Origin of the sequence: Micromonospora sp. NBC_01740 (assembly GCF_035920365.1) — a bacterium.
GTDB lineage: Bacteria > Actinomycetota > Actinomycetes > Mycobacteriales > Micromonosporaceae > Micromonospora > Micromonospora reichwaldensis.
On sequence record NZ_CP109150.1, the window covers coordinates 3517020 to 4439765 of the forward strand.

Genomic DNA, 922746 nt, shown 5'->3' on the forward strand with positions numbered 1-922746 from the left:
CTGGAGCTCGGTGGCGGGCGGCGGATTGACCGTCCGCACCATCACCGGTGACCACTATTCGGTGGTGAGTCCCGAAGGGATCGCGGAAATTCGCGGCGTCCTTGCCCAACTGTTGGGCCAAGATGGAGGGCTTGTGTCCGCCGCCGTGGCGCGGCACGGCGCAGTCCGTTCGGTCTGAGGAGGCCCTCTCTTGTTCAAACTTCCATCGATGCGCGTGCTGCGGGAGCGCGACTTCCGGCTGCTGCTCGGCGGGCGCATCACCTCGCAGCTCGGCAACCAGATCACCGTCGTGGCCCTGGCCTTCGGGGTGCTCGACCTGACTGGTTCCGCCTCCGACCTGGGACTCGTGCTCGCCGTGGAGGCGTTCTCCCTGGCGCTGTTTCTCGTGATCGGCGGCGCGGTCGCGGACCGGATGTCCCGGCGCCGGCTCATGATCACCGCCGACCTGGTGCGGTTCGCGTCGCAGGGCGTGATGGCGGCGCTGCTGATCTCCGGCCACGCCAGGATCTGGCACCTCCTGCTGTTGCAGGTGGTGTCCGGAATCGCCTCGGCGTTCTTCATCCCGGCCGTCAGCGCCCTGCAACCGGAGACGGTGCCGGCGGAGCACCACCGGGAGGCCAACGCGCTGCGAGGGCTGATGATTGCGGCTGCGGGGGTGGTGGGGCCGGCTCTGGGCGGGCTGCTGGTGGTGGCGGTCGGCGCCGGTTACGCGCTGGCGCTGGACTCGCTCTCCTTCCTGCTCAGCGCCGTGCTCATCAGCGCGATCCGGGTCGGCTCCGCGCCCGTCGCCAACTCGGGCAAGAGCGTGCTGCGTGACGTCCGGGACGGCTGGCAGGACTTCCGGTCGCGCAGGTGGCTCTGGCCGGTGACCCTCCAGAGCGCGCTCGTGCGGATGCTCGGCCTGGCGCCGTTCATGGTGCTCGGCCCGCTGATCGCGAAGGACGAGCTCGGCGGGCCGGCCAGCTGGGGCCTCATCCTGGGCGCGATCAGCCTCGGGGCGTTCGTCGGTGGATTCGTCGCCATGTCGGCCCACCCCCGGCGGCCGTTGATCCCGGCGGTGGCCGGCGCGTTCCTCTTCGTACCCATGCTCCTGCTGCTCTCCGTCGCGGCTTCCCCGGTCGCCATCGCCGCGGTCGCGTTCCTCGGCGGGATCGCCCAGTCCGTCTTCTGGACGTACTGGCAGACGGCCATGCACGAGAACGTCCCGCCGGAGACCCTGTCGCGGATCAGCTCGTACGACTGGCTGGGCGCCTACACCTTCGAACCGATCGGGTACGCCCTGGCCGGTCCGGCGAGCGCCCTGATCGGGGCCAGCGCGACGCTGGTCGCCGGGGCCGGCGCCGTCGCGGTCGGCACGGCAGCGACGCTCGCGGTGCCGGAGGTGCGCCGGCTGCGGGCGCGGTCGGCGAGCACGGAGGAGCAGCCAGCCAGCGCGGCGGGCGGATCCGCCGAACCGGCCGGGGCACCGGGTCCCGACGGCGAGAAGCAGGTCTCCGCCTAGCCGCCCGCGGCTGCCAGCCCGATGACCCCGCGCCGGGTGTGCCCCGAGAAATCCCAGGCCACCATGACCGACAGGGAGCTCGTCACATGGAACTGTCCGACCGTCTCTCGCAACTCTCCCTCGGAGAACGGGACCGTCTGGAGCGCCTCCTGCTCGGCTCGTCGGCCCGCCCGGCGAAATCCGCCATCACGCGCGGCGGCGCGGACACCGGGCCACTGTCCTGGGCGCAGCAGGGCGTCTGGCTGACCCAGCAGCTCGAGCCGAGCAGCCCGGCCTACCACCTCGCGCTGCACACCAGGTGGACGGGGGACGTCGACGGCCCGGCGTTGCGCGCGGCGCTGGGCGTCGTCGTCGAACGGCACGAGACGCTGCGGACCCGGATTCTCAGCGACGCCGGGCTGCCGGTGCAGGAGATCGTGCCCCGGGTCGAGATCCCTCTGCCGGTGACCGATCTGAGCGGCGTCCCGCACGGCGAGCGGGACGCCCTCGTGCACCAGTTGGTGTGCCGGGTGACCGACGAGCCCCTGGAGCTGACGAGCGCGCCGCTGCTCCGCGCCCATCTTGTGCGCCTGACCGACCGGGAGGCACTGCTCCTGCTCACCGTCCACCACCTGCTGGCCGACGGGGCCTCCGCGTGGATCGTCCTCGACGATCTCCTCACGGCGTACCAGGCGATACGACGGCAGCAGCCGCTCGCCGGCCCGCGGGCGGGCGTGCGCTACCTGGACTACGCGGCCTGGCAACGCGACCGGCCCGAGTCGACCTTCACCGACGCCGTCGAACACTGGCGCCGACACCTGGCCGGGCACCGCGGCCAGCTCGCACTCCCCACCGACTGGCCGGTTCCCGAACAGCGGTCGTTCGAGGGCGCCCGCCTCCCGTTGCGGGTGGGCGCCGGCCGGCTGGTGGAGTTACGGGATCTGGTCGCCCGGCGCGAGGCCACCGTGTTCATGGCCGCCCTCGCGACCGTGTACGTCGTGCTGCACCAGCTCAGCGGGGAACCGGACCTGGTGGTCGGCGTGGCGGCCGACCACCGGGACCGGCCGGAGACCCGGGACCTGGTTGGACTGCTGGTCGACATGCTGCCGCTGCGGGTACGGCTCGCCGAGACGTGGACCTTCACGGAACTGCTCGCCGAGGTCCGCGAGGTGGTGCTCGCCGGCCTCGCACACCGCGACGCGCCCTTCGAGAAGGTGGTCGACGCCGTGCTCGACGGGCGTAGCGCCAACAGGTCCTCGCTGTTCCAGGTCGCCTTCACCTACCAGGAGACCGCGGCCCTGAGCCGGAGCGCGGAGACCGTCCAGGTGCGCCTGGTCGACCTCGGGGTGCGGGCCACCCAGTTCGACATGACGTTCTGCCTGGTCGGTGAGGGCGACGAACTCTCCGGCTACCTGGAGTACCGCAGTGACCTGTTCCGTGCCGACACGGTGGCGGCGCTCGGCCGGCACTGGGACGCCGTCCTCGCCGCCGTCATCGCCGCGCCGGACGCGCCGATCGGCGACCTGCCACCGCTGCCGCCCGGCGCGGCGGGCAGCGTCGTACCGAACCAGCCGCCCGCGACTGCGGGGGGACGCGTCGGCACGGCGGGCGACCAGCCGAAACCCGGCGACGGTACGGACGGGCCGGTCGACGACGACCGCGTCGCCCAGCTTCGCGCGATCTGGGCGGAGGTCCTCGGCGCGGAGGACGTCGACGACGACTGCGACTTCTTCGTCGCGGGCGGGAACTCGCTGGCCGCGACCCAACTGATGCTGCGCCTGCGGGCCCGCTTCGACGCGTCGCTGCCCCTGCGCTCGGTCTTCAGCCACCCCACCCCGGCCGCCTTCGCCCGTTACCTGCAACGCAACGTCCGCCAGGACGCGGCGGTCACACCGGCCCTCGTCGAGGAGGCGGACCACCGGGCCGACCAGCCCCTCTCCCTCGCCCAGCGGCGGATGTGGTTCGTCAGCCGACTGGAACCGGACTCCGCCCGTTACAGCGTGCCCATCACGCTGCGGCTCACCGGCGTCCTCGACGTGGCTGCCCTCGAAGCGGCCTTCACCCGGGTCGTCGCCCGCCACAGCGTGCTGCGCAGCGTCTATCCGCAGGTCAAGGGAGAGCCCGTACAGCGGATCCGGCCACCCGGCCCGGTCCGGATCGACGTGCTCGACCTCACCTCCCGGCCGGACCCCGGGCAGTCGGGTCGACAGTGGCTGGACGCCGAACTGGCCAGCCCCTTCGACCTCGCCGAAGGCCCGCTGCTGCGGGTACGGCAGGCCCTGCTCTCGCCGACCGAGAGCCTGTTGTTGATCAACCTGCATCACATCGTCTTCGACCGGTGGTCGGGGGAGAACCTCTTCGCCGAGCTCGCCGAGCTGTACCGGGCGCACACCACCGGCACCGAGGCCCGGCTGCCGGAGCTGTCGGCCCAGTTCGCCGACGTGGCGCTGTGGCAGCAGACGTGGCTGCGGGGCCCCGAGACGGCCCGACAGCTCGACTACTGGAGGCAGGAGCTGCGGGAACCACCCGCGCCGCTGACCCTGCGGATGCAGCAGCCCCGCCCGGCCCGCCGTACGCGCCCCGGCGGCTTCGTCACCTTCGACCTTCCGGGCTCGGTCCGGGCCGGGGTGACGGCGCTGGCCGGCTCGGACGGCACCACCCCGTTCATGGTGCTGGCGGCGGCGTTCCAGGCACTGGTGGCGTCCGCCAGCGGCCAGGACCAGTTCCTGATGGGTGTGCCGATCGCCAACCGCACCCGGGTCGAGTTCGAGCCGTTGATCGGATTCTTCGTCAACACCCTGGTGCTGCGGGCCGACGTGTCGGGGGATCCCACCTTCACGGAGCTGCTGGCCCGGGTACGGCGCACCGCGCTCGGGGCCTACGCCAACCAGGACGTGCCCCTGGACCGGATCGTGGAGGAGCTACGTCCCCCCAGGGAGAGCAACCGCGATCCGTACGTGGACATCATGCTCACCTATCAGAACGTGCCGCGGGGAGGCGGGCTGCGGCTGCCCGGCCTGGACGTCGAACTGCTCCCGATCAGCGAGTGGGCGGCCAAGCGGGACTTCACCATCCGGATCGAGGACAGCGACGACGCGTACCGGGCGGTGCTGGAGTTCGATCGGGAACTCTTCCGCCCCGACGACATGCGCGGATTCGCGGAGACCTTCGTGTCCCTTCTCACCCGGCTGGTCGCCGACCCCTCGGCGCCGCTGAGCCGGGCACTCGCCACCAGTGGACGCAGGAAGCGAGAGGCAATGACCGACGGAGAACGACGTGCCGCGCCCGGCCGGCGCGCATTCGAGCAGGTGATCTCCCGCGCGCCGGCGACCGTCGCGGCCACGGAACAGGAGCAGGTACGGGTCGGCTCGCTGACCGACCACCCGGACGCACTGCCCCTGGTGGTGCAGGCGAGCGGCGCGAGCCTCGACCTGACCTCCTGGGCGGCGGCCCACCCGGACCTCATCGGCCGCGGCCTCGTGGCGCAGGGCGGGGTGCTGTTCCGGGGCTTCGAGGTCGCCTCCGCGATCGACTTCCGCCAGTTCGCCGCGACGCAGATCGCGCACCTGCTCGACTACCAGGAGCGGTCGACGCCACGGCGGGAGGCCGGCCAGAAGAACGTCTACACCTCGACCGAGTACCCCGCCGACCAGTACATCGAGCTGCACAACGAGATGTCGTACTCGCACGAGTGGCCGATGAAGATCGCCTTCTACTGCGAGCACCCGGCGACGACCGGCGGGGCGACTCCGGTGGCGGACTCCCGCCGGGTCTACCGGATGCTCGACCCCGACCTGCGGAAGCCGTTCGAGGAACTCGGCGTGACGTACGTGCGCAACTACGGCGCCGGCGTCGACCTGCCCTGGCAGGAGGCCTTCCAAACGGACGACCGGGAGCAGGTCGAGCGGTACTGCGCCGAGTCGGGGATAGACCTGCGCTGGCGGGGCGCCGACGGTTTGCAGACCCGACAGGTCCGGCCGGCAGTCCACCGGCACCCGGTCTCCGGGGAGACGACCTGGTTCAACTCCGCGCACATGTTCCACGTCGCCGGTCTCGACCCGGAGGTGCGCCGGTCCCTGACCGGGCTGCTGGACGAGGAGCAGTGGCCGCGGCACGCCTACTACGGTGACGGTTCCCCGATCGCCGACGACACCATCGAGGCGATCAGGGCCACCTACCGCGCCGCGACGGTCCGGTTCCAGTGGCGCCGGGGCGACGTCATGCTCCTGGACAACATGCTGAGCTGCCACGGCCGGGAGCCGTACACCGGTCGCCGCAAGGTCCTGGTCGCCTTCGGCGACGCGGCGGGCCTCTCCGGCAGCTCGCCCGGTTGAGCCTCGGCCCCTGCCGCCAGCGCGTCGCGCCCCCGCCGGTCCGCCAGTCCGCCCCGCGTCGATCGCGGTCCGATCCGTAGAAGGAGTGCCAGTCAATGGAAACGGACGCCATCAGAGGATATCCGCTGTCGGCGCAGCAACGGCAGAACTGGCGAGCCGACGGCACCCCGCACGGACGACCGGCCCGGCTCGTGCTTCGCGTCGACGGAGCGCTCGCCCCGGACCGGTTGTGGCTGGCGTTGCAGGCCGTCGTCGCCCGCCACGACGTGCTGCGGACCCGGTTCGTCAGCTCGGCGCACCAGCGGTTCCCGGTCCAGGTCGTGCAGGAGCAGGCCGCGGTGGCAGTCGAGCAGTGGCCCGGACGGCTGGCGGACGCGGTCGGGTCGGGAGACGACCGGATGGTGGTCAGCCTGGTCGACACCGGGCCCGGGACGTGGCTGTTCACGGTGCGACTGCCCGCCGGCCTCGCCGACCGGCTCAGCCTCGAGGTGATCTCCAGGGACCTGGCCGCGGCCTACCGGGGCGACCCCCTGACGCCGCCCGTGCAGTACGTCCAGTTCGACTCGTGGCAGCAGGTCGCGACGGGCGACGCCGACGAGGAGGAACTCGACCGCCTGCTGGACCACCTCGCGGCCGGCGTGCCGACGCTTACGGAGGTGGCGGCCGACGCCGCCCGGCAGACGGCCGACCAGCCGGCGACCGGTGCGTTGGTGCGGGTGCCGCTGGCGGACCCGGACAGGCTGCGGGCGCTGGCGGAGGCGGCCGGGCTGCCCGTGGAGCATCTGGTGGAGGCCACCTGGTCGGTGCTGTTGGCGCGCCGGAGCGGGCAACCGGCCCCGCTCGTCGGCCGGATCGTCGACGGACGATGCTTCGACGAACTCCGCGAGACGGTCGGTCCCGTCGCGGTGACCGTGCCGATCCGGACACCGCTGCGCCCGGAGGACCCGATCAGGCGGGTCGCCACGGAACTCGCGGCCCGGGTGGATCGCGCGCGGGCCTGGCAACAGGACTGGGCATGGCCGGACGGCGCCTGGTCCGACGGCAGGGCCGGTGCGTACCGACTGCCGTACCAGTTCGAGTGGCTCACCGTCCAGCCGTCGTTCCCCGGTGGCGAGGTCGAGTTCACCGTCGTCGAGCGGGACGTGCCCGACCGGCGGGTCACGGCCCGGCTGGTCGGTGTCGACGACGGCGCCCGCCTCAGCCTGCACGTCGAGACCGCCTCGCCGACCGGGACGGCCGCCGACCTGGCCGCCGGACTGGGCGTGCTCCTGGCCGGGCTGGTGGACCTCGAACAGCGGGTGGACGACGTCGAGACGATCGGTCCGCCCGAGCGGGACCGGCTGCTGCACCAGTGGGGCGCCGGCGGCGCCGCGACCGGTGGCGGCACCGTGCACGAGGCGTTCGGGAAACAGGCCCGCGAGACACCGCAGGCCGTCGCGCTGCGGTGCGGATCGCGCCGGCTGACCTTCGCCGAACTCGACGGGGCCACCGACCGGCTCGCCGGTGCGCTCCGCGCGGGCGAGGTAGGAACGCGGGACCTGGTCGGGGTGTGGGGCGAGCGCTCCACCGACACGGTCGTGGCGATGCTGGCCATCCTCAAGGCCGGTGGCGCCTTCGTACCGCTGGACCCGGACTACCCGGACGAGCTGCTGGCCCACATGATCGCCGAGGCCAGCGTCCGGCTGGTCGTGGCGCCGCGCACGGCACATGCCCGGCTGGAACGGCTGGGCGTGCGGCCCTGCGATCCCGAGTCGGCCGGCGCGGCAGGCGCCGGCCCGACGACGCCCGGCCCGAGCGGCCCCACGGACCTTGCCTACGTGGTCTTCACCTCGGGTTCGACCGGATGGCCGAAGGGCGTGGCGGTCAGCCACGGCGCCCTGACCCACTACGTCGCCGCGGTAGCCGAGCGGCTCGGTCTGGAAGCCGGCTGGAGTCACGCCACGGTCGCCAGCCCAGCCGTCGACCTCGGCTACACCGCCCTCTTCGGCGCCCTGTTGACCGGGGGTGCCTTCCACGTCATTCCCCGCGACACGCTGCTGGACCCGAGCGAGTTCGGGGCCTACCAGCGCAGCCACCGGATCGACTGCCTGAAGACCACGCCCTCGCACTTCCGGGCGCTGCTGCGAGGGGGCACAACGGACGTCTACCCCCGCCGGCGACTGGTCCTCGGCGGCGAGTCCCTGGAACGCGGCTGGCTGACCGGCCCGCCCGCCCCGCCCGCCGGTTGCGAGGTCGTCAACCACTACGGCCCCACCGAGACGTGCGTCGGGGTGCTGGTCCAGCGCGACGCGCTGCGCCGGCCCGCCGACTCCGACGACGAGCGAGTGCCGCTGGGCAGGCCGTTGGCCGGCGCGACGGTGCGGGTGCTGGACCACCGCTTGCGCCCGGTGCCCGTCGGCCTGCCGGGCGAACTCCACATCGGCGGCGCCGGCCTGGCCGAGGGCTACCTCGCCCGGCCGGACCTGACGGTGGAGCGCTTCGTCCCGGACCCGTTCGGCACCGACCCGGACGCCCGGCTCTACCGGACCGGTGACCTCGTCTCCTGGTTGCCCGACGGCACCCTGCGGTTCGAGGGCCGGACGGACGAGCAGGTCAAGGTCCGCGGCCACCGGGTGGAGCCGGGCACGGTCCAGCGGCAGCTCGAGGAGCATCCGGCCGTGGGGCACGCGGTGGTTCGGACCGTCCCGGACGCCGGCGGCGACCCCCAGATCGTGGCGTACGTCGTGCCCGGCGAGGCGTACCTGCGGCGGCGGGCGGAGGAACTGAGCCAGGCGCAGGTCGACGGCTGGGAGAACGTCTTCGAGGAGGTGTACGACGTCGACGCCGCCACGGTGGACGGGGCGTTCGACCTGACCGGTTGGCAGAGCAGCTACACCGGGGAGACGTTGACCGCCGAGGAGATGCGGGAGGCCGTCGACGGGATCGTCGACCAGGCACTGGACCTGCCGCACGAGGCGGTGCTGGAGGTGGGCTGCGGCACGGGTCTGCTCCTGTCCCGGATCGCGCCCCGGGCACGTCGATACGTTGCCACCGACATTTCGGCGGCGGTGCTCCGCACCGTGGGCGCGTGGGTGGCGCGGGAGCCGCTGCGGTACCCGTCGGTGGAACTGATGCGGCGCTCCGCCGACGACTTCTCCGGCCTGGCGGACGACAGTTTCGACCTGGTGCTGCTCAACTCGGTGGTGCAGTACTTTCCCTCCGCGGCCTATCTGCGTCGGGTGCTGGCCGAGGCGGTACGGGTCACCCGGCCAGGCGGCCACGTGCTGGTCGGGGACGTCCGTGACCTGCGGCTCGTCGAGGCGTTCCACGCCTCGGTGCGGCTGCACCGAGCCGACCCGCAGGCCGGGATCGCGGCGCTGCGCCGAGAGGTGCGCTTCGCCGTCGAGGACGAGGGTGAGCTCCTCGTCGCGCCCCGCTTCTTCGCCTCGTCCGTCGCGGCGACGCCGGGGGTGGCGGCACTCGACGTCAACCTCAAGCGCGGCAGTATTCACAACGAGCTGACCGGCTTCCGCTACGACGTCCTGCTGCGGGTCGGTGCGCCGCGCGCGGAACAGGGACGGCCGGCGGAGATCGTGTGGTCCGACACCGCGGGCGAGCCGGCAGACCTGCTCGCGCTGACGGCCGAGACCGACGCCGGACTGCTGCTGCGGGATGTCCCGGACGCGCGGACCGGCGAAGCTCTCGCCCGCTGGGCGGCGATGTGTCGGGCACCGGAGGACAGCACCGTCGGCGAGGTGACGGCCGCCGCGCCGGTGGCGCGGACCGCCGTCGACCCGCAGCGGTGGTACGACCTCGGGCGGGAGAAGGGCCTGGCCGTCTCCGTGCAGCCGGCCCGGTCCGGTCGAATCGGCTGCTACGACGTCCGGGTACGGCGACGCGGCTGCCCGGCGTCCTGGTCGTCGCCCGACGTGACCGGGCCGGGCACCGACCACAACCTGCCCTTCCTGCCCGGACTGGGCCGCGAGCTGGCCGGCCAGCTGCGTGCCTTCCTCGAACAGCGGTTGCCCCAGCACATGGTCCCGGCGCACCTGCTCGTGGTGCCCGAGCTGCCCATCGGTCCGAGCGGAAAGCTGGACGTCGGCCGGCTTCCGGATCCCAGACCGGCGCGCGACGACGCCGACCGGGTGTTGCCGAGGTCGCCGGTGGAGGAGGCCGTCGCGGGCATCTGGCGCGACGTGCTGGGGCTGCCCGAGGTGGGGGTGTTCGAGAGCTTCTTCCAGCTCGGCGGCCACTCGCTGCTCGCGGTGCAGGTGGCCTACCGGATCCGTGAGGAGCTCGGGGTCGAGCTGTCGCTGCGGGACTTCTTCGCGGATCCGACCGTCGCGGGACTGGCGCAGTGCCTCTTCCAGCTGCTGCTCGACCAGGACGCCGCCGCGTAGCCGTCGGCCAGCCCAACCAGAAAGTAGCCCTGTGGCGCCGGGTACGGCGTGGAAGGACGGGATCAGATGGGGTCAGCGGTTCGGGAATATCCCGCGTCGTACGCGCAGCGCGGCATGTGGCACGCCTTCGAGCTCGCCCCGGAGAGCTCGGTGTACCACGTGACCGTACGGGCCGACGTCTCCGGCCACCTCGACATGGCGGCCCTCCGGGCCGCGGCCGGGCGGCTGGCGCAACGGCACGACGTCCTCCGGACCACCTTCCGGTCGACGGGCGACGAGTTGTCCGCCCGGGTCCACGACGACCTGCCGGTGCCGGTCACCGAGGTGCACGTCGCGGATCGCGACCCGGACGGCTTCGAGGACCGGGTCCGGCACGAGGCCCGGATCCCGTTCCGGCTGACCGAGGAGGGACCGCTGCGGATCGTGCTGCTCGACGGGGCGCCCGACCGGCAGGTCCTGCTCTTCGTCTTCCACCACATGTCCTGGGACTTCGAGTCGATCGTGCTGGCATTGCGCGAACTCGGGGAGCTGTACCAGGACGGGCTCACCCGGGCCGGCCGGGACCCGGGCGGGACTCACCGGGAGGGGGCGGCGGGCTACGCCGCCTTCGCCGAGTGGGAACACACCTGGGTCGCCGGGCCGGAAGGCGAGGAGTCGCAGGCGTACTGGGCGCAGCAGTGGGCGGACCTGCCCGAGGCACTGGACCTGCCGTCGCGGCGCCCCCGCCAGGCGGCGCGCAGCTACACGGGCGCCATGCACTGGACCGAGCTGGAACCGACCCACGTCACCGGGCTCGACCAGCTCGCCCGGGACGCCGGGGTCACCCGCTACGCGGTGCTGCTGACCGCCTTCACCGTGCTGCTCAGCCGCTTCGCCGACCAGCACGAGGTCACCGTCGGGCTCGCCGGCAGCCAACGGACCCTGCCGGAGCACCGGTGGACGCTCGGCAACTTCGTCAACCCGCTGGTGCTGCGGAGCGACGTACGGCCGGAGCGGACCTTCCGCGACCTGGTCACCGCGGGCAGCCGGACGGTCTTCGCGGCCCTGCGCCACCGGATCGTGCCCTTCCCGCTGCTCGTGCAGCGGCAACGACCCGACTACGACACCAGTAGGGCGCCGGTGTTCGACGTCCTGTTCGCCTACGACAAGCCGCACAACCGCGACCAGGACCTCCTGGCCCGGTTCGTGGCGGGCCGGGGCGAGACGCGCTGGGGCGACCTGCTGCTGCGCAGCCGGCCACTGGACTGCGCCGAGACGTTCTACGACCTGACCACCTACGTCTTCGACAGCAGCAGCGCGGTCGCCGTGCGGTGGGAGTACAACACCGACGTCCTCACCGACGAGGCCGTCGCGGGACTGGGCCGACACTTCGGCGCGCTGCTCAGCGCACTCCTGGCCGCGCCCGACACACCGGTGGGGGAACTGGTCGTCGACGAGCCGGCCGAATCCGTGGCCACCCAGGAGACCGGGATCAGCACGGCCAGCCTCGTGGCGGCCCACGCCGCCGCGGCACCCGACCGACCGGCACTGCACTGTGCCGGCCGGGTGCTCAGCTACGGCGAGCTGCACAGGTCGGTGGAGCGACTGGCCGACCAGCTCCGTGCCGTCGGCGCCGGCCCCGGGACCGAGGTCGCGATCCGGTTGCCCCGGTCGGTCGGACTCGTGGTCGCGCTGCTCGCCGTCGACCGGGTGGGCGGCAGCTGCCGGCTCGTGGACCCGCACCTCGACCCGCCGCCGGGATCGGTGCACCTGGTGGTGACGGAGGCCGGGATCACCCGGAACTCCGGTGCCGCCGACGCGGGCCCGCCGGCGACGACGGACGGCGACGGCGGCCACCTGGAACTCCTGCTGGCGCGGTATCCGCTCGACGGGCGCGACCGGGTGCTCCAGCACGAACCGGTCACGTCGCGGACCCCGTTGGCGGAGTTCCGGTGGCCGCTGGCGGCCGGCGCCCAACTGGTCCTGGCCCCGCCGGACGCGGACGGGGAACCGGCGGGCCTGGCGGCCCTGCTGGCCCGGGAGCGGCCGACCGTGGTGCAGTTGCGCACCGAGACGTTGCCGGCGGCGGTGATCGAGCCGCTGCCGCCGCTGCCCGGCCTGCGGCGGGCGTTGTGCCGGGGAGACGTGCCGAGCCTGGCCCAGGTGCGGCAACTGCGCCGCTGGACGGGTGTCGAACCCGACCATCTCTATCTCGTCGACGGGACACCGGTCGGCGCACTGTCGGAGGTCGACACCGCCGACGGCTTTCCGCTCCTGGACCGCCTTCCGCCCGGCGTACGGCCGCAGCTGCTGGACGCCGACGGACATCCGGTGCCGCCGCACGCCGTCGGGGTGCTGACGCTGTCCGCCCCGGCACCCGCTGGCTCCCCGGCGCAGACGTCCGGGCCCGGCATCCTGACCTGCACCGGTCGTCTCGCGCGGCGGGAGGCCGACGGGCGGATCCGCCTGCACGGCAGGGCCTCGCGCCGGGTGCGGGTCGGCGGCTACCGGGTCGACCTCGACGAGGTGGAGCGGCTGCTCGAGGCGCAGCCGGCGGTGCGGGAGGCGGTCGTGGTGACCAGCGAGGACCAGGGGCGGGCCCGGATGGCCGCCTTCCTGGTGCCCCACCGCGCCGACGGGTCCGGGCTGCGGGAACTGCGCGAGGCGCTGTCCCGGCAGCGGGCGCGCTACCTCGTGCCGGCGGAGTTCCACCGGATCGCCCAGGTGCCCCGGGACCGGCACGGCCGGATCGATCTGGCGGCGCTGACCGCGCCGGCCGCCGACCCGGATTCCGAGTACACGCCTCCGGCCACCCCGCTGGAACGGGAACTGGCGCTGATGTGGGGCGACCTGCTCGGCGTCGAGAAGATCGGCCGGCACGACGACTTCTTCCACAGCGGCGGGCACTCGCTGCTCGCCACCCGGGTCTCCGCCGAGGTCAAGGACCGGTTCGGCGTCGCCTTGCCGGTGCGGACCATCTTCGTCTCCTCCACGCTCGAGCGTTACGCGGTCGCTGTCCTACAGGCACTGGTCGAGGTCGCCGGGGCGGAGCTGGTCCACCACGACAAGGCGGACGCCGGCACGGCGACCGGGCGCCGGCGACCCATCGAGAGCGGAGGACGAGATGACCCGAACGCGTGACTGGTGGGGTTCCGCCCTGCTCCAGCGCGGCGGCGACGACGAGGTGTGGGCGTGGGGCAGCCACGCGGTGACGCACGCCGGACTTCGGGAGGCCGTGGCGCGCCTGGCCGCCCGGTTCGAGGCGGCGGGCGTCGGGCCGGGAGCCAGTGTCGTGCTGCGGCTGCCGCCGTCCCTGACCCTGATCCAGTCGATGCTCGCCCTCTGGTCGCTCGGCAGCCAGGTCATCCTGGCGGACGTCCGGCTGAAGCCCTCGGAGGTGGCCCGCACCCTGGATCTGCTCCGCCCGACCCACCAGGTCCACTCCACCGACGCCCACCAGCCGTTCACTCCGTTCCGCGACCGGTGCGAGGTCCTCGTCGAGAGGCTGCCGGAGGGTTCCGCGGCCGTCGCGGACGTGGTGCTGGTGCAGCTCAGCTCGGGGTCGACCGGGCTGCCGAAGGTGATCGGCCGCAGCGCCGAATCGCTCCTGTCGGAGCTGCGCCGGCACGCCGACATCGCGGGCATGCCCGGACCGGGGGAGCGGGTGCTGGTGCTCAGCTCGATCATCCACGCGTTCGGACTGATGGCCGGTGTGCTCCACGCGCTGCGCGTCGGCGCCCAGGTGGTGTTCGCCGACCGTCTCCAGCCGGACGACCTGCTGCACCGGGCCCGTACCGCCGAGGTGGCGGTGATCCTCGGGGTGCCGGCCCACTTCGACCTCCTCGCCCGCGCCTCCGGCGAGGAGCGGATGCCGCGACTGCGGGTGGCCGCGTCGGCGGGGGAGGCCCTCACCGCCGCGGTCCGGCAGCGCTTCCTCGACCGGTACGGGGTCCGGCTCGGCCAGGAGTACGGCATGACCGAGGTCGGCGTCATCGCCGCCGACCTTCGCGGGGAGCATCCCACGCCCTCGGTCGGCACGTTGGCGCCCGGGATCGAGGCCCACAGCGTCGGCGGTGAACTGCGGGTCCGGCTGGAGCGCTCGCCCTACCTGTACGCCGAAGGCAGCGACCGCCACGCGGACGGCTGGTTGCGTACCTGCGACCGGGGTGAGCTGGACCCGGTCACCGGAGCCCTGCGGCTCGCCGGACGGACGGACAGCCTCGTCGCGGTCGGCGGTCTCAAGGTCGATCTCGGCGAGGTGGAGGCGGCGCTGCGGGAGCACGCCGGGGTTCGTGACCTGGTGGTGGTCTTCGGCGATGGCATCGAGGCCCACGTCGAGGCGGAGCCCAGCGTGGACGCGACGGCACTGATGGCGTGGTGCCGGGAGCGGCTCAGCGACTACAAGCTTCCCCGCCGGATCTACCTCGTGCCGGCCATCCCGCGCAACGCGACCGGCAAGTTGCTCCGCAATCGGGACCTGCTGCACGCCGCGTACGACGGGTCGGGGCCGGCGTGACGGAGCCCGTTCCCACCAGCCAACGTCCCCGGTGGCGGGACGCCACCGTCCGAAATGGAGTAATGATGCAGGCAGCGGTCCGGTCGTACGTCAGGGAGTCGATCGAGAAGATGACGGGGAACCGGGTTCCGGAGGAGTGCGACGACGACACACCGCTCGGCTACGGCGGCCTGGAGCTCGAATCGCTGTACCTGATGGAACTCACGGTCCAGGTGGAACGGGAGTACGGCGTGAACCTCGGCCTGGACCTCGCCGAGCTGCCCGGTTACACGATCGGTGACCTCGTCCGCCGGGTGTCCGGCGTGGCCGAGGGGCGGCCCGGATCGGAGAGCCGGCCGTGACGGACCTCGACGAACTCCGTACCCTGCTCGCCGAACAGCCGACGATCTTCGGCGGCGCCGACCTGGACGTCGACACGGAACTGGCGTTGGACTCGCTGGCGACGGTCTGGCTGGTGCACCTCCTCAGCCGGCGCTACGGCATCGACGAGCGGGCGCTGGAGCCGCTGACGGCGGAGTTCACCTCGATCCGGCGCATCCACGCCCACGTCAGCAGGCTGGCCGGGCCGGCCCCGGACCCCCTGCCCGGCAGCCGGTCATGACCAGGAACGTGGTGATCACCGGGTTCGGCATCTTCACCGCCTTCGGATTCGGCGCCGAGCCGCTGCGTACGGGGGTCTTCGGCGGTAACCCGGCCTTCGCGCCCGTCACCCGGTTCGACACCGCGTGCTTCCGGGCGCGGCACGCCGCCACCCACCGGTGGGCGTCGGGCGATCCGGACGCGACCCCGAGGCAGATCTCGGTCTTCCTGGAGTGCGCGCGGGCGGCGCTGGCGATGGCCGGTCCGCCCGACCCGGCCGCGATTCCGGTTCTGATCGGCACCCAGGGCGACTACACCGCCGTCACCGACTTCTGGTCGACGCCGGAGGCCGCGCGGGGGACCGACCCGGACGCCGGGGCCGCCGGGCTGGCCGCCTGGCTACCGCGGCGGCTGGGTACGGAACTCGGGCTGGGGGAGCCCCGCACGGCCTTCATCAACGCCTGCGTCGCGTCCACCAACGCGATCATCCACGGCGCCCGGCTCGTCGCCGCGGGGCGGGCCGACGCCGTGCTCTGCGGCGGCGCCTACCTGGTGGAGCGGGAACTGTTCGCCAAGTTCGACTCGGGGGCGGCGTTCGCGGTGGACGGACGGATCCGCCCGTTCAGCCGGGACCGGTCCGGGCTCCTGCTCGGCGACGGGGTGGCGGCTCTGGTGATCGAGTCGGAGCAGAGCGCGGTGGCCCGGGGCGCCGAGCCATTGGTCCGGCTGGCGGGTTGGGGCATGGCGGCGGACGCCTACCACGTCGTGCGCCCCGATCCGGCCGGGTCGGGGATGGCCCTCGCCATGAACCGGGCCCTGCGCCGGGCCGGCGTCCGGCCGGAACGGATCGGCTACGTCAACGCCCACGGCACCGGTACCGCGGCCAACGACAGCGCCGAGGCCACCGCGCTGTCCCGGGTCTTCGGGCCGGGCGCCGGCGGCGTCCCGGTCAGCTCGACGAAGAGCACGACCGGGCACCTGCTCGAGGCGGCGGGAGCGGTGGAGGCCGTCATCACCATGGTGGCGCTGCGGACCGGCCTGGTGCCGCCCACCGCCGGCTTCACCGAACCCGACCCGAACTGCGAACTCGACCCGGTGGCCAACCAGGCACGGCACACCTCGCCACGCCTGGCGGTGAGCCTCAACGCCTCGTTCGGAGGAGTGAACGCGGCCCTCGTGATGGAGCGACTGTGACGAAGGTCTTCGACGACGCGACCCGTGCAGGCTGTGCCGCCGAGCAGGTCGGGCCGGGGCCCGGCACCGAGATCGTGGCCACCGCCGCGGTCACGCGGGGACCGGCCGACGACCCCCGCGGGCCGGTCCGCTCCCGGGACTACGACCTGCCCGGTTTCGTGGAGTCCCGGTTCAGTCCGCTCGTGCACGAGGCGGCGCAGCTGTGCCTCGGAAAGCCCGGGGCCAGCCACGCCGACGACTGGCGGGAGAGCACGGCGATGCTCCTGGTCGGCACGTTCGGGGACGCCGTCACCGCCGACACGGCGAGCACCCGCCTGCTGGCCGGACTGGTGCACAACCCGCTGCTCTTCTACCAGTCGGTGCCCACCTCCGTGCTGGGCCATCTCGCCCGCGAGTACGGCATCACCGGCGAGATCTCCTGCCTCTCGGTGGACCGCGACGTCTGCGCGCCGGCACTGGCCGCGGCGGAACTGATCCTCCACGACGGCGACATGCGCCAGGTCCTGGTCATCGGCGTCGAACTGGCGGCGACGCCCCGTACCGCGCCGGCCTACCGCAGCGCACAGTTGCCCTACCTGACGGCACCCCGCCACGACGTGGCCGCGGCTGTCCTGCTGCGGAGCACCGACCCGACCGTCCCGACCGTCGACCGGACGCCGGCGGGCCTGCCGGCTCCGGTGGAGTTCGGCAGCCTCAACGAACTCGTACGGCTCTGTACCGGCGCCAGCCGGCGGGTACCGGCCGCGACGCCACCAGCAACGAAGGAGAACTGAGACATGACCGGCATCCCCCTGCTCTGCCTGCCGTTCGCCGGAGCGGGTGCGAGCTACTACTCGCCATGGCGCGACCGCGACGAGCGGGTCCAGGTGCGTCCGTTGCAGCTCCCAGGCCGGGAGAACCGGCTCGAGGAGGAGCCGTGCACCGAGGTGCGGGCCGCGGTCGACGACCTGGTGCGCAACCTCCCGCCAGCGGTGACCGGTGGAACGGCGGTGGCGGTGTTCGGGCACAGCCTGGGCGCGGTACTCGCCTTCGAACTGGTCCGCCGCCTGGAGACGGCCACCGGTGTCGTGGTCCGGCACCTGTTCGTCTCCGGTTCCCCCGGGCCGTGGTCGGTGCGGGAGAACGGGGCCAGCGGCCTCACCGACGAGGCGTTCCTGCGCCGGGTCCGGGAGTTCGCCGGGTACGAGCACCCGGCGCTGGCCGACGAGGAACTGCGCGACCTGATCCTGCCCGCGATGCGTGCCGACGTGCAGATGCACGAGAGCTATCGGGCGGCGCCCGACGCGCGGGTGGCGGCGCCGGTGACGGTGCTGCGGGGTGCCGAGGACGCGCTCGTCGCCGAGGACGAGGCCGCGCAGTGGCGGGCGGCCACCCTCGGCGACTTCCGGCTGATGAACCTCCCCGGTGGGCACATGTACCTGACCGACCAGGTCGACGCGATCCTGGGCCTGGCGGGGGAGACGCTGGCCGAGGCGGCCCCGGTATCCGGCGGAGCGCGATGAGGCTCGACGGGAAGGTCGCCGTCGTCACCGGCGCCGCCCGGGGTCTCGGCCGGGCCTGCGCCGTCGCGTACGCCGACGAGGGAGCCGCCCTGGTCCTGACCGACGTCGCAGCGGACATCGACGGCGTGCCGTACCCGCTGGGCTCACTGAGCCAGCTGGAACACACCGCGGAACTCTGCCGGGACCGAGGTGCCCCGGTGCTGGTACGCACGGCGGACCTGCGGTCCACGGCGCAGGTGCAGCAGGTGGTAAGCGACACAATGGACCGGTTCGGTCGGGCCGACGTGCTGGTCAACTGCGCGGGTATCGCCGCACCGTCGGGGCAGTCGACCCAGGAGATCACCGAGGCCCAGTGGCTGCTCATGATCGATGTCGACCTCAACGGCGCGTGGCGCATGATCAGGGCGACGGCCCCGGGGATGCTCGCGCAACGCGCGGGCAGCATCATCAACGTCTCCTCCACCGCCGGACTGGTCGGCTACCGCAACTTCGCGGCCTACGTCGCGGCCAAGCACGGCCTGATCGGCCTGACGCGGGCGGCCGCCCTGGACTTCGCGCCGCTGAAGGTACGCGTCAACGCGTTGTGCCCGGGTTCGGTGCGGGACAGCGAGCCCTTCGAGGGGCGGATGCTCTCGGAGATCGCCCGATCCCTGGACGTCGCGGTGGCCGACCACGAAGAGACCTTCCTGCAGGGGCAGCCGATGAACTCGCTGGTCGAACCGGAGGACGTCGCCTCCGCGGCGCTCTGGTTGGCGTCCGACGAGTCCCAGCGGGTCACCGGGAGCGTCGTCACGGTGGACGGTGGGTTCACCAGCCGATGACCGCGCCGCCACGTCGCTTGTCGCGGGGCCGGAGCGGTGGAGTTGGAGGTACGGATGAGCAACGAACTGCCGACCCGGCCGGTCGACCCGGCCGTGGACCCGACGCCGACGCGCCGCACCGGCGCTGACCTGCCGGCGCGTGGCTGGTCGCCGACGGACACGCACGCTGTTGCGGTGCCCCTGCCGGCCGAGGTGACGGTGACCGATGTCGAGGAGCGGATCCGCGCCCTGCCCGCCGCCCTCCCCCCGGCGCAGGGGCAGCCGGCCGGTTCCGGTCGACGGCCCGGGCCGGATTCGTACCGCCTCTGGCGGGAACACCTGCGCTCGCCGCGGGACGGAGCAGCGGCGCGGGCCTGGCGGAGCCGGGAGCTGGCCCGCCCCGTCGACCGGCGACGAGGCCCGCTGCTGCGGGCGGTGCTCGTCGAGTACGCCGACGGGCGGGACCTCGTCCTGGCCGTACACCGTTCGTTGCTGGACGGTCCAGCGCTGCGCGCCGCCGCGCTGTCGATCTGCGCGGGCGGCATCCCCGCCGAGCCGGCCGGTGCGGCCCACGAGGAGCCCGACGCCGCGCTCGAGGCCGAGGTGTGCCGCTCCTACCAGCCGTTGGGCCTCGACTCCGGGCCGGAGCGTTCGGCCGCGACGTACCGCTTGGTGCTGGACACCGCCCCGCCGGCCGACGCGGCCCGGACGCGGCTCGCCGTCGTCACGGCCGTGGCGTTGACCCTGTCCCGGCACAGCGGCGCCGAGTCGTTCGTGCTCGGCGTGGCCGTGCCGGCGGAGCGGGATCCGGCCGGCGCCGTGGCGGGGATGTCACTGGTCCCGTTGCGGATCGACGGCACCGCCACGGTCACGGAGCTGACCGCCGCCGTCGCCTCGGCCCTGACCCGCTTCCGTCCCTGCCTGCACCGGCCGGAGCTGCACCGGCAGCTGATGTCCTCAGCCGACCGGCTGGACACCGCCGCGCTGGTCTTCGACCTGTCGCCCCACGCCCCGTCGGTACGGTATGAGGCCGGCGAACTGGCGGCCTTCCCACTGACCTTCCTGGTCACCCTGGGTGACGGCGGAGACCTGCGGCTCACGGTCCGCTCGGCCGACGGCCGCGTCGACGGCACCGGGCTGGCGGAGTTCTGCCGTCGCCTCGATCACGTGTACCGGCAGCTGCGCCACGGGCCGGACAGCACGGTGGTCGCCGGGGTGGCCCTGCTCCCGGCGGACGAGCAGCGCGCGGTGCTGTCCCTCGGCGCGGGCGGGCCGTGCCCGCCGGCGCCCTGGCCCACCATCGTCGCGGCCGTGGCGGCGCAGGCCGCCCGCAGGCCGGACGCGCCGGCACTCGTCGAGCCGGGGACGACGACCGTGACCTACGGGGAACTCGATCGGCGCAGCGCCACCCTCGGTCGGGCACTGGCCGCGATGGGCGTGGGACCGGGCACCCGGGTGGGCGTCTGTCTGCCTCGGTCCGCGGAGCTGGTGGTGGCGTTGCTCGCCGTGCTGCGCACCGGCGCTGCCTACGTGCCGATGGATCCGGCCTATCCGCAGGAGCGGTTGCGGTTCACGGCCGCCGATGCGGACCTCACCCTGGTGATCGGGGACCAGTCGTTCCCGGCGGACTCCTCGCTGCCGGTCCGCTCCCTGGCGGACCTGACCGCGTCCGCCGTGTCGGCCGCACCCGCCGGTCCGGCACCGGGACCCGACGACCCGGCGTACGTCATCTACACCTCCGGTTCGACCGGACGGCCCAAGGGCGTGGTCGTCCCGCACCGCAACGTGGTGAACCTGCTCGCCGCCACCCGCGACGAATACGGGTTCGGTCCGGCGGACACCTGGACGTTCTTCCACTCGGTCGCCTTCGACTTCTCGGTCTGGGAGATCTGGGGCGCGCTGATGACCGGGGGACGCCTGGTGGTGGTCTCCTACCCGCTCGCCCGGTCGCCGGAGGACTTCCACGAACTGCTCAGGGCCGAGTCGGTGACCGTGCTCAACCAGACCCCGTCGGCGTTCGCCCAGCTGGCTGCCGTGCCGGCCGGTCCGGCCCGGCTGGCGCTGCGGCTGGTCGTCTTCGGCGGCGAACCGTTGGACGCGGGCATGCTCGCCCGCTGGTTCGACCGACGTCCGGAAGGCTCGTGCCGGATGGTGAACATGTACGGGATCACCGAGACGACGGTCCACGTGACCGCCGAGACGATGCGTCGTCGCCACGCTCTGGAGGGCTCCCGCGTGGTCGGCCGGGCGTTGCCCGGTTGGTCGGTCTCCGTCCGTGACCCGCGGGGAGCGGTGCTGCCTCCCGGCGTACCCGGGGAGATCTGGGTCGGCGGGGCCGGGCTGGCACTGGGCTACCTCAACCGCCCCGAGCTGACCGCGGAGCGTTTCGTCACCGACCCGCTCACCGGCGAGCGCGCGTACCGCAGCGGTGACCTCGGGCGGCTGCTGCCCGACGGGCGGCTGGAGCACCTGGGAAGGATCGACCGGCAGGTCAAGATTCGCGGGCACCGCATCGAGCTCGACGAGATTCGCGAGGTCCTGCTGGAGGATGCCTGCGTGCGGGCCGCCGCCGTGGTGGTCCGCGCCCATCAGGGCGACCAGGCGGACCTGCGGCTGCGGGCGTACGTGGTCGCGGCTTCCGGCGCGTCACCGCTCGGCGTGCGTCGCCGGGCGGCCCGCCTGCTGCCCGACTACATGGTCCCGGCGACGGTCACCTTCGTGGACAGCCTGCCGTTGACCGTCAACGGCAAGCTCGACGTCGACGCGTTGCCCGAACCGGGCCCGGCACGGACCGCGACGACCGACGCCGCGGAACTCTCTTCCGACACACCCGTCGGGATCTGCAGGGTCTGGGAGCGGCTCTTCGGGGCGCCCGTCAACCCGGAGGACGACTTCTTCGAACTGGGCGGGAACTCCCTGCTGGCCCTCAGGATGTCGGCGCAGTTGCAGGAGGCGGGACTACCACCGGTGCCGGTCCGCCAGTTGTACCGGCAGCCCACGCCCCGAGGGATCGCGGCCTACTACGACAGTTTGTCGAGTGCCTCATGACCGGTCAGGATGCCGGCTACGGTCACCCGACCGGCGGACAGTCATGACCGGTGGCGAAGATCTCTCCCCCGTCGGGGCCGGTCGATTGGTGTGGACCGGCGCACGGACCTTCGTGCCGCTGCCGTCCAGGGCGTGCGACATCGACGTCGCCGATTCCTGGTTGGTGGACGGCGGCCGCTGCCGAGGGCTCGAGCTGCACCGCCAACGCTTCGCCGGCTCGTGTCGGCGGCACGACGTGGCACCGGGCATCGTCGACGCGTTCCTCGAGGACGTCATCGACGTCCTGCCCCGCGGCGGGCGATGGTTCCCCAGGGTCGAGTACCACGCCGGCGAGTTCCGGTTCTGGTTACGCCCGGCGCCCAGGCTCTCCGCCAGCGTCGTGCTCTGGGTGCCGGGCGTGGGCGATTCGCGGACCGAACCGTCGGTCAAGGGGCCGGACCTGGCGGCACTGGAGGCGTTGCGCGACGAGGCGGGCAGGGCGGGAGCGGGCGAGGCGTTGCTGCTCTCCCCGCAGGGCGAGGTGCGGGAGGGGGCGCTCAGCGGCCTGATGTGGTGGCGCGGCGACGGCCTGTGCGCTCCGCCCGACGGCCGTACGTACTGCCGAGCGTCACCCGGAGGCTGATACTCCGCCTGGCGGCAGAGCGTGGCCAGGCGGTCCGGTTCGAGTCCTGCCGCCTGGCCGACCTCGACGGGCTGGAGGTCTGGTCGATCAGCGCCCTGCACGGCATCCGGTCGGTTTCGGGCTGGCAGGGCGCCGCCCTGGTGCCCGGAGAGGGTCGGCACGCCGCCGACTGGCAACGGCAGCTGCTCTCGCTGGCCGTTCCGCTGCCGGAGCCGCGAGTCGCTCCGACTGCGTCGTGAAGCTCCCGTCAGGGCTGCACTGCGCGTACGGGTCGAACCCGTCTGCGCTGGCGAGGGCGCGCGCACTCTCCTGGGCGTGGAACAGCGCCGCTCCCTCGTAGGCTGAGCCGCACAGTTCGGGGAGGAGGCTGAGGTGACGGAGACGACCGTGGCCGAGGTGATGGCCGAGTTGGCCGCGCTCGAGGACCCGAAGGCGCGCGAGGTGAACAGGAGACACGGTGACGACCACGGTGTGCACCTCGGCAAGCTGCGCGCGCTCGCGAAGCGGCTCAGGACGCAACAGGAACTCGCGTGCCAGCTCTGGGCGACGGACGACACCGCGGCGCGGCTGCTGGCGATCCTGATCTGCCGCCCGAAGGCGTTCGGGCGTGACGAGCTGGACGTCATGTTGCGCGGGGCGCGCACACCCAAGGTGCACGACTGGCTCGTGAACTACGTGGTGAAGAAGAACCCGCACTCCGAAGAGCTGCGCCTGGCGTGGTCCGCCGATCCCGATCCAGTGGTGGCGAGTGCCGGCTGGGCCCTGACCGCCGAACGCGTGACGAAGAGGCCCGAAGGCCTCGACCTCGAAGGACTGCTCGACGTCATCGAGGCGGAGATGAGAGACGCGCCGGATCGCCTGCAGTGGGCGATGAACGAGTGCCTGGCTCGGATCGGGATCGAGCACGCCGGGCACCGCGCCCGTGCGATCGAGATCGGTGAGCGCCTGGGGGTGCTCAAGGACTACCCGACCTCCCCGGGCTGCACGTCTCCGTTCGCGCCCGTCTGGATCACCGAGATGGTGCGCCGGCAGCAGGGCAGCTCGTGAGGAACCGGTGACGAGCGCAGCGTACTGACGGGCAGATCCCGTCGGCCTGGGAACGACAAAGGCCGCGCGTGCGGGGCCGGAGAACAACAAAGGCAAGGAGGAGAACTCCTTGCCACCATTAACATATACCGCACCCCAGGGCTTGCGGCAAGACCCCGGTCGTGGCGCAGAATCGTCGGCCGAGCGCGGGAATCGGCACACCATGGGGGATTCATGTTCGATGTGATCATTGTTGGCGGCGGCCCGACCGGCATGATGCTGGCGAGTGAACTGCGTCTTCGGGGCGTCCACGTGCTCGTGCTCGAGAAGGACGCCGAGCCGCCGCCGTTCGTGCGGTCGCTCGGGCTGCACGTGCGCAGTATCGAGGTGATGGATCAGCGAGGGCTGTTGGAGCGGTTCCTCGAAAACGGCAGGCAGTATCCGCTCAGGGGATTCTTCGCGGGCATCGAAAAGCCCGCCCCGACCGGGCTGGACACCGCCCACGGATACGTGCTCGGCATTCCGCAGACGCTCACCGACCGGCTGCTCGCCGAGCACGCGGTCGAAGTCGGGGCCGAGATCCGGCGCGGTTGTGCGGTGGTCGGGTTGGCGCAGGACGACGACGGCGTGACCGTACACCTTGGAAGTGGAACCGCGACCGCGTTGCGGGCGCGGTTCGTCGTCGGCTGCGACGGTGGGCGCAGCACCGTTCGGAAACTGCTCGGGGTCGGATTCCCCGGCGAGCCGTCGAAGATCGACACCCTGCTGGGCGAGATGGAGGTGACGGCGTCCCCGGAACACCTCACCGAGGTGATGACCGAGGTGCGCAGGACCGAGAAGCGGTTCGGGATCGGGCCGTCGGGCACGCCGGGCGTGTTCCGGGCGGTCGTACCGGCGGAGGGCGTGGTCGAGGACCGTTCGGTGCCGCCGACGTTCGAGGAGTTCAAGCGACAGCTACGCAGGTACGCCGGCACCGACTTCGGCGCGCACTCCCCGCGCTGGCTGTCGCGCTTCGGCGACGCGACCCGCCAGGCCGAGCGCTACCGGGTCGGCCGGGTGTTCCTGGCCGGGGACGCCGCGCACGTCCACCCGCCCATGGGCGGGCAGGGACTCAACCTCGGCATCCAGGACTCGTTCAACCTGGGGTGGAAGCTGGCGGCGGCCGTCAACGGCTGGGCGCCGGACGACCTGCTGGACAGCTACGGGTCCGAGCGGCATCCGGTGGCCGCCGACGTGCTGGACAACACCCGCGCACAGATGCAGCTGACGACCAACGAACCCGGACCGCAGGCGGTCCGGCGGTTGTTGGCGCAGCTCATGGACTTCAACGACGTCAACCGGTTCCTGATCGAGAAGATCACGGCGATCGACATCCGGTACGACTTCGGTGCGGGCCACGACCTGCTCGGGCGGCGGCTGCGCGACGTCGGGCTGAAGCACGGACGCCTGTTCGAGCTGTTGCGCACCGGCAACGGGCTGCTGCTCGACCAGACGGGGCGGCTTTCGGTGGACGGCTGGGCCGACCGGGTCGACCACGTCGCCGACGGCAGCGACGAGTGGGACGTGCCGGCCGTACTGCTCCGGCCGGACGGGCACGTCGCGTGGGTCGGCGAGGAGCAGCAGGCGCTCGACGTCGCGCTCGCCAGGTGGTTCGGCGCCGCGGGAACTCCCACGGCCGGGTGAGGGCGGCAGGCACGTCGAAGGTGGACAACGGCGATCGCCGTACGGGGATAGGGTTCTCGCGACCGGCCCTCACGATCGGACACTCGGATGACGTTCTCCAGGACGACGGCCACGCCGCGGTGCGACCGCCGATGATCGACCCGCGACAGGCCCACGACGTGGCCCACGCGATCGCCACGGCGGCCCTGGGCCGGGACCCCGGCCCCATGATCGTCGGCGACAGCCTCTCGCACCACGTCTACCTGGGGGCGGACGTCGTCGTGAAGGTCATCGAGGCCGACCGCCACTCGCGGCTGGACCGGGAGATCGCCCTCGCGCCCCACCTGCCCGCCGGCATCACGGCGCCGCTGCTCGACAGCGGGCGCTACGAGCTGGAGACCCGCGAGGTCCGCTACGCCTGCTACGCCCGCGCGCCCGGGGCGACGCCCGGCATGGACATGCCCGGCGTGGACGAGGTGACCGCGCGCCTGCTGGCGGCGGAGGCGGTGCAGCGGCTGCACGCACTGCACCGCTGGACGCCTGCGGCCCCCGCCCGGCAGACGCTGGCAGAGACGCTCGACCACGGCGGGTTCGTCAGCAAGGCCGCGCTCTTCGCCGAGGTGGAGAGCCTCGGCGCCCTGAACCGGGACGGGATCATCCCTCGCCGGGTGCTCGACGGTCTGGCGGCGATAGCGGAGGGCGCGCCGGCGCAGGCGAGCGTGGCCGTCCCGGTCCACGCGGACTGCCACTGGGGAAACTGGCTCGCTCGCGACCGCAGTGTGACGGCGCTGCTGGACTTCGAGTGGGCGCGCTTCGGCGAACCGATGGATGACTGGTTCTTCCTGGTCCGGTTCAGCGGCCCGCACATGGAGGCCGTCCTCGACGTCGTCGCCGACGAGACGGGGACGTCCCCGGCCACCCTGCGCCGGGAGTGCGAGGTGCGCGAGGCGAGCTACCTCGCCGCGGACCTCCGCGTCTCGCTCCAACGCCCGGACATCCCCGCGCAGACGGTTGCCGAGAACGTCCGTGACCTCGAGGAACTTGTTCTCGAAAACCCCTGGTGGCGCCACGCCCCGTGACGCCGGCTGCGGCGTGAGCGGGTGTCGGCGCGCCCTGCGGTAGACGGCGCGTGCGCGTTCCGCGCCGCCGGGCGGGCCGCGTCCCCGTGCCAACCGCCGGGGTCGGCCTCGCGCGAGGTTTGCGGCGTCGACGGCCGGGGCACGTGGCGCATGCGCGGCCGTCGATCGATGGCCGGGATGCGAACGGGGGACGGAATGGACAGACTGGTCAGGGTCGGTATGGCGGCGACGCTCGCCGTGGCGGCCGGGGTGGCGGCGCCGGCGCGCGCTGGGGCGGCGGGCGCAGGGGCCTTCGCGCCCGCGCGGTACCTCCCGACGGGGTCGACCGGGACCAACGCGGTCGCGGTCGCCGACGTCACCGGCGACGGGCGGCGTGACATCGTCGTCGGGGTGGACGCCGCCACCGGCACGCAGACGAGTTCGGTGCTGGTCTTCGCCCAGCAGGCCGACCACGGGTACGGCGCTCCCACGAGGATCCCCGCGCACGGCGGCTACAACAGCGACGTACGGCTGGCGGTCGCCGACATCGACGGCGACGGGCGTACGGACGTGGCGATGTCCTCGTCCGCCGGCGTCGACGTGTTGTTCCAGCGGGGCGGGCGGCTCGCCGCGCCGGTGCTGGTGGCCGGTGGCGCCGAGGACGTCGCGATCGCGGACGTGACCGGTGACGGGCGCCCGGACCTGGTCGTCGGTGCGAAGCAGGGCGAGGTGAGGATTCACGCGCAGAGCGCGACGCACACGTTCCCGACGCACACGACGGTCACCGGGCCGTTCACGGCCGGTGCGCCGGCGAACCAGGTCTTCGTGGCCGACCTCGACGGGGATGCCCGGGTCGACCTCGCGCAGTTCTACGGCCACGGCACGTGGGTGCGGCTGCGCCGCGCGGACGGTTCCTACGGGCCGGCGACGACCTACCGGACGCCGGCGGACGGTAACGGCCACCGCCGGGTCAGCCTCGGCGCGGCGGTCGGTGACGTGACCGGCGACGGCCGGGCCGACCTGGTGACCAGCGTCCAGGGCAACACCCCGGACGCCGCCGTCCAGGTGTTCGCGCAGGGCGTCGGTGGGCTCGCCGCGACGCCGACCAGGTATCCCGCCTACGACTGCGCCGCCGGTCTCGTGATCGGCGACCTGACCGGCGACAACCGGAACGACCTGGTCGTCGCACACGCCAACTGGTTGGCGGTGAGCGTCCATCTGCAGGTACCGACCGGAACCCTCGGCGGGTACGCGACGAACAGCGTCGACGGGGTCGGGTCCCAGGAGGACGCCCTGGCCGTCGGCGACGTCACCGGGGACGGGAAGCCGGACGTGGTCGCCGTCGCGTACGACAAGGTGGCCATCCTGCGGCAGCTCTGACGCCCCGGCGGCGTGTCGCCCACGGGGCGGTGTTCGGGCGGCCGTGTGCGATCATGATCCACAACGGAAGACAGTCGACTGTGGATTGGGCCTTGGTGACCATGAAGAGAGTGTTCTCGACCCTGATGGCACTGGTGACCGTCGCGTCGGTCATGACGGTCGGCGCACCCGCCGCCCAGGCGGCCGGCTCCTGCTCGGGCACGATCATCTACAGCCAGGTGCAGTCCTCGGGCTACGGCGAACTGGTGATCTACTACAACAGCAGCAACGGGGGCACCAACAGCGCGTGCTTCTACCACCGGGGCGCGGCCTACGGGAAGTCGGCACCCACCTTCGTGCAGATCTACCGCTGCGCCGAGCGTTCCGGTGAGGGCGCGCACTGCACCCGCTCGGGTAGCGCGGACACCGACTCCGGTGACTTCAGCTACCACGCCGGCCCGGTCGGCGTCACCGGCACGGCATCCTACTGCGTAGAGGCGGTCGGCTACATCGGCTGGGCGGGCGCGCGCCACCAGATCTACAGCCGCCGGCAGGGCTGCTGACGCATCGCCCCGGCCCGGCTGGCCCGCGGACCGCGTGCCGGCTACGGCCCAGGGGGCACTCCCGAGACCGGGGTGCCCCCTTTCGCCGTTCCCGGCAGCCTCGCGTGGCTAGCCGCGCCTGTCCCACCGGTCGGCGTCGGGGAGGGCCAGCAGTTGTACGAGGTCGCGCAGCTCGGCGGACGCGTCGTGTTCCCGCAGCGCGGCCGGCGCGTGCCGCAGCACCCACATCGACAGCGCGAGGCACGCCGTGTCCTCCTCGTCCCGCCAGCTCGACCAGGGCAGGCGGTCGACGACCAGGTCGTACGACCACTCGTCCGCCGCCGCGACCAGTCGTCGCCGAGCCGTCGGGTCGGCCAGTAGCCGCGCCCAGCTGTACAGCCACGGGGCGAGCTGTCCGCTGACCTCAGCGACGAAGGCCAGGGCCTCGTGGGCGGGGACCTTCGCCCCGGGATCCACCAGCGTGTGCTGCCACCAGGCCGCCAGGAACTCCCGTACCGCGTCGCGTTGCGCGGCGGGCCAGTCCTGCCAGCGGCCCTTGACGAACAGGCGGGCCAGGGGGTCCATTCCGGAGACGGACTCCACCTCACCCGCCGCGAGGCGTCGGGTCACCGGGGGCAGGATCCGGCGCAGCAGCGGCCCGGGGTAGTGCCAGTCCGTGGTCCAGTACGTGCGGCGGAGCAGCTCCTCGTCGAGCGGCGCGTCCGGGGTCTTGAGCAGTGCCAGCTCCTCGGCGCTGCCCCAGTGACACTCGCAGTTGGACTCCCGCCGGTGGGCGGTCATGCCTCGGAAGGCGGCGGCCACGCCCGCCAGCGCCGCGTCCAGGCGGCGGTTCACGTCGGTCAGGTCAGGGGTCACGGCGGGACCGCCTTCGAGGACTCCGGGGGCGTACGCCTGCCGAAGAGGGGGAGCCTAGACCGCGTCGCGGGCGGGTCGTACGCCAGCCTGGCAGGCCCCTTGCCGGCAAGGATTGAATGGTGGTTCAATCCTTGCGTGGTCTACCGGAGCACCGAACGCGTGAAGGCCCGGCTCAGCGCGTCCCGGGAGCGGATCATCGTCGCCGCGCTGGAGATCATGGCCGAGCACGGGTACGCCGGCTGCTCGGTCGCCGCCGTCGCCGAGCGGGCCGGGATGGCGACCGGCAGCGTCTACCGGCACTTCCCGACCAAGGCCGACCTGGTCGCCGAGGTGTTCCGCACCGCCTCGCAGCGCGAGGTGGACGCGGTGGCGCGCGCGGCGGCGCTGGAGGGCACCGTCGCCGAGCGGGTCACCGCCGTCATCGAGACGTTCTCCGGCCGGGCGCTGCGGTCGCCACGGTTGGCGTACGCGCTGCTCGCCGAGCCGGCCGACCCGGCGGTCGACGCCGAGCGGCTCGTCTTCCGCCGCGCGTACGCCGAGCTGATCGCCGGTCACGTCGCCCAGGGGGTGGCGAGCGGCGAACTTCCCCCGCAGGATCCCGAGCTGACCGCCACCGCGCTGGTCGGCGCCCTGGCCGAGGCGATGGTCGGCCCCCTGGCCGCCGGGGTCGCCGGGCCGCGCACCATCGAGCACCTGACCGCCTTCCTCCACCGCGCGCTGGGAGTGTCGCCGTGACGACGCACGAGGTCCTCAACCAGGTTCCACCGCTGGTCGGTCACGACACGGCCGACGACGCGGCGCTGCTCGACGGGCTCGAACGCGAGGGCGCCGGCTGGGCCGCCGCCGAGCTGCACGAGCTGGGCCGCCTCGGCGGTGGCGAGCAGGCGATCGAGCACGGGCGGCTGGCGAACGAGCACCCGCCGGTCCTGCGCACCCACGACCGGCACGGCCACCGCGTCGACGAGGTGGAGTTCCACCCGGCCTGGCACGAGTTGATGCGTACCGCGGTCACGCACGGCCTGCACGCCGCGCCGTGGGCGGACGACCGGCCGGGCGCGCACGTGGCCCGCGCGGCCAAGTTCTACACCTGGCGTCCCGACGCCGGCCACGGCTGCCCGATCTCGATGACCTACGCCGCCGTGCCGGCGCTGCGGCACGCCCCGGAGCTGGCCGCGCGCTACGAGCCGCTGCTCACCACCACGTCGTACGACTTCGGGCTGCGCCCGCCGCTGGCCAAGCGGGGACTGCTGGCCGGCATGTCGATGACGGAGAAGCAGGGCGGCTCGGACGTACGCGCCAACACCACCACCGCCCACCCCGAGCCGGACGGCACCTACCGCCTGCTCGGGCACAAGTGGTTCACGTCGGCGCCGATGTGCGACGTCTTCCTCACCCTCGCCCGGGCGCCGGGCGGGCTCACCTGCTTCCTCGTGCCGCGCGTCCTGCCCGACGGCACGCGCAACCCGATGCGGCTGATGCGCCTCAAGGACAAGCTCGGCAACCGCTCCAACGCCTCCGCAGAGGTCGAGTACGAGCACGCGGTCGCCTGGCGGGTCGGCGACGAGGGCCGTGGCGTGCGCACCATCATCGACATGGTCAACCTGACCCGCCTCGACTGCGTCATCGGCGCGGCGGCCGGCATGCGCCAGGGCGTGACCACGGCCGCCCACCACGCCACCCACCGGCAGGCCTTCGGCCGGTACCTCGTCGAGGCGCCCCTGATGCGCAACGTGCTCGCCGACCTCGCGGTCGAGTCCGAGGCCGCCACCGTCCTGATGATGCGCCTCGCCGGGGCCACCGACCGGTCCGCGCGCGGCGACGCCGGCGAGACCGCGTTCAAGCGGCTCGCCCTCGCCGTCGGCAAGTACTGGGTCTGCAAGCGCTGGCCGGCGCACGCGGCCGAGGCCCTCGAATGCCTGGGCGGCAACGGCTACGTCGAGGAGTCGGGCATGCCGAGGCTCTTCCGCGAGTCCCCGCTGAACTCGATCTGGGAGGGCTCCGGCAACGTCGCCGCGCTGGACGTGCTGCGCGCCCTCACCAGGGAACCCGAGGTCATGGCGGCGTTCGAGGCCGAGGTCACCGCCGCGGCCGGCGCCGACGCCCGGCTCGACGCCGCCGTACGCCGCGTGCAGGCCGAGCTGTCCGACCACGACGACGTCGAGCTGCGGGCCCGCCGGGTCGTCGAGCGGCTCGCCCTGGTCCTGCAGGGCTCGCTGCTGGTGCGGCACGGCCACCCCGCCGTCGCCGACGCCTTCTGCGCCTCCCGGCTCGGCGGCGACCACGGCCAGGCGTACGGCACGCTGCCCCGCGGCGTCGACTTCGCCGCGATCATCTCCCGCGCCGTACCCAAGGTGGGCTGACCGCCGGCGGCGGGGCCGACCGGGCCCCGACTTCGCGCGCGAGCGCCCCTTGCGGCGGTCGACCCGCCCGCCGACGTGGCGTCGCCCACTCTCCGGCGGTCGGAAATCGTACGCCGATCGTCGGTGCCGCTCGTTAGTCTGCCTGCGGACAGTGTCAGTACGTGACAGGTCGAGGCACGGCTCGCGCCGGCCACCACGGGGACCCAGGAGATTTAGTGACACAGCAATCCATCGCGACCTCGGACAAACTCGACGCCTCGGTGCTCAAGGTCGCCGGGGTCGTCGTCCTCGGCGCGATCATGTCGATCCTCGACGTGACGGTAGTGACCGTCGCCCTGCCGACCTTCCAGCGCGAGTTCAACGCGTCGTACGCCGAGGTCGCCTGGACCATGACGGCCTACACGCTCGCGCTGGCCACGGTGATCCCGCTCAGCGGCTGGGCCGCCGACCGGTTCGGCACCAAGCGGCTCTACATGATCGCCATCGCGCTGTTCACGATCGGGTCCGGGCTGTGCGCCAACGCCGACACGATCGGGCAGCTCATCGGCTACCGCGTGCTCCAGGGCCTCGGCGGCGGCATGCTCCTGCCGCTGGGCATGACGATCATGACCAGGGCGGCCGGGCCGCACCGGATCGGCCGGCTGATGGCCGTCCTGGGCATCCCGATGCTGCTCGGTCCCATCGGAGGCCCGATCCTCGGCGGCTGGCTGATCGACGTCGCGAGCTGGCACTGGATCTTCCTGATCAACCTGCCGATCGGCGCCCTGGCACTCGTCTACGCCGCACTGGCGCTGCCGAAGGACAACCCCGAGCCGTCCGAGTCGTTCGACTTCCTCGGCATGCTGATGCTCTCGCCGGGGCTCGCCCTCTTCCTCTACGGCGTCTCCTCGCTGCCCGAGACCGGCACGTTCGCCGACACCGGGGTGTGGGCGCCCATGGTGGTCGGCGGCGCGCTCCTCGTCGCCTTCGTCCTCTACTCCTTCAGGACCCGGCACCCCCTGCTCGACCTGCGGCTGTTCGCCAACCGCAACCTCACCGTCGCGGCGGTGACCATGTTCGTGTTCATCATCGCGTTCATGGGCGCCGGCCTGCTGTTCCCGAGCTACTTCCTGCAGATCCGCGGCGAGACGACGCTGGCCGCCGGCCTGCTGATGGCGCCGCAGGGCATCGGCGCGATGGTGACCATGCCGGTGGCCGGGATGCTGGCCGACCGGGTCCCCGTCGGCCGCACCGTGCCGTTCGCGCTGGCACTCATCGCCCTCGGGTTCTTCACCTTCACCCAGGTCGACCCGCAGACCTCGTACGTCCTGCTCTGCGGGTCGCTGTTCGTCATGGGCCTGGGCATGGGCGGCACCATGATGCCGATCATGACCTCGGCGCTGAAGACCCTCAAGGCGCACGACGTGGCCCGCGGCTCCACCCTGGTCAACATCCTCCAGCAGATCGGCGGGTCCGTGGGCGCCGCCATGATGTCGGTGATCCTCACCAGCGAGCTGAACGGCTCCCGGCCGATCCCGGGGGCGACCGACCCGAGCGGGGAGCCGTTGACGGAGGCCGGCCTCGCCATCGCCGTCCAGCAGCAGCCGGAGCTGGCCGAGCAGTTCCCGGTGGACCCCTCGCTCATCCAGCGTGGCCTCGACTTCGCCGCCAGCTCCTTCGCCACCACGTTCTGGGTCGCGTTCGCGCTGGTGCTGCTCACGTTCGTCCCGGTGGCGTTCCTGCCGCGCCGGCGCGAGCCGTCGCACCTGCTCGACGGCCAGCAGGAGGGGCAGCCGAAGGCTCCCGTCATCATCCACTGACGCGACGCGCCGGCCCCCGGGACGCCCCCGGGGGCCGGAGCGCCCGTCGGTCAGCGCTGCCGTGGCGCGGGGGCGTGCTCGTCGTGGGCGCCGTGGTAGCCGGCGGCCTGGAGGGCGAACAGTTCGGCGTACCGGCCGCCGGCGGCGACGAGTTCGGCGTGACTGCCGGCCTCGACCAGCGCGCCGTCGTGCAGGACGAAGATCCGGTCGGCGTGCCGGACGTTGGCCAGCCGGTGGGTGATGAGGATGGTGGTCGCCCGACCCTGCCGGTCCCGGATGGCCTGGAACAGGGCGTCCTCGGCGCGCGGGTCGAGGGCGGAGGACGGCTCGTCCATGACGAGCAGCTCGGCGTCGCGGAGGAAGCCGCGGGCCGCCGTGATGCGCTGCCACTGGCCGCCGGAGAGGTCCTGGCCCCTGGCGAACGTCCGGTCGAGCAGCGTCTCGTACCCGTCGGGGAGTTCCTGGATCATGTCGTGTGCGACGGCGCGGGCGGCGGCGGCCTCGATCCGGTCCTGCCGTGCCTCGCTCTCGACGTCGCCGACGGCGATGTTCGTCGCGGCCGTGAACGGCCACTTGTGGTATTCCTGCGTGACCACCGCGATGCGGGCCCGCAACCGGTCGAGGTCCCACTCGGGCAGGGGTCGCCCGTTCCAGCAGATGACGCCCTCGGTGGGCGCGCGCAGGGTGGCGATCATCGCGGCGAGGGTGGTCTTGCCCGAGCCGTTCTCGCCCACGAACGCCACCGTCTGCCCCGCCGTGATCGTCAGCGTCACGCGGTCCACGGCGGGGACGTCCCGGTCGGGGTAGCGCAGGCTGACCTCCCGCACGGCCAGCTCACGCAGCGGGCCGGGATCCGTGCCCGCGGCGCCCGGCGCCGGGTCGTGCAGGTAGTCGGCGGCGCGGGTCATGAACCCGGTGTAGTCGCCGAAGTGCTGGCCCTCGGTGTAGACGCGGTCGACCTGGAAGGTGGTGACGGCCAGCGAACGCTGCGCGGCCTGCACCGCGACCACGCAGGTCGCCGCCGCCGCGAGCGGGATCTGACCGTCGACGAGCAGCAGCCCGAGCAGGAGGTAGACCACGGCGGTGGCGATTCCGCCGATCACCGCCCCGACCGTGGTGGTCGTGGTGACCCGGCGGGCGAGGGCCAGCTCGATGTCGGTCTCGACCTCCATCACCCGGTCGTACTGGTCCAGCAGGAAGCGGCGCAGCCCGTAGGAGCGCAGCTCCGGCGCCGAGTCCCGCTCGGCCATCAGCCGGTGCAGCAGCCACAGCCGCCGTCGCCGCACCGAGCCGGCCGTGTAGGTCCGGTAGCGCAGGTGCCCGGCCCGCAGCGACGCCCAGGCCTTGGGCAGCGTCGCGACCAGCAGCGCCAGCAGCAGCAGCGGGTGGATGACGACGACGGCGACTGCCACGGCGAGCAGGCCGGCCAGCCCGGCGAGCAGGTTCATCGACGACTCCACCAGGTCGACCGTCGACTCGGTGCCCCGGGAGGCGCGCTCCATGTCGTCGGCGAACGCGTCGGCGTCGAACGCCTCCAGCCGTACCGCCGTGGACATCTCGAACAGGCCGCGTTCCACCTCCCGGCTCACCCGCGGGGTGAGCCCGTTCTGCGCGTACCCGGTGGCGATGCCCATGCCGGCGCGCAGCGCGGTCGCCCCCGCCAGCACGGCGAGCGCGGGCGTCGCGGCGACCACCTTCTCCGTGGTCGGGCCCCCGGCGAACAGCTCGACGAGCACCCGCTGGGTGGCCAGCAGCCCGAAGGCGGCCATCGCCCCGCCGCCGACCGTGGCGGCGGCCACCACCGAGGTCCGGAGCCGGTCGGCCCGCCAGCTGGTCCGGACCGCCGTCCAGACCAGCCGGGGCAGTTCGGCGAAGACGGTGAACAGGCCGGCTTCGGACCGCGCCTGCATCCCGGTCTCCCAGTACATCGTCCGCAGCTCCGGCAGGACCGACTGCGCCCCTGCCGGAGCCGACTGTTCCGACGTGGTGCCCCGTTCGGTGCGGGTGGCGGCTCCGGTCACGGGCGTGTCTCCTCGCTGCGCGGTGACGTGGTCGTCGGTCGCGGGTCGGGTGGCGGTGGGGGAGCGAGCTATCCGACCCACAGTATTTGCACAGCTACCAATGGTCACTGTCGACGACGCGCTGGTCCAGACCCCACGGCAGGGAAGATGGAGCGGATCCGGACGGGTCAGCTCACCCGGAAGCCGTCCTCCAGGTAGCGGGTGACGCCGTCGTCGCGCGCGGCGAGTGCCTCCGCGACCCGTCGGGCGAGCAGCGGGACCAGCCGCCCGTCGGCCTCCCGCCGGTCACACCACGACCAACTCCGCAGTTCGGCGGGCGGCAACACGATCCGGGCGGCCTGCGACGGGGTCAGCCGGCCCCCGTCGTAGACGAACATGACCCCCTCGGTCCTGGGGTGCCGCGGGGGGACCCAGTCCACGACGAGCAGCCGCCCAGGCTCGATGGCGAGCCCGAGCTCCTCACGGCACTCGCGGGCCGCCGTCCGGTGCGGAGACTCGTCCGCCTCGACGCACCCGCCGGGAATCTCCCACGACGTCTTGTACGCCGGCTCGACGAGGAGGACCCGGCCGGCGGGATCGGTCACGAGCAGGCCGGCGCCCATGCGCTTGCGGGGCAGCCCGGCCGTGAAGTCGGAACCCTCAGGCGGCATGACCGGACCCTAGGCGAAATCCGGTGCCGCGCGCGAGCGGCGGTACGGCACGCCGCCGCTCGCGCGGTGTGGCTCAGTGCCCGCTCACGCCGTCGGGGTGGGCAGGCGGGTCGGATCGTCCGCGGCCCGGGAGCGGCGGGCGGCGACGAAGCCGAAGGCGGTGGCGGTGAAGAACATCAGGATGCCGTAGATCGCCGGTGGCATACCGATGTCGGTGTTGTTGAGCAGGGCCGGGCTGAGTGCGATCGTGATGGCCAGGGTGGCGTTGTGGACGCCGATCTCGAACGACGACGCGACGGAATCCCGGTGCCCGACGCGCAGCAGGCGCGGCGCCGCGTACCCGATGGCCAGGCTGAGCAGGTTGAACAGCAGCGCGATGAGGCCGACCGCGCCGATGGTGGCGGCGAGTTCGTCCTTGACGCCGAGGACCGCGCCGACGATCACGACCATGAGGACCACGATGGAGAGGATCTTCACCGGTCGCTGCATGCGCTCGGCGAACGCGGGACGCCGCTGCCGGACGACCATGCCGATCGCGATCGGGATGAGCACCAGGGCGAACACCTGGAGCACCTTGTCGAACTGGAGGCCGAGCGAGCTGTCCGAGCCCATGAACGCGGCGACGGAGAGGTTGACGATCACCGGCAGCGTGAACAGGGCGAGTACCGAGTTGATGGCGGTCAGGGTGACGTTCAGCGCGACGTTGCCCTGGAACAGGTGGCTGAAGAGGCTGGCGGTGCTGCCGCCGGGGGAGGCGGCGAGCAGCATCATTCCGACGGCCAGCTCCGGGCGCAGGTCGGCGGCGAGCACCAGGCCCAGGCAGACGGCCGGCAGGACCAGCATCTGGCAGACCAGGGAGATGACCACGGCCCGGGGATAGGCGACGACGCGACGGAAGTCGGCGATGGTCAGGGTGAGGCCGAGGCCGAGCATGACGATGCCCAGCGCGATGGGGAAGAGCACGAGCGACAGACCGGTATTCACAGTGCTGGGCCTCCTGATCGCGGTACGCCAGGGATCACCGGAGCTTCACACCACGACGGGTGCGCCCGCATCTTGCAACGTGCGGAGACGACCGTCAATGGGCGTCGTCCACCGGCCGTGCCCCGGCGCCGGCCCCGGGCGACGGGGCCGACGCCACGACGCGGTCAGAAGGGCCACCGGTCGCGGGACCCCGCCTCGATGAGCGGAATCATCGCGAACGCGGCGTCGGAGAGGCCGCCGAACGTGTGCCGGTTGCCGGTCGCCGGCGCGTGCCCGACCCGGTATCCGGCCAGGTTCCAGGTGTACACCGGTATCCGCGCCGGCACGACGGCCGTGACGTCTGCCGCGCCGTGCCAGTGCGCCTGCTCGTCGGTGAGGATGACCACCCGGTCGTGCCGGTCGTAGTGGTCGCGCACCGCCTTCTCGGTCTGGGTCCCGGCGCCGTAGAAGTAGCCACCCTCCTTGAACCGGCGCACCGCCGCCAGCACCGACTCACCGGCGACGGCCGGGAACACCGTGCTGGCGTTGGAGAACGACACCACCGTGGCGTCCCGCGCGCGGGCGGCCAGCGCGAGGCCGAACACGGTGGCCGCGTCCCAGCAGCGCAGCGTGCCGTCCTTGCTGAACGCGCTGTTCATCGACCCCGACGTGTCGATCAGAACCAGGGTCCGCCCGTCCAGGGCGGGCACGTGCGCCAGCGCCTGCTGCAACGCCCGCTCCAACGGGTACGCCCACCGCAGGCTCGGTGCCGCGTTGTACGCCGACAGGTACCGCATCGGCAGCACGCGCGACCGGGCGACCTCGCCCGGGTCGGCCAGCCTCGCCGCCACGGCCTCGGCGACGGTGTCGCTGACGCCGGCCCGGTCGAAGTTGCGCAGGTTGCGCAGCAGCGCCAGGTAGCCCATGGTCGGGATGATCGCCTCCCACGCTGCGGCGTCCATCGCGGTCTGCCGCCAGCCCGCGAGGGCCTCCCAGGTCATGCCGGCCGCGCCCAGCACCGCCGGGTCGGTGATCTCCACGCGCCGCTCGACCGGCAACGCCATGAGCTCGGCCCGCGCCGCCAGCATCGTGAGGGACCCGGGCAGCGGGTTGTCGCGCTTGTGCCGGCGGTCCAAGGCGTGCCGGAAGAGGTCGCCCTGCCGCGCGTCCCTCGCTGTCGGGTGGGTCAGGTCGATGACGTCGCCGAACCGCACCGGGCTGCCGTCGGCGTCGTACTTGAGCAGGCTCCGCTCGTGGTACAGCCGCGTCACCGCGTCGGCGATGCCCCGCTTGACCGGCTTGGGCATCGCCCGGCCGTGGCGACCCAGCCAGTACGCGAGGGCCTCGCCCGGCTCGTCGGCCCGCTGCAACGCGGAGTCCACCACCGCCCGGGAACCGGGGATGCCGGCGGCGACCTGCGCGCGGGCGCCCTCCAGGGCGGCCACGACGGATGCGGACCGCAGCATCGCGCCGGTACGCAGCCACCGCACGAAGCGCCCGAACCAGTCGGGGTCGGCGACGGCCACGGCGGCGACCAGCTCGCGGAACCGGGAGTCCCGGTCGGCGGCGCCCTCGTAGAAGGTGTCCTCGCCGACCATGTTCGACACGCCCAGCAGGAACAGCTCGGCCCGTGGCTCGCGGACGAAGCCGGTCGCGCCCTCGGCGGTGACGGGCAGCTTGGCGCGCCGCAGCTTGAGGTTGAACTTGGCCATCGCGTACCCCGTGTGGGTGGAGCGGAAGGCGCGACCGCACCGCACACCCGAGACCAGAAGTCGGCGACGGACCTGTCCGCCGCTCTGCCGCTTGAGCCAGCCGCCCGAAGGCGGCGGAGGACTCGAACCTCCAACCTGCGGATCCCTGAAGTAACCGTCACCTGCGCACCGGGCGTGCGGCGTGGTCGCGCCTCCCGAGATCGGAGCCGGCGACGGACGGCCTCTTCAACGGGGTGCGGGCACCCCTCCAAGATGTAACCGTCGCCTTCGCACCGGGAGGTGCGGGCACGACCGTAGCGGTGGCGCCGCCTCGGGGGCAACGAGGTTTGCCGCCCGGTGACCGGGGCCGGAAATGACGGCCACGCCGCGCACCCGAGACCAGAAGGTCGACGGCGGAAGGGCTATCGCTCTGCCAGCTGAGCTACCAGCCCCGGAAGGCTGGAGGGGACTCGAACCCCCGACCCATAGATGAAGTATCCGCTGTCTACGCACCGGGTACGCGGCGCGCGCACCTCCCGAGATCGAAGCGGCAACGGAGACTGGCCCTCGCGGGCCAAGGTGACCTGGGCTGCTGGTCGACACCGCATTTCGGCGGCGGCGGGATTCGCACCCGCGTCTCCCCGTTGGAAGCGGAAGTAGCCGTTGCCTGCGCACCGGGAGGTGCCGGCCGAAGGTAGGCGACCGGTGCGGAAGTGGGCAAGCCAGTTCACTGCCGCAGCCCCAGCGTGTCCTCCTGGGTGGCCCCCGGCAACCACCGGGCCAGCTCGCGGCGTAGCACACCCGGGCCTGGCGTCATGCCGGTGAGCGGCACCACGATCTCGTACGGGCGGCTCTGCCCGTACCCGGCCCACTGCCATCGCCTCGACCAGTCGATCGCCAGGGTCGTGTCGCCGGGGCCCGACACCTCCAGTCGCTGGTCGTCGAGCCGCACCGGCAGGCGTGTCCGCTGGCTGCCTCTCGGTGGGGTTGGTAGCGGCGAGAAGTGGAAGACCGCGAGGTACGGCAGCAGCACCCACAGCCCGTCCCACCACAGCCGACCCCGCGCCAGGCTGACGAGGACCCCGATCGCTGCGGCGGCGAGCAGCCCCAGGGTCGTCCTCCGGACCAGCCGGAGGGCCGACCGTCTGAACTCGACGGTGTGGGGTTCATCGGTGCGAGTCACTGTGGCCCCTTTGCCCGGCCCGACGGGGTGAAAAACCGCAGAGGGCCGCGACCGGTCGGTCCTATCCAGCGGGCGGGGCGGGTGCCGCCACGCCGCGGAGCAGCGGTCGCTGCGTACGTCGGCACGTAGCTTCGGTCGGTTTGATGTCCTACCGTCCTGATGGACTGTTCGGATGCGGATCGAAGAACTCGAGGGCATCGCGGCGGCACTGGGCAGCAGGGTGGTGACGACATCCGTGTTGGCGGGCGGCTTCTCTCACGAGACGTGTCTGCTCACGCTTGCTGACGGCCAGGTCGTTGCCCGGTTCGGAGGAACGGACCCGGCGATCGAGGCCGGGGTCATGGCCGCCGCCCGTCGGCATGTGCCAGTTCCGGACGTCCTGTTGGTCACGCCCGGTGAGGACGAGAGCGTGCGGCCGGCGATGGTCATCGAGTATGTGGACGGCGATGCTCTGAGCGGGGTGCTCGCCAAGGGTGATCTTGGTCAGGTGGAAGCGGGTGAGCTGGGGGCTGAGGTCGGAAGGGTCGTCGCGGAGGTCGCTGTGGTGGCGTTCGACCGACGAGGCTTCTTCGTCGACGCGGACCTCACCGTCAAGGAGGAAGACCCGTGGTCGCAGCAACTGGTTGAGGTCGTCGAGGCTTGTATGGCCGCGGTTCCCGAGGGCCGGCTCGACGGCGAGACGCGTCGTGCCTGGGCGGAGTTGTGCGCGGCTCACTCGTCGGCGCTGGAAGGCGTTGACGGTCACACCCGGCTGGTGCATGCCGACATCAACCCGAAGAACATCCTGGTCTCTCGCGTGGGCGGCGGTTGGCGGGTGGATGCGCTGCTCGACTGGGAGTTCAGCTACTCCGGTTGCCCGTATGGCGACGCCGCGAACATGGCCCGGTTCGGCGCCGACTATCCCGCCGGCTTCCTGGACGGCTTCCGCGCGGGATTCGCTGAGCAGCAGCCTGCGGACCTGCCCCTGGTCGAGGACTGGGCCTACGTGGGGCGGGTCCTGGACATGTTCGCGTTGAGTGACCTGGTGACTCGCCCGGTGGGGCACGCCGTTGCTGACCAGGCGGCCGAGCAGGTCCGGCGTTGGGTTGGGTGTGGCGTGCCGGACAGGGTGTGACGTGTGCCTGGTCGTACACCAGGCGGTCGAACGGGGACAGCAGCGCGGTACGGCCGCTGAGGGGGCGCGAGCCGGCAGGGCCGGTCGAGGCGGTGTGCCCCGGCCGACCCTGCCGGCGTCCGCGTCGAGGGGATCAGACGCGGGACCACTTCTGGTTGGCGTCGCCCGTGCAGTCCCACAGTTGGAGCTTGCCCCCGTTGCTGGGGTTGCGGTCCCGTACGTCGAGGCAGCGGTTGGCGCTGAGGTTGACCAGGTCACCGGCGGCGTTGAGCGTGAAGCGTTGCGCCGGGTTGCCGTTGCAGGTGACGAGGTTGACCTCGGTGCCGTTCGCCGTGCCGGCCCAGGCCGGGTCCATGCACTTGCCCATCGCCCGGATCGTGCCGTCGGAGGCGAACGTCCAGGCCTGCGCGGCGGTGCCGTTGCAGTCCCAGATCTGGAGCTTGGCCCCGTCGACCGGGTTGGCGCTCGGGATGTCGATGCACCGACCGCTCAGCGCGCCCCGGATGGCGTTGGTGCCGGTCGGCGGGTTGCCGCCCGAGGTGTAGCCCGAGACGCGTACGTAGTCCACGAGCATCTGCTGCGGGAACTGCGTGGAGGCGTCGGGGTAGCCCGGCCAGTTCCCGCCCACCGCCACGTTGAGGATCATGAAGAACGGGTGGTCGAACACCCAGCGGTTGCCGCCCAGCCGACCCGGATCGACCCGGTGGAACTCGACGCCGTCGAGGTACCAGATGATGGAGTTCGGTTCCCAGTCCACCCGGTAGGTGTGGAAGGTGTCGGCGAGTGGCTGGCCGATGGTGCGGCTGCCGGTGATGCCGCCGCCACCCGAGTAGCCCGGGCCGTGGATGGTGCCGTAGACGGTGTTCGGCTCCCGGCCGATGTTCTCCATGATGTCGATCTCGCCCGCGTTCGGCCAGCCCACGCCGCCCATGTCGTTGCCGAGCATCCAGAACGCCGGCCAGATGCCCTGACCGCGCGGGATCTTGATGCGGGCCTCGAAGCGGCCGTACGCCTGGGTGAACGTGGCCGCCGTCAGCAGCCGGGCAGAGGTGTACTCGCACCGGCCGTAGTGGCACTGGTAGTTGGCGGGGTTCTCGCGGCGGGCGGTGATCACCAGGTTGCCCTGGCCGTCGTGCACGGCGTTGCTCGTGCTGTTGGTGTAGTACTGCCGCTCGTTGTTGCCCCAGCCGCCGCCGCCGATGTCGAAGCGCCACTTGCTCTGGTCGACGGGCGTGCCGGCGGAGGCGTTGAACTCGTCCTGCCAGGTGATCCCCCCGATGGCGGCCTGCGCCGGTTCGGGGTGGACCGGCACGGAGAGGGCTGTGGTGGCGGCGATGATCGCGGTCGCGGCGAGGGCGAGCGCCCACGGCCGGCGGCGGGTACGGACTCTGAACATGTGGGACCTCCTTGGAGGATGCCGGCGCGATGTCTCGCGCGGACGATCGGCCGTTCGGCGTGGGCGCGACGGCGGACGGGTGCCGGTCAGCCGCGACGCCACTTCTGGTTGGCGGCGCCGAGGCAGTCCCACAGGTGCAGGCGGGCGCCGTCGGAGTTGTTCCACTCCTTGATGTCGACGCACTTGTTGGCCTGCGGGTTGACCAGGTCACCGGCGGCCGAGAGGACGAACTGCTGGGCCGGGTTGCCGCTGCAGTTGGCGATCTGGATGACCGCGCCGTTGGCGGTGGACCCCCACGCCACGTCCATGCACTTGTTGTTCTGGGTGCGCAGCGTGCCGCCGGTGAAGGTCCACGACTGCGCGCCGGTGCCGTTGCAGGTCCAGGTCTGCAGGGGCACGCCGTCGGAGAAGTTGGAGTTCGGCACGTCGATGCAGCGGTTGTTCCAGTTGCTGATCAGCCGGCTTCCGCCGCCGCCACCGGTGGTCACCAGGGACAGCCCGTAGACGCCGAGGATCTCGTTGACCGGCTGGAACCAGGTCGTGCCGCCCGTGGAGCAGTTGCCGGAACCGCCGGAGGTGACGCCCTGGGCCTGGTTGCCGGAGATCCAGGCCCCGCCGGAGTCGCCGCCCTCGGCGCAGGCGTTGCTGCGGGTCAGGCCCGACACCGCACCCTGCGGGTAGTTGACCGTCTCGTTGCGACCCAGGATGGTCCCGCAGCGCCAGCCGGTCGTACGCCCGGAGCGGCAGACCGAACTGCCGATCGCCGCGTCCTGCGAGCCGGCGACCGTCACGTTGCCTCCGGCGTAGTTGTTCACCCAGGGCTGCGGCGTCCAGGAGCCGTTGGTGCGTACCCACCCGTAGTCGTTGCCGGGGAACGACGACCCCGCGAACGTGCCCTGGGAGACGTTGTTGAAGCCGAGGGTCGGGCTGCCGACGCCCCCGCAGTGGCCTGCGGTGACGAAGCCGCCGACGACCGCGAAGCCGACCGAGCAGAGGGTGTTGCCGTTGATCACGTACTGGTCGCCGCCGCGGATGTCGTAGAGCGGGCGGGGCGCGTCGGTCGCGGTGACGACCCGGATCGCGTCCGCGGGCACGCCGCTGGCCTTGGCGTACGCGATGGCCTTGTCGGCGGCGCCCGGCCGGACCGTCACGACCACGCTGTTGCGGGCGACGTCGACGTGCCAGCCGCGGACGTCGCGCGGGTCGGCGGCGGCGGTGCGCCGGTCGAGGGCGCGCTTGACCGCGTCGAGGGTGCGCTCGCTGCGGGCGACGACCGTGACGTCGGCGCCCTCGGCGCGGACGTCCGTGGCGAGGGCCGCATCCGTGACGGCGACGGTGAGGCGCTGCCCGCCGGGCGGGATCCACGCGCCGGCGAACGCCGGGCCGAGCTTTGCCCGCAGGCGCCGCTCGACCACCGGCGCCGCGGCCTCGGTGCGCAGTCGTTCGTCGACCTGGGTGGGGGTGAGGCCGAGGTCGCGGCGCATCGCCTCGACCAGGGCGGGGCTGGGCCCGGCAGTGGCCGCCTCGGCGCGGTCCGGGGCGGCGGGGGACGTGTCGCTGGCGTGGCCCGCCGCCGGGGTCAGGCCGAGGAGCAGCAGGCCGGCGGCGGCGGGGACGAGCATGCGCAGTCTTCGAGACAAGAGGGTTCCTCCCGGTGCGGCGGGGGTGGCAGACGGATCAAGAGAGCGCTCTCTGAAAGAAGTCTGTCGATATCTCGACACATCTGTCAAGAAGGTTGCCAGTTGTGGCCCGCACGTCGCCCTCGGCGACGGCCGGTGCGCGCCCGCGCCGGGCCCGGCGGTGGGCGGCGGGGGCGTCGAAGCGGCGTCGGATCAGGCGGGGGAGAGCAGGCCGCGCGCCGCCTGGACCTGGTCGACGGCCCGGCGGAGCGCGGCCACGATCCGGTCCTCGCCGGCGGCGCCCAGCCGGGCCACCGGCACCGACAGGCTGATCGCGTCGGTGGCCGGCGCCGCCAGGGGTACGGCCGTCGCGAAGCAGACGATGCCTTCGGTGTTCTCCTCGCGGTCCACCGCGTAGCCGTGCTCCCGGACGGCGGCCAGCTCGGCGCGCAGCGCGTCGGGGTCGGTGACGGTGTGCGGGGTGAGCGCGGGCAGCGGCCAGGTCAGCAGCCCGTCGAGCGCGTCGTCCGGGCGCTCGGCGAGCAGCGCCTTGCCCAGGGCGGTGGCGTGGGCCGGCAGTTGCCGGCCGATCGCGCTGTAGAGCCGCAGCGGGTGCACCGACTCGCGCTTGGCGAGGTAGACGATGTGCGCGCCGTCCAGGCGTCCCAGGTGGACGGTCTCGCCGAACTGCCGCGACAGGTCGTCGAGCACCCCGCCGAGCAGGCCCACGGTGTCGTCGCTGGTGAGGTACGCGGCACCGACCTGGAGCGCGCGTACCCCGAGCCCGAAGCGGGTGCCGGTCGGGTCGCTCTCGACCCAGCCGCGCTGGGCCATGGTGCGCAGGATGCCGTGCAGGCTGCTCTTCGGGATGTCCAGCGCGCGGGCCAGGTCGACCAGCGAGCGCCGCTGCGGCGAGGCGGCCAGCGCCTCCAGCACCTCCAGCGTCCGGGTGGAGGACTTCACGGGCTGGAACCCGCCGGGCAGCGTCATGGGCGCCACTCTAGCGGGGTTGACAGGCCGGGCGGCAGCGCTAGGGTCACATATGTGACTGGCGTACAGAATGATGAACAGAGACCTGCGGTCGTGGCGACCGTCGGCGCGGCCCGGATCCTGCCGGTCGTCGTGCTCGACGACGCCCGCGACGCCGCCCCGTTGGCCGAGGCGCTGGTGCGCGGCGGGCTGCCCTGCGCCGAGGTGACCTTCCGCACCGACGCCGCGGCCGAGTCGATCCGCGTCATGTCCGAGCGGGGCGACCTGCTCGTCGGCGCCGGCACCGTGCTGACCCCGGCCCAGGTCGACCGGGCCGTCGAGGCGGGCGCCCGGTTCGTCGTGACCCCCGGGTTCTCCCCGGCGGTCGTCCGGCGCTGCCAGGAGGCGGGCGTGCCCGTCTTCCCCGGCGTCGCCACCGGCACCGAGATCCAGATGGCCCTCGACGCCGGGCTCGACACGGTCAAGTTCTTCCCCGCCGAGCAGCTCGGCGGCGTCGCGATGATCAAGGCGCTCGCCGCGCCGTACCGCTCGGTGCGGTTCGTCCCGACCGGCGGGGTCAACACCGCCAACCTCGCCGACTACCTGGCCCTGCCCGCCGTCCTGGCCGTCGGCGGCACCTGGATGGTCGCCCCCGACCTGATCGCCGCCGGGCGTTGGGACGAGGTCGCCGCCCGCACCGCCGCGGCCGTCGAGGCCGCCCGATCGACCGTGGAGGCCTGAGCCGTGCTGTCCATCCGTCCGGCCGGCGAGTGCCGGTACGACCTGGTCTCCCTCGGCGAGATCATGCTGCGGCTCGACCCGGGCGAGGGCCGGGTCCGCACGGCCCGCACCTTCCGGGCCTGGGAGGGCGGCGGCGAGTACAACGTGGCACGCGGCCTGCGCCGCTGCTTCGGGCTGCGGACCGCCGTGGTCACCGCGTTCGCCGACAACGAGGTGGGCCGGCTGCTGGAGGACCTCGTGCTCCAGGGCGGGGTGGACACCTCACTGGTGACCTGGCTGCCCTACGACGGGGTCGGCCGCGCCGTGCGCAACGGGCTCAACTTCACCGAGCGCGGCTTCGGCGTCCGGGGCGCCGTCGGCACCTCCGACCGTGGCCACAGCGCCGCCAGCCAGCTCCGGCCCGACCAGGTGGACTGGGACCACCTGTTCGGCACGCTGGGGGTGCGGTGGCTGCACACCGGCGGCATCTACGCCGCCCTCTCCGAGACCACCCCGGAGACGATGGAGGCGGCGATGGCCGCCGCGGCCCGGCACGGCACCGTCGTGTCGTACGACCTGAACTACCGGCCCAGCCTCTGGAAGGCGGTCGGCGGGCAGGCCCGCGCGCAGGAGGTCAACCGCCGGCTGGCCCGGTACGTCGACGTGATGATCGGCAACGAGGAGGACTTCACCGCCTCGTTGGGCTTCGAGGTGCCCGACACGGACGCGTCGCTGTCGGAGCTGGAGGTGGCCAACTTCCAGCGGATGATCGAGGCGGCCACCAAGGAGTACGACAACTTCAAGGTCGTCGCCACCACCCTGCGTACGGTGCGCACCGCCACCGTCAACGACTGGGGCGCGATCGCCTGGGCCGACGGGCGGTTCGTCGAGGCGACCCACCGGCCCGGCCTGGAGATCATGGACCGCGTCGGCGGGGGCGACAGCTTCGCCTCCGGCCTCATCTACGGGCTGCTGGAGAAGGGTGACCTGGCCACGGCCGTCGAGTACGGTGCGGCGCACGGCGCGCTGGCGATGACCACGCCCGGCGACACCTCGATGGCCAGCCTCCGGGAGGTCGAGGCGCTCGTCCGGGGCGCCGGCGCGCGCGTGCAGCGCTGACCCGCCGACGGCCGACCGGCCCGGGAGCGGCGCGGCTCCCGGGCCCCGGCGGCGGTCCGCAGTGCACGACGCGGCCGGCCGGCGGCCAGCACCCACGGCGGGGCCGTCACCGGCTGCCCGTCCCGCTCACTCCCCGGTGAAGTGCGGTTCGCGCCGGTCGAGGAAGGCCCGGACCGCCTCGTCGTGGTCCCGGGTCTGGTGCGCCAGCGCCTGCATGGCGGCGGAGAGCTCCAGCAGGCTGTCGAGGCTCTGGTGCTGGGCCTCGCGCAGCAGCTTCTTGGCCATCCGTACGGCGTGCGGAGGGTTCGCGGCCACCCGGTCGGCCAGCCGGCGCGCCTCGGTGAGCAGTTCCTCGTGCGGCACGACCCGGGAGACCAGCCCCCACTCCAGGGCGGTGGCGGCGTCGACCCGGTCCCCGGTCAGCGTCATCTCGGCGGCCCGGGCGGCACCGACGGCACGGGGCAGCAGCCAGGCGCCGCCGTCGCCGGGGATGATGCCGAGCTTGACGAAGCTCTCCGCGAAGAACGCCCGCTCCGAGGCGATCCGCAGGTCGCACATGAGCGCCAGGTCGCAGCCGGCGCCGACGGCCGCTCCGTTCACCGCAGCGATCAGCGGCACGTCGCACGCGTACATCGCCCGGGGGATCCGCTGGATGCCGCGACGGTAGCCGTCGCGCAGCTCGTGCGGGGCGCCGCCGAAGAGGCCGACCCGGTCCGCCATGTCCTTGACGTTGCCGCCGGCGGAGAAGGCGCTGCCGGCGCCGGTGAGGATGACCGCCCGGACCGCCCGGTCGGCGTTGACCGCGTCGACCCGGGCCACCAACGCGTCGATCACGTCGTCGCCGGAGATGGGGTTGCGGGCCTCCGGCAGGTTGATCGTCCACGTCTCCACGGGACCGTCCCGCTCGACGAGAACCGGGTCGTCCACGCGTGTCTCCTCGGTGTGCCGCTGATCTGGTCTGCCCCGAAACCAACCACACGCCGGCCCGGCCGGCAAGGCGGGGTGCCCCGAACGGCTCTGCGCCACGGCGGGCGGACAGCCGCCGTCGGCGATGCGGGCGCCGGTCCTTCGACGTATTGAGATGCCCGTACCCGCAATGGCATGATCCTCGCTCCATACACGATCATGAGCGGGGCGGATCTCGACAGGTGCCAGCAACGGAGGAACCTTCCGCACGTCCGCTCCGTCTCGTCATCGCCGCGCACGCCGTGTCCACGTACGGCAGCTTCCTGAACATGGTGGCGCTGGGGCTGTTCACCCTGGAGATCACGGGCTCCGCCGTGTCCACCGGGATCTTCATGGCGGTCCGCCTGTGCGCCGGCGTCCTGATGGGGCTGGTCGCCGGCACGCTGGTCAGCCGGTACGCGCGGGCCAGGCTCATGATCGGCGGCGACCTGCTGTCGGCCGGTGCGCTGGTGCTGCTGGTCGCGATGCCGTCCGCCGCGCAACCGACCATGCTGCACGCGCTGGCCGTGCTCCTCGGCGGAAGTCAGACGCTGTGGGTGGTCGCGCTGCGCAGCGGGTTGCCCGCGCTGGTCGGCCCGGACGACCTGGCCCGGGCCAACGCGAACCTGGTGGCGGCCCGCTCGGTGGCCATGCTGCTGGGCTTCGGCAGCGCGGGGATCCTCGTGACCCTGTTCGGCTACCACGCCGCGTTCCTGCTCGACGCCACCTCGTTCGTGGTGTCCGCACTGCTGCTCTCCGCGGTCCGCGCCTGGCGCGTGGTGGGCCGCCCCGCCGGGCCGCCCACCAAGGGCCCCCGCCGCGGGGCGGGGCTCCGGCGCCTCCTGCCCTCGGTCGCCCCCGTGATCCTGGCCATGATCGCGGTGCGGTCCGTCGACGCGTTCGGGTCCGCCTCCCACAACGTGGGCCTGCCGGTGTACGCGAACCTGGCCTGGCCCGACGCCCCCGCCGCGTTCGCCGCCCTGTTCACCACGCCCTGGGCGGTCGGCAGTCTCGTCGCCGGCCGGTGGTACGCCCGGCGGGCCGCCGGCACCTCCCGCCCGGGATCGCCGAGGGCCTTCGGCGTCGCCACCTGCGCAATGTCGCTGCTGTTCGTGCTCGCCTTCGCGGGGCCCCCGATCTGGCTGGTGGCCGTCCTGGCGCTGGCCGCCGGCATGGCGGACGGCTACGCCGAGATCAGCTACACCACCCGGTTGCAGACCGTCGAGCCCTCCCGTCTGCCGCAACTCATGGGCCTGGCCAGCACCGCGCAGAACGCGGGGTTCGGCATCGGCATGATCGTCAGTGCCTTCGCGCTCGACCGCCTGACGCCCCTGTCGGTGGTCGCGCTGGCGCACGGCCTGGCGCTCGCCGCCGCCGGTGCCTTCCTCATCTCCCACGCCCGCACGCCGGCGCACCGTCCGCACCGACAGAGAACGCAAGAAGTCGAGGTAGCACCGTGAAGTCGACGTCCGCCGAACGCCCCGCCGCCGTCAGCCACGGCGGGGACCTGCCCGGCCCCGTCGACCATCCCCGGACCTTGGACGAGGCGCTGCTGCGGGCGGCCCGGAACCACCCGGACGCGGGCATCCGGATCGTGGGCCCCGACGGGCGCGAGAAGTTCCTCGACCACGGGCGGCTGCTCGCCGGGGCGCGCGCGGCGCTGCCCGGTCTGCGGGCCCACGGCCTGGATCGGGGGTCCCACGTCGTCCTGCGGATCACCTCGGGTGAGCAGTACTGGCCGACCTTCTTCGGCTGCGTCCTCGGCGGGATCGTGCCCCTCACCGTCGGCGCGCCCACCGGGTACGACGCGGACAACCCCACCGCCGCCGCCCTCGTGCACGCCTGGCGGGTGCTCGGGGAGCCCGTGGTGCTGGCCGGGCCGGAGGACCTGGACGTGCTGGCCCGGCTGCCGCTGCGGGACCGGGTGGTCGCGGTGCCGGAGCTGACCGCGACGAGCGCTCCCGACGGCCCCGCCCCTTCCGTACCGGAGCCGGAGGCGACGGACACCGACCCCGGGTCGGTGGCGCTGCTGCAGCTCTCCTCGGGCAGCACCGGCCGGCCGAAGGTGATCCCGTTGACGCACCGAGGGCTCTCGGAATATGCCGTCGGGGCCCGGACGATGCTCGACATCGGCCCGCGGGACGTCCTGCTCAACTGGCTTCCCCTGGACCACGTCGCCGGCCTGCTGCTCTACCACCTGGGCGGCGTCTTCCTCGGCGCCACGTCCGTCCACGTCGCCACCGAATGGGTGCTCGACGATCCGCTGCGGTGGTTGGAGCTGATGCGGCGGCACCGGGTCACGCACAGTTGGGCGCCGAACTTCGGCCTGCGGCTGGTGGCCGACGCGGTCGCCCGGGCCCCCGGTGAACCGTGGGACCTCGGCGGCGTACGCCGCATGGTCTGCGGCGGGGAGCAGTGCCTGCCGGAGACCTTCGAGGCGTTCGTCGCCGCCACCGGGGTGCCGGCGGAGGCGATGACGCCGGCCTGGGGCATGTCGGAGACCAGCACGGGAATCACCTTCGCCTCCTTCGCCGAGCCCGGCACCCGCCTCCGGATCCGTACGGCGAGCCTGGGCGGCGACCTGGAGTACGCCGAGGACGACGACCCGGCCGACGTCACCGAGTTCCTCTCCGTCGGGCCGCCCGCGCCCGGTGCCACCCTGCGGATCGTCGACGCCGCCGGCGCGGTGCTTCCCGAGGGCCGCATCGGCCGGCTCCAGGTCTCGTCGGCGCGGGTCACGCCCGGGTACCTCGCCGACCCGGAGGCGACCCGCCTGGCCTTCCCCGACGGCGACGGCTGGCTGGAGACCGGCGACCTCGCCTTCATGCGGGACGGTCGGATCGCCATCACCGGCCGGGCGAAGGACATGATCATCCTCAACGGGCACAACCTGCCCTGCCACGAGGTCGAGCAGGTGGCGGGGGAGGTGGCCGGGGTACGGCGGGGCCTGGTGGCCGCCGTCGGCGTACCGGAGCCCCGCACCGGCACCGAGTCGCTGGTGATCTTCTACGTGCCCGACGACGACGCACCCGCGACGGGGGTGGCCGAGGCGGTGCGGGCGGCGGTGGCCCGACGCTGGCAGGTCGTACCCGAGCGGGTGCTGTCGCTCCCCGCGGAGCAGTTCCCGCGTACCACCGGGGGGAAGATCCGGCGCGCGGAGCTGGTCCGGCGCTGCCTGGCCGACCGGTCGCCGCACCGGCCGCACGACAGGCGGCGGGCGACCACCGACCCCACCGGGGCCACGGCGGCGCGCGCGGCCGGACCGGGCAGGGCGGAGGTACGCGCCCTGCTGACCGGCATCCTCGGCGACCTGACGGGTGGCCAGGTCGACCCGGCGCGTCCGTTCTACGAACTCGGCATCGGCTCGGTCGAGATCGTCCGTCTCCGGGCCCGCCTGGAGCGGGCACTGGAGCGCCCGGTCCCACAGCCGGTGCTCTTCGCCCACCCGACGGTCGACGCGCTCAGCGCGCACCTCGCCGCCCCGGCGACCACGCCCACGGCGGAGCCCGTCGGCGGGCCGGTACGGGACCGGCGGATCGCGGTGATCGGCATGGCGGTCCGGTTCCCCGGAGCGCGCACGGTCGACGAGTACTGGGCGAACCTGACCGCCGGGGTGGAGAGCGTGCGTGCCTTCACACCGGACGAGCTCGTCGCGGCGGGAATCCCACGCGACACCGTCGACGCTCCCGACTTCGTGGCGGCCAGCGGGGTCCTCGACGACGACGTCGCCGGCTTCGACGCGGGCTTCTTCTCGATCAGCGCCCGGGAGGCGGAGCTGCTCGACCCGCAGCACCGGCTGTTCCTGGAGACCTGTCACCACGCGTTGGAGGATGCCGGGCACCCGGGCGACACGCGGGGGCTGCGGACCGGCCTCTACGCCGGCAGCGGAATGAACCTCTATCCGCACCACACCTATCTCCGCCAGCTCGGCCACCGGACGGGGCCCGCCGATCCGGCCGACTCGATCGGCGTCGCCCTCGGCAACCAGCCGGACTTCCTGGCCACCCGGGTGGCGTACCGGCTGGGGCTGACCGGGCCGGCGATCAACGTGCAGAACGCCTGCTCGACCTCGCTCGTGGCGGTGCACCTGGCGGTGCGGGCGCTGCTCGACGGCGAGGTCGACCAGGCGGTCGCGGGCGCCGTGGCCGTGCACGTGCCGCAGGTGACGGGTCACCGGCACACCCCGGGATCGATCCTGTCGGCGAGCGGTCGGTGCCGGCCCTTCGACGCCGACGCGGACGGAACGGTCGGCGGCAACGGCGTCGCCGCCGTGGTGCTGAAGCCGCTCGACCGGGCCCTCGCCGACGGCGACACCGTGCACGCCGTGATCATCGGCTCGGCCGTGAACAACGACGGCGCCGGCAAGGTGGGCTTCACGGCACCCGGGGTGGCCGGGCAGGTCGACGTCGCCCGGCGGGCGCTGGCCGCCGCGCGCGTCCCGGCGGAGTCGATCGGGTACGTCGAGGCACACGGTACGGGCACGGCCCTGGGTGACCCGGTGGAGCACCACGCCCTCGCCGAGGTGTACGCGGGCGGTCGACCGTTCCTCGGCTCGGTCAAGGCGAACGTCGGTCACCTGGACAGTTGCGCGGGCATGGCCGGCCTGATCAAGACGATCCTGACCGTGCGTTCCGGCCGGGTCGCCCCACAGATCAACTTCCGCCGGCCCAATCCGGCGATCGACCTCGCCGCCGGCCCCTTCACGGTGACCACCCGTGGCACGCGGTGGCCGGCGGACCTGCGGCCGCGCCGGGCGGCCGTCAGCGCGTTGGGGGTGGGCGGCACCAACGCCCACGTGATCGTCGAGGAGCCGCCCCCGGCGGACCGACGCCGGCCGGACGAGCCGCCGGCCCACCCCGCGCCGGGACTGCTGCCCCTGTCGGCGGCCGACCCGTCGGCGCTGGTGGAGCTGGCCGCCCGCCACCGCGACCTGCTCCGCGAGGACCCCGGGCCGGAGTTGGCCGACGTGGTCACCAGCGCCGGGCGGCGCAGACGCCACCTCCGGCACCGCCTGGTCGCGCTCGGCACCTCCGCCGCCGAGCTGGCCGACGGCCTCCACCGGTACGTCGAGGCGGGCGTGGCGGGAAACGTGCTGACCGGCCGGGCGGAGCCGGAGAGCGTCACTCCGGTCGCGCTGGCCTTTCCCGGGCAGGGCGACCGTCGCTGCGTCGTCCTCGATCTCGCCGAGCGGTTCCCGGTCGCGCGGGACGTGTTGGCCGAGGGGGCCGACGCGTACCGCCGAGTGACCGGTGGCGACCTCGTCGCCCGGCTGCGGGAACACCCCGTCGGAACGGGTCGCCCGACGGACGTGGCGCAGCCGGCGCTGGTGGTCACCGCGGTGGCGTTCGCCGAGCTGTGGCGGTCGTGGGGGCTCACGCCGGACGTCGTCCTCGGGCACAGCGTCGGCGAGTACGCCGCACTGGTCGTGGCCGGTGCGCTGTCCCTGGGCGACGCGGTCGGGCTGGCCGCGCACCGGGGCGCCCTGATGCGCGACGCGCTGCCACCCGGCGCGATGTGCGCGGTCCTGGCCGACGAAGCGACGGTCGATGAGCTGCTGCGTGGGTCGACGGCGGAGATCGCCGCCCGCAACGGCGCGGAGCACCACGTGCTCGCGGGTTCCCCGGATGCCCTGGCGGCGGTCGTCCGGGAAGCCGAACGGCACGGCGTGGCGACCCGCCCGCTCCCGGTCGACCGGGCGTTCCACTCGACCGGCGTGGACGCGGTCCTCGACCGGCTCCGCCGGACGATCGGGGAGGTGCAGCTCGCACCGACCCGCCTGCCCCTGATCAGCAGCCTGGACGGCCGGGTACGCCCACCCGGCTGGCTGCCGGACGCCGACCACCTGTGCCGGCAGGCGCGCGAGCCGGTCGCCTGGAGCGCCGCCGTGGCCACCCTCGCCGGGCAGGGCGTGCGATCGGTCGTCGAGGCGGGCGCGGACGGGGCGCTGACCAGCATCGCCCGCGGCACGGGATCCGACCTGCGGTGGGTGCCGTCGCAACGTCGTGGCACCCCACCGGTCGACGGGCTGTGGCGCGCCGTCGCGGAGTTGCACGTGGCGGGGTTCCCGGTCGACTGGGCCGCGCTGACCGCCGACTGCGGTGGCCGAGCCGTGCCACTGCCGGCCTATCCGTTCCAGCGCCGGCGGTTCTGGGTCTCCGCGTCCGGGGCGGCCGACATCTCCGCCGCGACCGACACCTCTGCCGCGACCGACGTCCGGGTTGCGGCCGACACCTCCAACGCGACCGACGGCCGGGTCGCGACCGGCACCTCCGCCGCGACCGACGTCCGGGTTGCGGCCGGCGGGTCTGCCGCGAGCGGCGCGGCCGGGTCGTCGGCGACCGCCGAGCCGGGGCCGCCCCGGCCGCCGGCCGGGCACGACGTCGGGGCCGAGCAGGTGCTCGCGCGCATCCGGGCGCTGACGGCCGAGCGGCTCGGACTGGACGTGGGAGAGGTCGATCCGGACGAGACCTTCCTCGACCTCGGTGCCGACTCGCTGCTTCTGATCACCATGGCCCGGGAGATCGACCACGCGTTCGGGGTACGGGTTCCCGTCCGGGACCTGTTCGCCGCCGTGGACACCCCCCGCCGGCTCGCCGAGGCGGTGACGCGCGGCGCCTCGGCCGGCGTGTTCCCTCCGGCGGCCCCGCCAGCCGGTCCGACGACCGCGTCGCCCTCCGTCCCTGTCGCGCCGGTTCCCGTGCCCGCCGGGCCGGTGCCCGTGCCCGTCGCTTCGGCGGCACCGACCGACCCGGGCGACGCCCCCCGGGACGTACCGGCCGACCTCGTCACGATCGTGCACCGCCAGCTGGACCTGATGCGCGACCAGCTCGCTCTACTCGGCGCCGCCACCGGCGCCGGCGGCAACGGCGCCACCGCCACCGGCGCCAACGCCAGCACCAGTGGCGGCGCGGCCGTCGCCCCCGAGCCGTCGACGCGGCCGGCGCCGGTCGCGTCGGTCGCCGGCGCGCCGGACACCGTCGACTTCAGTCTGTACTTCTTCGGCGACTACCCCGACTCGGCCCGGGACGACGCCTACGGAACCATCATCGAGGCCGCCGAGTTCGCCGACACCCACGACTTCCACGCGGTGTGGCTGCCCGAACGGCACTTCCATTCCTTCGGCGGGCTCTTTCCCAACCCGTCGGTGCTCGCCGCGGCCCTCGCGACGCGGACCCGCCGGCTGCGCCTCAACGCCGGCTCGGTGGTGCTGCCCCTGCACCATCCCGTCCGGGTCGCCGAGGAGTGGTCCATGGTGGACAACCTCTCCGGGGGGCGGGTCGGGCTGGGGTGCGCGCCCGGGTGGCACGCCAACGACTTCGTCTTCTACCCGGACAACTACCGTCGCCACAAGCAGGTGATGTACGACAATCTCGACACCGTACGGCGGCTCTGGCGCGGCGAGGCGATCACCGCGCGGTCGGGCAGCGGCGAAGACGTCGACATCCGACTGTTCCCCCGCCCGGTGCAGGCGGAACCGCCGACCTTCACGGCGATCGTCGGCAACCCGGACAGCTACCGGGAAGCGGCCCGCCGCGGCCTCGGCGTGGTCACCAACCTGATGACCCAGGACGTCGCGCGGCTGGCCGAGAACGTCGCGCTGTACCGGCGTACCCGGGCCGAACACGGTCTCGATCCCGCTGCGGGGCGGGTCGTGGTGCTGCTGCACACCTTCCTCGGCGACGACGCCGAGCAGGCGCGGGCCATGGCGTTCGAGCCGTTCTGTGCCTACCTGCGCTCCTCGTTCAGCCTGCTCGGCCAGGTGGTCAACAGCCTGGGCATGAACGTCGACCTCGCCGACACCCCCGACGAGGACGTCCGGTTCGTGTTGTCCCGTGCCTACCAGCGGTACTGCGAGCAGCGAGCCCTGATCGGCTCGCCGGAGAGTTGCCGGCCGGTGCTCGACGCGGTGCTCGACGCCGGCGCCGACGAGATCGCCTGCTTCGTCGACTTCGGCCTGCCGGCGGGGGCCGTGCGGGACGGCCTGCCGGCCATCGACGCGCTGCGGCGGGCCACGCCCCGTCGACCGGCCCCGGCTGTGGCCCCGGCCCCGGCTGTGGCCACGGCTGCGGTGGTCGTCGGGACAGCGGCGCGGGAGGCCGTCGGGATCGCCGCGCCACCGACCGTCGAGATCGCGCCGCTGACGCCCGGCCAGCGGCGGCTGTGGCTGGTCGAGCAGGCGTACCCGGGCACCCCGGCCTACACGGAGGGCGCGGCCGTGCGGCTGTGCGGCGCGCTCGACACGGCGGGGCTGCGCGGGGCGTTGCAGGACGTCGTCGACCGGCACGCGCCACTGCGGACGACCTACCGCGAGGTCGACGGGCAACCCTGCCAGGTGGTCCGGCCGACGGCGACGGTCGACCTCCCGGTGCGGGAGCATGCCGGTGCCGACGAGGACGCCGTGGTGCGGGCCGCGATGGCCCGGGAGAGCACGCGGGTGTTCGACCTCGTCGAGGGGCCGGTCTTCGCGTTCGAGCTGCTGCGCCTCTCCCCGACACACCACGTGCTGGTGATGTCGTTCCACCACCTGGCCACCGACGGCGGCTCGTACGCGGTCCTGACCCGCGAGGTCGGCGCGTGCTACCGGGCCCGGTCGACCGGTACGACGGCCGCGCTGCCCCCGCTGCCGGTCACCTACCCGGAGCTGGCCAGGGCGCGTGCCCGGTCGGCCCGGGACGGCGTGGACAAGAGCCTGGCGTACTGGCTCGACCTGCTCGATCCGCTGCCGCCCACCCTCGTGCTGCCCTCGGACCGGCAGCGACCGGCCACCGTCTCGGCCGCCGGTGAGAGTCTCCTCGTGGAGATCCCGGTGGAGTTGACCGAACGGGTCCGGCAGCTCAGCCGCGTCGAGCGGGTCACCCCGTTCACCACGCTGCTCAGCGCGATCGGCGTGGCGCTGTTCCGGTTCAGCGGCCAACCGGACCTGGTGATCGGCACCGGCATGAGCGGCCGCGACGAGGATTCCGAGGACCTGATCGGGTTCTTCGTCGACACCATGCCGCTGCGGCTGGACCTCGCCGGTGACCCCACCTTCCGGGAGCTGCTCGCTCGGGTCCAGTACCGCTCGGCGGACGGGTACGAACACGCGGGCGTGCCCTTCGACGACCTCGTCAGCGCGCTCGCCCCGAACCGGGAGGCCGGCCGCCACCCGCTCTTCGACGTGGTCGTGGAGTACGAGCGCGGCGCCCCGGCGTTCCTGTTCGACCTGCCGGGGGTCACCGCCGAGCCGATCCCGGTGGGCCTGGACAAGGCCCCGGTCGACCTGGTCGTCTACCTGTCCCACGGCGACACCGTGCGCTGCCACGTCGAGTACCGGACCGACGTGCTCGACCGGGCGACGGTGCGTCGCCTGCTGGACTACGTCGAGCGGCTGCTCGACCGGGCGACCCGGGAGCCCGACGAGCCGCTGTCGGGCCTGGCGGCGTACCTGGACGACTCCGCCGACCGCCTGCACGGGCCGCGGACACCCGTCGGCGACGCCCGGCTGCACGAGTTGTTCCTGCGGCAGGCGGCCCGCACCCCGGACGCCGTGGCGGTCGTGTGCGGGACGACCCGGTGGACGTACCGCGAACTGCGCGAGCGGGCCGACCTGCTCGCCCGCCGGATCGCCGCCGCCGGCGTCGGGCCCGACGACCTCGTCGCGGTGCTCCTGCCGCGCCGACCGGAGCTGATCGCCGCCCAGCTCGCCGTGCTGATCGCCGGCGCGGGCTTCCTCCCCCTCGACCCGGGGCTGCCCGCCGCCCGGGTGGCCACCCTGTTCGCCGACAGCGGCGCCCGGCTGCTGGTCACCACGAAGGACGTGGACGCGCCGACGGACGCGGTCTGCCTGCGGGTCGAGGATCCCGGTGACCCGGACCTGCCAGCCCCGGGCCGGGTGCCGACGGCGGAGCAGGTGGCCTGGTGCGTCCACACGTCCGGCTCGACCGGCCGGCCGAAGGGCGTCCTGGTGCCGCACCGGGCCGCCGTGGACGCCATCGACTGGCACGTGCGGGCCCTGGCCCTCACCGGAGCCGACACCGTCGGCCACGCGCTCGGGCTCGCCTTCGACGCGAACCTCGCCGAGATCCATCCGGCGCTCGCCGCCGGCGCCACCGTGCATCTCGTACCGGAGGAGGCGCGGAGCGACCCTGCGGCCCTCGTCGAGGAGTGGTCCCGCGGCGGCGTCACGGTGGCCTTCCTGCCGGCGCCGCTCGCCGAGCTGGTCTTCGCCCTTCCGATGCCCGCGCACGCCCCGCGCACGCTCGTCGTGGGCGGCAGCCAGCTCCGGCGCCGACCGCCCGCCGGCTTCCCGGCCGAGGTGATCAACGCCTACGGTCCGACCGAGTGCAGCATCGTCGCCACGGCGGGTCCGGTGCGGGCGGACGTTCCGGGGCCGGTCGACATCGGCACCCCCGTCGACAACCATCGGCTGTACCTGCTGGACGAGCGCGGTGTGCCGGTGCCACGGGGGGCGGTGGGGGAGCTGTACGTCGGCGGGGCCGGCGTGGCCCGGGGCTACCTCGACCGACCCGCGGCGACCGCCGCCGCCTTCCTGCCCGATCCTGGCCTGCCCGGGGCACGGGTCTACCGGACCGGGGACCTGGTCCGGGAACGGGGCGACGGGACCCTCGAGTTCGTCGGCCGCGTGGACGACCAGGTCAAGATCGCCGGACAGCGGACGGAGCCCGGCGAGGCCGCTGCGGAGCTGGCCATGCTGCCCGGGGTACGCCAGGCCACCGTCATCGCGCGGCACGACCGGGGCGACGAGCCGTACCTCGCCGCGTACGTCGTGGCGGACGACGACGGGGAACCGGCGGCGACCCGCGCGGAGCGACTCGCCGCGGTGCTCGCCGAGCGCCTGCCCGCACACCTCGTGCCCCGGGCCTGGGTGCTGCTGGACACCCTGCCCACCACGGACAACGGCAAGGTGGACCGGTCGCGGCTGCCGGCGCCCGCCGTGACGGGCGCCGCCGACCGGCCCCGCACCGCCATGGAGCAGCTCGTCCACGACTCCTGGTGCGCCGAGCTCGGGGTGGCCCGGCTGCCGGTGGACGTCCCCTTCTTCGCCGCGGGCGGTCACTCCCTGGCGGCCGTACGGTTGGCGAACCGGCTGACGGACCTGCTGGGCCTGACGGTCGGCACGCACCGGGTGCTGCGCAGCCCGGGCATCCGGGCGATGGCGCGGGACCTGGCGACCGCGGACGGCGGGTCCGAGGTCGTGGACCGGGCGCCGGCGACCTACCCGCAGGAACTGATGTGGCATCGCCAGCGGCAGGCCCCCGACCCGCCGGCCGTGCACATGGCGGTACGGGTGACCCTCGCCGGTCGGCTCGACGTGCCGGCCCTGCAACGGGCGGTCGACGGCCTGGTCGCCCGGCACGAGGCGCTGCGCACCCGCCTGGTGGAACGCGCCGGTGAGCTGGTCCAGGAGGTGCTCCCGGCCCGGCCGGGGACGCTGCCGGTGTGCGACCTCGCCGCCGACGAGGTCGAGCAGTGGTGCGTGCGGACCGGCCGCGAGCCCTTCCCGGAGGACACGGGACCATGGCTGCGGGCCCGGCTGGCGCGGCTGGACGACGACGCGTGGGTGCTGATGCTGGTCGTGCACCATCTCTGTGGTGACGGCTGGTCGATGCTCCAACTGCTCGACGAGCTGGGAAGGGGCTACGCCGCGGAGACCGGCCAGGGGGCGGCCCCCGCCGCGCCCACGGCACGCTACGTCGACCACGCGCGCCGGCAACGGGCGACCGCAGTCCCGCCGGACGTCCTGCGGTACTGGCGGGACCAGCTCGCCGGAGCACCCCGCGCGGTGTCGTTCCCGGCCGACCGCCCACGGCCGGCGCGGCCGTCCGGCCGGGGCAGCGAGTTCGCCTTCGACGTCCCGGCCGAGCTGACCGACCGCCTGACCGGCCTCGCCGAGCGCTGCGGCACGACCCTGTTCCCGGTCCTGGCCAGCGGGTACGCGCTGCTCGTACGCGAACTCACCGGCACGCGTGACGTGGTCCTCGCCTGCCCGTACGCCCACCGCGACCACCGCGAGGACGAGTCGGTCGTGGGCCTGTTCACCAGCCCGCTGCTGATGCGGCCCCCGCTGGCGCGCGCGGCGTCCTTCGCGGAGCTGACGGCGGGCACCGACCGGGTGTTCCTCGACGCGCTCCGGCACCAGCCGGCGCCCCTGGCCGAGGTGTACGCGGCCCTCGACCCGCACTGGCGGGTCGGCATGCCGCCACCGGTCGCCACGACGCTGTTCGGCTGGAATCCGGGGATGCCGGAGGTGCGGCTGCCGGGGCTCGTGGCGCACGTCACCGACCAGGGGCTCGGCTGCGCCCGCCGGGACTACGCCACGGTCGTCACCCCGCACGAGGGCGGCCTGCGGGGCGTCGTGGAGTACTCCACGGACCTGTTCGACCGGTCCACGGTGGCGGCCTGGTGCGACCGCTTCGTCGCCATTCTCGTCGCGGCCGCCGACGAGGAGCCGGGGCAGGTCGCGGGGCGGACTATGGTCGGATCATGACCTCGGGCACCGGCAACTCCGACGACTGGACCACGCCCGGAACGTTCGAGGTCGCCCCCGGCGTCCACCGCGTGCCGCTGCCGCTGCCGAACGACGGCCTGCGCGCGGTGAACGTGTACGTCCTGCGCGACGACGACGGTCTCGTGCTCGTCGACTCCGGGTGGGCGATCGCCGAGGCGCGCTCCGCGCTCGACGCGGCACTCAAGGAGCTGGACTGCTCGCTGGGGGACGTGCGCCGGTTCCTCGTCACGCACGTGCACCGGGACCACTACACGCAGGCCGTGCACCTGCGCCGCGAGTACGGCATGCGGGTGAGCCTCGGCGCCGGGGAACGCGAGAGCCTCGCGGCGTCCATGACGCCGCACCGGAACCCGCTCGCCGAGCAGCTCGGCCACCTGCGGCTGCTGGGCGCCGGCGAGCTGGCCGACACCCTGGCGGGGTTGACCGGGTCGCGGCTGAGCACCGAGGACTGGGAACTGCCGGACGACTGGTTCCACGACGGTCAGCAGATCAGGCACGGCGAGCGCACCCTGCACGTCGTCGAGACGCCGGGCCACACGCGCGGGCACGTCGTCTTCCACGACACCGGCTCGCACCTGTTGTTCGCCGGTGACCACGTGCTGCCCACCATCACGCCCTCGATCGGCTTCGAGGCCGCACTCTCGGCGAACCCGCTCGGCGACTTCCTGGCATCGCTCGCGCTGGTGCGCCGGCGACCGGACGCGCGGCTGCTCCCGGCGCACGGGCCGGTGACCCCCAGCGTGCACGCGCGGGTCGACGAACTCGTCGCGCACCACGGCGCGCGGCTCGACGAGACGGAGGCCGCCGTGGCCCGGGGGGCGAGTTCGGCGTACGAGGTCGCTGCGCGGCTGCGCTGGACCCGGCGGGAGCACAGGCTGGCCGACCTCGACGTGTTCAACGCGATGCTCGCCGTCACCGAGACCGCGGCGCACCTGGAACTCCTGGTCGCCCAGGGCCGCCTGACCCGGTCCGACGTCGACGGGCTGCGCCGCTACGCCACCGCCTGACCCGCCTGACACGCCGGGCCCCGCTCGCGCCGGACGCGTCGCGTGCGGCCGGGTCAGCGCGGGGCACCGGGGTGCCCCTACGATGCGGCGTATGGCGCTGTTGCACCGGGCGGAGATGCGCCCCACGAAGTTCGCACTCCTGGCGGCGTGGCTGCCCGGCCGACCCTGGTTCCAGGGGCCGGCCGGCGCCGACGTCGAGCGCGTGGCGGCCTACCGGTTCGACGACCCGGCCGGCGACGTCGGCGTCGAGACGCTGCTCGTCAGGGCCGGCGACGGGCCGATCCACCAGGTCCCGCTGACCTACCGCGGCGCGCCCCTCGACGGCGCCGACGACTGGCTCGTCGGCACCACCGAGCACTCCGTGCTCGGCCGCCGCTGGGTGTACGACGCGTGCGCCGATCCCGTCTACGCCGCGACGCTGGCGGCGGCCGTCCTCGCCGACGCAGGGCAGGCGCAGGAGTACTTCGAGGCCGACGGCCAGCGGGAGTACCGCGAGCTGTCGATGACCATCGCCGGCAGCGGCACCCGGGGCGCCGAGGTCCCGCCCGTCGGCGCCGTGCGCCGCGTGGTCGAGGACGACCTCACCGTCATCGTCACCGACTCCGTGGAGTTGGCCGTCGTGCGCCGCCCCGACGGCGGCACCGCGTCGGAGGGCGCCGTGCTGACCGGCACGTGGAGCGGCCAGGCGAGCCCTCTGCCGCTGGCGTACGCCCGCCGGCGCTGACGGCCCGTACCGCCGGCTCGGGGCAGCGCGCCGACCCCCTTCGGCCCACCGGCGGGCGAAGGGACTTGTATTCCTACTGATCCAGTAGGAAAATGGGGTCATGCCGCGCGTACCGCTGCTCACCTCCCGCCGGGTCGTCGACCTGATGCGGGTCGCCTCGCAGCTCTGTCCCGGTTCGCGCCCGGTGGCCTGACCGCCGATCGCGTCGCGCCCGACGGCCGCACCGGTCGGTTCCCCGGCTTCGTCGCCGCTCGGTGATCGCCACCTGCCCCCTCGACGCGGCCAGCGCGGCCATCGTCGCGGTCGTCGACGACCCGCGGGGGCGGTTCCTGGTCCCGGCGCTTCCCGACTCCAGGATGCCGCCGTGGACCGAGGTCCGCGTGCCGTCGCTGCGTGCGGCCGGGGCTGGCGTCGCCGCTCTGTCACGATTCTCTGCCTGACTCCCCTCCGGAAGGTCCCGATGGTCATCGCGCGGTACGACACCGACCCCCTCGTCCGACAGTGGCAGGACGGCCCGGAGGGCGGGTGGACGGCCGACGCCGACGCCCGCGGGCTGCGCACGGTGCTGCGCCACCAGGCCAGCACCGTCACCGTGGTCACCGCGCCCGGCGCGCCGCCGGTCGGCTTCACCGCCACGTCGTTCACCTCGGTGTCGCTGGCGCCGCCGGTCGTGTCGTTCTGCGTGAACCTCGGATCGTCCAGCTGGCCGACCCTGGCCGGCGCCCGCCACGTGGCGGTGCACCTGCTCGCGGAAGACCAGCGGGAACTGGCCCGTACCTTCGCCACCAGCGGCATCGACCGGTTCGCCACCCCCACCCGGTGGCGTACCGGACCGGAGGGGGCGCCGATCCTCGGGGGCGTCCTGGCCTGGCTGCTCTGCCGGGTGGTCGACCGGGTGCCCGTCGGCGACCACGCCGTCGTGCTGGCCGAGCCGGAACTGATCCGGCACGCCGACGGCGGCTCGCCGCTGCTGCACCACCAGGGCCGCTACACCGGGGTCGACGGGGCGGGCCGGGAGGCAGCGTGACCCGGCTTCCCGCCGGTCGACCCGGATCGGCGCGAGCGGCCCCGGCCCCACCCGGATCTGCCGGGTGGGGCCGGGGCCGTTGACGGATCTCCGTGGCGAGGACCGGCCGGTGCGGGGCCGGCGGCGCGGTCAGGCGGCCGGCACGCCGAGGCGGTCGAGCAGGTGGCGGCGCAGCGCGCCGAAGGCCGGCTCGTCCGGCGTACGCACCGACCCCAGGTCGACCGGGAGTTCCTCGGCGATGACGCCCCCTTCCAGCAGCAGGATCCGGTCGGCGAGCAGCAGGGCCTCGTCCACGTCGTGGGTGACCAGCAGGGCGGCGAAGCCGTGCTCGGCGCGCAGCCGGCGTAGCAGCCCCTGCATCCGCAGCCGGGTGAGCGCGTCGAGGGCGCCGAACGGCTCGTCGAGCAGCAGCAGGTCGGGTTCGCGGACCAGCGCCCGGGCGACGGCGACCCGCTGAGCCTGGCCGCCGGACAGCTCGGCCGGCCAGGCGCGGCGCCGGTCGGCGAGCCCGACCTCGGCCAGGGCCCGGTCGATCCGCCGGTCGGTGTCGGCGCCGGACAGGCCGAGCCCGACGTTCTCGGCCACCCGTTTCCAGGGCAGCAGCCGGTGCTCCTGGAACACCACGGCGGCCGTGCCGTGCACGGTGGTCCCGCCGGTGGCATCGCCGTCGAGGCCGGCGAGGATGCGCAGCAGGGTGCTCTTGCCGGAGCCGCTGCCGCCCAGCAGGGCCACCACCTCCCCCCGGGAGATCGCCAGGTCGACGCCGGCCAGCACGACCGAGGGGCCGAACGCCCGGCGTACGGCGTGGGCGGTCAGCACCGGCCCCGCGGCCGTCAGGTCGCCCGCAGTCCGCGACGCCATGTCAGCGTCCTCCTCTCCGCGACACGCAGCGCCAGGTCGGACGCCAGGCCGAGCAGCGCGTAGATCAGCAGGCCGAGCACGACCACGTCGGTCTGGCTGAACTCGCGCGCCTCCATCATCAGAAAGCCGATCCCGGTCTGGGCGTTGACCTGCTCGCCGACGACCAGACTGAGCCAGGCCGCCCCGATCGCCAGGCGTAGGCCGAGGAAGAGGGCGGGCAGCGCGCCGGGCAGCACCACGTGGCGCAGCCGGGCGGCCTGCCCCAGCCCGCACGTCCGGGCCGCCTCGACGAGGCGTTCGTCGATGTCCCGGATGCCGGCGTAGGTGTTGAAGTAGATCGGGAAGAACGCACCGAGGGCCACCAGGCTGATCTTGAGCGACTCGCCGATGCCGACCCAGATGATCAGGAGCGGCACCAGTCCCAGGTGGGGGAGCATCCGGGCCATCTGCACCGGGGGGTCGACGAGGTCGTCGCCGAGCCGGAGCAACCCCGCCACGGTGCCGAGCAGCAGGGCGAGACCCCCGCCGATCAGCAGGCCGACGCCGGCGCGCGTGAGCGAGTCGAACAGGTGGGTGGCGAGGATGCCGTCGCGGGACAGCCGCCACCCGGTGGCCAGCACGTCGCTCGGCGCCGGCAGCTTCTCGGGCGCCAGCAGCCCGATCCGGGCGGCCAGCTCCCAGGAGAGCACCAGCAGCACCGGGCTGGCGAGCCGGCGCCACCGCCGGGCCGGCCGCGCGCGCCGCTCAGGCCGCGTCGGTGCGGTCGCCGTGGCCGGGGCCGGGGCGTCGGCCAGCGTCGTACGGCTCACTGGAAGACCTCGTTGAACCGGCCGTCGACGCGGCCCCGGATGTCGACCGGCCCCGGGACGAGCTTCAGCGCGACGAAGCCGTCCGCGATCGCCTGGAGTTCGTCGCCGACGGCCGGGGTGACCGGGGACAGGGGCTTGGCGCTGCGGAGCAGGGCGCGTTCGGTGACGTCCTGCGCGATCTTCAACTCGGGCGCGAGGGTGCGGGCCCGCTCGTCGGGGTTGGCGATGCCCCAGTCCGTCACCGTCCGGTACGTCCGCAGGAACGCCCGGATGTCGTCCGACCGGTTCTGTACGGCGTCCGGGGCGGCCAGGACGTACTCCCGGTTGCTGGCGAGGCCGGTGGCGTCGGCGAGCACCCGGACCCCGGGCTGCTCGGCCAGGGCGAAGTACGGGTCCCAGATGATCCAGGCGTCGACCTGCCCGTTGTCGAACGCGGGCCGTCCCTCGGCGGGCTTGAGGTACTTGACGTTGATGTCGTCCAACGTCATCTTGTGCGCCGCCAGCAGGCGCACGAGCAGCCAGTGCACGTTGGAGCCCTTGTTCAGGGCCACCGTCCTGCCGCGCAGGTCGGCGAAGGTGCGGTAGCCGCTGTCGTCCTTGACCAGCACCGCCTCGCCCTGCGGGACGGGCGCGGAGGTGCCGATGACGGAGAACGGGATCTTGGCCGCCGCGGCGAAGACGGGCGGCGCCTCGCCGACCTGCCCGATGTCGATCGAGCCGGCCTTGAGCGCCTCGGTGAGCGCCGGGCCGCTCTCGAACAACGACCACTCCACGTCGGGGGCGGCGTTGCGGGCCTTGACCAGGCTCAGTCCTCCGAAGCGCTGATAGCCGATCCGAAGTGGGCCCTTGTCGCCGCCGGCCGCCGCGGACCCGTCGCCGCAGGCGCTGACGCCGCCGACCGCGACCAGTGCCACGGCGGTGAGCAGTGCCGTCACCAGGCGGTGCCGACGGGTGAGGGCCGTTCTGGGGGTTCGCATGACAGCTCCTACGGAGATGGACCTGGGGGTGCGACGGCACTGACAGCCGCCTGTCGCACTAAGCCTACTAACCCGATAGGTTTTATGGGTAGACTGTCACCGGGATCGTCCCACCCCTCAGGAGCACCCGGCCGCCGGCCGCCTGCCCCGCCGCACCTCTTCTCGCCACCGCACTGGAGGAAAGATCCGGATGGCCCTCACCTTCCACTGGTTCCTGCCCACCTACGGCGACAGCCGGGACATCGTCGGCGGGGGCCACGGCGTGCCGGTCGGCACGGCCGGCGGCGCCCGCCCGGCGACCGTCGCCTACCTGGGCCAGATCGCGCGGACCGCCGAGCAGCTCGGCTTCGTCGGCGCGCTCACCCCGACCGGCGCCTGGTGCGAGGACGCCTGGCTGAGCACCGCCATGCTCACCGAGGTGACCGAGCGGCTGAAGTTCCTGGTCGCCTTCCGCCCCGGCCTGCTCACGCCCGCGCTGGCGGCGCAGATGGCCTCGACGTTCCAACGGCTCTCCGGCGGCCGGCTGATGGTCAACATCGTCACCGGCGGCGAGTCGCACGAGCAGCGCGCCTACGGCGACTTCCTGGACAAGGACGCCCGGTACGCGCGCACCGACGAGTTCCTGCACATCGTGCGGGCGCTGTGGCGCGGCGAGACCGTGGACCACGCCGGCGAGCATCTGCGGATCGCGCAGGGCCGGCTCAACCGGCTACCGGACCCGGTCCCGCCGATCTACTTCGGCGGCTCCTCCGCCGCCGCGCTGCCGGTGGCGGTGCGGCACAGCGACGTCTACCTCACCTGGGGCGAGCCGCCGGCCCAGGTGGCCGGCAAGCTCGACGGGGTCCGCGCGCTGGCCGCCGAGGCCGGCCGCGAACTGCGCTTCGGCATCCGGCTGCACGTCATCACCCGGGACACCGCCGAGGAGGCCTGGGCGCAGGCCCGCCGCCTGCTCGACGGCATCGCCGAGTCCGACCTGCGGGCGGCTCAGGCGGGGCTGCGCGGCAGCGAGTCCGAGGGGCAGCGCCGGATGCTCGACCTGCACGGGGGCTCCCGCGACGGACTGGAGGTCGCCCCCAACCTCTGGGCCGGCTTCGGCCTGGTCCGGGGCGGCGCCGGCACGGCCCTCGTGGGCAGCCACACGGAGGTGGCGGACCGGATCGCCGAGTACCACGCGCTCGGCCTGGACGAGTTCATCCTCTCCGGCCACCCGCACCTGGAGGAGGCGTACTGGTTCGGCGAAGGCGTGCTGCCGATCCTGCGCGCGCGGGGGCTGTGGCGGCACCCGGCCGGCGAGGCCCAGCCGGTGGAGCCGAGGAGCCTGCCGTTCGTCCCGGAACCCGCCGGCGCGCGGTGACGAACCCGCCCCCCGGCGGGCCGGGCCGGCTGGCCCACCGGCCTGCCCGGTCCGTCCGGGGCACGGGCGGACGGATCAGGCGCGGGCGCGGCGCGTGGAACGACGGGACAGGGAACTCGGCGCGTTGACGCCGGCGTTGTCGCTGACCCCGATGCCCAGCCGCTCGACCAGCTCGCCGCCGAGCCAGGCCGTCATCCCGGACAGGAGGATGCCCGCGAAGCTGCAGATCAGGGCCAGGGCGTTCGGCTCCCAGTTCGTCGCGGAGGCCCGCGCCAACCAGCTCACCGCGAACAGCAGCACGACGACGACGTTGCCGATGCCGTGGATCGCGCCCACCCGCTTGGCGCGGGTGCCGGACGGGATGGCCCGCCAGTCCGTGAAGCCGAAGACCGCCGCGAGCAGGCCGCCGATGACGCCGGCACCGATCGTGTACGCGGCGGAGATCTGGAATCCGGCGCGGTCCGTGATCAGGTACAGGATGTCGAAGATCACCGCCGTGGCGAGCAGTCCCAGCGGAAAGACGATCATCATGGGATGGATCCCGTGACCCAACGCCTTGGCTCGACTCTCCACGGTGACCTCCCGACAGACGGATGCTGGCCGCGCGGGATACCCCGCTCGGGCGCGGGTACACCTACCAGTACCTACCTTGTCGGTGGCCCAGGCTGCGGCGTCCCGTACGGCGAAGGCGGAACGCCCCGTGCGGCGGATCCCACGGGCTAGGGCCGACTACCGCCCGCCGGTCGGCCGGTCCCCCGTCGGGGGACCGGCCGCGACACGCCGGTGGGGCGAGGTCAGCCCCAGATGGCGGTCGCCCACTCCGGGTGGTCGACGAACGGGTTCCGGTTGCCCTGCCAGCGCTCGTAGATCCGCTGGTTGCGGCGCTTCTCGAAGGTGTCCGGCGGGTCGGCCTGGTTCCACTGGAGCAGCACCGCCATCTTGCCGTGGTACGGCGCGCTGCCGTTGTTGACCGACTGGTTCAGCTCCAGGTTGGGCCAGCCGTCGGTGCCCTCGTACCGGATCGCCATGTACATCAGCATGCGTGCCACGTCGCCCTTGACCGCGTTGCGCGGCTCCCACGAGTCGGCGTCGGTGTAGCAGCCCGGCGCCTCGGCGACGGGGCTGCCGCCGGTGTCGAAGTCCTTGTTGCCGCGCGTCGAGTTGACCGAGACGTCCTCCGGCCGGAGGTGGTGGACGTCCGTGCCCGGGCCGGTCGCGGTGCCGAAGTCGCCGTGCGACTTGGCCCAGACGTGCTCACGGTTCCAGTCGTTCACGCCGCCGCCGTTGCTGCTCTTGCTCTGGGACCGCCCGGTGTTGAGCAGGATGACGTTGTTGGTGTTGGCCGGGTCCTGGTCGGTGTCCTTCAGCGCCTCCCAGACCTGGTCGTAGGAGAGCTTCGTCTGCACCTTGATGATCGAGTGCAGCGAGCTGCGCAGCGCCGTGCCGGACTTGCCGATCGCGTTGGCGTAGTAGGTGGAGTCGTAGTCGCCGCCGGGCGCCGGGGTGGTCGTCGGGACCGGAGTCGGGGACTGGCTCGGCGATGGCGTGGTGCCGCCGAGGGTCATCGCCGTCGGGTTCTTCAGGCCGCCGTGGCTGAAGTAGGCGGTGAGCGCGCCGGTGGCGGTGATCCGCTGGCCCCGCAGGCCCGGGTTGGTGAGCAGCCCGAACGTGCTCCGGTAGGCGGCGGTGACCTGGACGTAGAGCATCCTGCTCGCGCCGGTCTCGGCGGCCGTGTCGGCGATCGCGATCGCGGTGTCGGCGGTGAAGCCGGACCTGAGCACCGTCGTGGTGCTGGTCGGCTGGCCGATGACGTAGCCGGTCACGGCGGCCGTCCGGCCGTCCTGCGCGGCAAGCGCCTGGGCCACGGTAAGGGGGCCGGCGGCCGACGCCGCCGCCGTCACCGCCACGGGCGCCACCAGGACGACGGCCAGCGCGAACGCCATCGCCAGCCTTCTGGGGCCCGAGCGGGTACTGCTCCTCGTATTCATGAGCAGCGATGCTAGCGGGGCGCGGGTGAACGGCGGGAGATCGGGACCGCAACTTTTCGGCGGGGCGGCCGCGCCTGCCCGGCGGACGGCCGCGCCGGAGGCGGCCACCGGTCGCGCCGGAGCCGGCTACCGGGGCGACGGGCCCGCGCGCAGGTAGGTGAGGGCCGCCAGCACCCGGCGGTTGGTGTCGTCGCTGGGCGGCAGGCCGAGCTTCGCCAGGACGTTGCCGATGTGCTTGCCGATGGCCGCCTCGGTGACGTGCAGCCGCGCGGCGATCGCCGCGTTGGAGTGCCCCTCGGCGAGCAGCGTCAGCACCTCGCGCTCCCGGGCGGACAGGGCCGCGAGCGGGTCGCGTGGGCGGTGCAGCAGCCGCCGCACCACGTCGGGGTCGACGACCGTGCCGCCGCCGGCGACCGTGCGAAGCTGCCCGGCAAACTCGGCGACCTCGGCGATCCGGTCCTTGAGCAGGTAGCCGACGCCCCGTCCGTCACCGCTGGCGAGCAGGGCGGAGGCGTACTCGGCCTGCACGTGCTGGCTCAGCACCATGACGGCGAGCCGCGACCGTTCGGCGCGTAGGTCGACGGCGGCCCGCAGCCCGTCGTCGTGCGGGCCGGGCGGCATCCGGATGTCGGTCACCACCAGGTCCGGCTCGTGCGCCCGGACCGCGTCCCGCAACTGCGGTGCCGTGCCGACGGCGGCGACCACCTCGAAGTCGAACCGGGCCAGCAGGCCGGCGAGGCCCTCGCGCAGGAGGACCTCGTCCTCGGCGAGCACGACGCGCGTCATCGGTGGCACGGCAACTCCACCCGGACGAGCGTGGGGCCGCCGGGCGGGCTGGCGAGCAGCAGCCGCCCGTCGGCCGCGGCGACCCGATCGGCGAGGCCGGTCAGGCCGGTGCCCCGCGCCGGGTCGGCCCCGCCGTGGCCGTCGTCGGAGATCTCCACGACGAGTTCGCCGTCGGCCTGGACGAGCCGGACCTCGGCCCGGGTCGCCCCGGCGTGCCGGACGACGTTGCCCAACGCCTCCGACACCACGAAGTACGCGGTGCTCTCGACGAGTTCGGGCAGCGGCTGCCCGAGGTCGGCGTGGACGGTGACCGGGACGGTGGCCTCGCCGGCCAGTTCCCGTACCGCGCCGGCCAGGCCCAGGTCGGTGAGGCTCTGCGGGCGGATGCCCTGCACGATCTGCCGTAGCTCGACCATCAGGTTCTTGGCCTGGTCGTGCGCCACGGCTAGCGGGGCGGCGGCGGGGGAGTCCTCGGGCACGTCCAGCCGGGCCAGACCCAGGTGGAGGGTGAGGCTGGTCAGCCGGGGCTGCGCGCCGTCGTGCATGTCGCGCTCGATGCGGCGGCGTTCGGTCTCGTACGCGTCGACCAGCCGGGCCCGCGAGCGGCTGACCTCCCGCAGGGCCGCCCCGTCGGCGGGCCGGCCGAGCAGCCACCGCGCCACCGCGCCCTGGGCCGCGGCGAGCACGCCGAGCCCGTACCAGAGCACCGGGAGGAGCAGGACCCCGAGGACGGCGTACGGGACGGCCTTGCCGGCCGTGTCGACGGTGGTCCAGACCACGATGACCTCGTCGGCGTCGCCGACCAGCCAGGGGCTGGCGACCAGCGTGAGGTCGAGCAGCACGAGCAGGGTGGACACGGCGTAGCCGAGCGGCACGACGCCGCCCAGCCAGAAGGTGTAAGCGACCTCCCGCCACGCGTCGGCGTCGGTGTAGCGCGCGGCCAGGCCCCGCCACCGGTACGCCGGCAACGGCCGCCCGTCCACGAGGCCGAGCCGCTGCCGTTCCACGGCGGTCACCGCGATGCTCACGACCGGGGCCGACGCCAGCACCGTCAGGGCACCGACGGCCAGGAACAGCACGAGGGGCAGCTCGACCGGGCGGTCCTGCCGGGCGGCGTTGACCGCGGCCAGCAGGGGTGCCCCGACGACGAGCAGCCCGACGGCGAGCACCCCGGCGACGGGGACGGTGGTGAACAGGTAGGCCAGCGCGCGCCACGGCCACGGGGAGAACAGGTATCCGGGCCGGCGCAGCGCCTCGGCCAGGCACAGGGGACGAGCTGTCGTCATGCCGCTGACGCTAACCGTGGGTGACGCGCCGACCCAGCCGTCTGGAGGTAGTTCCCGGGTAGGGCCAGCACTACCCGGTGGCCGGCCGACCCCGGCGGGCACCGCGCCATGCCAGGGGCGGACGCGACGGCGCGGCGCCCCGCCGGGGGTAGGCTGACCTGCGTGGATCACGAAGACCGCATCGCCCTCTTCCTCGACTACGAGAACCTCGCGTTGGGGGCCCGCGACCACCTCGGCGGCGTGGCCTTCGACTTCCGTCCCATCGCCGACGCCCTCGCCGAGCGCGGCCGGGTGGTGGTGCGCCGGGCGTACGCGGACTGGTCGTACTTCGACGAGGACCGGCGGATGCTCACGCGGTCGCACGTCGAGCTGATCGAGATTCCCCAGCGGATGGGGGCCTCGCGCAAGAACGCCGCCGACATCAAGATGGCCGTGGACGCGGTGGAGCTGGCCTTCGAGCGCGGGTACATCTCGACCTTCGTGATCTGCACCGGCGACAGCGACTTCACCCCGTTGGTCCACAAGCTCCGCGAGCTGAACAAGCGCGTCATCGGGGTGGGCGTGGAGAATTCGACCTCGGCGCTGCTGCCGCCCGCGTGCGACGAGTTCCTCTACTACGACCGGTTGGAGGGCGTCGACATCCCTCCCGCCCGGGTCCGGCGGGGCCGCCCGGCCCGCCTGCCCAGCCCCGACGTGCCGCGGGTGGAGCAGGAGCCGGAGCCCGAGCCGCAGCCGGCGGCCGAGGAGGCCGGGCGGGACGTCGACACGCTCGCCGTGTTCGTGGCGCAGACCGTCGCCGGCCTCCAGGGCAGTTCGAGCGGCGAGGTGACGGCCTCGACGTTGAAGCGCACCCTGCTGCGCAAGGACCCGACGTTCAGCGAGTCCGACTACGGGTTCCGCACCTTCGGGGAGCTCATGCGGCACCTCGCCCAGCACAACGTGGTCGAGCTGGCGGAGGGACCCGCCAAGGGCGACCCCGAGGTCTCCCTGCCCGAGCACGGCGACCGGGAGGTGGCGTTCGCGCTGCTCGGCTCGGTGGTGTCGGACCTCGCCGGAGACGAGGGCGCGGTGGCCCTCTCCGGGCTGAAGAACCAGCTGCGCCGGGCGCGGCCCGACTTCAGCGAGAAGAAGCTGGGTTACCGCAGCTTCCTCCAGTTCTGCAAGGCGGCCGCCACCAGCGGCGTCGTCGACCTGCGGTGGAGCCCCGAGGCCGACGACTACCTGCTCACCCCCCGGGCCGCCTGACCGGTTCCGGTCGGTGCCGGAGGGCGTCACCTCGTCGTGGGCGTCGCGACCACCGGCCGCGAGGGCTGACCCCGCCGTGCCCGGCCCGTCGCGCGGGGTCGGGCCGGGCACGCGGGTGGTCGGTCAGGGGACGGTCACGCCGTACGCGGCCAGGATCTCCATGATCGGCTGGTAGTAGGTGGTGCCACCGCTGGTGCAGTTGCCGCTGCCACCGGAGAGGATGCCGAGGACGGTGCCGGTGCCGGCGGCGTAGAGCGGCCCGCCGCTGTCACCCGGCTCAGCGCAGATGTTGGTGCGGATCAGGCCGGAGACGCTGCCCTCGGCGTAGTTGACGGTCGCGTTGAGCCCGGTGACCGTGCCGCAGCGCACCCCCGTCGTGGAGCCGCTGCGACAGACCGCCTGGCCGATGTAGGCGTTGCCGGCGCCGTTGATGGTGAGCAGGCCGGGGTACGTGTAGACGGCGCTGGGGTGGGCGACCAGGCTCGTGTAGCGGACCAGCCCGTAGTCGTTGCCGGGGAAGCTGCTGCCCGCCCGGCTGCCGAGGACGGTGGTCTGCGCGCTGTTGGCGTACCAGGTCGCGCCGACGGAGGTGCAGTGGCCGGCGGTGACGAAGTAGTAGGCGGTGCCGCTGCGGACGTTGGCGCCGAGGGAGCACCGCCCGCCGCTGTAGATCGCCTGCCCGCCGGCGATGAGGACGCGCAGCTCGCCCGGCTCGTGCCGGAGCACCGCACCGGCCCGGGCGGCGGTCGCCCGCAGCGCGGCGACGTCCTGGGCGGAGACGGTGTCGTCGACGGTCAGGGTCATCCGGCCGGTGGCAGGGTCGAGCCCCCAGGCGGTGCCGGCGGTACGGACCTGCGCGAGCGCGGCCGCGGCGCGGCCGGTGTCGTGGTCGGGGGCGGCGTGGGCGGGCGTCGGCAGGCCGAGCAGCAGCGCGGCGAGCAGGAGCAGGGCGGGCGGGAGACGACGCATCGAACCTCCATGGATTCGTTTCTGTCGATTCCCTACAGGATCCACCCCCGGCGTGACACGGACAAGCGGCTCGTCGTGCCGGCGACCCGTTCGCGGTCCGGCTACGGCAATGGCTGGGAGATGCCCCGGGCGTGGTCGGTGAGGGCCGCGCCGACCACGGTCGCCTCCAGCGGCAGCATCTCCAGGCAGCGGCGCACGGCGGCGGCCATCAGGGCGTTCGGCACCCGCATCGACAGCGTGCAGTGCGGCACCCAACGCCCCGGCCGGTAGTGCTCGACCAGCCCGATCCCCGCCTCGGCCAGCCGGTCGTGCACCCGTGTGTGGTGCGCGAGCAGCTCGGCGGTGGGGGTCGGGCCCAGCCACAGCACCCGGCCGACGAACTGCCCTGCGTGCTCGAAGCTCAGCCGCAGCGGCGCGGCCACCACCGTTCCGCGCAACGCCGCCGCGACCCGCTCCGGATCGAAGCGGGTCGCGACGGCGAGTGAGACGTGTGGCCGGTGACGCTGCTCCAGCAGCGACCGCATGCTCTGCACGCCCTCGGACTCCAGCGCGTCCCAGAGCACCCGGATCCGTCGGGTGGCGTCGGTGTCCAGGTAGAGCTCCAGCGCCGCGACCACATGATCATCCTAGGGCCGCGGTGGTCACGGCACGACGACCGCCCGGCCCTCCAGCGTGCCGTCGCGCATCTTCCGGTACGCGACGACCGCCTCGTCCAGCGAGAAGGTGCTGGCCTTCGGCTTCACCAGGCCCCGGGCGCCCAGTTCGAGCACCTCGATGAGTTCCGGCCGGCTGCCCCAGTACGTGCTCTGGATGCTCACCTCGTACGGCACCGAGAAGAAGCCCACCGGCAGGGTGCCGCCGCCGATGCCGACGATGGTGAGGTCGCCGACGGTGCGGGCGGCGGCGGCGCCGAGCGCGAGGGTCGCATCGGCGCCGACGAAGTCCAGGACCACGTCGGCGCCCCGGCCGCCGGTGGCCTGGCGGATCTCCTGGGCGGTGTCCGCGCCGGAGAGCATGGTGAGGTCGGCGCCGCACTCCGCGCCGAGCTTCAGCGCCTCCTCGCGGGTGTCCACCGCGATCACCCGGGCCGCGGTGGTCGCCTTGAGGATCTGCACCCCGACGTGCCCGAGCCCGCCCACGCCGATCACCACGGCGGTGCTGGTCGGACCGAGCTTCGCCCAGGACCGGCGGATCGCGTGGTACGGGGTGAGCCCGGCGTCGGTCAGCGGCGCCGCCAACACCGGGTCGAGCCCGTCGGGCAGCGGCACGACGAGCCGGGCGTGCGGCACCAGCATGTACTCGGCCATGCCGCCGTCCAGGCCGAGGCCACCGCCCCCGCCGGGCACCGGCGCCTCGGCGACGTTCTCGCAGTACGACTCGACGCCCACCCGGCAGCGTTCGCAGGTGCCGCAGCCCCACGGCCCGTACACGGCCACCGGCTGCCCCACCGTCAGCCCGCTCACCCCGTCGCCGAGCGCGTGCACCCAGCCGGCGTTCTCGTGGCCGAGGATGAACGGCGGGTTCCAGGGCACCGCGCCGGCCTCGAAGTCGTGCATCAGGTGCAGGTCGGAGTGGCAGGCACCGGCACCGCCGATCTTCACGACCACCTGATCCGGGCCCGGGGTCGGCTCGTCGACCTCGACCAGTTCGGGCTCCGACTTCCAGTTGGGCAATCGCAGCGCGCGCATGACGCCTCCTGTTCTCCCGCTTCCGGTCCGCCTGCCGGCTGCCCGTTCCGCGACAGCCCAAACGGCCCGCCGCGACGCTCCGGTCACCCGTACCGGTGAGCCGCCGCAGGCGTGGACCTCAGGGCAGGGCCGTCGCGTCGGGCCGGGCGGCGTCCGGGGCCGTGGCCGGGCCGGTCTGACCCCCTGGCGTGAAGGGGGCGTCGGGGGCCATGGAGGGGGCGTCCGGGCTGGTCGCGGGGGCGGCCTGCGCCACGGCACGGCGGCCCAGGCCCCGGTCGACGGCGACGAAGAGCAGGCCCAGCAGCCAGAACGCGGCGGCGAAGAAGACCGCGCTGACGGCCACCCCCGCGTAGCCCAGCTCGCCTGCGTCGATGAACGGGTACGGGTACCGGTCCACCACCAGCCCTCTCAGCAGCGCGAAGCCGAGGTATCCGAGGGGGAACGCCAGCCACCAGGCCGCGTAGCGCGGGCGGAGCCGGCCCCGGCGGTCGAACAGCGCCCAGTCCGCCACGGCCAGCAGGGGCACGACGGTGTGCAGGAACTGGTTGCCCAGCGCCTCGCCGAGCGTACGGTCGGCCGGGGGCATCGCGAACGGGCTGGCCGGGTTGGCCAACACCAGGTGGTAGACCACGCCGGTGATGGTGATGTAGAGCGTGACCGCGCCCTTGAGCGCCGAGGGCGGCTCGGGCCGGTCCTGGCGGGCCAGCCAGGCGGCGTATCCGGCGAAGAGCCCGACGGCGAGGTTGCTCTGGATGGTGAAGTAGGGCAGGAGGCCGGTGAGCGTGGCGGAACCGAGCGCGGTGAGCACGATCCCGGCCAGCACGCTGATCACGATCGCCAGGCGGAAGACCACCGCCACGCGTCGACGCCGCAGACTCATCGGGGCAAGCTACCAGCCGCCCGGAGCCGAGGTCACCGGCCGACGGCACGCGGGCCACGCCGCCGGGGGAGGGCGCGCGGGCAGGGGCGCGCCCCTGCCCGTCGGCCGCCCGGTCAGCCCGCCTCGCCGCCGCTCGGCGGGGCGGTGTGGCGCCCCTGCTCCGGCGGGAGGTGGGCGGGGCCGGGCCCGGCCGGTTGCGCGGCCGTGGCCGACGGCGACGCCGTGGGCAGCGGCCCGGTCCGCCGGCTCGGGTCGGCTCCGGGCCGACCGGTCGGGTCCACCCCGGGACGGCCGGTCGGGTCGGCTCCGGGGCGGCCGGTCGGGTCGGCTCCCGGTCGGCCGGTCGGGTCGGCTCCCGGTCGGCCGGTCGGCTCCGCTCCCGGATGGCCCGTCGGGTCGGCTCCGGGTTGGCCCGTCGGGTCGGCTCCGGGATCGCCGGTCGGCGTGACCGTCGGCCCGCCGGACGGGCTGCCGTTCGGGGCGGGGCCCTTCGGCTCGTCGGTCAGCACCCGGTCGCAGTAGCCGGCGACCTTTCCAGGGCCACCGGCGGCGCGGATCAGGTCATCGAAGGTGGCCTCGTCCGGGAGACCGCCGTCGCCGACGTCCGCCCGGTACGCCCGGCACGACTCCCGTACCGCCGCGTCGTGCTCCGGCCGACCGTCCACCCCGCCCGTCGGGGCGGACGGCGGACGGTGGGCCTTCGTGGGTGCGGCGCCCGTGGTGGGGGCGGGCCCGGGAGCGGCGGTGGTGGGTGCCGGACCGCGCAGCGGGTCGGGCAGCGCGCCCCCGGTGGCGGCGAGGGCCACCCCGCCCGTGAGGGCGAGGGCGGCACAGGCCAGCGCGGCGCGGACGCCGAACCCCGCGAGGGCGGGACGGCGGCGCGGCTCCGGCTGGCCGGGCGGGTTGCCGGCCCGAGCCAGCCGGTAGGCCCGTACGGCCGCCTCCTCGCCGGCCAGTTCGTCGGCGTGGGGCGTGGCGCGCACCGCCGTCAACAGCGACGTGAGGGACTGCGGGCCGTCCTGCGGGTCGAGGACAGGACCGTCGAGCAGCCGCTCGACGGTTTCCTGGTCCATCCGGTGTGCGTTCATCTCGTGTCCCTCAGCGCCACGGGCCGTCGGGCCGTCACACGGGTCGGGTGTGACGTCCGACAAGTGCCGGGCCGGGACCGACCGGTCCGCCCATGGTCCTGGCACGCCGCGACCGCCTCGCGCAGGATGCCCGGACGCCGGGTTTCCGCCAGCGGTTGCCGATTCGTCCGGTGCGCGGTGCACTGAATCACATGGGTGTGATCAAGGTGGGCACGTCGTCCTGGGCGGACCAGATGCTGCTGCGCTCGGGCTGGTACCCCCGCGCGGCCAACACCCCGGCCGGTCGGCTCGACTTCTACGCCGGGCGCTTCCCGCTGGTCGAGGTGGACACCTCCTACTACGCGGTGCCCGTGCCGGAGACGACACGAGGCTGGGTGGACGCCACGCCCGAGGGCTTCACCTTCGACGTCAAGGCGTTCAGCCTCTTCACCGGGCACCCGACACCGGTGGCGGCGCTGCCCCGCGACCTGCGCCCGGCCGGTGGCCCGAGCCGGATCCGGCGCCGGGACCTCCCCGCGGCCGCGTACGACGAGCTGTGGGACCGGTTCCGGGCGGCGCTGGACCCGATCGCGGCGGCCGACCGGCTCGGCGCGGTCCTGCTCCAGTTTCCGCCGTGGCTGGCCCGTGGGGCCGCCGCCGAACGGCGCATCGCCGAGCTGGCGGAGCGGTGCCAGCCGTGGCGGGTCGCCGTCGAGCTGCGCCACGCGTCCTGGTTCGACGGCACCGCCGCGCTGGACACGCTCGGGTTCCTGCGGGAGCGCGGGCTGTCGTTCGTCTGCGTCGACATGCCGCAGGGGCACGCCTCGTCGGTGCCGCCCATCCTGTTCGCCACGGCGGAGCTGGCGGTCGTCCGGTTCCACGGCCACAGCACCGCCTGGGAGACCGGGGACAAGCAGGAGAAGTTCCGCTACGCGTACGGCGACGAGGAACTACGCCGCTGGTCGGAACTCCTGGTCGAGCTGGCCGGGCAGGCGGGGGAGCTGCACGCGCTGTTCAACAACTGCTGCGGCGACCAGGCCCAGCGTGACGCGGCCCGGCTCGCGGAACTGCTCGGGGTCCGCCCGGCGGGACGCGACCGGGCGGGAGCCGGTTCGCCCTCCTGAGCACGCGCCGGCCCCACCCGGGATCGTCGGCGCGGCGCCAGGTTTCCCCGCCGGCCGCCCGGGTACCGGCGGGGGCGTGAGCGACGGAAGGGGACGCGGTGATGGGTGAGCAGCGGCAGGAGCACCCCGGGGAGGCGACGCCCGGCGTACCGGGGGACGCGGCGGCGCGCGAGACCCGGGAGGCGCAGGAGGCGCACGGCGGCAGCATGGCGCCCGCTCTGGTGGACGACACCGGTCACCCGGTGGCGGCGGACCCCGCCGAGGTCGCCGAAGAGGACACCGCCGGCGGCTGACCCCGTGGTGGGAGGTCCAATTCCGTGGACCGGGCCGGTGCCCTCGGGCATGATCGCCGGATGGCGGCAACCTCCCGTGCGCTCCTGCGCTGGCAGTTCGACCTGACGTGGTCGCTGTTCGAGTACCACCTCGAGCGCCTCGACGCGGCGGACTTCCTCTGGGAACCGGCCGAGGTCTGCTGGACGGTGCGTCGCGACCCCGCCGGCGGCTGGACACCCGACTGGGCCGACACCGAACCCGACCCCGTGCCGGTCCCGACCATCGGCTGGCTGTCCTGGCACATCGGCTGGTGGTGGACGGTGACCATGGACCATCTCGGGGGACGGCCACCACGGCAGCGCACCGACGTGCGATGGCCGGGCGCGGGCGAGCCGACGGTCGCCTGGCTGCGGGGCCTGCGCGCCGAGTGGCTGGGGCACCTCGACCGGCTCACCGACGCCGACCTCGACGGCACCGCGCCGTTCCCGTGGCAGGACGACCCGGGCCACACGGTGGCGCACATGCTCGGCTGGGTCAACGCCGAGCTGATGAAGAACGCGGCCGAGATCGGTCAGCTCCGGCTGCTGCGGGCGGCGGGGCGCGCCTGACCGCCGGGCTCTTCGGCGGGGGCGGTCCCGTCCGCGCAGCTCGGCGTCCAGGTCGAGGAACCACGCCTCGTGCAGCCCCGTGCCGGGGCGTGCCGGTCAGGAACGTCGGCCCCTGGTCCGCAGCGCGTCCTCCGTCCGCTCCTCGACGTCGGCGGCGTCGGGGAAGGACCGTCGGGCCGGCGCCGGGTCGGGCGGCGCGCCGGGGCCCGCCGGCCGCGTGGGTGTCGGTTCGATCGGGCCGAAGCCGTGCCGGCCGGCGGGGCCGGACGGTCCCGCCGGCTCGTCGGCCCGCCGCTCCCCGCGCCGCCCCTCCGGCACGGCGGTCTCCTCGCTGCCCTCGTTCATGGGGTCGTGCTCAGCGACGCCCCACGGCGCCTCCACGTCCATGCCGTCCCTGGTCACCCAGGGCGTGGTCGCCTCCGGTGCGCGTCGGCCCCCGCCGCGTCCCTCTCCTGCCGTCATGACCACCTCGCTGCTCGGTCCGCCGGTACCGGCCCCGAATGCCCGTCACCGGGGCGGTCATGCCTCGCCGGCGCCCCGGGGCCGCGGTGCCGGCGGGTGGGGACGCGCGCAGCGGCGCCCCGCCGCCGAGGAGTCGGCGGGACGCCGTCCGGCGGCACGTCGGTCAGCAGCGGCCGGACTTCGCCATCCGCTTCTGCCTGGCCCCGCCCATCGCCATGAGCGCGCCCATCCCCTTCGGGGCGTTCCGCATGCCGCCGACGCGCCCGAACATCCCCCGGAACACCTCGCCGGGCTTCTGCTGCTCGCCCATGTACGCGGTCATCACGATGAGCGCCCCGGTCATCGCCGGGACAGCCCACTGGAGCATCCGCATCTGCCGCTGGCACGACGCCACGTTCGACGGCGTGTGCGAGTTCGGCTCGGTGACCCCCTCGACCGCCGGGCCGCCCGCCTTCTCCAGCTTCATGCCGAGCAGTCGGCTGTAGCCGGTCACCGCCAGCGCGCCGACCGTCAACGCCGTCTTCAGCGTGCTGGCCCGGGCCACCCCCGACTGGGCGGCCACCCGGGGGCTCTCCGTCACCAGTTCCCCGACGGCCCCCGCCAGGTGGGCGCCGATCGCCGCGGCGTTCACCGGGGTCCACCGGGCCCAGCCGGCCGAGGCCATCGGCAACCGCTGGGTCGAGTCGTTCATCTGTGCCGCCGCGCCGTTGACGCCGAACGCTCCCATCAGGGAGCCCCCGAACCAGGCCGCCAGGCCCAGGTCGTGCATCGAGCGCAGTGCGGTGTGCCGTTCGGACATCTGATCCCCTTCCACCGTGTCGGGCGGTGCGGCATACCCGCCGCCCGGCCGGCTAATCCCGCCCGTGACCTGCCGATATGCCGCGGCGGCACAGATACCGGACCCGGGGCGTCGTCGCCGGGGACGGGCCGGGAGGAGTCGTCGGGGCCGGCGCGGGTAGTTCGTCGGACGACCCGAGCGAGAGGGGAAGCGGATGTCGCAGCCCGAGGAGAGCCGGGAGAAGACCGCGTCGACCGACGCGGTGCTGATGCACCCGGACAACGATCCGCGCAGGACCACGGCGCAGGTGCCGCCGCCCGGCGAGCGCGGCGAGACCCGCGTGGAGCGGGACGGCGAGATGGTGCCCGTCGACACCGACGAGTGAGCGTCTCCGTCCCGGGCGGTGGTCGCGCCGCCCGGGACGCGTGCCGCAGCAGCCCGGCGCCGGTGTCACGTGACCGGGGGAGCGGCCCCGACGGGTCGCCCCGCTCGGTGCCGCGTCCCGCCCCGGGTCAGCGGGCCGGCAGGTCGGCGGCGAAGCGGGCCACCCGGGCCGCCAGCGGGGCGCTCGCGCGTACCCAGGTGAAGTGGTCCATCGGGGCGCCGGCCTGCGCCGGCGTGTAGCGCTCGCGCGCGACGGGCGCCGCAGCCAGCTTCGCGCACAGGTGGTCGACGGTCTCGTGCGGGGTGTACTGGTCGTCGTCGATGCTGACCGCGAGGACGGGGGTCCGCAGCGCCCGCACGGCCGCCTCGGCGTCCACCCCGTCCAGCTGCGGGAAGCGCCCGGTCCGTGCGGTGTACGCCCAGTCCCGGATGACCCCGCGCGCCTGCCGGCCGCCGAAGCCCCAGCCCGGCCAGACGCCGAGCAGCCGGGCGGTCGCCGCGATCCCCTGGGTGTACGGCAGGACGCCGTACCCGCGCAGGCCCGGGTAGCTGCGCCACCACGGTACGCCGACGGCGACCAGCGCCAGCCCGTCGACGTCGTGCTCGCCGTGCAGGGCGAGGTGCAGCAGCGCCGCCTGCCCGCCGAGGGAGTGCCCGAGCAGCAGCGTCCTGCGCCCGTCCCGCCGGGACTTGAGCGCTGCCAGCACGGCGCCCACGTCGGCGGCCAGTTCCGGGTAGCCGTACCGGCAGGCGCGGCTCGGCTTCGGGGTGCTCTCCCCGGTGCCGCGCAGGTCGGCCACCGCCACGGCCAGGCCGGCGGCGCGCAGCGCGGCGGCGAACGGCCGGTAGTAGCGCGCCCGGACGCCCATCGCCGGCGTGATCAGCACCAGCGGGGCGTCGGCGACGCCCTCCGGATCCGGATACACCTGTAGCCCGATGCGGGCCCCGTCGACCTCGACGAACTCCTGCCGGTATTCCCCCGTCGCGTTCACCGGCCCAGGCTACGGCCCGAGGCTACCGACGGGTAACCGTGGGGTGGTGGGCGTCACGTCCCGGGCGACGACCGGGGGCCGCCCACCACCACCCTGCGCTACGCCACCGCCGGAGCGGGCCGGCCGACCGTGCTGACCGTGGCGTAGACCGTGCTCAGCTGCTCGGCGCAGCGCTTCCACGAGTACCGGTTGCGGATCCGGTCCAGCGCCGCCGTCGCGTACGCGAAGCGACGGACCTTGTCGGCGAGCAGCCGGCGGACCGCGGTGCCGAGGGCCCGGGGGTCCCGCGGCGGCACGAGGTCGCCGGTCAGGCCGTCGACCACGGTGTCGGCGATCCCGCCGACGTTCGTGCCGACGACCGGTACGCCGCACGCCATGCCCTCCAGCGGGGTGAGCCCGAACGGCTCGTACCAGGGGGCGGCCACCAGCAGGTCCGCCGAGCGGTACCACGGGGCCAGCTCCTCCCGGGGCAGCCCGCCCAGCAGCTTCACCCGGTCGGCGACCCCGCAGGACTCGGCGAGCGCGCGGAGCCGGCGGGCGAAGCCGTCCGCGGGGAGCAACTCCGCCGGCGGGCCGCCGACCACCACGCACTCGGCGTCCGGCACGGCCGGCAGCGCCCGGATGACGTCCTGGATGCCCTTGCGCTCCACCAGCCGGCCGACGGTGATGATCCGGGGGCGGGCCGGGTCGCGCGGGGCGACGGGCCCGTCGGGACGGAACAGCTCCTGGTCGACCCCGGCGGGGACCAGCGTCATCCGGGACCGGGGCACGCCGAGGCGGACCAGCTCGCCGACCTCGTCCTGGCACTGCACGATGATCCGGTCGGCGGCCCGGCCCAGGGCCCGCTCGTAGCCCACCCGGCCCGGTGGGCTGGTGTCCCGGGCGCCCTGCAACCGCCGCTTCACCGAGCCGAGGCTGTGGTACGTCAGCACCACCGGCACCCCGGTGCGCCGGCCGGCGTGCAGGGTGGCCAGCCCGCTCGTCCAGAAGTGGGCGTGCGCCACGTCCGGCGCCCAGCCGCCGTCGCGCCACTGACCCGCCAGCCAGCGCCCGAACTCGCCCAGGTGCGGCAGCAGCTCGTCCCTCGGCACCCGCAGCGCCGGGCCGGCCGGCACCTGGCACACCCGGTAGCCGTCCGGGGTGACGACGGAGTCGGGCGGGACAGTGGAGTCCCGGCGGGTGTAGACGCGCACGTCGTGCCCCTCGCCGGCCAGCGCGGCGGCGAGCTCCGCCACGTGCGTGTGCTGACCGCCGGATTCCTCCACCCCTCCGACGGCGAGCGGACTGGCGTGCTCCGAGATCATCGCGATACGCATGTGCTTCCTCCATCGGCCGGCCCGTCGGCGGGGACCCGGTCGAGCCCCGGGGCGTCTCCTCGCCGCCTGGCGGACCCCGCCGCAGGAGTCCCTACCCCCGACCTTCCCTCCTAACCGCCGCCTGCCCGGCTCGTCCTGACGGAGTGTCCGTCGGGTGTGGAGCGGCCGGCGGGCGGCGGGGCGAACCACCCCACCGCCCGTGACCGCCCGGTCGCAGCCGGTCAGGACCGTTCGTCGTGGAGCATGCCCGGCCCGAAGACCTCGTAGGCGATGCGCTCCACCGGCACTCCCCGGCGCAGCAGGCCGCCCCGGACGGTGTTCATGAACGGCAGCGGCCCGCAGAGGTGCACGTGGGCGTCGGGGGAGAGGGGGATCAGCGCCGGGTCGACCCGGCCCGCGATGACCTCGGCGGTCACCCCGGCCAGTTCGCCGTCGGTGAGGTCCTCGTACCAGAGGGCGGTGCGCAGGTTGGGCAGCGCGGCGTGCAGGCGCGGCAGTTCACCGCGGAACGCGTGGGCCGCGCCGGCCCGGTCGGCGTGCACCAGCACCACCGGACGCTCCGGTTCGGTGGCGGCCAGGTGCTCCAGGGCGGCCATCGCCGGGGTCAGGCCGATGCCCGCGCTGACCAGCAGCAGCGGGCCCTCCCCGGCCACCGCGCTGACCTCGCCGAACGCGGGGCTGAGCCGGAGGACGTCGTCGACACCCACGCGCTCGTGCAGGAAGGTGGAGACCATGCCGTCGGGGGCGTCACCGCCACCGCGTACGCGCTTGACGGTGATCCGCCAGTGGTCGGCGCCGGGACGGCCGGAGAGGCTGTACTGGCGGATCTGCTGACCGCGCCCGCCGTCGAGGTCGACGGCGACCGAGGTGTACTGGCCCGGGACGAAGGTGGGCACCGGGCCGCCGTCGGCCGGGACCAGGGTGAACGACACGACATCCAGCGCCTCGGTGGTCCGGGCGACGACCCGCCAGTCCCGCCACACGGGCTCGCCCTCGGCCAGCCCGGCCACGGTGTAGAGGCGGGCCTCCCGGGCGATCAGCTCGCAGGCGAGCAGCCAGTAGACCTCGTCCCAGGCCGCCGCGACCTCGTCGGTGACGGCGTCGCCGAGCACCTCGCCGACGGCGGCGAGCAGGTGCCGGCCGACGATCGTGTACTGGGTGGCGGTGATGCCGAGCGAGGCGTGCTTGTGCGCGATGCGGTCCAGGATCGGCCCCCACGGTGCATGGCTGCCGCCGGTCAGGTGCTCCGCGTACGCGACCACGGCGGCGGCGAGGGCGGCCTTCTGGGTGCCGGTGGCCTGGTTGCTGCGGTTGAAGATGTCCAGCAGTTCGGGGTGCGCGTCGAACATCCGCTGGTAGAACCGGCCGGTGATCGCCTCGCCGTGCGCCTGCACGGCGGGCAGGGTCGCCGTCACCACTGCTGCTGAGGACTCCGAGAGCACGACTGTCTCCTTCTGGGCTGAACCGCTCGGGCCCCGACAGCAAAACAGGTATTCGAAATACCTCTTCAGGGCCGAAGGTCCCGGGTCGAGGGTCGTCCGGATCACACCCGGGGCCGGTCGGCCGTGGTGGGCGGTCGACCGCGCTGGCTAGGGTCGAGGCGTGAAGCTCAACCGGTCCACCGACATGGCGCTGCGCATCGCCATGCTCGCCGCCGCGAACCCGCGACGGATGACCGTGGACGAGCTGTCCGACCAGCTCGACCTGCCCCGCAACCACGTCGCCAAGGTGGTGCAGCGGTTGCAGCGGCTCGGGGTGCTGGTCACCATCCGGGGCCGTTCCGGCGGGGTGGCCTTCGCCGAGGACGGCGGGAGGACCACCGTCGGGCACGTGGTCCGGGCCTTCGAGGGCGACGACGAGGTGGTGTCCTGCGACGAGCCGGCCTGCTCGCTGCGCGCGGCCTGCCGGCTGCGGGGCGAACTGCGCCGTGCCCGGGACGCCTTCCTCGCCGTGCTGGACGACGTGACCCTCGGCGAGCTCGTCGCCGGGCCGACCGGCCCGGCGCTGCTCGCCCTCGGCCTGCCCCGCCCCCGGCCGGCGCCGTCCGGGGAGCCACCGGGGCGCGACGTGTCGCCGTCCGGAGAGTTGCCGGCGCCCGACGCGCCGCCGTCCGGAGGGTCGCCGGGGCGCGACGTGTCGCCGTCCGGGGGGCCGCCGGGGCGCGACGTGTCGCCCTCAGCGACCGTGCCGCGTCCGCCGGAGCCCCACGCGCCGCCGTCGCCTGTCGGGCCCACCGGAGCCCGGCCGGCCGTACCCGGTCCGGTCTGAGGAGTGACGATGCCCGCCAACAAGGTCTCCCACCCGGTCTTCGCCCGGGTGTTCCAGCGGGCGAGCGTGGCGATGGACCGCGCCGGCGCGGCCGCTCACCGCCGGCGCCTCGTCGCCGGCCTCGCGGGCCGGGTGGTCGAGGTCGGCGCCGGCAACGGCCGCACCTTCGCCCACTACCCGGGCACCGTCGAGCGGGTGCTGGCGGTGGAGCCGGAGCCCCGGCTCCGGGCTGCGGCCCGGGAGGCGGCGGGCACGGCTCCCGTACCCGTCGAGGTGGTCGACGGCCTCGCCGAGGCGCTGCCGGCGCCCGACGGCGACGCCGACGCGGTGGTGTTCTCCCTGGTCCTCTGCTCGGTGGCCGACCAGGACGCCGCGCTGCGCGAGGCCCGCCGGGTGCTGCGGCCCGGTGGGCAGGTGCGCTTCTTCGAGCACGTACGCGCGCAGAGCCCCGGCCTGCGCCGCGTGCAGCGGTTGGCCGACGCGACCGTCTGGCCGTTGCTCTGCGGCGGCTGCCACACGGGCCGCGACACGGTGGCCGCGATCCGGGCGGCGGGCTTCACCGTCACCGAGCTGGACGCGTTCCGCTTCCCCGACAGTCGACTCCCGGCCCCCGCCACCCCGCACGTGCTCGGCGTGGCCACCCGCGACTGATCCACCCTCGCCCATGGCCGCGCCGGTGGTCGGTGGCCGCGCCGGTCGTCCGTGGCCGCGCCGGTCGTCCGTGACCGAGCCGGCTGTCCGTGGCCGTCGGACCGGTGCCACTCACCGTTGCCGCGCCGGTCCGTTCCGGGCCCGGACGTGGCGGAACCCCGCGCCAGGCGGCACGGGGTTCCGGGACGCGGTCGCGGTCAGGAGACCGTGATCGAGCCGTCCCCGGCGCGGACGCAGGCCACGGAACGCGCACCGGTGGTGGCTGCGCCCGTCAGGCACTGCCCGAGCACCTGGTGGCCGGCGGCGTTCGGGTGCCACGACTCCTGGCAGGTCTGGAAGTAGCTCACGCAGGTGTTCGCGATCCGCTGGATGGCGATCTTGTCCTTGCCCGAGAGGCTGCTGACGAAGACGCCGTTGGGCGGGCTGTCCTGCAGCCGGATCGGGGTGGCCAGGGTGCCGGCCGGGCTGGTTCCCGACTCGCAGAGCCGGGCGCCGTCGAAGGCCCGCTGCACGTTGAGGTAGACCAGGTCCGCGCCAGGGAACTCGGCGGCCAGGGTGTCCCGGGTGGACTTCACCAGGGTGCCCAGCCCCTGCGAGAAGCGGTGCCCCGGCAGCAGGCTGGCCCGGTGGATCGGGCAGCCGGCCGCGTACCGCTCGGCGCCGAGCGCGCGGAACTTGTCCCGGGTGTCGTCCCGGCTGTCCTCCTCGTGGAACCCGGGGGCGAGGTCGAGCGGCAGCGGGTTGGTGTAGTCCTGGAAGACGATCCGGTGCTGGCCGTCGGCGTCGATCTCGCGCAGCGTGGCGAGGAGCTGGCGTACGGCCGAGGTGGTCTCCGCGGTCGCGGCGCTCCACTGGGCGGCGGTGGCCAGGTCGGCGTCGGAGCAGGGCTTCTGCTCGACGGGGCCGTTCAGGTAGGCCCAGAACTCCCACCAGCCGGTCCAGGCGTCGGCGATGAACCGGTTGGCGCACTTCTCCGCGACGTTGCCGAAGGTGAACGAGCTGTTGTTGGAGCCGAGCCCGAGCAGCACCAGGTCGATGTCGTGGGTCCGGCCGACCGCCCGGAGCTGGTCGAGCTGGGCGGCCACCTGGCGGCCGTTGGCCCGGGCCGAGGAGGCGGCGGCGATGTCGTGCGGCTGCCCGCCGGAGCAGGCGAGGTTGAACCGGTCCTGGATGCCCGGCAGATTGGCCCGGTGCAGTGAGGCGTTCGCCGAGCGGTGGCAGAAGAACGCGTTGTTGTTCGCTGCGGTCCAGCCCGGGAAGCCCTGGGCGACCCCGTTGGCGTCGGCCACCGGGGTGTACGCCCCGGCGCCCTCGCCGCTGATGAAGCTGTCGCCGAGCGCCACCGCGGCGGTGGGCGGGGCTGCCGAGGCCGGGGCGCTCAGCCCGACGGCGGTCGACAGGGTGGCGGTGGCGACGGCGAGCGCCGCCGCGAGTGCGGTACGACGGAACCTGGACATGCGTCCCCTAACTGTCCATCGAAACGTGAAAGATCCTCCGAGGGCGCGATCAGATCACTCCGGCACGACGGGCGTCAATGGCCTGTAACAAGATCTTTCCGAGAGGGACACACTCGCCCCGGCCGCGACCCCGGGGGCGTCGGCGGTCGGAGCGCAGGTCCGGGGCGTCGGCGGTGGAGTGTCGGCGGCCGGTGACGCCGGCCACCCGGCCCCCGGGGGTCCGGCGTCCCGGCGACCGGAGAACCCGGCGTTGCGGTGCCCGGGGACCCTGCGTCAGTGGCGGCGTCAGCCGCGTGGGGGAAGGCTGGCCACGGCATCGTTGTTGTCCGGGTGGAACCGCCCGCCGGCCGGCGCCACCGCAAACCGGTCACGGTGGCTTCGATGCGCCGGAACCGGACGGAACGCGCTACCCTGCCGCCCGGGCCCGACCCACGACGAGGCGCGTGCCTCGCTGCGGGGCGCCGTCGTCCTGTCGCATCTCCCGGTTAGGCTCGCTGCGGCGCGCGGGCCGGCCGGCGACGTCGGACGCGGCACCACATCGCCGAGACCTGGGAGTACGACCAGTTGACCGCAGAGCCTGAGACCCTGTACGGGGCCGACGACCTCACGCACCTCGAGGGGCTGGACGCCGTCCGCAAGCGGCCCGGCATGTACATCGGCTCCACCGACAGCCGTGGCGTGGGTCACCTCGTCAACGAGATCCTCGACAACTCGACGGACGAGGGCGTCGCCGGCCACGCCACGAAGGTGGAGGTGACGCTGCACGCCGACGGCTCGGTCCAGGTCGACGACGACGGTCGGGGCATCCCCACCGACGTGCACGCCAAGTCCGGCATCTCCGGCGTCGAGCTGGTGCTCACCCGGCTGCACGCGGGCGGCAAGTTCGGCGGCTCCGGCTACAAGACCTCCGGCGGTCTGCACGGCGTGGGCGCCTCGGCGGTCAACGCGCTGTCCCGCCGGTTCGACGTCACCGTCCGCCGGGGCGGCAAGGTCCACGCGATGTCGTTCCGGCACGGCGTGCCGGGGGTCTTCGACGATGCCGGCCCCGACGCGGCGTTCACCCCGGGTCCCGGCCTCCAGATCGTCGGCGCGATGAAGCGCGGCCAGCGCACCGGCACCTCGATCCGCTGGTGGCACGACGCGCGCTACTTCGAGACCGGCGCCCGCCTGGACGCCGAGGCCGTGCGGATGAAGCTGCGCAACACGGCGTTCCTGGTGCCGGGCGTGAACTACACGCTGCGCGACCACACCGGCGAGGAGCCGACCGAGGAGAGCTTCCACTACCCCGACGGCCTGACGGACATGGTGGAGTTCCTCGCCCCGGCCGGCGACCGGCCCGTCTCCGGCATGCTGATGGTCACCGGCGAGGGCACCTACCGGGAGAACGCCGCCGACGCCAACGGGGTCATGCAGTCCAACGTGCAGCGTCGGGCCGAGGTCGAGGTGGCCTTCCGCTGGGGCACGGGCTACGAGCGCACCGTCGAGTGCTTCACCAACACCATCCGCAACGCGCACGGCGGCACCCACCGCAAGGGCTTCGAGCGGGGCCTGGCGCGTACCCTCGCCGACGCCGTCCGCAACACCCGTGGCCTGCTCAAGGCCAAGGAGGACCCGCCCACCCTGGACGACGTCCTGGAGGGCATGACAGCGGTCGTGCACGTCCGGATCCCGGAGCCCCAGTTCACCTCGCAGACCAAGGACGAGCTCTCCACCGCCGGCATCACCAAGGTGATCCAGGGGCTGGTCGAGCAGCACCTGAAGGCGTGGCTGGAGGATCGCCGGACCAAGGCCGAGGCGCGTACGGTCCTCCAGAAGATCGTCGACGCGGCGCGCGTACGGCTGACGCAGAAGCAGCAGAAGGACGCGGCCCGCCGCAAGACCGCCCTGGAGGGCGCGTCGATGCCGCCGAAGCTGGTCGACTGCCGCGCGGCGGGCATCGACCGTAGTGAGCTGTTCATCGTGGAAGGGGACAGCGCACTCGGGACAGGGCGACTTGCCCGATCTGCCGAATATCAGGCACTTCTTCCGATTCGAGGCAAGATCCTCAACGTGCAGAAGGCCAACCTCCAGCAGGTGCTGGACAACGCCGAGTGCGCCGCGATCGTGCAGGTGCTCGGCGCCGGCTCCGGCCGCACGTTCGACCTGTCCGCCATGCGCTACGGCCGAGTGCTGATCATGGCGGACGCCGATGTGGACGGCGCGCACATCCGCACCCTGCTGATCACGCTCTTCGCTCGCTACATGCGACCGCTGATCGAGGCCGGCCGGCTCTACGCGGCGATGCCGCCCCTACACAAGATCACCACCAGGGGGCGCAACCCGCAGACGATCTACACCTACACCCAGGCGGAGATGGAGGCCACGGTCCGCAAGCTGGAGAAGGCCGGCAAGCAGATCGTCACCCCGATCCCGCGATTCAAGGGTCTCGGCGAGATGGACGCCGACGAGCTGTGGGAGACCACGATGAACCCGGCCACCCGGGCCGTCCGCCGGATCACCCTCGACGACGTCGACGCCGCCGAGCGGATCCTCGAACTGCTGATGGGGGAGAAGGTCGAGCCGCGCCGCAACTGGCTGATCGACTCCGCCGACCGGGTCGACCGCGAGGCGATCGACGCATGAGCACCACCCGCCGAGAGGGAAGCTGAACGATGGCACGCCGCAAGGACGACCGCGCCAAGGTGGACCTGTCCGCCTTCGACCAGGCCGGCGCGCGGGTCTTCGACAATCCGCTGGTCACCGAGGTCTCCGACTCCTACCTGGAGTACGCCTTCTCGGTGATCCACTCCCGGGCCCTGCCCGACGCCCGCGACGGCCTCAAGCCGGTGCACCGGCGCATCCTCTGGTCCATGTACGAGCAGGGCCACCGCCCCGACCGGGGGCACGTGAAGTCCGCCCGCATCGTCGGGGACGTGATGGGCAAGTACCATCCGCACGGCGACACGGCCATCTACGACGCGATGGTGCGCCTGGCGCAGGACTTCTCGCTGAACGCGCCACTCATCGACGGGCACGGGAACTTCGGCAGCCCGGACGACGGGCCGGCGGCCTCGAGATACACCGAGGCCCGGATGTCGCGCGAGGCGATGCTGCTCGTCGGCGAGCTGGGCGAGGACACGGTCGACGTCGAGCCCAACTACGACGGCTCGCTGACCCAGCCCACCGTGCTGCCCGCCGCGTTCCCCAACCTGCTGGTCAACGGCGCCTCGGGGATCGCGGTCGGCATGGCGACCAACATGATCCCGCACAACCTCGGCGAGGTGGTCTCCGCCGCCCGCTGGCTGATCAACCACCCGGACGCCACGCTGGACCGGCTCATGGAGTTCGTCCCGGGGCCCGACCTGCCCACCGGCGGCCTGCTGCTCGGGCTCGACGAGGTGCGCCGGGCCTACGAGACCGGGCGCGGCGTCGTGCGGATGCGGGGCAAGGTCGAGATCGGCCCGCTGGAGGGCAGCCGGGGCCGGCAGGCGATCACTGTCGTGGAGCTGCCCTACGGCGTCGGTGCCGAGAAGGTCATCGCGGCCATCACCAACGAGGTCAACAAGACCAAGCGGCTCACCGGCATCGCCGACGTCAAGGACCTCACCGACCGGGAGAGCGGCACCCGCCTGGTCGTCGAGTGCAAGGTGGGGGTCAACCCGCAGGCGCTGCTCGCCGACCTCTACCGGCTCACCCCGCTGGAACAGTCGTTCGGCGTCAACAACCTGGTGCTGGTCGACGGGCAACCGCAGACCCTCGGGCTGAAGGCGCTGCTGGAGGTCTTCCTGGCCCACCGCTACGAGGTGGTGACCCGGCGCAGCTCGTACCGCCGGCGCAAGCGCCAGGAGCGGCTGCACCTGGTCGACGGCCTGCTGATCGCCCTGCTCGACATCGACAAGGTGGTCAAGCTCATCCGGGCCAGCGAGGACGCGCAGGCCGCCAAGGACGGCCTGATGCAGAAGTTCAGGCTCTCCGAGATCCAGGCCACCTACATCCTGGACACCCCGCTGCGCCGGTTGACCAAGTACGACCGGATCGAGCTGGAGGCCGAGCAGGAGAAGCTCCGCAAGGAGATCGCCGAGCTCTCCACGATCCTCGACGACCCGAAGGTGCTGAAGAAGGTCGTCTCCGACGAGCTGGCGGCGGTGGTGAAGCAGTTCGGGGCGCCGCGTCGCACCACGCTCGTCGACGGGGACCTCAAGGAGGTGCTGGCCGCGTCCGCGCCGGCCGGCCCGCTGGAGGTCGCCGACGACCCCTGCCAGGTGATCCTCTCCGCGACCGGGCTGGTCGCCAGGACGGCGGCGGAGTCGGAGGAGGCGTCCGAGGGCCGCCGGCGGCACGGCCGGACCAAGCACGATGCCGTACGCGCCGTCGTGCACTCCACCGCCCGGGGGAAGGTGCTGCTGGTGACCAGCGCCGGCCGGGCGTTCAAGGTCGACGTGCTGCCGCTGCCGGTCCTGCCCGAGCAGGCGGGGACGGTGTCGCTGCGCGGCGGGATGGCCGCCGCCGAGCTGGTGCCGCTGGAATCGGGGGAGACCGTGGTCGGGCTGGCACCACTCGGGCCGACGGCCGAGGGCTCCCCGGGCCTCGCCCTGGGCACCCGGCAGGGCGTGGTCAAGGTGTGCGCACCGGAGTGGCCCGTCCGCTCGGACGAGTTCGAGGTGATCGGCCTGCGGGAGGGCGACGAGGTGGTCGGGGCGACCTGGCTCACCGACGGCGCGGAGACGCTCACCTTCGTCACCTCGGAGGCGTCGCTGCTGCGGTTCGCCGCCGGACTGGTCCGGCCGCAGGGGACCAAGGGCGGCGGCATGTCGGGCATCAACCTGCCCGCCGGCGCCCGGGTGGTGTTCTTCGGGGCGATCCGCACCGACGACCCGGGCCACGGTGAGCCGATGGTGGTCACCTCCACGGGCGCCACGGTGAAGGTCACGCCGTTCCAGGCGTACCCGGCGAAGGGGCGGGCGACCGGCGGTGTGCGCGCCCACCGCTTCCTCAAGGGTGAGACCGACGTGGCCGTCGCCTGGGTCGGGTCGCGTCCGGCGGCCGCCACCGCCACCGGCGAGCCGGTGGAGCTGCCGGCGGCGGACCCGCGCCGCGACGGCTCCGGCTTCGCCGTGATGCTGGGCCCCACCGTCGTCGGCCACCAGATCGAACGCGACTGACCCAACCGGCCGGGGGCCGGCCGCTGACCCAACCGGCCCCCGCACGCCCACCCACCCACCCCCACTCCCACCCCCACCCCTGCTCCCCGCGCTCGTTCCGCGCGTTGATCATGAAGTTGTTGTCACCCCGCTCGGCGTGTCACGACAACAACTTCATGATCAACGGGGCGGAGCGGGGGGCTGGGTGGGGGAGGGGGTGGGGGTGCGTAGGTGGGTTACCAGGCGCATGCCGTGGTAGACGGTCAGGGCGGCGGCGGTGCCGAGGGCGATGCCGTTGAACGAGAGGTCGCCGGCGGTGAGGGTGTAGTTGGCCGCGCCGACGATCACCGCGACGGCGGCGGTCATCAGGTTCACCGGGTCGTGGAAGTCCACCCGGCTCTCGATCCAGATCCGCGCGCCGAGGATGGCGATCAGGCCGTACAGGGCGGTGGTGGCGCCGCCGAGGACGCCGGCCGGCACGGTGAGGATCAGCGCGCCGAACTTCGGGCTGAGCCCGAGCAGGACCGCCGTCAGGCCGGCCACCCAGTACGCGGCGGTGGAGTAGACCCGGGTCGCCGCCATCACGCCGATGTTCTCCGCGTAGGTGGTGGTGCCGGAGCCGCCGCCGGAGCCGGCGAGCATCGTGGCCAACCCGTCGCCCATGAACGCCCGGCCCATGTCCCGGTCCAGGTTCCGGCCGGTCATCGCGGCGACCGCCTTGACGTGCCCGGCGTTCTCGGCGATCAGCACCAGGATCACCGGGATCACCAGCACGACCGCGCGCAGGCTGAAGCTCGGTGCGTGGAACTCGGGCAGGCCGACCCAGGCGGCGTCCCGCAGGCCGTCGACCGCCTTCGGGTCCAGGTCGCCGAGCACGGCGGCGAGGACCCAGCCGACCACCACCCCCAGCAGGATGGACAGGCGGGCCAGGAAGCCCCGGAAGGCCACCGTGGCGAGCAGGATGGCGGCCAGCGTCACCACCGCGATCAGCGGCTGCGCCTTCACGCCGGTGCCGCTCCCGTCGCCGTCCCAGGCGACCGGGGCGAGGTTCAGGCCGATCAGCGCGACGATCGCCCCGGTGACCACGGGCGGCATCAGCGCGTCGATCCAGCGCGACCCGGCGAGCTGGACGACCAGCCCGACGGCGGCCAGCGCCACGCCGGCGACGACGATGCCGCCGAGCGCTGGGCCGATGTCGCCGCCGGCCTTGGCCGCCAGCACCGGCGCGATGAAGGCGAAGGACGAGCCGAGGTACGAGGGCAGCCGGTTGCCGGTGATCAGCAGGAACAGCAGCGTGCCGAGCCCGGAGAAGAAGAGCGTGGTGGCCGGCGGGAAGCCGGTGATGAGCGGCACCGTGAAGGTCGCGCCGAACATCGCGACGACGTGCTGCACGCCGACGCTGAGGGTGCGCGGCCAGGAGAGGCGTTCGTCGGGGTGGACCACGTCGCCGGGGCGGATGGACCGGCCGTCGCCGTGGACCGCCCACGCGGACCAACGGGAGCGCGGCTCGGTGGAGGACTGGGTCATGGAACGCCCTTCGCGTCGTGAAGAGGTGACGGGGGCGCAGGTGAAACCCAGGAGTCGTTTCTAGCAGAGGCCCGGCTCGGCCCGGCCGGTGGCCCGGCAGGGGTTCGGCAGGTGGCATGGGCGGGCCCGTCCGGGCCCGCGAACCGTTGCCGCCAGTCGGGCGGGTCAGGCGACGCCGGCGGGGCGGAACTGGACGCTGACGCGGGGCCCGACGGGGCGGGTGGTCTTGGGCACGGCGTGCTCCCAGGTGCGCTGGCAGGAGCCGCCCATCACCACGAGGTCGCCGTGGCCGAGTGGGAAGCGCAGGCTGTCGCCGCCGCCGCGGGGCCGCAGCAGCAGTGCGCGCGGCGAGCCGAACGAGACGATGGCGACCATGGTGTCGGTGTGCGCGGAGCGGCCCTGGGTGTCGCCGTGCCAGGCGACGCTGTCCCGGCCGGAGCGGTAGAGGCACATGCCGGCGGTGACGAAGGGCTCGCCGAGCTCGGGGGCGTAGTGCCGGGTGAGGGCGGCGCGCGCCTCGGTGAGCAGCGGGTGCGGCAGCGGGCGGTGCCCGGCGTACCAGCAGAGCAGCCGGGGCACGTCGACCTCGGCGTCGTACATCGTGCGGCGCTCGGCCCGCCAGGGGACGTCTCGCAGCAGGACGTCGAAGACCTGGTCGGAGCCGGTGACCCAGCCGGGCAGATGGTCGACCCACGCGCCGTGGGTGAGCGGGTGCCGGCGCAGCCGGTCGGCCAGCGGGCTCAGCGACGGTCCGGCGGCGGTGAGGTCGAACATCGACGGCTGGTAGGCGGCCCCGGTCATCCGCCCAGCGTACCCGCCATGTTGGTACAGGTGTACGGACGCCTTGCCCGCCCGCCGGTCGCCGGCGAGGGCCGGCCGGCCGGGCGGTGCGAACCCCGCCTCAGCGGCTCAGTATCCGGCGCACCCGGCCACCGATCACCTGCTTGACCCGGGTCTGCAGGCGCTGCCCGCGCAGCGTCTCCGTCTCCTTGCGCAGCTCGACGTTGCGGTCGCGCAGCCACTGGATCCGCTCCCGCAGCGCGTCGGGGGCGGTCGCGGCGGCCGGGCGTACGGCGGGCGGGAAGGCGGTGGAGCGCACCTGCGCGTCGAACCGGGCCGCGCTGTCGCCGTCGGCGAAGGCGTGGCCCAGGTCGTGCTTGGCGAGGAAGGCCAGCATCGTCTCGTAGCGTGACCTGTGGCCGGCGTTGAGCGCCGTGTAGTCCGCCTCCGCGTAGAGCTGGGCGGCGTCGACGTCGACCGGCACGTCCTTCATGACCCGGTGCGGGATCTCGAAGTACCGGGCGAGTTCCAGGGTGCGCGAGTCGTGCGCGAAGAGGTAGCCGGGCGTGCCGGCGATCAGCGCGGTGATGGTGCCGTGGATCCGGGTGCCGAACGCGAACTCGAATCCGGAGAGGTAGTCCATCCAGGTCCAGGGGTCGACGAACATCCGCACCTTGTCCTCGGTGAACAGCGGGTGCGAGGTGTGGATCGGGATCTTGCTGGTCCTGCCCCGGTCCCCGGGGGCGTCGCCGTAGAGGAGCGTGCCGAGCGTCTTGAGGTCCTGCGGCAGGTAGCGCAGGTTCGGGTACCGCTCGTGGTGCCGGGCGATGATCTCCGCCATCGACGTGACGTACGGGGAGACGGTGAGCGCGAGCCTGTCGTCGGGCGACAGGGACGCCTTCCTCTTCTCCACCCGCAGGCTGTCGCCGTGCAGGAACATCGACGGGCAGCCGATCACGTCGACGGCCGAGAAGCCCAGTGTGCGCAGGTAGTCACGGGTGATCTCGCCGCGTACGCCGATGCTGTGCGAGCGGTCGAGGACCGCCCGTACGAACCGGGTCACGACGTCGTCGATCGGGCGGAGGTACTCCCGGTCGCCGTTGATGTCGGTCTGTACGCCCACCCCGAGCACCACCACCGGGATCTTCAGCTGCTCGATGAGCTTCGTCATGGCCTCGACGCGGTGGGCGTAGCTGCGGCGGAAGGCGTTGGCGAGCGGTACGACGTAGACGTCGTACCGCTCGTTGATCATGTCGGCGTCGCGCGGGTCGATCCTGAACTCGGTCGAGGTGATCTCGGCGGTGGCGGTGCGCAGGAGCTTGTGGGCGGCGTGGCTGAAGACGAGGTTGCCGTTGTTGTCGCCGATCCAGTTCCGCTCGTGCGTCTCCTCCGGCGAGTAGACGTCGAACGGGCCCTTCTTCGCCCGCATCAGGATTCGCTGGTGCATTCGCCCGCCTCTCGTCACCTCCGGGTCTGGGAATACTAGCCACCCGATCGGCCGGAACCCGGATGCCCGCCACCGCCGTCACGGATGGGGACGCAACGGTCACGGAGGGACGGGAGGAACGGGACTCCCCCACGGGACAGAACGGGCACTCGCGGACGGGACGGAACAGAGCCTCAGGCCCGGCGGGTAGGGTGCCCGGCGGGGCGGCGCCGACCGGCGGACCGCCACGGGCCCCTCGGGGGCGCCTGAGGACGGGGTCGAGGAGGAGACGTACGTGCTGGTGACCCTGCGGATCGTCGGGATGCCGGCATGAACGACGCCGCGACCGTCGCGCCCGCCGCCCGGCCCGCGTCCCCGGCCAGCCGCCTGCCGTCGCTGACCGGGCTGCGCTGGGTCGCCGCCCTGCTCGTCTTCGGGTTCCACGTCGCGACGATGGGCATCATCGCCGAGCCCGGCCAGAAGGCCGTCGTGGACTGGGCCTTCGCACTCGGGCTGTCGGGCGTGCAGTTCTTCTTCATCCTCAGCGGCTTCGTGCTGGTCTGGTCGGCCCGACCCACCGACACCCGTCGGGCGTTCTGGCGGCGCCGGGTGGCCAAGATCTGGCCGAGCCACGTGGTGCTGTGGGTGGCGGCCCTGGCGGTCGCGGCCTGGTTCGCCGACCCCGTGGACCGGTTCGTCGCGGTGGAGAACCTGTTCCTCCTCCAGGCGTGGGACCCGCGGCCGGGCCACTTCTACAGCATCAACACGGTCAGCTGGTCGCTGTCCTGCGAGTTCTTCTTCTACCTCTGCCTGCCGTTGGCGCTGCCGCTGATCCGCCGGGCCCGACCGTGGGCCCTGTGGGCCGTCGTGGTCGCGGTGCCGCTGCTCATCCTGGCGCTCTGGCCGGCCCAGGCGCTGGTGCCCGAGGAGAGCCGCTGGTGGTTCACCCAGATCTTCCCGCCGGTGCGGTCGCTGGAGTTCTGGATGGGCGTCGCCGCCGCCGAGCTGATGCGGCGTGGCCGGTGGCGCGGGCCGGGCCTGCCGCTGGCCAGCCTGCTCTTCGTGGCGACCTGGGTGGTCGCCGCGCAGTGGGTCCGCGCCGAACTGTGGGCGGCGCTGCTCTCGGTCGCGTACATCCTGGTCATCGCCGCGGCGGCGGACGCGGACGTGCGCGGGCGGCGCTCGCCGTGGCGGTCCCGGCCGATGATCTGGCTGGGCGAGGTCTCCTTCGCCTTCTATCTGGTGCACGTCCTCGTGATGATCACCGTCCTGCGGCTCACCGGCGACTGGGGCGTCGGCTTCACCGGCTGGTCGGGGCTGGCGGTGGTGCTCGGCTTCCTGCTGGTCAACCTGGCCCTGGCCGGCCTGTTGCACCGTCTCGTCGAGACGCCGATGATGCGGCTGCTCACCCCGCGCAGGCCGGTCCGGACGCCGCGGGACGGGGACGGCGCCGGGCAGGACCCCGGCGGCCCCGGGGCGACGCCGGGGGATCGGGGCAGCGCCGTGCCGCGCCCCCGGGCCGCCGGCCCGCAGGACGACCACCGACCGACGTACGCCGACTCGCGCTGAGCGCCCCGGCGACCGGAGTGTCCGCCGACGAAATCCCGGCCGTTTCGGTGACGCCGGTCACCACGTCGGCGAACCGGTCATCGGGCGCGGCCCGGTCGATTCCTGCCGGGGTTTCGGCGCCGATGTCCGCCACTTGTCCCGTTGTCGCCCGGAGGTGCGCGCAGAAACGGTCGTCCCATTGAGTCGCGTCAGTGGCGAAGTGCCCGCAAAAATTGTCTGCCGATCAAGGTTTAGGCAGGTGGGACGGGGTTGGCAGGGCGCGGACCGGCCAGTAATGTCGGCGCGTCCGGTGCGGTACCCGATCGCCAGAGGCGACGCCGCGCCGACCCGCCTAATCGTGAACGACGAACCGGGGACCCAGTGCTCGTTGGGGTGAATCCGTGGGCCGTGGGCCCGTGGTAGGGCGTTCTTCCCGCCCGAATCCGTCAGCTAACCCGGTCGGCGGTGTCGGAAGGAGTTCCATCGTCATGCCACACCCGTACACCCCTCGGTTGTGCCGCCGTCTCCACGGCGCCGCGGTGACCGCGCTCGTCCGCCCGCAGGTCATGAGCTGACCCACCGGTCACCGTCCGTCGCCCGGCGTCCCGGGCGCATCCCCTGAGTGGCCCACCACCCGCCCGGACGCCCGTCCGCGCGGTCGGTCCGCCCTGCCCTCGGCGCGGACCGACGGCCGCTCACCCCGAGCCCGTGGAGGAAACCGTGAAGCACCACCTCAAGCGACAGCTGCGTCGCCTCACGTCCGAGCGTCCGTACCAACTGGCCGCCGCGTCCGCCGCGGCGCTCGTGCTGGCGTCAGGCACGGGCGCGCTGCTGGCCGGAACCGACGAGGCCCCCGCCGCCGCGCAGGCCCCGGTGGCCGCGACCGAACTGCGGGACGACGCGTCGGCCTCGCGCAGCCAGGCCCGGGTCGCGCCCGCCCCGTCCAGCGCCGCCCCGGCCGCGTCCAGCGCCGCCCCGTCGGCCAGCGCGTCCAGCGCCGCCCCGGACCCGGACCTGACCCGCAAGCCGGAGCCGCCGAAGCCTCCGGCCGCCAAGAGCCTGGACTACGACTACCAGGCCCAGACCACCTTCTACAACTGTGGTCCGGCGGCCGTCCGGCACGCCCTCAGCGCCGCCGGCATCGCGCGCAGCCAGGACGCCCTCGGTGCCCAGCTGGGCACCGACCAGATGGGCACCGACTCGGCCCAGGACACCACCCGCGTGCTGAACGCGGTGGTGAAGGGCGACCCGTACCGGACCCGGATGATCCCCGGTGGCGCCGCCACCCCGGCCCAGATGGACCGGCTCCAGGCCGACGTCGTCGCGGCCATCACCGACGGGCGGGGCGTCGTGGTCAACGTCGCCGGCAGCGCCACGGACACCGACGGCGGCTGGCACTCCTTCCCCGGCGGCCACTACATCGCGGTGGTCGGCTACCAGGACGAGGGGCGGCTGGTGAAGATCGCCGACTCGGCGAACCCGGCGACCGCGTCGTACTGGATCAGCACCATCGCCCTGGCGAACTGGGCCGCCACCCGCGGCTACTCCGCCTGAGCGACGCCGTCGGGCGTCGGCTCCCCACCCGGGGGGTCGGCGCCCGATGTCGTGTCCGGGTCACGGCCCTCGCCCGCGGCGTCCGACGGGTGGCACACTGCGCCCATGGTCGATGAGTCGGGTGAGCGGGACGGCCGGCGGGTGCTTCTGCTGCTGCACGGCATGGGCGCGACCGGCGACGTGTGGCTGCCCTGGGCGCCGCTGCTGGAGCGTCGGTGGGCGGGGCGGTGGCTGGCGCCCGACCTCGCCGGCCACGGCTGGTCGCCGCCGTTGCCGGAGTACTCCTTCCCGGGGCTGGCCGCGCGGATCGGCGCGGGGCTCGCGGCGGGGGACCGGCTCGTCGTGCTGGGGCACTCCCTCGGCGGGGTGGTCGGGCTGGCGCTGGCCGCCCGGGGCGCCGGGCTGCCCGTCGACGCCGTCGTCGGGCTCGGCATCAAGGCCGTCTGGTCGCCGGCGGAGCTGGCCAAGGCGGGTGAGCTGGCGGCCCGGCCGGTGACCTGGTTCGCCAGCCGGGACGAGGCGGCCCGCCGCTACCTGCGGGTGGCCGGCCTGACCGGGCTCTTCGCCCCGGAGCACCCCGTCGTGGAGGCGGGGCTGCGGCAGGTCGACGGCCGCTGGCGGCTGGCGATGGACCCGGCCGCGTTCGGCGTGGGCGCGCCGGACCTGCCCGCCCTGCTGGCGGCGACCGACGTGCCCGTGCTGCTGGCCCGCGGCGAGCACGACCCCATGGTCACCGACGCCCAGCTCACGGAGCTGGGGGTGCCGGTCGCCACCCTGCCCGGCCTCGGGCACAACGCCCACGTCGAGGCCCCCGAAGCGGTCCTGGACCTCGTCGAGCCGTACCGCTGACGGTGCCCCGCGAACGGCCCGACCCGGAGATCCGCCGTCGCGACCGGTGTGCCTCCCGAACGGTGCGTCAGGTGGCGGGGGAGAGGGTCGCCTCGTCCGGGTCGAGCGGCAGGCCGGTCGCGCCGCCCGTGCGCGGGGCGGGCGTCTTCCAGCCCTCGTCGAGCTGGCGCCGTGCGGCCTCCAGGAACGCCTCGGCGTACGACTCGGCGGGGAAGTCGCCCAGGTAGCGGCTCCGGGTGACCCACCGCGCCGAGGCCAGCGGATCGGTGTCCAGCAGCGCGGTCAGCACCTCGTCCACGTTCGCCATGTCGCGCCGCAGCACGTAGCCCGACCCGGCGAGCGGGAACTGCTCGGGGAACCGGTCGCCGGAGTCCACCATGTCGGTCACCGCGTACGGCTTGCCGGAGTAGAGGTAGTCGGAGATCACCCCGGACACGTCGGAGACCAGCGCGTCCGAGCGGTTCACGCACTCGGTCAGGGTCAGCTCCCGGCTGGCGGCGGCCCCGAAGACGTGCTGCCGGCCGCTGCGGGCCCGGTCCGCGGCCAGCAGTTCGGTGAGCCGGCCCAGCTGCCGGGCGGAGGCCGGGTTCTGCGAGGTGTACGGGTGGGCCCGCAGGATCACCGTCGCGCCCCGGTCGAGCAGCCGGCGCAGCAGCGTCTCGGCCACCGGCAGGGAGCAGTAGTTCGCGTCCGCGTTGTGCCCCGTCCAGGTCGGCGTGTAGAGCACGGTCGGGTTGGCCCGCCCGTGCGCCGGCTCCGGGCGTACCTCGATCGACTCGACCTGCGGGCGGCCGACGACGACGAACTTCTCCGCCGGGATGTCCACCCCGGCGCGGGCGTACCGGTCGATGGCGGCCTGGCCGGCGACGAAGATCCGGTCGAAGATCGCCGAGACCGGGTTGGCGCTGGGGGCCTTGTCGCTGTCGCCGTGGTGCAGCTGGACGTGGGTCAGCTGGGTGTAGCGGATGCAGTGGCTGTTCTTCGCGCCGTGGTTGACGTAGAACGCCACCCGCAGACTCGGCACCAGCGCCTCGTCCATGGCCCTGGTGGTGGGGCAGTAGACCACGGGCGCGCTGGTGGCCGCGGCGACCAGGGGCAGGAACTCCGGCTCGCGCACCATCACCAGGAACGGCCGGCCGATCCGCTCCAGGTACGGCAGCCACATGGTGACCTGGTACTCCGAGCCGGGCGGCGCGGAGAAGTGGAGCAGGAACTCGGGCTGGTGCCGGCGCAGCGCGCGGGACACCGCCGAGCCGCCGGCCCCCGGCCGGAACTTGCGCCGGGCGAGGTCCAGCCCGACCGCCGCGGCACCGGCGGCGACCAGGGCGACGGTCGTCAGCGCGACACCGGCGGGCAGGCCCGCGACGGCCGCCAGCGCCAGCAGGGCGAGCAGCACCGCCAGCGCGTCGCCGAGGCGGGCGGCGACCAGCGGCGTCCACGAGCGCACCGGCAGGTTCGCGGCGCGCACCTCCAGGCCGCCGGCGTCGCGGAGCGGGTTGACCAGCAGCACCAGCCCCAGCAGGGCCAGCGCGGTCACGGCCAGCGCGGGGTCGAACCCGGCGTCGAGGCGGCGGGCGTAGCCGACCAGGATCGCCGCCGCGACCAGCGTGGTCTCGGCGGCGTTGTCGGCGCCCGGGCGCACCCGCCGCTCCCAGGTGGTCGCCGCGAGGGCGGCCACCGCCAGCCCCAGCCCCCAGCCGGTCGCGCCGGTCAGCGCGACGACGAGGAACGCCAGCACCGCCAGGCCGGTGGCCAGCGCGCGGGCGAGCAGCTTCCGAACCAGGTCACCACGCATGTCGGCTCCGTTTCCCGCCGTGGCCCGAAATCCGCGTCAGCCGGCGTCGGCCGGGCTGGCGTCCCGCTCGGCCCGCGCCGGCCCCGGCTGGGCCGGCACCTCGCCGGGCGCGCGACGCACGTCGATGACCTGGCCGGTCAGGTCCGAGATCAGCACGTCCAGCGACGCCTGGGCCACGGTCTCGGCGGCGAGCAGGGTGTGCTCCGGCTCCTCGCCGAACGCCTTGGTGCGCATCGGCGTCGCGGTCCGCTCGGGGTTGACGCAGTTGACCCGTACGCCGAACTCCGCCCACTCGTCGGAGAGCGCCTGGGTGAGGTTGACCAGGGCCGCCTTGGTGGAGGAGTAGAGCGCGTAGTCGGCGCGGCCCCGGGTGTAGGAGCTGGAGGTGTAGAGCAGCAGCTGGCCCTTGGTCTGCTGGAGGTAGGGCAGCGACTGACGGGCCACGATGACCGGCCCCACGAAGTTGACCTGGAGCACCCGGTCCATGGTCTCCTGGTCCATCTCGGACAGGGGACCCTTCTCCAGGATGCCGGCGGTGACCACCACGTGGTCGATCCGGCCGGTGGCCTCGAAGGCGGTCTTCAGCGCCGCCTCGACGTCCTCGGCGCGCTCGACGTGGGTGCCGGTGCTGGAGCGGCTGAACGGGAAGACCTGCGCGCCGTAGCGGCGGGCCAGCACGGCGAGGTCGTGGCCGATGCCGTAGCTGCCGCCGAAGATGACGATGGTCCGGCCGGTCAGCTCCTCGGTGTAGCTGCGCTCGTCGGTCACCCGGGGTGCCTGCGCGGCGGCGAGCTGGAACAGCTTGTCCGCCAGGTGCACGTCGACCGGGTGGGTGACTTTGATGTTCTCGTCGGAGCCGTCGATGACCTTGATCGGCGTGCCGGGCAGGTAGCGCAGCACCACCCCGCAGTCGTCGGTGGCGGCGAAGTGCGGGTCGTCCTCGGCGAGCCGGTAGGCCGCGCGGATGGTGCCCGAGCGGAACGCCTGCGGGGTCTGGCCCCGGCGCAGCGAGGAGCGCACGGGGATGTCGGTGATGCAGTCGTCCTCGTCGACCTGGACGATCGTGTCGGCCGACGGGATGGCCACGTCGACCGCCGAGTACGTCCAGAGCGCGTTCACGCACTCCCGCACGATCCGGCCGCTGACCAGGGGCCGCACCGCGTCGTGGAAGAGGATGTTGCAGTCGCCCTCGCCGACGGCGTCGAGCGCGATGCGGGTGGTGGCGTTGCGGGTGTCGCCGCCCTCGATCACCTTGGTGACCTTGCGGAAGCCGGCCTTGTCGACGATCTGCTGCGCGTCGGCGACGTGGCCGGTGGCCATCAGCACGACGATCTCGTCGATCTCGGGCGCCGCCTCGAAGACCGCCAGGGTGTGCTCGATGATCGGCTTACCGGCGATCTTCAGCAGCTGCTTCGGGATGCCGAGGCCCAGCCGGGTCCCGGTGCCGCCGGCCAGCACCACCGCCACCGTCCGCGAGGGCCGCCATGGCGCCGGGTCCTCCGGTGCGGCGTCCGGGCCGGTGGTGTGGTCCTGCGTCATTGCCGAAGCCTCACTCTCAGGGTGCGTGAACAGAAGGTTCCGCCCGCGCGGCGACCGGATGAACCTTAACGCGCGGACCGCGCCGCCCCCACGGGGCGACGCGGTCGGCCGGCACCGGGCGGATGCCGTACGTGCGCCGGGGCGCTACTTGCCGCTGAACGCCTCGTACTCCCGGACGACCTCGTCGGTCGGGCCGTCCATGCGCAGGACGCCCGATTCCAGCCAGATCGTCCGTTCGCAGGTGTCCCGGATCGAGGAGAGCTGGTGGCTGACGAGGAACACCGTGCCGGCGCCCTCCCGCAGCTCCCGCACCCGCCGCTCGCTGCGCTTGCGGAAGATCTTGTCGCCGGTGGCGAGGGCCTCGTCGATGAGCAGCACGTCGTGCTTCTTGGCCGCGGCGATGGAGAAGCGCAGCCGGGCCCCCATGCCGGAGGAGTAGGTGCGCATCGGCAGCGAGGCGAAGTCGCCCCGCTGGTTGATGCCGGAGAAGTCGATGATCTCCGGGGTCTGCCGCTGCACCTCCTCGGGCGACATGCCCATGGCCAGGCAACCCAGCACGACGTTGCGCTCGCCGGAGAGGTCGTTGAGCAGGGCCGCGTTGACCCCGAGCAACGACGGCTGCCCCTGCGTGTAGACCGCGCCGCGGTTGACCGGCAGCAGGCCGGCGATGGCGCGCAGCATGGTCGACTTGCCGGAGCCGTTGCTGCCGATCAGCCCGACCGCCTCGCCCCGGTACGCGGTGAAGCTGACCCCCTTGACCGCGTGCACCTCCTGGATGTTCGGCGCCGAGGTGCGGCTCATGATCCGCTTGAGCGCGCCGACCGGGCCGCCGCCCCCACCGGCGCCCTTGTGGATCCGGTAGATGACGTGGGCGTCGTCCACCACCACGGTGGGGATGCGCTCCTGCACCTTGGGCAGCGTCACCGTCACGTCGTTGGACGACTCGAAGTGATCAACCACGGCCGTACTCCTGTTCGCCTCGCCAGAAGTAGATGAAACCTCCGACGCCCATCACGATCGCCCAGCCCAGCGCCGTCACCCAGAGCTGGGGCAGGGAGGAGCTGAGCGTCGGCGTGTTCTCCAGCAGCGAGACCCGGGCCAGCTCGATGTAGACGAGCGCGGGGTTGAGCTCGACCAGCCTGGAGGCCCAGGAGGGCAGCTGCTCCTCGAAGAGCGCCACGCTGTAGAGCACCCCGGAGCCGTACATCCAGGCGCGCATGACGAAGGGCATGACCTGCTTGAGGTCCGCCAGCTTCGAGCCCATCCGGGCCATCGCCATGGTCAGCCCGGCGTTGAAGATCGTCTGGAGCAGGATCGCCGGCGGCAGCATCAGCCAGGCCAGGGTGATCGGCTCACCGGTCACCAGCACGATGAGGACGAGCACCACCATCGAGCCGAGCAGCTGCTGGAACTGGGTGATCGTCACGGCCAGCGGCAGGCAGGCCCGGGGGAAGTGCAGGGCCCGGATCAGGCCCAGGTTGCTGGTGATCGACTGCGTGCCGTTCTGCACCGCGGTCTGGGTGAAGTTGAAGATGAACAGGCCGGTGCAGAGGTAGGCGATGAAGTTCGGGGTCCTGTTCTGCTCCAGCACCACACCGAAGATCAGGTAGTAGACCGCCGCGTTGGTCAGCGGGGTGAGCACCTGCCAGAGCTGCCCCAGCCGGGCGTTGCTGAACGACGCCACCAGCTTGGCGTTGGCGTACGCGGCGATGAAGTGCCGGTAGCGCCAGAGCTGCCCCGCGTATTCGCCCAGGGACGGCCGTTCGCCGGCGAACCGGAGACCGTAGCGCTGGGCGAGCTGGGCCCCGGTGAGCCCGGAATCCGGGTCTGCCACCGTGGTGTTGGCCATGGTTAGGCGCTCCGATCTCTTTCGTGCCAACGGGTTGCGCGCGACGACGGGAGAGCGTGGCCAGTGCGGAGCGCCGCCTCGTCGCCGGGCGAACCGTAGTGGAAAACACGTCGGGACGCAACCGTACCGTCGCTGCGCTACATTGTTGCACGTGAAGACCGATAAGAGGCGGGTGCCGGCCGGTGCGGCGGTGCTCCGTGACGACATCACCACGGCCATCCGCCGCGCGGTCACGCAGGAGCTGGCGGAGGTCGGCTACGGACGGTTGTCGATAGAGGCGGTGGCCCGGCGGGCCGGGGTCAGCAAGACGGCGATCTACCGCCGGTGGCGCTCCAAGCTCGAGCTGGTGCTGGACATGGTCTCCGCGGTCGCCGGGCGCAAGCTGCCGATGGTGGACGCCGGCAGCCTGCACGGGGACGTGGAGCTGCTGCTGCTCGTGGCCGCCGGTGCGCTACGTCACCCACTGGCCTCGCAGATCATCCCGGACCTGCTCGCCGAAGCGGCGCGCAACCCGCAGATCGCCGAGACCCTCCAGCGGGCGCTCACCGGCTACCAGGACCGGGTCGGCGAGCTCGTCATCGGCCGGGCGGTCGAGCGGGGTGAGCTGCCGGCGGGCGCCGACCGGCGCGGCGCGGCGGATCTGATCGTCGGGCCGGTCTACTGGCGGCTGGCGATTTCGCGGACACCCCTTGACACGCCGGAGATCACGCGCATGGCCGCCGCGATCGTCGCGGCCCTGCGGGTAGCATGTACCGGTCCGTCCCTCGACGAGCCGGCGGTGTGGGACACCCGGTCCCTGACCACTTCTGAACCCCATCGGGCCGGTGCGTGAACGTTGACCTCGTCGGTCTCGGCCTGATTCGCAACGGGCTAGTATCGCACCCCGAACCCCCACCCGAGCACCATCTGACACAGGAGGATGCCCCATGGCTGGGCCGCACCCAGAGTTCATTCCCCCAGCGCGGCCGATCATCGGCGACGCCGAGATCGAAGCGGCTGTCCGGGTGCTCCGCAGCGGCCGGGTGGTGCAGGGTCCCGAGGTCGCGGCCTTCGAGGAGGAGTTCGGCGAGCTGGTCGCCGGGCGGCACTGCGTCGCGGTGAACTCGGGCACCTCCGCCCTGCACCTCACCCTCATGGCCCTGGGCTTCGGCCCGGGTGACGAGGTCATCGTGCCGTCATTCTCCTTCGCGGCCAGCGCGAACGCCGTCCGGCTGGTCGGCGCCGAGCCGGTCTTCGTGGACATCGAGGCGGGCAGCTTCTGCCTCGACCCGGAGGCGGTCGCCGCCGCGGTCACCCCGCGCACCGTGGCGATCATGCCGGTCCACCTCTACGGCCACCCCGCCGCCATGGACCGGATCATGGCGATCGCGGAGCGGCACGGCCTGGCCGTCGTCGAGGACGCCGCCCAGGCGCACGGCGCCGCGCTGAACGGCACCCCGGTCGGCGCGTTCGGCACCGCCGGCTGCTTCAGCTTCTACCCGACCAAGAACATGCACGCCCTGGAGGGCGGCATGGTCAGCACCGGCGACGCCGAGCTGGCCCGCACCCTGCGGCTGCTGCGCAACCAGGGCATGGAGCAGCGCTACGCCAACGAGATCGTCGGCGCGAACATGCGGATGACCGACGTCGCCGCGGCCATCGGCCGGGTCCAGCTGGGCCAGCTCGGCGAGTGGACCGAGCAGCGCCGGGCGAACGCCAAGTTCCTCGACTCGAAGATCACCGGCATGGTCACCCCGCCGGTCGCCGACGCCGCCCGGCACGTCTACCACCAGTACACGGTGCGGGTGCAGGGCGACCGGGACGCCGCCCAGCAGCGCCTGACCGAGCTGGGCATCGGCAACGCCGTCTACTACCCGACCCCGATCCACCGGCTCAAGCCCTACCTGACCGAGGACGGCAAGCCCGGCCCCTGGGACCTGCCGGAGACCGAGCGGGCCGCCGCCGAGGTCGTCTCCCTGCCGGTGCACCCCTCGCTGACCGAGGCCGAGCTGGAGCGCATCGCCGAGGGCGCGAACCTGGCCGGGGGTGCCCGGTGAGCGCCGGCCGCAAGCTGCGCGCCGGCCTGATCGGCCTCGGCGCGATGGGCCGCAACCACGCCCGCATCCTCGCCGGCCTGGACGGCGTGGAGCTGGTCGGCATCGTCGACCCGGCCGGCGACACCACCGGCACGCTGCGGGCACCGGTCGTGCCCGAGCTCGGCGACCTGCTCGCCCTCGGCGTCGACTACGCGGTGGTGGCCTGCCCGACGGCGCTGCACGAGCAGGTCGGCCTGGAGTTGGCCGCCAACGGCGTCAGCGCCCTGATCGAGAAGCCCCTCGCGCAGAGCGTGGACGCGGCGGTGCGGCTCGTGGAGGCCTTCGAGGCCGCCGGCCTGGTGGCCGGCGTCGGGCACATCGAGCGCTACAACCCCGCCCTGCAGAACCTGCGCACCCGGCTGGAGGCGGGCGAGCTGGGCGAGGTCTACCAGGTCGTCACCCGCCGGCAGGGTCCCTTCCCGCACCGCATCGCCGACGTCGGCGTGGTGATGGACCTGGCCACCCACGACATCGACCTGACCAGCTGGGTGACCGGCCAGGAATACACCTCGGTGTCGGCCCGGACGGTGTCGCGCAGCGGCCGGCTGCACGAGGACATGGTCGCCGTGGTGGGGCAGCTCGCCGACGGCACCATGGTCAACCACCTGGTCAACTGGCTGAGCCCGCTCAAGGAGCGGTCCACGGTGATCACCGGTGACCGGGGCTGCTTCGTCGCCGACACCCTCACCGCCGACCTCACCTTCTACGCCAACGGCGCCATCGACACCGAGTGGGAGGCGCTGCGCGCGTTCCGCGGCGTCGCCGAGGGCGACATGGTGCGCTACGCGATCCCGAAGCGGGAGCCGCTGCTGGTCGAGCACGAGCGCTTCCGCGACGCGGTCGAGGGCAAGGAGAGCGACATCGTGACCCTGCGCCAGGGCCTGCGTACGGTCGAGGTGGCCGGCGCCGTCCTGCGCTCCGCGACCGACGGCAGCACGATCACCGTGGGGGCGGGCACCGCGTCCCCGGCGGGGGACACCGTTCCCACCCGCTGACGATGGGCGACCGCGGTCCGCGTCCGGCGGGCCGCGGTCCGGCACCTCGCACCGCCAGCCCTCCTCCCACCTAAGGACAGCGCATGTCAACGCCCCGCCGAGCGCCGCGGCTCGTCGTACTGGTCGCCAACGGCATCACCGGCGACTCCCGCGTACAGAAGACCGCCATCGCCGCCGCCCGGGACGGGTGGGACGTGGTCCTGGTGGGCCGGAGCAGCCGCAAGAAGGGCGAGCCGGAGCGCTCCGCCATGGGGCCGATCCAGGTCATCCGGGTGCCGGTGCCGCAGACCCTGTCCCGCCGGCCGGCCCGCGAGCACCGGATCCGCCGCACGGTGACGCAGTTCGGCATCCCGGACAAGTCCGCCCTGGCCCGCTACCGCGCCTCGCACCAGGCCTGGCTCCGGACGCAGACGGCGAAGCGCAACCCTCCGCCGCGCGCCTGGCTGCGGGCGCACGAGGCGGTGCACCAGTTCCGGCTGCGGGCCTGGGGCTGGGAACAGTTCCACAGCACCCAGCCGCTGCCGCCCACCGGCGACTGGCGGACCGACTGGCCGACGCTTGTCGACATCGACCTGGCGTTCGGGCCGGTGCTGGAGGAGCTGGAGCCGGACGTCATCCACGCCAACGACATCAACACCATCCCGACGGCGGCGATGAGCGCCGCGCGGCTGCGGGCGCGCGGGCGCGGCTGCGTCTGGCTCTACGACGCCCACGAGTACGTGCAGGGCGTCGCCTGGCCCAAGCCGCAGCAGGCCAGTGGCGTGCGGGCCGCCGAGCGGGAGTTCATCGGCCGGGCCGACGCGGTGGTCACCGTCTCCGAGCAGATCGCGGAGAAGCTCCAGACCGAGTACGGGCTGCCGAAGACCCCGATGGTGGTGGGAAACTCGCCGGTGCGCGAGGGCATCCGCAGCGGCGCCGTGACCGCCTCCGTGCGGGAGCGCGCCGGCGTCGCCGAGGGCGTGCCGCTGATGGTGTACGCGGGCTGGATCGGCAAGGAACGCGGGCTGGACACCGTCATCGCGGCGCTGCCGCAGTTGCCGGAGCACCACCTGGCCCTGGTCAGCGGCCGGATGACCCCGCTGCTGGAGGACCTGCTCGCCCGCGCCGAGGCGACCGGCACGCGGGACCGGGTGCACGTGGTCCCCTACGTCGCGCCGTACGAGGTCGCCGACTACCTCAGCTCCGCCGACCTCGGCCTGATCCCGTTCCAGCGGACCCCGAACTGCGAGCTGTCCCTGCCGACGAAGGTCTCCGAGTACCTGCACGCCGGCCTTCCCCTGGTCACGAGCGACGTGCAGGTGGTCCGGGCGTTCGTCGAGGGCCACGACATCGGGGAGACCTTCACCTCCGGCGACGTGGCGGGCTTCGTGGAGGCGACGCGGCGGGCCACCGCCCGCCGGGTCGAGCTGGCCGCGCACATCAGCGAGCCGATCCTCGACGAGCTGTCCTGGGAGCGGCAGAGCAGCAAGCTGCTCCAGCTCTACCGGGACCTCTCCGGCGTCGCGCCGGCCGGCCCGCGCGAGGTGCCCTGGACGGTGCAGGAGCGTCCGGTCACCGCGCCGTCGACGGGCACGGCCGAGCCGCGGCCCCTGGGCGGCTGGCGCGAGCTCGGTGACACGCCGATCCGCCTCGGCCTCGGCCCGGCCAACTACGCCGGTCAGGCCGCCGCCTTCGCCAGGGCCATCTGCCGGGACAACGCCGACGTGTCGGTGCAGGTGGTGATGAACAAGCTGCCCGGCTCGTTCGACTACCCGGCGGACGTCTACCTCGACTCGCTGCGCCAGCCGGAGCTCGACTTCCAGCTGGAGCAGGTCAACCGGGTGCTCAGCCAGTACACCCACGTGCTGGTGGACGCGTTCATGCCGCTGTTCGGCCAGCTCAACGGCGACAACATCGAGGGTGACCTGCCGGCGTTGCGCAAGGCCGGGATCAAGGTCGCGCTGCTGGCGCACGGCAGCGAGATCCGGCATCCGGACCGGCACCAGCAGCGGCACGAGTTCTCCCTGTTCAGCGACGCGCCCGACGGCATCGCGGCGAAGCTGCGGAAGAAGGCCGAGCGCAACCGGCGGGTGGCCGAGGAGTGCGGGCTGCCGGCCTTCGTGACCACGCCGGACCTGCTCGAGGACCTGCCCTGGGCGACGTGGGCCCCGCTGGTGGTGGACGTCGACGCGTGGGCCTGCGACCGGCCGGTGATGCAGCGGTCCCGCCCGCTGGTGCTGCACGCCCCCTCCAAGCGGTGGACCAAGGGCACCGACCGGATCCTGCCGGCGATGCAGGCCCTGCACGACCGGGGCGTCATCGAGCTGCGGCTGGCCGAGGGGGTCGCCTGGGCGGAGATGCGCGAGCTGGTCCGCGACTGCGACCTGGTGCTCGACCAGTTCACCACCGGCAGCTTCGGCACCTTCGCCGTGGAGGCGATGGCCGCCGGCAAGCCGGTGGTGGCCTACCTCAGCGAGCAGGTCACCAAGACCGTCGGCGGCGACCTGCCGATCGTCAACGCCACCCCGACCGACCTCACCACGGTCGTCGAGTCCCTGCTCGACGACCGGGAGGCGACCGCCAAGATCGGCCTCGCCTCCGCCGAGTACGCCCGCACCTACCACGACGGCACCTGGACGGCCCGCCAGCTCACCTCGTTCCTCGGCTGAGGCCACGCCGGTCCGACGGCCGCCCGTCCCCCGCACCGCGGGAGGCGGGCGGCCGTCGGCGTGGCGGCCACGTCCGACAGGCGGCGGCCCGGACGATCGCAATCGTCCGGGCCGCCGTCGTCGCTGCCGGCCGACCGCCGGCGGTGTCGGTCAGAAGACCGCCCGCACGTACGGGATCTTCGACGCCAGCATGGAGACGGCGAAGGAGATCACCAGCACGGCCGGGTAGGTCAGCCCGATGACCACCAGCGACCGCCCGGCCTCCACGTCGGGGATGAGCTGCCGGAAGACCTCGAAGACCAGCAGGTGGATCAGGAACACCCCGAACGAGGCGTCGGAGAGGCGGGTCACCAGGCGGCCCACGGCGGGGCGCCAGGTGACCCGGGACCCGATGCTCACCGAGGCCATGAAGATCAGCAGGGTGGCGGCGGCGACCAGGGTGCCGGTCGCCATCACCGGGAAGGTGACCTGGAGCAGGCGGTGCTGGGGCGCCACCCCGAACTGCCAGATCGCCTCGGCCAGCAGCAGGCCGGCGCCGAGCAGGGCGAGCGTCGTCCAGAGCCGATTGAGCACCACCCGGCGCAGGGCCCAGCCGGCGATGAAGAAGCCGACGTACGGCCACCACCGGTTCCAGCTGGTCAGGATGTTCGGCCGGGAGTCGCCCAGCATCAGGGCGATGCCCGGGATCATGTACGCCACCATGGTCCAGCCCAGCGCCACCCCGGCGGTGACCAGCGCGCGGTGCCGCCCGCCGGCGTGCAGGAACGGCGCGATGACGGGCGCGAGCACGTAGAGCCCGGCGATCAGCCAGAGGAAGTACAGCGCGGTGAAGACCTTGCCGTCGATCAGCAGCCGGGTGAGCAGGGTGAGGCTCACCTCCTCGCCCCGCATGGCCATCCGCACCACGACCACGTACACCACGTGCCAGACGATCATGGCGGGGAGGATCCGGGCGAACCGCTTGCGGTAGAACGCGGCCGGGCCGGCCCGGTGCGCCCGCGGATCGAGCACGAACGCCCCGCTGATCATGATGAACGCGGGCACGGTCCAGATCGCCCCGATGTCGATCGCGGTCGCGACCCACCAGCCGAGGTTGCCGCGCAGGTCGTCCTGGCCGACGACGACGCCGAAGACGTGGATCGCCACCACGCCGCAGATCGCCACGACCCGCAGCGCGTCCAGCCCGTACTCGCGAGGTGGTGGTCCGCCGGCCCGGCCCTCCGGCTGCGCGGTGGCGACGGCGCCGTCCGACCGGTGCGGGGCCGGCGACGGTGCGGGGCCGGCCCCGACGGCCGGCGCGACGTTGACAGGGTGGGAGGCGGTCACCGGGCCATGCTAGTGCCCCGGGCGGTGGTGTCCGCCGACGCCGCCGCAGCCGTTGGGTCGACCGCCGCGCGACGGCCGTCGACCGCCCCGGCGCACCGGGAGCGTGGCGTCCGGGCGGCTGCCGCTGCCGTACACTCGCCGGGGCCCGACGGGCCCGCACGGACGGAGGAGACACCCATGACCGACGGCGCCGCCGGACCGGCCACCCCCGCCACCCGGGGCCGGGTGGTCATGCTCGTGGACAACGCCGTCGAGGGCGACTCCCGGGTGCAGAAGACCGCCGCCTCGGCCGCCGAGGCCGGCTGGGACGTGGTCCTGCTGGGCCGCTCGGCCACCGGCAAGGTCAAGACCTGGCAGCTCGGCGGGGCCGAGGTCCGGCTGCTGCCGATGACCACCTCGCTCGCCCGGGCGCCGCACGAGTTCCGCCGCCACTGGGTGCGCGGCCCGCTGGCGTACCCGCCCACCGGCATCGCCGCCCGGCGCGAGCAGGAGGTGCGCGCCCGCCGCGCCGACCTGGAGGCGCGGCTCGGTGCGCTGAGCCAGGCCCGGGAGGAGGGGCGATCCTCCGCCGGGCTGACGCTGAGCCGGCAGCTGCTGCGGGGTGAGCTGCTGGCGACGAAGGTGTCGCGCCGCTGGGTGTCGCTGCGTCGACGCCAGCTCAGCCGGGCCCAGAAGGCACGCAAGGACCTGGCCACCCCGGTCGACCAGCTCTACACCAAGTTCTGGCAGACGGTGGCCGGCGACCGCGCCTGGCGCCGGCTCGACCCGGCGCTGTGGGACTTCGAGCTGGCGTACGGGCCGGTGGTTGACAAGCTGCGGCCGGACCTGATCCACGCCAACGACTTCCGCATGCTCGGGGTCGGCGCCCGGGCCAAGCTGCGGGCCGCCGCCAAGGGCCGGCGCGTCGCGCTGGTCTGGGACGCCCACGAGTTCCTGCCCGGCATCCGGCGCTGGAACGACAGCCCCCGGTGGCTGCCGGCCAACACGGCCCACGAGCGGGAGTACGCCCCGTACGCCGACGCGGTGCTCACCGTCTCCGACGGGCTGGCGGACCTGCTGCGCGAGCGGCACCACCTGCCCGAGCAGCCCACCGTCGTGCTCAACACCCCGAGCAGCGCGGACGCGGCGGGCGGCGGCGACGGGGTGCCCGACATCCGCCAGCTCTGCGGGATCGGGCCGGACGTGCCGCTGCTGGTCTACAGCGGTGCCGCCGCGGAACAGCGGGGCCTCGGCATCATGGTCGAGGCGCTCACCGAGCTGCCCGGCGCGCACGTGGCGCTGGTGGTGCCCCGCCCCGCCGCCCCGTACGTGAAGGGGTTGGTGGTGCGGGCGGGTGAGTTGGGGGTGGCCGAGCGGGTGCACGTGTTGTCGTACGTGCCGCATCATCAGGTGGTGCCGTTCTTGTCGGGGGCTTCGGTGGGGGTCATTCCGATTCATCATTGGCCGAATCATGAGATCGCGTTGATCACGAAGTTCTTCGAGTATTCGCATGCGCGGTTGCCGTTGGTGGTCAGTGATGTGCGGACGATGGCGGAGGCGGTGCGGTCGACGGGGCAGGGTGAGGTGTTCCGGGCGGAGGATGTGGGGGACTTCGTGCGGGTGGTGCGGGGTGTGTTGGGGGATCCGGGGCGTTATCGGGAGGCGTACGAGCGTCCGGGTTTGTTGGAGTCGTGGACGTGGGAGGCGCAGGCGCGGGTGCTCGACGGTGTCTACTCCCGACTGCTGCCCGACCACCCGCCCGCTCCGGCGCACCGCCCGGCGGCCGGGTCCGCGCCCGACTCGCCCCGGCAGGTGGGGGTCTGATCGCACGGCCCCGCCCTTGAGCGGCCCCGGCAGGTCGGGGGTCTGACCGCGTGCCCGGCCGTCGGCGGCGACGGGGCGCGGTGGGCGGCGATGCGGCCGGAGCGGAGGCACCGTGGAGCGTGTCCCCATGAGTAGGATCGGGCACCGTGACCGCAGCGCATCCCCCGGCGACAGACCTCTCCACCGACGCCGCCGAGGAGCGCGCGCCGGCTGATCCGCCCCGGGAGTCCCGCCGGCGCCGGCCGGACCTCGTCGCCGTGTTCGTCCTTCTCGCCGGCGCGCTCTGGGTGACCGCCCGGGGCTGGCGCGACGTGCACGGCCGGGTGCTCGGCGCGCAGCCGGCGGACCAGGACTTCAACGAGTGGATGCTGGCCCACGCGGCGCACGCGGTGGCCAACCTGGAGAACCCGTTCTTCACGACGTTGCAGAACGCGCCGGACGGCGTGAACCTGATGACCAACGTGGGCATCCAGTTGCCCGGCATCCTGCTCGCGCCGGTCACCCTGCTCGGCGGCGCCTCGCTGTCCTACCTGGTGCTGATGACCCTCAACCTCGCTGGCACCGGCTTCGCCTGGTACTGGGTGCTCTCCCGGCACGTGGTCGGCAACCGCGCGGCGGCGCTGGTCGGCGCCGCCTGCTGCGCCTTCGCGCCGGCCCTCATCTCGCACAGCAACGGTCACCCGCACGTCACCGCGCAGTGGCTGGTCCCGCTCATCGTGTGGCGGGTGGCCCGACTCACCCGCGGCGGGCGCCCGCTGCGCGACGGGCTCATCCTCGGCGCGCTGGTCTCCGCGCAGTTCTTCGTCAGCGTCGAGATCCTCTTCATCCTCGCCCTGGCCTGCGTGATGGCGCTGCTGGGCCACGTGCTGTTCCGGCCCCGGGCGGCGCTGGCCGCGGCCCCCCGGGCGCTGGCCGTGCTGGGTGTCGCCGGCGCGCTGACCCTGCTGGTGACGGCGTACCCGCTCTGGATGCAGTTCCTCGGCCCGCAGCACCGCAGCGGACACCCCACCGACCCCGACAAGTACGCCCTGCGGCTCGCCTCCTACTTCAGCTACGCGACCGAGTCGCTCGGCGGCGGCCCGCAGGGTGACCGCCGGCTGGCCGCCAACGTGACCGAGGAGGCCAGCTTCTACGGCTGGCCGCTGGTGCTGGTGGCGGTCGCCGCGATGGCCTGGCTGCGCCGGGAGCACCTGGTCCGGGTGCTGGGCTTCACCGCGGTGCTGGCGGCGCTCTTCTCGCTGGGCAACACGATCAACTGGGCGGTCCGCGGGCCCGGGGTCCCCGGGCCGTTCCGGCTGTTGAACGGCCTGCCGGTGGTCGACGCGATGGTGGTGGCCCGCTTCGCCCTGATCACCACGGCCGCCCTCGGGGTGCTCATGGCGATCGTGGTGGACCGGTTGCTCTCCGGCCGGGTCCCGGCCCGGGTGGGCGTCGTGCCGGTCCGGCCGCTGGTCGCGGTGGCGCTGGCCGTCGCCCTGGTGCCGCTGCTGCCGACCCCGCTGCCGGCCGTGGGTCGCCCGGAGGTGCCCGACTTCGTCACCGCCGGCGGGTGGCGGGACCACGTCGCGCCCGGGCGGACGCTCGTGCCGGTGCCGGTGGAGAACATGACCTCGGTGCGCTGGGGCGCCGCCGCGGGTGCCGGCTTCGCCGTGCCACAGGGCTACTTCCTCGGACCGACCTCGCCCACCGACGACACCGGCCGGTGGGGGGTGGATCCCCGGCCCACCGCGGTCCTGCTGACCCAGGTGGCCACCGGGGAACGCCCGGCGCCGGTCACCATCACCCCCGCGGAACGCGCGCAGGCGGAGCTGGACGTGCGGCACTGGCGGGCGGACGCCGTGGCGCTGCCCCGGCATCCCCGCGCCGAGGCGCTCCGCGCGGTGCTGGACGCGTGCTTCGGTCCGGGCCGCCGCGTCGACGACGTCTGGCTCTGGGACGTCCGCCCGCTGACCCGCTGACCGCCCGGGCGGTTCCTACTCCGGGGGCTGCTGCCCCGGTCCGACCGCGGTGTCCGGGGCGGGCGCCGGGGCGGGCCGGGCGGGTCTGCCCAGCAGCATGGCGAGGCCGACCACCACCGGCAGCCAGATGACCAGGACCAGCCGGTCCGCCTCGGACTCCTTGGGGTGGGCCACCAGCGTGAGCAGTCCGGTCGCCCCGGCCGTGGCGAAGAGCAGCGCGGCCCGGCCGGGCAGCGCCCGGAACAGGGCGGCGAAGCCGACCAGCAGCAGGGCCAGGAACGGCGAGGCGGCCAGCGGCGCGCCCCCGTTCCACCAGGCGTTGAGCTGGGCGGGCCAGAAGTCCCGGTTCAGCTCCACCAGGCGGGGCCACGGGTCGGGCACGTCCGGCCGGGTGAAGTGCACGGTGAACTTGTCCTGGAGCGTCTCCGCCGCGCCGGGGATGTCCAGCGCGGCGCTGAGGCCGAGCCAGACCGCCGTGGCCACGCCGCAGGCGGCGGTGAGCACGACCAGCCCCGGCTCCCAGCCGGCCCGGCGGCGGCGGGCCAGGGTCAGCGCGCCGAGCACCGCCGTCAGCGCGCCCGACAGCAGCAGGCCGGTCGCCGGCCGGGTGACGGTCGAGCCGAGCAGCGCGGCCAGCACCGCGCCGCCGAGCAGCAGCCGGCCGCGCGTCGAGCCGCCCGGCCGCAGCAGGGGTATGGCGGCGCAGAGCGCGGCCAACGCGAACGCCGTCGCGCCGGCCTCGGCCAGCAGCCGGCTCAGCCAGAACCCGGTGGGCAGGAGGAAGAGCAGCGCGGTGGCCGCGAGCGAGCTGACCAGGCCGCCACCGAGCAGCCGGACCGCCAGGGCCGCCAACACGCCGGCCAGCACGGCGAGCGCGGCGGTGGCCAGCACCATTCCCCGCTCCCCGAAGGCCAGCACGAACGGTGCCACGGTCAGCGAGTAGCCGGGCCGGGTGGTGAAGATCCGCTGGTAGCGCGGGGGCATGCTGGCGGCCCACTGCCGGGTGCCGGCGACGCAGGAGATACCCGGGCGCGGGCTCGGCATGCCCTGGCGGCAGACCAGCCGGGCGGCGAATCGGTCCGCCTCGGCGGACGGCGTGCCGGTCGCGGTGACCGCCTGCCGGGCGTACCAGTAGGTGTCCGGGTAGGCGTGCTGCGGCGCGGTCTCCCAGCGGCCCACCCACAGCAGGCTGCCGAGCGCGGCGGCGGCGAGCAGGCCGAGCACCAGCCGGAGGCGGGCCCGGCGGGCGTCCGGCGCGGTCACCGGCGCGCCACCGAGGTTTTGGCTACTCGACATCTCGCCCTACTTCCGGCGGAAGGTATCCGGCTGACAGTTTCCTCGCGCGGAGCGCGCATCGACGCGGTCGGCGCCGGGACGGACAGCGGGGAGGGTACGCTCCGGGGCGCGCGGAGGCGAAGTCGACCCGCGCTTTCCCACATCCATGGTGCGAGGGCGCCGGCCGGCGGTCTCGTACAATCGCTCGGGATCCGGGCCGGGTGACCCGGCCGGACAGCACCGGGCAGAGGCGGAGTAGCAGACGATGGGGCTGAACGGCGGCGCCGGCGCCCGGGGGCGTGTTGTCATGCTGGTCGACAACGGGGTCAACGGTGACTCCCGGGTACAGAAGGCCGCCCGTTCGGCCGCCGACGCCGGCTGGGAGGTCGTCCTGCTCGGCCGCACATCCGCCGGGCGCGAACAGAGCTGGCACCTCGGCGACGCCGAGGTGCGCCTGCTGCCGATGCCCGAGCCGCTGGCCAAGCGCCGGCACGAGTTCCGCCGTGGCTGGCTGCGCTGGCCGCTGGCGTACCCGCCCACCGGGATCGCCGCGCACCGCAGCCAGGCGATGAAGGCCTGGCGTGCGGACCTGACCTTCCGGCGGGCCGCCCTGACGGTGGCCGCGCGCGCCGGTGGCGCCGGCCGCCCGTCACCCCTGCGGTGGCACGCGCTGCGCGCGGAGGAGCTGGTCGCCGGGGCGACCCGCCGCTGGGTCTCGTTCCGCCACTGGCAGCTCACCCGGTCCCGGCGCGACCGGAAGAAGCTGGACGGGCCGCTGGACCGGGCGTACACCAGGTTCTGGCAGGCCGTGCAGGGCGACGGCGCCTGGCGGCGGCTGGAGCCGGGGCTGTGGGACTACGAGCTGGCCTACGGCCCGACGGTCGACGAACTGCGGCCGGACCTGATCCACGCCAACGACTTCCGCATGCTCGGGGTGGCCGCCCGGGCCAAGCTGCGGGCCGCCGCCAAGGGCCGGCGGGTCGCGGTCGTCTGGGACGCCCACGAGTACCTCCCCGGCGTGCAGGCGTGGCGCGACAACGTCCGGTGGCTGCCCGGCAACATGGCGCACGAGCGGGAGTTCGTGCCGTACGCGGACGCGGCGACGACCGTCTCCGGCGGGCTGGCCGACCTGTTGCAGCAGGAGCACGGCCTGGCCGAACGGCCGGAGGTCGTGCTCAACGCCCCCTCGCTGGCCGAGCTGCCCGGCCCGGGCGACGAGCCCGCGCCGGACATCCGCCAGCTCTGCGGGATCGGGCCGGACGTGCCGCTGCTGGTCTACAGCGGCGTCGCCGCCGCGCGGCGGGGCCTCGACGTCATGGTCGAGGCGCTGCCGCAACTGCCCGGGGCGCACGCCGCCTTCGTGGTCAACAAGCCCGACTCCGCGTACGTGAAGGGGTTGGTGGTGCGGGCGGGTGAGTTGGGGGTGGCCGAGCGGGTGCACGTGTTGTCGTACGTGCCGCATCATCAGGTGGTGCCGTTCTTGTCGGGGGCTTCGGTGGGGGTCATTCCGATTCATCATTGGCCGAATCATGAGATCGCGTTGATCACGAAGTTCTTCGAGTATTCGCATGCGCGGTTGCCGTTGGTGGTCAGTGATGTGCGGACGATGGCGGAGGCGGTGCGGTCGACGGGGCAGGGTGAGGTGTTCCGGGCGGAGGATGTGGGGGACTTCGTGCGGGTGGTGCGTGCGGTGTTGGGGGATCCGGGGCGTTATCGGGAGGCGTACGAGCGTCCGGGTTTGTTGGAGTCGTGGACGTGGGAGGCGCAGGCGCGGGTGCTCGACGGTGTCTACTCCCGGCTGCTGCCCGCCGGCCGCGGTGCCGGCGGTGACGACACCACCCCGGGCGCCGAGCCGCCAGCCCTGCGGGTCGGCGCGTGACCACGCCCGACGTGACGGTGGTGACGGCCGTCTACAACACGATGCCGGACCTGACCCGGTGCCTGACCTCCCTGGTGGAGCAGACCATCGGGCTGGACCGGCTGGAGGTCGTCGCGGTCGACGACGGCTCCACCGACGGCAGCGGCGCCGAGCTGGACCGCTTCGCGGCGGCGTACCCGGGCACCGTGAAGGTGCTGCACCAGGCGAACTCGGGCGGCCCCGCCGCCCCCAGCAACCGTGCGCTGGAGCACGCCACCGGCCGCTACGTCCTGTTCATCGGCGCCGACGACCACCTCGGGCCGGAGGCGCTGGCCCGGATGGTCGCCGCGGCCGACGAGTGGGGCTCCGACGTGCTGCTCGGCCGGATGGTCGGGGTCAACGAACGCTACGTCCACCAGGCGATCTTCGAGAGCACCCGGGCCGAGGTGGACCTCTTCGCCTCCGCGCTGCCGTTCGCCCTGTCCAACACCAAGCTGTTCCGGCGCGACCTGATCGAGAAGTACGCGCTGCGCTACCCGGAGGACATGCCGGTCGGCAGCGACCAGCCGTTCACCCTGGAGGCGTGCCTGCGGGCCGGGCGCATCTCGGTGCTCGCCGACTACGACTACTACTACGCGGTCAAGCGGCTCAACGCCGGCAACATCACCTACCGCAGCAACCACCTCGCCCGGCTGCGCGGCGTCGAGCGCGTCGTCGAGGTGGTGGCGGAGCTGATCGAGCCCGGCGAGCGGCGCGACGCGGTGCTGTACCGGCACTTCACCTGGGAGATCGCCAAGCTGCTCCAGGACGACTTCCTGACGCTGGAGCCCGACGTCCAGGAACAGGTCCGCGCGGGCGTGGCCAACCTGGCCCGCAAGCACCTCACGGATCCCATCCGGGACCGGCTGGGCGTCACCGCCCGGGTGCGCATCGGCGCCGCCTGGCTCGGGTCGCTCGCCGACCTGCGGGCGGTGATCAGGCAGGACGTCGAGGAGGGGCTGCCGCCCACGGTGGTGCAGGACGAGCGCTGGTACGCCCTGTACCCTGGCTTCGGCGACCCCCGTTCCGCCCTGTCCGAGGAGTGGTTCGAGGTCAGCCGGTCCGACCCCAAGTGGCTCGCCCGGCTGGAAGCGGTCTCCGCGACCTGGTCCCCCGACCGGGGCGGGGAGAGGACGCTGACGGTCGCCGCGCGCAGCCCCTGGCCGGAGCTCGCCGAGCTCGCCGACGGCGGGCTCACCTTCAAGGTGGGTTCGGCCGCCGGCACGGTCACCGGCCTGACGGAGGACCCGCTGGGGACCACCGTCCGGGTCACGTTCCGGGCCGTCGACCTGCTCGCCGGCCTCCCGCCCGGAGGGCGGACCCGGACCGTCCGGGTCACCGCCGTGGCGGCCGGGGAGAGCGGTTCCACCCCGCTGCGCGGGCCACGTCCGCCGGTCCGGCAGCGGGTGCTCCACCGACACGGCGGACAGCTGTACGTGTTCACCACGACCACGAACCACAAGGGCCACCTGGTGATCGCCGTCTCGCCGGTGACGCTGCGCCGGGTGGTGGCCCGCCTGCGGCGCAGGCTTCCACTAGGAGGAAAGTAGTTCCATGAACATCTGCGTCGTCGCGCTGGGGAAGATCGGTCTGCCGCTCGCCGTGCAGTTCGCCACGAAGGGCCACCGGGTGATCGGTGCCGACGTCTCCGAGCGGGTCGTCGGGCTGGTCAACGACGGGGCGGTGCCCTTCCCGGGCGAGACCGACCTGGACGTCAAGCTCAAGGAGACCGTCGCCGCCGGGCTGCTGACCGCCACCACCGACACCGCCGCCGCGGTCGCCGAGTCCGAGGCGGTCGTGGTGGTCGTGCCGCTCTTCGTGGACGCCGAGGGCGTGCCGGACTTCGGCTGGATGGACGACGCGACCCGCGCCATCGCCGCCGGCCTCAAGCCGGGCACCCTGGTCAGCTACGAGACCACCCTGCCGGTCGGCACCACCCGCAACCGCTGGGCGCCGATGCTCGAGGAGGGCTCGGGGCTGACCGCGGGCAAGGACTTCCACCTGGTCTTCAGCCCCGAGCGGGTGCTCACCGGCCGGGTCTTCGCCGACCTGCGCCGCTACCCGAAGCTGGTCGGCGGCGTCGACGAGGCGTCGGCGGAGCACGGCGTGCGCTTCTACGAGGCGGTGCTGGACTTCGACGAGCGGCCCGACCTGGCGCAGCCCAACGGCGTCTGGGACCTCGGCTCCGCCGAGGCGTCCGAGCTGGCCAAGCTGGCCGAGACCACCTACCGAGACGTCAACATCGGGCTGGCCAACCAGTTCGCCCGGTTCGCCGACACCGTCGGCGTGGACGTCACCAAGGTCATCGCGGCGTGCAACACCCAGCCGTACAGCCACATCCACCAGCCGGGCATCGCGGTCGGCGGGCACTGCATCCCGATCTACCCCCGGATGTACCTGTGGAACGACCCGGCGGCCACCGTCGTCCGCTCGGCCCGCGAGGCCAACGCGGCCATGCCGGAGTACGCGGTGGACCTGCTCGCCGCCGCCTACGGCGACCTGACCGACGTCGGGGTGCTGGTGCTGGGCGCCGCCTACCGGGGCGGCGTCAAGGAGACGGCCTTCTCCGGTGTCTTCCCGACCGTGGACGCGCTGCGGCGGCGCGGTGCCCGGCCGTACGTCTCGGACCCGATGTACACCGCCGAGGAACTCACCGCGCACGGCCTGCCGCCGTACGACGGTGAGCCGCTCGGCGCGGCCGTCGTGCAGGCGGACCACGCGGAGTACCGCACCCTCAGCCCGGCCGACCTGCCCGGCGTGACCGTCCTGGTCGACGGCCGCCGGGTCACCGACGCGGCCCGCTGGGCCGGCGTGCGGCGGGTGGTCATCGGCGGCTGATCCGCCGTCGCGTCACGGGGCCCCGGTCGACAACGGCCGGGGCCCCGTCGCGTCGAGCGGGGTGCCGCCGTGGCCCGCTGGTGGGCTGCGCGACACCCCGGCAATACTCGAAGGACATGCCACGTTAAGGTCGCACCTGCCCGGATTCGCCGGTGATCGATAGGGGAGTGTGTCTTTGTTCAGCAAACTGCGCAGGCAGCCGGACGCCGGCCTCATCGGCGCGCTACTGCTGTCGTACGCCGTCATGGTGCTGGCCGGGGCCCTCGGCTGGATGATCCCCTTCGCGGTCGCCGGCCTGGCCGTGGCCGCCGGTGAACTCACCCTGCTGCGCCGCCCGGCGGGCGGGGTACTGCTGGACAAGGCCGGGATCGGGAGCCTGTACCGGCACCTGGCCCGGGACCTGGCGGTCGTCCTGCTGATCGTGACGACGGTCCGCCCCGGCCCGACGGCGCTGGTCCTGGTGCTGCTGCTGCCTGCGGCGCTGCTGGCGCTCGCCCTCGGCACGGGGGTGCTGGCGCGCCTCGGCGAGCGGGGCGCCGCCGCCGTCGCCTTCGTCCGCAACATCGAGGTCGGGCGGTCCTCCGGGGCGCCCCGACCGCCGGCCTGGGCCGTCGCCCTCGAGGGCGACCTGCTGCCCCTGCTCAACCTGCTGCTGGTGCCGGCGGCCGTGGTCGCGGTGCTGGCCGACGACGTGGCGCCGGTGGTGCTCACCGCGGCGGTCACCCTGGTGGCGGGGGCGCTGGTCGCCGCCGTGCTCGCGCTGACCTGGCTGCGCGGGCGCGGCCGGGCCACCTCGGCGCTGCCGGCCGTGCAGAGCTGGCTCGCCCGCGAGCAGCCGGACCTGGCGCTCTACTTCGCCGGCCCCGTCAAGGACGTCTACCAGGCCAACATGTGGCTCGCCCCGGTCGAGGCGACCGGCCGGCGGGCGGTGGTGCTGATGCGCCAGGAGGAGGCGTTCCGGGCGCTCGCCGACACCCGCCTGCCGGTGGTCTGCGTACCCGCCGGCACCGACTTCATGAACCTCGAACTGGGCAGCCTCCGGGCCGCCCTCTACGTGGCGAACGTCGGCGCCAACATCCACCTGCTGCGCGAGCCGGGCGTGAAGCACGTCTTCGTCGGCCACGGCGACAGCGACAAGCAGGCCAGCGTCAACCCCTACAGCAAGGTGTACGACGAGGTCTGGGTGGCCGGTCCGGCGGGGCGGGAACGCTACGCCCTCAGCGGCGTCGGCGTGCTCGACCGCGACATCGTCGAGATCGGCCGGCCGCAGCTGGCCGGCGTGCACACCTTCGGCTCGACGGCCACGGAGCGACCGTTCACCGTGCTCTACGCCCCGACCTGGGAGGGCTGGCTGGAGGAGGAGGTCTACCACACCTCCGTGGTGCTGATGGGCGAGCGGATCGTCGCCGGCCTGCTGGCGACCCCCGGGGTGCGGGTGATCTACAAGCCGCACCCGCTCACCGGCAGCCGGTCGGCGAAGGCCCGGTCGGCCAACGACCGGATCATCCGTCGGATCCGGGCCGCCGGCGGGCAGAGCGACGCGACCTCGCTGGCCGGCGACGCGCACCTCGTGGTCAGCGGCCGGGCGCCGGGGCTGTTCGACTGCTTCAACCAGACCGACCTGCTGGTCAGCGACATCTCCAGCGTCGTCTCGGACTTCATGCAGAGCCAGCGGCCGTACGTCGTGGCGAACCCGGCCGGGGTGCCCGAGGACGAGTTCCGCCGCCGGTACCCCACCGCGCGGGCCGCGTACCTGCTCGGTGCGGACTGCGGGGAGCTGCCGAAGATCGTCGCGGTGACCCGGGCCGGTGACGACCCGATGACCGAGGCGCGTCGGGAGCTGAAGACGTACCTGCTGGGCCCGGACGAGCCGAACGCGATGGACCGGTTCCGGGCGGAGGTCGACCGGCTCTGCGGCTGACGCGTCGACGCGGGGGCGGTGTCCGGTGGTGCCGGTCACCGCCCCCGCGTCGTCCGTTCAGCCCCGCTGCGGCGGGTTCTCCACGTCCCGCGAGACGACCTCGCCGCGCTCGTCGACCCAGCCCTTCGGGCGCGCCGGGTTGCCGGCGACCAGCTGGTACGGCGCCACGTCCCGGGTCACCACGGAGCCGGCCGCGATCATCGCGTACTCGCCGACCTCGATGCCGCAGACGAGAGTGGCGTTGGCGCCGATCGAGGCGCCCCGGCGGACCAGGGTCGGCGTGATCGTCCAGTCCGGATTCTGCGCCCGGGGCCGGAAGTCGTTGGTGAAGACCGCGCACGGGCCGACGAAGACCTCGTCCTCGATGGTGACGCCCTGGTACACCGAGACGTTGTTCTGGATCTTGACCAGGTCGCCGACCGTCACGCCGGCGTCGACGTACACGTTGCGGCCGATGACGCAGCCGGCGCCGACCTGCGCCGAGGACCGGATGTGGGCAAGGTGCCAGACCTTCGTGCCGTCGCCGACGCGGGCACCCTCCTCGACGTCGGCCGTCGGGTGGACGAAGACGGAGGGGGGCAGGGAACTGCTGTCAGTCATCCTTCAACTCGCATGGCTCGGGGCGCGGCGTCGCGCCGTCGGTGATCCGCGTCGGCGTACGCCGGGCGGGCGTCGATCGCGCGGATCGGTTCTGCCACACCCGCCCCGGGGCGCGCGGGCGAGGCCGGGGGAGCGGACTCGGCGTAGCATAGCGACCCGTCAGGCGAGCAGCGCCGCCACCGCGTCGGCGACCGGCAGGTCCGCCGGCAGCGCGTCGGCGGCCATCACGGCGGGCACCGGCAGCGGGCCGTACAGGTGCGGGAAGAGCGCCCCGTCGCGCGACGGCTCCCAGCGCAGCGCGTCGCCCAGCCGGTCCGGGTCCACCGTCAGCAGGGTCAGCCCGGTGGCGCCCGCGAAGTACCGCCGGGCCGTACCGACCACCTGGTCGGCGCCGGAGAGGTGGATGAACCCGGACTGCCGGTCCAGCGCCGTACCGTCGAGGTGGCCGGCGGCCAGCGCGTCGTCCCACTCGGTGGTGGTGAGGAGCTTGTAGATCACCCCGGCAGCCTACGCGCGGCCGGTCCCGCCGGCGGCCGTCCCGGTTTCCCGGTACCGCCCCGGTGCCCGCCGCCGCCCGGCATGCTCGGGGCAGCGGGCCGCGGAGGGATGGCGATGGAGAGCTACGACGAGGACTGGACCGACAGCCAGCGGGCGCTGTACGACGAGTGCCACCGGGCGGGCGGCGAGTGGGCCGGCGACCCGGACACCCCGACCGAGGACGTGCAGCACGTGATCAACCTCGGCCAGGCGGACGACGACACCCTCCCGGACGCCGAGATCGACTATCCACCCCTGGTCGACGCGGTCACCCAGGCCACCGGCGAGATCGTCACCAGCGTGCCCGCCAGCCACCACGACCCCGGCTTCCGGGGCTTCGTCGACGGGGTCCGCGACGCCACGGCCGACGAGGTCTTCGGTCTCTGATCCGGCCGGCCTGCCCCGCCGGGGGCGGGCCGCACCTCCGACCGGGGAGCGGTCGGCGTGGGACCGGCCCTCCCGCCGCGAGCGGGTTTCTGCCACCATTCGGGTCGACAAGCCGACGAATGGGGGCCCCGGGTGCGCATCCTGCTGGTCGAGGACGACCGCCGGGTGGCCGCCGCGCTCTCCTCCGCCCTCACCCGCCGGGGGTACGAGGTGGAGCACGCCGCGACCGTCGCCGCGGCCCTCTGTGCCGCCCCCTGCGACCTGGTGCTGCTGGACCTGACCCTGCCCGACGGCGACGGCACCGACCTGTGCCGGGAGCTGCGGCGGCGCAGCAGCCAGCTCGGCATCATCGCGGTGACCGCCCGGGGCGAGGAACGGGACCGGGTGCTCGGCCTGCGGCTCGGCGCGGACGACTACGTGGTCAAGCCGTTCTCCATGACCGAACTCCAGGCGCGCATCGAGGCGGTGCTGCGCCGCGCGGCGCACGCCGTGCCGGAGCGCAACCTGATCGAGGTGGGGCCCGTACGCGTCGACGTGGCCGCCCGGACGGTCACCGTCGGGGGCCGGCCGGTGGCGCTGACCCGCAAGGAGTTCGACGTCCTGCTCTCCCTGGCCCGGCAGCCCGGCGTGGCGGTGGCCCGGGAACGGATCCTGCTCGACGCCTGGGGCTCGACCTGGGGCGACGGGCACACGGTCGAGGTGCACGTCGGCTCGCTGCGTGGCAAGCTGGGCGACCCCGGCCTGGTGGAGACCGTACGCGGGGTCGGCTACCGCCTGCGCGGCGAGTGAGGGGACGCCGTGCGACGTCGGCTGGTGATCAGCTATCTGCTGTTGATGGTGCTGGTGCTGATCGCGTTGGAGACCCCGCTGGCGATCACCCTGGCGAACCGGGAGACCGACCGGGTACGCGCCGACCGGCTCGCCGACGCCACCCGGTTCGCCTCGCTGGCTGGTCCGGCGCTGCGCGGCGGCACCCCCGGCCCGCTCGCCAACGAGCTGCGCAGCTACGACGCCCTGTACGACATCGGTGCGGCGGTGGTCGACCGGGAGCGTCGGACGGTGGCGGCCTCCGGGAGCTGGCGGATGGCCCCGGGTTCCCGCGAGGCGTTGGACATGGCGCTCTCCGGCCAGCAGGCCAGCGGGCCGGACTCGGTCTGGCCGTGGGTCGACGGGCCGATCGTCGTGGCGGTGCCGATCAACGACGGTGGCGAGGTGCTCGGGGCGGTGGTCATCACCACCCCCGCCGATCCGGTCCGGCGGGCCGTGACCGTCTGGTGGCTGGCGCTGGCCGGAACGGGGCTGCTCGCCGTGCTGGCCTGCGTGCTGACCGCGTTCGGGCTGGCCGGCTGGGTATTGCGCCCGGTCACCGAGCTGGACGCGGTCACCCATGAGATCGCCGAGGGGGACCGTGGCGCACGGGTGCAGCACCGGCTCGGCCCGCCGGAACTGCGTCGCCTGGCGACCAGCTTCAACCACATGGCCGACGTCGTCTCCGACGTGATGGACCGGCAGCGGGCGTTCGTCGCACACGCCAGCCACCAACTGCGCAACCCGCTGACCGCGCTGCGGCTGCGCGTGGAGGAGCTGGGGCCGAGCCTCACCGACGCGGACGGGCGTGCCGAGCACCAACTGGCCCTGGAGGAGACCGACCGGCTGGCCCTCGTGCTGGACGCGCTGCTGACCCTGGCCCGCGCGGAGCGGCGGGAGAACCAGCGGGTCACCGTCGACGCGGCGGCCGTCGCCGCGTCCCGGGTGGCCGCCTGGGAGCCGCTCGCCCGGCACCACCGCATCACCCTCCGGCTGGTGGCCGGGGACGCCCCGGCGTACGCGCGGACCGTGCCGACCGCCATCGACCAGGCCCTGGACGCGCTGATTGACAACGGGGTCAAGTTCAGCGACGCCGGTGGCGAGGTGACGGTGACCGTCCGGCACGACGGCGACGGCACCGCGCTGGAGGTCCGGGACACCGGGCCGGGCATGACGGCGAGCCAGCTCGGACAGGCGACCGAGCGGTTCTGGCGGGCCCCGGAGGTGCAGAACATCGACGGGGCCGGGCTGGGCCTCACCATCGTCGCCGTGCTGGTCGACGCCTCGGACGGGCGGCTCACCATGCGCGGGGGCGAGCCGCGCGGCCTGGTCGCCGGCCTCTGGTTCCCCGCCCCCGCCGACGCCGCTCCCGCCGCGTCGGGCCGCGACGGCGCTCCCGCGTCGCCCCGCGCCACCGGGCAGCTCGACAGCGGCGTCGGGGTGTAGCGGCGGCGGGTCAGGGCTTGGCGGCGCGGTACCAGTCGGCGGCGCCGGGGTGCAGCGGCAGGGGCGCGGTGGCGATGGCCGAGCGGGGGCTCATCCGGCCGGCGGCCGGATGCGCGGCGGCCAACTCCTGGCGGCGTTCCATCAGCAGCCGGGTCACCTCCCGGATCAGGGGCGTCGGCAGGTCGGCCCGGACGATCAGGAAGTTCGGGTTGGCCACCGTGGTCACCGGGTCGGTGCCGTACACCGAGCGGGGGATGTCGCGGGAGACGTAGACCTCCGGGTTGCTCTCGCGGAGCGGCCCGGTCCACTCGCCGAGGTCGACGATCCGGGTCGCGCTGTCGTCCGTGAGCTGCTCCAGCGCCCTGACCGGCAGCCCGCCGGAGAAGAAGAACGCGTCGATCGTGCCGGCCCGCAGCGCCGCGACCGAGTCGTCGAGGCCGAGGTGCTCCTGGCGTACCCGGTCACCACCGAGGCGGGCCACCTCCAGCAGCCGGACGGCGGTGATCTCGGTGCCGGAGCCGGGCGCGCCCACGGACACCCGCCGCCCGCGCAGGTCGTTCAGGGTGCGGACGGGACCGCCGGCGGTGGTGACCAGGTGCAGCAGATCGTCGTAGACCCGGGCGACCGCGACCACGGACGGGTGCGTCGCCGGCGCCGCCGGCAGCACGTCGGCCTGGGTGAAACCCAGCTCGGCCTGGCCGGAGCCGACCAGCCGGACGTTCTCCGCCGAGGCGGCGGTCACCACCACGCTGGCCCGGACGTCCGGCAGCTCCCGGTTGAGCACGGCGGCCAGGGACTGCCCGAAGGCGTGGTAGACCGCCGTCGGGCTGCCGGTCGCGATCCGGATCCGTACCGGTGGCTCGGGAGCGTCCTGGCAGCCGGCGACGCCGGGCAACGCCACCACCAGCAGCAGCGCCAGCAGCGCCGGCGGGTGGACACGGCGCGGGCGGACACGGCGGAACCCGGTGCGACTCACGCGCTGCACTCTGCGCCGTGCGGGCCGTCGCCGCAACCCGCCGCCCACCGACCGGGCTAGGAACCCGGCGGGTGTCGGTGACGATGGTCAGCTCGCTGCGGTACGCGACCGGTCCGCAGCGCCGCCGAACGTGCTCACCCGGCAATCACGACCGCTCGCGCAGGTGGGCGGGATCCAGCGCGGTGCTGTGCAGGATCCGCTGGCGGTCCGGGCCGTCGGCGACACAGACCAGGTAACAGCCGGTGCCGGGGCGCAGCAGCGCCGGAACGTCCAGCAGGGCGGCCCCGCGTACCAGGATGGCGGCCAGTTCCCGGTCGGTGATCCGGACGCCGAGGATGTGCCGGCGGACGTGCCGCCCACCGGCGAGCAGGGCGGCCCGCCAGGCGGCGGCGGCCAGCCGGGGCCGCCACGCCCGCCGTACGGTCGACGCGCCCGGGACCGGCCCGCCCAGCAGCTCGCGCCGGCCCTGCCGCCAGCCGGCCTCCAGCGTCCTCGCGTACGCCGGCCGGTGCTGGTGCGGCACGGAGAGCCGGTGCAGCTCGAAGCGGCGGCGCAGGCCGCCCACGGTCACCTCGTGCTCGATGGGGACGTCCAGCCGGTGGAGGAGCTGACGCATGCGGTGCGCCGCCTCCTCCCGGTTGAACTCCACCGACGGGGGGCGGTGCTCCGCCGCCGGCCGGCGGGTGCCGACGACGGCCGGCGGGGGCGTGCAGCGCAGCAGGCAGGCGGCCTCGAACGCGTCCGCCAGGGTGGACCAGTCCAACGGCGGCGGCGTCGCGGGCAGGCGCGGCCGATCGAGCAGGATCTGTTCGGGAGCCAACTTGGGCACTCCTTGTCGGCGTCGGGGTCCCTCTACCGTGGTCGCTCGACGCCGCCGGGGAAACCGATCGGCCCCAGCCTTGAGGAAATCTTGCGGCTGTCCTACAGCTCCGTGACGATCACGTCGACCTGGCGTGGCCGACCGGGCGGGGCGGGCTGCTCCAGCACCGGATACTTCAGGTCGCGCAGCGCGGTCAGCAGCCCGCCGACGGTACGCGGCCGGATGCCCGCCGTCAGCAGGTCGCGGACCAGCCGGCCCTTGGTCGCCTTGTTGAAGTGGCTCACCACCGACCGGACGGGCACGCCGTCGACCTCGCGTTCGTGCAGCACCCGGACGGTCACGGTGCGGTCGGCCACCTCGCCGCGCGGCGCCCAGGTGGCCGCGTACGCGCCGGAGCGCAGGTCGAGCACCGGCCCGTCGCCGGCCGCCGCGGCCATCGCCGGCGCGAGCGCCCGCCGCCAGTACGCCGACAGCGCGCCGAGCCCCGGCAGCCGCGCCCCGATCGGGCACCGGTAGGGCGGGATCCGGTCGGTGAGGCGTACCGCGCCCCAGAGCCCCGAGCTGATCAGCACCGACCGGCGGGCGGCCCGCTGCGCGGTCGCCGGCAGCGAGGCGAGATCGAGCGCCTCGTAGAGCACCCCGGTGTAGACGCGGCCGGCGGGCGCGGTGGCCGCCGCCCGCAGCCGGGCGTTGCGGCGCAACTCGCCGCGCTGGCCCTCGCTGATCCCCAGCGCCGCCAGGGCCGCCCCCTCGTCGCCGTCGGCGCTGAGCGCGACCAGCGCCGTCAGCACCTCCTCCCGGGCGCCGGTCAGCTCCGGCAGGGAGAGCCCGGCGAGGTCGAGCCGCCGGCCGGTGCCGGCGTCGGCCTTCCCCTCGGAGGGCGGCAGCAGGATGAGCATCGGTGACTCCTCGGCTTGGCGCGGCGTCCGCGCGCCGGTCCGGCCAGCGTACGGGCCGGCCCTACCGCCACGGCCGCACCGGCGTCTGGGGGTGGTACACGCGATACCCGCCCACGTCGGCGACCAGCGCGGCGTCGGCCTGGTCGCCCAGCAGCCGGCGCAGCCGCCGTTCCGCCGCCGAGTCGGCCGCCAGCACGTACCCGGGCCGGTCGGCCCGCCCCACCTGCCGCCAGTACGCGGGATAGCGGTTCTGCCCGGGGGTGAGGTCGCCGTCGAGCACCGCGCACACCACCGCCTCGGCCGTGTTGAAGATCAGCCGGTTGCAGGTCCAGTAGTCCCCGTACACCTCGCGGGGGCCGCCCGTGCGGAGCGTGTCGGCCAGTTCGCGGGCCTGCCGCTCCTCGATCCGGGACGCCCCGGTGCCGGTGGCCGCGAACAGCACGGTGACCACCAGCGTGGTCGCGGCCAGCGCGGCGAGCACGGCGGTGGCCAGCGCGCCGGCCAGGCGGCCGAGCGCGCCGACCGTGCCCCGCCAGCAGGCGACCGCCGCCACCCAGAGCGGCCACAGCACCGCCGGCAGGGAGAGCTGGAGCACCGACAGGTAGCGGGCGTTGTCCAGCGGGCTGGTGGCCGCGAGAGGGCTGCGCACGTACGACAGCAGGGTCAACGCCGCGCCGACGACCAGCGAGAGGTGCACCACCGGGCCGACCCGCTCGCCGCGCGGGGCGCCCGCGGCCCGGCGGTACGCGAGGACGGCGAGCGCGGCGGCGACCACCAGCAGCACGGGGTAGAGCAGCCCGAACCAGCCCTGCCAACGAGCGCAGCCGTCGATCGGGCAGAGGCCGGCGGCGAGCGGCACCCCCTCCAACAGTCCGCCGTCGAGGCGCCGCGACCACGGCGGCGTCGGCCCGGCCTTGGTGCTGATCTCGCGGAACACCGACAGCGAGTCCTCGCCGGGCGGGGCGAGCAGGTTGTCCCGGATCATCGGCGCGATCCCGACGGCGAACCCGGCCAGCAGCAGCACCCCGGCCCAACCGAGCAGCTCCCGGCGGGCCACCCACGCCAGCACCAGCGCGGCCACCGCCAGGTAGGGCAGGATCAGCCAGTCCGACCAGACGGACACCCCGGCGAGCAGGCCGAAGAGCCCGACGGCCAGCCGGCGGTGCCGCACCGTTCCCCGGGCGAGGCCCACCGCGATCAGCAGCATCGCCAGCACCGCGACCTTGACCTCCGGGCGGCCGCCGACCACGGTCAGCTGGTCCCGGACGACCCGTTCCCCGCCGAGCGCCAGCAGGCCGACGATCCCGGTGGCGAACCAGGGCGAGCCGATCCGCCGGGTCAGCCGGTGGATCAGCCAGAGGAAGAGGGCGTAGAGCAGCAGCAGCGGCAGGCGCAGCAGCGGCCAGCCCGGCCCCGCCACCGCGATCAGCGGCGCGGCCAGGTACGACTCCAGCACCCCCATGTAGCGCTGCCCGTAGAGGAAGACCGGCAGCTCGCGGCCCTGCGCGATGTGCAGCGCGGCCAGCCCGAACGTCGCCTCGTCGCTGTTGGAGACGGGCACCGTGTGCAGGGTCAGGACCAGCCGGTAGCCGACCCCGGCGAGCCCGAGCAGCAGCGCCACGAGCGCCGGCCGGTCTAGCTGCGGGCGCCACCGCCCACGCTTGCGCACTGGTTGCGACACGACCAACGCCCCCGTCGTCGTCCCGACCGGAGTGTTTCACGCCGTCGGGGCCGGCCGGGGCGGATCGGCGCAGCGCGGACGATCCGCCGGACCACGGCGGGCATGACGTCGGGCTTCCCGACGGCCGGGGAAGATCGCCTCGCGTGGCCGAGGTGGCCGGGTTGTGGCAGGGTTGCTGGCGTGCCACCCACTGCCGCCGGCCAGTTGGCCGTACCGAACCTGCACCGGGCCGCGCGGATCGAGGACGCCGTGCACTCGCTGGTCGAGCGCCGGCTGCGGCGCACCGGCTGGCGGACGAACGTCATCGCGTACACCGGCTACGGCGCGCCCGGCTGGGTGCGGGTGATGTGCCGGGTGCTGCTGGGTCGGCCGGACACCCGCCAGCGCGGCCGGCTGGAGAAGGTGCGCGGGTGGCGCAGCTTCACCACGCTGCCAGCCAAGCACGTCACGGTCACCATCGAGGCCGGCGGGGAACGGCACGAGGCGCGGGCCGACCGCAGCGGGTTCGTCGACGCCGTGGTCGAGGCGGACCTGCCGCCCGGCTGGGGCTCGGTGCGGATCAGCCTGCCGGACGCCGAGCCGGTCGAGGCGCCGGTGCGCATCCTCGACCCGGAGGTGCGCTTCGGCATCCTCTCCGACATCGACGACACGGTCATGGTCACCGCGCTGCCCCGGCCGCTGCTCGCCGCCTGGAACACGTTCGTCCTCGACGAGCACGCCCGCAACGCCGTGCCCGGCATGGCGGTGCTCTACGAGCGGCTGGTCACCGCGCACCCGGGCGCTCCGGTCTTCTACCTCTCCACGGGCGCCTGGAACGTGGCGCCGACGCTGACCCGGTTCCTGTCCCGGCACCTCTACCCGGCCGGCCCGCTGCTGCTGACCGACTGGGGGCCGACCGCCGACCGCTGGTTTCGCAGCGGGCGGGAGCACAAGCGGGTCACCCTGGCCCGGCTGGCCAAGGAGTTCCCGGACGTGAAGTGGCTGCTGGTCGGCGACGACGGGCAGCACGACCCGGAGATCTACCGCGAGTTCGCCGCCGCCCACCCGGAGAACGTGGCCGGCGTGGGTATCCGCCGGCTCTCGCCCACGCAGGCGGTGCTGGCCGGTAGCCTGCCCACCCCGGCCGGCGAGTCGTCGGCGGGGCCGGTGGGGCAGAAGTGGCTCTCCGCGCCCGACGGCGCAGGGCTCTGGAAGCTGCTGCGCGACGCCGGCCTGGTCTGACGGACCGCCGACCGGCAGCCCTCCGAGCCTGTTTCTGACCGGGCCCCGCCGGGGCCGCACGGCATCGAGCCTGCCCCGCGGGCAGGTACCGCTCGCATCGCACTCATGGCCCCGCCGACTGCAACTACTTGGCAACGCATAATAGTCGAGGTAGTGTGTGCCGCATGATAGCGGCCGGCTCCGGGGCCTCCGACGACGGCGACAGGCAGACGCAGTTGCTGCGTGGCGCCCTCGACATGTGCCTGTTGGCCCTGCTCGCCAGGCGGGCGACGCATGGCTACGAGCTGGTCGGCCGACTTGAGGCGATCGGCATCGAGGGCGTCGGCTACGGCACGATCTACCCGCTGCTGACCCGGATGCGTCGTCTCGGCCTCGTCGTCGACGAGGTGCAAGCCAGCCCGACAGGGCCGCCCCGCAAGGTCTACGCGGTCACCGACGCCGGCCAGGAGCGTCTGGACGCGTGGCGGCGGCAGTGGACGCGGTTCGTCCACACCGTGAACACCGCTCTGACCGACTCCACCTCCGACAGCGCAAGGAGTTGATTGTGGACGCCATCGACGAGGCCATGGTGGCTGCTGAACGGGAATGGCGGGCATGCGGCATTCGTCGCCGGGACCGCGCGGTGCTCGCTGCCGATCTCCGGCTGGAGTTGCGCTCAGCCGCCGCCGACGGTGTCACGCCGGAGCAACTCCTGGGCTCCGACCTTCGGGGGTTCGCGCGACAGTTGGCCGACGAGGCCGGAGTGCAGCGCGTTCGACACGAGTACGCCCGCCTGACGCGGACCGCCCTGACCGGCGCCGTGCTCGGTGCCTGCGTCGGTGCGATCGCGCTTGTCCTCGTGTACCCGATCCTGGTCGCGTGGATCGACGTGCCGCGCGGGTTCCGGATGCCGACCGTGCTGGCGGTCCTGCTCTACTACGGCACCGCAGCCGCGCTCGCCGTCGGCGGCGCGGTCATCGCGGTACGGGCGCGGCTGGGGCATCTGCCACGGATCCGGCAGACCGCGAACGCCATGATCGTGCTGCTGCCGATCGGCGGCGCGATCGCCATGCCGGTCACCATGGGGTTCGCCAGGGCGGTCGGCTACAGCACCCACCCGCTCATCATGGCCATCGAGGCCGCGCTCGTCGCTGCCGCCGTCACGGGTGCCACCCTTGTGGCCCGCAAGTGGTCGCTGCGTGACGGTGGCGGGTACGAAAGGGCGGTAGCGGCGTGAGGCCGGCTCAACGCATTCACGCAGCCTGCTGCGACGTGGTCGTGGGTGTCCTTCTCCTGCTAAGAAGCGGATGAGGAACAGGACGAACTGGGCAGGTGGCCTGACGCTGTGGCTGCTGTTCGGGATTCATGATGATCATGTTCAGCCTGAACCCCGTTGTCCCCTTGGGGGTGCGGCTTTTGTAGCACCTTGGGCCGTGGTCGGGCAGTTCGACGGTGGCCTGCTGCGGGGCCACCTCGGCCAGCCGGGCGGGGCGCCCGGGGCGGCACCGGGGTCGATCTCCAGCATCAGCAGAAACCTCCACTGGTTCGAGGTGGTCGCCAGTTGACGGCAGTGCAGAAGGTCCGGCGCGACTCTCGCGGCGTCAACGCTCTGCTCATGGCAGGGGTCTGCTTGATCGCGAGCGTCCTTCTCGGTGCCTGCGGGCAGACGGAGCCACCGCCGATCAAGGCCGATGACGTGCCGGGGACCTGGTGTTCCGGAAGCGGAGACCTGTTGACGGTGAAGAAGGAAGGTGAATTCGTTCTCACGAAGTTGTCGCATGACTTCTTCACCGTTCTTCACGATGATGACGAGTTCGCCGAAGGGTATGTGCTGGATCGGGATTTCGGTGGCAGGCGGCCTGCGGGCGGACATGGCCGTTGGTCCTATGATGATGCTGCCCGATCGCCCAGCCTCGATCTGGAATTCGAGGTGCTCGGCTCGTCGGCGAATGCAAGGTCTGCCGAGCTCAAAGTTCGCACAGTTGACGGCGATATCGGGCTTTTTGGCTACGACGGTGATCCTGACCAGGGTTATACCGTCCGATTCCTCCGCTGTGAGTAGGGGGCCCACTCCGCCGCTCGATGCCGCTCGATCGGCGGCAGGGTGGTCGGGGGCCAACGGCCTGCGATCGCCCACAGGCTGGGCCGGCAGCCGCACCGTCGGGTGCCGACGTGACCCCGGTCGGTGAAAATCGTGAAGGATACTTGCAAAGCGCCGCGGCAACGCTGAATATCTTTTCGTGCGTAGAGATTATGGTCGATACCTGTCCGGGCTGGCGCTGGTGGCGGCGCTGGCCCTCGGCGCGGCCGTCCCCACGGGCGCCCCCGCCTCCCGTCCCGCCACGCCGGAGACCGTGCCCGTCGCCGCCCAGGCGGCCTGCGTGACCGACCCGGCCACCCCGAAGCGGCAGCTGCGCGGCATGTGGATCGCCAGCGTGGCCAACATCGACTGGCCCAGCCGCACGGGGCTCACGCCCGCCGCCCAGCAGGCGGAGTACCGGGGCTGGCTCGACCTGGCCAAGCAGCGTCGGATGAACGCCGTCGTCGTGCAGATCCGCCCGGCCGCCGACGCGTTCTGGCCGTCGACGTACGAGCCGTGGTCGCAGTGGCTGACCGGCACCCAGGGCGGCAACCCCGGCTACGACCCGCTGGCCTTCATGGTGGCCGAGGCGCACGCCCGCAACCTGGAGTTCCACGCCTGGTTCAACCCGTACCGGGTGGCGAACCACACCGACCTGACCAAGCTGGCGGCCAGCCACCCGGCCCGCAAAAACCCGGGCTGGACCGTCACCTACGGCGGGCACATCTACTACAACCCCGGCATTCCCGCCGTCCGCGCCTTCGTGCAGGACGCGATGATGGACGCCGTCAAGCGCTACGACATCGACGCGGTGCACTGGGACGACTACTTCTACCCGTACCCGGTCAGCGGGGTGGCGTTCCCCGACCAGGCCACCTACGCCCAGTACGGCGCCGGTTTCAGCACCATCGGCGACTGGCGGCGCAACAACGTCAACCTGCTGGTCCGGGAGATGCGTGACAAGATCCGGGCGGCCAAGCCGTGGGTGAAGCTGGGCGTCAGCCCGTTCGGCATCTGGCGCAACGCCGGCACCGACCCGCTCGGTTCGCGCACCAAGGGCCTCCAGTCGTACGACGCGATCTACGCCGACACCCGGCGCTGGGTGCGGCAGGGGTGGGTCGACTACATCGCCCCCCAGATCTACTGGCACATCGGCCACCCGGCGGCCGACTACGCGGAGCTGGTCCGCTGGTGGTCCGAGACCGTGGCCGGCACCGACGTGCAGTTGCTCGTGGGGCAGGCCACCTACCGCGCGGGCGCGTCCGGGCAGGACGCCGCCTGGCAGGATCCGGCCGAGCTGACCGACCACCTCACGCTGAACCGCAGCTACCCGAGGATCGTCGGCGACATCCACTTCAGCGCCAAGGATGTCCGCGCGGACCGCATCGGCGCCGTCTCCCGGACGGCGACCGACCACTACCGCCGGCCCGCGCTGGCGCCGGCCGGGGTGGGCGGCGCCGCGCCCGCCGCCCCGAACCTCACCTCGGCGGTACACGGCACCGGCGGCGTGACCCTGAACTGGCAGCGCGGCGCCACCGGCAGCACCGCCGCGTACGCGGTGTACCGGCTGCCCGGCGACGGTGCGGTCGACGCCTGCGACCTGGCCGACGCCCGCAACCTGCTCGGCACGGTCCGCGCCTCGGGCGGCACCGGGACGTTCACCGACGCCACCGCCGCGGCCGGCTCGACGTACCGCTACCTGGTGACCGCCCTGGACCGGCTGCACCACGAGAGCGCGGCCAGCAACGCGCGGGTGGTTACCGGCACCGGCGGTACGTTCAGCGTGATCGTGGACAACGCCACGGCCGGCGGCTTCACGGCCGCCACCACCTGGGGCACGTCGTCGTACCTCCCGGCGCGCTACGGGGCCAACTACCGGTTCGCCAGCCCGCAGGCGGTCAGCGACCCGGCCTGGTTCACCGCGACGCTGCCCGCTGCGGGCTCGTACCGGGTCGAGGTCTGGTACCCGGCCGACCCCGGCTACAACAGCGCCACCCCGCACCTGGTGGCGACGGCGAACGGGAACGTGACCGCCACCGTCGACCAGCGCAGCGGCGGCGGGCAGTGGCGGGTGCTCGGCACCTACGACCTTGCCGCGGGGACGCGTCAGGTCGTCGGGGTCAGCCGCTGGACCAGCACCCAGGGGTACGTCGTCGCCGACGCCGTCCGGATCACCCGCCTCTGAGCATGCCCGTTCCCCGGGGCGTCCCGCCGCCCCGGGGAACGGGCCGGCCAACGCTAGAGTCGGGCCGACAAATACGTTTCCGTGACCGCGGGAGGGCTCATGCGCCGACGTGTTGCCGCCGGTTCGGCAGCCGTGCTGGCGCTGGCCGTAGGTGTCTCGGGATGTAGTGACGACACGCCACCGCCTCCGCCGAAGACCACCGCCACCGCGAGCCCTTCCGAGTCGTCGGCACTCGACCCTCCGCTGGCCTTCGCCGCGAAGCCGGTCCGGATACCGCTGCCCAGCAGGATGTTCCAGCTCCGGGACGGGGCCGCGTATCTGCTGGACGGCAAGAACGCCCTCGCCGCGTACGACCTGGCCACGGGTGCGCGTCGCTGGAGTGCGCCGCTGGCCGGTCCGCCGGTCAGGCTGGGCAACACCGGGCCGATGATCGCGGAGGTGGACGGCAAGCCGACCGCCTTCGTGACCTATCGGGTGGATATCGTAGGCAGCGGAACGGTTCCCGCCCGCACCGTGCTGCGGGTGGCGAGCTTCGGGCTGGCCGATGGCGCGCCCGGCTGGCAGTCGGATGTGGACGACAGGGGCATCCCCGAGGACGGCAGCCTCGGGGTCGACAAGGTGGTGGCGGCCAGCTCCGACCATGTCGTGCTGTCCACCGACTCGTACGACACGGGCGTCAGCGGCGACTTCACCGCCGTTCTCGACGCCAGGACCGGCAAGGTCCGGTGGACGAAGCCCGCCTTCCAGGCCCGAGCCCTCGACGGCGACGTCGTCGCCGGCATGACTTCCGGAGCGGATGCGCACAGGGTCCCGAGTTCGACGATCGGGCTCGCCGCCTCGGACGGTTCCCAGGTGTGGGCCCACGAGGAGACGAAGCCCGCCGGCAACCTGATCAACGGCCCACTCGGCGGCGGGCTGCTCCAGGTGTACCCGGTGGGCCGCCGCGGCGACGGGCCCAACGGGATCGTCGACATCAGGACCGGTCGCGAGGTCATCCGCCTGGAGACGGGAGGTGGCGCCAGCGTCTGCCGATACGACGACGAGAGCGTCGTCGTCTGCTCGCAGCACCTCGTCAGCCGGACCGGAACCATGGTCGCGTACGACACCACGTCCCACGAGCGACTGTGGCAGGTGCCCGGGAAGGATTCCGGGCGGGAGGCGCCCAAAATCACGGCCGCCCGACGTGGCGTGGTCTACGGATCCACCAGCAACGGGCCGCTGATCCTCGACGCGCGCACGGGGCAGGACAGGGTCACGGATCTCCCCTTCGTCCCCGAAGTCGTCGTTCCGGGCTTCGGGATCGACGTCGAACAGAGGGAGATGACGGTCCATCCCGCGATCGGCTGAGCCTTGCAGCGAGGAGGACGGCCGAGGCGTCTCCGGCGTACGGTCAGTCGCGGCGCAGCCAGAGCACGCCGAGCGGGGGCACCCGCAGCGCGGCCGAGGCGGGCAGCCCGTGCCACGGCACGTCCTCGGCGTGCACGGCGCCCAGGTTACCCACCCCCGAGCCGCCGTAGTGGTGGGCGTCGGTGTTGAGCACCTCCGCCCACGTGCCGCCGGCCGGCAGCCCGATCCGGTAGTCCTCGAGTGGCAGGGCGGAGAAGTTCGCCACGCAGACCAGGGTCGCGCCGTCGGGGGCGATCCGGACGAACGAGACGGTGTTGTTGGCGACGTCGTCGCCGGCGATCCAGCGGAAGCCGGCCGGCTCGGTGTCCTGCGCCCACAGCGCGGGGGTGTCCCGGTAGACGCGGTTCAGGTCGCCGACGAGCCGCTGCACCCCGGCGCGGGCCGGGTCGTGCAGCAGGTACCAGTCGAGGCCCCGCTCCTCGCTCCACTCCCGGTCGTCGGCCAGCTCGCAGCCCATGAAGAGCAACTGCTTGCCGGGATGCGCCCACATGTACGCCAGCAGCGCGCGTACGTTGGCCAGCCGCTGCCAGGTGTCGCCGGGCATCTTGCCGGCCAGGGAGCCCTTGCCGTGCACCACCTCGTCGTGGCTGATCGGCAGCACGTAGTTCTCGCTCCAGGCGTACGCCAGGGAGAACGTGAGCTGATGGTGGTGGTGCTGCCGGTGGACCGGGTCCTTCGACGTGTAGAGCAGGGTGTCGTGCATCCAGCCCATGTTCCACTTGAACCCGAAGCCGAGCCCGCCGTCGGCCGTGGCGCGGGTGACCCCCGGCCATGCGGTGGACTCCTCGGCGATCATCGTCACCCCGGCGTGGTGCTTGTAGACCGTCGCGTTGACCTCCTGCATGAAGGCGATGGCCTCCAGGTTCTCCCGGCCGCCGTGCCGGTTGGGCAGCCACTGCCCCTCCTGGCGCGAGTAGTCCAGGTAGAGCATCGAGGCGACCGCGTCCACCCGCAGCCCGTCGACGTGGAACTGGTCGCACCAGTAGAGCGCGTTGGCGACCAGGAAGTTGCGCACCTCCGGGCGGCCGAAGTCGAAGACGTACGTGCCCCAGTCGGGGTGCTCGCCCCGGCGCGGGTCGGGGTGCTCGTAGAGGGCGGTGCCGTCGAAGCGACCGAGGGCCCACTCGTCCTTGGGGAAGTGCGCCGGCACCCAGTCCAAGATCACGCCGATGCCGGCGGCGTGCAGCGCGTCCACGAGGTGCCGGAACTCGTCGGGATCGCCGAAGCGGGACGTCGGCGCGTAGTAGCCGGTGACCTGGTAGCCCCAGGACCCGCCGAACGGGTGCTCCATCACGGGCAGCAACTCCACGTGGGTGAAGCCCAGCTCCGTGACGTACGCGGTCAGCTGCTCGGCCAGCTCCCGGTAGCTCAGCCCGGGGCGCCACGAGCCGAGGTGCACCTCGTAGACGCTCATCGGCTCCTGGTGCGGCTGCCGCCGGGCCCGCCGCGCCAGCCAGTCGGCGTCGCCCCACTCGTACGTCGAGTGGTGCACCACCGACGCGGTGGCCGGCGGCACCTCCGCGTACGCCGCCAGGGGGTCGGCCTTGTCCCGCCACTGCCCGTCGGCGCCCAGGATCCGGTACTTGTAGCGGGCCCCCGCCCCGACGCCCGGGACGAACAGCTCCCACACCCCGCTGCCGCCGAGCGAGCGCATCGGCCAGCCGTCGTCCGGCGCCCAGCCCGCGAAGTCCCCGACCACCCGCACGCCGCGCGCGTTCGGCGCCCAGACGGTGAACGCCACGCCCTCGTCGAAGACCCGCGCGCCGAGGGCCTCCCAGAGCCGCTCGTGCCGGCCCTCGCCGATCAGGTGCAGGTCCAGCTCGCCCAGCGTGGGCGGGTAGCGGTACGGGTCGTCGTGGATCCGGCCGTCGACCTCGACGCGGTAGTCGAGCACCTCGCCCGCGACCTCCGCCTCGAAGACGCCGACGTCGTGCACCCGCCGCATCCGGTGCCGCTCGCCGTCGACGACGAGGGCGACGTCGGCGGCGCCCCGGCGCAGCGTCCGGACGACCGTCCGCCCGTCGGCCGGGTGCGCGCCGAGGACGGCGTGCGGGTCGTGCGTGGCGCCGGCGATCAACTGGTCCATCGGGCGTCGTCCTTCTGGGCGGGAGCGGTGGGGGCGGTGCCGCCCGAGAGGTCGTCGGGGACGTCTTCGACGGTCAGGTCCGGCGCCGCCTGCGCCGGCGCGGGGCCGACACCGGGGGCGGGTCGCCGCACCGTCAGCACGTGCGCCGGTTGCAGGTACGGGTCGAGGCGCACGGCGTTGCGCTGCCCCCAGTCGTAGCTGGCGCCGGTCAGCTCGTCGCGCACCGTGAACCGGTCGTGCCAGTCGAGGCCGAGCGCGGGCATGTCCAGCGTGGTGTTGCCCCACTGCACCTCACGCGAGTCGAACGAGCAGACCACGAGCACGGTGTTGCCCGTCTCCGGGTCGTGCTTGGACCAGCAGAGCAGCGCCGGGTTGTCGATGTCGTGGAAGACCAGGTTGCGCAGCTGGTGCAGGGCCGGGTTCTCCCGGCGTACGCGGTTGAGCACCGCGATGAACGGCGCGAGGGAGCGGCCCTGCGCCTGCGCGCCGGCCCAGTCCCGGGGGCGCAGCTCGTACTTCTCGTTGTCCAGGTACTCCTCCGCGCCGGGGCGGGCGACGTGCTCGAACAGCTCGTAGCCGGCGTACATGCCCCAGGAGGGGGAGAGCAGCGCGGCCAGCACCGCCCGGATCTTGAACATCGGCGGGCCGCCGTGCTGCAACGACTCGTGCAGGATGTCCGGCGTGTTCGGCCAGAAGTTGGGCCGCATGTAGTCGGCCGCCTCGACCAGCTCCTCGCAGTACGCCCGCATCTCCGCCGCCGACGTGCGCCAGGTGAAGTACGTGTACGACTGGGTGAAGCCGATCTTGCCCAGCCCGTGCATGATCGCCGGCCGGGTGAACGCCTCGGCGAGGAGGAGCACGTCCGGGTCGACCTTCTTCACCTCGGCGATCAGCCAGTGCCAGAAGTCGAACGGCTTGGTGTGCGGGTTGTCCACCCGGAAGATCCGGATGCCCTCGCCGACCCAGTGCAGCACCACCCGCAGGACCTCGGCCCGGATGCCCTCCGGGTCGTTGTCGAAGTTGACCGGGTAGATGTCCTGGTACTTCTTCGGCGGGTTCTCCGCGTACGCGATGCTGCCGTCGGCCCGGGTGGTGAACCACTCCGGGTGCTCGGTCACCCACGGGTGGTCCGGCGCGCACTGCAACGCCAGGTCCATCGCCACCTCCAGGCCCTGCTCGGCGGCGGCGGCGACGAAGTCGCGGAAGTCCTCCGGCGTACCCAGGTCGGGGTGGATCGTGTCGTGACCGCCCTCGGCGGCGCCGATCGCCCACGGCGAGCCGACGTCGTCCGGCCCGGCGGTCAGCGAGTTGTTGGGGCCCTTGCGGTTGACCCGGCCGATCGGGTGGATCGGCGGCAGGTAGAGCACGTCGAAGCCCATCGCCGCGACGCCGGGCAGGCGCTCGACGGCGGTGGCGAACGTGCCGGAGCGCGCCGGCGCGTCGGCGGTGGCCGGGACGGCCCCCTCCGAGCGGGGGAAGAACTCGTACCAGGCGGAGAAGAGCGCCCGCCGGCGGTCCACCCAGAGCCGGTGCTCCGCGCCGGTGGTGACCAGCTCCCGGACCGGGTGCTCCCAGAGCAGGTCGGCCAGCTCCAGCGCGGGGGCGACCCGCCGGGGCAGCTCCCTGTCGGCGTCGCCCAGCGCCGCCACCGCCGCGCGGACCCGCCCCGCGTCGCCGGCCGGCACCAGCTCCACGGCCGCGGTCAGCACCCGGGCGCCCTCGGCGAGGTCGTTGGCCAGGTCCGCCGGCCCCTGCCCGGCGGCGATCTTCTTGGTGACCGCGTTCTGCCAGGTCAGGTACGGGTCCTGGAACGCCTCCACGGTGAACACCCACTCGCCGACCGCGTCGGGGCGGATCACCGCGTGCCAGCGGTCCTGCCCGGGCTCGCCGGGGCGCATCCGGGTGAACGGTCGGGCCCGCCCGTCGGGACCACGCCAGACCACGTTGCAGCCGAGCGCGTCGTGCCCCTCCCGGTAGGCGCGGGCCGACACCGGCACCGGCTCGTCGACCACCGCCTTGGCCGGGTAGCGACCGCAGGAGACGACGGGGGAGACGTCTTCGATCGGGAACCGTCCAGTCACCGGTTCAACCTACTGCGCGAGATCCTTTCGCGCGCGGCCAAGCACCCCATCGCCCTCCCTCCTGACGTGTCCAGAGAGGTCCGGTCAGGGCCCGGCGGACACCTGGTGCCCGCACCATCCGCCCGAGTCCGCCGTCGTCGCTCAAGGCGCGGTGGCTGGCGTGGGCACGGTGGCGGGGTGTGGATAGTGGCGTTGTAGATCTTGGTACCAAATGGCCCCTCCAAGGGCCGTTTCCTGCCAAGATCTACTGCAATCCCGAGATTCGGAACGCTATGCCCAGGGGGTGGAAGATTGGGGTTCAGGCGGGCGGTTCGGTTGCCACGAAGGAGCCCTTGCCCTGCCGGGTCACGATCCAGCCTCTCTCCTCCAGGATCCGCAGCGCGTATCGCACGGGCCATGCGCTCGATTGGTACTGCTCGCGCATCTCGGCGATAGACGGCAGCTTGTCGCCGGGCTGAAGGGTGCCCGCGCGGATTGAGGCCGTGACATCGGCGATGATCTGCTCATACAGCGGTGCTTGCGGCATGGTGGCGCCACCTCTCGTCAGCGAACCGATCTTCGCACCCGAGTGACGCGCCGTGCATGCTCTGTTGACTGTGAAGGCAGTGCCTTCTAAGTTGGGATGGCAGGGGTTCTCTCGTCAGCAGCGGAGCGCCCCGGGGCCGGGCGAGGGAACGCGGACCGTCCTCTCCACCGACCCGCCCTGGCCCACCTCGCCCTGATCCACACCGCATGCTTCGCGCACCTCGTCCTGACCGCACGCTTTGTACTCACCCGCAAGGAGGCTCACCATGCAGGAGCGTCCGCCCGACGGGCCGCTGCCGGCGGCACACCCGGTCCCGGGTGCCCGCGCTCGGCACCCCGACGGGGATCAGGTGCCCTGTCCGCCCCGCCCGCAGCGCGCGCCGCTCACCCGTCGCCAGTACGCCTACGGCATCACGGTGGCGCTGCTCGTACTCGTGCTCGTCGCGGTCGGGATCCTGCGGTGAGCGGGACGGGCCGGCGGTGACGGGCCTGCCGGTGGGCCGGCGGGTCGCCCAGTGGCGGGTGCGGCGCAACATGACCCAGCAGCAGTTCGCCGACCGTCTCGGCAAGTCGAAGAGCTGGGTGGACAAGGTCGAGCGCGGAGTGCGCCCGCTGGAACGGATGTCCAACCTGCGGGAGGTCGCCGAGGCGCTGCGGATCGACATGGAGGTGCTGCTCGCGGAGCGGATCGGGCAACCGGACGTCGCCGTTGCCGGTGTGGCGCGGATCCGGGCCGCTCTGGCCCGCTACCACGTCGAGGCGTCGTCCCGGCCGCCCGACGTCGCGAAGGTACGGGCTCGCCTCGACCACGCCGAGCAGAGCTACCGGCACGCCCGGTATCCGATCCTGCTCGGCCTGCTGCCCGGGTTGCTCGACGCCGCCCGCGAGGCGCGGGTTGCCCGCCCCGGCCGGGCTGCCGACGAGCTGCTGGTGTCCGCGTACGGGCTCGTCGCCCTGGTGCTTGTCAAGGTCGGTCAGGGGGAGTTGGCGTGGCTGGCCGCCGACCGGGGGATGGCCGTCGCGCTGGCCACGGACGACGCGCGGCTGGCCGCCGTCGCCACCGTACCGCTGAGTCAGGCGTTGCGGGCCGTCGGCCGGCGGCGCTCCGCGATGGAGACGGCGCTCGTGGCCGCCCGCCGTCTCCCGCCGCGCGAGTCGGCCGAGAGTGCCCTGTCGCCGGGCGGTGACGGTGCCCCGTCGCTGCGCGTGACGTTGCTGCTCCAGGCCGCCCTCGCCGCTGCCGGCCGGGGAGACGGGCGCCGGGTGGCCGGCCTGCTCGACCAGGCCGCGGCAGCGGTCGGCACCGTCGGCGGCGGCTTCGGCCGGGCGTCGGTCGAGGCGGCGCGGGTGGTGGCCGAGGCCGCCGTCGGAGACGTACAGGCGGCGACGGTACGGCACGAGCGGCTGGTCTGCGGTGAGCAGTGGCGGTGGCTGCCGCCCGAGCACCGGGCGGCGTACCTGCTGGACGTGGCCCGCGTACACGCTCTCGCCGGCGACATGGCCCGGTCGGGGCGGGCGCTGCTGGACGCCGAACGCACCGCGCACAGCGAGGTGCACGACCGGCCGGCGGCGCGCGACCTCGTCGCCACCGTGGCCCGGTACGCCGCCGCTCCCGCCGGCCTGGCCCGCCTCGCCGCCGCCCTGCACGTCACCTGAGGCGCCTGTGGCCTGCCCGAACCCATCCCCGACACGTATCGTTTGTATTACGTGGTAGAGGGGGGCGTCATGAAACTCAACAGCAAGGGTCAGGTCACGATCCCGGCCGCGTTGCGGGCCCGACACGGGCTGCACGAGGGCGACGAGGTCGACGTCGTGGAGGAGGGCGGTGCGCTGCGGATCGTCCGGGTGAGTGGTGCGGAGACCAGGGGCCAGCGCCTGGTCCGGCACATGCGCGGTCGCGGCGGTGCGAAGCAGACCAGCGGTATGTCCACCGACGAACTGATGGAGCTGCTACGTGGGGAGTGAGCGACTCCGCGCGCTGGCACCGCGGCCCACCGACTCCGCCACGACGCTGGTGGACACGAACGTGTTGCTCGACATCTTCACCGAGGACCCGAACTGGGCGGACTGGTCGAATGATGCCCTCACCGCCGCCCGGGACACCGGCGCCCTGGTGATCAACCCGATCGTCTACGCCGAGGTCTCCGTCCGGTTCGACACCATCGAGGAACTCGACGAGGCGCTTCCAGCAGCGGACCTCCTCCGCGAGGAACTGCCCTACCCGGCCGGGTTCCTGGCCGGAAAGGCCTACGCGAGGTACCGCTCCCAGGGAGGGGCCAAGCGATCGCCGATCGCCGACTTCTACATCGGGGCGCACGCTGCGGTGTGCGGGTATCGGTTGCTCACCCGCGACGGCGCTCGATACCGCACTTATTTCCCGAAGCTCGATCTGATCACCCCGACGAGCTGAGGCCGAGTGGCCAGCCGGCCGACGCCTCGCCGCCGCCCTGCACGCCACCTGACCCCGCCTCGCCATCAGGCGAAGTGGCGTCCGGATCGCCAGTCTTCGGCGTTCTCGCGCCATATCGGCCAGGTGCGCCACAGGAACACACCGCCACCCGATCCCAACGCCACGACCAGGCCGATGCCGACCCACGCCGCGTACCGGTCGTCGCCGATGCGTACGTCGCGCACGATCGCGTCGGGTGAGGCGGGGTCATAGACCACGGTGGCCGCATCGCCCACCCGCGGCCGTGGACGCCAGTAGTAGTAAGAGCCCCACGGCCCCGACCAGCAGGACCACGAGGCTGAGCAGAGGGTGGCGCAGCCAGTACCCGGGCAGCCACCGGCTGCGCAGCCGGATCGGCGCACGTCTCCTCCGCCAGCCCATGCCGCCATTCTGCCCACCGTCGGCGACTGGGATCTCGACGGTCAGGTGCCGGATCGACGACCCTGCCGACTCACTTCAGCAGCGAGCGGTAGAGGTCGAGGGTGCGGGCGGCGATGGTGTCCCAGGAGAAGTGGTCGACGGCGCGTTGCCGGCCGGCCCGGCCGAAGTCGGCGGTGCGAGCCGGGTCGGCGAGCAGCTCGTTCATCGCCGCCGCCAGGTCGGCCACGAAGCGGTCCGGGTCCAGCGGCCGGCCGGAACCGTCGGTGGCCTGCTCGATGGGGACCAGCAGCCCCGTCTCGCCGTCGGCGACCACCTCGGGGATGCCGCCGGTGGCGGTGGCCACCACCGCCGTCTCGCAGGCCATCGCCTCCAGGTTCACGATGCCCATCGGCTCGTAGACCGAGGGGCAGACGAAGACCGTGGCGTGGGTGAGCACCTGGATCACCTCGTGCTTCGGCAGCATCTCCGCGACCCACACCACCCCGGAGCGCTTCGCCCGCAGCTCCGTCACCAGGCCCTCCACCTCGGCGGCGATGTCCGGGGTGTCCGGTGCGCCGGCGAGCAGCACCAGCTGGGTGTCCGCCGGCAGGTCGCGCGCCGCGCGCAGCAGGTAGGGCAGGCCCTTCTGCCGGGTGATCCGCCCCACGTACACCACGCTGGGCAGGGCCGGGTCGATGCCGAGCCGGCCCACCACGTCCGTGCCGTGGTCCGGGGCGTACTGCGCCGTGTCGATGCCGTTGTGCACCACCCGGACCCGGTCCGGGTTCACCGCCGGGTAGGCGGTCAGCACGTCGCGCCGCATCCCCTCGCTGACCGCGACGACCGCGTCGGCCGCCTCGAACGCCGTGCGCTCGCACCAGGAGGAGAGCGCGTAGCCGCCGCCGAGCTGCTCGGCCTTCCACGGCCGCAGCGGCTCCAGGCTGTGCGCGGTCACCACGTGCGGCACGTCGTGCAGCAGCTTCGCCGTGTGCCCCGCGAAGTTGGCGTACCACGTGTGGCTGTGCACCACGTCGGTGCCGGCGCAGGCCGCGGCCATCTCCAGGTCCACGCCCATCGTCCGCAGCGCGGCGTTCGCGCCGGTCAGGCCCGCCGGTTCGGCGTACGCGGTGACACCCGCCTCGGTGCGTGGCGCGCCGAAGCAGTGCACCCGTACGTCGGCGAGCCGGCGCAGCTCCCGGGCCAGGTACTCGACGTGCACACCGGCGCCGCCATACACCTCGGGCGGGTACTCACGGGTCAGCAGGTCGACGCGCAGCCCGGCGGAGTCGTTCATGAACGGCACCCTAGTGCAGAACGCGCCGCCGCACCCGGCTGTGGAACTGTGCCGTACGAGTGGTGAAGTGACGGCGGGGTAGATAGCGTCTGGACATGGCTGCCAAGGTGCTCGCGATCGTCCTGGCCGGCGGAGAAGGCAAGCGCCTGATGCCGCTCACCACGGACCGGGCCAAGCCGGCCGTCCCGTTCGGCGGGATGTACCGCATGGTCGACTTCGTCCTGTCCAACCTGGCGAACGCCGGCTATCTCAAGATCGTCGTGCTGACCCAGTACAAGTCCCACTCGCTGGACCGGCACATCACCAAGACGTGGCGGATGTCGACCCTGCTCGGCAACTACGTCACCCCGGTGCCGGCGCAGCAGCGCCGCGGCCCGTGGTGGTTCGCCGGCTCCGCCGACGCGATCTACCAGAGCTTCAACCTCATCCACGACGAGCAGCCCGACCACGTGATCGTCTTCGGCGCCGACCACATCTACCGGATGGACCCCCGGCAGATGGTGGAGGACCACATCGCCTCCGGCGCCGGCGTCACCGTGGCCGGCATCCGGCAGCCGCTGTCGATGGCCGACCAGTTCGGCGTCATCGAGGTCGGCGAGGACGGCCGGCGGATCCGGGCGTTCCGCGAGAAGCCCACCGACGCGGTCGGCCTGCCCGACGCGCCCGACCAGATCTACGCCTCGATGGGCAACTACGTGTTCAGCACCAAGGCGCTGTGCGAGGCGGTCGAGCGCGACGCGGAGGACAAGACCAGCAAGCACGACATGGGCGGCAGCATCATCCCGATGCTGGTGGAGCGCGGCGAGGCCAACGTCTACGACTTCCGCGACAACGAGGTGCCCGGCAGCACCGACCGGGACCGCGGCTACTGGCGCGACGTGGGGACGCTCGACTCCTTCTACGACGCCCACATGGACCTGATCAACGTGCACCCGGTGTTCAACCTCTACAACTTCGACTGGCCCATCTACACCGGGCAGCTGACGTACCCGCCGGCCAAGTTCGTGCACCAGTGGGGTGAGCGGGTCGGCCGGGCGGTCGCCTCGATGGTGTCGCCCGGCGCGGTGATCTCCGGCTCGCTGGTGGAGAACTCGGTCGTCTCGCCCAAGGTGAAGGTGCACTCCTGGGCGCACGTGGACGGCGCGGTGCTGATGGAGGGGGTCGACATCGGCCGACACGCGGTCGTGCGCCGGGCGATCCTCGACAAGAACGTGATCGTGCCCGAGGGGGCCGAGATCGGCGTCGACCTGGAGAAGGACCGGCAGCGCTACACGGTCTCCGACAACGGCATCGTGGTGATCGGCAAGGGACAGAAGGTGGAACCGTGAGCAGTCATCCCCGGGCCGGCAAGCCCGCCCAGCCCGCCGACCTGGTCGACGTGCCGCGGCTGGTGACCGCCTACTACGCCGAGCACCCCGATCCGCAGGACCCGGCGCAGCAGGTCTCCTTCGGCACGTCCGGGCACCGCGGGTCGAGCCTGCGCCACGCGTTCAACTCCGACCACATCCTCGCGGTCACCCAGGCGCTCTGCGACTACCGCCGCGAGCAGGGCCTGGACGGGCCGCTCTTCCTCGGCCGGGACACCCACGCGCTCTCCGCCCCGGCCGCCGTGGACGCGCTGGAGGTCCTCGCCGCCAACGAGGTCTCCGTGCTGCTCGACAGCCGCGACGGCTACACGCCCACCCCGGCGGTGTCGCACGCCATCCTCACCCACAACCGGGGGCGTACCAGCGGGCTCGCCGACGGCATCGTCATCACCCCGTCGCACAACCCGCCCGACGACGGTGGCTTCAAGTACAACCCCACCCACGGCGGCCCGGCGGACACCGACGTCACGAGGTGGATCCAGGACCGGGCCAACGCCATCCTCGCCGACGGCCTGAAGGAGGTCCGGCGGATCCCGTACGCCCGGGCCCGCGCCGCCGACACCACCGGGTCGTACGACTTCCTCGCCCGCTACGTCGACGACCTGCCGGCGGCGATCGACGTCGACGCGATCCGCGACGCCGGGGTACGCATCGGCGCCGACCCGCTCGGCGGCGCGAGCGTGGCCTACTGGGGCGAGATCGCCGAGCGGCACCGGCTGGACCTGACCGTGGTCAACCCGACGGTCGACCCGACCTGGCGGTTCATGACCCTGGACGGCGACGGCAAGATCCGGATGGACTGCTCCTCGCCGAACGCGATGGCCTCCCTGATCGCCGCCCGCGCCGACTACCAGGTCTCCACCGGCAACGACGCCGACGCCGACCGGCACGGCATCGTCACCCCCGACGGCGGCCTGATGAACCCCAACCACTACCTCGCGGTGGCGATCGGCCACCTGTTCCGCACCCGCACGCAGTGGGGCCCCGCCGCCGCCGTCGGCAAGACCCTGGTCTCCTCCTCGATGATCGACCGGGTCGCCGCCGACCTGGGCCGCCCGCTGCTGGAGGTGCCGGTCGGCTTCAAGTGGTTCGTCCCCGGGCTGCTCGACGGCGCGGTGGGCTTCGGCGGCGAGGAGAGCGCCGGCGCGTCCTTCCTGCGCCGCGACGGGGGCACCTGGACCACCGACAAGGACGGCCTCCTGCTCTGCCTGCTCGCCGCCGAGATCATCGCGACCACCGGCCGCACCCCCAGCGAGCACTGGGCGGAGCTGGCCGAGCGCTTCGGCGCGCCCGCGTACGCCCGCATCGACGCGCCGGCGACCCGCGAGCAGAAGGCCGTGCTCGGCAAGCTCTCGCCGGAGCAGGTGACCGCCACCGAGCTGGCCGGCGAGCCGATCACCGCGACCCTCACCACCGCGCCCGGCAACGACGCGCCGATCGGCGGGCTCAAGGTGACCACCGAGTCGGGCTGGTTCGCCGCCCGGCCGTCGGGCACCGAGGACGTCTACAAGATCTACGCCGAGTCCTTCCAGGGCCCGGAGCACCTCGCCCGGATCCAGCAGGAGGCGAAGGACCTGGTCTCGGAGGTCCTCGAACGGGCCTGAGCACCTGGCTCGCCTCCCACCGCAGCCGACACCGGTGTGCGCCGGACCGAGCGGCGCCGGTGCCGGCGTCAGAAGGCCGTGCGCGACTGTCGAGCTGCCCCATGCCCGAGGGCAGGAGGGGGCGCTCTCCGGCGCGGGCGCCTGCTGACGGGAGCGCTCCTGCCAGGCCCGCCGTGCGTGCCTGGCCGGTCGTGCTGGCCTGCCGTGCCTGCCGTGCCTGCCTGGCCGGTCGAGCCTGCCTCGCTGTCGAGCTGAGTCGTCTACGACATCAGCTCGACAGCGTGTGTCGGGCCCAGCGTGTGTCGGGCCCAGCGTGTGTCGGGCCCAGCGTGTGTCGGGCCCAGCGTGTGTCGGGCCCAGCGTGTGTCGGGCCCAGCGTGTGTCGGGCCCAGCGTGTGTCGGGCCCAGGCTGGCCTGGGTGCAGGTGGGCGGGTCAGCGGGGCGGGGGCAGCTCGCGGCGGTTGAACTTCTCCCGCAGGCCCTCCGGCAGCAGTTCGCGGAGCTGGTCGGGAAGCAGCGGCAGGTCCAGCAGGCTCAGCTTGAGCTGGTTGCGTTCCTGGTAGCGGCGCGGGTCCAGGCGGACGACCAGGCCGGCGTCGTGCCGGTAGCGGATCTGCACGACGCCCTCCGTCGCGGCGTCCCGGATGACCAGGCCGTCCACCTCTACCGCGACCGGGCCGGAGCCCTCGCGCAGTTGCAGGCGGACCGTCTCGTGGGGGGAGAGCACCAGCGCACGGGAGATGCCGGCCATCGGGGCGGACGGGGTCACCACCACCGCCTCGGTGGCCGGCGAGACGAGCGGGCCGCCGGCGGCGTAGCTGTAGGCGGTCGAGCCGGTCGGGGTGCTGACCACCAGCGCGTCGCAGCGGTAGTACCCGTACTGCTGCCCGTCGACGGCGAGGGAGGCGCTGACGAAGCCGGCACCGGGCTGGCGGATCAGCGCGATGTCGTTGAACGCGACGAGGTCGTCGCCGCAGACGTCGCAGGCCAGGCAGCTGTGGTTCTCCACCGTGAAGTCGTGCGCCACCAGCCGGTCCAGGGCCCTCGGTAGCTCCGGCGGCTCCACCTCGACGAGGAAGCCGAGCTTGCCGACGTGTACGCCGAGCACCGGCTTCGGATCGTGGACGGCCGACCGGAGCGCGCCGAGCATCGTCCCGTCGCCGCCGATGGCGATCAGCGCGTCCGACCGGTGGGCCACCTCGCCCACCGGCAGCGGTTCGACCGTGGCCGGTACGCGGTGCCGGTCCTCGGCGCGTACGGCCAGGGAGATGTGGTGTCGGGCGGCCCAGGTCACGATGGTGTCGACCACCGCGGAGACGTCCCGGGTGGGGTGCAGCACCAGCCCGAGCCGGCTCCGGTCCATGCCTACAGCTCATCACATCCCGGGGTCCCGGGACGGGCGTACCGCGAGGCGGGCGGGCGACCGCGCGACGTGTCACTTCGTCACGTCCGGAGCTTTCCGCGTGACGCGCCGGTGCACGGGTCGTTGGTGGAGACGGGAGCGGGTCCGCAGGGGCTCGATGTCCCGGGCCCGCGTGCAGGTGGCGCGCCGGGCGGGAACCACGAGGAGGATCTTTGAAGATCGTCGTTACCGGTGGCGCCGGTTTCATCGGCTCCAACCTGGTACGCGCCCTCGCCGACACGCCGCAGGTCACCGAGGTGGTGGCCGTCGACGACCTCTCCACCGGGTTGCTGGAGAACCTGATCGACCTGCCGGTGCGGCTGTTCACGGGGACGATCCTCGACCCCGATCTGCTCGACGAGGCGGTCAGCGGGGCGGCCGGCGTGGTGCATCTCGGCGCCCTCGGCTCGGTGCCCCGCTCCATCGACGACCCGCTGCGCAGCCACCACGCCAACGCCACCGGCACCCTGAGCGTGCTGGAGGCCGTCCGGCGCCACGGGGTCCCCCACGTCGTGGTCGCCTCGTCGTCCTCCGTCTACGGCGCCAACCCCGTCCTGCCCCGCCAGGAGACGCTGCGGCCGATGCCGGTCAGCCCGTACGCGGTCTCGAAGCTGGCCACGGAGGCCTACGCGCTCGCGTACGCCGCCTGTTACGGCATCGGCGTGCTGCCGTTCCGCTTCTTCAACGTCTACGGGCCCCGGCAGGCAGCCAACCACGCGTACGCCGCCGTGGTGCCGAGGTTCGTCTCGGCGGCGCTGGAGGGCCGGCCGCTCCAGGTGCACGGCGACGGCACCCAGTCCCGTGACTTCACCTACGTCGGCAGCGTCACGGACGTGATCGTCGACGCGGTCCTGCGCCGCGTCTGCTCCCCCGACGTGGTGAACCTCGCCTTCGGCGCGCGGCTCTCGCTGCTGGAGCTGATCGCGGAGCTGGAGGAGGTGCTCGGTCGCCGGCTCGAGGTGGAGCACGGCCCGTCGCGGGCGGGCGACGTGCGCCACTCCGACGCGGACGACGGGGTGCTGCGCGCGCTCTTCCCCGACGTGACGCCGGTGCCGCGCGCCCAGGCCCTGCGGGCGACCGTGCAGTGGTACGAGGCGCACGCGGAGCAGCTCGCCTGACGGCGGACCGGCCACCGGCCGGGGCGCGGGCGGCGGTGGCCGGTACCCGCCCGAACGGGTTGGCGGGAGCCGCCGGTGCGACGGCACCCCGTCCTGATCCGCAACCGTGACCTTGGGTGTTGCTTGTCGTTGACTGTCAAGAAGGGTGCAAAAAGGTCATTTCGCCTAGTTGGCGCCGGTAGGCGGCAACACGCGACATCGGGGGAAACAGTTGAAGATCGTGGTCAGCGGCGGGGCCGGTTTCATCGGTTCGAACCTGGTCCGGGCGCTCGCCGAGCAGCCGCGGATCAGCGAGATCGTGGTGGTCGACGACCTGTCGACCGGTTCGCTGGACAATCTGCTGGACGCGCCCGCCCGGGTCCTCGTCGGCTCGGTCTGCGACCCGGACGTGCTGGACGACGCGCTACCGGGCGCCGCGAGCGTCGTGCACCTCGGTGCCCTCGGTTCGGTGCCCGGGTCGATCGACGATCCGGCGCGCAGCCACCACGCCAACGCCACGGGAACGGTGAGCGTGCTGGAGGCGGTGCGCCGCCACGACGTGCCGCACGTGGTGGTCGCCTCGTCCTCCTCGGTCTACGGGGCGGCTCCGGGGATGCCCCGGCACGAGGCGCTGCGGCCGATGCCGGTGAGCCCCTACGCGGTCTCCAAGCTCGCCACCGAGACCTACACCCTCGCCTACGCTGCCTGCTTCCACCTCGCCGTGCTCCCGTTCCGCTTCTTCAACGTGTACGGGCCGCGGCAGGATCCCGAGCACCCCTACGCCGCCGTGGTGCCGAGGTTCATCGCCGACGCGCTCGACGGCCGGCCCCTGACGCTGCACGGCGACGGCCAGCAGACCCGCGACTTCACCTACGTCGCCGACGTCACCGACATCATCACCGACGCCGTGGTGCGCCGCGTCGGCGCGCCCGACGTGGTCAACCTGGCGTTCGGCACCCGTACGTCGCTGCGGGATCTGGTCGCCGAGCTGGAGGTCGTGCTCGGCCGGCGGCTCGAGGTGGAGCACGGCCCACCGCGGCCCGGCGACGTCCGCGACTCGCAGGCCGACTGCACCCGGCTGCAGGAGCTGTTCCCCGCCGCCCGGCCGCACTCGCTGCGCGCCGGTCTGGCGGCGACGGTCGAGTGGCACTCGGCTGCCCGCGCGCTGAGTCCGGTCTAGGGCGGCCGACCGCGATGCACCCCGCCGTCACGCAGCCGGCCGACGCCCGATCCGCGCCGGCCGACCCGGCTGCGGACGACAGGGGCCGTGACCGGAGGCTGGTCGCCGGCATCGCGACGACGGTGGGCAGTCGGGCGGTCGGTGCCGTCGTGCCGCTGCTGCTGCTCCCGCTCACCCATCGGTATCTCGGCACGGAGCTGTTCAGCCTGTGGCAGGCGGTGACGGCACTGACCGCGATGGCGGCCTTCGCCGACCTAGGCCTGGGCAACGGGCTGATGACCAAGTTGGCGGACACCCAGGCCCGGGGCGAGACCGCCCAGGCCAGACGCTACGTCTCCACCGCCTACCTGACCCTGGCCGGCGCGGCGGTCGCGGCCTGCGCCGCCCTCTGGATCGGGGCGCTCGCCATCCCGTGGACCTCCGTGTTCAACCTGCCCAGCGCCGAGCTGGTGCCGACCGCCCGGTCCATGACGCTGGTCTGCCTGACCGTCTTCATCCTCAACGTGCCGATGTCGCTGGTCATCCGGGTGCAGTACGGCGTCCAGCAGGTCGCCCGCGCCAACACGTGGCAGTTGGCCGGGTCCCTGCTCTGCCTTCCGCTGACCCTGGCCGCCGTGGCCCTCGACGCCGCGCCGGTGACCTTGGTGGCCGCCGTGGTGATCGGTCCGCTGCTGGGCAACGCGGTGAACAGCCTGTGGTTCTACATCCGGCGGATGCCGGAGCTGGCCCCGTCGTTGCGGTGCGTGGAGAGGGCCGCCGCCCGGGAGCTGCTCCGGCTGGGCGGGATGTTCCTGCTGCTCACGGCAGCGCTGACGGTCGCGACCAACGCCGACCCGCTGATCGTGGCACAGACCCGTGGCCTGGCCGACGTGGCCGTGTTCGCCGTGGCCGCCCGCCTGATCGCCCAGCTCGGGCTGCTCATGTCGATGGTGAGCGCGGCGGCGTGGCCGGCGCACGGTGAGGCGCTGGCCCACGGGCGGGTGGCCTGGATCCGCCGCCGCACCAGGCGGATGACCCTCGTGGCCGCGACAGCCGTCGGGCTGCCGAGCATCGTGGTGGCGCTCGTCGGTGGGCAACCGTTGGCCGCGCTGATGGGGATGACGCAGGCACCGGACCGGTGGCTGCTCGCCGGCCTCGGTGCCTGGTGGATGGTGCTCGCGGTGGCCTCGCCCTGGTTCATGGTGCAGAACGCCGCCGGGGTGGTCCGTCCGCAGCTCGTCGCCTGGGCGGCGTACCTCGTCCTGGCGGTGCCGCTGAAGTGGTGGGGCGCCGGGGCGCTGGGGATGGCCGCGGTGCCGTGGCTGGGTGCGGCAGTCGCACTGGTGACGGTGTTCCCGGCGGCGCTGCTGGGTTACCGCCAGGTGCTGGCCCGAGCCGGCCCGGCGGTCCAGGGCCAGCGGGTCGCGGCATGAGCGGACCGCCGGACCGGCCGCGCCTGGTCGCGGTGCCACCACAGCAGGGGCCCGGTGACCCGGGCTTTCGTCGCCCGCCCGGCGGAGGTCTCCGCCGTGGCCGTACCCGGCCCGGTGCCGGAGAGGACAGTGCCATGACGGATTCATCCGGTTGGGTGGCGTACGTGGGGCCGTTCCGCTACCCGTGGGGCGAGGCATGCTCCCGGCGGGTCGACGGGATCGCCCGGTCGCTGGCCCTGGCCGGCCGGCACGTGGTGGTGGTCGGCGGGGAGCACACCCCGGCCGAGCCTCGACCGGTCGACGTCGTGACGGGGCCGGGCACGATAACCCACGTCGGAGTGGGCGAGTTGCCGCCCGCCGGGGCGAGCCCGGCGGCCAGGGCGACCCAGGTGCTCCTCCGCTGGGGAGCGCGGACCGTCGCCTGGCTGGCGGCGCAACCGACCCGACCGTCACATGTCGTGGTCTACGGCGGCGGGACGCCGTACATGGTCCACCTGCGCCGGTGGTGCCGGCGCCACGGGATTCCGCTGGTGGTCGACGTGGTCGAGTGGTACAGCCCTCGGCAACTGGTCGGCGGAGCGCTGGGCCCCCTGCACCTGTCTGCGAAGCTCGCCCTGCGCCACCACTACCCGCGCTGCTCCGGCGTCATCGCCATCAGCACCCTGCTCGAGGAGCACTTTCGGCAGCGGGGCTGCCAGGTCGTGCGGGTGCCGCCGACCCTCGACGTGCGGCAGCTGGCGAGCACACCGGAGACCCCGGCCACCGGGTGGGACGGGCTCACCCTGGTCTACGCCGGCACCCCCGGCCGCAAGGACCTGCTCGGCACCGTCGTCGAGGCGGTCGAGGCGGTGGCGCGCTCCGGTGCGCGGCTGCGGCTGAGGGTGGTGGGGCCGTCCCGCCAACAGCTGCGCGATCTGCTCGGCGGCGACCCGCCGGAGATGGTGGAGGTGGTCGGCCGGGTGCCGCAGTGGACGGTGCCGCAGCTGTTGCGCGAGGCCGACTTCAGCGTTCTGCTCCGGCCGCCGGCGCGTTACGCCAACGCCGGCTTCCCGACGAAGGTCTGCGAGTCGATGGCGAACGGCACCCCGGTGATCTGCAACCTGACCAGCGACCTGGGCCGCTACCTGGAGGACGGCGTCAATGCCCTGGTCTGCACCGACCACTCCGTGGCCGCGCTGGCGGCGACGCTGCACCGGGCGGTGCGGCTGACCGCCGAGGAACGGCTGCTCATGCGCAAGGCCGCCCGGGAGCAGGCGCTGGACTCCTTCGACGTCCGGGCGTACGCACAACCGCTGGCCCGGCTGCTCGATTCTGTACAGGAGGTAACGGGTGCCGGACACCGGGGGCACTGAGATGCCGGAGCGGATGCGGGTGTGCGTGGTGGGGCCCCTGCCGCCACCGATGGGAGGCATCGCCCGCGGGGTGGCGATGCTGGTCGACCGGTTCCGCGACGATCCGGAGGTCCACATCGAGGTGGTCGACATCGCCCAGCGGTGGCGCGGCGTGCACGACCTCGTGCCGGGGCGACGCCTGACGGCGGGGGTACGCCAGCTCACGGCCGGCGCCGTGGCACTGCGCCGCGTCCTGGCCGCGGGCCGGACCGACGTCGTGCACCTGCATTCGTCCGGTGGCCCCGGCGTCCTCCGGGACCTGGCGTTACTGCTCATCACCCGGGTGTACCGGCGACCGGCCGTCTACCACCTGCACTTCGGGCGGATCCCCGAGATCGCGGGGCGCGGCAGTCGGGAGTGGCGGTCGATGGCCTCGGCGATGCGGCTGGCGACGGTCGTTCTGGTCCTCGACGAGGCGTCCGAGTCCACCGTCCGCAACCAGCTCCCCACGGTGTGGGTGCGGCGGATGCCGAACGGAGTGGACCTCGACCGGCTTCCGGCGCCACACCGGAACCCCGCGCCGGCGGAACGCACGGTGCTGTTCGTCGGCTGGTTCCTGCACGCCAAGGGGGTCGAGGACCTGCTGGCCGCGTGGCGGACGGCCGCGCAGCCGGGTTGGCGGCTGCTCTTCGTCGGCCCCGCCGATCCGGCCTACCTGCGATCGGTGACCGAGCGGCACCAGCCGCCGGCGTCGGTGTCCTTCCTGGGCGAGCTGCCGCACCCGGACGTCCTCGCCATGATGGCCCGCTGCGACCTGTTCGTCCTGCCCAGCCACACCGAGGGGTTCCCCAACGTGGTGGTCGAGGCGATGGCGCTCGGCTGCCCGGTCGTCGCCACCGACGTGGGGGCGACCGCCGAGATCCTCGGCGACGACAGCGGGGTGGTCGTCGCGCCCTCGGACCCCGCCGGCCTCGCCGCGGCGCTGCGGGATCTGATGACCGACCCGGCGCGCCGTGCTGAGCTGGCCGACCGGGCCCGGGCCCGGGTGCACCGGCTCTACGGGCTACAGAGCGTGCTGCGCCAGCACACCGACCTGTGGCGTCGGGTCGCTGGTTCCCCCCGGCACGACCGCCGGCCGCCGGCCGCCGCTCCGGGGAAGCACCCCGTCGGGTCCTGACCGGTGGTCTCTGCGGTGGTGCCGGCCGCCGGTGCCGTGCGGGCGGCTCGACGGGTCGGCCGTGAGGGCGGGCACGAGCGAGAACAACGCCAGCGGTAGCCAGGCGGCCAGGGCGGCCTCCCAGTGCCCGGTGAGCCAGATCGGCAGGAACATCACCAGGAACAGCCCGGCCAGCCGCGCGCCGAGCCGGGAGGCGCGCCCGACGGGCCAAATGGCGGCGGCCAGGACGGCCGCGTAGCACAGCACGCCCACGAGCCCGAGGTCGGCGCCGAGGGTGAGGACCAGACTGTGGGCGCCGATTCCCCAGGAGCTGACCGCCATGAACGCGCCCGCCCCGATCCCGGCGAGCGGGGACTGCCCCCAGACAGCGACGGCCTCGGGCCAGACCAGCATCCGGCCGGCGAGGTCACCGGTCGCCCGGTCGGCGACGAGGCCGTCGAGGCGCAGCATCGTCGCCTCGCCCAGGCCGAGCGGTACCAGGAGCAGGACCGCCGGGACGACCACCGCCGCGACCAGCCAGCACGCCCGGGGGGCCGCCCGGCTGCACACCAGGTAGACGGCGCCGAGCAGCAGCGCGGCCAGCGCGCCCCGCGTGCCGCTGAGCAGCACCGCGTAGCCCAGCAGCGGCACGCACGCGTAGAGCGCGAGGCGGACCGCGCGGGGCAGCCCACCGACGCTGCCCAGCAACACCGCCAGCAGGATTCCGGCGACCATCGTGTAGGCGGTCAGGTTGATGTTGACTCCCTCGATGCCGTACCGGACGCTGAGGTCGAAGGCTCCCGTCCGGTCGAGGTCGCCGCCGGTGGAGGGTGCCCGGATCAGCTCGACCGCCCGGATGAGACAGCCGGCGATGAACGCGACGCCGACCGCGAGCAGATCGCGGGTGGTGGTCACGATGTGCCGCACCGCGACCAGCAGCAGCAGGCAGGTGCCGTACAGGTAGACGGTGCTGCGGGTCGCCGAGGTGTCGAGCGTCCACCCGAGGCTGGCGACCACCCACACGCCGAGCAGCAGGGCGAGCACGTCGACCAGCCCCGGCCGGGGGATGCGACCACTGAGGACGACGGCGGCCAACAGGGCGGGGCCCAGCGGGGTCTGGTCCACCGACCAGCCCACCATCAGGGCGACGACGCTGACGATCGCGACGCTGACCAGTGTGGCGTAACGCCGATGGGCCCGTCGCCGGTGCGTGCCGGGCGAGCGGGCGGGTCCGGACAGGAGGCCTGGAGGTACGTCGCCCACGCTGTAGTCCTTCGTGTCGGTGGCCAGGCGGCATATCCGCTGCTCGCCGAGTCTCCCACCTATTCCTTAATGAAGCGGGCATTCGTAGCGATTGTCGGATGAAAGGCGTTTCTCCGGTACGGGAGTGGTCGTTCCTCACAACGAACCCGCCGGGCGTACGGGGCGGGGCACGGCGAACCGACATGGGAGCGGGAGTGACCACAAATTCCAACGGCCAGCGGGTACTCATCACCGGCGGCACGGGTTCCTTCGGCAAGACGATGGTCCGCCGCCTCCTCGACCGTGGCGTCGGCGAGGTCCGGGTGCTCAGCCGCGACGAGGCCAAGCAGGACGACATGCGCCGGCAGCTCGGCGACGACCGGGTCCGCTACCACGTCGGGGACGTACGCGACTACGACTCGGTGCTGCGGGCCAGCCGGGGGATCGACTACGTCTTCCACGCGGCGGCCCTCAAGCAGGTGCCCTCCTGCGAGTTCTTCCCGCTGGAGGCGGTGCGGACCAACGTCCTGGGCAGCGCCAACGTCGTCGAGGCGGCGGAGCGTAACGGCGTCGGCTCCGTGGTCGTGCTGAGCACCGACAAGGCCGTCCACCCCGTCAACGCGATGGGGATGAGCAAGGCCATGATGGAGAAGGTCGCCCAGGCGCACGCCCGGAACAACCCGAACAGCGCGACGACGGTCTCCTGCGTCCGGTACGGCAACGTCATGTACTCGCGCGGCTCGGTGATCCCACTGTTCATCGAGCAGATCAAGGCGGGCCGGGCGCCCACCGTCACGGACCCGGGGATGACCCGCTTCCTGATGTCGCTGGACGACTCGGTGGAACTGGTCGAGCACGCCTTCCAGCACGCCCGGCCCGGCGACATCTTCATCCGTAAGGCCGTCGCCTGCACCGTCGGCGACCTGGCCGAGGCGGTCTGCGAACTCTTCGACGTGCCCGCGAAGCTCGACGTGATCGGCGTACGGCACGGCGAGAAGCAGGACGAGACGCTGGCCAGCCGGGAGGAACTCGCCCAGGCGGACGACTTCGGCGACTTCCTCCGGGTGCCGCTGGACGCCCGCGACCTCAACTACGCGCTCTACGTCTCCGAGGGCGAGCTGGGCCGGGGGCCGCGGGAGGACTTCAACTCCGCCAACGCGCCGCGGCTGGGCGTACCGGAGATCGTCGAGCTGCTGAGGACGCTGCCGGAGGTACGCGCGGAGCTGGCCCTGCGGGACCCGGTGCTGGCGTGCTGAGGCTGGCGGTCACCGGCGCCGGCGGCTTCCTCGGCTGGCACGTGCGGGTGCTGCTGCGTGTCCTCGGCCGGCCGGAGCCGGTCGTCGTCACGCGGGCCGACCTGACCGACCCGGAGCGGGTCGCGGCGAAGCTCGACGGCGTCGACCGGGTGCTGCACCTGGCCGGGGTCAACCGGGGCGAGCCGGCCGACGTCGCCGCCGGCAACGTGCAGCTCGCCGCCCAGCTCGCGCAGGGCCTCAAGCACTGCCCGACGCCCCCCGGCGCGGTGGTCTTCGCCAACTCGGTGCAGGCCGGCAACGGCACCCCCTACGGCGACGCCAAGGCCGCCGCCGCCGGCCTCCTGGCCGACACGGGCCTGCCGTTCGACGACGTCCTGCTGCCCAACCTGTACGGCGAGCACGGCCGGCCGTACTACAACTCAGCGGTCGCGACGTTCTGCCGGCTGCTCGCCGAGGGCGGGCAACCGGAGGTGCACGGCGACCGCGAGCTGAGCCTGGTGCACGTCACCGACGCGGCGGCCCGGCTCGTCGGCGTCCCGGCCGGCGGCTCCTGGGACCCCGCCATGCCGGCGCTGCGGACCGGCGTACGGGCCCTCGCCGACCGGCTCGCCGACGTCGCCGCCACCTACCGCACGGGGGAACTGCCGGCCCTGGTGGACCGGCACGACGTGCGGCTGTTCAACACCTACCGCTCGCACTGCTTCCCGGCGCACTACCCGCTGGCGCTGCCGCGCCGGGCGGACGCCCGGGGCGAACTGGTGGAGACGGTCCGGACGCACGGGGGAGGCGGCCAGACCTTCTGCTCCACCACGCGCCCCGGCATCACCCGGGGCGAGCACTTCCACCTGGCCAAGGTGGAGCGCTTCGTCGTGCTGCGCGGCACGGCGGAGATCAGCCTGCGCCGCGTCGGCGACACCGGGGTGGTGCGGTTCGCGGTCTCCGGCGACGAGCCGGTGCTCGTGGACATGCCCACGATGTGGGCGCACAAGCTGGTCAACACCGGCGGCGACGACCTGGTCACCATGTTCTGGACGAACGAGCTGTTCGACCCGGAACGGCCGGACACCTGGCCCGAGCCGGTGGAGGCGGGCCGGCCGGAGCGCGCCGTGGCCGTCCCGTGAGGATCGGCCTGGTCAGCCAGTGGTACCCGCCCGAAGGGGTGTTCATCCCCGGCAACCTGGCGCGGCAACTGGCCGAACGCGACCACGACGTGCGGGTGCTCACCACCTTCCCGAGCTATCCGCACGGCCGGATCTTCCCCGGCTGGCGGCAGCGCTGGCGACACACCGAGGCCGACGGGCCGGTCGCCGTGCGGCGGGTGCCCGCCTATGCCAGCCACGACACGTCCGCCGCCCGGCGCGCGCTGAGCCACCTGTCCTTCGGGGCCAGCAGCGCGCTGGGCGGCGTCCGCTGGTTGGCCGGCGTCGACGTCACCTACGTCTACCACCCGCCACCCACCTCGGCGGCCGCGGCGGCGCTGGTCCGCCTGGCCCGGCGTACGCCGATCGTGCTGCACGTCCAGGACCTGTGGCCGGAGTCGGTGCTCGGCTCGGGGATGGCGCCCGCCGGCCGGGCGGGCCGGGCCCTGGAACGCGGCGTCGCCGCACTGATGCGCGCGACGTACCGCCTTGCCGGCGCCGTGGTGGTGATCTCGCCGGCGATGGCCGACCTGGTCGTGGCCCGGGGCGCGGACCCGGACCGGGTGCGGGTGGTGTGGAACTGGACCGACGACGCGCTGTTCCGGCCGGTGCCGGCCACCGACGAGGCCCGCGCGGCGCTCGGCCACCGCGGGCGCTGCACGGTGATGTTCGCCGGCAACATCGGCCTCCTGCAGGGGATCGAGACCGCGATCCGGGCGGCGGCCGTCGTGCGCGACCGGATCGACCTGGTGCTGGTGGGCTCCGGGGCCGGCGAGGAGGCCGCGCGCCGGCTCGCCGCGGAGCTCGGCGCCGACAACGTGCGGTTCGTCGGCCGGCGGCCCGCCGAACGGATGGCCGCGCTGTACGCCGCCGCCGACTGGCAGCTGATCTGCCTGCGCGACCTGCCCGCGCTGCGCGGCAGCATCCCGTCGAAGTTGCAGGCCGCGCTGGCCTGCGGCAGCCCCGTGATCGCGTCGGTGGGCGGCGACGCCGCGGCCCTGGTCCGCTCGGCCGGGGTCGGCCTCGTCTCCCCGCCGGGGGACTGGCGTGCGCTCGCCGCGCGCTTCTCCGTCGCGGCGGCCGAGTCCGCGGACGCCCGGGCGGAACTGGGCCGCCGGGCCCGACGGGTCTACCAGGAGCGCATGTCGCTGCGGGTGGGCGTGGACCAGTTCGAGGACATCATGACCAAGCTGGCAGCAGAGAGAGGACGGGCATGACCCGGATCATGACGGTGGTCGGCACCCGACCGGAGATCATCCGACTGTCCCGGGTGATCGCCCGGCTCGACGACACCGTGGACCACCTGCTGGTGCACACCGGGCAGAACTGGGACAGCACCCTCTCCGACGTCTTCTTCAAGGAGCTGCGGCTGCGCGAGCCGGACCGCTTCCTGCGGGTGGACACCTCGTCGCTCGGCCGGGTGCTGGGCGGCGTGCTGGTCGGCATGGAGACGGCGATCGCCGAGACCCGACCGGACGCGCTGCTCGTGCTCGGCGACACCAACAGCTGCATCGCCGCGCTGATGGCCCGGCGGATGCGGGTGCCGGTCTACCACATGGAGGCCGGCAACCGCTGCTTCGACCTCAACGTCCCCGAGGAGACCAACCGGCGGCTCGTCGACCACGTCGCCGACTTCAACCTCGTCTACACCGAGCACGCGCGGCGCAACCTGCTGGCCGAGGGGCTGCACCCGCGCCGGATCCTGCACACCGGCTCGCCCATGCGGGAGGTGCTGGAGCACTACCGCGCCGACGTCGCCGCGTCGGGCGTCCTGCGCCAGCTCGACCTCGTACCCGGCCGGTACTTCGTGGTCAGTGCGCACCGCGAGGAGAACGTGGACCAGCCGGACCGCCTCCAGCGCCTGCTCGACTGCCTCCGGGCCGTCCGCGACCGGTGGGGGCACCCGGTGCTGGTCTCCACGCACCCGCGTACCCGAAAGCGGCTGGAGGCGCTGGCGCCGGACGCGACCGCCCTCGACGGGATCGCGTTCCACGAGCCGTTCGGCCTCTTCGACTATGTGCACCTGCAGACCAGGGCGTTCTGCACGCTCTCCGACAGCGGCACGATCAGCGAGGAGGCCGCGATCCTCGGCTTCCCCGCGGTGACGCTGCGCGAGTCGATCGAGCGCCCCGAGGCGCTGGACGCCGGCGGGATCATCATGACCGGGCTCGACCCGCAGGGCGTCGTGGAGGCGGTCGAGGTCACCGTGGCCCAGGTCGCCGCCCAGGGGGTGCCGTGCCCCGTCGACTACCGGGTCCCGGACACCTCCCGCCGGGTGGTCGACTTCATCCTCTCCACCGTCCGCCGGCACCACGACTGGGCGGGCATCCGCCGCTGACCCGTACCGCGAGGGCCGGCGACCGGAAGCTCCGGTCGCCGGCCCTCACCGTGTGGCGCGCGTCAGCGGGACAACGGCACCTGCACCGAGGCGCGGGGGACCGGCACGACCGGGTGGTCGCAGAGCGCGGCGAGCTGCGCGGCCACCTTCTCCGGATCGTCGTACGGGTCGAGCCCGCTGACCTCGATCGGGTCCAGGGCCGGCACCGCTACATGTGACACCAGCGGGTGCAGCGGCCGGGTGTCGGTCTCGCCGGTGCCGAACAGGTCCTCGTGCAGCTTCTCGCCGGGGCGCAGCCCGGTGTAGACGATCGGCACGCCGCTCTCCGCCTGCTCGGCCATCTGCCTGGCCAGGTCGGCGATGCGGACGGGCTCGCCCATGTCCAGCACCAGCGCCTCCCCGTCGCGGCCGATCTCGGCGGCCTGCAACACCAGGTGCACCGCCTCCTGCACCGTCATCAGGTAACGGGTCACCTCCGGGTGGGTGACGGTGAGCGGGTGGCCCAGCTCGATCTGCCGCTGGAACGCGGTCACCACCGAGCCGCGGCTGCTCAGCACGTTGCCGAAGCGGACGCTGAGGAAGGTGCCGGGGAACCGGGAGGCGGCGTGCGCGGTCAGCCGCTCGGTGATCCGCTTCGAGTAGCCGAGGACGCTGATCGGGTCGGCCGCCTTGTCTGTGGAGATGTTGACGAAGCGGGCCACGTCGCGGCACGCGTCGAGCACGGAGAGGGTGCCCCAGACGTTCGTCTTCACCGCCTCGCCGGGGTGCCGCTGGAGCAGCGTGAGGTGCTTGAGCGCGGCGGCGTGGAAGATGACGTCCGGCCGGCGCTCGCGGATGATCCGCCGGATGCCCTCGTCGTCGCGGAGATCGGCGAGGATCAGCTCGGGGCCGTCCAGCAGGGCGCGTCCGGCCAGCGACATCTGCAGGCCGTGCAGGGCCGACTCGTCGCGGTCGAGCATCATCAGCTCGCCCGGGTCCGCCTTCATCACCTGCCGGCACAGCTCCGAGCCGATGGAGCCGCCAGCGCCGGTGACCAGGACCCGTCGACCGCTGAGCCCGTTGCCGCTCAGCGCCATGTCGGCGACCACCTGCCGGCGGCCCAGCAGGTCGTCGATCTGCACGTCGCGGACGTCGGTGACGGTGATCCGGTGGTCGACGAGGTCCCGGACCGGAGGCAGCACCTTGAACGTCGCCCCGGTCCGGAGGGTGGCCTCGCGGATCTGCCGGATCAGCGCGGCGTCGGCGTTGGCGACGGAGAAGATCACCGTCGTCGCGCCGGTGCGCCGTACGGCCGCCGCCACGTCCTGACGGCCACCGAGCACGCGTACGCCGCCGATGCGCAGGTCCCGCTTGTCGGGGTCGTCGTCGAGGGCGCCCACGGGCCGGTAGCGTCCACGCGGATCGCCGAGCATGGCCCGCAGCAGCCCCTGCCCGGCGTCGCCGAGCCCGAACAGCAGCACGGGGTTGGAGGACCGGGCGTCGGGCCGCATGGCCAGGTCACGGCGGTGCCGGTAGGTGAACCGGGCGGTCAGCATGAACAACAGGGCCAGGGCGCCGCCGACCAGCGGCGTGCTCGCCGGCACCGGTCGTACGCCGGCCGGCAGCAGCCCGATCAGCATGATCGCGGCCGTGGTGGCCGCCGTGCCCGCGACCCCCTGCACCTCCTGAAGGCTGCCCAGCGGGTGGCGTCCGGAGTAGATCCGGCGAACCGCCGCGACGGCGACGTGCACGACGGCGGCGAGGATGCCGCAGGTGGCGGCGCGCGCGAGCTGGCCGGAGGCCAGGTCGAGTTCGTAACGGAACCAGACCGCTGCGGTGAACCCACCGACCCAGGCGGTGCTGTCGGTGGCGAGGAATCCGATTGTGCGGCGACGCGCCCTGGCCCGGTGTGAACTCTGTTCACCGAGTCGGGTGGCCTCTGTTTCGGGCGGCATCTGTGCTCCCTGTCCGTCTCCGAGGGCTTCCGCCACAGGGCGGAAGGAGCTTTAGGGCTCTTTAGGTTGATACATGCCCGAACATGATTTTTGGCGTCTTTCGGGTTGGATGACCGATTTTTCGTCCGCAGGGCCGAGGGCTCGTCGGGTCAACGGGCGGGCACGCCCTTGACCACGACACCGTCCGGCACGTCCCGGACGACGCAGGCGCCCGCCCCGACGGTGCTGTCCCGGCCCACCCGCAGGCCCTGCAACACGGCCGCCGTCGTGCCGACCAGCACCCCCTCCGCCAGGTGGCAGTCGCCCGAGACGGCGGCCAGCGGATTGACCGAGACGAAGTCGGCGAGGGTGCAGTCGTGCCCGACCGTGGCGTTCTGGTTGAGGTGCACGTGCCGGCCGAGCGTGACGTTGGTGGTGACCCGGGCCCCCGCGAAGGCGACGAGGCCCGGGCCGTGCACCGTGTCCGGCCCGATCGTCGCCGCCGGATGCACGAGGCTCGCCGCCGGCGTGCCGTACGCCTCGACCCGGGCGGCGACCGCCCGCCGGACGCGCGGGTCGCCGATGCCGATGACGTGGTGCGCGTCCGGGGGCGCGTCGCGCAGCCAGGCGACGCCGCCGAGATAGGGCACGTCGAGCCGTTGCACCCGCTTCAGGTTCTCCTCGGAGGGCCGGTCGTCGACGAACCCGAGGAGGCGCCAGCGTGGCCGGCCGGCGGCGACGTCCATCGCCCGCGCGATCGTGAGGACCTCCCGGCCGTGCCCGCCGCAGCCGACGACCACCAGCGGGACCGTCACGCCGTCGACCCTCCCGTACGGGCCGCCAGGAACTCGTCGACGGCGGCGAGGACGAGGCCGACCTGCCGCTCGTTCATCGCGCTGCCGCTGGGCAGGGCCAGCCCGTCGGCGAACAGCCGCTCGGCCACTCCGGTGACGAGGCACTCGGCGTCGGCGTACGCCGGTTGCAGGTGCATCGGCTTCCAGACCGGGCGGGTCTCGATGTCCCGCCCCGCCAGGTGGGCGGCCAGGTCGGCGGCCCGCCAGCCGGCCCGCCGCGGGTCGACCGCGATGGTGGTCAGCCAGCAGTTGGAGCCGGGGTCCTCCACGCCGAGCAGCCGCACACCCGGGACCGGGGCGAAGAGCTTGGCGTACTGGTCGCGCAGGTGCCGGCGCCGGGCGATCATCCCGTCCAGCCGGACGAGCTGGGCGCGGCCCAACGCGGCGAGCAGGTTGCTCAGTCGGTAGTTGTAGCCCGTCTCGCGGTGCTCGTAGTGCGGCGTCGGCTCGCGGGCCTGGGTCGACAGGAACCGGGCCCGGGCCAGCAGGGCCGCGTCGTCGGAGACGAGCATCCCGCCGCCCGAGGTGGTCATGATCTTGTTGCCGTTGAAGGAGAGGATGCCCACCTGCCCGAAGGAGCCGGCGGGCCGGCCGTGATGGGTCGCGCCGAGGGCCTCCGCGGCGTCCTCGACCACCGGTACGCCCGCCGCCGCGCAGACCGGGGCCAGCGCGGTGTGGTCGGCGCAGCTGCCGAAGAGGTCGACGGGGACGACCGCTCCGACGCGCTGCCCCCGGAGGACGAGTGCCCGGATCAGCTCGTCCACGAGGGCCACGTCGAGGTTCCCGGAGTGCGGGTCGCAGTCGACGAAGACCGGCCGGGCACCGGCGTAGCGGACCGCGTTCGCGCTCGCCACGAACGTCAGCGTCGGCACGATGACGGCGTCGCCGGGCCCGACTCCCACTCCGAGCAGCGCCAGGTGCAGCGCGGCCGTGCCGGAACTCACGGCGACGGCCCCGTGCGTGCCCACCCGCGTGGCGACCTCGCGCTCGAACGCGTCGAGGTCCGGGCCGACGGGCGCGACCCAGCCGGACCGCAGGGCCGCGACGACGTAAGACTCCTCCAGCGGCCCGACGTCGGGCGGGGACAGGTGGATGGTCCCGCTCATCGGCCACCTCCGGCGGGGACGGTGAGGGTGGCGTCCGGTCCCGGCACTGCCGGGGCGGGCGGGTGCGTGCCGAGGAACTCGGGAGCCGTGGCCGAGCCCGCTGCGGAGATCCCCTCGCGGCGCAGCACGGTGCGGACGGTCGCGGCGAGGATCGACAGGTCCAGCCGCAGGCTGCGGTGGTCGACGTACCAGACGTCCAGGTCCAGCTTCTCCTCCCAGCCCAGGCTGTTGCGGCCACGCACCTGGGCCAGCCCGGTGACGCCCGGCCTAACCTCGTGCCGGCGGGCCTGGGTGGGGGAGTAGCGCGGCAGATACTCGGTGAGCAGGGGACGGGGGCCGACCAGGCTCATGTCGCCGCGCAGCACGTTCCACAGCGTCGGCAGCTCGTCCAGGCTGGTGGAGCGCAGGAAGCGCCCCAGCGGCGTCAGCCGGTCCCCGTCGCGCACCCGTCCCCGCAGCGGATCCGGCGGGAGCATGGTACGGAACTTGACCAGCTCGAACACCCGGCCGTGCCGCCCCACGCGGGGCTGCCGGAACAGCACCGGCCGACCGAGTCCCGCCGCCACCAGCACCGCCACGACGAGGACCAGTGGCGCGGTCAGCGCCAGCAGCACCGCGGCCGCCAGCACGTCGATCGCCCGCTTCAGGGCCTCCGGTCGGGGCCGCTCCGCGAGGCTTCTTCCCGGCGTGTCCACGGAACCAGGCAAGGCTTCGACCTCCAGGGCAGAGTCGGGCACCAGTTGACAAACACGTTCTAACAGGGGCGAACACGCCAGCGGTGCGGAATCGCGACACTGGCCGCCGATCCCGACAGGTCAACCGCGCAACCGCCCGTCAGGACGCGGCCCGACACCGAAGACGTGCCCCTCGACCTAGCTCCTGGCGGCCGCGTGGTAGCTGTTGCAGCTCGATCGGTTGCTGTACTTCGCTGCTGTATTGCCGCCGCGGCGTTCACATCGCGGCGCTCATCTGAGCCGAGCTTGTGCTGTTTGATCAAGCGCCGTCAGCTGCGGAACGTGTTCGAGTGGTGCCAGGCGAAGTAAGGCGCACTCTCCTTCGTGTGGGCGTTGACGGGTCGACCTTCGAGGCCGGCCAGCTTGCTGGCGATTGCCACGTGCTCTGGCTCCGAGCTGCTCGTGACGATGTAGCCGTGCTCGTTGACGCTGATGTAGCCAGTCTCGAACAGCGCATCGCAACTGAAGACACAGGCGAGCATCCCACGTGTGTCAGGCGTTCCGTGTCAGTGCAGAACGACCGCGGTGTAGTTCGCTCTAAGCGCGAGCGTCGCTTTCATCGGGTGGAACCGGACTCATGCCCTAGCTCCTAGCCGAAGCGCCAATAATGCGCAAGAGCTCAGGGTTTAGTCCGCTCATAAATCCCGGCATGGCCGCATGCATCATCGCGACAACCGACGCCGCCCGCCAAGCGATCGAGACTGCTCTCGGCTCAACTTCAGCATTCGTGTCCCCTCGAACGTGGGCTTGGGCGTCGCGCCAGTCATCATGGATAGAGTAAGCCGTGAGGTATGGGCGCCTAACAAACCCGATAGGATGTCTACCCTTCAACAGCTCTTCGCCTCGAACAGGAACTAGAGCTGGAGCCATCAAGGAGTTATCGCGGAAAAGCAGATCCCGAACCTCTCTGCTGTAGAACGCTGCCGGGTCAATTAGCCGCTTGAAAGCAGGGGCATAAACGAGATAGTGGCGTTCCCGCAATCTAGTCGAAAGTCTTGGCCCGGATCTGCCTATCCTGCCGCCGATGATCGCAATCGGGTCACCTGCAGGTTGCGCCAAGAGCTCGATCTCAGAATTGTGTTCAAATAGCTGAGCAACGACCGGAACAATGACCGACTCATAACCGAGGATCTCGAGAGCCCGGGCGAGCTCAGCGCACACCGTCGACGAGGGCCTGAAATAGAACTCACTCTCCAGTTCCTTCTGAGCCGAAAGCACCGCATAGAGTAACCGAACGTCCATCGGCAGCGCTTCTTTAGACCATAAGCGGCGCCTATTTTCGGGATACACGGGAAGCTTCACCGGCACGGGCTTGGCGGCGGTCGCTGGGACTTGACGAGGCGCCGTTCCGGCCCCCGCTGGTGTTTGTCTAGTAGGCGCATCGGCCTCAGGGGTCGCCTTCGTCAATCCACTCGAGAAGGCTTGGGTGCGACGGTTGCCACGTGCGGATCTCTTTCTCTTGTTCAAGCTTAGCCGCCCCCTTGCTCAAGCTTGTGATCAAGCAGGGCCGGATCACACGTCCGCAGCGACTGACAGATCACGTGGTATAGCTGCAGAGGCCCAATATGCTTACCTGCCTGGGCTTCTGACAAATCTCGTTCGTCGACCAATTCCACATGTGCGAGAGCCCGGGCGAATTGACCCTCTGTCACGGCCAGGAAAGCTTGATAGACGAGCAGCCTAGCCCTGTCATGCGGCCGAAACCGGCCACCCGCGTGCTCGTACTGCATGGCAAGTGTCAAAGCCCGTTCGAGAGCGTTGCAAGCACCGGGATCGCCGGCAACCTCGTACGTAACTGTGAAGTAAGCCGTGCCAAGAACGAGGTTCGTTAAGTCCAAGTAGGCGATCGCTAAGCTGGTCGCTGCTTGCGAAAAACCATCCAATACCTCGATGCAACCTATCCAATCATGACTCTGGGCTTTCGCCTCAGCCAAGAGCCTCAGCAAGGTGACGGTATGCTGGCCTGTGTGCTCGCTCTCAAGCAGGGTTTCAATGTATCTGCCGGTCACTGCCGCATCCGACGGCGATCTCAGCATCTCGTTTACCTTGATGATTTCGTTCTGAACCTTACTGAGCCCCGTCGAAGGGAGGGTGTCGTTGTAAGTACGCAGCTTCTCCAGCACTCCACCCACGCGCTCGTCTCGACCCCAGTCCATGAAGAGCTCATTTGCGACCGCCGTCGCATTCGAGATTTGCACGCAAACCGCATCTACTTCACGGACCCTGGCGGCGTCCGCCCGCTCTAGCCCTGCCTCCAGCAGATCTGTTACCTCACTGATTACCAGCGGCGGCCTCTCGGCCCGCCTCAGGATGCAGTAGGCGAGCTGACAATGTGTTTGCAGGTCGATAAGTGGATCTGGATTCGAAGCGCTTGTCAGGTAGCGCATTTCAGAACGCAGGCACCGCTCTGCATTGTGCCAATCCTCGTAAAACATGAGGGCGCCTGCAGTGTTTCCCCAGAGCAGCGCGAGGTTGTTATTGTCAAAACGCTGGTGGTCGCCGTAATCGCCGAGGGCAATGCACTGCTCCAGGAACTGTCCGACTAGGTCATACCGGCCTGCATCGATGAGACCCGCGAGCCAGGACTGAGCGAAGAACGCGGCTTGAGTGACAATGTCCTCCTCGATTCCCGACCTGCGGGCTTCCTCCCGAAGAACCTCTTGCACAACTTCGTTCATGGATATTGTGTAGTTAAGCGAGGATGGCCCCTCCGCCGAGCGCTCGAAATTCAGGGGACTATCCACCGCAACAAGCGATTCTTTCCGCATCGCTCTAACAATTTCACCAATTTGGGCCTTCTCACCTCTGTAAGGTATTGGCCCAGTCAGGCCCTGCTGAAGCGCCGACTTTGGGTCGAGAAAGATACACATCAGCAAAAGGTGCACCGGTATGTGTCTGGATGACATATAGGCAGCAAACCACAAAGCCTTAGACGCACATTCCGCCGCTATGTCTATATCGCCTCGAACGCGCATGCGGCCCCACGCCAACCGGATTGCTGCGGCAAGGGTCTGAGGGTAGCCGAGCGGCACGGAGTTCTCATCGTCTAGGGCGCGCACCAGCGCACGCTTGTAGTTTCCAATTCCGTCGGTATCCCCATAACATTCCCTCAAATATGCAGCCGCGAGTTCCAGTGCCAACGGCCAGCGTTGAAGGTATTCAACGAACCCCCGGAGCTGGCCCTCAGATTCGTCGGTGCTCCCCTCACGGCCAACGAGCCTTGTCGAGATAAGGTTAAGGGCTTGATCCTGGGTCATGGGAGGGACGACGATTTTGCTGACGCGAGGGCCGCTCCATGCCGTCTGATCGGTGGTCGTGATAAGAACATGGCCCAATCCCGCGGTGGGGAGCCATGTTCTTACCTGCGGATACTCGATAGCATTGTCAAATACAAGCAGCCATGGTTGGCCCAGCTGGGCGAGCGCAAGATGTATTCGCTGCTTGAGGTCTGTTTGGAATTTCGCCGAGGGAACCTGAGCCAGACACCACTGATCGATCACCGAGAAGGAGTGGTTCAACGATTCCGTGCTGCTCGCATCCACCCACAAAACAGCGGCGTAGGAGTCGCTGCGGTCGGCCGCCCACGCTGCGGCTAAGCTCGTCTTTCCAATTCCAGAAAGGCCGCTCAATACACACACAGGAAGGCGCATGTTGGTGATTGGAGTCGGCAGCGAGCCTTCGATTTCCTCAAGCATCTCAGGGCGCGCAATGTCGGGCTGACGAGCGGGAACTGTTACGTACTCTGTCCAACCTCGGTGCCCGATCGCGTCAGCTAATGTGACTGCATCGATGCACAACGTCCGCTTTAGCGTGGCGAAGGGTATGCGCGGTTCGCCTTGCGCCGCCGCCTTGGCGATGACTTCGGAAACAAGATATCCAAGTAGGAGACCAGCGGCATCCCACCCAACCGATTCGGCATCTGAGAACCTTCGACGGAGAACTCGAACCTTCTCACGTAATGCACTCCGTACCTCATATCGGCTCCGCTCGTCGATTCGGATTCTGCAGCGAGCGATTCGCTCCCACACCATCGAGTCGGTGGGCGGTAGGTTTTCGGAGACGCTCTTTGCCTTCGCTACGAGGGAAAGAATCTCAGCACGGAGGTTGGAGGCGTCTGATGGTGGGTTAGTTAGAACGCGTTGCAAAGCTCCGAGCCCGGGTCCCGCAGCTCGATTAGTTAGCAGCAAGTACGAATCCGCCTTTACGCTAACTAGTCTAAGAATGATCTTTACTGCCTCCGAGGCGGAGATGGTCGATGCCTCGCTCCCACTTTTGACTTGCACCGCAAGGAGGCACCTGTCGTCGGAGTTCAGTGCAAAGTCGACAATCTCGGCATCGGCATTCGGATCGTCTCTTGGTGGCTCCTCAACGAACAACGTCGTGGCGCGCCGATCCTCAGCAGAAATCGAATCGAGACTGTACTCAAGAGCTTGCAGGAACTGATACTCAAAGCCGCGGATTGCTTCTCGGCCGCCCATCGACTCTCGCTTCCGACGTCTAACTGGATCTGTAATTTTCCAACCATACTAGGGGAATCGGACTTGCTCCATCGAGCCGGCAAAGATAGGATTCTATACGTCTAATCGGGCGCCCGCAGCCCGCCGTGCTGTCGGCATCCCGATGCTCCTATGGAGGTCAAGGGGTGAGGGCGGCGAAGTCTGCGCGTAGGGCGGTGTAGATGTCGCGGACGATGTAGCGCTTGAGGCAGCGGAGGATTTCTTGCTTGCTGAGGCCTTCGGTGGTGCGTCGTTGCTGGTAGGCGCGGGTGCGTGGGTCGTAGCGCAGGCGGCAGAGGGCGATGGTGTGTAGGGCGTGGTTGGCGTCGCGGTCGCCTCCTCGGTGGAGGCGGTGGCGGCGCACTCGTCCGGAGCTGGCGGGGATGGGTGCGGCGCCGCAGAGGTGGGCGAGGGCTGCTTCGGAGCGCAGCCTGTCGGGGTTGTCGCCGGCGGTGGTGAGTAGTTGGGCGGCGACGTCGGTGCCGATGCCGAACAGGGCGCTGGTGCGTGGTGCGGCTTGGCGGACCAGCGGTGCCAGCTGCCGGTCGAGCGTGGTGATTTCCTCGGTGAGCGCGGTGATCCGTCGGGCGAGGCCGGCCAGCGCGGCGGCGGTGGCGTGTTTCGGGTCGTGGAGCTGGGTCGGGTCGGTATTAAGTGCGGCGCAGCGGTTAACCAGGACGGCGGCGCTGGTCTTCGTCAACTGCGCCCGTAGGCCTTCGGGGGCGGCGGCGACCAGGCCGCGCATCTGGTTGATGGCCGCCGTGCGGGCCTTGACTGCCCCTTGTCGGGCTACTCGTAGAGCGCGGATGGCTTCGACCGGGCCGGTGCGGGTCTTGGGCGTGCCCTTGGCGGTGCCGGCGAGGGTGGCCCTGGCGGCGGCGATGGCGTCGATCGGGTCGGACTTGCCTTTGTTCCGGCGAGTCCTGCGGTCCGGACGATCCACCTCGGCGACCGTGACCCACGTCGCGGTCCTGGTGGGGCGGCAGGTGGGCCGACGCCGGTGTTCGGCGCATCCGCCTGCCTGCGCTCAGGGCGTCGCGTCGCCGCCTTCGAGCCGGCGGACGAGTAGCGTGCGCAGGGGGATCGACTCGCCGTCGCGACCACCCGCGCCGACCACGAGCGGTGGTGGACTCGGCTGGGGCTCGGCCCCGAACAGCAGGGCGCGCGGGCCGCCGGCCACGGTCAGCAGGTGGAACCGCCCGTCGACGTCGACGGCCCTGGTACGGGCCCGGTCGACGTACCAGCCGCGCAGCCCCGTCCGGTAGCTGCCGCGCCCGTCGAGGCCCCGGGCCGTGAGCCGTTCGGTGGGCAGGCCGCGCCGGGTCGCCTCGGCGACGAACCAACCGACCAGCTCCGCCGCCTCGGCGTGCTCGGCCGCCCGCCGGCGCTCGTCGGCGGCCGCGTGCGCCCGCACCGCCTCCCGCTGCCGTTCCCGCCACTCCAGGCCGTCGCCCCGATCCACGACCGCGACGGTACGCCCCGCCGCCCGCCACCGGAAAGCACCACCGCGAGATCCACGCCGCTGACCTGGTCTGTCGCCGGACACTCCGGCGTGCCCACCGCCGGTCCGGTCTGGCGGTGGCGCATCTCGGGGACGCACCGGCGCGCGCCTCGCCCCGGTCCGGCCGGTAGGGTGGCGCGCTCCGGGAAGCACCAGCGCGCCCTATCGGCGGTCCGGTCGGTCGACAGGCGCGCACCACCGGGCGCTGACGGTCGTGAGCAGGTCCGGGCGTGAGGTCCGCACGACGCTGTCGAGCTGAGTCGTTTGCGACATCGGGCGCTGGCGGTCGTGGGAGGTCCGTGGGTGAGAGGTCTGCGTGACGCTGTCGAGCTGAGTCGTTTGCGGCATCAGGCGGTTGCCTGAACCGTCGTTGAATCGTCTACGACATCAGCTCGACAGCGTCGTGCGTGCGTCCCGCGCCGCCCTGGAGTCCGGCCAGATGGCCTGGAACCTGGCCGGTCTCCAGGGCCCTGCGTGCCGCGTCGCTCCGGGCCGCTTGGGCCGTGTCAGGCCATTCCGGCCCACTCCGGCCCAGGCCAGTCCGGCCCAGGCCACTCCGGCCCAGGCCAGTCCGTGTCAGGCCAGTCCGGCCCGGCGCAGTGCGTCCGCCATGGCGTCGTTGGCCGGCGCCGGTCCCGCTGCGCCACGGCCCTGCCGTTGCGCCCCGCCGCGCCCGCCGCCCTGCCCGGACTGACCGCCCTGACCGCCTCGCCCGCCGCTGCCCTGACCGCCGCCGCCCTGACCGCCGCGTCCGCCGCCCTGGGCGCCCCGGTCACCGCCCTGGCCGGGCTGGCCGCCCTGGCCGCCCCGCGAGGCGCCCCGGTCGCCGCGCGGTCCGCCCTGCCCGCCACGTTCGCGGCGCCCGCCGTCCGGGCCGCCGCGCCCGGCGCCCGCCTCCGCGTGGTCCTCCAACCGGAGGGTGAGCGAGATCCGCTTGCGGGGCACGTCGACGTCGAGCACCTTGACCCGTACGACGTCGCCCGACTTGACCACCTCGCGCGGGTCCTTCACGAACGTCCGGGACATGGCCGAGACGTGCACCAGCCCGTCCTGGTGCACGCCGACGTCCACGAACGCGCCGAACGCGGCCACGTTGGTCACCACGCCCTCCAGCACCATGCCGGGCACCAGGTCGCTGATCTTCTCCACCCCCTCGACGAAGGTGGCGGTGCGGAACTCCGGCCGCGGGTCGCGGCCCGGCTTCTCCAACTCGGCGAGGATGTCGGTGACGGTGGGCAGGCCGAAGGTGTCGTCGACGAAGTCGGTGGCCCGCAGCCCTCGCAGGATGGCGCTCCGGCCGATCAGCGACCGCAGGTCCTGGCCCGTGGTGGACAGGATCCGGCGGACCACCGGGTACGCCTCGGGGTGCACGCTGGAGGAGTCCAGCGGGTCGTCGCCGCCGGGGATGCGCAGGAAGCCGGCACACTGCTCGAAGGCCTTCGGGCCGAGCCGGGCGACCTTCTTCAGCTCCGACCGGGTGCGGAACGGACCGTTCGCGTCGCGGTGCAGCACGATGTTCTCCGCCAGCCCGGCGCCGATGCCCGAGACCCGGGTCAGCAGCGGCGCGGAGGCGGTGTTGACGTCGACGCCGACCGCGTTGACGCAGTCCTCGACCACCGCGTCCAGCGACCGGGAGAGCTTCACCTCCGACAGGTCGTGCTGGTACTGGCCGACCCCGATCGAGCGCGGGTCGATCTTGACCAGCTCGGCGAGCGGATCCTGCAGGCGGCGGGCGATGGAGACCGCGCCGCGCAGCGAGACGTCCAGCCCGGGCAGCTCCTGCGAGGCGTACGCGGAGGCGGAGTAGACCGACGCGCCGGCCTCGGAGACCACCACCTTGGTGAGGTTGAGCTGCGGGTACCGCTTGATCAGCTCGCCGGCGAGCTTGTCGGTCTCCCGGCTGGCGGTGCCGTTGCCGATGGCGACCAGCTCGACGCCGTGCGCCCCGGCCAGCCGGGCGAGGGTCTCGATCGAGGCGTCCCACTGCCGGCGCGGCTCGTGCGGGTAGATCGTGTCGGTGGCCACCACCTTGCCGGTCGCGTCCACGACGGCGACCTTCACGCCGGTGCGCAGGCCCGGGTCCAGCCCCATCGTGGGCCGGGTGCCGGCCGGCGCGGCGAGCAGCAGGTCCCGCAGGTTGGTCGCGAAGACCCGCACCGCCTCCTCCTCGGCCGCCTGCCACAGGCGCATCCGCAGGTCCGCCCCGAGGTGGATGAGGATCCGCGTACGCCAGGCCCAGCGCACCGTGTCGGCCAGCCACCGGTCCGCCGGCCGGCCCTTGTCGGTGATGCCGAACCGCCCGGCGATCGCCGCCTCGTAGCGGCTCGGCCCGGTGACCACCGCGTCGGCCTCGCCGGCCTCCTCGGACTCCATGGTCAGGTCGAGCACGCCCTCCTTCTCGCCCCGGAACATGGCCAGGATCCGGTGCGAGGGCAGCTTCGGGTACGGCTCGGCGAAGTCGAAGTAGTCGGCGAACTTCGCGCCGGCCGACTCCTGCCCGTCGCGTACCCGGGAGGCCAGCCGGCCCCGCGACCACATCTGCTCGCGCAGCGTGCCGATCAGGTCGGCGTCCTCGGCGAAACGCTCGATGAGGATCGCGCGGGCGCCCTCCAGGGCGGCGGCGGCATCGGCCACGCCCTTCTCCGCGTCCACGAAGCCGGCGGCGGTCTGGCGTGGGTCCTGGCCCGGGTCGGCCAGCAGCGACTCGGCGAGCGGCTCCAGCCCGGCCTCGCGGGCGATCTGCGCCCGCGTGCGGCGCTTGGGCTTGTACGGCAGGTAGATGTCCTCCAGGCGGGACTTCGAGTCGGCCGCCATGATCTGCGCTTCCAGGGCCTCGTCGAGCTTGCCCTGACCACGGATCGACTCCAGCACCGCCGCGCGCCGCTCGTCCAGCTCGCGCAGGTAGCGCAGCCGCTCCTCCAGGGTGCGCAGCTGGGTGTCGTCGAGCAGGCCGGTGGCCTCCTTGCGGTAGCGGGCGATGAACGGCACGGTCGCACCGCCGTCGAGCAGCTCCACGGCCGCCCGTACCTGACGCTCGGCGACGCCGATTTCCTCGGCGATCCGCTGATGAACAGAGAGGGTCACGATCTCGATCCGCCTTCGGTGTGGGTTCCGCCCTGCATTGTGCCGGCCCGCACCGACGGCCGTCGCCGCCCCCGGCCCGGCGAGCCGCCCCACCCCTTCCTTGCACCGCCTCGCCCGCGACGCCGCCCGCTGCGCTAGCGTGGCGATCATGGAACAGCCCGTGGACCCGCGCGCCCGGCGGCTCTTCGGCGGCAGCGCCCGGGCGCTCGGCGACCTCGCCGCCAGCCCGTTCCGGGCCGACCGCGACCGCATCGTCGCCTCGCCGTTCTTCGCCCGGCTCAACGGCGTGACCCAGGTGGTCAGCCCCGGCGGCTCCGGCCTGCTCGTGCACAACCGGCTGACCCACAGCCTCAAGGTGGCGCAGGTGGCGCGCGCCATCGCCGAGCGGCTCACCGCCGACGAGGCGCACCGCGACCTGCTGGAGAAGCTGGGCGGCTGCGACCCGGACGTGGTGGAGGCCGCCGCGCTCGCGCACGACCTCGGCCACCCGCCGTTCGGGCACCTGGGGGAGCGGGTGCTGGACCGGCTGGCCCGCCAGCGGCTCGGGCTGACCGACGGGTTCGAGGGCAACGCCCAGTCGTACCGGATCGTCACCAGCACCGAGATCCGCGGCGCGGCGACCACCGGCCTGGACCTCACGGCGGCGGTGCGGGCGGCGCTGCTGAAGTACCCGTGGACGCGGCTGGACCACCCCGACCCGCACCCCCGGCTGCTGGACCCGCCGCCGCGCGGCGCCACCCCGCCGCCGGACGACCCGGACAGCGGCTCGTCGAAGTTCGGGGCGTACCGGACCGAGCTCGGCGACCTGCGGCAGGCCCGGGAGCCGTTCGTGGGGCGCATCCCGGACTGGCAGCAGACCCCCGAGGCGTCGATCATGGACACCGCCGACGACGTCGCGTACGCGATCCACGACGTGGAGGACTTCTACCGGGTCGGGGTGCTCCAGCAGGGCGCGGTGGCCGCCGAGCTGATGGCCTGGCAGCGCGAGAGCGGGCACTTCCGGGCCATCACCGACGCGGCCCTGGCCGCCGCCGCCCGCCGGCCCGGCTCGGCGATCGAGCGGCTGCGCCGGCAACTGCACCGCAAGGACGCCTGGATCGCCGACGACGACGCGTTCGCCGCCGCCGTCGAGCACGTCCGCGAGGAGTTGGTGGAGGGGCTGCTCGCGATGCCCTTCGACGGCTCCATCGAGGCGGAGCAGTACGTGGCCCGGTTCTCCGCCCGGTGGACGACCCGCTTCGTCGACGCGATCACCGTGGTCGAGCAGCCGGCGGTCCGCTCCGGTCACGTGCTGCTCGCCCCCGCGCAGTGGCACGAGGTGCAGGTGCTCAAGTTCGTCCACCACCGGTTCGTGCTGGCCCGGCCGGACCTGGCCCTGCACCAGCGCGGGCAGGCCCGGCTGCTGGGCACCCTGGTGGAGGCGCTGCTGGAGTGGCTGCTCGACCCCGAGGAGGAGTCCCGGCTGCCGCGCCGCCTGCACGACCTCGTGGAGCTGGCCGAGGCGGAGCTGCACCCGCGTACGCCGGACCGGATCGGCAAGGCCCGCGGGCGGGCGATCGTCGACTTCGTCGCCCAGCTCACCGACGGTCAGGCGGTCGCCATGCTGGACGCCCTGTCGGGCCGCTCCGGGGCGCTCTGGACCGACGCCTTCGTCCTCTGAGGGGCGGCGCCGCGGCACGCCCCACGGCGCTCAGGCGACGGCCTGCCACCAGCCGTCGACGGCCGGCGGGTCGTCCACCACCACCCGCTCCCCGGGGCGGGGCACGGCCAGCCGTACGTCCCGGGCCTTAGCCTCGGCCCAGATCCGGTCCACCGGCTCGGACCAGTCGTGCAGGGCGAGGTTGAACGTCGCCCAGTGCACCGGTACGAGCAGCCCGCCGCGCAGGTCGAGGTGGGCGGCGACGGCCTCCTCGGGGAACATGTGGATGCTCGGCCAGGCCCGGTCGTACGCCCCGATCTGCACCAGCGTGACGTCGAACGGCCCGTGCCGCTCGCCGATCTCGGCGTAGCCGTCGAAGTAGCCGGAGTCGCCGGTGTAGAAGACCTTCCGGTGCGCGCCGGCGACCACCCAGGAGCTCCAGAGCGTCCCGTCGCGGCGCAGCCCCCGGCCGGAGAAGTGCTGCGCGGCGGTGGCCGTGATCTCCAGCCCCGCCACCCGGTGGCTCTCCTCCCAGTCCAGCTCGACGATCCGCCCGGCCGGTACGCCCCAGCGGTCCAGGTGCGCGCCCACGCCCAGGGGCACCAGGAACGGCGCCGACTGCAGGGCGGTCAGCGCCTGGACGGTCGCCATGTCGAGGTGGTCGTAGTGGTCGTGCGAGATCAGGATCGCGTCCACCGGGGGCAGTTCGTCGAGGCGTACCGGCGGCTCGTGCAGGCGGCGCGGGCCGACCAGGGCCGACGGGGAGCACCGGTCGCTCCACACCGGGTCGACCAGCACCCGGCGGCCCTCGATCTCGATCAGCGCGGAGGCGTGGCCGTACCAGACGATGTTCAGCTCACGCCCGGCGTCGGTGGCCGGGGCGGCGCCCGGGCGCGACAGCGGCACGGCGGCGCCCGGCCGGCGCTTCTGCTTGCCGAAGATCAGCTCGCGGATCAGGTTGCGGTCGGGGGTGCCGGCCATCGAACGGGAGCCGCCCGGGTTGCGGAAGGCGCCGTCGTGGAACCGGGGCGAGCGGGCGGCCCGCTCCGCGCGGGCGCCGGTGAGCCGGCCGCCGAGCGCCGCCGGCACGTCCCGGGCCACCCACGCGAGCCCGGCGAGCGCGGCCAGCCCGGCCGCTCCGCGTAGCCGCCGCCCGAGTGCCCGGTCGGGTCCCGCGCGTTCCGGTGCTGCGCCCATCGTCGTCCCTCCGCCGTGTCCCGTCGTACACGGTAGCCCGGCCACCAGGGGACCGGCGGAAGGTCGGCGGGGCCCGCCGGGACGGCGGACCCCGCACGTCGCGGGGCGGCTCAGCCGCCGTTGCTGGGCCGCTGGGCGGTCGGCCGGTGGGTGAGGCCGGTGCCGGTGAGGCGGTCCACCGAGGCCAGGAAGCGCCGGCCCATCCGGGCGCGGGCCTCGACGGCGGGATGCGTGGCGCCGTAGTCGGCCGGCTCGGCCTGCCCGTCGGCGAAGAGGGCGTACGTCAGCACGGGCGCACCGGCCGTGTCGAAGATCACCCCGGCCTCGTGCCGGGCGTCGGCGAACCAGCCGGCCTTCGTGGCGACGCGGGCCCGCTCGGTCGAGGACATCACCCGCCGGATCCCGTCGGTGTACGCGACGGGGGCGCGCAGCAGCCGCAGCACGAGCGCCGTGCCGGCCGGCGAGAGCAGCGTGCCGGCCACCAGCGCGCGCAGCAGGTCGTGGGTCTCCCGGGGGGTGCTGGTGCCGAGGAAGAACCGGTTGGGGTTGGCGACGGGCTGCACCTGCGTGTTCGGGAAGCCCTTGTCGCGCAGGATCCCGTTGAGCTCGGCGGCCGGGCAGACCAGGCCGCACAGCCGTACCGCCGTGTCGTCGGAGACGGTCAGCAGGTTGGCCAGCACGTGCCCGAGGGTCACGAAGCTCGGGTACGCCCCGTCGAGGCTGAACATGCCGTCCCCGCCGGGCACCACGATCGCCTCGGTCACCTCGACCCGCTGGTCGAGCGTCAGCAGTCCCCGGTCGACCTTGTCGAGCACCGCCACGGCGACCGCGATCTTGTTGACGCTGTACGCCTCGATGCGCCGGTCCGGCTCGTCGGACACGGCCACCACCGGGGCACCAGCCGGGTCGGCGACGCTGACGTACGCCTGCCAGTTGCCGCCCGCTGCCACCGTCTGCCGTTCGTAGATCGCGGCCACCCGGCGGGCGGCCTGCCCGGGCGTCGCCGGCGCCGGTTCGGCGACCTCGGGGGCGGCGGACGCCGGCGCGGCGGCGCCGAGCACCGTTCCCGCCGTGGCCACCGTGCCCAGTCCCAGCGCGGTCCTGCGGTTCACCCGGATAGTCAATCGTCTCTCCCGTCGTGGTGGGCCGGCCCACCACCCTAGGCGAGACGATCGACGCCGGTGATCCCGCGCGGCGCTCACGGCAGCCGGCGCCGGACGGCCGCCACGACCGGGCCGGGCAGTTCCCCGATGGCCCGCGCCACCCGCTGGAGGTCGGGCAGCCAGCCGCCGCGCACCGACGCGGCGGCCGGGTCCGGCGCGAACACCGTGCCGTCGTGCGGTGCGACCGGCCGGTCGGTCAGCCCGAGCAGTCGCATCAACGGCCCGACGAGGGCGTCGTAGACGCCCGGCAGCATGGTGAAGCCGATCCGCATGACCAGGTTGACCCGGCCCACCGACACCTCCCGGCGGGGCCGGTCGGCGCAGTCCACGATGGCCCGCGCCACCCGCTCCGGGGTGGTGACGGGCGGCGGGGGCCGGCCGGCCCGGCCGAGGTGGTTCGCGGCCCGCTGGTAGACCGGGGTGTCCACACTGCCCGGGTTGACGATGCAGACGTGCACCCCCGGGGTCTCCCGGGCCTCCTGCTGCAGGGTACGGGTCAGCCCCTGCAACCCCCACTTGCTCGCCACGTAGCCGCTCATGTAGGGCGCGGTGATGTGGCCCAGCACCGACCCGGTGAGGATCAGTGTTCCCCCGCCGTCCGCCGAGAAGCGGCGCAGCGCCACCCGGGCCACCGCGGCGGCGGCGAGCAGGTCGGTGCGCACCACCTGCTCGAAGACCCGCTCCGGGGTCTCCTCGAACCGGCCGTACGCCATCACCGCCGCCGTGTGCACCCAGACGTCGATGCCGCCGAACCGGTCGAGGGCCGCGTCGGCGAGCGCCGTCAGCGCGCCGTCGGCGGTGATGTCGGTAGGCACCTGGAGCACCTGCGCGCCCGCCGCCCGGCACTCGTCGCGCACCGCGGCGAGGGTGACGGGGGAGCGGGCGGCGAGCACGAGACGGTCCCCGCGTGCCGCGAAGGCCCGGGCCGCCGCCCGGCCGATCCCGCTGGTCGCGCCCGTCACGACCACCGTCCGGGTCACGGTGCCAGCACGACCTTGACGCAGCCGTCCTCCTTCTTCTGGAACATCTCGTACGCCTGCGGCGCCTCCGCCAGTGGCACCCGGTGGGTACGCAGGTCCATCACGCCCAGCGGGTCGTCGTCGCCGGAGAGCAGCGGGATGATCTCGTCGGTCCACCGGCGCACGTGGCACTGCCCCATCCGCAGCTGGACGCCCCGGTCGAACATCTCCATCAGGGGCATCGGGTCGACCTCGCCGCCGTAGACGCCGGAGATGGAGACCGTGCCGCCGCGGCGGACGGCCTTGAGCGCGGCCTTGAGCACGACGAGCCGGTCGACGCCCGCCTTGTCGGTCATGGTCTGCGCGAGCTTGTCCGGCAGCAGCCCGGTGGCGGCCTGGGCGAGCTTGCCGAGGGGCGCGCCGTGGGCCTCCATGCCCACCGCGTCGATGACGGCGTCGGGGCCGCGCCCGTCGACGAGGTCGATCAGCGCGCTGGGCACGTCGTCCAGTTGGCTGACGTCGAGCACCTCGATGCCGTGCCGGCGGGCCATCGCCAACCGCTCCGGCACCAGGTCCAGCCCGATGACCCGGTCCGCGCCGAGGTGCCGGCCGATGCGGGCGCAGAGCTGACCGACCGGCCCGAGCCCGAAGACGGCGAGGGTACCGCCGCGTGGGGTGTCGGCGTACTTCACCGCCTGCCAGGCGGTCGGCAGGATGTCGGACAGGTAGAGCCAGCGCTCGTCGGGCCCGGTGTCGGGCACCTTGATCGGGCCGAACTGGGCGTGCGGCACCCGCAGGTACTCCGCCTGCCCACCGGGCACCGAGCCGTAGAGCGACGTGTAGCCGAACAGCGCGGCGCCCTTGCCCTCGGCCGTCACCTGGGTGGTCTCGCACTGCGCGTACAGCTGCCGGTCGCACATCCAGCAGGAGCCGCAGGAGATGTTGAACGGCACCACCACCCGGTCGCCCGGCTTGAGCCGGGTCACCCCCGCGCCCACCTCCTCGACGATGCCCATCGGCTCGTGACCGAGGACGTCGCCGGGCTTCAGGTACGGCCCGAGCACCTCGTACAGGTGCAGGTCGGAGCCGCAGATCGCGGTCGAGGTGATCCGGACGACGGCGTCGGTCGGCTCCTCGATCCGCGGATCGGGCACCTCCTCCACCCGTACGTCCCGCTTGCCCTGCCAGGTCAGTGCCTTCATGTCCCGTCGTCCCCTCCTCGTGCCGTCCCCGGGGTTGCTACCCGCCCCCGACGACTTGAACCGGCACGGAGCGCCGAGGTGGCCGATGGCGGGCGGGTCGCGATGGCGGGGCCAGGGGCGGGTCGCGACAGCCGGGCCGGGGGCGGGTGGTTCGGGCGGCATCGAGGGCCGGGATCGCGTGGGTGACGGCCCGCAGCCGCCGCGGGGATGGTCGAAGCCGGATGCGCATGGTCGGGCGTCGTCCCCGAAGCGGCTCCGGCCCGGTGTCCGGTGGCCCGGCGTTTGGTGGCCCGGTGTCCGGTGGCCCGGTGTCCGGTGGCCCGGCGTTTGGTGGCCTGGCGTCCGGTGGCCCGGCGGTCCGATGGTGCGGCGTCCGGTGGTCTGGTGGTGCGGCGTGCGGCGTGCAGCGTGCGGCGGTCTGGTGGTCCGGTGGTCCGGTGGCTGCCTGTCGAGCTGATGTCGCAGACGACTCAGCTGATGTCGCAAACGATTCAGCTCGACAGGGCGCGAGCAGGGAGATCCGGCCGGGCGGGACAGTGGGCCGTATCGGGGCAGACCAAACTCCGTCGAAGTCGAAGTCGAAGTCGAAGTCGAAGTCGAAATCGGGGCGCGGGCGTCGCGGTGGGGAGGGGGACGGCGGGCCGGCGATCGGCAGGTGCTACGGCGAGGGTCGCCGCGATCGGGTGGGCGCTACGGCGAGGGCCGCCGCGTTGGAAGACGCGGCGGCCCTGTGCCGACCTCGCCGGCGTGAGGTGTGCGGCTCAGGAACCGGGGGTGTTGTCGCCCCGCTTCGAGGTGGCCATCAGGAAGTCGCGGTTGAGCCGGCCGATGGTGTTCAGCGGGATGCCCTTCGGGCAGACCACGGTGCACTCACCGGCGTTGGTGCAGCCGCCGAAGCCGGCCTCGTCGTGCGCGTCGACCATGCCGATCACCCGGGTGTAGCGCTCCGGCTGGCCCTGCGGCAGGAGCGAGAGCTGGGTGACCTTCGCGGCGGTGAAGAGCATGGCGGAGCCGTTCGGGCAGGCCGCCACGCAGGCGCCGCAGCCGATGCACTCCGCCGCCTCGAAGGCAGCGTCCGCGTTGGCCTTGGCGACCGGGGTCGAGTGCGCCTCGGGGGCGCTGCCGGTCGGCGCGGTGATGTAGCCGCCGGCCGCGATGATCTTGTCAAAGGCGCCCCGGTTGACCACCAGGTCCTTGATGACCGGGAAGGCCCGGGCCCGCCACGGCTCGATGTCGATCGTCTCGCCGTCGGAGAACTGCCGCATGTGCAGCTGGCAGGCGGTGGTGCCGCGCTGCGGCCCGTGCGCGTCGCCGTTGATCATCAGGCCGCACATGCCGCAGATGCCCTCGCGGCAGTCGTGGTCGAACGCCACCGGCTCCTCGCCGGCGAGGATCAGCCGCTCGTTGAGGACGTCGAGCATCTCCAGGAACGACATGTCCGGGGAGACGTCGTCGACCTTGTAGGTCACCATCCGACCCTTGTCCTCGGGGCCGGACTGGCGCCAGATGCGCAGGGTCAGGTTCACTTGTAGCTCCGCTGCGTGGGGTGGACGTATTCGAAGTTCAGGTCTTCCTTGTGCAGCACCGAGGGCTCGCCGGTGGCGGTGAACTCCCAGGCCGCCACGTACGCGAAGCGGTCGTCGTCGCGCTCCGCCTCACCGTCGGGCGTCTGGTGCTCGGCCCGGAAGTGACCGCCGCAGGACTCCTCGCGGTGCAGCGCGTCGATGCACATCAGCTCCGCCAGCTCGAAGAAGTCGGCCACCCGGCCGGCCTTCTCCAGCGACTGGTTGAGCCCCTCGCCGGTGCCCGGCACCCGGACCCGCTGCCAGAACTGCTCGCGCAGGGCGCGGATCTCGTCGATCGCCTTGCGCAGCCCGGCCTCACTGCGCTCCATGCCGCAGTGCTCCCACATGATCTGGCCCAGCTCGCGGTGGAACGAGTCCACGGTCCGGTCGCCGTCGACGGCCAGCAGCCGCTGGATCCGGTCCTCGACGTCGGCGCGGGCCTGCACGGCCGCCGGGTGCGTGGCGTCGACCTTCTCGAACGGGCCGGACGCCAGGTAGTGGGCGACGGTGTTCGGCAGCACGAAGTAGCCGTCGGCCAGACCCTGCATCAGCGCCGAGGCGCCGAGCCGGTTCGCGCCGTGGTCGGAGAAGTTCGCCTCGCCGATCACGAACAGGCCCGGGATGGACGACTGGAGGTCGTAGTCGACCCAGAGGCCGCCCATCGTGTAGTGCACGGCGGGGTAGATCCGCATCGGCACCTCGTACGGGTCCTCGCCGGTGATCCGCTCGTACATCTCGAAGAGGTTGCCGTACTTGGCCTCGATGGCCTTGCGGCCGAGCCGGTCGATCGCGTCGGAGAAGTCGAGGTAGACGCCGAGCCCCGTCTGGCCGACGCCGCGCCCCTCGTCGCAGACGTTCTTCGCGGCGCGCGACGCGATGTCGCGGGGGACCAGGTTGCCGAAGGAGGGGTAGATCCGCTCCAGGTAGTAGTCCCGCTCGTCCTCAGGGATCTCCCTCGGGCTGCGGGTGTCGCCCTTGGTCTTGGGCACCCAGACCCGGCCGTCGTTGCGCAGCGACTCGCTCATCAGGGTCAGCTTCGACTGGTGGTCGCCGGAGACCGGGATGCAGGTCGGGTGGATCTGCGTGTAGCAGGGGTTGGCGAAGTACGCGCCCTTGCGGTGGGCCCGCCAGGTGGCGGTGACGTTGCAGCCCTTGGCATTGGTGGAGAGGTAGAAGACGTTGCCGTAGCCGCCGGAGGCGAGCACGACGGCGTCCGCGAACTCGGTGGTGATCTCGCCGGTGACCATGTCCCGGACGACGATGCCGCGGGCCTTGCCGTCGACGACGATCAGCTCCAGCATCTCGTGCCGGGTGTTCATCTCCACGTTGCCGAGGCCGATCTGCCGCTCCAGCGCCTGGTACGCGCCGAGCAGCAGCTGCTGGCCCGTCTGGCCCCGGGCGTAGAAGGTGCGCTGCACCTGCGCGCCGCCGAAGGAGCGGGTGTCCAGCAGGCCGCCGTACTCGCGGGCGAACGGGACGCCCTGGGCGACGCACTGGTCGATGATGTTGACCGAGACCTCGGCCAGCCGGTGCACGTTGGACTCCCGGGAGCGGAAGTCGCCGCCCTTGACGGTGTCGTAGAAGAGGCGGTGCACCGAGTCGCCGTCGTTGCGGTAGTTCTTGGCGGCGTTGATGCCGCCCTGCGCGGCGATGGAGTGCGCCCGGCGCGGGCTGTCCTGGTAGCAGTAGGTCTTGACCCGGTAGCCCTGCTCGCCCAGCGTGGCGGCGGCCGAGCCGCCGGCCAGGCCGGTGCCGACCACGATCACGGTCATCTTGCGGCGGTTGGCCGGGTTGACCAGCTTGGCCTCGAAGCGGCGGCGTTCCCAGCGGGTCTCGATGGGGCCGTCGGGAGCCTTGGTGTCGGCGATCGGGTCGCCCTCGGTGTAGAGATCCATGTCAGGACACCAATCCGGTGAGTACGGCGAACGGGACCGCCAGGTAGCCGGCGCAGAGCACGACGGCGAATCCCAGCGCCACGGCTCGGGCCCGCCGCTCGCCGCGCGGGCTCTGCTGGCCGAGGCTGCGCAGCGCGCTGAACAGGCCGTGCCGCAGGTGGAAGCCGAGGGTGACGACCGCCAGGGTGTAGAAGAGCGTGACGTACCAGCGCTCCGGGGCGAAGTCGGCCACCACGTTGGCGTACGGCCGGCTCGGGTCGCCGACCGGGTTCAGCGTGCCGGTGGTGAGGTCCAGGATGTGGTAGATCACGAAGAGCAGGATGATCACGCCACCCCAGCGCATGGTGCGGGCCGCGTAGCTGCCCTGCACCTTCTTGCGGTGCGCGTACTGCACCGGGCGGGCGGCGCGGGCGCGCACGGCGAGGGCGGTCGCGGCCCAGATGTGGCCGAGCACCGCCGCCAGCAGCCCGATCCGCAGGATCCACAGGAACCACACGCCGGGCAGGATCGGGGCGCCGATCTCGCGCAGCCAGTGCGCGTAGTGGTCGAACGAGGTCGCCCCCGTGAAGATCTTCAGGTTGCCGAGCATGTGCGCGATGAGGAACAGCACCAGGATGATGCCCGTCACCGCCATGACGGCCTTCAGGCCGACGCTGGAGCGGATGGGCGACCGAGTTCTCGTGACTACCACGCGATCGACGCTAGGAGCACTTGATTCAGTCGTCCAATGCATCGAACTCGCAGTCTTGATAGCTATAGGCTATGTAGATGCAGCTCCATCAGCTGAAGTACTTCGTTGCGGTGGCCGAAGTACGACATTTCACCCAAGCCGCCGACATCGTGGGCATCACCCAGCCCTCGTTGAGTAAGCAAGTTCACGCCCTCGAGGACGGCCTCGGCGCCCCGCTGTTCGAGCGGGTAAGGGGCAACATCACGCTCACCGCAGCCGGTGAGGTGCTGCTGCCGCTGGCCAAGCGGATCCTCGCCGACGTCGACACCGCAACCCGCGAGGTGCAGGAGCTGGTCGGCCTGCGCCGTGGTCGGGTCCGGCTCGGCGCCACCCCCAGCCTCGCCACCTCGCTCGCCCCACCCGTGCTGCGCCGGTTCCGCGACGCCCACCCCACCATCGACCTTCGGGTGGAGGAGAGCGGCTCACAGGACCTGGTCCGCGGCCTGCTCCGCGGCGACCTCGACCTGGCACTGATCATCATGCCGGCCCAGGGCGCCGACCCGGGGCTGCGCGCCGACCCCATCCTGCGGGAGAGCCTGGTGGTCGCCTCCGTCGAGGAGCTGTCGGTGAGCCCGGAGACCGGTCAGCTGCGCGTCGCCGACCTGCGCGACCAGCCGATGGTGATGTTCCGGGAGGGCTACGACCTGCGCGACGCCACCCTCCAGGCCTGCCGGGAGGCCGGCTTCGAGCCGACCATCGCCGTCGACGGGGGCGAGATGGACGCGGTGCTGAGCTTCGTCGAGGCCGGGCTGGGCGTCGCGCTGGTCCCCGGCATCGTGGTGGCCCGGCGCCCCGGCGTGCGCGTCACCCGGCTGGCCCCACCCGGCGTCCGGCGGACCATCGCGGTCGCCCGGCGCCGCGACGTGGTGCCCACCCACGCCGGCCGGGAGCTGCGCCGGATACTGCTGGACTACGTCCGCGACGCCACCACCGGCGGGGACCTGCCGCCGGGCGTCGAGCCCCTCTGACGCCGCCGGCACGCGCCCGGCCGCACTGGTCCCACGGCGCCGGAACGCGCCGGTCCCACGCCGCCCGGCCGTGCCGTCCCAGGCCGCCCGGCCGCGCCATCCGACGCCGCCAGGTGCGCACGACGGAAGACGACCGGGCCCCGCCGGCCTGCCTACGCTGCCCGCATGGCAACGGGCAGCGCCGTGGTGATCGGCGCGAGCATGGGCGGGCTGCTGACCGCCTGCGCACTCACCGAGGCGTACGAGCGGGTCACCCTCGTGGACCGTGACCTGCTGCCCGAGCAGGCGGAGAGCCGCCGGGGCGTACCGCAGGGGCGGCAGTTGCACGTCCTGCTGACCCGGGGCCGGCAGGCGTTCGAGGAGCTGCTGCCCGGGATCTCGGCGGAGCTGAGCGCGCGGGGCGTGCCCACGGTCGACCTGCACGAGCAGGTCCACTGGTACAACAACGGCCACCGGATGCGGCGCGCGCCGTCCCCGCTGTTCGCCCTCGGGGTCAGCCGGCCGCTGCTGGAGCAGGTCGTCCGGGAGCGGGTGGCCGCCCTGCCCGGGGTTCGGATCGTGGCGGGCTGCGAGGTGGAGGGGCTGACCACCACCCTCGACCGGGGACGGGTCACCGGCGTACGGCTGCGCCTCCGCGACGGGGACCCGACCACCGTCGCCGCCGACCTCGTCGTCGACGCCGGCGGCCGGGGCACCCGCAGCCCGGTGTGGCTGGCCGAGCTGGGCTACCGGCCGGCGCCGGAGGAGCGGGTCAAGGTCGGCGTCACCTACCTCACCCGCACCTACCGGCGGGAGCCGCACCACCTGGAGGGGCTGCTCGGCGCGCTGACCAACGCCGTGCCCGGCCAGCCCCGGGGCGGCATCGTCGCCGTGCAGGAGCAGGGCCGGTTCGCGGTGGCGCTCAGCGGCATGCTCGGCGAGGAGCCGCCGGCCGACGACGAGGGGATGACCGCCTTCGCCGAGACCCTTGCCGCCCCGCAGATCGCCGACCTGCTGCGTACGGCGCGGCCGGAGAGCCCACCGGCGACGATGAAGTTCCCGGCCAGCGTGCGGCGGCGCTACGAGCGGCTGCGCCGCTTCCCGGCGGGCTACCTGGTGGTGGCCGACGCCGTGTGCAGCTTCAACCCGGTCTACGGGCAGGGCATGACGGTGGCCGCGCTGGAGGCCCTGCTGCTGCGCCGACTGCTGCGACGGCCGTCCGACCGGCTCGCCCGGCGGTTCTTCCGGGGCGCGGCCCGGCTGATCGACGGGCCGTGGTCCATCGCCGTCGGCACCGACCTGCGCTTCCCCGAGGTGCCCGGCCGCCGCTCGCCGCGGGTACGCCTGGTCAACGCGTACGTGGGCCGGCTGCACGAGGCGGCGACCCGGGACCCGGCGCTGGGCGCGGCGTTCCTGCGGGTGGTGAACCTCGTCGACCCGCCGACGCGGCTGCTCTCCCCGCCGGTGCTGTTGCGGGTGCTGCGCCGGTCGGCCTACCTGCCCTCGGCCTCGTCCATCGCCCGGTAGATCCGCTGCTCCGACACCGGGTACGGGGTGCCCAGCGCCTGGGCGAAGACGTTCACCCGCAGCTCCTCGACCATCCAGCGGATCTGCCGGACGGCCGTCGACTGCCGGCGCCCCGGCGGCAGCGCGGCGAGCATCTCCTGGTACTCCTTCTGCACCACCGCCACCCGGTCCTGCTGCTGCTTGTCGCGCTGCGGGTTGCCCGGCAGCCGGTCCAGCCGCCGCTCGATCGCGGTGAGGTAGCGCAGCAGGTCGGGCAGGCGCGCGTAGCCGGTCTCGGTGACGAAGCCCTTGTGCACCATCCCGTTCAGCTGCGCCCGGATGTCGGCCAGCGCGGCCACCACCGCCAGGTTCCGCGTGGCGCCGAGGCGCTGCTCGACCGCGTACGCGGCGGCGAGCACCCGGCGCACCCGGTCCATGATCTCGACCACGGTGTCCACCAGGTCGGCCCGGACCTTGTCCCGCAGGGCGGCGAAGCCCTCGGCGTCCCAGGCCGGGCCGCCCGCGTCGCCGATCAGCTTGTCGATGGCCGCCCCGGCCGCGTCGGAGATCAGCTCCTGCACGCCGCCGTGCGGGTTGCGGCTCAGCGCCAGCTTCGCCTCGTTGGACAGCCGCCCCTGGAGGAACTTCGCCGGCGACGGCACGGTGAGCCGCAGCAGCCGCCGCGTGCCCGCCCAGTGCGCCGCCTCCTGCTCGGCGGGCGAGTCGAAGACCTTCACCCCGACGGTGTCGCCCTCGTCGACCAGGGCCGGGTACGCGGTCACCGCGTACCCGGAGCGGACCTGCTCGATGGTGCGCGGCAGCGTGTCGATGCTCCACTCGCGCAGCCCGGTGCGGGCGACGTCGGGTGCGGCGGCGGCCACGACCTGGCGTACCTCCGCCTTGAGCTGGCGTTGCAGGGCCGGCAGGTCCTTGCCCTCGGCGACCGGCTTGTTCTCCTCGTCGAGCACCCGGAAGCGGACCCGCAGGTGCGGCGGCAGCTTCTCCGGCTCCCACGCGTCCCGAGGCACGGTGACGCCGGTCATCCGGCGCAACTGCCGGGTCAGCGCGTCCAGCAGCGGCTCCTCGCCGGCGGGCATCGCGGCCAGCGCCGCGCGCGCGAAGTCCGGCACCGGGACGAAGTTGCGGCGCACCGCCTTGGGCAGCGAGCGGATCAGCGCGATCACCAACTCCTCGCGCAGCCCGGGCACCTGCCAGTCGAAGCTCTCCGCCGGCACCTGGTTGAGCAGGGGCAGCGGGATGTCGACTGTCACGCCGTCGGTCGGGGTGCCCGGCTCGAACCGGTAGGTCAGCGGCAGCGTCACCCCGTCGGCGGACCACTCGTCGGGGTAGTCGGTCTCGTCCACGCCGGTGCGGCCGGCGTTGACCAGCAGCTCCCGGGTGAAGGTGAGCAGGTCGGGCTGCTCCCGGCGGGTCTTCTTCCACCAGGCGTCGAAGTGCCGCCCGGAGACCACGTCGGCCGGGACACGCGCGTCGTAGAAGTCGAAGACGGTCTGGTCGTCGACGAGGATGTCGCGGCGCCGGGCGCGGTGCTCCAGCTCCTCGATCTCCGCCAGCAGCCGCTGGTTGTCGGCCCAGAAGTGGTGGTGGGTCTGCCAGTCGCCCTCGACGAGGGCGTGCCGGATGAACAGCTCCCGGGACAGCGCCGGGTCGATCCGGCCGAAGTTGACCTTGCGTGAGGTGACCAGCGGGATGCCGTAGAGGGTCACCTTCTCGTAGGCCATCACGGCCGCCTGCTTCTTCTCCCAGTGCGGCTCGCTGTAGCTGCGCTTGACCAGGTGCTGGGCCAGCGGTTCGACCCACTCGGGCTCGACCCGGCCGGCGACCCGGCCCCAGAGGCGGGAGGTCTCCACCAGCTCGGCCGCCATCACCCAGCGCGGCGGTTTCTTGAACAGCGCCGAGCCGGGGAAGAGCGCGAACTTCGCGCCCCGGGCGCCCAGGTACTCGTGCTTCTGCGCGTCCTTGAGCCCGACGTGCGACAGCAGGCCAGGCAGCAGCGACTGGTGCACCTTCGGGGTGTCGATCTCCTCCGGCAGGTCCGCGCCGCCCCGGCGCCCGCCGCCGCCGTCGGCCGGTCGCCCACCAGCCTGTTCGGTGGTACGCCTCAACTGGCTGACGATGTCCTGCCACTCGCGTACCCGCAGGTAGTTGAGGTATTCGGCCTTGCACATCCGTCGGAACGCGCTGGACGACAGTTCGCGCTGCTGCTCGCGCAGGTGCCGCCACAGGTTCAGCAGCGACACGAAGTCCGACTCGCGGTCGGTGAACCGGGCGTGCGCCTGGTCGGCCTGGGCCTGCTTGTCGGCGGGCCGCTCGCGGGGGTCCTGGATGGACAGCGCGGCGGCGATCACCATCACCTCGGTGGCGCAGCCGTTGCGCTCGCCCTCGACGACCATCCGGGCCAGCCGCGGGTCGACGGGGAGCTGCGCCAGCCGCCGGCCCAGCGGGGTGAGCCGCTTCGCCGGGTCGGCCTCGGCCGGGTCCAGCGCGCCGAGCTCGTGCAGCAGGTTGACGCCGTCGGCGACGTTGCGCCGGTCCGGCGGGTCGATGAACGGGAACGCGGCGACGTCGCCGAGCCCGATGGAGGTCATCTGGAGGATGACCGAGGCGAGGTTGGTGCGCAGGATCTCCGGGTCGGTGAACTCCGGGCGGGACAGGAAGTCCTGCTCGTCGTAGAGGCGGATGCAGATGCCGTCCGAGGTGCGCCCGCAGCGCCCCTTGCGCTGGTTGGCCGACGCCTGCGAGACCGGCTCGATCGGCAGCCGCTGCACCTTGAGCCGGCTGCTGTAGCGGGAGATGCGGGCCGTACCCGGGTCCACCACGTACTTGATGCCGGGCACGGTGAGCGAGGTCTCCGCCACGTTGGTCGCGAGCACCACCCGGCGCCCGGCGTGCGGGGCGAAGACCCGGTGCTGCTCGGCGGTGGAGAGCCGGGCGTACAGCGGCAGGATCTCGGTGCCGCGCAGCGCCGGCTTCTTCTCCACCAGCTTGCCCAGCGCGTCCGCGGTGTCGCGGATCTCCCGCTCGCCGCTCAGGAAGACCAGGACGTCGCCGGGGCCCTCGGCGGCCAGCTCCTCGACGGCGTCGCCGATGGCCTGGACCTGGTCGCGGACGTTCTCCTCGTCCTCCCCGTCGTCCTCGCCCTCGGCCACCTCGACCAGCGGCCGGTACCGCACCTCGACCGGGTACGTGCGCCCGGAGACCTCGACCACCGGCGCCGGTACGCCGTCGGGCTCGTCGGCGGTGGGCGGACCCGCGAAGTGCCGGGCGAACCGCTCGGTCTCGATGGTCGCCGAGGTGATGATCACCTTGAGGTCGGGGCGGCGGGGGAGGAGCTGCCGGAGATAGCCGAGGATGAAGTCGATGTTGAGGCTGCGCTCGTGCGCCTCGTCGATGATCAGCGTGTCGTACTGGCGCAGCATCCGGTCGGTCTGCAACTCGGCGAGCAGGATGCCGTCGGTCATCAGCTTGACCAGGCTGCGGTCGCTCACCTGGTCGCTGAAGCGCACCTTGTAGCCGACCACGTCGCCCAGCTCGGTGCCGAGCTCCTCGGCGATCCGGTCCGCCACCGTACGCGCGGCCAGCCGGCGCGGCTGGGTGTGCCCGATCAGCCCGGTGATCCCGCGCCCCAGCTCCAGGCAGATCTTCGGCAGCTGGGTGGTCTTGCCGGAGCCGGTCTCGCCGGCCACGATCACCACCTGGTGGTCGCGGATCGCGGCGGCGATGTCGTCCTTGCGCTCGCTGACCGGCAGCTGGGCCGGATAGGTGACCACCGGTACGGCGGCGCGCCGGCCCGCCAGCAGCGCCTCGGCCCGCGCCACGTCGGCGGCGATCTCGTCGAGCGCCGACTCCCGGCGCTGCGGGTCGCGCAGCCGGCGTATCCCGTCCAGGCGCCGTTGCAGGCGGCGCTGGTCGCGGAACATCAGGGGACGGAGGCGGCGGTGCAGCTCGCGGACGGGGTCGGTCGCGGCGGGTGCGGCTGGATTCTGCATGTCGTCGCCAAGGATAGGCAGCCGACGGCCGGACCGCCCCCGGGTTACCGCCGCCCCGCCCCGGGCCGCCCGCGCGCACGCCCGCCGGCGGCGCCCGTCAGGGCAAGCGCGGCGGTGCCGCCTCGGACTAGAGTGGGGCGTCGACCGACCTTGGCCACGGGGGACTGGATGACGATGCGCGACACCGACCGGGCCCTGGTGCAGGCCGCCACGGCGGTCGCCAAGCTGCGCTGCCGCAGCGACAACCACACGGTTGCCGCCGCCGCGCGGACCACCGACGGCCGGGTCTTCACCGGGGTCAACGTCTACCACTTCACCGGTGGCCCCTGCGCCGAGGTGGTCGCGGTCGGCGCCGCCGCCACCCAGGGCGTCACCGAGTTGGAGACGATCGTCGCCGTGGGTGACCGGGGGCGCGGGGTGATCCCGCCCTGCGGGCGCTGCCGGCAGGTGCTGCGCGACTACTTCCCCACCGTCCGGGTCATCGTCGGGCCGATGGACGCGCTGCGTGTGGTGCACGTCGCCGAACTGCTGCCGGAGACGTACGTCTGGGCCGACCAGCAGCTCGACGGGCCCGCCGGCCCGCTCCCCGCGCCGCGACCGGCCGACTGACGTCCCGGGCCGTCAGTCGCCGGCGGCGGCCGCCAGGATCGACCGGGGCATCGGCACGCTCTCGAACCGCACGATGCCCTCCGGCACCATCCAGCTCATCACCTGCACGCCCAGCCGCCCCGCCCGCACGGCCGGGTCGTTGTGGTAGAGCTCTCGGGCCTCCTGCGGGGAGATGGAGAGCACGACGAACCCGCGCAGCCGCTCGTCGTCGGCGTCGACGAAGGGCCCCGCGGCCAGGACGAGCCCCTGTTCCACCAGCCCCGCGTGGTGGGCCAGGTGGGCGTCCTGCAACCGGTCGGCCGCGTCCAGCGGTAGCTGCGGCGCGTCCGTCGGCCGGCTCAGGAGCACCACGGTGTGCTGGTCGAATCGCATGCTGACAACCCTAGGGCGGCCGGGGCCGCCGCCCGACCGGATCCGGCGCCGTCCGCCCTGCTCAGCGCCGCCCGGATCGACGACGGCGAGTTAGGCCCGGCCAGGGCGTTCCGCTACGGTAAGGCGACCCTAAGCCCGAACGTGCAGGAGCCTCGTGACCACCCTCGCCACCCGCCCGGCACCTGCCGGCACCCGGCCCCGGGCGCGTGGGGGTCGTCGGCTCGCGGTCACGGTCGCCGCCGCGCTGGTGCTGCTGCTGGCCGTGCTGGCGAGCTTCGCGCTCGGCAGCCGGGCGCTGGCCGTCGACGAGGTGTGGCGCGCGCTCATCGCACCGGACGGCGGCGAGGCCGCCACCATCGTGCGGGAACTGCGGATGCCGCGCACCGCGCTGGGCCTCGCCGTCGGGCTGGCGCTCGCCGTCGCCGGTGTCCTCTTCCAGGCCCTCACCCGCAACCCGCTGGCCGAACCGCGGATCCTCGGCATCAGCGCCGGCGCCTCGTTCGGTGTGGTGCTGGCCATCTCCGTCTTCGGTGTGAGCACGCTGGCCGGGTACGTCTGGTTCGGCATCGCCGGTGCGCTCGGGGCCGGCGTGCTGGTCTTCGCCGTCGCGGCCAAGGCCCGCGAGGGCGCCAGCCCGGTCACCCTCGCGCTGGTCGGCGCGGCCCTCGACGCCAGCCTCGCCTCCGTGGTGTACGCGCTGCTCAGCATGGACGCCCGCACCTTCGAGGAGTACCGCTTCTGGGTGGTCGGCGGGCTGACCGGCCGGGACCTCACGGTGGCCGCCCAGGTGGTGCCGTTCGTGCTCGCCGGGCTGGTCCTGGCCGCCCTCGTCGCCCGGGGCCTGGACGCGCTCGCCCTCGGCGACGACGTGGCCCGGGGCCTCGGGCACCGGATCGGGCTGGTCCGAATCGGCGGCGGCGTCGCCGCGGTGCTGCTCACCGGGGCGGCCGTCGCCGCCGCCGGGCCGATCGCGTTCGTGGGGCTCGCGGTGCCGCACCTGGCCCGCGCCCTGGTCGGCGCCGACCACCGCTGGACCCTCGCGGTCTCGGCGCTGCTCGGGCCCGCGCTGCTGCTCGGCGCCGACGTCGTCGGGCGGCTCGTCGCGCCGCCCGGGGAGGTGCCCGCGGGCATCGTCACCGCGCTGATCGGTGCCCCGCTGCTGGCCTTCCTGGTCCGCCGCGCGAAGGTCGTGACGGCGTGAGCGCCCCCGCCGCCCCCGCCGCCGGGCGACCGGCGGGCCGTCCCCGGGTGGGCGTCACCGCGCTGCCGGGGCGGTCGCTCGTGCGGATCGGCCCGGTCAGCGTGCAGGTCCGCCGCCGCTCCGTGCTGGTCGCCGCCGCGCTGGTCGTGCTGCTGCTCGCCGCAGGGGTGCTCAGCCTCTCCCTGGGCACCCCGTACGTCGCCCCGGCCGACGTGCTGCGCGCCCTCTCCGGCGCCGGCACCCCGTACGACCTGGTGGTCCTCGACCTGCGACTGCCCCGGCTGGTGCTGGCCGCGGTCGCCGGCGCGGCCTTCGGGGTGGCCGGCACGCTGATCCAGAGCGTGGCCCGCAACCCGCTCGCCAGCCCCGACGTCGTCGGCATCACCCAGGGCGCCGGCCTCGCCGCGACGGTGGCCCTGACGACTGGCGCCGCGGCGGTGCTCGTGGCCCCGGCGGCGCTGCTCGGCGGGCTGGTCGCCGCCGCACTGCTGTTCCTCCTCGGCGCCCGGCACGGGCTGGCCGCCCAGCGGTTCGTGCTCGCCGGCGTGGCGGTCGCCTTCGCGCTGCGGGCCCTGACCGAGGTCGTCCTGCTCACCGCCGACCCGATCGACGGGCTGCGCGCGCAGATCTGGCTGATCGGCACGCTCGCCGGCAAGGGCTGGAACGAGAGCCTGTGGATCGCCCTCACCCTGGCCGCGCTCCTGCCGGTGCTGGCCTGGGCCGGCTGGGCGCTGAACAGCACCGCCCTGGACGACGACACCGCCCGGGGGATCGGCCTGCGCCCGGCGGCCCGCCGGGTCGGCCTCGCCGGCACCGGGGTGCTGGCCGCCGCGATGGTCACCGCACAGGTGGGCGCGGTGGACTTCGTGGCCCTCGTCGCCCCGCAGCTGGCCCGCCGGCTGGTCCGCACCGAGCGCCCGCCGCTGCTCTGCGCCGCGTTGCTCGGGGCCCTGCTGCTGGTGCTGGCCGATCTGGGCGGCCGGCGGCTGTTCGCCCCCACCCAGCTGCCCGCCGGGGTGCTGACCGCCGCCATCGGCGGCCCGTACCTGATCTTCCTGCTGCTCCGCGGTCGGCGGCGGCCCTCGTGATGTCCCACCCTGGCAAGGAGGCGTGATGCTCTCCACCCGCGACCTGGTCGCCGGCTACGACGAGCGGACCGTGCTGGACGGGCTCGACCTGGAGCTGCCCGGCGACGCGTTCACGGTGATCGTCGGGCCGAACGCCTGCGGCAAGTCCACCCTGCTGCGCACCATGGCCCGCCTGCTCACGCCCCGGCGCGGCGCCGTGCTGCTGGACGGCACCGCCATCCGGGACCTGCCGACCCGCGAGGTCGCCCGCCGCCTCGGCGTGCTGCCGCAGAGCCCGCTGGTGCCCGAGGGGGTGACCGTCGCGGACCTGGTCGGCCGGGGCCGGCAGCCGTACCAGCGGTGGTGGCGGCAGTGGTCGGAGTCCGACGGGGCCGCCGTCGACCGGGCCATGGCGCTCGCCGACGTGACGGCGCTGGCGGACCGGCCGGTCGACACCCTCTCCGGGGGCCAGCGGCAGCGTGTCTGGATCGCCATGACCCTCGCCCAGGACACCGAGGCGCTGCTGCTGGACGAGCCCACCACCTTCCTGGACCTCGCCCACCAGGTGGAGGTGCTGGACCTGCTGCACCGGCTGCGCGTCGAGCGGGGCCGCACGGTCGTCGCCGTACTGCACGACCTCAACCAGGCCGCCCGGTACGCCGACCACCTGATCGCCATGCGCTCCGGTGCGGTGGTGGCCGCCGGGCCGCCCCGGGAGATCCTCACCGCCGACCTGGTCCGCGACGTCTTCGGCCTCGACTGCGTGGTCGTGCCCTGCCCGGTGACCGGGGCGCCCCTGGTGGTGCCCGCGCTCACCAGTCCCTCCCTGACCCGCCTGCCCGCCGGGAACGCGGCGACGCCGCTGACCGGCTCGCACCCTTCGAAAGGAATCTGATGCGTCGTCTTGCCGCCGCCCTCACCGCGGCGCTGGCCCTCGGCGTCGGTCTCACCGCCTGCGGTGAGAGCGACCCGGTCGCCGACACCACCACCGGACAGACCCGGGAGATCGTCCACGCCATGGGCACCACCAAGGTGCCGGTGGAGCCCAAGCGGGTCGTCGTGCTCGACACAGACAAGATCGACACAGCCCTGACACTCGGCGTCACACCGGTCGGCGCCGCCACCGCCGGCGAGGCGCGGAGCTGGCCGACCTACTTCGGCGAGGAGAAGCTCGCCGGAATCAAGGAGGTCGGGGTGCTCACCGAGCCCGACCTGGAGGCCATCAACGCCCTCAAGCCGGACCTGATCCTGGGCAGCAAGTTCCGCCAGGAGAAGTTCTACGACGAGCTGGCCGCCATCGCGCCGACCGTCTTCACCGAGAAGGTCGGCATCACCTGGAAGGAGAACTTCCTCTTCGACGGCGCCGCGCTCGGCAAGGAGCAGCAGGCCAAGGACCTGCTGGCCGCGTACGAGACGCGGGCCAGGGAGTTCGGCGGCAAGCTCGGCGACGCCGCCGACCGCAAGGTCTCCATCGTCCGCTTCATGCCGACGGAGATCCGGGTGTACGGGCCGGACTCGTTCTCCGGCATCGTCATCGGCGACACCGGGCTGGGCCGCCCCGAGCGCCAGCAGCTCACCGGCAAGGAGGACCGGCGGATGGACCGGGTCAGCCCGGAGCGCATCGGCGAGGTCGACGGCGACGTCATCTTCGTCACCGCGTACGGCGAGAAGGCCGCCGCCGAGCAGGCCAAGGTCACCGGCGGGACGCTCTGGAAGGGGCTGTCGGCGGTCAAGGCCGGCAAGTCGCACGTCGTCTCCGACGAGATCTGGATGACGGGCATCGGCATCGGTGCCGCCAACAAGATCCTCGACGACCTGGCGAAGTACCTCACCGCCTGACCCGTGTCGCGCGCGGCAGCCGCTACGGCTGCCGCGCGTCACCCGTCACGGACTCGCCGGCGGCACGCCGCAGCGAGCGGTACCGGGAGAGGTCCTCGCGGGCCGGCCCGCCCTGCCGGAACCGCTCGGTCGGGTGCACCGCCGGCTGCTCCGGCACCCGGGGCGTCTCCCCGTCCTGCGTGACCAGGTCCTCGGTCTCCTGGACCAGGTAGTGCGGCCGACGCTTGGTCTCGTAGTAGATCCGGCCGATGTACTCGCCGATCACGCCCAGGATCGTCATCTGGATGCCGCCGAGACCGATCACACTGACGATGATGGTGGTGTAGCCGGGAACGTCGATTCCCTTGCTGACGGCGTCGGCGACCACCCAGGCCATGTAGACCACCGCGATCAGGGTGAGGAACAGGCCGCCGTAGATCGCTAGCCGCAGCGGCCGGTTGTTGAACGACAGCAGCCCGTCGAACGCGTAGTTGAACAGCTTGCCGAACGTCCACCTGCTCCGGCCCGCCTGCCGGGTCTCGTTGCGGTGCGCGACCACCACCGTCCGGAAGCCGATCCAGGAGAACAGCCCCTTGGAGAAGCGGTTGTACTCCGGCATCGCCAGCACCGCGTCCACCGCCAGCCGGGACAGCAGCCGGAAGTCACCCGCCCCGTCCAGCAGCCGCACGTCGATCCACCAGTTGACCACCCGGTAGAAGGACCGCGAGGCCAGCATCCGGACGAGGCGGTCACCACGCCGGTCCCGGCGCGCGATCACCTGGTCGAAACCCTGCCGGTACAACGCCACCATGTCGGGCAGCAGCCGGGGCGGGTGCTGGAGGTCGGCGTCCATGATGACCACCGCGTCGCCGGTGGCCCGCTCCAGCCCGGCCAGCATCGCCGCCTCCTTGCCGAAGTTGCGGCTCAGCGACGTGTAGCGCACGGCGGGATCGGCGGCGGCGAGCCGGCGCAGCGCCACGAGGGTGCCGTCGGAGCTGCCGTCGTCGACGTAGACGACCTCGATGTCGACGTCGGTGAGCTCCGCGACCGCGGCGGTCACCGCCGTGTGCAGGCGCTCCACCGAGGCCTCCTCGTTGAAGCAGGGCACCACCAGCGAAAGGCGCACCTGCGTCACCCCGCCCGGCCGGCGCCCGAGGACGCCCGCCCCGCGCCGCGCCTCGCGCCGCCCCGCTCAGAGGCGGTAGACCAGCACACCATCGATCTCCTCCCGGGTGATGCCGAGCCCGTCGATCGGCCGGTCCGCGATGCCCTCCCAGGGCGTCCCGGCGGTCCAGCCCGGCAGGGCCACCACGGACCGCACCCCGATGCCCCGCAGGTAGGCCACGCTGCCCGCATCGGGGAAGGTGGGCGTCGCGGCCCGGGTCTGCGCCTGGGTGACCGGCTCGAACCCGCCCAGCCCATTCGTGACCCGGGGGAACCCGTCCGTCGTCCACAACATGAAGATCAGGTCGACCGCGCCGCCGGCGGGCAGCACCAGCATCGGTTCCGCCGCCGTACGCATCGCGGCCGGCGGCGTCGGCACCACCGGATGCGGCGTCCGGTTGACCCCCTCCAGCCCGACCAGGGCCAGCGGGACCAACAGCAGCACCGGTGCCAGGAGCCTGGCCCAGCCCCGGGACGACCAGCGCCGCACCGCCGTGGCGAACACCGTCACCGTGCCCGCCGCCAGCACCGCCAGCAGCAGGCTCGTCCAGTGCATCATCCGGCCCGGCGTCCGCAGCGCGTCCCAGCCCGGCAGGTGCTTCGACAGCGTCAGGTAGCCCGGATCGCCGTCGCCGCCGAGGGTGACGCCCAGGCCCAGCAGCACCGTGCCGAGCACCCCGAGCGCCAACGCGACCCGGTGCCGGGCCGGGTACACCGAGACGAACAGCCCCGCCGCGGCCAACGCGAGCAGAACCATCCCGGGCAGCAGCGCCATCTCCGGCGGCCAGGACAGCTGTTCCCGCGCCGCCGCGTGCCGCTCGCCCCACCACCACGAGTCCGCCGGGGCGGTGACGAAGCCGATCAGCGGCGGCGAGAACATCTCCGTCCAGGCCAACGACCGTTCGGCCTGCGGGTTGAGGTCGACGACCTTCAGGTAGACCAGGCCCAGCAGGAGCGTCACCGCGCCGAAGACGGCGCCACCGGCCACGTCGGCGACCAGCAGCCGTCGGCCGAACGCGGGTCGTCGCCCGCGCCGCCACCAGGACCAGCCGTAGCCGCCGGCCCCGACCAGCACCGCGGCCAGCAGGAAGTAGACCAGCGGCAGTCCGATGCCGAAGCCCAGGCTGATCTGCCAGGCGGCGACGAGCCACCCCGCGAGGGCCCAGCCGGGTCGCCGCCGCTCCGGCCGGTAGCCGTGCCGCAGCGACCAGCCGTGGCCGCGCGCCAGCATCGCCAGGCACAACGCGATCCCGCCGCTGGACAGGATGTTCAGGTGGCCGGAGTGCGCCAGCCGCCAGGGCGCGTACGCCCACGCGATCCCGGCGACCGCCCCGCCCAACCGGCCCGCCCCGAGCTGCCGGGCCAGCGCGTACGCCCCGACGAAGGCCAACGCGTGCACCAGCACGTACATCACGTTGTAGCGGACCAGGGCGGCCTCGAAGCCCGAGCCGAGCATCCCGAACGGGGCGTAGCCGAGCAGGGTGTCGCTGTAGACGTACGTGTAGGTCTCGGGGAAGAACGTGTTCGAGTGCCAGAGGCCGGCCGGGTTGTTGAGCACGGCGTGCCCGGCCCAGGCCATCTGCCACGCCTGCAACGTGGGGTCGCCGATGTCGCCGGGGATGGTGCTCGCCGGATGCCGCATCGTCGGCCAGGTCAGCACCACCGCCAGCAGCAGCCCGCCGAGCACCGCCAGTGTCCATTCGTGGCGCAGCCAGCCCCACCGGTCCCGTCGGCCGGGGTCCCCGGGGTCGGGAACCTGGTCGTGGTCGGAGATTTCGGCGGACGGTCGGGCGTCCGTGGACCCGGTGGTCATGAAGATAGATGATTCACGATGGTGGCCGCCGTGTCGATCCGCCGCCCGGGATGTGGGCTTCCGGGCGGGTTGGCCGACCCGCCCGGGGCGCCGCCCGCACGTCCTCCGACCCGCCGGCCCGCGCGGCCCGGCGGCGGGTGTCGCGGATCCCGGCCGCGCGGCCCGGCCGGCGGTGTCGCGGCTCCCGGTCGGCGCCCGGCCCGGCCACGTCGGCCGGACCGGGCGATCGGGATCGGGTGGGTGGGTGGTGGGAAGGGATCAGGCGGCGGTGGCCCAGATGGCCCGGAAGGCCGCCGCCTCGCCGGCCAGCCAGCGCTCGATCTGCTCCGGGCGGGCGTCGGTGGGCATGCGGTGGGCCTCGCCACGGCGGACGTCGACCAGGACCGGCTCGGCGTGCGGAAGCACCGCGTCCATGTGCCGGGTCATCAGGTGCAAGGTGGCGAGCGTCGCCTCCTCGCTGGGCGGCGCCTCGTCGAAGTGCAGTCGGACGGCCTCGACGCGACCGTCGGCGTGCCGTACGCCGAACTGGGGGTTGACCTTGACGGGCAGGTCGCCCAGCATCGCGAGCGCGTCGCGGGTCTGGGCGAGGTCGACGGCCCTCGGCTCGCCGAGGGAGCGCAGCCAGGTCGTCGCGCCGGGGACGAGGGCCTGGTAGAGCGGTCGCCAGCGGGGCTTGACCACGTCGACCACCTGGTCGAGGTGGGTGCCGCCGGTGTGGAAGGCGATGTCGGCCTTGAGCGCCTTGACGAACTGGCCGTGCGGGTTGAAGCCGGAGCGGCTGGCCCGCTGCTTGCGCAGGCCCCCGACGAAGGTGGCCTTCGTCGGGCCGATGCGGTCGACGTAGCGGGTGAAGCCGAGCAGGGTTGCGTAGGGGGTGGGTGGGGCGGAGGCGGGCGTGCTCACGGGCGTCCTCCCAGGTCAGGACCTCGATTAGTACACACATTCTAATCGACGGGTGTGACATCTCCCAGGGTTCGCAGGGACTCTCTTGCCCGGTCCGCCGACGGCCGACCGGTACCGACCATCGAGGTGCGGGGGAGCGCGGGACACGCGGAGAGGTGAGGTGCCGTGGGCCGGTGCTCGGATACGGTGAGCCGATGCAGCGGCTCACCGATGAGACGGTCCTGGCAGTCGGCAGGCTGACGTTGGCCGCGGCCGAACTCGAGTACTTCCTCGCGCGGATCGTGGCTGACCAGGCAGGCGACGATCCGGCGACCGTCTTCGCGGTCCCCGGAGATCCCCTGCTGGCCGCACGCGACCTGGTCCGGTTCGCCGCCGCGGACCGCCACGACGAGTTCAGCAGGTTGCTCGACTCCGCGGAGCTGTATCTGACGCAGAGCCAGCGAGCCGTTCGGGCGCTGTGGTCGGAGCACGGCCGGGTGGACGCGGTGACGTTCGACGAGATCACCGGCCTTCTGCTGCGCTGCCGGGACCGACTGCAGGAACTCTTCGACGACGTGGTCCGCGTACCCAGCGCATAGCTGCCGCCCGAGGGCGGGCGCGCGAGAAGGCCATCCCCCGTGCGCGCGGGGGATCCGCGCCGACGGCCCGCACCGAGGCGCGCCCCGCTGTCGTCTTGTGCGGTGCCCGCCTTGTGCGGTGCCGATTCCGAAGGGCTTTCCGCCCCGGAAAGAAACAAAGGGAAAGGGAGTGTGGCCACCCCTTTCCCTTTTCAATGTATATCGCACCCGGGGGCTTGCGGCAAGACCCGGTCCGTGCCGCAGAATCACCCGGCCAAGGCCGCGAGCTGCGGAAACGGGACCGGCGAAAGCGTGGGTCGCCGTCGACGTACGGCCGAGTGGAGACGTCGAGCCGATGGCGGACGCCCGGTGCGCGCGTGCGGCGCACGGCATCGCGAGCCGGGAGCCGGGAGCCGGAACGAGAGTGGAGTTGCTGACGTGGATCGCCTGACGACCAGTGTGTTCGACCTTCCCGACCACCTCGCCGCCAAGGCCGATCCGACGCTGATCGCCGCCGACGAGCAGCACTTCGCGGCCGTCGCGGGGAGCATCGAGCGGACGAGCACCGAGTTGTCCGACCGCCTCGACGCCGAGCGCCGGGCCCCCGGTGGCAAGGGCCGGCAGGCGGTGGACCGGGACATGGAGGTCCGTCGGCTGGCCGCCCGCCTGCGCACACTGCGCCGCTTCGGCGTGGACCTCTGCCTCGGCCGGATGGTCGGCGCCCACGATCCCGCGCCCGCGTACGTCGGTCGGCGTGGCCTCACCGACGGCGCGGGCGGGCGGCTGCTGCTCGACTGGCGTTCCCCCGCGGCCGAGCCGTTCTTCGCGGCGACCCACGCCAACCCGATGGGCCTGGCGAGCCGCCGCAGGTACCGCTGGACGCGCGGCCGGATCACCGACTACTGGGACGAGGTGTTCACCCCGGACGCCCTCGAGGGGCACGCCGCTGCGCTCGACGACCAGTCCGCCTTCATCGCCAGCCTGGGCGCCAGCCGGTCGCCGCGGATGCGCGACGTGCTCGGCACGATCCAGGCCGACCAGGACGCCATCATCCGCGCGGGGTCGAGCGGGGCGCTCGTCGTGGACGGCGGTCCCGGCACCGGCAAGACCGTCGTCGCGCTGCACCGCACGGCGTACCTGCTCTACGCCGACCCACGCCTCGGTCACCGCCGTGGCGGCGTGCTGTTCGTCGGGCCGCACCAGCCCTACCTGGCGTACGTCTCCGACGTGCTGCCCAGCCTGGGGGAGGAGGAGGTGCAGACCTGCACCCTGCGCGACCTCGTACCCGAGGGGGCCTCGGCGAGCGTCGAGACCGACCCGGAGGTGGCCCGCCTGAAGTCGTCGGCGGAGATGGTGAAGGCGATCGAGTCGGCCGTCAGGTTCTACGAGGAGCCGCCGACCGTACCGATGACGGTCAGCACGGACGAGGCCGACATCCGGCTGCGCGCCGCCGACTGGACCGAGGCGTTCGAGGCGCCGGGGCCCGGTACGCCCCACAACGAGGCGCGCGACGAGGTCTGGGAGGAGCTGCTCACGATCCTGGTGGAGAAGTACGACGGCGACGAGCCCGACGACGTGGTCCGCGCCTCGCTGCTGCGCAACCGGGAGCTGCGTACGGCGTTCAACCGGGCCTGGCCGCTGATCGAGGCGACCGACCTCGTCGGCGACCTGTGGTCGGTGCCCGCCTACCTGCGCCGGTGCGCTCCCTGGCTCAGCCCCGACGAGGTCCGCACCCTCCAGCGCCGCGACGCCGGGGCGTGGACGGTGTCCGACCTGCCGCTGCTGGACGCGGCACGGCAGCGGCTCGGCGACGCGGAGGCGTCCGGGCGCAGGCGCCGGCAGGAGGCCGTCGTCGCCGTCGAACGCGCGCGGATGGCCGCCGTCGTCGACGACCTGATCGAGGCCGACACCTACGACGACGGCGAGGGCGTGCTGTCGAGCCTGCGCCAGCTGGACCTCCAGGACGCCCTGGTCGACGAGACCGCCCTGCCTCACGTGGAGCCGGACCTGCTCGCCGGACCGTTCGCCCACATCGTGGTGGACGAGGCCCAGGAGCTGACCGACGCCGAGTGGCAGATGCTGCTGCTGCGCTGCCCGTCGGGGAGCTTCACCATCGTCGGGGACCGCGCCCAGGCCCGGCGCGGGTTCACCGAGTCGTGGCGGGAACGGCTGGAGCGCATCGGGCTCGACCGGATCACCGTGACCTCCCTGACCGTCAACTACCGGACGCCGGAGGAGGTCATGGCGGAGGCCGAGCCCGTCATCCGGGCCGTGCTCCCCGACGCCAACGTGCCGACCTCCATCCGCGGCGGCGGCGCTCCCGTCGTACGCGGATCCGCCGCCGATCGGGACTCGATCCTCGACACCTGGCTCGCCACCCACGCCGAGGGGACCGCCTGCGTCATCGGCGACCCCACGTTCCGGGCGACGTCCCGCGTCCGGTCGCTGACCCCGGAGCTGGCGAAGGGGCTCGAGTTCGACCTGGTCGTCCTCGTCGACCCGGAGGCGTTCGGCGCCGGCGTCGAGGGAGCGGTCGACCGCTACGTCGCGATGACCCGGGCGACCCGGCAGCTCGTCGTCCTCACCACCTCCTGACGACGCGCCCGCCGCGCGTCCCGGCACGCGGCGGGCGCCGGGACGGGCGGCGTCAGCGGCGTCACGCCGCCGGGCGCCCGGCATCCCGTCGTCGCAGGAGGAGACCGACGGCGACGGCGGAGGCGGCGCCGAAGCAGCCGAGCGCCGTCGCGACGACGCGCAGCGCGGCGGTGAAGCCGTCGCCGGCGAGGTGCCCGCCGCTGACGATGGCGAGGGTGGAGCCGACGAGCGCGAGCGCGATCGTCTCGGTGACGAGCCGGCCGGTGTTGAACAGCCCGGCCACGGTGCCGGCCCGTCGGACGGGCGCGCTGGAGATGGCGAGTCCGTCGATCACGCCCGTGGTGGCGCCGACACCGGTCCCGATCAGCAGCAGTGGGAGCAGGAGGGAACCCGGTGTGCTGTCGGGCCCGATGGTGGTGAGGGTGAACATGCCGGCCGTGCCGAGGGCGATCGCCCCGACCGACAGCAGGCGGGGCGAGCGATGCGCGACCGCCGCGCCGACCGGGGGCAGGGCCACCGAGGGCAGGGTGAGCATGAGCATCCACAGCCCGGCTCGTCCGGCGTCGAGGCCGGCGACGTCGATGAGGTAGGAGGGCAGGTAGACCAGAAGGGGAACGAGCAGTCCCATCATGGTCGCGGCGACCAGCGAGTACCCGACGAAGCTCCGGTCGCGCAGGAGGCCGAGGTCGAACATCGGGTCGGTGCCGCGCTTCTCGACGCGTACGAACGCGATCCCGCAGATCACGAGGGCGAGAAGCGCGGCGAGCACCGACGGATGCGAGGCTCCCAGGGCGGGTGCCTCGACGAAGGCCCAGATGAGGAGCGCGAGCGCGGCGGTGAACAGCGTGCCGCCGGCCCAGTCGATCCTCCTTCTCGCGCCAGGCAGGGCGGGCAGGAAGGGGCACACCAGCAGCACGACTCCCGCCAGCGCGGCGGGGACCGCGAAGACGGCCCGCCATCCGAGCGCGTCCACCAGCAGGCCGGAGATCGTGGGTCCGAACGCGAGGCCGACGCCGAGGACCGCGCCGAGCGCGCCGAACACCCGGGTCCGGGCCGGTCCGCCGAAGGTCGCCGCCAGGATCGACTGACCGGTCGCCGTCGCCGCTGCCGCACCCGTGCCGGCGAGGACGCGTGCGAGGTTGAGGACCGTGGCGTCCCGGGCCAGCACGCACAGCACGCTGCCGGCGAGGAAGACCGCGACCCCGGCGGTGAAGAGGCGGCGCTTGCCGAGCAGGTCCGCGAGCGAGCCGCCGAAGGCCAGGAACGCCGCGAAGCAGAGGTTGTAGCCGTTGACGACCCACTGCGCCGTCGTGAGCGACGTGTCGAGGTCGTGCTGGATGCCGGGAAGCGCGACGGACGCCCCGGTGATGGTCAGCGGGAACGACAGCGACGACAACAGCACCGCGGTCAGGGTGAGGGCACGCGCGTTCACCGCGACCACCGACCCGGGACGACGGCGGTCAGGAGGAGACGGAAGCGGGGAGCGTCACAGGGGACGGGACAGGTGGATGCAGAATTGTTCACGAAAGGCTCCGGACATCGCATGCGGAGCCGGGCAGCTCGGACGGCCACACCGGCGAAGGGTCGCTGATGCGGCGGAGCGGAAACGCAGAGCGTTCGGCAGTCTGGGGTTTCGCGCCGCCGCTAGGGGCGGCGCACCCTGTCCGAGGCGGGCACGGGGTCAACCTAGTCCAGGGCGGTTCACCCCGGCAACGCGATACCTGCCTGCGGGCACCGGAGCACCGCGGTGGGGCCGGCCGGAGCCGGCCCCCACGGTCGTCGCGGTGGCTAGAGCTGGCCGACCGAGGTGATCCGGACGACCGCCGCGCCCGCCTCGTCGGAGGCCGCGAGGTCGATCTCGGCGCTGATCCCCCAGTCGTGGTCGTCCTCGGGGTCGTCGAGGATCTGCCGGACCGTCCACCGCTCCCGGCCCTGCTCGATCATCAGCAGCGCCGGGCCGCGGGCGTCCGGACCCACCCCGATCGAGTCGTACGCCTCGAAGTACGGCTCCAGCGCGTCGGCCCAGGCGTCCGCGTCCCAGCCCGACGCGGCGTCCAGCTCGCCGAGGTCGTACCAGCGGCGCAGGGCGGCCAGCTCGACCCGGCGGAACAGGGCGTTGCGCACCAGCACCCGGAAGGCCCGGGCGTTGCGGGTGACCGCCGGGACCCGGTCGTCCAGCGCCTCGGCGGCCTCGGCGGCGTCGGTGGGGTTGCGCAGCCGCTCCCACTCGTCGATGAGGCTGGAGTCGACCTGCCGGACCAGCTCGCCGAGCCACTCGATGAGGTCGACCAGCTCCTCGGTCTTGGCGTCCTCGGGCACGGTCTGCCGCAGCGTCTTGTACGCGTCGGCGAGGTAGCGCAGGACCAGGCCCTCCGACCGGGTCAGCCCGTAGAACTGCACGTACTCGGTGAAGGTCATCGCCCGCTCGTACATGTCCCGGACGACGGACTTGGGGGAGAGCTGGTGGTCGGCCACCCAGGGGTGCCCCTGCCGGTACATCTCGTACGCCGAGTCCAGCAGCTCCGCGAGGGGCTTCGGGTGGGTCACCCCGTCGAGGAGTTCGAGGCGGGCCTCGTACTCGATGCCCTCGGCCTTCATCGCGGCGACCGCCTCGCCGCGCGCCTTGAACTGCTGCGCGGAGAGCACCTGGCGCGGGTCGTCCAGGATCGACTCGACCACCGAGAGCACGTCGAGGGCGTACGCGGGGGACTCGACGTCGAGCAGCTCGATCGTGGCCAGCGCCAGCGGCGAGAGCGGCTGGTTGAGGGCGAAGTCGAGCTGGAGGTCGACGGTGAGGCGGACCCGCCGCCCGGTCTCGTCGGGCTCGTCGAGCTGCTCGACGACCCCGCCCGCGCGCAGCGCCCGGTAGATGGCGATGGCCCGCCGGATGTGCCGGCGCTGGGCGGCGCGGTCCTCGTGGTTGTCGGTGAGCAGGTGCCGCATCGCGGCGAACGCGTCGCCGGGACGGCCGATGACGTTGAGCAGCATCGAGTGGCTGACCTGGAAGCTGGAGGTGAGCGGCTCCGGCTCGGCCTCGACCAGGCGGTCGAAGGTGGGCCTGCCCCAGCCGATGGAGCCCTCCGGCGGCTTCTTGCGCACCACCTTGCGCCGCTTCTTCGGGTCGTCGCCGGCCTTGGCGAGCGCCTTCTCGTTGTCGATGACGTGCTCGGGGGCCTGCACGACCACCCGGCCGACGGTGTCGAACCCGGCCCGCCCGGCCCGGCCGGCGATCTGGTGGAACTCGCGCGCCTTGAGCAGCCGGGTGCGCACCCCGTCGTACTTGGACAGGCCGGTGAAGAGCACGGTGCGGATCGGCACGTTGATCCCGACGCCGAGGGTGTCGGTGCCGCAGATGACCTTGAGCAGGCCGGCCTGGGCGAGGGTCTCGACGAGCCGACGGTACTTGGGCAGCATCCCGGCGTGGTGCACGCCGATGCCGTGCCGGACCAGCCGGGACAGGGTCTTGCCGAACCCGGAGGTGAACCGGAAGTTCCCGATCGCGGTGGCGATCATGTCCTTCTCGGCGCGGGTGCAGACGTTGACGCTCATCAGCGCCTGGGCGCGTTCCAGGGCGGCGGCCTGGGTGAAGTGCACGACGTAGACGGGTGCCTGCTTCGTCTCCAGCAGCTCTTCCAGGGTCTCGTGCAGCGGCGTCATCGCGTACGAGAAGATCAGCGGGACCGGCCGCTCAGCGGAGCGGACGACGGCGGTGGGCCGGTCGGTACGCCGGGTCAGGTCGTCGACGAAGCGGGTGGTGTCGCCCAGCGTGGCGGACATCAGGACGAACTGGGCCTGCGGCAGCTCGATGATCGGCACCTGCCACGCCCAGCCCCGGTCGGGCTCGGCGTAGAAGTGGAACTCGTCCATGACCACCTGGCCGACGTCGGCCCGGTCGCCCTCGCGCAGCGCCAGGTTGGCGAGGATCTCGGCGGTGCAGCAGATGATCGGCGCGTCGGCGTTCACGCTGGCGTCGCCGGTCAGCATGCCCACATTGTCCGCGCCGAAGACCTCGCAGAGGGCGAAGAACTTCTCCGACACCAGCGCCTTGATCGGCGCGGTGTAGAAGGTCGTCCGGTCGTCGGCCAGGGCCGCGAAGTGCGCCGCGATCGCGACCAGGCTCTTGCCGGAACCGGTCGGCGTATTCATGATCACGTTGGCGCCGGAGACGATCTCGATGACCGCCTCCTCCTGGTGGGGGTAGAGGTCGAGGCCGCGCTCCTTCGCCCAGCCGGCGAACGCGTCGAAGAGGGTGTCGGGGTCGGCGCTTGTCGGCAGCGCGGCGGTGAGCGTCATAGCGCGTCCATGGTGCCTGGGTCATGCCCCCGAGCGCCAACCGGATCCGTGCGCCCAGGGTGTCAGGAAGGGCCCCCGTGCAACGGAATCCGTTGACAGGGGGCCCTTCCTCTCACGACCGGCGGTGGATCAGGTCGAAGATCGGGCGATCGGCCCGCAGGGCCCGGCGTTCGAATTTGGTGACCGGGCGGTGGGCGGGGCGGGGGGCGAAGCCGTCGTGCGCGTCGACCAGCCCCGGGTCGGCGTCCAGGGTCTGGCGCATCGCCTCGGCGTACTCGGCCCAGTCGGTCGCGCAGTGCAGGGTGCCGCCGGGCGCCAGCCGGGAGCGCAGCAGCGCCACGTGGGCCGGCTGGATGATCCGCCGCTTGTGGTGGCGGGACTTGGGCCAGGGGTCGGGGAAGAAGACGTGCACGGCGTCCAGCGACGCCTCCGGCAGGCCCGTGACCAGGTCCAGGGCGTCGCCCTGCGCCACCCGTACGTTGCGCAGGGCGTGCCGGTCCACCAGGTCCAGCAGGTTGGCGATTCCGGGCGTGTGCACCTCGACCGCCAGATAGTCTCGACCGGGGTCGGCGGCGGCCATCTCGGCCGTGGTGTCGCCCATCCCGGAGCCGATCTCCAGCACCAGCGGGGCCCGCCGGCCGAACAGGCCGGCCAGGTCCACCGGCGTGCCGGGCCGCTCCGGCACGTCCAGGCCGTAGACCGGCCAGAGCCGGTCGAGGGCGTCCGTCTGGCGGCTGCTCATCCGGCCACGGCGCGGATGGAAGGTCCGGATCGTCCGGGCGGCGGCGGGCGCGGGGACGGCGGCGGCGGGGGAGTCGGTGAAGGTCACAACGACCCGAGGGTACGCGACGACCGCGCCGAATCGGATGTGATGTTCGCCCGGGGATGAGAGGATCCATCCCGTACGGCAGACCGGGTGTCTGGTGTTGCCCGGCACTGCCCCAACGCGCCGGGAGGGGGCGTCGTGTCGGTGCACCGCGGCGGTGTGGCGCTGGCGATCGTGACCGTGGTCGCCGGTCCCCTGCTCGCGGCCGCCCCGGCCCTGGCCGCCCAGCCGCCCACCGCTGCTCTGCTGGCCCGGGCCGGCGCGCCCCAGCCGGGGCCGCGCGTCTTCGTCGAGGTCAGCCCGAGCACCGTCGAGCCCGGCTTCCTGGTGGGGATCCGGGCCAGCTGCCAGGACAATTCGGTCCCCGCCACCGTGGTCTCGGACGCCTTCGGCCGGGTGCAGGTGCAGCCGCAGCACGGCACGCTGACCGCCGCGCCGATGGTGCGGGAGCGCACCCGGCCCGGCAACTACCGGATCAAGCTGGAGTGTCGCGACGGCGAGACCGCCTCGACCATGCTCCAGGTCGTCAAGGCCGTGAAGCCCAGTCGCGGCCCGGCGACCGGGTTCGGTGGTGGTGGCGGCGGTGGCTTCACCGGCGGGCTGCTGCTTCCGGGTGGCCTCGCGCTGATCGTGACCGGCATCGTGCTCGCGGTCCGGGCGGCGCGCCGCCCGCGTACCGCCCGTCGCTGAGCCCGGTCATGGTCCCCGCACCCGCCCCGCAGTCGGCCACCACAGCGGCCCGCAACCCACGGCCGCCCGGACGCCGCCCCTGGTCGGTGCCGCTGGCGGTGGTGCTGGTGCTGGCCGGGGTCTTCGCCACCGGCGCGGGCCTGGGGCGCACCGCCGGGCCGTTCGACTGGGCCGCCGGCGGAGGACAGGACCGGCCGGCCCGCAGCGAGAACGGCGCGCTGGCGGCCAGCCGGCCGGTGCGCCTGTCGATTCCCGCGATCAAGGTGTCCGCCCCGGTGGCTCCCGTCGGCCAGGCCCGGGACGGCTCCATCGCCGTCCCGCCGCTGGAGCGGGCCGACGAGACCGGCTGGTACGACCGGGGCCCCACCCCGGGCGAGCCGGGCCCGTCGGTCATCGTCGGGCACGTGGACACCAAGCGCGGCCCGTCGGTCTTCTACGACCTGCACAAGCTGCGCCCGGACGACACCGTCGAGGTGGCCCGGGCGGACGGATCGGTCGTGGTGTTCCGGGTCGACTCTGTGGAGCACTTCCCCAAGGAGCGGCTGCCGGCGGAGCGGGTCTACGGCGACGAGGGCCCCGCGGGCCTGCGCCTGATCACCTGCGGCGGCGACTGGCTCGGCGGCCGGACGGGCTACGCCGACAACATCATCGCCTTCGCCACCCTGCTCTCCTCCCGCAACCCCTGAACGCAGGCTCCCACTCACGCTCGCTGCCGGATCGGGTGCCCATGCGGCCCGGACACACCTGCCAGACAGTTGCCAGCTCATCACACTGTGTAGCAGGATGAACCGAGGGTGCATCGGAATGTCCGGAGAGGGCGCTGGATGAACTATGCGGTGATCGAGGCGATGACTGCGGCCGGCCTCACTGCCGACAACCTCGCAGCCGAGATAGGCGTTGATCCGAAGACGGCGGCCCGGTGGGCAAACCCGGGACATATTCCGCAGTCTCGTCACCGGGCGAAGGTCGCGGATCTTCTCGGCCGTGAAGTGCTGGATCTCTGGCCAGGCATCTTGAAGCGGCGGGAACCGGTGTGGCTCCGACAGTGGGTGGACTGGGAACGCGCAGCGGTCGCGCTGAAGTGGTTCGAGCTGGCCTGGGTGCCGGGTCTGTTCCAGACCAAGGCGTACGCGCAAGCGACGTTGGCCGGTGAGCCCTTGTCCACCAGCGAGCTGGATGAGCTGGTCGAGGCGCGTCTGAATCGACAAGCCGTGCTGCACCGGGAGCGGCCACCGCTGCTGATCGCAGTCATGGACGAAGCGGTCCTCTGGCGAGCCGTCGACGGCGATCGAGAACTGATGCGCGAACAGTGCGAACACCTCGCGGCGTGCGCGCGGCTGCCTTCCGTGCAGGTGTATGTGGTTCCTTCGTCCGTGGGGATGTATCCGGGTCTCGGCGGGCCGCTGATTCTCGCCGAGCTGCCCGAGGGCGAACAGGTCGCTCATGTCGACAGCCAGGCGCGAGCAGAGGTCATTTCCGAGACCGTGGACGTTGCTAAGCTCGTTGTCCGGTGGGAAAGAATTCGGGGCGAAGCCCTCTCGCGGGCGCAGTCACTAGACCTCATCACGAAAGCAGCAGAGCATCATGGATCTGGCCGGCGCGCAGTGGCGTAAGAGCACGAAGAGCGGAAACAACGGCGGATCGTGCGTCGAGGTCGCGGACAACCTTCGCGATCACGTGCTGGTTCGCGATACGAAGGATCGCGATGGCGCAACCCTCATTTTCGGCCGGGACGCGTGGCGCGGTTTCGTGACATTGGCGAAGGAGATCGGCCCGGTCGGCTGACTGCGGCGGCATGAACATGCCCCTGGCGAATGCCGGGGGCATGTTCTGGTTCCTGGGCCGCCTGGGACCGTGCCGCCTCGCGCGACGGGTCAGGGGCGGGGTGGGACCTGCTGGACGACCTCGAACTCCAGGAGGGTGGCGCCGGAGGCGACCGGGGGACGCTTCTCGCCCGTCCCGGCGTGGGCGGCGCGGGAAGGGCCGGCAGCCCACGCCTGATAGGCCTCCTCGGTCTCCCAGCGGGTGTAGACGAAGTAGCGGTTCTCCCCGGCCACCGGGCGCAGCAGTTCGAAGCCGAGGAAGCCGGGGGAGTTCTCCACCGCCCCGGCCCGCGCGGCGAACCGCTTTTCCAGCTCCTCGCCCGCGCCTGGAGGGACGTCGATCGCGTTGATCTTCACGACTGCCATGGCTCCACCCTAGCGACGGGGCCGGGGCTCAGAACGACTCGACGGCCGGAACCAGGTCGGCGTCGACCACGATCGGCGCGTGGTCGGAGGGCCCCTTGCCCTTGCGCGCCTCCCGGTCCACGTACGCGGAGCGGACCGCCCGGGCGAACGGCGCCGAGGCGTACACGAGGTCGATCCGCATGCCCTTGTTCTGGTGGAACATGCCGGCCCGGTAGTCCCAGTAGGTGAACGGGTGCGGGCCCTTCATCGGCGTGGGCACCACGTCGGAGAGCCCGAGGTCGCGCAGCGCCGCGAGGGCCGCCCGCTCGGCGGGGGTGACGTGCGTGGAGTGGGTGAACAGCGCCGGGTCCCAGACGTCGGCGTCGGTGGGCGCCACGTTGAAGTCGCCGCAGACCGCCAGCGGCAGGCCGCCGGTCAGCTCCGTCTCGACCGCGTCCCGCAGCGCCGCGAACCAGGCGAGCTTGTACGCGTAGTGCGGGTCGTCCGGGGCCCGGCCGTTCGGCACGTACACCGACCAGACCCGGACCCCGTCGCAGGTCGCCGAGATGGCCCGGGCCTCGGGATCGGGGAAGCCCGGCTCGCCGGGGAACCCCACCGTGACGTCGGCCAGGCCGACCCGGGACAGGATCGCCACCCCGTTCCACCGACCGTCGCTGTGGCTGGCCACCGTGTAGCCCAGCTCGCCCACCTCGGCCACCGGGAAGGCGCCGTCCGGGCACTTCGTCTCCTGGAGGCAGACGACGTCGGGGCCCGTGCCCGCCAACCAGTCCAGCAGCCGGGGCAGGCGGGCCTTCACCGAGTTCACGTTCCAGGTCGCCAGGCGCATGTGACCAGCCTGCCCCATCCCCCCGCGTGTCGCCGGTTCAGCTGCCCGGGGTGTCGCCCGGGCGGGTCTGCTCGGCCAGGAACCGCTCCAGTTCGGCGCCCAGCTCGTCGGCGGTGGGCAGTGGCCCGGCCTCGGCGGCCAGCAGGTTCCTCTCGCCCCGGCCGCGCGCGAACGCGTCGTACTGCTCCTCGAGGGCCTGCACCAGCTGGGCGGCGTCGTCGGTCTGGGCGACCTGCCGGTCGATCTCCACCCGGACCACCTCGGCCGCCGAACGCAGCCCGTCGCGGGGCAGCAGCAGCCCGGTGCTGCGGGACACGGAGGCGAGCAGCACCTCGGCGGCGGCCGGGTACTCCGTCTGCGCCACGTAGTGCGGCACGTGGGCGGCGAAACCGAGGGCGTCACGGCCCAGCTCGCCGAGGCGGTACTCCAGCAGGTGCCCGACGCTGCCCGGCACCTGCACCCGCTGCAACCACGGCTCGTAGCCGGCGATCAGCTCGCGGCGGGTGGCGTGTGCGGTCACCCCGGCGGGCCGGGTGTGCGGCACGGCCATCGGGATCGAGTTGAGCCCGACGGTGAGCCGGACGTCCAGCCGCGCGGAGATGCCGGCCACCGCGGCCACGAAGCGCTCCCACTGCAGGTCCGGCTCCGGGCCGGTGAGTAGCAGGAAGGGGGTCTCGTCGTCGTCGCGGAGCAGGTGCAGCTCCAGCGCCGGGGCGTCGTACGACTCCCAGTGGTCCTCGACGAAGGTCATCACCGGGCGGCGCGAGCGGTAATCGAAGAGCTGGTCGACGTCGAACCGCGCGATCGGGCGGGCGTCCAGGGAGGTGAGCAGCTGCTCCCTCGCCAGTCGGGTGGCGCTGCCGGCGTCGACGAAGCCGGTGAGGGTCTGGATCAGGACCGGCTGACCGAGGTCGGGCAGATCGTCGGTGAGCTCGTAGAGCTCGTGTGGGTCGAGCACCGGTGCGGACCTCCCTGGTCGTGCGTACGGGTCGCCGCGCGAGGGCACCCGGTTCGGGGAACGTACCCGCCATCCTCGTGCATTCCTCGCCGCGCCCCGCCGCGGGTCGTCACCTGTCCGGTAATCGGGCGTATGCCCGCAAGCCCACCGGCGGACGAGGAACGTTGACCGTCAGGACGACCAGGCTATCGGCCGAACGGGCGAGTTTGGGGATCATGGGCCGGACGGTGGGGGTTTGTCCGTGTTTCGGGCGCGCAGGGGCGGGCCGGGGCGACCCGGAGGTCTGACCGGTCCGCGAGGTCCGTCCCCCGGGCTGCCCGGGGCGGCAGGGGCGTCCACCAGGCCCAGCCCATATCGTGAGGAAAGCCACGAGATCACCCGGGGTGATCGGCGGGTGGGCCTGCCTAGCCTCGGCTGATGCGTGACGACCGCACCCTCGACGACCAGATCGCCCCCGGTGACCCGGTTGGCCGTTCGAACGATACCCCCTCGTACGTTCGGTCAACCGCCCTCCGCGCCGCCGGGGCGTACGCCCACCTGCTGACACGCGGGCCCGCCCGGGCCCGGATCGCCCTCGCCACCGGCGTGCTGTGCTGCCTCGGCCTGACCGCCGTCGCCCAGGGCGCGGGGGACGACTCCGCCGACCCGGCCCCCGCCGCCGCCCCCTCCGCGCTCGCCGAGCGCGCCGAGCCGGACCCGGCCTCCCGCAAGGTGGAACGCGTCGCCACCTCCGCCAGCCCGACCCCGACCCGCGCCGCCGACCCGGACACCACCACCCCGGCACCGGAGAAGACCACCCGCAAGCCGATCGACCCCGCCCCGGTCGTCGGGCTCGACGACGCCCAGATGGAGAACGCCGAGGAGATCGTGCGGACCGGGCGCGAGATGGGGATGCCCCGGCGCGCGCTGGTGATCGCGGTCGCCACCGCGATGCAGGAGAGCAACCTCTACAACGTCGCCAGCGGGGTGCTCCCCGAGTCCCGCGAGTACCCGCACCAGGGCATCGGGTGGGACCACGACTCGGTCGGGCTGTTCCAGCAGCGCTCCAGCAGCGGCTGGGGCGAGGTCGGTGAGCTGATGGACCCGGAGTTCGCCACCCGACAGTTCCTCTCGGCGCTGGCGCGGGTGCCGGGCTGGCAGCAGATGCGGCTCACCGACGCCGCCCAGGCGGTGCAGATCTCCGCCTACCCGGAGCACTACGCCAAGCACGAGTGGCGCGCCTCCAAGGTCGTCGCGGCGTGCCTGGAGGCCGGGCAGTAGGCTCCTACCAACCACAGTGGACGGTTGCGGTTCGCGCATCCGGGGTACATGTGTTGTCGCTCCGAGGTACACATGGAACAGGCACCACCGACTGGAGGACGACATGTCACTGATGCAGCGGATCAGCACCTTCCTGCGTTCGCCCAAGGGTCAGCAGATGGTCGACCGTGGCCGTCGCGAGCTGGCCAAGCCCGGCACCCAGCAGAAGCTCCGGGGTCTCGCGGCCAAGCTCCAGAACCGCCGCTGACCCGTCACCGCCGACCTCTCCGACCCCCGGGAGACCCTGTGACCGATCCCGCGCCCGCCGACGACCAGCGCGTCGCCGAAGGACCTCAGCCGCCGGCCGTGGTTCCGGCACCGACGCAGGAGGCCACCGAGGCGCCGCCGCTGAAGCTCTGGGACCGGATGCGGGAGGACCCGCAGTACGCCCCCGAGCACCTCGCCCTGGAGGCCGTACGCCGGCTGGGGCCGGAGGCGGCGCAGTGGGCCGCGCGGGCCCGGGCCGAGCAGCCCGGCGTCTCCGCCGAGGCCCTGGCGGAGCAGGCGGTACGCAAGTTCGTCAACCACGCCCGGCTCTCCGGGGCGGTGTCGGGCGCCGCCGGGCTGCCCGGCGCCGTGATCGACGTGGGGATCCTGGCCTGGACGCAGGCCCGGATGGTGCTGCACGTCGCCGCCGCGTACGGGGTCGACCCGCTGCACGGCGACCGGGCGACCGACCTGCTGGTGCTGCAGAAGGTGCACAAGGTCGCCGAGAGCGCCCGGCTCGCGCTCGGGGTGGCCGCCGGCCGGGAGCGCGCCGGGGCCCTCTTCGGCAGCGGGGGGCAGAACCCGCTCGGCAAGGTCATGCTGCGCCTCGGCGTGCGACTGGCCCAGATGGCCGGGGTGCGCGCGGCGAAGCGGGTCTTCGCCAAGGTGGTGCCCGGCGCGGCGATCGTGCTCGGCACCTGGGCCAACTCGTCGGCCACCAAGGATCTCGCCGTGCGCTCCCACGCCCTCTACCGCCAGCACGGCGGACCGACCGTCCCCGAGCCCCGCCGGCCCTGACGCCGGTCGTCACCCGCCATCCCGCCGCCCGTCCGCCCGCCCGCCCCTGCGGGTGTGCGGTCGGCCGGCAGGGTCAGGAGCCGAGGCCCGAGGCGCGCCACGCCACGTCGGCCAGCCGGTCCTGCCCGGCGGCGTTGGGATGGAACCAGTCCAGCGGGTTGACCAGCTCCAGGTCGAACCGCACGCGGTGCACCGCCCCGCCGTCGTGCCGGCAGCGCGAGCCGTACGCCTTGCAGGCGGCGGCGAGCTGGGCGTTGTAGTCGGCGATGCGCTCCCGCACGGCCGCCCGGCGGGCCCGGTCGAGCGGGTCCGTCGAGGTGGGGTTGGCCAGCAGCGCCGGGCAGACGCCCCGCTTCCAGGCCCGCACCGCCCGCGCGTCGGTGTGCCCGACCTCCCAGAGCCGGTGCAGGTTGGGCACGCTCACCACCAGCACCCTGGCCTTCGGTCGCCCCTGCCGCAGCACCCGCAGGCCGCGGTCCACCTCGGCGCGGAACTGCTTCACCGGGGTCATCGCCTCGATGCCGCCCCGGCACACGTCGTTGGCGCCGATCAGCACGGTGACGTGGTCGACGCGGTCGCGTACCGCCCGCTGGGCCTGCCCCTCCAGCGACGCCGCGCGGGCCCCGGGGCTGGCGTGGTTGTGGGCCTTGCCCCGGATCGCCGGGTTCCGGTCGAGCAGCCGCCGGTAGAGGCTGTCGACGCGCAGCCCGTCGCCGGTGGACCAGGAGTTGCGCTCGCACGAGACGAGCACCAGGCAGGAGCCGAAGCCGGTGCTGATCGAGTCGCCGAGGGCCGCGATGCCGCCGGGCGAGCCGGGCGACGGCGTCTCCCGCGGCGGGCGGGAGCCGGGCTCCCCGCCGCCCTCGCAGGCGAGCGCGACCAGCGCCAGCAGACAGGCGGCCACGGTGACCCAGCGTCGAGGCATACCATCCCCAGTCCCGCAGCGGAGAGCGACAGCGCGGTAACTCTAAGCGCGGCCCCGGTGGGGCAACCCGCCGCTGTCGACAATGCGGCAGAGGGCTGTTCCCGCTCGGCTTCGCATGCTAGCGGATCGATACGTCAGGCGGGGCCAGCGTGGCGGGCGGGGGCCAGCGCGCGAGGCGGAGGCCGGTGGGCCGGGCGGGGGTCAGCGCGCCAGGCGGGGGTCGGCGCGCCAGGGCGCGGGCTGGCCGTGCAGCCACCAGTGCAGGGTCCGGGTGATCCGGGGCAGCACCAGGTAGGTCATCAGCGGGGTCAGCGTGAGGGTCATCATCAGCACCCTGGCGGCCAGCGGCACGTCCGGGAGGAAACGGCTGGTGAGCAGCGTCGCGGTCAGGCTGAGCGGGAAGAACGCCAGCCAGATCGTCACCGCCTGCTTCCAGCGCGGCGGGGAGGGCGGCGGGACCGTCGGCTCGGCGCTGACCGGCACGGTCTGCGCCACGTGCTCCGGCGGCGGGTCGAACCAGCCCTCGACGCCGGTACGCCGCTCGACCCGCGTGTGCTCGACGATGCCCTGCGCCGAGGAGAGCCACCAGTGCCGCTGCGGGGACTCCTCCCAGCGGCGCAGCGTGTCGTGGTCGGCGAAGCGGTAGATGATGTGCCACTCCCCGGAGCCGGGCGCGCTGCGTACCCAGCCGGACCCGAGGAACCCCGGGAACGCCTCGGCCAGCGCCGTGCCGGCCCGCATCCAGGCCACCATCTCGCTGGTCCGGGCGGGGTCGGTGCGCCGGGCGACGGCGACGGTCACCGGCAGCGCGTGGGTCATCGTCATACCGGCCATCCTCTCCGCTCGGAGCCGGTTCGACAGGCTCACGGGCCACCGGTATGACGCACCCCACCAGCGGGGTGACGCGGCCCACCGCGAGGGCCGACGCGGCAGGACCGGTGGGGCCGGCGCGGCCGACCGCGATGGCCGGCGCGGCAGGACCGGCGGGGCCGGCGCGGCCCACCGGCGGGGTGGCGGCCGGCCAACCCGCGCGGGGAGCAGGGGGAGCCCGGGGCCCACCGCCGGGGCGGGTTAAGCGGGTCGATCGGGGGTAGGTCGGTGAGATGACGAGATCGCAGCCCCGGCGCGCCCGTGGCACGGTCGGCCACGCCTACAGCGCGCTCAACATGCGGCTCGTGCTCGCCGGGTTCGGTCTGGTGACCATGACCGTCTTCGCGGTGCTGGCGTTCAACGCCGACCTGGTGTGGCTCGGGGTCCTCTGCGTGGTCTTCGCGGTGGTCGCCGTGGTCGACCTGATCATCATCCAGCGGCGCCGCGCCGCCCGCCGCCGGGAGGAACCGGGAGCCCGCCACTCACTCTTCGAGTGACAGGAGTACGAGATGCCCATCGCGACCACCAATCCCGCCACGGGACAGACGCTCAAGACGTACGAACCGATGTCGCCGGAGCAGATCGACGCCGCAATCGAGCGGGCCGACCTGGCGTACCGCCAGCTGCGCGGCACCACCGTCGACCAGCGCGGGCGCTGGCTGAACGCGGCGGCCGACCTGCTGGAGGCCGAGCGCGACGAGATCGCCCGGCTGATGACCACCGAGATGGGCAAGACGTACGCCTCGGCCCAGGCGGAGGTCACCAAGTGCGCCGCCGCCTGCCGCTTCTACGCGGCGAAGGCGGCCGAGTTCCTCGCCGACGAGCCCGCCGACGCCGGAGCGGTCAAGGCCACCCGCGCCTTCGTCCGCTACCAGCCGATTGGGCCGGTGCTCGCGGTGATGCCCTGGAACTTCCCGCTGTGGCAGGTGCTGCGCTTCGCCGCGCCGGCCCTGATGGCCGGCAACACCGGCCTGCTCAAGCACGCCTCCAACGTGCCGCAGACCGCGCTGCTGCTGGAGGACCTGTTCCGCCGCGCCGGCTTCCCGGAGGGGGCGTTCACCACCCTGCTGGTCGGCTCGGCCGAGGTCGACCGGGTGCTCAGCGACCCGCGGGTACGCGCGGCGACGCTGACGGGCAGCGAGGGCGCCGGCCGGTCGATCGCCCAGATCGCCGGCCGGGAGCTGAAGAAGACCGTGCTGGAGCTCGGCGGCAGCGACCCGTTCGTGGTGATGCCGTCGGCGGACCTGGACCGGGCCGCCGAGGTCGCCACTACCGCCCGCTGCCAGAACAACGGCCAGTCCTGCATCGCGGCCAAGCGGTTCATCGTGCACGCCGACGTCTTCGACGCCTTCGCCGAGAAGTTCGCCGCGAACATGGCGGCCCTGCGGGTCGGCGATCCGATGGACCCCGGCACCGACGTCGGCCCGCTGGCCAGCGAGGGCGGGCGCGACGAGATCCACGCCCAGGTGCGGGACGCGGTCGACAAGGGCGCCACCGTGCTCTGCGGCGGCGAGCTGCCCGCCGGCCCCGGTTGGTTCTACCCGCCGACCGTGGTCACCGACCTGAGGCCGGAGATGCGGATGTGGTCCGAGGAGGTCTTCGGGCCCGTCGCGGGCCTCTACCGGGTGTCGTCGTACGACGAGGCGATCGAGGTGGCCAACGGCACCTCCTTCGGCCTGGGGTCCAACGCCTGGACCCGGGACCCGCAGGAGCAGGAGCGCTTCGCCGTCGACCTCGACGCCGGGAACGTCTTCGTCAACGGGATGACCACGTCCTACCCGGAACTGCCCTTCGGCGGGGTGAAGAACTCCGGCTACGGCCGCGAGCTCTCCGCGCTCGGCATGCGGGAGTTCTGCAACACCAAGACCGTCTGGGTGGGCGAGGGGGCCGCCTCGGCCGGCGCCGGGGCGCACGCGGAGTAGCCCCGCCCGGCTTCGTCGGCGTAGCCGGACGCCGTCGTGGGTACGGAGTGACGCCATGACGGTGTTCGGCTTCCACGCGTCCCACGAGCAGATCCATCCCCGCGCCCTGCTGGAGGCGGTGATCCACGCCGAGCGGGCCGGCTTCGACGCCGCCATGTCCTCGGACCACTTCGCGCCCTGGAGCGACCGGCAGGGCCAGTCCGGCTTCGCCTGGTCCTGGCTCGGCGCCGCGCTCCAGGCGACCAACCTGCCGTTCGGAGTGGTCAACGCCCCCGGGCAGCGCTACCACCCGGCCATCATCGCCCAGGCGATCGGCACCCTTGGGGCGATGTACCCGGGCCGGTTCTGGGCCGCCCTCGGCACCGGCGAGGCGAGCAACGAGCACATCACCGGCGACGACTGGCCGCGCAAGGACGTCCGCACCGCCCGGCTGCGCGAGTGCGTGGACGTGATCCGCGCGCTGCTGGCCGGCGAGGAGGTCAGCCACGACGGCCTGGTCCGGGTGGACCGGGCGAAGCTGTGGACCCGGCCGGAGCAGCCGCCGGCGCTGATCGGGGCGGCGGTCAGCGTGGCCACCGCCCGCTGGTGCGCCGAGTGGGCGGACGGTCTGATCACCGTGAACGCCCCGACCGCGCACCTGCGGCAGATGATCGACGCGTACCGGGACGCCGGCGGGCGCGGCCCGCTGCACCTCCAGGTGCACGTGAGCTGGGCGCCGGAGCAGGCCGAGGCCGAGCGGCTCGCGTACGACCAGTGGCGCAGCAACGTCTTCGCCCCGCCGGTCTGCTGGGACCTGGAGACCCCGGAGCACTTCGACGTGGTCTCGCAGGACGTGCCGATGGAGAAGGTCCACGACGTCGTGAACGTCTCCGCCGACCTCGGCCGGCACGTCGGCTGGCTGGAGGAGTACCTGGAGCTGGGCTTCGACCAGATCGCCCTGCACCACGTCGGGCAGGAGCAGCGGGACTTCATCGACGCGTTCGGCGCCGAGGTGCTGCCGAAGCTGCGCAGCGCCGGCTGAGCGGTCCCGTCCCGGGCCTGCGCGGTGCCTGCCCGGGGTGAGCGGACCGGCGTCAGGGCAGGCGGCGGACGAGGACCTGCCCGGGCCACGGGTCGCGGCCCGGGCGCTCGACCGTGAACAGGTCGGTGGCGGTGAAGCCCTGCCGCTCGTACCACCGGACCAGCGCGCCGTCGTCGCCCGCGTAGCAGTCCACCCGCAGCAGGCCGAGCCCGCGCTCCCGGGCCAGCTCCGCGGCGTGCGCCAGCAGCCGGCCGCCGATGCCCGACCCGGCGTGTGCGCGGTCGGTGACCAGCAGGTTCACGTACAGCTCGGGTTCGGTGGCGGGTGGCACGTACTCGGTCGCCGTCCCGACCACCAGTGCGCCGACCGGTCGGTCGTCGAGCGTCGCCAGCCACAGCCCGCCGCCGCTCGTCCAGGCCTCGGCCTGTGCGACCCGCCGCGGGTCGGTCGAGGCCGCCTCGGTGCCCCACTGGCCGGTGCGACCCCGCGCCGCCAGCCAGGCGGTGGCGTCGTCGAGCAGCCGCAGCACGGCGGGCGCGTCGGTCGGGCCGCCGGGACGCAGACCCAGGCTCCGCTGGTCGCTCATGACGGACATGCTGCTACAACCAGGTGTCTCGACGCGAGCAGGTTGGACTGGACGTCGGCCCTCGACGCCGCGAGCCCCGGCCAGGGAGGCGGTCTCCCCGCGCTCGTGCTGTCGAGCTGATGTCGTGGACGATTCACCGCTCCGGGCGCCAGCTACGCCGGGAGGTCATGGCGTCCCGCCCGAGTCGCCGGAGCTGGCGGTGCCCATCGTGCTGGGATCCCCGCCGTACCCTTCGCCGCGGAGGCTGCCCCGCCCACGGCGCCGTCCGTCCCGGCGGGACTGCCGGATGGCCCTGCGCGCCGCCGTCAACGCCGCGTCCCGCCCGTCGGGCGGCGACGCCCGCTGCCTGCTCAGCGGCAGCACGACCAGGATGAGGGCGACGACCGTCGCCGCGATCCCGGTCAGGATCCACCCCGTTGCATCCATGGCCATGATGGTAGGCGGGCTCCGCCAGGCTCTGGGCCGGCTGATCGTGGTCAGGGCGCCGCTGGCCGCCGGGCCTCGGTGAGCGCGACGAGCCGCTCGGTGTTCAGGCAGGAGGTCAGGCAGCGTTCCTTGGCGTCGCTGGTGAACCGGGCGGTCCAGTCCGTGAAGCCGCCGTCGCCGAGTTCGACCTCGTCGGCGCCGTCGCCGGCGGTGATCCGCAGCGCCGCGTCGACGTAGTAGCCCCGGCCGCGTCGGCGCTCCGGTTCGTCCACCAGCGGTACGCCCGCCGGGCCCAGCGTCGGCCGGACGGTGTCGGCGATCCGTTCCCCGACCACGGGGCTGTCCAGCAACGTCAGGCGCACCCGGGCCGCCGCCGACGGCGGCAGCAGGGTGGCGAGCACCGTGCGCCAGTACGCCAGGTGCAGGGTGAGCAGCCGTGCCTCGGTGCGCCCCGAGCCGGTGTCGCGGGCGCTGGAGACCAGCGTGAAGAGCCGGAAGTGCGCCGACCAGGTCGGCCCGAAGTCCTGCGCCCGCAGCACCCGGTGGCAGGCGGCCAGGTGCACGGTGCCGCCGGCCGGCTGTTCCCGGCGGCGCACCGCGGCCTCGATCGCGAGCGCGTTGGTGGGGTCGCTGAGCACCTCGGTGGCGCGGAAGGTGGTGACGATGCGGTTCTGGCTCATCGGCGTGACGACCGAGCAGGTGCCGATCGGCGCGACGGGGGAGAGGTCGACGCCGGCGAACTCCGCCGGGAGTAGTTCCCACAGGCGGGCCTCGACGGCGGCCAGCGCGCGGGGGTCGGCCGCCGCCGGCCGGGTGAAGCGGTCCGTGCGCCAGCGGCGGACCAGGTCCGCCGGGCGTACCGCCGCCGCCCGGTCCCGGGCCACCGCCAGCAGCAGCGTGCGCAGGTCCGCCGGGCTCAGGCCGGCCAGGGCGCTCCGGGTGTCGTCCGGCAGTCGCGACCAGACCCGCCGCTCCGCGTCGTCCATGCCGGCAACCCTGTCGTACGCCCCGCCTGCCGTCCACCGGATTCGGCGGCTGCCGGCCGCACGGCCCGCGTCGCGGCCGGACCCGGTGGTGGCCTCCCCCGGGGACCCGGGGGAGGCCGTTACGCGGGCGACGCGCTCGTCACCTGGGACGATTCGGGCCGGTGCGGCCGAGGCGACGGATCGCCTGGGCGCGCACCGGACCACGGGTCGGTCAGGAGAGCGCGCAGGCCGCGCCGTTGACGGTGATCAGGCCGGGCGCCGGGTTGGCGCCGCCGCCGGTCACCGCGTTGAAGCCGAAGGTGACGGTGCCGCCCGGGGCGATCCTGGCGTTGTACGACTCGTTCTTCGCGGTGACCGTGGCCCCCGCCTGGGTCGCCTTCGCCAGCCACGCCTCGCGTACCTTCTGGTCGCCGGTGAAGGCGAAGCGGGCCGCCCAGCCGTCGATCGCGCTGGTGCCGGTGTTGCGGATGGTCACCTGGGCGGTGAACCCGGTGCCGCCCTGCCAGGCGCCGTAGTTGGTGTACGTGGCGGAGCAGGTGGGCGCCGGCACCGCCTTCGAGTCGCCCTGGTCGGCCAGGAACGAGGCGATCCAGGCCAGCGCCGAGTTCCAGTTGATGGCCACCTCGTTGGTCGCGTACGAGTTGATGTCGTCGACGTAGCAGAACATCGGCTTGCAGCCGGCGAGCAGCTTGGCGGCGAACGGGTCCTGGAGGGCGGCGTTCGGGCCGCCGGCCAGCGAGCCGGCGGGCGGCTTCGGCAGGTCCGGGTCGAGCTGGTGGCCGAAGATCCGGCTGTGCTGGTTCTCCGCCGCGTGCTCGCCCCACCCGGTCACGTACGAGATGTTCAGCGCGTTGCGGCCGAGGACGTAGTCCATCGCCTGCACCGCGCCGTCGCGGTACTTCGCGTCGCGGGTCAGGTCGAAGGCGGTGGCCAGCACGACCGCGTTGTTGATGAGGTTGCCGTTGCCGCCCCAGAAGTAGCTGTCCGGGTCGCCGGGCATCGGCAGCCCGTACGCCTGCCGGGCCGCCTCGGCGAGGTGGGCGTCGGCGGCGCCGGTGACGGAGGCGCGGACGCGGGCCAGGTCGGCGGCCGGCAGTCCGTTCGGCACGGTGGCCAGGTCGAGCCGGCCCAGCGCCGCGACGCCCTGCCAGCCGAAGCCGCGCGGGTCGAACACGTTCCCGGTGTGGTGCGGCGACGCGGTCAGGTCCGCCAGGTACGGCTGCTCCCCGGTGGTCAGGAAGAGCTCGGCGGCGGCCCAGTAGAACTCGTCGGTGACGTTCGTGTCGTCGTACGCGCCGCCGCCGGTGCTGTCGGCGGGGCTGGCGTACCGCGTCGGGTTGGCCTTCGCCGCGGCGTAGGCCGTCTTTGCCGCCGTGCCGCAGCGCGTCGCGAAGGCCGCGTCGTAGGGGGCGAAGAGCCGCGCGCACTGGGCGGCGACGGCGGCCAGGTTGAGGGTGGCGGCGGTCGACGGCGGGTGCAGCTCGCGCTGCTCGGGGTCGTCGTGCGGGGCGAGCGGCAGCCCGGTCCAGTTCCGGTCGTGGATCTTGTGGTGGGCCATTCCGGCGAGCGGCTTGCCGGCCGGCACCTGCATGCGCAGCAGGAACTCCAGCTCCCAGCGGGCCTCGTCGAGCACGTCCGGTACGCCGTTGCCGCGCTCGGGCACCCGCAGCGTGCTGTCGCCGAGGGCCGCGCCGTGCCCGGCGGTGGCGGCCGTGCGGGTCCGCTCGAAGGTGTTCAGCAGCTGGTAGGTGGCGATGCCGCCGTTGACCACGTACTTGCCGTGGTCGCCGGCGTCGTACCAGCCGCCGCGCACGTCGAGGGAGTAGTCGCAGACGCCCGGCTGGCAGGGCACGGAGGTGTCGCCCTTGTTGGGCGCGACGCCGAGGTGCCCGGCCGGGCGGGCGTACTCCGCGCCGATCAGGTCGCCGTCGATGGCGATGCCGCTGCGCTGGGCGTAGAAGAACTGGAGGGAGTCGGCGCGCAGCCGGTCGTAGAGGGTGCCCGAGATGTCGAAGGGGTGGCTGGTCTCGCCGTCGACGGTCAGGGTCAGCCCCGCCCCCGGGGTCCGGTACGACGAGAAGTCGAGCGTCTGCACGTTCTGCCCGGAGGCGGCGTCGACGCCGCGCGGGGTGGTGCTGCCGCTGGCCAGGACGGTGCCGGCGGCCGACTTGAGCTGCCAGGGCAGGGCGTCGGTCGCCGACGTGACCACTGTGGCGTTCTTCGGTCCGCCGGGCAGGTAGCCGACCTGGTTGACCCGCACCCGTGGCCCGGTGTCGGGCACGTACGGCGCGGGCGGGTCGCCGCCGCGCAGCGAGACGTCGTCGAGGCAGACGGTCTGCTCGGCCGCGTTGCCGCCGACCTGGAAGATCAGTTGGGCGGCGGGGTTCGCCTCGGGCACCGTGAACGTCTTCTCGAACCGCTGGGCGGTGCCGCTGGCGGTGGCGTCGACGCTGGCGTACGTGGTGTAGGGGGCGGTGCCCAGTTGCAGGACGGCCTTGACGGCGGTGCCGGGGGTGGCGGAGACGTCGAAGCCGAGCGTGTACTCGGCCCCGGCGACCAGCGGCACGCCGTCCTGGCCGATGCCGGCGTCCCACGGGTTGGCCAGGCCGCCGGGCACGGTGGCGCAGAGCCGGCCGTCGGTGACCGCGAGCGGGCCGGTGCCGTAGGAGAACCAGGGGGACACGCCGGCGCTGAAGTCGCCGTTGTCGATCTGCTCGGGGGCGTCGGGGGGCGGTTCGGCGTGGGCGGTGCCGGCGGTGGCTCCGGTCAGGGCGATGGCGGTCGCGGTCGCGAGCAGTGCGAGGCGACGTCGGGATGGCGTCACGGGTGTTCCTTCCGGACGACTGCGGGGACGGGGGATGGCGGTGGCAACCTGGGAGCGCTCCCAGACCCTGTCGATGGTTCCAGTGCCGCCGGCACCCTGTCAATCGATCCGGCTGGATGGCGTGGACCCGCCCGACGGGCCCCCGGGACAGTGAGATTCACCGCGCGACGCGCCGAGGTCCTGATCTCCTAGAGACAACTGAGCCCTCCGCCTGGCAGGCTGCCACCCATGACCCTGAAGCTGCGCTCCGTGGGAACGAGCGACCGTGGGCTGATCCGCAGCGGAAACCAGGACGCCCTGCACGCCGGCACCTGGCTCGTCGCCGTCGCCGACGGCATGGGCGGGATGGCGGCTGGCGACCTGGCCAGCGCGATCGCCATCGACGCGGTCGCTCCGCTGGACGTGGAGACCCCGGAGCACGCGCTGGTAGCCGCACTGCAGAGCGGCATCCAGCTCGCCACCGAGCGGATCCACCAGGCGGTCGCCGAGGATCCGGAACGCCAGGGCATGGGCACCACGCTGACCGCCCTGCTCTTCGCCCGGACGGGCAGCTGCCTGGCCCTCGCCCACGTCGGCGACTCCCGCGCCTACCTGTTCCGCGAAGGCGTGCTCAAGCAGATCACCCGGGACGACACGTTCGTGCAGATGCTCGTCGACCAGGGGGTGATCACCGCCGACCAGGCCAGCAGCCACCCACGCCGGGCCGTGGTCACCCAGGCGTTGCAGGGCGAGGAGGTCTCCCCCTCGTACGCGACGATGGTGCCGTGGGCCGGGGACCGCTGGCTGCTGTGCAGCGACGGGCTGTCCAACGTCGTGCGCCCGGACACCCTCGCCGAGGTGCTCGCCGAGCACCCCGACCGCGCGGACTGCGCCCGCCGGTTGATCGACCTGGCGCTGCGCGCCGGCGGGCCGGACAACGTCACGGTGGTCGTCGCCGACGTCGTGCAGGAGTGAGCGAGCGTCGCGAGCGAACCAGCCGGTTCAGCGCTCTGGAGCCTCGTGACGACATGAGCCCGTTCAGCGCCGGCGCGGGGTGGCGTGCCGGGTGGGCGGGGCCGTGGTCGGGTCCTCCGGCCACGGGTGGCGCGGGTAGCGCCCGCGCAGCTCCCCGCGTACCTGCGGATAGCCGGTGCGCCAGAAGGAGGCCAGGTCGGCGGTGACCGCCACCGGCCGCCCGGCCGGCGAGAGCAGGTGCAGCAGCACCGGCACCCGGCCGTCGGCGATGCGCGGCGCGTCCCGCCAGCCGAAGGTCTCCTGAAGCTTCACCGCGAGCACCGGCGCCGCCGGGTCGGCGTAGTCGAGCCGGATCCGCGATCCGCTCGGCACCGCGATCCGCTCGGGCGCCACCTCGTCCAGCCGCGCCGCCAGCGCCCACGGCAGCAGCCGGCGCAGCGCCCCGGCCACGTCGAGGCGGGCCAGATCGGCGCGGCGGCGGGCGCGGGCCAGCTCCGGGCCCAGCCAGGCGGGCGCGTCGGCGAGCAGCGCCTCGTCGCCCACGTCGGGCCAGTCGCCGCCGAGCGACTGCCGACAGAACGCCAGCCGCTCGCGCAGCGCCCGCGCCGCCGGGGTCCAGGTCAGCAGACCGAGGCCGGTACGACGCAGGCCGGTCAGCAGGGCCCCCGCCACCTCCGCCGGGTCGGGCCGGGCGATCGGCCGCTCGACCAGCTCGATCGCGCCCAGCCGCAGCACCTCCCGGGCCACCACGTCCTCGCCGGCCCAGCCGACCTCCCGCTCGGTGCGCAGCAGCGGCCCGCCCGCCTCCCGGGCGGTCGCCTCGTCGAGCGGGGTGGCCAGCCGCACCCGGGCGGTCGGCGCGCCGGGGGAGCGGTCCGCCACCGCGACCGCCAGCCAGTCGGCGCCGGCCAGCCCCGACCCGGGCGACAGCTCCGCCGCGGTCCCGCCGCTCATCAGGTACGCCGAGCCGCCCGGCCGCCGCACCCGGGCCAGCCGCTCCGGGTGGGCCAGCCCGACCAGCAGCCCGGCGGCCAGGTCGTCGGTCAACCGGCCCGCGTCGCCGGCCCGTGCGGGGTCGCCGGCTGACCTCGCCCGGCCGGGGCCTCCCGCCGTTGCGTCAGAAGCAAGGGGCGGGCGGCCCCGGTCAGGCCGTCGCGACTGCGCGTCGGGCAGGGCGGCGCGCAGTCGGCGTACCTCCGAACGCCAGCGGGCGGTGGCGCCCGGGTCCGCGCCCGCGCGTAGCCGGCGCCACGCGGCGGTCAGGTCGTCGCCCGGCCCGGCGGCGGTGTCCTCGGCGAGCAGCGCCACGACCTCCGCCGCCCGGTCCGCCCCCACCCGGGCGGCCCCGTCGAGCAGCGCCCGGGCCAGCCGGGGATGCGCCCCGACCGCGGCGATCGCCCGGCCCCGGTCGGTTATCCGCCCGTCGGCGTCGAGCGCGCCGAGGGTGGTGAGGGTGTCGCGGGCCACCGTCATCGACGCCGCCGGGGGCGGGTCGGGCAGGGCCAGCCCGGCGCCGTCCGGCGAACCCCAGGCGGCCAGCTCCAGGGCGAAGCCGGTCAGGTCGGCGGTCGCTATCTCCGGCTCCGGCTGCGCGGCCAGCCGCTCGTGGGTCGCCGCCGACCAGCAGCGGTAGACGTGCCCGGGCGCCTCCCGGCCCGCGCGGCCGGCCCGCTGGGTGGCCGCCGCCCGGGACACGCCGACGGTGACCAGGGCGCCCAGGCCCCGGGCCAGGTCCATCCGGGCGACCCGGGACAGCCCGGCGTCCACCACCACCCGGACGCCCGGCACGGTCAGGCTGCTCTCCGCCACCGCCGTCGCCAGCACCACCCGCCGCCGGTCGGCCGGGCGCAGCGCCGCGTCCTGGTCGGCGCCGCGCTGCCGGCCGTGCAGCGGCAGGACGGCGACCGCGTCGCGCAGGTCGGCCAGCCGGCCCGCGACGGCACCGATCTCGCCGGCACCGGGCAGGAAGACCAGCACGTCACCGTCGCACTCGCGCAGGGCCCGGCGCACCGTCGCCGCGACGTGGTCGAGCAGGCCCCGGTCGACCGGGCCGGCCCCCGGCGCGGCCACCGGCCGGGGCGGCGGCGCCCAGATCCGGGTCACCGGGTGCAGGGCCGAGGACGCCCGGACGATCGGCGCGGGAGCGCCACCGCCGCCGAGCAGCGCGGCGAAGCGGTCCGCCTCGGGGGTGGCCGACATCGCCAGCAGCCAGAGGTCGGGGCGCAGCGCGGCCCGGGCCTCCACCGCGAACGCGAGCGCGAGGTCGGCGTCGAGCTGCCGCTCGTGGCACTCGTCGAGCAGCACGGCGCCGGTGCCGGCCAGCTCGGGATCGCGGTGCAGCCGCCGCACCAGCAGCCCGGTGGTGACCACCTCGACGCGGGTCCGCGGTCCGCTGCGGCGCTCGCCGCGCACCGCGTACCCGATCCGCTCGCCGAGCGGTTCGCCGAGCAGCGCGGCCATCCGGCGGGCCGCCGCGCGGGCCGCCACCCGGCGCGGCTGGGCGACCAGCACGCGACCGGGGACCTCGTCGGCCACGGCCAGCGGGGCGAGGGTCGTCTTGCCGGTGCCGGGCGGGGCGACCAGCACCCCGGCGCCGGCGCCGCGCAGCGCCGCGACCAGCTCCGGCAGCACCGGGCGTACGGGCAGGTCGAGGGGTACGTCCGAGAGCACGGCCCAGTCTCGCACCGCCCGGGGAGAGGCTCAGCCGGGGCGTACCCCGTCGACGCCGGTGACGAAGGCGCGCCAGGCCGACGCCGGGAAGGCCAGCACGGGGCCGGGCCGGTCCTTGCTGTCCCGGACGGCGATCCGGTCCCCGGCGGCGGCGACCTCCACGCAGTTGCCGTTGCCCACGCTGCGGCTGCTGGTGCGCCACTGGGCGCGGGTCAGGTCGAGCGCGCTCATCGCGGTACCCCCGTCTGTGCCGGCGCGCCGCGTCAACGGTCACGCAAAGTGACGAGAAGCTTCCGTCAGGCGGGTCAGGGACGCCTCCGGACCGAGTGCCATCCGGCACATCTCCTCGTGCACAAGGCTATACCCGCGCACCTGTCCGGCCTCCTCCAGAGCCAGCCCCATCGTGAGGTTTTCCAGGTAAACCACGGCCGCGTCGGCGGTGTCGGCGAACGTCAGCACGACGTACGGCGCGTTCATCGCCGGATGCCCGCCGGCGGAGAACGGAAGTACCTGGAGGGTCACGTTCGGTAGTTGAGAGACCTTCGCGAGGTGGGCCATCTGGTCGGCCATCACGGCGTTGCCGCCGACCGGGCGGCAGAGCACCGCCTCGTTGAGCACCACGGACAGCTCGACCGGATTGTCGCGGTGCAGCACGTTCTGCCGATGCAGCCGCGCGGCGACCTTGCGCTCGATCCCGTCCTCGCCCGCGGTGCGCCGGAAGACCTCCCGCGCGTACGCCTCGGTCTGCAACAGCCCGGGCACCGCCTCGACCTCGTATGTGCGCAGGCTCGCCGCCTCCGCCTCCAGCCCGACGTAGAACTCGAACCACTCCGGCAGGACGTCGCTGTACTTCTGCCACCAGCCGCGCTGCTGCGCCCCGCGGGCGATCTCGATGAGCGCCTCGGCGTCGGCCCCGGTCACCTCGTACAGCGCCAGGGCGGCCCGGACGTCGCGCGGCTTGATGCCGATCTGGGCGTTCTCGATGCGGGAGAGGTTGCTCTTGGACATGTCCAGTTGCCGGGCGGCGACGTCCAGGGTCATGCCCGCGCGCTCGCGCAACTGGCGGAGTTCCCGGGCGATACGGCGGCGGCGGACGGTGGGGCTCGCGGTCACCCTCCGAGTCTGTCACGGCAAGATCCGCAGGTGGGGCCAGCACGGAGTGCAACTTCCATAAACGGGAGTTGCGTTGCAGTCACGGCCGGTGCATCCTTGCCCGGTTGCGATCACTGTGGACAACCCGTGCGGGAGGACCGGTTGCTCATCGCCGACGAGTTCTTCCTGATCACCCACAACGACAGTCGGGGCAAGGCGAAGCTGCACCCGACGGCGACCGGTCTCGGCCTCGCCGCAGGGCTGCTCGGTGAACTGGTCCTACGTGGACACGCCACCGTCTCCGCCGGGCTCGTCACGGTGCTCGACCGTCGCCCGCCGGCGGACGCGCTGGCGCACACCGTGCTGGACCAGCTGGTCGGTGAGACGCAGCAGCATCCGGTGCGTACCTGGCTGAGCTTCCTGGCGCAGACCGCCACCACCTCGGTGGGCGAGCGGCTGGTCAGAGCGGGGGTGCTGCGCCGGCAGGAGACCCGGCGGCTGCTGCGCACCACCGTCAGCTACCTGCCGATCGACCTCAACGCGGTGGCCTGGCCGGCCACCCGGCTGCGCGCCCTGCTCGACCGGCCGGAACCGCCGAGCGTGCCCGACGGGACGCTGCTGGGTCTGGTCGTCGCCGCCGGGCTGAGCCGCGAGGTGCTGTGGAGCGCCAGCCCCCGGGCACACCACCGGCTGGGCGTGCTCATCCCGGCGCTGCCCCCGCCACTGCGGGAACTCGTGGCGCACACCGAGGCCGCCGTCGGCGCCGCCGTGCTGCGCGGCGTCGGCTGACGCCCTCCACCCCTCCCTCCCCTCGAACCGGAGTCCGCGTATGTCGACACCAACGCTCGACCGACCGAGCAACGTCTCCGAGGCCCTGGCCCGCGGCCGGCTCGGTGTGCCGTCGGTGATCTTCTTCGTCCTCTCCGCCGCCGCCCCGCTGACCGTCGTGGCCGGCGTCGTCACCACCGGCTACGGGGTCGTCGGGGTGCTCGGCATCCCGCTGGCCTTCCTGACGGTGGCCGCGGTGCTCGCCCTCTTCTCCATCGGATACGTGGCGATGGCCCGGCGGATGGCCAACGCCGGCGCGTTCTACGCCTACGTCGCCCGCGGGCTGGGCCGACCGGCCGGCGTCGGCGCCGCCTGGGTGGCGCTGATCGCGTACAACGCCCTCCAGGTGGGGCTCTACGGCACCATCGGCGCCGCCGCGGAACCGGTGCTGGGCCGCCTGTTCGGGGTGGCCCCGGCGTGGTGGGTGGTGGCGCTGGTCGCCTGGGCGACGGTCGGCGTGCTCGGTCTGCTCCGCATCGACCTGAACGGCCTGGTGCTCGCGGCGCTGCTGGTCGCCGAGATGGTGGTGATCGTGGTCTTCGACCTCGGGCAGCTGACCCACCCGGCCGGCGGCGACGTCAGCTTCGCCGCACTGTCACCGGAGAACCTCGTCGTGCCCGGCGCCGGCGCGGTGCTGGTGCTGGCCATCCTGGGCTTCGTGGGCTTCGAGTCCGCCGTGGTGTTCAGCGAGGAGAGCAAGGACCCGCGGCGGACGGTGCGGTTGGCCACCTATCTCTCCATCGCCATCATCGCGGGGATCTACGCGCTGTCGTCGTGGAGCATGACCGTCGCCGTCGGGCCGGACCGGATCGCCGCCGAGGCTGGCGAGCAGAGCATCGGACTCATCTTCAACCTGGCCGAGGCGCACCTCGGGGGCACCGCCGTCACCATCGGTCAGGCGCTCTTCCTGACCTCGGTGCTCGCCGCGATGATCTCCTTCCACAACACCACCGCCCGGTACACGTTCGCGCTCGGCCGGGAGCGGGTGCTGCCGGCCGTGTTCGGGCAGACCTCGCCGCGCACCGGCTCGCCCCGGGCCGCCTCCCTCGCGCAGAGCGCGCTCGGCCTCGTGGTGATCCTGCTCTACGCCCTCAACGGCTGGGACCCGGTGGTGCAGCTGTTCTACTGGGTCGGCACCGCCGGCGGCTTCGGGGTGCTGCTGCTGATCGCCACCACCTCGGTCGCGGTGATCGCCTTCTTCGCCCGCAACGGAGTCAACGAGACGCTGTGGCGGCGCGCGGTCGCCCCCGGACTCGCCGCCGTGGCCCTGGCCGTGATCGTCCTGCTTGCGGTGGTCAACTTCGCCGACCTGCTCGGGGTGGCCCCGGACTCGCCCCTGCGCTGGGCGGTCCCGGCGGTCTACCCGGTCGCCGCGCTGCTCGGCCTGCTGTGGGCGCTGGTGCTGCGCGGCAGCCGCCCCGACACGTACGCCCGGATCGGTCTGGGCGCGGAGAGCGTGGCGGTGACGGCGCCGCCGCCGGCCGGGCACCTCGGCGGGCCCGTCCCGAGCGGGACGGCGGCGCGGCGGTGAGCGAGGTACGCATCGAGCGGCTCGGGCCGCGGGAGACGTCGCTGGTGGCCGGCCGGATCGCCGAGGCGTTCATGGCCCTCGACGCGCCCCGTTGGCTGGTGCCCGACGCCGCGCGGCGGCAGTCCGTGCTGGCCGGCAACTTCGCGATCCTGGTGGACCACGCGATGCGGTACGGCCTCGTCCACGCGACCGCGGACCGGGCGGGGGTCGCGGTCTGGTTCCCCTCGGTGGGCGACCCGGCCCCGCCGCCGGAGGACTACGACGCCCGGCTGGCCGCGGCCTGCGGGGAGTGGACCGACCGGTTCGCCCACCTGGACAAGCTCTTCGAGGCCCACCACCCGCACCCCGACCACCACCACCTGGCGTTCCTCGCCGTCGCACCGGACCGGCAGGGACAGGGGCTGGGCAGCGCGCTGCTGCGGCACCACCACGCCGTCCTCGACGCCGAGGGGGTGCCCGGTTACCTGGAGGCGGCCAGCGAGACCGGCCGCGACCTGTACGCGCGGCACGGCTACCAGGTCGCCGAGCCCTTCCACCTGCCCGACGGCACGCCGTTCTGGCCGATGTGGCGGGAGCCCAGCCGCGCGGCGACGGCGGCCGGGCAGCCCGCCTGAACGACGGCGCCCGGTGCCACCAGCCCGAGCGGCGACGCCCGGGTCACCCCCCGCGAGAGGGTGACCCGGGCGTCGTGCCGCCGTGGCGAGGCACCCGCCCCGGACACGACGATGGCCGGGCCCGCCGGCCCGGCCATCGCCCACCACCCCTAGTACGTGCCGTCGAGCTGCCCCCGCAGCTTGGTCAGCGCGCGGGCCAGCAGCCGGGACACGTGCATCTGCGAGACGCCGATCTGATCGGCGATCTGCGACTGCGTCAGGTTGCCGTAGAACCGCAGCGTGAGGATCTTCTGCTCCCGCTCGTCGAGCGTGGCCAGCGCCGGGCCGAGGGCGACCCGCAGCTCGGCCAGCTCGAACTCGCCGTCCACTCCGCCGAGCATGTCGCCCAGCTCGGTCGCGCGGTCGCCGTCGCCGGTCGGGGTCGAGAGCGAGACCGCGTTGTAGGCGCGGGCGCCCTCCAGGCCCTCCAGCACCTCTTCCTCGGTGAGCTTGAGGTGGGCGGCGATGTCGGCCACCGTGGGCGAACGGCCCAGGGTCTGCAACAGCGAGCTGTTGGCGTCGGAGATGGCCAGCCGCAGCTCCTGGAGCCGGCGGGGGACCCGGATGTCCCAGGTGCGGTCGCGGAAGTGCCGCTTGAGCTCCCCGATGATGGTGGGGATCGCGTAGCCGGCGAAGTCGACGCCGCGGGACGGGTCGAACTTGTCGATCGCCTTGATCAGGCCGACCGCGGCGGTCTGGGCCAGGTCGTCGGTGGGCTCGCCCCGGCCGCTGTAGCGGTGCGCGAGGTGGTTGGCGAGCGGCAGCCAGGCCTCGATCGCCTTGTCGCGCAGGGCGGCGCGGGACGGGTGGCCGGCCGGCAGCGCGGCCATCGCGTTGAGCAGGTCCGCGGCGCTGTCGGTGAGCGCACGCGGGTCGAGCTTCTGGGCGGTGCTCGGCGCTGTCGTGGCCGCCGGCTCGCTGATCGTTGGCGCGGTCATGGGTGGTCCTCCCTGCACCTCGTCCGCGGATGAAAGACGTGACGCTTAGGTTTAAGTTCAGATGTCCGTTCGGGAGTCACCTTAGCCCGATCGGTATGACGAAATCTAGCCGAAAGTACGATGTACTTAAGTAATTTTCCGGCACGGACGGCGTGAATCGGGCGAAGCGGCCTCGGATTGTGGGCTGGCTTACGTCGGGCGTACGGTCAGCCGGCCCCGCCGGACATCGACGATGTCGCATCCGGGCGGCCCGGACCGGCCGGCCGAGCGGTCACGGTCACCCCGGATGACCGGCGCCGATTGTCGGCTTTCCGTCGTTGTCCCGTCCACGAGACGGGCCGTAGCGTGCGGGTACCCGCCCCGCTCCGGAGGTGCCGTGCTCGACCCCGCCGCCCCCCATCTCGTCGTCAACAGCCGCACGCTCTTCTTCGGCTGGCTGCCGGCGGACCCGGACGCGGTCGCGGCGCTGGTGCCGGCCGGGCTGCGCCCGTCGGCCGACCGCCTGGTCTTCATGAACCAGTACGTGGTCGACGACGAGTGCCAGACCTCCGGCTTCGGCGCGTACTCGCTGACCTACCTCGGGGTGGCGCTGGCAGGGGTGGACGCGCCGGGCGGGATCAACCCCGGCGGCTGGTGGACGGACTACGTGACCTGTAGCGCACGGGTCCGCGCCTACGCCGCCGCGCGGGGGGCGCCCGCCGTCGTGGGCCGGACCCGCATCGAGCACCACGACGGGGAGATCGTCGCCGAGACGGAGATCGACGGCGTACCGGTGATCCGCGCCCGCTGCCTGGTGGGCGAGACGGGCCGGGCGATCAGCAGCGGTCACCACCGCTACTTCACGGCGCGCGACGGGCAACTGCTCAGCGCCGTCTACCCGTACGTCGCCGAACCGGTCGATCCGTTCGTGATCGAGTCGGTGGAGTTCCTGGAGCCGGCCCACCCGATCTACGCGCTCCGCCCGGAGAACCCGCTGACCATCGGCTTCGGCTTCTACTCCCCGCGCGCCTCGTTCGCCTATCCCGGTGGGCTGACGGTGCACACCGCCGACGCCGGCCCCGTCGGGGCCGAGCCCGCCCGCAGCCGGGCCGACGCCCTCTTCGTGCCCGTCTGACGGTCAGCCCCGTGCCGGGCCGGAGCGCTCACCACGTGCCCGCCCGCCGGGCCCGCAGCGGCCGGCCGTCCGGGTCGTAGACCAGCCGGTACGCCGGCAGCGCCCAGGCCCGGGTGTACCAGGGCAGCCGTTCCGCCCGGTGCGGCAGCAGCCGGCCCGGGGGCCGGGGACCGGCCTGCCCGTCGTCGTACCACCGTTGCAGCGCGTCGGCGGCGGCCCTGATCGCCGTTACGGCGTCGGCCGGGTCGATCAGGTCGGCGTCCTCGCCGCCGTCGGGGTCGCGGTCCAGGTGCTCGCGCCACAGCCGCAGCCGCAGGTCCCGGGCGAAGACCCGGGCGCCGTCGCCGAGGCCGGCCGGGTCGGTCGGCGCCCGGTCGTCCCGGGTGCCGTCCAGCACCGCGCAGGACAGCTCGCTGTCGTGCGTCCAGGACCGGCGGTTGAAGTTGTCGCTGCCCACGCTGGCCCACACGTCGTCGACCACGCAGACCTTGGCGTGCACGTAGACCGGGGTGCCGGCGTGGTTCTCCACGTCGAGCACGTGCACCCGCTCGGGGGCCGCCCGCTCGCAGAGCGACAGCGCCTGCTCGCGGCCCACCATGTTGGGCGGCAGCGCCAGCCGGCCGTCCACGTCCGGGAACCGGGGGACCACGGCGACCAGGTGCAGGTCGGGATTCTCCCGCAGCGCCCGGGCGAACAGGTCGGCCACCTCGCTGGACCACAGGTACTGGTCCTCCAGGTAGATCAGCCGCCGGGCCCGCCGGACCGCCTTGGTGTAGCCGCGGGCCACCGTGCGCTCGCCGTCGGGGGCGAAGGAGTAGCGGGGCCGGACCGCCGGGTAGGTGCGGAGCACCTGGACGTCGTGCGGGCCGCAGGGCGGCGGGTCGGCCGGCTGCGGCGGCAACGGGTCGGGCCGTAGGTCCGCGCCGCGCAGCCGGTCGCGCAGGTAGGCGAGGGGGTTCTCCGAGTCCAGCGGCATCGGGTCGGTCCAGCGCTCCCGGAAGGTGGTGTCCAGCGCGCCCACCACCGGCCCCCGCACCGCGAGCTGCACGTCGTGCCAGGGCGGGTGGTCGCCGTAGCGGGCGGACATCTGCACCGCCTGCGGGTCGCCCCGGTGCGCGGCGTCGTCGCGGCGGCTGTGGCACAGGTCGATCCCGCCGGCGAAGGCGACGTCCCGTTCCGGCGCGCGCAGGTGCCGCAGCACCACCAGCTTCTGGTGGTGCGAGCCGCCCCGGCGGACCCGCTGGTCGAGCAGCACCTCGCCGCCGGCGGCGGAGACCGTCTCGCTCAGGTTGCGGTTCTCCGCCTCGCTGTAGGCCAGGAGGTCGAGGTGGGAGCGCCAGATCAGGCCCTTGACCACCACGCCCCGCTGCGCGGCGCGCGCGAAGAGCTGCGCCACGGTCGGCCCGTCCGGGCGCAACCGCTGGTCCGGGTCACCCCGCCAGTCGGTGAAGAAGAGGTGGTCGCCGGCCTCCAGCGCCTGCACCTCGTCGACCAGCCGGTCGAAGTACGCGGTTCCGTGAATTAACGGCTCGGCGAGGTTTCCGCTGCTCCAGACGGGTAACTCTGACACCGGGTTGGCGCGTTCGGCTGCGCTCAGGAACCAGTTGCGCGGTGCCACCGTTCCAGCCCCCCGAGGTCGACAACGTCCTCACGGTAGGACCCGTGTCGCGGGTCCGCATCCCGGCCGGCACTCCGGTGACCGGTCGGACGGCCCCCGACAGCCCGCCCGATCACGACGCGAACACCGAGGAGGCAACACCATGCCCGGCGAGACGACGAACCCCGTGACCGAGTACCGCGAGCAGGCGGTCGAAAGCGAGCGGGGCGCGCTGGTGACGGTGTTGCTCATGGTGATCCTGGGAGTCGCGGGCATCTTCGCCGTCTCCTGACGCGCCGGTGGGCGCCACGTCCCGACGCGCCGGTGGGCGCCACGTCCCGACGCGCCGGTGGGCGCCACCCGGCCGTGCCGGGGGCGCCCACCACCCGCGCGTGGGATCAGGGCCTCGGGGCCTGGCCGTCGGTGTGCGGCAGCCGCTCGGCGGGAACGACACCGAGCCGGCCGGCCTTGAAGTCCTCGAACGCCTGGAGCAGCTCGTCGCGGGTGTTCATGACGAACGGGCCGTAGTGCGCCACCGGCTCCCGGATCGGCTCGCCGCCCATGATGTAGAGGTCCAGCGTCGGGGTGTGGCCGTCCTGGCTGGCGTCCGCGGTGAAGGTCAGCGCGTCGCCGGGGCCGTGCACGGCGAGCTGCCCCGTGTGCACCGGCCGCCCGTCGGTGCCCACCGTGCCCCGTCCGCCCAGCACGTACACCAGGGCGTTGAAGTCCGGCCGCCACGGCAGGTCGACGCGGGCACCCGGCTGCACGGTGACGTGCGTGATGGTGATCGGGGTGTGGGTGGAGCCCGGCCCCCGGTGCCCGGCGATCTCGCCGGCGATCACCCGGATCAGCGCGCCGCCGTCGGGCGTGGTCAGCAGGGCCGCCTCGCGACCCCGGATGTCCTGGTAGCGGGGCGGGTTCATCTTCGCGGCCCGGGGCAGGTTGACCCAGAGCTGGGTGCCGTGGAACAACCCGCCACTCATGACGAGGTGCTCCGGCGGCGCCTCGATGTGCAGCAGGCCGCTCGCGGCCGTCATCCACTGGGTGTCGCCGTTGGTGATCGTGCCGCCGCCGCCCTGCGAGTCCTGGTGGTCCATGATCCCGTCGATCATGTAGGTCACCGTCTCGAAGCCGCGGTGCGGATGCCAGGCCGTGCCCTTCGGCTCGCCCGGGGCGTAGTCCACCTCGCCCATCTGGTCCAGGTGGATGAACGGGTCCAACTCGCTCACCGGCACGCCGGCGAACGCCCGGCGGACCGGGAAGCCCTCGCCCTCGTAGCCGCTGGGCGCGGTGGTCAGCCGGCGGACCGGGCGGAACGCGGTGGACTCGTCGAGCCTGGGCAGGCGGGGCAGGACGAGCACGTTGTCGACGGTGATGGCGGGCATCGGGGGCTCCTCAGCTGTGCGGGTGGGCGGTCGACGCGTCGCGGTCCGCGCGCAGGCGCCGGCCGAGTCGCTCGAAGATCCGGGTGAGGCAGGCGACCTCGGCGTCGTCGAGGTCGTCCATCAGGTGGGCGCGCACCGACCGCAGGTGGTGCGGGGCGGCCTCGCGCAGGGCCAGCAGCCCGGCGGCGGTGAGCACGGCCTCGCTGCCGCGGCGGTCGTCGGGACAGGACTCCCGGGCGACCAGGCCGCGCCGCTGCATGGTGGTGATCTGGTACGTCAGCCGGCTGGGCGAGAAGACCAGGCGGCTCGCCAGCTCGCCCATCCGCAGCCGCTGGCCCGGCGCCTCGGAGAGCAGGACGAGCACGTGGTAGTCGGCGAAGGTGAGCGCGCTCTCGGCGCGCAGGTCGTCCTCCAGCCGTGTGTAGAGCCGCTGGCTGGCCTCGATGTAGGCGCGCCAGGCGGCGAGTCGGGTGCTGTCCAGGCTCTCGGTCACGCCATGACAGTAGCACTATTTCAAAATTTAACTAGTGTCCTGTGGGCGCGGTCACCCGCGACGCGGCGATTCCGTTCAGCTTTGAAGGGGGTACCCGGACCGGGGCGGGGCCGCCGCCGACCCGGACCGGCCGGCGCCGGCGTCCGCCCGGGGCGGACGCCGACGTCCGGACGACGGGCCCGGGGCGGTCGCGGCCGGCGGACGCCACCGGCGTGGGCCTCAGCGGGCGGGCGGTGCGGCCGCCATGTGCATCCGGCCGAGCAGCTGACGCGCCTGCTCGGCGAACTGGGCGTCCACGAGGACGGCGTACTGGCCGGCGCGCAGCGAGCTGGCCGAGGTGAAGTCGCGCCGCCCGCCGGTCATCGCGTGCGCGACCGCGCCGAACACCGCTCCCCAGATCGCGCCGACGACGAGCCCGACCAGGATCGCCGCGACCCAGTTGCCGGCGGTGAAGATGCCGAACAGCAGCCCGATGAAGAGTCCGAACCAGGCCCCCGTGCCGGCACCCGCCAGGGCCGCCCGCCCCGTCGTCATCCGGCCGAGCACGGTCTCGACCAGGGTGAGGTTCGTGCCGACGATGGCGCTGTGTTCGACCGGGAACCGGTTGTCCGCCAGGTAGTCGACGACCCGCTGGGCGGACGGATAGTCCGGATACGAGCCGATCGTCACGGTGGGCGGACCGGTCTGTGGGCCGTGCCCGTCGTGACCGGGGCCGCTCGGGCGGCCGGCCGGACCGGACGGGAGGGTGTCGCCGCCCGGCATCCCGGGCCGCCATGCCGAGGTGGGACTCGACGGTGTGGTCATGAGTTCCTCCTTCGTCACCGCCCGCGTTCCCGCCGCCGTCGCGAGGTAACGCTCAGCGGGCGGCGGCGCGCAGGTACGCGGCGGTGGCCTCGTCGGCGGGGAAGAAGGACTCGATGGAGAGCTCCTCGACCGTCACGTCCAGCGGGGTGCCGAAGGTCGAGACGGTGCTGAGGAAGGCCAGCTCGCCGCCCGGGTGACGCAGTCGCAGGGGCACGACCACGTCCCCGGCGCGGGGCAGGCCCGCCTCCGGGTCGGCCGGCCCGCCCGGGTAGCCGCGCAGTTCGTCGTGCAGCGCGCCCAGTTCGGGATCGTCGGTCAGCGCCAGGTGCCGGCGCAGCCGCCCGAGCAGGTGGGCCCGCCACTCGCCGAGGTTGGCGATCCGGGGCGCCATGCCCTCGGGGTGCAGCGTCAGCCGCAGCGCGTTGGCCGGCGGACGGAGCAGGTGCGCGGCGACACCCTCCGTGAGCAGCGGCAGGGTGGCGTTGCCGGCCACCAGGTTCCAGCGCCGGTCCACCGCGACGGCCGGGTACGGCTCGTGCGCCCGCAGGACCCGGCGTACCGCGTCGAGGACCCGTCGCAGCTCGGGGGAGTCCAGCGGGGCGTGGGAGTAGACGGGGGCGTACCCGGCGGCCAGCAGCAGCCGGTTGCGGTCACGCAGCGGCACGTCGAGGTGCTCGGCCAACCGCAGGACCATCTCCCGGCTCGGCGCGGAGCGCCCGGTCTCCACGAAGCTGAGGTGCCGGGTGGAGATCTCCGCCCCGACCGCGAGGGCGAGCTGGCTGAGCCCGCGCCGTCTGCGCCACTGCCGCAGCAGCGCCCCGACCGGCGCCCGCCGCTCCTCCACCGCCACGGCCACGCCCACGCGCCGATTCTAGGCCGCGCCGCATGGAACGGCCCCGGGCCTCGCCCGCCCCGTGCGGGACGGGCGAGGCGCGGCGGTCAGGAGCAGGCGGTGCCGTTGAGGGTGAACCCGGTCGGGGTGGGCAGGGCGCCGCCCGGCCAGGTGCCCTGGAACCCGAGCGAGACCGTGCCGCCCGTGGGCAGGCCGGCGTTCCAGGCGGCGTTGCGCACGGTGATCCGGTCGCCCGACTGGGTCCAGTCGCCGTTCCAGCCGTTGGTCAGCCGGACCCCGGCGCCGGGGGCGAACGTGAGTGTCCAGCCGGTGAGCGCGGCGCCGTGGTTGGTCACCCGCAGCTCGGCGGTGAAGCCACCGGACCACGAGTTCGGGGTGTACGACACCGTGCAGCCGCCGGTCGGCGGGGGAGTGCTCGGCGGGGGCGTCGTGGGCGGGGCGGTGGTCGGGGGCGCCGTCGTGGGCGGGGCGGTGGTCGGCGGGGCGGTGGTGGGGGCCGGGCCGGCGGCCAGGGCCATGTCGTACGCCCGCTGCGGCACGAACTGGCCGGCCGGCGCGATGCAGCCGTCGGCCTCGCCGGGCAGCTTCACCCACAGGTACGCGTCGATGGCGGAGTCGCCGGTGGCGGTGGTGCTCGGGGTGCCGATGGCCCGCCCGGCCGGATCGCACCACTCGGAGCCGGCCGGCCCGTTGCCGTTGCGGCTGGTGTCGACGACCGCCTTGAGCCGGGACAGCCCGGTCGCCGCGATCACGGCCTTGGCGTAGGCGACCTCGTCGGCGGTGCGCCGGTAGTTGGAGACGTTGAGCGAGATGCCGTCCGCGCTGTTGGCGACGTCCGCGCCGAGCAGCCGGGAGGCGGCCTCGCCGGGGGCGAGCCACGCGGAGTGCCCGATGTCGAAGTAGACCTTCGCGGCGGCCGAGCCCGCCTTGAGCTTCCTGCCGGCGTACGCCATGGAGGCCTTCGTCTCGGCCTGCTGGGCCGCGTTCTGGCAGCTGGTCATCAGCGGCAGCACGTCGGGTTCCAGGACGATGGTCGCCGGCCGTCCGGCCAGGCCGGCCGCGACCTGGTCGACCCACTGCCGGTACGTGGCGTGGTCGGGCGCGCCGCCGCCGCTCGCGCCGCTGCAGTCCCGGTTCGGGATGTTGTAGACGACCAGGATCGGCACCTTGCCGGCGGCCGCCGCCGCGCCGACCAGGGCGTCGACCTCGGACCGTACGGTCGAGGTGTTGGTCCGGGTGAACCACCGGCCCTGGGGAACGTTCGCGATCCGGCCGGATATCACGGCGGCCCGGGGGTCGCCGGGGTTGGCGGCGACCCAGGCCGCCGCGGCCGTCGCCGGGTCGACGTAGAACGCCGAGTCGGCGGCGACCGCGGCGGGTGCGCGGACGATGCCGACGGTCACGGTGGCGGCGACGGTGAGCGCCGCCGCGGCGCTCAGCGCGGCGAGTGCGGGTCTGCTTCTCACGGGATCTCCCATCCATCGAGGAGCACCGCTGGAAGCGCTCCCATGCATCGCCGTCAAACTACGTGTTGATTGCGGCGATGTGAAGGGTCCGCGTCGAGGTCGCGACTTTCGGGGCGGCGGGCCGGCCGCGGCGCGAGGTCCGCGGGGAGAATGGCGGGATGCGCCTGGTGATCACCGCCGACACCCACGTGCCGAAGCGGGCCCGGGACCTGCCGGAGCCCCTCTGGGCGGCGGTCGGCGCCGCCGACGTGGTGCTGCACGCGGGGGACTGGGTCGACGAGGCGCTGCTGGACGCCCTCGCCGCCCGGGCCCGCCGCCTCGTCGGGGTGTACGGCAACAACGACGGGCCGGCGCTGCGCGCCCGGCTGCCGGAGGTCGCCCGGGTGGAACTCGACGGGCTGCGGATCGCCGTCGTGCACGAGACCGGCCCGAAGACCGGGCGGGAGAGCCGCTGCGCGGCCCGCTTCCCCGACACCGACGTGCTGATCTTCGGCCACTCGCACATCCCCTGGGACACGGTCGCCCCGGGTGGCCCGCGGCTGCTCAACCCCGGCTCGCCCACCGACCGGCGGGCCCAGCCGTACGCCACGTACCTGACGGCGCGGGTGGCGGCGGGACGGCTCGACGAGGTCGAACTGCACCGCCTGCCACCGCGCCGCCCGCCCGGTCACTGACCGCGGCCGGTCTCCTCCTGGAGCTGGTCGATCCGCTTGGAGGCCTCGGCCTTCGTCAGACCCTCCGGCGGCTCCTCGCCGGCCTCCCGGGCCAGGGTCGCCAGGTAGGACTCCTGGGCGGCGGTCGGCGGCTCCTCGCCGGTGACCCACTCGTCCGGGTCCTTGATGGCGCTCTGCGGGTCGGCCTGGCTGCTGCTGCGGTCCGTCATGGTCTCCACCTTCCTTCGAACAGACGTGCCAATACCCCGTGCGGCGCCGATCCATGCCGCCCTCCGGCGCGTCGTACGCCCGGACGCGTCGGGCGTGTCTCCGGCCGTCCGGGCGACGCGGGCGCGCATACGATCACCGGATGACGGCGGCGCAGCGGGCGGGTGTGGTGGTGGTCGGCGCGGGCATCGCCGGAGTGGCGTGCGCGACGGAACTGGCCCGCGCCGGCATCCCGGTGGAGATCCGCGAGCGCGCCCGGGTGGCCGGCGGCCGGATGGCCAGCCGCCGCTTCGACGGCCGGCCGGCGGACACCGGCGCCGCCTACTTCACGGTCAGCGATCCGGACTTCGCCGAGGTGGCCGAGGGATGGCGCGCGGCCGGCCTGGCCCGCGAGTGGACCGACACCTTCGTCGCGTACGGCGCCGACGGCCGGCGTGCGGCGCCCGGCCCGATGCGCTGGGCGGCGACCCGGGGGCTGCGGACGCTGGTGGAGCACCTGGCCCGGGACCTGCCGGTGACCGTGGACCGGCTCGTGCTCGGCGTCGCGCCCGGACCGGTGGTGGACGGGCGGCCCTGCGAGGCGGTGGCGCTCGCCATGCCGGGGCCGCAGGCGGCCCTGCTGCTCGACCCGGCCCTGGCCGCCGCCACCCGGGCCACGCAGGTCCAACGCTGGTCGCCGTCCCTGGCCGGGGTGCTGCGTTTCCCGGCCCGCCGGTGGGCCACCTTCCGGGGCGCCTTCGTCAACGACCACCCGCTGCTGAACCTCGTCTGCGACGACGGCGACCGCCGCGGCGACGACGCGCCGGTGCTGGTCGCCCACACCACGCCCGAGTTCGCCGCCGGCCACCTCGCCCAGCCCTCCGGCGCCGGCCCGGCGATCGAGGAGGCCGTCCGGGACCTGCTGGGGCTGCCCGAAGCGGCGGAGCACGTGCACGTGCACCGCTGGACGTACGCGAAGCCCACCGAAGGCCCCGGCGGGACGTACCACCTCGACGCCGACGGCGTCGGGCTGGCCGGCGACGCGTTCGGCGCACCCCGGGTGCAGAGCGCCTGGCTCTCCGGTCGCGACCTCGGCCGCGCCCTCGTCACCCGCCTGGGCGCAGGGTGAGGAAGCGGCCCCTGCGCACACCGGCGGGCCGGGCGGTCAACCCCCGGCGGTGACGGGCTCGCCGGCGTGGCGGCGTTCGGACGGGTCGGACGTGCGTTCCCCCGCCCGGTCCAGCAACTGCATCACCGGGGTCGCCGCGATGCCGTGCACCACCACCGAGACGATCACCACGAGGCCGACGGTCGCCCAGAGCAGGTCCGCCTGGGGGAAGTCGGTCTTCGCGGTCGCGTACGCGATGTAGAAGAACGAGCCGACGCCCCGGATGCCGAACAGGGCGATCACCCAGTGCTCGGCCGGCCGGCCGGGCGCCCCCCGCAGCGACAACCAGCCGAGCAGCGGGCGGACCACGAAGACCAGCGCCAGTCCGACCGCGGCGGCCGGCCAGGTCAGCGGGCCCAGCAGGCCACCCACCACGGCGCCGCCGAAGAGCAGCAGCAACAGCACGGTGAGCAGCCGCTCCACCTGCTCGGCGAAGTCGTGCAGCACGGCGTGGAACTCGTGGGTGCGCTCGGCGGCCCGGATCGCCCGCGCGGCCACGAACACCGCCAGGAAGCCGTACCCGCTGACGACCTCCACCAGCCCGTACGCCAGGAAGGTCGCGGCCAGCGCGAGGAAGCCCTCCGAGTGCCGGGCCAGCCGCAGCTTGCTCGGGGCCCGGAAGAAGAGCTTGCCGAGCAGCCACCCGACCAGCCACCCGCCCGCCACCCCCGCCGCCACCTTCCAGAGCACGTCCACGCCGAGCCAGTGACCCAGCCAGTCGCCGGGGGCGAGGCTGGTGGTGGCGATGGCGATGGCCGCGTACACGAAGGGGAAGGCCAGCCCGTCGTTCAGCCCGGCCTCGGAGGTGAGGGCGAAGCGGACCTCGTCCTCGGAGTCCTCGACGTCGGTGGGCTCGCCGACCTGCACGTCGGCGGCGAGCACCGGATCGGTCGGGGCGAGGGCCGCCCCCAGCAGCAGCGCGGCGGCCGGGACCAGCCCGGCCCACCACCAGCCGAGCACCGCCACCGCCACGATGCACAGCGGCATGGCGATGGCCAGCAGCCGCCAGGTCGACGACCAGCGGGCCCAGCTCAACGGCCGGTCGATCTTCAGCCCGGCACCCATCAGCGCGACGAGGACGCCGATCTCGGTGAGGTGGGTGGCGATCTCCGGGTGCGCGAGCGGGTCGGGGTCCGGCAGCCCGATGGGGAGGAGGAAGACCAGCATGCCCAGCCCCAGGAAGGCGATCGGCATGGACAGTGGCCGGCGTTCGAGCACGCGGGGCAGGATCCCCGCCAGCAGCGCGCCCAGACCGACCACCGCGAACGCCACGTCTACCGGCTCCACGACCCCACCTCTCCGCCTCGCCCACGGCGTGCGGGCAGGTGGTGCAAGTCCTTGCCCCCGGAAGACTTCTCGTATTCCTCTTCGGAGCGACGGAGCCGGCGGCGGTCACCCCGCCCGGGTGACCGGCGAGTCGTCGAGGGCGGCGAGCAGCGCGGCGGGATCCTCGTAGACGGCCACCGCACCGGCCCCGGCCAGCTCGCCCCGGCCGGTGCCGCCGCAGGTCAGACCGACGCAGGGGATGTCCAGCTCGCCGGCGGCGGCGACGTCCCACACCGAGTCACCGACGAAGACCACGCGTTCGGCGGCGAGCCCGGACTGCTCCAGCGCGGCGACCAGGATGTCCGGCGCCGGCTTGCTCTCCCGCGCGTCCGCCGAGCTGGTGATCGTGTGGATCACGTCGTCGGCGGCCAGCGCCCGGCGCAGCGCGGTCACCTCGTGCTCGGCGGCGGAGGTCGCCAGCACCACCCGAAGTCCCCGCTCCGCGCAGGCGCGCAGCAGGTCGGCGGCGCGGGGCAGCGGGACCAGCCGCTCCCAGTACTCGGCGAAGAGGGTGTCATGGGCGGCGCGCAGCTTCTGGTCCGCGCTCCGGTCGCGCTCCGGGCCGAGCAGGTGGTCGAGCAGCTTGTCCGAGCCCATCCCGATGGCGCGGTGGATCGTCGCCATGGGTACGGGCCGGTCGGTCTGGCGCAGCGCCTCCCACCAGCTCACGGTGTGCAGGTAGGTGGTGTCGACCAGGGTGCCGTCCACGTCGAAGAGGACACCGGTGGGCTTGTCGGTGGGCATACGGTCCTCCTACCCCGTCGGGCCGGGCTGACGCCCCCGCTCACGCGGGCGGGATGAGGATCTCGAACCAGACCGTCGAGCCGCGTACGGTCGGGTCCGTCCCCCACGCGTCGCTCAGCTCCTCGATCAGCCCCAGTCCCCGGCCCCGACTGCTGAGCGTGTCGGTCTGCGCGCGGGTCACCGTGCCCCGGGTGCCCGAGTCGGCGACCGACACCAGCAGCCGCTCCGGGCTGAGGTCGATCTCCACCCGGGCGGCCGTGCCGGCGTGCAGCAGGGCGTTGGTGGTCAGCTCGCTGGTGCAGAGCACCGCCGCGCCGATGATCGACTCGGGCACCTGCCACTCCGTGAGCTGGGCGGTCATCCAGTGCCGTACCCGGCTCGGCGCGGTCGGCTCGGCCGGCACCTCCATGCTCGTCGACCGGGACGGCCGCAGCGCGTGCTCCACCGCCAGCACCGCGACGTCGTCCTCGGTGGCGCCGGGCACCGCCGCGGTGGCCACCGCGCACAACGCGCGGGGGTCGCCGCTGCCCGCGCCGGCCACGGCGACGGCCAGGGCGTCCAGGCCGGTCGTCAGGTCCTGCCAGCGCCGCTCCACCACACCGTCGCTGAACAGCAGCAGCGTGTCGCCGGGGGCGAAGGGCACCGTGACGGTGCGCGGCCGGCAGCCCAGGCCCAGCGGGGCGCCCGCGGGCACGTCGAGGTACTCGGCGACCGGGTCGCCGTCCGGGGCGCACCGGCGGATCAGCGGCGCGGGGTGACCGGCGCTGGCCAGGGTGAGCCGCTGCCGGTCGACGTCAACGACCCCGAAGACCACCGTCACGAACAGCTCGTGCGTGTCGCCCTCGGCGCCCAGGCTGGTCACCAACCGGTCGAGCCCGGCCAGCACGGCGTCGGGGCGGGGGTCGGTCAGCGCCAGCGCCCGCAGCGCCGCGCGGACCTGACCCATCCGGGCCGCGGCCTGCACGTCGTGGCCGGCGACGTCGCCGAGCACGATCCCCAGGCCGCCGTCGGGCAGCAGGAAGGCGTCGTAGAAGTCCCCACCGGCGGCGTTGCCGTCGACGCCCGGGTCGTAGCGGGCGGCGATCCGCATCCGGGGCAGGTCGGGCAGGTGCTCCGGCAGCATGCTGCGTTGCAGCAGCTGGGCCGTGCCGTGCTGGGTCTCGAACCGGCGGGCCCGCTCGGCTGCCTGGCCGACCAGTTCGGCCGACGCGGCCAGCAGCGCGCGCCGGGCGGCCGACCAGACGTGCGGGACCTGGTAGCCGACCGTCAGCCCGCCGCGCACCACCGAGGCCCGCAGCGGCACCGCCGCGAGCGAGCGGACCTTCTGGTCGTGCCGGTCCACCGAGATGTCCCGCAGCGGCTGGCCGTCGTCGACGAAGTACGGCACGCCGCTGCGGGCGGAGGTCACCACCGGCCCCAGCCAGTCCGGCGGGACGCGCCGCCACAGCGGGGGGAGTCGCTCGTCGGCCTCGTCCATCAGCTCGCCACGGATGCGCCGGACCATCCGCCAGCCGCCGCCGCCCTCGTCGACGGCGAACGAGACCCGGTCGGCGTCGAACACGGTGATCGCGTAGCGCAGCGCGACCCGGGCCACGTCGTCCAGGGTGAGGGTGCCGGCGAGCGCCGCGGCGAAGTCGCTGAGGCTCTGCAACTGCTGGGTGACCTGGGTGGTCTCCGCGGCCACGGTCAGCACGCCGACGATCCGCCCGGCGCTGTCGCGCACGGGGGAGTAGCCCCGGGTGAAGACCGACTGCTCGACCAGGCCGGGACGGCGGTGCAGCGGGAGCGTGGTCTCCTTCTCCAGGAACGGCTCCCCGGAGCGGTAGGTGTGCGCGATGGCGTCCCCGACGCCGGGCAGCGGCCAGGACTCGGCGAACACCTGGGCCGCCGGCCGGCCCACCGCGTCGGGGTGCCGGTCGCCGATCAGCTCCGCGTACGCGTCGTTGTAGACGAGCAGGTGCTCGTCGCCCAGGGTGAGGGCCATCGGCACGGGCGAGGCGAGGAGCAGTTCGGTGGCGGCCCGGACCGCCGGGTCCCACGTCCGCCACGCACCGAGCGGGGTGCCACCCCAGTCGTGGCGCGGGACGGCGGCCGCCATGCCCGACGCGGAGGGCGTTCCCGAGACCGGGGCTGGTGGGTTCGGGACCCGTCCGACCGTTCCTGGCATGAGCGCAGCCTAGCCGGAGGGTCCGTCGGCAGTTTCCGATCATGCCCCGCGCGTCGCCGGGGCCGGACGTTCGGGCAGGTCAGGGCCATTCTGCGGTGACATGTCGGGAAAAACCCGGGGACTCCGACGGCGTGCCGCGTCGGTGGCGGGGTAAGCGCGCGGCGCAGTCCATGCGACAGGAGGGACATCATGCCGGAAAGCCTCGCGGTCAGGCAGGTCGACATCGGCAACGCCGTGGCCGACATGTGGAGGTCGGTGCTGCTCTTCATACCGCGGGCCATCGCGTTCATCGCGATCCTCGTGGTCGGATGGCTCATCGCCAGAGCCGTGCTCAAGATCGTGGACACGGCGCTGGAACGGGTCGGGTTCGACAGGGCGGTGGAACGGGGCGGCATCAAGCGTGCGCTGGAACGCACCAAGTACGACGCCAGTGACATCCTGGCGAGACTGGCGTACTACGCCGTGCTGCTGTTCACCCTGCAGTTCGCCTTCGGGGTGTGGGGACCCAACGCGATCAGTGACCTGATCAGCGGCGTGGTCGCCTGGCTGCCACGCGCCTTCGTGGCGATCATCATCATCGTCGTGGCCGCCGCGATCGCCAACGCCGTCCGGGATCTGGTCACCGGGGCGCTGGGCGGGCTCGCGTACGGCAAGGTCCTGGCGGACCTGGTGGCGGTCTTCATCCTCGCGCTGGGTGTGATCGCCGCGCTGAACCAGGTGGGCATCGCCACCACGGTGACCACACCGGTGCTGATCGCGGTGCTCGCCACCGTGGCCGGCATCCTGATCATCGGTGTCGGCGGTGGCCTGGTGCGGCCGATGCAGAACCGCTGGGAAGGCTGGCTGAACCGGATGGCCGAGGAGTCGCGGGCGGTGCAGGAGCACCGCCGGGCCCGGGAGGCCGGTCAGACCGACGTCGGCCGGCAGATGGCGGACCGGACGGCGGCCGAGCGCACCGAGGTCATGCCCCGCGGGCAGGAGTCCGCGACGGCCGGCGGGCGCGGCACGTACCAGTCGGGGAGCGTCAGCGACGAGACCCAGCAGTTCCGCCGCTGACCTGGCGGTGAGCGAGACGGGGAGGGGTGTCCGCGGACGTGCGGGCGCCCCTCCGGCGTGTCCGGCCGGGGTCCGGGGCCCGCCCGGGCTTCAGATCAGCGGGAGCGGAGCGGTCGCCGGGGCCCCGAGCGAGCGGGTCAGCGCGCAGACCGCGAGCAGCCGGGTGAGCAGCCAGTCCGGTGCGGACCAGTCCACCGGGGCCGCCGGCGGCTGCCAGCCGTGCTCCAGCGCGGCGGCGCGGACGCCCTCCGCGTAGCCGGCGAGCGCGGCGGCGCTCAGCGGCCGGCGGTCGCCGTTCAGGCTCTCCCGCACCGCCGCGGCGTGCTGGTCGACCAGGGCGAGCAGGCCCGGACGCGCGGCGGCGGCGGCCAGTCCTTCGGCGCCGACCGAGGTGGACAGGAGAGCGAGGGTGGCTCGCGCCGAACTGGCGGCGGAACGGGCCTCGACCCGGGTGAACGGCACACGCATGGTGACCGAGGCTATCCGGCCGTGACCAGGGTCGACCTCGGCCGGTCGGCGGGTTTTTGACCCTCCCCCGAACGGTCAGCGGGCGGCGCGGGGGGTTGATCCGACGCGGGTGGGGCAGGAGGAGACCGCCCGGACGGGCACAGCGCAAACCTGGAGGAACGGATGGGACGACACGAGGACGGGCCGGACGAACGGCACCGCAGGCCCGCCGGGGTCAGCGACGAGACGGTGGCGGCGCTCGGCAAGCTGAGCGAGGCGCTGGAGTGCGTCGAGCGGGTCCGCGGTCACCTCTATTCGCTGCACCAGCTGGTGGGGCACGCCGACCTGATGCTCGACGACGCCGTGGAGATGTTCCGCGCCGCCGGGCACGACCGGATCGCCGACCGGATCGACACCGACCTGCTGGGCCGCAACGTGATCGCCGGACGGTGGACGTTCCAGATCGTCGAGGACTTCGACGACAACTACTACGCCCTCTTCCGCGACCTGGACCGGGCCGCCCGGGAGGAGCTGGTCGGCGGTCGCCGGCACCTCTACGAGGCGGAGATGAAGGAGCGGCGGCGCAGCCGGGGCCGACCCGGCCACGAGGCGCGGCCCGACGGCGGAGGCTAGCCGCGTGCGCCCCCGCCGCGCGCGACGGGCGGGCCGCCGCGTCGGCGGGTGGGCTGGCTGTAGGGCCCAGGGACAGCTAGCGCGCCGCGACCGGGTGCTCCTCGGCCGCGATGCGCAGCGCCTCGACCAGGCGGCGGTAGAGGTCGTCGCCGGCCAGCAGCTCGGCGTGGGTGCCCTGGGCGCGGATCCGGCCGTGCTCCAGCACCACGATCCGGTCGGCGTCGAGCACCGTGGAGAGCCGGTGTGCGATGGTCAGCACGGCACCGACTGCCGCGCGCTGCCGGACGCACTCCTGCAACGCCGCCTCGGTCAGCCCGTCGACCTGCGCGGTCGCCTCGTCGAGCAGCAGCACGTCGGGGGTGCGCAGCATGGCCCGGGCCAGGGCGATGCGCTGGCGCTCCCCGCCGGACACCTCCGTCGACGACAGCGACGTGTCCAGTCCGTCCGGCAGTGAGTCGATCTTGTCGTCGAGCCGGACGGCGCGCAGCACGGCCCGGATCTCCTCCTCCGTGGCGTCCGGATGGGTGAACCGCAGGTTGTCGCGGATGGTGCCGGGCACCACCGGCGTCTCCTGCTCGACGTACGCCAGCCGGGCCCGCACCTGGTCGTGCCCGTGGGCCGCGTACGGTCGGCCGTCGAGCAGCAGTTGCCCCCGCTCGGGCTCGAGGAAGCGCAGGATCAGCGAGAAGAGCGTGGTCTTGCCGGCTCCCGAGGGCCCCACGATCGCGGTGTGCCCACGCCGGGGGACGGCCAGGTCGATGTCCCGCACCGCCGGGGGCGCCTCCGGGCCGTACCGGGCGGTGACCCCGCGGAACACGAGCACCGGCTGCTCCGCGTCGGGCGTCGGCGCGCGTTCCGCCGGGGCGGGCGCCGGTCCCGCCGGCTCGGTCGCGATGGTCTCGACCTCGCGGATCCGTCCCGCCGCCGCGATCCCCGCCTGCAACGCCGTGGTGTTCTGGGTCAGCTCGGTGATCGGCCCCATCAGCTGGAACGTGTACAGCAGGAAGGCGATCAGGCTGGAGATCTCCAGCAGGCCGTGCTGGGCCCGCCAGGCGCCGATGCCCAGGATCGCGATCACCGCGAGCTGGATCCCCGTCCAGGCGATCGTCCAGACCGACGCCGTCACCCGCGCGGCCCGTACGCTGTGCGTCGCCGCCTGCCGGGCGTCGGCGACGATCCGCTCGGTCAACCGGGCTTCCGCCCGGCTGGCCTTGACCGTGCGGATCGCGCGCAGCGCCCCCTCCAGGACGCCGCCCAGCGCGCCCGTCGACTCCTGCGCCGCGGCCTGCGCCTGCCCGATGCGGGGCATCAGTGCGCCCATGACCGCGGCGACGACCAGCACGGCGGCCACGGTGCAGCCGAGCAGGAACAGGTCGAGCACCCCCATCAGCACGAGGGTGCCGGCCAGGGCGATGCCGGCGTTGACCAGGCCGACGATGCTGCCGGACGCCTCGCGTAGCAGCTGGGTGTCGGAGGTGGCCCGGGTGACCAGTTCGCCGGTGGGGCGGCGTTGCAGGTCGCCGACGCGGGCCTGGAAGTAGTGCCGGACGATCGAGGCCCGCGCGTCGAGCACGACGCGCTCGGCCAGCGTTCCGAGCAGCCGCCACTGCCACAGCGAGACGGCCGCGCCGACGACGACGAGCGCCAGCAGGGCGCCGATCGGGCGGGCCATCGACTCGCCGGCGCCGAGCGTGTCCAGGACCCACTTGGTGACCATCGGCGTCGCGAGCCCGGCCGCGTTGGCGGCGAGCCCCAGCACGAGACCGAGGAGCATCGTCCGCCGGTGCGGGACGAGGAACGAGGTGAGCGTGCGCAATCGGGAGAACGCCGGGGCGGAAGGAGTCATGCCCTGAATGGAACACCAGTGTTCCATTCAGGGCAACCGGTATTCCGAAAGGACGTGTTGGTATCCTCGCCGACGTGACCGACCAGCAGGTGTCCGGCAGTCGCGCCCGGACCCGCCAGGCCATCGTCGACGCGGCGATCGAGGTGTGGGGGCGCAACCCCGCCGCCTCCCTCGGCGACATCGCCACCGCCGCCGACGTGGGGCGTACGACGTTGCACCGCTACTTCGCCGAGCGGGCCGACCTGTTCGGGGCGGTCGGCGCCGAGGCCGGCGCCCGGCTGGACCGGGCGACCGCCCAGGCGCGGATCGCCGAGGGCACCGGTGCGTCGGCCGTGCGCCGGCTCTGCCAGGAGTACTTCGACCTCGGCACTCTGCTCTCGCTGATCTTCACCGAGCCGGAGACCGGTGCCGGTTCCATCGACGGCGGGTGCGACCCGAACTTCGTCGCGATGGTCGAACGCGGGCACCGTGACGGCACCATCGACCCGGAGCTGCCGGCGGGGTGGGTGCAGAGCCTGATCTGGTCCCAGTTGTACGCCGGCTGGGCCTACCTGGCCGAGACCGGTGCCTCCCGGCACGAGGTGCTGCGCCTGATCCTGCGCACCGTCGACGGCGCGATCGCGGTCAAGCCGGGATGATCCGGCCGGCGCGGCGGGATGCCGTCGCGCCGGCTGCCGCGTCACTCCATGGAGCGGGCGTCCGCCGGGCGGCGGCGGGCCGCGTCGTCGGCGATGATCACGGTCGCCACCATCAGCGCGACGCAGAGGCTGAACAACCAGGAGTCGTCCGATGCCAGCTTGGCGGAGACGGGAGCCTGCAGCGCGGCGAGGAGGAAGCCGAGCCATGCCAGGCGGCGCTGACGCGTGGAGAGGATGCCGGAGCCCTGATGCATCCCGAAAGTCTTGCGCGCGACCCGGCGCTTGCCGTCAGCCGAACGGCCGATTCTGGATGAGCTGTCCGTTTTACCACCCGTCCGGACCGTAATCTTCGTCCCACCGGGGGAGGCGGACTGGCGCCGCCGCCGACTCAGGGCAGGATGGTCCTCCGTGTCCACCGCCCCGCCCCGCGCCTCGCTGCTCCTGCTGGCCTACCTCGCCTTCGTCAGCCTCGGCCTGCCCGACGGCCTGATCGGCGTGGGCTGGCCCTCGATCCGGGCCGACTTCGGCGTGCCCACCGAGGCCGTCGGCCTCGTGCTCACCGCCGGCACCGCCGGCTACCTGACCTCCAGCGTCCTGGCCGGCTTCACGCTGGCCCGGCTCGGCGTCGGCTGGCTGCTCGCCGGCAGCACGCTGCTGGCCAGCCTCGCGCTCACCGGCTACGCGTCGACGCCCGGGCTCACCCTGATGGTGGGCTGCGCGCTGGTGCTCGGCCTCGGCTCCGGCGCGATCGACTCCGGCCTGAACGCGTACGCCGCCGGCGCCTTCGGCCCCCGGCACATGAACTGGATGCACGCGTTCTTCGGCCTCGGCGTGGCGCTCGGACCGTTGATCATGACCGGTGCGCTCAGCGCCGGGCTCTCCTGGCGCTGGGGCTACGGCCTGGTGGCGGGGGCCCAGCTCGCGCTGGCCGCCGCGTTCGCGCTGACCGTGCGGGCCTGGCGGGACCGCGCCCCGGCCCGCGAGCCCGCCGGGGAGGCGGCCGTCGCCCCACCGACCGTCACCCGGGTACGCGAGACGCTGCGCCTGCCGGCGGTCTGGCTCGGCGCGTCGGCCTTCGCCGTCTACGTGGCCATCGAGGTGGCGGCCGGGCTCTGGGCGTTCCTGCTGCTGACCGAGGGACGCGGCCTCGGCGCAGCCGTCGCCGGCGTCTGCGTCTCGGGCTACTGGGGCAGCCTGTTCGTCGGGCGCGTGGTGCAGGGCGTGGTGGCCGAACGGCTGGGCGCGGCGGTGGTGCTGCGGGGCAGCCTCGCCGGGATGGCGGTCGGCGCGGTCCTGATCGCGCTGCCGGCACCGGCCTGGGTCGCCGTCGCCGGGCTGTTCGTCGTCGGCTTCGCCGCCGCCCCGGTCTTCCCGCTGCTCACCCTCACCACCGCCGAGCGGGTCGGTGCGGCGCACGCGGACCGGACCATCGGGCTCCAGATCGCCGCGGCCGGGCTCGGCGGCGCGCTGGTGCCCGCCGGCATCGGGGTGCTGCTCGGCAACACCTCGGTCGAGCTGCTCGGGCCGGCGCTCGTCGTCCTCGCGCTGGGCCTGATCGCCCTGCACGCGGCCGGCACCCGCCGGCCGGCCCCGACGCCCCGCTGAGCGGCGCGGACCGTCGCGTCGAGCGGCCCGGACCCGCGACCTCGGACGGCCCGGACCTTTCGCGTCGAGCGGCGCGGCGGGCGGACCCGGGGTGGGCCCGCCCGCCGCGCCGTGCGGTTCACATCGTGTCCGGTCCGGTCCGGCCGGTCGTCGAGGGCCGGTACGCGCGGTCCGGGTCGGTCGGCTCCCGGCCCGCACCGGCGGCCTGCCCGCCGCGGTCCGCCGCCTCCGGGCCGTGCCCGAAGGCCGCCTCCTCGCCGGCGTCGTTCCCCGTCACGTCGTCGGCCTGGCCGTCCAGGGTCGACCGCGCGACGGCCCGGTCCAGTTCCTGGAGCGAAGTCCGTTCCTCGTCCCGCCACACCTTGTCGTCGTCCGTCATGTCAATCGCGGTACCCCGGCCGGGTCCCCGCAAACGACGATGGCCGCCGGGGGAGCCGGCGGCCATCGGAGGTTCACACCCGGGGGCGGGGAATCAGGGCTGCGGGCGGTCGACCTTGCCGCGCCAGGCGCCGGTCTCCTGACCGCGTCGCTCGATGAACTGCTTGAACCGCTCCAGGTCGCCCTTCGCGCGCCGGTCGACGACGCCGAGCTTGTCGCCGGCCTGCTCGACCACGCCGTGCGGTTCGAACTCGAGCTGGAGCGTGACCCGGGTGTTGTCCTGGTCCAGCCGGTGGAAGGTCACCACGCCGGCCTGCTGGGTGCCGCCCGTGGAGCGCCACGCGACCCGCTCGTCCGGGAGCTGCTCGGTGATCTCGGCGTCGAACTCCCGCTTCACCCCGGCGATCTCCACCGTCCAGTGGGTCATCGTGTCCGTCAGCTGCCGGACCTCCTGGACCCCCTCCATGAAGTGGGGGAAGTCCTCGAACTGGGTCCACTGGTCGTACGCGGTGCGGACCGGGACGGAGACGTCCACGTGTTCGGTAACGCCACTCATAAGGCATCCTCCTTCGTCCGCCGGTGACGGGCCGGATCGTGCGGGGATCCGGTCACCAACGGGTCGTCTCGTTCTTGTGGCCGAGCGCCGCCCACACCTCGGAGATCGTCTGGTAGCGGGTGCCCTCGGGCAGCCGCTCCAGTTCGGCGACGATGTCCGCCGGCGCCTCGTTGTCCCGCGCGTTGGCGATCAGCGTCTCCCGGTCACCGGGCAGGGCGGCCATCGTGATGAACCGGCCGAGCCGGCTGCGTCGCTCGACGTCCTCGGAGCTCATCCCCTTGGGCGCGCCCGTACGCAGGTCGCCGGCCGGGGCCGTGGTCGGCTCCGGCTGGTCCTCACCCGCCGGCTCCGGCACACGGGACTCGTCGACCCGCGAGCCGCCGGTCCCCGGCCCCTGCACGAGGCCGCTGACCTCCCGGCTCATCTGCTCGTCGACCCTCGGTCCGTGCTTGCTGCTGCCACGTTCCATGCCTTCTGCGCTACCCGGTGGCACCGGCGGTAAACGGGCGCTCCGGCGTCGCGGCCGGTAAACCCGCGCGGGTCACGTGGTGGCCGGCGTCTTCGGGGGCAGGACCGGCTCGTCGGGGTCCGGCTCGCCGGCCTGGAGCACCCGGCCGCGCTGGAGTTCCGCGTTGATCTGCACGCCGAGCATCAGCGCCGAGTTGGACAGGTAGAGCCAGACCAGGAACGCGATCACGGCACCGAGGCTGCCGTAGGTGGCGTCGTACGAGCCGAAGTTGGCGACGTAGAGGCCGAAGCCGAAGGAGGCGAGGGCCCAGGCGACCAGGGCCACCGCGCCGCCCGGGGTGAGCCAGCGGAACCGCGGCTGCCGGACGTTCGGCGCGATCCAGAACAGCAGGCTCAGCAGCACCATCATGATCATCGCGAGCACGGGCCACTTGGCGACGCTCCACGCCGTACGCGCCAGTCCGCCGGCGTTGATCAGGTCGCCCACCGCGTCGGTGACCGGCCCGCTGACGATCAGCCCGGTGGCGACGATCGCCAACAGCACCAGCGAGATCGCCGCCAGGCCGATCTGCACCGGCCGCAGCTTCCAGATCGGCCGCCCCTCCTCGACCCCGTAGACGGCGTTGGAGGCCCGGGTGAACGCCCCGATGAAGCCGGAGGCCGACCAGAGGGCACCGAGCAGGCCGAAGCTCAGCAGCGCGCTGGCCGAGTCGTTCTGGTCGACCACGCCCCGCACGACGCCGACGAAGCCCTCGTTCGCCACCACCGAGCCGGCGCCCATGTCCCGGGCCAGGTCCAGCACGGTGTCGACGGTCTGCTCGCCGTTGGACACCAGCCCGACCAGGGCGACCACCACGATCGTGGACGGGAAGAGCGCGAGCACCCCGTAGTAGGTCAGGGCGGCGGCCCAATCCGCGCAGTTGTCCTTGACGAAGTTGCGCACGCTGCGCACCAGCACTCCGCGCCAGGTGCGCCAGCTCAGCTGCCGTACCCGGCGGGGGATCCGCGGTCGCCGCTCCCCGGCGAGCACCGCGCCGGGTTCCGTCGTCGTCATGCCCGCTCCCTGCGCCCCGGCCGCCGGATGACCCGGTGCATCCGGCTTCGCCTGGCCCGCCGGTACCCCTGGCCGGAAATCGACAAACCCGACCTCCGGTTTGCCGACCGGACGCGGGGGAACGGTCAGGGGAACCCATCGACGCGGAGGAGGACGAGATGCCCGGGCGCGAGGTACTGCCCAGCACGCTGCGACGCTCCCCCAAGAAGGCGCAGCGCACCTGGGAGAAGACGCATGACTCGGCCGTGGAGACGTACGGCGAGGGGGAGCGGGCGCACCGCACCGCCTTCGCCGCCGTCAAGCACGAGTTCGAGAAGGTCGGCGACCACTGGGAGCCCAAGGGTCGCAAGGGGCCGAGCGACCGCCAGGCGGCCGGCGGCGGACCGGAGCGCCGGGCGCCCACGGCCGGCGGGGTGGACGCCAACGCCACCAAGGACCACCTGATGAAGGTGGCCCGCAAACTGGACGTGCCCGGCCGTTCGACCATGACGAAGCCCGAACTGGTCAAGGCCATCGACAAGGCGAACAACCGCCGGACCGCCAAGGCCCGCGGCCGCTGAGGCCACCTTTCGGGTACGCGACGCGGGGGCTGTCCGTCCGCGGACAGCCCCCGCGCGCTGTCTCACCAGTGGCCGCCACCGGGCGCCTCGATGTGCACCGCCTTCGTCGCGGTGAACTCGTCCAGCAGTTCCGGCCCGTAGCCGAAACCGTGCCCGCTGCCCCGGCGCGGGTGCGCGGCACCGCCCGGCGCGCCGCCGAACACCGCGTTGACCTTCACGGTGCCCACGGGCAGTTCCCGCCAGGCGCGCTGGGCGTGACTCATCGATCCGGTCAGCACCGTCGCGGCCAGCCCGTACGGGGAGTCGGCGGCGCACCGCAGCGCCTCGGAGAACGAGTCGACGGCCACGATCGGGGCGACCGGCCCGAACGTCTCCTCGCGTACCACCGTCATGTCGTGCCGGCAGTCGGTGAGCACGGTCGCCGGGTAGAACGCCCCCGGCCCGTCGGGCAGCGTGCCGCCGGTGCGGATCCGCGCGCCCTGGGCCACCGCCGCGGTGACCTGCCCGTGCACGTGGTCGCGGTGCCGCCGGTCCACCAGCGGCCCCAGTTCGGTACGCGGGTCGCCGCCCGGGCCCGTCCGCAGCTTCGTGGCCCGCTCCGCCAGCGCCAGCGCGAAGTCCTCCGCGACGTCCCGGTGCACGTAGATCCGCTCCACCGCGACGCAGATCTGCCCCGCGTTGGCGAACGCGCCGATCGCCGCCTGCCCGGCCGCCCACACCGGGTCGACGTCGCCGTCCACGACGAGCGGGTCGCTGCCGCCGTTCTCCAGCAGTACCTTCGCCCCGGTCCGTGCCGCCGCGGCCGCGATGGCCCGCCCGGTGGCGGTGGAGCCGACGTGGGCGACGACGTCCACCTCCTGGGCGGCCAGCGCCGCGCCGACCTCCGGGCCGCCGGTCAGCAGCGACAGCACCCCGGGCGGCAGCGCGGAGTCGAGCGCCTTCGCCAGCAGCCAGCCGGTCGCCGGGGCGCGCTCGCTCGGCTTGTGCAGCACCACGTTGCCGGTGACCAGGGCCGCGCCGAGCAGCCCGCAGGAGACCGCCACCGGGTCGTTCCACGGGGTGATCGCGGCGACCACCCCGCGCGGCTGCGGCGTCATGAAGTCGAGGGCGTGGGTGGCGCCGTGCAGGGTCCGCCCGCCGCGCACGGGGGCGAGTTCCGCGTACTGTCGCAGCGTGCCGATCCCCGCCTCCACGCCGCCCCGGGCGTCCGACAGGGGTTTGCCCATCTCGGCCGTCGTGGCCCGGGCCAGGTCGTCGGCCACCGCCGCCACGGCGTCCGCGGCCCGGTGCAGGGCCGCCGCCCGTTCCGCGGGGGCGGTCGCCGCCCACTCCGCCGCGACGCCGCGCGTCGCCTCCACCGCCTTGCCGACCTCGTCGGCCGTCGCGACCGGCGCCGAGCTGACCGGGGAGCCGTCGGCCGGATCGTGTACGACCAACTCGCCACCCTCGCCGCCCGCGCCCCACACTCCGCCTATGAGCTGCGCAACCGTGTACATGGCAGTGCATGCCCCGGCCCCGGCGCGGCAAACGCGTTTCGCCCGGTTGCTGGCCGGGTAGGCGGATCGGATGAGTTCGCCCGGCGCGGAGAGCGCGGACGCCGTCATCGTGGGAGCAGGCCACAACGGCCTGGTCGCCGCCAATCTGCTCGCCGACGCCGGCTGGGACGTGCTGGTGCTGGAGGCCACGGAGACCCCGGGCGGGGCGGTGCGTTCCGCCGAGGTGACGGCTCCCGGCTACCTGAGCGACCTCTACAGCTCCTTCTACCCCCTCGGCTACGCCTCGCCGGTGCTGCGCGGGCTGGGGCTCGACCGTTACGGTCTGCGCTGGCGGCACTCCCCGGACGTGCTGGCCCACCTGCTGCCCGACGGGCGGGCGGCGGTGCTCAACCGCGACCCGGAGGCCACCGCGGCCTCGCTGGAGGCGTTCGCGCCGGGCGACGGCAAGCGCTGGCTGCACGCGTACGACGACTGGCGCCAGGTGGCCGAGCCGATGCTGGAGAGCATCACCAGGCCGTTCCCGCCGGTGCGCGGGGGCCTGAGCCTGCTGCGCCGGCTGCGCGTGTCGGGGGCGCTGCGGCTGGCCCGGCGGCTGGTGGTGCCGGTACGCAAGCTCGGCGACGAACTCTTCGAGGGCGAGGGCGGCCCGGTGCTGCTGGCCGGCTGTGCCCTGCACACCGACCTGTCGCCCGAGGAGGCCGGTTCGGGCGTGTACGGCTGGCTGCTCGCCATGCTGGGCCAGCAGGTCGGCTGGCCGGTGCCCGACGGCGGCGCCCAGAAGATCACCGACGCGCTGGTGGCCCGGCTGACCGAACGCGGCGGCCGGATCCTCTACGGCGCACACGTCGACCGGGTGCTGACCGCCCGCGGCCGGGCGATGGGCGTGCGTACCACCGGCGGCGCCCTGTGGCGGGCCCGCCGCGCGGTGCTCGCCGACGTCCCCGCGCCCGCCCTCTACCTGGACCTGGTCGGCGCGGCGGCGCTGCCGCCCCGGCTGGTGGAGGACCTGGCGCACTTCCGCTGGGACGGCTCGACGCTCAAGGTGGACTGGGCGCTGTCGGCCCCCGTGCCGTGGACCAACCGGGCGGTCGCCACCGCCGGCACCGTGCACCTGGGCGCAGACCTGGACGGCCTCACCAGCTACGCCGCCGCGCTGGCCCGCAAGGAGATCCCGCGCGACCCGTTCCTGCTGCTGGGACAGATGTCGGTGGCCGACCCGAGCCACTCGCCGCCGGGCACCGAGTCGCTCTGGTCGTACACCCACCTGCCGTTCCGCCAGAAGTGGCGGGCCGAGGAGATCGCTGCGCACGTCGAGCGGATGGAGCAGGTGCTGGAGGAGGCCGCGCCGGGCTTCCGCAGCCTGATCGTGGGGCGGCACGTGGCCGGCCCGGCCGACCTGGAGGCGGGCGACCCGAGCCTGGTCGGCGGCGCGCTCGGTGGCGGCACCGCCGCCGCGTACCAGCAGCTGTTCCTGCGCCCGATCCCCGGCCTGGGCCGCGCGGACACGCCGGTGGACCGGCTGTTCCTGGCGAGCGCGTCGGCGCACCCGGGCGGCGGCGTGCACGGCGCGCCCGGCGCGAACGCCGCCCGGGCCGCCCTGGCCCGCGACCGCGCCCTCACCGGCCCGCTGTACGCGGCCGGGATCGACGCCGCGCACCGCGCGGTCTACCGCTGACCGCCAGCACGGCGAAGACGACAAGCTCGCGCCCTGCGCCCTGCGCCCTGCGCCCGCCCTGCGCCCCCTGCGTCGCGCGCGGGGCGCTCCGGGCACCGGGCGCCCGGCACCGTGCGCGCGGGGGCATCTGGTGGGGCCGGGGCGCCGTGCACTACGGCCTGGGTGACCAGGCCGACTCTTCGCCAAGCCGGACCCGCCGGCGGATTGTCTGACGAGATTGCTGACGGACAGTGAGGGCAGCGCTGGCCGCGTGGGTCGTTCGCCGCGCCCTTTGCTCTGCATCCATATACGCAACAGTTGCTCTGAGTGATGGCGTGCGGCGAGTCCGCTGCACCGGCGGCGAGCCAGCCCCAGCTCAGCGACGTGGTGCGTCCGTGGCTGCAGAGCAAAGGGCGGCGAGCGGCGATCCGAAGGCGGAGCCGACGGTCACGGAAGGTGAGGGTTGCGCTCCGTGGTCGCGGTGTGTGGGCTGATCGGACGTCCCGTGCGGCGGGCGGCCGGGACTCAAGGTCGCCGTCCGCTCTCCGCCCCTCCGCTCTCCGCCCGTCTGCCGCTCGTCGCTGCTGTCGCTCGCCTTCGCCCTCGCTGCGCCCGTCCCTCGCCCTCCGCCGCTCGCCTGCCGCCCCGGACCTGGCCCGCGGAACGGACCGGGACCGGGGCCAGGGCGGGGCGGCGTGGCACGGCGGGATCGGGTCGGGTCAGCGTTCGATGTTGCGGTGCTTACTGCGCAGCTTGAACGGCATCAGCGCGCTCTCGACCTTGGTCGCGGTGGTCATCTTGGACGCGCCGTCGCGCCGCTCCTCGAAGCGGATCGGGACCTCCAGGATGGTGTGCCCCAGCTTCGTGGCCAGGTAGTGCATCTCCACCTGGAAGCTGTAGCCGTTGGACTGCACCCGCTCCAGGCCGATGTCGCGCAGCGCGTCCGCCCGCCAGATCTTGAAGCCGGCGGTGAGGTCGCGGATCCGGACCCGCAGCAGCGTGTGCACGTAGAGGTTGGCCCAGCCGCTGAGCGCCCGCCGGTAGAACGGCCAGTTCTCGTCGAGCTCGCCGCCCGGCACGTACCGGGAGCCGATCACCACGCCGGCCTGGGTAGAGAGCAGCGCGCCGAGCATGCCCGGCAGCGCCTCCGGCGGGTGCGACAGGTCGGCGTCCATCTGCGCCACGTACTCCGCGCCGCCGTCGAGGGCACGCCCGATGCCGTCCACGTAGGCCCGGCCGAGGCCCTCCTTGCCGGCCCGGTGCACGACCTCGACCCGGTCGGGGTGCTCGATGGCCAGCTTGTCCGCCACCTCACCCGTGCCGTCCGGCGAGTTGTCGTCGGCGACCAGGATCTTCAGGCCCGGCAGCGGCAGGGCCAGCAGCCGCTCGACCAGCACCGGGAGGTTGCCCGCCTCGTTGTAGGTGGGAACCACGACGGTCAGGCGTGCGTCCCGCCACGGCACGGGCAACTGCACGGGTTCGATCATGTCGGACATCCTCGGTCGGCGGACAGGGCTCCCTGAGAGCGTAGCCAGTTGCCACATCCGGGTCGAAAAGGCCACCCCTACCGCCCCGTCTTCCGCCCCGACGAGGGCCCGTTCCGGGTGTCAGCGGAGGCGGCGGGCCAGCGCGGTGAGGGCCACCGCCAGGCCCGCCAGGGCGGCGCCGGAGACGGCCGGCTTGTGCGTACCGATCCACAGGGCGGCCGAGCGGCCCCGGGCCCGGTCGGTGAACACGCCCTCCGCGCCCCGGTCCCGTTCGTCGTCCCCGGGACGGTCCAGGTTGTCCCGCCAGGCGACCGGGTCGATCGGGGTGTCGGTCTGCTGGCTGTCGTAGCCGTCGCGTGCCAGCTTCCGGTCGAGCAGGCCGGGGGCCAGGACATCGCCGAGCCGGGCGCGCCAGGTCGGTCCGCCCACGTTCAGCTCGCGCGGCCCGTGGTCGGCCGCCCAGACGATCGCCTTCGCGGCCACCTCGGGTGCGAAGATCGGCGGTACGGGCTGGGGGTGCCGGGGCAGTCGGGTGCGTACCCAGGAGAACTGCGGGGTGTTGATCGCCGGCAGTTGCACCATCGACAGCTTCACGCCCGGGCAGTCGTGCAGCAGTTCCGCCCGCAGCGAGTCGTTGAAGCCCTGGACGGCGTGCTTGCTCGCGCAGTACGCCGACTGCAACGGGATCCCGCGGTAGGCCAGCGCGGAGCCGACCTGCACGACCGCGCCCCGCCCACGTGCCCGCATGTGCCGTAGCGCCGCGAGGGTGCCGTGCACGGTGCCGAGGTAGTTGACCTCGGTGACCCGCCGGAACTCGGTGGCCGGGATCTCCCACGCCGGGGCGAAGACCGAGACCATCGCGTTGTTCACCCACACGTCGATGCCGCCGAACCGGTGCACCACGTCGTCGGCGGCCTGCTGCACCGCCTCGGCGTCGGCCACGTCCACCCGGTAGGTGCACACCTCCGAGGCGCCCAGCTCCCGGCAGTCGCGCTCGGCGGCCGCCAGCCCGGCCTCGCCGCGGGCGAGCAGCGCGAGCCGGGCGCCGCGCTCGGCGTACCGGCGGGCGACCGCCCGTCCCACGCCGGCGCTCGCCCCGGTGACCACCACGGTCTGCGTCATGCGTCCGCCTTCTGCCGCATGGCGATGTCGGCCAGCCGGGTCAGGGTCTCCTTGTTGCGCTGGTGCAGCACCAGGTCGTTGATCTTGTTGCGTATCCAGTGCAGCGGACCGGCGGCGAAGTCCTCGCCGATGCGTACCCGGGTGGCGTCCGCGCCGACCGCTTCGAGGGTGAACACCACGATGGCCTCCCCGGCCGGCCAGAGGCCGGCGCGGATCACCAACCGGCGCGGCGGGTCACAGGTCAGCACCGTGGAGACGTCGTGCAGGGAGAACGGCCACGGCCCGGCCTTGTGGTGCAGTTGGCTGCCCACCCGGGGCCAGGCGTCGTCCACGTCGCGCACGTGCACCGTGCCCACGACCCAGTCGCTGTACGTCCACCCGTCCGCCAGCACCGCCCAGACCTGCTGCGGGGAAGCTTTGATCACTTTCTCCACAATCGCCACTGTGCTCCCATACCCCCGGTCTGGCCGGGGCTAACGGTGCCGATGGGTTAGCTTCTCCCGGGCGACGGGTAACGGCACCTGCGAGCCGGCGTGTCGGCGCCGCCGGCGTACGACGCGGGGGGCGCGTCCGGGACGACGTTTACTCCCCGGGGCGCCGGGAACCCGCCGGCTGTGCGACAGGACCAGGTGGAGCCGGATCAGCGCAGGTCAGCCCGGGTTTTTGCCGGTGCTGGCGCGGCGGGGCCCGGGCCCGTCCTGTTCGACGCGGTGCTGCTGGACCGCGACGGAACGCTGATCGAGGACGTGCCGTACAACGGCGACCCCGAGAAGGTACGGCCGGTGCCGGGGGCGCGGGCCGCCCTGGACCGGTTGCGGGCGGCGGGCCTGCGGCTGGCGGTGGTGACGAACCAGTCCGGCCTGGCCCGTGGCTTGTTCACCGGGGCGCAGATGGAGGCGGTGCACGCCCGGGTCGAGCGGTTGCTGGGGCCGTTCGACGCCTGGCTGGTGTGTCCGCACGACGACGGCGACGGATGCGGGTGCCGCAAGCCGGCGCCGGGGCTGGTGCACGCCGCGGCGCGGGAACTGGGCACCGTGCCGGCGCGGTGCGTGCTGGTGGGGGACATCGGCCGGGACATGATCGCGGCGTCGGCCGCGGGCGCGTCGGGGATCCTGGTGCCCACGCCGGTGACCCGGCCGCAGGAGGTGGCCGCCGCGCCGCAGGTGGCCGCCGATCTCCCGGCGGCGGTGGCGGAGATCCTGCGCCGCCAGGCGGCGCTCGACCCGGCCACCTACCGGCAGGCCGACACCGACACCGACGCCGCGCGGGGCGCCGGCAGGGGGCGGACGGGGACCGTGCTGGTGGTACGGGCCGACTCGGCCGGGGACGTGCTGGTGACCGGGCCCGCCATCCGCGCCGTCGCCGCCCACGCCGAGCGGGTGGTGTTGCTGTGCGGGCCCCGGGGCCGCGCCGCGGCGGAACTCCTGCCCGGCGTCGACGAGATCGTCGAGCACCGGCTGCCCTGGATCGACCCCGCCCCCGACCCCGTCGACCCCGCCGACATGCGTCAGCTCGCCGACCGGCTCGCCGCCGTGCACGCCGACGAGGCGGTCGTCTTCACCAGTTTCCACCAGTCGCCCCTGCCCCTGGCCCTGCTGCTGCGCCTGGCCGGGGTCGGACGCGTGAGCGCCATCAGCGACGACTACCCGGGCAGCCTGCTCGACGTACGGCACCGCGTGCCGGCCGGCGTACCCGAACCGGAACGCGCGCTCTCCCTCGCCGCCGCCGCCGGCTTCGCCCTCGCCGACCACGACGGACCCGCCCTGCGCCTGCGGCCGGCGCAGGCGCCGCCGCCGGAGGTCGGCGCGCCCGGCTACGTGGTGCTGCACCCCGGCTCGGCGGCGCAGGCCCGGGGCTGCCCGCCGGAGCTGGCCGCGCGGATCGCCCGCGCCCTGACGGCCGCCGGCCACCGGATGGTGGTCACCGGCGGCCCCGACGAGCAGGAGCTGACCGCGCGGGTGGCCGGCGACGTCGCCGTCGACCTGGGCGGGCGGACCGGCCTCGCCGGGCTGGCCGCGACGGTGGCCGGCGCCGGCGCGGTCGTGGTCGGCAACACCGGCCCCGCCCACCTCGCCGCCGCCCACGGGGTGCCGGTGGTCAGCCTGTTCGCCCCCACGGTGCCGTTCGGGCAGTGGGGGCCGTGGCGGGTGCCCACGGTGCGCCTCGGCGACGCGGAGGCCGCCTGCCGCGACACGCGGGCGGCGCGCTGCCCGGTGCCCGGGCACCCCTGCCTGAGCGGCGTCGACCCCGAGGAGGTCGTCGACGCGTTGCGGCTGCTCGGGGTGACCCCGTCGGCCCGGTCGGGGCCGCCCACCGGCGGCTCGTCCGCCGGCGTGACGACGCTGGCCACCATCGGCGGGAGCGGCGGATGAACCTGCTCCTGTGGCACGTGCACGGCTCCTGGACCACGTCGTTCGTGCACGGCAAGCACCGGTACCTGGTGCCCGTCACCCCGGACCGGGGCCCCTACGGCCTCGGCCGCGCCCGCACCTACCCGTGGCCCGACACGGCCGTCGAGGTGACCCCCGAGCAGTTGCGCACCGCCGACGTCGACCTGGTCGTCCTGCAACGCCCCGAGGAGATCGACCTCGCCGAGCGGTGGCTCGGCCGGCGGCCCGGCCGCGACGTACCCGCCGTCTACGTCGAGCACAACACGCCCAAGGACGGCGACGTGCCCAACAGCCGGCACCCCATGGCCGACCGCGACGACCTGCTCGTCGCCCACGTCACCGGGTTCAACGAGCTGTTCTGGGACACCGGGGCCACCCGCACCACCGTGGTCGACCACGGCATCGTCCCTCCCGCCGCGGAGTACACGGGCGAGCTCGACCGGCTCGCGGTGGTGATCAACGAGCCGGTACGCCGGGGTCGGGTCACCGGCACCGACCTGCTGCCCCGCTTCGCCGAGATCGCCCCGCTGGACGTCTTCGGCATGAAGGTGGCCGGGCTGGCCGAGCACCTGGGCCTGCCCGCCGACCGGCTCACCAGCCACGACGACCTGCCCCAGCACCGGATGCACGCCGAGTTGGGGCGGCGGCGGGCGTACCTGCACCTGTGCCGCTGGACCTCCCTGGGGCTGAGCCTGATCGAGGCGATGTCCATCGGGATGCCGGTGGTCGCGCTGGCCGCCACGGAGGCGGCGATGGCGGTGCCACCGGGGGCGGGCGCGCTGTCCACCCGGCTCGACACCCTGCTCGACGCCGCCCGCCGGTTCGTCGACGAGCCGGCGGAGGCACGCCGGGCGGGGGAGCGGGCCCGCGCCGCCGCCCGGGACCGCTACGGCCTCGACCGTTTCCTCGCCGACTGGGACCGGCTGCTGGAGGAGGAAGTATGCGCATCGCGATGATCTCGGAGCACGCCAGCCCGCTCGCCATCCTGGGCGGCGAGGACGCCGGCGGTCAGAACACGCATGTCGCCGAGCTCTCCGCCGCCCTCGCGGCCGCCGGACACGACGTGCGGGTCTACACCCGCCGCGACGCCGTGGACCTGCCGGTGACCGTACGCAGCGCCGACGGCTACGACGTGGTGCACGTCCCGGCGGGGCCGGCCGAGCCGGTCGCCAAGGACGCCCTGCTGCCGCACATGCGGGAGTTCAGCCGCTGGCTGGTCGACCGGTGGCGGGGCGGCGACTGGATGCCCGAGGTGATCCACGCGCACTTCTGGATGAGCGGCCTCGCCGCGCTGGCCGCCAGCCGGCAGACCGGCGTTCCGGTCGTGCAGACGTACCACGCCCTGGGGGTGGTCAAGCGGCGCCACCAGGGCGTGCAGGACACCAGCCCGGCCCGCCGGATCGGCTACGAGCGGGAGCTGGGCCGGGCCGTCGACCGGGTCATCGCCCAGTGCCGCGACGAGGTCGGCGAGCTGGTCCGGATGGGCGTGCCACGGTCCCGGATGACGGTCGTGCCGTCCGGGGTCAACCTGGGCACGTTCGCCCCGCTGGGGCCGACCGCCGAGCGGGAGGACGGCCGGCCGCGGATCCTGACCGTCGGCCGGCTGGTCGAGCGCAAGGGCTTCCAGACCGTGGTGCGGGCGATGGCGTACGTGCCCGAGGCCGAGTGCGTGGTCGTCGGCGGCCCGCCCGCCGGCCTGCTGGAGACCGACCCGTACGCCCGCCGGCTGCGCGCCCTCGCGGTCAGCTGCGGGGTCGCCGACCGGGTGCGACTGGTCGGCGCGGTCCCCCGCGAGGAGATGGGCCGCTGGTACCGCTCGGCGGACGTCCTGGTGGCCGCCCCCTGGTACGAGCCGTTCGGGCTCACCCCGCTGGAGGCGATGGCGTGCGGCGTGCCCGTGGTGGGCACCGCCGTCGGCGGGATCAAGGACACCGTGGTCGAGGGCGTCACCGGCGACCTGGTGCCGGCCCGGGACCCGCGTGCGCTGGGCGCCGCGATCCAGGGGCTGCTCGACGACCGGATCCGCCGCTTCGCGTACGCGACGGCGGCGCGGGAACGGGCCCGGCGGCGGTACTCCTGGGCGGCCACGGCGGAGCGGCTGGTGGAGGTCTACGGCGACGTGGCGGTCCACCGGCCGGCCCGGGTGGTGGCCTGATGGCGGCACCCACGCCGCTGGACGCGCACCTGACGAACCTGGCGGCGGCGCTGGTGCCCTTCCGGCGGCACGAGACGCTGCTGGCCCGGTGGGGGGAGGCCCTCGCGCGTCGGCTGGTCGACGGCGGCCGGCTGCTGGTGGCCGGCAACGGCGGTAGCGCCGCCGAGGCCCAGCACCTCACCGCCGAACTCGTCGGGAAGCTCCGCGACGACCGCCAGCCCCTGTCCGCCATCGCGTTGCACGCGGAGACCTCCGCGATGACCGCCATCGGCAACGACTACGGCTACGACGAGGTCTTCGCCCGCCAGGTACGCGCCCACGGCCGCGCCGGCGACGTCCTGCTGCTGCTGTCGACCAGCGGTACCAGCGCCAACCTGCTGGCCGCCGCCCGGGCCGGCCGCGACAGCGGACTCACCTGCTGGGCCCTGACCGGCCCCGCCCCCAACCCCCTGGCGGAGCTGTGTCACGACGTGCTCGCCGTCGGCTCGGCCGACAGCCAGGTCGTGCAGGAACTCCACCTCGTCACCAGCCACCTCCTCTGCGAGTACGTCGAGCGGGCGCTGCCGGTGGCGCCCGCCGCGCCCGTACGGACCGGGGTCGAGGTGGTGCTCGACGGCGGTGCAGGTCAGCAGGTCCAGGCGTGATGAGGAGGGCAGCGTGAGGGGACCCGTCGTGGTGGTCGGTGACACCCTGCTGGACCGGGACGTCGAGGGGGTGGTGAACCGGCTCTGCCCGGACTCGCCCGTGCCGGTGCTGGACGAGACCGCGCACGTCGACCGGCCCGGTGGTGCCGGGCTGGCCGCCGTCTTCGCCGCCGCGCAGGGCGCCGACGTGGTGCTGGTGACCGCGTTGGCGGACGACGCGGGGGGTGCCCGGCTCGCCTCGTTGCTCACCGACGCCGGTGTGCAGGTGTATCCCCTCGGGCTGCGCGGCGGCACGCCGGAGAAGGTCCGGCTGCGCGCCCGGGGTCGGGTGCTGCTGCGCCACGACCGGGGCGGCGCGGCCGGTACGCCCGGCGAGCCGTCCGAGGCGGCGCTGCGGGTGATCGCCCGGGCCTCCGCCGTGCTGGTCAGCGACTACGGCCGGGGCGTCGCCCGGCAGCCCGCGCTGCGGGCGGCGCTGACCGCCACCCGGGCGCCGGTGCTCTGGGACCCGCATCCGCGGGGACCGGCGGCGGTTCCGGGGGTGCACCTGGTGACCCCCAACGAGTCCGAGGTGCGGGAGCTGGTCACGGTCGCGCCGGGGGCGACCCGGCTGGCGACGGCGGCGCGGGGCGCCCAGGGGCTGCGCCAGCGCTGGCGCGCCGGCGCGGTCGCGGTGACCCTGGGCGGGGACGGGGCGCTGCTCTGCCACGCCGGCGCGACGCCGATGGTGGTGCCGGCCCCGGCCGTCGCCGAGGGGGACACCTGCGGGGCCGGTGACCGGTTCGCGGCCACCGCCAGCCTCGCCCTGGCGCGGGGGGCGCTGGTCTCCGAGGCGGTGCAGGAGGCGGTCGCCGAGGCGTCGGCGTACGTGGCCGGCGGGGGAGTGGCGACGGCGCTGCCGCGGGCGGCGCGTCCGCTGCCGCCGGCGGTCTCCGGCCCCGGCGGCGAGCGCGTCGGCGTGGCCGCGGCCGCCGGCGTGGTGTCGGCGGTACGCGCGTCCGGCGGGACGGTGGTGGCCACCGGCGGCTGCTTCGACCTGCTGCACGCCGGGCACGTGGCGACGTTGCAGGCCGCCCGGCAGCTCGGCGACTGCCTGGTGGTCTGCCTCAACTCCGACGCGAGCGTGTCGGGGCTGAAGGGCCCGGACCGGCCGGTGATCCCGCAGGGCGACCGGGCCCGGCTGCTCGCGGCGCTGAGCTGCGTCGACGCGGTCATGATCTTCGACGAGGCCACCCCGCACGCGGCGCTGTCGTGGCTGCGGCCGGACGTCTGGGTGAAGGGTGGCGACTACGCCGGTGACGGCGGCGAGCCCGCCCTGCCCGAGGCGGAGGTCCTGCGCCGCTGGGGCGGCAACGCCGTGGTGGTGCCGTACCTGGACGGCCGCTCCACGACCGGGCTGATCGCCGCCGCCCGTTCCACCGGCACCGCCGTGCCGCTCGTCGGGCTGCCGCTCACCGACACCGTGCCGCCGGCCGGTCCCGCTCCCGGTGGCGGGCCGGCGAGACCCGGCGGCGAGCACGAACGGGCGCGGGCCGGCCTCGCGGGACCGACGACGGCGGAGGGCACCCGATGAGCGCCGGGTCGCCCGGCGCGGGGCGCACCGTGCTCGTCACGGGCGGATCGAGCGGCCTGGGCGCCGCCGTGGTCGCGGCCGTGGCCCGGGCCGGCGGCCGTCCGCTGGTGCTGGACCGGCAGGCGCCCGCCGACGGGGTGCCGTGGGTGGAGTGCGACCTGGCCGACACCCGCGCCGCGGAGGCCGCCACCCGGCAGCTCGCCGAGCGCTCGGGCGGGCTGGACGCGGTGGTCACCGCGGCGGGGACGGACGTGCCCGGAAAGCTGGCGGACACCCCCGGCGAGACCTGGGAGCGGATCGTGGCCGTGGACCTGCTCGCCACGGCGGCCGTCGTACGGGCCGCCCTGCCCTTCCTGGAGACCTCCCGGGGGAGCATCGTCACCGTCGCCTCCACGCTCGGGGTGAAGGCCGTGGCGGACGCGACGGCGTACTGCGCCGCGAAGTTCGGGGTCGTCGGCTTCACCCGGGCCCTCGCCGCCGAACTCGCCGGCAGGGTCGGCGTCACGCTGCTCATCCCCGGCGGCATGCGCACCGCCTTCTTCGACGAGCGCGACGCCGCGTACAAGCCCGGTCCCGACGCCGTCCTGAACGACCCCGCCGACACCGCCGCCGCCGTCATGTTCGCGCTGTCCCAACCCGCCGGCTGCGCCGTCCGCGAGATGGTCGTCTGCGCCGACCAGGAGACCTCCTACCCGTGATCCTCGCCCTGCGTGCCCTCGGCGTCGGCGACCTCGCCACCGCCGTCCCGGCCCTGCGCGCCCTGCGTGCCGCCCACCCCGGCCGGGACCTCGTCCTCGCGGCACCCGGCTGGCTGGCGCCGCTGGTCGACCTGGTCGGCGGCGTCGACCGGCTGGTGCCCACGGACGGGCTCGGTCGCCCCGACCCGGCCCTGGGGACGCCGCGCGTCGCCGTGAACCTGCACGGCCGGGGGCCCGAGTCGCACCGGATGCTCGCCGGCACCCGTCCCGGTCGGCTGCTCGCCTACGCCAGCCCCGAGGCCGGCCACCACGACGGCCCCGAATGGCGCGACGACGAACACGAGATCGACCGCTGGTGCCGGCTCCTCGACTGGTACGGCATCCCCGCCGACCGCACCGACCTGGACCTGCGGCGCCCGGCCCCCGGCGGCGCCCCGACCGGCATGACCGTGCTGCACCCGGGCTCCAAGATCCCGGCGAAGCGCTGGCCGCCTGGACGCTTCGCCGCGCTGGCCCGGGAACTGGCCGCCCGGGGGCACCGGGTGGTGCTCACCGGCAGCCCCGACGAGCGGGCCACCGCACAGCGGATCGCGGCGGCCGCGGGGTTGCCCGCCGACGCGGTGCTGGCCGGCCGGACGGACCTGGGCCGGCTGGCCGCGCTGGTGGCGTACGCCCGCCTGGTGGTCAGCGGGGACACGGGCGTGGCGCACCTGGCGACCGGCTACCGCACGCCGTCGGTGGTGCTCTTCGGCCCGGTCTCCCCGGCGCGGTGGGGGCCGCCGCCGGGCCGGCCCCGGCACCGGGCGCTGTGGGCGGGTGGACAGGGCTCGCCCAGGTGGGAGGGGGTGGGAAGCCATCCGACGCTGGCGGCCATAGGGGTCGACGAGGTGGTGACCGCCGTGGACGAGGTGGAACGGGCGGTGCGGGTCTCCCGTGCGGTTGCGGCGTAGCGATCCGGGCAGGCCGGGGTACGGGCGACGCCGGCGCGGCCGGGGCTGGCTCTTCCTGGACCCGTCCGGGCAGCCGGTCCGCGACCCCGACCGGTTGGGCCGGCTGCGTGAGCTGGTGATCCCGCCCGCCTGGCGCGACGTGTGGATCTGCCCGTACCCGAACGGGCACATCCAGGCCATCGGCATCGACGCGGCCGGGCGCAAGCAGTACCTCTACCACCCGACGTGGCGGGAGAGGCGCGACGAGGCGAAGTTCGACCACGTGCTGGAGGTGGCCCGCCGGCTGCCGGTGCTGCGCGAGCGGGTCGGGCGGGACCTGTCCGGCCGGGGACTGCACCGCGACCGGGTGCTGGCGACGGTGACCCGGCTGCTGGACATGGGCACGTTCCGGGTCGGCAGCGACCAGTACGCGGCCGGCGACGACCCGACGTTCGGGGTGTCGACCCTGCGCCCCGAGCACGCCCGGTCCCGGGGCGGCTGCGTGGTGTTCGAGTTCCCCGCCAAGGGCGGCGTCGAGCAGGTGCGTCGCATCGAGGACCCGGAGTTGTGCCGGGTGCTGGTCAACCTGCGCCGCCAGCGCCGGTCGGCCGACCGCCTGTTCGGCTACCGGGACGGCGGGGACTGGCGCGACGTGCGCAGCGACGAGGTCAACGAGTACCTGCGGGACGCCAGCGGCGGGGAGATGACGGCGAAGGACTTCCGCACCTGGCACGCCACGGTGCGGGCGGCGACCGAACTGGCGACGGTGGGCCCGCCGCGCTCGGCGACCGCCGGCAAACGGGCGGTCGCGGCGGTGATGCGTGACGTCGCCGAGCTGCTCGGCAACACCGCCACCGTGGCCCGCACGTCCTACGTCGACCCGCGCGTGGTCGACCTCTTCCACGACGGCGTGGTGGCCCCGGTCGACCCCGCGACGCCCCGCGAGAAGGCCGAGCGGATCGTGCTCGAACTGCTGGAGGACGCCTGAGGCGGCCCCGGCGCCACTCCTGAGCGGGGGCGCCGGGGCCGGTCCGGTCACCGGGCGACCGCCCGCCTCCCCCGTGGCGGCGGGCGGCTCGCCACGGCCCCCTTCGGCGGTCCGATCCCGGCCGGCGCCGGGGCAGGGAGGGATCGGACACCTCGACGTCAGTCTGCCCCGACCGGGTTGACCGTGGACGCCGCCGGGTTGACTCTCCGTGCCGCGCTCACTCCGCCTGGCCGGCCCGCCAGGCCTGCGGCCCGACGCCGTGCGCCTTGCGGAAGATCCGGCTGAAGTGCGCCTTGTCGGGGAAGCCCCAGCGGGCCCCGATCGCCTGGATCGGCTGGCCGCGCAGGCCCGGGTCGGCGAGGTCGTGCCGGCACCGCGCCAGGCGCAGCTCCCGGATGTACGACGCGACCGTCGACTCCTCGGCCGCGAAGAGCCGGTGCAGGGTACGCAGCGAGACGTGGTGCGCGTCCGCCACCACCTGCGGGCTCAGCGTCGCGTCCCCGAGGTGCCGCTGGATGTACGCCCGCATCTGGGTGACGAGGGCGCGCCTGCGGACCTCGGTCGGCACCACGTCCTCGGCCACCAGGTGCCGACCGAGCATGGTGGACGCCAGGTCGAGCCCGACGGCGCCGAGGCGGGTGGCGTCGGCGGCGTGGTACTGCTCGGGATGGTGGGCGATCTGGAGGAGGAACTGGGCGAGCAGCGCGCCGATCCCCTCGGTGCCCGACATCCGGCCGCCGAGCAGCGGCGCCAGCCGGTCCGGTGACAGCGGCAGCGCCGCGTGCGGGATGAGCGCCACGACGGACCGGGCCGGTTCGCGGCCGTCGTCGTCGCCGAGGTGCCGCACCCCGTGCGGTCGCGACCCGTCGTAGAAGATGAACTCATCCGGCCCCAGCACGCTGCTCCGGCCGGCCTGGCTGGCCGCGCCGTCCCCGTCGACGGTGAGCGCCAGCGTGTAGATCTCCGGGGCCGACTCGCGCCCCAGCCTCGGCGTCCGGACGCCCTCCAGCGACGGGTACCGGTAGTTGACCACCTGGATCGGGCCGAGCTCGACGATCTCCGCCCGGGCGGTGAAGTCGTGCGCGTGCTCGGTGCGGATCCGCAGCGGCGAGGCCGTACGCGCCACGAGGTCGAGCCACATGTCGAAGCGTTCGGCCGCCGGCACCTGCTCGGTGTCGACGACGGTCGGCCGAAGCATCCGCTCCCCCGTCCTCGCGCCGGTCCGGTGCCCATTGTCCATCGTGGGCGCCCGCCCCGCCCAGCGCGTTTCCCGGCCCCGGCTCCCGCCCAGCCCAGCGCGCTTCCGGCCCGGCGCCCGCCCCGCCCCGGCCCCCGGTCGACGGGGCCGGGTCAGGCCGTGGCCGTCCGGCCCCGGATCAGCACCTCGACGCCGTCGAGGATCCGGTCGAGGCCGAACTGCCACTCCGTGTCGAACACCTCGTCCTGCTGTCCCTCGGCGCTCTCCGCCAGCAGCTCCCGGATCGACGGGTAGGCGCCGTGCCGGGTCAGCAGGGCGAGCTGCTGCCAGTACCGCATCCCGGCGTCGTCGGGGTCGAGCTGTTCGCGCGCCGCGGCCTCGTCGAGGTCGGCGGTGAGGGTGGCCCAGTTCCGGGCGTACCCGCTGACCAGCATGATCGTCGAGAGCCGCTCGATGCCGTGCAGGCCGGTGCCGTGCAGGGCGGCCAGCCCCTGCTCCATCCAGCGCACCTGGTTGGGGCCCAGCGGCGGGCCGCTGATCGGGACCTGCCGGATCCACGGGTGGCGGTGGATGGCCGTCATGTTGGCCAGCGCCCAGCGGGCGAGTGCCGGCCGCCAGCCCTCGCCCGGGGCGCGTGGCGCGGGCGGGTCCCCGTACGCGGTGTCGGCCATGAGCTCCAGCAGGTCGTTCTTGGCGGAGACGTAGCGGTAGAGCGACATGGTCGCCACGCCCAGCTCGCCGGCGACCCGGCTCATCGACACCGCCGGCAGCCCGTCGGCCTCGGCCACCCGGATGCCGGCGGCCACCACCTGCCGCATCGTGAGGCTGCGCCGGGGTCCCTTGCCGGGTCGTTCCCGCAGGCCCCAGGCGAGCTCGATGCTCTCCGGCAGCTCGACGTCGGCGTCGCTCATCCTCACCTCCCGGTACGCGGTGTTGACCGCCATCCTAGCTTCTGCGTATGGTGCACGCAGAATGGCGTATGACGTACGCAGAAAGCGGAGAGTGAGGGGCGATGGGAGTGACAGACGCGGCGGTGGAGACCGTCGACCTACGCAGGTCGTACGGCGGGGTGGCGGTGCTCGACGGCCTGAGCATGCGGGTCGCCCGGGGCAGCGTGCACGCCCTGCTCGGCCCGAACGGGGCGGGCAAGACCACGACGGTCCGGATCCTGGCCACGCTCACCACGCCCGACGGGGGCCTGGCCCGCGTGGACGGCCACGACGTGGTCCGCGACCGGAGCCGGGTCCGGCGGGTGATCAGCCTCGCCGGCCAGCACGCGGCGCTCGACGACCAGCAGACGGGCGCGGAGAACCTGCACATGATGGCCCGGCTGGCCGGGCTGGCCCCGGCCGCCGCCCGGCGGCGCGCCACGGACCTGCTGGAGCGCTTCGACCTGGTCGCCGCCGGCGGCCGGCGGGTGGTGACGTACTCCGGCGGGATGCGCCGCCGGCTCGACCTCGCGGCCAGCCTGGTCGGCCAGCCGTCCGTGATCTTCCTCGACGAGCCGACCACCGGCCTCGACCCGCGCAGCCGGCAGGGGCTGTGGGAGGTGGTCGCCGAGCTGGCCGGCGCCGGGGTGACGGTGCTGCTCACCACGCAGTACCTGGAGGAGGCCGACCGCCTCGCCGACCGGATCGCGGTGCTGCACGGTGGCCGGTTGGCCGCCGAGGGCAGCGCGGGCGACCTCAAGCGCCGGTTCGGCGCCCACCGGCTGGAGCTGACGCTGCGTGACGCGCGGAGCTTCGCCGAGGCGACGCACCGCCTCGGCGGGCGCGTGACGCACCGCGACCCGGCCCGGCTGGAGCTGGCGGTCGCCACCGACGGCGGCGCGCCGGAGATCCGCCAGCTGCTCGACGAGGTCGATCCCGACCGGGAGGGGCTCGCCCGGTTCACCGTCCGCGAGGCGACCCTGGACGACGTCTTCCTCACCCTCACCGGCGACCCGGTGCCCGCCCGACGGGAGGCGGCCGGTGTCTGAGCTGACCCTGCGGCCGACCCGTGCCGGCGAGGCCCTCGTCATGATGGCGCGCTGCGTACGGCTGTCCCGGCGCAACGTCGACGCGCTGCTGACCTCGCTGCTGCTGCCGGTGCTGCTGATGCTGCTCTTCGTCTACCTGTTCGGGGGCGCGATCGACACCGGCACCCGCTACGTCACCTACGTCGTGCCCGGCGTGCTGCTGCTCTGCGCCAGCTTCGGCGCGGCGACCACCGCCGTCAGCGTGACCACCGACCTGACCAACGGGATCATCGAGCGGTTCCGCACGATGGACGTCAGCGCCACCGCGATCCTCGGTGGGCACGTCGCCGCCAGCATCGCCCGCAACACCGTCTCCACCGTGCTGGTGCTGGCCCTCGCCGTCGCCATCGGCTTCCGCCCGGCCGTGGACCCGCTGCGCTGGCTGGCCGCGTTCGGGGTGCTGCTGCTCTTCCTGCTCGCCGTGTCCTGGCTGTCGGCCGCGTTCGGCCTGCTGGCCCGCACCCCGGAGGCCGCCAGCGGCTTCACCTTCCTGGCGATGTTCCTGCCGTACCCGAGCAGCGCCTTCGTGCCGGTGGAGACGATGCCGGGCTGGATCCGCGGCTTCGCCGACCACCAGCCCGTCACGCCCGTCATCGAGACGCTGCGCGCCCTGCTGCTGGGCACCCCGACGGGCACCGCCCCGGTCCTGGCGGTGGCCTGGTGCCTCGGCGTCCTGGCCGTCTCGGTGCCCCTGACCGCCGTGCTGTTCCGCCGCCGCGTGGCCTGACCGCCACCGGCCGGCCGCGCCCGCCACCCACCGGCCATCGTCGGCGGTTGCCGGCACGTGCGGTCACTCTCGCCGGAACGCGCGACGGCGGCACCGGACCTCGTCCGGTGCCGCCGTCGTCGTCTGCGCGTCAGTCGTTGAGCACCTGGGAGAGCCGGTCGCGGAAGCGCCGCTCGGAGTCGCTGACGACGTCACCGCCGAGGCCCAGGATGCCGCCGCTGGAGGCCGCGCCCACCACCTGCTCGGCGATCTCCACCAGCCAGTGCTTGTAGGCGCCGGCCTCGCCCTCGTCCGTCCGGGCGGCCAGCAGCACCGCCGCCTCCCTGGCCCGGCCCAGCACGTCCTCCAGGTAGGCGCGCGGGTCGGACGGCGCGATGACCGGCATCTCCTCGCCGGCCTCCGGGTCGCCCACCCGGGTGACGATCTCGCCGGCCACGGCCGCGACCAGCGGGCTGGCCGACTCCCGGCCGGCGGCGATGGTCTCCAGCCCGGCCGCGTTCTCGGCCATGGTGCGTCGGGTGCCGTCGGACTCGGCGGCGCTCGCCGCGGTCAGCACCGACTGCGGCAGGCCGACCAACAGCCCCCACTCCTCGTCGGAGAAACCGAATCCGGTGTACGCCGGCTGCTCGATCACGGCAAAGCCCCTTTCCGCACTGATGTCGCTCGTCGTCCACGGCCCCGGCCAGCGGTGCCCGGCTCAGGCTAGTCGAGGGTCAGCAGGCCCTGTTCGGACACCACGCTGACGGACAGCGTCTTGTACCCCACCTCGTCGAAGAGAACCGTCATCCGGTCCTCCTCGTAGCTCAGCACCAGGCCGTGCCCCCACTCCGGGTGCCGGACCTGGCTGTGCACGGGGAAGGGCCCGACCGCGCCGTCGTCGGGGGTGCTGGTGCCGGCGTGGCAGTTGTCGCAGTGCCCGCAGACCTCGGTCATCTGCTCACCGAAGTAGGCCAGCAGCGTCTGCCCCCGGCAGGCGGTGGTCTCGGCGAAGGCCCGCATCATGTCGGTACGCGACCGGGTCACGGTCTGCTGCCGCTCGGCCTCCGCCAGGGCCGCCGCGGCGGCGTCCACGGGCGCGGGGGAGTAGCGGGGGACGCCGATGCGCTGCTTCGCCCTCGGCTCGGCCGCGCCGACCTGCTCCAGCAGGGCGAGGTACTGGCCGAGTTTGCGCGGGCCGAGCCCGGTGAGCTCGCGCAGCTCCTTCTTGTTCCGTGCCTTCTTGCGCAGCAGCGCGGACAGGTCGCGCAGCTCGTCGGCGTTCGGCAGGCCGCCGCTGAAGAAGCGTTGCAGCCCGACGTCCTCGCCCTGCCACAACAGCAGCACCCGGGCCGGGGCGCCGTCGCGGCCGGCCCGCCCGATCTCCTGGAAGTAGCTGTCCGGCGAGTCCGGCAGTGCCATGTGGACGACCCAGGCGATGTTCGGCTTGTCGATGCCCATGCCGAAGGCCGAGGTGGCGACCATGATCGGCACCTGGTCGGCGAGGAACGCCTCGTGCAGTTCGGCGCGTGGCCCGGCCGCCATTCCGCCGTGGTAGAACTGCGCCGGGTAACCGGCGTCGGTGAGCCGGGCCGCCAGCTCCTCGGCGGAGCGCCGGGTGGGCACGTAGATGATGCCGGGCCGGGTGTCGTCGCTCAGCAGGGCGAGCAGCCGCCGCCACCGGTAGTCCTCAGTGGGGCAGTGCGCCACCTCGAGGAACAGGTTCGGCCGGTCCAGCCCGGAGACCACCACCTCGGGCTCGGTCAGCCGCAGCCGGGCGATGATGTCGTCGCGTACGGGCGGGGAGGCGGTGGCGGTCAGCGCCACCACCGGGGGTCGGCCGATGCCGTCGATGAGGTGGCCCAGCGCCAGGTAGTCGGGGCGGAAGTCGTGCCCCCAGGCGGAGATGCAGTGCGCCTCGTCGATCGCCACCAGCGCCGGCTTCAGCGACTTCACCTCGGCCATCCGGTCCGGGTTGGCGAGCTGCTCCGGGGTGATGAAGAGGAACTCGGCCCGCCCCTCGCGGATCTCGGTGATCGCCTGCGCCTGCTGGGCGGCCGACTCGTTCGAGCTGATCCGCACCGCACGCAGCTCCGGCCGCTGCCGCTCGTTGAGCGCCGCGATCTGGTCCTGCTGGAGGGCGAGCAGCGGGGAGATCACCACGGTCGGGCCGGGGATCAGGCTGGCCGGGATCTGGTAGATCGCCGACTTGCCGGCGCCGGTGGGCAGCACCACCAGGGCGTCACGGCGCTTCATGACCGCCCGCATGGCGGCCAACTGGTGGGGCCGCAGTGCGGTCCAGCCGAAGAGGCTCTTGGCCGCGCGGCGCAGTGTCGTGGAGTGCGTGGACAGTTTCATCGAGGGCCGGAGGTACCCCCGGCGATCAGCGGCGAAACCGGCGGCTGACGTGATCCGGTCGCCGCCGTGTCACCGCCGCAGAGGCGGTCCGCCGAACGCGCCCGCCGCCGGGGCGCCCGGCCGTTCTCCGGGCGCCCCGGCGAGCGGGGCGGTCAGCGTACGCGGGGGAACACCTCGTGCTGGTAGAGGTCGAGCAGGCCCTGCCAGTTCGGGCCGGTGTTGGCCACGTAGACCTCGTCGAAGCCGGCCTTGGCGTACTCCTCGATCTTCGCCAGGTGCGCGTCGGTGTCCCGCCCGCAGACGAAGGCCTCCTTCATCGCCTCCGGCCGGACCAGCTGGCCGGCCTGCTCGAAGTGCCGCGGCGACGGCAGCACCTGGGACAGCTCACCGGGCACCCCGGCGTTCGGCCAGCGCTCGTACGCGATCCGCACGCCCTCTTCCTCGGTCTGCGCGTACGCCGCCTTGAAGCCGGCCTGGCACGGCTTGTCGCCGCCGCCGTTCTCCCGGAACCGCCGGACGAGTTCGGCGTCGGGCGAGGTGTTGACGAAGCCGTCGCCGATGCGGGCGGCGAGGTCGACGGCCTTGGGGCCGAAGCCCGAGACGTAGACCGGCGGGGGAGTGTCCGGCAGCGTGTAGATCCGGGCGTGCTCGACGGTGTAGTGCTTGCCGTGGTGGTTGACGAAGCCGCCCCGCCACAGCTCGCGCATCACGTCGACGGCCTCCTCCAGCATCTCCAGCCGGACGTCGGCCTGCGGCCAGGCGTCGCCGAGGATGTGCTCGTTGAGCGCCTCGCCGCTGCCCACCCCGAGTACGAACCGCCCGGAGTGCAGGACCGCGCTGGTGGCCGCCGCCTGCGCCAGGACGGCCGGGTGGATGCGCACGGTCGGGCAGGTCACGGCGGTGGTGACCGGGAGCCGGCAGACCTGGCTGAGCGCGCCGATCACCGACCAGACGAAGGGGCTCTGCCCCTGCGCGTCCGTCCACGGGTGGTAGTGGTCGGAGATCCAGAGCGCCTCGAAGCCGGCCCGCTCCGCGCCGCGCGCCTGCTCCAGCAGCTCGGCCGGCGTGTACTCCTCGGTGGACAGAAAGTAGCCGATCCTCATCGTTCCCCCTCGCCGTGTCGTACCGGTCCAACGAGGCAGGCGGTACCCCGACGGCCGCCGTCGAACCGCGGTGCCGGCGCCGGGCGGCGCCTCAGCGCCGGAACATCGCGCGGATCGCGGCGAGCAGCAACAGGCCGCCGACGACCAGGCCGAGCAGGCGTACGCCGGGGATGTCGGCCGGGCTCGTCGCGTCGGCCAGCAGCAGGGGATCCATCCCCGAACTGTCCCCAGCTCCGCGCCCGACGGCAACTGTAAGGTTTATTGACTATTTACTCGCGCGGTGTGACCATGTCAGCACCGCCGCCGGTGGCGGGCCGCCGGGCGCGGAGAAGACGGGGGTACGACGACCGCATGAGCGAGCGACACATCAGCCACCACACCGGCGGGCCGGCGTGAGCGGGCGCGACGGGAGCCTGACGGCCCTGGCCGCCGCCGTCCTCCAGCCGGGCTTCGTCGGCACCACGCCGCCACCCTGGATCTGCCGCTGGCTCGGCGAGGGCCTCGGCTCCGTGGTGCTCTTCGCCCGCAACGTGGTCGACCCCGAGCAGGTGGCCGCCCTCACCGCCACCCTGCGCGCCGAGCGCCCCGACGTCGTCGTCGCCATCGACGAGGAGGCCGGCGACGTCACCCGGATCGAGTCCGCCCGGGGCAGCTCCCGGCCCGGCAACTTCGCCCTCGGCGCGGTGGACGACCCGGCGCTGACCGAGGAGGTCGCCCGCGACCTGGGCGCCGACCTCGCCGCGCTGGGGATCACCCTCGACTACGCCCCCGACGCCGACGTCAACTCCAACCCGGCCAACCCGGTCATCGGCGTACGCGCCTTCGGCGCCGAGCCGACGCTGGTCGCCCGGCACACCGCCGCCTGGGTGCGCGGCCTCCAGTCGGGCGGGGTAGCCGCCTGCGCCAAGCACTTCCCGGGACACGGCGACACCCAGGTCGACTCGCACCACGACCTGCCCCGGATCGGCGCCGACCGGGCCCGCCTCGACGCCGTGGAGCTGGCCCCGTTCCGGGCCGCCGTGGCCGCCGGGGTGCAGGCCGTGATGACCGGCCACCTGCTGGTGCCGGCGCTGGACCCGGAGCTGCCCGCCACCCTCAGCAACCGGATCCTGGGCGGGCTGCTCCGCGACGAGCTGGGCTTCTCCGGCGTCGTGGTCACCGACGCGGTGGAGATGCGGGCGGTCGCCGACCGGTACGGCTTCGCGGCCACGGCCGTGCGCGCCCTCGCCGCCGGCGCCGACGCGATCTGCATCGGCGGGGAGCGCGCCGACGAGGGGACGGCCCGACTGCTGCGGGACGCCATCGTCGCCGCGGTCGTCGCCGGCGACCTGCCCGAGGAGCGCCTCGCCGAGGCGGCCAAGCGGGTGGGACAGCTCGCCGCCTGGACGGTGGCCGCCCGGGCCGAGCGGCCGTCCCGGTCCCGCCCGAGCGCCGCCGGTTCGGCCGTCGGGCTGGCCGCCGCCCGCCGGGCGCTGCGGGTCACCACCGCGCCCGCCGGCGTCGGCGCGCTGCCGCTGACCGGCCCCGCCCACGTGGTCGAGTTCGAGCCGCCACGCAACATCGCGATCGGTCCGGAGACCCCGTGGGGGCTCGCCGCTCCGCTGGCCGACCTGCTCGCCGGCACCACCACCGTCCGCTACGCCGAGGCCGACGTGCCCGCCGACCCGACCGCCGGGGCGGCCGGCCGGTGCGTGGTGCTGGTGGTGCGCGACCTGCACCGGCACGACTGGATGCGGGCTTCGGTGAGCCGTGCGCTGGCCGCCCGCCCGGACGCGGTCGTGGTCGAGCTGGGCGTGCCCGAGCTGGTCACCGGCGCGGTCCACGTCGCCACCCACGGCGCCACCCGGGCTGCCGCCCACGCCGCCGTCGCGCTGCTGACGGGCCGCTGACCGCCCCCGCACCCCGACCGGTGCCCCCGGGCTACGGCTCGGGGGTGACCAGGTCGGCGTACTCGGCATGGCGGCCGATGAAGGCCGCCATGAACGGGCAGCGCGGCACCACCGTCGTGCCGCGCTCGCGGAGCTGGTCGAGGGTGCCCCGGACCAGGGCCGCGCCGACGCCCATGTTCTGGAACCTCGGGTCGACCTCGGTGTGGGTGAAGACCAGCACCTCGCCGCGCGGCAGGTACGCGGTGAACCCGGCCAGCGCGTCGTCGACCAGGATCTCGAACCGGTGCTTGGCGGGATTGTCCTCGACCAGGGTGCTCACCCGGCCATTCTGCCCCCGCGACCGGCGAGCCGGTCCAGTTCCCCCAGCAACCCGTCCACCTCGTCGGCGGTGTTGTAGTGGTAGAGGCTGGCGCGCACCGCCCCGCCGCTGTCGCGCAGCCCCATCGCCTGGAAGTACTCGTACGCGTAGTAGTCGCCGGCGGAGAGGCAGAAGCCGGCCGCGCCCAGCTCCTCCTGGGTCCGCTGCGGGGAGAGCCCGGCCAGCCGGAAGGACACCGTCGGGCAGCGCCGGGCGGGGGAGCCGAGCACCGTGACGCCGGGCAGCGCGGCCAGCCCGGCGAGCAGCCGGTCCAGCAGCGACTCCTCGTACGCCCGCGCGGCGCTCAGCCCGGCGACCAGCCGCTCGCGCCGGCTCCCGGTGGCCGCCGGGTCCAGCCCGGCCAGGTGGTCCACGGCGGCGGCCACGCCGGCCAGCAGGGGGAAGCTCGGGGTGCCGTACTCGAAGCGGTCCGGCACCGCGTCGGAGGAGGGCAGCAGCTTCGCCGGGCGCAGCCGCTCCCACGTCGCCGGGGCGGCCACCATCGCGGCCAGGTGCGGCCCCGACCACTTGTAGGCGCTGGTGACCAGGAAGTCGGCGCCCAGCGCGGCGACGTCGGTGGGCCCGTGCGGCACCGAGTGCACCCCGTCGACGCAGACCAGCGCGCCGACGGCGTGCGCGGTCGCGGCGATCGCCGCCACGTCCGGGACGGTGCCGGTCGCGTTGCTTCCCGCGGTCACCGCGACCAGCCGGGTCCGCTCGCCGACCAGTTCCGCGTAGCGGGCCGCCGGAAGCTCCGCGGTGTCCCGGTCGAACTCGGCCCAGCGCACCGTCGCGCCGGCCGCCTCGGCCGCCTGCACCCAGGGTCGAACGTTCGCGTCGTGGTCGAGCCGGGAGACCACGACCTCGTCGCCGGGCCGCCAGCCGGCACCCAGGGTCCGGGCCAAGGTGTACGTCAGCGCCGTGGCGCTCGGCCCCAGCACCACTCCGTCGGGTTCGGCGCCGAGCAGGTCGGCCACGGCCGAGCGGGCGGCGGCCACCATCTCCAGCGAGCGCCGGCCGGGCGCGAAGGCGGCGCTGCGGTTGCCCACCGCCGCGCGCATGGCGGCGGTGACCGTGTCGACGACTCCGGCGGCGGTCTGGGTGCCCCCGGCGCCGTCGAGATGGACGAAGCCCTCGGCGAGGGCGGGGTAGGCGGCCCGGGTGCGGGCGATGTCGAACGGCATGCCCGGGACCCTAACGCCCCGCCCCGGGCGCCCCACCTGCGCGGATGATCACGCCCTGCCGGAGTGGTCCGCGTCTCGTACCCTTGGCGGGGTGACGAACCGACGTGTTGCCTTCCCGCTGACCCCCACCCGCCGGGCCGCCGGCCTGTTGGCCGGCCTGGCGCTCGGCGCCGCCGTGCTCGCCGGCTGCAGCTCCGAGGGCGCCAGCACCGACTGCGGTCTGGACGCCTGCACCGTCACCTTCGACCGGGGCGTGGACGCCAGCGCCACCATCCTCGGCGTGGAGGCGAAGCTGATCGGCGCGCAGGGCGACCAGGTCACCGTCGAGGTCGCCGGCGAGCAGCTGTCGCTGACGACGGGCCAGCAGGCCACCGAGGTCGGCGGCTTCGCGGTGACGCTCGACAGCGTCACCGACCAGGAGGTCAAGATCCGGGTGTCGAGGAACCCGGGCAACTGACCCGACCGGGGCGGCGGTGGCCGACGTTTGGAAATCTTCGTATTCGGTGATTGAGGCGCCATGTCACTCACCCGGAATGCCGAAGCCACCGCCTCCCGTACGGCGAACAGCAGGTGGCTCGAGTTGTTGGCCAGAGTCGGTTTCATCGGCTACGGCATCGTGCACCTCCTGTTCGCCTGGCTGGCGTTGCAGATCGCGTTCGGCAAGGCCGGCGACGACGGCGACCAGTCCGGCGCGCTGCGCACCCTCGCCCAGCAGCCGATGGGCAAGTTCCTCGTCATCGCCATCGCGGTCGGCCTGCTCGCCATGGCGATCTGGCAGGCGCTGGAGGCGGCCGTCGGGCACCGCGCCGAGCGCGGCAAGGAGCGCGTCTGGGAGCGGATCGCCTCGGCGGGACGCACCGTCGTCTACCTCTACTTCGCCTGGACGGCCTTCAAGGTCTTCAAGGACGCCGGCTCCAACAGCGCCGACCAGCAGGAGGCGCTGACCGGCAAGCTCATGGAGTCCTCCGGTGGCCGCTGGCTGGTCGGCCTGGCCGGGCTCGGCCTCGCCGCGATCGGCGTCGGCCTGGTGATCTACGGGCTGATCAAGCGTTTCGAGAAGCACCTCAAGACCGGTGAGATGAATGCCAGGACGCGCCAGCTCACCCGCCGGCTGGGCATGGCCGGCTACATCGCCAAGGGCGTCGCGTACGGCATCTCCGGCCTGCTGATCATCCTGGCCGCCGTCAACTACGACCCCGAGAAGGCCCGCGGTCTGGACGCGGCACTGCGCGCGCTGCGCGACCAGGCGTACGGCCAGATCCTGCTCACCCTGGTGGCGCTCGGCATCGCCGCCTTCGGCGTCTTCTGCTTCCTGCAGTCCCGGTATCGCAAGGTCTGAACCTGGTCGATTCCGGCGTCGCCGGGCACTATTGGGCCTTTGCCCGAAGCACGTGCCCGGCGTCAGGAGGAGGAAGGAACCTGTGCAGAGCTACTTCGGGACGATCGTCGCCGCGCTCGCCGCGGCGGCGATCGCCTTGTTCGCGGTCGAGGTCGCGCACCGCGTGATCCGGCGGGTCGGTCGGCGCTCGCTGCTGCTGACCGAGCTCACCGACCACGCGCACCGGTCCATCCAGGTCGCCGCCACCGTCGTCGCCGTCCAGTTCGCCGTGCGGTTCAGCACCGGCTACGCGGTCGGCGACCAGTGGCGCCAGGTGCTGCTGCACCTGCTGGTGCTCGGCGTGATCGCCAGCGTCGCCTGGCTGGTCGCCTCGCTGCTCGTCGTGGCGGAGGACACCGCACTGGCCCGGTTCCGGGTGGACGTGCCGGACAACCGGCACGCGCGGCGGGTGCGGACCCAGGTGGTCATGCTGCGCCGGTTGACGATCGCGGTGATCGTCGTGCTGGCGGTGGGCGTGATGCTGATGACCTTCCCGGCCGTACGCGGCATCGGCGCCGGCGTGCTGACCAGCGCCGGTGTGGTCGGTGTGGTCGCCGCGCTGGCCGCGCAGAGCCTGCTGGGCAACGTCTTCGCCGGGCTCCAGCTCGCCTTCAGCGACGCGGTCCGCCTCGACGACGTCGTGGTGGTGGAGGGGGAGTGGGGCCGCATCGAGGAGCTGACGCTCAGCTACGTGGTCGTGCAGATCTGGGACGACCGGCGGCTGATCCTGCCCACCTCGTACTTCACCAGCAAGCCGTTCCAGAACTGGACCCGCACCGAGGCGGCAGTGCTGGGCACCGCCGAGTTCGACGTCGACTGGGCGGTGCCGGTGCAGGCCATGCGGGAGGAGCTGCGCCGCCTCGTCGAGGGCACCGAGCTGTGGGACGGCCGGGTCTGCGTACTCCAGGTGACCGACGCGACCGGCGGGACGATCAAGGTGCGTGCCCTCGTGAGCGCCGCCGACGCCGGCAGCCTCTGGGACCTGCGCTGCCTGGTCCGCGAGCACCTGGTCGCCTGGATCCGGGACCACCGGCCGACCGCCATGCCCCGGATGCGTACCGAGATCGGGGACGCCGAGAGCAACCTGGCGTGGCAGTGGGTACGCCCCCGCCGGCCGGTGCGCCGGCTCAACGACGCCGAGGTGCCCGACGACGCGCGGGTCTTCGGCGGCAGCGACGACGGCGACGCCCGCAGCGAGGCCTTCGTCGGCCCCGACGAGCCCGCCGAAGCCCGCCGCTGACCACCCTCCCCCCACCACCACCTCACCCGGTCCCACCTTGCGCGGCGCCCCGCACACCCCAAGGGCGGGCGCGCCCCGCCCAAGCCGGGCGCGCCCCGCCCAAGCCGGGCGCGCCCGCCCCAAGGCGCGGCGTCGATCATGCAGTTGTGGTCCCCCGCAAAAGGGGCATCGTTCGGATAAAGCCCACCACAACTGCATGATCGACCCCAGCGGTGGGCGGGGCGGGGGCCACGGGGTAGGGCGGGGCACGGGGCCAGGGTGGGTGGGTCGTGACCTGTGGGGGGCCGGGGCGTTGGAGGTGTGGGCGGGGTTGTGCCTCGTGGGGCGGCCGGGCGGAGTGCGCTGGCTCGGGAAGTTTGACCGGGCGTTTGGCGGGGACCTGCTGCGCGACGCTTCTGCACCTTCTTCCGCGCCGGGCGGCGGCTCGGGGACGCGGCGGTCCGGGCTCAACGGCTGCCGAGCGAAGGATTGACGGGCGGCGACTCCGGGCATACAGCGCGGTGATGATGAAAGGAGGACAGCATGGCTGACGTGGCGAACGCCCGCACATCCCGTACCGGGAGCGAGCCGTCCACCGCCGAGCTGGTGCAGCGGGCCACGGAGCAGGTCTCCCGCCTGGTCCGGGACGAACTGGCCCTGGCCCGGGCGGAGCTGACCCAGAAGGGCAAGCACGCCGGTATCGGCATCGGTCTCTTCGGCGGCGGCGGGGCGCTGGCGCTCTACGGCCTGGGTGCCCTGGTCGCCACCGCGATCCTGCTGCTCGACCTGGTGCTTCCGGCCTGGGCGGCGGCCCTGATCGTCGCGGTGGTGCTCTTCGCGATGGCCGGGGTCCTGGCCCTGGTGGGCAAGAAGCAGGTCAGCCAGGCGGTCCCGCCGGTGCCGCAGGCCGCGGTCCGTAGCGTCCGGGCGGACGTGGACACGGTCGCCGCCGCCGTGAAGGACAGGGGACGGGCATGACGACGGGCAACGGCCGGGGCACCGGCGACACCGAGGCGCTGCGGGAGGAGATCCGGCGGACCCGGGTCGAGCTGGGGGAGACGATGGAGGCGTTGGCGGCCAAGGCCGACGTCAAGGCGCGGCTGAGGTCCTCCGCCGACCAGGCGAAGGAGCGGATGCGGGACCAGACGGCGCAGACCGTGGCCCGGGTGCGCGGGCAGGCGGCGCAGAAGGCGCAGCTCGCGCGGGAGCAGGCGCAGGAGAAGGGTGCCGTCGTACGGCGTAACCCGACGCCGTTCGTCGCCCTCGCGGCGGGCGCGGTGGCGGCCTTGATCGTGTTGGTGATCGTACGGGGGAGGCAGCGGTGAGCAGGGGTATCGGAAAGGCCGCGTACAAGCCGGTCGGCGTATTGATGGGCATCGCCGCCGGTACGGTCGCGGGCGCGATCTTCCGGCAGGTGTGGAAGATGACGGCGGGCGACGGCGAGGCGCCCAGCGCCACCGACGAGGACCGCGGCTGGGGCGAGATCCTGGCGGCGGCGGCGTTGCAGGGAGCGATCTTCGCGGTCGTCCGGGCCGCCGTCGACCGGGGTGGCGCGGTGGGCGTACGCCGGTTCACCGGAAGCTGGCCGGACTGACCCGACAACGACGAAAAGGACCCCCGTACCGGCGCGCTGGTGCGGGGGTCTTTTCGCGCGGGTGCAAGGGCCCACCCAGCGGATCTTCGGCACCCGTCAGGTCACATGTCGAAGAATTTCGTCCGGTACTCTGTGCAGAGTTTTCGCTACGTGGTTTGCTGTTCCACGCTGTTGAGAGATGGCGTGGGTTGAGCGAAGTCTCCTTCGTGGGGGCCGCCTCAGGCACCGCTGCTCGAAAACGGCCAATCGGCCGCACGGCGTGCTCGGCCGCCAGTTTTAGAAGGAGATACACATGGCGCAGGGAACCGTGAAGTGGTTCAACGCAGACAAGGGCTTCGGCTTCATCACCGTCGACGGCGGGGGTGCTGACGTGTTCGTCCACTTCTCGGCCATCCAGACCAGCGGCTACCGCACGCTGGAGGAGAACCAGCGGGTGGAGTTCGAGATCGCCCAGGGTCAGAAGGGTCCGCAGGCCGAGCAGGTCCGCCCCATCTGAGCAGTGCCGGTCGGCAGCCGCCGGCCAATGCTGTGATCCGGCGCCCGGAGCACAGCGAAGCCCCGTATCCCGCCCGGGATGCGGGGCTTTCCGCGTTCACGGGCCCGCCACCGCGGCCGGTACGCGAGCTGTCCGCGCCCGGCCTGTCGCTCGCCAACCTGGCCGCCCACCTGGAGGGGGAGCCGAGACGGCGGCGAGCGGCGGACGGCGCTCAGCGTCGCTTGCGGGCGTGCAGCCCGAACCAGAGCGCGACCAGCCCGGCCAGGACGACGACGGGCCCCAGTACGGCCCAGATCCGCTGGTCGGTCATCACGCTGCCCTCGACGTAGCCGAGGCCCTGCACCGTCCACACCGCACCGCCGACCACGGCGAGCAGGCCGAGGGTGAGCGGCAGCCAGCCCTTCATCGCGATTTCCCTCCGTCGATCCCTGTCCGGGCCGCCCGGCTCACCACCGGTCGTGCACCCGCGGACGGACCAGTTCGTCGTAGACCTCCGCCATCGCCGCCAGCTCCCGTCCGGAGAGCGGGGCCTGGTTGGCCACGGCGGCGTTGCCCCGGGCCTGGGCGGCGTCGCGGGCGCCGGGGATGACCACGGTGACGCCGGGCTGGTCGACGACCCAGCGCAGCGCGAACTGGGCCATCGTGCGCCCGTCGCCGGCCAGCGGCGCCAGCCGGCGCACGGCGGCCAGGCCCAGCGCGAAGTCGACCCCGGAGAAGGTCTCGCCCACGTCGAACGCCTCGCCGTGCCGGTTGTAGGTGCGGTGGTCGTCGGCGGCGAAGGTGGTGTGTTCGTCGTACCGGCCGGAGAGCAGCCCGCTGGCCAGCGGGACGCGGGCGACGACGCCGACCCCGGCGGCGGCAGCGGCCGGGAGCACCCGGTCGAGGGGCTTGCGCCGCAGCGCGTTGAGGATGATCTGGACGCTGGCCACCCCCGGCCGGGCGATGGCGGTCAGCGCCTGCTCGCAGGTCTCCACGCTCACCCCGTAGCCGGCGACGCGTTCCTCGGCGACCAGGGTGTCCAGCGCGTCGAAGACGGCGTCGTCGGCGAAGACGGCGGTGGGCGGGCAGTGCAGCTGCACCAGGTCGAGGGTGTCCGTGCCGAGGTTGCGCCGGGACCGGTCGGTCCACTCGCGGAAGTGCGCCAGGGTGTACGCCTCGGGCGTCTGCGCGACGCGGCGGCCCATCTTGGTGGCGACCGTCAGCGTGGCGTCGGGCCGGCTCCGCAGGAACCGCCCGATGAGCTGCTCGCTGCGCCCGTCGCCGTAGACGTCCGCCGTGTCGAGGAAGGTGACCCCCGACTCGACGGCGGCGGTCAGCACGGCGGTGGCGTCGGCCTCGCTGACCGTGCCCCAGTCCGCGCCGAGCTGCCAGGCGCCCAGCCCGATCACCCCGACGCGCCGCCCCAGCCGGGGGAAGGTGCGCTGCTGCATGGGACTGAGCCTAGTGATCGGCTTGTCCGGTCGCGCGACGGGCCGTACGGTGAAGCAAGACGGACGTACGGTTTGGGAGGCAGCGATGTGGGATCCGACGACGTACCTGCGCTACGGCGACGAGCGCTCCCGGCCCTTCCACGACCTGCTCGCCCGGGTCCCCGCCGAGCGCCCGCGCGCGGTGGTCGACCTCGGCTGCGGCCCGGGCAACCTGACCGCCACCCTCGCCGCGCGGTGGCCGGACAGCCGGGTCGCCGGCCTCGACTCCTCACCGGAGATGATCGCGGAGGCCGCCGCCACCGCTGCCGTCGCCCCCGGGGTCTCCTTCGCCGTCGGCGACGTCCGGCACTGGCACCCGGAACCCGACGTGGACGTCGTCATCAGCAACGCCGTGCTCCAGTGGGTGCCCGGCCACCGGGACCTGCTCACCCGCTGGGCCCGGGAACTGCCCGTCGGCGCCTGGCTGGCCGTGCAGGTGCCGGGCAACTTCGACGCCCCCTCGCACCGGGCGCTGCGCGAGGTCGCCGACCGGCCGGCGTGGCGTGCCGACGTCGCACCGCTGCTGCGCCGCCCCCCGGCCGACGACACCGCCGTCGGCTACGCCGAGCTGCTGACCGCTGCCGGCTGCGCGGTGGACGCCTGGGAGACTACCTACGTGCACCTGCTGCCGGCCCGCGTCGACGCGGACCACCCCGTGCTGAGCTGGCTGGAGGGGACCGCGCTCCGGCCGGTCCGCGCGGCCCTGGACGCCGCCGGCTGGGCCGACTTCCGGGCCGAGCTGGGCGTACGACTCGCCGAGGCGTACCCGGTGCGGCACGCTCAGGTGCACTTCCCGTTCCGCCGCGTCTTCTTCGTCGCCCGCACCGGCGCCCGCGCAGAGGAGAACCAGTGATCGACCTGCAAACCTTCATCGCCGGACTGCCCAAGGTGGAGCTGCACGTGCACCACGTCGGCTCCGCCTCGCCCCGGATCGTCGCCGAGCTGGCCGCCCGCCACGAGGGCCGCAGCCCCGTGCCCGCCGACCCGGCCGCGCTCGCCGACTACTTCGCCTTCCGCGACTTCGCGCACTTCATCGAGGTCTACCTGAGCGTCGTGGACCTCATCCGCGACCCCGAGGACGTCTGGCTGCTCACCCACGAGGTCGCCCGCGAGCTGGCCCGCCAGCAGGTCCGCTACGCCGAGCTGACCGTCACGCCCTACTCGCACGTGCACCGGGGGATCCCCGCGCCCGCCTTCTGCGAGGCGATCGAGGACGCCCGCAAGCGGGCCGAGGCGGACTTCGGCATCGAGCTGCGCTGGTGCTTCGACATCCCCGGCGAGGCCGGCCTGGCGGCGGCCGAGGAGACGCTGCGCATCTCGCTGGAGGAGCGCCCGGACGGGCTGATCAGCTTCGGCCTCGGCGGCCCCGAGATCGGGGTGCCCCGGCCGCAGTTCAAGCCGTACTTCGACCGGGCCCGGGCGGCCGGGCTGCGCTCGGTGCCGCACGCCGGCGAGACCACCGGCCCGCAGACGGTCTGGGACGCGCTGCGCGACCTCGGCGCGGAGCGGATCGGGCACGGCATCTCCGCCGCGCGGGACCCGGAGCTGCTGGCCTATCTCGCCGAGCACCGCATCGGCATGGAGGTCTGCCCGACGTCCAACGTGCGTACCCGCGCGGTCGCCAGCATCGAGGAGCACCCGCTGCGGCAGTTGGTCGAGGCCGGCCTGCTGGTCACCATCAACTCCGACGACCCGCCGATGTTCGGCACCACCCTCGACGAGGAGTACGCCGTCGCGGCCCGGCTGCTCGACGTGGGTCCGGAGGGGCTGGCGGCGCTGGCCCGTGACGCGGTGACCGCCTCGTTCCTGGACCCGGCCGGCAAGCGGCGGATCACCGCCGAGATCGACGCCCATCTGGCCGCCGCCACCGGCTGAGCGCACAGAGGGGGCGGCGCGCGGCGGGAGGAGGTGTGGGGGGACCGAGTCTCCCGCCGCGCGCCCGGCTCCACCGGCCGGTGGGGTGCCCCGAGGCATTGACCGGTGGAACTGATGGGTTCGGATTCGATCCTGTCAGCGCCGGCCCGCTCCGGCACCACGGTTAACCGCGATCTAAGGAAGACTTGCGCCGCCCCACAACCGGCCGCCGGACCGGGGCCGCCCGGCCGGGCCGCGGCTCAGTCGTCGGTGGGCCGCTGGCGGGGCCAGCGGCGGCTGCCGGTCTTCTGCTCCCGGGCCATCCGGCCGACCAGGCCGAACCGGCTGACCTGCCGGGGCGTCGCCTCCGGGTCGGCGAGCAGCATCACCACGCTCGCCCCGCCCAGCCGGGCCCGGTCGATGCTGACCGAGCCGTTCGCCTGCAACGCCACCCGCTTGGCGATGTCCAGCCCCAGCCCGGTCGAGCCCTGGTCGCTGGTGCCCCGGCGCAGCGCCCGGTCCGGGTTGGCGATCCCCGGCCCGGCGTCGTCGATCCGGATGGCCACGTACCCGTCGCGGCGCGAGACCGCCACCTCGAACGCGGTGCCCTGCGGGGTGTACCGGAAGACGTTGCCGATCACCGCGTCCAGCGCGGCGGCCAGCTCGGCCCGGGGAACCGGGGCCGGGATGCGCAGCTGGGCGCCGCTGACCCGGTGCGGCCGGTTCTGGTCGCCGGCCAGGGCGGCCCAGAACACCATCCGGTCGCGTACCACCTCGCTGACGTCGCACATCGCCGGCCCGGCCTCGTGTGCGACCGCCTTGCGGGTGGTCTTGATCAGCACGTCGATCTCGCCCTCGAGGGTGACGATCGCCTGCCGGATCCGGCGGATGCCGCGCCGCCGGTCCAGTTCCGCCTCGCTGAACGAGCCCACGCTGGTGTCGTCGGACTCCAGCGCCTCCGCGTCGAGCCGCAGCACCGTCAGCGGGGTGCGCAGCCGGTGTGACAGGTCGGCGACCAGCTCCCGCTCGTCGGTGCGGGCGGCGTCGAGCCGGTCGGCCATCCGGTTGAAGGCGTGCCCGGCCTCGGCCAGCTCACGTGGGCCGCTCGGGTCGACGCGTACGCCCTGGTCGCCGTCGCCGATCGCGAGCGCCGCGCGGACCAGGCCCCGGGCCGAGTCGACCGCGCGGGCGGCGACCCGGTCCACCACCAGCACCGCCGCGCCCACCAGGGCGGCGGCCACCCCGAGCAGCAGCAGCCACCGGCTGTTGCCGGTCAGCTCCGACTCGGGCACGAAGACCTCGACCACGGCCGTCGTGTCGCCGAGCACGACCGGGTCCAGCCGGAGCACGCCGCCCTCGACGTCGACGACCACGGAACGCCGCTCGGCCCGCGCGCGCTCGAGGCTCCCGGCGTCGGCCCGGCCCGCCGACTCGTCCACCCCGAGCCCGCGTACGACCGGCCGGGTGGCCGGGTCGTCGCCGCTGGCCGCCACGACGCGCTGCACCACGGCGGGGTCGGTGCTGACGGCGAGCGCGCCGGTCACCAGCGCGCTGCGCCGGGCGGCGTCCGCGATGGCCTCCTCGCGCGCCCGGTCGGCGAGACCGAGGGCGAGCGGGACGAGGAACGCGAGCGCCACCAGGGCGCACATGCCGGCCGTGAGCAGGGCCAGCGACGGCCTCAGTCCGGCGCCACCAGCCGGAAGCCGACCCCCCGCACGGTGCGCAGGTAGCGCGGCTTCGCCGCGGACTCGCCCATTTTGCGGCGCAGCCAGTACAGGTGAACGTCGATGGTCTGGTCCTCGCCGACCGATGGCTGCCGCCATACCTCCTCCAGAAGTTCCCGGCGGGACACTACCCGGCCCGGCCGCGCGGCGAGATAGGCCAGCAGGTCGAATTCCTTGCGGGTCAGCGCCAGCGGCTCGCCGTCGAGGTGGGCGCTGCGTTCGCCGACGTCCACCCGTAGCCCGCCGACGCTGTGCACGGCCGGCTGCACCGTCCGGCTGGCCCGCCCGGCCCGGCGCAGCACGGTGGTGATCCGCGCGTCGAGGTGCGCGCCGGTGAACGGCTTGACCATGTAGTCGTCGGCCCCGGCGCGCAGCAGCCGCACCACGGACTGCTCGTCGTCGCGGGCGGTGGCGATGATGATCGGCACGTCGGTGATGCCGCGCAGCATCCGCAGCGCGTCCGAGCCGTCGAGGTCGGGCAGCCCGAGGTCGAGCACCACGAGGTCGGGGGTCTCGGCCGCCACCCGGCGCAGCGCGTCCAGCGCCGTGCCGACGGCGTGCACGGCGTGCCCCCGGTCGGCGAGGGATCGCAGCATCGCGCCGCGTACGACGTGATCGTCTTCGACCAGGAGCACGGTGGCCACAGCAAGACCGTACCCGCGGTGGCAAGTTGATCGCGTTTGCGGCGCATGAGGCAACAGGGCAAGCTGGTACAACGATGTCCTTCACGCTCTTTCCCGACACTCGTCTCGCGCTCGCCCGGGACTCGCTCGCCGGCCTGTCGGTCGGCGACGCGCTCGGCTCACAGTTCTTCGTTCCCGGCCGGCACCCGGCCGACCTGGCCGCCGGGAAGCTGCCCCCGCCGCCGTGGCAGTGGACCGACGACACCGAGATGGCCTGCTCGGTGGTTGCCGCCCTGGCCGAGACGGGCCGGATCGACCGGGACGCGCTCGCCGCCGCCTTCGCCGAGCGCTGCGAGCCCTACCGGGGCTACGGGCCGGGCGCGGTGACCATCCTGCGGCTGATCCGCACCGGCACGCCGTGGCCGGTGGCGGCCGCCTCGGCCTTCGACGGCCAGGGCTCCTGCGGCAACGGCGCGGCGATGCGGGTCGGCCCGCTGGGCGCGTGGTACGCCGACTCCACCGCGCGGGCGGCGGCGCAGGCCCGGGCGTCGGCGGAGGTGACCCACGCGCACCCGGAGGGCGTCGCCGGCGCGGTGGCGGTGGCGGTGGCCGCGTCGCTGGCCGCCCGAGCCCGCCTCGACGGCCACCGGCCCGCCCCGGAGCGGCTGCTGGCCGGCGTCACCGCCGCGCTGGACCCGGCCACCGAGGTGCACCGGGGCGTACGCCGGGCCGCCGGCCTGCTCGACCGCCCGGTCGCCGAGGCCGCCGACGTGCTCGGCAACGGCTCCCGGGTCACCGCCCAGGACACCGTCGCCTTCACCTGCTGGGTGGCCGCCGTGCACCTGGACGACTACCCCGCGGCGGTCCGCGCGTGCGTCGAGGCCGGCGGGGACGTCGACACCACCGCCGCCATCGTCGGGGCGGTGGTGGCCGCGCACACCGGCGTCGGCACGCCGGGCGGGGTGCCGACCGACTGGCTGGCCGCCCGCGAGCCCCTGCCGGACTGGGCCGGCTGACCGCCGCCCCGGTCCACGGCCTGACGCCCGTCCCGCTGCGCCTGACGCCCGTCCCGCTGCGCCTGACGCCCGTCCCGCTGCGCCTGGCCCGTCCCGCGCGCCGTGCTCAGCGGGCGGCGACCGGCCTGCCCGGCGACTCCGCCCCGGCGGCGGCCGGTCCGGGCCCGTCCGGTTCGGTTCGGTTCGTCGGGTCCTCCCGCAGCACCGACAGGTCGACCGGCTCGGCCGGCTCGCGGCGGCGCCAGCGGCTGACCAGCCAGCCGATCGCCGCGCCCCCGCCGAGGCCGGCGAGCAGCCCGGCGGCCAGCATCCCGTCCGCGTTCCCGCCGTCGCCCGGGGTGTCGCCGGCCGCCGGCCCACCGGCCGCCCGGGCCCCCGCGGCCGGGACGTCGCCAGCCCCGCCGGCCGCCGGGGCGGCGCCGTGCCCGCCGTGCCCGGCCGCCGCACCGGGGGCCGCCGGCAGCAGGGTGAGCGTCGGCGCCCGGCGAGCCCCGGTCGGCCCGGCCCAGCGCACCACCGTGCCGTCGGCGTACGTGCGCAGCACCTCGAAGGTGAGCCGGTCGGTCTGCGGCAACGGCCCCATGGACAGGGTGAGCCGGGCCGGGCCGGGAGCCGTGCCGGGCATCCGGACCCAGGTCACCGCGCTGGTCACCTCGTCGACCCGGGACGAGTGGATGCCGGCGACCGGCTGGTCGAGCCTGCGGGAGGTGATCCGGGGCGCCCAGCCGGGCACCGACATCGGATAGACCTCGGCGATCGGGGCGTCGGCCGGCAGCCGGATCTCGATCCGCTCGGCCCGGGCGCCCGGCAGTTCGTCGGGCACCACGAACTCCAGCTTCACCGAACCGCCCTGTCGCGCCTGCGTCGGGCTGGTCGTCACGTCGGTCGCATATGCCGGGGCGGGCCAGGTCAGCACCCCGGCCGCCGCCAGGACGGCCACCGTCGCGGCCCGGCGCCGGGGCCGGGGCTCGGGCCGCACACCGTGCATCGTCGCCATCGTCGGTCCCATCCGTCTCCACGGGGCCGGCACCGGTTCCGGCCACATCCGGTAGTTCGGATGCGGGGACGGAAAGGTTCAACGCAGGACCCAGGACGCCGGCCGGACCCGGCACGCCCGGCCCGTCCCGGGGTGCCGGGGGGCGGCGCCCGTTCCACGGACCCCGGGGGCGGTGGCGTCGGCGACCGTGCCGGCGGGGGCGACCGATAGCATCGCAGGAGCCGAACGTTCGGCGTCATCCGTGCCGTCTGCTGGAGGAGTCACCGTGTCCGCACCCCGTACCCCCGCCGTGGCCGACCCCGTCGTCGTCGCCGCCGGGACCACGGCGGCCGACGCGGTGGCCGCGGCCGGTCTGCCCGCGTCCGGCCCGAAGGCGATCGTGGTGGTCCGCGACCCGCAGGGCCAGCTGCGCGACCTGGACTGGGCTCCGCAGGCCGACACCGAGGTCGAGCCGGTCAGCCTCGACTCGCCCGACGGGCTCGACGTGCTGCGGCACTCCTGCGCGCACGTGCTCGCCCAGGCCGTGCAGGACGTCTTCCCGGAGGCCAAGCTCGGCATCGGCCCGCCCATCGAGAACGGCTTCTACTACGACTTCGCCGTCGACAAGCCGTTCCAGCCGGACGACCTCGGCAAGCTCGAGAAGCGGATGCAGGAGATCGTCAAGTCCGGCCAGCGGTTCCGCCGCCGGCGCTTCGGCAGCCTCGACGAGGCGAAGGCCGAGCTGGCCGCCGAGCCGTTCAAGCTGGAGCTCATCGACGTCAAGGGCGAAGGGCTGGACACCTCCGAGGTGATGGAGGTGGGCGGCGGCGAGCTGACCATCTACGACAACCTCGCCGCCAAGGAGGACAAGGTCTGCTGGTCGGACCTGTGCCGGGGCCCGCACCTGCCGAACACCCGGCTGATCGGCGCGTTCAAGCTGATGCGCTCGGCCGCCGCGTACTGGCGCGGGTCGGAGAAGAACCCGCAGCTCCAGCGGGTCTACGGCACCGCCTGGCCGACCCGGGACGAGCTGAAGGCGTACCTGAAGCTGCTGGAGGAGGCCGCGCGACGCGACCACCGCAAGCTCGGCGTGGACCTGGACCTGTTCAGCTTCCCCGACGAGCTGGGTTCGGGCCTGGCGGTCTTCCACCCCAAGGGCGGCATCATCCGCCGGGAGATGGAGAACTACTCGCGCATCAAGCACGAGCAGGCCGGCTACGCCTTCGTCAACACCCCGCACATCACCAAGGGCCACCTGTACGAGGTCTCCGGGCACCTGGACTGGTATGCCGACGGCATGTTCCCGCCCATGGAGGTCGAGGGCGCGAGCTACTACCTCAAGCCGATGAACTGCCCGATGCACGACCTGATCTTCCGGTCCCGGGGGCGGTCCTACCGCGAGCTGCCGCTGCGGATGTTCGAGTTCGGCACGGTCTACCGCTACGAGAAGTCCGGCGTGGTGCACGGCCTGACCCGGGTGCGCGGCATGACCCAGGACGACGCGCACATCTTCTGCACCGAGGAGCAGATGGCGGGCGAGCTGAAGTCGCTGCTCGTCTTCGTGCTCGAACTGCTGCGTGACTACGGCCTGGACGACTTCTACCTGGAGCTGTCCACCCGCAACCCGGAGAAGTCGGTCGGCACCGACGAGAACTGGGAGCGGGCCACCGAGGCCCTGCGCTCCGCCGCCGAGGAGTCCGGGCTGGACCTGGTGCCCGACCCGGGTGGCGCGGCCTTCTACGGCCCGAAGATCTCGGTGCAGGCCAAGGACGCCATCGGCCGGACCTGGCAGATGTCCACCATCCAGGTCGACTTCAACCTGCCGGAGCGCTTCGGCCTGGAGTACCAGGCCGCCGACGGCACCCGGCAGCGGCCGGTGATGATCCACCGGGCGCTCTTCGGCTCGATCGAGCGCTTCTTCGGGGTGCTCACCGAGCACTACGCGGGCGCGTTCCCGGCGTGGCTGGCCCCGGTGCAGGTGGTCGGCATCCCGATCCGCGAGGACCACACCGACTACCTGCACGGCTTCGTCGCCGCGCTGCGCGCCGAGGGCGTCCGCGCCCAGGTCGACGCGGGCGACGACCGGATGCAGAAGAAGATCCGCACCGCCCAGCAGCAGAAGGTCCCGTTCATGGTGATCGCCGGCGACGACGACGTGGCCGCCGGCACCGTCTCGTTCCGCTACCGGGACGGCTCGCAGCGCAACGGGGTGCCGGTCGCCGACGCCGTGGCCCACGTGCTCGACGTGGTCGGCTCCCGGACCAACGTCGGCCCGTCCGCCGCCTGACCCGCGACGCACCGAAGGCCCCCCGCGCCGCGGGGGGCCTTCGTGATGAGGCCGGCAGGTGTCAGATGCCGCAGCTCGGCGCGGACCAGCCGCCGACCGCCCCGACGTGGGTGTGGTCGTTGTGACCCGGGTAGCCGGGGCCGAGGATGTTGCCGAAGCCGTGGTAGCGGGCCTGCTGGGCGAGCCGGCAGAACGAGGGCGACCCGACCAGGTCGACGCCGTCGCCGTAGAGGTGCCGGCTGTTGGAGGCGCCGCCGACCGCGCTGTTGCACGAGTAGCTGCGGAAGCCGCTGCTGATGTTGATCGACACGCTGCCGAGGGCCTTCCGCATGGCCTGGAGCTTCCACATCGACACCAGCGCGTTGAACCGGGCGGTGCTCGCGGCGACCGCGCCACCGGACCAGGTGCTGTTGCACCGGTTCAGCTCCGCGTAGGTGAAGTTGACCGGGGTGCAGTCGTCGTCCTGCAACGCGTAGAGCGTGTTGAAGGTCTGCGGGCCGGCGACGCCGTCGGCGCTCAGGCCGTACGCCTGCTGGAAGCGGATCACGGCGGACCGGGTGGCCGGGCCGAACGCCCCGTCGAGGCCGAGCACCGCGTTGTAGCCGGGGTAGCCGGCGAGCCGGATCTGCAGCTGCCGGACGTCCTCGCCGGACGCCCCCTGCGCCAGGGTGCGTCCCCAGGTGTAGCAGCCGTCCGCCTGCGCGGGGCTGCTGGTCGCCACCACGCCCACGAGGGCGGTGGAGGCGGCGAGCGCGCAGGCGGCGAGCGCCCGGCCAAAGCGGCGGAATGCGGTTCTCACGATGGGCTCCCATCGACAGGGGATGATGTGTGTGGATGGATTCTTCATTCACGTTCATCAGTTCGTCAAGAACCTTCACCCCCTATCCGTCCCCCTGAACGCGATCCGGGCCCCAGGGGGGCGTCGGGGTCGGGCGCGGACCGGCGTACGGCGTCCGGAGCGACCGTCGCCGGGAACGTAGGATCGGTGGCGTGACTGGGGTGGAACGGCACATGGACAGCGGCATGGCCGACGGCCTGGAGCGGCTCTGGACTCCGCACCGGATGACCTACATCTCCGGGGAGGACCGGCCCGAGGGCGGCTACGAGCGGCCCGCCGGCTGCCCGTTCTGCCGGGCCCCGGGACTGGCGCCCGAGGAGAGCCTGGTGGTGGCCCGGGGCGAGCACGTGTTCGCGGTGCTCAACCTCTATCCCTACAACCCCGGGCACCTGCTGGTCTGCCCCTACCGGCACGTGGCCGACTACACCGAGCTGGACCTGGCCGAGACCACCGAACTGGCGGCGTTCACCCAGACCGCCATGCGGGTGGTACGCAAGGTGAGCAACGCGCACGGGTTCAACCTGGGCATGAACCAGGGCGGCGTGGCCGGCGCGGGCATCGCCGCGCACCTGCACCAGCACGTGGTGCCCCGCTGGGGCGGCGACGCCAACTTCATGCCCGTGATCGGGCAGACGAAGGTCCTGCCGCAACTGCTCACCGACACCCGCGACCTGTTCACCCGGGCCTGGCCGACCTAGACCGACCCTCGCTCTTCCCGGCGGTCCGTGACGGTGCGCGGCTCCGCCTGCGGGCCCCTCCCCGCCCGCCAGCCTCGCTCCCGCACCGATCGACACCCCCCGGGAAGAGTCCGGGCCGGTCGGCGGCGGCGGGCGGTCGTGTCGTCGGCAAACTTCCCGCCCCCGGCCGGGCGCGAGGTGGCACGATCTGGCGATGGCAGTGACGACGCGGACGTTGGGCCGCAGCGGCATCGAGGTCAGCGCCCTCGGCATGGGGTGCTGGGCGATCGGCGGCCCCTGGGCCGAGGGCAGCCAGCCGCTGGGCTGGGGCGCCGTCGACGACGACGAGTCGGTCCGCGCGATCCGGCACGCGCTCGACCTCGGCGTGACGCTCTTCGACACCGCCGACACCTACGGGGCCGGGCACGGCGAGCGGGTGCTCGGCCGGGCCCTCGCCGGCCGGCGCGACGAGGCCGTGATCGCCACCAAGTGGGGCTGGACCTTCGACGAGGCCACCCGCCAGGCCACCGGCGAGGACCCCTCCCCGGCGTACCTGCGGCGGGCCGTCGCACACTCGCTGCGCCGGTTGGGCACCGACCGGATCGACCTCTACCAGCTGCACCTGGCGGACCTGCCGGTGCCGCGGGCCGAGGCGCTCGTCGGCACCCTGGAGGACCTGGTCGCCGAAGGGCTGATCCGGGCGTACGGCTGGAGCACCGACCGCCCCGACCGGGCCGCCGCGTTCGGGCGCGACGCCCGGCACGCCACCGCCGTGCAGCACACGCTGTCGGTGCTCCGGGACGCCCCCGAACTGCTCGCCGTCTGCGACAAGTACGACCTCGCCAGCGTCAACCGGGGACCGCTGGGCATGGGCCTGCTCTCCGGCAAGTACACGGCCGGCTCCACGCTGCCCCGCGACGACGTACGCGGGGTCGCCCCCGGTTGGCTGGAGTGGTTCCGGGGCGGCCGGCCGGCGCCGGAGTGGCTGCGCCGCGTCACCGCCGTGCGGGCGGCGTTGACCGCTGACGGGCGTACCCTCGCCCAGGGCGCGCTCGGGTGGCTCTGGGCGCGCAGCGACCGCACCGTCCCGATCCCCGGCTGCCGCACGGTGGGCCAGGTGGAGGAGAACGCCGGAGCCCTGCGCCGGGGTCCGCTGCCGGCCGACCAGTTCGCCGAGGTGGAGCGCCAACTGGCCGCGCTGCGCTCGGCCGCCCTGCGCGACGCGGACCGCCCCCACCGGCCGACCCCGGGTCTCCCCACCGCCCGCCCCTGACCCGGTCCCGCCCGGGGCCGGTGCTCAGGGGTGGGTGGGGTGTTCCTTGCGGAGCTGGTCGGCCAGGTGGGTGGGCATCGGGTCGTAGCGGACGAAGTGGCGGCGGAACGTGCCGGTGCCCGACGTCATGGAGCGCAGCTCGACCGCGTAGCGGAGCAGCTCCGTGGCGGGTACCTCGGCGCGGACCACGGTGCGCCCCTCGGCCTCGGGGTCGGCCTCGGTGCCGAGCACCCGGCCGCGCCGGCCGGACAGGTCGCCCATCACCGCGCCCACCGAAGAGTCGGGCACCCGGACCGCCACCTCGTCGATCGGCTCCAACAGCGCCGGCTGCCCCTTCCCGGCGGCGTCGCGCAGGGCGAGCGCCCCGGCGGTCTGAAAGGCCGCGTCGGAGGAGTCGACGCTGTGCGCCTTGCCGTCGACGAGGGTCACCCGCAGGTCCACCACCGGGTGGCCGGCGACCAGGCCGCGCTCCATCTGGGCGCGGACGCCCTTCTCGACGGAGGGGACGTAGTTGTGCGGCACCGCCCCGCCGACCACCCGGTCGACGAACTCGAATCCGGCGCCGGGCGGCAGCGGCTCGACCTCGATGTCGCAGACGGCGTACTGGCCGTGGCCGCCGGACTGCTTGACGTGCCGGCCGTGCCCCGACGCCCCGACGGTCAGCGTCTCGCGCAGCGCGACCCGGACGGGCTCGGTGTCCAGCTCCACCCCGCCGGCGCGCAGGCGCTCCAGCACCACGTCGGCGTGCGCCTCGCCCATGCACCAGAGCACCAGCTGGTGGGTCTCCGGGTTGCGCTCCAGCCGCATGGTGGGGTCGCCGGCGACCAGGCGGGCCAGGTTCCGCGCGAGGGCGTCCTCGTCGGCGCGGCTGCGGGCCACGACGGCCACCGGCAACAGCGGCTCGGGCATCTCCCAGGGGGCGATCAGCAGCGGGTCGTCCTTGGCGGAGACGGTGTCGCCGGTCTCCGCGCTGCCCGACTTGGTGATCGCGCAGATGTCACCGGCCACGCAGGCGCCCACCTCGCGCAGGCTCGCGCCCAGCGGCGTGTAGATGTGGCCGACCCGCTCGTCGGCGTCGTGGTCGGGGTGGCCGCGCTCGGCCATGCCGTGCCCGGAGACGTGCACGGTCTGCTCGGGACGCAGGGTGCCGGAGAAGACCCGGACCAGGGAGACCCGGCCGACGTGCCGGTCCACGGTCGTCTTGACCACCTCGGCGACCAGCGGGCCGTCCGGGTCGCAGGTCAGCGGCGGCCGGGGGGAGCCGTCCACCCCGGCGACCGCCGGCAGCTCGTGCTCCAGCGGCGAGGGGAAGCCGGCGGTGAGCACCTCCAGCAGCGCGTCCAGCCCGACGCCGGTCTCGGCGCAGACCGGCACCACCGGGTAGAAGTGGCCGCGGGCGACCGCCTTCCCCAGGTCGTCGACGAGCACGTCGGTGCCGATCTCCTCCCCGTCGAGGTAGCGGTCCATCAGGGTCTCGTCCTCGCTCTCGGCGATGATCCCCTCGATCAGCTCGTTGCGGGACTCGACGATGGCGGGCAGGTGCTCCGGGTCCGGCTCGCGTACCTCGGCCGGCAGCCCGGCGGTGTAGTCGAAGACCCGGCGGGTGATCAGGCCGAGCAGGCCGACGGTGGAGATCCCGTCGTCGCCGAGCATCGGCAGGTAGAGCGGGAGCACGTTGTCGCCGAAGACCCGCTGGCACAGCGCCACGGCCTCGTCGAAGTCGGCGCGCGGGTGGTCCAGCCGGGCCACGGCGACCGCCCGGGGCATGTCGACCGCCGCGCACTCCTCCCAGAGGGCGGCGGTGGCGGCGTCCATCCCGTCGACGGCGGAGACCACGAACAGCGCCGCGTCGGCGGCCCGCAGCCCTGCCCGCAGCTCGCCCACGAAGTCGGCGTAGCCGGGGGTGTCGAGCAGGTTGACCTTGACGCCGTCGTGCAGCAGCGGCGCGCAGGCCAGGCTCACCGAGCGCTGCTGGCGTACGGCTGCCGGGTCGTGGTCGCAGACGGTGGTGCCGTCGGCGACGTTGCCGGCCCGGCCGATCGTGCCGCTCGCCGCGAGCAGCGCCTCGACCAGGGTCGTCTTGCCGGCTCCGGAGTGCCCGACGAGCACCACGTTGCGGATCCTGCCGGGCTCGGTCACCACCGGCACGCCGCCGGCGGCCCCCTTCTCCTGACTCTTCTGCGCCATGGGGCGCACCTCCCTCAGCCGTGGTTGGTGGCGACCGCCGCGCGCGACGGGGAAGCGGCCCGGTCGGGTTCCGCGGCGACATCCTCCGGTGTGGTGCCGGTTTGCGGGTAATCAACGGGCGGGTGGGTGAGCTGGCTCACTTCCCTGCCTCGATCTCACACCCGATCCGGGGCCGGCACAAGGCTCCGTCCCCGCGGGTCGCCTGACCGGCCGTACCGCTGCTGCTACGCGGACCGTTATCGTGGGACCGCCATGGCGAAGATCTTCCAAGTGTCGGCCCGCGCGGGGATGACCCGTGTCGTCGAGCCGGTCGCACGCCGCCTGCTCCGAGCGGGCGTAACTCCCAACGCGGTCACCGTGGCGGGCACCCTCGGGGTGCTCGTCGGCGCACTCGGCTTCGGTGCCCGCGGTCATCTGGTCGCCGGGGCCCTGATAGTTACCTTCTTCGCGCTCACCGACCTGCTCGACGGGACGATGGCCCGGATGAGCGGGGGCTCGACGAAGTTCGGGGCGTTCCTCGACTCGAGCATGGACCGGGTCGCCGACAGCGCCGTCTTCGGTGCGGTGGCGTACTGGCTGGCCACCCAGCACCAGTACTCGGGTGTCGCCGCCGCGCTGCTCTGCCTGGCCGCCGGCGGGCTGGTCTCCTACGTCAAGGCCCGCGCCGAGGGGCTCGGCATGACCTGCAACGTGGGCATCGCCGAGCGCACCGAGCGGCTGCTCATCGTCGGCGTCGGCGGGCTGCTCACCGGCGTCGGCGTCAAGCCCGCGCTGGAGATCGCGCTCTGGCTGCTGGCCGCCGTCTCGATCTTCACCGTCGGCCAGCGGATGGCGCACGTCTACCGCCAGGCCCAGCGGGTGCACACCCCGGGCGGGCAGGGGTGAGCGCGACACCCACCGGTCGGCCGGGGCCGGAGGGCCGGCGCCGGTGAACCTCACCGAGCTCGGCTACATCGCCGGGTGGCGCGTGATCCGCGCGCTGCCCCGGTCCGTCGCGGCGGCGGCGTTCCGGGCGGGTGCCGACCGCGCCCACCGTCGCGGCGGCGGGGGTACGGCCCGACTGCGCGCGAACCTTCGCCGGGTGGTCGGCCCCGACCTGCCGGAGGCCGAGCTCGACGAGCTGGTCCGTCGTGGCCTGCGCTCGTACGCCCGCTACTGGCTGGAGGCGTTCCGGCTGCCCGCGCTCAGCCGGGCGGAGATCCTGGCCGGTTTCCGGCTCGACGGCGAGGAGAAGCTCGCCGCCGACGTGGCGTCCGGCCGGGGCGCGGTGGTGGCGCTGCCGCACGCCGGCAACTGGGACGCCGCCGGCGCCTGGGTCGCGGCGACCGGCTGGCCGATCACCACCGTCGCCGAGCGGCTCAAGCCCGAGGGCGTCTACCAGCGCTTCCTCGCCTTCCGGCGCAGCCTGGGCATGGAGATCCTGCCCACCCACGGCGGCGAGCGGAACGCCTTCGACGTGCTGGTCGACCGGGTCCGGGCCGGCACGGTGGTGCCCCTGCTGGCCGACCGGGACCTCTCCGCGCGGGGCGTGGAGGTCGAGTTCTTCGGCCACCGCACCCGGATGCCCCCCGGCCCGGCCCTGCTCGCGCTGCGCACCGGAGCGCCGCTCTACGTCGCCTCGATGTGGTACGAGGCGGACGCGGCGTGCGCCTCGATCGAGGGACCGCTGCCGCTGCCCGGCCCGGAGGAGGGCCCGCTCGACCAGCGGGTCCGGTCGCTGACCCAGCGGATCGCCGACGGTCTGGCGGCGGGCATCGCCCGGCATCCGGAAGACTGGCACATGTTGCAGCGGATGTGGCTGGACCAGCATGGCAGGGGCGGCGACGCGAACCTGCCCTCCCCGGCCGCCGGACAGGCGTAAGGGAGGCGTTTGCACGTGCGCATCGGCATCGTGTGCCCGTACTCCTTCGACGTGCCCGGTGGGGTGCAGAACCACGTCATGGACCTCGCCGAGGCGCTGATCGGGCTCGGGCACGAGGTGAGCGTGCTCGCCCCGGCCGACGAGGACTCCCCGCTGCCGGCGTACGTGGTGCCGGCGGGACGGGCCCTGCCGCTGCCGTACAACGGCTCGGTGGCCCGCATCGCCTTCGGCCCGGTCTCCACCGCGCGGGTGCGGCGGTGGATCATCCGGGGCGAGTTCGACGTGCTGCACGTGCACGAGCCGCTGACCCTGAGCCTGTCGCTGCTGGCCGTGCTCTCCGCCCGCGGCCCCGTGGTGGCGACCTTCCACACCGCGATGACCCGGTCGCGGGCCCTGGCCGCCGCGCAGGGCGTGCTCCAGATCGTGCTGGAGCGGATCACCGCCCGGATCGCGGTGAGCGCCCTGGCGCGCAAGGTGCAGGTCGAGCACATGGACGGCGGGGCGGTGGAGATCCCCAACGGGGTGGCCGTCGCCAAGTTCAGCCACGCGCAGCCCCTCCCGGGCTGGCCGGGGGAGTGCCCGCCGGGCCGCGACGGGGCGATCGGGTTCCTCGGCCGGTTCACCGAGGCCCGCAAGGGCTTCCCGATCCTGCGCGACGCCTTCGTCGAGCTGGCCCGGCAGCGGTCCGGCCTGCGGCTGCTGGTGGCCGGTCCCGGCGATGCCGACGACCTGTTCGGCCGGTTCCCGGCCGACCTGCGGGACCGGGTGACCTTCCTCGGGCTGGTCTCCGAGGAGGACAAGGCGCGGATGCTGCGCAGCGTGCACCTCTACGTGGCGCCGAACACCGGCGGCGAGTCGTTCGGCATGATCCTCACCGAGGCGCTCGCGGCGGGCACGACCGTCGTCGCCAGCGACCTCGACGCGTTCCGCCGGGTGCTCGACGGCGGCCGGGCCGGCCGGCTCTTCCCGACCGGGGACCCGGCCGCGCTGCGTACCGCCCTCACCGACCTGCTCGACGATCCCGGCGCCCGGGCCGCGCTGACCGCCTGCGGCGACCAGGTGGTGGCCACCTTCGACTGGCCCGTGGTCGCCCGGCGGGTGCTGGAGGTGTACGCGGCGGCGATCGAGGCCACCGACGGGCGGGTCATGGACACCGAATGGGTGGGGCTGGACTAGACGATGTCGGGCATGTGGTGGGTGGTGCTCGCGGCCCTGGTCGTCGGGCTGGTGGCGGCGTACCTCGTCTGGACCGCCGGGCGGGTCGGCCGGCTGCACGCGCGGGCGGAGCTGGCGGCCCGCGCCCTGGAGGCCCACCTGCTGCGCCGGGCGGCCGCCGCCGCGGTCCTGGCCGAGCGCCGCTACGGCGTCGAGCTGTACGCGGCGGCGCGGATCGCGCTGGACGCCGAGCCCGACGAGCGGGAGGCCGCCGAGAACGACCTCACCCGCCAGTTGCGGGCGGTGGAGCTGGACCCGGCGGATCCGGGCTGCGAGGCGGTGATCGGCGCCAGCCGGCGGCTCGCCCTGGCCCGTCAGGTGCACACCGACCTGGTCCGCGACGCCCGCGCGGCGCGGGGTCGCCCGCTGGTGCGCCTGTTGCGGATGGGGCGCCGCCGCCCCTGGCCGACCTACTTCGACATCGACGACCCCACCCTGACCGTCCCGGCTGACGTCCCCGCCACCTGACCCTCGCGCAGCCGCCGCCACCTGGCTTCAGCGCGTCCCCGCGTCGTGCGGGCGTCCCCGCGTCGTGCGGGCGTCCCCGCGTCGTGCGGGCGTCCCCGCGCCGCGCGCGGCTGACCGGCTTCCAGGCGGCCCGGGAGCTGGGCGTCGCAGCCCCGGACGTCGTGATCAGGACGCCATGGACGTCATCCGGCCGCTGAGAGGTCCATGGCGTCCTGATCACCGGGAAGCGGGCCCGGGACGAGGCGGCGGCGGGGACGGGGCGCGCACTTGGGACGGGCTTCGCGGCAGAGGGCGTCGCGGGCGGGGCGGGCGGGGGAGGGGACGGACTTCGCATCCGGGAGCAGCGGGGCAGGTGGGGAGGAACCACGCGGGGGCGGTGATGGCTGCCACAGTGCAGGCCACCGTGGGCCTGATTGGCTGTCGGATCGGCGTTGGGACCGTCGTAGCATTTCCGCAGCCACCCCCCGAGCATGTTCGAGGAGCGATGACCCGTGCCCGAAACCACTGCCCAGAACGCTAGCGCCAGCCCCGTCACCGGCACCGCCCGCGTCAAGCGCGGCATGGCCGAGATGCTCAAGGGCGGCGTGATCATGGACGTGGTCAACGCCGAGCAGGCCAAGATCGCCGAGGACGCCGGCGCCGTCGCGGTGATGGCGCTCGAGCGGGTGCCCGCCGACATCCGCGCCCAGGGCGGGGTGTCCCGGATGAGCGACCCCGACATGATCGACGGCATCATCAACGCCGTCTCCATCCCGGTCATGGCCAAGGCCCGGATCGGTCACTTCGTGGAGGCCCAGATCCTCCAGTCGCTCGGCGTCGACTACGTCGACGAGTCCGAGGTGCTGACCCCGGCCGACTTCGCGAACCACATCGACAAGTGGGCCTTCACCGTCCCCTTCGTCTGCGGGGCGACCAACCTCGGCGAGGCCCTGCGCCGGATCACCGAGGGCGCGGCCATGATCCGCTCCAAGGGCGAGGCCGGCACCGGTGACGTGTCCAACGCCACGACCCACATGCGCAAGATCCGCCAGGAGATCCGCCGGCTGAGCTCGCTGCCGACCGACGAGCTGTTCGTGGCCGCCAAGGAGCTCCAGGCGCCGTACGAGCTGGTCAAGGAGGTCGCCGAGAGCGGCAAGCTGCCGGTGGTGCTCTTCACCGCCGGTGGGATCGCCACCCCGGCCGACGCCGCGATGATGATGCAGCTCGGTGCCGAGGGCGTCTTCGTCGGCTCCGGCATCTTCAAGTCCGGCAACCCCGCGCAGCGCGCCGCCGCGATCGTCAAGGCCACCACGTTCCACGACGACCCGGACGTGCTGGCCAAGGTCTCCCGGGGCCTGGGCGAGGCGATGGTCGGCATCAACGTCGACGAGATCCCGCAGCCGCACCGCCTGGCCGAGCGCGGCTGGTGAGCTGTCAGGAAGGGCACCCTCCTGTCGCCTGGTGCGCAGGAAGGTGCCCTTCCTGACAAGCAACCGAGCCGCCACGTTCACCACGAGAGGAACGGCAGATGAGCGACGCACCCGTCATCGGCGTGCTCGCCCTCCAGGGCGACGTCCGCGAGCACGTCGCCGCGCTGGCCGAGGCCGGGGCGGACGCCCGCCCGGTACGCCGCCCGCAGGAGCTGGACGCGGTGGACGGGCTGGTCATCCCCGGCGGTGAGTCCACCACGATCAGCAAGCTCGCCGACATCTTCGAGCTGCGCGAGCCGATCGACAAGCGCATCGCGGGCGGCATGCCGGTCTACGGCTCCTGCGCCGGCATGATCATGCTGGCCACCGAGGTCCTCGACGGCCGGCCCGACCAGCGCGGCTTCGCCGGCATCGAGATGACCGTGCGGCGCAACGCGTTCGGCCGACAGGTCGACTCCTTCGAGGCGCCGGTGGGGGTCACCGGGATCGAGGGCGGCCCGTTCCACGCGGTGTTCATCCGGGCGCCCTGGGTCGAGCGGGTCGGCGACGGCGTCGAGGTGCTCGGCACGGTGACCGAGGGCCCGGCCGCCGGGCGGGTCGTGGCGGTGCGGCAGGGCAACCTGCTGGCCACCTCGTTCCACCCCGAGCTGACCGGCGACGCGCGGGTGCACGCGTACTTCGTGGCGATGGTCCGGGCGTCCCGCTGAGTGGCGGCGACGGATCCTCCGGCTGGGAGGGCCCGTCGCCTCAGCCGGCCACCGAGCGCAGGTGCCCGGGCAGGCGGCCCCGCAGCCGGTCCAAGCCGGCCGCGGTGGCCGCGTCGGCGGGAACGTGGACGACGAGACGCTGGTGGTCGCTGTCGGCGAACTCCAGCGTCTCGTAGGTCAGGCGCAGCAGCCCCACCTCCGGGTGCTGCAGCCCCCGCACGCCGGTGACCGGCGCGGCCACCGGTCGCCGCTGCCACCGCTCGGTGAAGGGCGCGCCGACCGTACGGGCGAGCCGCCCGGCGAAGTCGTCGACGGCCGGGTCACCCTGGCGCAGCCGGTGCAGCTCGGCGATCTGGTGGTCGGCCAGCTGTGCCCAGTCGGGAAAGTGGTCGCGGGCGCGCTCGTCGGCAAGCACGAACCACACCATGTTGGGGCGGTGGCCGTCGAACAGGCCCAGCGGGCGGGCCAGCCGGTCGAACGGATCGTTCCAGGCCAGCACGTCGCCGAGCCGGTTCAGCACGTACGCGGGGGAGTCCCGCAGCGCGTCGAGCACCGCGCCGACGGTCGGCCGGACCGTGCGGGAGACCGTCTGCCGCTCACCCGGGCACAGGCTCCGGCCGTGGTTCGCCGCCGCCAACTGCCGCAGATGCTCGCGGTCGGCGTCGTCGAGCAACAGGGCGTCGGCGAGCGCGGCGAGGATCCCGGGCGACGGATGGGTGTCGCGGCCCTGTTCCAGGCGGGTCAGGTATTCGACGCTGACCTGAGCGAGAGTCGCCAGCTCGGCTCGACGCAGCCCGGGCGTGCGCCGCCGGGACCCTGCGGCGAGGCCGACCTGGGCCGGCTGCACGGCTTCCCGACGGCTACGCAGGAACGCGCCCAACTCTCCGTCCATCACCCGGCCATCCTGGCAGTGTTCCGCCGGCGGAGGGTGGCCCTGTCGGGGCCACCCTTGCGGCGGTCTCCCCACGCCGCCGGACCGGTCGCAGGATCGTCGGCATGGAGAACGCACAGACAGCAGGGCCGGTCCGGATCGGCCTGATCGTGGGAAGCACCCGTCCCGGCCGGCGCGGTCCGGCGGTCGCGGGGTGGGCGACGGAGGTCGCGGCGGGGCACGACGCGGTGCGTTCCGGTGCGGTGACCGTGACGGTGCTGGACCTGGCGGAGCAGCAGTTGCCGCTGCTCGACGAGCCGGTGCCGGCGATGTTCGGCGACTACCGGAACCCGCACACCCGCCGCTGGTCCGCCCTGGTGGGGGCCTGTGACGCGTTCGTGTTCGTCACGCCGGAGTACAACCACTCCGTGCCGGCCGCGCTGAAGAACGCCGTCGACTACCTCCACGCCGAGTGGAACGGCAAGCCGGCCGGAATACTCAGCTACGGCGTGCGGGGCGGCACCCTGGCCAACGAGCACCTACGGCAGATCCTGACCGAGGTGCGGGCGATGGTCGTGCCCACCGCGGTCTCGCTGACCGTCTTCACCGACTTCGACTTCTCCGAGGCGGATCCGGGCGATCCGACGGCACCGGGGCGGATCGCGCCGGCGACCGAGCGGGCGGAAGCCCTGTCGGCGATGCTGACGGAGATCGTCGCCCAGGCGCGCGAGCCGCGCCCCGGTGACCCGGTGGCGGCCGACGCCGGCGCGGAGCGGGTGGGGTGAGCATGGAGACGATCATCATCAGCTACCGGGTCCGGGCCGGGCACCTGTCGGAGCACCTGCGCCTGCTCGGGGCCGTCCACGAGGAGGTGGCCCGGACCCGGCCGGCCGGGCTGCGGTTCGTGACGCTCCAACTGGACGACGAGCGGAGCTTCGTGGACATCGCCGTGGCGCCCGAGCTGCCGGGCCCGTTGCCGGAGCTGGAGTCGTTCCGCCGCTACCGGCCCGGCTTGGAGGACCGGTGCGAACAGCGGTCCACCTCCGGGTTCGGGGTGCTGGGCTCGTACGGCTTCGGGGCCTGACCGCAGCCGCGTTTTCGTCCCGTCCGTCCCGTTGCGGGCGGTCGGGGCGGGGCGGCGGCGCGCGGCGCGGTGACAGCGACCCGCCGGGCGTCGGTAGGATTGCCGAGATTCGGCGGGGCCAGCTGCCCGTCCACGGCTTTCCCGCAGGGCTGCCCGGCACCACCGCGTGCGCCGGCGGGAGCGGGGGCGTGCGCGGTCGGTCGATGCAGACGGCGGGTAGCAACGGAGGTAGCAGATGTCCGGCCACTCAAAGTGGGCGACGACCAAGCACAAGAAGGCGGTCATCGACGCCAAGCGCGGCAAGATGTTCGCCAAGCTGATCAAGAACGTCGAGGTCGCCGCGCGCACCGGCGGCGGTGACCCGGCCGGCAACCCGACGCTCTACGACGCCATCCAGAAGGCGAAGAAGAACTCGGTCCCCAACGACAACATCGACCGCGCCGTCAAGCGCGGCTCGGGCCTGGAGGCCGGCGGCGCCGACTGGCAGACCATCATGTACGAGGGCTACGGCCCGAACGGCGTGGCGATGCTGATCGAGTGCCTCACCGACAACCGCAACCGCGCGGCCACCGAGGTGCGCACCGCGCTGACCCGCAACGGCGGCTCGCTCGCCGACGCGGGCTCGGTGTCGTACATGTTCTCCCGCAAGGGCGTCGTGCTCGTCCCCAAGGCCGGCACGACCGAGGACGACGTGATGATGGCGGTCCTCGACGCCGGCGCCGAGGAGGTCAACGACCTGGGCGAGGCGTTCGAGGTGGTCTCCGAGCCGACCGACCTGATCGCCGTGCGCACCGCGCTCCAGGACGCCGCCATCGAGTACGAGTCGGCCGAGTCGTCGCTGATCCCGAGCGTCAACGTCCCCCTCGACGAGGAGGGCGCCCGCAAGATCTTCAAGCTGATCGACGTCCTGGAGGACTGCGACGACGTGCAGAACGTCTACGCGAACTTCGACGTCAGCGACGAGGTGATGGAGGCCGTCGGCTGACCGACGGGCTTCTGCCCGGTTCCCCGTCGCCGGGTACGGCGGGCGGGGGACCGGCAACCGTCGCCGAGCCGTTTCCCGGCGGGGCGAAGGACCGGCTGCTGTCGCGGCGCGTCGGCCCCGTGGTCGGGAACCCGCTACCGACGCCGAGCCGTCTTCCGGCGGCGCCGGTCTCGATGCCGGTTGTGCGGGAGCCGTGCCGTCCGGACACCGCTCCGCGGCGACCGCCCGGGAGTGGATGTCGCGTCCGGTTCACGCTGCTGGTGGATGGTCCTGCTGCGCGGCGACGGTCGAAGCTCTCCCGCATAAAACCTTCGCGCGTGCCGCCCTCCCGATGATGAGGTGGCACGGTGACCAACCACGATGGGGCGGCGGCTGTCCGACCGTTGACACTGGCCTGGGTGAGCCGACATCTGGAGGCCGGCGAACGGATCGTCAGGGCCGAGGCGCTGCACGGCGGCATCACTGCCGAAATGCGGAGGCTGACCATCGGCACGCGGGACGAAAGCACCCGCGACCTGGTGCTGCGGAGCTTCGTCAACCCGTTCTACCTGGGACACGCCGAGGACTGGCTGAACCGGGAGGCCGACGCTCTGTCCCTGCTCACCGGCACCGGCGTGCCGGCTCCTGGACTGCTCGCGGTTGATCCGACCGCCGCGCATTGCGAGTATCCATCGCTCCTGATGACACATCTGGCAGGCCGGACGGTCCTCGACGATGAGGGATTGGAGACGCGCGTTCCTCTGCTGGCCCGTCAACTCGTGGCGATCCACACGGTGCGACCCGCCGAGCGGCCCCGGGAGTATGTGGCGTTGACGACCGCCGACACCGTCGTGACTCCGAAGGGCGCCGACGCGGCGGCATGGGCCGCGGCGATCGACGTGATCCGCAGGCCCGCGCCGCCCTATGAAGGGCGGTTCCTGCACAGGGACTTCCAACCCGGCAACGTGCTGTTCGACGTGCCACCCGCAAGGCCGGCAGGTGCCCGGATCACCGGCGTCGTCGACTGGGCAGCGACCTCCTGGGGCCCGGCGGATCTCGATGTGGCGCACTGCTCCACCAATCTCGCGCTGCTGCACGGCCCGGCGTGGGGTCTGCGGTTCGCTCAGGCGTACGAGGAGGCCGGCGGGGTGCTGGCCGCGGCCGCGAGCGAGCGGCTGTACTGGCAGGTGCGGGACGCGCTGGCGTGCTCAGAAGAAGTGCAGGTGGTGACGCAGCCATGGCGGAAGGCAGGTAGGACAGAGCTGACGACGCGAGCCGTGGAGGAGCGGCTGGATGCCTATGTCACCGCCCTGATGGACGCGCTGGGCTGAGTCAAGGCCGCACCTGGCTGATGGCCGCCTACCGGGGCGCGAAGCCCGGGCTCCCGAACGGGACGCTCTTCGCCGTCGACGGCACGGTGGCGCCCCGACCGGGCGTCCTGACGGGCCAGCCGGACGGGGCGACCGGCCGGCTGGTCCCGCTGGTCCCGGCCGGGCTGACGGACCCGGTTACCGCCGCCGCGACCGACAGCCGCCGCAAGCGGTCCACCTGGCGGTAGCCGCCGGCCAACCGTCAGCCCACCTTCTCGCGCGACCGCCACGCGGTGCGCACCGAGGTGCGGCCGTTGGTGCGCAGCAGCGAGCCCTCGTACACCCGGGCCCCGGCGGCCACGACCGCGGCGGCCGCGACCAGCAGCAGGGCCAGGGACACCAGCGGCTCCCAGCCGGCCGCGTCCCCCGTGAACAGCCGCAACGGCATGGCCGTCGGCGCGGAGAACGGCACGTAGGACAGCACCCGCATGGCCGTCGCGTTGTCGTTCAGGAAGATCACCGCGAAGAACGGCAGCATGACCGCGAGCTGCACCGGCGTCGACACGCCGGCGATGTCCTCCTGGCGGTTCACCAGTGCGCCGGCCGCCGCCCACATGGCCGCGACCAGCACGAAGCCGAGCAGGAAGAACGGCAGGAACCAGCCGATCGCCGGGGCCAGCAGCGAGAGCAGTCCGCCGCTGTCGCCGAACTGCACACCGACCAGGGCGACGAGGGCGACCAGGGCGATCTGCCCCAGGGCCAGCACCGTGCCGGCGATCATCTTGCCGGCCAGCAACGCCCGTACCGGCACCGCGGCGACCAGGATCTCCACGATCCTCGTCTGCTTCTCCTCGACGATGCTCTGCGCGATCTGCACGCCGAAGGTCTGCGAGGTGACGAAGAAGATGAACGCGAAGGCGAACGGCACCAGGAAGGCCACCATCGGGTCCACCGCGTCGGGGTCCAGCAGCCGGACCGCGGGCTGCGTGCTCAGCGCCGCCACCACGTCGTCGGGGGCCTCGTCCATGGCCAGCACCGCCGGCCCGGAGACCACCGCGGCGTCGACGTCGCCGTCGCGTACGGCCTGCTCGGCGGCGCGGTCGTCGGGGACCGTACGGACCTCCAGCCCCGCCTCGCGCAGCGGGCCGGCCGCCGACGCGGTCACCGCCACGCTCGACGGGCCGCCGGAGAGCAGCGGCGGCAGGATGGTCGCGGCGGCGGCGATCAGCAGGAAGAACAGGGTGCTGAACAGGAAGGTGCGGTCGCGCAGCTTGACCCGGATCTCCCGGCCGGCGACCAGCCGGGTGGCCTGCATCGTGTTCACTGGGCGACCTCTCGGAAGATCTCGGTGAGGGAGGGGCTGACCGGGCGGAACGCGCGGACCGGGCCGCGCGCCAGCGCCGCGTGCAGCACCGGCTGCTCGTCCGCGCCGGGCGCGAGGTCGAACACGGCGCGCGCGCCGTCCAGGTCGACGAGGGTCACCCCCGGCTGGTCCCGCAGCCAGCCGGCGTCGGTCTCCACCACCAGCTCGTACCGGGGCACGGTGTACGTCGCGCGCAGCTCCTCGCGGCTGCCGGCGGCCCGGATGACGCCGCCCCCGATGATCACCAGGTCGTCGCAGAGCCGCTCGACGACGTCCAGCTGATGGCTGGAGAACAGCACCGGCGCGCCCGCGGCGGCCCGCTCCCGCAGGACCGCCACGACCGTGTCCACGGCCAACGGGTCGAGCCCGGAGAACGGCTCGTCGAGCACCAGCACCTCGGGATCGTGCACCAGGGCGGCGGCGATCTGCGCGCGCTGCTGGTTGCCCAGCGACAGCGTCTCCAGCAGGTCGTCGCCGCGCTCGGCGAGCCCGACCCGCTCCAGCAGCGCGTCCGTGTTGCGTTGCGCCGCGGCGGCGGTCATCCCGTGCAGCCGACCCAGGTAGGCCACCTGGTCCCGGACGCTCATCTTCGGGTAGAGGCCGCGTTCCTCCGGCATGTAGCCGAAGCGCTGGCGGGCCCGCCGGCTCAGCGGAGCGCCCTGCCAGGTGATCTCACCGGCGTCCGGGGCGAGCACCCCGAGGATGATCCGCATGGTGGTGGTCTTGCCGGCGCCGTTGCCGCCCACGAAGCCGGTCATCCGGCCGGCGGCCACGTCGAAGGACACGTTCTGGAGCACCCGCCGGTCGCCGAAGCTGCGGTCGACGCCGTCGAGGCGGAGCACATTGGTCACGGCGTCCACGCTAGATCGCCGGCCGCGCCCCGCCGTCCGCCCCGAGATCGAGCACGACGTCCCCCTCATGGCGGAGCCGGGTCAGCCGCCGGGACGCACCACCCCGTGCTCGTACGCGAAGACCACCGCCTGCACCCGGTCGCGCAGGCCCAGCTTGGCGAGCACCCGGCTGACGTGGGTCTTCACCGTCGCCTCGCCCAGGTGCAGCTCGGCGGCGATCTCGGCGTTGCTGGCGCCGCCGGCGACCAGGACCAGGACCTCCCGCTCGCGGGGGGTGAGGTCCCGCAGCGCCGCCTCGGGAGCCGTCCTCGGGCCGCCCGGCGGGCCGGGCTCGCCGGGGCGGGCGAAGGTGGCGATCACCCGCCGGGTGAGTTCCGGGGCGAGCAGGCCGTCGCCCCGGGCGAGCACCCGGATCGCCTCGATCAGGGCCTCCGGGGTGCCGTTCTTGAGCAGGAAGCCGCTGGCCCCGGCGCGCAGCGCGGCGAACAGGTAGTCGTCCCGGTCGAACGTGGTGAGGATCAGTACGGCCGGCCCGCCCGGCCCGTCCTCCCCGGCGGTGATCCGCCGGGTGGCCTCCAGCCCGTCGACCCCGGGCATCTCGACGTCCATCAGCACGACGTCCGGACGCAGCGCCCGGGTCATGGTGGCGGCGCGCTCCCCGTCGGCGGCCTCCCCGACGACCTCGATGTCGTCCTCCACCTCCAGGATGACCCGGAAACCGGTGCGGACCAGGTGCTGGTCGTCGGCGAGCAGCACCCGGACCGGACGGTTGGTCCCGGGCACCTCCTGCCCGGCGCTCACGCGGGCCGCCCCACCGGCAGCGGCAGCGGGAACCGGGCCCGTACCCGCCAGCCACCGCCGGCGCGCGGGCCGACCTCCAGCGCGCCGCCGTGGGTGGCGACCCGCTCGCGCATCCCGACCAGGCCGAGCCCGTCGGCGTTCGCCGGGCGGGTCGCCCGTCCGTCATCGGTCACGTCGACCTCCACCTCGTGTGCCAGGTAGCGGATGCGCACGTCGAGCGCGGTCGCGCCCTCGGCGTGCTTGAGCGTGTTCGTCACGGCCTCCTGGGCCACCCGGTACGCGGCCTGCGAGACCGACTCCGGCAGCGGCGCCGGGTCCCCGTACACGCCCATGGTGGCCCGCAGCCCGGCCTCGCGGGCGCGCTCGACCACGGCCGCGATCTGGTCGACACCGGCCGGTCCCGGCTGTTCCGGGCGGTCCGGGCCGCCGTCGCGGGCGCGGAGCAGGCCGAGCATCCGGCGCAGCTCGTCGACGGCCGTGCGGGCGGTCTCCTCGATCGCGCTGAGCGCCGCGCGGGCCTTGACCGGGTCCTTGTCGAACACCCGGCGGGCGGCGGACGCCTGCACGCCCATCACCGACACGTGGTGGGCGACGACGTCGTGCAGCTCCCGGGCGATGCGGACCCGCTCGCCCACCACCGCGTGCTCGCGGATCTCGGCCTGCGAGCGGCGCAGCTCCTCGGCCCGTGCCTGCACCTCGTGCTGCCGCCGGGCGGCCAGCCACGCCGTCTCCCCGAAGAAGTACGCGAAACCGAAGTAGAGGCCGTTGACCAGCACCCCGTTCACCATGGCCGCCAGCAACGGGGGCACGGGCCCGACGGCGCGGGCGAACGCGTCCGGGGGGATGGTGGTGTAGGTGGTCGCGTAGTAGATCCCGAGCCACAGGAACATGGTGGCGATGACGCCGATCCGCAGCCGCCGGGACAGCCGCCGTTCCCGGCCCCACGCGCCCAGCGTGTAGAGGGCGGCGAACAGCGCCCACGAGGCGAGCTGCGTCTCCGGGGCGGAGCGGGCCTGCGCGGCGATGAACGCGATCGAGACCACCAGCGTGACGGCGGCGGGGAACCGGCGTCGCCAGATCAGCGGCAGGGTCACCGCGACGGTCCAGAAGATCTGCTCCGGGCCGGACGGCGGCGGGCCGAGCAGGAACGCGCCGGCGCTGCGGGTCAGGGTCAGGCTGAACAGCGCCAGGACGGTCGCGGCCAACCCGATGTAGACGTCCAGCCGGCGCTGCTCCGGGGTGGGCCCCGGGCGTCGCCAGTCCTCGTCGGTGTCGCTGTTCATCCAGGTCAGGATCTCATCCCGCCGGGCGCCGCCGATCCGGCACCCGGCCGGGGCGGCCCGGCCTGTCGCGGGGCGGCACGGTCACGGCCCGGCACGCGTGGCGCGCCGGGCCGTGACGGTGGTGGATCAGGTGCGGTTGCGCCACGTCTTGACGGCGCTGTCGAGGATGTCCCAGAGCGTCACCAGCACCGTGCCGGCGACCACGGCGGTCGCCACCAGGTTCAGGTTGTCGCCCTCGCCGAGCCACTCGAAGCGGGCCACGAACTCGGGGTTGAGCAGCCGGTCGGTCGACATCAGCCAGACCACCGGCGCCGCGAACGCCAGGCCGAGTACCGCGTTGACCGCGACCAGCGACCAGGTCCAGCGCCCGACCCGGTACTTGGCGAACTCCAGGCCGATCGTGGCCACCAGCACCGCGATCAGGAACGGCAGCCAGAAGCTCCACAGCGCCGGGTCGAGGATCGGCAGGTTCTCGCCGTCGTCGGTGGGCACGAACGAGCGGAAGTGCTGCATCGGCAGGTAGGCGATGACCAGCGCCAGGAAGGTGACCGAGGCGGCGATGTCGGTGAGGGTGATCTGCCGGTCGATCGTGTCCTCCGGGAGCTGGTCGACGCTCCACGCAGGCAGGTGCAGGGGGGTCTTGGTGCGCTCCAGCACCGCGAAGACCACTGTCACCCAGAAGGCGATCTGGACGGCCACCTGGAAGGCGGTGGTGATGCCCGCGCCGATCCCCTCGCCCGCGTTGCCGCCGTCGGCGACCCTGAGCAGGCCGGCCAGCACGCCGACCAGGGCCGGGATGAAGCTGAGCAGCAACTTCATCAGCCGCGACCAGGCCAGGTAGTAGGCCGGTCCGATGAGCTGCAACCGGCGGTCGGCGTAGCGGGCGGCGAGCTTGTCCGGGTCGCCCAGTTCCGTGAGCACCTCCCGCTCGGCGGCGGCGGCGTCCTGCCCGCCGGCCGTACGGCCCTCGACCATGTCCGCGATCGAGGCGCGCAGCTCGGTGTCGATCTCCGCGCGGCGCGCGACCGGCACCGAACGCAGGGTCGCGGTGAGGTATCGGTCGGTCAGGGTGGTCATCGATCGGCTCCTTCGATCAGCCCGGTCAGGGAGGTCTGCACTGTGGCGAGGTCGGTGAGGAGCCGGCCCAGCACCGACTCGCCCTCCTCGCTGGTCCGGTAGAACTTGCGTGGCCGGCTCTCCTCGGTGTTCCACTCGCTGGTCAGCAGCCCCTGCTCCTCCAGCCGCCGCAGCAGCGGGTAGAGCGTGTTGGCGTCGACCGGAAAGCCGTGGTCGGAAAGGCGTTGCAGCAACGCGTAACCGTAGTCGGGCCGGCGCAGCGCGACGAGGCTGGCCACCACCACGGTGCCCCGGCGCAACTCCTGGAGATGCGTTCGCAGGATCTCATCGCTAACCATGCGTCACACCATACTGTGTGGCACACACTATCGTCCAGCGATACATCATCGTGCTCGTCAACATCAGTGTGTTCGGGCGAAACGGACGGCGGCGGACCCTCGGAGGGATCCGCCGCCGTGGGCGCCGGCCGCTCAGCAGGACCGGCCCTCCCGGAAACCGCGCTCGACGACGGACGCCGGCCCGACCTGGAGGTAGCCGACCCCCGGCCGGATCGGGTGGCCGGTGAACAGCTCCACCCGGGAACCGACGCGCACCAGATAGGCCGAGGCGTCGCCCGCGTCGTTGCGGATCATCGAGCCCCGCGGGCCGTAGATCTCCTCCAGGGCGGCGAAGGACATGCCCACCCCCGCGCCGGCGGGCGTGCGCGGCGGCGCGGTGGCGGTGCCCACCTCCACCAGCCGCCCGTCGCGGAAGGCCAGCAGGATCTTCCCCGCCCAGGCCCCGGTGACGCCGGCACGGACCGTGCCGTCGCAGTCGGGAGCCACCCAGTCGATGAGGCCGGCCGCCGACAGGCGGGCCAGGTCGGCCCCGATCCGGAACGGCCCCGCGCCCCGGACGCTGATGAGCCGGACCTCGTCGGGATCGGCGGCGGCCGGGAGGGCGGCGCCGTCCGTACCCGCGCCGAGGCGGCCGTCGGCACGTTCGGACAGGTTCCCGGCGACGGCGGCCGGCCTGGACGCGGCGGCGGCCGGTGCCGCCGTGGTGATCGGCACGAGCCCGGCCGTGGCCAGCAGGGCGGTGACGACGGTGTACGAGAGACGGTGCACGGGGATCTCCTCCTCCGGAGTGCGGGTGTCCTTGTCCTGTTGGTCACCCGTCCGGCCGGATCGGTTCGTCGGTTTCCCGACCGGTGCGCCCGACCAATACGCCCCGACCGGTGCGCCCGGCCCGCCCGACGCGCCGACCCCGCGTGGCGGCCGTGGGCTGCCCCCGGCCCGCTCCGCCGTCTACTGTCGAGGCGGAACGGCGACCGGCGGTGCCGGTGTCGGGGGTGGTGCGGTGACCAGTCCGGGGCGGATCGGGCCCTACCGGGTCGAGCGGCTGCTGGGCACGGGGTCGTTCGCGACGGTGTGGCTGGCCCACGACCCGGTGCTCGACTCCCGGGTGGCGATCAAGGTGCTGGCCGAGAACTGGCACCACGACCTGCGCGTACGGGAGCGCTTCCTGGACGAGGCCCGCCTGCTGCGCCGGCTCGACGACGAGCGGCTGGTCCGCGTCCACGCGGTCGGCGAGTTGGCCGACGGGCGGCCGTACTCGGTGCTGACCTGGGCCGACGGCGGCAGCCTGCGCGAGCGGCTGGCGGCCGGGGCGATGCCGGCGCCCGCCGCCCTGGAGCTGCTGGCCGAGATCGCCGCCGGCGTCGCCGTCCTGCACCGGCACGGCGTGGTGCACCGCGACCTGAGCCCGGGCAACGTGCTGTTCCGCTCCGGCCCGTACGGCGAGCGGGTGCTGATCGCCGACCTCGGGCTGGCCAAGGCCCTCGCCGCCGCCTCGGGTCTCACCGCCCGGGCCGGCACCCCCGGCTACATGGCCCCGGAGCAGGACGACCCGTTCGCCATCGTCGACACCCGCGCCGACGTGTACGCGCTGGGCCGGCTCGGCCTCCGCCTCCTCGCCCCGGCCGCCGACGCCGGTGCCGCCCCCGGTGCCGTCGCCGTCGCCCAGGCGGCGGGCGGGGCGGGTGGGGACGCCCCGCCGGAGGTGGCCGCGGTCCTGCGGCGGGCCACCGCGCCCCGGGCCGCGGACCGGTACCCGGACGCCACCGCCTTCCGCGCCGCCCTGCACCGCGCCGTGCCGGCTGTCCCCGCGCCGCCCGCCGGGACGGTCAGGCATCCGGCCCGGCGGGCGCGCACGGAGCGTCGGCTGGTCGCCCGGCGGCGGCTAACCGCGCTGGCGCTGGGGGTCCTGGCCCTCCTGGCGGCCGGGTCCACCGCCGGCGACGACACGACGGGCCGGCGGGACGCCGGAAGCTGGACGAGCGGGCCGGTCACCGTCGCGCTGCCGCCCGGGTGGCGGGCCACCGGCACCGGCTGGGCCGGCCGGTACGGGCCCGACGGCCGACTCGAACCGGCCCTGGTGATGTCGCCCGACCCGCACCGGTGGGCGGCCGACCCCACCGTGCCGGGTGCCTTCGTCGGGCTGTCCGCCAGCATCGCCGCGCGCACCAGCCCGGCGGGATTCGTCGCCGAGCGTCCCCACGCGGCGTGTGCCGCCGCGCCCGTACGCCGCACCCGGCAGGCGGGCGTGGACTGGGTGGTGGCCCGGTTCACCTGCGACCGGGGGCGGCCCGAGGTCGTCGAGGCCGCCGGGCTCGCACCCGGCCGCGCCGGCCTGGTCTACGTGCAGATCACGCCCCCGGCCGGCAGCCGGGCCGACTTCGTCGACACGCTGCTGGCCGGGGTGAGGGTGGGCTAGTGCGGAGCGGACGCCGCCGCCCGGCCGAGGCGGTCGCGCAGGAACTCCTCGAACGTCAGCAGCCAGGGGAACCGGTTCCGCAGGCCGGCGATGTCGGCCTGGTATCCGCTCTCGGCGAACCAGGCGTACATGGGATGCTCGACCGGCTGCGGTTCCAGGCGGGTGGGGGTGCCGGTGAGCGCCTCGTAGATCTCGGCGACCCGGGTGAAGGTCAGCTCGTCCCCGGCGATCTCGATCTGCGTGCCGAGGTGGTCCGCGGGGTGCGCGAAGGCGTACGCGGCGATGCGGCCGACGTCGTCGGAGGCGATCATCTGCAGCGGTCGGTCGGGAAGGACCTGGAGGCTCAGGACCCGTTCTCCCTCAGCGTCGGCGTAGTGGAGGAGATTGTTCATGAAGAACGCCGGGCGCAGGATGGTCGCGGGCAGGCCCGACGCCTGGATGTGCCGCTCGATCTCGGCCTTGGTCTCGAAGTGGTCGATGCCGGTCCGCCGCTCCGCGCCGCCCACCGAGCTGTAGACCAGGTGTGCGACACCGGTCTCCCCAGCCACGTCGGCGACCGTCCTGCCCTGCCTGACCTCGGTCGCGAGGCCGTCCGGAGTGTGTGCCAGGGCCTGGACGCTGAAGACACCGTGCACACCGCGCATCGCCGCGCGCAGCGACCCGGCATCGTCCATGTCCCCCTCGACCAGGGTGGCGCCCTGCTCCGCGAGGAGGCGCGCGGCCGGCTTGGCCCGATCGCGGACGAGTGCCCGCACCTGCCAGCCGTCCTGGAGCAACCGGCGGGCCGTGGCGCCGCCCTGATTGCCGGTGGCACCGGTCACGAGAATCGTCTTCCGCTCCGTCATGACGGTCCAGCCTAGGGAAACGGCTGGTCAGCCCGACGGCAAGGGGGCCTGCCATCGACGGGGGGCGTACGCCTGCGCCGGCGCACCGCCGCCCTCCGCCGTTGCTAGCGCACCACCACCGCCCTCCGTGCTAGCGCACCACCACCGCCCTCCGTGCTAGCGCACCACCACCGTGACCGTGTGCGTCGTACCGCCCTGGGGGATCAGCACGTCCACCGTGCCGGGGCGGACGAACCGGATGTCGACCACCCCCGCCTCGTAGCTGCGGGAGACCAGGTCCTCCCGGTCCACGCCGACCTCACCCGGTCCGATGCCGATGATCCGCAGCACTCCGCCGGTCGCGAAGCAGAGCGAGCGCACCAGCGCCAGCTCGGTCTCGGCCAGCACCAGGTCGTGGCGTACCGCCCCGAAGCAGGTGCCGGGCAGCCCGCCCGGCGAGCGCGTCGCGGTCGGCGTACGCCCGGCGGCGGTCGTCGGGGGCGCGGCCGGCGAGGGCCGGCGGGCCGGCGGGACGACGGCCGACGTGCCCGGCGGACGGCCTGGCGTGCCCGGCGACGGCGGGGAGGCCGACGGCGGGAGGGCCGACGGGGAGGGCGGGGCCGGGCCGGGGGAGCGGGAGGCCGGCGCCTGCACGGGCAGCGGCGAGACGGGAGCGTCCCCGCCGGCGCACCCCGCGAGCGGCACGGCCACGGTCAGGGCGACCACCGCGATCCCGGCGAGCCGCGGCGCGGAGAACCGTGCGCCGCCGGAGCCGCGCGGCGCGCCCCGGCGGCGGCCCGTCACCGCCGGCCCTCGCCGGCGGCGGGCTCACCGGAGAGCCGGTGCCGCAGCTGCCGGCGGGCCTCGTGGATCCGCGACTTGACGGTGCCCTCGGGCACGCCGAGCAGGCCGGCGATCTCCCGGTAGCCCAGCCCCAGGACGTCGCGCAGGGTCACCGCCTCGGCGAGTTCGGGGCGCAGCGCGTCGAGCGCGTCGAGCAGGTCCAGCCGGGTGCCGGCGACCACGCTCGTCCGGCGCGGGTCCACCGGCTCTGGCAGCGGCACGCCGCCGGCCTCCACCAGCCAGCGCCGCCGCAGCACCCGGTACGTCGAGCGGGCCCGGTTGGCCGTCAGCCGGTACAGCCAGGTGTGGAACGACGAGCGGCCCTCGAACCGGCCGACGCCCCGGGCCAGCGCGAGCAGCGCGTCCTGGCACGCCTCCTCGGCGTCCTCCCGGTTCGGCAGCAGGCGGGCGCAGAGCCGCAGCACCTCCGGGCGGACCGCGACCAGCAGCGCGTCGAGCGCCGCGGGATCGCCGCGCGCCGCCGACTCGACCAGCTCCTCGACACCGTCCGGGAGGGGCATCAGGTCGTCCAATGCTCGCCGGATACCGTCCGCCCAGGCTACGGCCGCCGCCGCCGATCGGGGCGCCCGAGTCCGGGAACCGACTGCCGGAGGCCGTCGTGGGCCCCGCCGAGCGTCGGTCGCCCGCGCGGGGCGGGGCCGTCGGAAGAGACGCGCGCCACCCGGCCCGGCCCTGTCCGCGCGGCGTCTGGAGCCACGTTTCCGGGCGGCGATAGGGTAGGCCGTCCGAGCTCGACCATCCCATGAACCGACCCGGGGGGGCGCCACGCATGGGCGATTCGTTCGCGCATCTGCACGTGCACACGGAGTACTCGATGCTCGACGGGGCGGCCCGGCTGAAGGACCTCTTCGCCGAGGTCAAGCGGCAGGGCATGCCGGCGGTGGCGATGACCGACCACGGCAACATGCACGGCGCGAACGACTTCTACAAGCAGGCGATGGCCGCCGGCGTCACCCCGATCCTCGGCATCGAGGCGTACGTGGCGCCGGAGTCGCGGTTCCACAAGCAGCGGGTGAAGTGGGGCCGGCCGGAGCAGAAGAGCGACGACGTCTCCGGCAGCGGCGGCTACACCCACATGACCATCTGGGCGAAGAACAAGACCGGCCTGCACAACCTCTTCAAGCTGACCAGCCGGTCGTACACCGAGGGGTTCTTCGTCAAGTGGCCGCGGATGGACGCGGAGCTGCTCGCCGCCAACGCCGACGGGCTGATGGCCACCACCGGCTGCCCCTCCGGCGAGGTGCAGACCCGGCTGCGCCTGGGCCAGTACGACGAGGCGCTCAAGGCCGCCGCGCGGTACCAGGAGATCTTCGGTAAGGAGAACTACTTCCTGGAGGTCATGGACCACGGCATCAGCATCGAGAGCCGGGTCCGCCAGGAGCTGCACGACATCTCCCGCAAGCTCGACATCCCGCCGGTGGTCACGAACGACTCGCACTACACGCACGAGTCGCAGGCCGAGGCGCACGACGTGCTGCTCTGCGTGCAGACGGCGGCGAACGTCGCCGACCCGAACCGGTTCCGGTTCGACGGCAGCGGCTACTACATCAAGTCCGCCGACGAGATGCGCGCCGTCGACAACTCCGATTTCTGGCTGGAGGGCTGCCGCAACACCCTGCTGGTGGCCGAGAAGGTCGACCCCGCGGGGATGTTCGAGTTCCACAACCTGATGCCGCGCTTCCCGGTCCCGGAGGGGGAGACCGAGGAGTCCTGGTTCCGCAAGGAGACCTTCGCCGGGCTGGAGCGGCGCTACCCCGGCGGCATTCCCGAGGGGCACGTCAGGCAGGCCGAGTACGAGCTGGGCGTCATCATCCAGATGGGCTTCCCGTCGTACTTCCTCGTGGTCGCCGACTTCATCCAGTGGGCCAAGAACCAGGGCATCGCCGTGGGCCCGGGCCGTGGCTCGGCCGCCGGCTCGCTGGTCGCGTACGCGCTGGGCATCACCGACCTCGACCCGATCCAGCACGGCCTGATCTTCGAGCGGTTCCTCAACCCCGAGCGCGTCTCCATGCCGGATGTCGACATCGACTTCGACGAGCGCCGGCGCGGCGAGGTGATCAAGTACGTCACCGACAAGTGGGGCGAGGACAAGGTCGCCCAGATCGCCACCTTCGGCACGATCAAGGCGAAGGCCGCGATCAAGGACTCGGCCCGGGTGCTCGGCTACCCGTACGCGGTGGGCGACCGGATCACCAAGGCGATGCCCCCGGCGGTGATGGGCAAGGACATCCCCCTGGAGGGCATCTTCGACCCCAAGCATCCCCGCTACGCCGAGGCCGGCGAGCTCCGGGGCATGTACGAGGCGGAGTCGGACGTCAAGAAGGTCATCGACACCGCCCGGGGCATCGAGGGGCTGATCCGGCAGACCGGCGTGCACGCCGCCGGCGTCATCATGTCCGCCGAGCCGATCATCGACCACATCCCGCTGATGCGCCGGGACTCCGACGGGGTCATCATCACCCAGTTCGACTACCCGACGTGCGAGTCGCTCGGGCTGTTGAAGATGGACTTCCTCGGCCTGCGCAACCTGACGATCATCGACGACGCGGTGAAGAACATCCAGCTCAACCACGGCAGGGAGCTGGACCTGCTGGCGTTGCCGCTGGACGACAGGGCCGCGTACGAGCTGCTGGCCCGGGGCGACACCCTGGGCGTGTTCCAGCTCGACGGCGGGCCGATGCGCTCCCTGCTGCGGATGATGAAGCCGGACAACTTCGAGGACATCTCCGCCGTCCTCGCGCTCTACCGGCCCGGCCCGATGGGCGTCGATTCGCACACCAACTACGCGCTGCGCAAGAACAACCTCCAGGAGATCACCCCGATCCACCCGGAGCTGGAGGAACCGCTGCGCGAGATCCTCGCGCCCACCTACGGCCTGATCGTCTACCAGGAGCAGGTGCAGCGCGCTGCGCAGATCCTCGCCGGCTACACCCTCGGCCAGGCCGACCTGCTGCGCCGCGCGATGGGCAAGAAGAAGAAGGAGATCCTCGACAAGGAGTTCATCCCCTTCCGGGACGGCTGCCGGGAGCGGGGCTACTCGGACGAGGCGATCCAGAAGGTCTGGGACGTGCTGGTCCCGTTCGCCGGCTACGCCTTCAACAAGGCGCACTCGGCGGCGTACGGGCTGGTGTCGTACTGGACCGCGTACCTGAAGGCGCACTATCCGGCCGAGTACATGGCCGCGCTGCTCACGTCCGTCGGCGACGACAAGGACAAGATGGCGCTCTACCTCTCGGAGTGCCGCCGGATGCGCATCCAGGTGCTGCCGCCGGACGTGAACACCTCCGCGGGGCCGTTCACCCCGGTCGGCAAGGAGATCCGGTTCGGCCTCGGCGCGGTGCGCAACGTCGGCGCCAACGTCGTCGCCGCGATCATGCGCTGCCGGGACGAGAAGGGCGAGTACGCCGACTTCTACGACTTCCTGTCGAAGGTCGACGCCGTGGTCTGCAACAAGAAGACCATCGAATCGCTGATCAAGGCCGGGGCGTTCGACGTGCTCGGGCACTCCCGCAAGGCGCTGCTCACGGTGCACGCGGAGGCGATCGACGCGTACGCCGACGTCAAGCGCAAGGAGGCCGTCGGTCAGTACGACCTCTTCGGCGCCGGGTTCGGCGACGCGGAGACCAACAGCACCACGGTGATGCCGGTCATCGGCGACGGGGAGTGGGACAAGCGCGACAAGCTCGCCTTCGAACGCGAGATGCTCGGCCTCTACGTCTCCGACCACCCGCTCTTCGGCCTGGAGCATGTCCTCGGCGCGGCGGCGGACTGCACCATCGCCTCCCTGTCCGAGGAGGGCACCGTCCCGGACGGGGCCGTGGTGACCCTCGCCGGCATCCTCTCCGGGGTGCAGCGGCGCGTCACCAAGCAGGGCCGGGCCTGGGCGTCGGCCACCCTGGAGGACCTCGCCGGCGGGGTGGAGGCCCTCTTCTTCCCCAACACCTACGAGGTGATCGGGCAGTACATCGCCGAGGACGCCATCGTGGTGGTCAAGGGGCGGGTGGACCGGCGCGACGACACGCCCCGGATCATGGCGATGGACATGTCCATGCCGGACGTCAGCAGCACCCCGGGGAGCAAGCCGATCACCCTGACAATCCCGGTGCACCGGTGCACCCCGCCGCTGGTGGAGCGGCTCAAGGAGACCCTGGTGCTGCATCCGGGCGACACCGAGGTGCACGTCAAGCTGCTCAACGGCGGCCGGACCACCACCCTGCGGCTGGGGCCGTTCCGGGTGGCGGCCACCACCGCGCTGATGGGCGACCTGAAGAGCGTCCTCGGCCCCGCCAACGTCAGCTGACGCCGCCACCCCGCCGGCCAGCCTGGCCGGCGGGGTGGGCCGGGGTCAGACCCGGGTCATGGTCGACGGGTAGCCGCCCCCGCCGGGGTAGACCCACTCGCCGGTGACCGTGGTGTCGTCGGCGCTGAACGTGCCCTGGTAGTACGCCGGGCTGCCCTTCGCGCCGCCCCAGATCGTCAGCTTGTCGCCGGTCAGCTCGTAGACGTAGTCGAGGGTGTTGCCGGTCGAGTCGTAGAACCGCGACACCACGTCCGCGCTCACCGGCTCGCCGAACGGGCGCAGGTTGCCGATCACCTCCAGGCCGGTGACGGGCTGGCCGAACTGGGTGAGCGCGACGCGCTGGAGCAGGAAGAACCGGCCCTCCATCCATTCGTACGTCACGGTTCCCTCGGCGCCGCCGGTGACCGTCCAGGTGCCGACCAGGCGGTCCAGGGCCGTCAGGGCGGCGCTCGGCTTAGGGGTTTCAGACATCTCGTCCTCCTTGATGGGTCGTTGCCGGTACCTCGGAGGCGGTCGGCAGGTCTCGACACGCGCCTGATGTGACCCCGATCACCGCATGGTCGTGTCGAGATCCCTGGACCGGCCACGAGGTAGCGGCAGGAACCCACCAGGGAGGAACCCATGGCCACCCTCGCCGCCCCCGCCGTCCGCCGCTCACCCGACCGCCTGTTGCTCGCCGGCGCCCTCGCCGGACCGGTCTTCTTCGCCTCGGCCACCGCCCAGATGCTGACCCGGGAGGGCTTCGACATCACCCGGCACCCGATCAGCCAGCTCGCCACCGGCAGCCTCGGCTGGATCCAGATCACGACGTTCGTCCTCGCCGGCCTCGGCGGGCTGGCGCTGGCAGCCGGGATCAGCCGCACCCTCACCGAGGGGGTCGGCCGGCGCGCGCTGCCGATCCTCGTCGGGACCTTCGGCGCCGGCCTGGTCGCCGCCGGCCTGTTCACCATGGACCCGGAGAACGGCTTCCCGGCCGGCACCCCCGACGGGCCGGTCGACCGGATGTCCTGGCACAGCGTCGCGCACTCGGCCTCGGCCACCGTCGCCTTCACCGCGCTGGCCGTCGCCGCCACCGTGCTGGCCGTGCGGTGCGGGCGCCGCCGAGCCGTGCTGCCGGCCGTGCTGAGCGGCCTCGCCGCGCTCGTCCTGCTGCTGCCCATGTCGCCGGACCGGATGAGCATCCAGATCGCCGTGAACGGACTCGTCGCCTTCACCTGGACGACAGTCCTCGCCCTGTCCCTGCGCCGTCCCGCCTGACCCCACGTACCGTCGATCCATGCCCGACCAGGAAGAGAACCCGTGAAATACCTGCTGCTCAGTTACACGCCGGCCGCCGCCTGGGACGGCGCGACCGCCGACGTCCCGTCCGAGGAGGCGATGGCCGCGTTCGCCGCGTACCAGAGGTTCGAGCGGGAGCTGACCGAGACCGGCGAGCTCGTCGGCAGCGAGGGCCTCGGCCACCCCGTGGTCAGCGCCACCGTACGCCCGACCCCGGCCGGTGTGGTCGCCACCGACGGGCCGTTCGCCGAGCTGAAGGAGGTCCTGGCCAGCTTCGCCGTGATCGACGTGGCGAGTCGGGAACGGGCCGTCGAGATCGCCTCGCGGATCGTCGAGGCGCTGGGTGAGCCCATCGAGATCCGGCCGATCATGGGCGAGGACTTCACGGCATGACCCATCCGCGCCGGCCCGCACCCGTTGCGGGCGGAGGCCCGGGCGCGGGTACGAAGGGGGCCGCCGGCTTGCCCACGGACGTCGAGCACCTGCTGCGTACCGAGGCGCCGCAGGTGCTCGGCGCGCTGGTGCGGCGCTTCGGTCACTTCGACGTGGCCGAGGACGCGGTGCAGGAGGCACTGCTCGCCGCGAGCCGGGCGTGGCCGGTCGACGGCGTGCCGGAGAACCCGCGCAGCTGGCTGATCCGGATCGGCTACCGGCGGATGGTCGACCTGCTCCGCTCCGAGGGGGCCCGGCGCCGACGCGAGCGGGAAGCCGGAACAGCCGAACTGGCCATGCGGGAACCCGCCCGGCTGGCCTCCCCTCCGCCGGAGACCGACGACAGCCTCACCCTGCTGCTGCTCTGCTGCCATCCGGCGCTGAGCAGCAGCTCCCAGGTGGCGCTCACGCTGCGCGCGGTGGGGGGTCTGACGACCGCCGAGATCGCACACGCCCACGGGACGACCGAGGGCACCATGGGCACCCGGATCAGCCGCGCCAAACAGCAACTGGCCCGTGCCGGCGCCCGCTTCACCCCGCCGACCGACGCCGACCGGCACGACCGGGTGACCGCGGTGACGCGGGTTCTCTACCTGATCTTCAACGAGGGCTACACGGCCTCCGCCGGGGCCGAACTCGCCCGCGTGGACCTGACCCGCGAGGCGATCCGGCTGGCCCGGATGCTCCACGCCAGCCTGCCTGACGACGCCGAGGTCGCCGGCCTGCTCGCGCTGATGCTGCTCACCGAGTCGCGGCGCGCGGCCCGCACCGGTCGTGACGACGAGCTGGTGCCGCTGGACGAGCAGGACCGGACCCGGTGGAACCCCGACCTCATCCGGGAGGGCACCGCGCTGATCGACAGCGTCTGGAACCGGCGTGAGGTGGGCCCCTACCAGTTGCAGGCGGCGATCGCGGCCGTGCACGCCGACGCCGGGTCGCCGGAGAACACCGACTGGCCGCAGATCGCGGCGCTCTACCTGTGGCTCGAACGACTGCACCCCACCGCGCCGGTACGGCTGAGCCGGGTGGTCGCGGTGGCCCGGGCCTACGGGCCGGCCCGGGGGCTGGCCCTGCTCGACGACCTCAACCGGCGCTTCGGGCTCGACCGGGAACCGCTGACCCGGCAACGGGAACGCGCGGTGCGCGCCCACCTGCTCGAGACGACCGGCGACGCGCAAGGCGCGGCGACGCGGTACCGCGAGGCGGCCGCCCTGACGGCGAACCAGGTCGAGCGGCGGTACCTGCTCCACCGCGCCGACCGCCTCGACTGACGATCGAGCGGGGCCGCGGCGGATGCGGCATGATCGCGGGCATGACCGTGCCCGCCGGGGAGGCCGTCGCGAGCCCGCTGCGGGTCCGCGACCTGGTGCCGGACTTCCTGGCGTACGCGAGCCGCGCCGCGCACGTCCCCCGGCAGCGGTGGGCGGAGCTGTGGCGGACGCACTACCTGGCACCCCACCGCGACCTGTACGCGGCGCTGGACCGCCGGGGCGACTGGTCCGGGGTGGACGACCTCGAAGGTGTCCTGGAGCGGCTGCACGGGCGGGAGGCGGTGTTCGCCGCGCGCGCGGAGCGGCTCGCCGCGTTGCTCCCCGCCACCGTCGCCGGGGTGGGTCGGGCGATGGGCTGGCCCGGCGACGGGGATCCGCTCGACTGCGTCCTGCTGGTCGGGCTGGAACAGGCCAACGGCTGGGCCGACGAGTTCCGGGGCCGCTTCGCCCTGTTCCTCGCCGTCGAGCGGCTCGGCGAGCCGGAGCACGACGAGCTGCTGGTCCGGCACGAGGTGGCGCACGTGGTGCACGACCGGCTGGCCCGCATCCGGGACTGGCCGGAGCACGGGGTCGCCCACGCGCTGCTCACCGAGGGGCTGGCCACCCAGGTGACGGCCGAGCTGGACCCGCGACGGCCGGACGACGAGTACCTCTGGATGGGCGCCACCCACCGGCGGTGGCTCGCCGACTGCCGGCGTCGCTGGCCGGAGATCCTGCACCGGATCGCCGCCGACGTGGACGCCACCGACCTCGACCGGTACGCCGCCTGGTTCCTCATGCGCGACAGCGCCCACCGGGGCGACCTGCCGCGCCGCTGCGGCTACCTCGTCGGCCTGGAACTGGTCCGGCTCCTGCGCGAGCGCCACCCGCTGCACGAGATCGCCGCCTGGGACCTCGACCGGGGGCGCGACGAGGTGCGACGGGGTCTGCGCGCCCTGCGCGCGGCGACCTGAACCAGCACCCGGGGCCGCGAGCGCGGGATTGGCCATCCCGGTACGCGGCGCGGGTGGCTAGCGTCGGTGAGGTGGAGATCGCAGAGGCGCAGAAGTTGTGGCAGCCGCAGCCGGGTTGGCTGAACACCGCCAGCTTCGGGCTCCCGCCCGATCCGGTGTGGGACGCGGTGCAGGAGGCGTTGACCGACTGGCGGGCCGGGCGCACGTCGTGGGAGGGCTGGGGCCAGGCCACCGAGCGGTCGCGGGCCGCCTTCGCCGGCCTGGTCGGGGTGCCGGTCGCCGACGTCGCGGTCGGCAGCACGGTCTCGCAGCTGCTGGCCCCGGTCGCCGCCGCCCTGCCCGCCGGCGCGACCGTCGTGGTGCCGGAGGTCGAGTTCACCTCCAACCTCTTCCCGTGGCTGGTGCAGGTCGAGCGGGGCGTGCGGGTGCGCACCGTGCCGCTGGCCGGGCTCGTCGACGCGATCGACGCCGACACCGACCTGGTCGCGTTCAGCCTGGTGCAGTCGGCCGACGGCGCGATCGCCCCGTACGCCGAGGTGGTCGCGGCGGCCCGGGCGCACGGCGCGTTCGTCGCGGTCGACGCCACCCAGGCGTGCGGCTGGCTGCCGTTCGACGCGAGCCTCGCCGACCTGGTCGCGGTCGGCGCGTACAAGTGGCTGATGGCCCCGCGCGGCTCCGCGTTCGCCTACCTGGCGCCCGCGCTGCGGGAGCGGCTGCGCCCCGACGCCGCCGGCTGGTACGCGGGGGACGACCCGCACGCCTCCTACTACGGCCCGCCGCTGCGCCTGGCCGGCGACGCGCGCCGGTTCGACATCTCGCCGGCGTGGTTCAGCTGGGTCGGCACGGCCCCCGCACTGGAACTGCTCGCCGAGATCGGCGTGCCGGCCGTGCGCGCGCACGACGTCGCCCTGGCCAACCGGTTCCTCGCCGGGCTGGGCCGGCCGCCGGGGGAGAGCGCGATCGTCGCGGTGGAGGTGCCGGGCGCGGCGGAGCGGCTGGAGCGGGCCGGCGTCCGGGCGGCGGTCCGTGCCGGCCGGGTGCGGGCGTCCTTCCACGTCTATTCCACGGCGGCCGACGTCGACCTCGCCCTGGACGCGCTCACCGGCTGAAGCCGGGGCGCGGCCAAGGGCGGGGTCGACGCCGGCCGACCGTCACTTGGCGCCGGTGACGATTCCGGGGTTGATGCAGAGGCCGGGGTTGCTGCCGTTGCGCTCGGCGATCTCCAGGCACCGCGACACCTTGTCGACCTTCGCGTTGGTCTCGGTGATCTGCTTCTGGATGGCGGCGTTCTTCCGGTCCTGCTCCAGGTTGCGGGTCTGGGCGAGCTTGTCCTGGAAGGCCTTGATGTTGCCCTCGGTCTTGTCGTCGTGGTTGACCCGGGTGATCGTCACCGACAGGATGTCGACGTCGCTGGCGAGCCGCGACTCGGCGCTGGTCTTGATGCTCTCGGCGAAGGGCTTCAGGTCCACGTTCAGGCTGCCGGTGTTCGAGTCGATCTTCTCCAGCGGGTTGTAGGTGGCGAAGGCGTCGTTGACGGCGCTGTCGAGCTGCACGCCCACCCGCTGGCCCCGGAAGCTGTCGAAGTCGCCCTTGTAGTCCATGAACTGCTTGGGCGCGTTCTCCGGCTTGACCTGCCACTCGACGAGCACCTCGACGCAGGCGTCGGCGAGGGTGCCGGTGCGGACCCGGACGCAGTGGTCGCCGCCGATGTGGTCGTACTTCTGCCGGCCGGCGTCCCACTCGCCGACCTTCTGCCAGGGTGCCACCCACTTCAGACCGGAGCCGGTGACCTTCCCCGTCGGCTTGCCGAAGCTGGTGACGATGCCGACCGAACGGATCGGCACGGAGTGGGCGCTGGAACCGATGGTGAACACGACCGCGCCGACGAGGCAGGCGACCGCAGCCAGGGTGGCGGTCCCCTTCGTCGACGCCTTCGAGGCGGCGAGCGCCAGCAGGCCGGAGATCGCCAGGCCGACGGCGAAGATGATCGCAACAGTGAAGCCGAAGGGCATTTCGCTCGGCACCTTTCGCGGGTGGGGGCCATCACCCTAGGAGCACCGGTCAAGGCGAAGCGCAGGTGGGGCGCGGCCGTGGCGCGCCCACATGACGTGGTACGCCGTGGCTCGACAGTCACCGCCGTCGATGCTGGCGGGCGTGGTGGCCGGGCGGCGGGGTGGAGTTTCCGCACGGTCGGGCGACCCGGAATGTGGCTGCCATCGACATAGTTCGACATCGCAGCGCCGCCGTAGGTTTCCAGCACACGACGGCCATGTGACCCCGGTCACCGATTCGGTCGTCGCCGGACCTACGAAGGAGTAGGCGATGGCCGGGCAAGCGCTCCTGTCGGCCCGCGGGCTGACCCGTGACTTCCGGGGTTTCCGGGCGGTCGACGGGGTCGACCTCGACATCGCGGCGGACAGCGTCCACGCGCTCGTCGGCCCGAACGGCGCCGGGAAGACCACCCTGTTCAACCTGCTCACCGGCTTCCTGCGGCCCAGCGGCGGGCGCATCGAGCTGGCCGGCCGCGACGTGACCGGGCTGCCCCCCGAGCGGGTCGCCCGGCTCGGCGTGGCCCGGTCGTTCCAGATCACCAGCCTCTTCCCGCAGCTCTCCGCGCGGGAGCACGTCGAGCTGGCGTTGCAGAGCCCGAGCGGGCTGGGCTGGCGGTTCTGGCGCTCGGCGAAGCTGATGCGCCGCTACACCGACCGGGCCGGCGAGCTGCTCGACATGGTCGGGCTGGCCGAGCTGTCCGAGGCCCCCGCCGAGGCGCTGGCGTACGGGCGCAAGCGGGCGCTGGAGCTGGCCATCGCCCTCGCCCTGGACCCGAAGGTGCTGCTGCTCGACGAGCCGACCGCCGGGATGGGCCTGGAGGACGTCGACCGCACCGTCGAGCTGGTCTCGCGGGTCCGGCGGGGCCGGACGGTGGTGCTGGTCGAGCACAACATGAGCGTCGTCGGGCGGCTCGCCGACACCGTCACCGTCCTGCAGGCCGGCAAGGTCCTCGTCGAGGGCCCGTACGAGCAGGTGCGCGCCGACGAGCGCGTGATCACCGCCTACCTGGGAGCCGCCGATGCTGCGCATTGAGAACCTGTCCGCCTGGTACGGCGAGGCGCAGGTGCTGCGGGAGGTCAGCCTGGACGTCGCCGCCGGCGAGGTGGTCACCCTCGTCGGGCGCAACGGCGCCGGCAAGTCCACCCTGCTGCGCTGTGTGATGGGCCTGCACGCCGGCCAGCGCGGCCGGATCGAGCTGGACGGGCGGGACGTCGGGAGGCTGCCCGCGTACCGGCGGGCGCGGCTCGGGCTCGGCTGGGTCCCCGACGACCGGGGCAGCTACGCCACGCTGAGCGTGACGGAGAACCTCACCCTGCCGCCGACCGTCGGGCCCGACCCGTGGTCGCTGGAGCGCGTGTACGAGGCGTTCCCCGCCCTGCACCAGCGGCGGGACTCGGCCGCCACCATGCTCTCCGGCGGCGAGCAGCAGATGCTCGCGCTGGCCCGGGTGCTGCGGATGGGCGCCCGGCTGCTGCTCTGCGACGAACCGACCGAGGGACTCTCGCCGCTGCTCGTGCAGCAGGTCGGCGACCTCCTGCGCGAGGCCAAACGGCACGGGGTGACCGTGCTGCTGGTCGAACAGAACCTGCACTTCGCCACCGGCGTCGCCGACCGGCACTACCTGCTGGCCGAGGGACGCGTCGTGGAGGCGATGGACAACTCCGAGGTGCGCTCCCGGGAACGGGAGCTGCTGTCGTACCTCGGCATCTGAATTCCGATTCGACGACCCGCGCGGCGCGCGGGGTGGAGGGATGGGCATGCGTAGGACGGTGGGTGTGGCCGCCGCTTCGGCGGCGGCGATGGTGCTGGTCGCGGGCTGCGGCGGCGGTGGTCCCCAGTCGGGCGGCGACCAGAAGCTGACCGGGGGCAAGATCGTGCTGGGCGTGCTGAACGACCAGTCCGGCGCGTACTCCGAGCTGTCCGGCAAGAACTCGGTCAAGGCCGTGGAGATGGCCATCGCCGACTTCAAGGCGAAGCACGGCGACAAGGCGGTGACCGGCGACATCACCGTGGAGACCGCCGACCACCAGAACAAGCCGGACATCGCCAACAGCAAGGCCCAGGAGATGTACGACCGCCAGGGCGTCGACCTGATCCTCGACGTGCCCACCTCGTCGGCGGCGCTGCGGGTGGCCGACGTGGCGAAGGAGAAGAAGAAGCTCTACTTCAACATCGGCGCCGCGACCACCGACCTGACCGGCAAGAGCTGCAACAAGTACACGTTCCACTACGCGTACGACACCTACATGCTGGCCAACGGAACGGGCAAGGTCACCACCGAGCAGGTCGGCAAGAACTGGTACATCCTCTACCCGAACTACGCCTTCGGCCAGGACATGGAGAAGAGCTTCACCACCGCCATCACCGCCGCCGGCGGGCAGGTCGTCGGCAAGGACGGGGCGCCGTTCCCGAACACCAGCGGCGACTTCTCCACCTTCCTGCTCAAGGCGCCGACGCTCAACCCGAAGCCGCAGGTGCTCGGCACCATGCAGGCCGGCGCGGAGCTGGTCAACGTGGTCAAGCAGTACAACGAGTTCAAGCTGCGCGACAAGGGCGTCGGGCTGGCGGTCGGCCTGATGTTCATCACCGACATCCACTCGCTCACCCCGGCCGCGCTCGCCGGTACCACCTACACCGACGCCTGGTACTGGAACTCCGACCAGCAGAACCGCGAGTTCGCCGACCGGTTCCAGAAGGAGACCGGCACCCGGCCGTCCTTCGCGCACGCGGCCAACTACTCCGCCGCGACGCAGTACCTGGAGGCCGCGCAGGCCGCCGGCACCGACGACGCCGACGCGATCGTCAAGGAGCTGGAGGGCAAGGAGGTCAACGACGTCTTCCTGCGCAACGGCAAGTTCCGCGCCGAGGACCACCGGGTCATCCACGACGCCTACCTCGCCCAGGTGAAGCCGCAGTCCGAGGTCAGTGAGCCGTGGGACTACGTCAAGGTTCTCAAGACCATCCCCGCCGCCGAGGCGTTCCGCGCCCCGTCGGCGGACTGCAAGATGTGACCAGGGCATGACCAGCTTCCTGCAGAACACGTTCAACGGGTTGGTGAGCGGGGCGTTCTACGCCCTGCTCGCCCTCGGGCTCGCGGTCATCTTCGGGATGCTGCGGGTCGTGAACTTCGCCCACGGGGCGTTCTACATGTTCGGTGCGTTCGGCGCGTACGTCCTGCTCACCGAGGCGGGCGTGCCGTTCTGGGCGGCGTTGGTGATCATGCCGGTGGGGCTGGCCCTGGTCGGCATGGCCCTGGAACGGGCCTTCATCCACCGGCTCACCCGGCTCGACCCGCTCTACAACTTCCTGCTCACCTTCGGCCTGACGCTCATCCTCCAGGACCTGGTGAAGCTCCGCTACGGCGTGCAGTCCAGCCCGTACGAGACCCCGTCCGCGCTGAGCGGGTCGGTCGACTTCGGGCTCTTCGACTTCCCCACCTACCGCGTCTTCATCCTCGGCTTCGCGCTCGCCGTCTGCGCCGTCGTCTGGTGGGTGCTCACCCGCACCCGGATCGGCATGGTGGTCCGGGCGTCGACCGAGCGGCCCGAGCTGACCCGGGCGTTCGGCATCGACGTCGGGCGCTGGGTCACCCCGGTCTTCGGCTTCGGCATCGGCCTCGCCGGGCTGGCCGGGGTGCTGGCCGCGCCGATGCGGGCCGTGAACCCGCTGATGGGCGCCGACCTGATCATCGTGGTCTTCGCGGTGGTGGTGATCGGCGGGCTGGGCTCGATCTTCGGGTCCGTCGCCGCCGGCTTCGGCATCGGCCTGGTGCAGGCGTGGGGCGAGGCGTACCTGTCCGACTTCCCGATCGTGTCGCAGACGATCGTCTTCATCGTGATGGCCGTCGTGCTGCTCTGGCGCCCGGCCGGGCTGTTCGGCCGTGAGGAGGCACCGGCATGACGAGCACCGTCGACACCGAGACCGACGCCGGTCGCCCGGCGCCGAAGTCCGGGCTGGTCGCCGTGACCCGGGCCCCCGGCTGGGTCCGGTACGCGCTGCTCGCCGTCGGGCTGCTGGTGGCGTTCTGGCTGCCCAACGGGCTCTACCCGGCGGTGGCGGTGGACATCCTCTGCTGGGCGTTGTTCGCCGTCGCCGTGGACCTGCTGCTCGGCTTCACCGGGCTGATGTCCTTCGGGCACGCGGCCTTCTGGGGTGCCTCCGCGTACGTCACCGGGTTGACGGCCATCCACCTCGGCCTGCCGTTCCCGGCGGCCGTGCTGGCCGGGGCGCTCGCGGCGGCCGTGCTCGCGGTGCCGATCGGCTACCTGGCGGTGAAGCGGACGGGCATCTACTTCGCCATGGTCACCCTGGCGTTCGCGCAGATGGTCTACTACGTCGCCAACGAGTGGCGCTCGGTCACCCGCGGCGAGAACGGCCTCCAGGGCGTGCCCCGCGAGCTGTTCGGGCTGGACCTGACCGACGACTACTACTTCTACTACGCGATCCTGCCGATCGTGCTGCTCGGGCTGGCCGCCGCCTGGCGGATCGTGCACTCGCCCTTCGGGCGGGTGCTGGTCGGCATCCGCGACAACCCGGCCCGCGCCCGCGCGCTCGGCTACCCCGTGCACCGCTACAAGCTGACCGCGTTCGTGCTGTCGGGCTTCATCGCCGGGCTCGGCGGCGGGCTGTTCGCCGTCGGCCACCGCTTCGTCTCCCTCGACGTGCTGCACTGGACCACCTCCGGCAAGGCGGTCATCGTGGTGGTGCTCGGCGGCATCGGCACGCTCTGGGGCGGGGTGCTCGGCGCGGGCATCCTGGTCCGCCTGGAGGACTGGCTGTCGTTCTCCGGGTTCGAGGCGATCGGCCTGGTCACCGGCGGGATCTTCGTCCTCGTCGTCCTGGTGTTCCGGCGCGGCATCTGGGGCAGCGCCGCCGCCCTGGCGACGCGCTGGGCGGCATCCCGCCGCCGGTAGTCGCACCCGGGCGCATCCATCCGCGGCCCTCCCGACGTACCCCCGGGTAGTGAACGTCTACCCGGGGGTACGTCTGGTGCTGACAGATCCCATGCCGGTCGGGGCCGTCGAGACCGCGCGCAAGCAGTTGTCGCTGGCCGCCGAGGACCTCGACGCCAACCGGGTCGCCGCGCTCGTCGTCGAGGTGGCCGACGAGTGGGGCGCGGCGGCGCTGTGGGAACAGGTCTGCGTGCCGATGCTGGCCGCGCTGCCCGGGCACACCGCCATCGAGGTCGCCGTCGAGCACGCCCTCGCCGAGGGCCTCCGCGTCGGCCTGGACGTGTTCCGGCGCGTACCGGGCCGCCCGCTGCCCACCGGCGGCGTGCTGCTGGCCGGCGCGGAGCAGGAGACGCACTGCCTCGGCCTGCACGCGCTGGCCGCCGCGCTGCGCGAGCGGTCCCGGGGCAGCCTGCTGCTCGGGCCGGCGCTGCCGTGGACGGCGCTCGCCAGCGCCGCCCGTCGGGTCCGCCCGCGCATCGTCGTGGTCTGGGCGCAGACGCCGGTCACCGGGCGCGCGTACCGCCTGGTGCGCTTCGCCCGCGACTTCCCGGCGATCCGGGTGTACGGCGCCGGCCCGGGCTGGATCGAGCCGCTCGGCGCACCGGCGACCCGACTGTCCACGCTGCCCGCCGCCGTCACCGCCTGCGCCGCGCCGCCGTCCCCGCCTGTGCCGCGCCGCTCCTGCCTGCCCTGACGGAAACGTGGGGTCGACACCACGTCCCCGCCAGCGGGCCAGGCACCGTGTTCCTGGTGCTCGTGCTCGACCTTCGGACGGCGTCAGTGGCTGGGCACCACGTACTCGACCTCAACCAGATCTACGGGCTGAGCCAGCCACAGACTCCGCCCACCTGACGAACGGTAGGAGCGTCCGCTCTGGCTTCCCACCAGTCCGCCCGCGGCTTACGGCCGCCGTCCGCCGTCCGCCGTCCGCCTAACGCCTAGCGTGCGTTTCATAAGCGGGTTCAGGGCCACTCGTTGATCGCGGTGCCTGGGCGCACTACCTACGCTGGGCACGTGAACCTGCGACAGCGGAAGAAGCGCACGAAGCGACTGATGGAGGCAGTGCGACGCGAAGACGCCGCAGCCGTGAGCGCTCTCCTTCGCGCCGGTGCGGACCCCAACGTTCCCGACCGTGACCGCACCACTCCGCTGTATCAGGCATCCGTCAACGGCTCGGCTGAACTCGTGCGGGTACTCCTGGCAGCCGGCGCGGTACCCGACACCGAGAGCGGAGGTGACATGGAGGGAACGCCCCTATGCGCTGCCGCGGCCTGGGGATACAACACCGTCGTACACCTACTTCTCATCCACGGTGCAGACCCGAATCTGCGCGAAGGCCAAGGAACCGGCTACTCACCACTGGATTGGGCGCTACGCGGCGATCATTCACAGGCGGCCGGCCTACTCCTGGCCGCTGGCGCGAAGCGCGCTGCTCATACCGACGCTGACATCTGAAACACGACCTGGCCCTTTCGCCGATGGCCGGCGGTGGACGTGCCGCTGGCCGGCACCCCGTGTTCGGGTGCCGGCCAGCGATCCCCCTTGTGGTGGAAAGTCTGTGTCAGCTGTTCCAGTGCTCGGCCACCAGGTCGGCGGCCTGCTGCTCCCACTGGGCGTAGTGGTCCGGGTACGCCGACACCTGCACCGTCTGCGCGGCCTTCGTCAACGGCATGTCCTGCCACCCGTCGACCTGCTTCAGACCCTTCAGGAACGCCATGGTCGAGTACTCGGGGTCGGTGATCTGCTCGATCGTGCCCCACCCGCTGGACGGGCGCTGCTGGAACAGGCCCTGCGAGTCGTGGTCGTTGCGGTCACCGAGGTGACCCAGGTTCTCCAGCTTCGACTCCTGCAGTGCGGTGGCGATGGAGACCACGGCGGCGCGCTCGTCCATGCCGGCCTTCTTCGTCGCGGCGATGATGGCCTTGACGTTGGCGACCTGCTCGTCGGACAGGTCGATACGCGACTGGGCGCCCTGCACGCCGTGCGGGATCAGCTTGGCCTTGTCGACCGACGGCTTGTCGGCCTGCACGGCAACTGCCACCGGCGTCGACTCCACCGACGGGGCCGCATGCGCGGTCGCGGGACCGGCGAACACGCCACCGGCGAACGCGAGACCAGCGATACCGAGAACGCTCTTACGAATGATCGTGTTCATCAGAAACGCTCCATTCGGGGGTTGGCACCCACACCGAAGGGGGATCGGCTTCACGCGGGTGCAAGCACCGTCGGCGCTCATACGAACTCAAGGAGGCTCATGCGAACTCAAGGGGGCTCCGGCGAAACCTGGAGGGAATCTCCGACGATCAAGCCAGAGGAAAGACCAGAGAAAAGATCAGATCGGCCGTACCAGCCGGCTGTCCAACCCGTGCGGGCCGAAGAGCGGGGCCGGGCTGTCGTGCGGGGCGGGGGACGCGCCCTCACGTCGGCCGGACCATGTGTAACCACCGCCGGCCCGCCATCATTCCGGGGGCCCCGGGCCCGCCAACCCATCGGGGCGGCGTGACCTCGGCGGCGTGGCCTTACTCGGTCGTACGCGGGGTGTAACGACCCCACCCCGGCCACGATTCCGCCCCCACGATGCCCCCGGTCACACCCACGAACCGCACACCCGGCACCATCACGCCACCCACCGACGACCCACCCGCCCAAGCCGCACCGGACAGCACAAACGAACCCGGACACCGGTTCACAAACGGTTCCACGGGTCCACGGGTCACCCGGTCCGCTGGAGATCTTGGTAGAAGACACCCCCCTGGAGGGGCAGTTTCTCGCCAAGATCTCCGGGAGGAGCCGGACGGACGGACGCGAGATTAGGCACCGACGGGGGTGTGGCCCGCCGTGCCCGGCGCAGGGATCAAGCCTGACCGCCCGGAGCCGGGCACGGCGGGCAACACCCCCACCACGACGCACCGCCACGCCCGTAACGACCCAAGGCCCCAACCCGCCCAAGGCGCCACCCATCCCAAGGCCCCCGCCCTCAACCCACCCCCGAGCGCCGAAGCAGCACCCGGAAAGAGGACACGAGTGACCGCCGCCACATAAGATACGAACCGGTTCCGTATCGATAATCGCCCGCCTACGCTGACACCGCCGAATTACGAGTCTGGCCCGTATCGAAACGGGGTCCGGGGGGAGAACGCGAAGATGCCACCGCACGAGCACACGGGACACCCGAGGAGGTGGGCGATCCTCGGGGTGCTGGTGATCAGCCTGCTCGTGGTCGTCCTGGACAACACGATCCTCAACGTCGCGCTGCGGACCCTCGCCGACCCGGTGCACGGCCTCGGCGCGAGTCAGGCCGAGCTGGAGTGGTCGATCAACTCCTACACGCTGGTCTTCGCCGGCCTGCTGTTCACCTTGGGCGTGCTCGGTGACCGCGCCGGGCGTAAGCGCTTCCTGCTGATCGGCCTGGTGCTCTTCGGGCTGGCGTCGCTGCTGTCGGCGTACGCGCAGAGCCCCGCGCAACTCGTCGCGGCCCGCGCGCTGATGGGCGTGGGTGGCGCGGCCATCATGCCGGTCACGCTCTCGATCATCTCCAACGTCTTCGATCCCCGGGAGCGGGGCCGGGCGATCGGCGTCTGGGCCGGCGCGGTCGGCCTGGCCGTGGCCATCGGCCCGATCCTCGGCGGCGCGCTGCTGGAGCACTACTGGTGGGGCTCGGTCTTCCTGATCAACGTGCCGGTGGTGGCGCTCGGCGTGGTGCTGGTGGCGCTGCTCGTGCCGGAGTCGCGGGACCCGGATCCGGGCCGCGTCGACGTCGTCGGCGTGCTGCTGTCGGTGGTGGGGCTCGTCGCGTTGACCTACGGCATCATCGACGGCGGCGAGCACGGCTTCGGCCGCCCGCTGGTCTGGGTCGCGATCCTGGGCGGCCTGGCGGTGCTGGCCTGGTTCGTCGCGTACGAGCGGCGCAGCGACCACCCGTCGCTGGACGTGCGGCTGTTCCGGGTGCCGCGCTTCGCCGCGCCGGTGGCCATCGTCGGGCTGATCTTCTTCGCCGCGATGGGCGTCATGTTCTTCACCTCGTTCTACCTGCAACTGGTGCGCGGCTACAGCCCGCTGGAGACCGGCCTGCTCTTCCTGCCCTTCGCGGCGGCCCAGCTCATCTTCGCCCCGGCCAGCGCGGCGATGGTCCGCCGGTACGGCGGCAAGGCCGTCGCGGCGGTCGGGCTGGCGCTGACCGTGGTCGCGCTCGGCGCGTTCGCGTTCGTCGACGCGACCACCCCGATCTGGGTGGTGCTTGTCGTCTTCTTCCTCCAGGGCAGCGGGATGGCCAACATCATGCCGCCGGCCACGGAGTCCATCATGTCCGCGCTGCCCCGGGAGAAGGCCGGCGTCGGCTCGGCGGTCAGCAACACGGTCCGGCAGGTGGCCGGCGCGCTCGGTGTGGCGGTGCTCGGGTCGGTGCTCTCCGCGGTCTACCGCGCCGACGTCGACCCCGCCCTGCGGGACCTGCCCGCCGGGGCGCGCGAGGCGGCCGGCGAGTCCATCTCCGGCGCGTACGCCGCGGCGGGTCAGCTCGGGCCGGCGGCGCCGCAGCTGATCGCGGTCGCCGACGACGCCTTCCTGGCCGCGATGCACTGGGCGGCGGGTCTCGCTGCCGCGATCGCCGCGCTCGGCATCCTCGTGGTGCTGCGCTGGATGCCCGGCCGCCCCGCGGAGGCGGCGGGGAGGCCGGCACCGGTGGGGGAACCCGAGTTGGCCGGGACCGCCTAGCTTCGGGAACAATGTCCGACATGACTTCCACCGCCGACGCTCCTCGGCCGCCCGGGCGGCCGAGGAGCGTCCGCGCGGACGAGGCGATCGTCGAGGCCGCCCTCGACCTGCTCGCCGACGGCAGCACGATCGAGGCGATCTCGATCGAGGCGATCGCCGCCCGCGCCGGGGTCGGCAAGGCCACCATCTACCGCCGCTGGCCGGGCAAGGACGCGCTGCTGCGCGACGCCCTGCGTACGCTCAAGGGCACCCCGCCGGAGCCCGCCGGCCACTCGGTCCGCGACGACCTGATCCTGCTGGTCGGCGCGGTCGGCAACCACATCGACCCGCGGGCGGCGCGGATCATGCCCTGCCTGGTGCCGGAGGTCAACCGCAGCCCCGAGCAGTACCAGCTCTACCAGAACATCATCGAGCCGCGGCGGGAGATGATGCGCGAGGTGCTGCGGCGCGGGATGCGTTCCGGCGAGCTGCGCGCGGATCTCGACGTCGAGGTGGTCATGGCGATGCTGACCGGCCCGATGCTGGTGCAGCGCGTCATGCGCTGGCACCCCGACCTCGACGAGGCGACCTTGCCGCAGCGCATCGTCGACGGCGTCCTGGACGGCATCCGCGCCCGCTGACCGTGAGGCCGGCGGTCAGGGCGGCGGGGGCTCGGCCGTCAGGCGGCGGGCGTACGCAGGCGGTGCAGGCGCAGGGCCAGCTGCACCTCCAGCGCCCGCTCCGGCTTCTGCCAGTCCGCGCCGAGCAGCTGCCCGACCCGCTCCAGCCGCTGGGTGACCGTGTTGACGTGCACGTGCAGCAGCTCGGCGGCCCGGGCGAGGCTGCCGCCCACCCCGAAGTACGCCTCCAGGGTCCGCACCAGCGCGGTGCCCCGCCGGGCGTCGTAGTCGACGACCGGCCCGACGGTGGCGGTCAGGAACCGGTTGACGTCCTTGTCGCCCCCGTCGCCGACCGCGCCCAGCAGCAGCCCGACGAAGCCCAGCTCGGCCGTGCTCGCCCCCTGCCCCGAGCGGCCCAACGCGCCCAGTGCGGTCAGGCACCGCTCCGCCTCGGCGAACGTCGCGGCCAGCGACGCCGGCCCCGTCGACGGGCCGCTCGACCCGGCGGTCACCGGCCGACCGGTCACCCGGGACAGGTCCCGGGCCACCGCCCGGGCGCTGCCGCCCGCGTCCTGCCCGGGCAGCATCAGCACCACCCGACCGTCGCGGGCGGCCGCCAGCCCGCCCCGGGTCGAGGCGTACGTGGTGGCCCAGGAGAGCACCCGCTGCCGGGCCGAGCCGGTGGCGGCGATGGCGTCGTCGCCGACCGCCACGAGCACGTGCGGGGCGTCCAGGTCCACCCCGAGCCGACGGGCCCGGCTGCGCAGCGCGTCCGTGTCCCGCAGCGGCCGGGCGATCAGGTCGTCGAGCAGCTCGCCCCGGACCCGCCCCTCCGCCTCGGCGACGGTACGCCGGAACAACAGCAGCAGCGCCGTCACCAGCGACGCCCGCTCCAGGATCCGCTGGTCGGCGTCGACCAGCTCGTCGTCGGGGCGCAGCACCAGCGCGCCCATGTTCTCCGCCCCGGCCACCACGGCGGCGTACCAGAGCCGGCCCCGGCGCACGCTGCGGCCCTCCGTACGCGACGCGGCCACCGCCTCCACCATGTCCGCCCGGTCCGGCTCCTCGATCTCGCCGACCCGGGCGAGCAGCCGGCCCTCCGCGTCGAGCGCCAGCAGCGCCCCGCCGAGCACGTCGGTGACCGCCGCGGCGACGTCCTCCACGCCGCCGCCGCGCAGCACCAGCGCGGTCATCCGGTCGTGCGCCGCCGCGGCCCGCTCGACGGAGCTGCTGTGCGCCCGGATGGTGGTGTTGGCCGTCGACAGCTCCTCCAGCGCCGCCTGCGTCTCCGCGAGCAGCCGCGCGGTGTCGATCGCCACCGCCGCGTGCGCGGCGAGGGAGACCAGCAGCGCCACCTCCTCCCGGACGAACGGCCGGGCCGAGCGGTTGGCCGCGTAGAGCACCCCGATCGAGGTCGAGCCGAGCCGCAGCGGCACCCCGAGGATGGCCACCAGGCCCTCCTCGCCCACGCCGGCGTCGATCTCGCCGGTGTGGTGGAAGCGGTCGTCCTCCGGGTAGTTCGCGGTGACGTACGGGGCGCCGGACTGGGCCACCAGGCCGCCGAGGCCCGCGCCCATCGGCAGGCGCAGCTGCTGGAAGCGGGCGGAAACCGAACCGTCGGTGACCCGCATGTACGTGTCGCCGCGCTCCTCGTCGTCGAGGGTCATGTAGGCCACGTCCGCGCCGAGCAGGTTGCGCGCCCGGTGCACGATCGCGCGCAGCACGTCGTCCAGGTCGCGCAGCCCGGCCAGGTCGCTGACCGTGTCGTACAGCCCGGAGAGCTCGACCTCCCGGCGGCGGCGGCGTTCCAGCAGCGCGCGGACCCGCAGCGCCACCGTCTTGGCCTGCTCCAGCTCGGCGAGCCGCGCGGGCGGCAGCCCGGCGGCGCGCGCGGCGATGAGCGGCCCCTCGAACTCCACCGCGGCGGCCTCGCGGGCGAGCAGTTCCAGGAACTCCACCGGTGACGACATGACCGACATTGTGCGGCTTGCCACTAGTTCGCCGTCCAGCCCCCGTCGAGCGCGATGGACGCGCCCGTGATGAACGCCGCCGGCGGCGAGCAGAGGTAGGCCACGAGTTCGGACACCTCCTCCGGCTCGATCAGCCGCTTGATCGCCGCCCGCGCCAACATGATCTTCTCGACCACCTCGCTCTCGGGGATGCCGTGGCTGGCGGCCTGGTCGGCGATCTGGCTCTCCACCAGCGCGGTGCGCACGTACGCCGGGTTGATGCAGTTGGCGGTCACGCCGTGCGGGGCGCCCTCCAGCGCGACCACCTTCGACAGCCCCTCCAGCGCGTGCTTGGCGGAGACGTATGCCGACTTGTACGGCGAGGCGCGCAGCCCGTGCACCGAGGAGATGTTCACGATCCGCCCCCAGCCCCTGGCGTACATGTGCGGCAGCGCCCGGCGGATGATCAGGAACGGTGCCTCGACCATCACCCGGTGCAGGTGGCCGAAGCGCTCCGCAGGAAACTCCTGCACCGGCGCCACGTGCTGCAGGCCCGCGTTGTTCACCACGATGTCCACGTCGGCGTCGAGGCGGTCCACCGCGTCCGGGTCGGCCAGGTCCACGCCCTCGGCCCGCCCGCCGGCCTCCGCCGCCACCGCCTTGGCCGCCTCGATGTTGCGGTCCACCACCAGGACCTTGGCGCCAGCGGCGCCCAGCCGCAGGGCGCAGGCCCGGCCGATGCCGCTCCCGCCCCCGGTCACCAGGGCGGTACGACCAGCGAGGTCGACGTGTACGACGTGGGGGACCGCCACGGGTTCTGCCGTCATGGCGCATGAAGTTACGAGCTGTGTGTCCGGGCGCACATGGGCCGGCGACACATACTCACCGCCCGGCATGTGTGGCCGCCGCGCGCCCCGGCGGCGTGTCGGCACGCCCGGCGTGTCCCCGGCGGCGGGGTGTCGCCCGGCTCGGTAGGGTGTCGAACACACGTACTGCTGGCGGCTGGGGGAGGAGGCGGCGTGCGGGTGCTGGGCGTCGACCCGGGGCTGACCCGGTGCGGGGTCGGCGTGGTCGAGGGTGTGCCGGGGCGCCCCTGCACGCTGATCGCCTACTACGTCGTCCACACCGATCCGGACGACGATCTGGCGCTGCGCCTGCTGCACCTGGACCGTTCGCTCACCGATCTGGTCGCCGAGCACCGGCCCGACAGCGTCGCCGTCGAGCGGGTCTTCAGCCAGCACAACGTCCGCACCGTGATGGGCACCGCCCAGGCCAGCGGGATCGCCGTGCTCGCCGGCGCCCGCGCCGGGCTGCCCGTGCAGACCTACACGCCCAGTGAGGTGAAGGCGGCCGTGACCGGTTCCGGCCAGGCCGACAAGGCGCAGATGACCGCGATGGTCACCCGGCTGCTGCGGCTGGCCGAGCCGCCGAGGCCGGCGGACGCCGCCGACGCCCTGGCCCTGGCCATCTGTCACGTGTGGCGCGGCGGGACGCGTTCCAAGCTGGCCGCCGCGGCCGACCGGGTACGACGAGGAGGAGCCAGATGATCGCCAGCGTGCGCGGGGTGGTGACCGCGACCGGTCCGGATCACGCCGTGGTGGAGGTCGGCGGGGTGGGCCTGGCGGTGCAGTGCGCCCCGGGCACCCTCGCCGACCTGCGCATCGGCCAGCCCGCCCGGCTGGCCACCAGCCTGGTCGTCCGGGAGGATTCGCTCACCCTCTACGGCTTCGCCGACGACGACGCCAAGCAGTTGTTCGAGCTGCTCCAGACCGCCAGCGGCGTGGGCCCCCGGCTGGCCCAGGCGGTGCTCGCCGTGCACACCCCCGACGCGGTGCGCAAGGCGATCGCCAACGCCGACACCGCCGCGCTGACCCGGGTGCCCGGCATCGGCAAGAAGGGCGCGGAGCGCCTGGTCCTGGAGCTGCGCGACCGCGTCGGCCCGGTGCCGGTCGGCGCCGACGGCGCGGCCGGGGTCACCGGCGGCGCCTGGCCCGAGCAGGTCCGGCAGGCGCTGGTCGGGCTCGGCTGGACGGCCGGGCAGGCCGACCAGGCGGTGGCCGCCGTCGCGGAGACCATCGACGGTGACGTGCCGCCGGTGCCGGTCCTGCTCAAGCAGGCCATCCGGCTGCTGGGCCGCACCCGGTGACGGGCTCCGACGGCGGGCTGGTCTCCGCCTACGTGCACGATGCCGACCTCGACGCGGAGGCCACGGTCCGGCCGAAGCGGCTGGAGGAGTTCATCGCCCAGCACCGGGTCCGCGACCAGCTCGACCTGCTGCTCCAGGGCGCGATGCGGCGCGGCTCCCCGCCCGACCACATCCTCCTGTCGGGCCCGCCCGGCTTGGGTAAGACCACCCTGGCCAACATCGTCGCCGCCGAGCTGGGCTCGGGCATCCGGGTGACCAGCGGCCCGGCGATCGAGCGCTCCGGCGACCTGGCGGCGATCCTGACCAGCCTCGCCGAGGGCGACGTGCTCTTCATCGACGAGATCCACCGGATCGCCAAGCCGGCCGAGGAGTTGCTCTACAGCGCGATGGAGGACTTCCGGGTCGACGTGATCGTCGGCAAGGGTCCGGGCGCGACGGCGATCCCGCTGGACGTCGAGCCGTTCACCCTGGTCGGCGCGACCACCCGCTCCGGCCTGCTCACCGGGCCGATGCGCGACCGGTTCGGCTTCGTCGCGCACCTCGACTTCTACTCGCCGGCCGACCTGGAGGTGCTGCTGCGCCGTTCGGCCCGGATCCTCGGCGTGCCGATCACCGACGACGGCGCCGCCGAGGTCGCCGGCCGCTCCCGGGGCACGCCGCGCATCGCCAACCGGCTGCTGCGCCGGGTCCGCGACTTCGCCGAGGTCCGGGCCGACGGGGTGGTCACCCTGGAGACCGCCCGGGCCGCCCTCACGGTGTACGACGTCGACGCACTGGGCCTGGACCGGCTGGACCGGGCGGTGCTGACCGCGCTCGTCGACTCGTTCCGGGGCGGGCCGGTCGGCCTGTCCACGCTGGCCGTGGCGGTGGGTGAGCAGCCGGACACGGTGGAGGAGGTCTGCGAGCCGTTCCTGGTCCGGGCCGGCCTGCTGGCCCGTACGCCGCGCGGCCGGGTCGCCACGGAGGCCGCCTGGCGGCATCTGGGCCGTACGCCGCCGAATGGTACATTTGGCGCGAATGCTCCTGTGACGCCCGATCTGTTCTCGACGGATGCCGATCAGCCGTGATGTGAACGTGATCTGTGCCGCATTCGGCGTTCCCAGGTGCAGGGATTAGACTCGCGCCGGTCTGTACAGGACGTGAGAATCCGCTTCCGCTCCGGCGCGCCCGCGCCGGGCCGGGGGCCAATGGGAAGGTCTTTCACCGTGCTTTACGCAGCAGAGGGCGGCGGGGGTGCCGGCAGCCTGACGCCGATCCTCATGATCGCTCTGCTCTTCGGCGTCATGTACTTCATGATGATCCGCCCCCAGCAGAAGCGCCGCCGTGAGGCGGAGTCCATGCAGTCCGCCCTCGCGCCCGGCGACGAGGTGGTCACCATCGGTGGCCTCTACGGCACGGTCACCGGCGTGGACGACGACACCGTCCTGCTCGAGGTCGCGCCCGGTGTGCAGACCCGCTACGCCCGTCCGGCCATCGCCCGGGTCGTCAGCCAGGCGGAGCGCCCGGCCGACGAGCCGGTCGCCGAGGACGCGGACGTCGTCAAGGAGTGACGGTCGCTCCCGCCCCGCGCGGGGTGGTGGTCGCCGGACTCCGGTGACGACTTTCCCCGACGGGGCAGCGGAGGCGACGTGAAAACTGGATAGTTGGGCCCGACGCCGGAAGTCGGCTCGTCCCGTTCCGCCCGGCGCCCCCGCGCCGAGCCCGGAGCCGGATGCCGCCCTCCGACGCCGGCCCGTCGGACCCGCCGGCCGGACCGGCCGACACCCGCCGCACCAGCGGCGCGACCGTACAGGGAGACAGGACAGCCGTGGCACCACCTCAGGGACAGATGCGGCCCGGACGGCAACTGGCCGTGCTCGGGCTCATCTTCGTCGTCCTCTATCTTTTGGTGTTCTTCGCGGGCGGCGCCAGCGGCGGCTTGAAGGACAGGCTCGAGCCCAAGCTCGGCCTGGACCTCGTCGGCGGCACCCGGCTGACGCTGGAGGCGACCAACAGCATCGGTGGCCAGGCCCCGACGGCGGAGAACCTCGAAGAGGCCCGCCAGATCATCGAGAGCCGCGTCAACGCCTTCGGCGTCGCCGAGGCCGAGGTGGTCACCGAGGGCAACCGCAACATCGTGATCTCCCTGCCCGGTGAGAACCGCGACCTGACCGAGGTGGGCAGCGCCGCCGAGCTGCGCTTCCGCAAGGTGCTCAAGGCCGCCGACGGCAGCGGCGCGGCCACCGCCCCGCCGCCCGCCGCCACCCCGGCCCCCTCGGGCAGCGCGGCCCCGGCCCCGTCGGGCAGCGCGAAGCCTTCGGGCAGCGCCGCCCCGTCGGGCAGCGCCGCGCCGAAGGCGACCGCGTCGCCCAGCGGCGGCCAGGGCGGCATGGCCCCGGCCCCGAGCGCCAGCGCGTCGGCCGCGCCGAGCGCCACCCCCTCGGCCGGCGCCGCCACCCCGACGCCGAGCGCCAGCGCCGAGCCCGTGCCGCAGAGCATCGAGGACCAGCGCAAGGCCGTCGAGCAGAAGGTCGGCGCCGCCGCCTGGGCGGCCGCCAGCGGCCTCCAGGCCCCGGCCGACCTGGCCGCCGACCCGTCGCTGGCGGAGAAGCTCAAGCCGTTCGCGGCTCTCGACCCGCGCGAGGTCGCGGTGCTGCCGGCGACGATGCAGTTCAACGTGCCGCAGATCAGCTGCGCCCAGCTCGACAAGCGCCCGCCGGCGTCGATCTCGGCCGCCAACCAGCAGGCGGTGGCCTGCGAGGACGGCGCCGCGAAGTACCTGCTCGACCAGGCGAAGGTGCTGGGCACCGACGTCGAGGGCGCCAGCGCGGTGCTGGACCAGACCAGCCAGTGGGTCGTCAGCCTCGACTTCTCCGGCCCCGGCCAGGACAAGTGGACCAACCTGACCCGCGAGGCGTTCAACAACGAGGGCCAGGCCTGCGACGCCACCGCCCTCGGCCAGGACGGCAAGTGCCGCGTCGCCGTCGTGCTCGACAACGAGATCGTCTCCTCGCCCGAGATCCAGGGCGTGCTGACGGGCAACTCGCAGATCACCGGCAACTTCAACCAGCGCGACGCCAGCGCCCTGGCCGGCCAGCTGCGCTACGGCGCGCTGCCGGTGACCTTCGAGGCGCAGGAGCAGCAGAACGTCACCGCCACCCTGGGCGCCAGCCACCTGCGGGCCGGTCTGCTCGCGGCGGGCATCGGCATGCTGCTGGTCATCATCTACTCGTTCTTCTACTACCGCCTGCTCGGCTCCGTCATCTTCCTGAGCCTGGTCCTGTCGGCGCTGCTGGTCTTCGGCGCGCTGGTGGTGCTCGGCCGGCAGATCGGGTTCACCCTCACCCTCGCCGGCATCGCCGGCATGATCGTGTCACTAGGTGTGGCGGCGGACTCGTTCGTCATCTACTTCGAGCGGCTCAAGGACGAGATCCGGGAGGGGCGCAGCCCGCGCAGCGCGGTGCCGCGTGCCTGGATCCGGGCCCGCCGCACGATCATCTCGGCCAACGCGATCACGTTGATGTCGGCGGTGGTGCTCTACGTGGTCTCGGTCGGCACGGTGAAGGGCTTCGCCTTCGCCCTCGGCCTGGCCACGGTGCTGGACCTGGTCGTGGTCTTCCTCTTCCGGCACCCGATCATGACGATGTTCGCCCGCACCTCCGCGTTCCTGTCCCCGCGGGTCAGCGGTCTCGGCCGGGCGCTCCCGCCGCGGACGGCCGAGCCGGCCAAGCCCCGCAACCCGCGCGTGAAGGAGGCCTGAGATGGCAAAGAGTGGTCTCGCGAGCCGCCTCTACCGCGGCGAGGCCGGCCTCGACATCATCGGCCGGCGCAAGCTCTGGTTCGGCGTCGCGCTCGTGCTGATCCTGCTGTCGCTGCTCAGCTTCGGGCTGCGCGGCTTCAGCCTCGGCATCGAGTTCGCCGGCGGCAACTCTTTCCAGATCCCGGCGAGCGTCGGCACCCTGGAGCAGACCGAGCTGAAGGTCCAGGACGCCCTGGCCGCGGCCGGCGGCGACGCCAAGGTCGTCACCACCCAGAAGGTCGGCGGCACCGGGGGCGACTTCTACGAGGTGCGGACCACCCAGCTCGACACCGAGCAGGCCAACGCCGTCAAGGACGAGATCGCCGACGAGTTCGGCATCGACGCCGCCACCATCAGCGGCAACCAGGTCAGCGAGGCGTGGGGCAGCCAGGTCACCTCCCGGGCGCTGCTCGGTCTGGTCATCTTCATCGCGGTGGTGATGATCTACCTGATCCTGCGCTTCGAGTGGCGGATGGCGGTCGCCGCGGTCTCCTCGCTGATCATGAACCTGATCCTCACCGCCGGTATCTACTCGCTTGTCGGCTTCGAGGTCACCCCGTCGACGGTCATCGGCTTCCTCACGATCCTGGGCTTCGCGCTCTACGACGTGGTGGTGGTCTTCGACAAGGTGCAGGAGAACACGCGCGGCATCACCGCGAACAACAACCAGACGTACGGCGAGGCGGCCAACCTGGCGATCAACCAGAGCCTCATGCGGTCGCTGAACACGTCGGTGGTCGCGCTGCTGCCGGTCGGTGGTCTGCTCTTCATCGGTGCCGGCCTGCTCGGCGCGGGCACCCTGAAGGACCTCGGCCTGGTGCTCTTCGTCGGTATGGCGGTGGCGTTCCTGACCTCGATCCTGCTGGCCACGCCGCTGCTGGTGCTGCTCAAGAACTACGACCCGCGCATCCAGGCGCACAACAAGCGGGTGCTGGCCCGCCGGGGCGCGATCGCCCGTGGCGAGGTCACCGGCAAGGGCACCGCCCCGCGTACCGACGACTCCGACGACGAGCCGGTCGACCCGGAGTCGGCCGCGCTGGCCGGCGCGGCGCCGCGAGTGGGCGCCCGACCGGCCGGGAAGCGGCCGACCGGCGCCCGGAGCGGCCGACCCGCCGGCGGCGGTGGCAACCGGCCGGGTGGCGGCAAGCGGCGCTGAGCCGGGCCGGGCTGACCCGGTAGGAACCGATCCGACGGCGTCCTTCATGCTGTGCGAGCAGCATGCAGGACGCCGTCGTCGTGAAGGGGAGCGGAACTGCCGTGACGGAGACCCACAGCACCGGGGTACGGGGAGACAGCGGCCCGGCCACCGCCGCGCTGGTCGCCAGCCGGGTGCTCGACGTGCCCGACTTCCCGAAGCCCGGCGTCATGTTCAAGGACCTGATGCCGCTGTTCGCCGACGGCGACACGTTCCGTCAGGTGATCGACGGGATCGTCGCGTACCACGGGCGGGAGTCGTTCGACGTCGTCGTCGGCATCGAGGCGCGCGGGTTCGTGGTCGCTGCCGCCATCGCGTACGCGACCGGGGTCGGCGTCGTGCCGGTGCGCAAGGCCGGCAAGCTGCCCCGTCCGGCCTACTCGGCCTCCTACGCCCTGGAGTACGGCGAGGCCACGCTGGAGGTGCACGAGGACGCCTTCACGGCCGGGCACCGGGTGCTGGTGGTCGACGACGTGCTGGCCACCGGCGGCACCGCCGAGGCGACGCTGGACCTGGTGGAGCGGGCCGGCGGGACCGTGGCCGGCTTCACCGTCCTGCTGGAGCTCGCCTTCCTCGGCGGCCGGGAGCGGCTGGCCCCGCGCCCGGTGCATGCCCTGTTGACCGTTTGACCCCGCCGACCGTCGGGCGGACCCGGTGGGGACCGTCCGGCGGAGCGGCGGGGCACCGTGCGTGCGGGTAGCATTGCCCTTTGCTGACCGGGCGGGACCCGTCCGGGCAGCGCGAGACCAGGCCGGCCGGCGCACGGTCGGTGACTTCCCGGCGAGCGGTGAGGAGGCCGGTGTCCCACGATGTCGCCCCTCCGGTGGAGGGCACGGTGTACCCGACAGGCGACGCGGACGGCTCGGCGACCGCAACCAACGGTGACGCGCAGGCCCCGGAGGCGGGCCCCGGCGTGACCGTCCCGGCCGAGCCCGTACGCCCCGACACGCCGGCGGCCACGGCCGGCGGCGCGGGCGCGGCGACCGAGGGGGTCCTGCTTCCGTTCCCCGCCGACGTCGTCGGCGACCACATGCCGAGCGCCGGTTTTGCGCTCTCCACCGCGCCCACCGGCCGCCGGGTCCGGGCGCGGCTGGCCCGGTTCAACGCGCCCTGGCAGTCCTCGCAGGTCAGCGAGGTGCTGGAGCCGCTGATCTCGACCCACCGGGACGCCCACCCCAAGGCGGACGCGCGGCTGCTCCAGCGCGCCTTCGACACGGCGGCCCGCTGGCACTCCGGGCAGTACCGCAAGTCCGGCGACCCCTACATCACCCACCCGCTCGCGGTCGCCACGATCCTGGCCAACCTGGGCATGGACACCACCACCCTGGTCGCCGCGCTCCTGCACGACACGATCGAGGACACGGAATACACCCTCGACCAGATGCGGGCCGACTTCGGCGGCGAAGTGGCGCTGCTGGTCGACGGGGTCACCAAGCTCGACAAGGTCAAGCTGGGCGACGCGGCCAAGGCCGAGACGATCCGCAAGATGGTCGTCGCGATGGCCAAGGACCCGCGGGTGCTGGTGATCAAGCTGGCCGACCGGCTGCACAACATGCGTACCCTCACCTTCCTGCCCCGCCCGAAGCAGGAGCAGAAGGCGAAGGAGACGCTGGAGATCCTGGCCCCGCTGGCCCACCGGCTGGGTATGAACACGATCAAGTGGGAGCTGGAGGACCTGGCCTTCGGCACGCTCTTCCCGAAGCGCTACGAGGAGATCAACCGCCTCATCGGGGAGCACCAGCCGCAGCGCGAGGCGCTGCTGCGCCAGGTCACCCAGAAGGTGCAGACCGACCTGAAGGCCGCCAAGATCAAGGCGGAGACCACCGGGCGGCCGAAGCACCTCTACTCGATCTACCAGAAGATGATCGTGCGGGGTCGCGACTTCAACGACATCTACGACCTGGTCGGGGTGCGGATCCTGGTCGACACGGTGCGCGACTGCTACGCGGCGCTGGGCGTGATCCACGCCAACTGGCAGCCGGTGCCGGGCCGGTTCAAGGACTACATCGCCATGCCCAAGTTCAACATGTACCAGTCGCTGCACACGACGGTCATCGGGCCCACCGGCAAGCCGGTGGAGATGCAGATCCGCACGTACGCGATGCACCGCACCGCCGAGTTCGGCATCGCCGCGCACTGGAAGTACAAGGAGCACAAGGGCACCCAGATCGTCGGCCCGCCCGCGCACATCGACGAGATGACCTGGCTGCGCCAGCTGCTGGACTGGCAGCGGGAGGCGGCCGACCCGAGCGAGTTCCTCGACGCGCTGCGCTTCGACCTGTCCAGCCAGGAGGTGTACGTCTTCACCCCGAAGGGTGACGTCATCCCGCTGCCGACCGGCTCCACGCCGGTGGACTTCGCGTACGCGGTGCACACCGAGGTGGGCCACAAGTGCATCGGGGCGCGGGTCAACGGCAAGCTGGTGCCCCTCGAATCGACGCTGTCCAACGGCGACGTGATCGAGATCTTCACCTCGAAGTCCGACACGGCCGGCCCGACGCAGGACTGGCTGGGCTTCGTCAAGAGCCCGCGCGCCCGCACGAAGATCCGGCAGTACTTCAACAAGGAGCGGCGCGAGGAGGCGATCGAGGCCGGCAAGGACGCGATCGTCAAGGCGATGCGCAAGCAGGGCATGCCGTTGCAGCGGATGCTCACCTCCGACGCGCTGATGGCGATCGCCCGGGACCTGCACCTGGCCGACGTGGCCTCCCTCTACGCCGCTGTCGGCGACAGCCAGGTCTCCGCCCAGTCGGTGGTGCAGAAGCTGATGGCCGCGTACGGCGGCGAGGAGGGCGCGGCGGAGGACATCGCCGAGACCGCCGTCGCCACCCGTCCGCCCCGCAGCCGGCAGAGCAGCGCCGACCCGGGCGTGGTCGTACGCGGGGTCAGCGACGTGTGGATCAAGCTGGCGCGCTGCTGCACGCCGGTGCCGCCGGACTCGGTCTTCGGCTTCGTCACCCGCTCCGGCGGCGTGAGCGTGCACCGCGACGACTGCGCCAACGCCGAGGATCTGCGGGCGCAGGCCGAGCGGGTGGTCGAGGTGAGTTGGAAGCTCACCTCGGCGTCCACGTTCCTGGTCGCCATCCAGGTCGAGGCGCTGGACCGGCACAAGCTGCTCGCCGACGTGACCCGGGTGCTCTCCGAGGAGCGGGTGAACATCCTCTCCGCGACGGTCACCACCACCCGCGACCGGGTGGCGGTGAGCCGGTTCAGCTTCGAGATGGCGGACCCGAAGCACCTGGGCCACCTGCTGGCGGCGGTCCGCAAGGTGGACGGCGTCTTCGACGCGTACCGCGTCACCTCCGGCGCCTGACCCCGCCAACCCCTCGCACACCCGCGCCCCGGCCCGGCACCGACCGAGCCGGGGCGCTGGTGTGCGGGTGGGACGGACGAGCGCCCGCCGGCGGGGCCGGCGGGCGCTCGTCGTACGGCTGGGGTGCGGGTCAGCCCTGGGGGGCGCTCATGGTGAGCTTGTTGATGGTGACTTCCTTCTTCGGGTGGCCGCCACCGGCCTGCTTCGCGAACGCCTTGTCGTCGCCCGCCGCCGCGACCTGCTTCACGAGGTCCATGCCGCCGGTGATGGTGCCCAGGACGGTGTAGTTCGGGTCCAGCGGCGAGTCGCCGTAGACGATGAAGAACTGGCTGCCCGTGCTGCCCGGCTGGCCCGAGTTGGCCATCGCGATCACGCCCTCCGGGTACGGGGGCCGCTTGTCGGTGGGCAGGTTCTCCTCGGCGAGCCGGTAGCTCGGGCCGCCGGTGCCGTCGGTCTCGCGCCAGCCCTTGCCCGTCGCGCCGGGGTCACCGCACTGGAGCACCTTGATGCCCTCGGTCACCAGCCGGTGGCACTTGCTGTTGTCGAAGAAGTTCTTCTCCGCCAGGTGGGTGAAGCTGCCCGCGGTGCAGGGCACCGCCGACCGGTCGATCGTGGCGGTGATCGGGCCCAGGTTGGTGTCGATCGTCATCGTCTGGGTGCCCGTGGCCGACTGCTGCACGGCCGGCACCCCGACGTCCTTGATCTGCGGGGACCGCTGGTCGGTGGGGATCTCGGTCCAGGCGCACTGCACGTTGCCGGCACCCGGGCCTGCGGTGTCGGTCTTGTCGTCGTCTCCGCCGAGGGTGGTGACGAGCCAGACCGTGCCGGCGACGACGAGGACCAGGACCGAGGCGGCCCCCACGATCGCCTGGGTCTGCCGGCGCTTGCGGGCCCTGGCCGCGCGCTCGGCCATCTCCTTCTCGAGCCGGGCGCGCGCCGCCGCGCGCTGCCGCTCTCTGGTGGACGTCACGCCTGGATCCTCCTGGGCTGTCGGGTGGCGCGGTCGGTGCCGCTGCGATTGGTGGGGCGGCCGGGTCAGCCGGCGCTCGGGCTGGCCGCCGGAGCGCCCGAAGCGGGCGGCGTCGGTGCCGAGGTGGCCTGCGCCACGGGCTCGCCGACGGTCAGGCTCTGCACGACCACGTCGTCGTCCTTGGGCTTGACCTTGGCCCCCGTCCCATTGTCCACGGTCGGCTTGGCACCGATCTTCGCCACCACGTCGATCCCACCGGTGACCCGGCCGATGATCGGATACTTCGGGTCGGCCGTGGTGAAGTCCTTGAAGAACATCAGGAACTGGCTGCCGTTGGCGCCCGGCGGGTTGGCGATCATCGCGACCGTGCCCTTCGGGTACGTCGCGGGCTGGCCGGCGGCGGGGCTGGCCGACGGTGACGGCGCGGTGGGCACGTTCTCGTCGTAGAACGAGTAGGTGGGGCCGCCGAGCCCGGTGCCGCTCGGGTCGCCGCAGCGCACCGCGCCCTCGGCGGTGATCTCGTGGCACTTGGTGTTGTCGTAGAACGACCGGCTGGACAGGTGGGCGATGCTCGCCGCCGCGCACGGGGCGCCGGCCAGGTCCAGCTCGACGGTGATCGGCGCACCCTGGTTGGTGGTGACCGTCATCGGACGTACGCCGTCGGTGGGCAGTCCCTCGGTGGCCGGGGTGCCGACGTCCTTGAGGTTGGTGTTCGCGGTGGCGTCCTGCGGCGTCCACAGGCAGACGTCCTCGGCGGCCGTGTTCTCCTTCGGCTCGTCGTCGAAGGCGCCCAGCGCCCACGCCGAGCCGCCCACGATCAGCGCGAGGACGACGGCGACGCCGACGCCGGCCTGGATCTGCCGACGACGCTTGACGGCCGAGGCCCGGCGGGCGAGTTGCCGGTCGAGCTTGGCACGCGCCAGTTTGCGCTGCCGGTCCCTGCTGGAAGCCACCCGTGCTCCCCTTCCTCTACCCTGGTCGTCACCGGTGGTCGGGCGTCCTGCGCCCGTTCGGCGGCGGGTGCGCCACGCCACACGCCCGCCAGAGTGTACGGCTACCGACTGGGAAAGTGGTGTACGAGGTCCGGGCCGGGTTTATCGGAACGCGTCACTGCGCCCGGCGGAGCCCACGGGACGCACGCGATCGTCGCCGGACGCGATGCCCGAAACGGGCACGATCGGTGCCACGCGGAACGCCCCGGACGCACGCGCAGAACCTCCTCGCCCCGCCCGATAGGCTGCTGACAGGCAACCCACTCGACGGAAGGGGAGCGGACGTGCTCGTGGCCGGCTTTCCCGCGGACGCCTTCGGCACCAACTGCTACGTGGTCGCCGCCGCGCCGGGGGAGCAGTGCGTGGTGGTCGACCCCGGCATCGGGGTGCTCGACCGGCTCGACGCCCTGCTGGCCGAGCATCGGCTGCACCCGGCCGCCGTCCTGCTCACCCACGGCCACCTCGACCACACGTTCTCGGTGGCGCCGGTCTGCGGCGCGCGCGGCATCACCGCGTACGTGCACCCCGGCGACCGGGAGATGCTCGCCGACCCGGCCAAGGGGCTGTCGGCGGAGCTCCGCTCGCTCTTCGGTGGGCGGCTGCCGTACACCGAGCCGGAGGACGTCGCCGAGCTGACCGACGGCGCCACGCTCGCCCTCGCCGGGTTGGAGATCACCGTCGACCACGCCCCGGGCCATACCGGCGGGTCGGTGCTCTTCCGACTGCCGGCCGCCGGCTCGTCGTGGGAGGCGGAGCAGCTCTGCCTCTCGGGCGACGTCCTGTTCGCCGGCTCCATCGGCCGCACCGACCTGCCGGGCGGCAGCATGACGAGGATGGTCACCAGCCTCCGGGACAAGATCCTCCCGCTGGCCGACGACACCGTCGTGCTGCCCGGCCACGGCCCCGCGACCACCATCGGCCGCGAGCGCGCGACCAACCCGTACCTCGTCGAGGTGGCGGGTGGCGGCGCGCGACCGGCGGCCCCCGCCCGCGGCCTCTGACCGGCCGCACCGACTTCTCACCCCGCGGCCGTGGCCGGCCGCGCCGACTCTTCGCCCGCGCCGACCCGCGCGGGACCGCGAAACGGAGCATCATGAGCAAGCCCACGCCCATCTCCGGCTTCCCGGAGTGGACGCCCGCGCAGCGGATGATCGAGCAGTACGTCCTCGACAAGATCCGCGACACCTTCGAGCTGTACGGCTTCGCCCCGCTGGAGACCCGCGCGGTGGAGCCGCTGGACCAGCTGTTGCGCAAGGGGGAGACCTCCAAGGAGGTCTACCTGATCCGTCGGCTCCAGGCCGATGCCGACGGCCCGACCGGCGACGACGCGCTCGGCCTGCACTTCGACCTGACCGTGCCGTTCGCCCGCTACGTGCTGGAGAACGCCGGCAAGCTCCAGTTCCCGTTCCGCCGCTACCAGATCCAGAAGGTCTGGCGGGGCGAGCGGCCGCAGGAGGGGCGCTACCGCGAGTTCCTCCAGGCCGACATCGACATCGTCGACCGCGACACCCTCGCCCCGCACCACGAGGCGGAGATGCCGCTGGTGATCGGCGACGCGCTGCGCTCGCTGCCGATCCCGCCGGTGCGCATCCAGGTCAACAACCGCAAGATCTGCGAGGGCTTCTACCGGGGCATCGGGCTGACCGACCCGGAGGCGGCCCTGCGCGCGGTGGACAAGCTCGACAAGATCGGTCCGGCGAGGGTGGCCGAGTTGCTGGCGCAGACGGCCGGGGCGAGCGAGGCGCAGGCCAAGGCGGTCCTGTCGCTGGCGGAGATCTCCGCCCCGGACGCCTCCTTCGCCGACGCCGTCCGCGCGCTGGGCGTCAGCGACCCGATGCTCGACGAGGGGGTCGAGGAGCTGGTCCGGGTGGTGGAGACGGCCGCCGCGCACTCGCCGGGGCTCTGCGTGGCCGACCTGCGCATCGCCCGGGGCCTGGACTACTACACGGGCACGGTCTACGAGACCCAGCTGATCGGCTACGAGCGGTTCGGCTCGATCTGCTCCGGCGGCCGGTACGACAACCTGGCCAGCGCCGGCGCGACCCGCTTCCCGGGCGTCGGCATCTCGATCGGGGTGACCCGGCTGCTGGGGCTGCTCTTCGGCGCCGGCGCGCTGTCGGTGTCGCGGGACGTGCCGACCTGCGTCCTGGTCGCGGTGACCAGCGAGGAGCAGCGTGCCGCCAGCAACCGGGTGGCCGAGGCGCTGCGCTCGCGGGGCGTGCCGACCGAGGTGTCGCCGAGCGCGGCGAAGTTCGGCAAGCAGATCCGCTACGCCGAGCGGCGGGGCATCCCGTACGTCTGGTTCCCCGGGGTGGACGGCGCGGCCGACGAGGTGAAGGACATCCGTTCCGGCGAGCAGGCCGCCGCCGCGGCGGGGGAGTGGACGCCGCCCCGGGCGGACCTCAGGCCGCTGGTCAGCTGAGACATTACTGGCGCGTACGCGCGATCGGACCTACGGTGGCGTAAGTTACGCCACCGTAGGGAGATCGTCGTGACCGCACTCAGCCAGACCGCCCTGCTCCTCGAACTGGCACCCGTCGTCGAGAAGAACCTCGACCGGCACCTGGCCGTCGCCAAGGAGTGGTTCCCGCACGAGTACGTGCCGTGGAGCGAGGGGCGCACCTTCGACGGGCCGCTGGGCGGCGAGGCGTGGGCGGAGAGCGACTCGACGATCCCCGACGTGGCCCGTACCGCGCTGATCGTCAACCTGCTGACCGAGGACAACCTGCCCTCGTACCACCACGAGATCGCCACCCTGTTCGGCCGCGACGGCGCCTGGGGCACGTGGGTGCACCGGTGGACCGCCGAGGAGGGTCGGCACGGCACCGCCATCCGCGACTACCTCACCGTCACCCGGGCGGTGGACCCGGTGGCGCTGGAGCGGGCCCGCATGACGCACATGTCCGCCGGCTACGCCAACGTCCACGACGACGAGGTGCTGCACTCCCTGGCGTACGTCTCGTTCCAGGAGCTGGCCACCCGGATCTCGCACCGCAACACGGGTCGGGTCACCGGCGACCCGGCCTGCGAGGCGCTGCTGGCCCGGGTCGCTGCCGACGAGAACCTGCACATGGTCTTCTACCGCAACCTGCTGGCCGCCGCCTTCGAGCTGGCGCCGAGCCAGGCGATGCGGGCGGTCGCCGACGTGGTGGCCGACTTCCAGATGCCCGGCAACGGCATCGACGGCTTCGCCCGCAAGTCCGTGGCGATCGCCCTGGCCGGCATCTACGACCTGCGCCAGCACCGCGACGAGGTGGTGGCGCCGGTGCTGCGCCAGTGGGACGTCTTCAACGTGACGGGGCTCGACGCCGACGGCGAGACCGCCCGCGACCAGATCGCGACGCACCTCGACGACCTGGACCGCGCCGCCACCCGCTTCGAGGAGAAGCGCGACGCCCGGGCCGCCCGCCTGGCCGCCCGCTGACCCGTCCCCGTCCCCGCCGCCCTCGCCTCGTCGATCATGCAGTTGTGGCGGGGGATGGAAGCCGCGAACCGCCAGTGTCCCGGCACCACAACTGCATGATCGACTACTCGGTGGGCGGGGGGTCCAGGGGGAAGAGGAGGCAGGTGGAGGTGGCGTGGGCGATTAGGCGCGACTTCGCGTCGAGCAGCTTCGCCTCCGCCAGGGCCGTGCGGCGACCGCTCTGCAGGACGGTGCCCTCGCAGCGCAGCGTGCCGCTCGCGACGGTGACCGGGCGCAGAAACTTCACGTTCAGGTCCAACGAGGTGTAGCCGACCCCGGCCGGCAGGGTGGTGTGCACCGCGCACGCCGCGGCGGTGTCCAGCAGGGTGGAGATGACCCCGCCGTGCACGGTGCCCAGCGGGTTGTAGTGGAACTCCTGCGGGACGAGTTCGACGGCCACCCACCCCTCGTCGGCCTCCATCCGGGACATGTCGACCAGGTGCATGATGGGCGGCGCCGCCAGCTCGCCGGCGATCATCGCGCGGAGCAGTTCCAGGCCGCCGCGCCGGCCGACGTGCGCGGCGTTGATGCCCGGGTCGGACCACGAGAAGGTACGGCTGCGCGCCGGATCCTGCGTCTGTGTCATGGACCCAGCCTCGCAGCGCGTTGCTGAGTCTGTCAATCAGACCTAGCCTGGAGCGCATGAGACCCGCGGCACTGGACTGGTCGGTGGAGAACTGCACCATCGCCCGCGCGATGGAGATCCTCGGCGAGCGGTGGACCCTCGTGGTCCTGCGCGAGGTCTTCAACGGCGTCCGCCGCTTCGACGACATGCGGGTGCGCACCGGCGTGCCCCGGCAGGTGCTGGCCAGCCGGCTGGCGATGCTGGTGGAGCGCGGCGTCCTGCGGCGCGAGCCCTACCGGGAGCCCGGCAGTCGGGAGCGCCACGAGTACCGGCTGACCGGGATGGGGCTCGACCTGTGGCCGGTGCTGGTCGCCGTCCTCGGCTGGGGGGACCGCTACCTGGCCGACCCGGAGGGCTCGCCGCTGACGGTCGCGCACCGCGACTGCGGCGCGGAGGTCCGCGTCGAGCTGCGCTGCGAGCGCGGGCACGAGGTCGACCGGCCGCGCGACGTGGTGCCGCGGCCGGGGCCCGGAGCGCGCCGCCGCGCCGGCTGACCGTCCGTCGGTGGGCGGATCGGCCAGGGCCGCGACGGGTGCCGTCGGCGCCGATCAGCATGGTGACGTCATGGGGGCCGCCGGGTCGCGCGTACCGGATGGTGGGACGGTAGGCGAAGCGTATAGACGTACGCCTGTGTCCACGATGTTTCGGGCCGATGACCGCGGCAGCTGGGGCGAAAAGGACAAAGCCGGGTCTTGCATACGAACTCAAGTATGTGAATACTTCAGTGTGCTCGGCCGGTACCCCCAGATCGGCAGGGCTGCTCCCGGCTCGTGTCGCCCCGGCGCGGGTCTGTCACCCCTTCTGGAGGTTGTTGCATGCGACCCACGAGGTCCTCGCTCCGTCGTGCCGCCGTCGTCGCCGCGGCCGGCGCCATGGTCGCCGGCTCGCTGATCGGCGCGCCCGCCCAGGCCGCACCCTCGTTCGCCTCGCCCGACGCCGCCGCCGGCCTGGCCGAGCGCCTCGGCGACCGGTCCGCCGGCACGTACGCCGACGCCAACGGCAAGATGGTCGTCACCGTGACCGACGCGCTCGCCGCCCGGCAGGTCAGTGCCGCCGGCGCCACCCCGAAGATCGTCAAGCGCGGCGCCAGCGAGCTGGCCCGGGCCACCTCGGAGCTGGACCGCTCCGCCAAGATCCCCGGCACCGCGTGGTGGACCGACCCGGCCACCAACCAGGTCGTCGTCTCCGTCGACAGCACCGTCACCGGCACCAAGCTGGAGCGCGTCAAGGCCGCCGCCGAGCGGATGAACGGCGCGATCCGGATCGAGGCCGAGGCCGGCGTGCTCGGCACCCGGATCTCCGGCGGCCAGGCCATCTACGCCGGTGGCGGCGGTCGCTGCTCGCTGGGCTTCAACGTCCGCAGCGGCAGCACCTACTACTTCCTGACCGCCGGGCACTGCACCAACATCTCGGCCAGCTGGTACAGCAACTCCGCCCAGACCAGCCTGCTGGGCAGCCGCACCGGCACCAGCTTCCCCGGCAACGACTACGGCATCGTGCGGCACAACAACTCCGCCAACGCCGCCGGCAACGTCTCCCTCTACAACGGCAGCTTCCGGGACATCACCGCCGCCGGCAACGCCTACGTCGGCCAGTCGGTGCAGCGCTCCGGCAGCACCACCGGCCTGCGCAGCGGCTCGGTCTCCGCGCTCAACGCCACGGTGAACTACGCCGAGGGCTCGGTCTCCGGCCTCATCCGCACCAACGTCTGCGCCGAGCCGGGCGACAGCGGCGGCTCGCTGTTCAGCGGCACCATCGCCCTGGGCCTGACCTCCGGTGGTAGCGGCAACTGCCGCACCGGCGGCACGACCTACTTCCAGCCGGTCGGCGAGGCGCTGAGCCGCTACGGCGTCAGCATCTTCTGATCGATCGCACCGCAACGGGCCGCCGGGTGATCCCGGCGGCCCGTCCGTGTGCCCGGAGCGGTTCGCCGGACTCAAGCGGGCGGGCCGGGGTACGTTCCGGTCGGTGAGCGCCTCCCCGACCCCGCCCGCCGACGCCGTCACGTCCGCCTGGGCCCCGCTGCGGCTCGCCGCGTTCCGCAGCCTCTGGCTGGCGGTCCTGGCCAGCAACGTGGGCACCTGGATGCAGACCGTCGGCGCCCAGTGGCTGCTCGTCGAGGAAGCCAACGCCTCGACCCTGGTGGCGCTGGTGCAGACCGCCAGCATGCTGCCCGTGCTGCTGCTCGCCCTGCCTGCCGGCGCGCTGGCGGACACCCTCGACCGCCGACGGCTGCTGATCGGGGTGCAGTTCTTCCTGGCCACCGTCGGCGTACTGCTGACCGGCCTCACCGCCGCCGACCGGATGCCGCCGGCGCTGCTGCTCACCCTGACGTTCGCCCTCGGCGTCGGGCAGGCGCTGACCCTGCCGGCCTGGCAGGCGGTCATCCCCGAACTGGTGCCCCGCTCCCAGCTCGTCTCGGCCTCGGCGCTCGGGTCGATCAGCGTGAACCTGGCCCGCGCGGTCGGCCCGGCGGTGGCCGGGGTGCTGGTCGCCCGGGCCGGCGTCGCCACCGTCTTCGCCGTCAACGCGGTGTCGTTCGCCGTCTTCGCGCTGGCGCTGCTGCGCTGGCGGCCGGAACGGGCCGGCGCCGACGACCTGCCGGAGCGGTTCACCGCCGCGTTGCGCGCCGGCGGCCGGTACGTGCGGCACTCGCCGGTGGTCCGCCGGATCCTGCTGCGCGCCGCACTGTTCGTGGTGCCGGGCAGCGCACTGTGGGCCCTGCTGCCCCTGGTCGCCAGCCGCCGCCTGCACCTGGGCGCGGGCGGGTACGGCGTGCTGCTCGCCGCGCTCGGCGTCGGTGCGGTGGCCGGCGCCCTCGTACTGCCCCGGATCCGGTTGGCGCTCACCACCAACCGGCTCCTGCTGCTGGCCGGCCTGGTCTACGCCGCCGTCCTGGCGGTGCTCGCCCTGGCTCCGGGCCCGGTGCCGGTCGCCCTGGCCCTGGTGCCCGCCGGCATGGCCTGGATGACGGTGCTGTCCAGCGTCAACGCCGCCATGCAGCTCTTCCTGCCCGGCTGGGTACGCGCCCGCGGCCTCTCCGTCTACCAGATGGTCTTCGCCGGCGGGCAGGCGCTCGGCGCGGTCGCCTGGGGCGCCCTCGGCGAGCTGACCAGCCTCGTGGTGGCGCTCGCCGCGGCGGCCGGGACGATGGCGGTCGGCGCGGTGACCGTACCGCTCTGGCCGCTGCGCGAGACCCGCGGCCTCGACCGGGACCCGGCCGTCTGGTGGCCGGAGCCGCACCTGACGCCGCCCGCGGACCCACGCGGCGGGCCGGTGCTGGTGACCGTCTCCTACACGGTGCCGCCGGAGCGGCAGGCGGAGTTCGTCGCGGCGATGCGCCTGGTGGGCAGGTCCCGACGGCGTACGGGGGCGATGCGCTGGGGCCTGTTCCGCCCGGGCGAACGGGAGGACGGCTTCGTCGAGGTCTACCAGGTGCCGTCATGGGAGGAGCACCTGCGCCAGCACGGGGGCCGGCTCACCGGCGCCGACCGAGGGATCGAGGAACGGGCCCGGGCGCTCACCGTCGGGAAGATCGTGGTGAACCACCTCCTGCCGGCCGACGCGGGTGACTGACCTCGTCGTGGGTCCTTCCGCCCGGCACTCCTGTCAGCGGGTGAATCCGGCGTCGGTGAGGACGGCGAGGCCCTCGCCGAGGTCGCACTCCACGGTCAGTGTCAGCAGGTCGGCCCCCTCCACGGAGAAGGTCAGCGACTCCGCCGGTCGGGACATGGTGGTCGTGCGGCCCGGTCGGGGCTGCCGGGTCAGGGTGTCGTCGGGCTGCTTGATGGTCACGACGGCGCTGATCCGCACGGGGGACTCCGGATCCTGGCCCGGCGGGTACCAGGCCCGGAAGGTGGCCGAGAAGTCGAGGTAGCGGCGCTTCAGCGGGTAGCTGACCGAGCGGGCGCGGTCCGCGCCGTCGTTGCTCGGGCAGGAGAGCACGACCGGCTGCGGCAGGTCGGCCCGGCCGGCGAGCGCGCGCGGCAGCGGTCGCAGGTAGCCGGCGCCGGTCTCGGGCGTCAGCGCGTCGAGGTACGTCCGGTCGGGGGCGACGCTGCCGGGGGTGGCCGGGGTGCTGGCCGGCGCGGTGGCGCTCGCGGTCACCCGGGACGGGGTCGGCGGCGGGGTGGGCCGCGGGTCCTGACTCTGCCGGGGCCACTGCCAGGCGAGTACGGCGACGAGCAGGCTGGCCAGGCCGATCGCCGCACCGGTCTTCTCGCCGGGCGTCAGACCGCGTCGGCGGCGGGGGGAGTCCGTGCCGGTCGACGGCTCGGTCATGGGGGTTCACCTGCACAAGATCGATGGGGGCGGTTCATTATCCCGGCTCGGCGGTGACGCCGCGTCCCCAACGGGTGACGGGTTGCTGACAGCGATCTTGCTCGATTTCTGGGATAAATGCGCCCCGTGCCCGGCGGTTGCCCCGGCAACAGGCATGGGCGGCGGCTGTACGGCCACCCGACGTGAGGAGCCACGAGATGACCTCGGACCAGCAGGGCGCCCCGCTGCCGCCGCCTCCCGGCCCGGGCGGCTCGGCCGCGCCGAAGCCGCGCGGTGGCAGCCGCTGGCCCCAGGTTGCCGTCGGGGCCGCCGCACTGGCCGTCCTGCTCGGCCTGCTCGCCACGGTGCTGTCGCTGCGGGCGCTCGACCAGGCCAACGACGCCCGGGACATCGCCCGGGCGGCCGGCGCGGGCCGGGTGGACGAGCGGCCGGGCTCCGGCGAGCCGGCGGGAACGTCGACCGCGCCGGCGCCGGCGACGACCGGGGCGGAACCGCCGCCACCGGAGCCGAGCCTCAGCGGGAGCGCCGAACCCACCCTCGACCCGCGGGCCCCGGTCAAGGAGAAGTACGTCGACGAGCGCCTCACGCTGCGGGCCAGTTGCGGCAGCGACCTGGATATCGACCTGGACAAGCCCGAGGTGCGGGTCAGCAACGGCGAGGAGCTCCGGTTCACCGCCCGCTGCGGCGGCGACTCGTCGTACTTCAACCTGGCCAGCAGGGCGAGGGGCGCCCAGGTCGACGCCGCGACGCTCAGCGCCGCCGACTGCGACGACCGGATCGCGAAGGGTGCCATCGGCACGGACATCAACGTTCCCGCCCGCAAGGGCGTGGTGTTGTGCGTCCGGACCTCCCTGAGCGACGCCCGGGAGCGCGGCGACACCTGGAAGATGGCGCTGGTGCAGGTCACCGACGTCAACGACGACGGGACGGTGGTGCTGACCGCGCACGCCTGGGACATCGGGCTGTAGCGGGGGACGGATCTGCGTCGCCGGCCGAACCCCGCCTCCCCCTCACCCCGCAACGGGGGGCGGGGGAGGGCTGACAGAATGCCAGGGGTAACGCTGTACCGCAGATGAGGAGACGCGAGTCGTGATCCGTACCCATGACGCCGGCAGCCTGCGCGCGACGGACGCCGGCACCACGGTGACGCTCGCCGGGTGGGTGGCCCGCCGGCGCGACCACGGCGGCGTGATCTTCGTCGACCTGCGCGACGGGTCCGGCGTGGTCCAGGTGGTGTTCCGCGAGGAGGACGCGCACGCGCTGCGCAACGAGTTCTGCGTCCGCGTGACCGGCGAGGTGACCCGCCGCCCCGAGGGCAACGAGAACCCGGAGCTGCCGACCGGCGAGATCGAGGTGACCGCCGCCGAGCTGGAGGTGCTCTCCGAGGCGGCGCCGCTGCCCCTGCCCGTCGACGACCAGGTCGAGGCCGGCGACGACATCCGGCTGCGCTACCGCTACCTCGACCTGCGCCGCAGCGGCCCGGCGAAGGCGATGCGGCTGCGCTCGCGCGCCAACCAGCTCGCCCGCACGGTGCTGCATGAGCGGGACTTCCTGGAGATCGAGACGCCGACGCTGACCCGGTCCACCCCGGAGGGCGCCCGCGACTTCCTGGTGCCGGTGCGCCTGCAGCCAGGCAGCTGGTACGCGCTGCCGCAGTCGCCGCAGCTGTTCAAGCAGCTGCTGATGGTCGGCGGCATGGAGCGGTACTACCAGATCGCCCGCTGCTACCGCGACGAGGACTTCCGCGCCGACCGGCAGCCGGAGTTCACCCAGCTCGACATCGAGATGTCCTTCGTCACCGAGGACGACGTCATCGACCTCGGCGAGGCGATCGTCTCGGCGCTCTGGAAGGACCTGGCCGGCCACGAGATCTCCCGGCCGATCCCGCGCATCACCTGGCACGACGCGATGGCCCGCTACGGTTCCGACAAGCCCGACCTGCGCTACGGCGTCGAGCTGACCGAGCTGACCGACTACCTGCGCGGCACCGAGTTCCGGGTCTTCGCCGGCGCGATCGACGCGGGCGGCTACGTCGGCGCGGTCGTCATGCCCGGCGGCGCGTCGCAGAGCCGCAAGGAGCTCGACGGCTGGCAGGACTGGGCCAAGGCGCGCGGCGCGCGCGGCCTCGCGTACGTGGTGCTCGACGCCGAGACCGGCGAGGCGCGCGGGCCGGTGGCGAAGAACCTCTCCGCCGAGCACCTGGGCGGGCTCGCCGACGCGGTCGGCGCGAAGCCGGGCGACGCGGTCTTCTTCGCCGCCAGCACGAACACCCGCGAGGCGCAGGAACTGCTCGGCGCGGCCCGGATCGAGATCGCCAAGCGGGCCGGCCTGGTCGACGAGAGCGCCTGGGCGTTCTGCTGGGTGGTCGACGCGCCCATGTTCGAGCGCACGGACGAGGGCGGCTGGACGGCCGTGCACCACCCGTTCACCTCGCCGAACGCCGAGTGGGTCGACCGGTTCGAGGAGGCGCCGGACCGGGCGCTGGCGTACGCGTACGACATCGTCTGCAACGGCAACGAGATCGGTGGCGGCTCGATCCGTATCCACCGGGGCGACGTGCAGAAGCGGGTCTTCGAGCTGCTCGGCATCACCCCCGAGGAGGCGCAGGACAAGTTCGGCTTCCTGCTGGAGGCGTTCAAGTACGGCGCCCCGCCGCACGGCGGCATCGCCTTCGGCTGGGACCGGGTCTGCATGCTGCTCGCCGGGGCGGACTCGATCCGCGAGGTCATCGCCTTCCCGAAGACCCGGGGTGGCTTCGACCCGCTGACCGGCGCGCCCACGCCGATCACCGCCCAGCAGCGCACCGAGGCCGGCATCGACGCCAAGCCGAAGCCGCAGGCCGCCCCGCACACCGGCACGGCCGGCCCGGCCGCCCCGGTGGTCGACCCCACCTGACCCACCCACCGCCGACCTCCTTGGGTTGATCATGAAGTTGTTGCGTTGCTCCCCGGCGTGTCGCGACAACAACTTCATGATCAACGCCGGAGGTGGGGCGGGATGACGCTGCTCGTGGTGGGGGGCAGTGGGTTTCTGGGCGCCCAGGTGTGCCGGCAGGCGGTGGGTGCCGGCTGGTCGGTGGTGGGGACGTACCACTCGGGTCGGGTCGAGGTGCCGGGCGTCGAGACGCGCCGGCTCGACGTGACGGACCGGGCCGCCGTGCGCGAGCTGGTCGCCCGGGTCCGCCCCGAAGCCGTGGTCGGCACCCCCTACCGGTACGGCGACTGGGCGGTGACCGCCGACGGGGCCGCCCACGTCGCGTACGCCGCCGCCGAGGCGGGGGCGCGGCTCGTGCACGTGTCCAGCGACGCCGTGCACGCCGGCCGCCCGGAGCCGTACGCCGACGACGAGCCGCCCAGCCCGATCTTCCCGTACGGGGCGGCCAAGGCCGCGGCCGAGACCGCCGTCCGCGTCCTCGACCCGGGCGCGGCGCTGGTGCGTACCTCGCTGATCGTCGGGGAGGGGAGCAAGCAGATCCAGCTCTGCCACGACGCGCTCGCCGGCCGGGCGAGCCTGTTCACCGACGAACTGCGCTGTCCGGTCGACGTCACCGACCTGGCCGCCGCCGTGCTGGAGCTTCTCCGTACCGACTGTGCCGGCCCGCTCAACGTGGCCGGTCCGGACGCGGTCAGCCGCGCGGAACTGGGCCTGCTGGTCGCCGCGCACTCCGGCATCGACCCGGCCGGCATGAAGACCACCACCGGCGCCGCTGCCGGCGTGCTCCGCCCCGCGGAGGTGCGCCTCGACTCCACCCGCGCCGCCGGGCTGCTCCGCACCCGCCTGCGCGGGGTGCGCGAACTGCTCATCCGCTGATCCGCCGGAAAGCCCTGCCCGTGCCGGGTGCGGTCGCCGTCGTCGACGCACACTTTCTGTGCACAACTCTTGTGCACAGAAAGTGTGCACAGATATTGTGCAGGAATGGAGAATCCTTCGGCCGCCCGTGAACCGGCTCGCGAGGTCCGGATCGACCACCGGCAGGTGCGGGTGCTGGCACACCCGCTGCGGATGCGGCTGCTCGGCGCGCTACGGATCAAGGGCCCGTCGACCGCCACCCGCCTCGCCGAGTTGCTCGGCACCAACACCGGGGCCACCAGCTACCACCTGCGTCAGCTCGCCGAGGTCGGCCTCGTCGTGGAGGACCCGGACCTCGGCACCGGGCGGCAGCGGTTCTGGCGTGCCGCGCACGACGTCACCAACTGGGAGCCCAGCGACTTCGACGACGACCCGGACGCCCGGGCGGCCATCGAGTGGATCGAAGGCGACCAGGTCCGTTACTTCGTCCAGCACGCCGAGCACTGGTTCGCCGTCCGCCACGGGTACTCGCCGGCCTGGCGTGACGCCCTCGGCATGGGCGACGTCTTCATGACCGTCCCGCCGGACCGGCTCGCGGCGCTCACGGCCGAGCTGTGGCGGGTCCTGGAGCGGTTCCACAGCGAGGCGGACCCGGCCGAGCCGGGTGCGGAGCAGGTGCAGATCTACCTCGCCGCCTTCCCGATGCTGGCGGACATGCGGCTCGCAGACCCGTTGTCCGAGGAGGACCGATGAGCACCCTCTCCGTACGCCAGATCCGGCGTCGCTACCTCGCGCTCTACGGCCTGCGCTGGCTCCCCTCCGGCCTGCTCATCCCCGTGATGATCCTGCTGATGCAGGAACGCGGCCTTTCGCTCTCCCAGATCGGCCTGGTCGCCACCGCGCAGGGTCTGATCGTCCTCGCGCTGGAACTGCCCACCGGCGGGTTCGCCGACGCGCTCGGCCGCAAGCCCGTGCTGGTCACCGCCTGGGTGACCTGCGTGATCTCGCTCGCCGTCTTCGCGGTGGCCGACTCGTTCTGGCTCTTCTTCCTCTCCTGGGCCCTGCAGGGCGTCTACCGGGCGCTGGACAGCGGCCCGCTGGAGTCCTGGTACGTCGACGCCACCCTCGCCGCCGACCCGGATGCCGAGTACGAGCCCGGTCTCGGCCACGCCGGCACCGTGATCGGCATCGCCATCGGTGCCGGCGCGCTGCTGAGCGGCGGCCTGGTCGCACTCGGCCCGATCGGGCCGGTGAGCGCGCTGACCCTGCCGGTGCTCGCTGCCATCGCCCTTCAGACGGTGGCGCTGGTCGCGCTGCTGATCCTGCTGGTGGAGACCCGCTCGGCCAAGGGCGCCGGCGCGCTGCGCGCCTCGATCACCGAGGCGCCCCGGATGGTGGGGCAGGCGTTCGGGCTGCTGCGCCGCTCCCGGGTGCTGCTGGCCCTGGTGGCCGTGGAGCTGTTCTGGGGCTTCGGCATGGTCACCTTCGAGTCGCTGCTGCCGGTCCGCCTCGCGGAGGTCGTCGGCGATGCCGACCGGGCGGCGGCGCTGCTCGGCCCGGCCACCTCGGTGGCCTGGCTGGCGAACGCGGCCGGCGCCGCGCTGACCCCGCTGATGCTGCGCCGGCTGGGCGCCGCACCCAGTGCCGCGCTGCTGCGTGTCCTGCAAGGCGTCACGGTCGTCGGGATGGGCCTCTTCGCCGGCCCGGTCGGGGTGCTGATCGCCTTCCTGGCCTGCTACGCCGTGCACGGCGCGTCGAACCCGCTGCACATGGGGCTGCTGCACCGTCAGGTCGACGGTCCCTACCGGACCAGTGTCATCTCGCTGAACTCGATGATGGGCCAGCCGGCCGGAGCGCTCGGCGCCGTCGTCCTGACCGCCTTGGCCGACCGCACCAGCATCAGCCTCGCGATGTTCGTCGGTGCCGTGGTGCTGGCCGTCGCCGCCCCGCTCTACCTGCCCGCCTGGCGGGCCGAGCGGCGGAGGCGGTCTGGCCCGGTCAGGCACGACGCCGCCGATCCGGTGCGGCCCGCGGATCGCGCCGCTGACATGGCCCTGACGAGCGGGAACGCCGACGGCGGTCGGGAAGCGTCCGCCTGACTTCCGCCGGGGCGGCGGGCGGTCGCCCCGGCGGTGCGGGCCGGGACCATGCCGGGGCCGCAACGATGCGCGAGCGACGGTCCCCGCGCCGACCGGGGCCGTGCCGCACGTCTCAGGCCAGGTGCACCGAGCTGCGGGCCAGGGCGCCGGTGAAGCCGAGCCGCCGGTAGAGCCGGATCGCCCCGACGTTGACGCTGTAGACGCCGAGCGCCACGGTGTCGTGGCGGGCGAGCAGGGCCCGGGTCATGGCGGCGGTCAGCGCCGCGCCCAGCCCCCGCCCCCGCCGGTCGGGGGCGACGGCCAGTCCGGCGAGGAAGCCGATGTCGCCCCGGCTGCGGTCGGCGCCGCAGGCGACGATCCGGTCGCCGTCGCGGATGCCGTACCAGTCGACGATCCTCGGGTCGCCCGGTCGCGAGGTGGTGCTCGGGAACGCCTCGTCGATCAGGGCGGTCAGCGCGGGATGGTCGGCCCCGGTGAGCCGGACCACCCGCTCCTCGTCGGGCTGGCGCGGCGGCGCGGCGGCACTCCAGAGGAAGTCCCACTCGTCGTGCCGGGCCACCGCCAGCCGGCCGGGCAGCGCCGCCGGGTCGAGCCGCGGCAGGTGCAGCCACTGGCCCGGCCGGAGCGCGCCCCGCGCGACCTGGTCGGCGAAGACCTCGACCGCCGGCCCGGGGGCGCCGATCGCGCCGCCGCGCGGGCCGTGCTCCGCCGGCAGCAGCCAGCCCACCGCGTCGTCGCGCCGCCAGCCGCGCGGCACCTCGTCGCGGGCGAGCGCGTGCCGGACGTACGGGTGGTGACCGGCGGCCGCCAGGATGGCGTCCCGCCCCTCCATGACCTGGTCGGCGATGATCATGTCAGCAAGCCTAGGACCGTCTCCGGCCTCCTGCCGGCGGACCCCGGTCTCCGGCCGCCGCCGAAGCTGACCGGAGACGGGGCTGCTCCACGGTGGAGATTGGCGAGCGGACCGATTGGGTACATCCCGCGCCGACCCACTGGGAACCCCCACCGGAGGAACGTCATGCTCGCCATTCTCGCGGCGGTCGTTTTCGGCTTCGCCCTGCTCATCGACCTGCTGGACACCAACTTCGGTGCCCCGGACCTGTTCAACTGGAACACCCTCGTACTGATCGGCCTGCTGCTGCTCTCCCTGTACCTGGCCGGCGTCGGCCGGGGCCCGCGCGGCGGTGGCGGCGGCGGTGGCGGCCGCTGGTACCGGGGCCGTCGTCCCGGCCGCGGCTGACCGTAATCGATCATCAAGGGCCCGGCCCGACGGCGCGCTTCCGGCGCCGTCGGCCGGGCCTTGTACTGTTCCCCTGATGGAGTCCGACGCCCTCTTCTCCCTCGGTGAACCCGCCGGAGCGCCCCCCACGCCCGCGGGTTCCGTCGGTGTGGACGGGTTCACCGCGGTGGGGGAGGACTCGCCGCTGCCCGTCCGGATGCGCCCGCGCAGCATCGACGAGCTGGTCGGTCAGGATCACCTGCTCGCGCCCGGCGCCCCGCTGCGCCAGCTCGTCTCGGCCACGGCGCCGATGTCGGTCATCCTCTGGGGCCCGCCCGGCAGCGGCAAGACGACCATCGCGCACCTGGTGGCGCGGGCCACGGACCGCCGGTTCGTCGCCATGTCGGCCCTCACCGCCGGGGTCAAGGACGTGCGCGCGGTGATCGAGACCGCCCGCCGCCAGCGCCGCTCCGGCGGCCCGCAGACGGTGCTCTTCATCGACGAGGTGCACCGGTTCAGCAAGACCCAGCAGGATTCGCTGCTCGCCGCCGTCGAGGACCGCACGGTCACGCTGCTCGCGGCGACCACCGAGAACCCGTACTTCTCGGTCATCTCGCCCCTGCTGTCGCGGTGCGTGCTGCTCACCCTCCAGCCGCTCGACGACGCGGCGGTGCGCGACCTGCTGCGCCGCGCGGTCGCCGACGAGCGCGGCCTCGGCGGCGCGCTCACCCTCGAAACCGAGGCGGAGGACCATCTCGTACGCCTCGCGTCCGGCGACGTACGCAAGGCGCTGACGGCGCTGGAGGCGGCGGCGGGCTCCGCCACGGCCCTCGGCGCCGGGCGGATCGACCTCGCCACCGCCGAGCAGGCGGTCGACGTGGCGGCCGTGCGCTACGACCGGGCCGGCGACGCCCACTACGACGTCACCAGCGCCTTCATCAAGAGCATGCGCGGCTCCGACGTGGACGCCGCGCTGCACTGGCTGGCCCGGATGCTGGTCGCCGGCGAGGACGCCCGGTTCATCGCCCGTCGCCTGGTCATCTTCGCCAGCGAGGACGTCGGCATGGCCGACCCGTCCGCGCTGAGCGTGGCCACCGCCACCGCCCACGCCGTGGAGTACGTCGGGCTGCCCGAGGTGCAGCTCAACCTCGCCCAGGCGGTGATCCACCTGGCCACCGCGCCGAAGTCCAACTCGGCGACCGCCGCGATCGGTGCGGCCATCGCCGACGTGCGGGCCGGCCGGGGCGGGCCGGTGCCGCGCGGGCTGCGCGACGCGCACTACTCGGGCGCCAAGGGGCTGGGCCACGGGACCGGCTACCGCTACCCGCACGACGACCAGCGCGGCGTGGTCACCCAGCAGTACGCCCCCGACGACCTCGCCGGCACCGACTACTACCGGCCCAGCCAGCACGGCGCCGAGCGCTCGGTCGCCACCCGGCTGCCGCTGCTGCGCCGTATCGTCCGGGGGCTGCCCGCGCCGGCCGCGCCCTCGGCAGCGGGGGTCGGGAGCGGTTCGGCGGACAACGGCCGCCGGCAGACGGACACGGGCGGCGCCGACGCGGCGCGAGAGGGCGGCAGTGACACCGCCGGGGAGGGTCAGTAGTGAAATCGCGTGGTTCGGAGCGACCGGAGGACGGCCCCGAAGAGCGGCGCGACTCCCGCGCCAAGGGGCGCCGCTGGGGGCGGGGCAAGGCCGAGGCCGAGCCCGAGGAGCCGATCAGCGGCGAGGAGTTCGGCTGGATCGACGACCTGCGCTCGGCCAAGCAGCAGCGCACCGAGCTGGGGCCGGGCGGGCTGGAACCCGCCTCGCCTCCCGGCCCCCGTCCGGGTGACCCGACGGCTCCCGGCCCCGCCGGGCCGCCGCCTCACCGTGGCCCCGGTCCGGCCGCCGCACCCCCGGTGCGCCGCGCCGAGGCCGAGCCGCCGCGCTCCCGCCCGGTGGACGGACCCTGGCCCGGTGCGCCGGAACCACCCCGGCCGGCCGGCCCCGCCGCCCCCGAGGCCGTCCCCCCGCACCAGCCCGTCCGCCGGCCCCCGGCGGCCGGTCGTCCGCAACCGGGCCCGGACGGCCCGGACCGGCGGCCACGCCCCGTTCCGGGCACCCCCACGGGTCCGCAGGCGATTCCGCCGGCGGGCACACCGGCCGGCACCGCGACGGGCCCGCAGGCGACCCCGCCGGCCGGCCCCCAGCGGGGTTCCGCACCGCATCCGCAGGGCGGCTTCCCGTCGGCTCCGCAGGCCGGCTTCCCGTCGGCTCCGCAGGCCGAGCCGCGGACCGGGCCGCAGCCCGGTCCGGTCGCCGGCCCGCAGGTCGGGCCGCCCCCCGGCGCTCACGCCGGCACGCCGACCGGACCGCGTCCCGGTGCGCCGGTGCCCCCACACCCGGACACGCCGCACCCGGCAGGTCGGCGCCCCGACGGCCGCGCGGCGGTGCCGGGCGGTACGCCGCCACCGGCCGCCCCCGGGCGGCCCGGCGGTGCCGTGGGCGCCGCCCGGGTCGGCGTCCCGGCCCCCGGCACCCCCCAGCCGCCCGCCGGTCCGCCGACCGGCGAGCTGCGCGGCACCCCCGCCGACGGACGTGACCCCCGGTCCGGCCGGATGCGGCGGGGCCCGGTCGACGCCGGCGTTCCCGTCCCGACGGACGGCACCGGATCCGTGCCGACGGCCGCCCCGCCAATGCCCGACGGCGACGGCACCGACCGGGGCCGACACCCAGGTGCGCCGGCCGGCCGACGCCGCGCCGCCGAGGAGGACGCGCCGCCGGCACCCCGCCCGGGCAGTGCCCCGCCGGTACCGCGCCCGGGCAGCGCCCCGCCGGTACCGCGCTCCGGCAATGCCCCGCCGGTACCCGGCTCCGGCGACGTCCCGCCGGTACCGCGCTCCGGCAACGCCCCGCCCGTGCCCGGTGTGCCCGCCGCGCCTCCCGGCGTCGAGGTGCAGCCGCCGCACGGTTCCGCCCCGCGCGGCCGACGCGCCGTACCCGACGACGTCGAGGTCGCGGGTCGGGGCCGGCGTGCGGCCGGCGACGACGAGACCTCCGGCCGGGCCGGACGCGCCACGGGCGGTCAGCCCCCCGCGCGCCGTGCGGACGCCGGGGTGGTCCCGCCCCCGGGCGGCCCCGCGGCCCCGGACGAGGCGGAGAACCCGCCGCGCCCGGCCGACGGGGAAGCGGGACGGCGCCGGCCCGGTGATTCCCGGGCCGGCCGACCGGAGCGCCCCGCCGACTGGCTGCGGCAGGCCGGCCGGGCACACCACACCGACCCCGCCCTGCCGACGGTCAAGCGGTCGGTGCCGCCCGCTGCGGGCGGGCCCTCGCCGGTGCCGCCCGGGCCGGAGCCGCGCGGCGCCGAGACCGGCAACGTCCCGGCAGGCCGGGCGCGGCCCGGCGGGCAGCCGCCGCGACCCACCGACGCCACCGAGCCCGGACGGGCGGCGGGCCGGGCCCGACCCGCCGCCGAGCCGCCCCGGCCCGCCGACACCCCGCACCCCGGGCCGCCGGCCCGGGGCGCCGCCCGCCCCACGCCGGCCGGTGCTCCGCCGCCGCCCGGCGCCCCGACCCCGGCCGGCCGGACCCACTCCGACCCGCCCCCGGCCGGACCTGCGCGGGGTGCCGCGCGTCCCGATCCTGGCCTGGCGGGTCCGGCGGGGGGTGCCGCGCGTCCCGATCCTGGCCTGGCGGGTCCCGCGCGGGGTGCCGCGCGTCCCGACGCCGGCGTGGCGGGTCCCGCGCGTCCCGACCCTGGCCTGGCAGGTCCCGCGCGAGGTGCCGCGCGTCCCGATCCTGGCTTGGCGGGTCCTGCCCTGGGCGCCGCGCGTCCCGACCCTGGCCTGGCGGGTCCTGCCCTGGGCGCCGCGCGTCCCGATCCTGGCTTGGCGGGTCCGGCGCGGGGTGCCGCGCGTCCCGACCCTGGCCTGGCGGGTCCCGTCCGGGGCGCCGCGCGTCCCGACGCCGGCCCGGCGGGTGCCGCGCGGCCCGTCGCACCGCCCTCCGGGGCCGCCGGCGCGGCGTCCGTCGCCGGGCCGTCCCCGGCCGCCGCGAATCTGAGCGCGCCGCCCGGCCCGCGCCGCCCCGGGCCCGGCCCGTCGGGTCCCGCCGGTCCGGGGACACACCCGGCCGTACCGGGGGGAGCCGAACAGACCTCCTCCGGCCCGGCCGCCACTGCGCCGGGCCCGGTCCGGCCCGGCGCGGGTTCCGGTGCCGCCCGGCCGCCGGCCGTCGGGCGGGACCGGCCCGAGCCGACGTCCGGCGCGGGCCCCCGACCCGGCCCCGGCGCTCCGTCCGGCGTCGCCCGGGCGGCCGCCCCGGCGCCCCGCCCCGGGCCCGAGGACCGCGCCGCCGGGCGGGCGATCCCGCCGCACCGCGAGCCGGGGCGGCCCGAGCCGTCCGGCGTTGCGCCGGTGCCACCGCCGGGGGCCGCGGGCGAGCCGGTGGTGGCGCGGGCCGCCGCGGCTGTCGTACCACCCGTCGAGCCGGCGGACGGACCGGCGCTGCGCCCGCCCGCGGAGCCGGAGTCGCCGGACGACGACGCGGCCGGCCCCGGCGGGCTGCGCGGCGCGCGGTCCGAGCTGCGCCGCCGGATGCGTGAGCGGCGGCGGCTGCGGATGGGCATCCTCGCCCTGGTCAGCGTGGTGCTGCTCGGCGCGGTCCCGCTCTACTTCGGCATCCGTACGCTCAGCCGCGATCCGGTCTTCGACACCCTCGACGAGCTGGACGTGCCGGGCTGGGCGGCGGCGCAGACCGTCGACGACGTCAGCGGCAGCCGATGGTGCCTGCTCGACTGCCGGCTCCGCGAACGCACGGCCACCTCCGAGCGGCCGCCGGCGGAGACGGCACAGGTCTACGAGCGGGCGCTGACCGACGACGGCTGGCAGCCGTGGAAGGTGAGCCGCTGCCCCGAGCAACCCGCGAAGGGGAGCTACACGTGCTGGCGCCGGGACGAGCTGACCCTCGACCTGTGGGTACGCGAGCCCGCCTGCGTGCCGCCGCCGGTGGACGGGGAACCGGCGGTCGTGCCGTCGCCCGAACCGGCGACCGCTGCGGAGCAGTGCTCCGGCTCGTTGGTGTCGGTGAAGGTCCGCAACGCGATCGACGACGAGCGGACCCGGCCCCAGCCCACCACCGACCCGTCACTCACCGGGGAGGATCCCTTCCCGACGGTCAGCGAGGATCCGCTCGCGACGCCGACACCCTCACCGTCCTGAGCCGGTTTCCATCACGGACGGTAGGGTCTGGGGCTGGCGGACCGCCAGCCCCCGCCGGCCCCTCGCGGGTGCCGGACGGCGGTGTGGGCAGGACGGTCGCGCGTTCCGGGGGCGTCGGGCTCCCGGAACTCTGCTTGAGGAGGACAGGCGTGGGCTTTTTCGAGGTCGCGGCGCTGATCGCGGCGATCGCGTTCGCGATGCTGGTGCTGATCCTGACGCTGCCCATCCTGCGGCTGCGGCACACCGTGGACGCCACCACCCGGATGATCAACGACCTGAACGACCGGACCGCGCCGCTGCTGGGCGACGTGAACACCACGGTGAAGAACGTCAACACCGCCCTGGAGCAGGTGCAGACCTCCCTCGACGGGGTCAACCTCCAGCTCGCCAAGGTCGACACCATGACCAGCCACGCGCAGAACGTCACCGCCAACGTCGCGAACCTGGCGACTGTCGTCTCCGCCGCCGCCGCCAACCCGTTGGTCAAGGTGGCCGCCTTCGGCTACGGCGTACGCAAGGCCGCCTCCGCCCGGCGGCACGCCGAGACCGAGCGCGAGGTGCGCGACACCATCAAGCAGCAGCGGCGGGCCGCCAAGCGCGGCAACCGCTGATCCGGCACGACCAGGAGGAGCTTCGGAGATGAGGCGGTTGTTCTGGCTCGGCATCGGGCTGGCCGTCGGCGTGGTGGTGGTCCGCAAGGCCACCCGCACCGCACAGGCGTACACCCCGGCCGGCATCGCCAGCACGGTGACCGAATCCGCTGGCGGGCTGGCGGAGTCGCTGCGTAGCTTCGTGGAGGACGTCCGGATCGCGATGGCCGAGCGCGAGCAGGAGATCCACGAGGCGTTCGCCCAGGGCGAGGCGTTCGACGACCAGTTCGCCGAGCTGCGGGAGGACCCGCGCATCGGCGACCGAGAGATCTTTCCGGAGGAACACCAGCGATGAAGACGGCGGAGATCAAGCGGCGGTACCTCGCCCACTTCGAGGCGAACGGCCACACCGTGGTGCCGTCCGCTCCGCTGCCCGCCATCAGCGATCCGAACCTGCTGTTCGTCAACGCCGGCATGGTGCAGTTCGTGCCCTACTTCCTGGGGCAGCAGACCCCGCCGTACCGGCGGGCGGTCAGCGTGCAGAAGTGCATCCGTACGCCCGACATCGACGAGGTCGGCAAGACCAGCCGGCACGGCACGTTCTTCCAGATGAACGGCAACTTCTCCTTCGGTGACTACTTCAAGGACGGGGCGATCCCGCTCGCCTGGGACCTGGTCACCAAGTCCCAGGAGCAGGGCGGGTTCGGCCTGGACCCGGAGCGGATCTGGCCGACGGTCTACCTCGACGACGACGAGGCGTTCGAGATCTGGCGCTCGGTCGGGGTGCCGACCGAGCGGATCGTGCGCCGGGGCAAGGCGGACAACTTCTGGTCGATGGGCATCCCCGGCCCGTGCGGCCCGTGCTCCGAGCTGTTCTACGACCGAGGCCCGGAGTACGGCCGCGAGGGCGGCCCGGCGGTCGACGAGGACCGCTACATGGAGTTCTGGAACCTCGTCTTCATGCAGTTCGAGCGCGGCCCGGGCACCGGCAAGGAGGACTACCCGATCCTCGGTGACCTGCCGGCGAAGAACATCGACACCGGCATGGGCCTGGAGCGGATGGCCTCCATCCTCCAGGGCGTCGACAACCTCTACGAGATCGACGAGGTCCGGCCGATCCTCGACCGGGCCGCCGAGCTGACCGGCAAGCGCTACGGCGCACACTCCGGCCACGTCGCCAGCGAGTCGCACCCGGACGACGTGCGGCTGCGGGTGATCGCCGACCACGTGCGTACGGCGCTGATGCTGATCGGCGACGGGGTCACCCCGAGCAACGAGGGGCGCGGCTACGTGCTGCGCCGCATCATGCGCCGGGCGATCCGGTCGGTGCGGCTGCTGGGCTGGCAGGAGCGGGCGCTGCCCGAGCTGCTGCCGGTGGCCCGGGACTGCATGGCCCCGTCGTACCCGGAGCTGGCCGCCGACTTCGACCGGATCGCCGACTACGCGTACGCGGAGGAGGACGCCTTCCTGTCCACCCTGCGGGCCGGCACCACGATCCTGGACACGGCCATCGCGGAGACCCGTACGGCCGGCAAGCCGGCGCTGTCGGGTGAGAAGGCGTTCCAGCTGCACGACACGTACGGCTTCCCGATCGACCTGACGCTGGAGATCGCGGCCGAGCAGGGCCTGGCGGTCGACGCGGAGGGCTTCCGCCGGCTGATGGCCGACCAGCGGGCGCGCGCCAAGGCCGACGCCCAGGCGCGCAAGACCGGGCACACCGACCTGTCGGCGTACCGGTCGGTGCTCGACTCGGGCGGCCCGGTGCGGTTCACCGGCTACGGCGAGGTGTCCCGGGAGTCGACGGTGCGGGCGGTGCTCGGCGTCGACGGCCCCCGCCAGGCGGCGGTCGAGGGCGACACGATCGAGCTGGTGCTCGACGCCACCCCGTTCTACGCCGAGGGCGGCGGGCAGCAGCCCGACCTCGGCATGATCACCGTCGGTGGCGGCCAGGTCGAGGTGCTCGACGTGCAGCAGCCGGTGCCCGGCCTGATCGTGCACCGCGCCCGGGTGCTGCGGGGCGAGGTGCGGGCGGGGGAGACCGGCTACGCCGAGATCGACACCACCCGCCGCCGGGCGATCTCCCGGTCGCACACGGCGACGCACCTGGTGCACCAGACGATGCGCAACTTCCTCGGCGAGTCCGCCACCCAGGCCGGTTCGCTGAACGCCCCGGGCCGGCTGCGCTTCGACTTCAACACCCCCACGGGGGTGGCGCCGAGCGTGCTGCGCGACGTCGAGCAGCAGGTCAACGAGGTGCTCCTGGCCGACCTGGAGGTGCACGCCTTCATCACCTCGCTGGAGGAGGCGCGGCGCATCGGCGCGATGGCGCTCTTCGGCGAGAAGTACGGCGAGGAGGTGCGGGTCGTCGAGGTCGGCGACTACGCCCGCGAGCTGTGCGGCGGCACCCACGTCTCCCGTTCCGGCCAGCTCGGCCTGGTGAAGATCCTCAACGAGTCGTCGATCGGCTCCGGGGTGCGCCGCGTCGAGGCCCTGGTCGGCATGGACGCCTTCAACTTCCTGGCCCGGGAGCACCTGCTGGTCTCCCGCCTCGCCGAGCTGTACCGGGTGCCCAACGACCAGGTCGCCGACCGGGTCGAGCAGACCGTGACGCAGCTGCGCGACGCCGAGAAGGAGCTGGAGAAGCTGCGGGCCCAGCTGGTGCTCGGTGGCGCGGCGGCGCTCGCGGCGCAGGCCAAGGACGTGGGCGGGGTCGCGTACGTGGGCACCGAGGCGCCGGAGGGCGCGGCCGGCAACGACGTACGTACCCTCGCCCAGGAGGTCCGGGGCAAGATCGACCCGGCGCGACCGGCGGTCGTCGCGGTGGCGGCCCGGGCCAACGGCAAGGCGTCGCTGGTCGTCGCGGTGAACCCGGCGGCGCGCAGCCGGGGCCTGGCCGCGTCGGACCTGGTCAAGGCGGCCTTCTCCGGGCGCGGCGGCGGCAGCCCCGACCTGGCCCAGGGCGGCGGCCTGCCGGCCGCCGAGGCGCCGAACCTGCTCCGCACGGTCGAGAAGGCGATCGCCGACGCGTGATACGTGCTCGTAGCGGCCAGGGCGGACCCGCGTGGTCCGCCCTGGTTCGCCGTTTCAGGGGGAGTCACCGACCGTGAGTGAGTTGTCCCGGGGTGTCCGGCTCGGGGTGGACGTCGGGCAGGTCCGGGTGGGGGTCTCCCGCTCGGATCCGCACGGCGTGCTGGCCACCCCGCTGGTGACCCTCGCCCGCGACCTCACCGCCGCCCCGGACGCGGTGCCGGCCGACATCGTCGCGCTCGCCGCGCTGGTGGCCGAGCACGAGGCGGTGGAGATCGTCGTCGGCCTTCCGGTCAATCTCGCCGGCAAGCACGGTCCCGCCGCCGTACACGTGAAGGCGTACGCTGGCCGACTGGCTGATGTAATAGCGCCCGTTCCGGTGGCGCTCACCGACGAGAGGATGTCCACGGTCGTGGCGTCTCGTAGGCTTGCCGAGCGTGGGGTCCGAGGAAAACGGCAACGAGCGGTGGTCGACCAGGCTGCCGCGGTGGAGATTCTGCAGAGCTGGCTGGACGCGCAGCGGAGGCGGACGCGATGATGGACGATCTTGACCTCGGGTTCGACGAGCAGGACCGGGGGGAGAAGGGCAAGCACCGGCGCGGCGCGGTGCGCAAGCGCAAGGGCAAGGACGGCTCCGGCGGCGGTGGCGGGCGGGGCAAGACGGTCCTGGCCCTGCTGCTCGCCATCGTCCTGCTGGGCACGATCGGCGGCGGTGCCTTCTACGGCTTCGACCGCGTCCAGAGCTACTTCGTGACCCCCGACTACGACGGCGCGGGCACCGGTGAGGTGACGGTCGAGATCAAGCAGGGCGCGCTGATCGCCGACATGGCCAACGCGCTGGTCGCCGCCGACGTGGTGAAGAGCGCCAAGGCGTTCATCGAGGCCGCCGAGGGCAACGCCCGCAGCAAGAACATCCAGCCAGGCACGTACAAGTTGCGCAAGCAGATGAGCGGCGAGAGCGCGGTCACCGCGATGCTCGACTCGAAGAACCGGATCGTCAACGGGGTCACCATCCCGGAGGGCCGGACGGCGAAGAACATCTACCAGTTGCTCTCCAAGGAAACCAAGATCCCGGTGAAGGACTTCGAGGCGGCGGCGAAGGATCCGCTCGCGCGGGGCGTGCCGGACTGGTGGTTCAAGCGCACCGACAACAAGAAGGTCAAGCCGTCGATCGAGGGCTTCCTCTACCCGGACACCTACGAGATCCCGCCGAAGGCGACCGCCGAGACCATCATCGAGCTGATGGTGGAGAACTTCCTCAGCGTGGCCGGTGAGATGGAGTTCGCCGACCGGGTGCAGAAGGAGCGCAAGATCAGCCCGTACGAGGCGCTGATCGTGGCGTCGCTGGCGCAGGCCGAGGCAGGCCGCAAGGAGGATCTGGGCAAGGTCGCCCGGGTCGCCTACAACCGGGCCTACGGCGAGTTCCCGTGCAACTGCCTGGAGATGGACGTCACGGTCAACTACTACCTGGAGCTGACCGGGCAGAAGACCAAGACCTCCGCCGAGATGACCAAGGAAGAACTCCTCGACACGAAGAACCCGTACAGCCGCAAGCTGCGGGGAATGATCCCCACACCGATCAACAACCCGGGCAAGGAAGCCATGGCGGGAGCCATGGACCCGCCCGTGGGGAAGTGGCTCTGGTTCGTGGCGGTCGACAAGAAGGGGACCACGGAGTTCGCCGAGACCTACGACGAGCAGCTGAAGAACGAGGCGAAGGCCCGGGAGAACGGCGTCATCTGATGACGGCCGCACGGCGGGCGGGGGTGCTCGGCACGCCGATCGCGCACTCCCTCTCGCCGGTGATCCACAACGCCGGCTACGCGGCGGCGGGGTTGACCGGGTGGTCGTACACCCGGATCGAGTGCGCGGCGGCGGAGCTGCCGGACGTGGTCGCCGGCCTGGGCCCGGAGTGGGCCGGGCTGTCGGTGACGATGCCGGGCAAGGAGGCGGCGCTCGCGGTGGCCGCCGAGGTCTCGCCGGTCGCCGCCGCCGTCGGCGCCGCCAACACGCTGGTACGCCGACCGGACGGCTCCTGGTACGCCGACAACACGGACGTGGTCGGCATGGTCGAGGTGCTCACCGAGGCCGGTGTGCGTTCTGGCGGGACGGTGACGGTGCTGGGCGCGGGCGGCACCGCCCGCGCGGCGGTGGCCGCGGCGGGGCGGCTCGGCGCCGGCGCGGTGACCGTGGTGGCCCGCCGCCCGGCGGCGGTCGAGGAGCTGCGCCCGGTGGCCCGCGCCGTCGACGTGCCGATGCGCGCGGCGGCCTGGGACGACGACGCGGCGACCCACCTCGGCGCCGACGTGGTGATCTCGACCGTGCCGAAGGGAGTCGCCGACCCGCTGGCCGTCGCGGCGGACTGGCGGCCCGGCACGGTGCTCTTCGACGCGCTCTACGACCCGTGGCCGACGCCGCTGGCCGCGTCGGCCGAGGCGGCCGGCTGCCGGATCGTCTCCGGCCTCGATCTGCTCCTGGCCCAGGCGGTGGGCCAGTTCGAGCACTTCACGGGCGTCGCCGCGCCCCGGGCGGCGATGGCCGCCGCGCTGGCCGCCGCCCGCGCCGCCTGACCGCCGGCGCGGGGGCGGGAGTGTCCCCTGTGGTCGTCCAGGGCATCCTTAGGCGACGGTTAAGACGCGCTTAGGTCCGGCTGTCGTCCCCACGTCACGCCGTGGCCGTGGTTACGCTGCTGACCGTCACCGTCCGACACACAGGGAGTACTCCTTGAGCAGGCACGGACTGCACCGCCTCACCCGGCACCCCGGCCCTCGGCGCAAGGCCGTCGTCCTCGGCGTGGCCGGCGCCACCGTGGTGGCCGGCATCGTGGCCACCACGATGCCGCTGCTGGCCGCCGACGACCTGTCGATCCCGGCGACCGCCGACACCACGGCGACGATGGTGTCGCAGGACGGCGACAACGGGGCGAAGACGACGCTGGCGACCTGCGCGGTCCGCTGCGACGGCAACCCCCGGGGCGGCCGGGAGGCCGTCGTCCAGTTCGCCGTGACCACCCTGCCGGCGGCGGCGGTCAACGTGCGGGCCACCCTGCGGGTGCACGCGTGGCAGGAGTTCCCGGCGACGGTGACCGCGCACGCCTCCGCTGTGGACGCCCGCGCGGCGCGGCCGACGCCGGCGCTGCCGGGGGCGGTCCTCGACACCGTCTCCGGGGTGGCGAAGGGCTTCAACGAGTGGGACGTCTCGGCCCTGGTGAAGGGCAACGGCACCTGGACGGTCTCGCTCGCGCAGACGGGGCTGGAGACCAGGATCTACTGGGCGTCGACGGAGAACCGCAACCCCGACCTGCGCCCGCGCCTGGAGATCCGCTACGACGTCGGCACTCGGCCCACGCCCGTGGTGACCAGCGCCGCGCCGTCGCCGAGCCGGACGGTCGCGCCGAGCCCCGCGCCGCGGCCGACGCCCAGCGCCAGCCCCACCCGCGCCACCCCGAGCCCGTCGGCGAGCCCGTCGGCCGGTACGGACCGGTGCGGCGCGGTGTCGAGCAGGCTGGTGCCCTCCTGCGGCGCCTGGTGGGGGATGTACTCCCCGTCGAACGCCGGTGACGGCTGGGACCACGGCGCCGCGGTCGCCGATGTCGAGGCGCAGGTCGGGCGCAAGTTCGACCTCGTGCACCGCTACCACGACTTCTCCAACGCCGGCAGCAACGGCGCCTTCCCCGACGCCTACCAGCGGCAGCAGATGCGCGAGGGTCGGCTGATGTTCTTCGCCTGGGAGTCGCGGATCTTCTCCTCCGGCACGGTGCTGACCTGGCAGGACGTCTACAGTGGCCGGTACGACACCACCATCGACGCGGTCGCCGGCCGGATCCGCGACACCGGCGTGCCGGTGTTCATGGGCTTCGACCACGAGCCGGAGGACGAGCCGGCCAAGGGCAGCGACGCCGACTTCGTCCGCGCCTGGCGGCACGTGCACGACCGGTTCGCCAAGGCGGGCGCCGACAACGCGGTGTGGGTGTGGACGATGATGGGCTGGTCGGGCCACTACGACCGCTACGCCGGCCTCTATCCCGGTGACCGGTACGTCGACTGGGTGGGCTACGACCCCTACAACTTCCACGTCTGCAACGGCAGCAAGGTCTGGAAGAGCCCGGCCACCACCATCGGCGGCTTCTACCGCTGGCTGGACGAGAACCGTCTCGGGGTCGGCAAGCCGCGGATGCTCGCCGAGTTCGGCACCAACTTCGACGCGGCCGACCCGGACGCGAAGCGGCGCTGGTTCGAGGAGTTCCCGGCGGCGCTGAAGGCGCACCCGAAGATCAAGGCGGCGATCTACTTCAACTCCCCGGGGATGACCCGCCGGTCGGAGACCTGTGACATGACCATGAACCACGACGCCGCGTCGGTGGCGGGGTTCGCCCGCGCCGGCCGCGACAGCTACCTGCGGCAGCCCACCGGGGGCGCCCGCTGACACTGAGCGTTCACACTTCGACCCAGAGTGATACGGGCGAGTCGGACATCCGACTCCCTGTGTGCGGTGTCATGTTGCTGATGCAGTGACCGCCCAATCGGCGGATATCGCCGGCCTGGGTCGACCAGGCACGCTACGCGGGTTCTCTCCCGACATGGAGGCGTAGCGTGCCCGACATCCCGCTCTCTCGGCGATCCGCCGGACTCCGCACCCGGGCGGGGGTGGTCGCACTCGTGACCGCCGCCGCCGTGCTGGCCGTCCCCACCGGGACCTCCGCCGCACTGGTGCCGGCGCCCGAACCGGCGACCCTGGTCTCGGCCAATCCGGCCGACGCCACACCGCACGCCAGGGACGGCGAGACCCGCGCCTTCGCGCAGGTCGGCTCCACGGTGTTCGTCGGCGGCAGCTTCACCCAGATCCGGCAGACCGCCAGCGCGGCGTGGACCACCCAGCGTTACCTCTTCGCGTACGACCGGGCCACCGGCACGATCTCGACCAGCTTCCTGCCGGTGCTGGACGGCGCGGTCAACACGCTGGTCGCCGGGCCCGGCGGCACGCTGATCGTCGGCGGCACCTTCAAGAACGTCAACGGCGTCTCGCGTAAGAACCTGGTGGCGCTCAACCCCGCCACGGGCGCGATCGTCGACAGCTGGGTCGGCCGCTCCGACGGCGGCACCGTCCGCGACCTGGCGCTGCACGGCAACTCGCTCTACGTGGCCGGGGCGTTCAACTGGCTCAACGGCACCGCGCACGCCGGGCTCGGCCGGCTCAACGCCACGACCGGCGCGATCGACCCGACCTTCAACGTCGACGCGACCGTCGGGCGCCACGGGACCACCTCGTACGTGTGGACGATCGACGTCGCCCCGGACGGCGGCACCCTGGCCGTCGGCGGCAACTTCACGCTCGTCAACGACCTGCCGCGCAACCAGATGGCGCTGGTCGACCTCACCGGCACCCCGGCGGTGCTCGACTGGAGCACGGAGAAGTTCGTGCCGCCGTGCGCGTCGCCGGCGACCTTCGTGCACTACGTGCAGGACGTCAAGTTCGGCGGCGACGGCAGCTGGTTCGTCGTCGGCACCAACGGCGGCTCGGGCTGGCCGGCCGCGTACTGCGACGCGCTGGTGCGCTTCGAGACCGCCGCCCGGGGCACCGGGCAGCTCGGAACCTGGGTGGACTACACCGGCAACGACACCATCACCTCCGTCGAGGTCGCCGACAACGTCATCTACCTCGGTGGGCACTTCCGCTGGCTGAACAACCCGAACGCCAGCGACACCGCCGGCAAGGGCGCGATCGACCGGCTCGGCATCGCCGCGGTCACCCCGGCCACCGGCATGCCGGTCAACTGGAACCCCCGCCGCAGCGGCAGCGCGTCGATGCCGGCCGGCACCAGCAACTGGGGCTCCTCCGTGCCGGTGCTCTGGCGCGGCAGCGACGGCCTCTACTTCGGCCACAACTCCGACGGCATGGGCAACGAGTACCACGGCCGGCTCGGGATGTTCCCGCTGACCGGCGGGCGCACCATCACCCCGAAGAACGCGCCGACCGCGACCACCGGCAACCTCTACGTCGGCACCGACGCGGGCGAGCTGGCCAAGGTGCCGTTCGACGGGGCCAGCCTGGGCACCCCGACGACGGTCAGCCAGCCCAACTACACGGCGGCCGGCGCGACCTGGCGGGTGGACGACCGGATCTACTGGTCGCACACCGTCGCCGGCACCCCCACGGGCAGCCGGATCGACATCTCGCTGTTCAACGGCGGCGCGATCGGCGCCCCGTGGGAGGCGTCCGGCTACAACGACTGGTTCAACCCGGCGCTGATGACCGGCGCGTTCTACCTCGACGGGCGCCTCTACTACACCCGCTCGGGTGCCAGCGGCCTCTACTACCGCTACTTCGAGATCGACGGCAACTACCTCGGCGCCACCGAGTTCACGCTGCCCACCACCGGAGTCACCTGGTCGGCCGTGCGGGGCATGGCCTGGGTCGCCGGCCGGGTCGTGTACGGTGCCACCGACGGAACGCTGCGCAGCGTGCCGTTCGACCCGACGGCCGCCCCGGCGGTCGACGGAACGACGGCGACGGTGGTCCCGGCGACCGCCGGCGTGACGTGGTCAACGCCGTCGACCTTCTTCTCCGTGCAGTGACGGTCGACTGTTCGTAACGGAACATCGGTAGATTGTTCACGTTGGGCCGGCGACGGATCAGCCGTCGCCGGCCCGCACGACGTGGGGAGGGTCGTTGGTCGGCGCGGGTGGCAACCGCAGAGGGCTCGCGGTACGGGTCGTCTTCGCGGTCAAGCGCGGCTGGTACACGCTGCGCTATCCCCGGCTGACGCTGGGTCGGGGCGTGGAGATCCGCGGCCGGATCCGGCTGCGCCGGGGCGTACGGGTGAGCATCGGTGACCGCACCCGGATCAACAAGCTGGTCCGCTTCGCCGGTCCCGGCGAGGTGCGGGTCGGCGCCGACTGCCTGTTGAACGCCACCTGGATCGGCACCTGGACGTCGGTCACCATCGGCGACCGGTGCCTGCTCTCGGACTGCGAGCTGCTGGACAACGACTTCCACAACCTGCCCCCCGAGCAGCGGCACGACCCGCCCGTCCCGGCCACCCGCGCCCCGATCACGATCGAGGACAACGTGTGGATCGGGGCGCACGCCCTGGTGATGAAGGGCGTCCGGATCGGCCGGGACAGTGTCGTGGGCGCCGCCACGGTGGTCCGTACGGACGTGCCGCCGCGGGTCGTGGTCGCTGGAAATCCACAACAGACGGTGAAGAAGTTCAATGACTGACGCTTCCCCCGGTACCTGGGCCACGGACGTCCCCGCCAGCGGTGGCGGCACACCGGGCCGCACCGTCACGCTGACCGACCTGCTGCGCGTCCCGCTGCACCGGATCCGGCTCGTCGGGGCCGTCGCCGCGATCGGCCTGCTCGCCGCGATCGGCTACGTGGTGCTCGTACCGGCCGCCGTGTCCGCCAGCGCGGTCGTGGCGGTGCGTCCCGTCGTCACCGACGCGTTCACGCCCAGCGGCGCCGCCGCCGACCGGGCGGTGAACATGAACGTGGAGAGCGGCATCGCCACGGGCACCGACGTGGTGCAGCGGCTGGCCGACTCGGGAGACCTGGACCCGCGCGAGGTGCGCGACGCCCTCGAGGTCGAGGTGCCCACCGGCGGGCAGATCCTGCGCTTCGTCTACCAGGCCCCCACCGCGGAGCAGGCGGTCGAGGGCGTCAACCTCGCCGCCCAGGCCTACCTCGACGTGCGCCGCACGATGTACGAGAAGCAGCGCGAGGAGATGCTGCGCTCGTACGACGAGAGCATCGCCAAGGTCGCCGCCCAGCAGGCCGCCCTCCAGAAGCGGGTCAACAACGCCCGCGAGGGCACCGTCGACGCCGCGGTGACCGAGCTGACCGGCATCAACAACCAGCTCACCCAGCTCAACGCCGCCCGCACCGAGATCGCCGCCGTCGACGTCAACCCCGGCTGGGTCACCCAGAGCGCCGAGCGGGCCCTGGCCTCCACCGCCGGCAACGGCCCGCTCTACCTGCTCGCCGGCCTGCTCGGCGGGACGCTGCTCGGCGTGGTGCTGGCGTACGCCTGGGAGTCGATGGACCGGCGGATCCGGTCGGTCGACGACGGCCGGGACGCCACCGGGCTCCCGCTGCTCGGCACGGTCCGCAGCCGCCGGTGGCGCGGCGGCAAGGAGGCGGTCGACGCCGACATCCGGTACGTGGCGATGGCCATCGCCGAGCGGGTGCGCCAGCCCGCCCGGGTGTCGCTGCTGACCGCCCGCGAGGAGGACCCCACGGCCATCACCGCCGGGCTGGCGGTGGCGCTGGCGGCCGTCGGCCGGGAGGTCTTCGTCGCCGACGACAGCGGGCGCGCCGACCGGCTGCGCAGCACCGTGCTCGCCGACCGGGAGCGGCTGCCCGCCGCGGCGGACCCGTCCCGCCCGCTCGTCCCGAAGCCCCGGCCGGCCGGCTCGACGACGGACGGCAAGAGCGGCGGCACCACGGAGCCGGCCGCGGCCCGTCGCCCGTCGCCGCACCCCATCGGCGCCCGCCCGTCCACCGACCCGGACGCCACGCTGACCCTGCCCCGGGTCACCTCGACGGCGGCCGGCGAGAACGGCAAGGCGTCGAGCACCGACCCGGTGACCGTGGGCGCGGGCAGCGTCCGGTTCGGCATCTGGCGGCAGGGTGCCGACCACAGCCTGGTGCTGTTCAACGCCCCGCCGGCGGAGTCCGACGAGCGCGGGGTGGCCGTCGCCCGGCAGGGCACGGCGGTCGTGGTGGTCGAACAGGACCGGACCCGGCAGGGCGACCTGCGCCGCCTCGTGGAGCGGCTGCGCGCCGCCGGGGTCACCCCGCTCGGCTTCGTGTTGACGCGCTGCGGCCGGGGCTGATCCGTGCCGGTCACCCGCGCGCCGGCCACGACCGAGCCGGGCGGCGGCCCGGGCGCCGCCGCGCCGCTGCCGCAGCCGCCGCCCCCGCCACGGTTGCCGCTCTGGCCGCTGGCGTTGATGTTCGGCCTGGTGCCCGTGTGGTGGCTGGCCGGCGCGTTCTACCTCGGGTGGCCCCTGCTCGGGGCGCTGCTGTTCGCACTGCTGTTCATCCGGGGCCGGGTGCCGCTGCCCCCGGCCGCCGGGATCTGGCTGCTGTTCCTTGCCATCGTGGTGGTCAGCGCCACCCAGTTGCAGACACCGGCCTCCGTGCTGACGTTCGCCCTGCGGCTCGCCTTCTACCTCACCGCGCTCGTGGTGGGCGTCTACGTCTACGCGATCGCCCGGGAGCGCCCCGACCAGGTCGCCGTCCTCGTTCCGCTCTGCGCCTTCTGGTTCGGGCTGGTCGCGCTGGGCTGGCTGGGCGTGCTGGCGCCCCGGTTCGCGCTGACCACCCCGATGGAGGTGCTGCTTCCGGGCGGGGTGGCCAACACCCCGTTCATCCAGGACATGGTCCACCTCACCACCGCGGAGTACAGCGCCCGGTCGTTGAACCCGATCTACCGGCCGGCCGCGCCGTTCGCGTACACCAACAACTACGGCAGCGCGTACGCGATGACGCTGCCCTGCGTGGTGGCCTTCACCATGCTGCGCCGGCGCGGCGTGCTGCGCTGGGCGTTGCTGGCGTCGCTGCCGCTGTCGTTGGCGCCGGCCTTCCTCACGCTCAACCGGGCGATGTTCCTCAGCCTCGGCGCCGGGCTGGCGGTGCTCGGCGTCCGGGCCGCCCTGCGCGGCAACGTCCGGGTGGCCGCGTCGATCGTCGGGGTGGTGGTCACCGGTGGCCTCGTCACCCTGTTCATCCCGGTCACCCAGCTGATCGGCAACCGGGTCGAGTCCAGCGACACCAACACCGACCGGCTCTCCCTCTACGTGGAGGTGATCCGGCGGGTCCGGGAGTCGCCCTGGCTCGGCTACGGCGCGCCGGTGAACGTCGACACCGTCAGCGCCGAGGCGCCGATCGGCACCCAGGGGCAGTTGTGGATGGTGCTGTTCAGCCACGGCGTCCCCGCGCTGCTGTGCTTCCTCGCGTGGTTCGTGGTCGCCGCGCTGATCTGCGCCCGGGCCACGTCCGCCGCCGGGCAGTGGCTGGCCGTGGTGCCGGTGGTCTGCCTGGTGCAGATCCCCTTCTACGGCATGGCCAACCAGAACCTCGCGGTCGCCTTCTTCGCGGTCGCCTTCGCGATGGCGCTCACCGAGCGGGAGACGGCGGCACGACTGCACCGCCCCCGCATCCCGCGCCCGAAAGCGGTGCCCGCATGACCGCCGCCACCCGCCCGCCGTCCGGCCCCCACCAGGCCTCCGCACCCGCTGCGTCGGGGCCGGGCGGAGCGCCGCCCGGGGACGACACGGAGACCCGCCGCAGCGTCCGCAGCGGCGTGGCCGGGCTGGTCGGCGCGGCCACCAGCGGCCTCTTCGGCTTCCTGCTCGCGGTGGTCATCACCCGCGGCTACGGCACGGTCGGCTCCGGGGCGTTCTTCGCCGCGATCGGTGTGGTCACCGTCGCCACCGCCGTGTGCACCCTCGGCGCGGAGACCGGGCTGATGTGGGCGCTGCCCCGCCGGCGCCTCGGTGCGCGCGGCGACGCCGCCCGGGTGCTCCCGGTGGCGCTGGTCCCGCCGCTGCTGGTCGCGGTCGCCGTCGCCGTGGGCGGGGTGCTCGCCGCCGACGCGCTCGCCCCGCGCCTGCTCGGCGGCTCCGGCGTCGACGGCGCGGCCCTGCTGACGGCCAGCTTCGCCGCGGTGCCGGTGGTGGTGGCGATGACGCTGCTGCTCGCCGCGCTGCGCTGCGTGCGCCCGATCCGGGCGTACGTCGGGGTGCAGTTCTTCCTGCTGCCGGTGGCCCGGCCCGTGCTGGTCGGCGCGGCGGCCCTGGCCGGCGGTGGCCTGCTGGCCGGCATGACCGGCTGGCTGGTGCCGGCGGCGCTCGCCCTGCTGGCCTGCCTGACGCTGGTGGCCGGCCCGCTCGGCGTCGGCCGGGGCGCGGCGCTGCGGCCCGCGCCGGACGACTGGTCGGCGTTCTGGCGCTTCGCGCTGCCCAGGGCCGCGTCGGCCGCCATCGACGCCGGAAACATGTGGGTGGGCGTGCTGCTCACGTCGGTGCTCGCCGGGCCGGCCGACGCCGGCGTGTTCGGCGCCGTCGGGCGCTACATCCTCGCCGGCCAACTGGCCATGCAGGGGCTGCGGGTGGCGGTGTCACCGCAGCTGTCCCGGCTGCTCGGGCGCGGGGACCGGGCCGCGGCGGCGGCCGTGCACCGGCAGTTGACCACGTGGGGGCTGGTGCTGTCCTGGCCGGTCTACCTGCTGCTCGCCGTCTTCGGGCTGGCCTTCCTCCAGCTCTTCGGGCCCGAGTTCACCGCCGGCGCCCCCGCGATGACCGTGCTCGCGCTGGCCATGCTGGTCAACACCGGGGTCGGCAACGTGCAGAGCCTGCTGCTGATGGGCGGGCGCAGCGGGCTGCACCTGGCCGCCACGCTGGCCGGGCTGCTGGTCACGGTCTCCCTCGGCCTGTGGCTGATCCCGGCGCACGGCGCGACGGGGGCGGCGCTGGCCTGGGCGCTCGGCATCGCCACCGAGAACCTCACGGCGGTCGGCTGCGCCCGGGCCGTGGTCGGCCAGCCGCTGGTCGACGCGGCGATGCTGCGGGCCGGGGCGGCCACCGTCGTCGGGGTCGGGGCCGCGGCGGGGATCGGGGTGCTGGCCGGCGGCCGGGGGATCGGCGGCCTGGCCGTGGCCCTGGGCGTGCTGGCCGCCGGCTGCGTCGGCTTGTTGACGTTGCCCCGGGTGCGGCACCGCATCCGGGTGACCATGGTGCAGGTTCGTGGGCGGCAGGAGGCGGCCCCGGCCGCCACCGGGCGCGCCCCGGAGGAATCGAAGGGCAGGTGAGGTCGTCGTGCCGTCCATCCGAGACCGGGTGAAGCAGCTCGTACCGACCCAGGTGACGGAGCGGGTGCGGGAGTCGCTCGTCGACTACGGGGTACGGACCAGCGACCGGCGACCGCTGCCGGACTTCCTCATCATCGGCACCAAGCGGGGCGGCACCACCTCGCTGTGGAACTACCTGATCCAGCACCCGCTGGTGCCCCGGCTCTTCCCGGCCTGGAACACCAAGTCCTCGCACTACTTCGAGGAGCACTGGCGTCGGGGCGAGGCCTGGTACCGCTCGCACTTCCCCACCCAGCGCCACCGGGAGGCGCTGGAGAAGCGGCACGGCGGGCCGGTACGCGTCGGCGAGGCGGCACCGCTGTACATGTTCCACCCCCTCGCGGCGCAGCGGGTCGCGGCGCTGATGCCGTCGGTGCGGCTGATCGTGCTGCTGCGCGACCCGGTGGAGCGGGCGTACTCGCACTGGAAGGAGCGGCGCACGCACGGCATCGAGCCGCTCGACTTCGCCGCCGCGCTGGCCGCCGAGCAGGAGCGTACGGCGGGGGAGCGGGAGCGGCTGATCGCCGAGCCGGAGTACTTCAGCGAGCCGTACGACTGGTACACCTACCGGGCCCGGGGCCGCTACCTGGAGCACCTGGAGCCGTGGCTGGAGCGCTTCGACCGGCAGCAGATCCTCTTCCTGCCCAGCGAGGACCTCTACCGCGACGCCCGGTCCACCTACCGCCGGACGCTGGACTTCCTCGGCCTGCCCCCGCACGACCTGCCCGACTTCAAGGTCTACAACGACCGCCGCTCGTCGCCGCTGGAGCCGGCGGTGCGCGCCGAGCTGACCGAGTACTACCGCCCGTACAACGACGCGTTGCGGCAGCGGTTGGGGCTGGAGCTCGACTGGCCGGACCAGGCCCCGTGACGGCGCGGGCCACCGCCGCCGACCCGCGCTCGCGCACCGACGGGCTGGGCTGGGTCACCCGGGCGGTGTTCGGCGACGAGCGGATCGCCCTGACCGTGGGTGCCCCGCCGCCGCCCGGGCACCGCGCCGTCGCCCGGTACGCCGTCGTCCCGTCGCTCGCCCGGGCACGCTTCCTGCTGCCGCTCGGCGCGCCCCGGGCCACGGCCGCCTCGCTGCTGGCGTACAACGCGCTGCGCCCGCCGAAGGTGCGGGCCGTGCGGGCCGGGCTCGGCACGCTGGCGCGGGTCGGCGCGGTCGACCTGGCTCCGTTCCCCCGGCTGACGGTGTCGCTGCCCGAGGGCGTCGCGGCCGACGAGGCGCTGCTGGCCGGGCGGCTGGGCGCCGCGCTCGGGAGACCGGCGGTGTACGCGGCCTGCGGGGTCCGCCCGCCGGACCCGAACCACAAGCCCACCCTGCAACTGTTCGGCCCGGACGGCCGGGCCCTCGGCTACGCGAAGATCGGCTGGAACGGGGCGACCCGGGCGCTGGTGACCGCCGAGGCGGCGGCCCTGCGGGAGTTGCCGGCGCTGACCGGCGTGCCCGACCATCCGGCGGCGCCCCGACTGCTGGCCGAGACGACGGCCGCCGGGCAGGTCGTCGCGCTGGTCGAGCCGCTGCCACCGGCCGTGCGGGGCGTGTCGACCGGCGAACCGCCGCGGATCGCGGCCCTGCTGGCCGTGGCCCGCCGGGGCCGCCCGCCGGCGCCACCGCGCCCCGTGGCCGGGTCGGCGTTCCTGGCCCGGCTCGCCGCCGAGGCCGGGCGCGCCGCCGCCGGCACGCCGGACGGGGCCCGGGCGGTCGCCGCCGTCGCCGCCCTGACCGGCCGGCACGGCGACACGACCGTCGAGTTCGGGCACTGGCACGGCGACTGGGTGCCCTGGAACCTCGGCGTGCACGCCGGCCGCCTCGTCGCCTGGGACTGGGAGCACAGCGGTCCGGACGTGCCGCTCGGCTTCGACCTGGCGCACGACGCGTTCCAGCGGGCCCTGGTGCTGCGGGGCGAGCCGGCCGCGGCGGCGGCGCGGGCCGTCGACGCCCACCTCGACCGGTACGGCACCGACCTCGGGCTCGGGCCGGCGGCCCGGCGGCTGGTGGCCGACGCCTACCTGCTGGAGATGTGGCTGCGCACCTGGCGCCTCGCCGACGCGGGCGCGGGCTGGAACGCGGCGCTGCATCCCGCCCTGCTGGACGTCATCGAGAAACGACATAGCGGCTGATCCACCGAAAACGCCGGAGCCTGCGGGCCACCGTCGACTCCGGATAGTGACGAAGAAACTCCAGGTCGTGACGACCGTCGATACCGATGGTCGCCGCGGCGCACCCGATCCGCCACCCGCGGAGATCGATCTGTCGCCCGGTCGCCCTATTTCACCAGCCGGGGGACGTGTGATCTGCTGTCGCGTGGCGACCACCGAACATCCAAGCGAACTTGTGGGGAGTCGCGTGGAAACGACGACCGAGGATGCCGGCGAGCCCGGAGTCCTGCTCCTGGTGGGCTCCAGCGGCGGCCACCTGGCCCAACTGCTCGCCCTGCGCCCGTGGTACGAACGCTGGCGGCGGTGCTGGGTCACCTTCGACACACCCGAGGCGCTCTCGCTGCTGGCCGGCGAGGAACTCGTCCCGGCGCACCACCCGACCACCCGCAACGTGCCGAACCTGCTGCGCAACGCCGTACTCGCCTGGCGGGTGCTGCGGTCGCGCCGGGTCGCCGCGGTGGTGACCACCGGCGCCGGGGTGGCCGTCCCGTTCGTGGTGCTGGCCCGGCTCCGGCGCGTGCCGACCGTCTACATCGAGGTGTACGACCGCATCGACACCCCGACCCTGACCGCCCGGCTCTGCCGGCCGTTCCTCTCCGCGATGCTCGTGCAGTGGGACGAGCAGCGCCGCCAGTACCCGGAGGCCACCGTCGTGGGGACCCTGCTGTGAGCGCCGAGAGCACCGGAACCACCCCCGTCCACCGCGTCGCCCCCGGCCGTCCCCGGCCCGCGCCCGCCACCCGGGTGCCCCGGCCGCGCGACTCCGGCAGCCTCGCGCAGGCCCGGCTGCTGGTCGCCGTCGGCACCGACAAGCACCCGTTCGACCGCCTGGTCGGCTGGCTGGAGGAGTGGCATCCCGCCGTCGCCGAGGACGTCGGGCTGACCGTCCAGCACGGACACACCCGGGCCCCCGGGGTGCCCGGGGCGATGCCCTTCCTCGGTCACGACGAGCTGCAGACGGCGATGGCCGAGGCCGACCTCGTGGTCTGCCACGGCGGCCCGGCCACCATCCTGGAGGCCCGCCGGCACGGTCACCTGCCGATCGTCGTCCCACGGGATCCGACCCGGGGCGAACACGTCGACGACCACCAGCAGTTGTTCGCCCGTCGCCTGGGCGCGGCCGGCATGGTGGCGCTGGCCGAGACCCGGGAGGCGCTGTTCGAGGCGCTCACCGCAGGCCTCGCCGACCCGTCGCGGTTCGCCGTCGCGGCCGACCCGGACGCGTCCCGGGCGCGCCGCGCGGCGGTCGAGCAGGTGGGACGGATCGTGGAGGACCTGGTGGCCGCGTCGACCGGACGACGGCAGCGGACGAGGTGGCGGCCGTGGGCACGGCCGGCCCGGAACGGAGAGCGGCGATGACCGAACACCCGAGCGTGAGCGCGGTGGTGCCCACCCGGGACCGCCCGGAGCTGCTCCGGGCCGCCGTACGCGCCATCCTCGACCAGGACCACCCCGGCCCGATCGAGGTGGTGGTGGTCTACGACCAGTCCGAGCCGGACGCCTCGCTGGCCGAGCTGTCCCGCCCGGACCGGCTGGTCCGGGTCATCCGCAACGAGCGCGCCCCCGGCCTGGCCGGCGCCCGCAACTCGGGCGTCCTGGCGGCCACCGGCGAGCTCGTCGCGTTCTGCGACGACGACGACGAGTGGCTGCCCGGCAAGCTGCGGGCCCAGGTCGAGGCGCTCGCCGCCCACCCCGACGCGGAGTTCGTCAGCTGCGGCATCCGGGTCAGCTACGACGGGCACACCGTCGACCGGGCACTGCCGAAGGACTCCGTCACCCTGGCCGACCTGCTGCGGGACCGGATGACGGAGCTGCACCCGTCGACCTTCCTGATCCGCGCTGCCGCGCTGCGCGACGGGTTCGGGCTGGTCGACGAGGAGATCCCGGGCAGCTACGCGGAGGACTACGAGTTCCTGCTGCGGGCCGCCCGCAGCGCGCCGCTGGTCAACCTGCGCACGCCGTACGTGCTGGTGCGCTGGCACAAGCGGTCCTACTTCGCGCAGCGCTGGGACACCATCTCCGAGGCGTTGCAGTGGCTGCTGGAGCGGTACCCGGAGTTCGGCACCCAGCCGGCCGGCGAGGCGCGGGTCACCGGGCAGATCGCCTTCGCCCGTGCCGCGTCCGGCGACCGGCGGGGCGCGATGCGCTGGGCCCGGCACACCATCCGGCGCAACCCGCGCGAGCCGAGGGCGTACCTGGCCCTCGCCGTCGCCGGGCGGATGGTCCGCGCCGACGCGGTGCTGCGTACCCTGCACAAACGCGGCCGGGGCATCTGAGCCCGCGCCGCCCGGGATCGCCCCTGGGCACGGACCTCGCGGCCTCCGGGGCCGCGCGGGTCCTACCGGTGGGTGTGCCCGGGCGGCGGGCCACCCGGCGGTCGCGGCGGGGCCGTCGGTTGGCCGTGCCGCGTCCGCAGGGCGGGACGCGGCGGGCACCGCACGGCGGCGGCCACCGGGCGTGACAGACTGACCGCTGTGTTGCGCTGGTTGACTGCAGGGGAATCGCACGGTCCCGCCCTCGTCGCGATGCTCGAGGGCGTGCCCGCCGGCGTCGAGGTGACCACCGGGGACATCGCCGGTGAGCTGGCCCGGCGCCGGCTCGGCTACGGCCGGGGTGCGCGGATGTCGTTCGAGCAGGACGAGGTGGAGGTCATCGGCGGGCTGCGGCACGGGGCGACCCTCGGCAGCCCGGTCGCGATCCGCGTCGGCAACTCCGAGTGGCCCAAGTGGCGCACCGTGATGGCCGCCGACCCGGTCGACGCGGAGGAACTGGCCAGCCAGGCCCGCAACGCGCCGCTCACCCGCCCCCGCCCGGGGCACGCCGACCTGGCCGGCATGCAGAAGTACGGCCACACCGACGCCCGGCCGATCCTGGAGCGGGCCAGCGCGCGGGAGACCGCCGCCCGGGTCGCCGTCGGCACGGTCGCCAAGGCGCTGCTCCGGCAGGCCCTCGGCATCGAGATCGTCTCGCACGTGGTGGAGCTGGGCCCGGTCGCCGCCAAGCCCGGGCTGCGCCCCACGCCCGCCGACGCCGACCGCATCGACGCGGACCCGCTGCGCTGCCTCGACCCGGAGGCCAGCGCCCGGATGGTCGCCGAGGTCGACGCCGCGAAGAAGGCCGCCGACACCCTGGGTGGCGTGGTCGAGGTGCTGGCGTACGGGGTGCCGCCGGGCCTGGGCAGCCACGTGCAGTGGGACCGCAAGCTCGACGCCCGGCTCGCGACCGCCCTCATGTCGATCCAGGCCATCAAGGGCGTGGAGATCGGCGACGGCTGGCAGCAGGCGCGCTCGCGTGGCTCCGAGGCGCACGACGAGATCATCCCCACCGCCACCGGCGTACGCCGGGTCACCGACCGGGCCGGCGGGCTGGAGGGCGGCATCACCACCGGCGAGCCGCTGCGGGTGAAGGCCGCGATGAAGCCGATCTCGTCGCTGAACCGGGCACTGGCGACGGTGGACGTCACCACCGGCGAGCCGGCCACCGCGATCAACCAGCGCTCGGACGTCTGCGCCGTGCCCGCCGCCGCCGTCGTCGCCGAGGCGATGGTGGCGCTGGTGCTGGCGGAGGCCGCCACCGAGAAGTTCGGCGGCGACTCGGTCGCCGAGATCCGCCGCAACCTGGCCAGCTACCTCGACGCCCTGGTGATCCGGTGAGCGCGGTTCGGCGGGCGGGGCGCGCGGCGGTTCGGCGGTGCCGCTGATGGCGCCGGTCTGCGTACTGGTGGGGGCGCCCGGCTCGGGCAAGACCACCGTCGGGCTGGCGCTGGCCGAGCTGCTCGGCGTGGAGTTCCGCGACACCGACCTGGACATCGTGCGCCTGGCCGGCAAGCCGATCTCCGAGATCTTCATCGACGAGGGTGAGGACCACTTCCGTACCCTCGAACGGGCGGCCGTGGCAGCGGGGCTGGCCTCGTGCGAGGGCGTGCTCGCCCTCGGCGGCGGCGCGATCCTCGCCGAGGAGAACCGCGCGGCCCTGGTCGGGCACCCCGTGGTCCACCTCTCCGTGGAGCTGTCCGACGCGGTGAAGCGGGTCGGGCTCGGCGGGGGCCGCCCCCTGCTGGCGATCAACCCCCGGGCGACGCTGAAGTACCTGCTGGACCAGCGCCGTCCCCTCTACGCCGAGGTGGCCACCGCCACGGTCGTCACCGACGGGCGGGAACCGGCGGAGATCGCCGCCGAGATCGCCGCGCTCCTCAAGCGCTGAGCCCCGCACCGCCGCGGGCCCCGGGACCCCGGCGGCCGTGTCACTCGCGGGCGATGTCGTCGAGCACGTCGGCCAGTCCCTTCGGCTCGCTGAGCAGTGGCCAGTGGCCGGTGGGCAGCGCGTACAGCCGGCCGCCGGCCAGCCCGGCGAAGAACGGGTGGCCCTGCGCGATCATGTCCTCGACCACCGCGAGCGGGAAGGTGCTCGCCACCAGGGCCGTCGGCACCGCGCGCCCACCGGTGCGGCGCACCGGGTCGGTGGCGGCGCGCAGCGGGTGGGCGGTGGCCCGCCGCCGCAGCAGCGCGAGTGCGGCCGGGTCCAGCCCGGCCAGGTTCTGCGGGTCCTGGGCCGGGTCGAACGCGGGCGGCGGCAGCAGGTGCCCGTCGCCGATCTCGGCGCGCAGCCGCTCCTGCTCCTCGGGCGGGTTGCTGTCGAACTGCGACATGCCGTCGGGCATCGGCCCGCTCTCCACGTAGACCACCCGGGCGATCCGCTCGCCGAGGCGGTCCGCCGCCTGGGTCACCGGCAGCCCGCCGCCGGAGTGGCCCACCAGCACGACGTCGTGCAGCTCCTCCACCTCGATCAACCGGACGATGTCGGTCGTGTGTGTCTCCAGGCCGACCTCCGGGCCGGCGAGGTGGGCGCGCTCGGCCACCCCGGTCAGCGTCACCGGGTGCACCTCGTGGCCCTGCCCGCGCAGCGCCGCGGTCACGTCGCGCCACGCCCAACCGCCCAGCCAGAACCCCGGCACCAGCACGAACGTCGCCATCGCGGCCTCCCTCTCTCGTCGTCCGCGACCACCGTACGATCGAATCCGGACGCTTTCCGCCCGCTTTGAAGGAGTGGTCCGTGTCGCATCCCGCCGCCCGGGTGCTCGGCATGCTCGAACTGCTCCAGAGCCACCACCGGCTCACCGGGGCGGAGCTGGCCCGCCGGCTGGGGGTGGACGGGCGCACGGTGCGCCGCTACGCCGCGACCCTGGCCGAGCTGGGCATCCCGGTCGCTGCCGAGCGGGGCCGCCACGGCGGCTACCGGCTGCGCCCCGGCTACAAGCTGCCGCCGCTGATGCTCACCGACGACGAGGCCGTCGCCGTGCTGCTCGGTCTGGTCGCCGCCGAGCGGCTCGGGCTGGGCACCGAAGAACCGGCGACCGCGACCGCGCTGGCCAAGATCCGCAGGGTGCTCCCGCCCACGCTCAGTGACCGCCTCGCGGCGGTGCAGGAACACCTCGGCTTCACCCTGCGGCGATCGGCGCCGCAGCCGCGGCCGGCGACCGGGACGCTGCTCACCCTCGGCGCCGCCGCTCGGCACCGGCGCCGGGTACGGCTGGAGCACCGTTCCTCTTCCGGCACGGTGACCCGCCGGGAGCTCGACCCGTACGGGCTGGTCTTCCACTCCGGCCGCTGGTACGTCACGGGCCACGATCACCTGCGCGGGGAGGTGCGCACGTTCCGGCTGGACCGGATCGGGGAGGTGCTGCCGGGGGAGGAGACCTTCACCGTGCCCGCTGGCTTCGACCCGGTCGCCCAGGTGACCCGCTCGCTGGCCCGCGTCCCGTACGCCCACGACGTCGAGGTGCTGCTCGAGGCCGACCTGGCCGCCGCGCGACGCCGCCTGCCGCCCAGCGTGGCCGAGCTGAGCGCGACCGACGGCGGCGTACTACTGCGCGCCCGCGCGGAGAGCCTGGCCGGGATGGCCCATCTGCTCGCGGGGCTGGGCTGGCCGTTCACCGTCGTACGCCCCGAGGCCCTGCGCGCCGAGGTCGCCGCGCACGCTCGAGGGCTGGCCGCGTGGGCGGCCCGGGCGCCCGGGTGATCCCGCCCCGGGGGCGGCCCGCGCGGTCCCGCCCCGGCGCGGGAACGGGTGGCCACGAAGTGGACAGTTCCCCCCTCGGATCGGGCGGCTGGACTAGGCTGCCGGCGATGGACGAGGTGACCCGGATCCCGGTCGGCGGCGAGCGCCCGTACGACGTGCTGGTGGGACGCGACCTGCTCGACGCGCTGCCCGGGCTGCTGCCGGACGCGACCCGGGTGGCCGTGCTGCACGCGCACCCACTGAAGGAACTGGCGGACGCGATCGGCGGGCGGCTGCGCGCCGCCGGCGTCGCACCGCTGCTGATCGAGGTGCCGGACGCCGAGGCGGGCAAGCGCATCGACGTGGCGGCGACCTGCTGGGACCGGCTGGGCGAGGCGGGTTTCACCCGTACCGACGCGGTGGTGGGCGTCGGTGGCGGCGCGGTGACCGACCTGGCCGGCTTCGTCGCGGCCTGCTGGCTGCGGGGGGTGCGCTGGGTTCCGGTGGCGACCTCGCTGTTGGGCATGGTCGACGCGGCGGTGGGCGGCAAGACCGGGATCAACACCGCCGCCGGCAAGAACCTGGTCGGGGCGTTCCACCCGCCGGTCGGCGTCCTCGCCGACCTGACGACGCTGGACAGCCTCCCGCAGGCCGACCTCGCCGCCGGTCTGGCCGAGGTGGTCAAGTGCGGCTTCATCGCCGACCCGGTGATCCTCGACCTGGTGGAGCGGGACCGGGCGGCGGCCACCGACCCGACCGGCCCGGTGACCCGCGAGCTGATCGAGCGGGCGATCCGGGTGAAGTCCGACGTGGTCTCGGGCGACCTGCGTGAGTCGGGCGTGCGGGAGGTGCTCAACTACGGTCACACCCTGGCCCACGCCATCGAGAAGGCGGAGGACTACCGCTGGCGGCACGGCCACGCGGTGTCGGTCGGCGTCGTCTACGCCGGTGAGTTGGCCCGACTGGCCGGGCGGCTGGACGCCCCCACCGCCGAGCGGCACCGGACGGCCATGGCGGCGCTCGGCCTGCCCACCAGCTATCCCGCGCAGGCCTGGCCCGGACTGCTCGCCACGATGCGGGTGGACAAGAAGGCCCGGGGCAACCAGCTGCGTTTCGTCGTGCTGGACGGGCTGGCCCGGCCGGCGATCCTGGAGGGCCCGGACGACGAGCTGCTGGAGGCGGCCTACCGCGAGGTGGCCGCGTGAAGGTCCACGTGCTGAACGGCCCGAACCTGGGCCGGCTCGGCACCCGGCAGCCGGACGTCTACGGGGCGACCAGCTACGCGGACCTGGTGGCGCTCTGCGAGTCGACCGGGCGGGAGCTGGGCCTGGACGTGACGGTCCGGCAGACCGACGCCGAGCACGAGCTGCTGGGCTGGCTGCACGCCGCCGCCGCCGAGGGCACCGCAGTGGTCCTCAACCCCGCCGCCTGGTCGCACTACTCGTACGCGGTCCGGGACGCCTGCGCCATGCTGCGCGGGCCGCTGGTCGAGGTGCACATCTCCAACATCCACGCCCGCGAGGAGTTCCGGCACCACTCCGTGGTGTCGGCGGTGGCGACCGGGGTGATCTGCGGCCTCGGCGTCGACGGCTACCGCCTGGCCCTGCACCACCTGGCCGCCCAGATCCGCTGACCCCCGGTTGCCCTCCCCGCTCCCGCCCGTCCCGCTCGCCCGCACTGCCCGTCCCGCCCGTCCCGCCCGTCCCGCCCGTCGCGTGCGGGAGCGGCGAGATGAGTGCCGGTGGCGCGCTCTGCGCTCCAGCCGTCGTGACGGTGAGTGACATCTCCCTTCGTTACTGCCGGTTACCGCCGCTGCGGCTCGTGCTCCCTGCCCCTCCGGCGCTTTGCTCTGCATCCGAATTCGCACCACCGGTCTGAGCTGGGATTTCTTGTCGACGGCGAATCGCTGCCGGAGGCGACAAAGTGACCATGCGTAACTGGTGCCTCCATGGGTGCAGAGCAAAGGGAGCGTGGAGGGGTTCTGCTGGGGAGCGTGGCGGCTTACGGAGTGTGAGCGCCGACGTGGGTTGTCGCCGGTAACCCCGCAAGGTGGCTGGGCCGGCGCGGTGACGGTGGGGCGCGGCGGAAGGCGTCGCGAGCGGGCGGCGAGCGGGCGGCGGGAGAGTGGCGGAAGGGAGGTGGAAGGGCGGCGGGAAGCGGCGGACAGCGGCGTTCGACGCAACTAGTAGACTTGCCAGGTCTGTCCGCCAATTGATGATCAAGGCAGGAAATGGCCACCACCAACGACCTGAAGAACGGCCTGGTACTCAACCTCGACGGAGAGCTTTGGGCCGTCGTCGAGTTCCAGCACGTCAAGCCCGGTAAGGGTGGTGCGTTCGTGCGTACCACGCTGAAGAACGTGCTGTCCGGCAAGGTGGTCGACAAGACCTTCAACGCGGGCACCAAGGTCGAGACCGCGACCGTGGACAAGCGCACCATGCAGTACCTCTACGCCGACGGCGAGGACTACGTCTTCATGGACCTGGAGACGTTCGACCAGATCAACGTGCCGGGTGCCACCGTCGGTGACGCGGCGAACTACCTGCTGCCCGAGGCTGAGGCGACCGTGGCCACCCACGAGGGTGTCCCGCTCTACATCGAGCTTCCGACCAGCGTCGTGCTGGAAGTCACCTACACCGAGCCGGGCCTGCAGGGCGACCGGTCGACCGGCGGCAACAAGCCGGCCACCGTCGAGACCGACGCGACGGTCCAGGTGCCGCTCTTCATCACCACCGGCGAGAAGATCAAGGTCGACACCCGCGACGGCCGTTACCTCGGCCGCGCCTGATGGCCGAGGGTCCCAAGCAGCAGATGCCTGCGCGCCGCAAGGCGCGTAAGCGGGCGCTGGACGTGCTCTTCGAGGCCGACCTGCGGGACCGCCCGCCGGTCGAGGTGCTCGCCGGCTACATCGAGCGGATCGAGAAGCCCCGACCCGAGCACCTGGGATACGCGGTGAGCCTCGTCGAGGGCGTCGCCGCCCACCTCGACCGGATCGACGAGGTGATCGCCAGCTACGCCGAGGGGTGGACGCTGGACCGGATGCCGGCGGTCGACCGCAACCTCGCCCGGATCGCGGTCTACGAGCTGCTCTACGTCGACGAGATCGACGACGCGGTGGCCATCAGCGAGGCCGTCGAACTGGCCCGGCAGATGTCGACCGACGACTCGCCGCGCTTCCTCAACGGCATCCTCGGCCGCATCGCCGAGTACGCCACCCGCTGACGCGGCGCACGTCACACCCGGGCGTGCGTCACAGCCGGCCTGCTCAACAGGCGGGACGCGACACGAACGACGACGAGAGGGGCCCGTGCCGTCCGGCACGGGCCCCTCTCGCGTTCCTGGTCAGCTGGCGAAGAACGCCCGCGGGTCGGCGACCAGCACGCCGTGCTCGGTGAGCCGCTCGATCAGGCCGGACGGCGAGGCGTCGTACACGATCGCGAGCGCGCGCAGGTCGTCGGCGCGGATGGAGAGCACGCGGCCGTTGTAGTCACCGCGCTGCTGCTGGATCGCACGCGCGTACCGGGCGACGTAGGCGAGGTCCTCGGAGGCCTCGTCGTAGAGCCGCTCCAGGTCCAGGACGATCTTGCTGGTGGGCTCGTGGCGAACCCCGCTGCCGTCGGGCAGCAGCTCCGAGACGGGAACACGGTAGAAGTCGGCAAGCTCGGCCAGGCGCGACACCGTGACGGCGCGGTCGCCGCGCTCGTAGGAGCCGACCACCACCGCCTTCCACCGCCCGTTCGACTTCTCCTCCACGCCCTGCAGGGACAGGCCCTGCTGCTGACGGATGGAGCGCAGGCGGGCGCCCAGAGACTTGGCGTATTCAGAGGGCATTAAACACTCCCAGTGCTGCTCGGGGTTCTCCCAGGGGTCGCTACGGAGCGTGACGGTACGGGGATTGGTACAACTGGTCAAGTGGTCGTGACCTTACCGTTGGGATCACCGGGGGAGTTGTCCCCATTTCGCCGGGCTGACCAGGGGGTCAGTGGCCGGCGACGGTCAGTGCGGTGACCACTGGTAACGTGGCGGGAAGCCCCGGTCCGGGCCGCTCGCGTCCCGGTACCGGCATCCGACGTCCTTTAACGACCCGTCCCGTGAGGCGGGGAAGGAGGTCCGCCGTGGCCTACCCACCTGCTGCCCAGTCGTCGCCGCCGCGACAACCCTCGGTGAAGGTGATCCTCGCCAGCGCCGACGTCCAGCGCGTGGTCGACCGCATCGCCCACCAGATCCTGGAGAAGACCCAGGGCGCCGCGAACACGGTGCTGCTGGGCATCCCCACCCGGGGCGCCCCGCTCGCGAAGCGGCTCGCCGCCCGGATCAGCACCTTCGAGGACGTGACCGTCCCGGTCGGCGTGCTCGACATCACCCTCTACCGCGACGACCTGCGCCGGCACGCCACCCGCGCGGTCGGGCCGACCCAGGTGCCGCCCGGCGGCATCGACGGCAAGCGGGTCGTCCTCGTCGACGACGTGCTCTTCTCCGGCCGCACGGTGCGGGCCGCGCTCGACGCGCTCAACGACGTCGGGCGGCCGGCGTCCGTCCAGCTCGCCGTCCTGGTCGACCGCGGCCACCGCGAGCTGCCGATCCGCGCCGACTACGTCGGCAAGAACATCCCGACGTCCCTGGCGGAGAGCGTGAAGGTCACCCTCGCGGAGACCGACGGTACCGACGAGGTCAGGTTGTACGGGGGGACTCCCTCATGATCAGGCACCTGCTCTCCGGTGCCGACCTGGACGCCGCCACCGCCACCGAGATCCTGGACACGGCCGCCGAGATGGCCACGGTCGCCGGCCGGGAGGTGAAGAAGCTCCCCGCGCTGCGTGGGCGCACCGTGGTGAACCTCTTCTACGAGGACTCCACCCGCACCCGGATCTCCTTCGAGGCGGCGGCGAAGCGGCTCAGCGCTGACGTGATCAACTTTTCGGCCAAGGGCTCCAGCGTGACCAAGGGCGAGAGCCTGAAGGACACCGCGCTGACCCTCCAGGCGATGGGGGCCGACGCCGTGGTCGTCCGGCACCCCGCCTCCGGCGCCCCGCACCGGCTCGCCGACTGGGTCGACGGCTCGGTGGTCAACGCCGGCGACGGCACCCACGAGCACCCGACCCAGGCGCTGCTCGACGCGTACACGATGCGCTCCCGGCTGGGGCGGCTGGCCGGCCTGTCGGTCGCGGTCGTCGGGGACGTCCTGCACAGCCGGGTGGCCCGCTCGAACGTCCTGCTGCTGTCCACGCTCGGCGCCAAGGTGACCCTGGTCGGGCCGCCGACACTGATCCCCGTCCACATCGCGCAGGCGCTCGCGCCCGGCACCGACGTCTCCTACGACCTCGACGCGGTGCTGCCGCAGTCGGACGTGGTGATGATGCTGCGGGTGCAGCGCGAGCGGATGAACGCCTCCTACTTCCCGTCCGCCCGCGAGTACGCCCGCCGCTACGGCCTGGACGGCCCGCGGATGCGCCGGCTGCCCGAGCACGCGATCGTCATGCACCCCGGACCGATGAACCGGGGGATGGAGATCACGCCCGAGGTGGCCGACTCGCCCCGCTCCACCATCGTCGAACAGGTCGCCAACGGGGTCTCCGTGCGGATGGCCGTCCTCTATCTGCTGCTCGGGGGGAACAACCGGTGAGCTCGTACCTGATCTCCAACGTCAGCGTCGTCGGCGCCGCGCCGACCGACGTGCTGATCCGCGACGGCGTCGTCGCGGCCGTCGGCGCCGGGCTGGACGCGCCCGAGGCGACCGTCGTCGACGGCACCGGGCTGGTCGCGCTGCCCGGCCTCGTCGATTTGCACACCCACCTGCGCGAGCCCGGCCGGGAGGACGCCGAGACCGTCGAGTCCGGGTCCCGGGCGGCGGCGCTCGGTGGCTACACCGCGGTCTGCGCGATGGCCAACACCTCGCCGGTGGCCGACACCGCCGGCGTGGTCGAGCAGGTCTGGCGCCTCGGCCGGGAGGCCGGGCTGGTGGACGTGCAGCCGATCGGGGCGGTCACCGTCGGCCTGGCCGGCGAGCACCTCGCCGAGCTGGGCGCGATGGCCGACTCGGCGGCCCGGGTACGGATCTTCTCCGACGACGGGCACTGCGTCGCCGACCCGAGGCTGATGCGCCGGGCGCTGGAGTACGTGAAGGCGTTCGACGGGATCATCGCCCAGCACGCCGAGGAGCCCCGGCTCACCGAGGGCGCGCAGATGCACGAGGGCGAGGTCTCGACCCGGCTCGGCCTGACCGGCTGGCCGGCGGTCGCCGAGGAGGCGATCATCGCCCGGGACGTGCTGCTCGCCGAGCACGTCGGCAGCCGCCTGCACGTGTGCCACGTCTCCACCGCCGGCAGCGTGGAGGTGCTGCGCCAGGCCAAGGCCCGGGGCGTCCGGGTCACCGCCGAGGTCACCCCGCACCACCTGCTACTCACCGACTCCCGGGCCGAGACCTACGACCCGGTCTACAAGGTCAACCCGCCGCTGCGCACCGCGGCCGACGTCGCGGCGCTGCGGGCGGCCCTGGTCGAGGGCGTGATCGACATCGTCGCCACCGACCACGCCCCGCACGCGGTGGAGGACAAGGAGTGCGAGTGGGCGTACGCCCGGCCGGGCATGCTCGGCCTGGAGACGGCGCTGTCGATCGCCCTCGACGTGCTCGGCCCGCAGTGGGACCTGATCGCCGAGCGGATGTCGCGCACCCCGGCCCGGATCGCCGGGCTGGAGGGGCACGGCCTCGACCCGGCGCCCGGCGTGCCGGCGAACCTGACCCTGGTCGACCCGGCCGCCCGCCGCACCATCGAGCCGGCGGAGCTGGCCAGCCGTAGCCGCAACACCCCGTACGCCCGCATGACGCTGCCGGGTCGCATCGTGGCGACCTTCCTGCGCGGCGAGCCGACGGTCCTGGACGGAAAGGCTGTTCTATGACGAAGCGGAGGCCCGCGATCCTCGTGCTGGAGGACGGGCGCACGTTCCACGGTGAGGCGTACGGCAGCGTCGGGGAGACCTTCGGCGAGGCGGTCTTCAACACCGGCATGACCGGCTACCAGGAGACGTTGACCGACCCGTCCTACCACCGTCAGGTGGTGGTGCAGACCGCCCCGCACATCGGCAACACCGGCGTCAACGGCGAGGACGACGAGTCGGGCCGCATCTGGGTCGCCGGCTACGTGGTCCGCGACCCGGCCCGGATCGGCTCTAACTGGCGCGCCACCGGCGGGCTGGAGGAGCGGCTGACCGCCGAGGGCGTGGTCGGCATCAGCGGCGTGGACACCCGGGCGCTGACCCGGCACCTGCGCGAGCGCGGCGCCATGCGGGTCGGCATCTCCAGCGTCGAGACCGACCCGCGGGCGCTGCTGGCCCGGGTGCGGCAGGCCCCGGAGATGGTCGGCGCGGACCTCTCCGCCGAGGTCACCACCGAGAAGCCGTACGTGGTGGCGGCCGAGGGCGAGCACCGGTTCACGGTCGCCGCGCTGGACCTGGGCATCAAGCGCAACGTCCCGCGCCGGCTCGCCGCGCGGGGCGTCACCACCCACGTGCTCCCGGCCGGCTCCACCATCGACGACCTGCTCGCCACCGGCGCGGACGCGGTCTTCTTCTCGCCCGGCCCGGGCGACCCGGCCACCGCCGACGCGCCGGTGGCCCTGGCGCGGGAGGTGCTGCGCCGGCGGGTGCCGCTGTTCGGCATCTGCTTCGGCAGCCAGATCCTCGGCCGGGCGCTCGGCTTCGGCACCTACAAGCTCGGCTACGGCCACCGGGGCATCAACCAGCCGGTGCTCGACCGGGTCACCGGCAAGGTCGAGGTGACCAGCCACAACCACGGCTTCGCCGTCCAGGTGCCGGGCGCCGTGGCCGGGGCGGTCGTCCCCGACCAGGTGATCGAGACCGAGTTCGGTGGCGTCCAGGTGTCACACGTCTGCCTCAATGACAACGTGGTCGAGGGGCTGCGGGCGAAGGACGTGCCCGCCTTCACCGTCCAGTACCACCCGGAGGCGGCGGCCGGCCCGCACGACGCGGACTACCTCTTCGACCGCTTCGCCGAGCTCATCGAGGGCCGGACCCAGAGCGAGGGGCGCACACATGCCTAAGCGGACCGATCTCAAGCACATCCTGGTGATCGGCTCCGGGCCGATCGTGATCGGGCAGGCCTGCGAGTTCGACTACTCCGGCACCCAGGCCTGCAGGGTGCTGCGCAGCGAGGGGATCCGGGTCAGCCTGGTCAACTCGAACCCGGCGACGATCATGACGGACCCCGAGTTCGCCGACGCCACGTACGTCGAGCCGATCACCCCGGAGTTCGTCGAGCTGGTGATCGCCAAGGAGCGCCCCGACGCGATCCTGCCCACCCTCGGCGGGCAGACCGCGCTGAACACCGCGGTCGCCCTGCACGAGGCCGGCGTGCTCGACAAGTACGGCGTGGAGCTGATCGGCGCCAACATCGAGGCGATCAACCGCGGCGAGGACCGGCAGCTGTTCAAGGACATCGTCGCCAAGGCCGGCGTACGCCTGGGTGTCGACGACCCGGCGGGCCTGGTGCCCCGCTCCCGGGTCTGCCACTCGATGGCGGAGGTCGAGGCGACGGTCGCCGAACTGGGCCTGCCGGTGGTGATCCGGCCGTCGTTCACCATGGGCGGCCTCGGCTCCGGCATGGCGCACACCCCGGAGGACCTGGCTCGCATCGCCGGCGACGGGTTGGCCGCCAGCCCGGTGCACGAGGTGCTCATCGAGGAGAGCGTGCTCGGCTGGAAGGAGTACGAGCTCGAACTGATGCGCGACCGGCACGACAACGTCGTGGTGGTCTGCTCGATCGAGAACGTCGACCCGATGGGCGTGCACACCGGCGACAGCGTCACCGTCGCCCCGGCCATGACGCTCACCGACCGTGAGTACCAGCAGCTGCGCGACCTGGGTATCGCGGTGCTGCGCGAGGTCGGGGTGGACACCGGCGGCTGCAACATCCAGTTCGCCGTCAACCCGGCCGACGGCCGGATCGTGGTGATCGAGATGAACCCCCGGGTGTCCCGGTCGTCGGCGCTGGCCTCGAAGGCCACCGGCTTTCCGATCGCGAAGATCGCCGCGAAGCTGGCCATCGGCTACACCCTCGACGAGATCCCCAACGACATCACCCTGAAGACCCCGGCGGCGTTCGAGCCGACCCTGGACTACGTGGTGGTGAAGATCCCCCGGTTCGCGTTCGAGAAGTTCCCGGGCGCCGACCCGGAGCTGACCACCACCATGAAGTCCGTCGGCGAGGCGATGAGCCTGGGCCGCAACTTCAGCGAGGCGCTGAACAAGGCGATGCGGTCGCTGGAGACGAAGGCGGGCGGGTTCTGGACGCTGCCCGACCCGGCCGGCGCGACGAAGGAGAACACCCTCGACGCGCTGCGGATGCCGCACGACGGCCGGCTCTACACCGTCGAGCGGGCGCTGCGCCTCGGCGCGTCGATCGCCGAGGTCACCGCCGCGTCCGGCGGGATCGACCCCTGGTTCCTGGACCAGGTCGCCGCCCTCGTCGAGCTGCGCGCGGAGATCGTGGACGCCCCGGTGCTCGACGCCGAGCTGCTGCGCCGCGCCAAGCGGGCCGGCCTGTCGGACCGGCAGCTGGCCGCGCTGCGTCCGGAGCTGGCTGCCGAGGACGGCGTACGGACGCTGCGGCATCGCCTCGACGTCCGCCCGGTCTACAAGACGGTGGACACCTGCGCCGCCGAGTTCGAGGCGACCACGCCCTACCACTACTCGACGTACGACCAGGAGACGGAGGTCGTGCCGTCGGCCCGGCCGAAGGTGATGATCCTGGGTTCCGGGCCGAACCGGATCGGCCAGGGCATCGAGTTCGACTACTCGTGCGTGCACGCGGTACAGGCGCTGCGAAGCGCGCCGATCGGCGGGGCGGCGGGCTCCGGCTACGAGACCGTGATGGTCAACTGCAACCCGGAGACCGTCTCCACCGACTACGACACCGCCGACCGGCTCTACTTCGAGCCGCTGACCTTCGAGGACGTGCTGGAGGTCTGGCACGCCGAGGACTCCTCCGGCAGGGCGGCCGGCGGGCCGGGCGTGGTCGGGGTGATCGTCCAGCTCGGCGGGCAGACCCCGCTGGGCCTGGCGCAGCGCCTGAAGGACGCGGGCGTGCCGGTCGTCGGCACCTCGCCGGAGTCGATCCACCTGGCCGAGGAGCGGGGCGCGTTCGGGGCGGTGCTGGCCCGGGCCGGGCTGCGCGCGCCGGCGCACGGCATGGCCACCTCGTACGACGAGGCGAAGGCGATCGCCGACGAGATCGGCTACCCGGTGCTGGTCCGGCCGTCGTACGTGCTGGGCGGGCGGGGCATGGAGATCGTCTACGACGACGCCACGCTGCGTGACTACATCGGGCGGGCCACGGAGATCTCGCCGGACCACCCGGTGCTGGTCGACCGCTTCCTCGACGACGCCATCGAGATCGACGTGGACGCGCTCTGCGACGCGGACGGGGAGGTCTACCTCGGCGGGGTGATGGAGCACATCGAGGAGGCCGGCATCCACTCCGGCGACTCGTCCTGCGCGCTGCCGCCGATCACCCTGGCGGGCTCGCACGTGGCCCAGGTGCGCCGCTACACCGAGGCGATCGCCCGGGGCGTCGGCGTGCGGGGCCTGCTCAACGTGCAGTACGCGCTGAAGGACGACGTGCTCTACGTGCTGGAGGCGAACCCCCGCGCGTCCCGGACGGTGCCCTTCGTCTCCAAGGCGACGGCGGTGCCGCTGGCGAAGGCGGCGGCCCGGATCGCGCTGGGTGCCACCATCGCCGAGCTGCGCGCCGAAGGGCTGCTCCCGGCGACCGGGGACGGCGGTTCGCTGCCGGCCGGCGCCCCGATCGCAGTCAAGGAGGCGGTGCTGCCGTTCAAGCGGTTCCGCACCCCCACCGGCAAGGGCGTGGACTCGCTGCTCGGCCCGGAGATGAAGTCCACGGGCGAGGTGATGGGCATCGACACCGCCTTCGGGCACGCCTTCGCCAAGTCGCAGTCGGCCGCGTACGGCTCGCTGCCGACCGCCGGGAAGATCTTCGTCTCGGTCGCCAACCGGGACAAGCGCGGCATGATCTTCCCGATCAAGCGCCTGGCCGACCTGGGGTTCGAGATCGTCGCCACCACCGGCACGGCGGAGGTGCTGCGCCGGCACGGCATCGCCTGCGAGCAGATCCGCAAGCACTACGAGTCCGGCGGGGGCGAGGACGCGGTGTCGCTGATCCTCGGCGGCGACGTGGCGCTGGTGATCAACACTCCGCAGGGCTCGGGCGCGAGCGCCCGCTCGGACGGCTACGAGATCCGCAGCGCCGCCGTCACGGCGGACATCCCGTGCATCACCACGGTGCCGGGTGCGGCGGCGGCGGTGATGGGCATCGAGGCGCGGATCCGGGGCGACATGCAGGTCCGCCCGCTCCAGGAGCTGCACGCCGCCCTCCGAGCCGCCGAATGACCCCCCACCCCCACCGCCCGCACCCGTACGCGTTGATCATGAAGTTGTTGTCGGCCGGCACGGCGTGTCGCGGCGACAACTTCATGATCGACGGGGGTGGTCGGTCGTGATGTTCGAGCGGGTGGTCCGGCCGGGGTTGTTCCGGATCGGCGGCGGGGACGCCGAGGCGGCGCACGAGTGGACGTTGCGGCGGCTGGCGGGGTTGTCCCGCCGGCCGGCGGCGCTGGGGGTGTTGCGGGCCCGGTACGCCGTGCGGGCGCCGCGGCGGGTGTTCGGCGTCGAGTTCCCCAACCCGGTGGGGTTGGCCGCCGGGATGGACAAGGACGGCGCGGCCCTGCCGGCCTGGCCGGCGCTGGGCTTCGGCTTCGTCGAGGTCGGCACGGTCACCGCGCACCCACAGCCGGGTAATCCCCGGCCCCGGCTGTTCCGGCTGCCCGGCAGCGAGGCCGTGGTCAACCGGATGGGCTTCAACAACGCCGGCGCCGAGGCCCTCGCGGCCCGGCTCGCTGCGCTGCCGCGCCCGATCGGCGTGCCGCTGGGCATCTCGCTCGGCAAGTCCAAGGTGACCCCGCTGGACGAGGCGGTGGCGGACTACCAGGCGTCCTACCGGGCGCTGCGCGGGCACGGCGACTACTTCGCGGTCAACGTCTCCTCGCCGAACACCCCGGGGCTGCGCTCCCTGCAGGACCGGGCGCACCTAGACGCCATCCTGGCGGCGCTGGTGGGGGAGAAGCCGGTGCTGGTGAAGATCGCCCCGGACCTCACCGAGCCGGCGATCGCCGAGCTGCTGGAGGTCTGCCTGGCCCGGGGCGCGGCCGGGGTGATCGCCACGAACACCACGCTGGCCCGCGACGGCCTCGCCCCGGCGGACCGGGCGCGCGGCGCGGAGACCGGCGGCCTGTCGGGGCGCCCGCTCGCCGACCGCGCCCGCGAGGTGGTCGCCTTCGTGCACCGGGAGGCCGGCGGGCGGCTGCCGGTGATCGGCGTCGGGGGCATCGTGGACCCGGACGCGGCGGCCCGGATGTTCGACGCCGGCGCCGCCCTGGTGCAGCTCTACACCGGCTTCATCTATCGCGGCCCGGCCCTGGTCCGCGCCGCCGCCCGCGCCACGGGGACGGGCGGGTGAGCCCCGAGGAGATCCTGGCCGCCGACCGGGCGCACGTGTGGCACCCGTACGCGGCCCTGCCGCCGGCGAGCGCGCCCTACGTGGTGGAGGGCGCGGCGGGCGTACGGCTGCGGCTGGCCGACGGCCGGGAACTGGTCGACGGGATGTCGTCGTGGTGGGCGGCGATCCACGGCTACCGGCACCCGGTGCTCGACGCGGCCGTGACCGACCAGCTCGGCCGGATGAGCCACGTGATGTTCGGCGGGCTCACCCACGAGCCCGCGGTCCGCCTGGCGGCCACGCTGGTCGAGCTGGCCCCGGACGGGCTGGAGCACGTCTTCCTGGCCGACTCCGGCTCGGTCGGCGTCGAGGTCGCGATCAAGATGTGCCTGCAGTACCAGCGGGCCGCCGGCCGGCCGGAGCGCCGCCGGCTGGGCACCTGGCGGGGCGGCTACCACGGCGACACGTTCCACCCGATGAGCGTCTGCGACCCCGAGGGCGGCATGCACCACCTCTGGGGCGACGTGCTGCCCCGGCAGGTCTTCGCCCCCGTGCCGCCCGGCGGCTTCGACACCCCGCCCGAGCCGGCCTACGAGGCGGCCCTGGTGGAGGCGGTCGAGCGGCACGCCCACGAGCTGGCCGCGGTCGTCGTCGAGCCGGTGGTCCAGGGCGCCGGCGGGATGCGCTTCCACCACCCGCACTACCTGCGGGTGCTGCGCGAGGTGACCCGGGCGCACGGCGTGCTGCTGGTCTTCGACGAGATCGCCACCGGCTTCGGCCGCACGGGCACGATGTTCGCCGCCGAGCACGCCGGGGTGGTGCCCGACGTGATGTGCGTGGGCAAGGCGCTCACCGGCGGGTACCTGACGCTGGCCGCCACGCTCTGCACGGCGGAGGTCGCCCGGGGCATCTCCGCCGGCGGGGTGCTGGCGCACGGCCCGACGTTCATGGGCAACCCGCTGGCCTGTGCGGTCGCCAACGCCTCCCTCGGCCTGCTGCGGGCCGGCGACTGGGCGGGGCGGGTGGCGAGGGTGCAGGCGGGCCTGCGGGCCGGCCTGGAGCCGTTGCGCGGCGCCCCGGGGGTGGCCGACGTGCGGGTGCTCGGCGCGATCGGCGTGGTCCAGCTGGACCACGAGGTGGACCTGCCCGCCGCCACCGCCGCGGCGGTCGCCGAGGGGGTCTGGCTGCGGCCGTTCCGCGACCTGGTCTACACCATGCCGCCGTACGTCACCGACGACGCCGACCTGGCCCGGATCGCCGCCGGGGTCGCCGCCGCGGTGCGGGCCGGCTGAGCCGCCGGTCACGGTCCGGCGGGAGTACGCGGGCGCGCGCCCGCGACAGGAGCGTGCCCGGCGGCGGACGCCCCGGGTGCCGAGGAGAGGGAGAGAACCGGATGGAGAGCTTCGGCGCCCGCCTGCACCGGGCCGTCACCGAGCGGGGTCCGCTCTGCGTCGGCATCGACCCGCACCCGGGGCTGCTGGCCCGCTGGGGGCTCGACGACGACATCCGGGGGCTTGACCGGTTCGCCCGGACGGTCACGGACGCCCTCGGTGACCGGGTCGCGGTGATCAAGCCCCAGTCAGCCTTTTTCGAGCGGTTCGGCTCGAAAGGTGTCGCGATTCTTGAGTCAACTATCCGACAGTTACGCGATGCCGGCTCGCTCGTTCTGCTGGACGTCAAGCGCGGCGACATCGGCTCGACCGTCGCCGCGTACGCCTCGGCGTACCTCGATCCATCCAGCCTGATCCATGTGGACGCGGTGACGGCGAGCCCGTACCTCGGTGTCGGCGCGCTCGCGCCGATGTTCGAACTGGCCGCCGAGCACGGCGGCGGGGTCTTCGTGCTGGCGCTCACCTCCAACCCCGAGGGCGCCGCCGTGCAGCGCGCGCGCACCGCCGACGGACGCACCGTCGCGCAGACCGTCATCGACGAGATTTCCCAGCTCAACGCGGGTGCGCAGCCGCTCGGCAGCATCGGGCTGGTGGTCGGCGCGACCATCGGCGACACCGGTCACGACCTGTCCGCCGTGAACGGTCCGCTGCTCGCTCCGGGCCTCGGCGCGCAGGGCGCCACGGCGGCCGATCTGCGCGTCGTCTTCGGCTCCGCCCTGCCCGCGGTGCTGCCCTCGTACTCCCGTGAGGTGCTGGGCGCGGGCCCGGATCCGGACGCGCTGCGGGCCGCCGCCGACCGCGCCCTGACCGGCTGCCGGGCGGCCCTCGCCGCTGGTGACTGACTGACGGCTCGGTCACCTTTGTGAAGATCATCGCGCGTCCACGTTGCCGAATGCGCCGTCGACCGCTAGTTTTCCCCGCGCTGGGAACCACGGACCCCTTGGTTCACAGCGACACCACGTTTCACAGATGCGGCGGTGCGTCCCGCCCGTCGCGATAGGGACCTGAGGAGAACTGGTGCCGCTCCCGTCACTGACCCCCGAACAGCGCGCTGCCGCGCTGGAGAAGGCCGCGGAGATCCGCAAGGCCCGTGCTGAGCTGAAGGAGCAGCTCAAGCAGGGCAAGACCACCCTCGGAGCCGTCCTCGAGCGTGCCGAGTCCGACGATGTCGTCGGCAAGCTCAAGGTCTCCGCCGTGCTGCAGGCGATGCCGGGTATCGGCAAGATCCGGGCCACCCAGATCATGGAGAAGCTCAAGATCGCCGACAGCCGTCGCCTGCGTGGCCTCGGCGAGCAGCAGCGCAAGGCACTGCTTGGAGAGTTCGCCGCCAACTGAGGCTGGCTGCGTGTAGAAACAAGCAGTGAGCACGGATGACGAGGCGCGCCCGGCGGCTCGGCTCACTGTCCTGGCGGGGCCTTCGGGCTCCGGCACGGAGAGTGTCGTCGAGCGCGTCCGGGCGCGTTCTCCGTCCGTGTGGGTTCCGGTGCCGGCCACCACGCGTTCCCGCCGGGAGGGCGAGCTGGACGGCGTCGACCGGCTCTTCCTGACCCTCGCCGAGTTCGACCGGATGGTCGCCGCCGGGGAGCTGCTGGAGTGGAGCCGGGCCGGGCCGTACCGGCGCGGCACCCCCCTCGAACCGTTGCGCGCCCGGCTCGCCGCCGGGCAGCCGGTGCTGATCGGTCTCGACCTGGCCGGCGCGCTGCTGGTCCGGGCGGTGCTGCCCGACGCCCGGCTGGTGCTGCTGCACCCGCCGGGGAACCTCCCCCCGCAGGCCACCCCGGCCGCCTTCGAACACACCCTCGCGCACGACCTCACCGGGCGGGTCGTCGACGAGCTGGTAGGCTTGTCAGGTTCTTCTTTCCTGGCTCCGGCGCCACCGCACATGCGCGGTTGACCGCCAGCACTGCCAAGCGCGGTGCGATAGACGCAGAGGTTAATTCGTGGGATCCATCGCAAACCCCGAAGGCATCACCAACCCGCCGATCGACGAGCTCCTCGAGAAGACGACCTCGAAGTACGCGCTGGTGATCTTCGCCGCCAAGCGCGCGCGCCAGGTCAACGCCTACTACAGCCAGCTCGGTGAGGGTCTGCTGGAATACGTCGGCCCGCTGGTCGAGACCACGCCGCAGGAGAAGCCCCTCTCCATCGCCATGCGCGAGATCAACGCGGGCCTGCTCACCGCCGAGCCGACCGACCAGCCGTAATCCGCCCCGCGCCGATGTCCCCTCGGATCGTCCTCGGGGTCGGCGGCGGCATCGCCGCCTACAAGGCGTGCGAGCTGCTGCGGCTCTTCACCGAGTCGGGCCACCAGGTCCGGGTCGTGCCGACCGCGTCGGCGTTGCGCTTCGTCGGGGCCCCGACCTGGGCGGCGCTCTCCGGCCAGCCCGTCGCCGACGACGTCTGGTCGGACGTGCACGAGGTGCCGCACGTCCGACTCGGTCAGCAGGCCGACCTGGTGGTGGTCGCGCCGGCCACCGCCGACCTGCTGGCCAAGGCCGCCCACGGCCTCGCCGACGACCTGCTCACCAACACGCTGCTGACCGCCCGCTGCCCGGTCGTGCTGGCCCCGGCCATGCACACCGAGATGTGGGAGCACCCGGCCACCGTCGCCAACGTCGCGACGCTGCGCTCCCGGGGCGTGCGCGTCGTCGAGCCCGCCGTCGGCCGGCTCACCGGCGCCGACACCGGCAAGGGCCGGCTGCCCGACCCGGCGGAGATCTTCGCGGTCGCCCGCCGGGCCCTCGCACGGGGCGTCGGGGCCCCCGCCGACCTCGCCGGCCGGCACGTGGTGGTGACCGCCGGCGGCACCCGCGAGCCCCTCGACCCGGTCCGCTTCCTGGGTAACCGCTCCTCGGGCAAGCAGGGCTACGCCTTCGCCCGCTGCGCGGTGGCCCGGGGCGCCCGGGTCACCCTGATCTCGGCCAACGTCTCGCTGCCCGACCCCGCCGGCGTCGACCTGGTCCGCGTCGGCACCACGGGCGAGCTGCGCGACGCCACGCTCGCGGCGGCGGCAGACGCCGACGCGGTGGTGATGGCGGCGGCTCCGGCCGATTTCCGTCCCGCGACCTACGCGCCTGGCAAAATCAAGAAGTCGGACGACGGCAGCGCGCCCACCATCGAGCTCGTCACCAACCCGGACATCGCGGCCGAGCTGGGCCGGCGCCGTCGACCGGAGCAGGTGCTGGTGGTGTTCGCCGCGGAGACGGGCGACGCCGAGGCCAACGGCCGGGCCAAGCTCGCCCGCAAGCGGGCGGACCTCGTCGTGATCAACGAGGTCGGTTCCGACAAGGTCTTCGGCGCCGAGACCAACGCGGCGACGGTCATCGGCGCGGACGGTTCGGTCAGCCGGATGCCCGAGCGGTCCAAGGAGGACCTCGCCGACGGCGTCTGGGATCTCGTGGTGGCCCGGTTGCCCGGCCGTTCCTGACGGCTGGAAACGGGCACGACCGAAGAGGCCAGGCTCTGACGCGGATGACTACACTGCCGCGGAACGACTTCCACAATTTAGGAGTGCCGTGACACGCCGCCTCTTCACTTCCGAATCGGTCACGGAAGGCCACCCGGACAAGATCGCCGACCAGATCAGCGACGGCATCCTCGACGCCCTGCTCGCCGAGGACCCCCGCAGCCGCGTCGCCGTGGAGACCCTGATCACCACTGGTCAGGTGCACATCGCGGGCGAGGTGACCACCAAGGCGTACGCCGACATCCCGACCATCGTCCGCCGGACCATCCTCGACATCGGCTACGACTCGTCGAAGAAGGGCTTCGACGGCGCCTCGTGCGGCGTCAGCGTCTCCATCGGCGCCCAGTCCGAGGACATCGCGCAGGGCGTCGACAACGCCTTCGAGCTGCGTACCGGGGCGTCGGAGAGCGCGCTGGACGCCCAGGGCGCCGGCGACCAGGGCATGATGTTCGGCTTTGCCTGCTCCGAGACGCCGGAGTTGATGCCGCTGCCGATCGCCCTGGCGCACCGGCTGGCCCGGCGGCTCTCCCAGGTCCGCAAGGACGGCACGATCCCGTACCTGCGCCCCGACGGCAAGACCCAGGTCACGATCGAGTACGAGGGGCTGCGCCCCGTCCGGCTCAACACGGTCGTCGTCTCCAGCCAGCACGCGGCGGACATCTCGCTGGACTCGCTGCTCACCCCCGACGTGCGCGAGCACGTCATCGCCCCGGAGCTGGAGAGCCTCGGGCTCGACACCGAGGGCTACCGGCTGCTGGTCAACCCGACCGGCCGGTTCGAGATCGGCGGGCCGATGGGCGACGCCGGCCTCACCGGCCGCAAGATCATCGTCGACACCTACGGCGGCTACGCCCGGCACGGCGGCGGCGCGTTCTCCGGCAAGGACCCGTCGAAGGTGGACCGCTCGGCGGCGTACGCGACGCGCTGGGTGGCCAAGAACGTGGTCGCTGCCGGCCTGGCCGAGCGGTGCGAGGTCCAGGTCGCGTACGCGATCGGCAAGGCCCACCCGGTCAGCCTCTTCGTCGAGACGTTCGGCACCGAGACCGTGCCGGTCGCCTCGATCGAGAAGGCCGTCTCCGAGGTCTTCGACCTGCGCCCGGCCGCCATCATCCGGGACCTGAACCTGCTCCGCCCGATCTACCAGCAGACCGCCGCCTACGGCCACTTCGGCCGGGAGCTGCCGGACCTGACCTGGGAGAGCACCGACCGGGCCGCCGACCTCAAGTCGGCCGCGGGAGCCTGACCGGCACCAGGCGCAGCGACCGGCGACCCGCGGACGGGTCGCCGGTCGCTCGTGTCTGCGTCGACGTCCCCCTGGCCCACCTGGACCGCCCGTTCGACTACCTCGTCCCGGCCGAGCTGGACGCCGACGCCGTCCCCGGCGTACGCGTGAAGGTCCGCTTCGCGGGGCAGCTCGTCGACGGCTGGCTGCTGGAGCGGGCCGACGACTCGGGGCACACCGGTCGGCTGGCGTACCTGGAGAAGGTCGTCTCGCCCGAGCCGGTGCTCGCGCCGGAGGTCGCCCGGCTGGCCCGGGCGGTCGCGGACCGCTACGCCGGCAACCTCGCCGACGTGCTCCGCCTCGCCGTCCCGCCCCGGCACGCCCGGGTGGAGAAGGACGTCCGCGCCCGCGCCGCCGCCCCCGACGTCCCCGACGTGGAGCCTGCCGTCGCTGGCGTGGGTCCCGCCGTCGCCGACGTGGACTCCGCCGTCGCTGGCGTGGGTCCCGCCGTCGCCGACGTGGACTCCGCCGTCGCTGGCGTGGACTCCGGCGTCCCCGACGTGGGTCCCGCCGTCCCCGACGTGGGTCCCGACGCGTGGCGGGACTACCCGGCCGGGCCGGCCCTGCTCCGGGCGCTCGCCGAAGGCCGGGCCGCCCGGGCCGTCTGGTCGGCGCTGCCGGGGGAGGACTGGCCCGCCCGGTACGCCGAGGCCGTCGCCGCCACCGTGGCCGGCGGTCGGGGCGCGGTGGTGGTCGTCGCCGACAACCGCGACCTGGACCGTCTCGACGCCGCGCTGCACGACGCCCTGGGCCCGGGGCGGCACGTCTGCCTCTCCGCCGCGCTCGGTCCCGCCCGGCGCTACCGGGCGTTCCTCGCCGCCCGGCGCGGCGACGTGGCGGTGGTGGTCGGCACCAGGGCCGCGATGTTCGCCCCGGTCGCCCGGCTCGGGCTGGTGGCGATCTGGGACGACGGCGACGACCTGCACGCCGAGCCCCGGGCCCCCTATCCGCACGCCCGGGAGGTGCTGCTCACCCGCGCCCAGCTCGGCGACGCCGCGGCGCTGGTGGGTGGCTACACCCGCACCGCCGAGGCGCAGCTGCTGGTGGAGACCGGATGGGCCCGCGAGGTGGTGGCCGACCGGGCCACCCTCCGGGCCCGGATGCCGGCGATCGCGCCGACCGGCGACGACCCGCAGCTGGCGCGGGACCCAGGGGCGGCCACCGCCCGGCTGCCCAGCCTGGCCTGGACCACCGCCCGGGACTCGCTCCGGGCGGACCTGCCGGTGCTGGTCCAGGTGCCCCGCCGCGGCTACCTGCCGTCGGTGGCCTGTGCCGAGTGCCGCACCCCGGCCCGGTGCCCGCACTGCGCCGGCCCGCTCGCGCTGCCCTCCGCCGAGGGCACCCCGGCCTGCCGCTGGTGCGGGCGGGTCGCCGCCGCGTACGCCTGCCCGGAGTGCGGCGGGCGGCGGCTGCGCGCCTCCGTCACCGGCGCCCGGCGCACCGCCGAGGAACTGGGCCGGGCCTTCCCCGGCGTGCCGGTGCGGACCTCCGGGCGGGAGGAGGTGCTGGCCACGGTCCCGGGCGGCGCCGGCCTGGTCATCGCCACCCCCGGCGCCGAGCCGGTCGCCGACGGCGGCTTCGGGGCGGTGCTGCTGCTCGACTCGTGGGCCCTGCTGACGCGGGCCGACCTGCGGGCGGGGGAGGAGGCGCTGCGCCGCTGGCTGGCGGCCGCCGCGCTGGCCCGTCCCGCCGCCGCCGGGGGCCGGGTGGTGGTGGTCGCCGACGGGGCCCTCGCCCCCGTACAGGCGCTGCTGCGCTGGGACGCCGGCTGGTTCGCCGCCCGGGAGCTGGCCGAACGGCGGGAGCTGGGCTTCCCGCCGGCGGTGCGGATGGCCAGCGTGACCGGCCTGCCGGCCGCCGTGGCCGACCTGCTGGCCGAGGCCCGGCTGCCGGCGGAGGCCGAGCTGCTCGGGCCGGTGCCGGCCGACGGGGAGCGAGAGCGGATGCTGGTCCGGGTCCCCCGGGCGCTGGCCGGCGCGCTGGCCGGCGCGCTGCACTCGGCGGCGGGGGTGCGCACCGCCCGCAAGGCCGCCGAGCCGGTCCGCCTCCAGGTCGACCCGCTGGCCCTCTTCTGACCGACGGCCCGGCCGATCCGGCGCCGCCCCCACCGCCCGACCTGGCCCGTCGTCGCACGCCTTGTCCGGCGGTGTGTCGACACGCGGGTGATAGCATCGCCCGTCATGCCCGGGCGTACGACGGCTCCAGGTCGCGGCGCGGCGCCAATCGCGCCGAGCCGGGGTCGTCGCAGGATCGCGCGACGATGGCGGGAGCGCGTCGGTTCGGCGCGGTGTCGATGATTCCAAACAGCCGGTGATCAGGGGTGGACCAGTCGTGACCGTTCGTCAGTCGATCGTCTTCAATGGTGACCTCGGCAGCGGCAAGAGCACCGTCTCCGTGGTGATCGCCGAGCGGCTCGGCCTGCGCCGGGTCAGCGTCGGTGACCTCTACCGCCAGATGGCGCAGGAGCGGAAGATGACCGCGCTCCAGCTCAACCTGCACGCGGAGCTGGACCAGGCCGTCGACGGCTACGTCGACCAGCTCCAGCGGGACATCGCGGCCTCGGGCGAGCGGCTCGTCATGGACTCCCGGCTGGCCTGGCACTTCTTCACGGACGCGCTCAAGGTGCACATGATCACCGAGCCGGGCGAGGCGGCCCGACGGGTGCTCGCCCGCCCCTCCGGCCCGGCCGAGAGCTACGCCTCGATGGAGGAGGCCAAGGCCAAGCTGCTGGAGCGCAGCGAGAGCGAGCGGGGCCGGTTCATCGTCCGCTACGGGGTGGACAAGGCCCGGCTGCGCAACTACGACCTGATCTGCGACACCACCCGCGCCTCGGCCTCCGAGGTCATCGAGCACATCATCGACGCGTACGAGGGCCGGCTGGGCGCGGACGTGCTGCGCGACGCGCCGCCGCTGCTGCTGCTCGACCCGGCCCGCGTCTACCCGACCGAGGACATCGCCCACCTGCGCGACCTGTGGGACTCGGAGTTCGTCGGCGAGGTGGCCGCCGCCGGCGACGAGGCGCTGGAGCCCCTGCGGATCGGCTACACCGGCGAGTACTTCTTCGTCGTCGACGGGCACCGCCGCCTCAGCGCCGCCCTCCAGAACGGCTTCCGCCTGGTGCCGGCCCAGCTCGTCGCCGAGGTGGACGAGCCGGTGGTCGGCGGAATGAGCGCGGTGGACTACTTCGCCGCCCAGGCCCGGCCCGGCCTGATCCACGACTGGGAGGCCGCCCACTCCATCGAGCTGCCGTTGCCCGAGCACGCCCTGCTCGGCGGCGACGCGGTCCTGGCCGGGGAGCCGGGCACCGGCGTCTGAGCCGCTTCCTGCGCGGCCATGGGCGCCTTCCGGTGACCATCGACACGTGACGGGCCGCGCCGCTTCGCGGTACGCCGGCCGGGGCGGCCGACGGCACTCCGTAGACTGGTACGGCACCAGTCCGCCCGCCGAAGGAGCCATGCCGAGTGACCGTCCAGCCCATCCGTCTGTTCGGGGATCCGGTGCTGCGCACGCCGGCCGATCCGGTGGTCGACTTCGACGTCGAGCTGCGCAAGCTCGTCGCCGACCTGACCGACACGATGCGTGAGCAGAACGGCGCCGGCCTCGCCGCGCCGCAGCTCGGTGTGGGCCTGCGGGTGTTCACCTTCGACGTCGACGACGTGGTCGGCCACCTGGTCAACCCGGTGCTGGAGTTTCCCGACGCCGAGGAGCAGGACGGCCCGGAGGGCTGCCTGTCCATTCCCGGCCTCTACTTCGACACCAAGCGCCGGCAGAACGTGATCGCCAAGGGCTTCAACGGCTACGGCGACCCGATGCAGATCGTCGGCACCGGTCTGATGGCCCGCTGCGTGCAGCACGAGACCGACCACCTCGACGGGGTGCTCTTCGTGGACCGGCTGGACCCGGCCGGGCGCAAGGAGGCGATGAAGGCGATCCGCCAGGCGGAGTGGTACGACCCGGCCACCCCGCCGACGGTCAAGCTCAACCCGCACGCCTCGGGCAGCCCCTTCGGCCTGGGGCGGTGAGCCGGTGCGCGTGATCTTCGCCGGCACGCCGGCCGTCGCCGTTCCCGCCCTGGCGGCCGTGGCCGCCTCCCGGCACGAGCTCGTCGCCGTGGTCACCCGGCCGGACGCCCCCGCCGGGCGCGGTCGCGGGCTGGCCCGCTCCCCGGTGGGGGCGTGGGCCGACGAGCACGGGATCGAGGTGCTCACCCCGGCCCGGCCGCGTGAGCCGGAGTTCCAGGACCGGCTGCGCGAGCTGGCCCCCGACTGCGTCCCCGTGGTCGCGTACGGCGCGCTGGTGCCGCCGGCCGCCCTGGAGATCCCCCGCCACGGCTGGATCAACCTGCACTTCTCGCTGCTGCCCGCCTGGCGCGGGGCCGCGCCCGTGCAGCACGCCGTGCTGCACGGCGACGAGCTGACCGGGGCGAGCGTGTTCCAGCTGGAAGAGGGGCTGGACACCGGTCCGGTCTACGGCACGCTGACCGACGAGATCCGTCCGGCCGACACGTCCGGCGACCTGCTGGAGCGGTTGGCCCACTCCGGCGCCGGCCTGCTGGTGGCCGTCCTCGACGCGATCGACGACGGCACGGCCCGGGCCGAGCCGCAGCCCGCCGACGGGGTGTCGCTGGCGCCGAAGCTGACCGTGGAGGACGCCCGGGTGCGCTGGTCCGATCCCGCCTTCGCGGTGGACCGGCGGATCCGGGCCTGCACTCCGGCGCCCGGCCCGTGGACGACGTTCCGGGGCGAGCGCGTCAAGCTGGGCCCGGTCACCCCGGTGCCCGACGGTCCGGAGTTGAAGCCGGGCGAGCTGTTGGTGGAGAAGTCCCGGGTGCTGGCCGGCACGGCCACCACCCCGGTGCGGCTCGGCGAGGTCCGGGCGGCGGGCAAGCGGGCGATGCCGGCGACCGACTGGGCGCGGGGCGTCCGGGTCGCCGCAGGGGAGGAAGTCGCGTGACGGGCACTTCGGAACGGCCCTCGGGCGACCGCTTCTCCGGCGAACGGCACGGTGAGCGCTCCGGCGGTGAGCGCTCCGAGGGTCAACGGTTCGGCGGTGAGCGGTTCGGCGGGCGCGAGCAGCGTCCCTCGGGCGGCCAGCGCGGCGAGCGGCCGGCGCGGGGCGGCCAGTGGGGTGCCCGGGCCGGCGGTGACCGCCGCGACGGCGGCCGGCGTCCCCCGGCCCGCCCGACGGTGGACCTGCCCCGCCAGGTGGCCTACGAGGCGGTCGCGGCGGTGCACCGGGACGACGCGTACGCCAACCTGGTGCTCCCGTTGCTCCTGCGCGACGCGGGGCTGGTCGGCCGGGACGCCGCCTTCGCCACCGAGCTGACCTACGGCACGCTGCGCCACCTCGGCACCCTCGACGCGATCCTCGGCGACGCCGCCGGGCGGGACGTGCAGCGCATCGACCCGCCGGTGCGCGACGCGCTGCGGATCGGGGCGTACCAGCTCCTGCACACGCGGGTGCCGGCGCACGCCGCCGTCTCCTCGACCGTCGACCTGGTCAAGTCGGTGGGCGTCGGCGCGACGGGCTTCGCCAACGCGGTGCTGCGCGAGGTGGCCGGCCGTGACGCCGACGCCTGGGTGGCCAAGCTGGCCCCGTCGGCGGAGACCGACCCGATCGGGCACCTGGCCCTGGCGTACAGCCATCCGCAGTGGATCGTGCGGGCCTTCGCCGAGGCCCTCGGCGGCGACCTCGGCGAGACCACCCGGCTGCTCATCGAGGACAACGAGCGCCCGCCGGTGCACCTGTGCGCTCGGCCCGGGCTGGCCGATCCGGCGGAGCTGGCCGACGAGGCCGGCGGCGCGCCGGGGGCCTTCTCCCCGTACGCGGTCTATCTCTCCGGTGGGGCGCCCGGCGACCTGCCGGCGCTCGCGCAGGGGCGTGCCCACGTGCAGGACGAGGGCTCCCAGCTGGTGGCCAACGCCCTGGCGGTGGCCCCGCTCGACGGCCCGGACGGGCGCTGGCTGGACCTGTGCGCCGGACCGGGTGGCAAGTCCGGCCTGCTCGGCGCCCTCGCGGCCCAGCGGGACGCGCGGCTGACCGCGGTCGAGGTCTCGGAGCACCGGGCCCGGCTGGTCGAGCAGGCCACCCGGGGCCTGCCCGTGAGCGTGCTGAACATTGACGGCCGCACCGTCGGCGCGGACCCGAAGCTGCCGGAGGCGCACTTCGACCGGGTGCTCGTCGACGCGCCCTGCACGGGGCTGGGGTCGCTGCGCCGTCGCCCGGAGTCGCGCTGGCGGCGCCAGCCCTCGGACCTGCCGCCGCTGACCCGGTTGCAGCGTGAGCTGCTGGCCGCGGCGCTGCGCGCGACACGGCCGGGCGGACTGGTCGCCTACGTGACGTGCTCCCCGCACACGGTGGAGACGCACGTGACGGTGACCGAGGCGGCCCGCCGCTCGGGGGTGCCGGTCGACTTCGTCGACGCCCGGCCGCTGCTGCCGGCGGGCATGCCCGGCCTCGGCGACGGGCCGACGGTGCAGCTGTGGCCGCACCGGCACGGCACCGACGCGATGTTCCTCGCGATGCTCCGCCGCACCTGAGCGGGGCGCACGGGACAAACCGGTCCGCCCCGGTCGGGGCGGGCCGGCGACGCCCGGGGCCGTCGTGCGGACGTCGCGCCGGCGGCCGGGATCGCCGTCCCTCCACTGTCTCCCCAAACTGCGCTCCGAGGTGGCATCATGTCGTCACCTATCGAGGAGCGTCCATGAAACGAAGCATCCTGACCGCTGGCCTCGCGCTCGCCGTCGCCGCCGGCGGCGTGGCGACGCTGACCGTCGCGCCGGCGGCGGCGGCCCCGTCCGCAGGCGTGCTCGCGCCCGCCGCGCAGGCACTGGCGGCGCCGGACATCGCGGTGGCCAACGTCCAGGCCCACCTCACGCAGTTCCAGACCATCGCCACCCAGAACGGCGGCAACCGGCGGGCCGGGTCCGCCGGCTACACGGCCTCCGTCGCGTACGTCAAGACGAAGCTCCAGGCCGCCGGTTACACGGTCACCGAGCAGGTCTGCACCGACTGCACGTACCGGTCGAACAACCTGATCGCCGAGTGGCCGGGCGGACCCGCCGACCAGGTCGTCATGTTCGGCTCGCACCTCGACGGCGTCTCCGCCGGCCCGGGCATCAACGACAACGCCACCGGCTCGTCCGCGCTGCTGGAGAACGCGCTGGTGCTGGCCCGGCAGAACCCGACGATGACCAAGCGGGTCCGGTTCGCCTGGTGGACCGACGAGGAGCAGGGCCTCAACGGCTCGGACTTCTACGTCCGCTCGCTGAGCGCCACCCAGCGGGGCTACATCAAGGGCTACTACAACTTCGACATGATCGGCTCCACCAACGGCGGCTACTTCATCAACCGGATCACCTCCGCCACGGCCGCCCCGCTGAAGGCGTACTGGGACTCGCTGAACATCCAGCCCGAGGAGAACGTCGAGGGCCAGGGACGCTCCGACGACTACCCGTTCGCGCAGGCCGGCATCCAGACCTCCGGGTACGCCGCGGGCGCCAGCGCCCGGAAGACCTCGGCGCAGGCCACCAAGTGGGGCGGCACGTCCGGCTCGGCGTACGACCCGTGCTACCACCGGTCCTGTGACACCACCTCGAACGTCAGCGCCACGGTGCTCAACCGCAGCGCCGACGGGATCGCCTACGCCATCTGGCAGCTCGCCGTGGGCTCGGCGACCAACGACTTCTCCGTCGCGGTGAGCCCGACGTCGGGCTCGGTGCAGCGGGGCGCGTCGATCACGGCGACGGTCTCCACGGCCACCACCGCCGGCACGGCCCAGACGGTGGGCCTGTCGGCGACCGGCCTGCCGGCGGGCGTCACCGCCTCGTTCAGCCCGTCGTCGGTCACCTCCGGCGGCTCCGCGACCCTGACGCTCAGCGCGTCGGCCTCGGCCGCGCTGGGCACCTACACCGTCACGGTCACCGGCGCGGGCTCCGGCGCCACGCGCTCGGCCAGCTACACGCTGACCGTCGGCGGCAGCGGCGGGTGCTCCGGTGGGCAGCTCATCGGCAACGGCGGGTTCGAGAGCGGCTCGTCGCCGTGGACGGCGTCGTCCGGCGTGATCACCAACGACACCCGCCAGCCGGCGCGGACGGGCTCGTACAAGGCGTGGCTGCTGGGCTACGGCTCGACGCGGACCGAGACGCTGTCGCAGTCGGTGACGATTCCGGCGGGCTGTGCGAGCTACACGCTGTCGTTCTGGCTGCACGTCGACACGGCGGAGACGACGACGAGCACCGCGTACGACCGGTTGGTGGTGCAGGCGGGCTCGACGACGCTGGCGACGTACTCGAACCTGAACGCGGCGGCGGGCTACACGCAGCGGTCGTTCAACGTGGCCGGGTTCGCGGGCCAGACGGTGACGCTGAAGTTCACCGGCACGGAGGACGCCTCGTTGCAGACCAGCTTCGTCGTCGACGACGTGACGCTCCAGGCCAGCTGACACACCACAGGGTCGGGGCGGTCGGCCACGCTGACCGCCCCGCTCAGGTGACCGGCAGGCCCTTCGTGCCGGCGCCCTTCACCGACCGGGTGAGGTTGCGGTCGCTGACCCACAGGAAGCACTGCACGCCCCGGTTGCCGTTGCGCCACTCCCGCTCGAACGGGTGGTAGTAGATCGAGCCGGCCCGGTACTGCAGGTCGCCGTTGTCCGGCACCCTCGCGTACTTCGCGATCAGCGTCCGGCACGCCCGGTGCACCTTCCGGGTGTCCCGGCCGAAGTCGTCGTAGCTGGTGTCGGGGGCCTGCCACACCCCGACGAACTCGGCGCGGTGCTTGCTGGTGCAGGCGACCGGCACCATCTCCCGCACCTCGTCGGCCCGCGTCCTCGGGTTGAAGCAGCGGTGGGCGAGCGGGGCGGCGCCGGTCAGCGCGCCCTTCAGGCTGCCCGTGCGGGCCTTCGCGCCGGCCTCGTCGAGGCTGGTCTGCTCGCTCAGGTCGCAGCGGAACCAGCGGGCGCCGCCGCCCCACGCCTGCGGCGACGGCAGCACCACGCTCAGCCCGAGCCGACCCGAGCGCCAGTCGCCGCCGACCACCCGGTTGACCTTCGCGTCGCACTCGGCGCGGGCGGCGCGCATGCCGGCCGAGCCGGCCGGCGGGGGCGTGACCCGGTCGGCTCCCGCCCCGGTCAGCGTGCCGACGTGCACGGTCTCCGTGCGGTGCGACACGGCGCAGTCGACGGGGTGGTAGGCGGTGAGGTAGCCGACGTCCTGCACACCGGCGTGGCAGACCCCGGCGGCGGGCACGAACGCCTGCGGCGCGGCGGGCGCCGGCCAGTCGTCGGTCAGGTCACGGTCGGTGCCGGCCGGGGTGCCGCAACCGGCGAGCGCCAGGGCCGCCACCGCGCCCACCGTGGCCGCCGTCCACCACCGTCGCATCCCGACCTCCCGCCGTTCGTGGGCCGCACCCGGCGGCGGCCAGCGCGACGGTCCCGCCGGCGCGGAGGCGGCCGGACACGCCACGGTGCGGCAGCATACGGCACCCCCGCTCAGCTCGCGGGCAACCCTTGCGGGCCGGCGCCCCGCATGGAGCGGGTCAGCTTCCGGTCGTCGCTCCACAGGAAACACCGCACGCCCCGGTCGCCCTCCTGCCACTCCCGCTGCGACGGGGGATAGAAGATCGAGCCCGCCCGGTACGGCAGGTCGCTGTTGACGGGCACCTCGGCGAAGGCGGCGATGAGCGCCATGCAGCGCGTGTGCGCCTGCTGGTGGGACCGGCCGAACTCGGCCCAGGTCATGTCCCGCTCCAGGTAGACGCCGACGAACTCGGCGCGGTGCGGCTCGGTGCACAGCACCGGGGCCATGTAGTTCAGGTTGTCGCCGATCAGCTTGGGGTCGAAGCAGCGGTGCAGCAGCGGGGAGTCGCCGATCATCGCGCCCCGCAGGCTGCCCGTGCGGTTCACCGGCCGGGTGTTGTCGATGCTGCCGGTCTCGCTCAGGTCGCAGCGGAACCAGCGGGCGCCCGCGCGCCACGCGGGGGCGGAGGGCAGCGCGACGGTGAGGGCGATGCGGGCGGCGTGCCAGTCGCCGCCGAGCACCTCGCGGGCGCGCTGGTCGCACTCGGCGCGGGCGGGCCGCAGGGTCGCGGATCCCGGTTCGGGTCGGTCGCCGTCGGCGGTCGGCCCGGCGAACCTGCCCACGTGCACGGTCTCGGCCAGGTGGTTGCGGGAGCAGTCCACCGCCTCGTAGGTGCGGGCCTGCACGACGGCGGTGATCCGGGGCAGGCAGGCGTCGGTGGCCGGCACGAACAGCTGCGGCGCCCGCAGGGCCGGCCAGTCGTCGGTGAGGTCGCCGTCGGAGCCGCCCGGTCGTACGCAGCCGGACAGCAGGACCGTCAGCGTGCCGGCCAGCGCCAGCGCCGCGAGCCACCGTCGCATCGTCCGCCCTTTCCGGGAGCTGACGCGTCGACCGCCGCCGGGCATCGCGCGGGCGTGCGGCTCACGTCACCGTCCCTGATGGAGTCTCGCCGCGTTTCCGTCGTCCGGCCAGTCACGGATGGCCCTTCGTCCGGTTTCGCCGAGCCGGGAGGACCAATTCTGCACCACTGGTCACCGCCGGGTCACCGGGTGTCCCGTTGGTGGCGTGCTGCGGGCGGCCGTCGGCCACGTTCGTACACTGGCCCGGTGACCGTACCGCCGCCGATCGTCGCGCCCAGCATCCTCGCCGCCGATTTCGCCCGCCTCGCCGAGGAGGTCCGCGCCGTCGAGAACGCCGCGGACTGGCTGCACGTGGATGTCATGGACAACCACTTCGTGCCCAACCTGACCATCGGGCTGCCCGTGGTGCAGAGCCTGCGGGCCGCCACCGAGCTGCCCTTCGACGTGCACCTGATGATCGAGGACCCGCGCCGCTGGGCGCCCGGCTACGCCGACGCCGGGGCGTACAACGTCACCTTCCACGCCGAGGCGTGCGACGACCCGGTGGCCCTGGCCAAGGACCTGCGCTCGGCGGGGGCCAAGGCCGGGCTGGCGATCGACCGGGACACCCCGATCGAGCCGTACCTGGAGCTGTTGCCGAGCTTCGACACGCTGCTGATCATGACCATCAAGGCCGGCTTCGGCGGGCAGCGGTTCATCCCGCAGCTGCTCGACAAGGTGCGTACGGCCCGCCGGCACGTCGACGCCGGCCACCTCGAACTGCGCATCGAGGTCGACGGCGGCATCGCCGCCGACACCATCGCCCAGGCGGCCGAGGCGGGGGCCGACGCGTTCGTCGCCGGCACCGCCGTCTACGGCGCCGACGACCCCGCCGAGGCCATCCGGAAGCTGCGGGCACTCGCGGAACACGCCGCCCCCGGGGCCTGACGTGGAACCGGCCGGCGAGCGTCCGGACGTCATCCTCGTCGTCGACGACGACGAGGACATCGCGCGTTTCGTCGCGTTCAACCTCCGGCTGCACGGCTTCGAGGTGATCCACGCCAGCGACGGGCAGGAGGCGCTCGAGGTGATCGAGCGCCAGCGACCCGACCTGGCGGTGGTCGACCTGATGATGCCGCGCATCGACGGGTTGGAACTGACCCGGCGGCTGCGCGCCGACCCGATGACCTCGGCCCTGCCGGTGATCATGCTGACCGCCAAGGGCATGACGGTGGACAAGGTGCACGGCCTCAGCGCCGGCGCCGACGACTACCTGGTCAAGCCCTTCGACACCGCCGAACTGGTCGCCCGGGTCAGCTCCACGCTGCGCCGCAACAAGGAGTTCCGCGAGGTCTCGCCGCTGACCGGGCTGCCCGGCAACAGCCGGATCCGCCGGGAGATCTCCGACCGCGTCCGCAGCGGGGTCGACTACGCCGTCGGCTACATCGACATCGACCGGTTCAAGAGCGTCAACGACCGGTACGGCTTCGTCCGCGGCGACGACTTCATCTCGGCCCTGGCCCGCAGCCTGCACCGGGCGGTGGTCTCGGTCGGGCTGCCGCCGGCCTTCCTGGGGCACGTCGGCGGGGACGACTTCGTCATCGTCTGCGCCCCGGAGCAGGTCCGTCCGCTCACCTCCCGGGTCTCCGCCGACTTCGAGAAGGCCGCCGACTCGCTCTACGACCCGGTCGACGCCGCGCGCGGCTACGTGGAGCTGAAGGACCGCCGGGGCAACATCCGGCGGGCCGCCCTGGTCACCCTGTCGATCGGCGTGTCCCTCTCCGACTCCGGCAAGCGGTTCACCGACCCGCTGGAGGCGATCGCGGTCGCCTCGGAGATGAAGACGGTGGCCAAGAGCCAACCCGGCTCGTACGTGGCGGTGGACCGCCGGCGCGGGGTTACCTGATTCGTGCGCTGTTGCTGTGAAGTACCACGCCCGGGTGGCACGACCCCCCGTCCGGCGTGTAACACTTCCCGTGTACCCACCACGCGCTGGCGGGACTCGGTGTAATTCCGAACCGGCGGTGATCCACGGTGTGACCGTGGTAAGCCCGCGACCCGGTCGGCCTCGTGCCGCCCGGTGGACCTGGTGAGAATCCGGGGCCGACGGTTGGGAGCGGGAAACCCCGCCCCCAGACAGTCCGGATGGGAGACAGCGCGCGGGACGGACGGGCCCTGCCCGGCCGCTGAGTTCAGCGTGCCGTGCGCGCCCCCCGGGGCGGCCCCGCCGTACCCGGATCTCCGCCGCCGCACGCTCGCGGCCCCATGCCGTTGCCTCCCGTGTCCGCCCGCGCGTCGACCGGCGAGTGAGAGGGCAGGGCATGGCCGGCGTCTCCGTAGACGAGGCGATGCGTCGCGCGGTGGAACTCGCCGCGCGCGGTCTCGGCACGACCAGCCCCAACCCGGTGGTCGGCTGCGTGCTGCTCGACGCCGACGGGCAGGTGGTCGGCGAGGGATTCCACGCCTACGCCGGCGGGCCGCACGCCGAGATCGTCGCGCTCGCCCAGGCGGGGGAGCGGGCCCGTGGCGGCACCGCCGTGGTCACCCTGGAACCCTGCGACCACACCGGCCGCACCGGCCCCTGCAGCACCGCGCTGGTGCGCGCCGGAGTCGCCCGGGTCGTCATCGCCGTGCCCGACCCCAACCCGCTCGCCACCGGGGGCGCCGCCACGTTGCGCGCCGCCGGGATCCAGGTCGACACGGGGGTACGCGAGGCCGAGGCCGAGGCCGGCAACATCGCCTGGCTGACCTCGATGCGCCGGGGCTGGCCGTACGTGATCTGGAAGTTCGCCGCGACGGTGGACGGCCGGTCGGCGGCGGCCGACGGCACCAGCATGTGGATCACCTCCGAGGCCGCCCGGATGGACGTGCACGCACTACGCGGCACCGTCGACGCGGTGCTCGCCGGGGTCGGCACGGTGCTCGCCGACGACCCCCGGCTCACCGCCCGCAACCTGCGCGACGGCACGCTGGCCATCCGGCAGCCGCTGCGGGTCGTGGTGGACACCGAGGGTCGTACGCCGGCCGACGCCCGCGTCCGCGACGGCGCGGCGCGCACGTGGATCGCCACCGCGGCGGAGGTCGGCACCGGGCCCGACGGCCGGGTCGACCTGCCGGCGCTGCTCGCCGCGCTGCACGGGCGGGGAATCCGCGCCGTGCTGCTGGAGGGCGGCCCGAAGCTGGCCGGCGCCTTCCTGGCCGCCGGCCTGGTCGACAAGATCGTCGGCTACGTCGCGCCCCGGCTGCTCGGCGCCGGCCCGACCGCCCTGGTCGACGCGGGTGTGAACACCATCGCCGAGGCCATCGACCTGGAGTTCGTCGACGTCACGCAGGTCGGACCCGACCTGCGGATCACCGCGCTGCCCCGAAAGAGGGAGGGCTGACATGTTCACCGGCATCGTCGAGGAGTTGGGTGAGGTCGTCCGGATCACCGAGACGGCGGGTGACTCGGCGCTGGTCGCGGTCCGCGGCCCGCTGGTCACCTCCGACGCCCGGCACGGCGACTCGATCGCGGTCAACGGCGTCTGCCTGACCGTGGTCGACGTCACCGACGGGACGTTCACCGCGGACGTGATGGGGGAGACGCTGCGCCGCTCCGCGCTGGGCGCGCTGCGGGCCGGCGACCCGGTCAACCTGGAGCGGGCCGCCGCGCTGGGCAGCCGCCTCGGCGGGCACCTCGTGCAGGGGCACGTCGACGGCGTCGGCGAGGTGATCGCCCGCGAGCCGGCCGCGCAGTGGGAGACGGTCCGGTTCCGGCTGCCCGCCGCCCTGGTCCGGTACGTGGTGGAGAAGGGCTCGATCACGGTCGACGGCGTCTCGCTGACCGTCGCCGACGTCGGCCCGGACTGGTTCGCGGTCGGCCTGATCCCGACCACGCTGAAGCTGACCACCCTCGGCGCCCGGGGCGTCGGCGACCCGGTCAACCTCGAGGTGGACGTGCTCGCCAAGTACGTCGAGCGGCTGCTCGGCGCCCGGCTGGACGGGCCCGCCCTGCCGGACGCCGGCCCGCCCGGCGGGCCGCCGGTCACCGGCCTGCCGGATGCCGCGCCGGGCGAGGCGGCCTGATGGGCCCGCTCGGGTGGTTGCTCGACGCACAGGTCGACATCGCCGGGTCGCCGGTGCTGGTCCGGGAGATCGTCGGCAACGGGTTCGGGCTGGCGTCGGCGGTGTTCGGCCTGCGCCGGCTGGTCTGGGCCTGGCCCGTCGGCATGATCGGCAACGCGCTGCTGTTCACCGTCTTCCTGGGCGGCGTCTTCGCCACCCCGCAGGCGCACGACCTCTACGGGCAGGCGGGCCGGCAGGTCTTCTTCTTCTCGGTCAGCGTCTACGGCTGGTGGCGCTGGTCGCGCAACCGCCGCCACGGTGGCGGCGACGGTGCCGCGGTGGCGCCCCGCTGGGCCACCGGCCGGGAACGGCTCGGCCTGCTGCTCGCGGCCGGGATCGGCACCGCCGCGGCGTACCCGCTGCTCGCCGCACTCGGCTCTTGGGGGCCGCTGCCGGACGCCTGGATCCTTACCGGCAGCCTGCTCGCCACCTACGGCATGGCCCGCGGCTGGGTGGACTTCTGGCTCATCTGGATCGCCGTCGACGCGGTCGGCGTGCCGCTGCTGCTGCGCGGCGGGTTCTACCCATCGGCCGCCATGTACCTCGTCTACGGCGCCTTCTGCGCCTGGGGCCTGGTCGCCTGGTGGCGCACCTCGCGGGCCGCCCGCCCGGCGCCCGCCCCGATCCCGTCGACCTACTCGGAGGCCGTGGCATGAGTGAGCGAACCATCAGGCGTGGTGCGGTGGCGCCTCAGGGCGGCACGCGGCGCAGCGGGGTGTCGGCATGAGCACCTTCGCGAGCATCGAGCAGGCGGTGGCGGACATCGCCGCCGGCCGGCCCGTCGTCGTGGTCGACGACGCCGACCGGGAGAACGAGGGCGACCTGATCTTCGCCGCCGAGCTGGCGACGCCGGAGCTGCTCGCCTTCATGGTGCGCCACACGTCCGGCTACATCTGCGCCCCGCTGACCGAGAGCGAGTGCGACCGGCTGGACCTGCCGCCGCAGCACCACACCAACCAGGACCGGCGCGGCACCGCCTACACGGTGACCGTGGACGCCCGGGAGGGCGTCAGCACCGGCATCTCCGCCGCCGACCGGGCGCACACCATCCGGCTGCTCGCCGACCCCGGCACCGGCCCGGCCGACCTGGCCCGCCCCGGGCACGTGGTGCCGCTGCGGGCCCGCGAGGGCGGCGTGCTGCGCCGGCCCGGCCACACCGAGGCGGCGGTCGACCTGACCCGGCTGGCCGGGCTGCGCCCCGCCGGCGTGCTCTGCGAGCTGGTCAACGACGACGGCACCATGATGCGGGTGCCGGACCTGGAGAAGTTCTGCGCCGAGCACTCCCTGACGCTGGTCACCATCGCCGACCTGGTCGCGTACCGGCGGCGGACCGAGAAGCAGGTCGAGCGGGTCGCCGACGCCCGGATGCCCACCCGGCACGGCGTGTTCCGGGCCCTGGGCTACCGCAGCGAGCACGACTCGGCCGAGCACGTCGCCCTGGTCACGGGCGAGATCGGCGACGGGCGCGACGTGCTGGTGCGGGTGCACTCCGAGTGCCTCACCGGGGACGTGTTCGGCTCGGTGCGCTGCGACTGCGGCCCGCAGCTCGACGCCGCCCTGGACCGGGTCGCCCGGGAGGGGCGGGGCGTGGTGCTCTACGTACGCGGCCACGAGGGGCGCGGCATCGGCCTGCTGCACAAGCTCCAGGCGTACCAGCTCCAGGACCAGGGCCGGGACACGGTCGACGCCAACCTCGACCTGGGCCTGCCGGCCGACGCCCGCGACTACGGCACCGGCGCGCAGATCCTCTACGACATCGGGGTGCGCTCGATGCGGCTGCTCACCAACAACCCGGCCAAGCGCGCCGGGCTTGAGGGCTACGGGCTGACCGTCACCGGCCGCGAGGGGCTGCCGGTGCGCCCGCACCCGGAGAACGTGCGCTACCTGCGCACCAAGCGGGACCGGATGGGGCACCTGCTGGACGAGCTGGACGAGGTGACCGAGGCCCCGATGGGCCGCCCGGTCCTCGGCGACGAGATCGGAGCGTAGGCATGGCGGGTTTCGGTGAACCGGGCGTGACGGCGGTGGACGCCGCCGGGATGACCGTCGGCGTGGTCGCGGCGCGCTGGCACGGCGAGCTGACCGACCACATGCTCGACCGGGCGGTCGCCGCCGCCGAGGCGTGCGGGGCCCGGGCGGTCACCGCCCGGGTGGCCGGCTCGGTCGAGCTGCCGGTGGTGGCCCAGGCCCTCGCGCGGCGCTGCGACGTGGTGGTCGCGCTCGGCGTGGTGGTCCGCGGCGCCACCGCCCACTTCGACTACGTCTGCCGCTCGGTCACCGACGGGCTGACCCGGGTGGCGCTGGACGAGGGCAAGCCGGTCGCGCACGGCGTCCTGACCGTCGACACCCTCGCGCAGGCCCGGGACCGGGCCGGGCTGCCCGGCTCGGCGGAGGACAAGGGCTGGTCGGCCACCGTCGCCGCCCTCGACGCCGCCCTCGCCATCCGCGCCCTCGCCAACAACGGCCAGCGGGTCGGCTTCGGCGGCTGACCCCCGACCGACCGGGACCGCGCCGACGCCGTGCCGCGTTCCCGGTCGGTGAGCGGGGCCTGACCCGGCGCACCGGGGCCGTCGGGGCGGCTGGAAGAATCGCGGCGTGAAGACGTTCGAGGAGTTGTTCGCCGAGCTGCAGGCCAAGGCCGCTGCGGGCACCCCCGGCTCGGGCACGGTCGCCGCGCTCGAGAAGGGCGTGCACTTCATCGGCAAGAAGGTCGTCGAGGAGGCGGCCGAGTCGTGGATGGCCGCCGAGCACGAGGGGCCGGAACGCACCGCCGAGGAGATCTCCCAGCTGCTCTACCAGGTCCAGGTGCTGATGCTGGCCAGCGGACTCGACCTGAAGGACGTCTACCGACATCTGTGAGTGCGCCCCGTCGTTGATCAGTTTCGATCGAAGGAGCACTCCGTCATGCTGCGTGTCGCCATTCCGAACAAGGGCGCCCTGGCCGAGAAGGCCGCCCAGATGCTGCGCGAGGCGGGCTACCGCCAGCGCACCGACCCGAAGGACCTGGTCTGCCGGGACGAGCCCAACGACGTCGAGTTCTTCTACCTGCGCCCGAAGGACATCGCCACCTACGTCGGCTCCGGCGACCTCGACGTCGGGATCACCGGCCGGGACCTGCTGATCGACTCCGGCGCGCCGGCCGAGGAGGTCATGGATCTCGACTTCGGCCGGGCCACCTTCCGCTTCGCCGCCCGCCCGGAGGACGTCGACGACGTGCGGGAGCTGGGCGGGCACCGGATCGCCACCGCGTACCCGGGGCTCGTGGAGCGGCACCTCGCGGAGCTGGGCGTCAAGGCCGAGGTGACCCGCCTCGACGGCGCGGTGGAGAACGCCATCCGGCTCGGCGTCGCCGACGTGGTCGCCGACGTGGTCGAGACCGGCACCACGCTGCGCCAGGCCGGCCTCGTGGTCTTCGGCGAGCCGCTGCTGCGCTCGTCGGCGGTGCTGGTCCGCCGCGCCGACGTCGAGGCCCACCCGCAGGCCGCGCAGCTGCTGCGCCGGCTGCACGGGGTGCTGGTCGCCCGCCGCTACGTGATGCTCGCCTACGACGTGCCGGCCGGCCTGCTCGACCGGGCCAGCTCGCTGACCCCGGGCATCGAGTCGCCGACCGTCTCCCCGCTGCACCGCGAGGGCTGGGTGGCGGTGCAGGCGATGGTGCTCCGCGACGACGTGCACCGGATCATGGACGAGCTGTACGAGCTCGGGGCCCGCGCGATCCTGGTCACCAACATCCACGCCTGCCGGCTGTGAGCCGTTCGCCCACGGCGGGTGCCCCGGCGCCGTCCCCGGTGTCGCGGGCCCTGCCGCCGTGGGTGGCGCTGACCCTGGTCACCCTCGCCGGCGTCGCCTCGGCGGCCCAGGGCGCGGCCAACGCCGAGCTGGGCGAGCGGGCCGGCAACGCCACCCTGGGCGCGGTGGTCAACAACCTCGGCGGGGCGCTGCTGGTCGGCCTCGGGGTCCTGGCGCTGCCCTCGGCGCGCACCGGCCTGGCCGCGCTGCGCCGGGCCCGGTTGCCCTGGTGGACGTACCTGGGCGGGCTCGGCGGCGCGGGCATCGTGCTGGCCGGCGCGTACATCGTCCCGGTGCTCGGGGTGGCGCTCTTCACCATCGCCCAGGTCGCCGGCGGCAGCCTCGGCGGGCTGGCCGTCGACCGGGCCGGGCTGGCGCCGGTGGGGCGGCTGGCGCTCACCCCGCCCCGGGTGGCCGGTGCGCTGCTCGGCGTGACCGCCGTGACGCTGGCCCAGCTCGGCCAGCCCGTCGGCGACCTCGCCCTCGGCCTGGTCCTGCTCGCCGTGGCCGGTGGGCTCGGTGTCGCGCTCCAGTCCGCGCTGAACGCGCGGGTCTCCGCCGCCAGTTCGGCCGCCGCCGGGATGGTGGTCAACTTCGCCACGGCCACGCCCGTCGTGCTGCTGGTCGCGGCGCTGGCCGGCGCCCTCACCGGGCCGGGCCCGACCTGGCCGGACGACTGGTACCTCTACACCGGCGGCCTGCTCGGCGTCGTCATCGTGGCCGCCCTGCTGGTCGGCGTCCCCGCGGTCGGCGTGCTGCGCACCGGGCTCGCCCTGGTCGCCGGCCAGCTGGGCGGCGCCCTGCTGCTGGACGCGCTGCTGCCGGGCGGCCCCGGCCTGCGGCTGCCGGTGCTGGCCGGCGCGCTGCTCACCCTGGCGGCCGCCCTGGTCGCCGGCCGAGGGGGCGGCCGGCGGGGTCCGCGCGACGCCGTGCCGCCGACCGCCGCCGGTCCGGGAGCACCCGCCGCGACCGCCGAATCAGCGACGCCGAGGTAGGCGCCGACGATCCGGCGGTACGCGGGACCGGGCCCGTCGGTCAGTTCGTCCGCTCGGAGAGCCCGTGCCGTCGCTCGTACGTCCGGATCGCCGCGTCCCACGCCTCGGTGTACTCCGACGGCCCCATGCCGAGGTCGCCGTGCCCCCGCACGGCCTCCCGCAGCAGCTCCACCAGGTCCGGCACCGTCCCCCGGCGCTCCTCCACGTACCGGCGGAAGACCTCCGCGAACTGTTCACCGGTCAGCCGGGCCGCGTGCGCGGTGACCGGATCGTCCTCCAGGCTCTGCAGCACGGCGCACCACCGGCGGGTCAGCTCGTCGGCCTGCTGGGCCCTGATCTTCTGCAGCTCGTGGTCGCACTCGAGCTTGATCCGCTGCTCCCAGTACGGCCGCAGCCGCTCCCGCACCCGCTCGTCCGGGCTGACCCGCACCTGCACCCAGAAGTAGGGCTGGGCACCCTCGCGGGGCCAGCGCTGACCGGCCAGCCGGTCGTTGAGCGCCCGCTCCAGGTCGTGCGAGCGGTGCGGCTCGTACTGGCGGGCCAGATCCACCGCCCGCTCGCGGACGATGCCACCCGCCCAGGCGAGATACCGCTCGGCCCGCAGCCGCAGCGCCTCGTAGGGCATGTTCTGCGCGGTCCAGTTGTAGACGGCGTGCAGCCGGAAGTCGAAGGCGTCGCCCCTGGCCGGGACCAGGATCGGCTGCGGCACGTCGTGGCGGAACGTCACCGTGTCGGGGACCGGGGGCGCCGGTGGCCCGGCGGGAGGGACCGGTTCGACCGGCGGGAAGATGGCGTGCCACCAGCGGCGGCGCTCCGGCTGGGGCGGTACGAACGCTGCCGTGGGGGGTGGCCCGGTGGGGTGAGTCGTCATGACAGGTCCTCGTCGATGAGTGCGTGTACGGCGTCGAGCAGTTCGTTGCGCGGCATGATGGGCCGCCAGACGTGGCGGACCTGGTGGTCGAGGCGATGCCGCAGCGGCGGCCGACCGGCGATCACGTGCCGGAGCAGGGCCACGCAGTGGGCGGCGACCTCGGGGTTTCCGTCCGCCCGGTTCAGCCAGAAGCCGAGCGTCCGCCACGAGCGGTAGGCCGTCTGCGGCATGCCCAGCGCCACGGCCCAGAGCGCGGCCACGTCGCCCGGGCTGACGATCCGCCGCCGGACGAGGTCCAGCAGCTCCGGCCAGTGCTCCCTGGGCGGCTCGGCCCAGCGGTCGGCGAGGACACGCAGCGTCCGCGCCGCGTGCAGCCGCACCTCCGGGTCGTCGGACGTCCAGTCGACCAGCTCCGGCACGAGCGTGGCCGCGTGGCCGTCCCGGTAGACCTCGACCAGGCCCCGGACCACGGAGTTGTTCCGCCGCTGCATGCGGGCCTGCGCCACCAGGCGCAACTGCACGAGAGCGGCGTCGGGCCAGAGGCGGGCCAGTCCGAGGCCGTACGCCCGCGCGACGGTGTCCCGCAGGTGTGCCGCCGGTCCGGCGGCCCACTGGTCGAGTTCGGTCCGTACGCGCTGGCGCAGGCCGGGTTGCATCGCCATCGCGACCAGCACGATGGCGGCGGCCTGCCGGACGCCCGCCCGCCGTTCCCGGGCCAGGTCGCCGACCGTCTCCAGGGCTGCCCGCACGTCCCGCCCTGCCGACCAGCCGATGGCGCCCGCGGCGGCCTGCCGGATCCCCGGCACGTCGGAGCGGACCAGGCCCGCGAGCCAGCCGAGCAGCTGCCCGGGCAGCCACCAGTCAGTCCAGGCGACCTCGAGCAGCGTCGAACGGAGCTGCTCGCTGCCGGCGCCGAACTCGATCCGCCGGCCCCCCGCGGCGCGTTCGTCGCCGACCACGACGACGGCCTGGCGCAGCGTCGACCCGAGCAGCGTGTCCAGTTCGGGGCCGCGCAGCCGGGGTCCGACGGAGGCGGTCCCGGTGGGGTCGGTCCCGGCCAACCGCCGGGCCGCCTGATCGATCTCCGCCACCGGCTGCCCGGCCAGTACGGCGCAGGTCAGCCGGAAGGCGCGGGCCCGGTCGGCCGCCCAGGCGTCGACCCCGTCCGGGCCGTCGGGTCGGCCGGCGTCGAGGATCTGCGTCGCGCGCTCCCGCAGCTGGCGGGGGAGCAGCTGCTCCAACCGCTCGGTCAGGGCGGGCCCGTGCGGGACCGTCCGGGCGATCAGCTCCACGACGGGCACCACCTCGCCCGGCCGGGGCTCGCCGGCGAGGTAGGCCGAGAGCAGCGGATGGGTGACGCACTCGTCGTCGACGTACCGCTCCACGCAGGTGCCGTCGCAGCCGTCCGGGCACCAGCCGACGCACAGCCCGGCCAACTGCTGGCGCAGTCGCGCCCGGAACACCTCCACCGCCGGCGGCACCCGATGCTCCACGAGGTGGCCGGCGAGGTCCTGACCGCGCCGGGAGAAGTCTCCGACCAGGATCAGCGTCATGCCGGTCGCCTCGGCCCGGGCCGCGAGCGCCACGAGGGTGAACCCGTCGACGGCGTTCGCCGCGCTGTCCGCGAGCCGGAGCACGTACCCGCGTCCGGCGGGCAACCGTTCGCTCGACCCGAGCAGGTCGGCGGGCTGTTCCGCGCCGAGGACGCAGGCGCGGTCGAGCCCGTGCCGGCGGGCGGTGGCGAGGACGGCGGAGGTGAACCGGCCGCTGGCGGACGGGCCGGACAGGCACACCAGGTGGCGGCGCTTGAGGTGGCGGTCGAGCTGCTGGTCGCTGGACGTCGGCGCGTATCCCTGCGCCAGTTCCCCGACCTCGTTCCCGCTCAGGCTCTCGTACCAGATCCGCCCCGTGCCGTCGGCTCCCGTGGTGGTCACGTTGACGGTGCCGATCGCGACGGCGCCGTGTCCGGTGGCGTTCTGGCCCCGTACCCGTACGTCGCCGAGGCCGATCGTGGCGCCGCCGAGCAGGTCGGCCAGTCCGCGGATGACGTCCGCCGAGTCGAGCGGCTCCTCCGGCTCGTCCGCCTCGCCGCCCTCCGACGACCCGGTCTCCGCCGGGTCCGTCCGCCCGTCCGGTGGGCCCTCATCCGGTCCCGCCGCCGGGCCCTCCGTGGGACGGTCGTACCCGTCGTCACCGGGGGCGTCCCGGGGCCCGTCCGGGTCGTCGTCGCCGACGACGTGCGGGTACGGGAAGTGGGGTGCGGTCACCGTGCCCGGCCCTCCCGTCCGCCACCGAAGGTCAGGTCGCGCCCGACGGAACCGATCGCCGTGGCGCCGTGCCCGATCGCGTTCTGGCCGTCGACCCGGATGTCACCCGTCCGGATGTCGCCCGCGCCCGGCGGCGTCCGGGTCGCGGGGGACTCCGGCGGCTCCCCACCCGGGGCCCCGCCTCCCCGAGCGGGCGGCGTCGCCGTGGAGACGGGTGCCGGGGAAGGCGCACCGGCGCTCTCCGCCGCCGGCAGGGCGGACATGTCCTCGTCCACGACGCAGAACCAGGCGTCCTCCCGGAACCCCTTGTCCGGGTGCGTCACCTCGACCCGCCGGAAGCGCTCGGGGCGCATCTCCTCCGGGTACTCGGTGACGACGTCGCGGTAGATCTCCGCCGACACGACCAGCGCCACCCCGGCGTCGGGAAAGGCCGCCAGGGCCTGCTTCACGGGTGCCGCCTCGCAGAGCCGGCAGACGAGGACGACGGCGTTGCCGGGGAAGCCGTTGGCCCCGTCGAGGTGGACCAGTCCCTGGTGGACGGCGACCCGCAGGCGGATCCGGGCGGCCGGCACCCGGCTGCTGTTGTAGCTGCGCAGCCGCCTGTTCAGCTCCGGTACGAAGCGGCCGATGACGCGGGACTCGGCCACGTCGCGGGGGAGGATCGCCAGCTCGCCGTCGCCGGCCTGCTGCGTCGTCCAGGCGACCCGGTCCAGGCCGACGTCGCCAGCCGCCTCGTGCAGCAGTTCCCGGAAGTGTTTCTGCGCCTCGTACTGCTGGAGGTTGGTGCGCCGGCTGTACCGCTCCATGTCCACGGAGATCAACAGTCGTCGCTCGGGATGTCGCATCGTCGTGCCGCCCTTCGTCGCCCGACCCGCCCCACAGGCGGGCACCGCAGGGGACATCGAACCGGGGCGGGCCCGGCGGAACCCCGTAGAAGTACGGCATCGCCCGGAACTGTCGGTGGGGCGTCATCCCGTCCTGTTCGGGGGTCCGGCACGCGGCGGACCGGTCTCCTGGTCGCATGAGGATCGGGCTGATGGAGCTGCTGCTCGCGGTCGGCTGGCCGCCGGGCGTCCTGCTGGCGTGGGTGATCGTCCAGCTCGCCGTCGCCGCCGCCCTGCGCCTGCGGGCGTCGCGCTACGCGCAGGGCCGGCTACGCTTCGACGGCTGTCGCTGGCCGAGGAGGATGAGAGCGCTGATGCGACGACCAGCCGAACTGTCCGACGTCACCTGGCCGTACGGCACGTTCCTGCAACGGCTCGGCCCTCCGGTTCGTGCCGCCCTGCTGGAGCTGGGGGTGCGCCGGCGGGTCCCGCCCGGACAGATCGTCATCCACGAGGGCGTACGGGAGTCGCACCTGGTGCTGCTCGATGAGGGGCTGACGAAGGTCACCGCGACCCTTCCGGACGGGCGGGCCGCACTGCTGGCCCTGCGCGTCGGCGGCGACCTCGTCGGCGAGATGTCGGCACTCAACGACCGGCCCCGCTCGGCGAGCGTCACCACCTGCGGGCCGGCGACGTACCGGGTCATCCAGCCCGACCGGTTCAAGATGTTCCTCAAGGAGCACCCGGACGCCGCGCTGGAGTTGGCGGCGATGGTGTCGGACCGGCTGCGCTGGTCCAACCGGCGGCGCATCGACTTCACCTCCTACCCGGTGAAGATCAGGGTCGCCCGGGTCGTCGCCGAGCTCTGCCGCACCCACGGCCGCCAGGTTCGCGACGGCGTGGTCATCGACGTGCGGCTCACCCAGCCCGAGCTCGCCAGCATCTGCGGCGCCGCCGAGACCTCCATCCAGAAGGCCCTGCGTGAACTGCGCACGGAAGGCCTGGTCGACACGGACTACCGCCGGATCACCGTCCGCGATCTGCCCCGGCTGCGGCGGATGGGCGAGCTGGAGGCCGGGGAGGACTGACGGGCGCCGGGCGGGGGCGGAACGTGTGGCGGCGCGGGAACGGCCGGGACCGGGTGGCAGACTGGTGGGGTGAGCGAAATCGAGTCCGTCCACCTGCGCCCGCGCCGCATCCGAGTGGTCTGCTGGGCCTGCGCGGCTGTGCTGTTCGTGGTGTTCAGCCTGCTGGCCACCTCGTTGAGCGGCGCGACGGGCAACGGCTACGGCAGCTTCCAGCGGGGCGACCAGATCGCGATGGTCGGGCTCGGCGTCCTCGGTGCGCTCGCCGTCCTGATCTTCACCCGTCCCCGGGTCGACGCGAACGCGTCGGGGGTGCGCGTGCGCAACCTCGTCGGCTCGTACGAGCTGCCGTGGGAGGTCGTCCGGGGGGTCCGCTTCGACCGGGGCGCGCCCTGGGCCAGCCTGGAGCTGCACGACGACGACCTGCTGCCGATGGTCGCCCTCCAGGCCGCCGACAAGGAGCGGGCCGTCGAGGGGGTCCGCGCCCTGCGCCGGCTGCACCAGGCGCACCAGGCCCGGCTCACCGAGGGCGCCGCCGGCCGCTGATCCGGGCGCCCGGTTGGGAGGGTGTCCGGGCGAGGGTGTAGTGTTACCAAGTCGACCAGGCTGTCTTCGTGTGTGCGCATCGCGCCCATGCGTGCAGCCTTGAAAGAGGAGCGCCTGCTCCCACCCGAGTCGCCACCACGGTGGCCGGGTCCGGTCACCGGTTCCGGGCACGTCCCGGCACCGGATGCGCGATCATGTGATCGTGCCGACCGGTCGAGCGGGCCCTGGCATGCGCCGGGGCCTTCTGCTTTCCGGGCCGGCTCCCACCCGGGAGCCGCGAGGGTCGGCCACGTAGAGATTCCGACTCGAGGAGGCCCCATCAGCGTCGAACCACGCGTGAACGAGCAGATCCGGGCACGTGAGGTCCGACTGGTCGGCCCCGAGGGTGAGCAGGTGGGCATCGTCCCGCTGGAGCGCGCCCTTCAGCTGGCCGCGGACGTCGACCTGGACCTGGTCGAGGTTGCGCCGATGGCGCGCCCGCCGGTGTGCAAGCTCATGGACTTCGGCAAGTTCAAGTACGAGAGCGCACTGAAGGCGCGCGAAGCGCGGCGTAACCAGCAGCAGACCGTCATCAAGGAGATGAAGCTCCGCCCGAAGATCGACCCGCACGACTACGAGACCAAGAAGGGTCACGTGGTGCGGTTCCTCAAGGCGGGCGACAAGGTCAAGGTGACGATCATGTTCCGCGGTCGCGAGCAGAGCCGCCCGGAGCTGGGTTACCGGCTCCTGCGCCGGCTCGAGTCGGAGATCTCGGAGCTGGGGTACGTCGAGGCCGCTCCGAAGCAGGACGGTCGAAACATGATCATGGTGCTCGCGCCGCACCGCGCCACCAAGGCCGCCGCGGTCGCCGCCACGGCCACCCGGGGCGGGCCGAGGGAACGGGACGCCGAGGGCGCCCCGGTCGACGAGCCCGCAGCGGCCGGTGACACCGGCACCGTCGCCGACAACAGCGGCGAGTAACAGGGGAGAGACGTTCCACATGCCGAAGATGAAGAGCCACACGGGAATGGGCAAGCGGGTCAAGGTGACCGGCAAGGGCAAGATCGTTGCCCAGCAGGCCGGCCTCCGGCACAACCTGGAGAAGAAGCCCTCCACCCAGACCCGTCGGCTGACCGGCACCGTGGTGCTGGCCAAGGCCGACGTCAAGCGCATCAAGAAGCTGCTCGGCCGCTGACGCGCGCCACCTTACGTAATTAGGAGTTGAGATGGCACGCGTCAAGCGGGCTGTGAACGCCCAGAAGAAGCGTCGTACCCTGCTGGAGACCGCGAGCGGCTACCGCGGTCAGCGCTCCCGCCTCTACCGCAAGGCCAAGGAGCAGGTGCTGCACTCGATGCAGTACGCCTACCGGGACCGTCGCGACCGCAAGGGCGACTTCCGGCAGCTGTGGATCCAGCGGATCAACGCGGGCGCCCGCGCCAACGGGATGACCTACAACCGCCTGATCCAGGGCCTGCGCCTGGCCGGCATCGAGGTCGACCGCAAGATCCTGGCCGACCTGGCCGTCAACGACGCCGCCGCCTTCGCGGCGATCGTCGAGCTGGCCCGGGCCGCGGTCGCGGCCGAGGGCACCGGCGGCGCGGCGGCCCAGGCCGCCTGATCCCCGCGCACCAGCAGATCGAGGCGTCTCCCATGCAGTCACCATCGCGCGGGAGACGCCTCGACGCTGTCTCCGGCCCCTTCACCCCGCGTACCCCCAGGGTCGTCGCCGCCCGCCGGTTGCAGCGCCGCCGGGACCGCGAGGCCGCCGGCCGCTTCCTGGCCGAGGGGCCGCAGGCGGTCCGCGAGGCCCTGGCTTGCCCGGGGGTGGTCACCGAACTCTTCGGTACGCCCGCAGCCCTGGACCGGCACGCCGACCTGGCCGCCGTCGCGGCCCGTGCCGACGTGCCCGTCTCCGAGGCGACCGACGAGGCGCTCGCCGCGCTGGCCGAGACCGTCGCCCCGCAGGGCCTCGTCGCCGTCTGCCGCCACCTCGACGTGCCGCTGGAGCGGGCCCTGGCCGACGGGCCCCGCCTGGTGGCCGTGCTCGCCGGGATCCGCGACCCGGGCAACGCCGGCACCGTGCTGCGCACCGCCGACGCCGCGGGCGCCGGTGCGGTGGTCTTCGCCGGCGAGGCCGTCGACCCGTACAACGGCAAGTGCGTGCGGGCCTCGGCCGGCAGCCTCTTCCACGTCGACGTGGTCCGCGCGCCCGACCCGGCGGACGTCGTCGCGGCGCTGCGCGCCGCCGGGCTCACCGTGCTCGCCACCACCGGCTACGGCGAGGACGACCTCGACGACCTCGCCGACGACGGGCGGCTCGCCGCCCCCACCGCCTGGCTCTTCGGCGCGGAGGCGCACGGCCTGCCCGAGGCGCTCACCGCCGCCGCCGACGCCCGGGTCCGGGTGCCCCTGCACGGGCGCGCCGAGAGCCTGAACCTGGCTGCGGCCGCCGCCGTCTGCCTGTACGCTTCGGCGAGAGCACAGCGGCGGTCGTGACCCGGCCGTCGAGTCAGATCGCAGGGGAGACCGTCCGCCCATGAACGCGCCACGGCGTTCGTTTAGCCAGCCCGCCGGTGTCGGCGGGCGGCGGGCCTGACCTGCTCCCCGCACAACTCCCACCGGCGGGCTGCGGCACAGCCGCGCGTCCGTAGACTCGCTTCGCCGCCCGTGAGGGCTGGCGCCGCCGTGAGGGAGTGCCCGTACGCCATGAGCTACCGCAACGATCCGTACGACCCGAAGCAGGTCGCCCTGCTCGACCCGGCCGCCCTGGCCGAGGCCGTCGCCGCCGCCGAGAAGGCGTTCGCCGAGGCCGGTGACCCGGACGCGCTGACCGCGCTGCGCCCGGCGCACCTCGGCGACCGGTCCCCGGTCTCGCTGGCCCGCCGCGAGATCGGCGCGCTGCCGCCGGCCGCCAAGTCCGACGCCGGCAAGCGGGTCAACGAGGCCCGCCGCGCCATCGACGCCGCGTACGCGGCCCGCCAGGAGGTCCTGGACCGGGAGCAGGCGCAACGGGTGCTGGTGGAGGAGCGCGTCGACGTGACGCTGCCCCACGACCGGCGGCCCCGGGGCGCCCGGCACCCGATCAGCACCATGATGGAGCAGGTCAGCGACCTGTTCGTCGGCATGGGCTACGAGGTGGCCGAGGGGCCCGAGGTCGAGCTGGAGTGGACCAACTTCGACGCCCTGAACATCCCCGCCGACCACCCGGCGCGCGGCCTGATGGACACCTTCCACGTCGCGCCGCCGGAGGGCACGGAGGGCTCCGGCCTCGTCCTGCGTACGCACACCTCGCCGGTGCAGGCGCGCACCATGCTGACCCGCAAGCCGCCGATCTACGTGATCGTGCCGGGCCGGGTCTACCGCACGGACGAGCTGGACGCCACCCACGCGCCGGTCTTCCACCAGGTGGAGGGGCTCGTGGTGGACCGGGGCATCACCATGGCGCACCTGCGCGGCACCCTGGACCACTTCGCCCGGGCGATGTTCGGCGAGGGCGCGAAGACCCGCTTCCGGCCGCACTACTTCCCGTTCACGGAGCCGTCGGCCGAGTTCGACGTCTGGTTCCCGGAGCACCGCGACGGCCCGCGCTGGGTCGAGTGGGGCGGTTGCGGCATGGTCAACCCGCGGGTGCTGCGCGCCTGCGGCATCGACCCCGAGGTCTACTCCGGATTCGCGTTCGGCATGGGCATCGACCGGACGGTGATGTTCCGGCACGGGGTCAGCGACATGCGGGACATGGCCGAGGGCGACGTGCGGTTCACCCGCGCGTTCGGGACCGGGGCGTAGGCGATGCGGGTACGAGTCATGGAGACGGTGGTCTGAGTCATGCGAGTTTCTGTCAGTTGGCTGCGGGAGTACGTCGACCTCCCTGCCGACCTGCCCGCCGGCGACCTGGAGCAGGCCCTGGTCGGCCTGGGCATCGAGGTCGAGTCCGTGGTGGACCTGCGGGAGACCGTCACCGGTGCGCTGGTGGTCGGTGAGGTCCGCGAGATCGAGGAGCTGACCGGCTTCAAGAAGCCGATCCGGTTCTGCCGGGTCGACGTCGGCGACGCCAACGGCACCGGCGAGCCGCAGGAGATCGTCTGCGGGGCGCGCAACTTCGCCCCCGGCGACCGGGTCGTGGTGATCCTCCCCGGCGGCGTGCTGCCCGGCGGCTTCGCCATCGGCGCGCGCAAGACGTACGGGCGCAACTCCCACGGCATGATCTGCTCCGCGCGGGAGCTGGGCCTGGGCGACGACCACGACGGCATCGTCGTGCTGCCCGCGGACACCCCGGCCAAGCCGGGCGACGACGCGCGGCCCGTCGTCGGCCTCGACGACGTCGTGGTCGACCTGGAGATCACCCCCGACCGGGGGTACGCGATGAGCGTCCGCGGCCTGGCCCGGGAGCTGTCGCACGCCCTCGGCGTGCCGTTCCGCGACCCGGGCCTGGCGCCCGCGCCCGGCGGCACCGCCGAGCCGGCCTACCCGGTCGAGGTGCGCGACACCGTCGGCTGCGACCGGTTCGCCGCCCGCCTCGTGCGCGGCGTCGACCCGACGGCGCAGAGCCCCGACTGGATGCAGCGGCGGCTCACCGTCGCCGGCATCCGCAGCATCTCGCTGCCGGTCGACATCACCAACTACGTGATGCTCGAACTGGGCCAGCCGATGCACGCCTTCGACGCCGACCGGATCGCCGGGCCGCTGGTGGTCCGCCGCGCCGAGGCGGGGGAGAAGCTCACCACCCTGGACGGGGTCACCCGCGCCCTCGCGCCCGAGGACATGGTCATCTGCGATGAGACCGGCCCGATCTCGCTGGCCGCCGTGATGGGTGGCGAGACCAGCGAGGTCGTCGCCGGGACGACGAACGTGCTCTTCGAGGCCGCCCACTGGGACCCGGTGATGGTCGGGCGCACCGCCCGCCGGCACAAGCTGTTCAGCGAGGCGGCGAAGCGGTGGGAGCGGGGCGTCGACCCGGCCCTGCCGCTGGTGGCCATCGCGCGGGCGGTCCGGCTGCTCACCGAGCACGCGGGCGGCGCGGCCGGTGACGAGATCCTCGACATCGACCACGTCCGGCCGCCTACCCCGGTCGTCCTGCCGGCCGACCTGCCGAGCCAGCGGATCGGCGTGAGCTACCCGCCCGCGCGGGTGGCCGCCCTGCTGGAGCAGGTCGGCTGCACGGTGGCCCGGGGCGCCGACCGGCTGGCCGAGGACCCGGGCGAGGTCGGCGTGGCCGCCGGCACCGGGGGCGCGCTCAGCGTCACCCCGCCGACCTGGCGGCCCGACCTGACCGACCCGGCCGACCTGGTCGAGGAGGTGGTCCGCCTCGACGGGTACGACCGGGTGCCGTCTGTGCTGCCGACCGCGCCGCCCGGCCGCGGCCTGACCTGGCAGCAGCGCCGCCGCCGGGCCGTGGCCCGGTCGCTCGCCGAGCGGGGGTACGTGGAGGTGCTCGCGCACCCGTTCGTCGCCCCCGGGCTGGCCGACCAGCTCGGCCTGCCGGCCGACGACCCGCGCCGGAGCGCGGTGCGACTGGCCAACCCGCTGTCGGAGGAGGAGCCGCTGCTGCGCACCACGCTGCTCGGCCCGCTGCTCGGCATCGCGAAGCGCAACCTCGGCCGGGGCCAGCGCGACCTCGCCCTCTACGAGATCGGCGCGGTGTTCCACCCGCGTCCCGACGCCGGCCGCCCGCCGGCGATGGGCGTGGACCGGCGACCCACCGACGAGGAGTTCGCCGCCGCAGACGCGGTGGTGCCCGACCAGCCCCGGCACGTCGCCGTCGTGCTGACCGGCGACGTGGAGCCGGCCGGCTGGTGGGGCGCGGGCCGCCCGGCCGGCTGGGCGGACGCCGTGGAGGCCGGCCGCGACGTGCTCGCCGCCGCCGACGTCCCGGTGGACCGGATCGAGGTCCGGGCCGCCGAGTACGCCCCCTGGCACCCCGGCCGCTGCGCCGAGCTGCTGGTCGACGGCACGGTGGTCGGGCACGCCGGCGAGCTGCACCCCGCTGTCGTGGCGGCGCTGGAGCTGCCCCGGCGGACCAGCGCCATGGAACTGGACCTGGACGCGCTGCCGGCCGCCCCGGTGGCGTCCGGGCCGGTCGTCTCGGGCTTCCCCCCGGCGCTGATCGACGTGGCGCTGGTGGTGGACGCCTCGGTGCCCGCGGCGCAGGTGCAGCAGGCCCTCGTCGAGGGCGCCGGTGGGCTGCTGGAGCAGGTGCGCCTGTTCGACGTGTACGCCTCGGAGCAGCTCGGCGAGGGGCGCAGGTCGCTGGCGTACAAGCTCACCTTCCGGGCCCCGGACCGGACGCTGACCGTGGAGGAGGCGGTGGCCGCCCGGGACGCGGCGGTCGCCCGCGCCGCGGAACGCTTCGGCGCCACCCTGCGCGGCGCCTGAGTGACGCCGAGGGCTCCTTCCGCCGGCGCGGGAGGAGCCCTCGGCGTTTCCCGGCTCCACAGGTGGGTGGGAGCGTGATCGGGACCAGTCTCATTCCCATGCAGTCGACTGCATGAACTTGCAGACAGGTGTCGCCGCTTGCTAGCCTCCTCTGCATAGTCATGCGGAGGTGGGGATGGGTATCCGAGTCGCGGTCGCCGGGGCGAGCGGCTACGCCGGCGGCGAGCTGATCCGCCTGGTCGCCGGGCATCCGGAGTTCGATCTGGTCGCCGCCACCGCGCACAGCCAGGCCGGGCACCGGCTCGACGTCGTACACCCGCAGCTCGCCGGCCTGGACCTGGTCCTCGGCGAGACGGACGCGGCGACGCTGGCCGACGCGGACCTGGTCTTCCTGGCCCTGCCGCACGGCCAGTCGGCGGCCCTGGCTGCCCAGCTGCCGCCCGAGGTCCGGGTCGTCGACCTGGGCGCCGACCACCGGCTCGCCGACCCGTACGCCTGGGCCAACTACTACGGCGGCACGCACGCCGGGCCGTGGACCTACGGCCTGCCCGAGCTGCCCGGCCAGCGGGAGCTGATCGCCGGCGCCACCCGGGTCGCCAACACCGGCTGCTACGCCGCCGCGATCATCCTGGCCCTGGCCCCGCTGGTCGCCGCCGGCGCCGCCTCCCCGGCCGACGTGGTGGTCGTCGCCGCCTCCGGCACCTCCGGCGCCGGCAAGGCGGCCAAGCCGCACCTGCTCGGCAGCGAGGTGATGGGCGACCTGTCGCCATACCGCGTGGGCACCCACCAGCACGTCCCGGAGATCAAGCAGGCCACCGGCGCGACCGGCCTGTCGTTGACCCCGGTGCTCGCGCCGATGCCCCGGGGCATCCTCGCCACCGTGACGGCGGTGCCGGTCCGGGGCGTCGACCCGCGGGCGGTGCTCGCCGAGGCGTACGCGGACGCGCCCTTCGTGCACGTCCTGCCGGAGGGGGCCTGGCCGCACACCGCCGCCACCCTCGGCTCCAACTCCTGCCACCTGCAGGCCACGGTCGACGTCGACTCCCGCCGGATGATCGTGCTGAGCGCGCTGGACAACCTCGGCAAGGGCGCCGCCGGCCAGGCCGTGCAGAACGCCAACCTGATGTGTGGCCTGCCGGAGACGACGGGCCTGTCCATCTGGGGAGTCGCGCCGTGAGTTCCGCAGCCACGAACGAAGGACTGGTGCAGTGAGCGTCACGACTCCGCGGGGGTTCCGGGCGGCCGGGGTGGCCGCCGGGCTCAAGACCAGTGGCGCGAGCGACGTCGCGCTGGTCGTCAACGACGGCCCGGACGCCGGTGTCGCCGGCGTGTTCACCGCCAACCGGGTCAAGGCCGCGCCGGTGCTCTGGACGCAGCAGGTGGTGCGCGGCGGCGTCGCGCGCGCCGTGGTGCTCAACTCCGGTGGCGCCAACGCCTGCACGGGCCCGGCCGGCTTCCAGGACACCCACGCCACGGCCGAGCACACCGCCGCCGCGCTCACCGCCGCCAGCCCGCGGCTGATGCTGGGCGCCGCCGACGTGGCGGTCTGCTCGACCGGCCTGATCGGCGAGCGGCTGCCGATGGGCAAGCTGCTTCCCGGCGTACGCTCGGCGATCCGCCGGCTGGCGCGCGACGGCGGCCCGGCGGCGGCCGAGGCCATCATGACCACGGACACCCGGCCCAAGACCGCGGTGGCCCGGGGCAGCGGCTGGACGGTCGGCGGCATGGCCAAGGGCGCCGGCATGCTCGCCCCGGCGATGGCCACCATGCTCTGCGTGCTGACCACGGACGCGGTGGCCGGGCCCGAGGCCCTCGACGCCGCCCTGCGGGAGGCGTGCCGGGTCACCTTCGACCGGATCGACTCCGACGGCTGCATGTCGACAAACGACACGGTGCTGCTGCTGGCCAGCGGCGCGAGCGGCATCGCGCCGACCCCGGCCGAGCTGGCGGCGGCGGTCACCGCCGCCGCCCACGACCTGGCACAGCAGCTCATCGCCGACGCCGAGGGCGCCACCAAGCAGATCGCCATCGACGTGGTCGGCGCGGCGAGCGAGGACGACGCGGTCGAGGTGGGGCGCTCGGTGGCGCGCAACAACCTGGTCAAGACCGCGCTGTTCGGCAACGACCCGAACTGGGGCCGGATCCTCGCCGCCGTCGGCACCACCGCCGCCGCGTTCGAGCCCGACGGGGTCGACGTCGCCGTCAACGGCGTCTGGGTGTGCCGCTCCGGTGCCGCCGCCGAGGACCGGTCGAAGGTCGACCTGACCGGCCGGGACGTCACCATCCGCATCGACCTGCACGCCGGCGCCGCCGAGGCCACGATCTGGACCAACGACCTGTCCCACGCGTACGTGCACGAGAACTCGGCCTACTCGACATGAGCCTCTCCACCGACCTCGCCCGCGCCCAGGTCAAGGCGGCCACGCTGATCGAGGCGCTGCCCTGGCTGGCCCGCTTCTCCGGCTCGACCGTCGTGGTCAAGTACGGCGGCAACGCCATGGTCGACCCCGAGCTCCAGCGGGCCTTCGCCGCCGACATGGTCTTCCTGCGCTACGCCGGCCTCCGGCCGGTCGTGGTGCACGGTGGCGGCCCGCAGATCTCCGCCATGCTCGGCCGGCTGGGCATCGCCAGCGAGTTCCGCGGCGGCCTGCGGGTCACCACCCCGGAGGCGATGGACGTGGTCCGGATGGTCCTGGTCGGCCAGGTCGGCCGGGAACTCGTCGGCCTGATCAACGCCCACGGCCCGTTCGCGGTGGGCCTCTCCGGCGAGGACGCCGGACTGTTCACCGCCGTACGGCGGCCCGCGTACGTGGACGGGGAACCGGTCGACGTCGGGCAGGTCGGCGACGTCGAGTCGGTCGACGTCTCGGCGGTCACCGACCTGATCGGCGCCGGTCGCATCCCGGTGATCTCCACTGTGGCGCCCGACGCCGACGGGGTGCTGCACAACCTGAACGCCGACACCGCCGCCGCCGCGCTCGCCGTCGCCCTGGACGCCCGCAAGCTGGTGGTCCTCACCGACGTGCCGGGCCTCTACGCCGACTGGCCCGACACCGACAGCCTGATCAGCGAGATCACCGTCGACGAACTGGCGGCGCTGCTGCCGTCGCTGTCCAGCGGCATGGTCCCGAAGATGGAGGCGTGCCTACGGGCGGTGCGGCAGGGCGTGCCGGCCGCGCACGTCGTGGACGGCCGCGTCGCCCACTCCACGCTGCTGGAGGTCTTCACCTCGGAAGGATTCGGAACCATGGTCGTGAGCGCGAGGAGTGCGGGAGCGGAGCGACCAAGCCCCGCAGTCGCGAACGGAGGGGGTGCCGTGAGCGCGAGGAGTGCGGGAGCGGAGCGACCAAGCCCCGCAGTCGCGAACGGAGGGGGTGCCGTGAGCGCGAGGAGTGCGGGAGCGGAGCGACCAAGCCCCGCAGTCGCGAACGAAGAGGACGCCGTCAGCGCGCGGAGCGGGCCTGTCAGCTCCGCCGCCGCCAACCAGGAAGGCACGATCGCCGGATGAGCACGCTCGTCGAGCGCTGGGCACAGTCCATGATGGACAACTACGGCACGCCGCCGCTCGCCCTCGTCGCAGGCTCCGGCGCCGTCGTGGTCGACGACGCCGGCCGGGAGTACGTCGACCTCGTCGGCGGCATCGCGGTCAACGCCCTCGGCCACGCCCACCCGGCCGTGGTGGCCGCCGTGTCGAAGCAGGTCGCCACCCTCGGGCACGTCTCGAACCTCTACATCGCCGAACCGCCGGTTGCCCTCGCCGAGCTGCTGCTGGCCCTGGCCGGGCGGCCGGGACGGGTCTTCTTCGCCAACTCGGGCGCGGAGGCCAACGAGGCGGCGTTCAAGCTCTCCCGGCTGACGGGCCGCTCGCACGTGGTCGCCACCCGGGGCGGCTTCCACGGCCGGACGATGGGCGCGCTCGCCCTCACCGGCCAGCCGGCCAAGGCCGACCCGTTCCGCCCGCTGCCCGGCGAGGTGACCCACGTCGACTACGGCGACGTGGCGGCTTTGGAGGCGGCTGTCACCGACGCCACCGCGATGGTGATCCTGGAGCCGATCCAGGGGGAGAACGGCGTGGTGGTCCCGCCGGCCGGCTACCTGGCCGCCGCACGCCGGATCACCGCCCGGCACGGCGCGCTGCTGGTGCTCGACGAGGTGCAGACCGGTGTCGGGCGTACCGGGCACTGGTTCGCGCACCAGGCCGACGGGATCGAGCCCGACGTGGTGACCCTTGCCAAGGGCCTCGGCGGCGGGCTGCCCATCGGCGCCTGCCTGGCCTTCGGTCGGGCCGCCGAATTGCTGGCCCCCGGCTCGCACGGCACCACCTTCGGCGGCAACCCGGTGAGCTGCGCCGCCGCCCTCGCGGTGGTGTCGACCATCGCCAGCGAGGGGCTGCTCGACCACGTCAAGCGGGTCGGCGAGCGGCTGCGCCGGGGGATCGAGGCGCTGGGCCACCCGCTGGTCGACGGCGTACGCGGCGCGGGCCTGCTGCTCGGCGTGGTGCTCGCCGCGCCCGTCTCGAAGGTGCTCGCCGAGGCGCTGCGGGAGGCCGGCTTCCTGGTCAACCCGGTGCAGCCCGGCGTGGTACGGCTCGCCCCGCCGCTGATCCTCACCGTTGCCCAGACCGACGACTTCCTGGCCGCCCTCCCGGCCGCCCTCGACGCGGCGTCCCCGGCCGCCGCCGGCACGGTCCCGGCCCCTGCCTCTGCCCCTGCCCCTGCCGCCTCCGTCCCTGCCGCCGGCTCCGTCCCGGCGGCTGCCGGCGCATCCCCGGCTGCCGCCGCCAGCGCCGCCGACTCTGCACCAGATCTTGGTGAGAAACGGCCCCTCCAGGGGCCGGAACCTACCAAGATCTCGACGCCGCCCACCGCGCCCACCGTGGCGATGTCGAGTACGACGGAGGCGGGGGCGTGATCCGGCACTTCCTGCGGGACGACGACCTGAGCCCCGCCGAGCAGTCGGCCGTGCTCGATCTGGCGGCGCGGATGAAGGCCGACCGGTTCGGTCACCGGCCGCTGGCCGGGCCCCGGTCGGTGGCGGTGCTGTTCGACAAGCAGAGCCTGCGCACCCGGTTCTCGTTCGACGTGGGCATCGCCGAGCTGGGTGGACATCCCCTCGTGGTGGACACCCAGGTCACCCACTTCGGGCGGGGCGAGACGCTGGCCGACGCCGGCCGGGTGCTGTCCCGCTACGTGGCGGCGATCGTGCTGCGTACCCACGGCGACGACCGGATCGCCGAGGTGGCCGACGGCGCCAGCGTGCCGGTGGTCAACGCGCTCACCGACGGCTTCCATCCCTGCCAGCTCCTGGCCGACCTGCTCACCGTCCGCGAGCACTGCGGCGGCACCGCCGGGCGGACGCTGGCGTACGTCGGCGACGCGGCGAACAACCTCGCCCACTCGTACCTGCTCGCCGGAGCGACCGCCGGCATGCACGTCCGGGTCGCCGGGCCGGCGGGCTTCGGCCCCGACCCGGAGGTGGTCGCCCGGGCCGCGAAGATCGCCGCCGGCACCGGGGGTTCGGTGCAGGCGCTGACCGATGCGGTGGCGGCGGTGGCCGGCGCCGACGTGGTCGCCACGGACACCTGGACCTCGATGGGGCAGGAGGACGACGGGCTGGACCGGATCACCCCGTTCCTGCCGTACCAGGTCAACGCCGCGCTGCTCGGGCACGCCGCGCCCGACGCCGTCGTGCTGCACTGCCTGCCCGCGCACCGGGGCGAGGAAATCACCGACGAGGTGCTCGACGGCCCGCAGAGCGTCGTGTTCGACCAGGCGGAGAATCGGCTGCACGCCCAGAAGGCGCTGCTGACGTTCCTCCTCGGGGCCGCGCCCGCCGCCCCGGACGCGGCGGCGCCGGGCGTCGCCGCGACCAGGGAGACACCATGACCGCCCCGCTGACCCGTGCCGCCCGGCACGCCCGCATCGTCGAGCTGATCCGCGACAAGGCGATCCACTCGCAGACCGAGCTGGCCGACCTGCTCTCCGGCGACGGCATCCAGGTCACCCAGGCCACCCTCTCCCGGGACCTCAAGGAGTTGGGCGCGGTCACCGCGCGCGGCGGTGACGGGCGGGCCGTCTACCTCATTCCGGAGGACGGCCACCGGCCGCTGCGCGACGCCGAGGCGGCACCGGCCCGGCTGGTCCGGCTGCTGCGCGAGCTGCTCAACGGGGTCGACGCCAGCGGCAACATCGCCGTACTGCGCACCCCGCCGGGCGCAGCCCACTACCTTGCCAGCGCGTTGGACCGGGCGGGCCTGCCCGAGATCGTCGGCACCATCGCCGGCGACGACACCATCCTCGTCGTGGCCCGCGAGGCCGTCGGCGGGGCCGCACTCGGCGACAAGCTCGCCGGCTGGGCCCGCCGCGAAGAGAACGTCGAAGGGAACACCACACCATGACCGAGCGGGTTGTGCTCGCCTACTCCGGAGGGCTCGACACCTCCGTCGCCATCCCGTACCTGGCCGAGGAGACCGGCGCCGAGGTGATCGCCGTGGCGGTGGACGTCGGGCAGGGCGGCGAGGACCTCGACGCCATCCGGCAGCGCGCCCTGGACTGCGGCGCCGTGGAGTCGGAGGTGGTCGACGCGCGCGACGAGTTCGCCGCCGGGTACTGCCTGCCGGCCATCCGCGCGAACGCGCTCTACATGGACCGCTACCCGTTGGTCTCCGCGCTGTCCCGGCCGCTGATCGTCAAGCACCTGGTGGCCGCGGCCCGCAAGCACGGCGGCACCATCGTGTCGCACGGCTGCACCGGCAAGGGCAACGACCAGGTCCGTTTCGAGGTCGGCCTCGGCGCGCTCGCCCCCGACCTGAGGATCGTCGCGCCGGCCCGGGACTTCGCCTGGACCCGGGACAAGGCGATCGCCTTCGCCGAGGAGAAGGGGCTGCCGATCGACGTGTCGGCGAAGTCCCCGTACTCCGTCGACCAGAACCTGTGGGGCCGCGCCGTCGAGACGGGCTTCCTGGAGGACATCTGGAACGCGCCCGTCGAGGACCTCTACTCGTACACCTGCGACCCGGCGCAGGAACGCGACGCCGACGAGGTCGTGATCACCTTCGACGCCGGCGTGCCGGTGGCGATCGACGGCGAGACCGTCACCCCGTACCAGGCGATCCGGGAGCTCAACCGGCGCGCGGGCGCCCAGGGCGTCGGCCGGCTCGACATGGTCGAGGACCGCCTCGTCGGCATCAAGAGCCGCGAGGTGTACGAGGCGCCGGGCGCGATCGCGCTGATCACGGCCCACCAGGAGTTGGAGGCGGTGACCGTGGAGCGGGACCTGGCCCGGTTCAAGCGCGGCGTCGACCAGCGCTGGGGGGAGCTGGTCTACGACGGCCTCTGGTTCTCGCCGCTGAAGCGCGCGCTGGACGCGTTCATCGACGACGCGCAGCGGCACGTGACCGGCGAGGTACGGCTGACCCTGCACGGCGGCCGGGCCACCGTCACCGGACGCCGCTCCGAGGCCAGCCTCTACGACTTCGGCATGGCCACCTACGACACCGGCGACACCTTCGACCAGTCCCTGGCGAAGGGCTTCGTGCGGCTCTGGGGCCTGCCGAGCGAGATGGCCGCCGCACGGGACGCCCGGTTGGGCGGCTGCTGACCATGACCACCAGAATGGGCGCCGTGGACGACAAGAGCCTGACCGAGAACAGCGCCGCCACCAACCGCACGAGCCTGTGGGGCGGCCGATTCGCCGGCGGCCCCGCCGAGGCCCTGGCCCGCCTGTCGGTGAGCGTGCAGTTCGACTGGCGGCTGGCCCCGTACGACATCGCGGCGTCCCGGGCGCACGCCCGGGTGCTCGCGGGCGCCGGCCTGCTCGACCCGGACGAACTGGGCCGGATCCTCGCCGCCCTGGACGACCTGGAGGCCGCCTGCGCCTCCGGGCAGTTCCGTCCCACGGTCGACGACGAGGACGTGCACACCGCCCTGGAGCGCGGCCTGCTGGAGCGGCTCGGCAGCCTCGGCGGCAAGCTGCGCGCCGGCCGGTCCCGCAACGACCAGGTCGCCACCGACCTGCGGCTCTACCTGCGCGACCACGCCCGGGGCGTGGCCGGTCGGCTGGTCGAGCTGGCCGAGGCCCTGGTCGAGCAGGCCGAGCGGCACGTGGAGACCGCCGCACCCGGCATGACGCACCTGCAGCACGCCCAGCCGGTCACGTTCGGGCACTGGCTGCTGGCCCACGTGCAGCCGCTGCTGCGTGACCTGGAGCGGCTGAGCGACTGGGACCACCGCACGGCGGTCAGCCCGCTCGGCGCGGGCGCGCTCGCCGGCTCCGGCCTGCCGCTGGACCCGGTGGCCGTCTCCAAGGAGCTGGGCTTCCGCACGTCCTTCGCCAACTCGATGGACGCGGTCGCCGACCGGGACTTCGTCGCCGAGTTCCTGTTCGTCACCGCGCTGATCGGGGTGCACCTGTCCCGCCTCGGCGAGGAGGTGGTGCTCTGGACGTCGCAGGAGTTCGGCTGGGTGGAGCTGGACGACGCGTTCGCCACCGGTTCGTCGATCATGCCGCAGAAGAAGAACGCGGACATCGCCGAGCTGGCCCGGGGCAAGTCCGGCCGGCTCGTCGGCGGGCTGATGAGCGTGCTCACCATGCTCAAGGGCCTGCCGATGAGCTACGACCGGGACATGCAGGAGGACAAGGAGCCGGCCTTCGACGCGGTCGACACCCTGGAGCTGCTGCTGCCGGCGCTCGCCGGGATGATCTCCACGATGACCGTACGCGCCGACCGGCTCGTCGCGGCCGCGCCGGTCGGGTTCTCCCTCGCCACCGAGGTCGCCGACTGGCTGGTGCGCCGCAACGTGCCGTTCCGCGACGCGCACGAGATCACCGGCAGGCTGGTGGCGCTCTGCGTGGCCCGCGACTGCGCCCTCGACGAGGTCAGCGACGACGACCTCGCCGCGGTCAGCGAGCACCTCGACCCGTCGGTGCGCGACGTGCTCTCCGTCCGCTCGGCGCTCGCCGCCCGGATCACGCCCGGCTCGACCGGTCCCGGGCCGGTCGCCGACCAGCTCGCCGCCGCCGCCGACAAGCTCGCCACCTGGCGGGAGTGGGCCGCCGAGCGGGTCGTACCCCGCTGAGTCGCCGACCCCGCGCGGCGCCGTCGGCGTCGCGCGGGGTTCAGCCCGCCGGGCGCTCCCGCTTCGGCAGCTTCGCCACCACCGCGTCGTACGAGGCGTCGACCGCCTCGATCAGCTCCTCCTCGTCGATCCCGCCGGCCAGGCGCAGCGTGTTCCAGCCTGCGCGCCCGATGTACGGCGACGGCCGCGCGTCGCCCGGGTGCCGGTGCAGCCACTCGTCGGCCACGTCCCGGCTCGGGCCGCACTTCACCCCGACGGTCGGCTGGTCGCCGCCGGCGGAGCCGAGGAAGGCGAAGATCCGGCTGCCGACCTTCACCACCTCGTCGCCCTCCCACGGCCGGTCGAGCCAGGCTCCCGGCTTCCCCAGGCAGTACGCCAGCATCTCCTCGCGCGTCATCGCGTCCTCCTCGACACCGATCCCGCGCCCAGTCTCGTCCATCGGCGGCGTCACTCGGTGGTGACGGTGCGGGCGGAGAGCCGTTCGAAGCGCTGCTTGGCGGCCTGCGCGCTGCCCAGCCCGAGCCCGTACGCGATCTGCTGCCAGGTCAGTCCGCGGCTGCGGGCCAGCGTCAGCAGCCCCGCCTCCATCGTGTCGACCTCGGCGCGCAGGTGCGGGACGAGGGTGAGCGCCGCGACGAGGTCCGCCTCGTCGACGGGCTCCTCGTCGGGCTCGACCTCGGCCCCGCCGGCGGCGAGGGCGGTGACGAGCGCGACCGCCTCGTAGGCGTCCGGTACGTAGGGGTTGGTGTGTCGGCGGCGCCGCGTCTCGGTGCCGGCGTGCCGCTCGGTGATCCGGTGCAGCGCCTCGTAGGTGCGGTGGGCCCGGGACGCGCCGGCGTCGGGGGCGGTGAAGGAGTCGGTCATGCGAGCACCTCATCACGTCAACGTTACGTTGTCAACGGAATGTTGATAGCTGTCCGGCGTCGGGCGGCGCCGGCGGATAGGGTCGTGCTCGTGGTGGCGTACTCCCAGCGCCGGCCCGCTGACCTCGCGGGGCTGGCCGACCTGCTCGCCGGCCCGGTGGTGCCGGCCGCCCGGGGCCTGCTCGGCTGCCGGCTGACCGCCGGCGACGTGACCGTCCGGATCACCGAGGTCGAGGCGTACGCCGGGACGGCCGGCGACCCCGCGTCGCACGCGCACCGCGGTCGCACCCCACGCAACGCCGTCATGTTCGGCCCGGCCGGGTACGCCTACGTCTACTTCACCTACGGCATGCACTGGTGCATGAACGTCGTCACGGGGTCAGACGGGGAGGCCTCGGCGGTGCTGCTGCGCGCGGGCGAGGTGGTCGACGGCGTCGAGACGGCCCGCGCCCGGCGCCCCGCCGTACGCCGGGACGTCGATCTCGCGCGCGGGCCCGCCCGGCTCTGCGCGGCCCTGGGCATCGACAAGAGCGCCTACGGCCGCTGGCTGCTCGGCGACGGTCCCGTCCGCCTGCGCCCGGCCGACGTGCCGGTGCCCGGCGAGGCGGTCGCCGCCGGGCCGCGCGTCGGCGTCACCGGCGCGCACGACGTGCCGTGGCGGTTCTGGATCGCCGACGACCCGACGGTCAGCGCCTACCGCCGGCACGTGCCGCGTAGCCGCTGACCTGTCCGGGCGCGCCCGCCGCGTGATCGACGTGCAGGGCGTGGAAGGCGTGGCGGCGGCCACCGGCGGTGCCTCCGGTGGCGGAATAGTTGACTCGTCAAACATGTTGTGCGGTGCGTCCGGGCGCCGAAGCGGCCCCGGCCAGGGACAACGCGAGGAGCTGGTCATGCAGTTCGGAGTCTTCACCGTCGGCGACGTCACGGTCGACCCGACCACCGGTCGCGAGCCGACCGAGCATGAGCGGATCAAGGCGATGGTCACGATCGCGCTCAAGGCCGAGGAGGTCGGCCTCGACGTCTTCGCCACCGGCGAGCACCACAACCCGCCGTTCGTGCCGTCGTCGCCCACCACCATGCTGGGCTTCATCGCCGCCCGCACCGAGCGCCTGCTGCTCTCCACCTCCACCACGCTGATCACCACCAACGACCCGGTGAAGATCGCCGAGGACTACGCGATGCTCCAGCACCTCGCCGACGGTCGGGTGGACCTGATGATGGGGCGCGGCAACACCGGGCCGGTCTACCCGTGGTTCGGCCAGGACATCCGCAACGGCATCCCCCTCGCCATCGAGAACTACGACCTGCTGCACCGGCTCTGGCGCGAGGACGTGGTCGACTGGAAGGGCCGCTTCCGCACCCCGTTGCAGTCGTTCACGTCGACTCCGCGCCCGCTCGACGGCGTGCCGCCGTTCGTCTGGCACGGCTCGATCCGCAGCCCCGAGATCGCCGAGCAGGCCGCCTACTACGGCGACGGCTTCTTCGCCAACCACATCTTCTGGCCGAAGGAGCACACCCAGCGGATGGTCGGGCTCTACCGGCAGCGCTACGCCCACTACGGTCACGGCTCCGCCGACCAGGCCATCGTGGGCCTCGGCGGGCAGGTGTTCATGCGGCGCAACTCGCAGGACGCGGTGCGGGAGTTCCGGCCGTACTTCGACAACGCGCCCGTCTACGGGCACGGCCCGTCGCTGGAGGAGTTCACCGCGCAGACCCCGCTGACCGTCGGCAGCCCGCAGCAGGTCATCGACCGCACGCTGGGCTTCCGCGACTACGTCGGCGACTACCAGCGCCAGCTGTTCCTGATGGACCACGCCGGCCTGCCCCTGAAGACCGTGCTTGAGCAGCTCGACCTGCTCGGCGAGGAGGTCGTCCCCGTGCTGCGCAAGGAGTTCGAGTCGCTGCGCCCGGCGCACGTGCCGGCCGCGCCCACCCACGCGTCCCTGCGGGACGCCGCCACCAGCGGCGACGCCGCGGATCGTGCCGGGACGGGAGCGGGCCGATGACCCGCCGCACCCTCGCCGTGGTGTCGGCCGGGCTGGGGCGGCCCTCGTCGACCCGGCTGCTCGCCGACCAGCTCGCCGTGGCCACCCGCGACGAGCTGGCCCGGCGCGGCGACGACGTCGACGTCCGCCCCGTCGAGCTGCGCGAGCACGCCCACGACATCGTCAACCACCTGCTGACCGGCTTCCCGTCGCCCGCGCTGCGGGAGGTGCTCGACACGGTCACCGGCGCGGACGGGCTGATCGCCGTCACGCCGATCTTCCACGCCTCGTACAACGGGCTGTTCAAGTCGTTCTTCGACCTGGTCGAATCCGGCGCGCTCGCGGACCGGCCGGTGCTGGTCGGCGCCACCGGCGGAACGGCCCGGCACTCGCTGGCGCTGGAGCACGCGCTGCGTCCGATGTTCGCCCACCTGCGGTCCGTCGTGCTCCCCACCGCGGTCTTCGCCGCCCCGGAGGACTGGTCCGCCGGGTCCGCCGACGGCGCGCTGCGGGCGCGGATCGTCCGCGCCGGCGGCGAGCTGGCCGATCAGGTCCTCCGGCGGCCGGCGTCCACCGGCCCCGCCGACCCGTTCGCCCTCACCACCAGCTTCGACGAGCTGCTCGGCGGTCGGGACCACTGATCGCCGCCGACCCGCCGACCCCGCCCGGGGCCGGCGGGTCGGGGCACGTCAGCGGGCGTGACCGTACGGGCGGGCCACCAGCACCGGGCAGTGCGCGTGCTGCACGAGGGCCTGGCTGACCGAGCCGAGCAGCAGCCCGGCGAACCCGCCCCGGCCCCGGGAGCCGACCACCACCAGCGCCGCGTCCCCGCTGGCCTCGACGAGTGCCTGCTCGGCCTTCGGCGCCCGGAGCACCCGCTCCTCCACGGCCAGCCCCGGATGGCTGCCCCGGACGGCCGCCGCGGCGGTGGCCAGCAGCTCGGCGGCGTGCGTCTCCGTCGCCCCGTCCGCCGGCGCGCGGTCCGGGGGCTGGACGTGCAACAGCACCAGCCCGTCGCCCCGGCGGGCCGCCTCGTCGGCCGCGTACCCGACCGCCAGCTCGGCGGGCTCCGACCCGTCGACCCCGACCAGCACCGGCCCGGCGACGGGGATCGGCTCCTCGGCGGGGCGCACCACCAGCACCGGGCAGTGCGCGTGGGCGGCCACCTGCGTGCCGACCGAGCCGAGCAGCAGCCCGGCGAAGCCGCCCAGCCCCCGGCTGCCCACCACCACCAGCTCGGCCCGCCGGGACTCCTCGACCAGCGTCGCACCCGGCCCGCCCGCCACCTGGCGTACCTCGACGGTCAGCCCCGGGCAGCGCTCGGCGAGGTCGGCGGCCGTCGTCTCCAACATCTTCTGCGCCTCCTCGGTCGGCGCCGGCAACCCCAGGTCGTACGGGTTGACCGGCACGCCGTAACCGAGCGGATGCAGGTAGCCGTGCACCAGGTGCAGGGGGCGGGACCGCAGCACGGCGGCCCGGGCGGCGTGCTCCGCCGCCAGCAGGCTCGCCGGTGATCCGTCCACACCCACCACCACGGGTCGGTTCATCAGCCCTCCAGAGATCGATCAGGCCATTGTCGACGGGGCACCGCCGACCCGCCGGCATTTGCGTCGACGCCGTCGCGCCGGCCGGGGGAACGGCCGACGCGACGGCGTCGCGGTGCGGTGACCGGATCAGGACGCGTCGGCCCGCTTCGGGTGCCGCACGATCACCAGCGGGCAGTGCGCGTGGTGCAGCACCGCGTGGCTGACCGAGCCGAGCAGCAGCCCGCCCAGCGCGCCCCGGCCGCGCGCCCCCACGACCACCAGCTGGGCCTTCTTCGACTCCTCCACCAGTACGCCGCCCGGGGAGCCCCGGACCAGCCGGTGCTGCGCCGGCACGTCGGGGTAGCGCTCGGCGAAGCCGGCGACGGACTCCGCGAGGGCCCGTTCCTCGTCCGCGGCGTAGGCGTCCAGGTCGTACGCCAGGGGCAGGACGTCACCGGGGCCGACCGGCGTGGGATAGAGCCAGGCCTGCACGGCGAGCAGCGGGGCACCCCGGCGGCTCGCCTCCTCGAAGGCGAACGCGACGGCCTCGAGGGAGCACTCGGAGCCGTCGACGCCCACCACGACCGGGCCGTCGGCGCGCTGCTCCCCGCGCACCACGAGCACGGGGACCTGCGCGTGGGCGGAGACCTGCACGGTGACGGAGCCGAGCAGCAGCCCGGCGAAACCGCCCAGGCCCCGGTGGCCCAGCACCAGCAGGGCGGCGTTCCGGGACTCCCCGAGCAGGACGGGGGTCGCCGCGCCGTCGACCACCACGCCGGTCACCGGCACGTCCGGGGCGGTCCTGGTGGCCTCGGCGATCGCCTCGGCGACGTACCGCTCGGCCTGGTTGCGCAGACCGGCGCCGGCCGGCGCGCCCTCGGCGGCACCGAGCGGGGCGCGCGTCAGGGGCCAGATGAAGGCGTGCACGACCCGCAGCGGACGCTGCCGCTCCGCCGCCTCCCGCGCCGCCACCCGGACCGCGTCGAGCGCGGCGGCCGAGCCGTCCACACCCACCACGACGGGGGCACCGGTGTTGATGGTCATCGACTCCTCCTTCGTCCACCTTCAGCCTGCTTCGTCCGCACGCTACCCGTCAGAGGCGGTCGTCCCGACCAGCGGGACCTTGGTCCCGAATCGCAGGCTGGCGGTCACCGGCCGGGCCGTCCGACACCGGCACGCGCCGCGCGGGCCGACCGACACCGGCCACCGCGTCCGGACCCCGGGTGCCCCCGTCCGGCAGGGGCGCGTCCGCCGGGCCGTCGCCGCCACCCGGGCGGCGGGCCAGCCGCAGCACCAGCCCGGGCAGCACGCTGACGGCGGCGCAGGCCAGCAGCTCCGCCGCGTCGAGCGGCTGCGTGCCGAGCAGCTCCCGCAGCGGCGGCAGCAGCACCCCGGCGACCTGGAGCAGCGCGGAGACCGCCACCGCGACCGGCAGCGCCAGGTTGCCGCGCCGGGCCCCGCGCGGTCGCGGCGCGCGGACCGCGAGCGCCACCCCGAGCTGGGCCAGGCCGAGCACCACGAAGACCACCGACTGCCAGGGCCGGTCCCAGTGCGCGGCGAGCACGCCGGCACCGAGCACCACGGCGGCGATCAGAGCGCCGGTGACCAGCACGTCGCGGCCCAGGCCGGCCCCGAGCACCGACTCCGACGGGGAGCGCGGCGCCCGGCGCAGGGTGCCGGGCTCCGCCGGCTCCGCGCCCAGCGCCACCCCCGGCACACCGTGGGTGAGCAGGTTCACCCAGAGGATCTGCGCCGGCAGCAGCGGTACGGCCAGCCCGAACAGCGGGCCGAGCAGCATCACGGCGATCTCGGCGACCCCGCCGGAGAGCGCGTAGCGCAGGAAGCGCCGGATGTTGTCGTAGATGCGGCGACCCTCACCGATCGCGGCGGCCACCGTGGACAGGTCGTCGTCGACGAGCACCAGGTCGGCGGCCTGCCGGGCGACCTCCGTGCCGCCGCCCATCGCCACCCCGATGTCGGCGCGACGCAGCGCGGGGGCGTCGTTCACCCCGTCGCCGGTCATCGCCACCACGTGCCCCCGCGACTGGAGGCCGGCGATGATGTCGAGCTTCTGCTCCGGCTGGGTCCGCGCGAACACCCGCGCCTGCGGGTGCGCCCGCGCCGGGTCGCCGTCGTCCCCGCGTACCACCGGGTCGCCCTCGCGCCATAGCCCCAGTTGGCCGCCGATCGCCGCGGCGGTGGCCGGGTGGTCGCCCGTGATCAGCACCAGCCGGACCCCGGCGTCGTCGAAGCTGCCCGCGATGTCGGCCGCGCCCGCGCGCAGCGGGTCGCCGACGGCGACCAGCCCCACGGGCCGCAGCCCGACCGGCCGGGCGGGATCGGCCGGCGGGGCGTCCACCACGGCGGACGCGATGGCCAGCACCCGCAGCCCCTCGGCGGCCAGCCGGTGCGCGACGGAGGTCAGCTCGGCGATCTCCTCGGCGGAGGCGTCGACCAGCGGCGCGGCCAGCACGTTCTCCGGCGCACCCTTGCACACCACCAGGTACCGCCCGTCGCAGGAGCGGTGCACGGTGGTCATCCGGCGCAGCTCCTGGTCGAAGGGGTGCTCGGTGACGCGCGGCCACGCCGCGCGGGTGAGCTCCGGGTCGAGGCCGCACCGGCCGGCGAAGGCGACCAGGGCCGCCTCCAGCGGGTCGCCGACGGCGGCCCACTCCGGCCGCTCGTCGGTGGGCGGGGCCAGGGTCGCGTCGTTGCAGAGCAGCCCGGCGCGCGCCAGGCTGCGCAGGTCGTCCGGTACGGCCACCGGCGCGCCCCCCTGGTGCACCGCGCCCTGCGGCGCGTAACCGCTGCCGGTGACGCCGTAGCGGGAGCCGCCGGCGGTGACGGCGTGCTGCACCGCCATCCGGCCCTCGGTGAGCGTGCCCGTCTTGTCGGAGGCGATGACGGTGACGGAGCCGAGCGTCTCGACCGCGTGCAGCCGGCGGGGGATGGCCCGTGCCCCGGCCATCCGGCGGGCGCCGAGGGCGAGGGCGAGGGTGACGACCGCCGGCAGCGACTCGGGCACGGCCGCCACCACGAGGCTCACCGCGGTGACCGCCATGTCGGCCACCGGCCGCCCGCCGACGACGCCGATGACGAAGACCAGCCCCGAGAGCACCACCGCGGCGAAGCCGAGCACCCGACCGAGCGCGGAGAGGCGGCGCTGCAACGGGGTGGCGGCGGGCCTGGTGGACGCCACCAGGGCGGTGATCCGGCCGAGCGCGCTCGCGGCACCCGTGCGTACCACGGTGCCGGTGGCCCGCCCGGTGGTGACCACGGTCCCCGCGCTGGCCTCCTCGCCCACGGCCCGGGTCACCGGCACCGACTCCCCGGTCAGCGCCGACTCGTCGACGCTCAGCCGGGCCGCCTCGGCGAGCAGCAGATCCGCCGGGACCACGTCGCCGGCCTCGACCCGCACCAGGTCACCACGGACGAGGTCGGCGGCGGGCAGGACGACGTCCCGGCCGTCCCGGACGACCCGGGCGGTGGGCGCGGCGAGCTGGTCCAACGCGGCGATCGCCCGGTCGGCGCGGACCTCCTGCACCACACCGATGGCGGTGTTCACCAGCACCACCAGCACGATCACCGCGGTGTCCGGGTAGTCGCGCAGCACGGCGGTGACCACGGCGGCGGCCAGCAGCAGCGCCACCAACGGGTCGCTGAGCTGGTGCAGGACGCGCCCGCCCAGACGGCGCCGGGCCGGCGCGACCGCCGCGTTCGGCCCGTCCGCGCGCAGTCGGACGGCGGCCTCCGCCGAGCTGAGCCCGGCCGCCGGCCTGGTCGACGTGTCAGCGGGCACCGGTACGCCCCCGTGGCCGCCGTTCTCCGCACCGTCCCACATCGCCCTCCGCCCTGCCGGCGCCGTCGCGGCGCACCGTCCCGATCCCACCCTCGTCCCGCCGGACGGCACCGGCCAGGGGAGTTCCGCCCGACTGACCCGGGACCAAAGGCCCTGCCGCCCACGGTCGGCGCGCGGGTGCGACACCGATCCGGCAGCGCCACCGGGCGTCCCGGCCAGCGGTCCGGTGCGACGCCGATCCGGCAGCCCCACCGGGCGTCCCGGCCGGCCGGGCGGCCAGCGGCCCGGTTGTCGGTGGTCGGCCCTATCCTCGGGCCCGTGACCGCCGAGCTGCGCCTGCGCCCCGTCCGCGACGACGACCTGCCCCACTTCTTCGCCCACGAGCAGGACGCCGAGGCCAACTGGATGGCCGCCTTCGGCCCGGAGGACCCGGCCGACCGGGAGCGCTTCGACGCCCACTGGCGCCGCGTGCGCGCCGACGAGCGCAACGTCCCGCGCACCGTGGTCGTCGGCGACGAGGTCGTCGGCCACGTGGTCGCGTTCCCGGCCGACGGGCGCACCGAGGTCAGCTACTGGATCGACCCGCGACGCTGGGGCCGGGGCCACGCCACCGCGGCGCTCGCCGCGCTGCTGCGCGAGCTGCCCCAACGGCCGGTGCACGCCCGCGCCGCCAAGGACAACCGCGCCTCGCTCGCCGTGCTGCGCAAGTGCGGCTTCGTCGTCATCGGCGAGGACCGGGGCTACGCCAACGGCCGGGGCACCGAGGTGGAGGAATGGGTGCTGGAGCTGGCCGGCGACTGACCCGCCCGCCGCCCGCCGGGTCACCGCATCCGCGCGAGCACTACTCTCGCGGGGTGAACTGGCTGGAACTGATCGGCTGGACCGGCTCCGCGCTGCTGGTCTGGTCGCTGCTGCAGACGCGCATCCTCCGGCTGCGTGCCCTCAACCTGGTCGGCTGTCTGATCCTGATCGGTTACAACGCCGCCGTGCAGGTCTGGCCCATGGTCGGGCTGAACGTCGTACTCGCCGTGATCAACGTCTGGTACCTGCGGACCATGCTCGCCACCCGCCACGACGAGGCCACCTACCAGGTGGTCGAGGTCGGCGTCGACGACCAGTTCCTGGCCCACACGCTGAGTGTGCACGCCGCCGACATCGCCCGGTTCAACCCCGGCTTCCGCTGGCCGCCCGGCACCGCCGCCGAACGCTCGGCCTTCCTGGTCGTACGCGCCGACGAGGTGGTCGGCGTGGTGCTGTCACACGCCGAGGCCGACGGCGTGGCGCAGGTCGACCTCGACTACGTGACCCGGCGGTTCCGGGACTTCACCCCGGGCGAGTTCGTCTACCGGCGCAGCAGCCTCTTCACCGACCGCGGTTTCCGTCGGGTGATCACCCCGCCCGGCATGGTCGCCCCGTACTACCACCGGCTGGGTTTCCGCCCCGAGGGCCGCTCGTACGCCCTCGACCTGCCCGCCCCGCCGGTCGCCGGTCGGATCTGATCACATCCCGCCCGGGGCGAGGATTCGCCGGCCGGTCCGGTGGGCACAGAGTGCCCTACGCCGGCCGGGGCCTTCGGCCGGCGGTGCCCGTCGTGCCGGCGGGCACCTGTCCCGCGTGAGGAGAGCCGGGCGTGCAGAGCATCTGGACCCAACTGGCCCTGGTCGGCGTCCTGGTCGTCCTCAACGCGGTCTTCGCGGGCAGCGAGATGGCCCTGGTCTCGCTGCGGGACAGCCAGATCCAGCGGCTGGAACGCACCAGCCGGGCCGGACGGGTGCTGGCCCGCCTCGCCAAGGACCCGAACCGCTTCCTGGCCACCATCCAGATCGGGATCACCCTCGCCGGCTTCCTGGCCTCCGCCGCGGCGGCGGTGTCGCTGGCCAAGCCCCTGGTACCGCTTCTCAGCGCGTTCGGCGGCGCCGCCGAGACCGTCGCGATCGTGGCGGTCACCCTGGCGCTGACCTTCGTCACCCTGGTCTTCGGCGAGCTGGCCCCGAAGCGGATCGCCATGCAGGCCGCCGAGCGGTGGGCCCTGCTGGTGGCCCGCCCGCTCGACCTGCTCTCCTCCGTGACCCGGCCGGCCGTCTGGGCCCTCGGCGCCACCAGCGACCTGGTGGTACGCCTCGTCGGGCTCAACCCGAAGCACGAGCCCGACGAGATCGGCCCCGACGAGCTGCGGGACATCGTCGCCGGCAACCACGGCTTCACCAAGGAGCAGCGGACCATCATCGCCGGCGCCGTCGAGATCGCCGACCGCCAGCTGCGGGCGGTCCTCGTACCCCGGTTGCAGGTCTTCACGCTCGACAGCGGCACCACGGCGGAGGCCGCGCGGCTGCTGCTGGCCGCCACCGGCCACTCCCGGGCGCCGGTGGTCCGGCACGGCGGCCTCGACGACGCGGTCGGCGTGATCCACCTGCGTGACCTCGTGGGCGTCCCCGAGGACCGGCCGGTCGACGAGTGCGCCCGCCCGCCGATGCTGCTGCCGGACTCCCTGCCGGTGGTGGACGCGCTGCGGCAGTTCAAGGCCGAACGCCAGCACATCGCCCTGGTGGTGGACGAGCGGGGCGCGGTCGACGGGATCGTCACCCTGGAGGACATCCTCGAGGAGATCGTCGGGGAGATCTACGACGAGACCGACCGGGACGTGCGCTCCGTGCGCACCGAGCCGGACGGTGCCCTGCTGCTCCCCGGCACCTTCCCCGTGCACGACCTCGTCGATCTGGGCGTCGAGCTGCCCAGCCGGCCCGGCGGCGACTACACCACCATCGCGGGCCTCCTGCTCGCCTGCCTCGGCCACATCCCCACCGTGGCGGGCGAGAGCGTCGTCGTGGACGGCTGGGAGCTGGAGGTGACCCGCATCGACCACCGCGCCATCGTCGGGGTCCGGCTGCGCCGGGGGGCCGAGCCGGCGCCCGACGAGGCCGAGGCCGTGCTGGACGAGGCCCGGGGCTGACGCGCCCCCGCTGCCGCCTTGCGGCCGGCGCCGTCACGCGCCTCGGCGGGTCAGGCCGGGTAGAGGTTCTGCAGCCGGACCTGGCCGCGGGCCACGAGCCGGGCGTCGGCGTCGGTGATCTCCACCTGCCAGAGCTGCTGGCTGCGCCCCCGGTGCACGGGGGTGCCCACGGCGGTCAGTTCGCCGTCGCGGACCGCGCGCAGGAAGTCCGTCTGGTTCGACACGCCCACGACGCGTCCGCGCTCGCCGAGCCACAGCGACCCGCCGATGCTGGCGGCCGTCTCGACCACCGAGCAGTACACGCCGCCGTGCTGGATGCCGAACGGTTGGTGCAGCTCGGGGCGGACCTGCCAACGGATCACCACCCGGTCGCCGTCGACCTCGTCGAGCTTGAGGCCGAGCAGGGCGACGAAGCCACCCGTCAGATCCGGCATGTCCACGGCGTTTCCCTCCTTGATCACGACCCCGCCAGCCTACGCCGCCGGCCACCCGGCAAACCCGGTACGTTCCGTCCCCGGTCATGGGGGAGAATCGGTGACCGTGACCGACAGCAGCCCCCCGCCGCCCGGGCGGGACTCCCTGACCGACGACCTGCGGTGGCGGGGCCTGATCCAGGACTCCACCGGCCTCGACGAGCTGCGTGCGCTGCTCGACGGCAGCTCCGCCGCCTACTACGTGGGCTTCGATCCGACGGCGCCGAGCCTGCACGTCGGCCACCTCATGCAGGTCGCCACGGCACGTCGGCTCCAGCTCGCGGGGCACCGGCCGCTGCTGCTCGTCGGCGGTGCCACCGGCCAGATCGGCGACCCGAAGGAGAGCGCCGAGCGGAGCCTCAACCCGCCCGAGGTGGTCGCCGGCTGGGTGGCGCGGATCCGCGACCAGCTCGCCCCCTTCGTCTCGTACGAGGGGGAGAACGCGGCGCAACTGGTCAACAACCTGGACTGGACCGGCGAGATGTCGGTGGTCGAGTTCCTCCGCGACGTCGGCAAGCACTTCCCGGTCAACAAGATGCTGGCCCGGGAGGTCGTCAAGGCGCGGCTGGAGAGCGGCATCAGCTTCACCGAGTTCAGCTACCAACTGCTCCAGGCCAACGACTTCTTCGAGCTGCACCGCCGGCACGGCTGCCGGCTCCAGTTCGGCGGCTCGGACCAGTGGGGCAACATCACCGCTGGCGTCGACTACGTCCGCCGGCGTGGCGCCGGGCCCGTGCAGGCGTTCACCACGCCGCTGGTGACGAAGTCCGACGGCACGAAGTTCGGCAAGACCGAGGGCGGCGCCATCTGGCTCGACCCCGAGATGACCAGCCCGTACGCGTTCTACCAGTTCTGGGTCAACGTGGACGACCGGGACGTGGGCCGCTACCTGCGGTACTTCAGCTTCCGCTCCCGCGACGAGCTGGAGGCGCTGGAGAAGGAGACCGCCGAACGGCCGGCTGGCCGGGCGGCGCAGCGCGCGCTCGCCGAGGAGCTGACCACGCTGGTGCACGGGGAACGGGAGATGACACAGGTGGTCGCCGCGAGCCAGGCGCTCTTCGGCCGCGGCTCCCTGGACGACCTCGCTCCGGCCACGCTGCGGGCCGCGCTGACCGAGGCCGGCCTCGTCCACGTCGACGAGCTGCCCGACGTCGCCGGGCTGCTCCGGGACTCCGGGCTGGTGCCGAGCCTCAAGGAGGCGCGCCGGGTGATCGCCGAGGGCGGCGCCTACGTGAACAACACCCGGATCACGGAGACCGACGCCACCGTCGGCCCCGGTGACCTGCTGCACGGCCGGTACCTGGTGCTGCGTCGCGGCAAGCGGTCGTTCGCCGGGATCGAGCTGCGGGGTTAGCCGTACGGTCCCGACGTGACGCGGGACGCCCCCGGTGGATTTGACGATCGATCCGCCGGGGGCGTAACTTTCTCTCTGCCAGCGCGGAACGGACGAACCGGAGCAAAGTAACCGGAGGCCGGGCGCGGCAACGAGCTTTCGGGCCGGCGAGTTGCACTCACCGGCCCGAGACCGGGCGGTGCCCCGGATCCGCCGCGAGGCGGATTTGGCGAGGCGGAGCCGACCGGGTATGGTTCATCGCCGGTAGGGAACCGGGCGAGCTCGCGGGAGACCGCAGCGGCCGGCCTGCCGGAAGTCACGATCGACAACGGCGCAAGCCGATGCCGCGTGGCGCCCGGAAATTGGGTTGAAGTGGTGCGGATCGCTACGAAGCGGTTTGACACGGCGGAAACCACCGGGTAACGTAGTAAAAGTGCCCGGCGCGGAAAGCGGCGGACGCGGTGAACGAAATGCCCCGGGTCGGGTACTCCACGGTGTGGGGTTTCTGGGCGGTGTGTGGTTGTTCTTTGAGAACTCAACAGGGTGCTTGATAAGCCAGTGCCAATTATGATTTATACCCCGGACTGGTCAGGCTTCGGTTTGGCTGGTCTTGGATTCCTTTGGCAACACTTTTTGTTGTCGGGACAGTTTTTCAACAAGTTTTTGTTGGAGAGTTTGATCCTGGCTCAGGACGAACGCTGGCGGCGTGCTTAACACATGCAAGTCGAGCGGAAAGGCCCTTCGGGGTACTCGAGCGGCGAACGGGTGAGTAACACGTGAGCAACCTGCCCTAGGCTTTGGGATAACCCTCGGAAACGGGGGCTAATACCGAATAGGACCACCGGTCGCATGGTTGGTGGTGGAAAGTTTTTCGGCCTGGGATGGGCTCGCGGCCTATCAGCTTGTTGGTGGGGTGATGGCCTACCAAGGCGACGACGGGTAGCCGGCCTGAGAGGGCGACCGGCCACACTGGGACTGAGACACGGCCCAGACTCCTACGGGAGGCAGCAGTGGGGAATATTGCACAATGGGCGGAAGCCTGATGCAGCGACGCCGCGTGAGGGATGACGGCCTTCGGGTTGTAAACCTCTTTCAGCAGGGACGAAGCGTAAGTGACGGTACCTGCAGAAGAAGCACCGGCCAACTACGTGCCAGCAGCCGCGGTAAGACGTAGGGTGCGAGCGTTGTCCGGATTTATTGGGCGTAAAGAGCTCGTAGGCGGCTTGTCGCGTCGACCGTGAAAACTTGGGGCTCAACTCCAAGCCTGCGGTCGATACGGGCAGGCTAGAGTTCGGTAGGGGAGACTGGAATTCCTGGTGTAGCGGTGAAATGCGCAGATATCAGGAGGAACACCGGTGGCGAAGGCGGGTCTCTGGGCCGATACTGACGCTGAGGAGCGAAAGCGTGGGGAGCGAACAGGATTAGATACCCTGGTAGTCCACGCTGTAAACGTTGGGCGCTAGGTGTGGGGGGCCTCTCCGGTTCCCTGTGCCGCAGCTAACGCATTAAGCGCCCCGCCTGGGGAGTACGGCCGCAAGGCTAAAACTCAAAGGAATTGACGGGGGCCCGCACAAGCGGCGGAGCATGCGGATTAATTCGATGCAACGCGAAGAACCTTACCTGGGTTTGACATGGCCGCAAAACTCGCAGAGATGTGAGGTCCTTCGGGGGCGGTCACAGGTGGTGCATGGCTGTCGTCAGCTCGTGTCGTGAGATGTTGGGTTAAGTCCCGCAACGAGCGCAACCCTCGTTCGATGTTGCCAGCGCGTTATGGCGGGGACTCATCGAAGACTGCCGGGGTCAACTCGGAGGAAGGTGGGGATGACGTCAAGTCATCATGCCCCTTATGTCCAGGGCTTCACGCATGCTACAATGGCCGGTACAATGGGCTGCGATACCGTGAGGTGGAGCGAATCCCAAAAAGCCGGTCTCAGTTCGGATCGGGGTCTGCAACTCGACCCCGTGAAGTCGGAGTCGCTAGTAATCGCAGATCAGCAACGCTGCGGTGAATACGTTCCCGGGCCTTGTACACACCGCCCGTCACGTCACGAAAGTCGGCAACACCCGAAGCCGGTGGCCCAACCCTTGTGGAGGGAGCCGTCGAAGGTGGGGCTGGCGATTGGGACGAAGTCGTAACAAGGTAGCCGTACCGGAAGGTGCGGCTGGATCACCTCCTTTCTAAGGAGCACCTTCACCCGAAAGGGTGCAAGGAGCCCGCGGCCCGCGAATGTCGGGTCGGGGTGCTCAATGGCGGAGACACTGGCGAGTTTTTTCCTGGCAACGGCTGGGGTTCTTCTAGTACAGCTGCCTTCGGGTGGTGGGAACGGAGTCCTGGTGCGGCTGGGAGAGGGCGGATAGCACCCTGTTGGGTCCTGAAGGAACAACCGTTGGTTGTTTTTTCGGAGCCATTGCCTCACCTGTGGGTGGGGATGGTTGCCAGGCATGGCCTGGTGTGGCATACCGCCGGCGGTGGTCGGGTTTGGTGTCGCACGGATCGGGTTGTGGGTTGGTCGTTTGTTGAGAATTGCACAGTGGACGCGAGCATCTTTGTGGTCAAGTTGTCAAGGGCGAACGGTGAATGCCTTGGCACCAGGAGCCGATGAAGGACGTGGGAGGCCGCGATAGGCCTGGGGGAGCTGTCAACCAAGCTGTGATCCCAGGGTGTCCGAATGGGGAAACCTGGCTGGAGTCATGTCCAGTCACCCACACCTGAACACATAGGGTGTGTGGGGGGAACGCGGGGAAGTGAAACATCTCAGTACCCGTAGGAAGAGAAAACAATTTAGTGATTCCGTGAGTAGTGGCGAGCGAAAGCGGATTGAGGCTAAACCGGTTGCGTGTGATACCTGTCAGGGGTTGCGTGGTCGGGGTTGTGGGACCCTGCTGAACAAGCTGACACTTGTTCGAGAAGTTACAAAGTCAGTGGCTAGTCGAACAGTCTGGAACGGCTGACCGTAGACGGTGAGAGTCCGGTAGGTGAAAGTTGCTGACCTTCTGTGGGTGTTCCCGAGTAGCGGCGGACCCCTGAAATCTGCCGTGAATCTGCCAGGACCACCTGGTAAGCCTAAATACTTCCTGGTGACCGATAGCGGACGAGTACCGTGAGGGAATGGTGAAAAGTACCCCGGGAGGGGAGTGAAATAGTACCTGAAACCGTTCGCCTACAATCCGTCGGAGCCTTGCGGGGTGACGGCGTGCCTTTTGAAGAATGAGCCTGCGAGTTAGTGGCATGTGGCGAGGTTAACCCGTGTGGGGGAGCCGTAGCGAAAGCGAGTCTGAATAGGGCGTTCAGTCGCGTGTCCTAGACCCGAAGCGGAGTGATCTAGCCATGGGCAGGCTGAAGCGCGGGTAAGACCGCGTGGAGGGCCGAACCCACCAACGTTGAAAAGTTGGGGGATGACCTGTGGTTAGGGGTGAAAGGCCAATCAAACTCCGTGATAGCTGGTTCTCCCCGAAATGCATTTAGGTGCAGCGTCGCGTGTTTCTTGCCGGAGGTAGAGCACTGGATGGTCTAGGGGGCCCACAAGCTTACCGAAATCAGCCAAACTCCGAATGCCGGTAAGTGAGAGCGCGGCAGTGAGACTGCGGGGGATAAGCTTCGTAGTCGAGAGGGAAACAGCCCAGATCACCAGCTAAGGCCCCTAAGCGTGTGCTAAGTGGAAAAGGATGTGGGGTCGCATAGACAACCAGGAGGTTGGCTTAGAAGCAGCCACCCTTTAAAGAGTGCGTAATAGCTCACTGGTCAAGTGGTTCCGCGCCGACAATGTAGCGGGGCTCAAGCACACCGCCGAAGCTGTGGCATTCACATTTTTACCTCGCTTGGACTTGATTCCTTGTGCAGGTGTGTGGATGGGTAGGGGAGCGTCGTGCCGGGGGTGAAGCAGCGGGGTGACCCAGTTGTGGACGCGGCACGAGTGAGAATGCAGGCATGAGTAGCGAAAGAAGGGTGAGAAACCCTTCCGCCGGATGACCAAGGGTTCCAGGGCCAGGCTAATCCGCCCTGGGTGAGTCGGGACCTAAGGCGAGGCCGAGAGGCGTAGTCGATGGACAACGGGTTGATATTCCCGTACCCGCGAAAGAGCGTCCCTGATGAACCTCGTTGTGCTAACCACCCGAACCTGGGGAGGTCTTCGGACCGAACTGGGGGAGCGTGGGAACCTGGCGGGTAGTAGTCAAGCGATGGGGTGACGCAGGAAGGTAGCTGAGCCCGGCCGGTGGTTGTGCCGGGGTAAGCGTGTAGGCCGGTGTGTAGGCAAATCCGCACACCATTAGGGCTGAGACGTGATGCCGAGCCGATTCAGGTGAAGTCAGTGATCCTATGCTGCCGAGAAAAGCCTCTAGCGAGTTCTTAGCGGCCCGTACCCCAAACCGACACAGGTGGTCAGGTAGAGAATACCGAGGCGATCGGGCGAACTGTGGTTAAGGAACTCGGCAAATTGCCCCCGTAACTTAGGGAGAAGGGGGGCCGGAGACGTGAAGCCCCGCGCGGGTGGAGCGTTGTATGGCCGCAGAGAGCAGGGGGAAGCGACTGTTTACTAAAAACACAGGTCCATGCGAAGAAGTAATTCGATGTATATGGACTGACGCCTGCCCGGTGCTGGAACGTTAAGGGGACCTGTTAGCTCTTTGGGGCGAAGCGGAGAACTTAAGCGCCAGTAAACGGCGGTGGTAACTATAACCATCCTAAGGTAGCGAAATTCCTTGTCGGGTAAGTTCCGACCTGCACGAATGGCGTAACGACTTCCCCACTGTCTCAACCACAGGCCCGGCGAAATTGCATTACGAGTAAAGATGCTCGTTACGCGCGGCAGGACGGAAAGACCCCGGGACCTTTACTATAGCTTGACATTGGTATCCGAATTAGCTTGTGTAGGATAGGTGGGAGCCGGTGAAGTCCATACGCCAGTATGGGTGGAGGCAATCTTGAAATACCACTCTGGTTGATTTGGGTATCTAACTTCGGACCGTTATCCGGTTCAGGGACAGTGTCTGGTGGGTAGTTTAACTGGGGCGGTTGCCTCCTAAAGGGTAACGGAGGCGCCCAAAGGTTCCCTCAGCCTGGTTGGCAATCAGGTGTTGAGTGCAAGTACACAAGGGAGCTTGACTGTGAGACTGACAGGTCGAGCAGGGACGAAAGTCGGGACTAGTGATCCGGCACTTGCGAGTGGAAGCGGTGTCGCTCAACGGATAAAAGGTACCCCGGGGATAACAGGCTGATCTTCCCCAAGAGTCCATATCGACGGGATGGTTTGGCACCTCGATGTCGGCTCGTCGCATCCTGGGGCTGTAGCAGGTCCCAAGGGTTGGGCTGTTCGCCCATTAAAGCGGTACGCGAGCTGGGTTTAGAACGTCGTGAGACAGTTCGGTCCCTATCCGCCGTGCGCGTAGGATACTTGAGAAGGGCTGTCCCTAGTACGAGAGGACCGGGACGGACGAACCTCTGGTGTGCCAGTTGTCCCGCCAGGGGCACGGCTGGTTAGCTACGTTCGGAAGGGATAACCGCTGAAAGCATCTAAGCGGGAAGCTCGCTTCAAGATGAGGTATCCCACCCACTTTGTGGGGTAAGGCCCCCAGCTAGACGACTGGGTTGATAGGCCGGAAATGTAAGCCCGGTAACGGGTTCAGTTGACCGGTACTAATAGGCCGAGGACTTGACTACTAAGCTGCTACGCGTCCACTGTGCAACTCTCGATAAACGAACAACAGACCACGTGGTTGGTGTTGTTTGATATGTCGATAGAGTTACGGCGGTCATGGCGGAGGGGAAACGCCCGGTTACATTCCGAACCCGGAAGCTAAGCCCTCCAGCGCCGATGGTACTGCACTCGGGAGGGTGTGGGAGAGTAGGACACCGCCGGACAACTTTTCCAGTCGAGGGCCGCCCCATCCGGGTCGGCCCTCGACTGCGTAGCGTCGTAGGTGACGCAATGAGGAAGGATGTACCTGTGAGTTCAGGATCGCAGGGCGGAGATCGTCCCCGTCGCTACGAAGACCGTTCGGGTGGACGCGAGGGAGCGCCGCGCCGCGACGACCGGCCCCCGTACCGCGAGGACCGGGGCGGCCAGCGCGGCGGATACGCCGGCGGCGACCGCCGTGACGGCGACTCCCGTGGTGGCGACCGCCGAGAGGGCGGCTTCCGGTCCGGTCCGCGTGACGGCGACTCCCGCGGTGGTGGCGCCCCTCGTCGGGACGCCGGCGACCGCCAGGGCGGCTTCCGCAGCGACCGTGAGGGTTTCCGGGGCGGCGACCGCCGCGAAGGTGGCTTCCGTCGAGACGGTGACGAGCGCTCCGGCGGCTTCCGTGGCGGCGACCGTCGTGAGGGTGGCGACCGTCCGGGTGGTTTCCGTGGTGGTGACCGCGAGGGTGGTTTCCGTGGTGGGGACCGTCGTGAGGGTGGTTTCCGTTCGGGTCCGCCGCGTGAGGGCGGCTTCCGCGGTGGCGACCGTCGTGAGGGCGGCGAGCGCCAGGGTGGCTTCCGTGGTGGTGACCGCGAGGGTGGCTTCCGTGGCGGCGACCGTCGCGAGGGCGGCGAGCGTCCGGGCGGTTTCCGTGGCGGTGACCGCGAAGGCGGCTTCCGTGGCGGCGACCGTCGTGAGGGTGGCGAGCGTCCGGGTGGTTTCCGTGGTGGTGACCGCGAGGGTGGTTTCCGTGGTGGGGACCGTCGTGAGGGTGGTTTCCGTTCGGGTCCGCCGCGTGAGGGCGGCTTCCGCGGTGGCGACCGTCGCGAGGGCGGCGACCGTCCAGGCGGCTACCGGGGTGGTGACCGCGAGGGTGGTTTCCGCGGTGGCGACCGTCGTGAGGGCGGCGAGCGCCAGGGTGGCTTCCGTGGCGGCGACCGTCGTGAGGGTGGCGACCGTCCGGGTGGTTTCCGTGGTGGTGACCGCGAGGGTGGTTTCCGTGGTGGGGACCGTCGTGAGGGTGGTTTCCGTTCGGGTCCGCCGCGTGAGGGCGGCTTCCGCGGTGGCGACCGTCGCGAGGGCGGCGACCGTCCAGGTGGTTTCCGTGGTGGTGACCGCGAGGGTGGTTTCCGTGGTGGGGACCGTCGTGAGGGTGGTTTCCGTTCGGGTCCGCCGCGTGAGGGCGGCTTCCGCGGTGGCGACCGTCGCGAGGGCGGCGACCGTCCAGGCGGCTACCGGGGTGGTGACCGCGAGGGTGGTTTCCGCGGTGGCGACCGTCGTGAGGGTGGCGACCGTCCGGGTGGTTTCCGCGGGGGCGACCGTGAGGGTGGTTTCCGTTCGGGTCCGCCGCGTGAGGGCGGCTTCCGCGGTGGCGACCGTCGCGAGGGTGGCGACCGTCCGGGTGGTTACCGGGGTGGCGACCGCGATGGCGGGTTCCGTCGCGAGGGTGGCGACCGTCCAGGTGGTTTCCGTGGTGGCGACCGCGATGGCGGCTACCGCGGTGGCGACCGTCGCGAGGGCGGCGACCGTCCGGGTGGCTACCGGGGCGGTGACCGCGAAGGTGGCTACCGGGGCGGAGAACGCCAGGGCGACCGTCGTGAGGGCGGCTTCCGGGGCGGAGAGCGTCGCGACGAGCGGCGGGAGCGTCCGGAGGCGGCGGGGGAGCGTACGGCAGGCCCCGCGCTGCCCGACGAGATCGTCGCGACCGACCTCGACAAGGACGTCCGGGCCGAGCTGCTCTCGCTGGCGAAGCCGGTCGCCGAGACGGTCGCCCGGCACCTGGTGGCGACGGGTCAGCTGATCGACGAGGACCCGGCCGAGGCGCTGGCGCACGCGCTGGCGGCCCGCCGGCTGGCGTCCCGGATCGCGGCCGTCCGCGAGGCGGTCGGCCTGGCCGCGTACCACGCGGGGGAGTGGCAGACCGCGATCGCGGAGCTGCGTACGTACCACCGGATGAGCGGGTTGCAGAGCCACCTGGCCGTGCTCGCGGACTGTGAGCGGGCGCTGGGCCGGCCCGAGCGGGCGATCGACCTGTTCCGTGGCGCGGACCGGGAGAAGCTGGACCAGGCCGTGGCGACCGAGCTGCTGATCGTGGCGGCCGGGGCGCGCGGCGACTTGGGCCAGAAGGACGCCGCCGTGGCCATGCTCCAGGTTCCCGAGCTGACGAGCGAGACGGCCGAGCCGTGGACGGCCCGGCTGCGGTACGCGTACGCCGACGCGCTGCTCGCCGTCGGTCGTCGTGACGAGGCCCGCGAGTGGTTCTCCCGCGCCGCCGACGTCGACACCGAGGGCGAGACCGACGCCGCCGAGCGGCTGCTGGAGCTCGACGGTGTGGTGATCGAGGGCGACGAGGAGGACGAGGAGTCCGCCGAGGCGATCGCCTCCGGCCCCGGCGCCCCGGGTGCGGTACCGGCCCGGCCGGACGCCGACCTCGCCGGCGACACGGAGCCGACCGCCGACGCCGACGCCGACGAGGACGAAGACGACGACGAAGGTGACGAAGGTGACGAGGACGACGAGCAGGACGAGCATTACGAGGACGACGAGCAGGACGGGGCCGCGGTCGCGGCGGTGCCGTCGGACGACCTGACCGACGACGAGCTGACCGACGACGAGGCAAGCACCGTCGCCGCCGGTACGCCCGGCGACGACAGCGGGGCCGCCACCGGCGGTGGCGAGCCCACCGCCTCCGGCGGGTCGGACACCGCGCAGCGATGACGACGGGTGCCGGGGAACGGCTGGTCGACGGGTACGCCCTGGTCGTCTTCGACCTGGACGGCGTGATCTACCTGATCGACCGGCCGGTCCCCGGCGCGGTCGAGGCCGTCGGCCGGCTGCACGCCGAGGGCCGGTCGGTGGCGTACGCGACCAACAACGCCTCGCGCCGCTCCAGCGAGGTGGCCGACCTGCTCACCGGGATGGGCGTGCCCGCCCGGCCCGAGGAGGTGCTCACCTCGGCGGCGGCCGCCGCGGAGCTGCTTCGCGACCAGCTTCCCGCCGGCGCCGCGGTGCTGGTCGTCGGCACCGAGGCTCTGCGGGCCGAGCTGCGCGCGGTCGGGCTGACCCCGGTGTCCCGGGCCGACGAGTCGCCGGTCGCGGTGGTGCAGGGCTTCGGCCCGCAGGTCTGCTGGGCGGACCTGGCCGAGGCGTCGGTGGCCGTGCGCGGCGGCGCGACCTGGGTCGCCACCAACACGGACCCGGCCCTGCCCAGCGATCGTGGACCGCTGCCGGGCAACGGTGCCCTGGTCGCCGTGCTGCGCACCGCGCTGCGCCGGGATCCCGACGTGGTCGTCGGCAAGCCCGAGCCGGCCCTGTTCACCACGGCGGCCCGACGTGCCGGCGAGGGCCGGACGTTGCTGGTCGGCGACCGGCTGGACACCGACATCGAGGGTGCCCGGCGGGCCGGACTGGACAGTCTGCTGGTGCTCACCGGCGTGAGTGACGCGGCCGAACTGCTCGCCGCCCCGCCGCACCGCAGGCCGACGTACGTCTCGATGGACCTGGCGGGGCTCTTCGACCCGGCGGCCGTGGTGCGGGTCCCGGGCCCGGCGGACGCCGGTGGATGGTCGGTGGCCGCGCGGGACGACGCGCTGGAGCTGGCCGGGTCGGGCCGCCCGCTGGACGCCCTGGCGGCGCTCTGCGCGACCGCCTGGTCAACGCGGCTGCCGGCGCGGATCCGTCCCGGCTCGGCCGAGGCGGAGAAGGCACTGGCCGAACTCGGCCTGTCCGCCTGACGGGCCGCCGACGCCGAACTGGCTCCCGCCGACGGCCGCCCGCATTCCCGGGTCAGGCCCCGCGCGGGTTGGCTCAGAGCAGCTTGCGTAGCTTCATCAGGTCGAGCGGGTTGGCCTTGATCGACACCCGCCGGGACGTGACCGCGCGGGTGATGTCGAGTTCGCCGCGGACCAGTGCGAGCAGGTCGTCGCTGCCGGTGCTCAGCGCGATCTTGGCCTTCGGGTCGTCGCCGTCGGCCAGGTCGACCAGGCGGCCGCCGGAGAGCCGGCCGTGGAAGGCGGTCTCCAGGTCGGTGATCCGGCAGGCCAGCGTCCGGTCGAAGTCGACCTTCTCGCGCACCGTCTCCGCGTTGCGGTCCAGCCGGGCCGCCAGATCCCGCAACGCCTGCCGGCATTCGTCCACGCTGGCCACCATCGCCCCCTCACCGCTCGCCACGCCGTCCCCGGCACCGTACCGCACAGGGCGTCGCGGGGTGCCCGGTAGCGTGGCACCTGCACACCCCCGCCCCGCGGAAGGAAACAGGCATGCAGGACGCGTGGCGCGCCTACCTCGAGCTGGCCATGGGCCTGACGGAGGCGCCCCGGAAGAAGGCCCAGGACGCGGTTCGCCGGGTCGTCGGCTCGGGCGGGGCGACCGCCGCCCAGCTGCAGACCCTCGCCGAGGAGTTGGTCTCCACGGGCGCGGCCAACCGGGAGTCGCTGACCAAGCTGGTGCGGTTCGAAGTGGACCGGGCCCTCGGCGCGGTGGGGCTCGCCACCGCCGACGAGGTCGCCGAGCTGACCCGACGGGTGCACGAACTCGAGCGCCAGCTCCGGGACGCCAAGGCGACCCTCGGCGCCCCGGCGCCGCTGCCCACCGGCACCGAGGCGTCGGCGCACCCGGTGCCCGCCGCCGGGCCGTCGCCCGCCCCGGGCGCGGCCGAGCCGGCCGTACCGACCTCGGCTGCCCCCGCCCCGGTGGCGAGGCCGGCCGTCGCGAAGAAGGCACTGGCCAAGAAGGCCGTGGCGAAGAAGGCGGTGGCCAAGCGGACGCCGTCGGCCCTCGCCCCGACCGAGGGCGCCGCGGAGCCGGTCCGGCCGGCGAAGAAGGCACCGGCCCGCAAGCGGCCGCCGGAGGACGAGGCGTGATGCGCCCGGCCCCGGCGGGGAGCGGATCGTGAGCGGCCCCTTCCGGCCCGGCCCGCCGCCCGGCGCCCGCCCCGGCCCGCCGGGCGCCGGACACGGCTCGGCGACCGGCCCGTTCCGCCCCGGTCCGCCGCCCGCCGCCCGGCCGGGCCCGCGCCCGGCTCCGCCGTCGCTGCCGGAGTCCGCCGACGACCTCGGCGACGACCGGCATCCCGCCGTGGACGCCGCCGTACGGGCGATGGCCAACGCCGCGACGCTCGCCCCGGCCGACCAGATCGCGCAGTACGAGGCGGCGTACGAGACGCTGCGGGAGACCCTCGCCACCATCGACCAGACCTGACCGACCGGAGAAGAACCACGCATGGCACGTCGTAACCGGCTGGACGCCGAACTCGTCCGCCGCGGGCTGGCCCGGTCCCGGGAACAGGCCGCCGCGCTGGTGGAGGCCGGCCGGGTCCAGCTGCGCGGCGTGCCGGCCCGTAAGCCCGCCGCGATGGTCGACCCCGCCGATCCGCTCCTGGTCACCGGCGAGGACCCCGGCTCGGAGTACGTCTCCCGGGGCGGGCACAAGCTGGCCGGCGCGCTGGCCGCCTTCGCCCCGGGCGGGCTGACAGTGGCCGGCCGGCGGTGCCTGGACGCGGGCGCCTCCACCGGCGGCTTCACCGACGTGCTGCTGCGCGCCGACGCGGCGGAGGTGGTCGCGGTCGACGTCGGCTACGGGCAGCTCGCCTGGCCGCTGCGCAACGATCCCCGGGTGCGGGTCTTCGAGCGCACCAACGTCCGTACGCTGACACCGGAGGTCATCGACGGCCCGGTCGACCTCACGGTCGCCGACCTGTCGTTCATCTCCCTGCGGCTGGTGCTGCCGGCGTTGGCCGGCTGCACCCGGCCCGACGGTGACCTGGCGCTGATGGTGAAGCCGCAGTTCGAGGTCGGCAAGGAGCGGGTGGGCGCCGGCGGGGTTGTCCGGGACCCGTCGCTGCGCGCGGAGGCCGTGCTCGACGTGGCCGCCGCGGCGGCCCGGCTCGACCTCGGCCTGGCCGACGTGGCCGCGAGTCCGCTGCCCGGGCCGAGCGGCAACGTCGAGTTCTTCGTATGGTTACGCCGGGACGCACCGCCGGCCGACCCGGAGCGGGTGCGCGCGGTGGTGACCGCCGGGCCGGGTGGCCCGGTGCCGTCCGGCGACCAGCCGGACGCGGCGACGGAGGAGGTGGCCGGGTGAGTGGACTGGCGAGCCCCGCGGTCGCGGGCGTGCCGCGCGGATGCCGCGCGGGCGCGACGGGACGGCCGTCCCGGTGAGCCGCACCGCGCTGCTGGTGACGCACACCGGTCGCCGGCGCAGCACCGAGCACGCCCGCGCCGTCGCCGCCGACCTGATCTCGGCCGGCTTCGAGGTGCGGGTCGTGGCCGAGGAGGCCGACGACCTCGACCTGCCCGGAGTGGTCCCGGTGACCGGCCTCGAGGCGGCCGCGGGCGCGGAGATCGTCTTCGCGCTCGGCGGGGACGGCACCTTCCTGCGCGCGGCGGAGCTGGCCCGCCCGGAGAAGGTGCCGCTGATCGGCATCAACCTCGGCAAGGTCGGCTTCCTCGCCGAGGCCGAGATCGACGACCTGGACAGCGCGGTACGCGACGTGGTCGAGCGCAACTACACCGTCGACGAGCGGCTCACCCTCGACGTGACCGCCGAGTTCGACGGCGGGCCGACCATCGAGTCCTGGGCGCTCAACGAGATCAGCGTCGAGAAGGGCGAGCGCGCCCAGATGCTGGAGCTGATGGTCGACGTGGACGGCCGCCCGCTGTCCCGGTACGGCTGCGACGGCGTGGTCTGCGCGACCCCCACCGGCTCGACGGCGTACGCGTTCTCCGGCGGCGGGCCGGTGGTCTGGCCGGAGGTGGAGGCCCTGCTGCTGGTGCCGATCAGCGCGCACGCGCTGTTCAGCCGGCCGCTGGTCACCGCGCCCACCTCCACGTTCGTCATCACCGTCGACCCGTTCACCACCCTCGCCGTGATGTCCTGCGACGGCCGACGGGTCTACGACCTGCCGCCCGGGGCGCGGGTCACCGTGCGGCGCGGCGCGCTGCCGGTGCGCGTCGTGCGGCTGCGGGACCGCCCGTTCACCGACCGGCTGGTGGCGAAGTTCGACCTGCCCGTGCACGGCTGGCGCGGCAACCGCCGCTGACCCCGGGCCCGGCCGGCGCCGACGGGCCGCCCCGGCGAGGTGTCGGCGGGCGGACGCACCGGCGCGCGCACGCCGGCTGGTCAAGTGTCGGGGGCCGCGTCTACTGTCGGTTGCTGTGCTGGAAGAGCTGCGCATCACCGGACTGGGCGTCATCGAGGACACCACGCTGCCGCTGACCGGCGGCATGAACGTCATCACCGGCGAGACCGGGGCGGGCAAGACCATGGTGGTCACCGGCCTCGGCCTGCTCTTCGGCGGGCGGGCCGACGCCGGGCGGGTGCGCGCCCAGCCGGGCCGGGCGGTGGTCGAGGGCCGGCTGCGGCTCGCGGGCCGCGTCGCCGCCACCGTGCACGCGCGGATCACCGACGCGGGCGGCGAGCCCGACGAGGACGGCTCGGTGCTGCTGAGCCGCACCGTCACCGTGGAGGGCCGCTCCCGGGCGCACCTGGGCGGGCGGAGCATGCCGGTGTCGATGCTCGGCGAGGTGGGCGAGCAGGCGGTGGCCGTGCACGGCCAGTCCGACCAGCTGCGGCTGCTGCGGCCGGCCGAGCAGCGGGCCGCGCTGGACCGCTTCGCCGGCCCGGAGCACGAGAAGCTGCTCGACGCGCTGCGCGAGGCGTACGCCCGCTGGCGCGCGGTGGTCGACGACCTGTCCGACCGGCGGCGCAACGCCCGCGAGCGCAACCAGGAGGCGGACCTGCTGCGGCTCGGCCTCGACGAGATCACCCGGGTGGACCCGCAGCCCGGCGAGGACGACGAGCTGAAGGCGGAGGCGCAGCGGCTGGAGCACGCCGAGGGGCTGCGTACCGCGGCGCAGGTGGCCCACCAGTGCGTGGCCGGCGGTGTGGAGGCGACCGACGAGACGCCGGACGCGGCGGCGCTGCTCGGCACCGCCCGCCGCACCCTGGAGGCGCAGGCCGGCACGGACCCGGCGTTGGGTGAGCTGGCGGGGCGGCTGGAGGAGGCGGCGACTCTCGTCACGGACGTCTCCGCCGAGCTGTCGGCCTACCTCGCCGCGCTCGACGCCGACCCGGCCCGGTTGCAGACCGTCTACGAGCGGCGGGCGGCGCTGCGCGCGCTGACCCGCAAGTACGCCGACGACGTCGACGGGGTGATCGCCTGGGCCGAGCGTGCCCGCACCCGGCTGGCCGACCTGGACACCTCCGACGACCTCCTGGACGAGTTGGACCGGGAGGCCTCCCGGCTGGCCGGTGAGGTGGCCGACCTGGCCGGCCGGGTGTCGACGTCGCGGCAGGAGGCGGCGACCCGCTTCGCCGAGCAGGTCACCGTCGAGCTGGCCGGGCTGGCCATGCCGCACGCCCGGATCGAGGTGGCGGTGCTGCCCCGCGCCGCCGGGCGCGCCGAGCCGACCCTGCCGGTCAACGGCACCGAGGTCGGCGTCGGCCCGGACGGCGGCGACGAGGTCGAGCTGCGCCTGCTGGCCCACCCGGGCGCGCCCTCGCTGCCGTTGCAGCGCGGCGCCTCCGGCGGTGAGCTGTCGCGGGTGATGCTCGCCATCGAGGTGGTCTTCGCCGGCTCGGGCGGGCCACCCACGCTGGTCTTCGACGAGGTCGACGCCGGGGTCGGCGGCCAGGCCGCGGTCGAGATCGGCCGGCGGCTGGCCCGGCTGGCCCGTAGCCACCAGGTGCTGGTCGTCACCCACCTGCCGCAGGTGGCCGCGTTCGCCGACCGGCACTTGGTGGTGGCGAAGGACACGGGCGGGGCGGTCACCACCAGCGGGGTGCGGGTGGTGGAGGACACCGAGCGCGCCCGGGAGCTGGCCCGGATGCTCGCGGGTTTGCCCGACTCGGACCTGGGTATCGCGCACGCCGAGGAGCTTCTCGCCGTGGCGGCCCGGGAAAGGCGCCCGTGAGGTCGGCGATTGTGAGCACAGGCACACCGGCCTGCGCGTTAGTGTGCTTCCCTGGGTAGGCGGCCCTGCTCAGGCATGTCGCGACAGAATTGCCTGCCTCACATGCCAGGATGGTCACGATGCGTCTACCCACGTTGCGCCGGACCCGGAACGCGGAACCGGGCAGGATCCTCGGCACCGCACGCCTCGACCGCCGGACAAAACGCCTGGTCGGCCGGCTCCGCCCCGGTGACATCGCGGTCATCGACCACGTCGATCTCGACCGTGTCGCCGCCGACTCGCTCGTCGCCGTCGGCGTCGGCGCCGTGCTCAACGCGAAGCCGTCGGTCTCCGGCCGCTACCCCAACCTCGGGCCCGAGGTGCTGGTCGCCGCCGGCATCCCGCTCCTGGACGACCTGGGGGAGGGGGTCTTCGAGCGGATCCGCGAGGGCGACACCGTCCGGATCGAGGGCAACACCGTCTTCCTCGGCGACGAGCCGGTGGGGCACGGCAGCCTCCAGGACGCCGAGTCGGTGGCCAAGTCGATGGCCGACGCCCGGGAGGGGCTCTCGGTCCAGTTGGAGGCGTTCGCCGCCAACACGATGGACTACCTCCGCCAGGAGCGCGACCTGCTCCTCGACGGGGTCGGCGTGCCGGAGATCCAGACCGAGATGCAGGGGCGGCACTGCCTGATCGTGGTGCGCGGCTACGACTACAAGGCCGACCTGGACGTGCTGCGCCCCTACATCCGCGAGTTCAAGCCGGTCCTGATCGGTGTCGACGGCGGCGCGGACGCGCTGGTGGAGGCCGGCTACACGCCGGACATGATCATCGGCGACATGGACTCGGTCACCGACGACGTGCTGCGCTGCGGCGCCGAGGTGATCGTGCACGCCTACCCGGACGGCCGGGCGCCCGGCCTGGCCCGGGTCAACGGCCTCGGCGTGCCGGCGGTGACCTTCCCGGCGGCGGCGACCAGCGAGGACCTGGCCATGCTGCTGGCCGACGAGAAGGGTGCCTCGCTGCTGGTCGCGGTCGGCACCCACGCCACCCTCGTCGAGTTCCTCGACAAGGGCCGCGGCGGGATGGCCTCCACGTTCCTGACCCGGCTCAAGGTGGGCGGCAAGCTGGTCGACGCCAAGGGCGTGAGCCGGCTCTACCGGCAGAGCATCTCCGGGTCGTCGCTGCTGCTGCTGGTGCTCTCCGCGATCGCGGCGATGGCCTCGGCCGTGGCGGTCTCCACCGTCGGCAAGGCGTATTTGGGCGTGGTCTCCGAGTGGTGGAACAATTTCGTGTTCCAGCTTGAACAGCTTTTCTAGCGTCCCACCGATCAAGAGGCTGCAGGTGTGATCAACTTCCGGTACCACGTCGTGTCCCTGACCGCCGTCTTCCTCGCGTTGGCGATCGGCCTGGTGGTCGGCACCGCCGCCCTCAACGGCCCGGTTGCCGACTCGCTCAAGGAACACGTCAACGGGCTGCGCAAGGACAACCAGCTGATGCGCCAGGCGGTCCAGAGCATGGAGAAGGAGCTCGAGCTCGAGGAGGAGTTCGCCGCCCAGATCGCGGAGGTCGTCCTGCCGGGCACGCTGACCGGCAAGCGGGTGCTGGTCGTCAGCCTGCCCACCGGGCGCGACCACACCGAGGGCGTGGTCAAGATGCTCCAGCTCGCCGGCGCCCAGGTGACCGGTCGCATCGACCTGCAGGACAAGTTCATCAACCCGGACAACAACAACAACCTGCTGGAGCTGGCGGTCACCGCTGCCCGCCCCACCGGCGCGCCGACCGCCGACCTGCCGAGCAACAGCAACGGTGTCGAGACGTCCAGCGCGCTGCTGGCCAGCGTCCTGATCGACCGGGCGGCCGGCGCCACCCCCGTCACCGAGGCCGACCGGCGGGCGGTGCTTGCCGCCTACGTCAACGCCAACTACCTGACCACCGAGAAGCCGGTCACCGCGCCGGCGGAGGCCGTCGTCCTGGTCAGCGGGCAGCCGTATGTGGACAAGGACTCGGCGAAGAAGGACGAGGCGGTGCTCAAGGTCGCCGAGCAGTTCGACCAGGCCGGCACCATCGTCGTCGGCGGCAACGGCTCGGCTGGCGGAAACCTGGTGGCCGCCGTCCGGAGCGACCCGGTGCTGGTGCAGACCATCTCCACCGTCGACAACGCCAACACCAACCAGGGCCAGCTGGTCACCGCCCTCGCGCTGGTGCAACAGGTCACCGAGAAGAAGGCCGGTCAGTACGGCGTCGCCGACAACGCCACCCTGCTGCCTAGACTGCCCCAGTGATGCTACGACGTACCCCGGTGTCCGGATCCAGCCTCGCCCACGTACGGCGGGAGGGGGACGCGTGAGCCTGCTCGGTCGACTGCTGATCGCCGGCGCGGGCGCCGCCGCCGCCCGTTACGCCCTGCGCGAGGTGCGCACCTCGCCGGCCGGGCCCGCGCTGGAGCGGACCAACTTCCGCGGCCGCACGGTGAGCCTGGCCGCCGGCCCCGCCCTCGCGGCAGGCGCCGCCGCGACGGGCGCGTTCGGCGCCTCCAGCGGCCCGTCGGGAGCCGCGGCCCTGGTCGCCGGGGTGGGTGCCGGGGCGGTCGGGCTCTACGACGACGTGGTCGGCACCCGGCCGGAGCAGAAGGCGGCCAAGGGGTTCGCGGGGCACCTGGCCGCGCTGCGCGAGGGCCGGGTCACCGCCGGGCTGGTCAAGGTCGTCGGGGTGGGCGCCGCGGGCCTCGGCGCCGCCGCGCTGCTCGCCGCGGACCCCCGGGTCGCCGGGCACCGGCGTCGCCAGCGGCAGGGCCCGCTGGGCCGGGGCGTCGACGTGCTGCTCGGCGCCGGTGTCATCGCCGGCACCGCGAACCTGCTCAACCTGCTGGACCTGCGTCCCGGCCGGGCGCTGAAGTCCGGCCTCCTGCTCGGCGCCCCGCTGGCCGGTGGCCCGCACGGCGGGATCGCCGCCGGTGCCGTCGGCGCCGCCGCCGGGCTGCTCCCCGCCGACCTCGGCGAGGACGTGATGCTCGGCGACAGCGGCGCGAACGCGCTCGGCGCGCTGCTCGGCGTGGCGCTGGCCGCGCGTACCGGGCCCGTCGGGCGGGCCGGGCTGCTCGCCGTGCTCGCCGGCCTCACCGCGGCCAGCGAGAAGGTCAGCTTCACCCAGGTCATCCAGCGCACCCCCGGGCTGCGCGAGCTCGACGCACTGGGCCGGCGCGCCGACTGACGTGACGACCCCGGCACCCCTCGCCGGCGCCGGCCGTGTCGCCGGAGCGGCCGCGCTCATCGCCGTACTCACCGTCCTCAGCCGGCTCGCCGGCTTCGGCCGTACCGCCGTCTTCACCTGGACGTTGGCGCCGACCGACCTCGGCGGCACCTACGTGGTCGCGAACGCGGTGCCGAACCTGATCTTCGAGATCGTCGCCGGCGGCGCGCTGGCGAGCCTGGTCGTGCCGCTGCTGGCCGGTCCCGTCGTGGCGGGCGACAGGGCGGCGGTGGCCCGGATCACCGGCGCGCTGCTCACCTGGACGGTGAGCCTGCTCGTGCCCCTCGCCGTGCTGGTGGCGCTGCTCGCCGGCCCGGCGGTCGCGCTGCTGGGCGAGGGGCTGACCGCCGCCCAGCAGGCCAGCGGCGAGCGGATGCTGCGGATGTTCGCCCCGCAACTGCCGCTGTACGGGGTGGGCATCGTCCTCACCGGGGTGCTCCAGGCGCACCGGCGGTTCGCCTGGCCGGTCCTCGCGCCGTTGCTGTCCAGCCTCACCGTCATCGTGGTCTACCTGGGCTTCACCGCGGTCGAGGGGCCGCTGGCCACGGTCGCGGACGTGAGCGTCGGCGGGGAACTGCTGCTCTCCGTCGGCACCACGCTGGGCGTTGTCGTGCTCTCCCTGTCGTTGCTGGTGCCGGTCCGTCGGCTGCGGCTGCGGGCGCGACCGGGCTTCGGGTTTCCGGCCGACGCCCGCGCCCGGGTGCGCGGGCTGGTGGTGGCCGGTGCGGTGACGGTCACCGCCCAGCAGGTCGCCCTGATGGTGAGCCTCAACCAGGTCACCTACGGTGACCGGGGCAACCCGGGTGTCTACAACCTCGCGCAGACCGTGTACCTGTTGCCCTGGGCGGTGCTGGCGGTGCCGCTGGCGGTCGCCGCGTACCCGACGCTGGCCGCCGCCCGCGCCGCCGGTGACGAGAACGGCTACCGATCCACCCTGGCACCGGCCGTCCGGGGCGTGCTGCTGTTCAGTTCCCTCGGCGCCGCCGCGCTGATCGGGACCGCGGTCCCCGTCAGCCACGTCTTCTTCGCGCCGCCCGTGGCCGGCACGGCCGCCACGGCGATCGCCGGGTTCGCGCCGGGCCTGCTTGGATACGGGCTGTACGCGCTGCTGAGCCGGGCCCTCTACGCCCGGGGCGAGACCCGGGCGGCCACCGTCGCCATCGCCGTGGGGTTCCTCGCGGTGCCCGCCACCGCGTTGATCCTGGGCGCGCTGCTGCCGCTGCGGGACCGGGTGCTCGCGGTCGCCCTGGCCAACTCGGCCGGGATGGTGCTGCTCGGCGGGCTGCTGCTCGTCGCGGTGTGGCGCTCGGCCGGGCGTCCCGCGCTCGCCGGAGCGGGCCGGGCCGGCGCCGCCGGACTGCTCGCCGGTGCCTTGGCCGCGCTCGCCGGAACGGCCCTCGCCCGCTGGCTCGACGCGGCCGCCGGCGGCACCCCGACGACACCGGGTGCACTCGTGCAGGGCATGCTGTCCGGAGCCCTGGTCGGCGTCGTGTTCCTCGCCGTCGTCTGGCTGGTCGACCGGCGGGACGTGACGCCGCTGCTCGCCGGGGTGCTCCGGCGGCTGGGCAGGGCGGGCCGGCGTGGGCCGGCGGCCCCCGCCGATGGGACGGGCGAGGGCGACATCCCCCCGGAACGGGGTGGCGGGAAGGAGACGGTGTCCCGGTGAGCGGGTGCAGGACGGGTGACCGGCCGACGACTACCGACGAACGGGGGTGGTCGCGGTGACGCAGCCGGCACCGCTTCCCGGCTGGCGCGGCACGGTGGCCCTGCTGCTCGCCTCCAGCACCGGCGGCGTCGGGCAGCACGTCCGCTCGCTGGCCGAGGGGCTGACCGCCGCGGGCGCCTCCGTGCTGGTCTGCGGCCCCGCCGCGACGCAGGAGCAGTTCGACTTCACGGGCGTCGGCGCCCGGTTCCTGCCGGTGGAGATTCCGGCCAGCCCTACCCCGGCCGACGCCCGCGCGGTCACCGCGCTGCGCCGGGCCCTCGCCGCCGAACCGGTCGACGTGCTGCACGCCCACGGCCTGCGCGCCGGGCTCGTCGCCGTGCTCGCCCGACCCGCCGCCCCGCTCGTGGTCACCTGGCACAACGCGGTGCTCGCCGGCGGCCTGCGCGGTGGCGTGTCGCGCCTCGTCGAGCGGGTGGTCGCCCGGGGCGCCCGGGTGGCGCTCGGCGCCTCCACCGACCTGGTCGAGCGGGCCACCGCGCTGGGCGCGGCGGACGCCCGGCTCGCCCCGGTCGCCGCGCCGGCACTGCCCGCGCCGCGCCGCCGCCGGGCCGCCGTCCGCGCCGAGTTCGGCGTCGGCCAGGACCGGCCGCTGATCCTCTCCGTGGGCCGGCTGCACCCGCAGAAGCGGTACGACGTGCTGATCGACGCCGCCGCCCGGTGGCGTACCCGGACACCGGCGCCGGTCGTGGTGATCGCCGGCAGCGGCCCCGCCTACCTGCCGCTGGCCGCCCGGATCTCCGCCGCCCGGGCCCCGGTGACCCTGCTCGGGCACCGCACCGACGTGGCCGACCTGCTGGCCGGGGCCGACCTGGCGCTGGTGACCAGCGACTGGGAGGCCCGTCAGCTCTTCGCGCAGGAGGCGATGCGGGCCGGCGTACCACTGGTGGCGACGGCGGTCGGCGGCCTGCCGGAGCTGGTCGGCGACGCCGCGGTGCTGGTGCCGCCGGCGGACGTGGACGCCGTCGACGCGGCCGTGCGCGCCCTGCTCGACGACGAGGTCGGACGGGCCGAGCTGGGGCGGCGCGGCGCCGCCCGGGCCGCCTCCTGGCCCACCGAGGCGGACACCCTGGCCCAGCTCGCGGCGCTCTACGCCGAGCTGGCCCCGCACGGCGCCGGACCGGCCGCTCCCGGCGCCGACGCCCCGTCGACGGGACGCCGGTGATGCGGCGCAGAATCGCCCCGATCCTGCTGACCCTGGTCGTGGTGGCGCTGGGCATCACCGCGCTGACCGCCCGCCCCGAACGGGCGGCGTCGCCCGGGCGTACCGCCGACTTCGTGGTGCTGGTCGGGGTCGCCGGGCTGCGCTGGGATGACGTCGACCCGCAGACCACGCCGACGTTGTGGCGGATGGCCCAGAACGGCTCGATCGGCTCCCTTTCGGTCCGATCCGCGCACCGCCCGACCTGCCCGGTGGACGGCTGGCTGACCCTCGGCGCCGGCAGCTACGCCGCCTGGAACGGCAGCCGGCAGGCCGGGGGCTGTCCACCGGCCCAGGTGACGGTCGAGCAGCCCGACGGCATCGGCGCAAACCTGCCCGACCAGGAGAGCGTCGTCCTGCACAACCAGGAGAGGCTGCCCTGGGGCACGGTGCCCGGCGCGCTGGCGGAGTCCGTGCGCTGCTCGGTGGCGGTCGGGCCCGGCGCGGCCGTGGCCGCCGCCCGACCGTTCGGCCGCGTCGACCGGTACGCGCCGGCGCTCCCGGCGGACCCGACGGGCCTGCTCGGCTCCTGCGTGCTGAGCATCGTCGACCTCGGCACGGTCACCGGCGAGGACCCGGCGGCCCGGGCCGCGGTCGCCCAGGAGGCGGACGCCCGCCTGGCCCGGGTGCTGGCCGCCCGGCCGCCCCGCTCGCTGGTGCTCGTCGCCGGGGTGTCCGACACCGACGCCCCGTCCCGGCTGCACGTCGCCGTCGCCGACGGGCCGGGTTGGGAAGGCGGGTGGCTCACCTCGGCCAGCACCGGCCGCGAGGGGTACCTGCAACTGGTCGACCTCGCGCCGACCGCGCTCACCGCGCTGGGCCGGCCGATGCCCGAACGGCTCTTCCTCGGCCGACCCGCCGAGTCGGTCGGCGGGCGGCCGGCTGACCTCGCCGCCGCGATCGCCGCGCCGGCGGACGCCGACCGGGAGGCGGCCGCCCAGCGCCGGGTGGCCGACTGGTTCTTCACCCTGCTGGCCGGCGCCCAGGTGCTGCTGGCCGTGGCGGTGCTGCCGCTGCTGCGCCGGGCCCGCCGGCACGCCGGCCCGTACGGCCCGGAGCCGGTCTCGCGGCGGGTGGTGGCGGTCGTGGAGCTGCTGCTGGTCGCGGCGGCCCTCGCCGTCCCGGCCGCGCTGCTGGCCGACGCCGTGCCCTGGTGGCGCGGGGACCACGCGGGCGTCTACTTCGCCGGGGTGACCGTGCTGCTGCTGGTCGCCGCGACCGCCGTGGTGCGGCTCGCGCCCGGGCACGCGAGCACGCTCGGTCCGCTCGGTGCGGTGGCCGGCCTGACCACGCTGGCCGTGGGGCTGGACGTGCTCACCGGCGCCCGCCTCCAGCTCAACGGGGTGGTCGGCTACTCCGCCCTGGAAGGCGGCCGGTACGCCGGGCTCGGCACCGTCGGGCTCGGGGTGTTCCTGGCCGGGTCCCTGCTGAGCGCGGGATGGCTGGCCCAGCGGGTCCGCCGGTCCTGGCGGCCGCCCGTGATGGTGGCCGTCGGCGGCGCCGCCGTGCTGGTCGTCGGCAGCCCGTACCTGGGGGCCGACCCGATCGGCGCGATCGCGCTGACCGCCGGGCTGAGCGTCGCCGCGGCGATCAGCGCCGGCGGCTGGCTGACGATCAGCAGGCTCGCCTGGGCCACCATGGCCGGGCTCGCGCTGACGATCGGCTTCGCGGTGCTCGACCTGCGCCGGCCCGCCGCCGAGCGGGGCAGCCTCGGCCGGTTCCTGGCCGCCGTCGGTGACGGCACCGGCGGGCTCACCGTGCACCGCTCCAGCACGGCCAACTTCGAGACCCTGGTCAACAGCCCGCTGACGGTGCTGGCCCTGGCCGGCGCCCTGCTGGTCTGGTTCGCCCTGCTCCAGCCGTGGGGCGGGCTGATGCGGCTGTTCGGCATCTACCCGGCGATGCGGGCGGCGATGGCCGGCACCGCCGTCGCCGCGGTGATCGGCGGGGTGCTGGGCGGCGACGCCCTGGACGTGGCCGGCGCGGCCGCCGCCCTGGTGGTGCCGATGGCGGCGCTGGCCGCGCTGCGGGTGCTCGACCACTCCACCGACCGCACGCTGCCCGACGCGGCCCGCCCGCGCGACGAGGGGCCCGGCGGTACGGGCGACGGCTCCGGCGGGGACACCGGCGGGGGACCGGACGGCGCCGGCCCGGACCGCCCGGCACCGCCCGGCGCGGGGCCGGGCGCCGCCCGTACCCCCGATGCGGGTGCGGGACCGGCCACGGCGGCGGCGCCCCCGGCTCCGCGCGCCCCGGGCCCGGCGACCGGGGCGGCCGGACCGACGGCCGCAACCGGCGCGGGGGAGCGCGCGCCGGCCGGCCTGGCATCGACCGAGGTCACCGCCGGCTGAGGCGCGGGCGGGACGTCCCGCAGCCCGCTCCGGGTGCGCCCGGCGGGTGGGCCGGGAGAGGTGTTACCGTGGAATCCCGTGGATCGCGTGATCACTTGGCTGATCGGCACGGCGGTCTGCACGACCGCGACGGACGACACGGGAGCAGGCCTTGGCCCCTTCAGCACGGACGACCAGGCACATTTTCGTCACCGGGGGAGTCGCCTCCTCGCTGGGTAAGGGCCTCACCGCCTCCAGCCTCGGCAACCTGCTCACCGCGCGCGGCCTGCGCGTGGTCATGCAGAAGCTCGACCCCTACCTCAACGTCGACCCGGGGACGATGAACCCGTTCCAGCACGGCGAGGTCTTCGTCACCGAGGACGGCGCCGAGACCGACCTTGACGTCGGGCACTACGAGCGGTTCCTGGACCGGGCGCTCTCCGGCAAGGCGAACGTCACCACCGGGCAGATCTACTCGGAGGTGATCGCCAAGGAGCGGCGCGGCGAGTACCTGGGCGACACCGTCCAGGTCATCCCGCACATCACCAACGAGATCAAGTCGCGGATCCTGGCGATGGCCGACCCGGACGACGACGGCCAGGTTCCGGACGTGGTGATCACCGAGGTCGGCGGCACCGTCGGCGACATCGAGTCGCTGCCGTTCCTGGAGTCGATCCGCCAGGTCCGCCACGACCTGGGCCGCGACAACTGCTTCTACCTGCACGTCTCGCTGGTGCCGTACCTGGCGCCGTCGGGCGAGCTGAAGACGAAGCCGACCCAGCACTCGGTGGCCCAGCTGCGCAGCATCGGCATCCAGCCCGACGCGCTGGTGCTGCGCTGCGACCGGGAGATCCCCGACAAGGTCAAGCAGAAGCTGTCGCTCTACTGCGACGTCGACCGCGAGGCCGTCACCGCCGCCCCGGACGCGCCGAGCATCTACGACATCCCGAAGGTGCTGCACCGCGAGGGCCTCGACGCGTACGTGGTGCGCCGGCTCGGCCTCTCCTTCCGGGACGTCGACTGGGCCAGCTGGGACGACCTGCTGGACCGGGTGCACCAGCCCCGGCACACCGTCACCGTCGCCGTGGTCGGCAAGTACGTCGACCTGCCCGACGCGTACCTGTCGGTCAGCGAGGCGATCCGGGCCGCCGGCTTCGGCCACCGGTCCCGGGTGCAGCTGCGCTGGGTGCCCAGCGACGAGTGCGTCACCCCGTCCGGCGCGGCAGCCGCCCTGGCCGGCGTCGACGGCATCGTCATCCCCGGCGGCTTCGGGGTGCGCGGCATCGAGGGCAAGATCGGCACCGCCCGGTACGCCCGGGAGAACGGCATCCCGCTGCTCGGCCTCTGCCTCGGCCTGCAGTGCATGACCATCGACGTGGCCCGGCACCTGGCCGGCCTCGACGGCGCCAACTCGCTGGAGTTCGACGAGGAGGCCGCGCACCCGGTCATCGCCACCATGGCCGACCAGGAGGACATCGTGGCCGGCAGGGGCGACCTGGGCGGCACCATGCGGCTGGGCGCGTACCCGGCGGCGCTCGCCGAGGGCTCGCTGGTCGCCGAGGCGTACGGCAGCACCGAGGTCAGCGAGCGGCACCGGCACCGGTACGAGGTGAACAACGCCTACCGCGACGCGCTGACCAAGGCGGGCCTGCACATCTCCGGCACCTCGCCCGACGGGCGGCTGGTCGAGTTCATCGAGTTGGACCGGGACCTGCACCCGTTCTTCGTGGCCACCCAGGCGCACCCGGAGCTGAAGAGCCGGCCGACCCGGCCGCACCCGCTGTTCGCCTCCTTCGTGAAGGCGGCGGTGGCCTACTCGGAGGCCGACCAGCTCCCCGTCGACCTGGAGGCCGCCGAGAGCGCGGCGGCGCAGAACGCCGCCCGCAACGGTGGCGCCGCCGCGAAGGCGACGTCGGCCTCGTGAGCGAGCGTAGCGAGCGAACCATCGGGCACCGCAGCGCGGCGCCTCGCGCCGCTGGCACGCGAAGCGGGGCGGCGGCGTGAGCGAGCGGGGCACCGGGCCCGACAGCGGCGTGCGCGCCGTCGAGCACCGCTACGAGGTGCGCTCGCGCACCGAGCGCTACCGGGGTCGGATCTTCGACGTGGTCAGCGAGGAGGTGACCATGCCGGGCGGCGGGACGGGGGTCCGCGACTTCGTCCGGCACGTCGGCGCGGTCGCCGTGGTGGCGCTCGACTCCGCCGGCCAGGTGGTGCTGATCCGCCAGTACCGGCACCCGGTGGGGCGGCACCTGTGGGAGCTGCCGGCCGGGCTGACGGACGTCTCCGGCGAGGACCTGGCCGCCGCCGCGGTCCGGGAGCTGGCCGAGGAGGTCGACCTCACCGCGGGGCGCATCGACGTCCTGGTGGACCTGCACAGCTCACCGGGCTTCACCAACGAGCTGGTCCGGGTCTTCCTGGCCCGGGACCTGGCCGACGTGCCGGCGGAGCAGCGGCACGAGCGTCACGAGGAGGAGGCCGACCTCCAGGTCGTCCGCATCGACCTGGACGAGGCGGTCCGCATGGTCCTCGCGGGCGAGATCACCAACGCCTCCTGCGTGGCCGGGCTGCTCGCCGCCGCCCGGGCCCGCGACACCGGCTGGTCGGCGCTGCGCCGGGCCGACGCGCCCCTGCCGGGCTGAGCCGGGAAGAACGTGAAGGGGCCGTGCGGTACGTCCGCACGGCCCCTTTCGTCGTTCCGGGTCGTCAGTCGCGCAGCGGCCGGCCCTGCCCGTCGACGCCACCGTTGATCAGGATCAGGACGCCGTCGACGAGGCCCCAGATGCCGCCGATGCCGCACGTCACGAGGGACACGATGAGCTGGATGACGCCGGTCTTGGTGTCGCCCATGTAGAAGCGGCCGACGCCGAAGGTGCCCAGCACGATCTGCAGGACGCCCGCGACGACCTTGCTCTTGTCGGAGACACCCGACGGGTACCCGGGCTGGTTGGGGAAGCCGGGCTGGTAAGGAGGTGTGGTCATGAGGCGACACCCTAGTGATCCACTGCTCTCCTGTCCGCAGCGGCACCCGAAGAGTGGGACGATAATGGATGAACACTGTCCTGACGGCTGAGGCGCGGGTCCCACCGCCGGCCCGGTTCACGCCTGACACATCGTCAGCGGGTGCGGGCACCGGATGTCACTGTGCTGCCTCATCGGGGGCGGCGACGCGCCTAGACTGCCGCCGGCGGGACCGGTGGACCGCGGCGGCAAAGGGGCCGTCGTGGCACCGCGCAGTCGGGGGAGCGCAGCCCCGAAGAGAGGTGTCTGCATCGTGAAGGTCGGAATCCCACGCGAGGTCAAGAACCACGAGTACCGCGTGGCGATCACGCCGGCGGGCGTCAACGAGTTCGTCCGCAGCGGTCACCAGGTCTTCGTCGAGTCCGGCGCCGGCGTCGGGTCCAGCATCGGCGACGACGAGTTCGCCGCCGCCGGTGCCAAGATCCTGGCCACCGCCGACGAGGTGTGGGAGACCGCCGAGCTGGTGCTCAAGGTCAAGGAGCCGATCGCCGAGGAGTACCACCGGATGCGTGAGGGGCAGGTGCTCTTCACCTACCTGCACCTGGCCGCCTCGAAGGCGTGCACCGACGCGCTGGTCGACCGCAAGGTCACCGGCATCGCGTACGAGACCGTCGAACTGCCCGACCGGTCGCTGCCGCTGCTCGCCCCGATGTCCGAGGTGGCCGGTCGCCTCGCCCCGCAGGTGGGCGCCTACCACCTTCAGCGGCAGGGCGGCGGGCGCGGCATCCTGATGGGCGGCGTCTCCGGCGTGTACGCCGCGAAGACGGTGGTCATCGGCGCCGGCGTCTCCGGCATGAACGCCGCCGCGATCGCGCTCGGCCTGCAGGCCGAGGTGCTGCTGCTGGACAAGAACGTCGCCCGGCTGCGCCAGGCCGACGCCATCTACCGGGGCCACCTGCAGACGGTCGCCTCCAACGCGTACGAGATCGAGCGGGCCGTGCTGGACGCGGACCTCGTCATCGGCGCGGTGCTGGTGCCCGGCGCGAAGGCCCCGACCCTGATCTCCAACGAGCTGGTCTCCCGGATGAAGCCGGGCAGCGTGCTTGTCGACATCTCCATCGACCAGGGTGGCTGCTTCGAGGACTCGCGTCCCACCACGCACGCCGAGCCGACCTACCAGGTGCACGACTCGATCTTCTACTGCGTGGCGAACATGCCGGGCGCGGTGCCGCACACCAGCACCTACGCGCTGACCAACGTCACCCTGCCGTACGCGCTGGAGCTGGCCAACCACGGCTGGCGCGAGGCGCTGCGTCGCGACCCGGCCCTGGCGCTGGGCCTGAACACCCACGACGGGCAGGTCACCTACGGCCCGGTCGCCGAGGCGCACGGCATGGCGCCCCTCGCGCTGGCCGACGCACTGGCCTGAGGGGTGGCGGGCTGATCGGCACACCGGACGGGGCCGGCGCGGGCGTGGAGCCCGCGCCGGCCCTGCGTCGTGCCGTCCGCGGCTACCTCGACCACCTCACCGTCGAACGGGGACTGTCGGCGAACACGCTCGCGTCGTACCGGCGGGACCTGGAGCGCTACCTGGCCACCCTGGCGGCGGCCGGCGTGCCGGACCTGGCCGCCGTCGGCCCGGGGCAGGTCGAGGCGCACCTGGCCCGGCTGCGCGCCGGCGACGAGGAGCATCCGCCGCTCGCGGTCGCCTCCGCCGCGCGGGCGGCCAGCGCGGTACGCGGCCTGCACCGGTTCGCGCTGCGTGAGGGGCTGGCCGGCGCCGACCCGAGCCGGGACGTCCGCCCGCCCACGCCGCCGCGCCGGCTGCCCCGCGCGCTGCCGGCCGACGCCGTGGTGCGGCTGCTGGAGACCGCCGGGTCGCTGACCGCCGCCGGCGACCAGGCGCCGCTCGCGCTGCGTGACCGGGCGCTGTTGGAGTTCCTGTACGGCACCGGGGCGCGGATCTCCGAGGCGGTCGGCGCCGCCGTGGACGACCTGGACGTGGACGAGGGCACCGTGCTGCTGCGCGGCAAGGGCGGCCGCACCCGGCTCGTCCCGGTCGGGGGGTACGCCGTCGAGGCGGTGCGGGCCTGGCTGGTGCGGGCCCGCCCCGGGCTCGCCGCCGCCGGCCGGGGCACCCCGGCGGTCTTCCTCAACGCCCGCGGCGGCGCGTTGACCCGGCAGGGCGCGTGGACCATCCTGCGACGCGCCGCCCAGCGGGCCGGGCTGCCGGTGGACGGCCCGGAGGCGGTCTCCCCGCACACCCTGCGCCACTCCTACGCCACCCACCTGCTCGACGGCGGCGCGGACGTACGGGTGGTGCAGGAACTGCTCGGCCACGCCTCGGTGACCACCACCCAGGTCTACACCCTGGTCACGGTCGAGCGGCTGCGCGAGGTGTACGCCACCGCCCATCCCCGGGCGCGGGGTTGACCCCGCCCGGCCCCGACCCCGCCCGGCCCCGACCCCGCCCGGCCCCGACCCCGCCCGGCCCCGACCCCGCCCGGCCCCGGCCCCGCCCGGCCCCGGCCCCGCCCGGCTCTGGCCCCGGCCCCGCCAGGCTCCGCCCCCGGCTCGGCCCCGGCTCCGGCCGCCGCTCGGCCCCGGCCCAGGCGCGGGACCGACCGCCGGGCGGCCCGCCAGGGTGATCGCCGCCGGCCGGCAGGGGCAGCGCGACGGTGTCCGGGGCGGCGCGCGCAGCACGCCGCCGGTGGCTGGCCTGGTCGGCGGGGCGGCGACACGCCGAGCGGGTGCGACCGGGCCGCCGGGCGGTGGCGTACAGTCGGCATCGGCGCGGACCTCCTGGGGCGATGGTGATGCAGACCGGGGTGCGCAGCGGCGCCGCGAAGGACGTCGGACGGCTCCGACGCCGGGTGGCCGTCGGGAGGGGGCAACGAGCACATGGCTGGCAACGGTGACCGTGCCGAGACCTGGACGTCGGAGCTCCGCGAGCAGCAGGCCACGCTCGGGGCGGATCTCGGTCCGGCGGATCCGGCGGCATACACGATGCGTAAGCCGATTCCCGAGCCGATGCCGACCGACCGGCACGGCCCGGCGCGGATCATCGCGATGGCCAACCAGAAGGGTGGTGTGGGCAAGACCACCACGACCATCAACCTGGGCGCCGCACTGGCCGAGTACGGCCGCAAGGTGCTGCTTGTCGACTTCGACCCGCAGGGCGCCCTCTCGGTCGGGCTGGGGGTCAACCCGCACAACCTCGACCTGTCGGTCTACAACCTGCTCATGCAGGACGACGTCACCGCCGAGGACGTCCTGATCAAGACCGACGTGGCGGGGCTGCACCTGCTGCCCGCCAACATCGACCTCTCCGCGGCCGAGATCCAGCTGGTCAACGAGGTCGCCCGGGAGATGGCCCTGGCCCGTGTGCTCCGGTCGGTCCGCAAGGAGTACGACTACATCCTGATCGACTGCCAGCCCTCGCTGGGCCTGCTGGCGATCAACGCGCTGACCGTGGCGCACGGCGTGCTCATCCCGCTGGAGTGCGAGTTCTTCAGCCTGCGCGGGGTGGCCCTGCTGCTGGACACCATCGACAAGGTGCGCGAGCGGCTCAACTTCGACCTGGAGCTCGAGGGCATCCTCGCCACCATGTACGACAGCCGCACCACCCACTGCCGCCAGGTGCTCCAGCGGGTGGTGGAGGCCTTCGGCGACAAGGTCTACCAGACGGTGATCACCAAGACCGTCAAGTTCCCCGAGTCCACCGTCGCCGGTGCCCCGATCACCACGCTCGACCCGGCCTCGTCCGGCGCCCGCAACTACCGTCAGCTGGCCCGCGAGGTGATCGCCGCCCAGGCCGAGCGGTAGGCCGGCGTGCACCTTCGCGTCGAGCCGGCCGGGGCGTGGACTACGGTCTTCCGGTGACCGCGCCACCCCTCGACCCTCCGACGACGCCGGAGCAGCCGCCCGTACGGGCCGCCGAGGCCGTCGCCGAGGTGCCGACGGATCCGGCCGGCGTGCCCGAGGCGGCGGTGGAGAGCGGCGGGTTCACCGTCCGGCTGGCGAACTTCACCGGCCCGTTCGACCTGCTGCTCCAGCTCATCGGCAAGCACAAGCTCGACGTGACCGAGGTGGCGCTGCACCGGGTCACCGACGAGTTCATCGCCTACATCCGCGCGATGGGCGACCAGTGGGACCTGGACGAGGCCAGCGAGTTCCTGCTCATCGCCGCGACGCTGCTCGACCTGAAGGCGGCCCGGCTGCTGCCCGCCGCCGAGGTCGAGGACGAGGAGGACCTCGCGCTGCTGGAGGCGCGGGACCTGCTCTTCGCCCGGCTGTTGCAGTACAAGGCGTACAAGGAGGCGGCGGCGCACATCGCCGCGCTGGAGGAGGTCGGCGGCCGGCGCTACCCCCGCGCGGTCACCCTGGAGGCCCGGTACGCCGACGCGCTGCCCGACCTGGTGCTCGGCATCGGCCCGGAACGGCTGCTGAAGCTGGCGGTCAGGGCGATGACGCCGAAGCCGGTGCCCGAGGTCTCCATCGCCCACGTGCACATGGTCCGGGTCAGCGTCCGGGAGCACGCGGGCATCCTCACCGAGCGGCTGCGCCGGGTCGGCACGGCCACCTTCTCGCTGCTCTGCGCCGACTGCGAGGCCACCCTGGAGGTGGTGGCCCGGTTCCTGGCCCTGCTGGAGCTCTACCGGGAGGGCCTGGTCGCCTTCGTTCAGGAGCAGGCCCTGGAGGAGCTGACCGTACGCTGGACCGGTCCCGCCGACGGCGGCCCCGACCTGCACGTCGACGAGTACGCCGGCACCCCGCCCGAGTCGGCGGGCTCCGATCCGTTGCCGGCCGCGTCGACCGAGCGGCGGCCGGTGTCGGACGGCATGGCCGAGTCGGCCTCGACGTTGGCCGAGCCGGCGGGCTCCGGCCCGCTGCCGGCGGCGGCCGAGCGGCGGCCGGTGTGGGACGGCACGGCGGACGAGAGCGGCTCAGACGCGGTCGCAGGTGCGCTGCCGGCCGACACCGCATCGGCGGCGGACGCCGGGCCGGCCGTGCTCGACAGCGACTCGATGCCGGGTGCGACGGCGGACACCGAATCGGTGGTCGACAACGGCTCGGCGCCGCCTGCGGTGGCGGACGTCGGTTCGGTGGCCGACGCCGGAACGGCAGAGGCTGACAGCGGGGCGGCGTCGGGTGTGGCGGTGGTGGAGAGCGGGACGTCGCCGGGTGTGGCGGCGGACGAGAGCGGGGCGGCGACGCCGGAGGAGCGAGCGGGATGAGCAGCGACGAGCGTCGGGACTCCCTGGCCGACCAGGCCGCCGCCTGGGTGCCGCCCTGGCAGCGCCCCACGACCCCCGCCGCGGCCCCCGAAGCCGGAGATCTTGGTAGTTCCGCGCCCCCTGAGGGGCCTGAACCTACCAAGATCTCCGAGGACTCCGACGCCGCACGGGAGGCGGGCGCGGGGGCGGGCTTCGAGGATTCCGACGCCGCGCCCGGCGCGGAGGTGGGCTCGGGCGCGGCGACTGCCAACGGGGATCAGCCCAGGGAGCCGGCAGGACCTGAGGAGCCGGCATCGGCGGCTGGGCTTGAAGCGCCGGCACCGGCGGCAGGGCCTGAGGAGCCGGCATCGGCGGTCGGCCCGGCGGGGTCGGCACCGGTGGCCGGGTCGGCGGGGCCAGCAGGGTCGGCGGGGGAGAGCGGGGCCGCGGTCGGGTCGGCGGGAAGGGGACCGGCGGGGGAGAGCGGGGCTGCGGTCGGGTCGGCGGGGCGGGGACCGACGGGGGGCGTACCCGCGAAGGGGCCGGCGGGGCGGCGGCGGGCGGTGCCCGAGCCGGCGCCGGAACTCGACGACGCGGAGCTGCGCGGGGCGCTGGAGGCGATCCTGCTGGTGGTGGACGAGCCGGTCAGCGAGCTGGTCCTCGCCCAGGTGCTGGAGCAGCCCGCCGAGCGGATCGGGCCGGTGCTGGACGAGATCGCCGCGGGCTACACGGCCGCCGGACACGGCTTCGAGCTGCGCCGGGCCGCGGGTGGCTGGCGTCTCTACACCCGCCCGGAATACGCCACCTACGTGGAACGGTTCGTACTGGACGGGCAGTCCGTGCGGCTGACCCAGGCCGCGCTGGAGACACTGGCCGTGGTCGCCTACAAGCAGCCCGTGACGCGGTCGCGGATCTCCGCCATCCGGGGTGTCAACTGCGACGGGGTGATCCGTACCCTGGTCTCCCGCGGGTTGGTCGAGGAGTGCGGCACCGAACCGGACAGCGGGGCGTTCCTCTACCGGACCACCACGATGTTCCTGGAGAAGCTCGGGCTGAACAGCGTCGACGACCTCCCGCCGCTGGCCCCGTTCCTTCCCGACGACGTAGAAGAGCTTGCCGATGCCACGCGATGACCGCACGCCCCGCCCCGACGCGCCCGCCTTCGAGGGGGCCGAGCGCCTGCAGAAGGTGCTGGCCGCCGCCGGCGTGGGTTCCCGGCGCGCCTGCGAGGACCTGATCTTCCGTCGCCGGGTCACCGTCGACGGCCGGGTCGCCCAGCTCGGCGACAAGGTCGACCCCGCCACCGCCGTGATCCACGTCGACGGCGAGCGCCTCGTCGCCGACACCCGACTGGTCTACCTGGCCATGAACAAGCCCCGCGGGGTCGTCTCCACGATGGCCGACGAGAAGGGCCGCACGGCGCTCGCCGACTTCCTCGGCAACCGGGTGGAGCAGCGGGTCTACCACGTCGGGCGGCTCGACGCCGACAGCGAGGGCCTGCTGCTGCTCACCAACGACGGCACCCTCGCGCACAAGCTGATGCACCCGTCGTACGGGGTGCAGAAGACGTACCTGTGCGAGGTGTCCGGGCCGATCCCGCGCAACCTCGGCAAGCGGCTGATGGCCGGCGTGGAACTCGAGGACGGGCCGGCGAAGGTCGACTCCTTCCGGGTGGTGGACACGCTGGGACGGACCGCCCAGGTGGAGCTGAGCCTGCACGAGGGACGCAAGCACATCGTCCGCCGCCTGCTCGGCGAGGCGGGCCATCCGGTGAGCCGGCTGGTGCGTACCGCGATCGGGCCGATCCGGCTGGGCGACCTGCGCGCCGGGCGGACGCGGCGGCTGACCAACGCGGAGGTCGCCGCCCTGTTCAAGGCCGTGGGTGACTGACCCCCGAGTTCGGGGTACGGCTGCCGGTAGGCTCCCTGGCGGCCCGGCGCGGGCGGCGCCCACCGGGCGGCGCGACGCCGGGCATCATTGAGAACGTTTGGACAACCGCTCGCGACACATCCGGTGTTTCGTGAGGTACGGGCTGAGGAGGACGACGGTGGAGGAAAACGAACGGGCCGGGCGATGTGTGGTCGCTGTGGACGGACCGTCCGGTTCGGGTAAGTCCACCGTCTCCCGGCGGCTCGCCGTCGGCCTCGGTGCCCGCTATCTCGACACCGGCGCCATGTACCGCGCCATCACCTGGGCGGTGCTGCGCTCGGGGGTCGACCTGACCGACGCCGAGTCGGTGGCCAAGGTCGCCGGCGAGGTGGACCTGCGCATCGGCACCGACCCGCAGGGGTACGGCGTGACCGCCGACGGCGTGAACGTCGACGCCGAGATCCGCGGGCCGGAGGTGACCGCGGCGGTCTCCGCCGTGGCCGCCGTGCCGGCGGTGCGCGCGCTGCTGGTCACCCGGCAACAGGAGATGATCACCAATGCCGGCCGGATCGTGGTCGAGGGCCGCGACATCGGGTCCGTGGTGGCCCCGGACGCCGACCTGAAGGTCTACCTCACCGCCTCCGAGGCGGCCCGGGCCGCCCGACGCAGCGCCGAGGACGCCACCGACGTGGCGGCGACGGCGGCCGACCTGGCCCGGCGGGACCGGCTCGACTCGACGCGCAAGGCCGACCCGCTGACCCAGGCCGCCGACGCCGTGGTGCTGGACACCACCGAGTTGGGCATCGACGAGGTCGTCGGGCGCCTGCGCGACCTGCTGACCGATCGGGGTGTGGCATGACCGACACCGACGGGTGGATCGAGCTGCGGGAACCGGACGTAGACACCGAGGAGCCGACCGGTCCGCAGCCGGTCGTGGCCGTGGTCGGCCGCCCCAACGTGGGCAAGTCGACCCTGGTCAACCGGATCATCGGTCGCCGTCAGGCGGTCGTCGAGGACGTCCCCGGGGTCACCCGGGACCGGGTGCCGTACGACGCGCAGTGGGCCGGCCGGCAGTTCACCGTGGTGGACACCGGCGGCTGGGAGCCCGACGCCAAGGACCGGGCCGCCGCCATCGCGGCGCAGGCCGAGACGGCGGTCGTCACGGCCGACGTGGTGCTGTTCGTGGTCGACGCGATGGTCGGCTCGACGGACGTGGACGAGGCGGCCGTACGGATGCTGCGCCGCAGCGCCAAGCCGGTGATCCTGGTCGCGAACAAGGCCGACAACACCACCATCGAGATGGAGGCCACCTCGCTGTGGTCGCTGGGCCTGGGTGAGCCGTACCCGGTGTCGGCGCTGCACGGACGTGGCTCCGGCGACCTGCTCGACGCCATCATGGCCGCGCTGCCGGAGGCCCCGAAGATCGTCGAGAACCGCCCGCGCGGCCCGCGCCGGGTGGCCCTCGTCGGCCGGCCGAACGTCGGCAAGTCCAGCCTGCTCAACCGCTTCTCGGGCGAGGAGCGGGCGGTCGTCGACTCGGTCGCCGGCACCACCGTGGACCCGGTCGACAGCCTGGTCGAGATCGGCGGGGAGACCTGGCAGCTCGTCGACACGGCGGGCCTGCGCAAGCGGGTCGGCAAGGCCAGCGGCACCGAGTACTACGCCAGCCTGCGGACCGCCGGGGCGATCGAGGCCGCCGAGGTCGCCGTGGTGCTGCTGGACTCCAGCGAGCCCATCAGCGAGCAGGACCAGCGGATCCTGTCCATGGTCACCGAGGCCGGGCGGGCGCTGGTGATCGCCTTCAACAAGTGGGACCTGGTCGACGCCGACCGCCGGTACTACCTGGACAAGGAGATCGAGCGCGAGCTGCGCCGCATCCCGTGGGCGATCCGGCTCAACCTGTCGGCGCAGACCGGCCGGGCGGTCGACAAGCTCGCGCCGGCGCTGCGCAAGGCCCTGGCCAGCTGGGAGACCCGCGTACCGACCGCGCAGCTCAACTCGTGGCTGACCGCGCTGGTGCAGGCGACCCCGCACCCGGTGCGGGGCGGTCGGGCGCCGAAGATCCTCTTCGCCACCCAGGCGGGCGTGGCGCCGCCGCGCTTCGTACTGTTCACCACGGCTCCGCTGGACGCCGGCTACCAGCGGTTCGTCGAGCGAAAGCTGCGCGAGGAGTTCGGCTACGAGGGCAGCCCGATCGAGATCTCCGTACGCCCCCGCAAGAAGCTCGGCCCCGGCGGCCGGGGCAAGGCGCACGGCTGACCCGCCCGATCTGAAGCCGGGTGGGAGCACGCTCCCACCCGGCTTTTCCGCAGCCATCAACTTCCCTATCCTCCTAGGACGGTTTGCGGAATGTGCGCGGTACGACGCGTTCCGGCGCGGGAGGGGGCAGTGCGGACGGCGCGAAGATCCTGCGCTAAGCTGTACCGGCTGTCGCGGGGAGATCCGCGCGGGAGCATCGGGACGTGGCGCAGCTTGGTAGCGCACTTGACTGGGGGTCAAGGGGTCGTCGGTTCGAATCCGGCCGTCCCGACAGTAAAACAGCAGGTCAGGGCCTTGATTCACCTACTCGGATCAGGGCTCTTTCGCTGTTCCGTTTCACGTACGCCCGTACTGTTTCAGTCTGTGGTCCTGGCGTCACCCGAACAGCCGTGTTTCGAGGTGGTCGGCGGCCACCTTGAGGTGACTGCTGTCGGGGTGGACGTAGACCCGCTTGGCCAGCGTTGCCCACGTCGGCGTGGCCGGCCCAGGCGGCGAGCACGACGTCGGCGAGGTATGTCAGGCAGGCATGCCGGGCGTCGTACGGTCGGACCTTGCGCATTCCGAGTTTGGCCATCAGTTCGTACACCCGGCGGCGCAGCCAGTCGGTGCGCTGCGGTCTGCCGAGTTCGTCGACCAGGACGTAGCCGCTGGCGATGTAGGCGTCGCCGGCCTGGAGGCGCTCCTTCTTCTGCCGGGTGTGGAACGCCTTCAGCGCCTTCATTACCATGGCCGGCATCGGCAGGCCACGTCTGCCCGCTGCCGATTTGGCCTTTTTCCTCGATCGCGCCGTCGACGAGTGTCCGAGTGTTGTCGCCGGCCGGATCGTGCCAGCCTCGAAGTCGATGTCGGACCATCGCAGCCCGCGCACCTCTGCGGGTCGCAGGCCCATCAGCGACCGAAGGCAATCGGCATACAGGCGTTCGTCCGTGTTGCCAGTCAGGAAGGTCTTCACCTCCTCCTGTGTCGACGGCCTGCGGGCGACCTGTGCTTCGGTGATCGCGGGCACCGACGGAAATCCGGTCGAGGGTCCCGTCGTGGTCGCGGACGATGCTGCCCACGATGGCCAGGCCGAGTCCGACGCCAGCGTGTTCGTCGGTGCGGACGCGTTCGGTGCCGCGCTGGAAGGGCTCGGTGAGCGTCGGTACCAACTCGAGTGGGAGCCGACGACCGGTGTTCTCGATCCGCAGCACGCTCGTGTCGCCGTGCGCCTCGGTGTGAACCGTAACGGTGCCGCCGGCGGGGAGGTTGTGGACGACGGCGTTCTGGACGAGGTTCGTCACCATCCGCAGCAGGAGTTCGGTGGAGCCGCTGGTCCGGGCCGCTCCGTCGGTGACGTCCAGGGTGATCCGACGCCGTTCGGCGAGCGGAAGCAGCGTTTCGACGGCTTCCTCGGCGACGAGGGAAAGATAGACGCTCTCACGGGTGAAATTTCCCCGGTCGCCACCGCTGAGCAGCAGTAGGGCCTCGGTGAGGTCGACCGCCCCCTGGTTGACGGTGTGCAGACGTTCGATGAGTTCGCCGCGCTGCTGGGTGGGGTCGCGGCGGGCGACGTCGAGGAGCATCCGCGAGATCGCGAGCGGGTGCGCAGTTCGTGGGAGGCGTTCGCGGCGAACCTCTGCTGCTCGGCGAGGTGCGATTCGAGCTGTTCGAGCATCGAATCGAACGCGTCGGAGAGTTCCCGGAACTCGTCCTCGCGGCCCTCCATCCGCATCCGGTGGGACAGCGACCTGCCTGCGGCCACTCGGGGTGGCGGGCCGTCTCCTATCTACGCAACACACCGATCACGGGCAAGTTGTACACCACTTCCACGGACGCAACCGTCCGCCCGGTGCGCCGTGCGGGTTGTGGCCTGCGGGGCTGGATCTCAACGACGCCGTGTGCCGCCTCGGTCAGATGCTCGGAGAGTTGGCGCATCGCCAGCTGGGCTTTCGCACGCTGCCCTGGGCACCCCTGGTAGCCCTAATGGGCGGTGAAGGTCACGTCAGCCCTTGATGAGGGATCGCCACCCCGCGTGGAAGCAAGGCCAGAGTGACTGCTGCCCCACCCTCTGTGCCCGTCGGCGATACCTTTCTGTACATGCGTGGCCATCTTGGATCCGGACTCGTCGCTCATCTTCCGCAGGACGAGTGGCTCCGGGTGCAGGACACCGGAATCCCCGTACGCTTCGAGCCCCGCGACGTGCTTCTGCGTCAGGGCGACACCACCCAGCACGTGCATGTGGTTCTGGCTGGTTGCGTCAAGATTGTGCGGTCGGAAAGCGACGGCAGTTGCGCGATTCTGACGCTGCGGGCTGCTGGCGACGTCGTCGGGGATCTGGCTGCGGTCGACTTGCAGCCCCGCTCGGCCACCGTGACCGCCCTCACCACCACGGTCACCCGGCTGCTGACCGGACCGCAGTTCCGGCGCTTCCTGACCCGGCCTGCGTTCGCCGTGGGCTTCGCCACCTACACGGTGAGCCGGTTGCGCGCCTCGGACGCGCAGCGTGCGGCGTTGGCCGTGCTGCCTGTGCGGGAGCGGCTGGTCCGGGCGCTGATCCAGCTCGACCGAGAGAGCCGGCACGCCGACGGGGGGCCGGCGATCCGGCTTTCCCAGGCCGAACTCGCCGAACTGGTCGGCGCCTCGCGTAACGCGGTCGTCGCCGAGCTGACCGCCCTGCGTGAGGCCGGCATCCTCGTCACTGGGCGGCGCGAGGTCACCATCTTGGACCTGGCGGCATTGAGCGACCGGTCACACGGGTTTCGCCCAGAACTGGGCAGAGAATCGCCTGTCACGGGCTGACGCTGAGGGGGTCCCATCCTCGTCGAGAAAGGACTCCCGTGGAACACATCCCGTTCGCACGCTCGACCGATCTGCCACCGTACCGGGCGATTCTGGCGGTGGACGCCAAGGGCTTCACCGCCGAACCAGGAAGCACCCACGAGGCAATCAGCAAGAACCTGCTCGACCTTGTGGGCGACGCCCTAGCCGACGCCGGGCTGGCGGCCGAGTGGGAACGCCCAGCGTTTCTCGGCCCGACCGGCGACGGCTTCGCCGTCGGGCTCCCGACACGCGTCCTGCCCTACTTGGTGGAACCGTTCCCACGTCTGCTTCAGGAGCGCCTCGCCGAGCACAACCGCCAGACGCGGGCGCACCTTCAACTGCGGGTCAGTCTGCACGTCGGGCCGCTGCCTGCCGACCCGGAAAACCTCCATTGGACCGGCAACGGGGATGCACGCAACGACACTCACCGCCTGCTTGACTCCGCACCGGTGAAGGCCGTGCTCGCTGCGGCCAGCCCGCGCGTGACATTCGTAGCCTGCATCTTCTCCGACCGCGTCTTCGAAGACGTCATCGCCGCCGGGTACGCCGGCATGCAGCCCGACCGCTGCCTCCCGGTCACAGCGACGGTCGACGGTAAGGCGTTCAGCCGGCAGGCATGGCTCTACCTCCCGGAGGTCTCGGGAAACCTGCTCGGCGTGTTGCCGGCCGCGTCGCCGCCACTGCCGAGGGCCGGAAAACCCGTACGGCCTCAAATTGCTGGACCGCGGGTGAAGCGGAACAACGGCCAGGTCGCCACCACGGTCGAGACCATGATGCAGCACCGGGGCGGTGACCGATGACCACCACCCCGATCGAGGCCGTCGCCCCGGACACCGACGAGTCGTACGCCGACGACATCGACGATGCGCTATACGTTGAGGAGAACAACGGCCAGGTCGCCTCGCGCGTCGGCCGGGACATGGTGCAGAACGTCCACAACTGGCTCGGGCACTACCAGGCCGCCCACGAGCTCTCCGACGCCTTCGTGGACGAGACGATCGCGACCTTCGTGAATCGGGTCTACAGCCCGGGCGGGCTGTCCAGGGAGGCAGCGGCCGAGGTCCTGCGGGAGCAGCATTACGTTCTGCTGGTGGCCGATCCCGGCACTGGCCGGAGGACCGCCGCAGTGGGGCTTCTCGGCGGCGTTTCCTCGCCTCGGCGGGAGATCCCGATCGACGACGACGAGCAGCGACTCCTGCCGGTTGACAAGGTGCCGTGGACATCGTACGGCCGGTCCGCCTATCTGCTCACGGTGCCACCCGGCAACCGGAACGGACGGTTGCGGGAGACGCTAATCGCCTATCGAGAAGCCGTGGAGAAGCGCGACTCGTACCTCGTTGTCCTGGTCGATCGGAAGAGCCTCGAAAGGCCCGAGGACGTTCCCGGTTTCACCGTCCTCACGGTCAGCGCTCCCGCACGCGAGGAGCTGCTGAGCCGCCTCCTGGGCGATGGACCTGCCTGGCTGGACGTGGATCTGCTGCTCCAGACGCCGCCACTGCCAGCGATGTTGGACGGCGCCACCCCGGCCCAGATCGCGAGGCTGTCTCGCCGGATCAGGGCCGCGGCGGGTGACCCGCAGGAACCCCTGGCCGAGATCGCCCGCAAATCGGTCCAGGCATACCAGAACTGGGACGAAGAACTGGTCGCCTGGTTTGAAAAGTACGCCGACCCCCGGACTCGGCTCTTCCTCATCGCCTTGGCCTTCCTACAGGGAGGACAGGCAACCAACGTTCTGCACGCCATGGAGAAGCTAGCCGAAAAGCTGGAGGAACCGGCAGACGTACGTGGCGGCATGGGCGCCCCAGGGATTCGCCAACTTGCCAAAAACGTCAAGGCCAGGATTGACGACGAGCACCGCATCTTCTTCACCCTGCCGTCCTATGGTGTCGCGATCCTGCGCTACGTTCACGGTGATCAGTCCAAGGGCTTCCGTAACCGCCTCTGGAGCTGGGCGTCTGACCTACCGATGCGCCGCGGAGGTTCCCCCAACGCCCGCATTGCTGGTCAGGTGGCCTCGGCCATGCTCGCCGTGACCCTAGCCCTTCCCGGAGCCGATGCACCCGAAGTGCGCATTCTGGTCGAACGATGGTGGGGTTACCAGACCCTGCGTCCGCTGGTCGTCGATCTGATGACGGCGGTTGCGATGAGTCCCGAGGCAGGTGCGGCGATGCGCGGTCGGCTCAACCAATGGGCCGTCCAGTCAGGAAGCCTGACGCTGCTCTGCGCGGTGGCCCGAGTCTGCGGCGGCGCGCTGGCAGACGCGTATCCGCAGGCGGTGCTGACCCGCCTGAACAACCTCGCCGGGCGGGGACTCGACGCCGTCACCCAGGAGGTCGTGGAGGCCGTGCGATCGCTCTGGGAACGACCGCTGCACCGGCAGGCGACACTACAGCGGGTCATCGCGTGGGCGGCCGGACAGGACCAGCGGCATGACGCAGGGCTGCGCGCCCTGGCGGCGATCTCCAACACCCCGGACCAGGCCGGGTTTCTCCTCACCGAGCTGGTTGGCGACCCGGAACTGCAGACCGGACTGGTAGACGCCTTCACGCTCCTGTTCACAGGCAGAGGTCCACAGGGCGAATTCCGCGAGACGCTCTTTCGCTGGCTGGACGCGGCGGCAGTCGAACCCACGTACGAGGACCTGATCACCGACTTGATGATCCGCGCCGGCGGGGCAGGTCAGGGTGCTAGCAGCCGTTTCGCCCGCATGTCCGACCTGCTGTACGACTGGCAGCCGACCGCCCACGACGCCCAGGCACCGGATGCACGGGCTCTGCGTGACCGACTCAACGAGCGATTCCACCAAGCAAACCCACTGGACGCTTCATGATCGAAAGCTGGCGTAGCCGCCTGTCGGGCCTCTGGAGGAGACACCAGGAACCCGCACAGCCGGTCACCTTTTCCGCGGAACTGCGCAGCTGCCATCCGCACGTCGCGTTCGACGCGACCTTCCAGCTGCGGTGGCATGGAGACGATCAGGCCGCCCTATGGACGACGCGGCAGAAGCTCACAGAATGGGCCGACCAGGAGAGCGCCCGATACTGCGTTACCCAGGCCGGCAACGCCGAGAACGACATCAACGCCAGGATCGCCTACGGCGCCCGCGTCCATCTGGCGGTCAGCCGGCAAGCCCGTGCCGCTGCGGAGGCAATCCTGGATATCGGACGTCAGACCACCCTCGAACACCTAAAGCAGCAGACCGAGCTGGAACGGATCCGATACCTACGAGAAAGCGTCTACTCCCGTCCCGATGTTGCCCGCAGCTACTGGCTCTACCACCACCCAGACCAACTGAACACGATGCTGAACATCGACTTCGAGGGAATCGCAAGAAAGTTCGGAGACGCCGAGGAGTCACGCTTTCTGGTGATCGCCAAACTGATCGACGACTTCTTCGGACGACTCGAGGACGGCGAACGCCGATATCTGCTCGGACAGTTGGGCAAGATCTTCTCCTCGTACGACCGCCCTGACCTGGCCGAAAGCCTGGAAGCCTCATGAGGGAAGCCGAACGAGCCTACCTGCAACAGGCGAACGAGATGATCCGCTTCGCCGATGTGAAGGCGGCCGCCGTCCTTGCCGCCGCTGGCGTTCTCGCCGGGCAACTGCCGTCGGCTCACGGCTCCTGGGCCAAAGGCGTCCTGTTAGCCGCCAGCATCTGCATCGTGCTCAGCGCGTTACTGGCGCTCTATACCCTGGCACCACGGCGGCAGGTGGCATCCGCGTGGTCACTGCACTTCTACGACCACGTCGCCCGTCGGTACGGCGATGACCGGGAAGCCTTCGTGAGCGCCTGGGTGGAGGCGGCGGCCGACGAAGACGCTTTTGATCGGGCGATCGTCGGACAGATCTGGGCAGCGAACATGGTGGCATACCGCAAGTTCACCTGGATCACTTGGTCCATCCGCACCTTGGTGGCCGGCGTCGTGGCTCTCGTGGCCGTGGCAATTACCTGACGTGCTTCTCGTAATCCTGACGGTCGCCCTCACCGCCGTCGGACCGGACGAGGATCGCGACTACTCTAAATAGGCGTTCCAGCTCACCGGCTACCGGCGCTGTGCCCAGTTTTGGGTCGTTGAGCAGCGAGCAACTGGTAGATGCGAATCAATCCCACTAACTGACGTTCCCTGGGCGCAACATTCGAACGGGAACACCCCCGCGCGTGCGGGGACCAGCGCTGTACACCGTGTCGGCGGTTCCGACGCCGGGGAACACCCCGCGCGTGCGGGGACCAGCCGATGACCAGCGGCACCCGCAGGACATACATCGGAACACCCCCGCGCGTGCGGGGACCAGCCGCCGGTACGTTCACCGCCACCAACCAGACCAGGAACACCCCCGCGCGTGCGGGGACCAGCCCGCGGAGTCGGTCGCCCAGGCGACGGAGCACGGAGCACCCCCGCGCGTGCGGGGACCAGCCGGGTCGCGTCCGCTGACGATGCTGCGGCCGGGGAACACCCCCGCGCGTGCGGGGACCAGTTCAGGCCGGTCATCTTGGCGTGCTTCATCTGGGGAACACCCCCGCGCGTGCGGGGACCAGCCTGTTCGGCTACCCGACCGTCGAGGTGGACTTCGGAACACCCCCGCGCGTGCGGGGACCAGGGACTTGGATGCCACGACGCTCCCTTCAAGCCGGGAACACCCCCGCGCGTGCGGGGACCAGACCTGCGCTGGTTCCTCGCCGGGCTGCGGGTCGGGAACACCCCCGCGCGTGCGGGGTCCAGACGACAAGCCCTCGGCCCTGACGGGTCGGGGGCGGAACACCCCCGCGCGTGCGGGGACCAGCTGAACGTGTCCGGCCGGGACGGCGCCACCGTGGGAACACCCCCGCGCGTGCGGGGACCAGGCCCGGCGTACCTCCGCCCAAGCTGACGCTCTCGGAACACCCCCGCGCGTGCGGGGACCAGCACGTCGCCCGAGCAGCTACTCGGCGGCCCCCGGGAACATGCCCGCGCGTGCGGGGACCAGAGCGTGCCCACCATCAGGACCGCAAGGAAGACGGGAACACCCCCGCGCGTGCGGGGACCAGGGCGGCGTCGGGGTGCGCGTCTCGGCCGGGGCAGGAACACCCCCGCGCGTGCGGGGACCAGGAGGACGTCAACCTCGGCGCGAACGCGGCCACGGGAACACCCCCGCGCGTGCGGGGACCAGGTACGCGTTGAGCACCGCCACGTCGAACAGCTCGGAACACCCCCGCGCGTGCGGGGACCAGGTGTCGTCACCGCGGCGGTGCGCGATGGCCATCGGAACACCCCCGCGCGTGCGGGGACCAGCAGCCGTCCCCCACGTGCTCCACCCGCACGCCCGGAACACCCCCGCGCGTGCGGGGACCAGCAGCCTGTCGGCTCCGCCTGAAAACTGACCCCGTGGTTCCGGCTGAATTTTGACCCCTTCCGGAAGCATCGGGAGGTGCTGAGCGTGGAGGACTGGGCGGAGATCCGTCGGTTGCACCGGGCGGAGCGGATGGCGATCAAGGCCATCTGCCGTCGGCTGGGGGTGTCGCGGAACACGGTGCGCAAGGCCTTGGCCAGTCATGAGCCGCCTCGTTATCAGCGGGCGGCGAAGGGTTCGATCGTGGACGCGGTCGAGCCGCAGATCAGGGCGTTGTTGGCGGAGTTCCCGGACATGCCGACGACGGTGATCATGGAGCGGGTCGGGTGGACCCGTGGCAAGACGGTGTTCGCCGATCGGGTGCAGCAGCTGCGGCCGTTGTTCCGCCGCCCTGACCCGGTTCAGCGGACGGAGTATCTGCCGGGAGAGCTGGCGCAGTGCGACCTGTGGTTCCCGCCGGCGGACGTGCCGTTGGGCTTCGGGCAGGTCGGCCGGCCGCCGGTGCTGGTGATGGTGTCGGGGTATTCGCGGTGGCTGTCAGCGGTGATGATTCCGACCAGGCAGTCGCCGGACCTGCTGGTCGGGCACTGGATGCTGATCTCCGGCTGGGGTCGGGTGCCCAAGGCGTTGGTGTGGGACAACGAGTCTGCGGTCGGGCAGTGGCGGGCCGGGCGGCCGCAGTTGACCGAGGCGATGAACGCCTTCCGCGGCACCCTCGGCATCAAGGTGATCCAGTGCCGGCCGGCGGACCCTGAGGCGAAGGGCCTGGTGGAGCGGGCCAACGGCTATCTGGAGACGTCGTTCCTGCCCGGCCGCCGCTTCGCCTCACCTCAGGACTTCAACGCGCAGCTCACCGACTGGCTGGTGCGGGCGAACAACCGCCAGCACCGGATGCTGGGCTGCCGCCCGCTGGACCGGTGGGACGCCGACCGGGCCGCGATGCTGCCATTGCCACCGGTTGCGCCGGTGGTCGGCTGGCGGCAGACCACCCGCCTGCCCCGCGATCATTACGTGCGCTTGGACGGCAACGACTACTCGGTGCACCCAGCGGTGGTCGGCCGGCGGGTCGAGGTCACCGCCGACTGCGACCACGTGACGGTGCTCTGCGACGGCCGACCCGCGGCCCGGCACGACCGCTGCTGGGCAAGCCATCAGAGCATCACCGATCCCGCCCACCGGCAAGCCGCCGCAGACCTGCGCGTCGCTGCCCAACACACCCCGACGACCGCCGTCGACGCCCAGGTCGAACGCCGGCCGTTGAGCGACTACGACCGCCTGTTCGGCCTGGACGTCGAGGTGGCTGCGTGATGGCCGCCAAGACCAGCCGCAACGTCGCCTCGGAGATCGCGTTCCTCACCCGCGCCCTCAAGGCGCCGTCTCTGGCTGCCTCAGTCGAGAGGTTGGCGGAACGGGCCAGGACCGAGTCCTGGACGCATGAGGAGTTCCTCGCCGCCTGCCTGCAACGCGAGGTCGCCGCCCGCGAAGCCCACGGCGGGGAAGGACGCATCCGGACAGCGAGATTTCCGGCCCGCAAGAGCCTGGAGGAGTTCGACTTCGAGCACCAACGCTCTCTGAAGCGGGAGACGATCGCTCACCTGGGAACCCTCGACTTCGTGGCGTCGAAGGAGAACGTCGTCTTCTTGGGCCCGCCCGGCACCGGCAAGACGCACCTGTCCATCGGCCTCGGGATCCGGGCCTGCCAGGCCGGGCATCGGGTCGCGTTCGCCACCGCAGCCCAGTGGGTGTCCCGCCTCGCTGATGCCCACCACGCCGGTCGGCTGCAGGACGAGCTGGTCAAACTCGGCCGGATCCCGCTGCTGATCGTCGACGAGGTCGGCTACATCCCCTTCGAAGCAGAAGCCGCGAACCTGTTCTTCCAACTGGTCTCCAACCGCTACGAACGAGCCTCACTGATCGTCACCAGCAACAAGCCCTTCGGAAGGTGGGGCGAAGTGTTCGGCGACGATGTCGTCGCCGCAGCCATGATCGACCGCCTCGTCCACCACGCCGAAGTGATCTCGATGAAGGGCGACAGCTACCGGCTCAAAGACCGCGACCTCGGCCGCGTTCCCGCAGCCACCAAGACCAACGACTGAACATCAACAACCAGCGAGGGGGTCAACATTCGGCCGGAACAGAGGGGTCAAAGTTCGGCCGGCGTTGACACAGCCGTCCCCCACGTGCTCCACCCGCACGCCCGGAACACCCCCGCGCGTGCGGGGACCAGTCTGTCCCTCCTGGACGGGTCGATGCGGGCGGAGGAACACCCCCGCGCGTGCGGGGACCAGCGCATGTAGTCGTCCAGGCGGTGACGGACGCGGGGAACACCCCCGCGCGTGCGGGGACCAGCGGAACCGCCCCGGGGCGTGTGTGGTTGGCCCCGGAACACCCCCGCGCGTGCGGGGACCAGCACAAGCCGCAGGTCGCACAGGCCATGGAACGGGGAACACCCCCGCGCGTGCGGGGACCAGTCCGGGGCCGGCTTCTCGCAGGCCCCGGGGGCGGGAACACCCCCGCGCGTGCGGGGACCAGGCTTGTTGACCTGCGACTCTAAAGATCAGGAACGCCAATTTCCTTCACTCTGGCATCCAAGATCTTCTTTCCTCTCAGGTGCGGGACGTCCGGCTCGATGCTGGTGCAGCCTACTCGCAGGGCGATGAGGCGCTGGATCTGATCTCCAGCGCCTCACCCCGAGCCGGACCGCCTGAATATCTCACAACCGTCTCACGGATAGTCGGGCAAGACTCGACACAGCCCGACATGAGGCCGACCGCCAACCGGCCATTGACCAGCGTGTCCGGCACGAGCCGGTCCCGTCCGGCAGGCGCCGGTACGCCGGCTAGTTCTGGGGGTCAAGGGGTCGTCGGTTCGAATCCGGCCGTCCCGACGCATCTAACCAGGGGATATGCCGACGGAGGCATATCCCCTGTGGTTGTTTCAGGGCTGTGTTGTCGCGTTGCTGTCGCATCTACGCACGGATCTTGCAGTGCAGCTCAGCAGGCGGCCCGGGCGTCGGCCGCGTCGAGGGCCGCGCAGGTGGCGCTCACGCCGTCGGCGGCGGCGTCGCGGGTGAGGTGGCCGTAGATGTCGACGGTGGTGGCCACGTTCCTGTGGCGCAGCGTCTTGGATACCACGGCGATCGGCGCCCCTTGGTTGATCATGATCGTGGCGGCGATGTGTCGCAGGTCGTGCACCCGAATTGCCGGAAGCCCGGCGTCGGCGGTGAGGCGGCGCAGGTGGTCGAGCACGTACTGCGGCCGTAGGGGTTGTCCATCGGGTCTGGCGAACACGAGGTCGAGATTGTCGTGATGGCGGGCGGTCACCTGTTGCTGGCATTGGCGGCGGCGTTGCAACGCGTCGACGGCGCGGGTGGACAGGGCGACCCAGGCCCGGCTGCCGTGGGTCTTGGGCGCGTTCAACATGCTGCGGCTGTTGTTGACGCTGACCAACGTCCAGCGCACGAACAGTGCCCGCGCATCGAGGTCCACATCGGCCCAGTGCAGGCCCAGAGTCTCGCCTTTGCGCATCCCGGTGCAGACCATCAACTCGAACAGGTCCGCGAGCGGATCCTCAACGGCGTGGCAGTGCCGCAGAAACGCGCTTGTCTGGCTGGTGCTCCAGCAGGTGAGCTCGGGTTCCGGTGGTCGGGGGATCATGGCGAAGCGGGCGGCGTTGTGGGGCAGCCGGTGGTTGCGGCGGGCGTCGTTGAGCGCGCTCGACAGGGTCGTCACGCAGCGGCGCAGGGTGACCAGCCCGCCACCAGGGCAAGCCATCTCAGACGTCACCTATCGGTGCAGCAGACCCGTTTCGTCAAGCGGGGACGGGGGTCGTTGGGCGTGGCTGGTACCTCCAGGGCTGTCAGGGACAACTCTGCCCACCACCCCTGAAACTCCCTAACCGGTCAATATGGGTACATACGGACGGTCGGGCAGTGGCGGCTCGGTGGCCCTGATGGTGTCGCGGTCGAGGCCGAGGCCGGCGAGTCAAGGTGCGCAGGTGAGGCAGATTGGCCGCTTGGGCGACAACAGTTAGGTGGCGAGGTCTTCGGGTCTGTCAAGAAGGGGCGGGCTGTCTCGCAGGCGGTGGCCAAGAGGCCACTGGTACCGAGCAAGATTCGGTATTGGTAGGAAGGGGTCGGGCCTTCGCTGCATCTGGCACTTGATCAGTTGGTCTTGGCGATGGTGCCTTCGGGGCCTTGGCGCGGAGCGGAGAGGGAACTACGCGGCGAGCACCTCGTCATTGCTGCGATGGCGGCCGACAGATGTGCGGTCGAGCCAACGGCCGCTCTAGGGGTTAGAGTTGCGATGTCGGTTGGTGAGGAATGATGTGGATTAGGGCGGATGGGGCTCCTGAGTTAGAAAGTCCCTTCCCTGGCATTCACCTGTTCTGGCATGCTTCTGGTTCTCTGTGAACTGCGTCACCCGTCTTGGCTTGAAGTAGTTGTCTCATCGCTACAAGTTTCGATTACCGTCGGTGATTGTGGCAGCTCATGAAGGGTGACTGATGCGTTCGCCTGGGTGTGAGCTGTTCGGCTTGCCAATCACTGGGCCAGCGGCGCCGTCTTTTCGATCTTCCCCGTAGCGGGTTGCTCGTCTACCGTCTGCGCGTCGATATAGATCTTGGTGTAACGGGGGCACGGTGTCCGTGTATGGCCAGAAATCGTCCGTCGGACTCCAGTGGGGCCGTCGGCTGCGGCGAAGATTCTGTCTTGTGGTGTTAGTGATTCTTGGTATGTCGTCGGCCGGATGGTTGTCACCTGTTGAAGTTCATGCAGGATTCGAGACACCGACGCCAGCGGCTGAATCCGATGACGAAGCCTTCGCGCTGGAGCAAGCGCAGATGCGCGCGTCGGCGCTCGCTCGTTCCTCGGGCGTCCGCGTACGTGTCGATGAGTTAACTTCTGAGACGGCAGAGACGTGGGCATTGCCGGAGGGTGGATTCGAGGCCATATTAAGTGCAGGCGTGGTGCGTGTGCGTCGCGGTGAGACGTGGGTTCCGGTTGACTTGAGCCTGGTCAGGAATCCTGCCGACGGATCCATTCGCACAGTCGCGGATCCCAACGACGTCCGCATGTCCGGCGGAAAGCCCGATGGGTCGCACGAACTGGTAGGCGTTGGTGTAGGCGCGGACCGGCTATCTCTAGGCTGGAGCGGGCCTCTGCCGGAGCCGGTCCTCAACGGCAACCGGGCCACGTATCCGGAAGCGCTGGACGGCGTCGATCTGGAGGTTGAGGTTACGCGGGCGGGAGTGGAGACATTCCTCGTAGTAAAGAATCCCGCTGCTGCCGATAGCGTGCAGGAAGTGACTTTCTCGATTAGTGGCCAGAATGCGGCTATGGTAAATCGGGACGGCCATGGCAATGCCGAAATCGCGGACAGTTCCGGACGGATAATTGCGCATTCGCCCGCGCCGGAGATGTGGGACGCCAAACGTGACGCCGATACCTCTCAGCCGTCCCGGATGACCGTGGTAGAAACGGTTGACAGTCAGGCGCGAGGGGGAGCCGACGCCTCAGGGCAGTTGCAAATGCGGCTCACGCCGGATTTGGAGTGGATGCAGGATCCGGTCACGGAGTGGCCCGTGACTATTGACCCGCAGATTAATCCCGTTAGCACGACATTCGATACGTACGTGATGGAGAATGACGCTACGGAGAATGGTGGCGCCAACGACTATCAGATCGGATTGATATCGGGAAACATTACTAGGACGCTGGCCAGGTGGGATACAACTTCCCTGGTTCGCACTCACATCAGCTCGGCCACCGTCTACTTCTGGAACTGGTGGTCGAACACGTGCAGTGCAAGGTCTTGGGCTCTGTGGACGACCGGCCCCGTCCTCGAAGGCGTGATGTGGGACGACCAGCCTGCCTGGAACTTCCAAGAGGCCACGAGTTCGGCCACGAAGGGCTTCGACTCAAGTTGTGGCGACGGGTGGGTCTCGATCCCGGGTACCGGCTTCTTTCAGCGTGCCGCCGATGTGGGCGATACCCGCGCGGACATGGGCCTGCGTGCCACGAGCGAGACCGATGGAAGCTTTTTCAAGCAGTTCAGGTCTCGCAATGCAGCTGACCAGGCGCAGGTGCCGTATGCCGTCGTTAACTACAACTCGTACCCGATTGTTGGCGCTCGCACTACGGTACCGGCGACGTCCTGTGTGACGGGCGTGGCCCGCCCGACGGTAAATACGGTGACGCCCGAGCTGTCCTCGGTGATCACCGATGCTGACGGCGGCACAGTGAAGGCCGAGTTCGAGTGGTGGATGGTTGGTGGCGCGGCGAAGATCGGCTCCCTGGTCACCTCGTTAGCGGGATCGGGAACCACCTTCCGGGCGTCGGTGCCAGCGGGCGTGCTTGCCGAAGGTGGCAACTACCAATGGCGAGTCCGCGGCAACGACGGCTCCCTCAGCGGCGCATGGTCGTCCTTCTGTGAGTTTACAGTGATGATCTTGCATCCACCGGTAGCGGGATGTGCCGGGGGTGTGGATGGTGATATCAATGGCGATGGCACGCGCGACATTTTGGTCGGTGATCCGAAAGCGACGGTGAACGGCCAAGCGGCAGCCGGCGGAGTGCACATCCTGGATGGTGCGACCGGGGTGACCAGGATGGTGACGCAGGGCGACGCGGAGGTTGTCGGCAACGCCGAGGCGGGCGATCAGTTCGGGCACACACTGTCCGTCTACGACGCCAACCGGGACGGCTGCGCCGACGTGGCGATCGGTTCACCCTTCGAAGACAACGGCACGGTCATAGACGCCGGCGAGGTACAAGTCCTGTTCGGTTCGCCGGCAGGGCTAGGCCGAAGCCCATCAGCTCCGCCCATCCTCTACGCCCAAGGCACTGCTGGCGTGCCCGGGGGCCAAGCGAATGAGGACTGGTTTGGCTTCTCTCTCGCCAGCGGCCGGACCTCAGCGGGAGAGCCATTTCTTGTGGTGGGTGCCCCAGGTGACGACGTCAGCGGCAAGACCAACGCCGGCACCGTCACGTACCTGCGTGGCAGCACGAAAATTAGCTTCGACCAGACCTCGGCAGGGAACATCAGTGACGGAGTAGAACAGGACGACCGCGGTGGATGGGCCTTGGCCGCTACCCCCAACCACTTCGCGGTGTCCTACCCGGGTGAAAGTGGGGGCACCCCTGCGGCAGGGTCTTTCGCGGGCCGTGTCTGCATCTTCAACCACACCCTCGCCTCCGGCGTGCCGGGCGCCATCGGCTGCGTCGACCAAGACACGAGCGGCGTCAGCGACACGATGGAATCAGGCGACACCTTCGGTAAGTCGATCGCCATGGCGGCCTATTGGCCAGCGGGTGACTCGATCCTGGCGGTTGGCGTACCGGGTGAAGATGCTGTAGGTGGCGCTGACGTCGGCTTGGTCCACCAGTTCCGGATATCGGGCACAACGGTCAATCAACTGGCAGCCATCGACCAGAACACCGCCAACATCGCGGACGTCAACGAGCATGGGGACCTGTTCGGGGAGAAGGTCGTTGTTGTCAACACGAATCCCTCGGCAGCGCCGACCGCACAGTCGCTACTAATCGCCGTCGGCACGCCCGGCGAGGACGCGAGCGGAGCCGTGGACTCCGGCAACATGCACGTCTTTGCCGCAGGCACCCCTAGTCCGACAGCGGACACGCTGGTAGAACGCGCTCCCGGCAAGCTACCCGGCACTCCAGGGGCGCGGGAACTGCTTGGTTTCGGCGGTGGCGCCTCATTAGCCAGCCTGTATGTCACCTCGCCGTATGCCAACCGCACAGTCTGGGCACTCCCATGGTCTGCACTGGCAGCCGGAGCCGTCACTCCGACCAGCACGTGGCAGCCGGGAGTAAACGGTCTGCCGGCGGGCGCGGTGGCGTTCGGCGAGCAGGTCGGGTGACGGCGGTGTCCGAGCCTCAGAGCAGAATTTGGAAAGGCGAACGGGTAGATATGGGGCAAGACCACGCCGCGACACGCCGCTGGCGGATGCGGCTGACGGCGATGACGCTATCGCTGGGACTGGTGGCCACGGCGCTGTGGGTCAGCGACGGAGCGCCTGACACTGAGGTGCAGGCACTGGGACCCGCCGGCGCGGCAGCGCCGTGGACCGAGATGCAGGCCCGCACTGATGCCCTGAAGTCGGGCAGGAAGGTCGAAGTACGATCCAAGGCCGGCGATCGGCAGGTGACCTACGCCAACCCGGACGGCTCATTCACGCACGAGTCCCACGCACAGCCATTCCGTACTCGCCAAGGCACAGAGTGGGTGCCCGTCGACACCACCCTGGTCCGCCAGGACGACGGTAGCGTCGGACCGAAGGCGGCCGTGACAGCGATGCGATTCTCCGGCGGGGGCACCAATGCCCCCCTCGCGACGATCTCACGCGCTGGCCGAATCATGAATATCACCTGGCCAGGAAAACTCCCCCGCCCCACGCTGGCGCGTAACAGTGCGACGTATCCCGAGGTCCTGCCCGAGGTGGACCTCGTGGTGCACGTATCCGCCACCAGCTTCACCCACGTACTGGTGGTCAAAACGGCGCGGGCAGCGACCCTGCCCCAGATTCGGACCGTCTCGTACGGACTGTCTGGCACCAATCTGCGCTTCAGCGCGGGCCAGGACAGTCGGCTAGCGGCTACCGACATCGGCTCGGGTCAAGTGGTGTTCGAGTCCCCGGCGCCAAAGATGTGGGACGCCGGCGATCCAGCGGAAGCCGTCGCCACAGCCGAGGAATATAACCCTTCCCGATCAGCACCCGAGTCAGCCCATCGAGCCGAGTTGGACGCGACGGTCGACGGGGAAAGGCTAATTATCACTCCCAACGCGGAGTTGCTTGCCAACCCGCAGGCCCGTTTCCCGCTGTACATCGATCCGTTCATCAACCCCACCTCGAACACCTCATGGGCGATGGTCGACTCGGGTTATCCTAACGAGGAATATTGGAAATTTGACGATGAGCCCGACGAACGTGTTGGTCTGTGTCCCACCGATGGCAGCATCTGCAACAGCTCTAAGATAAAGCGCCTCTTCTTCACGCTGCCGACGCCCTACCAGGACGACCGGATTATTGTCTCAAGCGCAACTTTCAAGATCACGATGCTTCATGCTTACGACAGCACCGCGCGTAATGTCTCCCTCTATCGAACCGGATCAATCTCGTCGGCGACGAACTGGAACAACCAGCCAGGCGGATCGGGATGGTCAGGTGCTACTAAGCAGGACACTCGCAGCCCAACGGTGAAACAATCGTCGTGCACGCCGACCAACCACAACGTCACCTTCACCGCCACGCAGGCGGCAAAGGCAGCAGCCACAGGCAACTGGCCCACCGCTACCTTCGGCCTGAAAGCCGATAGCGAGTCCGACTATCACTACGTCAAACGCTTCTGCAGCAATGCTGTTCTTTCGGTCACCTATAACCGACAGCCGGCCGCGCCGACGAGTCTGACGACCAACCCTGGCGGCGCATGTAAGACTGGAACCCCGAACGCCACCTGGTATGTGTCCAGCGTACCGCGCCTGTCGGCCTATCTGGCCGATCCCGATACCTCCGACGCTGAGCCCCTCAACGCCAAATTCACCGTGACGTGGACCCCGTCAGGTGGCACCCTTCAAACGAAGACCTGGACCTCACTAGCCAAAGCAAACAAGTCGACGTTCGACTACAACCTGGCGGACGCGACGACCGGCGTACCGAATCTGCCCGAGAACGTTACGGTGTCCTGGTACGTCGAAGCCTCTGATGGAACAGCATGGAGCCTCAAGAGCGTCATATGCGGTTTCATCCTGGACAAAACCAAGCCGGCCGGCCCAGATATCGACTCCGCCGAGTTCCTTGCCTCCGATGCGCCTGACACCGGGCCTGGATGTGTCGAGAGCGGCGAGTGGATCGAAGGACTGGGTCGGTACGGCACCTTCGCTTTCGACTCCGCGGCCACCGATGTGGTGGCGTACAAGTACGGCTTCAACACTGACCCGGTTCCGACAAACGTGCTCACCCCAGCGACGCAGGGCGGACCAGTGAACCTCACCTGGATGCCCACAACCGAGGCGCCGCACTTCGTGACAGCCGTTGCGGTGGACGCCGCAGGCAAGGAAAGCGACACCTCCATCTGTCACTTCAACATCGCGCCCAGCCCAGCCGTTGGGCAGTGGAGCCTCGCTGACGCGGCCGGCGTCACCCAAGCCGCCGACGGCCGTGGCACCAACCCCGCCGCAGTAGGCCCTGGTGTGACGTTCGCGCAGCCTGGGCCGGGCGGCGCTGCCCACCCGTCGGCGCAGCTTGACGGCACCGCCGGAGCATGGTTGACAACGTCGACCCTGGGACTGGTGAACACCTCGAAGGAGTTCGCCGTTACCGCCTGGGTGAAGGTCGACGATCTCACCCGTCCGCAGGCGGCGGTCTCACAGGACGGCACGGGCCAGCCGGGCTTCTACCTCGGCTACGACCCGAACGGAAGCCGATGGCGTTTCGGCATTCCCACCACAGACGTACAAGCACTCGGCGCATGGGAGGTCGCCAGCACACAGCAGGTGACCGCCGCCACCGGATGGACCCACCTGGCCGCACTCTTTGACCCGGTCAAGGACACCATCTCGCTGTACGTCAACGGAATCCCCTCAGCGACAGGTAGAGCGCCCGCACAGTGGTCCTCCCACGGCAACCTGCAGTTCGGGCGACGCACCGAGCGGACCGGTTACAACTGGGCCTGGAACGGCGGACTTGCCGACATCGCCCTCTACGACCGGATGTTGGCAGCCGACGAGATCAAGACGCTCGCGGCGCCGCGCCTGCAACGACAGGTGTACTGGTCGCTGGATGGCGGCGACGTCCCCGACGACAACCCGAACATCATTGTCAGCCCGGAGACCGTCAACGAGGGTGGCACTCCAGACCCGAACCGCAGCCTAACCCTGTACAACGGCGCGACGATGATGGTGCCCGACCCGGAAGACATCTTCGCCGAGCCGGCGCTGGTGGGTGCCGGACACATGGTGCTCGACGGCATTACCGCATATGCGGCGTCGCCTGCGGCAGTGGTGGGCCAGAACCGCAGCTTCTCGGTAGCCGTACGGGCAAAGCTGGCCGCTGCGTGCTCCGGTAACGAAGTCGTACTCTCTCAGCCCGGCGCCAAGGTGAGCCGTTTCCAGCTACGCTGCGTAACTGCCAACAATCAGATGCGTTGGCAGTTGAGCCTTGCTGCCAACGATGGGCCGAGCACCACCACCACCGTGCTAGTCGACGACGTCCATCTCCCCGACCCGGACGACAGCGACGGCCAGCATCTAGTGGTGACGTACAACGCCTTCACCAAGGAAGTGTTCCTCTACGTTGACGGTGAGCTGGCGCTCAGCGCCCAAGGCACCGACGACGGCACATGGAACGGACCGGACAACGGAGTGCAGGTCGGCCGGGCGCTCCTCGACGGAACTCAGCAAACGCCGGTCTACGGCGGCTACTTCTCTGGCCTCGTCGACGAGATCCGCGTCTACAGCGGTGTTCTCGACCCAGCCACCGTCATTCGGCTGGCCAGCACAACCGCCCAGTCTGACCTCTGACATACCCCACTAGTCGGTCGGCGTTCCGTCGCGGGGCGCCGACCGGCCACCGGTCTTCCCTCAAGCCCCTTCCTTCCGTGGTGGTGACGGCATCATGCTTGCTCGACTGACTTCTTCTCGACCAGCGCGCTCGCGCGCGATCCGGATCTCAGCAACCCTCCTCGCCACCCTCCTCGGTGCGAGCCTCGTCCAGATCCCGGCACCGGAACCCGCTGCCGCGAGCGCCAATCGGCCAGGGCTGCAACCGCAGTCACCGCCGGCAAAGGGCAGTGCCTTACGGGCGGAAAAACCCAAGCCGGACCCGACCGCGGACAAGGTCATTACCCGGCCCGGCCCTGTCGCCTGGCCGACCGGTGGCATCGCCGACATTGACGCTGCCACCGCAACACGCGCCGACGTCGGCGGACTTCCTCTGGCAGTCTCCCGAGTCAACCCAACCGTGAAGTCGCCGCAGGCAGCCGGGAAGCGGCCGGGTCCGGTCCGGGTGCAGGTGTACGACCGAACGACCGCGACGCACATTGGAGTCGACGGCCCGGTAGTACGGGTACACCCCTCTGACGCAGTAGCGCCAACCGCGTTGAACCTGTCAGTCGGCTACGGTGCATTCGCCCACGCAATCGGTGGCGATTGGGGTGCTCGCCTGCGCCTGGTGCAGTTGCCGGAGTGCGCAGTGACCACGCCCGAGAGGACCGAGTGCCGAAGGCAGACACCGCTGAAGTCGGTGAATGACGCAGTTACGCGGACGGTCACCGCAGACGTGACTGCCACGTCCGGCACCTCCCTGCTAGCTCTGACCGCCGGGGACTCGTCCGTCCAGGGCGACTACAAGGCCACCCCGCTGGCTCCCTCCTCCTCGTGGCAAACGGCCCTGTCCACGGGCAGCTTCAACTGGAGCTATCCCATCCGCATGCCAGCGACGGCTAACGGCTTCAGCCCCACGGTAGGGATCGGCTACTCCTCCCAGGCTGTCGACGGGCGGACTGCGGCTACCAACAATCAAGGCTCGTGGCTGGGCGAGGGTTTCGGGTACGAGCCGGGCTACATCGAACGCCGATACAAGCCGTGCGCAGATGACGGCCACGACACGTCCGGTGACCAATGCTGGGCACGGTACAACGCCACCATCATGCTCGCAGGCAGCTCAGGCAACCTGGTGAAGATCGATGACGACAACTGGAAACTCTCAAACGACGACGGCTCCACGGTCGAGCGGCTTCTTGGCGGCACCAACGGCGACGACGACGGCGAGCACTGGAAGCTCACCACCACAGACGGCACGCAGTACTTTTTCGGGCGCAACCGGTTGCCCGGCTGGACCGACAACAAGGAGGAGACGAAGTCGGTCTGGTCTCTGCCAGTCTACGGCGATGACGCCAATGAACCCTGCCACAAATCCACCGGCTTCAACGACTCATACTGTAATCAGGCGTGGCGATGGAACCTTGACTACGTTGTCGACCCGCGCGGCAACGCCATCTCCTACTATTACAACAGAGAAAGTAACCACTACGCCCGTGGCGGTCGCACCGATATCGATGGCACCGCATACCACCGTGGCGGTTACCTGACCCGCATCGACTACGGGCAGCGTGACCAGCAGATATACACCACCAACGCCCCGGCTCGTGTGGTCTTCAGCACGACGGAACGGTGTATCGCTAACGGCGCCGTCGACTGCGATCCCCAGGACCTGAATCAGGACACGGCCGCATCATGGCCGGACGTACCCCAAGACCGCATCTGCGTCGCTAACACCCACTGCAAGGACACGCAACGGTCGCCGACGTTCTTCACCCGCAAACGGCTCACCCGAATCCAGACGCAAATCAGGCAGGGCGCCGGCTGGTCGCCTGTCGAGTCTTGGAACATCGAACACGAGTTCAAAGCCAACGACGACAACTCTCGAACCTTGTGGCCAAAAAAGCTCACCCACACCGGTCACCGGGGAGGCAGCGACCTCACCGCGCCAGCAACCGAATTCGACGGCATTCAACTTGCCAACCGAATCGTTCGAGACAACGACAACCTCGGGCCGCTGATCCGCTATCGTCTGGCCACGCTGAAGACGGATACCGGTGCGCAGATCACCATCAATTACAAGGATCCAGACTGCACCAAGTCCAACATTCCTGAGCCTGGCGAGTCGATTAGGCGCTGCTTCCCCGTCATCTGGAATCCGCTGGGCGGGGGCGACGAGCATAAAGTGACCGACTGGTTCCACAAGTACGTCGTCGACAACATCATCACCGACGACCTCGTCGGCGGCGCTGACGACATGGCCGTCTCCTATGAATATGTCGGCAACGCCGCATGGCGCAAGATGGAGCCAAACGGCATCACCAAGACCGAGGATCTCACTTGGTCGGATTGGCGGGGCTACCAGAAGACGATTGTCCGGTCGGGCGACGGCCAATCCATGCCCATTCGAACCGACCACTTTTTCATGCAGGGCATGAGCGGCGCCAAACGCCCTGATGGCGGCAGGCCTACCGTCTCGGTCACCGACTCCACCGGCAAATCGTTTACCGATCACGACGAGCTGTCCGGCCACGAATATGAGTCCGTCCGCTACAATGGGTCCGCCATCGTCTCGAAGGAACTCAACGAACCGTGGCGGCTCGTCACGCGCACACAGTCGGAAAGTTGGGGTGAGCTGACGGCCGCCATGGTGGGCCCGAGCGTGGTGCGCAAGCTGACGGCGCTGCCCGACGACCCTCAGGGCACCGAGCGGTGGATGGAGACTCGACTTGCCAGTAAGCGGGATAGCCGGGGTCGTCTCGTTGAAGTCGACGACCTAGGCGAGGTTGGGCCAGACAAGAGCGATGATGACCGGTGCATACGCACCTACTACATCGACAACCCCGGCAAGCGCATGTACTCCTACGTGTCACGGGTGCAGACCGTCTCAGCGAGCTGCGCGGACAGCACGCCGGACCTCGCCACCCAGCTGATATCGGACACGCGCACCAGCTACGACAGCGAGGGCTGGAACGTCGCCCCCACCAAGGGCACCCCCACCCGCACCGAGGACCTCGATCGGTACGACGGCACTAATATCCTCTACCTCAGGACGTCGGAAACGACAGCGGTCGACAGCTACGGACGGCCTACCTCGGCGAGGGACGCCCTAGGGAACGTCACCGCCACCGAGTACACCGACACCGACGGCATCACTACACAGATCAAGACCATCAATCCGTTGCAACACGCTTCGACGGTCACGCTGGACCCCGCCTTCGCGGTGCCGACGCGGACCCTCGACGCGAACGACAAGCGCACAGACCTGAACTACGATGCCTTCGGCCGCCTGACTGCAGCCTGGCTGCCTGACCGAGACCAAACCCAAGGCGCCAGTCCCACCCTGAAGTTCCACTACCAGGTGCGCAAGGACAAGACCAGTATCGTCACGACCGAGCGCCTCAAGAACGACGGCACGTATCGCGCTAGCCACGAGTTGTACGACGGCCTGCTCCGGTTGCGCCAGACCCAAACTCCGGGACCCGCTGGCGGCTGGCTGCTGACGGACACGTTCTACAACGGCACCGGACAGGCGTACAAGAACAACGACACCTATCTCGCGCTGGGCACCCCTGGTGATGTTCCGATCGTGACGGCCGAAGGCTCCGTCAACGGCCAGACGACCACCATCTACGACGGCGCTGACCGGCCGGTCAAGGGAATCTTCTCGGTCGCCGGCGACACACGCTGGGAGACGACCACAACCTACGAAGGCAACCGCACCAGCATCGATCCCCCCGCCGGCGGAATTCCAACCACCGTCGTGGTCAACGGGCAGGGCCGTACCAGCGAACTCCACCAGTACCACGGCGACAGCCCTGCCGGTCCAGCTGACGTCACCCGCTACACGTACACGCCCTCAGCGTCACTCGAATCGGTCACCGACCCCGCGGGCAACATCTGGCGCTACCACTACAACCAGCGCAACCTCAAAAACCAAGTCGAGGACCCAGACACCGGCGACAGCTCCTATGAGTACGACGCGTTGGGTCGGATGACCGCGACGACCGACAGTCGAGGAAACAAACTGTCGTACGTCTACGACGCTATCGGCCGCAAGACTGAGTTCTGGAACGGAGAAGTCGGCACCGGCACGAAGCTCGCCGCCTGGGTTTACGACAACACCGGCAACAAGGGACAGCTCCACTACAGCCAGCGAATCGCCGGAAACCAGAACTACCACACCATTGTCTTGAGTCGTGACCAACTCTATCGGCCGACAAAGACCCGCTACAGCTTCCCACCTGGAGGTGTGGGTACGCAGCTGGGCAAGTCATACGACTTCAACACCGCATACAACACCGACGGCACCGTGCAATCAGTCGGCATGCCCGCCGTAGGCACCGTAATGGCGGCCGAGGCTGTCGCCACCACCTATGACGACCTGCTGCGGCCGACCACCCTGACGGGCGTGACCAGCTATGTAACGGCAGCCCAGTACAGCAACACCAACCAGCTACTCCAAGCCGAGCTCTACACCGGCGGCACCGGCAAGAAGGCTTGGCTGACCTACGGCTACGAGCGCGGCACCGGACGCCTGAGTACCACCAAGGTAGGCCGGCAGGGCATCCCCACAGACGACATGAACGCTACATACCAGTACGACGCGGCCGGCAACGTCAAGGCCATCATCGACGCACCCGACGGTGGCGTCAGAGATGCCCAGTGCTTCACGTACGACTATCTGCAACGGCTCACCAAGGCATGGTCAACAAATACCACCACTGCCACGTGTGCCGATGGGATTCAGCAGACTGGAGTGGGCGGTCCCGCGCCCTACCACCACTCGTGGACTTTTGACACCGCCGGTAACCGGGACATCGAGACGATCCACTCGACCAGCGGCGGCGTCGACACCACACGCGACTACACCTTCCCCCAGCAGGGCGCGGGCCAGAACCAGCCGCACACCGTCACCAGAGTCGAGGAAAGCGGCCCAACCGGCACCCGTACTTATCAGTACGCGTATGACGCGGCAGGCAACACCCGATGCCGACCGAACACGGCAGCAGTAAACGTCTGCGTTGCTGGCAGCGAGTCGGCGCACCAAGCGCTGACCTGGGACGCGGAGGGCCATCTGGCAACCAGTGCCCCAGCCGGTAGTCCAGCTACGACCTACATCTACGACGCTGACGGCAACCGCATCGCCCGCAAGGATCCCGCCGGCACCACCCTTTACCTCCCAGGAATGGAGGTCAGCCAGGCCGGAACCACCCTGACCGCGCTCCGTTACTACGCCTTCGCCGGTAAGACGGTCGCTGTCCGCAACAGCAACGGCGTCTTCTTCCAGGCTACCGATCACCACAACACCGCCACATGCACCATCAACGCCACTACCGGCGCCATCGCCTGGCGGCGTACCACGCCCTACGGATCGTCGCGGGAGCCTGCTACACCCGCATTCTGGCCCGACACGCGCGGCTTCCTCGGTGGCACCCAAGACAACACAGGGCTGACCCACCTTGGGGCTCGCGAATACGACCCAGCCCTCGGCATGTTTATCTCCGCCGATCCTCTTATCGATCCCAACAATCCGAGCGAACTCGGCGGATACGCCTACGCACGTAACAACCCAGTCACCATGTCTGACCCCAGTGGCCTTAAACCATTCGGAGCGAGTGACCCTGGAACGCCCGCTGGTGCCCCCGGTGGACCGATCAACACAGGTTACAAGCCGCTGACCCAGGTTTCCGGAAGTAGCGCTATCTATGTTGACCAGAATGGCTACCCGCATCACCAAAGGCCGAAGAGTTTCAAGGTTGATCCCGCAGAGCAGGCTGCGCTGGACCATATGAATGGTCGCCTGAAGGTTTCTGGTGAATACTATGACCCGAAAACTAAGACTGGCTCTCGCTACATCTTTCAGCATGAAGAGGGTGCCGAGTCGCAACGGCTCAAGGGTACCGTAGAGCTGCCCTCGGGCGAGGTTACTGTCACGGGTACCACTGCTGACGTAATCAAAGTATCCTGGATCGACGGCAAGATCGTCAGTGTCGATTCTCACGAATTCACCGGCGGTAAGGTGGGAGAGGAGGAGAGGCACGCAATAACTGCCGTGAACAAAATGCGGACCGACAAGGGGAATTCGGCGAAGCGGCAAACACAGTACGTCGTATTTGTGGCGGAAAACGACGAGCAGGCGGCTAGGATGCGCGCGGAGACGGCGGGCAACCCCAACATTCGTGTGATTAACCCCAAAACAGGGTTTGACACTGGAGAGATATATAGCAAAACCCACAAGGCGGCGCTCAATGTTGCACGTTCTCGTGCGGTCGCCCCTCGTGGCCCGGGCGGTGAGCCCAAGGTCAACAGGGGCGGCGGCAACGGAGGAGTAGGTCGAGGAATTACGGGTGGAGCAGGAGCCCTCGGCATCGTGGGAGACCTCTACTCCATACATGAGGGGGCTGAAGCGTTTTCGGATCCAGAAAAGGGGGCTGACATGATGTGCGGACTGGGGTACGCCGCTTACTGCCCAGCGTCGCCATCACTCGTAGGATAGAGTACTCGACAAGCGCATTGTCTCGCGGGCGGGTTGGGTATTCCCGCCCGCCCGTGAGCCTTTGTGGCCTAGTGTCCTTAGCCCATCTTATTGGACTTCTCCGTGGGCCCGCGGGGCTCTCGTTGAAGGCAATAGGGTAAGTCGCGGGCGGGCGGCCCGTCTTCCTGACGCAAGCGCATGCCTGAAGTGGTCCGATGTGGTGTACGATTAAAGTCGAGAAGGTTCGGGCTATTCTTCTGCCAGTAACTTTCAAGGCAGTGTCCAGTCGGATGACTCCTTGAAGTGGTGGGGTCTCGTGCCGCGGGGAGGCGGGACTCGTTACCTTTATCGTATCCTGGGTTTATGATGGCCCATAGACTGCTGCTATAAAGCCCGATTTGAAAGGTGAATTGAGTGGGTGTCCAAGCAGAGTTCGTGCGTCTCGATGCGGACCTTTTAAATGATATTCGTCAGTTAGCATCGATAGACGCGTATCGGCAGCTAACGGACTTTGATCCGATTTACTGTCTGGATCTGGATCGGGCGTGGCGGCGACTCGCTCCACTCATGGCGGCGGCATCATTTCCTATTAACCCCATTACCGATGGTTCTCCCTTTCCTGATGAGCAGAGGGCGTGGAGGGAGGGGCCCGGCTCGCGCTGGCTTGGCGTGCAGGATGTTGCGTTGGCCGCAGCGCACCTTAGTCGGACTCCGTATAGTGTGCTGGCACCCCTTGTGCGGTCTGTGGTGGAGGCTGAGGAGGGCGTGCATGTAAATCTAGATGTTGAATCGCCGGATTATGGGAAGCCGCTCTCGCCGGACGAGGCAAGTCGCATTGTAGTTGGCGAAGAGGTGGTGCGTGAACTCACGGAACTTCTCGCCGAGCCATATCGAGATCTATGCAAGTTCTTCGATCTTGCCGCACTTGATGGACAATGCACAATTTTCTGGGCTGCCTAATTTCAGTCATGCGGCCCGCGGCAGCCCATCGGGGACCAGTCGAGGTCGCGGGCGCCGGCCTTCACGCCTTGGGGTGAGGTTCCCTCGGAGACGACGAGTGGAACACTCGGACGGGCACCGACGCCGAGGTGGCCCGGACCTTTGCCGTCCGCCTGCGCGACGACGTCGTCCCAGCAGCCCACGCATCCTGGCATCAGCTCGACGCCACTGCGGCCGAGCTTGCCGCCGCTTGCTCGGCGTTGGTGGAGCTCGCCTACGGCACCACGCGGATCATGCCAGCCGCCGCCAGCCGACTCGAGATGACCGACATGCTCGAGGAGCTGAATCGGCAGCTTGGTGGCTAACGCCAACGCCAGTCATGTGCGTCGGAGCACGGGGCGCGGGAGGAAGTCGTACAAGCTGTTGATAGGTCTGCGCCTCGAGCGTTCGGTGGCGGAGAGGCGCTGGTGCCGTTCCCTAGCGCTTCTCCGCAGCCGGGCCGCCCGTGAGATCTCACAACCGTCTCACGGACGGCCCGGGAAGGCCCGGTAGAGCCCGATCTGCCTCGGACCGTCGCCTGGCCGATGACCTGCATATTCGGCAGGAGGCGGTATCGTCCGGCAGTCGCCGGTAGACCTGCTAGTTCACTGGGGGTCAAGGGGTCGTCGGTTCGAATCCGGCCGTCCCGACGCAGGTCAGAGGGCTGATCCGGAAATCGGGTCGGCCCTTTCGCCGTTCTGGGGACCAAGATCAGTCAAGTTGGAGCGTGCCTAGCGCTGCTTGACCGCTGGTCAAGTCTTGAAGCGTTAGTGCGGGATGCCTGCCGAATCGTTCGCTATCTGCATCAAGGCGGCCCGCAAAGCGGGCCGCGCCGGCCCGGCCCCGGCCTGCTGGCGACCTCCGGCCGGCATCGGCCGGGCCGCCCGGCCACGTTTGGGGACGACACGATCAGAAGACCTCGGGGCTCCGCCCCGAACCCCGACCCTCCTCAGAGATCGGCTGGGGCGGATCACCTCGCCGGGCACCACAAGGGCTACCAGCCTCCCCGGCCGGGGCCAAGGTCGTTCGTCCGGTAGGGCGCTCCACCTTGTCCCCGTCCGGGGAGGCTGGACGGTCTGGCGACTGCCCGACGAGGAGATCCGCCTCAGTGTCAAGCGGGGCTCGACCCAAACCGTCTTTGGGGCCAACTCCGAGCGACAGGTTGATGAGGTCAAAAGCGCTTGCTGGCCACCCGCTGCTAGCAGACGGGGTGACCGAGGCCGGGACGATCTGAGGGTATGTTGCACTTCAATGGCTCTCATCTTCATCGCGCTTGTGCTGCTAGCGCTGGCTTGGCCGCTGGTGGCGGTCGGTGCCGTTGTGCTCGTGATACTTGCCGTGCTCGCCCTCAGGGGCGACCAGCTCCTGCGGGATAGGTCAAGGGCGCTGACGCGGGCGGGAGGGTTGCTGACCGTTGGGGCGGCGTTGACGGCGATCGCCGCCTACGGTCATGGGCTGGCGGCGACCACCTTTGGGTTGATGACCGACGCCGACGACCGGTGCGCGCTGAAGCGGCCAGAGGGCTATGACTACCGCCATGGTGCCCCGGCTGGTGGATCGCACAGCATGTGGCCGCTGCATGACACCACGTGCGGCCCCGATTTGGTGCCCGGTTTCGTCAATCCCTTGGTAGCTGGGTCGGTAGTGCTGTTCGTGGCGCTCGCGATGATCATGACCCTTATGAGGGTCAAGTCTCGTTAGCGTTTGTGACCGGCGACGTGGTGGCCGTGACGGGCCATCCACGGGCCAGTAACCGCGGCGCGCAGCGGTCATGAGCTGGCACGAACGGCATTCGGCTCTGCCGCCGGCCGCCAGGCGTTTCGGGCATCACGACCCGTTGAGCACGCTCTTCCAAACTGACGGTGCGAGCGCCACTGGCCCGGTCTCGCCGTGCCCGTTGCGTGCCCGTTGGGATGGACGACGACGGTCAACGGCGGTCAGCTCCTGGACGTGACGGCCAGCGTGGCGAGGCAGGTCAAGCCAGGTCGCTGCCCTGCGAGTTCCGGCCGTATCCACACTTCCTAAACCGCCTGCTGCGGTCGCTGGGGCGTGTCACCGTCCCGGGGACCAAGTGGGGACCACACGGCCTGCGCGATGGTGCGCGGCACGACGTCGGCCGCACGGCCTGATCTTGGGGATAGCGTGGGTGACGTGCGTGGACGTGTGGCGAAGCGTCCTGGGGGTCAAGGGGTCGTCGGTTCGAATCCGGCCGTCCCGACTGGTGTTCACCAGCGGATATAGAAGATCATATGTGATCTTGCGGTAACGCTGGCGGTAACGGAGATCGCTTAACGTGGGCTGCATCCCCCGATCCCGTTACTGCGGAGGTGCAGCCCCGTGGCTGTCTACAGCTACCGCCTCGCCAACGGCCAGACCCGCTGGTTCTTCATCATCGACCTCCCGCCTGATGCGGAAGGTCGCCGCCGCCAGCACAAGCGGCAGGGGTTCCCCAATCAGGCTGCTGCCCTGAAGGCGGAGGACGAGGCGCGCGTCGCCTACGGGGGAGCGGACCTCGGCGCCGACGGCAGCGTTGCTGCGGAGCTGGAGAGCTGGCTCAACGAGCGCGAGCTGGACCTCCAGGAGACGACGCTCAGCAACTACCGGGACGTCATCCGCTGCTACGTGGTCCCGCACATCGGCGGGCGACAGCTCTACGCGCTCGACAAGCGTGTCCTTCATGACCTCTACAAGAAGCTCCTGAAGAGCGGCGGCAAGAACGGCGGGCCGCTGTCGCCGACCACCGTCCGCATCGTGCACCGGATCATGATGAAGGCGCTGGCCGATCTCGGGGTCAACGTCGAGGGCGTGCGGCAGCCCCGGCAGGCCGAGCGGGAGACGATGGGGCGCAAGGGCGTCTGGACGCCGGCGCAGTCGGCGAAGTTCCTCAAGCACCACGCCGACCACCGGCTGCGTGCCGCGTGGGTGCTGGCGATCGTCGTCGGTGCCAGGCGTGGGGAGCTGGCTGGTCTCAAATGGCCGCGCGTCGATCTTGATCGCGGCGTGCTGCTGTTGCACTGGCAACGCACCACGACCAGCAACGGGGTGGTGGAGAAGGCGCCCAAGGGCAAGAGCAAGCGGGCGGTAGCGCTCGGGCCGGCCCTGGTAGCGGAACTGCTCGCCCACCGGGAGCGCCAGGTCCTGGAGAAGGCAGACGCTGGCGTCCTGTATCACGACGGTGGTTACCTGTTCTGCCGCGAGGACGGGGAGCCGTACTACCCGAAGTACTTCACCGACCAGTGGGCGAAGGCGTGCGGGGATGCTGGGGTGCCCGTGATCGCGTTGCACGACGCGCGGCACACCTCCGCTACCACCGGCGCTGACGCCGGTGTTCCCGAGCACGTGATGCAGCGGCGGCTCGGTCACGCTGACAGCCGGACGACGCGGGAGGTCTACACCCACGTACTGCCGGAGAGCGAACGGAAGGCCGCAGAGCTCATGGAGGCAGTACTCGGCGACGCAGCGACCTGGTCGCCCCGGAATAGCTAGACCGAAGACGCTGGGTCACGCCCGACCGCAGTACTTCTGGCTGCGGAGGTTGCCGGTGAGGGAGCCCGATGTCCGACCGCCAGCTCGGGCATCGGCACGGTAGCCAGCGGCTGTGGCCGTTGCCGTTACCCGTGGCGGTTGCTCTCACTCGGCAACGCGCCGAGTAACCGGATGATCGCATCGTGAGGGCTGACGCCGGTATCGGCGTGCTCACGACCTCAGGGGAGGGCGGCGGACAATGTCAACGACCACAACTGGCGGACGCAAGCCGGGCCAGGCGCTAAACCAGGTCTGGACGATCGAGGCGGTGCGGGAGCTCGGCGTCACCACCGACGTGGAGACCGCCGGAGCGATCCTGGGAATCGGGCGCACCAAGGCCTACGAGCTGGCCAAAACCAACAAATTCCCGGTACGCCTTCTGCGCGTCGGCCGGCGGTACCTCGTGCCCGTACCGGCGATCCTCAAGCTGCTTGCCATCGAGTAGCTGACCTGCCGCTAGCCAGGCTCAGAACTTGAGACAGGGAAGCCCGGGACTGACCGGGCTGGTGGCCGACAGAACAAAGGACCGACGGCGCGCACGGTGTGAGCCGGCGCGCCGTCGGTCAGCCGTGTGAGTCGTTACGGTCAGGGCGCTGGGACAGCGCCAAAGAACTCCTGCAGCCCGGTGCGCCCGATCGATCAGCGGGGCCAGGCTGCGAAGCGTCGCCGTAGCTGTACCACGTCGGCGCGAGTGAGCTGGTACGGCACGAATGCCTCGTCGGGCATCCTGTCCAGGCGCCGACCCACCACTGGAACGTCCTCTGCCTCAAGTCCGGGGTCAACGCGGCGGGCCATGGCCAGCAGCTGGGCCGGCGTGTACCGGTCGAGCACTGCGGCCACATCGACGTAGTCACGCTCGCGGGCGCGTCCCACGAGCGCGGTGACTTTCCAGGCCAGCAGGTCAGCCAGGTCCATGACCGGGCCGACATCCATCACCACCGGAGCATGGAGCCGCGCCTGACAGGACAGGCTCAGCCGGACCATCTTGTTGCTCCGTTGAATCTCCCATTCCGTCATGTGGTCGTCAAAGCCGTAGATTACTGCCGACAGCTCGCTGTCGTCGGCGACCCGTGATACCTGGAAACCAGCTTCGAGCAACGCCGTCTCCACGGCCTCGGTCGCTGCGGCGACTCCGTCGGCGCGGTCGGTGAAGGCGTCGACGTCCTCGGTCGGCCGGTCGACGACTCCGTGCAGGAGCAAGGCCAGTCCACCGCCCAGGGCCAGCCCGTGCTGCTTGGCTACGGAGAGCGCGACCCGCGCGACCTCGACGTGCTCTGGGTCAGGGTGAGGCATCAGGCTGCGGCCGAAACCTGGCGCAGCACCGCATGCCGGTCCTCCCACGCGTGGCGCACACCCCGCGGCAGGTAGAGGTCGTTCCATACCCGGACCAAGGTCGGACCGTCGAGCCAGGTGCAGAGTTCATCAACCCGCACCGCTTCAGTCAGCACGATCTCGTACAGGGCGTTGCGCGCCCACTCCTGGTCCAGGTTGACGCTGCGGTCTGGCCGCCAGAGCAGCCGGTGTGGCAGCTCCACGACACCACTGGTCGGTCCGTGCAGGGCGGCAAGATCGTCTACGACCACGGCGGATCGGCCCGGCCGGGCTAGATACCGCCGGGCGGAACGGGTCGAATTGGCGCCCATGCGTCGAGGGTAGCGCCTCGAACGGGTAAAGGCGGGATGCTGCCGATGCCAACTGGGACGCCCATCAACGGCGGTCGGTCATTGGCTCGACCTCGGCTCGTTGGCATCGCGACCGCCGCCACGGCGCCGACTCGCTAATCATGGCCGCGCAGCCTCTGCTACAGGGGCAGCGAGGGGCCGGTCAGCCAGCGCTGCTACGGCCCGCCGCAAACTGCCGCACGTCAGCGCTGCCGTGGCACCGCGACCGTTTGATCAGCGCGGCGCCCGTGTCGCCGGGCATGGTCTCGTGCGATCAGGACCACGTGACCTTCCCGCCACGGCTGCGCTGTCCGGTCGGGCTGGACATGGCCAACCACCACCCTGCCGGGTGTGCTCGACCGCGCCTGGTCGAGATTGGCGGCCAATGGCCATATCTTGCTCCCTGTCGCGGGCCATTCCGGTTCGCCGGCCGCTGCGGACCCAGATGTCCCGTCCGCGTTGAGTTGGCACCGTCCGGTATGACTTGGCACGAGGTTGGCACTGTCCGGGTTGAGGTGGCACGTCCGGTACGGTGCTGTCCGGTCTCAGCGAGGTTTGAGGGTTCTCGGCGAGTTGACAGGCTTCCCGATGAGTGTGCGTGTATTTGGTCTCGACCGGCAGTCAGCTGTGTGCCGATCGGGCACTACGGCGCGGCGACTGTTGCGGCAATGGCCGCGTACTTGCGGTCCGGGCGGTCCGGGGACTGCTGCTGCAAGCGCTGAAGTTCGGTGAAACCAGCCTTTGCCAGGCGGGCAGAGAATGTGTCTACGGGCCAGCGGTATGCCGTGTGGACCTTGTGGTCGAACGCGGCCACATCGTCGTCGCTGTCGAAGAAGCCGATCACCAGGTTCCCGGAAGGAGGCAGCATCCGGCGGAACTCGGCGAGTACCGCATCCAGCTCCGATGGCGGTAGGTGGATGGTCGAGTACCAGGAGAGGATGCCGGCCACCGAGTGGTCGGGAAGGTCCAGGTCCGTCATTGATCCGAGCTGGAACGCCGGCCCGGGAAAGTGGGTCCGGGCGTAGCCGATGAACTCAGGTACCAAGTCGACGCCGGTCACGTTGGCGCCGAGCGAATGCAGGTAGGCGCTCCAATGCCCGGGGCCGCAACCGAGATCGAGCACGGCGCCGTCCAAGCCGACGAGGTGGTCTCGGACAAGGGCCGTGTCATCCACGTGGGCCTGCCAGTCACCATCGAACAGGGCGATGTACTGCTCGGACATGTGCGAGTAGGCGTCGCGGACCGGCTGGTTGCTCACGGCGCCACTCTAAAGTCTGCCCGCGTTCCGCCCCGAACCCAGTATGCGTCCGGGTTGAGGTGGCACGTCCGGTACGGTGCCGGGGTGCTGCGCGCGGTGCCGGGCCTGGGTGGGCCGCTGACGGCTGAGTTCGAGGTGGGCTACGTCGGCGCCGAGGGATCGGAGGTCCGCACCTCCTTGATCGACTCGGCGGGGGGCTGTTCGAGCTGGTCAAGCCGGTACGCGGCTTCCCGTCGTACAAGCGGCAGCGCAACTTCCCGGGCTTGTGGTGGTCGTCGACGACCGGCGCTCACGTCGGGTACGAGTCGTGGCTGGAGCGCGATCACCTGATGCTGCTCGACTTCGACCCGGCGGTGGCCGGGATCGCGTCGCAGCCGTTCTGGCTGTTCTGGGACGACGAGGCTTCCGGCCGGCGCCGTTCGCACGCGCCGGACTACTTCGCCCGGCTGGCCGACGGGCGGGGCCTGGTGGTGGACTGCCGACCAGTCGACCGGATCAAGCCGCGTGACGCCGCGGCGTTCGCCGTGACTGGCCGGGCGTGTGAGCTGGTCGGATGGGAGTATCGGCTGGTCGGCGCGCCGGAGCTGGTGATGGTGCGCAATGTGCGCTGGCTGGCCGGTTACCGGCATCCGCGGTACCGGCTGCCGGCGGTGGGCGCGGCGTTGCGGGAGGTGTTCGCCGAGCCCGCGCAGTTGATGGACGGTGCTGGCGCGGCGGGTGAGCCGATCGCGGTCCTGCCGGTGTTGTTCCACCTGCTGTGGTGCGGTGAGCTGGCCTGTGACCTCGGGGTACGGCTGCACGAGGCGACCATCGTGACCACGGCCGGGGCCTGCTGATGGGCGCGGGCAAGTTGCCGGTGCTGCGTGTCGGGGAGTGGGTGCGTTTCGACGGCGACGAGCACCAGGTGGTGGCGCTGGCCGGCACGTCGGTGCGGCTGCGCTCGCGGGGTGGGGTTGCGCAGGTGGTGCTGCTGGCGTTCCTGCTCGCCGCCGCGGACTTCGAGCTGCTCGACGAGCAGCAGGCGGTGCCGGCGGTGGAACCGCTGGGGCTGCTGGAGACCCTGCCGCACGAGGTGCTCGAGCGGGCCCGGCGCTGGGAGCGGCACCTCGTCGAGGTGGTCACCGGCCGGGCACCGGAAGCGCCGGAGGGCGCTGGGCCGCGGCCGGGTTACGACCCGGCGGCGAGCACGCTGAAGGACCGCGACGCGGCCAAGGCCGTCGAGCTGAGCGCCGCCGGGCAGCCGACCTCGGCGCGGACGGTGACGCGGATGCGGCTGCGCTACGCCGAGCAGGGCCTGTGGGGGCTGGTCGACCAGCGATACACCCGCGGCAGCGACCCGGTCGGCCGGGCCGACGAGCGGCTGGTCACGGCGATCCGCGCCGAACTGGACGCGCAGACGCACGCCTCGACGGGCACCCGCGGGCGCCTGATGCGACGGGTGCGCACCGCGCTGGACGCCGAGCACGGGCCCGGGGTGGTGCCGATTCCGGGTCGCAGCGCGTTCTACGAGCTGGTCGGCGTGCTGGCCGGCGGGCGGCACTCGTTCGGCGCGGCGACCACGCGCCGGTCCCTGGCCAACCGGCCGGTTGCGCCGTTCACCCCGACGTTCGCCACCGGCCCGGTGAGCTGGTGCAGATCGACTCCACGCCGCTGGACGTGATGGTGCTGCTGGACTCCGGCGTCCCCGGCCGCCCCGAGCTGACGATGGTCGTCGACGTGGCCACCCGCACCATCGCCGCGGCGGTGCTGCGCCCGGCCGGCACCAAGGCCGTCGACGCCGCGTTGCTGCTGGCCCGCACGCTGGTCCCTGAGCCGATGCGGCCCGGCTGGTCGGCCGCGCTGCGCATGTCCGCCTCCCGGCTGCCGCACACGCGGCTGCTCGACATCGACGCCCGGCTGGAGACCGCCGCGGCCAAGCCGGTGATCGTCCCGGAGACGATCGTCATCGACCACGGCCGGGTGTTCGTCTCCGAGGTGTTCACCCGCGCTTGCGACCGGCTGGGCATCTCTATCCAGCCGGCCCGCAAGGGCACCCCGACCGACAAGCCGCTGGTCGAGCGGCAGTTCTCCTCTATCGCCAGCCTGTTCTGCCAGCACGTCGCCGGCTACACCGGCGGCAACGTCACCCGCCGCGGCGACCGGATCACCGACGAGCCGCTCTGGAGCCTGCCCGAGCTGCAAGACCTGCTCGACGAGTGGATCGTCGCCGGGTGGCAGCACCGGCCCCATGACGGGCTCCGCGACCCGCACGCGCCGCGCCGGGCGTTCAGCCCGAACGACGCCTACGCCGCGATGGTCGCCGTGTCCGGCTACCTGCCCCTGACGCTGTCCGGGACCGACTACCTGGAGCTGCTGCCGGTGCACTGGCGCCACGTCAACGAGTACGGCATCACCATCGACCACCGCACCTACGACGACGACGCCCTGCCCCACAGCGAACGCTCCACCGTCGCTGAGCAGGGCGGGCGCTGGGAAGTGCACTACGACCCCTACGACCTGTCCCACGTCTATGTCCGCACCCCGGCCGGCTGGATCACCGCGGCCTGGACGCACCTGCCGATGGTCAGCGCGCCGTTCGCCGACTTCACCTGGCGCCACGCCCGCCGGATGGCCGCCGCCCGCGGCCTGCCCGACGACAACGAGACCGAGGTCGCCCGGGTCCTCGACGAGCTGCTCACCCGCGCCGGCAACGGGCCGCCGAACAAGGCCACGGCCCGCGTCGCGGCCCGCACCCGGGCGGCACGCCGCCGGGTGCTGCCCGAGGCGCAGGTCATCGACCTGCCCACGCCCGCACCCGCACCCGGCGCCGGGCCGGCGCCGGTGGAGCCGTTCGGGCTGTTCGACGTCGACGCCGAAGCCGAGCGCTGGCTATGACCCGGCGCAGGGCCACAGTCCCGGCTCCCGTCTCGGTGCGCCTCCGCCGCAAACGTCCCTTCCGATTGAGAGGCAAAGGCCCCGCCCCGATGGAGCACCTGAGCCAGCCCGACCAGGCCAAGCAGGTCCTGGCCGACGAGCCGTTGACCACCAAGGAGGGCTGGGCGCGGTTCGTGGACCGCCGGCCCACCAGAGGGGCGTTAACCGGCCAGGCGTCACGATCACGCCTCAGTCGCCTTCCTAGATCGTATGTCGCAGGTTCGAACCCGCCCGTGGGCACCAGGTCACCGCCGATCCGCGACCGCTGTCCCGCCCTTCAGCGGTGTCACGCTGCCTGCCGCGACCGCCTCAGCCGGCTCAGGTCGACGCCGTAGGCGAGCGCGATGGTGAAGGTCAGCGCCGCGCCGGCCCAGGCGGCCCACCAGAACAGGAAGCCGCGCAGGTCGAGTCCATTGCCGTTGGCGAGCATCGGGTCGTACGGCGGAGGAAACAGCCGGTGGAAAGCAGGACCGCCGAAGAGGAAGATTGCCCCGGACACGATCATGCCGCTGGCCACGAAGCGCCGCAGGGACCGCCTGCCAAACTCTCGCTGCCGCCGGATCAGGTTGGCGACCAGGCTCAGGCCGATTGGTCCGCCGAGGACGAGAGCCCCGCAACCGATGAGCGTCGCTGTCCCGTACGTCACGGACCGATGCTACTTCCGTACCTGACCGTGATCGAACGCAGGAACCAGGATGGCCGGCGGGTCACGCTCGTGCACGGTGGCGGCAGGCCAAGTGTGGACGCTGCAGCCCTGCCGGTGCGGCCGGACACCGATGTGCTGGGGTGACCTTCCGACCTCGGAACGCCTGCAGGGGACGTAAAGCAGCGGCGAGGCAGCAGGAGGGCAGCACCAACGTCGGTCGAGTCTGGTCCATGACGTCAAGCAATGCGTACCAACGCCTGCTTGTCGACCCAGCATGGTACGGCCCAACACCGGGCGGTAGGTTGAGACCGCATCCCTCCAGCGGGGTCAACCGGGGTCACCAGAGGAACGGCTGTCGACAGCAACGTTGCCGGACGGCGGCACTCTGCCGAGCGCTCGCAGAGTACTCAGGTCTACGCCAATGCTCGTCCCGGACCGCACGGAACTCCGCCCGCCGCGCTCGGCCTGCTGGCGGCCTCCGGCCGGCATCGGCCGGCTCAGCGGGCCAGACTGCCCGGCCGCGCTACTCCGCTGGGTTCGCCGCAATGAGTAGGTGGCCCCACTTGCGCTGGGACCAGCTCAGCAGTCCAAGAAGGAAGACGACGGGACCTCCTAAGGTCCACAGCACGCCGACCTTCTGGCTGCCAGGGAAGGAGACAACTTCTGCGACCAGAAGAACTCCGACGACGGCTACCAACGCGCCCGTCGCAGGCTGTAGCCATCGCGGTAGGCGGTTCGAGCGGCTCTTATGTAGCAGATACTCCCCGTACTTGCGGGCGGCTAGGGATACCTTGGGATCCGGCGCTGACTTTCCCTCCTTCGCTCGCAGTACGGCCTCGCGTCGCTGCTGGGCACTCACCCGACGCCAATCGGTACGGGCCTGCCGTCGCTGCTGCCAGGTTAGAACGAATAGATCATCACGCACGTCTGGGAGGGTAGCCGGTTCAGACCAGCAGGCAGCACGAGAATGGCCGTGCCGATTGCGTAGGTGGTCGTCCGCCGCCGTGGTCCCGGCAATCGCTGCCGCACCGCTTCGCGGTTTGCCACCGAAGTACGTGGTTCAGGCGCGCGACAGCCCGGCGCCACTGCAAGCCGCCCCGGCCCGAAGGCCGGGGCGGAAAGCCGTACGACGCCGGACGACCGCGCCCAGGGCGAGCCGTGCCAGCCACGTGCCATAAGCCGGTGCCGTAGGCGGTCACTAGAGGTCAGCACCGGTCAGCGTTACCCCGCCGCCGACCAGGCACAACAGACAGAACGGGACAGCCGGATACGATCTTCCAAAGTGGCGGTGCCGTTGGTCGGCGGTCAGGGCAGCAGCGCCCGAAGCCGGCCTATCCCTTCCAGCACGTCGGCGCGATGCTTGCCTTCCTTGATCCATGCGGGTAAGCGCTCGACAAGGGTTTGGCTCCCCATGTCTCGGCCGCGCTCCCGCAATCGAGCGGACACGTACGCCTCCAGCAGGTCCAGATGCTCGGCGTTGTATGCCCAGAGCACCCGCCCGCGGCAGTCGACCGAAAGCCAGAGCGGCAGTCCGAAGTACGGGTCATTCGGGCCTGAGAAGTCAGGAAGTGTTCGCGCGTTGTCGCCTGCGCGGCGAGGAGCATCCCAGACGCCAGTAAACGGGCACCCGAGACAACTGAGCCGACGACGCAGCCAGACATGATGCCGGGAGCCGTCGGCCGACTCAGGATCAGGAAGGACCGAAGCCCGCCCGGCACAGCGTGGGCAACGGACGAAGATCGCTCCAGCGGCCAAGCCACGCAGCCAGTACTTTGGGTCGCGGAAGCGTCCCGCGATCCCTGTCTCGGCTGCTGTCATAGATCAAACCGTACAGCCATCCGTACAGCCAGGCCGACCAACATCGGTCGTGAGCGGGCGACGACGGTTAACAGCTCACGCAGGTCAACGGTGAGGAGCGACGCCGGCCGACAGAGCGCTTGATCTTTGCGAGACAGAGTTCGGAGCGCTAGCCGCGCCCGCAGCGCATCATCTGAGAGTCAGCGAATCGTCAGCGAACGCCGTACCGCGTGCCGGCCCTCGATCATGCTCGACGGCACGACCGATGCCTTTGACCGCGCGGTACGGCACTTGATCACACTCGCTGTTACGTCAGGTCACTTCCCCGCCGACGGTGGTCGCTGAAGCGCTGGCCGGTGCCGGTAACGGTTCCGCTCACCGGGGCGTTAACGGCCGGGCGTAAGGCTCGTTGCCGTGAGCACCGAAGGCAATGTCAGCGCTTCTGGTCAGGCTCGGCACCGGGAGCACCTCAGCCCCGGTCGCTCCCACCGGATCTACCCTCGGCTCTCCGACGAGGAGAGCATGTTGGTCGTTGAGGCGGCCCGGCGAGCGGGTCTCACGCCAGCGGGATACACGGCGCAGGTGGTGGTCGGCGCAGCGCGCGCAGAAGAACCGGCCACGTGTCTCACCGGTGACCTGCGGGAGTTGCAGCGAGAACTGTTCGCTGCCCGCCGTGCGGTGAACATGTTCGGCTCCAACGTCAACCAGGCTGCGGCGGCCGCGAACTCGACCGGGGAGCTGCCCGGCTGGGCCGTCGAGGCGGTGCAGTTATGCGCGCACGCCGTCGCCCGCCTCGACCAGGTGACGGCACTGATCGACCGGCGGCTGCGGTGATCTCGCGCGTCCACCGTCGCGGCTGCCGCGTCGGTGGGCTGCTGCGCTACCTGTACGGGCCGGGGAAGCAGGAGGAGCACGTCAACCCGCGGCTGGTCGCGGCGTGGGACGGTGCCGGGGAGCTGGCAGATCTGGAGCCGGAGATCACCGCCTCGGGTAAGCGGGACTTCCGGAAGTTGACCGCTCTCCTGGAGGAGCCGATACGAGCCGGGAACAGGCCGCCGGCAAAGCCTGTGTGGCACTGCTCGATGCGCTTGGCGCCGGAGGACCGCGACCGGGTCCTCACCGATGGCACCTGGGGGCGCATGGCCCGGGAGATGCTCACCGATGCGGGACTCGCCACGGAAGCGGACGACCCGGGCCTGCGGTGGGTGGTGGTGCGGCACAACGATGACCACGTCCATATTGTCGCCACCCTCGTGCGTGAAGACGGCCGTACGAACTGGGCCCGCCACGACTACCCCAAGTGTGTGAAGGCTACCTACAACGTCGCCCGCCGCTACGGCCTGCGCAGGCAGGTACCCCCGGCAGACCGCACCGCCCACCGGAGGCCCCACCCGGTGGAGGTCAGCAAGGCCCGCCGCATGGGCTGGAGCGACACCCCTCGCGACGAGTTGCGACGGCGGGTCCGCACCGCCGTCGCCGCCGCCGGCAGCGAGCTGGAGTTTTTCGACCGGCTGGCGGAGGTAGGGGTGCTGATCAGGGTGCGTCGCAGCACCGTCAACGCCGATGAGGTCACCGGCTACGCCGTCGCACTGCCTGGCGCGCACACCAGTGACGAGCAACCGGTGTGGTACTCCGGTGGGCGACTCGCCCCCGATCTGACCCTGCCGAAGCTGCGCCGCCGGTGGGGAGACCCGCCGCCGGCCGCCGTCCTACCGTCGGGAGGTCGGGTCACGGCCCGCGCCCAAGCTCTACGCGACGCCGCTGGCGTCACCCAGGCGGCGGCTGGAGAGATCCGCCGCAGCGCGCGTGAGGATCCCGCGACGGCCCAGGCTGCCGCTACCGCCGCAGCAGACGTGCTCACGAGCCTGGCGTACGCGAGGGAAGGCAGCGCGCGTGGGCCGTTGCACCGGGCGGCGGAGGTGTTCGACCGGGCCGCACGCGACATGTACGCGCGGACCGCACACACGACGTCCCGCTCGTACGAACTGAGGGCGATGTCGCGGCTGGTAGCGCTCATGGGTCGCATTGCCGGAGACGAGGACTCGGTCGCCGCGATGGCGCTGGTGCTCGACATGGCGCGGCTTGCCGACGCGCTTGAGTACCTCCGCACCGCTCAGCAGCGACTGCACCAGGCGCAGGCCGCCCGGGACGCGGCCCGGCAACTCCGGACTCTCGCCGCCGGCGGGCAGCGGCCGGTAACGGCACCGCTCACCGTGGCGGTAACGCCCAGCCCGACAGTGGACAGTGCCCGCCGCACACCGCGGGCCCGGTAACGGGAGGAGTCAGAATCATGCAACCACAGCACGACGACCCGGTCGACGAGGCCAGACAGAAGGCGATGCAGTTCTTCGGCGTCATCTCTACCCTCAGCGAAGCCGTCGCCCGCTTTGCTGCGGTGGGCATCCAGCGCAGGGCCGCCGAGGAGGAACGCGTCGCCGGCCGGGAGCGGGCCGCCGAGGCGGCCAGCCGCGCCGCCGCCCGGCTTGGCGACTCCGTCCGCGCCGACCGGGAGCGACTCGCCCGCCGAGTCGACGGCTCGTGGCTGAAGGACGCCACCCTCACCGAGGTGGCCCAGCTATGGCGTACCGCGACGGTGCACGCCGCCGCCGGCGACCCCGTCGCGCAGAAGCTCGCGGGACTCGCCCTGGACCGCCTGGGCGAGCTGCACCCGCAGTGGCGGGCCGCGTACGACCGGCAGCGGGCAGCCGGAAAGTCCGCCCCCGACGCCGCCCGCGCCGCGGCCCACGAGGTCTGGGAGAGCGAAGCGACGAGGGCCGGTGCCAGCGGCAGAGCGGCGCGACCGCACAGTGGCCCCGAGGGCCCGAAGTTGCGCGCCGGCGCGAACGGGAAGGCGCTACCCGCTGGTGGGAAGGCGCTCAACGACCTGGACGCCGCCGTACGCGCTGAAGCCGGCCGGCTGCTCGCCGACGTCAGTCCCGAGGCGCTGGACCGGCTACAGCGTGACCTGCGCGCCAGCGGCCGAGCGCCAGCGGCGGACGGCCTCGAACTGGCACGTCAGTACGTGAGTCAGACCCGAGAGGCAGGCGTACTGACGCCGGTGGTCGCCGATGCCATCGAACGCGACTTGCTGGCACGCGCGGACGAGGAGCGGGCTCAGGCCCGCGCCGTCGCCGGGACGCCGGATCACCCGCGCACCGCAGTCGACGAGCGTACCGAGGGGCTCGTTGTGGCCACGGGGCGTTTCGGATCGGCCAGCCACGACGAAGCCGTGGCCCAGCAGCGCCGCCTCGGCAGTACGTTCGCTCCGCTGGTCGTCGGCGGGAAGGTGGACCCCCTCGTGGCCGCCAAGCGGCCGGCGACCGTGGTATCGAAGCGGGTCCGGGCGGTGACCCGATGACCAGCGTGAAAACCTCAAGTCCTTCCGGTGAGGTGGACGGGACGACAGAGGATTTCGCAGCCCAGGTGGCGCTGTTGACCAGGCAGGTCGCCGAACTTCAGCAGGTTGTCGCCGACCGCGCGGTCAGCGGCGTGGAGGGGCAGCCACCGGTGTCCGCGACTGTCGAGGAGTGGGTCCGCGACTACCTCCTGCCGGGATTTCCCCGACCGGTCGGCGAGGTTGGGCTGGTGCGGTGGCACTGGTGCGAGCAGTGGTGGCGCCACGACGAAGCCGTCACCCGGCTGACCGCCTTGTGGTACGGCTGGGAACACGCCCGGCTCGAGATGACCGGCATGCTCGGCTGGCTGCGTGAACTGGACCACCACCTGCCGGTGCTGCTCGGCCCCGACGGGCCATTCCGCTCCTGCGCCCCCGGCATCGACGGCAGCACTGCCCGACACAAGGCGCCTACCGTTGCTGCCTTCGAGCAAGCGCCGGAGCAGTGGTGGGACTGGTGGGATACCAAGTAGGCACAGCGGCCTTCCTCTACCCGCTGGTCCTCGACACTCGTCCTGGCGGCACGGAACTGGGGGTCGAACGGTCGACGCCGGGCACGTCCTCGGCCGTCTATGGTCGATCAGTCCACGTTCCGGAGGTAGCGCCATGGCCGAAGCCCAGCCCGCTTCGTATCGCCGTGCGGCACTATTCGTCGACTTCGAGAACGTGTACATCGGTTTGCGCAACTCAAGCCCCGACGCGGCTACGGCGTTCGCCACTGACCCGGGACGCTGGGTGCGGTGGATGGAGCAGGATCTCGGCCCATTCCGGGTCGACGACGACGAAGTCCCGCGGGTGCTGCTACGTCGGATCTGCTACCTGGAGCCGAGCCATTCCGGCAAGTTCCGTTCATACTTCACTCGGGCCGGGTTCCGGGTCGTGGACTGCCCGTCGCTGACGAGCATGGGTAAGAACAGTGCCGACATCCACATGGTGCTCGACATCCTCGACACCCTGACCCACCCGACCCGGTTCGACGACTTCGTTGTCCTGTCGACCGACGCAGACTTCACCCCGGTGTTCATGCGGCTGCGGGAGCACGACAGGACCTCGGCGATGCTGGTGAGCGGGCCGACCGCCGCCGCGCTGCAGTCGGTGTGCGACTTCGCGATTCCGGACATCATGTTCATCGAAGAAGCCTTGGGCCTGAGCCCGTCGCAAGCCGGAGTGGACCAGGTTCGAACCCCCGTGCCGCAGCCACGCGCGACCGCTGCTGCGCCGACCGACCGCGACAGCAATAACGTGCGGAACCGCCTCGAGGCGGCGGTGCGCCAGCTTGTGGCACAGTCGACGACACCGGTCGACCTCGCCTCCGCAGCACACTACGTCCGCAAGACCGTGGGCCGGGAGGCGACGACAAACTGGGCCGGGGCGGGCGGGTTCAAGCAGTTCGTCGCGGCGATCCAGAGCGACACTCTGGTGCTGGAGCCGCGCCACCCCGGCTGGCTGCTCGACCCGGCCAGGCATGAGCTGGTCCAGCACGCGAGCGCGCCGGAGATCGCCGAACGAGTGAGCCGGGTCGTCGGAGCACCGCTGATCGGCACAGACGCCTACCAGGCACTGTTCCGGTCGATCGTCGAAGAGGGCCGCGCCAACCCCGCCTTACCACAGGCGCAGGCGGAGGAGGTGATCCGTGAGGCGTGCGGCCGGCGGGGACACACGGTCACGAGGAGCGCGATCCACTTCGTGCTCATCGGCCTGAAGTACAGCGGGGTCGACTGGCGGGAAGCACGACACGACGCGGCGAACCTCGCCTCGGAGTTCGCCGGTAACGTGCTGCGGCTGACGGTCAACGCCCGGATGGAGTTGTCGGAAACGGAGCGAGCCGCGGTGTGCGCGTGGATCCAGGACGAGCACTAACCACGCCAAGCCCGCCTGCCGCTACTCATGAACTCCGACCACATCCCAACGCGCTGTCCTCGGTACGACCGCGCGCCGCCACCCTTGGACGGCGGCTGCCACCCGTGACGCGTGGTAAGCGGCAAGTCGTGCGTTGTGAGGCCACCAACTGCCGGTTCTCGCTCAGGAGGTGGGAGGCCGCCACCAGTCGATCCGCAGGTCGTCAACGCGGTCGCTGCGGAGCAGGTCGGAATCGACGGCTTCCAACTCATCAGCGACGTCTACCCACAGCTGTGTGACGGACTCCCACCGCGGTGTCGTGCCTTGGTGCTCCCGGGAGAACTCCACCAGGCATCCGTGTAGCGGACCATCACGCAGGTCGATGAATAGGCCACCTCCACCACCGTCACCAGCGATGGGCAGCCATCGGGGGAGCCAGTACAACTGGGATAGAAGGGTGCCCGCTGGCTGGGCGTTCTCGCCGGCCACGAACCGTTCCATCTCCTCACGCATGCCCGGCGGGTAAGACTCCTGCTGGACCTCCAGGTGCATCCGCCAACGCTCCACCGCGATGGACACGGGGTATGGACTTGAGAAGTCAGGGATCAGGCTTGCACTTGGTAGGCCGATACCGTGCCGGACTCCGTTGGACAGCCCCCACCAGACCCGAAGGTCGGCCGGGAGCGCCACACCAAGGGCGGTTGCAACAGTGTCGATCTCGGCTGCCGTTGCCGGCGGGTTCAGCTCCGCGCGGAAGCGGGGGGCAAACCGCGACAGCCAATCCTCGATCCGGTGCCACGCCCGTTCTACGGCAGTGTCGGTATCCATGCTGCGATCAAAGCAGGCCGACCATGGCCAGTCTTCATCGCGTGGCCGAGCCCGGATCACATACGCAACCCCCGTGTTGATCGGCTCGACCGCCAGCAAGAGGCTTCGCACATCGGCCATGACAGGGCGTTGCCTCGGCGGCCATCCTGTCGTCGCCTGGCTTACTGGATCTGTCGCACATCACCTGGCGGAGCTGCATCGCACATCAGCTGTCGGATCACACCCGAGGCGTCACCGGTGTCCCGTCACGGGACATGCGTGACGCTCACGTCCCACCTGATGCCCGACATGATCCTCAGAGGGCGCCGCGGAAACCTTCACGGTCCGCGACACGAGCGCGCATCGCGGCATGGCCGAACCGCCGGCGACGGGCTGCCACGCCCCCGTAGCGATCGGATCGCGGCAAGCCCGGATGCATCAAAGCGACCCAATTCCCCCGTCTCGCGGTTGTCGCGGCACAACGGAGGTGTGAGGCAGAATCGTGAACCGTGCCGACGTACCCCGATCCTGCTGTTCTCTATCCGGAGGTTGCTGCCGAGGGCAGCCTTGCGGCGGCGTTGCGAGCCATAGCTGTCGAGCAAGGGCTTTCCGTCCCCGTGCCGGTCACAGAGTCCAGTTCGTTGTACGGCACTCTCGTTCCGACTACCGTTCCGCACCGTGAGGAGCTGAAGGTGTCCGCCAGCTACGTAGAGCGGCGGTGGTTTATCACGGGTTGCGAGCGTGACCAAGGTCTGGCCTTGATCCAAGGAGACACGCTGGATCTCGCTCAGGTCGCTCGGGCCGCGCAGGCGTGGCATGACGGGACGCCCCTGACCGACATCCCTCAGGCCGCGTCGTTCGTGGAGTTGACCGGACGGTTCGAGGTGCCCGACCGCGATCCGACTCGGCTGGTCGAATCGGAGTGGCGGCACCTGTTGAAGGAAGCAGCGGAGGTGAGCTGGCCCGAGTACCACGCGCTAATCGAGGCCGCGTACGCCGAGCCGAGGCTACGGCAGCTCTACCCGTTCACCAGCCATTGGTCCTTGCGGTTCTCCACCAAGACCCGGCCCAACCTCTCCCGTGATGTCTTGGTGTGCTTGCATCCAAGGCGCGACAAGGACTACAGCGTCACATTGGGCTACATGGGACAGGATCTCGGCGAGACCGCTACGGCGGAGGAGGCAGTGTCATTAGCGGCGCGCAACCTGCCCGCCGACCTTGGTTCCGCGACATATGGCGCAGCCTGATCCGAGCGGGACCGGTGCTGCCGGTACGGCGGCACGCCATACACCCGCTCGGTGGCAGTTCCCTACCCCGACGGCTGTCGCGCCAGGTGACGCGCGATCGGCGGCATGAGCGTGCATTGCTGCCGAGGTCTCGTGGACGCCTGGAGGTACGTGACGACGTTGGTGCTGTCTCGCGTAGGTTCCCCAGGTGACTGTGTACGACATTGCCGCCAAGCTGCCTCCCATCGGCGTGCTGCGGGACCGCTGCAAGGCACTCGCCGTGCTGGAGTGCATCCTCGACGGTAGTGAGCCCTACTACGCCTACACCCGCTCCTGGGGTGACGACGCGGCGGCGTTGATGAACAACGGCAGCGGCGACGAGTGGGCGGTCGTGTTCACCGCCGAGGGCGCGTTCATCCGTGTGTTCGACCACGAGTCAGCGATGACGCCCTACCGCAGCCCGGACCGCGAGCTGTGGCCCGGACTGCTCGACGGCATCCCCACGGTGTTCCGACCACAGATCGAGGAACCAGCGTTCGGCGACGAGGAGGGGCAGTTCCTCGCCACCGCCGTACTGTGGCGGCTCTGCGGTGACGACCGCTGGCACGCTGGCGAAGGCATCATCTTCCCGCCGCTCCGCGGGCCGTACGACGACAACGCCCCGGACGGCTCTGGACTGCTCGAGATCCTGCTCGACGACATCGTCGGCCGGTACGTCACGTTCGCCGATGACTACTACGAGATCGAACTGGACCCGACGGTGGTCGAGCACGTCGTCGCGCACCGCCCGCTCACTGACGCCGTTGTGCAGGCTTTGAACCCAGAGATGACCGTTGCCAGGCTGCACGAGGACATCGCCGCGATTGGATACTCGATCGCGACGGCGTGACGTCAGGCCCGTAGATGGACCGCCTCGACAGCACGCTGGTCACTCAACGGCAGTACCGGAATCTGCAGCACGTGACTGGTCGGCCACGGCTTGTAACGCCCGATCGGCGGCATGAGAGCGCCTGCATGGCATGATTCACGTCATCGGGTAAGTCCGTGCGGCAGACCGCTGAAAAATTCGCTCGAAATCCGCCGTGATGGGCTTCCTGGTGAAGCGGAGCGGTCGGTGACCACCACCGTCAACCGGTCGCAACGGGGTTCACAGGGGAGGCACTGATGACGGAGTGGCCGGATCCGACGGTGTATCTGCCGTACATCGTGGAGATCGAGCAGGAAGATGGCGAGGTTCGGTCGTACCTGGCCCATTTCGTGACGATGACACCGGACTTCGTCTTCGTCCGTGATCCGGCTGGCGGGTCGGCGAGTCTTCCGACGCGCTCGGTGCGTTCGATCAGGGTCGCGGTGCAGGATCTGCCGGCAGACCATGACTCGTTGCGGGCCGAATATCCCAACGCCTATCAGCCCTGGCACCCGTTCGATGAATTGAGCCTCGAAGACATGCACAAGTCGAGGGGGACGCTCGCGTACGCGCAGCTGCGCCGCCGCCCTCCGGCGCATCTCGTCATCAAGGCGCGCGAGCGCGGCTACGACCCCACCGCCATGCTGAACGCCATCGAGAACGAGTCAAAACCGGACCCGCACTCGTTGGAGGCGCTGTATGCGAGGCGCTCCGCTGAGAACGACTACCTCGTCATCGTCAAGCCGGGAACCGATCCCTACCAAGTACTTAGTCGGCACCAGATTTCGCCCGACAACTTGTACCGCATCGTCGCCTCTTGGGGATTCGGCGCCAGGCTGACCGGCCTGCAGTTGGAACAGTCGCCGAGGGCCGGGGTCCCGGCACTTTCCGAAGACTCCGACATCGATCGCATCGAGCCCGACCCCGATCGGCTTGCACCGCATTTCCGTGCCCCACAGGAACAGCGCGTCGATGGGGAGTACATAGTCAGCGTTCGCTGCAGCGGTGATCCGCTTACCGTCGCCGCGCGAGCCGGGGTCTCCCCGAGCAGAGCAGGGCCCCGGCAAAGTCGTGACGGTGTCTGACTTGAGTGGACTGGAGTAGAAGCGCCGTTGTTGATGGCAGCAAGACGGGCATGACCGTTTCAGAAGATCATCAAGGTTCCTACGCCGTGTTGATCGCCGAAGTGAGTCATGCCCGCCCTGCCATCATCGCTGATCTCGTCGGTGTCGTGTGCACCGGCTCTGACCGTGTCCGAAGCCGCTGGCGGACTGCTCGCTGCGTTGGCCGATCTGCCTGATCCGCGGGCCCGGCGAGGTGTGCGGCACCGGCTGTCGGTGGTGGTGTCTGCTGCGGTGTGCGCGGTGGTGGCCGGCAACCGGTCGTACAGCGCGATCGCTGAGTGGGTCGCCGACGTGCCGGCGGCGACTGCGTTCGCGCTGGGCATGGCCCCGGATCGGCGTCCGTCCGAGGCGATGATCCGCCGGCTGTTGCAGGCTATAGACCCGCAGGTACTGACCGCGGCAGTCAGCGTCTGGCTTGCCAGCCGGGCTACTACCGGCACGTCGGGGCCCCGGCGAGCGATCGCGGTCGACGGCAAGACCCTGCGCGGCTCGCGCACCACCGACACCGCAGCCCGGCATGTGATGGCCGCCTGCGATCAGGCGGTCGGCGTGGTCCTGGCCAGTACCGACGTCAACGGCAAGACCAATGAGATCACCCGATTCCAGCCGCTGCTCGACCAGATCGACGACCTGCGCGACACCGTGATCACCGCAGACGCGCTGCACTGCCAGCGTGAGCACGTCGACTACCTCGCCGAACGCGGCGCGCACTGGATCCTGACCGTCAAGGGCAACCAACCGAGCCTGCACAGCCAGCTCTCCGGTCTGCCCTGGCGGGCCGTCCCGGACGCCTTCCGCGACACCGACCGCGGGCACGGCCGCCGCGAGATCCGTACCGTGAAGACCCTGACGATCTCCACCGGCATCGACTTCCCCCACGCCGCTCAAGCCCTACAGATCCGCCGCCGCAGACGGCGCCTGGACCAGCCGAAACGCTTCACCACCGAGACCATCTACGCCATCACCGACCTGCGCGTGCACCAAGCAAAACCGGCACAGCTGGCCGCATGGATCCGCGGCCACTGGTCGATCGAGAACAAGATCCACTGGGTGCGTGACGTCACCTACGACGAAGACCGATCCCAAATCCGCACCGGAACCGGACCCGAGGTCATGGCCGCCCTACGCAACGCCGCCATCAGCGCCCTCCGCACCGCCGGAATCACCAACATCGCCGCCGCCAACCGACATCACGCCCGCGACAGCAGCCGCCCCCTGGCACTACTCGGCATCACCTGACGACTTTGCCGGGGCCCTGCCGAGCAGAGTGTTCGACTTCATCAACAGCTTCTCCGCTGACATGACTGACGCTCAGGTTCAAGATCTGCGCCGGGACCCCGACGTGGTGCAGATCGAGGACAATGCGACTGTCGGGCTGGACTGCTGATCGTGCGGCTGGCTGACGTCTGACTCCGCCACGATGATGGGCGGAATGCGCTTGCAGCCGACGATGCACTGTTCTCGGCACGACAGGGCGGCGCCGAACGCGCACGGTCGGCGGCAGATGCGTGCATCTGACCATGGAAAACGAGCGTCTGCGCAGTGAGCGGACGCATTGTAGGTAGGGGAAAAATTCGAGATCGGCGATGTTGCCGGTGTCAGGGAGTCGCCACGCTCCCCGGCTGGATATGCCGACCGAGCTCCGCACCACGGCGCCCACCGGGCGGCATGTTCAGCCCCGCCGCCCCGCCGCCCCGACGGCCGTCGCAGACGATTCACAGCGGCTGATGTTCGTCCTGGATCAGCAGTGGATATGCACGTGCAGTAGCATCGCGTCGGGTGGCAGTTCCATCAGATAGAGGTCCGTGAAGTGTCGGTAGTCACGGCGAAGTCGTAGGTTGTCGAGTTGGCCAGCAAGGCCCGGTGCGCTGCTGCCCATTAGATCGGGGTCGAGCCACTCGCCTGAGAGCGTCAGCAGGCCGTCGGTCGCTAGCGCCTCGCGAGCGCGCAGAGCCATAAACTCGACCCGAGACAGGCCGAACGAGACGACGGGATCGTCACCCCGGTTACGGATCCGCTGAAACGGTGCGGTGGTAAAGCCGTATCTGTTCGCCACGGCCGCGAGGAGCGGCTGCGAGTGATAGGCCTGCCACGCCTTGCGCCCGAAGTAGTCGTGGGGTTCCGCCGAACTCTCAACGAAGTGGACAAGGGGGCGCGCCGGTGGAAAGGAGGCCGCCATCTGTTGCCACTCGTCCCACTCCCGACCGGCCGCCTCGGCGGCCGCAGTGCGGACAGCCCCCAGATCGAGCAGCGCCCGCGGCCCACCGTCGCAGTAACCCCGGCCCATGACCTCGGACGAGTCGCCGCGCACCAGCCGCGGATCGTCCTCGTACCCGCCCACGACGGGGATCCTCGCGGACCAACCGATTCGGTAGCGGTCCCACCGCCCACCCCACTCATCGTCCGGGTGCTGCGGGGCATCCCGGTCGTAAGGCCGCATCGCTGCGGCCAAGGCGACGTCGATCTCGCGGCGGTCCACCGGATCGAGACACACCGTAATGATCTCCCAAGCCATGCTGCTTCTCCTACGCCTGAGGACCCGCCGCCGGGCAGGTGGCGCCATCATTCGGCGTCCTGAGTTGATCACTGAACATGCCGCCGACCCTACTGGTCGTGACAGCGGCGGCAGCCGCCAGCTATGCCGTCACGCACGGGTACGACCCTCCGGTGCACTCAACTCGACAGACCGGCACACTCAAGCGGCACATCCGGACGCTCACGCAGGCTGGGCTCGCTACGGTCCGACGTTGCAGCCGACCGGCGACGCGCAGGATGCGGCTACTTAGAGACTTGGTTCAGGATCGATGTCCGGCCAGACTCGGTCCAGGTGCCCGGCGAGACGCTCCCACATTGCGGCTGCCCACCGGTGTCATTGGTGTGGCTCTCTCATGGCCTGCGGTCTCGCCGGGCACCGCGCGAGGAGAGGCTGGAAAGGGGTTTGTCCTGCTCGAAGTAGCGGTGCCCTCCTTGCTGACAACCCCATCCGGTTCAGCCAAGGGAGGCGCCGATGTCTGTGATCATCGGGATGGACCCGCACAAGCGCTCGGCCACCATCGAGGTCGTCGACGAACGTGCCCGGGTGCTCGCAGTGGGCAGGTACGGCACCGACAAGACCGGCTACGCGCAGATGCTCGCCGCCGGCCGCCAGTACGCCGATCGGGTGTGGGCGGTCGAGGGTTGCAACGGCATCGGCAAGCACATCGCCCACCGCCTGCTGCATGACGGTGAGACGGTGCTCGACGTACCCGCGAAGCTGTCGGCGCAGGTGCGGGTGTTCGCCAGCGGCAACGGCCGCAAGACCGACCCGGTGGATGCGCACTCGGTCGCGATGGTCGCACTGCGCACCCCGAACCTCGTGCAAGTCCAGCTCGACCCGGACCTGCAGGTGATGGGAATGCTGGTCGACCGTCGCGACGAGTTGGGCCGCGCCAGGACGCAGACCATCAACCGGCTGCACCGGCTGCTGCTGGAGCTTTTTCCCGGCGGGGCAAAGCAATTCCTGTCCGCACGACAGGCACGGGCGCTGATCGCGACCATCAAACCCCGCGACATCGTGGGCAAGACCCGGCGCCGTCTCGCCGTCGAGCTCATCGGTGAACTCGAGGGCATCGACAAGAAGATCAAGACCGCGGAGAAGGACCTCAAGGAACTGGTGGTCGCCCGCAGCTCCACCCTGATGGACCTGCACGGCATCGGCCCCTCAGGTGCAGCCCGGCTGCTGGCAGACGTCGGCGACATCCGCCGCTTCGCCGACCGCGACCGGTTCGCGTCCTGGAACGGCACCGCCCCGCTGGACGCCTCCTCCGGCGACCAGAAGCGTCACCGACTCTCCCGCGCCGGCAACCGCCGCATCAACCGCACACTGCACATCATGGCCGTCGTCCAGCTGCGCAACCGCACCGAAGGCCGCGCCTACTTCGACGCGAAGAAGGCCGCCGGGAAGACCTCCATGGAAGCCATGCGCGCCCTCAAACGCCGACTGTCCAACGTCGTCTACGCCCGCATGATCACCGACCAGAAACGCAGGCAGGCGGCGGATCCGGGAGGGCACTCGGGGACGACTCTGCAATCCAGCGTGACCGACCTAACCCCGGACATCGGCCCTTCGGACAAGCCACTTCCCGGACCCGCCACCAACCACCCTAAACCCCTGGTGTCAGCGGCGCCTTGACATAAAGGGGTGCCATGAGCGTGCAGGTGATCAAGCAGGGCCGTCAGCCTGCGGGAGCCATTGACGGATCGCTGAGAAATCCGCTTTGGTCAGGCCCAGGTATGGGTCGACACGGTGCAGCAGCGCCCGCGCCGGGTGATGAGCCGCGACCTATCGCCGGTCAGCATCAGTTATCTCGTTGTCAAGCCAGACGAACGGGCGTCCGGCTGCCCACTGGGTCAGGAACACGGTCTTTCAGTGCAGACCGTGCTCCGGATCCTCGTCGCCGTCCGGCCATTCGACCACGGGCAGGTCCGGAAGCCCGAGCCGTGGTGAGACGACCTCGTTCGCCTCCGCCATCCACGTCGTTGCCCAGATCAGCTGGCATCCCAGAGCCAACAGCCTGCGCCCGTCGTCTGGGTCAAGCCGATCGAGTAGAGGGTTGCCGGTATCATCCAGTGGCTGCATGACGGCACCGCCTAATACTCCAGCCGCACTTGCCTGATCTGGAGTTTCGACAGTTCATCGCCATGATCGGCCCTGTCCGGACGGCGGCCGTGTAGCTGCGGGTGTCGATGCTATTCGTGCGATGGGTGAGGTGATCGCACTGTCTGTCTGTTGTGGTTGGTCGTGGGAGGGGCAGGCTCCCGTGCTTGTGTTGATCGATGAGATCGTGGGCTGGCGGGCAGGGCTGGATGATCTGCTGGCACGGTTCGCGCACCGGTTCGGGCGGGCGGAGCCGCGCCGGCAGGCGCTGGCCTACCTGGTCGGGTTGCTGTCGCCCCTAGCCAGCAAGAACGGCTGGACCTTGGCAGAGGCTGCCGGTGACACCACGCCGAATCGGATGCAACGGTTGCTCAACAGGTCCGCGTGGGACCCAGACGCTGTTCGTGACGACCTGTTCGCTTACGTGACCGAGCACCTTGGCCACGACGACGGGGTGCTGATCGTCGACGAGACCGGCTTCCTGAAGAAGGGGATCAAGTCGGCCGGGGTGCAGCGCCAGTACTCCGGCACGGCCGGACGGACGGAAAACTGCCAGCTCGGGGTGTTCCTCGCCTACGCCAGCCCAGCCGGGCGCACGCTGATCGACCGGGAGTTGTATCTGCCGCGCCGCTGGTGCGATGACCCCGTCCGCCGCGCCGAGGCCGGCATCGCCGCGAGCGTCGGGTTCGCGACGAAGCCTGCGTTGGGTTTGCGGATGATTCAACGCGCCGTCGTCGCCGGCCTGCCGGCGAAGTGGGTCACCGCGGACGAGGCATACGGGCAGGACTCGAAGTTCCGGACGTGGTTGCAGCAGCAGCGCCTCGGCTACGTCCTGGCCGTGCCCCGCAACCAACGGGTCCCGACCACGGCCGGCAACTCCCGCCCGGACGTCCTCGCCGCCGCCGCGCCGGCCCTGGCGTGGAAGCGCCGCAGCTGCGGCGACGGCGCCAAAGGGCCGCGGCTCTATGACTGGGCCGTGGCCTCCCTGCCCGGCATCACCGACGGCTACAGCCACTGGCTGTTGATCCGCCGCAGCATCACCGACCCCACGGACCTGGCCTACTACCTGTGCTTCGGCCCGGCCGGGACACGCGACGAGGAGCTGATCCGCATCGCCGGGACCCGGTGGGCGGTCGAGGAGTGCTTCCAGACCGCCAAGACCGAGGTCGGTCTGGACCACTATCAGGTGCGTCGGTACGACGCCTGGTACCGGCACATAACTCTCGTTCTGTGCGCCCACGCCTACCTCGCCGTCACCGCCGCCCACGCCAAAAAGGGGGCGCCGAATCCGATGACGGCCTCATACCCCTCAGCCTCGGCGAGGTCCGCCGTCTCCTGGCACACCTGATCACCACCAACCGACCCTTCGACCACATCCATCGATGGTCACGATGGCGACGCCGACACCAGTACCGCGCCCGAACAGCCCACTACCAGCGAAGACACCGACTCCACCAGGTGCGGCTGGAGTACTAATACTCCAACGTCACTTCGCCTGTCTGCGCTGGTAGTGGGATCGTCGGGCTCTGGCTTGGGATGTTCGTCGCCAGATCGACCAGTGCAGGGTGTGCGCTGGCGGTAGCGCCGCAGCGAGGACGAAGGCGTTGAGGAGTCGGCGGATCTCGGCGACGGTCAGCGTGATGATCTCCGGGTCGGCGTCGGGCTGCTGCGCTGTGGCGGCGAGGATGGTCAGGACGGCCAGGGCGAGCATGGCCAGGGTGATGAACCGGTGCCAGCCGGTCCAACTGCGGATTTGGTAGTGGTCCAGGCCGACCTGGCCTTTCCCGGTCTGGAACAGTTCTTCGATGCTCCAGCGGGAGCCGGCGACGGTCACGAGGGTGTGTAGCGGCACCGGGCGGGGTGACCAGCACAGGTAGAAGGCCAGCTCGCCGGTGGTCCGGTTGCGACGGATGAGCAGCCACCGATGCTCACCCAGGGTGGTGGCGGTGGTGATCCAGGCCCACAGGTAGTCGCGAGGACCTTTCGCCCCTGGCCCGCAACTGTGCAGCTGCCACTCGCGGGTGGGGATCCGCTTGGCAAGGTCGTCGACGCGTACGAGGGTGCGGCCGTCGTTGACCGCCACGCGTCGGTCGCAGCCGATGGCCAGGGCGTAGCCGATCCCGCGGTGTTCCAGGTCAGCGCGCAGGCCCGGGTCGGCGCCGTAGACCTCGTCGCCGGTCACCCACCCGGCCGGAACTCCGGCGTCCAACGCGGTGGCGATCATCTGCCGGGCCAGGGCCGGCTTCGTAGCGAACCCGACCTGATCGGGAACGCCTGCGGCGGTGAGACGGTCGGGACGGTCGCACCAGGTCGTCTCCGGCATGTAGAGCCGGCGGTCGATCATCGCCCGCCCCGCTGGTGACACGTAGGCCAGGAACACCCCGACCTGGCTGTTCTCGACACGGCCGGCGGTGCCGGTGTACTGCCGCTGCACCCCGACCGAGCACACCCCTTTCTTGAGGAAGCCGGTCTCGTCTGTGACCAGCACGGCGTCGGGGTGGCCGAGTTGCTCGATCAGCCAGTCACGCACGTCATCGCGCACGGCGTCGGCGTCCCACACCGCCGTACGCAGCAGCCGCTGCATCGCCTGCGGATCGGCGTGACCAGCGCGTTCGGCCAAAGACCAGCAGGTTTTACGTTCTACGTCCGACAGCAGCCCTTCCACGAACCGTGCCGCCGTCGCACGCGGTTCCGGCCGCACGAACCGGTCAGCACCATCGAGGCGCACCGGGCAGTCCGACTCACCGCGACACCGGTCGGCGACGGCGGGTGGCGCGGCTGGACCGAGCACAGTGTCGTGTTCTGCACCCTGCGCGCCGGAGACAGCGGCCAGCCCGGCTGGCGGGTGGCGCACTACGACGTCCAGCCGGTGCGGCCATGAACAGCAGCACGGCGTGGAAATGGGGCGCCGCCGCCCTGGCCGTCGCGTTCCTCGTACCGCTCACGCTGATCATGATCGGCGGAGTGGCGGTGGTGGCGTCGCCCCCCCTACCAGTGCACCGTCGTCCCACCGTCTCCCTCAGCTAACCCTGCCGAAAGCACGGCAGACGCCTCCTGGAACCCGGCGCAGGTCGGCCACGCCGCCACCATCGTCCGGGTCGGCGCCGAGAAGAACGTGCCGTCGAAGGGGTGGACGGTTGCCGTAGCGACGGCGATGCAGGAGTCGACACTGCGGAACCTTGCCAACTCAACGGTGCCGGAATCCCTGGGCATTCCCCACGAGGGTGTCGGCCGTGACCACGACTCCGTGGGCCTGTTCCAGCAGCGGCCCGGGTGGGGCACCGTCGCGCAGCGCATGAGGCCCGACTACGCCGCCGGGAAGTTCTACGACGCTCTGGTCACGGTCAACGGCTGGGAGCACATGTCCCTGGCCGAGGCCGCCCAGGCGGTGCAGGTCTCCAAGTACCCGGACGCGTACGCGAAGTGGCAGAGCGAGGCCCAGCGCCTGGTGCAGCTCGTCCGCGGCCAGCTCGGCATCAGCTGCAGTGGGGGCGCGACCGGCGAGTGGCGAGTGCCCCTGCCCGAGGGCAGCTACAGCGTCGGTGACGGATGGGGCGCCCCCCCGGGGGAACCGCGCTCACCGCGGGATCGACCTGATCGCCCCCACCGGCACACCGGTCCTGGCGGCAGTCGCCGGCACCGTCACCTCCGCCGAGTGCACCAGCGCCTACTGCGACCGCCCCGGCAACCCCGAGCTGCCCGGCTGTGGGCTGACCGTCGAGGTCCAGCACGCCGGCGGGATGGGCACCACCTACTGCCACCTGGTCTCCCTGAGTGTCGTCCCCGGGCAGGCCGTCGACGTCGGCCAGGAGATCGGTCGCGTCGGTTCCACCGGCCACTCCAGCGGCCCACACCTGCACTACCAGATCCACCGCAACGCGCCGCCGATCAACAACAACACGGCGCAGGACCCGGCAGTCGTCATGGCTGACCTAGGCATCCGCTTCTGACCCCTACCTCCTGTGAGTGGAGATCCGATGGACCAGATCAGAGCCTGGACGATGCTGTTCCACCTGCAGTCCCGCATACCCGGGATGTCCGTGGATCGGCTGGCCGTACCCATCAGCCAAGCACTGACCGGACGAATGCCCACGTCACCGGCCGCCGAACGCGCCGTCGTCGACGCCGCGTGGAAGTCCGGCTACCGGAGCGGCGCGGAAGCCGGCCACCGGCGAGCCGTGGAAGGTTTCCAGAACGCTGCCTTTGACGCCATGTCCCGACTCACTCGCACCGGAATCGACGACCCCGACGCCCGCAACCTCCTATGGGCGGTGGCAGAAGCCGCCACCGTCATCGGCCGGACCGGCCCTCAGAACACCCCCGGCCGTGCCCGCGAGAGCGCCCACGCGGCCGCCCGCACCGACTACCCCGACCTGAGTCCCATCGCCGCAGGCGTCGTCGCCGGCTGGAACCACGGCCAGAGGCAGGGGCGGCAGGACGCCCGCCATTCCACCAGCCAAGCGATCTACGCCGCCTTGGCCAAGAAAGTCGGCGAGCACCAGATCAGCAGGACTCAGATCGACGGACGACCCGCCGTGGACTGGTTCGTCGACGTCATCGGCGGAGTCCTCAAGGCCCCGCCCGAAGAACCCACGCTCCCATCTTTCCCGGTCGCTTCCACAGTGGCCGCCGCTTTCCGGCCATTGCCGGCCAGCCACACCGCTGCCCCCACCGTGAGTCCGGCGGCCGCCGTTCCCCAACCGGCATCGCCCCGGCGAAGCCGCTGACGAATTCCCATCCCAGCCTCGCCGCCCAGCCACGCCAACCACCACCACTGAAGGGACCGCGATGAGTATTCAGCCGCAACTTGACCGAGACGCCATCATCACCGCGCTGCAGGACCAGATCGACGACCTCACCGCGACCTGCGAGGCGCAACAGCGCCAGCTCGACGCCCAGCAGAGGCTCATCAACCAGCTTGCCACCCGGATGGGCCTGCACCAGGACGGATCGGCGGGACGCTGACATGGCTACCCGACGAGGGACGTCGCCAAGCGACAAGCAGCGAGAACAATGGGCCGCCGAACGACGGGCCAAGCTCGCCGACCTCCACGAGCGCGTCGTCGCGGAGGTCGGCAAGATCACGGACAGCGATCAGTGGCGCCGGTGGCTTCAGTTCGCCGCCAAGTTCCACGGCTACTCCTTCAACAACGTCTTGCTGATCATGGCACAGCGCCCAGATGCAACGTGGGTCGCCGGCTACAAGCGGTGGAAGACCGAGTTCGGCCGGCACGTGCGCAAGGGTGAGAAGGGCATCGCCATCCTGGCCCCGGTCACGAAGCGCGTGACGGACGATCCGCAGGAAAGCCCCGAGGACCGCAGCGAGCCCACGAAGCAGGACCCTCAACTGTCGGCGGCGGAGCAGACCGCCCAGCCGGCGCGAGTCCTGCACACGTTCAAGCCCGTGGCCGTCTTCGACATCAGCCAGACCGAAGGTCCGGACATCGATGTGCCCGGCGGACCTGCGTTCGCTGACGTTATGCCCCAACTCCTCGAGGGCCAGGCGCCCGCAGGGTTGTACGACCAGTTGGTCATGCTCGCCGAGGAGCGGGGATACACCGTTGAGCGCGGTGACTGCCGAGGCGCGAACGGGTTCACCGACTACACCAACCGGTTGATCAAGGTCCGCGACGACGTGGACGACGCCCAAGCCGTCAAGACGATGATCCACGAGCTCGGACATGTGGACCTGCACACGCCGAGCGACTTCGGTTGGGAGACCACCCGCGGCTGCCGGGGCGAGCGGGAGGTCGAGGCCGAGAGCGTCGCGTTTCTGGTCGCCGAACGCTACGGGCTGGACACCTCGACGTACACCTTCGCCTACGTCGCGCTGTGGGCACAGCGCGCCGCCGAGCAGACCGGCCAGAGCCCAGAGGGCATTGTGCAGGCCGCCGGCCAGCGCATCGTCTCCGCCGCGTTCCGCATCACCGAAGCCGTCGACATCAACGGCACCCCCGACGGCGCCACCGTCGCACCGGCGCTGGCCGCCCAAGTGACCAGCGGTGTACGCCGCGCCTCAGCGGCGCGCGCCACCGCCGAAGCCTCCGCCAGCCGTGCGACCGCCAGCATCGACCAGCCGCTTGTCGCAGCCGCGCGCGCGTTTCCGCCGCTTTTCCGAACGGTGCACGCCGACGACCTAGCTCCAACCCCGGCCGCTGCCAACGCCGTCACCGCCCGGAGAGGAACGCGCCTACCATGAGCCCACTCCGCCACGGTGGACTTCTCGGTGCGCGCCTTGCTCAGGACCCACAACCGATTCGTCGTCATGGCTATGACGGCCGAGATGGGCTCCACCGGGGCGGCCATAAAGGGACCCACCACGGGCGGCCTCGCCGAGAGCCAAGTAACGGTGCGTAAGTGTCAAGACTGCTGGTGTGCCGCACACGACAATGCGCGGATCTGTCGATGAGCGGACACGACGTGGCCACGCAAACCAGTTGACGGCACCGGCAGGATGCTCGGTGTGCGTACGTTCAGTGACCTGGTCGATGAGGCCGCCGCAGTGGACGTGTCCGGCTGGGACTTCGGCTGGCTCGAAGGCCGGGCGACGGAAGAGCGGCCGCCGTGGGGATACTCGCGGTTGATCGCATCGCGCCTGCCCCAGGTCACCTCGGCCCTGGACATCGACACCGGTGGCGGCGAGATCATCGCCGAGGTGCCGCACCTACCGCCGAGAATGGTCGTCACCGAAGGCTGGCGCCCGAACGCCGAGCGCGCCCGTCGGGCGTTGTCGCCCCGCGGTGTCGAGGTCGTGCCCGTCGAGCAAGGCCGGCCCCTGCCCTTCCCCGACGCCAGCTTCGAGCTGGTGACGAGCCGTCATCCGGTGGACCCCGACTGGAACGAGATCGCCCGCGTGCTCACCGATGACGGCACGTACCTCGCTCAGCACGTCGGGCCGGCCTCCACGTTCGAGCTCATCGAGTTCTTCCGCGGCCCGCTGCCGCGGGAGCGGCTCGGCCGTCACCCCGATCGTGAGGCCGCGGCAGCGCGGGCGGCCGCGCTCGAGATCGTGGACCTGCGCACCGCTCGTTGCCGGATGGAGTTCTTCGACATCGGCGCGGTCGTCTACACCCTGCGCAAGTGCGTGTGGTGGGTGCCCGACTTCACGGTGGAGCGGTACCGGGACACCCTCGAGCGACTGGACGCCCACATCCGCCACCACGGCGCCTTCGTGGCCCACTCGACTCGGACCCTCGTCGAGGCCAGACGCGCACCCCGCTGAAACGCTGCACCGGCTCGTCGACCCAGACGCGGTGACCGCTCGCATCGTCGCCTCGACCGCAGGATGGGACTCCCCCAGCCGACTGAGGCCGACACGCGCTCATGCCGCCGATCGCGCTTGCCAGCGAGGCGTTCTGAGAGACGGGACGCTGCTTGCCCGTACGATCTCGGCCGTGCACACCACCCCGCTGGCTCCGATCGATATGGACGCGGTCTTCCCGCAGTTGCGTGCGTTCGCGCGGACGACCATCCGGCTGCATCCACGCAAGGGCTCGCCGTCGGTCGAGCAGAGCTCCGTGGGCGGGTCGCTGCTGTGGCCGGCGAACGAGCCCTGGCCAACCTGTGACGGTGAAGGTCTGGACGATCATCCCGCCGAGGCTGAGGTGCCACTCGTGCCGGTCCTGCAACTGCTCGCCGACGATGTGCCCGAGCTGCCATTCCCAGAGGGCTCGGACGTGCTGCAGGTGCTGTGGTGCCCCTTTGACCATGATCCCTGGAGTGCTCCGCTTCCGCGCTTGCGCTGGCGGCGACGATCAACGATCGGACCCCGACTGGCGGCGATGCCCACGCCACACGAGGACGCCGAAGCGTGGTATGTGCCCGACGCGTGCGTCGTCGATCCCGAGCGGGTGGTCGAGTACCCGTCGTACGACCTGCCGCATGAGGTGTGGTCGCAGATCCAGGAAGCGGCGCGCCGGGTCGAGGCTGACCACGGCTGGGAGTACGACACCGACCTGGCGGTCGCTTCCGGGATCAAGGTCGGCGGCTACCCCGGCTGGACGCAGTCGCCTGACTGGCCGGTTTGCATGTGCGGGGTTCGGATGGAGCATCTGCTCACCATCGCCACCTGGGAGTTCAGCCGGGGCGACGAGCGACGTTGGGTCCCGCTGGAGGACCGGCCCGCAATGATCGGATGGGGCTTCGACAGCCCGGATGACCATCCGTGGCGGTCGCTTCAGAACCCGGCAGGATTGATGCTCGGCGACGCCGGCGGCGTCTACATCTTCGTCTGCACATCATGTCCAGAGCGTCCCCACGACCACCGATTCGACTGCTCCTGACCCGACAGGAGTCACTGACAGCGCCCGAACCGGCATCCGGATTTGCCGCCGATCGTGCGCGCTCTCCGCTGCGGTGGGCCTCCCCGTCAGTAGCAGCCGCAGCTCCGGCGAGGTGCGGACCTTACGATTGCTCTGGCGGCCGCACGTGTGGAGCCACTCGTTCTTCAGCAGCGAGGTTGTCACGCCAGTAGCGGTAGACCAGGCCGGGTACCACCTCAACCGACCCTGCTGCGACGAGACAGGCCAGAAGATCACCCCCGACCGGTGCGTCGACGTCGAAGGCAACGATCGCTGGTGGCTCTTCACCGACGTGCCGACGCACCAGTGCGCGCTCGTCGAGGGTGGATTCCCGGAACCGAGGATCCCGGAATTGGGTCGGGCAGGCCATGTATGCGACGTCTGTGAAGACCACCTCGAGACCGTGGTGGTAGGTCAGGTCGTGTCCCGCGGCCAACCGAAGCTGGGAGCCATCGAAGTGCAGCACGTCCCAATCCCACCAAGATCCCTCAGGCAGTTCGATCACACCGTCGATTCTCCCATCGGTGATCAGTCAATGGATCGAGTCGGCATCCGGATCTGCCGCCGACTGCGCGACTGCGGAGGCGAGCGCTGTCAGCACAGCGGTGATCGGTACAGCACTTCGACGTACCTGATCTCGTCGTGGACCACGTCGAGGATGAGGTAGCCCGGCCATGGCGCGTCGAGGCAGACATTGCGGTGGCCATCGCCGTAGGCCTCAGCCGGCTTCGGCGCGGTGTGGAAGCTCTGGCAGAAGTCGTCCCCGCAACCGCACATCTGCACGACTCGCAGCCGCCCGACCTGCTCCGCCAGCCGTTTCTCGCCTTCGGCCGCGAGCGCCGCGGCGAGTTCGGCGGTGAAGACCGGCCACCTGGCAGAGAGCAACGGTGCGTGCGCCGGATGGTTTTCCACGAGGAGGCAAGCTACCGGTGCGATGCCCCGAGCACACACTCATTTGCCGCAGTCCCGGGGGATACTCGGCATATCTCCAAGTTTAAATTAGTGTAGCCGCATCCAGGCTTAGGTCGATACTGTCTCGCCGTGGTGCAAGCCAGGCGGTACCCCTATGTCGGTCCGGCCGAGTTCCGCGACCGGGTGACCGCGGTGGACGCTGTTGCCGTGGACTCAGTTGCCTCGCTCGACGAGTGGCTGGCCCGGCGCGACCGCGGAGACCTCGCCGAACCGGTCACGTTCGTCGTTGCTCTCGATGGCGTGCTCAGACTGGCGCCGCGTCGTAGCGAACACATCGCCCTCGCGGGCGGGCGGGACGTACTCGCCGCCGGTGAGATGGCGTTCACCCCCGCAGGCATCGGTTGGCGCGTCGCGGAGGTGACCAACCAGTCGACTGGCTACTGCCCCGACCCGGACTGCTGGCCCGCTGTGGCCAAGGCGCTCGCCCGAGTCGGCGTACCGCATCCTGGCGGCTTCACCGACCGGGTCACCTTTCGCCGTTGCCCGAGCTGCGGCGAGCGCAACATCGTGCGGGACAAAGACTTCACGTGCGTCCTGTGTGCGATGGCGCCCTGCCCGCGCAGTGGAACCTTACCTCCGGCTGACGGTATCCGGATCTGCCGCTGATCGCGCTGTCGGTCGAAGCGCCGATATGCACGTTTATCGTGGCCGGATGCTGGATCTCCTCCCCCACGGCCGGGCCGGACACCGCTATCTTGTTCCGCGGATCGTGGGGAGGGGATCGGCGATGGCGGATCTGCGGGGACTGGTGGGGGAGATGGCGTCGGCGCTGGCCGGCACCGACATTGCGGTCCTGCAAGGGCGTTACCAGCCCCGGGGCGGCAGCTCGCTGCACACGTTCGATGCTGCCGGGCGGTCGGCGTTCGCGGACACCGGGTTCGCCATGCACGACCTGCTCCGCCGGGTGGACGAGGTGCTGCGCCCGGACGGGGAGGACCGCCCGCTCGTCGTCGAACTCGCCCGCGACGGGGCTGGGCGCGCCGAGCTGCGATACACCTTCGACCTTCCCGCCGTGGCGCCGGTGCGGCTGGTGCTCGATCCGGCCTACCGGCACCCCAACCACCCGGCCTCGCCGATGCCGGCGCCGCCCGGTATCGCCGTCACCGACCGGCCCACCGACCCAGAGGTCCTCGCCACCATCCGGGGCCTCGTCGCGGAGTTCGTGAGCGAGAACACCCGGAAGACGGGGCGCACGCCCGAGTTCGGCGCCGGGCATTCGGAAGAGGACATTCGCGCCGCCGAGGCGGCGATGGGCCTGCGGCTGCCCGAGGACCTTCGGGCCCTGTACCGCACGGTGTCCGGCGATGAGGAGTACGGGCTGCTCGGCGCGGGGGCCCTGCTGCCGTTGGACTCCGTGGTGGCGGCGTACCTGGCCGGCAGGCCCGGGGCCGGCTTCGGTCCCGACGACCTGTTCGCGGTGTTCCCGGTCGTCTATGAGGCGTACCCGCCGGGGCGGGTGCGGCGGGTGTCCCGCAACGACTGGTGGGTGGAGGTCGGCACCGACTGGGGCGGGAACTACTGCATGGTTGACCTCGATCCCGGGCCGAAGGGCACCTGCGGGCAGATCATTCAGTACGGCAGGGACTTCTACGGGCCGGTGGGGTATGTCGCCGAGTCCGTGACCGCGGCGCTGCACGACGTGCTCGCGGCGCTACGGGACGACGGTACCCCCCGGCGCGCCTCGGCCCATCCGCAGTACAGCCACTCCGAGCAGGTGGGGGAGCGGCGGATCGCCGACGTCGTCGCCGGGCTCGACGTACAGGAGCTCTACCTCAACGAAGGGACTACCCTCCATCTGGCGGAACTCGCGCCGCTCCGCCGCCTGCGCAGCGTCTCGATCAACCGTGCGACAGCGGTCACAGCGGCCGTGTCGCCCGGCGTGCCGGTCGAGTGGCTGTCGATCGACGCCGCCGAGATCGACCTTTCGTCACTGGGCGGGCATCCGACCCTGTGGGGACTGAAGCTCGCCTCCCGCTCCCCGGTCGCGATCGGGGCGCTGGCCAACCTGCCGGCCCTCGCCCACCTCGACCTGTCCGGGGCCCACGTGAGCGACCTGTACCGGGTCGCGGACTTGCCCGGCCTCCGGGTGCTGGAGCTCAGCCTGGCCCAGTGGCGGGAACTGCGCGAGCGCGATGCGCTGCCGACCGGGCTGGCGGCCGCAGCGCTGAACGGATTCGCCCGGCTAAAGGAAGCCGACGAGTGGGCCACCTGGCTGCGAGGAGCCGCCGGCCCGCGGTGAGCGGGCGATCACGTACTTCTTCTCCTGCTCGTCACGCGTCGACCAAGATTGGGTGCACGGATAAGTAGGCACCCCTTTATGTCAAGGCGCCGCTGACACCAGGGGTTTAGGGTGGTTGGTGGCGGGTCCGGGAAGTGGCTTGTCCGAAGGGCCGATGTCCGGGGTTAGGTCGGTCACGCTGGATTGCAGAGTCGTCCCCGAGTGCCCTCCCGGATCCGCCGCCTGCCTGCGTTTCTGGTCGGTGATCATGCGGGCGTAGACGACGTTGGACAGTCGGCGTTTGAGGGCGCGCATGGCTTCCATGGAGGTCTTCCCGGCGGCCTTCTTCGCGTCGAAGTAGGCGCGGCCTTCGGTGCGGTTGCGCAGCTGGACGACGGCCATGATGTGCAGTGTGCGGTTGATGCGGCGGTTGCCGGCGCGGGAGAGTCGGTGACGCTTCTGGTCGCCGGAGGAGGCGTCCAGCGGGGCGGTGCCGTTCCAGGACGCGAACCGGTCGCGGTCGGCGAAGCGGCGGATGTCGCCGACGTCTGCCAGCAGCCGGGCTGCACCTGAGGGGCCGATGCCGTGCAGGTCCATCAGGGTGGAGCTGCGGGCGACCACCAGTTCCTTGAGGTCCTTCTCCGCGGTCTTGATCTTCTTGTCGATGCCCTCGAGTTCACCGATGAGCTCGACGGCGAGACGGCGCCGGGTCTTGCCCACGATGTCGCGGGGTTTGATGGTCGCGATCAGCGCCCGTGCCTGTCGTGCGGACAGGAATTGCTTTGCCCCGCCGGGAAAAAGCTCCAGCAGCAGCCGGTGCAGCCGGTTGATGGTCTGCGTCCTGGCGCGGCCCAACTCGTCGCGACGGTCGACCAGCATTCCCATCACCTGCAGGTCCGGGTCGAGCTGGACTTGCACGAGGTTCGGGGTGCGCAGTGCGACCATCGCGACCGAGTGCGCATCCACCGGGTCGGTCTTGCGGCCGTTGCCGCTGGCGAACACCCGCACCTGCGCCGACAGCTTCGCGGGTACGTCGAGCACCGTCTCACCGTCATGCAGCAGGCGGTGGGCGATGTGCTTGCCGATGCCGTTGCAACCCTCGACCGCCCACACCCGATCGGCGTACTGGCGGCCGGCGGCGAGCATCTGCGCGTAGCCGGTCTTGTCGGTGCCGTACCTGCCCACTGCGAGCACCCGGGCACGTTCGTCGACGACCTCGATGGTGGCCGAGCGCTTGTGCGGGTCCATCCCGATGATCACAGACATCGGCGCCTCCCTTGGCTGAACCGGATGGGGTTGTCAGCAAGGAGGGCACCGCTACTTCGAGCAGGACAAACCCCTTTCCAGCCTCTCCTCGCGCGGTGCCCGGCGAGACCGCAGGCCATGAGAGAGCCACACCAATGACACCGGTGGGCAGCCGCAATGTGGGAGCGTCTCGCCGGGCACCTGGACCGAGTCTGGCCGGACATCGATCCTGAACCAAGTCTCTAAGTAGCCGCGAGTCGCGCGTCAGACGGCCAGCATGTCGGTGTGTGGGGTGGTCAGATCTGGTGCTCGACCCGATGCCGCAGGTACTCATCTGGATGGGTGCGGGCGATGCGAATCGCCTCGGCCACCGTCTCGTGCAGATCCTCGGGGTACTGCTTCCCACCGAGGTCGAGCCCTGGAAGAATGCACCGGCGGACATCCAGGTCCTCGTTGGTGACGAACACGCGTAAGGCGGTTTCGTGCCACTCCTGGCGGAGGTCGGCGAACGCGTCGTACTCGGCTTTACTCTCAGCCGTCGGGGAGCGGGAGCCGGCGAGGTAGGTGAGGGGAACCTGCGTTCAGTACCAGACTCGCGCTGCGCCGGCCCGTTCAGCGTTGGTGCCCGTCCGGAGATGTTCGAGCAATGCGTTCGCGCTTACGTGGGCGCTGGGAACGAGGCCGTGTAGGTCGAGCGCCTGCTGGCCCCGTACCCGTGTAGCCGGACGACGAGCTTCGCCCGGCTCGGCCTGCGGCTTCGGATGTTGGCCGCCCAGGCCGTACTCGACGCGCGCCGGCCCGGCGGTGTCATCCGCCGTCAGCAGGGCAGGGGTGCCTTGTCACCGACCCCCAGACTTGGATGCGCGAACTCTGAACTTCCGTGTGTTGACCCATTCCGGCGCTGAGTGTGCGATTATCGCACCATGGCTGATGGCTGGGACTGGCCCCTCGTCGGTGAGCAGGTACGACAAGCCCGCCTGTCGTTGGGGATCTCGCAGCAGGATCTCGCGGCGATGGTGGGGCTAGACCGCACCATGTTGGCCAAGGTTGAGGCTGGCAGCCGCCGTTTGGACGGCTTGGAGCTGGCTCGGCTTTCCAAGGCACTGAAGGTCTCGATGGAGTACTTGATTGAGCCGCCGCCAGCGGTGTTGTCCCGGCGGGCAGCACCGCTGACCGAGGAAACCGACACTGAGGCGGCACGGTCGTCGGAACGCCTCGAAATCGCCATGGCTGAGTGGCTGCGCAATGTCCAGCAGTTGCTGGACCTTGGCGTATTGCGTGCCCGTCCGCTGCTTCGCTATCCGCACCCGGTGGCATCCGGGGATGATGCGCGTCAGGCCGCCCGGTGGTTGCGACAGCGGTTCGAGCTCGGCGATGAACCGATCGACAGCATCATGGACGTCTGTGAGCGCGCAGGTCAGTGGGTTCTGGTCACCGACCTGCCAGGCGACGGCGCATCGCTCATCGAGGGCGACATCGCCGTTGCTGTCGTGAGCACTACGGGCGATCCTGGCCGCCGTCGGGCTACCGCTGCGCATGAGTTGGGGCATCTCATCATTGGTGATGAGTATTCCGCCGACCTCGGCGTGAGTGCCTCACGTGCAGAACGGGAGGCGGTGATCGATGCCTTCGCCGCGGAACTGCTGCTGCCCGTGCAAGCAATTGCCGCAGCCGGAGCCCGTGGGACGGTGAGCCGCGATCAGATCGTGAGCTATGCGGCTCGATACCGTACCTCTTGGTTGCTGGCGTTGCGGCAGGCTGAGCAGGCAGGGACCATCGACCCAGAGACGCGTGGGTCCTGGGGCCGGGTTCGGCCGACCCACGTGGAGTTCATGGAGGCGTTGGGCTGGGCGCCGCAGCCCGACCTTGCGTCGGTACGGGTATCGCCCGCCTACGCAAAGGCCGTGATGGAGGCGTGGCGGAACAGACGAATCACCCGGGCCAGGGCTCTGGAGTTGATGCATGGCCACATCGCCGAGGCGGATCTACCGCAGGACGACGACCTGGAGATCGCGCCGTGAGCGGGTCGGCGCAAGCCACCTCTGTCTTTGTGCTCGACACGATGGTTCTCAGCCACTTCACCCTCGCTGACCGCCTAGACGTCTTGCAGGATCTGCTGCTCGATGCCGATTGCTGGACGACTCAGGTGGTTCGGGAGGAGTTGCGGGCGGGATCTGCGGATCATCGTGAACTGGCCGTCGCTTGCGAGGCGGACTGGCTGACCACTGCCCAGCTGGACACGCTCGATGAAGTGCGGTGCTTTACCAAATGGGCCGCGCGGCTCGGCTCGGGTGAGCGCGACCTCGGGGAAGCGTCCGTCCTTGCGGCCGCCGAACTGCGGGGAGGGGTGGCCATCACGGACGACAGGAACGCGACGCAGGTCGCCCGTGCCCACGGCGCCCGCGTCCACGGCACCATCTGGCTTCTCGCGGGGGCCTGCCGGGACGGCAAGCAAACCCTGACGGCTGCGGGGAATCTCATTGAGGCACTGAGAGTAACCGGTGCTCGTCTGCCCTGCTCTGGAGCGGAGTTCCCGGACTTTGCCCGTAAGCACAACCTCCTGTAGTCGCTACTGACAACTTCATGGCTTAACGGAGGGCAGTGCCTTATACGCGGCGGCTAGAGTCTTCGCGTGGTCGACCGGAAGCTGCTCTTGTCCGACCTGCAGAAGTAGTCCCGACCAGCACAAGACCGCCTGGCGCACCCGGGTGGAGGCTGGCTGCGCGAACGCGGCGGTGAGCTGCCGCGAGTTCAGATCGCCGAGGATCTGCTAACCCAGGTGCGGATCAGCAAACGCTCGACGTCGCGGGGTAGTGCATTGAGATGCTTCTATAGCTGTCAAGTGCTGGCCATGGCTGGGTTGGCTCCGTTCAGGGTCCGGAAGAGTTGCCTGCTGATGTAGCGCTTGAGGCTGCGCATGATCTCGCGTTTGGTGCGTCCTTCGCGGGTGCGGCGGGTGACGTAGTCGCGGGTTCGCGCATCGTGGCCCATGCGGACCAGCGCGACGGTGTAGAGCGCTCGGTTGAGGCGTCGGTCGCCGCCGCGGTTGAGCCGGTAGCGGTGGTATTGCCTGAGAGGGCTGGTAGAGGTGACGCGCCGGCCAGGGCGGCGAACGCCGCTTCGGAGCGGACGCGTCCGGGGTGGGACCAGGCGAGTAGAACGGTGGCGGCGACGATGGCGCCGACACCGGGTAGGGCGAGCAGTTGCGGTGCTTGCGCGGTGACGGTTTGGTGCAGTGCCGTGTGGTTGGCGGCGAGTTCTGCGTCGAGAGCGCGGATGCGCCGGGCCAGTCGGATGGCCTCGGCGCGGCAGATGGCCAGGGTGTCGTTGTCGCTTCGGGGTGCGCCAGGCCGTGACGGTCGCGATGGTTGTGGTGGTCAAGGTGCGGCGGGCATCAATGCCGAGATCGACGGTGCGTAGCAGTGCGGTCAGCGTGTTGATCACGCGGGTGCGCTCGCCGCTGATCTGCTCGCGGGCTGCGGTCAGGATTCGCAGGGCGGTGCGATCGCCGGTCGCTCGCGGCCAGCACAGGTGGTTGACGTCCAGGCTGCGAGCGGCTTGAGCTATCGCGACGGCGTCCACGGCGTCGCTCTTGCCGCGGCGGCGGCGGGTGGAGGCCGGGACATCAGGTGCCTCAGCGACGGTCAGGCCGGCTGCGACCAGCTGCTCGGTGAAGGTGGCGCCATAGGATCCGGCGCCGTCGATGACGATCAGTGCCGGCGCTTGCTGTGTGTGGCGTTGGATCCAGCCGATGGCACGGCGCAGCCCTGCCGGGCTGACCGGAAACTGGGCCTGCTGCATGACCACGCCGGACGCTGCTCAGCCAACGGCCGGCTGAAGTCGCGGACCGGGCCGTCCCTAGGCACTGGGAAGGGGACGAAGGGATCGCGGTTGACGCCAACTCCCGGCCCACGTCACGGATCGTGCGACCGGAGTCGAACACCAACGCCGCCGCTTGGCGCCGGAACTCCTCGGGGTAATTGCTCTGTTGAGTCACGGCAGTTTGTCACTTCAACGTGTTATCGGCGGTGCCCCTGATGTGGGGCAGCGACCGGGCTCGCGCAGGCATTGATGTCCACCGCATCGAACGCGATCTGAGGTGCTGCTCACGGCAGTTCAGCGACAATGGGTCAACGCCACAACGGGAGCCTGCGCGGCAGGTCACGCACTTAACTTTCGCTGGTCACGACCCTGGTCGCAGGCTTGGCCCGCAAAGGGGAATGGCGGCGGCAGCCATCAACATTGCGGTACCGGCGACTATCCAAGCGTCCTAATTTATGCACTTATCAGCATCCTCCGGCATGCCGTGATGCAACTGTAATGTAACTGGGGGTCAAGGGGCCGTCGGTTCGAATCCGGCCGTCCCGACGCAGGTCAAAGGGCTGATCCGGACATCGGATCGGCCCTTTCCGCGTTCTGGGGACCACGCCGGTCAAGTGCGCCGCCCGGTAGCGCTCCTTGACCGCTGGTCAAGTCTCATGCGGGCCTGCACATTGTTCCCTACCTGCATTTTGGCGGCCGGCAAGCGGGCCGCGTCGCCTCGGCCTCGGCCTGCTGGCGGCGCAGGCACCGGCATCGTCCGGTCCGGCCGGCAACGCTGACGGGGCACAAACCGTGAAGACGCGGGCTCTGCCCGAACCCCGGCCTCCTCAGAGGTCCGCGTCGAAGTAGTCGCCAGCATGGTGACTGATGGAACCCGTGGGGCTTTGCCCGCGTCTGTGATTGCATGAAACTGCGCGCCGCGATTCTGGTTGCCCTGACCACTCTCAGCCTCGGCCTCGTCGTGCTGGTCTCACCGGTGCAGCCCGCTTGGGCCTGCTCTTGCGCCTTGCGGCCCGACCAGGAGGACGATCGGGCGGACCTTATCGTCGTCGGCACTATCACTGCGGTGACGGACAGAGGCGTCCAACTCGCGGTCGAGTCGGTCGAGAAGGGCAGTCGGTCAGTTGCCACGCTCAGGCTGGCCGTGAGCCGCAGCGAGGACAGCTGCGGCTACGACTTTCGCGCTGGCACCCGATATCGGGTGAATTCCATCGACGGCGCCACTGGGCTGTGTTTCGGGATCCGGCAGTTGCCGGGCACGCCGTCCGCGGACGCAGCGGCCCCGACGCCGGTCACAGCAGCACCTGCGCCTGCTCAGTGGCCGGGCCGTTGGTGGTTCGCGGCCGCTGCGATGCTGACAGTCCTCGCCGCTGGATTGGTCGCCGTGGCCCTGTGGCGGCATCGGACCAGAGCGCAGTCACCGAACGCGTAGGCCAGCCACGGGCCAGTAGCTGGTTCGTCGAACGGGTGACCAAGCGGCATCACCGGGTCCCCGAGCGCGTCAGCGCCCGGGGACCACGTGGGGACCACACGTCATGCTTGATGGTGGACGTTAAGCCGTCGGACGAACAGCTTGATCATGGGCATAGCGTGTGTGACGTGCGTGGACGTGTGGCGAAGCGTCCTGGGGGTCAAGGGGTCGTCGGTTCGAATCCGGCCGTCCCGACAAGGTGAAACAGCAGGTCAGCGGGCTGGTCCGACGCATCGGGTCGGCCCTTCTGGCTTCCTGGGGACCACGTCGGTCAAGTGCGCCGAGCCGGTAGCGCATCTTTGACCGCTGGTCAAGTTTTAGGTGGCTACTCGGGTCATCTGCCGAATTGTTCGTTCTCTGTATCAAGGCGGCCCGCAAGCGGCCGCGCCGGCTCGGCCCCGGCCTGCTGGCGACCTTCGGCCGGCATCGGCCGGGCCGGCCGGCCACGTTGACGGATGACAAGACCTCGAAGACCTCGGGGCTCCGCCCCGAACCCCGGCCCTCCTCAGAGATCGGCCGGGCGGATCACCTCGCCGGGCACCACAAGGGCTATCAGCCTCCCCGGACCGGGCCAAGGTCGTTCGTCCGGTAGGGCGCTCCACCTTGTCCCGGTCCGGGGAGGCTGGACGGTCTGGCGACTGCCCGACGAGGAGATCCGCTACCTACCCTTGGAGCCGTTGCGCCCAGTACACCTGCCCGTCCGGCCCCATATAAACCAGGGCCAACAGCAGGTCCGAAATCGCAACCGGGGCAGTGGGAACATGGGCCGCCGCCCGTAGCGGCCCCTCCACATACGGAAAGGGTGCGACGAACGTTAGCGGCGAAGCCTCCCCGTCGGACACGGCCAGTCTGGAGCCGTAGCTCCACCAGCTGTTTCCCTCTTTGACGTCGCCTGCGCCCTGTAGCCAGGAGTAGCGCTCGGCGATCTTGTTCTCGACGCTGGCGCTCCCGAGGTCGACGGCCTCCTGCCGTGGCGACGAGGCGCTGAAGTTTCCCGGCTTGAGGTTGGTGCGCTTGTCAATGAGAAAGATCGCGAAGTACCCGCCATCGAGTGGCTTGGGCGGGGTCTGCCAAGAAACCCGCCCGAGCACCAACTGGTCGCGTCCGTTGGAGACCGGTACCTTCTCGCCGAGCGCGGCCTGAGCCTCCTCGGGGCTGACGAACTGAAGTGAGGACTTGATGGCCAGCGCTTCCGGGCCGTACGGCGGGTGGTTGTGCCACCAGCGCCAGCCAACGAAGGCCATCACCGCCAGGATGACCGCCAACACCAGCCCGGTCCTTCGCCACGTCATGCGCGATAGTGAACCATGCGATCACCAGACGACCAGCCATCCGTAATCTTCTTCCAACTCGAAGGCCGGCATGGGCCACCCATGGGCCAGTAACCGTGGCGCGCAGCGGGCACCAGCGGGCACGAGACGCAACCAGGCCAGCCGGCGCCCGCAGGCGTTTCGGGCATTACGGCTCCTTGATCGCGCTCTTCCGGACTGACGATCTACCTTTGCTGGCCGCTGGAAGCTAGCTCCCACCGCCACCTGCATCGCCGCCACCGCCCTCGTCCGGCGGAGGGTGAAGCAAATCAGGAGGCCCGTCGTCGGACCGGGAGTTTCGTAGCTTCAACAGAGCGATCACCATGAGTACCAGGAGGGGCAGCAGGATCGCGACAACAACAACAAGCCTCACCGCCTCGATCACTGACACCATGAAACGAGCCTAGATCGCCGGGGGCGGAGTCCCAGCGGCGCAGTCCGCATCTAAGGCGTGTTTCATAAGCCGGTCAGAGCCACTCGGTGATGATCGTGATGGTCAGGACGGCTTGGAAGCGGACTGCCAATTTGTCGTATCGGGTGGCGACGCCGCGGTGGCGTTTGAGTCTGTTGATGCCGTTCTCGACGGCGTGACGTAGCCGGTAGAGGTCCTTGTCGAAGGCGGGTGGGCGCCCGCCCTTGGAGCCTTTGGCTTTGCGGTGGGCGTCCTGGTCGGCCTTGCTGGGGATGCAGGCCTTGATCCCGCGTGAGCGCAGGTGACCGCGGTTGCCGCGGCTGGTGTAGGCCTTGTCGGCCAGGACCAGGTCGGGGCAGGTGCGGGGCCGGCCCACGCCGAGGCGGGTCACGCGGATGCGGCGTAGGACGGGGATGAACTGCGGGCTGTCACCACGGTGCCCGGCGGTCAGGGTCAGGGAGAGGACCTTCTGCCCCTGTTCGCAAGCCAGATGAGTCTTGGTGGTCAGCCCGCCCCGAGAGCGGCCCAACGCGTGATCGGCCGGCTCGTCGTGCACGCCGCCGGGCGGTTCCTTCTGCAGGTGTCCGTCGGTGCGGGCGCCGGCGGCGTGCTGGTGGGCGCGGCTGGTCATCGAGTCCACGCTCACCGTCCAACCGATCCGGCCCTGCGCGTCGCCAGCCGCCTGCAACGCCGACAGGATCTTGTCCCAGGTCCCGTCCCGCTGCCACCGGCGGAACAGGCCGTAGACGGTGGGCCACGGCGCGTACTCAGCCGGGACATCCCGCCATGGGGCGCCGATGCGGATCCGCCACCGATCCCATCGATGAGCTGTCGTTTCTCCCACTTCGGCGGACGACCCGTCCTCGGCGCGGCAGGCAGCAGCGGAGCCAGAACAGCCCACTGCCCGTCGGTCAGGTCATGCCGCCTCGTCACCGCTACGCTGGCCACGAGGTCTCCGGTATGAAGTTCTTGCTTGGTCGCAGAACCAGATACCGGAGACCTCTTCAGTTATCGATCACCGCCACGCCGTGACCTCGACGCTGCCAGCCTGACTTCCGAAACACGCCTTAGTCCGCAAGAGGGCGACGGACAGCGGGGGAGTGGTGAGAGATGTCGAGAGGCGTTACCGCTGCTAGTGCCTTGACCACGAACGTTCAGGGTGTAGGTCAGGCTGCGCGGGTGGCGGGTTGGCCCCAGCGTCGTTGTCGTTCGCTGCGGATGCGGGCGCGTTCTCGGCGTTGGGCGGCCAGGACGTCGGGGTGGCGGGCGTTGGCGTTGCGCCACCGCAGGTAGGCCTGTAGCCGCCGGGTCAGCACATGGTGGTTCGGGTGGTTCGAGCCGGCGATGACGAAGGTGCGCAGCGGCCCGAACTGGGCCTCGATCGGGTTGGCCCAGGAGGCGTAGGTTGGGGTGAAGCAGAGTTCGACCTTGTTCCGGGCCGCCCATGCCCGGATCTTTCGGCCTTTGTGCGCGGACAGGTTGTCCAGAATCACGTAGATCGGTGCCCCGTCCGGGCGGGCGGCGCGGATCGACTTGAGCGCGGCGAGGGTGTTCGCGGCGCTCTTACGCTGCCGGACGACGCCCCAGAGTTGGTCGTCGCCGACGCTGTAGCAGCCGTGGAACTGCCGGACTCCGTGCAGCTTGTGGTAGTTCGCGGGCAGTCGGTGCGGGTGCCCGGTCGGCGCCCATTGCGTGCCGGCCTGGGGGCGGATCACCAGGGGCCCGAACTCGTCGAACGCGAACACCCGCTGTGGGAAGTGGCTGCTCACGTACTCGACCCGGGCGAGTTTGGTGTCCCGGTCGGGGTCGGTGGACTCCTTCCACGTCTTGGTCCGCTGGAAGGTGATCCGGTGCCGGCGCAGGATCTGCCGTAGCCGTTCCCGCCCCACCCGGACCCGTCGGCTGGAGTGAAGGCGCAGGTGGTCGGCGAGCTTGCGGATGCTCCAGCGGGTGAACGGCCGCCCCAGTTTCTCGGGGCGGGTTTGGCCGTCTCGACGATGAACTGTTCTTCGTCAGGACTGATCTGGCGGGGACGGCCACCCGCCCACTGAGGGTCCAGGCTGGCCATCCCCATCTCGTTGAACCGGTGGACGACCTGCCGGATCGTGTCCTCATCAGCCTGAACGAGACGGGCGATGGCCGGCACCGTGTTCCCACCGGCCGAGGCCAGCACCACCATCGCCCGCCGCAGTCGGATCGGTGAACCGGTTCCCCGGCGAGTGATTCTGAGCAGCTGCTGGCCTTCCTGATCGCTCAGCCGCCGCACGCGTACGGGTTCTGCCACCGCCACAGCCTGACCGCCACGACGCCGCCCGGCCGACAGGCCGGACGGCGTGTCATCCAACACCGTGAACGTTCGTGGTCAGGGCACTAGAGGCCAACCAGGCAGGTCGCCGGGTCGCCCATCTTGATCTCATAATCCCTCGGTCGCGGGTTCGAGCCTCGCCCGCCCCACCTCGTAACGCCCCTGCTCAGCCAGGGGTGACGGGGATGGCAGCAGAGCGGGAGGCGGTCAGGCCCACCATTTCGGGTACCACCTCAGGACCTCTTCCGCAGACTTCGGCGGCTTGGACTCCCTCTCCCGCCAAGCGGCAATGGCAGTCGGACCATGAGCCACCAGTCCCCCGGCGAGGAGAAGTGGCGACGTGACCTGTTCGGGCCAGCCCAGCCACAACCCGACACCCGACGCAAGCAGGAGCAGAAGCCCTGCGAGCTGCGTCAACCGGAGACGCGGGCGCTTCATGCCCGCAAGTCTACGTTTGATCGACAACGAGGCCGAGTCCCCGAAGCTGGCAGCGGCGACGGGATGGCGGCAGAAGCGGGGCGGCATGCGATCTGCGTGCGACACGTGACGGTGATCACGAGCCAAGAGTGGTCAACCAAGGGCAACGGCGACTGACGCAGCGAGGGCACAAAAGCAAGATCCCCACCGGCGTTTCTGCTGGTGGGGACCTTTGTAGCCCGGCGAAAGGCTATGTGGCCAGGGGCGGGGTCGAACCGCCGACCTTCCGATTTCCAGTCGGAAGGTCCGATGGGCTGCCAGGAGGTTAGGCCAGCTGTCGGGCGCGGGTGGCGGTGACCGTCGCGGTGCCGCTGTTGGACAGGCCGGAGACCAGGTACGCCCGGTAGGTGCCGTCCGTCAGTACGGTCCACAGGTCCGGGGTGCCGTCGGCATTGATATCGGCGGCCTGCAACGTGCTGATCGCGACGCCGGTGTTCCAGTTCGCCGCTACCTGGTACTGGGTGTGGGTCAGCGTGCCGGTGCCGTCACCGTTGTCGACCATGGTGACTCCGGTCCACAGGTACAAGTCACCGGTGCCGGCGTTGCGCAGGAAGAGCGCGATCCCTGAGGCCGTCTCGGTGCTGGCGAGGCTCCAGTTCTGCCAGTCGGTCCCGCCGGTCGGCGTGGGGTTGGTCAGGCCGGTGACGCCGTAGTAGAGGCCCGGCGCGAAGTAGTTGGGGTGGTAGCCGAGCCGGTAGCCGTTGGTGGCGTCACCGGCGATGCCGAGCAGGTCCGGGATGCCGGTGTCGACGCCGTCAGCCTGGAACGCGTTCACCAGTTGCAGAGGGCTGTTGCCGTTGGCGTCGATCAAATTGTCGTGTCCGATCGTGAACTGGTTGCCGCTGAGCGCCGGGTTGGTCATCGTGCCGTCCCCGGCGCCGCGGAGGACGCCGCCGACGCCGCCGGAATTTCCGGTCGGAAAGTAGTACAGGAAGTCCTGGCGGTCGACGTCGATGAAGCGTCCGGTGATGACCTGGGCACCGTCAAAGTCGGTCGGGGCGTTGTATTCGGTGACGCCGGTGCCGCGCAGGCCAATGTTGCTGGCCGGGGTTTGCACTTGGCCGGTGCCGACGCCGGTCTTGTGGGACTTCACACCGAGTGCCGACCAGACGCCGGAGCCGAGGCCAGTTCCCGGACCGCCGACGGCGACCAGGTCGGGCACCCCGTCGCCGTTGAGGTCCTTGTCGACCGGGCCGGTGGTGACGGTGGGCGTGGGCTTCGGCGCGGCCTGGGCTGGCAGGGCCGGGGCGAGCGCGGTCAGCGCCAGCGCCACGGGAGCGGTCCAGGCGAGCATGCGACGGGTGCTGAAGGAATTCGTCAAGGGTCCCCCCGTGCTGTGAGTAGTTTGCCGCCCGGACGGTACTGGATAACGGCAACTGCCACGGCCCCGTTTCGTCCGGGTTCGGGTCCCACGCAGGAGTTGGCTGTACAGCCATTGGTACAGCCAAGCCAGCCAACAGGCGCGATCAGGGGGCCGACTGGAGGCTACAAGGCGAGCAGGTCAGCGGCAGGGACCGACGCCGGCCGACAGCAGTCTTGATATTTGCAAAGCAGGGGCGCGGCGTGCCCGTGCCGTGCCCGATGGGGCGGGCGTCGAGGGTCAACGGCGGTCAGCTCCTGGACGTGGGGGTTTAGCGTGACGGCGCAGGCCGAGCGAGGTCACTGCCGAGCGGTTTCCGCCCGTGTCCACACTTCCTAAACCGTGTGCTGTGGTCGTCGAGCGTGTCAGCGTCCCGGGGACCAAGTGGGGACCACACGGCCTGCGCGATGGTGCGCAGCACGACGTCAACCGCACGGCCTGATCTTGGGGATAGCGTGCGTGACGTGTGTGGACGTGTGGCGAAGCGTCCTGGGGGTCAAGGGGTCGTCGGTTCGAATCCGGCCGTCCCGACCGGTTGACCTGGGGAGATGAAGATCTTCTCCGGCGACGGCGGTAGCATCCGGTAACGGATGATCTTTATTGGCGGTAACCGCGTGGACGGTTGGCCGTCGGCGTGCGTGCTGTACAACGCTCTGACCTGCCGCTTCATTTGTATCCCGGATGAAGCGGCATTGTGGTCTCTTGATTCCGCGTCAAGCGCTCCAGATCTGCCAGCTGTTACTACGTCGGGTGTTTCGGCGGTCCTGAATGCGAGGCAGGATCGCCGGCGCTCCCCGGTCCTGGTCTTCACGAGTTCGACCGGTGGACAGTGGAGCAACCTGTCATTGCGTCGGCGGAGAGGTCGACATCGGCCTGGCTCGGGCGACTACCTCCTGAGCAGTTCGATGAGCGCGGTGTCGCCTTGGGCCAGGATCGGCGGTCCATGCAGCGGTGTGGCCAGGACCCGTCGGCAATGGTCGAGTTCGATGTAGACCACGTCGCCGATGATCGTGGCGTCCTGTAGGGCAGCGAAGCGGCCTGCGGCGACTGAGCACTGCTCAGCGGGGCGTAGCGCTGCCAGCATCCGCTCGATGGCCGCCCGCCGCTTCTGTGGCAGGAGCAGTCCGTACTCGAAGGTCCCGGCCGGCTGGGGCGTTCCCTGCTGTTGCGCCGGCACCCGGTACACGCACAGACGCACTCGGGACGGGAGCGACACCCGGCCCGGCCGTGGGAGGAGCCTCGGGTCCCTGGTCTCGGTGGCCATCACGTCTGACCGATCCTGGTTGCATCCGGAGGCGGCCACTCCGGCTGACACGATCTCCCGTACGACCTTTTCCGAGACGGAGGTCAGGCGCAGGGCGCGCACCGCCTCTGGTACCTCGGGGCGCGGCTTGCGGCAGTTGTCCGTCGGTAGTCCCGGGCGGATCCATCGGCCTTGCGCGTCGAGTAACAGCAGGTTCGGCACCCAGGGCATCTCCAGGCTGCAGGCTTCGACGGTGGTCGTGTCATCGGGTAGGCGCAGTGCGGCAAGTAGCGCCCGACGACGGCGTCGAGCACCTCCGGCGGGTATCCACGCCGGTGTCTCGCGTAGTAGGTGGCCACCTCGCCGCCGAAACCCGTTGCCATGCCGCCAGCTTCCGGCGGCACGACGCGGAAGGCGAGCGATTCTGCTCAGGGCAGCGTGATTCCGTCGAGCCACAGGCCACGCCGATCAATCGGCGACGGGCAGTGGCCGCTCCCCGCTTCCCGGCGCGGCACGCGACCGCGCCGCCCGCCGGAGCGCGTAGAGGATGCCGCTGGCCAGGAACAGGGTGGCGCTGAGCAGCAGCCAGCGGGCCAGGAAGGGCTGCTGGTCCTGACCGGTCGCGGCGGCATAGGTCTCCCGGCCCTGCCTGAGGATGCCGGGGAGGTAGACGAGGAACAACAGCCCGGCGGCCAGGGCCGGCACACGGAGGTGGTTCAGCAGCGACGGCCCGGACGCCGGCATCGCCGACCGGCTCCGCAGGCCTCGGTCGGCCAGCGCGTAGACCGGGAACAGGACCAGGTCGTGGGCGATCACCGCGCTTACGAACCAGAGGAGCAGAGGACCGGACCCCGGCTCGCCGGCGACCCGGAGGACCACCCATCCGGTGACGGCGAAGCAACCGGCGAGCAGGAGCAGGTGCCGCGCACCGGCGCCGTACGCGGCCCGGAACCGGGCCCGCACCTCAGCCATCGGTACGCGTCCGGAACTCGATCTCGCCGACCCACTTCGTGCAGTGCACACCGGGCAGGGCAGGCACGATGATCCGGGCCGGGTAGCCGTGGTCGAGGGAGAGGTCGGCGCCGTTGACGCCCAGGGCGAGCAGGGAGTCGGGGTCGAGCACCTGGTTGGCCTGCAGGGTCGCCTGGTTGAAGAGTCCCGCCTTCTCCAGGGAGCGGACGTGGGCGGAGTCGGGTGTGCCCGCCCCGACGAGGGCGGCGAGGTCGCTCAGCCGTACGCCGGTCCAGGTCTGCAACGTCGACCACCCCTCGACGCAGGCGATCGGCAGCCGGGCGGTGTGCTGGGCCATGGCGAGCAACGCGGCGCGGTCGAGGGCGACCACCCGCTCGCCGGCGCGTAGCGTCACCCGCCAGCCCGGCCCGGTGTCGGCGGCCTCGACGCCGGCCGCGGCGGCGGTGCGGTTGACCGGGAAACCGTTCGGTCCCTCGCCCGGCTGCCGGCCCCGGGGCAGCAGCAGAGCGGTACGCCGCCACACCCCGTCGAGGCTCTGCCCGACGGTGAGCGCCCCCAGCAGCAGGGACAGGCCGCCGACCAGGGCGAGGGCCCCGCGTCGGCTGACGGTAGCCGGCCCGGGGTGGCTGGCCACCAGGCCGTCCGGGTCCGGCGGCTCGGGTCGGGTGGCGGCGCGCGGGGCGGTCAGCACGGCGCGCGGGGGGCCCGACCGCAGCGCGGAGAGCATCCGGGGCAGCTTGAGCGCCACGTGCGCGACCAGGGCGGCGGTGAACACCCAGGCGCCGAAGTAGTGGGCGGTGTAGAAGTCGAACCCGAACAGGTAGGCGTACTGGATGTCCAGCAGCCCCGTGGCGATCTGGAACAGGATGCCGCCGACCAGCAGGAGCAGGGACAGCCGCTCCAACACCTGCGCCACCGAGCGGGCCGGCGGCCAGTCGAACAGCTTCGGGATCACCGACCAGAGTTTCGCCAGCACCACCGGGATCAGCACGATCCCGAGCGTCACGTGCAGCCCCTGGGTGAGGCGGAACAGCCAGGGCGGGCGGGTCGGCCAGTCGAACTGCGGCAGCCGCAGCCACCCGACGTCGCGAGGCAACGCCTGGCCGAACTGCGGGCCGTAGGCGAGGTAGTCGAGCAACCCGGTGATGATCACCAGCGGCAGCGTGGCGAGCAGGACCATCCCGAAGACGGCGGTGAGCCAGGGGCCGCGCAGCGGACTGCGCCACCGGCCGGCGATCCTTGCGACGCCGGGCGGGGGATGCGCTGCCAGGAAGCGCCACCACCGCCGGGGGAAGCCGGGCGCCGGACGCGGTGCGGTCCCGGCCCGCGTCGGCCGGCCGGAAGGGTTCCTGTCGGGGGCGGTGCTGTCGGTGCCCACCGATCCTCCTCAACGGCTGTCGACGGGATCTCCTCCCGGCCGCGGTCCCTCTGGAAGCCGCGGGAAGACGTCAGGTCGGCGGAGCCGCCCGCGCCAGGCATGGCGGGCCGCGGCGCCGGTGACACCCGCGCGGGCCCACTGACCGCAGGGTAGAGGCGGTGCGGGGCGCAGGGGTGCGGTTGCGGGATTCCGGCAGTTCATGAACCCCGGGGTTACTCCGGGTGGGGTGATGTTTCAAGCTTCTTACGTCCGCCGTGACCTGACCCGCCACCGCCGTCCGCCGACCTACGCTGACCGGCATGCGGGTACTGGTCACCGGCGCCGCCGGCTTCATCGGGTCGCAGGTCGTCGACCTGCTCGCCGCCGAGGGGCACGAGGTGGTGGCGCTGGACGCGCTGTTGCCCCAGGCACACGGGGGAGAACTGCCCGAATGGTCCCGGCGGCACCATCCCGTTGTCGGTGACGTCCGCGACCCCGAGCTGCTCGACCGGCTCCTTCGCGGGGTCGACGCGGTCTGCCACCAGGCGGCGATGGTCGGCCACGGGCTGGACCCGTCGGACGCTCCGGCGTACGCCAGTCACAACGACTACGGCACGGCGGTGCTGCTCGCCGCCATGCACCGGGCCGGCGTGACCCACCTGGTGCTGGCCAGCTCGATGGTCGTCTACGGAGAGGGGCGCTACGAGTGCGCCCGGCACGGGGTCGTCCGTCCCGCCGCCCGCCGTCCCGCCGACCTGGCAGCCGGCCGGTACGACCCGACGTGCCCGCGCTGCGCCGCCGTCCTCACCCCGATGCTGGTCCCGGAGGACGCCCCGCTGGAACCACGCAGCACGTACGCCGCCAGCAAACTGGCCCAGGAGCACCTGGCCGGTGCCTGGGCGCGGCAGACCGGTGGTGGTGTGTGGGCGTTGCGCTACCACAACGTCTACGGTCCCCGGATGCCCCGCGACACCCCGTACGCCGGGGTGGCCTCGATCTTCCGCTCCGCGTTGGCCGACGGCCGGCCGCCCAGGTTGCTGGAGGACGGCCGGCAGCGCCGGGACTTCGTGCACGTCACCGACGTGGCGCGGGCCAATCTGCTCGCGCTGGGCACACCCCCGCCGGGGGATTTGGTGCCGGTCAACATCTGTTCCGGTGAGCCGCGTACCGTCGGCGAGCTTGCTGCCACCCTCGCCACGGCGATGGGCGGGCCGGCGCCGCTGGTCGTCGGCGGCGCCCGGTCGGCCGACGTGCGGCACGTGGTCGCCGACCCCGCCCGGGCGGCCGAGTTGCTCGGCTACACCGCGCGGGTCACGTTCGCCCAGGGGGTCGCGGCCTTCGCGACCGATCCGCTGCGTGAGCCGGCGGCGCTGCCGGCCTGAGCGATCGCCAGTGCGCTTCAGGAGACCGTCCAGACCAGGTGGCTGACCGCGAGCGTGGTCGCGGCCTGCCCGGCCAGCCACCAACGGCGCGTGGCCGGGGGCAGGTGGGCGGCGGCGATCAGCAGCCAGCCGACGAATGGCAGCCAGATCCGTTCCACTTCCGCCTTGCTCAGCCCGGACACGTCTGCCGCGAGCACCACCACTGCCGCGGCCACCGGCAGCAGCACCGTGGGCCCGCCGACCCGTCCGGCCACGGCCGGCACGGCGAACCGGCGGCGGGCCGGCCCGCGCGGAACGGTCGGCACGGACCGTGCCGCCGCGACAGCGGCCGCCACCGCGCGGCACAGCGCAGGCCCGAGCACCGGGCCGGCGGAGAGCACCAGCGCCGCCAGGTTCGCCCACACCCAGTAGCCGTACGGGCGGTCGGCCGCCCAGCCCTGGTAGTAACGTTCCACCACCCGCTGATAGCCGTCCCACCACCAGAAGCCGGCGAGCCCGAACGCGGCCACCACCGCCGCGACGCCCGCGAGGCCGGCGCACAGCGCGGCGATCCGGTCCGCCGGCCGCAGGACCAGCACGGCCAACGCCAGCAGGCCGACCAGGACGAAGCCGTACGACAGGTGCAGCGCGAAGCCCAGCAGCAGCCCGCCGACGGCGGGCGCCACCCGACCGCGTACCGCCAGCAGGGCCAGACCGGCGGCGACCACGCCGGCGAAGATGCCGTCTGCGGAGGCGCCCACCCAGACCGCGCCCGGCAGCAGCACCAGGAACGGCAGGACGGCGTGGGCGGCCCCGCTGGCGCCGAGCGCCCGCAGCGCCACCGGCACCGAGACGGTGACGGTCGCGCCGACCAGTACGCACGCCAGCGCGGCGGCGGTGCCGCCGCCCAGCCCGATCCGGTCCAGTCCGACGAAGACCAGCAGCGCCCCGGGCGGGTGACCTGCGGTGTGGGTGGACCACGAGTCGGGCTGGAAGTCGAGGATCCGGCCGGTGAAGCCGGCCAGCATCGCCGGGATGTCGGTGGTCCCGGGCACCTCGTGCAGGTACTCCGCCTGCGGGGTGAGCCGCTCGGTGAGCCCGGCCGACCAGCCGTCCACCAGCGCCAGCGACAGCGTCCACGCCGTCGACGCGAGCCAGGCCGCGCCGAGCAGCGGGACCCAGCGGGCGGTCCGGGCCCAGCGCACGCCCAGACCGATCACGCCGGCCGCCACCAGCACGGCCGCGGGTGTGCCCCAGCCGGCGTGCGGTTGCCAGGTGGCGTACAGCGGGGCGGCGTCCGCGTGCAGACCCACACCGCGGGCATTGAGGACCGCGCCGACCGTCGTGGCGACGGCGACCAGGGCCACCTCGACGCCCAGCACGGCCAGGTCGAGGTGCCGCCGGCGGGTTGACGTCCGACCGGGGGTGTCCGGCGGCGCGGTGGTCGTTCCCATGTCGACCGGACGGTACGGCCTGAGGCCGCCAGGTGTCAGCCGAACAGCCGAAGGTAACTGTCCGTTAACGACCGACTGGGTGCCAAAAAACGAGTATGGCCCGATCCGCCTACCTGGACCCGGGCGGCGTCCTAGCGTCGACGGTATGCCGACGCTGATCGACGTGGTGCTGCCGTGCCTGGACGAGGCCGGGGCCCTGCCGGGTGTGCTCACCGCGCTGCCGCCCGGATACCGGGCGATCGTGGTGGACAACGGCTCCCGGGACGGCTCGCCCGAGGTGGCCGCCCGGTACGGAGCCCGGGTGGTGCACGAGCCGCGCCGCGGCTACGGTGCCGCCGTGCACACCGGGCTGGAGGCGGCCGAGGCGGACCTGGTGTGTGTGCTGGATGCCGACGGCTCCTTCGACCCCACCGAACTGCCCGCCCTGGTCGCCCTGGTGGCCGACGGCGCCGCCGACCTGACCGTGGGGCGGCGGCGGCCGGTCGCCGCCGGGGTGTGGCCGTGGCACGCCCGCGCCGGTACCGCCCTGATCGCGGCGTTGCTGCGGCAGCGGGGCGTGCCGCTGCGCGACCTCAGCCCGATCCGGGTGGCCCGCCGCGACGCGCTGCTCGCGCTCGGCGTCACCGACCGGGCCTTCGGCTACCCGCTCGAACTGTTGATCCGGGCCGCCGCCGCCGGCTGGCGGATCCACGAGCTGGACGTCAGCTACGCCCCGCGGGCCGCCGGCACCCGCTCCAAGGTGTCCGGCTCGGTCCGCGGGACCCTGCGCGCCACCCGCGACTTCGCCGGGGTGCTGCGCGGCGTGGGACGGTCGCGATGACTGTGCTGCTGGTGATGGCCAAGGCGCCGGTGCCGGGCGCGGTGAAGACCCGGCTCGGCCCACCGGCCACCCCGGGGCAGGCGGCGCGGCTCGCCGCCGCTGCCCTGCTGGACACCATCGACGCCGCGCGCGCGACGCCCGGCGTGACGGCCGTGCTGGCGTTGTCGGGACGCATCGAGGATGCCGAGGCCGGCGACGAGCTTTCGGCCGCCCTGGTCGGCTGGTCCGTCCTGCCGCAGCGGGGCGGCGGGCTCGGCGAGCGGCTCGCCAACGCGTACGCGGACGTCGCGGAGTCCTTTCCGGGGCATGAGGTGGTGCAGGTCGGCATGGACACCCCGCAGCTGACCCCGGCGCGGCTGCGCGCCGCGATCCGCCGGCTCGCGTCGACCGACGCGGTTCTCGGCCGCGCCGTCGACGGCGGTTGGTGGGCGCTCGGGCTTCACGACCCCCGGCACGCCGTTGCCCTCCGCGACGTGCCGATGTCCACCCCGGAGACCGCGCGACACACCTGGGCGGCGCTCATCGGGCGAGGGCTGCGGGTCGCGCCCCTGCCCGTGCTGCGCGACGTCGACGTCTGGACGGACGCCCTGGCGGTGGCCGCCGAGGCCACGGGAAGCCGGTTCTCCCGCCAGGTCGCGGCACTCCGCCGCACCCTTGTTCCCGGCGGCCACCCGTGACGGTGCGCGCTGCCGGGCAGGCGGCTGGGCCGTGCGACCTGGAAGCAGGTACCGGTTCGGCCGACGGGCCGGGCGACCGCCGGGACGAGGGCGCCGCAACCGGCGGCGACGTCTTCGCCGCCGCCCTCGCGGCGCGGCCCGGCGGGCACTGGCTCGAGCACAGCGACGGCCGGTGCGATCCGCTGCCTGTGCACCGTTGGCAGGGCCCGGCCGAGCCGGCGCTGGCGGACGTCGTCGCCCGGTGCGCCGGTCCGGCGCTGGACGTCGGCTGCGGACCCGGCCGGCTCACCCTCGCGCTCAGCCGGGCCGGGCACGCCGCGGTCGGCGTCGACGTCTCCGCGCGCGCGGTACGGCTCACCCGGGCACGTGGGGCGGTCGCCGTCCGCCGGGACGTCTTCACGCCCCTGCCCGCCGAGGGACGGTGGGCTCACGTCCTGCTGATGGACGGCAACATCGGCATCGGCGGCGATCCGGTCGCGCTGCTCGCCCGGTGCCGGGAGTTGGTCCATGCCCGAGGGACCGTCGTCGTCGAACTCGAACCTCCCGGCCCCGGCCTCTGGTGCGGGTACGCCCGGGTGGGGTCCCGCTCACCCGACGGCGAACTGCGGCGCAGCGGGACGTTCCGGTGGGCGCGACTGGACACCGTCGCCGTGCACGTCGCCGCCGGAGCGTCCGGGCTGATGGTTCGGGACATGTTCACGGCGGGCCGGCGCTGGTTCGCCGAACTCGCCGCCGGGTGACGGCGCGGGAGCCGACGGCAACCGTGGCCCCACCGCTGCCGAGAATGCCCCGCACGTTGTAGCCGACAGGCATCGCTGGTCACGATTCCGGCACCGACGCCGCCGGACTCGACCCCAGCTGCGGGGATGCCGTGGCCCTGCCGAACAGGTTCACCGGCACTCGGTACCCCTACGTCTTCTACTGGTCCCGGCAGCAGCCAATGCGACTCATGCTCACCTGGTGGGGCTGACCGGCACTGCGCGCCGGAAACGGTCCCGAGCCAGCCGGGCGCGTCCGGTACGTCATCGCCTCGCTCGCCGATGACCGCCGCAACGATGCGGTTCAGGTACCGGACGACACGCCGGCTCAGGGGTCCCCTGAGCCGGCATGGGGGCTGACCCACGGCCGAAATCCGCGTCGTAGGCTGATGGCGCGGCCCACTCGTCGTACTGCGACACCAGTGGCTGATCCCGCAACTGGCGAGGACCATCGGGATGAGCGACGAAGACCTCGCCGGCTGGATCGGCACCCTCGACGCGGCCCGGGCGGTGCGGATCCAGCAGGCGTACCGCTCGCGTTCTTCGACCTGCGCATACCCCACCGGGGACACCTGCTCAACGGCCCGAACCCGGCCTTCCCGGACGCGCAACTCATCCTTGACGCGCTCAAACAGCTCGAGTGACGTTCCCGCAGCACGCTCGTGCCCAGGGTGCGCATTCCGGAACCGTGCCCGTTTCCCTACCGATCATCCGGAAGAGTTGCCGTGACGACCGTGCGGCCGGCGGCGTCGCGCGCGGTCACCGAGGGCGGCCGGGGGGAGCCCCAGACCACGACCAGGTGACCGTGATATCGGATGGGCAGGCGGCGGCCACCGACGACGAGCTGTGCGATCCCACCGCCGACAAGCACCGCCGCGGCGCGCACCCAGCGCTCAGTCCAGGGCAGTAGACGGTCGGAGTCGCGCCAGACGGCGGTGCCGCCGTTCACCAACACCTGGTGCGACGCGAGGTCGTCCCGGGCCCGTTCGAACGACTCTGCGGTGCGGTCCTCGTAGCCGCGCGATGACCCGCCGCCGCCCAGCCTCCGCCAGCCACCGTTGCCGTTCTGGACCAGTAGGTGGATCTCGTCCCAGAAACAGCCGGTGCCGCGGCGCAGGAAGCGCGTGGCGGCGACGTCCCCGTCCACGTCGACCGCGACCGGCGCGAACCGACGGCGACGGCTCAGCCGCACCGGTTGATCCGGCAGCCCATCGGCGATCAGCCGCATGCTCTCGGCCAAGGCGTCGTACGCCACCCGATGACCGTACCCACGCAGGTTGCCTTCCCGCAGCATCACCTCCGGCGAGCTCCTGAGATGCGCCGGCCGCCCGAGGGCGGGAGGCACACACCATCGAACGAACAAGTAGCCTGGATGAGGGTGCTTTATCTCCGGTTCCGGGAGGATCCGCGGCAATGCCGGATCTTGATAGGGTCGGCGCCCCTTCGGTGGAGGTCGGCGTAACCGGCGTTGCTGTTGGGGGATCCCGTCGTACCCATGCATCGGCGGTCGCAACTGCCGCCGTCGCGCTCGGCCTGCTCGCGTTCGTGGCGGACTCCGTCGCGGGCGTTGCAGGTCAGATCCTGAGGACGTTGACCAGCAGCGGCTTCGCCTGGGGCTTGGCGGCGTTCCTGGCCGGCCGTTCGGCTGCCACGGCGAAACGAGCGGTTGGCGGTGCAACTGCGCTGCTGGTGCTGGCCACGCTGCTCTATTACCTGCTTGTATTGGTGGTGAGCCGCCGATGGAGTGGGGGGACCCTGGAGGACGGCACGTCGGCCGACCTGCTGGGGCTGCGCTCGGTTGCCATCATGACGGCGCTATGGCTGGCCGGCTCCCTCATCGCGGGACCGATTCTCGGCAAGCTCGGCCATATCGTGCGGGTCGGCAAAGCCTCGACCTCGGCACTGGCCGCAGGGGCGGTATGCGGTCTTCTCTCCGGCGAAGGCTGGCAGGCCGTGATGTTGGCACCGCCCTGGCAACTGTTGACCGTGTCCGATCCGTACCAAGCAGAGTTCTTCCGAGGCGTGGTGATCGGGGAACTCATCAAGATCGTGCTTCCGATCGTCGTCCTGGCCGGGCTGGCCACGGCGCACCGCCTCTGGCGCACCTGGCATGTTCTGCTTACCGCAGCCGTTCCCAGCGGTGCCCTGAGCGCGGCGCTGTGGTACGTGCTCTACGCCGCAGCACACAGCATCTGAGCGCGCCGGTCAGACCGCACGCGCGGGTGGTGGGGCACGCCAGGCATCAGGATCAGCCGCACTGCGCCCACTTGACCATGCCGATGTGAGCGTGCAGAAGGGTGGACGTCACGAAGCGGCGCAAGCGTTCGTGATGGTCTGGGTCCACACCTCGGGGTGGGTGAACCAGAAGTCATGCGGTACGCCAGGCACGGTGGAGAACCTCCCACGTGGAACGAGTGCGGCGATCTGCGCCAGGGGCCATGGCGGGCGGATGTCGTCGCCGGCGGCGATGAGATGCATCGGTACGTCGCAGGCGGCGAGTCCGCTCCATAGATGAGGTCGATGGATCCAGTCGGTGAACGAATCGCTGAGAGCCGTATGTACCTCGGGCACCCAGTCGATGTCGACAACGGCCTCTGTGGCCTTACCGGCTTTGTACGCCTCGGACCACGTGCGGTCACGCTGGAAGCCCCTACCAGCGATTCCGACCACCGCGGCCACCGCCTCCGGACATTCAACCGCATAGCGTACGGCGAGATCACAACCCCAGGAATGTCCCACCACGGTCCAGGTGGTTACACCGACCGCTTCACGGATGCCTTCAAGATCGGTGATTGCCTGTTCCATGGTGTGCGGGCCGCCGCCCGAGCGACCAACGCCACGCGGTTCGGGGTACCAGGCACGGTGGCTACGAGGCGCGATTTCGTCTCGCTCCAAATACTGCACACAACCGGGACCACCGCTCAGGACGACGACGTCAGGGCCGTGGCCCGTCACGCCCACGTGCAACGCCGCGGCGCCTGTGTGAATCAACCGCGACTCCATGTCCGCGAACGCTACCAACGACAGCTTCCGCTCATGTACCCCTGAGCATCACTGAGCCCTTTTTCAACCTGATGTTGCTGGTCAGGCTGGTACACGGGGGCCGTAGATCGATGTAGGCGAGGCTCCAGGTAAGACAGCAAATCGACCAAAACCCGATGCCCCGACCGGGAGTCTCGCCTGTGCTGTCCTACCCCTCCACGATCTCGTTGTCCAGCCGGCCCTTGAGTCACCTGGCCGATCGCATCCGCAGCCACCGCAACCACCGCCGATCCAGGTGGCGGCGCCTCGAAGCGGGGTGCTCGGCTGACGACAGCATCAGGTCCATGCCGAGCAGTTCGCCGAGCGCGTCCGCGTTCGCCAGCAACCACGGCGTGAAGGTGTGCGCCTCGTGCTTCCAGACTTGCCGCACGTCGAGCAGTTCGAGCTTGCCGAGCGTGGGCAGTCCCTCGCTGGCGTCCACAAAGGTCATTTCGCCGACCGTATCGGCTTGAGGCCCATCCTGACGTCCCAAGTCCGCCTCTTGGCGATGGCATCGCAGCGTCGACCGTCACGAGGTCGATGAAGCCTCTCGATCGGGCATCCACGCGAGGAGGCGTACGTCCGACAGGCGATCCGCCGCCTCGGCGACCAGCGGTTCGTCGTGGTGGCGCGCGGCGGCCCGCAACCGGGCAAGTCTAGACGGCGCGTAGCTGGGGACCGGCGAGCCTGCAAGTCGGCGCTGAGCGCCGTTCCCGCATCGGTGATCGACTGCTGCGGCGGAGCAAGACGCCGCGAAGGCACGCCAGGATCTGGGCCGCCTCGGGCTTCTTCTGCTTCAGCGGCTCGCGGCGATCTAACCCCGGCGGGGAGGCGCGGCTTTGGGCCCGGTTTCACGCCGAGCCCAAAGCCGCGTTTCGGAGGTCAGCCCTTACGGCCCTGGGTAGCGACGCCTTCGATGAAGTACCGCTGGCCGAAGCTGAACAGCAGCAGCATGGGCAGCGTGACGAGCAGCGAGGCGACCATTACGTACTGGTAGTCGCCCTGCCCGCCGGCGGTGGGGCTGTACTTCGTCATGGCGTACGCGATGCCGAGGGGAGCGGTGAAGTCCTCCATCGACTCCCCGTTGAGATAGATCAGCGCGCCCTGGAAGTTGTTCCACGCCGCCTGGAACTCGAACAGGAAGACGATGACGAACGACGGGATGGACAGCGGCATGGCGATCTTCCAGAACAGCTGCCAGTAGTTGGACCCGTCGATGCGGGCCGCCTCGAACAGCTCCCGGGGCAGGCTCAGGTAGAACTGCCGTTGCAGGAAGATGTAGAACGCCGAGCCGAACAGGTTGGCGCCGAACAGCGGCACCCAGGTGCCGAGGAGACCCGTCTCCTTCCAGATCAGGTACATCGGGATCATCGTGACCGCGCCGGGCAGCATCATCGTGCCCAGGACCAGCCCGAACAGCAGGTTGCGGCCGGGGAAGCGGAAGTACGCGAACCCGAAGGCCACCATCGAGCTGGAGATGGCGACCGTTATCGCGGCGAGCAGTGCGATCGACACGCTGTTGAACACCCAGTGCAGCAGCGGCAGCTCGCTCCAGACCTGGACGTAGTTGTCCCACCGCCAGGTCTTCGGGATCAACGAGTTGTCGAACACCTGGCTGGCCGGCTTGAGGCTGGCCGCGATCAGCCAGACCAGGGGATACAGGAACAACGCGGCGAAGCCGACGAGCAGGAGGGTGAGCAGTACCCGCCCGACGGTCCATCTCGTCGGCCGGCGCCCGGGCTCCCGTATCCCTCCGGAGGGCGCGGCGTCCACGGCCTGGGCCAGGACGGGGGCTGCGGTGGGTGCCGTGCTGGGGCCGATTGTCGTCACGACCGCTCTCCCTCGTAGTACACGAAGCGGTTGCCGACCTTGACCTGGATGAAGGTCAGGATCATCAGGATGACGAAGAGCAGCCAGGCCATCGCCGCCGCGAAGCCGAAGTTGAACTGCCGGAACGCCTCCTGGAACAGGTAGACCGCGTAGAACAGCGACGCCTCCGGCGCCGGGTTGTTCTGGTCCCGCCAGAACAGCAGGTAAGCCTGGTCGAAGATCTGGAACGCCGCGATGGTCAGGATGATGACGTTGAAGAACAGCGCCCCGGAGATCATCGGCAGGGTGATGGAGAAGAACTGGCGGACGGGGCCCGCCCCGTCGAGCGAGGCGACCTCGTACAGGTCACGCGGCACGTTCTTGAGCGCGGCCAGGAAGATGACCATCGTGCCGCTGACCGTCCAGAGGGCCATGAGCACGATCGACGGCTTGACCCACGTCGGGTCCACCAGCCACTGCGGGCCCTCGATGCCGATGAAGCGCAGGCCCTGGTTGATGGCGCCGGTGTTGCCGTTCAGCAGCAGGAAGAAGATCGACGCCGTGGCCACCGCCGGGGTCATCTTCGGCAGGTAGTAGACCGTGCGGAAGAACCCGGCGCCGCGGCCCACCCGGTTGAGCAGCACCGCCAGCAGCAGCGCGAAGCAGATCTCCAGGGGTACGGCCAGCACGGCGTAGAACAGGGTGTTCGCCAGCGACTTGGCGACCTTCGGGTTCTCCAGCAGCGCCTCGTAGTTGCTGGTCCCGGTCGGCCGGATGACGTTGGTCGCCAGGTTGTACTTGCTGAACGAGATGACCAGGCTGTAGATCATCGATCCGGCGGTGAAGACGAGGAAGCCGATGATCCACGGCGAGATGAAGAGGTAGCCGGCCAGCGCCTCCCGGCGGTTGTACTTCCTTCCCCGGCCCGGCCGTTTCCTGCTGCTGTCGCGAGTGCCGTCGCCGGAGGGTGCGACGGTGGTACTTGTCATCCAACGCCTCCATGGTGTGCCGGGTGCCGGAGATTCCCGGGGTGGATCGCAAGATCTCCACAATGCGGCGTGGCGGGCTCCCGCGCCATGCGAGGACCCGCCACGCCCACGAGGTACGTTGCTGGCGGTCAGCCGCCGGTAACGGTCTTGTACGCGTTCATCGACGCCGTCTGGGCGTCGGCGAGCGCCTGCTGGGCGGGCTTGCTGCCGAGCAGCGCCGCGGTGACGGCGTTCAGCAGTTCCTGCTTGATCTGCTGGCCGGCCGGCGAGGCTCCCACGCTCTTGCCGGCGTCCGCGACCTCGTAGTACGTGCTGATCACCTGGTCGAAGCCGGCGTCACCGCTGGGCTTGACGTACTTCTCCCGGATGGCCTTGTCGGACACCGGCGACCCGGTGAACAGGCCGGTGTTGATGGACTTCTTCTCCTCCACCGTCTTGGCCCGAGCCTCGGCGGCGGCGTTCCAGGAGCCCTCCTCGGTCAGCGCGAGCGCCCACTTGCAGGCGGCCGAGGGGTTCTTTGCCTGGGCGGGGATCACGAACGAGGTGCCCCCGGCCTGGGTGACCGGGTTGCCGTCCTTGCCCTTGAACGGCACGGCGCCCAGCTTGATCTTGTCCTTGTACGGCGAGAGGACGTTGGGGTACCACTGGGCGTCCACCTCCGCCCCGACCTGGTTCTGGACGAACTGGTTCTTCTCGCCGAACATGTCGAACGAGTCGGTGAAGCTCTTGTACTTGGCGAACCCGCCCTGCGCGTCCACGATCTTCTTGAGCAGTTCGAGCGCGGCGACGTTGTTCGGGTCGTCCAGGGCGGGCTTGCCGTCGGCGTCGGCGAGCTTGCCGCCCATGCCGACGAGCCAGAGGTTGATCTGGCCGGTCGCCTGCGGGTTGAACCCGAGCGTCGTCGGCACGCCGCCGTTGGCCTTGTACATCTTCGCGACGGCGGTGAGCAGCTTGTCGGGGTTCGACGTGTCGATGTCGGCGTCCTGCACGCCCGCCGCGTCCATGGCCTTCTTGTTCAGGATGATCGCCGCCGGCTGGTAGAACTGCGGCACCGCCCACATCTGACCCTTGTACGTGACGTCGTTGGCCACCGCCGGGTACCAGCGGTCCTTGGTGACCTTGTTGACCTCCAGGCACTTGTCGAGCGGCTGGATGAGGCCCTGGGCGGCGTAGGTGAGGACCAGCTCACGGTCCATCTGCACCACGTCGGGGACGTTGCCGCTGGCCTGGCGGGTGGTGAACTTCTGCGCGTCGAAGCCGGTCTGGTCCATCTCGATCTTGACGCCGTCGAGCTGCTTGGCCGCGTACTCGATCCGGGCCTTGCCGACGTCGTCGGCGTTGTTGAACCCCCAGGCGCTCAAGGTCCCGGTGGGCTTGGCGTCGAAGTTCGCGGCCTCGCCGCCGCTGTCGCCTTCGGACGATCCACAGGCGGCAGTCGCGACGAGTGCGGCGGCGACGCCTGCGGCTATGAAGGCAGCTCGCCTTTTCCTCATCTGGGTCCCTTCGACGGCGTGCGGGGCCGGCGGGACCGGCCCTCAAGAGGCTGAAGTCAGCATGGAATCCGTACCAGGCGGGACCGTAGCCGAACGTGACACCGGACACAAGTGGGGAATATTTCCATTTAGTGTCGGCCCAGGTCAGAGGCAAACTGGGGTTGCCAGGAGGGCCGATGTGGAGTTGGATCCGGTGTGACAACGATGCCACAATCGGGGGCCTGAGTGTCGACCATCAGCCAGATCCTGCTCATCGGACATACCCACCACGACGTGGGCTACACCAACAGCCCGCGCCTGCTGGACGACCAGCACCGGCGCGTCGTCGCCGAGGTGCTGCGGCTCTGCGAGGCGGACCCGGAACCCGGCCCGGCCCAGTTCCGCTGGACGTTCGAGGTGGCCCGGCCGGTGCTGCGCCACCTCGCCGAGACCGGCGAAGCCGGGGCGGCGCAGCTGCGACGGCTCGTGCACGAGGGCCGGGTCGCCGTGACGGGTGGCTACCTCAACATGACCCAGCTGCCGTCCGATGCGGAGTTCGGGGCGGCGTACGACGCGCTCCAGGTGTTCCGGGCCGCCGGACTGCCGGTGCGTACCCAGCAGCACGGTGACGTCAACGGGATCGCCTGGGGCACCGTCGAGGCGATGCGCCGGGCGGGGATGTCCCGGCTCGTGATGGCGCTCAACCCCGACCACGGCCGGGCGCCGTACGAGCAGCCGACCGGGTTCTGGTGGGAGGGGACCAGCGGCCAGCGGGTGTTCGTCTGGCTCTCCACGCACTACGGCTTCGGCGAGCAGTGGGGGATCGTCGACGGTGACGTGGTCGCCGCCCAACGCCACATCGCGGCCTTCGTCGAGCGGCTGGCGGCGCGCCCGGACTACCCGTACGACGTCGCGGTGGTCCACGCGGCGAACGACAACCGCTGGCCGACGCCGCTGTTCCTCGACGTGGTGCGGCACTGGAACACCGTGCCGGGCAACCCGCCGATGCGCACGGCGACCATCGACGAGGCCCTCGACCTGCTGGAGCCGCAGGCCAGCCGGGCGGACGTGCCGGTCGTCCGCGGCGAGTGGTCGGACTGGTGGTCGCACGGCCACGGGCCCACGGCCCGGGAGGTGGCCGTCTACCGGGAGGCCCGGTCGTTCGCCCGGGCGGCCCAGACGAGTCTCGGGCTGACCCTGCTCCGGGGGGACGGCGAACCGGCGCTCGCCCACGTGCTCGGCTACCGGCGCGGGCCGACCCGGCTGCGCGACGCACACGAGGTGGTCGCCGACCTGGCCAGGGTGGACGAGGACCTGCTGCTGTTCGGCGAGCACACCTGGGGCTCCTGGGAGACGTACTCCAAGCCGCACTCCACCTTCAGCCACTCGCACTGGAACGCCAAGGCCGGATTCGCGTACCAGGCGTACGACCTCGCGCGTGACCTGGCCGTCGAGGGGATGTTCCGGCTCGCGGCGAGCGGCACGGACCCGGCCGGCGCGGCGCCCGTGCCGGCCGCGGGCGGCGGGATCCTCGTGGTCAACCCGACCGAGCGGGACCGGACCGAGCCCGTCGAGGTCGAGCTGGACACCACCCGCCGGGCGCGGCTGGTCGCCCGGGCGCCGGCCTTCGGTGTGGCACTGCTGCCGACGCCCGGAGCGTCGACGGCGCGGACCGGCCGGGAGATCGCCAAGGGGCCGTACCGGGTGGTGGTCGATCCGGCGCGCGGCGGCGTGGTGTCCCTGGTCGACCGGCGCGACGGCCGGGAGCTGGTGGACCCCGCCGTGCCGCACGGGCTGGGCGCGGTGGTGGTCGAGAGGATCCCCACCGGCTGCGACCATCCGATGGTGGTGCGCTCGCCCAAGGACTTCCATCCGGACTTCCCGGGACCGGACTTCGAGCGGCTGGTCGCCCGGGGCGAGGACGAACCGGCGATCACCGAGTCGGCCGAGCTGGCCACCATCACGTGGCGGGTCACCCCGGCGGATCTCCCGGCGGCCACCGTGGCGCTCACGCTCTATCGCGACGCCGACGTCGTGGACCTCGACGTGCACCTGGTCAAGCCCGCGCGGCTGGAACCGGAGAGCATCTTCGTGGCGTTCCCGTTCGCGGTGCCCGACCCGGAGTTCCTGCTGGAGACCGCCGGCGCGGTGTACGCGGCCGGGACGGAACAGCTCCCGGACACCAGCAGGGACTGGCATTCGGTCCAGCACGCGGTCGGTGTGACCAACCGTGACCACGGCATCCTGTGGGGCAGCTTCGACGCGCCGCTCGTGCAGGTGGGCGGCTTCCACACCGGGCGGTGGGCGCGGACCCTCGCGGTGGCCGGTGGACAGGTGAACAGCTGGCTGATGAACAACCTGCACTTCACCAACTTCCAGGCGAGCCAGGACGGCACCCGGCGGTACCGCTACCGGTTCGCCGCGCGCTCCGGCCCGGTGACCCGCGAGCAGGTCCGGGTGTACGGCCGGAACCTGCTGGAACCGTTGCAGGCGCGGCGGTACGCGGGGCCGGTCGGCGTGACGGGCGGCAGCGGGCTCCGGGTGGAACCGGCGGACCGCCTGCTCGCCGAGGTCCGGCCGGCCGGCGATCAGGCGGTGCGGGTACGGCTGCGCAACATCGGCGCCGAACCGGTGGCGGCCACCGTCGAGTGGGCCGGCCCGGGGGTGACCGGCGGCGGTCCGGTTACCGTCGCCGGCCACGGGATCGCCGACGTGACGCTGCGCCGCGCCGACCCGCCGTCCTGACCCCGGCGACCCGGGCGTGGTCTTCGCTTACGGACTCAGCGAAGATCACGCCCGGGTGTCACCACGCTCGCTCAGGCCCGCGCCGGCGTCAGCCGGAGCGTCACCACCTGGAACGGCGTCAGGGCGAGGTCGACGGCGTCGCCCTCGACCGTGACCGGGGCCAGCGCGGCGACCGATTCGTCCGCCCGCTCCAGCAGGTCGACCACCCGGGCCCCGGCGAGGGCGAACGAGGCGCGCAGGCGGACACGGGCGCGTCCGCCGAGCGACTCGTACAGCCGGACGATCACGTCGCCGGAGCGGTCGTCGGCCAGCTTCACCGCCTCCACCACGACGGCCGGGTCGCTGACCTCGATCAGCGGGTCCACCGGGTGCCCACCGGTACGGCGGCGGACCGGCAGGTTGGCCCGGTAGCCCTCGCGTACCGCGTCCTCGATCTCCGCCCCGCAGACCAGCGCGTAGCCGAAGCGGTGCGCGCCCCGGTCGGTGTCCGGGTCGGGGTAGCGGGGGCCGCGGAGCAGGGACAGCCGTACGGTGGTCGGCTGCGCGCCCTGCGCGTCGCCGGGCGGCCGGCGCGTCACGTCGTGGCCGTACGTGCCGTCGTTGACCAGCGCCACGCCGTATCCCGGTTCGCCGACGTGCAGCCACCGGTGCGCGCAGATCTCGAAGCGCGCCGCGTCCCACGAGGTGTTGGTGTGGGTGGGCCGCTGGAGGTGGCCGAACTGGATCTCCGAGCTGGAGTGGGTGGCCTGGACGTCGACGGGGAAGGCCACCTTGAGGAAGGTCTCCCGCTCGTGCCAGTCCACCTCGGTCTCGAACCGCAGCACGCGCTCCCCGGCGGCGAGGGACACCGTCTGCACGTACGCGGAGTTCCGGTCGTTGCGGCTGATCCGGACGCGCACGCACCGGGGATCGTCGGCCTGCACCGTCAGCTCGGTGACCTCGGTGAGGTCGTGGCGCCGGTTGCGGTAGAACTCGTCGACGTCCCAGGCGTCGAACTTGTTCGGCAGGTCCGGGTGCAGTTGCAGGACGTTGGCCGAGGTGCCGGCCGGCAGCACCTCCCGGTCGGCCACCAGGTCGCGGATGGCCGCGACGGTCCCGTCGGTGGCGATGCGCACCCGGAGCAGGCCGTTGTCCAGCACGGTGCCGTCCGGGCCCGTCCGCACCGACACCGCCGAGGCGCCGGCGTCGGGCCCGGTGCCGTCCGCGGGGGTCGTCGCGATTCCGAGCGCCGGCACGCCGGGCCGCGTGTGCGGCGCGGCGTTGGCGACCAGCGGCACCGACCCCGGGCCGGTGAGCGCCGCGAGCGCCGCGTCGATCAGCGTCTCCAGCCGGTCGGCCAGTCTCGCGTACGTCTGCCGGGCCTCGCGGTGCACCCAGGCGATCGAGCTGCCCGGCAGGATGTCGTGGAACTGGAGCAGCAGGGTCTCCTGCCAGACGGCGTCCAGCTCGTCGTACGGGTACTCGTGGCCGGTCCGCGACGCGGCGGTGGCGCACCACAGCTCGGCCTCGCGCAGCAGGTGCTCGGTGTGCCGGTTGCCGCGCTTCATCGCCGACTGGCTGGTGTACGTGCCCCGGTGGTATTCGAGGTACATCTCGCCGTTCCACACGGGCGCGTCCGGATACTCGTGCTCCGCCTCGGCGAAGAACTCGGCCGGGGTGCGGATGGCCAGCCGGGGCGAGCCTTCGAGGTCGGCGACCCGGCGGGCGATCTCCAGCATCTCCCGGGTGGGCCCGCCGCCGCCGTTGCCGTAGCCGAACGGCAGCAGCGACACGGTGGAGCGCCCGTGCTCGGTGAAGTTGGCCACCCCGAACGCCAGCTCGCGCCCGCTCAGCTCCGAGCTGTACGTCTCGGCCGGCGGGAAGTGGGTGAAGACCCGGCTCCCGTCGATGCCCTCCCACCAGAAGGTGTGGTGCGGGAAGCGGTTGGTCTGGTTCCAGGACATCTTCTGGCTGAGGAACCAGCGGAAGCCGGCGAGGCGGGCGAGCTGCGGCAGGGACCCGGAGTAGCCGAACGAGTCCGGCAGCCAGACCTCGCGTGGTTCGATGCCGAACTCGGCGGCGAAGAACCGCTTGCCCTGGGTGAACTGGCGCACCAGGGCCTCGCCGCCCGGCATGTTGGTGTCGGACTCCACCCACATGCCGCCGACCGGCAGGAACTGCCCGCTGGCCACCTTCTCCGCCACGCGGCGGTACACCTGCGGGTGGTGCTCGCGCAGCCAGGCGTACTGCTGGGCGGAGGAGCAGGCGAAGACGAGTTCGGGGTACTCGTCGGCGAGCGCCACGACGTTCGAGAAGGTGCGCGAGCACTTGCGGATCGTCTCGCGTACCGGCCAGAGCCAGGCCGAGTCGATGTGCGCGTGGCCGACGGCGGTGACCCGGTGGGCGCTCGGCGCCGCCGGGGAGGCGAGGACGCCGGCCAGCCGCTTGCGGGCGGCGGGCGCGCTGCCGGTGAGGTCGCCGAGGTCCAGCTCGTCGAGCATCAGCTCCAGGGCGCGACGGATCTCGTGGTGCCGCGGGTCGGTCACGGCCAGCTCCAGGGCGAGCTGGTGCAGCACCTGCACGTCCAGGACGAGCGCGTACACCTCCTCGTCCCGCAGCGCCAGTTCCGCCCGGTCGAGCCGGTAGAGCGGCGTGTCGGGGGCGGTCTCCCGGTCCCCGAGCTGCGTGACGGTGCCGTCGAAGCGCGGGTTCGCCGCGGCCTCGACGTACACCTCGACGCGCTCGCCGCCGCCCGCCTCCCGCGCCACCGGAACGTACGCCGTGCGCGGCTCGATGCCCTTGATCGGAGTGCCGTCCGCCGTGTACGCGAGGCCCTCCGAGCGGAAGCCGGGCCCGGCCCGTTCGAAGCCGAGATCGACGATCAGTTCGACCCGCCCGCCGCGCATCCGCTCGGGCACCTCGCCGGTGAACCGGAACCAGGTGGTGCTCCAGGCGGGACCCCAGAACTGGCCCACGGCGAACGGCGCGTAGGGCAGCGCCAGCCCGACGTCGGCGGGCACCGGCTCGCCGGGCAGGTGGGCCGCCTCGACGGTCACGGGTTCGACGTCGCGGTGGATCGCGGGGATCAAGCGTTCGAGCAGAACCCGGTCGATCCGTTGGGTCAGGTTGGACAGAGAGCGATGCATCGGGAAGCTCCCGGGGGAGTGAGCGGCCGGGCCGCTTGTGGGAACGAATCCACAGACGCAACCACACGCTTTTTGCTTGTGTCAATGCGTTCTGTCCGGCCGATACCTGGCCCTGTAGGGGTACTTCCGCTATCTTGGCGGCTCGATAGTGGTATCGATCCCAGAGTGCGAAGGATGTGCACGTCACGGTGACCGGCTCCCTGCCCGCTGCGGTCGCAGCCCCCACGCCACTGCGCAACGCGGCCGGTCAGACGGTCGGCTCGGCGCCCGGAACGGTCGACGTCGTCTGGGCCGACGGTCGGACCGAACCGGCCGCCGACGGGCCGTTCACGGCCACCCTCGACTGGGCGCCGCCGTCGGCCACCGGGCGGCGCGACGTCCGGCTGACCGTCGAGTACCGGGGCGACGCGGTGGTGGACGCGGGAATCCGGTACCGGGTCGACCTCGCCGCCGACCCCGACCCGCCGTGGTGGCTGCTGCCCGGCGCGTTCTACGGGGAGAACCGGCCGGCGGACTGCCTGCGGGTGTATCCCCGGTTCGCGGTCGACGGCACCGACCACGCCGGCATGGTGAGCGACCACTGGGAGTTCCGGGCCGACCGGGCGGCCACCCCGGCGGTGTTCGGCTGGGCCGGGGAGGGCGGCGTCGCCCTGGTCGCCGACGAGACCACCGCCCTCGGCATGACCGGGCTGGGGTTCGGGCACGACGCCGGGCGCGGCCGCGGACACCTGCACCTGACGTTTCCGTTCCGGGAGGCGCCGGTCAGCTACGACGGATCCGCGGCACCAGGGCCGGCCGAGGTCAGCACGTACGCCTGGCACCCGGGCGAGCGGGTGGAACTGGACCTCGCCGTCTACGCGCTGGACCGGGACCGGCACGGCTACGCGGCCGTGCTGCGCGAGGAGCACGCCCGCCAGGCCGCCGACGCCCCGCTGCGGCCCTGGGTCGACGTCACGCAGGCCGCCGTGCTGGCCGCCGAGGGGTTGCGCCGGTGGCACTACGCCGAGCCCGGCGTCCTGCTGGAGACCGTCGCGTTCGACCGGGGCATCAGCGGCCAGGACGGGCTGCCCGTGGACCGGCAGGCCATGCACGTGGGCTGGGTCAGCGGCATCCCGTGGGCGTACGCCCTGCTGGCCCACGGACGGCGGGTCGGCGCGACGGCCGACGTCGCGGCCGCGGAACGGGTCATCGACTTCTGCTGCGCCGAGCTGTCTCCGTCCGGCACCTTCTGGGGCGTCTGGTACCGCCACCGGGGCTGGTCGCAGAGCTGGTCACCGGTGCCGCACACGCTGCACTCGCGCACCCTCGCCGAGGCGACGCAGTTCCTCGTCCGGGCCCTGGAGCTCGACGGCGACCCGGAGGGCTCGCGGCCGGCGTGGGTCCACGCGGTCCGGTCCAACCTTGACGCGGTCGTCGCCCGGCAGCGGCCGGACGGCAACCTCGGCTCGACCCACCACGCGCTGACCGGTGAGGTGCTCTCCTGGGCCGGCTGCGCGGGACTGGCCTGGGTGGGCGCGCTGGCCGAGGCCGCCCGCTGGGACGGACCGGACGGCGCCGGGGGCGGGTACCTGGCCGCCGCCGTCCGGGCCGGGGAGTACTACGCGCCGTTCGTCGAGAGCGAGTTCCTGCACGGCGCGCCGGAGGACGTGGACCTGGCCCCCACCTCGGAGGACGGCTACGTCGCCGTGATGGCGTACCTGGCGCTGCACCGCCGCACCGGCGAGCGGCGCTGGCTGGACCTCGCCCGCCGCGCCGCCGACTGGACGCTGACCTTCCGGTACACGTACAACACCACGTTCCCGGCCGGCACCCTGCTGCACACCTACCGCTTCGCGACCCGGGGGGCCGACAACGCCTCGCCCTCCAACCAGCACCTGCACGCGTACGGGCTGATCTGCACGGCCGAGTTCGCGGAACTCTCCGCCGCCTGCGGCGACCCGCACTACGTCGAGCGTGCGCGCGAGGCGCTGGCCTGCTTCCGCCAGTTCGTCGCGCGCTTCGACGGCGACTTCAACGCGTACCGGGGGATGGTGAGCGAGCGGTACTACCAGACCGCCTGCTTCCAGCCGAAGGGCATGCTGCTGACGCTGTCGCACGCGTGGAGCGTGGGGGTGCTGCTGCTCGGCTGCGAGCAGGCACTGGCCGACCCCACCCTCCTGGTCCCGCCCCGCTGACCCCGGCCCGGACGCGGAGCGCGGGGGAGGGGTCAGCGGGGGAGCGGTCCCGAGCGCCGGGGCTCAGCCGCCCTCACGGCGGCGTTGGTTCGGGGCCAGCCGCTCGGCCGGCATCGTCGCGTCGGAGGACTCGCGGTCGGGCTCGGTGCTGCGCCGCCCGCCCGGCGCCGCCGGGATCGCCGACTCCGTGACCGACCCGGGCGACGCCTCGGCGAGGTCCCACTCGATGAGGTCGACCTCCCGGACGGCGCCCCCGTCGACCGGCACCCGGAAGGTGCGCAGCTGGCTGGGACCGAAGTCGGCCTCGATGGCCCGCCCGAGCACCGGCAGGTCGATGCGGACCCGGCCCGGCCGGCCGGTGGTCTCCACCGCCCGGACGACCAGGTCCGGGGCGGATCCGCCGTCCTCGTGGCCCTTCACGGCGGTCACCATCACCTGGTCACCGCCGTCGGACAGGTAGCTCTGCTGGGCGGGCAGCGGACCCCGGTGGAAGCTCTCCAACATGGCCCGGACCGGCGCGCCCAGCTCGGCCGCCCGCCGGAACAGGCCGGCCTGCCGCCAGTCGCCCCCGTGCGGCACGAGCAGGTAGCGGAAGGACTGGATCCCCTGATCCTGGTACGAGTAGAAGCCGTCCGGATCGAGCTGGCGCGGATCGTGCCAGGAGTAGACGGGGCTGCGGACGGCCGTGATGCCGATGCTCGGGGTGTCCCCGTCGGGATCGCCGGGCGAGACGTCGTACCCGTGCTTGGCGTTGTTGACCACCGCGAGCCCGGCGGGCCGGCCGTCCACCGTGCCGCTGACGTCCACCCACGACTGGGCGGGGTTCTCCCCGCCGTCGACCGGCTGCCCGATGGACCCGAACGGGATCTCGTAGGTGGCGACCGGGTCGCTCACAGCCGTCGGGAAGCAGAGCTTGAGCAGGTGGGCCTGCTCCCGCCAGTCGAGGGTCACCCGGACCTCGACGTGGTCGTCGCGGTGCCCGAGGATGAACTCCTCCACCATCGTGGAACGGTTCCATGCCCGCTCCACCCGCAGCCGGGCGCGCAGCGGCCCCGCCTCGCGCAGGGTGACGCGGCTGGTCCGCATGGGAGCCCCGGGCCACCGGTACGAGACGACCCGGTGGCCCCAGGTGTCCGTCGGGTCCTGGCAGATCTGGGTGTGCTCGCCCCGGGCGCCGGCCACCAGGTCCACCCCGGTCCGCTTGTCGAGCAGCCCGCGCAGCCATCCCGTCTCCGGGTCGATCTCCACCCGGAGCAGGTCGTTCTCCAGGACCGTGTCGGTGGCCCGCAGGTTGCCCGCCTGCCGCTCACCGGCCTGCGTGTCCGCCGGCGCGGCACCGGACCGCAGCCGGTAGAGCCGGTAGCCCAGCGGCGGCAGTACCGCCTCGAACACCGTCGCCCCGCGTCCCTTGTCGTCGGTGGTGGCCACCGACTGGGTCCGCTGGGCGAGCGTCAGGCGGTCGTCGGCGTCCACCACGTGCACCCCGGTGGGCTGGGTGCCGTACTGGAGTTCCACCTGCGCCGTCACCGGCCACGCGTGGGGATTGAAGACCAGGACGGGCTGGGTGCCCTCGGCCAGCGGGATGTCGACGTGCCGGGCGATCACGTTGTGCGTACGCGTGATGATCCGCTTGGCGACCGCCACCGCCTCGCCGAGCTGGTCGCGGGCGTCGTCGTACGCGCTCTCGATCGCGGAGCCGGGCAGGACGTCGTGGAACTGGTTGAACAGGATCTGCCGCCAAGCCCGGCCGAGGTCGTCGGTGGGGTAGTCCAGCCCGAACAGCGTCGAGCCGAGCACCGCCCACCGCTCCGCGGACAGGATCGCGGCCTGCGCGCGGCGCTGCCAGAGCTTGATCCCGGAATGCGCCGAGTAGCAGCCCGGGGCGTGCATCTGCAGGTCGTCCCGCCAGACCGGCAGCTTCGCCAGCCCCTCCTCGCCCTGGTTCTTGGCGAACTCGTCGAAGTAGCGGGCCGGCGAGGAGATGACCATCCGGCCGAACGAGCCCATCCGGTCGTAGCGGTGGATGGACTCGATGTTGGCCCGGGTGGGCCCGCCGCCGTGGTTCCCGACGCCGAAGTAGATCATCATGTCGCCCAGGCCGTGGTCGAGCACGCCGAGCGACTTGTCGGTCTGCCCCGCCACGTCACCCGGCGGGCTGCAGTACTCGAACGGGATCCGGTAGGCGAGCACGCGGGAACCGTCGGGCGACTCCCACCAGAAGGCGGTGCCGGTCAGGTGGGACTCGTGCGGGCCGGGCCGCAGGAAGCAGTACGCGTGCATGCCCTGGCCGCGCAGGATCTGCGGCAGCATGCCGTGGTGCCCGAACGGGTCGACGTTCATGCCGACCGTGGCGGTGACCCCGAACTTCTCCTTGAGATAGCGCTGGCCGTACAGCCCCTGCCGGACGAACGACTCGCCCGAGGGCATGTTGCAGTCCGGCTCCACCCACCAGCCGCCGACCATCTGCCAGCGGCCCTCGGCGACCCGTTCCCGGATCCGGGCGAACAGTTCGGGGTCGGACTCCTCCACCCAGCTCAGCAGCACCACCTGGTTGCAGGTGAACACGAAGTCCGGATACTCCTCCATCCGGTGGATCGCCGACCAGAAGGTGGCCCGGGTCTCCTGGTAGCCCTCCTGCCACGGCCACAGCCAGACCGGATCGAGGTGGGCGTTGCCGATCATGTGCAGGGTGCGTTGCGGCGTCGCCGCCGGGCGGCGCGCGGGGTGCAGGCCGGGCGGCTGGTCGCCGGAGGGGGCGTTGGCGACCGGCGCCGTCGGGCGTCCGGTGGTGGCCTCCGCCGCCGTCCGCTGCCGGGGCGGCTCCGCCGTCGGGCCCGACGGCGGTTCCATCGGCGTGGTGCCGGTGCCGTCGCGGTGGCCGGGCTCGGTCACGCCGTGGGCTCCTCGCCGGCGGCCCACGCGTCGACCATCTCGCTGATCACGTGCAACATCAGGGTGTGCATCTCCTGGATCCGCTGGGTGCTCTTGCTGGGCACGAGCAGGGCGTGGTCGGCGTGGATGCGGGCCGGACCGCCGTCGCCGCCGGCGAACAGCACCGTCGTCGCGCCGCCGGCCTGCCCGGCGGCGAGGGCCGCCACGACGTTGGGGGACCGCCCCGAGGTGGTGAAGGCGATGACCACGTCGTCCGGGCGGGCGAGCGCGCGCACCTGGCGGGAGAAGACGTCCTCGTACGAGTAGTCGTTGGCGATACAGGTCATCACGCTGGCGTCGGTGCTCAGGGTCACCGCGGGCAGTGGCCTGCGGTCGCGCTTGTAGTGGCCGATGAGCTCGCCGGCGAGGTGCTGCGCGTCCGCGGCGCTGCCACCGTTGCCGAGGGTGTAGACGACGCCGCCGCGGGCGAGCCGGTCGCAGACGAGCGCGCCCACCGTCCGGATGTCGTCGGCCAGCGTGGTGGTCGCCTCGGCGACGGCCACGTGGTCGTCCAGTTGGGTCTTCAACCAGTCAGACATGTGCTCGCTCCACTCGCAGGTTCCGGGTCAGCCCGCCGGCCGGATCGGCCTCGGCGAGCAGGTCGTGGCCGATGGCTCCGGCGCCCACCACGCAGACCAGGTCGCCGAGTTCGGCCGGGACGACGCGGGCGGCGCGGGCGGCCGGCGCCATGGCCTCCCGCGCCACGAGGGCGCGGACCGGGTCGATCAGCATGGCTCCGGCCCGGGTGACGCCGCCGCCCAGCACCACCATGTCGGGTTCGAACGCGTTCACGAGGTCGGTGACCGCCGCACCGAGCAGGTCGACGGTCTCGGTCCACACCCGCACGGCGAGCGGGTCGCCGGCGGCGGCCGCCGCCGAGACGTCCGCGGCGGTCAGCCTGGGCAGCGCCGACATCGACGAGGCCGCGCCACCGGCCAGGGCCTCGCGGGCGCGCTGGGCGATCGACGTGCCGGAGGCGTACGCCTCGACGCAGCCTCGCCGTCCGCAGCCGCATCGCCGGCCGCCCCGGTGCACGGTCAGGTGCCCGAACTCCCCGCCGTTGCCGGCGGCGCCGCGGTGCGGGGTGCCGTTGATGACGGCGCCGCCGCCGACTCCGGTCGAGACGGTCAGGTAGAGCATGGTGGTGGTGCCCCGGCCGGCGCCGAACCGGTATTCGGCGATGGCGCCGACGGTTGCGTCGTTCTGCAGCGCGAACGGCACCCCGAACGCGTCCGCCGCGAGCGGCCCGATGGGCACGTCCGTCCAGCCGGGCAGGTGCGGTGGCGACAGCAGCCTGCCGGACGGCGCGTCCAACGGTCCGCCGCAGGCGATGCCCACCGCCCGGACGGGGCCGACGCCGGCGAGTTCGACGGCGCGGCGGCCCATCTCGAAGAGCCGCCGTGTCACGACGCGCCAGCCGTCCTCCCGGCGGGTGGGCTCCACCACCAGGCCGTGGCTGGAGCCGTCGGCCGTCACCACGCCCACGGCCAGCTTCGTGCCGCCGATGTCGAGGGCCAGAACCGGGCCCGGGCTGCCGGCGGGCGGCAGGGCGAACGGGTCAGGGTCGGTCATGGGAGTCCTCTCGGTCGGCCCCGGGGGGTGGTGCAGCGGGATGCCTGCGGGGTCTCCCGGGGCGGCCGTCGGAAGGCCGGCGGTCTATGGGATCGATCCCAGACAGAGCCTAGGAGTGAGCCCGGACATCGTCAAGCGAGGGCAGCCGGGTGGTGCTACGGCGCGTGGGCGGGATGCGGCGGCACGTGTTCGTCAGCAGTGCCGGGTGACGGAGCCGGCGCGTGCGCGCCGGTGCGGTCGGGCCGGCGCGTCGCCGCCCCGGTCAGCGCGTCCGGGGTGGGGCCGTCGAGCCGCGGGAGGTGACCGTGGCCGAGAGCAGCACGGTCCGCACCGGCGCGTGTGGCGACTGGATGCGCTCGAAGAGCTGGGAGATGGCCGCCTCGCCGAGGGCCACCGGATCCTGCGCCACGGCGGTCACGCCGGGCTGGACCAGGCTCATCCACGAGACGTCGTCGAACGACACCAGGCTGAGCTGATCGGGGATGGTGAGGTTGAGTTCGGTCGCGGCCCGCCACACGGCCTCGGCCAGGACGTTGTTGGCGGCGAACACGGCGGTCGGCGGCTCCGGCCGGCTGAGCAGCTTGTGTGCCTCGATCCGGGCGGCGTCGACGTCCCAGCCGGCGCTGACCACCAGCGAGTCGTCGAAGGGCACGCCGGCCGCCGCGAACGCCGCCCGGTAGCCGGCGAGCCGGTCCCGGCCGGTGGTCCAGTGCATCTCGTCGATCACCATCGCGATGCGCCGGTGGCCGAGGTCCAGCAGCTGCGAGGTGACCTGCCGGGCGGCACTGCTGTTGTCGACCATCACGGCGTCGCAGGCGCCCAGCGAGAACTGGCGGTCCACCTCCACCACCGGGATCCGCTGCCGCGCCAGGTAGGTGCTGATCTCCGCCGACACAGGGGTGACGATGACCCCGGCCACCCGCAGGGCCACGAACGCCTCGGCCGCCTCCGCCTCGACCTCCGGGGAACCGCCGTCGTCGGCCAGCATCATCGTGTACTGCCGCTTGCGGGCCTGCTGGCTGATGCCGGCCGCGAGCCCGGCGTAGAACGGGTTGTTCAGGTCCGACACCAGCACGCCGATCGACTGGCTGGCCTGCTGCCGCAGGTGCCGGGCGGTCGCGTCGGGCACGTAGCCGAGGCTGCGCGCGACCTCCCGGACCCGGTCGCGCACCGCCGGTGCGACGTACCCGCGACCGGTCAACGCCCGAGAGGCGGTCGACCGGGACACCCCTGCCGTCTCGGCGACCTCCCTGATGGTAGGCCGACGTGCCGGAGGGAACCCGTCGGGCACCGTCAGCCCACTCTTCATTCGGCCACCCGTCCCGCTTCCGTCACGTCGACCCAGCTTCTGTCACGTCCACCAGTGCCTCCGCGTGCTGACCCAGGTGGAGATCGCCGATGCTCACATCGACGGCCATCCGGGCCCGTCGTCGCGCCGGCCCTGTCAGCGTCACCTCGACCTCTATCTCCCCCCGCCCGAGCGGGGGCAACGAGATCGCCGCGACGTCCGGCACAGCGACCCAGCCTACCGGCAGCACAAGACATACCACGGCTTTCTCGACGGAGGGTCGTGGGTTGCTCACGCTGACGACGAAGCGGGCGACCGTGCCAGTCTGCGCCCGCGAGTAGTACGGCGCAATTCGGGCGAGTACGCCGTCCGCGACGACCTCGCCCTCGTCCAGCGGCAGCAGGTCCTGGTGGACCCGGACGAGTTCGTCGCCCGCCTCGGTCAACAGCTCCAGGTAGTCGTCGGTGACCCAGCGCGGCGCCCAGTGCCCCGAGACCATCAGCCCCGGGCCGACCCGGCGGTACAGCTCGGCGCTCGCCCGGTAGTCGCCGATGCGGAAGCGGTTGCGGTACTGGTAGTTCAGGACCTCGCGGGGGCCGCCCCGCACTCCCGAGCCGACCTGTTGGTCGCTGGTGACCAGCACGGTCACCCCGTCCACCACGAACTCGTACGCCGCCGCGTAGAGGGTGTGGCCGGGCAGTTCGTGGACCATGATCTCGTACTCGTGCCAGGTGAAGATCTCGCCCAGGGGGAGCCGCCGGTCCACCGGGATCGGGTCGTACCAGGTGCACGGCAGGTCCTCGACCATGGGCGCCTCGAGGATCCCGGCCACGTTCTCCGGCGCCCAGATCTCGGTGCCCGCCACGTCCCGCAGCAGGTTCATGCCGGCGACGTGGTCGTCGTGGTAGTGGGTCGGCAGGGCCACCTCGATCGACGTGACGCCGTGGTTGCGCCGCAGCGCCGGCAGGGAGGCCAGCCAGGGGCGGCGCGACGCCCGGTCGGTGCCCGAGGGCAGGCCGGTGGTCATGTCGTAGCCGTAGTCGATCACGAGCGCCGCGCCCGTCTCCGACAGCAGGACGTAGCTGCACGAGTTGCTGGTCCGGTTCAGCAGCAGGTGCTCGGTGAGCGCGGTGAACGGGTTGTCCAGCCGGTCCCGCAGGTCCCAGGGGTACGGGCGGCGCGAGTCGACGTACTGGCCCATCCGGGTGGCGAGCAGGCCCAGGGCCGCCCGCGGCTCGTCCATCGGCTCGCCGTGCGAGGGCAGCAGCAGGTCGAGGTCGCGCTCCATGAGCTGGTAGCAGCTCAGCACGGTCATCGCCGGACCCTCGTTGTCGGTGTACGACCACTGCGTGGCGGCCAGCGACCAGACCTTTCCGGGGGCGTAGACCAGGTCACCGGTGAACGCGAGGCGACGGCCGCCGCGCTCGACGAGGTAGGTCACCGACCCGGTGGTGTGGCCGGGCGTGGGCACCACCTCGACGGTGGTTCCCGCGTACGTGCGGCGCCGGTACTCGGGCACCACGTCGTGCACCGGTACCGACTCCAGTAGCGAGAACCTGTCCTGCCGCAGGTTGTAGTCGTTGTGGAGGGTGCGCGCCTGCCACATCCCCTCCGCGTCGGCGAACAGGTCCCGCTCGACCGGCGGCACGTGGATCCGGATGCCCGCGGCCACCGCCAGGGGCAGGCCCTGCCCCTGGTCGCGGTGATGGTGGGTCATCAGGACGTCGGTGATCCGGTCGATCCCCATCTCGGCCAGGTGATCGAGGGCGAGACCGGAGCCGAAGTCGATGGCGAAGGCGGTGCGCGCGGCCGAGGTGCCGTCCCGGCCGGTCACGCCGTCCGGTCCCTCGGACCCTTCCGGCGAGCGCACCACATAGACGTTGCAGGTGTCCCTTACCCGGAAGATGCCGGGCGCAATCTCCGATACGCGCGAGGCGGTCATGTGCGGCATGGTATCGATCCCATAGGCCCTGGGGAAGATTCAGTATTCGCACCAACATAAGCGTTGGTTCATAAGGGAAGGACCTGCTGATAACGTTCCCAGAATGTCGGCTCTCATCCCCTCCCCGGCTGGTCAACCACCCCCCGCCCTGTCCACCCGCGGCACCGTCGAGGGCTTCTACGGCCCGCCCTGGTCGCACGCCGAGCGCATGGCGCACCTGGAGTTCTCCGCCCGCGTCGGCCTGAACGCGTACGTCTACGCCCCGAAGAACGACCCCTACCACCGGGCCCGCTGGCGGCACCGCTACCCGGCACCCGACCTCGCCCGGCTCGCCGAGCTGGCGGAGACCGCCCGAACGCTGGGCGTCCGCTTCACGTACGCGATCAGCCCCGGCCTGTCGATGCGCTTCGCCGAGGAGGTGGACTACCAGGCGCTCGCCGCGAAGGCCGCCCAGTTGCACGACGTCGGGGTGGACTCGTTCGCCCTGTTCTTCGACGACGTACCGGCCGAACTGACCCGGCCCGAGGAGGTCGACCGGTGGCCCGGCGCCGGGGCGGCCGGCGCCGCGCACGGCGAGACGTGCACCCGGTTCGTGGCGGAGTTCCTCGCGCCCCGTGGCATCCGGGAACCGCTGCTGGTCTGCCCCACGGACTACGCCGGGGTCGAGGAGACCGCCTACCGCCGGCGGTTCGCCGCGACCGCCCCGCCGGACGTCGTGGTGGCCTGGACCGGGCACGACATCGTGGTGGGCGAGGTGAGCCGGTCGGACATCGACAAGGCCTCCGCCAGCTACCAGCGCCGCCTGATGCTGTGGGACAACTTCCCGGTCAACGACTTCGAGCCGAGCCGGCTCTTCCTCGGTCCGCTCACCGGGCGCACCACCGAGCTGGCCGGCTCGCCGCTGGTCGGGGTGCTCGCCAATCCGATGATCCAGGCCGTGCCGTCCCGGATCCCGTTGATGTCGGTGGCCGACTGGGCCCGCGAGCCGGATCGTTACGACCCGGCGGCGTCCGGCCGGCGGGCGCTGGACGCGGTGGCCGGGGCCGGAGCGGAGCACCTGGCGCCGCTGGTCGGGGTGTGCGGCTCCTGGCCGCCGAGCGCCGAACCGGACGCCGAACTGGTCCGCGCGGTGGCCGACACCCTCGCCGGGCGGCCGGACGCCGCCGGGGTGCTGACCGGGCGCCTCACCGGGCTGGCCCGGGCGTGCCGCGCGGCGGCCGAGCCGGAGCTCCTGGTGGCGGCCCTGCGCCCGTGGCTCGTCGCGGGCGCCGACATGGCGGCGGCGGGACTGGCGGCCGTCCGCCTGCTGGACACCGCGACCGCCGACGCGGTCGAGGACACCCGGCGGGCCCTCGCGCGGGCCGAGAGCCACTACGCCGACGTCCTGCGCGCGGTCGTCCCGCCGTTCGTGCGGGAGGTGTTGGACCGCACCGTTCAGGCGGATCCGGGACCGGCCGGACAGGCGGAGCGGTACCCGGCCCGTCGGGCCGCTCGCGCCGACGGGCGGCCGGTGGCACTGCTGGTCACCGGCGAGCGCCGCACCGCCGGGGACGAGGCCGTCGCCGCGCTGCTCGGCGAGCGGGGGTACGCGGTGTGCCGGCGGCACGCGCCGGGCCCCGACGAGGTCGCGGCGGCGTCGCTCGTCGTCGTCACCCGGGGCGCCGACGGACCGGCGATCGAGGCGGTCGCCCACGCCGGCGCACCGCTGCTGGCCTGGCACGGCCTCGTCCCGCTCGGGCTCGCCCGGCACAGCGAGGTGCTGCTCGCCCGCGACCGGGTGCGGATCGTGGACCCGGCCGACCCCGCCGCCGCCGGGCTCGACGACGTGGTCACGGTCTACCGGGGACCGGCCAAGCTGACGGTCGCCGAGGTCGGGCCGGACGCGCAGATCGTGGCGCTGGTCGTGGACGAGAACCGCCCGGCCCTGTTCCGCTACCCGCGGGGCGCCCGGCTGGCGGACGGGACCGTCGCACCCGCGCCGCGGGTCGGCGTGTTCCTGGGCGCGGACGGCCTGGCGCCGTGGCTGATGACCGCCGAGGGGAGGGCGCTGGTCGTGGCCGCGCTGGATGCCTGCGCGGCCCCGGGCCGTTCCGCGTCCGCCGCGGGGGAGCGGCCGGGGCCGGCCGCCCACCGGCAGCGCGGGACGTCACAGCCCGAGGATCTGCCCCGCGTCCCGGAGGTGTCGCTGTAGCAGCGGGGTGTCCACCGACTGCACGGGACGGCCGTCGCGCAGCGCCAGCGTGGCGGCCAACCCGGCGACGTGCCCCAGCATCTGGTACTGCACCTCCATCCGGATCGACGAGAACGCCACGTGCGAGGCGGAGACGCAGACCGGGACGATGAGGTTCAGGCAGTCGGCGTAGCGGGGCACCAGCGCGCGGTACGGGATCGGGTACGGCGGCGTGGGCACCGACAGGTAGCCCTCGGTGAACACCATGGCCACCGGCCGGGGATGCTCGGGCACCCACCGCCAGGTCCGCTGCACCTCCCGGACGTCCAGGTGGTACGAGCCCAGGGCGACGACGTCGTGCTGCGGCCGGGCGCCGAGCAGGTCGTGCTCGGTGAGGACGTACTCGCCGAGCATCCGGCGCGCCTCGCGGACGTAGAGCTGGTGCGGCAGGTGCCCGGTGTCGGGGAACTCGTCGGCCGGCAGGCCCCAGCGCCGCAGCTCCCGCCGTACGTTCGCCGGAACGGCCGGGTCGTTGGCCAGGAACCAGAGCAGGTCCTGGGTGTGGTGCAGGTGGCGCAGCCGCAGTTCCTCCCGGCGCACGGGGTCGGCGTCGGGATACTCCCAGGCCGAGCCGTCGAGGACGTTGAGCGAGAACGGGCCGAGCGAGTTGCCGTCGCACTTGCCGTTGGGCAGGTTGGCCTCCAGCCCGAGCAGTGCCCCGGCCGCCGGCTCGAAGCCCTGTCGGCGCCAGTGGTGGAACAGGCGGCGGCCGAGTTCCCAGTGGGCCTCGTCGTAGCCGTCGCGGCGGGAGAACGGGATCCGGTCGGCGTCGGTGGTGAGGCAGACCCGGTAGCCGTACGCCATGACGCCGCCGTCGCCCGTGCCGACCGGGACCAGCGGGCCGGTACGCAGCTGCGGCAGCACGGGGCCCTCGCGGTGGCCCGCCGGATCGTCGGAGAAGGGGGAGATGAACGGGGGCATGGTGTGCCGGCCGGGCAGCAGTTCCTGGCGTCCCGCCCAGCGTTCCCCGTACGACGCGCGGTCCTCCCGGCCCACGGCGTACGGGATCCCGGCGAGCGCGAGGAGGTCTCCCTCGTAGCTCGCGTCGACGAAGACTCCGCCCGCGAACGTGCGGCCGTCGCCGGTGGCCACCTCGACGATCCGACCGTCCCGCAGCCGCGCCGAGCGCACCGCGCTGTCGGTGACCAGCCGGATCCTCGGGTGGTCGAGCCAGCGCTGGAAGATCGCCTCGGCGACCCGCGGCTCGGGGCCCGCGTAGTGGCCCACTGACACGCCGTAGTGCTCCGCGACCTCCCGCCGGAACCGGGCGGCCGGGCCGCCCAGCACCCGCACGTCACCGACGTCCGTGTAGCCGAGTCCGCCGGAGGTCATCCCGCCGACGTGTCGGCCCGGTTCGAGGAGCAGGACGTCGGCGCCCGCGTCCGCGGCCGCGACGGCCGCGCACACGCCGGCCGAGGTGGCGGCGTACACGACCACCTCGGCCGGCGTGCTCATCCGACCTCCAGCGGTCGGCGCGCGGTCGCCGCCGGAGCCTCGCCGGTCGTCTGCCGCCCGGCCCGGTAGTCCCGCCAGGTGCGGGCCACCAGGGCGAGGTCGTCCCCGGTCAGCTCCTCGGCGGAGCGGTCGACGCGTTCGGCGTAGTAGAGCGCCGGCACGCCGAGCCGGCGCTGCGCCTCGACGTACGCGCGCCACTCCGCCCGGTCCGCGATCGGCCACTGGTCGGTGTCGACGAGATGGTCGGGCATCGTCGCCGCGACCACGGCGTGCCGGAAGGCGAGCTGGTCGACGGCCGGGACGACCCCGCCGTCCGGATCGCGTTCGAGGATGTCGTTGAGCCGGATCATGTCGCAGACGTCGCCGAAGCCGGGATGCGGCGTGTGGGTGACGACGAGAGCGTCCGGCTTGACCGCCTTCGCTGCCCGGTACAGCGTCTCCAGCATCCGGTGCAGCGCGGCGATCCCCCACGGGGCGTCGGCCGGGGCTCCCGGTCGCCGCAGCCCCCGACCGGTCGGCGCGCGCTGGGTGAAGTCGATCTTGAAGCCGTCCGCGTCCAGGCCGTCCGGACCGAGCAGCCTGGTCACGATCCGGGCCAGCCGGTCGAGGTACGCGGGGCTGCCGGGGTCGACGGCGACCGGCCGCCCGCCCGGGTCGGTCACGCACTCCGCCGCCGGCAGGCCGGTCGGGTCCCACGCCTTCCACCAGAGCAGCACCCGCTGGCCGGCGGCGTGCCGCTGGTCGATCCAGGACCGCAGGTCGGGCCAGCGGGCCGGGTCCGGCTCGGCGGTGCCGTACGCCAGCTGCCAGCGGTCGTCGATCACCACCGTGCCCGGGACGACGCCGTGTTCCGCGAGCCGGCCGAGCCAGCCGTCGTAGCGGTCCTGGCGGGCCAGGTCGAAGGCGACCGGCAGGCCGTCGGGCACCAGCGCCGGCCCGAGCTCCGACAGGTGGTACGGGTACGACATGGGCTGGCCCGGGATGGGCGCGGCGGCGCACTGCGCGCCCCAGCCGCAGAAGATCGGCTCGGTCCACCAGCCGGCGCGGGGCGTGGCCGCGGCGGCGGGCGCGAAGCCGCGCTCCACCAGGTCCGCCCGGTACGTCGCGAGGCCCTGCCACGGGTCGGCCGCCGGCCGGAGCACGACGGTGGGGCTCTCGAACGACCCGTCGACGCGCGTATGCCCGTCGTAGTCGAGCTCCAGCAGGAAGCCGCCGTCCAGCGGGACGTACCGCAACTCGGTGAAGCGCAGGTCGGCGACGTGGCCCAGCACTCCCGCGGTGAGCCAGCCACCGTCGGGGACGTGGGTGGCGTGCCGGGCGGTCTCCCGCCCGAACGCCAGCAACAGCGGCGGCGGGGAGAAGACGGCGTGCAGCCGTCCGGCCGAGGCGTCGCCGACGACCCCGAGGGCGGCGGCGGTGGAGGCCGGCCGCACCACCTGGACCGGCTCGGTGGGGGTGGGGTTGAACACCGAGGCGAAGTCGGTCGAGGAACGGAAGGTGCCGCACGCCCCGCTCGGCAGGACCGCCCGGCCGCCCAGCAACCGGACGTCGCCGAGCGTGCCGGAGCCGGTGACGCCGACCGACGTCTCGATCCGGTCGGCGAAGCAGCGGAGCCGGACCGACTTGGCCGTCCACGCGGTGCTCCGGCAGGCCAGTTCCACCTCGACGACGTCCTCGCCGTCGTACCGCCCGGCGGACACCACCGGCTCGTCGAAGTCGTACGACTCGTCCGCCAGGTCGACCCGGTCCACCGAGGCCAGCAGGCTCAGCCGGGACCAGATCCGGCCGTCCGCGTCGGCCAGGACGGCGAGCCGCTGCGGCGCGCGTACCTGCAACACGTAGCCGGCAGCCGTGACGGTGTGGGTGCCGGGCCCAGAGGTGAGCTTGATGGGAGTTCTCCTTCGATGTCAGCCGAACGGCGGCACGGTGGGGCGGGTGTCGGGAAGCTGGCCGGTGGCGGCGATGCGGGCGTACACCCTGCCGGAGTCCTTCACGGTCAGCCGGCCGGAGGGGTAGTCCACGTGCACCAGGCCGAACCGGGGGCGGTAGCCCAGCGCCCACTCGAAGTTGTCCAGCAGCGACCAGTGCAGGTAGCCCACCACGTCCGCGCCCGCGTCGACGGCCTGGTGCACCGCCCGCAGGTGGCCGAGCAGGAAGTCGATGCGCCGCTGGTCGTGCACCAGCCCGTCGTGGGTGGGGGTGTCGCCGTACACCGCTCCGTTCTCTGTGATCATCAGCGGGACCCCGGGGTGGTCGTGGTGCAACCGGATCAGCAGGTCGCGCAGGCTGTCCGGGGCCACCTCCCAGCCCTCGTCGGTGCGGGTCACGTCACCGGAGGGCCCCACCACCCGCCACGGGAAGGGACGCCCGGGGCCCGGCTGCGCCGCGGCCATGACCCGGCGGGTGTAGTAGTTGACGCCCAGGAAGTCGCTGCGGCCACCGATCAGCTCGGCGTCGCCGGGCCGGATGATGTCGTCGAGGCCGCCGCCCAGGGCCCGTTCGTAGTGCGCCCACATGTCCGCCGGGTAGCCGTCGCCGAGCAGCGGGTCGAGGTACCACCGGTTCACGTAGCCGTCCGAGCCCCGGGCGGCGGCGAGGTCGGCCGGGTCGTCGCTGGCCGGGTCGCACGGGAACAGACTCAGCGCGCAGCCGACCCGCGCCTGTGGCGCGCGGGCGTGGATCACGTCGGCGCCCGCGCCGTGCCCGAGCAGGACGTGGTGACCGGCCGCGACCGACGCGCGCAGGTCCCGGACGCCGGGGGCGTGCAGGCCGAGCTGGTAGCCCAGCAGCGCGATGATCCACGGCTCGTTCTGAGTGATCCACCAGTGCACCCGGTCGCCGAGCCGGTCGGCCACCGCCGCCGCGAACTCGGTGAACGCGTCCACACTGGAGCGGCCCACCCAGCCGCCGTCGGCCAGCAGCGCCTCCGGCATGTCCCAGTGGTTGAGCGTGAGGACCGGCGTCACGTCGCGGGCGAGCAGCGCGTCGACGAACCGCTCGTAGTGGTCCAGGCCGCGTGGCTCGACCCGGCCGCGACCCTGCGGCAGGATCCGGGACCAGGAGACCGAGAACCGGTACGCGCCCAGGCCGAGCCCGGCGACCAGCTCCACGTCGCGGTCCCACCGCCGGTACGAGTCGCAGGCCCGCGAGCCGTCGCCGCCGCCCTCGATGGTGCCCGGGCGCGCGGCGAAGGTGTCCCACACCGAGGGCCCCCGCCCGTCGGCGTCGAGGCTGCCCTCGATCTGGTACGCGGAGGTCGCCGCGCCCCAGAGGAAGCCGGGCGGGAAGCGGTGCGTCGTCATCGGTCACTTCCTCGAAGGTGCTGCCGGATCAGTCCGGCCGGTCGGACAGGACACGCAACAGCGCCGCCACGCCGCCGTGCGGCGAGCTGAGCACCGGTACCGCGACGTCGGCCAGCGCGGCGGCGCGGGCCATGGAGGCCTGGGCCAGCACGACCACGTCCGCGCCGGCCGCGGCGTGGACGACGGCCGCCGCGACGAGGCTGTCCACGCGTTCCCGGTCGCCGCGGTCCTGCGCCTCGGCGGCGTCCGCCACCAACTCCGCGGTCACCTCCACGGGCCGGCCGGCGCCGCGGGCCGCCCGCTCGACGAGCCGTCCGGTCGGCCCGAGCGTGGACGGGAGGGTGGCGAGCACGCGGATGCGTCCCCGTGCCCCGGGGGCGGCGGCGACGGCGACCGCCTCGTCGGCCATCGCCGCGTCCACCCGTACGACCGGAACGCGCACCCGCCCGGCCGCCGCCTCCGCCGCCTCGCCGATGGAGGAGCAGGTGACCAGGACAGCGTCGACCCCGACCGACTCCAGGTGGCGCAGGTGCGCGAGCACGATGTCCCGGACGGCCGGCGTGACGCCCTCGCGGCGTGCGGTGTCCAGCAGCCAGGCGTCGGCGACGTGGATCCGGCGGGGCGTCGCGATCGAGGCGCGCAGCAGGTCGTCGAACGTCGCGGCCAGCGCGGGAACGGTGTGCAACAGGCCGACCGTGCCCGGGTCGGCGGTCATGCCTTCCGCCACGGCGTCGCCTCCCGGTCGACCACCTCGACGAGCCGTTCGAGGCGGGGCACGGAGACCTCGGCCAGTGCCCGGTCCACGTCGGGGCGGCCCACCACGTCGCTCCACAGCGCACGGCCGGCGAGGAAGCCGCTGGCACCGCCCTGGCAGGCGGCCCTTACCGCGTCGAGGAAGTCGTCGCGGTGAACGCCCTGCGACAGCACCACCCAGGGGCCGGTGACGGCGGAGCCGAGGTCCTCGCACGCCCGCCGGAGCTCGTCCGTCGTGCCCCGGCCCTGCCGCGGCACCTGCGCCTTGTAGAGGCTGGGACGCAGCGGGGAGAGTTCCCGGGCCGCCTCGAGGATCGCCGCGTCCTGGTCCCACCGGCCGGCGGACAGTTCCTCGGGGGTGGCCCGGACCACCGGCTCCAGCACCGAGAGCACGTCGCGCTCCGCCGCCAGGCCGATGAACCGCCGGGCCAGTTCGACGCGTCGCTCGCGGTGCGCGTCGCGGCGCCAGAGCAGCAACAGCTTGATCGCCCGTACGCCAGTGAGGTCGAACTCCGGCGCGGCGACCACCTCGTCGAGCCGGGTGTCCTCGACCGGTTGGCCGGGCTCCTGGTCGAGGGCGTCGGCGGCGAGGATCAGCCCGCACCCGGCGGGCAGCAGCCCGTCGCGGCGGACCTGGTCGAGGCCGGTCGTCCGGTCGATGAGGAAGCCGGAGGCCAGCGGGCCGAGCGCGCGGGCCACCGCGGTCTTGAAGGCGACCATCCCGTCGTGGTCCGGCCGGCCGGCGCCCGCCTCGGCGAACATCGTGCGCAGGCTCTCCCGCTGGTCCATCGCCACCATCGCGAACCCGCCCGCCGGCCGCGCAATGGCGTCCAGGGTGGGCTCCGCGCTTCCCGATCCCGTCATCTGACCTCTTCTCCTCGCGAATCGTCGTCAGCCGCCTCGGCATCGGTCGCGGCCGTCACGAACCTGGCGAACGGCTCGTCGTAGTCCCGGCCGGCCCCCGCGACCGTCGGTCCTGGCTGCCAGGCCAGCGCGGGGGCCCCCGGCCCGGTCCGGTGCGCCCGGACGGCGGCGACGATCGCCGCGCCCGCGGCCACCGGCTGCGCCGCCGGCACCACCCGCAGCTCGGCGGGGAGGACGTGGGCCTTGACCCGGACCCAGGCGGGGCTGGCCGCGCCGGCCCCACCCAACAGGGTCACCGCCGCATCGGCGGGCCCGCCGGCGAGCCGGGCCTGCTCGTGCAGCATCCACCGGGTCTGCAGGCACAGTCCTTCGAACATCGCGCGGGCCAGCTCGGCCGGTGTGTGCGTGGGGCGCCGCCCGAGGATCCGCAGCCGGGCCCGCGGGGCGGGCGCCGGGGCCTGCCGCCCGGACAGGTACGGCAGGACGATCACGTCGGTGGGCCGGTCGCCGCGGCCGAGCACCTGGGCGGACAGCTCGGCAGCCGGGACGCCGCCCGACTCGTGGGCCAGCCACCAGGCGATGGTGGCTCCGGCGCTCGACGAGCCGGCGAGGATCGCCCGGTGCCGGCCGGCCACCGGGACGACCGTGCTCATGCCGGCCCGGGCCACGGCCACCGGGTCGGGGCAGCCGGCGACGACGGAGAGCACCGCCTCGGCCGTACCGAGCGAGTTCGCGACGTCGCCCGGCTCCCGCACCCCGCAGGCGTACGCGCCGACGGCGTGGTCGTGGCCCGCCACCACCACCGGTGTCCCGGCCCGCAGCCCGGCGTCCACGAAGGCCGGGTCCCGGACGGTGGCGGCGGACGTGCCCGGCGGCACGACGGTCGGCAGCTGCTCCGGTCGCAGGCCCACCTCGGCCAGCAGGTCGGTGTCGAAGGCCTCCGGCACCGGCTGGCCGGGGCGGGGCAACCGGTACGCCATGGTCCGCCCGGCCAGCGTGTGGTCGGTCGTCAGGTGGCCGGTGAGCAGCAGGCAGACGAGGTCCGCCGCGCCCGCCCAGGACGCCATGGCCCGCCACGTGTCCGGCCGGTTGGCCCGCAGCCACGCCCAGGTGGCCAGCGGGACCTTGGCGCTGGGTCGTACCCCCGTCGCCGCGACGAGGTGCGCCCAGCCGAGGCGGCGGGACAGCTCGGCGGCCTCGGCCCCGGCCCGGTGGCCGTCCCAGCGCAGCCAGGCACCGAGTGGCGTTCCGGTCGCGTCGAGCGGCACGCCGGTCTCGGCCATCGAGGCGATGCCCACGGCGTCCGGCGCCGGCGACCCGTGCAGCACCTGGCGGAGCAGGCCGACCAGCACGCGCCGCACGGAGTCGGGCGGGGGAGTGGGGGCGGTGGCGACGGCGCGTACCCGGACCGCGGAACCGTCGATCGCCACGAGGGCCACCTTGGTGTTGGTGGTTCCCACGTCGATGCCCACGCTCAGGCAGGCCCCGTCGGAGGGGCCGCCACGCGGCGCCTCCGGCGGGTCGGCCTCGACCGCGTCGGTGGGACGCGTGGCGCCATTCACGAGGCCATTCTGTTCGGTTTCGAACGAACGGGTCAAGGTCGATGTTCGGCGATTGACAAACGGGTGTGGTCGCACTTGGATGGACCGGTGCGCTACACGCAGGCTCCCGAGCGGCGCCGCGAACTCCTGCGCCGGGCGGCCGAGGCCGGCTACGTCTCCTCGACCGACGCCGCGGCCGAGCTGGGCGTGTCGGAGATGACCATCCGCCGTGACCTGCGGCAGTTGGCCGCCCAGGGACTGGTGAACCGGGTCGCCGGTGGCGCGAGCGCCCCCGTGCCGGCGTACGGCGTCCCGTTCGAGCAGCGCAGGGATGCCGCGACGGCGGAGAAGGAAGCGGTCGGCCGGGCCGCCGTGCCGCTCGTACCGGCGGGCGCGGTGGTGGCCCTCGACGCCGGCACCACGGTCGCGGCCCTCGCCGCCCGGCTGCCCGGTGGCCTCACCGTCGTCACCCACTCGATACCGGTGATCCTGGCGTGCACCGGGCGCGAGGACCTCGAGTTGATCTCCCTCGGCGGCGCCTACCACCGCGCGACCCGCTCCTTCACCGGGCCGATCACCCGTGCCGGCCTGGAGGACCTGGCGGTCGACGTGGCCGTGCTCTCCGCGACGGCCGCCGGGCCGACGGGGGTCTACTCCGCCAACGCCGCGGACGCCGAGATCAAGCGGGCGATGGCCCGCATCGCCCGCCGGGTGGTCCTGCTGCTCGACCACGGCAAGCTGGCGGCGCACGCCCCGATGCGGTTCCTGGACCTGGCGGCGGTCGACACGGTCGTCGTTGACGCGGGGACGGATGCCGACCAGCTCGCGCTGCTGCGGGCGACCTGCCGGGAGGTGGTGGTCGCGCCGCTGGACGCCGGGACGGCCGTCCCGGCGTCCCGGCCGGCGGCGAGCGCCACCCGGGTGGCCGGACCGTGACCGGGCCCTGGCTCGGTGCCGTGGCCGACGATTTCACGGGGGCCTGCGACCTCGCGGACGCGGTGAGCGAGGCGGGTGGGTCGGCGGTCGTGGTGGTGGGCCGCCCCACGGTGCCGCCGCCCGCCAGCGACTGCGTGGTCGTGGCGCTGAAGTCCCGGACCGCCCCGCGTGACCAGGCCGTCGCGGAGTCACTCGCCGCGGCGCGGTGGCTGCTCGACGCCGGCTGCACCACCCTCTACCAGAAGTACTGCTCGACGTTCGACTCCACCGACGCGGGCAACATCGGCCCGGTGGCGGACGCCCTGGTCGACCTCATCGGCGACGCCGTCGCGGTGGGCACGCCGGCCACGCCTCGGGTGGGCCGCACGGTCTACCAGGGGCACCTCTTCGTCGGCCGGCGACTGCTCTCCGAGTCGCCGCTGCGGGACCACCCGCTCACCCCGATGCGCGACCCCGACCTCGTGCGGGTGCTCTCCCGCCAGGCCGAGGGTGAGGTTGCGCTCGTCGACCAGACTACGGTCGCCGCTGGCCCGGCCGCCGTCACCGCAGCGGTTGAGGCCGCTCGCTGTAACGGCGCCCGACACGTGATCGTCGACGCCCTCGCCGACCGGGATCTGGACACGCTGGCCATCGCTCTGCTGGCAATGCCGAACGGGGTGCTGGCGGGCGGTGCCGCTGGGTTGGCGGCTGCGCTGGCACGGACATCCGGCACAGCGACGCGGACTTCGACGGCCGGAGCCTGTCGGAGCGGCGTCATCATCCCCGCGCGGACTGTACCGGTGGTGCCGGAGGGCCGGCAGCTGATCCTCTCTGGCAGCTGTTCTGAGCGGACCCGTGAACAGGTGGATGAGTTCCCTGGGCCTCGGGTGACGCTGTCCCCAGTCGACCTTGACATCGGCTTCGCCGAGACGGTCGACGCCGTGGCCGCTGCGGTGGCCGGGGCATACCGGAACACGAGCGGACCCGTTCTGGTCACCTCCTCGTCTGGTCCAGAGCACGTCGCGCGGCACGAATCCCGGCTCGGCCCGGGACGAGCCGCCGCACTACTGGAGGCGGCGACCGCACAGATTGCCAATCACGCGGTGGACACCCTCGGGGTCCGATGCCTGCTGGTGGCCGGCGGCGAGACGTCGGGAGCGGTGGTCCGGGCACTCAAGCTCGGCACACTGCGGGTGGGACCGACGGCCGGCCCGGGCCTGCCGTGGATGGTTTCCGAGGGCAGCCCCACGCTCGCCCTGTTGCTCAAGTCGGGGAATTTCGGCGAACCGGACCTGTTCACCACCGCCTGGCGGCACTGCCCCTGAGGACCAGCCGCAGTCGTCGCTGTCGCGAGACGGCTATCGGCCCCTCAGCGGTAGGCGATAGCCGGGTCTCCGATGTGACTCTGTCCGGCGCGACGGCCGGTGTCGATCCGGCCGCTGTGGACGGTGGGTAATCCAGACCAGTTACAGGATGCGTTCAGCGATCGATTGTTACCGTTCTCCCGCCGACGCTTGAAGGGGAGATCGGTGACGACCCTGTCGTCGGCACCAGACCCCGGCCCTCGGCCGCGACGTCACCCCGGCCCGGCGCTCCCGGCCACCGCCCTGCTGCTGCTCCCGGTGCTGGTGGCCGCCGGCGCGGTCGTCGTGTACCGGGCGACCGGCCGGTTCTGGGGCGACCTCGCGGCCTACCGGGCGGGCGCGCTGGCGCGCCTCGCCGACGTGCGTGCCGTCTGGCTGCCGGTGGCGGCGCTGACAGCGGTGGCCGGGATCGTCGTCGCGGCCCGCTGCGCCCGCGCCGGAGACGAGCTGCACGGCCCGCTGGCCTGCGCGACGACGGGCGTGTTCGTTCGCCGGTCTCCTGGCACCACCACTGGGTCTGGTGCCGGTCCTGGCTGGCACCGGCGCGCTCTGGCTCGCGTTCACCGTCGCGCACCTGGCGCTCAGTGGGCGCTGGTGGCTCTGGCTCGCGGTGGACGCCGTGCCGCCGCTCTTCTTTCTCCTGGCGCCCCTGGCGCTGGGGGCCGGCGCGGCGGCGGTCCGGCGGCGGCGCCGCACGGTGGCGCTGCTCGCCGCCGCCGCGTTGCTGCTCGGTGCGGGGCAGAGCGGCGTCAACGTCCGCCGGTGGCAGGGCGGGGACGGCCCGGCCCCGCCCGACGCCCTGCGCGTGTTCGTCTGGAATTACTGGGACGAGGGGGTGCCCCTATGGGTTTGGGCAAGTCTCTGCGGTGGTGTCGGCCTCGGCGTATTCGTAGATCCAGCCTGCGGATGTGTCGGGGGCTCGGACTGCCAGGTATGTGTGTTTGACGGCAGGGTTCCAGGGTCCTGGTGCTCGACCTGGGCGGCCTCGGAAGCCTGCGGGTGGCAGTCCTGCCTGGTCGAGCTCAACGATTTTGGTCTGCCCGTTGAACGGGCCGCCGACGATCTTGATGCCGACGGTGTCGTTGACGACTTCGCCCGCGAGCCAGCGACGGATGAGCGCCAGATGCTCGGAAGTCTCGTCCTTCATGCTCGAAGCTGACCATGGGCTTGGGTCGAGGGCAAGCAAGTCTCAAGTCGCTTTGACGGGTTGGGGTTCGTAGAAGGTTCCGTCGGGGAGCATGGCGAAGAGGACGTCGGTCCGGCGCCGGGCGAGGCAGAGCAGGGCCTGGGTGTGGTGCTTGCCCTGGGCGATCTTCTTATCGTAGTAGGCCTGGGACGCCGGGTCGCCCAGGGCCGCAAACGCGGAAAGGGAAGAAAACCCGTTTGAGCTGTTTGTTTCCTCTCTTGGAGGGCTGTTCGCCGCGGATGGAGGAGCCCGAGTTCCGGGTGGCCGGGGCGAGACCCGCGTAGGCGGCGAGGTGGCCGGCGGTCGGGAAGGTGCTGCCGTCGCCACCTCGATCAGGATGCGGGCGCCGGTCCTGACGCCGACGCCGGCATCGAGGTCAGGACCTTGGAAAGAGGGTGGGCGTCCAGGAGTTCCTCGATCCGTCCGGCCAGTCGATGCCTCCGGGCCCGGTGACACCACCCCCCGGATCATGAACAACAAGGAGGGGAAGTCATGCCGGACCCGAAGGCCGGAGGCCCCATTGCGGAGCCACGAAAAAGGTAACGGGGGGGCGAGACCGAGGCGCTGTACGGGTCGCTGCGCGACGCGGACGCCGACGTCTACCTGTTGCAGGAATACTGGTACGAGAAGAGCGCCGGACCGACGCCGGCCACGCTCGACCGGCTGCGCGCCGAGTTCCCCGGCTTCCAGGTCGTGGTCGCCGGCGAGCTGGTCACCCGTCTCCCGCCTGCCGGTGCTGCGGCAGGTGCCGCTGGAGCCGGCCGGCCTGCCGCCGGCGGTGGCGGGAGCCGGCGACCAGTGGCGCTACAAGACCCTCCGCACCGACCTGGACCTCGGCGGCGGCCGCGTGCTGTCGGCGTACAACCTGCATCTGCCCGTGCAGCTCTCGCCCGAGCACGGCCCGTTCGACGGAGACTTCTACCGGGTGCTGCGCGAGCAGCACGCCCAGCGGGAACCGCAGTGGCGGGCGCTGGCCCGTGACGTGGGGTCCAACCCCCATCCGGTGCTGCTCGCCGGGGACCTGAACACCAGCCCGGCGATGGGTGACCTGCGCAAGCTGCCCGACGGCCTGCGCGACGCCGGTCACGCGATGCCGTCGCTCTACCCGGCCCGTGCGCAGACACCCGCCGGCCGGGATCGCTCGCCGGGCCCGGCCGCCGGTTCCGGTCCTCCTGACGCGGTCAGAGCCCGGCCGCGGCGTCATACCGGCGACGCAGGTCTGCCATTTCCGGCCCGGTCAGCGCCTCCTCGCGCGCCTGCTCCACGTACTTCTGCGGGAACATCTCGCGCAACCGGTCGACGAACGCGACATCGGCGCTCGCCTCGACCGTCCGAATGCCGGGGGGCTCGATGGACATGTCCATGATCACTGGACCGACGAGCTTGACGGCCCAGTCCCACGGACGCTTCTGCTCGGCGATCCCGCAGAGGCGGAAGCCGTAGACCGTTCGCACGTCGGCGAGGGCGGTGGCTTCCGCCGGCTCGTGACCGTAGACGCGGACTCCGCAGATCACCGCCGGTTTCGCCCGGCCCTCGGTGGCGGCCGGTGCGTCATGTCCAGCGTGGTGGTGTTGCCCCGGGTCCACCTGTTCGAGCGTGCTCCGCATTCGGGCCATGATCCGTGTCCGCAGATCCGTCGGCTCGGCTTCCGATCCGGCCGAGTTGGTCAGTACGACCGCGCCGGCCGTCAAGGTCAGGATCGCTGCCACCCACACGAATCGATTTCGGTACCATCCCGCGAAACTCTGCCGGGAGAACATGCTCACCTCTTGTCTGGTCGCCGTTTCCGGTGCCCTGGCAGACGGCCCGGATGCCTCCGGCCGGTCGGATCTCCGGCGTCGGCTGTGGTGGGACACGTACGGCGGGGACGGTTGCCCAGGGGTGTGCCCGTCGTACGTGGAGACGGCCCGACGAGGCGGCGCGCGAGGGCCGGTGAGACCGGCGCGCTACCGGTGCTGCTGCTCCCGTGCTGCCGTTCCCAGCGCGGTTGCCCCCGCGCTGCGGCGATGTGAGCCATTGCAACACGACCCGGACCGCTCCGGCAACATCGACGATGCTCGTCGTCGTGCCGGGTACGCAGGTGAGCAGACACGTTGTCCCGGCTCGGGTTGGCGAGGGGTCCGGTCAGGGTGGGTCGAACCGGCCCTGACACGCCGCAGCCGTGGGCATCCGGTGGCACGGGACCAGGTTCGGGGGATTCAACACCGGAAAGGTGGCGGAACTCCGGATCCAGTACTGCTCCGGGTGCCGGGGCCGGGCCTCCACGACGAACGGCTTCTCCCCGTCGCGGAGAATCAGCTTTCCGCCACCCTGCGGCGTGGAATCGTGGTAAGTGGCCTCGATCTCCCAACTACAGGACTTTTCCCCGGTGACCGCCTCCACACGCAGCCCGCCGGGGGACATGCCACCACCCAGGTCGATCTTACGGCGACTGAAGTACGGCCGTCCCTGCTCCTCGACGTCATCGGCGATGTACGGGATCGGATCCTCTTCGGTCAGATCGAAGAGCATCCCTTCGTAAGCGGCACCGCCCTCCGGGGCGACGTCGATCACCGCCTTGGCCGTCGACGGCTGGCAGGAGACGTTGACCGCGTGCATGTCGATGATCGAGAGCTGGGTCGTCCGGTCACTGATGATGTTCATGGTGAAGACCGCCGCGTCACTGGTGGACGGGTCTGTGAAGCCACCCGGCAAGCCACCGATCATCGACGGAAAGGGAAGCAGACGTCCACCCAACGTACGGAGGAAGCGCCAGATCTCCACGTCGGATCCGAGCGACTCCAGCTTCACCTGCTCCGGTTGGGTCAACGGCCGGTCGAGGACGATCCGCCAGAACTCGGGGATGGTGCGGTCGTACTTCACCGAAGCGACGAAGGGTGTCTTGGCCTGGTCGTGCCGCTGGCCGGCGTCCAGGTCCGTCCCGACCCGTGAATCCGCGGTCTCCCGGTTGAAGAAGTGGGTGACGACCAGAGTCGCCAGTAGGGACACGATGGCCACCGCGATCATGATGAGTAGAAACTTCGGCTTCTCCGGCGGCGGAAGATCCTTCATGCCGGGCGCGATCTGCTCCCCGGCGTGGGCGAGGAGTGAACGACCTTTCGGTGGCGCCGGTTCCGTAGCCGGTGGCCCCGGTTCCGCTGCCGCGGGTGGCGGCGCAGCGGTGGTCTTCTCGCCGTCCTTGTCTGCTCCCGGTAGCGGCGGTTCTGGTGCCATGTCCTTCTCCTGACCATCGTCGTCGCTCATGAGCACGGGTGGCGTGACCCGTCGTTCCTCCTGTCCGGTCACTGAGGCGGTGTCGCGATCGCCGTCACCGCGGGGTGAACGACCCGCTGCTCAGGCCCCGAGAACCAGGTCAACGCGGTGGCGCTCTGACCGTCGGTCGACGGCGCCAGGCTGGCGAAGACCAGCCCGGACCTGGTGCGTACCGACTGCGTCGGCAGTTGGCCCCTTACCCGGCTCCAGGAGCTGTTCGCCTCCAGACGCCACAGGACCGGGGCGCCGTAGGCCCAGGCGGATGCCTCCCCGCAGGACCAACCGATCGTGGTGGCGTACAGCAGGCCGTCCTCCCACCAGAGGTCGACCACCCGGGAACCCCGACCATCCGCGCCGAACGGGGTGGGGCCCTCCGCCACATCGAGGCCAGGGGTCGCCTGCCTACGTCCGGTGGCTGGATCCAGGACGGTGACGGTCGCGTTCTCCCGGCAGGCGTCGAAGTGACCGCCTTCGACGAAGGCCATTCGGGCTCCGCCGTAGGCGGTCGTGGCGGCGGCGGTCCCCCGGGAGACTGCGATGTTTCCCTTCGTCATGCCGATCCGCTTGACCTGCCCGTCCGAGGAGGCGAGCAGCAACTGCTCCGGTCCACCGTAGGCCGCCGTGCTGTCGAGATCGGCGCCAGCGAAGAGGGCCACCTCCGGCAGGCCAGCCAGGGCGGTGAGCTGCTGACTGAACCGCACCGGGGCGTCCACCGGTTCAGATGTGCCGTCCCGCCCCCGGGTCAACGCCAGCCGGTGGATCCTCCGCTTTCCGTCCACGACGAGGACCTCGTCCGTACCGACGGAGATGCTGCTTGAGCAGCCGACACAGGGGAGGGAGAAGCTGGTCGCGGTCGTGCGGTCGATGACCGCGACCGTCGCCTCGTCCGTGCCTGCGGCGGTCACTGCGAAGACGTACCGTCCGCTACTGGTCCAGCCCGGTGCCGTGTGGTACCCGGAGAAGTCGCCCTCGATCCGACTTACCAGTCGACCGTCGACAAGCAGGGCCAGCTCGTCTGCGGCGAGATAGGCCAGGGTGGGTGGCTTCGAGGGCTCCGCGGGCGCGCTGGACGATCCGTCGGACGGGTCGGCCAGCGTCGCGGGATCCCGGATGAGGTGATGGATCAGAAGCCCCAGCAGTACGGCCGACAGAACGGTTGCGGCCATCACCACAGACTGCACCCGAGACATACGCATCGACGGACGACCCTCCACCTGACGTCGTACCTCGAGTTTAGGCTGCGGCTGTGACGGTCGCACTCCCCTCTGTCATCGCCCGGTCGGGCCAGACTCAGTGCGCCAGCTGACGACACCGCCGAGCAGGGTTCCGAGAGGCCGGTCCCGGTGACGTCAGCGACTGAACGACGATGCCGGACGTGGGTGTCCATCGCCGTCGCCTCGGACACCATGCCGTACGTCCTGTGCCAGAGGCCGCGTGCGTCGTCCCGGCACCCCATTGGAGGTGACCGTCGTGCTCAACTTCGCCCCGTGTGAGCGATCCGATCCGGCCGCTGGTCGGTGAGAAGGTCGCGGACGCGGCGCCGCCCCCGACCGGTTGATCAGCAGAAACGGTCGATGGTGACCGGTATCAGTCCCTGCGCGCGCATATGTGTGGTCAGCTCCCGTAGCAGGAACCCGACCGTCTCGTCCCGGCTTCCGGCCAGCTCGCAGGTCACATCGAGGCACCAGGCGCTGCCAGCGCCGACGCGGCGCAGATCCCAGGTGAAGACGTCGCCGCGAGTGCGGTGTCCGGCGGTTCCGACGACCCGGGTGCCCGGATCGGTGACGTCGCCCGTCGCCGACATCTGCCAGGACGCGCACAGGGCCGCCAGGCCGTCCGGGGACAATTCGTTGGCGAACAGGATGCGATAGACGCGCGTCTCGTGAAAGCCAGGCCTGACTTCGGGCGTACTCAGCCGTAGCGCACCTGGCATTCTGGCCGCTGGCCAGTCGATGAAGTGGGCGCGAAGGGTGGCCTCGGACGGCAGTTCGTCGCCGCAGGATTCCCGGTAGATCGCGGCTGCGGTGGCCCGGTCGACCGGCATGACCCGTCGTCGCAGGCCGGCATCGGCGCGAATGCGTTGACTGGTGACCGAGGCGTCACACCACCGACGGTCCCACACGGTCCACCCGGTGCTGACGAGCCCCACGGCAGAGTGATCCTCGGCGAGTAGGAACTCCTCGGCGAGTATGCCTTCGAGCTCCGCCGGATTACCGCCGATCACGGGCACGGCGTGGAGCAGGTAGTAGTCCAGCAGCGGTGGCGAACCACGATGGCCGAGCGGAGCCGAGGGGGATGGGAACAGGTGCGCGCCCGACAAGGAGGTCACCCGCGCATCATCCGGCATGTCCGCTGGCAGCCGACGCGCGACGCACCGAAGCTGAGTTCCCGGCCGGACGCGGCGGGCCGCGCCGGACAGGTGCCCGACGCGGCCGGAGATCGGTGCCGACCGCTGCCGGCCGACACCGGGCGTCGCACGCCAGGGTGGAGATCGGTACGCCCGTCAGGCCGTCACACCGGACGAATCCGGTGACGCCGGTGCTGTTGTTCCTGACGTGGTACCAGCCCCACCTGTCGTTACCCACCGCGCCGCACCGCAGGGTCGCGCTCTGGCCCGCGTAGCCCAGGCCCAGCACCGTGCAGGTCGTCGACAGCCGGTGCGCGGATGCCGTCGCCCGAGGAGCCGACGCCGTGCGGCTCGTAGGAGCCGGGCAGCCAGCCGCAGCGCGGCGCCGGCGGCCGGTCGCCCGAGCCTGGTCGGCCGGCCCGGCGGGACGGTCGCGAACGCCGCACCGGTCGGGGTGACGGGGATTGTGTCGACCTTCGCCGATAGGTAACGTAGCGCATCGATATGGCTACCCACTGCTGTCGTCGGAGGTGGTCCATGTGACACGTGCCGTGGAGGCGGAACTGCCCCAATGGCCGCCGGTCAATCCCACCCGAGGTCCGTTCACCCCGTTGGACGAAGCCGAACGAGACCGCTACGTCGGCCCGGTGCGGCGGGTGCGGCTGCCCACCGGGGCTCCGGCCTGGCTGGTCACCCGGCACGCCGACGTCCGCCAACTGCTGCGCCACCCCGCTTTCAGCTCCGACTTCCGCCGCCCCGGCTTTCCGTTGCTGCGCCCGCTGCCGCCGCAGGCGGCCGAGGACGGCAGGGGCTCGTTCATCCAGATGGACGGCGGCGAGCACTCCCGCCTGCGGAGGATGCTCACCGCCGAATTCATGATCAAAAATGTCCGCCGGATCGAGCCGCTGATCCAGCGCACCGTCGACGAGGCGCTCGACGTCCTGGCTGCCGCCGGGCCTCCGGCCGACCTGGTGTCGTCCTTCGCCCTGCCGCTGCCGTCCATGGTGATCTGTCACCTGCTCGGCGTCCCCTATGCCGACCACGACTTCTTCCAGACCCGCAGCCGCACCCTGCTCGACCGCGAGATGCCGCCGGCGCGGGTCCAGCGCGACTTCGAGGAGCTGCGTGACTACATTCGGGCGCTGGTCGACGCCAAGCGAGCCCGGCCCGAAGGGGCGGACGACCTGCTCAGCCGGCTGATCCGGGAACGGGTCGAGCCGGGGGAGCTCGATGTGGACGAACTGGTCGGGATGGCGCTGCTGCTGCTCATCGCCGGCCACGAGACCACCGCCAACATGATCGGGCTGAGTGTCCTGCGACTGACCCGGGACCCGGGGCAGTACGCGATCCTGCGTGACGAGCCCGAACGGGCGGCGGAGCTGGTGGAGGAGTTGCTGCGCTACCTGAGCATCGTGCGGTCCGGCCTGCTCCGGGTGGCCACCGAGGACGTCACGATCGGTGGTCGGCTGATCCGGGCCGGTGAGGGCGCGGTCGTGCTGATCTCCCTGGCCAACCGGGACGCCGACGTCTTCGACGAGCCCGACCGGTTCGATCCGTACCGGCAGGCGCACCAGCAGGTGGCCTTCGGGTTCGGGGTGCACCAGTGCATCGGGCAGCCGCTCGCCCGGGCCGAGCTACGTATCGCGCTGGTGGCGCTGGCCCGCCGCTTTCCCGGCCTTCAGGTGACGGCCGCGCCCGAGGAGCTGAGGATCCGGGACAGCTCGGTCGTCTTCGGACTCGACGCGCTGCCGGTGACCTGGTGACCGCCGGCGGCCGGCCCGTCGGCGAGGAGGCGCCGGTGCGGGTGGAGGTCGACCGGGACGCCTGCTGCGGGTCGGGCAACTGCGTGCTCGCCGCGCCGGAGGTCTTCGCGCAGGACGACTCCGACGGGCTGGTGCTGCTGCGGGCCGCCGCGCCGCCGGCGGGAAGCGGCGAGCGGGTCCGTCGCGCCGCCGATCTCTGCCCGGCCGGGGCCATCCGGATCGTCTGAGGCCACCGGAGCCTGCGCTCGTCGACCTCCGGGAGCGCCGACCCCGGGGCCGTGCGTCACCCTTGCCAGGCGTACGCCGGGCGACGCTGACTGCCGACGTGGGTGAGCCCCAGGGGCACGGTCCCGCCGTAGAGGGTGGGCGCGCCTCGCGCCTGCGCGTGTCCTACCCGTCGAGGCGTGCCCGCCCGCCGTCCGGCCGGTCGGGGTCCGCCGCCCGGTGCGGCAGCGGTGCTCTGCCGGGCCCCGCCGCGCGGCGACGACGCACCGCGCACCTCACCGAGGTTCCCCGGCCAACGCCGTCGGGTGCGACCGGAGCATCGCCCGGGCCAGGCTCGCCCGGTTCGACACGCCGAGCTTGCGGTAGATCCGGCCCAGGTGGGTGTCGACCGTACGGACGCTCAGGAAGAGCCCGTGTGCGACCTCCACGCTTGTCATACCGCGGCTCACCAGATCGGCGATCTGCCGTTCACGCTCGGTCAGCACGGCCAGCGGGTCGCCACCCCTGGTTGACGTGTCGGGGACGAGACGGCTCTGCTGTCGGCGAACCCGATCGACCAGACGGGCCGAACCGCACTGTTCGGCGAGCGCGGCGGCCCGTCCGAGCCAGGCGCGGGCATCGTCGGTGCGGCCGGCGTCGACCAGCACGGTTCCCGCCGCCGCCATCGTCCGGCACAGGTCCAGGTCCAGTCCCCGACCGGCGAAGCATTCGACTGCCTGCTCCGCGTCGGCCAGCGCCGGGCTGGTTTCCCCGCGTGCGGCGTACAGCCGCATGCGGGCGCGCATCAGGAAGCCCTGACGGCTGACGGAGAGGTTGCGCACCGAGGCCTCGGCCAGGTCGACCCACCGGCTCGCGTCACGCGTGTCACCCATCCGCAGCGCGGCCGTGGACAGCGCCTCGTACCACCGGGACCGGTTCGGCGGGGCGATCCGTGGCATCTCCGGGCCGCCGAGAGCGTCGAGTATCAGCCGACGCCCGCGTTCCGGCTCCGCCACCTTGATCAGCAGGTCCGCCAGGAGACAGGGCACGATCGCATCCTCGGCCGGCCCCTGGTCCCGGACCAGGGCGAGGGCCTGATCGCCCAGGGCGATCACCGCGGCGGCCTCTCGGTCGGAGTCCCGCCAGTACCGTACGAGCGCGAGAAGCGCGGCGACCGAAGCCCGGGCCGTCGACGTGCCTTCCGGTTCGAGCAGTTCCGCAGCCTCCTCCAGGGTGCGGCCGGCCCGGTCGAGCAGTCCACGTTGCAACTCCACCGCCCCCAGCGAGGTCAGGATGGCGGGAAGGATGAAACGTTGTCCGGTTCGGCGGGCCTCGTCGGCACCCCGGGACAGGTGCCGTTGCGCCTCGGTGAACCGGTGCAGGGCGTCCTCCGTCGCGCCCACCAGGTAGAGGGCCGGCAGGTTGGTGACGACGCTGCTGTCCGGCGTGGTGTCCACCAGATCGGCCGCGATGTCGGCGGCCCGGTCCGCGGCGTCGCTGTCCGCGGCGAGCAGGTGCGCCATCGCCATCTGGGCGACGGCGGCCGCCTCCCCGAGCCGGTCCCCGTGCTGCCGGGCGATGGTGGCGGCCTCGCGGGCGTTCAGGCGGGCGGCTTCCTGATCGAGCCGGTCGAGGGCGAGTGCCGCCAGTTCCGTGTGCATGGCCACGGCCGTGGAGGGAGCGCAGGGATGGGTGCCCCGCAGCGCGGCCAGCCCCTCCCGGATCAGAACCGACGCCTCGGCGTGCCGGCCCTGGATCCGGCGTACCCGGACGGCGACTGCCATGGTCGAGGAGAAGTCCCCACCCGGTATGCGGACCGCCCGGGGTAGGAAGGTGTGCACCAGTTGCTGCACGTCGCATCGACCGCCGCGCAGCAACTGGGCCCGCAGGGCCAGCACCTGCGCTTCGTACCAGCGGTCGTCGCCCTCGGGCAGCACTTGTAGCGCGGACTCCAACCACTCAAGGGCATCGGCCGGTGCGTCGTGCATGGTGCTCCGCGCCGCGTCGATCAGAACGGGCAACTGCTCGGGACGGCCCGTGTCGAGGGCCCGGGCGATGTGGTGGGCGCGCTGGATGACCGGAGCGCCGCGAGCCAGCAGTTCGGTCTCCACGCGCCGGTGGGCGGCGAGGCGTTGGCTGGGGCCGATCTGCGCGTAGACGAACCGACGGACGACGTCGTGCCGGAACGCGAAGCGCGGCAGCAACTGCACCGGGCGCATCAGGTCCAGCTCGGTGAGGGTGTCCAGGGCGGACAGTGTCTCCGTGACGTCCAGTTCGGCGACCGCGGCGAGCAGTTCCGCCGAACCGGGGGTACGCAGCACGGCGGCTGCCTGGGCGACCCGCAGTTCGCGGTTGGCGAGTTCGGCCAGCTCGCCGAGCAGGATCAGGTGCGCGTCGGTCATGGCCTCCGTGTCTGCGGCGGCCAGCAGTTGCAGGTAGAGGGGGTTGCCGTCACCCTCGGCGTGCAGCCGGGTCAGGTCCGGCCGGTCACCGAGCAGCTCGCGGGTCTGGCCGAGGTCCAGTGGACCTAGTCGGTGCTGGGTGAGCTGGCCGCGTGCGGCCGCCCGGGACAGCACCGCCGCCGCCCCACGGGACAGTTGTCGGTCCCGGTAGGCGAGGACCAGCAGCACCGGCGCGGTGGTGGTCAGTTCGATCAGCAGCTGCATCTGGTCCCGGTGCGCCGTGTCGAGCAGGTGCACGTCGTCGAGCAGGACAAGGGTGGGTTCCGTTCCCACCACGACCGGCGGACCGGTGCCCGTCCGGCCGGTGGCGGCGACCACCGTGAGGGTGTGCGCCCTGCCCTGCGCCGCGAGGGCGGAGATCAAAGTGGTCTTGCCGATTCCCGGTTCTCCGGCGAGGGCGACGGCTGCGCCGGTTCCCGCGTGCAGGTCGTCGAGCTGACGACGGAGTGCGGCGAATTCCGTCCGGGGCAGCGGGTGACCGGTCGTCCGACCGGATTTCCGTCGAGTTCTTACGAGCCGGTCGGCCGGGCTGGGCGTCATCGGACGATGTCGCGGGACGGCCGCTGGCTGTGGCTGCGGGTGCGCGACCGCAACCCCAGTGTGATCAGATAAGGCCGTTTACCTGGCATTAGGGATCCTTAGGGGGAAGATCCTCTTTGGGGATGTCGAGTACACAAGGCGGACGCTTCATAGTCAACAGCCCACCGCACTCTTCGATCCGGCCAGATCCGGAGTTGATCGGTCCAGGTGTAGTTTCCCGGCGGAGGAAGGATTGCCGTCGATCTGGCACTGGGGTAGAAAGACGGCGGGCCGTCGATTTCAGCGGGGCGACGAGCGTGCCCGCCGCCGTCCGGAGCTGGTCGAGGCTGGTAGAGCCGCGGTCCCAGGCGGCAGTCCGCAGGGCTCCGGCAGGGCTCCCGAGTCGTGCACGTTGACGACGGTCAGCTCGGACACCATCCGGAGAAGTACGCAGCCGGCACCTGCCACCGAGTACGTAACCGGATCCGTAGTTGTGCGGACGCCTCCCACGGCCACGGCTGCGAGTGTCGGCGGACACGCCGTCACCGTCCTCCACCAGGAAGCGGTCACGGGGGAGAGGAGACAGGATGATCGGGACCACGGTCGGCGGGACGCCGGCGCCGGGCGTACGCCGGGTCGGGCCTGTCACCCAAGCGCCCGAGGTCACCGTGGCGCCGTACGCGGTGGTGCGGGTCGCCGGTGTCACCCTCCCGGAGCCGTCGGCCGTGACCGAGGAGTTCCGGGGTGTCGCCGCCCGCCTGCTGGAGCTGACCGCACGCGCCGAGCGAATGGCCGCGGCGCTCGCCGACGTGCTGCACGAGCAGGTCGTCCGGGCCTCTTCCGACCAGCGTCGGGTGCTGCTGGCCCTGCGCCGCGACGTGCACAACGGGCGCAGCCCGTCGGTGGCGTCGCGTACCCGGCTGGCCGGCTGGACCGACCACCTGCCCGGCCTGGCGTCCTGGCTCGGCCTCCGCGACGACATCGACCGGCACACCGCGGAACTCGACGCCCTTCTCGCGCCGGCGCTCGCCGCCGACCGGGTCGCCCTGGCCGAGCTGTGCCGCACCGAGGAGTTGTCCCGGGCCGTCGCGCTGACCAGCGTGGACCTGCTGCGGGCGCTGCGCCGGGCGGCCGAGCAGGGCCCGGCACCCGACGACCGGGCACGCAAGTCGGAGGCCACCGTGCTCCGGTACGCGCTGCGGGCGGCCACCAGGACCGTGCCGCTGTCCTGGTTCACCCGGGTGGGCTGGGGCCGCTGGGACGGGCCGGTGCCGAACCCGACCGGCTCCCCGGAGGTGGTGGCTGTCGCCAACGCCGACCGGGCCACTCTGTCCGCCCTCGTCCACGCCGTGCTCCGGCACCCCGACCGTCGCGGCGATCTGCCCCACACGCTGGCGCCCGGCCTGTGGGTGGACGGGGCGGTGATCCGGCTGCGTCGCCAGACTCAGGCCCCCGACGCGCCACCCGGGGTGCAACGGGAGGAGGCGCTGACGCTGCCGCTGACCCGGGCGCTGCGGCACCTGCTGGATCTGCTGGAGCCCGGCAGGGTGGCGACGCCGCACCAACTCGCGACGGAACTGGCCACCCGGCTGCCCCGTCCGGCGCCGCAGGCGTCCGCGGCGGCTCGGGCGTACCTGCACGCGCTCGTCGAACAGGGCGTCCTCCGCCCCGCGTACCCGGTGGACCCGCAGGCCGTCGACGGCCTCGCCGCCGTCGCCGACTGGCTGGCCGGGATCGGCCTGGCCGACGTGGCCGTGTCGCTGCGGGAGATCGATGCCAGGACCACCGCGTTCGCCGGTCTCGACGCGACCGAACGGCCGGCGGCCCTGGCCGGGCTACGCTCCCGCTGGGACGCGGCCTTCGCCCTGCTCGGCGCGGACCGCACGGGTCGTCCGCAACCCCTCACCGAGGACGTGACCCTGGTCCGCCCGGTGGGCCTCGGCCGGACCCACGGCCGGGACCACCGGGGCACCCTCGCCGCGCTGACCCCGCTCTTCGAACTATTCGACCAGCACGCGGTGGTCCGCCGCCTGGCCCGGGACCGCTTCGTCGCCCGCTATGGCGTGGGCGGCCGCTGCGCGTCGCCGACGGAGTTCGCCGAGGAGTACGCCGCGGTCTGGCAGGCGACGCACCTGGTCGGCGTCGACGGCACCCTGGACCCGACGCTCGACCTCGCCCCCGGTGACGAGCTGCGCGAACTGGCCCGGCTCCGGGCCGACCTGGTGGCCGCCGTCACGACCGACGACGACGGGAACCTGACCGTCCCCGACGAGCTGCCCGACGACGTCGCCCCCAGGCTGCCCCGTTGGCTCACCAGCCGACCCGGCTCGTACGCGGTCTTCGGACAGTCCTGCCACGACGGCGCGTCGTTCTGTGTCAATCACGTGTACGGCGGCTGGGGCCGGTTCACCAGCCGCTTCCTGCGGCAGCTCCCCCCGGAGGCCGAAACGGCCGTCGCCGCCCAGCTCCGGCGCCACCTCGGCGCACGGGTGGCGCAGCTCCGCCCGGTCAACGGGTTCAACGGCAACCTGCATCCGCTGCTCGTCGGCGATGAGATCGCCGACGACCGCCGCCACGGAACCCTGGTCCCGGACGACCTGCACCTGGTCCACGACGTCGCCACCGATCAGGTCCGCCTGGTGGTCACCGCCACCGGTGAACCGTTGGACGTGGTCTATCTCGGGTTCCTGGTGCCGGTGATGCTGCCGGAGCGCCTGACCAGCATGCTCACCGACGTGGGCACGGGATCGGTCGGACTGGGCGGGGCCATGGCGGCCCGACAGCTCCGCCGCACCCCGGTCGGCCCGGTCTGGTGCCGGCCCCGGCTGCGGTACCGGGAGGTGGTCCTCTCCCGGGCGGACTGGCGGCTCTCCGCGGACATCGTCGCCGCCTGGCGGGCCGAGCTGGACGCCCGGCCCGCTGAGGTGGGACGCACCGCCGTGCGCTGGCGACACCTGCTCGGCCTGCCCGAGCACGTCTTCGTCAGCGCCGCCGCCGTCGGGGGCGCGAAGGGGTTGACGGCGTTCATGTCCTACCTGGAACAGCCCCGTTCCCAGTACGTCGACCTCGCAAGCCCGCTGCACCTGCGTTGCCTGTCCCGGACCCTGGCCCGCTACCCGGACGGCGTCGTCCTGGAGGAGGCACTGCCCGCTCCCCGTCCCGGGCAGCCGGCGACGGAGGTCGTGATCGAGCTGTACCGTACGGGCACCGATGGGTGAGCCCCGGTCGACGGCCGCCGCCGACGTCGTCCTGCCGCGCCGGCTTCCGACCTGTCCGGAGGAGTTCCCATGCCCGTGACCGCCGCCCCCGTCCACCCCGGGCGGGGCTCCTTCCACAGCCTGCACTGCTATCTGCACTGGAGTGCGGAACACGTCGACGACTTCATCACCGGCACACTCACACCGCTCATGGAGGGACTGCGTCGGAACGGGACGATCGCCGACTGGTTCTTCATCCGCTACTTCGACGACGGTCCACACCTGAGGGTGCGGGCGCGGGGCGCCGAGGCGCACGAGCACCGCCGGTGGCAGGAACAGTTGGTGGCCGCGGCCCGGGCCGCCGACCATCCGCTGCTCGACCTCGGCACCGCCAGCCGTCCGGGGTGGCCGGGGCACGCACAGGCCCGGCAGGTCGACTACGAGCCGGAGACCGAGCGGTACGGCGGCCCGGCCGCGCTGCCGGTGGCGGAGGCGGTGTTCGGCACCTCCAGCCGGATCGCCGCCGAGGTGGTCGCGCGTACGCCGGGACCCGGCCAGCGGATGGTGGCGGCCACCGACCTGGTCCTCGCCACCCTGATCGCCCTCGACCTGGACATGCTCGCCGCGGCCCGATGGCTGCGCCGCAGCGCGACCGCCTGGCGGTGGCACCCGGAGAGCACCACGCTGACGGCGGGCACTGTGCAGGGGCCGGCGCTCGCCGCAGCCACCACGCAGGCCCGCTCGGTGGTACGGCGCTGGCACGAGATCACCGCCTCCGCGGCGGACGGCTCCCGGATCCGGGACCGGTGGGCCGCCCAGGTGCGCGCCGCCCGCGCCCAGCTGGAGAGCTCTGCCGGCGGCGTCGACCGGTGGGCCGGGGTGTGGGCGTCCCAACTGCACATGCTGCTCAACCGGTTGGGCATCCTGCCCGACGAGGAGCGCTCCCTCTACCACTTCCTCGCCGCCGCGTTGCTGGCGCCGGACGGCCCCACCGACTTCTTCGCCGACGGCACCGCCAGCCCCGACCGGCGGTACCTGGCCGCCAGCAGCTACGCCCCGGGCCGCATCGAGTGGCAGCGGCCGCGGACGTCGGGCCGGGTGCGGCACGGCGCGCGGCGACGGTCCGGTCCGCCCCTGGCCCTTCCTCCCGCCGCACCCGTGACGGCCGCGCTCGGCGACGCGCTCACCGCGCGGGCCAGCGGACGCGGCACGCTCTGCGGCCCGCTGGACGCCGCGCACCTGGCCACTCTGCTGTGGACCGCCAGCGGGGCGAGTGATCGGGCCGACAGGCCCGGGATGCGCCGGCCCTACCCGAGCGCCGGCGCCAAGTACGCGGTCCGGCTGCGCCTGCTGGCCCGGGACGTGGCCGGCGTCCCGGCTCACCAGTACGACGTGGACGCCGAGTCCCGGCTCCTGCTGCCCACCGGCCCGGTGCCCACCGACGTCGAGCTGGCCACCGCGTCGATGTGGTTCAGGGCCGGACCGGCGACGCAGTCGGCGGACACCCCGGCCAGCCAGGAACGGATCGATCTGTCGGCGCTGCCGGCGCTGCTCGGGGTCTACGTCGACCTGCCCGCGCTGCGGGCCACCTACGGCCTCCGGGCGCTGCGCTTCGGCATGCTCGAGGCCGGTCACCTGGCCCAGAACCTGGCCCTCACGGCAGCGGCGACGGGCCTCGGGCTGGGCATGGTCGGTGGGTTCTACGACGACATCGCCCACGAACTGCTCCTCCTCGACGGCGTCGACGAGGTTCTCGCCTACCTGCTTCCGGTCGGCCGGCCCGCCGGGTGACCCCTGGCGGTCGGGCCCGCACGTCGGGCCCGACCCCCTGGCCGGGCCCGGGAGGGGACGGTCACGGGAAGGGATGCGGGTGCAGTGCCAGGTCCTCGTAGCGGGGCCGCCCGGGCAGGCGGCCCAGCACCGCCGGCACAGTCAGCAGCCGGGGCAGCCCCCGCGTCCGCCGGTTCAGGTGACCGAACGTCATCGGCAGGGTGCCGGGGACGACGACCTTGGCAGCGTGCAACCCGAGGGCCTGCCGCAGCTCGGGGATGCTCTGGTCGACGACGACCGGTTCCACCCCGGCCCGGTGGTGCAGGTCCGCGCAGAGCGCGCCGAACAGGGCCGCGAGGTCCTCGACGGGACGGGGCAGTCCCGGCCACACCTCCCGCCAGGCCCGGGTCCGCCCGGCCCCGAGCAGGAACTCGTAGCGCGGCCGTGCTTCCGGCAGGCAGTGCAGCATCATGTGGTCGTCCATCTGACGAACCAACGCGGCATCGTCGAGCATCGGCAGCAGCCGGTCGCGGTCCGCCCGCGCTGAATCCCCCTGCCACGTGTCGCGCACCTCGTGGAGGTTGACGACCAGCTCCACCACGGCCGAGTGGATCGCCGAGAGGGGATCCAGGTGGGCGCCGGCCGCGAAGAAGGCCGTCGGCGCCCCCACGGCGGGCATCCGGTGGTGCGCCAGCGCGACGACCGCCGGCACGGCCAGGTCGGTGGTGGCGTCGAACAACCGTAGGTCGTAGTCGAGCAGGTCCAGATTGTCGGCGAGGTGCCCGACCAGGTCGAGTTCGTCGGGGAGCGCGACCTCCACCAGCGGGGTACGGGCGTACCAGGCCATCAGGAAGGCGTCCCGTTCGATCACCTCGAACAGGCCGTGCAGGGCCGCCTCCTCCAGGCTGTTGCCGAGACCGCAGCCGTTGGAGGACTCCGACAGGAAGGTCACCGACGGGCGTTGCCCGAGGTCACCCCAGTACGCCGCGTGCTCCGGCACCGCCACGGGCGTCGCCCGGCTGGGCGACCACCCCGGCACCCACCACGTCGGCACGTCGGGGGCGTACGGGATGTGGTGGGCGCTGGGCAGGTCGGGCAGACCGAGGGCCGCGGGATCGACGGCGCGCTCCGGTCCCAGCTCCGCGAAGGACGACCACTGCCGGGCGGCGGGCCCGTGGGGGGCGTACCCGGCCAGCCGTTCCACCGCTTCGAAGAGCGCCAACCGGTCAGCCTCCGCGGCGGTCGTCGCCCGGCCGAAGCCCGCCACGGTGACCGCCGGACCGGCGACCACCGCCCTGGTGACCGGCAGCCCGTACCCCTCGTGCCGGTGCAGCTGGACGACGTGGCCCAGCCGTGGCTCCAGCAGTGCCCGGCGAAGTCCCGCCAGGTCGGTCGCCGGGTTCGGCCGGCGCAGTCGCAACGGGTCGGCCGGCGGCTGACCGCTGCCGGTGAGCGGCGTCCCAGGTGGAGCCGGGGGCTGCCGGCTGAGGCATCCTTCGCAGCGGACCCCCACCGGCGCCACCGGATGGGCGGACACGCTCCCGTCGGGCGGGACGACCCAGAGCCGCGCGGCGGCGGACTGCGGCTCGGCCAACGCCGACCGGACCACCGCGGCGAGCACGGGCAGCAGGGCCGGCGCCGGCCGACCGCCGAGCCGCAGCTCGGCATCACCGTGCGGCGTCCGGCCGCCCGGCGCCGCCAGCCTGGCGGCCTCCAGGCAGCGCAGGCAGGTGGCACTGTCGGCGCCGACCAGCGGACCCACCAGCGCCGTACCGCCGTCGAACCGGACGGGCAGGACGGTGCCGCCGGCCCCGGTGCCCCGGTCGGCCAGCCGGCTCAGCAGCGCCGGACTCCACCGGGTCGACACCACCACCGCCGGCCCGGAGCCGGCCCACCCGTCGTCCTCGGCCAGCACCGGGTACGGCGACCCCGCCCCCCTCAGCGCCTCGGCGAGCTGGCCGGCCAGGTCGGGGTCCGGCTGCCGGGGTCCGCCCCGATCGTCCCCGGGCAACCGAGGATCACCGGTCATCGCCGGCCCGCAGGACGACGAGCCCGACCGTACGCAGGGCGGCGGCCAGCGGAGCCGGCGGCGTCACCACGACCGGCTCCGCGGGGGCGCCGACGAGGGTCCGCAGTGACCGCCGGAGGGCGGCCTCCCGTTCGGACCCGTCGGGCATGGGCGCGGCCGAGCGGCTCACCCGTGGCGACGCTCCACAGGGGCCGTGCGAGTACGGCGGACCGGGCCGGTGTGCACGCCAGCCGACCGTGGCGACTGCGGTGAGAGCGGCGAAGGCGACCGCGTCGTGGGCCGTGGCCTCGATCGCCCAGCCGAGTTCCATCCACCCACCGGGGTCCGTCGTATCCGGGCCGCTCACGACGGCCAGCTGCGCCCCGGGGGCGAGCCGGCGGACGTGCACGGTCGCCGGGACGCCGAGCCGGCGGGTCAACGTACGCCACCAGCGGCGGGCTGCTGGCGCGTCGAACGCCGACGGGGGGACAGCCTCGCCTGACGTGACGCCGGCCGAGGCCACCGACCGGCGGGCGAGGCGGCGCAGCAGCACTCCCTCGGCATGGCTGCGGTCCACCCCGCAGGCCAGCACGGCGGCCCCTCCGGTGGACACGCTGAGCAGCTCCACCGCTGCCAGCGTGGCGTGCAACCGCGCCGTGGAGGTGTCCGGACCGTGCCCGGTGACGAGCGTCCCACCGGCCGGGCCGGGAACACCGCCAACCCGGCACCGGGCCAGTCCCACCGGCAGTTGTGGCAGATCGTCGAGCTCCACCGGCGGCAACACACCGAGTTCCGGGTCCGTGAGGGAGGTGGGTAGGCCCGCGTGGACGGCGTCGTCCCGCCGGTCGGGGGCGTCGACCGCCGGTGACCGTACGCCGGGCGGCCACGGGTGGGCGGTGGCGCGCAGCGGGTCGCTCCGCACGACGAGCGCCGTCGGCGCGGTCGGGTCGGTCAGCTCGGCGAGCGCGCCGAGGAGCCGGTGCGCGGCGCAGGCGCCGGCCACCACGGAAACCGGGTCGCCAGGGGCCGTCGCCGCGCCGTCAAGTCCGAGCCGCTCGGCGATCAGACCGGACTGGGCCCGCAGTTGCCTGCCCGGGCCGACGGGGGTGACGTAGCCGACCGTGGCGCTGGCCCCGGTCACCACGGCACGCCCGTCGCTGGCGGCGAGGGTGACGCGTCCGGCGTCGCGCGGTGCGTCGATGCGGGTCGCGGCCCGCCGGACCCGGGCTCCGGCGGCGGTCAACGCCTCGATCGCGGCGGTGGCAGCGGGGCCCGTTCCCGTGACGGTCACCGATTCCCGGCCGATGCCGGTCCAGGACGCGGCGGGGTCGGTGGCGACCGAGGCCAGCCAGGTGGCGACGGCGGGTGGCGGCACCGGGGCCGGTCCGCAGGCGTCGGCGGGGGCATGGGCGTGCCCGGTGCCGGCCCAGTGCTCCGGCACCCGGACCAGCAGGTCGTGTTCCCGGAGGAGGTCGGCCAGCCGGTACAGGGCGAGGGCGACGGGCGGGCGTGGCGACAGGTCGCGCAGGTCGGCTGTGGTCCGGCCGGCCGCGAGGCGCCGGGTGAGCAGTTGCCAGAGCCGCCACAGCTGTGGCGCGCCGTCCAGGGTGAGGCTGGTGTCCCAGGACCGCAGGTGCAGCCCGCCGTCGATCCGGGTCGCCTGCACGGTGGGGCGGAGTTGCCAGGAACTGGTCGACATCTGCGCGCCTCACCGGTTGGGGAACGGCTGGGGTCGTCGGAAGGAGTCCGGGGTTGGAAGGGCGACTGTCGCCGGGCCCGGCGACAGTCGCCTCGTCACTCAGGCAGCGCGGTTCGCGCTCCGCGGCGGCTACAGCATCGGCTCGTCCGGACTGATGGAGCAGGAGCAGGACGCCAGGCACGCGCTGATCCGGGACGCCCCGGTCTCGGGGATCGCAACGGTGTCGCGCATGACCGTCACGGTCAGGCCGCTGAGGTCGAGATCGTCGAGCTCGAACTCGTCGTCTTCTCGTTCGATCGGCATGTGGTCACCTCCCTTCGAGGTGGGATGAGGCCCGGGCACGCCGGGATGGCAGAGATTCTTCCGGCGGCCGGTGCGGGGCGTCGTCAGTAGTTTTGCCGACATCACTACTTACCCACGCTCGGTGGCGCTGCTGCCTGCCCGGCCGGGGTCCGCCCCTGGGCGACCCCTCGGTGGGTGGCGTGTCATCCTGCGCAACGCCACGGCCGAAACGTTCTTCGCCACACTGAGCGCAGGGTGTGATGCCCGGCTCGCGAGCGAGCCGTCTGCGGGCCTGTGCTGACCGGCCCGTCGGTTCCGCTTCAGGCGCAGCCGCGGTACTGCAACGCGGCGTCCTTCATGTAGGCCCAGAGTGCCAGGCCGTTCCAGTAGTCGTAGGTGAGTGTCCAGCCGTTGGCGGTGTTGCCGGTGGGGCCGGTGACGACCTGTCCGTAGCGGCGGGTGCCGTACAGGGTCGACTCGTTGGGGGCGGTGTACATGCCCGCGTAGTCCCAGACGACGGTGAAGCTGCTCGTCGTGCAGGCCGCCTGCGCCGTCCCGGCCGGCACGAGGGCCGTCAGTGCGGTCGCGGCGAGGCAGGCCGCCGTCGTGTGTAGTAGCAGTCGTCGCACGGTCACCGCGTCATCCTATCGATGGTTATGGACGAATGTACTTCGACTGTGCCTTCAGCAGGACGCTCTGTCGACGGACAGCTTCGGCGGTCGCACGGACCGGCACCGTGTCGGGCATCGGCGTCGGTGCACTCCGTCGCTGGTCGGACGGATTCTCCCGCGTGGGTCGGAGGCCGGGTCATTCCCGGTGGGGAGGCCGATGTGGGTCCGCAGACTGACGTTTCCGGTTGTCGGCCCAGGGCACGATGGGCAGCAGTCACGTCACACGGGAGGCGACATGCACCTGTCACGCCGCAGTTTCCTGCTGGCCACCACCGGTACGGCGCTCGCGACGCCCCTGCTGGCAGGTGCCGGCCCGGCAGTCGCGGCCGGCCGTCCGCCCGCCGGGTCGCTGCCGGACGCGGCGCTCACCGCCGACCTGCGCGCGATCACCGAGGCCGGCATGCCCGGTGTGTTCGCCGAGGCGCGGGACGGACGGGACCGGTGGCGGGGCGCCAGCGGGGTGGCCGACGTGACGACCGGTCGATCGGTGCTGCCCGGGTTCCAGCACCGGGTCGGCAGCATCACCAAGACCTTCGTGGCCGCGACGCTGCTGCAACTGGTCGGTGAGCGCCGGATCGCGCTGGACGCCCCGATCGGCCGGTACCTTCCGGAGTTCGCGGTCGCCGGGGTGACCGTCCGGATGCTGCTCGACCACACCAGCGGGATCAGCGACTACGACCACGTCATCTTCGCCACCCCGGAGGACATCGAGCGGCACCGGTCCACCACGTTCACGCCGCGCCAACTCGTCCAGGCCGGCCTCGGTCAGCCGTCGACCGGGGCACCGGGCGCGGCCTTCTCCTACTCGAACACCAACTACATCCTGGCCGGGCTGATCATCGAGCGGGTCACCCGCCGGTCCGCCACCGACGAGGTGCACCGGCGGATCCTCCGGCCGCTTGGACTGCGGCACACGTACTTCCCCGGCGTGCGTCCCCGGATCGCCGGCCCGCACAGCAGGGGCTACGTCCCGTGGTACGAGGGCGAGCTGCGCGATTTCAGCGTCAGCAACATGTCCTGGGCCTGGACGGCCGGGGCGCTCGTCTCGACCATGGCCGACCTGAACACCTTCTTCCGGGCGCTGCTCGGTGGCCGGCTGCTCCGCCCGGCTCAACTGGCCGCGATGAAGACCACCGTGCCGTTCGACCCGGCTCAGCCGGAGGCCGCCGGCTACGGGCTCGGCCTCTACCGGATGACCTGGCCCACCGGCGACGTCTGGGGGCACGACGGCCTGGTCTTCGGGCACAGCGCCATCTCGCTGCACACTCCGGACGGTCGGCGGCAGGTGAGCCTCGCCCAGAACGTGACGCACTACGCGCTGCCCGGCACGCCGGACCCGATCGGCGAGGCGGTCGGCAGGTTCCTGAACACGGCACTGGTCGGTGAGAGCCCCGTCGCGGCGCGGACTGCCACCGCCGCCCGGGTGCCTGCGGTCGTCCCGGCGCCGGGCGCACCGACCCTGGTCAGGGCAATGCCGCAGCGCTGACGCTGTCGCCCGGCAGCCGCGACCGGACCCCGTACTCCGGTCGCGGCTGCCGGGCGATCGCCCCGCCGACCCGCTCGGCGTCCGACTCGCCCGCGTGACCGGTTCAGCAGGTCATGTCGATCTCCAGGACCGCGACCTCGTGCCGGTCGACCAGCAGCACGGTGGTCTGTGGGTCCTCCTCGAAGTCCTCGTCCTCGGGTGGCCAGGTCGTCGGCAGCAGGCCGGTGTATCCGATGTGGACGTCGGCACCCATCCGGGCCAGGACGAGATCGGTCAGGTTGTCGCCCAGGAACGTCGCGAGGTGGTCGGCCGGAAGCTCCGGGAACTCGTCGATGCCGTCCCAGCTGCCGTCGAACAGCTCGCTCAGGTGCATGCGTACCAGATTGCGGAGACCGGCACGCAGATCGGCGGCCGGTACGGGCCGGAACGCCTCCTCGTCGTGTTCGTCCGCGTCCTCGCGGTTCTCGACCCACCAGCGGGCTGCGGCGGCCACCGGATCGCCGTCCCCGGGGACGAGCCGGCCGATCCGGAACCGGAAGGTGACCGGGCTGTTGTTGTTGACCCAGAGCAGGTCGCTCAGCAACGTCATGATGCAGGCCAGCCGGGTCCGCAGGGCGGCGTCGGCGCCATCGGAGTCGATGACCGGCGGCTGTCGAACTTCCGGAGCCGGATGCAACGAGACCCGCAGGGTGCTGCCGTCGAAGTCGCGATGCAGCAGGTGCAGCGGCGCCGGCCGGTCCGGCTCGTCCGGCCGCTCGCTGTCGGTGGTCAGCCGGAGCAGATCGGCGTACGGGCCCGCCAGCTCGTCGGCGATGAACCGCACCAGCACTTCCGCGCGCCGGTCGGGTGTCCCCACCACGGCCGAGATCAGCCCGACGAGTTCGGTTGCCACCTCCTCGTCGGTACGCACCGGCTCGTACGGCCGTCCCGGCCCGACCGACACCCGACTGGTCAGCACGGTCGCGCCGGTGACCTCCGGAAGGTCGGCGGCGTCCGCGATCTCCGTCAACGGCGGCGGCTCCGGCCACTGCTGATCCCGGCGGGACCTGGTCCGGCCGGACACCACCGTCGACGACCAGCCGGCGGCCTGCTCCGGCGACCACGCCGCCAGCAGCCACACCGCCGCCAGGCGTACCCAGTGCTGGTTCGTCAGCCGGCGGCCATCCTCCCGCTCGACCGGGTCGGGCTGTCGGTACCAGGAGTCGGTGTAGGCCGTGGTGCGTTCCACTGCGGCAACCCTTCCGCGTCGAGAAGTGCGAAGGTAACAGGCGATGGTGACAATTCCGTCCACAGTGCGGGGACGGGCGCCGTGGTCTGCTTGCGGCCGATGGCGTCACGGCCGGAACTGTCGGTCGGGGCTCCTACGATCACGGCCATGTCGGCTGCCTTCACCGCGCTGTGGACCCAGGACGTCTGCCGGGAGCTGCGTCGTCGCCGGGTCGGCGAGCGGCCTCCGGTGGCGTTCAGCGGGGTGCACCAGTCCCTGCCCAGTTGGACCAGCGTCGGGGTCGGCGACTCCGTCTTCGCGCTGCACGTCAACCGTTGCGTGCTGCACGTGGTGAGCCGGCTCCGCGTCGTCGACAAGCAGCGGCGCGACTGCTGCGGCAGCGCCCCGGTGACCTGGCGGGATCCGGCCCATCCGGGCCACGACGCCTGGTCGATGCTCGGTGCGGACGGGTGCGGAGCGGTCCCGGTGCATGTCGAGGCCACCCCGATCCGCTTCGACGTCACCGTTCCCGGCGACCTGCTCGGCACACTGACCTGGCGCAACCGGCGCGGTGACCAGCGCACCCTGAAGTACGTCGTCGACGGCCGTCTCGAACGCTCCGTCAGCCTCCAGGGCGTCTACCGCCTGACCGACGAGTCCGCCGTCGCACTGGGCGCTCTGCTCGACAGCTCGCCAATCCCGAGCCGATCGGCACAGCCGCTCCACCCGGCCCGCTAAGTCCGTGGTCGGCGCGGGTGCGGGTCACCGATGATGACGGCCATGGTCACGCCCCGACGAGCCGACACAGCCACCGCCGCCGGTCAGCCGCCCGACGACGACGGCCCGGCTGACTCGTTCACGGGTACGTCAGTGGCCCTGACGCCACGTTCCTGGCGACGGCCCGCGCCCTGACGAAGCTCGACGACGCGGTGGCCGTGGTGCTCGTCGAGGGCATCAGCGACCAGATCGCCCTGGCCACGGCCGCCGTCGGCCGTGGCCGGTTCTCGACGCGGAGCGGATCGGTGGCGGTGGACTACGAGCTGCCGGCAGACGGGGCGAGCAGCGGGCAGGCAAGGATCCGGTTCACGGACGCGGCCGGACTGGCCTGGGAGAGGGTGGGCCTTCAACCCCCCGCTCGTTACACGCCGTCGGAGAGCCCCATGGGAAGGGCGTTCCGACTGCTTCCCTGGCTGGTCTTCGTGATCTACGTCGTTCTGCCTGCGATCGTCATCACCGCTCTCATCCTCATCGCCTGGCTCCTGCCGTAGCGCGGGCGTGGTTTCCCTCTGGGACTACCGGGCGTCGCGCTGACGACGCGCACGCTCGAACTCGGCGACATCCGACATCCAGGGACCGTGCTGTTCGAGTGCGGCGCAGCCGCCGCGGACGAAGGCGCTCACCAGGTTGCGGTACCCGCCGATCCCGTCGACCAGGCTGTACTCGACCTGGTACTGCGGATCCGACCCGGCTTCCCCGTGTCGTACCGTCGTGATCCGGGCGATGGAGTCCGCATAGAAGTGCAGCTGGATCCCCTCGCCCAGCTCCTCGTCCTCGATGGTGAACACTTCGTTGTCCGCGGCAGAGCGATCGGCGACGAACTCCCAGAATTCGGCGGAGGCAGTGCGAGGACCGTCCCGTCGCCACTTCCTCTCGCCGCCCTTGTCATCGGTGAACGACAGGGCCGTCTTTCTCGCACTCTCACCGAGGTCGGCGCGGTCGTCGGCAGCCTCATCGTCGTCTTCCGCCGGGGCGGTCCTGGGGCGGTCCGCAGCCTCCGAGCACATCAGAAAGCTCACCGTACGCACCGCGTCATCGACGAGTTCGGGGTACGCGTGGCGCACGGCCGCGTCGACCGTCGCCGCCATTCGGTCCCAGTCGCGTTTGTCCGTGGCCCGCCTTCCCCGCCGCGGATCGAGGCCGATCCGCATCCCGGCGCATGCCTGCTCCGCGGTGGCGATCACACGCATGACCTGGGGGAGCAGTGCGGGGTCGACGGCATCGGGTATCCGCCTGGGAATCGTCGCGCCATGCAGATACTGGCCCGTGTACCGCAGAATCGCGGCGTCGAGTGGCCCGAGGACTGCTCCGCGCTCGGCGCGACGGCGGTCGGCGTGATACTCCTGGGCACGTTTCTCGTTCGACCTCTCCGTCGCCGCGCGCATCGCCTCGCAGACCTGACCGCGCTCAAGTAGGGCGATGTCGGCGCCGTGGGCGACGAGCCGGCTCCTGTCCCACCGGATGCGTCGGAAGAGCGCGTCGACGTCCGCGGGCGAGGAGAGCAGGACCGGGTCCAGGAGCGCGGCGGCAGCGTCCTCGTCGAGCCGGCCACGGGTTCCGGCGGCGTCGCACAGCGGAAGAACGGCACTCCACAGCAGCAGGTGTCTGGCCAGGTCCTCCCGGATCACCGCGAGGTGGGCCTCCCCGATCGGGAACGTGAACGTGCGAGGCTCATGGTTGGCGTCGGCCCCGGCGGCGAGCATCAGCTTCAGCTCGCCGTCCTCGCGGATCACGTTCGGGATCCAGCCGCTGCTACGCGTGAAAACGACGTCTCTCACAGCTCAGGCCTTCCCGCAACGGCACCGGCTGGGCGTGGTCGCTCCGGGCCCACGGCGAGTGTTACGGCGATGGTGCGGCCCACCCCGCACCGCCTGTTCACGACCACCGCGCAGTTTCGACGTCGAGGCGTGGGTCGGTGCGTACCCAGACCTCGCCCCCGGCGGCCCCGGCCGGGGCGTCGACTCGTTCGAGACCGAGGAATTCGATCAACTGGAGCAGTTCGGCTCGTTCGGCTCGGTCGTCGTCGACACCGTGCGAGTCGAAGAAGACGTAGTACTTGTCGCTCGGGTCGACGATGCCCGAATCTGCCCAGATCCGGGCGACTTCTTCGATCGCCGCTGCTTCCGTCGTGATCGTGGCGGCGCGGGCGGCACCGCGGGTCTCCGGTGACGCGTCGAGGTCCGAGAGGTTGGAGAACCACTGGCCGAAGCGGTCGAGGCCGGCATATCCGTTCTCGAAGAACAGCATCGCGCTCGGAAGGTAGCGGTTGGGCCGGTCGACCTGGAGGTGTTCCGATCGAGGTTGGTCCGCGTCCCTGGTCCGGGAGATCACCCCCAGCCGGGGCATGAGTACCAAACTCTGCCCCGCCGGCTCATCCCTGATGGTGTAGGTGTCAGACTCGCGACCCCGGAAGAACGCAGAGAACGCTACGTAGGCCTCCTGGGGGTCGCCCACCGAAACGTGTTGGTCGTTGCCATCACCCACTGAGAAGACGAACTGCTTCGGTCCGGGTTTGTAGGGGCGGGCCATGTGCGTCCTCCGGTCACGTGCGACAGCTCCACCACCGTAGTGGATCAGTGCAGAACTGCCTGCGGTCCTGGTCACAGGCGTGCGGTGCGCGCTGGCCCCGCGCGAGCGACCAGCCGCCCGCAAGCCCTGAACGGGACCAGCCCTCAAGCGGACTGAGGAGGCGCGGTGGGGGTGGCGGCGGCGCCGGCCCCACTGTCACGTCCGGGGAGCGGCGCCGGCGGGGCGAAACGTCGGCATTGGCGGTTGGTGAACGACTGCTATCCCGGGCGGCGGTCGGCCGCGATCATTGCCCGGAGATAGATGTGAGCCAATCTCACCTCCGGGTGGAACGCCCGGGCGCGGAGGGCGAGACGTCGGCACGGCAGCCGGGCGTACCGAAGGCCCGACTCCGCGTCCCCGGAGGAATTCATGCCCCGTCCCCCACTCCGCGCCAGGCTCGCGGCGTTCACCGCCGCCGTCCTGACCGCGAGCGTCCTGACCGTCACCCCGCCGTCACCGGCACTGGCCGCCGCCACGTTCGCCGCCAACGACTACTGCCTCGGCCAGTGCGCCGACATCCTGCCGCCCGGGCAGAACGGCAACGCCACGCTGGCCGCCATCCTGGCCCACCAGGCGCTCGGCACCCGCCCCGCGCACTCCAGCGACCAGCTCGACGAGTACGCGAACCTGGTCTACAACTACGCCGGGCTGACCGACGAGCAGATCGCCCACTTCTTCAACGACGCCTCCTTCGGCGTCCCCGCCGCGCAGGTCGAGAGCACCGTCTCGCCGCGCGCCGACGTCACCATCGTGCGGGACAAGGCCACCGGCGTCCCGCGCGTCACCGGCACCACCCGCGCCGGCACCATGTTCGGCGCCGGCTACGCCGGGGCGCAGGACCGGCTCTGGGTGATGGACCTGCTGCGGCACGTCGGCCGTGGCAAGGTCACCTCGTTCGCCGGCGGCGCCCCCGGCAACCGGGAGCTGGAGCAGAGCGTCTGGGCCAACTCGCCCTACACTGAGGCGGACCTCCAGGCCCAGGTCAACGCGCTGCGCACCAAGGGCGCCCGGGGCCAGCAGCTCTACACCGACGTGGTCGACTACATCGCCGGCATCAACGCCTACATCGACAAGTCGATCGCCGACGACAACTACCCCGGCGAGTACGTGCTCGCCGGCGCCGGCAAACCGAAGCACTTCACCATGACCGACCTGATCGCCACCGCCGGCGTGATCGGCGGCCTCTTCGGCGGGGGCGGCGGCAGCGAGATCCAGTCCGCGCTGGTCCGGGTGGCCGCCCGGGCCAAGTACGGCGCCACCGAGGGCGACCGGGTGTGGGCGGCGTTCCGGTCGCAGAACGACCCGGAGACCGTGCTGACCCTGCACGACGGGCAGAGCTTCCCGTACGGCGCGACGCCGTCCGGCGCGACCAGCGCGGTGCTCCCCGACGCCGGCACGGTGGTCGCCGAGCCCCTCGCCTACGACCAGACCGGCGGGGCCGCCGCGCGCACCGGCGCCAGCACCGCCACCCAGGAGCTGATCGGCGGCCTGGCCAACCTGCGCGCGCACGGCATGTCCAACGCGGTCGTGGTCTCCGGACGGCACACCACCACCGGCAACCCGGTCGCCGTGTTCGGCCCGCAGACCGGCTACTTCGCCCCGCAGCTACTGATGCTCCAGGAGTTGCAGGGACCGGGCATCAGCGCGCGCGGCGCCGCGTTCGCCGGGCTGAACCTCTACGTGCTGCTCGGTCGCGGCCAGGACTACGCGTGGAGCGCCACCTCCGCCTCGCAGGACCTCACCGACACGTACGCGGTGCCGCTGTGCACCACCGACGGCAGCGCGCCGACGCTGCGCACCAACCGCTACCTCTACCACGGCCAGTGCCTGGCCATGGAGGCGCTGGAGCAGCGCAACTCCTGGTCGCCGACGCTGGCCGACTCCACCCCGGCCGGGTCCTACACGCTGCGCGCGCTGCGCACGAAGTACGGGCTGGTCGCCTACCGGGGGCTGGTGAACGGGCAGCCGACCGCGTTCACCAAGCTGCGCTCCACCTACCGGCACGAGGCCGACTCGGCGATCGGCTTCCAGGCCTTCAACGACCCGTCGGCGATGGGCAACGCGGCGGCGTTCCAGACGTCCGCCGCGAGCGTCGGATACGCGTTCAACTGGTTCTACGTCAACTCCACCGAGGCGGCGTACTTCAACTCCGGCTCGAACCCGGTCCGCCCGGCCACCGCCGACCCGAACCTGCCGGCGAAGGCCGAGCCGGCGTACGAGTGGGTCGGCTGGAACCCGGACACCAACGACGCCACCTACGCCCCGCTCTCGGCCCACCCGCAGTCGGTCAACCAGGACTACTACGTGAGCTGGAACAACAAGCAGGCGCGGGACTTCGGGGCGGCGGACGGCAACTTCAGCTTCGGCTCCGTACACCGGGGTCAGTTGCTCGACGGTCCGGTGCGCGCGGCGATCGCCCAGCGCAAGCTCGGTCGCGCCGACGTCGTGAAGATCGTGGCGGACGCGGCGGTGACCGACCTGCGCGGCCAGCAGGTCCTCGGCGACCTGCTGCGGGTGCTGGACAGCGCGCCGGTCACCGACCCGGCGCTGGCCGACGCGATCGGCAAGCTGCGGGCCTGGCAGCAGGCCGGCGCCCGGCGGGTGGAGACCACGTCCGGCTCGAAGGTCTACCAGCACGCCGACGCCATCCGGATCTTCGACGCGTGGTGGCCGCTGCTCGCCTCGGCGCAGTTCCGCCCCGGCCTCGGGCCGGACCTCTACGCCGCGCTGGTCGACGCCATCGAGGTCAACGAGGCACCGTCGGGCGGCCAGAACGGCGGGCGCGACGGCGCCGCGAGCTGGGCGTTGCAGGGCCAGGCGCACAAGGGCTCGTCGTTCCAGTACGGCTGGTGGGGCTACGTCGACAAGGACGTGCGCACCGTGCTCGGCGACCCGGTGGCCGGCGGCCCCGGGCGGGCGTACTGCGGCGGCGGCAACCTGGCCGCGTGCCGGACGGCGCTGCTCGGCGCGCTCGGGCAGGCGGCGGCCGTGCCGGCCACCACCGTCTACCCGGGCGACAAGTCCTGCTCCGCCGGCGACCAGTGGTGCGCCGACTCGATCGCCCACTCCGGGCTCGGCGGCATCACCCACCCGGTGATCGCCTGGCAGAACCGCCCCACCTACCAGCAGGTCGTCTCGTTCCCGGCGCGCCGGGGCGACGACGTCACCAACCTGGCCCAGGGGCGCCCGGCCACCGCGTCGAGCACCCAGTTCCTGACCAGCCACACGCCGGACAAGGCCGTCGACGGCAGCCTGGGCAGCCGCTGGGCCAGCAGCTACAACGACAACCAGTGGCTCCGGGTCGACCTCGGGGCGGCCCGCACCGTCAGCCGGGCGGTGCTGCGCTGGGAGTCCGCGTACGGCACGTCGTACCGGATCGAGGTCTCCGGCGACGGCAGCTCCTGGACGCCGGTGTTCGCCACCACCACCGGCAACGGCGGCGTCGACAACGCCACCTTCGCCCCGGTCACCGCCCGCTACGTGCGGGTGTACGGGGTCAAGCGGGCCACCTCGTACGGGTTCTCGCTCCACGAGTTCGAGGTCTACGGCCGGTGACGCCGACGGCCGGCCGGCGGGAGCCCTCCGCCGGCCGGCCACCGTCCGGGCAGGTCAACAGCCGCTCGTCGAACGGACGTGCGAGGATGCGGCCCTCGATCAGGTGCCGCAGTAGTCCCAGCAGCGACATCGTCGCGGGGAAGTCCGCGTTGGTCTTGTCGCGCTGCCCGGGCTTCGGTCGACGGACCGTATCGTCGGGTCATGGCGGAACTCGATGTGGTGATGCGCGGCCTGCTGCATGACCTCGGCGTCACCTTGCACCCACGGGGCTTTCACAGCTCCGGTGCGGTGTGGCGACTGATCAGGCCCGAGGGCGTCGCCGTCATTCACAAACAGCCGTCGGAGCGGTCACGGCCCGACGCAAGAATGTTCTACATCGATACCGCGGTAGCCCCCAAGGAGTGGTGGGACTGGCTGGCTTACCGGACCGGGCAGACCCAGCCGATGAACAAAGCGAGCGATATCTACAGCATCGGCCTCATGGAACGCCGCGTGCCGTGCCCGCACCCCGCCGACAGCGACCGCGAGCGCTGGCAGGTGACAGCCGACACCGATGTGGATCGGCTGCGCGCTGATCTCCTCACTGGCGTGACACGGGCAGCGGATCGACTGGTAGAACTTTTGCAGCCAGGCCGCTACCTGGCCGAGCTGAACGCATTGCCCGACAAGCGGATCGGCCATTGGCCACCACTGGTCATCCTGCTCTCCGGGCGAGGACCGTCACCGGAACTGGATGCTGCCTGCGCCGGATTACGCGCAGCCTTCGCCGAGCGGCCCCGGGCGGCCGGATACGTCGACGAACTCATCGGCTGGGCGCATGCCCGCGCGTCGCGCTGAGCGCTTGGCACAACTCCATGACGGCCGGTCCACAGCGGCTCGCAGTGCCGCCGGCCGAGGGTCCCGGCGCGGACCCCGGTCACCAGCGGCCCGGCGCTGACGGGGCTTTACGACGTCAGAGCGGGGCCGGGGTGGGACGGTCGGGCGGATTGCCGGCGGCGGCCGAGTGACAGGAGCAGGCCGGCGGCGGCGAGGGCGGCTCCGGCGGCGGCGGTGTACGCGGGAAGTTGGGTGGGGATGCCCAGGTGGACGGTGATGCCGAGGATGCGGGACAGGCCCCAGGGCAGCAGCGCGAGCTGGTCGTTCCACACCGTCAGCGCGCGTTCCAGACCCACCACCGACACCAGGGCGGACAGCACGCCGAGGGGCACGCCCGCGGCGGTGAGGGTCAGCCCGACGGCGCTTCGGCGGCGCAGGCCGTACCGGTCCCGCAGGATCACGGCGGCGGCCACGAACAGCCAGCAGAACGCCGCGATCGCGACGGTGACGTACGCCGCGCGCAGACCCGGCGCGGTCCAGAAGGCGAACCAGTACCCGCCCGGTCCGCGCCCGGCGAGCGCGGCCAGCAGCAGCACGCTGCGCAGCAGCGCGACGCCGCCCACCACGGCCCACAGGTGGAACGGGTCCCGCCGGCCGACGACGAGGCGTACGACGAGGGCGAACAGCGCCCACCCACCGAGCGTGACCAGCAGGTGCGCCGGCGCGGCGAACCAGGTCAGCACGAGCCGGCTCGCCACCAGCACCACGGCCGGGACCAGCCACACCAGCACCCGGTCCGCCCGCGCCCCGGGCGTCGGCAGCGCGGCGACCCGCCACGGCCGGAGCGCGCCGAGCAGCAACCCGCGCGCGGCGGCTCCGCCGAACCCGCGCCCGCGCAGGCCGAGCAGCACCACGAGCAGGATCGACCCGAGCAACGCCCGGGCCGCCCAGGCCATCGCCGGGTCCCGGTCGGCGCGCCGCGCCCCGAGGTCGGCGGCGGTGAAGTTGTACGCGGGCAGGTCCAGGTCGGCGCCGTAGCGCTGCCGGTGCGCGTCGCGTGCGTCGTGGTACGCCGCCGCGGCCAGCCGCCAGTCGTGGCGGGCGGCGGGGGAGCCGGTGTCCAGCCACTGCGCGTGCCGCAGCACCATGGCCCGGTACGCGCCCAGCGTCTCGAACAGGTCGACCTGGTAGTCGAGCGTCGTGGTGAAGCGCCCGCGCAGTTCGGCGTCGCGCCAGGTCGCCGGGTCGGTCGCGGCGACCAGGTCGCGCATGCGCCGGGCCAGCGCGACGGCCTGCGTGCCCTCCTCGATCGCCTCGTCGACGCGGCCGCCGGTCACCGCGTAGATGCTGTCCAGCGCGGCGGAATCGCCGGTCGGGATGTCCCACTCGAAGATCCACATCATGGGCGGCGGTTCCAGCCCGAGCGCCCGCACCGACCGGTCGGCGTACGGGCCGATGTAGAGGCCCTTGGTGACCGCCTGCCGGGACAGCGCCATGGCCTGCCCGATCGCGGCGACGGTGGCCGGGTCGCCGGAGAACGTGCGGTACGCCCAGTCCGCCGTTACCTGCGCCGGGTCGGCGTGCGGGTCCCAGGCCAGGCGGCCGACGGCGTACGTGTTGAGCTCGTAGAGCTGCCAGAAGCCGGCACGCAGGTGCAGCGACATGGGCCCGGCACGCAGCGGCCCGCCGTCCTGGGTCCAGTTCCAGACGCCCTCGACGTTCGGGTTGGCGGCGAGGAACGCGCGCAGCGCCTGGCGGTGCAGCGGGCCGAGGTCGTTGGGCAGCGAGCCGAACGCCTCGAACTCGCGCCGGGCCTGGAACTCCACGATGCGGCGGTGCCCGCCGCCGAGCAGGGTGGTGTTCAGCGGCAGGTGGCTGTAGAAGTCGCCCAGGGTGTACTTGGTGGATACGATCAGGTGCGGGTCGTCGAGCCCGCCGAGCACCCGCGCGTACGACTCCGGGTTGGTGTGCAGGTCGCCGACGGCGCCGACGCCCACCGTCCAGGTGCGGAAGATGATCTCCTTGCCGGCCGCGCCCGCGGTGTCCAGCAGCGCCCGCAGCATCGCGCGCACGGACGTCTCCGTGGTGACCGCGAGCCGTGACGAGTAGTCCCAGCCGGCCCCGGCGTACACCTCGCCGCCCTCGCCGACGCGGACCATCAGGCCGTCGACGAACGGCATGCTCTCGAACAGCTCGGCCAGACCGGCCTGGTAGACCGCCCACAGCCGAGGGTCGGCCACGTCGAGGCCGCCGACGGTCCGCGTCAGGTACGCCTCCAGCGGGGGCGACACCGCGAGCATGTCGGTCAGCAGGAAGACCCGCACGCCCATGTCCTCGGCGTACCGGAAGACGGGGCCGAACGCCGCGACCATCGCCCGCGCGCGGGCGACGTGCGGGTCGCCGGGCGGATAGACCGCGCGCCCGTCGCCGACCTTCGCGAACGTGACGTACTCCAGGAAGCCGGGCACGACGATCCCGTTGAATCCCTGCGCCACCGAGTGGTCGACGAACTGCCGGAACTGCGCGTCGATGCGGGCCACCGCGCCGGCGTCCACCCACGGCGCGCCAGGCAGCACCGCCGACCCGACCACATCGGTGTTCAGCCCATAGTCGTCGCCGGCGGCGAAGACGGCCGGATCGGGCTCGCGCCCCACCGAGCCCGCGTCGGTCAGCCGCAGGCCGAGCCGGGGGACGACCACCCGACCCGCGTCCGCCGCGGGAAGCGCCTCGGCACCGGAGCGGATCCGGTCGGCCAGCCGGTACATCCCGGCTGCCACGCCCGCGACGTCGCCGCCCTGGACGGCCAACTCGGCGCCGTGCACGTCGAGCCGGTACGACTCGGGCGCCCCGCCGAGGGTAGCCAGCACGCCCGCCCGCAGCGTGGTCACCGCCGACAGGTTCGGGGCCGCGCCGGTCCCCGGCGCGGCCGGCGCGGACCTGGCCGGGCGCGGCGCGGCCGGGGCGAGCACCGGCCGGGGCAGGCCGCGGGAGACGACCGCGTCGGCCACGGCGGCCGCGGCCTTCCTGACGCGCGGCTCGTCGGGCACGACGAGGGACGCCAACGGCGGGACCGGTGCGGGCGTCCGCGCCGGGGCGGCGACGGCGTCCTCGCGCGGCACGGCGGCGGGGGAGTGGCTCAGCCCCAGCGTGTCGCCGACCCCCCAGGCCGTGGCCGCGCCGAGCGCCAGCAGGACCGCCGCGGCGACGAGCAGCGGGTACGGCCTGCGGGCCCGAGCAACGTGAGCCATGCTCGGATGGTAGTGGCCCACCGGCCCCGTCCTCGACGTACGGAAAGCGCTCCCTCAGTGGCCAGCGATCGCTGCGGCCCGGTGCCGCGCTGACCTCGCGCGGCAGTTCAGTATCGGCAGCCTCGATCGCCGGTGTGTCGACCAACCCGGCGTGCGCCGGAAGGCACTGGACGAAGCGCCGCCAACCGTTCAACGCCGACGCCGGTGGCGAGCTGAAGCGGTGCTTTGATCCACGCATCAGTAGCCGAAGCGTCCCACTTCACCAGGCGAAGTACGTCAGGCAGGTGACGTCCTTCGCCTGGTGCCGTTAGCCGATCGCCCGGCTGCTCGGACCGGGTCTGGCCGTGATGGTCGTCCTGCTTAGCGCACGTCGCAGCGCCCACAACACCGTCACCGGGTAGGGGCACACCCCAGCGGGCTTCACCGCTCAGGCACCGTACCCCCGCTCCGCCAAGAAGATCGCACCGCCGCGACAACATCCGCTCCTGCCGCGGACGCGCGGTGCAGGGCGCCGTGGCCGCCCGGGATGTGCTTACCTTCTGACATGCCGCATCCCATCATGTTCGACGAGGCAGATCCGCTCCTGGACCGGCTGCGGACGCTCGCCCTGGCCTTTCCCGACGCGGCCGAGAAGATCTCCCACGGGCGTCCCGCCTTCTACACCACCAAGGTCTTCGCCTACTACGGGGGATCGGTGAAGGTCGACGGCGTTCATCAACAGCACGAACAGTCGGTGATCGTGCTGGTTGACCCCGACGAGCGCGCGGCGCTGCTGGCGGAAGACCGTTGCTTCGTGCCGGCCTACCTGGGTGTCTCTGGGTGGGTCGGGGTGGACCTGACCGATGAGACCGGCTGGGATGAGGTCGGCGAGCTGCTCGACGCCAGCTACCGACGTACGGCCGGGGCACGCAGGATCGCGCTGCTCGACTCCCGGCGGCCCTGAGCACCCCGCAGCTGCTCATTTGCCTTCTGTGGTGGTTTCGACGCGGGCGATCAGCACCTTCAGGCGGCCGATCTCCTCGGCGAGGGCGGTCTTGCCTTCGGGGGTGAGGGTGATCCAGGTGCGGCCACGCTTGCCCTCGTAGCCCTTCTCGATGTCGATCAGGCCGGCCGTCTCCAACACGGTGAGGTGCTTGGAAAGGTTGCCGGCGGTCAGGTCGAGCTGGGTGCGCAGGTAGCCGAACTCGACGCGCCGTGCCTCGTGCGCGATGGCGAGGATGCCCAGCCGCACCCGCTGGTGCACGACCTCGTTGAGGCCGGTGACCGGGTGGTCGGACGGGTCCGGGGTGTCGGCCTCGGCAGTCACCGCTGCCTCCGGCGGGCCTGTGCAAAGCCGATCCCGCCCGCCAGGAGCACGGTGCCGGTGATGAGCTGGGGTGACGTCATCGACAGCCGGAGCTGGGTGTCCGCCCCCGACATGAACGACGGGATCACCCAATCGGGCAGTCCCATGCCCTCGGTCGTCGGCAGCACCAGCAGCACCAGCGCCAGGTAGCCCAGGGTGAACAGCAGCAGCGCGACGTTGCGTTCCAGGCGGGCCAGCACCAGCAGCGCAAGCCCGATCAGACCCCACGGTGCGATCAGCCGGTCCAGCACGATCCACCAGAACGGCATCGGGCCGCCCCCGAAAGGCGGGTGGCTCGGGAAATAGGCGGCCGCCGCCGTGTACGCGGCCGTGAGGACGACGGCCGTCGCGGCACCGGTGATCGCGTACGGCAGCACGCGGGCACCCAGCCCTCGCGCCCGGGCGGCCCGCACGTAGCTGACGGCGATCGCCGTGTAGGCGAGCAGCAGCGCGGCCGGCCAGTAGTAGAGCATGCCCCGGCGCGCGAACGAGCAGCCATCGCCGTCGCACTGCACCTTCATGAAGAGCCAGTCGAACACGACGGCCACGAAGGTCACCGCGGCCAGCACCAGCAGCGCGACCCAGGTCAGGCGCTGGTCGCGGCGCACGCGGCCGGCCAGGTCGCGCACGTCGGAGAGGAGGCGGTGAGGGTCATCGCCGGCGGACAACGAGTCAGTGGTCATAGCAATAGGTTTCCACAGCAAACCTGTTTGCACCAGTCCCTTGCTTGGCGACGGACAAAACTCGGCGCGATCACCCACCGCGATCGGTCACCGTCGCAGAGTCGTGTCTCTCAATTCGGGCGTACGGGGCATCGTGGTGGACGTGGCGGTGAGAGCCTGGGCGCCACGACAGACCTCGGCGCCCGCTCGTGCCGACCGGCACGAAGCTGCTCGGGCTGGTCAGGCACGCGGCCTTGGTGACCGTCGGATCGGCCTGTGGCATCGAGCCTGGGCGCACGCGGATGCGACGATCGAGGCGCTCCCGGTCGACGCGCCCGGCTCGGTGCGGTGGTGGCGCCACACCCGTGACGCTGCACCACATCCTCATGCACGTGTTCGCCGAGCCGAACCGGCGAACCGGAACACTCAGCCCACGCAGATACCGCAGACCGGTCGTCCGCTGGCCCGACCGTCGCAGCCCCGCGAAGACCCTTGCCGCGAAGTCCTTCGACCGCGCCGGCAGCACGGCGAGTTCCCGCTCATCCAAGCGTCGCAGCCAGGCATCGCCACGATGTCCGTACAGGCGGCACGCCCGAAGGCCTGACCAGGCGCTACTGGAAGGTGTCGGGGGTGCGGATACGGTCGCGGATCCAGGCACCGGCCGGCTTGAGGCGGCTGGTGCCGCCGAACTGGCCACTGCCACAGGTGCCGGTGGTGAAGACCGCGCCGGAACGGAAGTCGTCGGAGAAGTTCCAGTTGGTCCAGCTGATCTTCTTGCTGGCCATCAGGTCGAGGTAGCGCTGGGCCATGGCGAAGTCGTTCGGGCCGTCACCGGAGTAGTCCTGGGTGCCGAACTCGGTGACGAACAGCGGCAGCCGGTCGGCGGCCCGGGCGAAGGTGTCGTAGTACGCGTTGCCGTGCGAGGCGGCGTAGAAGTGGAAGACGTACATCAGGTTGCCGCCGGCGACCGGGTTCGCCGCGATCGTGTCCACCCCGCCGCCGCTGCCGGAGACGCCGAGAGAGGACCAGTCGGGGGTGCCGACCAGCACCACGGCCTCCGGGTCTCGGCTGCGGATGACCGGAATGACCTGGTCGGCGTAGCTCTTGATAGCGCTCCACGACACGCCGTTGGGCTCGTTGGCGATCTCGTAGAGCACGTTGACCTTGTCCTTGTGCCGGTCGGCGATCTCGGCGAAGAAGGTGCGCGCCCGGGTCAGGTTGTGGTTCGGGTCGCCGGGGCTGAGCATGTGCCAGTCGACGACGGCGTACATGCCCCGGGCGGTGGCCAGCTCGATGTACTGGTGCACCAGGTCGGTGAAGCGGCGCGGGTCGGTCTCGTACCCGCCCTCCTGGATGTACATCGAGATGCGCAGCACGTCGGCGTTCCACTCCCTGGCGAGCACGTCCAGGGAGGTCGGGGTGGCGCAGTTCGCGTACCACTGGAGGCCGTGCGTGCTCATGCCGCGCAACTGGATCGCCCGGCCGTCGCGGTTGCAGAGTTGGCGACCGCAAACCCGGAGCTGGCCGTTGGCCGCGACCGGCGAGACGCCGGTCGGCGGCGGGGTCGTGGGCGGCGCCGTCGTCGGCGGGGGAGTGGTCGGCGGCGCGGTGGTCGGCGGCGCGGTGGTCGGTGGCGGGGTGGTGGGCGGCGTCGTGCCGCCGGTGCAGGGCTGGCCGTTCAGCGTGCAGCCGGTCGGGGTGCCGGTGCCGGTGGCGACGAAGCCGAAGGTGACGGAGGCGCCCGGGGCGACCGTGCCGTTCCAGGACCGGTTGGTGAAGGTGTGGCGCTGGCCGCTGCTGGTCAGCAGCGCGTCCCAGTACGTTCCGACGGTGGTGCCGGCGGGCAGGTCGAACTCCAGCCGCCACGAGGTGATCGTGCTGCTTCCGGAGTTCGTGATCCGGTAGCTGCCCTCCCAGCCGGAGCCCCAGTCGTTCACCTTGGTGAAGCTCGCGGTCGGTGCCGCTGCCGCGCCGGCGGTGCCGGTCAGGGTCAGTGGTGCCAGCGCCACCGCCGCCAGCAGGCCGGCGGCCAGGATCGTTCTGCCGCGAAGTCGCACGGGGCACCTCCGGTGGTCGGGGAGGGAATCTAGTGCCATCGAACTATAAAGATACTTAAGTATTAGTGCAACGAGATCCGACCCCGGTCGGTCGCGGCTCCGGTCACGGGCTCGAGGTGGGCGGACCGCCGCCCGCTACCGCCGCAGCCGCCCGTACCGTGGTTGCTCTCCCCGATCTGACTGCGCGACATCGGTCGATGGTGCGGGGCCGTCGGTCCGCAGCGGCGCGGACCGACGGCATCGCTCGTTCATCGGTGGCGGTCAGCCCGGCAGGGCCACCTGTGCCGGGGTCGACCGGTGGGTGGTGGTGCCGTCGCCGAGCTGCCCGAACGAGTTGTCGCCCCAGCACCACAGGCTGCCGTCGGCGCGCATCGTGCAGGCGTGGTAGGAGGCGGCGAGACTGTCCGTCCAGGTGGTGGCGGCACCGACCCGGGTCGGGGTCGACCGGTGGGTGGTGGTGCCGTCGCCGAGCTGCCCGGACGCGTTGTTGCCCCAGCACCACAGGCTGCCGTCGGTGCGCGTCGCGCACGACGAGTCGATGCTCGTCTCGACCCTCGCCCAGGTGGTGCCGGTGCCGACCTGCAGTGGGGTGGTCTGGAAGCCGAGGCCCCCGCCCACCTGGCCGTACCCGTTCTCGCCCCAGCACCACAGCGTCCCGTCGGCGCGGACCGCGCAGGTGTGTACGTACCCGGCCGTCACGCCGGTCCACGTGGTCGCGGTGCCCACCTGCGTCGGCGTCGCCCGGTAGTCCCGGATGCCGAGACCGAGCTGCCCGTCCGAACTGCTGCCCCAGCACCACAGGGTCCCGTCGGTGCGGGTGGCGCAGGTGTGCGCGTACCCGGTCGTGACGCTCGCCCAGGTGGTCGCCGTGCCGACCTGCACCGGGGCGGTCGCCTGATAGGGGGTCACGCCGGTGCCGAGCTGCCCGTGGCGGTTCTGGCCCCAGCACCACAGGGTGCCGGTGGTCTGGACGGCGCAGGTGTGGTTGGTGGCGGTGCTGACGCTGGCCCAGGTGGTGCCGTCGCCGATCCGTACGGGGCTGCTCCGTTTCGTGGTCGTCCCGTCGCCGAGCTGCCCGTTGTTGTTGCTGCCCCAGCACCACAGCGTTCCCTCCGTGCGTACCGCACAGGTGGTGCTGATGCTGGCGTCGATGCGCGCCCAGGTGGTGGCGTCGCCGATCCGGACCGGAGTGGTTCGGTCCGTGCTGGTCCCGTCGCCCAGTTGGCCGTAGAAGTTGTTGCCCCAGCACCAGAGTGCACCGTCGGTGCGGATCACGCAGGTGTGCAGATTGCCCGCGGCGACCCGGGACACCGGCCCGGCGGCGACCGAGGCGTTCGGCGTGCCCCGCTCGGCAGAGCTGACGCCCGCCGTGGCTGCGCCCGCCGTGACTCCGATGGCCAGCGCGGTGATCCCGACAGCGGCCGCTGCCGCGACGGCGGCTCGGGCTGCCCGCCTCCACCGCGTCCGTAGCCGCCCCACCCGATTCTCGTTCATGATCTGCTCTCCCTGGACATCGTCGGTTCCGTACGGTGGAGGCGGCGTTGCCCCGACAGGTCGCCAGCGACCTTCACATCGATGAAACTCTACATTGATATACGTCAGTCAACTCGCTCGGGCTTCGCCGACCGGCCGCTTCCTGGCGGCCCGGCGCCCTGGTGGGGTGGCGGCCGAGGACGTCGCGTGGGTGCCGGAGTCGGGCGAGCGGATCATCGGTCCCCCCTGGCTGGCCTGACGTCGGGCCGGCAACCGCGAGCCGGCCAAGCTGGCGGGAGCAGGTCGTCCCACCATCTGCTCGGTGTTCGACGGCGCCCGCCAGGCCGACCTCCGGACCACTGCGTCGACGACGCAGTCCCGATGACCTAGCGGGATGCCTCCGACCGCGCGGCGCGGCGGATGTCGAGCAGGTGGTGTTCGCCCTCGTGGATGGTGTGTCGGCCGAGCCACAACAGCGTGCGGGCCTGCGGTCGCGGCCACGGGTAGACCCCGGTGCGGGCGAGTTCCGCAGGACCGAGCACGCCGAACCGGGCGGCCAGGTCGTCGGCGGCCGCGCCCAGCGCCGCCAGCACGGTCGCGGGATCCTGCTCGTTGTACGCCGCCGCCACGGCGCGCTCGTCGCGTCCCATCGGGGCGAACTCCGGCTCCTCGACGCGCAGCGCCAGCGCGAGGCGTTCGGCCTGCACGCCGAGCACGTCGCGGACGTGGCAGGCGTACTCCAGCGGCGACCACACCCCCTCGGCCGGTCGCCGGCGCACCTGCCGCACCTCGGCGAGGGCGGCTGAGTATCGCCCGCCGAGCGTGCGCAGGAACGGCGGCAGTTCGTCGGCGGAGACGCCGGCATAGTCGAAGCCGCACTCGTCGCACCGGTCCACAGACCGAGACTAGCGGCGTTGCCGTCCGCCGTCACGCCCCCACGGGCGCCACGCGGCGGTCGGGTAGGGGCCCGCCCGGAAACGTGGCGCCAGCGCCGCCGGCAGCCGCCACAGTCCGGGCTCACCCGGTCGGGCGGTCGGTCCGGCGGTCCGCCCGGGACGGCGGGGAGGGCACGGTACGGCCGGCGCGGAACGGCCCACTGCACAGGTCCCTCGGCGTACCCGCGATCCGGCGCTGCCCGGCCCGTCCACCCGGTTCTGCACCACCGCCCAGGCCACCTGCGAGCCGGCCGGCGCGTTCGGCAGCGACCAGCTCTACGGCGACGCCGGCAACGACGGCGTCTGGGGTCAGGACGGCGACGACGCCATCCGAGGCGACGACGGCGACGACGACCTCTTTTGAGCACCAGGTGGCCCATGGGCTCGGCGGGGGGTGGCTGGTCGTTGGGCAAGATCGCCATCTCGCTCTGGCGCCAACCCGTGCCACCTGGTCATGACCGGCATCATGTTTCAGGTACCAGCCGCCCGACAGATCCAATACTCTGCGTCACCGTCTTGTGACCCCTTGCATTGCCCTTGGTTGATCGTTAGGTTCGTTGACAACCATCGATCAACTGGAGGATGGATGTCAGGGAACGGGCTTCGATCGGCGCGGTTGGCCGCCCTTGTGGCGGCCTCGATGCTGGCTGCCACGGGGGGATTCGCATCAGCGGCGGCGGCCGATGTGGGGCCATTGGATCACTGCACGTCGGTCGATGGCGGGGAGCTGGTCTACGACGACCTCACCAAGTACAACAACTCGTTGTCGCACGCGGTGAATCAGTGGAACTCGCTGAACCCGATCAACGTCAAAGCTGATACGGCTTCGACCTACGCGGACGTCGACGTGTCCGACTACACCTCTTCGAGCGACAGTCGGGCGGGCTGGTTCGACTGCAGCACGGGCGCGGACGACATCAAACTGAACACGCACCACATGGACGGCTACAACGAGTCGCAGAAGCACGCCGTCATGACCCACGAGTTCGGGCATTCCCTCAAGCTCGGCCACGGGCCGGAGATCGCGGTGATGGACTCGTGCCCGGCCTGTTACAACCCGAACATGAGCAACAACCTGCAGTCGTGGGACATCAGCTCGTATCACAGCGTATGGGGGTACTGATCATGAACCGCCGCCTTGTTCGACCGCTGGTCGCAGGCGCCGCCGCTGTCGCGGTGGCCTCTGGCGGGTGGTTGGCCTATGACTCGCTGCGCGCGGGTGAAACGCACTCGGTGCACGCGTCCTACGCGTTCGACGTGAAGGATGAGACGAAGGTGGCGGGGTTCGCCGACTACGTCGTCGTCGCGACGGTGGACCGTATCGCCGAGGTGCAGGAGCGCGATGGCACGCCCTACACCGTCTTCGAGGTGACCGTGGACAAGACCCTCAAGGGCGATCCGGTCAAGACGCTGCGGGTGGTCCAGCTGGGTGGAACCCTCGGTAAGGACACCTGGCGGGTGGAGGGTGAGCCCCTGCTGCGGCCCGGCACGACCTACGTGCTGGCGGCGAAGACGGAGCAGGGGCGTGGGACGCACCAGCTGGTGGGCGGGGCGGACTTCCCGGCCGTTGACCGGGCCGCAGCCCGTGCCGGGGGGTCGGCCCCGGTGGCCGAGTGGGAGACCAGCGTCGACCGCCAGCGGTGGCCCGACGAACTCCCCAAGAGTTCCTGACCGCCGTCCTTCGGCCGGGCCCATTTGGCCTGCCGCCCCGGTCCCGGAGCGGCAGGCCAAATGCTGTCCTGGCGAGGAGTTCTCCGGCAAGCGGTGCGCCGGGTGTTCGCTTCGTAGAGCCAGGAGGCGTTCATGGCGGGCCACGTCGAGGCGTTCCGGGTGCTGGGTGGGGTGCCGAACCGGCACATCCGCTACGACGGTGGGGGGCGTTCCCAACTGTCGAAGATCGGTTGTTGACAATGCTGTCCCACGAGTGTGAGAGGCGTTTGAACCTCGTTACTTGCGGCGTACGCCTCGGTTTATTGAGGTCTCGTTTCCATGCTCGGCGGCGTTGGTCCCCGGGACGGCGGAAATTCCTCGGGGGACTGTGCTCAGATGGGCAGAAGTCGAAACTGCTGGGTCAACCAGTCGCCGCACTCGTCGACGAGTAGGCGGTCGAGACACTTCCCGTCTGCTGGCTGGGGGCGGGGAGTGTCCGTCGTGCCGCTCCGGGTGGAGAGCCCACCACACGCTTGAACGCTCGGGCGAACGCGGCCTCGGAGCGGTAGCCGAAGCGGTTGGCGAGTTCGGCCACGGTGGCGCCCTCGTCGCGTAGCGCCGTCGCGGCCAGGTGCATCCGCCAGCGGGTCACGTAGCTCATCGCGGGTTCGCCGACCAGTTCGGTGAAGCGTGCGGCGAAGGCTGAGCGCGACATCGGGATCTGGTCGGCGAGCGAGGCGACGGTCCAGTTCCGGCCGGGTTCACGGTGGATGAGGGAGATCGCGCGGCCGATCAGTGGGTCTCGCAGGGCCCCGAGCCAGCCGGACCGGGCGGCCGGGTCGTTCTCCAGCCACGCGCGTAGCGCCTGCACGACGAGCACGTCGGAGAGGCGGGTGATCACCGTCTCGCCGCCGGGGCGCAGCCCGTCGGCCTCGACCGCCATCAGTCGCAGGGTGGACTGGATCCAGTCGAGCCGGGCGGGGTCCGTCGCCGGGTCGAGGACGAGGATCTGTGGCAGCAGGGCCAGCAGCCTTCCTGCCGCCGGGTGGTCGGAGCGTACGGCTCCGCAGACCATGTCGATGCGCTCGCCGCCGCCGCCGTGGCGGAGGATCTCGTAGCGCTCGCCGAGCTGTTCGCGCTCCAGCTCGAAGATGCTCGGTGTCGGCGCGTCGGGTTCGCTGCGCAGCCGGTGGCCCTGGCCGTGCGGGACGAGGGCCAGTTCGCTCCCGGTGAGGCGGCGCGGCTGTGCCCCTGGCGCGTCGAGCCAGCAGCTCCCACGCGTGATGACGTGGAACCAGAGGTGGTCCTTGAGTGGCGGAAGCTCGAGCCCGAACGGGGCGGTGAACTCCGAACGGCAGTAGAACGCACCCCGCAGCTCGAGGAAGTGCAGCGCCTCGCCGAGCGGGTCGGCGGCCGAGGGCCAGGGGGCACGTTCGTCGGGCATGCCGCAAGTGTGCCAGGAGCAACGCACCGACGATCCAGACCGGCTGGACGAAAGAGCATGTAATGCGGACAGGAAGTCATAGTCAGTCCCTGAAGCCCGGCGGATGCTGGACGCATGGCAAGACATGCCGACTGAGGGGGACTGACATGATCGCCGTGATGGGGGCGACCGGGAACACCGGTCGCAAGGTCACCGAACTGCTGCTCGAAGCCGGCGAGGAGGTCCGGGCGCTCGGCCGCTCGCCGGAGCGGCTCGCCGAGCTGGCCGCGCTGGGGGCCGCGACGGCCGTCGGTGACGCCCGCGATGCCGACCACCTGGCGAGCGCCTTCGCCGGCGCCGACGCGGTCTACACGCTCACCGCGTTCGACCCGACCCTGCCCGACTACCACGCCGACCAGGACCGACGCGGGGAGGCCATCGTCTCGGCGATCCGGAGGAGCGGGGTACGCCACGTGGTCGCGCTCAGCTCGATCGGCGCGGAGCTGGCGGACGGTAACGGATTCATCGCCAGTCTGCACCGGCAGGAGCAGCGACTGCGGACGCTCGACGGTGTCGACGTCCTGCTCCTGCGTCCCGGTGCCTTCTTCGAGGGCTTCCACTCGGCGCTGGAGACGATCCGCCATGAGGGAGTCGTCGCCGACTCCGTCACGCCCCACGCGAAGGTACCGATGATCGCCACGGCCGACGTCGCGGTGGCCGCCGCCGGGGCGCTGCGCGAGCGGAACTGGAGCGGCGTGGTCGTCCGCGAGCTGATCGGCCCCCGCGACCTCACGTACGCAGAGGTGGCGACCGCGATCGGTACGGCGATCGGCCGCCCGGACCTTCGGTACGTCCAGCTGTCCGACGAGGAGATGGCGGCGATCCTCACCGGGACCGCCGGGTTCTCGCCCGACTTCGCCGCCCTGCTCGTCGAGTTCAACCAGGCGCTCAGCGCCGGTCGACTGCGTCCGATCGAAGGCCGCAACGAGGGCAACACGACTCCGACCTGGTTCGAGGAGTTCGCCGCCACGCTGCGGTAGCGGTGGCGGCTGAAGGGCGCGTCGCCGGCGCCCTCGGCCGCCCCGCGCTTCCCGCTGCGGCTGCGGGCACCGTCGCGGCGGTCACGCCACGCGACGCCGGGTGGTGCGAGTCTGGAGGTGGTCGCCGTCGCCGAAGGTGGCGCCGCAGCGGAGGGTGCGATGGCCGAGCCACCGACCGGGGCCCCGTCGGGCAGCGCACAGGCGCACGGGCGGCGCGCCAACCGGCGAAGCTACCACGACGGTGTGCAGGTCAACGGGTACGTCGACGACCCGTACCACCGGGTCCGCCGGGCGGTCGCGGCCCGGTTGATGGTCGACGACATCCGTGGGGGAGAGCCGGTGCTCGAGTTGGGCTGTGGTCCGTGCAGCACGGTCGACCCGGCGGAGCTGCCCGTGCCGCTCGTGGTGGCGGACATGGCCGAGGCCGCGCTGGGTGCGGCCCGCCGGGCCGCCGCCGGTCGGGCGCTGCCGGTCTGCCTGGACGCCACCTGCGCTCTGCCGTTCCGCACCGGCAGCTTCTCCGGGCTGCTGACCGGTGAGTTGATCGAGCACGTCTACGACCCGGTGGCGTTGCTGCGGGAGTGTCACCGGGTCCTCGCCCCGGGTGGGCTGCTGGTGCTCACCACGCCGAACCTGGCGACCGTCCAGGACCGGCTGGCGTTCCTCGCCGGCCGCGCACCCCGCCAGGTGGACCCGCTGCACCCCTACCTCTGGTTGCACATTCGTCCGTTCACCGCGTCGCTGCTGCGGCGGGTGCTGCGGCGGGCCGGGTTCGCACCGCTGGCGCTGCGGTCCAACCACGTCGGGTGGCGGCTGCCCGGCGGACGCTGGGTCACCTCCCGGCTGCTCGCCCGGCTCGCGCCGGGGCTCGGCGGCTCGCTGATCTGCGCCGCCCGGCGGCTGGACGGACCACCTTCGCCGCAGGGCGCGGGACTCGGGAGCAGTGCGTGATCAGCCATTGACATAGGGCTATCATGAGGGCTCCGTCGTCGACCGGGAGATGTCATGGCCGGCCTTCTCACCTGGGTCGTCAGGAATCTCGACGCGTTCATCGGGCTGCTCCTGGCACTGACCGTCGCGACCCTCGGGCTCAACAACGGCGTCAGCCAGGACGTGGTGAACAGCGCAATCCTGCTCGTGCTCGGCCTGCTCGCCCAGGCGCTGCTGCGCGACCGGCTGCGCCGGGAGACCGCCGAGCGCGAGGTGCGGCAGGTCATCCGGGACACCCGGGACCGGCTCGCGGAGCTGGTGCCGCAGATGGGCGAGATAACCGGTCCGGAGGGGGCGCTGAACCGGGCCCGGGAGGCGATCGACAGCATCTCCATGGTCCGCGTCCTGCACGGCAGCGAGGTCGGGCAGGCCCTGGCCGAGGCCCGTCGGCACACCGACCGGTGGAACTTCAAGGGCGGCACCGGCACCTACACCCGGGCGGTCACCCTGCCCGACTGCCTGGAGCACGCTCGTCGGCGTAACGCCACCCTGCACTTCGCCATCGAGATCATCGACCCGACCGACGAGGAGGTCTGCGAGCGGTACGCACGGTTCCGGCGCAGCCTCGCCCCCGACGAGCCAGGCGAGCGGTGGACCGTCGACCGCACCCGCAAGGAGTCCTACGCCACCGTGCTGGCCGCCTGTTGGCACCGGCAGCGCTCCGGGCTGCTCACCATCGACGTCCGGGTCTCCGCGCAGATGACCACCTTCCGCTACGACCTCTCCTCGAGCTGCGTCATCGTGACCCAGGAGAATCCGCAGACCCCGGCTCTGCGGATCGACCGCGGGGAGCTCTACTACAACCGCTACAACATCGAGTTGCAGTACAGCCGTGAACAGAGCCGGCGGGTGCCGATCGAGGCTGCCGGGCAGGTCAGGCTCGACGACGAGCCCTCCGTGGAGCAGGTTCGCCGCCTGTTCACCGCGCTCGGGCTGCCACTGCCCCGGTCCTTCGGCGACCGCGAGGTCGCCGACATCGTGGGCCGGGCCATCCAGGCGAGGAACCCGTACGCATGATGAGCTACGCCGACCTCGAACGTGAGATCGACCGGGGCACCCGGCCGGAGCTGCTCCGCGACTGGGTGTCGGGCGTCCTCGACGACGTCGCCGAGGGGCAGCGGCCGTTGCTGGCCGTACGGCACCCACTCGGCTTCACCTGCCTGCCGGTGAGCCGTACCGGCGCCGACGGGATCTGCGTGCACGCCTGGCCGGCCGAGCCGCCGACCGTCCAACCGACCACGTCCACCGTGCACTCGCACAGCTGGGACCTGCTCAGCCACGTGCTGCACGGTCGGGTCCGCAACGAGCTCATCGAGGTGACCGAGGCGTCCGCCGACCCCGCCTGGCGGGTGTACGAGGTGCACAGCCGGGGCGACGTCGACGAGTTGGCGGCCACCGACCGGCTGGTGACGGCGGCGACCGTCACCGTGGAGACGTACGGCGCAGGCAGCTCGTACGCGCTGCGCGCCGGCGGCTTCCACACCTCGGAGGTGGACCCGGGGCAGCCGGCGGTGACCGTGGTGCTCGGCCGGGCCGCGCCCGGCTTCTGCGACCTGAGCCTCGGCGCCGTGGGCGGACACCGCCACCGGATACGCCGGGACCGCTGCGACGCGGCGGAGACCGCTCGGATGGCGCGGCAGATCGCTCGACTGGTGGCACGGGGCTGAGGGGTGGAGGAACCATGGACGTGCAGCCGGGCAGACCCGGGCCGGACCTGCGTGAGGCACACCGGTTCGCGGTGGAAGCCGCGCAGGCCGCCGGGCGGCTGGTGCGCCGAGGCACCCGGGGCGAGTTGCACGCTCGGGCCAAGAGCGCGTCCGGTGACCTGGTCACCGACCTGGACCTGGCCGCCGAACGGCTGATCGTCGGCCGGATCCGGGCCCGCTGGCCGGAGCACGGCGTGATCGCCGAGGAGGGCGGGGAGTACGCCACCAACGACTCCTGGGCGTGGCTGGTGGACCCGCTCGACGGCACCAACAACGTGGCGATCGGGCTACCCGCGTACGTGGTCGGGATCGCACTCTGCGACCGGGGCTCGCCGGTGCTCGGGGTGGTGCACGACCCGGTCGCCGGCCGCACCTGGTCGGCCGTCCGTGGTCAGGGCGCCTTCGTGCACATCGACGGCCCGGCCGGGCAGCCGCTGCGCACGCGGCACCGGCCGGTGCCGCCGGCGCCGGTGCTGGCCTGGACCCAGGGATACGAGGTACGCCGGGACGACAGCACCGCCCGGGCCCTCAAGGTGGTGCTCGACTCCACCGCGCGGCGGGTGCTGCAACTGTGGGCGCCGCTGCTGTCCTGGGTGATGCTGGCCCGGGGCGACATCGACGGCATCGTCGGCTACCGTCCGGAGGCGGTCGACCTGCCGGCCGGGATGCTGCTGGCAGCGGAAGCCGGCATGGTGGTCCGGGCCCTCGACGGCGGCTGCTTCGACGACCGGTACGGGGGCCCCGCCGAGCGGCGCAGCTTCGTCGCCGGCCCGCCGGAGACGATCGACCGGCTGGTCAAGCTGGTGACCGCGGCACAGTGGATCGAGCCGAAGGTCCGCCACCTCACGCCGATCAGCCTGACCACCGTCGGTTGGTGAGGCCGGTCAGCCCGACGGGGTGACCAGCAGGGCGGCGACGCTGGCGGTGGTGGCCAGGGCGGCGAGGACGGCGCTGGTGGCCACGAACCGCCCCAGCGGGACCGCGACCCCGGCGGCCCGGCAACGCTCATACCAGATCAGCGTGGCCAGCGACGCCCACGGGGTGGCGAGCGGGCCGACGTTGGTGCCCACCAGCAGGGCCAACAGTTGAGTGTGGTGGTGCACGGCGATGACCGCCTCCCCGGCCACGTACGCGGGCAGGTTGTTGACCACGTTGGCGAAGAGGGCACCGACGGCGCCGGCCCGCAGCGCGCCCTCGGCCCCGGGGTCGTCGCCGATCAGCGCACCCATCACGGTGTCCAGCCCGAGCCGACCGATGGTCTGCACCACCAGGAACAGCCCGGTGACGAAGACCAGCAGCCGCCAGGGGACCAGATGGAGTCTCAGGCTGCCCCGGGCGCGGACCGCGAATCCGGCGACCAGGATCGCGGCGGCGACCCCGGCGGCGATTCCGATCTCGACCTCGGCGAGGATCCCGGTGACGAACAGCAGGCAGGCCACGAGCGCGGTGCGGTAGAGCACGGGGTCGGACGGCACGTGCGGCGGCGGTGGTACGAACGGGTCGGCGCCGGCCCGCGCCGGCCGCCAGTACCACCACCAGAGCAGCAGCATGGTGATCGCGATGGCGACCAGTTGCGGCCACCACATCCGGGCCGCCCACGGCAGTGGGGCCAGCCCGATCCGGTCGCTGGCCAGGATGTTGGTCAGGTTGGACACGGGTAGCAGCAGGCTCGCCGTGTTGGCCAGCCAGACCGTGGTCATCGCCAGCGGGACCGGCGGCACACCGAGCTTGCGGGCCAGAGCGATCATCACCGGGGTGAGCAGGACAGCGGTGGTGTCCAGGTTGAGCGCGATCGTGGTCACCGAGGCGAACCCGACGCAGAGCCAGAACAGCGCGCGGAAGTCGCCTCGCGCGGTGATCGCCATCCGGGCGGCGAGCGCGTCGAAGACCCCGGCCACCGCGGTCAGCTCGGCCAGCACCACCACGGCGCCGAGGAAGATCAGGATCGGCAGGATCCGGCGTACGGTGGCCTCGGCGTCCGCGCGGGGGAGGAGGCCGGTCAGGACGCAGAGGACGCCGCCTGCGAACAGGCCGATCGCGATCCAGTCCAGTACGTGCAGCCGACCCCAGGAGGATCGGTCCGGGGCGGCCGACGGCAACTCGCCGGTGGTGTCCACAAGGCACGATCCTCGCACACCGTCGCCCGCCGGGTTGCGACCGACTCGACCGCGCATGGTGGCGACGGGTTGACCCTGAGTGGTCATAATGGCGGGGTGGCTGTAGGCGCGCAACCGACCCGGTCCGACCGCCCCATCGACTTCTTCGTCAGCTACTCGCCCGCCGACGAGCGCTGGGCGACGTGGTTGGCGTGGGAGTTCGAGGCCGCCGGCTACCGCACGATGCTCCAGGCGTGGGACTTCGTGGCCGGCACCAACTTCATCGACTTCATGGACCGGGGGGTCCGGGAGGCTGCGGTCGTGGTGGCCGTCCTGTCCGAACGCTACCTGCACTCCACGTACGGCAAGCTCGAGTGGCAGGCGGCGCTGCGCGCCGATCCGGACGGCACCGGCAACAAACTGGTCACCGTCCGGGTGGAGGACTGCCCGATCGACGGCCTGCTCGCCACCATCACGTACGTCGACCTGGTCGGGGTCACCGACCCGGTGCAGGCGCGTTCCCGGGTGCTGGACCGGATCCGGGAGGCGCTCGACGGCCGCGCGAAGCCCGTCCGGCAACCCGCCTTCCCGCACCATCCGGCCGACCCGGCCGGGGTGCTCTCCGCGCCCGTGGCCGGCCCGCCCGCGCCCCGCCGGGCCCGCCGTACGCCGATCAACCCGCCACCGTTCCCCACCGCCCCGGCGACGGTGCCGACCGCGCGGACGGCGCTGACCGTGCTCCAGGTGACCGGCCCGCGGTTCGGTCGGGGCATGATCGAGCCGGGCGCCCCGGTCACCCCGGGGGAGCTCCAGGAACACCTGATGGGTGATCTGACCCTGCTGATGAACGACGAGGTCCCCCGACCCGACCTGTTGGTGGTGGCGGGCAACCTGACCGAGTCCGGCAGTCCCCGCGAGTTCTCCGACGCGCTGAGTTTCCTCACCGGGCTGCGGGTGCTGCTCGGGTTGGAGCCGCACCGCCTGGTCGTGGTGCCCGGCCCGCGCGACGTGACCATGGCCGCGAGCCGCGCGTACTTCGCCACCTGCGAGGCGGACGACGTCGACCCGCAGCCGCCGTACTGGCCGAAGTGGCGGCACTACGCGCGGCTCTTCGACGACCTCTACCAGGGTCTGGAGGACCGGCTCTTCGACAGCGAGCAACCGTGGACGCTGTTCCCGGTGCCGGACCTGCGGGTGGTGGTGGCCGGGTTGAACTCCACCGTCGCCGTCACCCACCGCGAGGAGGACCGCTACGGCTTCCTCGGCGAGGCCCAGTCCACCTGGTTCGCCCAGCGGCTGCGTCACTACCAGCAGTCCGGCTGGCTGCGGCTGGGCGCGATGGCGCACGTTCCCGGCCCGCGCACCCCGTACGCCGACGAGGTCGCGGTCCCGGACGGGGTGACGCTGCGCGACCGGGGATCGTTCAACCGCCTGCTCGGGCCGATGCTCAACCTCCTGCTCTCCGACGCCGTGCCGACCGGTGCCCAGGTCGACCCGGTGGTGCCGCTGGCCACCGCGACCCGCGACGGCCGGGCGCAGGTGCTCCGGCTCGCCGCCGACGGGATGACCCGCTGGGTGCTCGGCCGCGACGACCGGCGCGAGGTGGGCGAGTCGACGGCCGTGCGCTGGCCCCGGGCGGAGGCGACGTTCGGTGCTGTCGGGCCGGCCCAGATTCCGGACCCGCGGCAGCCCCCCTCCGCCGAGAGAGCCGTCGGGGACGCGCCGGCCAGCACGCCGGCCGTGCTCCCGGTGGCGCCGCTGGACCGGCTGCTCGACCGGCTGGCCGAGGTCTGCGAGGCGCGCCACGACCGGGTGCTGGTGCGTCGGGTGACGGTCGAGCCGCCGCACCTGTTCGTCACCTACCGCGCCGACGGGGTGGTCCGGCAGCAGCGGGTCGGGGCGTACGTCGGCACCCCGACCGCCACGGACCTCGACCACTTCGCCCGGCGGGTGCACGCCACCGACCCGGACATCGCGTCCGAGTTGGTCTACGACGGCGACCGGGTCCCGCGCGGACTGGCCGAGGAGGCACAGCGGCGCGGCGTACGGGTGCTGCACCTGACCGAGTTCCAGGGGCTGCTCGATCTGCGTGAGTACGTCGCCGCGCAGACCGCCCGGTTGCAGGCCGACCGGCTCTACCCGCCCGGCCAGTACGTGCCGCAGCGCTACCGCCACCTGGTCGGCGCCGACCAGCAGGTCCGCGAGGACGTGGTGGACCAGCTGCTCGAGTTCGCCGCCGCGCCGGACGGCCGGTTCGTGCTGGTGCTCGGCGACTTCGGCCGGGGCAAGACGTTCGCGTTGCGCGAGGTGGCCCGCCGGTTGCCGACGGCCGCCCCCGACCTGATCCCGATCCTGGTGGAGTTGCGTGCGCTGGACAAGGCGCACTCGGTCGACGGGCTGGTCGCGGCGCACCTGGCCAACCACGGCGAGCAGGTGATCGACCTGAAGGCGTTCCGCTACATGCTCCGGCAGGGGCGGATCGTCCTGCTCTTCGACGGCTTCGACGAGTTGGTGGCCCGGGTCACCTACGACCGGGCGGCGGACCACCTGGAGACGCTGCTCCAGGCGGCCGAGGGGAACGCCAAGATCATCGTTAGTAGTCGCACCCAGCACTTCAAGACCAACTCGCAGGTGCTCACCGCCCTCGGTGAGCGGGTGGGCATGCTGCCGCACCGGCGGGTACTGGCCGTCGAGGACTTCACCCCCGCGCAGATCGAGACCTTCCTGCGGCACCGCTACGGCGGGGACGAGCGGGCGGCCCGGGAGCGGATGGACCTGCTCGGCGGGGTACGGGACCTGCTCGGCCTCTCTCGTAACCCGCGCATGCTCGGCTTCATCGCCAACCTCGACGAGGGACGGCTGACCGCCGTGGCCGGTGCGGGCGGCACGTTCAGCGCCGCCGCGCTCTACCGGGAGATCCTGGAAGCCTGGCTGGACTTCGAGGAGCGGCGCACCCAGGGCGTGCCGGGTGTGCCGGTCAGCCTGCGCCGTCCCGAGCTGTGGCGCGCGGTGAGCCGGTTGGCCTTCCAGCTCTGGGAGAGCGGGGAGTCGTACCTGCGCCTGGCCGAGCTGGCCGAGGCCGCCGGGCAGTTGTCCGGGCTGGCAGAGTCCCAGCTCTCCGGATCGCAGGCGACGCACGCGGTGGGTGCGGGCAGTCTGCTGGTCCGCACCGACGACGGCCTGTTCGGCTTCATCCACACCTCCGTGATGGAGTGGCTGGTCGCCGCGGGGACCGCCGCCCAGCTCAATGAGGGCGAGGAGCCGTCGGCCCTGGCGGCGCGCCCGCTGTCGACGCTGGCCGTGGAGTTCCTCGGCGACCTCGCCGACCCGGCCCGCTGCACCGCCTGGACGTCCCGGGTGCTGGGCGACGAGGCAGCCGGCGAGACGGTTCGGGCCAACGCGTTGCGGCTCAGCGCCCGGCTGCGGCTGCCCGACCGGGCCGACCTCCGTGGCGCGGTGCTGCGCGGTGAGGACCTGTCCCACCGGGAGTTGGCCGAGGCGGACCTGACCGGCGCGGACCTGACCGACACCCGCCTGGTCGCCACCAACCTGACCGGGGCCCGGCTGACCCACGCCCGGTTGCGCGGCGCCCGCCTGGACCAGGCTCGCCTCACCGGGGCCGACCTGAGCGGGGCCGATCTGGCCGGAGCCCGACTGTTCCGGGCCGACCTGCGTGACGTGCGGGTGGCCGGCAGCAGTTGGCACCGGGCCGCGCTGATCGACGTGAGTGCCCACCCGGCGCTGCTGCGCGCGCCGGAGCTGCGCGGCGCCGTGGTCGCCCCGGGCCGTCCGGTGACACCGGGCCTGGCCCCGTCCGCCGTGGGCGTCTCGTACGGCTTCGAGGTGGGCCGGCTGCCGTTGCCGGCGGCGTACAGCCCGGACGGCACGGTGCTCGCCGTGGGCAGCGACGACGGAGGGGTGCTGATCTGCGACACCACCACCGGCCTTCCGGTGCGGACCCTGCAGGGCCACCGGGGCCGGGTGTACGCGGTCCGATTCGACGCCGCCTCGCACCACCTGGTCACCGGCTCGGCCGACCTCAGCGTACGACTGTGGGACGCGGACCACGGCGACGTGCGGCACGTGATCGAGGACGTCTTCGCCGGCTGGGTGTGGCCGCTGCTCACCGACGGCGCCCGGGGCCGGCTGGTGGTGGGCGACGCGGCCGGTGTGGTCCGGCTCTACGACACCCGGACCGCCCGGCTGCTCCAGGAATGGCCCGGGCACGCCGCGCCCGTCTGGGGCACCTCGTTCAGCCCGGACGGGCGGCGGGTCGTGGTCGTGGACAGTTCCGGCGCGGTCCGTGGCTGGGACATCGCGTCGGGCGACCTCGCCTTCGAGGTGCGGGAGCCGGAGGTGGTCTACCGGGTGGTGCACACCCCGGACGGTCGGTCGCTGGTCGCCGTCGGACAGCACGGCCGGGTGTGGATCCGCCGGGCCGCCGACGGGGAGCTGCTGCGCCAGCCGCGCGGCCACGAGGCCGACGTCTACGCCCTCGACGTGCACCCCGACGGCGGGCTGATGGCAACCGGCGACACGCATGGCGCGCTGCGGCTGTGGGAGGTGGAGACCGGCCGCCCGGTCCGGGTGCTGGACCGGCAGCGTGGCGCCATCTACAGCGTCCGGTTCAACGCCGACGGCACCATGCTCGCCACGGCCGCCAGCGACGGCGCGATCCAGCTCTGGACCACCGCCGAGGGCCAGCTCCGGCACGAGCTGAGCCGGCACCGTGGCTCGGTCTGGCCGGTGGTGTGGCGGCCGGACCAGGCCCAGGTGGCGACCAGCAGCAACGACGGCACCACCCGCCTCTGGGACACGCGGACGGGGCAGCTTCAGCACACCCTGCGTGGGCACGGGCGGCGGGTCACCTCGCTGTCCTTCCGCGACGACGGCGAGGTGCTGGCCGCCTGCGGCAACGACGGTGTGGTGCGGCTGTGGGAGCCACGCACCGGGCGGCTGGTCCGGCAGTTCGCCAGCCCGGCCGACCGGCTGCTCTCCGCCGTGTTCTGTCCGGGTGAGCCGCTGGTCGCCGCACCGAGCGGGGACGGCGGCGTGCACCTGTGGAACACCGACACCGGAATCGACGAACGCGAGCTGAACGTGGACACCGACCATGTCTGGGCGGCCGCGTTCAGCCCGGACGGCGATGCGCTGGCCACCGCCAACGACGATGACACGGTCCGACTGTGGTACCGACGTACCGGCCGGCACTTCGCCACCCTCGCCCCGCACCGGGGCCGGGTCCGGGCGGTGGCGTTCAGCCCGGACGGCGAGACCATCGCCACCGGCTGCGACGACCACCTCGTCCGGCTCTGGGACGCGGCCACCGCGACCTGTCGCCACACGTTGGAGCTGCACACCGACCGTGTGTACGCGGTGTGCTTCAACAGCGAGGGGACGCTGCTCGCCAGCGCCAGCAACGACGGCACCGCCGTGGTGTGGGACGCGCTGACCGGCGAACGGCGCGTGGTGCTCACCGAGCACACCGGCCGGCTCTGGTCCTGTGCGTTCAGCCCGAACGGCGCGCTGCTCGCCACCGCCGGGGACGACCTGATCATCCGGCTGTGGGATCCGGGCACCGGTCGGCTGCACGGCACCCTGGCCGCGCACACCCGGCGGGTCTGGTCGGTGGCGTTCAGCCCGGACAGCAGCATGCTGGCCAGCGCCGGTGACGACGGCACCGTCCGGCTCTGGGACGTCGTGGACCCGGAGCACGCTCAGCTGCGCGCCACCCTGATCGGCCTGCCGGACGGCTGGGCTGCGGTCAGCCCGGACGGGCGCTACAAGCTGGACGGTGATCCGGGCGGTCAGTTCTGGCACGTCATCGGCACCTGCCGGTTCGAGGTGGGCGAGCTGGACCCCTACCTGACGCAGGTGCGTCGACTCCCGGTGGACGCCCCGTTCTGACCGGTCGGCCCCGTCGATGTGCCCGCTCGGGTCGTCGTCGGCCGGCCGGTGCGGCGTCGACGTCATCCACCAAGCCCCGCCCGACCGGCTGCTGCCGTCGTGTCGATCGAGCGGGGCTCGGCGGATGCGATGACGGTCAGCGCGGCATGAGGTGGCGGGTGAAGAACCGGACCGCGCTGTCCAGCTCATGCTCCGGGAGCCGGTCGCCGTGGCGGCCCGGGTTGGCGTGCAAGGTCTTCTCGGCCGAGCCGAACGCGTCGAACAGAGCCAGGCTCTGCTCGCGGGGCACCCGCTCGTCGTCCCACTGGACCAGGAACTCGATCGGCACGGTGATCTGTGCGGCGGCTACGGCGGAAGCCGGGGCCGCGGCGCCGCCCAGGCCCAGCACCGCCGCGCGGACCCGGGGCTCAGCGGCCACGAACGGCACGCCGAGCCCGCATCCCAGCGACACTCCCCAGTAGCCGACGGCTTCCGACCCGAGGTGGTCCAGGACGGCCCGCCACTCCGGTACGGTCTGCTCGGCGACGAGGGCCTGGAACTCGGCGAGCAGCGGGGCCAGCTCGTCGCCGGAGTCGACGCGGGCTTGGATCTCGGTGGCGATGTCCTGGTAACGGTCGTCGGTCGGCCGGTCGCCGTGGTTCGGAACGTCCACGCAGACGGCCGTGAATCCGCTGGTCACGAAGCGGTGGGCGCGGTGCAGGATGCCGGGGGCGGTCTTGTGCTGGCCGCCGCCGTGGCCGAGGAGGATCAGCGGGCGAGGGGCGGTGGTGTCGTCGTCCTGGGTCCACCTGACAGCGGGGACGCCACCGACGGTGAAGAACTCTTCGTGGATGTGCATCGGGAACGCGGGCCTTTCGGGTGCCTTTGCGGGCGCTCCCTAGACCATGCGGGGCAGGGAGTCCCGACCTGTCACAGCGTTGATCGGACTCACCTCCTCGGTCGGCAACCATGCACGGCAGGGTCGACCGTACACGAGCTGTCGCCGAGCCGGAGTGGAGTGCTCCCCTGAAGCGGCATCACCCCCGGTCATCGCCCGATGCGGCACCGGCGACGGGCACGCCCGGGGAGTGTCACCGCCGGGCGGACCAGTAGGATTCTCTGCTTATGACCTCTGTTGAATCTGAAGCGCCGACGCGGGCGCCTGTTTCTCGCGTGCAGCTTGTCATCGGCATCGTCCGGCGAGGCGACGAGATCCTGCTGGTGCGGGAGAGCCTCGGCGCGAATGGCGAGATGCTCTGGTCGCTCCCCGGCGGCGGCGTCCAGGACGGCGAGGTCTTCCACGAGGCGCTGCGGCGGGAGATGCAGGAGGAGACCGGCCTGGTGGTCGGCGACCCGGTCGCCACCGCGTTCGTGATGCACATCGACTCCGAGCGGTACCCGTCGGCACTCGCGATCGCGTTCGAGATCAACGACTGGGAGGGCGAGACCCTGCCGGAGGACGACGAGATCGCCGAGGCGGCGTTCTTCCCGCTGCCGGAGGCCCTCAAGCTGATCGGGCAGCTCGAGAGCGACAACCAGCGGGAGCCGATCCTCGGTTACCTGACCGGTGAGGTGCCGGCCGGCACCACCTGGATCTGGCGCAACCGGGACGACCGGGAGGTCCTGCTCGGGCGCTGGTGACCCTCAGTGCGCGCAATCCTCCACGACGTCGGGCCGGTCACGCCGGACGAGCGTCTCCGGGTGGAAGGCGGCCAGGAAGTCTCCGATCGGGCCCGACAGCCGCATCGTCGCGCGTGCAGCGGCGTCGGCGTGGCTGTCGGCCACCGCGACCCCGACCGCCGCAGAGGCCAGCAGGCACCGGTCGTTGCGCCCGTCGCCGAACGCGATGACCCGCTTCAGGTCGGCCTCACCGGCCTGCTCGGCCAGCAACGCCGTCACCGCGGCGGTCTTGCAGGTCCCCGCAGGCCGCAGCAGCTTCGCCGCGGTGCCGGCGAACGGGATCGCCTCGACCGCCCCGCCCAACAGCCCCTCGGGCAGCGGCACACGATCCAGCACCAGCACCGAGCCGACCTGCGCCCTCCCGCCGAGCTGCGGGTCGACCTCGATGGACGATCGGGGCAGCCGGTGTGCCATCGCGAACCACGTGGACGCCCGCCGGGACGTCGCGACATAGCGGTGATCCAGCTCCGCGACCAGCTCGGTGAAACCCGCGGCGAGCAGCGCTGGCACCACCTCGCGGGGCAGCGCGCGGCGATATGCCGCCCGGGCGGTGGCGCGGTCGTACTCGACGTTGCCGTTGTCGAGCAGCAGGCGCGGCCCGAACAGTTCGAGGAGGTGCTCGGGTAGACCGAGCGCCTCGAACAGCACCGTCGATCGTCCCGTCACCAGCAGGAGTGCCAGACCGCGGTCGCGCAGCCGGGCGAGCCCTTCGATCGTGCCGGGCAACGGCACACCGCGCTCGTCGACCAGCGTGCCGTCCAGGTCGAACGCGGCGAAGGCGAGGTCAGGCACGCAGCGTTCCGAGCGCCTCGCGGATGGAGCTGGACAGATTCACCAGCGTGTTGCGGGTGCCGAGCTCGGCGACCAGGATCGGCAACCGCATGAGTGCCTCGAACGTCCGCCCCGCCAGGGTGCCGATCTCGTCGCGGTCGCGGGTGCGGGCATGCAGCCAGTCCTCGACGAACACGTCGTCGTCCGGAGTCATCAGCTGCTCGGTGAGCACTTCGCGCGCCTGGTCCGGATCGACCCGACGCACGCTGAGCACTGCGGAGTCCTTCGTCACGCGGGGCAGCACGATGGCGGTCAGCCGCACGGAGGGGACCAGGGGGGTGCCGGTGCGCGCACGCCACTCGACGGGCAGCAGGTTCAGCTTGGAGTCTCCGCAGAAGCTCTGCCAGTCGCTGGTGACGAAGTCCGGCTGCCGGCGGGCCAGCTGCCAGCTGGTCGCGTCCTTCAGGCCCAGCGCGTGCATGGTGCCGCCGTTGATGCGGATCGGCACCGGCATGCCGCAGGCCGTCACCTGCTCCCCGTCCGCGCGGACCATGACCCGGTCGTTGGCGACGAAGGCGCAGCCGGAGGCAGCGGCCAGGGCCAGGGCGGTGGTGGACTTGCCGGCACCGGAGCGGCCGATCACCACCACGTTGCCCTCGGGGGTGGCCGCGCAGGACGCGTGCAGCCCGGCCCAGCCGTCGCTCTCGCCCCGCCGGTAGCCGAACTCGCGCAGGTGCCGGGCCAGCGCCAGGTGGGCGTAGGGGCGCGCGGTCGTGACGAACACCAGGCCCCGCGGGGACTGCACGACGAGGTTGGTGCCGTCGATCTCGTCGGGCTCCGAGACCACGGCGCAGGTCCCGTCGGCCAGCTCGTAGCGGATCCCGGGTGCGGCCACGTGCAGATGTACGGCTTGGCGCCGGACCGCCTGCGCCGCGTAGTGCTCGACCAGCCGGGCGAAACACGCGTCGGAGACGGCGAGGTTCACGGCGGTCAGCGCACAGGGCGAGAAGTCGTCGGGCAGGTGCTCCCAGATGTCGTTCGCCGGGGTGAACAGGTCGTGCAGGTACGTGATGGCTCGCGGGTCGGCGCTGCTCACCGCGATCCGGGTCTGGCCCAGCCGGACGGTCCCGGCGCGTACGCCGAGCCGTGCCGCCAGCGCGTGCGGATCGGCCAGCTCGGCCGGATCGGTGTCGAGGAGGGTTGCTTCGCTCTGGATCATCGGGTCCCCGTCGGTCGCAGGACGGCCCGCCAGACTGAGCGCTGGCCGGGGTCGGCATCGTGGAGGTATTCGAACGGGCCGTCGACGAACTGGAATCCGGCGCCACGGCAGAGCGCGGCGATCCGCTCCGGCGGCAGCAGCGTCATCACCTGTCCGTTGGGGAGCCGGTGCCGGTCGTCGGCGAGCGGGGTGAGCCGGTGGTCCAGATGCGCCGCGCTGAACAGGTTCAGCGACACCACGCCGGCGGTGGCGACGACCCGACCCAGCTCGCCGATGGCCGCGGAGACCTGTTCCGGCCGGGGCAGGTTGTGCAGGACCCCGTGACACACCACGACCGCGGCCCGCGCGTTGGCCACCGGCAGCGCAGCGACGTCCGCCTGGCAGAAGGCGGCGCCGGGGGCGACGCCCTGTGCGCGCAGCACCATCTCGGCGTGCAGGTCGAGTCCGACGACCCGGTAGCCTCGTTCGGCCAGCAGCGGCAGGTTCCGCCCACCACCGCAGCCGACGTCGAGCGCCACCGCGCCGGGGCCGCCCTGCGGCACGATGTCGGCCAGGTATCCCGGCGGCGAGGCCGTGGCGAACGCCGTCACCACGTCCGGCCGGTTCCAGTAGTCACCCGTCGCGCGCATGGCGCTTCACCGTGCACTCGTCGATCAGGTAGCCCTGGTCCCACGGCATCGCGCGGAACGTGGTGAGGCCCGCGGCTTCGAAGCCGGCCGCGACGGCGTCGGGCTGCTCGGTGAGAGCGAAGAAGAGCGGCCCGACGGAGGACAGGCTGAGCACGGCGGCCTGTTCCGACTCGAACAGCTGCCGCACCTGCTCCGCGTACTGCAGCAGGCGGGGGTGCGAGAAGGCGCAGTTGCGGATGCTGCCCATCTCGAACCGGTAGTCGAAGACGAGCTGCCCGAGGGTGCGCGGAGTGCCGGTGACCAGGTCGGGCCAGCACTCGTGCAGCAACCGGTAGGCGATCTGCGGCGCGTAGCGGCGGCCGGTCTCCAGGAACCCGTCGAAGTTCTCCGCCTCGGCGCGAAGGCTCTCCGAGGCGTCCCAGCTGCGCAGGTCCGGTGGTACGGCGAGCACGATCGTGTGCCCGGCCGGCGCGGGGGCGGCCAGCAGCGCGACGGCGTTTCCGGAGACCACCTGGATCGCGCCGGGTACCAGACCGGCGGCGGCCGAGCCGCCGATGCACTGGACCGGCATGATCTCGTCGTCGTTGCCGTCGATCTCCTCGCCGTGGTTGTCGACCAGCAGCCGCATCAGCGTCCGGTGGTCCAGCGGCCGACCGCACAGTTCGTTGATCGCCGCGGCCACGGCCGAGAGGACGGCGCTGCTGCTGCCGAGACCGACGTGCGGAGGCAGCGGGTGCGAGCGGATCGTGATCCGCATTCCGCCGGTGAGGCCCAGGACCTGGCGCATCAGCAGCGCGGCGTGGCGCCCCAGGACCGGCCGGGCACTGTCGGCGGCGATCTCGACGCCGTCGCCGGACGCCGTGGCCTGGACCTCGACGCTCGTGAAGAGGTCGGTGACGAAGACCAGCTCACCGGCGGGGTAGGAGCCGGCGCCGGGCAGCACCTTGCTCGGGTCCAGTGCCATCGCGTTGAGCCGGTTCGGGTAGCGCAGGCGCACCCGGCCCTCGATTCCGGCGGCGGGTGGCACGGACGGGACTGCGCCGCGCACCGAACCCACCCGTACGGGGGCGAAGCCCGCCACACTACCGGTCGCGGTCATCGGCGCTTCCTCTCCGCTCTCGGGGCAACGGCAGCGTCACCGCGGCCTTGGAGGTGGTGATCTCGATGAGGTGGTCGAGGGCCTCGACGGTGTAGCCGCCGCTGCCCAGCGAGCCTTCGGCCCGGATCGCCATGTTGGCCCGGGCCACCTGGCGGTGGGGGTAGCGGAAGCGCAGGATGCGCTTGAGCAGCGCGGCATACTCCGCGCGCACCCGGGGCGACTCGAGCAGGCAGCGCAGCAGCGGCGAGTTGCCGCTGCGGTACGCCAGGAGCGTGTCGTCGCACACCGCCCGGTGGGTGGGCGGCAGGTAGAGCACGTTCTCCACGAGATAGTCGTCGTGCCACGCGCCGAGCTGCCCCGGTTCGCTCGGCGCGAGCAGAAGCACGTCGAGGACGAGCAGTGGCATCTGGGCGCCGCCGGGACCCATGTAGGCCTTCCCGCCGATGTCCATCGTCGGGAAGTAGGGCCGGAGCCGGTGCGAGAAGTAGTCGGGGGTGATCGTCCGCTGGACCGTACGCAGGTTCTTGCGCAGGACCTCGACCCCGTCGTGCACCTGGCCGAGTGCGGCGAGGAGCACGTCCTCGTCGAGGTCGGCGCGGTCGCGGCAGGCGGCCAGGTCGTCGACGGCCAGGTTCAGCGCCTGGGTCGCGGCGACGACCGAGTCGATGAACACGTGCTCTTCGTCGCTGAGCAGGAAGCCGCGGCGGCGGGGGCCGACCGGGTTGCGCGTGGTGTAGCTGTACACGGTGTCGCGGGGGACCTCGTCGGCGACGGCGGCCAGGCGTAGGAGTGTCGGCTCGATGCCGTGCAGGTCGGCGTCGGGATCGTGCCGGACGAGTGAGGCGGCGAGGAAGCCCAGGTCTCGCAGGGCGGCTCGGGCCGTGTGGACGTCAGCCGTATCGAAGTCGGCAATGAGGTCGGCCAGCGCGTCGACCATCCACGCCGTGTCGGCGCGCTCGTTGGCGGCGGGCAGTTCGGCGAGGACGTCGTCGGCGCGCAGCGGGTCCATCGCGGCCACGGCGAGGTCGTCGGCGTTCTGGTCGGCGCCGATGAAGGAAGTGGTCATGCCGCGACCCCGACCGCGGTGGCCAGGACCGTCTCGGTTCCGCCGTCCGTGCTCCGTACCGCCGCGTGCGCCCGGATCAGGTCGGCGCCGTGATCGGCGACGGCGACGACGTCGTCGACACGCAGCCGTTCCGGTTCGGAGACGTCGAAGACGGGCAGGAGGCGGGCCATTCGCTGGCCCACACCGGTGTCGACCGTCATCCGGGTCCGCCGTCCGGCAGGCAACGACGCGGTGGTCACGACAAGCTCGCCGGCGTTCCCGGACACGTCGGGTACACAGCGGCCGACCAGGCCCGACCGGGCGACCAGCGCGTCCGCCGCCGACGCGGCGACCAGGTCGGACAACCGCCAGGCGTCCGCCGATCGGGCGCCCACCACGACCGTGCACTCGATGTCGAAGAAGCGGTTCGGGAACCGCTGGTACTCCTGCCGTAGCAGGTGTGTCCGCCGGGGCAGCAGCGGATCGCCGCTGACCCGGAGCATGTCCAACCGGGCCGGGCGGTCGTCGTCGGCGAGTTCGACGGTGCACTCGAACGACGTGTCGATGGAGAACGAGTACTCGTCGCTGTGGGCGCGCCGCCGGAAGCCACGCGCGCTCTTTCCGAGCTTCACCACGACGCGGTCCCGGAAACACTGGATCTCGTCGGTGAACTCGCCCTCGCCGAACTTGTACTCCAGCGACCGGAACTCGCCCGTGCTCTCCAGGTTCATCAGCACCCGCTCGCCCGGGTCACCGGTGCCGACGCAGAAGTGCACGCCCCCGACCAGGGACAGCTTCTGCTGCGACCGGTCGAGCACTTCGACGTAGTAGTCGGCGGTCCGCACGCCGAACAGCTCGTTGCCGAACGGGTCGGCGAGATCCGGGGCGTACACGTGCGCCTGGCGACCCGTCGCGGTCTCGCCCCATTCCCGCACCTGGAGGGGTTCGCCGGTGGTGGAGCGGTGCAGGAAGGTGTGGAAGGAGTACCCGGGCTCGTCCGGATCGCGGCGGCCCGGCGGATGCACGATGTAGTGCCGGAAGCAGTCGGTGTCGGCGGCGATGTCACGCAACTGCTCCGGCACACCGGCGTCGGCCTTCCCGCGCCCGGGCCTGGCACGTGCGGCCCTGGCCTGCGCGACCGCCTCGGACAAGCCGGTGGCGAAACGGGCGATCTGCTCGTCGGTGAGGCTGTGTCCCGCGTAGAAGTGGTGGTAGCTGCGGCGTCCGCCCTGTGGCGCCGGCGCGCTGACCGCGAGGAGCCGGTAGCGCTCGGTGAATTCCTTCGGCAGCAGCCCGTCCGGTGTGGAGAAGCCGGCCACGACGACAGGTGAGGCGGGTGCCGGCCGGATCTCCGCCTCCGGGTCGGCGGCCCGGATCGCGTCGGCGATCAGGTCCCGGCGACGCAGGCACTCCTGGATCGCCGCGGTGAAACCGGCGTGGCCGAGGCCGAAGACGGTGGCCCACAGGGCGGCGGCCGCGGCGCCGGGGCGGGACCCGGTCAGGGTCGAGTCGACGATCCCGGTGACCGGGCTCGCCTCGGTGACGTGCCCCAGCAGGCCCTTGCGTACGAGCAGCACCCCGCACGAGTACGGCAGCAGCCCCGACTTGTGCGGGTCCAGGGCCATCGCGTGCACGCCGACGTTGCGGAAGTCGAAGGCCAGCGCGGGATCGCTGAACGGGAAGATGAAGCCGCCGTGGGCCGCGTCGACGTAGCAGAAGAACCGCACCTGGTCGGCGAGCTGCACCGCGCGGCGCCGCAGCAGCGCGGCCAGCTGATCGACCGGGTCGCACAGGCCGCTGTTGTAGTAGCCGGCCGTCAGCGCCACGATGATGCCGGTCGCGCCGGCGGCGACCGCCGCCTCGACGGCCTGCGCCAGCTGCTCCGGCTCGATGACCCAGCTCGGGCCGGGTGCGATCGTGCGCAGGTCGAGGCCGAGGACCTCGGCGGCCTTCGTGACGGAGTGGTGGGCGAACTCGCTGGTGATGAGGGTGACCCGCGACGCCGCGTCGGCCCGGACGGCATTGCGCCCGATGCGCAGTCCCTGGAGCACCGCCTCGGTCGCGCCCGAGGTGATGTGGCCGTCGGCCGAGTCGGCGTGCAGCAGGCCGGCGAGGCCCAGCAGAGCTTCTCGTTCGAGCCGCCGGGTGCCGGCGCGCCCGGCGCCGAAGGGGGTGTGTACTCCGACGTTGTTGCTGTTGAGCGCCAGGAACCGGGTCCAGGCGGAGAGGGCCACCTCGTGCGGGGCCGACATGGCGAAGCCGAGCCGGGTCACCGTGGGATCGTCCCAACCGGTCGTCTCCGCGTACGCGCGGTCGAGGCCGGCGGTCAGCTCGCTCGGGCTCAGCCCGGCGGCCGGGAACGTGTCGCTGACCGTCCAGCCGTTCTCCAGGTCACCCACCGGTACCGTCCTTGCCGTGCCGGGCGGCCGGCGTTCGGCCGAGCCGGACCTGCAGTCGCTGGGGTGTCAGCGGGTGCCGCGGCTGTTCTCCCGCCAGCACGCGCAGGATGTCGTCGGCGACGATGTCGGCGACCGCGATGTTGGCGTCCCTGGTTCGTCCCGCGATGTGCGGCAGGTGGACCACGTTGTGCCTGCCGATCAGGGGATCGCCCTCCGGCAGCGGTTCGACGTCGTACACGTCCGCGGCCCAGGCCAGTTCGTCGGCGAGCACCCGCTCCCGCAGCGCCGCGGCATCGATCGCGGCCGCCCGGGTGATGGTCACGACGAGCGCGCCCCGCCGCAGGGCGAAGACGTGGTCGCGGTCGACCACGCCGGTGACGCTGGGGGTGTCCGGTGCCGCGACGACGAGGATCTCGGAGTCCCGCACCAGCCGGCCGAGGTCCACCGACTCCGCCGAGACCTCGGCGAAGCGCTCCGGGGAGCGGTACGGGTCGTACGCCAGCACGGTCGCGCCGAGCATGGCGCACCAGCTGGCGATGCGCCCGCCGATCTCGCCGACCCCGATGATGCCGACGGTCTTGCCCGCCACGGTGCCGTTGGCGAAGCGCGGATCGTCGCAGAACTGCACGTACGGGTAGTCCCAGGGGCGGAAGCCGGTGATGACCTCGTGGTGCCACTGCGGGATGCGACGCAGCCCGCACAGGATCAGGCTCAGTCCGCACTCGGCGACCGACTGGCCCCAGCCGGGAGTTCCCTCGACGAACGGGATGCCCGCGTCCCACAACGCGTCCATGGCCTCGATCCCGCAGGTGTCGGTTTCGCTGGCCACCACCTTCAGCCGGGTCGCGGCGGCGATCATGTCGTGGGTGAGGTCGCCGCCGAACAGGGCGACGGCGTCGATGTCGGCCCAGTCGGCGGCGGCCAGATCGCTTTCGCGTACGTCGAGGTAGCGGATGTCGCAGGTCGGGGACAGGCGTTCTTCCAGCCGCTCGCGCAGGAACGCCCAGAATTCCGAGAGCAGACCGTCGTCGGTCAGCAGCACGACGGGTCGGCGGGAGGTGAGGTCGTTCATGCCCTGGCTCAAGATTCCTCGCTGTCACGTGTGCCGCGATGGCCCTGCTCGATGGTCCGGAACCACAGGCTGCTGCCGGGGGCGACGATCGCGTCGACCGCCTGACGGGCCTGTGCGTCGACGGTGGTCTCCGTCGCCCTGAGCGCGAGCGTGAGTTGGTCGAGGGTCCGGGGACCGATGATGGTGCTGGTCACGTCGCTGCTGCCGGACAGCCACGAGTGGGCGAACTCGGGCAGCGACTGCTCGTGCTCGGCGGCGAGCTCCAGCAGCGCGGCCAGGGCCCGCTGGACCGGCTCCCAGACCGTGCCGCGCGGTGACCACCATTCGGTGAAGCGGGCGTCGGCGGGCGGTTCCCCGAGGAACCGTTCGCTGAGGTAACCCATCGCCAGCGGGCTGTAGGCGACGAAGCCGACGCCGTACTCGCGGCAGATGGGGAGGATGTCCCGCTCCACCTCGCGTTCGAGCAGGTTGTAGGGCGACTGCTCGGCGATCGGGCCGGGCGCGCCGAGCGAGCCGCGTGCCAGCACGGCCATCTCGACCAGACGCCAGGTCGGCACCACGCCGAGACCGGGCTGCTCGGCCATCTCCTCCGGGCTCGGCATCGTGGACGTGCCGATGTAGCGGATCTTCCCCTCCCGCACGAGGTCCGCCAGGGCGCCGAGGGTCTCCTCGACGGGCGTCCGTAGGTCGTGCCGGTGCAGGTGGAAGATGTCGATGTGGTCGACGCCCAGGCGGCGCAGGGACCGCTCGCACTCACGCTTGACGGCGTACGCGGAGTTGCCCCAGTCGTTGGGCCCCGGTCCGACCTCGTTGTAGCACTTGGTGGCGATCAGGACGTCGTCGCGGCGGTGACGGATGGCCTTGCCGAGGATCTGTTCGCTGCGGCCGTCCTGGTAGGCGTTGGCGGTGTCGACGAGGTTGACGCCGGCGTCGAGAGCCGTGTGGATGATCTCCTCTGCCGCGGCCTCGTCGGTCGGGCCGCCGAAGTTGAAGGTACCCAGAGTGACCGTGGATACACGCAAACCACTGCGGCCCAGTTGATGGAACTCCATCCACGCCCCCTGCTGTCTCCACCGAACCCAGCGGCCATTGTGCCGCTGACGGTTATAGTGATCAAGATCGGAGCGAGAGTCCACTAATCAGCTGAACGATCGCCGGGCAGCAGTTGAGCGCTGGTCAACCTCCTTGCCGGCCCGGGCCCCACGCCAGCGCCCCACCCAGCAGCGGAACGCGCCCCGTCGGCGGCGACGCCCTTGCCCGCGTCCGGCCGACAGGCAGGTGGAACGCTTCCTGGAGACCGTTAAGCTTTGCCGCCCGTCCAGGGGCGAGCTTCACGCAGAGTGATCTCGTGGCCACTGCGGACGGATGTCGAGTCAGCGCCGTGCAATGCCGGGGCACCGTCGAGAAGGAGGCCGAATGGCCGAGTTGTCAGCCGAATCGGAGTTGTTGCTCCTGCTCAGCAGGCAGCAGGTGACGGACACGCAGATGGCTCGTGTGCGCACGATCATCAGTCAGGACGAGCCGCGCCTGGACTGGGGGCATTTCGCCGTCCAGGCCGCCAGGCACCGCGTCGCCCCCCTCGTGGGCTGGCATCTCTGGCGCCTGTTGACCACCGAGAGGGTCGCGGGCATCGACTCTCCCGTCGTGCTGCTCCTGTACTCCGCCTACCGGGACACGCAACGTGCCAACGAGCTCATGCTGGCTGAGGTCCAGGCGATCAGCGACGCCGCGGCGGACCAGGGCATCACGGTGCTCATGCGCAAGGGCGGCCATCTGGCCTTCGCGGTCTACCAGGAGCCCGGGACGCGACCGATGGGTGACCTGGACGTCCTCGTCACCAGGGAGGAGGCGCCCACCCTGGTCAAGGCGCTCGAGGGACTCGGTTATGTGGAAGGCAACCCGACACGCGTCGACATCGTCCCGCTGAGCAAGCGGGAGCGGGCCTTCTGGCGTCTGTACGGCAGCGACCTGCCCAAGATGAACAAGTTCGGCGAGTTCCACCGGCCGATCGTCAGCATCGACATCAACGTCTCGCTGGCGCTGCCCGGCAAGGGTTACGACGTTCCGGTCGGTGCCGTCCTGGCGCACGCCGGCCGCCACCGGTACGGGGACGCCTCGTTCCTCGTGCCGTCCCCCGAGGACGCGGTCATCGACCTCGCCGCCCACATCTACAAGACCTCGACGACCCTCAGGTTCATGAACCGCGGCAAGCACCGGCAGCTGCTCAAGTACGTCGACATCGCCGAGGTCGTACGCCGTGCCGGCCCGGACCTCTCGTGGGACCTGTTGCTCGAGCGGGTGGACGAGTACGCGGTGGCCGGCCCCGTCTTCTACGGGCTCGCGCACCTGCGGATGCTCTTCCCGGACGCCGTCCCCGCGGACGCCCTGACCGCGCTGCGGCAACGGTGCCCGGAGCCGGAGCGCCTGCTCAACGAGTACGGCCAGTGGGACCTGCCGGAGCCGCGCGCCTGGCAGCAGGACTTCCTCACCCGGTTCTTCGACCCGGACGCCGACCGCGACCTGCCCGCCTCGAAGTCACTCGTGTGACGACAGGAGGCGCTTGGGCGATGCCGCCCGAGCGCCTCCTGCCTCGCGAGTGACGCGAGGACCGCTCTACCGTTCGGTCTTCCCGGACAGCACCGGCGTGCCCACGCGCCAGGAGCGGAGCATGCGCAGGAACATCAGCCACGGGCCGGTGGCGCTGACGAAGGGCGCGGCGACGAACGTCGCCACGAGCGTCAGCCGTGGACGTCTCCCGGTCAACCAGCTGACGGAGCGGTCCTGGCGGTCGATCCCGCCCAGTCGCGGCAGCAGCGCCAGCAGCAGGACGGCCGTGACGGGATACGCCACCAGGCCGGTGCCGACGGCGAGCACGGTCCACCAGCCACCCCCCAGCGCCGTGATCACCAGCCCGGCGGGGATGAGCAGCACCCCGGCGAACCAGATGCCGATGTCGAACAGCTCTTTCGCCACCAGCAACCATTTGCCCGGCAGGCTGACCGGCGACGGGTAGGGGCGTACGTGGTCCAGTTCCCGGGCGACCCCCAGGCTGCCGTAGCAGACATTGGCCCACCCGTTCATCATCGACCTGGTCTGGTAGTAGGGCTCGGTCAGGTTGAAGCTCGGCACCAACGCCTGCTCGACGCCGAGCAGCGAGGCGCGGTGCCCGACCGGCTCCTGCATCTCCGGGAACGGGCCGAGCTCGCGCCACGCGCCGAGATGGACGAACGTCCCCGAGCCGATCGCGTAGATCATCGGGCGGAACGGCGCGGCGAGCAGTCGCACCAGGCGCGGGCTGCGGCGCAACAGGTCGTTCTGGAGTATCCGCCCGACCTCGACGGCCAGGCCACGCCGCAGCCAGTACAGCACCTGTCCGCGCATCAGGGCGCCGTCGGCACCGGGGGCGAAGGGAGCCCGGAACCGCAGCGGCAGCTGCACCTGGTGCAGCAGCGCCGGAGGGCGGCGGCCCGCGGCGACCGCCCCACGTACCAGGTCTCCCACCGCCACGAAGGTCTCCCCGTGGGCCACCGCGTCGAAGTCGTAGACGGCCAGGTAGACGCTGTCCGGGTCGACGCCCGGCAACAGCTCGGGTAGCAGCTCCACCGCGTAGTTGAGCTGGGAACCCTTGCGCCCGTCGGTGTGGGGGAAGTGGACGTGGCACGAGCGGTGCGTACCGGGCCTGCCGTTCAACTCGGCGGTGATCTGCCGGCACAGCTCCTCGGTGGTGGGCGTCGCGTCGAAGGCGCGGCGCAGCACGCCGGGCCACTCGTCCGGCGACGTCCGCTCCAGCTCGTCGAGGGTCGCGGCGATCACCGACGGCGCGAGCACCTTCTCCAGTGCCCGCTCCCGGCCGCCACGCCTGGCCAGACCGTGTAGTTCGGTGACCACGGCGGGCAGGGCCGCCTCCTGGGCGGCACGTTCGGCCGTCTCGCGTTCGCTCGTGATGGCGACCGATATCAACGTCCCGGGATAGCGCGCGGTGGCGAACGATTCCAGCGTCTCGCGCACCAGCCGCTGCTCGCGCAGGGCCGGCAGCATGACCACGATGACGGGAAGGTCCGCGGGGGCCGTGGCCGGCGCCGCAGGGCGGTCGCGGACCGCCCGTGCCGCCACGATGATCCAAACGAGTACCCAGACCGCGTGCGCGGCGAACAGGATCGCCACGACGCGGCCCAGCACGGTGATCGTCTGCAAGATGGTGCCTACTCTTTGTCGTCGGTGGTCGGACCGGTGGACCCGAGCGGGCGCCGATCGCGGAAGTAGGGCACGATCCGGTTCTCGAACATCGCCAGCGCGGAACCGATCGCCATGTGCATGTCCAGGTACTGGTAGGTGCCGAGCCGTCCGCCGAAGAGCACGTTGCGCTCGGCGGTCTCCTGCCGGGCCAACATCCGGTACGTCCGCAGCGCGTCCCGGTCCCCGGCCGTGTTGATCGGGTAGTACGGCTCGTCCTGGTCGCCGGCGGAGCGCGAGTACTCCCGGACCAGCACCGTACGGTCGCCGCGGTACGACCGTTCCGGGTGCATGTGGCGGTACTCCACGTTCCGGGTGAACGGCACCGACTCCTCGGCGTAGTTGATCGTCGTGGTCCCCTGGTAGTCGCGGACCGGCGCCACTTCCCGCTCGAAGTCGAGCGTGCGCCAGCCGAGCCGACCCCCGCTGTAGCGGAAGTAGCGGTCCAGCGGACCGGTGTAGACGACCGGCGTCCCGTCCGGAATGGCGTCGGCCAGCTCGAAGAAGTCCGTGTTCAGGCGCAGGTCGATGCGCGGGTCGGCCGCCATCCGCGACAGCCAGGCGGTGTACCCGTCGACCGGAAGGCCTTCGTACGTGTCGTTGAAGTACCGGTTGTTGAAGTCGAACCGCACCGGCAGCCGGGCGATGACGGACCCGGGAAGTTCCTTCGGGTCTGTCTGCCACTGCTTGGCCGTGTATCCCCGGAAGAACGCGTCGTAGAGGGGCCTTCCCACCAGTGAGATGCCCTTTTCCTCGTGGCTCGGATCAGGGGGGAGTTGACCGATCTCGGCCGCCTGGTCGGCAATCAGTGCCCGTGCCTCGTCCGGGGTGAGGTAGCGGCCGAAGAATTGGCAGATCGTCGCGAGGTTGACCGGCAGGGGATACACCTGCCCCTGATAGAGGGTAAAAGCCTTGTGCCGGTATCCGGTGAACTCGGTGAAACGGTTGACGTAGGCCCAGATTCGCTCGTTCGAGGTGTGGAAGATATGGGGGCCATATCTGTGCACCTCGATTCCGGTGTCCGGGTCGACCTCCGAGTAGGCGTTGCCACCGTGATGGTCGCGCCGTTCCAGGACCAGCACCCGCTTGTCCAACTCGGCGGCGGTCCGCTCAGCGATCGTCAATCCGAACAGGCCGGATCCGACGACCACCAGGTCGTAGCCTTCGAATGTCATGTCACTGCCTCTCCGAGTAGCCAGGCCGCCGACCGGCGCTCGTCGCTGAGGCGCTGCTTCCATTCGGCCACTGCCTGCGGCTCCTTCTCGGCGAAGAGGGCGACGTAGGAAAGAGCCGTGATGATTTTGTGCAGGTGCAGCCCGGCTTCGACGTCACGTGGCGGGGTCGGGTGGGTCCGGTGCGCCGCATAGGCGGTGTGGAACGCCGCCCGTTCGGTGTCGTCCGCGAAGCACCACCAGTCGAGCTTCACGAAGTCCTCCACCGGGTCACCGGGCCGGGCGAAGTCCATGTCCAGCAGCCATACGTCGCCGGATCTGTCGACCAGCACGTTGGGTAGGTGCACATCGAGGTGGGTCAGCCGCGGAGACATCGACGGCAGCACCTCGGTGACCAGTTCCAGCAGTTTGGCGACGAGCCGATCAAGATCGCTGGGGGTAAATATCTCCAACCTGGCTGCCCGGGCGGCGTAGCGGCGGATCTTGACTGCGACCGTGTCGTGGATGCTGGTCGGCCCCTCCACGGTGTAGGGGATGTCGTGCAGCCGGGCCAGCACCGCGCCCAGCCGTTCGAGCACCCGCCGCCGCTCCCGCCCGTCCCGGGCGGCGAAGTGGTCCTCGGCATCGGTGCCGTCGATCCACTCCTGGACGAGGAAGGCGTGCCCGTCACCGTCCGATCCCGAACCCAGCAGGCGCGGCACCGGCACGCCGTGCGCCAGCGCGGTCTCGGTGGCCCTGCGGGCTCCCAGGAAGTCGTCCGCTGCCCGGGAGTCTTCGTTGATCTTGACCAGGTAGTCGCCGTCGGTGGTGTGTACCCGCCATCCGGTGCTGAAGATGCCCTTCGTGACCGGTGTCGCCCCCAGCGGGGCCGCCTGCGGCACCACCGAGGTCAGGATGTCGATGGCCGCGTCAGCTTGCATCGGAGCCTCCGGGGGAGTGGACGCCGTCGTACAGGTCGGTCAGCTCGGTCAGGCAGCGGTGCGCCAGCGCGGCCGAGGCGGCGCCCGGCCTGCTGCTCGCGCTCATCAGGCGGCTGAACAGGTGTAGCCGCAGGTAGAGGTCGACGGTGGGCGACCGTGGGTCGAGGCCGACCCATTCCGCCCACCGCGCCGGCGGCAGGCGCCACTCCCAGGCCAGCCTGACCAGATCCAGGTCGGGGTCGCCGAAGGTCGCCAGCTCCCAGTCGACGAGAACCGGGCCGTGTTCGGTCAGGATGACGTTGCCGGGGTTCGGGTCGCTGTGCAGCAGGTGGGGGCGGGTGTCTTCGAGCACGTCGAGCGCGTGGTGCAGGGTCCGGCACTGCCGCGCCTGCGCGGTGAGACCCAACGTCGCCAGTGTCTCGGCGTACGAGTCGAGCCGGCCCGCCAGGAACCCGGCCCAGCTCGGTTGGTCGGGCGCGTGCAGCCGACCGAAGGCGGGTCCGGTGATCGTGTGCGCGGCCCGCAACGCGGCGACCGACGCCCGCACGTCGAGGGCGCTGGCGGGGTTCGGTGCGCTGCCCCGCACGTACCGGATGAGGGCCGCGCTGTGCCGCCCGAACGTCGCGCTGCCGATGACCGCGGGTACCGGCGCGCGTCCGCGCAGCGACTCGAGCGCCGTCACCTCGGTGTCGCGGCGCCAGGCAGCGGTGTAGAGCTTGAGCACGGCGAGGGGGCGCACCACCAGCACCCGGTTGGTCTCCCGCTCGGTCACGACCGCCGCTCCGGTCCGGTGCCCGGTGCCCCACATCCTGGCGACCCTGCCGGCGACCGGGCGGGGTGGCGGTGCGCGGCGACAGTGGCCGGCAGCTTCAATTTCCGTGGCATTGCCCCGCCCGTACTAATTGGTTTGCTGGTGTCTCTCAAGTGTTTTGTCGAGCAAGGACGGACGGCATTTCTCGAACGTCGCGCCCGCCTTCGACCGGACACTGGCCAACGGTCTCGGGGCCTGCATAGTACCGACCGTGATGGTGATCCACAAGCATGCCCGTATCCCATTTGCGTCAGAGGGTCGCCACCCTCCGTGTTGCTCGGTCGCAATTCGACATGGACTGCGGCGGTTTCCCGCGCCGGACAATTACCGACCGTCCGCAGGGCGTTTACGCGCTGATGCTGCCGAGGTGTCCCGGTCCTGCTTGAGGTCGAACTGTCGGTGCGTTCGCCGTCACCGTTCGAATTGCTGTCGGCGGTGTCTGGAAGGCGTCTGCCTGCGGTTGTAGCATGACCGTCACGGGTATTTCGTGACGGACGGGTAATGGTGGCGGGCGGCTAAATCGTCGGGTAGGTGCGACTGTGCGTTATCGCAGGCGCGCGGGCGATCAGCGCCAGCGCAACCATTCTGACTGTGGCGACTTGGCGCGAGGGACGAATGAAGAGACGACCGGATAGCGACTCCACCGCGCAGCCCGCCCAGGCGGGGGAGGCCGCGGCTCCGGAGGTCGACGTGGCCGACGTGCGCTCGTTGCGGGTCGGCTTCTCCCCGAGACTGGACGGGATCAGCGCGAGACACGTCACGACCCTCGTCGAGCTGACCGTCGAGCTGCCACCGATCGTCGTCCAGCGGTCCTCGTTGCGGGTGGTGGACGGCATGCACCGGCTACGGGCCGCGCGTGTGCGGGGTGACCGCCACGTGCCGGTCGTCTACTTCGACGGCTCCGACGCGGATGCCTTCGTGGCCGCGGTGCAGTTGAACCTCGAGGACGGCCTGCCGCTGAGCGCCCGGGACCGGCTGGCCGCTGCCAAGCGGATCCTCGCCTCGCACCCGCAGTGGTCCGACCGCCGGATAGCGGCGGTGTGTGGCGTCGCCGCCAAGACCGTCGCCGGCCTGCGGCGGCGATCCCTGGACACGGGCCACCACCAGGACGTCCGGATCGGCCGGGACGGGCGCCGGCACCCGGTCTCGACGGAAGAGGGCCGGCGGTTGGCCGAGGCGATCGTGCGTCGCGAGCCCGATGCCAGCCTGCGCGAGGTGGCGCGCCGGTCAGGCATCTCGGTCGGGACGGCTTTCGACGTCCGCCGCAAGGCGCTCGGCGGCGGCGCCTGTGTCCCGGCCGGGCAGAAGGCCCCGGCGCCGTCGCTCGCCGAGTTGGCAGCCGTCTCGTCCCCCGACGGGCTGCCGGTGACGGATCAGGATCTCGCCGCCAGCATCCGGCTACAGCTGGAGCGGCTCCGCCAGGATCCCGCGCTGCGCTACACGGACCACGGCAAGGCCCTGCTCCGGCTGCTCACCGGGACGCTCGCCTTCATCTCGCAGTCGTCGAACACCGCTGGCAACGTTCCCGCGCATTGCCACGAGTCGCTTCGGGCTGTCGCCCAGGCCTGCGCGGGGGGCTGGTACCAATTCAGCCAGATGCTGCCCGAGGAGCGCAGACGGCACCGGACGGTCGGGCGTTGAGCCTCGCCGCCAGGGGCAGCTCCGCCCGGTCCTGACATGCGGATCCACACCCTGCTGGACACCGCCGCGCGACGGCATCCCCAGCGCACCGCGGTCGTCGACCGGAGCCACCGGTGGAGCTACCAGGAACTCCGGCAGCGAAGCGTCAACCTGGCCGGTCGGTTCCGCGCACTGGGCCTGCTGCCGGGGGACCGGATCGCCGTGCGGTCCGGCGGCGCCGGCTTCGCCGCGATCCTGTTCGCGGCGTCGTACGCGGACCTGACGCTGGCGCCGCTGTCGGCCACGATGCGTCCGTTCCAGCTTCGGGCGGTACTCGCCGACATCGAACCAGCCCTCGTGGTGGGGATCGATCCCGCAGCGGTCGAGGTGCCCGCCCGCGCCTGGTCGTCGACACAGTTCGGGGAGATCCTGGAGACGCTCGACGCGCCGGTCGGGGACGCGGTCCAGCCCGATGCCAGCCGTGCCGACGGTGGCCCGGAGGCGCCCGCCCTCCTGATGTACACGTCGGGCAGCAGCGCGCGGCCCAAGGGGGTGGTCTGTCCGCACGACAGCGTCCTCTTCGCGACCCGGGCGATCGGACAGGTCCTCGGCTACCGGCCGGACGACGTCGTGCTCTCCTGCGTGCCGCCCTCGTTCGACTACGGGCTCTACCAGCTCCTGCTCGCCACGGCTGCGGGCTCGCGGTGGGAGGCGCTCGAGGCAGGGGAGGGGATCGCCCTCCTCGAACGGATCACCAGCGCGGGGGCCACCGTCGTGCCCGTCGTGCCGGAGATCGCCACCGCGCTGCTCCGGCTGGCGGCCAGGACGGCGCTCCCGGTGCCGCAGCCGGTCCGGATGTTCACGAACACCGGCGCCCGGATGTCGCCACGGCTCGCAGACGGGCTGCGCGACGCGTTCCCGGGCGCGGCCGTGGTGCAGATGTACGGCCTGACCGAATGCAAGCGAGCCACGATCCTGGAGCCGGACGGCGACCTGGCACGCCCAGGGTCCGTCGGGCGCGCGATCCCGGGCACCGTCGTACGCGTCGTCGACCGTCAGGGTCGACCGCTACCCGCCGGCGACGTCGGCGAGGTCGTCGTCGAGGGCGCGAACGTCATGGCCGGATACTGGCGCGACCGGCAGCTGAGCGCCGCCACCTTCCGGGCGACCGCGGCTGGCCGGCGGCTGCACACGGGCGACCGCGGCCACCTGGACGTCGACGGCCACCTGTATCTGCACGGTCGCGGCGACGACGTCTTCAAGCACCGGGGCGTGCGGTCGAGCACCGCCGAGATCGAAGCGGCGGCCATGGACATCGACGGCGTCGACGGGGCCGCCGCCGTCGCGCCGGACGAGGCGAACCCGCTCACCGTCGTGGTGGCCACCGTCCTGCGGGAGAACGACGTGCTGGCGGAGCTGGCGCGCCGCCTCGAACCGGCCAAGACGCCGGAGCGTTGCGTCGCGGTCCACGCGCTGCCGCTCACCCCGCACGGGAAGGTGGACCGTCAACAGATCCGGGCGATCGCGCGTTCGCACCCACCGCCGACCCCCGTTCAAGTGCGGATTCCTTGACGGTGTCCGGGGAGTTGCTAATCTGCCGATCTTGAATCTGGCCTCCGGTAGGTGACCACTGCTGCTGGGATGAGGACCGTATGTCGTCGCGACCCACCCGCCTTGAGGCGGTCGATCTCGACACCGCTGTCCATCCCCTGCTGCCGGGCCAGCTCGCGCACCACCGCGCCCTGTGGGGGACGGCGGAGCAGGGCGTGGCAGTCTGGATGTCCTACCAGGTCACCGGCCCGCTGGACGTCGCCGCATTCGTCGGCGCGGTGCGCTCGACGGTCGCCCGGCACGCGGCGCTGCGGATCGGTGTCACGACGCTCGACGGTGAACCTGTCCAGTGGGTGCGGCCGATGCCCGACGATCGCCGGCTCGTGGCGATGACCCAGGTCACGGCGAACGACACCGAGCAGTTCACCCGCTACGTGCGCTCCGTCCTCGCGGCGGACATCCGGCGCCCCTTCGACCTCGCGGTCGAGTACCCGTTCGTGCTGCGGTTGCTGCGGTTCACTCCGACTCTGCACGCCGTGCTCGGGGTGTTCTCCAACTACGCCGTGGACGCCACCGCCCGGATGATCGTCGTACGCGACCTGTGGGGGGCCTACTTCGGCGGCGGGACCGACGCCGACCCCGTGGACGCCGACTACCTCGCCGCGGTGACCGGCCAGGCCGCCGCCGCCGACTCGGCGCGCGCCCAGGCGGTGTCCGCGTACTGGCGGCAGCGTGGCCCCTGGCTGCCGCCCCGGTGTCAGTTTCTTCCGGGGCTCGGCGGGCCGTCCGCGAGCGTCGCCCACACCGAGCTGCTGACCCTGGTCGAGGACGAGTGGAAGGACGTGCGCGAGCGCTGGCAGGCCGCCGGCTTCAGCACCGTCCAGTGGCTCCTCACGTTGTTCGCGGCCGCCGTGTTCCAGCTGACGCCGCAGGACCGCCTCGTCGTCTCGATGAAGCTGAACGGCAGGCGTCACGCCGACCAGGGCGTCGTCGGCATGTTCGACGTCGTCGTGCCGGTCGTGCTGGACCGGCCGGACCGGCCCGCCGACCTGCTGGTGCAGGTGCGGCGGGAGCTGTTGTCGGCGACCTCGCGCCGCACCGTCACGCGGCAGGCGTTGGACGACATGTGGGCGACGGCGGTCCGACGCCTGGGCCGTCCGGTCCACGACACCCTGTCGATGACGTACCTGGAGGACACCGCCGACCGCGACGACGCCGACGGCGGCGCGATCGCCATCGAGCGCGGCGCGTACACCCCGACGTTGGTCAGGACCGCCGACGGCCTGCGGATCGCCGCGAACGAGCGGCCCAACGGGCTGGGCGTCCGGCTGACCGTCGACGGCGAGACCATGTCGCAGGCCACCTTCACCAGGTTCGTCGCCGCCTTCCGCGCACTGCTGGCCGGAGACGACCCGGCCAGCGCCGCGCCGGCGACGGAGAGCGGCCCCGGGCTCACGCCACTTCGCGCACCCGACGGTGCGGTCGTGCTGGTCGTCGACCTGGCCGAGGTGACCTCGGTCCTCGACTCGCACCCCGCGGTCGCCTCCGCCAGGATCTCGGTGGAGGTCGCCGAGGACGGCGGATCGCGACTCGCCGCCGAGGTGACGCCCGCCGACGCCGGAGTCACGGCGGACGATCTCGCCAGCCACGTCCGTTCCCACGTCGCCGGCCGGCCGTTCCTGGCGGTCCCGGTGCGCATCGCGGTGGTGTCCGGCACCCCCGACGACGAACGGTCCGAGGAGCTATTCATGGATGGAGTTGGTTGAGCGTGGAGAGTGTCCACGTCGACACGGTGATCGACGAGGAAACCCTTGACGCGGTGGCGAAGCGGGTGCTCACCGTGCCGCCGGTCGGCGACGCGCCGCGCTACACCGGTGCGATGCAGTTGGCCGAGCTGGAGATCGACAGCCTCGTCGTCGCGGAACTCATCGTCGAGTTCGAGCAGGAGCTGGGTGTACTGCTGGACGTCGTCGCCGTCGACCGGATGGAGACGCTCGCGGACCTCTGCCGGGCGCTGCAACCGGCAGCAGGCTGAGCCATGCCCGTGACTATCCATGCCGATCCGCTGGCGCAGCGGATCGTCCGGCTGCGAGAGGCGGTCGCGGCGACCGGCCTGCGCCACCTCGCGGTCGAGGTGGCCTCCGGGCCGGATCTCGTGGTCGCACTGCGTGCGCTCCGCCCGCTCGACGCGTCCGTGGTCGTGGTGGGTCCGACCGTCACCGCGTCGGCGCTGGCGGAGCTGCGCCCGCAGGCCGTGCTGAACGTCGCGAGCGGGCGGATCCGGCCTACCGAGGAGGGCAGCCGGCCCTCCGGCGCAGGGCAGGGCGGGCTGTGGATCTTCTCGTCGGGCACCACGGGTACCCCGACCCCGACCTACTGGCCCTGGCCGGAGCTGACCCGCGGCGCCGACTGGGACACCGCGCACCGTGACGAGAGGTGGGGGATCGGCTACGCACCCTTCACCTACGCCGGGGTGGAGGCCGTGAGCCAGGCGTTGGGCCGGGCTGCCAGCATCGACTTCCTCACCCCGACCGACCTGGCCGTCGGGACGGGCGCACGCTACGACGTCGTCGCCGGCACCCCGTCGTTCTGGCGGATGGCGGCGCTGCACCGGGGGACCGACGAGGCCCGACCGCAGGTGCACACCGTCTCGATGGGCGGCGAGCCGGTGGACGCCCAGCTGCTACGGCTGATCGAGTCGGCGTTCGCGCCGCAACGCGTCCTGCAGTTCTACGCCAGCACCGAGCTGGGCCGGATCGCCACCGTCTCCGACGGGCTGCCGGGCCTGCCGCTCTCCGTCCTCGACGGGTACGGGCCGACCGGGAAGGCGCTGACGGTGCGTGACGGCGAGCTGCTCCTGTCCCCGGCGCCCGGCGCACCGTACCTGCCGACGGGGGACGAGGCGGCGATCCACGGTGGGCGCCTGCACATCCTCGGGCGACGCGGCGAGGTCATCAACGTGGGTGGGGTGAAGGTCGTGCCCGGCCACGTGGCCCGGCTGCTGCGGGAACTCCCGGACGTCGTCGCGGTCCGCGTCTACCCGGTGCGCAGCAGCGTGCTCGGCGCCGTCGTCGGCGCCGACGTCGTCACGCCGCCGGGCGCCGACCGTGACCTGGTCGTGCAGCGGGTCAAGGCCCATGCCCGCCGCGTACTGGCCCCGGCGGAACAACCGCGTCGCGTCACCGTCGTCGACCAGCTTCCGACGGCACCGTCCGGAAAGGCGGCCCGCGGTGAGTGAGGCACTCGGGACGGTGTTCGTCACCGGCGGTACCCGGGGTATCGGGCTGGCTGTCACCCGGCAGCTGCTGACCGTCGGTTACCGGGTGGTCGCCGTGGCACGGACCGCTCCCAGCGAGTTCGCGGCCCTGCGGGAGTCCGTCGGTGACCCGCTGACGTTCCTCGCCGCCGACCTCACCAGCGGCGACGATCGGCTCGCGGTGGCCAACCGGCTCCGGGAGTGCGCCGATCTCCACGGTCTCGTCAACAACGCGGGGGTGGCGAGCGCGGCTCTGCACGTGGCCGCCGCACGGTCGGACATGACCCGGATGTGGCAGCTCAACGTCGAGGTCCCGATGTCCCTGTCCCAGGCGGCGGTCAAGGCGATGTACCGCCGTGGCGGACGCATCGTCAACATCACCTCGATCGCGGCCCATCGGACCTTCCGTGGGCTCGGCGCGTACACCGCGACCAAGTGCGCTCTGGAAGGGTTCTCGAGGGTGCTCGCCGCCGAGGTCGGCAGCCGGGGCATCACGGTCAACTGCGTCGCACCGGGCTTCATCGACACCGCCATGACCGCATCGATCGAGGACGGCCTCCGCGCCGCGATCAATCGACGGAACATGCTCAACCGGGCCGCCACCGTCGCCGACGTGGCGCGGTCGGTCGAGTTCCTGCTCTCACCCGCCGCGGAGGCCATCACCGCGCAGGTGCTCCGGGTCGACTCGGGCAGCGGCGGATGAGCACGCTGGACAAGACCGGGCAGGCGGAACAGGCCCCCCGGCCGCCGGAGGCGACGAGCCTACCGACGGAGTTCACCGACCGACGGCAGCGCTTCCGGCGCGAGGCGTTGCGTCACCACGGCGTCAACCGGGATACCGGCGACGCGGTGGAGCTCGGCTGGCGGGCGCTACCCGGCCTGGCCGCGTTGCGCAGCCTGCGGTGGCGCAACGTGCGGGCCGCGCTGCGGGTCTCGCGCACCCGGGTTCCGGTCGTGCTCCAGTCGCAGATGAGCGAGTGTGGGGCTGCCGCGCTGGCGATGGTCCTCGCCTACTTCGGTCAACCGGTCCCCCTCGACGAGTTGCGCACCGAGACCAACACGGGCCGGGACGGGGTCGCGGCCCGCGCGATGCTCGCTGCCGCGCGGCGGCGCGGCCTGGTCGCGCGCGGAGTCCGGGTCTCCATCGAAGGGCTGCGCAACCTCCCCCCGGCGACCATCCTCTTCTGGAACTTCATCCACTTCGTCGTGTTGGAGCGGGTGACCGACACCCACCTGTACATCGTCGATCCGGCCTTCGGCCGGCGTAAGGTCAGCCTGGCCGAGGCCGGCAAGGCGTTCACCGGTGTGGCGCTGGAGTTCCATCCACCGGTCGGCGCCACGACGTCGCGGCGAGGGGCCGACGCCCGGAACCTCGGCGCGAGCCGCCTGCCGTACCTGTCGAAGTTCTTCCCGCGTACGGCCGCCTGGGTTCCTCTCGCGCTGACCTCGGTCGCGCTGACCCTGTGCGGCCTGGCGGTGCCGGCCGCCTCCACCTACGTCGTGCACCGGGCGGGCCAGCCCGGCGAACCGGTCAGCGCCTGGCTGCTGTTCGGGGCGGCGGTCGTGCTGTTCGCGATGTACTTCTGGATGCAGACCGTCCGTCGGCTGGCCCTGCTGTCCGTGCAGACTCTCGCCGACAAGTCGGTGACCCTCGGAGCGGTCCACCACCTCGTCGCCCTGCCGTTCGACTACTTCGCCCAGCGCCACACCGGCGACCTCTCCATGCGGGTCCGCACCAGCAACGCGGTCCGTCAGATCCTGACGGGATCCGCGCTGTCGGCCGTGCTCGACGGGGTGCTGGTGCTCGTGTACGGCGGGCTCATCGTCGTCGCGGACCGGCGTCTCGGCGCGCTGGTGCTCACCCTCGCCGTCGCCCAGCTCGCTCTGCTCGCGTTCAGCTGGCGCAAGCAGGAATACCTGACCGCGGCGTTGTTGGAGGCGCAGGCGAAGAGCCACACCGAGCTGTTCCAGTTGCTGGACAGCGTGCCGACGCTGAAGGCCTCCGGGCTGGAGGGCGCCGCGGCGGAGACCTGGAGCCACACGTTCGTCGCCGAGGTGAACGCCAGGACCCGCAGCCGGCGGTTCCTCGGCGTGTGCGAGGCCGTCAGCACCGCGATCCAGTTCCTCGCTCCGCTCGCCGTGCTCGCCGCCGGTCTGGTCCTGCTCGGTCGCGGCGAGATCTCCCTGTCCCGGGTGGTGGGCTTCTCCGCCCTGGCCATGGGAATGTTCGTACCGCTGGCGAGTCTGGTGCAGACCGGGCTGGAGGTCGCCGGCCTGAGGGCCACGTTGACCCGGCTCGCCGACATCCTGGACGCGCGACCGGAGGCCGGCCCGGACGCGGTGGTGCCGTCCCGCGTCACCGGCGCCATCACGCTCGACGACGTGCGGTTCGCCTATCCGGGCGCGCGGACGCCGGCGCTCGTGGACGTCAACGCACAGATCGAGCCCGGGCAGTTCACTCTCATCCTCGGTGAGTCCGGCTCCGGCAAGTCGACGCTCGCCATGCTGCTGGCGGGGCTCTACCTGCCCAGCGCCGGCACGGTGTCCCTCGACGGCACGCCGACGGATCAGCTGGACCGGCCGGCCGCGCGGCGGTCGATGGCGTACGTCCGGCAGGACGCCCGGCTGTTCGGCGGGACCATCCGGGAGAACATCGCGCTCGGCCGGCCGGAGTGCTCCCTGGAGGACGTCATCGCCGCTGCCCGGCTGGCCGAGGTCCACGACGACATCGACGCGATGCCGATGCGGTACGAGACGCTGCTCGGCAGTTCCGGGACGGGCCTGTCCGGTGGGCAGATCCAACGCATCTCCCTGGCGCGGGCCCTGCTGCGGAACTCCGAGCTGCTGATCCTCGACGAGGCGACCAGCGCCCTCGACCGGCTCACGGAGGACCGCATCATGGCCAACCTGCGCCGGACCGGGCGCTCGCTGGTGGTCGTCGCCCACCGCCTCTCCCATCCCGAGGCCGCCGACCAGATCCTCGTCATGAGCGACGGCAGGCTCGTCCAGCGTGGCCGCCACGAGGACCTGATGGCCGAGGACGGTCTGTACCGGCGCCTCGTGGGAGGTGCCTCGTGACAGCCGAGCGTTGGCTCGACCGGCAGGCGCTCGACGCCCTGCTGCCGCTGATCCTGCAGGTGCCGCACTCGCATCGGCGCTTCGAGATGGACGCCGCCACGGCCGCCGCCGAGTACCAGATCGACGGGCCGGGCCTCGACGTCCTCGTCGCCGCCGGTCTGCCCTCGGCGGCCGGCGCGGACGGCCTCCTGTTCGACGCCACCGACCTGCGCAACGTCTCGGTGCACCTGGACCCGCGCTCGCGCGGGCGCAAGGTCCTCTCCTGGTGGATCCGCGAGCTGGGGCGCCCCACCGCCCACGCCCGCTACCGGATGGACTACGTGGCGCAGTGCCCGGAGCCCGGGCACGACGAGCCGTGCCGGTGGCGCCTCGCGGTGCCGGACGACGCCTGGCACGAGACGACGTCGGCACAGGACCGGGGCGGCGTGCTGCACTCGGTGACGTTCGACCGGCCGCGGACCTGGCCGGAACTGCCGACCGCGGTGCTCGACCTGCTGGCGGAGACCCGGCACATCCGGTTCCTCTGGCTGCCGGAGACGTTGCGCGCCGACAGCGCCTTCGTCCGTGACACCGGGATCGGCGACTGCGTCGGCGTGGCCCACCTGCTGGTCGAGGAGGCCCGCAGGCGGGGACTGACCGCCCGGTTCTCCTTCGGCAGGTCGCTGACCCCACCGATCTCCGCATCGCACTCGTGGGCGGAGTTCCAGGTCGACGGGGTCTGGGTCCCGGTCGACCCGGTGCTCCTGGACGCCCTGGGGCAGTGGGGCATGGCCGGGCCAGAGTGGCAGCGCGACCGCTCGCTCGGTGCCATTCTCGGCCGCGTCGGACCCAGCTGGCGCGACCTGGTGACGCATGCCGGTCAGCCGGTTTTCGCGAGATTCCCAACCTACCGCGACACGGGAGGGTGACATGGTGGATTGGCCACCCGCCTTTGAACCACTCATTCGGGAGCGCAGTCGGCTGCTCAGTGCCGACTCGCCCCTGGAGCCTGACCAGAGCCTGACCGAGCTCGGTGTCGACTCGCTGGAAGTGGTCGAGTTGATCGTCAACCTGGAGACCGAGTTCGACATCGAGATCCCACCCGAGCTGTTGCAGCCGGAGGTCTTCGCGACTCCGGGCACCATCTGGAACGCGGTCAGGAGCCTGATGTGACCGGCCCCGTCGAGGAGAGACACGCGGACATGCACCAGTCGTGGGAGCGGCTCACCACGGTCGCCGCCAGGTTGAGCGACCAGGCGCGGGACCAGCGCTACCACGTCTTCGACATCTTCGACTGGCCGGCGGAACTGCCGACGGACCAGTTCTGGATGAGCCCGGAGTTGACGACGTGCTACGGCACCGCGGTGTGGGACCGCCTGTCGGATGCCGAACGGGTGCGCCTGACCCAGGCCGAGGCGGTGAACTTCTTCAGTCTCAACGTCCACCTCATCCGCGAGCTGATCGGCGAGGTGGCCGGGCGGATCTACGACACGCGGTACCCGGGCCTGTCGGAGTTCTTCCACGACTTCATCCACGAAGAGAACGAACACATGTGGTTCTTCGCCCAGTTCTGCCAGCGGTACGGGGGGAAGGTCTACAAGACCAAGCGCGTCGCCGGCACCGCGATCGAGGGTGGCCCCGCCATCCGTGACCTCGTCATCTTCGGTCGCATCCTCATCGCGGAGGAGCTGTGCGACTACTACAACGCGAAGATGGCGACCGACGGCCGGCTGCCGCACATCGCGCAGCAGATCAACGCCGTCCACCACCAGGACGAGTCGCGACACATCGCCTTCGGTCGGCAGATGATGCGGGCGCTGTACGAGGAGGCGAAGCAGAGCGCGACGCCGGAGGAGATGGCGGGAGCCGGGACGTACCTGTCCCGCTACGTCAGCTCGTGCCTGCGGGCGTTCTACCACCCCGAGGTGTACGCGGACGCCGCCCTTCCCGAGGCCAGGCGGATCCGCGCCGAGGTGCTCGGCGACCAGTACCGTCAGGAGTTCCATCGGACCGTGATGCACAAGACCACCCGCTTCTTCGACCGGTTGGGGCTCTTCACGGAAGACACGGTGGCCTGGTGACCGGTCAGCTGCCACGACGTCTGCTGCACGAGTGGTTCATCGCCGGCCTGGCGACGGCGCCGGACCGGGTCGCGCTGCGGATCGGTCGCCAGGAGTGGACGTACACGGAGCTGGACCAGGTGGCCCGGCGCTGGGCCGGCGGGCTGGTCGCGTGCGGGGCGCGGAGCGTCGGCATCCTCGCGGTGCGCAGCATCGAGTCGTACGCCGGGCTCCTCGCCACGCTCTACGCCGGCGCGACGGCGGTGCCGCTCAGCCCGGGCTTCCCCGCCGCGCGTACCTGCCGGATGGCGGCGCAGGCCGGCGTCGACACGCTGATCGTCGACCGGTCGGGGGCGGCGGCGCTCGCGCACCTCACGGCGGCCCTGCCCGGCCTCACCGTGGCGGCGCAGGCCGCGACGCCGCTGGACGCCCTGCCCCGGGCCGGCTACGACGACGTGGCGTACGTGCTGTTCACCTCTGGCTCCACCGGCCGGCCCAAGGGCGCGGCGATCACGCACGCCAACATGGACAGCTTCCTGCGGTACAACCTCGACCGTTACGACCTCGGCCCGGGCGACGTGTGCTCGCAGACCTTCGACCAGACCTTCGACCTGGCGATGTTCGACCTCTTCGTGGCCTGGGGCGCGGGTGCCACCGTGGTGTCCACACCGCCGCAGGTGTTCACCGCGCTGCCGGAGTTCCTGGCCGCCGAGCGGGTGACGTTCTGGTTCTCCGTGCCCAGCGCCATCGCTCTGGTGCGGCGCCGGGGCGGGCTGACTCCCCGCTCGATGCCGACGCTGCGGTGGAGCCTCTTCTGCGGTGAGGCGCTGCGCATGACGGATGCCGAGGACTGGCAGCGGGCGGCGGCCGGATCGGTGGTGGAGAACCTGTACGGCCCGACCGAGCTGACCATCGCCTGCTCCGCGCACCGGTTGTCCGAGGACTCGGCCGACCTCGCCGTGCACGGCGTCGTCCCCATCGGCGCGCCGTACCCGCATCTCAGATACCGCATCGTCGAGGACGGCGTCGATGGCACCGAGGGCGAGCTGTGCGTGACCGGGCAGCAGATGTTCCCCGGGTATCTCGATCCGGCCGACGACGAGGGCCGCTTCCACGACGGCGACTCGGTGCGCTGGTACCGCACCGGCGACCGGGTCCGGGAGTGCGCCGGCGGTGAACTCGTCTATCTCGGTCGGGTCGACCGGCAGGTGAAGGTCCGCGGCTACCGGGTCGAGCTGGACGAGCTGGAGTGGCACGTCGGGCAGTTGCCGGGGGTGGAACGGGCCGTCGCGGTGGCGTTCGAGGCGTCCGGGCGGACGGAGCTGGCGGTATTCTACGTCGGCACCCCGGGCGTGGACATCCGTCGCCCGATGTCCTCGATCCTGCCGGGATACATGGTTCCGCTGCTGTGCCGCGACATCGACGCGTTCCCGCACACGGCGAACGGCAAGATCGACCGTGGGGTGCTCGCCGCACGGGCCCGGGACCTCGTGGCCGGCGGACAGGTCACCCATGCGTGAGAGCCGGCTGCGCCCGCTGGCCGACTCCACCCTCGGGGCGATGCTGTCCATCCGACGCTTCGAGTACGCGGTCCTCGACCTGCTCGGCCGGGGACTGATCCCGGGCACCAGCCACACCTGCCTCGGCCAGGAGTACGTCCCGGTCGTGGTCGAGTCCCTGCTGCGCCCCGATGACGAGGTGTTCAGCAACCACCGGGGACACGGCCACTTCCTGGCGCGGTACGACGATCCGGCGGGGCTGCTCGCCGAGCTCGCCGGCCGTGAGGGCGCGTTGTGCGGCGGGATGGGCGGTTCGCAGCACATCCGCCGCCCGGGCTTCATGTCCACCGGCATCCAGGGGCAACTGGTGCCGGTCGCGGTGGGCACCGCCTTCGACATGCGGCGCACCGGAACGAACTCGATCTCCGTGGTGTACGTCGGGGACGGCACCTGGGGCGAGGGGGTGGTGTACGAGGCGCTCAACCTCGCCGCGCTCTGGCGGGTGCCGATGGTCGTCGTCGTCGAACACAACGGGATCGCCCAGTCCACCCCGACCTCGGCACAGATGGCCGGTAGCGTCGCCGACCGCTGTGCCGCCTTCGGCATCCGCCACGTCGAGGTGACCGGCATCGACGTCGACGCCATCCGGGCCAGCCTGGCGCCGCTCGTCGCCGCCGTACGTCACGACGGGTCTCCGTTGGTGGTCGAGTTCGACACGGTGCGGCTCGGCCCGCACAGCAAGGGCGACGACACCCGCACGCCGGCGGAGCTCGAGGCCCTCGCCGGGCGTGACTGGTACCCGTACTACCGTGCGGCGTTCCCGGAGCAGGTCGACCGCCTGGACGCGGCGGCGACCGGGAAGATCCGCGACGTGGTCGAGTCGGTACTCGCCCGACCGCTGATCGGCGCCGGTCATGGCTGAGCCGGGGACCGAGCGGGTCGGGGAGGGCCTCAACCGTGCCCTGGCGACCCTGCTCGCGGAGAGGCCGGATCTCCATCTGATCGGCGAGGACATGGCCGACCCGTACGGCGGCGCCTTCGGCGTCACCCGCGGGCTGTCCACCGGGTATCCCGAACGTGTCCTCAGCACTCCGATCAGCGAGCAGGCGATCGTGGGCTTCGCGGTCGGCCTGGCCCTGCGGGGCCGGGAGGCGGTGGTCGAGGTGATGTTCTCCGACTTCGCCACCCTGTGCTTCGACCAGATCGTCAACCTGGCCAGCAAGGCCGTCACGATGTACGGCGAACCGGTGCGGATGCCGCTGGTGGTCCGGTGCCCGACGGGGGGCAACCGCGGATACGGGCCCACCCACAGCCAGAGCCTGCAGAAGCACTTCGTGGGCGTGCCCAACCTCGCCGTGCACGAGCTGAGCCCGGTGCACGACGCGCACGCCACACTGGCCCGCATCCTCGACTCGGGGGCTCCCGCGATGTACTTCGAGGACAAGGTGCTCTACGGCCGTCGACGGTTCGGCGCGGCGGCCGGAGACGAGCTGTTCCACTGCGAGCGGATCGGTGGCGCCTGCGACTTCGCCGTGTTGGGCGTGCGCGGGGTCGACCGGGCCGACGTCGTGGTCATCGCACCGGGCGGCCTCACCGACAGGGTGCTCGGCGGAATGCGGGGTGCCTATCTGAGTGACGAGATCGCGGTGCGTGCGGTGGTGCCGTCGCGGCTCTATCCGTTCGACCCCGCGCCGCTGGCTGCTCTGGTCGCCGGGGCCGGACGGGTGGTGGTCGTCGAGGACGCGACGGCCGGCGGCACGTGGGGGGCCGAGGTGGCTCACACCATCCACCAGCAGATGTGGGACCTGCTGTCCCAGCCCGTCCGGCTGCTCCACGCGCCGCCAAGCACCATCCCCGCCGCACCCCACCTCGAGCGTGCGGTACTGGTCCAGGCGGACGACATCCGCGCCGTGGTGACGGCGGTCGCCGGTGGGTGACATCCGGCTGCCGCGGCTCAACGCGACCGACGAGGAGTACACGCTCATCGAGTGGCTGGTCGGCGACGGGGCGCCGGTCGAGGCGGGCACCGCGGTAGCTCTGGTGGAGACCTCCAAGGCGGCGCACGAACTCGTCGCGGACGACGCCGGCATCCTGTGGCAGCGGACGTCCGCACCGTCGACCTGCCGCCCCGGGGAGGTGGTGGCGACCGTCGGCGGGGACGACCGCCCGCCACCGGTGCGGCAGGCTTGCGATGCGGATCCGATCACCATCACCGAGCCGGCCCGGCGGCTGATGGCCGAACACGGTGTGGCGGAGGCGGACGTACGGTCGATCGGCAAGCCGGTCATCGCGCGGTCGGACATCGAACAGCTGGTCGCCGGGCAGGCGCCGCCGGCCACGGCCGAGCGGGTGACCGTGTCCGCGGCCCAGCGACGGGTCGCCCGTACGGTGTCCGCCTCGCACCGCGAGATCCCCGCCGCGTACACGGTCGTCAAGGTGGTCGCCGATCGACTGAAACAACGCCTGCGTGCCGAGGCGGCGACCATCGGCTTCGTCGGCATCCCGGAGCTGGTGGTCGAGGCGATCGCGGCGCGGCGGGCGGAGTTCCCGCTGTGCTTCGCGCGAGCGGAGGGCGATCAGGCGGCGACGGTTCGGCCGGGAGCGCACGTCGGTGTCACCATCGACGTCGGGAGGGGCCTCTACCTGCCGGTCGTCGCCGACGCCGACACCCGGCCGCTGCGGGACGTCGCCGCCGACCTGTTGCGGTTCCGTCGCGCCGCCGTGCGCGGGGAATTCGCCGAGGCGGATCTGGCCGGGTCGAACATCGCGCTCACGATACATACGGACGCGGACGTCGTGCATGCGCAGCCGCTCATCTTCCCGGAACACACATGCGCGGTCTCTCTCGCCTCGATGCAGCGCGAGTTGGTGCTTCAGAATGATGGCTCGGTCACCACCAGTGACTATTTCCATCTGGGTTTGGCATATGACCATCGTTTTGTCAACGGTCGGTCGGCGGTGGCGTTCCTGCGCGCGGTCAAGGCCGATCTGGAGGCGGGTTGATAGCCCTCTGACAGTTGTCAGTTGAACGCGACCAACGCGACATCGCCCGTGGACATGACGGAGGTATCCTATGGCCCCCAGCCCGCTATGGAAGGGCTGTCGATCCGTGTGGAACCTGTGGACTTGAGTCCGCCGCCACGGCTTGCGGATCGAACCCGTCGGGTGGACAAGGACCGATGATGCGGAAAGGGGTGAACCAACATGACCGAGGTGACTTTCGAGGCTGTCGACATCCGTGAGATGGCCGACGAGGAGCTGGACGATGTGGTGGGCGCGGCCCGCTGCATGTGATTCGTCCGACCAACTGGTCGGGTGCAGTGACCGATGATGCGGGGAGGGGGTGAATCAACATGATCGAGGTGACTTTCGAGGCTGTCGACATCCGTGAGATGGCCGACGACGAGCTGGACGACGTCGTCGGCGGCCCGATGGCCTGCCAGTAAGGCGGCAGGAGGCGCTTGGGCACCTCGCTCAGGCGCCTCCGTCCGCCTTGTCGGTGACGTGGGCGGCGGGTCCCGTGTCGCACCTGCCGGAATTGGCGGGGATCAGACGGTCACGGTCCGGAACCGGCCGTGACCGATGGTTACGGTTATGGAACGAGCCGCAGTGCCCGACCCTTTCTCAGGCGTGTCTCCTGGGCGTTTTGTTCGAGAAAAGGGGTCACCCCGTACCGGCGTTTTTTTGGGTCAGAGGCATGATCACCGGCCAGCATTTGTCGTGATAGTTTCCCCCCATGGATGCTGATGTTTCCGGGGCCGTGGACACGTTCCAGCGGGCCTTTTACAAGAGCAAGGTGTGGCGTCGCCGGACATGGCTCGGCGTGGCGTGTCACCAGAATCCGATGGACATGTGGATGATCCAGGAGATCATTCAGGAGACGCGACCTGATCTGATCATCGAGACCGGCACCCGACACGGTGGGTCCGCACTCTATTACGCGACCATGCTCGGACTCGTCGGTAACGGCCGGGTCGCCACGGTCGACGTCAAGCCCGAACATCTCGCCGGACCGAGCGGCTGGATCGACGGCGAAGGAATGGCGGTCGACTCGCCGTACTTCGACCGGGTCGACACCATGACCGGGTCGTCCGTCGACCCTGCCGTCGTCGCCCAGATGCGGGAAAAGGCGCAGGCCGTCGAGCGGGTCATGGTGATCCTCGACAGCGACCACAGCAAGCAGCACGTCCTCGCGGAACTCGCGGCGTACGCCGACCTGGTGACGCCGGGCTGCTACCTGATCGTGCAGGACACCAACCTCAGCGGGCACCCGGTCCAGGCGGGGCCGTGGGAACCGGGCGACGGGCCCTGGGAGGCGCTCGAGGAATTCCTGCCCGATCAGCGCTTCGAAGTCGACAGGTCGAAGGAGGAACTGATGTTCACCTGGTTCCCTGGCGGCTATCTGCGGCGAGTGTGAGGATGCCCGACGCGCAGTCGTCATCTTTCCAGCCACCAACGTGATTCCTGCCTCCCGGGGCCCCGCGGGGATCGCGACCGGGCACGGAAACAGCCCTTGGTCGATGATCTTCTTCTCCAGAGAAGGGCATCAGTAACCAAGGGCTGTTCTGGTGGCCGCGCGAACGGCGGTGCCGACGACGGTCGGCAATTCCTCGTCGGCAGGCCACCAGCATGGTGAGCGTGGCGGGACCGCGCTGCCGGCGGCCCGCCGGCTGCGAGTCGGTGCCGTTGCCGAGGCGGCGGGCGACGGTGTCCAGGCTCCGCGTCGGGGCTGGCGGGGGTGCGGCCGTCGGGGGGAGGACGCGGTGCGGGAGACCGGGTACTACGCGGAGTTGCTCGCGCAGCGGGACGTGCCGGGGGAGGCCCTGTGCGTCACGGTGGTCGCGGGGCTGACCGTGGACGAGGCGCTCGTTCGCTTCGACGGCTTTCCGGCCCGGCGCACCGCCACGCTGCGGGACCTCGCGGAGGTGGCGCGCGCCGCCCCGTTCCCGTATCCCCGGCTCGCCTGCGCTGTCGATGTCGACGGCCACATCGTGCTGGTCGAGGAGAACGGCTTCCGCAGCTCGCGGCCGGAGGTGTTGCGACGCCTCTCCGAGGGGACCTCGGCGACGAGTGTGTTCTGGAACGTCAACTTCGTCAATCGCCTGTCGTACGCCGAGAACGGTCGGCTGGTCGCCTCGGTCGACTGGTCGTATCCCGGACATGGCGACGGCGACGACCCGGAGGAGTTGGAGCCGTACCTCGACGGGCTCGGTTTCGGCGAGGACGGGGATCCACGGCCCAAGGCGTTGGCGTTCCTTCAGCGCTGCGGGGGCGTCCGGATCACCCGCGAGCACCTGGTCGACGCGCACCCGGCGTCCGTGCTCGTCCCGGCCGACCTGTTCGAGCCACGCGGCCGGCTCGGCAGTCTGCTCCCGGGCGGCGCTGACCTGGTCAAACTGGTCGGCCTGCCGCTGAGGTTCGAGTCGGTGCGATCGCCGCTGCTGCGGAAGGCGTGTCGTGGTGCGGTCGAGGTGGCGGTCGACGGCCTGTTGCCGGCGGAGGCGTTGACGGTCGACCCGTCGGCGCTCACCGACGCGGATCGTGAGCTGCGCCGTGCCGAAGCGCTGGAGTCGGCGCGCCGGGGGTACCGGCGCGGCGTGGACGACGCCTGGGCGCGGTACGAGGTGGACGGCGATGGTGCCGGGCCGGTGGGTGGCGCGGCCGGGGAATCCGGGTCTGCGCTCGTACGCGCCACGTTCACCCACGCGGTGGCGCGCGACCGGCTGCACGCGGAACCCTCGACCGCGCTGACCCAGGTGCTGGTCAACGCCGCGAAGGTCGACCCCGACGGTACGGCCGCCCGGCGCGAGCGGGTGCACGCCCACCTGTCCGGCTTCGCCGCCAGGTCCGGCGAGTAGCGGCCCTCTTGCCGAGATCCATTCACGAGCGTAGGAAGTACACGACGCTCCACCCACCATCGTCGGCCCCCGCCTCGGACCACGGTCCGGTGTCGAAGGAGATGCGCGTGACCACACCCAGACGGCTCCGTCTCGCCGTGTCCGTGCTGGTGACCGCAGGCGCCGTCCTGCTCGGCGCGGCCGCCGCCGCGGCGCCGCCCGCGACTCCCGCGCCGGCCGGGCATCAGGGCTGCGACCCGATCGACCCGACGGCCTGCCTGCTGCCGTTCCCGAACGACTACTTCACGGTGCCGGACCGCAGCAGCCCGACCGGCAAGCGGGTACGGTTCCCGGCCTCCGCGATGCCCGCCAACGTGCAGGGAACCCCGATCGACCCGACGGAATGGAACCGGCAGGACGGGTTCAGTCCCGGCTCGCCGATCCTGGTGCGGGTGCCCGGCCTCGACGCGGCGGCGACCGGGATCGCGCCGGTCACCGACATCGGCCGCTCGTTGGCGCCGGACGCGCCGATCGTGCTGCTCGACGCCCGGACGGGTAGGCGCACGCCGTACTGGGCCGAGCTGGACGCGCACGCGGCCGGCCAGCCGGAGCGGCAGTTGCTGATTATCCGACCGGCGGTGGCGCTGACCGAGGGCACCCGCTACGTCGTCGGCCTGCGCGGCCTGCGCGACGGCAACGGGGCGCTGATCCCGGCGCCGAAGGCGTTCACGGCGTACGTGACCGGCGCCGGCCTCGGCCACCGGGACCGTCGCGTCCCGCAGATGAAGCGGATCCTCGCCGACCTGACCAGGGCCGGCGTCAAGCGGCACAGCCTCCACCTGGCCTGGGACTTCACCGTGGCCAGCCGGCACGGTCTGACCGGGCGGATGCTGGCGATCCGCGACGGCGCGTTCGCCGCCCTCCGCCGGGCCGCACCGTCGTTCACCGTCACCCAGGTGACCGACTACCCGCCGGAGCAGGAGCCGCTGATCGCCCGGCAGGTGACCGGCACCATCGGCGTACCGTCGTATCTGACCGGCGACGGCGGGCCCGGCTCCCGGCTGCACTACGGGCCGGCCGGCGGCGGCGGAACGCCACCGACGCCGAACGCCCTGCCCACACCGTCCGGCGCGACGGTGGCGGCCGACTTCGTCTGCAACATCCCGCGCAGTGCCTCCGCCGCGAAACCGGCACACCTCTCGCTCTACGGCCACGGCCTGCTCGGCAAGCCGACCGAGATCAACGCCGGCAACGTCAAGACGATGTCGCACACGTACGACTTCACCTTCTGCGCGACCAGCTGGATCGGCATGGCCGCCGCCGACGTCCCCTACGTGGCCGGCGCCTTCACCGACCTCAGCGGCTTCCCCGCGGTGGCCGACCGGTTGCAGCAGAGCTACCTGAACTTCCTCTTCCTGGGCCGGGCGATGATCCACCCGGGCGGGTTCGCCGCCCACCCGGCGTTCCGGGACGCCACCGCACGGCCGCTGATCGACGTGGCCGGCGGGCTGCACTACGACGGCAACAGCCAGGGCGGCATCAACGGCGGCGCGCTCACCGCCGTCGCCCAGGACTGGACCCGGTCGGTGCTCGGCGTGCCGGCGATGAACTACTCCACGCTGCTGCAACGCAGCGTGGCCTTCACCCCGTTCCAGACGATCATGGACGGCTACTACCCGGACAAGGTCGACCAGCAGCTGATCCTCGCGCTGCTGCAGATGTTGTGGGACCGCTCCGAGGCCAACGGGTACGCCCAGCACATGACCGACCGCCCGCTGCCGGGCACCCCGGCACACCAGGTGCTGATGCACGTGGCCTTCGGCGACCAGCAGGTTTCCCCGGCCGCGGCGGAGGTCCAGGCGCGCACCATCGGCGCCCGCCTGCACACCCCCGCGCTGGCCGACGGCTGGTCGCCGGACGTGCGGCCGTACTGGGGCATCGCGCCGATCCGCAGGTACCCGTACACCGGCTCGGCGATGGTGGTCTGGAACAGCGGCGCGGCGTACGCGCCACCGCCGACGAACCTCGCCCCGGCCGGGCCGGAGTACGGCGAGGACTCGCACGAGTTCCCGCGCGCCCAGGCCGCAGCCCAGAGACAGAAGGCGGTGTTCCTGCTCACCGGCAAGGTGATCGACGTCTGCGGGCGGAAGCCCTGCGCGTGACGCGCTGACCTGTCAGAACGATCCCACGCCGTCCCGAGTCGCCCGGCCGCAAGCAGATACACGTCTCTGGATCAATGCTGACAGACCGCTGCCCGGCGGCGGGCCGGCGCCCTAGCGTCACCTCTGCCGGACCCGTGGCGGATGTCCACCGGGCCGGCTCCTGAGGAGGCACGGGTGCGAAGGCGTTACGGCATCATCTCGGCGGCCACCGCCATGCTCTGCGGGCTCGCTCTGGCCGGCACGCCGGCACAGGCGAGCGCGACCACGCCGAACGGGATCCCCGCCGGGGCGGAGGCGACGTTCCACGGCCGGCCGATCCGGGACGCGGCGACCGCGCAGGCCCTGGCCGACGCGTACTGGACGCCGGAGCGGATGCGCGCCGCGACGCCGCTGGAACCGTTGGTGGGCGGGGAGGAGCTGGCCGGGGAGGCCGCGGACCGGCCGGGTCGGGTCGGCGAACCGCGCTCGGGGGCGGAGCCGATCGGTCCGCGCGGCACCGGCACGGCGGTCCCTGGTGCCTCGGTCTCGGCCCGCGACGTCTCCGCCGGGGTGGGAACCCAGTCCGTCAATCCCTCACCCGGTGTCGGCCGGGTCTTCTTCACCGCCAACAACAAGGACCACTACTGCTCGGCCAGCGCGATCAACACGGCCAAGGCGAACCTGGTCTCCACCGCCGGACACTGCCTGCACCCCGGCGACGGCTCCGACAACTGGCACACCAACTGGGTCTTCGCCCCGAACTACGCCGACGGCCCGTCCTCCTGGGGACTGTGGAGCGCCCGGAGCATGACCTCCACCAAGGGCTGGGTCGACCACGACATCCTGTGGTGGGACTACGGTTTCGTCACCGTGTGGCCGCGCAACGGCAAGCGACTGGTGGACGTCACCGGCGGGGAGGGCATCAGCTTCAACTACCCGCGCAGCGTCGCCGCCACCCTGCTCGGCTATCCCGGCGCCGCGCCCTTCGACGGCAGGTGGCAGCACTACTGCCAGAGCACGACGCAGGCCGCGGGAACGCAGCGGGTCAAGCTCATGGACTGCCCGCTGAACGAGGGCACCAGCGGCGGGCCGTTCCTGCGCGCCTGGAACAACTCGCAGGGCTTCGGGCACGTGAACTCGGTGGCCTCGTACAAGTTCTCCGGGAACATGTACGGCCCGTACTTCGACGAGGACGTCGCCGACCTCTTCGACTACGCGAAGGCCAAGAACTGACCGGCGTGGGCCGGGCCAGCCGCGCCGGGAGCTGAGGCGTCCGCCGTGGTACCGGCTGCCGCGGCGGCACCATCGAGCTCCTCGGCCGCCCAGGTGGTGGTGTCGATCACCCCTGGGCGGCCGGCCCGGCCGGTGCATGGCGCGACCCGTGACATGATGGCGCCCATGGGGAAACAGCAGGACGTCGGCGGACCCGACCGTCACAGTGGGTCAGGTGCCGCCGCGGACGGCGCGACGGGTGGCAGCGTCGACGCGCGGCTCGCCGTCGCGCAGGACCCCACCACGCCTCAGATGACCCTCATCGACCTGGCGTCCGACCCGTCGGCCGTGGTCCGTAAGGCCGTCGCGACCCGTACCGACGCGCCCGCGCAGGCACTGCGCCCGCTGACCCGGGACCGTGATCGCGACGTCCGGGAGGCCGTGGCGAGAAACCCCTCGACCTCGATCGGCAATCTCCTGGTGCTCGTCAAGGACGCCGACCGGTGGGTCCGCTGGGCGGTCGCCGGTAATCCGTCCTGCAACGAGTCGGTCCGCCGGGTGATGGCGGAGGCTCCCGACAAGGAGCTTCGCGGCCTCCTCGCGGAGACGCGCGAACTGGAGCCCGAGCTGGCCGCGCGGCTGGTCGACGACGTCTCGCCCGAGGTGCGGGAACGGCTCGCCACCCATACCCACGACCCCGACGTGATCACCGCCCTGATGGCCGACCGCACCGCGCGCGTACGCAAGGGGCTCGCCCGCAACCCGCGGACCACCGCCGCCCAGCGCAGCGCGCTCGCCCAGGATCCCGTGGTGGACGTCCGCGTCGCGCTGGTGCTCGCGGTCAAGTTGGACGACGCGGATCTGCGCCGCCTGGTCGACGACCGGTCGGTGCAGGTGCGGATGGCGTTGGCGACGTCCGAGGTGGTGCCGCCGCACATCCGGCAGGCGCTCGGCGGCGATCCCGACGAGATGGTGGCCGCCGCGGCGCGGGACTTCCGCCCGGGGGCGGGCAACGCCGCGGTGGTACGGGCTCCGCGCATCGGCCACCGGGCCTCCGGAACCGGCCGGGGTCGACCCGGCGGCGCCCGCCGCTGAGGCTGGCGGAGCCGCCGTCAACCGCCCCGCGCGCCTCGCGGCCGTCGCCCGTACCCGATTCCAGGACACCGTCGTGTTCGGGCGGCCACGTGGCAGCACGAGGAACACCGGCGCGAACACCGGATCGTCGAGGGCGTCATTCGCAGCGGTCCTCGCCGCCCCGCCCGTACGGCTCGCAGCAGTCCGGCCGGTGCCGGAACACGATCACGGTGTGACCGTGGCGCTCCTCGCGGTCGCCGGTCCGCTCGTACAGGCAGGCACCCCACACCACTGTCTCGCCTCGGCCGTCGACCACCTGCCCGTCGCCAGGGCCGTGCCGCAGCAACACCCTCACACCGGCGACGCTACCCGCGCTCGCCGGTGCGCCGTGAGGACTTCCGAACCGAGACCGGGCGTTCCGGGGTGGCTGCGTGGGCGAGGCAGCCCTGCGGATCCGCCCTCCCTGCCCTTGCCCTCGACCACGGTAGGAGCATCGAAATGGCAAGATCGGTGCCTTCGGGCGGGTTCTCGTCGCGTGGCGGTATCCGGGTCGTCCCCAAGGTCGGGGGCGGTGTCCGCGCCGACTCCGGCTGGCCGATGGCGAGGCTACGGGCGGATCAGCACGCCATCACGCTGCGGGAGATCTGGGCCGGTACCTTCGTGGTCACCGCCGACAATCTGATCGCGATCCGGCGATGGCGAAACACCGGGCTGGAGTTCGACGTCGATGATCGCGACGAGTTGTGGATGTTCCGGACACTCGATGTCGAACGACTGGTCAGCCGCCTGTCGACGCTCGGATGGATCGCCGAACGGTGACGCGTCAGATCGGGTGAGGTTCGTAGTGGCGGGGGCGTGCCGGGGCAGCGGTCACGGTGAACCCTCCTGGGTGTCGCAGACCGGCCCTGGTGATCCTTGCCCGCCCGGGTCCGTCAGTGTCTGCCGTCGTCGCCGGCCGAATGCGACGACCGGTTCGGTGGCTTCCGCAACCACAGCCACACCCCGGTCAGGAGGCACGCCGCGCCCAGGAACGCGATCGCCGACTCGGCCAGCTCGGGGAGGTCGTCAAGGAACGGGAACGTGTGCGAGGCGGCCAGCGCCACAAGCGCGATCAAGAACAGAAGGACGGCAAGGACCCGCTGTCGAACCATGGTTGATTGGATCACAGCGGTCGGCGCGGGGACCTCCCGCCTGGGAGGCCCCCGCCGGTCGCTCAGGCGGCGTAGATGTACTTGTTGTTCCCCACCGCCAGCACGGCCGCCGTGGAGCCGCGGACCCCGCTGTTCAGATTGCGCCAGCCGGTGTTGCTGGCCGTCTCGTGCACGTAGCCGCCGGTGACGCTGTAGACCAGCTTCGCCCCGTTGAAGTGCAGCGCGGCCAGGGCCGTGCCCTGCGCGCCGGAGACGCCGGTCCACAGGTTGCGCCAGCCCGCGTTGCTGGCCGCCTCGAAGATCCGGCCGCCGTTGAGGGTGTAGACGATCTTCGTGGTGCCCGCCGCGATGGCCGCCACCGCCGAGCCCGGAATGCCGGTGCTGATGTTGCGCCAGCCGTTCGCGCTGCTCGCCTCGTGCACCAAGCCGCCGACGATGCTGTAGACGTACTTGATCCCGTCGATCTCGATCGCCGCGATCGAGGCGGAGCTCACCCCACTGATGCCCGTGCTGATGTTGCGCCAGCCGTTGCCGCTGCTCGCCTCGTGCACCGAGCCACCGACCACGCTGTAGACCAGCTTCACCCCCTTCCAGTTCAACGCGGCCAGCGCGGTGCCCTGTGCGCCGGAGACGCCGGTCCAGAGGTTGCGCCAGCCCGCGTTGCTGGCCGCCTCGAAGATCCGGCCGCCGTTGAGGGTGTAGACGATCTTCGTGGTACTCACCCCGATCGTGGCCACGGCCGAGCCGGTGACCGCGCCTGCGCTGCCGGAGATCGGTAGGGCCTGCCAGCCGTTGAAGCTGGGCGCCTCGAACACCTGACGCGACTGTTGGCCGGGATTCTGCGCGATGTAGACCAGCGGGCTGATCCTGGTGCCCGAGGGGTCGATCATGTGCCAGTGCAGGTGCGGGCCGGTCGAACTGCCGGAGCCGGGCGCGCCGGCGGCACCGCCGGAGCGGCCCACCACCGTGCCCGCGCCGACGCTGGCGCCGTCGGCGAGCGAGAACTGCGACAGGTGCATGTACTGGCTGCGGTAGCCGTCGCCGTGGTGGATCGTGACGGTGTGTCCACCCGTACCGTTGTAGGGGATGTTCTGGATGGTGCCGGCGCCGCAGGCGGGAAGTGCCGTGCCCACGCCCATGCCGTAGTCGATACCGCCGAGCGAACCGCGGCGGAGGTGGCCCTCCCAGGTGTCGGTGACCGGGTACGCGCCGAACGGGTTGTAGATCGTCGGTGCGGCGTGCGCGGTTCCGGGAATCAGCACCCCGCCCACGGTCATGGCGCCCGCGCCCAACGCCGCGGCGCGCAACACGCCACGGCGGCTGATGCCGGGTACGCCCTCGTCGCCGCCCCCGCAGCAACCGGATCCGTCATGCTGGTTCATGGAACTCCTTCTGTGATCAGGGGTGCCCGCCTCCAGGGCCGCGGCGGCCGACGGCGCGGGGTGACGGTGCTGGCCGGCCGGGTCGCTCCCCGCACCGGACGATCGGCAGGTCCCGGTCGAGCCGGGCAAATCCTCGTGGACCGCGCGACTCGGAGCCGTCGGCCGATCGATCATAGTCAGTGTCATCCCGCAGGTTGACAGCGTGGCGGTCACCGACCCGACAGCCCGGTCCACGAGTGGCCGCTACGGTGGCGGATACCGGCCGTCACCGCAGCCCACCGGAGCCCTCGATGACCGATCCTCAGCTCAGGCGACGCATCCGGGCGGCCGTCGGCGTGGCCGCCGCGCTCCTCCTGCTGCCGGTCGCGCCCGCTCCCGCCAGCGCCGCGGCGGCCACCGGCAGCGTGACGACGACGGTCCAGGACGCCGGCACCGGGGCGCCGGCCCGCGCCTGCGTGAGCCTCGTACCGCTGGACCGCGAACGACTCACCCGGGTGTCCATCGGCGAGAGCCAACTCGGCAGTGTCGGTGGCTGCACCGACGGCCGGGGCGGGATCGAGGTGACCGGGGTGGAGCCGGGACGCTACCGGCTCTTCGCCCAGCCCTACGAGGCGGCACGGTACGGGCGCCAATGGGTCGGCGGGCAGGGCGGCACCGGGGAGCGCCACCGGGCGTGGGTGGTCACTGTGGGCGCCGGTGCCACGACCGCCGCCCCACCGGTCCGACTCGACCCGCCGGGCCGGATCTCGGGCGTACTCACCGACGCGGTGAGCGGGCGTCCGGTCCCGGGTGTCCACGTCGCCGTGGTGCCGTTCGTGCCGCACCCGAAGTACAGCCCCGACACGCCGATCACCGACGACACCGGCCGCTACAGCATCACCGGGCTCGGGCCGTACGACTGGGCCCTGCGGTTCTCCGGCACGGGGATCGCGACCCAGTGGTCCGGTGGCGTCGGCGCCGCCCTGCTGGCCCGGACGGTCCGGGTGCGCCCCGGCGGCACCGCCACGCTGCACCAGGCCCTCCGGTCTCCGACCACCGTGGGCGGCGCGATCCGCACCGACGAGTTGGCGGCCTACAGCACGGTCGTCGCCTTCGACGCCCTCACCGGGGACGTCGTCGGCGCGGTGGACGTCGGCACGTCGTACGGACTCCCGATGCTCCCCGGGCAACTGGTCAAGCTGCGCTGCGACTGCTCCTTCGGGCCCGGACGGTGGTACCCGGCCGGCGACAGGTTCACCGACGGCAACCTCGTGTGGGTGGGGCGGGCGCCGGTCGTCGCCGACTTCGACCTGACCGCCGGCACCGGCGGTTGACGCTCGGCACCGCCCGCCGGTCGACGGATCGAGGCCGTGCCCGCGTTTGGCGGAGGCGCCACCGGCGCCCTGCGGTCAGGTGTTTGCTGTCCACATGAGCTTCCCGTCCCACCGGCAGCGCCACCGTCGCTCCTCCCGACGCCTGGTGGCGCGACTGGACGCGGAGCACTACATGCTGCTGATGCTGATCGGGTTCGGCGGCGCGGTCCTCGGCACCCGCGCATTCCTGGCGCTGACCGGCTATCCGCAGGTCGGCGGCGGTACGTTGCACATCTCGCACGCCCTGTGGGGTGGCCTGTCGCTGTTCGTCGCCGCGCTCGTGCCGCTGCTCGTCGTCAACCGGGCCGCGCTGCTCGGGGCGGCGCTGCTGGCCGGAATCGGCACCGGGCTCTTCATCGACGAGGTCGGCAAGTTCATCACCGCCGACAACGACTACTTCTTCCCGGCCGCCGCGCCCATCGCCTACGCGGCCTTCCTCATCGGCGTGTGGCTCTACGTGCGCGCCCGCGGCACACGGGTCGAGGGCACCCGGGCGCAACTGCACGCCGCGCTGGAACTGCTCGGCGAGGCCGTCGACGGGAGGCTCAGCGAACGGGACCGGGCCCAGCTGCGGCGGCGACTCGGCGCCGCCGCAGCGAGTCCGGACGACGACCGGTTGCAGCCGCTGGCCACGGCGCTGCTGGAGTTGGCGGAGCCCGGTGTGCTGCCGCCGTACGAGCACCGGTCCGGACGGATCGCCCGGATCGCGGTCGCCGTGCGGGCGTGGGTGGCGCGGTCGTTGACCCGGGGTCGGCTGCGCGTCGGGCTGGTCCTGGCGCTGGGGCTACTCGGCTTCGCCACGCTCAGCGACCTCACCACGATCGTCGCCGTCGCTCTCGACCTGCGTGACGGAACCACCGAGGGGGTGCTCACCACCGCCAACGAATTTGCCCGCGTCGACATCCAGGACCGCCGCGGGGTGCTGCTCCTGCTCGTCCGGGCGCTGCTGGACGCCGGCGTGGGCACCGCGCTCATCGTGGCCGCCGGGCTGCTGCTGCGCGGGATGGCTCGCCGCGCCGTGGAGCTCGCCCGGGCCGGCCTGGTCACCTCACTGAGCGTGGTGAACCTGCTGGTGTTCTACCTCGACCAGTTCGCCGCCGCCGTCAGCGCGCTCGGTCAGTTGGCGGTCCTGCTCGCGGCGCAGCGCTACCAGCGGCTGTTCGACCAGCCGGCCGACGCCGAGCGCACCGGCGGCGCTGACGGTGACTGAACGCGAAGGTCTGTCGGGCCAGCCCACGACCCGTGCGCGAGCGCCGCGCCGGACGTGATGTCGCCCAGGCTGATGCCGACGGCGGGCGTCCTCAGCGGACGGCGTCGCCCATGCGGGTGACGGCCTCGGTGAGGATCGCCGGCGAGGTGGCGAAGTTGAGCCGCACGAAGCCCGCCCCGCCGGTGCCGAAGACGTGCCCGGAGCTGAGGGCGACCCGCGCGTGGTCGAGGAACATCTTCGCCGGCCCGGCGACGTCGCTGACCACGCCAGCGTCGTCGGCCGGCTGCTCCGTGTCGACGCCCAGCCCCGTGCAGTCCAGCCAGGCGAGGTAGGTGCCCTCGGGACGGTGGTACGGGACGGCCGGGAGGTGCTTCGCCAGCAGCGTCGCGAGCAGCGCGCGGTTGGCGTCGAGACCGTCGAGGAGGAGGTCGAGCCACGGCCCGCCCTCGCGGAAGGCGACGGTGTGCGCGATGACACCGAGGTGGCTGGGCCCGTGGCTGACCTCTTCCGGCATACGGCGGAGGTCGGCCACGGCCTGCGGTCCGGCGACCGCGAGCGCCGCCTTGAGACCGGCCAGGTTCCACGCCTTCGAGGCGGAGACCAGGGCGAACGCGTTCTCGGCGCCGGCCACCGTGAGGTACGGGGTGAAGTGCGCCCCCGGCAGCACCAGGGGAGCGTGGATCTCGTCGGAGACCACCCGTACGCCGTGCCGGTCGGCCAGCGCCGCGACGGTCTCGAGCTCGTCGCGCCGGTGGACGACGCCGGTCGGGTTGTGCGGATTGCACAGCAGGAACGCGGGCCGGCTGCCGTGGGCCCGCGCGCGTCGGAAGGCCTCGTCGAGGGCGGCGGGGTCCATGCGCCGGTCGGGCCCGAGCGGGGCCTCGACGACCCGCCGGTCGGCGTGGGTGACGAAGGCGTAGAAGGGCGGGTAGACGGGGGAGCAGACCACGACCGCGTCACCGGGGTCGGTGACGAGCCGGAGCACCTCGACGGCGCCCATCATCACGTCGGGTACGACCGAGGTGTGCGCGACGCGGAAGTCCCGCCAGCCCCAACGCCGTGCGGCGAAGTCGCCGATCGCCTCCGCGTACGCCGTCCCGTAGGAGTAGCCGGTGTCGCCGAGGTCGACCGCGCGGCGGAGCGCGTCGGCCACGGGGGGAGCGAGGGGCACGTCCATCTCCGCGACCCAGAGCGGGAGCACGTCGGGCGCGAACATGCGCCACTTCACGCTGGTGCGCTGCCGGAGTTCGTCAAGCGTGAGCAGGGTGAGCGGATTCCGGGCCGCCGAGCCGTCGGCGGAGGGGCCAGGGCTTGCCATACCGCCCACCCTAGGGCCAGGTGCCGCCCCCGTCCTGCCCGGCGCCCTCGTCCGGCCCCGGTGCCGCTACCAGCGGTTGCGTGCCTCCTCGGCCCAGCCGACCAGCCCGTCCAGGTCGACGCGCTCGCCGTCGTCGGCCGCCGCCCAGCCGGTGAAGTGCCCGAAGCACTGGTGCGTCTCGTTGGCGAGCACACCGAAGTTCGTCCTGGCGATCTTCTCGTGGAAGGGGTGGAACTCCACGGCCACCCGCGCACCGCTGATCCGCCACGGGCGCGACCAGTCGGCGCGGTCGTACTCCCAGCGCAGCTCGTCGCCGATCTTGTGCAGCCGGCCGTCGAGGAAGAGGCCGTTCTCGGTCGAGCCGGTGCCGTCGGTCCACCGACCGCCGAGTTGGATCGCCCGACCCGGGCCGCTGCCGGCGGCCCAGTTCCAGCGGATCGCGTACGGCCACCTGCCGCGACCGTGGTCGAGCACGGCGAAGGAGTCCGCCTCGGCGACCGGATGGTCCACCCCGTCGACCCGCAGGGTGCCGCGCACCGGGCGGCCGAGGTCCTTGACGGTGTACTGGAACCGGCGGGTGCTCCAGGGCACCACCACGCCGAGCGACTCGTGACCCGCTGGCAGCGACACCACGAGGTCGATCTCCAGACCGGGGGCGGCGGCGCGGATGGCGGTGGCCGACGGCGCCTGGTCGATGTCGATCGAGAGTCCGCCGCCGCGCGCCCGTACGGCGCCCGCCCCGCTGACCGGCGGGAAGAGGGCGCCCCGGGCGAAGGGGACCACCGCGTTCCTGTCGATCTCGGCCTTCGTCGCGCGGTCGAGCACGTAGAGGCTGTGCACCCCCGCGTAGTCCAGCGACGAGGCGACCAGGCCGACGATGTGGGTCGGCGTGACGACTCCCCAGTACTCCCAGCGCTTGTTGCGGCCCCAGCCGCGCAGGTTCGCCCGGTGCAGCGGGCGGCGGCTCCAGCCCACGGCGGCGGGATTGAGCCGCCCACCCGCGAGGCACAGGTCGACCGGCTCGGTGATCTCGTTCTCGTGGGTCACGAGGGGGAGGGTAACCGGCCCGCCGCCTCTGCTGCCGGGATCGGCACGGCGGAGGTCATGCCAGCGGGTGCTGGGCCGGTTCAGTCGCCCCAGGCGTTGGAGTCCAGGAGCATGTCCCAGGTCAGGTAGGGCAGTTCGGGGTGGCGCTGGTGCAGGATCTCGCCGGGAAGGGTCGCGGCCGGGGCCTTGCGGGGATTGGCGAGTGCCTGCGCCACGATCGCGTCGGTGACGGCCCGGGCGCCGCCGAGGCGGGGATGACGTCGGTGGACGCGGTCGGCGTACTCGGGTGGCACCGGGCTGTTGACGCCCATGAGGTCGATGCTGATTCCCGTCTGGGCGATGCCGATCTCGGGCGGTCGGCGACGCTGGAAGACGGGTGAGTCGCGGAAGCTGCGCGTGGTGTGCATGGCGATCGCGTCCCACACGGTGTCGACCCGGCGGTCGGTGACACCCCGCTCCTCGAGGAACCGGGCGGCGAAGTCGGCGCCGTCCATCTCGAACCGCTGGTCGGAGTTGGCGCGTGCGGTCAGGCCCATGTCGTGCAGGGCGCAGATCAGGAACACGACCTCCTCGTCGTAGTCGTGGCCGGGCCGCCGACCGGCCCGCGCGGCGGCCTCGCGGGCGAACAGGAAACTACGCAGGCTGTGGTTGCGCAGGTAGGCCTCCTGCGCCTCGTCGATCAGTCGGGCCGCCTCACGGGCCAGCCGGGTCGACGGGAAGGACAGGTCGGCGTCCGGCGCGGCGTGGGAGGCGGCCGGGGCGGCGGGCACCAGCCCGGTGAGCATGCCGGCGCCGGCGGCCAGGCCGGTGCCGAGGGCGGTGCGCCGCGAGAAGGAAGGCGTCACGGGTACCTCATCTTTCGGGTGTCGGGTGCGTGGACCGGAAGCGTTGGCGGTACTCGGCCGGGGTGGTGCCGATGCCGCGCAGGAACGCGCGGCGCATGCTGTCGTCCGAGCCGAAGCCGCAGGCACGGGCGATGCGAGCCACCCCGTCGTGGGTGGCTTCGAGCAGGGTCTTCGCGGCCTCGACCCGGACCTGCTCGACGTACCGGATGGGGGTCGTCCCGACCGTCCGGCGGAACAGGCGGGTGAGGTGCCGTTCGCTGACCGACGCGTGCGCGGCCATCGTGGCGAGCGTGTGCGGGGCGGCCGGGTCGGTGGCGACGGCGTCCAGGACCCGGCGCAGCGCGCTGCCGGGGGCGGCCGTGGTGTTGCCGCGGACGGTGAACTGGGACTGACCGCCGGGGCGGTGCAGGAAGACCACGAGGTACTTGGCGGTGGTGCGGGCGCGCTCCGGCCCGTGGTCGTCCTCGACCAGCGTCAACGTCAGGTCGATGCCCGCGGTCACGCCGGCCGAGGTGAACAGCGGCCCGTCCCGCACGTAGAGGGCGTCGGGCCGGACGCGGACCGCGGGGAACCGCGATGCGAGGTCGGCGCAGGCCGCCCAGTGGGTGGTGGCCCGGCGGCCGTCGAGCAGGCGCGCCGCCGCGAGCAGGAACGCGCCGGTGCAGATGCCCGCCGTACGGCGGGCGAGCCCGCTGACGCGGGGGAGTTCGGCGACGAGCGCCGGCGGAGGCTGTGCCGCGGCGAGGGAGAGGCCGGGCACCAGCAGCGTGTCGAACCGGTGCCGCACCTGGTGCAGGGCCAACTCGACGTCGAGAGGTACGCCGACGTCCGTGCGTACCGGGCGGCCGTCCACCGAGGCCAGCCGGACCCGGTAGCCGCCGCTGCCGTGCAACACCTGGACGGGCCCCGCCACGTCGAGCAGCACGACGCCGTCGTGCACCACCACGACCACCTCGCGGATCCGGGCGATCTCCACACGAGCAGTCTGGTCATCCTCTGCGGAGGGCCACAAGGACGGCCGGGCCGCACATCCGGACATGGCGGAGCCGTCCCCAGCCAGGGCGCCGTCCGCGGCTCGCGACGCGGCCGCACCCGAGCGCGCGAAACGCGGCGGGCCTTCCGGTCAGGGGGTAACCGTCACCGCGCGTCGCGCAGCCCGAGGACGTACGCCGCAGTGAGCGCGACGGCGCGGTCCTCGTCCTGTGCCAGCTCCGCGAGGGCACGTGACGTCCTGATCCCCGGGACGTCCGCGAGCGCCTGGGTCAGCCGCCGACGTGCCGACGATCCGACCACTGCCTGGGCGAGGCGGTCGACGAGCCCGGTGGCGATCTGGTCGGCCGACGCGGGATCGGTCGCCAGCGCGCCCAGCGCGTCGGCGGCATCGGCGTCGTTGGTCTCCTCGACGATCATGTCGATGAGCGTCGGGACCGCGTCAGCTGCCCCACGCGCTCCGAGCGCCAGAGCGGCACACCTGCGGACCACGAGGTCCGAGTGCGTGAGGGCGTTCCGCAGCAGCGCCGTCGCCGCACCGCTCGGGATCTCGGCGACGGACCGGACGGCACGTTCGCGCACCTCGGCCACCGGTGAGCCGAGGCCCTCCGCGAGCAGTGCCAGGCCCCCGTCGCCCGACCGCGCCAGCGCCCACCGGAGGGCACCGGCGACGTTCGGGTCCGTCTCGCTCAACGCTGCCTCGACCAGCGCTCCCACCGGCACCGGAACCTCTTCGGTCGAGGACAGGGCCGCGCGTTGGCGCTTGCCGGCGCTCTCCGATCCCAGTGCCTGCAGGAGCGCGACGATCCGGAGGACGCCGTCCCAGCCGGCGGGTTCCGTGGCGTCGATCTGACGGAGTCGGGTGAGCAGCTCCGTCTCCGCCGCGATGCGTTCCCGCGTCCGGCGGATGAGGTCGTCGACGAGCCCCGAGGGCGTGAAGCCGGGATCGTCCAGCGCGCGCCCGACCTCGCGCAGCGACAGCCCCAACGACCGCAGGCTCTCGATGTGGAGGATCCGCCGGATGTCCTCGCCCGAGTACTCCCGATAGCCGGCCCGGGTACGACCCGTCGGCCGCACCAGGCCGAGCGAGTCGTAGTGCCTGAGCATGCGGGCGCTGACGCCGGAGCGCCGTGCCACCTCACCGATCAACAACGCCTGTCAACCCTCCTGGCCGGTCATGCCGAGGGCCACGATGCGGGTCGCCTCGTCGACCGCGAGCTCGAGCCCGGCGTCCGGGTCGCGCGACAGCCGTTCCGTGGCGCTGGCGTGCTGGCGTACGCAAGGGTCGGGGTCCGTCATCGCGGCGCGCAGGATCGGCGTGACCACCTGGCCGAGCGCGATCAGCGCCCGGCTCAGGCTCAACCGCGTCGCGCGCCCGCCGCGCCCGAACTGCGTCGCCAACACCGCGGCCAACGCGGGTTCCTCACCTTCGGGCACGAGTACGACCGCTGCCCGCCAGGCGCTCCGCGCCACCTCGTCGTCGGCGTCGGTCAGCAGCGCCCGGGTGATCGCGGGCCACGCCTGCCGGTCCCCGATCTTGGACAGCGTGTGCAACGCCTGGCTTCGGGCCTGCGCGCGCTCCGAGCGGAGTTCGTCGACCAGCTTCGGGAGCGTAGTCGGTGCCGGGTGGCGGATGAGCGCCCAGGTCAGCATCTCGCGTACGTGGAAGTCGGACTCGATCGCGCACCGCTCGACGAGCCTGTCGACGAACCGCGGGTCCGGGGTCGTGCCGAGCGCCAGCGCTGCCTGCAACCGCACCGACGGGTTGCTGTCCTCCAGCCGCCGGAGCGCTCGCATCGTGTGCGTGTCGTCCTTCGGCACGGTCATCGCGACCACCTCCCCGACCACAGTGAAGACCTTGTCACCGTGTGAAGGTCAAGCGGCCCGCGCGATGCGCCGGCCAGGCACCCACCGCCCGCCCCGGGTGTCGTCACACTCACACGGCGTGAAGACCTGTGTCACCACGGCGGTCGCTGGTTGGTCTCAAGGGTGCACAGGCCGAGGAGGAGGAGACGATGTGACGACCCAGGAAGAGATCCGGGAGTTGTACGCCGCCGCGGCGCCGCGCCTGGTGTCGCAACTGTTCGCCATCATCGGCGACCACGCGGAGGCCCAGGACGTCGTGCAGGACGCCTTCGTACGGGCACTCGCCCGGCCGGGGCGGTTCGGCGAGCTGGAACACCCCGAGGCGTGGCTGCGTACGGTCGCCCTCAACATCGCCCGCAGCCGGTATCGCCGCAGGGCGGTCTTCGCCCGGCTGGCGCGCTCCGGCCGGCTCGATCCCGGGGCGGGAGGAAGCGCGGGCCTGTCGCCCGACCACGTCGCCCTCGTCGCCGCCCTCCAGCGGCTGCCGCGACCGGCGCGCGAGGCAGTGGTCCTCTACCACATCGCCGACCTGCCGGTCGTCGACGTGGCGGTGGCCCTGGGCTGTTCGGTGGAGGCCGTGAAGACCCGGCTCGTCCGGGCCCGCCGCGCCCTCGCCGCCGACCTCGACGACTCCGGCCAGCTGACGACCGCCTCGCCGATGTCCGTGAACAAGGGAGGTTGCCGCCATGCCTGACCTGGATTTCGCCGGGCTCGACCGGGCCGCCCAGGCGGCCTTCAAGCCCGACTTCGCCGAGGTGGGGGACCGGGCCCGCCGTCGCAGGCGCACCCGTGCCGCCGCGCTCTCGCTGACGGCTCTGGCGCTGGTCGCGGCGGCGACGACCGTCGGCCTGCGCGCCGATGAGCCACCGCCGCCGGTGCCCGGTACCGAACCCACCCCGACGCCGGTCTTCGTCCCGTCGCCCGGGCCCAGCGCGAGTCCCGTCCCGGGCGCGGGGCGCCCCGTCCGGACGGGCCCGATGGTCGCGGGCGACCTCGACCACTTCTACCTGCGGTGGCACGACTGCCGCGGGGAGGGCTGCGTGTTGATGGTGGCCGGCACGGCCGACCGGGGGGCGACCTGGCGCAGCTTCCCGCTTCCGCTGCCGCGCGACGCGTCGTCCGTCATCGCGGCGGCGGGGCGGCGGACCCTGGTCGCCCACTACCAGCACGGCGGCGAGGGGACCCCGGTGCGTCAGGGCTGGCTCTCGAGCGTCGACGGCGGTGAGCGCTGGCGGGAGGTGACGCCAGGTAGGGCCGCCCAGGTCCCCGAGGGCTGGTGGGTGGCGAGCCACTGGCTGGGACGCCCCTTCGAGGAGATCATGGCGGCGGACCCGGTGACCGGTGACCTCGTGCAGGTGCCGCAGACCTCCGGGCTCAAGCAGACGGCCCTGGTTGGCGACGCTTCGGCCGAGGCGGGCATCTGGGCGAGCGGTTACGAGAGCGAGACGGTCATGGACGGCCGGCTCGTCGGCCGGGGCAGCGCGGTCGCGGTGAGTCGCGACGGGGGCCGTACCTGGCACCGACACGTGTTCGCCGGGGCGCTCACCGCCGGCAACGACGTGGCGCTCGACATCGCGACGCGGGACGGGCGGACCGTCTACGCCGTCGGCCGCGTCGGTGCGGCACTGGTCGTGCACCGCAGTGACGACGGGGGGCTGACCTGGCAGCGCACCACCGGCAGCGCGACCGTCGGCGAGCGGTCGGTCCAGGCCTCCGTCCGACCCGACGGGGCACTGGTCGTCCAGGCCGGTGTCCACGCCGGCGACCGTCCGCTGATGTTCATCAGCCGCGACGGGGGGCTCAGCCTGTCCCCGACGGACCCGGTCCCGGGTGCCGCGGCGGATCCCATGCCGGGCTCCGACGGGTACGTGCAGCGGACCTGGCCCTACTTCTCGGACCTGTGGTACTCCGCCGACGGGGCCACCTGGTCCCACATGAGCCCGCCCGAGCTGCCCTGAGGAAAGTGCTTCCCGCCGGGCGGCGGCAACGCGCCCGGCGGGACCGCTCCCGCCGGGCGTCAGCGGACGGCCGGCGGCGCGGACGTGACGGGCGGGGTGGGCGTGATCTGCGGGGCAGGCGTGACCGGCGGGGCGGGCGTGACGGCCGGGGTGGTGGCGGTCTCGGCGAGCGCGGTGCGCAGGACGTCGTGCAGCGGCCCGTCGGGGTGGTCGATCCAGTGCTGGATGGCGACGCGCAGCGAGGCCAGGAAGGTCGCCGCCACGACCCGGGACCGCAGCGCCCGGTCGGGGCCGGTCAACCGTTGGGCGACGTCGTCGGCGAGATCGCGCTCGATGGCGGTGTAGGCCGCGATCTGGTGCGCGACGAGGCCCGGGTGCCCGCGTAGCTGACGGCGGTGCAGCAGCCAGGAGGGCGGGGCGTTGCCGTACGCCTCGACGGCGAGGCGCTCGGCGGCCGCGCTCAGCACGGCCCACGGCGGCGCGTCGGCCGGCTGTCGGCGGACCAGTTCCAGCAGCCGGCGCAGCCGTACGGCGTCACCGTGAAAGACCGCCTCCTCCTTGCTGGAGAAGTAGTTGGAGAACGTCCGGCGGGAGACGTTCGCGGCGTCGGCGATGGCCTCCACGGTGACCCGGTCGAGCCCGTGTTCCGTGGCGAGGCGCAGGGCGGCCTCGTGCAGGGCGAGGCGGGTGGCCGCCTTCTTGCGCTCCCGCAGCCCGGTGGTCTCCGCCATGGGCGACAGCCTACGGGGCGGTGACTCAGTTCTCATCGCGCAAACTTGCGCTGTGAGCAAGATCGGCAGATGCTTGTGTGCGGCAACCATCTGCGACAAGGGAGGCGGCGTGGAAACTGCCGGCCGCGAGCTCGGTGCGAGGCTGTCCGAGCTGATCCGGAGCGTACGGCTGATCAAACGGCACCGGGCCGACGTCCGGCCGGCCGTGCCGGTCGGCCTCGCCGGCCTCCTCATGCAGATCGAGAAGCTGCCTGCCGACTGCCACGCCCGGGAGCTGGCGGCCCATAGCGGGCTCGACCCGTCGACCGTCAGCCGCGCCGTCGCCTCGCTCGTCAGCCACGGCCTGGTCGAGCGGCGCGCCGACCCCGCCGACAAGCGGGCCAGCCTGCTGACCGTCACCCCGGCCGGGCGGGCCGCCCTGACCGACACCTACGACTGGTACGGCCGGATCCTCGACACCGCGCTCGCCGACTGGACCCCCGCGGAGGTGGCGGCGTTCGCCACCGCGCTCGGCCGGTTCACCCGCGACATCGAGACCGTCCTCGGACACCACGACAACCTGGAGGCCGCGCGATGAGCGCACCCACCACCACGGCCGGCGACGCGCCGATGACACACCGGCAGACGCTGGAGGCCCTCAGCGGCCTGCTGCTGGTGCTGTTCGTCGCGATGCTCAGCGGCACCGTCGTCTCGACGGCGCTGCCGAACATCATCGGCGCGTTGAACGGGTCGCAGACCCAGTACACCTGGGTGGTCACCGCCACCCTGCTCACCGCGACCGCGACCACCCCGATCTGGGGCAAGCTCGCCGACCTGTTCAACAAGAAGCTCCTGGTCCAGATCGCCATCGTCGTCTTCCTGGTCGGCTCGGTGATCGCCGGCTTCGCCCAGACGGCCGGCCAGCTCATCGCCGCCCGCGCGTTCCAGGGCATCGGCGTCGGCGGCCTCCAGGCGCTCGTCCAGGTCGCCATCGCCGCGATGATCCCGCCCCGGGAGCGCGGCCGGTACAACGGCTACCTCGGTGGCGTCATGGCGGTGGCGACGGTCGGTGGCCCGCTGCTGGGCGGGCTCATCGTCGACACGTCCTGGCTCGGCTGGCGCTGGTGCTTCTTCGTCGGGGTCCCCGTCGCCGCCATCGCGCTGGTCCTCCTCCAGTTCACCCTGCGCCTGCCGACGGTCCGCCGCGAGAACGTCAAGATCGACTACCTGGGCGCGGCCCTGATCGCCGCCGGCGTCAGCGTGCTGCTCATCTGGATCTCCTTCGTCGACGACTCGTTCGCCTGGGCCTCCTGGCAGACCGCCGCCATGGTGGGCGGTGCGGTCGCGCTGCTCGCCCTGGCCGTCTGGGTGGAGTCGCGGGCCGACGAGCCGGTCGTCCCGCTCGATCTCGTCCGCCAGCGGACCACCGCCCTGGCCATCCTGGGCAGCCTGGCGGTCGGCATGGCGATGTTCGGCGGCGCCGTCTTCCTCGGCCAGTACTTCCAGATCGGCCGCGGCTACAGCCCGACCGAGGCCGGGCTGCTCACCATCCCGATGATGGCCGGCGTCCTCGGATCGTCGATCATCGCGGGCCGGCTGATCACGAAGACCGGGAAGATCAAGCCGTACATCGTGTTCGGCGCGATCGTGCTCGTCATCGGGTTCGCCCTGCTCGGCACCATCGACCACGAGACCTCGCTGGTGCTGGTCGGCGCGGCCATGTTCATCGTCGGCGTCGGGGTCGGCATGACGATGCAGAACCTCGTCCTCGCCGTGCAGAACACCGTCTCGCTCCGGGACATCGGCGCGGCCAGCTCGACCGTCGCGTTCTTCCGCTCGCTCGGCGGCACGATCGGAGTGTCGGTGCTCGGCGCGGTCCTCGCCCGACGGGTGACCGACCAGATCACCGCCGACCTCTCCGCCGCCGGCATCCCCGCCTCCGGCAGCGCGGGAGCCGGCAGCCTGAACCTCGACGCCATGCCCGGCGCGGTCCAGCAGATCGTCCGCGCGGCGTACGGGGACGCCACCGGCCACATCTTCCTCATCTCCGCCGCGATCGCCGTCGTCGGCATCATCGCCGCGGTCCTGTTGAAGCCGGTCGGCCTGCGCAGCAGCCTGGACCTGCCCGATCCCGCCAGGTCGACGGCCGTGGCCGCCGACGCCGTCGACGGTGCTCCGGCCTTCGACCAGGTCACGGTGGACGCCGACGGTCGGGAGGCGCCGGCGCGCCGCTGACGCGTGACCCACGACGGCGGGGCCGCCACCATCCGAGGATGGTGCCGGCCCTGCCGTCGTCGGGCATCCGGCGACCGGCGGGCGACGATCGGAAGCCGGCGTGTCCCTGTGGTAGAAATGCCGGATGTCCGGCATGCGATTCCAGCTTCTGGGACCGCTCGAGGTGCAGGTCGACGACCGGCCCGTGCCGCTCGGCACGGTGAAGCAACGGCTACTCTGCGCCACCCTGCTGCTGGACCCGAACGAGGTGCTGCACACCGAACACCTCGCCGAGACGCTGTGGGACGAGCCGCGGCCCGCCTCCGCGGCGGCCAACCTGAGGACGTACGCCCACGGGCTGCGCCAGGCGCTGCGCGACCAGCCGGACGGCGCGAGCCGGCTGCACACCGGCACCGGCGGCTACCTGCTCGCGGTGCGCCCGGGTGAGCGCGACCTCGACGAGTTCGAGGAGTCGGCGCAACAGGGCCGCGACGCCCGTGCCCGGGGCGACCTGCGGCAGGCCGAGGCGAGTCTGGCCCACGCGCTCACCCTCTGGCGCGACTCGCCGCTCGCCGGGCTGCCGCTGCCCCGCGCGATGGCGGCACGCCTGACGCGCCTGCACGAGCAGCGCCTCATGGTCGAGGAGGAACACGTCCAGGCCAAACTCGACCTGGGCGCCTCCGCCGAACTGGTCGGTCGGCTGCGCGAGCACGTCGAGACCCACCCGCTGCGGCAACGCGGCTGGGGTCAGCTGATGACCGCGCTCTACCGTACGGGCGACGTGGCCGGTGCCGTCGACGCGTACCTGCGGGCCCGGCGGATGCTGGCCGACCAGCTCGGCATCGATCCCAGCCCCTCGCTGGAGGCGCTCTACCGCGACATCCTCGACCACCGCCCGCACCTGGTCGGCGAGCCGCAGCGCCCGCCGCCCGCGCGGATCGTGGTCCGCGGACTGCCTCCCGCCGTCGACACCTTCGTCGGCCGGCGGGCCGAGATCGACGCCGTGTGCGGCTGGCTCGGCGGATCCGCGACGAGCGCGGTCGTCGCCCTGCACGGCCCGGGAGGGGCCGGCAAGTCGGCGCTGGCCGTCCGGATCGCGCACCAGCTCGCCGACCGGTACCCGGGCGGCACGCTCTACGTGGACCTGCAGGGTGCGGACGCCGACCTGCCGCCCCTGAGGCCGGTCGACGTCCTCGGCCGGTTCCTCCGCGCGCTCGGCATGCCGGGCGGTGCGGTGCCGTCCGACGTCGGCGAGGCCACCGTCGCCTACCGGTCCGAGATCGCGGGCCGCGGCGTGCTCGTCGTCCTCGACAACGCCCGGGACGCCGCCCAGGTCAGGGCACTTCTGCCGGCGGACGGTTCCTGCGGTGTCGTGGTGACGAGCCGGCGGATGCTCGCGACGCTGCCCAACGGCCGACACCTGGCCGTGGGGCTGCTGTCCCGCACGGAGGCGGTCGGGCTGCTCGCGGGCGAGTGCGGCGCCGACCGGGTGGCGGCCGAGCCGGACGCGGCCGCCCGCCTGGTGGAACTCTGCGGCATGCTGCCGCTGGCGATCCGGATCGTCGGCGCCCGCCTGGCCAGCCGGCCGGAGTGGCCGATCGCCCGTCTGGTGGAGCGCCTCGCCGATCCCGGGCTGCGCCTCAGCGAGCTGGAGTTCGACGACCTCAGTGTCCGGCCGTCCATCGCGCTCACCTACGCCGCCCTGTCCGACGGCGGCGCCCGGGGGCAGCTCTGCGCCCGGGCCTTCCGGCTGGTCGGCAGCACCCGCCTGCCGACCGTCACCGCCCGCGCCGTCGCCGCCCTCCTCGGCGAGCCGCCCGCGCTCGCCGAGAGTCTCCTGGAACGGCTCGCCGACGAGCGCCTGGTGGAGCCCCGGGAACCGGGCGTCTACGGCATCCACGACCTGGTCCGGCTGTACGCCGTCGAACGGGCCGAGGACGAGCCGGCGGACGACCGGGAGGCCGGGCTGCGGCGGCTGCTGGAGACGTACGTGCAGGGCGCCCGGGAACTCGAGCGGATGACCAACGCCGGACACTGTTTCGGACCGGCGGGGACACCGGCGTGCGGGTGGGCCCCGACCGGCGTCGGCGACCAGGACCGACCCGCCTGGCAGGACCTGCCGGAGAGCCCCGCGCAGGCGGCGCGGTGGCTGGCCGAGGAACACCTCAACGTCCTGGCCGCCTTCCGGCAGGCGTCCACCTCCACCACCGGCACCGCGACGCTCGCCGCCGCGCTGGCCTGGGCGAGCGTCGCCGCGTTGCGGCGGTACGGCTACCGCCAGGAGGCGCTCACCCTGGTCGACGGCGCGGTCGCCACCACCGGGCGGCTCGGCCTCACGCTCGAACACTGCGCCGCGCTGTTCTACCGGGCGACGTTGCACACGGGCAGCGCCGAACCGTCGGTGGTCGAAGCGGATCTGCTGCGCTGCCTCGAGCTGCTCCGGCCGCTCGGGGACCGGGAGCAGATCTCCATCTGCCTGGAGGCGCTCGGCAACCTGCGCCACCGGATGGGCGACGTGCCGCTTGCGCTCCGCCACCACGACGAGGCGCTCGCGCTGCGCCGGGAGTCGGGCCAACTGCTCATGATCGGCGCGGCCCTGAGCAGTTCCGCCCCGGTTCGCCTGTCGGCGGGAGCCGAGAAGGAGGCGCTCGCGGACGTCGAGGAGGCGCTGCGCATCGCCCGCGACGTCGACGCCGTCGGCCTGCGGGGCGCCGCCCTCGGCGCACGGGGCCAACTGCTGTGCCGTACCGGGCAGTGGTCGGAGGCCCGCGAGTGCCTCGACGAGGCGATGGCCATCGCCGAGTGGTCCGAGGACCTGCCGTCGCGCTGCGAGGCGTTGCTGTCCCGCGCGGCGGCCCACCTCGGGCTCGCCGACCACGCCGCCGCCGCCCGCGACGCCGACGAGGCGGGGACGGTGGCCGTCCGGATCGGCGACCGCTACCTGCGGGCCGTCGCGCGGCAGGCACAGGGCCGGATCGCCCGCGCGGCCGGGGACCGCAGCGCCGCGTCCATCCTGGAGACCGAGGCGCGGGACCTGCTCGGTCCGCTGTCCGGCTACCGGGATCCGCAGTACGCCGACCACTTCGGCCGACTCTGAGCCTGCGGGAGCCGACCGCTCCGCGGGTGGCGGGTGCCGGCCTCCCGCGCTCCGCTGCGCCAGGCGGTCGCCGTGCGGGCGCGTGAGCCGATCGGCTGAACGGCGGGCCCGCGCAGGGCACGGGTGGCGCGGAGATCGGTGGGACGACCGGGCCGCCGGGCCCGACCGGGCCGGGCGCGCGGATACAAGGCGGGTACATGCCGGTCCCGGGCAGTCGCGGCGGGGACGTCGCCGGTCACCGGGGCGAGGACGTCGGCCGGGCGGGGGCGGGCGGGCCGCGCCGGCCGACAACGCGACGCCGCTCCGGACCCGTCCGGCCGGCGGCTGTACCTCGCGTGTACGGAGCCTGTACGTCGCCCGCCGTATCGTTCCGCCGTCCAGCCGCCGAGGACGAGGAAATCGGAGCGACGTCGATGTCGGGACAGCCAGAACGCGGGCACGACGGGGGAGCGGGCCGTTCGGCGGACCTCTTCGCCGTCAGGTCGGGAGAGGTCGAGCAGGCGGAGGTCGAGTCGCTGCGCGACGGGCTGTCGCCCCGCCTCACCGGGGTCAGCCCGGCGCACGTCCAGCGGCTCGCCGGTCTCACCGACGACCTTCCGCCGATCGTGGTGCACCGGTCGTCGCGACGGGTGATCGACGGTTCGCACCGGCTCGCGGCCGTCCGCGCCCGAGGCGAACGGACCGTGCCTGTCGTGTACTTCGACGGCTCGGACGCGGACGCCTTCGTGGCGGCGGTGCGGCTCAACGCCGCACACGGCATGCCGCTGCCGGCGCAGGACCGCGCCGCGGCGGCGCGGCGCATCCTCGCCACCCATCCACACTGGTCGGACCGGTGGATCGCCTCGGTGTGCCGGGTGGCCCCGCGGACCGTCGCCGCCCTGCGGCGGGGTTCAACCGACGACGATGGTCGGCTGAACGCCCGGCTGGGGCGCGACGGCCGCTCCCACCCGGTCTCCGCGGCGGCCGGCCGGCGGCTGGCCGCGGAGATCATGCGGCGGCATCCCGACGTCAGCCTGCGCGAGGTGGCGCGGCGCACCGGCATCTCCGTGGGGACGGCGTTCGACGTGCGCCGCAAGCTCGCCGCGGGCGACGCCGCCGACGCGCATCCGGCGCCGACCGCCGCACCGGTGGGACCCGCGCGCCCGGGAACCGAGCCGGCCTCCGCCGTCCGGGAACGGCTGGCGGTGCTCGCGCGGGACCCGTCGCTGCGCTACACGGACCAGGGCCGGGCGCTGCTCCGGCTGGCGTCCGCGACGCTCGCCTTCGCCCCCCGGGCGGAACTCATCGCCGAGGCGGTGCCGGGCCACTGCCGCGGCTCCCTGCACGCCGTCGCGGTGGCCTGCGCCGGAAGCTGGCGGGCGTTCGCCGAGCACCTCGCCGATCAGGAGCGTACGGCGCATGCGGGATGACCGGGCGGCGCCGGCGCCCCGGCAGTGGACGAGCCTGCACGTGTTCCACGACGGCGACCTCGACGTCGTCGTCACCGACCTGGTCGCGGCGCTGCGGACCCGGCTCGACGCGGAACATGCCTCGGTCGGGACGTTCTTCCTGCGGTACTGGGAGGGCGGGCCGCACCTGCGGATCCGGATCCTCCCCAGGTCCGGGCGGGAGGACGACGTGCGCGCCATCGTCGAGCACCAGGCCGCGGCCTTCCTCGTCCGCCGTCCGGCCCCGGCGCTGCTCACCCAGGAGGAGTACGCCCGGTACGCGCCGGGTCTGGCGGTGGCGGAGGGCATGGCCGACTACGAGCGGATCCGTCGGCCGAACAACTCCTTCGCGCACGTGCCGTACCGGCCCGAGACGCACCGGTACGGCACGGGTGCCTCGTTGCACGCCGCCGAGGACCACTTCGTCACGTGCAGCGACACCGTCCTGCGGCTGCTGGCCGCCGGCGCGACCGCGAACCAGCGCACCACGGCGGCGTTCGCGGTGCTGGCGCTGAGCAGGTGGCTCTGCCCCACGGTCGCTCCGCTGCCGGCGGACGGCGTCGCCTTGACGGCCGTCAGCGGCGGCACCCCGTCGAGCGCCGTGGCGGAGCGCTACCACCGGCAGCGGCACGTGCTGGGTGAACTGGTCGACCGGATGCGGCTGTTCGCCCAGGCGCCGCCCGACAGGCCGACCGGCACCCTCGGCACGTGGGCCGGGGCGATCGCCACCCTGGCCGCGCGGATCGGGGACCCGGCCCTCCGGTGGCGCGTCGTCGACACCTGCGCCCACCTGACCTGCAACCGCCTCGGCGTGGCCGTGGCCGGGGAGCGGGAGTTGCGGCATCTCGTCGACCGCGCGTTCGCCGACCGCACGACCCAGGGGAGACCGGCGTGACCGCGACGTCGTGGCAGAGCATCCACGTGCACCACCACGGGACGGCGACCGACCGGCTGATCGTCGAGGCCGTCCGGCCCCTGTCCCGCGAGCTCGCCGTCCACGGCCACCGCAGCTGGTTCACCCGGCACTGGCGCCAGGGGCCGCACGTCCGGCTGCACGTCGACGCCGACGACCGGGCCCTGCGCGAGGTCGTCGTCCCGCTCACCGCGTCGGTGCTCGAGCCGTACCTGCCGGGGCTGCCGACGGGCGAGGTCGACGTCGAGGCGGTGCTGCCCCTGCACCGCCGGCTGGCCCGGCTCGAACTGGAGGACGGTCCACTGACGCCGTGGCGTCCCGACAACTCGTGGCACGTCGACCGCTACGACGACCGGGTGGCGGTGCACGGCACCGCCGAGGCGTCGGCGTTGACGGCGGACTTCCTGACCGACACGAACGACCACGCCTTCGCGGTGCTCGCCGACGTGGTGGCCGGCGGGAACCTGCACGCGGCGGTCTTCGACACCATGGTCGCGCTGATCAGGCCCGGGATCGACGGCCCCGGAGCGGGACACCTCAGCTACCGTTCCCACGCCGAGGCGCACCTGGCCCAGGCCCCCGACGGCGAGCGACGGCGCCGGGCGTGGGACGGGCACCACCGGGCGAACGCGGCGGCGCTGGAGGCCCGCCTCGCCGCCGTCCTGGCCGGGGGCGACGCGTCGGCCCCGTACGGCCCGGCGTCGTTCGTCGCGGTGCTGGAGCGCTACCAGGCGCGGGGCCGCAGGCTGCACGAGCGGGGCCTGCTGCCGCTCGGCGTAGGCGTGGACGGCAGTGCAACGACCGACGAGGTGCGGACCCGGTTCCGTGAGCTCAGCCCGTTCCACCGCGCCCTCGCCGAGAACGAGCACTGGCTCACCGTGGTGCGGCCGTCCGTGGAGTTCGCGCTCTTCCGGCTCTCGCTGAACCTGATGTACCTGCAGTTCACCAGGATGGGACTGAGTCCCGAGAACCGCTACTTCCTCTGCCACCTGGTCGCCGGCGCGGCGGAGGCCCGGGCCGGCCGCACCGCCGTGGACGTGGTCCGGGCGTTGGGCGCGCCGGCGTGAGCCAGGACCGGTGGGAGACGCTGCGGCTGCGCGCCGGGGTGTCCGTGGTGCGTACCGCCGCGGGCACGCACCTGGTCGGGCTGCCCGACCACGAGCCGGTGACCGCGCAGGAGGTCGTTGTGGTGCGCGCGCTGGCGGCGGCGGAGCAGCGGGCCGACGCGCTCGCCCCGTCCACCGCCCCGCTGCTCGCCCGGCTGCGCCGCGAGGGCTGGCTGCGGGTGACGGCCCACGGCCCCGGCGGCCCCGTGCACACCCTGGACCCGCGGCAGCGCCCCGACCGGCCGGAGCCGGACGGCGTGCCGCCGGGGCTGCGGCTGTCCCGGTTCACCTCGATCGTCGCCGCGCCCGACGGCGGGCTGCGGGTCACCTCGCCTCGCGCGTGGGCCGAGGTGCTCGTGCGCGAGCCGGCGACGGCCGCCGTGCTGGCCCACCCCGCGACGGAGCGGCCCGCACCCGGCGTGGACGCCGCCGCGTGGCAGCGGTTGCGGCGCGACCTGTGCTGGGCCGGCCTCGCGGTGGCCGGCGACGAGGACCACGACTTCCACGTCCGGCAGTGGTCGCCGGTGGACCTGGAGTTCCACCGGCGCAGCCGGGGCATCGGCGTCGGGCAGCGCTACGGGGCCACCTACTGGGGTCGGGCGTACGCGCCGCCACCGCCCGCCCGGCCCTCCGCGCACCGGCCTGTCGTCGCGCTGCCCCGCCCCGACCTGGAGCGGCTGCGGCGCGACGACCCGACCCTGACGGCCGTCCTGGAGGCGCGCCGCTCCGCGCGCGAACACCACGACGGGCGGCCGATCACCCTCGACCAGCTCGGCGAGTTCCTGTTCCGTTGCGCGCGGACCGTCCTCGTGGGTGACCTGGACGGCGTGGAGCTGCGCGCCCGCCCGTACCCCAGCGGTGGTGGCCTGCACGAGCTGGAGGTGTACGTGGTCGCCGACCGGGTGGCGGGGTTGGCGGCGGGCACCTACCACTACGACGGGCACGACCACGCGCTCGGCCTGGTCCGGCCGCCCGACGGCGCCTCCCGCCAGCTGCTGCACGCGGCCCGGGACAGCGCAGGGGCCGAGCGCACCCCGCAGGCGCTGCTCGTCGTCACCGCCCGGTTCGGCCGGCTGATGTGGAAGTACGAGGGCCTGGCGTACGCGCTCGCGCTCAAGAACCTCGGCGTGCTCGTCCAGACGATGTACCTCGCGGCGACCGCCATGGGGCTCGGCGGCTGCGCTCTCGGCGCCGGGGCGCCGCACGCCTTCACCCACCTCACCGGCGTCGACCCGCTCGTCGAGGACGTCGTCGGCGAGTTCACCCTGGGCACCGTCGCCCAGTCACCGCGATAGGAGCCCGTGTGCGGAAACTACGGCTACGCGACCACGTCTACGTGGCACCGACCCCCTCCGGGGCGCACATCCTGACGCTGGACGGACCGGTCTCGCTGACCGGCCCGTCCGTCGCCCGCTGGATCGAGGCGCTGGCGCCCCGGCTGGACGGGCGGTTCTCCGTCGAGGAGATCACCTCGGGGCTGCCCGAGGCGCACGCCGCGATGGCGACGTCGCTGATCACCAGGCTGCGCGAGGCCGGCGTGGTCCGGGAGGTGCCGGACGGCGACGCCCGGGCGATCGCGGACCCGCCGAGCGCCGACGTCGCCGAGCTGTCCTACCTGGATGCCCACGGCGTACCCGCCGAGGCCGCGCTGGCCCGGTTCCGTCGGCTCGCCGTCGTGGTGGTCGCCGACGACGACTGGTCGACGGCGGTCGCGGACGCGCTGCGCCGCTGCGGCGCCGCCGACGTGCGCACGCACCCCGCCGCCGACCCGCCCGCCGACGACCTTCCGGTCGACCTGCTGCTGCACGTGACCGGCGCCGCCGACGGGGAGAGCCACCGGCGGATCGAGCGGCTGGCCCGGTGGCGGGGCGCGGCCGCCGCGTACGCCCTGCTCGACGGGGCGGACGTGTGGCTGACGCCGGTGCTGCCACCCGGCTCCGGCGGGGACGCCGCCCCGGCGCCGTCCTCGCTGCTGGCCCGGCTGCCCGAGGCCCCGCAGACGGCGGCCCCGATCGCCGAGGTGCACCGGACGGTGGCGGTCGCCCAACTCGTCCGCGCCGCGTTCGGGTGGGCCACCGACACCGGCGCACCGCGGCGGGCCGGGAAGCTCACCCGGCTCGGCCCCGACCTGGCCACCCGCCGGCTGCACTGCCTGCCGCACCCGTTCTGCGCCCCCGTCGCCGCGCCCGACCCCGACGGCTTCCTCGCCCGGGTCGCCGCGCTGCGCGGGTCGCCGGCCGTCGCCGACCGTGACTTCTCCACGTCCGCCGTGCGCGCGGCCGACGACACCCTCGGCCCCTTCCGGTACCTGTCCGACGACGCCGTCGCGCAGAGCCCGCTCACGGTCGCGCGGGCGCAGGCCCGCGACCCGCTGGCCCGGGGGCTGGGGTGCGACGCCGCCGGCGCGGCGGTCCGCGCCGTGGCCTTCGACTATCCGACCGCCCGCGTCGAGGCGGCCCGGCGCGCCCTGACCCGGTACGCCGGCCTGATGGTCGACCCGCGCCGGCTGGTCGACGGGGCCGGCCGCCCGCTCGCGCCCGGCGACGCCGAGGCGGACGACCTGCACCGGCTGCTCCGCGCGGGGCTGCCGGACGGCCACGTGTACGGGCTCGACCTCGCCAGCGGGACCGTGCTGCCGGTGCCCGTCGCCACGGTCTTCACCCGGCTGGCGGTCGCCGTGGCGGCACCGGTCGGGCTCGGCGAGGGCTTCGGGCCCTCGTGGGACGCGGCGGTCGCCCGCGGCCTGGCCAGCCACTGGTCGTACGACCCCGCGCTGATCGCCGACGCGGCGGGGCGTCCCGTCCGGGTCGAGGCGACGGACCTCGACGACGTCGGCCGGCGGTGCCTCACGCTCCTGACGGAGTTCGGTGAGGTGCCGCAGGTGCACGACCACGGCGGTCGGCACGGCGTCAGCGTCCTCTCCTTCCGGCGCGACGGCGTCACGGTGGCCCGCACCAGCGGCGCCGGGGTGGACGCCTGGCGGCGAGGGCTGCTGGAGGTGACGTTCGTGGTGCAGCGACTGGTCCACGGTGGCGGCTACCGGCCACCGGCCGCCGCCGCGACCCGCGCGGGGACGCCGGCGCCGGTGGACGCCGGATTCGACGTCGCCGCCGCCGTGGCCGGCCTCGCCGCGATCGGACGACGCGCGGTCGTCGTGCCGCTCGACCACGACCCGGCGGTCGCCGCGATCGCCGCCAACCCGTTGAAGGTGGTGATCGTCAATGGCTGACCGGACGACGGTGTCGGTGCTCGGTGCCGGGCTGATCGCGGAGGCGGTCGCCGCCGGCGCCGGGGTGACGCCCCGGGTGGCCGGACCGGACGAGTGGCTGCCGGCCGGGCCGGTCGTCGTCACCGCGGACGGCTGGGTGCCCCTGGTCACCGACGAGCTGCGGCGGCGGGCGTCCGGACCGGTCCTGCCGGTCCGGGCCGAGCTGGACCGGCTCGTCATCGGGCCGTGGGAGGTCGCCGGGGAACGGGGCTGCGCCCGCTGCGCCGAGCGGCGTCGAGGGCTGGCCAACCCCACGCAGCGCGGCGAGAGCGAGGTCCGGCACCGGCACGCCGCGCGGCTGGCCGAGCCGTCCCCGCTGCTCACCCGCGAGGCCGCCACCGTGGCGGCGGCGCTGGTCGCCGACGACCTGCGCGCCCACGCCGAGGGGCGGGTGCCGCGCAGCCGCGCCGCGATCGTGGAGGTCGACCTGCGCGAGCTGACGGTCACGGTGCACCGGATGCTGCCGTACCCCCGGTGCGAGGTGTGCGGGCCGGAGTGGGTCGACGAGCCGGACCACGCGCTCGCCGACCGGCGGGTGATCCCGACCCACCGGCCGGGCAGCCCCCGGGGTCGCGACCTCGTCGCCGAGCTGGACGCCCTGGTGGACACCTACGTCGACCCGCGTACCGGGATCGTGCGCAAGCTCGCCGACCACACCCTCGGCGGGCAGACCGTCACCGTGGCGGAGCTGGCGGGCAGCGTCGGCGAACGTAACGGCTACGGACGGGCGCCGCAACGCCGGGCGAGCCGGACCACCGCCCTGCTGGAGGCCCTGGAACGCTTCTCGGCCGTGCCGGGGGACCGCCGGTCGGTCGTGGTGGGCTCGTACCACGACCTCGCGGACCGGGCGCTGGACCCGCGTACCCTCGGGTTGCACCCGGCCGAGGCGTACGCCGAACCCGACGTCGTGTTCGAGCCCTTCGACCCGGATCGCGCCTACCGCTGGACCTGGGGCTGGTCGTTCCTGCGGCAGAGTCCCCTGCTCGTCCCCGAGACGCTCGCCTACTACGGCAACTACCCGCACGGGCCGGACGGCCACGGCTTCGTCTACGAGATCTCCAACGGCTGCGCCCTGGGCAGCAGCCTGGAGGAGGCCGTCCTCTACGGGACGCTGGAGGTCGCCGAGCGCGACGCCTTCCTGCTGGCCTGGTACGCGCGGCTGCCCCTGCCCGAGATGGACCTCGGCACGCTGGACGTCGAGGCGGCGTTGCAGGTGGCGTCGCTGCGGGCGGAGACCGGCTACCGGATCCGGCTGTTCGACATGACGGCCGAACAGGGCATCCCGGCGGTGTGGGCGCTGGCCACCGCCCCGGCCGGGTCCGCCGGCGCGGCGCTGGTCTGCACGGCGGGCGCCCACGTGAGCGGCGAACGGGCGACCCGGGCCGCGCTGGCGGAGCTCGGCGGCACCCTGATCGGGGCCGTGCGGCAGTCCGCCGATCCGGACGTCCTGGCGCGGGCGGCCCGCATGGTCGACGACCCCTCGGCGGTGCGGGAGATGGAGGACCACCAGGTGCTCTACTACGACCCGCGGGCCGCGTCGCGGCTGTCGTTCCTCACCGGACGTACGCCCACCCGGGGCCTCGGCGCGGTCGGCGTCGACACCGGCGACTTCGACCACGACGACATCGGGGCGTTGACGCGCGCCGTCGTCGACCGGTACGTCCGGCTCGGGATGGACGTTGTCGTCTTCGACCAGACGCCGGAGGAGTTGCGGCACACGGGCCTGCACGCGGCGAAGGTCCTCGTCCCGGGCACGCTGTCGATGACCTTCGGCCACCGCTACCGCCGGACGGACCTGCCGCGCCTGCGGGAGGCCCGCCGCCGGTGGGGGCTCACGGACAAGCTCCTCGCCGACGCCGACATCAACCCGCATCCGCACCCCTTTCCCTGACGGCCGGAATCACCCTGGAAGGGCTCCCATTCGATATCGGGGGCCCTTTCTTCGGCGTGCCCGGCGGTTTCCTTCCGGCGTTCAACGCGCGCATGGACGACCGTGAGATCGGCTGCCAGGATGTGCGCACCGGAATCCGCTACGGATTCCCGGAAGTGGGAAAGGAGAATGAAATGGCGATGAACGAGCACTCGCCGGAGTTCGCGATCAGCGACCTGCCGGTGGACGTCTTCGAACTGTCGACCGCCGGGCTGGAGGTCGAGTCGCTGACCGCCGGTCACGGCATGGTGGAGCACGGCGGATCGAACGCGTGCAACTCCATGGTGCTGGCGTGCAGCTGCGGACAGTGCGCGTGCAGCTCGGGCTCGTGTCACGAGGTCTGGTGACGGCATCGCGTCGACGCGTCGTCGGCGGTACACCGACAGACCGCCGGTGACGCGCTGAGGCGGGTCCGGTCGGGCGGGAGTCTCGCTCGGCCGGACCCGTTCCGCCGGTGCCCGCCGGGGGTGTTCAACATCGTTGCTGGACGCCCCGGAGGGTTCGTGTCACCCTCGCCGGGCCGGGGCCCGTCGTGGCCGGAAAAAAATAGGTGGAGGCAAGATGAAGAAAGAGATGAGCGGCCCGAATTTCGCGATCAGCGACCTGCCGGTCGACGTCTTCGAACTGTCGATCGAGGGGCTGGAGGTGGAATCCCTGACCGCCGGGCACGGTATGCCCGAGCACGGCGCCTCCGGGCACCTTTCCCCGGTCGTCTCGGGATGCAGTTGCGGTTCCGCGTGCTACTTCCACTACTGATGACGGCACGTATCGCGGCGGCCCCTCGCCGGCCTGGAGCCATTCCCGGCACCGTTCGGCGGGAGTCGCGGTGAGCCGGCGCGCGGCGTCGGTGCCGGCGCGGACGCCCGCGGTCCTGCGCCGCGCCGCGCTGCCGGTCGCCGTCCTCGACGCGTTGCGGTTCCCCCGCACGGCGCGGGGGGTCGACGAGGCCGTACGACTGCGGGCCGACATCGCCCGGCGGGGCCGGGACCTCGCCGACGCGCTGCACGCGATGGTCGGTCAGCTTCCGGCCGGGTCCCCCCTGCGACCGCGGATCGTCGGCCTGCGCCGCGCCCTGCACGCCGGCCGGCGCCCGGCCGGCCGGGAGTGGACGCCCGAGGTCGCCGGCCACCTGCCGGCGGCACTCGCGGAGGCGGTCTCGCGCTGGTCGGTCGACCTCGTGGCGGTCGGGGCCGCCGAGGAGGCCGTCGACGGGCTCCTCGCCGCCGAGCACGAGCAGCGGCGGGCCGTCCTGGTGAAGGCCGCCACCGACCCGAGCTTCCGGGTCGCGCTCGGGGGCACGAGCCCGACCCTCGCCGCCGAGCTGGAGAAGTGGATCGGTCAGCCGCACCGGATCCCCCGGGCCAGGACCACGCTGAGCGTCGCCCGCTACCTGGCCCGCGCGTCGGCGAAGACCAGCCCGCTCAGTGCCTTCCTGACCAGCGGGCCGGTCGAGTGGGTCCCGGGCGGTCCCGCCCTGGCCGTCCGGCCGGGAGCCGGTCGCGGCGCGTTCGAGTTGTCCTACGCCCACCTGCGCGAGGAGATCGCCCACCTCGTCGTCGGGCACCCCGCCGTGCGGGACGAGGCGCCACTGACGCTCAACCCGACCGCCCACGTCGCCGACGAGCACGTCCTCTACCTCCCCTCCGCAGGCTCGGAGGCACTCTGCGCCGTGCCCGCCCGCCCGTCGGTGCGGAGACTGTTCTCGTTGCTCGGCCCCGAACCGCACGGGCTGCCCCGCAGGGAGCTGCGGAACCGCCTCGCCGACGGCGACGCCCGCCTGCACGAGCAGGTCGACACCTTCCTCGACCACCTGTTCCGCAACGGCCTCGTCGTGCGGGCCCTGCCGGTCGCGCGCATCGAGGACGTGCCCGCCGCGCCGGCCGACTGGCTCGCCGACCGCCTCGCCGGCCGCGCCGCCGGCGAGCATGCCGGCGCCACGGACGAGCATGCCGGCGCCGCCCTGGCCGCCGACCTGACCGCCCTCACCGAGGCCTTGTCGGTACGGCCGTCCGCCGACGACCCGGTGGCCTACGGTGACCACCGCGCCGGGCTGGTCGCCCGGGTGCACGGGCTCACGGCGCACGTTGGCGCGGACGACCGGCGCCGGGCGGTGTTCACCAGTGTCGCCGGCCTCCACGTGCGCGACACGGTCGTCTCGGCGGAGCCGCTGGGGACCTGTTCCGTCGCCGCCTGGCAACCCGTCCTCGACGACCTCGACGCGCTGCGGCGGTGGCTCGCCCCCTGGTCGCCCCTGCTCCCGGTCAGGCTGGCGCTCACCGAGATCCTCGGTGACCGCGTCGCCGCCCGGGGAGCCGTGCCGGTGCTCGAGGTCTACCGCGAATTCCAGGCGGCCCTCGGCGCCGACGGTGAGGCCGGCGGGGAGCTGCGTCGCTGGCTCGCCCCGACGATGCCCTCCTGGCGGGGGGAGAGCCCGTTCGCGTCGGTGCGACGCCTGGGCGGCGTGCTGCGCTCCGCCGCCGGTGCCCTCGCCCCCTTCCCGCTGGCGTCCGGCGAGCCGGGCGTGGCCCGGACGCAGGTGGACGTCGAGCCGCGGGTGCTGCGGGAGGCCGCTGCGGCCTACCCCGCCTGGGTTCCGCCACTGCGCTCGATCGGCGTGCTGCTCCAGCCCACAGGCGAGGACGCCGGCGGACCCAGGGCGGTGGTCAACTCGGTCCGGACGGGCTTCGGTTCGCTGCGGGCCCGCATCGATCACCTCGTCGGTGTGCCCGGGGCGGGGCTGATCGCCGACGAGGGCAGCGGCCCGATCTACGCCGGCCTACGCAACCGGTTCGGGATGTCGATCAACGACCACCGTCCCCGGCTGCCGTACGAGATCGTCGACGTCCCGTACCTGCCGCCCGGGCCGGGCGCGCCCCGACGGCTGGCGGTCGGTGACCTGGTCGTGCGGCACGAGGAGGAGACCGGGCTGCTCGCGCTCTGGTCGGTGGCGCACCAGCGCTTCGTGCGCGTCGTGCACACCGGCATGGGGGCCTCGGCCTACCTGCCGATGTTCGCCCAACTGCTGACGACGCTCTCCGGCGAGCTTCCGTCGCATCTGCCCGTGCCGCCGGTCGCCGGGGTGCGGACCGTGGACACCGGGGACGGGCGGCGGGACTGGCCCCGGCTCGTCGCGGGCCGGCTCACCCTCCGCCGCTCCCGGATCCATCTGGCCGCCGCCCGCGTACCCGTGCCGCAGCCCCACGAGAGCGACGGCCGCTTCCTGCTGCGGCTGGCGGAGTGGCGGCGGGCGGAGCAGCTGCCCCGGCGGGTCTTCTTCCGGGTCTCCCGCGACGACTCCGGCGTCGAGCCCCTCCCGCCGGTCGGACCGGCCGGGGCCTACTGGGCAGGAAACAAGTGGCACAAGCCGATCTATCTCGACTTCGACAGCTGGTTCCTGGTCCAGGGTCTCGTCGCCGCGGTCCGTCGGCCCGGTACCACCGGGATCTCCTTCGACGAGGCGCTGCCCGACCCGCTGGCGCCGGGCACCGGCCCGGAGCATCACGTCAGCGAGCTGGTCCTCGACGTCGCCGGCGCGGACTGACGAGGGCTCGTCCCGGCGCGGAGACGACGGTGGGGAGGGACGGTGATCCGTCCCTCCCCACCGTCGACCGTGCCGCTCAGGACAGGAACTTGTCCAGGGCGGCCTCGATGCTGCCGGAGTCCGGCGCCGCGTGCGACTTCATGGTGGTCTTGTTGTACGAGATGAAGCTCGGGCAGCGCGCCGCCGGGGCGTTGACGGTGCCGCCGTCGCCGATCTTCTCGGCGGTCTTCGCGGCGTAGAAGGTCAGGGTGTAGCGCGACGAGATGTAGTCGATGGTGACCTGCTTGCCGGCGCTGTCCTTGTACTGGCACTTCTTCGGCGCGCCCTCGCTGCCCTCGACGAACTTGAGGCAGCCGACCACGGACACCGTCTGGAAGTCGGCGCTCTTGGCGTAGTACGGCTTGTTCGAGGCGACCGACTTCGACGACCAGAAGTTCGGCCGGTCGGGGTTGTTCGAGAACGTGTACGCCTTGGCGCCGGACGGGCCGTTGTAGGTGGCCGCGTTCAGGATCTGGCCGCCGTCGCAGACGTTGGACAGGTCGCTGGAGTAGCGGGCGGTGACCGCGTTGTTGTTCGGCTCCTGCGTCTCCTGCTGCCCGGGGGTGGGGGAGGCGTCCGTGCCCGGCGTGCTGCTGGTGCCGGCGTCGGGGCTGGGACCGCCGGTCGCGACGATGGTGGGCTCGTCGTCGTCACCGTTGACCAGGACGAGGCCGATGCCGGCGCCGCAGATGGCGAGCACGAGGACCACCGCGCCGGCGACCAGTCCGATGACCAGGCCCTTGTTCGACTTCTTCGGCGGCGGGAAGGGAGCGCCGAACTGCGGCGCCTGCGCTGGCTGCCCGTAACCCGGGTACCCGCCCTGCTGCGGGGCCGGCGGCCCGCTCCAGGGGGTGACGTTCGGGTCCGGCTGCTGCCCTCCGTACGGAGGGTAACTGTCGCTCATGTGAAGCCCTTATCGCTGTCGACGTGTGCCCAGGCACGGGATCAGGGATCAGGGTAGTGAGCGCCGCAAACCGTGACGATGGGCGGCTGAATTCGATAGAGGCACAGTTCGGTACCGACGGCGTCACGCGTGACTCTACGTACGAGTTACGGGCCAGTACGTGGCGAGATGCCCACAGATCCGGGGGTCGCGGACCGTGTGGATCCGGGCCGCCGGAAGGGAATTCCGTTGTGCGGCCCCGGGTGCGGACCGATGGGCGGGTCCAAGGCGGTGGTGTGACCAACATCACTCATTCGTGAGCCGAGATGTAGCCGACATTCCGCTAGGAAGACCGCGACCGCTGGCCCGGACGCCTGCTCTGGGCGTCCGGGCCGACCGCGCCGGTGCCGTGCTGGTGAGGGGCGGATGTCAGGCGGGCGCGCAGGTCACCGTCGTCGTGGCGGCGCCCCCGGTGGTGCTGCCGAGGAAGCCGAAGGTGGCCTGCGCGCCGGGGGCGAGGGCGCCGTTCCAGTCCACGTGGCGGGCGGTGACCTCGGCCCCGTCCTGCGTCAGCCGGGTGTTCCAGGACTGGCTGATCCGCTGACCGTCGGTGAACGCGAAGCGGACGGTCCATCCGGAGATCGGCGCGGCGCCGGAGTTACGTACCGTCACCTCGCCCTGGAAGCCGCCCTGCCACTGGCCCACCACCCGATAGCTCGCGGCGCAGCCGTCAGCCGGGCCGGTGGGCGTCGGCGTCGGGCTGGCGGTGGGCGTCGGGCTGGCGGTGGGCGTCGGAGTGACGCCGCCCAGCGCCGCGGCCAGGGCCGGGTACCAGCGGTCGGCCATCTTCTGGTCGCCGGCCGCGTTCGGGTGTACGCCGTCGTAGGTGTCGGTGGCCGTGCTGAACCCGGTCCACTGGTCGACCACCACCACCGGCGAGGCGGGGGTGCCGGTCGCCGCCGCCCAGCCGTCGATCGCGCCGTTGAGGGCCGTCACCCGCTGGCCGCACTCCGGGCACGTGGGCGGCGCCATGGGGATGATCTTCGCGACGAGGACCCTCATCGCCGGGTTGCTGGCCCGCATCTGGTCCACCAGCCTGCCGTACGCGGCGAGGATCGTGGCGGGCGGGATGTTGCTCCACACGTCGTTGGTGCCGAAGTGCATCAGGACGATGTCGGGCCGGGTGGCGGCGAGCCAGCCCGGCAGCAGGTTCTGGTTGGCCACGTTGGTCACCAGGTAGCCGCCGTGCCCCTCGTTGTCGCCGTCGTGGGGCTGGCCGCAGCCCTGCGGGCCGAGCGTCCCGACGAAGTCGACGTCGGTGTGGCCGGTGGCCTGGAGGCGGTTCCAGAGCACGGAGCGCCAGCAGCCGGGGGACCCGGTGATCGAGTCGCCCAGCGGCATCACCCGTGCGGGCGCGGCGACCGCCGGCAGCGCGGGGGAAGGGGCGGTGAGCCCGGCGGCGAGGGTGAGGGGGATCGCCGCCAGAGCGGCGAGCAGGGCGTGGAGCAGGGGCCTTCGGAGCATGGTGGAGGAACTCCTGTCACAGGTCGAGGTGCGGTGTGTGACGGCCCGGTGCTCCCCCGACAGTCAACCAGCAAAGTCGACGTATCTCAATGGAATCCCGTTTCACGCAAGGCATTCACGACCAGTGCTTCTCAACATCTTCCTCATATCGTGAACATCAACAAAATTTACGATCATGAATGTGGCGGCTAAGGTTTGTCCATCGTCCAGACCGCCTGTCGGGTGTGCCACGAGCCACCCGGGGGCCACCACAGTAGGAGGACCGGGAGATGTCACTCCCTCGCACTCATCGGCGGACCCTCGCCGCTGCGGCCAGCGTGTTCGCCAGCGCCGCCATGGTCACCACCATGATCGGCGCGCCGGCGGCGGCCTCGGCCACCGGCGAGATCCTCAGCGCCGGTGGCGCGACCGCCGTGGCCGACAGCTACATCGTGGTACTCAAGGACACCAGTGTCGGCGGTCGCGCCGGCACCCGGCAGGGTGAGGTGAAGAGCACGGCGGGCTCCCTCGCCGCCCGCTTCGGCGGCAGCGTCGGGCACGTCTACGGTGACGCGCTCAACGGCTTCGAGGCGAAGCTCTCCGAGCGGGCCGCCAAGCGCCTCGCCGCGCACCCCGACGTCGCCTACGTCGAGCAGAACCACACCGTGACGACGACGGCCACCCAGAACAACCCGCCATGGGGCCTGGACCGCATCGACCAGCGGAACCTCCCGCTGAGCCGCACCTACACCTGGAACAGCAGCGGCACCGGCGTGACGGCGTACATCATCGACACCGGCATCCGGACCACCCACGTCGACTTCGCCGGTCAGGCCGTCGACGGCTACGACGCGATCGACAACGCGCTGCCGGCCGCCGACTGCAACGGCCACGGCACCCACGTCGCGGGCACCGTCGGCGGCAACACCTACGGCGTGGCGAAGGACGTCCGGCTGGTGGCCGTCCGCGTGCTGAACTGCCAGGGCAGCGGCACCTGGGCGCAGGTCATCGCCGGCATCAACTGGGTGACCTCGAACCACCAGGCGGGCCAGCCGGCGGTGGCGAACATGAGCCTCGGCGGTTCGACCAACGCCGCCCTGAACACCGCCGTGGCGAACTCGATCGCCGACGGCATCACCTACGCCGTGGCCTCCGGCAACTCGAACGCCAACGCCTGCAACTTCTCGCCGGCCTCCGTGCCGACGGCGCTGACCGTCAACGCCTCGCAGAGCAACGACGCCCGCGCGTCGTTCTCCAACTACGGCACCTGCACCGACCTGTTCGCCCCCGGCGTGGGCGTGCTGTCGGCCTGGTCCACCAGCGACACCGCCACCTCGTCCATCAGCGGCACCTCGATGGCCTCGCCGCACGTCGCCGGCGCGGCTGCCCGGGTGCTCAGCGTCAACCCGAGCTGGACGCCCGCCCAGGTGCACTCGTACATCGTCAGCCAGGCCACCCCGAACGTGATCACCAACCCGGGCACCGGTTCGCCGAACCGCCTGCTCTACCTGGCTCCCACCTTCTGACCAACACCGTCGGCACACCGGCCCCGGGGCGTCCGCGCCCCGGGGCCGGCGCGCGTGCGGAAGACGTCGACGGATGTCCATGTTGCGGGGAGCCCGGGGCGCGCCTAAGCTGCCGTCAGTGGGAGCGCTCCCGGGCCCGTGGGCGGGGATCTGTCGCGAGGCTCCCGGCCCGACGGCCCGCCTGCGGGCCGTCGGCGTACGAACTGCCGTACCCGTCGGGCGGACGTGGCGTCCCGCCGCCCTGCGCTGCCGGCACCCCCACCACCGATCGGAAGCGAAGGCACCCGCATGAAGCTCCTACCGCGCCCGTCCCGGCGCACCCTGGTCATGGCCGGCGCGGTCGGCGCGCTGACCGTCGCGGCGTCGGCCGCGGTCCCGGTCGCCAGCGCCCAGGCCGCCACCGGCTGCGCCGTCACCTACACCACCAGCAGCTGGTCCGGCGGCTTCACCGCCAACATCACGATCAAGAACCTGGGCGACGCGGTCGACGGCTGGACGCTCGGCTTCGCCTTCCCCGACGCCGGCCAACGGGTCGGCCAGGGCTGGTCGGCGACCTGGAGCCAGGCCGGCGCCGCCGTCACCGCGCGCAACGTGAGCTGGAACGGCGCGCTGGCGACCGGTGCGTCGACCAGCATCGGGTTCAACGGCACGTGGAGCGCCGCCAACCCCGCGCCGACGGCGTTCACCCTCAACGGCACCGCCTGCACGGGCGCGACCACGCCGACCACCCCGCCGGCCCCCACCACGCCGCCGCCGACGACCCCGCCGCCCACGACCCCGCCGCCGACGACCCCGCCGCCGGGCGGTCAGACGCCGGTCGCGATCAACGGCCAGCTGCGGGTGTGCGGGGCCAACCTGTGCAACCAGTACGGCAAGCCGATCCAGTTGCGCGGCATGAGCACCCACGGCATCCAGTGGTTCGCCAACTGCCTCAACGACGCCTCGCTCGACGCGCTCGCCGACGACTGGCGGGCCGACCTGCTGCGGATCGCCATGTACGTCCAGGAGGACGGCTACGAGACCGACCCGGCCGGCTTCACCAACCGGGTCAACACCCTGGTCGACGAGGCCGAGCAGCGCGGCATGTACGCGCTGATCGACTTCCACACCCTGACGCCGGGCGACCCGATGCACAACCTCGCCCGGGCCAAGACCTTCTTCGCCGCCGTCTCCGCCCGCAACGCCGCCAAGAAGAACGTCATCTACGAGATCGCCAACGAGCCCAACGGCGTCAGCTGGGCGACCATCAAGAGCTACGCCGAGCAGGTCATTCCGGTGATCCGCGCCAACGACCCGGACGCGGTGGTCGTGGTCGGCACCCGCGGCTGGTCCTCGCTGGGCGTCTCCGACGGCTCCAACGCCAACGAGGTCATCAACAACCCGGTGAACGCGACCAACGTGATGTACACGTTCCACTTCTACGCCGCGTCCCACCGGGACAACTACCGGGCCGAGGTGGAGCGGGCCGCCGCCCGGTTGCCGCTGTTCGTCACCGAGTTCGGCACGGTGGACTACACCGGTGACGGTGGGGTCGACGCCGCCAGCAGCAACGCCTGGCTCGACCTGCTGGACCGCCTGAAGATCAGCTACGCGAACTGGACCTACTCGGACAAGGCCGAGGGCAGCGCCGCGCTGCGGCCGGGCACCTGTGCCGGGAGCACCTACACCGGCCCGGGCGTGCTCACCGAGTCGGGCGCCCTGATCCGGGACCGCATCCGTACGCCGGACAACTTCCCCACCGCCTGATCCCGTTCCCACGCGAGGCCCTGCCACACCCGGCGGGGCCTCGCCGTGCTCCCTTGAACGAACGGGGCGCCGGCCGGCGGAGGACCCGCCCGCGGGGCCTGTCGAGCTGATGTCGTGGACGATTCACCGCCGCCCGCCGCCCGCCGCCCGCCGCCCGCCGCCCGCCGCCCGCCGCCCGCTGCCCGCCGCCTCCGTCGCCCGGAAACCGCCTGATGTCACAGACGACTCAGCTCGACAGCGTCGCGCGACCCTTCCGCCGCGGACCGGCTCGGCGGCCACACCGCAGCGCGCAGCGCGGAGCGCGGAACCGCCCGTCACCGGGCCGGCGCTCGCGTGACCGACCGCAGCCGGCCGGTCGCACCGCGCCCTCAGGCCGGCACGGCGTGGTCCGCCTCGAACCGCTCCCGGGTGAGGAACGCCAGCTGGGCCCGCTTGTCGGGCATGTCGATCTCGTCGGCGAAGGTGAAGCCCTCCCGCCGCAGCCGGTCGAGCGCGCGCTCGTTGCGGACGTCGGGCTCGACGACGATCCGGAGCCGGGTGGGGTCGGCGAACAGGTAGCGGGCGAGGGCGGGTCCGATGGCGGTGGTGAGGCCCTTCGGCGGGCGCCTCCCGGGGGCGAGCAGCAGGTGCATGCCGACGTCGCCGGGCCGCACGGTGTAGCGCTCGCCGACCGGGTCCGCCTCCGGCTGGTAGGTCTGGAACAGGCCGATCGGCGCGTCGTCGAGCATGACCAGGTACGCGTGGTGGGTGTCGAGGCCGTCGACGAACTCGTAGATCTCCCGCACCTCGTCGACCGAGTGCGAACCCATGCCCCAGAACGCCGCCCGGGGCTCGGTCACCCAGCCGTGCACCAGCTCCGCGTGGGCCTTCGGGTCCAGCGCGACGAGCGACAGCTCGCCGAAGCCGGGGATGTTCTCCTGATATGTCACGGTGTCGCGTCTCCTGGTTCTGGGGTGAGTTCTCGCCAGTCGGTGACCACCGGAACCAGCTCGCCGCCGGCCCACAGTGGCAGTTGGTCCTCGAAGTGCGGGTCGCCGGGGCGCCCGGACGCGCCGAAGGGGACGATCCAGCGGCTCTCGGCGGGGTCGGTCAGGTCCCACACGTAGCGGGCCACCGGGCCCCGCCAGCACGCGTCGGACACGCCGGGCACGCTCGACGTGGCCAGCACGCAGTCGGCGTCGCCGGCCAGCTCGACCCGCTCCCGCATGCCCCGTACCGCCTCGTCGGTGGCCGCCGCCACGCCGAGGTGGACGGGGTGCAGCACGTGCCGCCGGCCCCACGGCCCCGGCGGGTCGCCCGCCGCGACGTCCTCGAGCGCCCCGGCCGCCACGGGACCGATCTCGCCGCCGAGGCGGTGCAGCCCGGTGGCCACCCCCTCCAGGGCGTGGCCGATGCGGGACAGCGGGTCGGTCCACGGCGCGAACAGGCCGTCGAACGCGCTCGGGGCGTCGCGCAGCGGACGCAGGCACGGGTGGTCGTACAACCTGCGGGCCAGGGCCGCGCGCCAGGCGGCCCAGGCGCCGGCGTCGGCGCTGTCGGCCCGCATGTCCCCGTCCCACGTGGTCAGCCGGTCCCGCAGCCGCCGGGCCGGCCCGCTGAGCCCGCCGGGGTCGACCCGGTCGAGCAGGCCGCGCAGCGCCCCGGCCGCCAGCCGGGTGTCCATGTGTACGGCCTCCGCCCGGGCGCCGTCGGCGAGCAGGGCGCGGATGCGGCGGGCCCGGTGCGGCGGGGCGAAGCCGGTGCCGAGGTCCGCCACGTCGGGGCGGCGGTCGTTGGCGCAGACCGCGAACCCGTCGACGGCGGTGCGGCTCGGCTCGGCGTAGCCGCCCTGCCACCGGTACCGGGGATCGTCGCCGGGCACCGGCTCCCGGCGGCACCGGTCGTCGCGGAGCGGGACGAGGCCGGCGACCAACTGGTGGACCGTTCCGCGCCGGTCGGCGACCAGGACGCTGTTGACCGGCTCGACCCAGTCGCGCAGCGCGTCGGCGACGTCGTCGGCGCTGCGGGCGCGCAGCAGCGGCAGCAGCGCGTCGAAGCCCAGGCGCTCCTCGACCCGGCTGGGGGTACGCAGGCTGATCGCCTCGCCGGTGTTCCGGTCGTGGTCGACGACCGGCCCGCGCGGCGTCTCGATCACCTCGACGGACTCCGGTTCGCCGCCGCGGACCTCGATCCGCTCGACGTGCCGGTGCGCCGGCACCCAGCCGTCCGCCTCGCGGACCAGCACCCGGTCGCCGTCGCGGCGCAGCTGTTCGCGGTAGAGGTCCTGGTAGTCGGCCATCGCGTTGGTGACGGCCCAGGCGACCTCGCCGGCGTGTCCGAAGTGGGGGAGGCCGGGCACGCCGGGGAACGCGAAGCCGAACACGTCGAACTCGGGGCAGGCCAGGCGCATCTGGTGGTAGATGCCGGGCAGTTCGAGGATGCGGTGCGGGTCGCCGGCGATGACGGGCGCCCGTCCGGTACCGGGGTCGCCGGGCACGGCCCAGGCGTTGCTGCCCGACCCGTCGGGGCCCTCGACGGCGAACAGGTCCGTCGCGGACGGGCCGAGGGTGGCGGCGACGTGGGCGTGCCACAGCTTGTTGGGGAAGGTGGAGAAGAGCACGTGCTGGACGAGGAAGACCCCCAGCGGCGACCACGGCCGCCACCGGCCCGGGGCGCAGCCGACCGCCGCGAACTCGGGTGCCGCGGCGGCGCCCTCGGCGAGTCCCTCGTTGACCCCGTCGACGTAGGCGCCGACCCACTGCCGGGTGGCGGGGGTGAGCCGCTCGTAGCAGCGCCGGGCGGTGTCGTCGAGGCGGGCCCGGCGGGCGAAGCGGTCCCAGCCCAGCTCGGCGGGGCCGACGTGCTCGGCGAGCCGGCCCTCCGAGCGCCACCGTTCCACTTCGATCTGCCAGGCCCGGTCGACGGCGGCGACCCGGCCCTGCAACCGGGCGAGGCCGTCGACGCTGTCGGCGCTCAGGTGCGGCACACCCCACCGGTCGCGATGGACGCCGGTCATCGTCGCGCCGGGCGGATGGGCGGTCGTCCCGCCTGCCACAGGAATGTCAACTTAGGCTACCCTCCCCTAACTGAGGCAGACCTTACCTGGAGGGGCGCGTGAAGCGAAACTGGGAAGCCCTGGTGCTCAAGGCGATGGGCGGCCGCGAATTCCGGCTGACCGTGCTCGGCACCGAGGCCGTCGGCGAGCGCTACCGTCGACTGCGCATGGACGGCGGCGGGCTGCTGGAGGCGTGCGGCGTGCACCCCACCATGTGGGTGCGGCTGTGGTTCGACAACGACGGCAAGCCGCACCAGCGCGCGTACACCCTCGTCGATCCCGACCCGGAGACCGGCCGCTTCGACCTGGAGTTCGCCATCCACGACGGATGCGCCGCCCGGTGGGCCGCCGCCGCCCAGGTCGGCGACACCATCGAGGCCACCGTGCAGGGCACCGCCTTCACCCTGCCGGACCCCGCCCCGCAGCACCTGTACCTGGTGGGCGACGCCGCCTCGCTCCCGGCGGTGAACAGCCTGCTCGCCGCGTCCCCCGACACCCCGGCGACGGTCTGGCTGGAGTACGCCCACGAGGGCGAGAAGGAGCTGGCGCCGCGCGCCCACGCCAGGCACCAGGTCACCTGGGTGCCGCGCCGCGACGAGGGCCAGCACCTGGTCGAGACGGTCTGCGCGGCCCTGCCCGCCGCCGAGGACGCCCACTACTGGGTGGCCTGCGAGGCGGCCAGCACGCGCGGCATCACCAAGCACGTGCGGCGGAACCTGGGCGTCGGCAAGCACCAGCTCACCTCGCTGGCCTACTGGAGCGCCCGGTGAGAGGTCGGCTCGGCACGCTGACCGCGCTCTACGTCACGCAGTACCTCGGCATCGGCTTCATCACCGTCGGGCTGACCGCCATCCTGCGAGACGGCGGCACCTCCCTCGACACGCTGGCGCTGTTGCAGTTCGTCGGCCTGGTCTGGCCGATCAAGTTCCTCTGGGCGCCCGTCCTCGACCGGTACGGCTCCCGCCACCGTGGTCACTACCGGTCCTGGCTGCTGGTGCTCCAGGGCGGCCTGGTGCTGGCCCTGCTGGCGCTGCTGCCGTTCGACCGCCCGGCCGCGCAGCTCGGGCCGGTCGTCGCGATCTGCGTCGCGTACGTGTTCCTCTCCGCGACGCAGGACATCGCCGTCGACGCCGTCGCCGTCCGGCTGCTCTCCGAGCGCTCGCGGGGTACCGGCAACGGCATCCAGGTCGCCGCGAGCTACGTCGGCAACCTGCTCGGCGGCGGCGCCTGCGTGGTCGTCTACGACCGCTTCGGGTGGGCGCCCGCGATCCTGCTGCTCGCCGCCCTGACCGCCGTCGGCCTGCTGGTGGTGTGGCGGTTCCGCGAGCCGGACCGCACCGACCGCGTCGAAAGCGCCGGTGCGGCGTACCGGGCGCTGCTGTCGGTGCTGAGCCAGCCCGGCTGCCGCCGGTGGACCTTCGGCGTGGTGCCGCTGGTCTACATCGGCGCGGGCGCGACGTACGCCCTGGTGACACCGGCCCTGGTGGACGCGGACTGGTCCCTGGCGCGCATCGGCGTGGTGACCGGCGTGGTGACCAGCCTGCCGGCCATCGTGGCCGGTCTGGTCTCCGGGGCCGCGATCGGCCGGTTCGGGCGGGGCCGCGTGCTCGTCGCCGGGGGAGTGGCGCTCGCGCTGTCCACGGCGATGCTGCTGCCGTTGCTGAACGGCCGGGCCCCGCTCGCCGGGACGGTCGCCGCGCTCTGCTGCTTCATGGCCGCCTACACGATCGCCAACGTCGTGCTCTACACGGTCAACATGGACTATTCCCGGCCCGGCACGGGCGGTACGGACTTCACGGTGCTGTCGTCGTTCGGGCTGGTCTGCTCGTTCGTGGCGGCCTCCGTCGCGCTGGCCGCGGCCGAGGTGTTCGGCTATCCCGCGGTCGCGGTGGCCTCCGTCGTCCTGGTGGCGCTGGGCGTCGCGCTGGGCCTCGGGCACCAGCGGCGGTTCCCGCCCCGATCCGTTGTGGCGCCGGGGGAGCGCGAGTTGTCGAAGGTGTCCGGCTGAGTGATATCGCTCAATGTGGGCAACGATGTTGACACATCCTTAGGTTAGGGTAACCTAAGCTCGCTCGATCACCGACTGCGGGCGGATGGTGACGTCCCGCCATCCCGCCGTACCGTCCATTCCCGACCGTTGAGGACCCGCATGAGCCTGCCCGGATCCACCGTCCAGGTGCCTTCGACCGGGGTGACCCCCGCCTCCGACGGCGCCCGCGCCCACCTCTTCACCGCCGGCACGGTGGAGGACTACCGGCGCGTGCTGGCCGAGGGGATCGGCCGGGTCGCGACCCGGATGGCCGAGGTGGACCGGCCGTTCACCGGCGTGACACCGGACGAGCTGGTGCCGCGGATCGCCGGCATCGACCTGGACCGGCCGCTGGGCGACAGCGGCGCCGCGCTCGACGAGCTGCACGACGTCTACCTGCGCGACGCCGTCTACTTCCACCACCCCCGCTACCTCGCGCACCTCAACTGCCCGGTGGTGATCCCCGCGCTGCTCGGCGAGGCGGTGCTCAGCGCCGTGAACTCCTCGCTGGACACCTGGGACCAGAGCGCCGGCGGCACCCTGATCGAGCGTCGGCTCATCGACTGGACGGCCGACCGGATCGGGCTGGGGCCGGCCGCCGACGGCATCTTCACCAGCGGCGGCACCCAGTCCAACCTCCAGGCGATGCTGCTGGCCCGCGAGGAGACCTGCGCGAACCTGGTCGGCCGGGCGACCGAGCGGCAGTCCCGCCCGGAGCTGCTGTCGCGACTGCGCATCCTCACCTCGGCGGCCGGTCACTTCAGCGTGCAGAAGGCGGCCAAGCTGCTCGGCCTCGGCGCCGACGCGGTGGTCACCGTGCCCACCGACGCCGACCGGCGGATGCGCACCGCCGACCTGGCCCGGGAGATCGCCCGGTGCCGGGAGGAGGGGCTGGTGGTGATGGCCGTCGTCGCCACCGGTGGCACCACCGACTTCGGCACCATCGACCCGCTGCCGCAGATCGCCGACATCTGCGCCGCCGCCGGCGTGTGGCTGCACGTCGACGCCGCGTACGGCTGCGGGCTGCTGGTGTCGCCGACCCGGCGGCACCTGCTCGACGGCATCGAGCGGGCCGACTCGGTCACCGTCGACTACCACAAGTCGTTCTTCCAGCCGGTCAGCTCCAGCGCACTGCTGGTGCGCGACCGGCGCGTGCTGCGGCACGCCACCTGGCACGCCGACTACCTCAACCCGGCGCGGATGGTCGAGCAGCGCATCCCCAACCAGGTCGACAAGAGCATCCAGACCACCCGCCGATTCGACGCCCTCAAGCTCTGGCTGACCCTGCGGATCATGGGGCCGGACGCGATCGGCGAGCTCTTCGACGAGGTGGTCGACCGGGCCGCCGCCGCGTGGCAGCTGCTCAGCGGGGACCCCCGCTTCGAGGTGGTGACCCGCTCGCAGCTGAGCACCGTGGTCTTCCGCTACCTGCCGGCCGCCGCCGGCCGGGAGGTCGTCGACGACGCCAACCTGTACGCCCGCGAGGCGCTGGCCGCCTCCGGCGCCGGGCTCGTCGCCGGTACCAAGGTCGACGGCGCGCACTACCTCAAGCTCACCCTGCTCAACCCCGAGACCACGATGGACGACATCGCCCACGTCCTCGACCTCCTCGCCGAACACGCCGGCTGGTACGCCCAGACCAGGACCACCGCCGAGCTGTCCTGCCCCGTCGGCTGACGATCCGCCCCCCGCTCTGGAGAACCGCATGTCGACGCACGACTTCATCGCCGTCGGGCTGGGCCCGTACAACCTGGGCCTGGCCTGCCTGACCGAGCCGATCGACGAGCTCGACGGAATCTTCCTGGAGGCGCGGGACACCTTCAGCTGGCATCCCGGGATGCTGCTGGAGTCGACCCGGCTCCAGACGCCGTTCATCGCCGACCTGGTCACGCTCGCCGACCCGACCTCGCCGTACTCCTTCCTGAGCTACCTCAAGGAGTCCGGGCGGCTGTACCCGTTCTACATCCGGGAGAGCTTCTTCCCGCTGCGCAGCGAGTACGACGACTACTGCCGCTGGGCCGCCGGCAAGCTGGGCAGCGTCCGGTTCGGTCAGCAGGTCACGGCGGTCGAATTCGACCCGGCCGACGAGCACTACACCGTCACGGCCACGGTGACGGCCACGGGCGGGTCGGTCACCTACCGGGCCCGGCACCTGGTGCTCGGCACCGGCACCCCGCCGTACGTGCCGGAGGCCTGCGCGGGGCTCGGCGGCGACGCGATCCACAACTCGCGGTACCTGGAGCACCGGGCGGCGCTGCGCGCGAAGCGGAGCATCACCGTGGTCGGCAGCGGGCAGAGCGCGGCCGAGATCTACCACGACCTGCTCGGCGACATCGACACGTGCGGCTACCAGCTCAACTGGGTGACCCGTTCGCCCCGGTTCTTCCCCCTCGAATACACCAAGCTCACCCTCGAGATGACCTCGCCGGACTACGTGGACTACTTCCACGCCCTGCCGGAGTCCACCCGCTACCGGCTGGAGTCCGAGCAGAAGGGGCTGTTCAAGGGCATCAACGCCGACCTGATCAACGAGATCTACGACCTGCTCTACGCCAAGAGCATCCCCGGCCCGGTCCGCACCCGGCTACTGACCAACACCGCGCTGACCACCGCCACCCACGACGAGTCGAGCGGGACGTACACGCTGGGGCTGCGCAACGTCGAGCAGGAGCGCGACTTCACGCTGGACACCGAGGGGCTGGTGCTGGCGACCGGCTACCACTACCGGGTCCCGGAGTTCCTGGAGCCGGTGCGCGACCGGATCCGCTGGGACGCGCACGGGCGCTTCGACGTGGCCCGCAACTACAGCATCGACCACACCGGCCGGGGCATCTTCCTTCAGAACGCCGGCACCCACACGCACAGCGTCACCTCGCCCGACCTGGGCATGGGCCCGTACCGCAACTCGTGGATCATCCGCGAGCTGCTGGGCCGCGAGCACTACCCGATCGAGAAGGGCATCGCCTTCCAGGAGTTCGGCGTGCCGGCCGGGGCCGCGTCGTGACCGAGGTCGTGCACCGCCGCGCCGACGGCCGGCTCGGCGAGTTCGCCCTGCGTACGCTCGACCCGGACGCCGACGCGCCGCTGCTGCACCGTTGGGTGACCCACCCGAAGGCGGCGTTCTGGCTCATGCAGGACGCCGACGTGGCCCGGGTCGCCGAGGAGTACCGGCGGATCGCCGCGCACCCGCACCACGACGCGTTCCTCGGCCTGCACGAGGGCCGACCGGCTTTCCTCGCCGAGCGGTACGACCCCGCCCACGTCGAGCTCGTCGGCCTGTACGACGCGGCCGACGGCGACGTCGGCATGCACTTCCTCTGCGCCCCCGCCGACGCCCCGGCGCACGGCTTCACCCGGGCGGTGATCACGACGGTGATGGCGTGGCTCTTCGCCGACCCGGCCACCCGCCGCGTCGTCGTGGAGCCCGACGTGCGCAACACGGCGGTGCACGCGCTCAACGCGGCCGTCGGCTTCACCGTGGTGGGCCCGATCCGCAAGCCCGAGAAGGACGCGCTGCTCAGCGTCTGCACCCGTGACCAGTTCCACGCCGCAACCCGAGGAGACGTGCCCGCGTGAACCCGCTCGCATCCGTGGCCCACCTGACGCCCGCCAACTGGGCGCACGCCAACCGGCTGCTGGTCCGCAAGGCGCTGGCCGAGTTCGCCCACGAGCGCCTGCTCGCGCCCGAGCCGCTCGACGCGGACCAGGCGGCATCCTTGACGGGGGAGCGGCGGTACCAGGTGCGCGGCGACGACGGCGAGGTCGTCTACCGGTTCACCGCGAGCCTGCTGGCCCTGGACCACTGGCGCATCGACGCCGACAGCATCACCCGCCACCGCGGCGACGCCGAGCTGCCGCTGGACGCCCTGGAGTTCTGCCTCGACCTGCGCGGGGCGCTCGGGCTGAGCGACCAGATCCTCCCCGTCTACCTGGAGGAGATCAGCTCCACGCTGGCCAGCACCGCGTACAAGCTCGACAAGCCGGCGGTCAGCGCCGCCGAGCTCGCCGACGCGGACTTCCAGGCCATCGAGACCCAGATGACCGAGGGCCACCCGGGCTTCGTCGCCAACAACGGCCGCATCGGCTTCGGCATCGACGAATACCGGGCGTACGCCCCGGAGGCCGGCCGCCCGCTGCGGCTGCTCTGGGTGGCCGGGCACCGCGACCGGACGAGCTTCAGCTGCGCCGCCGACCTCGACTACGACACCCTGATCCGCGCCGAGCTCGACGAGGAGACCCGCGCCGGGTTCGCCGACACCCTGACCGGGCTCGGCCTCGACCCGGCCGACTACCTGCTCATTCCGGTGCACCCGTGGCAGTGGTGGAACCGGATCTCCGTCACGTTCGCCGCCGAGGTGGCGCAGCGCCGGCTCGTGTGCCTCGGCCCCGGTCCCGACGAATACCTCGCCCAGCAGTCCATCCGCACCTTCTTCAACGTCACCGACCCGTCCCGGCACTACGTCAAGACCGCGCTGTCCGTGCTGAACATGGGCTTCATGCGCGGGCTGTCGGCCGCGTACATGGCGGCCACCCCGGCCATCAACGACTGGCTCGCCGAGCTGATCGACGGCGACGAGGTCCTCAAGCGCACCGGGCTGACGATCATCCGCGAGCGGGCTGCCGTCGGGTACCGGCACCTGGAGTACGAGGCGGCGACCGACCGGTACTCGCCGTACCGCAAGATGCTGGCGGCCCTGTGGCGGGAGAGCCCGGTGCCCGCGCTGGAGCCGGGCCGGCGACTGGCCACCATGGCGTCCCTGCTGCACACCGACCGCGAGGGCCGCTCGTTCGCCGCCGCGCTCATCGCCCGGTCGGGGCTGGCGCCGCAGGTGTGGCTGCGCCGCTACCTCGACGCCTACCTCACCCCGCTGCTGCACAGCTTCTACGCCCACGACCTGGCGTTCATGCCGCACGGCGAAAACGTCATCCTCGTCCTCGACGGCGGCACGGTCGAGCGGGCGATCTTCAAGGACATCGCCGAGGAGATCGTGGTGATGGACCCGGACGCCGACCTGCCCCCGCTGGTCGAACGGGTCAGGGCCGACGTGCCGGAGGACATGAAGCTGCTCTCCATCTTCACCGACGTCTTCGACGGCTTCCTGCGCTACCTCAGCGCCATCCTCGTCACCGAGGGCGTCCTGGACGAGGAGACCTTCTGGCGGACGGTCGCCGGGTGCGCCGCCGACTACGCCGACAGCGTCCCGCACCTGGCCGAGCGGCTGCGGCGCTACGACCTGTTCGCCCCGGAGTTCGCGCTGTCCTGCCTGAACCGGCTCCAGCTGCGCAACAACCAGCAGATGGTCGACCTCGCCGACCCGTCGGCCGCGCTGCAACTGGTCGGCACCCTGACCAACCCCATCGCCGGCTTCGCCCCGGCCGCCCGATGACGACGACGCTCGCGCCCCCCGGCGGGGCGCCGGCCGGCGGCGCGGACGGTCGGGTGCGGGGCCGGTGGCTGATCCTCGCCGTGCTCTGCCTCGCCCAGGTCACCGTGGTGCTCGACAACACGGTGCTGACCGTGGCGATCCCCGTGCTCACGACCGAGCTGGCCGCCAGCACCGCCGACGTGCAGTGGATGATCAACGCGTACGCGCTGGTCCAGTGCGGACTGCTGCTCACCGCGGGCAGCGCCGCCGACCGGTACGGTCGCCGCCGGATGCTGCTGGCCGGCCTCGTGCTGTTCGGGCTCGGGTCGCTGGCCGCCGGGCTCGCCCAGTCCAGCGGCCAGCTCATCGCGGCCCGGGCCGGCATGGGAATCGGCGGCGCGCTGCTGGTCACCGCCACCCTCGCGGTGGCGATGCAGGTCTTCGACGACGCCGAGCGGTCCCGGGCGATCGGCCTCTGGGCGGCGGCGAGCGCGCTGGGCTTCGCGGCCGGGCCGCCCTTCGGTGGGCTCGTCCTCGCCCACCTGCCGTGGGGGGCGATCTTCCTGGTCAACGTCCCGATCGTGCTGGTCTGCCTGGTGGCGGCGTGGGCGCTGGTGCCGGAGTCGCGCCAGCCGGCCGGCGGCCGCCTCGACCTGGGCGGGGTGCTGCTCTCCACGGCCGGCCTGACCGCGGTCGTCTACGCGATCATCGCCGGGCCGGAACACGGCTGGGCCGCCACCCCGGTGCTCGTCGCGGCGGTGACCGGGGTGCTCCTGCTCGCCGCCTTCGTGGCCTGGGAACGGCGGGTCGCCGACCCCATGCTGGACATGCACTTCTTCCGCAACCCCCGCTTCGTGGGCGCGGTCTCCGGCGTCGTCCTGATCACCTTCGGCGCCACCGGCGCGCTGTTCCTGCTCACCCAGCACCTCCAGTTCGTCCGCGGCTACCCGGCCTGGGAGGCGGGGCTGCGGATGATGCCGTTCGCGCTCTCCATCGTCCTGCTGAACGTGGGCGGCGTCGCCACGCGGGTGATCCACCGGCTCGGGCTGGCGTACTCGATCGCCCTCGGCATGACGCTGCTCGCCGCCGGTCTCGCCCTGATCACCCACGCCCCGTCGGACGGCTACGGGGTGCTGCTGCCGGGCCTGCTGGTGATGGGCGCCGGCTGCGCCGTGGCGAACCCGGCCATCGTCGAGGCCGTGATGAGCGCCATCCCGCCGGAGAAGGCCGGGGCGGGCGCGGGCGTGGACGGCACCATGACGGAGGTCGGCAGCAGCCTCGGCGTCGCCGTGCTGGGCGCGATCCTCAACGCCCGCTTCGCCGCGCTGCTGCCCGCCGCCGTGGCCGGCGCCGGCTCGTTCCCCGCCGCGCTGGCCGCCGCGCGCAGCGAGTCGGAGCGCGCGCTGGTCTCCGACGCGTTCCGCTCCGCCCTGGAGACCGGGCAGACGGTCGGTGCCGTGGCCGTCTTCGCGGGCGGCTGCGTGGCCGCCGCGCTGCTGCGCCGCGCCGAGCGGGCCGGCTGAGCGCCGACCCGCCCCGTTCCGCTCCGGCGAGCCGACGCCGCCAGCCGCGGCGTCGGCGTCCGGCCCGACCGCGTCGACGTCCGGGGCCGGACGGTGCCGGCGTCAGGGCCGGACGGTGCCGGGGCCCGGCCCGACCGCGTCGACGTCAGGGCCGGCGGAGCGTCCGCAGTGCGCCGGCCCAGGCGACCACCTCGTCGAGCATGGTGTTGAGGGCCTGCTCGTGGTGCGCCGCCGGCCGGAAGTCACGGAAGTTGACGAAGTCCGTCGTCAGGGAGAGCGCGACCTGGGACCGGACGTCGGCCACGCCGAGCTGCCCGAGCACCAGCCGCAGGTGCTCCGCCGCCCGCGTGCCGCCGTGCACGCCGTAGCTGACCAGGCCGGCGGAGGCGTGCTGCCACTCCTTGAACAGGAAGTCGACGGCGTCCTTCAGCGCGCCCGGGATCGAGTGGTTGTACTCCGGGGTGACGAAGACGAAGCCGTCGAACCCGGCGATCGTCGACGCCCAGCGGCGTACGGCGGGGCGCCTCGACGGCGCCATCGACGGCGGCAGCACCTCGTCGAAGTGCGGCAGGTCGTGGTCGGCGATGTCGACCAGCTCGACCGTGGCGTCGCCCCGCTTGGCGGCGACGTCGGTCACCCAGCGGGCCACGGCGTCGGCCTTGCGGCCGGGCCGCGTGCTGCCGACGATGACACCGATCCTGACCATGGCTGATCTCCTTTACCGGGTGGTTATGGAACGCACGGGGGCCGGCGGGCCGGTCAGGCCACGGGCCAGCTCCACCGCGCCGTGCAGGGACGACAATCCGCCCAGGGCGGCGGCCCGTACCGGTGGCGCCGGCCGCCCGGGCCGGCCGGCGGCGCGGGCCCGCTCGGCCACGAGCGGCACGAAGTCGGGCAGACCGGCGGCGAACCCGCCGCCGACGATCGCCAGCGCCGGGTCCAGCAGCTCGCCGAGGCTCACGACCGCCGCCGCCAGCGCCCGGCAGCTCGCGTCGACCGCCTCCACCGCCCACGGCCGGCGCTCGTCGAGCCCCGCCCGCAGGTCGTCGAAGCTCACCTCGGCGCCGCGGCCGGCGCCCGCCCGGCGCAGGGTGGCCGGGCCGGACGCGATCGACTGGAGACAGCCGCGCCGGCCGCAGTCGCAGCGCTCGCCGTCGAGGGCGACGACCATGTGACCGATCTCGGCGGAGGAGCGGCCGGGCACCGAGCGCCCCGCCAGCACCACGCCGCCGCCGATCCCGGTGCCGACGCCCAGGTAGACCACGTCGTCCCGGCCGGCGTGCCGGGCCTCGGCCAGCGCGGCGAGGTCACCGTCGTCGGCGACGGCCGTCGCCGCGTCGGGGAAGAGGCGGCGCAGCGCACCGGCGAGGTCCAGCCCCGCCCAACCGGGCCGGCCGGGCCAGGTGGTGACGGTGCCCGCCGGGTCCGTGGTCGCCGGCATCGCCACCCCGACCGCACCCACCGGTCCCCACACCTCGCGCAGCCGGTCCGCCTCGGCGGCCAGCGCGGCCAGGTCCGCGGCCGGGTCGGCGCCGCGTGGCCAGCGGAAGGTCCGGTCGTACGCCGGCCGTCCGGGCGCCTCCGCGCGCAGCGCCACCTTGGTGCCGCCGACGTCGACACCGAGCACGCCGTCGCCCCGCTGCGGACCGGTCACGCCCGCGCCTCAGCCCTCAAGCACGTGCAGGACCACGAGCGCGACGGCTGCCACCGCGAAGATCACCGGCGTCAGGGTCATCGGGGCCGGGTCCTTCGCGCGGGCGTGGTAGACCACCGCGCCCACCATCTGCAGGGCGAGGCCGATCGCCGCCGCGATGCCCAGCGGCGCCCAGAGCAGGCCGAGCAGCAGCCCGGCGACCGCGGCGAGTTCCAGCACCCCGAGCAGGCGCGTCAGCCCGGGCGAGACGCCGAGGTGGTCCATCCGCTCGCGCATCTGCGCCTGCCCGGTGAGCTTCGGCACGGCGGTGCCCAGGAACACCGCGGCGAGGATGAGGGTCAGGACGAGGATGGGAATGTGCACGTGATGTCCTTCGGGAAGAGTCGGAACGTGCGGACGACCGTACCGCTGGCGCATCGACGCCGATCGGGCCGGACGGCGCGGTGACGGGTCGTCATCGGACGGTCGCGGCGAGGGCGCGGGCGGCCAGGCGGTAGCCCAGCGACCCGAGCCCGACGATGACGCCGCTGGCCAGCGGGGCGATCACCGAGTCGTGCCGGAAGCTCTCCCGGGCCCAGACGTTGGACAGGTGCACCTCGACGAAGGGCCGGGGATAGTTGGCCAGCGCGTCGCGCAGGCTCCAGCCCGCGATCATCAGGGCGCCCGGGTTGACGATGGCGCCCACGGTGTCGTAGTTGTCCTGGATGGCGCGGATCATGGCGCCCTCGCAGTCGTGCTGCTGGGCCACCACCCGCCAGCCCCGTTCCGCGATCTCCTCGCCGACGGCCCGTTCGATGTCGTCCAGGGTGTCGGTGCCGTAGATCTCCGGCTCCCGTCGGCCGAGGATGCCCAGGTTCGGGCCGTTCAGCAGCAACACGTCCGACACGCTTCACCTCGCGGGGCGTGGCCCTGTCCCGACAAGGCCCGATGACTGGTCCACCGCAGTCTTACTACGCCCGCGACGTCGGGCGAACCGGCGGTGGCCGTGGCGCGGCGGACTAAGGGGTGGCTAGGGGCTGTTAGGGGCGGTGACCGCGCGTCCGCTTCGGTTACCGTCCTCCCTGCCGAAGCGACGCCGCCGGCTCCAACGGAAGCGTCACCTACCTCGAACCGGCCATCGGCGCCCCGGTGCGCCCGGACCGCGTGCCGGCGGTACCCGGTCGTCCCGCCCGATGGTCCGGCGAAGCCCCTGGTCTGCCCGAGTTGGGAAGTGGGAAGTCATGAGTGGTCAGCCCTCGACGGTGTCGGAGTTCCCCGAGTGGCCGCAGTTCGGCGACGAGGAGCGCGCCGGACTGATCCGCGCCCTCGAACAGGGGCAGTGGTGGCGGATGGGCGGCAGCGAGGTCGACTCCTTCGAGAAGGAGTTCGGTGACTACCACGGCACGCCGCACGCGCTCGCCGTCACCAACGGCACCCACGCCCTCGAGGTCGCCCTGGAGGTGCTCGGCGTCGGGCCGGGCACCGAGGTGATCGTCCCGGCCTTCACGTTCATCTCGTCCTCGCTGGCCGCGCAGCGCCTCGGCGCGGTCGCCGTGCCGGTCGACGTCGACCTCGACACCTACTGCATCGACCCGGCCGCCGTCGAGGCCGCGATCACCCCCCGCACCAAGGTCGTCATGCCGGTGCACATGGCCGGTCAGTTCGCCGACATGGACGCGCTGGACAAGCTCGCCGCCGACGCGGGGGTGGCGGTGCTCCAGGACGCGGCGCACGCCCACGGCGCGCAGTGGCAGGGCAAGCGGTCCGGGGCGCTCGGCTCGGTGGCCGCGTTCAGCTTCCAGAACGGCAAGCTGATGACCGCCGGCGAGGGCGGGGCGGTGCTCTTCCCCGACGAGGAGCTGCGCGAGCGGGCGTTCCTCGTGCACAGCTGCGGCCGGCCCCGCACCGACCGGGACTACCTGCACGGCACCACCGGCTCGAACTACCGGATGGGCGAGTTCACCGCCGCCGTGCTGCGCGCCCAGCTGTCCCGCCTGGACGAGCAGATCGCGCTGCGCGAGCAGCGTTGGCCGCTGCTGTCGAGCCTGCTCGCCGAGATCCCCGGCGTGGTTCCGCAGACCACCGACCCCCGTACCGACCGCAACCCGCACTACATGGCGATGTTCCGCGTCCCCGGGATCACCATCGAGCGCCGCCGCGCCGTGGTCGACGCGCTCATCGCCCGGGGCGTCCCGGCGTTCGTGGCGTTCCGGGCGATCTACCGGTGCGAGGGCTTCTGGAAGGCCGGCGCCCCCGACGAGTCGGTCGAGGCGATCGCGGCCCGCTGCCCCAACGTCGAGCAGATCCACTCCGACTGCATCTGGCTGCACCACCGCACCCTGCTCGGCACGGAGCAGCAGATGCACGAGATCGCCGCCGTGCTCGCCGACGTCCTCGCCGGATGACGGCCCTGCCCCCGGCCGCCGCGCCCGACCGACCGGTGCGGGTCGCGGTGGCCGGCCTCGGGTGGGCCGGGCGGGAGATCTGGCTGCCCCGGCTCGCCGCGCATCCGGGCTTCGAGGTGACCGCCGTGGTCGACCCGGAGCCCGGCGTACGCGACCGGGCCCGCGCCACCCACGACGTTCCGTCCGCGTACGCCGACGTCGACGACCTGCCCGCCGGGGCGGTCGACCTGGTGGTGGTCGCCGTACCGAACCACCTGCACGCCACCGTGGCGGTCCGGCTGCTGCGCCGGGGCGTACCGGTGTTCCTGGAGAAGCCGGTCTGCCTGACCTCCGCCGAGGCGACCCTGCTGGCCGACGCGGAACGCGACGGCGGCGCGGTGCTGCTGGCCGGCAGCGCCGCCCGCTACCGGGCCGACATCCGGGCCCTGACCGGGGTGGCCGCCGAGCTGGGCCCGATCCGGCACGTCGACGTGGCCTGGGTCCGCGCCCGGGGGGTGCCCGACGCGGGCGGCTGGTTCACCCGGCGCGACCTCTCCGGCGGGGGAGCGCTGGTGGACCTCGGCTGGCACCTGCTCGACACGGTGCTGCCGATGCTCGGCCCGACCCGGGTCACCCACGCCATCGGCAGCGTCTCCGACGACTTCGTCAACGACAGCGCCGCCCACGCCGCCTGGCGCAGCGACACCGGCGCCGGTGGTCGCGCCCCCGGGGACGTCGAGGACACCGCCCGGGGCTTCCTGCTCACCGCCGAGGGGACCTCGGTCGCCCTGCACGCCTGCTGGGCCTCGCACGAGTCGCTGGACCGCACCACTGTCACCGTGCACGGCGCCGCCGGATCGGCGACGCTGCGCTGCACGTTCGGCTTCAGCCCCAACCGGGAGCCGGCGCCGGTGCTGACCCGCACCCGGGACGGCGAGACCGTCCGGCTGTCGCTGCCCGAGGAGCCGATCGGCGCCGAGTACGACCGCCAGCTCGACGAGCTGCCCGCGCTGCTCGCCGACCCGGCGTCGCGGGGCGCGGCCGTCGCCGAGGCCCGCCGGACCATCGACATCATCGAACGGATCTACCAGTCCGCCCGGCCCACCGCGCCGGAGCGGCAGCACGCGCTGGCGGGCCATCGCGACCGGTGAGAACCACCGTCGGCCACACTCGCTTCCGGGAGCAGCCATGAGCCATCCATCGTCCACCGTCGAGGTGACCCCGCCGTCGCCGGGCCGCGGCCCGATCCGCGCGGTCGTGTTCGACCTCGACGGCGTCATCGTCGACAGCTCGGCCGTCATGCGTGAGGCGTTCAGCATCGCGTACGCCGAGGTGGTGGGCGACGGGCCGGCGCCGTTCGAGGAGTACAACCGGCACATGGGCCGGTACTTCCCGGACATCATGCGGCTGATGGGGCTGCCCCTGGAGATGGAGGAGCCGTTCGTCCGGGAGAGCTACCGGATGGCCCACCTGGTGCCGCTCTTCCCCGGCGTCCGGGAGACCCTGGAGACGCTGCACTCCCGGGGGATCCGGATGGCGATCGCCACCGGCAAGGCCGGCCCCCGGGCCCGCTCCCTGCTCGACCAGCTCGGCGTGCTGGGCCTCTTCGGTCAGGTGATCGGCTCCGACGAGGTGGCCCGCCCGAAGCCCGCCCCGGACATCGTGCTCCAGGCGCTCGGCCACCTCGACGTGCCGCCCGGCCAGGCGATGATGGTCGGCGACGCGGTCATCGACCTGCTCAGCGGCCGGGACGCCGGGGCGACCGCGGTGGCCACCACCTGGCACGGCGGGGACGTCGCCGCGCTGCTCGCCGCCGGCCCCGACCTGGTCGTGCACGCCCCGACGGAGCTGCTCGCGCACTGCCCGGCGGCCCTCGTCCACTGAGACCCGCCCGCCCGCTCCCCGTCGTGACGGGCGCGACCCGAACCTGTCGTGCACGTCCGGCCCGCCCTGAACAGGCGGGCCGGGACACCGTCCGGAGTCCCCGCCCGCCTGTCCGGTGTGCCCGGTCGGGTCGGTTCAGCCGTTGCGGCTGACCGGCGCCGTACCCACCACGTAGTTGGTGCCGACCTCGACGCTGTTGGGGATCTCGCGGCTGGTCTGGGTGTCGCAGTTGACGATGTTCCAGTGCAGGTGCGGGCCGGTCACGTTGCCGGTCGCCCCGGAGGTGCCGATCCGCTGTCCCTGCGCCACGCGGTCACCGTTGTTGATGATCGTGGCACTCAGGTGGGCGTACTGGGAGCACCGGTTGTTGCCGTGGTCGACGAGCGCCATGATCCCGCCGCCGCCCGCCCAGCCCTCGAAGCGGATGGTGCCCGCGGCGGACGCGAGGATCGGCACGCCCACCGGCATGCCGAAGTCGATGGCGTGCCGGTTGTAGACGTCGTTGTGGGAGAAGCTGCTGCCCGCCGCCTGGGTGATCGGGTAGGCGCGTCCGGCAGGGAACGGCAGCTTGAACTGGGCAGAGCTGCCGCAGGGCGGGACGACCGGGCCGTTCGAACCGGTCTCCAGGAATCCGTCGGTGAGCCACCCGCCGCCCGAGAGCTTGTTCCAGATGTTGGTGACGCCGGCGAAACCCTGGACGGAGTCCCCTCGGACGTGGCAGGTGATGGTGACGGTGTTGCCGTTGGGGACACTGCCGATCACCGCTGCGCTCACCGACGGCGCATTGCGGATGTTCAGCGGGAGTCCACTGGGTACGTACACCCTGACCTGGGCGGCGGCGTGTGCCGGCACAGCCGACAGGGCCACGGTCAAACAGGAGACCAGGACAGCGATCAGGGTCTGCGTTACGCGGCGCAGGGAAATCACCTCCGACTGGCCCGCCGGGGGCGGGCGATAGATCATCATCGACAGCGGTGATGCTAGCCCCGGCGGAAGCCGTGGCGATACACGTCGATAGGGGCCCCTGAAGCGCTCTCAGTGCGCGCCGTCGACGGCCCCGGGTCCGGCTTCCAGGAAGCGCAGCATGGCGGTGGCCAGGATCTCGGCGACGGGGGCCGGGACCAGGTCGGTGCGGATGGTGACGCGCAGGAGGGCGCCCCCGTCGCCGGGAAGCACCTCGGCGACGCAGGAACCCGACCACTCCCGGGCGTACGGCTCGACGACCTCCTCGGTCCGGCAGCCGGGCAGCTCCAGCGGCAGCACCACGTTGTCCTGGTAGGCGAACGAGGGCATGCTGTTGGCCACCTCGCGGGACATGCCGAGGACCGGGTCGACGGTCATCTCCACGAAGGAGACGTCCTGGGCGGCCATCAGCGCGTCCGCGGTGCGCTGGACCGCTCGGATCAGGTCCTTCTCCGGCCCGTCGAAACGGACCCGCAGGCAGTTGGAGGTGATCCTGCTCGTGAAGGTGGAGTCGAGGATCCGGCTGCCGCGCTGGGCGACGATCATCAGCAGGGCGATGTCGTCCTGCTGGTGGATGGTGCGCAGCGCCGAGGCGTAGGCGGCGGCGAAATAGGTGGAGCGGCTGAACCGCTGTTCGCGGGCGGCCCGGTCCCAGCGGTCCAGCACCTCCGGAGGGACGGTGACGATGTGCCCGGTCCGAGGGCCCCAGGTCGGGGTCTGCTCCAGCAGCGACTGCGGCCGGCCCTCGCCCTGGCGGGCGAGGCCGCGCAACTGCTCGCGCCAGTAGTCGCGCTGCGCGTCGAGGTCGGTGGCGGCCCGCAGGCGGGTGTGCTCGTCGTGGAACTGGCGCAGCGTGGGCGCGGGGCGGTCCCAGCATGGCGCCCGGCCGGCCAGGCGGGCGGCGTAGGCGTGGCCGAGGTCGCGGACGAGCAGCGCGTGTGACCAGCCGTCGAAGGCGATGTGGTGGATGCCGATGCCGAACAGGATGCGCCCGGTCGACCTGTCGCGGATGAGCGCGGCCCGCCAGTTGCGGCCCTGGGTGTAGTCCAGCGGCTGCTGCACGGCCTCGGCGAGCTGGTCGAGGGCCTCCTGCTTGCTGGTGGCGTCGGTGAGCAGTCGCAGCTGCGGCATGCCCGGCTTCGGTGGGACGACGGCCACGGGGGGGTCCACCCGCCGGTAGCGGGCGTACAGCGCCTCGTGCCGGCGGTGCACGTCGCCGAGCGCCGCCATCAGCGCGCGCAGGTCCAGCTCGCCCTCGATCCACCAGGTGGTCGGGCAGACCAGGTCGAAGGGGAGCCAGACGAACTTGCCGACCGACAGGGTCAGCGGGACGGGCCCGGCCGGGCCGGGACGGCCGGTGACGGACGGTTCCGGTTCGGCCGGGGGACGGCGGGGCGCGGTGGTGAGCCAGTGCGCCAGGCCGTGCGGGGTGGGCGTGCGGTGGATCTGCGAGACGGGTACGACGACGTCGGCGGCCTCGTCGACGGCCGCGGCGACGGCGGCGGACTGCAGGGAGGTGCCGCCGAGGGCGAAGAAGCTGTCCCGCGTGCCGACCCGGTCGATGCCGAGGACGGTCGCAAACACTCCGGCCACGAGACGTTCCTCGTCGGTGGCGGCCTCGACGTAGTCCACGCCGAGGTCCGGGCGCTGCGGGCCCGGCTCCGGCAGCGCCCGCCTGTCGATCTTGCCGGTGCCGCCGACGGGGAACCGGTCGAGGACCATGATCACGGCGGGGACCATGTACGGGGGCAGCACACCCGAGGCGTGCTCCCGCAGCTCGGTCACGGCCGGCTTGCGGCCGTCGCGGCCGGTCACGTAGCCGACCAGCCGGGCGACGCCCCGGTCCTCGCGGCGGACGACCACGGCCGTGCCGACGCCCGGGTGCTGTTCGAGGACGGCCTCGATCTCGCCGAGCTCGATGCGGATCCCGTTGACCTTCACCTGGTGGTCCATCCGGGCGAGGATCTCCAGCGCCCCGGAGGCGTTCCACCGGCCCAGGTCGCCGGTGCGGTAGGCGACCCCGCCGCCGTACGGGTCGGTGACGAACCGTTGGGCGGTCAGCTCGGGTCGGTTGAGGTAACTGTCGGCGACCCCGGCGCCGGTGATGAGGATTTCGCCGGCCACGCCCATGGGGACGAGGTCGAGGTTGGCGTCGACGACGCGGATCTGCCGGTTGGGCATGGGCCAGCCGATCGGCACGTACGCGCCGCTCCAGCCGGCCGACGCGTCGAACCACGTGCACGCCACGGCGGCCTCGGCGGGCCCGTACGCGTTGATCAGGCGCGCGCCGGCCGCGATCCACCGTTGCGCCATGCGCGGCGGAACGGGCTCCCCGGCGAGGGTCACGCAGGACATGCTCGGGCAGTCGGCCGGGTCCACGGCGGCGAGGTTGGTGGGCGGGCAGAACGCGTGGGTGGTCTCCTCCTTCGCGATCAGCTCCGTCAACCGGCGGGCGTCGAGCAGGTCGTCGCGGGAGCTGACGACGACGCGGGCGCCGGAGGTCAGCGCGGTGTAGATCTCGCCGAGGGCGACGTCGAAGACCGGCGCGCAGCAGTGCAGCATCCGGCTGTCCGGGCCGACCGCGCACTCGTCGCGCATCCAGGTGACGAAGTTCGTCAGCATGTCGTGGGTCAGCACGACGCCCTTCGGCGTGCCCGTGGAGCCGGACGTGTAGATCACGAACGCCGGCCGGGAGGCGTCCACGACCGGCAGCTCGCCCGCTTCGGCCGCCTCCACGGCGGACCACTCGTCGTCGAGGGCGACCACCTTGACGCCGTCCGGGCGCGGGATGCGTGGGGCGACCTCGCCGACGGTGAGCACGACCCGGGCGCCGTGGTCGGCCAGCAGCAGCCGCATCCGCTCCGCCGGCCAGGACACGTCCATCGGCGTGTACGCCGCGCCCGCCCGCAGCACGGCCAGGGTGGCGACGAGGGTCAACATGCCGCGGTCCAGCGCCAGCGACACCACGTCCCCGACGCCGACACCGGCGGAGCGCAGGTAGCGGGCGAGCAGCTCCGAACGGCGTGCCAGTTCCGCGTACGTGACGACCTCGCCGTCGGCGACGCCCGCGATCGCGTCCGGCGTGCGGCGCGCCCACTCCAACACCAGCTCGTGCAGCGGCTCGGCCGGCACCGGGCGGACCGGACCCCGGCCCCACGCGAGCAGCCGCTCCCGATCGGCCGCGCCCAGCAGCGGCAGCCCGGACAGCGGGACCTCGGGTTCCCGCACGCCGGCCGATAGCAGCGTCACGGTCTGGTTCAGCAGGCCCCGCACCCAGTCCGCGGAGAAGCCCTCCGCCGTGTGGTCCGCCCGCAGCCCGGACCCGTCCGAGGCCACGCTGACCATCAGGTCGACGTCCACCGTCTCCGGGCCCACGCCGGGCACCGGGCCGTCGACCAGGTCGACCGCCACCGGGCCCACCACACCCGCACCCGCCGCCGGCGCGGCCCACGCCGCACGCACCCGGCCCACCAGCTCACCGAACGCCGGATCGTCCGCCACGCCCACCCGCAGCACCGTCCCGCCCGAGGACAGGCCGAGCGCCACCTCCTCCTGACCGGTGTAGCGGGCCAGCACCCCGACGAGGCCCGCCAGCACCACCAGTCCCGCCGGCTCCGGGCCCGCCAGGTCGGGTAGCGCGAGCGTACGCAGCTCGGACGCCGCCCGGGCCGGCCACGCCAGCGGCCGGCGCAGGTCACCCATCAGGTCGAGGGCCTCGAAGTCGGGCCCCGCGACACCCGCGGTCGGGGCCTGGGCACCTACGAGCCCGACGGACATGGGTCAACCTCCGATCAGGACCGGCACCACCGGCAGGGGGTACGGCCGGGTCAGGAAACCAGGAACAGGTGCGTGTACGGGCGGTCAGGCGGTGCCGGGAGCCGGGACGGGCCCCGATTCGAGGAAGCGGAGCATGTGGGCGCCCAACTCCTTGGCGAGGGAGAACGGGATCAGGTCGGTGCGGATGGTGATGCGCAGCAGGGCGTCGGTGTCCCGGGGGATCGCCTCGACGGTCAGCCCGCTCATCACCTCCCGCGCGTACGGCTCGACGACCTCCTCGGTCCGGCAGCCGGGCAGGTCCAGCGGGAGGACCACGTTGTCCTGGTAGGCGAAGCCGGGGATGCTGGCGACCACCTCGCCGGGCAGGCCGACGGCCGGGTCGGCGGCGGTCTCCGAGAAGGGGATGTCCTGGGCGGCCATCAGCTCGTCGACGGTCTGCTGGACGTGCCGGAGCAGGTCCTCCTCGGGCCGGAACCGGACCCGGACGCAGTTCGAGTTGATCCGGGTGGTGAAGGCGGAGTCGAGGATGCGGCTGCCGCGCCTGGCCACGATCATCAGCAGGCCGATGTCGTCCTGCTGGTGGATGGCGCGCAGCGCGGAGGCGTACGCGGCGACGAAGTAGCTGGACCGGCTGAACCGCTGTTCCCGCGCCGCCTGGTCCCAGCGTTGCATGACCTCGGGGGTGACGGTGACGATGTGCCCGGCCTTGGGGCCCCACGCCAGTGCCTGCTCCAGGGGCGCCTGGGGTGGGGCCTCGCCCTGGCGGGGCAGGCCGCGCAGCTGCTCGCGCCAGTAGGTCCGCTGGGCTTCGAGGTCGGCGGCGTCGCGTAGCCGGGTGTACTCCTCGTACGACTGGCGCAGCGTCGGCGCGGGGCGTGCCCAGGCCGGGGCCTGGCCCGACAGCCGTGCCGCGTAGGCGTGGCTGAGGTCGCGCACGAGCAGCGCGTGTGACCAGCCGTCGAAGGCGATGTGGTGGATGCCGATGCCGAACAGGATCCGGTTGGTGGTCTTGTTGCGGATCAGGGCGGCGCGCCAGTTGCGGCCCTGGGTGTAGTCGAGGGGTTGCTGTACGGCCTCGGCGAGCTGGTCGAGAGCCTCCTGTTCGGTGGCGGCGTCGGTGAGCAGTCGCAGTTGCGGCATGCCCGGGTTCGGCGGGATGAGCGCCACCGGCGGGTCGACGCGGCGGTAGCGGGCGTGCAGGGCCTCGTGCCGGCGGTGCACGTCGCCGAGCGCCGCCATCAACGCCCGCAGGTCCAGCTCACCCTCGATCCACCAGGTGGTCGGGCAGACCAGTTCGAAGGGGAGCCAGACGCACTTGGCGACCGAGAGGGTCAGCGGGACAGGCTTCGACGGACCCGGACGGCCGGTGACGGGCGCCTCCGGTTCGGCCTTGGGGCGGCGGGGGGCGGTGGCGAGCCACTGGGCCAGTCCCTGTGGGGTGGGGGTGCGGTGGATCTGTGAGACGGGTACGACGACGTCGGCGGCCTCGTCGATGCCGGCCGCCACCGCCGCCGACTGCAACGACGTGCCGCCGAGGTGGAAGAAGCCGTCGCGTGCCCCGACCCGGTCCAGCCCGAGCACCGCCGCGAAGACCCCCGCGACGAGGCGTTCGGAGTCGGTGGCCGGCTCGGTGTACGGCACGTCGAGGTCGGGGCGTTGCGCGTCGGGTGCCGGTAGCGCCCGTCGGTCGATCTTGCCGGTGCCGCCGACGGGGAACCGGTCGAGGACCATGATCACGGCGGGGACCATGTAGGGCGGGAGCACGGCGGCGGCGTGCTCCCGTAGCTCGGCGGTGACGGGGAGGCGACCCTCGCGCCCGGTGACGTAGCCGACCAGCCGGGCGGTGCCGTGGTCCTCGCGGCGGGTGACGACGGCGGTGCCGACGTCGGGGTGTTGTTCGAGGACGGCCTCGATCTCGCCGAGTTCGATGCGGATGCCGTTGACCTTGACCTGGTGGTCCATCCGGGCGAGGATCTCGAGTGCTCCGGTGGTGTTCCACCGGCCCAGGTCGCCGGTGCGGTAGGCGGTGCCGCCGCCGTACGGGTCGGTGACGAACCGTTGGGCGGTGAGTTCGGGTCGGTTGAGGTATTGGTGGGCGACCCCGGCGCCGGTGATGAGGATTTCGCCGGGCACGCCCACGGGGACGAGGTCGAGGTTGGCGTCGACGACGCGGATCTGCCGGTTGGGCATGGGCCAGCCGATCGGCACGTACGCGCCGGGCCAGCCCGTCGACGCGTCGAACCAGGTGCACGCGACGGATGCCTCGGCGGGCCCGTACGCGTTGATCAGGCGCGCGCCGGCGGCCATCCACCGTTGCGCCATGCGCGGCGGGATCGGCTCCCCGGCGAGGGTCACGCAGGACATGCTCGGGCAGTCGGCCGGGTCCACGGCGGCGAGATTCGTGGGCGGGCAGAACGCATGGGTTGCCTGCTCCTTCGCGATCAGGTCGGTGAGGCGGCGGGCGTCGAGGAGATCGTCGCGGGAGCTGACGACGACGCGGGCGCCGGAGGTCAGCGCGGTGTAGATCTCGCCGAGGGCGACGTCGAAGACCGGCGCGCAGCAGTGCAGCATCCGGCTGTCCGGGCCGACCGCGCATTCCTCGCGCATCCAGGTGAGGAAGTTGGTCAGCATGTCGTGGGTCAGCGCGACGCCCTTCGGCGTGCCCGTGGAGCCGGACGTGTAGATGACGAACGCCGGCGCGGACGCCTCGACGACCGGCAGGTCGACGGGTTCGGCCGCCTCCACGGCGGGCCACTCGTCGTCGAGGGCGACGACCCGTACGCCGTCCGGTCGGGGGACGCGTGGGGCGACCTCGCCGACGGTGAGCACGACCCGGGCGCCGTGGTCGGCCAGCAGCAGCCGCATCCGCTCCGCCGGCCAGGACACGTCCATCGGCGTGTACGCGGCTCCCGCCCGCAGCACGGCCAGGGTGGCGATCAACGTCCAGAGGCTGCGGTCCAACGCCAGCGACACCACGTCACCGGGCCGTACGCCCAGCGACCGTAGCTGCGCGGCCAGTGCCCCCGAGCGGCGGGCCAACTCCGCGTACGTCAGCACCTCCCCGCCGGCGACGCCCGCCACCGCGTCCGGCGTGCGCCGCGCCCACTCCAGCACCAGCTCGTGGATCGGCTCGGCCGGCACCGGGCGGGTCGGACCCCGGCCCCAGCCCAGCAGCCGCTCCCGCTCCGCGTCCCCCACCAACGGCAACCCCGACAGTGCGGTCTGCGGCGCTGCCGACCCCACGGACGCCAACAGCACCACCTGGTCCACCAGGCCCCGCACCCACTGGGCCGAGAACCCGTCCGCCGCGTAGTCCACCCGGATCGCCGATCCGTCGCCCGCGACGGTCACGTCCACGTCCACGTCCACCACGTCCGGTCCCACCTCGGCCACCGGAGCGTCCACCAGCCCGACCACCACCGGACCCGCCGCGTCCCGCGCGCCCGGCTGAGCCAGCGCCGCGGCCACCCGCGACACCAGCTCCCCGAAGCCCGGATCATCCGTGACGTCGACCCGCAGCACGCCACCCGACGACAGCCCCACCGCCACCTCGGCCTGGCCGGTGTACCGGGCCAGCACTCCCAGCAGACCGGCCAGCAGCACCGCGCCGGGGGGCCGCGCGCCGGCCGGGCCGGGCACGTCGACCGGCCGGAACTCGGAGGCCGCCCGGGCCGGCCACGCGGTCGGCCGGCGCAGGTCCCCCATCAGGTCGAGGACCTCGAAGTCGGGCCCGACGACATCCGTGGCCTGGGCACGACCACCAACGAACCCGACAGACATCAGTCAACCTCCGATCAGGCCCGGCGTCGCCTGCGGGGGTACGCCGGGGAAGAACCACGAACTCCGGGGACGCGGCCCGCGCGCCCACGGCCATGACAAGCAGCCCGATGTGTACGGGGTGGACGGTCAACCGGTGGTGGGTGAGCCCGCCGGCCCGGCTTCCAGGAAGCGCAGCATGTGCCCGTTCAGCTCCTCGGCGAAGCTGTACGGCAGGTAGTCGGTGCGGATGGTGACGCGCAGGAGGGCGTGGTCGGCGCGGGGAAGCACCTCGACCGTGAGCCCGTTGGGCACCTCCCGGGCGTACGGGTCGACGACCTCCTCGGCCCGGCAGCCGGGCAGTTCCAGCGGAAGCACCACGTTGTCCTGGAACACGAAGGTCGGCAGGCTGGCGACCACCTCGCCGGAGAGCCCGGCGGCGGGGTCGTCGGCGGTCTCCGCGAAGGGGACGTCCTGGGCCCGCATGAGGTCGCTGATCGTCTCGTTGACCCGCAGGACGAGTTTGTCGTCCTCCGGCCCGTCGAAGCGCACCCGGACGCAGTTGAGGTTCAGCCGGGTGGTGAAGGCGGAGTCGAGGACGCGGCTGCCCCGCTTGGCCACCACCATCAGCAGGCCGATGTCATCCTGCTGGTGGACGGCGCGCAGCGCGGAGGCGAACGCCGCGACGAAGTAGCTGGACCGGCTGAACCGCTGCTCCCGGGCGGCCCGGTCCCAGCGCTGCATGACCTCCGGCGTGACGGTGACGGTGTGCCCGGCCTTCGGACCCCACGCCAACGCCTGCTCCAGCGGTGCGGTGGCGTCGCCCCGGCCCTGGCGGGGCAGGCCGCGCAGTTGTTCGCGCCAGTAGGCCCGCTGCGCGTCGAGGTCGGCGGCGTCGCGCAGCCGGGCGTACTCCTCGTACGACTGGCGCAGCGTCGGCGCCGGCCGCGCCCACACGGGGGCCGCGCCCGACAACCGCGCCGCGTAGGCGTGGCTCAGGTCCCGCACCAGCAGCGCGTACGACCAGCCGTCGAAGGCGATGTGGTGGATGCCCACGCCGAACAGGACCCGCCCGGTCGACTTCTCCCGGATCAGGGCGGCCCGCCAGACGCGGCCCTGGGTGTAGTCGAGCGGCTGCTGCACCGCCTCGGCGAGCTGGTCCAGGGCCTCCTGCTCGCTGGCGGCGTCGGTGAGCAGCCGCAGCTGCGGCATCGCCGGGTTCGGCGGGACGAGCGCCACCGGGGGAGCCGTCCGCCGGTAGCGGGCGTGCAGGGCCTCGTGCCGGCGGTGCACGTCGCCCAGCGCCGCCATCAGCGCCCGCAGGTCCAGCTCGCCCTCGATCCACCAGGTGACCGGGACGACGACCTCCGGCGGCGACATCAGGCACTTCGCGACCTGCTGCGCGAGCGGAACCGGGCCGGGACGCTGACGGGCCTGCCCGGCGGTCGAGCCGGCGTCCGTACGGCGGGGCGCGGTGGTCAGCCAGTGGGCCAGCGCCTGCGGTGTGGGGGTGCGGTGGATCTGCGAGACGGGCACGACGACGTCGGCGGCCTCGTCGATGCGCGTCGCCACCGCCGCCGACTGCAACGACGTGCCACCCAGGTCGAAGAAGCTGTCGCCCGTGCCGACCCGGTCGATGCCGAGGACGGTCGCGAACACGGCGGCGACGAGGCGCTCCTCGTTCGTCGCCGGCTCGACGAACTCCACCCCGAGGTCGGGGCGCCGGGTGTCGGGTGCGGGCAGGGCCCGCCGGTCGACCTTGCCGGTGCCGCCGACGGGGAAGTGGTCGAGGACCATGACGACGGCGGGAACCATGTAGGACGGGAGCACGGTGGCGGCGTGCGCGCGCAGGTCGCCGACGGCGGGGGTACGGCCGTTGCGTCCGGTGACGTAGGCGACGAGTCGGGCGGTGCCGTCGTCCTCGCGGCGCACGACCACGGCGGCGCCGACGTCGGGGTGCCGGGCGAGGGTGGTCTCGATCTCGCCGAGTTCGATGCGGATGCCGTTGACCTTGACCTGGTGGTCCATCCGGCCGAGGATCTCCAGCGCGCCGGTGGCGTTCCACCGTCCGAGATCGCCGCTGCGGTAGGCGGTGCCGCCGCCGTACGGGTCGGTGACGAAGCGTTCGGCGGTGAGTTCGGGGCGGTTGAGGTAGCCGTCGGCGACCCCGAAGCCAGCGATGAGGATTTCGCCGGGTACGCCCATCGGGACGAGGTCGAGGTTGGCGTCGACGACGCGGATCTGCCGGTTGGGCATGGGCCAGCCGATGGGCACGTACGCGCCGCCCCAACCCGCCGACGCGTCGAACCACGTGCACGCCACGGCGATCTCCGCCGGCCCGTACGCGTTCACCACCCGCGTGCCCGCCGTCAACCACCGCTGGGCCAGCTGCGGCGGGACGGCCTCGCCGCCGAAGATGATGCAGCGCAGACCCGGGCAGGCGGCCGGATCGAGCGGGGCGACGTTGGTGGCCGGTCCGAACGTGTGGGTGACGTCGTGCCGGTTGATGAGGTCGGTGAGCCGACGCGCGTCGAGCAGGTCGTCGCGGGAGCAGACGACGACGCGGCCACCACCGGTGAGCGTCGCGAAGATCTCCCCGAAGGCGGCGTCGAAGACCGGTGCCGCCGAATGCAGCATCCGGCTGTCGGGGCCGATGGCGCACTCGTCGGTCATCCACGCCAGGAAGTTCGTCAGCCTCTCGTGCGTCAGCACGACACCCTTGGGCGTGCCCGTCGAACCCGACGTGTAGATCACGAACGCCGGCGCGGACGCCGGCACCACCGGCAGGTCCACCGGCTCACACGCCCGCACCACCGGCCAGTCGTCATCCAACGCCACCACCGACACCCCGTCGCCACCGGGAATCCGGGGCGCGACCGCACCGACGGTCAACACCACCCGGGCGCCGTGGTCGGCCAGCAGCACCCGCATCCGCTCCACCGGCCACGACACGTCCATCGGCGTGTACGCCGCGCCCGCCCGCAGCACACCCGTCGTCGCCACCAACGACCACAGTCCGCGTTCCAACGCCACGGACACCACGTCACCGGCGCCCACGCCCACCGACCGCAGATACGCCGCCAGCGCGGCCGACCGGCGATCCAGTTCCCCGTACGTCAACACCTCATCGCCGGCGACACCCGCCACCGCCTCCGGCGTGCGCCGCGCCCACTCCAGCACCAGCTCGTGGATCGGCTCGGCCGGCACCTCACGCACCGGGCCCCGGCCCCACTCCAGCAACCGCTCCCGCTCCGCATCGCCCACCAACGGCAACGCCGACAACCCCACCTCCGGCCCCGCCAACCCGGCGGAGACCAGCACCACGACCTGGTCCACCAGGCCCCGCACCCACTGCGCCGAGTAACCCTCCGCCGCGTAGTCCACCCGCAGCGCCGACCCGTCCGAGGCCACACCGATCACCAGGTCGACGTCCACCACTGCCGGCCCCGCGTCCGCCACCGGAGCGTCCACCAGCCCGAGCACCACCGGGCCCACCGGCTCCCGGCCCACGGCCACCGGCGCCGCCAGCGCCGCGCGCACCCGCGTCACCAACTCGCCGAAACCCGGATCACCCGCCACGTCCACCCGCAGCGCCGAACCGCCGCCACCGGACGCCAGGCCCAGCACCACCTGCTCCTGGGCCGTCCAACGGGCCAGCACCGCCACGACCCCCGCCACCACGACGTCGCCGCCCAGCCCGTCGTTCGGCGGCGAGGAGGGCAGCACCCGGTGCACCGAGGCGGCCCGGGCCGGCCACACCGTCGGCCGGCGCAGGTCCCCCACCAGGTCCAGTGTTTCGGCGTCGACCGCGCCGTCCACGGTCCGCGCACCATCGAACCCGACAGACATCAGCTCAACCTCCGATCGAGAGGGGGTGACCGGAAGGCACGGGGCCTCGGTACCGCACCACCGGGCGCATTCCGGTCGGCGCGGCAGGGGCGGTTCGCGGGCACCGCGGCCGACTCGGGTGGCCGGGCGCGGACATGCGGTGCGACCAGGACGGGGTCACCGTCCGAATTCCGGGTCGCCACCACGTCGTCGATCGAAAGGAGCAGGTCGGTGCCCGATCCGATCACCGGCGCCTCCCGTCCGTCCGGGGCGCCGCGCACCCACACTCGTCCCCGCCCGGTGCAATGAAAGGGAACGACGAACCGATGGGGCCCGACCCTACGAAGCGCGGTGGAGTGGCGTACACCCCTAGAGATGCGCACGTCGACCCCTAGGGTGACGGCCGGAGATTCCGGCCGGGGGCCGCCGAGGATACGTCCGGAGCAATGACCGACCACCGGTCCGCGTCCCGTGTCCTCGCCGCCGGATCGGCAATTTGCGCTGGTCAGTGTGGTGTTCTCTGCTGATGATTGATCAGGATCGCGGCCAGATGCCGCGAATTTTTCGGCATTAACACACGCGGCTATATCTTTTCTATAGTGGATGGTTGGCGCCCTCCGGCAGGGTCGATGCACGAATGTCCGGGTTTCGACGGAGAACGATCCCGGGGTCTAAGTCGAAAAAGGCTATTCGGTCAGCCCAGGTCCAGGGTTCGAATCGGAGAATTGGCGATCCCGGCGACGGAAAGGGCCGCCCGCGGTCGGCTGACCGGCCCATCCCACGGAAATGAGGATTGACTATGCTTTGCCGATCATGACCCAGTCGGTGACTGGCAAATTCAGCCACCGCCTGTTGGTGTGCACCTCGCCGAACGCAGCGCTGACCACAAGCCAGCCCGCTACCTGGCCGGTCTCGCCAGAGACCGGCCGGCCGGTGCACGCGGTACGCCCGACTCTCGTGGCCGAGCGGCCTCATCAGGACCGGGAGCGCCTGCGACCGTCCACGTTCTCCGCAGTTCGTGGTCGTTGCGCACCCGGACTCCGTGCCACCCGAGGCCCTTCGTGGGCCGGCATGTCAGGAGATCCAATGGACGGACCTATCCAGGTACAGGTGTTCGCTCACGACGGGGTGGTCCTGGCCCGGCCACCCGATCCGGTGACGACCGCCGGCAGCCGCTATCTCGCCGGTGCGGGCGCCGCCCTGTACAACGGGCTGGACATGATCACCGGTCTGCACCTGACCCTTCCGCACCAGTCGGCGGCCATTTGCAGCACCGGCTCCAGCGCGGACAAGTCGCTGCGCCTGCTCAGTCGGTGCGGTCTCAAGACGCCCAGCGACCTGCGCGAGTTCCGCTCCGGCGCGCAGGCGGTGCAGTTCGCCCGGGACGCCGCCGAGCGGGGCGAGACGCTGGAGTTCCAGTTCCCCCCGCACGATCCGCAGTTGCGGGCCGCGCGGGCCCGGGTCGCCCCGGACCTGCTGGCCCGCCTCAACAACAAGACCACCCTGGAAACACTGATCGCGCCGGAATACCTGCCCCGTCGCCAGGTCGCCACCCCCGCCGAGGTACGCCGCATCGTGCAGCAGGACCGGCGGCCGGCGGTGCTAAAACCGGCCGGCGTCGAGGTGTACAGCGGGATCGCGATCTTCACGAGGCGGTTGCAGGACCGGCGGCACCGGTCCCTGTTCAACCAGCTGGAACAGGTGAGCGATCGGTGGATCGTCGAGGAGGAGGTGCCCTTCCGGACGATCTGGGGCGTCCAGTTCGGCGTGACGGAGAGCGGAGCGGTGCAGTACTTCGGTGCGTCCGTACACCTGCCGCAGCCCACTTCGACGTGGGTCGGTTGTGTGCTGGACGACGACCAGCCGCCGGCGGAGCTGATCGAAGCGCTGACCGTAGGGGTCCGAAAGGCCAGTGCCCTCGGGTACCGCGGGTACTGCTCCTTCGACGCCGGGATCGGTCGGGACGGCGCCCTGCGGGTCATCGACCCGAACTTCCGGGTCAGTGGGGCCACCACCTCGCTGCTGCACCGCAGTTCGCTGCTGGGGCAGCACCCGTGCGCCATGACGACGTTCTTCTCGCTGGCCCCCGGCGTCGACGCCGAGCCGATCCTCGCCCCGTTCATCGACCGGGGGCAGTTCGTCGCGTTCATGCACCACGACCCGGCGGAGACGGACAACGGCCCGCTGCCGGCCACCATCGTCGGCATGGTCGGCGCTGCGGACCGGTACGCCTGCGGGGTGCTGGTCGCGCAGATCCAGCGGGCACTGGGCGGTTGACGCGTCGTCCCTCTCCGGGCCGTGGTGACGGTCCGGAGGGGAGGCCCGACCGACCACGGCGGCGCCCGTCCCGCCCGGGGGAAAACGCCGTGCGCGCTCGCCGGCGCCGCGGCCATGATGAGGATCATGAGCGTGCGCGTCGACGATCCGGTCCGCCTCGGTGAGAGCCGACTCCCCGACGGGCGGTTGCTCGGCTGGGCCGAGTGGGGGCCGCCGGACGGTGTCCCGGTGTTGCTGTGCCCGGGGGCGGCCACGAGCCGGTGGCTCGGCTTCGGCGCGGACGTCGTCGACGCGCTCGGGGTGCGTCTCGTCTCCGTGGACCGCCCGGGGCTCGGCAGCTCGACCCCCGCGCCCGGCCGGACGTACGCCGACTTCGCCGCGGACATCCGCGACCTCGTCGGACTGCGGGGGCTGGCATGCCCCGCGGTGGTCGGCAACTCGCAGGGCGCGCCGTTCGCACTCGCGTGCGCCGAGGCGGGCGTCGCCGGCGCGCTGGCCATCGTGGCCGGCGCGGACGAGGTCGCCGCGCCGGAGTTCGCCGAGGCGCTGCCGGCGGAGCTGCGTCGGCTCGTGGACACGACTGCCGTCGATCCGGCCGGGGCGGAGCAGATCTTCGCCGGCTTCGACGCGGACGCGATGTGGGACATGGTGACGAGCGGGAGTCCCGAGGCCGACCTGGCGGTGTACCGGGAGCCGGGCTTCGAGGCCGCCTACCGCCGGGCCCTGCACGAGGGGTTCGCCCAGGGCCCGGCCGGCTACGCCCGGGACACCGTCCTGGCCATGGGGCGATGGCCCTTCGACCTCGCGGAGATCACGGTTCCGGTCGACGTCTGGTACGGCGAACAGGACACCAGCCACTTACCCGACAACGGAGCGACGCTGGCCGCCCGGATCCCCGGTGCCGTCCGGCACCTCGTCCCGGGGACCGGTCGCGCGGTGCTGTGGACCCGTGCCGAGCCGATCCTCCGCTGTCTGCTCGGACGAGCATCCACCTGAGCCGGGCTGCCGGCGGTGTCGGGTGCCGGCCGCTACATGCCGGTCAGCGCGGTGCGTACGGCGGGCTCGGGGACGTCGGCGACCAGCTCGGGCCCGGCCGGGCCGTCCAGGACGAAGGACAGGCCCGAAGTGGCTTTCTTGTCCCGCCGCATCAGCGCGACCAACTCGTCGTGGTCGACACCGCCGGGCAGCGCGGTGTCGAGGCCGTAGCCCGCCACCACCTCGTGGTGCTCGGCCACCCGGTCGGCCGGGACGCGGCCGAGGACGCCGGCCAGCCGGCCCGCGAAGACCGTGCCGACGCCGACCGCCTCGCCGTGCCGCAGGCCGAAGTCGGTGGCCCGCTCCAACGCGTGCCCCAGCGTGTGACCGTAGTTGAGGATGTGCCGCAGACCGGAGTCACGCTCGTCGGCGGCCACCACCCGCGCCTTCAGGGCCACGCAGGCGGCGATCTGCTCCGCCACCGGCCGGTCGCGCAGCTCGCCCGCGCCGATGAAGTGCGCCCGGGCGATCTCCCCGTAGCCGTTGCGCCACTCCCGCTGCGGCAGCGTGCCCAGGTGCTCGGTGTCGCAGAGCACCGCCCGGGGCTGCCAGTACACCCCGACCAGGTTCTTGCCCTCCGGCAGGTTGACCGCCGTCTTCCCGCCGACGCTGGCGTCCACCTGGGCGAGCAGCGAGGTCGGCAGGTGGATCACCGCGACGCCCCGGTGGTAGAGGCCGGCGGCCAACCCGACCACGTCCGTGGTGGTGCCGCCGCCGCAGGAGACGACGGCGTCGGCGCGGGTCAGTCCGAACTCGGCGAACGCACGGCAGAGCTGCTCGACCGTGGCCAGGTTCTTGTCGTGCTCGCCGTCGCGGGCCGGCACCACCCGGTGCGGCACACCCGGGTCGGGCGTCCACTCCGGAGGCCGGGCCGAGACCACCACGACCCGCCGGGCACCGATCCGCGCCACCTCCGCCGGCAGCCGGTGGCGCACACCGGGGCCGATCAGCACCGGGTACGCGCGCTCGCCGAGCGCCACCTCGATCCGGGCCGGCTCGGCGGGGGCGTGCGGGTCAGGTGCGGACGGGTGCATGTGGCTGCTGCCTCCTCTTGACGACGGGCACCGGTGCGGCGGCGACCGGGCGTTCCCGGACCATCGACAGGCGCAGCGCCAGCGCGGCCAGCGAGTCGACGTCCGGCCCGATGCCCCAACGGTCGTGGGTGAGCTGGGCGTGGTGCGCCAGCAGGAAGCCCGACGGCGCCGCCGGGTGGTGCCGGCCGACCACGTCGGTCACCCGGTCCAGGTAACGCCGCCAGGCCACGGCGACCTCCCCGCACAGCGGCAGGTCGCCGGCCGCCAGGACGATCTTCTCCGCGCCGGCGTCCGCCTGCGCGGCCAGGTCCCGCCGCTGCGCGGCGGTCAGCCGCTGGCTGCGTTCCTGCCAGTGCAGGAAGAGGAACGCCAGCCGGTCGGCCGCCGGCACCAGCCCCGTCAGGTACCGCAGGTGCGCCACGGCCAGCGGCAGTTCGACGCCGGCCAGCCAGGGAGTGTCCCCGCCGAGCAGGGTCAGGGCCAGGTCGCTGCCCGCCGACGCGAGCGGGCCGCCCCGGGCGGCGTCGCGCACCACGTACCGGTCGGCGGCGAAGGAGACCCCCGGGTCGTACGCGAGCAGCCCCGCCCGTACCGCGTCGAGCGCGGCCGGGGCGGCGTGGAAGCCGAGGCTCACGTGCGGCCCGGCGGGGGAGCCCTCCGGGTCGAAGAACCAGTCCATGCCCGGATCGGCCCGGCGGGCGGCGGCGACCAGACCGGCGAGGACCGTGCCGACCAGCTCGGTCACCCGCGTGTCCGGGGACCCGTCGGCCGGCACGGCCGAGCGGGCGAACAACCAGCAGCGTTCCAACGACGGCACCTCGGCTGACGGGCGGGTGGAGCACAGGACTCGACGGTCTGCGGGGGAGTGGCCCCATCATCGGCCTGCGGCCCGTCCCACCACCTGATCAGCGGTCCGAACTGGGGACGACTTAGGGGGTGACAGGGGTAGGACGCCGGCAGGGTGCTCGGAAGACTTGGGCCGCTACGGCGAGCGGGGTCTACGCCGCGGATGAGAAGTCTCGCCGACGGACGGATGTGGTGACATGCTTCGGAGCGACCTGATCCAGCCGTTGTCCGATCTGATCGAGGCGCACGCCGCCAGGTTGGGGAACAAGGTCGCGTTCCGCGACGACCGCCGGGCGGTCGGATACGCCGACCTGGCGGCGCGGACCCGCCGGCTGGCCGGTCACCTGGCGGCGTCGGGGGTCGGGCGGGGCGACCGGGTGGCCTTCTGCCTCGGCAACCGGGTGGAGACGGTGGAGACCTGGCTGGCCGTGACGCGGGCGGCCGCGGTCGGCGTACCGGTGAACCCGCACAGCACCGACGCGGAACTGGCCCACCTGCTGGACGACTCCGGTGCGGTGCTGGTGGTCACCGACCCGCGGCACCTCGACCAGCTGCTGCGGCTGCGTGCCGGCCGGCCGGCCCTGCGGGTCGTGGTCACCGGGGACGGCCCGGTGCCCGCCGGGGTCACCGCGTGGCGTGACCTGGTCGACACCGAGCCGGGTGTGGACGCCCGTGACGACCTGGGCCTCGACGAGGTCGCCTGGATGCTCTACACCTCCGGCACCACCGGCCGGCCCAAGGGCGTGCTCTCCACCCAGCGCACCTGCCTCTGGTCCGTCGCCGCCTGCTACGTGCCGATCCCCGGGCTCACCGACGCCGACCGGGTGGTCTGGCCGCTGCCGTTGTTCCACAGCCTCTCCCACATCGGGTGCGTGCTCAGCGTGACCGCCGTCGGCGCCACGGCCCGGCTCATCGACGGCTTCTCCGCCGACGACGTGCTGCGCGCGGTCGACGAGGACGAGGCCACCGTGCTGGCCGGTGTGCCGGCCATGTACCACCACCTGGTCACCGCCGCCCGGGAGAGCGGCTTCCGCGCCCCGGCCCTGCGGGTCTGCCTGGTCGGCGGGGCGATCACCACCGGCGCGCTGCGCCGGGCGTTCGACGAGGTCTTCGACGCGCCGCTGCTCGACGCGTACGGCAGCACGGAGACCTGCGGCTCGATCGCCGTCACCCGGCCGGACCAGCCCCGGGTCGAGGGTTCCTGCGGCCGCGCGGTGCCCGGCGTCGAGGTGCGCCTGGTCAGCCCGCAGACCGGCCTGGACGTGCCGACCGGCGCCGAGGGTGAGGTCTGGGTGAACGGGCCGAGCGTCATGCTCGGCTACCACGGCCTGCCGGAGGTCACCGCCGCCGCCCTGCGCGACGGCTGGTACCGCACCGGCGACCTGGCCCGCCGCGACGCCGACGGCAACATCTTCGTCACCGGGCGGCACCAGGAACTGATCATCCGGGGTGGCGAGAAGATCCATCCGGCCGAGGTGGAGGAGGCCCTGCGCGGGGTGCCCGGCGTCGCCGACGTGGCGGTGACGGGCCGCCCGCACGACGTGCTCGGCGAGGTGCCGGTGGCGTTCGTGGTGCCCGGGCCGGAGGGCTTCGACCCCCGGGCCGGGTACGCGGCCTGCCGGGAGAAGCTCTCCTACCACAAGGTTCCCGAGGAGCTGTACGAGATCGGGCAGGTGCCCCGCACCGCCTCCGGCAAGGTCACCCGCCGGCTCCTGCTCGACCGGCCGGCGCGGCTGCGGGCGGTCAACGGCAGCCACCACGAGACGCTGAGCCTGATCGCCTGGCAGCCGCTCGACCTGGCCGCAGTACCGCCGGTCGAGGCGCCCGTCCCGACGGCCGCGCAGGCCGCCGCCGCCCCGGCCCGCCGCTGGGCGCTCGTCGGTAGCGGGAGCGACGAGCTGGTGGAACCGCTGCGCGCGGCGTCGCCCGGGGACCGGTTCCGGTCCCACCGGGACCTGGCCGCCCTGCGCGAGGCCCCGGACGTGCCCGACGTGACGGTGCTGCTGGTCGAGCCGGCCGACGCCGTCGCGGCGGACCTCGCCGACCGGCTGCGCGGCTGGCTCGACGACGACCGGTTCGCCGGCACCCGCCTGGTGCTGCTGACCGGCCCGGCCGCCGCACCCGCCGCGAGCGACGCGCCCGGCGACCTGGACACCGGGATCGACGCCGCCGCCGTGTCCGGGGGATGGCACCAGGCCGATCCGGCGGCCGGCGCGGTCCAGGCGGTCGGCCGCAGTCTGCAGGCCGCCTACCCGGACCGGATCGTGCTGGTCGACCGCGACGCCGGACACCGTTCGACCGCCCTGCTCCCCGCCGTGGTGGACGCCGGCGCCGCGCAGGTCGCGCTGCGGGCCGGAGCCGCCCTGCACGCCGTCCTCGTGCCCGTCCCGGCGACCGTGCCGGCGCGGCCGGTGAGCGTGGCCGACCCGGACCGTCCGGTCCTGGTCACCGGCGCGGACGGGCCGACCGGCGCGGCGCTGGCCCGACACCTCGTCGCCGCGCACCGCGTCCGCCGGCTGCGGCTGCTCCACGTCGGCGCCACGCCCGGGACCGCCCTGGTGGATCTGGTCACCGAGCTCGTCGCCGCCGGCGCCGACGTCGCCGCGCTGCCCGCCGACCGGGCGGGCGACGAGCCGCCCGGCGGGGTCTTCCTCTGCCTGTCCGACGACGACCTGACCGACGACGAGGACGCGGCCCGGCTGCTCCGCCTCGCCGGGAGGCTGGACGCCGCGACCCGGCTCCCGGCCGCCTCGTTCACCGTCCTCGCGCCGTCCGCCCTGCTGCTGGGCGCCGCCGGCCGGGAGCGGGCCGCCTCGGCCGTGGGCGCCCTGCACGCCCTGACCGCCCGCCGCCGGGCCGCCGGTCTGCCGGCCCGGGTCGTCGGCACGACCGCGCCCGCCGACCGGGAGCCGACGCCCGCCACCCCTGCGGGAACCGGAACCGGGGCGGGAAGCAGCGTCCCGACGGCCGTACGCGCCGATCTCGCCGCGTTCGACGTGGCCCACGACGGCGACGACCTGGTCGTGCTCGCCCGTCCGGCGGGCCACGCCGACGCCGCGCACCCCGCCTGGCGCGGGCCCGCTGCGGCGCCGGACGACGCCGCCGACGACCGGGACGCCGCCGAGTTGCGCCGCCGGTTGGCCGGGCTGAGCACCGCCGAGGGGGACCGGCTCCTGCTGGATCTGGTCCGCACCGCCACCGCCGAGGTGGCCGGCCTGTCCGGCCCGGCCGCGGTGCGCCCCGGCCGGGCCTTCAAGGAACTCGGCTTCACCTCGGTCAGCGCGGTCGCCCTGCGTGACCGGCTGGCCCGGGCCACCGGGGTACGGCTCTCCGCCACGGCCGCCTTCGACCGGCCCAGCCCGGACGCTCTCGCCCGGCACCTCGCCGCCCGGCTGCGCGGCGGCACCGGGCAGCCGGGCCCCGCGGCGGACCGGCCGTCCGCGCCGTCAACGGTGGACGACCCGGTGGCCGTCGTCGCCATGGCCTGCCGGCTCCCCGGCGGTGTCGCCTCCCCCGAACAGCTGTGGGACCTGGTCGACGAGGGCCGCGAAGGGCTCACGGAGTTCCCCACCGACCGGGGCTGGGACCTGGCGCACCTGTTCTCCGACGACCCCGACCGTCCCGGCACCTCGTACGTCCGGGTGGGTGGCTTCCTCACCGACGCGGCGGACTTCGACGCCACCCTGTTCGCGATCAGCCCGCGCGAGGCGCTCGCCATGGACCCGCAGCAGCGGCTGCTGCTGGAGACGTCCTGGGAGCTGTTCGAGCGGGCCGGCATCGACCCCACCTCGCTGCGCGGCAGCGCCACCGGCGTCTTCACCGGCGTCATGCACCACGACTACGCCGCGAACCTGCGCCAGGCGCCGCCCGGCACCGAGGGCTACCTCGGCGTCGGCACCGCCGGCAGCGTCGTCTCCGGCCGCGTCGCCTACGCGCTGGGGCTGGAGGGGCCGGCGGTCACCGTCGACACGGCGTGCTCGTCGTCGCTGGTGGCGCTGCACCTGGCCGCCCAGGCGCTGCGCGCGGGCGACTGTTCCCTCGCCGTGGCCGGCGGCGTGGCGGTGATGGGCACCCCGCAGGCGTTCGTGGAGTTCAGCCGGCAGCGCGGGCTCGCCCCGGACGGCCGGTGCAAGGCGTTCGGCGAGGGCGCCGACGGCACCGGCTGGTCCGAGGGCGTCGCCGTGCTGCTGCTGGAACGGCTCTCCGACGCCCGCCGGCGCGGGCACCCCGTCCTCGCCGTGCTGCGCGGCTCCGCCGTCAACTCCGACGGCGCGTCCAACGGGCTCACCGCCCCCAGCGGGCCCGCCCAGGAGCGGGTCATCCGCCGGGCGCTGGACGCGGCCGGGCTCTCCGCCGCCGACGTGGACGTCGTCGAGGCGCACGGCACCGGCACCCGGCTGGGCGACCCGATCGAGGCGCAGGCGCTGCTCGCCACGTACGGGACGGGTCGTGGCGACGCCGAACCGCTGCGGCTGGGCTCGCTGAAGTCCAACCTCGGCCACACCCAGGCCGCCGCAGGGGCCGCCGGGGTGATCAAGATGGTGCTCGCGATGCGGCACGGAACGCTGCCCCGCACCCTGCACGTGGACGCCCCGACGTCCGAGGTGGACTGGTCCGCCGGCGCGGTCGAGGTGCTCACCGAGGCCCGCCCGTGGCCCGAGGTGCGACGGCCCCGGCGGGCCGGCATCTCGTCGTTCGGCATCAGCGGCACCAACGCGCACGTCATCGTCGAGGCGCCCGCCGCCGACCCGCCCCCCGTGCCCGGGGTCGCGGACCAGCAGCCGTCGTCCGGGGCCGCGGACCAGCAGCCGTCGTCCGGGGCCGCGGACCAGCAGTCGCCGTCCGGGGCCGCGGACCAGCAGTCGTCGTCCGGGGGGGCCGCCGCCACCCGACGACCGCCCGTGCCGTGGCTGCTCGCCGCAGCCTCCGGTGAGGCGCTGCGGGACCAGGCGGCCCGCCTGCTGACCTGGCTCGACGGGCCCGGGGCGGACGCCGACCCGGCCGACGTCGGGCACGCGCTCGCCACCACCCGCGCCGCCCTCGAACACCGGGCCGTGGTGCTGGCCGGCGACCCGGCCACCGCCCGGACGGGCCTGACCGCGCTGACCCGCGGCGAGGCGGACGCGGACGTGCCGACCGTGCTGACCGGCCGGGTAGTCGACGGCCAGCTCGGCATGCTCTTCGGCGGGCAGGGCGGCCAGCGCGCCGGCATGGGTCGCGAGCTGCACGCGGCGTACCCGGTCTTCGCCGACGCCTTCGACGCGGCCTGCGCCGAACTCGACCGCTGCCTCGCCGGCCACGCCCCGCACCCCGTCGCGGACGTCGTCTTCGCCGCCGAGGGCGACGAACTGGCCGACCTGCTCGACCAGACCCTGTACACCCAGCCGGGGCTGTTCGCCTTCGAGGTGGCGCTGTACCGCCTCCTGGAGTCCTGGGGCGTGCGCCCCGACGCGGTGCTCGGCCACTCCGTCGGCGAGTTGGCCGCCGCGCACGTGGCCGGGGTGTTCCCCCTCGCCGACGCGGCGGCGCTCGTCGCCGCCCGCGCCCGGCTGATGCAGCAGCTGCCCGCCGGGGGCGCGATGGTCGCCGTCGAGGCCGACGAGGCCGAGGTCGCCGCGCACCTCACCGACCGGGTGGGCCTCGCCGCCGTCAACGGCCCGACGAGCGTCGTCGTCTCCGGCGACGCCGACGCGGTGCTGGCCGTCGCGGCCACCCTGCGCGCCGCCGGACGCCGTACCAGCCGGCTGCGGGTGTCGCACGCGTTCCACTCGCCGCGCATGGAGCCGATGCTCGACGAGTTCCGCGCGGTGGCGGCCGGCCTCACGTACCGCACCCCGCACCTGCCGGTGGTGTCCAACCTGACCGGCCACCCCGTCGACCCGGCCCGGCTCTGCTCGCCCGACTACTGGGTGGCGCACGTGCGGGGCACCGTCCGCTTCCACGACGGCGTGCGGGCCCTGCACGGGCAGGGCGTCACCACCTTCCTGGAGGTCGGTCCGGCGGGCGTGCTCACCGCGATGGCCCAGGACTGCCTCCTCGCCGAGGCCGACGAGCTGGCCTTCGTGCCCGCCGTGCGGGGCGTCGCCGACGAACCGGAGGCGCTGCTCGCCGCCGTGGCGCGGCTGCACGTCCGGGGCGTCCCCGTCGACCGCGCCGCCCTCGCCGGCCCCGGGCCGCACCGCCCCGTCGACCTGCCCACGTACGCCTTCCAACGCCGGCACTACTGGCTGCCCGCGTCGGCCGCGGCCGGTGGCCCGGTCGGCGTCGGGCTGGCCGACGCCGGGCACCCGCTGCTCGGCGGCGTGCTGGCGGTCGCCGGCACCGGGCAGGTCGTCTGCACCGGGCAGGTCTCCGCGGCCACCCAGCCGTGGCTGGCCACCCCCGGTGACGGCACTCCCGCGCTGCTGCCCGCCAGCGCCCTGCTGGACATGCTCACCCACCTCGGCGAACAGCTCGGCACCCCGACGGTGCGGCGGCTGCGCGTCCCCGATCCGGTGCCGCTGCCCGCCGAGGCGACCCTCGAGGTGCAGGTCGGCGTCTCGGCGCCGGACGAGCACCGGCGCCGGGTGGCGCACTGCCACGTCCGGGCCGGCGACGGGCAGCCCTGGCGGGAGGTCGCCGAGGCCGTGCTCGGCCCGGTCGACCCGGAGAGCGGCCGGGGTGCCCTCGCCCCGGCCTGGCCGCCCACCGGCGCCCGACCGGTGGACCTGACCGCCCCGCAGTACCAGGCCATGGCCGGGGAACTGGCCCGGGCCGCGTGGGTCGCCGCCGACCGGCTCTTCGTCGACGTACGCCTGCCCGAGGACGCCCGGGACCCGGACGCCGAGCGGTACGGCGTGCACCCGCTGGTGCTGGAGGCGGCCCTGCGCCTGCTCCCGCTCGCCGACTTCGCGCCCGGCCACGACGCCGCGCCCACCGGCCGGCTGCTGCCCACCGAGTGGGCGGGCGTGCGCCTGCACGCCACCGGGGCGCACGCGCTGCGCGTCTGCCTGGCCCCAGCCGGGGCGGACGCGGTGACCCTGACCGCCGTCGACGCCGCGGGCGTGCCCGTGCTCGACGTGGACCGGGTGGTGCTGCGGACCCTCGACCTGCCGCCCGCCGAGACGCCGGCGCCCCCGCCCGCCCCCGCCGGGCTGTACGCCGTCGACTGGTCGCCCGCGGCGTTCCCGGCGACGCCCGCGCCCTCCTGGACGCTCGCCGACGGCACACCCCCGGACGGGCCGCTGCCGCCGCTGCTGGTGCTGCGCGTCGGCGACGGCGAGCCGGGCCGTTCGGTGCCCGACCGTGCCCACGCCGTCGGCCTCGCCGTGCTCGGCGTGCTCCAGAGCTGGCTGGTCGACCCCCGCGCGGAGACCACCCGCCTGGCCCTCGCCGTCCGCGACGGTGACCCGGTGCACGCCCCGGTGGCGGGGCTCGTCCGGGTCGCCCAGGCGGAACAACCCGACCGGTTCCTGCTGCTCAGCCTCGACGCCACCGACGACGCGACCGTCCGGGCGGCGCTGGCCGTCGCCGGGGACGAGCCCGAGATCGCCGTCCGTGACGGCCGGGTCCTGCTGCCCCGGCTCCACCCCGTCGAACCGCCCCCGGCCGGTACGCCGGTCCCGGCGCTGGCCGGCGGCACCGTGCTGGTGACCGGCGGCACGGGCGGCGTCGGCCGGCACGTCGCCACCCACCTCGCCACCGTGCACGGCGTCGCCGAGCTGGTCCTCGTCAGCCGCACCGGCCGGGCCGGCGACTGGACGGACGCGTTGACCGACGCCGGCGTCACCGTCCGGGTGGTCGCGGCCGACGTCGCCGACCGGGCGGCGCTCGCCGAGGTCGTCGCCCCGCTGGCCGACCGGCTCGTCGCCGTCGTGCACGCCGCCGGGGCCACCGACGACGCGCTGCTCACCGACCTCGACCCGGCCCGCTGGGAGCGGGCCCTGCGGTCCAAGGTGCACGGCGCGTGGCACCTGCACGAGCTGACCGCCGGCCTCGACCTGGCCGCGTTCGTGCTCTTCTCCTCGGCCGCCGCCACCTTCGGCAGCCCCGGCCAGGGCAACTACGCGGCCGGCAACGCGTTCCTCGACGCGCTCGCCGCGCACCGCCGCGCCCAGGGCCTGCCGGCGACCGCCCTGGCCTGGGGGCTGTGGGCCGCGCAGGACGGGATGGCCGGCCGGCTCACGCCGGCGGACCTGGCCCGGCTCGCCCGGGGCGGCACCCGTCCCCTCGACACGGCCGCCGGGCTGGCGCTGTTCGACGCCGCCCTGCACGTCGACCGGGCGACGCTGGTGCCGATCGGGCTCGACCTGGCCGCCGTGCGGACCTCCGGCGAGGTGCCCGCCCTGCTGCGGGCGCTGCTGCCCCCACCGCCCCGTCGGGCCGTCAACGCCGACGCCGCGCCCGCCTCCGCCAAGGGCTTCGCCGACCGGCTGGCCGAGCTGGCCGAACCCGACCGCGCCGCCCTGCTGCTGGACCTCGTACGTACCCGGTGCGCCACCGTGGTCGGGCACACCGGCCCCGACGACGTCGAGCCGCGCCGCCCGTTCAAGGAACTCGGCTTCGACTCGCTGATGGCCGTGGAGCTGAGCAACCGGCTCACCGCCGTCACCGGCGTCCGGCTCGCCCCGCACGCCGTGTTCAACCACCCCACCCCGGAGCTGCTCGCCGCGCACCTGCACGCCCGGCTGCTCGGCACCGCCGCCACCGAGGTCACCGACGCGAGCACCGTCGCACTGGACGAGCCGGTCGCCATCGTCGCGATGGCCTGCCGCTTCCCCGGCGGCATCGGCTCCCCGGAGGAGCTGTGGCGGCTGCTCGACGCGGGCGCCGACGTCATCGGTGACCTGCCCGACGACCGGGGCTGGCCGCTGGCCGACCTCTACGACCCGGTGCCCGGCACGGCCGGCCGGACGTACGTGCGGGCCGGCGGGTTCCTCACCGGGATCGCCGACTTCGACGCCGCGTTCTTCGGCATCAGCCCCCGCGAGGCCCTCGCGATGGACCCGCAGCACCGGCTGCTGCTGGAGACCTCCTGGGAGGCGTTGGAACGCGGCGGCATCGACCCGGTCACCCTGCGGGGCAGCCGCACCGGCGTCTTCGCCGGCACCCACGGCCAGGACTACGGCGACCGGATCGCCCCCGGCGTGGTCTCCGACGACGGTGAGGTCACCGCCGACGAGGGGCACCTGCTCACGGGTACGGCCGGCAGCGTCCTCTCCGGCCGGGTCGCGTACGCGCTCGGGCTGGAAGGGCCGGCCGTCACCGTCGACACCGCCTGCTCGGCGTCGCTGGTGGCGCTGCACCTGGCCGTGCAGGCCCTGCGCCAGGGCGACTGCGACCTGGCGCTGGCCGGTGGCGTGTCGGTGATGTCCACCCCGGCCGGGCTGACCGGGTTCAGCCGCCAGCGCGGTCTCGCCGCCGACGGGCGGTGCAAGGCGTTCGCCGAGGACGCCGACGGCTTCGGCATGTCCGAGGGCGTCGGGATGCTGGTGGTGGAGCGCCTCTCCGACGCCCGCCGCCGGGGCCACCCCGTGCTGGCCGTGGTCCGCGGCTCGGCGGTCAACCAGGACGGCGCGTCCAACGGGCTGACCGCCCCGAACGGGCCGTCGCAGGAGCGGGTCATCAAGGCCGCGCTCGGCGCCGCCGGGCTGACCGCCGCCGAGGTGGACGTCGTCGAGGCGCACGGCACCGGCACGTCGCTCGGCGACCCCATCGAGGCGGAGGCGATCCTCGCCACGTACGGGCAGCGCCCGGCCGGCGCCCCGCCGGTGCTGCTCGGCTCGGTCAAGTCCAACCTCGGGCACACCCAGGCCGCGGCCGGCGTCGCCGGGGTGCTCAAGATGGTCCTCGCCATGCGGCACGGCCGGCTGCCCCGCACCCTGCACGCCGGGCGCCGCAGCTCGCGGGTCGACTGGGGGTCGGGCTCGCTGGAGCTGCTCACCGAGGCCCGCCCGTGGCCCGCGGCGGACCGGCCGGCGCGGGCCGGTGTCTCGTCGTTCGGCATCAGCGGCACCAACGCCCACGTGATCGTCGAGGCGGTCGCCGGGTCGGCCCCGGACGCCGACGCCGCAGCCACGCCGACGGAGGCGTACGCGCTGCCGTGGCTGCTCTCCGCGCGTACCCCGGAGGCGCTCGCCGGGCAGGCCCGGCGGCTGCGGGAACACCTCGCCGAGCGGCCCGACCAGCGGCCCCTCGACGTGGCCTGGTCGCTGGCCACCAGCCGCAGCACCTTCGACTCGCGGGCGGTGCTGGTCGGCGCGTCGCCGGACCAGGTCGCCGCCGCCCTCGACGCGCTCGCCGAGGGCCGGCCCGACCCGGCGGTGACGCGGGGCGAGGCCCGTCCCGTCGGCCGGTGCGTCTTCGTCTTCCCCGGGCAGGGCTCCCAGTGGCTCGGTATGGGACTGGACCTGCTCGACCAGGCCCCCGTGTTCGCGGAGCGGATGGCGGCCTGCGACGCGGCGCTGCGGCCGTACCTGGACTGGTCGCTGCTGGACGTGCTGCGTCAGGTGCCCGGCGCGCCCGGCCTCGACGAGGTCGACGTGGTGCAGCCCGCACTGTTCGCGATGATGGTGTCGCTGGCCGAACTGTGGCGCTCCTACGGCGTGCAGCCGGCCGCCGTCGTCGGCCACTCGCAGGGCGAGATCGCCGCCGCCTGCGTCGCCGGGGTGCTCTCCCTGCCCGACGCCGCCCGGGTGGTGGCGCTGCGCAGCCGGGCGCTGCGGGCCCTGGCCGGACACGGGGCGATGGCCTCCGTCGCGCTCCCCGCCGACACGGTCCGCGACCGGATCGCCCGGTTCGGCGACCGGATCTCGGTCGCCGCCGTGAACGGGCCGGCCGCCGTCGTGGTGTCCGGCGAGCCGCAGGCGGTGGAGGAACTCCTCGCCGAACTGGCCGGCGAGCAGGCCCGGGTCCGGCGCATCGCCGTCGACTACGCCTCGCACTCCGCCCAGGTGGCGGGCCTGCGCGACGAGCTGGCCGAGGTGCTGGCGGGCATCGCCCCCGGCCCGGCGGCCGTGCCGCTCTTCTCCACCACCGACCTGCGCTGGCTCGACGGCGAGGAGATGGGGCCGGACTACTGGTACCGCAACCTGCGGCAGCCGGTCGAGCTGGAACAGGCGATCCGCTCGCTGGCCGAGCAGGGCCACGACACGTACGTCGAGTGCAGCCCGCACCCGGTGCTCACCGTGGGCATCGAGGCGACCCTCGCCGACCACGACGGCGAGAGCGTGGTGGTCGGCTCGGTGCAGCGCGACCAGGGCGACCGGGCGCGGTTCCTGCTCTCCCTGGCCCAGCTGCACGTGTGCGGGGTCGCGGTGGACTGGCGGCCCGCGCTGGCCGGCGGCCGGCGGGTCGACCTGCCCACGTACGCGTTCGCCCACCGCCGCTACTGGCCCCGGCCCGTCTCCGGCCCCGGCGACGTCGGCGCCGCCGGCCTGGACGCCGCCGGGCATCCGCTGCTCGGGGCGTCGGTCGCGCTGGCCGAGACGAGGGGCCACCTGTTCACCGGGCGGCTGTCGACCGACGCGCAGCCGTGGCTGGCCGACCACCGGGTCTCCGACAGCGTGCTGGTGCCCGGCACCGGCCTGGTGGAACTCTGCCTCCGCGTCGGCGACGAGATCGGCCACCCGGTCCTCGACGAACTGGTCATCGAGGCCCCGCTGACCCTGCCCGCCGACGGCGCGACCCAGGTGCAGGTGACGGTCGGCGCGGGCGGCGACGACGGACGCCGCCCGGTGACCGTGCACTCCCGGCCCGCCGACGGCCCGGCCGCGGGGCCGTGGACCCGGCACGCCAGCGCCACCCTCTCCGCCGACCAGCCCGCCGCGTCGCCGCAGCCCACCACGTGGCCGCCGCGCGACGCCCGCCCCGTCGACCTGACCGGCTTCTACGCCGGCCTGGCAGCCGACGGCTACGCGTACGGGCCGGCGTTCCAGGGGCTGCGCGCGGTGTGGACCAGCGGCGACGAGGTCTACGCCGAGGTGGAGCTGCCGGCGGCCGCACGGGTCGACGCCGACCGGTACGGCCTGCACCCCGCCCTGTTCGACGCCGCCCTGCACGCCGCGCACTTCGGCGGCCTCGCCGGGGCCGGGGCCGGCCGGCTCCTGCTGCCGTTCGCCTGGAACGGCGTCAGCCTGCACGCCACCGGGGCGACCGCCCTGCGGGTACGGCTGACCCAGGTGGGACCGCACGCCATCGCGCTGACCGTCGCCGACCCGACCGGCGCCCCGGTGGCCGAGGTGGCCGCCCTGACGATGCGGCCGATCTCCGCCGCCGAGCTGGCCGTCACCGACGACCGTGCCACCCGCGACGCGCTGTTCCGGCTCGACTGGACGCCGCTGCCGCCGGCCGACGCGGCCACCCCGGTCGACGCCGTGGCCGTCGCGCCCGGCCTGGACGGCTTCGGGCTGCACCCCGGGCTGGACGGGCTCGCCGACGCCGTCGACGCGGGACTGGCCCTGCCCGGGGCCGTGCTCGTGCCGCTCGACGCGGAACCCGCGCAGCCCACCCCCCGCGCGGCACGGCACGCCGCCGTCCGCGCCCTCGACCTCGTCCGGCGCTGGCTCACGGAGCCCCGCTGGGCGGCGTCGAGGCTGCTGCTGGTGACCCGGGGCGCGGTGGCCGTGCACCACGCCGGCGAGGTGACCGACCCGGCCGCCGCGGCGGCGTGGGGCCTGGTGCGCTCCGCCCAGTCGGAGAACCCGGGCCAGGTCGTCATCGTCGACGTCGACGGCGACGGGATCGGCCCCGACCAGGTCGCCGCCGTGCTGGCGGCGGACGAGCCGCAGGCCGCGATCCGGGGCGGCACGGCGTACGTGCCACGGCTGGCGCGGGCCGGCTCGGCGGGCGAACTCGCCGCGCCGCCCGCCGCCGCGTGGCGGTTGGACGCGCCGGTGCGGGGCAGCCTGGAGAACCTCACCCTGGTCCCGACCGACGCCGCCGACGCCGTTCTCGGCCCCCGCGAGGTCCGGGTACGCGTCCGCGCCGCCGGCCTGAACTTCCGCGACGTGCTCAACGCGCTCGGCCTCTACCCGGGCGACGCGGGGCCGCTCGGCGGCGAGGGCGCCGGCGAGGTCGTCGAGGTGGGCGCCGAGGTGACCGACCTGCGCCCCGGCGACCGGGTGTTCGGGGTCTTCGTGGGCTGCTTCGGGCCCGTCGCGGTCACCGACCGCCGCCTGCTGGCCCCGATGCCGGCCGGCTGGTCGTACGTCGAGGCCGCCTCCGTGCCGGTGGTCTTCCTGACCGCGTACCACGGCCTGGTCAACCTGGCCGGGCTCGGCCGGGGCGAGTCGGTGCTGGTGCACGCGGCGGCCGGCGGCGTCGGCATGGCCGCCGTGCAGCTCGCCCGGCACCTCGGCGCCGACGTCTACGCCACCGCCAGCCCCGCCAAGTGGGACGCCCTGCGCTCGATGGGCGTCGCCGAGGACCGTATCGCCTCGTCCCGGACCCTCGACTTCGAGAACCGGTTCGCCGGGGCCACCGGCGGACGGGGCGTCGACGTGGTGCTGGACTCGCTGGCCCGCGAGTTCGTCGACGCCTCGCTGCGGCTGCTGCCGCGCGGCGGGCGGTTCATCGAGATGGGCAAGACCGACATCCGCGACGCCGCCCAGGTCGCCGCCGACCACCCGGGGGTGGCCTACACCGCCTTCGACCTGACCCTGGAGGACCCCGACGAGGTGCAGCGCATGCTCGTCGAGCTGCTCGGGCTCTTCGAGCGGGGGACGCTCACCCCGCTGCCCACGCAGGTGTGGGACGTCCGCCAGGCGCCGGAGGCGTTCCGGCACGTCAGCCAGGCCCGGCACGTCGGCAAGGTGGTGCTCACCATGCCCAGGGCGTGGGACCCCGACGGCACCGTGCTGCTGACCGGCGGGACCGGAACCCTGGGTGGGCTGGTCGCCCGGCGGCTGGTCGAGACGCACGGCGTACGGCGGCTGCTGCTGGTCAGCCGCCGCGGCGAGCGGGCCCCTGGCGCGGCCGAGACGATCGCGGAACTGCGCTCCCTGGGCGCCGAGGCCACGGTCGTGGCGGCCGACGTGGCCGACCGGGACAGCCTGGCCCGGGTCCTGGACGCGGTACCGGCCCGGCACCCGTTGACCGCGGTCGTGCACCTCGCCGGGGTGCTCGACGACGGGATCGTCACCGCCCTCACCCCGCAGCGCGTCGACACGGTGTTCGCGCCGAAGCTCGACGCCGCGTGGCACCTGCACGAGCTCACCCGCCACCTCGACCTCGCCGGGTTCGTGCTCTTCTCCTCCGGCGCGGGCGTCTTCGGCGTACCCGGTCAGGCCAACTACGCGGCGGCCAACGCGTTCCTCGACGCGCTCGCCCTGGCGCGCCGGGCCGAGGGCCTGCCGGGCCGGTCGTTCGCCTGGGGACTGTGGGAGCAGGCCAGCGAGATGACCGCCAAGCTGGACCGGACCGACCCCCGGATCACCGCCCGCGACGGGCAGCTCGCGATCCCGTCCGACCTGGGGATGGCCCTGTTCGACGCGGGCCTGCGGCTGGCCGAGCCGGTGCTCGTGCCGACCAGGATCGACGTCGCCGCGCTCGGCGAGCGGGTCGAGCGGCCCCCGGCCCTGCTGCGCGGGCTCATGCGGCGGGAACGGCCGAGCGCCCGGTCGAGCGCCCCGACCGGCGGCGGGCGCACCCTCGCCGACGAACTGGCGGCCCTGGCCGGGCCCGACCGCCACACCCTGGTGGTCGACCTGGTACGCGAGCAGGCGGCGAGCGTGCTCGGGCACGGCAGCCGCGCGGCGGTCGCCCCCGGCCGGGCGTTCAGCCAGATCGGCTTCGACTCGTTGACCGCCGTCGAGCTGCGCAACCGGCTGACCACGGCGACCGGTCTGCGCCTGCCGGCCACGCTGATCTTCGACTACCCGGACCCGAACGAGCTGGCCACGTTCCTGGTGTCGCAGTTGGCGCCGGACACCGGCCCGGAGGTTCCGCCGGTTCTCACGGACCTGGAGAACCTGGAACGGTCACTGACCGAGGCCAGCGTCGAGGCGGAGCTGCACGCCCAGATCGGGTCCCGGCTGGAGGTGCTCATCGCCAAGTGGCGGACGATGCGCGCCGGCTCGGGCGGGGATCCCGACCTCGACCTCGAACTGGCCAGCGACGACGACCTCTTCGACCTCATCGACTCCGAACTCGGTCTCTGATGGCCGCCCGGCCGCGCCGCACGGCGCGAGCCGTCCCTTCCGACACCGTGTCCGACCGACCCCCGAGGAACCGATACCGATGCTGATGACCGACGTCCTGATCGTGGGCTACGGCCCCGTCGGTGAGATGCTCACGATCCTGCTGGCGCAGCGAGGTCTCACCGTCACGGCGGTCGAGCGCTGGGCCACCCCGTACAACTTCCCGCGCGCGGTCTCGTACGACGGGGAGGCGAGCCGCATCCTGGCCGCCGCCGGCGTCGCCGACCGGCTCGGACCGGTGGTGGAGTCGTCGGGCGAGTACACCTTCAAGAACGGCTTCGGCCGGACCCTGCTGCACGTCAAGGTCACCGGCGACGGCCCGATGGGCTGGCCCGACTCGGTCTCCTTCTACCAGCCCGGGCTGGAGGCGCTGCTCGCCGAGCGGGGAGCGGAGCTGCCGGGCGTGACGGTGCTGCGCCCGTACCAGGTGACCGGCCTGGTCGAGCACGACGACCGGGTCGAGGTCACCATCGCCGGCCCGGAGGGCGAGGAGGTCCACGCGGCCCGCTGGGTCGTCGGCTGCGACGGGGCCAACAGCTTCGTCCGGGAACACCTGGGCAGCGACGTCACCGACCTCGGCTTCACGTACGACTGGCTGGTCTGCGACGTCGTGCCGCACGAGGCCCGCGAGTTCAAGCCGAACAACCTCCAGGTCTGCGACCCGGCGCGCCCCCGCACGGCCGTGTCGGCCGGCCCGGGGCACCGGCGGTGGGAGTTCATGCGGGTGCCGGGGGAGAGCCGGGAGGAGTTCGAGACCGTCGAGAGCGTGTGGCGGCTGCTCGGCCTCTTCGACATCACGCCCGACAACGCGACCCTGGAACGGTACGGCGTCTACACCACCCAGGCGTGCTCGGCCGACCGTTGGCGGTCCAACCGGATCCTGATCGCCGGCGACGCGGCGCACGTGATGCCGCCGTTCATGGGGCAGGGCATGAGCTCGGGTTTCCGCGACGCCCTCAACCTCGCCTGGAAGCTCGACCTGGTGCACCGCGGCCTGGCCGAGGAGGCGCTGCTGGACACCTACCAGGAGGAGCGCTGCGCGCACGTGCAGCACGCCATCCGGATGTCCATGGACTCGGGCACGGTGATCTGCGAGACCGACCGCACCGCCGCCGCCGGCCGGGACTCCGTCATGCTCGCCGAACTGCGCCGACGCACCTCCCGGCCGCGTACCCGTTCCCTGCTGGAGCCCCTGGCCGGCGGGGTCCTGCACGCCCGTACGGCCGAGGCCCCGGCGGCCGGCGCGGGCGTGCCGATGCCGCAGGGCCGCGTCGAGGTCGACGGGCGCGCCGGCCTCTTCGACGAGGTCGTCGGCACCGGCTTCGTCCTGGTCTGCGCCGAGGACCCCGACGACCTGCTCGACGCGGACGCCCGGGCCTTCCTGGACTCGCTCGACGCCCGGGTCGTCCGGGTCGTCCCCGCCGGCGCGCCCGCCCCCGGGCCCGGCGCCGCGCCGACCGCCTTCGACCTCGACGACGTGTACCTGTCCCACCTCAAGCGGTACGACGCCGTCGCGGTGCTCGTCCGGCCCGACTTCTACGTCTTCGGCACGGCAGCCGACCCGGCCGGTGTACCCGCGCTCGTCGAGGACCTGCGCCAGCAGGTCCGGCGCGGCTGATCGGCATCCACCCCTCGGAAGGAACCCACATGTTCGAGAACCTGAAGATCGCCGGCCGGGCGATCCGCACGGTCTTCACCGCCGACCCCATCACCCGGGTCCGGCGCTTCTACGAGATCCAGTCGCCCGACGTCGAGTTCGCGGCCCGCCGCACGCACTACATGAACGTGGGCTACTGGGAGGACGGCGTCACCGACCTCGACACGGCCGCCGAGGCGCTGGCCGACAAGCTGGCCGACGCCGCCGGGCTCAAGCCGGACGACACCGTCCTCGACGTGGGCTTCGGCTACGCCGACCAGGACTTCAAGTGGCTGCGCGAGCGCCGGGTCGCCAAGGTGTACGGGCTCAACATCACCCCGCACCACGTCGAGGCGGCGCAGCGCCGGGCGCAGGAGGAGGGCCTCGCGGACCGCACCGACTTCCGGCTGGGCAGCGCCACCGAACTGCCCTTCGAGGACAACACCTTCGACCGGGTCGTCGCTCTGGAGTCGGCCTTCCACTTCTACCCGCGCAGCGCGTTCTTCGCCGAGGCGCTGCGGGTGCTGCGCCCGGGTGGCGTGCTGGCCACGGCCGACATCATCCCTGTCAGCGGAGACGTCGTCCGCGCGGCCATCCAGTCCGGCCCGCTGAGCTTCGTCAAGTTCAGCATCCCGAAGGAGAACTGGCACGACCGGGACACGTACCGGCAGGAGCTGGTCGAGGCCGGCTTCGCCAACCCGGAGGTGCACTCGATCAAGGAGCGCACCTGGGAGGGCTGGCGGGCGTACATGGCGGGACGGACCAACGACCCCGAGTTCCGCGCCGTCGTCAAGCCCGCCGTACGCAAGAGCATGGCCGCGCACTGGAAGAACCAGGACCTCATGAAGCGCGAGATGGCGCAGCTCGACTACGTGATCGCGGTCGGCCACAAGCGGTGACGCCCCGCACGGACGAGGGGCCCGCCGACCGGTCGTGACACCGGTGGACGGGCCCCTCGTCCGTGGGATCAGACGGCGGGCGCCGCGGTCAGGGCCGTCGAGATGGCCCGCAGGACCGCCGGCTGGTGCTCGGCCAGGAAGAAGTGCCCGCCCGGGTAGACCTTCAGGTCGAACGGCCCGGTGGTGTGGGTCGACCAGGCCCGGGCCTCCTCGACCGTCGTCTTCGGGTCGTCGTCGCCGGTGAAGACGGTGATCGGGCAGCTCAGCGGCGGACCCGGCCGGTAGGTGTAGGTCTCCGCCGCCCGGTAGTCGCTGCGGATCGCCGGCAGCGCGGCCCGCAGCATCTCCGGGTCCCCGAGGACGGCGGAGTTGGTGCCGCTGAGCTTCCGGACGTCGGCCAGCAGGCCCTCGTCGTCGAGCAGGTGCACCGTCTCGTGCCGCGCCTGCGACGGCGCACGGCGTCCGGACGCGAACAGGTGCGCCGCCGTACCGCCGTCCTGCTCGATCAGCCGGGCGAGTTCGAAGCCGACGCTGGCCCCCATGCTGTGCCCGAAGATGGCCACCGGCTCGTCCAGCCACGGCCGCAGCACGGTGAAGACCTCCCGCGCGAGCTGGTGGATGTCACCGATGCACTTCTCGTGGCGGCGGTCCTGCCGGCCCGGGTACTGGATCGACAGCACCTCGACGGCGGGGGAGAGGCTGCGGGAGACGGGGAAGTAGAAACTGGCCGACCCGCCGGCGTGGGGCAGGCACACCAACCGCCTGGCGCCACCCGGAGCCGGGTGGAAGCGTCGCACCCACAAGCCGTTGTCGGTATTTGGCGTGGTCATCCTTGGCGGTCCTTCCAGCGGCTGCGTTTCCCGACCGGATCTGCACGGACCCGGTCGAGGCGACGCTAGTGCGACGGGTGGGGACCGGACACCCCTAGCTGGCCCGTTGCCTGGTTAGGGGTTGTCCGCGCTCGCGCACACCCAATAACTTCTCCCCGCAGATGGGGATCTGCGTGGCTCTCGGCCGAGCGAGCCGAACGACAGATACAGGTGTCGCCTGAGACTTCTGCGCATTCGTACCGTCGCTTACGTCGAGTCTCCGCCGTGAATCGCGATGGGCTGGGTTGATGGACACCGAAGACAAGCTCCGGGAGTACCTGAAGAGAGTCACCGCCGACCTGCGGCGGACCCGGCAACGGCTCCGTGACGTCGAGGCCGATGCGCAGCAGCCCATCGCGATCGTCGGCACCGGCTGCCGGTTCCCGGGCGGCGTACGCACGGCCGAGGAGCTGTGGGACCTCGTCGCGGCCGGCGGCGACGCCATCGCCTCCTTCCCCACCGACCGTGGCTGGGACCTGGACGCGCTCTACGACCCCGAGCGCTCCCGGCCGGGCACCTCCTCGGTCCGCGAGGGCGGCTTCGTGCCCGACGCCGCCGAGTTCGACCCCCGGCTGTTCGGCGTCTCGCCGCGCGAGGCCCTCGCCATGGACCCGCAGCAGCGGCTGCTGCTGGAGACCTCGTGGGAGGCCGTCGAGTCGGCGGGCATCGACCCCACCAGCCTGAGGGGCGCCCGCGTCGGGGTCTTCGCCGGCATGACCCACAGCGGGTACGCCCACCCGCCGGAGACCCCGCCGGCGGGCGTCGAGGACTACCTGGGTCTCGGCAACGCGGGCAGCATCGCCTCGGGTCGGGTGGCGTACTCGTTCGGGTTCGAGGGCCCGGCGGTGACGGTGGACACGGCGTGTTCGTCGTCGCTGGTGGCGTTGCACCTGGCGGTGCAGGCCCTGCGGTCGGGCGAGTGCGACCTCGCCCTGGCCGGCGGCGTGACGGTGATGCCCACCCCGGCGGTGTTCGTCGACTTCACCCGGCAGGGCAACCTCTCCCCGGTGGCCCGGTGCCGGGCGTTCGCCGACGCGGCGGACGGCACGGCGCTCGCCGAGGGCGTCGGGATGCTGCTGGTGCAGCGCCTGGCGGACGCGCAACGCGACGGCCGCCAGATCCTGGCGGTGGTACGCGGCACGGCCGTGAACCAGGACGGCGCGTCGAACGGGCTGACGGCACCGAACGGCCCCTCCCAGCAGCGGGTGATCCGGCAGGCGTTGGCGTCTGCGGGTCTGTCCACGGCCGACGTGGACGTGGTGGAGGCGCACGGCACCGGCACGACGCTGGGCGACCCCATCGAGGCGCAGGCCCTGCTGGCGACGTACGGGCAGGGCCGGGATGCGCCGTTGTTGCTGGGGTCGGTGAAGTCGAACATCGGTCACACGCAGGCGGCTGCCGGGGTGGCCGGGATCATCAAGATGATCTCGGCGATGCGGACGGGTGTGGTGCCGGCGACTCTGCACGTGGACGCACCGTCGTCGCACGTGGACTGGGCGTCCGGTGCCGTGGAGCTGGTGACGCGGACGCGTGAGTGGCCGGCGGTGGAGCGTCCCCGTCGGGCGGGCGTGTCGTCGTTCGGCATCTCCGGCACGAACGCCCACGTGATCCTGGAACAGCCGGAACCCGAGACCGATCCCGGGATCGAGGCGGAACCGGCGGCGGGCCCCCGGGGGCTGCCGGTGCCGTGGGTGGTGTCGGGTCGCTCGGAGCGTGCTCTGGCGGGTCAGGCGGCGCGGTTGGCGTCGTTCGTGCGGGACCGCGCTGATCTTGCGGTGGCGGACGTGTCGTGGTCGTTGGCGACGACCCGGGCGGCGCTGGAGCACCGCGCGGTGGTGTGGGGCTCGGACGTCGACGAGCTGGTCGCCGGCCTGTCGGCTGTCGCCGAGGGCGGGCCGGCGGTATCGGGTGTGGTGTCGGCGGGCCGCCGGGCGGTGTTGTTCACGGGGCAGGGCTCGCAGCGCGCCGGCATGGGCCGGGAGCTGTACGACGCGTTCCCCGTCTTCGCGGCGTCGTTCGACGCGGTGTGCGCCCGGTTCGACGGCTTGCTGCCGCGTGCTCTGCGCGAGGTGGTGTTCGCGGAGGCGGGTTCGGCTGACGCCGGCCTGCTGGATCAGACCGTCTTCGCGCAGGCGGGGTTGTTCGCGGTCGAGGTGGCGTTGTGGGAGTTGTTGTCGTCGTGGGGTGTGCGGGCGGACTTCCTGGCGGGGCACTCGATCGGTGAGGTGACGGCGGCGTACGTGTCCGGGGCGTTGTCGCTGGCGGACGCGTGCGCGCTGGTGGCGGCGCGGGGCCGGTTGATGCAGGCGCTGCCGGCCGGCGGCGTGATGGCGGCCGTCGGCGCGTCGGAGGAGGCTGTCGCCGAGCTGATCGGCGCGTTGGGTGCGGCCGTGGACATCGCGGCGGTCAACGGTCCCGCGTCGGTGGTGGTCTCGGGTGCCGCCGGCGAGGTGGCCCCGGTGGTGGCGACCGCCCGTGAGCGGGGCTGGCGGGTCAAGGAGCTCGCGGTCAGTCACGCGTTCCACTCCCGCCTGATGGAGCCGATGCTCGACGAATTCCGGTCGGTGGTGGCGGGGCTGGACTGGCAGCCGCCGAGGATCCCGATCGTGTCGAACGTGACGGGCGCGGTGGCGGACGCCGCAGAGATCACCGATCCCGGCTACTGGGTGCGGCACGTGCGGCAGCCCGTGCGGTTCGCCGACGCCGTACGGACCCTGCACGAGCAGGACGTGACGCACTTCCTGGAGGTCGGCCCCGACGCCGTGCTCACCGCGATGGCCCAGGACTGCGTCGAGGCGACCGGCGACGTCCGGTTCACCGCCACGCTGCGAGCCAACCACCCCGAGCCCGACACGCTGCGCACCGCCCTCGCCGAGCGGTACGTCACCGGCGGCCACGTCGACTGGACCGGATACCTCACCGCTGCCGGGGCACGCCCCCGCACGGTCGCCCTGCCCACGTACGCCTTCGACCACCAGCGCTACTGGCTCAACACCACCGACGGCGGCGCGGGCGCGCCCGGGCTCGGCGTCCGCCCCGTCGACCACGCGCTGCTCGGCGCCGCCGTACGCGTGGCCGACGACGACGCACGGCTCTTCGGCACCGAACTCTCCGCGCGTACCCACCCGTGGCTCGCCGAGCACGTCGTCTGGGACTCGGTCGTGGTGCCCGGCGCCGCCCTGGTCGAGATGGTCCTGCACGCGGGCGCGCAGGTCGGCTGCGACGCCCTCGACGAGCTGACCCTGGAGGCGCCGCTGGCGCTCACCGGGCAGGACGCCCGGTCGGTGCAGGTGAAGCTGGGCACGGCGGACGAGGAGGGACGCCGGCCGGTCACCATCCACTCGCGGGCCGCCGCCGACCCGGACGGGGAGTGGGACCGCCACGCAGCGGGCGTCCTCGCACCCGCCGCACCGCAGCCCGACGGGGCCGAGCCGGGGCCCTGGCCGCCCACGTCCGGCACCGCCGTCGCGGTCGACGAGGTCTACACCGAGCTGTCCCGCCTGGGCGTCGAGTACGGCCCGCTCTTCCGTGGCCTGCGCGCCGTCTGGCGTACCGACGACGAGGTGTGCGCCGAGGTGGCGGTGCCCGACGGCACCGAGGTCGCCGGCTTCGGCATCCACCCCGCCCTGCTGGACGCGGCCCTGCACGTCGTCGGCCTGCTCGACGCCGACCAGGAGGCGTCCGGCGTACGCCTGCCCTTCGCCTGGACCGGCGTCACCCTCTCGGCGGTCGGCGCGACCACGCTGCGGGTACGCGCCCGGCGCAGCGGCGGCGGGGTCACCCTGACCCTGGCCGACCCGGCCGGCGCCCCCGTCGCCCGGATCGGCTCCCTGGTCTCCCGCCCCGTGACCGCCGAGCAGGTACGCGGCACCGACGCGGGCGTCGACTCCCTGTACGACGTCGCCTGGCAGAGCGTCCCGGCGGGCGCCCCGGCGACCGCTGGCGCGGTGCTCCTCGGCGACGCCCCGTCCGACCTGGCGGCACTCGCCCGGTACGGGCTCGCCGAGCTGGCCGACGCGGTCGACGTCGGCCTGCTCGACACGGAGCTGGTGCTGCTCGCCGCGTACGCCGACGACGAGCGCGCCCCGGTCCCCGCCGCCACCCGGACCCGGCTCGCCGCCGTGCTGACCGCCGTGCAGGGCTGGCTCGCCGACGACCGGCTGGCGGAGCGGCAACTGGTCGTGCTGACCCGGGGGGCCGTCCCCGCCGGCGACACCGGCCGCACGACCGACCTCCCCGGCGCGGCGGTCTGGGGCCTGCTGCGCTCGGCCCAGGCGGAACACCCCGGCCGCTTCGTGCTGGTGGACCTCGACGAGGCGCGGCGACCGGAGCCCGGCACGGTGGACCTGGTGGCCCGCGCGGTCGCCACCGGCGAACCCCAGCTGGCGGTCAGGGACGAGCGGGTGCTGGCACCCCGGCTCACGCCCGCCGTTCTCGACCCGGCGCTGGGCGCCGACCTCGACCCCGACGGGACGGTCCTGGTCACCGGGGCCACCGGCGCCCTCGGCGGCCTGCTGGCCCGGCACCTGGTCAGCACGCACAAGGTGCGCCGGCTGCTGCTCGTCAGCCGGCGCGGATCGGACGCCCCCGGCGCGGCGGAGCTGCTGACCGAGCTGACCGCGCTGGGCGCGCAGGTCCGGTTGGTGGCCGGCGACGTGGCGGACCGGGACTCCCTCGCCGCACTGCTGGCCGGCGTCCCCGCCGAGCACCCGCTCACCGGCGTGGTCCACGCCGCCGGCGTCCTCGACGACGCGGTGATCTCGGCGCTGACCCCCGGGCGGATGTCCGCCGTGCTCTCCGCCAAGGCCGACGCCGCCTGGCACCTGCACGAGCTGACCCGGGGGCGGAACCTGGCGATGTTCGTCCTCTTCTCGTCGGTCGCCGGCGTTCTCGGCGGCCCCGGGCAGGGCAACTACGCCGCCGCGAACGCCTTCCTGGACGGCCTCGCCCAGCACCGGCGCGCCGCGGGCCTCGCCGCCACCTCCCTGGCCTGGGGGCTCTGGGCGGCCGACAGCGGAATGACCGGCGCCCTCGACGCCGCCCAGCGGCAGCGGATGAGCCGCAACGGCCTCAGCCCGCTCGACACCGACCAGGCGCTGCGCCTCTTCGACGCCAGCCTGCGCGGCGGCCGCCCCCACCTGGTGCCGGCGCTGCTCGACCCCGCCGCGCTGCGCCGCCAGGCCGACGCCGGCCAGCTCCCGGCGCCGCTGCGCGGCCTGGTCCGGGCCCGGCGGCGCGTCGTCGCCGGCGGCGGCGACGGCGGCGGACCGTCCTTCGCGCAGCGCCTGGCCGGCACGCCCGAGGCGGAGCGTGGCCGGCTGGTGGAGGACCTGGTCAAGGCGCAGGTCATCGAGGTGCTCGGCTACCCGCCGGCCACCGTCGTGCCCTCCGGGCAGACGTTCACCGGCCTCGGCTTCGACTCGCTGACGGCGGTGGAGCTGCGCAACCGGCTGACCGCCCTCACCGGGATCCGGCTGCCGGCGAGCCTGATCTTCGACTGCCCCACGCCCGCGGCCCTCGCCGACTTCCTGCTTGTCGACGCCGCCCCGCCGGCGCCCGAGGCGGGCCTGCTGGCCGAGCTGGACCGGCTGGAGGCCGCGTTCGCCGCGACCGGGCCGGAGGAGCTGGAACGACTGGCCGGCGACGACGAGACGCGGACCGCCGTGGCGGTCCGCCTCCGGGCGCTGGTCACCAGGTGGAGCGACGCCACCGATCGGTTGGCCGACGTCAGCCAGGCCCTCGACGAGGCCTCGGACGACGAGCTGTTCGACTTCATCGACCAGAAGTTCGGCCGATCCTGACCACGAGTCCGCCGCTTGCCCCTTAGCGACAGGTGATCAACCCGATGGCGAACGAAGCCAAGCTCCGCGAGTACCTCAAGCGCGTCACCGCTGACCTGCACGAGACCAGCGAACGCCTGAGGGCCGTCGACGAGCAGAACCACGAGCCGATCGCGATCGTGGGGATGGCCTGCCGCTACCCGGGCGGGGTGCGGACCCCCGAGGCCCTGTGGCGGCTGGTCGAGTCCGGCGTCGACGCCGTCACGCCGTTCCCCGCGGACCGGGGCTGGGACGTGGAGAACCTCTACGACCCGGACCCGGACGCGCACGGCAAGTCGTACACCCGCGAGGGTGGCTTCCTGCACGACGCCGGCGAGTTCGACGGCGGGTTCTTCGGCATCTCGCCGCGCGAGGCGCTGGCCATGGACCCGCAGCAGCGGCTGCTGCTCGAGGTCGCCTGGGAGGCGGTCGAGCGGGCCGGCATCGCCGCCGACTCGCTCAAGGGCAGCCGCACCGGCGTCTTCACCGGCGTCATGTACCACGACTATGTCTCCCGGCTGAACGGCGTGCCGGAGGAGGTCGAGGCGTTCGTCGGCACCGGCAACCACGGCAGCGTCGTCTCCGGCCGCATCGCGTACACCTTCGGGTTCGAGGGCCCGGCGGTGACCGTCGACACCGCCTGCTCGTCCTCGCTGGTGGCGATGCACCTCGCCGTGCAGGCCCTGCGCTCCGGCGAGTGCACGCTCGCGCTGGCCGGCGGCGTCACCGTCATGTCCAGCCCCGACACGTTCGTCGGCTTCAGCCGCCAGCGCGGCCTGTCCCCGGACGGGCGCTGCAAGTCCTTCGCCGCCGCCGCCGACGGCACCGGCTGGAGCGAGGGCGCCGGCCTGCTGCTGCTGGAACGGCTCTCCGACGCCCAGCGCAACGGCCACCCGGTGCTCGCCGTCGTCCGTGGCACGGCCGTCAACCAGGACGGCGCCTCCAACGGCCTCACCGCGCCGCACGGCCCGTCCCAGCAGCGGGTGATCCGCCAGGCCCTCGCGAACGCCCGACTCTCCCCGGCCGACGTGGACGCGGTGGAGGCCCACGGCACCGGCACCCGCCTCGGCGACCCCATCGAGGCGCAGGCGCTGCTCGCCACGTACGGCCGGGACCGGGCCGAGGACCAGCCCCTCTGGCTCGGCTCGATCAAGTCCAACCTCGGGCACACCCAGGCCGCGGCCGGCGTCGCCGGCGTGATCAAGATGGTCATGGCGATGCGCCACGGCGTCCTGCCGCGGACCCTGCACGTCGACGAGCCGTCCCCGCACGTCGACTGGTCGGCCGGGGCGGTGAGCCTGCTCCGCGAGCCGCGCCCGTGGCCGCGTGGCACCCGGCCCCTGCGGGCCGGCGTCTCCTCCTTCGGCGTCAGCGGCACCAACGCCCACGTCATCGTCGAGGCCGCCCCGCCCGCCCCGCAGCCGGCCGCCGGCACCGACGCCGTCGCCGGACCCGACCCGCTGCCGTGGGTCGTCTCCGCGCGCAGCGCCGCCGCGCTCGGCGCCCAGGCCGACCGGCTGCGCTCCTGGCTCGCCGAGCACCCCGACGCCGCGCCGGCCGCCGTGGGCCGGGCCCTGGCCGCCGGCCGGTCCGTCCTGGAACACCGGGCGGTGCTGCTCGGGGCCGACCGGGACGAGCTGGTCGCCGGGCTCGGCGCGCTCGCCGACGGCGTCCCGGCGGCGTCCGTGCGGCGCGGGGTCGCCAGCCCCACCCGCGTCGCCGTGCTCTGCACCGGGCAGGGCGCCCAGCGCGTCGGCATGGGCCGCCAGTTGTACGCGGCGTTCCCGGTCTTCGCCGCGGCCTTCGACGCCGCCTGCGTCGAACTGGACAAGCACCTCGACCGGCCCGTACGCGCCGTGCTCGACGGTCCCGCCGAGGTGCTCGACCGCACCGGCTACGCCCAGGCGGCGCTGTTCGCCGTCGAGGTGGCGGCCTACCGGCTCGTCGAGTCCTGGGGCGTCGTGCCGGACTTCGTGGCCGGCCACTCGGTCGGCGAGGTGGCCGCCGCGCACGTCGCCGGCGTGCTGTCGCTGCCCGACGCCGCGCGCCTGGTCGCCGCCCGGGGCACCCTGATGCAGGCCCTGCCCACCGGCGGGGCGATGGTGTCGATCCGCGCCACCGAGGCGGAGGTGCGCGCGCACCTGGACACCGCCGGCGAGGCGGCCGGCGCCGGCCTGGCCGCCGTCAACGGCCCGGAGTCCGTCGTCGTCTCCGGCGACGAGGACGCCGTGCTGGCGGTCGCCGCACACTTCGCGGCCCTCGGCCGCAGCACGAAGCGGCTGCGGGTCAGCCACGCCTTCCACTCCGCCCGGATGGACCCGATGCTCGACGCGTTCGGCGACGTGCTCGGGCAGTTGACCTTCGCCGCGCCCCGGATCCCCGTGGTCTCCACCGTGACGGGAGCGGTGCTCGACCCCGACGAGGTGCGCTCCCCGGCGTACTGGCTGCGCAACGTCCGCGACACCGTCCGCTTCGAGGCTGCCGTGGCCACCCTGCGCGAACTCGGGGTGGGCGCGTACGTCGAGGTGGGGCCGGGCGGGGTGCTCTCCGCGCTGACCCAGGAGATCGTCGGCGCAGACCAGGCGGTGTGCGCCCCGATGCTGCGCGCCGACCACGACGAGGCGGCGACCGCGCTGGCCGCCGCCGCCACCGTCTGGGCCCGGGGCGTGCCGGTGGACTGGGCGGCCCTGTTCGACGGCCCGCCCGTGCCGGTCGACCTGCCGACGTACGCGTTCCAGCGCGAGCGCTACTGGCTGCTGCCCCTGCCGCAGGCCGCCGACGTGACCGCCGCCGGACTGACCCCGACCGGCCACCCGCTGCTCGGCGCGGTGTTCCGCTCGGCCGACGGCGACGAGGTGACGCTCACCGGCCGGCTGTCGGTGGAGAGCCAGCCCTGGCTGGCCGAGCACGCCGTACGCGACGTGGTGCTCTTCCCCGGAACCGGCTTCGTGGAGCTGGCGCTGCGCGCCGGCGCGGAGGTCGGCGCCGACCGGCTCGCCGAGCTGACCCTCCAGGCGCCGCTGGTGCTGCCGGAGACCGGCGGCGTCGACGTGCAGGTCGCCGCCGAGCGTGCCGGCGGCGAGGCGTGGCAGTTGACGGTCCACGCCCGCCGCTCCGGCACCGACGACCTGTGGGTCCGGCACGCCACCGGCCTGCTCGCCCCGGCGCACGAGGACGGCGGCGCCACGCTGGCGGACTGGCCGCCGACCGGCGCCACCGCCCTCGACGTGTCGGAGCTGACCGGGCGGGCGGCGCGGGCCGGGTTCGCGTACGGCCCTGCCTTCCAGGGGCTGCGCGCCGCCTGGCGGGTCGGCACCGACGTGTACGCCGAGGTGGCGCTGCCCGAGCCAGCGGCCGACGACGCCGGCGCGTACGGGCTGCACCCGGCGCTGCTCGACGCCGCCGTGCAGGCGGTCGGGCTCGGCATCGTCGACCCCGGCGAGGCCCGGCTGCCGTTCGCCTGGTCGGACGTGACGCTGTCCGCCCACGGCGCGGACACGCTGCGGGTACGGCTGACCCCCACCGGCGCGGACACGGTGGCCATGCTGGTCGCGGACGCCGCCGGCGAACCCGTCGCCCGGGTCGGCTCCCTGGTGCTGCGGCCCCTGCCGGCCGGGGAACTCACCTCCGGCGGGTCCCCGTGGCGTCGCTCGCTGTTCCGCCTCGACTGGCCCCGGCACGCCGGCGGAGTGGGCGCGCCCGACGGCACGACCTGGGCGGTGCTCGGCGACCGCCCCGCGCCGCTGCCGTCCGGCGTGACCGCCGCCCGGCACGCCGACCTCGACGCGCTCTGCGACGCGGGGGTACCCGACGTCGTGCTGTACCCGGTGGCCGGCGCCGCCGCGACCCGCCCCGGCCCGGTCCACGACCTGCTCGCCGAGGTCCTCGCCGTGCTCCAGGGCTGGCTCGCCGCCGAGCGCCACACCGGCGGGTCCCGGCTGGTCGTCCTCACCAGCGGCGCCGTCGCCGTGGACGACGACGCCGACGTCGCCGACCTGGCCGGCGCCGCCGTGTGGGGCCTGCTCCGGTCCGCCCAGGCCGAACACCCCGGCCGGTTCCTCGTCGTCGACCTCGACGAGGAGGAGAGCTCCGCGTCCGCCCTCGCCGGCCTGCTGTCGGCCGACGAGCCGCAGGCGGCGGTGCGCGACGGCGTGGTCCGGGTGCCCCGGCTCGTCGCCGCCCCGGAACCCGACGCGCCGGCGCCGGCGCTGGACCCGGACGGCACGGTGCTGGTCACCGGCGGCACCGGTGCCCTGGGCGCGCTCGTCGCCCGCCACCTGGTCACCCGGCACGGGGTCCGCCACCTGGTGCTGACCAACCGGCGCGGGCCCGCCGCGGCCGGCGCCGCCGACCTGCTCGCCGACCTCGCCGACCTGGGGGCCACCGCGACGGTCGAGGCGTGCGACGCCGCCGACCCCGACGCCCTCGCCGCGCTGCTCGACCGGATCGACCCGGCGCACCCGCTGACCGGCGTGGTGCACACCGCCGGCGTGCTGGCCGACCGCACCCTGACCTCGCTCACCGCCGAGTCCCTCGACGAGGTGCTCCGGCCGAAGGTGGACGCCGCCGCGCACCTGCACGAGCTGACCGCCGCCCACGGCCTCGCGCTCTTCGTCACCTACTCGTCGGCGGCCGGCGTGACCGGCAGCCCCGGCCAGGCCAACTACGCGGCGGCCAACGCCTTCCTGGACGCGCTCGCGCACCGGCGGCGGGCCGCGGGCCTCCCCGCACACTCCCTGGCCTGGGGACCGTGGGTCGAATCGGGCGGCGGCATGACCGCCGGCCTCGACCGGGCCGACACCGACCGGCTGGCCCGCGCGGGCGTACGGCCGCTTCCCGAGGCGGACGGCCTCGCCCTGCTCGACGCCGCCCTGCTGACCGGCCTGCCCACGACGGTGCCGATGGCGCTGGACGGCCCGGCGCTGCGCGCCCAGGCCGAGGCGGGCACCCTGCCGTCGGTCCTGCGCGGCCTGGTCCGCGCGCCCCGGCGTCGCGCCGCGCGGTCGGGTCCGGCGGAGACCGCCGCCCTGACCGAACGGCTGGCCGGGCTCGACCGCGAGGAGCGCGCCGCGGCCCTGCTGCGGCTCGTCCTCGACCAGGTCGCGGCGGTGCTGGGGTACGCCGACGCCGCCGCCGTCGAGGCCGGACGCCCGTTCACCGAGCTGGGCTTCGACTCGCTGACCGCCGTCGAGCTGCGCAACCGGCTGGGTGCGGTGACCGGCCTGCGCCTGCCGGCGACCCTGGTCTTCGACCACCCGACCCCGCTCGCCCTGGCCGAGCACCTGGACGCCGAGACCGGGACCGCCGCCGGTGCGCCGCCGGCCCCGGTCGCCGCCGTCGCGGCGCTCGACGAGCCGATCGCGATCGTCGGCATGAGCTGCCGCTACCCGGGCGGCGTACGCAGCCCCGAGCAGTTGTGGGACCTCCTCGTGGCCGGTGGGGACGGCATCACCGGCTTCCCCGCCGACCGGGGCTGGGACGTCGACGACCTGTACGACCCGTCCGGCGCGCGCCGGGGCAGCAGCTACGCCCGCGAGGGCGGCTTCCTGGCCGACGCCGGCGACTTCGACGCCGACCTGTTCAAGATCTCGCCGCACGAGGCGCTCGCCATGGATCCGCAGCAGCGGCTGCTGCTGGAGACCTCGTGGGAGGCCATCGAGGACGCCCGGATCGACCCGCTCGCGCTGCGGGGCCGCCCCGTCGGCGTGTTCGCCGGCATGATGTACCACAACCACGCCGCCGGGCTGGCCGACGTTCCGGAGGCCCTCGACGGCTACCTCGGCGTCGGCACCGCCAGCAGCGTGTTGTCGGGCCGGGTGGCGTACTCGTTCGGCTTCGAGGGGCCGGCGGTGACGGTGGACACGGCGTGTTCGTCGTCGCTGGTGGCGTTGCACCTGGCGGTGCAGGCGCTGCGGTCGGGCGAGTGCGACCTGGCGCTGGCCGGCGGCGTCACCGTGATGGCGACCCCGGAGACGTTCATCGACTTCTCCCGGCAGCGGGGCATGGCCCCCGACGGCCGGTGCAAGTCGTTCTCGGACGCGGCGGACGGCACGGGCTGGTCCGAGGGCGTCGGCGTGTTGCTGGTGCAGCGGCTGTCGGACGCGCGGCGCGACGGCCGCCGGGTCCTCGCGGTCGTGCGGGGCACGGCCGTCAACCAGGACGGCGCGTCGAACGGGTTGACGGCGCCGAACGGCCCCTCGCAGCAGCGGGTGATCCGCCAGGCCCTCGCGAACGCCCGGCTGGGCGTCGCCGACGTCGACGTCGTGGAGGCGCACGGCACGGGCACGACGCTGGGCGACCCCATCGAGGCCCAGGCGCTGCTCGCCACGTACGGGCAGGACCGCGACGACCGGGACGCGCTGCTGCTGGGGTCGGTGAAGTCGAACATCGGCCACACGCAGGCCGCCGCCGGGGTGGCGGGCGTCATCAAGATGATCATGGCCATGCGGCACGGGACCGTGCCGGCGACGCTGCACGTGGACGAGCCCTCGTCGCACGTGGACTGGTCGTCGGGCGCCGTGGAGCTGGTGACGCAGGCGCGTGAGTGGCCGGGTGTGGGCCGCGCGCGCAGAGCGGCCGTGTCGTCGTTCGGCATCTCCGGCACGAACGCCCACGTGATCATCGAACAGGCGGAGCCGGAGCCCGCCGCGGCGTCTGCCGCAGCCGTCGGGTTGCCGGTGCCGTGGATGCTGTCGGGACGCTCCGAGCGGGGCCTGGCCGGCCAGGCGGCGCGGTTGGCGTCGTTCGTGCGCGATCGTGGCCTGTCGCCGGTGGATGTGTCGTGGTCGTTGGCGACGACCCGGGCGGCGTTGGAGCATCGCGCGGTGGTGTGGGGCTCGGACGCGGACGAGCTGGTCGCCGGCCTGTCGGCGGTGGCCGAGGGCCGGTCGTCGGGTGTGGTGTCGGCGGGCCGCCAGGCGGTGCTCTTCACGGGCCAGGGCTCGCAGCGCGTGGGCATGGGCCGGGAGCTGCACGACGCGTTCCCGGTCTTCGCGGCGTCCTTCGACGAGGTGTGCGCGGAGATCGATCCGCACCTGCCGCGCGCGCTGCGCGAGGTGGTGTTCGCGGAGGCGGGTTCGGCCGACGCCGGCCTCTTGGATCAGACCGTCTTCGCGCAGGCGGGGTTGTTCGCGGTCGAGGTGGCGTTGTGGGAGCTGCTTGCGTCGTGGGGTGTGCGGGCGGACTTCCTGGCGGGTCACTCGATCGGTGAGGTGACGGCGGCGTACGTGTCGGGGGTGTTGTCGCTGGCGGATGCGTGCACGCTGGTGGCGGCGCGGGGTCGGTTGATGCAGGCGCTGCCGGCCGGCGGTGTGATGGCGGCGGTCGGTGTGGCTGAGGCCGATGTGCGGGAGATCATCGAAGCTGTGGGTGCGGCGGTCGACGTCGCGGCGGTGAACGGTCCCGCGTCGGTGGTGGTCTCGGGTGCCGCCGGCGAGGTGGCGTCGGTGGTGGCGGCCTGTCGTGAGCGGGGTTGGCGGACGAAGGACCTGGCGGTCAGTCACGCGTTCCATTCGCGGTTGATGGAGCCGATGCTGGAGGAGTTCGCGTCGGTGGTGGCGGGGCTGGAGTGGCGGTCGCCGCGGGTGCCGATCGTGTCGAACGTGACCGGCGCGGTGGCGGACGCCGCAGAGATCACCGATCCCGGCTACTGGGTGCGGCACGTGCGGCAGCCGGTGCGGTTCGCCGATGGTGTGGTGGCGTTGCGGGCGCAGGGGGTGGACACCTTCCTGGAGGTTGGCCCGGATGCGACGTTGACGGCGATGGTGGCGGAGATCGTCGCGGATGCGGGGGTGCGGCGGGTTCCGGCGTCGCGGCGGGACCAGTCGGAGGTCGCCGCGGTGACGGCGGCGTTGGGGCAGTTGTGGGTGGCGGGTGTGCCGGTCGACTGGGCTGCCTACCACGGTCAGGTCGGCGCCCGGCCGGGCGTGGTCGACCTGCCCACGTACACCTTCGACCATCGACGTTACTGGATCAATGCCGCGACGCGGTCCTACCGTCCCCCCGCCGCCCGGCGTACCGCCGCCGACGAGGACTTCTGGCGGGCGATCGAGGCGGAGGACCTGACGACCCTCGCCGAGAGCCTGGCCGTCGACGCCGACGCTCCGCTCGCGGACGTGCTGCCGGCGCTGTCCACCTGGCGACGCCGCCGGGACGCCGAAGCGGCCCTCGACTCCTGGCGCTACCGGGTGGCCTGGCAGCCGCTCGCGGACGACGCCGCCCGCGCCGAGGCGACCGACTTCCTGCTCGTCGTACCGGCCGACGCCGACGCGGCCGTGACGGACTGGGCCGCCGCCCTCGGCGCCGCCGGCGGGCGGATCGTCGAGGTCGACGCCGCGTACGACCGCAAGCGGCTCGCCCACGACCTCGCCGAGGCGTCGGCCGGCCGCGACGGGGACGTGCTGCCCGTACTCTCCCTGCTGGCCCTCGACACCCGGCCGTACGCCGGGGCCGCCTCCGTGCCGACGGGCCTCGCCGGCACGGTCGCGCTCGCGCAGGCGCTCGGGGACGCCGGGATCGCCGCCCGGCTCTGGATCGTCACCCGCGGCGCGGTCTCCGTCGGGTCCCGGGACCGGCACGTCGACCCCGTACAGGCCATGGCGTGGGGCTTCGGCAGCGTGCTGCGCGCCGAGCACCCGCACCGGTGGGGCGGGCTCGTCGACGTCCCCGAGCAGCCCGACCAGGGCGTCGTGCGCATGCTCCGGACGCTGATCGCCGGCACCGGTCAGGAGGACGAGGTCGCCCTCCGCGGTACCGGCGGCCACGCCCGCCGGCTCGTTCGTGCGACGTACGGCGACACCGGTGCGCGCCGTTCCTGGACGCCGCGCGGCACGGTGCTGATCACCGGCGGCACCGGGGCGCTCGGGGGACACGTCGCCCGCACGCTGGCCGCCGAAGGAGCCGAACACCTCCTGCTGGTCAGCCGGCGGGGTGGCGAGGCGCCCGGCGCGACCGCCCTCGCCGAGGAACTCGCCGGGCTCGGCACCCGGGTCACCCTCGCGTCCTGCGACGTGGCCGACCGGGCCGCGCTCGCGGCGCTGCTCGACTCGATCCCCGCCGAGCTTCCGCTGAGCGCCGTCGTGCACACCGCCGCCGCCCTCGACGACAACGTCGTCGACGCCGTCGGCGTCGACCAGCTGGCCACCGCCCTGCGGGCGAAGGTCGACGCCGCGCGCAACCTGGACGAGCTGACCCGGGGCACCGACCTCTCCGCCTTCGTCCTCTTCTCCTCCCTCGCCGGCCTCATGGGCGCCGCCGGGCAGACCACCTACGCGCCGGGCAACGCCTTCCTCGACGCGCTGGCGCAGCGGCGTCGCGCGGAGGGGCTGCCGGCGACCTCGCTCGCCTGGGGCCTGTGGGCCGACGGCGGGGTGAGCGCCGGTGAGTTCGAGCAGCGGCTGAGCCGCACCGGCTTCGGCGCGATGGCACCGGAGACGGCCGTACGCGCCCTCACCCGGGCGCTGGACCGCGACGAGACGTACCTCGTGGTGGCCGACATCGACTGGGCCCGGGTGGCCGCCGCCGGCGGTCGGCGCCCGCACCCGCTGGTCCGCGACCTGCTGGCCGAGGCCGGCGCGGCGGCCGACGCCCCCGTGCCGGCGGCCGACCTGCGCCTCCGCCTGGCGGGAATGTCCGGTGCGGAGCAGCTGCGCGCCCTCGGCGAGCTCGTGCGTGCCGAGGTCGCGGCCGTGCTGGGCCACGAGTCCGCCGAGCGGGTGGCACCGGACCGGGCCTTCCAGGACCTCGGCTTCACGTCGCTGGCGGCGGTCGAGCTGCGCAACCGGCTCGACGCCGCGACCGGCCTCGCGCTGCCGACCACGCTCGCCTTCGACTACCCGAACTCGGCGGCCCTGGCCGGCCACATCCACGCCGAGCTGCTCGGCGGGCAGGCGCTGCCCGTCCTCGCCACCACCGGCCCCGTCGTGGGCGACGACCCGATCGTCATCGTCGGCATGGGCTGCCGTTTCCCGGCCGGAGCCGAGTCCCCGGAGGGGCTCTGGGACCTGCTGACGGCCGGCGCCGACGCGATGTCGGGCTTCCCGACCAACCGGCACTGGGACCTGGAGTCCCTGGCCGGCACCGACTCCTACGTCTCGCGCGGGGCCTTCCTGGCCGACGCGGGTGGCTTCGACGCGGAGTTCTTCGGCATCTCGCCGCGCGAGGCGCTGGCCATGGACCCGCAGCAGCGGCTGCTGCTGGAGGTCGCCTGGGAGGCGTTCGAGGACGCCCGGATCGAGCCCCTCGCGCTGCGCGGCGACCGGGTCGGGGTGTTCGCCGGCACGAACGGGCAGGACTACGAGACCGTCGTACGCCAGGCCGGGGAGGCGCTCGCCGGATTCGGTGCGACCGGCGCCTCCGCAAGCGTGTTGTCGGGCCGGGTGGCGTACTCGTTCGGGTTCGAGGGGCCGGCGGTGACGGTGGACACGGCGTGTTCGTCGTCGCTGGTGGCGTTGCACCTGGCTGTGCAGGCGCTGCGGTCGGGCGAGTGCGACCTGGCCCTGGCCGGCGGCGTCACCGTGATGGCCACCCCGGGTGCCTTCATCGAGTTCTCCCGCCAGGGCGGGCTGTCGGCGGACGGCCGCTGCAAGGCCTTCGCCGAGTCGGCGGACGGTACCGCGTGGGGCGAGGGCGTCGGCGTGCTCGTGGTGCAGCGCCTGTCGGACGCGCGGCGCGACGGGCGTCGCATCCTGGCGGTGGTACGCGGTTCGGCGGTGAATCAGGATGGTGCGTCGAACGGGTTGACGGCGCCGAACGGTCCGTCGCAGCAGCGGGTGATCCGGCAGGCCCTCGCGAGTGCGGGTCTGTCCACGGCCGACGTGGACGTGGTGGAGGCACACGGCACCGGTACGTCGTTGGGTGATCCGATTGAGGCTCAGGCGTTGTTGGCGACGTATGGGCAGGGTCGGGATGTGCCGTTGTTGTTGGGGTCGGTGAAGTCGAACATCGGTCACACGCAGGCGGCTGCGGGGGTGGCCGGGATCATCAAGATGATCTTGGCGATGCGGCATGGGATGGTGCCGGCGACGTTGCACGTGGATGCGCCGTCGTCGCATGTGGACTGGGCGTCGGGTGCGGTGGAGCTGGTGACGGCGTCGCGTGAGTGGCCGGGGGCGGGGCGTCCTCGGCGGGCGGGTGTGTCGTCGTTCGGCATCTCCGGCACGAACGCGCACGTGATCATCGAGCAGCCGGAGTTGGCGGCGGAACCCGCCTCGCAGCCGGTGCTGGGGGCTGCGGCCGCGTCGGCTGCGGAGCCGGTGGCGGCAGCGGAGTCCGTCCGCCCCTCGGGTGCGGAGCTGCGCGGCGAGGCCGACCGGGGTGGATCGGCGGACGGGGTGCCGGTTCCGGCGGCCGCCGGGGGCGCGTCCGTGGGCCTGCCGGTGCCGTGGGTGGTGTCGGGGCGCTCCGAGCGGGGCCTGGCGGGTCAGGCGGGGCGGTTGGCGTCGTTCGTGCGCGATCGTGGCCTGTCGCCGGTGGACGTGTCGTGGTCGTTGGCGACGACCCGGGCGGCGTTGGAGTACCGGGCGGTGGTGTGGGGCTCGTCGGTGGACGACCTGGTTGTTGGTCTGTCGGCGGTGGCCGAGGGGCGGCCGGCGGTGTCGGGCGTGATGTCGGCGGGCCGCCGGGCGGTGTTGTTCACGGGTCAGGGTTCGCAGCGCGTCGGGATGGGCCGGGAGCTGTATGACGCGTTCCCGGTCTTTGCGGCGTCGTTCGACGAGGTGTGCGCGCGTTTCGACGGCTTGTTGCCGCGTGCGCTGCGTGAGGTGGTGTTCGCGGAGCCGGGTTCGGAAGCTGCTGCTCTGTTGGATCAGACCGTCTTCGCGCAGGCGGGGTTGTTCGCGGTCGAGGTGGCGTTGTGGGAGTTGTTGTTGTCGTGGGGTGTGCGGGCGGACTTCCTGGCGGGTCACTCGATCGGTGAGGTGACGGCGGCGTACGTGTCGGGGATGCTGTCCCTGCCGGACGCGTGCACGCTGGTGGCGGCGCGGGGCCGGTTGATGCAGGCGTTGCCGGCCGGCGGCGTCATGGCGGCCGTCGGCGCGTCGGAGGAGGCTGTCGCCGAGCTGATCGAGGCGTCGGGTGCGGCGGTGGACATCGCGGCGGTCAACGGTCCCGCGTCGGTGGTGGTCTCGGGTGCCGCGGGCGAGGTGGCCCCGGTGGTGGCTGCCGCCCGTGAGCGGGGTTGGCGGGTCAAGGAGCTGTCGGTCAGTCACGCGTTCCACTCCCGCCTGATGGAGCCGATGCTCGACGAGTTCGCGTCGGTGGTGGCGGGGCTCGACTGGCGGGTGCCGCGCGTCGCGGTGGTGTCGAACGTGACGGGTGCCGTGGCGGACCCGTTGGAGCTGGTGGATCCGGAGTACTGGGTGCGGCACGTGCGGCAGCCGGTGCGGTTCGCCGATGGTGTGGTGGCGTTGCGGGCGCTGGGGGTGGACACCTTCCTGGAGGTGGGTCCGGATGCGACGTTGACGGCGATGGTGGCGGAGATCGTCGCGGATGCGGGGGTGCGGCGGGTTCCGGCGTCGCGGCGGGACCAGTCGGAGGTCGCCGCGGTGACGGCGGCGTTGGGGCAGTTGTGGGTGGCGGGTGTGCCGGTCGACTGGGCTGCCTACCACGGTCAGGTCGGCGCCCGGCCGGGCGTGGTCGACCTGCCCACGTACGCCTTCGACCACACCTGGTACTGGCCCGAGGCGGCGCCCGTGGCCCGCCGGGACGCGCACGGCGAGGCTCTCGACGGGCGGTTCTGGGCGGCCGTGGAGTCCGGCGACCCCGACCTGGTCGGCGGCGAGCTGGGCGTCGGCGCGGACGAACCGTTCAGCGCGGTCCTGCCGAAGCTCGCGCAGTGGCGGCGGGCCGCACAGCAGCAGTCGACCGTGGATTCCTGGCGCTACCGCGTGGTGTGGCGACGCCAGGACGCGACCGGGAACGAGAACCTGACCGGCTCCTGGCTGGTGCTGATGGTTCCCGGCCAGGAGGACCACCCGCTGCTGGCCGGGCTGGCGCAGCGGGGCGCCGAGGTGGTGCCGGTGGTGCTGGACGCGCTGGACCGGGACGAGATCGCGCGCCGACTGGCCGGAGCGGTGGAGGCCGGGAAGCCGGTCGCCGGGCTTGTCTCGCTGCTGTCGCTGGCCGGAGCGGGCGTGGTCGAGGCGCTGGCGGTGGCGCAGGCGCTGGCCACGACGGAGGTCCAGGGGCGGCTCTGGTGGCTCACCCGTGGGGCGGTCTCCGTGGACGACGCGGAGCCCCTGACCGACGTGGTGGGTGCTGCGGTGTGGGGTTTGGGTCGGGTGGTGGGTTTGGAGGTGCCGTTGCGGTGGGGTGGTTTGGTGGATTTGCCGGGGTTGTTGGATGGGGGTGTGTGGGGTCGGTTGTGTGGGGTGTTGTCGTCGGCTGGTGGTGAGGATCAGGTGGCGTTGCGGTCGTCGGGTGTGTTTGTGCGGCGGTTGGTGCGTGCGGGTTCTCCGACGACTGCGGGTGCTGGTGGTTTTCGGTTGTCGGGGACGGTGTTGGTGACGGGTGGTACGGGGGCGTTGGGTGCGCGGGTGGCGTTGTGGGCGGTGGGTGTGGGTGCGGAGCATGTGGTGTTGGTGAGTCGGCGGGGTGGTGGTGCGCCGGGTGTGGGTGAGTTGGTGGGGCGGTTGGAGGGTTTGGGTGTGCGGGTGTCGGTGGTGGGTTGTGATGTGGCGGATCGTGGTGCGGTGGCGGGGTTGTTGGGGGATTTGGTGGGTCGGGGTGAGCGGTTGCGGGCGGTGGTGCATGCGGCGGGTGCGGCGCAGTTGACGCCGTTGGGTGAGGTGGGTGTGGGTGAGGTGGAGGAGGTGTTGCGGGCGAAGGTTGGTGGTGCGGTGGTGTTGGATGAGTTGACTGCTGGTTTGGATTTGGATGCGTTTGTGGTGTTTTCGTCGATTGCGGGGGTGTGGGGTTCGGCGGGTCAGGTGGGGTATGCGGCGGCGAATGCGTTTTTGGATGGGTTGGTGGTGTCGCGGCGTGGTCGTGGGTTGGTGGGGACGTCGGTGGCGTGGGGGCCGTGGGCTGAGGCGGGTATGGCGGTGGGGGTGGCGGGGGAGCAGTTGAGTCGGCGTGGGTTGCCGGGGATGGCTCCGGAGTTGGCGGTGGCGGCGTTGCAGCGGGCGTTGGATGGTGATGAGGGTCAGGTGGTGGTGGCGGATGTGCGGTGGGATCGGTTTGTGCCGTCGTTCACGGCGTTGCGTCCGTCGCGTCTGTTCACCGACATCCCCGAGGCGCAGGCGGCGATCGAGGCGGCCGCCCGAGCCGAGACCGGCCCCACCGACCGGGCCTCCGCACTGCGCGAGCGGCTCGCGGCCCTGACGCCGCCGGAGGTCGAGGCGTCCCTCCTGGACCTCGTACGCTCCCAGGTCGCCGCGGTGCTCGGCCACGCCACCGTGGAGGCGGTGCGGCCGGACCGGGCATTCCAGCGTCTCGGCTTCGACTCGCTCACCGCCGTCGAGCTGCGCAACCGGCTGACCGCCGAAACGGGCCTCGCGTTGCCCTCCACCCTGGTCTTCGACCACCCGACGCCGGCCGCCCTGGTCGCCTTCATCCGGGAGACCGTGCTCGGAGCATCGGGTGCCGCGCCGGCCGACCGCAGGGTCGCCACCGTGGACGACGACCCGATCGTGATCGTCGGGATGGGCTGCCGCCTTCCGGGTGGCGTCGGGTCCCCGGAAGAACTGTGGCAACTGCTCTCCACGGGACGCGACGGCATCTCCGAGTTCCCCCTCGACCGGGGCTGGGACAGCTTCCTCAACAGCGGCCTGTCCGACACGTCCTTCGCCCGCAGGGGCGGCTTCGTCTACGACGCCGGTGAGTTCGACGCCGAGTTCTTCGGCATCTCACCGCGCGAGGCCCTCGCCATGGACCCGCAGCAGCGGCTGCTGCTGGAAACGTCGTGGGAGGCCGTCGAATCGGCGGGCATCGATCCGACCAGCCTGCGGGGTGGCGCGGTCGGCGTCTTCGCCGGGGCCAGCTTCCAGGGGTACGCCAGCGGGTCGGTCGGTCGGGCCCAGGAGGTCGGCGGCCACCTGCTCACCGGCAACGCGACAAGCGTGTTGTCGGGCCGGGTGGCGTACTCGTTCGGGTTCGAGGGTCCGGCGGTGACGGTGGACACGGCGTGTTCGTCGTCGCTGGTCGCGTTGCACCTCGCGGCGCAGGCGCTGCGGTCCGGCGAGTGCGACCTCGCCCTGGCCGGCGGCGTCACCGTGATGGCCTCACCGGGCACCTTCGCCGAGTTCTCGATCCAGGGCGGCCTGTCCGCCGACGGCCGCTGCAAGTCGTTCTCGGACGCCGCGGACGGCACGGGCTGGTCCGAGGGCGTCGGCGTGCTCGTGGTGCAGCGGCTGTCGGACGCGCAACGCGACGGCCGCCGGGTGCTGGCGGTGGTGCGCGGTTCGGCGGTGAATCAGGATGGTGCGTCGAACGGGTTGACGGCGCCGAATGGTCCGTCGCAGCAGCGGGTGATCCGGCAGGCGTTGGCGTCTGCGGGTTTGTCGGCGGTTGATGTGGATGTGGTGGAGGCGCACGGTACGGGTACGTCGTTGGGTGATCCGATTGAGGCTCAGGCGTTGTTGGCGACGTATGGGCAGGGTCGGGATGTGCCGTTGTTGTTGGGGTCGGTGAAGTCGAACATCGGTCACACGCAGGCGGCTGCGGGGGTGGCCGGGATCATCAAGATGATCTTGGCGATGCGGCATGGGATGGTGCCGGCGACGTTGCACGTGGATGCGCCGTCGTCGCATGTGGACTGGGCGTCGGGTGCGGTGGAGCTGGTGACGGCGTCGCGTGAGTGGCCGGGGGCGGGGCGTCCTCGGCGGGCGGGTGTGTCGTCGTTCGGCATCTCCGGCACGAACGCGCACGTGATCATCGAGCAGCCGGAGCCGGAGCCGGCGCTGGAGTACGCGCCGGCCGCGGCGGTCGGGGTGCCGGTGCCGTGGGTGGTCTCGGGTCGCTCCGAGCGGGGTCTGGCGGGTCAGGCGGGGCGGTTGGCGTCGTTCGTGCGGTCCCGGTCCGGCCTTGCGGTGGCGGATGTGTCGTGGTCGTTGGCGACCACCCGGGCGGCGTTGGAGCACCGGGCGGTCGTGTGGGGCTCGGACGTGGACGAGCTGGCGGCAGGCCTCGCGACGGTGGCCGAGGGCCACGTCTCGGGTGTGGTGTCGGCGGGTCGCCGGGCGGTGTTGTTCACGGGGCAGGGTTCGCAGCGCGTGGGCATGGGTCGCGAGCTGTATGACGCGTTCCCGGTCTTTGCGGCGTCGTTCGACGAGGTGTGCGCGGAGATCGATCCGCACCTGCCGCGCGCGCTGCGCGAGGTGGTGTTCGCGGAGGCGGGTTCGGCCGACGCCGGCCTCTTGGATCAGACCGTCTTCGCGCAGGCGGGGTTGTTCGCGGTCGAGGTGGCGTTGTGGGAGCTGCTTGCGTCGTGGGGTGTGCGGGCGGACTTCCTGGCGGGTCACTCGATCGGTGAGGTGACGGCGGCGTACGTGTCGGGGGTGTTGTCGCTGGCGGATGCGTGCACGCTGGTGGCGGCGCGGGGTCGGTTGATGCAGGCGCTGCCGGCCGGCGGTGTGATGGCGGCGGTCGGTGTGGCTGAGGCCGATGTGCGGGAGATCATCGAAGCTGTGGGTGCGGCGGTCGACGTCGCGGCGGTGAACGGTCCCGCGTCGGTGGTGGTCTCGGGTGCCGCCGGCGAGGTGGCGTCGGTGGTGGCGGCCTGTCGTGAGCGGGGTTGGCGGACGAAGGACCTGGCGGTCAGTCACGCGTTCCATTCGCGGTTGATGGAGCCGATGCTGGAGGAGTTCGCGTCGGTGGTGGCGGGGCTGGAGTGGCGGTCGCCGCGGGTGCCGATCGTGTCGAACGTGACCGGCGCGGTGGCGGACGCCGCAGAGATCACCGATCCCGGCTACTGGGTGCGGCACGTGCGGCAGCCGGTGCGGTTCGCCGATGGTGTGGCGGCGTTGCGGGCGCAGGGGGTGGACACCTTCCTGGAGGTCGGCCCCGACGCGGTCCTCACCGCCATGGCCGCCGAGGCGGACACTGCCGACGAGGTGCGGTACGTCGCCACGCTGCGCCGCAGCCAGCCCGACGTCACCACCCTCACCAATGCCGTCGGGCAGCTCTGGGCCGCCGGCGTGGCCGTCGACTGGGCGGCGTACCTCGGCCAGACCGGCGCCCGGCCGCGCGCGGTGGAACTGCCCACCTACGCCTTCGACCGGCAGCGCTACTGGCTGGAGGACCCCCAGCCCGGCTCGGCTCCGGAGCGGGCCGGCGCCCCGTCCGACGAGCAGTTCTGGGCGGCGGTCGAGTCCGGGGACCTCGGCGTGCTGGGCGAGGAGCTCGCCGTGGGCGCGGACGAGCCGTCCACGGCGCTGCTGCCCAAGCTCGCCCGGTGGCGGCGGGCGACGCAGCAGCGGGCCGTCGTCGACTCCTGGCGGTACCGGGCGACGTGGCGTACGGCCGCCGTGCCGGACTCCGCGACGTTGGCGGGGACCTGGCTGCTGCTGATGGCGCCCGGGCAGGAGGACCACCCGGTGGCCGCGGCGCTGGCCGCCCGGGCCGACCGGGCGGTCCCGGTGCTGGTCCCGGCCGGCGCCGACCGCGACCGGGTGGCGCGGCTGCTGCGGGAGGCGATGGGCTCCGACGACCGGGACGCCCACGTGGTGTCCCTGCTGTCGCTGGCCGAGCCGCGGGAGGAGTCCCCGGTTCCGGCCGCCGCCGAGGTGTCGACGGCGCTGGCCGTGGTGCAGGCGCTGACCGACGTCGGTGGGTCGGGCCGGCTGTGGTGGCTGACGCGTGGGGCGGTGTCGGTCGGCGGCTCGGACGAGCTGGCGGATGTCGCGGGTGCTGCGGTGTGGGGTTTGGGTCGGGTGGTGGGTTTGGAGGTGCCGTTGCGGTGGGGTGGTTTGGTGGATTTGCCGGGGTTGTTGGATGGGGGTGTGTGGGGTCGGTTGTGTGGGGTGTTGTCGTCGGCTGGTGGTGAGGATCAGGTGGCGTTGCGGTCGTCGGGTGTGTTTGTGCGGCGGTTGGTGCGTGCGGGTTCTCCGACGACTGCGGGTGCTGGTGGTTTTCGGTTGTCGGGGACGGTGTTGGTGACGGGTGGTACGGGGGCGTTGGGTGCGCGGGTGGCGTTGTGGGCGGTGGGTGTGGGTGCGGAGCATGTGGTGTTGGTGAGTCGGCGGGGTGGTGGTGCGCCGGGTGTGGGTGAGTTGGTGGGGCGGTTGGAGGGTTTGGGTGTGCGGGTGTCGGTGGTGGGTTGTGATGTGGCGGATCGTGGTGCGGTGGCGGGGTTGTTGGGGGATTTGGTGGGTCGGGGTGAGCGGTTGCGGGCGGTGGTGCATGCGGCGGGTGCGGCGCAGTTGACGCCGTTGGGTGAGGTGGGTGTGGGTGAGGTGGAGGAGGTGTTGCGGGCGAAGGTTGGTGGTGCGGTGGTGTTGGATGAGTTGACTGCTGGTTTGGATTTGGATGCGTTTGTGGTGTTTTCGTCGATTGCGGGGGTGTGGGGTTCGGCGGGTCAGGTGGGGTATGCGGCGGCGAATGCGTTTTTGGATGGGTTGGTGGTGTCGCGGCGTGGTCGTGGGTTGGTGGGGACGTCGGTGGCGTGGGGGCCGTGGGCTGAGGCGGGTATGGCGGTGGGGGTGGCGGGGGAGCAGTTGAGTCGGCGTGGGTTGCCGGGGATGGCTCCGGAGTTGGCGGTGGCGGCGTTGCAGCGGGCGTTGGATGGTGATGAGGGTCAGGTGGTGGTGGCGGATGTGCGGTGGGATCGGTTTGTGCCGTCGTTCACGGCGTTGCGTCCGTCGCGTCTGTTCACCGACATCCCCGAAGCACAGCCCGCACAGGCCGAGGAGACGCCGAAGGGCGAGGACCGCGGCGCGGCGTCGGCGCTGCGCGAGCGGCTCGCCGCCGCCTCCGGGCCGGAGCGCGACCGCATCCTGCTCGACCTGGTCCGCGGCACCGCCGCGGCGGTGCTGGGACACGCCACGCCGAGCGGGATCAGGCCCGCCCGCGGCTTCCTCGAACTGGGCTTCGACTCACTCACCGCCGTCGAGCTGCGCAACCGGCTGACCGCCGCAACGGGCATCGGGCTGCCCGCCACCCTCGTCTTCGACCATCCCACCCCGAACGCGCTCGCCGGTCACCTGCGGGCCGAGTTGGCGCCCGAGCAGCCGGCGTTGCCGATCGTGGCCGAGATCGAACGCCTCGACAAGCTCCTCGGCGGGCTGCCGGGCGACCAGGTCGACGACGCGGTCGTCGGTCGGCTGGAGGACCTGCTGGCCAGGTGGCGGGGACGACCCGCCGCCACCGCATCCGCGCCGGCCGCCCCGGAGGAGTTGGAGTCGGCGAGCCGGGACGAGCTCTTCGACATCATCCAGCGGGAGTTCGGCAAGTCCTGAGCGGACACTGCCCGACCCCGGGCAGGACGGGCCGGGGAAAGGGACACCTGGCGGCGCCGGACGCCTGACCGGCGCCGTCGGGCAGGTGCGGCTGCCTAGGGGTGCACGGATCCCGTCTAGGGGTGTGCCGGTGCGGGCCCGGCTCCGTAGGGTCGGAGCCCGTCAGGCCGTCTCGCCCTGCCCACCGGCAGCCGAGCGGTACGGATGTGGGTGCGTGCGGTACCCCGGATGGACGGGAGGTCCGCATGGCCGGATCCGGCCTGCCTCAGTTGCTCGCCATCAGTGACCTGCACGTGGTCCACGCGGAGAACAAGGCGATCGTCGAGCGGCTGCGGCCGGAGCGCGACGGCGACTGGCTCATCGTCGCCGGCGACGTCGGGGAGTTCGTCGCCGACATCGAGTGGGCGCTGGGACTGCTCAGCAACCGGTTCGCCAAGGTGATCTGGGCCCCCGGCAACCACGAGCTCTGGACCCCCCGCGAGGACCCGATCCAGCTGCGGGGAGACGCGCGCTACCAGCACCTGGTGGAGCTGTGCCGCGGGCTCGGGGTGGTGACTCCGGAGGACCCGTACCCCGTCTGGGACCCGCAGGGCGACGACCCGGTCCTGATCGCGCCGCTGTTCCTGCTCTACGACTACAGCTTCCGGCCGGCCGGGACGTACACGAAGGAGCAGGCCCTGGCGCGGGCCCACGAGGTCGGCGTGGTCTGCACCGACGAGATCCTGCTGCATCCGGACCCGTACCCGACGCGCGACGCCTGGTGCCGGGCGCGGCTGGCCCTGACCGAGCGCCGGCTCACCGCCGAGCGCAACGGGCTGCCCACCGTCCTGGTCAACCACTTCCCGCTCGTCCGCGAACCCACCCGGATCCTGCGGTACCCGGAGTTCGCGCAGTGGTGCGGCACCGAGGCCACCGCCGACTGGCACGTCCGGTTCGACGCCCGCGTCGCCGTCTACGGCCACCTGCACATCCCGCGCACCACCTGGTACGACGGGGTCCGCTTCGAAGAGGTCTCGGTGGGCTACCCACGGGAGTGGCGTCGCCGCTCGACGCCGCCGGGGCGGCTGCGCCGCATCCTGCCGGCGGTTGCCGGACAGCCCGCCTGAGCGCCGTCGCGATGCTGGTCACCGCTTTGTCCGGGACCCGCCGCGACGGCCCTCACGGGCCGGTCGATCAGGGGTTCTCTAGGGGTTGGGCGCGTGATGGGCGCTCAGTACCGTCCAGTCACGGTGGCGGGCATGTGTCGGCGGGACGGCCCGGCGTGGCGGGCGCCTGAGCAGGCACGACAACCGGAATCAGGAGCAGGTGTCGGGATCGTTGGCCGAACGGCCATGTCTCCACCCACCTGTGCACGAAGCCGGTCCGTCGGCGGTGGTGTGGTCAACGAATCGGCAGATTCCGATCGATAGCAAGCTCTGGGCGGGTGGGTCATGGCGGACGAAGACAAGCTCCTCGAACACCTGAAGTGGGTGACCTCCGAGCTCCGCCTGGCGCGCCGGCGCCTGACCGAGCTGGAGAACGAGGACGCCGAGCCGATCGCGATCGTCGGCATGGCCTGCCGGTTCCCCGGCGGGGTCGCCTCGCCGGAGGACCTCTGGGAGCTGGTCGCGGGCGGGGTGGACGCCACCGGCACGTTCCCCGACGACCGGGGCTGGGACCTCGACGGGCTCTACGACCCCGACCCGGACCACCCCGGCACCACCTACAGCAACCGGGGCGGCTTCCTGCGCGACGCCGGCCTGTTCGATCCGACCCTGTTCGGCATCTCGCCGCGCGAGGCGCTGGCCATGGACCCGCAGCAGCGGCTCCTGCTCGAGGTGACCTGGGAGGTCTTCGAGCGGGCCGGCATCGACGCCGCGTCGGTGCGGGGCAGCCGTACCGGGGTGTTCGTCGGCACCGCCGGGCAGGACTACACGTCGGTGCTGCGGCAACTGCCCGAGGGCACGGAGGGCTACGTCCTCACCGGCACGGCCGCGAGCGTCATGTCCGGCCGGCTGGCGTACTCCTTCGGGCTGGAGGGCCCGGCCGTCACGATCGACACCGCCTGCTCCTCGTCGCTGGTCGCCCTGCACCTCGCCGGTCAGGCCCTGCGCGACGGCGAGTGCTCCCTCGCCGTGGCCGGCGGCGTCACCGTGCTCGCCACGCCCGGCGCCTTCGTCGAGTTCTCCCGCCAGCGGGGGCTCGCCTCCGACGGCCGGTGCAAGGCCTTCTCCGCCGACGCCGACGGGACCGGCTGGTCCGAGGGCGTCGCCATGCTGCTCGTCGAGAAGCTCTCCGACGCCCGGCGCAACGGTCACCCCGTCCTGGCGGTGATCCGGGGCAGCGCCGTGAACCAGGACGGCGCCAGTAGCGGCCTGACGGCCCCCAACGGTCCCTCCCAGCAGCGGGTCATCCGGCAGGCGCTGGAGAACGCCCGGCTCAGCCCGTCCGACGTGGACGTGGTCGAGGCGCACGGCACGGGCACCCGGCTGGGCGACCCGATCGAGGCACAGGCGCTGCTTGCCACGTACGGGCAGGGACGGTCCGCCGACCGGCCGCTGTGGCTGGGGTCGCTGAAGTCGAACATCGGCCACCCGCAGGCCGCGGCCGGCGCCGGCGGCGTCATCAAGATGGTGATGGCGATGCGGCACGGCGTGCTGCCGCCCACCCTGCACGTGGACCGGCCGTCCCCGCACGTCGACTGGTCGACGGGGGCCGTGTCCCTGCTGGACGAGGCGCGCCCCTGGGCGGGCGGCGACCACGTCCGCCGGGCCGCCGTGTCGTCCTTCGGCATGAGCGGCACGAACGCCCACCTGATCCTGGAGCAGGCCCCGGCGCCCGACCCGGCTGCCGACGAGGCCACGCCGTCGCGCCGTCCCGTCGTCGCGCCGGTGCTGCTCTCCGCCGCGCAGCCGGTCGCGCTGTCCGCGCAGGCCGGCCGGCTGGCCCGTTGGCTGGGCGACGACGAGGAGCCGCGCCCGCTCGACGTGGCCTGGTCGTCGGTGGTGTCGCGCTCGACGCTCGACCGGCGTGCGGTGGTGCTCGCCGAGGACCGTGCGGGCCTGCTGGCGGGCCTGGAGTCCCTGACGGCGGGAGCGCCGTCGGGCACGGTGGTCACGGGCCAGGCCGGGGACCGGGGTCCGCTGGCGGTGCTCTTCTCCGGCCAGGGCGCGCAGCGCGCCGGCATGGGCCGGGAGCTGTACGCCGAATTCCCCGTCTTCGCCGCCGCGCTGGACGAGGCGTGCGGGCACCTGGACCGGGTGCTGCCGCGCCCGCTGAAGGAGGTGCTGTTCGCAGCCGAGGGTTCCGCCGAGGCGGAGCTGCTGGACCAGACCGCGTTCACCCAGGCCGGGCTCTTCGCGGTCGAGGTGGCGCTGTTCCGCCTGGTGGAGTCGTTCGGCGTGGTGCCGGACTTCGTGGGCGGGCACTCGATCGGCGAGGTCGCCGCGGCGCACGTGGCCGGGGTGCTGTCCCTCCAGGACGCCTGCCTGCTGGTGGCGGCGCGGGGCCGGTTGATGCAGGCGCTGCCCGGGGGCGGCGGCATGCTCGCCGTGGCCGCCGACGAGGCGGCGGTGGTCGAGTCGATCGCCGGGCTGACCGACCGGGTCGGCGTGGCGGCGGTGAACGGCCCGACCTCGGTCGTGGTCTCCGGCGCCGTCGACGCGCTGGACGAGGTGGAGCGGGCCTGGCGGGACCGGGGTGTGCGTACGCGCCGGTTGACCGTCAGCCACGCGTTCCACAGCCCGCTGATGGAGCCGGTGCTGGAGCGCTTCCGCGGCATCGTCGAGCGGCTGGACTTCGCCGCGCCCGCGCTGCCGATCGTGTCGAACCTGACCGGGGCGCTCGCCGACGCCGACGAGATCCGCACCGCCGACTACTGGGTACGGCACGTGCGTGAGGCGGTGCGCTACGCCGACGGGATCGGGGCCCTGCGGGACGCGGGGGTGGACACGTTCCTGGAGGTCGGCCCGCAGAGCGTGCTGACCGCGATGACGGCGGACGCCCTGCCCGACGACGACGTGCTGACCGTCGCCGCCCAGCGCCGGGACCGGCCGCAGGCGCAGGCGCTGCTGGCGGCGCTGGCCGAGCTGCACGTGCACGGCGTCCCGGTCGCCTGGCAGGAGTGGTTCGCCGACACCGGGGCGCGGCGGGTGGAGCTGCCCACGTACGCCTTCCAGCGGGAGCGGTTCTGGCCCGAGGTGGTGCCGTGGCGCGTCGGCGACGTGTCGGGTGCCGGCCTGGGCGTGGCGGGGCACCCGCTGCTCGGCGCCGCGGTGCGCCTCGCCGGTGACGACGAGGTGGTGCTGACCGGCCGGCTGTCGGCGTCGACGCACCCGTGGCTGGCGGACCACGTGGTCGGCGGTGCCGTGGTGGTGCCGGGCACCGCCCTGGTCGAGCTGGCGGTGCGCGCCGGCGACGAGGTGGGCGCGTCGCGCGTACGGGAGCTGACCGTGGCGGCGCCGCTGGTGCTGCCGGAGTCCGGGGCGGTACGCGTGCAGGTGCGCGTCGGCGCGGCCGACGATTCCGCAGTCCGGTCGGTGTCCGTGTACTCCCAGCCGGAGGACGACGACGACTCCGAGTGGACGCGGCACGCCGACGGTGTGCTCGAACCGGTGTCGGCCGACGAGCCGGGCGTCGGCGCGTGGCCGCCGGCGGGCGCGACCGAGGTGGACCTGACCGGGTGGTATCCGGCGCTGGCGGAGCACGGCCTGTCGTACGGGCCGGTGTTCCAGGGCGTGCGGCGGGCCTGGACGGCCGACGGTGCGGCGTACGCCGAGGTGGCGTTGCCGGACGGCGCGGCCGGTGACGCGAGCGCGTTCGGGGTGCACCCGGCGCTGCTGGACGCCGCCCTGCACCCGGTGGCCCTGCTGCTGGCGGCGGAGCCGGCGGGCGGGCCCCGCGTGCCGTTCGCGTTCGAGGGCGTGCAGGTGCACGCCTCGGGCGCCAGGACGCTGCGGGTGCGGCTGACCCGGGACGGCTCCGGGGTGCGGCTGGTCGCCTGCGACGGCTCGGGCGCGCCGGTGGTGTCGGTGGACTCCCTGGTGCTGCGGGAGATGACCGCGACGGCGACCCGGAGCGGCGCCGCCCGGTCGCTGTACGAGGTGTCCTGGCAGGCCGAGCAGATCGACGGCGTCGACGACCTTCCGGGGTGGGCGGCGCTGGGCCGGCCGGCATCGGACGCGCTGCCGGAGGTGCCGGTCTACGCGGACGTGGCGGCCCTGGCGGCGGGCGGGGCCACCGCCCGGCAGGTGCTGCTGACGGTGCCCGCCGGCGAACCCGGCGTCGCCGTGCCGGAGGCCGTGCGGACGGTCACCGGCGGTGTGCTGGACGTGCTGCGGTCCTGGCTCGCCGCCGAGCCGCTGGCGGACACGAAGCTCGTGGTGGTGACCCGGGGCGCGGTGGCCGCCGGGGACGACGACCAGGTCACCGACCTGGCCGCCGCCGCCGTCTGGGGCCTGCTGCGCTCGGCGCAGTCGGAGCACCCGGGGCGGATCGTCCTCGCCGACGTCGAGGGCGAGTTGACCCCCGCGACCCTCGCCGTGCTGGCCGGCGCCGCCGTCGACCCGTCGGTCTCCGGCGGCCAACTCGCGGTGCGCGGCGAGCGCACCCTCGTGCCGAGGCTGGCGCGGCCCGTGGGCGACGAGCTGACCCCGCCGTCCGGACCGTGGCACCTCGCCCCCGTCACTCCCGGCACCCTGGACGGGATCGGGCCGGTCCGGGCCACGCCCGTGGAGCTGGACGCGGGCCAGGTGCGCGTCGCCGTGCGCGCGGCCGGCGTGAACTTCCGGGACGTGCTGATCGGCCTGGGGATGTATCCGGATCCGGCGGCCGTGATGGGCAGCGAGGGTGCGGGCGTCGTGGTCGAGGTCGGCCCCGGCGTGACCGACCTGGCGCCCGGCGACCGGGTGATGGGCATGTTCGAACTCGGGTTCAGCCCGCAGGCGGTCGCCCACCGCCAGCGCATCGCCAAGATGCCCGCCGGCTGGTCCTTCACCCAGGCGGCGTCCGTCCCCCTGGTCTTCCTGACCGCGTACTACGCGCTGCGCGACCTGGCCGGGCTGCGGTCCGGCGAGTCGGTGCTGATCCACAACGGCGCCGGTGGCGTCGGCATGGCCGCCATCCAGCTCGCCCACCACCTCGGCGCCACCGTCCACGCCACCGCCAGCCCCGGCAAGTGGGGTGTGCTGCGGGGACTCGGGGTGGCGGGGGAGCGGATCGCGTCGTCGCGGACCACGGAGTTCGAGCAGGTCTTCGGCGCGGCCACGGGCGGCGCCGGGGTGGACGTGGTGCTCGACGCGTTGGCCGGTGAGTTCGTCGACGCGTCGCTGCGGCTGCTGCCGCGCGGTGGCCGGTTCGTGGAGATGGGCAAGGCCGACGTGCGCGACCCGGAGACGGTCGCCGCCGACCACCCGGGCGTGACGTACCGCGCGTTCGACCTCAACGAGGCGGGCAGCACCCGCATCGGCGAGATGCTCACCGAGATCCTCGACCTCTTCGCGCAGGGCGCGCTGCGTCCGCTACCCGTACGGGCGTGGGACGTGCGTCAGGCCCGGCAGGCGCTGCGGCACGTCAGCCAGGCCCGCCACGTCGGCAAGGTCGTGCTGCGCATCCCCGCGCCCGTGGACCCCGACGGCACCGTGCTGCTCACCGGCGCGGCCGGGACCCTGGCCGGCGTACTCGCGCGGCACCTCGTCGCCACCGGCCAGGCCCGCCGCCTGCTGCTGGCCTCCCGCCGCGCACCCGGCCGGGACGACGGGTACGCCACCCTGGTCCGGGAGCTGACCGACGCGGGCGCCGACGTCACCGCCGTGGCCGTCGACGTCAGCGACCCCGCGCAGGTCACCGAGCTGATCGCCGGGATCGACCCGGCGCACCCGCTGACCGCGGTGGTGCACACCGCCGGCGTGATCGCCGACGCGACCATCGGTTCGTTGGACGAGTCCGCCCTGCGTACGGTGCTGGCGCCGAAGGTGGACGCCGGCTGGGCGTTGCACGAGGCGACCGCGCACCTGGACCTGTCGGCGTTCGTGCTGTTCTCGTCGGTGGCGGCCACCCTCGGTTCCCCGGGGCAGGGCAACTACGCGGCGGCGAACGCGTTCCTCGACGCCCTCGCGCAGCACCGCCGCCAGCAGGGCCTGCCCGCCACCAGCCTCGCCTGGGGCATGTGGGCCACCGACAGCACGATGACCGCGCACCTCGACGGCGACGACCAGCAGCGGCTGCGGCGGGTCGGGATGAGCCGGCTCTCCCCGGCCGAGGGCGCCGAACTCTTCGACGCCGCCCTGCCGGCGGTGCAACCGGTCGTCGTCGCGGCCCGCCTCCACGTCACCGGCGAGGCGAGCCACGTACCGCCGCTGATGCGGCACCTGCTGCGCGGCGGCGGCCGACGCCGCGCCGCCACCGACCGGCCGAGCGCCGGGGCGTCGTGGCGGGAGCGGCTCGACGGCCTGTCCGAGGCGGACGCCCGCCAGGCGCTTGTCGACCTCGTCTGCGGCCAGGCCGCCACGGTGCTGGGGCACGCCTCGGCACAGGCGGTCCCCGCCGCCCGAGCCTTCAAGGACCTGGGCTTCGACTCGCTGACCTCGGTGGAGCTGCGCAACCGGCTGGGCGCCGCCACCGGGCTGCGGCTGACCGCCACGCTGGCCTTCGACCACCCCACCCCGGCCCGGCTCGCCGACCACCTGTTCGCGCAGCTCGGCCGGGCCACCGGCGCCGGAACCACCGTCCGTACCGTCGTCACCGCCGACGCCGACGAGCCGATCGCCATCATCGGCATGGCCTGCCGCTACCCGGGCGGCGTCGCCACCCCCGAGCAGCTGTGGCAGCTCGTCACCTCCGGGTCCGACGCCATCGGCGGCTTCCCCACCGACCGCGGCTGGGACCTCGACCGGCTGTACGGCACCGACGGCGACCAGGCCGGCGGCACCGTCACCGACCAGGGCGGCTTCCTCTACGACGCGGCCGACTTCGACGCCGGCTTCTTCAACATCAGCCCCCGCGAGGCCCTCGCCATGGACCCGCAGCAGCGGCTGCTGCTGGAGACCGCCTGGGAGAGCTTCGAGTACGCCCGCATCGACCCCGCCGCCCTCGGCGGCACCGCCACCGGTGTCTTCATCGGGGCCGCCTCCTCCGGCTACGCCACCAGCGGACGTGACGACCTGGACGGCCTCGAGGGGCACCTGCTCACCGGGACGGCCGGCAGCGTCGCCTCCGGGCGGGTCGCCTACATGTTCGGCCTCGAAGGCCCGGCGGTCACCGTCGACACCGCCTGCTCCTCGTCGCTGGTGGCGTTGCACCTCGCCGCCCAGGCGCTGCGCGGCGGCGAGTGCGACATGGCCCTGGCCGGCGGCGTGGCGCTGATGGCGCAGCCCGGCATGTTCTCCGAGTTCTCCCGGCAGGGCGGCCTCGCCCCGGACGGGCGGTGCAAGGCGTTCGCCGCCGGGGCCGACGGCACCGGCTGGTCCGAGGGCGTGGGCATGCTGCTCGTGGAGCGCCTCTCCGACGCCCGGCGCAACGGGCACCGGGTGCTCGCCGTACTGCGCGGCTCCGCGATCAACCAGGACGGCGCGTCCAACGGGCTGACCGCCCCGAACGGCCCGTCGCAGCAGCGGGTGATCCGACAGGCCCTGGAGAACGCGCGGCTGAACCCGGCCGACGTGGACGCCGTCGAGGCGCACGGCACCGGCACCGTCCTCGGCGACCCGATCGAGGCGCAGGCGGTGCTGGCCACCTACGGGCAGGACCGCGCCGACGCCGAGCCGCTCTGGCTCGGCTCGATCAAGTCGAACATCGGCCACTCCCAGGCCGCGGCCGGGGTGGCCGGCGTGATCAAGATGGTGCTGGCGATGCGGCACGGCGTGCTGCCGCCCACCCTGCACGTGGACGAGCCGTCGCCCCACGTCGACTGGAGCGCCGGGGCGGTCGCCCTGCTCACCGAGGCCCGTCCGTGGCCGGCGGTGCAGCGGCCGCGCCGGGCCGCCGTGTCGTCGTTCGGCATCAGCGGCACCAACGCGCACACCATCATCGAGCAGGCGCCCGACGAGCCGGCCCCGGCGACGACCCCGCTGGCGGGGGACCTCCCCGGCCTGGTCGGCCCCGCCGCCGTACCCCTGCTGGTCTCCGGCCGCAGCCCCCGCGCGCTCGGGGCGCAGGCCGCCCGGATCGGCGAACGGCTGGCCGGCGACGCCGACCTGGACCTGCGGCACCTCGGGTTCTCCCTGGCCGCGCAGCGGGCGCACCACCCGTACCGGGCGGTCGTCGTGGCCGCCGACCGGGACGACGCGGCCGCCCGCCTGGCCGCCCTCGCCTCCGCCGACGGCACGCCGGTCGGCGCGGACACGGCGTCGAAGGTCGTCTTCGTCTTCCCCGGCCAGGGCTCCCAGTGGAAGGGGATGGCCCTGGACCTGCTGGAGACCTCGCCGGTCTTCCGGCAGCGGATGGGGGAGTGCGCCGAGGAGCTGTCCCGACTGGTGGACTGGTCCCTCACCGACGTGCTCCGGGAGGCGCCCGGTGCGCCGCCCCTGGACCGGGTGGACGTGGTCCAGCCGGTGCTCTTCTCCGTCATGGTGTCCCTCGCCCAGCTCTGGCGCTCGTGCGGCGTCGTGCCGGCCGCCGTCGTCGGGCACTCGCAGGGTGAGATCGCCGCGGCCTGCGCGGCCGGCGCGCTGACCCTCGCCGACGCGGTACGGCTCGTCGTGGCCCGCAGCCGTGGCCTGCTGGCCATCTCGGGCCGGGGCGGCATGGTCTCCGTCCCGCTGCCGGCCGCCGACACCGAGCAGCTCATCGCGCAGTGGCCGGGCACCCTCTCGGTGGCCGCCCTCAACGGCGCCGCCGCGACCGTGGTCTCCGGTGACGCGGCGTCGGTCGCCGAACTGCTCGCGCACTGCGCCGAGCGGGACATCCGGGCCCGCGCGATCGCCGTCGACTACGCTTCACACTGCGACCACGTCGACGCCGTACGCGACGACCTGGTGGCCGCGCTCGGCACGGTCGACTCCCGTTCGACCGGGGTGGCCTTCCACTCGACGGTCACCGGCGAGCCGATCGACACCGCGGAGCTCGACGCGGGCTACTGGTACCGCAACCTGCGGGAACCGGTCCGGCTCGCGCCGGTGCTGGACCAGCTGATCGACCAGGGCTTCCGGGTCTTCGTCGAGGTCAGCCCGCACCCCGTGCTGAAGGTGGTGGTCCAGGACGCGCTGGAGAAGGCCACCGGCGCCGTCGACGCGGGCGTCGTGGTCGGTTCACTGCGCCGCGACGAGAACGGGCCGCACCAGCTCCTGACCGGCCTCGGTGACCTGCACGTCGCCGGGGTGCCCGTCGACTGGGCGGCGGTGTTCGCCGGCTCCGGCGCCACCGGCGTCGACCTGCCGACGTACGCCTTCCAGCGGGAGCGGTTCTGGCCGGCGGTGGACCACTCCGCCGGCGGCGACGTGTCCGGCGCGGGCCTCGGGGCGGCGGGACATCCGCTGCTCGGCGCGGCGGTACGCCTCGCCGGTGACGACGAGGTCGTGCTGACCGGCCGGCTGTCGGTGTCGACGCACCCGTGGCTGGCCGACCACGTGGTCGGCGGTGCGGTGCTGGCGCCGGGCACCGCGCTGGTGGAGCTGGTGGTGCGCGCCGGCGACGAGGTGGGCGCGTCGCGGGTACGCGAGCTTACGGTGGCGGCGCCGCTGGTGCTGCCCGCCTCCGGCGCCGTCCGCGTGCAGGTACGCGTCGGCGCGGCCGACAGCTCCGGCGTCCGGTCGGTGGCGGTCCACTCGCAGCCCGACGGCGACCCGGAGGCCGACTGGACGCGGCACGCCGACGGTGTGCTGGAGCCTGCCGCCGACGAGCCGGAGGTGGGCGCCTGGCCGCCCGCCGGGGTGCCCGAGGTGGACCTCGCCGGCTGGTATCCGGCGCTGGCGGAGCGGGGCCTGACCTACGGCCCGTCGTTCCAGGGGCTGCGCCGGCTGTGGGCCGCCGGCGACCACGCGTACGCCGAGGTCGCGTTGCCGGACGAGGCGACCGCCGACACCGACCGGTTCGCCGTGCACCCGGCGCTGCTGGACGCCGCGCTGCACCCCGTGGGGCTGCTGCTGGCGGACCGCTCCGGCGGGCCGCGGGTGCCCTTCGCCTTCGAGGGCGTGCAGGTGCACGCCTCCGGCGCCCGGGTGCTGCGGGTGCGGTTGACCCGGACGGGTTCCCGCGTGCGGCTGGTGGCCGGCGACGAGTCGGGCGCGCCCGTGGTGTCGGTGGACGCGCTCGCGTTGCGGGAGATGACCGCGTCCGCCGGCCAGGACCCCACCGAGCGGGCCCTGTTCGAGGTGACGTGGCAGCCCGAGCGGGTCACGCCGGCGCGCGACGTCACCGGCTGGATGCTGCTCGGCGACACCGAGGTGCCGGCGGACCTGTCCACGCCGGCGTTCCCGACCGTCGACGACCTGGTCACGGCGATCTCCGGCGGCGTGGTCGAGGCGCCCCGCGCGCTGCTGCTTCCGGTCCGAGCGGACACGCCGGACGCCGGACTGCCCGACCTGGTGGGCACGGTCACCGCCCAGGTGCTGGACGTGCTGCGGTCCTGGCTGGCCGCCGAGGCCCTGGCCGACACGAAGCTGGTGGTCCTGACCCGCGGCGCGGTGCTCGCCGCACCGGCCGACGCGCTGCGGGACCTGGCCGGCGCGACGGTCTGGGGCCTGCTGCGCTCGGCGCAGTCGGAGCACCCGGGACGGATCGTCCTCGCCGACGTCGACGGCGCGCTCACCCCGGCGACCCTCGCGGTGCTGGCCGCGGTGGCCGATGACCCGTCGGCCACCGGCGGCCAGGTGGCCGTACGCGGCGACGAGGTGCGCACCCCGCGCCTGGGCCGGCCCGTTGGTCCGGCCGCCGAGGAACTCGTCGCGCCGGCCGGGCTGTGGCAGGTCGGCGCGGTGAGCCCCGGCACCCTCGACGGGATCGGCATGGTGCCCGCCACGCCCGTCGCCCTGGACGCAGGCCAGGTGCGCGTCGCCGTGCGCGCGGCCGGCGTGAACTTCCGCGACGTGCTGATCGGCCTGGGCATGTATCCGGATCCGGCGGCCGTGATGGGCAGCGAGGGTGCGGGCGTCGTGGTCGAGGTCGGCCCCGGCGTGACCGACCTGGCGCCCGGCGACCGGGTGCTCGGCATGTTCGAGCCGGCCTTCGCCCCCGAGGTGGTCGCCGCCCGCGACCTCGTCGCGAAGATCCCCGACGGCTGGTCCTTCACGCAGGCCGCGTCGGTGCCGGTGGTGTTCCTGACCGCGTACTACGCGCTGCGCGACCTGGCCGGGCTGCGGTCCGGCGAGTCGGTGCTGATCCACAACGGCGCCGGTGGCGTCGGCATGGCCGCCATCCAGCTGGCCCGGCACTGGGGCGCGACGGTGTACGCCACCGCCAGCCCCGGCAAGTGGGGCGTGCTGCGTGGCCTCGGGGTGGCCGGGGAGCGGATCGCGTCGTCGCGGACCACGGAGTTCGAGCAGGTCTTCGGCGCGGCCAGCGGTGGTGCCGGGGTGGACGTGGTGCTCGACGCGTTGGCCGGTGAGTTCGTCGACGCGTCGTTGCGGCTGCTGCCGCGCGGTGGCCGGTTCGTGGAGATGGGCAAGGCCGACGTGCGCGACCCGGAGACGGTCGCCACCGACCACCCCGGCGTCAGCTACCGCGCGTTCGACCTCAACGAGGCCGGACACCCGCGGATCGGCGAGATGCTGACCGAGATTCTCGACCTGTTCGCGCAGGGCGCGCTGCGTCCGCTGCCCGTACGGGCGTGGGACGTGCGTCAGGCCCGGCAGGCGCTGCGGCACATCAGCCAGGCCCGCCACATCGGCAAGGTCGTCCTGCGGGTGCCCGCGCCCGCCGACCCCGACGGCACCGTGCTGCTCACCGGCGCGGGAGGCGCCCTCGCCCGGGTGTTCGCCCGGCACCTGGTCGCCACCGGTCAGGCGCGGCACCTGCTGCTGGCCTCGCGCCGTGGCCCCGAGCAGTACCAGGACCTGGTCGAGGAGCTCACCCGGGCCGGTGCCCGGGTCACCGCCGGCACCGCCGACGTGACCGACCCCCGGCAGGTGACCCGGCTGCTGGAACTGGTGGACCCGGCGCACCCGCTGACTGCGGTGGTGCACACCGCCGGCGTGATCGCCGACGCGACCATCGGTTCGTTGGACGAGTCCGCCCTGCGTACGGTGCTGGCGCCGAAGGTGGACGCCGGCTGGGCGTTGCACGAGGCGACCGCGCACCTGGACCTGTCGGCGTTCGTGCTGTTCTCGTCGGTGGCGGCCACCCTCGGCTCGCCGGGGCAGGGTAACTACGCGGCGGCGAACGCGTTCCTCGACGCCCTCGCGCAGCACCGCCGGCAGCAGGGGCTGCCCGCCACCAGCCTCGCCTGGGGACTGTGGGCCACCAGCAGCGCGATGACCGCGCACCTGCACGGCAACGACCACCGCAAGGCGATCCGCGCCACCAGCGCCCCGCTGACCGACCAGCAGGGCGTCGCGCTCTTCGAGGCGGCACGGCAGCGCGGCAGCGCCCACCTCGTACTCATGAACCTGCCGCCGGCAAGCGCGCGCCCGGCCGGCGGCACCGTGCCCAGCCTGCTGCGTGACCTGGTCCGCACCTCCGCTCCGGCCCGCCGCGCGGTGGGTCGGGGCACGGCCGACACCGCGTCGGTGCGGGACCGCCTGGCGATGCTCAGCCCGGCCGAGCGGCGCAACCACCTGCTCGACCTGGTGGCCGCGAACGTCGCCAGCGTGCTCGGGCACCGCTCCGCGGAGAACGTCGACCCTCACCGCGCCTTCAAGGAGTTGGGCTTCGACTCGCTCACCTCCGTCGAACTGCGCAACCGGCTCTCCGCCGCGACCGGGCTGCGGCTGCCCGCGACCGTGGCGTTCGACCACCCGGCCCCCGCGGTGCTCGCCGACTTCCTCGACCGGGAACTGGGCGGCGGTTCGGACGCCGCCCGCCCGGCCGCGGTCGGTACGGCCGCCGCGCTCGACGAGCCGATCGCCATCATCGGCATGGCCTGCCGCTTCCCCGGCGAGGTGCAGACCCCCGAGCAGCTCTGGCAGGTGGTCACCGCCGGCGCCGACGTCATCTCGCCGTTCCCCACCGACCGGGGCTGGGACCTGGACGACCTGAGGGCCAGCGGCGGGGACGACACGTCCGTACCCCGCCAGGGCGGCTTCCTGCACGACGCCGCCCAGTTCGACGCCGCCTTCTTCGGGATCTCGCCCCGGGAGGCGCTGGCCATGGACCCGCAGCAGCGGTTGCTGCTGGAGACGTCCTGGGAGGCCTTCGAACGGGCGGGGATCGACCCGCACTCGGCGCGGGGCAGCAGCACCGGCGTCTACGTCGGTCTCATCTACCACGACTACGCCTCCCAGGCCGCCGGAACGACCGACGAGGTGGACGGCTACGTCGGCAACGGCAGCGCGGGAAGCGTCGCCTCGGGACGCATCTCGTACCTGTTCGGCCTCGAAGGCCCCGCGGTCACCGTCGACACCGCCTGCTCATCGTCGCTGGTCGCCCTGCACCTGGCCACCCAGGCGCTGCGGCAGGACGAGTGCCGGCTCGCGCTCGCCGGCGGGGTGAGCGTGATGTCCACCCCCGGCATGCTCACCGAGTTCTCCCGGCAGCGTGGCCTGTCGCCCGACGGGCGGTGCAAGGCCTTCGGCGCGGGCGCCGACGGCACCGGCTTCGCCGAGGGCGTCGGCATGCTCCTGCTGGAGCGCCTCTCCGACGCGCAGCGCAACGGCCACCGCGTCCTCGCCGTCGTGCGGGGCAGCGCGGTGAACCAGGACGGCGCCAGCAGCGGCCTGACCGCGCCGAACGGCCCCGCCCAGCAGCGGGTCATCCGGCAGGCGCTGGCGAACGCCCGGCTGACCCCGGGCGACGTCGACGCCGTCGAGGCGCACGGCACGGGCACCGCGCTGGGCGACCCCATCGAGGCGCAGGCCCTCCTGGCCACGTACGGGCAGGACCGGCCGCAGGACCGGCCGCTGTGGCTCGGTTCGATCAAGTCGAACATCGGTCACGCCCAGGCGGCGGCGGGCGTCGCCGGGGTGATCAAGATGGTGCTGGCGATGCGGCACGGTGTGCTGCCGCCGACCCTGCACGCGGACGAGCCGTCGCCGCACATCGACTGGACCGCCGGCTCGGTGGCCCTGCTCACCGGCACCCGGTCGTGGCCGGCCGTCGACCGGCCGCGCCGGGCCGCGGTGTCGTCGTTCGGGATCAGCGGCACCAACGCGCACACGATCATCGAGCAGGCGCCGGAGTTCGTCCCGCCGCCCGCCGGGCCGCCCGCGACGTCCCCGGTCGACCTGGTCGCGGGCGTCCTCTCGGCCCGCGACGACGCCGCCCTGCGCGAGCAGGCACGCCGGCTGCGGGGCCTGCTGGACGACGAACCGGACCTGACGCTCGCCGACGTCGCCCACGCGCTCGCCACCCGCCGCACAGCCTTCGAACACCGCGTGGTGCTGCTGGCCCGGGACCGCGAGGACCTGCTCACCGCCCTCGACGCGGTGGCCGCCGACCAGCCCTCGGCCGCCGTCGTCCACGGCGTGGCCCGCGGCGGGCGCACCGCGATCCTCTTCTCCGGCCAGGGCGCCCAGCGCCCCGGCATGGGGCGCGAGCTGTACGACGCCCACCCGGTCTTCGCCGCCGCCCTCGACGAGGTGTGCGGGCACCTGGACCAGCACCTGCCCCGTCCGCTGCGCGAGGTGCTGTTCGCCGAGGCGGGCACGCCGGAGGCGGAGCTGCTGGACCAGACCGTCTTCACCCAGGCCGGGCTGTTCGCCGTCGAGGTGGCCCTGTTCCGGCTGGTCGAGTCGTTCGGCGTCCGGGCGGACCTGGTGGCCGGGCACTCGATCGGCGAGGTGGCCGCCGCCCACGTCGCCGGGCTGTTCAGCCTCGCCGACGCCTGCGCGCTGGTCGGGGCCCGTGGCCGGCTCATGCAGGCCCTGCCGCAGGGCGGCGGGATGCTCGCGGTCGGCACCGACGAGCAGGCCGTCGTGGAGTCGTTGGCCGGGCTCACCGACCGGATCGGCGTCGCGGCGGTGAACGCCCCGACCGCCGTGGTGGTCTCCGGCGAGCTCGGGGCCCTCGACGAGGTGGAGCGGACCTGGCAGGACCGGGGCGTACGCACCCGCCGGCTGAACGTCAGCCACGCCTTCCACAGCCCGCTGATGGAGCCGATGCTGCGCGAGTTCCGGCAGGTGCTCGACACCCTGACGTTCCACTGGCCGGCCCTGCCGATCGTGTCGAACCTGACGGGCGAGGTCGCCGACCCCGACGAGATCGGCACCCCCGACTACTGGGTCCGGCACGTGCGCGAGACCGTCCGGTTCGCCGACGGGGTCGCCAGCCTGCGTACGCGCAACGCCCGGGTCTTCCTCGAACTGGGCCCCGACGCGGTGCTCGCCGGCATGGTGCGCGGCTGCCTGCCCGACGACGGCGACACCCTCCCGGCGGCCGTCGTGGCGAGCCTGCGCCCGGGCCGCCCGGAACCGGTGTCGCTGATGAACGCGCTGGCGGAGCTGCACGTGCACGGCGTGCCGGTCACCTGGACCGACCTCCTGCCGGGCACCGCGACCCGCCCGGTGGACCTGCCGACGTACCCGTTCCAGCGGCAGCGGTTCTGGCCGGCGGTGGGGCGGCTGCGGGCCGGTGACGTCAGCGGCGCGGGCCTCGGTGTGGCGGGGCACGGCCTGCTCGGCGCGGCGGTCGACCTCGCCGGCGACGACGAGGTGGTGCTGACCGGCCGGCTGTCGCTGACCACCCACCCCTGGCTGGCCGACCACGTGGTCTCGGGCGTGCCGCTGGTCCCCGGCACGGCGCTGGTGGAACTGGCCGTGCGCGCGGGCGACGAGGCGGGCGTGTCCCGGCTGCGTGACCTGGCGGTGCTGACGCCGCTGGTGCTCCCCGACGCGGGCGCCGTGCGGATCCAGGTCCGGGTGTCGGCGGGCGACTCGTCGCAGCGTCCCGTCGCCGTCTACTCGCGCCCCGACGACGACCCCGAGGCGGGCTGGCTCCAGCACGCCGAGGGTGTGCTGGAACCGGCGACGGCGGACGAGCCGAGGACGGGCACCTGGCCGCCGGCCGGCGCGACCGAGGTCGACCTGGCGGGCTGGTACCCGGCGCTTGTCGCGCGCGGCCTGGCGTACGGGCCGGTGTTCCAGGGTCTGCGACGCGCGTGGGTGGGCGACGGCGAGGTGTTCGCCGAGGTGGTCCTGCCGGACGACGCGGCGGCGGGCATCGACAGGTTCGGGGTGCACCCGGCGCTGCTGGACGCGGCCCTGCACCCGGTCGCCCTGCTGCTGGGCGAGGAGCCGGGCGGGCCACGGGTTCCGTTCGCGTTCGAGGGCGTGCAGGTGCACGCCTCGGGTGCCACGGTGCTGCGGGTCCGGTTGTCCCGCAGCGGCGCCGGCGTGCGGCTGGTGGCGTGCGACGAGGTGGGCGCGCCGGTGGTGTCGGTGGACTCCCTCGTCCTGCGTGAGCTGGCTGGCACGGCCACGGCGGGTGTGGCGTCCCGGTCGATGTTCGAGGTGGTCTGGCAGGCGGAGGAGACCGAACCGGTCGACGACGTGTCGGGTTGGGCGGTGCTGGGCGGTCCGGCCCTGCCGGGCGTTCCCGGCGGTCCCTCCGCCGAGACGATCAGGCAGCTGCTGGCCGCGATCGACACCGGCACCGCGCCGCCGCGCCGACTGCTGTTCACGCCGACCGGGCCGGACGCCGGCGACGTCGACGCGGCGCAGCGGGCCCGGGCCATGACGGCGGACGTGCTGGGCCTCGTGCAGGCGTGGCTGGCCGCGGACGTCCTGGCGGATTCGAAACTGGTGGTGGCCACCCGACGCGCCGTGTCCGTCGGCGACGAGGACCAGGTGACGGATCCGGCCGCCGCGGCGGTGTGGGGTCTGCTGCGTTCGGCGCAGTCCGAGCACCCGGGCCGCATCGTCCTGGCCGACGTGGACCGTGGCGTGAACCCCGGCGTGCTGGGCACCCTGACCCGCTATGCGGCGGACCCGACCGGCGGCCAGGTGGCCGTCCGTGGCGGCGAGGTCTTCGTGCCGCGCCTGGTCCGTGCGGTGGTGCCGGCGTCGGCGCAGGCGCCGGCCGTCGGTGACGGCGTGGTGCTGGTGACCGGCGGTACGGGCGCGCTCGGTGCGCTGGTCGCGGAGCACCTGGTGTCGGTGCACGGCGTGCGCTCGCTGGTGCTCGTGTCGCGGCGCGGCCCGGAGGCCGAGGGTGCTGGCGAGCTGACCGGGCGGTTGACCGCGCTGGGCGCCGACGTACGGATCGTCGCCTGTGACGTGACGGACCGGGACCAGGTGTTCGGCCTGGTGGCGGAGATCGGCGCCGAGGGTCGCCTGGCGGGTGTGGTGCACACGGCCGGTGTCCTGGACGACGGTGTCGTGGAGGGGCTGACGGCGGAGCGGCTGGCCGGGGTGTTGGCGCCGAAGGTGTCGGCCGGGTGGTTCCTGCACGAGGCGACGGCGTCCCTCGCGCCGGATCTGGACGTGTTCGTGGTGTTCTCGTCGGTGGCGGGGGTGCTGGGTTCGCCGGGGCAGTCGGCGTACGCGGCGGCCAACGCGTTCCTGGACGGGCTGGCGGTGTGGCGGCGCAAGTCGGGCCTGCCCGCGGTCAGCCTGGCGTGGGGCATGTGGGACACCGCCGGCATGGCCGCGTCGATCGGTGGCGTCGAGCGGGCCCGCTCGGCGCGCGCCGGCCTGCGGGGCATGAACGCCCGGACCGGTCTGGAGCTGTTCGACGCCGCCCTGGGCGCCGGCCGGCCGGCCCTGGTGCCGGCCGTGATCGACGTGCCCGCGCTGCGCGCGGCGGCCTCCGGCGGGATGGTGCCGCCGATGCTGCGGGTCCTCATCGGCACGGCGAACACCCGCCGCCAGGCGGGCAAGGGCGGTGACGGCTGGGCCGACCGGCTGGCCAGGCTCAGTGAGGAGAACGGCCTCACCGAGGTGGACCAGCTGGTGCGGGGTCTCGTCGCGCAGGTGCTGGGGCACGGCGGCGCCGAGGCGGTGCCGGCGGACCGGGCGTTCCGGGAGCTGGGCTTCGACTCGCTGACCGCCGTCGAGCTGCGCAACCGGGTCAACGGCGCGACCGGCCTGCGGCTGGCCTCGACCCTGGTGTTCGACTACCCGACCCCGCAGGCCCTGACCGCCCACGTGTACGCGGAACTGGTCGGCGAACGGCTCGCCGCCGTCGTCTCCGACGAGCCGGCCGGCGGCGACGCCGACGAGCCGATCGCGATCGTGGGCATGGCCTGCCGCTACCCCGGCGGCGTCCAGTCACCCGACCAGCTGTGGAAGCTGGTCAGCACCGGCGGGGAGGGCGTCGGCGAGTTCCCGGCCGACCGCGGCTGGGACCTCGACACGCTCTTCCACCCCGATCCGGACCACCCCGGGACGTCGTACACCCGGCACGGCGGTTTCCTGTACGACGCCGGCGCGTTCGACCCCGCGTTCTTCGGCATCTCGCCGCGCGAGGCCCTCGCCATGGACCCGCAGCAGCGGTTGCTGCTGGAGGCGTCGTGGGAGACGTTCGAGTCGGCGGGGCTGGACCCGTCGCGGCTGCGGGGCAGCCGGACGGGCGTGTTCGCCGGCGTCATGTACCACGACTACGCGAACCGGCTCATGGAGCTGGCCGGCGAGGTCGAGGGCTACGTCGGCACCGGCAACTCGGGCAGCGTGCTGTCGGGTCGGGTGGCGTACACGTTCGGGCTGGAGGGCCCGGCGGTCAGCGTCGACACGGCGTGCTCGTCGAGCCTCGTGGCGCTGCACCTGGCGGTGCAGGCGTTGCGCTCGGGCGAGTGCGATCTGGCGCTGGCCGGCGGTGTGACGGTGATGGCCACGCCAGGGACGTTCATCGAGTTCTCCCGGCAGCGTGGCCTGTCGGCCGACGGCCGGTGCAGGTCGTTCGCGGCGTCGGCCGACGGCACCGGCTGGTCCGAGGGCGTGGGCGTGCTGCTGGTGCAGCGCCTCTCCGACGCCCAGCGGGAGGGTCGGCGCATCTACGCGGTCGTGCGGGGCACGGCGGTGAACCAGGACGGCGCGTCGAACGGGCTGACCGCGCCGAACGGCCCGTCGCAGCAGCGGGTGATCCGCCAGGCGCTGGCGAACGCGCGGTTGACCACCGCCGACGTGGACGCCGTGGAGGCGCACGGCACGGGCACGACCCTCGGTGACCCGATCGAGGCGCAGGCGTTGTTGGCGACGTACGGGCAGGAGCGTCCGGGGGATCGGCCGCTGTTGTTGGGGTCGGTGAAGTCGAACATCGGGCACACGCAGGCGGCTGCCGGTGTGGCCGGTGTGATCAAGATGGTCATGGCGATGCGCCACGGTGTGGTGCCGTCGACGCTGCACGTGGACGAGCCGTCGCCGCACGTGGACTGGTCGGCCGGGGCGGTCGCTCTCACCACCGAGGCGACGCCGTGGCCGGCTGTGGACCGGCCGCGTCGGGCGGCGGTGTCGTCGTTCGGCATCTCCGGCACGAACGCGCACGTGATCATCGAGCAGCCGCCGGCCGAGCTGGTCGAGGGCGAGATCGTCGCCGGGAACGTACCGCCGCTGGTGCCGGTGCTGCTGTCGGCCCGCGACGGCGCGTCGCTGGTCGCGCAGGCGGGCCGCTGGGCGAGCTGGCTGGCCGCCGACGGCGGCGTACGCCCGCTGGACGCGGCGTGGTCGAGCGTGGTGTCCCGGTCGGTGCTGGAACATCGCGCGGTGGTGGCCGGGACGGGCCGCGACGAGCTGCTGGCGGGCCTGGAGGCGCTGGCGGCGGGTGAGCCCTCCGGCGGGGTCTTCGCGGGCCCGGGTGGGCCCCGGGGCCAGCTGGCGCTGGTGTTCTCGGGCCAGGGCGCGCAGCGCGCCGGCATGGGCCGGGAGCTGTCCGAGGCGTTCCCGGTGTTCGCGGCAGCCCTGGACGAGGTGTGCGGACACCTCGACCCGTTGCTGCCGGGTGCGCTGCGGGAGGTGCTGTTCGCCGAGGCGGGCAGCCCCGAGGCGGAACTGCTGGACCAGACCGTCTTCACGCAGGCCGGTCTGTTCGCCGTCGAGGTGGCGCTGTTCCGGCTGGTGGAGTCGTTCGGCATCGTGCCCGACATGGTCGCCGGCCACTCGATCGGCGAGGTGACGGCCGCGTACGTCGCGGGCGTGTTGTCCCTGGCCGACGCGTGCGCCCTCGTGGCCGCGCGGGGCCGGTTGATGCAGGCGCTGCCGGCCGGCGGCGGGATGCTGGCCGTGGCCGCCGCCGAGGACGCGATGACGGAGTCGATCGTCGGCCTGGCCGACAAGGTCGGTGTCGCGGCGGTGAACGGGCCGACGTCGATCGTCGTGTCCGGCGCGGTGGAGGCCCTCGACGAGATCGAGCGCGACTGGCGGGACCGGGGCGCGCGTACCCGACGGCTCGCCGTCAGCCACGCGTTCCACAGCCCGCTGATGGAGCCGATGCTCGCCGAGTTCCGGACGGTCCTGGACGGGTTGACGTTCGTCGCGCCGGTGCTGCCGATCGTGTCGAACGTGACCGGCGCGCTCGCCGACGCCGACGAGATCCGTACGGCCGACTACTGGGTGCGCCACGTCCGCGAGGCCGTCCGCTACGCCGACGGGGTCACCGCCCTGCGGGCCGCCGGGGTGGACACGTTCCTGGAGATCGGGCCGCAGAGCGTGCTGACCGCGATGGCGGCGGACATCCTGCCGGACGACGACGACGTCCTGTCGGTCGCCACCCAGCGTCGGGACCGGTCGCAGGCCCAGGCGCTGCTCGGCGCGCTGGCGGAACTGCACGTGCACGGCGTGCCGGTGACCTGGCAGGAGTGGTTCACCGACAGCGGGCCGCGGCGGGTCGACCTGCCGACGTACACCTTCCAGCACCAGCGCTACTGGCCGGAGCCGGCGAGCCGGCCGCGTACGAGGACGGCCGACAGCGTCGACGCCGACTTCTGGGCCGCCGTCGAGCAGGGCGACCTGAGCGCCCTCGCCACGCAGTTCGGCGACGACGGCGCCGCCCTGGACGCCCTCACCCCGGCCCTGCCGGTCCTGTCGACCTGGCACCGGGCGCGGACGCGGCGGGCGGTCGTGGACGCCTGGTCGTACCGGGTCGGATGGAAGCGGACCGACATCACCGCCGAGCCGGCGCGGCCCGGCGTGTGGCTGCTCGTGACGGCGGAGGACGACCTGACGGACGGCACCCGCGCGGAGGCGGTCACCAAGGCCCTCGCCGAGGTCGGCGCCGACGTGGTCCGGCTGACCGTCGACCCGGTCGGCACCGACCGGGCGGAACTCGCCCGCCGGCTGGCCGACGCGCTGGCCGACGGGCCCGTCACCGGCGTGCTCTCCCTGCTCGGCCTCCGCGACCAGCCGCACCCCGCCCACCCGGCCGTACCGGTCGGGACGGCCGCCACGCTGCTGCTGCTCCAGGCCCTGCACGACGCCGGGGCGACGACCCGGCTGTGGTGCCTGACCCAGGGCGCGGTCAGCACCGGCGACGGGGACGCGGTGCACGGCGTCGCCCAGAGCGGGCTGTGGGGCCTGGGACTCGTGGCGGGCCTGGAACACCCCCAGCTCTGGGGTGGACTGGTGGACCTGCCCGAGCAGGTCGACGCGACGGCGTGGGACCGGCTGGCGCGGGTGGTGACCGGCGCCGGCGACGAGGACCAGCTGGCCGTACGCCCCTCCGGGGTGTTCGTCCGCCGCCTGGTCCGGGCGGCACCCGCCGCCCCCGACACGGCGGAGCGGTGGCGGCCGTCCGGCACGGTGCTGGTCACCGGCGGCACCGGCGCCCTGGGCGCCCACGTCGCCCGGTGGGCGGCGGCCAACGGCGCCGCGCACGTCGTGCTGACCAGCCGCCGGGGCGAGCGTGCCCCCGGGGCGGTGGAGCTGCGCGATGAGCTGACCGCGCAGGGCGTACGGGCGTCGGTCGTGGCCTGCGACGTGGCCGACCGCGACCAGGTGGCGGCACTGCTGGCCCGGCTGGACGAGGACCCCGCGCCGTTGACGGCCGTGGTCCACGCGGCGGGTGCCGGCGAGCCCGGCCTGATCGCCGACACCGACCTGGCCGCGTTCGCCGGGGTGCTCGACGGCAAGGTCGCCGGCGCGGTGCACCTGGACGCGCTGCTCGCCGACCGGCCGTTGGACGCCTTCGTGCTGTTCGCCTCCATCGCCGGGGTGTGGGGCAGCGGCGGGCAGTCCGCGTACGCCGCCGGGAACGCCTTCCTGGACGCGCTCGCGGAGCAGCGTCGCGGGCGGGGCCTGCCGGCGACGTCCGTGGCCTGGGGGCCGTGGGCCGACGGCGGCATGGCCACCGGCGAGGCCCAGCAGCTGCTGGCCCGGCGCGGCCTGACCGCCATGGCACCGGCCGAGGCCGTGCACGCCATGCGGTACGCCGTGGGCCTGCCCCGGGCGGCGCTGACCGTGGTGGACGTCGACTGGGCGGTCTTCGCCCCGGCGTACGCCTCGGCCCGCCCCCGGCCGCTGCTCGACGACATCGCCGAGGCCCGCGAGGCGCTGCACGCCCAGGCCGGGGAGCAGCAGCCCGGCGGGGCCGTCGACGCCCTGCGGGAGCACCTGCTCACGCTGCCCCGGCCCGAGCGGGTCCGGCACCTGGTCGATCTCGTCCGCACCCACGCCTCCGCCGTGCTCGGCCACTCGGGCACGGACCGGGTCAAGCCGCAGCGCGCCTTCAAGGAGCTCGGGTTCGACTCGCTGACGGCGGTCGAGCTGCGCAACCGGTTGACCGGGGCCACCGGCCTGTCGCTGCCAGCGACCCTCGTCTTCGACTACCCGAACCCGGCCGTGCTCGCCGAGAACCTGCTCGACGGCCTGCTGCCCGAGGGGGCACAGGCGGACGGCGGCGACCCGGCGGAGGCGGCCGTCCGGCAGGCGCTCGCGGCGATCCCGCTGACCCGCCTGCGGGAGGCCGGGCTGCTGGACCTGCTGCTCAACCTCGCCGACGCCGACGGCGGCGACGGTGACGAGTCCACCGACGAGGACCTGGACCTCGACGACCTCGACACCGACGCCCTCGTCAGGCTGGCGCTTGACGGAACCGATTCCTGACCGTTGTCCCCAGTACGGAGCTCATGATGTCTACGTCCGCAGACAAGGTCGTCGAGGCGCTTCGCGCCTCGCTCAAGGAGACGGGCCGCCTCCGTCAGCTCAACCAGCAGCTGACCGCTGCCGCCCGGGAGCCCATCGCGATCGTCGCGATGTCCTGCCGCTACCCGGGCGGCGTGGCCAGCCCCGAGCAGCTCTGGGACCTGGTGGCCTCCGGCAGCGACGCCATCGGCGGTTTCCCGACCGACCGGGGCTGGGACCTGGACAACCTGTACGACCCGGACGCCGACCGGGCCGGCCACTCCACCACGCGGGAGGGCGGCTTCCTCTACGACGCGGCCGACTTCGACGCCGAGTTCTTCGGCATCTCGCCCCGCGAGGCCGTGGCGATGGACCCGCAGCAGCGGCTGCTGCTGGAGACGTCGTGGGAGGCGTTCGAGCAGGCCCGGATCGCACCCGCGTCCATGCGCGGGCAGAAGGTCGGCGTCTTCGTCGGTACCGCCGCCAACGGCTACGGCGTGGGCCCGCAGACCGAGGTCGAGGGCACCGACGAGGGCTACCTGCTGACCGGCACGGCCACCAGCATCGTCTCGGGACGGATCGCGTACGCCCTCGGCCTGGAGGGCCCCGCCGTCACGGTCGACACCGCCTGCTCGTCGTCGCTGGTCGCCCTGCACCTGGCCTGCCAGGCGCTGCGGCAGGGCGACTTCGACCTGGCCCTGGCCGGCGGCGTCTGCGTGATGGCCACCCCCGCCCCGTTCGTGGGCTTCTCCCGGCAGCGGGGGCTCGCCCCCGACGGCCGGTGCAAGTCGTTCGCCGCCGCCGCCGACGGCACCGGCTGGTCCGAGGGCGTCGGCATCCTGCTGGTGGAGCGGCTGTCGGACGCCCAGCGCAAGGGGCACCCCGTCCTCGCCGTGATCGCCGGCAGCGCCGTCAACCAGGATGGCGCGTCCAACGGCCTCACCGCCCCCAACGGGCCGGCCCAGCAGCGGGTGATCCGGCAGGCCCTCGCGAACGCCCGGCTGACCACGGCCGACGTGGACGCCGTCGAGGCGCACGGCACCGGCACCGTGCTCGGCGACCCGATCGAGGCGCAGGCGCTGCTGGCCACGTACGGGCGGGACCGGCCCGCCGACCGGCCGCTGCTGCTCGGCTCGATCAAGTCGAACATCGGTCACAGCCAGTCCGCCGCGGGCGTGGCCGGCGTGATCAAGATGGTGATGGCGATGCGGCACGGGCTCGTGCCGTCCACCCTGCACGTCGACGAGCCGACGCCGAAGGTGGACTGGTCGGCCGGCGAGGTGTCGCTGGTGACCGAGGCGACGCCGTGGCCGGTGACCGACCGTCCCCGCCGGGCGGCCGTCTCGTCGTTCGGCATCTCCGGCACGAACGCGCACACCATCCTGGAGGAGCCGCCCGCCGCCGACGCCGCGGCCCCCGCCGACGCCGGCCCGGCCCCCGCCCTGCCGGCGGTGCCCGTGCTGCTGTCCGCCCGGTCGGAGGCCGCGCTGAGGGCGCAGGCGGGCCGCTGGGCCCGGTGGCTGGACGACGACGAGACCCTCCGGCCGGTGGACGTCGGCTGGTCGTCGGTGGTGTCGCGCTCCGCGCTGGAGCACCGCGCGGTCCTCACCGCCACCGACCGCGAGGACCTGCTGGCCGGGCTGCGCGCCCTCGCCGCCGGCCAGCCGTCCGGCGCGGTGGTCGCCGCTCAGGCCGCCGACCGGGGCCCGCTCGCGGTGCTCTTCTCCGGCCAGGGCGCGCAGCGCGCCGGCATGGGCCGGGAGTTGTACGCCGAGTTCCCGGTCTTCGCGACCGCCCTCGACGAGGTGTGCGTGCAGCTCGACCCGCTGCTGCCGCGCCCGCTGAAGGACGTGCTGTTCGCACCGGAGGGTTCCGCCGAGGCGGAGCTGCTGGACCAGACCGCGTTCACCCAGGCCGGGCTGTTCGCCGTCGAGGTGGCGCTGTTCCGGCTCGTCGGCTCGTACGGCGTGGTGCCGGACTTCGTGGGCGGCCACTCGATCGGCGAGGTCGCCGCCGCGCACGTGGCCGGGGTGCTGTCCCTGGCCGACGCGGCGGCGCTGGTGGCGGCGCGGGGCCGGCTGATGCAGGCGCTGCCCACCGGTGGCGGGATGCTCGCCGTCGCGGCGGCCGAGGCCGACGTCCTCGCCACGCTCGACGGGCTCGCCGACGTGGGAGTCGCGGCCGTCAACGGGCCGACGTCGGTGGTCGTCTCCGGCGCCGTCGAGGCCCTCGACGAGGTGGAGCGGCTCTGGAAGGACCGAGGCGCACGCACCCGCCGGCTCACGGTCAGCCATGCGTTCCACAGTCCGCTGATGGAGCCGATGCTCGACGGGTTCCGGGCCGTCCTCGACGGGCTGGAGTTCTCCGCGCCGACGTTGCCGATCGTGTCGAACGTGACCGGGGCGCTCGCCGACGCCGACGAGATCCGCACCGCCGACTACTGGGTGCGCCACGTCCGGCAGGCCGTCCGCTACGCCGACGGGGTCGCCGCGCTGCGCGCCGCCGGCGTGGACGCGTTCCTGGAGATCGGCCCGCGCAGCGTACTGACCGCGATGACCCGGGACGTGCTGAGCGGGCAGGAGCCGGCGGACGCCGACGACGACACCCCGGTCATCGCCGTGCCCGTCCTGCGCGCCGACCGCCCCGAGGCGCGGGCCCTGCTCGCCGCCCTCTCCGAGCTGCACGTCAACGGGGCGCCCGTCGACTGGCCGGCCCTCTACGCCGGCACCGGCGCGACCCCGGTCGCCCTGCCCACGTACGCGTTCCAGCGGCAGCGTTACTGGCCCGAGCAGATGCCGGTCTCGGTCACCGGCCCGGTCAGCCCGGACGTGGTGGACGTCGAGTTCTGGTCGGCGGTGGAACGTTCCGACGTGGCGGCCCTCGCCGCGCAGTTCGGCGACGACGGGGCGGACGTCCTGGCCCCGGCCCTGCCGGTCCTGTCGTCCTGGCGCAAGGCGCGGCTGCGGGACGCGGTCGTCGACGGCTGGTCGTACCGGGTGGTGTGGAAGCGGACCGCCGCCCCCGCGCCGGTCAGCCCGTCCGGCCGCTGGCTGCTCGTCGAACCGGCCGGCGACGCCCCCACGACGGAATGGGCCGAGGCGCTCGCGGGGGCACTGGTCGCCGCCGGCGGCGAGGTGTCCCGGCTGGCGGTGGACCCGACGGCGGAGCGCGACCAGGTGACGGCGCGGGTGGCCGAGGCCGTGGGGGACAGCCCGTTCACCGGGATCGTCTCCCTGCTGGGCCTGCTGGACCGGCCGCACCCCGGCCAGCCGGCGGTGCCGCTCGGCACGGCCGCCACGATGACGCTGGTGCAGGCCCTGCACGCCGCCGACGTCGCCGCGCCACTGTGGACGGTCACCCGGGGCGCGGTCGGCACCGGCGACGCCGACCCGGTCCGCAGCGTCGCCCAGGGCGGCCTGTGGGGCCTGGCCCGGGTCGCCGGGCTGGAACACCCGCAGCTCTGGGGCGGCCTCGTCGACCTGCCGGACGGCCCCGACCGGAGCGACTGGGACCACCTGGTGGGCGTCCTGACCGGCGGCGGCCCCGAGGACCAGGTCGCCGTACGGCCCTCGGGCGTCTTCGTACGCCGACTGGTGCGCGCCACGCCGGCCGCCGTAGGCACCGTCGAGCGCTGGCAGCCGTCCGGCACCGTCCTGATCACCGGCGGCACCGGGGCGCTCGGCGCCCACGTGGCCCGCTGGGCGGCGGCCAACGGCGCGGCGCACGTCGTGCTGACCAGCCGCCGGGGCGAGCACGCTCCCGGGGCGGCCGAGCTGCGCGACGAGCTGACCGGGCTCGGCGCCCGGGTGACCCTGGTCGCCGCCGACATGGCCGACCGCGCCCGCGTCGAGGCGCTGCTGCGCGACGTCGACGCCGATCCGGCGCCGCTGACCGCGGTGGTGCACGCCGCCGGGGTGGGCCAGCTGAACATGCTTGCCGACACCGACCTCGCCGGGCTGGCCGGGGTACTCGACGGCAAGATCGCCGGTGCCGTGCACCTGGACGAGCTGCTGGGCGACCGGCCGCTCGACGCGTTCGTGCTCTTCTCCTCCATCGCCGGCATCTGGGGCAGCGGCGGACAGGCCGCGTACGCCGCCGGCAACGCCTTCCTCGACGCGCTCGCCGAGCGGCGCCGCGCCCGTGGCCTGGCCGCCACCGCCGTGGCCTGGGGACCCTGGGCCGAGGGCGGCATGGCCAGCGGCGAGGGCCAGGAACTGCTGGCCCGGCGCGGCCTCAGCCCCATGTCGCCGGCCCAGGCCGTGTACGCGCTGCGCAGCGCCGTCGGCCGGGCCGTGCCGTCGGTGACCGTGGCGGACGTCGACTGGTCCCTGTTCACCCCGGCGTTCGCCGCCGCCCGCGCCCGCCCCCTGCTCGACGACATCGCCGAGGCGCGCGACGCCCTGCGCGTGGTCGACGCCGAACCGGAGGACACCGCCGGCGGCGGGCTGCGGCAGCACCTGTTGACGCTGCCCCGCGCCGAGCAGGACCGCCACCTGACCGACCTCGTACGCACGCACACCGCCGCCGTGCTCGGCCACTCCGGCACCGAGCTGGTCAAGGCGAACCGGGCGTTCAAGGAACTGGGCTTCGACTCGCTGACCGCTGTCGAGCTGCGCAACCGGCTCGGCGCCGCCACCGGGCTCACCCTGCCCACCACCCTGGTCTTCGACTACCCGAACCCGGCCGCCCTCGCCGACCACCTGTCGGCGACGCTGCGCCTGCACGAGGTCGACACCGTCACCACCTGGGGCCCCGCCGGGCCGGTGGACGACGACCCGATCGTCATCGTCGGCATGAGCTGCCGGTACCCGGGCGGCGTGGCCAACCCGGACGACCTGTGGGACCTGGTCGCCACCGGGCGCGACGGGATCAGCGGCTTCCCCGACGACCGGAACTGGGACATGGGCCGGCTGCTGGCCGTCGACGCCGAGGGGCGACCCGTGTCGCACACCCGCGAGGGCGGCTTCGTCGACGGCGCCACCACGTTCGACCCCGGCTTCTTCGGCATCTCGCCGCGCGAGGCGGTCGCCATGGACCCGCAGCAGCGCCTGCTGTTGGAGGCGTCCTGGGAGGCCGTCGAGCAGGCCGGCATCGACCCGGACGAGCTGCGCGGCAGCCGTACCGGCGTCTTCGTCGGCGCCTCCCCGTCGGGCTACGGCACGACCGACACCCCGGCGGAGCTGGCCGGATACCAGCTCACGGGCGGCGCGCACAGCGTCATCTCCGGCCGGGTGTCGTACACCTTCGGGCTGGAGGGCCCGGCGGTGACGGTCGACACCGCCTGCTCGTCGTCGCTGGTGGCGGTGCACCTGGCCGCCCAGGCGCTGCGCGGCGGCGAGTGCGACATGGCGCTGGCCGGCGGCGTCACCGTGATGGTGACCCCGGGCGCCTTCGTCGAGTTCTCCCGCCAGGGCGGCCTCGCCCCGGACGGGCGCTGCAAGTCCTTCGCCGCCGACGCCGACGGCACCGGCTGGTCGGAGGGCGTCGGCGTGCTGCTGGTCCAGCGGCTCTCCGACGCCCGGCGGCAGGGCCGCCAGGTGCTCGCCGTGATCGCCGGCAGCGCCGTCAACCAGGACGGCGCGTCCAACGGCCTCACCGCCCCCAACGGGCCCGCCCAGCAGCGGGTGATCCGGCAGGCCCTCGCGAACGCCCGGCTGACCACGGCCGACGTGGACGCCGTCGAGGCGCACGGCACGGGTACGACCCTGGGCGACCCCATCGAGGCGCAGGCGCTGCTGGCCACCTACGGCCAGGGCCGCCCCGCCGACCGGCCGCTGCTGCTCGGCTCGATCAAGTCGAACATCGGCCACAGCCAGGCCGCCGCCGGTGTCGCCGGCATGATCAAGATGGTGCAGGCGATGCGGTACGGCCTGCTCCCGCAGACCCTGCACCTCGACGAGCCGACCCCCCACGTGGACTGGACCGCGGGAGCGGTGTCCCTGCTGGCCGAGGCGCGTCCCTGGCCGGCGGTGGACCGGCCGCGCCGGGCCGCCGTGTCGTCGTTCGGCATCAGCGGTACGAACGTGCACCTGATCCTGGAGCAGCCGTCCGCGCCGACCGGCGGGGACGAGCCGGAGGTCGAGGGCGAGCCGTCGCGGACGCCGTCGGTGCTGCCGGTGCTGCTCTCGGCCCGGGACGCGGCCGGGCTGTCGGCGCAGGCCGACCGCTGGGCGCAGTGGCTCAGCGGCACCCGGACCTCGCGCCCGCTCGACGTGGCGTGGTCGTCGGTGGCGTCGCGGTCCGTGCTGGAGCACCGGGCGGTCGTGTCCGGTGCGACCCGCGACGAGCTGCTGGCGGGCCTCGAAGCCGTGGCGGCGGGCGAGCCCTCGGCCGGCGTGCTCACCGGCCCGGGCACTCAGCGCGGCCAACTCGCGCTGCTGTTCTCGGGTCAGGGCGCGCAGCGCGCCGGGATGGGCCGGGAGTTGTCGGCCGAGTTCCCGGTGTTCGCCGCCGCGCTGGACGAGGTGTGTGCGCACCTCGATCCGCTGTTGCCGCGTCCGCTGCGGGAGGTGCTGTTCGCCGAGGCGGGCACCCCGGAGGCGGAGTTGCTGGATCAGACGGTGTTCACGCAGGCTGGGTTGTTCGCGGTCGAGGTGGCGCTGTTCCGGCTGGTGGAGTCGTTCGGGATTATGCCGGACATGCTGGCCGGTCACTCGATCGGCGAGGTGACGGCGGCGTACGTGGCCGGGGTGTTGTCGCTGGCCGACGCGTGTGCTCTCGTGGCCGCGCGGGGCCGGTTGATGCAGGCGCTGCCCACCGGCGGCGGCATGCTGGCCGTGGCCGCCGACGAGACTGCGGTGGCGGAGTCTCTCGCTGGGCTGACCGACCGCGTCGGCATCGCCGCGGTCAACGGGCCCACCGCCGTGGTGGTTTCCGGTGCCGTCGAGGCCCTGGACGAGGTGGAGCGGATCTGGCGCGACCGGGGTGCGCGTACCCGCCGGTTGACGGTGAGCCACGCGTTCCACAGCCCGTTGATGGAGCCGATGCTCGACGAGTTCCGCGCGGTCCTGGACGGCCTCACCTTTGCCGCGCCGCTGCTGCCGGTCGTGTCGAACGTGACCGGTGCCCTGGCCGGCGACGAGATCCGCACGGCCGACTACTGGGTGCGGCACGTGCGCGAGGCCGTCCGCTACGCCGACGGGATCACCGCCCTGCGCGAGGCGGGTGTGGACACGTTCCTGGAGGTCGGTCCGCAGAGCGTGCTGACCGCGATGGCCGCCGACGTGCTGCCCGACGACGACGCCGTGCTGGCCGTGGCCGTGCAGCGGCGGGACCGGGCTGAGGCGCAGGCGCTGCTGCACGCTCTGGCGGAGTTGCACGTGCACGGCGTGCCGGTGACCTGGACGCAGTGGTTCGCCGACGCTGGCGCGCGCCGCGTGGACCTGCCCACGTACGCCTTCCACCGCGAGCGGTACTGGCTGCCGCCGGCCGGCCAGTCGGCCGACGTCTCGGGAGCCGGCCTCGGCGTGGCGCGGCACCCGCTGCTCGGCGCGGCGGTGTCGGTCGCCGGCGAGGACATGGTCGTGCTGACCGGCCGGCTGTCGGTGTCGACCCACCCGTGGCTCGCCGACCACGTCATCTCCGGCGCCGTGATCGTGCCCGGCACCGCCCTGGTGGACCTCGTTGTCCGGGCGGGCGACGAGGTCGGTGCCTCCCGTGTCCGCGAACTGACCGTGCTCGCCCCGCTCGTGCTGCCCGCCACCGGCGGCGGGGTACGGGTACAGGTCCGGGTCGGTCCCGTCGACGGGACCGGCAGCCGCTCGGTGACCGTGCACTCCCAGCCCGAGGACGACCCCGAGTCGGGCTGGAACCGGCACGCCGACGGCCTCGTCAACGCCCCCACGGCCGACGAGCCCACGGTGGGCGCGTGGCCGCCGCCCGGCGCGTCCGAGGTGGACGTCACCGGCTGGTACCCGGCGGTGGCCGAGCACGGGCTCTCCTACGGGCCGGTCTTCCGTGGCCTGCGGCGGGCGTGGACCGCCGAGGGCGAGGTGTTCGCCGAGGTCGCACTCCCCGACGAGGTGCTCGGGGACCCGGCGGGATTCGGGGTGCACCCGGCACTGCTGGACGCCGCCCTGCACCCCGTCGGGCTGCTGCCCGCCGACGGGGCCGGTGGCGCCCGGGTGCCGTTCGCGTTCGAAGGCGTGCAGGTCCACGCGGTCGGGGCCCGGACGCTCCGGGTCCGCCTCACCGCCACCGGCAGCTCCGTGCGGCTGGTCGCCGTCGACGAGACCGGTGTGCCGGTGGTGTCGGTGGACTCGCTGACGCTGCGCGAGCTGACCGGCATGGCGGCGCCGTCCGACGAGGCGCACCGATCCCTGTTCGAGGTGTCCTGGCAGCCCGAGCAGATCACCGCGCCCGACGGCGCGTACGGCTGGGTCGTGCTCGGTGACCGGCCGCTCGACGGCGCGCCGCAGCTTCCGGCGTACGCCGAGGTCGCGGCGGTGGCCACGGCGGTGACGGACGGAACGGCCCCCGCTCCCGCGGCGCTGCTGCTGCCCGTCTCTCCGGCGGCGCCCGGGGCGGACCTGCCCGACGCGGCGCGGTCGGTCACGGCGGACGTCCTCGGCGCGGTGCAGGCCTGGCTGGCCGCCGATTCCCTGGCGGACTCGCGGCTGGTCGTGGTGACCCGTGGCGCGGTGGCCACCGGCACGACCGACCGCGTCACCGACCTGGCGGGCGCCGCGGTCTGGGGCCTGCTGCGCTCGGCCCAGTCGGAACACCCCGGCCGGATCGTGCTGGCCGACCTCGAACCGGGCGTCGACCTGGACGCCGACCTGCTGGCCCTGCTTGCCGCAGCCGCCGACGACCCCGCCCTCGGCGGGCAGCTCGCGGTGCGGGCGGGCACGGCGTACCTGCCGCGGCTGGTCCGCGCCACCGGCGACGCGCGCACCCCGGCGACCCTGGGCCGGGGGACCGTCCTCGTCACCGGCGGCACCGGCTCGCTCGGCGCCCTGGTGTCCGAACACCTCGTCACGGCGTACGGCGTGCGCTCGCTGGTGCTGGCGTCCCGGCAGGGCCCGGCGGCCCCCGGCGCCGACGACCTGGTGCAGCGGCTGGCCGAGCTGGGCGCGACCGCCCGGGTGGTCGCCACGGACGTGACCGACCGCGAGCGCGTCGGCGAGCTGGTCCGGGCGATCACCGCCGAGGACCGCCTGGCCGGGGTGGTGCACACCGCCGGCGTCCTCGACGACGGCGTGATCAGCGGGATCACCGCCGAGCGGCTGGCGGACGTGCTGGCCCCGAAGGTCACGGCCGGCTGGTGGCTGCACGAGGCGACCGCCGAGCTGGACCTCGACCTGTTCGTGCTCTTCTCCTCCGTCGCCGGGGTGCTCGGCTCTCCCGGCCAGGCCGCCTACGCGGCCGGCAACGCCTTCCTGGACGCCCTCGCCGTGCTGCGGGCGCAGCGCGGGCTGCCCGCGGTCAGCCTCGCGTGGGGCATGTGGGACACGGACGGCATGGCCGCGTCGATCAACGACACCGACCGGGCGCGGGTGACCCGGGCCGGTCTGGTTCCGATGACCGCCCCGGTCGGGCTCGGGCTGTGGGACGCCGCCCTGGCCCACGGCGGCGCGGCGCTGGTACCGGCGGTGGTCGACCTGCCCGCCATGCGGGCGCAGACCGCCGCCGGCCGGGTGCCGGTGATGCTGCGGGCCCTGGTGGGACCGGGCACGAAGCGTCGCCGCTCCGGCTCCGGCGCCTGGGTCGACCGGCTGGCCGGGCTCGACCCACAGGAGGCGCGCACGCAGGTGGCCCTGCTGGTCCGGGGGATGATCGCGCAGGTCCTCGGTCACGGCGGCGCCGAGGCGGTGCCGGCGGACCGGGCGTTCCGGGAACTGGGCTTCGACTCGCTGACCGCCGTCGAGCTGCGCAACCGGATCAACGGCGCGACCGGGCTGCGGCTCACGTCGACGCTCGTCTTCGACTACCCGACCCCCGGCGCCCTGTCGGAGCACCTGTACGAGCAGCTGTCCGGCCAGGTCGCCGACCAGCAGCAGGCCGTGCGGGCGACCACCGTCGACGAGCCGATCGCGATCGTGGGCATGGCCTGCCGCTACCCGGGTGGCGTGACGAACCCGCAGCAGCTGTGGGACCTGGTCGCCGCCGGGGCCGACGGCATCGGCGAGTTCCCCACCGACCGGGGCTGGGAACTCGACCGGCTCTTCCACCCCGACCCGGACAACCCCGGCACGTCGTACACCCGGCACGGTGGCTTCCTGTACGGGGCCGCCGAGTTCGACCCGGACTTCTTCGGCATCTCGCCGCGCGAGGCGATCGCGATGGACCCGCAGCAGCGGCTGCTGCTGGAGACCTCGTGGGAGACGTTCGAGTCGGCCGGTCTCGACCCGCAGCGGTTGCGCGGCAGCCGGACCGGCGTGTTCGCCGGCCTGATGTACCACGACTACGCCTCCGGCGTGCAGGACCTGCCCGAGGGCGTGGGCGGTTACCTCGGCACCGGCACCTCCGGCAGCGTGCTGTCCGGTCGGGTGGCGTACACGTTCGGCCTGGAGGGGCCGGCGGTCACCGTCGACACGGCGTGCTCGTCGTCGCTGGTGGCGCTGCACCTCGCGGTGCAGGCGTTGCGCAGCGGCGAGTGTGATCTGGCGCTGGCCGGTGGCGTGACGGTGATGGCCACCCCCGGCACGTTCATCGAGTTCTCCCGGCAGCGGGGTCTGTCGGCCGACGGCCGCTGCAAGTCGTTCGCGGCGTCGGCCGACGGCACCGGCTGGTCCGAGGGCGTCGGCGTGCTGCTCGTGCAGCGCCTCTCCGACGCCCGGCGCGAGGGCCGGCGGGTCCTGGCGGTGGTACGCGGATCGGCGATCAACCAGGACGGCGCGTCCAACGGGCTGACCGCCCCGAACGGTCCCTCTCAGCAGCGGGTCATCCGGCAGGCGCTGGCGAACGCGCGGCTCACCACCGCCGACGTGGACGCCGTCGAGGCGCACGGCACCGGCACCACCCTCGGCGACCCCATCGAGGCGCAGGCCCTGCTGGCGACGTACGGGCAGGACCGTCCGGAGGACCGGCCGCTGTGGCTGGGCTCGATCAAGTCGAACATCGGCCACACCCAGGCCGCCGCCGGGGTGGCCGGCATCATCAAGATGATCATGGCGATGCGCCACGGGCTGCTGCCGTCCACGCTGCACGTCGACGAGCCGTCCCCGCACATCGAGTGGAGCGCCGGGGCGGTCTCCCTGCTCACCGAGGCACGCGACTGGCCCGTGGCGGGCCGGCCGCGCCGCGCGGCGGTCTCGTCGTTCGGAGTCAGCGGCACCAACGCGCACGTCATCATCGAGCAGCCCCCCGCAGAGGCGGAGCCGACCCGGGGCGAGGGCGCGCCGACGCCCGCCGCCGAGCGGCTGCCGGCCCCGGTGCTGCTGTCGGCCCGCTCCGAGGCCGCCGTCGCGGCCCAGGCGGAGCGCTGGGCCCGCTGGATCGCCGGCGACGAGGCGCTGCGCCCCGTCGACGTCGGCTGGTCGTCGACGGTCAGCCGGGCCGTGCTGGAGCACCGCGCGGTGGTCACCGCGACGGACCGGGACGAACTGCTGTCCGGGCTGCGCGCCCTCGCCGCCGGCGAGTCGGCCGCCACCGTGGTCACCGGCATGGGCGCGACGCGTACGCAGCTGGCTGTGCTCTTCTCCGGCCAGGGCGCGCAGCGCGCCGGGATGGGCCGGGAGCTGTCCGCCCTGTTCCCGGTGTTCGCGACCGCGCTGGACGAGGTGTGCGGACACCTCGACCCGTTGCTGCCGCGTCCGCTGCGGGAGGTGCTGTTCGCCGAGGCGGGCAGCCCCGAGGCGGAGCTGTTGGACCAGACCGTCTTCACGCAGGCCGGTCTGTTCGCGGTCGAGGTGGCGCTGTTCCGGTTGGTGGAGTCGTTCGGGATCGTGCCGGACATGCTGGCCGGCCACTCGATCGGCGAGGTGACGGCCGCGTACGTGGCCGGGGTGCTGTCCCTGGCCGACGCGTGCGCTCTCGTTGCCGCGCGGGGCCGGTTGATGCAGGCGCTGCCCACCGGTGGCGGCATGCTGGCCGTGGCGGCCGACGAGGACGCCGTGGCGGAGTCGATCGCCGGGCTGACCGACCGCGTCGGCATCGCGGCCGTCAACGGGCCCACCGCCGTGGTGGTCTCGGGTGCGGTCGAGGCCCTGGACGAGGTGGAGCAGGCCTGGCGGGACCGGGGTGTGCGTACCCGCCGGCTCACCGTCAGCCACGCGTTCCACAGCCCGCTGATGGCGCCGATGCTCGACGAGTTCCGCGCCGTACTGGCGGGGCTGACGTTCCGGGCGCCGCTGCTGCCGGTGGTGTCGAACCTGACCGGCGCGCTCGCCGACCCGCAGGAGATCACCCGCGCCGAGTACTGGGTGCGGCACGTGCGGGAGGCCGTGCGCTACGCCGACGGCATCGCCGCCCTGCGGGCCACCGGGGTCGACACCTTCCTGGAGATCGGCCCGCAGAGCGTCCTGACCGCGATGAACGCCGACCTGCTCGCCGAGGACGCGCTCGCGGTGGCCGTCCAGCGCCGGGACCGTCCCGCCCCGCAGGCACTGCTGCACGCCCTCGCCGACCTGCACGTCCACGGCGTCCCGGTGACCTGGACGCAGTGGTTCACCGACGCCGGCGCCGCCCGGGTCGACCTGCCGACGTACGCCTTCCAGCACCAGCGGTACTGGCTCGGCGCGGGCCAGGCGCGTACCGCCGACGTGTCCGGCGCGGGCCTCGGCGTGGCCGGGCACCCGCTGCTCGGCGCGGCGGTCACCGTCGCCGGCGCGGACATGGTGGTGCTGACCGGCCGGCTGTCCCTCGCCACCCACGCGTGGCTCGCCGACCACGTCGTCTCCGGCGCGGTCATCGTGCCCGGCACCGCCCTGGTGGAGTTGGCCGTCCGGGCCGGCGACGAGGTGGGCGCGTCGCGGGTGCGGGAGCTGACCGTCGCCGCGCCGCTGGTGCTGCCGGAGGCCGGCGCCGTACGGGTGCAGGTACGCGTCGGCGCGGCCGACGAGGCCGGCACCCGGGTCGTGGCGGTGCACTCGCAGGCCGAGGGCGACCCGGAGGCCGACTGGGTCCACCACGCGGAGGGCGTGCTGGAGCCGGCGACGGCCGACGAGCCGAGCCTGGGGGAGTGGCCCCCGACCGGCGCGTCCGAGCTGGACGTCACGGGCTGGTACCCGACGCTTGCGGAGCACGGCCTGACGTACGGGCCGGTGTTCCAGGGGCTGCGCCGGGTGTGGACGGCCGGCGACGACGTGTACGCCGAGGTGGCGCTGCCGGACGAGGCGGCGACGGAGGCGGCGCGCTTCGGCGTGCACCCGGCGCTGCTGGACGCCGCCCTGCACCCGATCGGGCTGCTGCCGGGTACGGCGGAGTCGGGCGGGGCGCGGGTGCCGTTCGCGTTCGAGGGTGTGCAGGTGCACGCCTCGGGCGCGCGGGTGCTGCGGGTGCGGCTGTCGCGTACGGGCTCGGCGGTGCGCCTGGTCGCGTGCGACGAGTCGGGCGCGGCCGTGGTCTCGGTCGACTCCCTCGCCCTGCGCGAGCTGACCGGCGTGACCGCGGCGGGCGCGGCGGCCCGCTCGATGTTCGAACTCACCTGGCAGGCCGAGGAGATCGTCGCCGCCGGGGACCTCTCCGGGTGGGCGCTGGTCGGCTCGCCGGCAACCGCCGACCTGCCGGCGTACGGCGACGTCGAGGCGCTCGTCGAGGCGGTCGACGCCGGCCGGACGGTCGCACCGAAGGCGCTGCTGCTGCCGCTCGACGCGCCGGAGAGCGCCGTCCCCGACGCGGTACGCGCGGCGACCACGGCCGTGCTGGCGACCGTCCGGTCCTGGCTGGCGGCGGACGTGCTGGCGGAGTCGCGGCTGGTGGTGGTGACCCGGGGCGCGGTGTCGGTTGCGGCGGACGACCGGGTGACGGACCTGGGCGCTGCGGCGGTGTGGGGTCTGCTGCGTTCGGCGCAGTCGGAGCATCCGGGTCGCATCGTGTTGGCGGACGTCGACGGTGACGTGGACGCGGGGTTGCTGGGTGTGCTGGCCTCGGTGGCTGACGAGCCGGTGGCGTTCGGTGGTCAGGTCGCGGTGCGTGCGGGTGGGGTGTTTGTGCCGCGTCTGGTGCGCGCGGTCGCCTCGGCGTCGGTGGAGGCGCCGGTCGTGGGTGACGGCGTGGTGCTGGTGACCGGTGGTACGGGTGCGCTCGGGGCGCTGGTGGCGGAGCACCTGGTGTCGGTGCACGGGGTGCGGTCGCTGGTGCTGGTGTCGCGGCGTGGCCTGGAGGCTGCGGGCGCGGGTGAGCTGTCGGAGCGGCTGACGGCGCTGGGCGCGTCGGTGCGGGTGGTCGCCTGTGACGTGACGGACCGGGATCAGGTCGGTGCGCTGGTGGCCGAGGTCACCGCCGGGGAACGCCTGGCGGGTGTGGTGCACACCGCTGGCGTCCTCGACGACGGGATCGTGGAGGGGCTGACGGCGGAGCGCCTTGCCGGAGTGTTGGCGCCGAAGGTGTCGGCGGGTTGGTTCCTGCACGAGGCGACGGCGGGTCTGGATCTGGATCTGTTCGTGGTGTTCTCGTCGGTGGCGGGTGTGCTCGGTTCGCCGGGTCAGTCGGCGTATGCGGCGGGTAACGCGTTCCTGGACGGGTTGGCGGTCCACCGGCGGCAGCTCGGGTTGCCGGCGGTGAGCCTGGCGTGGGGCATGTGGGACACCGCCGGCATGGCGGCGTCGATCGACGAGGCGGATCGGGCGCGGTCGGCGCGGGCTGGCCTGACGCCGATGAGCGCCGAGGTCGGGTTGGAGCTGTTCGACGCCGCCCTGGTGGCGGAGCGGCCGACGTTGGTGCCGGCCGTGATCGACGTACCGGCGATGCGCGCAGCGCTCGGCGCCGGCCCGGTGCCGGCCGTGCTGCGTACCCTGATCGGGTCGACGGCGGCCCGGCGACGGGCCGCGCGGGGCGGCGACTGGGCCAACCAGCTCGCGGGCCTGACGCCCGACGAGGCGCGCGCCCAGATCGACGTGCTGGTGCGGGGCCTGGTCGCGCAGGTGCTGGGGCACGGTGGCGCGGAGGCGGTGCCCGCGGACCGGGCGTTCCGGGAGCTGGGCTTCGACTCGCTGACGGCCGTGGACCTGCGTAACCGGTTGAACGCGGCCACCGGGCTGCGGCTGGCCTCGACGCTGGTCTTCGACTACCCGACCCCGGCCGTGCTCGTCGACCACCTGCACGAGCAGGTCTCCGGGCAGATCACCGCCCGCCAGACGGCGGTGCTCACCGCCAGCACCGACGAGCCGATCGCGATCGTGGGCATGGCCTGCCGCTACCCCGGTGGCGTCGAGAGCCCGGACCAGCTGTGGGCGTTGCTGGCCGGCGGCGGCGACGGGATCTCGGAGTTCCCCACCGATCGCGGCTGGGACCTGGAGTCGCTGTTCGACCCGGACCCGGAGCACAGTGGTACGTCGTACACGCGCCACGGTGGTTTCCTCTACGGGGCCGCCGACTTCGACCCGGGCTTCTTCGGCATCTCGCCGCGCGAGGCCCTGGCGATGGACCCGCAGCAGCGGCTGCTGCTGGAGGCGTCGTGGGAGTCGTTCGAGTCGGCCGGGCTGGACCCGCAGCGGCTGCGGGGCAGCCGGACGGGTGTCTTCGCCGGCGTGATGTACCACGACTACGCCTCCCGCCTGATGGACCTGCCGCCGGACGCCGAGGGCTTCGTCGGCACGGGCACGTCGGGCAGCGTGCTGTCCGGCCGGGTCGCCTACACCTTCGGCCTGGAAGGCCCGGCCGTCACGGTCGACACCGCCTGTTCCTCCAGCCTCGTGGCGTTGCACCTCGCGGCGCAGGCGTTGCGCTCCGGCGAGTGCGATCTGGCGTTGGCCGGTGGCGTGACGGTGATGGCCACGCCCGGCACGTTCATCGAGTTCTCCCGGCAGCGCGGGTTGTCGCAGGACGGCCGCTGCAAGTCGTTCGCCGCCTCGGCCGACGGCACCGGCTGGTCGGAGGGCGTCGGCGTGCTGCTCGTGGAGCGGCTGTCGGACGCGCGGCGCAACGGGCACCGCGTGCTGGCGGTGGTACGGGGCACGGCCGTGAACCAGGACGGCGCGTCGAACGGCCTGACGGCCCCGAACGGCCCGTCGCAGCAGCGCGTGATCCGTCAGGCGCTGGCGAACGCCCGCCTGACCACCGCTGACGTGGACGCCGTCGAGGCGCACGGCACGGGCACCACTCTGGGTGACCCGATCGAGGCGCAGGCGTTGTTGGCGACGTACGGGCAGGAGCGTCCGGGGGATCGGCCGCTGTTGTTGGGGTCGGTGAAGTCGAACATCGGGCACACGCAGGCTGCTGCCGGTGTGGCTGGTGTGATCAAGATGGTCATGGCGATGCGCCACGGTCTGGTGCCGGCGACGCTGCACGTGGACGAGGCGTCGCCGCACGTGGACTGGACGGCCGGGGCGGTGGCCCTCGCGACGGAGGCGACGCCGTGGCCGCAGGTGGGCCGGCCGCGTCGGGCGGCGGTGTCGTCGTTCGGGATCTCCGGCACCAACGCGCACGTGATCATCGAGCAGCCGCCGGCCGAGGCGATCGAGGGCGAGATCGTCGCCCGCGACGTGCCGCCGGTCGTACCGGTGCTGCTGTCGGCCCGCGACGCCGCCGCGCTGTCGGCGCAGGCGGGCCGGTGGGCGCGCTGGCTGACCGCCGAGGAAGCCCCGCGTCCGCTGGACGTGGCCTGGTCCTCCGTCACCACCCGGCCCGCGCTGGAACACCGGGCGGTCGTCACCGCCGCCGACCGGGACGACCTGGTCGCGGCGTTGACCGCCCTCGCCGACGGCGACCCCACCGGTACGGTCGTCTCCGGCGCCACCGGCCAGCGGGGCCAGCTCGCCCTGCTCTTCTCCGGCCAGGGTGCGCAGCGCGCCGGGATGGGCCGGGAGTTGTCCGCCCTGTTCCCGGTGTTCGCGACCGCGCTGGACGAGGTGTGCGGACACCTCGACCCGCTGCTGCCGCGTCCGTTGCGGGAGGTGCTGTTCGCCGAGGCGGGCAGCCCCGAGGCGGAGCTGCTGGACCAGACCGTCTTCACGCAGGCCGGTCTGTTCGCGGTCGAGGTGGCGCTGTTCCGCCTCGTGGAGTCGTTCGGGGTCGTGCCGGACATGCTGGCCGGTCACTCGATTGGCGAGGTGACGGCCGCGTACGTGGCCGGGGTGTTGTCGCTGGCCGACGCGTGTGCTCTCGTGGCCGCGCGGGGCCGGTTGATGCAGGCGCTGCCCACGGGCGGCGGGATGCTGGCCGTGGCCGCCGCCGAGGCCGCCGTGGCGGAGTCGATCGCCGGGCTGACCGACCGCGTCGGCATCGCGGCCGTCAACGGGCCCACCGCCGTGGTGGTTTCCGGTGCCGCCGAGGCCCTGGACGAGGTGGAGCGGGTCTGGCGGGAGCGGGGCGTGCGCACGCGCCGTCTGACGGTGAGCCACGCGTTCCACAGCCCGCTGATGGAGCCGATGCTCGACGAGTTCCGCGCGGTCCTGGACGGCCTCACCTTTGCCGCGCCGCTGCTGCCGGTCGTGTCGAACGTGACCGGCGCCCTGGCCGGCGACGAGATCCGCACGGCCGACTACTGGGTGCGGCACGTGCGCGAGGCCGTCCGCTACGCCGACGGGATCACCGCGCTGCGCGAGGCGGGTGTGGAAACGTTCCTGGAGGTCGGCCCGCAGAGCGTGCTGACCGCGATGGCCGCCGACGTGCTGCCCGACGACGACGCCGTGCTGGCCGTGGCCGTGCAGCGCCGGGACCGGCCGGAGGCGCAGGCGCTCCTGCACGCCCTGGCGGAGCTGTACGTGCACGGGATGCCGGTGACCTGGACGCAGTGGTTCGCCGACACCGGCGCGCGCCGCGTCGACCTGCCCACGTACGCCTTCCAGCACCAGCGCTACTGGCCCGCCGCCAACCGGGCGCGTACGGGCGACGTGTCCGGGGCCGGGCTCGGCCGCACCGAGCACCCGCTGCTCGGCGCGACGGTGGACCTGGCCGGCGACGACGAGATGGTGCTGACGGGCCGGCTCTCCCTGGCCACGCACCCGTGGCTGGCCGACCACACGGTCTCCGGGCTGACGCTGGTGCCGGGCACCGCCCTGGTCGAGCTGGCCGTGCGGGCCGGCGACGAGGTGGGCCTCTCCCGGCTGCGGGAGCTGACCATGGCCGCCCCGCTGGCCCTCCCCGGAACGGGAGGCGTGCGGATCCAGGTGCGGGTGTCCACGTCGGAGTCGCCGCAGCGTCCCGTCGCCGTCTACTCCCGCCCCGACGACGACCCCGAGGCGGGCTGGACCCGGCACGCGGAGGGCGTGCTGGAGCCCTCCACCGCCGACGAGCCGGACCCGGTCACCTGGCCCCCCGCCGGCGCGGCCGAGGTGGACCTGGCGAGCTGGTACCCGACGCTGGCGGAACACGGCCTGACGTACGGGCCGGCCTTCCAGGGACTCCGGCGCGCCTGGACCAGCGGCGCCGAGGTGTACGCCGAGGTGGTCCTGCCGGACGACGCCGCGACGGAGGCCGCCGGGTTCGGCGTGCACCCGGCGCTGCTGGACGCCGCCCTGCACCCGATCGGGCTGCTGCTCGATGGCGAGGAGTCGGGCGGTCCACGGGTGCCGTTCGCGTTCGAGGGCGTGCAGGTGCACGCCTCGGGGGCGGGGGCGCTGCGGGTGCGCCTGACCCGCGACGGCTCCGGGTTGCGGCTGGCCGCGTACGACGAGGTGGGCGCGCCGGTCGTGTCGGTGGACTCCCTCGTCCTGCGGGAGCTGACCGGTGTGGCCGCGCCGGGCGTGGCCGCGCGGTCGCTGTTCGAGCTGCGGTGGCCGGCCGTGGAGGCCGCGCCCGCCGGGGAGCTTTCCGGATGGGCGCTGGTGACCGGCGGCCGGGAGCTGGTGGCACCCGCCGGAGTGCCCACGTACCCCGACGTGGCGACGGTCGCGGGGGAGGAGTCCGTCCCCCGGACGCTGCTGCTGCCGGTGTTCCCCGCGTCCGGTTCGGCGGCGGCGACGCCGGAGTCGGTCCGGGCGGTGGCTTCGGACGTGCTGGCGACGGTGCAGTCCTGGCTCGCGGCGGACGCCCTGGCGGACTCGCGGCTCGTGGTGGTGACCCGGGGCGCGGTGTCCGTCGGGGACGAGGACCGGGTGACCGACCTGGCCGGTGCGGCGGTGTGGGGTCTGCTGCGGTCGGCGCAGTCGGAGCACCCGGGCCGCATCGTCCTCGCGGACGTCGACGGTGACCCGGATGCCGGGCTGGTGGCCCTGCTGGACGGCGTCCTGCGGGAGCCGACGGCGACCGGCGGCCAGCTCGCCGTCCGCGAGGGCGCGGTGTACTCGCCGCGCCTGGTCCGGGCCGGCATCACGGCCGCGCAGACGCGCAGCCTGGGTGACGGTGCGGTGCTGGTGACCGGCGGTACGGGTGCGCTCGGTGCGCTGGTCGCGGAGCACCTGGTGTCGGTGCACGGCGTGCGCTCGCTGGTGCTGGTGTCGCGGCGTGGTCCGGAGGCCGCCGGTGCGGGCGAGCTGTCGGAGCGGCTGTCCGCGCTGGGTGCGTCCGTGCGGGTCGTCGCCTGTGACGTGACGGACCGGGACCAGGTGTTCGGGCTGGTGGCGGAGATCGGCGCCGAGGGCCGGCTGGCGGGTGTGGTGCACACCGCCGGTGTCCTGGACGACGGTGTCGTGGAGGGGTTGACCGCGGAGCGTCTGGCGGGGGTGTTGGCGCCGAAGGTGTCGGCGGGTTGGTTCCTGCACGAGGCGACGGCGGGTCTGGATCTGGATCTGTTCGTGGTGTTCTCGTCGGTGGCTGGGGTGCTCGGCTCGCCGGGCCAGTCGGCGTACGCGGCGGGCAACGCCTTCCTCGACGCCCTGGCGGCGTACCGGCGGCAGCTCGGGTTGCCGGCCGTCAGCCTGGCGTGGGGCATGTGGGACACCCCCGGCATGGCCGCCTCGATCGAGGAGGCGGACCGGGCGCGTTCCGCGCGGGCTGGCCTGACCCCCATGAGCGCCGAGACCGGGTTGGAGCTGTTCGACGCCGCCCTGGGCGCCGACCGGGCGGCCCTCGTACCGGCCGTGATCGACGTGCCCGCGCTGCGGGCGGCGACCTCCGGCGGCCCCGTGCCGGCCGTGCTGCGCACCCTGATCGGCGTGACCGGCACCCGCCGCCAGGCGGGGCAGGGCGGTGGCGGCTGGGCCGACCGGCTCGCCGGGCTGACCGAGGACGAGGGCCGCGCCCAGGTCGACGTGCTGGTGCGGGGCCTGGTCGCGCAGGTGTTGGGGCACGGCGGTGCGGAGGCGGTGCCGGCGGACCGGGCGTTCCGGGAGTTGGGCTTCGACTCGCTGACGGCGGTGGACCTGCGTAACCGGTTGAACGCGGCCACCGGGCTGCGGCTGGCCTCGACGCTGGTCTTCGACTACCCGACCCCGGCCGTGCTCGCCGACCACCTGTGGTCGGAGTTGGCCGGGGTACGCCAGTCGACCGCCGGCCCGGTCGCCGGCGCGGTCGTCGGCACCGACGAGCCGATCGCGATCGTGGGCATGGCCTGCCGCTACCCGGGCGGGGTGGAATCCCCCGACGAACTGTGGGAGCTGCTGGCCGGCGGCGGCGACGGGATCTCCGAGTTCCCGGCGGACCGCGGCTGGGACCTGGAGTCGCTGTTCGACCCGGACCCGAACCGCAGCGGTACGTCGTACACGCGCCACGGTGGCTTCCTGTACGGCGCCGGCGAGTTCGATCCCGGCTTCTTCGGGATCTCGCCGCGCGAGGCCCTGGCGATGGACCCGCAGCAGCGGCTGCTGCTGGAGGCGTCGTGGGAGTCGTTCGAGTCGGCCGGGCTGGACCCGCAGCGGTTGCGGGGCAGCCGGACGGGTGTCTTCGCCGGCGTGATGTACCACGACTACGCCTCCCGGCTCATGGACCTGCCGACCGAGGTGGAGGGCTACGTCGGGACCGGCACCTCCGGCAGCGTGCTGTCGGGTCGGGTCGCCTACACGTTCGGCCTGGAGGGCCCGGCGGTCACCGTCGACACGGCGTGCTCGTCGTCGCTGGTGGCGCTGCACCTCGCGGCGCAGGCATTGCGCTCCGGCGAGTGCGATCTGGCGCTGGCCGGTGGTGTGACGGTGATGGCGACGCCGGGGACGTTCATCGAGTTCTCGCGTCAGCGCGGGTTGTCGCAGGACGGCCGCTGCAAGTCGTTCGCCGCGTCGGCCGACGGCACCGGCTGGTCCGAGGGCGTCGGCGTGCTGCTGGTGCAGCGCCTCTCCGACGCCCAGCGCGAGGGCCGGAAGATCTACGCCGTGGTGCGCGGCACCGCCGTGAACCAGGACGGCGCGTCGAACGGGCTGACGGCCCCGAACGGTCCCTCGCAGCAGCGGGTGATCCGGCAGGCCCTCGCGAACGCGCGGCTCACCACCGCCGACGTGGACGCCGTCGAGGCGCACGGTACGGGCACGACCCTGGGTGACCCGATCGAGGCGCAGGCCCTGCTGGCGACGTACGGGCAGGAGCGTCCGCAGGACCGGCCGCTGTTGTTGGGGTCGGTGAAGTCGAACATCGGGCACACGCAGGCGGCCGCCGGTGTGGCCGGTGTGATCAAGATGGTCATGGCGATGCGCCACGGGCTCGTCCCGCCGACCCTGCACGTGGACGAGCCGTCCCCGCACATCGACTGGACGGCCGGGGCGGTGACCCTCGCGACCGAGCCCACCCCGTGGCCGGCCGTGGACCGGCCGCGTCGGGCGGCGGTGTCGTCGTTCGGCATCTCCGGCACCAACGCGCACGTGATCATCGAGCAGCCGCCGGCCGAGGCGATCGAGGGCGAGATCGTCGCCCGGGACGTGCCGCCGGTCGTGCCGGTGCTGCTCTCCGCGCGCTCCGATGCGGCCCTGGCCGGCCAGGCGGGCCGGTGGGCGCGCTGGCTCGCCACCGAGGAGGCCCCGCGTCCGCTGGACGTGGCCTGGTCCTCCGTCACCACCCGGCCCGCGCTGGAGCAGCGCGCCGTCGCCGTGGTGGCCGACCGGGACGACCTGCTCGCCGCGCTGCGCGCCCTCGACGCTGGCGAGCCCTCCGGGGCCGTCGTGACCGGCTCCACCGCCGTACGCGGCCAGCTCGCGCTGCTGTTCTCGGGTCAGGGCGCGCAGCGTGCCGGGATGGGCCGGGAGCTGTCGGCCGAGTTCCCGGTGTTCGCCGCCGCGCTGGCCGAGGTGTGTGCGCACCTGGATCCGTTGTTGCCGCGTCCGTTGCGGGAGGTGTTGTTCGCCGAGGCGGGCAGCCCCGAGGCGGGGTTGCTGGATCAGACGGTGTTCACGCAGGCCGGGTTGTTCGCGGTCGAGGTGGCGCTGTTCCGGTTGGTGGAGTCGTTCGGGGTCGTGCCGGACATGCTGGCCGGTCACTCGATTGGCGAGGTGACGGCGGCGTACGTGGCCGGGGTGTTGTCGCTGGCGGACGCGTGTGCTCTTGTGGCTGCGCGGGGTCGGTTGATGCAGGCGCTGCCCACCGGTGGCGGGATGCTGGCTGTGGCCGCTGACGAGGCCGCGGTGGCGGAGTCCATCGCGGGCCTGGGCGACCGGGTGGGCATCGCGGCGGTCAACGGGCCGACCGCCGTGGTGGTGTCGGGTGCCGTCGAGGCCCTGGACGAGGTGGAGCGGATCTGGCGCGACCGGGGTGCGCGTACCCGCCGGTTGACGGTGAGCCACGCGTTCCACAGCCCGTTGATGGAGCCGATGCTCGACGAGTTCCGGGCGGTCCTGGACGGGTTGACGTTCTCCGCGCCGTTGCTGCCGGTCGTGTCGAACGTGACCGGTGCCCTGGCCGGCGACGAGATCCGCACCCCGGAGTACTGGGTGCGGCACGTGCGGGAGGCGGTGCGCTTCGCCGACGGGGTCACCGCGCTGCGCGAGGCGGGTGTGGACACGTTCCTGGAGGTCGGTCCGCAGAGCGTGCTGACCGCGATGGCCGCCGACGTGCTGCCCGGCGACGACGGTGTGCTGGCCGTCGCGGTGCAGCGGCGGGACCGGGCGGAGGCGCAGGCGCTGCTGCACGCTCTGGCGGAGCTGCACGTGCACGGCGTGCCGGTGACCTGGACGCAGTGGTTCGCCGACGCTGGCGCGCGCCGCGTGGACCTGCCCACGTACGCCTTCCAGCACCAGCGCTACTGGCCGGAGGGCACGCCCGCGAAGCAGGCCGCCCCGGAGGGCGGCGACGCCGAGTTCTGGGCCGCCGTCGAGCGGGGCGACCTGGCCGCCCTCGCCGCCGAACTCGGCGACGACACCGAGGACCTGGACGCGCTCGCCCCGGCCCTGCCGCTCCTGGCGCGCTGGCGTCAGCACCGGTCGCGGGACACCGCCCTCGACGGGTGGTCGTACCGGGTCGGGTGGGAGCCGGTGCGGCCGGCCCCGGCGACCCGGTTGTCCGGACGGTGGCTGGTCGTCACCGTCGACAGCGGCGCCGACGCGGGCGTGGCGAAGACCCTCACCCAGGCGGGCGCGCGGGTGGACACGCTCACCGTGTCGTCCACCCTCGCCCGCGCCGAACTGGGCAAGCGGCTGGGCCGGATCAGCGGGGACGGCTGGGCCGGGGTGCTCTGCGTGCTGCCCCGGCAGGACCGGCCCCTGGCGCACACCCCGGCGGTACCCGCCGGCGCGGCCGCCCTGCTCACCCTCACCCGGGCGCTCACCGACACCGGCCTGCCGGGACGGGTGTGGGCGCTGAGCCGTACCGCGATGCCGGTCACAGCCGGAGAGCGGGCCGGCGACGTCTGGGCGGCCCTGGCCTGGGGCCTGGGCCGGGTCGTCGCCCTCGAACAGCCCGACCGCTGGGGCGGCCTGGTCGACCTGCCCGACCGCGCCGACCGCGGCGCCCGCGCCGGGCTCGTCGCGATCCTCGCCGACGGCACCCTGGACCAGGTGGCCGTCCGCCGCAACGGCCTCTTCGGCCGGCGGCTGGTGCCGGCCGCGCCGCCCGCCGGTGCGGGTTGGCGGCCCGCCGGGACGGTGCTGGTGACCGGTGGTACGGGTGCCCTGGGTCGGCACGTGGCGCGCTGGTTGCTGGCCAACGGGGCCGGTGAGGTGGTGCTGGCCTCGCGGCGGGGTCCGGCGGCGCCGGGCGCGGCCGAGCTGGTGGCCGAGTTGGGTGCGGTGCGGGTGGTGGCGTGCGACGTCACCGACCGGGCGGCGGTCGACGCCCTCGTGGCGGACCTGCCGGCGCTGACCGCCGTCGTGCACACCGCCGGGGCGTCCGGCGGCACCACCCCGGCGCACGAGGTGACCGACGGCGAGCTGTCGGAGACCCTGGCCGGCAAGGTGCTCGGCGCCGTGCACCTCGACGCCGCCTGCCGGGGCCGGGACCTCGACGCGTTCGTGGTCTTCTCCTCCGTCGCCGGCGTCTGGGGCGGCGGCGGGCAGGCCGGCTACGCGGCCGGCAACGCCCTGCTCGACGCGCTCGTCGCCGCCCGCCGGGCGGCCGGCCTGCCCGCCACCGCCCTGGCCTACGGCCCGTGGGCGGAGGACGGCATGGCCTCCGGCGAGACGGCCGACGGCCTGCGCCGCCGCGGGTTCAGCCCGCTCGCGCCCGACGCCGCCGTCGCGGCGCTCGGCCGCTGGGTGAACGCCCCCGAGGCGGCCCCGGTGATCGTGGACGTCGACTGGACCCGGTTCGTCACGGCGTTCACCGCCGCGCGGCCGAGCCACCTCTTCGACCGGGTCGCCCCCGCCGTCACCGAGGAGCCGGAGCGGCCGGAGAGTGCCGCCGCCACCGACGGGCTGCGGGCCAGGCTCGCCACGCTGCCGGCGACCGGCCAGGAGGCGCTGCTGGTCGACCTCGTCCGCGCCGAGGCGGCGGCCGTCCTCGGCCACCCCACCACCGACCAGGTGCCGGCCGGCCGGGCGTTCCGGGAGCTGGGCTTCGACTCCCTCGCCGCCGTGCAGCTGCGCGACCGGCTGGGCAGGGTCACCGGCCTGACCCTGCCGTCGACAGTGGTCTTCGACCACCCGTCGGCGGCGGAACTGGCCCGCTTCCTGCGTACCGAAATCGTCATCGGCGCGGACGGCGGACCGGTCACCGGCGCCGTGGCCTCGGCCCGGCCGCCGGCGGACGAGCCGATCGCGATCGTCTCCATGGCCTGCCGCTTCCCCGGCGGGGTGTCCTCGCCGCAGGACTTGTGGCGGCTGCTGGCCGACGGCGTGGACGCGGTGACGCCGATGCCCACCGACCGGGGCTGGGACCTCGACGCCCTGTTCGACAGCGACCCGGAGCGGGTCGGCACCAGCTACACGCGCAGCGGCGGCTTCCTGCGGGACGTGGCCGGCTTCGACGCCGCGTTCTTCGGGATCAACCCGCGCGAGGCCCTCGCCATGGACCCGCAGCAGCGGCTGCTGCTGCACACCACCTGGGAGGTCTTCGAACGCGCCGGCATCGACCCCCACCGGGTGCGTGGCTCCGCCACCGGTGTCTTCATGGGCACCAACGGGCAGGACTACGCCACACTGCTGCTGGGTGCCCGCTCCCAGGTGGAGGGCTACCAGGCGACCGGCAACGGCGCGTCGGTGGTCTCCGGCCGCCTGGCGTACTCGTTCGGGCTGCACGGCCCGGCGGTCACCGTCGACACGGCCTGCTCGTCGTCGCTGGTGGCACTGCACCTGGCCGCGCAGGCCCTGCGCAGCGGCGAGTGCGACCTCGCCCTCGCCGGCGGCGTGACGGTGATGTCGACCCCCGGCGCGTTCCTGGAGTTCTCCCGGCAGCGCGGCCTCGCCGCCGACGGGCGGGTCAAGGCGTTCGCCGAGGCCGCCGACGGCACCGGCTGGGGCGAGGGCGTCGGCGTCCTGCTGCTCCAGCGGCTCTCCGACGCCCAGCGCGACGGCAACCGGATCCTCGCCGTCGTACGGGGCAGCGCCGTCAACCAGGACGGCGCGAGCAACGGCCTCACCGCGCCGAACGGGCCCGCGCAGCAGCGGGTCATCCGGCACGCGCTGGACAACGCCGGCCTCACCCCGGGCGACGTGGACGTCGTCGAGGCGCACGGCACCGGCACCACCCTCGGCGACCCGATCGAGGCGCAGGCGCTGCTGGCGACGTACGGCAGGGACCACTCCGCCGAGCGACCGCTGTGGCTCGGGTCGGTGAAGTCGAACATCGGCCACACCCAGGCCGCGGCGGGCGCCGCCAGCCTGATCAAGATGGTGCTGGCCCTGCAACACGAGGTGCTGCCGGCGACCCTGCACGTGGACGCGCCGACCCCGCACGTCGACTGGTCCTCCGGCACGCTGGCGCTGCTCACCGAGGCACGGCCGTGGACCACCACGGACGGGCCGCGCCGGGCCGGCGTCTCCTCGTTCGGGATCAGCGGCACCAACGCGCACGTGATCATCGAAGAGGCCCCGCAGCGGCCGGCACCGGTCGCCGCCGACGGGGAAGGGCCCGAAGCGACCGTCGGGCACGGCGACGCGCGACGCGACCACCGCGCCGTGGCCCTGCCGTGGCCGGTCTCCGCCGCCGACCTGCCCGCGCTGCGCGAGCAGGCCGGCCGGCTGGCCGACCGGATGGCGACGGACGACGACCCCGCCGACCTGGTCGCCTGGGCGCTCGCCGACGGCCGGGCCCACCTCGGCCGGCGGGCCACCGTGGTCGCCGCCGACCGGGAGACCCGGCTGGCCGCGCTGCGGGCGCTGGCCGGCGGGGAGGACCACCCCGCGCTGGTCACCGCCCGACGGCACGGCGGCGGCCTCGCCGTCCAGTTCTCCGGCCAGGGCGCCCAGCGCCCCGGCGCCGGCCGGCAGCTGTACGACACGTTCCCCGTCTTCGCGGCGGCCCTCGACGAGGTCTGCGCGGCGCTGGACCACCAGCTGCCGCAGCCGCTGAAGCCGGTGCTGTTCGCGGCCGAGGGCAGCGCCGAGGCCGCGTTGCTCGACGAGACGGTGTTCACCCAGGCGGGGCTGTTCGCGCTGGAGGTGGCCCTGTTCCGGCTGGTCGAGTCGTTCGGGGTGGTGCCCGGGCACGTCGCCGGGCACTCCATCGGCGAGATCACCGCCGCGCACGTCGCCGGGGTGCTGTCCCTCGCGGACGCCGCCACGCTGGTGGCCGCCCGGGGCCGGCTCATGCAGGCCCTGCCCGCCGGGGGCGGGATGCTCGCCGTCGCCGCCGACGAGGCGGCGGTGGTCGAGTCCCTCGCGGGGCTGACCGACCGGGTCGGCGTCGCCGCCGTCAACGGTCCCACCGCCGTGGTGCTCGCCGGGGCCCTCGACGCCCTCGACGGGCTGGAGCGGACCTGGCGGGAGCGGGGGGTGCGCACCCGGCGGCTGCGGGTCAGCCACGCGTTCCACAGCCCGCTGATGGAGCCGATGCTGGCCGAGTTCCGCGCCGTCCTCGACGGGCTGACGTTCGCCGCGCCGCTGCTGCCGATCGTGTCGAACCTGACCGGGCGGCTCGCCGGGCCCGACGAGATCCGTACGCCCGACTACTGGGTGCGCCACGTCCGGGAGGCCGTCCGGTACGCCGACGGGATCGCCGCGCTGCGCGACGCGGGCGTCGACACCTTCCTGGAGCTCGGCCCGCAGGCGGTGCTGACCGCGATGACCGCCGGCCTGCTGCCCGGCGACGACGACGGGACGGCCGTGGCGGCGCTGCGCGCCGGCGTCGACGAGCCGGCCGCCCTGCTCGCCGCGCTGGCCGTCGTGGACGGCACCGGGCGGGACGTCGACTGGGCGGCGGTGCTCGCCGTGCTGGCCGGCCCCCGTCCGGATGCCCGCCGGCTGCCCGAGCTGCCCACGTACGCGTTCCGGCCGCAGCGCTACTGGCCGACCCTCGACGCGGCGCCGACGCCGGCCGCCGACCCGGTCGACGACGCGTTCTGGCGGGCCGTCACCGACGGCGACCTGGGCCGCCTCGGCCTCGACCCGGACCAGCCGATGCGCGAGCTGCTGCCGGAACTGGAGTCGTGGCGGCGCCGCCAGCACCTCGACGGCACCCTGGCCGGCTGGCGGTACCGGGTCACCTGGGAGCGCCGGGCGCTGACCGGCACCGACCCCGGCACGTGGCTGGTGGTGGCCCCGCCGCACCAGGTCACCGACCGGGTGCTCGCCGCCCTCACGGCCGGCGCCGCCACGGTGCACCTGCTGACCGTCGACCCGGCCACGGCCACCCGCGACGGGCTGGCCGCCGACCTCGACCGGCTCGCCGCCGCGCACCAGCCGACGGCGCTGCTCTCCCTGCTGGCGCTGGACGAGGCGCCGCACCCGGAGCAGACCGCGCTGCCGACCGGCCTGGCGGCGAACCTGCTGCTCGTGCAGGCGCACACCCGCCGTTCCGGCCCGCCCGTGCCGCTGTGGCTGGCCACCGCCGGCGCCGTCGCCGTGGACGACGAACCGGTCGTGCACCCGACGCAGGCCACCACGTGGGGCCTCGGCCTCGTCGCCGCGCTGGAACACCCCCGGCACGTCGGCGGAGTCGTCGACCTGCCGGCGGGCCCGGCCGAGGCGGCGTACGCGGCCCTGGCCGCAGCCCTGGTCAACGTCGACGGGGAGGACCAGCTCGCCGTCCGGGAGGCCGGCGTGCACGCCCGACGCCTGGTCCGCGACACCGGGCGGCCGGCGACGGGCGGCGGGTACCGCCCGAACGGCACGGTCCTGCTCACCGGCGGCACCGGCGCCCTCGCCCGGCACACCACGGACTGGCTGGGCCGCCAGGGCGCGGAGGTGCTCCCGCTGGCGGAGCCGGCGACGGGCAAGCTCGGTGACCTGATGGAGCAGCTCGCCGCCGAGAGCCGGCCGGTGACGGCGCTCGTGCACGTGCCGGCGGAGACCGGGTCGGTGCCGCTGGCCGAGCTGACCCTCGCCGGCCTCGCCGCCGACCTGGCCGCCACCGTCGGCGACGTCCCGAGGTACGCCGACGAGCTGGCGCACCGGCCGCTCGACGCGTTCGTGCTGTGCACCTCCACCACGGGGGTGTGGGGCGCGGGCGGCCGGGCCGGCCAGTCCGCCGGCGACGCGCTGCTGCACGCGCTCGCGGCGAACCGGCGGCACGGCGGACTGGCGGCCACCGCCGTGGCGTGGGGCCCGTGGAGCGACGATCCCGAGTCGGCCGAGCAGGCGCAGCTGCGCCGGCGGGGCCTGCCGGGCCTGCCCCCGGAGCTGGCCGTCGAGGCGTTCGGGCAGGCGCTGCGCGCGGAGGCGGGGCTGATCGTCGCCGACGTGCGCTGGGACCGGTTCGTGCCGACGTTCGCGTCGATGCGGCCGTGCCCGCTGCTGACCGGCGTCCCCGAGGCGGACGCGGCGATGCCCGCCGACGACGACCGCCAGCCGGCGGACGACGAGGCGGCGACCGCGCTGCGGGAGCGGCTTCGGCCGCTGAGCCCCGGCGAACGGGAGGGCGTCCTCGTCGAACTCGTGGGCAACCTGGCGGCGGCCGTGCTCGGCCACCCCGGGGGCGGGGGGCTGGAGCCCGACCGGGCGTTCCGCGAGGTCGGCTTCGACTCGATGACGGCCGTGGAACTGCGCAACCGGCTCCGTGCCGCCACCGGCGTCCAGCTGCCCGCGGGCGTGGTGTTCGACTACCCGACGCCGGCGGCGCTCGCCCGGCACCTGCGCGACCAGCTGGTCGAGGACGGCGCCGCCGCGGCGGCCCCGCTGCTCGCCGAGCTGGAGCGGCTCGACGGCGTCTTCGCGGCCGACGCGCCGGACCGGCTGACCCGGCAGAAGCTGCTGGTGCAGTTGCAGGCGTTCGTCGCCCGGTGGGGCGACGAGCGTGGTCCCGTCGAGGAGAAGCCGGCCACGCACACCCTCGACGACGCCACCGACGCCGAGATCTTCGATTTCATCCACCGCGAGCTGGGTGGCCCCGGAGGCAGCCTGCCGGGGCTGTAGGAACGGGTTGGCGCGACCGTCGTCGGCGGTCGCGCCGCCCGTGGTCGGGCGGGGTGCCGCACCCGCCCGGCCACGGCCCGCAAGGATGGTGCGCCGGACCGTTCAGCAGGCCGCCGGCGCGGACGCTTCGGACCTCGACCAGGGCGTTGTGGTCAGAACACGAGTGCCTCGGCCACCAGTGACCTCTCGCGGAGCAGCTCCTCGTCCCGGTGCGGCACGGTGTAGCGGCGTTCGCGGATCAGCGCCAGGAACTCGTCGGGGAGGGCCACCCGGTGCCGGTGGACGTGGTACGCCAGGTCGTCGCGCCACAGCCAGTCACCGTCGGTGCGGATCGTCGACCCGTTCATGATCTGTCGCGTCGAGTCGAACGGGTCGTCGGCCAGGTCCATCATGTCGATGAGGACGTATCCGCCCCTGAGGTAGCGGACGACCTCGTCGACATCCGGCAGCTCCTCGGCGGAGACGTTGTCGAAGATGCTCTCCTGGACCAGGTCCAGGCCGACGGGTCCCAGCTCGCGGAACATCCCGGCGAACCGCAACGCCGGCTCACCCATCTGTCCTCCCACCGGGATAGAAGGTCACCCACTGGCCGCCGTTCCTGATCCGAGGAACCTGCCCCGCTGGACCATACCGGTTCACACCGACCGCGTCGGTGGGTGCCATGACCGTCACCCCCAGCGCGTCCGCGACCTGCTGGGCCGGCGGCGCGACCCCCGCGTCGGGCGCCACGGTGCCCGAGTGGCAGGACACCAGGCGCACCGGGCCGCCGCCGTAGTGCGGATTGCCGCGGATCGCCTCGGCGATCTGCGCCGGGTGGGTGTAGTTCGAGGGATGGCCGGCACCGTCCGCCCCGACGACGCCCGGGCGGAAGAGCCCGTTGCGCTCACCATGCACCACGACGTCGTGGTAGCCGGGCTCGGGCGCGACGGCATCGAAGTTCCGCAGGGTCGACTCGTCGTAGCCGATCGCCGTGGCGCCGGGGCGGTGGTAGACCGGGTCGCCGCCGGCGAGGTGCGAGTCCGGCGGCCGGGTCGGCGACTGCGGGTGCGTGCGGGCATCGGCCCAGTCCGACCTGCGGCCCATCGGATCCGTCGTCGCCGGTATCCCCATGAGGGCGTTGAGCACCTGTGGGAAGAACACGGCGAACGCCGTGTAGCCGGCGAGGGCGGCAGCACCGAGCACCGCAGCCGCGGCGATGCCGACGGCGGGGACCGCTCCGTAGCAGCCGGCGAGGCCGTCGGCCATCCCGCCACAGTCGATGGGTACGCCCTCGGCCAGCACCTCGACCGACACCGCCGCAGACATGGCCTCCCCATCCGAGCGTCGGAATCGAGCCACCTGAAGGCGTGAGCGCGTGCACCTGGGGGACCGTCGCTTCGGGTTAGGCTAGGTTAACCCACCACCGTGGACGGAGGAAGCCGTGTCAGACGGGGCCGCGCCCACGGGAGACGGGGCCGCGCCCACGGAAGACGACCTTCCGGTGCGCGTGATGACGGTCCTCGGCCTGATCGCGGTGATCGTCCTCCTCGCCTCGGCCGGCGTCCTGGCCGTGTCCTGGCCGAGCACCCCACAGCGTTCTCCCGCCTTGGCGATCCGGCTGCACGCGTACGACCTGGCGACCGCGCGCATCGTCGATCGACCGCAGAAGAGGTTCCGAGAGGGGCAGATTCCGGCCGCCACGATCGACGAGGGTGTGGCCGGGGCAGCAGCCACGCGACCCGCGCGGGCGAGCTGGTACGACGTCTTCGGCCACCGGACCAACAGCGTGGACCTGCCGGATCTCGACGACCTGCGGGCCAAGCCGGTGCCGTTGAGCGCCACCTCCGCCGTACCCGCGGGGACCTACCAGTTCGTGTTGGCCACCGTCCGGGGGAACCGGGCGGAGGAGGTGCTCGTCTGGGTGCACGTGGAGATCGAGCGGTGACGGAGACGACCACGCAGCCGAGCGGCGCCCCGCCGCCCCGGTCGGTGGACCGGCCGGTGGCACCGGACCCGGTGGCACCGGACCCGACGGCGCCGGCTGCGTACCGGCTCGACCGGCTCGGCGCCGCGCTCACCACCGGCGAGGCGTTGCTGGTGATGATCGCCGTGGCGTCGCTGGTCGCCGTCATCCGGGACGACGGCACCGGGGTACGCGTCCTTGGCATGGTCAGCCTCGGGGCCGCCGGCGTCTCGCTCTTCGTCGCCTGCATCGCCGCCGTCGTCGTCGCCATGACCTCTGCCACGGGTGGCTCGCCGCGTGGCCGCTTCAAGACCTGGGCCTTCGGCGGTGCGCTGGCGTTCGCCGCGCCGGCCCTCCTGATCGTGCTTCTCACCCTCCTACAGGTGGGAATCGCCTGGCGGGGCGCGCTGCTGAGCATCCCGACGACCCTCTTCGCGCTGTGGACGTTCCGCCGGATGCAGCGCAACCGCAAGCCACCGTGGCGACTGGTCGTGGCCGCCTTCGCCTGGGGCCTGTTCGTCGCCGCCTACTTCGCCCAGATGGTCGAGGGCATCCTGCACGTCGTCATCACGGCAGAGCTCATGCCGGGCACCGCGGCGATCGTCAGTCACGCGGCCGCCGCCGCGGTCCCCGAGGAACTGGGCAAGGGCGCCGGGGTCCTCGTGGTCGTACTGCTCGCCTGGCGGCGCGTCGACGGCATGCTCGGTGGCATCGTCATCGGCGCCTGCGTCGGAATCGGCTTCCAGTTCGCCGAGTCGACGTCCTACATGACCGGGGACTTCGGCGCCGTGCTCTACCAGCACTGGTACCGGCAGGTCACCGGGCTCCTGGTCAGCCATGCCACCTACACGGGGATCATCGGCGCCGGCATCGGACTCGCCATGCAGTTCCGCGACTGGCGACGGCGGGCGGTCTGCGTTGGCAGCGGCTTCGCCGTCGCCATCGCGGCCCACCTGATCTGGGACGTCTTTGCAATGGGCCGCCTGTACTGGGAGTCCGACAATTCCACGCTCCAGTTGTTCGTTGTGCAGCCGCTGAACCTCATCGTGCTCAAGGGGCCGGCGTTCGCCATCCTGCTGTTTCTCGTCGTCATCGCTCTGCGCCAGGAAACCAGGTCACTGCATCGGCAGCTCCGGGGTGAGGCGTGCGACCCGCGCGGCGCGATCACCCGGGCCGAGGTGCCCGTACTGGTGAATCCGTCGCTGCGTCTCCGGATGCGGCTACAGGCACTCCTGCGTGGTGACCGTCCGGCCTACACGCGGATGAAGCGTCTGCACTCCGCGCAACTGGACCTGGCATTCGCCAGATGGCGCCGCCACCGGGGCGACCCGCCGCCGCCGGGGACCGAAGACACGCTGCGGCAGCGGATTCGCGATCTGAGGACGGAAGCCCCTCCGGTTCCGCCGGCCGCCGGCCAGCGGTAACTCAGGCCCGGGCAGGGGATTTGGCCGTCCCTAGTGGAGCTGTGCCACACTGCCCGGGTGACGCTGCCTCCGACGTCCGACGTGCCTGACGACCAGGGTGCTACCCCACCGGGACCCGGCAACGCGGCGCCACCGCCACCGCCACCGGCATCGCCACTACCGCCACCGCTGCCACCGGCGACGCCGCCGAAGAACAACGGACCTCTCATCATCGGTGTCATCGCCGGGGTGCTGGCGCTGTGCCTGCTCGGGACCTGCGTGGTCGCGGCCGGTGCGCTGGTCGTCGCCAACAGGGGCGACGACGGCCGGCCGGTGGCCGTCGCGGACGGAACCCCTCCCGTGCCGTCGCCGACGACACCCCCACCACCGTCCACGCGGGAGACGTACGCTCCGCCGGAGCCGCCGCCCACGACCGAAGCGGCCCCACCACCACCGCCGCCCGCGAAGATCGGGCAGTGCATCGTCGTCAGCGAGGACGGCGACTTCCTGGGTGTCGGCAACTGCAACGGCACGCGGGGCACCTATCGGGTGGTGTCGGTGGACTACGACCAGGGCGCGTGCGCTGATCCCAAGTCCGCGTACATCGGGGAAGACGGCTACCGCCTGTGTCTCGAGCGCCATCTGGTGCGCAACTACTGCTACAAATTCCCGAAGGGCAATGGCTGGATCGTCGGCGCGTCGAAGTGCAAGGCAAAGGGCACGGTGCACATCGTCGACATCGTCCCAGGGGCGGCCAACGACAGAAACTGCACACGGGACTACCGGTGGAACCGCTGGTACCGGTTCACGCATCCGACTGTCGTCTATTGCGTGATGCAGTACTAGTGGGTTTCCGTGACAATCCCGCTGCTGCGGCTCGGGCCATTGGTCTGGTGACGACGACAGTGCCGGTGGCTTCGCAGCACGCGTGACGGCCCATTCCGCGGCGCGTCGCAGGCGGTAGTCGACGGCGGTTCACGCGGGGCGGCCGCCCACCGCTGGATTTCTCGGCCTTCCGGTGGGTGTCCTGGCCGCCCTGCCCGGGATGCTTGCGGCCCTGCTCGCAGGCGAGGCGTGTCCCGGCGGTCGACCGTCCCGGGGCCGCGGGCCAGCCCGTGCCCCGGTGGCCACGCCACACCGGCGCCGAACCAGCGGTACGAGGTCCGCCACGGCGCGTACACCTCGGGCTCATCCTGCCCGGGGCCCGGTCCGGACCGTCGGATGGCCGGCATCGAGGTGGTCGGCGAGCCGGACGACGGCGGGGACGGCCCACCGGACCCCGTCGACGATCTGCCGTTTCGTCCGATATGGCGGATGCCCTCGGCCCGGCACCCGCAGGCCGGACGAGCCGCAGCCTCGCCCACCGGGCGTCGTGCACGCCAGGCCGCCTCGCGGCCGCTAACCTGGCGCCAGGTCTCCGGTCGGTCGTCGATTCCCTCGGCCGCTAACCGATCTGCCGGAGCGCCGCTCTTATCGATCACCGCCACGCTGGGCCCACCTCCCCGCCCGGCAGTCCCTAACGAAACACGGGCTAGGGGCACCCGTAGGGGCACGCTAGGGGTTGTGACCGCCGTCCGGCGACAATTACCTTTCGTCCGGCGCGTAAGACCTGGTGGGGGCTGAAACGCTTTTTGTCTGGCAATTCGTGGTCGGCTGAATGGGCTTAGATCTTCGCGGCTTGTGGCGTCTGTGGACGGTATTGGGCCGCCTGTTTCTTTCCGGCCCGAAGAGGTGGCGTCAATGGCGACTGAAGATACGCTCCGGGAGTACCTGAAATGGGTGACGGCGGACCTTCACCAGACCAGGAGGAAGCTCGGCGAGCTTGAGGCGGCCAACCGGGAGCCGATCGCCATCGTCGGCATGGCCTGCCGGTTCCCGGGCGGGGTGGGCTCGCCCGAGGAGCTGTGGGAGCTCGTCGACTCCCGCCGCGACGCCTTCTCCGCGTTCCCCGCCGACCGCGGCTGGGACCTGGCGCGGCTGTTCCACCCGGACCCCGACCACCCCGGCACGTCGTACGTCGCCGAGGGCGGCTTCATCGACTCCGCCACCGAGTTCGACGCCGCGTTCTTCGGCATCTCGCCGCGCGAGGCGCTCGCCATGGACCCGCAGCAGCGGCTGCTGCTGGAGGCCGCCTGGGAGGCGTTCGAGCACGCCGGGCTCGACCCCTCGGCGCTGCGCGGCCACCAGGTGGGAGTGTTCGCCAGCACCACCGGCCAGGACTACGTGGGTCTGCTCCAGCAGCCGCCGCCCGGCACCGAGGGCTACATCCTCACCGGCACCGCGGCCAGCGTCGTGTCCGGCCGGATCTCGTACGCGCTCGGCATCGAGGGCCCCGCCGTCACCGTCGACACCGCCTGCTCGTCGTCGCTGGTCGCCCTGCACCTGGCCTGCCAGGCGCTGCGGCAGGGGGAGTGCACCCTGGCGCTCGCCGGCGGGGCCACCGTCATGTCCACCCCGTCCGCCTTCATCGGCTTCAGCCGCCAGCGGGGCCTGGCCATGGACGGCCGGGTCAAGTCGTTCGCCGCCGCCGCCGACGGCACCGCCTGGGGCGAGGGGGCCGGCCTGCTGCTCGTCGAGCGGCTCTCCGACGCGCGGCGCAACGGCCACCCCGTCCTCGCGGTGGTACGCGGCAGCGCGGTCAACCAGGACGGCGCGAGCAACGGGCTGACCGCCCCCAACGGCCCGTCCCAGCAGCGGGTCGTGCTCCAGGCGCTGGCCAGCGCCCGGCTCGCGCCCGAGCAGGTCGACGTCGTGGAGGCGCACGGCACCGGCACCACCCTCGGCGACCCCATCGAGGCGCAGGCGCTGCTGTCGACGTACGGGCAGGGCCGGCAGCCGGACCGGCCGCTCTGGCTCGGCTCGGTCAAGTCGAACATCGGGCACACCCAGGCCGCCGCCGGCGTGGCCGGGGTGATCAAGATGGTGATGGCGCTGCGGCACGAGACCGTGCCGGCGACGCTGCACGTCGACGAGCCCACCCCCAACGTGGACTGGACGGCCGGCGCGGTGTCGCTGGTGACCGAGCCGCAGCCGTGGCCCGCCGGGGAGCAGCCCCGCCGCGCGGGCATCTCCTCCTTCGGCATGAGCGGCACCAACGCCCACGTGATCATCGAGGAGGCGCCCGCCGCCGACCCGGCCCCCGCGGACGCCCCGGACGGCGCCGCCGCCGCGACCGACCCGGTCGCCGTGCCGGCCGCCGCCGACACCGCCCCGGTCGACGGGGCCGGCCTCGTGCCGGTGCTGGTCTCCGCCCGCGACGCCGGGTCCCTGGCCGCGCAGGCGACCCGCTGGGCCGACTGGCTCGACGACCGCCCCGAGCTGCGGCTGACCGACGTCGGCTGGTCGTCGGCGCGTACCCGGGCCAGCCTCGAGCACCGGGCCGTGCTGCTCGCCGCCGACCGCGCCGGCCTGGCCGACAGCCTGCGCGCGCTCGCCACCGGCGGCGACGCCCCGGGCCTGGTCACCGGCGCCGGCCCGCGCGGCGGCAAGCTCGCGTTCCTCTTCTCCGGCCAGGGCGCGCAGCGCAGCGGCATGGGCCGCGAGCTGGCCGCCGCGTTCCCCGTCTTCGGCCGGGCGCTCGCCGAGGTCTGCGCCGAGCTGGACCGGCACCTGCCCCGCCCACTCACCCCGGTGCTCTTCGCGCCCGAGGGCGACGAGGCCGCCGGGCTGCTCAACCAGACCCTCTACACCCAGGCCGGCCTGTTCGCCGTCGAGGTCGCGCTGTTCCGGCTCCTGGAGAGCTGGGGGATCGTCCCGGACGTCCTGCTCGGCCACTCGATCGGCGAGCTCTCCGCCGCGCACGCGGCCGGCGTGCTGTCGCTGCCCGACGCCGCCACCCTCGTCGCCGCCCGGGGCCGGCTGATGCAGGCCCTGCCGGCCGGCGGCGCGATGCTGGCCGTCCAGCTCCCCGCCGACGCCGTCCGGGCCGCCCTGACCGGCGTCGAGGACCGGGTCGCCGTGGCCGCCGTCAACGGGCCCACCGCCGTGGTCGTCTCCGGCGCGGCCGACGCCGTCGAGGAACTCGAACGCCGCTGGGCCGACCAGGGCGTACGCACCAGGCCGCTGCGGGTCAGCCACGCCTTCCACAGCCCGCTGATGGAACCCATGCTCGCCGAGTTCGCCGCCGTGGTGCGCGGGCTGGAACTGCACCCGCCGACGCTGCCGATCGTGTCGAACCTGACCGGCACGGTCGCCGACCCCGACGAGATCCGCACCGCCGAGTACTGGGTGCGGCACGTGCGGGAGGCCGTCCGGTTCGCCGACGGCGTCGACCAGCTGCGCGCCCTGGGTGTGCGTACGTTCCTGGAGGTCGGCCCCAGCGGCGTGCTCACCGCGCTGGCCCGCGACGTCCTGACCGCCGCCGGCGCCGACGACGACACCGCCGCCGTGGCGCTGCTGCGCCGCGACCGCCCCGAGCCCGCCTCCGCCCTCACCGCCCTCGCCGAGCTGCACGTCGGTGGGGTCGAGGTCGGCTGGGCGGAGCTGTTCGCCGGCGCCGACACCGCGCGGGTGCCCCTGCCCGCGTACGCCTTCCGCCGGCAGCGCTTCTGGCCCGAGCCGCCGCCCGCCGCCCCCGACACCGTGTCGGCGGACGGCGACGACGAGTTCTGGACCGCCCTGGAGCAGGCGGACGTCGACACGCTGCGCGGCGAACTGGGCGACGACGACGAGCAGGTCCAGGCGCTGCTGCCGGCCCTGCCCGTACTCACCTCCTGGCGCCGCTCCCGGCGGGAACGCTCCCTCGTGGACGGCTGGTCGTACCAGGTGACCTGGCAGCCCGTGCCGGTCGAGGACGGCGACGGCCCGGCGGGCCGCTGGCTGGTCGTGCTGCCGGCCGACGACGCGCCGGCGTGGGCCGACGGCCTGGCCGGGCTCTTCGGCGACGACGAGCCGCTGGTGCTGCGCGTCGGCGCGGCGGACCTCGACCGCGCGGCGCTCACCGCCCGGCTGCGGGACCTCCTCGACGGCCGGCCGGTCGACGGCGTGCTCGCCGTGGTCGCCGGCCAGGACCGGCTGCTGGCCGAGCACCCCGGCGTGACCCTCGCCGCGGCCAGCACCCTCGCCCTGGTCCAGGCGATGACCGACCTGGACCTGGTGGCGCCGCTGTGGTGCGTCACCAGCGGCGCGGTCGCGGCGGCCCCGGGCGACCGGGTCGCGCACCCGTTGCAGACCGAGGTCTGGGGCCTCGGCCGCGCGGCGGCCGTCGAGCAGCCGCACCGCTGGGGCGGCCTGGTCGACCTGCCGGCCACCGTCGACGACGCCACCACCCGGCGGCTCGCCGCCGTGCTGGCCGGTCACGTCGGCGAGGACCAGGTGGCCGTCCGGCCCGGCGGGACCTGGGCCCGCCGGCTCACCCCGGCCCCGCCGGCGGCGGACGAGCCCCCCACCGGCGACTGGTGCTCCGGCACCGTCCTGGTCACCGGCGGCACCGGCGCCCTCGGCGGCCACGTCACCCGCTGGCTGCTCGGCCGCGGCGCCGGGCGGGTGGTCCTGGCCAGCCGCCGGGGCACCGCCGCCCCGGGCGTGGCGGACCTGGTCGACCGGTACGGCGCCGACGGGCGGGTCACCGTCGCCACCTGCGACGTCACCGACCGGCGCTCCGTGGCGGACCTGGTGGACGCGCTGCCCGACCTGACCGCGGTCGTGCACGCCGCCGGCACCGACCAGCTCACCCCGCTGACCGACACCACCCTCGACGAGTTCTCCCACGTCGTCGCGGGCAAGGTGCTCGGCGCCCTGCACCTCGACGCCTGCCTCGCCGAGCGCGACCTCGGCGCGTTCGTCATGTTCTCCTCCATCTCCGGCGTGTGGGGCAGCGCCGGGCAGTGCGCCTACGGCGCCGGCAACTCCCTGCTGGACGCCCTGGCCGTCAACCGGCGCGACCGGGGCCTGCCGGCCACCGCCGTCTCCTGGACGGCCTGGGGCGGCGAACACGGCATGGCCGCCGAGAACGTGGCCACCGAGCAGCTCAACCGGATGGGCCTGCCGCCGATCGACCCGGAGAAGGCGCTCGTCGCCCTCGACCGGGCGCTGCGCCGCCCGACGCCCTGCGTGACCGTCGCCGACGTCGACTGGAGCCGGTTCCACCCCGCGTTCACCGTGGCCCGGCCCAGCCCGTTCCTGGGCGGCGTGCCGCAGGTGCGGGCGCTCGTCGCGCAGGAGGAGGAGGCCGCCGCGCCCACGGGCGGGGTCGCCGCGCCGCTGCGTCACCTCGCGGCGCTGCCGGCGGCGGAGCAGGAGCGGGAGCTGCTGCGGCTGGTCAACGAGCAGACCGCCGCGGTGCTGGGCCACGCCACCCCCGACGAGCTGCGCGGACGCCCGTTCAAGGACCTCGGCTTCGACTCGCTGACCGCCGTGGACTTCCGGGGACGGCTGAACGCGGCCACCGGCCTGCGGCTGCCCACCACGCTGGTCTTCGACTACCCCACCCCCGCCGAGCTGGCCGCGCACCTGCGTGAGCTGGTCTCCGGCGCCACCCCGGCCGACGCCCCGCAGACCGTCGTCGTCGACGCCGACGAGCCCGTCGCGATCGTCGGGATGGCCTGCCGCTACCCCGGCGGCGTCGACGGGCCGGAGGCGTTCTGGCGGCTGGTCGCCGACGGGGTGGACGCCATCTCGCCGTTCCCCACCGACCGGGGCTGGGAGATCCCCGAGCCGGCGGAGGGGACGCACCCCCCGGCGGGCGGCTTCCTCTACGACGTGGCGGACTTCGACCCCGCCTTCTTCGAGATCTCGCCCCGCGAGGCCCTCGCCATGGACCCGCAGCAGCGGCTCGCCCTCGAAACGTCCTGGGAGGCGCTGGAGCGGGCCGGGGTGGACCCGGCGACGCTGCGCGGCACCCGCACGGGCGTCTTCGTGGGCGCCTCCACCTCCGGCTACGGCACCGGGCTGACCGAGGTCCCCGAGGGCGTCGAGGGCTACCTGATGACCGGCGCCGCGCACAGCGTGATCTCCGGCCGGGTCGCGTACGCCCTCGGGTTGGAGGGACCCGCCGTCACCGTCGACACCGCCTGCTCCTCGTCGCTGGTGGCGCTGCACCTCGCCGGGGCGGCGCTGCGGCGCGGCGAGTGCGACCTGGCGCTGGCCGGCGGCGTGGCCGTGATGGCCACCCCCACGGCGTTCCAGGAGTTCTCCCGCCAGGGCGGCCTCGCCTCCGACGGGCGGTGCAAGTCCTTCGCCGCCACGGCGGACGGCACCGGCTGGTCCGAGGGCGTCGGCATGCTGCTCGTGCAGCGGCTCTCCGACGCCCGCCGGCAGGGCCGGCGCATCCTCGCCGTCGTACGCGGCTCCGCCGTGAACTCCGACGGCGCGTCGAACGGCCTGACCGCCCCCAACGGCCCCTCCCAGCAGCGGGTGATCCGGCAGGCGCTCGCCAGCGCCCGGCTGGCGGTCACCGACGTGGACGTCGTCGAGGCCCACGGCACCGGCACCGTCCTCGGCGACCCGATCGAGGCGCAGGCGCTGCTCGCGACGTACGGGCAGGACCGGGGCGACGCGGGCCCGCTGCTGCTGGGCTCGGTGAAGTCGAACATGGGCCACGCGCAGGCCGCCGCCGGCGTGGCCGGCGTGATCAAGATGATCCTGGCGATGCGGGAGGGCACCGTCCCGGCGACGCTGCACGTGGACGAGCCGTCGCCGCACATCGACTGGTCCTCCGGCGACGTGGAGCTGGTGACCCGGTCCCGGCCGTGGCCGGCGGTCGACCGGCCCCGCCGCGCGGCGGTCTCCTCGTTCGGCATCTCCGGCACCAACGCCCACGTGGTCGTCGAGCTGCCCATCGACGCGCCCGCCGACGCCGAGGCGGCCGACGCCCCGACGCCGCCGGCCGTCGGCGCGGAGACGCGGGAACACGCCGCCGGGCTGGTCGCCGCCGACGTGGTGGTGTGGCCGGTCTCGGCCCGTTCGACCTCGGCCCTGGCCGCGCAGGCGTCCCGGCTGGCCCGGCACCTGCGGGCCCACCCCGGCCTCGCCCCGGCGGCGGTCGGCTGGTCCCTCGCCGCGACCCGCTCGGCGTTCGACAGGCGTGCCGCGGTGCTCGGCGCGACCCCCGGCGAGCTGCTGGCCGGCCTGGACGCGCTCGCCGCCGGCACCCCGGCCGGCACCGTGCTGACCGGCACCGTCGCCAACCACGGCGCCGGCCCGGTGTTCGTCTTCCCGGGCGCCGCCCCGGCGGGCGCGGCGGCCGGACTCGTGGGCCGCTGCCCGGTCTTCGACGACGCCCTCGCCGAGTGCCGGCAGGCCCTCGCCCCCTGGGTCGACGTCGACCCGGCCGCCCTGCTGACCGGCGCGGACGCCTCCTGGGGCGAGCGGCCGGCGCTGGCCCGGCCCGTGCTGTTCGCCGTCGGGGTGGCGCTCGCCGCCGTCTGGCGGCACGCCGGCCTCACCCCGGCCGCGGTCGTCGGCGACGGCGACGGCGAGGTCGTGGCCGCCCACGTGGCGGGCCTGCTGTCCCTGTCCGACGCCGCCCGGACGGTGGCGCTGCGGGCCCGGGCCGCCGCCGGCGAGCTGGACCCCGACGGCCTCCGCGTCGCCCTGGCGGGGCTCGCCCCGCAGCCCGGGACCGCCCGGCTGGCCTCCACGCTCACCGGGGACTGGGCCGATTCGGCCCGCCTCGGTGTCGACCACTGGGCAGACCCGACCGGCCTTGGTGTCGACCGGGCCGGCCCCGGTGCCGACCCGACCGGCCTCGGAGCGGCACCGACCGCCCCCGGCGCCGACCGCCCGGCCGATGTCGCCGGGGGGCCGGAGCAGCTGGACGCCGCCCTGCGCGCCGCCGTCGACGCCGGACACGTGACCTTCGTGGAGATCTCGCCGGAGCCGGCGCTGACCGACCGGGTCGCCGCCGTCCTCGACGCGACCGGCGTCACCGGCCACGTCCTGGACACCCTCGCCGGGTCGGCCGACGCCGCCACCCGGCTGCTGACCGGCCTCGCCACCGCGTACACCCTCGGCCTGGCGGTGGACCACCGCCGGCTGCTGCCCGAGGCCGAGCCGGTCGACCTGCCCACGTACGCCTTCGACCGGAACCGGTACTGGCTGGAGCGCACCGGCGCGCACCGCTCGGTCCTGCCCGCCGTGGGCCTCGACGTGGTCGACCACCCGCTGCTCAGCGCGGTGGCCGACCTGCCCGGCGACGAGGGGCTGCTGTTCACCGGCCGGATCACCCTCGCCACCCACCCCTGGCTGGCCGACCACGCCGTGCTGGGCACGGTGCTGCTGCCCGGGACGGCGCTGGTGGAGCTGGCGTCCTGGACCGGCCGGCAGGCCGGCGCGGCGACCGTCGCCGAGCTGAACCTGGAGGCGCCGCTGGCGATCCCCACCGAGGGAGGAATCGACCTGCGGGTCCGCGTCGGCCCGCCGGACGAGACCGGGCACCGGCCCGTCGCCATCCACACCCGGCGCGACGACGACACCGGACCCGACGGTTCCCGCGCCTGGCAGCGGCACGCCTCCGGCCAGCTCGCCGACACCGTCGACCCGGAGCCCGCGCCGGCCGCCGTGTGGCCGCCCGCCGACGCCGAGCCGATCGCCCTCGACGGGCTCTACGCCCGGCTCGCCGCCCAGGGCTACCACTACGGCCCGGCCTTCCGGGCGCTGCGCGCCGCCTGGCGGTCGGGCCCGGACATCCTCGCCGAGGTCGCCCTGGACGCCGACGCGTCCACCGACACCACGGCCTTCTCGGTGCACCCGGCCCTGATGGACGCGGCGCTGCACGCCATCGGCGCCAGCGCCACGGCGGGCGCCACCGACGCCACGGCCGGCGACCCCGCCGGCGGCGCGTCGGGCGCCGAGGGCGGCCCCGACATCCGCCCGGGCCTGCCGTTCACCTGGTCGGGCGTGACCATCCGGCCCACCCGCGCCCGCGAGCTGCGGATCCGGCTGCGCGCCACCGACGCCTCATCCGTGGCCCTGACCATCACCGACACCGGCGCCACCCCGGTCGCCTCCGTCGACGGTCTGGTCCTGCGGCCCATCTCCGGCGAGCAGCTCAGCGCCGCCCGCCGGTCGGCCAGCCGGTCCCTGCACCGCCTCGACTGGGTCGCCCCCGCCACCGGCCGCGCCGACGGCACGTCCCGGCTCGTCGCCCTCGGCGACGACTGGCCCGGCGCCGACCGGCACCCGGACCTCTCCGCCCTGGTCGCCGAGGTGCGCGCGGGCGCTCCGGTGCCCGACGCGGTGGTGGTGACCTGCGCCGGACCCGCCGCCGACGAGCCGCACCCGGCCCGCCAGGCGCACCGCGTCGCCCACCGCATGCTCGCGCTGGCCCAGCAGTGGCTCGCCGAGGAGTCCCTCACCGCCGCCCGGCTGGTGGTGGTCACCCGCGGCGCGGTCCGGGTCGACCCGGACGAGCGGATCGCCGACGTGCCGGCCGCCACCGCCTGGGGCCTGCTGCGTTCCGCCCAGTCGGAGAACCCCGACCGGATCGTGCTCCTCGACGTCGACGACGACGCCCCGGCCGCCGCGCTGCTGCCGGCGGCCCTGGCCACGGGCGAACCCCAGCTCGCGGTACGCGCCGGCCAGCTCCGGGTGCCCCGGCTGACCCGGCTCGGCCCGCCCCCGGCCGAGGCGTCCGGCCCCGACCTGGCCGCCGGCACCGTCCTGGTGACCGGCGCGACCGGCCTGCTCGGGCGGCTCGTGGCGCGACGGCTGGTGACCCGGCACGACGTACGGCACCTGCTGCTGGTCAGCCGCAGCGGGGCGGACGCCCCGGGCGTCGCCGCGCTGGTCGACGAGCTGGCCGGACTGGGCGCCACCGCCCGGGTGGTCGGCTGCGACGTCACCGACCGCGACGCGCTCGCCCTGCTGGTCGACCAGATCCCCGCCGACCTGCCGCTGACCGGCGTGGTGCACGCCGCCGGGGTGCTCGACGACGGCGTCCTGCCCGCGCTCACCCCGGACCGCTTCGACACCGTGCTGCGCCCCAAGGTCGACGCGGCCTGGCACCTGCACGAGCTGACCGAGAAGCTGGACCTGGCCGCGTTCGTGCTCTTCTCCTCGGCGGCCGGCCTCTTCGGCGGCCCCGGGCAGGCCAACCACGCGGCGGCGAACTGCTTCCTCGACGCCCTCGCCCAGCACCGGCGCGACCGGGGACTCCCGGCGCTCTCGCTGGCCTGGGGGCCGTGGGTCAACGACACCGGCGACGGCCAGACCGGGCACGTCGACGAGGCCCGGATGAACCGGGGCGGCTTCGTCCCGCTCGGCGCCGACGAGGGCATGGACCTGTTCAGCGAGGCGCTGCGCTTCGCCGAGCCGGTGGTCGTACCGGTCAACCTGGACCTCGCCCTGATCGGCCGGCACGGTCCGGCGGCGGTACCGCCGGTGCTGCGGTCGCTGGTGCGGCCGGCGACGACCGGCGCGGCCCGGGCCGCCGAACGCGATCCGGCCGAGGCGCTGCGGGAGACCCTCGCCGCCACGGCGGAGGCCGACCGCGACCAGGTGCTCTCCGACCTGGTCCGCACCCACGCCGCCGCGGTCCTCGGCTACGCGTCGATCCGCTCGATCGACGTCGAGCGCGGCTTCGTCGAGCTGGGCTTCGACTCGCTGACCGCCGTCGAGTTCCGCAACCGGCTCAACGCGGCCACCGGCCTGCGGCTGCCGTCCACGCTGATCTACGACCGGCCGACCACGGCCGCGCTGGTCGAGTACCTGCGGGGCGCGCTGCTGGCGGAGCGGAGCACCTCCGCGCTGACGGTGCTCGGCGAGCTGAACAAGCTGGAGCACGCCATGCGGGCGGTGGCCTCGGCCGACACCGACCGGGCCGCCGTCGGCGCCCGGCTGCGTGAACTGCTCTCCCTGTGGACCTACACCGAGTCCGGTGCGGACTCCGCCGCCGACGAGGGCGCCAGCCTCGAGTCGGCCTCCGCCGAGGAGATCTTCAGCCTGCTGGACGAAGAGTTCGGCTCGGCCTGATCCGGCATGTCGCACACCTCGAACCCCGATACGGAGTGGCCCGATGCCCACTGAGGCAGAGTTCCTCGACTACCTCCGGCGTGCGACTGCCGACCTGCGCGACGCGCGTCGGCGGGTGCGCGAGGTGGAGGCCAAGGACCGCGAGCCGATGGCCGTCATCGGGATGGCGTGCCGGTTCCCGGGCGGCGTGTCCAGCCCGGCCGAGCTGTGGGACCTCGTCGACCGGGGCGGCGACGGGGTGGGCGACTTCCCGGCCGACCGGGGCTGGGACCTGGAGCGGCTCTTCAACGTCGACCCGGACAACCCGGGCACGTCGACCAGCAGCCAGGGCGGCTTCCTCTACGACGCGCCGCAGTTCGACCCGGGCTTCTTCGGCATCAGCCCCCGCGAGGCCCTGGCGATGGACCCCCACCAGCGGCTGCTGCTGGAGACCTCCTGGGAGGCGTTCGAGCACGCCGGCATCGACCCGCAGCGGCTGCGCGGCAGCCGGACCGGCGTCTTCGCCGGGGTGATGTACCACGACTACGCGTCGCGGGTGCTGGACCTGCCCGACGGCGTCGAGGGATACATCGGCACCGGCAACTCCGGCAGCGTGGTGTCCGGGCGGGTGGCGTACACCTTCGGGCTCGAGGGCCCGGCGGTCACGGTGGACACGGCCTGCTCGTCGTCGCTGGTCGCCGTGCACCTCGCGACGCAGGCGCTGCGCCAGCGCGACTGCGACTTCGCGCTCGCCGGCGGCGTGACGGTCATGTCCACCCCGGGCACCTTCGCCGACTTCTCCCGCCAGCGGGGCCTCGCCTCGGACGGCCGGTGCAAGTCGTTCGCCGCCGCCGCCGACGGCACCGGCTGGTCCGAGGGCGTCGGCGTGCTGCTGTTGCAGCGGCTCTCCGACGCCCGCCGCGACGGCCGGCGCATCCTCGCCGTGGTCCGGGGCAGCGCCGTCAACCAGGACGGCGCCAGCAGCGGGCTCACCGCCCCGAACGGCCCGTCGCAGGAGCGGGTGATCCGGCAGGCCCTCGCGAACGCCCGGCTGTCCCCGGCCGACGTCGACGTGGTCGAGGCGCACGGCACCGGCACCACCCTCGGCGATCCCATCGAGGCGCAGGCGCTGCTGGCCACGTACGGGCAGGACCGGGGCGAGGGCGGGCCGCTCTGGCTGGGCTCGGTCAAGTCGAACCTGGGCCACACCCAGGCCGCCGCGGGCGCCGCCGGACTGATCAAGATGATCGAGGCGATCCGGCACCGCACCATGCCCGCCACCCTGCACGTCGACGAGCCGTCCCCGCACATCGACTGGTCCGCCGGGCAGGTGTCGCTGCTGACCGAGGCACGCCCGTGGTCGGGCACCGACCGGCCGCGCCGGGCCGCCGTGTCGTCGTTCGGCATCAGCGGTACGAACGCGCACGTCATCCTGGAGGAGGCGCCCGTCGACGACGCCCCGTCCACGGACGAGGCCCCGCCCGCCGCCGACGCGCCGGTGGCGCTCCCGCTCGCCCCGGTGTTCCTCTCCGCCCGTACGCCCGAGGCGCTCGCCGGGCAGGCCGGCCGCTGGGCCGACCACCTCGCCCGCGTCGACTCCCCGCGCCCGCTGGACGTCGCGGCCTCCTCGGTCAACCGCGCGGGGCTCGAACACCGCGCGGTCGTCCTGGCGGGCGACGCGGACGACCTGCTCGCCGGGCTGCGGGCCCTCGCCGCCGGCGAGCCGACCGGCGCCGTCACCACCGGCGCGTCGGCCCCGCGCGGCCGGGTGGCCTTCCTCTTCTCGGGTCAGGGCGCGCAGCGCGCCGGCATGGGTCGCGAGCTGTACGCGGCCTTCCCGGTCTTCGCCGCCGCCCTCGACGAGGCGTGCGGGCACCTCGACCCGCTGCTGCCGCGCGCGCTGCGCGAGGTGCTGTTCGCCGGGGCGGGCACGCCCGAGGCGGAGCTGCTGGACCAGACGGTCTTCACCCAGGCGGGCCTGTTCGCCGTCGAGGTGGCCCTGTTCCGGCTCGTCGAGTCGTTCGGGGTCGCGCCGGACCTGGTGGCCGGGCACTCCATCGGCGAGATCGCGGCGGCGCACGTGGCGGGCGTGCTCTCCCTGGCCGACGCGTGCGCGCTGGTCGCCGCGCGGGGCAGGCTCATGCAGGCCCTGCCGGCGGGCGGCGGCATGCTCGCCGTGGCGGCCGACGAGGCCGCCGTGGTCGCCTCCCTCGCCGGGCTGCCCGGCCGGCTGGACGTGGCCGCCGTGAACGGCCCCGCCGCCGTGGTGGTGGCGGGCGACGTCGAGGCCCTCGACGAGGTCCAGCGGGTGTGGTCCGAGCGGGGCGTGCAGACTCGCCGGCTGCGGGTCAGCCACGCCTTCCACAGCGCGCGGATGGACCCGATGCTGGCCGAGTTCGCGGCCGTCGCCGAGGGGCTGACGTTCCGGCCGCCGACGATCCCGGTGGTGTCGAACCTGACCGGCCGCGTCGCCGACGCCGACCAGCTCTGCGACCCGGGCTACTGGGTGCGCCACGTACGCGGCACCGTGCGCTTCGCCGACGCCGTCGACTGCCTGCGCGCCGAGGAGGTCGACACATACCTGGAGGTGGGGCCGAACGGCGTCCTGACCGCCATGGCGCAGAACTGCCTCGCCGAGCGGGCGGAGGACGACACCGCGCCCCTGCTGGCCCCGGTGTCGCGCCACGACCGGCCCGAGCCGCAGGCCCTCCTGGAGGCCCTCGCGCTGCTGCACGTGCACGGCGTGACCGTCGGGTGGGCCGACCTGCTCGACCGGGCCGGCGGTCGGCACCTGGACCTGCCGACGTACGCCTTCCAGCACCAGCGCTACTGGCTGGAGCCGGCGGGCCGGTGGACGGACGTCTCCGGGGCTGGCCTCGGGGCGGCCGGGCACCCGCTGCTCGGCGCGGCCGTCTCCGTGGCCGGCGAGGACATGGTGGTGCTGACCGGCCGCCTGTCCACGTCGACGCATGCGTGGCTCGCCGACCACTCGGTCTCCGGCGTGGTGATCGTGCCGGGCGCCGCCCTGGTGGAGTTGGCGGTGCGGGCGGGCGACGAGGTGGGCGCGTCGCGGGTGCGGGAGTTGACCGTGGCCGCGCCGCTGGTGCTGCCGGAGGCCGGCGCGGTGCGGGTGCAGGTGCGCGTCGGCGCGGCCGACGACGCGGGCACCCGGTCGGTGACCGTGCACTCCCAGCCGGAGGAGACCGTCGACCCGGAGTGGATCCGGCACGCGGAGGGCGTGCTGGAGCCGGCGACGGCCGACGAGCCGGGCGTGGGGGAGTGGCCGCCGGCCGGCGCGGCCGAGGTGGACGTGGCGGGCTGGTATCCGGCGCTGGCCGAGCGCGGCCTGGCGTACGGGCCGGTGTTCCGGGGGCTGCGCCGGGTGTGGACGACCGGCGGCGACGAGGTGTTCGCCGAGGTGGCGTTGCCGGACGAGGTGGCGGGCGACGCGGCGGGCTTCGGGGTACACCCGGCGCTGCTGGACGCCGCCCTGCACCCGATCGGGCTGCTGGCCGGTGCGGAGGGTTCGGGTGGGCCGCGGGTGCCGTTCGCGTTCGAGGGTGTGCAGGTGCACGCCTCGGGCGCGCGAATGCTGCGGGTGCGGCTGTCGCGCGCGGGCTCGGCGGTGCGGCTGGTCGCGTGCGACGAGTCGGGTGCGGCCGTGGTGTCGGTGGACTCCCTGGCGCTGCGGGAACTGACCGGGGTGTCATCGTCCCCGGACGCGTCGGCCCGGTCGCTGTTCGAGGTCGCCTGGCAGGCCCAGGAGGTCACCCCGGCCGACGAGGTCTCCGGGTGGGCGCTGGTGGGCTCGCCCGCCGCTGCCGACCTGCCGTCGTACGCCGACGTCGAGGCGGTGACCGCGTCCGCCGGGCCGTCGGGCGTGACGCCGCGCCTGCTGCTGGTGCCGGCGGGCAGCCTGCGCCGATCCGACCACGCCGGGACGGACACCCGCCCGGTCCACCGTGAGGCGCACGACGAGGACGCCGACCTGCTGGCGGACGCCGCCGACAACGACCCCGACGCGGTACGCGCGGCGACGTCGCAGGTGCTGGCGACCGTCCGGTCCTGGCTGGCGGCGGACGCGCTGGCGGAGTCGCGGCTGGTGGTGGTGACCCGGGGCGCGGTGTCGGTGGGTGCGGACGACCGGGTGTCGGACCTGGGTGCTGCGGCGGTGTGGGGTCTGCTGCGTTCGGCGCAGTCGGAGCATCCGGGTCGCATCGTGTTGGCGGACGTCGACTGTGACGTGGACGCGGGGTTGCTGGGTGTGCTGGCCTCGGTGGCTGACGAGCCGGTGGCGTTCGGTGGTCAGGTCGCGGTGCGTGCGGGTGGGGTGTTCGTGCCGCGTCTGGTGCGCGCGGTCACCCCGGCGTCGGCGGAGACGCCGGTCGTGGGTGACGGCGTGGTGCTGGTGACCGGTGGTACGGGTGCGCTCGGGGCGCTGGTGGCGGAGCACCTGGTGTCGGTACACGGGGTGCGGTCGCTGGTGCTGGTGTCGCGGCGTGGCCTGGAGGCTGCGGGCGCGGGTGAGCTGTCGGAGCGGCTGACGGCGCTGGGCGCGTCGGTGCGGATTGCCGCCTGCGACGTGACGGACCGGGACCAGGTGTTCGGTCTGGTGGCCGAGGTCGCCGCCGAGGGGCGGCTGGCGGGTGTCGTACACACCGCCGGTGTCCTGGATGACGGGATCGTGGAGGGGCTGACGGCCGAGCGGCTGGCCGGGGTGTTGGCGCCGAAGGTGTCGGCGGGTTGGTTCCTGCACGAGGCGACGGCGTCGCTGGATCTCGACTTGTTCGTGGTGTTCTCGTCGGTGGCGGGGGTGCTCGGCTCGCCGGGCCAGTCGGCGTACGCGGCGGGTAACGCGTTCCTGGACGGGTTGGCGGTCCACCGGAGGCAGCTCGGGTTGCCGGCCGTGAGCCTGGCGTGGGGCATGTGGGACACCCCCGGCATGGGCGCGTCCCTCGACGAGGCGGACCGGGCGCGATCGACCCGGGGCGGCGTCACCGCGATGAGCGCCGAGACCGGGCTGCGGCTGTTCGACGCCGCCCTGACTGCCGGCCGGCCGGCCCTGGTACCGGCCGTGATCGACCTGACCGCCCTCCGGGCCGCGGCCGGCGCCGGCCTGGTGCCGCCGATGCTCCGCGCCCTGGTCGGTACGACCACGACGCGCCGCCAGGCGGGACAGGGCACCACCTGGGCGACCCGCGTCAGCGGCCTCGCCGCCGACGAGGCGCGGGCCCAGATCGACGTGCTGGTACGCGGCCTCGTCGCGCAGGTGCTCGGGCACGGCGGCGCGGAGGCCGTGCCGGCCGACCGGGCGTTCCGGGAGCTGGGCTTCGACTCGCTGACCGCCGTCGACCTGCGCAACCGCGTCAACGCGGCCACCGGCCTCCGGCTGCCCTCGACGCTGGTGTTCGACTACCCGACGCCCCAGGCGCTCGCCGCCCACGTGCACGCCGAACTGGCCGGCGCCGCCGGCGGTCCCGCCGCGTCCGGGGCGCGGGCCACGGCCGGATTCGACGAGCCGATCGCCATCGTCGGCATGGCCTGCCGCTACCCGGGCGGCGTCGAGACGCCCGACCAGCTCTGGGCGCTACTGGCCGCCGGCGGCGAGGGCATCGGGGAGTTCCCCACCGACCGCGGCTGGGACCTGGAGAGCCTGTTCGACCCCGACCCCGACCACCCCGGCACGTCGTACACGCGCCACGGCGGTTTCCTCTACGGCGCCGGCGAGTTCGATCCCGGCTTCTTCGGCATCTCGCCGCGCGAGGCCCTGGCGATGGACCCGCAGCAGCGGCTGCTGCTGGAGGCGTCGTGGGAGTCGTTCGAGTCCGCCGGTCTCGATCCGCAGCGGCTGCGGGGCAGCCGGACGGGCGTCTTCGCCGGCGTGATGTACCACGACTACGCCTCCCAGCTCATGGAGTTGGCCGACGAGGTCGAGGGCTACGTCGGCACCGGCAACTCGGGCAGCGTGCTGTCCGGCCGGGTGGCGTACACGTTCGGCCTCGAAGGCCCGGCCGTCACCGTCGACACCGCCTGTTCCTCCAGCCTCGTGGCGTTGCACCTCGCGGCGCAGGCGTTGCGCTCCGGCGAGTGCGATCTGGCGTTGGCCGGTGGCGTGACGGTGATGGCCACGCCCGGCACGTTCATCGAGTTCTCCCGGCAGCGCGGGTTGTCGCAGGACGGCCGCTGCAAGTCGTTCGCCGCCTCGGCCGACGGCACCGGCTGGTCCGAGGGCGTCGGCGTGCTGCTCGTGCAGCGGCTCTCCGACGCCCAGCGGGAAGGCCGGCGCATCCACGCCGTGCTGCGGGGCACGGCCGTGAACCAGGACGGCGCCTCGAACGGTCTGACCGCCCCGAACGGCCCGTCGCAGCAGCGCGTGATCCACCAGGCCCTCGCGAACGCCCGCCTGACCCCGGCCGACGTGGACGCCGTCGAGGCACACGGCACCGGCACCACCCTCGGCGACCCGATCGAGGCGCAGGCCCTGCTGGCCACGTACGGGCAGGAGCGTCCGCAGGACCGGCCGTTGTTGTTGGGGTCGGTGAAGTCGAACATCGGGCACACGCAGGCGGCTGCCGGTGTGGCTGGTGTGATCAAGATGGTCATGGCGATGCGGCACGGTCTGGTGCCGGCGACCCTGCACGTGGACGAGGCGTCGCCGCACGTCGACTGGACGGCCGGGGCGGTGGCCCTCGCGACGGAGCCCACCCCGTGGCCGCAGGTGGGCCGGCCGCGTCGGGCGGCGGTGTCGTCGTTCGGGATCTCCGGCACCAACGCGCACGTGATCATCGAGCAGCCGCCCGCCGAGCCGGTCGAGGCACGCGCCGCCGACCGTCCGCGCGCCGGCGTCGTACCCCTGGTGCTCTCCGCCGTGGACGCCCCGGCGCTGCGCGAACAGGCGGCCCGGCTGGGCGCGCACCTCGCGGCGCACCCGGAGCTGGCCCCGGCCGACGTCGCGCACGCCCTGGCGACCACCCGGGCCGCGTTCGGGCACCGCGCCGTCGTCCTCGGCCGCGACACCGTCGGCCTGACGCGGGCCCTGGAGTCGCTCCGCCTCGGCGAGGCCACCCCCGACACGGTCACCGGCACCGCGCTGCGCGGCGGCGACCCGGTCCTCGTCTTCCCCGGCCACGGCGACCCATGGCCCGCCACGGCCGTCGAGCTGCTGGACCGGGCGCCGGAGTTCGCCGCCTCGATCGCCGCCTGCGAAGCGGCCCTCGCACCCCACGTGGACTGGTCGCTCACCGCCGTGCTGCGCGGCGCGGACGGCGCCCCGCCCGCGACGGACACCTGGGTGACGCACCCCGTCCGGTGGGCCGTGGCGGTCTCGCTGGCCCGCTGGTGGCGCTCGCTTGGCGTCCGGCCCGCCGCCGTGGTCGGGCACGCCCACGGCGAGGTCGCGGCCGCCTGCGTGGCCGGCGCGCTGTCGCTGGAGGACGCGGCGAGGACGATCGCCCTCGGCAGCCGGGCCGACGCCGACCCGGGCGCGCTGGCCGGGACCACCCTCGGGGCGGCCGAGGTGCCGCTGTACTCGGCGGCGACCGGCGGACGGGTCGACACCGACGGCCTCGACGCCGCCCGCTGGTACCGGGGGCTGGCCGACGGCGTCGACGTCGACCCGGTCGTGCGCGCCCTGCTCGACGAGGGCCACCAGGTCCTCGTCGAGGCCGCCACCGGGCCCGTGCTCGCCGCCGGAATGCGGGAGATCGCGCAGGGCGTCGACGACGCCGTCGTGGTGGCCGCCGACGACACCGACGCCGGCGGTTGGCCCCGGATGCTGACCGTCCTCGCC

677 protein-coding genes, 1 tRNA gene, 3 rRNA genes, 9 pseudogenes, 2 CRISPR repeat arrays and 2 riboswitches (2 of these 694 running past the window's edge) are annotated in these 922746 nt (G+C 73.2%); of the genes and pseudogenes, 424 read left to right on the forward strand and 266 right to left on the reverse strand.

Annotated features, from left to right (window positions below; all coding sequences use genetic code 11):
- From OG989_RS16495 to OG989_RS16585, 19 genes are all read left to right on the forward strand, one after another.
- Positions 1-178 carry the final stretch of a non-ribosomal peptide synthetase gene (locus tag OG989_RS16495; protein ID WP_327031010.1) on the forward strand. The gene continues 4025 nt to the left of window position 1, outside the view, so 178 of the gene's 4203 nt are visible here — the last part of the coding sequence; the start codon falls outside the window, past its left edge; the stop codon is at positions 176-178.
- A 30-nt stretch (positions 179-208) separates the two neighbouring features.
- On the forward strand, positions 209-1501 hold the full coding sequence (locus tag OG989_RS16500) for an MFS transporter (RefSeq protein ID WP_327031011.1): 1293 nt from the start codon (positions 209-211) through the stop codon (positions 1499-1501).
- Between the two features lie 86 nt (positions 1502-1587).
- Complete coding sequence (locus OG989_RS16505) at positions 1588-5814, forward strand: condensation domain-containing protein (RefSeq protein ID WP_327031012.1); 4227 nt, start codon at positions 1588-1590, stop codon at positions 5812-5814.
- A gap of 95 nt (positions 5815-5909) precedes the next feature.
- A complete protein-coding gene (locus OG989_RS16510) occupies positions 5910-10193 on the forward strand; it encodes a non-ribosomal peptide synthetase (protein WP_327031013.1) in 4284 nt (1427 codons plus the stop codon).
- 66 nt (positions 10194-10259) lie between these two features.
- Entirely contained in the window at positions 10260-13313 is a 3054-nt protein-coding gene (locus OG989_RS16515) for a condensation domain-containing protein (RefSeq protein WP_327031014.1), read from the forward strand.
- A complete protein-coding gene (locus tag OG989_RS16520; protein ID WP_327031015.1) occupies positions 13297-14688 on the forward strand; it encodes a class I adenylate-forming enzyme family protein in 1392 nt (463 codons plus the stop codon). Before OG989_RS16515 ends, OG989_RS16520 begins: the two co-directional genes overlap by 17 nt.
- Before the next feature lie 65 nt (positions 14689-14753).
- A complete protein-coding gene (locus OG989_RS16525) occupies positions 14754-15029 on the forward strand; it encodes an acyl carrier protein (protein ID WP_327031016.1) in 276 nt (91 codons plus the stop codon).
- Positions 15026-15289, forward strand: a complete 264-nt coding sequence (locus OG989_RS16530; protein ID WP_327031017.1) for a hypothetical protein — start codon at positions 15026-15028, stop codon at positions 15287-15289. The genes OG989_RS16525 and OG989_RS16530 overlap by 4 nt, the downstream gene beginning before the upstream one ends.
- On the forward strand, positions 15286-16461 hold the full coding sequence (locus OG989_RS16535; protein ID WP_327031018.1) for a beta-ketoacyl-[acyl-carrier-protein] synthase family protein: 1176 nt from the start codon (positions 15286-15288) through the stop codon (positions 16459-16461). The genes OG989_RS16530 and OG989_RS16535 overlap by 4 nt, the downstream gene beginning before the upstream one ends.
- Complete coding sequence (locus tag OG989_RS16540; protein ID WP_327031019.1) at positions 16458-17234, forward strand: hypothetical protein; 777 nt, start codon at positions 16458-16460, stop codon at positions 17232-17234. Before OG989_RS16535 ends, OG989_RS16540 begins: the two co-directional genes overlap by 4 nt.
- Positions 17235-17237: 3 nt before the next feature.
- Positions 17238-17963 carry a thioesterase II family protein gene (locus tag OG989_RS16545; RefSeq protein ID WP_327031020.1) on the forward strand — a complete coding sequence of 242 codons (726 nt, stop codon included), beginning with the start codon at positions 17238-17240 and terminating at the stop codon, positions 17961-17963.
- Entirely contained in the window at positions 17960-18784 is an 825-nt protein-coding gene (locus OG989_RS16550; RefSeq protein ID WP_327031021.1) for an SDR family oxidoreductase, read from the forward strand. Before OG989_RS16545 ends, OG989_RS16550 begins: the two co-directional genes overlap by 4 nt.
- Positions 18785-18838: 54 nt before the next feature.
- Entirely contained in the window at positions 18839-21811 is a 2973-nt protein-coding gene (locus OG989_RS16555; protein WP_327031022.1) for an amino acid adenylation domain-containing protein, read from the forward strand.
- A 43-nt stretch (positions 21812-21854) separates the two neighbouring features.
- Complete coding sequence (locus OG989_RS16560) at positions 21855-22433, forward strand: aminotransferase class IV (protein ID WP_327031023.1); 579 nt, start codon at positions 21855-21857, stop codon at positions 22431-22433.
- Positions 22434-22832: 399 nt separating this feature from the next.
- Positions 22833-23480 (forward strand): DNA alkylation repair protein, encoded by a 648-nt coding sequence (locus OG989_RS16565; RefSeq protein ID WP_327031179.1) that lies wholly within the window; start codon positions 22833-22835, stop codon positions 23478-23480.
- Positions 23481-23693: 213 nt separating this feature from the next.
- On the forward strand, positions 23694-25142 hold the full coding sequence (gene rox, locus OG989_RS16570; RefSeq protein ID WP_327031024.1) for a rifampin monooxygenase: 1449 nt from the start codon (positions 23694-23696) through the stop codon (positions 25140-25142).
- 131 nt (positions 25143-25273) lie between these two features.
- On the forward strand, positions 25274-26200 hold the full coding sequence (locus OG989_RS16575) for a hypothetical protein (RefSeq protein ID WP_327031025.1): 927 nt from the start codon (positions 25274-25276) through the stop codon (positions 26198-26200).
- A 195-nt stretch (positions 26201-26395) separates the two neighbouring features.
- Entirely contained in the window at positions 26396-27559 is a 1164-nt protein-coding gene (locus tag OG989_RS16580; protein WP_327031026.1) for an FG-GAP repeat domain-containing protein, read from the forward strand.
- Between the two features lie 101 nt (positions 27560-27660).
- Positions 27661-28101 (forward strand): hypothetical protein, encoded by a 441-nt coding sequence (locus OG989_RS16585; protein WP_151453079.1) that lies wholly within the window; start codon positions 27661-27663, stop codon positions 28099-28101.
- Between the two features lie 108 nt (positions 28102-28209).
- Here the strand turns inward: OG989_RS16585 and OG989_RS16590 are convergent, their stop codons facing one another.
- The gene (locus tag OG989_RS16590) at positions 28210-28956 is read right to left on the reverse strand and encodes a hypothetical protein (protein ID WP_327031027.1); all 747 of its coding nucleotides are present in this window, start codon (positions 28954-28956) and stop codon (positions 28210-28212) included.
- A gap of 135 nt (positions 28957-29091) precedes the next feature.
- On the opposite strand from OG989_RS16590, the gene OG989_RS16595 reads away from it, so the two are divergent.
- The 3 genes from OG989_RS16595 (at position 29092) to OG989_RS16605 (ending at position 33115) form a co-directional block, all read left to right on the forward strand.
- Positions 29092-29691, forward strand: a complete 600-nt coding sequence (locus tag OG989_RS16595; RefSeq protein ID WP_327031028.1) for a TetR/AcrR family transcriptional regulator — start codon at positions 29092-29094, stop codon at positions 29689-29691.
- Complete coding sequence (locus OG989_RS16600) at positions 29688-31316, forward strand: isovaleryl-CoA dehydrogenase (RefSeq protein ID WP_327031029.1); 1629 nt, start codon at positions 29688-29690, stop codon at positions 31314-31316. The genes OG989_RS16595 and OG989_RS16600 overlap by 4 nt, the downstream gene beginning before the upstream one ends.
- A gap of 215 nt (positions 31317-31531) precedes the next feature.
- The gene (locus OG989_RS16605) at positions 31532-33115 is read left to right on the forward strand and encodes a DHA2 family efflux MFS transporter permease subunit (RefSeq protein ID WP_151453071.1); all 1584 of its coding nucleotides are present in this window, start codon (positions 31532-31534) and stop codon (positions 33113-33115) included.
- Between the two features lie 50 nt (positions 33116-33165).
- Here the strand turns inward: OG989_RS16605 and OG989_RS16610 are convergent, their stop codons facing one another.
- From OG989_RS16610 to OG989_RS16630, 5 genes are all read right to left on the reverse strand, one after another.
- Positions 33166-35043 carry an ATP-binding cassette domain-containing protein gene (locus OG989_RS16610; RefSeq protein ID WP_327031180.1) on the reverse strand — a complete coding sequence of 626 codons (1878 nt, stop codon included), beginning with the start codon at positions 35041-35043 and terminating at the stop codon, positions 33166-33168.
- A gap of 260 nt (positions 35044-35303) precedes the next feature.
- Positions 35304-35786, reverse strand: coding sequence for an NUDIX hydrolase (locus OG989_RS16615; protein WP_327031030.1), 483 nt, complete (start codon positions 35784-35786; stop codon positions 35304-35306).
- A gap of 84 nt (positions 35787-35870) precedes the next feature.
- Positions 35871-36770 carry a bile acid:sodium symporter family protein gene (locus OG989_RS16620; RefSeq protein WP_151453072.1) on the reverse strand — a complete coding sequence of 300 codons (900 nt, stop codon included), beginning with the start codon at positions 36768-36770 and terminating at the stop codon, positions 35871-35873.
- A gap of 164 nt (positions 36771-36934) precedes the next feature.
- A complete protein-coding gene (locus tag OG989_RS16625) occupies positions 36935-38461 on the reverse strand; it encodes a TROVE domain-containing protein (protein WP_327031031.1) in 1527 nt (508 codons plus the stop codon).
- Positions 38462-39167: 706 nt separating this feature from the next.
- Positions 39168-39623: a hypothetical protein gene (locus tag OG989_RS16630; protein WP_327031032.1), complete on the reverse strand. Its 456-nt coding sequence runs from the start codon at positions 39621-39623 to the stop codon at positions 39168-39170.
- A gap of 172 nt (positions 39624-39795) precedes the next feature.
- Between OG989_RS16630 and OG989_RS16635 the strand changes: the two genes are divergently transcribed.
- Complete coding sequence (locus tag OG989_RS16635; protein ID WP_327031033.1) at positions 39796-40737, forward strand: phosphotransferase; 942 nt, start codon at positions 39796-39798, stop codon at positions 40735-40737.
- A gap of 133 nt (positions 40738-40870) precedes the next feature.
- On the opposite strand, the gene OG989_RS16640 is transcribed toward OG989_RS16635, so the two are convergent.
- The 3 genes from OG989_RS16640 to OG989_RS16650 all read right to left on the reverse strand — a co-directional run bounded on the left by OG989_RS16640 (position 40871) and on the right by OG989_RS16650 (position 44742).
- Positions 40871-42133: a ricin-type beta-trefoil lectin domain protein gene (locus tag OG989_RS16640; RefSeq protein ID WP_327031034.1), complete on the reverse strand. Its 1263-nt coding sequence runs from the start codon at positions 42131-42133 to the stop codon at positions 40871-40873.
- Positions 42134-42219: 86 nt separating this feature from the next.
- Entirely contained in the window at positions 42220-43773 is a 1554-nt protein-coding gene (locus OG989_RS16645; RefSeq protein WP_327031035.1) for a ricin-type beta-trefoil lectin domain protein, read from the reverse strand.
- Positions 43774-43965: 192 nt separating this feature from the next.
- Complete coding sequence (locus tag OG989_RS16650) at positions 43966-44742, reverse strand: IclR family transcriptional regulator (RefSeq protein ID WP_225852366.1); 777 nt, start codon at positions 44740-44742, stop codon at positions 43966-43968.
- 93 nt (positions 44743-44835) lie between these two features.
- Here OG989_RS16650 and eda point away from each other — a divergent pair, with 93 nt between their 5' ends.
- Complete coding sequence (gene eda / locus OG989_RS16655) at positions 44836-45462, forward strand: bifunctional 4-hydroxy-2-oxoglutarate aldolase/2-dehydro-3-deoxy-phosphogluconate aldolase (protein WP_225852365.1); 627 nt, start codon at positions 44836-44838, stop codon at positions 45460-45462.
- 3 nt (positions 45463-45465) lie between these two features.
- Positions 45466-46560: a sugar kinase gene (locus OG989_RS16660; protein ID WP_151456148.1), complete on the forward strand. Its 1095-nt coding sequence runs from the start codon at positions 45466-45468 to the stop codon at positions 46558-46560.
- Between the two features lie 126 nt (positions 46561-46686).
- Here the strand turns inward: OG989_RS16660 and OG989_RS16665 are convergent, their stop codons facing one another.
- Entirely contained in the window at positions 46687-47487 is an 801-nt protein-coding gene (locus OG989_RS16665) for a crotonase/enoyl-CoA hydratase family protein (RefSeq protein ID WP_327031036.1), read from the reverse strand.
- Positions 47488-47708: 221 nt separating this feature from the next.
- Between OG989_RS16665 and OG989_RS16670 the strand changes: the two genes are divergently transcribed.
- The 5 genes from OG989_RS16670 to OG989_RS16690 all read left to right on the forward strand — a co-directional run bounded on the left by OG989_RS16670 (position 47709) and on the right by OG989_RS16690 (position 62771).
- On the forward strand, positions 47709-48965 hold the full coding sequence (locus tag OG989_RS16670; RefSeq protein WP_327031037.1) for an MFS transporter: 1257 nt from the start codon (positions 47709-47711) through the stop codon (positions 48963-48965).
- Positions 48962-59992 (forward strand): non-ribosomal peptide synthetase/type I polyketide synthase, encoded by an 11031-nt coding sequence (locus OG989_RS16675; protein WP_327031038.1) that lies wholly within the window; start codon positions 48962-48964, stop codon positions 59990-59992. Before OG989_RS16670 ends, OG989_RS16675 begins: the two co-directional genes overlap by 4 nt.
- Complete coding sequence (locus tag OG989_RS16680) at positions 59989-61020, forward strand: MBL fold metallo-hydrolase (protein ID WP_151455933.1); 1032 nt, start codon at positions 59989-59991, stop codon at positions 61018-61020. Before OG989_RS16675 ends, OG989_RS16680 begins: the two co-directional genes overlap by 4 nt.
- 91 nt (positions 61021-61111) lie before the next feature.
- The gene (locus tag OG989_RS16685) at positions 61112-61744 is read left to right on the forward strand and encodes a CG0192-related protein (protein WP_327031039.1); all 633 of its coding nucleotides are present in this window, start codon (positions 61112-61114) and stop codon (positions 61742-61744) included.
- Between the two features lie 460 nt (positions 61745-62204).
- On the forward strand, positions 62205-62771 hold the full coding sequence (locus OG989_RS16690) for a flavin reductase family protein (protein WP_327031040.1): 567 nt from the start codon (positions 62205-62207) through the stop codon (positions 62769-62771).
- Between the two features lie 129 nt (positions 62772-62900).
- On the opposite strand, the gene OG989_RS16695 is transcribed toward OG989_RS16690, so the two are convergent.
- From OG989_RS16695 to OG989_RS16705, 3 genes are read right to left on the reverse strand one after another with little or no spacing between them, the layout of a single operon-like run.
- Complete coding sequence (locus OG989_RS16695; RefSeq protein WP_327031041.1) at positions 62901-63632, reverse strand: ABC transporter ATP-binding protein; 732 nt, start codon at positions 63630-63632, stop codon at positions 62901-62903.
- Positions 63605-64441 carry an ABC transporter permease gene (locus OG989_RS16700; RefSeq protein ID WP_327031042.1) on the reverse strand — a complete coding sequence of 279 codons (837 nt, stop codon included), beginning with the start codon at positions 64439-64441 and terminating at the stop codon, positions 63605-63607. Before OG989_RS16700 ends, OG989_RS16695 begins: the two co-directional genes overlap by 28 nt.
- Complete coding sequence (locus tag OG989_RS16705) at positions 64438-65418, reverse strand: aliphatic sulfonate ABC transporter substrate-binding protein (RefSeq protein ID WP_327031043.1); 981 nt, start codon at positions 65416-65418, stop codon at positions 64438-64440. Before OG989_RS16705 ends, OG989_RS16700 begins: the two co-directional genes overlap by 4 nt.
- Before the next feature lie 190 nt (positions 65419-65608).
- Here OG989_RS16705 and OG989_RS16710 point away from each other — a divergent pair, with 190 nt between their 5' ends.
- Positions 65609-66772 carry an LLM class flavin-dependent oxidoreductase gene (locus tag OG989_RS16710; protein ID WP_327031044.1) on the forward strand — a complete coding sequence of 388 codons (1164 nt, stop codon included), beginning with the start codon at positions 65609-65611 and terminating at the stop codon, positions 66770-66772.
- Positions 66773-66847: 75 nt separating this feature from the next.
- On the opposite strand, the gene OG989_RS16715 is transcribed toward OG989_RS16710, so the two are convergent.
- From OG989_RS16715 to OG989_RS16730, 4 genes are all read right to left on the reverse strand, one after another.
- Positions 66848-67345, reverse strand: coding sequence for a DUF2231 domain-containing protein (locus OG989_RS16715; protein WP_327031045.1), 498 nt, complete (start codon positions 67343-67345; stop codon positions 66848-66850).
- A gap of 221 nt (positions 67346-67566) precedes the next feature.
- Positions 67567-68715, reverse strand: a complete 1149-nt coding sequence (locus tag OG989_RS16720; protein ID WP_327031046.1) for an endonuclease — start codon at positions 68713-68715, stop codon at positions 67567-67569.
- Between the two features lie 171 nt (positions 68716-68886).
- Positions 68887-69546 carry a response regulator transcription factor gene (locus OG989_RS16725; protein ID WP_442791934.1) on the reverse strand — a complete coding sequence of 220 codons (660 nt, stop codon included), beginning with the start codon at positions 69544-69546 and terminating at the stop codon, positions 68887-68889.
- Positions 69543-70832 (reverse strand): sensor histidine kinase, encoded by a 1290-nt coding sequence (locus tag OG989_RS16730; protein WP_151455943.1) that lies wholly within the window; start codon positions 70830-70832, stop codon positions 69543-69545. Before OG989_RS16730 ends, OG989_RS16725 begins: the two co-directional genes overlap by 4 nt.
- Before the next feature lie 162 nt (positions 70833-70994).
- On the opposite strand from OG989_RS16730, the gene OG989_RS16735 reads away from it, so the two are divergent.
- Entirely contained in the window at positions 70995-72077 is a 1083-nt protein-coding gene (locus OG989_RS16735) for a PIN domain-containing protein (protein ID WP_151455944.1), read from the forward strand.
- A gap of 123 nt (positions 72078-72200) precedes the next feature.
- On the opposite strand, the gene OG989_RS16740 is transcribed toward OG989_RS16735, so the two are convergent.
- The 5 genes from OG989_RS16740 to OG989_RS16760 all read right to left on the reverse strand — a co-directional run bounded on the left by OG989_RS16740 (position 72201) and on the right by OG989_RS16760 (position 76702).
- Positions 72201-73046, reverse strand: a complete 846-nt coding sequence (locus OG989_RS16740; RefSeq protein WP_327031048.1) for a S1 family peptidase — start codon at positions 73044-73046, stop codon at positions 72201-72203.
- A gap of 101 nt (positions 73047-73147) precedes the next feature.
- Positions 73148-73663: a 2'-5' RNA ligase family protein gene (locus OG989_RS16745; protein WP_327031049.1), complete on the reverse strand. Its 516-nt coding sequence runs from the start codon at positions 73661-73663 to the stop codon at positions 73148-73150.
- A 24-nt stretch (positions 73664-73687) separates the two neighbouring features.
- Positions 73688-74734 carry an NAD(P)-dependent alcohol dehydrogenase gene (locus OG989_RS16750; protein ID WP_151457798.1) on the reverse strand — a complete coding sequence of 349 codons (1047 nt, stop codon included), beginning with the start codon at positions 74732-74734 and terminating at the stop codon, positions 73688-73690.
- 118 nt (positions 74735-74852) lie between these two features.
- Entirely contained in the window at positions 74853-75614 is a 762-nt protein-coding gene (locus OG989_RS16755; RefSeq protein ID WP_327031050.1) for a Pr6Pr family membrane protein, read from the reverse strand.
- 113 nt (positions 75615-75727) lie between these two features.
- Positions 75728-76702: a hypothetical protein gene (locus tag OG989_RS16760; RefSeq protein ID WP_327031051.1), complete on the reverse strand. Its 975-nt coding sequence runs from the start codon at positions 76700-76702 to the stop codon at positions 75728-75730.
- A gap of 191 nt (positions 76703-76893) precedes the next feature.
- Between OG989_RS16760 and OG989_RS16765 the strand changes: the two genes are divergently transcribed.
- The 3 genes from OG989_RS16765 to OG989_RS16775 all read left to right on the forward strand — a co-directional run bounded on the left by OG989_RS16765 (position 76894) and on the right by OG989_RS16775 (position 78686).
- The gene (locus OG989_RS16765) at positions 76894-77805 is read left to right on the forward strand and encodes a DUF72 domain-containing protein (RefSeq protein WP_151455864.1); all 912 of its coding nucleotides are present in this window, start codon (positions 76894-76896) and stop codon (positions 77803-77805) included.
- Between the two features lie 101 nt (positions 77806-77906).
- The gene (locus OG989_RS16770; protein WP_327031052.1) at positions 77907-78098 is read left to right on the forward strand and encodes a hypothetical protein; all 192 of its coding nucleotides are present in this window, start codon (positions 77907-77909) and stop codon (positions 78096-78098) included.
- 60 nt (positions 78099-78158) lie between these two features.
- The gene (locus OG989_RS16775; RefSeq protein ID WP_327031053.1) at positions 78159-78686 is read left to right on the forward strand and encodes a DinB family protein; all 528 of its coding nucleotides are present in this window, start codon (positions 78159-78161) and stop codon (positions 78684-78686) included.
- Between the two features lie 96 nt (positions 78687-78782).
- Here the strand turns inward: OG989_RS16775 and OG989_RS16780 are convergent, their stop codons facing one another.
- On the reverse strand, positions 78783-79148 hold the full coding sequence (locus tag OG989_RS16780; RefSeq protein WP_327031054.1) for a hypothetical protein: 366 nt from the start codon (positions 79146-79148) through the stop codon (positions 78783-78785).
- Positions 79149-79311: 163 nt separating this feature from the next.
- Positions 79312-79947, reverse strand: coding sequence for a hypothetical protein (locus OG989_RS16785; protein ID WP_327031055.1), 636 nt, complete (start codon positions 79945-79947; stop codon positions 79312-79314).
- Positions 79948-80140: 193 nt separating this feature from the next.
- Between OG989_RS16785 and OG989_RS16790 the strand changes: the two genes are divergently transcribed.
- The gene (locus OG989_RS16790; RefSeq protein WP_327031056.1) at positions 80141-80311 is read left to right on the forward strand and encodes a hypothetical protein; all 171 of its coding nucleotides are present in this window, start codon (positions 80141-80143) and stop codon (positions 80309-80311) included.
- A 127-nt stretch (positions 80312-80438) separates the two neighbouring features.
- Here the strand turns inward: OG989_RS16790 and OG989_RS16795 are convergent, their stop codons facing one another.
- From OG989_RS16795 to OG989_RS16805, 3 genes are all read right to left on the reverse strand, one after another.
- Complete coding sequence (locus OG989_RS16795; protein WP_327031057.1) at positions 80439-81302, reverse strand: alpha/beta hydrolase family protein; 864 nt, start codon at positions 81300-81302, stop codon at positions 80439-80441.
- Between the two features lie 98 nt (positions 81303-81400).
- Positions 81401-82618 (reverse strand): glycosyltransferase, encoded by a 1218-nt coding sequence (locus OG989_RS16800; RefSeq protein WP_151455859.1) that lies wholly within the window; start codon positions 82616-82618, stop codon positions 81401-81403.
- Between the two features lie 221 nt (positions 82619-82839).
- Positions 82840-84108, reverse strand: a complete 1269-nt coding sequence (locus OG989_RS16805; RefSeq protein ID WP_327031181.1) for a globin domain-containing protein — start codon at positions 84106-84108, stop codon at positions 82840-82842.
- Positions 84109-84220: 112 nt separating this feature from the next.
- Here OG989_RS16805 and OG989_RS16810 point away from each other — a divergent pair, with 112 nt between their 5' ends.
- Complete coding sequence (locus OG989_RS16810; protein WP_327031058.1) at positions 84221-84886, forward strand: RrF2 family transcriptional regulator; 666 nt, start codon at positions 84221-84223, stop codon at positions 84884-84886.
- A gap of 9 nt (positions 84887-84895) precedes the next feature.
- Positions 84896-85537 carry a class I SAM-dependent methyltransferase gene (locus OG989_RS16815; protein WP_327031059.1) on the forward strand — a complete coding sequence of 214 codons (642 nt, stop codon included), beginning with the start codon at positions 84896-84898 and terminating at the stop codon, positions 85535-85537.
- Between the two features lie 197 nt (positions 85538-85734).
- On the opposite strand, the gene OG989_RS16820 is transcribed toward OG989_RS16815, so the two are convergent.
- Positions 85735-86994: a hypothetical protein gene (locus OG989_RS16820; RefSeq protein ID WP_327031060.1), complete on the reverse strand. Its 1260-nt coding sequence runs from the start codon at positions 86992-86994 to the stop codon at positions 85735-85737.
- A 564-nt stretch (positions 86995-87558) separates the two neighbouring features.
- On the opposite strand from OG989_RS16820, the gene OG989_RS16825 reads away from it, so the two are divergent.
- Together OG989_RS16825 and OG989_RS16830 are read left to right on the forward strand one after the other, a co-directional pair.
- Positions 87559-89616 (forward strand): DNA gyrase/topoisomerase IV subunit B, encoded by a 2058-nt coding sequence (locus OG989_RS16825; RefSeq protein ID WP_327031061.1) that lies wholly within the window; start codon positions 87559-87561, stop codon positions 89614-89616.
- A gap of 29 nt (positions 89617-89645) precedes the next feature.
- Entirely contained in the window at positions 89646-92135 is a 2490-nt protein-coding gene (locus OG989_RS16830; protein ID WP_151455853.1) for a DNA gyrase/topoisomerase IV subunit A, read from the forward strand.
- A 159-nt stretch (positions 92136-92294) separates the two neighbouring features.
- Here the strand turns inward: OG989_RS16830 and OG989_RS16835 are convergent, their stop codons facing one another.
- The 3 genes from OG989_RS16835 to OG989_RS16845 form a co-directional block, all read right to left on the reverse strand.
- Entirely contained in the window at positions 92295-93641 is a 1347-nt protein-coding gene (locus OG989_RS16835) for a uracil-xanthine permease family protein (RefSeq protein ID WP_327031062.1), read from the reverse strand.
- A 165-nt stretch (positions 93642-93806) separates the two neighbouring features.
- Positions 93807-94442, reverse strand: a complete 636-nt coding sequence (locus OG989_RS16840) for an alpha-ketoglutarate-dependent dioxygenase AlkB (protein WP_151454994.1) — start codon at positions 94440-94442, stop codon at positions 93807-93809.
- A 100-nt stretch (positions 94443-94542) separates the two neighbouring features.
- Positions 94543-95868 carry a polysaccharide pyruvyl transferase family protein gene (locus OG989_RS16845; protein ID WP_327031063.1) on the reverse strand — a complete coding sequence of 442 codons (1326 nt, stop codon included), beginning with the start codon at positions 95866-95868 and terminating at the stop codon, positions 94543-94545.
- 309 nt (positions 95869-96177) lie between these two features.
- Between OG989_RS16845 and OG989_RS16850 the strand changes: the two genes are divergently transcribed.
- The 3 genes from OG989_RS16850 to OG989_RS16860 all read left to right on the forward strand — a co-directional run bounded on the left by OG989_RS16850 (position 96178) and on the right by OG989_RS16860 (position 99798).
- Positions 96178-97416, forward strand: a complete 1239-nt coding sequence (locus OG989_RS16850; RefSeq protein WP_327031064.1) for an acyltransferase family protein — start codon at positions 96178-96180, stop codon at positions 97414-97416.
- Positions 97417-97734: 318 nt separating this feature from the next.
- Positions 97735-97875, forward strand: a riboswitch (cyclic di-AMP (ydaO/yuaA leader).
- A gap of 228 nt (positions 97876-98103) precedes the next feature.
- Positions 98104-98949: a C39 family peptidase gene (locus tag OG989_RS16855; protein WP_327031065.1), complete on the forward strand. Its 846-nt coding sequence runs from the start codon at positions 98104-98106 to the stop codon at positions 98947-98949.
- A gap of 105 nt (positions 98950-99054) precedes the next feature.
- Entirely contained in the window at positions 99055-99798 is a 744-nt protein-coding gene (locus tag OG989_RS16860) for an alpha/beta fold hydrolase (protein ID WP_151454990.1), read from the forward strand.
- 67 nt (positions 99799-99865) lie between these two features.
- Here OG989_RS16860 and OG989_RS16865 read toward each other — a convergent pair whose 3' ends face one another.
- The 4 genes from OG989_RS16865 to OG989_RS16880 all read right to left on the reverse strand — a co-directional run bounded on the left by OG989_RS16865 (position 99866) and on the right by OG989_RS16880 (position 104981).
- Positions 99866-101593: a CDP-glycerol glycerophosphotransferase family protein gene (locus tag OG989_RS16865; protein WP_327031066.1), complete on the reverse strand. Its 1728-nt coding sequence runs from the start codon at positions 101591-101593 to the stop codon at positions 99866-99868.
- Positions 101594-101629: 36 nt separating this feature from the next.
- Complete coding sequence (locus OG989_RS16870) at positions 101630-103132, reverse strand: bifunctional cytidylyltransferase/SDR family oxidoreductase (protein ID WP_151454988.1); 1503 nt, start codon at positions 103130-103132, stop codon at positions 101630-101632.
- A 144-nt stretch (positions 103133-103276) separates the two neighbouring features.
- Positions 103277-104092 (reverse strand): ABC transporter ATP-binding protein, encoded by an 816-nt coding sequence (locus tag OG989_RS16875; protein WP_151454987.1) that lies wholly within the window; start codon positions 104090-104092, stop codon positions 103277-103279.
- A complete protein-coding gene (locus OG989_RS16880) occupies positions 104085-104981 on the reverse strand; it encodes an ABC transporter permease (RefSeq protein WP_151454986.1) in 897 nt (298 codons plus the stop codon). Before OG989_RS16880 ends, OG989_RS16875 begins: the two co-directional genes overlap by 8 nt.
- A gap of 151 nt (positions 104982-105132) precedes the next feature.
- Between OG989_RS16880 and OG989_RS16885 the strand changes: the two genes are divergently transcribed.
- From OG989_RS16885 to OG989_RS16900, 4 genes are all read left to right on the forward strand, one after another.
- Positions 105133-105813 (forward strand): TetR/AcrR family transcriptional regulator, encoded by a 681-nt coding sequence (locus OG989_RS16885; RefSeq protein WP_327031067.1) that lies wholly within the window; start codon positions 105133-105135, stop codon positions 105811-105813.
- A gap of 94 nt (positions 105814-105907) precedes the next feature.
- A complete protein-coding gene (locus tag OG989_RS16890; protein WP_327031068.1) occupies positions 105908-107017 on the forward strand; it encodes a DegT/DnrJ/EryC1/StrS family aminotransferase in 1110 nt (369 codons plus the stop codon).
- Positions 107014-108051, forward strand: coding sequence for a Gfo/Idh/MocA family protein (locus tag OG989_RS16895; protein WP_151454983.1), 1038 nt, complete (start codon positions 107014-107016; stop codon positions 108049-108051). Before OG989_RS16890 ends, OG989_RS16895 begins: the two co-directional genes overlap by 4 nt.
- Positions 108052-108134: 83 nt before the next feature.
- Entirely contained in the window at positions 108135-110699 is a 2565-nt protein-coding gene (locus tag OG989_RS16900; protein ID WP_327031069.1) for a glycosyltransferase, read from the forward strand.
- A gap of 150 nt (positions 110700-110849) precedes the next feature.
- Here OG989_RS16900 and OG989_RS16905 read toward each other — a convergent pair whose 3' ends face one another.
- Positions 110850-112025, reverse strand: a complete 1176-nt coding sequence (locus OG989_RS16905; protein ID WP_327031070.1) for an acyltransferase — start codon at positions 112023-112025, stop codon at positions 110850-110852.
- Positions 112026-112256: 231 nt separating this feature from the next.
- Here OG989_RS16905 and OG989_RS16910 point away from each other — a divergent pair, with 231 nt between their 5' ends.
- A complete protein-coding gene (locus OG989_RS16910; protein WP_327031182.1) occupies positions 112257-113828 on the forward strand; it encodes a glycosyltransferase family 4 protein in 1572 nt (523 codons plus the stop codon).
- A gap of 146 nt (positions 113829-113974) precedes the next feature.
- Complete coding sequence (locus OG989_RS16915; RefSeq protein WP_327031071.1) at positions 113975-115786, forward strand: hypothetical protein; 1812 nt, start codon at positions 113975-113977, stop codon at positions 115784-115786.
- A 15-nt stretch (positions 115787-115801) separates the two neighbouring features.
- On the opposite strand, the gene OG989_RS16920 is transcribed toward OG989_RS16915, so the two are convergent.
- Entirely contained in the window at positions 115802-117082 is a 1281-nt protein-coding gene (locus OG989_RS16920) for a hypothetical protein (RefSeq protein WP_327031072.1), read from the reverse strand.
- A gap of 286 nt (positions 117083-117368) precedes the next feature.
- Between OG989_RS16920 and OG989_RS16925 the strand changes: the two genes are divergently transcribed.
- The 4 genes from OG989_RS16925 (at position 117369) to OG989_RS16940 (ending at position 123717) form a co-directional block, all read left to right on the forward strand.
- Positions 117369-118940 (forward strand): glycosyltransferase family 4 protein, encoded by a 1572-nt coding sequence (locus tag OG989_RS16925; RefSeq protein ID WP_327031073.1) that lies wholly within the window; start codon positions 117369-117371, stop codon positions 118938-118940.
- Complete coding sequence (locus tag OG989_RS16930; RefSeq protein ID WP_151454368.1) at positions 118937-120508, forward strand: glycosyltransferase family 2 protein; 1572 nt, start codon at positions 118937-118939, stop codon at positions 120506-120508. The genes OG989_RS16925 and OG989_RS16930 overlap by 4 nt, the downstream gene beginning before the upstream one ends.
- 4 nt (positions 120509-120512) lie before the next feature.
- A complete protein-coding gene (locus tag OG989_RS16935) occupies positions 120513-121796 on the forward strand; it encodes a nucleotide sugar dehydrogenase (protein WP_151454369.1) in 1284 nt (427 codons plus the stop codon).
- 175 nt (positions 121797-121971) lie between these two features.
- Positions 121972-123717: a CDP-glycerol glycerophosphotransferase family protein gene (locus tag OG989_RS16940; RefSeq protein ID WP_327031074.1), complete on the forward strand. Its 1746-nt coding sequence runs from the start codon at positions 121972-121974 to the stop codon at positions 123715-123717.
- A 57-nt stretch (positions 123718-123774) separates the two neighbouring features.
- On the opposite strand, the gene OG989_RS16945 is transcribed toward OG989_RS16940, so the two are convergent.
- Complete coding sequence (locus OG989_RS16945) at positions 123775-124317, reverse strand: acyltransferase (protein ID WP_151454371.1); 543 nt, start codon at positions 124315-124317, stop codon at positions 123775-123777.
- Between the two features lie 159 nt (positions 124318-124476).
- A complete protein-coding gene (locus OG989_RS16950; protein ID WP_151454372.1) occupies positions 124477-124815 on the reverse strand; it encodes a DUF952 domain-containing protein in 339 nt (112 codons plus the stop codon).
- 114 nt (positions 124816-124929) lie between these two features.
- Between OG989_RS16950 and OG989_RS16955 the strand changes: the two genes are divergently transcribed.
- From OG989_RS16955 to OG989_RS16965, 3 genes are all read left to right on the forward strand, one after another.
- Positions 124930-125241 carry a hypothetical protein gene (locus OG989_RS16955; RefSeq protein WP_151454373.1) on the forward strand — a complete coding sequence of 104 codons (312 nt, stop codon included), beginning with the start codon at positions 124930-124932 and terminating at the stop codon, positions 125239-125241.
- 132 nt (positions 125242-125373) lie between these two features.
- A complete protein-coding gene (locus OG989_RS16960; RefSeq protein ID WP_132235788.1) occupies positions 125374-126030 on the forward strand; it encodes a response regulator transcription factor in 657 nt (218 codons plus the stop codon).
- 9 nt (positions 126031-126039) lie between these two features.
- Complete coding sequence (locus OG989_RS16965; RefSeq protein WP_327031075.1) at positions 126040-127494, forward strand: sensor histidine kinase; 1455 nt, start codon at positions 126040-126042, stop codon at positions 127492-127494.
- 10 nt (positions 127495-127504) lie between these two features.
- Here the strand turns inward: OG989_RS16965 and OG989_RS16970 are convergent, their stop codons facing one another.
- From OG989_RS16970 to OG989_RS16985, 4 genes are all read right to left on the reverse strand, one after another.
- Complete coding sequence (locus OG989_RS16970; RefSeq protein WP_425857719.1) at positions 127505-128479, reverse strand: TAXI family TRAP transporter solute-binding subunit; 975 nt, start codon at positions 128477-128479, stop codon at positions 127505-127507.
- Positions 128480-128615: 136 nt separating this feature from the next.
- Entirely contained in the window at positions 128616-129290 is a 675-nt protein-coding gene (locus OG989_RS16975) for a hypothetical protein (protein WP_151454376.1), read from the reverse strand.
- Between the two features lie 101 nt (positions 129291-129391).
- Entirely contained in the window at positions 129392-130189 is a 798-nt protein-coding gene (gene yaaA, locus OG989_RS16980) for a peroxide stress protein YaaA (protein WP_151454377.1), read from the reverse strand.
- A gap of 61 nt (positions 130190-130250) precedes the next feature.
- The gene (locus tag OG989_RS16985) at positions 130251-131870 is read right to left on the reverse strand and encodes a hypothetical protein (RefSeq protein ID WP_327031077.1); all 1620 of its coding nucleotides are present in this window, start codon (positions 131868-131870) and stop codon (positions 130251-130253) included.
- Between the two features lie 180 nt (positions 131871-132050).
- Here OG989_RS16985 and OG989_RS16990 point away from each other — a divergent pair, with 180 nt between their 5' ends.
- From OG989_RS16990 to OG989_RS17020, 7 genes are all read left to right on the forward strand, one after another.
- Entirely contained in the window at positions 132051-133091 is a 1041-nt protein-coding gene (locus tag OG989_RS16990; protein ID WP_132235800.1) for an App1 family protein, read from the forward strand.
- A 164-nt stretch (positions 133092-133255) separates the two neighbouring features.
- Positions 133256-133633 (forward strand): PadR family transcriptional regulator, encoded by a 378-nt coding sequence (locus tag OG989_RS16995; protein ID WP_327031078.1) that lies wholly within the window; start codon positions 133256-133258, stop codon positions 133631-133633.
- A 2-nt stretch (positions 133634-133635) separates the two neighbouring features.
- A complete protein-coding gene (locus OG989_RS17000; RefSeq protein WP_327031079.1) occupies positions 133636-134307 on the forward strand; it encodes a hypothetical protein in 672 nt (223 codons plus the stop codon).
- Positions 134308-134503: 196 nt separating this feature from the next.
- Positions 134504-134635 (forward strand): hypothetical protein, encoded by a 132-nt coding sequence (locus tag OG989_RS17005; RefSeq protein ID WP_255474748.1) that lies wholly within the window; start codon positions 134504-134506, stop codon positions 134633-134635.
- Complete coding sequence (locus OG989_RS17010) at positions 134632-135132, forward strand: hypothetical protein (RefSeq protein ID WP_151454381.1); 501 nt, start codon at positions 134632-134634, stop codon at positions 135130-135132. The genes OG989_RS17005 and OG989_RS17010 overlap by 4 nt, the downstream gene beginning before the upstream one ends.
- A gap of 178 nt (positions 135133-135310) precedes the next feature.
- Positions 135311-137335 (forward strand): family 10 glycosylhydrolase, encoded by a 2025-nt coding sequence (locus OG989_RS17015; RefSeq protein WP_327031080.1) that lies wholly within the window; start codon positions 135311-135313, stop codon positions 137333-137335.
- A 99-nt stretch (positions 137336-137434) separates the two neighbouring features.
- Complete coding sequence (locus OG989_RS17020; protein ID WP_327031081.1) at positions 137435-138682, forward strand: outer membrane protein assembly factor BamB family protein; 1248 nt, start codon at positions 137435-137437, stop codon at positions 138680-138682.
- Positions 138683-138725: 43 nt separating this feature from the next.
- Here the strand turns inward: OG989_RS17020 and glgB are convergent, their stop codons facing one another.
- The 3 genes from glgB to OG989_RS17035 all read right to left on the reverse strand — a co-directional run bounded on the left by glgB (position 138726) and on the right by OG989_RS17035 (position 143435).
- Complete coding sequence (glgB, locus tag OG989_RS17025) at positions 138726-140828, reverse strand: 1,4-alpha-glucan branching protein GlgB (RefSeq protein ID WP_327031082.1); 2103 nt, start codon at positions 140826-140828, stop codon at positions 138726-138728.
- Entirely contained in the window at positions 140816-142909 is a 2094-nt protein-coding gene (locus OG989_RS17030) for an alpha-1,4-glucan--maltose-1-phosphate maltosyltransferase (protein ID WP_327031083.1), read from the reverse strand. Before OG989_RS17030 ends, glgB begins: the two co-directional genes overlap by 13 nt.
- Before the next feature lie 298 nt (positions 142910-143207).
- The gene (locus tag OG989_RS17035; RefSeq protein WP_327027548.1) at positions 143208-143435 is read right to left on the reverse strand and encodes a winged helix-turn-helix domain-containing protein; all 228 of its coding nucleotides are present in this window, start codon (positions 143433-143435) and stop codon (positions 143208-143210) included.
- Positions 143436-143700: 265 nt separating this feature from the next.
- Between OG989_RS17035 and OG989_RS17040 the strand changes: the two genes are divergently transcribed.
- The 4 genes from OG989_RS17040 (at position 143701) to OG989_RS17055 (ending at position 145844) form a co-directional block, all read left to right on the forward strand.
- Complete coding sequence (locus OG989_RS17040; RefSeq protein WP_327027549.1) at positions 143701-143898, forward strand: hypothetical protein; 198 nt, start codon at positions 143701-143703, stop codon at positions 143896-143898.
- Positions 143899-143914: 16 nt separating this feature from the next.
- Positions 143915-145090: a helix-turn-helix domain-containing protein gene (locus tag OG989_RS17045; RefSeq protein WP_327027551.1), complete on the forward strand. Its 1176-nt coding sequence runs from the start codon at positions 143915-143917 to the stop codon at positions 145088-145090.
- A gap of 69 nt (positions 145091-145159) precedes the next feature.
- On the forward strand, positions 145160-145399 hold the full coding sequence (locus tag OG989_RS17050; RefSeq protein WP_327027552.1) for an AbrB/MazE/SpoVT family DNA-binding domain-containing protein: 240 nt from the start codon (positions 145160-145162) through the stop codon (positions 145397-145399).
- On the forward strand, positions 145389-145844 hold the full coding sequence (locus OG989_RS17055) for a type II toxin-antitoxin system VapC family toxin (RefSeq protein ID WP_327027553.1): 456 nt from the start codon (positions 145389-145391) through the stop codon (positions 145842-145844). Before OG989_RS17050 ends, OG989_RS17055 begins: the two co-directional genes overlap by 11 nt.
- A gap of 65 nt (positions 145845-145909) precedes the next feature.
- On the opposite strand, the gene OG989_RS31950 is transcribed toward OG989_RS17055, so the two are convergent.
- Both OG989_RS31950 and glgA read right to left on the reverse strand, forming a co-directional pair.
- Positions 145910-146119 (reverse strand): hypothetical protein, encoded by a 210-nt coding sequence (locus OG989_RS31950; protein WP_151454388.1) that lies wholly within the window; start codon positions 146117-146119, stop codon positions 145910-145912.
- Between the two features lie 215 nt (positions 146120-146334).
- Positions 146335-147537 (reverse strand): glycogen synthase, encoded by a 1203-nt coding sequence (gene glgA, locus OG989_RS17065; RefSeq protein ID WP_151454389.1) that lies wholly within the window; start codon positions 147535-147537, stop codon positions 146335-146337.
- A 95-nt stretch (positions 147538-147632) separates the two neighbouring features.
- On the opposite strand from glgA, the gene glgC reads away from it, so the two are divergent.
- Together glgC and pgm are read left to right on the forward strand one after the other, a co-directional pair.
- A complete protein-coding gene (gene glgC, locus OG989_RS17070; protein WP_132235810.1) occupies positions 147633-148865 on the forward strand; it encodes a glucose-1-phosphate adenylyltransferase in 1233 nt (410 codons plus the stop codon).
- On the forward strand, positions 148862-150508 hold the full coding sequence (gene pgm, locus OG989_RS17075; protein ID WP_327027556.1) for a phosphoglucomutase (alpha-D-glucose-1,6-bisphosphate-dependent): 1647 nt from the start codon (positions 148862-148864) through the stop codon (positions 150506-150508). Before glgC ends, pgm begins: the two co-directional genes overlap by 4 nt.
- A gap of 433 nt (positions 150509-150941) precedes the next feature.
- Here pgm and OG989_RS17080 read toward each other — a convergent pair whose 3' ends face one another.
- Complete coding sequence (locus tag OG989_RS17080; RefSeq protein ID WP_151455447.1) at positions 150942-151871, reverse strand: NAD(+)/NADH kinase; 930 nt, start codon at positions 151869-151871, stop codon at positions 150942-150944.
- Between the two features lie 212 nt (positions 151872-152083).
- Here OG989_RS17080 and OG989_RS17085 point away from each other — a divergent pair, with 212 nt between their 5' ends.
- The 5 genes from OG989_RS17085 (at position 152084) to OG989_RS17105 (ending at position 158107) form a co-directional block, all read left to right on the forward strand.
- Positions 152084-153028 (forward strand): NAD-dependent epimerase/dehydratase family protein, encoded by a 945-nt coding sequence (locus OG989_RS17085; protein WP_151455448.1) that lies wholly within the window; start codon positions 152084-152086, stop codon positions 153026-153028.
- Between the two features lie 220 nt (positions 153029-153248).
- A complete protein-coding gene (locus OG989_RS17090; protein WP_225852284.1) occupies positions 153249-154187 on the forward strand; it encodes an NAD-dependent epimerase/dehydratase family protein in 939 nt (312 codons plus the stop codon).
- Between the two features lie 14 nt (positions 154188-154201).
- Complete coding sequence (locus tag OG989_RS17095) at positions 154202-155599, forward strand: lipopolysaccharide biosynthesis protein (RefSeq protein WP_327027557.1); 1398 nt, start codon at positions 154202-154204, stop codon at positions 155597-155599.
- Positions 155600-155733: 134 nt separating this feature from the next.
- Positions 155734-156951, forward strand: coding sequence for a glycosyltransferase (locus tag OG989_RS17100; RefSeq protein ID WP_327027559.1), 1218 nt, complete (start codon positions 155734-155736; stop codon positions 156949-156951).
- Positions 156929-158107, forward strand: a complete 1179-nt coding sequence (locus OG989_RS17105; RefSeq protein ID WP_151455452.1) for a glycosyltransferase family 4 protein — start codon at positions 156929-156931, stop codon at positions 158105-158107. The genes OG989_RS17100 and OG989_RS17105 overlap by 23 nt, the downstream gene beginning before the upstream one ends.
- On the opposite strand, the gene OG989_RS17110 is transcribed toward OG989_RS17105, so the two are convergent.
- Entirely contained in the window at positions 157994-159349 is a 1356-nt protein-coding gene (locus tag OG989_RS17110) for an O-antigen ligase family protein (RefSeq protein WP_327027561.1), read from the reverse strand. The genes OG989_RS17105 and OG989_RS17110 overlap by 114 nt on opposite strands.
- Positions 159350-159543: 194 nt before the next feature.
- On the opposite strand from OG989_RS17110, the gene OG989_RS17115 reads away from it, so the two are divergent.
- The 4 genes from OG989_RS17115 to wecB are packed head-to-tail and all read left to right on the forward strand — an operon-like array spanning position 159544 to position 164061.
- The gene (locus OG989_RS17115; RefSeq protein ID WP_305069292.1) at positions 159544-160584 is read left to right on the forward strand and encodes an SDR family NAD(P)-dependent oxidoreductase; all 1041 of its coding nucleotides are present in this window, start codon (positions 159544-159546) and stop codon (positions 160582-160584) included.
- Positions 160578-161705 carry a polysaccharide biosynthesis C-terminal domain-containing protein gene (locus OG989_RS17120; protein WP_327027562.1) on the forward strand — a complete coding sequence of 376 codons (1128 nt, stop codon included), beginning with the start codon at positions 160578-160580 and terminating at the stop codon, positions 161703-161705. The genes OG989_RS17115 and OG989_RS17120 overlap by 7 nt, the downstream gene beginning before the upstream one ends.
- The gene (locus OG989_RS17125) at positions 161702-162940 is read left to right on the forward strand and encodes a glycosyltransferase family 4 protein (RefSeq protein WP_327027563.1); all 1239 of its coding nucleotides are present in this window, start codon (positions 161702-161704) and stop codon (positions 162938-162940) included. Before OG989_RS17120 ends, OG989_RS17125 begins: the two co-directional genes overlap by 4 nt.
- Positions 162937-164061, forward strand: a complete 1125-nt coding sequence (wecB, locus tag OG989_RS17130; RefSeq protein ID WP_327027564.1) for a non-hydrolyzing UDP-N-acetylglucosamine 2-epimerase — start codon at positions 162937-162939, stop codon at positions 164059-164061. Before OG989_RS17125 ends, wecB begins: the two co-directional genes overlap by 4 nt.
- Positions 164062-164123: 62 nt before the next feature.
- Here the strand turns inward: wecB and OG989_RS17135 are convergent, their stop codons facing one another.
- From OG989_RS17135 to OG989_RS17175, 9 genes and pseudogenes are all read right to left on the reverse strand, one after another.
- Entirely contained in the window at positions 164124-165995 is a 1872-nt protein-coding gene (locus OG989_RS17135) for a nucleoside-diphosphate sugar epimerase/dehydratase (RefSeq protein ID WP_327027565.1), read from the reverse strand.
- A 149-nt stretch (positions 165996-166144) separates the two neighbouring features.
- Positions 166145-166789 carry an acetyltransferase gene (locus OG989_RS17140; protein ID WP_132235840.1) on the reverse strand — a complete coding sequence of 215 codons (645 nt, stop codon included), beginning with the start codon at positions 166787-166789 and terminating at the stop codon, positions 166145-166147.
- Positions 166786-167934 (reverse strand): DegT/DnrJ/EryC1/StrS family aminotransferase, encoded by a 1149-nt coding sequence (locus OG989_RS17145; protein ID WP_151455459.1) that lies wholly within the window; start codon positions 167932-167934, stop codon positions 166786-166788. The genes OG989_RS17140 and OG989_RS17145 overlap by 4 nt, the downstream gene beginning before the upstream one ends.
- The gene (locus OG989_RS17150) at positions 167931-168641 is read right to left on the reverse strand and encodes a sugar transferase (protein WP_327027567.1); all 711 of its coding nucleotides are present in this window, start codon (positions 168639-168641) and stop codon (positions 167931-167933) included. Before OG989_RS17150 ends, OG989_RS17145 begins: the two co-directional genes overlap by 4 nt.
- A gap of 296 nt (positions 168642-168937) precedes the next feature.
- Positions 168938-169150, reverse strand: coding sequence for a hypothetical protein (locus OG989_RS17155; RefSeq protein WP_327027568.1), 213 nt, complete (start codon positions 169148-169150; stop codon positions 168938-168940).
- Positions 169151-170137: 987 nt separating this feature from the next.
- A complete protein-coding gene (locus tag OG989_RS17160) occupies positions 170138-173146 on the reverse strand; it encodes an NB-ARC domain-containing protein (RefSeq protein ID WP_327027569.1) in 3009 nt (1002 codons plus the stop codon).
- A 157-nt stretch (positions 173147-173303) separates the two neighbouring features.
- A pseudogene (locus tag OG989_RS17165) lies at positions 173304-174122 on the reverse strand (transposase); the annotation flags it as partial.
- Positions 174123-174191: 69 nt separating this feature from the next.
- On the reverse strand, positions 174192-174626 hold the full coding sequence (locus OG989_RS17170; RefSeq protein WP_327027571.1) for a hypothetical protein: 435 nt from the start codon (positions 174624-174626) through the stop codon (positions 174192-174194).
- 615 nt (positions 174627-175241) lie between these two features.
- Positions 175242-177749 (reverse strand): Tex family protein, encoded by a 2508-nt coding sequence (locus OG989_RS17175; protein ID WP_327027572.1) that lies wholly within the window; start codon positions 177747-177749, stop codon positions 175242-175244.
- A 148-nt stretch (positions 177750-177897) separates the two neighbouring features.
- On the opposite strand from OG989_RS17175, the gene OG989_RS17180 reads away from it, so the two are divergent.
- The gene (locus OG989_RS17180; RefSeq protein ID WP_327027573.1) at positions 177898-179409 is read left to right on the forward strand and encodes a deoxyguanosinetriphosphate triphosphohydrolase family protein; all 1512 of its coding nucleotides are present in this window, start codon (positions 177898-177900) and stop codon (positions 179407-179409) included.
- A gap of 30 nt (positions 179410-179439) precedes the next feature.
- On the opposite strand, the gene OG989_RS17185 is transcribed toward OG989_RS17180, so the two are convergent.
- From OG989_RS17185 to OG989_RS17215, 7 genes are all read right to left on the reverse strand, one after another.
- Positions 179440-180585 (reverse strand): MBL fold metallo-hydrolase, encoded by a 1146-nt coding sequence (locus OG989_RS17185; RefSeq protein WP_327027574.1) that lies wholly within the window; start codon positions 180583-180585, stop codon positions 179440-179442.
- A gap of 110 nt (positions 180586-180695) precedes the next feature.
- A complete protein-coding gene (locus OG989_RS17190; protein ID WP_225852431.1) occupies positions 180696-181697 on the reverse strand; it encodes a serine hydrolase in 1002 nt (333 codons plus the stop codon).
- An 86-nt stretch (positions 181698-181783) separates the two neighbouring features.
- Positions 181784-182728 carry an SDR family NAD(P)-dependent oxidoreductase gene (locus tag OG989_RS17195; protein ID WP_151456732.1) on the reverse strand — a complete coding sequence of 315 codons (945 nt, stop codon included), beginning with the start codon at positions 182726-182728 and terminating at the stop codon, positions 181784-181786.
- Positions 182725-183909, reverse strand: a complete 1185-nt coding sequence (locus OG989_RS17200) for a zinc-dependent alcohol dehydrogenase (RefSeq protein ID WP_327027576.1) — start codon at positions 183907-183909, stop codon at positions 182725-182727. The genes OG989_RS17195 and OG989_RS17200 overlap by 4 nt, the downstream gene beginning before the upstream one ends.
- 761 nt (positions 183910-184670) lie before the next feature.
- Positions 184671-185435 (reverse strand): succinate dehydrogenase/fumarate reductase iron-sulfur subunit, encoded by a 765-nt coding sequence (locus tag OG989_RS17205; protein WP_132235856.1) that lies wholly within the window; start codon positions 185433-185435, stop codon positions 184671-184673.
- On the reverse strand, positions 185432-187369 hold the full coding sequence (locus OG989_RS17210) for a fumarate reductase/succinate dehydrogenase flavoprotein subunit (RefSeq protein ID WP_327027577.1): 1938 nt from the start codon (positions 187367-187369) through the stop codon (positions 185432-185434). The genes OG989_RS17205 and OG989_RS17210 overlap by 4 nt, the downstream gene beginning before the upstream one ends.
- Position 187370: 1 nt before the next feature.
- On the reverse strand, positions 187371-188060 hold the full coding sequence (locus OG989_RS17215) for a succinate dehydrogenase cytochrome b subunit (protein WP_225852390.1): 690 nt from the start codon (positions 188058-188060) through the stop codon (positions 187371-187373).
- Between the two features lie 77 nt (positions 188061-188137).
- Here OG989_RS17215 and OG989_RS17220 point away from each other — a divergent pair, with 77 nt between their 5' ends.
- Complete coding sequence (locus OG989_RS17220; RefSeq protein WP_327027578.1) at positions 188138-189067, forward strand: LysR family transcriptional regulator; 930 nt, start codon at positions 188138-188140, stop codon at positions 189065-189067.
- Positions 189068-189232: 165 nt separating this feature from the next.
- The gene (locus OG989_RS17225) at positions 189233-190573 is read left to right on the forward strand and encodes an FAD-dependent oxidoreductase (RefSeq protein ID WP_327027579.1); all 1341 of its coding nucleotides are present in this window, start codon (positions 189233-189235) and stop codon (positions 190571-190573) included.
- Here OG989_RS17225 and hrpA read toward each other — a convergent pair.
- Positions 190540-194562, reverse strand: a complete 4023-nt coding sequence (gene hrpA, locus OG989_RS17230) for an ATP-dependent RNA helicase HrpA (protein ID WP_327027580.1) — start codon at positions 194560-194562, stop codon at positions 190540-190542. The genes OG989_RS17225 and hrpA overlap by 34 nt on opposite strands.
- A 168-nt stretch (positions 194563-194730) precedes the next feature.
- Between hrpA and OG989_RS17235 the strand changes: the two genes are divergently transcribed.
- Positions 194731-195171 (forward strand): cytidine deaminase, encoded by a 441-nt coding sequence (locus OG989_RS17235; protein WP_132235868.1) that lies wholly within the window; start codon positions 194731-194733, stop codon positions 195169-195171.
- A gap of 12 nt (positions 195172-195183) precedes the next feature.
- On the opposite strand, the gene OG989_RS17240 is transcribed toward OG989_RS17235, so the two are convergent.
- Entirely contained in the window at positions 195184-195543 is a 360-nt protein-coding gene (locus tag OG989_RS17240; protein WP_132235870.1) for a YciI family protein, read from the reverse strand.
- Between the two features lie 154 nt (positions 195544-195697).
- Between OG989_RS17240 and OG989_RS17245 the strand changes: the two genes are divergently transcribed.
- Genes OG989_RS17245 through OG989_RS17260 form a run of 4 tightly spaced genes read left to right on the forward strand, consistent with a single transcriptional unit; the run spans position 195698 to position 199650 of the window.
- A complete protein-coding gene (locus OG989_RS17245) occupies positions 195698-196744 on the forward strand; it encodes a FecCD family ABC transporter permease (protein WP_327027582.1) in 1047 nt (348 codons plus the stop codon).
- Positions 196741-197832 carry a FecCD family ABC transporter permease gene (locus tag OG989_RS17250; RefSeq protein ID WP_327027583.1) on the forward strand — a complete coding sequence of 364 codons (1092 nt, stop codon included), beginning with the start codon at positions 196741-196743 and terminating at the stop codon, positions 197830-197832. Before OG989_RS17245 ends, OG989_RS17250 begins: the two co-directional genes overlap by 4 nt.
- A gap of 25 nt (positions 197833-197857) precedes the next feature.
- Positions 197858-198706 (forward strand): ABC transporter ATP-binding protein, encoded by an 849-nt coding sequence (locus tag OG989_RS17255; RefSeq protein ID WP_121395555.1) that lies wholly within the window; start codon positions 197858-197860, stop codon positions 198704-198706.
- The gene (locus tag OG989_RS17260; RefSeq protein ID WP_327027586.1) at positions 198706-199650 is read left to right on the forward strand and encodes an ABC transporter substrate-binding protein; all 945 of its coding nucleotides are present in this window, start codon (positions 198706-198708) and stop codon (positions 199648-199650) included. Before OG989_RS17255 ends, OG989_RS17260 begins: the two co-directional genes overlap by 1 nt.
- A 22-nt stretch (positions 199651-199672) precedes the next feature.
- On the opposite strand, the gene OG989_RS17265 is transcribed toward OG989_RS17260, so the two are convergent.
- The 3 genes from OG989_RS17265 to OG989_RS17275 form a co-directional block, all read right to left on the reverse strand.
- On the reverse strand, positions 199673-200764 hold the full coding sequence (locus tag OG989_RS17265; protein WP_327027587.1) for a glycosyltransferase family 2 protein: 1092 nt from the start codon (positions 200762-200764) through the stop codon (positions 199673-199675).
- 57 nt (positions 200765-200821) lie between these two features.
- Positions 200822-202606: a hypothetical protein gene (locus OG989_RS17270; protein ID WP_327027588.1), complete on the reverse strand. Its 1785-nt coding sequence runs from the start codon at positions 202604-202606 to the stop codon at positions 200822-200824.
- Positions 202607-202864: 258 nt separating this feature from the next.
- On the reverse strand, positions 202865-203509 hold the full coding sequence (locus OG989_RS17275) for a hypothetical protein (protein ID WP_327027589.1): 645 nt from the start codon (positions 203507-203509) through the stop codon (positions 202865-202867).
- Between the two features lie 194 nt (positions 203510-203703).
- Here OG989_RS17275 and OG989_RS17280 point away from each other — a divergent pair, with 194 nt between their 5' ends.
- Together OG989_RS17280 and helR are read left to right on the forward strand one after the other, a co-directional pair.
- Positions 203704-204087 carry a hypothetical protein gene (locus OG989_RS17280; protein WP_327027590.1) on the forward strand — a complete coding sequence of 128 codons (384 nt, stop codon included), beginning with the start codon at positions 203704-203706 and terminating at the stop codon, positions 204085-204087.
- A 426-nt stretch (positions 204088-204513) separates the two neighbouring features.
- Positions 204514-206661, forward strand: coding sequence for an RNA polymerase recycling motor ATPase HelR (gene helR / locus OG989_RS17285; protein ID WP_327031183.1), 2148 nt, complete (start codon positions 204514-204516; stop codon positions 206659-206661).
- Positions 206662-206722: 61 nt separating this feature from the next.
- Here the strand turns inward: helR and OG989_RS17290 are convergent, their stop codons facing one another.
- From OG989_RS17290 to trmB, 3 genes are all read right to left on the reverse strand, one after another.
- Positions 206723-208093, reverse strand: a complete 1371-nt coding sequence (locus OG989_RS17290; protein WP_327027591.1) for an MFS transporter — start codon at positions 208091-208093, stop codon at positions 206723-206725.
- Between the two features lie 356 nt (positions 208094-208449).
- Positions 208450-210954 carry a DEAD/DEAH box helicase gene (locus OG989_RS17295; RefSeq protein ID WP_151455210.1) on the reverse strand — a complete coding sequence of 835 codons (2505 nt, stop codon included), beginning with the start codon at positions 210952-210954 and terminating at the stop codon, positions 208450-208452.
- Between the two features lie 112 nt (positions 210955-211066).
- Positions 211067-211696, reverse strand: coding sequence for a tRNA (guanosine(46)-N7)-methyltransferase TrmB (gene trmB, locus OG989_RS17300; protein WP_327031184.1), 630 nt, complete (start codon positions 211694-211696; stop codon positions 211067-211069).
- A 222-nt stretch (positions 211697-211918) separates the two neighbouring features.
- On the opposite strand from trmB, the gene OG989_RS17305 reads away from it, so the two are divergent.
- From OG989_RS17305 to OG989_RS17320, 4 genes are all read left to right on the forward strand, one after another.
- Positions 211919-212470 carry a hypothetical protein gene (locus OG989_RS17305; RefSeq protein WP_442791870.1) on the forward strand — a complete coding sequence of 184 codons (552 nt, stop codon included), beginning with the start codon at positions 211919-211921 and terminating at the stop codon, positions 212468-212470.
- An 8-nt stretch (positions 212471-212478) separates the two neighbouring features.
- Positions 212479-213156 carry a class F sortase gene (locus tag OG989_RS17310; protein ID WP_327027594.1) on the forward strand — a complete coding sequence of 226 codons (678 nt, stop codon included), beginning with the start codon at positions 212479-212481 and terminating at the stop codon, positions 213154-213156.
- Between the two features lie 138 nt (positions 213157-213294).
- Positions 213295-214083, forward strand: coding sequence for a DUF5753 domain-containing protein (locus tag OG989_RS17315; protein ID WP_327027595.1), 789 nt, complete (start codon positions 213295-213297; stop codon positions 214081-214083).
- Positions 214055-214255 carry a DUF397 domain-containing protein gene (locus OG989_RS17320; protein WP_327027596.1) on the forward strand — a complete coding sequence of 67 codons (201 nt, stop codon included), beginning with the start codon at positions 214055-214057 and terminating at the stop codon, positions 214253-214255. Before OG989_RS17315 ends, OG989_RS17320 begins: the two co-directional genes overlap by 29 nt.
- 89 nt (positions 214256-214344) lie before the next feature.
- Here OG989_RS17320 and OG989_RS17325 read toward each other — a convergent pair whose 3' ends face one another.
- From OG989_RS17325 to OG989_RS17335, 3 genes are read right to left on the reverse strand one after another with little or no spacing between them, the layout of a single operon-like run.
- On the reverse strand, positions 214345-214659 hold the full coding sequence (locus tag OG989_RS17325; protein WP_327027597.1) for an antibiotic biosynthesis monooxygenase family protein: 315 nt from the start codon (positions 214657-214659) through the stop codon (positions 214345-214347).
- Positions 214660-214687: 28 nt separating this feature from the next.
- Positions 214688-215485 (reverse strand): exodeoxyribonuclease III, encoded by a 798-nt coding sequence (locus OG989_RS17330; RefSeq protein WP_327027598.1) that lies wholly within the window; start codon positions 215483-215485, stop codon positions 214688-214690.
- A gap of 37 nt (positions 215486-215522) precedes the next feature.
- A complete protein-coding gene (locus tag OG989_RS17335; protein WP_151455215.1) occupies positions 215523-216443 on the reverse strand; it encodes a proteasome assembly chaperone family protein in 921 nt (306 codons plus the stop codon).
- A gap of 417 nt (positions 216444-216860) precedes the next feature.
- Here OG989_RS17335 and OG989_RS17340 point away from each other — a divergent pair, with 417 nt between their 5' ends.
- The 3 genes from OG989_RS17340 to OG989_RS17350 all read left to right on the forward strand — a co-directional run bounded on the left by OG989_RS17340 (position 216861) and on the right by OG989_RS17350 (position 218747).
- Positions 216861-217703, forward strand: coding sequence for a peptidase M23 (locus OG989_RS17340; protein ID WP_327027600.1), 843 nt, complete (start codon positions 216861-216863; stop codon positions 217701-217703).
- A 103-nt stretch (positions 217704-217806) separates the two neighbouring features.
- Entirely contained in the window at positions 217807-217950 is a 144-nt protein-coding gene (locus tag OG989_RS17345; RefSeq protein ID WP_165947802.1) for a hypothetical protein, read from the forward strand.
- A 38-nt stretch (positions 217951-217988) separates the two neighbouring features.
- Positions 217989-218747, forward strand: a complete 759-nt coding sequence (locus tag OG989_RS17350; RefSeq protein WP_442791871.1) for an EcsC family protein — start codon at positions 217989-217991, stop codon at positions 218745-218747.
- A 73-nt stretch (positions 218748-218820) separates the two neighbouring features.
- Here OG989_RS17350 and OG989_RS17355 read toward each other — a convergent pair whose 3' ends face one another.
- A complete protein-coding gene (locus OG989_RS17355) occupies positions 218821-219672 on the reverse strand; it encodes a GDSL-type esterase/lipase family protein (protein WP_327027603.1) in 852 nt (283 codons plus the stop codon).
- 201 nt (positions 219673-219873) lie between these two features.
- Positions 219874-220497, reverse strand: a complete 624-nt coding sequence (locus tag OG989_RS17360; protein WP_311412887.1) for an antibiotic biosynthesis monooxygenase — start codon at positions 220495-220497, stop codon at positions 219874-219876.
- Positions 220498-220775: 278 nt separating this feature from the next.
- Here OG989_RS17360 and OG989_RS17365 point away from each other — a divergent pair, with 278 nt between their 5' ends.
- From OG989_RS17365 to OG989_RS17375, 3 genes are read left to right on the forward strand one after another with little or no spacing between them, the layout of a single operon-like run.
- Positions 220776-221039, forward strand: coding sequence for a DUF6343 family protein (locus OG989_RS17365; RefSeq protein ID WP_151456710.1), 264 nt, complete (start codon positions 220776-220778; stop codon positions 221037-221039).
- Positions 221040-221051: 12 nt separating this feature from the next.
- A complete protein-coding gene (locus OG989_RS17370; protein WP_327027605.1) occupies positions 221052-222464 on the forward strand; it encodes an NADP-dependent succinic semialdehyde dehydrogenase in 1413 nt (470 codons plus the stop codon).
- 55 nt (positions 222465-222519) lie between these two features.
- Positions 222520-223485 (forward strand): TIGR03885 family FMN-dependent LLM class oxidoreductase, encoded by a 966-nt coding sequence (locus tag OG989_RS17375; protein WP_327027606.1) that lies wholly within the window; start codon positions 222520-222522, stop codon positions 223483-223485.
- Between the two features lie 52 nt (positions 223486-223537).
- Here OG989_RS17375 and OG989_RS17380 read toward each other — a convergent pair whose 3' ends face one another.
- The 4 genes from OG989_RS17380 to OG989_RS17395 form a co-directional block, all read right to left on the reverse strand.
- Entirely contained in the window at positions 223538-224071 is a 534-nt protein-coding gene (locus tag OG989_RS17380; RefSeq protein WP_327027607.1) for a GNAT family N-acetyltransferase, read from the reverse strand.
- Between the two features lie 165 nt (positions 224072-224236).
- Entirely contained in the window at positions 224237-224497 is a 261-nt protein-coding gene (locus OG989_RS17385) for a hypothetical protein (RefSeq protein WP_327027608.1), read from the reverse strand.
- A 50-nt stretch (positions 224498-224547) separates the two neighbouring features.
- The gene (locus OG989_RS17390; RefSeq protein ID WP_327027610.1) at positions 224548-225483 is read right to left on the reverse strand and encodes a hypothetical protein; all 936 of its coding nucleotides are present in this window, start codon (positions 225481-225483) and stop codon (positions 224548-224550) included.
- A 211-nt stretch (positions 225484-225694) separates the two neighbouring features.
- On the reverse strand, positions 225695-228307 hold the full coding sequence (locus tag OG989_RS17395) for a glycoside hydrolase family 9 protein (RefSeq protein ID WP_327027611.1): 2613 nt from the start codon (positions 228305-228307) through the stop codon (positions 225695-225697).
- A 228-nt stretch (positions 228308-228535) separates the two neighbouring features.
- Here OG989_RS17395 and OG989_RS17400 point away from each other — a divergent pair, with 228 nt between their 5' ends.
- Entirely contained in the window at positions 228536-229261 is a 726-nt protein-coding gene (locus OG989_RS17400; RefSeq protein ID WP_151456716.1) for a PP2C family protein-serine/threonine phosphatase, read from the forward strand.
- 63 nt (positions 229262-229324) lie between these two features.
- Here OG989_RS17400 and hrpB read toward each other — a convergent pair whose 3' ends face one another.
- The 3 genes from hrpB to OG989_RS17415 are packed head-to-tail and all read right to left on the reverse strand — an operon-like array spanning position 229325 to position 233044.
- Entirely contained in the window at positions 229325-231931 is a 2607-nt protein-coding gene (gene hrpB, locus OG989_RS17405; protein WP_327031187.1) for an ATP-dependent helicase HrpB, read from the reverse strand.
- 30 nt (positions 231932-231961) lie between these two features.
- Positions 231962-232162: a DUF397 domain-containing protein gene (locus tag OG989_RS17410; RefSeq protein WP_132235920.1), complete on the reverse strand. Its 201-nt coding sequence runs from the start codon at positions 232160-232162 to the stop codon at positions 231962-231964.
- Between the two features lie 39 nt (positions 232163-232201).
- Positions 232202-233044, reverse strand: a complete 843-nt coding sequence (locus tag OG989_RS17415) for a helix-turn-helix domain-containing protein (protein WP_151456261.1) — start codon at positions 233042-233044, stop codon at positions 232202-232204.
- A 126-nt stretch (positions 233045-233170) separates the two neighbouring features.
- Here OG989_RS17415 and OG989_RS17420 point away from each other — a divergent pair, with 126 nt between their 5' ends.
- Genes OG989_RS17420 through OG989_RS17430 form a run of 3 tightly spaced genes read left to right on the forward strand, consistent with a single transcriptional unit; the run spans position 233171 to position 235996 of the window.
- Positions 233171-233812: a GOLPH3/VPS74 family protein gene (locus tag OG989_RS17420; protein ID WP_327027613.1), complete on the forward strand. Its 642-nt coding sequence runs from the start codon at positions 233171-233173 to the stop codon at positions 233810-233812.
- Positions 233813-233852: 40 nt separating this feature from the next.
- Complete coding sequence (locus OG989_RS17425) at positions 233853-235382, forward strand: APC family permease (protein ID WP_327027615.1); 1530 nt, start codon at positions 233853-233855, stop codon at positions 235380-235382.
- Positions 235379-235996, forward strand: a complete 618-nt coding sequence (locus tag OG989_RS17430; RefSeq protein ID WP_327027616.1) for a GNAT family N-acetyltransferase — start codon at positions 235379-235381, stop codon at positions 235994-235996. The genes OG989_RS17425 and OG989_RS17430 overlap by 4 nt, the downstream gene beginning before the upstream one ends.
- Before the next feature lie 149 nt (positions 235997-236145).
- Here the strand turns inward: OG989_RS17430 and OG989_RS17435 are convergent, their stop codons facing one another.
- Positions 236146-236973 carry a SigB/SigF/SigG family RNA polymerase sigma factor gene (locus tag OG989_RS17435; protein ID WP_151456265.1) on the reverse strand — a complete coding sequence of 276 codons (828 nt, stop codon included), beginning with the start codon at positions 236971-236973 and terminating at the stop codon, positions 236146-236148.
- Positions 236974-237349: 376 nt separating this feature from the next.
- Here OG989_RS17435 and OG989_RS17440 point away from each other — a divergent pair, with 376 nt between their 5' ends.
- A complete protein-coding gene (locus tag OG989_RS17440; protein WP_225852381.1) occupies positions 237350-238087 on the forward strand; it encodes a hypothetical protein in 738 nt (245 codons plus the stop codon).
- 28 nt (positions 238088-238115) lie between these two features.
- Here the strand turns inward: OG989_RS17440 and OG989_RS17445 are convergent, their stop codons facing one another.
- Positions 238116-239705 (reverse strand): phospholipase D family protein, encoded by a 1590-nt coding sequence (locus OG989_RS17445; protein WP_327027617.1) that lies wholly within the window; start codon positions 239703-239705, stop codon positions 238116-238118.
- A gap of 142 nt (positions 239706-239847) precedes the next feature.
- Between OG989_RS17445 and OG989_RS17450 the strand changes: the two genes are divergently transcribed.
- Positions 239848-239976 carry a hypothetical protein gene (locus OG989_RS17450; RefSeq protein ID WP_255474758.1) on the forward strand — a complete coding sequence of 43 codons (129 nt, stop codon included), beginning with the start codon at positions 239848-239850 and terminating at the stop codon, positions 239974-239976.
- A gap of 106 nt (positions 239977-240082) precedes the next feature.
- Here the strand turns inward: OG989_RS17450 and OG989_RS17455 are convergent, their stop codons facing one another.
- The 5 genes from OG989_RS17455 to OG989_RS17475 form a co-directional block, all read right to left on the reverse strand.
- Entirely contained in the window at positions 240083-241069 is a 987-nt protein-coding gene (locus OG989_RS17455) for a pirin family protein (protein ID WP_151456267.1), read from the reverse strand.
- 10 nt (positions 241070-241079) lie between these two features.
- A complete protein-coding gene (locus OG989_RS17460) occupies positions 241080-241562 on the reverse strand; it encodes a MarR family winged helix-turn-helix transcriptional regulator (RefSeq protein WP_151456268.1) in 483 nt (160 codons plus the stop codon).
- A 219-nt stretch (positions 241563-241781) separates the two neighbouring features.
- On the reverse strand, positions 241782-242366 hold the full coding sequence (locus OG989_RS17465) for a general stress protein (protein ID WP_151456269.1): 585 nt from the start codon (positions 242364-242366) through the stop codon (positions 241782-241784).
- 52 nt (positions 242367-242418) lie between these two features.
- Positions 242419-243228, reverse strand: coding sequence for a helix-turn-helix domain-containing protein (locus OG989_RS17470; RefSeq protein ID WP_327027621.1), 810 nt, complete (start codon positions 243226-243228; stop codon positions 242419-242421).
- 77 nt (positions 243229-243305) lie between these two features.
- Positions 243306-244685 carry a glycoside hydrolase family 6 protein gene (locus OG989_RS17475; RefSeq protein WP_327027622.1) on the reverse strand — a complete coding sequence of 460 codons (1380 nt, stop codon included), beginning with the start codon at positions 244683-244685 and terminating at the stop codon, positions 243306-243308.
- A 158-nt stretch (positions 244686-244843) separates the two neighbouring features.
- Here OG989_RS17475 and OG989_RS17480 point away from each other — a divergent pair, with 158 nt between their 5' ends.
- A complete protein-coding gene (locus OG989_RS17480; RefSeq protein WP_327027623.1) occupies positions 244844-245359 on the forward strand; it encodes a metallophosphoesterase family protein in 516 nt (171 codons plus the stop codon).
- On the opposite strand, the gene OG989_RS17485 is transcribed toward OG989_RS17480, so the two are convergent.
- Entirely contained in the window at positions 245353-245568 is a 216-nt protein-coding gene (locus OG989_RS17485) for a DUF3072 domain-containing protein (protein WP_327027624.1), read from the reverse strand. The two genes, OG989_RS17480 and OG989_RS17485, sit on opposite strands and share 7 nt — an antisense overlap.
- A gap of 164 nt (positions 245569-245732) precedes the next feature.
- Between OG989_RS17485 and OG989_RS17490 the strand changes: the two genes are divergently transcribed.
- A complete protein-coding gene (locus OG989_RS17490; protein ID WP_327031188.1) occupies positions 245733-246674 on the forward strand; it encodes an NAD(P)/FAD-dependent oxidoreductase in 942 nt (313 codons plus the stop codon).
- Positions 246675-246710: 36 nt separating this feature from the next.
- Here the strand turns inward: OG989_RS17490 and OG989_RS17495 are convergent, their stop codons facing one another.
- From OG989_RS17495 to OG989_RS17505, 3 genes are all read right to left on the reverse strand, one after another.
- Complete coding sequence (locus tag OG989_RS17495; protein ID WP_327027625.1) at positions 246711-248000, reverse strand: cation:proton antiporter; 1290 nt, start codon at positions 247998-248000, stop codon at positions 246711-246713.
- Positions 248001-248105: 105 nt separating this feature from the next.
- Positions 248106-248783, reverse strand: coding sequence for an HAD family hydrolase (locus OG989_RS17500; protein ID WP_151455763.1), 678 nt, complete (start codon positions 248781-248783; stop codon positions 248106-248108).
- Between the two features lie 40 nt (positions 248784-248823).
- Positions 248824-250950 (reverse strand): ATP-binding SpoIIE family protein phosphatase, encoded by a 2127-nt coding sequence (locus tag OG989_RS17505; RefSeq protein ID WP_151455764.1) that lies wholly within the window; start codon positions 250948-250950, stop codon positions 248824-248826.
- A 189-nt stretch (positions 250951-251139) separates the two neighbouring features.
- Between OG989_RS17505 and OG989_RS17510 the strand changes: the two genes are divergently transcribed.
- Positions 251140-252006 carry a mechanosensitive ion channel family protein gene (locus OG989_RS17510; RefSeq protein WP_151455765.1) on the forward strand — a complete coding sequence of 289 codons (867 nt, stop codon included), beginning with the start codon at positions 251140-251142 and terminating at the stop codon, positions 252004-252006.
- Positions 252007-252096: 90 nt separating this feature from the next.
- Here the strand turns inward: OG989_RS17510 and OG989_RS17515 are convergent, their stop codons facing one another.
- On the reverse strand, positions 252097-252474 hold the full coding sequence (locus OG989_RS17515; protein ID WP_327027627.1) for a DUF6401 family natural product biosynthesis protein: 378 nt from the start codon (positions 252472-252474) through the stop codon (positions 252097-252099).
- Positions 252475-252636: 162 nt separating this feature from the next.
- On the opposite strand from OG989_RS17515, the gene OG989_RS17520 reads away from it, so the two are divergent.
- Positions 252637-253086, forward strand: coding sequence for a hypothetical protein (locus tag OG989_RS17520; RefSeq protein WP_151455767.1), 450 nt, complete (start codon positions 252637-252639; stop codon positions 253084-253086).
- 76 nt (positions 253087-253162) lie between these two features.
- Here the strand turns inward: OG989_RS17520 and OG989_RS17525 are convergent, their stop codons facing one another.
- Positions 253163-254932 (reverse strand): ABC transporter ATP-binding protein, encoded by a 1770-nt coding sequence (locus OG989_RS17525; RefSeq protein ID WP_327027629.1) that lies wholly within the window; start codon positions 254930-254932, stop codon positions 253163-253165.
- 74 nt (positions 254933-255006) lie between these two features.
- Between OG989_RS17525 and OG989_RS17530 the strand changes: the two genes are divergently transcribed.
- Positions 255007-255570 carry a TetR/AcrR family transcriptional regulator gene (locus OG989_RS17530; protein WP_151455768.1) on the forward strand — a complete coding sequence of 188 codons (564 nt, stop codon included), beginning with the start codon at positions 255007-255009 and terminating at the stop codon, positions 255568-255570.
- Between the two features lie 41 nt (positions 255571-255611).
- Here the strand turns inward: OG989_RS17530 and OG989_RS17535 are convergent, their stop codons facing one another.
- The gene (locus OG989_RS17535) at positions 255612-255824 is read right to left on the reverse strand and encodes a hypothetical protein (protein ID WP_132235960.1); all 213 of its coding nucleotides are present in this window, start codon (positions 255822-255824) and stop codon (positions 255612-255614) included.
- 154 nt (positions 255825-255978) lie between these two features.
- On the opposite strand from OG989_RS17535, the gene OG989_RS17540 reads away from it, so the two are divergent.
- Positions 255979-257175, forward strand: a complete 1197-nt coding sequence (locus OG989_RS17540; protein WP_151455769.1) for an MFS transporter — start codon at positions 255979-255981, stop codon at positions 257173-257175.
- Positions 257176-257293: 118 nt separating this feature from the next.
- Here the strand turns inward: OG989_RS17540 and OG989_RS17545 are convergent, their stop codons facing one another.
- From OG989_RS17545 to OG989_RS17560, 4 genes are all read right to left on the reverse strand, one after another.
- Positions 257294-257554 carry a hypothetical protein gene (locus OG989_RS17545; RefSeq protein WP_151455770.1) on the reverse strand — a complete coding sequence of 87 codons (261 nt, stop codon included), beginning with the start codon at positions 257552-257554 and terminating at the stop codon, positions 257294-257296.
- A gap of 93 nt (positions 257555-257647) precedes the next feature.
- A complete protein-coding gene (locus OG989_RS17550; protein WP_327027630.1) occupies positions 257648-258109 on the reverse strand; it encodes an SRPBCC family protein in 462 nt (153 codons plus the stop codon).
- Between the two features lie 52 nt (positions 258110-258161).
- The gene (locus OG989_RS17555) at positions 258162-258578 is read right to left on the reverse strand and encodes a DUF2795 domain-containing protein (protein ID WP_151455772.1); all 417 of its coding nucleotides are present in this window, start codon (positions 258576-258578) and stop codon (positions 258162-258164) included.
- 72 nt (positions 258579-258650) lie between these two features.
- Positions 258651-259631, reverse strand: coding sequence for a YihY/virulence factor BrkB family protein (locus OG989_RS17560; protein ID WP_151455773.1), 981 nt, complete (start codon positions 259629-259631; stop codon positions 258651-258653).
- A gap of 158 nt (positions 259632-259789) precedes the next feature.
- Here OG989_RS17560 and OG989_RS17565 point away from each other — a divergent pair, with 158 nt between their 5' ends.
- Positions 259790-260191, forward strand: coding sequence for a ChaB family protein (locus tag OG989_RS17565; RefSeq protein WP_327027632.1), 402 nt, complete (start codon positions 259790-259792; stop codon positions 260189-260191).
- 62 nt (positions 260192-260253) lie between these two features.
- Here the strand turns inward: OG989_RS17565 and OG989_RS17570 are convergent, their stop codons facing one another.
- Entirely contained in the window at positions 260254-261687 is a 1434-nt protein-coding gene (locus tag OG989_RS17570; protein ID WP_151455774.1) for an aldehyde dehydrogenase family protein, read from the reverse strand.
- Between the two features lie 70 nt (positions 261688-261757).
- Between OG989_RS17570 and OG989_RS17575 the strand changes: the two genes are divergently transcribed.
- Entirely contained in the window at positions 261758-263362 is a 1605-nt protein-coding gene (locus tag OG989_RS17575; RefSeq protein ID WP_327027635.1) for a phytoene desaturase family protein, read from the forward strand.
- A gap of 698 nt (positions 263363-264060) precedes the next feature.
- On the opposite strand, the gene OG989_RS17580 is transcribed toward OG989_RS17575, so the two are convergent.
- The 3 genes from OG989_RS17580 to OG989_RS17590 form a co-directional block, all read right to left on the reverse strand.
- Positions 264061-264828, reverse strand: coding sequence for a polyprenol monophosphomannose synthase (locus OG989_RS17580; protein ID WP_327027637.1), 768 nt, complete (start codon positions 264826-264828; stop codon positions 264061-264063).
- Positions 264829-264948: 120 nt separating this feature from the next.
- Positions 264949-265950, reverse strand: coding sequence for an SDR family oxidoreductase (locus tag OG989_RS17585; RefSeq protein ID WP_327027638.1), 1002 nt, complete (start codon positions 265948-265950; stop codon positions 264949-264951).
- Positions 265947-266375: an SRPBCC family protein gene (locus OG989_RS17590; protein WP_327027639.1), complete on the reverse strand. Its 429-nt coding sequence runs from the start codon at positions 266373-266375 to the stop codon at positions 265947-265949. Before OG989_RS17590 ends, OG989_RS17585 begins: the two co-directional genes overlap by 4 nt.
- Before the next feature lie 285 nt (positions 266376-266660).
- On the opposite strand from OG989_RS17590, the gene OG989_RS17595 reads away from it, so the two are divergent.
- From OG989_RS17595 to OG989_RS17630, 8 genes are read left to right on the forward strand one after another with little or no spacing between them, the layout of a single operon-like run.
- Complete coding sequence (locus tag OG989_RS17595) at positions 266661-268322, forward strand: HAD-IIIA family hydrolase (RefSeq protein ID WP_327027640.1); 1662 nt, start codon at positions 266661-266663, stop codon at positions 268320-268322.
- Positions 268319-269296, forward strand: a complete 978-nt coding sequence (locus OG989_RS17600; protein ID WP_151457249.1) for a glycosyltransferase — start codon at positions 268319-268321, stop codon at positions 269294-269296. Before OG989_RS17595 ends, OG989_RS17600 begins: the two co-directional genes overlap by 4 nt.
- Positions 269281-270495: a glycosyltransferase gene (locus tag OG989_RS17605; RefSeq protein ID WP_327027641.1), complete on the forward strand. Its 1215-nt coding sequence runs from the start codon at positions 269281-269283 to the stop codon at positions 270493-270495. The genes OG989_RS17600 and OG989_RS17605 overlap by 16 nt, the downstream gene beginning before the upstream one ends.
- Positions 270492-271139 carry a D-sedoheptulose-7-phosphate isomerase gene (locus OG989_RS17610; RefSeq protein ID WP_151457251.1) on the forward strand — a complete coding sequence of 216 codons (648 nt, stop codon included), beginning with the start codon at positions 270492-270494 and terminating at the stop codon, positions 271137-271139. The genes OG989_RS17605 and OG989_RS17610 overlap by 4 nt, the downstream gene beginning before the upstream one ends.
- A 13-nt stretch (positions 271140-271152) precedes the next feature.
- Entirely contained in the window at positions 271153-272712 is a 1560-nt protein-coding gene (locus OG989_RS17615) for a PfkB family carbohydrate kinase (protein WP_327027642.1), read from the forward strand.
- Positions 272709-273410 carry an SDR family oxidoreductase gene (locus OG989_RS17620; RefSeq protein ID WP_327027643.1) on the forward strand — a complete coding sequence of 234 codons (702 nt, stop codon included), beginning with the start codon at positions 272709-272711 and terminating at the stop codon, positions 273408-273410. The genes OG989_RS17615 and OG989_RS17620 overlap by 4 nt, the downstream gene beginning before the upstream one ends.
- Positions 273407-274360: a glycosyltransferase family 9 protein gene (locus tag OG989_RS17625; RefSeq protein ID WP_327027644.1), complete on the forward strand. Its 954-nt coding sequence runs from the start codon at positions 273407-273409 to the stop codon at positions 274358-274360. Before OG989_RS17620 ends, OG989_RS17625 begins: the two co-directional genes overlap by 4 nt.
- Positions 274344-275327 (forward strand): DNA topoisomerase IB, encoded by a 984-nt coding sequence (locus tag OG989_RS17630; RefSeq protein WP_151456113.1) that lies wholly within the window; start codon positions 274344-274346, stop codon positions 275325-275327. Before OG989_RS17625 ends, OG989_RS17630 begins: the two co-directional genes overlap by 17 nt.
- 217 nt (positions 275328-275544) lie before the next feature.
- Here OG989_RS17630 and OG989_RS17635 read toward each other — a convergent pair whose 3' ends face one another.
- Together OG989_RS17635 and OG989_RS17640 are read right to left on the reverse strand one after the other, a co-directional pair.
- Positions 275545-276525 carry a helix-turn-helix domain-containing protein gene (locus OG989_RS17635; protein ID WP_327027645.1) on the reverse strand — a complete coding sequence of 327 codons (981 nt, stop codon included), beginning with the start codon at positions 276523-276525 and terminating at the stop codon, positions 275545-275547.
- A gap of 152 nt (positions 276526-276677) precedes the next feature.
- Positions 276678-277469: a TetR/AcrR family transcriptional regulator gene (locus tag OG989_RS17640; protein WP_327027646.1), complete on the reverse strand. Its 792-nt coding sequence runs from the start codon at positions 277467-277469 to the stop codon at positions 276678-276680.
- Between the two features lie 68 nt (positions 277470-277537).
- Between OG989_RS17640 and OG989_RS17645 the strand changes: the two genes are divergently transcribed.
- Positions 277538-278503: an ATP-binding cassette domain-containing protein gene (locus OG989_RS17645; RefSeq protein ID WP_327027647.1), complete on the forward strand. Its 966-nt coding sequence runs from the start codon at positions 277538-277540 to the stop codon at positions 278501-278503.
- Complete coding sequence (locus tag OG989_RS17650; RefSeq protein WP_327027648.1) at positions 278496-279269, forward strand: ABC transporter permease; 774 nt, start codon at positions 278496-278498, stop codon at positions 279267-279269. Before OG989_RS17645 ends, OG989_RS17650 begins: the two co-directional genes overlap by 8 nt.
- 130 nt (positions 279270-279399) lie before the next feature.
- Here the strand turns inward: OG989_RS17650 and OG989_RS17655 are convergent, their stop codons facing one another.
- The 4 genes from OG989_RS17655 to OG989_RS17670 all read right to left on the reverse strand — a co-directional run bounded on the left by OG989_RS17655 (position 279400) and on the right by OG989_RS17670 (position 282920).
- A complete protein-coding gene (locus OG989_RS17655) occupies positions 279400-279903 on the reverse strand; it encodes a hypothetical protein (RefSeq protein ID WP_132236000.1) in 504 nt (167 codons plus the stop codon).
- 68 nt (positions 279904-279971) lie between these two features.
- Complete coding sequence (locus OG989_RS17660; RefSeq protein ID WP_327027650.1) at positions 279972-281603, reverse strand: RecQ family ATP-dependent DNA helicase; 1632 nt, start codon at positions 281601-281603, stop codon at positions 279972-279974.
- A gap of 152 nt (positions 281604-281755) precedes the next feature.
- The gene (locus tag OG989_RS17665) at positions 281756-282706 is read right to left on the reverse strand and encodes a TIGR03557 family F420-dependent LLM class oxidoreductase (protein WP_327027652.1); all 951 of its coding nucleotides are present in this window, start codon (positions 282704-282706) and stop codon (positions 281756-281758) included.
- Positions 282707-282797: 91 nt separating this feature from the next.
- Positions 282798-282920, reverse strand: coding sequence for a hypothetical protein (locus OG989_RS17670; protein ID WP_255474757.1), 123 nt, complete (start codon positions 282918-282920; stop codon positions 282798-282800).
- Positions 282921-283098: 178 nt separating this feature from the next.
- Between OG989_RS17670 and OG989_RS17675 the strand changes: the two genes are divergently transcribed.
- On the forward strand, positions 283099-284595 hold the full coding sequence (locus OG989_RS17675; protein WP_151456108.1) for a glycoside hydrolase family 3 protein: 1497 nt from the start codon (positions 283099-283101) through the stop codon (positions 284593-284595).
- Between the two features lie 31 nt (positions 284596-284626).
- Here the strand turns inward: OG989_RS17675 and OG989_RS17680 are convergent, their stop codons facing one another.
- The gene (locus OG989_RS17680; protein ID WP_151456107.1) at positions 284627-284914 is read right to left on the reverse strand and encodes a GNAT family N-acetyltransferase; all 288 of its coding nucleotides are present in this window, start codon (positions 284912-284914) and stop codon (positions 284627-284629) included.
- A complete protein-coding gene (locus OG989_RS17685) occupies positions 284911-286137 on the reverse strand; it encodes a cysteine desulfurase-like protein (protein ID WP_327027654.1) in 1227 nt (408 codons plus the stop codon). Before OG989_RS17685 ends, OG989_RS17680 begins: the two co-directional genes overlap by 4 nt.
- A 91-nt stretch (positions 286138-286228) precedes the next feature.
- On the opposite strand from OG989_RS17685, the gene OG989_RS17690 reads away from it, so the two are divergent.
- The 7 genes from OG989_RS17690 to OG989_RS17720 all read left to right on the forward strand — a co-directional run bounded on the left by OG989_RS17690 (position 286229) and on the right by OG989_RS17720 (position 290824).
- Positions 286229-286594, forward strand: coding sequence for a hypothetical protein (locus OG989_RS17690; RefSeq protein WP_311414303.1), 366 nt, complete (start codon positions 286229-286231; stop codon positions 286592-286594).
- A gap of 60 nt (positions 286595-286654) precedes the next feature.
- Complete coding sequence (locus tag OG989_RS17695) at positions 286655-287476, forward strand: DUF1206 domain-containing protein (protein ID WP_327027655.1); 822 nt, start codon at positions 286655-286657, stop codon at positions 287474-287476.
- Positions 287477-287558: 82 nt separating this feature from the next.
- On the forward strand, positions 287559-288755 hold the full coding sequence (locus tag OG989_RS17700) for a mechanosensitive ion channel family protein (protein ID WP_327027656.1): 1197 nt from the start codon (positions 287559-287561) through the stop codon (positions 288753-288755).
- A gap of 522 nt (positions 288756-289277) precedes the next feature.
- Positions 289278-289712 (forward strand): phage holin family protein, encoded by a 435-nt coding sequence (locus OG989_RS17705; RefSeq protein ID WP_151456905.1) that lies wholly within the window; start codon positions 289278-289280, stop codon positions 289710-289712.
- Positions 289709-290059, forward strand: coding sequence for a DUF3618 domain-containing protein (locus OG989_RS17710; RefSeq protein WP_151456904.1), 351 nt, complete (start codon positions 289709-289711; stop codon positions 290057-290059). The genes OG989_RS17705 and OG989_RS17710 overlap by 4 nt, the downstream gene beginning before the upstream one ends.
- On the forward strand, positions 290056-290328 hold the full coding sequence (locus OG989_RS17715; protein ID WP_121395419.1) for a DUF4235 domain-containing protein: 273 nt from the start codon (positions 290056-290058) through the stop codon (positions 290326-290328). Before OG989_RS17710 ends, OG989_RS17715 begins: the two co-directional genes overlap by 4 nt.
- Positions 290329-290620: 292 nt before the next feature.
- Positions 290621-290824, forward strand: coding sequence for a cold-shock protein (locus OG989_RS17720; protein ID WP_007075740.1), 204 nt, complete (start codon positions 290621-290623; stop codon positions 290822-290824).
- 211 nt (positions 290825-291035) lie between these two features.
- Here OG989_RS17720 and OG989_RS17725 read toward each other — a convergent pair whose 3' ends face one another.
- Both OG989_RS17725 and OG989_RS17730 read right to left on the reverse strand, forming a co-directional pair.
- Positions 291036-291230 carry a hypothetical protein gene (locus OG989_RS17725; protein WP_151456903.1) on the reverse strand — a complete coding sequence of 65 codons (195 nt, stop codon included), beginning with the start codon at positions 291228-291230 and terminating at the stop codon, positions 291036-291038.
- Positions 291231-291270: 40 nt separating this feature from the next.
- A complete protein-coding gene (locus OG989_RS17730) occupies positions 291271-292254 on the reverse strand; it encodes an aldo/keto reductase (RefSeq protein ID WP_327027669.1) in 984 nt (327 codons plus the stop codon).
- An 85-nt stretch (positions 292255-292339) separates the two neighbouring features.
- On the opposite strand from OG989_RS17730, the gene OG989_RS17735 reads away from it, so the two are divergent.
- Together OG989_RS17735 and OG989_RS17740 are read left to right on the forward strand one after the other, a co-directional pair.
- Complete coding sequence (locus tag OG989_RS17735; RefSeq protein ID WP_327027671.1) at positions 292340-293146, forward strand: trans-aconitate 2-methyltransferase; 807 nt, start codon at positions 292340-292342, stop codon at positions 293144-293146.
- A complete protein-coding gene (locus OG989_RS17740; RefSeq protein WP_327027673.1) occupies positions 293143-294168 on the forward strand; it encodes an adenosine deaminase in 1026 nt (341 codons plus the stop codon). The genes OG989_RS17735 and OG989_RS17740 overlap by 4 nt, the downstream gene beginning before the upstream one ends.
- Before the next feature lie 239 nt (positions 294169-294407).
- Here OG989_RS17740 and OG989_RS17745 read toward each other — a convergent pair whose 3' ends face one another.
- Together OG989_RS17745 and OG989_RS17750 are read right to left on the reverse strand one after the other, a co-directional pair.
- Positions 294408-295796, reverse strand: a complete 1389-nt coding sequence (locus OG989_RS17745; RefSeq protein ID WP_192581553.1) for a HAMP domain-containing sensor histidine kinase — start codon at positions 295794-295796, stop codon at positions 294408-294410.
- A gap of 29 nt (positions 295797-295825) precedes the next feature.
- A complete protein-coding gene (locus OG989_RS17750; protein ID WP_089001050.1) occupies positions 295826-296515 on the reverse strand; it encodes a response regulator transcription factor in 690 nt (229 codons plus the stop codon).
- A gap of 74 nt (positions 296516-296589) precedes the next feature.
- Between OG989_RS17750 and OG989_RS17755 the strand changes: the two genes are divergently transcribed.
- Positions 296590-297510, forward strand: a complete 921-nt coding sequence (locus OG989_RS17755; protein WP_132240809.1) for an ADP-ribosylglycohydrolase family protein — start codon at positions 296590-296592, stop codon at positions 297508-297510.
- Positions 297511-297616: 106 nt separating this feature from the next.
- Here OG989_RS17755 and OG989_RS17760 read toward each other — a convergent pair whose 3' ends face one another.
- Positions 297617-298507, reverse strand: coding sequence for a YcnI family protein (locus OG989_RS17760; RefSeq protein WP_327027674.1), 891 nt, complete (start codon positions 298505-298507; stop codon positions 297617-297619).
- Between the two features lie 265 nt (positions 298508-298772).
- On the opposite strand from OG989_RS17760, the gene thrS reads away from it, so the two are divergent.
- Positions 298773-300773, forward strand: a complete 2001-nt coding sequence (thrS, locus tag OG989_RS17765) for a threonine--tRNA ligase (protein WP_151457403.1) — start codon at positions 298773-298775, stop codon at positions 300771-300773.
- Between the two features lie 61 nt (positions 300774-300834).
- Here thrS and OG989_RS17770 read toward each other — a convergent pair whose 3' ends face one another.
- Positions 300835-301572 (reverse strand): D-Ala-D-Ala carboxypeptidase family metallohydrolase, encoded by a 738-nt coding sequence (locus OG989_RS17770; RefSeq protein ID WP_327027675.1) that lies wholly within the window; start codon positions 301570-301572, stop codon positions 300835-300837.
- Between the two features lie 224 nt (positions 301573-301796).
- Between OG989_RS17770 and OG989_RS17775 the strand changes: the two genes are divergently transcribed.
- A complete protein-coding gene (locus OG989_RS17775; RefSeq protein WP_199729380.1) occupies positions 301797-302309 on the forward strand; it encodes an HIT family protein in 513 nt (170 codons plus the stop codon).
- A 193-nt stretch (positions 302310-302502) separates the two neighbouring features.
- A complete protein-coding gene (locus OG989_RS17780; RefSeq protein ID WP_327027676.1) occupies positions 302503-303561 on the forward strand; it encodes an aldo/keto reductase in 1059 nt (352 codons plus the stop codon).
- A 24-nt stretch (positions 303562-303585) separates the two neighbouring features.
- Here the strand turns inward: OG989_RS17780 and OG989_RS17785 are convergent, their stop codons facing one another.
- Positions 303586-305748 carry an elongation factor G-like protein EF-G2 gene (locus OG989_RS17785; RefSeq protein WP_327027677.1) on the reverse strand — a complete coding sequence of 721 codons (2163 nt, stop codon included), beginning with the start codon at positions 305746-305748 and terminating at the stop codon, positions 303586-303588.
- 252 nt (positions 305749-306000) lie between these two features.
- On the opposite strand from OG989_RS17785, the gene pgsA reads away from it, so the two are divergent.
- From pgsA to pdxT, 6 genes are all read left to right on the forward strand, one after another.
- Positions 306001-306633, forward strand: a complete 633-nt coding sequence (gene pgsA / locus OG989_RS17790; RefSeq protein ID WP_327027678.1) for a phosphatidylinositol phosphate synthase — start codon at positions 306001-306003, stop codon at positions 306631-306633.
- Positions 306634-306676: 43 nt separating this feature from the next.
- Complete coding sequence (locus tag OG989_RS17795; RefSeq protein ID WP_327027679.1) at positions 306677-307609, forward strand: phosphatidylinositol mannoside acyltransferase; 933 nt, start codon at positions 306677-306679, stop codon at positions 307607-307609.
- A 15-nt stretch (positions 307610-307624) separates the two neighbouring features.
- Positions 307625-308785 carry a glycosyltransferase family 4 protein gene (locus tag OG989_RS17800; RefSeq protein ID WP_327027680.1) on the forward strand — a complete coding sequence of 387 codons (1161 nt, stop codon included), beginning with the start codon at positions 307625-307627 and terminating at the stop codon, positions 308783-308785.
- Positions 308786-308797: 12 nt separating this feature from the next.
- On the forward strand, positions 308798-309292 hold the full coding sequence (locus OG989_RS17805) for a hypothetical protein (RefSeq protein WP_192581594.1): 495 nt from the start codon (positions 308798-308800) through the stop codon (positions 309290-309292).
- 491 nt (positions 309293-309783) lie between these two features.
- Positions 309784-310701 carry a pyridoxal 5'-phosphate synthase lyase subunit PdxS gene (pdxS, locus tag OG989_RS17810; RefSeq protein WP_151456191.1) on the forward strand — a complete coding sequence of 306 codons (918 nt, stop codon included), beginning with the start codon at positions 309784-309786 and terminating at the stop codon, positions 310699-310701.
- A gap of 98 nt (positions 310702-310799) precedes the next feature.
- Entirely contained in the window at positions 310800-311408 is a 609-nt protein-coding gene (pdxT, locus tag OG989_RS17815) for a pyridoxal 5'-phosphate synthase glutaminase subunit PdxT (protein ID WP_151456190.1), read from the forward strand.
- A 40-nt stretch (positions 311409-311448) separates the two neighbouring features.
- On the opposite strand, the gene OG989_RS17820 is transcribed toward pdxT, so the two are convergent.
- On the reverse strand, positions 311449-312300 hold the full coding sequence (locus OG989_RS17820) for a helix-turn-helix transcriptional regulator (protein ID WP_327027683.1): 852 nt from the start codon (positions 312298-312300) through the stop codon (positions 311449-311451).
- 104 nt (positions 312301-312404) lie between these two features.
- On the opposite strand from OG989_RS17820, the gene OG989_RS17825 reads away from it, so the two are divergent.
- The 5 genes from OG989_RS17825 (at position 312405) to OG989_RS17845 (ending at position 315885) form a co-directional block, all read left to right on the forward strand.
- Positions 312405-313064, forward strand: coding sequence for an NADPH-dependent FMN reductase (locus tag OG989_RS17825; protein ID WP_327027684.1), 660 nt, complete (start codon positions 312405-312407; stop codon positions 313062-313064).
- A gap of 2 nt (positions 313065-313066) precedes the next feature.
- Positions 313067-313363 (forward strand): hypothetical protein, encoded by a 297-nt coding sequence (locus OG989_RS17830; protein WP_151456187.1) that lies wholly within the window; start codon positions 313067-313069, stop codon positions 313361-313363.
- Between the two features lie 235 nt (positions 313364-313598).
- Entirely contained in the window at positions 313599-314348 is a 750-nt protein-coding gene (locus OG989_RS17835) for a YebC/PmpR family DNA-binding transcriptional regulator (protein WP_151456186.1), read from the forward strand.
- A gap of 347 nt (positions 314349-314695) precedes the next feature.
- The gene (locus OG989_RS17840; RefSeq protein WP_327027685.1) at positions 314696-315658 is read left to right on the forward strand and encodes a phosphotransferase family protein; all 963 of its coding nucleotides are present in this window, start codon (positions 314696-314698) and stop codon (positions 315656-315658) included.
- A 20-nt stretch (positions 315659-315678) separates the two neighbouring features.
- Positions 315679-315885: a hypothetical protein gene (locus OG989_RS17845; RefSeq protein ID WP_151456184.1), complete on the forward strand. Its 207-nt coding sequence runs from the start codon at positions 315679-315681 to the stop codon at positions 315883-315885.
- Positions 315886-315899: 14 nt separating this feature from the next.
- Here OG989_RS17845 and OG989_RS17850 read toward each other — a convergent pair whose 3' ends face one another.
- The 7 genes from OG989_RS17850 to OG989_RS17880 all read right to left on the reverse strand — a co-directional run bounded on the left by OG989_RS17850 (position 315900) and on the right by OG989_RS17880 (position 322118).
- Positions 315900-316961 carry an ABC transporter permease gene (locus tag OG989_RS17850; RefSeq protein ID WP_151456183.1) on the reverse strand — a complete coding sequence of 354 codons (1062 nt, stop codon included), beginning with the start codon at positions 316959-316961 and terminating at the stop codon, positions 315900-315902.
- Positions 316958-317851 carry an ABC transporter ATP-binding protein gene (locus OG989_RS17855; protein ID WP_327027687.1) on the reverse strand — a complete coding sequence of 298 codons (894 nt, stop codon included), beginning with the start codon at positions 317849-317851 and terminating at the stop codon, positions 316958-316960. Before OG989_RS17855 ends, OG989_RS17850 begins: the two co-directional genes overlap by 4 nt.
- A gap of 81 nt (positions 317852-317932) precedes the next feature.
- Positions 317933-318634, reverse strand: coding sequence for a response regulator transcription factor (locus OG989_RS17860; RefSeq protein ID WP_327031189.1), 702 nt, complete (start codon positions 318632-318634; stop codon positions 317933-317935).
- Positions 318635-318648: 14 nt separating this feature from the next.
- Positions 318649-319935, reverse strand: coding sequence for a sensor histidine kinase (locus OG989_RS17865; protein ID WP_151456181.1), 1287 nt, complete (start codon positions 319933-319935; stop codon positions 318649-318651).
- Positions 319936-320061: 126 nt separating this feature from the next.
- Positions 320062-321012, reverse strand: coding sequence for a permease prefix domain 1-containing protein (locus OG989_RS17870; RefSeq protein ID WP_151456180.1), 951 nt, complete (start codon positions 321010-321012; stop codon positions 320062-320064).
- Positions 321009-321350, reverse strand: coding sequence for a PadR family transcriptional regulator (locus OG989_RS17875; protein ID WP_089001033.1), 342 nt, complete (start codon positions 321348-321350; stop codon positions 321009-321011). The genes OG989_RS17870 and OG989_RS17875 overlap by 4 nt, the downstream gene beginning before the upstream one ends.
- Before the next feature lie 132 nt (positions 321351-321482).
- The gene (locus OG989_RS17880) at positions 321483-322118 is read right to left on the reverse strand and encodes a hypothetical protein (protein WP_151456179.1); all 636 of its coding nucleotides are present in this window, start codon (positions 322116-322118) and stop codon (positions 321483-321485) included.
- 232 nt (positions 322119-322350) lie between these two features.
- Between OG989_RS17880 and OG989_RS17885 the strand changes: the two genes are divergently transcribed.
- A complete protein-coding gene (locus OG989_RS17885) occupies positions 322351-323766 on the forward strand; it encodes a serine/threonine-protein kinase (RefSeq protein ID WP_327027689.1) in 1416 nt (471 codons plus the stop codon).
- Here OG989_RS17885 and OG989_RS17890 read toward each other — a convergent pair.
- The 3 genes from OG989_RS17890 to OG989_RS17900 all read right to left on the reverse strand — a co-directional run bounded on the left by OG989_RS17890 (position 323763) and on the right by OG989_RS17900 (position 325954).
- Positions 323763-324611, reverse strand: coding sequence for an NmrA/HSCARG family protein (locus OG989_RS17890; RefSeq protein ID WP_327027690.1), 849 nt, complete (start codon positions 324609-324611; stop codon positions 323763-323765). The two genes, OG989_RS17885 and OG989_RS17890, sit on opposite strands and share 4 nt — an antisense overlap.
- 156 nt (positions 324612-324767) lie before the next feature.
- Positions 324768-325394, reverse strand: coding sequence for a hypothetical protein (locus tag OG989_RS17895; RefSeq protein ID WP_327027691.1), 627 nt, complete (start codon positions 325392-325394; stop codon positions 324768-324770).
- Entirely contained in the window at positions 325391-325954 is a 564-nt protein-coding gene (locus OG989_RS17900; protein ID WP_151455615.1) for an RNA polymerase sigma factor, read from the reverse strand. The genes OG989_RS17895 and OG989_RS17900 overlap by 4 nt, the downstream gene beginning before the upstream one ends.
- A 269-nt stretch (positions 325955-326223) precedes the next feature.
- On the opposite strand from OG989_RS17900, the gene dnaE reads away from it, so the two are divergent.
- Positions 326224-329754, forward strand: coding sequence for a DNA polymerase III subunit alpha (gene dnaE, locus OG989_RS17905; protein WP_327027692.1), 3531 nt, complete (start codon positions 326224-326226; stop codon positions 329752-329754).
- 45 nt (positions 329755-329799) lie between these two features.
- Here the strand turns inward: dnaE and OG989_RS17910 are convergent, their stop codons facing one another.
- Positions 329800-330225 (reverse strand): hypothetical protein, encoded by a 426-nt coding sequence (locus tag OG989_RS17910; RefSeq protein WP_327027693.1) that lies wholly within the window; start codon positions 330223-330225, stop codon positions 329800-329802.
- 150 nt (positions 330226-330375) lie between these two features.
- Here OG989_RS17910 and OG989_RS17915 point away from each other — a divergent pair, with 150 nt between their 5' ends.
- The 5 genes from OG989_RS17915 (at position 330376) to OG989_RS17935 (ending at position 334797) form a co-directional block, all read left to right on the forward strand.
- The gene (locus tag OG989_RS17915) at positions 330376-331011 is read left to right on the forward strand and encodes a DUF998 domain-containing protein (protein ID WP_327027694.1); all 636 of its coding nucleotides are present in this window, start codon (positions 330376-330378) and stop codon (positions 331009-331011) included.
- A 42-nt stretch (positions 331012-331053) separates the two neighbouring features.
- A complete protein-coding gene (locus OG989_RS17920; protein ID WP_151455611.1) occupies positions 331054-331425 on the forward strand; it encodes a YciI family protein in 372 nt (123 codons plus the stop codon).
- A gap of 68 nt (positions 331426-331493) precedes the next feature.
- A complete protein-coding gene (locus OG989_RS17925; protein ID WP_327027695.1) occupies positions 331494-332735 on the forward strand; it encodes an RNA polymerase sigma factor in 1242 nt (413 codons plus the stop codon).
- Positions 332736-332776: 41 nt separating this feature from the next.
- A complete protein-coding gene (locus tag OG989_RS17930) occupies positions 332777-333688 on the forward strand; it encodes a hypothetical protein (protein WP_327027696.1) in 912 nt (303 codons plus the stop codon).
- A gap of 71 nt (positions 333689-333759) precedes the next feature.
- Positions 333760-334797: an aminotransferase class V-fold PLP-dependent enzyme gene (locus OG989_RS17935; protein WP_151455609.1), complete on the forward strand. Its 1038-nt coding sequence runs from the start codon at positions 333760-333762 to the stop codon at positions 334795-334797.
- A 42-nt stretch (positions 334798-334839) separates the two neighbouring features.
- Here OG989_RS17935 and OG989_RS17940 read toward each other — a convergent pair whose 3' ends face one another.
- Entirely contained in the window at positions 334840-335700 is an 861-nt protein-coding gene (locus tag OG989_RS17940; protein ID WP_151455608.1) for an SPFH domain-containing protein, read from the reverse strand.
- 310 nt (positions 335701-336010) lie between these two features.
- Here OG989_RS17940 and OG989_RS17945 point away from each other — a divergent pair, with 310 nt between their 5' ends.
- The 7 genes from OG989_RS17945 (at position 336011) to OG989_RS17975 (ending at position 342147) form a co-directional block, all read left to right on the forward strand.
- Complete coding sequence (locus OG989_RS17945; RefSeq protein ID WP_151455607.1) at positions 336011-336772, forward strand: ABC transporter ATP-binding protein; 762 nt, start codon at positions 336011-336013, stop codon at positions 336770-336772.
- A complete protein-coding gene (locus OG989_RS17950) occupies positions 336759-337451 on the forward strand; it encodes an ABC transporter ATP-binding protein (protein WP_327027698.1) in 693 nt (230 codons plus the stop codon). The genes OG989_RS17945 and OG989_RS17950 overlap by 14 nt, the downstream gene beginning before the upstream one ends.
- Positions 337452-337491: 40 nt before the next feature.
- A complete protein-coding gene (locus OG989_RS17955) occupies positions 337492-338751 on the forward strand; it encodes an ABC transporter substrate-binding protein (RefSeq protein WP_151455605.1) in 1260 nt (419 codons plus the stop codon).
- A 7-nt stretch (positions 338752-338758) separates the two neighbouring features.
- Positions 338759-339640: a branched-chain amino acid ABC transporter permease gene (locus OG989_RS17960; RefSeq protein WP_151455604.1), complete on the forward strand. Its 882-nt coding sequence runs from the start codon at positions 338759-338761 to the stop codon at positions 339638-339640.
- On the forward strand, positions 339637-340653 hold the full coding sequence (locus tag OG989_RS17965) for a branched-chain amino acid ABC transporter permease (RefSeq protein ID WP_327027699.1): 1017 nt from the start codon (positions 339637-339639) through the stop codon (positions 340651-340653). Before OG989_RS17960 ends, OG989_RS17965 begins: the two co-directional genes overlap by 4 nt.
- A gap of 76 nt (positions 340654-340729) precedes the next feature.
- A complete protein-coding gene (locus OG989_RS17970; RefSeq protein WP_327027701.1) occupies positions 340730-341386 on the forward strand; it encodes a transcriptional regulator in 657 nt (218 codons plus the stop codon).
- A gap of 320 nt (positions 341387-341706) precedes the next feature.
- Positions 341707-342147, forward strand: coding sequence for an ankyrin repeat domain-containing protein (locus tag OG989_RS17975; protein ID WP_327027703.1), 441 nt, complete (start codon positions 341707-341709; stop codon positions 342145-342147).
- Between the two features lie 106 nt (positions 342148-342253).
- On the opposite strand, the gene OG989_RS17980 is transcribed toward OG989_RS17975, so the two are convergent.
- A complete protein-coding gene (locus OG989_RS17980; protein WP_327027705.1) occupies positions 342254-342847 on the reverse strand; it encodes a hypothetical protein in 594 nt (197 codons plus the stop codon).
- 989 nt (positions 342848-343836) lie between these two features.
- Here OG989_RS17980 and OG989_RS17985 point away from each other — a divergent pair.
- On the forward strand, positions 343837-345405 hold the full coding sequence (locus OG989_RS17985; protein ID WP_327027707.1) for an MFS transporter: 1569 nt from the start codon (positions 343837-343839) through the stop codon (positions 345403-345405).
- A gap of 11 nt (positions 345406-345416) precedes the next feature.
- Positions 345417-346025 (forward strand): TetR/AcrR family transcriptional regulator, encoded by a 609-nt coding sequence (locus tag OG989_RS17990; protein ID WP_327027709.1) that lies wholly within the window; start codon positions 345417-345419, stop codon positions 346023-346025.
- Between the two features lie 38 nt (positions 346026-346063).
- Here OG989_RS17990 and OG989_RS17995 read toward each other — a convergent pair whose 3' ends face one another.
- Together OG989_RS17995 and OG989_RS18000 are read right to left on the reverse strand one after the other, a co-directional pair.
- Positions 346064-347983 carry a helix-turn-helix domain-containing protein gene (locus OG989_RS17995; RefSeq protein WP_151456913.1) on the reverse strand — a complete coding sequence of 640 codons (1920 nt, stop codon included), beginning with the start codon at positions 347981-347983 and terminating at the stop codon, positions 346064-346066.
- A 14-nt stretch (positions 347984-347997) separates the two neighbouring features.
- A complete protein-coding gene (locus OG989_RS18000; protein ID WP_327027710.1) occupies positions 347998-348780 on the reverse strand; it encodes a 3-hydroxybutyrate dehydrogenase in 783 nt (260 codons plus the stop codon).
- Between the two features lie 192 nt (positions 348781-348972).
- Here OG989_RS18000 and ruvC point away from each other — a divergent pair, with 192 nt between their 5' ends.
- From ruvC to OG989_RS18040, 8 genes are all read left to right on the forward strand, one after another.
- Positions 348973-349500 carry a crossover junction endodeoxyribonuclease RuvC gene (ruvC, locus tag OG989_RS18005; protein ID WP_132240119.1) on the forward strand — a complete coding sequence of 176 codons (528 nt, stop codon included), beginning with the start codon at positions 348973-348975 and terminating at the stop codon, positions 349498-349500.
- Positions 349497-350099, forward strand: a complete 603-nt coding sequence (gene ruvA / locus OG989_RS18010; protein ID WP_151456909.1) for a Holliday junction branch migration protein RuvA — start codon at positions 349497-349499, stop codon at positions 350097-350099. Before ruvC ends, ruvA begins: the two co-directional genes overlap by 4 nt.
- On the forward strand, positions 350096-351166 hold the full coding sequence (gene ruvB, locus OG989_RS18015) for a Holliday junction branch migration DNA helicase RuvB (protein WP_327027711.1): 1071 nt from the start codon (positions 350096-350098) through the stop codon (positions 351164-351166). The genes ruvA and ruvB overlap by 4 nt, the downstream gene beginning before the upstream one ends.
- A 138-nt stretch (positions 351167-351304) precedes the next feature.
- The gene (yajC, locus tag OG989_RS18020; RefSeq protein ID WP_192581554.1) at positions 351305-351649 is read left to right on the forward strand and encodes a preprotein translocase subunit YajC; all 345 of its coding nucleotides are present in this window, start codon (positions 351305-351307) and stop codon (positions 351647-351649) included.
- 257 nt (positions 351650-351906) lie between these two features.
- Positions 351907-353838 carry a protein translocase subunit SecD gene (secD, locus tag OG989_RS18025; protein ID WP_327027713.1) on the forward strand — a complete coding sequence of 644 codons (1932 nt, stop codon included), beginning with the start codon at positions 351907-351909 and terminating at the stop codon, positions 353836-353838.
- A gap of 1 nt (position 353839) precedes the next feature.
- On the forward strand, positions 353840-355033 hold the full coding sequence (gene secF / locus OG989_RS18030; protein WP_151456488.1) for a protein translocase subunit SecF: 1194 nt from the start codon (positions 353840-353842) through the stop codon (positions 355031-355033).
- A 101-nt stretch (positions 355034-355134) separates the two neighbouring features.
- Positions 355135-355701 (forward strand): adenine phosphoribosyltransferase, encoded by a 567-nt coding sequence (locus OG989_RS18035; protein ID WP_151456489.1) that lies wholly within the window; start codon positions 355135-355137, stop codon positions 355699-355701.
- A gap of 170 nt (positions 355702-355871) precedes the next feature.
- On the forward strand, positions 355872-358385 hold the full coding sequence (locus OG989_RS18040) for a RelA/SpoT family protein (RefSeq protein ID WP_151456490.1): 2514 nt from the start codon (positions 355872-355874) through the stop codon (positions 358383-358385).
- Between the two features lie 130 nt (positions 358386-358515).
- On the opposite strand, the gene OG989_RS18045 is transcribed toward OG989_RS18040, so the two are convergent.
- A complete protein-coding gene (locus OG989_RS18045; RefSeq protein WP_151456491.1) occupies positions 358516-359355 on the reverse strand; it encodes a peptidylprolyl isomerase in 840 nt (279 codons plus the stop codon).
- Positions 359356-359420: 65 nt separating this feature from the next.
- On the reverse strand, positions 359421-360308 hold the full coding sequence (locus OG989_RS18050) for a peptidylprolyl isomerase (RefSeq protein ID WP_327027714.1): 888 nt from the start codon (positions 360306-360308) through the stop codon (positions 359421-359423).
- A 323-nt stretch (positions 360309-360631) separates the two neighbouring features.
- On the opposite strand from OG989_RS18050, the gene OG989_RS18055 reads away from it, so the two are divergent.
- From OG989_RS18055 to OG989_RS18065, 3 genes are all read left to right on the forward strand, one after another.
- A complete protein-coding gene (locus OG989_RS18055) occupies positions 360632-361348 on the forward strand; it encodes an MBL fold metallo-hydrolase (RefSeq protein ID WP_327027715.1) in 717 nt (238 codons plus the stop codon).
- 92 nt (positions 361349-361440) lie between these two features.
- The gene (gene hisS, locus OG989_RS18060) at positions 361441-362769 is read left to right on the forward strand and encodes a histidine--tRNA ligase (protein WP_327027716.1); all 1329 of its coding nucleotides are present in this window, start codon (positions 361441-361443) and stop codon (positions 362767-362769) included.
- A 69-nt stretch (positions 362770-362838) separates the two neighbouring features.
- Positions 362839-363771 carry an acyl-ACP desaturase gene (locus OG989_RS18065; protein WP_151456495.1) on the forward strand — a complete coding sequence of 311 codons (933 nt, stop codon included), beginning with the start codon at positions 362839-362841 and terminating at the stop codon, positions 363769-363771.
- Positions 363772-363874: 103 nt separating this feature from the next.
- Here OG989_RS18065 and OG989_RS18070 read toward each other — a convergent pair whose 3' ends face one another.
- The gene (locus OG989_RS18070; protein ID WP_327027717.1) at positions 363875-364396 is read right to left on the reverse strand and encodes a PaaI family thioesterase; all 522 of its coding nucleotides are present in this window, start codon (positions 364394-364396) and stop codon (positions 363875-363877) included.
- Positions 364397-364452: 56 nt separating this feature from the next.
- Here OG989_RS18070 and OG989_RS18075 point away from each other — a divergent pair, with 56 nt between their 5' ends.
- The 3 genes from OG989_RS18075 to OG989_RS18085 all read left to right on the forward strand — a co-directional run bounded on the left by OG989_RS18075 (position 364453) and on the right by OG989_RS18085 (position 368011).
- Complete coding sequence (locus tag OG989_RS18075) at positions 364453-364929, forward strand: winged helix-turn-helix transcriptional regulator (RefSeq protein ID WP_151457541.1); 477 nt, start codon at positions 364453-364455, stop codon at positions 364927-364929.
- Between the two features lie 321 nt (positions 364930-365250).
- The gene (locus OG989_RS18080; protein ID WP_151457542.1) at positions 365251-366300 is read left to right on the forward strand and encodes a S1 family peptidase; all 1050 of its coding nucleotides are present in this window, start codon (positions 365251-365253) and stop codon (positions 366298-366300) included.
- A gap of 103 nt (positions 366301-366403) precedes the next feature.
- Positions 366404-368011: an MFS transporter gene (locus tag OG989_RS18085; RefSeq protein ID WP_327027719.1), complete on the forward strand. Its 1608-nt coding sequence runs from the start codon at positions 366404-366406 to the stop codon at positions 368009-368011.
- 33 nt (positions 368012-368044) lie between these two features.
- On the opposite strand, the gene OG989_RS18090 is transcribed toward OG989_RS18085, so the two are convergent.
- A complete protein-coding gene (locus OG989_RS18090) occupies positions 368045-368716 on the reverse strand; it encodes a hypothetical protein (RefSeq protein ID WP_327027720.1) in 672 nt (223 codons plus the stop codon).
- 197 nt (positions 368717-368913) lie between these two features.
- On the opposite strand from OG989_RS18090, the gene OG989_RS18095 reads away from it, so the two are divergent.
- The 5 genes from OG989_RS18095 (at position 368914) to OG989_RS18115 (ending at position 374604) form a co-directional block, all read left to right on the forward strand.
- A complete protein-coding gene (locus OG989_RS18095; protein WP_151456402.1) occupies positions 368914-369684 on the forward strand; it encodes a hypothetical protein in 771 nt (256 codons plus the stop codon).
- A gap of 121 nt (positions 369685-369805) precedes the next feature.
- On the forward strand, positions 369806-371611 hold the full coding sequence (aspS, locus tag OG989_RS18100; protein ID WP_327027722.1) for an aspartate--tRNA ligase: 1806 nt from the start codon (positions 369806-369808) through the stop codon (positions 371609-371611).
- Positions 371612-371713: 102 nt separating this feature from the next.
- The gene (locus OG989_RS18105) at positions 371714-372526 is read left to right on the forward strand and encodes an SDR family oxidoreductase (protein WP_327027723.1); all 813 of its coding nucleotides are present in this window, start codon (positions 371714-371716) and stop codon (positions 372524-372526) included.
- A 105-nt stretch (positions 372527-372631) separates the two neighbouring features.
- Entirely contained in the window at positions 372632-373258 is a 627-nt protein-coding gene (locus OG989_RS18110; protein ID WP_151457339.1) for a winged helix-turn-helix domain-containing protein, read from the forward strand.
- Positions 373255-374604 (forward strand): MFS transporter, encoded by a 1350-nt coding sequence (locus tag OG989_RS18115; protein ID WP_327027724.1) that lies wholly within the window; start codon positions 373255-373257, stop codon positions 374602-374604. The genes OG989_RS18110 and OG989_RS18115 overlap by 4 nt, the downstream gene beginning before the upstream one ends.
- 112 nt (positions 374605-374716) lie before the next feature.
- On the opposite strand, the gene OG989_RS18120 is transcribed toward OG989_RS18115, so the two are convergent.
- The gene (locus tag OG989_RS18120) at positions 374717-375457 is read right to left on the reverse strand and encodes a GNAT family N-acetyltransferase (protein ID WP_151457337.1); all 741 of its coding nucleotides are present in this window, start codon (positions 375455-375457) and stop codon (positions 374717-374719) included.
- A gap of 165 nt (positions 375458-375622) precedes the next feature.
- On the opposite strand from OG989_RS18120, the gene OG989_RS18125 reads away from it, so the two are divergent.
- The 22 genes from OG989_RS18125 to OG989_RS18230 all read left to right on the forward strand — a co-directional run bounded on the left by OG989_RS18125 (position 375623) and on the right by OG989_RS18230 (position 402864).
- The gene (locus tag OG989_RS18125) at positions 375623-375844 is read left to right on the forward strand and encodes a hypothetical protein (protein ID WP_089000992.1); all 222 of its coding nucleotides are present in this window, start codon (positions 375623-375625) and stop codon (positions 375842-375844) included.
- Positions 375845-375920: 76 nt separating this feature from the next.
- Positions 375921-377426, forward strand: a complete 1506-nt coding sequence (locus tag OG989_RS18130; protein WP_151457336.1) for a replication-associated recombination protein A — start codon at positions 375921-375923, stop codon at positions 377424-377426.
- Between the two features lie 2975 nt (positions 377427-380401).
- Positions 380402-381025 (forward strand): hypothetical protein, encoded by a 624-nt coding sequence (locus tag OG989_RS18135; protein ID WP_327031190.1) that lies wholly within the window; start codon positions 380402-380404, stop codon positions 381023-381025.
- A gap of 149 nt (positions 381026-381174) precedes the next feature.
- Entirely contained in the window at positions 381175-381636 is a 462-nt protein-coding gene (locus OG989_RS18140; protein ID WP_089000990.1) for a DUF948 domain-containing protein, read from the forward strand.
- A gap of 28 nt (positions 381637-381664) precedes the next feature.
- Positions 381665-381970, forward strand: coding sequence for a hypothetical protein (locus OG989_RS18145; RefSeq protein WP_132240143.1), 306 nt, complete (start codon positions 381665-381667; stop codon positions 381968-381970).
- Positions 381967-384645, forward strand: coding sequence for an alanine--tRNA ligase (gene alaS / locus OG989_RS18150; RefSeq protein WP_151456028.1), 2679 nt, complete (start codon positions 381967-381969; stop codon positions 384643-384645). The genes OG989_RS18145 and alaS overlap by 4 nt, the downstream gene beginning before the upstream one ends.
- A 73-nt stretch (positions 384646-384718) precedes the next feature.
- Positions 384719-385180, forward strand: a complete 462-nt coding sequence (ruvX, locus tag OG989_RS18155; RefSeq protein ID WP_151456029.1) for a Holliday junction resolvase RuvX — start codon at positions 384719-384721, stop codon at positions 385178-385180.
- Entirely contained in the window at positions 385177-386385 is a 1209-nt protein-coding gene (gene mltG, locus OG989_RS18160; RefSeq protein ID WP_327027725.1) for an endolytic transglycosylase MltG, read from the forward strand. Before ruvX ends, mltG begins: the two co-directional genes overlap by 4 nt.
- The gene (locus OG989_RS18165; RefSeq protein ID WP_327027726.1) at positions 386385-387212 is read left to right on the forward strand and encodes a shikimate dehydrogenase; all 828 of its coding nucleotides are present in this window, start codon (positions 386385-386387) and stop codon (positions 387210-387212) included. The genes mltG and OG989_RS18165 overlap by 1 nt, the downstream gene beginning before the upstream one ends.
- A 154-nt stretch (positions 387213-387366) precedes the next feature.
- Positions 387367-389067 (forward strand): CBM96 family carbohydrate-binding protein, encoded by a 1701-nt coding sequence (locus tag OG989_RS18170; RefSeq protein WP_327027727.1) that lies wholly within the window; start codon positions 387367-387369, stop codon positions 389065-389067.
- Positions 389068-389288: 221 nt separating this feature from the next.
- Positions 389289-391217, forward strand: a complete 1929-nt coding sequence (locus OG989_RS18175) for a hypothetical protein (RefSeq protein ID WP_327027729.1) — start codon at positions 389289-389291, stop codon at positions 391215-391217.
- Between the two features lie 94 nt (positions 391218-391311).
- Entirely contained in the window at positions 391312-391863 is a 552-nt protein-coding gene (locus OG989_RS18180) for an acyltransferase (protein ID WP_327027730.1), read from the forward strand.
- The gene (locus OG989_RS18185) at positions 391856-393478 is read left to right on the forward strand and encodes a lipopolysaccharide biosynthesis protein (RefSeq protein ID WP_151456035.1); all 1623 of its coding nucleotides are present in this window, start codon (positions 391856-391858) and stop codon (positions 393476-393478) included. Before OG989_RS18180 ends, OG989_RS18185 begins: the two co-directional genes overlap by 8 nt.
- Before the next feature lie 117 nt (positions 393479-393595).
- Positions 393596-394834, forward strand: coding sequence for an O-antigen ligase family protein (locus tag OG989_RS18190; RefSeq protein WP_425857772.1), 1239 nt, complete (start codon positions 393596-393598; stop codon positions 394832-394834).
- Positions 394831-396456, forward strand: a complete 1626-nt coding sequence (locus tag OG989_RS18195) for a lipopolysaccharide biosynthesis protein (RefSeq protein WP_327027732.1) — start codon at positions 394831-394833, stop codon at positions 396454-396456. Before OG989_RS18190 ends, OG989_RS18195 begins: the two co-directional genes overlap by 4 nt.
- A 7-nt stretch (positions 396457-396463) precedes the next feature.
- Positions 396464-397366: a sulfotransferase domain-containing protein gene (locus OG989_RS18200; protein ID WP_151457568.1), complete on the forward strand. Its 903-nt coding sequence runs from the start codon at positions 396464-396466 to the stop codon at positions 397364-397366.
- Entirely contained in the window at positions 397363-398622 is a 1260-nt protein-coding gene (locus OG989_RS18205) for a hypothetical protein (RefSeq protein ID WP_327027734.1), read from the forward strand. Before OG989_RS18200 ends, OG989_RS18205 begins: the two co-directional genes overlap by 4 nt.
- Positions 398623-398848: 226 nt before the next feature.
- Positions 398849-399331: a UDP-N-acetylglucosamine--LPS N-acetylglucosamine transferase gene (locus tag OG989_RS18210; protein ID WP_121395268.1), complete on the forward strand. Its 483-nt coding sequence runs from the start codon at positions 398849-398851 to the stop codon at positions 399329-399331.
- A gap of 74 nt (positions 399332-399405) precedes the next feature.
- Complete coding sequence (locus OG989_RS18215; protein ID WP_151457206.1) at positions 399406-400020, forward strand: glycosyltransferase; 615 nt, start codon at positions 399406-399408, stop codon at positions 400018-400020.
- Positions 400017-400937 (forward strand): glycosyltransferase family 2 protein, encoded by a 921-nt coding sequence (locus OG989_RS18220; protein ID WP_151457204.1) that lies wholly within the window; start codon positions 400017-400019, stop codon positions 400935-400937. Before OG989_RS18215 ends, OG989_RS18220 begins: the two co-directional genes overlap by 4 nt.
- A 198-nt stretch (positions 400938-401135) precedes the next feature.
- Positions 401136-402314, forward strand: coding sequence for a chorismate synthase (gene aroC, locus OG989_RS18225; protein ID WP_327027737.1), 1179 nt, complete (start codon positions 401136-401138; stop codon positions 402312-402314).
- Positions 402315-402360: 46 nt separating this feature from the next.
- Positions 402361-402864 (forward strand): shikimate kinase, encoded by a 504-nt coding sequence (locus tag OG989_RS18230; RefSeq protein ID WP_327031192.1) that lies wholly within the window; start codon positions 402361-402363, stop codon positions 402862-402864.
- Between the two features lie 40 nt (positions 402865-402904).
- Here the strand turns inward: OG989_RS18230 and OG989_RS18235 are convergent, their stop codons facing one another.
- The gene (locus OG989_RS18235) at positions 402905-403633 is read right to left on the reverse strand and encodes an alpha/beta fold hydrolase (RefSeq protein WP_327027738.1); all 729 of its coding nucleotides are present in this window, start codon (positions 403631-403633) and stop codon (positions 402905-402907) included.
- A gap of 80 nt (positions 403634-403713) precedes the next feature.
- Between OG989_RS18235 and OG989_RS18240 the strand changes: the two genes are divergently transcribed.
- From OG989_RS18240 to nusB, 5 genes are all read left to right on the forward strand, one after another.
- The gene (locus OG989_RS18240; protein ID WP_327027739.1) at positions 403714-404679 is read left to right on the forward strand and encodes a helix-turn-helix transcriptional regulator; all 966 of its coding nucleotides are present in this window, start codon (positions 403714-403716) and stop codon (positions 404677-404679) included.
- A gap of 107 nt (positions 404680-404786) precedes the next feature.
- On the forward strand, positions 404787-405863 hold the full coding sequence (aroB, locus tag OG989_RS18245; RefSeq protein ID WP_151457200.1) for a 3-dehydroquinate synthase: 1077 nt from the start codon (positions 404787-404789) through the stop codon (positions 405861-405863).
- Entirely contained in the window at positions 405860-406291 is a 432-nt protein-coding gene (gene aroQ / locus OG989_RS18250) for a type II 3-dehydroquinate dehydratase (protein WP_327027740.1), read from the forward strand. Before aroB ends, aroQ begins: the two co-directional genes overlap by 4 nt.
- A gap of 597 nt (positions 406292-406888) precedes the next feature.
- Entirely contained in the window at positions 406889-407446 is a 558-nt protein-coding gene (gene efp, locus OG989_RS18255; protein WP_132240163.1) for an elongation factor P, read from the forward strand.
- A 23-nt stretch (positions 407447-407469) separates the two neighbouring features.
- Positions 407470-407880, forward strand: a complete 411-nt coding sequence (nusB, locus tag OG989_RS18260; protein WP_172896683.1) for a transcription antitermination factor NusB — start codon at positions 407470-407472, stop codon at positions 407878-407880.
- Between the two features lie 120 nt (positions 407881-408000).
- Here nusB and bldD read toward each other — a convergent pair whose 3' ends face one another.
- A complete protein-coding gene (bldD, locus tag OG989_RS18265) occupies positions 408001-408489 on the reverse strand; it encodes a transcriptional regulator BldD (RefSeq protein WP_013285505.1) in 489 nt (162 codons plus the stop codon).
- A 284-nt stretch (positions 408490-408773) separates the two neighbouring features.
- Here bldD and pyrR point away from each other — a divergent pair, with 284 nt between their 5' ends.
- From pyrR to OG989_RS18360, 19 genes are all read left to right on the forward strand, one after another.
- Positions 408774-409358, forward strand: a complete 585-nt coding sequence (pyrR, locus tag OG989_RS18270; RefSeq protein ID WP_327027750.1) for a bifunctional pyr operon transcriptional regulator/uracil phosphoribosyltransferase PyrR — start codon at positions 408774-408776, stop codon at positions 409356-409358.
- Complete coding sequence (locus OG989_RS18275) at positions 409355-410281, forward strand: aspartate carbamoyltransferase catalytic subunit (protein WP_121395245.1); 927 nt, start codon at positions 409355-409357, stop codon at positions 410279-410281. Before pyrR ends, OG989_RS18275 begins: the two co-directional genes overlap by 4 nt.
- Entirely contained in the window at positions 410278-411555 is a 1278-nt protein-coding gene (locus OG989_RS18280; protein WP_132240166.1) for a dihydroorotase, read from the forward strand. Before OG989_RS18275 ends, OG989_RS18280 begins: the two co-directional genes overlap by 4 nt.
- A complete protein-coding gene (gene carA / locus OG989_RS18285; protein WP_327027752.1) occupies positions 411552-412715 on the forward strand; it encodes a glutamine-hydrolyzing carbamoyl-phosphate synthase small subunit in 1164 nt (387 codons plus the stop codon). Before OG989_RS18280 ends, carA begins: the two co-directional genes overlap by 4 nt.
- The gene (gene carB / locus OG989_RS18290) at positions 412708-416079 is read left to right on the forward strand and encodes a carbamoyl-phosphate synthase large subunit (RefSeq protein ID WP_327027753.1); all 3372 of its coding nucleotides are present in this window, start codon (positions 412708-412710) and stop codon (positions 416077-416079) included. Before carA ends, carB begins: the two co-directional genes overlap by 8 nt.
- Positions 416080-416185: 106 nt before the next feature.
- The gene (locus OG989_RS18295) at positions 416186-417205 is read left to right on the forward strand and encodes a quinone-dependent dihydroorotate dehydrogenase (RefSeq protein WP_151457096.1); all 1020 of its coding nucleotides are present in this window, start codon (positions 416186-416188) and stop codon (positions 417203-417205) included.
- Entirely contained in the window at positions 417202-418476 is a 1275-nt protein-coding gene (locus OG989_RS18300) for an adenosylmethionine--8-amino-7-oxononanoate transaminase (RefSeq protein WP_327027754.1), read from the forward strand. The genes OG989_RS18295 and OG989_RS18300 overlap by 4 nt, the downstream gene beginning before the upstream one ends.
- 101 nt (positions 418477-418577) lie before the next feature.
- Complete coding sequence (gene pyrF, locus OG989_RS18305) at positions 418578-419417, forward strand: orotidine-5'-phosphate decarboxylase (RefSeq protein WP_327027755.1); 840 nt, start codon at positions 418578-418580, stop codon at positions 419415-419417.
- A 175-nt stretch (positions 419418-419592) separates the two neighbouring features.
- Complete coding sequence (mihF, locus tag OG989_RS18310; protein WP_007458370.1) at positions 419593-419910, forward strand: integration host factor, actinobacterial type; 318 nt, start codon at positions 419593-419595, stop codon at positions 419908-419910.
- Between the two features lie 25 nt (positions 419911-419935).
- The gene (locus OG989_RS18315) at positions 419936-420469 is read left to right on the forward strand and encodes a guanylate kinase (RefSeq protein WP_151457093.1); all 534 of its coding nucleotides are present in this window, start codon (positions 419936-419938) and stop codon (positions 420467-420469) included.
- Between the two features lie 46 nt (positions 420470-420515).
- Entirely contained in the window at positions 420516-420779 is a 264-nt protein-coding gene (rpoZ, locus tag OG989_RS18320; protein ID WP_007075826.1) for a DNA-directed RNA polymerase subunit omega, read from the forward strand.
- Between the two features lie 14 nt (positions 420780-420793).
- The gene (gene coaBC, locus OG989_RS18325) at positions 420794-422002 is read left to right on the forward strand and encodes a bifunctional phosphopantothenoylcysteine decarboxylase/phosphopantothenate--cysteine ligase CoaBC (RefSeq protein ID WP_311414453.1); all 1209 of its coding nucleotides are present in this window, start codon (positions 420794-420796) and stop codon (positions 422000-422002) included.
- 88 nt (positions 422003-422090) lie between these two features.
- Positions 422091-423284, forward strand: a complete 1194-nt coding sequence (gene metK / locus OG989_RS18330; RefSeq protein ID WP_091632919.1) for a methionine adenosyltransferase — start codon at positions 422091-422093, stop codon at positions 423282-423284.
- 71 nt (positions 423285-423355) lie between these two features.
- On the forward strand, positions 423356-425398 hold the full coding sequence (locus tag OG989_RS18335) for a primosomal protein N' (protein ID WP_327031193.1): 2043 nt from the start codon (positions 423356-423358) through the stop codon (positions 425396-425398).
- A 256-nt stretch (positions 425399-425654) separates the two neighbouring features.
- Positions 425655-426638 (forward strand): AAA family ATPase, encoded by a 984-nt coding sequence (locus tag OG989_RS18340; RefSeq protein ID WP_151454095.1) that lies wholly within the window; start codon positions 425655-425657, stop codon positions 426636-426638.
- A 146-nt stretch (positions 426639-426784) separates the two neighbouring features.
- Positions 426785-427345 carry a peptide deformylase gene (gene def, locus OG989_RS18345; RefSeq protein ID WP_121395221.1) on the forward strand — a complete coding sequence of 187 codons (561 nt, stop codon included), beginning with the start codon at positions 426785-426787 and terminating at the stop codon, positions 427343-427345.
- 4 nt (positions 427346-427349) lie between these two features.
- Entirely contained in the window at positions 427350-428276 is a 927-nt protein-coding gene (gene fmt, locus OG989_RS18350) for a methionyl-tRNA formyltransferase (RefSeq protein WP_151454093.1), read from the forward strand.
- Positions 428273-429862, forward strand: a complete 1590-nt coding sequence (locus OG989_RS18355) for an RsmB/NOP family class I SAM-dependent RNA methyltransferase (RefSeq protein ID WP_327027760.1) — start codon at positions 428273-428275, stop codon at positions 429860-429862. The genes fmt and OG989_RS18355 overlap by 4 nt, the downstream gene beginning before the upstream one ends.
- A gap of 164 nt (positions 429863-430026) precedes the next feature.
- Positions 430027-431766, forward strand: coding sequence for a M28 family peptidase (locus OG989_RS18360; RefSeq protein WP_327027763.1), 1740 nt, complete (start codon positions 430027-430029; stop codon positions 431764-431766).
- 43 nt (positions 431767-431809) lie between these two features.
- Here OG989_RS18360 and OG989_RS18365 read toward each other — a convergent pair whose 3' ends face one another.
- Together OG989_RS18365 and OG989_RS18370 are read right to left on the reverse strand one after the other, a co-directional pair.
- Positions 431810-432700 carry a septum formation family protein gene (locus OG989_RS18365; RefSeq protein ID WP_327027764.1) on the reverse strand — a complete coding sequence of 297 codons (891 nt, stop codon included), beginning with the start codon at positions 432698-432700 and terminating at the stop codon, positions 431810-431812.
- 110 nt (positions 432701-432810) lie between these two features.
- Positions 432811-433698: a septum formation family protein gene (locus OG989_RS18370; RefSeq protein ID WP_151454089.1), complete on the reverse strand. Its 888-nt coding sequence runs from the start codon at positions 433696-433698 to the stop codon at positions 432811-432813.
- Positions 433699-433944: 246 nt separating this feature from the next.
- On the opposite strand from OG989_RS18370, the gene rpe reads away from it, so the two are divergent.
- The 10 genes from rpe to OG989_RS18420 all read left to right on the forward strand — a co-directional run bounded on the left by rpe (position 433945) and on the right by OG989_RS18420 (position 442565).
- Positions 433945-434625, forward strand: coding sequence for a ribulose-phosphate 3-epimerase (gene rpe, locus OG989_RS18375; RefSeq protein ID WP_132240180.1), 681 nt, complete (start codon positions 433945-433947; stop codon positions 434623-434625).
- Between the two features lies 1 nt (position 434626).
- The gene (locus OG989_RS18380) at positions 434627-435583 is read left to right on the forward strand and encodes a GGDEF domain-containing response regulator (RefSeq protein ID WP_327027765.1); all 957 of its coding nucleotides are present in this window, start codon (positions 434627-434629) and stop codon (positions 435581-435583) included.
- An 81-nt stretch (positions 435584-435664) separates the two neighbouring features.
- Positions 435665-435838: riboswitch (FMN riboswitch) on the forward strand.
- Positions 435839-435998: 160 nt separating this feature from the next.
- A complete protein-coding gene (gene ribD, locus OG989_RS18385) occupies positions 435999-437060 on the forward strand; it encodes a bifunctional diaminohydroxyphosphoribosylaminopyrimidine deaminase/5-amino-6-(5-phosphoribosylamino)uracil reductase RibD (RefSeq protein ID WP_151454088.1) in 1062 nt (353 codons plus the stop codon).
- Between the two features lies 1 nt (position 437061).
- Positions 437062-437742 (forward strand): riboflavin synthase, encoded by a 681-nt coding sequence (locus OG989_RS18390; RefSeq protein ID WP_327027766.1) that lies wholly within the window; start codon positions 437062-437064, stop codon positions 437740-437742.
- Positions 437742-438437 (forward strand): nicotinamide riboside transporter PnuC, encoded by a 696-nt coding sequence (pnuC, locus tag OG989_RS18395; protein ID WP_327027767.1) that lies wholly within the window; start codon positions 437742-437744, stop codon positions 438435-438437. Before OG989_RS18390 ends, pnuC begins: the two co-directional genes overlap by 1 nt.
- Positions 438438-438504: 67 nt before the next feature.
- On the forward strand, positions 438505-439770 hold the full coding sequence (locus tag OG989_RS18400; protein ID WP_151454085.1) for a bifunctional 3,4-dihydroxy-2-butanone-4-phosphate synthase/GTP cyclohydrolase II: 1266 nt from the start codon (positions 438505-438507) through the stop codon (positions 439768-439770).
- 2 nt (positions 439771-439772) lie between these two features.
- Complete coding sequence (gene ribH / locus OG989_RS18405; protein WP_327027768.1) at positions 439773-440270, forward strand: 6,7-dimethyl-8-ribityllumazine synthase; 498 nt, start codon at positions 439773-439775, stop codon at positions 440268-440270.
- 106 nt (positions 440271-440376) lie between these two features.
- On the forward strand, positions 440377-440640 hold the full coding sequence (locus OG989_RS18410) for a phosphoribosyl-ATP diphosphatase (protein ID WP_088947482.1): 264 nt from the start codon (positions 440377-440379) through the stop codon (positions 440638-440640).
- A 45-nt stretch (positions 440641-440685) separates the two neighbouring features.
- Positions 440686-441531 (forward strand): ATP phosphoribosyltransferase, encoded by an 846-nt coding sequence (gene hisG, locus OG989_RS18415; RefSeq protein ID WP_151454083.1) that lies wholly within the window; start codon positions 440686-440688, stop codon positions 441529-441531.
- Complete coding sequence (locus OG989_RS18420) at positions 441528-442565, forward strand: DMT family transporter (RefSeq protein WP_327027769.1); 1038 nt, start codon at positions 441528-441530, stop codon at positions 442563-442565. The genes hisG and OG989_RS18420 overlap by 4 nt, the downstream gene beginning before the upstream one ends.
- Before the next feature lie 40 nt (positions 442566-442605).
- On the opposite strand, the gene OG989_RS18425 is transcribed toward OG989_RS18420, so the two are convergent.
- From OG989_RS18425 to OG989_RS18435, 3 genes are read right to left on the reverse strand one after another with little or no spacing between them, the layout of a single operon-like run.
- Positions 442606-443436 (reverse strand): hypothetical protein, encoded by an 831-nt coding sequence (locus OG989_RS18425; RefSeq protein ID WP_225852130.1) that lies wholly within the window; start codon positions 443434-443436, stop codon positions 442606-442608.
- Positions 443433-445703: a hypothetical protein gene (locus OG989_RS18430; protein ID WP_327027770.1), complete on the reverse strand. Its 2271-nt coding sequence runs from the start codon at positions 445701-445703 to the stop codon at positions 443433-443435. The genes OG989_RS18425 and OG989_RS18430 overlap by 4 nt, the downstream gene beginning before the upstream one ends.
- The gene (locus OG989_RS18435) at positions 445700-446548 is read right to left on the reverse strand and encodes a hypothetical protein (RefSeq protein WP_327027771.1); all 849 of its coding nucleotides are present in this window, start codon (positions 446546-446548) and stop codon (positions 445700-445702) included. Before OG989_RS18435 ends, OG989_RS18430 begins: the two co-directional genes overlap by 4 nt.
- A 176-nt stretch (positions 446549-446724) precedes the next feature.
- Between OG989_RS18435 and OG989_RS18440 the strand changes: the two genes are divergently transcribed.
- The 16 genes and pseudogenes from OG989_RS18440 (at position 446725) to argH (ending at position 463587) form a co-directional block, all read left to right on the forward strand.
- Positions 446725-447615, forward strand: a complete 891-nt coding sequence (locus OG989_RS18440) for a Crp/Fnr family transcriptional regulator (RefSeq protein ID WP_327027773.1) — start codon at positions 446725-446727, stop codon at positions 447613-447615.
- A gap of 69 nt (positions 447616-447684) precedes the next feature.
- Positions 447685-448158, forward strand: a complete 474-nt coding sequence (locus OG989_RS18445; RefSeq protein ID WP_132240188.1) for a PH domain-containing protein — start codon at positions 447685-447687, stop codon at positions 448156-448158.
- Between the two features lie 336 nt (positions 448159-448494).
- Positions 448495-449118, forward strand: a complete 624-nt coding sequence (gene infC / locus OG989_RS18450) for a translation initiation factor IF-3 (RefSeq protein ID WP_327027774.1) — start codon at positions 448495-448497, stop codon at positions 449116-449118.
- Positions 449119-449137: 19 nt separating this feature from the next.
- On the forward strand, positions 449138-449332 hold the full coding sequence (rpmI, locus tag OG989_RS18455) for a 50S ribosomal protein L35 (protein WP_007458415.1): 195 nt from the start codon (positions 449138-449140) through the stop codon (positions 449330-449332).
- Positions 449333-449363: 31 nt separating this feature from the next.
- Positions 449364-449756: a 50S ribosomal protein L20 gene (gene rplT, locus OG989_RS18460; protein WP_030335718.1), complete on the forward strand. Its 393-nt coding sequence runs from the start codon at positions 449364-449366 to the stop codon at positions 449754-449756.
- A gap of 32 nt (positions 449757-449788) precedes the next feature.
- Complete coding sequence (locus tag OG989_RS18465) at positions 449789-450634, forward strand: TrmH family RNA methyltransferase (protein WP_327027779.1); 846 nt, start codon at positions 449789-449791, stop codon at positions 450632-450634.
- Positions 450635-450844: 210 nt separating this feature from the next.
- A complete protein-coding gene (gene pheS / locus OG989_RS18470) occupies positions 450845-451924 on the forward strand; it encodes a phenylalanine--tRNA ligase subunit alpha (RefSeq protein ID WP_327027780.1) in 1080 nt (359 codons plus the stop codon).
- Between the two features lie 39 nt (positions 451925-451963).
- Positions 451964-454510 (forward strand): phenylalanine--tRNA ligase subunit beta, encoded by a 2547-nt coding sequence (pheT, locus tag OG989_RS18475; protein WP_327027781.1) that lies wholly within the window; start codon positions 451964-451966, stop codon positions 454508-454510.
- A 175-nt stretch (positions 454511-454685) separates the two neighbouring features.
- The gene (gene argC, locus OG989_RS18480) at positions 454686-455687 is read left to right on the forward strand and encodes an N-acetyl-gamma-glutamyl-phosphate reductase (protein WP_327027783.1); all 1002 of its coding nucleotides are present in this window, start codon (positions 454686-454688) and stop codon (positions 455685-455687) included.
- Positions 455688-455718: 31 nt separating this feature from the next.
- Positions 455719-456891 (forward strand): bifunctional glutamate N-acetyltransferase/amino-acid acetyltransferase ArgJ, encoded by a 1173-nt coding sequence (argJ, locus tag OG989_RS18485; protein ID WP_151454077.1) that lies wholly within the window; start codon positions 455719-455721, stop codon positions 456889-456891.
- Positions 456888-457772, forward strand: a pseudogene (gene argB / locus OG989_RS18490) (acetylglutamate kinase); the annotation flags it as partial. The gene argJ and the pseudogene argB, both read left to right, overlap by 4 nt.
- Before the next feature lie 242 nt (positions 457773-458014).
- Positions 458015-459421: an acetylornithine transaminase gene (locus OG989_RS18495; RefSeq protein ID WP_327027785.1), complete on the forward strand. Its 1407-nt coding sequence runs from the start codon at positions 458015-458017 to the stop codon at positions 459419-459421.
- The gene (argF, locus tag OG989_RS18500; RefSeq protein WP_311414715.1) at positions 459418-460395 is read left to right on the forward strand and encodes an ornithine carbamoyltransferase; all 978 of its coding nucleotides are present in this window, start codon (positions 459418-459420) and stop codon (positions 460393-460395) included. The genes OG989_RS18495 and argF overlap by 4 nt, the downstream gene beginning before the upstream one ends.
- On the forward strand, positions 460392-460907 hold the full coding sequence (locus OG989_RS18505; protein WP_151455547.1) for an arginine repressor: 516 nt from the start codon (positions 460392-460394) through the stop codon (positions 460905-460907). Before argF ends, OG989_RS18505 begins: the two co-directional genes overlap by 4 nt.
- Entirely contained in the window at positions 460904-462109 is a 1206-nt protein-coding gene (locus OG989_RS18510) for an argininosuccinate synthase (protein WP_327027786.1), read from the forward strand. Before OG989_RS18505 ends, OG989_RS18510 begins: the two co-directional genes overlap by 4 nt.
- A gap of 14 nt (positions 462110-462123) precedes the next feature.
- Complete coding sequence (gene argH / locus OG989_RS18515; protein WP_327031194.1) at positions 462124-463587, forward strand: argininosuccinate lyase; 1464 nt, start codon at positions 462124-462126, stop codon at positions 463585-463587.
- 40 nt (positions 463588-463627) lie between these two features.
- On the opposite strand, the gene OG989_RS18520 is transcribed toward argH, so the two are convergent.
- Together OG989_RS18520 and OG989_RS18525 are read right to left on the reverse strand one after the other, a co-directional pair.
- Positions 463628-463984, reverse strand: a complete 357-nt coding sequence (locus OG989_RS18520) for an MmcQ/YjbR family DNA-binding protein (RefSeq protein WP_132240196.1) — start codon at positions 463982-463984, stop codon at positions 463628-463630.
- 50 nt (positions 463985-464034) lie between these two features.
- On the reverse strand, positions 464035-464451 hold the full coding sequence (locus OG989_RS18525) for a DNA-binding protein (RefSeq protein ID WP_327027787.1): 417 nt from the start codon (positions 464449-464451) through the stop codon (positions 464035-464037).
- Positions 464452-464544: 93 nt separating this feature from the next.
- Here OG989_RS18525 and OG989_RS18530 point away from each other — a divergent pair, with 93 nt between their 5' ends.
- From OG989_RS18530 to OG989_RS18540, 3 genes are all read left to right on the forward strand, one after another.
- On the forward strand, positions 464545-465174 hold the full coding sequence (locus OG989_RS18530; protein WP_442791954.1) for a DNA-3-methyladenine glycosylase: 630 nt from the start codon (positions 464545-464547) through the stop codon (positions 465172-465174).
- Positions 465175-465340: 166 nt separating this feature from the next.
- The gene (locus OG989_RS18535; protein ID WP_132240199.1) at positions 465341-466456 is read left to right on the forward strand and encodes an LLM class flavin-dependent oxidoreductase; all 1116 of its coding nucleotides are present in this window, start codon (positions 465341-465343) and stop codon (positions 466454-466456) included.
- Entirely contained in the window at positions 466453-467076 is a 624-nt protein-coding gene (locus OG989_RS18540; protein ID WP_327027789.1) for an FMN reductase, read from the forward strand. The genes OG989_RS18535 and OG989_RS18540 overlap by 4 nt, the downstream gene beginning before the upstream one ends.
- Before the next feature lie 48 nt (positions 467077-467124).
- Here OG989_RS18540 and OG989_RS18545 read toward each other — a convergent pair whose 3' ends face one another.
- The 3 genes from OG989_RS18545 to OG989_RS18555 form a co-directional block, all read right to left on the reverse strand.
- On the reverse strand, positions 467125-467982 hold the full coding sequence (locus OG989_RS18545; protein ID WP_327027790.1) for a universal stress protein: 858 nt from the start codon (positions 467980-467982) through the stop codon (positions 467125-467127).
- Between the two features lie 126 nt (positions 467983-468108).
- Entirely contained in the window at positions 468109-469005 is an 897-nt protein-coding gene (locus tag OG989_RS18550) for a universal stress protein (RefSeq protein ID WP_327027791.1), read from the reverse strand.
- 49 nt (positions 469006-469054) lie between these two features.
- Positions 469055-471802 carry a cation-translocating P-type ATPase gene (locus OG989_RS18555; RefSeq protein ID WP_327027792.1) on the reverse strand — a complete coding sequence of 916 codons (2748 nt, stop codon included), beginning with the start codon at positions 471800-471802 and terminating at the stop codon, positions 469055-469057.
- 276 nt (positions 471803-472078) lie between these two features.
- Here OG989_RS18555 and OG989_RS18560 point away from each other — a divergent pair, with 276 nt between their 5' ends.
- The 3 genes from OG989_RS18560 (at position 472079) to OG989_RS18570 (ending at position 474710) form a co-directional block, all read left to right on the forward strand.
- Complete coding sequence (locus OG989_RS18560) at positions 472079-472561, forward strand: GNAT family N-acetyltransferase (protein WP_132240206.1); 483 nt, start codon at positions 472079-472081, stop codon at positions 472559-472561.
- A 53-nt stretch (positions 472562-472614) separates the two neighbouring features.
- On the forward strand, positions 472615-473259 hold the full coding sequence (locus OG989_RS18565; protein WP_151455540.1) for a YgjV family protein: 645 nt from the start codon (positions 472615-472617) through the stop codon (positions 473257-473259).
- A gap of 131 nt (positions 473260-473390) precedes the next feature.
- Positions 473391-474710: a hemolysin family protein gene (locus OG989_RS18570; RefSeq protein ID WP_327027795.1), complete on the forward strand. Its 1320-nt coding sequence runs from the start codon at positions 473391-473393 to the stop codon at positions 474708-474710.
- A gap of 50 nt (positions 474711-474760) precedes the next feature.
- Here OG989_RS18570 and OG989_RS18575 read toward each other — a convergent pair whose 3' ends face one another.
- The gene (locus tag OG989_RS18575) at positions 474761-475168 is read right to left on the reverse strand and encodes a PaaI family thioesterase (RefSeq protein WP_327031195.1); all 408 of its coding nucleotides are present in this window, start codon (positions 475166-475168) and stop codon (positions 474761-474763) included.
- 82 nt (positions 475169-475250) lie between these two features.
- Between OG989_RS18575 and tyrS the strand changes: the two genes are divergently transcribed.
- From tyrS to rrf, 4 genes are all read left to right on the forward strand, one after another.
- Complete coding sequence (gene tyrS, locus OG989_RS18580) at positions 475251-476537, forward strand: tyrosine--tRNA ligase (RefSeq protein ID WP_327031196.1); 1287 nt, start codon at positions 475251-475253, stop codon at positions 476535-476537.
- A gap of 642 nt (positions 476538-477179) precedes the next feature.
- Positions 477180-478694, forward strand: a 16S ribosomal RNA gene (locus tag OG989_RS18585).
- A 373-nt stretch (positions 478695-479067) separates the two neighbouring features.
- A 23S ribosomal RNA gene (locus tag OG989_RS18590) occupies positions 479068-482175 on the forward strand.
- A gap of 84 nt (positions 482176-482259) precedes the next feature.
- A 5S ribosomal RNA gene (gene rrf / locus OG989_RS18595) occupies positions 482260-482376 on the forward strand.
- Together the 16S, 23S and 5S rRNA genes form the textbook arrangement of a ribosomal RNA operon.
- Before the next feature lie 91 nt (positions 482377-482467).
- Here the strand turns inward: rrf and OG989_RS18600 are convergent.
- Positions 482468-484192 (reverse strand): hypothetical protein, encoded by a 1725-nt coding sequence (locus OG989_RS18600; RefSeq protein ID WP_327031285.1) that lies wholly within the window; start codon positions 484190-484192, stop codon positions 482468-482470.
- A 3-nt stretch (positions 484193-484195) separates the two neighbouring features.
- Here OG989_RS18600 and OG989_RS18605 point away from each other — a divergent pair, with 3 nt between their 5' ends.
- Together OG989_RS18605 and OG989_RS18610 are read left to right on the forward strand one after the other, a co-directional pair.
- Positions 484196-485131, forward strand: coding sequence for a tetratricopeptide repeat protein (locus tag OG989_RS18605; protein ID WP_442791872.1), 936 nt, complete (start codon positions 484196-484198; stop codon positions 485129-485131).
- The gene (locus tag OG989_RS18610; RefSeq protein ID WP_327027797.1) at positions 485128-486147 is read left to right on the forward strand and encodes an HAD-IIA family hydrolase; all 1020 of its coding nucleotides are present in this window, start codon (positions 485128-485130) and stop codon (positions 486145-486147) included. Before OG989_RS18605 ends, OG989_RS18610 begins: the two co-directional genes overlap by 4 nt.
- Before the next feature lie 73 nt (positions 486148-486220).
- On the opposite strand, the gene OG989_RS18615 is transcribed toward OG989_RS18610, so the two are convergent.
- Positions 486221-486559 carry an SCP2 sterol-binding domain-containing protein gene (locus OG989_RS18615; RefSeq protein WP_132234479.1) on the reverse strand — a complete coding sequence of 113 codons (339 nt, stop codon included), beginning with the start codon at positions 486557-486559 and terminating at the stop codon, positions 486221-486223.
- A 113-nt stretch (positions 486560-486672) separates the two neighbouring features.
- Here OG989_RS18615 and OG989_RS18620 point away from each other — a divergent pair, with 113 nt between their 5' ends.
- The 13 genes from OG989_RS18620 (at position 486673) to OG989_RS18680 (ending at position 502449) form a co-directional block, all read left to right on the forward strand.
- Positions 486673-487275, forward strand: a complete 603-nt coding sequence (locus OG989_RS18620; protein ID WP_151457614.1) for a phasin family protein — start codon at positions 486673-486675, stop codon at positions 487273-487275.
- Positions 487276-487303: 28 nt separating this feature from the next.
- Positions 487304-487612 (forward strand): hypothetical protein, encoded by a 309-nt coding sequence (locus tag OG989_RS18625; protein ID WP_327027799.1) that lies wholly within the window; start codon positions 487304-487306, stop codon positions 487610-487612.
- Between the two features lie 21 nt (positions 487613-487633).
- A complete protein-coding gene (locus OG989_RS18630; RefSeq protein ID WP_151455230.1) occupies positions 487634-488494 on the forward strand; it encodes a TlyA family RNA methyltransferase in 861 nt (286 codons plus the stop codon).
- Between the two features lie 40 nt (positions 488495-488534).
- Complete coding sequence (locus OG989_RS18635) at positions 488535-489452, forward strand: NAD kinase (protein ID WP_151455229.1); 918 nt, start codon at positions 488535-488537, stop codon at positions 489450-489452.
- 115 nt (positions 489453-489567) lie between these two features.
- Positions 489568-491325: a DNA repair protein RecN gene (gene recN, locus OG989_RS18640; protein WP_151455228.1), complete on the forward strand. Its 1758-nt coding sequence runs from the start codon at positions 489568-489570 to the stop codon at positions 491323-491325.
- A 119-nt stretch (positions 491326-491444) separates the two neighbouring features.
- Positions 491445-492623: a putative cytokinetic ring protein SteA gene (steA, locus tag OG989_RS18645; RefSeq protein WP_151455227.1), complete on the forward strand. Its 1179-nt coding sequence runs from the start codon at positions 491445-491447 to the stop codon at positions 492621-492623.
- A 27-nt stretch (positions 492624-492650) separates the two neighbouring features.
- Positions 492651-493589 (forward strand): copper transporter, encoded by a 939-nt coding sequence (locus OG989_RS18650; protein ID WP_151455226.1) that lies wholly within the window; start codon positions 492651-492653, stop codon positions 493587-493589.
- A gap of 61 nt (positions 493590-493650) precedes the next feature.
- Positions 493651-494517 (forward strand): hypothetical protein, encoded by an 867-nt coding sequence (locus OG989_RS18655; protein WP_151455225.1) that lies wholly within the window; start codon positions 493651-493653, stop codon positions 494515-494517.
- Position 494518: 1 nt separating this feature from the next.
- Complete coding sequence (gene murJ, locus OG989_RS18660; RefSeq protein ID WP_327027801.1) at positions 494519-496222, forward strand: murein biosynthesis integral membrane protein MurJ; 1704 nt, start codon at positions 494519-494521, stop codon at positions 496220-496222.
- A 55-nt stretch (positions 496223-496277) separates the two neighbouring features.
- Positions 496278-497444, forward strand: coding sequence for a glycosyltransferase family 4 protein (locus tag OG989_RS18665; RefSeq protein WP_327027802.1), 1167 nt, complete (start codon positions 496278-496280; stop codon positions 497442-497444).
- Entirely contained in the window at positions 497444-499831 is a 2388-nt protein-coding gene (locus OG989_RS18670) for a hypothetical protein (RefSeq protein WP_327027803.1), read from the forward strand. The genes OG989_RS18665 and OG989_RS18670 overlap by 1 nt, the downstream gene beginning before the upstream one ends.
- A 151-nt stretch (positions 499832-499982) precedes the next feature.
- Positions 499983-501734, forward strand: a complete 1752-nt coding sequence (locus tag OG989_RS18675; protein WP_151455222.1) for a CTP synthase — start codon at positions 499983-499985, stop codon at positions 501732-501734.
- A 109-nt stretch (positions 501735-501843) separates the two neighbouring features.
- Positions 501844-502449, forward strand: a complete 606-nt coding sequence (locus tag OG989_RS18680) for an NUDIX domain-containing protein (RefSeq protein ID WP_151455233.1) — start codon at positions 501844-501846, stop codon at positions 502447-502449.
- Between the two features lie 64 nt (positions 502450-502513).
- Here the strand turns inward: OG989_RS18680 and OG989_RS18685 are convergent, their stop codons facing one another.
- Positions 502514-502855 carry a TM2 domain-containing protein gene (locus OG989_RS18685; RefSeq protein ID WP_327031199.1) on the reverse strand — a complete coding sequence of 114 codons (342 nt, stop codon included), beginning with the start codon at positions 502853-502855 and terminating at the stop codon, positions 502514-502516.
- Positions 502856-503081: 226 nt separating this feature from the next.
- Between OG989_RS18685 and ald the strand changes: the two genes are divergently transcribed.
- The 9 genes and pseudogenes from ald to OG989_RS18730 all read left to right on the forward strand — a co-directional run bounded on the left by ald (position 503082) and on the right by OG989_RS18730 (position 512383).
- The gene (gene ald / locus OG989_RS18690) at positions 503082-504197 is read left to right on the forward strand and encodes an alanine dehydrogenase (RefSeq protein ID WP_132234416.1); all 1116 of its coding nucleotides are present in this window, start codon (positions 503082-503084) and stop codon (positions 504195-504197) included.
- 14 nt (positions 504198-504211) lie between these two features.
- Positions 504212-505201 (forward strand): site-specific tyrosine recombinase XerD, encoded by a 990-nt coding sequence (locus tag OG989_RS18695; RefSeq protein ID WP_327031200.1) that lies wholly within the window; start codon positions 504212-504214, stop codon positions 505199-505201.
- Between the two features lie 468 nt (positions 505202-505669).
- Complete coding sequence (locus OG989_RS18700; RefSeq protein WP_121397670.1) at positions 505670-506593, forward strand: ParA family protein; 924 nt, start codon at positions 505670-505672, stop codon at positions 506591-506593.
- Positions 506594-506646: 53 nt separating this feature from the next.
- Positions 506647-507603: pseudogene (locus tag OG989_RS18705) on the forward strand (segregation and condensation protein A); the annotation flags it as partial.
- 896 nt (positions 507604-508499) lie between these two features.
- Positions 508500-509117, forward strand: a pseudogene (gene scpB, locus OG989_RS31955) (SMC-Scp complex subunit ScpB); the annotation flags it as partial.
- Positions 509104-509874 carry a pseudouridine synthase gene (locus OG989_RS18715; protein ID WP_121397673.1) on the forward strand — a complete coding sequence of 257 codons (771 nt, stop codon included), beginning with the start codon at positions 509104-509106 and terminating at the stop codon, positions 509872-509874. The pseudogene scpB and the gene OG989_RS18715, both read left to right, overlap by 14 nt.
- Before the next feature lie 157 nt (positions 509875-510031).
- On the forward strand, positions 510032-510712 hold the full coding sequence (gene cmk, locus OG989_RS18720; RefSeq protein WP_327027806.1) for a (d)CMP kinase: 681 nt from the start codon (positions 510032-510034) through the stop codon (positions 510710-510712).
- Positions 510709-512112, forward strand: coding sequence for a ribosome biogenesis GTPase Der (der, locus tag OG989_RS18725; protein ID WP_327027808.1), 1404 nt, complete (start codon positions 510709-510711; stop codon positions 512110-512112). The genes cmk and der overlap by 4 nt, the downstream gene beginning before the upstream one ends.
- Before the next feature lie 197 nt (positions 512113-512309).
- A tRNA-Pro gene (locus OG989_RS18730) sits at positions 512310-512383 on the forward strand.
- A 15-nt stretch (positions 512384-512398) separates the two neighbouring features.
- On the opposite strand, the gene OG989_RS18735 is transcribed toward OG989_RS18730, so the two are convergent.
- Both OG989_RS18735 and OG989_RS18740 read right to left on the reverse strand, forming a co-directional pair.
- Positions 512399-513064, reverse strand: coding sequence for a tyrosine-type recombinase/integrase (locus OG989_RS18735; RefSeq protein ID WP_311411334.1), 666 nt, complete (start codon positions 513062-513064; stop codon positions 512399-512401).
- 121 nt (positions 513065-513185) lie between these two features.
- Positions 513186-513674: pseudogene (locus OG989_RS18740) on the reverse strand (sensor histidine kinase); the annotation flags it as partial.
- A gap of 514 nt (positions 513675-514188) precedes the next feature.
- Between OG989_RS18740 and OG989_RS18745 the strand changes: the two are divergent.
- The 7 genes from OG989_RS18745 to istB all read left to right on the forward strand — a co-directional run bounded on the left by OG989_RS18745 (position 514189) and on the right by istB (position 522338).
- Positions 514189-514890: a Crp/Fnr family transcriptional regulator gene (locus OG989_RS18745; RefSeq protein ID WP_311411333.1), complete on the forward strand. Its 702-nt coding sequence runs from the start codon at positions 514189-514191 to the stop codon at positions 514888-514890.
- A gap of 38 nt (positions 514891-514928) precedes the next feature.
- Complete coding sequence (locus tag OG989_RS18750) at positions 514929-515711, forward strand: hypothetical protein (RefSeq protein ID WP_311411332.1); 783 nt, start codon at positions 514929-514931, stop codon at positions 515709-515711.
- On the forward strand, positions 515708-517741 hold the full coding sequence (locus OG989_RS18755) for a hypothetical protein (protein WP_311411331.1): 2034 nt from the start codon (positions 515708-515710) through the stop codon (positions 517739-517741). Before OG989_RS18750 ends, OG989_RS18755 begins: the two co-directional genes overlap by 4 nt.
- Positions 517738-518412 (forward strand): hypothetical protein, encoded by a 675-nt coding sequence (locus OG989_RS18760; protein ID WP_311411330.1) that lies wholly within the window; start codon positions 517738-517740, stop codon positions 518410-518412. The genes OG989_RS18755 and OG989_RS18760 overlap by 4 nt, the downstream gene beginning before the upstream one ends.
- Positions 518409-518867, forward strand: coding sequence for a Pycsar system effector family protein (locus OG989_RS18765; protein WP_311411329.1), 459 nt, complete (start codon positions 518409-518411; stop codon positions 518865-518867). Before OG989_RS18760 ends, OG989_RS18765 begins: the two co-directional genes overlap by 4 nt.
- Positions 518868-519058: 191 nt before the next feature.
- A CRISPR array of direct repeats spans positions 519059-520245; the repeat unit is 28 nt; unit sequence GGAACACCCCCGCGCGTGCGGGGACCAG.
- A gap of 75 nt (positions 520246-520320) precedes the next feature.
- Complete coding sequence (gene istA / locus OG989_RS18770) at positions 520321-521550, forward strand: IS21 family transposase (RefSeq protein WP_327027810.1); 1230 nt, start codon at positions 520321-520323, stop codon at positions 521548-521550.
- Complete coding sequence (istB, locus tag OG989_RS18775; protein ID WP_091404255.1) at positions 521550-522338, forward strand: IS21-like element helper ATPase IstB; 789 nt, start codon at positions 521550-521552, stop codon at positions 522336-522338. The genes istA and istB overlap by 1 nt, the downstream gene beginning before the upstream one ends.
- 103 nt (positions 522339-522441) lie before the next feature.
- A CRISPR array of direct repeats spans positions 522442-522774; the repeat unit is 28 nt; unit sequence GGAACACCCCCGCGCGTGCGGGGACCAG.
- Positions 522775-523235: 461 nt separating this feature from the next.
- On the opposite strand, the gene OG989_RS18780 is transcribed toward istB, so the two are convergent.
- Positions 523236-523973: a site-specific integrase gene (locus OG989_RS18780; protein WP_327027812.1), complete on the reverse strand. Its 738-nt coding sequence runs from the start codon at positions 523971-523973 to the stop codon at positions 523236-523238.
- Positions 523974-524961: 988 nt separating this feature from the next.
- Between OG989_RS18780 and OG989_RS18785 the strand changes: the two genes are divergently transcribed.
- The 8 genes from OG989_RS18785 (at position 524962) to OG989_RS18820 (ending at position 543223) form a co-directional block, all read left to right on the forward strand.
- Positions 524962-528120 (forward strand): DNRLRE domain-containing protein, encoded by a 3159-nt coding sequence (locus OG989_RS18785; protein ID WP_327027813.1) that lies wholly within the window; start codon positions 524962-524964, stop codon positions 528118-528120.
- Positions 528117-531779 (forward strand): LamG domain-containing protein, encoded by a 3663-nt coding sequence (locus OG989_RS18790; protein WP_327027814.1) that lies wholly within the window; start codon positions 528117-528119, stop codon positions 531777-531779. Before OG989_RS18785 ends, OG989_RS18790 begins: the two co-directional genes overlap by 4 nt.
- Before the next feature lie 94 nt (positions 531780-531873).
- Positions 531874-538296, forward strand: a complete 6423-nt coding sequence (locus OG989_RS18795) for an RHS repeat-associated core domain-containing protein (RefSeq protein WP_327027815.1) — start codon at positions 531874-531876, stop codon at positions 538294-538296.
- Between the two features lie 393 nt (positions 538297-538689).
- Positions 538690-539235: a hypothetical protein gene (locus tag OG989_RS18800; RefSeq protein WP_327027816.1), complete on the forward strand. Its 546-nt coding sequence runs from the start codon at positions 538690-538692 to the stop codon at positions 539233-539235.
- Positions 539236-539363: 128 nt separating this feature from the next.
- On the forward strand, positions 539364-539579 hold the full coding sequence (locus OG989_RS18805) for a hypothetical protein (RefSeq protein ID WP_327027818.1): 216 nt from the start codon (positions 539364-539366) through the stop codon (positions 539577-539579).
- A gap of 925 nt (positions 539580-540504) precedes the next feature.
- Complete coding sequence (locus OG989_RS18810) at positions 540505-540954, forward strand: hypothetical protein (RefSeq protein ID WP_151453103.1); 450 nt, start codon at positions 540505-540507, stop codon at positions 540952-540954.
- Between the two features lie 636 nt (positions 540955-541590).
- The gene (locus OG989_RS18815) at positions 541591-542739 is read left to right on the forward strand and encodes a tyrosine-type recombinase/integrase (protein ID WP_327027820.1); all 1149 of its coding nucleotides are present in this window, start codon (positions 541591-541593) and stop codon (positions 542737-542739) included.
- Between the two features lie 238 nt (positions 542740-542977).
- The gene (locus OG989_RS18820) at positions 542978-543223 is read left to right on the forward strand and encodes a helix-turn-helix domain-containing protein (RefSeq protein WP_101409302.1); all 246 of its coding nucleotides are present in this window, start codon (positions 542978-542980) and stop codon (positions 543221-543223) included.
- A 194-nt stretch (positions 543224-543417) separates the two neighbouring features.
- On the opposite strand, the gene OG989_RS18825 is transcribed toward OG989_RS18820, so the two are convergent.
- The 3 genes from OG989_RS18825 to OG989_RS18835 all read right to left on the reverse strand — a co-directional run bounded on the left by OG989_RS18825 (position 543418) and on the right by OG989_RS18835 (position 545661).
- Entirely contained in the window at positions 543418-544071 is a 654-nt protein-coding gene (locus OG989_RS18825; RefSeq protein WP_327027822.1) for a nucleotidyl transferase AbiEii/AbiGii toxin family protein, read from the reverse strand.
- Complete coding sequence (locus OG989_RS18830; protein WP_327027824.1) at positions 544071-544421, reverse strand: hypothetical protein; 351 nt, start codon at positions 544419-544421, stop codon at positions 544071-544073. The genes OG989_RS18825 and OG989_RS18830 overlap by 1 nt, the downstream gene beginning before the upstream one ends.
- Before the next feature lie 661 nt (positions 544422-545082).
- Positions 545083-545661, reverse strand: coding sequence for a class I SAM-dependent methyltransferase (locus OG989_RS18835; RefSeq protein WP_077938073.1), 579 nt, complete (start codon positions 545659-545661; stop codon positions 545083-545085).
- 242 nt (positions 545662-545903) lie between these two features.
- Here OG989_RS18835 and OG989_RS18840 point away from each other — a divergent pair, with 242 nt between their 5' ends.
- From OG989_RS18840 to OG989_RS18850, 3 genes are read left to right on the forward strand one after another with little or no spacing between them, the layout of a single operon-like run.
- Positions 545904-546533, forward strand: a complete 630-nt coding sequence (locus tag OG989_RS18840) for a TnsA-like heteromeric transposase endonuclease subunit (RefSeq protein ID WP_327031201.1) — start codon at positions 545904-545906, stop codon at positions 546531-546533.
- On the forward strand, positions 546533-547357 hold the full coding sequence (locus OG989_RS18845; protein ID WP_327027826.1) for a hypothetical protein: 825 nt from the start codon (positions 546533-546535) through the stop codon (positions 547355-547357). Before OG989_RS18840 ends, OG989_RS18845 begins: the two co-directional genes overlap by 1 nt.
- Complete coding sequence (locus tag OG989_RS18850; protein WP_327027827.1) at positions 547327-548571, forward strand: Mu transposase C-terminal domain-containing protein; 1245 nt, start codon at positions 547327-547329, stop codon at positions 548569-548571. Before OG989_RS18845 ends, OG989_RS18850 begins: the two co-directional genes overlap by 31 nt.
- 325 nt (positions 548572-548896) lie before the next feature.
- Here OG989_RS18850 and OG989_RS18855 read toward each other — a convergent pair whose 3' ends face one another.
- Entirely contained in the window at positions 548897-549256 is a 360-nt protein-coding gene (locus OG989_RS18855) for a hypothetical protein (RefSeq protein WP_327027829.1), read from the reverse strand.
- A 1305-nt stretch (positions 549257-550561) separates the two neighbouring features.
- A complete protein-coding gene (locus tag OG989_RS18860; RefSeq protein ID WP_151457746.1) occupies positions 550562-551074 on the reverse strand; it encodes a TFIIB-type zinc ribbon-containing protein in 513 nt (170 codons plus the stop codon).
- A 501-nt stretch (positions 551075-551575) separates the two neighbouring features.
- Between OG989_RS18860 and OG989_RS18865 the strand changes: the two genes are divergently transcribed.
- From OG989_RS18865 to OG989_RS18885, 5 genes are all read left to right on the forward strand, one after another.
- Positions 551576-551887: a hypothetical protein gene (locus OG989_RS18865; RefSeq protein ID WP_327027830.1), complete on the forward strand. Its 312-nt coding sequence runs from the start codon at positions 551576-551578 to the stop codon at positions 551885-551887.
- The gene (locus tag OG989_RS18870; protein ID WP_327027831.1) at positions 551884-553326 is read left to right on the forward strand and encodes a relaxase/mobilization nuclease domain-containing protein; all 1443 of its coding nucleotides are present in this window, start codon (positions 551884-551886) and stop codon (positions 553324-553326) included. Before OG989_RS18865 ends, OG989_RS18870 begins: the two co-directional genes overlap by 4 nt.
- 17 nt (positions 553327-553343) lie before the next feature.
- The gene (locus OG989_RS18875; protein WP_327027832.1) at positions 553344-554411 is read left to right on the forward strand and encodes a hypothetical protein; all 1068 of its coding nucleotides are present in this window, start codon (positions 553344-553346) and stop codon (positions 554409-554411) included.
- On the forward strand, positions 554408-554920 hold the full coding sequence (locus OG989_RS18880) for a DUF4913 domain-containing protein (protein ID WP_327027834.1): 513 nt from the start codon (positions 554408-554410) through the stop codon (positions 554918-554920). The genes OG989_RS18875 and OG989_RS18880 overlap by 4 nt, the downstream gene beginning before the upstream one ends.
- Positions 554921-555053: 133 nt before the next feature.
- Entirely contained in the window at positions 555054-556307 is a 1254-nt protein-coding gene (locus OG989_RS18885) for an NYN domain-containing protein (protein WP_327027835.1), read from the forward strand.
- Between the two features lie 162 nt (positions 556308-556469).
- Here OG989_RS18885 and OG989_RS18890 read toward each other — a convergent pair whose 3' ends face one another.
- Positions 556470-557234 carry an SMI1/KNR4 family protein gene (locus OG989_RS18890; RefSeq protein ID WP_327027836.1) on the reverse strand — a complete coding sequence of 255 codons (765 nt, stop codon included), beginning with the start codon at positions 557232-557234 and terminating at the stop codon, positions 556470-556472.
- Between the two features lie 368 nt (positions 557235-557602).
- Between OG989_RS18890 and OG989_RS18895 the strand changes: the two genes are divergently transcribed.
- From OG989_RS18895 to OG989_RS18915, 5 genes are all read left to right on the forward strand, one after another.
- The gene (locus OG989_RS18895; RefSeq protein ID WP_327027837.1) at positions 557603-558340 is read left to right on the forward strand and encodes a DUF6193 family natural product biosynthesis protein; all 738 of its coding nucleotides are present in this window, start codon (positions 557603-557605) and stop codon (positions 558338-558340) included.
- A gap of 187 nt (positions 558341-558527) precedes the next feature.
- Positions 558528-559208, forward strand: a complete 681-nt coding sequence (locus OG989_RS18900; RefSeq protein ID WP_151454774.1) for a hypothetical protein — start codon at positions 558528-558530, stop codon at positions 559206-559208.
- Positions 559209-559483: 275 nt separating this feature from the next.
- Positions 559484-560311 (forward strand): hypothetical protein, encoded by an 828-nt coding sequence (locus OG989_RS18905; protein WP_327027838.1) that lies wholly within the window; start codon positions 559484-559486, stop codon positions 560309-560311.
- Positions 560312-560419: 108 nt separating this feature from the next.
- Positions 560420-561589 (forward strand): ISAs1 family transposase, encoded by a 1170-nt coding sequence (locus OG989_RS18910; RefSeq protein ID WP_327027839.1) that lies wholly within the window; start codon positions 560420-560422, stop codon positions 561587-561589.
- A 28-nt stretch (positions 561590-561617) separates the two neighbouring features.
- Positions 561618-561737, forward strand: a complete 120-nt coding sequence (locus OG989_RS18915) for a protease inhibitor I9 family protein (protein WP_327027840.1) — start codon at positions 561618-561620, stop codon at positions 561735-561737.
- Between the two features lie 354 nt (positions 561738-562091).
- On the opposite strand, the gene OG989_RS18920 is transcribed toward OG989_RS18915, so the two are convergent.
- The gene (locus tag OG989_RS18920) at positions 562092-562865 is read right to left on the reverse strand and encodes a hypothetical protein (protein ID WP_327027841.1); all 774 of its coding nucleotides are present in this window, start codon (positions 562863-562865) and stop codon (positions 562092-562094) included.
- A 498-nt stretch (positions 562866-563363) separates the two neighbouring features.
- Here OG989_RS18920 and OG989_RS18925 point away from each other — a divergent pair, with 498 nt between their 5' ends.
- Positions 563364-564521 carry an IS110 family transposase gene (locus tag OG989_RS18925; protein ID WP_327027842.1) on the forward strand — a complete coding sequence of 386 codons (1158 nt, stop codon included), beginning with the start codon at positions 563364-563366 and terminating at the stop codon, positions 564519-564521.
- A 30-nt stretch (positions 564522-564551) separates the two neighbouring features.
- Here OG989_RS18925 and OG989_RS18930 read toward each other — a convergent pair.
- Positions 564552-564962 (reverse strand): annotated as a pseudogene (locus OG989_RS18930) (hypothetical protein); the annotation flags it as partial.
- Between the two features lie 211 nt (positions 564963-565173).
- On the opposite strand from OG989_RS18930, the gene OG989_RS18935 reads away from it, so the two are divergent.
- Positions 565174-566334 carry an IS701 family transposase gene (locus OG989_RS18935; RefSeq protein ID WP_442791955.1) on the forward strand — a complete coding sequence of 387 codons (1161 nt, stop codon included), beginning with the start codon at positions 565174-565176 and terminating at the stop codon, positions 566332-566334.
- Positions 566335-566472: 138 nt separating this feature from the next.
- Here the strand turns inward: OG989_RS18935 and OG989_RS18940 are convergent, their stop codons facing one another.
- A complete protein-coding gene (locus OG989_RS18940) occupies positions 566473-567714 on the reverse strand; it encodes an IS701 family transposase (RefSeq protein ID WP_327027843.1) in 1242 nt (413 codons plus the stop codon).
- Between the two features lie 149 nt (positions 567715-567863).
- Between OG989_RS18940 and OG989_RS18945 the strand changes: the two genes are divergently transcribed.
- The 7 genes from OG989_RS18945 (at position 567864) to OG989_RS18975 (ending at position 573268) form a co-directional block, all read left to right on the forward strand.
- Positions 567864-568013 carry a hypothetical protein gene (locus tag OG989_RS18945; protein WP_327027844.1) on the forward strand — a complete coding sequence of 50 codons (150 nt, stop codon included), beginning with the start codon at positions 567864-567866 and terminating at the stop codon, positions 568011-568013.
- Between the two features lie 515 nt (positions 568014-568528).
- Positions 568529-568936, forward strand: a complete 408-nt coding sequence (locus OG989_RS18950) for a M23 family metallopeptidase (RefSeq protein WP_327027845.1) — start codon at positions 568529-568531, stop codon at positions 568934-568936.
- A gap of 27 nt (positions 568937-568963) precedes the next feature.
- Positions 568964-569713, forward strand: coding sequence for a hypothetical protein (locus OG989_RS18955; RefSeq protein WP_327027846.1), 750 nt, complete (start codon positions 568964-568966; stop codon positions 569711-569713).
- A 61-nt stretch (positions 569714-569774) separates the two neighbouring features.
- Complete coding sequence (locus tag OG989_RS18960) at positions 569775-569951, forward strand: hypothetical protein (RefSeq protein ID WP_327027847.1); 177 nt, start codon at positions 569775-569777, stop codon at positions 569949-569951.
- A 1-nt stretch (position 569952) separates the two neighbouring features.
- Positions 569953-571185, forward strand: a complete 1233-nt coding sequence (locus OG989_RS18965; RefSeq protein ID WP_327027849.1) for an ArdC family protein — start codon at positions 569953-569955, stop codon at positions 571183-571185.
- Between the two features lie 264 nt (positions 571186-571449).
- Positions 571450-572208, forward strand: coding sequence for a class I SAM-dependent methyltransferase (locus tag OG989_RS18970; protein ID WP_151454767.1), 759 nt, complete (start codon positions 571450-571452; stop codon positions 572206-572208).
- A 172-nt stretch (positions 572209-572380) separates the two neighbouring features.
- The gene (locus OG989_RS18975; RefSeq protein ID WP_225852202.1) at positions 572381-573268 is read left to right on the forward strand and encodes a DUF1963 domain-containing protein; all 888 of its coding nucleotides are present in this window, start codon (positions 572381-572383) and stop codon (positions 573266-573268) included.
- 121 nt (positions 573269-573389) lie between these two features.
- Here the strand turns inward: OG989_RS18975 and OG989_RS18980 are convergent, their stop codons facing one another.
- Together OG989_RS18980 and OG989_RS18985 are read right to left on the reverse strand one after the other, a co-directional pair.
- A complete protein-coding gene (locus OG989_RS18980) occupies positions 573390-573791 on the reverse strand; it encodes a hypothetical protein (protein WP_151454766.1) in 402 nt (133 codons plus the stop codon).
- A gap of 89 nt (positions 573792-573880) precedes the next feature.
- Positions 573881-574198, reverse strand: coding sequence for a hypothetical protein (locus OG989_RS18985; protein ID WP_327027852.1), 318 nt, complete (start codon positions 574196-574198; stop codon positions 573881-573883).
- 129 nt (positions 574199-574327) lie between these two features.
- On the opposite strand from OG989_RS18985, the gene OG989_RS18990 reads away from it, so the two are divergent.
- Both OG989_RS18990 and OG989_RS18995 read left to right on the forward strand, forming a co-directional pair.
- A complete protein-coding gene (locus OG989_RS18990) occupies positions 574328-574864 on the forward strand; it encodes a hypothetical protein (RefSeq protein WP_327027854.1) in 537 nt (178 codons plus the stop codon).
- Entirely contained in the window at positions 574821-576497 is a 1677-nt protein-coding gene (locus OG989_RS18995; RefSeq protein WP_327027856.1) for an SMI1/KNR4 family protein, read from the forward strand. Before OG989_RS18990 ends, OG989_RS18995 begins: the two co-directional genes overlap by 44 nt.
- A gap of 81 nt (positions 576498-576578) precedes the next feature.
- On the opposite strand, the gene OG989_RS19000 is transcribed toward OG989_RS18995, so the two are convergent.
- Positions 576579-577736, reverse strand: a complete 1158-nt coding sequence (locus OG989_RS19000; RefSeq protein ID WP_327027842.1) for an IS110 family transposase — start codon at positions 577734-577736, stop codon at positions 576579-576581.
- A gap of 281 nt (positions 577737-578017) precedes the next feature.
- On the reverse strand, positions 578018-578188 hold the full coding sequence (locus OG989_RS19005; protein WP_192581400.1) for a hypothetical protein: 171 nt from the start codon (positions 578186-578188) through the stop codon (positions 578018-578020).
- Positions 578189-578644: 456 nt separating this feature from the next.
- Between OG989_RS19005 and OG989_RS19010 the strand changes: the two genes are divergently transcribed.
- Positions 578645-579742, forward strand: a complete 1098-nt coding sequence (locus OG989_RS19010) for a helix-turn-helix domain-containing protein (RefSeq protein WP_151454760.1) — start codon at positions 578645-578647, stop codon at positions 579740-579742.
- Positions 579739-580287, forward strand: a complete 549-nt coding sequence (locus OG989_RS19015; protein ID WP_327027857.1) for a hypothetical protein — start codon at positions 579739-579741, stop codon at positions 580285-580287. The genes OG989_RS19010 and OG989_RS19015 overlap by 4 nt, the downstream gene beginning before the upstream one ends.
- A 304-nt stretch (positions 580288-580591) precedes the next feature.
- On the opposite strand, the gene OG989_RS19020 is transcribed toward OG989_RS19015, so the two are convergent.
- Together OG989_RS19020 and OG989_RS19025 are read right to left on the reverse strand one after the other, a co-directional pair.
- The gene (locus tag OG989_RS19020) at positions 580592-581041 is read right to left on the reverse strand and encodes a transposase (protein WP_327031202.1); all 450 of its coding nucleotides are present in this window, start codon (positions 581039-581041) and stop codon (positions 580592-580594) included.
- Positions 581042-581192: 151 nt separating this feature from the next.
- Positions 581193-581522: pseudogene (locus OG989_RS19025) on the reverse strand (IS110 family transposase); the annotation flags it as partial.
- 925 nt (positions 581523-582447) lie between these two features.
- Here OG989_RS19025 and OG989_RS19030 point away from each other — a divergent pair.
- Entirely contained in the window at positions 582448-582975 is a 528-nt protein-coding gene (locus OG989_RS19030) for a hypothetical protein (protein WP_327027858.1), read from the forward strand.
- Between the two features lie 701 nt (positions 582976-583676).
- Here the strand turns inward: OG989_RS19030 and OG989_RS19035 are convergent.
- From OG989_RS19035 to OG989_RS19065, 7 genes and pseudogenes are all read right to left on the reverse strand, one after another.
- Positions 583677-584282, reverse strand: coding sequence for a hypothetical protein (locus OG989_RS19035; RefSeq protein ID WP_327027859.1), 606 nt, complete (start codon positions 584280-584282; stop codon positions 583677-583679).
- A 509-nt stretch (positions 584283-584791) separates the two neighbouring features.
- Positions 584792-585669 (reverse strand): IS5 family transposase gene (locus OG989_RS19040; RefSeq protein WP_442791956.1). Its coding sequence is split into 2 segments (ribosomal slippage): positions 584792-585549 and positions 585549-585669, totalling 879 coding nucleotides; the frame shifts between segments, so codons are not numbered across the junction.
- 233 nt (positions 585670-585902) lie between these two features.
- A pseudogene (locus OG989_RS19045) lies at positions 585903-587020 on the reverse strand (IS630 family transposase).
- Positions 587021-587783: 763 nt separating this feature from the next.
- Positions 587784-588812: a hypothetical protein gene (locus tag OG989_RS19050; protein WP_327027861.1), complete on the reverse strand. Its 1029-nt coding sequence runs from the start codon at positions 588810-588812 to the stop codon at positions 587784-587786.
- Between the two features lie 952 nt (positions 588813-589764).
- The gene (locus OG989_RS19055; protein WP_327027862.1) at positions 589765-590343 is read right to left on the reverse strand and encodes a hypothetical protein; all 579 of its coding nucleotides are present in this window, start codon (positions 590341-590343) and stop codon (positions 589765-589767) included.
- A 246-nt stretch (positions 590344-590589) separates the two neighbouring features.
- A complete protein-coding gene (locus tag OG989_RS19060) occupies positions 590590-591093 on the reverse strand; it encodes a hypothetical protein (protein WP_327027863.1) in 504 nt (167 codons plus the stop codon).
- Entirely contained in the window at positions 591086-592471 is a 1386-nt protein-coding gene (locus OG989_RS19065) for a molybdopterin-dependent oxidoreductase (protein ID WP_425857807.1), read from the reverse strand. Before OG989_RS19065 ends, OG989_RS19060 begins: the two co-directional genes overlap by 8 nt.
- A 299-nt stretch (positions 592472-592770) precedes the next feature.
- Between OG989_RS19065 and OG989_RS19070 the strand changes: the two genes are divergently transcribed.
- The gene (locus OG989_RS19070) at positions 592771-593832 is read left to right on the forward strand and encodes an NAD-dependent epimerase/dehydratase family protein (RefSeq protein ID WP_327027864.1); all 1062 of its coding nucleotides are present in this window, start codon (positions 592771-592773) and stop codon (positions 593830-593832) included.
- Between the two features lie 17 nt (positions 593833-593849).
- Here OG989_RS19070 and OG989_RS19075 read toward each other — a convergent pair whose 3' ends face one another.
- Entirely contained in the window at positions 593850-595265 is a 1416-nt protein-coding gene (locus tag OG989_RS19075) for a hypothetical protein (protein WP_327027865.1), read from the reverse strand.
- A gap of 145 nt (positions 595266-595410) precedes the next feature.
- Between OG989_RS19075 and OG989_RS19080 the strand changes: the two genes are divergently transcribed.
- From OG989_RS19080 to OG989_RS19090, 3 genes are read left to right on the forward strand one after another with little or no spacing between them, the layout of a single operon-like run.
- On the forward strand, positions 595411-596085 hold the full coding sequence (locus OG989_RS19080; RefSeq protein ID WP_151452536.1) for a glycosyltransferase family 2 protein: 675 nt from the start codon (positions 595411-595413) through the stop codon (positions 596083-596085).
- Positions 596082-596762 (forward strand): TIGR04282 family arsenosugar biosynthesis glycosyltransferase, encoded by a 681-nt coding sequence (locus OG989_RS19085; protein WP_151452537.1) that lies wholly within the window; start codon positions 596082-596084, stop codon positions 596760-596762. The genes OG989_RS19080 and OG989_RS19085 overlap by 4 nt, the downstream gene beginning before the upstream one ends.
- Positions 596759-597502 carry a class I SAM-dependent methyltransferase gene (locus OG989_RS19090; protein WP_442791873.1) on the forward strand — a complete coding sequence of 248 codons (744 nt, stop codon included), beginning with the start codon at positions 596759-596761 and terminating at the stop codon, positions 597500-597502. The genes OG989_RS19085 and OG989_RS19090 overlap by 4 nt, the downstream gene beginning before the upstream one ends.
- Positions 597503-598220: 718 nt before the next feature.
- Here the strand turns inward: OG989_RS19090 and OG989_RS19095 are convergent.
- Positions 598221-598775, reverse strand: coding sequence for a hypothetical protein (locus tag OG989_RS19095; protein ID WP_327027866.1), 555 nt, complete (start codon positions 598773-598775; stop codon positions 598221-598223).
- A 158-nt stretch (positions 598776-598933) separates the two neighbouring features.
- Between OG989_RS19095 and OG989_RS19100 the strand changes: the two genes are divergently transcribed.
- Positions 598934-599716, forward strand: a complete 783-nt coding sequence (locus OG989_RS19100) for a hypothetical protein (RefSeq protein ID WP_327027868.1) — start codon at positions 598934-598936, stop codon at positions 599714-599716.
- A 108-nt stretch (positions 599717-599824) separates the two neighbouring features.
- Here OG989_RS19100 and OG989_RS19105 read toward each other — a convergent pair whose 3' ends face one another.
- The 5 genes from OG989_RS19105 to OG989_RS19125 all read right to left on the reverse strand — a co-directional run bounded on the left by OG989_RS19105 (position 599825) and on the right by OG989_RS19125 (position 604832).
- Positions 599825-600523, reverse strand: a complete 699-nt coding sequence (locus tag OG989_RS19105) for an alpha/beta fold hydrolase (protein WP_327027870.1) — start codon at positions 600521-600523, stop codon at positions 599825-599827.
- A gap of 226 nt (positions 600524-600749) precedes the next feature.
- Positions 600750-600992, reverse strand: a complete 243-nt coding sequence (locus tag OG989_RS31960) for a hypothetical protein (protein ID WP_442791874.1) — start codon at positions 600990-600992, stop codon at positions 600750-600752.
- A gap of 431 nt (positions 600993-601423) precedes the next feature.
- Positions 601424-602371, reverse strand: a complete 948-nt coding sequence (locus OG989_RS19115) for a carbohydrate ABC transporter permease (protein WP_327027871.1) — start codon at positions 602369-602371, stop codon at positions 601424-601426.
- Positions 602368-603339 (reverse strand): carbohydrate ABC transporter permease, encoded by a 972-nt coding sequence (locus tag OG989_RS19120; protein ID WP_151452542.1) that lies wholly within the window; start codon positions 603337-603339, stop codon positions 602368-602370. The genes OG989_RS19115 and OG989_RS19120 overlap by 4 nt, the downstream gene beginning before the upstream one ends.
- A gap of 128 nt (positions 603340-603467) precedes the next feature.
- Entirely contained in the window at positions 603468-604832 is a 1365-nt protein-coding gene (locus OG989_RS19125) for an ABC transporter substrate-binding protein (RefSeq protein WP_151452543.1), read from the reverse strand.
- Positions 604833-605057: 225 nt separating this feature from the next.
- Here OG989_RS19125 and OG989_RS19130 point away from each other — a divergent pair, with 225 nt between their 5' ends.
- Entirely contained in the window at positions 605058-607556 is a 2499-nt protein-coding gene (locus OG989_RS19130; protein ID WP_327027874.1) for a hypothetical protein, read from the forward strand.
- A gap of 71 nt (positions 607557-607627) precedes the next feature.
- Here the strand turns inward: OG989_RS19130 and OG989_RS19135 are convergent, their stop codons facing one another.
- Positions 607628-610681, reverse strand: coding sequence for an alpha-mannosidase (locus OG989_RS19135; RefSeq protein ID WP_327027875.1), 3054 nt, complete (start codon positions 610679-610681; stop codon positions 607628-607630).
- A gap of 188 nt (positions 610682-610869) precedes the next feature.
- On the opposite strand from OG989_RS19135, the gene OG989_RS19140 reads away from it, so the two are divergent.
- Complete coding sequence (locus OG989_RS19140) at positions 610870-612855, forward strand: hypothetical protein (protein ID WP_327027876.1); 1986 nt, start codon at positions 610870-610872, stop codon at positions 612853-612855.
- A 63-nt stretch (positions 612856-612918) separates the two neighbouring features.
- On the opposite strand, the gene OG989_RS19145 is transcribed toward OG989_RS19140, so the two are convergent.
- From OG989_RS19145 to OG989_RS19165, 5 genes are all read right to left on the reverse strand, one after another.
- Positions 612919-615747 (reverse strand): alpha-mannosidase, encoded by a 2829-nt coding sequence (locus OG989_RS19145; protein ID WP_327027877.1) that lies wholly within the window; start codon positions 615745-615747, stop codon positions 612919-612921.
- Positions 615744-616325, reverse strand: coding sequence for a D-sedoheptulose-7-phosphate isomerase (locus OG989_RS19150; RefSeq protein WP_327027879.1), 582 nt, complete (start codon positions 616323-616325; stop codon positions 615744-615746). The genes OG989_RS19145 and OG989_RS19150 overlap by 4 nt, the downstream gene beginning before the upstream one ends.
- A complete protein-coding gene (locus tag OG989_RS19155) occupies positions 616318-617358 on the reverse strand; it encodes an ROK family protein (protein ID WP_151457032.1) in 1041 nt (346 codons plus the stop codon). The genes OG989_RS19150 and OG989_RS19155 overlap by 8 nt, the downstream gene beginning before the upstream one ends.
- A gap of 262 nt (positions 617359-617620) precedes the next feature.
- Positions 617621-618667 (reverse strand): LacI family DNA-binding transcriptional regulator, encoded by a 1047-nt coding sequence (locus OG989_RS19160; RefSeq protein WP_151457031.1) that lies wholly within the window; start codon positions 618665-618667, stop codon positions 617621-617623.
- Between the two features lie 22 nt (positions 618668-618689).
- The gene (locus OG989_RS19165) at positions 618690-620588 is read right to left on the reverse strand and encodes an MBL fold metallo-hydrolase (protein WP_327027882.1); all 1899 of its coding nucleotides are present in this window, start codon (positions 620586-620588) and stop codon (positions 618690-618692) included.
- A 103-nt stretch (positions 620589-620691) separates the two neighbouring features.
- Between OG989_RS19165 and OG989_RS19170 the strand changes: the two genes are divergently transcribed.
- Positions 620692-622779, forward strand: coding sequence for a protein O-GlcNAcase (locus OG989_RS19170; protein WP_327027884.1), 2088 nt, complete (start codon positions 620692-620694; stop codon positions 622777-622779).
- On the opposite strand, the gene OG989_RS19175 is transcribed toward OG989_RS19170, so the two are convergent.
- The 6 genes from OG989_RS19175 to OG989_RS19200 form a co-directional block, all read right to left on the reverse strand.
- The gene (locus OG989_RS19175; protein ID WP_327027885.1) at positions 622735-624273 is read right to left on the reverse strand and encodes an FAD-dependent oxidoreductase; all 1539 of its coding nucleotides are present in this window, start codon (positions 624271-624273) and stop codon (positions 622735-622737) included. The genes OG989_RS19170 and OG989_RS19175 overlap by 45 nt on opposite strands.
- Complete coding sequence (locus tag OG989_RS19180) at positions 624270-626111, reverse strand: hypothetical protein (protein WP_327027886.1); 1842 nt, start codon at positions 626109-626111, stop codon at positions 624270-624272. Before OG989_RS19180 ends, OG989_RS19175 begins: the two co-directional genes overlap by 4 nt.
- A gap of 69 nt (positions 626112-626180) precedes the next feature.
- A complete protein-coding gene (locus OG989_RS19185; protein WP_327027888.1) occupies positions 626181-627575 on the reverse strand; it encodes a GH1 family beta-glucosidase in 1395 nt (464 codons plus the stop codon).
- 28 nt (positions 627576-627603) lie between these two features.
- Positions 627604-628302 (reverse strand): aspartate/glutamate racemase family protein, encoded by a 699-nt coding sequence (locus OG989_RS19190; protein ID WP_327027890.1) that lies wholly within the window; start codon positions 628300-628302, stop codon positions 627604-627606.
- On the reverse strand, positions 628287-629192 hold the full coding sequence (locus OG989_RS19195; protein WP_327027892.1) for a hypothetical protein: 906 nt from the start codon (positions 629190-629192) through the stop codon (positions 628287-628289). Before OG989_RS19195 ends, OG989_RS19190 begins: the two co-directional genes overlap by 16 nt.
- Positions 629189-630754, reverse strand: a complete 1566-nt coding sequence (locus OG989_RS19200; RefSeq protein WP_327027893.1) for an FGGY-family carbohydrate kinase — start codon at positions 630752-630754, stop codon at positions 629189-629191. The genes OG989_RS19195 and OG989_RS19200 overlap by 4 nt, the downstream gene beginning before the upstream one ends.
- An 87-nt stretch (positions 630755-630841) precedes the next feature.
- On the opposite strand from OG989_RS19200, the gene OG989_RS19205 reads away from it, so the two are divergent.
- From OG989_RS19205 to OG989_RS19215, 3 genes are all read left to right on the forward strand, one after another.
- A complete protein-coding gene (locus tag OG989_RS19205; protein WP_327027894.1) occupies positions 630842-631669 on the forward strand; it encodes a DeoR/GlpR family DNA-binding transcription regulator in 828 nt (275 codons plus the stop codon).
- Positions 631670-631689: 20 nt separating this feature from the next.
- The gene (otnK, locus tag OG989_RS19210; protein ID WP_327031204.1) at positions 631690-632973 is read left to right on the forward strand and encodes a 3-oxo-tetronate kinase; all 1284 of its coding nucleotides are present in this window, start codon (positions 631690-631692) and stop codon (positions 632971-632973) included.
- Positions 632974-633532: 559 nt separating this feature from the next.
- Complete coding sequence (locus tag OG989_RS19215) at positions 633533-634171, forward strand: hypothetical protein (protein ID WP_327027896.1); 639 nt, start codon at positions 633533-633535, stop codon at positions 634169-634171.
- 30 nt (positions 634172-634201) lie between these two features.
- Here OG989_RS19215 and OG989_RS19220 read toward each other — a convergent pair.
- The 6 genes and pseudogenes from OG989_RS19220 to OG989_RS19245 form a co-directional block, all read right to left on the reverse strand.
- Positions 634202-634605, reverse strand: a pseudogene (locus OG989_RS19220) (transposase); the annotation flags it as partial.
- Between the two features lie 305 nt (positions 634606-634910).
- Positions 634911-635198 carry a hypothetical protein gene (locus tag OG989_RS19225; RefSeq protein ID WP_151453028.1) on the reverse strand — a complete coding sequence of 96 codons (288 nt, stop codon included), beginning with the start codon at positions 635196-635198 and terminating at the stop codon, positions 634911-634913.
- 181 nt (positions 635199-635379) lie between these two features.
- On the reverse strand, positions 635380-635958 hold the full coding sequence (locus OG989_RS19230) for a hypothetical protein (protein ID WP_151453039.1): 579 nt from the start codon (positions 635956-635958) through the stop codon (positions 635380-635382).
- A gap of 364 nt (positions 635959-636322) precedes the next feature.
- Entirely contained in the window at positions 636323-637483 is a 1161-nt protein-coding gene (locus OG989_RS19235; RefSeq protein ID WP_151453027.1) for a hypothetical protein, read from the reverse strand.
- Positions 637480-638616, reverse strand: a complete 1137-nt coding sequence (locus OG989_RS19240; protein WP_151453026.1) for a hypothetical protein — start codon at positions 638614-638616, stop codon at positions 637480-637482. Before OG989_RS19240 ends, OG989_RS19235 begins: the two co-directional genes overlap by 4 nt.
- Before the next feature lie 392 nt (positions 638617-639008).
- A complete protein-coding gene (locus OG989_RS19245) occupies positions 639009-639779 on the reverse strand; it encodes a hypothetical protein (protein WP_225851966.1) in 771 nt (256 codons plus the stop codon).
- A 557-nt stretch (positions 639780-640336) separates the two neighbouring features.
- Between OG989_RS19245 and OG989_RS19250 the strand changes: the two genes are divergently transcribed.
- Together OG989_RS19250 and OG989_RS19255 are read left to right on the forward strand one after the other, a co-directional pair.
- Positions 640337-641560, forward strand: a complete 1224-nt coding sequence (locus tag OG989_RS19250) for a cytochrome P450 (protein ID WP_327027898.1) — start codon at positions 640337-640339, stop codon at positions 641558-641560.
- On the forward strand, positions 641557-641787 hold the full coding sequence (locus OG989_RS19255; RefSeq protein WP_225851965.1) for a ferredoxin: 231 nt from the start codon (positions 641557-641559) through the stop codon (positions 641785-641787). The genes OG989_RS19250 and OG989_RS19255 overlap by 4 nt, the downstream gene beginning before the upstream one ends.
- Positions 641788-642060: 273 nt before the next feature.
- On the opposite strand, the gene OG989_RS19260 is transcribed toward OG989_RS19255, so the two are convergent.
- Positions 642061-644766 (reverse strand): LuxR C-terminal-related transcriptional regulator, encoded by a 2706-nt coding sequence (locus tag OG989_RS19260; RefSeq protein ID WP_327027900.1) that lies wholly within the window; start codon positions 644764-644766, stop codon positions 642061-642063.
- A 566-nt stretch (positions 644767-645332) separates the two neighbouring features.
- On the opposite strand from OG989_RS19260, the gene OG989_RS19265 reads away from it, so the two are divergent.
- Complete coding sequence (locus tag OG989_RS19265) at positions 645333-647963, forward strand: lantibiotic dehydratase (RefSeq protein WP_327027901.1); 2631 nt, start codon at positions 645333-645335, stop codon at positions 647961-647963.
- 69 nt (positions 647964-648032) lie between these two features.
- Positions 648033-649733, forward strand: coding sequence for a thiopeptide-type bacteriocin biosynthesis protein (locus tag OG989_RS19270; RefSeq protein WP_327027902.1), 1701 nt, complete (start codon positions 648033-648035; stop codon positions 649731-649733).
- Between the two features lie 61 nt (positions 649734-649794).
- On the opposite strand, the gene OG989_RS19275 is transcribed toward OG989_RS19270, so the two are convergent.
- From OG989_RS19275 to OG989_RS19290, 4 genes are all read right to left on the reverse strand, one after another.
- The gene (locus OG989_RS19275; RefSeq protein ID WP_327027903.1) at positions 649795-651741 is read right to left on the reverse strand and encodes a TOMM precursor leader peptide-binding protein; all 1947 of its coding nucleotides are present in this window, start codon (positions 651739-651741) and stop codon (positions 649795-649797) included.
- Positions 651731-653419, reverse strand: coding sequence for a hypothetical protein (locus OG989_RS19280; protein ID WP_327027904.1), 1689 nt, complete (start codon positions 653417-653419; stop codon positions 651731-651733). The genes OG989_RS19275 and OG989_RS19280 overlap by 11 nt, the downstream gene beginning before the upstream one ends.
- Positions 653420-653548: 129 nt before the next feature.
- Positions 653549-653722, reverse strand: a complete 174-nt coding sequence (locus OG989_RS19285; protein WP_132234202.1) for a thiazolylpeptide-type bacteriocin — start codon at positions 653720-653722, stop codon at positions 653549-653551.
- A gap of 299 nt (positions 653723-654021) precedes the next feature.
- Positions 654022-654336 carry a hypothetical protein gene (locus OG989_RS19290; RefSeq protein ID WP_151453019.1) on the reverse strand — a complete coding sequence of 105 codons (315 nt, stop codon included), beginning with the start codon at positions 654334-654336 and terminating at the stop codon, positions 654022-654024.
- A gap of 436 nt (positions 654337-654772) precedes the next feature.
- Here OG989_RS19290 and OG989_RS19295 point away from each other — a divergent pair, with 436 nt between their 5' ends.
- Positions 654773-655858 (forward strand): serine hydrolase domain-containing protein, encoded by a 1086-nt coding sequence (locus tag OG989_RS19295; RefSeq protein WP_442791957.1) that lies wholly within the window; start codon positions 654773-654775, stop codon positions 655856-655858.
- Positions 655859-655961: 103 nt separating this feature from the next.
- On the opposite strand, the gene OG989_RS19300 is transcribed toward OG989_RS19295, so the two are convergent.
- Positions 655962-657086, reverse strand: a complete 1125-nt coding sequence (locus tag OG989_RS19300; protein ID WP_327027909.1) for a hypothetical protein — start codon at positions 657084-657086, stop codon at positions 655962-655964.
- A 147-nt stretch (positions 657087-657233) separates the two neighbouring features.
- Between OG989_RS19300 and OG989_RS19305 the strand changes: the two genes are divergently transcribed.
- Entirely contained in the window at positions 657234-657803 is a 570-nt protein-coding gene (locus tag OG989_RS19305; protein ID WP_327027910.1) for a hypothetical protein, read from the forward strand.
- Positions 657804-658000: 197 nt separating this feature from the next.
- Positions 658001-658333 (forward strand): hypothetical protein, encoded by a 333-nt coding sequence (locus OG989_RS19310; protein ID WP_327027912.1) that lies wholly within the window; start codon positions 658001-658003, stop codon positions 658331-658333.
- Positions 658334-658357: 24 nt separating this feature from the next.
- On the opposite strand, the gene OG989_RS19315 is transcribed toward OG989_RS19310, so the two are convergent.
- Complete coding sequence (locus OG989_RS19315; RefSeq protein WP_327027913.1) at positions 658358-659620, reverse strand: DUF6357 family protein; 1263 nt, start codon at positions 659618-659620, stop codon at positions 658358-658360.
- 97 nt (positions 659621-659717) lie between these two features.
- Positions 659718-660371 carry a hypothetical protein gene (locus tag OG989_RS19320; protein WP_327027914.1) on the reverse strand — a complete coding sequence of 218 codons (654 nt, stop codon included), beginning with the start codon at positions 660369-660371 and terminating at the stop codon, positions 659718-659720.
- A gap of 408 nt (positions 660372-660779) precedes the next feature.
- Here OG989_RS19320 and OG989_RS19325 point away from each other — a divergent pair, with 408 nt between their 5' ends.
- Together OG989_RS19325 and OG989_RS19330 are read left to right on the forward strand one after the other, a co-directional pair.
- Positions 660780-663965, forward strand: coding sequence for a penicillin acylase family protein (locus tag OG989_RS19325; protein ID WP_327027915.1), 3186 nt, complete (start codon positions 660780-660782; stop codon positions 663963-663965).
- A gap of 201 nt (positions 663966-664166) precedes the next feature.
- Complete coding sequence (locus OG989_RS19330) at positions 664167-664802, forward strand: DUF4304 domain-containing protein (protein ID WP_327027916.1); 636 nt, start codon at positions 664167-664169, stop codon at positions 664800-664802.
- A 107-nt stretch (positions 664803-664909) separates the two neighbouring features.
- Here OG989_RS19330 and OG989_RS19335 read toward each other — a convergent pair whose 3' ends face one another.
- Positions 664910-668029 (reverse strand): hypothetical protein, encoded by a 3120-nt coding sequence (locus OG989_RS19335; RefSeq protein WP_327027918.1) that lies wholly within the window; start codon positions 668027-668029, stop codon positions 664910-664912.
- A 559-nt stretch (positions 668030-668588) separates the two neighbouring features.
- On the opposite strand from OG989_RS19335, the gene OG989_RS19340 reads away from it, so the two are divergent.
- Complete coding sequence (locus OG989_RS19340; RefSeq protein ID WP_225851963.1) at positions 668589-668972, forward strand: MmcQ/YjbR family DNA-binding protein; 384 nt, start codon at positions 668589-668591, stop codon at positions 668970-668972.
- A gap of 15 nt (positions 668973-668987) precedes the next feature.
- On the opposite strand, the gene OG989_RS19345 is transcribed toward OG989_RS19340, so the two are convergent.
- The 5 genes from OG989_RS19345 to OG989_RS19365 form a co-directional block, all read right to left on the reverse strand.
- Complete coding sequence (locus OG989_RS19345) at positions 668988-669335, reverse strand: transcriptional regulator (RefSeq protein ID WP_151453008.1); 348 nt, start codon at positions 669333-669335, stop codon at positions 668988-668990.
- Positions 669332-670057: a hypothetical protein gene (locus OG989_RS19350; RefSeq protein ID WP_151453007.1), complete on the reverse strand. Its 726-nt coding sequence runs from the start codon at positions 670055-670057 to the stop codon at positions 669332-669334. The genes OG989_RS19345 and OG989_RS19350 overlap by 4 nt, the downstream gene beginning before the upstream one ends.
- 590 nt (positions 670058-670647) lie before the next feature.
- Complete coding sequence (locus OG989_RS19355; protein WP_327031205.1) at positions 670648-672072, reverse strand: cellulase family glycosylhydrolase; 1425 nt, start codon at positions 672070-672072, stop codon at positions 670648-670650.
- Between the two features lie 282 nt (positions 672073-672354).
- Complete coding sequence (locus OG989_RS19360) at positions 672355-673587, reverse strand: RCC1 domain-containing protein (RefSeq protein WP_151455286.1); 1233 nt, start codon at positions 673585-673587, stop codon at positions 672355-672357.
- 365 nt (positions 673588-673952) lie between these two features.
- Positions 673953-674462, reverse strand: a complete 510-nt coding sequence (locus OG989_RS19365; RefSeq protein ID WP_151455287.1) for a DinB family protein — start codon at positions 674460-674462, stop codon at positions 673953-673955.
- 655 nt (positions 674463-675117) lie between these two features.
- On the opposite strand from OG989_RS19365, the gene OG989_RS19370 reads away from it, so the two are divergent.
- Together OG989_RS19370 and OG989_RS19375 are read left to right on the forward strand one after the other, a co-directional pair.
- A complete protein-coding gene (locus tag OG989_RS19370) occupies positions 675118-675624 on the forward strand; it encodes a hypothetical protein (protein ID WP_225852267.1) in 507 nt (168 codons plus the stop codon).
- On the forward strand, positions 675612-676172 hold the full coding sequence (locus tag OG989_RS19375) for a hypothetical protein (protein WP_151455288.1): 561 nt from the start codon (positions 675612-675614) through the stop codon (positions 676170-676172). Before OG989_RS19370 ends, OG989_RS19375 begins: the two co-directional genes overlap by 13 nt.
- Positions 676173-676572: 400 nt before the next feature.
- Here OG989_RS19375 and OG989_RS19380 read toward each other — a convergent pair whose 3' ends face one another.
- Complete coding sequence (locus tag OG989_RS19380; protein WP_151455289.1) at positions 676573-677595, reverse strand: AraC family transcriptional regulator; 1023 nt, start codon at positions 677593-677595, stop codon at positions 676573-676575.
- 146 nt (positions 677596-677741) lie between these two features.
- Here OG989_RS19380 and OG989_RS19385 point away from each other — a divergent pair, with 146 nt between their 5' ends.
- The 5 genes from OG989_RS19385 to OG989_RS19405 all read left to right on the forward strand — a co-directional run bounded on the left by OG989_RS19385 (position 677742) and on the right by OG989_RS19405 (position 682188).
- The gene (locus OG989_RS19385) at positions 677742-678614 is read left to right on the forward strand and encodes an NAD(P)H-binding protein (RefSeq protein WP_151455290.1); all 873 of its coding nucleotides are present in this window, start codon (positions 677742-677744) and stop codon (positions 678612-678614) included.
- A 159-nt stretch (positions 678615-678773) separates the two neighbouring features.
- Positions 678774-679565, forward strand: a complete 792-nt coding sequence (locus tag OG989_RS19390) for a class I SAM-dependent methyltransferase (RefSeq protein WP_151455291.1) — start codon at positions 678774-678776, stop codon at positions 679563-679565.
- A gap of 54 nt (positions 679566-679619) precedes the next feature.
- The gene (locus OG989_RS19395) at positions 679620-680621 is read left to right on the forward strand and encodes a hypothetical protein (RefSeq protein WP_151455292.1); all 1002 of its coding nucleotides are present in this window, start codon (positions 679620-679622) and stop codon (positions 680619-680621) included.
- On the forward strand, positions 680618-681271 hold the full coding sequence (locus OG989_RS19400; protein WP_151455293.1) for a hypothetical protein: 654 nt from the start codon (positions 680618-680620) through the stop codon (positions 681269-681271). The genes OG989_RS19395 and OG989_RS19400 overlap by 4 nt, the downstream gene beginning before the upstream one ends.
- A gap of 14 nt (positions 681272-681285) precedes the next feature.
- Positions 681286-682188 (forward strand): inositol monophosphatase family protein, encoded by a 903-nt coding sequence (locus OG989_RS19405; RefSeq protein ID WP_151455294.1) that lies wholly within the window; start codon positions 681286-681288, stop codon positions 682186-682188.
- A gap of 6 nt (positions 682189-682194) precedes the next feature.
- On the opposite strand, the gene OG989_RS19410 is transcribed toward OG989_RS19405, so the two are convergent.
- Complete coding sequence (locus tag OG989_RS19410) at positions 682195-683427, reverse strand: SLC13 family permease (RefSeq protein WP_151455295.1); 1233 nt, start codon at positions 683425-683427, stop codon at positions 682195-682197.
- A 96-nt stretch (positions 683428-683523) separates the two neighbouring features.
- Between OG989_RS19410 and OG989_RS19415 the strand changes: the two genes are divergently transcribed.
- A complete protein-coding gene (locus OG989_RS19415) occupies positions 683524-689313 on the forward strand; it encodes a TIR domain-containing protein (protein ID WP_327027924.1) in 5790 nt (1929 codons plus the stop codon).
- A gap of 136 nt (positions 689314-689449) precedes the next feature.
- On the opposite strand, the gene OG989_RS19420 is transcribed toward OG989_RS19415, so the two are convergent.
- Positions 689450-690151: an alpha/beta hydrolase family protein gene (locus OG989_RS19420; RefSeq protein WP_327027925.1), complete on the reverse strand. Its 702-nt coding sequence runs from the start codon at positions 690149-690151 to the stop codon at positions 689450-689452.
- 314 nt (positions 690152-690465) lie between these two features.
- On the opposite strand from OG989_RS19420, the gene OG989_RS19425 reads away from it, so the two are divergent.
- Positions 690466-690933: an NUDIX hydrolase gene (locus OG989_RS19425; RefSeq protein WP_225851927.1), complete on the forward strand. Its 468-nt coding sequence runs from the start codon at positions 690466-690468 to the stop codon at positions 690931-690933.
- 3 nt (positions 690934-690936) lie between these two features.
- Here OG989_RS19425 and OG989_RS19430 read toward each other — a convergent pair whose 3' ends face one another.
- From OG989_RS19430 to OG989_RS19465, 8 genes are read right to left on the reverse strand one after another with little or no spacing between them, the layout of a single operon-like run.
- Entirely contained in the window at positions 690937-691764 is an 828-nt protein-coding gene (locus OG989_RS19430; protein WP_327027926.1) for an HAD hydrolase family protein, read from the reverse strand.
- Positions 691757-692962, reverse strand: coding sequence for a hypothetical protein (locus OG989_RS19435; RefSeq protein ID WP_327027928.1), 1206 nt, complete (start codon positions 692960-692962; stop codon positions 691757-691759). Before OG989_RS19435 ends, OG989_RS19430 begins: the two co-directional genes overlap by 8 nt.
- Complete coding sequence (locus OG989_RS19440) at positions 692959-693591, reverse strand: class I SAM-dependent methyltransferase (RefSeq protein ID WP_327027930.1); 633 nt, start codon at positions 693589-693591, stop codon at positions 692959-692961. The genes OG989_RS19435 and OG989_RS19440 overlap by 4 nt, the downstream gene beginning before the upstream one ends.
- Positions 693575-694690 (reverse strand): GHMP family kinase ATP-binding protein, encoded by a 1116-nt coding sequence (locus OG989_RS19445; protein ID WP_327027932.1) that lies wholly within the window; start codon positions 694688-694690, stop codon positions 693575-693577. Before OG989_RS19445 ends, OG989_RS19440 begins: the two co-directional genes overlap by 17 nt.
- Positions 694674-695756: a monodechloroaminopyrrolnitrin synthase PrnB family protein gene (locus tag OG989_RS19450; RefSeq protein WP_327027934.1), complete on the reverse strand. Its 1083-nt coding sequence runs from the start codon at positions 695754-695756 to the stop codon at positions 694674-694676. The genes OG989_RS19445 and OG989_RS19450 overlap by 17 nt, the downstream gene beginning before the upstream one ends.
- Positions 695753-698134, reverse strand: a complete 2382-nt coding sequence (locus OG989_RS19455) for a pyridoxal phosphate-dependent decarboxylase family protein (RefSeq protein WP_327027935.1) — start codon at positions 698132-698134, stop codon at positions 695753-695755. The genes OG989_RS19450 and OG989_RS19455 overlap by 4 nt, the downstream gene beginning before the upstream one ends.
- Complete coding sequence (locus OG989_RS19460) at positions 698127-699218, reverse strand: NAD(P)-dependent oxidoreductase (protein WP_327027937.1); 1092 nt, start codon at positions 699216-699218, stop codon at positions 698127-698129. Before OG989_RS19460 ends, OG989_RS19455 begins: the two co-directional genes overlap by 8 nt.
- Positions 699215-700258 (reverse strand): aldo/keto reductase, encoded by a 1044-nt coding sequence (locus tag OG989_RS19465; RefSeq protein WP_327027939.1) that lies wholly within the window; start codon positions 700256-700258, stop codon positions 699215-699217. Before OG989_RS19465 ends, OG989_RS19460 begins: the two co-directional genes overlap by 4 nt.
- Before the next feature lie 364 nt (positions 700259-700622).
- Between OG989_RS19465 and OG989_RS19470 the strand changes: the two genes are divergently transcribed.
- On the forward strand, positions 700623-701753 hold the full coding sequence (locus OG989_RS19470) for a nucleotidyltransferase domain-containing protein (protein WP_327027941.1): 1131 nt from the start codon (positions 700623-700625) through the stop codon (positions 701751-701753).
- A gap of 66 nt (positions 701754-701819) precedes the next feature.
- Here the strand turns inward: OG989_RS19470 and OG989_RS19475 are convergent, their stop codons facing one another.
- The 4 genes from OG989_RS19475 to OG989_RS19490 are packed head-to-tail and all read right to left on the reverse strand — an operon-like array spanning position 701820 to position 706303.
- The gene (locus OG989_RS19475; protein ID WP_151452699.1) at positions 701820-703400 is read right to left on the reverse strand and encodes a hypothetical protein; all 1581 of its coding nucleotides are present in this window, start codon (positions 703398-703400) and stop codon (positions 701820-701822) included.
- An 8-nt stretch (positions 703401-703408) separates the two neighbouring features.
- A complete protein-coding gene (glf, locus tag OG989_RS19480) occupies positions 703409-704614 on the reverse strand; it encodes a UDP-galactopyranose mutase (protein WP_151452698.1) in 1206 nt (401 codons plus the stop codon).
- The gene (locus tag OG989_RS19485) at positions 704611-705531 is read right to left on the reverse strand and encodes a phosphotransferase family protein (protein WP_327027944.1); all 921 of its coding nucleotides are present in this window, start codon (positions 705529-705531) and stop codon (positions 704611-704613) included. Before OG989_RS19485 ends, glf begins: the two co-directional genes overlap by 4 nt.
- Positions 705521-706303 (reverse strand): phosphotransferase family protein, encoded by a 783-nt coding sequence (locus OG989_RS19490; RefSeq protein ID WP_327027945.1) that lies wholly within the window; start codon positions 706301-706303, stop codon positions 705521-705523. Before OG989_RS19490 ends, OG989_RS19485 begins: the two co-directional genes overlap by 11 nt.
- A 570-nt stretch (positions 706304-706873) precedes the next feature.
- On the opposite strand from OG989_RS19490, the gene OG989_RS19495 reads away from it, so the two are divergent.
- From OG989_RS19495 to OG989_RS19585, 19 genes are all read left to right on the forward strand, one after another.
- A complete protein-coding gene (locus OG989_RS19495; RefSeq protein ID WP_327027946.1) occupies positions 706874-707983 on the forward strand; it encodes a transcriptional regulator in 1110 nt (369 codons plus the stop codon).
- A gap of 36 nt (positions 707984-708019) precedes the next feature.
- Entirely contained in the window at positions 708020-709534 is a 1515-nt protein-coding gene (locus OG989_RS19500; protein ID WP_151452694.1) for a class I adenylate-forming enzyme family protein, read from the forward strand.
- Positions 709535-709614: 80 nt separating this feature from the next.
- Entirely contained in the window at positions 709615-711279 is a 1665-nt protein-coding gene (locus OG989_RS19505) for a condensation domain-containing protein (protein WP_327027947.1), read from the forward strand.
- A gap of 2 nt (positions 711280-711281) precedes the next feature.
- Complete coding sequence (locus OG989_RS19510) at positions 711282-711548, forward strand: acyl carrier protein (protein WP_089000851.1); 267 nt, start codon at positions 711282-711284, stop codon at positions 711546-711548.
- Positions 711549-711557: 9 nt separating this feature from the next.
- Entirely contained in the window at positions 711558-712751 is a 1194-nt protein-coding gene (locus OG989_RS19515; RefSeq protein WP_327027949.1) for a class I adenylate-forming enzyme family protein, read from the forward strand.
- On the forward strand, positions 712744-713472 hold the full coding sequence (locus OG989_RS19520) for an SDR family NAD(P)-dependent oxidoreductase (protein WP_192581243.1): 729 nt from the start codon (positions 712744-712746) through the stop codon (positions 713470-713472). The genes OG989_RS19515 and OG989_RS19520 overlap by 8 nt, the downstream gene beginning before the upstream one ends.
- The gene (locus tag OG989_RS19525) at positions 713469-715847 is read left to right on the forward strand and encodes a peptidase domain-containing ABC transporter (protein WP_327027951.1); all 2379 of its coding nucleotides are present in this window, start codon (positions 713469-713471) and stop codon (positions 715845-715847) included. The genes OG989_RS19520 and OG989_RS19525 overlap by 4 nt, the downstream gene beginning before the upstream one ends.
- Entirely contained in the window at positions 715844-716755 is a 912-nt protein-coding gene (locus OG989_RS19530; protein WP_327027953.1) for a transglutaminase domain-containing protein, read from the forward strand. The genes OG989_RS19525 and OG989_RS19530 overlap by 4 nt, the downstream gene beginning before the upstream one ends.
- 1 nt (position 716756) lies before the next feature.
- Positions 716757-716999, forward strand: a complete 243-nt coding sequence (locus OG989_RS19535; protein WP_101409372.1) for a phosphopantetheine-binding protein — start codon at positions 716757-716759, stop codon at positions 716997-716999.
- The gene (locus OG989_RS19540; RefSeq protein ID WP_327027956.1) at positions 716996-717907 is read left to right on the forward strand and encodes a diiron oxygenase; all 912 of its coding nucleotides are present in this window, start codon (positions 716996-716998) and stop codon (positions 717905-717907) included. Before OG989_RS19535 ends, OG989_RS19540 begins: the two co-directional genes overlap by 4 nt.
- Positions 717904-719406 carry an AMP-binding protein gene (locus tag OG989_RS19545; protein ID WP_327027957.1) on the forward strand — a complete coding sequence of 501 codons (1503 nt, stop codon included), beginning with the start codon at positions 717904-717906 and terminating at the stop codon, positions 719404-719406. The genes OG989_RS19540 and OG989_RS19545 overlap by 4 nt, the downstream gene beginning before the upstream one ends.
- Positions 719399-720307 (forward strand): thiamine pyrophosphate-dependent dehydrogenase E1 component subunit alpha, encoded by a 909-nt coding sequence (locus tag OG989_RS19550; RefSeq protein ID WP_327027959.1) that lies wholly within the window; start codon positions 719399-719401, stop codon positions 720305-720307. Before OG989_RS19545 ends, OG989_RS19550 begins: the two co-directional genes overlap by 8 nt.
- Positions 720300-721322, forward strand: coding sequence for an alpha-ketoacid dehydrogenase subunit beta (locus tag OG989_RS19555; protein WP_327027960.1), 1023 nt, complete (start codon positions 720300-720302; stop codon positions 721320-721322). Before OG989_RS19550 ends, OG989_RS19555 begins: the two co-directional genes overlap by 8 nt.
- Entirely contained in the window at positions 721315-722388 is a 1074-nt protein-coding gene (locus tag OG989_RS19560; RefSeq protein WP_327027961.1) for a 2-oxo acid dehydrogenase subunit E2, read from the forward strand. Before OG989_RS19555 ends, OG989_RS19560 begins: the two co-directional genes overlap by 8 nt.
- A 733-nt stretch (positions 722389-723121) precedes the next feature.
- Entirely contained in the window at positions 723122-723802 is a 681-nt protein-coding gene (locus tag OG989_RS19565; protein WP_089000841.1) for a CmcI family methyltransferase, read from the forward strand.
- 346 nt (positions 723803-724148) lie between these two features.
- On the forward strand, positions 724149-725243 hold the full coding sequence (locus tag OG989_RS19570; RefSeq protein ID WP_327027964.1) for a DUF6461 domain-containing protein: 1095 nt from the start codon (positions 724149-724151) through the stop codon (positions 725241-725243).
- A 101-nt stretch (positions 725244-725344) separates the two neighbouring features.
- Complete coding sequence (locus tag OG989_RS19575; protein ID WP_442791875.1) at positions 725345-727384, forward strand: hypothetical protein; 2040 nt, start codon at positions 725345-725347, stop codon at positions 727382-727384.
- A gap of 174 nt (positions 727385-727558) precedes the next feature.
- On the forward strand, positions 727559-728596 hold the full coding sequence (locus OG989_RS19580; RefSeq protein ID WP_327027966.1) for a trypsin-like serine peptidase: 1038 nt from the start codon (positions 727559-727561) through the stop codon (positions 728594-728596).
- A gap of 165 nt (positions 728597-728761) precedes the next feature.
- Positions 728762-729670: a hypothetical protein gene (locus tag OG989_RS19585; protein ID WP_327027967.1), complete on the forward strand. Its 909-nt coding sequence runs from the start codon at positions 728762-728764 to the stop codon at positions 729668-729670.
- A gap of 136 nt (positions 729671-729806) precedes the next feature.
- On the opposite strand, the gene OG989_RS19590 is transcribed toward OG989_RS19585, so the two are convergent.
- A complete protein-coding gene (locus OG989_RS19590) occupies positions 729807-730004 on the reverse strand; it encodes a hypothetical protein (protein WP_151452679.1) in 198 nt (65 codons plus the stop codon).
- Positions 730005-730147: 143 nt separating this feature from the next.
- Here OG989_RS19590 and OG989_RS19595 point away from each other — a divergent pair, with 143 nt between their 5' ends.
- On the forward strand, positions 730148-730468 hold the full coding sequence (locus OG989_RS19595; RefSeq protein ID WP_327027968.1) for a hypothetical protein: 321 nt from the start codon (positions 730148-730150) through the stop codon (positions 730466-730468).
- Positions 730469-730581: 113 nt separating this feature from the next.
- Here OG989_RS19595 and OG989_RS19600 read toward each other — a convergent pair whose 3' ends face one another.
- Together OG989_RS19600 and OG989_RS19605 are read right to left on the reverse strand one after the other, a co-directional pair.
- A complete protein-coding gene (locus tag OG989_RS19600; RefSeq protein ID WP_327027969.1) occupies positions 730582-730764 on the reverse strand; it encodes a hypothetical protein in 183 nt (60 codons plus the stop codon).
- Positions 730765-730862: 98 nt separating this feature from the next.
- Entirely contained in the window at positions 730863-732182 is a 1320-nt protein-coding gene (locus tag OG989_RS19605) for a M23 family metallopeptidase (RefSeq protein WP_327027970.1), read from the reverse strand.
- A 290-nt stretch (positions 732183-732472) separates the two neighbouring features.
- Between OG989_RS19605 and OG989_RS19610 the strand changes: the two genes are divergently transcribed.
- Together OG989_RS19610 and OG989_RS19615 are read left to right on the forward strand one after the other, a co-directional pair.
- Positions 732473-733495 carry a carboxypeptidase-like regulatory domain-containing protein gene (locus OG989_RS19610; protein WP_327027971.1) on the forward strand — a complete coding sequence of 341 codons (1023 nt, stop codon included), beginning with the start codon at positions 732473-732475 and terminating at the stop codon, positions 733493-733495.
- Between the two features lie 94 nt (positions 733496-733589).
- On the forward strand, positions 733590-734744 hold the full coding sequence (locus OG989_RS19615) for a hypothetical protein (protein ID WP_327027973.1): 1155 nt from the start codon (positions 733590-733592) through the stop codon (positions 734742-734744).
- A 91-nt stretch (positions 734745-734835) separates the two neighbouring features.
- Here the strand turns inward: OG989_RS19615 and OG989_RS19620 are convergent, their stop codons facing one another.
- The 6 genes from OG989_RS19620 to OG989_RS19645 all read right to left on the reverse strand — a co-directional run bounded on the left by OG989_RS19620 (position 734836) and on the right by OG989_RS19645 (position 740771).
- On the reverse strand, positions 734836-736062 hold the full coding sequence (locus OG989_RS19620) for a MalY/PatB family protein (protein WP_327027974.1): 1227 nt from the start codon (positions 736060-736062) through the stop codon (positions 734836-734838).
- 66 nt (positions 736063-736128) lie between these two features.
- The gene (locus tag OG989_RS19625) at positions 736129-737109 is read right to left on the reverse strand and encodes a DUF2804 domain-containing protein (protein WP_327027975.1); all 981 of its coding nucleotides are present in this window, start codon (positions 737107-737109) and stop codon (positions 736129-736131) included.
- Between the two features lie 80 nt (positions 737110-737189).
- Positions 737190-737954, reverse strand: a complete 765-nt coding sequence (locus tag OG989_RS19630; protein WP_327027977.1) for an HD domain-containing protein — start codon at positions 737952-737954, stop codon at positions 737190-737192.
- 7 nt (positions 737955-737961) lie between these two features.
- A complete protein-coding gene (locus tag OG989_RS19635; protein WP_327027978.1) occupies positions 737962-738930 on the reverse strand; it encodes a GlxA family transcriptional regulator in 969 nt (322 codons plus the stop codon).
- A 161-nt stretch (positions 738931-739091) separates the two neighbouring features.
- Positions 739092-740096: a MerR family transcriptional regulator gene (locus OG989_RS19640; RefSeq protein WP_327027980.1), complete on the reverse strand. Its 1005-nt coding sequence runs from the start codon at positions 740094-740096 to the stop codon at positions 739092-739094.
- A gap of 6 nt (positions 740097-740102) precedes the next feature.
- The gene (locus OG989_RS19645; protein WP_442791876.1) at positions 740103-740771 is read right to left on the reverse strand and encodes a HEAT repeat domain-containing protein; all 669 of its coding nucleotides are present in this window, start codon (positions 740769-740771) and stop codon (positions 740103-740105) included.
- Between the two features lie 190 nt (positions 740772-740961).
- Here OG989_RS19645 and OG989_RS19650 point away from each other — a divergent pair, with 190 nt between their 5' ends.
- A complete protein-coding gene (locus tag OG989_RS19650; RefSeq protein ID WP_327027981.1) occupies positions 740962-741504 on the forward strand; it encodes an RNA polymerase sigma factor in 543 nt (180 codons plus the stop codon).
- Positions 741497-742768 carry a sialidase family protein gene (locus OG989_RS19655; protein WP_327027982.1) on the forward strand — a complete coding sequence of 424 codons (1272 nt, stop codon included), beginning with the start codon at positions 741497-741499 and terminating at the stop codon, positions 742766-742768. Before OG989_RS19650 ends, OG989_RS19655 begins: the two co-directional genes overlap by 8 nt.
- Before the next feature lie 59 nt (positions 742769-742827).
- Here the strand turns inward: OG989_RS19655 and OG989_RS19660 are convergent, their stop codons facing one another.
- A complete protein-coding gene (locus OG989_RS19660; RefSeq protein ID WP_327027984.1) occupies positions 742828-743499 on the reverse strand; it encodes a TetR/AcrR family transcriptional regulator in 672 nt (223 codons plus the stop codon).
- A 109-nt stretch (positions 743500-743608) separates the two neighbouring features.
- On the opposite strand from OG989_RS19660, the gene OG989_RS19665 reads away from it, so the two are divergent.
- From OG989_RS19665 to OG989_RS19720, 12 genes are all read left to right on the forward strand, one after another.
- Positions 743609-744076 (forward strand): MarR family winged helix-turn-helix transcriptional regulator, encoded by a 468-nt coding sequence (locus tag OG989_RS19665; protein WP_327027986.1) that lies wholly within the window; start codon positions 743609-743611, stop codon positions 744074-744076.
- The gene (locus OG989_RS19670; protein ID WP_151452668.1) at positions 744073-745713 is read left to right on the forward strand and encodes an MDR family MFS transporter; all 1641 of its coding nucleotides are present in this window, start codon (positions 744073-744075) and stop codon (positions 745711-745713) included. The genes OG989_RS19665 and OG989_RS19670 overlap by 4 nt, the downstream gene beginning before the upstream one ends.
- A gap of 133 nt (positions 745714-745846) precedes the next feature.
- The gene (locus OG989_RS19675) at positions 745847-748789 is read left to right on the forward strand and encodes an AfsR/SARP family transcriptional regulator (RefSeq protein ID WP_327027988.1); all 2943 of its coding nucleotides are present in this window, start codon (positions 745847-745849) and stop codon (positions 748787-748789) included.
- A 413-nt stretch (positions 748790-749202) separates the two neighbouring features.
- On the forward strand, positions 749203-750198 hold the full coding sequence (locus OG989_RS19680; RefSeq protein ID WP_327027990.1) for a ParB/RepB/Spo0J family partition protein: 996 nt from the start codon (positions 749203-749205) through the stop codon (positions 750196-750198).
- Positions 750188-751111, forward strand: coding sequence for a thiopeptide-type bacteriocin biosynthesis protein (locus tag OG989_RS19685; RefSeq protein WP_327027991.1), 924 nt, complete (start codon positions 750188-750190; stop codon positions 751109-751111). The genes OG989_RS19680 and OG989_RS19685 overlap by 11 nt, the downstream gene beginning before the upstream one ends.
- The gene (locus OG989_RS19690) at positions 751108-752196 is read left to right on the forward strand and encodes a thiopeptide maturation pyridine synthase (protein ID WP_327027993.1); all 1089 of its coding nucleotides are present in this window, start codon (positions 751108-751110) and stop codon (positions 752194-752196) included. Before OG989_RS19685 ends, OG989_RS19690 begins: the two co-directional genes overlap by 4 nt.
- Positions 752193-753530, forward strand: coding sequence for a SagB family peptide dehydrogenase (locus OG989_RS19695; protein WP_327027995.1), 1338 nt, complete (start codon positions 752193-752195; stop codon positions 753528-753530). Before OG989_RS19690 ends, OG989_RS19695 begins: the two co-directional genes overlap by 4 nt.
- 8 nt (positions 753531-753538) lie before the next feature.
- Positions 753539-755464, forward strand: coding sequence for a hypothetical protein (locus OG989_RS19700; protein ID WP_327027997.1), 1926 nt, complete (start codon positions 753539-753541; stop codon positions 755462-755464).
- Complete coding sequence (locus tag OG989_RS19705) at positions 755457-757394, forward strand: TOMM precursor leader peptide-binding protein (RefSeq protein ID WP_327027998.1); 1938 nt, start codon at positions 755457-755459, stop codon at positions 757392-757394. The genes OG989_RS19700 and OG989_RS19705 overlap by 8 nt, the downstream gene beginning before the upstream one ends.
- 173 nt (positions 757395-757567) lie before the next feature.
- Entirely contained in the window at positions 757568-757780 is a 213-nt protein-coding gene (locus OG989_RS19710) for a thiomuracin/GE37468 family thiazolyl RiPP peptide (RefSeq protein ID WP_192581497.1), read from the forward strand.
- A gap of 214 nt (positions 757781-757994) precedes the next feature.
- On the forward strand, positions 757995-758189 hold the full coding sequence (locus OG989_RS19715) for a thiomuracin/GE37468 family thiazolyl RiPP peptide (protein ID WP_151456127.1): 195 nt from the start codon (positions 757995-757997) through the stop codon (positions 758187-758189).
- Between the two features lie 70 nt (positions 758190-758259).
- Positions 758260-760974: a hypothetical protein gene (locus tag OG989_RS19720; RefSeq protein ID WP_327028001.1), complete on the forward strand. Its 2715-nt coding sequence runs from the start codon at positions 758260-758262 to the stop codon at positions 760972-760974.
- 76 nt (positions 760975-761050) lie between these two features.
- Here OG989_RS19720 and OG989_RS19725 read toward each other — a convergent pair whose 3' ends face one another.
- Entirely contained in the window at positions 761051-761917 is an 867-nt protein-coding gene (locus OG989_RS19725) for a hypothetical protein (RefSeq protein WP_327028002.1), read from the reverse strand.
- Positions 761918-762325: 408 nt separating this feature from the next.
- Positions 762326-763420, reverse strand: a complete 1095-nt coding sequence (locus OG989_RS19730) for a cellulose binding domain-containing protein (RefSeq protein ID WP_327028003.1) — start codon at positions 763418-763420, stop codon at positions 762326-762328.
- A gap of 269 nt (positions 763421-763689) precedes the next feature.
- Here OG989_RS19730 and OG989_RS19735 point away from each other — a divergent pair, with 269 nt between their 5' ends.
- Together OG989_RS19735 and OG989_RS19740 are read left to right on the forward strand one after the other, a co-directional pair.
- Complete coding sequence (locus OG989_RS19735; RefSeq protein WP_327028005.1) at positions 763690-764925, forward strand: S8 family peptidase; 1236 nt, start codon at positions 763690-763692, stop codon at positions 764923-764925.
- 288 nt (positions 764926-765213) lie between these two features.
- Positions 765214-766671: a cellulase family glycosylhydrolase gene (locus OG989_RS19740; RefSeq protein ID WP_327028006.1), complete on the forward strand. Its 1458-nt coding sequence runs from the start codon at positions 765214-765216 to the stop codon at positions 766669-766671.
- A 368-nt stretch (positions 766672-767039) separates the two neighbouring features.
- Here the strand turns inward: OG989_RS19740 and OG989_RS19745 are convergent, their stop codons facing one another.
- Positions 767040-767600: a GNAT family N-acetyltransferase gene (locus OG989_RS19745; protein WP_151455077.1), complete on the reverse strand. Its 561-nt coding sequence runs from the start codon at positions 767598-767600 to the stop codon at positions 767040-767042.
- On the reverse strand, positions 767597-769666 hold the full coding sequence (locus OG989_RS19750; protein ID WP_327028008.1) for a penicillin acylase family protein: 2070 nt from the start codon (positions 769664-769666) through the stop codon (positions 767597-767599). Before OG989_RS19750 ends, OG989_RS19745 begins: the two co-directional genes overlap by 4 nt.
- A 98-nt stretch (positions 769667-769764) precedes the next feature.
- Between OG989_RS19750 and OG989_RS19755 the strand changes: the two genes are divergently transcribed.
- The 7 genes from OG989_RS19755 (at position 769765) to OG989_RS19785 (ending at position 778623) form a co-directional block, all read left to right on the forward strand.
- Positions 769765-770475, forward strand: coding sequence for a siderophore-interacting protein (locus tag OG989_RS19755; RefSeq protein ID WP_327028009.1), 711 nt, complete (start codon positions 769765-769767; stop codon positions 770473-770475).
- Positions 770472-771713: an MFS transporter gene (locus OG989_RS19760; protein ID WP_327028011.1), complete on the forward strand. Its 1242-nt coding sequence runs from the start codon at positions 770472-770474 to the stop codon at positions 771711-771713. The genes OG989_RS19755 and OG989_RS19760 overlap by 4 nt, the downstream gene beginning before the upstream one ends.
- A gap of 141 nt (positions 771714-771854) precedes the next feature.
- Complete coding sequence (locus OG989_RS19765; RefSeq protein WP_151455073.1) at positions 771855-773411, forward strand: pyridoxal phosphate-dependent decarboxylase family protein; 1557 nt, start codon at positions 771855-771857, stop codon at positions 773409-773411.
- A gap of 28 nt (positions 773412-773439) precedes the next feature.
- Positions 773440-774738: a lysine N(6)-hydroxylase/L-ornithine N(5)-oxygenase family protein gene (locus OG989_RS19770; RefSeq protein WP_327028013.1), complete on the forward strand. Its 1299-nt coding sequence runs from the start codon at positions 773440-773442 to the stop codon at positions 774736-774738.
- A complete protein-coding gene (locus OG989_RS19775; RefSeq protein ID WP_327028014.1) occupies positions 774735-775310 on the forward strand; it encodes a GNAT family N-acetyltransferase in 576 nt (191 codons plus the stop codon). Before OG989_RS19770 ends, OG989_RS19775 begins: the two co-directional genes overlap by 4 nt.
- Positions 775307-777121 carry an IucA/IucC family protein gene (locus OG989_RS19780; protein WP_327028015.1) on the forward strand — a complete coding sequence of 605 codons (1815 nt, stop codon included), beginning with the start codon at positions 775307-775309 and terminating at the stop codon, positions 777119-777121. Before OG989_RS19775 ends, OG989_RS19780 begins: the two co-directional genes overlap by 4 nt.
- The gene (locus OG989_RS19785; RefSeq protein WP_327028016.1) at positions 777118-778623 is read left to right on the forward strand and encodes an MFS transporter; all 1506 of its coding nucleotides are present in this window, start codon (positions 777118-777120) and stop codon (positions 778621-778623) included. The genes OG989_RS19780 and OG989_RS19785 overlap by 4 nt, the downstream gene beginning before the upstream one ends.
- 145 nt (positions 778624-778768) lie before the next feature.
- On the opposite strand, the gene OG989_RS19790 is transcribed toward OG989_RS19785, so the two are convergent.
- The 4 genes from OG989_RS19790 to OG989_RS19805 form a co-directional block, all read right to left on the reverse strand.
- Positions 778769-779329 (reverse strand): NADPH-dependent FMN reductase, encoded by a 561-nt coding sequence (locus tag OG989_RS19790; RefSeq protein WP_151455068.1) that lies wholly within the window; start codon positions 779327-779329, stop codon positions 778769-778771.
- Positions 779330-779341: 12 nt separating this feature from the next.
- A complete protein-coding gene (locus OG989_RS19795) occupies positions 779342-780277 on the reverse strand; it encodes an ROK family protein (RefSeq protein WP_327028018.1) in 936 nt (311 codons plus the stop codon).
- A 9-nt stretch (positions 780278-780286) separates the two neighbouring features.
- Positions 780287-780640 (reverse strand): DoxX family protein, encoded by a 354-nt coding sequence (locus tag OG989_RS19800; RefSeq protein WP_151455066.1) that lies wholly within the window; start codon positions 780638-780640, stop codon positions 780287-780289.
- 91 nt (positions 780641-780731) lie between these two features.
- Positions 780732-781163: a type II 3-dehydroquinate dehydratase gene (locus OG989_RS19805; RefSeq protein ID WP_327028021.1), complete on the reverse strand. Its 432-nt coding sequence runs from the start codon at positions 781161-781163 to the stop codon at positions 780732-780734.
- Positions 781164-781497: 334 nt separating this feature from the next.
- Between OG989_RS19805 and OG989_RS19810 the strand changes: the two genes are divergently transcribed.
- Genes OG989_RS19810 through OG989_RS19820 form a run of 3 tightly spaced genes read left to right on the forward strand, consistent with a single transcriptional unit; the run spans position 781498 to position 784524 of the window.
- The gene (locus tag OG989_RS19810) at positions 781498-782661 is read left to right on the forward strand and encodes a DegT/DnrJ/EryC1/StrS family aminotransferase (RefSeq protein WP_327028023.1); all 1164 of its coding nucleotides are present in this window, start codon (positions 781498-781500) and stop codon (positions 782659-782661) included.
- On the forward strand, positions 782658-783791 hold the full coding sequence (locus tag OG989_RS19815) for a Gfo/Idh/MocA family protein (RefSeq protein ID WP_151455063.1): 1134 nt from the start codon (positions 782658-782660) through the stop codon (positions 783789-783791). Before OG989_RS19810 ends, OG989_RS19815 begins: the two co-directional genes overlap by 4 nt.
- Positions 783792-783828: 37 nt before the next feature.
- On the forward strand, positions 783829-784524 hold the full coding sequence (locus OG989_RS19820; RefSeq protein ID WP_327028025.1) for an HAD-IA family hydrolase: 696 nt from the start codon (positions 783829-783831) through the stop codon (positions 784522-784524).
- A gap of 135 nt (positions 784525-784659) precedes the next feature.
- Here OG989_RS19820 and OG989_RS19825 read toward each other — a convergent pair whose 3' ends face one another.
- The 4 genes from OG989_RS19825 to OG989_RS19840 all read right to left on the reverse strand — a co-directional run bounded on the left by OG989_RS19825 (position 784660) and on the right by OG989_RS19840 (position 796869).
- Positions 784660-785490, reverse strand: a complete 831-nt coding sequence (locus OG989_RS19825) for a peptidoglycan DD-metalloendopeptidase family protein (RefSeq protein ID WP_151455061.1) — start codon at positions 785488-785490, stop codon at positions 784660-784662.
- Between the two features lie 69 nt (positions 785491-785559).
- Entirely contained in the window at positions 785560-789264 is a 3705-nt protein-coding gene (locus OG989_RS19830; RefSeq protein ID WP_327028028.1) for a non-ribosomal peptide synthetase, read from the reverse strand.
- Between the two features lie 84 nt (positions 789265-789348).
- Positions 789349-793044, reverse strand: coding sequence for a non-ribosomal peptide synthetase (locus tag OG989_RS19835; RefSeq protein WP_327028030.1), 3696 nt, complete (start codon positions 793042-793044; stop codon positions 789349-789351).
- Between the two features lie 126 nt (positions 793045-793170).
- Entirely contained in the window at positions 793171-796869 is a 3699-nt protein-coding gene (locus tag OG989_RS19840; RefSeq protein ID WP_327028031.1) for a non-ribosomal peptide synthetase, read from the reverse strand.
- A gap of 1089 nt (positions 796870-797958) precedes the next feature.
- On the opposite strand from OG989_RS19840, the gene OG989_RS19845 reads away from it, so the two are divergent.
- Both OG989_RS19845 and OG989_RS19850 read left to right on the forward strand, forming a co-directional pair.
- A complete protein-coding gene (locus OG989_RS19845; protein WP_327028033.1) occupies positions 797959-799125 on the forward strand; it encodes an ATP-grasp domain-containing protein in 1167 nt (388 codons plus the stop codon).
- 228 nt (positions 799126-799353) lie between these two features.
- On the forward strand, positions 799354-800121 hold the full coding sequence (locus OG989_RS19850) for an alpha/beta fold hydrolase (protein WP_442791958.1): 768 nt from the start codon (positions 799354-799356) through the stop codon (positions 800119-800121).
- Between the two features lie 32 nt (positions 800122-800153).
- Here OG989_RS19850 and OG989_RS19855 read toward each other — a convergent pair whose 3' ends face one another.
- Together OG989_RS19855 and OG989_RS19860 are read right to left on the reverse strand one after the other, a co-directional pair.
- Positions 800154-801194: a 3-dehydroquinate synthase family protein gene (locus OG989_RS19855; protein ID WP_151455517.1), complete on the reverse strand. Its 1041-nt coding sequence runs from the start codon at positions 801192-801194 to the stop codon at positions 800154-800156.
- Positions 801175-802011: a hypothetical protein gene (locus tag OG989_RS19860; protein WP_225852288.1), complete on the reverse strand. Its 837-nt coding sequence runs from the start codon at positions 802009-802011 to the stop codon at positions 801175-801177. The genes OG989_RS19855 and OG989_RS19860 overlap by 20 nt, the downstream gene beginning before the upstream one ends.
- Before the next feature lie 226 nt (positions 802012-802237).
- On the opposite strand from OG989_RS19860, the gene OG989_RS19865 reads away from it, so the two are divergent.
- The 3 genes from OG989_RS19865 (at position 802238) to OG989_RS19875 (ending at position 819751) form a co-directional block, all read left to right on the forward strand.
- The gene (locus OG989_RS19865; RefSeq protein WP_327028036.1) at positions 802238-817177 is read left to right on the forward strand and encodes an SDR family NAD(P)-dependent oxidoreductase; all 14940 of its coding nucleotides are present in this window, start codon (positions 802238-802240) and stop codon (positions 817175-817177) included.
- Positions 817178-817256: 79 nt separating this feature from the next.
- Positions 817257-818834, forward strand: a complete 1578-nt coding sequence (gene mhpA / locus OG989_RS19870; protein ID WP_327028037.1) for a bifunctional 3-(3-hydroxy-phenyl)propionate/3-hydroxycinnamic acid hydroxylase MhpA — start codon at positions 817257-817259, stop codon at positions 818832-818834.
- Positions 818835-818863: 29 nt separating this feature from the next.
- Entirely contained in the window at positions 818864-819751 is an 888-nt protein-coding gene (locus tag OG989_RS19875) for a class I SAM-dependent methyltransferase (RefSeq protein ID WP_132240759.1), read from the forward strand.
- A 68-nt stretch (positions 819752-819819) separates the two neighbouring features.
- Here the strand turns inward: OG989_RS19875 and OG989_RS19880 are convergent, their stop codons facing one another.
- A complete protein-coding gene (locus OG989_RS19880) occupies positions 819820-820581 on the reverse strand; it encodes a thioesterase II family protein (RefSeq protein WP_151454782.1) in 762 nt (253 codons plus the stop codon).
- 284 nt (positions 820582-820865) lie between these two features.
- Between OG989_RS19880 and OG989_RS19885 the strand changes: the two genes are divergently transcribed.
- The 5 genes from OG989_RS19885 to OG989_RS19905 all read left to right on the forward strand — a co-directional run bounded on the left by OG989_RS19885 (position 820866) and on the right by OG989_RS19905 (position 899723).
- Positions 820866-826421 (forward strand): type I polyketide synthase, encoded by a 5556-nt coding sequence (locus OG989_RS19885; RefSeq protein ID WP_327028038.1) that lies wholly within the window; start codon positions 820866-820868, stop codon positions 826419-826421.
- A 44-nt stretch (positions 826422-826465) separates the two neighbouring features.
- Positions 826466-845830, forward strand: coding sequence for a type I polyketide synthase (locus tag OG989_RS19890; RefSeq protein WP_327028039.1), 19365 nt, complete (start codon positions 826466-826468; stop codon positions 845828-845830).
- A gap of 245 nt (positions 845831-846075) precedes the next feature.
- Positions 846076-846936: a metallophosphoesterase family protein gene (locus OG989_RS19895; RefSeq protein ID WP_327028040.1), complete on the forward strand. Its 861-nt coding sequence runs from the start codon at positions 846076-846078 to the stop codon at positions 846934-846936.
- Between the two features lie 309 nt (positions 846937-847245).
- A complete protein-coding gene (locus tag OG989_RS19900) occupies positions 847246-869865 on the forward strand; it encodes a type I polyketide synthase (protein ID WP_442791959.1) in 22620 nt (7539 codons plus the stop codon).
- A gap of 26 nt (positions 869866-869891) precedes the next feature.
- Positions 869892-899723: a type I polyketide synthase gene (locus tag OG989_RS19905; RefSeq protein ID WP_327028042.1), complete on the forward strand. Its 29832-nt coding sequence runs from the start codon at positions 869892-869894 to the stop codon at positions 899721-899723.
- A gap of 152 nt (positions 899724-899875) precedes the next feature.
- Here OG989_RS19905 and OG989_RS19910 read toward each other — a convergent pair whose 3' ends face one another.
- Together OG989_RS19910 and OG989_RS19915 are read right to left on the reverse strand one after the other, a co-directional pair.
- Positions 899876-900277, reverse strand: coding sequence for a hypothetical protein (locus tag OG989_RS19910; protein ID WP_327028043.1), 402 nt, complete (start codon positions 900275-900277; stop codon positions 899876-899878).
- On the reverse strand, positions 900270-901028 hold the full coding sequence (locus OG989_RS19915) for a hypothetical protein (RefSeq protein WP_225851877.1): 759 nt from the start codon (positions 901026-901028) through the stop codon (positions 900270-900272). The genes OG989_RS19910 and OG989_RS19915 overlap by 8 nt, the downstream gene beginning before the upstream one ends.
- Before the next feature lie 184 nt (positions 901029-901212).
- Here OG989_RS19915 and OG989_RS19920 point away from each other — a divergent pair, with 184 nt between their 5' ends.
- The 5 genes from OG989_RS19920 to OG989_RS19940 form a co-directional block, all read left to right on the forward strand.
- Positions 901213-901647: a hypothetical protein gene (locus OG989_RS19920; protein WP_327028044.1), complete on the forward strand. Its 435-nt coding sequence runs from the start codon at positions 901213-901215 to the stop codon at positions 901645-901647.
- A gap of 155 nt (positions 901648-901802) precedes the next feature.
- Positions 901803-903089 (forward strand): PrsW family intramembrane metalloprotease, encoded by a 1287-nt coding sequence (locus tag OG989_RS19925; protein ID WP_327031208.1) that lies wholly within the window; start codon positions 901803-901805, stop codon positions 903087-903089.
- A gap of 57 nt (positions 903090-903146) precedes the next feature.
- Complete coding sequence (locus OG989_RS19930; protein ID WP_327028045.1) at positions 903147-903914, forward strand: hypothetical protein; 768 nt, start codon at positions 903147-903149, stop codon at positions 903912-903914.
- A gap of 894 nt (positions 903915-904808) precedes the next feature.
- Positions 904809-914978, forward strand: a complete 10170-nt coding sequence (locus OG989_RS19935; RefSeq protein ID WP_327028046.1) for a type I polyketide synthase — start codon at positions 904809-904811, stop codon at positions 914976-914978.
- 43 nt (positions 914979-915021) lie between these two features.
- A protein-coding gene (locus OG989_RS19940; protein WP_327028047.1) for a type I polyketide synthase crosses the window boundary here: on the forward strand, positions 915022-922746 show its 5' portion. The gene runs 6891 nt beyond the window's last position; the window shows 7725 of its 14616 coding nt (coding positions 1-7725); its start codon is at positions 915022-915024; the stop codon falls past the right edge of the window.

What these genes read in the sequence shown, in the direction of transcription:
- OG989_RS17670 (WP_255474757.1), bottom strand. Translation starts at nt 282,920, where the DNA reads ATGGATCCCCTGCTGCTGGCCGACGCGACGAGCCCGGCCGACATCCCC.
- OG989_RS17915 (WP_327027694.1), top strand. Translation starts at nt 330,376, where the DNA reads ATGGCCACCCTCGCCGCCCCCGCCGTCCGCCGCTCACCCGACCGCCTG.
- OG989_RS17515 (WP_327027627.1), bottom strand. Translation starts at nt 252,474, where the DNA reads ATGCGTGTGCCGTTCACCCGGGTCGAGGCCCGTTCCGCCGCCAGTTCG.
- OG989_RS17830 (WP_151456187.1), top strand. Translation starts at nt 313,067, where the DNA reads ATGGAGACGATCATCATCAGCTACCGGGTCCGGGCCGGGCACCTGTCG.
- OG989_RS18510 (WP_327027786.1), top strand. Translation starts at nt 460,904, where the DNA reads ATGACCGAGCGGGTTGTGCTCGCCTACTCCGGAGGGCTCGACACCTCC.
- OG989_RS19075 (WP_327027865.1), bottom strand. Translation starts at nt 595,265, where the DNA reads ATGGGAACGACCACCGCGCCGCCGGACACCCCCGGTCGGACGTCAACC.
- OG989_RS17020 (WP_327031081.1), top strand. Translation starts at nt 137,435, where the DNA reads ATGCGCCGACGTGTTGCCGCCGGTTCGGCAGCCGTGCTGGCGCTGGCC.
- OG989_RS19270 (WP_327027902.1), top strand. Translation starts at nt 648,033, where the DNA reads ATGCCCGTGACCGCCGCCCCCGTCCACCCCGGGCGGGGCTCCTTCCAC.
- OG989_RS19085 (WP_151452537.1), top strand. Translation starts at nt 596,082, where the DNA reads ATGACTGTGCTGCTGGTGATGGCCAAGGCGCCGGTGCCGGGCGCGGTG.
- OG989_RS17185 (WP_327027574.1), bottom strand. Translation starts at nt 180,585, where the DNA reads ATGGGCGCAGCACCGGAACGCGCGGGACCCGACCGGGCACTCGGGCGG.
- dnaE (WP_327027692.1), top strand. Translation starts at nt 326,224, where the DNA reads ATGGGCGATTCGTTCGCGCATCTGCACGTGCACACGGAGTACTCGATG.
- OG989_RS16880 (WP_151454986.1), bottom strand. Translation starts at nt 104,981, where the DNA reads ATGGCCAACACCACGGTGGCAGACCCGGATTCCGGGCTCACCGGGGCC.
- OG989_RS19685 (WP_327027991.1), top strand. Translation starts at nt 750,188, where the DNA reads ATGCGGGATGACCGGGCGGCGCCGGCGCCCCGGCAGTGGACGAGCCTG.
- OG989_RS18905 (WP_327027838.1), top strand. Translation starts at nt 559,484, where the DNA reads ATGACGGAGTGGCCGGATCCGACGGTGTATCTGCCGTACATCGTGGAG.
- OG989_RS17325 (WP_327027597.1), bottom strand. Translation starts at nt 214,659, where the DNA reads ATGGCAGTCGTGAAGATCAACGCGATCGACGTCCCTCCAGGCGCGGGC.
- OG989_RS16770 (WP_327031052.1), top strand. Translation starts at nt 77,907, where the DNA reads ATGGGTGAGCAGCGGCAGGAGCACCCCGGGGAGGCGACGCCCGGCGTA.
- OG989_RS19835 (WP_327028030.1), bottom strand. Translation starts at nt 793,044, where the DNA reads ATGTCTGTCGGGTTCGTTGGTGGTCGTGCCCAGGCCACGGATGTCGTC.
- OG989_RS17580 (WP_327027637.1), bottom strand. Translation starts at nt 264,828, where the DNA reads ATGATCGAACCCGTGCAGTTGCCCGTGCCGTGGCGGGACGCACGCCTG.
- OG989_RS17665 (WP_327027652.1), bottom strand. Translation starts at nt 282,706, where the DNA reads ATGAGGATCGGCTACTTTCTGTCCACCGAGGAGTACACGCCGGCCGAG.
- pgsA (WP_327027678.1), top strand. Translation starts at nt 306,001, where the DNA reads ATGGCGAAGATCTTCCAAGTGTCGGCCCGCGCGGGGATGACCCGTGTC.
- OG989_RS19705 (WP_327027998.1), top strand. Translation starts at nt 755,457, where the DNA reads ATGGCTGACCGGACGACGGTGTCGGTGCTCGGTGCCGGGCTGATCGCG.
- OG989_RS16510 (WP_327031013.1), top strand. Translation starts at nt 5,910, where the DNA reads ATGGAAACGGACGCCATCAGAGGATATCCGCTGTCGGCGCAGCAACGG.
- OG989_RS19390 (WP_151455291.1), top strand. Translation starts at nt 678,774, where the DNA reads ATGGCCGAGCCACCGACCGGGGCCCCGTCGGGCAGCGCACAGGCGCAC.
- OG989_RS16865 (WP_327031066.1), bottom strand. Translation starts at nt 101,593, where the DNA reads ATGCGTGGTGACCTGGTTCGGAAGCTGCTCGCCCGCGCGCTGGCCACC.
- OG989_RS19375 (WP_151455288.1), top strand. Translation starts at nt 675,612, where the DNA reads ATGGGGGTACTGATCATGAACCGCCGCCTTGTTCGACCGCTGGTCGCA.
- OG989_RS17555 (WP_151455772.1), bottom strand. Translation starts at nt 258,578, where the DNA reads ATGGAACGTGGCAGCAGCAAGCACGGACCGAGGGTCGACGAGCAGATG.
- OG989_RS16710 (WP_327031044.1), top strand. Translation starts at nt 65,609, where the DNA reads ATGGCCCTCACCTTCCACTGGTTCCTGCCCACCTACGGCGACAGCCGG.
- OG989_RS16870 (WP_151454988.1), bottom strand. Translation starts at nt 103,132, where the DNA reads ATGACGCAGGACCACACCACCGGCCCGGACGCCGCACCGGAGGACCCG.
- OG989_RS18070 (WP_327027717.1), bottom strand. Translation starts at nt 364,396, where the DNA reads ATGACACAGACGCAGGATCCGGCGCGCAGCCGTACCTTCTCGTGGTCC.
- OG989_RS19240 (WP_151453026.1), bottom strand. Translation starts at nt 638,616, where the DNA reads ATGGCCGCAACCGTTCTGTCGGCCGTACTGCTGGGGCTTCTGATCCAT.
- OG989_RS18185 (WP_151456035.1), top strand. Translation starts at nt 391,856, where the DNA reads ATGACTGACGCTTCCCCCGGTACCTGGGCCACGGACGTCCCCGCCAGC.
- OG989_RS19070 (WP_327027864.1), top strand. Translation starts at nt 592,771, where the DNA reads ATGCGGGTACTGGTCACCGGCGCCGCCGGCTTCATCGGGTCGCAGGTC.
- OG989_RS16560 (WP_327031023.1), top strand. Translation starts at nt 21,855, where the DNA reads ATGACCGGTGGCGAAGATCTCTCCCCCGTCGGGGCCGGTCGATTGGTG.
- OG989_RS19450 (WP_327027934.1), bottom strand. Translation starts at nt 695,756, where the DNA reads ATGACCACTTCCTTCATCGGCGCCGACCAGAACGCCGACGACCTCGCC.
- OG989_RS16995 (WP_327031078.1), top strand. Translation starts at nt 133,256, where the DNA reads ATGATAGCGGCCGGCTCCGGGGCCTCCGACGACGGCGACAGGCAGACG.
- OG989_RS18845 (WP_327027826.1), top strand. Translation starts at nt 546,533, where the DNA reads ATGGGCGCGGGCAAGTTGCCGGTGCTGCGTGTCGGGGAGTGGGTGCGT.
- OG989_RS19595 (WP_327027968.1), top strand. Translation starts at nt 730,148, where the DNA reads ATGGCAAGATCGGTGCCTTCGGGCGGGTTCTCGTCGCGTGGCGGTATC.
- OG989_RS19165 (WP_327027882.1), bottom strand. Translation starts at nt 620,588, where the DNA reads ATGACCGCCTCGCGCGTATCGGAGATTGCGCCCGGCATCTTCCGGGTA.
- OG989_RS19335 (WP_327027918.1), bottom strand. Translation starts at nt 668,029, where the DNA reads ATGGCTCACGTTGCTCGGGCCCGCAGGCCGTACCCGCTGCTCGTCGCC.
- OG989_RS18540 (WP_327027789.1), top strand. Translation starts at nt 466,453, where the DNA reads ATGACCCGCCGCACCCTCGCCGTGGTGTCGGCCGGGCTGGGGCGGCCC.
- OG989_RS17685 (WP_327027654.1), bottom strand. Translation starts at nt 286,137, where the DNA reads ATGCCGTTCGACATCGCCCGCACCCGGGCCGCCTACCCCGCCCTCGCC.
- OG989_RS17400 (WP_151456716.1), top strand. Translation starts at nt 228,536, where the DNA reads ATGACCCTGAAGCTGCGCTCCGTGGGAACGAGCGACCGTGGGCTGATC.
- OG989_RS16725 (WP_442791934.1), bottom strand. Translation starts at nt 69,546, where the DNA reads ATGACGCGCGTCGTGCTCGCCGAGGACGAGGTCCTCCTGCGCGAGGGC.
- OG989_RS19740 (WP_327028006.1), top strand. Translation starts at nt 765,214, where the DNA reads ATGAAGCTCCTACCGCGCCCGTCCCGGCGCACCCTGGTCATGGCCGGC.
- OG989_RS16585 (WP_151453079.1), top strand. Translation starts at nt 27,661, where the DNA reads ATGAAGAGAGTGTTCTCGACCCTGATGGCACTGGTGACCGTCGCGTCG.
- OG989_RS17425 (WP_327027615.1), top strand. Translation starts at nt 233,853, where the DNA reads ATGTCGACACCAACGCTCGACCGACCGAGCAACGTCTCCGAGGCCCTG.
- OG989_RS17870 (WP_151456180.1), bottom strand. Translation starts at nt 321,012, where the DNA reads ATGACCACCCTGACCGACCGATACCTCACCGCGACCCTGCGTTCGGTG.
- OG989_RS17510 (WP_151455765.1), top strand. Translation starts at nt 251,140, where the DNA reads ATGCCGGAAAGCCTCGCGGTCAGGCAGGTCGACATCGGCAACGCCGTG.
- OG989_RS16765 (WP_151455864.1), top strand. Translation starts at nt 76,894, where the DNA reads ATGGGTGTGATCAAGGTGGGCACGTCGTCCTGGGCGGACCAGATGCTG.
- mltG (WP_327027725.1), top strand. Translation starts at nt 385,177, where the DNA reads ATGATGGACGATCTTGACCTCGGGTTCGACGAGCAGGACCGGGGGGAG.
- OG989_RS18145 (WP_132240143.1), top strand. Translation starts at nt 381,665, where the DNA reads ATGAGGCGGTTGTTCTGGCTCGGCATCGGGCTGGCCGTCGGCGTGGTG.
- OG989_RS18880 (WP_327027834.1), top strand. Translation starts at nt 554,408, where the DNA reads ATGACCAGCGTGAAAACCTCAAGTCCTTCCGGTGAGGTGGACGGGACG.
- OG989_RS19160 (WP_151457031.1), bottom strand. Translation starts at nt 618,667, where the DNA reads ATGAAGAGTGGGCTGACGGTGCCCGACGGGTTCCCTCCGGCACGTCGG.
- OG989_RS18115 (WP_327027724.1), top strand. Translation starts at nt 373,255, where the DNA reads ATGAGCACCCTCTCCGTACGCCAGATCCGGCGTCGCTACCTCGCGCTC.
- OG989_RS17995 (WP_151456913.1), bottom strand. Translation starts at nt 347,983, where the DNA reads ATGTCGGTCATGTCGTCACCGGTGGAGTTCCTGGAACTGCTCGCCCGC.
- rox (WP_327031024.1), top strand. Translation starts at nt 23,694, where the DNA reads ATGTTCGATGTGATCATTGTTGGCGGCGGCCCGACCGGCATGATGCTG.
- OG989_RS19465 (WP_327027939.1), bottom strand. Translation starts at nt 700,258, where the DNA reads ATGGAGTTCCATCAACTGGGCCGCAGTGGTTTGCGTGTATCCACGGTC.
- OG989_RS19620 (WP_327027974.1), bottom strand. Translation starts at nt 736,062, where the DNA reads ATGGCAAGCCCTGGCCCCTCCGCCGACGGCTCGGCGGCCCGGAATCCG.
- OG989_RS16580 (WP_327031026.1), top strand. Translation starts at nt 26,396, where the DNA reads ATGGACAGACTGGTCAGGGTCGGTATGGCGGCGACGCTCGCCGTGGCG.
- OG989_RS19135 (WP_327027875.1), bottom strand. Translation starts at nt 610,681, where the DNA reads ATGCATCGCTCTCTGTCCAACCTGACCCAACGGATCGACCGGGTTCTG.
- OG989_RS17565 (WP_327027632.1), top strand. Translation starts at nt 259,790, where the DNA reads ATGCCCGGGCGCGAGGTACTGCCCAGCACGCTGCGACGCTCCCCCAAG.
- OG989_RS17505 (WP_151455764.1), bottom strand. Translation starts at nt 250,950, where the DNA reads ATGCCAGGAACGGTCGGACGGGTCCCGAACCCACCAGCCCCGGTCTCG.
- OG989_RS19470 (WP_327027941.1), top strand. Translation starts at nt 700,623, where the DNA reads ATGGCCGAGTTGTCAGCCGAATCGGAGTTGTTGCTCCTGCTCAGCAGG.
- hisS (WP_327027716.1), top strand. Translation starts at nt 361,441, where the DNA reads ATGAGCAAGCCCACGCCCATCTCCGGCTTCCCGGAGTGGACGCCCGCG.
- OG989_RS19725 (WP_327028002.1), bottom strand. Translation starts at nt 761,917, where the DNA reads ATGAGCGACAGTTACCCTCCGTACGGAGGGCAGCAGCCGGACCCGAAC.
- OG989_RS17385 (WP_327027608.1), bottom strand. Translation starts at nt 224,497, where the DNA reads ATGGATGCAACGGGGTGGATCCTGACCGGGATCGCGGCGACGGTCGTC.
- OG989_RS17485 (WP_327027624.1), bottom strand. Translation starts at nt 245,568, where the DNA reads ATGACGGACCGCAGCAGCAGCCAGGCCGACCCGCAGAGCGCCATCAAG.
- OG989_RS19905 (WP_327028042.1), top strand. Translation starts at nt 869,892, where the DNA reads ATGTCTACGTCCGCAGACAAGGTCGTCGAGGCGCTTCGCGCCTCGCTC.
- OG989_RS17375 (WP_327027606.1), top strand. Translation starts at nt 222,520, where the DNA reads ATGACGGTGTTCGGCTTCCACGCGTCCCACGAGCAGATCCATCCCCGC.
- OG989_RS18130 (WP_151457336.1), top strand. Translation starts at nt 375,921, where the DNA reads ATGGAGTCCGACGCCCTCTTCTCCCTCGGTGAACCCGCCGGAGCGCCC.
- OG989_RS18755 (WP_311411331.1), top strand. Translation starts at nt 515,708, where the DNA reads ATGACCACCACCCCGATCGAGGCCGTCGCCCCGGACACCGACGAGTCG.
- OG989_RS17145 (WP_151455459.1), bottom strand. Translation starts at nt 167,934, where the DNA reads ATGAGCGGGACCATCCACCTGTCCCCGCCCGACGTCGGGCCGCTGGAG.
- OG989_RS19840 (WP_327028031.1), bottom strand. Translation starts at nt 796,869, where the DNA reads ATGTCTGTCGGGTTCGATGGTGCGCGGACCGTGGACGGCGCGGTCGAC.
- OG989_RS17095 (WP_327027557.1), top strand. Translation starts at nt 154,202, where the DNA reads ATGCACCCCGCCGTCACGCAGCCGGCCGACGCCCGATCCGCGCCGGCC.
- OG989_RS16790 (WP_327031056.1), top strand. Translation starts at nt 80,141, where the DNA reads ATGTCGCAGCCCGAGGAGAGCCGGGAGAAGACCGCGTCGACCGACGCG.
- OG989_RS17945 (WP_151455607.1), top strand. Translation starts at nt 336,011, where the DNA reads ATGGCCGGGCAAGCGCTCCTGTCGGCCCGCGGGCTGACCCGTGACTTC.
- OG989_RS17890 (WP_327027690.1), bottom strand. Translation starts at nt 324,611, where the DNA reads ATGACGGAGCGGAAGACGATTCTCGTGACCGGTGCCACCGGCAATCAG.
- pnuC (WP_327027767.1), top strand. Translation starts at nt 437,742, where the DNA reads ATGGGCCCGCTCGGGTGGTTGCTCGACGCACAGGTCGACATCGCCGGG.
- OG989_RS17635 (WP_327027645.1), bottom strand. Translation starts at nt 276,525, where the DNA reads ATGCTTCGGCCGACCGTCGTCGACACCGAGCAGGTGCCGGCGGCCGAA.
- OG989_RS18535 (WP_132240199.1), top strand. Translation starts at nt 465,341, where the DNA reads ATGCAGTTCGGAGTCTTCACCGTCGGCGACGTCACGGTCGACCCGACC.
- glgA (WP_151454389.1), bottom strand. Translation starts at nt 147,537, where the DNA reads ATGAACGACTCCGCCGGGCTGCGCGTCGACCTGCTGACCCGTGAGTAC.
- OG989_RS16515 (WP_327031014.1), top strand. Translation starts at nt 10,260, where the DNA reads ATGGGGTCAGCGGTTCGGGAATATCCCGCGTCGTACGCGCAGCGCGGC.
- OG989_RS19670 (WP_151452668.1), top strand. Translation starts at nt 744,073, where the DNA reads ATGAGCGCACCCACCACCACGGCCGGCGACGCGCCGATGACACACCGG.
- OG989_RS19260 (WP_327027900.1), bottom strand. Translation starts at nt 644,766, where the DNA reads ATGACGCCCAGCCCGGCCGACCGGCTCGTAAGAACTCGACGGAAATCC.
- OG989_RS18825 (WP_327027822.1), bottom strand. Translation starts at nt 544,071, where the DNA reads ATGCCTCACCCTGACCCAGAGCACGTCGAGGTCGCGCGGGTCGCGCTC.
- OG989_RS19915 (WP_225851877.1), bottom strand. Translation starts at nt 901,028, where the DNA reads ATGTCTGCGGCGGTGTCGGTCGAGGTGCTGGCCGAGGGCGTACCCATC.
- OG989_RS16815 (WP_327031059.1), top strand. Translation starts at nt 84,896, where the DNA reads ATGCCCGCCAACAAGGTCTCCCACCCGGTCTTCGCCCGGGTGTTCCAG.
- pdxT (WP_151456190.1), top strand. Translation starts at nt 310,800, where the DNA reads ATGAGCGACGCACCCGTCATCGGCGTGCTCGCCCTCCAGGGCGACGTC.
- OG989_RS17745 (WP_192581553.1), bottom strand. Translation starts at nt 295,796, where the DNA reads ATGTGCGCCCTGGTGGCGCTCGCGTTCCTCGTCCCGCTCGCCCTCGGT.
- OG989_RS16860 (WP_151454990.1), top strand. Translation starts at nt 99,055, where the DNA reads ATGGTCGATGAGTCGGGTGAGCGGGACGGCCGGCGGGTGCTTCTGCTG.
- OG989_RS19610 (WP_327027971.1), top strand. Translation starts at nt 732,473, where the DNA reads ATGACCGATCCTCAGCTCAGGCGACGCATCCGGGCGGCCGTCGGCGTG.
- OG989_RS19765 (WP_151455073.1), top strand. Translation starts at nt 771,855, where the DNA reads ATGAGCCTGCCCGGATCCACCGTCCAGGTGCCTTCGACCGGGGTGACC.
- OG989_RS17875 (WP_089001033.1), bottom strand. Translation starts at nt 321,350, where the DNA reads ATGGTTAGCGATGAGATCCTGCGAACGCATCTCCAGGAGTTGCGCCGG.
- OG989_RS18820 (WP_101409302.1), top strand. Translation starts at nt 542,978, where the DNA reads ATGTCAACGACCACAACTGGCGGACGCAAGCCGGGCCAGGCGCTAAAC.
- OG989_RS18090 (WP_327027720.1), bottom strand. Translation starts at nt 368,716, where the DNA reads ATGACCGAGCCGTCGACCGGCACGGACTCCCCCCGCCGCCGACGCGGT.
- OG989_RS18365 (WP_327027764.1), bottom strand. Translation starts at nt 432,700, where the DNA reads ATGCGACGGTGGTGGACGGCGGCCACGGTGGGCGCGGTGGCGGCCCTG.
- OG989_RS17355 (WP_327027603.1), bottom strand. Translation starts at nt 219,672, where the DNA reads ATGCCTCGACGCTGGGTCACCGTGGCCGCCTGTCTGCTGGCGCTGGTC.
- OG989_RS18425 (WP_225852130.1), bottom strand. Translation starts at nt 443,436, where the DNA reads ATGACGACTCACCCCACCGGGCCACCCCCCACGGCAGCGTTCGTACCG.
- OG989_RS18910 (WP_327027839.1), top strand. Translation starts at nt 560,420, where the DNA reads ATGCCCGCCCTGCCATCATCGCTGATCTCGTCGGTGTCGTGTGCACCG.
- ruvA (WP_151456909.1), top strand. Translation starts at nt 349,497, where the DNA reads ATGATCGCCAGCGTGCGCGGGGTGGTGACCGCGACCGGTCCGGATCAC.
- yaaA (WP_151454377.1), bottom strand. Translation starts at nt 130,189, where the DNA reads ATGCTCATCCTGCTGCCGCCCTCCGAGGGGAAGGCCGACGCCGGCACC.
- coaBC (WP_311414453.1), top strand. Translation starts at nt 420,794, where the DNA reads ATGTCCCCTCGGATCGTCCTCGGGGTCGGCGGCGGCATCGCCGCCTAC.
- OG989_RS17780 (WP_327027676.1), top strand. Translation starts at nt 302,503, where the DNA reads ATGGCAGTGACGACGCGGACGTTGGGCCGCAGCGGCATCGAGGTCAGC.
- OG989_RS17950 (WP_327027698.1), top strand. Translation starts at nt 336,759, where the DNA reads ATGCTGCGCATTGAGAACCTGTCCGCCTGGTACGGCGAGGCGCAGGTG.
- trmB (WP_327031184.1), bottom strand. Translation starts at nt 211,696, where the DNA reads ATGAGCAGCCGCCAGACGGACGCCCTCGACCGGCTCTGGCCGGTCTAC.
- OG989_RS17220 (WP_327027578.1), top strand. Translation starts at nt 188,138, where the DNA reads ATGCAGCTCCATCAGCTGAAGTACTTCGTTGCGGTGGCCGAAGTACGA.
- OG989_RS16730 (WP_151455943.1), bottom strand. Translation starts at nt 70,832, where the DNA reads ATGACGACAGCTCGTCCCCTGTGCCTGGCCGAGGCGCTGCGCCGGCCC.
- OG989_RS17360 (WP_311412887.1), bottom strand. Translation starts at nt 220,497, where the DNA reads ATGACGATGACCCACGCGCTGCCGGTGACCGTCGCCGTCGCCCGGCGC.
- OG989_RS19030 (WP_327027858.1), top strand. Translation starts at nt 582,448, where the DNA reads ATGAAACTGCGCGCCGCGATTCTGGTTGCCCTGACCACTCTCAGCCTC.
- secF (WP_151456488.1), top strand. Translation starts at nt 353,840, where the DNA reads ATGGCAAAGAGTGGTCTCGCGAGCCGCCTCTACCGCGGCGAGGCCGGC.
- OG989_RS18360 (WP_327027763.1), top strand. Translation starts at nt 430,027, where the DNA reads ATGAAACGAAGCATCCTGACCGCTGGCCTCGCGCTCGCCGTCGCCGCC.
- OG989_RS17330 (WP_327027598.1), bottom strand. Translation starts at nt 215,485, where the DNA reads ATGCGCCTGGCGACCTGGAACGTGAACTCGGTGAAGGCCCGCCTGCCC.
- OG989_RS17080 (WP_151455447.1), bottom strand. Translation starts at nt 151,871, where the DNA reads ATGGACCGGAGCCGGCTCGGGCTGGTGCTGCACCCCACCCGGGACGTC.
- OG989_RS16625 (WP_327031031.1), bottom strand. Translation starts at nt 38,461, where the DNA reads ATGGCCAAGTTCAACCTCAAGCTGCGGCGCGCCAAGCTGCCCGTCACC.
- OG989_RS17930 (WP_327027696.1), top strand. Translation starts at nt 332,777, where the DNA reads ATGACCGTGCCCGCCGGGGAGGCCGTCGCGAGCCCGCTGCGGGTCCGC.
- OG989_RS17720 (WP_007075740.1), top strand. Translation starts at nt 290,621, where the DNA reads ATGGCGCAGGGAACCGTGAAGTGGTTCAACGCAGACAAGGGCTTCGGC.
- OG989_RS18125 (WP_089000992.1), top strand. Translation starts at nt 375,623, where the DNA reads ATGCTCGCCATTCTCGCGGCGGTCGTTTTCGGCTTCGCCCTGCTCATC.
- OG989_RS18230 (WP_327031192.1), top strand. Translation starts at nt 402,361, where the DNA reads ATGGCGCCGGTCTGCGTACTGGTGGGGGCGCCCGGCTCGGGCAAGACC.
- OG989_RS18440 (WP_327027773.1), top strand. Translation starts at nt 446,725, where the DNA reads ATGAGGATCGGGCTGATGGAGCTGCTGCTCGCGGTCGGCTGGCCGCCG.
- OG989_RS16555 (WP_327031022.1), top strand. Translation starts at nt 18,839, where the DNA reads ATGAGCAACGAACTGCCGACCCGGCCGGTCGACCCGGCCGTGGACCCG.
- OG989_RS16935 (WP_151454369.1), top strand. Translation starts at nt 120,513, where the DNA reads ATGAACATCTGCGTCGTCGCGCTGGGGAAGATCGGTCTGCCGCTCGCC.
- OG989_RS18860 (WP_151457746.1), bottom strand. Translation starts at nt 551,074, where the DNA reads ATGACAGCAGCCGAGACAGGGATCGCGGGACGCTTCCGCGACCCAAAG.
- OG989_RS17585 (WP_327027638.1), bottom strand. Translation starts at nt 265,950, where the DNA reads ATGACGCAGACCGTGGTGGTCACCGGGGCGAGCGCCGGCGTGGGACGG.
- OG989_RS17255 (WP_121395555.1), top strand. Translation starts at nt 197,858, where the DNA reads ATGCTCTCCACCCGCGACCTGGTCGCCGGCTACGACGAGCGGACCGTG.
- OG989_RS19380 (WP_151455289.1), bottom strand. Translation starts at nt 677,595, where the DNA reads ATGCCCGACGAACGTGCCCCCTGGCCCTCGGCCGCCGACCCGCTCGGC.
- OG989_RS18835 (WP_077938073.1), bottom strand. Translation starts at nt 545,661, where the DNA reads ATGTCCGAGCAGTACATCGCCCTGTTCGATGGTGACTGGCAGGCCCAC.
- OG989_RS16695 (WP_327031041.1), bottom strand. Translation starts at nt 63,632, where the DNA reads ATGGCGTCGCGGACTGCGGGCGACCTGACGGCCGCGGGGCCGGTGCTG.
- OG989_RS19285 (WP_132234202.1), bottom strand. Translation starts at nt 653,722, where the DNA reads ATGCCGATCGAACGAGAAGACGACGAGTTCGAGCTCGACGATCTCGAC.
- OG989_RS16780 (WP_327031054.1), bottom strand. Translation starts at nt 79,148, where the DNA reads ATGACGGCAGGAGAGGGACGCGGCGGGGGCCGACGCGCACCGGAGGCG.
- OG989_RS17640 (WP_327027646.1), bottom strand. Translation starts at nt 277,469, where the DNA reads ATGGCGGTCAACACCGCGTACCGGGAGGTGAGGATGAGCGACGCCGAC.
- OG989_RS19060 (WP_327027863.1), bottom strand. Translation starts at nt 591,093, where the DNA reads ATGGCTGAGGTGCGGGCCCGGTTCCGGGCCGCGTACGGCGCCGGTGCG.
- wecB (WP_327027564.1), top strand. Translation starts at nt 162,937, where the DNA reads ATGACCCGGATCATGACGGTGGTCGGCACCCGACCGGAGATCATCCGA.
- OG989_RS18945 (WP_327027844.1), top strand. Translation starts at nt 567,864, where the DNA reads ATGAACAGCAGCACGGCGTGGAAATGGGGCGCCGCCGCCCTGGCCGTC.
- OG989_RS17605 (WP_327027641.1), top strand. Translation starts at nt 269,281, where the DNA reads ATGCGCATCGCGATGATCTCGGAGCACGCCAGCCCGCTCGCCATCCTG.
- OG989_RS18465 (WP_327027779.1), top strand. Translation starts at nt 449,789, where the DNA reads ATGCAGTCACCATCGCGCGGGAGACGCCTCGACGCTGTCTCCGGCCCC.
- OG989_RS18545 (WP_327027790.1), bottom strand. Translation starts at nt 467,982, where the DNA reads ATGAACCGACCCGTGGTGGTGGGTGTGGACGGATCACCGGCGAGCCTG.
- OG989_RS31960 (WP_442791874.1), bottom strand. Translation starts at nt 600,992, where the DNA reads ATGACCTTTGTGGACGCCAGCGAGGGACTGCCCACGCTCGGCAAGCTC.
- OG989_RS17465 (WP_151456269.1), bottom strand. Translation starts at nt 242,366, where the DNA reads ATGACCACACCGTCGAGTCCCACCTCGGCATGGCGGCCCGGGATGCCG.
- OG989_RS19790 (WP_151455068.1), bottom strand. Translation starts at nt 779,329, where the DNA reads ATGGTCAGGATCGGTGTCATCGTCGGCAGCACGCGGCCCGGCCGCAAG.
- OG989_RS18435 (WP_327027771.1), bottom strand. Translation starts at nt 446,548, where the DNA reads ATGCGACATCCCGAGCGACGACTGTTGATCTCCGTGGACATGGAGCGG.
- OG989_RS19385 (WP_151455290.1), top strand. Translation starts at nt 677,742, where the DNA reads ATGATCGCCGTGATGGGGGCGACCGGGAACACCGGTCGCAAGGTCACC.
- OG989_RS16615 (WP_327031030.1), bottom strand. Translation starts at nt 35,786, where the DNA reads ATGCCGCCTGAGGGTTCCGACTTCACGGCCGGGCTGCCCCGCAAGCGC.
- OG989_RS17100 (WP_327027559.1), top strand. Translation starts at nt 155,734, where the DNA reads ATGACGGATTCATCCGGTTGGGTGGCGTACGTGGGGCCGTTCCGCTAC.
- OG989_RS19305 (WP_327027910.1), top strand. Translation starts at nt 657,234, where the DNA reads ATGTCGGCTGCCTTCACCGCGCTGTGGACCCAGGACGTCTGCCGGGAG.
- OG989_RS16565 (WP_327031179.1), top strand. Translation starts at nt 22,833, where the DNA reads ATGGCCGAGTTGGCCGCGCTCGAGGACCCGAAGGCGCGCGAGGTGAAC.
- OG989_RS19875 (WP_132240759.1), top strand. Translation starts at nt 818,864, where the DNA reads ATGTTCGAGAACCTGAAGATCGCCGGCCGGGCGATCCGCACGGTCTTC.
- OG989_RS19340 (WP_225851963.1), top strand. Translation starts at nt 668,589, where the DNA reads ATGTTCGACGAGGCAGATCCGCTCCTGGACCGGCTGCGGACGCTCGCC.
- OG989_RS17135 (WP_327027565.1), bottom strand. Translation starts at nt 165,995, where the DNA reads ATGCCGCCCGAAACAGAGGCCACCCGACTCGGTGAACAGAGTTCACAC.
- OG989_RS16900 (WP_327031069.1), top strand. Translation starts at nt 108,135, where the DNA reads ATGTCAACGCCCCGCCGAGCGCCGCGGCTCGTCGTACTGGTCGCCAAC.
- OG989_RS17910 (WP_327027693.1), bottom strand. Translation starts at nt 330,225, where the DNA reads ATGTCTGAAACCCCTAAGCCGAGCGCCGCCCTGACGGCCCTGGACCGC.
- OG989_RS17960 (WP_151455604.1), top strand. Translation starts at nt 338,759, where the DNA reads ATGACCAGCTTCCTGCAGAACACGTTCAACGGGTTGGTGAGCGGGGCG.
- OG989_RS19735 (WP_327028005.1), top strand. Translation starts at nt 763,690, where the DNA reads ATGTCACTCCCTCGCACTCATCGGCGGACCCTCGCCGCTGCGGCCAGC.
- OG989_RS16500 (WP_327031011.1), top strand. Translation starts at nt 209, where the DNA reads ATGCGCGTGCTGCGGGAGCGCGACTTCCGGCTGCTGCTCGGCGGGCGC.
- OG989_RS18620 (WP_151457614.1), top strand. Translation starts at nt 486,673, where the DNA reads ATGCAGGACGCGTGGCGCGCCTACCTCGAGCTGGCCATGGGCCTGACG.
- OG989_RS18220 (WP_151457204.1), top strand. Translation starts at nt 400,017, where the DNA reads ATGACCGAACACCCGAGCGTGAGCGCGGTGGTGCCCACCCGGGACCGC.
- OG989_RS17575 (WP_327027635.1), top strand. Translation starts at nt 261,758, where the DNA reads ATGAGTTCGCCCGGCGCGGAGAGCGCGGACGCCGTCATCGTGGGAGCA.
- OG989_RS18630 (WP_151455230.1), top strand. Translation starts at nt 487,634, where the DNA reads ATGGCACGTCGTAACCGGCTGGACGCCGAACTCGTCCGCCGCGGGCTG.
- OG989_RS17775 (WP_199729380.1), top strand. Translation starts at nt 301,797, where the DNA reads ATGGCCGACGGCCTGGAGCGGCTCTGGACTCCGCACCGGATGACCTAC.
- OG989_RS19265 (WP_327027901.1), top strand. Translation starts at nt 645,333, where the DNA reads ATGATCGGGACCACGGTCGGCGGGACGCCGGCGCCGGGCGTACGCCGG.
- ribD (WP_151454088.1), top strand. Translation starts at nt 435,999, where the DNA reads ATGGCCGGCGTCTCCGTAGACGAGGCGATGCGTCGCGCGGTGGAACTC.
- OG989_RS19280 (WP_327027904.1), bottom strand. Translation starts at nt 653,419, where the DNA reads ATGTCGACCAGTTCCTGGCAACTCCGCCCCACCGTGCAGGCGACCCGG.
- alaS (WP_151456028.1), top strand. Translation starts at nt 381,967, where the DNA reads ATGAAGACGGCGGAGATCAAGCGGCGGTACCTCGCCCACTTCGAGGCG.
- OG989_RS17725 (WP_151456903.1), bottom strand. Translation starts at nt 291,230, where the DNA reads ATGAAGGGCTGGCTGCCGCTCACCCTCGGCCTGCTCGCCGTGGTCGGC.
- OG989_RS16635 (WP_327031033.1), top strand. Translation starts at nt 39,796, where the DNA reads ATGCGGATCGAAGAACTCGAGGGCATCGCGGCGGCACTGGGCAGCAGG.
- OG989_RS18120 (WP_151457337.1), bottom strand. Translation starts at nt 375,457, where the DNA reads ATGATCATCGCCGACCAGGTCATGGAGGGGCGGGACGCCATCCTGGCG.
- OG989_RS16845 (WP_327031063.1), bottom strand. Translation starts at nt 95,868, where the DNA reads ATGCACCAGCGAATCCTGATGCGGGCGAAGAAGGGCCCGTTCGACGTC.
- OG989_RS17570 (WP_151455774.1), bottom strand. Translation starts at nt 261,687, where the DNA reads ATGTACACGGTTGCGCAGCTCATAGGCGGAGTGTGGGGCGCGGGCGGC.
- OG989_RS17825 (WP_327027684.1), top strand. Translation starts at nt 312,405, where the DNA reads ATGGAGAACGCACAGACAGCAGGGCCGGTCCGGATCGGCCTGATCGTG.
- OG989_RS16545 (WP_327031020.1), top strand. Translation starts at nt 17,238, where the DNA reads ATGACCGGCATCCCCCTGCTCTGCCTGCCGTTCGCCGGAGCGGGTGCG.
- OG989_RS19770 (WP_327028013.1), top strand. Translation starts at nt 773,440, where the DNA reads ATGTCGACGCACGACTTCATCGCCGTCGGGCTGGGCCCGTACAACCTG.
- OG989_RS17525 (WP_327027629.1), bottom strand. Translation starts at nt 254,932, where the DNA reads ATGACTCCTTCCGCCCCGGCGTTCTCCCGATTGCGCACGCTCACCTCG.
- OG989_RS16800 (WP_151455859.1), bottom strand. Translation starts at nt 82,618, where the DNA reads ATGCGTATCGCGATGATCTCGGAGCACGCCAGTCCGCTCGCCGTCGGA.
- der (WP_327027808.1), top strand. Translation starts at nt 510,709, where the DNA reads ATGACCGACACCGACGGGTGGATCGAGCTGCGGGAACCGGACGTAGAC.
- OG989_RS17500 (WP_151455763.1), bottom strand. Translation starts at nt 248,783, where the DNA reads ATGCCCACCGACAAGCCCACCGGTGTCCTCTTCGACGTGGACGGCACC.
- OG989_RS19105 (WP_327027870.1), bottom strand. Translation starts at nt 600,523, where the DNA reads ATGGAGTCGCGGTTGATTCACACAGGCGCCGCGGCGTTGCACGTGGGC.
- OG989_RS17520 (WP_151455767.1), top strand. Translation starts at nt 252,637, where the DNA reads ATGGGACGACACGAGGACGGGCCGGACGAACGGCACCGCAGGCCCGCC.
- rplT (WP_030335718.1), top strand. Translation starts at nt 449,364, where the DNA reads ATGGCACGCGTCAAGCGGGCTGTGAACGCCCAGAAGAAGCGTCGTACC.
- OG989_RS16505 (WP_327031012.1), top strand. Translation starts at nt 1,588, where the DNA reads ATGGAACTGTCCGACCGTCTCTCGCAACTCTCCCTCGGAGAACGGGAC.
- OG989_RS18075 (WP_151457541.1), top strand. Translation starts at nt 364,453, where the DNA reads ATGAGACCCGCGGCACTGGACTGGTCGGTGGAGAACTGCACCATCGCC.
- rpmI (WP_007458415.1), top strand. Translation starts at nt 449,138, where the DNA reads ATGCCGAAGATGAAGAGCCACACGGGAATGGGCAAGCGGGTCAAGGTG.
- OG989_RS18105 (WP_327027723.1), top strand. Translation starts at nt 371,714, where the DNA reads ATGACGCTGCTCGTGGTGGGGGGCAGTGGGTTTCTGGGCGCCCAGGTG.
- OG989_RS17820 (WP_327027683.1), bottom strand. Translation starts at nt 312,300, where the DNA reads ATGGACGGAGAGTTGGGCGCGTTCCTGCGTAGCCGTCGGGAAGCCGTG.
- OG989_RS17280 (WP_327027590.1), top strand. Translation starts at nt 203,704, where the DNA reads ATGCAGCGGCTCACCGATGAGACGGTCCTGGCAGTCGGCAGGCTGACG.
- OG989_RS19195 (WP_327027892.1), bottom strand. Translation starts at nt 629,192, where the DNA reads ATGACGGGATCGGGAAGCGCGGAGCCCACCCTGGACGCCATTGCGCGG.
- OG989_RS18235 (WP_327027738.1), bottom strand. Translation starts at nt 403,633, where the DNA reads ATGGCGACGTTCGTGCTGGTGCCGGGGTTCTGGCTGGGCGGTTGGGCG.
- OG989_RS19655 (WP_327027982.1), top strand. Translation starts at nt 741,497, where the DNA reads ATGCCTGACCTGGATTTCGCCGGGCTCGACCGGGCCGCCCAGGCGGCC.
- OG989_RS17450 (WP_255474758.1), top strand. Translation starts at nt 239,848, where the DNA reads ATGCCCGGCGAGACGACGAACCCCGTGACCGAGTACCGCGAGCAGGCG.
- OG989_RS18700 (WP_121397670.1), top strand. Translation starts at nt 505,670, where the DNA reads ATGGCTGGCAACGGTGACCGTGCCGAGACCTGGACGTCGGAGCTCCGC.
- OG989_RS19785 (WP_327028016.1), top strand. Translation starts at nt 777,118, where the DNA reads ATGACGACGACGCTCGCGCCCCCCGGCGGGGCGCCGGCCGGCGGCGCG.
- OG989_RS16755 (WP_327031050.1), bottom strand. Translation starts at nt 75,614, where the DNA reads ATGAGTCTGCGGCGTCGACGCGTGGCGGTGGTCTTCCGCCTGGCGATC.
- OG989_RS18525 (WP_327027787.1), bottom strand. Translation starts at nt 464,451, where the DNA reads ATGACCGACTCCTTCACCGCCCCCGACGCCGGCGCGTCCCGGGCCCAC.
- OG989_RS19485 (WP_327027944.1), bottom strand. Translation starts at nt 705,531, where the DNA reads ATGCAAGCTGACGCGGCCATCGACATCCTGACCTCGGTGGTGCCGCAG.
- OG989_RS19435 (WP_327027928.1), bottom strand. Translation starts at nt 692,962, where the DNA reads ATGATCCAGAGCGAAGCAACCCTCCTCGACACCGATCCGGCCGAGCTG.
- OG989_RS17240 (WP_132235870.1), bottom strand. Translation starts at nt 195,543, where the DNA reads ATGCGATTCGACCAGCACACCGTGGTGCTCCTGAGCCGGCCGACGGAC.
- OG989_RS18000 (WP_327027710.1), bottom strand. Translation starts at nt 348,780, where the DNA reads ATGACGGCAGAACCCGTGGCGGTCCCCCACGTCGTACACGTCGACCTC.
- OG989_RS16955 (WP_151454373.1), top strand. Translation starts at nt 124,930, where the DNA reads ATGGAGAGCTACGACGAGGACTGGACCGACAGCCAGCGGGCGCTGTAC.
- OG989_RS17435 (WP_151456265.1), bottom strand. Translation starts at nt 236,973, where the DNA reads ATGACCGCGCCAACGATCAGCGAGCCGGCGGCCACGACAGCGCCGAGC.
- OG989_RS18830 (WP_327027824.1), bottom strand. Translation starts at nt 544,421, where the DNA reads ATGGGCGCCAATTCGACCCGTTCCGCCCGGCGGTATCTAGCCCGGCCG.
- OG989_RS17320 (WP_327027596.1), top strand. Translation starts at nt 214,055, where the DNA reads ATGGATCTGGCCGGCGCGCAGTGGCGTAAGAGCACGAAGAGCGGAAAC.
- mhpA (WP_327028037.1), top strand. Translation starts at nt 817,257, where the DNA reads ATGCTGATGACCGACGTCCTGATCGTGGGCTACGGCCCCGTCGGTGAG.
- OG989_RS17455 (WP_151456267.1), bottom strand. Translation starts at nt 241,069, where the DNA reads ATGCCCGCCATCACCGTCGACAACGTGCTCGTCCTGCCCCGCCTGCCC.
- OG989_RS18715 (WP_121397673.1), top strand. Translation starts at nt 509,104, where the DNA reads ATGCCACGCGATGACCGCACGCCCCGCCCCGACGCGCCCGCCTTCGAG.
- OG989_RS17600 (WP_151457249.1), top strand. Translation starts at nt 268,319, where the DNA reads ATGAACCTGCTCCTGTGGCACGTGCACGGCTCCTGGACCACGTCGTTC.
- OG989_RS18505 (WP_151455547.1), top strand. Translation starts at nt 460,392, where the DNA reads ATGACCGCCCCGCTGACCCGTGCCGCCCGGCACGCCCGCATCGTCGAG.
- OG989_RS17695 (WP_327027655.1), top strand. Translation starts at nt 286,655, where the DNA reads ATGTCACTCACCCGGAATGCCGAAGCCACCGCCTCCCGTACGGCGAAC.
- istB (WP_091404255.1), top strand. Translation starts at nt 521,550, where the DNA reads ATGGCCGCCAAGACCAGCCGCAACGTCGCCTCGGAGATCGCGTTCCTC.
- OG989_RS19675 (WP_327027988.1), top strand. Translation starts at nt 745,847, where the DNA reads ATGCGATTCCAGCTTCTGGGACCGCTCGAGGTGCAGGTCGACGACCGG.
- OG989_RS18610 (WP_327027797.1), top strand. Translation starts at nt 485,128, where the DNA reads ATGACGACGGGTGCCGGGGAACGGCTGGTCGACGGGTACGCCCTGGTC.
- OG989_RS17660 (WP_327027650.1), bottom strand. Translation starts at nt 281,603, where the DNA reads ATGAAACTGTCCACGCACTCCACGACACTGCGCCGCGCGGCCAAGAGC.
- OG989_RS16830 (WP_151455853.1), top strand. Translation starts at nt 89,646, where the DNA reads ATGGCACGCCGCAAGGACGACCGCGCCAAGGTGGACCTGTCCGCCTTC.
- OG989_RS17270 (WP_327027588.1), bottom strand. Translation starts at nt 202,606, where the DNA reads ATGACCACCGGGTCCACGGACGCCCGACCGTCCGCCGAAATCTCCGAC.
- OG989_RS16890 (WP_327031068.1), top strand. Translation starts at nt 105,908, where the DNA reads ATGGCTGGGCCGCACCCAGAGTTCATTCCCCCAGCGCGGCCGATCATC.
- OG989_RS17370 (WP_327027605.1), top strand. Translation starts at nt 221,052, where the DNA reads ATGCCCATCGCGACCACCAATCCCGCCACGGGACAGACGCTCAAGACG.
- OG989_RS18960 (WP_327027847.1), top strand. Translation starts at nt 569,775, where the DNA reads ATGAGTATTCAGCCGCAACTTGACCGAGACGCCATCATCACCGCGCTG.
- OG989_RS19565 (WP_089000841.1), top strand. Translation starts at nt 723,122, where the DNA reads ATGGATGCTGATGTTTCCGGGGCCGTGGACACGTTCCAGCGGGCCTTT.
- OG989_RS18865 (WP_327027830.1), top strand. Translation starts at nt 551,576, where the DNA reads ATGTTGGTCGTTGAGGCGGCCCGGCGAGCGGGTCTCACGCCAGCGGGA.
- OG989_RS18370 (WP_151454089.1), bottom strand. Translation starts at nt 433,698, where the DNA reads ATGCGACGGTGGCTCGCGGCGCTGGCGCTGGCCGGCACGCTGACGGTC.
- OG989_RS18885 (WP_327027835.1), top strand. Translation starts at nt 555,054, where the DNA reads ATGGCCGAAGCCCAGCCCGCTTCGTATCGCCGTGCGGCACTATTCGTC.
- pheS (WP_327027780.1), top strand. Translation starts at nt 450,845, where the DNA reads ATGAGCTACCGCAACGATCCGTACGACCCGAAGCAGGTCGCCCTGCTC.
- OG989_RS19230 (WP_151453039.1), bottom strand. Translation starts at nt 635,958, where the DNA reads ATGTTCTCCCGGCAGAGTTTCGCGGGATGGTACCGAAATCGATTCGTG.
- OG989_RS19150 (WP_327027879.1), bottom strand. Translation starts at nt 616,325, where the DNA reads ATGTCTGACTGGTTGAAGACCCAACTGGACGACCACGTGGCCGTCGCC.
- OG989_RS16775 (WP_327031053.1), top strand. Translation starts at nt 78,159, where the DNA reads ATGGCGGCAACCTCCCGTGCGCTCCTGCGCTGGCAGTTCGACCTGACG.
- OG989_RS17965 (WP_327027699.1), top strand. Translation starts at nt 339,637, where the DNA reads ATGACGAGCACCGTCGACACCGAGACCGACGCCGGTCGCCCGGCGCCG.
- OG989_RS19225 (WP_151453028.1), bottom strand. Translation starts at nt 635,198, where the DNA reads ATGGGGGTTGGACCCCACGTCACGGGCCAGCGCCCGCCACTGCGGTTC.
- hrpA (WP_327027580.1), bottom strand. Translation starts at nt 194,562, where the DNA reads ATGCAGAATCCAGCCGCACCCGCCGCGACCGACCCCGTCCGCGAGCTG.
- OG989_RS18795 (WP_327027815.1), top strand. Translation starts at nt 531,874, where the DNA reads ATGCTTGCTCGACTGACTTCTTCTCGACCAGCGCGCTCGCGCGCGATC.
- OG989_RS16705 (WP_327031043.1), bottom strand. Translation starts at nt 65,418, where the DNA reads ATGCGAACCCCCAGAACGGCCCTCACCCGTCGGCACCGCCTGGTGACG.
- OG989_RS16820 (WP_327031060.1), bottom strand. Translation starts at nt 86,994, where the DNA reads ATGTCCAGGTTCCGTCGTACCGCACTCGCGGCGGCGCTCGCCGTCGCC.
- OG989_RS17310 (WP_327027594.1), top strand. Translation starts at nt 212,479, where the DNA reads ATGGTCCCCGCACCCGCCCCGCAGTCGGCCACCACAGCGGCCCGCAAC.
- OG989_RS17260 (WP_327027586.1), top strand. Translation starts at nt 198,706, where the DNA reads ATGCGTCGTCTTGCCGCCGCCCTCACCGCGGCGCTGGCCCTCGGCGTC.
- OG989_RS19555 (WP_327027960.1), top strand. Translation starts at nt 720,300, where the DNA reads ATGGCTGAGCCGGGGACCGAGCGGGTCGGGGAGGGCCTCAACCGTGCC.
- OG989_RS19575 (WP_442791875.1), top strand. Translation starts at nt 725,345, where the DNA reads ATGCGCGTGACCACACCCAGACGGCTCCGTCTCGCCGTGTCCGTGCTG.
- OG989_RS17755 (WP_132240809.1), top strand. Translation starts at nt 296,590, where the DNA reads ATGTCCTTCACGCTCTTTCCCGACACTCGTCTCGCGCTCGCCCGGGAC.
- OG989_RS19890 (WP_327028039.1), top strand. Translation starts at nt 826,466, where the DNA reads ATGGCGAACGAAGCCAAGCTCCGCGAGTACCTCAAGCGCGTCACCGCT.
- OG989_RS19440 (WP_327027930.1), bottom strand. Translation starts at nt 693,591, where the DNA reads ATGCGCGCGACGGGTGACTACTGGAACCGGCCGGACGTGGTGACGGCG.
- OG989_RS18920 (WP_327027841.1), bottom strand. Translation starts at nt 562,865, where the DNA reads ATGGCTTGGGAGATCATTACGGTGTGTCTCGATCCGGTGGACCGCCGC.
- OG989_RS19710 (WP_192581497.1), top strand. Translation starts at nt 757,568, where the DNA reads ATGGCGATGAACGAGCACTCGCCGGAGTTCGCGATCAGCGACCTGCCG.
- OG989_RS17785 (WP_327027677.1), bottom strand. Translation starts at nt 305,748, where the DNA reads ATGGCGCAGAAGAGTCAGGAGAAGGGGGCCGCCGGCGGCGTGCCGGTG.
- OG989_RS16750 (WP_151457798.1), bottom strand. Translation starts at nt 74,734, where the DNA reads ATGCGCGCGCTGCGATTGCCCAACTGGAAGTCGGAGCCCGAACTGGTC.
- OG989_RS19825 (WP_151455061.1), bottom strand. Translation starts at nt 785,490, where the DNA reads ATGATGATCTATCGCCCGCCCCCGGCGGGCCAGTCGGAGGTGATTTCC.
- OG989_RS18765 (WP_311411329.1), top strand. Translation starts at nt 518,409, where the DNA reads ATGAGGGAAGCCGAACGAGCCTACCTGCAACAGGCGAACGAGATGATC.
- efp (WP_132240163.1), top strand. Translation starts at nt 406,889, where the DNA reads ATGGCCACCACCAACGACCTGAAGAACGGCCTGGTACTCAACCTCGAC.
- OG989_RS19815 (WP_151455063.1), top strand. Translation starts at nt 782,658, where the DNA reads ATGACGGCCCTGCCCCCGGCCGCCGCGCCCGACCGACCGGTGCGGGTC.
- OG989_RS17760 (WP_327027674.1), bottom strand. Translation starts at nt 298,507, where the DNA reads ATGGCGACGATGCACGGTGTGCGGCCCGAGCCCCGGCCCCGGCGCCGG.
- OG989_RS19350 (WP_151453007.1), bottom strand. Translation starts at nt 670,057, where the DNA reads ATGACCACTGACTCGTTGTCCGCCGGCGATGACCCTCACCGCCTCCTC.
- carB (WP_327027753.1), top strand. Translation starts at nt 412,708, where the DNA reads ATGCCTAAGCGGACCGATCTCAAGCACATCCTGGTGATCGGCTCCGGG.
- OG989_RS16610 (WP_327031180.1), bottom strand. Translation starts at nt 35,043, where the DNA reads ATGTACTGGGAGACCGGGATGCAGGCGCGGTCCGAAGCCGGCCTGTTC.
- OG989_RS18810 (WP_151453103.1), top strand. Translation starts at nt 540,505, where the DNA reads ATGGCTCTCATCTTCATCGCGCTTGTGCTGCTAGCGCTGGCTTGGCCG.
- OG989_RS17955 (WP_151455605.1), top strand. Translation starts at nt 337,492, where the DNA reads ATGGGCATGCGTAGGACGGTGGGTGTGGCCGCCGCTTCGGCGGCGGCG.
- OG989_RS19535 (WP_101409372.1), top strand. Translation starts at nt 716,757, where the DNA reads ATGGTGGATTGGCCACCCGCCTTTGAACCACTCATTCGGGAGCGCAGT.
- OG989_RS17390 (WP_327027610.1), bottom strand. Translation starts at nt 225,483, where the DNA reads ATGGACGACGCGGAGCGGCGGGTCTGGTCGCGACTGCCGGACGACACC.
- OG989_RS19420 (WP_327027925.1), bottom strand. Translation starts at nt 690,151, where the DNA reads ATGCACATCCACGAAGAGTTCTTCACCGTCGGTGGCGTCCCCGCTGTC.
- OG989_RS19080 (WP_151452536.1), top strand. Translation starts at nt 595,411, where the DNA reads ATGCCGACGCTGATCGACGTGGTGCTGCCGTGCCTGGACGAGGCCGGG.
- OG989_RS17535 (WP_132235960.1), bottom strand. Translation starts at nt 255,824, where the DNA reads ATGCATCAGGGCTCCGGCATCCTCTCCACGCGTCAGCGCCGCCTGGCA.
- OG989_RS17645 (WP_327027647.1), top strand. Translation starts at nt 277,538, where the DNA reads ATGGGAGTGACAGACGCGGCGGTGGAGACCGTCGACCTACGCAGGTCG.
- OG989_RS19820 (WP_327028025.1), top strand. Translation starts at nt 783,829, where the DNA reads ATGAGCCATCCATCGTCCACCGTCGAGGTGACCCCGCCGTCGCCGGGC.
- OG989_RS19910 (WP_327028043.1), bottom strand. Translation starts at nt 900,277, where the DNA reads ATGGGTGAGCCGGCGTTGCGGTTCGCCGGGATGTTCCGCGAGCTGGGA.
- bldD (WP_013285505.1), bottom strand. Translation starts at nt 408,489, where the DNA reads ATGCCCTCTGAATACGCCAAGTCTCTGGGCGCCCGCCTGCGCTCCATC.
- OG989_RS17805 (WP_192581594.1), top strand. Translation starts at nt 308,798, where the DNA reads ATGTGGTGGGTGGTGCTCGCGGCCCTGGTCGTCGGGCTGGTGGCGGCG.
- OG989_RS19320 (WP_327027914.1), bottom strand. Translation starts at nt 660,371, where the DNA reads ATGGCCCGCCCCTACAAACCCGGACCGAAGCAGTTCGTCTTCTCAGTG.
- OG989_RS18875 (WP_327027832.1), top strand. Translation starts at nt 553,344, where the DNA reads ATGCAACCACAGCACGACGACCCGGTCGACGAGGCCAGACAGAAGGCG.
- OG989_RS18635 (WP_151455229.1), top strand. Translation starts at nt 488,535, where the DNA reads ATGCCGCGCGGGCGCGACGGGACGGCCGTCCCGGTGAGCCGCACCGCG.
- OG989_RS16840 (WP_151454994.1), bottom strand. Translation starts at nt 94,442, where the DNA reads ATGACCGGGGCCGCCTACCAGCCGTCGATGTTCGACCTCACCGCCGCC.
- OG989_RS19880 (WP_151454782.1), bottom strand. Translation starts at nt 820,581, where the DNA reads ATGACCACGCCAAATACCGACAACGGCTTGTGGGTGCGACGCTTCCAC.
- OG989_RS19050 (WP_327027861.1), bottom strand. Translation starts at nt 588,812, where the DNA reads ATGCTCGCCTGGACCGCTCCCGTGGCGCTGGCGCTGACCGCGCTCGCC.
- OG989_RS17705 (WP_151456905.1), top strand. Translation starts at nt 289,278, where the DNA reads ATGGCTGACGTGGCGAACGCCCGCACATCCCGTACCGGGAGCGAGCCG.
- OG989_RS19505 (WP_327027947.1), top strand. Translation starts at nt 709,615, where the DNA reads ATGTCGTCGCGACCCACCCGCCTTGAGGCGGTCGATCTCGACACCGCT.
- OG989_RS19185 (WP_327027888.1), bottom strand. Translation starts at nt 627,575, where the DNA reads ATGACGACGCACCGCTTCCCGCCCGGCTTCCTCTGGGGCGCGGCGACC.
- OG989_RS17620 (WP_327027643.1), top strand. Translation starts at nt 272,709, where the DNA reads ATGAGCGCCGGGTCGCCCGGCGCGGGGCGCACCGTGCTCGTCACGGGC.
- OG989_RS19275 (WP_327027903.1), bottom strand. Translation starts at nt 651,741, where the DNA reads ATGACCGGTGATCCTCGGTTGCCCGGGGACGATCGGGGCGGACCCCGG.
- ribH (WP_327027768.1), top strand. Translation starts at nt 439,773, where the DNA reads ATGGCGGGTTTCGGTGAACCGGGCGTGACGGCGGTGGACGCCGCCGGG.
- OG989_RS18555 (WP_327027792.1), bottom strand. Translation starts at nt 471,802, where the DNA reads ATGTGGGACGGTGCGGAGAACGGCGGCCACGGGGGCGTACCGGTGCCC.
- pyrF (WP_327027755.1), top strand. Translation starts at nt 418,578, where the DNA reads ATGGAGAGCTTCGGCGCCCGCCTGCACCGGGCCGTCACCGAGCGGGGT.
- OG989_RS19325 (WP_327027915.1), top strand. Translation starts at nt 660,780, where the DNA reads ATGCCCCGTCCCCCACTCCGCGCCAGGCTCGCGGCGTTCACCGCCGCC.
- OG989_RS19615 (WP_327027973.1), top strand. Translation starts at nt 733,590, where the DNA reads ATGAGCTTCCCGTCCCACCGGCAGCGCCACCGTCGCTCCTCCCGACGC.
- OG989_RS19730 (WP_327028003.1), bottom strand. Translation starts at nt 763,420, where the DNA reads ATGCTCCGAAGGCCCCTGCTCCACGCCCTGCTCGCCGCTCTGGCGGCG.
- OG989_RS17710 (WP_151456904.1), top strand. Translation starts at nt 289,709, where the DNA reads ATGACGACGGGCAACGGCCGGGGCACCGGCGACACCGAGGCGCTGCGG.
- OG989_RS18095 (WP_151456402.1), top strand. Translation starts at nt 368,914, where the DNA reads ATGACCTCGGACCAGCAGGGCGCCCCGCTGCCGCCGCCTCCCGGCCCG.
- OG989_RS19895 (WP_327028040.1), top strand. Translation starts at nt 846,076, where the DNA reads ATGGCCGGATCCGGCCTGCCTCAGTTGCTCGCCATCAGTGACCTGCAC.
- OG989_RS18190 (WP_425857772.1), top strand. Translation starts at nt 393,596, where the DNA reads ATGTTCGGCCTGGTGCCCGTGTGGTGGCTGGCCGGCGCGTTCTACCTC.
- OG989_RS17365 (WP_151456710.1), top strand. Translation starts at nt 220,776, where the DNA reads ATGACGAGATCGCAGCCCCGGCGCGCCCGTGGCACGGTCGGCCACGCC.
- OG989_RS18195 (WP_327027732.1), top strand. Translation starts at nt 394,831, where the DNA reads ATGACCGCCGCCACCCGCCCGCCGTCCGGCCCCCACCAGGCCTCCGCA.
- OG989_RS18890 (WP_327027836.1), bottom strand. Translation starts at nt 557,234, where the DNA reads ATGGCCGATGTGCGAAGCCTCTTGCTGGCGGTCGAGCCGATCAACACG.
- OG989_RS18110 (WP_151457339.1), top strand. Translation starts at nt 372,632, where the DNA reads ATGGAGAATCCTTCGGCCGCCCGTGAACCGGCTCGCGAGGTCCGGATC.
- OG989_RS19660 (WP_327027984.1), bottom strand. Translation starts at nt 743,499, where the DNA reads ATGGCGGAGACCACCGGGCTGCGGGAGCGCAAGAAGGCGGCCACCCGC.
- OG989_RS16640 (WP_327031034.1), bottom strand. Translation starts at nt 42,133, where the DNA reads ATGTTCAGAGTCCGTACCCGCCGCCGGCCGTGGGCGCTCGCCCTCGCC.
- OG989_RS16650 (WP_225852366.1), bottom strand. Translation starts at nt 44,742, where the DNA reads ATGACGCTGCCCGGCGGGTTCCAGCCCGTGAAGTCCTCCACCCGGACG.
- OG989_RS19645 (WP_442791876.1), bottom strand. Translation starts at nt 740,771, where the DNA reads ATGACCGTGCCGAAGGACGACACGCACACGATGCGAGCGCTCCGGCGG.
- OG989_RS17040 (WP_327027549.1), top strand. Translation starts at nt 143,701, where the DNA reads ATGCAGGAGCGTCCGCCCGACGGGCCGCTGCCGGCGGCACACCCGGTC.
- OG989_RS16760 (WP_327031051.1), bottom strand. Translation starts at nt 76,702, where the DNA reads ATGAACGCACACCGGATGGACCAGGAAACCGTCGAGCGGCTGCTCGAC.
- OG989_RS19170 (WP_327027884.1), top strand. Translation starts at nt 620,692, where the DNA reads ATGTCGGCTCTCATCCCCTCCCCGGCTGGTCAACCACCCCCCGCCCTG.
- aroB (WP_151457200.1), top strand. Translation starts at nt 404,787, where the DNA reads ATGGACGAGGTGACCCGGATCCCGGTCGGCGGCGAGCGCCCGTACGAC.
- OG989_RS19175 (WP_327027885.1), bottom strand. Translation starts at nt 624,273, where the DNA reads ATGAGCACGCCGGCCGAGGTGGTCGTGTACGCCGCCACCTCGGCCGGC.
- OG989_RS18275 (WP_121395245.1), top strand. Translation starts at nt 409,355, where the DNA reads ATGATCAGGCACCTGCTCTCCGGTGCCGACCTGGACGCCGCCACCGCC.
- OG989_RS19010 (WP_151454760.1), top strand. Translation starts at nt 578,645, where the DNA reads ATGGCTGATGGCTGGGACTGGCCCCTCGTCGGTGAGCAGGTACGACAA.
- OG989_RS19120 (WP_151452542.1), bottom strand. Translation starts at nt 603,339, where the DNA reads ATGACAAGTACCACCGTCGCACCCTCCGGCGACGGCACTCGCGACAGC.
- OG989_RS18965 (WP_327027849.1), top strand. Translation starts at nt 569,953, where the DNA reads ATGGCTACCCGACGAGGGACGTCGCCAAGCGACAAGCAGCGAGAACAA.
- OG989_RS17980 (WP_327027705.1), bottom strand. Translation starts at nt 342,847, where the DNA reads ATGAACACGATCATTCGTAAGAGCGTTCTCGGTATCGCTGGTCTCGCG.
- OG989_RS16925 (WP_327031073.1), top strand. Translation starts at nt 117,369, where the DNA reads ATGCTGGTCGACAACGGGGTCAACGGTGACTCCCGGGTACAGAAGGCC.
- OG989_RS16945 (WP_151454371.1), bottom strand. Translation starts at nt 124,317, where the DNA reads ATGACTGACAGCAGTTCCCTGCCCCCCTCCGTCTTCGTCCACCCGACG.
- OG989_RS19605 (WP_327027970.1), bottom strand. Translation starts at nt 732,182, where the DNA reads ATGAACCAGCATGACGGATCCGGTTGCTGCGGGGGCGGCGACGAGGGC.
- OG989_RS17345 (WP_165947802.1), top strand. Translation starts at nt 217,807, where the DNA reads ATGTCACTGATGCAGCGGATCAGCACCTTCCTGCGTTCGCCCAAGGGT.
- OG989_RS17730 (WP_327027669.1), bottom strand. Translation starts at nt 292,254, where the DNA reads ATGCAGCAGCGCACCTTCCCCCGGCTGGGGCGGCGCGTCGGGGTGATC.
- OG989_RS16740 (WP_327031048.1), bottom strand. Translation starts at nt 73,046, where the DNA reads ATGCGTCGTCTCCCGCCCGCCCTGCTCCTGCTCGCCGCGCTGCTGCTC.
- OG989_RS19855 (WP_151455517.1), bottom strand. Translation starts at nt 801,194, where the DNA reads ATGCACCCGTCCGCACCTGACCCGCACGCCCCCGCCGAGCCGGCCCGG.
- OG989_RS16525 (WP_327031016.1), top strand. Translation starts at nt 14,754, where the DNA reads ATGCAGGCAGCGGTCCGGTCGTACGTCAGGGAGTCGATCGAGAAGATG.
- OG989_RS19445 (WP_327027932.1), bottom strand. Translation starts at nt 694,690, where the DNA reads ATGACCGCGACCGGTAGTGTGGCGGGCTTCGCCCCCGTACGGGTGGGT.
- OG989_RS17200 (WP_327027576.1), bottom strand. Translation starts at nt 183,909, where the DNA reads ATGAAGGCACTGACCTGGCAGGGCAAGCGGGACGTACGGGTGGAGGAG.
- OG989_RS16850 (WP_327031064.1), top strand. Translation starts at nt 96,178, where the DNA reads ATGAACGACGCCGCGACCGTCGCGCCCGCCGCCCGGCCCGCGTCCCCG.
- OG989_RS16690 (WP_327031040.1), top strand. Translation starts at nt 62,205, where the DNA reads ATGGTCATCGCGCGGTACGACACCGACCCCCTCGTCCGACAGTGGCAG.
- hisG (WP_151454083.1), top strand. Translation starts at nt 440,686, where the DNA reads ATGCTGCGTGTCGCCATTCCGAACAAGGGCGCCCTGGCCGAGAAGGCC.
- OG989_RS17900 (WP_151455615.1), bottom strand. Translation starts at nt 325,954, where the DNA reads ATGCCCCTCCCGGACGGTGTCGAGGAGCTGGTCGAGTCGGCGGCGCGC.
- OG989_RS17180 (WP_327027573.1), top strand. Translation starts at nt 177,898, where the DNA reads ATGGAACAGCCCGTGGACCCGCGCGCCCGGCGGCTCTTCGGCGGCAGC.
- carA (WP_327027752.1), top strand. Translation starts at nt 411,552, where the DNA reads ATGACGAAGCGGAGGCCCGCGATCCTCGTGCTGGAGGACGGGCGCACG.
- OG989_RS19360 (WP_151455286.1), bottom strand. Translation starts at nt 673,587, where the DNA reads ATGAACGAGAATCGGGTGGGGCGGCTACGGACGCGGTGGAGGCGGGCA.
- OG989_RS18745 (WP_311411333.1), top strand. Translation starts at nt 514,189, where the DNA reads ATGCGTGGCCATCTTGGATCCGGACTCGTCGCTCATCTTCCGCAGGAC.
- OG989_RS16835 (WP_327031062.1), bottom strand. Translation starts at nt 93,641, where the DNA reads ATGACCCAGTCCTCCACCGAGCCGCGCTCCCGTTGGTCCGCGTGGGCG.
- OG989_RS19920 (WP_327028044.1), top strand. Translation starts at nt 901,213, where the DNA reads ATGACGGTCCTCGGCCTGATCGCGGTGATCGTCCTCCTCGCCTCGGCC.
- glf (WP_151452698.1), bottom strand. Translation starts at nt 704,614, where the DNA reads ATGACATTCGAAGGCTACGACCTGGTGGTCGTCGGATCCGGCCTGTTC.
- steA (WP_151455227.1), top strand. Translation starts at nt 491,445, where the DNA reads ATGCGTCTACCCACGTTGCGCCGGACCCGGAACGCGGAACCGGGCAGG.
- OG989_RS18080 (WP_151457542.1), top strand. Translation starts at nt 365,251, where the DNA reads ATGCGACCCACGAGGTCCTCGCTCCGTCGTGCCGCCGTCGTCGCCGCG.
- OG989_RS16910 (WP_327031182.1), top strand. Translation starts at nt 112,257, where the DNA reads ATGCTCGTGGACAACGCCGTCGAGGGCGACTCCCGGGTGCAGAAGACC.
- OG989_RS17210 (WP_327027577.1), bottom strand. Translation starts at nt 187,369, where the DNA reads ATGGATCTCTACACCGAGGGCGACCCGATCGCCGACACCAAGGCTCCC.
- OG989_RS16680 (WP_151455933.1), top strand. Translation starts at nt 59,989, where the DNA reads ATGACCTCGGGCACCGGCAACTCCGACGACTGGACCACGCCCGGAACG.
- glgB (WP_327031082.1), bottom strand. Translation starts at nt 140,828, where the DNA reads ATGGACCAGTTGATCGCCGGCGCCACGCACGACCCGCACGCCGTCCTC.
- OG989_RS18495 (WP_327027785.1), top strand. Translation starts at nt 458,015, where the DNA reads ATGAGCACGCTCGTCGAGCGCTGGGCACAGTCCATGATGGACAACTAC.
- OG989_RS17050 (WP_327027552.1), top strand. Translation starts at nt 145,160, where the DNA reads ATGAAACTCAACAGCAAGGGTCAGGTCACGATCCCGGCCGCGTTGCGG.
- OG989_RS19100 (WP_327027868.1), top strand. Translation starts at nt 598,934, where the DNA reads ATGCCGGATCTTGATAGGGTCGGCGCCCCTTCGGTGGAGGTCGGCGTA.
- OG989_RS16520 (WP_327031015.1), top strand. Translation starts at nt 13,297, where the DNA reads ATGACCCGAACGCGTGACTGGTGGGGTTCCGCCCTGCTCCAGCGCGGC.
- OG989_RS17160 (WP_327027569.1), bottom strand. Translation starts at nt 173,146, where the DNA reads ATGGGCGGCCGAGAAGCAATCCGCGGCTTTGAGTATCAGTTCCTGCAA.
- OG989_RS17550 (WP_327027630.1), bottom strand. Translation starts at nt 258,109, where the DNA reads ATGAGTGGCGTTACCGAACACGTGGACGTCTCCGTCCCGGTCCGCACC.
- OG989_RS18670 (WP_327027803.1), top strand. Translation starts at nt 497,444, where the DNA reads ATGCGGCGCAGAATCGCCCCGATCCTGCTGACCCTGGTCGTGGTGGCG.
- OG989_RS19550 (WP_327027959.1), top strand. Translation starts at nt 719,399, where the DNA reads ATGCGTGAGAGCCGGCTGCGCCCGCTGGCCGACTCCACCCTCGGGGCG.
- OG989_RS19810 (WP_327028023.1), top strand. Translation starts at nt 781,498, where the DNA reads ATGAGTGGTCAGCCCTCGACGGTGTCGGAGTTCCCCGAGTGGCCGCAG.
- glgC (WP_132235810.1), top strand. Translation starts at nt 147,633, where the DNA reads ATGGCTGCCAAGGTGCTCGCGATCGTCCTGGCCGGCGGAGAAGGCAAG.
- OG989_RS19680 (WP_327027990.1), top strand. Translation starts at nt 749,203, where the DNA reads ATGTCGGGACAGCCAGAACGCGGGCACGACGGGGGAGCGGGCCGTTCG.
- argC (WP_327027783.1), top strand. Translation starts at nt 454,686, where the DNA reads ATGGGTATCCGAGTCGCGGTCGCCGGGGCGAGCGGCTACGCCGGCGGC.
- OG989_RS19925 (WP_327031208.1), top strand. Translation starts at nt 901,803, where the DNA reads ATGATCGCCGTGGCGTCGCTGGTCGCCGTCATCCGGGACGACGGCACC.
- OG989_RS19125 (WP_151452543.1), bottom strand. Translation starts at nt 604,832, where the DNA reads ATGAGGAAAAGGCGAGCTGCCTTCATAGCCGCAGGCGTCGCCGCCGCA.
- OG989_RS19830 (WP_327028028.1), bottom strand. Translation starts at nt 789,264, where the DNA reads ATGTCCGTCGGGCTCGTAGGTGCCCAGGCCCCGACCGCGGGTGTCGCG.
- OG989_RS17985 (WP_327027707.1), top strand. Translation starts at nt 343,837, where the DNA reads ATGCCACCGCACGAGCACACGGGACACCCGAGGAGGTGGGCGATCCTC.
- OG989_RS18135 (WP_327031190.1), top strand. Translation starts at nt 380,402, where the DNA reads ATGCGTGAGCGGCGGCGGCTGCGGATGGGCATCCTCGCCCTGGTCAGC.
- OG989_RS18520 (WP_132240196.1), bottom strand. Translation starts at nt 463,984, where the DNA reads ATGACGCGCGAGGAGATGCTGGCGTACTGCCTGGGGAAGCCGGGAGCC.
- pheT (WP_327027781.1), top strand. Translation starts at nt 451,964, where the DNA reads ATGCGAGTTTCTGTCAGTTGGCTGCGGGAGTACGTCGACCTCCCTGCC.
- OG989_RS17865 (WP_151456181.1), bottom strand. Translation starts at nt 319,935, where the DNA reads ATGAACAGCGACACCGACGAGGACTGGCGACGCCCGGGGCCCACCCCG.
- OG989_RS17480 (WP_327027623.1), top strand. Translation starts at nt 244,844, where the DNA reads ATGCGCCTGGTGATCACCGCCGACACCCACGTGCCGAAGCGGGCCCGG.
- OG989_RS16685 (WP_327031039.1), top strand. Translation starts at nt 61,112, where the DNA reads ATGGCGCTGTTGCACCGGGCGGAGATGCGCCCCACGAAGTTCGCACTC.
- OG989_RS19715 (WP_151456127.1), top strand. Translation starts at nt 757,995, where the DNA reads ATGAAGAAAGAGATGAGCGGCCCGAATTTCGCGATCAGCGACCTGCCG.
- OG989_RS18165 (WP_327027726.1), top strand. Translation starts at nt 386,385, where the DNA reads ATGACGGCCGCACGGCGGGCGGGGGTGCTCGGCACGCCGATCGCGCAC.
- OG989_RS17235 (WP_132235868.1), top strand. Translation starts at nt 194,731, where the DNA reads ATGACGATGCGCGACACCGACCGGGCCCTGGTGCAGGCCGCCACGGCG.
- OG989_RS16720 (WP_327031046.1), bottom strand. Translation starts at nt 68,715, where the DNA reads ATGGCGTTCGCGCTGGCCGTCGTCCTGGTGGCGCCCGTGGCGGTGACG.
- OG989_RS19295 (WP_442791957.1), top strand. Translation starts at nt 654,773, where the DNA reads ATGCCCGGTGTGTTCGCCGAGGCGCGGGACGGACGGGACCGGTGGCGG.
- OG989_RS19500 (WP_151452694.1), top strand. Translation starts at nt 708,020, where the DNA reads ATGCGGATCCACACCCTGCTGGACACCGCCGCGCGACGGCATCCCCAG.
- OG989_RS16785 (WP_327031055.1), bottom strand. Translation starts at nt 79,947, where the DNA reads ATGTCCGAACGGCACACCGCACTGCGCTCGATGCACGACCTGGGCCTG.
- OG989_RS17990 (WP_327027709.1), top strand. Translation starts at nt 345,417, where the DNA reads ATGTCCGACATGACTTCCACCGCCGACGCTCCTCGGCCGCCCGGGCGG.
- OG989_RS16550 (WP_327031021.1), top strand. Translation starts at nt 17,960, where the DNA reads ATGAGGCTCGACGGGAAGGTCGCCGTCGTCACCGGCGCCGCCCGGGGT.
- OG989_RS17410 (WP_132235920.1), bottom strand. Translation starts at nt 232,162, where the DNA reads ATGAGCGCGCTCGACCTGACCCGCGCCCAGTGGCGCACCAGCAGCCGC.
- OG989_RS19330 (WP_327027916.1), top strand. Translation starts at nt 664,167, where the DNA reads ATGGCGGAACTCGATGTGGTGATGCGCGGCCTGCTGCATGACCTCGGC.
- OG989_RS19400 (WP_151455293.1), top strand. Translation starts at nt 680,618, where the DNA reads ATGATGAGCTACGCCGACCTCGAACGTGAGATCGACCGGGGCACCCGG.
- OG989_RS17295 (WP_151455210.1), bottom strand. Translation starts at nt 210,954, where the DNA reads ATGACGCTCACCGCCGCGCTGCCGACAAGCGCCGACCCCGACACCCTC.
- OG989_RS17940 (WP_151455608.1), bottom strand. Translation starts at nt 335,700, where the DNA reads ATGCCCTTCGGCTTCACTGTTGCGATCATCTTCGCCGTCGGCCTGGCG.
- OG989_RS19525 (WP_327027951.1), top strand. Translation starts at nt 713,469, where the DNA reads ATGAGCACGCTGGACAAGACCGGGCAGGCGGAACAGGCCCCCCGGCCG.
- OG989_RS17545 (WP_151455770.1), bottom strand. Translation starts at nt 257,554, where the DNA reads ATGACGGACGACGACAAGGTGTGGCGGGACGAGGAACGGACTTCGCTC.
- OG989_RS17315 (WP_327027595.1), top strand. Translation starts at nt 213,295, where the DNA reads ATGAACTATGCGGTGATCGAGGCGATGACTGCGGCCGGCCTCACTGCC.
- OG989_RS18550 (WP_327027791.1), bottom strand. Translation starts at nt 469,005, where the DNA reads ATGACCATCAACACCGGTGCCCCCGTCGTGGTGGGTGTGGACGGCTCG.
- OG989_RS18400 (WP_151454085.1), top strand. Translation starts at nt 438,505, where the DNA reads ATGAGCACCTTCGCGAGCATCGAGCAGGCGGTGGCGGACATCGCCGCC.
- OG989_RS17845 (WP_151456184.1), top strand. Translation starts at nt 315,679, where the DNA reads ATGGCCGCCTACCGGGGCGCGAAGCCCGGGCTCCCGAACGGGACGCTC.
- OG989_RS19935 (WP_327028046.1), top strand. Translation starts at nt 904,809, where the DNA reads ATGGCGACTGAAGATACGCTCCGGGAGTACCTGAAATGGGTGACGGCG.
- OG989_RS19395 (WP_151455292.1), top strand. Translation starts at nt 679,620, where the DNA reads ATGGCCGGCCTTCTCACCTGGGTCGTCAGGAATCTCGACGCGTTCATC.
- OG989_RS16535 (WP_327031018.1), top strand. Translation starts at nt 15,286, where the DNA reads ATGACCAGGAACGTGGTGATCACCGGGTTCGGCATCTTCACCGCCTTC.
- OG989_RS19585 (WP_327027967.1), top strand. Translation starts at nt 728,762, where the DNA reads ATGGGGAAACAGCAGGACGTCGGCGGACCCGACCGTCACAGTGGGTCA.
- OG989_RS17735 (WP_327027671.1), top strand. Translation starts at nt 292,340, where the DNA reads ATGTGGGATCCGACGACGTACCTGCGCTACGGCGACGAGCGCTCCCGG.
- OG989_RS17835 (WP_151456186.1), top strand. Translation starts at nt 313,599, where the DNA reads ATGTCCGGCCACTCAAAGTGGGCGACGACCAAGCACAAGAAGGCGGTC.
- OG989_RS18955 (WP_327027846.1), top strand. Translation starts at nt 568,964, where the DNA reads ATGGACCAGATCAGAGCCTGGACGATGCTGTTCCACCTGCAGTCCCGC.
- OG989_RS17035 (WP_327027548.1), bottom strand. Translation starts at nt 143,435, where the DNA reads ATGCCGCAAGCACCGCTGTATGAGCAGATCATCGCCGATGTCACGGCC.
- OG989_RS17380 (WP_327027607.1), bottom strand. Translation starts at nt 224,071, where the DNA reads ATGAGCGACCAGCGGAGCCTGGGTCTGCGTCCCGGCGGCCCGACCGAC.
- OG989_RS16575 (WP_327031025.1), top strand. Translation starts at nt 25,274, where the DNA reads ATGATCGACCCGCGACAGGCCCACGACGTGGCCCACGCGATCGCCACG.
- OG989_RS18760 (WP_311411330.1), top strand. Translation starts at nt 517,738, where the DNA reads ATGATCGAAAGCTGGCGTAGCCGCCTGTCGGGCCTCTGGAGGAGACAC.
- OG989_RS17560 (WP_151455773.1), bottom strand. Translation starts at nt 259,631, where the DNA reads ATGACGACGACGGAACCCGGCGCGGTGCTCGCCGGGGAGCGGCGACCG.
- OG989_RS17225 (WP_327027579.1), top strand. Translation starts at nt 189,233, where the DNA reads ATGGCAACGGGCAGCGCCGTGGTGATCGGCGCGAGCATGGGCGGGCTG.
- OG989_RS19155 (WP_151457032.1), bottom strand. Translation starts at nt 617,358, where the DNA reads ATGACCGACCCTGACCCGTTCGCCCTGCCGCCCGCCGGCAGCCCGGGC.
- nusB (WP_172896683.1), top strand. Translation starts at nt 407,470, where the DNA reads ATGCCTGCGCGCCGCAAGGCGCGTAAGCGGGCGCTGGACGTGCTCTTC.
- OG989_RS18390 (WP_327027766.1), top strand. Translation starts at nt 437,062, where the DNA reads ATGTTCACCGGCATCGTCGAGGAGTTGGGTGAGGTCGTCCGGATCACC.
- OG989_RS19405 (WP_151455294.1), top strand. Translation starts at nt 681,286, where the DNA reads ATGGACGTGCAGCCGGGCAGACCCGGGCCGGACCTGCGTGAGGCACAC.
- OG989_RS17340 (WP_327027600.1), top strand. Translation starts at nt 216,861, where the DNA reads ATGCGTGACGACCGCACCCTCGACGACCAGATCGCCCCCGGTGACCCG.
- OG989_RS17155 (WP_327027568.1), bottom strand. Translation starts at nt 169,150, where the DNA reads ATGCTCGCCTGTGTCTTCAGTTGCGATGCGCTGTTCGAGACTGGCTAC.
- OG989_RS19865 (WP_327028036.1), top strand. Translation starts at nt 802,238, where the DNA reads ATGCTTCGGAGCGACCTGATCCAGCCGTTGTCCGATCTGATCGAGGCG.
- OG989_RS16920 (WP_327031072.1), bottom strand. Translation starts at nt 117,082, where the DNA reads ATGTCGAGTAGCCAAAACCTCGGTGGCGCGCCGGTGACCGCGCCGGAC.
- argH (WP_327031194.1), top strand. Translation starts at nt 462,124, where the DNA reads ATGGGCGCCGTGGACGACAAGAGCCTGACCGAGAACAGCGCCGCCACC.
- OG989_RS19750 (WP_327028008.1), bottom strand. Translation starts at nt 769,666, where the DNA reads ATGACCGGCGTCCATCGCGACCGGTGGGGTGTGCCGCACCTGAGCGCC.